801 protein-coding genes, 8 tRNA genes, 1 other RNA gene, 19 pseudogenes and 3 riboswitches (1 of these 832 only partly in view) are annotated in these 922,746 nt (G+C 66.7%); of the genes and pseudogenes, 333 read left to right on the top strand and 496 right to left on the bottom strand.

Annotated elements, in window-relative coordinates:
• Positions 1-63: the beginning of a hypothetical protein gene (locus tag ACMV_RS04030; protein ID WP_013639636.1), read on the bottom strand. 474 nt of this gene lie to the left of the window's left edge; only the first 63 of its 537 coding nucleotides appear in the window; its start codon is at positions 61-63; its stop codon lies off the left edge, out of view.
• A 235-nt stretch (positions 64-298) separates the two neighbouring features.
• Between ACMV_RS04030 and ACMV_RS04025 the strand changes: the two genes are divergently transcribed.
• Positions 299-1,435 carry a mechanosensitive ion channel family protein gene (locus tag ACMV_RS04025; RefSeq protein WP_013639635.1) on the top strand — a complete coding sequence of 379 codons (1,137 nt, stop codon included), beginning with the start codon at positions 299-301 and terminating at the stop codon, positions 1,433-1,435.
• 18 nt (positions 1,436-1,453) lie between these two features.
• On the opposite strand, the gene ACMV_RS04020 is transcribed toward ACMV_RS04025, so the two are convergent.
• The 4 genes from ACMV_RS04020 to ACMV_RS04005 form a co-directional block, all read right to left on the bottom strand.
• A complete protein-coding gene (locus ACMV_RS04020) occupies positions 1,454-2,032 on the bottom strand; it encodes a nitrile hydratase subunit alpha (RefSeq protein ID WP_011941972.1) in 579 nt (192 codons plus the stop codon).
• Positions 2,029-2,322, bottom strand: a complete 294-nt coding sequence (locus ACMV_RS21770; protein ID WP_007422656.1) for an SH3-like domain-containing protein — start codon at positions 2,320-2,322, stop codon at positions 2,029-2,031. Before ACMV_RS21770 ends, ACMV_RS04020 begins: the two co-directional genes overlap by 4 nt.
• Entirely contained in the window at positions 2,316-2,642 is a 327-nt protein-coding gene (locus ACMV_RS21765) for an SH3-like domain-containing protein (protein ID WP_011941973.1), read from the bottom strand. Before ACMV_RS21765 ends, ACMV_RS21770 begins: the two co-directional genes overlap by 7 nt.
• A 146-nt stretch (positions 2,643-2,788) precedes the next feature.
• Positions 2,789-4,216 carry an MFS transporter gene (locus ACMV_RS04005; RefSeq protein WP_011941974.1) on the bottom strand — a complete coding sequence of 476 codons (1,428 nt, stop codon included), beginning with the start codon at positions 4,214-4,216 and terminating at the stop codon, positions 2,789-2,791.
• A 198-nt stretch (positions 4,217-4,414) separates the two neighbouring features.
• Between ACMV_RS04005 and fahA the strand changes: the two genes are divergently transcribed.
• Positions 4,415-5,677, top strand: a complete 1,263-nt coding sequence (gene fahA / locus ACMV_RS04000; RefSeq protein ID WP_013639634.1) for a fumarylacetoacetase — start codon at positions 4,415-4,417, stop codon at positions 5,675-5,677.
• A gap of 60 nt (positions 5,678-5,737) precedes the next feature.
• Here fahA and ACMV_RS03995 read toward each other — a convergent pair whose 3' ends face one another.
• The 3 genes from ACMV_RS03995 to ACMV_RS03985 are packed head-to-tail and all read right to left on the bottom strand — an operon-like array spanning position 5,738 to position 7,860.
• On the bottom strand, positions 5,738-6,679 hold the full coding sequence (locus ACMV_RS03995) for a hypothetical protein (RefSeq protein WP_148361064.1): 942 nt from the start codon (positions 6,677-6,679) through the stop codon (positions 5,738-5,740).
• A gap of 34 nt (positions 6,680-6,713) precedes the next feature.
• Entirely contained in the window at positions 6,714-7,346 is a 633-nt protein-coding gene (locus tag ACMV_RS21760; RefSeq protein ID WP_172637320.1) for a hypothetical protein, read from the bottom strand.
• 25 nt (positions 7,347-7,371) lie between these two features.
• Positions 7,372-7,860, bottom strand: a complete 489-nt coding sequence (locus ACMV_RS03985; RefSeq protein ID WP_231295374.1) for a hypothetical protein — start codon at positions 7,858-7,860, stop codon at positions 7,372-7,374.
• Between the two features lie 200 nt (positions 7,861-8,060).
• Between ACMV_RS03985 and ACMV_RS03980 the strand changes: the two genes are divergently transcribed.
• Positions 8,061-9,674: an outer membrane beta-barrel protein gene (locus ACMV_RS03980; RefSeq protein WP_013639631.1), complete on the top strand. Its 1,614-nt coding sequence runs from the start codon at positions 8,061-8,063 to the stop codon at positions 9,672-9,674.
• A 243-nt stretch (positions 9,675-9,917) separates the two neighbouring features.
• On the opposite strand, the gene ACMV_RS03975 is transcribed toward ACMV_RS03980, so the two are convergent.
• Genes ACMV_RS03975 through ACMV_RS03965 form a run of 3 tightly spaced genes read right to left on the bottom strand, consistent with a single transcriptional unit; the run spans position 9,918 to position 13,231 of the window.
• Complete coding sequence (locus tag ACMV_RS03975; RefSeq protein ID WP_013639630.1) at positions 9,918-10,835, bottom strand: alpha/beta hydrolase; 918 nt, start codon at positions 10,833-10,835, stop codon at positions 9,918-9,920.
• Positions 10,836-10,846: 11 nt separating this feature from the next.
• Complete coding sequence (locus ACMV_RS03970) at positions 10,847-11,707, bottom strand: SDR family NAD(P)-dependent oxidoreductase (RefSeq protein ID WP_007423164.1); 861 nt, start codon at positions 11,705-11,707, stop codon at positions 10,847-10,849.
• Between the two features lie 24 nt (positions 11,708-11,731).
• Positions 11,732-13,231 (bottom strand): flavin-containing monooxygenase, encoded by a 1,500-nt coding sequence (locus ACMV_RS03965; protein ID WP_007423163.1) that lies wholly within the window; start codon positions 13,229-13,231, stop codon positions 11,732-11,734.
• 135 nt (positions 13,232-13,366) lie between these two features.
• Here ACMV_RS03965 and ACMV_RS03960 point away from each other — a divergent pair, with 135 nt between their 5' ends.
• The gene (locus tag ACMV_RS03960) at positions 13,367-14,050 is read left to right on the top strand and encodes a TetR/AcrR family transcriptional regulator (protein WP_007423162.1); all 684 of its coding nucleotides are present in this window, start codon (positions 13,367-13,369) and stop codon (positions 14,048-14,050) included.
• A 48-nt stretch (positions 14,051-14,098) separates the two neighbouring features.
• Here the strand turns inward: ACMV_RS03960 and ACMV_RS03955 are convergent, their stop codons facing one another.
• From ACMV_RS03955 to ACMV_RS03925, 7 genes are all read right to left on the bottom strand, one after another.
• Positions 14,099-15,694, bottom strand: coding sequence for an isocitrate lyase (locus tag ACMV_RS03955; protein WP_013639629.1), 1,596 nt, complete (start codon positions 15,692-15,694; stop codon positions 14,099-14,101).
• A 167-nt stretch (positions 15,695-15,861) separates the two neighbouring features.
• Complete coding sequence (locus tag ACMV_RS03950) at positions 15,862-16,536, bottom strand: NrsF family protein (RefSeq protein ID WP_013639628.1); 675 nt, start codon at positions 16,534-16,536, stop codon at positions 15,862-15,864.
• Positions 16,526-17,137: an RNA polymerase sigma factor gene (locus tag ACMV_RS03945; RefSeq protein ID WP_013639627.1), complete on the bottom strand. Its 612-nt coding sequence runs from the start codon at positions 17,135-17,137 to the stop codon at positions 16,526-16,528. The genes ACMV_RS03950 and ACMV_RS03945 overlap by 11 nt, the downstream gene beginning before the upstream one ends.
• Positions 17,138-17,165: 28 nt before the next feature.
• Positions 17,166-17,534: a hypothetical protein gene (locus ACMV_RS03940; protein WP_007424448.1), complete on the bottom strand. Its 369-nt coding sequence runs from the start codon at positions 17,532-17,534 to the stop codon at positions 17,166-17,168.
• Complete coding sequence (locus ACMV_RS03935) at positions 17,534-18,148, bottom strand: cytochrome c oxidase subunit 3 (RefSeq protein WP_013639626.1); 615 nt, start codon at positions 18,146-18,148, stop codon at positions 17,534-17,536. Before ACMV_RS03935 ends, ACMV_RS03940 begins: the two co-directional genes overlap by 1 nt.
• Positions 18,145-20,214 carry a cbb3-type cytochrome c oxidase subunit I gene (locus tag ACMV_RS03930; protein ID WP_011941987.1) on the bottom strand — a complete coding sequence of 690 codons (2,070 nt, stop codon included), beginning with the start codon at positions 20,212-20,214 and terminating at the stop codon, positions 18,145-18,147. Before ACMV_RS03930 ends, ACMV_RS03935 begins: the two co-directional genes overlap by 4 nt.
• A gap of 25 nt (positions 20,215-20,239) precedes the next feature.
• Positions 20,240-21,244, bottom strand: coding sequence for a cytochrome c oxidase subunit II (locus tag ACMV_RS03925; RefSeq protein ID WP_013639625.1), 1,005 nt, complete (start codon positions 21,242-21,244; stop codon positions 20,240-20,242).
• A 377-nt stretch (positions 21,245-21,621) separates the two neighbouring features.
• Here ACMV_RS03925 and ACMV_RS03920 point away from each other — a divergent pair, with 377 nt between their 5' ends.
• A complete protein-coding gene (locus ACMV_RS03920; protein WP_231844482.1) occupies positions 21,622-22,434 on the top strand; it encodes a hypothetical protein in 813 nt (270 codons plus the stop codon).
• Here the strand turns inward: ACMV_RS03920 and ACMV_RS03915 are convergent.
• Complete coding sequence (locus ACMV_RS03915) at positions 22,341-23,420, bottom strand: bile acid:sodium symporter family protein (protein ID WP_013639623.1); 1,080 nt, start codon at positions 23,418-23,420, stop codon at positions 22,341-22,343. The genes ACMV_RS03920 and ACMV_RS03915 overlap by 94 nt on opposite strands.
• 60 nt (positions 23,421-23,480) lie before the next feature.
• Here ACMV_RS03915 and ACMV_RS03910 point away from each other — a divergent pair, with 60 nt between their 5' ends.
• Positions 23,481-24,395 (top strand): LysR family transcriptional regulator, encoded by a 915-nt coding sequence (locus ACMV_RS03910; RefSeq protein ID WP_011941991.1) that lies wholly within the window; start codon positions 23,481-23,483, stop codon positions 24,393-24,395.
• Positions 24,396-24,422: 27 nt separating this feature from the next.
• On the opposite strand, the gene ACMV_RS03905 is transcribed toward ACMV_RS03910, so the two are convergent.
• A complete protein-coding gene (locus ACMV_RS03905) occupies positions 24,423-25,286 on the bottom strand; it encodes a methyltransferase domain-containing protein (RefSeq protein WP_013639622.1) in 864 nt (287 codons plus the stop codon).
• A gap of 413 nt (positions 25,287-25,699) precedes the next feature.
• On the bottom strand, positions 25,700-25,981 hold the full coding sequence (locus ACMV_RS19650; protein WP_148361023.1) for a hypothetical protein: 282 nt from the start codon (positions 25,979-25,981) through the stop codon (positions 25,700-25,702).
• A 57-nt stretch (positions 25,982-26,038) separates the two neighbouring features.
• Between ACMV_RS19650 and ACMV_RS03900 the strand changes: the two genes are divergently transcribed.
• Complete coding sequence (locus tag ACMV_RS03900; protein WP_013639620.1) at positions 26,039-28,516, top strand: bifunctional diguanylate cyclase/phosphodiesterase; 2,478 nt, start codon at positions 26,039-26,041, stop codon at positions 28,514-28,516.
• A gap of 19 nt (positions 28,517-28,535) precedes the next feature.
• Here ACMV_RS03900 and ACMV_RS03895 read toward each other — a convergent pair whose 3' ends face one another.
• The 20 genes from ACMV_RS03895 to ACMV_RS03800 form a co-directional block, all read right to left on the bottom strand.
• Positions 28,536-28,967, bottom strand: coding sequence for a CBS domain-containing protein (locus tag ACMV_RS03895; protein WP_007423364.1), 432 nt, complete (start codon positions 28,965-28,967; stop codon positions 28,536-28,538).
• A gap of 283 nt (positions 28,968-29,250) precedes the next feature.
• Positions 29,251-30,711 (bottom strand): NADH-quinone oxidoreductase subunit N, encoded by a 1,461-nt coding sequence (locus ACMV_RS03890; RefSeq protein ID WP_011941994.1) that lies wholly within the window; start codon positions 30,709-30,711, stop codon positions 29,251-29,253.
• Positions 30,708-32,225, bottom strand: coding sequence for an NADH-quinone oxidoreductase subunit M (gene nuoM, locus ACMV_RS03885; protein WP_013639619.1), 1,518 nt, complete (start codon positions 32,223-32,225; stop codon positions 30,708-30,710). The genes ACMV_RS03890 and nuoM overlap by 4 nt, the downstream gene beginning before the upstream one ends.
• On the bottom strand, positions 32,222-34,078 hold the full coding sequence (nuoL, locus tag ACMV_RS03880) for an NADH-quinone oxidoreductase subunit L (RefSeq protein ID WP_013639618.1): 1,857 nt from the start codon (positions 34,076-34,078) through the stop codon (positions 32,222-32,224). The genes nuoM and nuoL overlap by 4 nt, the downstream gene beginning before the upstream one ends.
• A gap of 4 nt (positions 34,079-34,082) precedes the next feature.
• Complete coding sequence (nuoK, locus tag ACMV_RS03875) at positions 34,083-34,391, bottom strand: NADH-quinone oxidoreductase subunit NuoK (RefSeq protein ID WP_007423368.1); 309 nt, start codon at positions 34,389-34,391, stop codon at positions 34,083-34,085.
• A gap of 4 nt (positions 34,392-34,395) precedes the next feature.
• Positions 34,396-34,896: an NADH-quinone oxidoreductase subunit J gene (nuoJ, locus tag ACMV_RS03870; protein ID WP_013639617.1), complete on the bottom strand. Its 501-nt coding sequence runs from the start codon at positions 34,894-34,896 to the stop codon at positions 34,396-34,398.
• A 31-nt stretch (positions 34,897-34,927) separates the two neighbouring features.
• The gene (gene nuoI / locus ACMV_RS03865; RefSeq protein WP_007423370.1) at positions 34,928-35,440 is read right to left on the bottom strand and encodes an NADH-quinone oxidoreductase subunit NuoI; all 513 of its coding nucleotides are present in this window, start codon (positions 35,438-35,440) and stop codon (positions 34,928-34,930) included.
• A 13-nt stretch (positions 35,441-35,453) separates the two neighbouring features.
• On the bottom strand, positions 35,454-36,425 hold the full coding sequence (gene nuoH, locus ACMV_RS03860; RefSeq protein WP_041664638.1) for an NADH-quinone oxidoreductase subunit NuoH: 972 nt from the start codon (positions 36,423-36,425) through the stop codon (positions 35,454-35,456).
• Entirely contained in the window at positions 36,422-39,130 is a 2,709-nt protein-coding gene (gene nuoG / locus ACMV_RS03855) for an NADH-quinone oxidoreductase subunit NuoG (protein ID WP_013639615.1), read from the bottom strand. The genes nuoH and nuoG overlap by 4 nt, the downstream gene beginning before the upstream one ends.
• Positions 39,127-40,431, bottom strand: a complete 1,305-nt coding sequence (nuoF, locus tag ACMV_RS03850; protein WP_013639614.1) for an NADH-quinone oxidoreductase subunit NuoF — start codon at positions 40,429-40,431, stop codon at positions 39,127-39,129. Before nuoF ends, nuoG begins: the two co-directional genes overlap by 4 nt.
• Positions 40,431-40,928 (bottom strand): NADH-quinone oxidoreductase subunit NuoE, encoded by a 498-nt coding sequence (nuoE, locus tag ACMV_RS03845; protein ID WP_007422600.1) that lies wholly within the window; start codon positions 40,926-40,928, stop codon positions 40,431-40,433. The genes nuoF and nuoE overlap by 1 nt, the downstream gene beginning before the upstream one ends.
• Positions 40,915-42,693: an NADH-quinone oxidoreductase subunit C/D gene (nuoC, locus tag ACMV_RS03840; protein ID WP_013639613.1), complete on the bottom strand. Its 1,779-nt coding sequence runs from the start codon at positions 42,691-42,693 to the stop codon at positions 40,915-40,917. The genes nuoE and nuoC overlap by 14 nt, the downstream gene beginning before the upstream one ends.
• A 10-nt stretch (positions 42,694-42,703) precedes the next feature.
• The gene (locus tag ACMV_RS03835; protein WP_013639612.1) at positions 42,704-43,399 is read right to left on the bottom strand and encodes an NADH-quinone oxidoreductase subunit B; all 696 of its coding nucleotides are present in this window, start codon (positions 43,397-43,399) and stop codon (positions 42,704-42,706) included.
• A gap of 4 nt (positions 43,400-43,403) precedes the next feature.
• Complete coding sequence (ndhC, locus tag ACMV_RS03830) at positions 43,404-43,802, bottom strand: NADH-quinone oxidoreductase subunit A (protein ID WP_013639611.1); 399 nt, start codon at positions 43,800-43,802, stop codon at positions 43,404-43,406.
• A 185-nt stretch (positions 43,803-43,987) separates the two neighbouring features.
• Positions 43,988-46,645 carry a cation-translocating P-type ATPase gene (locus ACMV_RS03825; protein WP_013639610.1) on the bottom strand — a complete coding sequence of 886 codons (2,658 nt, stop codon included), beginning with the start codon at positions 46,643-46,645 and terminating at the stop codon, positions 43,988-43,990.
• Entirely contained in the window at positions 46,632-47,648 is a 1,017-nt protein-coding gene (locus tag ACMV_RS03820) for a sodium:calcium antiporter (RefSeq protein ID WP_013639609.1), read from the bottom strand. The genes ACMV_RS03825 and ACMV_RS03820 overlap by 14 nt, the downstream gene beginning before the upstream one ends.
• Positions 47,649-47,840: 192 nt before the next feature.
• The gene (locus ACMV_RS03815; protein ID WP_013639608.1) at positions 47,841-48,890 is read right to left on the bottom strand and encodes an oxidoreductase; all 1,050 of its coding nucleotides are present in this window, start codon (positions 48,888-48,890) and stop codon (positions 47,841-47,843) included.
• A gap of 77 nt (positions 48,891-48,967) precedes the next feature.
• Positions 48,968-49,984 (bottom strand): FAD binding domain-containing protein, encoded by a 1,017-nt coding sequence (locus tag ACMV_RS03810; protein ID WP_013639607.1) that lies wholly within the window; start codon positions 49,982-49,984, stop codon positions 48,968-48,970.
• Positions 49,981-52,326 (bottom strand): xanthine dehydrogenase family protein molybdopterin-binding subunit, encoded by a 2,346-nt coding sequence (locus tag ACMV_RS03805; RefSeq protein WP_013639606.1) that lies wholly within the window; start codon positions 52,324-52,326, stop codon positions 49,981-49,983. Before ACMV_RS03805 ends, ACMV_RS03810 begins: the two co-directional genes overlap by 4 nt.
• Before the next feature lie 2 nt (positions 52,327-52,328).
• On the bottom strand, positions 52,329-52,925 hold the full coding sequence (locus tag ACMV_RS03800) for a (2Fe-2S)-binding protein (RefSeq protein ID WP_013639605.1): 597 nt from the start codon (positions 52,923-52,925) through the stop codon (positions 52,329-52,331).
• 186 nt (positions 52,926-53,111) lie between these two features.
• Between ACMV_RS03800 and ACMV_RS03795 the strand changes: the two genes are divergently transcribed.
• Positions 53,112-53,390: a metal/formaldehyde-sensitive transcriptional repressor gene (locus ACMV_RS03795; protein WP_007423520.1), complete on the top strand. Its 279-nt coding sequence runs from the start codon at positions 53,112-53,114 to the stop codon at positions 53,388-53,390.
• Positions 53,391-53,398: 8 nt separating this feature from the next.
• Positions 53,399-54,691, top strand: coding sequence for a CDF family Co(II)/Ni(II) efflux transporter DmeF (gene dmeF, locus ACMV_RS03790; protein ID WP_013639604.1), 1,293 nt, complete (start codon positions 53,399-53,401; stop codon positions 54,689-54,691).
• A 31-nt stretch (positions 54,692-54,722) separates the two neighbouring features.
• Here dmeF and ACMV_RS03785 read toward each other — a convergent pair whose 3' ends face one another.
• Positions 54,723-55,118, bottom strand: coding sequence for a MerR family transcriptional regulator (locus ACMV_RS03785; RefSeq protein ID WP_013639603.1), 396 nt, complete (start codon positions 55,116-55,118; stop codon positions 54,723-54,725).
• Positions 55,119-55,196: 78 nt separating this feature from the next.
• On the opposite strand from ACMV_RS03785, the gene ACMV_RS03780 reads away from it, so the two are divergent.
• Together ACMV_RS03780 and ACMV_RS03775 are read left to right on the top strand one after the other, a co-directional pair.
• Positions 55,197-55,904: a cation transporter gene (locus ACMV_RS03780; RefSeq protein WP_013639602.1), complete on the top strand. Its 708-nt coding sequence runs from the start codon at positions 55,197-55,199 to the stop codon at positions 55,902-55,904.
• A gap of 32 nt (positions 55,905-55,936) precedes the next feature.
• Positions 55,937-56,911 (top strand): cation diffusion facilitator family transporter, encoded by a 975-nt coding sequence (locus ACMV_RS03775; RefSeq protein ID WP_007423516.1) that lies wholly within the window; start codon positions 55,937-55,939, stop codon positions 56,909-56,911.
• A gap of 21 nt (positions 56,912-56,932) precedes the next feature.
• On the opposite strand, the gene ACMV_RS03770 is transcribed toward ACMV_RS03775, so the two are convergent.
• A complete protein-coding gene (locus tag ACMV_RS03770; protein WP_013639601.1) occupies positions 56,933-58,447 on the bottom strand; it encodes a multicopper oxidase family protein in 1,515 nt (504 codons plus the stop codon).
• Between the two features lie 652 nt (positions 58,448-59,099).
• Between ACMV_RS03770 and ACMV_RS03765 the strand changes: the two genes are divergently transcribed.
• From ACMV_RS03765 to ACMV_RS03750, 4 genes are all read left to right on the top strand, one after another.
• Positions 59,100-60,275 (top strand): acyltransferase family protein, encoded by a 1,176-nt coding sequence (locus ACMV_RS03765; protein ID WP_013639600.1) that lies wholly within the window; start codon positions 59,100-59,102, stop codon positions 60,273-60,275.
• Positions 60,276-60,648: 373 nt separating this feature from the next.
• Entirely contained in the window at positions 60,649-61,473 is an 825-nt protein-coding gene (locus ACMV_RS03760; protein WP_011942018.1) for an ABC transporter substrate-binding protein, read from the top strand.
• A 15-nt stretch (positions 61,474-61,488) separates the two neighbouring features.
• On the top strand, positions 61,489-62,241 hold the full coding sequence (locus ACMV_RS03755; protein ID WP_007423511.1) for an amino acid ABC transporter permease: 753 nt from the start codon (positions 61,489-61,491) through the stop codon (positions 62,239-62,241).
• Entirely contained in the window at positions 62,241-63,005 is a 765-nt protein-coding gene (locus ACMV_RS03750) for an amino acid ABC transporter ATP-binding protein (RefSeq protein WP_007423510.1), read from the top strand. The genes ACMV_RS03755 and ACMV_RS03750 overlap by 1 nt, the downstream gene beginning before the upstream one ends.
• 46 nt (positions 63,006-63,051) lie before the next feature.
• Here the strand turns inward: ACMV_RS03750 and ACMV_RS03745 are convergent, their stop codons facing one another.
• The 8 genes from ACMV_RS03745 to ACMV_RS03710 form a co-directional block, all read right to left on the bottom strand.
• Positions 63,052-64,038, bottom strand: coding sequence for an ABC transporter permease (locus ACMV_RS03745; protein WP_013639599.1), 987 nt, complete (start codon positions 64,036-64,038; stop codon positions 63,052-63,054).
• The gene (locus ACMV_RS03740; RefSeq protein WP_013639598.1) at positions 64,035-65,039 is read right to left on the bottom strand and encodes an ABC transporter permease; all 1,005 of its coding nucleotides are present in this window, start codon (positions 65,037-65,039) and stop codon (positions 64,035-64,037) included. Before ACMV_RS03740 ends, ACMV_RS03745 begins: the two co-directional genes overlap by 4 nt.
• Positions 65,026-66,600: a sugar ABC transporter ATP-binding protein gene (locus ACMV_RS03735; RefSeq protein WP_013639597.1), complete on the bottom strand. Its 1,575-nt coding sequence runs from the start codon at positions 66,598-66,600 to the stop codon at positions 65,026-65,028. Before ACMV_RS03735 ends, ACMV_RS03740 begins: the two co-directional genes overlap by 14 nt.
• Before the next feature lie 25 nt (positions 66,601-66,625).
• Positions 66,626-67,717, bottom strand: coding sequence for a substrate-binding domain-containing protein (locus ACMV_RS03730; protein ID WP_013639596.1), 1,092 nt, complete (start codon positions 67,715-67,717; stop codon positions 66,626-66,628).
• A gap of 101 nt (positions 67,718-67,818) precedes the next feature.
• Positions 67,819-68,868 carry a 4-hydroxythreonine-4-phosphate dehydrogenase PdxA gene (gene pdxA / locus ACMV_RS03725; RefSeq protein WP_041665228.1) on the bottom strand — a complete coding sequence of 350 codons (1,050 nt, stop codon included), beginning with the start codon at positions 68,866-68,868 and terminating at the stop codon, positions 67,819-67,821.
• Between the two features lie 133 nt (positions 68,869-69,001).
• On the bottom strand, positions 69,002-70,126 hold the full coding sequence (locus ACMV_RS03720; protein ID WP_013639594.1) for a four-carbon acid sugar kinase family protein: 1,125 nt from the start codon (positions 70,124-70,126) through the stop codon (positions 69,002-69,004).
• On the bottom strand, positions 70,123-70,956 hold the full coding sequence (locus tag ACMV_RS03715) for a DeoR/GlpR family DNA-binding transcription regulator (RefSeq protein ID WP_013639593.1): 834 nt from the start codon (positions 70,954-70,956) through the stop codon (positions 70,123-70,125). Before ACMV_RS03715 ends, ACMV_RS03720 begins: the two co-directional genes overlap by 4 nt.
• Before the next feature lie 51 nt (positions 70,957-71,007).
• Complete coding sequence (locus tag ACMV_RS03710; protein ID WP_013639592.1) at positions 71,008-71,988, bottom strand: GlxA family transcriptional regulator; 981 nt, start codon at positions 71,986-71,988, stop codon at positions 71,008-71,010.
• 109 nt (positions 71,989-72,097) lie between these two features.
• Between ACMV_RS03710 and ACMV_RS03705 the strand changes: the two genes are divergently transcribed.
• Positions 72,098-72,739, top strand: a complete 642-nt coding sequence (locus ACMV_RS03705) for an HD domain-containing protein (protein ID WP_011942026.1) — start codon at positions 72,098-72,100, stop codon at positions 72,737-72,739.
• Between the two features lie 41 nt (positions 72,740-72,780).
• Positions 72,781-74,220, top strand: coding sequence for a catalase (locus tag ACMV_RS19645; RefSeq protein WP_013639591.1), 1,440 nt, complete (start codon positions 72,781-72,783; stop codon positions 74,218-74,220).
• A gap of 27 nt (positions 74,221-74,247) precedes the next feature.
• On the opposite strand, the pseudogene guaD reads toward ACMV_RS19645, so the two are convergent.
• From guaD to ACMV_RS03660, 9 genes and pseudogenes are all read right to left on the bottom strand, one after another.
• Positions 74,248-75,546 (bottom strand): annotated as a pseudogene (gene guaD, locus ACMV_RS03700) (guanine deaminase); the annotation flags it as partial.
• A gap of 12 nt (positions 75,547-75,558) precedes the next feature.
• Entirely contained in the window at positions 75,559-76,947 is a 1,389-nt protein-coding gene (locus tag ACMV_RS03695) for a purine-cytosine permease family protein (protein ID WP_007422260.1), read from the bottom strand.
• Positions 76,948-76,986: 39 nt separating this feature from the next.
• Positions 76,987-77,529, bottom strand: a complete 543-nt coding sequence (uraD, locus tag ACMV_RS03690) for a 2-oxo-4-hydroxy-4-carboxy-5-ureidoimidazoline decarboxylase (protein ID WP_013639589.1) — start codon at positions 77,527-77,529, stop codon at positions 76,987-76,989.
• Complete coding sequence (locus ACMV_RS03685) at positions 77,526-78,725, bottom strand: urate hydroxylase PuuD (RefSeq protein WP_013639588.1); 1,200 nt, start codon at positions 78,723-78,725, stop codon at positions 77,526-77,528. Before ACMV_RS03685 ends, uraD begins: the two co-directional genes overlap by 4 nt.
• Positions 78,726-78,730: 5 nt before the next feature.
• The gene (gene uraH / locus ACMV_RS03680; protein ID WP_011942030.1) at positions 78,731-79,081 is read right to left on the bottom strand and encodes a hydroxyisourate hydrolase; all 351 of its coding nucleotides are present in this window, start codon (positions 79,079-79,081) and stop codon (positions 78,731-78,733) included.
• An 88-nt stretch (positions 79,082-79,169) separates the two neighbouring features.
• The gene (gene xdhC / locus ACMV_RS03675; RefSeq protein ID WP_013639587.1) at positions 79,170-80,042 is read right to left on the bottom strand and encodes a xanthine dehydrogenase accessory protein XdhC; all 873 of its coding nucleotides are present in this window, start codon (positions 80,040-80,042) and stop codon (positions 79,170-79,172) included.
• Positions 80,039-82,477: a xanthine dehydrogenase molybdopterin binding subunit gene (gene xdhB / locus ACMV_RS03670; RefSeq protein ID WP_013639586.1), complete on the bottom strand. Its 2,439-nt coding sequence runs from the start codon at positions 82,475-82,477 to the stop codon at positions 80,039-80,041. The genes xdhC and xdhB overlap by 4 nt, the downstream gene beginning before the upstream one ends.
• A complete protein-coding gene (gene xdhA, locus ACMV_RS03665; RefSeq protein ID WP_013639585.1) occupies positions 82,474-84,030 on the bottom strand; it encodes a xanthine dehydrogenase small subunit in 1,557 nt (518 codons plus the stop codon). The genes xdhB and xdhA overlap by 4 nt, the downstream gene beginning before the upstream one ends.
• A 94-nt stretch (positions 84,031-84,124) precedes the next feature.
• On the bottom strand, positions 84,125-85,030 hold the full coding sequence (locus ACMV_RS03660; protein WP_231844481.1) for a LysR family transcriptional regulator: 906 nt from the start codon (positions 85,028-85,030) through the stop codon (positions 84,125-84,127).
• A gap of 169 nt (positions 85,031-85,199) precedes the next feature.
• Between ACMV_RS03660 and gcl the strand changes: the two genes are divergently transcribed.
• From gcl to ACMV_RS03620, 8 genes are read left to right on the top strand one after another with little or no spacing between them, the layout of a single operon-like run.
• Positions 85,200-86,984 carry a glyoxylate carboligase gene (gene gcl / locus ACMV_RS03655; RefSeq protein WP_013639583.1) on the top strand — a complete coding sequence of 595 codons (1,785 nt, stop codon included), beginning with the start codon at positions 85,200-85,202 and terminating at the stop codon, positions 86,982-86,984.
• A gap of 19 nt (positions 86,985-87,003) precedes the next feature.
• A complete protein-coding gene (gene hyi / locus ACMV_RS03650; RefSeq protein ID WP_007422269.1) occupies positions 87,004-87,810 on the top strand; it encodes a hydroxypyruvate isomerase in 807 nt (268 codons plus the stop codon).
• Positions 87,807-88,685: a 2-hydroxy-3-oxopropionate reductase gene (locus tag ACMV_RS03645; RefSeq protein ID WP_013639582.1), complete on the top strand. Its 879-nt coding sequence runs from the start codon at positions 87,807-87,809 to the stop codon at positions 88,683-88,685. The genes hyi and ACMV_RS03645 overlap by 4 nt, the downstream gene beginning before the upstream one ends.
• The gene (locus tag ACMV_RS03640) at positions 88,685-90,004 is read left to right on the top strand and encodes a glycerate kinase type-2 family protein (protein ID WP_013639581.1); all 1,320 of its coding nucleotides are present in this window, start codon (positions 88,685-88,687) and stop codon (positions 90,002-90,004) included. Before ACMV_RS03645 ends, ACMV_RS03640 begins: the two co-directional genes overlap by 1 nt.
• A 5-nt stretch (positions 90,005-90,009) precedes the next feature.
• Positions 90,010-91,305: an allantoate amidohydrolase gene (locus ACMV_RS03635; protein WP_013639580.1), complete on the top strand. Its 1,296-nt coding sequence runs from the start codon at positions 90,010-90,012 to the stop codon at positions 91,303-91,305.
• 2 nt (positions 91,306-91,307) lie between these two features.
• Positions 91,308-92,552, top strand: coding sequence for a M20/M25/M40 family metallo-hydrolase (locus tag ACMV_RS03630; protein ID WP_013639579.1), 1,245 nt, complete (start codon positions 91,308-91,310; stop codon positions 92,550-92,552).
• Positions 92,553-92,589: 37 nt separating this feature from the next.
• The gene (puuE, locus tag ACMV_RS03625; RefSeq protein WP_013639578.1) at positions 92,590-93,513 is read left to right on the top strand and encodes an allantoinase PuuE; all 924 of its coding nucleotides are present in this window, start codon (positions 92,590-92,592) and stop codon (positions 93,511-93,513) included.
• A 19-nt stretch (positions 93,514-93,532) separates the two neighbouring features.
• Entirely contained in the window at positions 93,533-94,456 is a 924-nt protein-coding gene (locus ACMV_RS03620) for a LysR substrate-binding domain-containing protein (protein WP_007422275.1), read from the top strand.
• 694 nt (positions 94,457-95,150) lie between these two features.
• Here ACMV_RS03620 and ACMV_RS21755 read toward each other — a convergent pair.
• The 7 genes from ACMV_RS21755 to ACMV_RS03580 form a co-directional block, all read right to left on the bottom strand.
• Complete coding sequence (locus ACMV_RS21755) at positions 95,151-98,039, bottom strand: Hint domain-containing protein (RefSeq protein ID WP_154653526.1); 2,889 nt, start codon at positions 98,037-98,039, stop codon at positions 95,151-95,153.
• A gap of 1,724 nt (positions 98,040-99,763) precedes the next feature.
• Positions 99,764-100,780 carry an IS1595-like element ISAcr1 family transposase gene (locus tag ACMV_RS03605; protein WP_007421341.1) on the bottom strand — a complete coding sequence of 339 codons (1,017 nt, stop codon included), beginning with the start codon at positions 100,778-100,780 and terminating at the stop codon, positions 99,764-99,766.
• Between the two features lie 1,165 nt (positions 100,781-101,945).
• Positions 101,946-102,021: transfer RNA gene (locus tag ACMV_RS03600), tRNA-Lys, on the bottom strand.
• A gap of 70 nt (positions 102,022-102,091) precedes the next feature.
• Complete coding sequence (locus ACMV_RS03595; protein ID WP_007424414.1) at positions 102,092-102,646, bottom strand: peptidylprolyl isomerase; 555 nt, start codon at positions 102,644-102,646, stop codon at positions 102,092-102,094.
• Positions 102,643-103,152 carry a pantetheine-phosphate adenylyltransferase gene (gene coaD / locus ACMV_RS03590; RefSeq protein ID WP_011942052.1) on the bottom strand — a complete coding sequence of 170 codons (510 nt, stop codon included), beginning with the start codon at positions 103,150-103,152 and terminating at the stop codon, positions 102,643-102,645. Before coaD ends, ACMV_RS03595 begins: the two co-directional genes overlap by 4 nt.
• Complete coding sequence (gene gyrA, locus ACMV_RS03585; RefSeq protein WP_013639576.1) at positions 103,145-105,877, bottom strand: DNA gyrase subunit A; 2,733 nt, start codon at positions 105,875-105,877, stop codon at positions 103,145-103,147. Before gyrA ends, coaD begins: the two co-directional genes overlap by 8 nt.
• A 45-nt stretch (positions 105,878-105,922) precedes the next feature.
• Positions 105,923-106,633, bottom strand: coding sequence for a squalene/phytoene synthase family protein (locus ACMV_RS03580; RefSeq protein WP_011942054.1), 711 nt, complete (start codon positions 106,631-106,633; stop codon positions 105,923-105,925).
• A 117-nt stretch (positions 106,634-106,750) separates the two neighbouring features.
• Here ACMV_RS03580 and ACMV_RS03575 point away from each other — a divergent pair, with 117 nt between their 5' ends.
• Positions 106,751-107,356, top strand: coding sequence for a superoxide dismutase (locus tag ACMV_RS03575; RefSeq protein ID WP_007424792.1), 606 nt, complete (start codon positions 106,751-106,753; stop codon positions 107,354-107,356).
• Positions 107,357-107,425: 69 nt separating this feature from the next.
• Here ACMV_RS03575 and yajC read toward each other — a convergent pair whose 3' ends face one another.
• Positions 107,426-107,785: a preprotein translocase subunit YajC gene (gene yajC / locus ACMV_RS03570; protein ID WP_007424791.1), complete on the bottom strand. Its 360-nt coding sequence runs from the start codon at positions 107,783-107,785 to the stop codon at positions 107,426-107,428.
• Positions 107,786-107,895: 110 nt separating this feature from the next.
• Here yajC and ACMV_RS03565 point away from each other — a divergent pair, with 110 nt between their 5' ends.
• From ACMV_RS03565 to ACMV_RS03525, 9 genes are all read left to right on the top strand, one after another.
• Entirely contained in the window at positions 107,896-108,765 is an 870-nt protein-coding gene (locus ACMV_RS03565) for an ATP-binding protein (protein WP_013639575.1), read from the top strand.
• Between the two features lie 66 nt (positions 108,766-108,831).
• Positions 108,832-109,581 carry an energy transducer TonB gene (locus ACMV_RS03560; RefSeq protein ID WP_011942057.1) on the top strand — a complete coding sequence of 250 codons (750 nt, stop codon included), beginning with the start codon at positions 108,832-108,834 and terminating at the stop codon, positions 109,579-109,581.
• Positions 109,582-109,623: 42 nt separating this feature from the next.
• Entirely contained in the window at positions 109,624-111,258 is a 1,635-nt protein-coding gene (locus ACMV_RS03555; RefSeq protein WP_013639574.1) for a peptide ABC transporter substrate-binding protein, read from the top strand.
• Between the two features lie 5 nt (positions 111,259-111,263).
• Positions 111,264-112,208 carry an ABC transporter permease gene (locus tag ACMV_RS03550; protein WP_013639573.1) on the top strand — a complete coding sequence of 315 codons (945 nt, stop codon included), beginning with the start codon at positions 111,264-111,266 and terminating at the stop codon, positions 112,206-112,208.
• Positions 112,205-113,068: an ABC transporter permease gene (locus ACMV_RS03545; RefSeq protein ID WP_013639572.1), complete on the top strand. Its 864-nt coding sequence runs from the start codon at positions 112,205-112,207 to the stop codon at positions 113,066-113,068. The genes ACMV_RS03550 and ACMV_RS03545 overlap by 4 nt, the downstream gene beginning before the upstream one ends.
• Positions 113,065-114,897 (top strand): ABC transporter ATP-binding protein, encoded by a 1,833-nt coding sequence (locus ACMV_RS03540; protein ID WP_231844480.1) that lies wholly within the window; start codon positions 113,065-113,067, stop codon positions 114,895-114,897. The genes ACMV_RS03545 and ACMV_RS03540 overlap by 4 nt, the downstream gene beginning before the upstream one ends.
• On the top strand, positions 114,894-115,565 hold the full coding sequence (locus ACMV_RS03535; protein WP_013639570.1) for a MotA/TolQ/ExbB proton channel family protein: 672 nt from the start codon (positions 114,894-114,896) through the stop codon (positions 115,563-115,565). The genes ACMV_RS03540 and ACMV_RS03535 overlap by 4 nt, the downstream gene beginning before the upstream one ends.
• A 3-nt stretch (positions 115,566-115,568) precedes the next feature.
• Positions 115,569-115,982 (top strand): ExbD/TolR family protein, encoded by a 414-nt coding sequence (locus tag ACMV_RS03530; protein ID WP_013639569.1) that lies wholly within the window; start codon positions 115,569-115,571, stop codon positions 115,980-115,982.
• A complete protein-coding gene (locus ACMV_RS03525) occupies positions 115,948-116,889 on the top strand; it encodes a tyrosine recombinase XerC (RefSeq protein ID WP_013639568.1) in 942 nt (313 codons plus the stop codon). Before ACMV_RS03530 ends, ACMV_RS03525 begins: the two co-directional genes overlap by 35 nt.
• 2 nt (positions 116,890-116,891) lie before the next feature.
• On the opposite strand, the gene ACMV_RS03520 is transcribed toward ACMV_RS03525, so the two are convergent.
• From ACMV_RS03520 to ACMV_RS19630, 4 genes are all read right to left on the bottom strand, one after another.
• Positions 116,892-117,425 (bottom strand): GNAT family N-acetyltransferase, encoded by a 534-nt coding sequence (locus tag ACMV_RS03520; RefSeq protein ID WP_007424781.1) that lies wholly within the window; start codon positions 117,423-117,425, stop codon positions 116,892-116,894.
• Positions 117,422-118,702 carry an RsmB/NOP family class I SAM-dependent RNA methyltransferase gene (locus ACMV_RS03515; RefSeq protein WP_013639567.1) on the bottom strand — a complete coding sequence of 427 codons (1,281 nt, stop codon included), beginning with the start codon at positions 118,700-118,702 and terminating at the stop codon, positions 117,422-117,424. The genes ACMV_RS03520 and ACMV_RS03515 overlap by 4 nt, the downstream gene beginning before the upstream one ends.
• 3 nt (positions 118,703-118,705) lie before the next feature.
• The gene (gene guaB / locus ACMV_RS03510; RefSeq protein ID WP_013639566.1) at positions 118,706-120,205 is read right to left on the bottom strand and encodes an IMP dehydrogenase; all 1,500 of its coding nucleotides are present in this window, start codon (positions 120,203-120,205) and stop codon (positions 118,706-118,708) included.
• Between the two features lie 128 nt (positions 120,206-120,333).
• Positions 120,334-120,891 (bottom strand): hypothetical protein, encoded by a 558-nt coding sequence (locus ACMV_RS19630; protein ID WP_013639565.1) that lies wholly within the window; start codon positions 120,889-120,891, stop codon positions 120,334-120,336.
• A gap of 202 nt (positions 120,892-121,093) precedes the next feature.
• Here ACMV_RS19630 and ACMV_RS19625 point away from each other — a divergent pair, with 202 nt between their 5' ends.
• A complete protein-coding gene (locus ACMV_RS19625; protein WP_041664635.1) occupies positions 121,094-121,609 on the top strand; it encodes an AMP-binding protein in 516 nt (171 codons plus the stop codon).
• Here ACMV_RS19625 and ACMV_RS19620 read toward each other — a convergent pair.
• Positions 121,593-122,609 (bottom strand): IS1595-like element ISAcr1 family transposase, encoded by a 1,017-nt coding sequence (locus tag ACMV_RS19620; protein ID WP_007421341.1) that lies wholly within the window; start codon positions 122,607-122,609, stop codon positions 121,593-121,595. The genes ACMV_RS19625 and ACMV_RS19620 overlap by 17 nt on opposite strands.
• Between ACMV_RS19620 and ACMV_RS03490 the strand changes: the two genes are divergently transcribed.
• Positions 122,608-123,807 (top strand): AMP-binding protein, encoded by a 1,200-nt coding sequence (locus ACMV_RS03490; protein WP_081479221.1) that lies wholly within the window; start codon positions 122,608-122,610, stop codon positions 123,805-123,807. The genes ACMV_RS19620 and ACMV_RS03490 overlap by 2 nt on opposite strands.
• Positions 123,808-123,814: 7 nt before the next feature.
• Here ACMV_RS03490 and ACMV_RS03485 read toward each other — a convergent pair whose 3' ends face one another.
• From ACMV_RS03485 to ACMV_RS03460, 6 genes are all read right to left on the bottom strand, one after another.
• Entirely contained in the window at positions 123,815-124,393 is a 579-nt protein-coding gene (locus tag ACMV_RS03485; protein WP_007421465.1) for a TMEM175 family protein, read from the bottom strand.
• A gap of 71 nt (positions 124,394-124,464) precedes the next feature.
• On the bottom strand, positions 124,465-125,427 hold the full coding sequence (locus ACMV_RS03480; RefSeq protein WP_013639562.1) for a glycosyltransferase family 2 protein: 963 nt from the start codon (positions 125,425-125,427) through the stop codon (positions 124,465-124,467).
• A gap of 10 nt (positions 125,428-125,437) precedes the next feature.
• A complete protein-coding gene (locus ACMV_RS03475) occupies positions 125,438-126,343 on the bottom strand; it encodes a polyprenyl synthetase family protein (protein WP_007421467.1) in 906 nt (301 codons plus the stop codon).
• The gene (locus ACMV_RS03470; protein WP_011942068.1) at positions 126,340-126,606 is read right to left on the bottom strand and encodes an exodeoxyribonuclease VII small subunit; all 267 of its coding nucleotides are present in this window, start codon (positions 126,604-126,606) and stop codon (positions 126,340-126,342) included. Before ACMV_RS03470 ends, ACMV_RS03475 begins: the two co-directional genes overlap by 4 nt.
• 38 nt (positions 126,607-126,644) lie before the next feature.
• Entirely contained in the window at positions 126,645-127,574 is a 930-nt protein-coding gene (locus ACMV_RS03465) for a histone deacetylase family protein (RefSeq protein ID WP_013639561.1), read from the bottom strand.
• Between the two features lie 28 nt (positions 127,575-127,602).
• The gene (locus tag ACMV_RS03460; RefSeq protein ID WP_007421470.1) at positions 127,603-127,881 is read right to left on the bottom strand and encodes a sulfurtransferase TusA family protein; all 279 of its coding nucleotides are present in this window, start codon (positions 127,879-127,881) and stop codon (positions 127,603-127,605) included.
• A gap of 85 nt (positions 127,882-127,966) precedes the next feature.
• On the opposite strand from ACMV_RS03460, the gene ACMV_RS03455 reads away from it, so the two are divergent.
• Complete coding sequence (locus ACMV_RS03455; RefSeq protein WP_011942071.1) at positions 127,967-128,863, top strand: ROK family protein; 897 nt, start codon at positions 127,967-127,969, stop codon at positions 128,861-128,863.
• A 9-nt stretch (positions 128,864-128,872) separates the two neighbouring features.
• Here ACMV_RS03455 and cysQ read toward each other — a convergent pair whose 3' ends face one another.
• A complete protein-coding gene (gene cysQ / locus ACMV_RS03450) occupies positions 128,873-129,643 on the bottom strand; it encodes a 3'(2'),5'-bisphosphate nucleotidase CysQ (RefSeq protein ID WP_013639559.1) in 771 nt (256 codons plus the stop codon).
• Positions 129,644-129,735: 92 nt separating this feature from the next.
• Between cysQ and ACMV_RS03445 the strand changes: the two genes are divergently transcribed.
• Positions 129,736-131,280, top strand: coding sequence for a leucyl aminopeptidase (locus ACMV_RS03445; protein WP_011942073.1), 1,545 nt, complete (start codon positions 129,736-129,738; stop codon positions 131,278-131,280).
• A gap of 82 nt (positions 131,281-131,362) precedes the next feature.
• A complete protein-coding gene (locus ACMV_RS03440) occupies positions 131,363-132,361 on the top strand; it encodes a glycosyltransferase family 61 protein (RefSeq protein WP_231844479.1) in 999 nt (332 codons plus the stop codon).
• On the opposite strand, the gene ACMV_RS03435 is transcribed toward ACMV_RS03440, so the two are convergent.
• The 8 genes and pseudogenes from ACMV_RS03435 to ACMV_RS03400 form a co-directional block, all read right to left on the bottom strand.
• Positions 132,352-132,879 carry a YqhA family protein gene (locus ACMV_RS03435; RefSeq protein WP_007421475.1) on the bottom strand — a complete coding sequence of 176 codons (528 nt, stop codon included), beginning with the start codon at positions 132,877-132,879 and terminating at the stop codon, positions 132,352-132,354. The two genes, ACMV_RS03440 and ACMV_RS03435, sit on opposite strands and share 10 nt — an antisense overlap.
• On the bottom strand, positions 132,876-134,942 hold the full coding sequence (locus ACMV_RS03430; protein ID WP_013639557.1) for an FUSC family protein: 2,067 nt from the start codon (positions 134,940-134,942) through the stop codon (positions 132,876-132,878). Before ACMV_RS03430 ends, ACMV_RS03435 begins: the two co-directional genes overlap by 4 nt.
• Positions 134,929-137,163, bottom strand: a complete 2,235-nt coding sequence (parC, locus tag ACMV_RS03425; RefSeq protein WP_011942076.1) for a DNA topoisomerase IV subunit A — start codon at positions 137,161-137,163, stop codon at positions 134,929-134,931. The genes ACMV_RS03430 and parC overlap by 14 nt, the downstream gene beginning before the upstream one ends.
• Positions 137,153-137,908, bottom strand: a complete 756-nt coding sequence (recO, locus tag ACMV_RS03420; protein WP_013639556.1) for a DNA repair protein RecO — start codon at positions 137,906-137,908, stop codon at positions 137,153-137,155. Before recO ends, parC begins: the two co-directional genes overlap by 11 nt.
• A 12-nt stretch (positions 137,909-137,920) precedes the next feature.
• Positions 137,921-139,144 carry a hypothetical protein gene (locus ACMV_RS03415; RefSeq protein ID WP_013639555.1) on the bottom strand — a complete coding sequence of 408 codons (1,224 nt, stop codon included), beginning with the start codon at positions 139,142-139,144 and terminating at the stop codon, positions 137,921-137,923.
• A 3-nt stretch (positions 139,145-139,147) separates the two neighbouring features.
• Complete coding sequence (locus ACMV_RS03410) at positions 139,148-140,302, bottom strand: M20 aminoacylase family protein (RefSeq protein ID WP_007422000.1); 1,155 nt, start codon at positions 140,300-140,302, stop codon at positions 139,148-139,150.
• A 160-nt stretch (positions 140,303-140,462) separates the two neighbouring features.
• Positions 140,463-140,810 (bottom strand): annotated as a pseudogene (locus tag ACMV_RS19615) (integrase core domain-containing protein); the annotation flags it as partial.
• A 113-nt stretch (positions 140,811-140,923) separates the two neighbouring features.
• Positions 140,924-141,118: pseudogene (locus ACMV_RS03400) on the bottom strand (transposase); the annotation flags it as partial.
• Positions 141,119-141,343: 225 nt separating this feature from the next.
• On the opposite strand from ACMV_RS03400, the gene rfbB reads away from it, so the two are divergent.
• From rfbB to rfbD, 4 genes are read left to right on the top strand one after another with little or no spacing between them, the layout of a single operon-like run.
• Entirely contained in the window at positions 141,344-142,399 is a 1,056-nt protein-coding gene (gene rfbB, locus ACMV_RS03395) for a dTDP-glucose 4,6-dehydratase (RefSeq protein ID WP_011942080.1), read from the top strand.
• Positions 142,396-143,277 carry a glucose-1-phosphate thymidylyltransferase RfbA gene (rfbA, locus tag ACMV_RS03390; protein WP_013639550.1) on the top strand — a complete coding sequence of 294 codons (882 nt, stop codon included), beginning with the start codon at positions 142,396-142,398 and terminating at the stop codon, positions 143,275-143,277. The genes rfbB and rfbA overlap by 4 nt, the downstream gene beginning before the upstream one ends.
• A complete protein-coding gene (gene rfbC / locus ACMV_RS03385; protein WP_007424379.1) occupies positions 143,274-143,828 on the top strand; it encodes a dTDP-4-dehydrorhamnose 3,5-epimerase in 555 nt (184 codons plus the stop codon). Before rfbA ends, rfbC begins: the two co-directional genes overlap by 4 nt.
• Before the next feature lies 1 nt (position 143,829).
• Positions 143,830-144,735, top strand: coding sequence for a dTDP-4-dehydrorhamnose reductase (gene rfbD, locus ACMV_RS03380; protein WP_013639549.1), 906 nt, complete (start codon positions 143,830-143,832; stop codon positions 144,733-144,735).
• Between the two features lie 215 nt (positions 144,736-144,950).
• Here rfbD and ACMV_RS03375 read toward each other — a convergent pair whose 3' ends face one another.
• The 20 genes from ACMV_RS03375 to ACMV_RS03280 form a co-directional block, all read right to left on the bottom strand.
• Positions 144,951-145,367, bottom strand: coding sequence for a DUF190 domain-containing protein (locus ACMV_RS03375; RefSeq protein WP_007421508.1), 417 nt, complete (start codon positions 145,365-145,367; stop codon positions 144,951-144,953).
• A gap of 30 nt (positions 145,368-145,397) precedes the next feature.
• Positions 145,398-145,745 carry a DUF190 domain-containing protein gene (locus ACMV_RS03370; protein WP_013639548.1) on the bottom strand — a complete coding sequence of 116 codons (348 nt, stop codon included), beginning with the start codon at positions 145,743-145,745 and terminating at the stop codon, positions 145,398-145,400.
• A 121-nt stretch (positions 145,746-145,866) separates the two neighbouring features.
• On the bottom strand, positions 145,867-147,843 hold the full coding sequence (locus ACMV_RS03365) for a hydrogenase 4 subunit B (protein ID WP_013639547.1): 1,977 nt from the start codon (positions 147,841-147,843) through the stop codon (positions 145,867-145,869).
• Positions 147,833-148,627, bottom strand: a complete 795-nt coding sequence (locus ACMV_RS03360; RefSeq protein ID WP_011941640.1) for an NADH-quinone oxidoreductase subunit B family protein — start codon at positions 148,625-148,627, stop codon at positions 147,833-147,835. The genes ACMV_RS03365 and ACMV_RS03360 overlap by 11 nt, the downstream gene beginning before the upstream one ends.
• A gap of 13 nt (positions 148,628-148,640) precedes the next feature.
• A complete protein-coding gene (locus ACMV_RS03355) occupies positions 148,641-150,071 on the bottom strand; it encodes a hydrogenase large subunit (protein WP_041664633.1) in 1,431 nt (476 codons plus the stop codon).
• Positions 150,072-150,073: 2 nt separating this feature from the next.
• Entirely contained in the window at positions 150,074-151,594 is a 1,521-nt protein-coding gene (locus ACMV_RS03350) for a proton-conducting transporter transmembrane domain-containing protein (RefSeq protein WP_013639545.1), read from the bottom strand.
• A 1-nt stretch (position 151,595) separates the two neighbouring features.
• Positions 151,596-152,276, bottom strand: a complete 681-nt coding sequence (locus ACMV_RS03345; RefSeq protein WP_007421502.1) for a hypothetical protein — start codon at positions 152,274-152,276, stop codon at positions 151,596-151,598.
• Entirely contained in the window at positions 152,276-153,229 is a 954-nt protein-coding gene (locus tag ACMV_RS03340; protein WP_007421501.1) for a respiratory chain complex I subunit 1 family protein, read from the bottom strand. The genes ACMV_RS03345 and ACMV_RS03340 overlap by 1 nt, the downstream gene beginning before the upstream one ends.
• A gap of 86 nt (positions 153,230-153,315) precedes the next feature.
• Positions 153,316-153,378, bottom strand: a riboswitch (Fluoride riboswitch).
• Positions 153,379-153,587: 209 nt separating this feature from the next.
• Positions 153,588-154,409 (bottom strand): Coq4 family protein, encoded by an 822-nt coding sequence (locus ACMV_RS03335; protein WP_013639544.1) that lies wholly within the window; start codon positions 154,407-154,409, stop codon positions 153,588-153,590.
• Positions 154,410-154,457: 48 nt separating this feature from the next.
• Positions 154,458-155,195: a L,D-transpeptidase gene (locus ACMV_RS03330; protein ID WP_231844511.1), complete on the bottom strand. Its 738-nt coding sequence runs from the start codon at positions 155,193-155,195 to the stop codon at positions 154,458-154,460.
• A gap of 360 nt (positions 155,196-155,555) precedes the next feature.
• Positions 155,556-156,110, bottom strand: a complete 555-nt coding sequence (locus ACMV_RS03325; protein WP_007423979.1) for an SCO family protein — start codon at positions 156,108-156,110, stop codon at positions 155,556-155,558.
• A complete protein-coding gene (locus ACMV_RS03320; protein WP_013639542.1) occupies positions 156,110-157,723 on the bottom strand; it encodes a methyl-accepting chemotaxis protein in 1,614 nt (537 codons plus the stop codon). Before ACMV_RS03320 ends, ACMV_RS03325 begins: the two co-directional genes overlap by 1 nt.
• A gap of 1,180 nt (positions 157,724-158,903) precedes the next feature.
• On the bottom strand, positions 158,904-159,674 hold the full coding sequence (locus ACMV_RS03315; protein WP_013639541.1) for a cephalosporin hydroxylase family protein: 771 nt from the start codon (positions 159,672-159,674) through the stop codon (positions 158,904-158,906).
• A 126-nt stretch (positions 159,675-159,800) separates the two neighbouring features.
• Positions 159,801-160,643: an NAD-dependent epimerase/dehydratase family protein gene (locus ACMV_RS03310; RefSeq protein WP_013639540.1), complete on the bottom strand. Its 843-nt coding sequence runs from the start codon at positions 160,641-160,643 to the stop codon at positions 159,801-159,803.
• A 150-nt stretch (positions 160,644-160,793) separates the two neighbouring features.
• The gene (locus ACMV_RS03305; protein WP_231844478.1) at positions 160,794-162,041 is read right to left on the bottom strand and encodes a M24 family metallopeptidase; all 1,248 of its coding nucleotides are present in this window, start codon (positions 162,039-162,041) and stop codon (positions 160,794-160,796) included.
• The gene (locus ACMV_RS03300; RefSeq protein ID WP_013639538.1) at positions 161,959-163,182 is read right to left on the bottom strand and encodes a class I SAM-dependent methyltransferase; all 1,224 of its coding nucleotides are present in this window, start codon (positions 163,180-163,182) and stop codon (positions 161,959-161,961) included. The genes ACMV_RS03305 and ACMV_RS03300 overlap by 83 nt, the downstream gene beginning before the upstream one ends.
• Positions 163,179-163,730, bottom strand: a complete 552-nt coding sequence (locus ACMV_RS03295) for a dTDP-4-dehydrorhamnose 3,5-epimerase family protein (RefSeq protein ID WP_013639537.1) — start codon at positions 163,728-163,730, stop codon at positions 163,179-163,181. The genes ACMV_RS03300 and ACMV_RS03295 overlap by 4 nt, the downstream gene beginning before the upstream one ends.
• Entirely contained in the window at positions 163,730-164,806 is a 1,077-nt protein-coding gene (gene rfbG, locus ACMV_RS03290) for a CDP-glucose 4,6-dehydratase (protein WP_011941629.1), read from the bottom strand. Before rfbG ends, ACMV_RS03295 begins: the two co-directional genes overlap by 1 nt.
• Complete coding sequence (gene rfbF / locus ACMV_RS03285; protein ID WP_011941628.1) at positions 164,803-165,573, bottom strand: glucose-1-phosphate cytidylyltransferase; 771 nt, start codon at positions 165,571-165,573, stop codon at positions 164,803-164,805. Before rfbF ends, rfbG begins: the two co-directional genes overlap by 4 nt.
• A gap of 4 nt (positions 165,574-165,577) precedes the next feature.
• The gene (locus ACMV_RS03280; protein ID WP_013639536.1) at positions 165,578-166,720 is read right to left on the bottom strand and encodes a glycosyltransferase; all 1,143 of its coding nucleotides are present in this window, start codon (positions 166,718-166,720) and stop codon (positions 165,578-165,580) included.
• Between ACMV_RS03280 and ACMV_RS20720 the strand changes: the two genes are divergently transcribed.
• Positions 166,719-166,877 (top strand): hypothetical protein, encoded by a 159-nt coding sequence (locus tag ACMV_RS20720; protein ID WP_154653524.1) that lies wholly within the window; start codon positions 166,719-166,721, stop codon positions 166,875-166,877. The two genes, ACMV_RS03280 and ACMV_RS20720, sit on opposite strands and share 2 nt — an antisense overlap.
• A 37-nt stretch (positions 166,878-166,914) precedes the next feature.
• Here ACMV_RS20720 and ACMV_RS03275 read toward each other — a convergent pair whose 3' ends face one another.
• From ACMV_RS03275 to ACMV_RS03260, 4 genes are all read right to left on the bottom strand, one after another.
• The gene (locus tag ACMV_RS03275; protein WP_154653523.1) at positions 166,915-167,526 is read right to left on the bottom strand and encodes a hypothetical protein; all 612 of its coding nucleotides are present in this window, start codon (positions 167,524-167,526) and stop codon (positions 166,915-166,917) included.
• Positions 167,527-167,768: 242 nt separating this feature from the next.
• The gene (locus ACMV_RS03270; RefSeq protein ID WP_007424207.1) at positions 167,769-169,508 is read right to left on the bottom strand and encodes an ABC transporter ATP-binding protein; all 1,740 of its coding nucleotides are present in this window, start codon (positions 169,506-169,508) and stop codon (positions 167,769-167,771) included.
• 30 nt (positions 169,509-169,538) lie between these two features.
• Complete coding sequence (locus tag ACMV_RS03265; protein ID WP_007424209.1) at positions 169,539-171,014, bottom strand: MFS transporter; 1,476 nt, start codon at positions 171,012-171,014, stop codon at positions 169,539-169,541.
• A gap of 5 nt (positions 171,015-171,019) precedes the next feature.
• Complete coding sequence (locus tag ACMV_RS03260; protein WP_013639534.1) at positions 171,020-172,195, bottom strand: DUF2125 domain-containing protein; 1,176 nt, start codon at positions 172,193-172,195, stop codon at positions 171,020-171,022.
• Between the two features lie 124 nt (positions 172,196-172,319).
• Here ACMV_RS03260 and ACMV_RS03255 point away from each other — a divergent pair, with 124 nt between their 5' ends.
• The 3 genes from ACMV_RS03255 to ACMV_RS03245 all read left to right on the top strand — a co-directional run bounded on the left by ACMV_RS03255 (position 172,320) and on the right by ACMV_RS03245 (position 174,701).
• On the top strand, positions 172,320-173,252 hold the full coding sequence (locus ACMV_RS03255) for a glycosyltransferase family 2 protein (RefSeq protein ID WP_007421493.1): 933 nt from the start codon (positions 172,320-172,322) through the stop codon (positions 173,250-173,252).
• A 61-nt stretch (positions 173,253-173,313) separates the two neighbouring features.
• The gene (locus ACMV_RS03250) at positions 173,314-173,775 is read left to right on the top strand and encodes a MaoC family dehydratase (RefSeq protein ID WP_007421492.1); all 462 of its coding nucleotides are present in this window, start codon (positions 173,314-173,316) and stop codon (positions 173,773-173,775) included.
• Positions 173,772-174,701: a bifunctional riboflavin kinase/FAD synthetase gene (locus tag ACMV_RS03245; RefSeq protein WP_007421491.1), complete on the top strand. Its 930-nt coding sequence runs from the start codon at positions 173,772-173,774 to the stop codon at positions 174,699-174,701. Before ACMV_RS03250 ends, ACMV_RS03245 begins: the two co-directional genes overlap by 4 nt.
• 49 nt (positions 174,702-174,750) lie before the next feature.
• On the opposite strand, the gene recF is transcribed toward ACMV_RS03245, so the two are convergent.
• Positions 174,751-175,890, bottom strand: a complete 1,140-nt coding sequence (recF, locus tag ACMV_RS03240) for a DNA replication/repair protein RecF (RefSeq protein ID WP_013639532.1) — start codon at positions 175,888-175,890, stop codon at positions 174,751-174,753.
• 43 nt (positions 175,891-175,933) lie between these two features.
• Complete coding sequence (locus ACMV_RS03235; protein ID WP_011941621.1) at positions 175,934-177,388, bottom strand: helix-turn-helix domain-containing protein; 1,455 nt, start codon at positions 177,386-177,388, stop codon at positions 175,934-175,936.
• Between the two features lie 155 nt (positions 177,389-177,543).
• On the opposite strand from ACMV_RS03235, the gene ACMV_RS03230 reads away from it, so the two are divergent.
• Together ACMV_RS03230 and ACMV_RS03225 are read left to right on the top strand one after the other, a co-directional pair.
• Entirely contained in the window at positions 177,544-178,365 is an 822-nt protein-coding gene (locus ACMV_RS03230; RefSeq protein WP_013639531.1) for a hypothetical protein, read from the top strand.
• Between the two features lies 1 nt (position 178,366).
• On the top strand, positions 178,367-178,546 hold the full coding sequence (locus tag ACMV_RS03225; protein WP_013639530.1) for a hypothetical protein: 180 nt from the start codon (positions 178,367-178,369) through the stop codon (positions 178,544-178,546).
• A gap of 9 nt (positions 178,547-178,555) precedes the next feature.
• Here ACMV_RS03225 and ACMV_RS03220 read toward each other — a convergent pair whose 3' ends face one another.
• On the bottom strand, positions 178,556-179,017 hold the full coding sequence (locus ACMV_RS03220) for a PH domain-containing protein (protein WP_011941619.1): 462 nt from the start codon (positions 179,015-179,017) through the stop codon (positions 178,556-178,558).
• A gap of 280 nt (positions 179,018-179,297) precedes the next feature.
• On the opposite strand from ACMV_RS03220, the gene ACMV_RS03215 reads away from it, so the two are divergent.
• On the top strand, positions 179,298-181,196 hold the full coding sequence (locus ACMV_RS03215) for a hybrid sensor histidine kinase/response regulator (RefSeq protein WP_013639529.1): 1,899 nt from the start codon (positions 179,298-179,300) through the stop codon (positions 181,194-181,196).
• A 15-nt stretch (positions 181,197-181,211) separates the two neighbouring features.
• Here the strand turns inward: ACMV_RS03215 and ACMV_RS03210 are convergent, their stop codons facing one another.
• The gene (locus tag ACMV_RS03210; RefSeq protein ID WP_007423090.1) at positions 181,212-181,934 is read right to left on the bottom strand and encodes a response regulator; all 723 of its coding nucleotides are present in this window, start codon (positions 181,932-181,934) and stop codon (positions 181,212-181,214) included.
• Positions 181,935-182,126: 192 nt separating this feature from the next.
• On the opposite strand from ACMV_RS03210, the gene ACMV_RS03205 reads away from it, so the two are divergent.
• Positions 182,127-182,834 (top strand): helix-turn-helix domain-containing protein, encoded by a 708-nt coding sequence (locus ACMV_RS03205; protein ID WP_007423091.1) that lies wholly within the window; start codon positions 182,127-182,129, stop codon positions 182,832-182,834.
• A gap of 524 nt (positions 182,835-183,358) precedes the next feature.
• Positions 183,359-184,111: a response regulator transcription factor gene (locus tag ACMV_RS03200; protein ID WP_007423092.1), complete on the top strand. Its 753-nt coding sequence runs from the start codon at positions 183,359-183,361 to the stop codon at positions 184,109-184,111.
• Positions 184,112-184,232: 121 nt separating this feature from the next.
• Here the strand turns inward: ACMV_RS03200 and ACMV_RS03195 are convergent, their stop codons facing one another.
• Positions 184,233-184,514, bottom strand: coding sequence for a hypothetical protein (locus ACMV_RS03195; RefSeq protein ID WP_013639528.1), 282 nt, complete (start codon positions 184,512-184,514; stop codon positions 184,233-184,235).
• Between the two features lie 768 nt (positions 184,515-185,282).
• Here ACMV_RS03195 and ACMV_RS03190 point away from each other — a divergent pair.
• The 5 genes from ACMV_RS03190 to ACMV_RS03170 are packed head-to-tail and all read left to right on the top strand — an operon-like array spanning position 185,283 to position 194,485.
• Positions 185,283-187,553 carry a cellulose biosynthesis cyclic di-GMP-binding regulatory protein BcsB gene (locus tag ACMV_RS03190; protein WP_013639527.1) on the top strand — a complete coding sequence of 757 codons (2,271 nt, stop codon included), beginning with the start codon at positions 185,283-185,285 and terminating at the stop codon, positions 187,551-187,553.
• Positions 187,550-188,284 (top strand): cellulose biosynthesis protein BcsS, encoded by a 735-nt coding sequence (bcsS, locus tag ACMV_RS03185; RefSeq protein WP_007423095.1) that lies wholly within the window; start codon positions 187,550-187,552, stop codon positions 188,282-188,284. Before ACMV_RS03190 ends, bcsS begins: the two co-directional genes overlap by 4 nt.
• Positions 188,285-188,288: 4 nt before the next feature.
• Complete coding sequence (gene bcsZ, locus ACMV_RS03180) at positions 188,289-189,419, top strand: cellulose synthase complex periplasmic endoglucanase BcsZ (protein WP_007423096.1); 1,131 nt, start codon at positions 188,289-188,291, stop codon at positions 189,417-189,419.
• Positions 189,419-191,692: a UDP-forming cellulose synthase catalytic subunit gene (gene bcsA / locus ACMV_RS03175; protein ID WP_231844476.1), complete on the top strand. Its 2,274-nt coding sequence runs from the start codon at positions 189,419-189,421 to the stop codon at positions 191,690-191,692. Before bcsZ ends, bcsA begins: the two co-directional genes overlap by 1 nt.
• 9 nt (positions 191,693-191,701) lie before the next feature.
• Positions 191,702-194,485: a glycoside hydrolase family 3 C-terminal domain-containing protein gene (locus ACMV_RS03170; protein ID WP_013639525.1), complete on the top strand. Its 2,784-nt coding sequence runs from the start codon at positions 191,702-191,704 to the stop codon at positions 194,483-194,485.
• 73 nt (positions 194,486-194,558) lie between these two features.
• On the opposite strand, the gene ACMV_RS03165 is transcribed toward ACMV_RS03170, so the two are convergent.
• The 3 genes from ACMV_RS03165 to ACMV_RS03155 all read right to left on the bottom strand — a co-directional run bounded on the left by ACMV_RS03165 (position 194,559) and on the right by ACMV_RS03155 (position 198,496).
• Positions 194,559-195,692, bottom strand: coding sequence for a GGDEF domain-containing protein (locus ACMV_RS03165; protein WP_013639524.1), 1,134 nt, complete (start codon positions 195,690-195,692; stop codon positions 194,559-194,561).
• Positions 195,693-196,161: 469 nt separating this feature from the next.
• Positions 196,162-196,890, bottom strand: coding sequence for an orotate phosphoribosyltransferase (locus ACMV_RS03160; RefSeq protein WP_007423100.1), 729 nt, complete (start codon positions 196,888-196,890; stop codon positions 196,162-196,164).
• Between the two features lie 259 nt (positions 196,891-197,149).
• Entirely contained in the window at positions 197,150-198,496 is a 1,347-nt protein-coding gene (locus ACMV_RS03155; RefSeq protein ID WP_013634972.1) for an IS1380 family transposase, read from the bottom strand.
• Positions 198,497-198,628: 132 nt separating this feature from the next.
• Between ACMV_RS03155 and ACMV_RS03150 the strand changes: the two genes are divergently transcribed.
• On the top strand, positions 198,629-199,858 hold the full coding sequence (locus tag ACMV_RS03150; protein ID WP_007423101.1) for an NADP-dependent isocitrate dehydrogenase: 1,230 nt from the start codon (positions 198,629-198,631) through the stop codon (positions 199,856-199,858).
• Between the two features lie 85 nt (positions 199,859-199,943).
• Positions 199,944-200,957 carry an LLM class flavin-dependent oxidoreductase gene (locus tag ACMV_RS03145; RefSeq protein ID WP_011941610.1) on the top strand — a complete coding sequence of 338 codons (1,014 nt, stop codon included), beginning with the start codon at positions 199,944-199,946 and terminating at the stop codon, positions 200,955-200,957.
• 4 nt (positions 200,958-200,961) lie between these two features.
• On the opposite strand, the gene ACMV_RS03140 is transcribed toward ACMV_RS03145, so the two are convergent.
• The 9 genes from ACMV_RS03140 to panC form a co-directional block, all read right to left on the bottom strand.
• Entirely contained in the window at positions 200,962-202,521 is a 1,560-nt protein-coding gene (locus tag ACMV_RS03140) for an efflux transporter outer membrane subunit (protein ID WP_013639523.1), read from the bottom strand.
• Complete coding sequence (locus ACMV_RS03135) at positions 202,511-204,061, bottom strand: DHA2 family efflux MFS transporter permease subunit (RefSeq protein ID WP_011941608.1); 1,551 nt, start codon at positions 204,059-204,061, stop codon at positions 202,511-202,513. The genes ACMV_RS03140 and ACMV_RS03135 overlap by 11 nt, the downstream gene beginning before the upstream one ends.
• Complete coding sequence (locus ACMV_RS03130; protein ID WP_013639522.1) at positions 204,058-205,104, bottom strand: HlyD family secretion protein; 1,047 nt, start codon at positions 205,102-205,104, stop codon at positions 204,058-204,060. Before ACMV_RS03130 ends, ACMV_RS03135 begins: the two co-directional genes overlap by 4 nt.
• Positions 205,105-205,975: 871 nt before the next feature.
• A complete protein-coding gene (locus ACMV_RS03125) occupies positions 205,976-206,902 on the bottom strand; it encodes a glycerophosphodiester phosphodiesterase (RefSeq protein ID WP_041664631.1) in 927 nt (308 codons plus the stop codon).
• A 15-nt stretch (positions 206,903-206,917) separates the two neighbouring features.
• Positions 206,918-208,684, bottom strand: a complete 1,767-nt coding sequence (locus tag ACMV_RS03120; RefSeq protein ID WP_007421454.1) for an ABC transporter ATP-binding protein/permease — start codon at positions 208,682-208,684, stop codon at positions 206,918-206,920.
• Complete coding sequence (locus ACMV_RS03115) at positions 208,681-209,163, bottom strand: DUF1499 domain-containing protein (protein ID WP_007421456.1); 483 nt, start codon at positions 209,161-209,163, stop codon at positions 208,681-208,683. Before ACMV_RS03115 ends, ACMV_RS03120 begins: the two co-directional genes overlap by 4 nt.
• Positions 209,163-209,495, bottom strand: coding sequence for a DUF3253 domain-containing protein (locus tag ACMV_RS03110; protein ID WP_013639520.1), 333 nt, complete (start codon positions 209,493-209,495; stop codon positions 209,163-209,165). The genes ACMV_RS03115 and ACMV_RS03110 overlap by 1 nt, the downstream gene beginning before the upstream one ends.
• Before the next feature lie 51 nt (positions 209,496-209,546).
• Positions 209,547-210,449 (bottom strand): EAL domain-containing protein, encoded by a 903-nt coding sequence (locus ACMV_RS03105; protein ID WP_158320258.1) that lies wholly within the window; start codon positions 210,447-210,449, stop codon positions 209,547-209,549.
• A gap of 114 nt (positions 210,450-210,563) precedes the next feature.
• Positions 210,564-211,400 carry a pantoate--beta-alanine ligase gene (gene panC / locus ACMV_RS03100; RefSeq protein WP_013639518.1) on the bottom strand — a complete coding sequence of 279 codons (837 nt, stop codon included), beginning with the start codon at positions 211,398-211,400 and terminating at the stop codon, positions 210,564-210,566.
• Positions 211,401-211,601: 201 nt separating this feature from the next.
• Between panC and cydD the strand changes: the two genes are divergently transcribed.
• Both cydD and cydC read left to right on the top strand, forming a co-directional pair.
• Positions 211,602-213,284 (top strand): thiol reductant ABC exporter subunit CydD, encoded by a 1,683-nt coding sequence (gene cydD / locus ACMV_RS03095; protein WP_041664630.1) that lies wholly within the window; start codon positions 211,602-211,604, stop codon positions 213,282-213,284.
• Positions 213,284-214,927, top strand: coding sequence for a thiol reductant ABC exporter subunit CydC (gene cydC / locus ACMV_RS03090; RefSeq protein WP_013639516.1), 1,644 nt, complete (start codon positions 213,284-213,286; stop codon positions 214,925-214,927). Before cydD ends, cydC begins: the two co-directional genes overlap by 1 nt.
• A gap of 40 nt (positions 214,928-214,967) precedes the next feature.
• Here the strand turns inward: cydC and lpxC are convergent, their stop codons facing one another.
• Positions 214,968-215,918 (bottom strand): UDP-3-O-acyl-N-acetylglucosamine deacetylase, encoded by a 951-nt coding sequence (lpxC, locus tag ACMV_RS03085; RefSeq protein ID WP_013639515.1) that lies wholly within the window; start codon positions 215,916-215,918, stop codon positions 214,968-214,970.
• Between lpxC and ACMV_RS21105 the strand changes: the two genes are divergently transcribed.
• Positions 215,886-216,023, top strand: coding sequence for a hypothetical protein (locus ACMV_RS21105; protein WP_172637311.1), 138 nt, complete (start codon positions 215,886-215,888; stop codon positions 216,021-216,023). The two genes, lpxC and ACMV_RS21105, sit on opposite strands and share 33 nt — an antisense overlap.
• A 150-nt stretch (positions 216,024-216,173) precedes the next feature.
• Positions 216,174-216,869: a 2-C-methyl-D-erythritol 4-phosphate cytidylyltransferase gene (gene ispD / locus ACMV_RS03080; protein ID WP_007421375.1), complete on the top strand. Its 696-nt coding sequence runs from the start codon at positions 216,174-216,176 to the stop codon at positions 216,867-216,869.
• Between the two features lie 35 nt (positions 216,870-216,904).
• On the opposite strand, the gene ACMV_RS03075 is transcribed toward ispD, so the two are convergent.
• Together ACMV_RS03075 and ACMV_RS03070 are read right to left on the bottom strand one after the other, a co-directional pair.
• Positions 216,905-217,828, bottom strand: a complete 924-nt coding sequence (locus tag ACMV_RS03075; RefSeq protein WP_013639514.1) for an EamA family transporter — start codon at positions 217,826-217,828, stop codon at positions 216,905-216,907.
• Positions 217,825-218,613, bottom strand: coding sequence for a creatininase family protein (locus tag ACMV_RS03070; protein ID WP_011941598.1), 789 nt, complete (start codon positions 218,611-218,613; stop codon positions 217,825-217,827). The genes ACMV_RS03075 and ACMV_RS03070 overlap by 4 nt, the downstream gene beginning before the upstream one ends.
• 85 nt (positions 218,614-218,698) lie before the next feature.
• Here ACMV_RS03070 and ACMV_RS03065 point away from each other — a divergent pair, with 85 nt between their 5' ends.
• Positions 218,699-220,141, top strand: coding sequence for a mannose-1-phosphate guanylyltransferase/mannose-6-phosphate isomerase (locus ACMV_RS03065; protein WP_007421372.1), 1,443 nt, complete (start codon positions 218,699-218,701; stop codon positions 220,139-220,141).
• A gap of 88 nt (positions 220,142-220,229) precedes the next feature.
• Positions 220,230-221,318: a PA0069 family radical SAM protein gene (locus tag ACMV_RS03060; RefSeq protein WP_007421371.1), complete on the top strand. Its 1,089-nt coding sequence runs from the start codon at positions 220,230-220,232 to the stop codon at positions 221,316-221,318.
• Positions 221,319-221,330: 12 nt separating this feature from the next.
• On the opposite strand, the gene ACMV_RS03055 is transcribed toward ACMV_RS03060, so the two are convergent.
• Genes ACMV_RS03055 through ald form a run of 5 tightly spaced genes read right to left on the bottom strand, consistent with a single transcriptional unit; the run spans position 221,331 to position 226,052 of the window.
• Positions 221,331-222,692 (bottom strand): glutamine synthetase family protein, encoded by a 1,362-nt coding sequence (locus tag ACMV_RS03055; protein WP_007421370.1) that lies wholly within the window; start codon positions 222,690-222,692, stop codon positions 221,331-221,333.
• A 1-nt stretch (position 222,693) separates the two neighbouring features.
• Entirely contained in the window at positions 222,694-224,070 is a 1,377-nt protein-coding gene (locus ACMV_RS03050) for an aspartate aminotransferase family protein (protein WP_011941595.1), read from the bottom strand.
• A 56-nt stretch (positions 224,071-224,126) separates the two neighbouring features.
• Positions 224,127-224,270, bottom strand: coding sequence for a capsid protein (locus ACMV_RS20715; protein ID WP_138919125.1), 144 nt, complete (start codon positions 224,268-224,270; stop codon positions 224,127-224,129).
• A gap of 52 nt (positions 224,271-224,322) precedes the next feature.
• A complete protein-coding gene (locus ACMV_RS03045; protein ID WP_007421368.1) occupies positions 224,323-224,934 on the bottom strand; it encodes a cupin domain-containing protein in 612 nt (203 codons plus the stop codon).
• A 2-nt stretch (positions 224,935-224,936) separates the two neighbouring features.
• The gene (ald, locus tag ACMV_RS03040) at positions 224,937-226,052 is read right to left on the bottom strand and encodes an alanine dehydrogenase (protein ID WP_013639513.1); all 1,116 of its coding nucleotides are present in this window, start codon (positions 226,050-226,052) and stop codon (positions 224,937-224,939) included.
• A gap of 423 nt (positions 226,053-226,475) precedes the next feature.
• On the opposite strand from ald, the gene ACMV_RS03035 reads away from it, so the two are divergent.
• The 8 genes from ACMV_RS03035 (at position 226,476) to ACMV_RS03000 (ending at position 235,653) form a co-directional block, all read left to right on the top strand.
• The gene (locus ACMV_RS03035) at positions 226,476-227,549 is read left to right on the top strand and encodes an ABC transporter ATP-binding protein (protein ID WP_231844475.1); all 1,074 of its coding nucleotides are present in this window, start codon (positions 226,476-226,478) and stop codon (positions 227,547-227,549) included.
• Entirely contained in the window at positions 227,546-228,478 is a 933-nt protein-coding gene (locus ACMV_RS03030; protein ID WP_007421365.1) for an ABC transporter permease, read from the top strand. The genes ACMV_RS03035 and ACMV_RS03030 overlap by 4 nt, the downstream gene beginning before the upstream one ends.
• Before the next feature lie 10 nt (positions 228,479-228,488).
• Positions 228,489-229,328 (top strand): ABC transporter permease, encoded by an 840-nt coding sequence (locus ACMV_RS03025; protein ID WP_231844474.1) that lies wholly within the window; start codon positions 228,489-228,491, stop codon positions 229,326-229,328.
• 72 nt (positions 229,329-229,400) lie between these two features.
• Positions 229,401-230,477 carry a polyamine ABC transporter substrate-binding protein gene (locus ACMV_RS03020; RefSeq protein ID WP_013639511.1) on the top strand — a complete coding sequence of 359 codons (1,077 nt, stop codon included), beginning with the start codon at positions 229,401-229,403 and terminating at the stop codon, positions 230,475-230,477.
• Between the two features lie 135 nt (positions 230,478-230,612).
• Positions 230,613-231,953: a glutamine synthetase family protein gene (locus ACMV_RS03015; protein ID WP_007421362.1), complete on the top strand. Its 1,341-nt coding sequence runs from the start codon at positions 230,613-230,615 to the stop codon at positions 231,951-231,953.
• A 5-nt stretch (positions 231,954-231,958) separates the two neighbouring features.
• Positions 231,959-233,218 carry an NAD(P)/FAD-dependent oxidoreductase gene (locus ACMV_RS03010; RefSeq protein ID WP_013639510.1) on the top strand — a complete coding sequence of 420 codons (1,260 nt, stop codon included), beginning with the start codon at positions 231,959-231,961 and terminating at the stop codon, positions 233,216-233,218.
• Positions 233,219-233,278: 60 nt separating this feature from the next.
• Positions 233,279-234,760: a glycosyltransferase family 39 protein gene (locus tag ACMV_RS03005; protein WP_013639509.1), complete on the top strand. Its 1,482-nt coding sequence runs from the start codon at positions 233,279-233,281 to the stop codon at positions 234,758-234,760.
• Positions 234,757-235,653 (top strand): alpha/beta fold hydrolase, encoded by an 897-nt coding sequence (locus ACMV_RS03000; RefSeq protein ID WP_148360973.1) that lies wholly within the window; start codon positions 234,757-234,759, stop codon positions 235,651-235,653. The genes ACMV_RS03005 and ACMV_RS03000 overlap by 4 nt, the downstream gene beginning before the upstream one ends.
• 110 nt (positions 235,654-235,763) lie before the next feature.
• Here the strand turns inward: ACMV_RS03000 and ACMV_RS02995 are convergent, their stop codons facing one another.
• The 6 genes from ACMV_RS02995 to folK form a co-directional block, all read right to left on the bottom strand.
• Positions 235,764-237,338: a 2-isopropylmalate synthase gene (locus tag ACMV_RS02995; RefSeq protein WP_007423002.1), complete on the bottom strand. Its 1,575-nt coding sequence runs from the start codon at positions 237,336-237,338 to the stop codon at positions 235,764-235,766.
• 240 nt (positions 237,339-237,578) lie between these two features.
• Positions 237,579-238,667: a class I SAM-dependent RNA methyltransferase gene (locus ACMV_RS02990; protein ID WP_013639507.1), complete on the bottom strand. Its 1,089-nt coding sequence runs from the start codon at positions 238,665-238,667 to the stop codon at positions 237,579-237,581.
• A 4-nt stretch (positions 238,668-238,671) separates the two neighbouring features.
• Positions 238,672-239,076, bottom strand: coding sequence for a holo-ACP synthase (gene acpS / locus ACMV_RS02985; protein WP_007421787.1), 405 nt, complete (start codon positions 239,074-239,076; stop codon positions 238,672-238,674).
• Between the two features lie 45 nt (positions 239,077-239,121).
• Positions 239,122-241,371 (bottom strand): RelA/SpoT family protein, encoded by a 2,250-nt coding sequence (locus ACMV_RS02980; RefSeq protein ID WP_013639506.1) that lies wholly within the window; start codon positions 241,369-241,371, stop codon positions 239,122-239,124.
• Between the two features lie 37 nt (positions 241,372-241,408).
• Positions 241,409-241,819 (bottom strand): DNA-directed RNA polymerase subunit omega, encoded by a 411-nt coding sequence (gene rpoZ, locus ACMV_RS02975; protein ID WP_007421785.1) that lies wholly within the window; start codon positions 241,817-241,819, stop codon positions 241,409-241,411.
• Positions 241,820-241,921: 102 nt separating this feature from the next.
• On the bottom strand, positions 241,922-242,428 hold the full coding sequence (folK, locus tag ACMV_RS02970) for a 2-amino-4-hydroxy-6-hydroxymethyldihydropteridine diphosphokinase (RefSeq protein WP_013639505.1): 507 nt from the start codon (positions 242,426-242,428) through the stop codon (positions 241,922-241,924).
• A gap of 101 nt (positions 242,429-242,529) precedes the next feature.
• Between folK and ACMV_RS02965 the strand changes: the two genes are divergently transcribed.
• The 5 genes from ACMV_RS02965 to ACMV_RS02945 all read left to right on the top strand — a co-directional run bounded on the left by ACMV_RS02965 (position 242,530) and on the right by ACMV_RS02945 (position 248,741).
• Complete coding sequence (locus ACMV_RS02965; RefSeq protein WP_007421783.1) at positions 242,530-243,102, top strand: LabA-like NYN domain-containing protein; 573 nt, start codon at positions 242,530-242,532, stop codon at positions 243,100-243,102.
• Between the two features lie 6 nt (positions 243,103-243,108).
• Positions 243,109-243,744, top strand: a complete 636-nt coding sequence (locus tag ACMV_RS02960) for a uracil-DNA glycosylase (protein WP_011941587.1) — start codon at positions 243,109-243,111, stop codon at positions 243,742-243,744.
• A gap of 47 nt (positions 243,745-243,791) precedes the next feature.
• Positions 243,792-246,572 (top strand): ATP-dependent DNA helicase, encoded by a 2,781-nt coding sequence (locus ACMV_RS02955; RefSeq protein ID WP_013639504.1) that lies wholly within the window; start codon positions 243,792-243,794, stop codon positions 246,570-246,572.
• Positions 246,573-246,756: 184 nt separating this feature from the next.
• A complete protein-coding gene (locus ACMV_RS02950) occupies positions 246,757-247,968 on the top strand; it encodes an outer membrane beta-barrel protein (RefSeq protein WP_013639503.1) in 1,212 nt (403 codons plus the stop codon).
• Positions 247,969-248,237: 269 nt separating this feature from the next.
• Positions 248,238-248,741, top strand: a complete 504-nt coding sequence (locus ACMV_RS02945) for a hypothetical protein (RefSeq protein WP_231844473.1) — start codon at positions 248,238-248,240, stop codon at positions 248,739-248,741.
• Between the two features lie 19 nt (positions 248,742-248,760).
• On the opposite strand, the gene ACMV_RS02940 is transcribed toward ACMV_RS02945, so the two are convergent.
• Positions 248,761-249,348 carry a glycosyltransferase family 32 protein gene (locus ACMV_RS02940; RefSeq protein ID WP_013639502.1) on the bottom strand — a complete coding sequence of 196 codons (588 nt, stop codon included), beginning with the start codon at positions 249,346-249,348 and terminating at the stop codon, positions 248,761-248,763.
• 283 nt (positions 249,349-249,631) lie between these two features.
• Positions 249,632-252,919 carry a sensor domain-containing phosphodiesterase gene (locus tag ACMV_RS02935; protein ID WP_013639501.1) on the bottom strand — a complete coding sequence of 1,096 codons (3,288 nt, stop codon included), beginning with the start codon at positions 252,917-252,919 and terminating at the stop codon, positions 249,632-249,634.
• Positions 252,920-253,537: 618 nt separating this feature from the next.
• On the opposite strand from ACMV_RS02935, the gene ACMV_RS02930 reads away from it, so the two are divergent.
• Together ACMV_RS02930 and ACMV_RS02925 are read left to right on the top strand one after the other, a co-directional pair.
• Positions 253,538-255,448: a methyl-accepting chemotaxis protein gene (locus ACMV_RS02930; protein ID WP_041665223.1), complete on the top strand. Its 1,911-nt coding sequence runs from the start codon at positions 253,538-253,540 to the stop codon at positions 255,446-255,448.
• A 209-nt stretch (positions 255,449-255,657) separates the two neighbouring features.
• Positions 255,658-256,188 (top strand): flavin reductase family protein, encoded by a 531-nt coding sequence (locus ACMV_RS02925; protein ID WP_011941579.1) that lies wholly within the window; start codon positions 255,658-255,660, stop codon positions 256,186-256,188.
• Between the two features lie 69 nt (positions 256,189-256,257).
• Here ACMV_RS02925 and ACMV_RS02920 read toward each other — a convergent pair whose 3' ends face one another.
• Positions 256,258-256,713: a DUF2784 domain-containing protein gene (locus ACMV_RS02920; RefSeq protein ID WP_231844472.1), complete on the bottom strand. Its 456-nt coding sequence runs from the start codon at positions 256,711-256,713 to the stop codon at positions 256,258-256,260.
• Between the two features lie 72 nt (positions 256,714-256,785).
• Positions 256,786-257,610, bottom strand: coding sequence for a sulfotransferase domain-containing protein (locus ACMV_RS02915; RefSeq protein WP_007422135.1), 825 nt, complete (start codon positions 257,608-257,610; stop codon positions 256,786-256,788).
• Positions 257,611-257,845: 235 nt separating this feature from the next.
• On the opposite strand from ACMV_RS02915, the gene ACMV_RS02910 reads away from it, so the two are divergent.
• Together ACMV_RS02910 and ACMV_RS02905 are read left to right on the top strand one after the other, a co-directional pair.
• Complete coding sequence (locus tag ACMV_RS02910; protein WP_007422134.1) at positions 257,846-258,325, top strand: DUF488 domain-containing protein; 480 nt, start codon at positions 257,846-257,848, stop codon at positions 258,323-258,325.
• 165 nt (positions 258,326-258,490) lie between these two features.
• Complete coding sequence (locus tag ACMV_RS02905; protein WP_013639498.1) at positions 258,491-259,105, top strand: septal ring lytic transglycosylase RlpA family protein; 615 nt, start codon at positions 258,491-258,493, stop codon at positions 259,103-259,105.
• A gap of 68 nt (positions 259,106-259,173) precedes the next feature.
• Here the strand turns inward: ACMV_RS02905 and ACMV_RS02900 are convergent, their stop codons facing one another.
• The 3 genes from ACMV_RS02900 to ACMV_RS02890 form a co-directional block, all read right to left on the bottom strand.
• Positions 259,174-260,082, bottom strand: coding sequence for an alpha/beta fold hydrolase (locus ACMV_RS02900; protein ID WP_013639497.1), 909 nt, complete (start codon positions 260,080-260,082; stop codon positions 259,174-259,176).
• 45 nt (positions 260,083-260,127) lie between these two features.
• Positions 260,128-260,805 (bottom strand): HAD family hydrolase, encoded by a 678-nt coding sequence (locus tag ACMV_RS02895; protein ID WP_007422131.1) that lies wholly within the window; start codon positions 260,803-260,805, stop codon positions 260,128-260,130.
• 132 nt (positions 260,806-260,937) lie between these two features.
• A complete protein-coding gene (locus tag ACMV_RS02890; RefSeq protein WP_231844471.1) occupies positions 260,938-261,525 on the bottom strand; it encodes a TetR/AcrR family transcriptional regulator in 588 nt (195 codons plus the stop codon).
• Positions 261,526-261,683: 158 nt separating this feature from the next.
• On the opposite strand from ACMV_RS02890, the gene ACMV_RS02885 reads away from it, so the two are divergent.
• From ACMV_RS02885 to ACMV_RS02865, 5 genes are all read left to right on the top strand, one after another.
• On the top strand, positions 261,684-262,181 hold the full coding sequence (locus ACMV_RS02885) for a (2Fe-2S)-binding protein (protein ID WP_007422129.1): 498 nt from the start codon (positions 261,684-261,686) through the stop codon (positions 262,179-262,181).
• Positions 262,178-263,221 carry an FAD binding domain-containing protein gene (locus tag ACMV_RS02880; protein WP_013639494.1) on the top strand — a complete coding sequence of 348 codons (1,044 nt, stop codon included), beginning with the start codon at positions 262,178-262,180 and terminating at the stop codon, positions 263,219-263,221. The genes ACMV_RS02885 and ACMV_RS02880 overlap by 4 nt, the downstream gene beginning before the upstream one ends.
• The gene (locus tag ACMV_RS02875) at positions 263,214-265,460 is read left to right on the top strand and encodes a xanthine dehydrogenase family protein molybdopterin-binding subunit (protein WP_013639493.1); all 2,247 of its coding nucleotides are present in this window, start codon (positions 263,214-263,216) and stop codon (positions 265,458-265,460) included. Before ACMV_RS02880 ends, ACMV_RS02875 begins: the two co-directional genes overlap by 8 nt.
• Positions 265,461-265,538: 78 nt before the next feature.
• A complete protein-coding gene (gmd, locus tag ACMV_RS02870) occupies positions 265,539-266,522 on the top strand; it encodes a GDP-mannose 4,6-dehydratase (protein ID WP_011941569.1) in 984 nt (327 codons plus the stop codon).
• A gap of 114 nt (positions 266,523-266,636) precedes the next feature.
• Positions 266,637-267,533 (top strand): GDP-mannose 4,6-dehydratase, encoded by an 897-nt coding sequence (locus tag ACMV_RS02865; protein ID WP_007422125.1) that lies wholly within the window; start codon positions 266,637-266,639, stop codon positions 267,531-267,533.
• A gap of 106 nt (positions 267,534-267,639) precedes the next feature.
• Here ACMV_RS02865 and ACMV_RS02860 read toward each other — a convergent pair whose 3' ends face one another.
• The 4 genes from ACMV_RS02860 to ACMV_RS02845 all read right to left on the bottom strand — a co-directional run bounded on the left by ACMV_RS02860 (position 267,640) and on the right by ACMV_RS02845 (position 271,676).
• Positions 267,640-267,909 carry an HU family DNA-binding protein gene (locus tag ACMV_RS02860; RefSeq protein ID WP_007422124.1) on the bottom strand — a complete coding sequence of 90 codons (270 nt, stop codon included), beginning with the start codon at positions 267,907-267,909 and terminating at the stop codon, positions 267,640-267,642.
• A 131-nt stretch (positions 267,910-268,040) separates the two neighbouring features.
• Positions 268,041-269,051 (bottom strand): ABC transporter permease, encoded by a 1,011-nt coding sequence (locus ACMV_RS02855; protein WP_007422123.1) that lies wholly within the window; start codon positions 269,049-269,051, stop codon positions 268,041-268,043.
• Positions 269,052-269,076: 25 nt separating this feature from the next.
• Entirely contained in the window at positions 269,077-270,582 is a 1,506-nt protein-coding gene (locus ACMV_RS02850) for a sugar ABC transporter ATP-binding protein (RefSeq protein WP_013639492.1), read from the bottom strand.
• Complete coding sequence (locus tag ACMV_RS02845; protein WP_231844470.1) at positions 270,579-271,676, bottom strand: substrate-binding domain-containing protein; 1,098 nt, start codon at positions 271,674-271,676, stop codon at positions 270,579-270,581. Before ACMV_RS02845 ends, ACMV_RS02850 begins: the two co-directional genes overlap by 4 nt.
• 254 nt (positions 271,677-271,930) lie before the next feature.
• Here ACMV_RS02845 and xylB point away from each other — a divergent pair, with 254 nt between their 5' ends.
• Positions 271,931-273,421, top strand: coding sequence for a xylulokinase (gene xylB, locus ACMV_RS02840; RefSeq protein WP_013639491.1), 1,491 nt, complete (start codon positions 271,931-271,933; stop codon positions 273,419-273,421).
• A 135-nt stretch (positions 273,422-273,556) separates the two neighbouring features.
• Positions 273,557-274,555, top strand: a complete 999-nt coding sequence (locus ACMV_RS02835) for a LacI family DNA-binding transcriptional regulator (RefSeq protein WP_013639490.1) — start codon at positions 273,557-273,559, stop codon at positions 274,553-274,555.
• A gap of 58 nt (positions 274,556-274,613) precedes the next feature.
• Here ACMV_RS02835 and ACMV_RS02830 read toward each other — a convergent pair whose 3' ends face one another.
• The 4 genes from ACMV_RS02830 to ACMV_RS21395 all read right to left on the bottom strand — a co-directional run bounded on the left by ACMV_RS02830 (position 274,614) and on the right by ACMV_RS21395 (position 277,926).
• A complete protein-coding gene (locus ACMV_RS02830; protein WP_007422118.1) occupies positions 274,614-275,555 on the bottom strand; it encodes a sulfurtransferase in 942 nt (313 codons plus the stop codon).
• 58 nt (positions 275,556-275,613) lie between these two features.
• Positions 275,614-276,786, bottom strand: coding sequence for a YeeE/YedE family protein (locus tag ACMV_RS02825; protein ID WP_013639489.1), 1,173 nt, complete (start codon positions 276,784-276,786; stop codon positions 275,614-275,616).
• A gap of 301 nt (positions 276,787-277,087) precedes the next feature.
• A complete protein-coding gene (locus ACMV_RS02820; protein ID WP_013639488.1) occupies positions 277,088-277,738 on the bottom strand; it encodes a DUF6969 family protein in 651 nt (216 codons plus the stop codon).
• Entirely contained in the window at positions 277,702-277,926 is a 225-nt protein-coding gene (locus ACMV_RS21395; RefSeq protein WP_035186195.1) for a hypothetical protein, read from the bottom strand. Before ACMV_RS21395 ends, ACMV_RS02820 begins: the two co-directional genes overlap by 37 nt.
• 349 nt (positions 277,927-278,275) lie before the next feature.
• On the opposite strand from ACMV_RS21395, the gene mrdA reads away from it, so the two are divergent.
• The 4 genes from mrdA (at position 278,276) to ACMV_RS02795 (ending at position 283,229) form a co-directional block, all read left to right on the top strand.
• Positions 278,276-280,114: a penicillin-binding protein 2 gene (gene mrdA / locus ACMV_RS02810; protein ID WP_007422115.1), complete on the top strand. Its 1,839-nt coding sequence runs from the start codon at positions 278,276-278,278 to the stop codon at positions 280,112-280,114.
• Positions 280,115-280,502: 388 nt separating this feature from the next.
• Positions 280,503-281,651, top strand: coding sequence for a patatin-like phospholipase family protein (locus ACMV_RS02805; protein ID WP_013639486.1), 1,149 nt, complete (start codon positions 280,503-280,505; stop codon positions 281,649-281,651).
• Between the two features lie 17 nt (positions 281,652-281,668).
• Entirely contained in the window at positions 281,669-282,406 is a 738-nt protein-coding gene (locus ACMV_RS02800) for an acetoacetate decarboxylase (RefSeq protein ID WP_007422113.1), read from the top strand.
• Between the two features lie 40 nt (positions 282,407-282,446).
• The gene (locus ACMV_RS02795) at positions 282,447-283,229 is read left to right on the top strand and encodes a 3-hydroxybutyrate dehydrogenase (protein ID WP_013639485.1); all 783 of its coding nucleotides are present in this window, start codon (positions 282,447-282,449) and stop codon (positions 283,227-283,229) included.
• A 92-nt stretch (positions 283,230-283,321) separates the two neighbouring features.
• Here ACMV_RS02795 and ACMV_RS02790 read toward each other — a convergent pair whose 3' ends face one another.
• Positions 283,322-284,269: a GlxA family transcriptional regulator gene (locus ACMV_RS02790; protein WP_013639484.1), complete on the bottom strand. Its 948-nt coding sequence runs from the start codon at positions 284,267-284,269 to the stop codon at positions 283,322-283,324.
• A gap of 78 nt (positions 284,270-284,347) precedes the next feature.
• Between ACMV_RS02790 and ACMV_RS02785 the strand changes: the two genes are divergently transcribed.
• On the top strand, positions 284,348-285,043 hold the full coding sequence (locus ACMV_RS02785; protein WP_035186191.1) for a DJ-1/PfpI family protein: 696 nt from the start codon (positions 284,348-284,350) through the stop codon (positions 285,041-285,043).
• Between the two features lie 397 nt (positions 285,044-285,440).
• Here ACMV_RS02785 and ACMV_RS21100 read toward each other — a convergent pair whose 3' ends face one another.
• The 4 genes from ACMV_RS21100 to ACMV_RS02765 all read right to left on the bottom strand — a co-directional run bounded on the left by ACMV_RS21100 (position 285,441) and on the right by ACMV_RS02765 (position 289,782).
• A complete protein-coding gene (locus ACMV_RS21100; protein ID WP_196796278.1) occupies positions 285,441-285,770 on the bottom strand; it encodes a hypothetical protein in 330 nt (109 codons plus the stop codon).
• A 495-nt stretch (positions 285,771-286,265) separates the two neighbouring features.
• Positions 286,266-288,251, bottom strand: a complete 1,986-nt coding sequence (locus ACMV_RS02775) for a putative bifunctional diguanylate cyclase/phosphodiesterase (RefSeq protein ID WP_013639482.1) — start codon at positions 288,249-288,251, stop codon at positions 286,266-286,268.
• Complete coding sequence (locus tag ACMV_RS02770; protein ID WP_013639481.1) at positions 288,248-289,150, bottom strand: AAA family ATPase; 903 nt, start codon at positions 289,148-289,150, stop codon at positions 288,248-288,250. The genes ACMV_RS02775 and ACMV_RS02770 overlap by 4 nt, the downstream gene beginning before the upstream one ends.
• Positions 289,147-289,782 (bottom strand): SRPBCC family protein, encoded by a 636-nt coding sequence (locus ACMV_RS02765; RefSeq protein WP_013639480.1) that lies wholly within the window; start codon positions 289,780-289,782, stop codon positions 289,147-289,149. Before ACMV_RS02765 ends, ACMV_RS02770 begins: the two co-directional genes overlap by 4 nt.
• 112 nt (positions 289,783-289,894) lie before the next feature.
• On the opposite strand from ACMV_RS02765, the gene ACMV_RS02760 reads away from it, so the two are divergent.
• A complete protein-coding gene (locus tag ACMV_RS02760) occupies positions 289,895-291,169 on the top strand; it encodes a sodium:proton antiporter (RefSeq protein ID WP_013639479.1) in 1,275 nt (424 codons plus the stop codon).
• A gap of 7 nt (positions 291,170-291,176) precedes the next feature.
• Here ACMV_RS02760 and ACMV_RS02755 read toward each other — a convergent pair whose 3' ends face one another.
• From ACMV_RS02755 to ACMV_RS02710, 10 genes are all read right to left on the bottom strand, one after another.
• Positions 291,177-292,520 carry a sugar porter family MFS transporter gene (locus ACMV_RS02755; RefSeq protein WP_007424295.1) on the bottom strand — a complete coding sequence of 448 codons (1,344 nt, stop codon included), beginning with the start codon at positions 292,518-292,520 and terminating at the stop codon, positions 291,177-291,179.
• Positions 292,521-292,576: 56 nt separating this feature from the next.
• Positions 292,577-293,212 carry a bifunctional 4-hydroxy-2-oxoglutarate aldolase/2-dehydro-3-deoxy-phosphogluconate aldolase gene (gene eda, locus ACMV_RS02750; protein ID WP_007424294.1) on the bottom strand — a complete coding sequence of 212 codons (636 nt, stop codon included), beginning with the start codon at positions 293,210-293,212 and terminating at the stop codon, positions 292,577-292,579.
• Complete coding sequence (edd, locus tag ACMV_RS02745; RefSeq protein ID WP_013639478.1) at positions 293,209-295,023, bottom strand: phosphogluconate dehydratase; 1,815 nt, start codon at positions 295,021-295,023, stop codon at positions 293,209-293,211. Before edd ends, eda begins: the two co-directional genes overlap by 4 nt.
• Positions 295,024-295,065: 42 nt before the next feature.
• Entirely contained in the window at positions 295,066-296,565 is a 1,500-nt protein-coding gene (gene zwf, locus ACMV_RS02740; RefSeq protein WP_013639477.1) for a glucose-6-phosphate dehydrogenase, read from the bottom strand.
• A gap of 80 nt (positions 296,566-296,645) precedes the next feature.
• Positions 296,646-297,419 carry an L-iditol 2-dehydrogenase gene (locus ACMV_RS02735; RefSeq protein ID WP_011941543.1) on the bottom strand — a complete coding sequence of 258 codons (774 nt, stop codon included), beginning with the start codon at positions 297,417-297,419 and terminating at the stop codon, positions 296,646-296,648.
• A 7-nt stretch (positions 297,420-297,426) separates the two neighbouring features.
• Positions 297,427-298,200 carry an SDR family NAD(P)-dependent oxidoreductase gene (locus ACMV_RS02730; protein ID WP_007424290.1) on the bottom strand — a complete coding sequence of 258 codons (774 nt, stop codon included), beginning with the start codon at positions 298,198-298,200 and terminating at the stop codon, positions 297,427-297,429.
• Positions 298,201-298,236: 36 nt separating this feature from the next.
• On the bottom strand, positions 298,237-299,334 hold the full coding sequence (locus ACMV_RS02725) for an ABC transporter ATP-binding protein (RefSeq protein ID WP_011941542.1): 1,098 nt from the start codon (positions 299,332-299,334) through the stop codon (positions 298,237-298,239).
• A 9-nt stretch (positions 299,335-299,343) separates the two neighbouring features.
• Positions 299,344-300,165 (bottom strand): carbohydrate ABC transporter permease, encoded by an 822-nt coding sequence (locus tag ACMV_RS02720; RefSeq protein ID WP_011941541.1) that lies wholly within the window; start codon positions 300,163-300,165, stop codon positions 299,344-299,346.
• A gap of 10 nt (positions 300,166-300,175) precedes the next feature.
• Positions 300,176-301,087, bottom strand: coding sequence for a carbohydrate ABC transporter permease (locus ACMV_RS02715; protein ID WP_011941540.1), 912 nt, complete (start codon positions 301,085-301,087; stop codon positions 300,176-300,178).
• A 72-nt stretch (positions 301,088-301,159) separates the two neighbouring features.
• A complete protein-coding gene (locus ACMV_RS02710; protein ID WP_011941539.1) occupies positions 301,160-302,470 on the bottom strand; it encodes an ABC transporter substrate-binding protein in 1,311 nt (436 codons plus the stop codon).
• Between the two features lie 381 nt (positions 302,471-302,851).
• Here ACMV_RS02710 and ACMV_RS02705 point away from each other — a divergent pair, with 381 nt between their 5' ends.
• From ACMV_RS02705 to ACMV_RS02685, 5 genes are all read left to right on the top strand, one after another.
• A complete protein-coding gene (locus ACMV_RS02705; protein WP_007424285.1) occupies positions 302,852-303,751 on the top strand; it encodes a DeoR family transcriptional regulator in 900 nt (299 codons plus the stop codon).
• Positions 303,748-304,689, top strand: coding sequence for a sugar kinase (locus ACMV_RS02700; protein ID WP_011941538.1), 942 nt, complete (start codon positions 303,748-303,750; stop codon positions 304,687-304,689). The genes ACMV_RS02705 and ACMV_RS02700 overlap by 4 nt, the downstream gene beginning before the upstream one ends.
• A gap of 27 nt (positions 304,690-304,716) precedes the next feature.
• Positions 304,717-306,360 (top strand): FGGY-family carbohydrate kinase, encoded by a 1,644-nt coding sequence (locus ACMV_RS02695; RefSeq protein ID WP_011941537.1) that lies wholly within the window; start codon positions 304,717-304,719, stop codon positions 306,358-306,360.
• A 65-nt stretch (positions 306,361-306,425) separates the two neighbouring features.
• On the top strand, positions 306,426-307,082 hold the full coding sequence (locus ACMV_RS02690) for a DUF1345 domain-containing protein (protein ID WP_007424282.1): 657 nt from the start codon (positions 306,426-306,428) through the stop codon (positions 307,080-307,082).
• Positions 307,083-308,340: 1,258 nt separating this feature from the next.
• A complete protein-coding gene (locus ACMV_RS02685; protein ID WP_148360958.1) occupies positions 308,341-311,220 on the top strand; it encodes an autotransporter domain-containing protein in 2,880 nt (959 codons plus the stop codon).
• A 15-nt stretch (positions 311,221-311,235) separates the two neighbouring features.
• Here the strand turns inward: ACMV_RS02685 and ACMV_RS02680 are convergent, their stop codons facing one another.
• The 3 genes from ACMV_RS02680 to ACMV_RS02670 form a co-directional block, all read right to left on the bottom strand.
• On the bottom strand, positions 311,236-312,639 hold the full coding sequence (locus tag ACMV_RS02680; RefSeq protein WP_148360957.1) for an MFS transporter: 1,404 nt from the start codon (positions 312,637-312,639) through the stop codon (positions 311,236-311,238).
• 84 nt (positions 312,640-312,723) lie between these two features.
• The gene (locus tag ACMV_RS02675; RefSeq protein ID WP_011941534.1) at positions 312,724-314,190 is read right to left on the bottom strand and encodes a sensor histidine kinase; all 1,467 of its coding nucleotides are present in this window, start codon (positions 314,188-314,190) and stop codon (positions 312,724-312,726) included.
• A gap of 9 nt (positions 314,191-314,199) precedes the next feature.
• Entirely contained in the window at positions 314,200-314,883 is a 684-nt protein-coding gene (locus ACMV_RS02670; RefSeq protein WP_011941533.1) for a response regulator transcription factor, read from the bottom strand.
• A gap of 1,062 nt (positions 314,884-315,945) precedes the next feature.
• Here ACMV_RS02670 and ACMV_RS02665 point away from each other — a divergent pair.
• The 4 genes from ACMV_RS02665 to ACMV_RS02650 are packed head-to-tail and all read left to right on the top strand — an operon-like array spanning position 315,946 to position 317,985.
• Positions 315,946-316,368 (top strand): HPr kinase/phosphorylase, encoded by a 423-nt coding sequence (locus ACMV_RS02665; RefSeq protein ID WP_041664628.1) that lies wholly within the window; start codon positions 315,946-315,948, stop codon positions 316,366-316,368.
• Complete coding sequence (gene rapZ, locus ACMV_RS02660; RefSeq protein ID WP_013639470.1) at positions 316,365-317,276, top strand: RNase adapter RapZ; 912 nt, start codon at positions 316,365-316,367, stop codon at positions 317,274-317,276. The genes ACMV_RS02665 and rapZ overlap by 4 nt, the downstream gene beginning before the upstream one ends.
• Positions 317,273-317,695, top strand: coding sequence for a PTS sugar transporter subunit IIA (locus tag ACMV_RS02655; RefSeq protein ID WP_011941528.1), 423 nt, complete (start codon positions 317,273-317,275; stop codon positions 317,693-317,695). The genes rapZ and ACMV_RS02655 overlap by 4 nt, the downstream gene beginning before the upstream one ends.
• Positions 317,692-317,985, top strand: coding sequence for an HPr family phosphocarrier protein (locus tag ACMV_RS02650; protein WP_013639469.1), 294 nt, complete (start codon positions 317,692-317,694; stop codon positions 317,983-317,985). The genes ACMV_RS02655 and ACMV_RS02650 overlap by 4 nt, the downstream gene beginning before the upstream one ends.
• Before the next feature lie 92 nt (positions 317,986-318,077).
• Here the strand turns inward: ACMV_RS02650 and ACMV_RS02645 are convergent, their stop codons facing one another.
• From ACMV_RS02645 to ACMV_RS02620, 6 genes are all read right to left on the bottom strand, one after another.
• The gene (locus tag ACMV_RS02645) at positions 318,078-318,848 is read right to left on the bottom strand and encodes a Bax inhibitor-1/YccA family protein (protein WP_013639468.1); all 771 of its coding nucleotides are present in this window, start codon (positions 318,846-318,848) and stop codon (positions 318,078-318,080) included.
• 140 nt (positions 318,849-318,988) lie between these two features.
• A complete protein-coding gene (gene rpsO / locus ACMV_RS02640; protein ID WP_007422287.1) occupies positions 318,989-319,258 on the bottom strand; it encodes a 30S ribosomal protein S15 in 270 nt (89 codons plus the stop codon).
• 23 nt (positions 319,259-319,281) lie between these two features.
• A complete protein-coding gene (truB, locus tag ACMV_RS02635; protein ID WP_007422288.1) occupies positions 319,282-320,217 on the bottom strand; it encodes a tRNA pseudouridine(55) synthase TruB in 936 nt (311 codons plus the stop codon).
• Between the two features lie 75 nt (positions 320,218-320,292).
• Entirely contained in the window at positions 320,293-321,180 is an 888-nt protein-coding gene (locus ACMV_RS02630) for a prephenate/arogenate dehydrogenase family protein (RefSeq protein WP_013639467.1), read from the bottom strand.
• Positions 321,173-322,267, bottom strand: coding sequence for a histidinol-phosphate transaminase (hisC, locus tag ACMV_RS02625; RefSeq protein ID WP_013639466.1), 1,095 nt, complete (start codon positions 322,265-322,267; stop codon positions 321,173-321,175). Before hisC ends, ACMV_RS02630 begins: the two co-directional genes overlap by 8 nt.
• Positions 322,264-323,151 (bottom strand): chorismate mutase, encoded by an 888-nt coding sequence (locus ACMV_RS02620; protein ID WP_011941525.1) that lies wholly within the window; start codon positions 323,149-323,151, stop codon positions 322,264-322,266. Before ACMV_RS02620 ends, hisC begins: the two co-directional genes overlap by 4 nt.
• Before the next feature lie 105 nt (positions 323,152-323,256).
• On the opposite strand from ACMV_RS02620, the gene metX reads away from it, so the two are divergent.
• From metX to ACMV_RS02570, 10 genes are read left to right on the top strand one after another with little or no spacing between them, the layout of a single operon-like run.
• Positions 323,257-324,402 carry a homoserine O-acetyltransferase MetX gene (gene metX / locus ACMV_RS02615; protein ID WP_013639465.1) on the top strand — a complete coding sequence of 382 codons (1,146 nt, stop codon included), beginning with the start codon at positions 323,257-323,259 and terminating at the stop codon, positions 324,400-324,402.
• Positions 324,403-324,437: 35 nt separating this feature from the next.
• The gene (gene metW / locus ACMV_RS02610) at positions 324,438-325,052 is read left to right on the top strand and encodes a methionine biosynthesis protein MetW (protein WP_035185074.1); all 615 of its coding nucleotides are present in this window, start codon (positions 324,438-324,440) and stop codon (positions 325,050-325,052) included.
• A 22-nt stretch (positions 325,053-325,074) separates the two neighbouring features.
• Complete coding sequence (locus tag ACMV_RS02605; RefSeq protein ID WP_013639464.1) at positions 325,075-325,812, top strand: ABC transporter ATP-binding protein; 738 nt, start codon at positions 325,075-325,077, stop codon at positions 325,810-325,812.
• Positions 325,809-326,609 (top strand): ABC transporter permease, encoded by an 801-nt coding sequence (locus ACMV_RS02600; protein ID WP_013639463.1) that lies wholly within the window; start codon positions 325,809-325,811, stop codon positions 326,607-326,609. The genes ACMV_RS02605 and ACMV_RS02600 overlap by 4 nt, the downstream gene beginning before the upstream one ends.
• A gap of 37 nt (positions 326,610-326,646) precedes the next feature.
• Entirely contained in the window at positions 326,647-327,261 is a 615-nt protein-coding gene (locus ACMV_RS02595) for a histidine phosphatase family protein (RefSeq protein WP_231295339.1), read from the top strand.
• 60 nt (positions 327,262-327,321) lie between these two features.
• Positions 327,322-328,047, top strand: a complete 726-nt coding sequence (locus tag ACMV_RS02590; protein WP_231844469.1) for a lipid-binding SYLF domain-containing protein — start codon at positions 327,322-327,324, stop codon at positions 328,045-328,047.
• 38 nt (positions 328,048-328,085) lie between these two features.
• Positions 328,086-328,562 (top strand): YcgN family cysteine cluster protein, encoded by a 477-nt coding sequence (locus tag ACMV_RS02585; protein ID WP_013639461.1) that lies wholly within the window; start codon positions 328,086-328,088, stop codon positions 328,560-328,562.
• Between the two features lie 8 nt (positions 328,563-328,570).
• The gene (locus tag ACMV_RS02580) at positions 328,571-329,296 is read left to right on the top strand and encodes a M48 family metallopeptidase (protein WP_013639460.1); all 726 of its coding nucleotides are present in this window, start codon (positions 328,571-328,573) and stop codon (positions 329,294-329,296) included.
• Positions 329,297-329,337: 41 nt separating this feature from the next.
• Positions 329,338-330,345, top strand: coding sequence for a zinc-binding alcohol dehydrogenase family protein (locus ACMV_RS02575; protein WP_007422300.1), 1,008 nt, complete (start codon positions 329,338-329,340; stop codon positions 330,343-330,345).
• Positions 330,346-330,939: a Maf family protein gene (locus tag ACMV_RS02570; protein ID WP_013639459.1), complete on the top strand. Its 594-nt coding sequence runs from the start codon at positions 330,346-330,348 to the stop codon at positions 330,937-330,939.
• Here ACMV_RS02570 and ACMV_RS02565 read toward each other — a convergent pair.
• Positions 330,915-331,268: an accessory factor UbiK family protein gene (locus ACMV_RS02565; protein ID WP_013639458.1), complete on the bottom strand. Its 354-nt coding sequence runs from the start codon at positions 331,266-331,268 to the stop codon at positions 330,915-330,917. The genes ACMV_RS02570 and ACMV_RS02565 overlap by 25 nt on opposite strands.
• A gap of 59 nt (positions 331,269-331,327) precedes the next feature.
• Between ACMV_RS02565 and rfaD the strand changes: the two genes are divergently transcribed.
• The 5 genes from rfaD to ACMV_RS02540 are packed head-to-tail and all read left to right on the top strand — an operon-like array spanning position 331,328 to position 335,778.
• The gene (gene rfaD, locus ACMV_RS02560; RefSeq protein ID WP_007422303.1) at positions 331,328-332,308 is read left to right on the top strand and encodes an ADP-glyceromanno-heptose 6-epimerase; all 981 of its coding nucleotides are present in this window, start codon (positions 331,328-331,330) and stop codon (positions 332,306-332,308) included.
• A complete protein-coding gene (lgt, locus tag ACMV_RS02555) occupies positions 332,305-333,135 on the top strand; it encodes a prolipoprotein diacylglyceryl transferase (protein WP_007422304.1) in 831 nt (276 codons plus the stop codon). The genes rfaD and lgt overlap by 4 nt, the downstream gene beginning before the upstream one ends.
• Entirely contained in the window at positions 333,132-334,106 is a 975-nt protein-coding gene (locus tag ACMV_RS02550; protein WP_013639457.1) for a class I SAM-dependent methyltransferase, read from the top strand. Before lgt ends, ACMV_RS02550 begins: the two co-directional genes overlap by 4 nt.
• Positions 334,103-334,846 (top strand): peptidoglycan editing factor PgeF, encoded by a 744-nt coding sequence (pgeF, locus tag ACMV_RS02545; RefSeq protein WP_013639456.1) that lies wholly within the window; start codon positions 334,103-334,105, stop codon positions 334,844-334,846. Before ACMV_RS02550 ends, pgeF begins: the two co-directional genes overlap by 4 nt.
• Positions 334,843-335,778, top strand: a complete 936-nt coding sequence (locus tag ACMV_RS02540; protein WP_013639455.1) for a hypothetical protein — start codon at positions 334,843-334,845, stop codon at positions 335,776-335,778. The genes pgeF and ACMV_RS02540 overlap by 4 nt, the downstream gene beginning before the upstream one ends.
• On the opposite strand, the gene ACMV_RS02535 is transcribed toward ACMV_RS02540, so the two are convergent.
• Positions 335,708-337,924, bottom strand: coding sequence for a Hint domain-containing protein (locus tag ACMV_RS02535; protein WP_013639454.1), 2,217 nt, complete (start codon positions 337,922-337,924; stop codon positions 335,708-335,710). The two genes, ACMV_RS02540 and ACMV_RS02535, sit on opposite strands and share 71 nt — an antisense overlap.
• Before the next feature lie 96 nt (positions 337,925-338,020).
• A complete protein-coding gene (gene uvrC, locus ACMV_RS02530) occupies positions 338,021-339,925 on the bottom strand; it encodes an excinuclease ABC subunit UvrC (RefSeq protein WP_013639453.1) in 1,905 nt (634 codons plus the stop codon).
• A 393-nt stretch (positions 339,926-340,318) separates the two neighbouring features.
• Between uvrC and ACMV_RS02525 the strand changes: the two genes are divergently transcribed.
• From ACMV_RS02525 to ACMV_RS02500, 6 genes are all read left to right on the top strand, one after another.
• Positions 340,319-341,710, top strand: a complete 1,392-nt coding sequence (locus ACMV_RS02525) for a leucyl aminopeptidase family protein (RefSeq protein WP_013639452.1) — start codon at positions 340,319-340,321, stop codon at positions 341,708-341,710.
• 219 nt (positions 341,711-341,929) lie between these two features.
• Positions 341,930-342,319 carry a MarR family transcriptional regulator gene (locus ACMV_RS02520; protein ID WP_007422310.1) on the top strand — a complete coding sequence of 130 codons (390 nt, stop codon included), beginning with the start codon at positions 341,930-341,932 and terminating at the stop codon, positions 342,317-342,319.
• Positions 342,320-342,337: 18 nt separating this feature from the next.
• Positions 342,338-342,958: a LolA family protein gene (locus tag ACMV_RS02515; protein ID WP_011941513.1), complete on the top strand. Its 621-nt coding sequence runs from the start codon at positions 342,338-342,340 to the stop codon at positions 342,956-342,958.
• A 94-nt stretch (positions 342,959-343,052) separates the two neighbouring features.
• Complete coding sequence (locus ACMV_RS02510) at positions 343,053-343,808, top strand: gamma-glutamyl-gamma-aminobutyrate hydrolase family protein (RefSeq protein WP_007422312.1); 756 nt, start codon at positions 343,053-343,055, stop codon at positions 343,806-343,808.
• Between the two features lie 28 nt (positions 343,809-343,836).
• On the top strand, positions 343,837-344,520 hold the full coding sequence (locus ACMV_RS02505) for a fumarylacetoacetate hydrolase family protein (protein ID WP_007422313.1): 684 nt from the start codon (positions 343,837-343,839) through the stop codon (positions 344,518-344,520).
• Entirely contained in the window at positions 344,517-345,320 is an 804-nt protein-coding gene (locus tag ACMV_RS02500; RefSeq protein WP_013639451.1) for an exodeoxyribonuclease III, read from the top strand. Before ACMV_RS02505 ends, ACMV_RS02500 begins: the two co-directional genes overlap by 4 nt.
• On the opposite strand, the gene ACMV_RS21385 is transcribed toward ACMV_RS02500, so the two are convergent.
• The 5 genes from ACMV_RS21385 to def (ACMV_RS02475) all read right to left on the bottom strand — a co-directional run bounded on the left by ACMV_RS21385 (position 345,287) and on the right by def (ACMV_RS02475) (position 348,838).
• Complete coding sequence (locus tag ACMV_RS21385) at positions 345,287-345,943, bottom strand: phosphorylase family protein (protein WP_231844468.1); 657 nt, start codon at positions 345,941-345,943, stop codon at positions 345,287-345,289. The two genes, ACMV_RS02500 and ACMV_RS21385, sit on opposite strands and share 34 nt — an antisense overlap.
• Before the next feature lie 16 nt (positions 345,944-345,959).
• Positions 345,960-346,499, bottom strand: coding sequence for a translation initiation factor IF-3 (gene infC / locus ACMV_RS02490; protein WP_035185014.1), 540 nt, complete (start codon positions 346,497-346,499; stop codon positions 345,960-345,962).
• Between the two features lie 103 nt (positions 346,500-346,602).
• On the bottom strand, positions 346,603-347,370 hold the full coding sequence (truA, locus tag ACMV_RS02485) for a tRNA pseudouridine(38-40) synthase TruA (protein ID WP_007422317.1): 768 nt from the start codon (positions 347,368-347,370) through the stop codon (positions 346,603-346,605).
• Positions 347,367-348,272 (bottom strand): methionyl-tRNA formyltransferase, encoded by a 906-nt coding sequence (fmt, locus tag ACMV_RS02480; protein ID WP_013639449.1) that lies wholly within the window; start codon positions 348,270-348,272, stop codon positions 347,367-347,369. Before fmt ends, truA begins: the two co-directional genes overlap by 4 nt.
• Complete coding sequence (gene def, locus ACMV_RS02475) at positions 348,272-348,838, bottom strand: peptide deformylase (protein WP_007422319.1); 567 nt, start codon at positions 348,836-348,838, stop codon at positions 348,272-348,274. Before def (ACMV_RS02475) ends, fmt begins: the two co-directional genes overlap by 1 nt.
• Before the next feature lie 116 nt (positions 348,839-348,954).
• Here def (ACMV_RS02475) and ACMV_RS02470 point away from each other — a divergent pair, with 116 nt between their 5' ends.
• On the top strand, positions 348,955-349,458 hold the full coding sequence (locus tag ACMV_RS02470; RefSeq protein ID WP_007422320.1) for an Hsp20 family protein: 504 nt from the start codon (positions 348,955-348,957) through the stop codon (positions 349,456-349,458).
• Position 349,459: 1 nt separating this feature from the next.
• Complete coding sequence (locus tag ACMV_RS02465) at positions 349,460-349,717, top strand: DUF1150 family protein (RefSeq protein ID WP_007422321.1); 258 nt, start codon at positions 349,460-349,462, stop codon at positions 349,715-349,717.
• 59 nt (positions 349,718-349,776) lie between these two features.
• On the opposite strand, the gene msrA is transcribed toward ACMV_RS02465, so the two are convergent.
• The 6 genes from msrA to ACMV_RS02435 form a co-directional block, all read right to left on the bottom strand.
• Complete coding sequence (gene msrA, locus ACMV_RS02460) at positions 349,777-350,454, bottom strand: peptide-methionine (S)-S-oxide reductase MsrA (RefSeq protein WP_013639447.1); 678 nt, start codon at positions 350,452-350,454, stop codon at positions 349,777-349,779.
• A gap of 24 nt (positions 350,455-350,478) precedes the next feature.
• Complete coding sequence (purF, locus tag ACMV_RS02455; protein ID WP_007422323.1) at positions 350,479-351,960, bottom strand: amidophosphoribosyltransferase; 1,482 nt, start codon at positions 351,958-351,960, stop codon at positions 350,479-350,481.
• An 80-nt stretch (positions 351,961-352,040) separates the two neighbouring features.
• Positions 352,041-352,604, bottom strand: coding sequence for a CvpA family protein (locus ACMV_RS02450; RefSeq protein ID WP_013639446.1), 564 nt, complete (start codon positions 352,602-352,604; stop codon positions 352,041-352,043).
• On the bottom strand, positions 352,604-354,004 hold the full coding sequence (radA, locus tag ACMV_RS02445) for a DNA repair protein RadA (RefSeq protein ID WP_011941505.1): 1,401 nt from the start codon (positions 354,002-354,004) through the stop codon (positions 352,604-352,606). Before radA ends, ACMV_RS02450 begins: the two co-directional genes overlap by 1 nt.
• 29 nt (positions 354,005-354,033) lie before the next feature.
• The gene (locus ACMV_RS02440) at positions 354,034-355,107 is read right to left on the bottom strand and encodes a hypothetical protein (RefSeq protein WP_007422326.1); all 1,074 of its coding nucleotides are present in this window, start codon (positions 355,105-355,107) and stop codon (positions 354,034-354,036) included.
• Positions 355,108-355,131: 24 nt separating this feature from the next.
• Complete coding sequence (locus ACMV_RS02435; protein WP_011941503.1) at positions 355,132-355,647, bottom strand: adenine phosphoribosyltransferase; 516 nt, start codon at positions 355,645-355,647, stop codon at positions 355,132-355,134.
• Positions 355,648-355,848: 201 nt separating this feature from the next.
• On the opposite strand from ACMV_RS02435, the gene ACMV_RS02430 reads away from it, so the two are divergent.
• The 10 genes from ACMV_RS02430 to kch all read left to right on the top strand — a co-directional run bounded on the left by ACMV_RS02430 (position 355,849) and on the right by kch (position 365,051).
• The gene (locus ACMV_RS02430) at positions 355,849-356,478 is read left to right on the top strand and encodes a DsbA family protein (RefSeq protein WP_013639445.1); all 630 of its coding nucleotides are present in this window, start codon (positions 355,849-355,851) and stop codon (positions 356,476-356,478) included.
• A 7-nt stretch (positions 356,479-356,485) separates the two neighbouring features.
• On the top strand, positions 356,486-359,983 hold the full coding sequence (gene smc / locus ACMV_RS02425; protein ID WP_013639444.1) for a chromosome segregation protein SMC: 3,498 nt from the start codon (positions 356,486-356,488) through the stop codon (positions 359,981-359,983).
• Between the two features lie 84 nt (positions 359,984-360,067).
• Positions 360,068-360,385, top strand: a complete 318-nt coding sequence (locus ACMV_RS02420; RefSeq protein WP_007422331.1) for an AtpZ/AtpI family protein — start codon at positions 360,068-360,070, stop codon at positions 360,383-360,385.
• A 13-nt stretch (positions 360,386-360,398) separates the two neighbouring features.
• Positions 360,399-361,154, top strand: coding sequence for a F0F1 ATP synthase subunit A (locus ACMV_RS02415; protein ID WP_007422332.1), 756 nt, complete (start codon positions 360,399-360,401; stop codon positions 361,152-361,154).
• Between the two features lie 72 nt (positions 361,155-361,226).
• Positions 361,227-361,460, top strand: coding sequence for an ATP synthase subunit C (locus ACMV_RS02410; RefSeq protein ID WP_007422333.1), 234 nt, complete (start codon positions 361,227-361,229; stop codon positions 361,458-361,460).
• A gap of 25 nt (positions 361,461-361,485) precedes the next feature.
• A complete protein-coding gene (locus tag ACMV_RS02405; protein ID WP_013639443.1) occupies positions 361,486-362,055 on the top strand; it encodes a F0F1 ATP synthase subunit B family protein in 570 nt (189 codons plus the stop codon).
• A gap of 6 nt (positions 362,056-362,061) precedes the next feature.
• Positions 362,062-362,583 (top strand): F0F1 ATP synthase subunit B family protein, encoded by a 522-nt coding sequence (locus ACMV_RS02400; RefSeq protein ID WP_007422335.1) that lies wholly within the window; start codon positions 362,062-362,064, stop codon positions 362,581-362,583.
• 129 nt (positions 362,584-362,712) lie between these two features.
• Entirely contained in the window at positions 362,713-363,477 is a 765-nt protein-coding gene (gene purC, locus ACMV_RS02395; protein ID WP_007422336.1) for a phosphoribosylaminoimidazolesuccinocarboxamide synthase, read from the top strand.
• A complete protein-coding gene (gene purS / locus ACMV_RS02390) occupies positions 363,474-363,713 on the top strand; it encodes a phosphoribosylformylglycinamidine synthase subunit PurS (protein WP_013639442.1) in 240 nt (79 codons plus the stop codon). The genes purC and purS overlap by 4 nt, the downstream gene beginning before the upstream one ends.
• A 126-nt stretch (positions 363,714-363,839) precedes the next feature.
• Complete coding sequence (gene kch, locus ACMV_RS02385; protein ID WP_231295336.1) at positions 363,840-365,051, top strand: voltage-gated potassium channel protein; 1,212 nt, start codon at positions 363,840-363,842, stop codon at positions 365,049-365,051.
• A gap of 206 nt (positions 365,052-365,257) precedes the next feature.
• Here kch and ACMV_RS22095 read toward each other — a convergent pair.
• Positions 365,258-365,459 (bottom strand): annotated as a pseudogene (locus ACMV_RS22095) (IS701 family transposase); the annotation flags it as partial.
• Positions 365,460-365,519: 60 nt separating this feature from the next.
• Positions 365,520-366,557: pseudogene (locus ACMV_RS02380) on the bottom strand (IS256 family transposase); the annotation flags it as partial.
• A gap of 57 nt (positions 366,558-366,614) precedes the next feature.
• Here ACMV_RS02380 and ACMV_RS02375 point away from each other — a divergent pair.
• A complete protein-coding gene (locus ACMV_RS02375; RefSeq protein ID WP_013639439.1) occupies positions 366,615-367,841 on the top strand; it encodes an IS256 family transposase in 1,227 nt (408 codons plus the stop codon).
• A 36-nt stretch (positions 367,842-367,877) separates the two neighbouring features.
• On the opposite strand, the gene istB (ACMV_RS02370) is transcribed toward ACMV_RS02375, so the two are convergent.
• The 15 genes and pseudogenes from istB (ACMV_RS02370) to ACMV_RS02310 all read right to left on the bottom strand — a co-directional run bounded on the left by istB (ACMV_RS02370) (position 367,878) and on the right by ACMV_RS02310 (position 388,418).
• Positions 367,878-368,630, bottom strand: coding sequence for an IS21-like element helper ATPase IstB (gene istB / locus ACMV_RS02370; RefSeq protein ID WP_011930855.1), 753 nt, complete (start codon positions 368,628-368,630; stop codon positions 367,878-367,880).
• 11 nt (positions 368,631-368,641) lie between these two features.
• Complete coding sequence (gene istA / locus ACMV_RS02365) at positions 368,642-370,183, bottom strand: IS21 family transposase (protein ID WP_011930854.1); 1,542 nt, start codon at positions 370,181-370,183, stop codon at positions 368,642-368,644.
• 332 nt (positions 370,184-370,515) lie between these two features.
• A pseudogene (locus ACMV_RS02360) lies at positions 370,516-370,713 on the bottom strand (IS256 family transposase); the annotation flags it as partial.
• Positions 370,714-370,770: 57 nt separating this feature from the next.
• Positions 370,771-371,414: pseudogene (locus ACMV_RS21375) on the bottom strand (transposase); the annotation flags it as partial.
• Positions 371,415-371,475: 61 nt separating this feature from the next.
• Entirely contained in the window at positions 371,476-374,196 is a 2,721-nt protein-coding gene (locus ACMV_RS02355) for a ribonuclease E/G (RefSeq protein WP_013639435.1), read from the bottom strand.
• Between the two features lie 766 nt (positions 374,197-374,962).
• Positions 374,963-376,312 (bottom strand): glycosyltransferase, encoded by a 1,350-nt coding sequence (locus ACMV_RS20700; RefSeq protein WP_013639433.1) that lies wholly within the window; start codon positions 376,310-376,312, stop codon positions 374,963-374,965.
• 68 nt (positions 376,313-376,380) lie between these two features.
• Positions 376,381-376,941: a hypothetical protein gene (locus ACMV_RS02350; RefSeq protein ID WP_231295335.1), complete on the bottom strand. Its 561-nt coding sequence runs from the start codon at positions 376,939-376,941 to the stop codon at positions 376,381-376,383.
• A 260-nt stretch (positions 376,942-377,201) separates the two neighbouring features.
• Positions 377,202-377,585 (bottom strand): hypothetical protein, encoded by a 384-nt coding sequence (locus ACMV_RS02345; RefSeq protein ID WP_007422344.1) that lies wholly within the window; start codon positions 377,583-377,585, stop codon positions 377,202-377,204.
• Positions 377,586-377,826: 241 nt separating this feature from the next.
• A complete protein-coding gene (locus ACMV_RS02340) occupies positions 377,827-379,830 on the bottom strand; it encodes a glycosyltransferase family 2 protein (RefSeq protein WP_013639431.1) in 2,004 nt (667 codons plus the stop codon).
• 167 nt (positions 379,831-379,997) lie between these two features.
• Positions 379,998-382,532 carry a glycosyltransferase 61 family protein gene (locus ACMV_RS02335; RefSeq protein WP_013639430.1) on the bottom strand — a complete coding sequence of 845 codons (2,535 nt, stop codon included), beginning with the start codon at positions 382,530-382,532 and terminating at the stop codon, positions 379,998-380,000.
• An 83-nt stretch (positions 382,533-382,615) separates the two neighbouring features.
• Positions 382,616-383,236 (bottom strand): thiamine phosphate synthase, encoded by a 621-nt coding sequence (gene thiE / locus ACMV_RS02330; RefSeq protein ID WP_013639429.1) that lies wholly within the window; start codon positions 383,234-383,236, stop codon positions 382,616-382,618.
• Entirely contained in the window at positions 383,233-384,147 is a 915-nt protein-coding gene (locus ACMV_RS02325) for a class I fructose-bisphosphate aldolase (protein ID WP_007421325.1), read from the bottom strand. Before ACMV_RS02325 ends, thiE begins: the two co-directional genes overlap by 4 nt.
• 52 nt (positions 384,148-384,199) lie before the next feature.
• Positions 384,200-384,610: a hypothetical protein gene (locus ACMV_RS02320; protein WP_011941488.1), complete on the bottom strand. Its 411-nt coding sequence runs from the start codon at positions 384,608-384,610 to the stop codon at positions 384,200-384,202.
• Complete coding sequence (locus ACMV_RS02315) at positions 384,591-387,020, bottom strand: DNA translocase FtsK (RefSeq protein ID WP_013639428.1); 2,430 nt, start codon at positions 387,018-387,020, stop codon at positions 384,591-384,593. Before ACMV_RS02315 ends, ACMV_RS02320 begins: the two co-directional genes overlap by 20 nt.
• A gap of 123 nt (positions 387,021-387,143) precedes the next feature.
• On the bottom strand, positions 387,144-388,418 hold the full coding sequence (locus ACMV_RS02310) for an ammonium transporter (protein WP_197535788.1): 1,275 nt from the start codon (positions 388,416-388,418) through the stop codon (positions 387,144-387,146).
• A 294-nt stretch (positions 388,419-388,712) separates the two neighbouring features.
• On the opposite strand from ACMV_RS02310, the gene ACMV_RS02305 reads away from it, so the two are divergent.
• Positions 388,713-389,903, top strand: coding sequence for a UbiH/UbiF/VisC/COQ6 family ubiquinone biosynthesis hydroxylase (locus tag ACMV_RS02305; protein ID WP_013639426.1), 1,191 nt, complete (start codon positions 388,713-388,715; stop codon positions 389,901-389,903).
• Here ACMV_RS02305 and ACMV_RS02300 read toward each other — a convergent pair.
• Together ACMV_RS02300 and def (ACMV_RS02295) are read right to left on the bottom strand one after the other, a co-directional pair.
• Positions 389,872-390,528 (bottom strand): COQ9 family protein, encoded by a 657-nt coding sequence (locus ACMV_RS02300; protein ID WP_013639425.1) that lies wholly within the window; start codon positions 390,526-390,528, stop codon positions 389,872-389,874. The two genes, ACMV_RS02305 and ACMV_RS02300, sit on opposite strands and share 32 nt — an antisense overlap.
• On the bottom strand, positions 390,528-391,082 hold the full coding sequence (def, locus tag ACMV_RS02295) for a peptide deformylase (RefSeq protein ID WP_013639424.1): 555 nt from the start codon (positions 391,080-391,082) through the stop codon (positions 390,528-390,530). Before def (ACMV_RS02295) ends, ACMV_RS02300 begins: the two co-directional genes overlap by 1 nt.
• Before the next feature lie 218 nt (positions 391,083-391,300).
• Between def (ACMV_RS02295) and rpsU the strand changes: the two genes are divergently transcribed.
• Positions 391,301-391,504 (top strand): 30S ribosomal protein S21, encoded by a 204-nt coding sequence (gene rpsU, locus ACMV_RS02290; RefSeq protein WP_007421557.1) that lies wholly within the window; start codon positions 391,301-391,303, stop codon positions 391,502-391,504.
• A gap of 62 nt (positions 391,505-391,566) precedes the next feature.
• On the opposite strand, the gene ACMV_RS02285 is transcribed toward rpsU, so the two are convergent.
• A complete protein-coding gene (locus tag ACMV_RS02285; RefSeq protein ID WP_013639423.1) occupies positions 391,567-391,941 on the bottom strand; it encodes a DoxX family protein in 375 nt (124 codons plus the stop codon).
• 121 nt (positions 391,942-392,062) lie between these two features.
• Here ACMV_RS02285 and ACMV_RS02280 point away from each other — a divergent pair, with 121 nt between their 5' ends.
• A complete protein-coding gene (locus tag ACMV_RS02280) occupies positions 392,063-392,704 on the top strand; it encodes a 2OG-Fe(II) oxygenase (protein ID WP_007421555.1) in 642 nt (213 codons plus the stop codon).
• 31 nt (positions 392,705-392,735) lie between these two features.
• Positions 392,736-393,644 (top strand): MFS transporter, encoded by a 909-nt coding sequence (locus ACMV_RS02275; protein WP_013639422.1) that lies wholly within the window; start codon positions 392,736-392,738, stop codon positions 393,642-393,644.
• Between the two features lie 435 nt (positions 393,645-394,079).
• Here ACMV_RS02275 and pnp read toward each other — a convergent pair whose 3' ends face one another.
• The gene (gene pnp, locus ACMV_RS02270) at positions 394,080-396,230 is read right to left on the bottom strand and encodes a polyribonucleotide nucleotidyltransferase (RefSeq protein ID WP_007421553.1); all 2,151 of its coding nucleotides are present in this window, start codon (positions 396,228-396,230) and stop codon (positions 394,080-394,082) included.
• Positions 396,231-396,523: 293 nt separating this feature from the next.
• On the opposite strand from pnp, the gene ACMV_RS02265 reads away from it, so the two are divergent.
• Positions 396,524-397,285 (top strand): enoyl-CoA hydratase/isomerase family protein, encoded by a 762-nt coding sequence (locus tag ACMV_RS02265; RefSeq protein ID WP_013639420.1) that lies wholly within the window; start codon positions 396,524-396,526, stop codon positions 397,283-397,285.
• A 3-nt stretch (positions 397,286-397,288) separates the two neighbouring features.
• Here the strand turns inward: ACMV_RS02265 and ACMV_RS02260 are convergent, their stop codons facing one another.
• The 6 genes from ACMV_RS02260 to ACMV_RS20695 all read right to left on the bottom strand — a co-directional run bounded on the left by ACMV_RS02260 (position 397,289) and on the right by ACMV_RS20695 (position 404,082).
• Positions 397,289-398,167, bottom strand: coding sequence for an NAD(P)-dependent oxidoreductase (locus ACMV_RS02260; RefSeq protein WP_007421551.1), 879 nt, complete (start codon positions 398,165-398,167; stop codon positions 397,289-397,291).
• Positions 398,168-398,289: 122 nt separating this feature from the next.
• Positions 398,290-400,215, bottom strand: coding sequence for an ATP-dependent zinc metalloprotease FtsH (ftsH, locus tag ACMV_RS02255; RefSeq protein WP_007421550.1), 1,926 nt, complete (start codon positions 400,213-400,215; stop codon positions 398,290-398,292).
• A gap of 189 nt (positions 400,216-400,404) precedes the next feature.
• Positions 400,405-401,574, bottom strand: coding sequence for a tRNA lysidine(34) synthetase TilS (gene tilS, locus ACMV_RS02250; protein ID WP_013639419.1), 1,170 nt, complete (start codon positions 401,572-401,574; stop codon positions 400,405-400,407).
• A gap of 44 nt (positions 401,575-401,618) precedes the next feature.
• Positions 401,619-402,524 (bottom strand): tetratricopeptide repeat protein, encoded by a 906-nt coding sequence (locus tag ACMV_RS02245; protein ID WP_013639418.1) that lies wholly within the window; start codon positions 402,522-402,524, stop codon positions 401,619-401,621.
• Between the two features lie 180 nt (positions 402,525-402,704).
• The gene (locus ACMV_RS02240; protein ID WP_007422749.1) at positions 402,705-403,208 is read right to left on the bottom strand and encodes an OmpA family protein; all 504 of its coding nucleotides are present in this window, start codon (positions 403,206-403,208) and stop codon (positions 402,705-402,707) included.
• Between the two features lie 688 nt (positions 403,209-403,896).
• Complete coding sequence (locus tag ACMV_RS20695) at positions 403,897-404,082, bottom strand: hypothetical protein (protein WP_148360972.1); 186 nt, start codon at positions 404,080-404,082, stop codon at positions 403,897-403,899.
• Positions 404,083-404,097: 15 nt separating this feature from the next.
• Here ACMV_RS20695 and pheS point away from each other — a divergent pair, with 15 nt between their 5' ends.
• From pheS to brxL, 13 genes are all read left to right on the top strand, one after another.
• Complete coding sequence (gene pheS / locus ACMV_RS02235; RefSeq protein WP_007422748.1) at positions 404,098-405,171, top strand: phenylalanine--tRNA ligase subunit alpha; 1,074 nt, start codon at positions 404,098-404,100, stop codon at positions 405,169-405,171.
• Complete coding sequence (gene pheT / locus ACMV_RS02230) at positions 405,168-407,651, top strand: phenylalanine--tRNA ligase subunit beta (RefSeq protein ID WP_013639417.1); 2,484 nt, start codon at positions 405,168-405,170, stop codon at positions 407,649-407,651. Before pheS ends, pheT begins: the two co-directional genes overlap by 4 nt.
• A gap of 443 nt (positions 407,652-408,094) precedes the next feature.
• Entirely contained in the window at positions 408,095-409,366 is a 1,272-nt protein-coding gene (locus ACMV_RS02220) for a tyrosine-type recombinase/integrase (RefSeq protein ID WP_013639416.1), read from the top strand.
• A 486-nt stretch (positions 409,367-409,852) separates the two neighbouring features.
• A complete protein-coding gene (gene mads1 / locus ACMV_RS02210) occupies positions 409,853-410,047 on the top strand; it encodes a methylation-associated defense system helix-turn-helix domain-containing protein MAD1 (RefSeq protein ID WP_013639415.1) in 195 nt (64 codons plus the stop codon).
• Positions 410,048-410,140: 93 nt separating this feature from the next.
• On the top strand, positions 410,141-410,707 hold the full coding sequence (locus tag ACMV_RS02205; protein WP_041664626.1) for a BrxE family protein: 567 nt from the start codon (positions 410,141-410,143) through the stop codon (positions 410,705-410,707).
• A complete protein-coding gene (locus ACMV_RS02200; protein ID WP_013639413.1) occupies positions 410,704-411,489 on the top strand; it encodes a BrxA family protein in 786 nt (261 codons plus the stop codon). The genes ACMV_RS02205 and ACMV_RS02200 overlap by 4 nt, the downstream gene beginning before the upstream one ends.
• On the top strand, positions 411,486-412,061 hold the full coding sequence (locus ACMV_RS02195; protein ID WP_041664625.1) for a BREX protein BrxB domain-containing protein: 576 nt from the start codon (positions 411,486-411,488) through the stop codon (positions 412,059-412,061). Before ACMV_RS02200 ends, ACMV_RS02195 begins: the two co-directional genes overlap by 4 nt.
• A gap of 13 nt (positions 412,062-412,074) precedes the next feature.
• A complete protein-coding gene (brxC, locus tag ACMV_RS02190) occupies positions 412,075-415,617 on the top strand; it encodes a BREX system P-loop protein BrxC (protein ID WP_013639411.1) in 3,543 nt (1,180 codons plus the stop codon).
• Between the two features lie 12 nt (positions 415,618-415,629).
• Entirely contained in the window at positions 415,630-417,552 is a 1,923-nt protein-coding gene (locus ACMV_RS02185; RefSeq protein ID WP_013639410.1) for an Eco57I restriction-modification methylase domain-containing protein, read from the top strand.
• Complete coding sequence (locus ACMV_RS02180; protein ID WP_013639409.1) at positions 417,549-419,564, top strand: BREX-1 system adenine-specific DNA-methyltransferase PglX; 2,016 nt, start codon at positions 417,549-417,551, stop codon at positions 419,562-419,564. The genes ACMV_RS02185 and ACMV_RS02180 overlap by 4 nt, the downstream gene beginning before the upstream one ends.
• Positions 419,561-420,634, top strand: coding sequence for a GTP pyrophosphokinase (locus ACMV_RS19345; RefSeq protein ID WP_013639408.1), 1,074 nt, complete (start codon positions 419,561-419,563; stop codon positions 420,632-420,634). The genes ACMV_RS02180 and ACMV_RS19345 overlap by 4 nt, the downstream gene beginning before the upstream one ends.
• The gene (locus tag ACMV_RS02170; protein WP_013639407.1) at positions 420,634-423,186 is read left to right on the top strand and encodes a PglZ domain-containing protein; all 2,553 of its coding nucleotides are present in this window, start codon (positions 420,634-420,636) and stop codon (positions 423,184-423,186) included. The genes ACMV_RS19345 and ACMV_RS02170 overlap by 1 nt, the downstream gene beginning before the upstream one ends.
• Before the next feature lie 2 nt (positions 423,187-423,188).
• On the top strand, positions 423,189-425,231 hold the full coding sequence (gene brxL, locus ACMV_RS02165; RefSeq protein ID WP_013639406.1) for a protease Lon-related BREX system protein BrxL: 2,043 nt from the start codon (positions 423,189-423,191) through the stop codon (positions 425,229-425,231).
• Positions 425,232-425,339: 108 nt separating this feature from the next.
• Here the strand turns inward: brxL and ACMV_RS02160 are convergent, their stop codons facing one another.
• The 26 genes from ACMV_RS02160 to ACMV_RS02040 form a co-directional block, all read right to left on the bottom strand.
• Positions 425,340-425,861 (bottom strand): GNAT family N-acetyltransferase, encoded by a 522-nt coding sequence (locus ACMV_RS02160; RefSeq protein ID WP_013639405.1) that lies wholly within the window; start codon positions 425,859-425,861, stop codon positions 425,340-425,342.
• Complete coding sequence (locus tag ACMV_RS02155; RefSeq protein WP_041665207.1) at positions 425,861-426,157, bottom strand: type II toxin-antitoxin system TacA family antitoxin; 297 nt, start codon at positions 426,155-426,157, stop codon at positions 425,861-425,863. Before ACMV_RS02155 ends, ACMV_RS02160 begins: the two co-directional genes overlap by 1 nt.
• An 89-nt stretch (positions 426,158-426,246) precedes the next feature.
• Positions 426,247-426,564, bottom strand: coding sequence for a DUF2274 domain-containing protein (locus ACMV_RS19580; protein ID WP_013639403.1), 318 nt, complete (start codon positions 426,562-426,564; stop codon positions 426,247-426,249).
• 11 nt (positions 426,565-426,575) lie between these two features.
• Positions 426,576-427,745, bottom strand: a complete 1,170-nt coding sequence (locus tag ACMV_RS02145; protein ID WP_231844467.1) for a TrbI/VirB10 family protein — start codon at positions 427,743-427,745, stop codon at positions 426,576-426,578.
• Between the two features lie 89 nt (positions 427,746-427,834).
• Positions 427,835-428,815: a P-type conjugative transfer protein TrbG gene (gene trbG, locus ACMV_RS02140; RefSeq protein WP_013639401.1), complete on the bottom strand. Its 981-nt coding sequence runs from the start codon at positions 428,813-428,815 to the stop codon at positions 427,835-427,837.
• A complete protein-coding gene (gene trbF, locus ACMV_RS02135; protein WP_013639400.1) occupies positions 428,812-429,522 on the bottom strand; it encodes a conjugal transfer protein TrbF in 711 nt (236 codons plus the stop codon). Before trbF ends, trbG begins: the two co-directional genes overlap by 4 nt.
• On the bottom strand, positions 429,519-430,817 hold the full coding sequence (gene trbL, locus ACMV_RS02130; RefSeq protein ID WP_013639399.1) for a P-type conjugative transfer protein TrbL: 1,299 nt from the start codon (positions 430,815-430,817) through the stop codon (positions 429,519-429,521). The genes trbF and trbL overlap by 4 nt, the downstream gene beginning before the upstream one ends.
• Positions 430,810-431,133, bottom strand: coding sequence for a putative entry exclusion protein TrbK-alt (trbK-alt, locus tag ACMV_RS02125; protein ID WP_013639398.1), 324 nt, complete (start codon positions 431,131-431,133; stop codon positions 430,810-430,812). The genes trbL and trbK-alt overlap by 8 nt, the downstream gene beginning before the upstream one ends.
• Complete coding sequence (gene trbJ, locus ACMV_RS02120) at positions 431,130-431,912, bottom strand: P-type conjugative transfer protein TrbJ (RefSeq protein ID WP_013639397.1); 783 nt, start codon at positions 431,910-431,912, stop codon at positions 431,130-431,132. Before trbJ ends, trbK-alt begins: the two co-directional genes overlap by 4 nt.
• Positions 431,909-434,530 carry a conjugal transfer protein TrbE gene (gene trbE / locus ACMV_RS02115; RefSeq protein ID WP_013639396.1) on the bottom strand — a complete coding sequence of 874 codons (2,622 nt, stop codon included), beginning with the start codon at positions 434,528-434,530 and terminating at the stop codon, positions 431,909-431,911. The genes trbJ and trbE overlap by 4 nt, the downstream gene beginning before the upstream one ends.
• Positions 434,531-434,547: 17 nt before the next feature.
• Positions 434,548-434,820: a VirB3 family type IV secretion system protein gene (locus ACMV_RS02110; protein ID WP_013639395.1), complete on the bottom strand. Its 273-nt coding sequence runs from the start codon at positions 434,818-434,820 to the stop codon at positions 434,548-434,550.
• Positions 434,817-435,134 (bottom strand): TrbC/VirB2 family protein, encoded by a 318-nt coding sequence (locus ACMV_RS02105; RefSeq protein ID WP_373856320.1) that lies wholly within the window; start codon positions 435,132-435,134, stop codon positions 434,817-434,819. The genes ACMV_RS02110 and ACMV_RS02105 overlap by 4 nt, the downstream gene beginning before the upstream one ends.
• A gap of 11 nt (positions 435,135-435,145) precedes the next feature.
• Complete coding sequence (gene trbB / locus ACMV_RS02100) at positions 435,146-436,153, bottom strand: P-type conjugative transfer ATPase TrbB (protein ID WP_013639393.1); 1,008 nt, start codon at positions 436,151-436,153, stop codon at positions 435,146-435,148.
• Positions 436,140-436,655: a hypothetical protein gene (locus ACMV_RS02095; protein ID WP_013639392.1), complete on the bottom strand. Its 516-nt coding sequence runs from the start codon at positions 436,653-436,655 to the stop codon at positions 436,140-436,142. Before ACMV_RS02095 ends, trbB begins: the two co-directional genes overlap by 14 nt.
• A gap of 3 nt (positions 436,656-436,658) precedes the next feature.
• Positions 436,659-438,668: a conjugal transfer protein TraG gene (locus tag ACMV_RS02090; protein ID WP_013639391.1), complete on the bottom strand. Its 2,010-nt coding sequence runs from the start codon at positions 438,666-438,668 to the stop codon at positions 436,659-436,661.
• 139 nt (positions 438,669-438,807) lie between these two features.
• A complete protein-coding gene (locus tag ACMV_RS02085) occupies positions 438,808-439,179 on the bottom strand; it encodes a type II toxin-antitoxin system VapC family toxin (protein WP_013639390.1) in 372 nt (123 codons plus the stop codon).
• Positions 439,180-439,189: 10 nt separating this feature from the next.
• Positions 439,190-444,484, bottom strand: a complete 5,295-nt coding sequence (locus ACMV_RS02080) for a sacsin N-terminal ATP-binding-like domain-containing protein (protein ID WP_013639389.1) — start codon at positions 444,482-444,484, stop codon at positions 439,190-439,192.
• Between the two features lie 493 nt (positions 444,485-444,977).
• Positions 444,978-446,732 carry a DUF3363 domain-containing protein gene (locus ACMV_RS02075; protein WP_231844509.1) on the bottom strand — a complete coding sequence of 585 codons (1,755 nt, stop codon included), beginning with the start codon at positions 446,730-446,732 and terminating at the stop codon, positions 444,978-444,980.
• Positions 446,733-447,490: 758 nt separating this feature from the next.
• Positions 447,491-448,546, bottom strand: a complete 1,056-nt coding sequence (locus tag ACMV_RS19340) for a lytic transglycosylase domain-containing protein (RefSeq protein WP_049796627.1) — start codon at positions 448,544-448,546, stop codon at positions 447,491-447,493.
• Complete coding sequence (locus ACMV_RS02065; RefSeq protein WP_013639386.1) at positions 448,543-449,082, bottom strand: S26 family signal peptidase; 540 nt, start codon at positions 449,080-449,082, stop codon at positions 448,543-448,545. Before ACMV_RS02065 ends, ACMV_RS19340 begins: the two co-directional genes overlap by 4 nt.
• The gene (locus tag ACMV_RS02060) at positions 449,079-449,555 is read right to left on the bottom strand and encodes a DUF2840 domain-containing protein (protein WP_013639385.1); all 477 of its coding nucleotides are present in this window, start codon (positions 449,553-449,555) and stop codon (positions 449,079-449,081) included. Before ACMV_RS02060 ends, ACMV_RS02065 begins: the two co-directional genes overlap by 4 nt.
• A 375-nt stretch (positions 449,556-449,930) precedes the next feature.
• Entirely contained in the window at positions 449,931-450,779 is an 849-nt protein-coding gene (locus ACMV_RS02055; RefSeq protein WP_013639384.1) for a replication initiator protein A, read from the bottom strand.
• Entirely contained in the window at positions 450,776-451,048 is a 273-nt protein-coding gene (locus ACMV_RS02050; protein WP_041665196.1) for a helix-turn-helix transcriptional regulator, read from the bottom strand. The genes ACMV_RS02055 and ACMV_RS02050 overlap by 4 nt, the downstream gene beginning before the upstream one ends.
• Before the next feature lie 162 nt (positions 451,049-451,210).
• Complete coding sequence (locus ACMV_RS02045; protein ID WP_013639382.1) at positions 451,211-451,786, bottom strand: DNA -binding domain-containing protein; 576 nt, start codon at positions 451,784-451,786, stop codon at positions 451,211-451,213.
• Positions 451,787-451,805: 19 nt separating this feature from the next.
• Positions 451,806-452,015: a transcriptional regulator domain-containing protein gene (locus ACMV_RS21955; protein WP_373856264.1), complete on the bottom strand. Its 210-nt coding sequence runs from the start codon at positions 452,013-452,015 to the stop codon at positions 451,806-451,808.
• 156 nt (positions 452,016-452,171) lie between these two features.
• Positions 452,172-452,459, bottom strand: coding sequence for a DUF2285 domain-containing protein (locus tag ACMV_RS02040; RefSeq protein ID WP_013639381.1), 288 nt, complete (start codon positions 452,457-452,459; stop codon positions 452,172-452,174).
• A gap of 137 nt (positions 452,460-452,596) precedes the next feature.
• On the opposite strand from ACMV_RS02040, the gene ACMV_RS02035 reads away from it, so the two are divergent.
• The gene (locus tag ACMV_RS02035) at positions 452,597-452,899 is read left to right on the top strand and encodes a helix-turn-helix domain-containing protein (protein WP_231844466.1); all 303 of its coding nucleotides are present in this window, start codon (positions 452,597-452,599) and stop codon (positions 452,897-452,899) included.
• Positions 452,900-452,970: 71 nt separating this feature from the next.
• Here the strand turns inward: ACMV_RS02035 and ACMV_RS20690 are convergent, their stop codons facing one another.
• The gene (locus tag ACMV_RS20690) at positions 452,971-453,141 is read right to left on the bottom strand and encodes a hypothetical protein (RefSeq protein ID WP_013639379.1); all 171 of its coding nucleotides are present in this window, start codon (positions 453,139-453,141) and stop codon (positions 452,971-452,973) included.
• 374 nt (positions 453,142-453,515) lie between these two features.
• A complete protein-coding gene (locus tag ACMV_RS02030; protein WP_013639378.1) occupies positions 453,516-453,818 on the bottom strand; it encodes a DUF736 domain-containing protein in 303 nt (100 codons plus the stop codon).
• Between the two features lie 835 nt (positions 453,819-454,653).
• On the opposite strand from ACMV_RS02030, the gene ACMV_RS02025 reads away from it, so the two are divergent.
• Positions 454,654-456,402: an SUMF1/EgtB/PvdO family nonheme iron enzyme gene (locus ACMV_RS02025; RefSeq protein WP_013639377.1), complete on the top strand. Its 1,749-nt coding sequence runs from the start codon at positions 454,654-454,656 to the stop codon at positions 456,400-456,402.
• Between the two features lie 168 nt (positions 456,403-456,570).
• On the top strand, positions 456,571-457,506 hold the full coding sequence (locus ACMV_RS02020; RefSeq protein ID WP_013639376.1) for a viperin family antiviral radical SAM protein: 936 nt from the start codon (positions 456,571-456,573) through the stop codon (positions 457,504-457,506).
• Positions 457,507-457,749: 243 nt separating this feature from the next.
• On the opposite strand, the gene ACMV_RS02010 is transcribed toward ACMV_RS02020, so the two are convergent.
• The 3 genes from ACMV_RS02010 to ACMV_RS02000 form a co-directional block, all read right to left on the bottom strand.
• The gene (locus tag ACMV_RS02010; RefSeq protein ID WP_048857846.1) at positions 457,750-458,694 is read right to left on the bottom strand and encodes a DUF2493 domain-containing protein; all 945 of its coding nucleotides are present in this window, start codon (positions 458,692-458,694) and stop codon (positions 457,750-457,752) included.
• Between the two features lie 358 nt (positions 458,695-459,052).
• A complete protein-coding gene (locus tag ACMV_RS02005) occupies positions 459,053-460,102 on the bottom strand; it encodes a DUF7146 domain-containing protein (RefSeq protein WP_013639374.1) in 1,050 nt (349 codons plus the stop codon).
• 15 nt (positions 460,103-460,117) lie between these two features.
• Complete coding sequence (locus tag ACMV_RS02000) at positions 460,118-464,317, bottom strand: strawberry notch-like NTP hydrolase domain-containing protein (protein WP_013639373.1); 4,200 nt, start codon at positions 464,315-464,317, stop codon at positions 460,118-460,120.
• 185 nt (positions 464,318-464,502) lie between these two features.
• Here ACMV_RS02000 and ACMV_RS01995 point away from each other — a divergent pair, with 185 nt between their 5' ends.
• The 3 genes from ACMV_RS01995 (at position 464,503) to ACMV_RS20685 (ending at position 466,203) form a co-directional block, all read left to right on the top strand.
• A complete protein-coding gene (locus ACMV_RS01995; protein ID WP_013639372.1) occupies positions 464,503-464,745 on the top strand; it encodes a type II toxin-antitoxin system Phd/YefM family antitoxin in 243 nt (80 codons plus the stop codon).
• Positions 464,742-465,167 (top strand): type II toxin-antitoxin system VapC family toxin, encoded by a 426-nt coding sequence (locus tag ACMV_RS01990; RefSeq protein ID WP_013639371.1) that lies wholly within the window; start codon positions 464,742-464,744, stop codon positions 465,165-465,167. Before ACMV_RS01995 ends, ACMV_RS01990 begins: the two co-directional genes overlap by 4 nt.
• 334 nt (positions 465,168-465,501) lie before the next feature.
• The gene (locus ACMV_RS20685; RefSeq protein WP_148360993.1) at positions 465,502-466,203 is read left to right on the top strand and encodes a hypothetical protein; all 702 of its coding nucleotides are present in this window, start codon (positions 465,502-465,504) and stop codon (positions 466,201-466,203) included.
• Here the strand turns inward: ACMV_RS20685 and ACMV_RS19570 are convergent.
• The 9 genes from ACMV_RS19570 to ACMV_RS01945 all read right to left on the bottom strand — a co-directional run bounded on the left by ACMV_RS19570 (position 466,200) and on the right by ACMV_RS01945 (position 473,923).
• A complete protein-coding gene (locus tag ACMV_RS19570) occupies positions 466,200-468,185 on the bottom strand; it encodes a ParB/RepB/Spo0J family partition protein (RefSeq protein ID WP_013639370.1) in 1,986 nt (661 codons plus the stop codon). The two genes, ACMV_RS20685 and ACMV_RS19570, sit on opposite strands and share 4 nt — an antisense overlap.
• 100 nt (positions 468,186-468,285) lie before the next feature.
• Positions 468,286-468,681 carry a hypothetical protein gene (locus ACMV_RS01980; RefSeq protein WP_013639369.1) on the bottom strand — a complete coding sequence of 132 codons (396 nt, stop codon included), beginning with the start codon at positions 468,679-468,681 and terminating at the stop codon, positions 468,286-468,288.
• A gap of 168 nt (positions 468,682-468,849) precedes the next feature.
• Positions 468,850-469,164 (bottom strand): hypothetical protein, encoded by a 315-nt coding sequence (locus tag ACMV_RS01975; protein ID WP_013639368.1) that lies wholly within the window; start codon positions 469,162-469,164, stop codon positions 468,850-468,852.
• Positions 469,151-469,498, bottom strand: coding sequence for a hypothetical protein (locus ACMV_RS20680; RefSeq protein ID WP_148360992.1), 348 nt, complete (start codon positions 469,496-469,498; stop codon positions 469,151-469,153). The genes ACMV_RS01975 and ACMV_RS20680 overlap by 14 nt, the downstream gene beginning before the upstream one ends.
• A gap of 73 nt (positions 469,499-469,571) precedes the next feature.
• Entirely contained in the window at positions 469,572-469,997 is a 426-nt protein-coding gene (locus tag ACMV_RS19565; protein ID WP_456236366.1) for a zincin-like metallopeptidase domain-containing protein, read from the bottom strand.
• Positions 469,998-470,014: 17 nt separating this feature from the next.
• Positions 470,015-471,007 (bottom strand): tyrosine-type recombinase/integrase, encoded by a 993-nt coding sequence (locus ACMV_RS01960; protein ID WP_011930443.1) that lies wholly within the window; start codon positions 471,005-471,007, stop codon positions 470,015-470,017.
• Positions 471,004-471,945 (bottom strand): tyrosine-type recombinase/integrase, encoded by a 942-nt coding sequence (locus ACMV_RS01955; protein ID WP_011930444.1) that lies wholly within the window; start codon positions 471,943-471,945, stop codon positions 471,004-471,006. Before ACMV_RS01955 ends, ACMV_RS01960 begins: the two co-directional genes overlap by 4 nt.
• Positions 471,942-473,153, bottom strand: a complete 1,212-nt coding sequence (locus tag ACMV_RS01950; RefSeq protein WP_011930445.1) for a tyrosine-type recombinase/integrase — start codon at positions 473,151-473,153, stop codon at positions 471,942-471,944. Before ACMV_RS01950 ends, ACMV_RS01955 begins: the two co-directional genes overlap by 4 nt.
• A 59-nt stretch (positions 473,154-473,212) precedes the next feature.
• The gene (locus ACMV_RS01945; protein WP_013639365.1) at positions 473,213-473,923 is read right to left on the bottom strand and encodes an ArdC family protein; all 711 of its coding nucleotides are present in this window, start codon (positions 473,921-473,923) and stop codon (positions 473,213-473,215) included.
• 622 nt (positions 473,924-474,545) lie between these two features.
• Between ACMV_RS01945 and ACMV_RS01940 the strand changes: the two genes are divergently transcribed.
• Complete coding sequence (locus ACMV_RS01940; protein ID WP_041664620.1) at positions 474,546-477,347, top strand: TrlF family AAA-like ATPase; 2,802 nt, start codon at positions 474,546-474,548, stop codon at positions 477,345-477,347.
• 100 nt (positions 477,348-477,447) lie between these two features.
• Here ACMV_RS01940 and recD2 read toward each other — a convergent pair.
• From recD2 to ACMV_RS01925, 3 genes and pseudogenes are all read right to left on the bottom strand, one after another.
• Positions 477,448-478,942 (bottom strand): annotated as a pseudogene (recD2, locus tag ACMV_RS01935) (SF1B family DNA helicase RecD2); the annotation flags it as partial.
• 12 nt (positions 478,943-478,954) lie between these two features.
• Entirely contained in the window at positions 478,955-479,629 is a 675-nt protein-coding gene (locus tag ACMV_RS01930) for an SOS response-associated peptidase (RefSeq protein WP_013639361.1), read from the bottom strand.
• Between the two features lie 357 nt (positions 479,630-479,986).
• A tRNA-Gly gene (locus ACMV_RS01925) sits at positions 479,987-480,061 on the bottom strand.
• Between the two features lie 410 nt (positions 480,062-480,471).
• On the opposite strand from ACMV_RS01925, the gene ACMV_RS01920 reads away from it, so the two are divergent.
• From ACMV_RS01920 to ACMV_RS01900, 5 genes are read left to right on the top strand one after another with little or no spacing between them, the layout of a single operon-like run.
• Positions 480,472-481,617, top strand: coding sequence for a branched-chain amino acid ABC transporter substrate-binding protein (locus tag ACMV_RS01920; protein ID WP_013639360.1), 1,146 nt, complete (start codon positions 480,472-480,474; stop codon positions 481,615-481,617).
• 31 nt (positions 481,618-481,648) lie between these two features.
• Complete coding sequence (locus ACMV_RS01915) at positions 481,649-482,551, top strand: branched-chain amino acid ABC transporter permease (protein ID WP_007422743.1); 903 nt, start codon at positions 481,649-481,651, stop codon at positions 482,549-482,551.
• Positions 482,551-483,477: a branched-chain amino acid ABC transporter permease gene (locus tag ACMV_RS01910; RefSeq protein ID WP_013639359.1), complete on the top strand. Its 927-nt coding sequence runs from the start codon at positions 482,551-482,553 to the stop codon at positions 483,475-483,477. The genes ACMV_RS01915 and ACMV_RS01910 overlap by 1 nt, the downstream gene beginning before the upstream one ends.
• Complete coding sequence (locus ACMV_RS01905) at positions 483,474-484,259, top strand: ABC transporter ATP-binding protein (protein WP_013639358.1); 786 nt, start codon at positions 483,474-483,476, stop codon at positions 484,257-484,259. Before ACMV_RS01910 ends, ACMV_RS01905 begins: the two co-directional genes overlap by 4 nt.
• Positions 484,256-484,978 carry an ABC transporter ATP-binding protein gene (locus ACMV_RS01900; RefSeq protein ID WP_013639357.1) on the top strand — a complete coding sequence of 241 codons (723 nt, stop codon included), beginning with the start codon at positions 484,256-484,258 and terminating at the stop codon, positions 484,976-484,978. Before ACMV_RS01905 ends, ACMV_RS01900 begins: the two co-directional genes overlap by 4 nt.
• Positions 484,979-484,985: 7 nt before the next feature.
• Here the strand turns inward: ACMV_RS01900 and ACMV_RS01895 are convergent, their stop codons facing one another.
• Positions 484,986-485,858, bottom strand: coding sequence for an ADP-polyphosphate phosphotransferase (locus ACMV_RS01895; protein WP_007422738.1), 873 nt, complete (start codon positions 485,856-485,858; stop codon positions 484,986-484,988).
• Positions 485,859-486,038: 180 nt separating this feature from the next.
• On the bottom strand, positions 486,039-487,499 hold the full coding sequence (gene rfaE1, locus ACMV_RS01890) for a D-glycero-beta-D-manno-heptose-7-phosphate kinase (RefSeq protein ID WP_013639356.1): 1,461 nt from the start codon (positions 487,497-487,499) through the stop codon (positions 486,039-486,041).
• 144 nt (positions 487,500-487,643) lie between these two features.
• Here rfaE1 and hslO point away from each other — a divergent pair, with 144 nt between their 5' ends.
• Both hslO and ACMV_RS01880 read left to right on the top strand, forming a co-directional pair.
• The gene (hslO, locus tag ACMV_RS01885; RefSeq protein ID WP_035186357.1) at positions 487,644-488,606 is read left to right on the top strand and encodes an Hsp33 family molecular chaperone HslO; all 963 of its coding nucleotides are present in this window, start codon (positions 487,644-487,646) and stop codon (positions 488,604-488,606) included.
• Positions 488,603-489,283, top strand: a complete 681-nt coding sequence (locus tag ACMV_RS01880) for a hypothetical protein (protein ID WP_013639355.1) — start codon at positions 488,603-488,605, stop codon at positions 489,281-489,283. The genes hslO and ACMV_RS01880 overlap by 4 nt, the downstream gene beginning before the upstream one ends.
• A 118-nt stretch (positions 489,284-489,401) precedes the next feature.
• Here ACMV_RS01880 and ACMV_RS01875 read toward each other — a convergent pair whose 3' ends face one another.
• Positions 489,402-489,974 (bottom strand): hypothetical protein, encoded by a 573-nt coding sequence (locus ACMV_RS01875; protein ID WP_013639354.1) that lies wholly within the window; start codon positions 489,972-489,974, stop codon positions 489,402-489,404.
• A 159-nt stretch (positions 489,975-490,133) separates the two neighbouring features.
• Between ACMV_RS01875 and ACMV_RS01870 the strand changes: the two genes are divergently transcribed.
• The gene (locus tag ACMV_RS01870; RefSeq protein ID WP_013639353.1) at positions 490,134-491,129 is read left to right on the top strand and encodes a HoxN/HupN/NixA family nickel/cobalt transporter; all 996 of its coding nucleotides are present in this window, start codon (positions 490,134-490,136) and stop codon (positions 491,127-491,129) included.
• Here the strand turns inward: ACMV_RS01870 and ACMV_RS01865 are convergent.
• From ACMV_RS01865 to ACMV_RS01850, 4 genes are read right to left on the bottom strand one after another with little or no spacing between them, the layout of a single operon-like run.
• Positions 491,032-491,739: a DUF6969 family protein gene (locus ACMV_RS01865; RefSeq protein WP_013639352.1), complete on the bottom strand. Its 708-nt coding sequence runs from the start codon at positions 491,737-491,739 to the stop codon at positions 491,032-491,034. The genes ACMV_RS01870 and ACMV_RS01865 overlap by 98 nt on opposite strands.
• On the bottom strand, positions 491,736-492,305 hold the full coding sequence (locus tag ACMV_RS01860; protein WP_013639351.1) for a YeeE/YedE thiosulfate transporter family protein: 570 nt from the start codon (positions 492,303-492,305) through the stop codon (positions 491,736-491,738). The genes ACMV_RS01865 and ACMV_RS01860 overlap by 4 nt, the downstream gene beginning before the upstream one ends.
• Positions 492,302-492,826: a YeeE/YedE thiosulfate transporter family protein gene (locus ACMV_RS01855; RefSeq protein WP_013639350.1), complete on the bottom strand. Its 525-nt coding sequence runs from the start codon at positions 492,824-492,826 to the stop codon at positions 492,302-492,304. The genes ACMV_RS01860 and ACMV_RS01855 overlap by 4 nt, the downstream gene beginning before the upstream one ends.
• A 14-nt stretch (positions 492,827-492,840) precedes the next feature.
• Positions 492,841-493,785, bottom strand: coding sequence for a sulfurtransferase (locus tag ACMV_RS01850; RefSeq protein WP_231295333.1), 945 nt, complete (start codon positions 493,783-493,785; stop codon positions 492,841-492,843).
• Between ACMV_RS01850 and ACMV_RS20675 the strand changes: the two genes are divergently transcribed.
• The 6 genes from ACMV_RS20675 to ACMV_RS01825 all read left to right on the top strand — a co-directional run bounded on the left by ACMV_RS20675 (position 493,784) and on the right by ACMV_RS01825 (position 500,172).
• Entirely contained in the window at positions 493,784-494,029 is a 246-nt protein-coding gene (locus ACMV_RS20675) for a hypothetical protein (protein ID WP_162491916.1), read from the top strand. The genes ACMV_RS01850 and ACMV_RS20675 overlap by 2 nt on opposite strands.
• Before the next feature lie 104 nt (positions 494,030-494,133).
• Entirely contained in the window at positions 494,134-496,329 is a 2,196-nt protein-coding gene (locus ACMV_RS01845) for a molybdopterin-containing oxidoreductase family protein (RefSeq protein ID WP_013639349.1), read from the top strand.
• Positions 496,329-496,871, top strand: a complete 543-nt coding sequence (locus tag ACMV_RS01840; protein WP_007423706.1) for a 4Fe-4S dicluster domain-containing protein — start codon at positions 496,329-496,331, stop codon at positions 496,869-496,871. Before ACMV_RS01845 ends, ACMV_RS01840 begins: the two co-directional genes overlap by 1 nt.
• Before the next feature lie 27 nt (positions 496,872-496,898).
• Positions 496,899-497,936: an NrfD/PsrC family molybdoenzyme membrane anchor subunit gene (gene nrfD / locus ACMV_RS01835; protein ID WP_013639348.1), complete on the top strand. Its 1,038-nt coding sequence runs from the start codon at positions 496,899-496,901 to the stop codon at positions 497,934-497,936.
• Between the two features lie 16 nt (positions 497,937-497,952).
• A complete protein-coding gene (locus ACMV_RS01830; RefSeq protein WP_013639347.1) occupies positions 497,953-498,603 on the top strand; it encodes a rhodanese-like domain-containing protein in 651 nt (216 codons plus the stop codon).
• A gap of 30 nt (positions 498,604-498,633) precedes the next feature.
• A complete protein-coding gene (locus ACMV_RS01825) occupies positions 498,634-500,172 on the top strand; it encodes a prenyltransferase (RefSeq protein WP_013639346.1) in 1,539 nt (512 codons plus the stop codon).
• Here the strand turns inward: ACMV_RS01825 and ACMV_RS01820 are convergent.
• Together ACMV_RS01820 and ACMV_RS01815 are read right to left on the bottom strand one after the other, a co-directional pair.
• Positions 500,154-500,600, bottom strand: coding sequence for a type II toxin-antitoxin system RatA family toxin (locus ACMV_RS01820; protein WP_013639345.1), 447 nt, complete (start codon positions 500,598-500,600; stop codon positions 500,154-500,156). The two genes, ACMV_RS01825 and ACMV_RS01820, sit on opposite strands and share 19 nt — an antisense overlap.
• Positions 500,601-500,609: 9 nt before the next feature.
• On the bottom strand, positions 500,610-500,993 hold the full coding sequence (locus ACMV_RS01815; protein ID WP_231844465.1) for a nuclear transport factor 2 family protein: 384 nt from the start codon (positions 500,991-500,993) through the stop codon (positions 500,610-500,612).
• A 164-nt stretch (positions 500,994-501,157) separates the two neighbouring features.
• On the opposite strand from ACMV_RS01815, the gene ACMV_RS01810 reads away from it, so the two are divergent.
• The 9 genes from ACMV_RS01810 to hypB are packed head-to-tail and all read left to right on the top strand — an operon-like array spanning position 501,158 to position 508,055.
• Positions 501,158-502,279, top strand: coding sequence for a hydrogenase small subunit (locus ACMV_RS01810; protein ID WP_013639344.1), 1,122 nt, complete (start codon positions 501,158-501,160; stop codon positions 502,277-502,279).
• Between the two features lie 50 nt (positions 502,280-502,329).
• Complete coding sequence (locus ACMV_RS01805) at positions 502,330-504,072, top strand: nickel-dependent hydrogenase large subunit (protein ID WP_249296427.1); 1,743 nt, start codon at positions 502,330-502,332, stop codon at positions 504,070-504,072.
• 33 nt (positions 504,073-504,105) lie between these two features.
• A complete protein-coding gene (gene cybH, locus ACMV_RS01800; RefSeq protein WP_013639343.1) occupies positions 504,106-504,840 on the top strand; it encodes a Ni/Fe-hydrogenase, b-type cytochrome subunit in 735 nt (244 codons plus the stop codon).
• Entirely contained in the window at positions 504,837-505,412 is a 576-nt protein-coding gene (locus ACMV_RS01795) for a HyaD/HybD family hydrogenase maturation endopeptidase (protein WP_013639342.1), read from the top strand. Before cybH ends, ACMV_RS01795 begins: the two co-directional genes overlap by 4 nt.
• Complete coding sequence (locus ACMV_RS01790; RefSeq protein ID WP_013639341.1) at positions 505,412-505,810, top strand: thioredoxin domain-containing protein; 399 nt, start codon at positions 505,412-505,414, stop codon at positions 505,808-505,810. Before ACMV_RS01795 ends, ACMV_RS01790 begins: the two co-directional genes overlap by 1 nt.
• Before the next feature lie 2 nt (positions 505,811-505,812).
• Positions 505,813-506,643, top strand: coding sequence for a hydrogenase expression/formation protein (locus ACMV_RS01785; RefSeq protein WP_013639340.1), 831 nt, complete (start codon positions 505,813-505,815; stop codon positions 506,641-506,643).
• Positions 506,640-506,837, top strand: coding sequence for a rubredoxin (locus ACMV_RS21750; RefSeq protein ID WP_013639339.1), 198 nt, complete (start codon positions 506,640-506,642; stop codon positions 506,835-506,837). Before ACMV_RS01785 ends, ACMV_RS21750 begins: the two co-directional genes overlap by 4 nt.
• A complete protein-coding gene (gene hypA / locus ACMV_RS01775) occupies positions 506,830-507,171 on the top strand; it encodes a hydrogenase maturation nickel metallochaperone HypA (protein WP_013639338.1) in 342 nt (113 codons plus the stop codon). Before ACMV_RS21750 ends, hypA begins: the two co-directional genes overlap by 8 nt.
• Positions 507,171-508,055, top strand: a complete 885-nt coding sequence (hypB, locus tag ACMV_RS01770; RefSeq protein ID WP_081479218.1) for a hydrogenase nickel incorporation protein HypB — start codon at positions 507,171-507,173, stop codon at positions 508,053-508,055. The genes hypA and hypB overlap by 1 nt, the downstream gene beginning before the upstream one ends.
• A gap of 6 nt (positions 508,056-508,061) precedes the next feature.
• Here the strand turns inward: hypB and hypE are convergent, their stop codons facing one another.
• The 10 genes from hypE to ACMV_RS01720 form a co-directional block, all read right to left on the bottom strand.
• Positions 508,062-509,078, bottom strand: coding sequence for a hydrogenase expression/formation protein HypE (gene hypE / locus ACMV_RS01765; protein ID WP_013639336.1), 1,017 nt, complete (start codon positions 509,076-509,078; stop codon positions 508,062-508,064).
• Positions 509,075-511,366: a carbamoyltransferase HypF gene (gene hypF / locus ACMV_RS01760; protein ID WP_231844464.1), complete on the bottom strand. Its 2,292-nt coding sequence runs from the start codon at positions 511,364-511,366 to the stop codon at positions 509,075-509,077. Before hypF ends, hypE begins: the two co-directional genes overlap by 4 nt.
• Positions 511,350-512,477 carry a hydrogenase formation protein HypD gene (hypD, locus tag ACMV_RS01755; RefSeq protein WP_231844463.1) on the bottom strand — a complete coding sequence of 376 codons (1,128 nt, stop codon included), beginning with the start codon at positions 512,475-512,477 and terminating at the stop codon, positions 511,350-511,352. The genes hypF and hypD overlap by 17 nt, the downstream gene beginning before the upstream one ends.
• The gene (locus tag ACMV_RS01750) at positions 512,458-512,685 is read right to left on the bottom strand and encodes a HypC/HybG/HupF family hydrogenase formation chaperone (RefSeq protein WP_007424663.1); all 228 of its coding nucleotides are present in this window, start codon (positions 512,683-512,685) and stop codon (positions 512,458-512,460) included. The genes hypD and ACMV_RS01750 overlap by 20 nt, the downstream gene beginning before the upstream one ends.
• Before the next feature lie 221 nt (positions 512,686-512,906).
• A complete protein-coding gene (locus ACMV_RS01745; protein WP_013639333.1) occupies positions 512,907-513,746 on the bottom strand; it encodes a PhzF family phenazine biosynthesis protein in 840 nt (279 codons plus the stop codon).
• Positions 513,743-514,372, bottom strand: a complete 630-nt coding sequence (locus tag ACMV_RS01740; RefSeq protein ID WP_013639332.1) for an NUDIX domain-containing protein — start codon at positions 514,370-514,372, stop codon at positions 513,743-513,745. The genes ACMV_RS01745 and ACMV_RS01740 overlap by 4 nt, the downstream gene beginning before the upstream one ends.
• Positions 514,373-514,438: 66 nt before the next feature.
• On the bottom strand, positions 514,439-515,203 hold the full coding sequence (gene pqqC / locus ACMV_RS01735) for a pyrroloquinoline-quinone synthase PqqC (protein WP_231295331.1): 765 nt from the start codon (positions 515,201-515,203) through the stop codon (positions 514,439-514,441).
• 90 nt (positions 515,204-515,293) lie between these two features.
• Positions 515,294-516,109 carry an alpha/beta hydrolase gene (locus tag ACMV_RS01730; RefSeq protein ID WP_013639331.1) on the bottom strand — a complete coding sequence of 272 codons (816 nt, stop codon included), beginning with the start codon at positions 516,107-516,109 and terminating at the stop codon, positions 515,294-515,296.
• Positions 516,106-517,350, bottom strand: a complete 1,245-nt coding sequence (locus ACMV_RS01725; RefSeq protein WP_013639330.1) for a flavin-dependent oxidoreductase — start codon at positions 517,348-517,350, stop codon at positions 516,106-516,108. Before ACMV_RS01725 ends, ACMV_RS01730 begins: the two co-directional genes overlap by 4 nt.
• Positions 517,351-517,357: 7 nt before the next feature.
• Positions 517,358-517,798: a cupin domain-containing protein gene (locus ACMV_RS01720; RefSeq protein WP_007423909.1), complete on the bottom strand. Its 441-nt coding sequence runs from the start codon at positions 517,796-517,798 to the stop codon at positions 517,358-517,360.
• A gap of 180 nt (positions 517,799-517,978) precedes the next feature.
• Here ACMV_RS01720 and ACMV_RS01715 point away from each other — a divergent pair, with 180 nt between their 5' ends.
• From ACMV_RS01715 to ACMV_RS01705, 3 genes are read left to right on the top strand one after another with little or no spacing between them, the layout of a single operon-like run.
• Positions 517,979-518,827, top strand: coding sequence for an ATP-binding cassette domain-containing protein (locus ACMV_RS01715; RefSeq protein WP_007423908.1), 849 nt, complete (start codon positions 517,979-517,981; stop codon positions 518,825-518,827).
• A complete protein-coding gene (locus ACMV_RS01710) occupies positions 518,824-519,858 on the top strand; it encodes an ABC transporter permease (RefSeq protein WP_007423907.1) in 1,035 nt (344 codons plus the stop codon). The genes ACMV_RS01715 and ACMV_RS01710 overlap by 4 nt, the downstream gene beginning before the upstream one ends.
• A gap of 49 nt (positions 519,859-519,907) precedes the next feature.
• Positions 519,908-520,903 carry a substrate-binding domain-containing protein gene (locus ACMV_RS01705; protein ID WP_011941443.1) on the top strand — a complete coding sequence of 332 codons (996 nt, stop codon included), beginning with the start codon at positions 519,908-519,910 and terminating at the stop codon, positions 520,901-520,903.
• On the opposite strand, the gene ACMV_RS01700 is transcribed toward ACMV_RS01705, so the two are convergent.
• Both ACMV_RS01700 and ACMV_RS01695 read right to left on the bottom strand, forming a co-directional pair.
• Entirely contained in the window at positions 520,897-522,105 is a 1,209-nt protein-coding gene (locus ACMV_RS01700) for a diaminopropionate ammonia-lyase (RefSeq protein WP_013639329.1), read from the bottom strand. The two genes, ACMV_RS01705 and ACMV_RS01700, sit on opposite strands and share 7 nt — an antisense overlap.
• A 90-nt stretch (positions 522,106-522,195) precedes the next feature.
• A complete protein-coding gene (locus ACMV_RS01695) occupies positions 522,196-524,025 on the bottom strand; it encodes a chloride channel protein (RefSeq protein WP_013639328.1) in 1,830 nt (609 codons plus the stop codon).
• 85 nt (positions 524,026-524,110) lie between these two features.
• On the opposite strand from ACMV_RS01695, the gene ACMV_RS01690 reads away from it, so the two are divergent.
• Together ACMV_RS01690 and ACMV_RS01685 are read left to right on the top strand one after the other, a co-directional pair.
• The gene (locus ACMV_RS01690) at positions 524,111-524,572 is read left to right on the top strand and encodes a MarR family winged helix-turn-helix transcriptional regulator (RefSeq protein WP_013639327.1); all 462 of its coding nucleotides are present in this window, start codon (positions 524,111-524,113) and stop codon (positions 524,570-524,572) included.
• Complete coding sequence (locus tag ACMV_RS01685; protein WP_013639326.1) at positions 524,572-525,471, top strand: helix-turn-helix transcriptional regulator; 900 nt, start codon at positions 524,572-524,574, stop codon at positions 525,469-525,471. The genes ACMV_RS01690 and ACMV_RS01685 overlap by 1 nt, the downstream gene beginning before the upstream one ends.
• Positions 525,472-525,495: 24 nt before the next feature.
• Here the strand turns inward: ACMV_RS01685 and ACMV_RS01680 are convergent, their stop codons facing one another.
• Together ACMV_RS01680 and ACMV_RS01675 are read right to left on the bottom strand one after the other, a co-directional pair.
• Positions 525,496-526,905, bottom strand: a complete 1,410-nt coding sequence (locus tag ACMV_RS01680) for a sensor histidine kinase (protein WP_013639325.1) — start codon at positions 526,903-526,905, stop codon at positions 525,496-525,498.
• The gene (locus tag ACMV_RS01675; RefSeq protein ID WP_013639324.1) at positions 526,902-527,636 is read right to left on the bottom strand and encodes a response regulator transcription factor; all 735 of its coding nucleotides are present in this window, start codon (positions 527,634-527,636) and stop codon (positions 526,902-526,904) included. The genes ACMV_RS01680 and ACMV_RS01675 overlap by 4 nt, the downstream gene beginning before the upstream one ends.
• 97 nt (positions 527,637-527,733) lie before the next feature.
• Here ACMV_RS01675 and ACMV_RS01670 point away from each other — a divergent pair, with 97 nt between their 5' ends.
• From ACMV_RS01670 to ACMV_RS01620, 11 genes are all read left to right on the top strand, one after another.
• On the top strand, positions 527,734-529,095 hold the full coding sequence (locus ACMV_RS01670) for a TolC family protein (RefSeq protein WP_013639323.1): 1,362 nt from the start codon (positions 527,734-527,736) through the stop codon (positions 529,093-529,095).
• A gap of 4 nt (positions 529,096-529,099) precedes the next feature.
• A complete protein-coding gene (locus ACMV_RS01665; RefSeq protein ID WP_013639322.1) occupies positions 529,100-530,149 on the top strand; it encodes an efflux RND transporter periplasmic adaptor subunit in 1,050 nt (349 codons plus the stop codon).
• Complete coding sequence (locus ACMV_RS01660) at positions 530,149-533,202, top strand: efflux RND transporter permease subunit (protein WP_231844462.1); 3,054 nt, start codon at positions 530,149-530,151, stop codon at positions 533,200-533,202. The genes ACMV_RS01665 and ACMV_RS01660 overlap by 1 nt, the downstream gene beginning before the upstream one ends.
• Positions 533,203-533,318: 116 nt before the next feature.
• Positions 533,319-534,557, top strand: a complete 1,239-nt coding sequence (locus tag ACMV_RS01655) for an efflux RND transporter periplasmic adaptor subunit (protein ID WP_013639320.1) — start codon at positions 533,319-533,321, stop codon at positions 534,555-534,557.
• Positions 534,558-534,570: 13 nt separating this feature from the next.
• The gene (locus ACMV_RS01650; RefSeq protein WP_013639319.1) at positions 534,571-536,700 is read left to right on the top strand and encodes an ABC transporter permease; all 2,130 of its coding nucleotides are present in this window, start codon (positions 534,571-534,573) and stop codon (positions 536,698-536,700) included.
• Between the two features lie 160 nt (positions 536,701-536,860).
• A complete protein-coding gene (locus tag ACMV_RS01645) occupies positions 536,861-538,105 on the top strand; it encodes an anion transporter (protein ID WP_013639318.1) in 1,245 nt (414 codons plus the stop codon).
• Positions 538,106-538,164: 59 nt separating this feature from the next.
• Positions 538,165-538,226: riboswitch (Fluoride riboswitch) on the top strand.
• A 133-nt stretch (positions 538,227-538,359) separates the two neighbouring features.
• Positions 538,360-538,737 carry a fluoride efflux transporter CrcB gene (crcB, locus tag ACMV_RS01640; protein WP_007424139.1) on the top strand — a complete coding sequence of 126 codons (378 nt, stop codon included), beginning with the start codon at positions 538,360-538,362 and terminating at the stop codon, positions 538,735-538,737.
• A 1-nt stretch (position 538,738) separates the two neighbouring features.
• Complete coding sequence (locus tag ACMV_RS01635) at positions 538,739-539,062, top strand: DUF190 domain-containing protein (protein ID WP_041664619.1); 324 nt, start codon at positions 538,739-538,741, stop codon at positions 539,060-539,062.
• Positions 539,063-539,165: 103 nt separating this feature from the next.
• Positions 539,166-539,918, top strand: a complete 753-nt coding sequence (locus tag ACMV_RS01630) for an ABC transporter ATP-binding protein (RefSeq protein WP_011941430.1) — start codon at positions 539,166-539,168, stop codon at positions 539,916-539,918.
• A 5-nt stretch (positions 539,919-539,923) separates the two neighbouring features.
• The gene (locus tag ACMV_RS01625) at positions 539,924-542,287 is read left to right on the top strand and encodes an ABC transporter permease (RefSeq protein WP_041664618.1); all 2,364 of its coding nucleotides are present in this window, start codon (positions 539,924-539,926) and stop codon (positions 542,285-542,287) included.
• A gap of 6 nt (positions 542,288-542,293) precedes the next feature.
• Positions 542,294-543,517 (top strand): efflux RND transporter periplasmic adaptor subunit, encoded by a 1,224-nt coding sequence (locus tag ACMV_RS01620; RefSeq protein ID WP_013639314.1) that lies wholly within the window; start codon positions 542,294-542,296, stop codon positions 543,515-543,517.
• On the opposite strand, the gene ACMV_RS01615 is transcribed toward ACMV_RS01620, so the two are convergent.
• The 5 genes from ACMV_RS01615 to ACMV_RS01595 form a co-directional block, all read right to left on the bottom strand.
• A complete protein-coding gene (locus tag ACMV_RS01615; protein WP_013639313.1) occupies positions 543,518-544,567 on the bottom strand; it encodes an ABC transporter ATP-binding protein in 1,050 nt (349 codons plus the stop codon).
• Positions 544,564-546,120 carry an ABC transporter permease gene (locus ACMV_RS01610; RefSeq protein WP_007422699.1) on the bottom strand — a complete coding sequence of 519 codons (1,557 nt, stop codon included), beginning with the start codon at positions 546,118-546,120 and terminating at the stop codon, positions 544,564-544,566. The genes ACMV_RS01615 and ACMV_RS01610 overlap by 4 nt, the downstream gene beginning before the upstream one ends.
• A gap of 25 nt (positions 546,121-546,145) precedes the next feature.
• Positions 546,146-547,168: an ABC transporter substrate-binding protein gene (locus ACMV_RS01605; RefSeq protein WP_013639311.1), complete on the bottom strand. Its 1,023-nt coding sequence runs from the start codon at positions 547,166-547,168 to the stop codon at positions 546,146-546,148.
• A 166-nt stretch (positions 547,169-547,334) separates the two neighbouring features.
• The gene (locus ACMV_RS01600) at positions 547,335-548,090 is read right to left on the bottom strand and encodes an energy transducer TonB (protein ID WP_007422697.1); all 756 of its coding nucleotides are present in this window, start codon (positions 548,088-548,090) and stop codon (positions 547,335-547,337) included.
• A gap of 171 nt (positions 548,091-548,261) precedes the next feature.
• A complete protein-coding gene (locus ACMV_RS01595; RefSeq protein ID WP_013639309.1) occupies positions 548,262-550,622 on the bottom strand; it encodes a TonB-dependent receptor in 2,361 nt (786 codons plus the stop codon).
• Between the two features lie 1,262 nt (positions 550,623-551,884).
• On the opposite strand from ACMV_RS01595, the gene ACMV_RS20670 reads away from it, so the two are divergent.
• Positions 551,885-552,226, top strand: coding sequence for a hypothetical protein (locus ACMV_RS20670; RefSeq protein ID WP_148360978.1), 342 nt, complete (start codon positions 551,885-551,887; stop codon positions 552,224-552,226).
• Between the two features lie 10 nt (positions 552,227-552,236).
• On the opposite strand, the gene ACMV_RS01590 is transcribed toward ACMV_RS20670, so the two are convergent.
• Entirely contained in the window at positions 552,237-553,508 is a 1,272-nt protein-coding gene (locus ACMV_RS01590) for an IS256 family transposase (RefSeq protein WP_013634892.1), read from the bottom strand.
• A 578-nt stretch (positions 553,509-554,086) separates the two neighbouring features.
• Here ACMV_RS01590 and ACMV_RS19560 point away from each other — a divergent pair.
• Genes ACMV_RS19560 through ACMV_RS01560 form a run of 6 tightly spaced genes read left to right on the top strand, consistent with a single transcriptional unit; the run spans position 554,087 to position 559,486 of the window.
• Positions 554,087-554,860: an FkbM family methyltransferase gene (locus ACMV_RS19560; RefSeq protein WP_013639308.1), complete on the top strand. Its 774-nt coding sequence runs from the start codon at positions 554,087-554,089 to the stop codon at positions 554,858-554,860.
• Positions 554,857-555,501: an acetyltransferase gene (locus ACMV_RS01580; protein ID WP_013639307.1), complete on the top strand. Its 645-nt coding sequence runs from the start codon at positions 554,857-554,859 to the stop codon at positions 555,499-555,501. Before ACMV_RS19560 ends, ACMV_RS01580 begins: the two co-directional genes overlap by 4 nt.
• Positions 555,498-556,547: a glycosyltransferase family 4 protein gene (locus ACMV_RS01575; protein WP_011941420.1), complete on the top strand. Its 1,050-nt coding sequence runs from the start codon at positions 555,498-555,500 to the stop codon at positions 556,545-556,547. Before ACMV_RS01580 ends, ACMV_RS01575 begins: the two co-directional genes overlap by 4 nt.
• Positions 556,544-557,581 (top strand): glycosyltransferase family 4 protein, encoded by a 1,038-nt coding sequence (locus tag ACMV_RS01570; protein ID WP_011941419.1) that lies wholly within the window; start codon positions 556,544-556,546, stop codon positions 557,579-557,581. The genes ACMV_RS01575 and ACMV_RS01570 overlap by 4 nt, the downstream gene beginning before the upstream one ends.
• A gap of 11 nt (positions 557,582-557,592) precedes the next feature.
• A complete protein-coding gene (locus ACMV_RS01565; RefSeq protein WP_041664616.1) occupies positions 557,593-558,864 on the top strand; it encodes a glycosyltransferase in 1,272 nt (423 codons plus the stop codon).
• A gap of 22 nt (positions 558,865-558,886) precedes the next feature.
• Complete coding sequence (locus ACMV_RS01560) at positions 558,887-559,486, top strand: DegT/DnrJ/EryC1/StrS family aminotransferase (RefSeq protein WP_013639305.1); 600 nt, start codon at positions 558,887-558,889, stop codon at positions 559,484-559,486.
• Here ACMV_RS01560 and ACMV_RS01555 read toward each other — a convergent pair.
• Positions 559,471-560,859, bottom strand: coding sequence for an IS4 family transposase (locus ACMV_RS01555; protein ID WP_013639304.1), 1,389 nt, complete (start codon positions 560,857-560,859; stop codon positions 559,471-559,473). The two genes, ACMV_RS01560 and ACMV_RS01555, sit on opposite strands and share 16 nt — an antisense overlap.
• On the opposite strand from ACMV_RS01555, the gene ACMV_RS01550 reads away from it, so the two are divergent.
• Complete coding sequence (locus ACMV_RS01550) at positions 560,858-561,448, top strand: DegT/DnrJ/EryC1/StrS family aminotransferase (RefSeq protein WP_231844461.1); 591 nt, start codon at positions 560,858-560,860, stop codon at positions 561,446-561,448. The two genes, ACMV_RS01555 and ACMV_RS01550, sit on opposite strands and share 2 nt — an antisense overlap.
• A 275-nt stretch (positions 561,449-561,723) precedes the next feature.
• On the opposite strand, the pseudogene ACMV_RS01545 reads toward ACMV_RS01550, so the two are convergent.
• Positions 561,724-562,329 (bottom strand): annotated as a pseudogene (locus ACMV_RS01545) (IS630 family transposase); the annotation flags it as partial.
• An 84-nt stretch (positions 562,330-562,413) separates the two neighbouring features.
• Between ACMV_RS01545 and ACMV_RS01535 the strand changes: the two are divergent.
• Positions 562,414-563,637, top strand: a complete 1,224-nt coding sequence (locus ACMV_RS01535) for an IS256 family transposase (RefSeq protein WP_013639301.1) — start codon at positions 562,414-562,416, stop codon at positions 563,635-563,637.
• Here ACMV_RS01535 and ACMV_RS21950 read toward each other — a convergent pair.
• Positions 563,597-563,938: a hypothetical protein gene (locus tag ACMV_RS21950; protein WP_407921941.1), complete on the bottom strand. Its 342-nt coding sequence runs from the start codon at positions 563,936-563,938 to the stop codon at positions 563,597-563,599. The genes ACMV_RS01535 and ACMV_RS21950 overlap by 41 nt on opposite strands.
• A gap of 7 nt (positions 563,939-563,945) precedes the next feature.
• On the bottom strand, positions 563,946-564,143 hold the full coding sequence (locus ACMV_RS21365; protein ID WP_013639299.1) for a hypothetical protein: 198 nt from the start codon (positions 564,141-564,143) through the stop codon (positions 563,946-563,948).
• 154 nt (positions 564,144-564,297) lie between these two features.
• Here ACMV_RS21365 and ACMV_RS19550 point away from each other — a divergent pair, with 154 nt between their 5' ends.
• Positions 564,298-565,920 carry a hypothetical protein gene (locus tag ACMV_RS19550; protein ID WP_013639298.1) on the top strand — a complete coding sequence of 541 codons (1,623 nt, stop codon included), beginning with the start codon at positions 564,298-564,300 and terminating at the stop codon, positions 565,918-565,920.
• A 55-nt stretch (positions 565,921-565,975) separates the two neighbouring features.
• On the opposite strand, the gene ACMV_RS01530 is transcribed toward ACMV_RS19550, so the two are convergent.
• The 13 genes and pseudogenes from ACMV_RS01530 to ACMV_RS01470 form a co-directional block, all read right to left on the bottom strand.
• Complete coding sequence (locus ACMV_RS01530) at positions 565,976-566,518, bottom strand: transposase (RefSeq protein WP_011941414.1); 543 nt, start codon at positions 566,516-566,518, stop codon at positions 565,976-565,978.
• Between the two features lie 66 nt (positions 566,519-566,584).
• A pseudogene (locus ACMV_RS01525) lies at positions 566,585-566,923 on the bottom strand (IS1634 family transposase); the annotation flags it as partial.
• Positions 566,924-567,213: 290 nt separating this feature from the next.
• The gene (locus tag ACMV_RS01520; protein ID WP_013639296.1) at positions 567,214-567,705 is read right to left on the bottom strand and encodes a GNAT family N-acetyltransferase; all 492 of its coding nucleotides are present in this window, start codon (positions 567,703-567,705) and stop codon (positions 567,214-567,216) included.
• A 1-nt stretch (position 567,706) separates the two neighbouring features.
• Positions 567,707-568,009 carry a type II toxin-antitoxin system TacA family antitoxin gene (locus tag ACMV_RS01515; protein WP_013639295.1) on the bottom strand — a complete coding sequence of 101 codons (303 nt, stop codon included), beginning with the start codon at positions 568,007-568,009 and terminating at the stop codon, positions 567,707-567,709.
• A 72-nt stretch (positions 568,010-568,081) separates the two neighbouring features.
• Complete coding sequence (locus ACMV_RS01510) at positions 568,082-569,164, bottom strand: tyrosine-type recombinase/integrase (protein ID WP_013639294.1); 1,083 nt, start codon at positions 569,162-569,164, stop codon at positions 568,082-568,084.
• Between the two features lie 4 nt (positions 569,165-569,168).
• Positions 569,169-571,226 carry a tyrosine-type recombinase/integrase gene (locus tag ACMV_RS01505; protein ID WP_013639293.1) on the bottom strand — a complete coding sequence of 686 codons (2,058 nt, stop codon included), beginning with the start codon at positions 571,224-571,226 and terminating at the stop codon, positions 569,169-569,171.
• Positions 571,223-571,483: a helix-turn-helix domain-containing protein gene (locus tag ACMV_RS01500; RefSeq protein ID WP_231295329.1), complete on the bottom strand. Its 261-nt coding sequence runs from the start codon at positions 571,481-571,483 to the stop codon at positions 571,223-571,225. Before ACMV_RS01500 ends, ACMV_RS01505 begins: the two co-directional genes overlap by 4 nt.
• Before the next feature lie 333 nt (positions 571,484-571,816).
• Positions 571,817-572,455: a hypothetical protein gene (locus tag ACMV_RS01495; protein ID WP_011941407.1), complete on the bottom strand. Its 639-nt coding sequence runs from the start codon at positions 572,453-572,455 to the stop codon at positions 571,817-571,819.
• Positions 572,452-573,675 carry a tyrosine-type recombinase/integrase gene (locus ACMV_RS01490; RefSeq protein WP_011941406.1) on the bottom strand — a complete coding sequence of 408 codons (1,224 nt, stop codon included), beginning with the start codon at positions 573,673-573,675 and terminating at the stop codon, positions 572,452-572,454. Before ACMV_RS01490 ends, ACMV_RS01495 begins: the two co-directional genes overlap by 4 nt.
• Before the next feature lie 144 nt (positions 573,676-573,819).
• Positions 573,820-573,909: transfer RNA gene (locus ACMV_RS01485), tRNA-Ser, on the bottom strand.
• Between the two features lie 13 nt (positions 573,910-573,922).
• A complete protein-coding gene (gene gabD, locus ACMV_RS01480) occupies positions 573,923-575,401 on the bottom strand; it encodes an NADP-dependent succinate-semialdehyde dehydrogenase (RefSeq protein ID WP_013639292.1) in 1,479 nt (492 codons plus the stop codon).
• A 61-nt stretch (positions 575,402-575,462) separates the two neighbouring features.
• The gene (locus ACMV_RS01475) at positions 575,463-577,052 is read right to left on the bottom strand and encodes a PhoX family protein (RefSeq protein WP_013639291.1); all 1,590 of its coding nucleotides are present in this window, start codon (positions 577,050-577,052) and stop codon (positions 575,463-575,465) included.
• 4 nt (positions 577,053-577,056) lie between these two features.
• On the bottom strand, positions 577,057-577,554 hold the full coding sequence (locus tag ACMV_RS01470) for an outer membrane protein assembly factor BamE (RefSeq protein WP_007421753.1): 498 nt from the start codon (positions 577,552-577,554) through the stop codon (positions 577,057-577,059).
• Positions 577,555-577,636: 82 nt separating this feature from the next.
• Here ACMV_RS01470 and ACMV_RS01465 point away from each other — a divergent pair, with 82 nt between their 5' ends.
• The 7 genes from ACMV_RS01465 (at position 577,637) to ACMV_RS01435 (ending at position 581,822) form a co-directional block, all read left to right on the top strand.
• Positions 577,637-578,158, top strand: a complete 522-nt coding sequence (locus tag ACMV_RS01465) for a DUF177 domain-containing protein (RefSeq protein ID WP_013639290.1) — start codon at positions 577,637-577,639, stop codon at positions 578,156-578,158.
• Between the two features lie 155 nt (positions 578,159-578,313).
• Positions 578,314-578,517: a 50S ribosomal protein L32 gene (gene rpmF, locus ACMV_RS01460; protein WP_011941402.1), complete on the top strand. Its 204-nt coding sequence runs from the start codon at positions 578,314-578,316 to the stop codon at positions 578,515-578,517.
• Positions 578,518-578,673: 156 nt separating this feature from the next.
• Complete coding sequence (gene plsX / locus ACMV_RS01455) at positions 578,674-579,747, top strand: phosphate acyltransferase PlsX (RefSeq protein WP_013639289.1); 1,074 nt, start codon at positions 578,674-578,676, stop codon at positions 579,745-579,747.
• Between the two features lie 5 nt (positions 579,748-579,752).
• Positions 579,753-580,715: a beta-ketoacyl-ACP synthase III gene (locus ACMV_RS01450; RefSeq protein WP_013639288.1), complete on the top strand. Its 963-nt coding sequence runs from the start codon at positions 579,753-579,755 to the stop codon at positions 580,713-580,715.
• A gap of 81 nt (positions 580,716-580,796) precedes the next feature.
• A complete protein-coding gene (locus tag ACMV_RS01445) occupies positions 580,797-581,111 on the top strand; it encodes an integration host factor subunit alpha (RefSeq protein ID WP_007421756.1) in 315 nt (104 codons plus the stop codon).
• The gene (locus ACMV_RS01440; protein ID WP_011941399.1) at positions 581,108-581,698 is read left to right on the top strand and encodes a MerR family transcriptional regulator; all 591 of its coding nucleotides are present in this window, start codon (positions 581,108-581,110) and stop codon (positions 581,696-581,698) included. The genes ACMV_RS01445 and ACMV_RS01440 overlap by 4 nt, the downstream gene beginning before the upstream one ends.
• Before the next feature lie 47 nt (positions 581,699-581,745).
• Positions 581,746-581,822 (top strand) — tRNA-Pro (locus ACMV_RS01435).
• A gap of 529 nt (positions 581,823-582,351) precedes the next feature.
• On the opposite strand, the gene ACMV_RS01430 is transcribed toward ACMV_RS01435, so the two are convergent.
• Genes ACMV_RS01430 through ACMV_RS01415 form a run of 4 tightly spaced genes read right to left on the bottom strand, consistent with a single transcriptional unit; the run spans position 582,352 to position 587,340 of the window.
• A complete protein-coding gene (locus ACMV_RS01430) occupies positions 582,352-583,680 on the bottom strand; it encodes a dihydroorotase (RefSeq protein WP_013639287.1) in 1,329 nt (442 codons plus the stop codon).
• Positions 583,677-585,422: an asparagine synthase (glutamine-hydrolyzing) gene (gene asnB, locus ACMV_RS01425; protein ID WP_013639286.1), complete on the bottom strand. Its 1,746-nt coding sequence runs from the start codon at positions 585,420-585,422 to the stop codon at positions 583,677-583,679. Before asnB ends, ACMV_RS01430 begins: the two co-directional genes overlap by 4 nt.
• On the bottom strand, positions 585,422-586,447 hold the full coding sequence (locus ACMV_RS01420) for a glycosyltransferase (protein WP_011941396.1): 1,026 nt from the start codon (positions 586,445-586,447) through the stop codon (positions 585,422-585,424). The genes asnB and ACMV_RS01420 overlap by 1 nt, the downstream gene beginning before the upstream one ends.
• Positions 586,444-587,340, bottom strand: coding sequence for a glycosyltransferase family 9 protein (locus ACMV_RS01415; protein ID WP_013639285.1), 897 nt, complete (start codon positions 587,338-587,340; stop codon positions 586,444-586,446). The genes ACMV_RS01420 and ACMV_RS01415 overlap by 4 nt, the downstream gene beginning before the upstream one ends.
• 48 nt (positions 587,341-587,388) lie before the next feature.
• Here ACMV_RS01415 and ygfZ point away from each other — a divergent pair, with 48 nt between their 5' ends.
• Positions 587,389-588,216, top strand: a complete 828-nt coding sequence (gene ygfZ, locus ACMV_RS01410) for a CAF17-like 4Fe-4S cluster assembly/insertion protein YgfZ (protein WP_011941394.1) — start codon at positions 587,389-587,391, stop codon at positions 588,214-588,216.
• Positions 588,213-588,878: a glutathione S-transferase gene (locus ACMV_RS01405; RefSeq protein ID WP_013639284.1), complete on the top strand. Its 666-nt coding sequence runs from the start codon at positions 588,213-588,215 to the stop codon at positions 588,876-588,878. Before ygfZ ends, ACMV_RS01405 begins: the two co-directional genes overlap by 4 nt.
• A gap of 7 nt (positions 588,879-588,885) precedes the next feature.
• Here ACMV_RS01405 and ACMV_RS01400 read toward each other — a convergent pair whose 3' ends face one another.
• Positions 588,886-589,842: an NAD(P)H-dependent flavin oxidoreductase gene (locus ACMV_RS01400; protein WP_013639283.1), complete on the bottom strand. Its 957-nt coding sequence runs from the start codon at positions 589,840-589,842 to the stop codon at positions 588,886-588,888.
• Between the two features lie 31 nt (positions 589,843-589,873).
• Positions 589,874-590,830, bottom strand: coding sequence for an iron exporter MbfA (gene mbfA / locus ACMV_RS01395; RefSeq protein WP_011941392.1), 957 nt, complete (start codon positions 590,828-590,830; stop codon positions 589,874-589,876).
• A 131-nt stretch (positions 590,831-590,961) separates the two neighbouring features.
• Between mbfA and ACMV_RS01390 the strand changes: the two genes are divergently transcribed.
• From ACMV_RS01390 to ACMV_RS01360, 7 genes are all read left to right on the top strand, one after another.
• Complete coding sequence (locus tag ACMV_RS01390) at positions 590,962-592,842, top strand: tetratricopeptide repeat-containing sulfotransferase family protein (RefSeq protein WP_013639282.1); 1,881 nt, start codon at positions 590,962-590,964, stop codon at positions 592,840-592,842.
• Positions 592,839-594,212: a tetratricopeptide repeat protein gene (locus ACMV_RS01385; RefSeq protein WP_013639281.1), complete on the top strand. Its 1,374-nt coding sequence runs from the start codon at positions 592,839-592,841 to the stop codon at positions 594,210-594,212. Before ACMV_RS01390 ends, ACMV_RS01385 begins: the two co-directional genes overlap by 4 nt.
• A complete protein-coding gene (locus ACMV_RS01380; RefSeq protein ID WP_013639280.1) occupies positions 594,212-595,210 on the top strand; it encodes an ABC transporter substrate-binding protein in 999 nt (332 codons plus the stop codon). The genes ACMV_RS01385 and ACMV_RS01380 overlap by 1 nt, the downstream gene beginning before the upstream one ends.
• A gap of 98 nt (positions 595,211-595,308) precedes the next feature.
• A complete protein-coding gene (locus ACMV_RS01375) occupies positions 595,309-597,405 on the top strand; it encodes a 3-hydroxyacyl-CoA dehydrogenase NAD-binding domain-containing protein (protein WP_013639279.1) in 2,097 nt (698 codons plus the stop codon).
• Positions 597,402-599,105: a dicarboxylate--CoA ligase PimA gene (pimA, locus tag ACMV_RS01370; RefSeq protein ID WP_013639278.1), complete on the top strand. Its 1,704-nt coding sequence runs from the start codon at positions 597,402-597,404 to the stop codon at positions 599,103-599,105. The genes ACMV_RS01375 and pimA overlap by 4 nt, the downstream gene beginning before the upstream one ends.
• A gap of 102 nt (positions 599,106-599,207) precedes the next feature.
• Entirely contained in the window at positions 599,208-600,419 is a 1,212-nt protein-coding gene (pimC, locus tag ACMV_RS01365; protein ID WP_013639277.1) for a pimeloyl-CoA dehydrogenase large subunit, read from the top strand.
• A gap of 10 nt (positions 600,420-600,429) precedes the next feature.
• Entirely contained in the window at positions 600,430-601,548 is a 1,119-nt protein-coding gene (locus ACMV_RS01360; protein ID WP_011941385.1) for an acyl-CoA dehydrogenase family protein, read from the top strand.
• Positions 601,549-601,586: 38 nt separating this feature from the next.
• On the opposite strand, the gene era is transcribed toward ACMV_RS01360, so the two are convergent.
• The 3 genes from era to lepB are packed head-to-tail and all read right to left on the bottom strand — an operon-like array spanning position 601,587 to position 603,891.
• Positions 601,587-602,474: a GTPase Era gene (gene era / locus ACMV_RS01355; RefSeq protein ID WP_013639276.1), complete on the bottom strand. Its 888-nt coding sequence runs from the start codon at positions 602,472-602,474 to the stop codon at positions 601,587-601,589.
• Positions 602,471-603,136 (bottom strand): ribonuclease III, encoded by a 666-nt coding sequence (rnc, locus tag ACMV_RS01350; RefSeq protein ID WP_013639275.1) that lies wholly within the window; start codon positions 603,134-603,136, stop codon positions 602,471-602,473. The genes era and rnc overlap by 4 nt, the downstream gene beginning before the upstream one ends.
• Positions 603,133-603,891, bottom strand: coding sequence for a signal peptidase I (gene lepB / locus ACMV_RS01345; RefSeq protein ID WP_007422140.1), 759 nt, complete (start codon positions 603,889-603,891; stop codon positions 603,133-603,135). Before lepB ends, rnc begins: the two co-directional genes overlap by 4 nt.
• Before the next feature lie 169 nt (positions 603,892-604,060).
• On the opposite strand from lepB, the gene ACMV_RS01340 reads away from it, so the two are divergent.
• Complete coding sequence (locus ACMV_RS01340; RefSeq protein WP_148360930.1) at positions 604,061-605,290, top strand: D-alanyl-D-alanine carboxypeptidase family protein; 1,230 nt, start codon at positions 604,061-604,063, stop codon at positions 605,288-605,290.
• 46 nt (positions 605,291-605,336) lie between these two features.
• Here ACMV_RS01340 and ACMV_RS01335 read toward each other — a convergent pair whose 3' ends face one another.
• A complete protein-coding gene (locus ACMV_RS01335) occupies positions 605,337-605,627 on the bottom strand; it encodes a PAAR domain-containing protein (protein WP_013639273.1) in 291 nt (96 codons plus the stop codon).
• Between the two features lie 211 nt (positions 605,628-605,838).
• Between ACMV_RS01335 and fusA the strand changes: the two genes are divergently transcribed.
• Positions 605,839-607,926: an elongation factor G gene (fusA, locus tag ACMV_RS01330; RefSeq protein ID WP_007422143.1), complete on the top strand. Its 2,088-nt coding sequence runs from the start codon at positions 605,839-605,841 to the stop codon at positions 607,924-607,926.
• A 36-nt stretch (positions 607,927-607,962) separates the two neighbouring features.
• Entirely contained in the window at positions 607,963-608,268 is a 306-nt protein-coding gene (locus ACMV_RS01325) for a hypothetical protein (RefSeq protein ID WP_013639272.1), read from the top strand.
• Positions 608,269-608,277: 9 nt separating this feature from the next.
• On the opposite strand, the gene ACMV_RS01320 is transcribed toward ACMV_RS01325, so the two are convergent.
• Both ACMV_RS01320 and ACMV_RS01315 read right to left on the bottom strand, forming a co-directional pair.
• Complete coding sequence (locus tag ACMV_RS01320) at positions 608,278-609,132, bottom strand: class I SAM-dependent methyltransferase (RefSeq protein ID WP_007422145.1); 855 nt, start codon at positions 609,130-609,132, stop codon at positions 608,278-608,280.
• Positions 609,129-610,079 carry a hypothetical protein gene (locus ACMV_RS01315; protein ID WP_007422146.1) on the bottom strand — a complete coding sequence of 317 codons (951 nt, stop codon included), beginning with the start codon at positions 610,077-610,079 and terminating at the stop codon, positions 609,129-609,131. The genes ACMV_RS01320 and ACMV_RS01315 overlap by 4 nt, the downstream gene beginning before the upstream one ends.
• Positions 610,080-610,185: 106 nt before the next feature.
• Between ACMV_RS01315 and ACMV_RS01310 the strand changes: the two genes are divergently transcribed.
• Entirely contained in the window at positions 610,186-611,355 is a 1,170-nt protein-coding gene (locus ACMV_RS01310) for an amidase (protein WP_013639271.1), read from the top strand.
• 71 nt (positions 611,356-611,426) lie between these two features.
• Here ACMV_RS01310 and ACMV_RS01305 read toward each other — a convergent pair whose 3' ends face one another.
• From ACMV_RS01305 to ACMV_RS01290, 4 genes are read right to left on the bottom strand one after another with little or no spacing between them, the layout of a single operon-like run.
• Positions 611,427-612,590: an iron-containing alcohol dehydrogenase gene (locus ACMV_RS01305; protein WP_011941378.1), complete on the bottom strand. Its 1,164-nt coding sequence runs from the start codon at positions 612,588-612,590 to the stop codon at positions 611,427-611,429.
• A gap of 46 nt (positions 612,591-612,636) precedes the next feature.
• Positions 612,637-613,221: a histidine phosphatase family protein gene (locus ACMV_RS01300; protein ID WP_007422149.1), complete on the bottom strand. Its 585-nt coding sequence runs from the start codon at positions 613,219-613,221 to the stop codon at positions 612,637-612,639.
• The gene (locus ACMV_RS01295) at positions 613,221-613,841 is read right to left on the bottom strand and encodes a glutathione S-transferase family protein (protein ID WP_007422150.1); all 621 of its coding nucleotides are present in this window, start codon (positions 613,839-613,841) and stop codon (positions 613,221-613,223) included. The genes ACMV_RS01300 and ACMV_RS01295 overlap by 1 nt, the downstream gene beginning before the upstream one ends.
• Positions 613,842-613,868: 27 nt before the next feature.
• The gene (locus ACMV_RS01290) at positions 613,869-614,801 is read right to left on the bottom strand and encodes a ribose-phosphate pyrophosphokinase (protein WP_007422151.1); all 933 of its coding nucleotides are present in this window, start codon (positions 614,799-614,801) and stop codon (positions 613,869-613,871) included.
• Between the two features lie 158 nt (positions 614,802-614,959).
• Here ACMV_RS01290 and ACMV_RS01285 point away from each other — a divergent pair, with 158 nt between their 5' ends.
• The 4 genes from ACMV_RS01285 to ACMV_RS01270 all read left to right on the top strand — a co-directional run bounded on the left by ACMV_RS01285 (position 614,960) and on the right by ACMV_RS01270 (position 618,080).
• Positions 614,960-615,454, top strand: a complete 495-nt coding sequence (locus tag ACMV_RS01285) for an RDD family protein (RefSeq protein ID WP_011941377.1) — start codon at positions 614,960-614,962, stop codon at positions 615,452-615,454.
• The gene (locus ACMV_RS01280; protein ID WP_011941376.1) at positions 615,451-616,239 is read left to right on the top strand and encodes an arginyltransferase; all 789 of its coding nucleotides are present in this window, start codon (positions 615,451-615,453) and stop codon (positions 616,237-616,239) included. The genes ACMV_RS01285 and ACMV_RS01280 overlap by 4 nt, the downstream gene beginning before the upstream one ends.
• Before the next feature lie 97 nt (positions 616,240-616,336).
• A complete protein-coding gene (locus ACMV_RS01275) occupies positions 616,337-616,852 on the top strand; it encodes a cupredoxin domain-containing protein (protein WP_197535476.1) in 516 nt (171 codons plus the stop codon).
• Positions 616,853-616,973: 121 nt separating this feature from the next.
• Positions 616,974-618,080, top strand: a complete 1,107-nt coding sequence (locus tag ACMV_RS01270; RefSeq protein WP_013639269.1) for a mechanosensitive ion channel family protein — start codon at positions 616,974-616,976, stop codon at positions 618,078-618,080.
• Between the two features lie 15 nt (positions 618,081-618,095).
• Here ACMV_RS01270 and proB read toward each other — a convergent pair whose 3' ends face one another.
• From proB to rplU, 4 genes are all read right to left on the bottom strand, one after another.
• Complete coding sequence (gene proB, locus ACMV_RS01265; RefSeq protein WP_013639268.1) at positions 618,096-619,247, bottom strand: glutamate 5-kinase; 1,152 nt, start codon at positions 619,245-619,247, stop codon at positions 618,096-618,098.
• A complete protein-coding gene (obgE, locus tag ACMV_RS01260) occupies positions 619,244-620,242 on the bottom strand; it encodes a GTPase ObgE (RefSeq protein WP_007422157.1) in 999 nt (332 codons plus the stop codon). Before obgE ends, proB begins: the two co-directional genes overlap by 4 nt.
• A gap of 62 nt (positions 620,243-620,304) precedes the next feature.
• Positions 620,305-620,574 (bottom strand): 50S ribosomal protein L27, encoded by a 270-nt coding sequence (rpmA, locus tag ACMV_RS01255; protein WP_011941373.1) that lies wholly within the window; start codon positions 620,572-620,574, stop codon positions 620,305-620,307.
• 15 nt (positions 620,575-620,589) lie between these two features.
• Entirely contained in the window at positions 620,590-620,904 is a 315-nt protein-coding gene (gene rplU / locus ACMV_RS01250; RefSeq protein WP_007422159.1) for a 50S ribosomal protein L21, read from the bottom strand.
• A 198-nt stretch (positions 620,905-621,102) separates the two neighbouring features.
• Between rplU and ACMV_RS01245 the strand changes: the two genes are divergently transcribed.
• Both ACMV_RS01245 and ACMV_RS01240 read left to right on the top strand, forming a co-directional pair.
• Positions 621,103-621,192 (top strand) — tRNA-Ser (locus ACMV_RS01245).
• 355 nt (positions 621,193-621,547) lie between these two features.
• Positions 621,548-621,778, top strand: a complete 231-nt coding sequence (locus ACMV_RS01240; RefSeq protein WP_148361012.1) for an ABC transporter permease — start codon at positions 621,548-621,550, stop codon at positions 621,776-621,778.
• Between the two features lie 539 nt (positions 621,779-622,317).
• Here ACMV_RS01240 and ACMV_RS01235 read toward each other — a convergent pair.
• Positions 622,318-623,352 (bottom strand): IS110 family RNA-guided transposase, encoded by a 1,035-nt coding sequence (locus ACMV_RS01235; RefSeq protein WP_013635054.1) that lies wholly within the window; start codon positions 623,350-623,352, stop codon positions 622,318-622,320.
• Between the two features lie 347 nt (positions 623,353-623,699).
• Here ACMV_RS01235 and ACMV_RS01230 point away from each other — a divergent pair, with 347 nt between their 5' ends.
• Positions 623,700-624,662, top strand: coding sequence for an FkbM family methyltransferase (locus ACMV_RS01230; protein WP_041664613.1), 963 nt, complete (start codon positions 623,700-623,702; stop codon positions 624,660-624,662).
• 328 nt (positions 624,663-624,990) lie between these two features.
• Positions 624,991-628,260: a glycosyltransferase gene (locus ACMV_RS01225; RefSeq protein ID WP_013639265.1), complete on the top strand. Its 3,270-nt coding sequence runs from the start codon at positions 624,991-624,993 to the stop codon at positions 628,258-628,260.
• A 25-nt stretch (positions 628,261-628,285) separates the two neighbouring features.
• Here ACMV_RS01225 and ACMV_RS01220 read toward each other — a convergent pair whose 3' ends face one another.
• The 8 genes from ACMV_RS01220 to ACMV_RS01185 all read right to left on the bottom strand — a co-directional run bounded on the left by ACMV_RS01220 (position 628,286) and on the right by ACMV_RS01185 (position 636,728).
• Positions 628,286-629,254: an L-threonylcarbamoyladenylate synthase gene (locus ACMV_RS01220; protein WP_013639264.1), complete on the bottom strand. Its 969-nt coding sequence runs from the start codon at positions 629,252-629,254 to the stop codon at positions 628,286-628,288.
• A complete protein-coding gene (gene rbfA, locus ACMV_RS01215) occupies positions 629,251-629,673 on the bottom strand; it encodes a 30S ribosome-binding factor RbfA (RefSeq protein ID WP_011941368.1) in 423 nt (140 codons plus the stop codon). Before rbfA ends, ACMV_RS01220 begins: the two co-directional genes overlap by 4 nt.
• The gene (infB, locus tag ACMV_RS01210; RefSeq protein ID WP_011941367.1) at positions 629,643-632,306 is read right to left on the bottom strand and encodes a translation initiation factor IF-2; all 2,664 of its coding nucleotides are present in this window, start codon (positions 632,304-632,306) and stop codon (positions 629,643-629,645) included. The genes rbfA and infB overlap by 31 nt, the downstream gene beginning before the upstream one ends.
• A 16-nt stretch (positions 632,307-632,322) precedes the next feature.
• Positions 632,323-632,985, bottom strand: coding sequence for a DUF448 domain-containing protein (locus tag ACMV_RS19535; protein WP_231844460.1), 663 nt, complete (start codon positions 632,983-632,985; stop codon positions 632,323-632,325).
• Positions 632,986-633,055: 70 nt separating this feature from the next.
• Positions 633,056-634,570 (bottom strand): transcription termination factor NusA, encoded by a 1,515-nt coding sequence (gene nusA, locus ACMV_RS01200; protein WP_035187469.1) that lies wholly within the window; start codon positions 634,568-634,570, stop codon positions 633,056-633,058.
• Between the two features lie 31 nt (positions 634,571-634,601).
• Positions 634,602-635,126 carry a ribosome maturation factor RimP gene (gene rimP, locus ACMV_RS01195; RefSeq protein WP_007423547.1) on the bottom strand — a complete coding sequence of 175 codons (525 nt, stop codon included), beginning with the start codon at positions 635,124-635,126 and terminating at the stop codon, positions 634,602-634,604.
• Positions 635,127-635,263: 137 nt separating this feature from the next.
• A complete protein-coding gene (locus ACMV_RS01190; protein ID WP_013639262.1) occupies positions 635,264-635,890 on the bottom strand; it encodes an MlaC/ttg2D family ABC transporter substrate-binding protein in 627 nt (208 codons plus the stop codon).
• A gap of 37 nt (positions 635,891-635,927) precedes the next feature.
• A complete protein-coding gene (locus ACMV_RS01185; RefSeq protein ID WP_007423549.1) occupies positions 635,928-636,728 on the bottom strand; it encodes an MlaA family lipoprotein in 801 nt (266 codons plus the stop codon).
• Positions 636,729-636,954: 226 nt separating this feature from the next.
• Between ACMV_RS01185 and metF the strand changes: the two genes are divergently transcribed.
• The 3 genes from metF to ACMV_RS01170 are packed head-to-tail and all read left to right on the top strand — an operon-like array spanning position 636,955 to position 640,987.
• The gene (gene metF, locus ACMV_RS01180) at positions 636,955-637,887 is read left to right on the top strand and encodes a methylenetetrahydrofolate reductase [NAD(P)H] (RefSeq protein ID WP_007423550.1); all 933 of its coding nucleotides are present in this window, start codon (positions 636,955-636,957) and stop codon (positions 637,885-637,887) included.
• Positions 637,884-640,070, top strand: a complete 2,187-nt coding sequence (locus tag ACMV_RS01175; RefSeq protein ID WP_011941362.1) for an ATP-dependent helicase — start codon at positions 637,884-637,886, stop codon at positions 640,068-640,070. Before metF ends, ACMV_RS01175 begins: the two co-directional genes overlap by 4 nt.
• Positions 640,070-640,987, top strand: coding sequence for a 50S ribosomal protein L11 methyltransferase (locus tag ACMV_RS01170; RefSeq protein WP_013639261.1), 918 nt, complete (start codon positions 640,070-640,072; stop codon positions 640,985-640,987). Before ACMV_RS01175 ends, ACMV_RS01170 begins: the two co-directional genes overlap by 1 nt.
• Before the next feature lie 45 nt (positions 640,988-641,032).
• Here ACMV_RS01170 and ACMV_RS01165 read toward each other — a convergent pair whose 3' ends face one another.
• A complete protein-coding gene (locus ACMV_RS01165; RefSeq protein WP_007422007.1) occupies positions 641,033-641,254 on the bottom strand; it encodes a DUF1127 domain-containing protein in 222 nt (73 codons plus the stop codon).
• A 211-nt stretch (positions 641,255-641,465) separates the two neighbouring features.
• Here ACMV_RS01165 and ACMV_RS01160 point away from each other — a divergent pair, with 211 nt between their 5' ends.
• Positions 641,466-643,235 carry an aminopeptidase P family protein gene (locus ACMV_RS01160; protein ID WP_013639260.1) on the top strand — a complete coding sequence of 590 codons (1,770 nt, stop codon included), beginning with the start codon at positions 641,466-641,468 and terminating at the stop codon, positions 643,233-643,235.
• On the opposite strand, the gene ccmB is transcribed toward ACMV_RS01160, so the two are convergent.
• A complete protein-coding gene (gene ccmB / locus ACMV_RS01155; protein WP_011941358.1) occupies positions 643,228-643,881 on the bottom strand; it encodes a heme exporter protein CcmB in 654 nt (217 codons plus the stop codon). The two genes, ACMV_RS01160 and ccmB, sit on opposite strands and share 8 nt — an antisense overlap.
• On the bottom strand, positions 643,878-644,483 hold the full coding sequence (ccmA, locus tag ACMV_RS01150; protein WP_085947332.1) for a heme ABC exporter ATP-binding protein CcmA: 606 nt from the start codon (positions 644,481-644,483) through the stop codon (positions 643,878-643,880). Before ccmA ends, ccmB begins: the two co-directional genes overlap by 4 nt.
• A 117-nt stretch (positions 644,484-644,600) precedes the next feature.
• On the opposite strand from ccmA, the gene acnA reads away from it, so the two are divergent.
• Entirely contained in the window at positions 644,601-647,288 is a 2,688-nt protein-coding gene (acnA, locus tag ACMV_RS01145; protein WP_013639258.1) for an aconitate hydratase AcnA, read from the top strand.
• Positions 647,289-647,389: 101 nt separating this feature from the next.
• A complete protein-coding gene (locus tag ACMV_RS01140; protein WP_011941356.1) occupies positions 647,390-648,091 on the top strand; it encodes an SDR family oxidoreductase in 702 nt (233 codons plus the stop codon).
• Here the strand turns inward: ACMV_RS01140 and ACMV_RS01135 are convergent.
• From ACMV_RS01135 to ACMV_RS01100, 8 genes are all read right to left on the bottom strand, one after another.
• Positions 648,088-649,449 carry a UDP-glucose dehydrogenase family protein gene (locus tag ACMV_RS01135; protein ID WP_013639257.1) on the bottom strand — a complete coding sequence of 454 codons (1,362 nt, stop codon included), beginning with the start codon at positions 649,447-649,449 and terminating at the stop codon, positions 648,088-648,090. The two genes, ACMV_RS01140 and ACMV_RS01135, sit on opposite strands and share 4 nt — an antisense overlap.
• Before the next feature lie 4 nt (positions 649,450-649,453).
• Entirely contained in the window at positions 649,454-650,083 is a 630-nt protein-coding gene (locus tag ACMV_RS01130) for a histidine phosphatase family protein (protein WP_231844459.1), read from the bottom strand.
• A complete protein-coding gene (locus tag ACMV_RS01125) occupies positions 650,067-650,909 on the bottom strand; it encodes a hypothetical protein (protein ID WP_013639255.1) in 843 nt (280 codons plus the stop codon). Before ACMV_RS01125 ends, ACMV_RS01130 begins: the two co-directional genes overlap by 17 nt.
• The gene (locus tag ACMV_RS01120) at positions 650,906-652,714 is read right to left on the bottom strand and encodes an ABC transporter ATP-binding protein (RefSeq protein WP_013639254.1); all 1,809 of its coding nucleotides are present in this window, start codon (positions 652,712-652,714) and stop codon (positions 650,906-650,908) included. The genes ACMV_RS01125 and ACMV_RS01120 overlap by 4 nt, the downstream gene beginning before the upstream one ends.
• Positions 652,711-653,910 carry a glycosyltransferase gene (locus tag ACMV_RS01115; protein ID WP_013639253.1) on the bottom strand — a complete coding sequence of 400 codons (1,200 nt, stop codon included), beginning with the start codon at positions 653,908-653,910 and terminating at the stop codon, positions 652,711-652,713. The genes ACMV_RS01120 and ACMV_RS01115 overlap by 4 nt, the downstream gene beginning before the upstream one ends.
• Entirely contained in the window at positions 653,907-655,271 is a 1,365-nt protein-coding gene (locus ACMV_RS01110) for a glycosyltransferase (protein WP_007422018.1), read from the bottom strand. Before ACMV_RS01110 ends, ACMV_RS01115 begins: the two co-directional genes overlap by 4 nt.
• A complete protein-coding gene (locus ACMV_RS01105) occupies positions 655,271-656,695 on the bottom strand; it encodes a glycosyltransferase family protein (RefSeq protein WP_013639252.1) in 1,425 nt (474 codons plus the stop codon). Before ACMV_RS01105 ends, ACMV_RS01110 begins: the two co-directional genes overlap by 1 nt.
• Before the next feature lie 159 nt (positions 656,696-656,854).
• Entirely contained in the window at positions 656,855-657,667 is an 813-nt protein-coding gene (locus ACMV_RS01100) for a hypothetical protein (RefSeq protein ID WP_013639251.1), read from the bottom strand.
• A 177-nt stretch (positions 657,668-657,844) separates the two neighbouring features.
• On the opposite strand from ACMV_RS01100, the gene ACMV_RS01095 reads away from it, so the two are divergent.
• The 3 genes from ACMV_RS01095 (at position 657,845) to ACMV_RS01085 (ending at position 660,738) form a co-directional block, all read left to right on the top strand.
• Positions 657,845-658,678, top strand: coding sequence for a DUF6502 family protein (locus ACMV_RS01095; RefSeq protein ID WP_007422021.1), 834 nt, complete (start codon positions 657,845-657,847; stop codon positions 658,676-658,678).
• Entirely contained in the window at positions 658,665-659,954 is a 1,290-nt protein-coding gene (locus ACMV_RS01090; protein WP_013639250.1) for a DUF5666 domain-containing protein, read from the top strand. Before ACMV_RS01095 ends, ACMV_RS01090 begins: the two co-directional genes overlap by 14 nt.
• 160 nt (positions 659,955-660,114) lie before the next feature.
• Entirely contained in the window at positions 660,115-660,738 is a 624-nt protein-coding gene (locus ACMV_RS01085; protein ID WP_231844458.1) for an Hsp20/alpha crystallin family protein, read from the top strand.
• Between the two features lie 81 nt (positions 660,739-660,819).
• Here ACMV_RS01085 and ACMV_RS01080 read toward each other — a convergent pair whose 3' ends face one another.
• Positions 660,820-661,683 carry a M48 family metalloprotease gene (locus ACMV_RS01080; RefSeq protein WP_007422024.1) on the bottom strand — a complete coding sequence of 288 codons (864 nt, stop codon included), beginning with the start codon at positions 661,681-661,683 and terminating at the stop codon, positions 660,820-660,822.
• A gap of 483 nt (positions 661,684-662,166) precedes the next feature.
• Between ACMV_RS01080 and ACMV_RS01075 the strand changes: the two genes are divergently transcribed.
• The gene (locus tag ACMV_RS01075) at positions 662,167-662,880 is read left to right on the top strand and encodes a ribonuclease activity regulator RraA (RefSeq protein WP_011941345.1); all 714 of its coding nucleotides are present in this window, start codon (positions 662,167-662,169) and stop codon (positions 662,878-662,880) included.
• 28 nt (positions 662,881-662,908) lie between these two features.
• Here the strand turns inward: ACMV_RS01075 and ACMV_RS01070 are convergent, their stop codons facing one another.
• A complete protein-coding gene (locus ACMV_RS01070) occupies positions 662,909-664,477 on the bottom strand; it encodes an aldehyde dehydrogenase (NADP(+)) (RefSeq protein WP_011941344.1) in 1,569 nt (522 codons plus the stop codon).
• Positions 664,474-665,397 carry a dihydrodipicolinate synthase family protein gene (locus ACMV_RS01065; protein ID WP_013639249.1) on the bottom strand — a complete coding sequence of 308 codons (924 nt, stop codon included), beginning with the start codon at positions 665,395-665,397 and terminating at the stop codon, positions 664,474-664,476. Before ACMV_RS01065 ends, ACMV_RS01070 begins: the two co-directional genes overlap by 4 nt.
• A gap of 411 nt (positions 665,398-665,808) precedes the next feature.
• On the opposite strand from ACMV_RS01065, the gene ACMV_RS01060 reads away from it, so the two are divergent.
• The 4 genes from ACMV_RS01060 to ACMV_RS01045 are packed head-to-tail and all read left to right on the top strand — an operon-like array spanning position 665,809 to position 671,611.
• Positions 665,809-667,116, top strand: a complete 1,308-nt coding sequence (locus ACMV_RS01060; RefSeq protein ID WP_013639248.1) for an MFS transporter — start codon at positions 665,809-665,811, stop codon at positions 667,114-667,116.
• Positions 667,117-667,126: 10 nt separating this feature from the next.
• Positions 667,127-668,866, top strand: a complete 1,740-nt coding sequence (locus tag ACMV_RS01055) for a radical SAM protein (RefSeq protein ID WP_013639247.1) — start codon at positions 667,127-667,129, stop codon at positions 668,864-668,866.
• Positions 668,867-668,873: 7 nt separating this feature from the next.
• On the top strand, positions 668,874-670,991 hold the full coding sequence (locus ACMV_RS01050; protein WP_013639246.1) for an FAD-dependent oxidoreductase: 2,118 nt from the start codon (positions 668,874-668,876) through the stop codon (positions 670,989-670,991).
• Entirely contained in the window at positions 670,988-671,611 is a 624-nt protein-coding gene (locus ACMV_RS01045; RefSeq protein ID WP_231295328.1) for a TIGR04282 family arsenosugar biosynthesis glycosyltransferase, read from the top strand. Before ACMV_RS01050 ends, ACMV_RS01045 begins: the two co-directional genes overlap by 4 nt.
• Here ACMV_RS01045 and panE read toward each other — a convergent pair.
• The 5 genes from panE to ptsP all read right to left on the bottom strand — a co-directional run bounded on the left by panE (position 671,584) and on the right by ptsP (position 678,178).
• Positions 671,584-672,501: a 2-dehydropantoate 2-reductase gene (gene panE / locus ACMV_RS01040; protein ID WP_013639245.1), complete on the bottom strand. Its 918-nt coding sequence runs from the start codon at positions 672,499-672,501 to the stop codon at positions 671,584-671,586. The two genes, ACMV_RS01045 and panE, sit on opposite strands and share 28 nt — an antisense overlap.
• Positions 672,502-672,512: 11 nt before the next feature.
• Positions 672,513-672,953 (bottom strand): PaaI family thioesterase, encoded by a 441-nt coding sequence (locus tag ACMV_RS01035; RefSeq protein WP_007422228.1) that lies wholly within the window; start codon positions 672,951-672,953, stop codon positions 672,513-672,515.
• 70 nt (positions 672,954-673,023) lie between these two features.
• A complete protein-coding gene (locus ACMV_RS01030) occupies positions 673,024-674,718 on the bottom strand; it encodes a PTS fructose transporter subunit IIC (RefSeq protein ID WP_013639244.1) in 1,695 nt (564 codons plus the stop codon).
• The gene (pfkB, locus tag ACMV_RS01025) at positions 674,715-675,668 is read right to left on the bottom strand and encodes a 1-phosphofructokinase (protein WP_013639243.1); all 954 of its coding nucleotides are present in this window, start codon (positions 675,666-675,668) and stop codon (positions 674,715-674,717) included. The genes ACMV_RS01030 and pfkB overlap by 4 nt, the downstream gene beginning before the upstream one ends.
• Complete coding sequence (gene ptsP, locus ACMV_RS01020) at positions 675,665-678,178, bottom strand: phosphoenolpyruvate--protein phosphotransferase (RefSeq protein WP_013639242.1); 2,514 nt, start codon at positions 678,176-678,178, stop codon at positions 675,665-675,667. The genes pfkB and ptsP overlap by 4 nt, the downstream gene beginning before the upstream one ends.
• A 193-nt stretch (positions 678,179-678,371) precedes the next feature.
• On the opposite strand from ptsP, the gene ACMV_RS01015 reads away from it, so the two are divergent.
• Positions 678,372-679,379 (top strand): LacI family DNA-binding transcriptional regulator, encoded by a 1,008-nt coding sequence (locus tag ACMV_RS01015; protein WP_007422232.1) that lies wholly within the window; start codon positions 678,372-678,374, stop codon positions 679,377-679,379.
• 17 nt (positions 679,380-679,396) lie between these two features.
• Here the strand turns inward: ACMV_RS01015 and ACMV_RS01010 are convergent, their stop codons facing one another.
• The 3 genes from ACMV_RS01010 to ACMV_RS01000 form a co-directional block, all read right to left on the bottom strand.
• Positions 679,397-681,682: an adenosylcobalamin-dependent ribonucleoside-diphosphate reductase gene (locus ACMV_RS01010; protein ID WP_013639241.1), complete on the bottom strand. Its 2,286-nt coding sequence runs from the start codon at positions 681,680-681,682 to the stop codon at positions 679,397-679,399.
• 99 nt (positions 681,683-681,781) lie between these two features.
• The gene (locus ACMV_RS01005; RefSeq protein WP_013639240.1) at positions 681,782-682,669 is read right to left on the bottom strand and encodes a CHAD domain-containing protein; all 888 of its coding nucleotides are present in this window, start codon (positions 682,667-682,669) and stop codon (positions 681,782-681,784) included.
• A gap of 64 nt (positions 682,670-682,733) precedes the next feature.
• Positions 682,734-684,011 (bottom strand): MgtC/SapB family protein, encoded by a 1,278-nt coding sequence (locus ACMV_RS01000; protein WP_231844457.1) that lies wholly within the window; start codon positions 684,009-684,011, stop codon positions 682,734-682,736.
• Between the two features lie 170 nt (positions 684,012-684,181).
• On the opposite strand from ACMV_RS01000, the gene ACMV_RS00995 reads away from it, so the two are divergent.
• Positions 684,182-685,255 (top strand): tartrate dehydrogenase, encoded by a 1,074-nt coding sequence (locus tag ACMV_RS00995; RefSeq protein WP_013639238.1) that lies wholly within the window; start codon positions 684,182-684,184, stop codon positions 685,253-685,255.
• Positions 685,256-685,336: 81 nt separating this feature from the next.
• Positions 685,337-686,332, top strand: coding sequence for a porphobilinogen synthase (gene hemB / locus ACMV_RS00990; protein WP_007422237.1), 996 nt, complete (start codon positions 685,337-685,339; stop codon positions 686,330-686,332).
• A gap of 49 nt (positions 686,333-686,381) precedes the next feature.
• On the opposite strand, the gene ACMV_RS00985 is transcribed toward hemB, so the two are convergent.
• Positions 686,382-686,657, bottom strand: coding sequence for a DUF2312 domain-containing protein (locus tag ACMV_RS00985; protein WP_007422238.1), 276 nt, complete (start codon positions 686,655-686,657; stop codon positions 686,382-686,384).
• 57 nt (positions 686,658-686,714) lie between these two features.
• A complete protein-coding gene (locus ACMV_RS00980; protein WP_007422239.1) occupies positions 686,715-687,029 on the bottom strand; it encodes a DUF1244 domain-containing protein in 315 nt (104 codons plus the stop codon).
• Between the two features lie 144 nt (positions 687,030-687,173).
• Between ACMV_RS00980 and pyk the strand changes: the two genes are divergently transcribed.
• The 4 genes from pyk (at position 687,174) to ACMV_RS00960 (ending at position 690,348) form a co-directional block, all read left to right on the top strand.
• Positions 687,174-688,598, top strand: coding sequence for a pyruvate kinase (gene pyk / locus ACMV_RS00975; protein WP_011941332.1), 1,425 nt, complete (start codon positions 687,174-687,176; stop codon positions 688,596-688,598).
• Between the two features lie 62 nt (positions 688,599-688,660).
• Positions 688,661-688,972 carry an EthD family reductase gene (locus tag ACMV_RS00970; RefSeq protein WP_007422241.1) on the top strand — a complete coding sequence of 104 codons (312 nt, stop codon included), beginning with the start codon at positions 688,661-688,663 and terminating at the stop codon, positions 688,970-688,972.
• A 106-nt stretch (positions 688,973-689,078) separates the two neighbouring features.
• On the top strand, positions 689,079-689,573 hold the full coding sequence (locus ACMV_RS00965; RefSeq protein WP_011941331.1) for a hypothetical protein: 495 nt from the start codon (positions 689,079-689,081) through the stop codon (positions 689,571-689,573).
• A 7-nt stretch (positions 689,574-689,580) separates the two neighbouring features.
• Positions 689,581-690,348, top strand: a complete 768-nt coding sequence (locus ACMV_RS00960) for a tyrosine-protein phosphatase (RefSeq protein ID WP_013639237.1) — start codon at positions 689,581-689,583, stop codon at positions 690,346-690,348.
• Positions 690,349-690,400: 52 nt separating this feature from the next.
• Here the strand turns inward: ACMV_RS00960 and ACMV_RS00955 are convergent, their stop codons facing one another.
• From ACMV_RS00955 to ACMV_RS00935, 5 genes are all read right to left on the bottom strand, one after another.
• Entirely contained in the window at positions 690,401-691,486 is a 1,086-nt protein-coding gene (locus ACMV_RS00955) for an OmpA family protein (RefSeq protein ID WP_013639236.1), read from the bottom strand.
• A gap of 256 nt (positions 691,487-691,742) precedes the next feature.
• Entirely contained in the window at positions 691,743-692,837 is a 1,095-nt protein-coding gene (locus ACMV_RS00950) for an OmpA family protein (RefSeq protein ID WP_011941328.1), read from the bottom strand.
• A 150-nt stretch (positions 692,838-692,987) separates the two neighbouring features.
• The gene (locus ACMV_RS00945; protein WP_013639235.1) at positions 692,988-693,569 is read right to left on the bottom strand and encodes a DUF2155 domain-containing protein; all 582 of its coding nucleotides are present in this window, start codon (positions 693,567-693,569) and stop codon (positions 692,988-692,990) included.
• Positions 693,566-694,066 carry an outer membrane lipid asymmetry maintenance protein MlaD gene (mlaD, locus tag ACMV_RS00940; RefSeq protein WP_011941327.1) on the bottom strand — a complete coding sequence of 167 codons (501 nt, stop codon included), beginning with the start codon at positions 694,064-694,066 and terminating at the stop codon, positions 693,566-693,568. Before mlaD ends, ACMV_RS00945 begins: the two co-directional genes overlap by 4 nt.
• A gap of 37 nt (positions 694,067-694,103) precedes the next feature.
• Entirely contained in the window at positions 694,104-694,541 is a 438-nt protein-coding gene (locus ACMV_RS00935; RefSeq protein ID WP_256363798.1) for an NADH:ubiquinone oxidoreductase subunit NDUFA12, read from the bottom strand.
• Positions 694,542-694,701: 160 nt separating this feature from the next.
• On the opposite strand from ACMV_RS00935, the gene ACMV_RS00930 reads away from it, so the two are divergent.
• From ACMV_RS00930 to eno, 3 genes are read left to right on the top strand one after another with little or no spacing between them, the layout of a single operon-like run.
• The gene (locus ACMV_RS00930) at positions 694,702-696,228 is read left to right on the top strand and encodes a TSCPD domain-containing protein (protein ID WP_013639234.1); all 1,527 of its coding nucleotides are present in this window, start codon (positions 694,702-694,704) and stop codon (positions 696,226-696,228) included.
• 3 nt (positions 696,229-696,231) lie between these two features.
• A complete protein-coding gene (locus ACMV_RS00925; protein ID WP_013639233.1) occupies positions 696,232-696,693 on the top strand; it encodes a RidA family protein in 462 nt (153 codons plus the stop codon).
• Positions 696,694-696,750: 57 nt separating this feature from the next.
• The gene (gene eno, locus ACMV_RS00920) at positions 696,751-698,028 is read left to right on the top strand and encodes a phosphopyruvate hydratase (RefSeq protein ID WP_013639232.1); all 1,278 of its coding nucleotides are present in this window, start codon (positions 696,751-696,753) and stop codon (positions 698,026-698,028) included.
• Positions 698,029-698,140: 112 nt separating this feature from the next.
• Here the strand turns inward: eno and ACMV_RS00915 are convergent, their stop codons facing one another.
• The 17 genes from ACMV_RS00915 to ACMV_RS00835 all read right to left on the bottom strand — a co-directional run bounded on the left by ACMV_RS00915 (position 698,141) and on the right by ACMV_RS00835 (position 719,546).
• Complete coding sequence (locus ACMV_RS00915; RefSeq protein ID WP_013639231.1) at positions 698,141-702,100, bottom strand: translocation/assembly module TamB domain-containing protein; 3,960 nt, start codon at positions 702,098-702,100, stop codon at positions 698,141-698,143.
• A complete protein-coding gene (locus ACMV_RS00910; RefSeq protein WP_231844456.1) occupies positions 702,100-703,992 on the bottom strand; it encodes an autotransporter assembly complex protein TamA in 1,893 nt (630 codons plus the stop codon). The genes ACMV_RS00915 and ACMV_RS00910 overlap by 1 nt, the downstream gene beginning before the upstream one ends.
• Before the next feature lie 108 nt (positions 703,993-704,100).
• Positions 704,101-705,075 (bottom strand): RluA family pseudouridine synthase, encoded by a 975-nt coding sequence (locus tag ACMV_RS00905; RefSeq protein WP_007423036.1) that lies wholly within the window; start codon positions 705,073-705,075, stop codon positions 704,101-704,103.
• Positions 705,072-706,406, bottom strand: coding sequence for a replication-associated recombination protein A (locus ACMV_RS00900; RefSeq protein WP_011941321.1), 1,335 nt, complete (start codon positions 706,404-706,406; stop codon positions 705,072-705,074). The genes ACMV_RS00905 and ACMV_RS00900 overlap by 4 nt, the downstream gene beginning before the upstream one ends.
• Before the next feature lie 14 nt (positions 706,407-706,420).
• The gene (locus ACMV_RS00895; RefSeq protein WP_013639229.1) at positions 706,421-707,233 is read right to left on the bottom strand and encodes a DUF2272 domain-containing protein; all 813 of its coding nucleotides are present in this window, start codon (positions 707,231-707,233) and stop codon (positions 706,421-706,423) included.
• Positions 707,230-708,333: an S-methyl-5-thioribose-1-phosphate isomerase gene (mtnA, locus tag ACMV_RS00890; protein ID WP_007423039.1), complete on the bottom strand. Its 1,104-nt coding sequence runs from the start codon at positions 708,331-708,333 to the stop codon at positions 707,230-707,232. The genes ACMV_RS00895 and mtnA overlap by 4 nt, the downstream gene beginning before the upstream one ends.
• 123 nt (positions 708,334-708,456) lie before the next feature.
• Positions 708,457-708,945, bottom strand: a complete 489-nt coding sequence (locus ACMV_RS00885) for a UPF0262 family protein (protein ID WP_007423040.1) — start codon at positions 708,943-708,945, stop codon at positions 708,457-708,459.
• A complete protein-coding gene (locus ACMV_RS00880) occupies positions 708,938-709,390 on the bottom strand; it encodes a DUF983 domain-containing protein (protein ID WP_231295403.1) in 453 nt (150 codons plus the stop codon). The genes ACMV_RS00885 and ACMV_RS00880 overlap by 8 nt, the downstream gene beginning before the upstream one ends.
• A 447-nt stretch (positions 709,391-709,837) precedes the next feature.
• Complete coding sequence (locus ACMV_RS21745) at positions 709,838-710,566, bottom strand: hypothetical protein (RefSeq protein ID WP_050807180.1); 729 nt, start codon at positions 710,564-710,566, stop codon at positions 709,838-709,840.
• Positions 710,567-710,730: 164 nt separating this feature from the next.
• A complete protein-coding gene (locus ACMV_RS00870; RefSeq protein WP_011941317.1) occupies positions 710,731-711,558 on the bottom strand; it encodes a cell envelope integrity EipB family protein in 828 nt (275 codons plus the stop codon).
• Positions 711,555-713,741, bottom strand: coding sequence for an excinuclease ABC subunit UvrB (gene uvrB / locus ACMV_RS00865; protein WP_011941316.1), 2,187 nt, complete (start codon positions 713,739-713,741; stop codon positions 711,555-711,557). The genes ACMV_RS00870 and uvrB overlap by 4 nt, the downstream gene beginning before the upstream one ends.
• A gap of 28 nt (positions 713,742-713,769) precedes the next feature.
• Entirely contained in the window at positions 713,770-714,243 is a 474-nt protein-coding gene (locus ACMV_RS00860; RefSeq protein ID WP_007423045.1) for a phasin family protein, read from the bottom strand.
• A gap of 83 nt (positions 714,244-714,326) precedes the next feature.
• Positions 714,327-714,980 (bottom strand): hypothetical protein, encoded by a 654-nt coding sequence (locus ACMV_RS00855; RefSeq protein WP_013639227.1) that lies wholly within the window; start codon positions 714,978-714,980, stop codon positions 714,327-714,329.
• 69 nt (positions 714,981-715,049) lie between these two features.
• Positions 715,050-715,598, bottom strand: coding sequence for a demethoxyubiquinone hydroxylase family protein (locus ACMV_RS00850; protein ID WP_007423047.1), 549 nt, complete (start codon positions 715,596-715,598; stop codon positions 715,050-715,052).
• Complete coding sequence (locus tag ACMV_RS00845) at positions 715,595-716,071, bottom strand: disulfide bond formation protein B (protein ID WP_041665175.1); 477 nt, start codon at positions 716,069-716,071, stop codon at positions 715,595-715,597. Before ACMV_RS00845 ends, ACMV_RS00850 begins: the two co-directional genes overlap by 4 nt.
• Before the next feature lie 95 nt (positions 716,072-716,166).
• The gene (locus ACMV_RS00840) at positions 716,167-716,640 is read right to left on the bottom strand and encodes a peroxiredoxin (RefSeq protein WP_013639225.1); all 474 of its coding nucleotides are present in this window, start codon (positions 716,638-716,640) and stop codon (positions 716,167-716,169) included.
• Positions 716,637-719,546, bottom strand: coding sequence for a bifunctional [glutamine synthetase] adenylyltransferase/[glutamine synthetase]-adenylyl-L-tyrosine phosphorylase (locus tag ACMV_RS00835; protein WP_013639224.1), 2,910 nt, complete (start codon positions 719,544-719,546; stop codon positions 716,637-716,639). The genes ACMV_RS00840 and ACMV_RS00835 overlap by 4 nt, the downstream gene beginning before the upstream one ends.
• A gap of 17 nt (positions 719,547-719,563) precedes the next feature.
• Between ACMV_RS00835 and ACMV_RS00830 the strand changes: the two genes are divergently transcribed.
• From ACMV_RS00830 to ACMV_RS00815, 4 genes are all read left to right on the top strand, one after another.
• Positions 719,564-722,638 carry a YhdP family protein gene (locus ACMV_RS00830; RefSeq protein ID WP_013639223.1) on the top strand — a complete coding sequence of 1,025 codons (3,075 nt, stop codon included), beginning with the start codon at positions 719,564-719,566 and terminating at the stop codon, positions 722,636-722,638.
• A gap of 104 nt (positions 722,639-722,742) precedes the next feature.
• A complete protein-coding gene (locus tag ACMV_RS00825; protein WP_007422669.1) occupies positions 722,743-723,492 on the top strand; it encodes an electron transfer flavoprotein subunit beta/FixA family protein in 750 nt (249 codons plus the stop codon).
• A 2-nt stretch (positions 723,493-723,494) separates the two neighbouring features.
• Complete coding sequence (locus ACMV_RS00820) at positions 723,495-724,430, top strand: FAD-binding protein (RefSeq protein ID WP_013639222.1); 936 nt, start codon at positions 723,495-723,497, stop codon at positions 724,428-724,430.
• Between the two features lie 83 nt (positions 724,431-724,513).
• The gene (locus ACMV_RS00815) at positions 724,514-725,389 is read left to right on the top strand and encodes a 3-hydroxybutyryl-CoA dehydrogenase (protein WP_013639221.1); all 876 of its coding nucleotides are present in this window, start codon (positions 724,514-724,516) and stop codon (positions 725,387-725,389) included.
• 67 nt (positions 725,390-725,456) lie between these two features.
• On the opposite strand, the gene ACMV_RS00810 is transcribed toward ACMV_RS00815, so the two are convergent.
• The 8 genes from ACMV_RS00810 to ACMV_RS00775 all read right to left on the bottom strand — a co-directional run bounded on the left by ACMV_RS00810 (position 725,457) and on the right by ACMV_RS00775 (position 734,450).
• A complete protein-coding gene (locus ACMV_RS00810; protein WP_231844455.1) occupies positions 725,457-726,347 on the bottom strand; it encodes a DMT family transporter in 891 nt (296 codons plus the stop codon).
• 45 nt (positions 726,348-726,392) lie between these two features.
• A complete protein-coding gene (locus tag ACMV_RS00805; RefSeq protein ID WP_013639219.1) occupies positions 726,393-728,951 on the bottom strand; it encodes a bifunctional acetate--CoA ligase family protein/GNAT family N-acetyltransferase in 2,559 nt (852 codons plus the stop codon).
• Between the two features lie 121 nt (positions 728,952-729,072).
• A complete protein-coding gene (locus ACMV_RS00800) occupies positions 729,073-729,417 on the bottom strand; it encodes a hypothetical protein (protein ID WP_013639218.1) in 345 nt (114 codons plus the stop codon).
• Positions 729,399-729,896 carry a hypothetical protein gene (locus ACMV_RS00795; protein ID WP_007422441.1) on the bottom strand — a complete coding sequence of 166 codons (498 nt, stop codon included), beginning with the start codon at positions 729,894-729,896 and terminating at the stop codon, positions 729,399-729,401. The genes ACMV_RS00800 and ACMV_RS00795 overlap by 19 nt, the downstream gene beginning before the upstream one ends.
• Before the next feature lie 5 nt (positions 729,897-729,901).
• A complete protein-coding gene (locus tag ACMV_RS00790) occupies positions 729,902-731,794 on the bottom strand; it encodes a potassium transporter Kup (RefSeq protein WP_007422440.1) in 1,893 nt (630 codons plus the stop codon).
• The gene (locus ACMV_RS00785) at positions 731,791-732,582 is read right to left on the bottom strand and encodes a (Fe-S)-binding protein (RefSeq protein WP_007422439.1); all 792 of its coding nucleotides are present in this window, start codon (positions 732,580-732,582) and stop codon (positions 731,791-731,793) included. Before ACMV_RS00785 ends, ACMV_RS00790 begins: the two co-directional genes overlap by 4 nt.
• Entirely contained in the window at positions 732,579-733,781 is a 1,203-nt protein-coding gene (mltA, locus tag ACMV_RS00780) for a murein transglycosylase A (RefSeq protein WP_013639217.1), read from the bottom strand. The genes ACMV_RS00785 and mltA overlap by 4 nt, the downstream gene beginning before the upstream one ends.
• A 3-nt stretch (positions 733,782-733,784) precedes the next feature.
• A complete protein-coding gene (locus ACMV_RS00775; protein ID WP_011941307.1) occupies positions 733,785-734,450 on the bottom strand; it encodes a Tim44/TimA family putative adaptor protein in 666 nt (221 codons plus the stop codon).
• Positions 734,451-734,576: 126 nt separating this feature from the next.
• Between ACMV_RS00775 and ACMV_RS00770 the strand changes: the two genes are divergently transcribed.
• From ACMV_RS00770 to ACMV_RS00750, 5 genes are all read left to right on the top strand, one after another.
• The gene (locus tag ACMV_RS00770) at positions 734,577-735,131 is read left to right on the top strand and encodes a histidine phosphatase family protein (RefSeq protein ID WP_007424623.1); all 555 of its coding nucleotides are present in this window, start codon (positions 734,577-734,579) and stop codon (positions 735,129-735,131) included.
• A gap of 130 nt (positions 735,132-735,261) precedes the next feature.
• Entirely contained in the window at positions 735,262-736,668 is a 1,407-nt protein-coding gene (locus tag ACMV_RS00765) for an efflux transporter outer membrane subunit (RefSeq protein ID WP_231844454.1), read from the top strand.
• A 2-nt stretch (positions 736,669-736,670) separates the two neighbouring features.
• Entirely contained in the window at positions 736,671-737,831 is a 1,161-nt protein-coding gene (locus ACMV_RS00760; RefSeq protein ID WP_013639215.1) for an efflux RND transporter periplasmic adaptor subunit, read from the top strand.
• Positions 737,828-741,025 (top strand): efflux RND transporter permease subunit, encoded by a 3,198-nt coding sequence (locus tag ACMV_RS00755; protein ID WP_011941304.1) that lies wholly within the window; start codon positions 737,828-737,830, stop codon positions 741,023-741,025. The genes ACMV_RS00760 and ACMV_RS00755 overlap by 4 nt, the downstream gene beginning before the upstream one ends.
• Before the next feature lie 3 nt (positions 741,026-741,028).
• Entirely contained in the window at positions 741,029-744,121 is a 3,093-nt protein-coding gene (locus ACMV_RS00750; protein WP_007424619.1) for an efflux RND transporter permease subunit, read from the top strand.
• Between the two features lie 7 nt (positions 744,122-744,128).
• On the opposite strand, the gene glgA is transcribed toward ACMV_RS00750, so the two are convergent.
• The 4 genes from glgA to tsaD all read right to left on the bottom strand — a co-directional run bounded on the left by glgA (position 744,129) and on the right by tsaD (position 750,663).
• On the bottom strand, positions 744,129-745,568 hold the full coding sequence (gene glgA, locus ACMV_RS00745) for a glycogen synthase GlgA (protein WP_013639214.1): 1,440 nt from the start codon (positions 745,566-745,568) through the stop codon (positions 744,129-744,131).
• Positions 745,569-745,570: 2 nt separating this feature from the next.
• Positions 745,571-746,842: a glucose-1-phosphate adenylyltransferase gene (glgC, locus tag ACMV_RS00740; protein ID WP_013639213.1), complete on the bottom strand. Its 1,272-nt coding sequence runs from the start codon at positions 746,840-746,842 to the stop codon at positions 745,571-745,573.
• A 58-nt stretch (positions 746,843-746,900) separates the two neighbouring features.
• Positions 746,901-749,417 carry a glycogen/starch/alpha-glucan phosphorylase gene (locus ACMV_RS00735; protein WP_013639212.1) on the bottom strand — a complete coding sequence of 839 codons (2,517 nt, stop codon included), beginning with the start codon at positions 749,415-749,417 and terminating at the stop codon, positions 746,901-746,903.
• Between the two features lie 154 nt (positions 749,418-749,571).
• Positions 749,572-750,663: a tRNA (adenosine(37)-N6)-threonylcarbamoyltransferase complex transferase subunit TsaD gene (tsaD, locus tag ACMV_RS00730; RefSeq protein ID WP_013639211.1), complete on the bottom strand. Its 1,092-nt coding sequence runs from the start codon at positions 750,661-750,663 to the stop codon at positions 749,572-749,574.
• A 23-nt stretch (positions 750,664-750,686) separates the two neighbouring features.
• Here tsaD and hemC point away from each other — a divergent pair, with 23 nt between their 5' ends.
• Genes hemC through ACMV_RS00710 form a run of 4 tightly spaced genes read left to right on the top strand, consistent with a single transcriptional unit; the run spans position 750,687 to position 754,528 of the window.
• Positions 750,687-751,688: a hydroxymethylbilane synthase gene (gene hemC / locus ACMV_RS00725; RefSeq protein ID WP_035186576.1), complete on the top strand. Its 1,002-nt coding sequence runs from the start codon at positions 750,687-750,689 to the stop codon at positions 751,686-751,688.
• On the top strand, positions 751,681-752,394 hold the full coding sequence (locus ACMV_RS00720) for a uroporphyrinogen-III synthase (RefSeq protein ID WP_035186575.1): 714 nt from the start codon (positions 751,681-751,683) through the stop codon (positions 752,392-752,394). The genes hemC and ACMV_RS00720 overlap by 8 nt, the downstream gene beginning before the upstream one ends.
• The gene (locus ACMV_RS00715) at positions 752,391-753,344 is read left to right on the top strand and encodes a COG4223 family protein (protein ID WP_007424612.1); all 954 of its coding nucleotides are present in this window, start codon (positions 752,391-752,393) and stop codon (positions 753,342-753,344) included. Before ACMV_RS00720 ends, ACMV_RS00715 begins: the two co-directional genes overlap by 4 nt.
• Entirely contained in the window at positions 753,344-754,528 is a 1,185-nt protein-coding gene (locus ACMV_RS00710; protein ID WP_007424611.1) for a heme biosynthesis HemY N-terminal domain-containing protein, read from the top strand. Before ACMV_RS00715 ends, ACMV_RS00710 begins: the two co-directional genes overlap by 1 nt.
• On the opposite strand, the gene ACMV_RS00705 is transcribed toward ACMV_RS00710, so the two are convergent.
• The 3 genes from ACMV_RS00705 to ACMV_RS00695 all read right to left on the bottom strand — a co-directional run bounded on the left by ACMV_RS00705 (position 754,488) and on the right by ACMV_RS00695 (position 757,029).
• The gene (locus tag ACMV_RS00705; RefSeq protein ID WP_011941296.1) at positions 754,488-755,669 is read right to left on the bottom strand and encodes an acyltransferase family protein; all 1,182 of its coding nucleotides are present in this window, start codon (positions 755,667-755,669) and stop codon (positions 754,488-754,490) included. The genes ACMV_RS00710 and ACMV_RS00705 overlap by 41 nt on opposite strands.
• A gap of 43 nt (positions 755,670-755,712) precedes the next feature.
• Entirely contained in the window at positions 755,713-755,967 is a 255-nt protein-coding gene (locus ACMV_RS00700; RefSeq protein ID WP_007424610.1) for a GlsB/YeaQ/YmgE family stress response membrane protein, read from the bottom strand.
• A gap of 69 nt (positions 755,968-756,036) precedes the next feature.
• On the bottom strand, positions 756,037-757,029 hold the full coding sequence (locus ACMV_RS00695; RefSeq protein ID WP_172637318.1) for a flippase-like domain-containing protein: 993 nt from the start codon (positions 757,027-757,029) through the stop codon (positions 756,037-756,039).
• A 213-nt stretch (positions 757,030-757,242) separates the two neighbouring features.
• On the opposite strand from ACMV_RS00695, the gene hpnA reads away from it, so the two are divergent.
• From hpnA to hpnE, 5 genes are read left to right on the top strand one after another with little or no spacing between them, the layout of a single operon-like run.
• Positions 757,243-758,319 (top strand): hopanoid-associated sugar epimerase, encoded by a 1,077-nt coding sequence (hpnA, locus tag ACMV_RS00690; protein ID WP_048857820.1) that lies wholly within the window; start codon positions 757,243-757,245, stop codon positions 758,317-758,319.
• Positions 758,316-759,443 (top strand): glycosyltransferase, encoded by a 1,128-nt coding sequence (locus ACMV_RS00685; protein ID WP_013639206.1) that lies wholly within the window; start codon positions 758,316-758,318, stop codon positions 759,441-759,443. The genes hpnA and ACMV_RS00685 overlap by 4 nt, the downstream gene beginning before the upstream one ends.
• A complete protein-coding gene (hpnC, locus tag ACMV_RS00680) occupies positions 759,440-760,276 on the top strand; it encodes a squalene synthase HpnC (protein WP_013639205.1) in 837 nt (278 codons plus the stop codon). Before ACMV_RS00685 ends, hpnC begins: the two co-directional genes overlap by 4 nt.
• The gene (hpnD, locus tag ACMV_RS00675) at positions 760,276-761,148 is read left to right on the top strand and encodes a presqualene diphosphate synthase HpnD (RefSeq protein WP_013639204.1); all 873 of its coding nucleotides are present in this window, start codon (positions 760,276-760,278) and stop codon (positions 761,146-761,148) included. Before hpnC ends, hpnD begins: the two co-directional genes overlap by 1 nt.
• Positions 761,145-762,377 carry a hydroxysqualene dehydroxylase HpnE gene (gene hpnE / locus ACMV_RS00670; RefSeq protein ID WP_013639203.1) on the top strand — a complete coding sequence of 411 codons (1,233 nt, stop codon included), beginning with the start codon at positions 761,145-761,147 and terminating at the stop codon, positions 762,375-762,377. Before hpnD ends, hpnE begins: the two co-directional genes overlap by 4 nt.
• A gap of 355 nt (positions 762,378-762,732) precedes the next feature.
• On the opposite strand, the gene ACMV_RS00665 is transcribed toward hpnE, so the two are convergent.
• Positions 762,733-763,980, bottom strand: coding sequence for an ROK family transcriptional regulator (locus tag ACMV_RS00665; protein ID WP_013639202.1), 1,248 nt, complete (start codon positions 763,978-763,980; stop codon positions 762,733-762,735).
• A gap of 326 nt (positions 763,981-764,306) precedes the next feature.
• On the opposite strand from ACMV_RS00665, the gene ACMV_RS00660 reads away from it, so the two are divergent.
• Positions 764,307-765,758, top strand: a complete 1,452-nt coding sequence (locus ACMV_RS00660; RefSeq protein WP_013639200.1) for a hypothetical protein — start codon at positions 764,307-764,309, stop codon at positions 765,756-765,758.
• A gap of 93 nt (positions 765,759-765,851) precedes the next feature.
• Here the strand turns inward: ACMV_RS00660 and ACMV_RS00655 are convergent, their stop codons facing one another.
• Both ACMV_RS00655 and fliK read right to left on the bottom strand, forming a co-directional pair.
• Entirely contained in the window at positions 765,852-766,613 is a 762-nt protein-coding gene (locus ACMV_RS00655) for a flagellar hook assembly protein FlgD (RefSeq protein WP_007421308.1), read from the bottom strand.
• A gap of 48 nt (positions 766,614-766,661) precedes the next feature.
• On the bottom strand, positions 766,662-767,312 hold the full coding sequence (gene fliK, locus ACMV_RS21355) for a flagellar hook-length control protein FliK (RefSeq protein WP_231844452.1): 651 nt from the start codon (positions 767,310-767,312) through the stop codon (positions 766,662-766,664).
• 703 nt (positions 767,313-768,015) lie between these two features.
• On the opposite strand from fliK, the gene ACMV_RS21350 reads away from it, so the two are divergent.
• From ACMV_RS21350 to ACMV_RS19485, 11 genes and pseudogenes are all read left to right on the top strand, one after another.
• Positions 768,016-768,471: a hypothetical protein gene (locus tag ACMV_RS21350; RefSeq protein WP_231844451.1), complete on the top strand. Its 456-nt coding sequence runs from the start codon at positions 768,016-768,018 to the stop codon at positions 768,469-768,471.
• A 132-nt stretch (positions 768,472-768,603) separates the two neighbouring features.
• Entirely contained in the window at positions 768,604-769,881 is a 1,278-nt protein-coding gene (flgE, locus tag ACMV_RS00645; RefSeq protein WP_013639198.1) for a flagellar hook protein FlgE, read from the top strand.
• 42 nt (positions 769,882-769,923) lie between these two features.
• On the top strand, positions 769,924-771,381 hold the full coding sequence (flgK, locus tag ACMV_RS19515) for a flagellar hook-associated protein FlgK (RefSeq protein ID WP_013639197.1): 1,458 nt from the start codon (positions 769,924-769,926) through the stop codon (positions 771,379-771,381).
• Positions 771,378-772,439 (top strand): flagellin, encoded by a 1,062-nt coding sequence (locus ACMV_RS19510; protein WP_013639196.1) that lies wholly within the window; start codon positions 771,378-771,380, stop codon positions 772,437-772,439. Before flgK ends, ACMV_RS19510 begins: the two co-directional genes overlap by 4 nt.
• A 95-nt stretch (positions 772,440-772,534) precedes the next feature.
• Complete coding sequence (locus ACMV_RS00635; protein ID WP_011941284.1) at positions 772,535-773,419, top strand: flagellin; 885 nt, start codon at positions 772,535-772,537, stop codon at positions 773,417-773,419.
• Between the two features lie 71 nt (positions 773,420-773,490).
• Complete coding sequence (locus tag ACMV_RS00630; RefSeq protein WP_007423973.1) at positions 773,491-773,889, top strand: flagellar biosynthesis repressor FlbT; 399 nt, start codon at positions 773,491-773,493, stop codon at positions 773,887-773,889.
• 15 nt (positions 773,890-773,904) lie between these two features.
• Positions 773,905-774,162: pseudogene (locus tag ACMV_RS21945) on the top strand (flagellar biosynthesis regulator FlaF); the annotation flags it as partial.
• A gap of 100 nt (positions 774,163-774,262) precedes the next feature.
• Positions 774,263-775,135, top strand: coding sequence for a DUF1217 domain-containing protein (locus ACMV_RS19500; protein ID WP_011941282.1), 873 nt, complete (start codon positions 774,263-774,265; stop codon positions 775,133-775,135).
• Positions 775,136-775,200: 65 nt separating this feature from the next.
• Positions 775,201-775,992, top strand: a complete 792-nt coding sequence (locus ACMV_RS19495) for a tetratricopeptide repeat protein (protein ID WP_011941281.1) — start codon at positions 775,201-775,203, stop codon at positions 775,990-775,992.
• Entirely contained in the window at positions 775,985-778,186 is a 2,202-nt protein-coding gene (locus tag ACMV_RS19490) for a tetratricopeptide repeat protein (RefSeq protein WP_013639194.1), read from the top strand. Before ACMV_RS19495 ends, ACMV_RS19490 begins: the two co-directional genes overlap by 8 nt.
• A 31-nt stretch (positions 778,187-778,217) precedes the next feature.
• Positions 778,218-779,423, top strand: coding sequence for a pyridoxal phosphate-dependent aminotransferase (locus ACMV_RS19485; protein ID WP_013639193.1), 1,206 nt, complete (start codon positions 778,218-778,220; stop codon positions 779,421-779,423).
• An 18-nt stretch (positions 779,424-779,441) separates the two neighbouring features.
• Here the strand turns inward: ACMV_RS19485 and ACMV_RS19480 are convergent.
• Positions 779,442-780,193, bottom strand: a protein-coding gene (locus tag ACMV_RS19480) for an IS5 family transposase (RefSeq protein ID WP_085947331.1) whose coding sequence is annotated in 2 segments (ribosomal slippage) — positions 779,442-779,863 and positions 779,863-780,193 — 753 coding nt in all. Because the reading frame shifts where the segments join, the coding sequence is not laid out codon by codon here.
• A gap of 273 nt (positions 780,194-780,466) precedes the next feature.
• Positions 780,467-781,507, bottom strand: a complete 1,041-nt coding sequence (locus ACMV_RS00605) for an IS110 family RNA-guided transposase (RefSeq protein ID WP_011930570.1) — start codon at positions 781,505-781,507, stop codon at positions 780,467-780,469.
• A gap of 742 nt (positions 781,508-782,249) precedes the next feature.
• On the opposite strand from ACMV_RS00605, the pseudogene ACMV_RS22090 reads away from it, so the two are divergent.
• A pseudogene (locus ACMV_RS22090) lies at positions 782,250-782,357 on the top strand (IS630 family transposase); the annotation flags it as partial.
• 151 nt (positions 782,358-782,508) lie between these two features.
• On the opposite strand, the gene ACMV_RS00595 reads toward ACMV_RS22090, so the two are convergent.
• Positions 782,509-782,973 (bottom strand): transposase, encoded by a 465-nt coding sequence (locus ACMV_RS00595; RefSeq protein ID WP_269447792.1) that lies wholly within the window; start codon positions 782,971-782,973, stop codon positions 782,509-782,511.
• 90 nt (positions 782,974-783,063) lie between these two features.
• Here ACMV_RS00595 and ACMV_RS00590 point away from each other — a divergent pair.
• The 3 genes and pseudogenes from ACMV_RS00590 to ACMV_RS00575 all read left to right on the top strand — a co-directional run bounded on the left by ACMV_RS00590 (position 783,064) and on the right by ACMV_RS00575 (position 786,639).
• Positions 783,064-784,409, top strand: a pseudogene (locus tag ACMV_RS00590) (IS1380 family transposase).
• Positions 784,410-784,681: 272 nt separating this feature from the next.
• The gene (locus tag ACMV_RS00580; protein ID WP_013639186.1) at positions 784,682-785,563 is read left to right on the top strand and encodes an IS5 family transposase; all 882 of its coding nucleotides are present in this window, start codon (positions 784,682-784,684) and stop codon (positions 785,561-785,563) included.
• 206 nt (positions 785,564-785,769) lie between these two features.
• Positions 785,770-786,639: a PaaX family transcriptional regulator C-terminal domain-containing protein gene (locus ACMV_RS00575; RefSeq protein ID WP_011941273.1), complete on the top strand. Its 870-nt coding sequence runs from the start codon at positions 785,770-785,772 to the stop codon at positions 786,637-786,639.
• Here ACMV_RS00575 and ACMV_RS00570 read toward each other — a convergent pair.
• Positions 786,595-787,323, bottom strand: a complete 729-nt coding sequence (locus ACMV_RS00570) for a TetR/AcrR family transcriptional regulator (protein WP_013639185.1) — start codon at positions 787,321-787,323, stop codon at positions 786,595-786,597. The genes ACMV_RS00575 and ACMV_RS00570 overlap by 45 nt on opposite strands.
• A 152-nt stretch (positions 787,324-787,475) precedes the next feature.
• Between ACMV_RS00570 and ACMV_RS00565 the strand changes: the two genes are divergently transcribed.
• From ACMV_RS00565 to ACMV_RS00545, 5 genes are all read left to right on the top strand, one after another.
• On the top strand, positions 787,476-788,999 hold the full coding sequence (locus ACMV_RS00565) for an efflux transporter outer membrane subunit (RefSeq protein WP_013639184.1): 1,524 nt from the start codon (positions 787,476-787,478) through the stop codon (positions 788,997-788,999).
• Positions 788,996-790,180 (top strand): efflux RND transporter periplasmic adaptor subunit, encoded by a 1,185-nt coding sequence (locus ACMV_RS00560; RefSeq protein WP_011941270.1) that lies wholly within the window; start codon positions 788,996-788,998, stop codon positions 790,178-790,180. Before ACMV_RS00565 ends, ACMV_RS00560 begins: the two co-directional genes overlap by 4 nt.
• Before the next feature lie 9 nt (positions 790,181-790,189).
• A complete protein-coding gene (locus ACMV_RS00555) occupies positions 790,190-793,252 on the top strand; it encodes an efflux RND transporter permease subunit (RefSeq protein ID WP_013639183.1) in 3,063 nt (1,020 codons plus the stop codon).
• A 24-nt stretch (positions 793,253-793,276) separates the two neighbouring features.
• Positions 793,277-793,690: a Cu(I)-responsive transcriptional regulator gene (cueR, locus tag ACMV_RS00550; RefSeq protein WP_007422708.1), complete on the top strand. Its 414-nt coding sequence runs from the start codon at positions 793,277-793,279 to the stop codon at positions 793,688-793,690.
• Between the two features lie 132 nt (positions 793,691-793,822).
• Positions 793,823-794,617, top strand: coding sequence for a YiiX/YebB-like N1pC/P60 family cysteine hydrolase (locus ACMV_RS00545; RefSeq protein WP_013639182.1), 795 nt, complete (start codon positions 793,823-793,825; stop codon positions 794,615-794,617).
• Positions 794,618-794,671: 54 nt separating this feature from the next.
• Here ACMV_RS00545 and ACMV_RS00540 read toward each other — a convergent pair whose 3' ends face one another.
• Both ACMV_RS00540 and ACMV_RS00535 read right to left on the bottom strand, forming a co-directional pair.
• The gene (locus ACMV_RS00540) at positions 794,672-796,453 is read right to left on the bottom strand and encodes an IlvD/Edd family dehydratase (RefSeq protein WP_013639181.1); all 1,782 of its coding nucleotides are present in this window, start codon (positions 796,451-796,453) and stop codon (positions 794,672-794,674) included.
• Positions 796,454-796,464: 11 nt separating this feature from the next.
• Positions 796,465-797,217 (bottom strand): SDR family oxidoreductase, encoded by a 753-nt coding sequence (locus ACMV_RS00535; protein WP_007422711.1) that lies wholly within the window; start codon positions 797,215-797,217, stop codon positions 796,465-796,467.
• Positions 797,218-797,346: 129 nt separating this feature from the next.
• Between ACMV_RS00535 and pncA the strand changes: the two genes are divergently transcribed.
• Positions 797,347-797,958 (top strand): bifunctional nicotinamidase/pyrazinamidase, encoded by a 612-nt coding sequence (pncA, locus tag ACMV_RS00530; protein ID WP_011941267.1) that lies wholly within the window; start codon positions 797,347-797,349, stop codon positions 797,956-797,958.
• Between the two features lie 13 nt (positions 797,959-797,971).
• The gene (locus tag ACMV_RS00525; RefSeq protein WP_231844450.1) at positions 797,972-801,058 is read left to right on the top strand and encodes an AsmA family protein; all 3,087 of its coding nucleotides are present in this window, start codon (positions 797,972-797,974) and stop codon (positions 801,056-801,058) included.
• Between the two features lie 76 nt (positions 801,059-801,134).
• Here the strand turns inward: ACMV_RS00525 and ACMV_RS20655 are convergent, their stop codons facing one another.
• Both ACMV_RS20655 and ACMV_RS00520 read right to left on the bottom strand, forming a co-directional pair.
• Positions 801,135-801,695: a hypothetical protein gene (locus tag ACMV_RS20655; RefSeq protein WP_172637317.1), complete on the bottom strand. Its 561-nt coding sequence runs from the start codon at positions 801,693-801,695 to the stop codon at positions 801,135-801,137.
• Between the two features lie 256 nt (positions 801,696-801,951).
• Positions 801,952-802,037: transfer RNA gene (locus ACMV_RS00520), tRNA-Tyr, on the bottom strand.
• A 65-nt stretch (positions 802,038-802,102) separates the two neighbouring features.
• Between ACMV_RS00520 and rlmB the strand changes: the two genes are divergently transcribed.
• Positions 802,103-802,933: a 23S rRNA (guanosine(2251)-2'-O)-methyltransferase RlmB gene (rlmB, locus tag ACMV_RS00515; RefSeq protein WP_007422714.1), complete on the top strand. Its 831-nt coding sequence runs from the start codon at positions 802,103-802,105 to the stop codon at positions 802,931-802,933.
• Here rlmB and pqqE read toward each other — a convergent pair.
• The 8 genes from pqqE to ACMV_RS00475 all read right to left on the bottom strand — a co-directional run bounded on the left by pqqE (position 802,915) and on the right by ACMV_RS00475 (position 810,100).
• Entirely contained in the window at positions 802,915-804,036 is a 1,122-nt protein-coding gene (gene pqqE / locus ACMV_RS00510) for a pyrroloquinoline quinone biosynthesis protein PqqE (protein ID WP_011941263.1), read from the bottom strand. The genes rlmB and pqqE overlap by 19 nt on opposite strands.
• Complete coding sequence (pqqD, locus tag ACMV_RS00505; protein WP_231844449.1) at positions 804,033-804,287, bottom strand: pyrroloquinoline quinone biosynthesis peptide chaperone PqqD; 255 nt, start codon at positions 804,285-804,287, stop codon at positions 804,033-804,035. Before pqqD ends, pqqE begins: the two co-directional genes overlap by 4 nt.
• Before the next feature lie 17 nt (positions 804,288-804,304).
• On the bottom strand, positions 804,305-805,045 hold the full coding sequence (pqqC, locus tag ACMV_RS00500; protein ID WP_007422717.1) for a pyrroloquinoline-quinone synthase PqqC: 741 nt from the start codon (positions 805,043-805,045) through the stop codon (positions 804,305-804,307).
• On the bottom strand, positions 805,042-805,965 hold the full coding sequence (gene pqqB, locus ACMV_RS00495; protein WP_013639179.1) for a pyrroloquinoline quinone biosynthesis protein PqqB: 924 nt from the start codon (positions 805,963-805,965) through the stop codon (positions 805,042-805,044). Before pqqB ends, pqqC (ACMV_RS00500) begins: the two co-directional genes overlap by 4 nt.
• Positions 805,966-806,024: 59 nt before the next feature.
• Entirely contained in the window at positions 806,025-806,102 is a 78-nt protein-coding gene (gene pqqA, locus ACMV_RS21940) for a pyrroloquinoline quinone precursor peptide PqqA (RefSeq protein WP_013639178.1), read from the bottom strand.
• A 222-nt stretch (positions 806,103-806,324) separates the two neighbouring features.
• A complete protein-coding gene (locus ACMV_RS00485; protein ID WP_007422719.1) occupies positions 806,325-807,119 on the bottom strand; it encodes an FAD binding domain-containing protein in 795 nt (264 codons plus the stop codon).
• A 12-nt stretch (positions 807,120-807,131) separates the two neighbouring features.
• Positions 807,132-809,537, bottom strand: coding sequence for a xanthine dehydrogenase family protein molybdopterin-binding subunit (locus ACMV_RS00480; RefSeq protein ID WP_013639177.1), 2,406 nt, complete (start codon positions 809,535-809,537; stop codon positions 807,132-807,134).
• 65 nt (positions 809,538-809,602) lie between these two features.
• Positions 809,603-810,100, bottom strand: coding sequence for a (2Fe-2S)-binding protein (locus ACMV_RS00475; protein ID WP_007422721.1), 498 nt, complete (start codon positions 810,098-810,100; stop codon positions 809,603-809,605).
• A gap of 188 nt (positions 810,101-810,288) precedes the next feature.
• Between ACMV_RS00475 and ACMV_RS00470 the strand changes: the two genes are divergently transcribed.
• The 3 genes from ACMV_RS00470 to ACMV_RS00460 all read left to right on the top strand — a co-directional run bounded on the left by ACMV_RS00470 (position 810,289) and on the right by ACMV_RS00460 (position 813,282).
• The gene (locus ACMV_RS00470) at positions 810,289-810,729 is read left to right on the top strand and encodes a GtrA family protein (protein ID WP_011941259.1); all 441 of its coding nucleotides are present in this window, start codon (positions 810,289-810,291) and stop codon (positions 810,727-810,729) included.
• A 245-nt stretch (positions 810,730-810,974) separates the two neighbouring features.
• Complete coding sequence (locus tag ACMV_RS00465; protein ID WP_172637316.1) at positions 810,975-812,267, top strand: exopolysaccharide biosynthesis polyprenyl glycosylphosphotransferase; 1,293 nt, start codon at positions 810,975-810,977, stop codon at positions 812,265-812,267.
• The gene (locus ACMV_RS00460) at positions 812,257-813,282 is read left to right on the top strand and encodes a glycosyltransferase family 2 protein (protein ID WP_013639175.1); all 1,026 of its coding nucleotides are present in this window, start codon (positions 812,257-812,259) and stop codon (positions 813,280-813,282) included. The genes ACMV_RS00465 and ACMV_RS00460 overlap by 11 nt, the downstream gene beginning before the upstream one ends.
• Here the strand turns inward: ACMV_RS00460 and ACMV_RS00455 are convergent.
• The 24 genes from ACMV_RS00455 to ACMV_RS00340 form a co-directional block, all read right to left on the bottom strand.
• Complete coding sequence (locus tag ACMV_RS00455; RefSeq protein ID WP_013639174.1) at positions 813,209-815,302, bottom strand: ComEC/Rec2 family competence protein; 2,094 nt, start codon at positions 815,300-815,302, stop codon at positions 813,209-813,211. The genes ACMV_RS00460 and ACMV_RS00455 overlap by 74 nt on opposite strands.
• Positions 815,303-815,364: 62 nt before the next feature.
• Positions 815,365-815,742, bottom strand: coding sequence for a hypothetical protein (locus ACMV_RS00450; protein WP_013639173.1), 378 nt, complete (start codon positions 815,740-815,742; stop codon positions 815,365-815,367).
• Positions 815,743-815,882: 140 nt separating this feature from the next.
• Complete coding sequence (gene ftsZ / locus ACMV_RS00445; RefSeq protein ID WP_011941254.1) at positions 815,883-817,451, bottom strand: cell division protein FtsZ; 1,569 nt, start codon at positions 817,449-817,451, stop codon at positions 815,883-815,885.
• Positions 817,452-817,515: 64 nt separating this feature from the next.
• Entirely contained in the window at positions 817,516-818,823 is a 1,308-nt protein-coding gene (ftsA, locus tag ACMV_RS00440; RefSeq protein ID WP_007424255.1) for a cell division protein FtsA, read from the bottom strand.
• Positions 818,824-818,836: 13 nt separating this feature from the next.
• Positions 818,837-819,715: a cell division protein FtsQ/DivIB gene (locus tag ACMV_RS00435; protein ID WP_013639172.1), complete on the bottom strand. Its 879-nt coding sequence runs from the start codon at positions 819,713-819,715 to the stop codon at positions 818,837-818,839.
• Positions 819,703-820,608, bottom strand: coding sequence for a D-alanine--D-alanine ligase (locus ACMV_RS00430; protein ID WP_007424257.1), 906 nt, complete (start codon positions 820,606-820,608; stop codon positions 819,703-819,705). The genes ACMV_RS00435 and ACMV_RS00430 overlap by 13 nt, the downstream gene beginning before the upstream one ends.
• Positions 820,605-821,534 carry a UDP-N-acetylmuramate dehydrogenase gene (gene murB, locus ACMV_RS00425; protein WP_011941250.1) on the bottom strand — a complete coding sequence of 310 codons (930 nt, stop codon included), beginning with the start codon at positions 821,532-821,534 and terminating at the stop codon, positions 820,605-820,607. The genes ACMV_RS00430 and murB overlap by 4 nt, the downstream gene beginning before the upstream one ends.
• Positions 821,531-822,970: a UDP-N-acetylmuramate--L-alanine ligase gene (gene murC, locus ACMV_RS00420; protein ID WP_011941249.1), complete on the bottom strand. Its 1,440-nt coding sequence runs from the start codon at positions 822,968-822,970 to the stop codon at positions 821,531-821,533. The genes murB and murC overlap by 4 nt, the downstream gene beginning before the upstream one ends.
• Positions 822,967-824,073: an undecaprenyldiphospho-muramoylpentapeptide beta-N-acetylglucosaminyltransferase gene (gene murG / locus ACMV_RS00415; RefSeq protein ID WP_013639171.1), complete on the bottom strand. Its 1,107-nt coding sequence runs from the start codon at positions 824,071-824,073 to the stop codon at positions 822,967-822,969. The genes murC and murG overlap by 4 nt, the downstream gene beginning before the upstream one ends.
• Positions 824,070-825,233 (bottom strand): FtsW/RodA/SpoVE family cell cycle protein, encoded by a 1,164-nt coding sequence (locus ACMV_RS00410; protein ID WP_013639170.1) that lies wholly within the window; start codon positions 825,231-825,233, stop codon positions 824,070-824,072. Before ACMV_RS00410 ends, murG begins: the two co-directional genes overlap by 4 nt.
• Positions 825,233-826,618, bottom strand: a complete 1,386-nt coding sequence (murD, locus tag ACMV_RS00405) for a UDP-N-acetylmuramoyl-L-alanine--D-glutamate ligase (protein ID WP_013639169.1) — start codon at positions 826,616-826,618, stop codon at positions 825,233-825,235. Before murD ends, ACMV_RS00410 begins: the two co-directional genes overlap by 1 nt.
• Positions 826,615-827,703 (bottom strand): phospho-N-acetylmuramoyl-pentapeptide-transferase, encoded by a 1,089-nt coding sequence (mraY, locus tag ACMV_RS00400; protein ID WP_007422359.1) that lies wholly within the window; start codon positions 827,701-827,703, stop codon positions 826,615-826,617. Before mraY ends, murD begins: the two co-directional genes overlap by 4 nt.
• Entirely contained in the window at positions 827,703-829,058 is a 1,356-nt protein-coding gene (locus tag ACMV_RS00395) for a UDP-N-acetylmuramoyl-tripeptide--D-alanyl-D-alanine ligase (protein WP_013639168.1), read from the bottom strand. The genes mraY and ACMV_RS00395 overlap by 1 nt, the downstream gene beginning before the upstream one ends.
• Positions 829,055-830,500: a UDP-N-acetylmuramoyl-L-alanyl-D-glutamate--2,6-diaminopimelate ligase gene (locus tag ACMV_RS00390; protein WP_011941244.1), complete on the bottom strand. Its 1,446-nt coding sequence runs from the start codon at positions 830,498-830,500 to the stop codon at positions 829,055-829,057. The genes ACMV_RS00395 and ACMV_RS00390 overlap by 4 nt, the downstream gene beginning before the upstream one ends.
• A 4-nt stretch (positions 830,501-830,504) precedes the next feature.
• On the bottom strand, positions 830,505-832,595 hold the full coding sequence (locus ACMV_RS00385; RefSeq protein ID WP_013639167.1) for a peptidoglycan D,D-transpeptidase FtsI family protein: 2,091 nt from the start codon (positions 832,593-832,595) through the stop codon (positions 830,505-830,507).
• Positions 832,592-833,461 (bottom strand): cell division protein FtsL, encoded by an 870-nt coding sequence (ftsL, locus tag ACMV_RS00380; RefSeq protein ID WP_013639166.1) that lies wholly within the window; start codon positions 833,459-833,461, stop codon positions 832,592-832,594. The genes ACMV_RS00385 and ftsL overlap by 4 nt, the downstream gene beginning before the upstream one ends.
• On the bottom strand, positions 833,458-834,399 hold the full coding sequence (gene rsmH / locus ACMV_RS00375) for a 16S rRNA (cytosine(1402)-N(4))-methyltransferase RsmH (protein ID WP_013639165.1): 942 nt from the start codon (positions 834,397-834,399) through the stop codon (positions 833,458-833,460). The genes ftsL and rsmH overlap by 4 nt, the downstream gene beginning before the upstream one ends.
• Positions 834,396-834,854: a division/cell wall cluster transcriptional repressor MraZ gene (mraZ, locus tag ACMV_RS00370; RefSeq protein WP_013639164.1), complete on the bottom strand. Its 459-nt coding sequence runs from the start codon at positions 834,852-834,854 to the stop codon at positions 834,396-834,398. The genes rsmH and mraZ overlap by 4 nt, the downstream gene beginning before the upstream one ends.
• Positions 834,855-835,152: 298 nt before the next feature.
• Complete coding sequence (locus ACMV_RS00365) at positions 835,153-836,895, bottom strand: S49 family peptidase (protein WP_011941239.1); 1,743 nt, start codon at positions 836,893-836,895, stop codon at positions 835,153-835,155.
• Between the two features lie 83 nt (positions 836,896-836,978).
• Entirely contained in the window at positions 836,979-837,554 is a 576-nt protein-coding gene (locus ACMV_RS00360; protein WP_007422732.1) for a lipocalin family protein, read from the bottom strand.
• Positions 837,555-837,648: 94 nt separating this feature from the next.
• On the bottom strand, positions 837,649-840,531 hold the full coding sequence (gcvP, locus tag ACMV_RS00355) for an aminomethyl-transferring glycine dehydrogenase (RefSeq protein WP_013639163.1): 2,883 nt from the start codon (positions 840,529-840,531) through the stop codon (positions 837,649-837,651).
• A gap of 14 nt (positions 840,532-840,545) precedes the next feature.
• Positions 840,546-840,920, bottom strand: coding sequence for a glycine cleavage system protein GcvH (gene gcvH, locus ACMV_RS00350; protein WP_013639162.1), 375 nt, complete (start codon positions 840,918-840,920; stop codon positions 840,546-840,548).
• 11 nt (positions 840,921-840,931) lie between these two features.
• Positions 840,932-842,032 (bottom strand): glycine cleavage system aminomethyltransferase GcvT, encoded by a 1,101-nt coding sequence (gcvT, locus tag ACMV_RS00345; RefSeq protein ID WP_013639161.1) that lies wholly within the window; start codon positions 842,030-842,032, stop codon positions 840,932-840,934.
• 146 nt (positions 842,033-842,178) lie between these two features.
• A riboswitch (glycine riboswitch) is annotated at positions 842,179-842,286 on the bottom strand.
• A 335-nt stretch (positions 842,287-842,621) separates the two neighbouring features.
• Positions 842,622-844,028, bottom strand: coding sequence for a bifunctional ADP-dependent NAD(P)H-hydrate dehydratase/NAD(P)H-hydrate epimerase (locus ACMV_RS00340; RefSeq protein WP_041664557.1), 1,407 nt, complete (start codon positions 844,026-844,028; stop codon positions 842,622-842,624).
• Between the two features lie 53 nt (positions 844,029-844,081).
• On the opposite strand from ACMV_RS00340, the gene parA reads away from it, so the two are divergent.
• Positions 844,082-844,711: a ParA family partition ATPase gene (gene parA, locus ACMV_RS00335; RefSeq protein ID WP_007424805.1), complete on the top strand. Its 630-nt coding sequence runs from the start codon at positions 844,082-844,084 to the stop codon at positions 844,709-844,711.
• Entirely contained in the window at positions 844,708-845,148 is a 441-nt protein-coding gene (locus ACMV_RS00330) for a hypothetical protein (RefSeq protein ID WP_011941234.1), read from the top strand. Before parA ends, ACMV_RS00330 begins: the two co-directional genes overlap by 4 nt.
• Before the next feature lie 295 nt (positions 845,149-845,443).
• Here ACMV_RS00330 and ssrA read toward each other — a convergent pair.
• Positions 845,444-845,786: a transfer-messenger RNA gene (ssrA, locus tag ACMV_RS19390) on the bottom strand.
• A gap of 60 nt (positions 845,787-845,846) precedes the next feature.
• Between ssrA and thyX the strand changes: the two genes are divergently transcribed.
• The 3 genes from thyX to ACMV_RS00315 all read left to right on the top strand — a co-directional run bounded on the left by thyX (position 845,847) and on the right by ACMV_RS00315 (position 848,266).
• Complete coding sequence (thyX, locus tag ACMV_RS00325) at positions 845,847-846,779, top strand: FAD-dependent thymidylate synthase (protein ID WP_011941233.1); 933 nt, start codon at positions 845,847-845,849, stop codon at positions 846,777-846,779.
• Between the two features lie 139 nt (positions 846,780-846,918).
• Entirely contained in the window at positions 846,919-848,145 is a 1,227-nt protein-coding gene (gene hemA, locus ACMV_RS00320) for a 5-aminolevulinate synthase (protein ID WP_007424802.1), read from the top strand.
• A gap of 46 nt (positions 848,146-848,191) precedes the next feature.
• Positions 848,192-848,266, top strand: a tRNA-Thr gene (locus ACMV_RS00315).
• A 124-nt stretch (positions 848,267-848,390) separates the two neighbouring features.
• On the opposite strand, the pseudogene ACMV_RS19470 reads toward ACMV_RS00315, so the two are convergent.
• The 4 genes and pseudogenes from ACMV_RS19470 to ACMV_RS21345 all read right to left on the bottom strand — a co-directional run.
• Positions 848,391-849,690 (bottom strand): annotated as a pseudogene (locus tag ACMV_RS19470) (IS5 family transposase).
• Positions 849,691-849,827: 137 nt separating this feature from the next.
• Complete coding sequence (gene istB, locus ACMV_RS00300; protein ID WP_269447778.1) at positions 849,828-850,628, bottom strand: IS21-like element helper ATPase IstB; 801 nt, start codon at positions 850,626-850,628, stop codon at positions 849,828-849,830.
• Between the two features lie 23 nt (positions 850,629-850,651).
• Complete coding sequence (gene istA, locus ACMV_RS00295; RefSeq protein WP_013639144.1) at positions 850,652-852,151, bottom strand: IS21 family transposase; 1,500 nt, start codon at positions 852,149-852,151, stop codon at positions 850,652-850,654.
• Between the two features lie 343 nt (positions 852,152-852,494).
• Positions 852,495-852,692, bottom strand: a pseudogene (locus ACMV_RS21345) (IS630 transposase-related protein); the annotation flags it as partial.
• Positions 852,693-852,993: 301 nt separating this feature from the next.
• On the opposite strand from ACMV_RS21345, the pseudogene ACMV_RS00290 reads away from it, so the two are divergent.
• A pseudogene (locus ACMV_RS00290) lies at positions 852,994-854,424 on the top strand (IS1634 family transposase); the annotation flags it as partial.
• A 54-nt stretch (positions 854,425-854,478) separates the two neighbouring features.
• On the opposite strand, the pseudogene ACMV_RS00285 reads toward ACMV_RS00290, so the two are convergent.
• The 3 genes and pseudogenes from ACMV_RS00285 to ACMV_RS00275 all read right to left on the bottom strand — a co-directional run.
• Positions 854,479-854,865, bottom strand: a pseudogene (locus tag ACMV_RS00285) (IS256 family transposase); the annotation flags it as partial.
• Between the two features lie 71 nt (positions 854,866-854,936).
• Positions 854,937-856,670 carry an IS1634 family transposase gene (locus ACMV_RS00280; protein ID WP_013639153.1) on the bottom strand — a complete coding sequence of 578 codons (1,734 nt, stop codon included), beginning with the start codon at positions 856,668-856,670 and terminating at the stop codon, positions 854,937-854,939.
• A gap of 273 nt (positions 856,671-856,943) precedes the next feature.
• Positions 856,944-857,984 carry an IS110 family RNA-guided transposase gene (locus ACMV_RS00275; protein WP_011930570.1) on the bottom strand — a complete coding sequence of 347 codons (1,041 nt, stop codon included), beginning with the start codon at positions 857,982-857,984 and terminating at the stop codon, positions 856,944-856,946.
• A 1,052-nt stretch (positions 857,985-859,036) separates the two neighbouring features.
• On the opposite strand from ACMV_RS00275, the gene ACMV_RS20645 reads away from it, so the two are divergent.
• Positions 859,037-860,248, top strand: a complete 1,212-nt coding sequence (locus tag ACMV_RS20645; protein ID WP_148361011.1) for a hypothetical protein — start codon at positions 859,037-859,039, stop codon at positions 860,246-860,248.
• 52 nt (positions 860,249-860,300) lie between these two features.
• Here the strand turns inward: ACMV_RS20645 and ACMV_RS00270 are convergent, their stop codons facing one another.
• Positions 860,301-861,458, bottom strand: a complete 1,158-nt coding sequence (locus ACMV_RS00270) for a glycosyltransferase family 87 protein (protein ID WP_082088290.1) — start codon at positions 861,456-861,458, stop codon at positions 860,301-860,303.
• A gap of 976 nt (positions 861,459-862,434) precedes the next feature.
• Between ACMV_RS00270 and ACMV_RS19460 the strand changes: the two genes are divergently transcribed.
• Positions 862,435-863,712: a glycosyltransferase 87 family protein gene (locus ACMV_RS19460; protein WP_081479211.1), complete on the top strand. Its 1,278-nt coding sequence runs from the start codon at positions 862,435-862,437 to the stop codon at positions 863,710-863,712.
• A gap of 25 nt (positions 863,713-863,737) precedes the next feature.
• Here ACMV_RS19460 and ACMV_RS19455 read toward each other — a convergent pair whose 3' ends face one another.
• The 3 genes from ACMV_RS19455 to ACMV_RS20640 form a co-directional block, all read right to left on the bottom strand.
• Positions 863,738-864,397: a TetR/AcrR family transcriptional regulator gene (locus tag ACMV_RS19455; protein ID WP_052944955.1), complete on the bottom strand. Its 660-nt coding sequence runs from the start codon at positions 864,395-864,397 to the stop codon at positions 863,738-863,740.
• A gap of 168 nt (positions 864,398-864,565) precedes the next feature.
• Positions 864,566-865,909, bottom strand: a complete 1,344-nt coding sequence (locus ACMV_RS00265) for an MFS transporter (protein WP_013639148.1) — start codon at positions 865,907-865,909, stop codon at positions 864,566-864,568.
• A gap of 264 nt (positions 865,910-866,173) precedes the next feature.
• Positions 866,174-868,663 carry a beta strand repeat-containing protein gene (locus ACMV_RS20640; RefSeq protein ID WP_013639147.1) on the bottom strand — a complete coding sequence of 830 codons (2,490 nt, stop codon included), beginning with the start codon at positions 868,661-868,663 and terminating at the stop codon, positions 866,174-866,176.
• A gap of 711 nt (positions 868,664-869,374) precedes the next feature.
• On the opposite strand from ACMV_RS20640, the gene ACMV_RS00260 reads away from it, so the two are divergent.
• Both ACMV_RS00260 and ACMV_RS00255 read left to right on the top strand, forming a co-directional pair.
• Positions 869,375-870,415 carry an IS110 family RNA-guided transposase gene (locus tag ACMV_RS00260; protein ID WP_011930570.1) on the top strand — a complete coding sequence of 347 codons (1,041 nt, stop codon included), beginning with the start codon at positions 869,375-869,377 and terminating at the stop codon, positions 870,413-870,415.
• A gap of 273 nt (positions 870,416-870,688) precedes the next feature.
• Positions 870,689-871,009 (top strand): annotated as a pseudogene (locus ACMV_RS00255) (IS1634 family transposase); the annotation flags it as partial.
• Positions 871,010-871,126: 117 nt separating this feature from the next.
• On the opposite strand, the gene istB (ACMV_RS00250) reads toward ACMV_RS00255, so the two are convergent.
• Together istB (ACMV_RS00250) and istA (ACMV_RS00245) are read right to left on the bottom strand one after the other, a co-directional pair.
• On the bottom strand, positions 871,127-871,927 hold the full coding sequence (gene istB, locus ACMV_RS00250; protein WP_269447778.1) for an IS21-like element helper ATPase IstB: 801 nt from the start codon (positions 871,925-871,927) through the stop codon (positions 871,127-871,129).
• A gap of 23 nt (positions 871,928-871,950) precedes the next feature.
• Entirely contained in the window at positions 871,951-873,450 is a 1,500-nt protein-coding gene (gene istA, locus ACMV_RS00245; RefSeq protein ID WP_013639144.1) for an IS21 family transposase, read from the bottom strand.
• A 121-nt stretch (positions 873,451-873,571) separates the two neighbouring features.
• On the opposite strand from istA (ACMV_RS00245), the pseudogene ACMV_RS00240 reads away from it, so the two are divergent.
• Together ACMV_RS00240 and ACMV_RS00235 are read left to right on the top strand one after the other, a co-directional pair.
• A pseudogene (locus tag ACMV_RS00240) lies at positions 873,572-874,585 on the top strand (IS1634 family transposase); the annotation flags it as partial.
• 218 nt (positions 874,586-874,803) lie between these two features.
• Positions 874,804-876,171, top strand: coding sequence for an IS5 family transposase (locus ACMV_RS00235; RefSeq protein ID WP_013639142.1), 1,368 nt, complete (start codon positions 874,804-874,806; stop codon positions 876,169-876,171).
• A gap of 1 nt (position 876,172) precedes the next feature.
• Here the strand turns inward: ACMV_RS00235 and ACMV_RS00230 are convergent, their stop codons facing one another.
• The 4 genes from ACMV_RS00230 to ACMV_RS00220 all read right to left on the bottom strand — a co-directional run bounded on the left by ACMV_RS00230 (position 876,173) and on the right by ACMV_RS00220 (position 879,762).
• The gene (locus tag ACMV_RS00230) at positions 876,173-876,820 is read right to left on the bottom strand and encodes a LysE family translocator (protein WP_013639141.1); all 648 of its coding nucleotides are present in this window, start codon (positions 876,818-876,820) and stop codon (positions 876,173-876,175) included.
• A 1-nt stretch (position 876,821) separates the two neighbouring features.
• Positions 876,822-877,613, bottom strand: a complete 792-nt coding sequence (locus tag ACMV_RS19445) for a YqcI/YcgG family protein (protein ID WP_013639140.1) — start codon at positions 877,611-877,613, stop codon at positions 876,822-876,824.
• A gap of 652 nt (positions 877,614-878,265) precedes the next feature.
• The gene (locus tag ACMV_RS00225) at positions 878,266-879,477 is read right to left on the bottom strand and encodes a tyrosine-type recombinase/integrase (RefSeq protein WP_013639139.1); all 1,212 of its coding nucleotides are present in this window, start codon (positions 879,475-879,477) and stop codon (positions 878,266-878,268) included.
• 209 nt (positions 879,478-879,686) lie between these two features.
• Positions 879,687-879,762 (bottom strand) — tRNA-Lys (locus ACMV_RS00220).
• A 168-nt stretch (positions 879,763-879,930) separates the two neighbouring features.
• Between ACMV_RS00220 and ACMV_RS00215 the strand changes: the two genes are divergently transcribed.
• The 4 genes from ACMV_RS00215 to lpxB all read left to right on the top strand — a co-directional run bounded on the left by ACMV_RS00215 (position 879,931) and on the right by lpxB (position 884,276).
• Positions 879,931-881,658: a c-type cytochrome gene (locus ACMV_RS00215; protein WP_007424245.1), complete on the top strand. Its 1,728-nt coding sequence runs from the start codon at positions 879,931-879,933 to the stop codon at positions 881,656-881,658.
• Positions 881,659-881,746: 88 nt separating this feature from the next.
• Complete coding sequence (locus tag ACMV_RS00210) at positions 881,747-882,268, top strand: GNAT family N-acetyltransferase (RefSeq protein ID WP_007424244.1); 522 nt, start codon at positions 881,747-881,749, stop codon at positions 882,266-882,268.
• Positions 882,265-883,140: a carbon-nitrogen hydrolase family protein gene (locus tag ACMV_RS00205; protein WP_013639138.1), complete on the top strand. Its 876-nt coding sequence runs from the start codon at positions 882,265-882,267 to the stop codon at positions 883,138-883,140. Before ACMV_RS00210 ends, ACMV_RS00205 begins: the two co-directional genes overlap by 4 nt.
• Positions 883,137-884,276 carry a lipid-A-disaccharide synthase gene (gene lpxB, locus ACMV_RS00200; protein ID WP_013639137.1) on the top strand — a complete coding sequence of 380 codons (1,140 nt, stop codon included), beginning with the start codon at positions 883,137-883,139 and terminating at the stop codon, positions 884,274-884,276. Before ACMV_RS00205 ends, lpxB begins: the two co-directional genes overlap by 4 nt.
• A 163-nt stretch (positions 884,277-884,439) precedes the next feature.
• Here lpxB and rpmG read toward each other — a convergent pair whose 3' ends face one another.
• The 8 genes from rpmG to ACMV_RS00160 form a co-directional block, all read right to left on the bottom strand.
• Positions 884,440-884,607 (bottom strand): 50S ribosomal protein L33, encoded by a 168-nt coding sequence (rpmG, locus tag ACMV_RS00195; RefSeq protein ID WP_007424241.1) that lies wholly within the window; start codon positions 884,605-884,607, stop codon positions 884,440-884,442.
• Positions 884,608-884,652: 45 nt separating this feature from the next.
• Positions 884,653-886,245 carry a S41 family peptidase gene (locus tag ACMV_RS00190; RefSeq protein ID WP_007424240.1) on the bottom strand — a complete coding sequence of 531 codons (1,593 nt, stop codon included), beginning with the start codon at positions 886,243-886,245 and terminating at the stop codon, positions 884,653-884,655.
• 8 nt (positions 886,246-886,253) lie between these two features.
• Positions 886,254-888,491: a ribonuclease R gene (rnr, locus tag ACMV_RS00185; RefSeq protein WP_013639136.1), complete on the bottom strand. Its 2,238-nt coding sequence runs from the start codon at positions 888,489-888,491 to the stop codon at positions 886,254-886,256.
• A 185-nt stretch (positions 888,492-888,676) separates the two neighbouring features.
• On the bottom strand, positions 888,677-889,528 hold the full coding sequence (locus ACMV_RS00180) for a YihY/virulence factor BrkB family protein (RefSeq protein ID WP_011941225.1): 852 nt from the start codon (positions 889,526-889,528) through the stop codon (positions 888,677-888,679).
• Positions 889,528-890,367, bottom strand: a complete 840-nt coding sequence (locus tag ACMV_RS00175) for an alpha/beta fold hydrolase (protein WP_007424237.1) — start codon at positions 890,365-890,367, stop codon at positions 889,528-889,530. Before ACMV_RS00175 ends, ACMV_RS00180 begins: the two co-directional genes overlap by 1 nt.
• A gap of 14 nt (positions 890,368-890,381) precedes the next feature.
• Entirely contained in the window at positions 890,382-891,611 is a 1,230-nt protein-coding gene (locus tag ACMV_RS00170; RefSeq protein WP_013639135.1) for a CaiB/BaiF CoA transferase family protein, read from the bottom strand.
• An 85-nt stretch (positions 891,612-891,696) separates the two neighbouring features.
• On the bottom strand, positions 891,697-891,888 hold the full coding sequence (locus ACMV_RS00165) for a hypothetical protein (protein ID WP_013639134.1): 192 nt from the start codon (positions 891,886-891,888) through the stop codon (positions 891,697-891,699).
• A gap of 112 nt (positions 891,889-892,000) precedes the next feature.
• Positions 892,001-892,324: a TIGR02300 family protein gene (locus ACMV_RS00160; protein WP_007424235.1), complete on the bottom strand. Its 324-nt coding sequence runs from the start codon at positions 892,322-892,324 to the stop codon at positions 892,001-892,003.
• A 138-nt stretch (positions 892,325-892,462) separates the two neighbouring features.
• On the opposite strand from ACMV_RS00160, the gene aroA reads away from it, so the two are divergent.
• From aroA to parE, 3 genes are read left to right on the top strand one after another with little or no spacing between them, the layout of a single operon-like run.
• On the top strand, positions 892,463-893,800 hold the full coding sequence (gene aroA, locus ACMV_RS00155; RefSeq protein WP_013639133.1) for a 3-phosphoshikimate 1-carboxyvinyltransferase: 1,338 nt from the start codon (positions 892,463-892,465) through the stop codon (positions 893,798-893,800).
• The gene (cmk, locus tag ACMV_RS00150; RefSeq protein WP_007424233.1) at positions 893,797-894,435 is read left to right on the top strand and encodes a (d)CMP kinase; all 639 of its coding nucleotides are present in this window, start codon (positions 893,797-893,799) and stop codon (positions 894,433-894,435) included. Before aroA ends, cmk begins: the two co-directional genes overlap by 4 nt.
• Positions 894,436-894,460: 25 nt before the next feature.
• Positions 894,461-896,422, top strand: coding sequence for a DNA topoisomerase IV subunit B (gene parE / locus ACMV_RS00145; protein ID WP_013639132.1), 1,962 nt, complete (start codon positions 894,461-894,463; stop codon positions 896,420-896,422).
• Positions 896,423-896,461: 39 nt separating this feature from the next.
• On the opposite strand, the gene ACMV_RS00140 is transcribed toward parE, so the two are convergent.
• The 18 genes from ACMV_RS00140 to ACMV_RS00055 all read right to left on the bottom strand — a co-directional run bounded on the left by ACMV_RS00140 (position 896,462) and on the right by ACMV_RS00055 (position 910,844).
• A complete protein-coding gene (locus ACMV_RS00140) occupies positions 896,462-897,019 on the bottom strand; it encodes a carboxymuconolactone decarboxylase family protein (RefSeq protein WP_013639131.1) in 558 nt (185 codons plus the stop codon).
• Positions 897,020-897,024: 5 nt separating this feature from the next.
• The gene (purH, locus tag ACMV_RS00135) at positions 897,025-898,566 is read right to left on the bottom strand and encodes a bifunctional phosphoribosylaminoimidazolecarboxamide formyltransferase/IMP cyclohydrolase (RefSeq protein WP_011941218.1); all 1,542 of its coding nucleotides are present in this window, start codon (positions 898,564-898,566) and stop codon (positions 897,025-897,027) included.
• Positions 898,567-898,581: 15 nt separating this feature from the next.
• Complete coding sequence (locus ACMV_RS00130) at positions 898,582-899,049, bottom strand: CreA family protein (RefSeq protein ID WP_011941217.1); 468 nt, start codon at positions 899,047-899,049, stop codon at positions 898,582-898,584.
• A gap of 11 nt (positions 899,050-899,060) precedes the next feature.
• Positions 899,061-900,185 (bottom strand): glycosyltransferase family 4 protein, encoded by a 1,125-nt coding sequence (locus tag ACMV_RS00125; RefSeq protein ID WP_013639130.1) that lies wholly within the window; start codon positions 900,183-900,185, stop codon positions 899,061-899,063.
• 7 nt (positions 900,186-900,192) lie between these two features.
• Positions 900,193-901,191, bottom strand: a complete 999-nt coding sequence (gene galE / locus ACMV_RS00120) for a UDP-glucose 4-epimerase GalE (protein WP_007421941.1) — start codon at positions 901,189-901,191, stop codon at positions 900,193-900,195.
• Between the two features lie 4 nt (positions 901,192-901,195).
• Complete coding sequence (locus ACMV_RS00115; protein ID WP_041665166.1) at positions 901,196-902,770, bottom strand: heparinase II/III family protein; 1,575 nt, start codon at positions 902,768-902,770, stop codon at positions 901,196-901,198.
• 13 nt (positions 902,771-902,783) lie between these two features.
• A complete protein-coding gene (gene rpe / locus ACMV_RS00110; protein WP_013639128.1) occupies positions 902,784-903,446 on the bottom strand; it encodes a ribulose-phosphate 3-epimerase in 663 nt (220 codons plus the stop codon).
• A gap of 73 nt (positions 903,447-903,519) precedes the next feature.
• Positions 903,520-904,005, bottom strand: a complete 486-nt coding sequence (locus ACMV_RS00105; protein WP_007421944.1) for a helix-turn-helix domain-containing protein — start codon at positions 904,003-904,005, stop codon at positions 903,520-903,522.
• 304 nt (positions 904,006-904,309) lie between these two features.
• On the bottom strand, positions 904,310-905,839 hold the full coding sequence (gene lnt, locus ACMV_RS00100) for an apolipoprotein N-acyltransferase (protein WP_013639127.1): 1,530 nt from the start codon (positions 905,837-905,839) through the stop codon (positions 904,310-904,312).
• Between the two features lie 11 nt (positions 905,840-905,850).
• On the bottom strand, positions 905,851-906,549 hold the full coding sequence (gene mtnC / locus ACMV_RS00095; protein WP_013639126.1) for an acireductone synthase: 699 nt from the start codon (positions 906,547-906,549) through the stop codon (positions 905,851-905,853).
• A 16-nt stretch (positions 906,550-906,565) separates the two neighbouring features.
• Positions 906,566-907,108, bottom strand: coding sequence for a 1,2-dihydroxy-3-keto-5-methylthiopentene dioxygenase (locus ACMV_RS00090; RefSeq protein ID WP_011941212.1), 543 nt, complete (start codon positions 907,106-907,108; stop codon positions 906,566-906,568).
• Positions 907,105-907,746: a methylthioribulose 1-phosphate dehydratase gene (locus ACMV_RS00085; protein ID WP_013639125.1), complete on the bottom strand. Its 642-nt coding sequence runs from the start codon at positions 907,744-907,746 to the stop codon at positions 907,105-907,107. Before ACMV_RS00085 ends, ACMV_RS00090 begins: the two co-directional genes overlap by 4 nt.
• 16 nt (positions 907,747-907,762) lie before the next feature.
• A complete protein-coding gene (gene tatA / locus ACMV_RS00080) occupies positions 907,763-908,020 on the bottom strand; it encodes a twin-arginine translocase TatA/TatE family subunit (RefSeq protein ID WP_007421949.1) in 258 nt (85 codons plus the stop codon).
• 10 nt (positions 908,021-908,030) lie between these two features.
• Positions 908,031-908,258: a twin-arginine translocase TatA/TatE family subunit gene (locus ACMV_RS00075; RefSeq protein WP_007421950.1), complete on the bottom strand. Its 228-nt coding sequence runs from the start codon at positions 908,256-908,258 to the stop codon at positions 908,031-908,033.
• A gap of 253 nt (positions 908,259-908,511) precedes the next feature.
• A complete protein-coding gene (locus ACMV_RS00070) occupies positions 908,512-909,063 on the bottom strand; it encodes an acetate uptake transporter (RefSeq protein ID WP_007421951.1) in 552 nt (183 codons plus the stop codon).
• 144 nt (positions 909,064-909,207) lie between these two features.
• Complete coding sequence (locus ACMV_RS00065) at positions 909,208-909,738, bottom strand: ankyrin repeat domain-containing protein (protein ID WP_231295316.1); 531 nt, start codon at positions 909,736-909,738, stop codon at positions 909,208-909,210.
• Between the two features lie 127 nt (positions 909,739-909,865).
• A complete protein-coding gene (locus ACMV_RS00060; RefSeq protein ID WP_007421953.1) occupies positions 909,866-910,387 on the bottom strand; it encodes a TspO/MBR family protein in 522 nt (173 codons plus the stop codon).
• 79 nt (positions 910,388-910,466) lie between these two features.
• Positions 910,467-910,844: a winged helix-turn-helix domain-containing protein gene (locus tag ACMV_RS00055; protein WP_011941211.1), complete on the bottom strand. Its 378-nt coding sequence runs from the start codon at positions 910,842-910,844 to the stop codon at positions 910,467-910,469.
• A 114-nt stretch (positions 910,845-910,958) separates the two neighbouring features.
• On the opposite strand from ACMV_RS00055, the gene ACMV_RS00050 reads away from it, so the two are divergent.
• From ACMV_RS00050 to ACMV_RS00040, 3 genes are all read left to right on the top strand, one after another.
• On the top strand, positions 910,959-911,873 hold the full coding sequence (locus ACMV_RS00050) for an extracellular solute-binding protein (RefSeq protein WP_011941210.1): 915 nt from the start codon (positions 910,959-910,961) through the stop codon (positions 911,871-911,873).
• A 77-nt stretch (positions 911,874-911,950) separates the two neighbouring features.
• Positions 911,951-912,622 carry an ABC transporter permease subunit gene (locus tag ACMV_RS00045; RefSeq protein ID WP_081432898.1) on the top strand — a complete coding sequence of 224 codons (672 nt, stop codon included), beginning with the start codon at positions 911,951-911,953 and terminating at the stop codon, positions 912,620-912,622.
• 11 nt (positions 912,623-912,633) lie between these two features.
• Positions 912,634-913,191 (top strand): YbhB/YbcL family Raf kinase inhibitor-like protein, encoded by a 558-nt coding sequence (locus tag ACMV_RS00040; protein WP_007421957.1) that lies wholly within the window; start codon positions 912,634-912,636, stop codon positions 913,189-913,191.
• 19 nt (positions 913,192-913,210) lie between these two features.
• On the opposite strand, the gene ACMV_RS00035 is transcribed toward ACMV_RS00040, so the two are convergent.
• The 6 genes from ACMV_RS00035 to ACMV_RS00015 form a co-directional block, all read right to left on the bottom strand.
• Complete coding sequence (locus ACMV_RS00035; protein WP_013639122.1) at positions 913,211-915,001, bottom strand: acyl-CoA dehydrogenase C-terminal domain-containing protein; 1,791 nt, start codon at positions 914,999-915,001, stop codon at positions 913,211-913,213.
• A 22-nt stretch (positions 915,002-915,023) separates the two neighbouring features.
• Positions 915,024-917,384 (bottom strand): 3-hydroxyacyl-CoA dehydrogenase/enoyl-CoA hydratase family protein, encoded by a 2,361-nt coding sequence (locus tag ACMV_RS00030; protein ID WP_013639121.1) that lies wholly within the window; start codon positions 917,382-917,384, stop codon positions 915,024-915,026.
• A complete protein-coding gene (locus ACMV_RS00025) occupies positions 917,384-918,520 on the bottom strand; it encodes a thiolase family protein (RefSeq protein WP_013639120.1) in 1,137 nt (378 codons plus the stop codon). The genes ACMV_RS00030 and ACMV_RS00025 overlap by 1 nt, the downstream gene beginning before the upstream one ends.
• A 24-nt stretch (positions 918,521-918,544) precedes the next feature.
• Positions 918,545-918,979, bottom strand: a complete 435-nt coding sequence (locus ACMV_RS00020; RefSeq protein ID WP_007421601.1) for a MerR family transcriptional regulator — start codon at positions 918,977-918,979, stop codon at positions 918,545-918,547.
• A 285-nt stretch (positions 918,980-919,264) separates the two neighbouring features.
• Positions 919,265-919,417 carry a hypothetical protein gene (locus tag ACMV_RS20635; RefSeq protein ID WP_154653517.1) on the bottom strand — a complete coding sequence of 51 codons (153 nt, stop codon included), beginning with the start codon at positions 919,415-919,417 and terminating at the stop codon, positions 919,265-919,267.
• A 224-nt stretch (positions 919,418-919,641) separates the two neighbouring features.
• Positions 919,642-919,845: a cold-shock protein gene (locus ACMV_RS00015; protein WP_007421600.1), complete on the bottom strand. Its 204-nt coding sequence runs from the start codon at positions 919,843-919,845 to the stop codon at positions 919,642-919,644.
• Between the two features lie 313 nt (positions 919,846-920,158).
• Between ACMV_RS00015 and fghA the strand changes: the two genes are divergently transcribed.
• A complete protein-coding gene (gene fghA, locus ACMV_RS00010) occupies positions 920,159-921,010 on the top strand; it encodes an S-formylglutathione hydrolase (RefSeq protein WP_013639119.1) in 852 nt (283 codons plus the stop codon).
• A 27-nt stretch (positions 921,011-921,037) separates the two neighbouring features.
• Here the strand turns inward: fghA and dnaA are convergent, their stop codons facing one another.
• Positions 921,038-922,510 carry a chromosomal replication initiator protein DnaA gene (gene dnaA / locus ACMV_RS00005; protein ID WP_013639118.1) on the bottom strand — a complete coding sequence of 491 codons (1,473 nt, stop codon included), beginning with the start codon at positions 922,508-922,510 and terminating at the stop codon, positions 921,038-921,040.
• Between the last annotated feature and the right edge of the window lie 236 nt (positions 922,511-922,746).

Raw genomic sequence — 922,746 nt, 5'->3', positions numbered from 1 at the left:
GCGCGCGGCGACGGCGCGGCAGAGCCCCTCGATGATGGCGGCGAAGCGGGCGGCGATCGTCATGAACGGAACAAGAACATGAACGGGCGGGGGTGGGCAAGACCCGCCTGCCCCGCCCCGCGCGGGTTTACAGCGGCGGACCCCGCCCCCACCTAACCCGCATCCGCGCCGCCCGAGGCGGCATCGACATCCATCCCGGCCCCGGGACGCGCCTTGGCTTCCGCCCGCCGCCGCGCGGCGCGCATTGCCGCTCCCGGAGCCCGCCCCGCCGGGCGCAACAGCGGAGGAACAAGGACGCATGCAAAAGGTTGTGGCAGGAACGGCATCGTTCTGGGCGGCGCATCTGTCGACCATCATCGGTGTCGCGACCGCGCTGCTGATCGGCATCGCCGGAACGGCGGTGGCGCGGGCGGCGCTCGGGATTCTCGTGCGCTGGTCGGACCGGCACGGCCGCACCTTCCGCGCCGCCATTCTCGGGCACCTGCTGCTGCCGGTGGTGATCGCGGTCTGGGCGCTCGCGGCGTATTTCGCGGCACTCGCCGTGGCGACGCCGCTGCACCTGGTCGGGCTGCTCGGCATCCTGCCCGCCGTGCTCAAGGTGTTCATGCTGCTGACGATCGCCTGGGCGGCGCTGCGCGTCGTCGCGGTCAGCGAGAGCGCCTATCCGGCGCATGTCTGGTCGAAGCGGGGCGAGAACCCGGACCCGATGCTGGTGGACGCCATCGGCAAGATCACGCGCATCCTCGTGGTCGCGGTGATCGGGCTGATGATCCTGCGGGTGCTGAACTTCTCGATCGCCAGCCTGCTGGCCTTCGGCGGGGTGGCCGGCATCGCGGTCGGCTTCGCCGCGCAGGGTGTGACCGCCAACCTGTTCGGCGCGCTGGTGGTCTATCTCGACCGGCCGTTCAAGGTGGGCGAGTGGATCGTGCTGCCGGCGCAGAACGTGTTCGGCACGGTCGAGCATATCGGCTGGCGGACCACCACGCTGCGCGGCTTCGACACCCGGCCCTATTACGTGCCGAACCAGATCTTCAATTCGTCGGTGGTGCAGACGCCGCCGCGGATGCAGGCGCGGCAGATCAACACCACGATCTCGATCCGCTACGCCGATTTCGACCGGCTGGCGGCGATCACCGAGGCGTGCCGCGCGCATGTCGATAACCATCCGGACATCGACCAGTCGCTCGGCGCGATGGTGTATTTCGACCAGTACGGCAACCACGCGCTGCAGATCATGATCTGGTGCTTCACCCGCACCGTGGTGTGGAAGGAATCGCTGGCGATCCAGGAGCGGCTGCTGATCGAGCTGGGGCGGATCGTGCGGCAGCACGGGGCGGAGCTGGCGGTGCCGGTCTCGCAGGTGGAGATTACCTCACCGATGCCGATGCCGGTGCCGGCCGAGCCGCCGCGGCACCCGGCGATGCAGGCGCGGTGAGCCGGGGCCGGGCGGCGGTCAGGCGCGGGGGCGGGTGACGCCGATCATGTCGCCCTCGCGGACGATGGCGGCGAGCTCGGCCTCGGACCAGCCCTCGGTGCCGGCGGGGCGCATCGGCAGCACCATCCAGCGGTAATCGGCCGTGCTGTCGACGACGCGGATGGCGGTGGCCGCCGGCAGTTCGGTGCCCCATTCGGCGATCAGCCCGCGCGGGTCGCGCACCGCGCGGGCGCGGTAGGCGGCGGACTTGAACCAGAAGGGCGGGTAGCCGAGCACCGCGCGGGGGTAGCAGCTGCACAGGGTGCAGACGACGAGGTGGTGGATGCCCGGCGTGTTCTCGACCACGCCGAGCGGCGGCAGGCCGCGCATCGGGATGTCGAGCAGCTCGGCGGCGCGGGCGCCGTCCGCCAGCATCAGCGCCTTGTAGTCCGGGTCGGTCCAGGCCTTGGCGACCATGCGCGCGCCTTGGGCCGGGCCGCCGCCATCGGTGATGCGGATGCGCTCGGCGATTTCATCCGCCGAGGCGATGGATTTCGCGGCGAGCAGCGACCGCAGGCCGGCAAGCAGCGTCGCGCTGTCCGCCTCGCGCCAGGTCATGCGGCCTCCAGCCAGTGTTCGTAGAGCTCGATCAGGATCTCGTCGCCGGCCGGATGCGGCCACGGATCGGCGGCGGGCCAGAGATCGGCCTGGCGGAAGCGGACGTGATAGAGTGCGACCGGCTTCGCCGGGCGGGCGAAGGCGAGATCCTCCGGATTGGGAAAGTCGCCGAGATGGCGGACGATTTCGCCGGGGCGGCCGCGCACGTAATGCGGCGTGCGGATGTGGCAGCGCCCGCGCGTCTCCGGCCAGTCGAGCCGGACGCGGACCGGGGTGCCGGCGCTCAGCATCCTGCGTCCCGCGCCGCGGCTTCAAGCGCGGCATCGAGCTCGGCTTCGGCGATCACCCGCTTTTCCAGCAGGATCGCGCAGATCGAGCGGAGCCAGCGCTCGTAATAGCCGAGGCCGAAATACTGCGCCTCGGGCAGGCTCTCGATGCCGCGGCGGAGTTCGTCGACCGACATGACCTTCTTCTGGCCGAGGATCTGGCGGATGGCGTCGACCTCGCGGTCGAAATCGGTGAGCGCGTGGGGCGAGACGTCGACCGGTTCGCACATGAAGCGCGGCGCGCCGCCGAGATCGTGCATGATGGTGGGCGGGGTGTCGTTCATCGGGCGATGGGATCACGGATCGGCGGCGGCGGCAAGCGGATTCGGCGCCGATGCGGCGGGCGGGCCGGTCGCGCGATCCGGCTTCCGCCGCTGGTCCGCGCCGGATTTCGGGGCGGGATTTCGGGGCGCGAGGTCAGGGCGCGAGGTCAGGGCGAGATGTCGTCGAGCCGGCGGGCGCGGGTGCTGATGCCGAACTGCGCGACCAGCGCCGCCAGCGCGAGGAAGCCGCCGATCAGCAGGAACGCCGCCATGACGCCGAGCCGCGGGATGAGCGGGGCGATCGCGATCATGCCGACGCCGCCGCCGAGATGGCCGATGCCGTCGACCAGGGCGAAGCCGGTGGTGCGCGCGCGGGTCGGGTAGTTCTCGACCGACCAGGCATAGGCGATCGGCACCCAGACGTTGAAGCCGAAGAAGACGATCATCGCGCCGATCACCGAGAGCCACAGCGTCTGCCCGCCCAGCGCGATGAGCACGCCGCCGCCGAGGGTGATGAGGGCCGCCAGCGGCGTCCAGCGCCGGCGCTCCATCCGCTCGCCCCAGACATAGGCGACGATGGCGCAGAGCACGAAGCCGAACGTGCCCATCGCGGTGATCAGCCCGGCCTCGGGCGGCGGGTAATGCAGGGCGGCGAGCAGCGTGGTGAAGCCGGCGGCGAAGGAATAGACCGTGATGTAGGCGAGGAACCACATCACGGTCAGCAGCAGCGTGCGGTTGCGGTAGGTGGCGTTGCGGAAGATCGCGCTGAAGGGCATCGCCTCCTCGCGCCTTGGTGCGGGCGGCAGGCGCTCGGGCAGCGGCGGCAGCGGGAAGATCGCGTGGGCGCGGGCCTCCATGTCGGCGACGACCTGGCCGGCCTCCTCGAGGCGGCCCTGGGCGATGAGCCAGCGCGGCGATTCCGGCAGCTGGAAGCGCAGCAGCACGCCGACCAGCGCGAGGGCCGCGCCGATGAGATACATCACGCGCCAGCCATCCGGAAAACCCTTGCCGGCGAGGGCGAAGGGCAGGCCGAGCGGCAGCGGCGTGGGCGGCGTGGTCAGCCAGAGGCCGAGCCAGATGCCGGCCACCGCGCCGAGGGCGGAGAAGATGAAGATCATCGAGGTGTAGCGGGCGCGGCCGCCGGCCGGGGCGAGTTCGCCGATATAGGTGTTGACGATGGCGAGGTCGGCGCCGATGCCGACGCCGGTGAAGGCGCGCGCGGCGACGAAGGTGCCGTAGGACTGCACGATGGCGGTGAGCGCCGAGCCGATGCCGGTGAGGATCATCGTCACCAGCAGCAGGTCGCGCCGGCCCATCCGGTCGGCCAGCGGGCTGAGGACCAGCGTGCCGACCACGTAGCCGGCGAGATTGAGCAGCACCGGCAGGCCGATATAGGCGCCCGATTTCGCCGGCGTGCAGCCCGGCACCAGCGCCATGCAGGTCTGGATGAAGGAGACGTTGATGTCGAAGATATCGTAGAAGGTGAAGAGAAACCCGATGCCGATCACCAGCGCGTAGAGCCTGGGCAGGGTCCAGTTCGGGATCCGGTCGAGCCGCGCGAGCAGGAGCCCCGCGGTATTGTCGGTGGCGGTCATGGTTCCTCCCGGTGTTTATCGGGCGCCCGGTCTTGCGCCGGGCCGGCGGAAAGGGTGCAGTGCAAGTGAAACGAAAGTCAACCGCGCGGCACGGGGCGCCGCCGCAGGAGGATTGCATCGAATGGCGGATGGGACGGGAGAAAAAATTGGGCTTCACGCCGGCAGCGGCGGCGTGACGGCTTGCCGGAGAGAGGGCCGATGACGCTGGTCGTCTCCTGGGTGGAGAGCGCGAATGCGGCGGGGGCGGCGTTTCCGCTCAACAACCTGCCCTGCGGCGTGTTCTCGACGGCGGGCACGGGGCCGCGCTGCGGGGTGGCGATCGGCGATGCGATCCTCGATGTCGCGGCGCTGGAGCGCGAGGGGGCGCTCGATCTCGCGGGGGCGCCGCTGTTCGCCGAGCCGGCGTGGAACGCGGCGATGGCGGCGGGGCCGCGGACCTGGCGGGCGCTGCGGGGGCGGCTCGCCGGATTGCTGGCGGCGGGATCGCCCCTGCGCGACGCGGTGGCGCCGCACCTGGTGGCGCAGCGGGACGCGACGCTGCATCTGCCGTTTCGCGTGGCGGAATATACGGATTTCTATGCCGGGCGGAATCACGCCTTCAACGTGGGCGCGCTGTTCCGCGGGCCGGAGAACGCGCTGCCGCCGAACTGGCTGCACATGCCGGTCGGGTATAACGGCCGGGCGTCGTCGGTGGTGGTGTCGGGCACGGAGTTCCATCGGCCGTGGGGGCAGCTGAAGGGGGCCGGGTTCGAGCGGCCGGCCTTCGCGCCGTCGCGCCGGTTCGATTTCGAGCTCGAACTCGGCGCCGTGGTCGGCCTGCCCTCGGCGGCGGGGCGGCCGGTGACGGTGGCCGAGGCGGACGCGATGATCTTCGGTTACGTGCTGCTCAACGACTGGTCGGCCCGCGACATCCAGGCCTGGGAAGCCCAGCCGCTGGGGCCGTTCCAGGCGAAGGCGACGGCGACGACGATCTCGCCCTGGATCGTGATGAAGGACGCGCTGGAGCCGTTCCGGGTTTCGACGCCGCCGCGCGAGGCCGAGCTGCTGCCCTACCTGCATGAGGACGGGCCGATGCTCTACGATATCGCGCTGGAGGTCGGGCTTGCGCCGGAGGGTGGTGCCGAGAGCGTGATCAGCCGGACGAATTATCGCGAGATGTATTATTCCGCGGCACAGCTGCTGGCGCACCACACCACGGCGGGCGCGCCGATGCGGACCGGCGACCTGCTCGGCTCGGGCACGATTTCCGGCGCGACGAAGGACAGCCGCGGCTCGATGCTGGAGCTGAGCTGGGGCGGGCGCGAGCCGGTCGCGCTGGATGACGGGACGGCGCGCCGCTTCCTCCTCGATGGCGACAGGGTGACGCTGCGCGGGGCGGCGACGGGCGATGGCTACACGATCGGGTTCGGCGAATGCGCGGGCCGGCTGCTGCCCGCCCTCGCCGATCCGTATGCGCGCTGAGACGGGGTGACCGCCGGGGCGATCACCCGCGTCCGCGCGATGGGGTGACGGTGCCGCGCGCTATTCGCCGTGGCCGGTCAGGATCGCGTCGCGCACCAGCTCGGCCTTGGCCGCGATGTCGGCCACCTGCTGGTCGGTCAGCGGCGGGAGGTTGAGGATCGTGTTGACCGCGATCACCGTATCGGTGCTGATCGCGATCGTCTTGTCGGAGGCGGAGCCAAGGAAGATCGCCGCGAGATCGTCGGTGCTCGACGGGGTGACGCCGGTGAGCGCGGTCGAGCCGGAGGAGAGCAGGTTCTTGAGCAGGGAGAGATTCTCGAGCGGGGAGTCGATGCGGGTGACGGCCGCATAGTCGGTCGCGACGATGTTGGCGAAATCGGCCGCCGACATCGAGTAGAGCTGGGCGACGGTGATCTGCGTGCCGTCGGTCAGGGTGATGATGGTGCTGGCGGTCGTGGTCGTCCAGTTGCTGATCACCTCACTGAAGGCGTGGTCGAGCACCTGGGCCGGCGCGCGGGCGACGCTGAGGCGGCCGAGCTCGACCGCGGGGATGCCCTCCTTCGCCCAGGCCGGGCGGCCGCCGCGCGTGCCGGCCTCGGGCTGGCGCGAATTCTCGCCGCCGCCGAAGCGCGGACCCTGACGGTCGGAGCTGGTGCCTTCCTCGCCGGTTTCGGTGCCGGTCGATCCGCCCTGGCCGTAATGGCCGCGCGTGCCGACGCTGCCGCCCTGCCCCATGTCCTGACCCGAGGTGCCGGGCGCATGGGTGCTGCGGGTGCCGTGGCTGCTCTCGGTGCCGTGGGTGCCGCTCGCCGCACCGCCCTGCCCGGCATGGCCGCCGCCGCCCTGTCTGCCGGCGTGCCCGCTGTCGCTCTGCGCGTGGGCGACCGGCATGAGGGCGCCGATGCCGCGCGGGGCCTGCGGCGTGGCGAACGCGAGCGCGACGGCCGCGCCGGCGAGCAGGATCGTGCGCAAGGAGCCGCGCGCTGTCTTCATCTTCGTCATTGTTGCAGTTCCCTTGATGAACGTGGACATGTCGTCACCGGCGCCGCAGCACCTTGCCGTCGGCGCCCCAGTAGCCCGGCCCGGGATGGACGAAATGCTCGCCACCCGTGGCCCCCCCGATGGGGCCGGAGGTCGATCCGTCGGGCGGCGCGGTGAGGCCGCCGTCGGGCGTGGTGCCGCCGGTGCCGGAACCGGTGTCGGTCCCGCCGCCGGTGTCGGTGCCGGTATCGCCGCCGCCGGTGTCACCGCCGCCGTGATTGCCGCCGCCGTGATCGCCGCCGCCGCCGTGGCCGCCGGTGGACTCGCCGCCGCCGAGGGTGCGCCCGGTGCGCTGGCGGTGCCGCAGGGCGCGCTGCGCCGGCGTGCGGCCCTGGCCGTTGCCGCCGCCGGATTCACCGCCGCCGCCCCCCTCGCCGCCCTCGCCGCCGCCATGACCGGCGCCGCCGCCGTGACCGGAGCCGCCCTCTTCGCCGCCGCCATGACCGGCGCCGCCCTGGCCATTGCCGCCCTGGCCGTTGCCGCCGCTCTCGCCGCCGCCGTGCTGCTGGGCGAGGAGCGGGACAGGAAAGGCGACGGCGGCGGCGAACAGGCCGGCCGCGCCGAGGACGATCCGGCGTCGCGTGACCGTATCAAACGTATCGTTTGTATTCGGGGATCGCTTGATCATGTCCGGCTCCATTGGCGTCATCCGGCTAGCGCGCGAGGTCGAGGCGCGCGGCCTCGGCGGTCGCGGCGATCTGTGCGGCGGTCGCGCGCGTCGTGCTGACGCAGAGCAGCGCGTTGACGCGGCGGAGCGCGTCGGTGGTGACCGGCACGGTGCTGACCATCGCGAGATAGGTCGATGCCAGGCCGATATCGGGATGGCGCCGTTCGAGCTGTTCCTGATAGCCGGCGAGAAGATCGAGACCGGTGCGCGCGCCGCCGGCGGTGAAGCCGGGGGCGAGTTCCTCCTGCGCGGCGCGCAGGCGCTGGAGGTTGGCGGCGTCCATCCGGGTTTTCGCGGAGAGCGCGCCGAGGCGGAAATTCGAGCACCAGGCGGCGGCGCGGGGATAGACATCGCCGGAGGGCGCGCCGCGATGCGGGGTCGTGGTCTGCGCCGCGGCGAGGCCGGGTGCCGCTAACGGCGCGGCGAGAAGAAGTCCGGCAATGATACGCCACCCGCTTCGGGGCCGTGCACGCATGTTCGGGCGCCTTGACTGTTCCGCCGCCTCACGATGAGGAAGCGTCCGCTGACGGCACAAATATTCGCAATCCGGCATGCGTGCGCTGATCCAGATCAAGTCCCCGCTGCGTCTTTCGGTGTAATCCGTTTTGTCAGGTCGGAGTGGCCGGCGAAGCGACTACGGTCCTGACCATGAGGCGGCCCAGCAGGGTGAACAGCATGTCCGGTTTTCATTTTCGTGCGGCGAAATCAAGGGGACTTCGGAGGCGCGCGCGGCCGGCGGTGGAGGCCCGGCGCCTGGCGCTCGCAGCCTTCGCGGCGCTGGCGCTGCCCTGCGCGGCGCGGGCGGAGGCGGTGCCGGCGGCGATTTCGCGGCAGTTCGACACCGCCGCGGAAAGCGGGCCGCGGGCGCTGCTGGACGATCTGGCCAGGGTGCTCACCGCGAACCCGTCGCTGGTGGCGACGCCGGGGGCGGCCGCCGCACTCGCCCGCGCCGCGGCTTCGCCGGTGCCGGATTTCGTCGGCGCCAACCTGCCGGTCTATCGGGAGATCGAGGCGCGCATTGTTAGTGCCGCGCCGGCGCCGGTGCGCGATGCGGTCCGCCGCGCGGTGGACCGGGAGCTGAGCGGCTATGCCGCGACCGACATCCGCATCATGCCGCCGCTGCCGGCGATGGGGCCGGCGAACCTGCGCCGCCAGCCGCCGGAAATCGGGCCGGCCGGCTACAAGGTTGGCGACTACACGATTTATCCCAGCATCCAGGCCGGGACGTTCTACGACGACAATATCTACGCGACGCGGACGGGGCGGGTTGCCGATGCGGTCGGCACGATCTCGCCGGTGATCGCCATCCAGTCGAACTGGAAGCGCAACGCGCTGTATGCGGAGGTCGGCGCCGACCTGACCGGCTACTGGACGCATGGCAACGAGAACACCGCGGACTGGCATGCGCAGGTCGAGGGGCGGATCGACGTCAATGCCAAGACGCGGGTGGTGCTCGGCGGCATCGTGCTGCACGAGCACGAGGACCGCTCATCGCCCGACGCGGTGGAGGGGCTGACGCCGACGCCGTATACCGAGATGAACGCCTATGCCGGCGTGATCCGCCGCGTCGGCACGTTCAGCATCCGCACGGGGGCGGCGGTCGAGCGGCTCACCTTCGGCAATGTCGAGGGCCTGCACGGCGAGATCAATAATCAGGACCGCGACCGCAACCGCTACACCTTCGGCATCCTCGCGCGCGACGACGCGCGGCCGGGGTTCCGGCCCTATGCCGAACTGCTCGGCGACCTGCGGCGCTACGACACGGTGCCGGACGACTTCCAGTATTTCCGCAATTCGGACGGGTTCCGCGCCGGGGTGGGCGCGCTGTTCCGGCTGCTGCCGAGCCTTTCGGGCGACGCGTTCGTTGGCGTGATGCACAGGGATTATGCGGATTCGCGGTTCAAGACGATCACCACGCCGGCGGGCAGCGCGGATCTGCGCTGGCAGGCCGGGGAGGATACCGCCCTCACGCTGTTCATCGACCGTTCGATCGAGGAGACGACGCTGCCGGGCAGCCCGGCCTATATCTACACGCTGGTCGGCGGGCGCATCGAGCACGCGATCACCGACGACCTGACCGGCATCGCCCGCGCCGCCTTCGCGCGGAGCGACTTCGCGCAGTCGACCCGCTGGGACAACGAGGCGGACATGTCGGTCGGGTTGCGCTACCGGCTGGTGAGCCGGGTGTTCCTCGGCGTCGACTACCGCTACACGCAGCGGATTTCCAGCGACAGCATCTTCAATTTCCGCCGCAACCAGGTCTATCTCGAACTGACCGAGGAATTCTGAACCCGCGCCGCCCGGCCGGGACTAGTGTCCTGCCCCTGAAATTCGTGGGTGAATTTCAGGGACAAGCAGGCCACTAAACGATTGTTTTTTCCAGTGTCCACTTTGAATCTGAAATCCGATGGATTTCAGATTCGGGACACTAGAGCATCATCCGATCAGATGGAGTCATCTGATCGGATAAAGATGCTCTGGTTATCAATATGATAGAGCACTACATCCGATCCAACAGGATCGGAAAGTGCTCTAACGGCGCGTTTGGGCGATGCGGGCGGTGAGGTATTCGGCGACCTCGTCCATCGTCCGCCGCGCCTCGGGCAGCAGGAGCTGAAAGATCGGCCAGACATGGGGCATGTTGTCCCACAGCCGGATGCTGACCTCGACGCCGGCCTCGCGCGCCCTGGTGGCGAGGCGGGTGCTGTCGTCGCGCAGCACCTCGATCGCGCTGGCGTGGATGCAGAGCGGCGGCAGGCCGGCGAGGTCGGCGTGCAGCGGCGAGGCGAGCGGATCGCGCTTGTCGGCGGCGCCGAGATAGAGCGCGGCGGCGGCGGGCATGGTGGTGGCGCAGAGCATCGGGTCGGCGCGCAGGTTGGTGCGCATGCTGTCGCCGGCGCAGGCAAGGTCGGTCCAGGGCGAGAACAGCACGGCGCAGGCGGGCATCGGCAGGCCGGCGCGCTTCGCCGCGACCAGGGTGGACAGGGCGAGGCCGCCGCCCGCGGAATCGCCGGCGATGACGAGCGAGGCCGGATCGCCCCCCGCATCGAGCAGGCCGCGATAGGCGGCAAGCGCATCGTCGAGCGCCGCGGGAAAGCGGTGTTCCGGCGCGAGGCGGTAGTCCGGCGCGAAGACGCGGAAGCCGCGCTTCGCGAAGGCGAGGGTGAAGGGTTTGTGCGTGGCCGGCGAGCAGGCGATGAAGCCGCCGCCATGGATGTAGAGCACGGTGGCGGCGGGCGGCGCCTTCGGCTCGGTCCACAATCCGGGGATGCCGCCGCACTCGCCCTTCACGTAGCGACCGCCGGGCGGCGGCAGGACCGGGGTGCCGAGGGCGCGGCGGACGCGGCGGGCGATCTCGGCCTCGGTGCGGCCGGAGACGTCGGCGGAGAGCTGCGACTTTACGATCGCGCGGATGAGCGGGTTGACGATGTGGGAGGCGAGGCTCGGCATGGCGTTTCCCTTCAGGGCCGGGCGCGGGTGAGTTGGGCGGCGAGGGAGGAGGGCATGAAGCTGGCCTGGCGGGCGACGAGTTTCGCGTGGCCGACCGGGAGGAGGCGCTGGATCCAGTCCAGCACGCGGGCGTCGGCGCCGATCAGCACGCGGTTGCGGCGGCGCTCGATGCCATCGAGGATCGCGGCGGCGGCCTTGTCGGCCGGGGTGCGGAGGAGTTTCTCGAACTGCACGAGACCCTCCGCCGCGGCGGCGGCATCGGTGCCGCGGGCGACGCGGGCGCTGCGGGCGATGGCGGTGTTCACCCCGCCCGGATGGATGACGGTGATGCCGACGCTGGTGCCGGCGAGTTCCTGGCGCACCGCCTCGGCGAAGCCGCGGATCGCGAACTTGCTGGCGCAATAGGCGACGTTGCCGGGCACGCCGACGATGCCGAAGACCGACGAGGTATAGGCGATCTGCGCCGCCGGCGCGCGCTTGAGATGCGGCAGGAAGGCGGTGGTCAGGCGGATGCCGGCCCAGAAGTTGATGTCCATCAGCCACTCGAAATCGTCCGGGCCGTAATCGTCGAACGGGCCGGCCAGGGCGACGCCGGCATTGCTGACCAGCACCGTGACCTTGCCGTGGGCGGCGAGCACTGCATCGGGCAGCGCGGCGATGGCGGCGCGGTCGGCAAGGTCGGCGACATGGGTGGTGAGCGGCGCGCGATGCAGGGCGGCGATGCGGCGGCTGACGCCGTCGAGCCCGGCCGCGTCGCGATCGACCAGGGCGAGGCGACTGCCTTTCGCCGCCATCCGCACGGCGAGCTCGGCGCCCATGCCGCTGGCGGCGCCCGTGATGACGGCGACGGCGCCGTCGAGGTTCAGTTTCATCGGCGTGTTCTCACGTGCAGTTGCCTAACGGCTCGTTTGGTAGTCGGCGAGGTCGGCCGCGGCGGTCGCGCGGCGGTAGCCGACGACGGTGCCGGGCCAGAGCGTGGTGTTGCGGCCGTCGGCATCGAGATACCAGCTGCGGCAGCCGCCGGTGGTCCAGACCGTTTTCGCCATTTTCCGGTCCAGCTCCTTCTGGTAGCGGGCCAGCGCCTCGGGCTTCGGCGCCGCCGCCCTGATGCCGGCGGCGCGCATCCGGCGCAGGAGATCGACCGCGTAGCGCACCTGCGCCTCGATCATGATGACGACCGAATTGTGGCCGAGCCCGGTGTTCGGCCCGAGCAGGAGCAGGAAGTTCGGGAAGTTGGGGACGGTGATGCCCTTGAACGCCTCCATGCCGGTATCCGCCCAGAAGCGGTTCAGCTCGATCCCGCCGCGGCCGACCAGGCGGAGATGGCGGAAGGCGGTGGTGACCTCGAAGCCGGTGCCGTAGATGATGACGTCGGCCTCGTGCTCGACGCCCCCGGCATCGACGATGGAGCGGGCGCGCACCTCGGCCACGGCGGCGGTGGTCAGGCTGACATTCGGGCGGGCCAGGGCGGGGTAGTAGTCATCCGACAGCAGGGTGCGCTTGCAGCCCTGGCGGTAGTCCGGCGTGACGCTTGCGGCGAGGACGGGGTCCTTGATCGCGCGGGCGATGTTCCGCCGGCCGAGCGCCTCGCCGGCGCGCTGGGCCCGCCGGTTGCCGAGGAAGCCGAGCACCCGGGCCTCGTGCACCCAGAACAGCGACTGGCGGAACAGGCGGCGCATCCACGGATGGCGGGCGAAGCGGCGCTGCCAGAGCTCGGGCACCGGGCGGTCGTGCCGGGGCAGCACCCAGGGCGGGGTGCGCTGGAACACGGTGACATGCGACGCCACCTTTGCGATTTCGGGGATGAACTGGATGGCGGAGGCGCCGGTGCCGATCACCGCGACGCGCTTGCCGGCGAGATCGAGATCGTGCCGCCAGGTGGCGGAGTGGAAGCGCGGGCCGGCGAAGGCCTCGATGCCCGGCAGGTCGGGGATGGAGGGCCAGTGCAGCGGGCCCATGCCGCCGACGAGGACGCGCGCCTCGATCGTGCCGGTGGTGGTGGCGGCGACCCAGAGGCCGCGCGCCTCGTCCCACCGCGCCTCGATCAACGCCGTGCCGAAGCGGATCAGCGGGCGGAGGGAGAAGCGGTCCGCCACGTCGCGCAGATAGGCGTAGAGCTCGGGCTGGCGGGGAAAGAGGCGCGACCAGTCGGATTTCGGCGCGAAGGACAGCGAGTAGAGATGCGAGGGAATGTCGCACGCGGCGCCGGGATAGGTGTTCTCGCGCCAGGTGCCGCCGACCTCGGCGGCCTTCTCGATCAGCAGGAGATTGCCGAAGCCGGCCTCCTGCAGGCGGATCGCCATGGCGAGGCCGGCAAAGCCGGTGCCGACGATCAGCACGTCGACCCGGGTGACCGCGGCCTGCGCCTCGGCGCGGGGAGAGGCGGCGTCGAGCATGGTTGTTCCTCCGTTCCGGTGGCCGGCCCGCCGATGCGGGATTCGGGCGCGGCGCTAGGGTGTTTGCCCTAATTGGGAAAAGTATTAGGGTGAATACCCTAGTTTGGTCAAGCGAAGAGTCGGGGCGAAAAGATCATGGCGGGGACAGGCGGACGGGCCGGAGCGACGCGGCAGCGCGTGCTGGAGGCGACGCTCGGGCTGTTCAACGAGCGCGGCTTCGGCGTGACCGTCGCCGAGATCGCGGCGGCCTGCGGGATGCGCGAGGGCAACCTGCATTATCATTTCCGCAAGAAGGAGCTGCTGATCGCCACCCTGTTCGAGCGGTTCCAGGAGGAGGAGCTCGCGGTCGCGGAGGCGGAGCTGGGCGACGCGGCGGCGGCGGAATCGTATGCCGAGTACCAGCTCGGCTGGTTCGCGCTGATGTGGCGCTATCGGTGCTTCTATCGCGACGCGTTCAACCTGCAGCACCGGCTGCCGGGGCTGAAGGGGCGGTTCATGGAGGTGCAGGCGCGGGCGAGTGCGGCGGTGGCGCGGGTGATGGCGCTGGCCACGGAGCACGGGTTCCTCGCGATTCCGGCCGGGCGGATCCGCAGCTTCGTCACCAATGTCTGGATCGTGTCGAGCTACTGGATGGATTACCTGCGCACCAGCACCGCGTCCGCCGGGCTGACGGAGCAGCAGATGCAATGGGGGTTCGGGCAGGTGATGGCGCTGTTCGAGCCCTATCTGACCCCGGCGGGGCGGGCGGCGTTCTCTCCGCTGGCGCAGCGCGCGGCGGCGCTGGTCATGCGGGAGGACGAGCCCGGCGGGCGGGGCTGAGCCCGCCGCGCCGGCATGGCGGCCCGGAGCGTGCCGGGCCGCCGCGGATCAGGCCGCGAACTGGTTCATCGTGTTGTGGGCGCCGCCGGCCTTCAGCGCGGCATCGCCGGCGAAATACTCCTTGTGATCGTCGCCGATGTCGGAGCCGGCCATGTTCTGGTGCTTCACGCAGGCGATGGCCTGGCGGATTTCCTTGCGCTGCACGCCGGCGACATAGCCGAGCATGCCCTGCTCGCCGAAATACTCCCTCGCGAGATTGTCGGTCGACAGCGCCGCGGTGTGGTAGGTCGGCAGGGTGATGAGGTGGTGGAAGATGTTCGCCCGCCGCGCGGCGTCGCGCTGGAAGGTGCGGATGCGCTCATCGGCCTCGGCCGCGAGGTCGGACGCGTCGTAGTCGGCGCTCATCAGCCGGGCGCGGTCGAAGGCCGAGACGTCCCTGCCCTGCTCCTTCCAGGCATCGAAGACCTGCTGGCGGAAGTTCAGCGTCCAGTTGAAGGAGGGCGAGTTGTTGTAGGCGAGCTTGGCGTTCGGGATGACCTCGCGCACGCGATCGACCATCGAGGCGATCTGCTCGATATGGGGCTTCTCGGTCTCGATCCAGATCAGGTCGGCGCCGTTGTTCAGGGCGTTGATGCAGTCGAGCACGCAGCGGTCGGCCCCGGTGCCGGGACGGAACTGGTAGAGGTTGGAGGGCAGGCGCTTCGGGCGCAGCAGCTTGCCGTTGCGGGTGATCAGCACGTCGCCGTTGCCGATCTGCGCGGGATCGACCTCGTCGCAGTCGAGGAAGGAATTGTACTGGTCGCCGATGTCGCCCGGCTCCTTCGAATAGGCGATCTGCTTGGTCAGGCCGGCGCCGAGCGAGTCGGTGCGGGCGACGATCACGCCGTCCTCGACGCCGAGCTCCATGAAGGCGTAGCGCAGGGCGCGGATCTTCTGGACGAAATCCTCGTGCGGGACGGTCACCTTGCCGTCCTGGTGGCCGCACTGCTTCTCGTCGGACACCTGGTTCTCGATCTGCAGCGCGCAGGCGCCGGCCTCGATCATCTTCTTGGCCAGCAGGTAGGTCGCCTCGGCATTGCCGAAGCCGGCGTCGATATCGGCGATGATCGGCACGACATGGGTTTCGAAATTGTCGATCCGGGTCTGCACCTCCTTCTGCTTCGCGAGGTCGCCGGCCTCGCGGGCGGCGTCGAGCTCGCGGAAGAGCAGGCCGAGTTCGCGGGCGTCGGCCTGGCGGAGGAAGGTGTAGATCTCCTCGATCAGCGCCGGCACCGAGGTCTTTTCATGCATCGACTGGTCGGGCAGCGGGCCGAACTCGGAGCGCATCGCCGCGACCATCCAGCCGGAGAGGTAGATGTAGCGGCCCTTGGTGGTGCCGAAATGCTTCTTGATCGCGATCATCTTCTGCTGGGCGATGAAGCCGTGCCAGCAGCCGAGCGACTGGGTGTAGCGCGAGGGATCGGCATCGAAGGCGGCCATGTCCTGGCGCATGACCTTCGCGGTGTGGCGGGCGATGTCGAGCCCGGTCTGGAACCGGTTCTGCAGCCGCATGCGGGCCACGGCCTCGGGCGAGATGCCCTCCCAGGCGGCGCCCTTCGCGGCGATCGTTTCGCTCATCGTGCCAATCGTCTGCTGATACGTCATTCGAACCCTCGTTGTTATCCGGAAACGCGTGATGCGATTCAGATACACCTCGGGGGTCGGCGCGTCAGAAGGTTTTGTGAAGTTTTCACGTAAACATGTGAAACTATGCACCTAGTGAGCAGGTGCGGTGAAAAATTTTTACAGAGCGGCGCGCGAGCGGCGCATTGTTATAAAGCCGCGCGCGGTTGGCGCGCGGGGGTGGACAGCGCCCGCAGCAGGCGGCTGGAGACCAGGCCGCCGATCAGGGCGAGCGCCAGCATGCTGCCCATCTGCCAGGCGAGCAGCGTGACCAGATTGACCGAGCCGTGGAACAGCCGCAGCGCGACCTCGGCGGCGGCGCAGGCCGCAAGCGCGCCGCACAGGCCGGCCGGGCCGCGCCGGAAGGCGGCGCTCCCGCGCAGCAGGGCGACCATCGCGGCGGCGGGCACGAGGCTGGCGATCGCGATGGCGGGCACGCAGACGAGGTCGAGATGCAGGCGCAGGGCGCCATCCGCGCCGCGCAGGCCGAGCACGGCGCATTGCCGGCCCAGCTCGCCGAGCCAGAGCAGCAGGGCAAGCGCCGGCAGGGCCGGTTTCCAGCCCGGCTGGTCCGGCCGGCCGGCGCAGAACGCGGCATGGGCGGCGAGCAGCGCGGTGAGCGCGCCGAGCGCCTCGGCGGCGAGGAAACCGGGGCCGGCGAGGATCGCGCCGAGATCCGGCCGGGGGCCCATGATCAGGGTGATCAGCGCCAGCGCCGGCAGGGTGACGGCGAGCCAGCGCGCCAGCAGGCCGGCGGGGGACGGCAGCCGGCGGACCGGCCGGAGATCGCCGGCCAGGGCGGTGATCAGGTCCTCAGTCTGCATCGGTCACCTTCAGCGCCTGGCGCAGCCGGCGGATGGCGCGGTGGGTGGCGACCTTCAGCGCGCCGATGGTCATGCCCGTGGCGGCGGCGGCCTCGGCCAGGGTCATTTCGCGCAGCTTGAGCATCGTCAACACGTCCCGGTCGCGCCGCGGCAGGGCGTCGATCGCCGCGGCGAGGCGCCCGGCATCGAGCGCCCTCTCCTGCATGTCGTTCGTCGCGAGCGAAGGCGAGGTTACGGGCAGGTCGTCGAGCGGGGTCTCGCGCCCGCGGTTGCGGGCCCGGGCGCGCAGCCGGTCGGCGCCGCGCAGGCGGAGGATGCCGCGCAGGAAGGGCTCGGCCGGGCGCGCGGGATCGAACAGATGGAGGTTCCGGTGCAGGGCCAGCAGCGTGTCCTGCACGATGTCCTCGCATTCGGCGGCGCCGGCGGCGGGGAAAGCGCGCCGCGCCTGGGCGCGCAGCCAGGGCAGCGCGGCCCGCAGGAGCGCCTCGTAGCTGCGGCGGTCGCCCGCCTGCGCGGCCGCGAGCAGGGCGGCCCAGTCGCGCTGCGTCTGCATGAGGGGATGATGCGCGAGGACGGAGGCGGTGTAAACGCGCGCGCGCACGCCCGGTGTGTCAACGCGCGCGGGCGTTTTACGGGCCGAGGCCGCCGTGCAGCGGGATCTCCAGCATGGTGCGGGCCTGAAGGGAATGGAACATGATGTCGGTCAGGCCGATGGTGACGACGAAGAGCGGCAGGACGAGGACGAGGGCGACCGTCTTCCAGATCTGCGTCTCGCCGAGGCCGAGGCGGAAGAGGAACAGCGCCTGGGAGACGAGGGCGACGACGGCGAGGCAGCCGGCGCCCGCCATCCGCATCGCCGGCGTGCCGGCGTGGAGCAGCGTGAGCAGCAGGGCGACCGCCATCGCCAGCAGGGCCAGCAGCGTGCCGGCCACGGCGGCCGGCGCGCTGACGAGGGCGATTTCGGGATGGTCGAGCGGATCGGCGTGGCGGGCGGACATCACATCGCTCCCTGGAGATAGACGAAGACGAAGACGCAGACCCAGATCGCCGCCTGGAACTGCCAGAACATCTGCATGTTGAGCAGGCGCGTGACGACCGGGGCGGTGAAGCCGAAGGCGAGGACCTGCACGATCATCACCCCCATCCACAGCAGGCCGAAGATGACGTGCAGCCCGTGGGTGGCCACGAGGAGGAAGAACATCGAGAGGAAGGCGCTGCGTTCGGGCGTGTCGCCGGCCATGACCAGGGTGACCAGGTCGCGCAGTTCGAGGGCGACGAAGCCGGTGCCGAGCAGGGCCGCGACCAGCAGGAAGCCGGCGGCCGCCGGCCGGCTGCGGCGCTTCATGCCGGCCATGGCGAGGCTGCCGGACAGGACGGCGCCGAACAGCAGGATGGTCTGCCAGAAGGCCTCGACCGGGTGGACGATGGCGCGCGCGGTGGGGCCGCCGGCGGCGTTCCAGGCGTGATCGAGCACGCCGTAGGAGGCGAAGAGGGCGGCGAAGATCAGCGCGTCGCTCATCATGTAGAGCCAGAAACCGTAGGTCTGCGTGCCGATCGCATCGTGCGCGGGGGGCTCGCCGCGCACCCAGAGGGTGAGATCCGTATCGCTCATGAGAACAGCTCCAGCTCGGCGACCGGCGGGCTGATATGGTCGGCCGAAATGTCGGACAGGTGCTGCCCGGCCTCGTGCCGGCGCAACTCCTCGGCGGTGAGCACGAACTCGGTCTGCCGCACGAAGGAGCGGGCGATGACCACCGCGATGATCCCGAGCAGGGAGAGGCCGGCGAGCCACCAGATCCGCCAGACCATGCCGAAGCCGAAGCCCATGGACAGCGCGCCGATCAGCAGCGGCGCCACCGTGTTCTTCGGCAAATGGATGTCCGCCGTGATGTCGGGCTGCACGGACTCGACCCCGCGCTCGCGCCGCCAGGCCAGTTCGTCGCGCTCGTTCACGACGGGAATGACGGCGTAGTTGTAGAAGGGCACCGGGGTGCGGGTGAGCCATTCGAGCGTGCGGCCGGTGGTCCAGCAATCGGCGCCGGCGCGGTTGCGCGCGCGGTCGCGGATGCTCACCCAGATCATCTTCGCGAAGTAGTAGACCGAGACGCAGTAGAAGAAGATGCCGATTTCCTCGACGATCAGCAGCGGCTCGTAGCCGGGGTTGGAGAGATAGTCGAGCCGGCGGGTCATGCCCATCAGGCCGAGGGCGAACATGGCGCCGAAGACCAGCACGGTGCCCACCGAGAAGGACCAGAAATTCGCGCGCGCCGAGGGGGCGTCGAGATGGAAGCCGAAGAGCTTGGGAAACCAGAAGATGATGGCGCCGAAGATCGCGTAGGCGATCAGCAGCATCATGCAGTGGAAATGCGCCACCACAAACACGCTGTTATGCACCGTGTAGTTGATGGCGGGGATGGCCAGCATCATGCCGGTGAGGCCGCCGACCAGGAGGAGGAACAAGGCACCCAGCGCCCAGAGCATCGGCGGCTCGAAGCGCAGGCGGCCGCGCCAGAGCGTCAGCGCCCAGTTGAACACCTTCACGCCGGTCGGGATGCCGACGAGCATGGTGGCGGTGCTGAAGAAGATGTTGATCCCCGGCCCGGCGCCCATGGTGAAGAAATGGTGCAGCCAGACGCCCCAGGAAATGCCGCCGATGGCGAAGGTGGCGATGACCATCGTCGCGTAGCCGAAGAGCGGCTTTTCGGCGAAGGTGGGGATGATTTCGGAGATGAAGCCGAAGGCCGGCAGGACGACGAAATAGACTTCCGGATGCCCCCAGATCCAGAACAGGTTGGTGTAGAGCATCAGGTTGCCGCCGAGCCCGGCGGTGAAGAAATGGGTGCCGAGATAGCGGTCGGCGCCGAGCATCGCCAGGGCGACGCCGAGGATGGGAAAGGCCGTCAGCGCGATGATGTTGGTCGTCAGCGAGGTCCAGACCACGAAGGGCAGCCGCGACCAGGTCATGCCCGGAGCGCGGAGTTTCACGATCGTCGCGATCATGTTGATCGCGTTGAGCGTGGTGCCGACGCTGCCGATCTGGATCGCCCACATCCAGTAATCGACGCCGACGCCGGGACTGTAGGGCAGTTCGGTGAGCGGGATCAGGCCGATCCAGCCGTCATGCGAGAAGTCGCCGACGAAGAGCGAGAGCATCACCAGCGCCGCGGCGACGGCGGTGAGCCAGAGGCCGACGGCGTTGAGGTAGGGAAACGCCATGTCGCGCGCGCCGATCTGCAGCGGGACGATGATGTTCGACAGGCCGGTGAGCAGCGGGGTGACGGCGAGCAGGATCATGATCACGCCGTGCGAGCTGTAGATCTGGTCGAAATGGAAGGGCGGGAGGTAGCCGTGCAGGGCCTGCAGGTGGCCGGGCGAATGCGGACCGTCCGCCATCATCTGCTGGGTGCGGATCATCAGCCCGTCGATGAAGCCGCGGAACATCATCACGAGGCCGACGATGACATACATCACGCCGATCTTCTTGTGATCGAGCGTCGTCAGCCATTCGCGGAAGAGATAGCCCCAGCGGCCGGAGAGGGTGATGGCGGCGATGACGATGACGGCCGCGCCGGCGGCGAAGACGAAGGCGCCGTCGACGATCGGGCTCGTGTAGGGGATGGCACTCAGAGTCAGGCGCCCGAGCAGCGGCGACCATGGACCTTGAAGATGAACGAGCACGCAGTCTTCCTTTCCGCTGCCGGCGTCAGCCGGATGTTCCGCGCGACGCGGCCGGATGAGAGAAATAGCTGGCCCCGGCGCGCAGGTCCCGCGCCATCGCTTCGGTGAGGCGGGGCGGAACCGGGTAGGTCTTGCCGTTGCGCGACGCCTCGACGATGCGGCGGAACAGGTGCGGCGCCGGGGCGCTGAAATAGCGCGGCCGCTGGTCGAGATTGATCGTCGGCCGCGCGAAACGCTCGAAGGTGGCGTAGGTCAGCGCGGCCGGGGCGGCTGCCGCGTGGCGCACGAATTTCGCGAATCCCCGCTTGCCGACGACATCGGTGGCAAAGCGCATCCAGGAGAAGCCGGCGCCGCTGAAATTGGCGGCGAAGCCCTCGTAGCGCCCCTGGCCGTTGGCGCGCATCGCATCCTTGGTGCGCATGCCGGGCATCACGTCGATCATGTCGGTGAGCTGGGGGATGAAGAAGTCGTTGACGACGCTGGTCGAGGTCAGGCGGAACTCGACATTGCGGCCGGCGGGCACGACGAGCCGGTCGACGCTGGCGACATGCTGCTTCGGATAGATGAAGAGCCACTGCCAGTCGGTTGCGACGACGTCGATCTTCAGCGGGTGCGAGCGCCCTGCCCTCGCCGGCATGCGCAGGACATGCGGGCCGTAGGGATCGACCGCGAAGGTGCCGTTGTAGGAGGCATAGGCGAGGCCGGCGACGACGACGATCGGGATTCCCCACATGACGGCTTCGAGTTTCAGGGAGTGGCTGAAGCCGGGGCTGTAGGCGGCGGCGCGGGAGCGGCGGTAGCGCCAGATGCACCAGAGGATGAAGCACGCCGTCGGCACGATGATGAAGGCCATCACGACGACGTCGATGATGGTGAAATTCAGCGACGCGCGGGCGACCGGCCCCTTCGGGTCGAACACGCGGAACGGCCCGCCGGAACAGCCGGTGAGCAGCAATGGCGTTAGCGGCGCCAGACGGCGCCACGGGCGGAACCGCCGTTCCTTCAGACGCGCCTCATCACACAACGACAATGCGATCCTCCGTCATGATCGCCGTTGAAATAAGGGCAGCGGACTGGAGTGACCACCCTGTTTCCGGAATCTCACAGGGGGTTCAGAGCAAGTTTATGTGACAGCAAGTTTCCGTGAGCGATAGAAAAGATCGATATCGGCATTGGGCTTTTTCGATCGATGGCGCGCGGTGGGTGCGCGGCGTGGCGGCGGCGAAACGATTCCGCTTTCGCCGGGCCGTCGCTGGTGTTAGTTTCTCTTGCATGACCGATGCCGACGCCACTGCCCTGCCCGCGGATGGGGAGCGAACGCCCGTGCCGCATCGCGCTATCTGCCGCCTGGCGCGCAGAAGGGTGCTGTGGCTCGCGGCCTCGGCACCGTTGATGATGGGAGCGAGCATGACGGCAGACGCCGCGACGCCGACCGGGGCGAGCCTTCTCACCGCGCCGCTCTCGCTCGCGGGATCGTGGCGCGGCTCGGCGCCCGGCGATGTGCTCGCGGTGCTCGGGCGGATGCGCGCCGCGTGCCTCGACGGGATCAGGCTTGTCTCCGACCGGCAGCCGACGGCGCTGCGGGTGCAGGACGTTGCCTCGGGCCCGCCGCATGTCTGGCTGCATACCGATGCGCCGGGCACCGCGATCGTCGCCGTCGATGTCGGCGCGCGGGACTGGATCAATCTCTCCTACCAGTTCGGCCATGAGCTCGGCCATGTGATGGCCAATAGCTGGATGTGGGGCGATGCGCCACGCAACCCGTGCCAGTGGCTGGAGGAGGCGGTGGTGGAGGCGTTCTCGCTGCGCGGCCTCGGGCGGCTGGCGGAGGGCTGGGCGGTGGCGCCGCCGTTTCCGCACAACAATGCCTATGCCGCGCCGATCCGCGCGTATCGGCGGAACCTGCTCGAACAGGATCTGGCGGAGGCGCGGGCGCAGGGCGCCGATGCCGGGCTCGGCGGCTGGTATGCGGCGCAGGCGGGCTTCCTCGCGACGCATGGGACCGTGATCGCCGCCCGGCCCGCCGTGCCCGCGGTGCTGGAACTGCTGGAGGCGGACGAGACGGCGGTGGCCGATATCGGCGCGCTGAACCGCTGGCCGGAGCGGAGCCACCTGCCGCTCGGCACCTATCTCGCGCGCTGGCGGGAGAGCTGCGCCGAACTCGGGCTCGCGGGGCTTCTGCCGGGCGAGCTCGCGCGGCTGCTCAAGCCGGGACGGTAGGCGGCGATGGCGGGAGCCGCCGCCGGCTGGCGGGCGAAGCGCTGGGCGATCAGCGTGCAGACGAAGAGCTGGAACTGGTGGAACAGCATCAGCGGCAGCACGATCAGCCCGACGGTCTGCGCCGGGAAGAGGATGTTCGCCATCGGGATGCCGCTCGCCAGCGATTTCTTGGAACCGCAGAAGATGAGGGTGATCCGGTCCTCGCGCGAGAAGCCGAGGGCGCCGGCGAGGCTGGTGACGGTGAGCACCAGCGCGAGCAGCGCCGCATCGACCAGCATGACCAGGACCAGGCTTTCCGGCGAGACGCGCGACCAGATGCCGCCGACCATGCCGGCGCTGAAGGCGGCGTAGACCACGACGAGGATCGAGCCGCGATCGACGATGGTGATGATCAGGCGGTGGCGTTGCAGGACGGGGCCGAGGATGGGGCGGAGCAGCTGGCCGGCCGCGAAGGGGGCGAGGAGCTGGAGCGCGATGTCTTCCAGCGCGCCGGCGCTGAACCCGCCCTTCGCGTGCAGCAGCAGCATGACCAGGAGCGGCGTGATCACCATGCCGGCGAGGTTCGAGACCGACGCGCTGCACAGCGAGGCGGGCACGTTGCCGCGGGAGATCGAGGTGAAGGCGATGGATGACTGCACCGTGGAGGGCAGGATGGCGACGAAGATGATGCCTGTGGCCAGCGCCGGCGGCAGGGCGGAGCCGAGCAGGGTGACCGCGGCGAGGCCGAGGGCGGGAAACAGGATGAAGGTGCAGGCGAACACCGCGCCCTGGAGCCGCCAGTGCAGCAGGCCGCGCAGGACCTCGGCGGTGGAGAGTTTGGCGCCGTAGACGAAGAACAGCAGGGCGACGACCCAGTGAACCGCGTGCCCGACCACGACGGCGGCGAGGCCGCGCGCGGGCAGCAGCGCGGCGAGCGCCACGGTGCCGAGGAGGAAGAACAGGTAGGGGTCGATCCCGAGGCGGGACAGCGTGGCGCGTATGGACATGACGCCGATGTAGCAGGATGCCGGTCATGGACAATCGTGATGAACGTGATATCGGCAATCATGATTTATGATAATCATGCCGGCCAGGCGCCGGCGCGCCCGCGATTCGAGCCGGTGCTGCTGCGGAGTTTCATCGCGGTGGTCGAGGCGCGCAGCTTCACCCGGGCGGCGCGGCATCTCGGCCTGCGGCAGTCGACCGTGAGCCAGCACGTGGCGCGGCTGGAGGCGCTGGCCGGGCGGCGGCTGATCGCGCGGGATACGCACCGCGTCTCGCCCACGCCGGATGGCGACGCGCTGCTGGATTTCGCGCGCCGGCTGCTGGAGGCGGAGGCGCGGATCGACGCCTATTTCGCGGCGAGCGCGCTGCGCGGGCGGATCCGGATCGGCGCGTCGGAGGATTTCGTGTTCAGCGCCTTGCCGGAGGTGCTGGCCGATTTCGCCGGGCGGCATCCGGAGGTGGATCTCGAACTGACGGTGGGGCTGAGCCAGACGCTCTATGCAGGTTTCGACGCCGGCGAACTCGACCTGATCTTCGCGAAGCGGCGGGCGGGCGACCGGCGCGGGCGGGTGGCATGGGCGGAGGAGCTGGTGTGGATCGCGCGGCCGGGGAAGCGGCCGGTTGCGGGGCAGCCGGTGCCGCTGGTCCTCTACCCGCCGCCGAGTGTGACGCGGGAGCGGGCGCTGGAGGCGATGGACCGGGCGCATCTGCCGTGGCGGATCGCGTGCAGTTCGGGCAGCCTGAGCGGGTTGCGGGCGGCGGCGCTGGCCGGGCTCGGGTTCGCCGCGCACGCGGCCCGGCTGATTCCGCCGGGCCTCGCGCCGGTGCCGCCGGATGCCGGGCTGCCCCCCCTGGGACTCACCGAGTTCGTGGTGATCGGCCCGGAGGGACGGCATCCGGCGGCGGCGCTGGCCGAGGCGCTGCTCTCGGCCTCGGACCGGATCCGGTCCGCCGGAATCACGCCGGGCGGCGGCTGAGGACGCGGGCCGGCCCGGCGCGCCGGGTCAGGGCACCCGCCCGATCGCCACGAATTCGCAGGCGAAGCCGAAATCGTCGGCGGCGAAGCTGGCATCGAGCGCCCGCATCGCCTCGTCGAATTCGGCCGCGGTCATCAGCCCGGCGCCGATCAGACGGTCGCGCTGGTTCAGGTAGAACTCCTTCTGGTGCGTTTCGAGCTCGGAATCGCGACCGTAGGTGAGGCCGAGGCGCACGCGCGGGACGGCCAGCACCTGCACGTCCGCGAGCCCGGCGGCGCGGAACATCCGGTAGAGACGCCGCCCGACCTGCCGCCCGGCGCCGACCGAGGCCTGCAACTGCCGGACCGCGCCGTTCAGCCGCTCCAGGGCCGGAGGTTCGTCGGGGTAGGAGAACCAGGCGCCGTCATCGACCTCCATGACCGCGACGCGGCCGCCGGGGGCGGTGGCGCGGACCATTTCGGCGAGCGCGGCCTCCGGCCGTTCGAGGTGCTGGAACAGGAAGCGGCTCAGCGTGAGGTCCTGGCTGGCGGATTCGACCGGCAGCGCATAGGCGTCGGCCAGCCGGGCATCGACCGCGAGGTGCAGCGCGGCGGCGAGGTCCCGCAGCAGCGAGAGGCCGTGGGCGTCGTTGTCGACGGCGGTGATCCGGGCTTCGGGACCGCACATCCAGGCAAGGTCGAGGCACAGGGCGCCGGTGCCGGCGCCGACATCGAGCACGCGGACCGGCCCGCGCGACAGGCCGAACACCGGCAGCACCGCGAGGCGCTGGAAATGCGTATGCATGCTCTGGCGCAGGAGCCAGGCCAGGTCGCCGCCTTTCGGCAGCAGCTTCCGTGTTGCCTGCGCTACGCGCGCCGTCCATGCCACCAAGGCGGCGTTGTCTGCTGTCACTCTACCTCCGGAACAATCGGCTTTTGCGAATCGGCGCGGGAAGTGCGCCCGGGCGAGGCTGGCGGCACCCTGCGGCATGGCAGGTCCGCGCCGCGGCTTGCGTTGGTCCGATGCAGGTCATTCGCCAGTGCAACCGCGCCTCGTGGATTTTCCCGATGCGGAAAAATGTAACATGCGCCTGTTAATTTTCGATTAAGGCGCGACATTGGAATGGATGCCGGGAAAGCCCCGGTTGGCGCGCTTGCGGCATCGGCGTATCGTCGCGCGGTGGCGATGCCGCCTTCAGCGACCCGCACCTTGCGCGCCGATGCGGACCCGGTTTGAAAAGGCTACAGTCTGGACCATGATTTTTCGGAAACCGGCGTGGCGAGGCGCGTTTGATTTTCTGTTGCGGCTTCGGCAATTGCTTTTTATTAAAAAAAATGACAAAATTTAGGCAATTCGACTATTGTGCCGCAAAAACAAGACGAATCCGCCATGGTGGAACAGTTCGGATCAACAGCTCCCGGAATGCCGGCACATGAATAGGCTTGTTTATGCTTTTTTGTTCGTTGGGATGTGAGTCTGTTCAATACAGACGACCGGATCGCGCCGCCATGAAGCCGGCGCGGCCGGATGCGGCGGTCGCTGCCGGCCGCCTTGGGCGGCGCGCCGATGCCCGGCCGGGTCAGGTCAGATAACAATGGATCGACCATGAGATCCCGCCGGCCCGGCATCGGGGCCAAGGCTGGCCGGGCCGGACTCCCGCCGGGATGACGCTCGCCGGCAACAGGCCCGACGATTTCACCGACATCGTCAATCTCGCGGTGGAGGAGAGCGGAACGGGGATCTGGGATCGCGACGTCGTGACCGGGGAGATCCGGTATTCGCGGGGCTGGTGGCGGATCCTGGGCTATGCCGAGATGCCGGCCCGCTCGCATATCGAGGCGGCCTATGCCCGCGTCCACCCGGATGACCTCGACTATGTCCGGCAGACGATGCAGGACCATTTCGACCGGAGGACCGCGCGCTATGAGGTCGAGCATCGGCTGCGCTGCGCCGACGGATCGTACAAATGGGTTCTCAGCCGGGGCATGGTGGTTGAGCGCGACATCGCGGGTCGCCCGGTGCGCATGGTCGGCACGACAACCGACATCACCACGCTGCGCACCCTTGCCGAGGAGCTGGCGCGGGAGAAGGCCGAGGCGCGTTTTCGCGCCGAGCAGCTCGCCGAGCGCACGCGCGAACAGGCCGCCGCCCACCGGCTCGCGCAGATCGGCAGCTGGCAATGGGACCTTGCGGCCGGCGAGATCCGCTTCTCGCCCGAGACCTGGCAGCTCGCCGGCGGCGAGGCGCGGAACCGGCCGGTGACGCTCGACGAGTTGCGGGCGCTGTTTCCGCCGGCCGATCGCCGGCTGCTGCTGCGGCGGTTTGTCGCCGGGCTGAAGGCCGGACAGCCGGTGAGCGTGCAGCACCGGCTCACCGCGTTCGACGGACGGACGCTGGACGTGGTGTCGTACGCGGAGCCGATCGGCGAGGCGGGCGGCAGGGCGAGGCGGCTCAGGGGCGTGACCCAGGACGTGACGGCGTACCGGCGGATGCAGGCCGCGCTGCGATCGTCGGAGGCGCTGGCCTTTCGCGTGCTGGAGGCGACGCGGGATGCGGTGATCGTGTTCGATCGTGGCGGCCGCGCCCGGTTCGCCAACGCGCGGGCGGCGCGGTTCGCAGGCGCCGGGCAGGAGATCGTCGGCAACCGGCTCGCCGACCTGTTCCCCGGCACCGCGGGCCACCGGCTGGCGGCCGGCGCGGAGCGCGCGGCCGCGACCGGCGCGCCGGTGCGGCTCGAACTGTCATGGGCGCCGACCGGGCGCTGGCTGGAGGCCGATCTCTATCCGGGCGAGGATGACATCTCGCTGTTCGTCCGCGACGTCACGGAGCGGAAGCTGACGCAGGACCGGCTGATCGAGGCGGCGGAAACCGACTCGCTCACCGGCGAGTTCAACCGAAGGGGATTCTTCACCCGGCTCGAGGCGGCGCTGACCGCGCAGGCCAGGGGCCGCGCGATGGCGCTGATCTGCGCCGACGTGAACTACTTCACCGAGATCAACGATTCATTCGGCCACGGCGTGGGCGACGAGGTGCTGAAGACCGTCGCCCGCCGGCTGAAATCGTGCCTGCGGCCGAGGGACATCCTGGCGCGGACCGGCGGCGACGAATTCATGATCCTGCTGAACGGCATGCGCCGGCCGGGGGATGCGACGACGCTGGCGCGGCGGATCGTCGGCGCGATGGAGGAGCGGTTCGAGCTGGGCGACCTGTCGCTGCGGATCAGCCTGTCGATCGGCCTCGCGATCGCCTCGCTCGCGGATCGGGACGCGGCGCGGCTGTGCCGGCATGCCGATCTCGCGCTGTACGAGACTCGGACGGAGGCGCCGGGGAGTTTCCGGGTGTTCACGCCGGCGATGGAACAGGAGAGCCTGCGCAAGCGGCAGCTCAAGCGCGACCTCGCGGACGCGCTCGGGCGCAGCGAGCTCGAACTGGCGTTCCAGCCGATCGTCCGCACCGCGGATGGCACGATCGCCGCCGCGGAAACGCTGCTGCGCTGGAACCATCCGGAGCAGGGCCGCATTCCGCCGGCGGAGTTCATCCCGCTCGCCGAGGAGTCCGGCCTGATCGCGCCGATCGGCGCCTGGGTGCTGCGGCAGGCCTGCGCCGCCGCGTGCCGGTGGCCGGAAACCGTCGGCCTTTCCGTCAATGTCTCGCCGCGGCAGATCGAACTGGCCGATCTGCCGGCGCTGGTGCGCGATGTGCTGGAGGCGACCGGGCTCGCCCCGCGCCGGCTTCATCTCGAGATCACCGAAACCGTTCTCGTCTCGCGCAACCGCCATTACCTGGCGACGCTGCACCGGCTGCGGGAGCTGGGCGTGCGGCTCGTGCTCGACGATTTCGGCACCGGCTATTCGTCCCTCGCCCAGCTCGATGCGTTCCGGTTCGACGCCATGAAGATCGACCAGTCCTTCCTCCGCCGGATCCGCGCGGAGACGGACGAGACGCCGATCCTGAACGCGATCGTCGGCATGGCCACGGCCATCAGGATGCCGATCACGGTGGAGGGCGTCGAAACCCAGGTGCAGCTCAACCATGTGCGCCGGCTCGGCGCGGCCTGCGTGCAGGGCTTCTATTTCGGCCAGCCCGTCAATGAGGCCGGCATGCGGGGGCTGCTCGCGCGGGGGGTGCCGGCGAGCCGGTGAGGCCCACGCGCGGGATGCGTCAGGAGACGATGTAGGCGCGCAGCGAATCGACCTCGAACTCGGCTTCCTCCAGCCGGGCCTTCACCAGATCGCCGATGCTGACGACGCCGGCCAGCACGCCGTCCTCGAAGACGGGGAGATGGCGGCAGCGATGCGTCGTCATCAGCAGCATCGCGTCGAGGATCGTCGCCTCGGGCGTGCAGGAGGCGACCAGCGTCGTCATCAGGTCGGCCGCCGTGCGGTCCTTGATGTCGCCGTCGAATTCGCCGACGAAGCGCATGATGTCGCGCTCGGAGAGCATGCCGACCAGCGCGCCGCGATCGTCGACCACCGGGGCGGCGCCGATGCGCTTGGCGGTGAGAAACCGCGCGGCCTGCGGGATGAAATGATTCGCGCTGAGCACGATGGCGCCCCAGCCCTTCTGGTCGAGCACCTGGCGTATCGTTGTCATGACTTTTCTCCGCGTTCCGTGAAGGACAGGACCGAAACGCCCGCCTGCATGGAGATCCGGCACAGGCGGATGCTGGAAACCGCTTTCCGGGCTGGTGCGCCGGCCCGTGCAGGCGGTGCATCCGACTATGGCGCGCCATGCGCGGGCCATCACTCAAACGTTATCTGGAGTATGACTCTTCCGCCGTCCCGATGCCAGCATTTTGAGGCGGCGGCCGGGTGACCAGCCATGCAGGATGCACAGCGGTAGGGCGCATGGCCATGACGGGCGGCGGTGGCGGCGGTCAGCCGTGGCCGATGGTCATGCGGATCAGCGCGAGGGCGGGCGCCGGATAGGCGCCGAGCACCACCAGCAGGACGAGCAGCGCGCCGATCACCGCGTTGCCGAGCGGGGGCACGGCGTTCGGATGTCGCGCCTCCTCATCGCCGGGGGCGGGCAGCGCCATCGCGACGAGGATGCGCAGATAGTAGTAGAGGCCGATCACGCTGCCGAGCAGGAGTGCGGCGACCGGCCAGAACAGGGCGGTGCCGACGCCGGCGACGACGAGGTAGAACTTGGCGATGAAGCCCATCGTCGGCGGCATGCCCGCGAGCGAGAGCAGCATCAGCGCGAGGCTCGCGGCGAGGAACGGGCGGGTGCGGAACAGGCCGCGGTAATCCTCGATCCGGTCGGCATCGCGCCCCGCGCCCGGCGCGCTGAGCAGCGCGACGATGCCGAAGGCGCCGAGGCTGGTGACCGCGTAGGCGGCCAGGTAATAGGCCGCGGCATCGACGCCAAGCGCCGGGGCTGCGAGGAAGGCGACGAGCAGGTAGCCCAGATGGGCGATGGACGAATAGGCGAGCAGGCGCTTCACGTTGGTCTGCAGCAGGGCGAGCAGGTTGCCGGCGAGCATGGACAGGATCGCGACCGCGGCGATGCCGGCGCGGAGCGAGGCATCCGCATGAGCGCCGGCGAGGGCGAAGAAGCGCAGGATCACGGCGAAGACCGCGATTTTCGAGACGACGGCGATGAAGGCGGTGACCGGCGCGGGCGCGCCCTCGTACACGTCGGGCGTCCACATGTGGAACGGGACCAGCGAGAGCTTGAAGGCGACGCCGGAGAGAATGAGCGCGATGCCGGCGAGGCGGTAGAGATCGGCCGGGCCGGCTTGATGGGCGAGCGCGCCGATGCGGGCGAAGGACATCGAGCCGAAGGCGGCATAGATCAGCGCCATGCCGAACAGCAGGAAGGCGGAGGCGGCGCCGCTGAGGATGAGATATTTCGTGCCCGCCTCGGCCGCGCTGCCGCGCGGGCCGGCATAGGCGATCAGCCCGAGCAGCGAGATGCCGAGCGTTTCGATGCCGAGGAAGAACGAGGCGAAATGCACGCTCGCCGGCAGGATGGCGGCGCCCAGCGTCGCGGTGAGCAGGAGGAGATAGTATTCCTCGCGCGGCCCCTCGCCCACCCGGTCGAGATAGACCCAGGAGAGCGCGGCGACGACCAGGGCGGAGACGAGCACGAGGCCCGCATAGAACAGGGCGGCGCCGTCGATCACGAACAGCTTCGTCACGGCGACGGGGGATGCGGGAGCGGCGAGCGGCAGGGCGATGCAGCAGAGCAGCAGGCCGGCGATGGTCGACAGGGCGACGAGGCGGTGATCGCGGCGGACGGCGATCAGCAGCATGACCAGGATCGTCACCGCGCCGAGCAGGGTGAAGGGCGCGAAGGCGGCGAAGGCCTTGGCGGTGAAGGCCGGGGCGGTCATGGCGCGCGCTCCGCGAGGTGCTCGGGCATCGAAGCCGAGACCGCGGCGCTGTGCTGCACGGCGGAGAGGCCCGGCGCCACCTCGTCGAAGACGGGCTGCGGATAGAGGCCGAGCCCGACGATGGCGACCACCAGCACCGCCATGACGGCGAGATGCGGCGCCGAGAGATCGGCGATCGCGCGATGGGGTGCCGGTTCCCGCGCCGCGCCGTGGAAGGCGCGCTGGACCAGCAGCAGCGAATAGGCGGCGGCGGCGACCAGCCCGAACGTGGCGATGACGGTGAAGACCACGCTGGCCTGGAAGCTGCCGAGCAGGATCAGGAATTCACCGATGAAATTGCCGAGGCCGGGAAGGCCGAGCGAGGCGATGGCGAAGAACATGCCGCAGGCGGACAGGCGCGGCACCTGCCCCCAGAGCCCGCCCATGCGCCGCATGTCGCGGGTGTGGATGCGTTCCTGCAGGGCGCCGACCAGGACGAAGAGGGCGCCGGTGCTGATGCCGTGCGCCACCATCTGCGCGACCACGCCCTGCAGGGCGAGCGTGCTCCAGGCGAAGACGCCGAGCAGGACGAAGCCCATGTGGCTGATGCTGCTGTAGGCGACCAGGCGCTTGAGGTCGTTCTGGCCGAAGGCGAGCAGCGCGCCGTAGAGGATTCCGGCGACCGCGAGCGCCATCGCCACCGGCGCGAAGGCGTGCGCCGCCGCGGGAAACAGCGGCACCACGAAGCGGATCAGGCCGTAGGCGCCGGTCTTCAGCAGGATGCCGGCGAGCAGCACGGACCCCGCGGTGGGAGCTTCGGTGTGGGCGTCCGGCAGCCAGGTGTGGAACGGCACCGCCGGCAGCTTCACGGCGAAGGCGATGAAGAAGCCGAGCATCAGCAGGAAGCCGGTGGTCGGGCTCATTTTCGTGCCGAGCAGGGCGAAATAGTCGAAGGTGAGATCGCCGGTCGCGCGCTGGTGGATGAAGACGAGCACGAGGATCGACACCAGCATGAGCAGGCCGCTGCCCTGGGTGAAGAGGAAGAACTTGATCGCCGCGTAGGAGCGGTTCTCGTGGCCCCATAGCGCGATCATGAAATACATCGGCACCAGCATCAGTTCCCAGAAGAAGAAGAACAGGAACAGGTCGAGCGCGAGGAAGACGCCGATGACGCCGGTGGTGGTCCAGAGCAGGTTGGCGTGGAACAGGCCGGAGCGGTCGGTGATCTCGGTCCAGGAGATCACGACGCAGATGAGGCTGAGCACGATCGTCAGCAGGATCAGGACCAGGCTCAGCCCGTCGAGATCGAGTTCGAAGGAGATGCCGAGCTGCGGAATCCACGAGTGGTCGAACTGCGCGATCCAGGCGCCATGGCCGGGCGCGGCGGCGGCGCCGATCAGGGGGAGCGCCATGAGAAGTTCGAGCGTGAGCACCGCGATCGACACCCAGCGCGGGGCATCCGGGTTGCGGGTGCCGGCGATCCAGGCCAGCACGCCGCCGACCGCCGGGAAGATGAGGAGCCAGAACAGGATCATCGCAGCACCGCGATCGCGATGAGGCCGACCGAGCCGACGGCGAGGCTCGCGGCATAGAGGCGGACCCGGCCGGTCTGGGTGCGCCGGATCGCCCGGTGGATCGCCTGCGTGGCCCAGGCGATGCCGTCGTAGAAACTGTCGATGAAATCGTCGCGGTCGACCCGGGCGGCCCAGATCACGGGGCGGACCAGCAGGCGGTCATAGAGCGCGTCGAACCCGGCGGCGGCGTGCCAGAAGCGCCAGAGCGGCGTTTCGGCCGGCGGGCGCGACGGGCGCCAGTAGAGCACGGCGGCCAGCGCGATGCCGAGGATGGACGCGGCGCTGGCGAGGAGCAGCGGGGTCATGTCGGTCACCTCCCTGGTCGGGGGCAGCACCGGGGCGAGGAGCCTGGAGAGCAGCGTGACGTGGCCGAAGGCCGGGGGCAGTTCGATGAAGCCGCCGACCAGCGACAGCACCGAGAGCACCACCAGCGGCACGATGACGCGCCAGCCGTAGGAGCCGCTGACATGGGTGTGTTCCTCGCCGAAAAAGGCGATGAAGACGGCGCGGAAGATGTAGACCCCGGTGACGAAGGCGCCGATGACGCCGGCGAGCCAGAGCACGCGGCCGCCATTGCCGTCGGCCCAGGCGCCCGAGAGGATCGCCTCCTTGCTGTAGAACCCCGAGGTTATCAGCGGCAGGGCGGCAAGGGCGGCGCTGCCGATCAGGAAGCTCCAGAAGGCGGCGGGCAGGCGGCGGGCGAGGCCGCCCATCCGGTAGATGTCCTGCTCGTGATGCAGGCGCATGGTGACGGCGCCGGCCGAGAGGAACAGCAGCGCCTTGAAGAAGGCGTGCGTCATGAAGTGGAACATCGCCGCGCGCCAGGCGCCGACGCCCAGGGCGAGGAACATGTAGCCGATCTGGCTCATCGTCGAATAGGCGAGGATGCGCTTGATGTCGTTCTGCGCGAGGGCGCTGAAGCCGGCGAGCAGCAGCGTCGCCGCGCCGACGATGCCGACGGTGATTTCCGCCGCCGGCGCGAGCAGGAACAGCACATGGGTGCGGGCGATGAGGTAGACGCCGGCGGTGACCATCGTCGCGGCGTGGATGAGCGCGCTGACCGGGGTGGGGCCGGCCATCGCGTCGGGCAGCCAGGTCTGCAGCGGCAACTGCGCGGACTTGCCGACGGCGCCGCCGAGCAGGAGGAAGGCGATCAGCGTCGCGGCCGGCGAGCCGGGATGCCAGGTGTGAGCGGCATCCCGCATCGCCCCGGCGATGTTCAGCGTGCCGAGGCGGCTCGCGATCAGCAGCAGGCCGATCAGGAAGGCGGTGTCGCCGACGCGGGTGACGATGAAGGCCTTGCGCGCGGCGAGGCCGTTGGCGGGGTCGCGCCACCAGAAGCCGATCAGCAGGTAGGAGCAGAGCCCGACCCCTTCCCAGCCGGCGTAGAGGACGAGGAAATTGTCGGCCATCACCAGCAGCAGCATGGCGGCGACGAAAAGGTTGAGATAGGCGAAGAACCGGCCGTAGCCCTCCTCGCCCTCCATGAACTCGGTCGAGAAGAGATGGATGAGGAAGCCGACGCCGCTGGTGACGAGCATCATCAGCAGCGAGAGCGGATCGACCCGCAGGGCGATGCCGAAGGAGAAATGCCCGACCGCGAACCAGCGCCACAGGGACTGCTGGTAGGCGGCGCCGGCCGGCGGATCGAGCAGGAAGGCGCCGGCGATGGCGAAGGCGACGACGGCGGCGAGGCCGACCGAGAGCACGCCGATCAGCGCCTCGGCGCGGTGCGACAGGCGCCCGGTGCCGAGCATCAGGACGATCGAGCCGAGGAGCGGCAGCGCGGGGACGAGCCAGAGGAAATGCTGCATCTTTCTACCCCCTCAGACCGTCGCCGGCATCGGCATCGAGCGTGGGGATCCGCCGGTGCATCAGCAGGATGAGTGCCAGGCCGACCGAGACTTCCGCCGCGGCGAGCGTGAGGACGAGGATGAACATGATCTGCCCGTCCGGCGAGGCCCAGCGGGCGCCGGCGACGATGAAGGCGACGCCGGCCGCGTTCAGCATCACCTCGAGCGACATCAGCATGAACAGCAGGTTGCGGCGGACCAGCACGCCGACCAGGCCCAGCGCGAAGAGGACCGCGGCGAGCAGCAGGCCCTGGCCGAGCGGAACCGTCGCCATCCCGCTAGTCCGTTCCCATGATCGAGCGGCCGAGATGGAACGCCGCGACCAGGCCGGCGAGCAGGAGGAACGAGGCGAGCTCGACCGCGAGCATGTAGGGGCCGACCAGCGCCACACCGACCGCATGGGCGCTGATCACCGACGTGGCGGGGTGCGGCAGGCCGCCGGAGACGGCGACGGCGCCGAGCTCGATGGCCAGCAGCAGGGCCAGGATGGACGGGCCGACCCAGGTGGCGGGATGCAGCCAGCTGCTTTCGAGCCGGGCCGCCGCCTCGCCGATGTTCAGCATCATGATCACGAAGACGAACAGGACCATGATGGCGCCGGCGTAGATGATGACCTCCAGCGCCGCGGCGAAGGGCGCGCCGAGCACGAAGAACACGAGGGCGACGGCGAGCAGCGAGACCGTGAGATAGAGCAGCCCGTGCACGGCGGAGGGGCGGGTGATCATCATCGCCGTCGCGACGACCGCGATGATCGCGGAGATGACGAAGGTGGCGTTCATGATCCGCTATGCCTCCCCTTCCCGTCCGCGTTCATGGCAGCAGGCTGCGCGTGTCGATCGGCTTGCGCTCGCGCGCGGCCTCGCCCTTGTCCTTGCCCGGGATCGCGAGGCCGGAGACGCGGTAGAAATTGTAGTCGGGATACTTGCCGGTGCCGCTGATCAGCAGGTGTTCCTTCTCGTAGACGAGGTTCTGCCGGTCGTATTCGCTCATCTCGAAATCCGGGGTGAGCTGGATCGCGTAGGTCGGGCAGGCTTCCTCGCAGAAGCCGCAGAAGATGCAGCGGGAGAAATTGATGCGGAAGAACTCGGGATACCAGCGCCCCTCGGCTTCGGTCTTCTGCAGGCTGATGCAGTCGACCGGGCAGGCGACCGCGCAGAGATAGCAGGAGACGCAGCGTTCCTCGCCGTCAGGGTCGCGGGTGAGCACGATCCGGCCGCGATAGCGCGGCGCGAGATAGGGCATCTCGTCGGGATAGGATACCGTCACGTTGCGCTGGAACAGGTGCAGGAACGTGTACCAGAGCGTGACCAGCGAACTCAGCATGACCCCCTCCCCTTCATGCGGCCGGCCCGGCGAGCATCAGCGCGCCGGTGACGAGAATGTTCAGCAAGGTAAGCGGCAGCAGGATTTTCCAGCCGAACGCCATGAACTGGTCGTAGCGCGGGCGCGGCAGGGCGGCGCGCAGCAGGATGAAGAAGGCGACGAAAAACCCGGTCTTGATCGCGAACCAGAGGAAGGGCGGCAGCAGCGGGCCATACCAGCCGCCGAGGAACAGCACCGTCGTCATCGCCGAGACGACGATGATGCCGATATATTCGCCGACGAAGAACATGCCGAACTTCATGCCGGAATATTCGGTGTGGAACCCGGCGCCGAGTTCGTTCTCGCCTTCGGGCAGGTCGAACGGGAGGCGGTGGGTTTCCGCGATGCCGCCGAGGAAGAAGACGACGAAGCCGATGAATTGCGGCACCACGTACCAGAGATGCCGCTGGCTGTGCACGACATCGGTGAGGTTGAAGGAGCCGGCGAGCATCACCACGCCCACCAGCGACAGCCCCATGAAGACCTCGTAGCTGACCATCTGGGCCGCGGCGCGCATGCCGCCGAGGAGCGAGAACTTGTTGTTCGACGACCAGCCGGCGAGCACCACCGAGTAGACGCCGAGCCCGCTCATGGCGAGGAAGAACAGCAGGCCGACATTGAGGTTGCCGATGATGCCGATCATCGGCGTCGCCGGGACGACGGCGATGGCGAGCATCACCGTGACCATCGAGATGGCCGGGGCGAGGACGAAGATGACCGGGTCGGCGAAGGGGGGAATCCAGTCCTGCTTGAAGAGCAGCTTGATGCCGTCGGCGACGACCTGGAGCACGCCGAAGGGGCCGGCGCGGTTGGGGCCGTAACGGTCCTGCCAGAAGCCGAGCAGGCGGCGTTCGATCCAGGTCAGCAGCGCGGCGGCCGCCATCAGCACCGCGAGGCCGATCACGACGTTCAGCAGGCCGATGACGATCTCGTTGCCGTGGGTCATGACACGGGCGGCTCCGCCGGGCGCAGCCGCAGCCATGCGGGGATGGCGTGCGGCCTCTGCGCGAAGCCGGCGAGCCCGGCGACGCCGCGCGGCAGGGCGGGATCGATCTCGACCGCGAGGTCCTCCCGCGCATCGCCGATCTCGCAGGCCAGGTTCTGGCCGGCGGCGACGCCGAGCGAGGCGGCGTCCTCGGCGTTGAGGACGAGCGCGGGCGGGGCCGCGCGTTCGCGGATGGGCGGGGCGCGGCCGGCCTGTTCATCGTCATTGAAGACGCGGGGCAGCAGGATCGCGAGCCATTCGTCCGGCCGCCAGGAAAACGCGGCGGGGATCGATGCGTCGTAGGGCCGCGCGGCGTCCGGCCGGGATTCGAACAGGCGCACGCCGGGATCGCCGCCCTTGAGCGGGCCGTCGATTTCCGCCTGGAAGCGGTTGAGCGACTGCACCGAGTTCCAGCCCGGCGCCCAGAAGACCGGGCGCAGGGCCGGCGGCATGGCGCCGTGATGGCCTTCCATCGTCGCGCTGAAGGGCGAGTCCGCCGGGACGGGCGGCTTCGGTTCGTGCACGTTGCGCCCGGCATCGATCGCGGTGCGGCCGGAATAGCGGCGGGTTTGGCTGGCGATGCGGGAGCCGACGACGCGGAACGCCGCCGGCGGCGCGACACCGGGCAGCGCGGCGAAGCGCGGCAGCGAGGCGGCAAGGCCGGCGGCGATGGCGTCGGTCGTGGTCAGGCTCTCGCAGGACGGGAGCCCGGCGGCGCGGGCCGCGGCAACAAGCCAGCGCCAGGATTCGGCGAGACCGTCCTCAGCGATGATCGGCGGGTAGAAGCGCTGCGCCCGCCCCTCGGCGCTGACCAGGGTTCCTTCGGCCTCGGCGAAGCTCGCGGCGGGCAGGACGAGATCGGCCCGGCGCGTGGTGGGGCTTTCGGAATGGTCGAGCACCACGAGGCGCGAGGCGGCCAGCGTGGCCTCGATCACCGCCGCGGGCGTGCGGCGGTGGAGGTCGTTCTCGAGCACGATGACGACGGGCGCCTGCCGCGCCAGCGCGGTTTCGACACTGGCCTCCCCCGCCGTCATCAGCGCGAGGCCGAGGCTGTTGCATTCGGGAACGTTCAGCAGCAGCGTCGGCGTCTTGCCACGGGCGCGCAAGGCGGCGGCGATGTTGGCGGCGGCGCGGACGATGCTCTCCTCGCCGCTCTCGACGCCGGAGACGACGAGCGGGTTCGGCGCGGCGAGCAGCGCGTCGGCGATCTCGCGTGCCGCCGTGGCGAGGTCTTCGGACAGGCCAGGAACGTCCGGCGCGGCGGGGTCGATGCGGGCGGCCACCGCGAAGCCGAGGCGGGCGATGTCCGCCGGCGCGGCGCGGAGGGCGCGCTGCGCGATGTCGTCGAGCCGCGTGGAGGCGGGGGTGGCGATGAACACGGGGCTGCGGGTGTCGCCGGCGTGATTGCGGACGCCGGTATCCTGCCAGGCGGGGATTTTCGCCGCCACCGCGCGCGCGATGCCGGCGCCGCGCGCCGCCTGACGGATCGACAGCGCCGCGCGCGGGGCGGCGTTGGGCAGGTCCGAGCCGAGAACCAGCGCCGCATCCGCCGTCTCCATCTCGCGCAGCGAGGGGACATGCACGGCGCCGGAGCCGAGAATGTCGGCGACGAGGCGGAGCAGGCGCGCCTCGGCCGCACTGACGCCGGGGTAGAAATTCTGTTCGCCGACGAGCTGGCGCAGGACGTAGTTCGATTCCAGCGAGGCGCGCGGCGAGCCGATGCCGATGACGGCATCGCCCGCGCGCAGCAGGGCGGCGAGACGGGCGATCGCGTCGTCGCGGTCGATCGTCGCCTGGTTTCCATCGTCGCCGCGCCGGAGCGGGGCGCGCAAGCGGTCCGGCGCGTTGACGAAGCCATAGCCGAAGCGGCCGCGGTCGCAGAGGAAATAGGTGTTGACCGCGCCGTTGTAGCGATTGACGATGCGGCGCAGCCGGTCGGCGCGGGCATTCGCGATGGTGTTGCAGCCGAGGCCGCAATGGGCGCAGACCGAGGGCGCGCCGCGCATGTCCCATTTGCGGACGTAATGCGCGGAAAACGTCTTGTCGGTGAAGACGCCGGTCGGGCAGATCTCGATCAGGTTGCCGCTGAACTCGTTCTCCAGCGTGCCATCGGCGTGGCGGCCGAAATAGACGTGATCGTGGGCGGCGAAGACATCGAAGTCGCGGCCGCCGGCATAGTCGCGATAGAAGCGCGAACAGCGGTAACAGGCGATGCAGCGGTTCATCTCGTGCTTGATGAACGGCCCGAGATCCTGGTTCCGATGGGTGCGCTTGGTGAAGCGGTAGCGGCGGTAGGTGTGGCCGGTCATCACCGTCATGTCCTGGAGGTGGCATTCGCCGCCCTCCTCGCAGACCGGACAGTCATGCGGGTGGTTGACCATCAGCCACTCGATCACGCTGGCGCGGAAGGCGACGACCTCGGGATCGGCGATCGAGAAGCGCGCGCCTTCGGGCACCGGGGTCATGCAGGCCATGACCATGCGGCCGGTCTGGTCCTCCGGCCCGTCATATTGCTTGACGGCGCATTGCCGGCAGGCGCCGACCGAATCGAGCGCCGGGTGCCAGCAGAAATACGGCAGGTCGAGCCCGGCGCCGAGGCAGGCCTGGAGCAGGTTTTCGTCGGGCTTCGCGGTCAGGGTCTTGCCGTCCACCTCGAAGGTCGTCATGCCCAGCCCTCCGCCGTGTCGTGCCAGGGGCAATGCCGCTCGCTGACATGACGTTCGAATTCCTCACGGAAGAATTTCAGGCCGCTGCGCAGCGGCGCCATGGCACCGGGGGCGAGATCGCAGAAGGTGCGGCCGGGACCGAGGAAGTCGACGTGATGGGCGAGCAGCTCGATGTCATCCGGCTCGCCCTCGCCGGCTTCCAGCGCCGTGAGGATGCGCTCGACCCAGGGCAGGCCGTCGCGGCAGGGGGTGCACCAGCCGCAGGATTCCTGGGCGAAGAAATGCTCGATGTTGCGCAGCAGGCCGACCGGGCAGCGCTTCTGGTCCAGCACCAGGATGTTGGCGGTGCCGAGCCAGCTGCCGATCTTGCCGACGGAGTCGAAATCCATCGGGACGTCGAAATTCTCGCGCATGATGAACGCGGTCGACGCGCCACCGGGCAGCACCGCGCGCGCCTCGTAGCCCTCGCGCATGCCGCCGGCATGCTCCTCGATGATTTCGTTGAGCGGCGTGCCCACCGGCAGTTCCCACAGACCGGGGCGGTTGACCCGGCCGCTGACGCCGTAGAGCTTGGTGCCGCCTTCGGTCGCGCTGCGGCTGAGGCCGAGAAACCAGTCCGCGCCGCGCTCGATGATGGACGGCACGCAGCACAGCGTTTCGACATTGTTGACGACGGTGGGCTTGCCCCACAGGCCGCTGGTCGTCGAGCGCGGCGGACGGGTGCGCGGCACGGCGCGCTTGCCTTCCAGCGCGGAGAACAGGGCGCTGGCCTCGCCGCAGATGTAGCGCCCGCCGCTGCCGTGGACGTGGATGGTGAGCGAGAAGCCGGAGCCCAGGATGTCGGCGCCGAGATAGCCGCGCGCCTCGGCCTCGGCCACGGCGCGGGAGAGCCGCTCCATCGCCAGCACGTATTCGCCGCGGACGAAGATGTAGGCGGTTTCGGCCTGGACCGCGAAGGCGCCGATGATGATCCCCTCGATCATCAGATGCGGCGCGGCTTCGAGCAGGAGGCGGTCCTTGAAGCTGCCGGGTTCCATCTCGTCGGCGTTGATGACGAGGTAGCGATGGCGCGGGGCATCCGCACCGCGGGGCGCGCCTTCCCATTTGCGGCCGGCGGGAAAGCCGGCGCCGCCGCGGCCGCGCACCTTCGCGCGCTTGACCTCCTCGACGACGCTTTCCGGCGACATGCCGAAGGCCTTGCGCATCGCCGCGTAGCCGCCGGCGCGCTCGTAGCCGGCGATGTCGAGCGGCTGGCGGCCGGGCTGGATGTATGAAGTGAGGGGTCGGTCCGCCATCGGCATCACCTGTACTGCTCCAGGATCGCGTCGATCCGCTCGGGGGTGAGGTTGCCGTGCAGGTCGTCGCCGATCATCATCGCCGGGGCGCGGTCGCAGCAGCCGAGGCAGACGATCGGCAGGAGGGTGAAGCGGCCGTCCGGCGTGGTTTCCCCCGGCTCGATGCCGAGGCGCTGGCGCAGCAGGTTGCGCGCGGCGGTGGCGCCCATCACCCAGCAGGCCACGCTGTCGCACAGCAGGATGACGTGGCGGCCCACGGGACGGCGGAAGATCAGGTTGTAGAAGGTGGCGACACCGTCGAGCTCGGCGGGTGTCATGCCGAGCAGGGCGGCCACTTCGGCGAGATGGTCGTCGGAGACATGGCCGTGGCGCTTCTGCACCGCCTTCAGCGCGTCGATGCCGGCGGCGCGCGGGGTTTCGGACTCGCGCAGAAAGGTCGCGATCGTCTCGCGCAGGGCGGCATCGAGCGGTGCGGACGCCGGGCTGTGTTCAGCGGTCGACATCGGCCATCACGAAATCGATGCTGCCGATGATCGCGATCAGGTCGGCGACATAGGCGCCGCGGCTGATCAGCGGGATCATCTGCAGATGGGGAAAGGACGGGGTGCGGATGCGGGTGCGGTAGGAGACGGTGTCGCCGTCGGCGACGAGGTAATAGCCGTTGATGCCCTTGGTCGCCTCGATGCTGACCATCGCCTCGCCGGGCGGCAGCACGGGGCCCCAGCTGACATTGAGGAAATGGGTGATGAGGGTTTCGATGTCCTGCATCGTCCGCTCCTTGAGCGGCGGCGTCGTCAGCCGGTGGTCGGACTTGTAGGGGCCGGGCGGCATGTTATCGAGGCACTGGCGGATGATGCGCAGGCTCTGGCGGATTTCCTCGATATGGACCACCACGCGGTCGTAACAGTCGCCGTTGTGGCAGATCGGAATGTCGAACTCGAGCTGGTCGTATCCGGAATAGGGGCGCTGGCGGCGATAGTCCCAGCCGAGGCCGCAGGCGCGCAGGCCGGGGCCGGTCACGCCCCAGTCCAGCGCTTCCTCCAGCGTGTAGGCGCCGACGCCGATCGTGCGGGCCTTGAAGAGGCGGTTGCGCATGACGAGCTTGTCGTACTCGTCGAGCCGCTTGGACTGGTAGCCGAGATAGTCGCGGATCATCCGGTCCCAGCCCTGGGGCAGGTCCGCCGCCACGCCGCCGATGCGGAACCAGGCGGGGTGCATGCGGAAGCCGCAGATCGCCTCGATGATCTGGAACACCCGCTCGCGGTCGGAGAACATGTAGAAGACCGGCGAAAGCTGGCCGACATCCTGCGACATGGTGCCGTAGAAGACGAGATGGCTGGCGATGCGGAACAGCTCGGCGAGCATGATGCGGATCATCTGCGCGCGTGACGGCACCTCGATCCCCGCGAGGCGCTCGACCGCCATCACGTAGGGGAAGTTGTTCATCACGCCGCCGAGATAGTCGATGCGGTCGGTATAGGGGATGTAGGTGTGCCAGGACTGGCGCTCGGCCATCTTCTCGGCGCCGCGGTGATGAAAGCCGATCTCGGGCACGGCGTCGACGATTTCCTCGCCCTCGAGCTGGAGGATGATGCGGAACACGCCGTGGACGCTCGGGTGGTTGGGGCCGAGATTGAGGAACATGAAGTCGGAGTTCTCGCTGTGCCGCTTCATGCCCCAGGCCTCGGGGTTGAAGCGCAGCGCCTCCTGTTCGGCGCGTTCCTTCTCCTCGGTGAGGATGTAGGGGCCCATTTCGGTGGCGCGGGCGATGTAGTCCTTGCGCAGCGGATGGCCGGTCCAGGTCGGCGGCGTGAGGATGCGGAACAGGGTCGGGTGGCCGGCGAAGCCGATGCCGAACATGTCCCAGACCTCGCGTTCGTACCAGTTGGCGTTGGGCCAGATATCCGCGATGCTCTGCACCTCGAGCGCGCCCTCGGCGAGCGGGACCTTGATGCGGACATCGTCGTTCCGCTCGAAGGAGACGAGGTGATAGACGAGGGTGAAATCGGATTTCGGCAGGCCATCGCGGTGGACGCGCTGGCGCTCGTCGATCGCGGTGAGGTCGTAGAGCATCTGGAAGCGCCTTGTGGCGCCGTCGCGCAGGTGCCGGAGCACGGCGTGCACGATGTCGCGATCGATCCAGATGGTCGGGATCCGGTCGGCGGTCGGTTGCAGGGTGAAGGAGATCGGCCCAAGCGTGCGGACCAGGTCGGACACGATACCCTGTTCGGCCTCTGTGGCGGGGATGCTGTTGAATTCCGTCAGCATCCCGCCCTCCCTAAACGCTGTCCGGCGTGGGGAGGCTGCCGGCCGCTTGCCTCTCCTGGTGTTTGAGATCGCGGAAGCTGGGCCGCTCGATCTTCTCGGCGCCGTTGGGACCGACCAGCCAGCTGAGCGGCCGGCGCTCGGAACCGATCGAGTTCTGCAGCAGCATCAGCCCTTCGAGCAGCGCGTCCGGCCGGGGCGGACAGCCGGGGACATAGACATCGACGGGCAGGAAACTGTCGGCACCCTGGACGACGGCGTAGATGTCGTACATCCCGCCGGAATTGGCGCAGGCGCCCATCGAGATCACCCAGCGCGGCTCAAGCATCTGGTCGTAGAGATACTTGATGACGGGCGCCATCTTCACGAACACGGTACCGGAGATGACGATCAGGTCGGCCTCGCGCGGGGTGGCGCGCAGCACTTCCGAGCCGAAGCGGGCGATGTCGAACTTGCTGGTGAAGGCCGTCGCCATTTCGACATAGCAGCAGGAGAGGCCGAAATTGAACGGCCAGATCGAATATTTGCGGCCCCAGGCCACCATGTCTTCCAGCCGGCCGAGGGCCACGTTGCGGCGCACCGCATCGGTGAAGGTGCCGCCGCCGGGGGATGGGGCGGCCGGCTGGCCGGCTGTGCCGAGGCCGCGGAGAAGAGGCGCGGTCGTGGAGAGCCGTTGTCCCGTCGCGCCTTTGCCGAATGTGAATCGCATGGCGTCAGCGCCTCCGCACTATCGCAAGCGCGCGGGGCTTTGGCCCCCATTCGAGCGCGCCGGCGCGCCACAGATAGGCGAGCGCGGCGAGCAGGGCGAGGATGAAGACCGAGATCACGACATAGCCGGTCCATCCGGCGGCATGGACGGCGGTGGCCCAGGCGTAGAGATAGGCGGCTTCGAGATCGAAGATCACGAAGAACATCGCGATGAGATAGAATTGCACGGGAAGCCGGAAGCGGGCGTAGCCGACGGTGACGATGCCGGATTCGAACGGTTCGATGGTGGCCCGTTTCAGGTGCCGCTGGCCGAGGAAATGGGACACGCCGATCATACCCGCGACCAGAGCGATCACGACAAAGGTGTAGACCAGCAATACCCAGTAATGGGCGTTATCCGCCATGGTCCGTGTCCATCCCGGCAGGCGTTTCTCGAACCAGCGAGTGCGGCTCGAGCCGCAAGACGACAAAACCTTTCCTCACAATCTGACACTATTGTGACCGCGCCTGTCAAGCGAGTCGTACTGGCAACGATTTCCGACCGCCATGGTCCTGAATGGATGGGCGTTGACGCGGCTTGCGGCGATGTTCATGCCGCCTGACGGCGCCGCGCCCGGAGGCGCCGGACCCATTTGACGAGCTCCAGCAGGATGAAGATCAGGCTCGATGCGAGGACGCAGACCGCGAGTTCGGCGGCGGTCAGAGGCGCGGCGTTGAACGCGCCGTTGAGGCCGGGCGTGTAGATCACCGCCATTTGAAGCGCGAATGTGAGGCCGATCGCGCCGAGCAGCGGCCTGTTCGAGAGCAGCCCCTGGGTGAACAGCGACGCGCGCGACGAACGGATCGCCATGACCTGCCACATCTGCACGAAGGTCAGCACGGTGAAGACCATCGTCTGCCAGTGGGTATCGCCGAGGCGGAGCGCTCCCGCTTCCGTGAACAGCGTGATCGCGGCCATGACGAGGCCGGACCAGAATACGTCCCATAACATGCCGTTATCGAACAGGCCCTCGCGCGGCGGGCGCGGCGGGCGGCTCATGATGTCGGGCTCGCCGGGTTCGGCCGCGAGGGCAAGGCCGGGCAGGCCGTCGGTGACGAGGTTGATCCAGAGGATCTGGATCGGCACCAGGGGGACCGGCAGGCCGAAGAACGGGGCGAGGAAAATGGCCCAGATTTCGGCCGAGTTGCAGGCGACCACGAAGCGGACGAACTTGCGGACATTGTCGTAGATGCGGCGGCCTTCGCGCACCGCCGCGACGATGGTGGCGAAATTGTCGTCGAGCAGGACGAGGCTCGCGGCCTCGCGGGCGACATCGGTCCCGCCGCGACCCATCGCGACGCCGATATCGGCATGGGCCAGCGCCGGCGCGTCGTTCACGCCATCGCCGGTCATGGCGACGATCTCGCCATTCGCCTGCAAGGCCGTGACGATGCGTATCTTTTCGGAGGGATCGACGCGGGCGAACACGCTCGCCTCGCGCACGCGCCGGGCCAGGGCCGGATCGTCGAGCGACTGGAGCTCGCGGCCGGTGATGACATCGCCGCCATCGCCGACGATGCCGAGGGCGCGGGCGATCGCGCGCGCGGTGACCGGGTGATCGCCGGTGATCATGACCGGGCGGATCCCCGCCGCCCGGCAGGTTGCGACCGCGGCGCGCGCTTCGGGCCGCGGCGGGTCGATCAGGCCGACGAGGCCGAGAAACGTCAGCTCCTGTTCCAGTTCGGCCAGCGCATCGCCGGATGGCATGGCATTGCGGACGCCCTGGGCGATGGCGAGCACCCGCAGGCCGTCCTCGGCCATCTGCGCGGCCGCCAGCGCGATCGGTTCGGGATCGAGCGCGGCGACCCCCTGCCCCGTCGTCATCGTGGCGCAGAGCGGGAGGACGGCTTCCGGCGCGCCCTTCGTGTAGGCGACGAAGCGGTTGCCGTCGCGATGCACGGTCGTCATCCGCCGGCGCGCGGAATCGAAGGGGAGTTCCGCGACGCGCGGGGTCAGCGCCGCCTCGCGCCCACGGTCGAGCCCGGCATCGGCGGCGGCGCGCCAGAGGGCGATTTCGGTCGGATCGCCGATGGCGTGGGCGGTTTCGTCCACGGCGATATCGTTGCAGAGAAGCAGGGCGCGGAGCAGCGGCGCGTGCCCGCCGAGCGCCGCGACGGGCTGGCGCTGGCCGCCGGCCCAGACCTCGGTCAGGCGCATGTCGTTGAGCGTGAGCGTGCCGGTCTTGTCCGAACAGATCGTGGTGACCGAGCCGAGGGTTTCCACCGCCGGCAGCCGGCGGATCAGCGCCTGCGCCCGGGCCATGCGGGAGGCGCCGAGCGCGAGCAGGACGGTGACGACGGCGGGCAGCGCCTCGGGGATGGCGGCGACGGCGAGGCTGAGCGCGGTGAGCAGCATCAGCAGCGGCGCCTCGCCGCGGAGCAGGCCGATGCCGAAGATCAGCGCGCAGATCAGGATCGCCGCGATGGCGATCTGCCGGCCGAAGACGGCGAGACGCTGCTGCAGGGGCGTGCGCGGGGCGGCGGCGGTTTCGAGCATGGCGGCGATGCGGCCGAGTTCGGTTGCCATGCCGGTCGCGACGACGACGCCGCGGCCGCGGCCGTTGAGGACGACCGTGCCCTTGTAGGCCATGCCGTGACGTTCGGCGAGCGGCTGGTCGTCCGGCGCCGCCGCGACATGTTTGACGACCGGCACGGATTCCCCGGTGAGCGAGGCCTCGCCGAGTTGCAGGCCTGCGGCTTCCAGCAGCCGGAGATCGGCGGGGATGGCGTTGCCGGCCTCGATGAGCACGATATCGCCCGGCACCAGACGGTCGGCCGGGAGGTGGTCGGGGTGACCGTCGCGCAGGGCGACCGCCGTGGGGGCCGCGAGGCGGCGCAGGGCGGCGACCGCCCGCGCCGCCCGCGCCTCCTGCGCGAAACCGATGACCGCGTTGAGCACGACGATCGCCAGGATCACCAGCGTGTCGGCGAGTTCGCCGATGACGCCGGAGAGAATGGCGGCGCCGATCAGCAGCAGGATCATGACATCGGCGAACTGGGCGGCCAGCATCGCCAGGCGGCCGCGCTGCCGGCCCTCGCGGATTTCGTTCGGACCGAAGCGGGTGGCGCGCGCCCTCGCCTCCTCGCCGGTGAGGCCCTGCGCCGCGTCGCTGCCGAGACGGGCCAGCACGGCGTCGGGGCCGAGCGCGTGCCAGCGCACGGCATCAGCGGTTTCGGGCCCGGCGCCGTGTTCGTCAGTGCGTGCCATGGAGGAAGATCACATAGGAATTCAGCAGATACATCGTGAACAGGCCGAAGCTGATCCAGCCGACGGTTTGGAAGATGCGCCGCTGCGGGCGATACAATATGCCGGCGATCAGCAGGCCCGACATGATGACGGCGGACAGCGCCGACACGACATGGACCGGCGAGACCCGGTAGAGGATCGGGCCCTGTCGGTAGAACAGGTCGTCGATGCCGAGGATGAGGATGTTGAACATGTTGCTGCCGAGCAGGTTCGCCATCGCCATGTCCACGGCGCCGATGCGGACGGCGACGACGCTGACCACCAGTTCCGGCAGCGAGGTGACGGCGGCGACCAGCAGCGTGCCGACGAAGGTCTGTTGCCAGCCCATCGCCGCGGCCAGCGCCACGGCGACGAATGGCAGCGCCGTGCCGGTGACGACGACGACCGCCGAAGCGAGCGCATAGCTGCGGACCGCCGTGCCGAGCGTGGTTCCGGCATAGCGGTCGGCCGCGTCTTCGGCGGCGTCCTCGCGGTGGTCGCGCTCGTAGAAGAAGACGGCGCGGGCGCCGAGCGCGTATAGCAGGAAGATGATCGGCGTGTAGCCGCCGACCCCGAATGCGGCGACGGCCATGCCCTGGCCGTGCAGGGCGATGTTCATGCCGACGAAGCCGATCAGCACGACGCCGAAGCCGGCGGAGAGGATGTGCCCCTGGCGCACCCGGCGGTAGACGCTCTCGCCGCGTTGCATGAAGTCGAGCACGATCAGGATCGCGAGGTTGAAGACGCAACTGCCGAAGACATCGCCCACCGCGGTGTCCGGCGCGTTGGCGATGGTCACGGCGCTGAGGCCGGTCGCGAGTTCGGGCAGCGAGGTGATGGCGGCGACGAGGATCAGGCCGATCCAGCCGCCGGTCAGGCCCGTCTTCACCGCGATGATATCGCCGTTGCGCGACAGCACCGGCCCGGCGGCGCCGACCAACGCGAGACAGGCGAAGAAGGCGAGCCAGGTTTCGGCGGCCGTCATCGCCGGGCGCGCCCGAAGGGGATGGTCCGTCCACCGTCGGTCCCGAGGGAGGCGGGACAGGGCGGCTTCCGCTCGCTGCTCGACATGTCCGAAGCCCGATCGCGCTGTGAGACCTATCGATCCCATGCCCGGCGGCGTGCGGCATTGAGGGAAATCAACGCGCCGGCATGGGCGCCGGAAGCCGATGATCCGCTATGCGCCTGAAACGGGAACGGCGGCGTTGCCGGTCGATGCGGCGCGGGCGGCGGCGTCGAGAACCGCCATGACCGCGAGCGCCTCGTCAGGCCGCACGGGATTCGGCGCGCGGCCGAGCAGCGCCTCGCGCAGCGCCGCGTAGAATGCCCGGTGGTCGCCGGCCGGCGCGGGCAAGGACAGCGGGGGGCTGGTGCCGTCGAGGAGGAGCAAATCGTCGGGATCTTCGCCCCAGCCGGGCGCGCCGGGGATCATGCCGGCGCGAAGCTGGTCTTCCTGCCGATCGGCCGCACGCTTGACCAGGGTTCCCGCCTCGCCATGGACGACGAAGCGATGCGATCCGCCGGCGGCCAGCATGCCGGCGTGCAGGATCACGCGCAGGGCGGGATATTCGAGGACGACATGCGCCCAGTCCTCGACCGTGGCGCCCTGCCGCTGGGCGGCGAAACTCGCGATGACCCGCGACGGAGATCCGAACAGGCAGAGCGCCTGGTCGACGAGATGCGGACCGAGATCGAGCCACAGCCCGGCGCCGGGGCCCGCCGCCTCGCGCCAGCGCGGGCGGACCTGGGGGCGGAACCGGTCGACATGGGATTCGAAGTGGCGGACCGCGCCGATGCGGCCGGTTTCGATCGCCTGGCGGATGGCGAGGAAATCGCTGTCCCAACGGCGGTTCTGGAAGACCGCGACATGGCGTCGCGCCGCTTCGGCCGCGGCGACCACGGCCTGCGCATCGGCGTGCGAGAGGGCAAAAGGCTTGTCGACGACGACATGCTTGCCGGCGGCGAGGGCCATTTCGGCGAGCGGGCGATGCGAGTCGTTCGGCGTGGCGATGACGACGAGGTCAATATCGTCGCGCCGGAGGAGCGCGGCGGGGGCCGGCTCGACCGCGATGCCGGGCAGGTCGGCCTGCACTTTCGCCGCATCGCTTGAGGCGACCGCGACGAGCGAATAGCCGGCCGTGGCCCTGATGAGCGGGGCGTGAAACGTGCGGCCGGCATAACCGTAGCCGATCAGCCCCGCGCGGATATGTCGTTCGTTGTCGGCCATCCCGTCGTCTCCGTCCCGATGCGGTTGCAGGATGGCGATTGCAGCGGCGGGGGATGATCGTCAAGCGCCGGGCGCGGCTATGCGACCGCGGTCAGGATCGCGCGGCGGATGAGGGTCTCGAACAGTTTCAGCTTGTAGACGTTCTTCGCGAGCGGCGTCGCCCCGGCGAGGGCGGCGCGCGCGGCCTCGCGGGCGGCATCATCGGTGATGACGCGCCCGCGCAGCGCCGCTTCCGCGGCGCGCGCCCGATGCGGCACCGGCGCCGCCGCGCCGAGGATGATGGCGGCGCGCGTGCAGGTTCGGGCAGTATCCATCTCGATCAGCACGGCGACATCGGCCAGCGGCCAGTCCATCGAATCGCGCTCGCCCTGGCGCAGATGCGCCATGCGGGCGCCGGACGGCGGGGTGGGCAGGACGATCGCGGTCAGGATTTCATGCGGCTGGAGATCGTTCTCGCGTTGCAGGTCGATGGCCGGCCCGACGAGGAAATTCTCGAGCCTGACGCGGCGGGAGGTTCCGTGCGCATCGGCGAGGTCGACGAAGGCGCCGAGCGCGACAAGGACCGTCGCGGCGGTGGAGGGATGCACGATCGCGCAGGGATGGTTGTCGAAGATCGCGTGATACTGGTTCTCGCCGTCGATCGCGAAACAGTGGCCGCCGCCCTTGCGCAGGCAGCGATAGGCGGCGGAGCGGAAATACCAGCAGCGGGGGCGCTGGAGCAGATTGCCGCCGAGCGTTGCCACGTTGCGGATCTGCGGGCTGGCCGAGTGGCCGATGGCCGAAGCCAGCGCGGGATAGCGCTCGCGGACGAGCGGATGCGCGGCGATGCCGGCGAGCGTGGCCGCTGCGCCGATGTGAAGCCCGTCGGCACCCTCGCGGATCGCGTCGAGGCCGGGAATGTCGATGACGCTCACCAGCATGGCGGGCGCCACCAGATCTTCCTTGAGCAGGTCGAGCACGTCGATCCCGCCGGCGCGCAGGAGTGCGACGCCGTTCGCCGGGCCGGCGCGGGTCATCGCTTCCGCCATCGTCGTGGAGGCCGAGGCGGCGGCGGCGGCGATCGTCGGGGCGCGGAGCGTGGCGAACGGCTTCATGGGGGCAGGTTCCGGGACGGAGAGCCGCCAAGCGCCGCCAGCACCGCGGCCGGGGTCATCGGCAGGCGCCGCATGCGGATGCCGATGGCGTTGCGGACGGCGTTGGCGATCGCCGGCGCGGTGGCGATGTTCGCCGGCTCGGCGATGCCGTAGGCATCGGTTGCGCTGTTGGCTTCATAGTTTTCGAGGAGGACGACGTCGATCGCGGGGGTCTCGTACGGTCCGGCGATCTTGTATTGCTCGAGATCGGGGTTGACCATGCGGCCGGTGTGACGGTCCATGATGCGGTCCTCGAACAGCGCGTAGGACAGGCCCATCAGGATGCCGCCATGAACCTGGCTTTCGATCTGACGCGGGTTCATCGGGCGGCCGCAATCCTGGACGGCGAGCACGCGCTCGACCCGGATGATGCCGGTTTCGGTATCGACCGCGACGGCGGCGAACTGCACGCCGCCGAGATCCTGCCGGGCCGTCGCCGCGTCGCCGTAGCGTTGCCCGAAGCCGGCGTAATCGTCGGCGCGGGAGGCGACTTCGCTGATGGAATCCGTGCGCAGCCGCGCCGTGACCTCGCCGAAGGCCAGGCCCCGGGCAGGATCGTCGCGGACGATGATCCGCCCGGCGCGGGCGATCAGGGCATCCGGCGCGACGCCCAGGCGCTGGGCGGCTTCGGCCAGCAGGCGGCGGAGCACGCGCCAGGCGGCGGTGCGGGCGGGCGGCGTGATCGACGCCGTCGTGCGGCTGCCATAGGACGGCGGCCCCGACGGAAAGATGGTATCGCCGATGCGGACCGTGATATCCTCCGCGCGCAGGCCGAGGACTTCCGCCACCGTCTGGGCGAGCACCGTGGTGATGCCGGTGCCGATATCCTGCACGCTCGACATCACCTCCACCGAGCCGTCGCGCAGGACACGGACCTCGCAGGCCGCGTTGATCTGCACATGCGCGCCCCAGTGGGACTGCGCCATGCCGATGCCGCGCTTGACCGGCCCCCGATCCGAACCCGGCGGATGACGGGCGGCCCAGCCGAAGCGCGCGGCGCCGATCCGCCGTTCCTCGCGGCGGACCGGGCTGGGATCGATCCTGTCACGCAGGGCAACGGGATCGAGCGCGAGGCGTTCGGCGAGCTCGTCGATCGCCTGTTCGAAGGCGAAGGCGCCCGGCACGTTTCCCGGCGCGCGCATGGCGCAGCCGGGCCCGGCATTGGTGAAGACGTCGCGATGCGATGTCAGCAGGTTCGGACACCGGTAGACCGCGCCGGCAAAGTCGCCGACGCCGGCGCCGAGCGCCACGCCCGCCGTGCCATGGCTGGTCAGTTCGATCGCGGTCAGCGTGCCATCGCGCCGGGCGCCGATGCGCAGGTGCTGGAACGTGCCGGGGCGGTTGCCGGAATCGACCTGCTCCTCGGCGCGGGTCAGCACCAGGCGGACGGGCGCGCCGGCCGCGCGGGAGAGGGCGACGGCGGCGCGCCCATAGGTGCCGAGGGTCGATTTCGAGCCGAAGCCGCCGCCCATGCCGTCGACCACGACACGCACGCGGCTGAGCGGGAGGGCGAACGCGGCGGCGAGTTCGTGGCGGATGCCGGCGGTGAACTGGGTGGACATGTGGACGGTGAGCCCGTCCTCCGTCCAGTCCGCGACGATGGCGTGGGGCTCCATGCAGCAATGGGTCTGCACCTGGGTGCGATAGGTGCCCTCCACCACCACATCGGCCGCGGCGAGGCCGGCGGCGACGTCGCCCCGCCGGTCGATCACGGCGGCGCGGACATTGCCGTGTCGGGCGAGACCGGCGGGGGCGGGGAAGCCGGAGGGATGGCCGGCCGGCGCGGTGCCGGGGGCATAGACCGGCGGCGCTTCGCTGGCGCGGGCGTCTTCCATGTCGACGACGAAGGGGAGCGCTTCGTAGTCGACACGGACGAGATCGAGCGCCGCCCTGGCGATGGCCGGCGAGTCGGCGGCGAGTGCGGCGACCGGCTGGCCGGCATAGCGGACCATGCCCGACAGGGGATCGCCGGGCTGCGCCAGGATGACGACCGCACGGACGCCATCGAGCGCGCGGGCCGCGCCGGCGTCGATCGCGCGGATGCGGGCATGCGCGAGGGGCGCGCGCAGCAGGCGGGCATGCAGCATGCCGCGCGGCGCGATGTCCACCGTGTAGCGCGTGGCGCCCGTGACCTTGTCGCGCCCGTTCAGCCGGGGAACCGAACGGCCGATGACCGCGAGTTCGGCGTTCGGCGGCAGCGGCGGCGGCTCGTCCGCCGGCACCGACCGCTCGATCGACCCGAGGCCGGCCCCGGCGATGCCGTGGGGGAAGCGCTCGGTGCGGCGTGACGGATCATGCGCCATGCTCAGGATTTCCGGACACGCGCGGCGTCGAGCGTCGCCGCGATGACGTGCGGATAGGTGCCGCAGCGGCAGAGATGGCCGCTGATGGCCGCCCTCACCTCGGCGTCGGTCGGTGCCGGCACGGAGCCGAGCAGGGCGGCGCAGCTCATGACCATGCCGGGCGTGCAGAAGCCGCATTGCAGGGCGTCGTGCGCGATGAACGCGGCCTGCACGGGATGGAGGTCGTCGCCGCGCGCCAGCCCCTCGATCGTCGTGACCCGATGCCCCGCGGCATCGATGGCGAGGAACATGCAGGAGACGATCGGCTTGCCGTCGAGCCAGACGGTGCAGGCGGAACAGGCGCCGCGATCGCATGCGACCTTGGTGCCGGTCAGGCCGAGCATCGTGCGGAGCGCATCGGCGAGGGTCGTCTGCGGCGGGATGGCGAGGACGTGGCCGGTACCGTTGACCGTGAGGGTGACGGGGATTGCGCCGGGGCCGAGCACCCGCCCGGCATCCGCGGCAGGCGGTGCCGCCGCGGCGGGACCGGGCACGCCCGCGGCGGCGGCGGCCAGCGCCGAACCGCATATGAACGACCGTCGCGAAACATCATGCTCCACAGTGCAGGATCCGCCGCTCGAGGTTGTCCGGAACGGCATCCGCGCGGATGCCGATACTGGTCATTGTGGATAGCATCGGCCGGCGGCTCCTGCGTTGACCCATGTCAAGGGCGGTCGCGCGCCGGGGCCGTCCGGCGGCGCTGCGCCCCCCTGTTATAGGGAGGGGGAGTATGCTAGAGATGCCGGATGACCCATACCGTTCGTGAAAAGCGGAAGCTGCTGGCGCGCGTCCGCCGGATCCGGGGCCAGGTCGAGGCCATCGAGCGGGCTCTCGAGGCGGAGGCCGGCTGCGAGACCGTCATGCAGCAGATCGCCGGGGTCCGCGGGGCGATCGCGGGGCTGATGGCGGAGGTCGTCGAGGATCACGTCCGTTCGCACCTCGTGGACGCGGACACCCATCCCGACGCGCAGGACAACGACGCGACCGAGCAGCTCCTGGCCGTGATCCGCGCCTATCTGAAGTGAGGCAAGACATGTCTGATCAAACGACCTTCGCAGGGCACGACCATATTTTCCTGCGCGCCGACCATGAGCGCAGCGAACGCCGCACCTGGTGGGTGATCTGGATCTGCACGGCGATGATGATCCTGGAGATCGTCGGCGGATCGCTGTACGGGTCGATCGCGCTGGTGGCGGATGGCCTGCACATGAGCACGCATGCCGGCGCCCTGCTGCTCGCCGCCCTCGCCTATCGCTACGCCCGCAAGCACGCCGGCGATCCGCGCTTCAGCTTCGGCACGGGGAAGTTCGGCGATCTGGCGGGGTTCACCAGCGCCATCGTCCTGGCGATGATCGCCCTGCTGATCGGCTACGAGGCGATCAGGCGGTTCTTCGCGCCAGTGCCGATCGATTTTGCCGAGGCCCTGCCGATCGCCGGGCTCGGGCTCGTCGTCAATGTGGTCAGCGCGCTCATTCTCGCCGGCGGGCATGACCATGGCCACAGCCACGGCCATGCCCACGGACATGGGCACGGGCACGGGCACGGGCACGGGCACGGGCATCATCACGGACACGCCGGGGATGACCACCACCATGACGACGAGACGCACCTCGTGACGATCGGCGGTGCCGCCATGCGCCTCGGCATTTTCGAGGATGGCGTGCCGCCGCGGTTCCGCCTGGCGGCGGAGGATGGCGATCTGCCGACGGCGGCGGCGGTGACGATCGAGACGATCCGCGCCGGCGGCCGGCGCCAGGCCTTCACGATGACGGCGGCCGACGGCTACCTGGAATCGCACGAGGAAATTCCCGAGCCGCATGAATTCACCGCGGTCGTTGCCATCGGCGATGCCAGCGGCGCCGTGAACTTCGTCGAGCACGAGCACGCCCATGAAACCACCGGGCGCGACAACAACATGCGCGCGGCGGTGATCCACGTCGCCACCGATGCGGCGGTGTCGATCCTGGTGATCGTCGGCCTTCTGCTGGCGCGCGCCTTCGGCTGGCGATGGATGGACCCGGCGGTCGGCATCGTCGGCGCGCTGGTCATCGCGAGCTGGGCGTTCGGCCTGATCCGCGACACCGGCGCGATCCTGCTGGACATGACCCCCGACCGCCGTCTCGCGCAGCGGCTGCGCGAGACGATCGAGGCGGATGGCGACGAACTGGCGGACCTGCATCTCTGGCGGCTCGGCCCGGGGCATCTGGGCGCCATCCTGTCGGTGCGGACGGCGAGCGGGCTGGGCGCTGCCGACTACCAGCGGAAGCTCGCCCGCTTCAGATCGCTTTCGCACCTGACCGTCGAGGTCCATGCGCGATCGGCGTGACGGAACGGACGCGAGGGCGCGGCGCGCCGGCTCACCGATCGGACGCCAGGGCTCCGAGGATGCGGCAGCGGGCGATGCTGCGCGAGGAGCAGGCATCGACCATCGATGCCAGTTCGCGGCGCAGGGCGGTGAGATCGGCGATCTTGCGATCGATCTCGTCGAGATGGTCGCGGGCGATCGCGTCGACATCCTCGCATGAGCGGTCGCGCTGATCCGCCAGAGCGAGCAGCGTGCCGATACGGTCGATCGGGAAGCCGAGGGCGCGCGCGCGCCGGATGAAGCGGAGACGCCCGACATCGGTCTCGCGATAGCGGCGGTAGTTTCCCGCCGTGCGGGCCGGCGGCGCCAGCAGGCCGATCCGCTCGTAGTAGCGGATCGTCTCGATCCTGACGCCTGTCTTGCGGGAGAGTTCGCCGATTCCGAGCAAATCGCACCTCCTTGACCCTGTAGCGGCTACAGGGTCGAGATTGGCGCGGCGATCCCCGTTGTCGAGGCTTTTGTGATCATGGACGAAGCCCCTGCCACCATCGAGCCAGCACTTCAGGACCATTGCTGCGCCGCGGCCGGCCCAACAGCCGGCACGAGCCCGGCGCCGGCGCTGCGCGCGGAGAGGGCGGCGCTGATCGGGCGCGCCTTCCGGCTGGAATATGCAACGCTTGGCTGGATGGCGATCGAGGCGACGGTGGCCATCCTGGCGGGGCTCCGGGCGCGCAGCGTGGCGCTGGGCGCCTTCGGGATCGACAGCGTGATCGAGATCGCCTCCGCGCTGGTGCTGATCTGGCGCCTGAACGTGGAGCTGCGCCGCGGCGAGGCGTTCGGCGAGCAGGCGGAACGCCTCGCGGGCCGGCTCGCCGGCGGGCTGCTGTTCGCCCTTGCCGCCTCTGTCGTCATCATGGCGGCGTTCAGGCTGGCGGCGCGGGCCGGCGCTTCGTTCTCCTGGCCCGGCCTCGCGGTGACGCTCGCGGCGATGCCGGTGATGTATCTGCTCGCGCGGCGCAAGATCGCCGTCGCCGATGCGCTCGGCAGCCGCGCGATGCGGGCCGATGCGATGGAGAGCATAACCTGCTTCTATCTCTCGCTGGTCGTCGTGATCGGCCTGGCGGTTCAGGCGGTCACCGGCGCCTGGTGGGTGGACGCCGCGACCTCTCTGGGTGTTGTCTGGTTCCTGGTCAGGGAAGGCCGCGAAGCCTGGACCGGCACCTGCTGTTGCTGACCCGGCATCCGGCCGGTTCGGAGGAGTTATCCATGCCGCACGATCATCATGCTCATGACGCCCATGCCGGCCATGACCATCACGGCCATTCCCACGGCCCCGGGCACAGCCATGCGCCGGCGGATTTCGGGGCGGCGTTCGCGATCGGGGCGATCCTGAATTCCGCGTTCGTCGTCGGCGAGGTGATCGCCGGCATCGCGGCGCATTCGATGGCGCTGGTCGCCGATGCCGGCCACAATCTCGGCGACGTGCTGGGCCTGCTCGTGGCCTGGGTGGCGGCGGTTCTGGCGAAGCGGTCCCCTTCCCGGCGCTATACCTATGGCCTCGGGCGCGGCACCATTCTCGCCGCGCTGATGAATGCGACGATCCTGCTCATCTCCATCGGCGCCATCGCCGTCGAGGCCATCCGTCGGCTGTTCGAGCCCGCCCCGGTCGGCACGGCGACGATCATGATCGTCGCGGCGATCGGCATCGTCGTCAACGGCGTCACCGCCTGGCTGTTCGCCGCGGGGCGCGGGTCCGACATCAATATCCGCGCCGCGTTCCAGCACATGGCCTATGACGCGCTCGTCTCGCTCGGCGTCGTCGTGGCCGGCGCCGTGATCCTGCTGACCGGATGGGAGCGCATCGATCCGCTGGCGAGCCTCGCCATCGCCGGCGTCATCCTGGCCGGCACCTGGGGGCTGCTCAGGGATTCGGTCGCCCTTGCCATGGACCGCGTGCCGGACGGCATCGATATCGCCGCGCTGCGCGATTTCGTCCTGGACTGGCCGGAAGTATCGGCGGTGCATGATCTGCATGTGTGGCCGACGAGCACCACGGACAGCGCCATGACCCTGCATGTCGTGACGCCCGGCGGCCACCCCGGGGATGATTTCACCGGCCGCCTCGCGGAGGCGATACGGCTGAATTTCGGGATCGGCCACCTCACCCTGCAGATCGAGACCGATGCCGCGCTGTGCGCGACGGACTGTTCGCGGCATCATCTCCCCGCGGCGCGGTCCTGAAGTTCCGGCCCGGCTCCTGCGTCAGACCGCGATCCCGCGATAGCGGAACTCGGTCATCATGCCGGTCGCCATGTGGTAGAGGTTATGGCAGTGGAAGGCCCAGCGGCCGGGATTGTCCGCATCGAAGGCGATCCGCACGCGGCCGTGCCGGGGGGTGACCAGAACCGTATCCCGGACCGCGCCGTTCACCGTCTTGCCGTTGATGCCGATGACCTGGAAGGCATGCCCGTGAAGATGCATAGGATGCGCCATGGAAGAGCGATTGACCAGCTCGATTTCCACGCGCTGCCCGGCTTCGAGCATGAGCGGCGTGACATGCGGCCAGTAGTCGCCGTTCAGCGCCCAGCGATAGGGTTTCATCGATCCGGACAGGTCGATGCGGTGCACGAGGTCGGGTTTGCGCGGCCTTAGCGGCTGGGCCGCGGTGAGACGCATTTCCAGCGCATTGTCGAGCGGCGGCGTCCTGTCGTGCCCCGCTTCGGCGATCGTGGGGATGCGCGCACCCGGCGTTGCCAGGACGATGCCCGTGCGGCGACGCGAGGCTTCGAGACGCGCGAGGATGGGAAAGGCGCCGGAGGGCGGCAGGTCGACGAGGATGTCCATCCGCTGGGCGATGGCGAGCGGAAAGCGGGCGCCGGCAACCGGATGAACCGGATGACCGTCGACGGCGACGATCCTGCCTTTGAGGGTCCCGAGATCGATCCAGAACTGGCTGGAGGACGAGCCGTTGATGATGCGCAGGCGCACGCGCCCGCTGCGCCCGACGCGCACCACCTCGGGATCGGCGAGCGTGCGGTCGTTGGCGAGGAAGGCGTCGTAGTCGATATCGTTCACATCCATGGTCATGCCGCCCATGGAGTGCCCCTGCCCCATGTCGCCCGAGGACATCGACGCCATGCCGCCGGAGGCCATGCCATGCATGTTCATGGCCGGCGCCGCGACATTCTCGGCATGGCGGACCATATCGTGGACGGCGGAAGGCTTCGCCCCCGTCAGGCCGGCCAGAAGGTCGTCCGGCGTCCTGAAGCTGAAATCGTGCAGCATCAGCACGATGTCCTGCCGGTCCTCGCGCATCTCGGCGGCGGTGCGGACGATCAGCGGCGCCGTCATCAGGCTCTGCTCCTGCAGGCCGTCATGCGAATGCATCCAGTAGGTGCCGGGGATCGGCGCGTAGTCGTAGCTTCGGGTCGCGCCTGGCGCCAGCGGCGGCGTCTGCGGCCAGGGGAAGCCATCCTGGGTCCAGGGCGGCAGCTGGCCGTGCCAGTGGATGATCGTGTGCTCGTCGAGCGTGTTGGTCAGATCGACGCGGAAGCGCTCTCCCGGTGCGAGGAACAGCCCGGCTTGCCCGCTATCGGCGGTGAGACGGAAGACCCGGGCCGCGCGGCCGTTCACCTCGAGGGTGCGGGTGCCGGCCAGCAGGCGATGCCCGCCCGCGGCCGCGGCAGGGGCCTGACCGGCCTGCGCGGAAACCCATGGAACGGCACCGGCGGAACCGGCGGCGGCAAGAAGAAGGCGACGTGTCAGGCGGGAGGACATTGGCGATATTCCTGGCTGGGATCGGCGTTCGGTGGCGGGAGCGATATGGGGCCTTCCATCGTGGGAAGGTCAACGCGAAATTTGCTCGGGCAGATGGTGCGTGTGAAGGGCGCCGGATTTCGGATTTCCCATATTTAACGTATCTGTTTCGTAACAGTTGTTGCGATATGTTGCGGCCAGCGGACCGGGGCACGACATGCGGGAGGCCGGCCGGGCGGTGTCGCGGTTCCGGATTGACCGGATCGGCCGGAGCGTGCGTGGCGACACGATCGACGCCATGTGGGCAACAGAAAATTCATCGTCACGAGCCGCGTCGGGCGTGAATATTAAAAATGCATATAACAACATGTATTTATTTACACTTGAAACATTATTTCTCACTTTTAAATCCAAATCGTCATAAATACATTGGAGCAGATGTGCGTTTATATTGGAATAGAATCATTCTTTCATTTCGGCTTCTCACCGCAACTGGAATGTTGCGGGCTTTTCGCCTGGCGCCTCGCCTTGTTCTGACGTGGCGTGGTGAGGCCTGGGCGGCGCAGGTCCCGGTTGAGCCAGGATCAGGATTGCCCCTCGCCCGCCACTCGTCGCGGGATGCTGGACGCGGAGCGCTCGCCACCGTTCGGGGCCAGTGCGCGAGGGGGGCCTGATGACCCGGCCGGCGCTGTTTTCCGGCCAGACGGATGTATCCGTCCCGATGCCGGGTCTGGCTGAAATTCCCGACGGATATGCCGACATCCGAACACGGCCGGCAAAGTCGGATCGGATGGAAGGACTGACGGGATTGCGCGCCCTTGCGGCACTATGGGTTGTCGGATTTCATTACAGTTTCGGCGCGTTCGCATACCTCTATCCGGCGGGTTCGCTGCGGGTGATCCGACTCGGCTATCTCGGCGTCGATCTGTTTTTCACACTGAGCGGGTTCGTGATCTGGCATGTCCATGCGGCCGATTTCCATCAGCCGACGGTGCCGGCATTCCGGCGATTCATCGGGCTTCGCCTCGCCCGCCTCTATCCGGTCTATCTTTTCACGATGCTGCTGTTTGTCGTGATTGTCGTCCTGGGGCCTGCGCTGGGCGATCCTTCATTCAATCCGAGGAATTATGAACCGGGCCAGTTTCTGGTCGATCTGTTCATGCTGCAAAGTTGGGGACTAACCGACCATCTCAATTGGAATTATCCGGCATGGTCGGTTAGTGCGGAGATGTTCTGCTATATCCTTTTCCCGTTCCTCGCATTTGGCCTCCGGAAGTTGAACAATGGTCTGGTGATGTCGGCAGCGGTCGCGCTGCCGTTGGCATTGGCGGCATGTTATTCGACGATATTTGGCCACACGATGAATGTGACCCTTGGAGGGCCGGTGCTGCTGCGGGCGGCGGCCGAATTCACGGAAGGGTGCCTGCTGCGCCGCATCGTCGACGTGGTGCCGGTGCGCCGTATCCGCTGGACCGTGCCGATACTCTTGATGATCGTCGCCACGGAAGCGATGTTTGTGCTCCAGAGCCGCCTTGCCGACTTCATGCCGGTGCTGGTCTTTCCCTTTGTCATCCTTGCCGCGAGTTCGAGGGCAAATCCCATTGGACGCCTCGCTTCCTCGAAGCCGTTCGTCCTTGTTGGGGCCGCGAGCTACTCGCTTTATCTGATGCAGGCGCCCGTGGAAAAAGGCGCGCGCTTTCTCCTGGCCTATGTCGCGCACGGGACAGCGCTCGAATGTGCGGCGGCGGTGTGCGGTTATATTGCAATCCTGGGCGTTTCAACCGCGCTCGTTCACCGCTACGTCGAAAATCCCTCCCGCAGAAGCCTGCGGCAACTGGTCGCAGCATAAGGGGACGGCCGGCGGATCGATCACGCCGGCGCCGGCAACGGGGACGATGCGCCCCCATGCAACCATCGCGATGAGAATGGACCCGCGTCATGGCAGGGGCCAGAGCGTGTTGCCGGCAGCGCCTTCGCTTGATGCACGGCACGGCGGCACGTTTCGCACCGCAAAAGTGAGCCGGCTTCGTTTTGCTCATATTCAATTCGTATGCATAGATTTTATTCGTTAGTTGGCTATTGTTTGATCATATAGCTCTATAAACGCATATTTTTTGATATTTTTGTCTTGTTGCGCCGCATTCAGCGGCCTAATTTTCATCCATCCGGGCCGGTGCTGACAGCCCTGTCACCAGATCAACCGCTTCGAATGGAGACCGATCATGACTCGAATGAAAGCGCTGTTTTCGGCACTGGGGGTATTGGCGGGAGCCGGGCTGGCGGGATTGACGACGGCGCATGCCGCGGCCCCGGGCCTGCCCGCGAGTATCGAGAAATCGGGCACCCTGCGCATCTGCAGCGCCGTCAATCTGCCGCCCATGGAATTCATGAATGCGGAGACCAGGCCGGTTGGCCTGGACATCGATCTTGGCGATGCCATCGCGAGCCATCTCGGCGTGAAGCCCGAATGGATCAACATGCCTTTTGCGGGGCTGATCCCTGCCCTGCTCGCCTCGCACTGCGATATCATCATGTCGCAGCTGTTCATCAAGCCGGGACGGCTCAAGGTGATCGACGAAATTCCCTACATGATTTCGCACGAGGCCGTTCTCGTGAAGCGAGGCAAGGGAGCCGTTCCCTCGCTTGAAAGTCTGTCGGGCAAGAAGGTTGCGACGGTCACAGGCACCACGGCCACGGTGCTGCTGAAGGCAGCGAACAAGGAACTCGCAGGCGCGCGGAAGAAGCCGATCGATATCGTGATGTTTCCGGAAAACACGCAGGCCTTGCAGCAGCTTCAATTCGGCCAGGTTGCCGCCTACGGTGTCGCCTACGAAACCGCGCGCTATTACATCCACAAGGCGCCGGGACAATTCGCGCTGGGCGGCCCGCCCTATTACAAGATCGCCACCGGCATCGGCATCCGCAAGAACGAAGCGGCGCTGCACAAGGCGGTCAGTTCGGCACTCGCCGACATGATGAAGAACGGCAGTTATGCCGCCATCTTCCGGAAGTGGAATCTCGGCATCGACATGCTGAAGCCCGGTTGAGCGCGGAGCATCGAGGTGCATTTCGACTGGCCTTATTTCTGGCATCAGCTGCTGGAGCCGAACGGCGCCTTCCTTGAGGGGCTCTGGCTGACGATCATGATCAGCGTCGGGGGGCAGGCGATCGGGCTCGCGATCGGTCTGCCCGCAGCGCTCGCAAGGCGGTCGAAGATGGGCGTCCTGCGTTGGCCGGCGCGGGCCTATATCTTCCTGATGCGCGGCACGCCTCTGCTGGTGCAGATCGTCTTCATCTATACCGGACTCGCGGCCGCCGGCATTCTCCGGTTCCATGACATCCATCTCGGCGGACTCACCCTCGCGGGCAATGTGCAGGCCGGCATCCTCGCGCTGGGCCTGAACGAAGGGGCGTACATGGCCGAAATATTCAGGGCCGGCATCGATGCCGTCGATCGCGGCCAGACCGAGGCGGCGAAATCGCTCGGCATGGTTCCCTGGCAGATCCTTCGATATGTCGTGCTGCCCCAGGCGCTACGTGTGGTTTTGTTGCCGATCGGCAATCAGTTCAACATCATGCTGAAGAACTCGACGCTGGTGAGCGTGATCGGCGTTTCGGAAATGCTGCTGGTCACCGAGACGATCAATTCGGCCACGTTCCGCACCTTCGAACTCTACTCGGTGCTTGCCCTCTATTTTCTCGCGTTGACCACGATATGGGGTGCCGTGATGGCGCAGGTCGAGCGCCGGATGGACAGGCAGCCCGACGACAGCGCCATCGACGCCATCAGCCAGCCGATGACGGAAACCGCCTGATGCAGCCGCTCCTGATCGAAGCCGAGGACGTGGAAAAGCGTTTCGGCAACACGAAAGTTCTCGACCGTGTCAGTTTCGGCGTCCGCCGCGGCGAGACCGTTGTCCTGATCGGTTCCTCGGGTTCGGGCAAGACCACTCTGCTGCGGTGCATCAACCATCTCGAGAAAATCGAGGGCGGGCGCATCGTGGTCAATGGCGGCCTGATCGGCTACCGCGAGCAGAACGGAAAACTGGCGGAGGATCTCGAGGTCAACATCGCCCGGCAGCGACGGGATGTCGGCATGGTGTTCCAGCGCTTCAACCTGTTCGCAAATCTCGATGTCATCGAAAACATCATCCTCGCGCCCATGAAAGTTCGCGGCAGGCCGCGAGCGGAAGCGGTATCGCGAGCGGAAGCGCTGCTGGCACGCGTCGGCCTCTCGCACAAGGCCAGGGCGATGCCATCCTCCCTCTCGGGCGGACAACAGCAGCGGGTCGCGATCGCCCGTGCGCTCGCGATGCAGCCGGCGGTGATGCTCTTCGATGAGCCGACCTCGGCGCTCGACCCCGAGATGGTGGGCGAAGTGCTCGCGGTGATGCGCGATCTGGCGCAGGACGGCATGACGATGATGATCGTGACGCATGAAATGGGCTTTGCGCGAAATGTCGCGGATCGGATCATCGTGATGGATCGCGGGCGCATCGTCGAGGATGGGCCGCCTGCGGTCCTGTTCGAGCAGCCGGTTCACCCGAAGACGCGGGCGCTGCTGGGTTGCCGGCATTAGATCTTCAATCCCGCCCTGCCTCGCGATGGGAGTGCGGCGGCGGCAACTATGACCGCCGCTTGAGGAACAGCAATGCCAGCGCCAGCAGGATGGCGCCGAAGACGAGCTGGCGCGCGCCTTCGGAAATGTTCAGCGTCACCAGGATCGCCTGCAGCAGGACGACGGTCAGCGCGCCGGCGATGCTGCCGGCATAGCCCCCCTCGCCGCCTGACAGCCGGGTGCCGCCGATGACGACGGCGGCGATCGGCGGGAGCAGATAGTCGTTGCCCATGCCGAGATAGGCCTGCGACGAATATCCGCTCAGCAGCAGCCCGACGAAGGCGGCGCATGTCGCGCTGATGACGAAGATCAGTGCCGTCACCCGTCCGATCGGCACGCCGGAGAGCAGGGCTGCCGCCGGGCTGTTGCCGATCGCATAGATCGAGCGGCCGAACGGCATCGCCCGCAGGGCCAGGATGGAAGTCGCGCCGCAGACGATCCAGACGAGGAACGCCGCCGGCATGAACCCCACATTGCCGAGCGCGAGCGCGCGGGCGGCGCCGGGGATATGGGTCGTCGGCGCGACGGCGTTCGTGTAGACGAGGGCGATGCCCTGGAGCAGCAGGTTGACGCTGAGCGTCCAGATCAGCGAATGCACCCGCAGCACGAACACGCCGAGCGTGTTCAGCAGCCCCACCGCGACGCCGACCGCGATGACGATGGCGAAGGCGATCCACTGATGGCCGTACACCGCCGCGAGATTGGTGCTCAGGATGGCCGAGAGGGTGATGGTCCACGGCACCGAAAGGTCGATCTGGCCGATCAGGATGGCGAAGGTCTCGCCGATCGCGATCAGGCCGATGAACGTCGCCTGCACGAGTTGCAGCCGTATGGTGCCCCAGCCGAGGAATTCGGGATTCACCGCGACGGCGCAGCCATAAACGAGAAGGAGGATCAGGTAGGACAGCAGCATGCGCCGCGCCGCCGGCCCGAGGCGGGCGGCGAACGGCGCCGGGCCTGTCCCGATGCGCGCCGTCTTGCCGGGCGCCGTCACTGGCGCAGCACCGTGAGCCAGTTGCCGCCGCGCAGCAGGCGCAGCCCGCCGAGGCCGAGCACCACCATGAGGATCAATCCTTCGATGCAATCCTGCCAGAAGGCGGAGACGTTGAAGACGCCGAGGGCGTTGAGGATGATCGAGAGCAGGAAACTGCCGAGGATCGGCCCGATGGCCGTGCCGCGCCCGCCGGTCAGCGCGACGCCGCCGAGCACCGCGGCGGCGAGCGAGTTGAGCGTGTAGATGCTGCCGATCGTGGGATCGCCGGATGTGGTCTCGGCGGCGAGGAACAGGGCGGCGATCGCGGCGAACAGTCCGGCCAGCACATAGCTGGTCATTTCGACGCGGCGCACCGGCAGGCCGGAGACGCGCGCGCTTTCGGCGTCATCGCCGACCGCGACGATGAACCGGCCGAGGCGGGAGCGGAAGACGGGAATCCAGGCCAGCAGCACGGCGGCGGCCAGCAACACCAGCGAGAACGGCAAAATGCCCCAGTTTCCGGTCAGCGCGTTGGCGAAGCCGGCGGGGATGGCGCCGCCGGGGCGCGGCAGGATGATCAGCGCCGCGCCGCCATAGATGAACGAGGTGCAGAAGGTGGCGATCAGCGGTTCCACGCGCCCGTAGGCGATGATCAGGCCGTTCACCGCGCCGAGCCCGAGGCCGATCAGCAGCGACAGCACGACGATGCCGCCGATGCCGAGCGGGCTGCCCTGCATCGTCGTCGCCGCGAAGCAGTTGACCAGGGTGATCTCGGCGCCGATCGACAGATCGAGGCCCGCGCCGAGCAGCACGATGGTCTGGCCGATCGCGGCAAGGGCAAGCGGCACCGAGACGTTGGCGAGGCTGGCGAGGCCAAAGGGCGAGAGGATCAGCGGCTGGCGGAGCGCATAGAGGCCGATCACCACGGCAAGGCCGATGGCGCAGGACACCGGCCCCAGATGCTTCTCGATCCGTCCGCGCCGGCGGGGGGCGGCGGGGCGCGCGGCTTCAGGCGGCTTCATGCGCGGCCTCGTGGAAGGACAGGTCGAGGATGTTCTGTTCCGTGATGGAGGCTCCTTCGAGCGACCCGGCGACGCGGCCCTCGCGGAAGACCAGAACGCGGTTGCACAGCAGCGAAAACTCCGAAATGTCGGTGGAATAGAACAGCACGGCGGTGCCCTGGGCGGCGAGTTCGCGGATTACGCCGAAGAGTTCGCCGCGCGCCCCGGCATCGACACCGCGCGTCGGGTCGCAGAAGACATAGACGGGTTCGCGCCGGGCCAGCCATTTGGCGACCACAACCTTCTGCTGGTTCCCGCCGCTCAGGCTGCCGAGCGGCACCGCGCGGCTGGCGCATTTGATGCCGAGACGACGGATATGGTCGTCGACCAGGTCCGCCTCGGCGCGACGGCTGATCAGGAGGCGCCGCCGCAGGGAACCCAGCACGGTGATGGCGATGTTTTCCGCGATGCTGAGGCCGAGGAAGCCGCCGAGCGTCTTGCGGTCGTCGGGGATCAGGGCGATGCCCGCCGCGATGGCGTCGCGGGGCCGGCGCGGCAGCAGTCGCCGGCCGCCGATCTCGATAACGCCCTCCAGTCCGCGGCGGAACAGGCCGAACAGGGCGAACAGGAATTCCTTCTGCCCCTGCCCTTCGAGGCCGGCGAGGCCGAGCACCTCGCCGCGGCGGAGGTCGAAGCCGATATCGGCGAAATGCGGCGCCAGGGCGAGGCCGCTGACGTGAAGGATCGTGTCGTCCGCCCGACCGGCAAAGGCTTCCGCTGGCCGGGCAGTCTGGCGCTCCTGCCAGGCCTCGCCGAGCATCAGGGCCAGCGCCCTGTCGCGGCTGAAATCGCCGGGCGGAAACTCGCCGACCTTCTCGCCGCTGCGCAGGATCGACACGCGATCGGCCAGGCGTTCGATTTCGCCGAGCCGGTGCGAGATCAGCACGATCGCCGTGCCACGGTCCCGCAGCCGTTCGATGACCGTTATCAGGTGTTCGACCTCGGCGATGGAGAGGGCGGAGGTCGGCTCGTCGAGGATCAGGACGCGCGGATCGGTCGACAGCGCCTTCGCGATTTCGACGAGTTGCGCCTGGGCGAGCGGAAGATCGCCGACGGTCGCGTCGGGGTCGATATCCGTCGCGCCCAGCATTGCCAGCAGGACGCGCGCCCGCTCGCGCATTGCCGCGGCATCGATCCAGTGCCCGCCGCGCAGCGGTTCCTGGCCGATGAGGATGTTCTCGGCAACGCTCAGGCTCGGGAAGAGCGAGAGTTCCTGGTGCACGGTGGCGATGCCGGCGGCGAGGGCGGCGTGCGGGCTGGCGAAGCGCATGGCGGCGCCGCCGACCTCGATGGTGCCGTCATCCGGCTGCTCGATGCCGGCGAGCAGCTTGACCAGCGTGCTCTTGCCGGCGCCGTTGGCGCCGAGCAGGGCGTGAACCTCGCCCGGATAAAGCGCGAGATCGGCCCGCCGCAGCGCGACGACGCCGCCGAAGCGCTTGGACAGGCCGGTTGCCGCCAGCGTCGGCGCGGCAGCAGCACCCGCGCCGCCCGCGCGCCTGGCTCCGTCAGCCGCAATCGGCACCGGCCTCGCCCTCGTTCCGCCTTGCTCAGCTGCCGTGGACCACGGCGCCGACCGGGATCTTCACGCCGCATTGCGGGATGTCGATATCGGTGACGAAGCTGTTCGGCAGTTTCGGGAAGTAGTTGACGCCGGCCTTCATCTGCTTCGTCGTCACCGGGTTGAGCGGGATGTTCGCGGTGCGCGGCAGGCTCTGCCCGTCGAGGGCGGCGATCGCCGCGCGGATGGCCGCGGCCGCCAGCGCCGGCGACTGGCCGATGACCAGCGCCGGGACGTGATGCTCGACCGCGAGCTTCATGAAGCCGTTATCCGACTCGCTGGTCATCGGCACCAGCTTCGCCTTCACCTGCAGGAAGGCCTGCAGCGCGCCGGTGGCCCCTTCGGTGCCCCAGACGCCGGCGACATCGTGGCTGGTCGAGAGCGCATCGGCGGTGACCTTCTGGTTCACCCCGACATCCCAGTTGCCATAGACCTGCTTGACCGAGAGCCCCGCAGATTTCTTGAACACGGCCATGGCGCCGTCGCCCTGGTCGTTATCGACCGTCGTGCCGGCGAGGCCGCGGACCATCAGGATCTTGCCCTTGCCGCCGGTTTCCTTCGTGAGGAACTGCGCCCACATGCGGCCCATCGCCGCCTGGTCCTCGTTGATGTTGATCGCCTTGTCGGTCGTCACCGTATTGTCGAAGGCGACGACGACGATGCCGTGATTGACCGCCTCGTTGATGACGCTGTTGAGGCCGGAGGGCGAGGCGGCGTCGATGACGATGGCGTTGTAGCCGCCCAGGATCATCTGGCGGATCTGCGCGACCTGCTGGGCGACGTTGTTGCCGGCATTCTGGATCTCGAACTTCGAGATGTATTTCGCGACCGCCGGCTGCTTCACGTAGGCGCGGGCGATGTTCAGCATCTCGGTGCGCCAGTTGTTGCCGTAATACGAGTTGCTGAAGGCGATCCTGTAGGGGCCGTGCTTCGCCTTCAGCTTGACCATCGGCGTCGATGCCGTCTGCGGGACGAAGCAGGCGGCGAGGCTCTTCGGCGCCACAAGGTTATCGGCGGCGGCGGTGCCCGTCGCGGCCAGGATGCCGGCCGCGACCACTGCGGAAACGATGGTATTGCGCATCAATATTATCCTCCCTTTGTGACCGCCCGGGCAGAGCCCGCGTCCGGCCGTTTGTCATCGATCGGCACGCCCTGACCGGCGCGCCGTGGCGGGTCGTCGCGTTACGGTGAGGGCGCGGTCCGGTCCGATCCTTGCGCGAGTTGCACCGCATAGTCGATGGCTTCCAGCAGGCTCTGCTCGCTGGCGATGCCCTTGCCGGCAATGTCGAACGCCGTGCCGTGGTCGACCGACGTGCGGATGATCGGCAGGCCGAGCGTGACGTTGACGCCGCTGAGCGCCTGCCATTCGCCGGTCGTGGGGTCGACCGAAAAGCCCAGCAGCTTCACCGGGATATGGCCCTGGTCGTGATACATCGCGACGACCGCGTCGAACTGGCCGGCCCGCAGTTTCACGAAGATCGTGTCGCCCGGAACCGGACCCGTCACGTCGTGGCCGGCGCGACGCAGATCCTCGACGGTGGGGGCGGTGATGTCGATATCCTCTCGGCCGAACAGGCCGTTCTCGCCGGCATGCGGATTGAGCGCGGCGATGCCGATCCGCGGGCGGGCGATGCCCAGCCGGTTCAGCGCGTCCGCCGTCAGTTCCACCACCTGACGCAGCCGCTCGGGCGTGAGGCGCTTCGGCACGTCGCGCAGCGCGACATGGGTGCAGACATGGCTCACGCGCATGTTGCCATGGGCCAGCATCATCACCGAATTCCGCGCGGCGGTGAGATCGGCAAGCAGCTCGGTATGGCCGCTGTAATGATGGCCGGCGAGATTGAGCGCCTCCTTGTTGATCGGCGCCGTGCAGATCGCATCGACCAGGCCGCCCATCGCCATGCGCACGCCGGCGGCGATCGCCTGATAGGCGCTTTCGCCCGCGACGGCCGAAACCTTGCCCGGCTCGATGGCAGAGGCGTCGGGCCCGACCTCGACCAGCGCACAAGGCGGCAGCGCCTCGCGCGGGGTATCGGCGGAAACGGCCGCGAAAGGCTGGGCAATGCCCAACCCGGCGCAAGCGGCAGCGAGGCGGTGGCCAGACCCCGTCACCACCAGCGCAAGCTCGCCGGCCTCGATCCGATCCTTCAGGCGCTGGGCGGCCTTCGCGATGATCTCGGGGCCGACACCCGCCGGATCCCCCATCGTGACGGCAATACGCGGAATGGCCACCAATGCACCTCCGGTCTCGTGACGGCGCGAACATGAGCCGCGGCCGCCTCGGTGTCAATAACGCTCATGTTTTATGATTGATTTTGAAACGCCTCGGTTCATCCTGCATCATTGAAGATGCGGCATCGGACGGTCATGACGGGACAAGGCGATCGTCGAGCAGGCGGGCGAGAAAATCGGGTGCGCCGAAGGCCCCGGAGCGCGAAATCAGCCCGACGCCATCCCAGAGGCCGCCGCCGATCCGGGATACCGGCACGCCGGGCATGATCTCGCCGGCAAGGCACAGGGCTTCGGCGCCGATGACGTCGCAGACGGAAGCAAGCGTCTCGCCGCCGATCACGACGAGACCGGATGGCCGCGGCAGGCGGGGCAGCGTCGCGGCCAGGCGCGCGGCGATCATCGGCGCGGCCTCGGCGGGCGCGAGGCCGCGCGGGAGATCGGCGGTGACGATGCAACTCGTGCGCGCGAGACTCTGCGCGACAAGGGACGCGGCCCGCTCGCCGTCCGTTCCCAGGGCAACCCGCGCCGCGGCGGAGGGTGGCACCGCGGCGATCTGCGCGTGCGTGACCGGATGATCCGATCCGATGAGGATCAGCTGCGGTCCCGGCTCGGGCACGATCCGGCAGGGCCCCTCGCCTGCCAGGGCGCGGGCAAGGCCGGCACTGCCGCACCAGAGGATGGGGGCGCCGTGGTCGCGCGCGACGACCACGAGCCGGTCCAGATCCTCCTGCACGAGTGCGTCGCAGATCAGCACTGTGCCGGGCGCCGCCGCGAGGTCTGCGGCGCGCAGGGCGCCGGCCGGAATGTACCGCGCGCGGCAGCCCGCCAATGCCAGTTCCTCGCCGGGACTCCGCGGCAAGGCAGCCAGGATGCCATCCGCGCCTGGCGCATATTGCCGGCCATTCCGCGTGATCCGGCGCTGCGCGGGGAAAGCCGGCGCAAGGATGCATACGTGATCGGGACAGGCGCCGAGCAAGATCGCGAGGTCGCGCGGCCAATGCCCGCGCAGCAGGCTGTCGATTTTCAGGAAGCGGAGACCGGCGCCGGCGAGGAACGGCGCGGCGGCAGCCATGAGCCGCCCGGCGGCATCGGCATCGAGATCACGCGAGGCGGTGCTGATCGCCGCGGTCTCCGGCACAGGCGCGCCGTTTCGCGCGCGAAGAAGCACCGGAAGGCCCGGATTTCGCCCCGTGAACTGGACGGCCGCATCGAGCGCGCCGGTCAGATCATCGGCAACAAGGCGGACCGAGGTCGTCATCGGGGCGTTTCGCGCGACGCCGAGACGAGCGAGACCGTCACGCCCCGCGCGCGCGCCGCATCGAGATCGCCCGGATCAACGCCGTCATCGGTTACCAGCGCGTCGATCTCGTCGAGATCGCAGATCGTGCAGAAGGCCGGCAGGCGGAACTTCGTCGAGTCCGCGAGGAGAATGACCCGTCGCGCCGCGCGGATCATCGCCCGCTTCATCGCCGCGATCTCCACCGAGGTGTCGGTGATCGCCGTGCCGCTGATCGTGTGCGTGCCGAGCAGCAGCGTATCGGCATGGAGCCCGGCCAGGAAGTCGCGTCCCGGATCGCCGGTCAGGCTGAGCGAGCCGTGGCGAACCGTGCCGCCGGAGACGATGACCCTGATCGTCTCGGATTGCGCGAGAACCTGGGCAATGCCGAGATCGTTGGTGACCGCGGTGAGCGGGATCGCCCGCGCCATGGCGGCCTGGGCCGCCCACCGCACGGTGCTGCCGCTGTCGAAGATGACGCTCTCGCCCGGTGCGAGCATGTCCGCGGCGGCGGCACCGATCAGGCGCTTTTCCGCGCGCGCGAGTTGTTCCGCGAGTTCCGGGGCGGGTTCGAACGTCGCGGCGGGTTCGGCCGGCAGGGCCGCGCCGCCATGCGCGCGCGCCAGGGCCCGCCGCTTCTCCAGCCGGTCGAGATCGCGCCGGATCGTCGAGACCGAGGAGCCGATCGCCGCCGCCAGATCATGGATCGATGCCGCGCCGTGCTGGCGGACATGGTCGAGAATCAGCGCCTGGCGCTGCACGGGCAGGAGGTCTTGCCGCCCTTCGCGGGTAGATGCCGATCGTCGCCTCATCGCAAAAATGTCTCACAGCCGGTTGCGTTTGCCAAATGCCGGCGCCGCGCGTTACGCCCTTCCGCCAAAGTGCCGGCGGTAGGCCGCCGGCGTTACACCCACATGACGCTGGAAGGACCGGCGCAGCGTATCGACATTGGCGAACCCGCACCGCGCCGCGACCTGCTTCGGCGCGGCCGCGCCACTTTCGAGCATCTCCCGGGCCGCCGTCACGCGCGCGGATTCCACCCAGCTGGCCGGGGTCATTCCGGTTTCACTGCGGAACAGCCGGGCGAAGTGCCGGGCGCTGAGGCCGGTACGGGCGGCAAGACTGCTGACATCGAGATCGGCGGCGGGATTTGCCGCGACATATCGCTGCACCTCCTGCAACATGGCGCGACCGGAGGGCAGCGACTCCCCGCTGCGGCTGAACTGCAACTGCCCGCCCGACCGCTTGAAGAACATCACCAGTTGCGCGGCGACCCGCTTGGCGATCTCGCGGCCGAGATCCTCCTCGACCAGAGCGAGGGCGAGATCGAGCCCGGCGGTGACGCCGGCGGCGGTGCGCAGCTTGCCGTCGCGCACATGGATCGCATCGGTCTCCAGCGTGACTGCGGGGAACGCCGCCGCGAGCCGCGCCGCCACCGCCCAATGCGTGGTTGCCCGCTTGCCGTCGAGCAGGCCGGCCTGGGCAAGCAGAAAGGCGCCGCTGCAGACCGACCCGTAGCGCCGCGCCCGCCGCGCTTCCCGCCGCAGCCAGTCCAGCACCGGCTGCGGCGGCGCCGTGTCGGGCATTTTGGGACAGCCCGCGACCAGCAGCGTGTCGATCTTGCCGCCTGTCATGCCGTCGCCGACGATGCGGTCCGACATCAGGCGCGCGCCCGACGAACTGACGATGGGGCCCGGCGCGATCCCGGCGATCTCCAGCCGATACGCTGTCCGCCCGGCCTGGGCGCTTGCCTCCGCGAAGACGTCGAGCGGTCCGGAGACGTCGAGCAACTGCACGCCCGGCATCGCCAGCACCAGGATCGTCCTTATCCCACGATCATTCATCGCCACGACCTTTCCGCACGGATTTTGTCTGAATTCGACGTGTTACGCCGATAGAGGACATCCAGCGCCTCGGTTATGATCTCCTTGCCGTCAAGTCAAGGAAATCACGATGAAAACCACAGTAAACGGGATCGGTATCCCCGATACGCCCCTGGCCAATGCGATAACGGAGCTGGTGCGCGATACGGAGACGCCTCTTCTCTTCAATCATTCCACACGGGTTTATTACTGGGCCGCGCTTGCCGGGACCCGGCGGGGGCTGAAATATGATGCCGAACTGCTCTATGCCGGCGCGATGTTCCACGACATGGGGCTGATGCCGAGCCACAGTTCGCATCACGAGCGCTTCGAGGTGGACGGCGCCAATGTCGCGAAAGCGTTTCTGCTGAGCCGCGGCATTGCCGAGGCCGACGTCTATACGGTCTGGACCGCGATCGCGCTGCACACCACGCCCGGCATTCCCCGGCACATGCATCCGCTGGTGGCCCTGGTCACCGCCGGCGTGGAGATGGACGTGCTCGGTCTCGCCTATGACGACTATGCCGATGCCGAGCGCGAAGCCGTGGTGCGCGCCTATCCCCGCACTGAGCATTTCAAGGAAGACATCATCGACGCATTCTACAACGGTATCCGCCACAAGCCCGACACCACCTTCGGCAACGTCAAGGCCGATGTACTCGCCGACAAGGATGCGCATTTCCACCGCGGCAATTTCTGCTCGGTGATCCGCGGTTCCGCATGGAAAGCCTGACCCAAGAACACCGCCCCTGAAGGCCTCCCGAGGAGTTTGCCATGACCGACACCCCCTTCACCAACGCGACCGGCGCGCCGGTCGCGGAGAATACCAACGTGATGACGGCAGGCCCGCGCGGCCCGGTGCTGCTGCAGGATATCTGGCTGATCGAGAAACTTGCCCATTTCGATCGCGAGGTGATTCCCGAGCGGCGGATGCACGCGAAAGGATGGGGCGCCTACGGGAGCTTCACCGTCACGCAGGATATCACACGCTATACCAAGGCGAAGATCTTTTCCGATATCGGCAAGAGGACCGATATCTTTGTCAGATTCTCGTCGGTTGCCGGTGAGCGCGGCGCGGCGGATGCGGAACGCGACATCCGCGGCTTCTCGGTGAAGTTCTACACCGAAGAAGGCAATTGGGACATCGTCGGCAACAACACGCCGGTGTTCTTCTTTCGCGATCCGTTACGGTTTCCCGATCTCAACCACGCGATCAAGCGCGACCCGCGCACCGGACTGCGCAGCGCCGACAACAATTGGGACTTCTGGACCCTTCTGCCGGAGGCGCTCCACCAGGTGACCATCGTGATGTCGGAGCGCGGCATTCCGAAAAGCTTCCGCCACATGCACGGATTCGGCAGCCATACCTTCTCGATGATCAACGCCGCGAATGAGCGTGTCTGGGTGAAATTCCATTTCCGCAGCCAGCAGGGCATCGCCAATCTCACCGATGCCGAGGCGGAGGCGGTCGTCGCGCGCGACCGGGAAAGCCACGGCCGCGACCTGCTTGCCGCGATCGAGGCCGGAAACCTCCCGCGCTGGACGCTGATGATCCAGGTCATGACCGAGGCGCAAGCGAAGGTTCATCGCCACAATCCGTTCGATCTGACCAAGGTCTGGCCAAAAGCCGAATATCCGCTGATCGAGGTGGGGGTGCTGGAACTCGACCGCGCGCCCGACAATTACTTCGCCGAGGTTGAACAGGCCGCCTTCTCGCCCGCCAACATCGTGCCCGGCATCTCGTTTTCACCCGACCGCATGCTGCAGGCGCGCCTGTTCTCGTATGGCGATGCGCAGCGCTACCGGCTCGGGGTCAACTTCAACCAGATTCCGGTCAATGCGCCGCGCTGCCCGTTCCGCAGTTATCACCGCGATGGCGCGATGCGTACCGACGGCAATCTTGGCGGCATCGTCAGCTATCATCCCAATACCGGCCGCATCTGGGACGATCAGCCGGCTCATGCCGAACCGCATGTCCCGTTGGAGGGGGACGCAGCACATCACGATCATCGCGCCGACGACGATCACTGGGAGCAGCCGGGCAACCTGTTCCGCCTGATGACGCCGACGCAACGGCAGGCTCTATTCGACAACACCGCCCGCACGCTCGGCGATGCCTCGCGGCACATCCAGGAGCGGCACGTCGCCAATTGCCGCCGCGCCGATCCGGCCTACGGCGACGGTGTCGCAACAGCCCTCGCCCGCCTGAGCTGACGCATCGGACCGGGTGCGGTCGTGCACGAGGCGGCCCGCCGCGTAGGTTGCCCGAACGCATCCCGCACCGCCCAGCGTCATCAGCACGAACAGCGCCTCTTCCAGCGTGTCGGCGAAACGCAGGCGCTCGCGCAGGAGGGGCGTGGCCGCGAGGTCGAGCACCGCGAAATCGGCTTCGTACCCCGGCGCGAGGCGACCGATCCGGTCGTCCATATACAGGGCTCGCGCCGAGCCGAGGGTCGCGAGGTAGAAGGCCCGGTGGGCGGAGAGCGCCTCGCCCCGCAGGGCCGCGACCTTGTATGCCTCGTTCAGCGTCGCGAGCGGCGAGAAGCTGGTTCCGGCGCCGATATCCGACCCCAGCGCGGTGCGGACCGGATTGCCGGCGATCAGCGCCCGGCGCAGGTCGAACAGGCCGGAGCCGAGGAACAGGTTCGAGGTGGGGCAGTGAACGACGGCGGCGCCCGCCCCGGCGAGACGGTCCCATTCGCGGGGTGAAAGATGGATGGCATGGCCGAACAGGCTGCGCGGACCCACCAGCCCCGCGCGATCATAGACATCGAGGTAGTCCAGGGCGTCGGGGAACAGGGCGCGCACCCAATCAAGCTCCGCGAGGTTTTCGGAGAGATGGGTCTGCATGCACACGCCGTCGGTCTCGGCGAACAGCGCGCCGGCCGCCTCAAGCTGGGCCGGCGTGCTGGTCGGCGCGAAACGCGGGGTGACGGCGTAGAACAGCCGGCCGCGGCCATGCCAGCGGTCGATCAGGCGCCTGGAGTCGTCGTACCCGCGCTGTGCGGTGTCGCGCAGCGGCTCGGGCGCGTTGCGGTCCATCAGGACCTTGCCGGCGCCGGCGCGCAGGCCGAGCCTTGCCGCTTCCTCGAAATAGGCGTCGACCGAGCCGGGATGAACCGTGCAGTAGGACAGCGTGGTGGTCACGCCGGCGGCAAGTTCCTGCGCGAAGAAGAGCCGGGCCATGGCGCGGGCAAAATCGGGATCGGCATAACGCTGCTCGATGGGAAAGACATAGGTCTCCAGCCAGTCGAGCAGCTGCTTGCCATAGGCGCCGATCATCGGCGTCTGCGCGTAATGGACATGGGCGTCGATGAAGCCCGGCATCAGCAGCGCATCGCGATACTCATGCAGCTCGACGCCCGGAGGCACGAGATCGGCGACGTAGGGACCGACATGGGAGATCCGCCCGTCCGCGACGAGGATCAGCCCGTCGCTCTCATGCCGCACGCAGTCCGCGGGATCCGACACGAAGGGATTGCCGTCGTAGCCGAGCAGCTGAGCGCGGATGGCGAGACGGCCGGGGCTGGGCGGGATCATCATGCGGCGTCCTTACGCGCTGGGCACAGCACCCGCCGGGATCGGCGCCGTGCGCGGGATGGTGGCGAGGAGATAGACGATCGCGGCGACGAACGCGCCGATGAAGAAGGAAATGTCGCCGAATTCCGGATGAACGGCCGCGAAGGCGCCGACGAAGACCGGATACTGGTTCCAGAACGGCACGCTGCAGACGACGCCGGCGAGCCAGGAGAGGAAGCCGACCGTCGTCACGTCGATCGACGCGAAGCGCGAGACGCGCGGGCGGAGATGGCCGATCGCCATCACCGGGAAGCGCGGGAAGATCACGTAGCCGAGGAAGAAGAGCAGGAGTTCGTAGTTCTTGTAGAAATGCTGGTAGGCGAGCAGCGAGATGATCAGTCCGACGCCGCCCGTCAGCAGGGCCGCCTGCCATTGCTTCATGCGGATTCCCGAAGCGAGGGCGGAAAGGCTGGCGGAATATATGTTCAGCACGTTCGGGCTGATCGTGCCGATGACGATGGCGACGATCAGCGGAACGCGGAACCAGCCGGGCAGCCAGGACGAGAACAGGTCGGCCGGGCTGTTCAGCGCGACGGTGCCGCCGATGACCGCTCCGACCACCTCGAGCCAGGTCGACGAGATGAAGCAGCCGAGGAAGGCGTTCCAGAAGACGCCGCGCTTGATCGCCTCGCGGTTGTGCCGGTAGCACATGTAGCGCGAATAGTCGCCCGAATACAGGATCCAGCCGCCCAGCCACGAGAGCATGATCGAGACGGTGAGCAGGATCGCGCCGGAACGACCTCCCACTTCCGCGAGCTTCTTCGGATCGGCGACCGGCAGATGTGGGATATGGGCGAGGGTCAGCGCCGTCAGGATCGCGAAGACGGCGCCAAGGAACCAGAAGAAGACCTTTTCCGCCTTGATGATGAAGTCATGCCCGACGATCGCGATCAGCACCTGGATGATCGTGAGGCCGACGATGCCGACGACCAGGCTGGCGCCGAGCACGCGATGGACGAAATAGGCGCCGATCACGGTGTTGATCGCGAACCATGAAAAGCCGTTGAGAAAGTTGAGGAACGAAAGGACCCGGTTGCCGAACCGCCCGAACCAGCGTTCGCACAGGATCATCATCGGCAGGCCGTAATCGACGCCATAGGTCGAGAAGAGGCCGAGCAGCAGGCAACCCAGAATGTTGGCGCCGACGATCGCCACGACCGCGTCGGGCACCGAGAGGCCGAATACGCCGGTTGCGATCGCCCCGGTGGTGATGGTGGCGAATTCGACGTTCACCGCCATCCAGAGTCCGAAGAGATGCGAGGGCTTGCCATAGGCTTCCTCCGGAGTGACCTGGGCGATGCCCTTGGATTCGACCGAGAAGCCCGATTTCGTATCGCCCGCTTTCTGGGCCTGGTTTGTCATGACGTCCTCCTGTGGGTTCCGGTTTGGGTCCGGTTTCTATTACTCTGAAAAGGCGGTCGCGGAGTCGGCCGGCGCGGCGACGCGACGGGCGAGGCGGAAGCCGGCGATCCTGCACACCTCCGCCAGCGCGATCCGGCGCTCGTCATCGGGCGTGCCGGCGAGGCGCCGTTCCAGCGCCGTCATGATCGCCGCCATGTCGCGCTGGCCGCGCACGGCGATGATGAAGGGAAAGCCGAAGCGTTCCCGATAGGCGGCGTTCAGCGCGGCGAGGCGCGCCGCCTCGCCGGCGGCGAGCCGGTCGATGCCCTGCGCCCGCTGCTCGTCCGCCGACTCCGGGGCCAGCGGGCCACGATGGCCGAGCTCGGGATGGGCTCGCAGGAGTGCCGCCTGCAGCGCGGGATCGGCATCGCGGACGATGCGGGCCATCGCGGCGGCCAAGGCATCACGGTCGCCGAAGGGGCGCAGCGGCGCGGCCGCCTCGGCGACCCACGCGGCATGCTCGTAGATATCGCCGAGTGCTGCGACGAAATCCTCGCGCGCCATGGCGTTCAGGGTGGCGATGTCGGGGCCGTCGGCGCTCATTTGGCACCTCCCCTCACCCAGGCGGCGATTTCCTCTCGCTCCCGCCTGGTGATGTGCGTGACGTTGCCGGGCGGCATCGACTTCGCGCTCACCGCCTGCTGTTCGATCAGCGACGCCCTGGAGCGAATCTCGGCCGCCGTGTCGAACATGATGCCGTTCGGGGCGCTGGCCATCAGCGTCGGATGGGCGGAATGACAGGCCGCGCAACGCTCATGGATGATCGGCTCGATCCGGGCGACGGTTACATTGCCCTGCACTCCCGCGGCTTCGGCCGACGCGCCGGTCGACATCGCGCCCGGCGCCACGGCGACGATCACCAGGACGATCAGCACCGCGCCGGCGACCGGCAGGGCGAAATTGCGCTGCCCCTTGTGCCAGAGCACGAAGAACTGGCGAATGAGCGCGCCCGCCACCATGACCAGCCAGAGATAGATCCAGCTGGCCGGATGGCTGAACAGCATGCCGAAATGGCTGCTGAGCATGGCGAAGACGACCGGCAGCGTGAAATAGGTGTTGTGCACCGAACGCTGCTTGCCGCGCTTGCCGGGCAGCGGGTCGGGCGTTTCGCCGCGGGCGAGCGCCGCGACCATCTTTTTCTGGCCCGGGATGATCCAGAAGAAGACATTCGCCGTCATGATCGTGCCAAGCATGGCGCCGATGATCAGGAACGCGGCCTGGGGCGCGAACAGATGCGTCGAGATGAAGGCGGCGGCGCCGACATAGACCGCAATGGCGACGCCGAGCCGCAGATCCCGGTCGCCGAAGGCGCGGCACAGGACATCATAGACAACCCAGCCGACGAGCAGGAAGCCGAGCGCCGCCGCCACGCCGAGGCCCGGCGCGATCCGCGCCACCGAGGGATCGAGCAGATAGATGCCGGGCTGGAGCAGATACATCACCGTGAACAGCGCGAAGCCGGACAGCCAGGTCGTGTAGGATTTCCATTTCGACCAATGCAGGTCTTCGGGCATGCGCGCGGGCGAGACGAGATATTTCTGCGCGTGGTAGAACCCGCCGCCATGGACCGACCACATCTCGCCGAACACGCCGCGTTCGCGGGCCTCGGCCTCGGCCGGTGACTTCAGCCCATTGTCGAGCATGACGAAGTAGAAGGATTCGCCGATCCAGGCGATCGCCGCGATCACGTGGAGCCAGATCAGCAGGGCCATCGCCCATTGCGCCATATAGGCCGTCATTGTCGTCATTGTCCCCGATAGGTCGTGTAGCCGAACGGCGAGATCAGCAGCGGGACATGAAGGTGCGCGGCCCCGGCGCGGAGACCGAAGCGGATCACGACATCGTCCAGAAAGCGCGGTGCCGGCTCGGCCGCGCCCTTCGCGCCGAAATAGGCGCCGACGGAAAACACGAGGTCATAGCTGCCGGAATCGAAGGCCACGCCGTTCGCGGGCACAATCTTCGCGCGGCCGTTAGCATCCGTCTCGGCTTCGGCCAGGGGCCCTCCGGCCGCTCCGGCAGCGAACAGGCGGATACGCACACCGGCCGCCGGAATGCCGTGGGCAGTGTCGAGAACATGCGTGGTCAGGTCAGTCATCGATCCGGTCCGTTTCCTCTCATGTGCGGGCGATGGTGGCAGCCCGCTGCCGCGCCCGCGATCCGAAATTGTCGATATAATTCCCCGCTTATGATCCGGCGCAGCGCGCCGAGGCACGACAGGCGCTGCACTCGGCGTCGAGATCGATCGGGATGCGCGGAAGCTGGCGCATGTGCCGCGCCGGAAACCGCGATGCCAGTTCCGCGGCGACGGCGAGAGCGATGAGTTCCGGCTGCTTGCCCTGGATCGCGGGAATCCCGATCGGGCAGCACAGGCGCGCGATCGCCGCGGGCGGGATGTCCTGCCGGCGCCACTGGCGGGTGAAGCGCGCGCGCTTGGTTTCCGAACCGATCAGGCCGAGATAGCCGAAATCGCCGCGCCGCATGACCGCGGCGCACAGTGCCGCGTCTAGCGGGTGGGCATGGGTCATGATCAGGAACGCGGCACCCGGCGGCGCATCCGCGATGGCGGCGACCGGATCGGCCAGCCTGCGGCAGGCGAGTTGTGCCTTGCCACCGGGGAGGCTGGCGGGAAATGCGTCGAGGCGGGAGTCGATCCAGTCGATCGTGCAGCCGAGAGTCGCGAGAACCGCGACCACGGCACGGCCGACATGACCGGCCCCGTGCAGTTGCAGATGAAACATGGGCGGCGGGGCTTCGAGCTTTCCCGAGTCCGACGGCGCATAGGCGAGGGTGACGGAGCCTCCGCAGCACTGGCCAAGCTGCGGGCCGAGCGCGTGAAGCTCGTGCATTTCGCGGGCAAGATCGGGATGGGCGATCCATTCGCCGAGCAGCGCGCCGGCGCGCGCGATCGCCGCGTGTTCCAGGGCGCCGCCACCGATCGTGCCGTCGGTCGCGTGCGCCGTCACCATCATGCGCGTGCCCTGCTCGCGGGGCGCCGAGCCACGAACGCGCCGCAGCTCGACGATCACGCCGCGTGGAGGTTGTGCAACGGTACTCACGGTGCGTCACCGCCGGCGCGGACGACATCGAGCGCGTCGAGGATCGCCTCCGGCGTCGCCGGTGCGCGCAGCGGCGGATCGACGCGGTGGCCGCCGGCGGCCGAGATCGCGTCGCGGATCGCGAGCAGCACCGAGAAGGCCAGCAGCATCGGCGGTTCGCCGACCGCCTTCGAACGGTGGATGCTCGGTTCCCGGTTGGGGCTGTCGAACAGGGTCGTGTTCAGCACCGCCGGCACGTCGTTCGCGGTGGGGATCTTGTAGGTGCTTGGCGCATGGGTCAGCAGCATGCCGGTCTTCGGATGCCAGACCAGTTCTTCCGATGTCAGCCAGCCCATGCTCTGCACGAAGCCGCCCTCGATCTGGCCGATATCGATGGCGGGGTTCAGCGACCGCCCGGCATCGTGCAGAATATCGGTGCGCAGTGCCGTGAATTCGCCGCTCAGCGTGTCGATCACCACCTCGGATACCGCGGCACCGTACGCGAAATAGTAGAACGGCCGGCCACGCATCGTCTGTGGCGACCAGTTGATCTTCGGCGTGGCGTAGAAGCCGTCGCTCCAGAGTTGCACGCGCGCTTCGTAGGCCATGCGGACGAGATCGGCGAAGCTGATCGATGTGCCGCCGATCCGCACGAGACCATTTGAAAAGCGGATGCTTTCGATTCCGGTTTCAAAACGCTCCGCGGCGAACGCGGCGAGCCGCCCGCGGATCGCGAGCGCCGCGTCGAGCGCCGCCATGCCGTTCAGATCCGCCCCGGTGGAGGCGGCGGTGGCGGAGGTGTTCGCGACCTTCGACGTGTCCGTCGCCGTGCAGCGCACCTGGTCGAAGCCGATCCCCAGCGCATCCGCGACGACCTGCGCGACCTTGGTGTTGAGCCCCTGCCCCATCTCGGTGCCGCCGTGATTCACCAGCGCGCTGCCGTCGGCATAGACATGCACCAGCGCGCCGGCCTGGTTCAGATGCGGCACGTTGAAGGAAATGCCGAATTTCACCGGCGTCAGCGCAAGCCCCTTCTTCAGCACCGGACTGGTCGCGTTGAAGGCCGCGACCGCGGCGCGGCGCTCGTGATAGGCGCTGCTCCGGACGAGCTGTTCCACGATCTCGGCAATCACGTTGTCTTCGACCGTCTGTCCGTATGGCGTGACGTCGCGCGCGCCGCGACCGTAGAAATTCGCGCACCGGATCTCGAGCGCGTCGCGGCCGAGGCGGCGGGCGATCGAGTCGAGGATGATCTCGGTGACCAGCGCGCCCTGCGGGCCGCCGAAGCCGCGGAAGGCGGTGTTGCTCTGCGTGTCGGTCCGGGCGAGATGGCCGGTCAGCGCGACTTCGGGCAGGAAATAGGCATTGTCCGCATGGCAGAGCGCGCGGGTGAGCACGGCCATCGACAGGTCGGTCGAGTGGCCGGCATTGGCGATCATGGTGATCACGAGACCCGCGATCCGGCCGTTGTCGTCGAAGCCGACCTCATAATCGTATTCGAATCCGTGGCGGCGGCCGGTGATCAGGAAATCATCGTCGCGGTCGAGGCGCAGCTTCACCGGCCGGCCGAGCCGTGAAGCGGCGATCGAGGCCGCGCAGGCGAACAGCCCCGACTGCGATTCCTTGCCGCCGAACCCGCCGCCCATGCGCCGGCATTCGACCAGCACCTGATGGCTGCGCCAGCCGAGCGCATGGGCGACGAGATGCTGCATCTCGCTCGGATGCTGCGTCGAGCACAGCACGTGCATCCCGTCATTCTCGGTCGGGATCGCATAGGTGATCTGGCCTTCGAGATAGAATTGCTCCTGGCCGCCGAGGCTGAACCGCCCGGCGAGCCGGTGCGGCGCCGCCGCGATGGCCCGGCGGCAGGCGCCCGGCTCCGACTCGCGGACGAGTTCCATCGGCGCGCGCAGGTGGCGGCCCGCCTCATGGGCGGCACGGGGATCGAGGACCGGCTCCGCCGGCTCGACCCGCACGGCGTCGCGCGCCTTCGCCGCTGCCCGGCGCGCGAGATCGCGCGCGGTGGCGACGACGATGAAGACCGGCTGGCCGAGATACCGCACCGCGCCCTCGGCGAGGATCGGATCGTCATGCACGACGGGGCCGCATTCGTTCGCGCCGGGAATGTCGGACGCGATGATGACATCGACGACGCCTGGCTGCGCGCGCAGAAGCGCCGTGTCGATGCCGAGCAGCGTTCCCGCCGCGACCGGAGAGAGGCCGAGCGCGGCGTGCAGGGTTCCCGCGCGTTCCGGCACATCGTCGACATACGCCGCGGCGCCGGAAACGTGCAGATGCGCTGATTCGTGCGGGACACCCACACCGACGCGGCTGCCGGCGGCCAGCGCCGCCTCGTCCGCTTCCGACCAGGCAACCCTGACACCCGCCGCGAAACCGGCAAGGCCGGGCTTCGTGGCACGGGATGTGGCTGACCCAGGGCGGCTCTGCTCGTTCATGCGGCACCTGCCATCATGCCGGACGGGACGGCGCGCGTGCGCAGCGCCGGTCCAGCCGCGGACGCCGTCAGTTCGAGATGGAGCCGCCGCAGCAGGTTGCGCGCCACGCGCATCCGGTAATCGGCACTCGCCCGCAAATCGGTCAGGGGCGTGAAATCCGCCCCGAGGGCGTTCATCGCCGCCGCGATCGTCACCTCGTTCCAGGGCTGGCCGCGCAGCGCGGCTTCCGCCGCCGCGGCGCGGCGCACGGTCGCGGCCATGCCGCCGAATGCGAGGCGGACGTCCCGCACGGCGCCGTCCCGCAGCGTGACCGCCGCGCCGAGGCTGAGGGTCGAGATGTCGCAGTCATGGCGCTTCGAGATCTTGTAGGCGCGGAACCGCGTCGCCGGATCGGGACGGGGAATCTCGATCGCGCGCAGGAACTCGCCAGGTGCGCGGGCGGTTTTCATGTAATCGAGATAGAATGCGTCGATCGGCAGACGCCGGATCGTCCCGCCCTGTTGCAGGACCAGTGTCGCGCCAAGCGCCATGAGCACCGGCGGCGCATCGCCGATCGGCGAACCATTGGCGACGTTGCCGCCCATCGTGCCGGCATGGCGCACCGGCGGCCCGGCAAAGCGCAACGCCATTTCACGACATTCCGGCACCAGGGCGGCGAGCGCGTTCCAGGCATCCTCGAGCGGTACGGCGGCGCCGACGGTCAGCCCCTCCGGCGTCGCCTCGATCGCGCGCAGTTCGGCGACGTCGTTGACCGAAATCAGATCGCCCACGTCGCGGAACTGCTTGTTCACCCACAGGCCGATATCGGTGGCGCCGCCCAGGATGCGCGCCGCGGGTTTTTCAGCGCAGAGCGCGGCCAGGCGTTCGGCGGTGCGCGGCGCGTGAAAGCGGTTGAACCGGGGGACGCCGTCCGCCGCGAGGGCAGGATCGGCCGCCTCGTAGCTGAACGCCGGCGGCGTTTCCGCCGCGATCCTGCGCAGGGAGGCTTCCACCGGCGCCGCGTCGAACGCGACCGGAGGAAGCGTGAACATCCGCTCGGCGGCATCGAGGATCGGCCGATAGCCGGTGCAGCGGCAGAGGTTGCCGGCCAGCCGGTCGGCGATGGCCTGCCGGTTCGGCGGCGTGGCTCCCTGATGATCGAGATACAGCGCGAGTAGCGACATCGCGAAACCCGGCGTGCAGAAGCCGCATTGCGAGGCGTGGCAGTCGACCAGCGCCTGCTGCACCGGATGCAGCGCGCCGCCGGCCAGAGGACGCAGATCCTCCACCGTCAGCAGCGCCTTGCCATGCAGCGTCGGCAGGAAACGGATGCACGCATTGACCGGCCGCAGATCGAGCCCGCCGACGCGGACGGCGCCGGCAGGCGGCGCGGCCTCCGCCAGTTCGGCGACGATGACCGTGCAGGCCCCGCAATCACCCTCGGCGCAGCCTTCCTTGGTGCCGCATTGCCCCGCGCTCTCCCGCAGCCAGCCGAGAACCGTGGTCGTGATCGCCAGGTCGCCGACCGCGACGATCCCGCCACGGAAATGAAAGCGAATTTTCTGTTGTGTCATGGTCCTTGCGGCCCGTCCCGTTTCAGCTCCGACGAAACAGACTAATCCATCGCACGGGCGGGTCGCAGTTTAAATGACACATATAAGCGCGCGCTTATGATCCCGGCCCGCCGCTGCCCGCGCCGCGCCCGAGGCGGGTCCGGGCGAAGCCGATAAACTCGCCGACCACGGCGGAATGCTCCCGCGGGTAGACGAGGCTGACATCGGCCCGCGCCGGATTGCCGGCGAGCGGGCGGAAGCCGAGACCGGACGGCGCGAGGCGGCGGGCGGAGTCGGGCAGCAGCGCGATGCCGAACCCGTCCGCAACCAGCGCCATCACGGCATGAGCCTCGACCACCTCCTGCACGATGCGCGGGGCGAAGCCGGCCTCGATGCAGCATGTCCAGAGATGATCGGCGAAGCGCGAATCCGCGCGGCGGAAGAACACGAAGGGCTCGTCGCGCAGGTCCGCCAGGGCGAGGCGGCGCCGGACAGCCAGGGGATGATCGCGGGGAAGCACCGCGCTGACGCCTTCCGACCACGCCGGCTCGACACGGAGAGCCGGGTCCGCGCCGGGTGTGCGCAGGAAGCAGAGATCGAGCCGCCCGGCGCCGAGCGCCGCCTCCTGCTCGCCGGGTGGCATCTCGTGCAGGCGCACCTGCACGCCCGGCGCGAATATCTGGAACGCGGCCACCAGGCCGCCGAGCCCGCCGAGCAGGACCGCGCCGGTCATGCCGATATCCAGCGTGCCCGACCGGCCCGCGCCGATGACCCGCGCCTCGTCGCGCGCGCGGACGGCTTCCGCCAGGATCTGCCGCGCCCGGGTCAGGAAGGCCGCGCCGGCGGGGGTGAGCGACACGTTCCGGCTCGACCGGGCGATCAGCGTCGTGCCGATTTCCAGTTCGAGATCGCGGATCTGCTGGCTGAGCGGCGGCTGCGATATCGCGAGCCGGCGGGCCGCTTCCGTGAAACTCAGCGTCTCGGCGACGGCGACGAAATAGCGCAGATGCCGCAGTTCCATGCCGGTTCGATCCATATGAAATAAATATCAATCATTCTGAACAATATATTGGACGTATTGCCTCCCTTCGGCAAGTTTCGATCAGGCGGGCGGCCGCAGTTGCGCCGGTCCGGCATGGAACGGAACGGATCGAATGGGCCCGGCACGACGGCCCAAGGGGGAACACAGGATGAGCAGGATGCGGGCGGCCGAGGCCGCGATCCGCGTATTGGAACGGGAGGGCGCGACCACCCTGTTCGGCGTGCCGGGGGCGGCGATCAATCCGCTCTACGCGGCGATGCGCGGATCGAACGCGATACGGCATGTCCTGGCGCGCCACGTCGAGGGCGCCAGCCACATGGCGGAGGGATTCACCCGGGCGAAGCCGGGCAATATCGGCGTCTGCGTCGGCACGTCCGGCCCCGCGGGCACCGACATGATCACCGGGCTCTATTCCGCCCTGGCGGATTCGATCCCGATTCTCTGCATCACCGGCCAGGCGCCGCGCGCCCGCCTCCACAAGGAGGATTTCCAGGCAGTGGATATCGAGAGCATCGCGAAGCCGGTGACCAAATGGGCCGTCACGGTGCGCGAGCCGGCCCTGGTGCCGCGGGTGTTTCAGCAGGCGTTCCATGTCATGCGCTCCGGCCGGCCGGGGCCGGTCCTGATCGACCTGCCGATCGACGTGCAGATGGCCGAGATCGAATTCGACGAGGAAACCTACGCGCCGCTGCCCGTCTACCGGCCCGCGGCGACGGCGGCGCAGATCGAGCGCGCGCTCGACATGCTGGAGAGCGCGGAACGCCCGCTGATCGTGGCCGGTGGCGGCGTCATCAACGCCGATGCCGCCGACCGGCTGGTCGCCTTCGCGGAACTGACCGGGGTGCCGGTGATTCCGACGCTGATGGGCTGGGGCGCGATCCCGGATGATCATCCGCTGATGGCCGGCATGGTCGGGCTCCAGACCAGCCACCGCTACGGCAACGCGACCTTCCTCGAATCCGATTTCGTGCTCGGCATCGGCAATCGCTGGGCCAACCGGCACACCGGCTCGATCGAGACATACACCAGGGGGCGGCGCTTCGTTCACGTCGACATCGAGCCGACGCAGATCGGCCGCGTGTTCGAGCCGGATTATGGCATCGTGTCGGATGCCGGCGCGGCTCTCGATCTGTTCCTTTCCCTGGCGGCGGAGCGGCGCGCGGCAGGACGGCTGCCCGACAGGCGCGGGTGGTCAGAAGCCTGCCGCGCCCGCAAGCGCACGATGCTGCGGCGAACCCATTTCGATGCCGCACCCATAAAGCCACAGCGCGTCTACGAGGAAATGAACAAGGCGTTCGGGCGCGAAACCCGCTATGTCAGCACGATCGGGCTGTCGCAGATCGCGGCGGCGCAGTTCCTGCACGTCTTCCGCGCGCGCAACTGGATCAATTGCGGCCAGGCCGGTCCGCTCGGCTGGACCATCCCGGCGGCGCTCGGCGCCGCGGTGGCGGAGCCGGACCGGCCCGTGGTCGCGCTTTCCGGCGACTATGACTTCCAGTTCCTCATCGAGGAGCTCGCGGTCGGCGCGCAGTTCAGCATTCCCTACCTGCACGTCGTCGTGAACAATGCGTATCTCGGGCTGATCCGCCAGGCACAGCGCGCCTTCGGGATGGATTACTGCGTCGATCTCGCCTTCGAGAACATCAACGCGCCGGAACAGGGCCCGGCGGCGGCCAGCGGCGTCGATCATGTCGCCGTCGCGGAAGGTCTCGGCTGCAAGGCGCTGCGGGTGACCGAGCCCGACGGTATCGCGCCCGCCCTGATCCGCGCCGCGGCGATGATGAAGGCGCATCGCGTGCCCGTGGTCGTCGAGATCGTGCTCGAACGGGTGACGAATATCGCCATGGGCCCTGAAATCGATTCGATTCAGGAACATGACGAACTTGCCGAACACAAGGACGATGCGCCAACCGCGCTCGCGTTTCTGGACTGACAGGAGGAACCGACCCGTCATGCCGAAATTCTGTGCCAATCTTTCCATGCTCTACGGGGAACATGCGTTTCTCGACCGGTTCGACGCGGCGGCGGCGGACGGGTTCGGCGGTGTCGAGTTCCTCTTCCCCTACGCATTCCCGGCCGGTGAGATCGCCGCGCGGCTGAAGCGGAACGGGCTCGTCCAGGTCCTGCACAATCTTCCGGCCGGAAACTGGGACGCCGGCGAGCGCGGCATCGCCTGCGATCCCGACCGTGCCGACGAATTCCACGCCGGCGTCGCGCAGGCGATCGATTATGCTACGGCGCTCGGTTGCCCTCAGGTCAACTGCCTCGTCGGCATTCCGCCGGCGGGCGTCGATCCCGCGCGGATACGGCGGACACTCGTCGCGAACCTGGGTCGCGCGGCGCGCGAACTCGGCAAGGCTCGCATCCGCCTCCTGATCGAGCCGGTCAACGGCCACGACATTCCCGGCTTCTGGTTGCAGCGCGTCGAGGACGCCGCGACGCTGATCGAGGAGACCGGGTCGGACAACATTTTCATCCAGTACGACATCTATCACCAGCAACGCTCCGCCGGCGAGCTCATCGCCACGTTCCGCCGCTTCCGCGACCGCATCGCGCATGTGCAGGTTGCCGACAATCCCGGTCGCGGCGAGCCGGGCACAGGTGAAATCGGGTATGGTCGCATCTTCGCCATGCTGGATGACGCCGGCTACCAGGGCTGGATCGGCTGCGAGTACCGGCCGGCAGCCGGCACGAGCGCCGGGCTCGGCTGGCGCGACACGCTGGCGCGCCCCACCGCGGGACCGGAGATCGCGGCATGAGGGTCGGATTCATCGGGCTTGGAATCATGGGGCTGCCGATGGCCGGGCACATCGCGGCGGCCGGGCATGTGCTGTTCGCCCATTCGCGCAGCGGCGTGCCCCCTCGCCTTCTGGACGCCGGAGCCACCGCGTGCGCATCCCCCGCCGATGTTGCCCGCCAGGCGGACGCCATCATCCTCATGCTGCCCGACACGCCCGATGTCGAGGCGGTCCTGTTCGGCACCGACGGTGTCGCCGACGGACTCGCCGCCGGCCGGATGGTGATCGACATGAGCTCCATCTCTCCGCTCGCGACGAGGGAGTTCGCACAAAGGATCGAGGCTGCGGGCTGCGCATTTGTCGATGCGCCGGTCTCCGGCGGCGAGGTCGGCGCGAAATCGGCCAGCCTGACCATCATGGCCGGCGGCACCGATGATGGCTTCGCCCGCGCGGAGCCGTTGTTGCGGCTGATGGGCAGGACCATCACCCATGTCGGCCCCTGCGGCGCCGGCCAGACCGCGAAGGTCGCCAACCAGATCATCGTCGCGCTCACCATCGAGGCGGTTGCCGAGGCGCTGGTCTTCGCCGCGAGGGCCGGCGCCGATCCGGCGCGCGTGCGCGAGGCCCTGATGGGCGGCTTCGCCTCCTCGCGCGTGCTCGAGGTGCACGGCCAGCGCATGATCGACCGGGCCTTCGAACCCGGCTTCCGCATTGGCCTGCACCAGAAGGACCTCGAACTCGCGCTGTCCGGCGCGCGCCAGCTGGGCGTCAGCCTGCCCAACACGGCGTCATGCCAGTCTCTGTTCAACGCATGCATCGCGGCCGGTGGTCGCGACTGGGACCATTCCGCCCTGGTGCGTGCCCTTGAACGTCTGGCCGCGCATGAGTTGAGCTGATGAACGCGGCATCGGCCACGCTCCGGTCCGATCCGGTCGGGGCAACCGGATTGCTGCGCGGGATGCTCGATGCGGCGATCGATGCGGCGCGCCCGGCTCGGGTGTTGCCCCCATGGCTGCCGCCGCCGCCGCCGGGCCGGACCATCGTCGTCGGCGCCGGCAAGGCGGCGGCGTCGATGGCGGCGGCGGTGGAGGCGGTATGGACCGCTCCGCTCGAAGGTCTCGTCATCACGCGCTACGGCCACGCGGTGCCCTGCGCCCGGATCGAGGTGGTGGAAGCGGCTCACCCGGTGCCCGACGAGGCCGGGCTCGCGGCCACGGAACGAATGCTCGGGCTGGCCGCCTCGGCCGGCCCCGACGACCTGGTTCTGACGCTGATGTCGGGCGGCGGCTCCGCGCTGCTCACCCGGCCCGCCGCCGGACTGACGCTGGCGGACAAACAGGCGATCACCCATGCCATGCTCGCCTCCGGGGCGACGATTGCGGAAATGAACTGCGTGCGCCGGCATCTCTCCGCCGTGAAGGGCGGCCGCCTCGCCCTCGCCGGCCATCCGGCGCGGCTGGTCACGCTCGTGATCTCCGATGTGCCCGGCGACGATCCCGCCATCGTGGCGAGCGGGCCGACGCTGCCGGATTCGACGACCGCGGCGATGGCGCGCGAGATCCTGGCGCGATACCGGGTGGACCTGCCGGATGCTGTCCGCCTCCATCTCGCCCGCGACGAGGGCGGTGTCCGGCCGGACGATCCCCGCCTCGCCGGCCAATCGGCGCATCTGATCGCGACACCTCGGCTCGCCCTCGAGGCCGCCGCGGACGTTGCCCGGCATCACGGCGTCACGCCGGTCATTCTCGGCGATTCGATCGAGGGCGAGGCACGCGAGGTCGCGCGCGTCATGGCCGGCATCGCCAGGCAGGCCGCGCGTCATGGCGTGCCCGCCGCCGCGCCCTGCGCGCTGATCTCGGGCGGGGAGACGACGGTGACGATCGGGCCCGACACGCCGCGTGCGGCGCGCGGCGGCCGCAACGTGGAATTCCTCCTCGCGCTCGCGCTGGAACTCGACGCACAGCCGGGGATCCATGCGCTGGCCGCCGACTCCGACGGGATCGACGGGACCGAGCCGGTCGCGGGCGCGGTCATCGGGCCAAGGACGCTGGCGGCCAGCCGTGCCGCCGGTCTTGACCCGGGCGCGATCCTGGCGGCCCATGACGCACACACGCTGTTCGAGAGGATCGGCGCTCAGGTGGTGACCGGCCCGACCCTGACGAACGTGAACGACATCCGGGTGATACTGGTCACCGCACAAGAGGCCGGAGAGTGAGGGACATGGACAGCTTGACACGCGCGGCCGCCAGACTTCCCGCCTGGCGCGGCGAGGCCGGAGCCCGGATCATGGCGCGGCTGGACGCCCTGGCCCGGCATTCGAGCGAGGCGGACGCCCTGACCCGCCTCTATCTGACCGACGCGCATCGCGACGCTCTCGCGACGCTCGGCGCCTGGATGCGCGAGGCAGGACTCGCGGTCAGGCAGGACGAGGTCGGCAACCTGATCGGCCGGCGCGAGGGCACGGCACCCGGCCTGCCGGCGCTGTTGCTGGGCTCCCATGTCGATACGGTGCGCAATGCCGGGAAATATGATGGCCCGCTCGGTATCGTCGCCGCGATCGAGGCCGTCGCGCGGCTGAATGACACGCCCCTCCCCTTCGCCATCGAAATCCTCGCGCTGGGCGACGAGGAAGGCGTGCGCTTTCCCGCCGCCCTGACCGGCGCACGCGCCTTCGCCGGCACGCTCGATCCGGCGACCCTCGCGGCAACCGACGCCGAGGGGATCACCATGCGCGCGGCACTCGAAGCGTTTGGCGGTTCGCCGGACCGGATCGCCGCGGCGGCGCGGCACGAGCGCGACGTTCTGGCCTATCTCGAGCTGCATATCGAGCAAGGGCCGGTACTGGAGGCCGAGGGTCTGCCAGTCGGCATCGTCACCGCGATCGCCGGCGCCGAACGGCACGTGATCGAGGTGACGGGCGTGGCCGGCCATGCCGGCACCGTGCCGATGGCGCTGCGCCACGACGCGCTGGCCGCGGGCGCGGAAATGGTGCTCGCGGCCGAGCGGATCGCGCGCGAGACGACCGATCTCGTCGCGACCGTCGGCCAGATGACGGCGCTGCCGGGCGCGGTGAACGTCATCCCCTCGGCAGCACGGTTCAGCCTCGACATCCGCAGCCCGTCCGACGCGGTGCGGCGGGATGCCGTCGCGCGCCTGTTCATGCACTGGCGGGAGATTGCCGCGCGGCGCGGCGTCACCCTGTCCAGCCGCAAGAATTTCGAGGAAGAAGCGGCGCCCTGCGCTCCAGCGCTGATGGCGCTGCTCGATGCCGCCGTCACCCGCGCCGGCGTTCGCGTCCGCCACCTGCCGAGCGGCGCTGGGCATGATGGGCTGGCCATCGCGTCGCTCTGCCCCATCGGCATGCTGTTCCTGCGCTGCCGCGGCGGCATCAGCCACAACCCGGCCGAAGCGATCGCCGAAGAGGATGCGGGGCTTGCGGCCTGCATCCTCGCGGATACGCTGCGCCACTTCGACCCCGCCCCGTTCGCCTCCCATGCCCAAACGATAAAGGACTGACCATGGCCGATACCGAGACGATGCCCGTTCCCGATGCGATTTCCCGCTACCTTTCCGGCGCGCGGGAGGCGGAGACAAGGTTTCTGGCCGACCTGGTCAGGCTGCCGTCGGACAACCCGCCCGGCGATTGCGCCGCCCATGCGGCGCGGACGGCAGAATTGCTGGAAGGGCTGGGCTTCACGGTCGAACGCCATGTGGTGCCCGAGGCGGAAGTCCGCGCCAACGGCATGATCAGCGCCGTGAACCTGGTGGTCCGCCACCGTTTCGGCCCGGGCGGCAAGGTGATCGCGCTCAACGCGCATGGCGACGTGGTGCCGCCCGGCGAGGGCTGGACGCGCGATCCCTATGGCGCCGAAATCGTCGATGGCTGGATGTATGGCCGCGGCGTCGCGGTTTCGAAATCCGATTTCGCGACCTACGCCTTCGCCCTGCTCGCCCTGCGCGAGAGCGGGCTGGAACTCGATGGCGCGGTCGAACTGCACCTGACCTATGACGAGGAGGCCGGCGGCGCCATCGGCCCCGGCATCCTGCTGCGCGAGAAGATCTCGCAGCCCGACCTCGCGATCGCCGCAGGATTTTCCTATGCCGTCGTCAACGCCCACAACGGCTGCCTGCATCTGGAAGTCCAGGTCGACGGGCGCTCCGCCCACGCGGCGATGCCGTTCACCGGCGTCGACGCGTTGCAGGCGGCGAACGCGGCGCTCTCCGCGCTCTATGCGACGCGCGGGACGCTGTCCGCAACGGTGTCGCGGATCGCCGGCATCGGTAGCCCGCAGCTTACGGTGGGGCTGATCAGCGGCGGGATCAACACCAACGTGGTGCCCGATCGCGTGACCTTCCGGCTCGACCGGCGGATGATCCCTGAGGAAAACACGCAGGACGTGGAGGACGGCCTGCGCCGGCTGATCGGCGCGGCGGTGGCCACCGTTCCCGGCGCGCGGGCGACGATCCGGCGCATCCTGCTGGCCGAGCCGCTCACGCCGTTGCCCGGCGCCGAGGTGCTTTCCGCCGCCTTGTGCGAGGAAGCCTCCCGCATCATGGGCGAGACGATCACAACCAGGGGCGTGCCGCTGTACACCGACGCCCGGCATTATGCCGCCGCCGGCGTGCCCATCGTGCTGTTCGGCGCCGGGCCGCACACGATCGAGGAGGCGAACGCCCACCGCGCCGACGAGCGGCTGAAGCTCGACGATCTCTTCAAGGCCACCGAAGTGGTCGCCAGAGCCCTCGCCCGCCTGTTACGCTGACCGCCGCACCATCGACACATCACCGGAGCCGCGTCCGATGACAGGCTATCCCCGCGACATGAAGGGCTACGGCCGCGACCGTCCCGACCCGCGCTGGCCGGGCGGCGCGTTGATCTGCGTGCAATTCGTGGTCAACTACGAAGAAGGCGGCGAGAACAACATCCTGCACGGGGATGCCGCGTCGGAAGCGTTTCTCTCGGAAATTCCCGGCGCGGCGCCCTGGCCCGGCGAGCGGCACTGGAACATGGAGTCGATCTACGAATACGGCGCACGGGCGGGCTTCTGGCGCCTGTGGCGGCTGTTTGCCGAACGGCGGATCAGGACAACGGTATTCGGCGTCGCCACGGCGCTCGACCGCGGCCGCGAACAGGCCGCCGCGATGCGGGAGGCCGGTTGGGAAATCGCCTGCCATGGCCTGAAATGGATCGACTACCGCTCGGTCCCGCGCGACGTCGAGGCCGCTCATCTGGCGGCGGCGATCCGCCTGCATCGCGAGGTGACCGGCGAGGCGCCGCAAGGATTCTATCTCGGCCGGTGTTCGATGAACACGCGGGCACTGACCATGGAACAGGACTGCTTCCGCTATTCGTCGGACAGCTATGCCGACGACCTGCCCTACTGGGTGCGGGGCCCGGCCGGCCGGCATCTCGTCATTCCCTACACGCTCGACGCCAACGACATGCGCTTCTCGACGACGTCCGGCTTTGCCAGCGGCGACGATTTTCTCTCCTATCTGCGAGACGCGTTCGACGTGCTCTACCGCGAGGGCGAAAGCGGCAGGCCGGCGATGATGAGCGTGGGCCTGCATTGCCGCCTTGCGGGCCGTCCCGGGCGGCTTGCGGCGCTGGCGCGCTTCCTCGATCATGTCGCGGCGCACGAGAACGTCTGGGTGGCGCGACGGATCGACGTCGCCGAACATTTCCACGCCCATCACACGGGGCTGGAGGTGCTGGGCGGATGAAGCGGAGGCGGCGGAACATTTGACGGGCTATCGCGACACGGTCGACATCTATCTGCTGCGAGTGCTGCACACGCTGCTCGTCGAGGGCAGCGTGACCCGCACGGCGGTCAGGCTCAACCAGTCGCAACCCGCGATCAGCGCCGCGTTGCGCCGCCTGCGCGACATCACCGGAGATCCCCTCCTCGTGCGCGCCAAGTCCGGCATGGTGCCGACGGAGCGGGGCCTTGCCCTGCTTGAGCCGGTGACGAACGCTCTCCACGAAATCAGCCGGATCGCGATCGCGAGGGACGCCTTCGACCCCAAACACTCGATCCGCAGCTTCCGCATCGGCTCGCCCGACTATCTGAACATCCTCTTCGTCCCGAGCCTCGTCGAGCGGTTCCGCGCGGCGGCCCCGCATGCCCGGCTCGAACTCCATCCGCTGACATCGGACGCCGACTACGAGGAATCGCTCGCCAGTGGCACGTTCGACCTGGTGCTCGGCAACTGGCCCGAGCCGCCGAAAAGGCTTCAGCGCCGCACGCTGTTTTCCGACGAGGTCGTCTGCCTCCTTGCCGCCGATCACCCTCTCGCGCAGCGCTTTCGTGCCGGAGGGACGATTAGCGAGGCGGATTATCTGACCGCCGCGCACCTCGCGCCCACGCCCTATTCTCCGACCCAGCGCGGTCCGATCGAATCGCATCTCACGCGCGCGCGGCTGAAACGGAACGTGCAGATTCTCGTTCCCTATTTCAGCCTTGCTCCGCCACTGCTGCTCAAGACCGATCTCATTTTCACCACGACGCGCCGCTTTGCCGAATTCCATGCACGGCATCTGCCATTGGCGGTCGTGCCGTCGCCGATCGATTTTCCTGCCGTCGAATACTACCTCCTCTGGCATCCGCGCGGGCACCTTTCCGATGAGGTGCAGTGGTTGATCAACCTCGTCGCCAGCGCGGTATGAGCATCAATGCCGCGGTCTCGCGGGGCTGTGGAAAATGGCGCCCCTGAGGCGATCAAGCGGACCAGACTCATCGCCGCGGACGCAGGGTTGGTTGCCATAGACCGACGGCTTCACGCCACACCAGGCGTTGCCCTCATGCTCATTGCGCAGTTGCCTGAGAGTGGTCAGGTCGATCGACGCGCTTGCCAGCCCGGCTCCCGTCTCGCGCAACAGCGGAGGGCGCTCGGGGCCATGATCGATCGGCGACGGCCGTCCAGGCAGCGGGACAATGCGTAAGGCCGCAATCATTGCCACCGCCGGAAAGTTCCTTGCCACCCTGAATGCCATTCTCGCTGCCGGCACCGACGATCGACCCAAGGCAAGCGTCCGATTTCAGTCGGCGCCAGACACAGGGCGGCTCAAGACCGATACAGTGCCGCACTCTCCGGCCTCCGTCATACTCTCGCGTTCATTGCTTTCCAAAAACGTTCAACAGCCTCGGAATCCACCGGATTTCGAGGCCGGATCACGAGCATCCGCCTTTGTTCACCCGGTTTAGGAACCGGCCGGACCCGAGTCCCCGACGTGGCGCTCCTGATGCAGACGATACGGAAACGAAAAGCCGCCTCGGCGACCCTCCCTTCCGGAGAAGGGGCAGGTCGCCTCGGCGGCGTATCGGTCGATGCCCGGTCTCAGGCGCCGGGCTGCCCAGGCATCAGCCGGCTTCGACGCTGCGGTTTGCGCCGTGGGCCGGGTAGGCGAGCGTGCCGACCACGGTGATCGTGAGCGTGCGGCCGTTGATCAGGCTGGCCGGCACCACCGCCGCACCGCCAGTCCAGCGGCCGTCGGCCTCGACGTCATGCCAGCCCTCGGTCAATGCCGGGTGATCGAGCGCGATCGGCTCGTCGCCAAGCATCATCGCGCCGATCTTGACACCGAGCACGCGGCGGTCACGCGGATCCGGGGTCAGGTAGCCCGGGATCGCCGTGCGCGAGGTGATCACCGCCGCGCCATCGGCCCGATACCGGATCTTGAGATCCGCATCGTCCGTGGTCTCGATCCCGGCCCGGGCCAAGATGCGTGCCCGGACCCGTTCCACGATCGCGCCTTCCTCGGCGAAGGGCGCGCAGCTTCCGGTCTCGCGCAGGGCCTGCGCGAAGTCCGGATGCAGGATGATCGCGTCACCGCCATTCTCGAAGGCCGGGCGGTTGCCGGTCTCGAGGTAGCTCTCCGCAGCCATGCCTTCCGCCAGAAGTACCGCATGCTGCGGCAGCTCGACATGGAAGTAGGTGACCTGGCTGCGCCGGAGCTGCCGGATCGTCGCGCCGTTAACCAGCGCCTTTGCCGGGATGAGCACGCCGTCGAGGTAGAAAGCGTGATCCGGCGAGACGATCAGGTCGCGGACCGGGATGCCGTCGGCAATGGCGCCGGCGTCGATCACGATCGGCTGCACCGCCTCGGGTCTGGCGTGGCGGTCGAGGTCGATCGTGCGATAGCCGAGCCACACCACCGGCGCCGTTCCGCCGTCGTGCAGCACGACCACATCGCCTGCGACCAACTCCTCTACCGGCACGTCACCCCGCACAGTCGCAATCCGCGTCCCCTCTGCGAAGCAGGGATTTCCACCCGTCGCACCCGTTGCGCCCGTGGCACCCGTCGCGCCCGTGGCACCCGTCGCGCCGGTGGCACCCGTTGCGCCCGTGGCACCTGTGGCACCCGTGGCACCCGTCGCGCCTGTGGCACCCGTCGCGCCCGTGGCACCTGTGGCTCCGGTTGCGCCCGTGGCACCCATCGCGCCCGTTGCGCCTGTGGCACCCGTCGCGCCGGTGGCACCCGTGGCGCCCGTGGCGCCCGTGGCACCCATCGCGCCCGTTGCGCCTGTGGCACCCGTGGCGCCGGTGGCACCCGTGGCGCCCGTGGCGCCCGTGGCACCCGTCGCGCCGGTGGCGCCTGTGGCACCCGTGGCGCCCGTGGCACCCGTGGCACCCGTCGCGCCTGTGGCACCCGTCGCGCCGGTGGCTCCGGTTGCGCCCGTGGCGCCTGTGGCGCCTGTGGCACCCATCGCGCCGGTGGCACCCGTCGCACCCGTGGCGCCGGTGGCACCCGTCGCGCCGGTGGCACCCGTGGCGCCGGTGGCACCCATCGCGCCGGTGGCGCCCGTGGCACCCGTCGCGCCGGTGGCACCCGTCGCGCCCGTGGCGCCTGTGGCACCCGTCGCACCGGTGGCTCCGGTGGCTCCGGTTGCGCCCGTGGCACCCGTCGCGCCGGTGGCACCCGTCGCGCCCGTGGCACCCATCGCGCCCGTTGCGCCGGTGGCACCCGTCGCGCCGGTGGCACCCGTCGCACCCGTGGCGCCCGTGGCACCCGTCGCGCCGGTGGCACCCGTCGCACCCATCGCGCCCGTGGCTCCGGTGGCACCCGTTGCGCCCGTGGCACCCGTCGCACCCGTCGCGCCCGTTGCGCCCGTCGCGCCGGTGGCTCCGGTGGCACCCGTCGCACCCGTGGCGCCCGTCGCGCCGGTGGCACCCGTGGCTCCGGTGGCACCCATCGCGCCCGTGGCGCCCGTCGCGCCGGTGGCACCCGTGGCTCCGGTGGCACCCATCGCGCCGGTGGCACCCGTCGCGCCGGTGGCGCCTGTGGCACCCATCGCGCCCGTGGCGCCTGTGGCACCCGTCGCGCCGGTGGCACCCGTTGCGCCCGTCGCACCCGTCGCACCCGTGGCACCCATCGCGCCGGTGGCACCCGTCGCACCCGTGGCGCCCGTGGCACCCGTCGCGCCGGTGGCACCCGTGGCTCCGGTGGCACCCATCGCGCCCGTGGCGCCCGTGGCACCCGTGGCTCCGGTGGCACCCGTTGCGCCGGTGGCACCCGTGGCTCCGGTGGCACCCGTCGCACCCGTCGCGCCCGTTGCGCCCGTGGCACCCGTCGCGCCGGTGGCTCCGGTGGCTCCGGTTGCGCCCGTGGCACCCGTCGCGCCGGTGGCACCCGTCGCGCCCGTGGCACCCATCGCGCCCGTGGCGCCGGTGGCACCCGTTGCGCCGGTGGCACCCGTCGCACCCATCGCGCCCGTGGCTCCGGTGGCACCCGTTGCGCCCGTGGCACCCGTCGCACCCATCGCGCCCGTGGCACCCGTCGCGCCGGTGGCTCCGGTTGCGCCCGTGGCGCCGGTGGCACCCGTTGCGCCGGTGGCACCCGTCGCACCCGTTGCGCCGGTGGCACCCATCGCGCCGGTGGCACCCATCGCGCCGGTGGCACCCATCGCGCCGGTGGCGCCCGTGGCACCCGTCGCGCCGGTGGCACCCGTTGCGCCGGTGGCACCCGTCGCACCCATCGCGCCCGTGGCACCCGTCGCACCCATCGCGCCCGTGGCTCCGGTGGCACCCGTTGCGCCCGTGGCACCCGTCGCACCCATCGCGCCCGTGGCACCCGTCGCGCCGGTGGCTCCGGTTGCGCCCGTGGCGCCGGTGGCACCCGTTGCGCCGGTGGCACCCGTCGCACCCGTTGCGCCGGTGGCACCCATCGCGCCGGTGGCACCCATCGCGCCGGTGGCGCCCGTGGCACCCGTCGCGCCGGTGGCACGTCGCGCCCGTGGCGCCGGTGGCACCCGTCGCACCCGTGGCACCCATTGCGCCCGTTGCGCCGGTGGCACCCATCGCGCCGGTGGCACCCGTTGCGCCCGTGGCACCCATCGCGCCCGTGGCGCCGGTGGCACCCGTCGCGCCCGTGGCACCCGTCGCACCCATCGCGCCCGTGGCACCCGTCGCGCCGGTGGCTCCGGTTGCGCCCGTGGCGCCTGTGGCACCCATCGCGCCGGTGGCACCCGTCGCACCCGTGGCGCCGGTGGCACCCGTCGCGCCGGTGGCACCCGTGGCGCCGGTGGCACCCATCGCGCCCGTTGCGCCGGTGGCACCCATCGCGCCGGTGGCGCCCGTGGCACCCGTCGCGCCGGTGGCACCCGTCGCACCCGTGGCACCCATCGCGCCCGTTGCGCCGGTGGCACCCGTCGCGCCGGTGGCACCCGTCGCACCCGTGGCGCCGGTGGCACCCGTCGCGCCGGTGGCGCCCGTGGCGCCCGTGGCACCCGTCGCGCCGGTGGCTCCGGTGGCACCCGTCGCGCCCGTGGCACCCGTCGCGCCCGTGGCACCCATCGCGCCGGTGGCGCCCATCGCGCCGGTGGCGCCTGTGGCACCCATCGCGCCCGTGGCTCCGGTGGCACCCGTCGCGCCCGTGGCACCCGTCGCGCCGGTGGCACCTGTTGCGCCTGTCGCGCCCGTGGCGCCTGTGGCACCCGTCGCGCCCGCCGGGCCGGTCGGGCCCAGCGACCCTACGGATGAAATTGACAGAGACGTCACCAAGCTTGTGACTTGGTCAGCATTAGACGGATCAATAAAAACGATCGTGCCTGCACTGCCGGTGCTTATGGGAACTTTACTGATACTTGCTCCAGAACTATCCGAAAAGTCAGAATACGTATATACAGAATACGTTCCGGTAGGCAGAGAAACAGTTAATGTAAATGGATCTCCATTATTACCATTCCTCGACGCGTCATCACCATTGTTGGGATCGGAATAGTCATAAATGACACCAATTTGTGTGTAGGTATAATTATCACCATTTGCCGTAACCAGTACGGCCACAAGCGGCGTACCATACGCTGCTACATCTGTGTAATTTCCGCTCAAAACAACATCGCCGTAACTTCCCGTCGCGGGGCTTACAGTAATCGAACCTGACATTTTTCTATCCTGACTAAATTAAAGGAAATGCATGCCTAAATTGACAACGACCAGCCTGACTCGACCGGCCTTTAATTCGAATTGTAAAGCTGCATGCGCCTGCTCCCAGCCACGCGCCGGAGCAGGCCGGCGCAAGATCTTGCGGGTGAAGATGGAGTTGACCTCCGCGCGAACCGTCGCGCGATCAAGAAACGCTGCGCGCAGCCACCCCAGGGCCCGAGCACCGCGGAGACGGAACGGTCAAAATGACAATCATTCTGATAAATGTAGCCAGAAGTAGCCTGAGAAGATCTCAATTCTAACAATAAATGACATATCTCTAAATTATTAGCTTGCTTCATTGTTAAGAACTCTCAAACAACATAGCATTTTGTCTCATTAAAAATGAAAAACTCGAAAATGGAATGAGTAGACCGAATCACTAACTCTGAATTAACTATCACGGATGTATCGATGGAGGTCAACGTTAAAAAATAATACTAATGATACGATTTTAGGTAGCGTCGCGCTTCACGATTTTTATGCATACAGATATTGATAATAGTATAGATTTTGTTAGATATTTTTATATACCTTGCCTATCCGGTTGTTACCCACACCCACTAAATGTAGGGTGTGTCCATTCCCCGGAATAAAGCTCGTCAAAGGTTGGTGCGGCTGCCCTACCCGCGATTCCGAGCAGCGAGCGGAACGCGTTGAAGGGATAGAGGCGCCGGTTGAACCGAAACGTGAATTCATTGAGGTAGGCTTGTAGATGTTTGGCGCTGACCCCGTGATGGATGCCGTTGATCCAGGTCTTCAGGTTGGTAAAGACCAAGTGGACGATCGGCAGGAATTCTTCTGCCACCTCCGGGTCGCCGCATTCGGCGATTGCATGGTGGTCGAACCCGCGCCTTCCGAGACCGGCATAGCCGCTCCAGTCGTCGGTAACGATCAGCGATCCGGGAGCAACGGCGTTTTCGACGAATCCGCAGAGCGAATTGGCGCTACGGTCGGGGACAACAGCGAGACGAACGCGTCCCGCGTAGCGACCGTCTTTCCGATTGTCGAGCTTGGTTCCCGGTTTCCGGTGGCGCACCTCCACGGCACAGGCGACGAGAACCTTGTGATGGACACCCCGTCCATCGCCTCGGGTTCGTCCTCCAACCCACGTTTCATCCACTTCGACGTGTTCTTGCGGCGTGTCGCCAATCTTGTCGCGCTCGGGGCGCACCATCCCGGCGCGCAGCTTATGAAGGATGCCGAAGGCGGTCTCGTAGCGCGACAGGCCGAGTTGCCGCTGAAATTGGACGGCCGACATTCCGGGCGTCTGGCTGGCGATCAAGTAAGCCGCCCAGAACCAAGTCGACAGCGGCGTGTGACTGCGTTCCATAACGGTCCCAGCCATCAGGCTTACGTCTTTGCGACAGGCCCGGCAGCGCAGAACGCCCGGGCGCGCCTCGAAACGGAACGGCTCGCCAACGACGCCGCACCTTGGGCAGGCGAACCCTCCATTCCAGCGGGCGCTTTCGAGATAGGCGGCACAGGCCGCGTCGTTCGGGAAAATACGCTGGAATTCCGGCAGAGACTGCGGGAACGGCAGGTCTTCACGGGCCAGGACATCCATGCCCAACACTAGATCTAGTAGGTATGGGAGTCAACCGGATAGGCAAGTTATATACATATTGCCGATCAAATTCGTATGGACATACGTCGAAATAATGACGTTCCGTTATCGTTAACGCAACGGGCCGTTAAGCAGTTGCGCTGCGGCCAGATCATCATCCGAACAGGAAGGATCGGAATGTGCCAAAGGCAAAACTCACTAACCTGCATTTCTCACGCAGGCGTGTGCCCAGAGGTTCTGAATCGGCACAAGTTGATCTGCGGCAAAGCAATTATACGAGACAGCGCAGTGCGCCCGATGCGGACAGAGCGTCGTCGCGGAGAAATTCGAGAGAGGAATCGTTTGCAGCTCTTTAGTCGCGATCGGGTTCGCCGGCGGAGCGCTCTCCCAGGATGCAGACGTGCAGCCGCCGGGAGCAGGCGATCGGGCGATCAGATTGACCGAACGCTTCGCCGCCCGCTTCACCGACTAGAGCATCATCCGATCAGATGGAGTCATCTGATCGGATAAAAATGCTCGATTTATCAGCATGATAGAGCACTACATCCGATTCAAAAGGATCGGAAAGTGCTCTAGCGCCCCACGAATCACATCAAGAACGATCTGTGGTTCTGTTGCCACAGCCGTCGCCCGCAATGCGCCTGGATGCGATGACGTGATCGATGATCGATGATCGATGATCGATGATCGATGATCGATGATCGGAAGTTGCGACAGGATCCGGTGCGCGCAATTCGCGCCAGCGAGGTCAGGGCACGGCGGGCAGGCTGCGCACCGCTGGCCACCCAGTCCTCGCTATAGTCGCTGGAACTGAAGCGCGAGGCGCCGTCGGCATCATCGCAACAGTTCCGACCCAGAGGCCATCGCGGCGCTGTTCGTCGGTTTGTTGCTCGTCGACCCGGGGATCCTGTGCACAGCCACCAGGAGGGGCGGTTCTTCCACAGTCATTACGACGGCTTGCGTTGGCTGACGCTCTACTTGTCCAGTGATCGGGATCTTCTGGCAGCGAAACCGCGGCACCCGAAGATCGACGCAGCCACCGGAGCCATCGAGGAGAAGATCGCGCGGATCGTCCATCAGATCTGCCCAGCGCTATGGCCGTTCGGGGCATATTGCCCGAATTTCCGCGCAGGGGACTTCTTTAGCGACCAAGTGATTGCCTTACTGGTGAGCCCGCAGGGATTCGAACCCTGGACCCCAAGATTAAAAGTCTCGTGCTCTACCAACTGAGCTACGGGCTCTCACCAATGTTCCCGCCGGAAAGACCAATTCCGGCGGGGTTCGTCAAGAGGCTGAGACGGATTGCCGGTATTACGCGGCGAGTTCCATCTTGATGATCTTGGTCGGGTCAGTGACCCGGCCGCTCTGGCCCTGGCCCTTCTTGATCTCGTCCACATAGTCCATGCCCGCCGTAACCTGGCCGAACAGGGTGTACTGGCCGTCAAGCCAGGCGGCGGGAGCGAAGCAGATGAAGAACTGGCTGTTCCCGCTGTTCGGGTCGCTGGTGCGGGCCATGCCCACCGAACCGGTGAGGAACTTTGCCTTGTCGGTGAACTCGGCGGGCACGTTGGGCAGGTTGCTGCCGCCGGTGCCGGTGTTGGTGGGGTCGCCGGTTTGCGCCATGAAGCCGGCGATCACGCGGAAGAATTCGCAGCCGTTGTAGAAGCCGCGCGCGGTCAGCGTGCGGATCTGCTCGCAGGTTTTCGGCGCGAGGTCGGGGCGCAGCTCGATCGTGACGACGCCGAAGGGCAGCGTCATGTGAATGGTGTTCGACGTGCTGGCGGCGGAAGCGGATTCGGACATGAAAACTCCGGCAAGGGGGGTGGAAGCGGCGGCGGCGAGAAGCGTGCGGCGTCTGATGATCATGGTCTGCCAACCCGGCGAAGGGTCCTCTCCAACGTCAGTTTCGGAACGAAGCTCGAGATGTCGCCGCCCAGCTGGGCGATCTCCTTGACGAAACGCGACGAGATGAACTGGTGCCGCTCGCTTGCCATCAGGAAGATCGTCTCGATCCGCTGGTCGAGTCGTGCATTCATCCCGGCCATCTGGAACTCGTAATCGAAGTCGGAGACGGCGCGCAACCCGCGCACGATCACTTGTGCGCTGACCTGCTGGGCAAAGGCGATCAGCAGCGAATCGAACGCCTGCACATCGATTTCGGTGCCCGTGCGTTCGGCGATCGGCGCGATCTCGGCGCGGACCATCTCGACGCGCTCGGCGGTGGGAAACAGCGGCCCCTTGCCGGCATTGCGGGCCACGCCGATGACCAGCTTCGAGCAGAGCTGGGCGGCGCGGCCGATAATGTCGAGATGCCCGTTGGTGATCGGATCGAAAGTTCCCGGATACAGACCGATCAGACCGCCATCAGCCATCCTGTTCCTCCCCCGCTTCGTCTCCGCCGTCGTCGAGGACGGGGAAGACGCTGGTCACCTGTTCGTCCTTTTCCACCCGCACAAGCGTCACGCCCATCGCCTGGCGGCCGGTGATGCGCACCTGGTCCACCGGGGCGCGGATCAGCTTGCCCTGGTCGGTGACGAGCATGATGTCGTCCCCCGGCCGGACGGGGAAGCTGGCGGCCACCGCGCGGCCGTTGCGCGCGGCGAGCGCGATATTGGCGATGCCCTGCCCGCCGCGGCCGGTGACGCGGTATTCATAGGCCGAGGAGAGTTTTCCGAACCCGCCGGTGGTGACGGTGAGGATCATTTCCTCGGCCGATTGCAGGGCCGCGATCCGCTCGGGGGTCAGCTGGATGTCAGCCGCCGCCTCGTCGGACTCGACAGCATCCAGCTCGCCCTCCTCACCGCCGGCGCGGCGCTGGGCGGCGGCGTATTTCAGGTAGGCCGCGCGCTCGTCCACGCTCGCCTCGACATGGCGGAGCACGGAGAGCGAGATCACCTCGTCGCCGGCGCCGAGGCGGATGCCGCGCACGCCGCTGGAGTCGCGGCCCGCGAAGACGCGCAGCGTGTCGTCGGTGATCTGGAAGCGGATGCAGCGGGCCTGACGCGTGGCAAGGAATACGTCGTCGCCCTCGCGGCAGGTGGCGACGCCGATCAGACGGTCACCGTCGTCGAGCTTCATCGCGATCAGGCCGGTGGAACGGACATTGCGGAAATCGGCGAGACGGTTGCGCCGCACATTGCCCGAGGCGGTGGCGAAGACGAGGTGCAGGTCGTTCCACAGGCTCTCGTCCTGCGGCAGCGGCAGCACGGCGGTGACGGCATCGCCATTCAGCTCGGGCAGGATGTTGACGATCGCCCTGCCCTTCGCCGCCGGCGCCGATTCGGGCAGGCGCCAGACCTTCTCGCGGAACGCCTTGCCGCCCTGGCTGAAGAACAGCACGAACTGGTGGGTATGGGCGTTGAAGCTGCGGGTGATCACGTCGTCGCCGCGCATCGAGGCGGCGGCGCGGCCGCGACCGCCGCGGTTCTGGGCGCGGAAGGCTTCGAGCGGCGTGCGCTTGATGAAGCCGTCGCGCGTCATCGTGACGACCATCTGGCCCGGCTCGATCAGACTTTCGTCGTCCTGGTCGGCGACGCTGTCCTCGATGCTGGTCAGGCGCGGGGCGGCGATGCGGGCGCGCACGGCGAGCAGTTCGTCGCGCATCACCTCAAGCCGGCGCGGGCGGGAGGCGATGATTTCGAGCAATTCGCCGATGCGGCGGCCGACCTCGGCGAGTTCGGACTGGATCTTCTCGCGTTCGAGCCCGGTGAGGCGCTGCAGGCGCAGTTCGAGGATACCGCGGGCCTGCGCCTCGGTCAGGCGCACGGTACCATCCGCCGAGATCTGGTTGCCGTGATCGTCGATCAGTTCGAGCAGCGGGCGGACATCGCCGGCCGGCCAGTCCCGCGCCATCAGGGCGATCCGGGCGGAGGCCGCGTCCGGCGCCGCGCGGATCAGGGCGATCACCTCGTCGATATTCGCCACCGCGATGCCGAGCCCGACCAGCAGATGCGCCCGGTCGCGCGCCTTGTTCAGCTCGAAGCGCGAGCGGCGCAGGATCACGTCCTCGCGGAAGGCGATGAAGCAGTCCAGCGCATCGCGCAGGCCGAGCTGGCGCGGCCGGCCGCCATCGAGGGCGAGCATGTTGATGCCGAAGCCGGTCTGCATCTGGGTGAAGCGGTAGAGATGGTTGAGCACGACCTCTGGCGTGGCGTCGCGCTTCAGCTCGATCACCATGCGCATGCCCTCGCGGTCGCTCTCGTCGCGCAGGTCGGCAATGCCCTCGATTTCCTTGGCCCGCACGAGTTCGGCGATGCGTTCGAGCAGCGTCGCCTTGTTCACCTGATAAGGCAGCTCGCTGACGATGATCGCCATGCGGTCCTTGCGGATTTCCTCGATGCTGGTGCGCGCGCGCACGACGATTCCGCCGCGGCCGGTCTCGAAGGCGCTGCGGATGCCGGAGCGGCCGAGAATGATGCCGCCGGTCGGGAAATCCGGGCCGGGGACGATTCGCATCAGGTCATCAAGCGTTGCCTCCGGCTGCGCGATGAGATGCAGCGTCGCGTCGATGATCTCGGCGGGATTGTGCGGCGGAATGTTGGTCGCCATGCCCACGGCGATGCCGTTGCCGCCATTGACCAGCAGGTTCGGGAACGCGGCGGGCAGGACGCGGGGCTCGCTGTCGCTCTCGTCATAGGTCGGCTGGAAATCGACCGTATCCTTGTCGATGTCGGCGAGCAGGGCCATCGCGGCATCGGCGAGGCGGGCCTCGGTGTAGCGCATCGCCGCCGGCGGATCGCCGTCGACCGAACCGAAATTGCCCTGGCCGTCGATCAGCGGCACCCGCATCGAGAAGCCCTGGGCCATGCGGACCGCGGCATCGTAGATCGCGGCGTCGCCGTGCGGGTGGTATTTGCCCATCACGTCGCCGACCATGCGGGCGGATTTGCGATAGGGCTTGTCCGGCGTGTTGCCGGCCTCCTGCATCGCGTAGAGGATTCGGCGATGCACCGGCTTCAGCCCGTCCCGCGCATCCGGCAGGGCGCGCGAGACGATCACGGACATGGCGTAATCGAGATAGGAGCGGCGCATCTCCTGCTCGATCGTCACGGGCACCTGGCCGCTTGGCCCTTCGGTCTGGTCGGTCGTGTCAGTCATGGCGGCGTCATATCACCTGCGCCGCGCGGGGGCGAGGGGTGCGGCTCAACAGCGGCCGGTCAGCCCGGCGATGACAACGGCAATCCGGTCCGCGAGGCCGCGCGGCGCCGGACCGGTCGGGCGGCGCAGGTCGCGCCGGGCGAGCACCGCCGGCAGGGCGGCGGCCAAACCGGCACGCGGCGCGCGGCGGCGCAGCAGGCGGGCCGCCTCGTCGCGCAAGGCCGCAGGGTCGGTGCCATCCTGCGGCAGCAGGTCGCGGCCGGCGGCTTCAAGCGCGGGGGCGGCGCGGAGAATGCCGGCAATGCCATAGCCGGTGCCGAGGTCCTCCAGCGCCGCGAGTTCGGCGGACTCGGTCACGCCGAGCACCGTGCCGGCAATCCGCGCCAGCCCCCCCGCCGTGCCGCGCGCGTAGTCGAGAAAGGCGGCGCGGTCGGGAATCGGTTCGGCTTCGGCCTCGCGCGCGTCGATCAGCGCCGTGAGGGCGGCATCGGAAAAGATGCCTTGGGCCAGCCCGGCACGGAGTTCCACGGCGAGCGGATGGGCGCGATCGGCGCCTTCAACGACCTCGCGCCACCATTGCAGGCGAATCAGCGCGAGCGGCGGCTGGCTCGCGACTTCGCGCGCCCGGGCCAGTTCATGATTGAAGGCGTAGAGCACGAACAGCCAGCGTCGCGATTGCGGCGGGGCGAAGATCGCGCCGAGGAAGCGGTCGGGATCGGCGCGGCGGACCTGGGCCGCGAGATCGGGTTCGTTCATTGCGGAACTCTTTCGATGCTTGACGCTGGCAGGGCCGGACCATAGCTACCGGACGAGCGGTCGGCACGCACCGTGCCGGCGCCGAAACAGAAGCCCAAACCGGATCGGAGATGCCCCATGGCCTTTGAACTCCCCGCGTTGCCCTATGCGCACGCAGCCCTTGCCGCGCATGGCATGTGCCAGGAAACGCTCGAACTGCACCACGGCAAGCACCATCAGGCCTATGTGACGGCGCTGAACGGTTTCGTCGAGAAGAACGCCGACCTGCAGGGCAAGAGCCTTGAGGAGATCGTCGCCTTCACCTACAACAAGGCCGATCTCGCGCCGGTGTTCAACAATGCCGGGCAGCACTGGAACCACAATCTGTTCTGGCAGTGCATGTCGCCGACCGACGGCGGCAAGCTGCCGGGCCGGCTGGAAGCGAAAATCGCCGAGGACTTCGGCGGCGTCGCGCAGTTCAAGGACGCGTTCAAGACCGCCGGCACCACCCAGTTCGGCTCTGGCTGGGCCTGGCTGATCCTGACCCCCGGCGGCAAGCTCGCCGTGACAAAGACGCCGAACGGCTCCAACCCGGTCGCCACCGGCGAGGGCAAGCCGCTGCTCGGCCTCGATGTGTGGGAGCACTCCTACTATCTCGATTTCCGCAACCGCCGGCCGGACTATATCCAGAACTGGCTCGACAAGCTCGCCAACTATGCCCACGCCGAGCACCTGCTGGGCTGAGGCCGGGCAAGACCCGCCGTTGCAGGACGGCCCCGGCGCGAACCGCCGGGGCCGTTCCCGTTTCCGGGCTTACTTCTTCTTCGGCTCGGCCGCCTTGGTCTCGGCCGGCTTCGAGTCGGTCAGCACGCTGCTGATGGTGCTGCGCAGCACGGTGATGCGGACGTTGGGGGCGATATCGACCTCGATTTCCTCGGCGCCATCCAGAGCCTTGGCCACCTGGCCGACAATGCCGCCGCCGGTCACCACCTTGTCGCCGCGGCGGATGGCGGCGAGGCGTGCCTTCTGCGTCTTGGCCTGCTGCTGCTGCGGGCGGATCAGGATGAAGTAGAAGACGATGACGATCAGCACCAGCGGTGCGAAATTGATCACCGCCGCCATTGCACCGGAAGGTGATGACGAGGCAGCGGCATAGGCGGTGGCGATGAACATGCGGGATACCCTGATCTGATGTGGTGAAGCTTGTCCTTGGTCGGGCGGGACCATAGTTTGCACGCCCGCCCCGTCAAGCCGCGCGGGGCGCGCCTGCCTGAGGAGACGTCATGGACCAGCCGACATACGACCTGCTCGCCCGCATCGCCGATGCGCTCGACCGCCTCGCCCCGCCGCCGCCGCTGCCGGCCGAGGTGAGCGCGCACGATGCCTATGTCTGGCATCCCGAGCGCGCGGCGCTGGAGCCGGTGGATCAGGTCTCGCGCGTGCCGATCGGGCTGCTGCAGGGCGTGGAGCGGCAGAAGGACATCCTGACCGAGAACACGCTGCGCTTCGCCCGCGGCCTGCCGGCCAACAACGCCATGCTCTGGGGCGCGCGCGGGATGGGCAAGTCCTCGCTGGTGAAAGCGGCGCATGCGGCGGCGAACCGGGCGTTTCCCGGCAGCCTCGCGCTGATCGAGATCCATCGCGAGGACATCGCCACCCTGCCGGCGCTGCTCGACATCCTGCGCGGCCAGCCCCGCCAGTGCCTGATCCTGTGCGACGATCTCAGCTTCGAGCGCGAGGATGCCGACTACAAGGCACTCAAATCGGTGCTCGATGGCGGCATCAAGGGCCGGCCGGACAACGTGCTGTTCTACGCGACCTCGAACCGTCGGCACCTGATGCCGCGTGACATGATCGAGAACGAACGCAGCACCGCGATCCACGCCTCGGAGGCGACGGAGGAAAAAGTATCGCTGTCGGATCGCTTCGGCATCTGGCTCGGGTTTCACAATTGTGATCAGCAGACCTTCTTCGCCATGATCGAGGGCTATGCGAAAGCGTTCGCCCTCGATGTCGACGCCGAAACCCTCCATGCGGAGGCCGTGGAATGGTCGGTGACGCGCGGCGCCCGGTCGGGGCGGGTGGCCTGGCAGTTCATCTGCGATCTCGCCGGGCGGCTCGGCCGCCGGATCGAGGCCGGCGCGGCGCCTTGACAGCCGAGAGCCCGCCCCTGAAGACAAGGACGTGACGGACGAGACCGATCAGCGCCGGAGCCACGCATGAGGACGGAGGGGGCGACCGCGAACGGCGCCATTCCGCCCTGGCAGCCGGACGAGCTGGGCCTGCCGCGGGCGACGGCGGCGGGGCTGGTGATTGTCGGGCTGATCGCCGCCGCGGCGTTCTACGCCGCGCGCCATCTGCCGCGCTACCGCACACCGCTGGCGCCCGCCACCACCGTGCATCTGGTCCGGCTCGCGCCCCCCCTGCCCTTGCCACCGCAGCCGGTGCAGCCGCCGCCACCGCCGCTACCCGTGCCTCCCCCGCCGGTTCCGCCGCCGCCGCAGCCGAAACCGCTGCCACCGCCGCCCGCACCCTCACCCATGCCGCCGCCCAAGCCGCTGCCGAACGTGGTGCACCATCCGCCACCGCCACCGCACCCGCGGCCCAAGCCGCAGCCGGTCCATCGCCCGGTGCCGCATCCGGCGCCGCCGCCACCCAGGGCAAAGAGGCCACCGCCGCAACCGGCCTTCGATTTCGCGCAATACGCCGCCGGACTTCGCGGGCCGCTGCAGCGCGAAGTGCATGTGACGCAGACAATGCGCATGCTCGGCGTGAATGGCACGGCATTCATCGAGTTCACCCTGGCGCCGAACGGAAAGCTGCTTTCGGCGCAGGTCTACCGCAGCAGCGGCAACCCACTGATCGACCGCGCGGCGCTGGATGCCGTCCGGCACCACCGCTTCCCGCCCTTCCCCGGCACGGAGGACAAGACCTTCGCGGTGCCGATCGAGATCAGGGTCGGGGAGTGACAATCCAGACCGGCTGAGCCGATGCGGCGCGGTTCAGTCCTGATGCGATCGCGCCTGCTGGCGGCGGTGATTCTGGCCATGGTCGCGGCAGGGCCGAGCTTCAGCGCGGGACGCTGCGACACGGTGGTGGTGCCGCCGGGGCTCGGGCTCGGCACGCCGCCGGCGAGCGTCGATTCACTCAACCCGTTCCTGATCGGCTCCGCCTACGATGCCGAAGCCGCCGGCCTGCTCTATGACGGGCTGCTCTGGATCAGCCGCAACCACACCATCACCTGGTCGCGCAGCATCGCATCGGCGATCGAGGTCTCCAATGACAAGACCACCTTCACCGTGACGATGAAGCCTCGCACCTGGTCGGACGGCGTACCGGTGACGGCGGAGGACGTGAAATTCACCTTCGACCTGATCCGCAAGCTCGGGAAAACCTATACCGGCTACGGCCAGGGCGGCATGCCGGGGCTGGTGAAGTCGCTCAACGTGCTCGGGCCGCACCGCTTCCGGGTGGTGCTGAAGCGGAGCGTGAACCCGACCTGGTTCGAACTGACCGGCCTCAGCCAGCTGACCCCGTTTCCCGCCCATGCCTGGACCCGCTATTCCGTCAACCAGATGTGGCGGCTGCAATCGACGCCCTCGTTCTTCCGGGTGGTGGACGGCCCCTTCCGGATCGGCCGCTACGTCATGGGCCGCTACATCAGTTTCGTGCCCAACCCGACCTATCAGGGCCACAAGCCGGACATCCGTCGGTTCATCATGGTCTTCCTGAATTCGGACGGCGCGGTGTTCGAGGGGTTGCGCACCGGCACGCTCGATGCCGGCAACCTGCCCTTCTCGCTGTGGCGGGCGCAGCGGAAGCTGCCCGACGCGCGGGAGCTGCGACTGCCGCCAAATTTCGGCTTCGACTACATGGAACTGAGCTATCGCAACCCGAAAGTCGCCTTCTTCCGCGATGTGCGGGTGCGCCAGGCGATTGCCGACGCAATCGACCAGAAGCGAATCATCCGCCTGCTCCTGCACGGGACAACGAAGCCGCAACACGGGCCGGTGCCGGTGGACCCGCCGACCTTTCTCTCGCCCGCGGCGAAGGCCGGGAAATATCCCGTGGGTTATGACACGGCAAAGGCGAAGGCCCTGCTCGCCGCCGCGGGCTGGAAACCGGGACCGGACGGCATCAGGATGAAGGACGGCAAGCGTCTTGCCTTCACCGACGTGATTCCCTCCGGCAACGTGACCGGCCAGCTCGGCGCCGAGCTGATCCAGGCGGATCTGCGCGCCGTCGGCATCGCGATGACGATCCGCGAGGTCACGTTCAGCCAGATGCTGGTGCTCAGCTACAAGCCACTTCAATGGGAGGCGATGCAGTTCGGCTGGGCGCTCGGCGTCTACCCCGACGATTCCGCCCAGCTTGCAAGCGATGGCGCGTTCAACCAGTCCGGCTACAGCGACGCGCGGATGGACGCGCTGCTGAAGGATGTGCAGACGAAGCCGGGCCTGGAACCACTCTACGCCTATCAGGATTATGCGGCGGCACAGCAGCCGGAAATTTTCCTGCCCGAGCCTGGCAGCGTGGTGCTGGTGCGCAACGGGCTCGAGGGCGTGCGGAAGTTCCTCAGCCCGACCGGCGCGTGGTCACCGCAATACCTGCACTGGGCGCCGGGCGCGTGTGGTGGGCGCCGGTGAGGCGGGTGATCCTTTCGCGCCTCGCCGCTTCGGCGCTGACGCTCGTGCTGCTGGTGACGATCGTGTTCTTCATGGTGCATGCGACGCCCGGCGGCCCGGCCTATTCCATCCTCGGCCAGAAGGCGACGCCGGAGGCGGTGCGCCAGCTCAATGTCCGGCTCGGCCTCTCGGCGCCGTTGTGGAAGCAGTATCTGGTCTGGTGGGCGCATCTTCTCGAAGGGCGGCTCGGCTATTCCTATCTGCTGAACCGGCCGGTGGCCGGCCTGATCGCGGCATACGCGGCGAACACCCTCGCCCTCTATCTCGGCGCCATCACCCTTTCGGTGCTGCTTTCGATCGCCATCGGGTTGGTGCAGGGGGCCTTCTGGGGCCAGTGGCCGGCGCGGCTGATCGGTGCGGCGCAGCTCGTTCTCTACGCCATGCCGGTGTTCTTCGCCGGCACGATCCTGATCCTCTATGTCGCGGTGAAATGGCGCTGGCTTCCGGCAGGCGGCATTGCCGATATCCGGCACGCCGCACCGGGAGTGGCCGATTACGCCCGACATCTGATCCTGCCGGTGGTCACCGTCGGGCTGCTGGGAACCGCCGGGCTGTCGCGCTATTTCGGCGCGGCGGTGCATGAGGAACTCGGCAAGGACTACGTGCGCACGGCGCTGGCCAAGGGGCTCGGGTTTGGCGCCGTGCTGCGCCGGCACGTCTTGCGCAACGCGCTGCGACCGCTGGTAACGATTCTCGGCCTGTCCTTTCCCTACATCTTCGCGGGCTCGGTGCTGGTCGAGACCGTGTTCGACTATCCGGGGCTCGGCTTCCTGCTGTGGCGATCGGCATTGTCGCAGGATTATCCGGTGATTTCCGCGATCGTGTTGCTGATCGGCGTGCTGACGGTGATCGGCAACCTGCTCGCCGACCTGGTCAATGGCTGGCTCGATCCGCGGGAGCGCTTCGAATGAGCGCAACGAAGGGCGCCCTGCCCCGCCCGGTTTCGGCGCGGCTGGCCGCATGGGTCGGTGCCCGTGGGACACTCGCGGGCGGCGCGGCGCTCGCGCTCGCGATCTGCGGTTTCAGCCTGTTTGGCGGCCTCGCCTGGCACGCCAGCCCCTATGCGATCCACGGCCACCACACGCTGATGGCGCCGACGCGCGCATTCCCGCTCGGCACCGACCAGATCGGCCGCGACCTGCTGGCCCGGCTGATCGCGGGCGGGCGGGCGACGCTGATCGTCGCACTGCCGGCGTCGATGCTCGGGTTTCTCCTCGGCATCGCCTACGGGCTGGCGGCCGCCCTCGGGCCGCGCTGGCTGGATGCCACGCTGATGCGCCTGCTCGACGCCGTGCTGGCGCTGCCGGGCCTCGTGATCCTGATCTTCTTCGCCGCCCTGTTCACGCCGGGCACCTTCACGCTGATCCTGCTGCTGGGCCTCACGGCATGGCCGGGGCTCGCGCGGCTCGTGCGCAACGAGGCGATCGCGCAGCGCGGGCGCGATTTCATCCTTGCGGCCCGGCAGTTCGGCGGCGGTTCCGCCTACATCGCGCGGGTGCACATCCTGCGGGTGATCGCGCCGATCCTCGCCGTGAACGGCACGTTTCTGGTGGGCGACCAGATCCTCGCGCTCTCGGGCCTCAGCTTTCTCGGTCTCGGCGTGCAGCCGCCGATGGCAAGCTGGGGCGGACTGCTGGAATCCGGACTGAACCTGATCGCGCTCGATCCATGGTGGATGATCCTGCCGCCGGGACTGATGATCCTTCTCTCGATCCTCGCCACCAACCTGATTGGCCAGGGGCTGCTCGCGCGGCAGGACACCGGGCGGTGAGCCCCGTGCTGGACCTCGACCGGCTTTCGGTCACGCTGCGCCGGCGCGACGGCACCCGCCTCGCGCTGCTGGAGGGACTGAGCCTCTCGGTCGCGGCGGGCGAAATGACCGCGCTGGTCGGCGAGAGCGGCTCGGGCAAGACGATCGCCGCACTCGGCATGATCGGCCTGCTGCCGCGCCGGGCGGAAGCTACCGGGCGGGTCCTGCTGGCCGGCACCGATCTGCTGACACTTCCGCGGGAAAAAATGCGGCGGGTGCGCGGCGGCGAGATCGGGATGGTGTTCCAGAATCCGCTCGCCGCCCTCAACCCGGCGATGCGGGTGGGCAGGCAGGTCGAGGAAGTCTACCGCCTTCATACCGGCGCCGGGCCGGATGCCGCGCGGGCGCAGGCGCGGGCGCTCTTCGACGAGGTCGGGATTCCGCGCGGCGCCGAGCGGCTGGACGATTTCCCGCACCAGTTTTCGGGCGGGATGCGGCAGCGGGTGATGATCGCGATGGCGCTGGCCTGTGGTCCGAGGCTCCTGATCGCCGACGAGCCGACCACCGGGCTTGATGCGCTGGTCGCACGGCAGATCCTGGCGCTGATCACGCGACTGTGCCGGGAACGGGGCATGGGCGTGCTGTTCATCACGCACGATCTCTCGATCGTCGAGGCGCATGCAGCGCGGGTGACCGTGCTCTATGCCGGGCGGGCGGTGGAATGGGGCCGCGCCGCCGACCTGTTCGCGACGCCGCGCCACCCCTACACACGCGCCCTGCTCGGTGCGGTACCGGGGCCTGAGCAGGCGCGGCTGGTCACCATTCCTGGCACCCTGCCCGATCCGGCGGCATTTCCGCCGGGTTGCCGGTTCGCTCCGCGCTGTATCCTGCGCGAGGCCGCCTGCGAGGCAGGGTTTCCCGCGACGGATACGCTGGGCGGGACCGCCTTCGCCTGCCGTCGCGGCCGTGAGCCGTCGCCGGTGCCGGAACGGAACCCGACGCGTGTTGCCCGGCCGGTGGAGGCGGCAGGCGAGCCGGTTCTGGAGGTTTCGGAACTGCGCGTCGAATATGACCGCCGCCGATCGGACTTCGCTTTCCGGCGTCCGCCGCCACTTCTCGCCCTCGCCCCGGTTTCCTTTACGCTGCGGAGGGGCGAATGCCTCGGCGTGGTTGGCGAGAGCGGATCGGGCAAGTCGAGCCTCGGCCGCGCGGTGCTGCAGATGCTGGCGCATGAAGGCACGGTGCGGCTCGGCGGTGCCGACCTCGAGAGGATGCGCGGCAAGGCGCTTGCCGCGGCAAGGCGGCGTATCCAGGCGGTATTCCAGGATCCGCGCGAGTCGATGAACCCGCGTATGCGGATCGGCGACATCGTGGCCGAGCCGCTGCGCCTCGCTGGCGTCCGCAAGCACCAGAGACGCGCGCAGGCCGCGGCGTTGCTCGACCGGGTCGGGCTCGGCGCGCGCCTGTTCGACCTGTTGCCCGGCCAGGTCTCGGGCGGCGAGGCCCAGCGCGTGGCGATCGCCCGCGCGCTGGCGGCGGCGCCGGATGTCATCGTGCTTGATGAACCGACGTCGAGCCTCGATGTGTCGACCCAGGCGCTGCTGCTCAACCTGCTGAAAGACCTCGCAAGTGATGAGGGGCTCTCCTACATCCTGATCAGCCACGATATCGCGACGGTGTTCCACATGGCCGACCGCCTGCTCGTGCTGCGGGAAGGCCACGTCATCGAGGCCGGGGTCGCGGGGGATTTACTTGCCGGTGCGAAATCCGACTATACGAAGGAACTGATCGCTGCCGGCGCGTCCGCGCGCTGGCGCGGGCCCGAACACACCGAGGAGCTTAGCTCATGAATGAAATCGTCCGCCTCGTCATGATGACGGGTGGTCTGCTGGCGGTGATGCCGGTTCTGCTGCTGGTGACACTCGTCGTCGGGCTCGAACGGTTCTGGCTGCTCAAGCGCACGCTCGGCGCCGGGCGGCGCATCCATGCCGCGCTGCGCGCCGTGGGTTATGGCAATCCGGCCGGGCTGCGCCAGCTCGCCGAGACGAACGGCGCCACGCTGCAGGGCCACCTGATCGCAACCGCGCTGGCCTCGCGCGGGGAAAACGCCGACGAACTCGACAATCACCTCGAGGAAGAGATCATGGACGCCATGCCGCGGATCACCCGGGGCCTGTGGATTCTCGATACCGCGGTGACGATCGCGCCGTTGCTCGGGCTGTTCGGCACGATCATCGGCATGATCCAGGCCTTCGACGTGCTGTCGAGCAACGGAGGGCCGGCGAAGGTGACAGGCGGGATCGCCGATGCGCTGGTCTCGACCGGCGCGGGCCTGCTGATCGCGATCATCGCCGTATATCTGGTCAATTATTTCAACAATCTCAGCCGCCAGATCGTCCTGCAGCTCGAACTCATCAAGGTGGTGCTGATCAACCGTCTGCACGGGCGCGGGCTGGCCGGCGACGACGCGGTGGAGGATCCGCCCAAGCGGCGCGCTGCCAGCATGGCCAGGGTCTGAGCGATGCGCCGCAGACGCGATCATCTGGAGCGCGAACGCCCCCGGCTCGAAATCGTGCCGATGATCGACATCATGATGTTCCTGCTCGTGTTCTTCGTGATGATCGTGCTCAAGATGATCCCCGATTCCGGCGTCGCGCTGAAGCTGCCGGGCGCGCAGACGGCGAAGGAGATGAAACCGGCCCAGGTGGTGGTGATGATCGACGCTGCCGGCAAACTGCACGTGAAGAACCAGATGGTCACGCTGGCGGGGCTGCAGACCTATCTCGGCCAGGTCGTGGCCGCGAAAAGGAAGGTCGATGTCGTCATCGCCGGGGACAAGGATATCCGCTACCAGCGGTTGATGCAGGTGATGGACACCGTGCGCAAATCCGGGATCGTCAATGTCGGGCTCGCGACCAAGCGGCCCGGCGGCTGACGCCCAGGCGCTGCGGGTCGAATTTCTCGACTTTCTCGCCGGGGAGCGGCGGGCCGCGGCGCTGACGGTATCGACCTATGGTGCCGATCTCGCGGAATTTCTCGGCTTCGTCACCCGGCATATCGGCGCCGAGCCAACCGGCGCCGATCTCGCGGCGCTGAGTCTCGCCGATTTCCGGGCCTGGCTGGCGAAGGCGGCGAGCGATGGCGTCGGCAACGCAACACGGGCGAAGAAACTTTCCGCGGTACGCAGCTTTTTCCGCTGGCTGCGGCAGCGTCACGGCATGATCAACGAGGCGCCGGGGCTGCTGCGCACGCCAAAATCGCGCCGCCCCCTCCCCCGCGCGCTGACCGCGCCGGACGCCGCCGCCGTGGTGGACAGCCTGGGCGACGATGCGGCGAGCCCGGCGCTCGCGGCGCGCGACACCGCGCTGATGGCGCTGCTCTACGGCGCCGGGCTGCGGATACACGAGGCGCTCGGGCTCAATATCGGTGATCTGCCGCCGGAGGGCGCGCCGCTTTCGGTGCGCGGCAAGGGCGGGCGGCAACGGATCGTGCCGCTGCTGCCGGTGCTGCGACGGGAGATCGCTTCCTGGCTGCGGCACCACCCCGCCCCCACGCCGGACGCGCCGCTCTTTCTCGGTGCGCGCGGGGCGCGGCTCAATCCCGGCGTGGTCCAGCGGCGGCTGCGGGATTTCCGCCGGCTCAACGGCCTTCCCGAACACGCCACGCCGCACGCGCTCCGGCATTCCTTCGCGACACATCTGCTGGCCAATGGCGCCGACCTCAGGGCGATCCAGGAACTGCTCGGCCACGCCAGCCTCTCCACCACGCAGCGCTATACAGCGGTGGATGCCGACCGGTTGATGGCGGTCTGGCAGGCGGCGCATCCGCGAGCGAAGACCTGACGTCAGATGAAACGCTCGATGCCGTCCCAGCGATAGGCGATCTGCGGCACGTCGACGCCGCCAACCTCGACGCTGCCTTCGGCAACGCGGCGCCCGCCCATGCGCTCATAGAACCAGCGGGCGGGATTGTCCGCCAGCACCCAGAGGACCGCGGAGGCGCAGCCACGTCCGGCGAGATGGGCCATCGCAGCCGAGAGGAGCTCGCGTCCGAGCCCGCGCTCGCGATAATCATCGAGGACGTAGAGCGTTTCGATCTCGGCATCGGCGAGAGCGCGGCGGCGGCGGCGGCCGGTGACGAAGCCGACGACCTCGCCGCGGCCCACGGCGGAGGAAAGATCGGTGCCGGAAGCGACCGCAACATGCACCACCGCACCGCTGCGGATCACCCGGTCGTAATAGCCGGCCTGATCCGGCGCCGAGAGACCGGTGAGCACCGGCTCCGGTAATACGCCCGCATAGGCGCTGCGCCAGCTCGCGACATGGACGGCGCCGATGCCCGGCGCATCCGCGGTGCGGGCGCGGCGGATGGCGATCATCCGCGCCGCTCCATCCGGCAGGCGAAGAACCCGTCGGTGCCGTCGCGCGCGGGGGACAGGCGCAGCATGTCCCCATGCAGATAGGCCGGCAGGCCGTCGGCGACGGGGACGATCGCGAAATCGGAATGCCGCGCGAGAAAACTCTCGATCTGCGCCTCGTTTTCCGGGCGCAGCACCGAGCAGGTGGCATAAACCAGCCGGCCGCCGGGTTTGACCAGGCGTTGCGCGGCATCCAGGATCGCCGCCTGCTTGGCGGTGAGTTCGGCGAGATCTGTCTCGGTCAGCTTCAGCCGTGCATCGGGGTTGCGGCGCCAGGTGCCGGCGCCGGTGCAGGGGGCGTCGACCAGCACGCGGTCGAATTTCTTCTCCTGCCGCTTCACCCATTTGTCGCCGGATTCGAGCAGGTGTCGCTCGGCATTGTGCACACCGGCGCGGCGCAGCCGGCGGATCGCCCCATCGAGCCGCGGCGCGGACACGTCGCAGGCAATGATGTGGCCCTTGTTGGCCATCGTCATCGCCAGAGCCAGCGTCTTGCCGCCAGCGCCAGCGCAGTAATCGGCGACGCGCATACCCGGCTGCGCCCCGGCGAGCAGGGCGACGAGCTGGCTGCCCTCGTCCTGGATTTCCACGAGCCCGTCGCGAAACGGTGCCGCAACAGTGACGTTCTGACGGCCAGGAAGGCGCAGGCCCCAGGGGCTGAGCCGCGTTGGCTCGGCCTTCAGCCCGGCGGCGGCCAGGGCGGCGAGCGCCTCATCGCGCGTGGCCTTGAGCAGGTTGACCCGCAGATCGAGCGGCGCGGGCTGCATCAGCGCCGCGCATTCCGACTCGAGCTTGTCGCCAAAGCGCTCGCGCAGCAAAGGCAGCACGAAATCGGGCATTTCCAGCCGCACCGCCTCGGGCATCGACGGATGGTCGAGCGTATGGGTGTCGAGCCGGTCGAGCGCGCGCCGCTCGGCAGCTTCGAGCGGCGGCGGGGCGAACCGCATCACGCCGAACAGCCCGGCGACGCGCGGCGCCGGCATGCCGGTGAGCACGCGCAGGGAGGCGATGAGCAGGCGCGGCGTCGCCTCGGCGCCGACCCGCTCCAGCCACCAGCCGAGCCGGCGGCGGGCACGCAGCACCGACCAGACGATCTCGCCGATCTCGCGCCGGTCACCGCCGCCGATGAAGCGGCGCGTGCGAAGGAAGTCGTTGGCGATGGCATCGGCCGGCCGGCGATCGGCCTCGATCGTGCCGAGCAGCTCGATCGCCGCCTGCAGCCGGCCCGCGGGGGTCAAGGCTCAGTCCTGCCGGTAATTCGGCGCCTCGCGGGTGATCGCCACGTCATGAACGTGGCTCTCGCGGAGGCCGGCGCCGGTGATGCGGCGGAATTGCGCCCTTGTCTGCAGGTCGGCGATGGTGGCGCAACCGGTATAGCCCATGCCGGCGCGCAGCCCGCCGACCAGCTGGTGCACCACCCCGGCCATCGGGCCCTTGTAGCCAACGCGCCCCTCGATCCCCTCAGGCACAAGTTTCAGCGAGTCCTTGATGTCCTGCTGGAAATAGCGGTCGGCCGAGCCGCGGGCCATCGCACCCAGGCTGCCCATGCCGCGATAGGACTTGTAGGACCGGCCCTGGTAGAGAAACACCTCGCCGGGCGCCTCGTCGGTGCCGGCGAGGAGCGAGCCGATCATCACGCAGTCGGCCCCGGCGGCGAGCGCCTTGACCACGTCGCCCGAGGTGCGGATCCCGCCATCGGCGATCGCCGGCACGTCCGCTTCGTGACAGGCGGCGGCGGTCTCCATCACGGCCGAGAACTGCGGCACGCCGACGCCGGCAACCACGCGGGTGGTGCAGATGCTGCCCGGGCCGATGCCGATCTTCACCGCGTCAGCACCCGCCTTGATCAGCGCCGCGGCGGCCTCGGGCGTCGCGACGTTGCCGGCGACGATCTGCACCGCGTTCGAACGCTCCTTGATGCGCGCTACGGCGCGCAGCACGCCCTCTGAATGGCCATGCGCGGTATCCACCACCACGACATCCACCCCCGCGGCGATCAGCGCCTCGGCGCGGCGCGCCCCGTCCTCGCCGACGCCGGTCGCCGCGGCAACGCGCAGGCGCCCGAGTTCGTCCTTGTTGGCGAAGGGATGCGCCTCGGCCTTGTCCATGTCCTTCACGGTGATCAGGCCGACGCAGCGATAGTCTTCGTCCACCACCAGCAGCTTCTCGATCCGGTGCTTGTGGAGCAGCGACCGCGCGACCTCGGGCGCGACATTGGCCGGCGCGGTGACGAGGTTTTCGCGCGTCATCAGCTCATACACGCGGGCGGCCGGGTCGGTCGCGAAGCGGACGTCACGATGGGTAAGGATGCCGACAAGGCGGTTGGTGTCGCGCTCGACCACGGGAACGCCGGAAATCCGATGCTGGGCCATCAGCGCCTGCGCCTCGGCCAGGGTCTGCTCGGGGTGGATGGTGAGCGGGTTGACCACCATGCCGCTCTCGAATTTCTTGACCTGGCGCACCTGGTCCGCCTGATCCTCGATCGAGAGGTTCTTGTGCACCACGCCGATGCCGCCCTGCTGCGCCATGGCGATCGCCATCGGCGCCTCCGTCACGGTGTCCATCGCGGCGGAGATGACGGGAATGTTGAGCGAGATGGAGCGGGTCAGCCGCGTGCGGGTGTTGACCGCGGCGGGGAGCACCGAGGAATAGCCGGGAACGAGGAGCACATCGTCGAAGGCATAAGCCTCCGTGATGCGGTCGGAGCCTCGCGGGAGAAAAGTCTCATTGCTGGGAGCCATGGTGCGTCCTTGCCGGTTTGCGGACCTTGGCGATCCCTACTATCCGGCTCCCGGCAATCCGGCAAGGCCGGCGGCGCAGGGCAGCCCGCGCAGCGCCGGACCTTGAAGGTTCATCCTACCTTGAAGGTTCAGCCTTCGGCGCGCGCCCGGCCGGGGACGGCGTAATCCGCCTCGATGATCTTCGAGGGCGGCGGCAGGGCATTCGGCGGCAGATGCGCGTGGGCCGAGGGATGAAGGGCTTTCGGCCCTTCATGGGGACCCGGAAGGGCCGCCGCCTGAGGCGTGCATCCGGCGCTGCGGCGGACGAAGACGTGCATCCGGCCGTTGTTTCCGGGCATGATCTCCATCTGCTCGCTGCACACGCCGCTGGGACCGCCGGAACTGACCATGGTGATGCGTGTGGTGCCGCCCTGCAGGGCGGCAGGGCCGGCCATCGCCAGGGTCGGGGCGAGCGGGGCGGCGGCCATCTGCTCAAGGGCCGCCATCTGAACCTGCATCGCGCGCTGCATCTCGTTCATCTGGCGAATCAGGGCCACCGGGATCGCCGGCGCGGCCATGAACGGCACCGGCGCCATCGCAACCGGAACAACAACGATTTCCGCCGGCACGGCGGCGGGCGAGGCGGCAAGCGCCACGGCCGGCAATGCGACCACGGCAGCTGCAAGGGGCAGGATCTTGCGGTTCATCAACGCGACTCCTCGAACTCGGAATTCAGCTTCGGCGGGCGTCATTGCCGCGTGGTGCGGATCTTGGTGCGCGACGCGCGGAAGTCCAGCGCGGAAGGCGACGCGTTCGTTCACATCGTCGCGCGCCGCCGGGATGGCGGTAGCATGGGGCGGCTGGTATCCTGTCCGCAACGAAACGCCACACCACGCCGAGGACACGACCATGACCGATTTCATCACCGGCCTCGAGAAGACGGAAGCGAACTACCAGGCGCTGTCGCCACTCTCCTTCCTCGCGCGGACAGCGAAAGTCTGGCCGGAGCGAACGGCGATTGTTCACGGCTCGATCCGGCGCACCTGGGCGGAAACCTTCGAGCGCTGCAAGCGGCTGGGCGCGGCACTGGCGGCACGGGGAATCGGACCGGGCGACGTCGTCGCCGTCATGGCGCCCAACATACCGGCAATGGTCGAGGCGCATTTCGGCGTCGCCATGGCGGGCGCGGTGCTGAACACGCTGAACACCCGGCTGGATGCGCCGACCATCGCCTACATCCTGCGCCACGGCGAGGCGAAACTCCTGCTGAGCGACACCGAATTCGCCCCGGTGATCGCCGCGGCCCTGGCCGAGCTCAGTGACAATGCTCCTCCGGTGATCGATATCGACGATCCCGAGGGCCCAGGCGGCGCCCGGTTGGGAGCAATGGACCTTGCCTATCCGGTTGTTACCCACACCCACTAAATGTAGGGTGTGTCCATTCCCCGGAATAAAGCTCGTCAAAGGTTGGTGCGGCTGCCCTACCCGCGATTCCGAGCAGCGAGCGGAACGCGTTGAAGGGATAGAGGCGCCGGTTGAACCGAAACGTGAATTCATTGAGGTAGGCTTGTAGATGTTTGGCGCTGACCCCGTGATGGATGCCGTTGATCCAGGTCTTCAGGTTGGTAAAGACCAAGTGGACGATCGGCAGGAATTCTTCTGCCACCTCCGGGTCGCCGCATTCGGCGATTGCATGGTGGTCGAACCCGCGCCTTCCGAGACCGGCATAGCCGCTCCAGTCGTCGGTAACGATCAGCGATCCGGGAGCAACGGCGTTTTCGACGAATCCGCAGAGCGAATTGGCGCTACGGTCGGGGACAACAGCGAGACGAACGCGTCCCGCGTAGCGACCGTCTTTCCGATTGTCGAGCTTGGTTCCCGGTTTCCGGTGGCGCACCTCCACGGCACAGGCGACGAGAACCTTGTGATGGACACCCCGTCCATCGCCTCGGGTTCGTCCTCCAACCCACGTTTCATCCACTTCGACGTGTTCTTGCGGCGTGTCGCCAATCTTGTCGCGCTCGGGGCGCACCATCCCGGCGCGCAGCTTATGAAGGATGCCGAAGGCGGTCTCGTAGCGCGACAGGCCGAGTTGCCGCTGAAATTGGACGGCCGACATTCCGGGCGTCTGGCTGGCGATCAAGTAAGCCGCCCAGAACCAAGTCGACAGCGGCGTGTGACTGCGTTCCATAACGGTCCCAGCCATCAGGCTTACGTCTTTGCGACAGGCCCGGCAGCGCAGAACGCCCGGGCGCGCCTCGAAACGGAACGGCTCGCCAACGACGCCGCACCTTGGGCAGGCGAACCCTCCATTCCAGCGGGCGCTTTCGAGATAGGCGGCACAGGCCGCGTCGTTCGGGAAAATACGCTGGAATTCCGGCAGAGACTGCGGGAACGGCAGGTCTTCACGGGCCAGGACATCCATGCCCAACACTAGATCTAGTAGGTATGGGAGTCAACCGGATAGGCAAGCAATGGACTACGAGGATTTCCTCGCCACCGGCACGGCGGATTTCGACTGGCGCTTCCCCGATGACGAATGGTCGGCCATCGCGCTCAACTACACCTCGGGCACCACGGGCAAGCCCAAGGGCGTCGTCTATCATCATCGCGGCGCCTATCTGAACGGGCTCGGCAACGCCATCACCTGGAACATGCGCCAGCATCCGGTCTATCTCTGGACGCTGCCGATGTTCCACTGCAACGGCTGGTGCTTCCCCTGGACCATCACCGCGCTGGCCGGAACGCATGTCTGCCTGCGGCGGATCGACGCGGCGAGTATCGCCGCCGCCGTGGAGCGGCATGGGGTGACACATCTCTGCGGCGCACCGGTGATCATGAACATGATGATCAACGCGCCGGAACCGCAGCGTGCCGTCTATGCCGGGCGCGGCGTCGCGATGATGACCGCCGGCGCGCCGCCGCCTGCCGCCGTGATCGAGGCGATGGAAGGGCTCGGTGTCGATCTCACCCATGTCTACGGGCTGACCGAAACCTACGGCCCGGTGACCTATTGCGCCTGGCAGGAGGACTGGAACGGCCGCCCGGCGGCGGAGCGCGCGGCGCTGCGGGCAAGACAGGGCGTGACCTATGCGGTCGAGGAAGGGGCGATGGTCGCCGATCCGGCCACCCGCGCGCCGGTGCCGGCGGACGGGACGACGATGGGCGAGGTGTTCCTGCGCGGCAACATCGTGATGATGGGCTACCTGAAGGATGCGGCCGCCACGGAAAAATCCTTCGCCGGCGGCTGGTTCGCGACCGGCGATCTCGGCGTGATGCACCCCGACGGCTACATCGAGCTCAAGGACCGCTCGAAGGACATCATCATTTCCGGCGGGGAAAACATCTCGACGATCGAGATCGAGACCGTGCTCTATCGCCATCCGGCGGTCCTGGAAGCGGCGGTCGTGGCCGCGCCGGACGAGAAATGGGGCGAAGTGCCGTGTGCCTTCGTCGTGCTGCGGCCGGACATGACGGCCACGGCCGAGGAGATCATCGCCTTCTGCCGGCAGAACATGGCCCATTTCAAGGCGCCGAAGCGCATCGTGTTCAGCGAGTTGCCGAAGACCTCGACCGGCAAGATCCAGAAATACGTACTGCGCGAGCGGGCGCGGGCCGGCTGAGCGGCGCTCAGCGCCCGTCGAACAACGCTTCGATCCGACGGTCCGGCACGCACCACAACAAGGCGACCAGAGCGTAAAGTCCATCGGCGATCCAGGGCGAGACGAAGGCGAGGACCAGGCCGGCGAGATAGAGCGGCGGTGAAATCTTCCCCTTGATGTCGCGACCAAGCACCGTCGCCAGAGGGGAGTCTGGACCCTGCGCGTGGATGATCGCCGCCTGCGCGATCTTCCAGGCAATCGCCGGCATCAATAGGACGAAGCCGTAGAGCGCCGCCGGGCCCGAGGCGCGGGGGTACTCGCCGAGCCAGCCGGTGGCGAAGGGGATCAGCGACAGCCAGAACAGCAGGTGGATGTTGGCCCAGAGAATCGTGCCATTCACCCGCTCGACCAGCTGGAAGAGATGATGGTGGTTGTTCCAGTAGATCGCGACATAGAGAAAGCTCAGCACGTAGCCGGCGAGCGTCGGCAAGCTGGCGGACAGCGCGGCAAGCTCGGGGCCGGACGGCGTCTTCAGCTCGAGCACCATCACCGTGATGATGATGGCGAGCACCCCGTCGCTGAACGCGGCAAGGCGATCGCGATCCATGCGCCGGCGCCCCGCTCCACCCCTCGCCTCATGGTCCATGCCGCCCTCCATGCCGGTCGCCGCGGCTCCGGTCAGAACAGGAATTCGCGCTCCGCGTTCCATCGCGCGACCAGGCCGCGCGCCTCGGCCGACACGTCAAGCAGGCGGCCATGGGCACGGGCCAGCGCCTCGGCATGGTGCAACGCCGCCGCGAGCGCGCGCATCGCCGGGTCGGACGGCACCGTATGGCGCAGCTCGCCACCGCGATAGTCGATCGGGTCGAACACCATCCGCGCCGGGTCCACGGGCTGGGCGAGATAGGCCGGGTCGCCGATCAGGCTCGCGGGAGCATCACGCAAACGCTCGAACGGCACTTGATAGTGTTCCGAATAGCGGTTTTGCAGCGCAGCCGCGCCGGCCGCCAGCACCTTGAGCCAGCCGATCCCGCATTTCTGCAGGTCGTGCCAGCCGGAGCGGCGGGGATAATGCGCGAGTGCGGCGCCGGGCAGGCCGATTTGCGGCAGCGCGACGCCATCGACCGACGCACCATGATTGCCGGGTGCCACGGCACAGCGCGCGCCGAAGCCGCCGCGCACGATGACCTTGGGCACCGGCGGGGTCTGCCGCGCGCGCCAGCGCATCCGCCTTGGGACGACCGGTTCGGCCGGGTCGTCGTCCACGGTGTCGAAATAATGCACGAGCGGCACCGTCGCCGCGCCCGCCACCGTCGCGGCAAGCGCGCCGCCCAGCCCGCCCTCGCCCGCGACGATGAATTCATCGACATCGAGAAACGCCACCCAATCCGGGTGGTGCAGCCCGTCGGCGGTCTCGTAGAGCCATGAATTCACCCGCGCCTCGTCGAACCCGACGGCGCGGGCCTGGAACACCGACAATGGAAGCCCCTCGTCGCGCAGCGCCCGCAGGATCGCGAGCGTGCGGTCGGTGCTGCCATTGTCGAGGAAGAGCATGTGCGCCGCGAAGCTCGCGTTGTGCCGCACGAAGGCCTCGACGATGTCCTCCTCGTTCAGGATCCGGCTGGCGATGACGATCCGCATCGTCCGCCGGTCAGTTCCGGCGGTTGACCGTGAAGGCGGCCAGCGCGCGAAGCAGATCGGCCTTCGCGCCGAAACTGTCGAGATAGGCGGCGGCCTGGCTCGCGAGATGCGCCGCATGGGTGCGCGCGCGCTCGATCCCCATCACCGCGACCATCGTCGCCTTGCCCTGGGCAGCGTCCTTGCCGGCGGTCTTGCCGAGGCTGGCATCCGAGCCCTCCTCGTCGAGAATGTCGTCGGCAATCTGGAAGGCGGCGCCGAGATCCCGGCCGTAGCCGGCGATATGGTGCCGCTGCGGCCCCGGCGCGCGACCGAGAATGGCACCGGCCTCGGCGCTGAACTGGATCAGCCGCCCGGTCTTGAGCGCCTGCAGGCGGGTGATCACCGGCGGTTCGAGCTGCCGGCCTTCCGAGACGATGTCGATCATCTGGCCGCCGACCATGCCGCGCGCGCCGGAGGCGGCCGCGAGGGCCAGCACCAGTTCGCAGCGCACCTCGGGATCGGAATGGGTGTCCGGCTCGGCCAGCACCTCGAAGGCGCGGGTTTGCAGCGCATCGCCGGCCAGGATCGCGGTCGCCTCGTCGAAGGCCTTGTGGCAGGACGGCTTGCCGCGGCGCAGATCGTCATCGTCCATCGCCGGCAGGTCGTCATGCACCAGCGAGTAGGCGTGCAGCATCTCGACCGCGGCGGCAACGCGTACCGCGCAGGTGATGTTGACCGAAAACAACCGTGCCGTCTCGATCACGAGGAAGCCGCGCATCCGCTTGCCGCCGCCGAGCACGGCATAGCGCATCGCCTCGACCAGCGGGCGCTCCTCACCCTCGGGCAGGGGCAGCAGCACGTCGAGTTCGGTCTCGATCAGGGCAGCCGCGTCCCTGAGGGCAGCGGCGAGAGCGGCGTCGGACTCGGTGGCGGTCATTGGTCGTCCTTCAGGGCAAGGGAGCCGTCGGCGCGGGCGACGATCGACTGCACGCGGCTCTCGGCCTCGGCCAGCCGCGCCTCGCAATGCTGCTTCAGACGGCTGCCGCGCTCATACGCGGCGATGGCGTCCTCGAGCTTCTGCTGCCCGGTTTCGAGCCCGCGCACGATGCGCTCCAGCTCGGCCAGGGCATCCTCGAAGGACAACTTGTCGATGTCCGGTCCCGACTCCGGGGCGCCGGCGTCCGGCTTGGCTGCGGCCATGATCGAAACTCCCAGGTTTTCCCCGCGATAGCGCCGGATCAATGCCGCATCAAGGCGCGGACATGGGCGGCGGTGCCAGCGGCGAGCGCCTCGAGATCGTAGCCGCCCTCGAGCAGGGAAACCACCTTGCCGCCGCAATGCCGGTCGGCGACGCGCACAAGCGCCTCGGTCAGCCAGGCGAAATCGGCGGTTTCGACATTGAGTTCGGCGAGCGGATCGAACCGGTGGGCATCGAACCCGGCGGAGATGATGAGCAGTTCCGGCGCGAACCGCTCGAGTGCGGGGATCAGCGTGTCCTGCCAGGCGGCGCGGAACTCGGCCGAGCCCGAGCCGGGCGGCAGCGCGGCGTTGACGATATTGCCGGCGACCCCGCGCTCGGAAGGGCGGCCGGTGCCCGGATAGCACGGATACTGGTGCGAGGAGGCATAGAACAGGTCGGCATCCGTCTCGAACATCGCCTGGGTGCCGTTGCCGTGATGGACATCGAAATCGACCACGGCAACGCGCTTCAGACCATGGGCGCGGGCATGATGCGCGGCGATCGCGGCATTGGCGAACAGGCAGAAGCCCATGGCACGATTCGGCTCGGCGTGATGCCCCGGCGGCCGCGTGGCAACGAAGGCGGCGCGGGCCCAGCCCTCCATCACCGCGTCGACCGCGCGCATGGCGCCGCCGGCCGAGCGCAGCGCCGCGGCGAGGCTGCCATGGCTCATCAGCGTGTCGGCATCGAGATGCACCGGTTCGCCTTCCGCTGGCGCCATCGCCAGGATCGAATCGACATAAGCGTCGTGATGCACCGCGCGCAGCGCGGATTCAGGCGCCTCCGGCGCCACCTCGCGCAGCAGATGCTGGAATTCGGGCGTTTCCAGCGCGCCCAGCACGGCCCGCAGCCGCGCCGGGCGCTCGGGGTGGTGCGGGCCGGTATCGTGGTCGAAGCAGGCGGGATGGGTGATCAGGGCAACGGGCATCTGTCTCGGAGTCTCCCTGTTGGTTTGCTTATCTGGCGGTGTCGTGCCGGGCCGCTTCTTTCGCGGCGGCCTCCTGTTTCGCGCCGCCGGCGCGGATGGTGAAGCTGAAGACGCCCTTTACCTCGCTCCACGAGATCAGCGCGTGGCCGGCATCGCGACAGAAATCGCGAAAATCGACGACAGCGCGGGGATCTGTCGCGAGCACGCGCAGCCGCGTGCCAGGGGCAATGGAGCGCAGTTCGCGGGCCGCCCGCAGCACCGGCATCGGCCCTTTCAGATAGCGCGCGTCGAGCTGTCTGTCCGCCATGGGAACATGGTGACGCCTCGCCGCCTCTTGAGCAATAGGCCCAATGGCGTGATAGAGGCGCCGGACGTAACGGACGGGACAGATCATGACCTATCGCATCGGCATCGACCTGGGCGGGACCAAAATCGAGATCGCGGCGCTGATGCCCGACGGCTCGCTGGCGCATCGCGTGCGGGTTCCGACACCGCAGGATTACGGTCGGACGATCGACACGATCGCCGGCCTCGTTCAGGATGCCGAGGCCAGGCTCGGCCCGGCGCATGGCATCGGCATCGGCATTCCAGGGACGATCAGCCCGGCCACCGGCCTCGTGAAGAACGCCAATTCCGAGCGGCTGAACGGCAACCCGTTCGACAAGGACCTCGAGGCGAAGCTCGGCCGGCCCGTCCGCGTCTCGAACGACGCGAACTGTTTCGCGATGAGCGAGGCGGCGGACGGCGCGGGCGCGGGCGCGCATTGCGTCTTCGGCGTGATCATCGGCACCGGCTGCGGCGGCGGCATCGTGATCGACGGCAAGGTGCTGGAAGGGCGGCATCACATCGCCGGCGAATGGGGCCATACCCCGCTGCCCTGGCCACGCATGGAGGAAATGCCGTTGCGGCGCTGCTGGTGCGGCAAGCCGGGCTGCCTCGAGACTTACATCGCCGGCCCGGCACTGGCCGCAGAGGCGGACGGGCCGGGCGCCCGGGATGCCGGCTCGGTGCCGGCACGCGCCGCCGCCGGCGAGGAACGCGCCATCCGCGCCCTCGCCATCCATGCGGACCGGCTGGCGCGCGGCCTCGCCATGATCGTCAACATCCTCGATCCGGACGTGATCGTGCTGGGCGGCGGACTGTCGAATCTCGACCATCTCTACACCGACCTGCCGGGGCTGATGAAACCCTACATCATCAGCGACACGTTCGACACGCCGGTGGTCCGCAACAAGCACGGCGATTCCTCGGGCGTGCGGGGCGCGGCCTGGCTCTGGCCGGCGCCCTGAGCCACGCCTTCAGCCGGCGGCGCGGCCGAAGCAGAGGAAGTGGGGGTTCTCGAACCCCTTCTTGCCGTAACGGAGAGGGGTTTCGTCCGCCATGGTGACGACGCAGCCGCCCGCCGCCTCCAGCACCGCCTGCGGCGCCGCGGTGTCCCACTCCATGGTCCGGCCGAGGCGGGGGTAGAAATCGGCCGCGCCCTCGGCGAGGCGGCAGAATTTCAGCGCCGAGCCGATATTCGTCAGCTTCGCTACCTTGTAGCGGGCGAGATAGGCGGCGAGTTGCGGATCGTCCGCGTAATGGCGAGATGCATAGACGGTGATCCCCTCCGCCGGCGGGGTGCGGGCGGCAATCGGGTGGCGGCCGGCACCGTTCTGCCGCCAGGCCCCCTGCCCCACGATCCCGCCATAGACGGCACCCTGCGCCGGCGCGCCGACCGCGCCGAGATGCGGCCGGCCATCGACCACAAGGCCGATGCAGACCGCGAACTCGTCGCGCCCCTCGGCGAATTCCCGCGTGCCGTCGAGCGGATCGACCAGCCAGAAGCGGCGGCCGGGATCGGTCTGCCGGCCGGCGGCGACTTCTTCCTCGGCAACCACCGGGATCTCGGGGACGGCACGGCGCAACCCCTCGACGATCACCCGTTCGGCGCGCGTGTCGGCGATCGTCACCGGGGTTTCGTCGGCCTTGCGGTCAACGGTGAAGCCGCCGGCACGGACGGCAAGGATTTCGCGCCCCGCGGCCTCGGCCAGCGAGGCTGCGAGTTCGAGCAGTTGATTGTCGTTCATGCCCGCCTGATATCCCGGGGCTTGGAAAACACCAAATTGGCGAGCATGCTGGATTGCGTCGCTAAACGAAACGGAAAACGGGACAAGACGGCATGATCGATATCGGATTTGCAAAGCCCGCGCTGCCCGAAAGCGGTGCGCTCGCCCTGCTGCTGGCCGAGGGCGCGGCGCTCGACGGTGTTGCAGCAGCATTGGACGCCGCCCTCGAAGGTGGGCTCACCCGCGCGATGGCGGCGGCGCGCTTCACCGGCAAGCGCGGGCAGACCGCAACCCTGATCGCGCCCGGCGCCGGTCTCGACCGCGTGGTGCTGGTCGGCCTCGGCGCCGCCGACGACGTCACCCCCCACCGCGCCGAGAGCGCCGGGGCGACCGCCGCCGCGGCACTGCTGAAGGAGCCGTCCGCCTCGCTCGCCGCCGACGCGCTCGACCCTGCCCTGCTCGCCCATGCCGCCCTCGGCGCGCGGCTGCGCAGCTACCGGTTCGACCGCTACCGCACCCGCCAGAAGGAGGAACAGAAGCCGAAACTCGCGAACCTCGCCGTGCTGGCGTCCGATACGGCGGCGACGCGCACCGCCTTCGCCCCGCTCGCCGCCCTTGCCGCCGGCGTGGAGCTGACCCGCGATCTCGTTTCCGAGCCCGCCAACATCCTCACCCCGGCCGAGATGGCCGACCGCGCGAAGACGCTGAAATCGCTCGGCGTAAAGGTCGAGGTGATGGACCAGCGCGACCTTGAGAAACTTGGCTTCGGCGCGCTGCTCGGCGTCGCCCGCGGCAGCGTGAACGAGCCGCGCGTGGTGGTCATGCAATGGCTCGGCGCCTCCGAGCCCGAGGCGCCGGCGCGCGGCCGCAAGGCACAGGCGAAGCAGGCGGCGAAACCCGCGCGCAAGGAGCGCGCCGTCCCGCACGATCCTCTGGTCTTCATCGGCAAGGGCGTGACCTTCGATACCGGCGGCATCTCGCTCAAGCCCGCCGCCGGGATGGAGGACATGAAATGGGACATGGCCGGCGCCGGCACGGTGATCGGCCTGATGGCGGCACTCGCCGGGCGCAAGGCGCGGGTCGACGCGGTCGGGCTGGTCGGCCTGGTCGAGAACATGCCCTCCGGCAGCGCGCAGCGGCCGGGCGATGTCGTGACCTCCTATTCCGGCCAGACGATCGAGGTGCTCAACACCGACGCCGAGGGCCGGCTGGTGCTGGCCGACGTGCTGGCCTACGCGCAGGAGCGGTTCCAGCCGCGCTTCATGATCGACCTCGCGACGCTGACCGGGGCCATCATCGTGGCGCTCGGCCACGAGAATGCCGGCCTGTTCTCGAACGACGACACGCTGGCCGGGCAGCTCGCCGAGGCGGCGAAGATCACCGGCGAGGGCGTATGGCGCATGCCGATGGGCGAGGCCTATGACAAGCTGATCAACTGCGACATCGCCGACATGAAGAATATCGGCGGCGGCCGCGCCGGCGGCTCGATCACCGCGGCGCAGTTCCTCCAGCGCTTCGTCAACAAGGTGCCCTGGGCGCATCTGGACATCGCCGGCATGGCCTGGGCGACCAAGGACGGCGCCGTCGGCCCGAAGGGGGCGACCGGCTTCGGCGTCCGCCTGCTCGACCGGCTGGTGGCGGACCATTACGAGCGCTGAACCGTCCGGCCTGCTGCGCGCGGCGGGCGGCGCGATCCCGCGGATCCGCCTCGCCGCCGCGGCGATGCCGGCGCCGCTTCCCATGCCACGCCCGGCGGACCCGGAATTCATTGCGCCGGAATGGATCCGGCTCCACGCCGAGGCGCCGCGCGAGGCCTTCGATCTCGCCCTGCTCGGGCCGATGCGGGCGCGCCTCGCCGGGCCGGGGCTGGTATGGCATGGCGGCGCGCTGCTCGATGACGAAAGCGTCATGCCCGTCTATGTCCGCCGCATCGTGCATGAGGATGACGGGGCGATGCCGGCGCGCCTCGCCACCCTGCCGCCGCGGCGCGAGGCGCGGCCGGCCTTCGTCTTTCACGGCTGGGGCGTTCGGGTCTACGGCCACCTTCTGATCGAGATGCTGCCGAAGCTGCTGCTCGCCGCCCGGTTTTCGCCGCTGCTGTCTGGCGCCCTCCCGGTGCTCGACCGCCAGATGCCGGACTGGTTCATCACGATCCTGCACGATCATCTCGGCATCGATCCCGAACAGGCCATCTGGTTCGACTCGGCGCACGAGCGACTCGATCTCGACCGCGCCATCATCCTCCCGCTGCTCGGCCGGCGCGGCGGGTATCATCCGCTGACCGGATCGCTGATCGACGATTTCATCGCCCGCACAACCCGCCCGCCAGCAGCACCCGTGCCACGGATCTTCGTCGCCCGCGGCGATTTCGCCAATCCCGATGCGCCGCAACGCCGCTACGTCAACGAGAGCGAGATCGCCGCCATCGCCCGCGACGAATTCGGCTTCGCCGTGCTGCGGCCGGAAACCCTGCCCTTCGCCGAACAGGTCGGGCTGTTCGCCGGCGCGCGGGCGATCGTGGGGCCAATGGGCTCGGGCCTGCACAATGCGATCTTCGCCGGGCCGGACTGCGTGACCGGGGTGATCCGCTGCCACGCGCTCGACCAGTCGGCGATCGCCGCACTGCGCGGCCAGCGGATCGGCCTGCTGAGCGAAGGCATCCACGAGACCGCGCCGCAGGCCTACAGGGTCGAGCCCGACCGGTTCCGCCGCTTCCTCGCGGCGCTGCTTCAGTCGTGACCGGCGAGCCGGTCGGTCAGCGCGAGAAGCACGCCGGTGAGCACCAGCGCGAGCATCAGCCCGGACTGGAACAGCACGACGCGGTCTGATTCGGTGCGCACCTCGAGGAAGACGCGGGTGACATGGACCGCGGCGATGACCGTGATCGACCCCAGCATTTTCAGCTTGAGGGCGCCGAAATCGATGCTGCCCATCCATTCCGGCCGGCGGTCGCCCTCCGCCAGGGTGATGCGGGCGACGAAATTCTCGTAGCCCGAGAGAATCACGAGCACGATCAGGTTGGCGGTGAGCGAGAGGTCGATCAGCGACAGCGTCGCCATGATCACCTGCGTCTCGCTCATCGCGATCAGTCCGGGTGCCGCATGGATGAGTTCGACGATGAAACGGGCGACGATCAGCGCCAGCAGCACCAGCATCGCGAGATAGAGCGGCGCCAGCAGCCAGCGCCCGCCAAACAGCAGCGCCTCGATAATGCGCACCACGCCACCATTGCGGCGGGTTGGGCCTTGATCGCTCATGCGATGGTCTCCGAAGTCACGGGTTCACGGACAAGTTCCGCCTGCCGGGCCAGCCGCGCAAGCCCGTCATCGATCGCGGGCAGGCCCACCGGCGGCGGCAAGGGCGGCGGGTCCGGCAGGTCGGGATCGAACCAGGCGGCGAGCGCCTCGGCCCAGGCCCGGCAGCCGGCCCGGGCCGCTGCCTCCGGGCGGGGCTCGAGGGCGAGTGCCGCCAGCCTGCCGGCCGTGCGGCGCAGGGCGGCATCGGTGACGATCGCGGCGCGCAGCAGCGGGTCGTCGTCGCGATGCGGCTCCATCATCACCCGCGCAATCGAGGCTTCGAGATTGTTGCTGGCCAGCCCCGCCTGCCGGCGCGCGGCCTCAGGCGGCGGCGCGTCGGCGGTCAGATGCGCGAAGGCCGCGACGAGATAGGCGCGGTGCGCGGCAATGGCGTCGCGCCGCGCCGCGCCAAGCCGGTTACCCTCGAAACTCGGCCAGAGCACGAGATTGGCGGCAACCGCGAGGATGCCGCCGGCCAGCGTGAAACCGACGCGCGAGGCGGCGACGACCCACTGATTCGCCCCCGGATCGATCTGCTCGATCAGCAGCACGATCATCGGCGTGAGCAGAACGACCCAGGCGCTGTAGTTCACCCCGCGCACGGCGAAGGCGAACAGCGTGAGCGGCACCATCGCCACCGCGAGTTCCAGCCTGGTGTGAACCAGCAGGCCGATGGCGGCGGCAACCAGCCCGCCCGCCGCGGTACCGCCGACGCGTTCGATCGCGCGGATCCATGTGGCCGAGAAATGCGGCTGCAGCACAAGGATCACGGTGATGGCGAGCCAATGGCCGAACGGGTTGCCGAGCCAGGCGACGAAGGCGAGCGCCGGGATTGCGACCAGCATGGAGCGCAGGGCGTGGCGCAGCGGCACCGAGGCCAGGCTGAGATTGGACCGCAACGGGCCAAGGATCGTGGCCATCAGGTCGGGCGGCACGATCTCGTCGGCGGCCGTGACGCCCGGCGCATTCGAGACGGTGATGAGCACCGAAAGGCGGTCGAGCGCGGCGGCCAGCGGACGGCGCAGCGCGGGATCGCCCTTCGCCGAGGAGACCGTGCCGCGCAGAGCCTCCAGCCCGGCACGGAGCGGCGCCGTATCCAGCGTGCGGCCGGCTTCGAGTTCGGGCGCCATCGCTCCCAGCAGGTCGCCGATGCCGGCGAGGGCGCGGCGAGCGGCGGGATCGTCGGCGCCGCGCGCGGCCATTTCCTCACCCAGCGCGATCAGCGCGCCGAACAGCTGGTCAAAAGTGGCCAGGCGAAGAACGAGCGCGTTCGCCCGCTGGCTTGCCACGCCGCGCCGGCGCAGGGTGGCCTGGGTGACGGCGCGGGCGCGCTCGATCGCTTCGCGCACGGCCCGGCGATGGCCGCGGGCGTGCAAATCGAACCCGGTCTCGCCGCCGGCATCGGCCTCGCGTTCGGCAAGATCGCGGGCGAGCTCGGCCAGCGCGAGCGCCGCATCCGCCAGGGCCGCGCGCGCCGGGCCGAACGGACGGATGCGCCAGAGCGCAAGGGTCAGGATCGCGGCTTCCGCGGCGCCGGCCCAGAAGCCGAAGGCCGCATGCAATGCGGCGACCGGCGAGCCGGTCGGCATGTCGAGCGCCAGCACGATCGTGACGGCAAGCAGGTTGCCGGTCAGCAATCCGCCCTGCCCGTAGATGCGGGCAAGGCTGCAGCAGAAGATGGTGAGCCCCGCGACGGGAATGGCAAGCAACGGGCTGGCGCCGTCCAGCAGCCCGAAACCTCCGAGGCAGATCGCGCCGGCCACGCCGAAGATCAGCATCGGCGGCAGGCGCGCCGGCAGCGCGCCGCCTGGATCGGTAAAGCAGGCGAGCAGCGCGCCGAGCGCCGCGAGGGCGAGTTGCGGCTGGTCCAGCAGGGCGCCCGCCGCGAGCGTGCCGGCGACCGCAATCGCGGCACGAATTCCCTCGAGCAGGGAGACGGCGCGGAAGTTCAGCGCGAGGCTGCCGCCCGTAAGCGGCAACCCTGCACGATCGGTCAGCCGGGAGGGCGCATCAGCCGGCGTCATCGTCCGGCGGGCCGAACGTGCCCGACCGCGGGAAGCCCGTCGGCGGCAGCCTTCCGGCCTGGCCGCGCGCGCCGAGCCATTCGGCGAGCCGCGTTTCCGTCCGCTGCTTGTCGCCCAGCCGCCAGCTCAGCCCGGACGCAAGGGTAAAGGCCTTGGCGTCGGCCAGCCCGCCATCCTTGTATTTCTGCAGGATCACGCCGGCACCGCGCGCCATCTCCGGCACCTGCTCGAGCGGGAAGACCAGCAGCTTGCGGTTCTGCCCGATTACCGCGAGATGATCGCCTGCGACCTTCCGGCACAGCATTGCCTCCTGCCCCGGCCGGACGGTGAGGATCTGCTTGCCGGTGCGTTTTTCCGCGCCAAGCTCGGCACCGGCGATGATGAAGCCCCGTCCGTCAGTGCCGGCAACGAGATAGCGCGCCTCGGGATCGGCGATGAAAAGCGCCGCCACCTCGTCCTCGTTGCCGAGATCGACCATCAGCCGGATCGCCTGGCCATCGCCGCGCCCGCGCGGCAGGTCGGCGGCGCGCAGGCTGTAGACGCGTCCATTGGTCGCGAAAACCGTCACGCGGTCGAGGCTGGAGCAGCGCAACAGCGCCTTCAGCCGGTCGCCTTCCTTGAACTTCAGCTCGGCCTCGGCCACGGCATGGCCCTTGAGCGCGCGGATCCACCCTTTTTCCGACAGGATCACGGTGAGCGGTTCGCGCTCCACCAGCGCCTCGACCGCCACCTCGGTCACCGGCACAGCACCGCTGATCGTGGTGCGCCGCGCGCCCGGACCGCCGCCGAATGTCTTCGCCGTCGCCTCGATTTCGGTCTCGATCCGCGCCCAGCGCTTGGCCGGGTCGGCCAGCATCGCATCCAGCGCCTTACGCTCGGCGGTCAGCGCCTTGTGCTCCTTGCGGATTTCCATCTCCTCGAGCTTGCGCAGGCTGCGCAGCCGCATGTTGAGGATCGCCTCGGCCTGGGTGTCGGTCAGGGTGAAGGCGGCGATGAGGGCGGGTTTCGGCTCGTCCTCGGTGCGGATGATGCGGATCACCTCGTCGAGATTGAGAAAGACCGCGAGATAGCCTTCGAGGATTTCCAGCCGGCGGGCGATCGCGGCGAGGCGGTGGCGCGAGCGCCGCTCCAGCACCTCGTGCCGGTGATCGAGCCAGGCGCGCAGCATCTCCCGCAGTCCCATCACCCGCGGCGTGCGGTCGGCGTCCAGCACATTCATGTTCATGCTGAAACGCTGCTCGAAGGCGGTGGCGCGAAACAGGCTCGCCATCAGCATGTCCGGATCGACGGTGCGCGATTTCGGCTCGAGCACGATGCGCACGCGCTCGGTGCTTTCGTCGCGGATATCGCCCAGCAAGGGCAGCTTGCGCTCCGCCATCAGTTGCGCGACCTGCTCGATCAGCCGGGATTTCTGCACCTGATAGGGAATTTCGGTGACCACGATCTGCCAAGCCCCGCCCTTGAGATCGCTGCGGCTCCAGCGCGCCCGCACGCGCAGCGAGCCGCGGCCGGTCTCGTAGGCGGAGAGCAGGGTCGCGCGGTCCTCCACCAGCTCGCCGCCGGTCGGGAAATCCGGCCCCTGCACGAAATCGAGCAGGGCCGCGGTGTCGGCCTCGGGATGGCGGATCAGGTGGATCGCGGCGGCGCACAGCTCGGCCGCGTTGTGCGGCGGGATCGACGTCGCCATGCCGACCGCGATGCCGGCCGCGCCATTGGCCAGCAGGTTGGGAAACGCGCCGGGCAGGACGACGGGTTCGGTATCCTCGTTGTCATAGGTCGGGCGGAAATCGACGGCGTCCTCGTCGATCCCCTCCAGCAACGCGGCGGCAACCTCGGTCAGCCGGCTTTCGGTGTAGCGCATCGCCGCGGCGTTATCGCCATCGATATTGCCGAAATTGCCCTGGCCCTCGATCAGCGGGTAGCGCGAGGCGAAATCCTGCGCGAGGCGAACCAGCGCCTCGTAGATCGACATGTCGCCATGCGGGTGGAACTTGCCCATCACGTCGCCCACCACGCGGGCGCATTTCTTGAAGCCCGAGCCCGGATCGAGCCGGAGCTGGCGCATCGCGAAGATCAGCCGGCGATGGACCGGCTTCAGCCCGTCGCGCACATCCGGCAGCGACCGCGCCATGATGGTCGACAGCGCATAGGCAAGGTACCGCTCGGAAAGGGCGGTGGCGAGTTTCGTGTCCTGAACATTGCCCAGGAGGTCATCGGGCATCGTCGTCTCCGTTCAGTCTGCGGGTCAGCCGGTCATAGAGGCCGAGCCGGGCCGTGGGAAGCGGGGCATGGCGCGCGCCGAACGCATCGCGGGCGAGGAAATGGCCGGTCAGCGCCAGCCCGTCGCGGCAGGCAGCAAGGTCGGCCTCATCGTCCGCGGCATCCTCGTCGAGCAGGAAGGCCGGCAGCTTCAGCAGCCGCGGCGCCCAATCGCCGGCTGCGCCGCGCGCCACCGCGCGGCCGGTGCGCGGCGAAACGAAGGCGAGATCCTCGGCCGCCCCGGACAGCGCGCAGGACGACAGATCGAGCCCGTAGCCGAGCTCGCGCAGCAATTCGAGTTCGAAGCGCACCAGCGCCGGCAGCGCGGTGCCGGCGATGCCGATGCCGCCCAGCAGCCGCGCAAGCCGGATGAACGCGCCGCGATGCGCCTCGCGCTCCGGCAGCGCACCCGCCGCGACGGCACAGGCCGCGCGCAGCACCGCCAGCGCCAGCGGGTCCGCCATCGCGATCGCGGCGGCGGGATGCACCAGCTCCCCGCTGATGCTGCCGAGCTGTTCCGGCAGGCGCGCGACCCAGCGGGCGTTGATCAGATTGCCTTCCTGCCAGATCGGCGCCCCGCGCCGCCCCGCCCCGCCGCGCGCCAGCCCGTGCCAGGCGCCATGCGTCTCGGCCAGGACGATGGTCCGCAGATCGCTCTCGCCGAACGCGGCAACGCTGAGGACGATCGCGGGTTCGCTCCATTCCATGCGCAGCCCTGCTCAGAGAAAAGCCGGGTCGCGAATTTCGAGCCAGCCGCCTTCCCCGGTTCCATCGCGCGCCGCGACCTCGAACGAGATGTCGACCTCGCCGAAATAGACCGGCAGGTCGAAGCGCCAGTGCCGGGTTTCACCGGGCCGGATCTCGTGGGCGGCACGATGGATCTCCCGCCCGCTGCCGGCCGCCGCGAAGCCGATCGCCAGACGCAGCGCCGGGCCCGGCGCGGGCAGCAGGCGCAGCTGCGCCTCGAAGGCTGCGGGACCGGCGGCGAAGCAGCGCAGCGTGAGCCGGACCGGGGCTTCGCCGGCAGGAGCGAGGCAGAATCCCGTGTCGCCCACCGGCCTCCAGCCGCGCCCGGGCAGCGTGCAGGCCAGCGGATCGCCAGCGATGTCGAAAACCGGTTGCCGACGCGATACCGGTTGCGGGCCGAAGGCAGCACGGTCGAACACGGCATGGCTCGGCACGGTGCCGGCCCGCCAGGCGGGCGGCGGGAACCGGGCGATCAGATCGGACGGAATCGTTGTTCCGCCCGTATGGATCATCACGCGGCGGAAGGCGGCCAGCACGCCATCGATCGCTGGGTTGGCGAGATCGGGGCAGGCTGCGGGATCGACGATCAGCAGATCGGCCTCGCCCCAGCCGAGATGCCGCAACACAGGCTCGAAGCCGAGCGTGACGATATCGCCCCGTGGATCGGGCACCAGCCGCTCGGCGCCGGTTGCCGGATCGGTCATCACGGCGAGGCGGGCGCCGGCAATGCCGACCGGGTTATGGATGGCGGAGATCCGCCGCCAGGGCAGCGTATTCAGCGCGTGCAGCCGGGCGCGCCCGGGCACCGGTTCGATGCTGGCAACGGCGGCGGCCGGAAACGCCGCGGCGAGGGCGACGGCAAGATATCCATCGCCAATCACCATGATCCGGTGCGGCAGGAACGGCAGATCGAGTCCTGCCACGCCATCCCGCAGCGCGGTGATGGCCGCTTCGGCATCGCCACTCCCGGCGCGCAGCCAGAGTGGATGCGCGAAACCCGGCCAGGCGACACACACGAGCCCGATCCGCCCGGCCACTGCCGCGCGCACCGATGCGGCCGCGTCGCCGGCCGGCGATCCCGAAGCCGGGTCGTCTGGGCCGGTCGGACCGCCGGCCAGCCGGCGGGCGATGTCGCGGCGGGTTCCAGCCGGAAGCGGAGCGGACGTGTGCGAGCGGAAATCGTCCGGCGCAGGCACGCGTCAGCCCGCCAGGGCGGCCTTCGCCGTCGATGCGAGATAGCCGGCAGCGATGGGCAGGATCTCGTCGTTGAAATTGTAGTTCTGGTTGTGCAGGAAGGCTCCCTCGGTGGCCGGCCCGTTGCCGATCCAGGCATAGGCGCCAGGAATTTCCCGCAGATACCACCCGAAATCCTCGCTTGCCATGGTTGGCGGCAGATCGGTCAGCACGGGCATGCCAAGGTCCCGCGCCACGCGGCGGCCGAGTGCGGCCTCGTCCTTGTGGTTGATCGTCGCGGCGAGGCGGCGCTCGAATATCACCTCGCCGCGGCAGCCCATCGCGGAGGCCGTATGGGCGACGATCTCGCGAATGCGGCCGGTGACATGGTCGAATACCTCCGGCAGCAAGGCGCGGACCGTGCCGCGCAGCGTCACCGTGTCCGGAATCTGGTTGTCGGCCTCGGCACCGCGCAGCACGCAGATCGAAATCACCGCGGCATCGAGCGGGTTGATGTTGCGCGAGACCACCGATTGCAGCGCGACGATGATCTGCGCGGCGCAAACCACCGGGTCTGCGGTTAGGTTCGGCATCGCGGCGTGGCCGGCATGGCCATGGATGGTGATGCCGATGCGCTCGCCCTGGGCCATCATCGGCCCGTCATGGATCATGATCGCGCCGGCCTCGACCCCCGGCCAGTTGTGGTAGCCGAAGATGCGCTCCATCGGGAAGCGGCGGAAGAGCCCGTCTTCCATCATCGCCAGGGCGCCGCCGAAGCCCTCCTCGGCCGGCTGGAAGACGAAATGCACCGTACCCGACCAGTCCGGATCGTCTCGCAGCAACATCGCCGCGCCGAGGAGCGAGGTGGTGTGGCCATCATGCCCGCAGGCATGCATCACGCCCGGCGTTTTCGAGGCGTAAGGCAGCCCCGTCGCCTCGGTGATCGGCAGCGCGTCCATATCCGCGCGCAGGCCGACGCTGCGATTGCCGCCGCGCCGCAGGGTGGCGACGACCCCATGCCCGCCAATGCCCGACTCGAAGGGGATGCCGAGTTCCTTCAGCCTCTCGCAGACGAAGGCGGCGGTCTTTTCCTCGCGCAGCGAGAGTTCGGGGTGCTGATGCAGGTATCGGCGCCATTCGGTGAGCGTGGGCGCGATGCGTTGGGCGTGCGTGTCGGGCATGGATCGATCACCTGTATGAGCTCTCGGTCCAGAGTATGCGCCGCCGCGCCCCTGCGGCAAGGGGGCGCGCGAATGGCCTGAAAAGAATGTCTCTGACCCGTCCCCGAACTTTCATCCGTGTGCGATTGGAGTCTCGGCCGCTTCTGTTACGCCGTTCGGTGCCGGTTGTGGTGAGGCCCTCGGCATAGTCCGCCGGGGTCTGGTAGCCGAGCGAGGAGTGCGGCCTCGCGGCATTGAAATGCGCCACCCAATCAGCGATGGCGGCGCGGGCATGATCGAGGCCGAAGAACAGGCTCTCGTTCAAAAGCTCGTCGCGCATGCGGCCGCTGAAGGATTCGACATCGCCGTTCTGCATCGGCTTGCCGGGCCCGATCTAGTGCCATTCCACCCCGTGATCCTTCGACCAGACGAGGGTGGCGTCCGAGGTGAACTCGGTGCCGTGGCCGGAAACGGTCATGCCGGGCCGGCCGCGGCACCCGATCAGACGGGTCAGTTCCCGCGCGACCCGGCAAGCGGGCTTCGTTGATGGTCCCAGAGGCTCGCGGGATGCCGCCTGCCTCATCCTTCATGGCGGATTCCGAAAGACAGGAGGCTCCAACTTCCAAATAGGATGTCGGCATGACGAGTCCGACGTGCCTGGCCCATCTTCAGCCCGCCATACTCCTTGCGCCAGCGGTCGTAGCTCGGCTCGGTGATACCGATCCAACGGCACGCATCCACAACCGTCCCGCCTTCCGCCAACGCAATCTCAGGCTCACGAAGCTTGTCGATAATCTCTTCCGGCTTGTGATTCCTTCCATCCCGGCCCTCCTTCATGCGAAAAATCCAAGCGATTTCAGTCCAGATCACCGCGACCCCGTCTGTTGTTGCAAGCCGGCAGAATTATAATCTTCTGAAATCACTCAACTATCTTTTACGACCCGGCTCTCGGGCCCGTTGGCCGCAACGCCATATCCGGCTGTGTTTATTGTCAACGCCAATCATGGTAGCGTTTATTGTTCGTGAGTTCGCTTTTTGGACAAAAAATTTACAAGGCAAGCAATGCGATTTCTGATCACCGGGGGCTGCGGCTTCATTGGTTCTGCGGTTGTCCGTCGGCTTGTGGCGAGCACGCCGCACGAGGTCGTCACCGTCGACAAGATGACCTACGCCGCCTCGGAGGACGCGCTGGGCGCTGCGCTGGGGCATCCGCGCCATCGCCTGATCCGCGCCGACATCGCCGATGCCGCGGCGATGCGCGCCGTCTTCGAGGCGCACCGGCCCGACATCGTCATGCATCTCGCCGCCGAATCCCATGTCGACCGCTCGATCGACGGGCCGCGCGATTTCATCGACACCAACATCACCGGCACCTTCGTCCTGCTCGAGGCCGCCCGCGCCTGGTTCGCCACCCTGGACGAGCCCGCCCGCCGCCGCTTCCGCTTCCACCACATCTCCACCGACGAGGTGTTCGGCGCCCTCGAACAAGGCGATCCCCCCTTCACCGAAACCACCCCCTACGACCCCCGCAGCCCCTACGCCGCCAGCAAGGCCGCCTCGGACCATCTCGTCCGCGCCTGGCGGCACACCTACGGCCTGCCCGCCATCGTCTCCAACACCACCAACAATTACGGCCCCTGGCAGTTCCCCGAGAAACTCATCCCGCTGGTGCTCATCAACGCCCTCGAGGGCCGCCCCCTGCCCGTCTATGGCGACGGCTCCAACCTGCGCGACTGGCTCTTCGTCGAGGATCACGCCGAGGCGCTCCTCGCCATCGCCCTCACCGGCACGCCCGGCGAGACCTACGCCATCGGCGCCCGCCAGCCCCGCTCCAATCTCGACGTCGTCCGCGCCATCTGCCGCCTGCTCGATGCCCGCCGCCCCGATCCCGCCGGCCCGCGCGAGCGGCTGATCACCTTCGTCGCCGACCGCCCCGGCCACGATTTCCGCTACGAGATCGACCCCGCCCGCAGCGAGGCCGCCCTCGCCTGGCGCGCCGCCCACGATTTCGAGGCCGGACTCGCCCGCACCGTCGACTGGTATCTCGCCAACGAGCCCTGGTGGCGCGCCATCCGCGCCCGCCGCTATGCCGGCCAGCGCCTCGGTACCGCCGCATGATCCGCAAGGGCATCATCCTCGCCGGCGGCTCCGGCACCCGCCTGCACCCCTCCACCCTCGCCGCCTCGAAGCAGCTCCTCCCCGTCTACGACAAGCCGATGGTCTACTATCCGCTGTCGACCCTGCTGCTCGCCGGCATCCGCGACCTGCTGCTGATCTCCACCCCGCAGGACCTGCCCCAGTTCCGCCGCCTGCTCGGCGACGGCGGCCAATACGGCATCCGCATCGGCTATGCCGCCCAGCCATCGCCCGACGGCCTCGCCCAGGCCTTCCTGATCGGCGCGGACTGGCTCGCCGGCGAGGCCTGCGCCCTCGCCCTCGGCGACAACCTCATCCACGCCGATCATCTCTCGCTCGCGCTGCGCCAGGCCGCCGGCCGGGAGGCCGGCGCCACCGTCTTCGCCTACCAGGTGCGCGATCCCGAGCGCTACGGCGTCGTCACCTTCGACGATGCCGGCCGCGCCATCGACATCGTCGAGAAACCCGCCGCCCCCGCCTCCAGCTGGGCGGTCACCGGCCTCTATTTCTACGACCGCCGGGTCACCGAATTCGCCCGCCGCATCCGACCCTCCGCCCGCGGCGAGCTCGAGATCACCGATCTCAACCGCCTCTATCTCGACGACGGCTCCCTCGCCGTCGAGCGCCTCGGCCGCGGCACCGCCTGGCTCGACGCCGGAACCCCCGACTCCCTGCTCCAGGCCGCAACCTTCGTGCAGACCATCCAGGCCCGCCAGGGGCAGCTCGTCGGCTGCCCCGAGGAAGTCGCCTTCCGCATGGGCTTCATCGACGCCGACACCCTGCGCCGCCACGCCGCCCGCCTCGGCAAGACCGAGCTCGGCCGCGTCCTGCGCGAACTCGCCGACGGAGAGGCCGCATGATCGAGCCGCTCGACCTGCCCGGCGTCATGCTCATCACCCCGCCCCGCTTCGCCGATTCCCGCGGCTGGTTCAGCGAAACCTGGAACCAGGCAAGGCTCGCCGCCCTCGGCTTCACCGAAACCTTCGTGCAGGACAACCACTCCTCCTCCACCCGCCCAGGAACCATCCGCGGCCTGCACTGCCAGCTCGCCCCCTTCGCCCAGGGCAAGCTCGTCCGCTGCATCCGCGGCGCGATCTGGGACGTCGCCGTCGACATCCGCCACGGCTCGCCCAGCTTCGGACGCCACGCCGCCGCCGAGCTCTCCGCCGCCAACGGGCGCCAGCTCTGGATCCCGCCCGGCTTCCTGCACGGCTTCTGCACCACCGAGCCCGATACCGAGGTCGTCTACAAGGTCACCGCCCCCTACGACAAAGCCTCCGAACGCGGCGTCATCTGGAACGATCCCGATCTCGCCCTGCCCTGGCCCGTCCCCGCCGGCACCGCCCTCCTCTCCGACAAGGACAATCTCCTGCCCCGCCTGGCCGAGGCCGAACCCTGGTTCAGGCTCTGACATGCCGCCCCGCCCGATCCTGATCACCGGGGCGAGCGGCCAGCTCGGCCACGCCCTCGCCGCCCGCGCGCCCGCCGCCGGGCTCCCCGCCCGCGCCATCGGCCGCCCCGGCTTCGACTTCGACGCCCCGGAAACGATCGCCAGGGCCCTCGCCGCTGCCGATCCCGCCCTCGTCGTCAACGCCGCCGCCTGGACCGCCGTCGACGCCGCCGAGACCAGCGCCGACGCCGCCTTCCGCGCCAACCGCGACGGCCCCGCAACCCTCGCCACCCTCTGCCGCAGCCGCGGCATCCCCCTCATCCACGTCTCGACCGACTATGTCTTCGACGGCACCAAGGGCGCGCCCTACACCGAAACCGACCCGATCGCCCCGCTCGGCGTCTACGGCCACAGCAAGGCCGCCGGCGAGGAAGCCATCCTCGCCGCCGGCGCCGACGCCATCATCCTCCGCACCGCCTGGATCTTCTCCGCCACCGGCAAGAACTTCGCCCGCACCATGATCGCCGCCGCCCGCCGCCTGCCGGCGCTGCGCGTCGTCGCCGACCAGCGCGGCGCCCCCACCGCCGCCGAAGACCTCGCCGACGCCATCCTCGCCATCGCCGCTCGCATCCTCGCCGAAGGCTGGCAGCCCGGCTTCGCCGGCATCTTCCACGCCACCAGCGCCGGCGACACCTCATGGCACGGCTTCGCCACCGAAATCCTCGCCCTCGCCGCTCGCCACGGCACACCACACCCCGACATCATCCCCATCGCCACCGCAGACTGGCCCACCCCAGCCCGCCGACCCGCCGACTCCCGCCTCGACACCACAAAACTCAACCAAACCTTCGCCCTCGCCCTCCCACACTGGAAAGACGCCACCGCCCGCATCGTCCCCGCAATCCTCGCGCAGGACGAAACACCGTGATCACCATCCTCGACAGACCGTATTGTTCGGCGCGGCGCGACTCTCGGAATGCCCGCCGGCACCGAAATTCCGTGCCGTCATTCACGCGTTTCAGCCCGTGCGCCGGCAACTGACATTCCATCCGCGGGCGCGCGTAGGCTGCCTCCGCGATACCGGCAGAAAGGATCGCGCGGCCCTGATCCTGCGTTGCGGGCGCGGGCGCGAGACGCCGGAGGTCAGTTCAGCCCGACCCGCGCCTGTGCCGCCGGCGGGGGAGAGGCCGGGAAGAACTGCTGGCGGACACGTTCAAGCCAGCCCGGCCTGTGGCGCCCGTATTGCAGGACGCGCGCGCGTTCGATGGTGACCAGGCCGCTCTGCATCATCGAATCCAGAACCGGCAGGAAGGCCTCGATCCTGTCGGTGGCATCGACAATCTCGATGATGACGGGATGATCGTCGGAGAACGGCAGAAGATGCCCCTCATGCAGGCGCCCCGTATGGCCGAAGCCGAGCGGGCCGCGCAGCACGGTGGCGCCGGCAAGCCCGTGATCCCGCGCCGCGTGAACGATCGCGATGAACAGCGGCGTCCCGCCATGGCGGTCGGCCGAGCTGGTATAGATCCGCAGCAGTGAAGCCTCGTGTGGAACATCCATCGCCGTGTCCTCCTCGCTTTCTCGTCCGCCTCAGGCCGGGGCCGGCGAACCGGGAACGATCTTCCGCATCTTGAGTGCCTCCAGCGTGACCACGCCCGACGGAATCATCGGCTCGATCAGCGGCAGGAACGCCTCGATCCGGTCCGGCCGGTCGATGATCTCGACGACGATGGGCTGATGCGCCCCGGCATCAACGTTGATGCCCGTCCTGATTCCGCGCGAGCCGCCAAAGCCCATCGGGGCCGGCAGCGCCGTGCCGCCGGCCAGCCCGGCCCGCATCGCCGCCTCGAGGATCGCGCGATAGAGCGGCTGGCCGCCGGCCATGTCGTCCTCGCCCAGGAAAACCCTGAGCAGCAGGGCATCTTCCATGATGCGCATCGAGGTCCTCCTCGGCGTTCGGGTCGAACCGGCCCGGACAACGACGCTACACCGAGACTAGCGCCGATCCGCCGGCCCTGTCAGCAAGAAATGACATCCTCCCGATCGTGCGAGCCGCCGGTCAGAACAGGGCGACAACGAGAATGGCGACGAGCAACAGGCCGATGATGCCGAGATAGAGATTGAGGGAGCCGGACTGCAAAACCCGGCCCCGCCGGGCGAGGCCATGCACCAGCCGCACCACCGGGCCGAACAGGGCGGGGCCGAAGATCGGGGCAACATCGTGCTCGAAACGCAGATGCTTCACGAAATACGGCGACAGGCTGGTTTCCACGCCGGTTTCCGCGCGCGGACGATAGACGAAGCTGTAGAACGTCCTGAGCGAATTCGAGAAGGTCAGGGCCGTGGTCGCATTTCGCCGGTCGAGGCGCGGCGAGCCGCCATACCAGACGGGAACGCGCCGCGCGGGCCGGCGTCTGCACAGCAGGATCGCCGCCACCGGCACCAGGGCCAGCAGCGGCATCACGATGACCAGCTTCGACGGCGAGATGAAGGCGAAGCCGGCGCTCAGCGGCACCAGGATCCATCCGTCGGTCATGTGCGCCGCGGCGTCGATGGCATCGTGCGCGGGCCAGACGCGGGCAAGCGCGCCGAGCCAGACCGGCATGCCCACGGCCAGCGCGAGCACGGCCAGGCCGAGCGCGCCGACCGCGGATTGATGCCGCGCGGGAAGCCGCGCGCCGCCGTCTGCCGCGCGCCCCTGCAGGCCGACGCCGAACAGCTTGACGAAGGTGGCGAAGGCGATCGCCGCCGTCAGCGCAAGCCCCGCGCCGGTCAGCACAAGCGTGAGGCGCTCCGCCAATCCCGGCAGGTGGAACCCCTGGAACACGGTCTGGAACATGAACCATTCCGAGACGAACCCGGCCTGGGGCGGCATCGCCGCCAGGCTCATCGCGGCGAACAGCGCCCCCATGCCGAACAGGGGCGTGTTCGCGCGCAGCACGCCGTCCTGCCGGATGGCGTAGCCGCCGGTGGCGGCGAACACGCCATCCGCGGCGAGAAACAGCGCGCCCTTGGCGAGCGCATGGGCGGCGAGATGCAGCAGCGCGACCGTGAACGCCAGCCCGGCGAACAGGGGCAGGTGCCCCGCCTCGAACAGCAGCGAAGCGCCGAGTGCGGTCACCGCCACCGACGCGTTCTCCGCCGAGGAGAAGGCGAGCAGCGCCCGCCAGTCCTCCTGCTGGAAGGCGTAGAGCGTGGTGAGGATCGCGCTGATCACGCCGATGGCGCACAGCGCGATGCCGAACCCCTCGTCCACCCCGCCCGGCAGCCAGACCAGCAGGCCTCGCGCCAGGCCGAAGAACGCCGCGTTGAGCACGACGCCGGACAGCACCGCCCCGGTCGCGCCCGAGCCCGCCCCATAGGCGCCCGGAAACCATTCGTAGAACGGCAGCAGCCCGAGCTTGGCGCCGAACCCGACGAGCAGGAGCCCGCCGGCGATCGCCGGACCATAGAGCGCCGCCCCGCGCCAGGCCCCGGCGAACCCCGCGAAGCCCAGGGAGCCGGACGCAGTCCCCAGGACCAGAACCGCCGCGAGCAGCGCCACGGCCCCCACCTCGAGCAGGCCGAGCATGAACAGCGCGCGGCTTCCCGCCCCTTCGGCCAGCCGTTCGCCAAGGATCATCGCCGCGCCGCCCAGGCTCATGACCTCCCAGGCGACGAGGAATGCGGCTCCCTGCGTCACCCCGAAGACGCCGAGCGCGCCGATCAGGCTCATCGACAGTCCGAATAGCCAGAACCGCCCGCCCCGCCCCGGCGAGCCGAGCCAGGCCGCCAGCATCGCCGGCGCCAGCCCGAAGCCGAACAGCCAGAGCGCGGCCGGGGAGAGCGTGAAGCCGGAGCCTTCGTCGGCGATGCGGAAGACGGGCAGCGCCACCGGCGGACTGGCCCCCGGCAGCGTCAGGATCGCGGCGATCATGCCGGCCAGGCAGCCCAGCCCGGCCAGCCCGCGGCCGAGCACGACCCCCCTGCCCGCCAGCGCGATGAGGCCGGCGACCAGCCAGAACAGGGTGGCGAGGCCGATCAGGTCATTCGCCATCGATCCGTCCTCCGCGCACGCGTTGCGCCCGGCGCCCGAGGAACATCAGCAGCGCCTCGATGATCGCCGCCGGATTGGGCGGGCACCCCGGCAGGTACAGGTCGACCGGCAGCGCCTCCTCGAGGCCGGACAGGCACGGCCCGCCCGGCGCGATGCCGCCGGATACCGCGCAGGTGCCGCTGGCCATGACCCAGCGCGGCGCCGGCATCGCCTCCCAGGTGCGGCGCAGCGGCTCCAGCATCGCCCGGGTGACCGGGCCGGTCACCAGCAGCAGATCGGCGAAGCGCGGCGAGGGCGTGAAGAAGATGCCCAGACGGTGCAGGTTGTAGAATGGGTTGTTCAGGGCCTGCAGCTCGGATTCGCAGCCATTGCAGGAGCCGGCATCGACATGCCGCACATGCAGGCTGCGCCGGAAGCCGCGCCCCGGACCATCCGCCGCGGCCAGCGCCGCCATGCCGGCGGCTTCGATGCCGGTCCTGAGATCGTCGCGCGTCCGCGCGCCGAACGCCCAGTCCCTGCTCTCGGCCAGCGCGCCGGTCGGGCAGGTTTCGACGCAACGCTGGCAGACGACGCAGCGCCCGTAATCGAGCGCGATCCGCGCGCCGGCGAGACCGATCGCCCCGGTCGGGCAGGATGCCGCGCATACCTCGCATCCCGCCTCGCAGCGCCCAGGGTCGAGCCGCGGCATCCCGACCACGCCATCCTGGCCGTCCGGCCCCGGCTTCAGCGGCCAGGACGTGGTCGCGGATCCCTCAAGCAGGCCGATCAGCGTCCAGAGTGCCATCCGCACCTCCCCCTCATCGCGCGCATCCGGCGATGGTCAGGCCGAAACTCGCCTCGTTGATCGCGTAGTCCATCATGTTCGTGCCGTGCACGGTGTAGGGAAACACCCGCCAGTTGGAGAAGGAGGGCGACTTGATCTTGACCCGCGCGAGCCGCCCGTCGGGCCCGACATGCACGGCATAGATCAGCGTGCCGCGCGGCGATTCCGCCCAGCCCATCGCCTCGGCGCCGGCGGCCGGCGCGCAGGCGACCCGGATTGCGCCGCCGGGCGTCAGCGCGATGGCGCGCTCGATCATCAGCAGCGCATTCTCGATCTCGGCGATCCGCACGCGAGCACGGGCGTGGGCATCGCCGTCGGTCCCGGTGGCGACGGCGAGGGCGAGGTCGGGATCGTCGTAGGCGGCATAGGCATGGTCGCGCCGCAGGTCGCGGTCGAGGCCGGAGGCACGGGCAACCGGCCCGGTCGCGCCCTGGTCGAACGCCACCTCGCGGGGCAGCACGCCGGTCGTCGCCAGCCGGTCGAAATGGCTTTCCGAGGCGTCCAGCCGCGCGATGTAGCGGCGGATCGGCGCGCGCAGGGCATCGAGCGCCCCGGCAAGACCCTCGACGCGCAGCTCCCGCCGCAGCCCGCCCGGCGCGATCACGCCGCGCAGGAACCGGCTGCCCGTCACCCGGGCGCCGATCTGCTTGACCCGCTCGGCAAGCAGCGCGCCTTCGGCATGGGCCACCTTCAGCGTCGTCGTATCGGCAAGATGGCCGAGATAATGAAGATGATTGTAAAGCCGCTCGAGCTCGGCGACGATCACCCGCTGGTAGCGCGCGCGGCCGGGAACGGCCACCTGCGCGGCGGCCTCCATCGCCTGCGCATAGGCAAGGGCATGCGCCACGCTGCCGACCCCCGAAACGCGCTCGGCCAACACGAGCCCGGTCTCCGGCGTCTGGTCGACGAAGCGGTCTTCCATGCCGCGATGCTTGAGGAACAGGTGCGGCACGTAATGCAGGATCGCCTCGCCGACATAGAAGAAGCTGAACTCGGCCGATTCGACCACGCCGGCCCGCACCGGCCCGAACGGCAGCACCTGCACGGCATCGCCGGACAGCCCCGGCAGCCGGCGCAGATCCGCCTCCTCATCGGCTCGCAGCGGCGCGATCAGCGAAAACGGCTCCGGCTGCCCGCTGAAGGCGATGCCGCGATGATCGGCCGTCTCCCGCTCATACCATCCCAGCAGCGGCCAGATCGTGGCGATGCTCGGCACCGTTCCCCCGGCCGGAACGCTCCAGACCTCGAAGCCGGCGATCCCCGGGCGCGACGACACGTAGCGCAGCGTCTGCCGCCCGTCAGCCTCCGGGGCCGCATAGACCATGATCATCCGGCCCCCCGCAGCGCGCAGCGCGCCGGCCGCGGCCTCGATGGACGAGGGGTCCATGCCGCGCCTCGACGGCATGTTCACGACGCCCTCCGCGCATCCGGCATGCGGGCCGAGGCGCGCGCCGCAGGCCCCGGCGCGGCGGCCGGACGCTCGATCACCTGTTCGACCGTCTGGAAATCGCGCCACATCGCGCGCGGCCACCACAGGCCCAGCACCAGCAACGGGATCAGCGCGAGCCACATCGGCGCGACGGTCCAGGCCCCGAGCCGCGCCGGCCTCGGCGCGTCATCCCCGGCCGGCTCGAAATACATGACGCGAAAATGATCGAGGAAGCCGATGAAGATCAGGATCAGCAGAACCAGCATCACGATCGCCGCCCAGAGCCCGGCGCCGCGGAAACCGGCGCGCAGGATGGTCAGCTCGCTGGCGAACAGGCCGAAGGGCGGCGCGCCGGTGATCGCGACGGCACCGGCCAGCCAGAGTGCTGCGGCGACCGGAAAGTGGCGCGCATAGTCGCGGATCCGCGTCATCGACCGGGTGCCGAAACTGCGCATCGCGTTGCCGGCGCCGAAGAACATCAGCGACTTGTTCAGGCTGTGGTTGAGCATGTGATACATCGCGCCCGCGACGCCGAACGGCCCGCCGAAACCGAAGCCGAGGGCGACGATGCCCATGTGCTCGACGCTGGAATACGCCATCAGCCGCTTCACCCCGCGCTGGCGCACGATGAACAGCGCCGCCACCAGGAGCGAGGCGGTGCCGAACACCGCAAGGATCTGGTCGGGCAGCATGAACAGCCCGGCCCGGTGCAGCACCGCGAGATAGCGCACGATGCCCGCCATCGCCGCGTTCAGCAGCGCGCCGGAGAGCATCGCCGAGACCGGCGCCGGCCCCTCGCTGTGCGCATCCGGCAGCCAGGTGTGCATCGGCGCCAGCCCGACCTTGGTGCCGTAGCCCACCAGCACGAGCAGGAACCCGAGCACGAGCAGCGCGCGGTCCATGTGCGGCGCGGCATGCCGCAGGACGCGCCAGGTCATGTCGTAGGTCGGCCCCAGGCTGAACGTCCCGGCCCAGTAGAAGATCACAGTGCCAAGAAGCGCCAGCGTGATCCCGGCCGAGACAATGATGATGTATTTCCACCCTGCCTCGATCGCCTCCGCCGCCTGCTCGAACGCGACGAGGAAGGTGCTGACCACGGTCGTCATCTCGATCGCGATCCAGTAAAGCCCGGGATTGTTCATCAGCGGCGCGATGAAGATGGTCAGCGCGAACAGGGCGAAGAGCTGGTAGAACCGCGGCAGCCGCGCTTCCTCTCCCGGCATCCGCATGTAGCCGCAGGCATGGATCGAGGCGAGCAGATAGACCACCGCGGCGCACAGGATGATCCAGGCGCCGAGCGGATCGACGATCAGGTAGCGCCCGAGATAGCGGGCGCCGGCGGCAGGGGCGGAAACCGTCATCGCGACCGCGGCGATGAAGCAGAGCCCGGCCGCGGCGAGGTTGAGCCGCTCCGCGAGACGCGGCCGCGGCGCGGCCAGCATCGCCAGCACCGCGAGTGCCGGCGCGCCGATCAGGACCGATGTCGCGATCCCGGTCATCTCAGCCCACCAGCCGCCGCAGTTGCAAGGCACTCGTGCTGCCGACCTGCCCGACGAGATAACGCACCAGCACGCCGAAGCAGACGACGACGATGAGCAGGTCGAACAGGATCACGAGTTCGAGCAGCATCGGCATGCCGGGCACGAGAATCTGCGTGCCGAGGAAAATGCCGTTCTCGAGGACCAGCAGCCCGAGAACGTGACTGACCGCCTCGTGCCGCACCGCGAGCATCAGATAGCCGATCAGCTTCATCGACAGCATGACCGTCAGCGCCAGCACGACGACCTCGGCCGTCAGGTGCAGCGCCTGCGTCATCCGCGCGGCGACGACGAGCGAGAACACGACGGCGCCGGCGCCCAGCACCAGACTCGACCCCGGTCGCAGCAGCGGCTCGAGTTCCCGCTCGATCGTCAGCCGCCGGATGATGCGGAGCAGCAGGTAGGGCAGCAGCGTTCCCCGGAACGCCAGGGTCAGCAGCGCGATGACATAGAGTTCGGGATAATGGTCGATATACCCGACCGCCGCCGAGAGCAGCGCGATCGCCCACGATTCCGCGGCGAAGGCGATGAGGTAATGCCGCAGCCAGCGCGAGCCGAGCATGACGAAGGCAAGCAGCAGGCTCGCGATGGCGAGAACGCCGAACAGCGAGGCTTCGACCGGCGTCGCGTGAAACCCGTGCATCACCCGAGTCCGATCTGCGTGCCGATAATGGCGAGGACCGCCAGCAGGAACGAAACCGCGAGCGGTTCCTGATAGCGGTAGAAGCGCAACCGCGCCTGGATCGTGTCGACCGTCACGATGGCACAGGCGACGATGACGAATTTCACGATCACGCCGGCCGCGCTGCCGAGCACGCCCGGCGCCAGCCCGCGCGTGGAGAGGAACCACGGCATCGTCAGCACGTTGCAGAAGATCGTGTAGAGGATGAACTGCTTCATCATCGACGCCCATTTGAGCAGGGCGTGCAGCGGGCCGGCATATTCGAGCACGCGCGCCTCCTCGATCATGTAGACCTCGATATGCGTGCTGGAATGGATCGGCAGCCTGTCGGTCTCGACCGTCAGCAGGATGAAGAACGCGGCGACCAGGAACAGGTGCGCGGGACCGAGATAGACCGCCGGGCTCGCCACCAGCAGGTGGTTCACCACGAAGGGCAGCATCGACCGCGCGAACAGGGTGATGCCGACGAAAACGAGGATCAGCGTCGGCTCCGCGAGAATGCCAATGACCGCCGCGCGGCTGGACCCGATCCCGCCATAGGCACTGCCGGTATCGAGCCCGGCCAGGGTGATCATGAAGGAGCCGAGCGTCAGGATCAGCCCGCCGCCGAGAATGTCCCCCATGTTCGAGAGCGGCAGCGGATAGTTTGTCAGCACCGGAATGAGGATCGGCACCGTCATCATGCAGGTGAAGGCGACAACGGGCGTCACCCAGAACAGCCACGAGGCGGTCTCCGGCACGACGATGTCCTTGTGGAACAGTTTCCACAGATCCCGGTAGGGCTGCAGCACCCCCGGGCCGTGCCCGCGCTGGATCCGCTCCTCGAACTGGACGATGCACCCCTGGATGAACGGCGCCGCCGCGATCGTGAACGCCACCTGGCAGGCCTGCAGAATGGCGTCGCGCACGGTCATGAGCGCAACCGATGGTTCCGTCGGGCTGAATGAAGGCAGTTCCGGCCAATACGCACCATGACACCCGTCCTCTTCCGCTGTAGCGGATATGAACAGGAGTCATCGGCCCCACGGGCGGTTACACGGTGAACTCCATCACCGGCATCGGAATGCGATACAATCCAACCCTCGCCTGTCCGCCCACGCCTGTCAATCGGAATCGTCGAGGCCGAAGCACAGGGGGGCCGGACAGCGCGATCTCTTGGCCTGTCCTCTACCGCAACGCACCGTCATCAATGTGGCGGATCCGCGATCAGCCCGGTCGGCTGCGCACCGACCGCTTCCGCGGGAGGCCGCGCCAGCGCCGGCGGATCAGAAATCAGACCGTCCGCGCCAGCGCGGTGAACGGCCCGCTGTTCCAACCCGTCGCCGTTCGGATGCGGGCGATCACCGCGCGATAGGCCACCGGTTCGGCGAGGTTGAGCCGGGCGCGCAGTTCGTCGAGATCCTCGGCCAGCAGCGCCTCGATATCGAGGCTCGGGATCCACGCCGCCGCGCGCCCGATCCGCCGCGCCTCGCGCACGGCGGCGAACACACCATCGCCGTCGATCCCGGCCTTGCGCAGATAGCGCCGCACCACGAACGGGCCGGTCGTGCTGATCAGGCGGAAGGCGCGGATGCGAAGCTGCTCGTAACTCACCGCGAGCACACAGACCTCGCCCAGTTCGTCGCGGCCATAGCCTGTGAGGACATGATAGAGATCATGCATGTCGCGCGACGTGTAGCTGGAAAAGAGCCTGATCGGCTCGGGCAGTTCGCTGAGCTTCCGGGTCACCGCCGGCGTCGCCTCGATCAGGCCGCGCGCGGACAGCCCCTCGCGCTCCATGAAGGCGAGATAGTGCCGCCCGAGCGAATTCGGCTTCAGGGTACGCAGGTAGTCGTGATCATCGAGCGTGCGGGCGAGCGACCGCTTCTCGCGGATCACCGCCTGCCCGGCGGGGAACGATACGAAGCGGCGGAACACCCGGCGCTGCGAACGCCCGGCCAGCGCGATGCCCATCAGCGCCACCTGCTGGGTGTCCTCCGGGTCGCGGGCCAGGCGGATCAGCGCGCGCACCGCATCGAGCGGCCGGATGCGCTGCCGCGGAACGGTCGCCAGAACGGCGTCGATATCCTCGGGCCCGATGATGCTGGCGGTCATGCTTGTCCTCCGCGAACGGGGCTGGTGTTAACTTTGAAACATTCATTATCATTTTTTAGCAATTTCTGAAAAATCAAGATTGCCTGGCCCCGTGCTGGGGCCGGGAATGCGGCGCAGGCCGCCCACCCCCCGCGTGATCATCACCAGCGCGCCCGGCAGGATCATCCGCGCGAGGCGAATGACCGCGCCGGGCGCCATCTGCACGCACCCCCGCGATGCCGGCCGGCCGAGCATGCCGACATTGGCCGTCCCGTGGATGAAGATATCGCGCGCCAGCGTGTCGACATCGCCGCCCTGGTTCCAGCCCGGCTGCAAACCCTCGAGCAGCAGGATTCGCCCGACGATCAGCCGGCTCGCGGCAAGGTGACCCGGCGCGAGGACCGGCTTCGCGAACCGGCCGGTTGGCCCTGCGGCATTCAGGACCTGGTCCGCCGGCCCGCCCCGCCCGAGTTCGCCGACGACGCGAAATACCCCAACCGGCGTCCGGTCGCTGCCGCGGCGCTGGCCGACCCCGAAACGGGAGGTCGAAACCCGCCAGCCGGCGCGATACCGCCCGTCGCGAAACAGGTCGAGCCGCTCGCGCGCGATATCGACGACGATGAAATCCCGATCGCCCGGCGCCGGATACCGCCGCGCCAGCCGGCGCCAGTCGGCCGCGAAGGCCCGCCGCCGCCATCGCGCGCGCAGCACCGCAAGGTCGCGCCGAACCCGCGCCGGCAACCGCCGTTCCGCAACCCGCGCCTCGCCCGCCGCCGCTTCCGGCCCCCCACTCCGCCGCGCGGGCACCGCCAACGCGCTTCCGGCGGATCCCAGCGCCAGCGCAACTGCCAGTCCATATCCGATCGCCCGAAGCCTCATCACCTCGCCCCGAAACCCTACGGAATCACCACAACCTGTGGGAGATCGGCATCTCCGCCGGCCACATCAAGTTCAGCCGGCGGGTAGGCGCGAACAAATGCCCGGCACGCCCCTTGCGGATGATCGCAAAAGCGGGCGTTCCATCCCTGTCCGAGAGCAACATGGTGTTGAGACCAACCGGGGGCGTCACGGGCTGGCGCACCTGGTGGCGGCCGAGGTGCGGTCAGGACGATGAACGACCTCTCGGAGACGGACGGCAGCGGATCAGATCATGGCATCGACCAGGGTTCACTCCCTGCCGGGCTTCGGAACCGGATATCGCCGCAGCGCGCTGGCGAGCGCATCGGCGGAAAGCCCGTCGGGCAGCACGGTTGCCAGTTGCCCCGACGGCGACAGGAGATAGATCAGGCCGCCATGGGTCGGCTGCCCATTCGGTCCGTTCGGCCAGGCCACATACACATGGAATGCTGCGATCGCTTCGTTTACCTGCCGTTTGCTCCCGCCAAGGCCTTCAATACGAGGAGAAAACAAAGAGGCGTAATGCGCCGCGGCCTTCGGACGATCATGCCGGGGATCCACCGTGATGAAGACCGCATCGAAAATCCTGTTGCGCGGATCTGCCATTTCCAGCGCCCGCGCGAGGTGCGTCAAGGTTGTCGGGCAACGATCTGTGCATTTCGTATAGCCGAAGACCACCAGCAGATATCGCCCACGGAACCGCGCCTGCGTCACCACCTTCCCGGCGCCGTCCTGCAGGGCGAATCTGAAAGCCGGCGGCGGTGCCGCAATGCAGGCGGCGGGCCAACCAGCCAGTCCGGCAAGAAGCGCCCGACGGCCAGGCATCAGGCCATTTCCTTCGCTGCCGCCGGCCAATACCGCGATGGGGGAGCCGCGGCATCGTCGACAACGAAGCGTTGCTGAAGTGTCATCATATGCCGCGCCTCCGCAAGAAGGCTATTGGCCGCGGCGTTCGCCTCTTCCACCATAGCGGCATTCTGCTGCGTTACCTGATCCATGTCGCCGACGGCCTGGCTGACCATTTTCAGTGACGAGGCCTGTTCGTTCGCGGTATCGCTGATCCGCCGGACCATTTTGTCGATGTCGTTGACCTGCGACGCCAGGCTCGCCAGCACGGCACCGGTTCTGTCGACGGATTCAACACCTGATCTGACCTGGGTTTCGGCCGTGGCGATCAGCTCCCTGATTTCCTTGGCGGCATCGGAGGTCCGTTGGGCAAGAGCGCGTACTTCCGAAGCGACCACCGCGAAGCCCCGTCCCGCATCGCCTGCGCGTGCGGCCTCCACACCGGCATTCAATGCCAGCAAGTTGGTCTGGAAGGCGATGTCGTTGATCACACCGATAATTTGCGCGATCTGCCGGGACGATTCATCGATCCGTCCCATCGCTGTCATCGCCTCATTCACGACTTCACTTGACGCACGGGTCATTTCATGCGCCTTGCCGGCCAGATCGCGCGTGCTCACCACGTCATCCAGAGTCCGGCTGAGCCCCTGCGAAACTTCGGCGACCGTCGCCGCAGTTTCCTCAAGCGAAGCGGCCTGCCGTTCGGTCCGCCGCGCCATGTCTTCCACGGCAGTGGCAATCTCTGCTGAGCCACTTTCGACCGTTCCCGCCTGAACCACCAGGTCACGAATCACGTCATTCAACTGCTGCGCCGCAGAGTTGAAATCACGACGCAGGACATCGTATTCGGAAGGAAACGCATCAGTCAGCCTCTCGTTCAACTTGCCGTGCGCAAGGCCGGATAATCCGCCGGCCAGCGCATCGACAACGTCCTGAAGCCGTGCGGCCTCCTGCTCGCGGGCTCTTGCCTGCGCCGCCTGTTCGGTTGCGCGGGCAGAACGTTCATCCAGTGCCTCCCGTCCTGCTCGTTCAGCTTCCTGCGTGGCCAATTCGGCCCGTCTGACGCTGTTTTCGCTGTCCTCGAACAGGGCATTGATCGAATTTGACATCAGTATGAGCGAAGCCGCTTCGGCGACGAGGATCGAGGCATGCAGAATAACCCGCCGGAAATCCGTACCGTCAGGAAACACCAAAGCCGGAGCGATAAAGTTCAACAAGAGGTGATGAACCGCGACAGCACCCGTCGCCATGATGATTGCGTCGCGGTCGCAGCTGGCCGCAATGACAGCAAGGGCTGCAAAATAGTACATGTGCAGATCAATCTGCATTTCGCTGCCTCGCGCGGCCGCAACCATCACCGAAATGACCGCAACGAATGCGACCGCGGTCGTCAGGCGCGAGGACTTGCCCAATGGCGCCACTTTCCAGCAAATGTGGCAGATGCCGGCAAGCACGATGCCCATGATCAGCGGCGCAATCCAGCCATTGTCCGAGAGATATCCGGTGAGAGCTGCAGCGCCGGCATTCGCCCACATCCAGATGACCAGAAGGCGGCTGACGGAAAGGCGCAAGGTACTGATCTTGTCAGTCATGACCGAGTGTCCTTCACGGGGATGACCGAACACCCGCCGAGATAACGCGAATCGAGTACGGCCCACGCACCGGTTGAAAGAGGCGCCATCCCGCCAGACGCCGGCGCGAGGACGACGATATTCTTGGACAGCCCAAACCGGACCACAGATCCCGCCTTCATGGCGGCAAGAAAGATGTGTGTTGTGGTCCACCACGGCGGATACAGAAGCGCGACCGTACGACTACCCGGCACAGGCCTTAGTTCCAGCCAGATACACGCCAGCGCCGAAATCACCATAAGTCCGAGCCCGGGAAGCCATTGAATCAGACGAGAAGCCATAAATATTATCTACTTGTTTCGATAAATAACTCAGTCAATCTGATAGAGCCAACCATTTTAACGTTAGGTAAAAGGGCCAAAATTTCCGTGTGTTACATTCTGTTCCGACTCGGACATGCAACGAGCAAACCCTCGGACAAGGAGCATGACGGAGGCGGCATAGAGGGGGATTTCGGCTGAGGTGACGGTTGCCTCGAAGTCCTTGGCAAGCTGCCCGTTCCGATTGTTAGGCGCGAAGTAGCATTCACCGACCAACCGCCAAGCTTGGACGGCGAAGCGACTTAGTCCTTGGGTTTGCACACCGTGTCGATCGTGATTGAACTATCGGAGGCAACGCGATCACCGGCATATCCGGCATGGGCGTAAACGAGTGCCACGAACGGCCTGCGGCCCCGCGAAGCTCGCAATGCCGGGCGGTCCCTTCACCATCCGTAACCATCCGGCGGATGGCCAGATCACCAAGCTCGAGCCTGTAAAGCCGGAGATGTACGGCATCGGAGAGCTCGGCTTGCTCCAAGCACATCTCATCGGTCTAATGTGAACCAGGCCCGACCAACATCGCGCCAGAGCCCCTATTCCACGCCGAGCCCCGATTCCAATTCAGTTCCGTTTGACACGCAACAAGCCGTTAGCATTGAAACACAGCGTTGATGCTCATGTGCCGCAGGCTATAAAAATATTTATCAAGCGATTTAAACTCACCAGCAAAAATTTGACTACAATCGACCCACTCGATGATTATGCTTCCAGCCGTCAAAATCTGATAATCGCATCACCTTCAAACCCGATTTCAACCAAGACACACCATACGACCGTGTGATATTCAGATCATTGCCCGACAACACTCGCTACCAGGATCATCAACATGTGCGTCTGAGCCAACCATCATGGGCAACAGTAATCATAAGCTTGTCGGGGATCAATTTATCAATCTGGAACTCGGGATGGTTCTTTAGGTAGGCATGGACAGCGGTCTTCGGATTATTACCCACCCCCCAAGGCCGGTCAGGACAGGCGTCCGGTTCCATATCCTCGATCAGTGTATCAAAAACCACGCAGTAACTACCGACGGAAACGAGCGATGCATAGGCCTCAAGCTCGGCATAGACATGGTCGTGGGTGTGATTGCTGTCGAGGCACACGAGCACATTCCGATGCGCCGACGCGATGCGGCCCACCTCGGCAATCACGTCCGCCGAAATCGATGATCCCTCGATCATCTCGATCCGCGATCGCATCGGATGCGCATCGATGGCCGTCCGATTATGGGCGCGAATGTCGATATCGATACCGAGGACTTTCCTGCGGGATACAGCCGGCTCCAGTGGCTCGCCTGCCTCGATCGCCTCACACATATCCAGAAGCGCCAGCATCGACGCTGAGAAGATGAGGGACCCCCCATGAGCGATACCGCACTCGACAATTAGGTCAGGCTTTACCTCCCAGATCAACTCTTGCATCGCGATCACGTCGGTCGGGTACTGGATGATCGGTCGCCCCAACCAATGAAAATTATACGAATATTGGCAAGGCACCGAGGCGCGGAGAAATTCAGCCGCCGCCGCGGGCAGACGCCCATTGGCTTGCATCGCTGCAACGCGATCGGGAATCTCGGATTTGAAATCACTCATGGCGATATCTCGACATTAATGCATCTGCTCCACTCCACCACTCCGACCTCCGCACGATTGCAAAACTCCCCTGTCGTCGTCGCCAATATTTCGGAAGGTGGCAGCCTCCGATGGCAACCGCGCCCCTCACGCCTCCGCCCCGGAGTCGCGCAAGCCGACGACCAATGGCGGGTCGGTCAAGTTTTCCGGACGGGCGCCAAAATGCAGGAGATCTCTGCGGTCGTAGATGTCAGCGATACTCTCCGCCAGCGCGCGCACCGTAATTCCTTGCCCACTCGATATGTTAACTGCCCCGATACGCGTACTCTCAAGTTCGTCGACCAGCAGACGCGCCGCCTCACGCACATCCATGAAGTCGCGCACCTGCTCTCCCCTCGTCAATTCCACCGGCTTGCCGAGGGCCAACTGTCGGTGAAGATAAGACACCAGTCGTCGTTCATCCTCCCCGGGCCCGTAAAGATAGAAAAGTCGTGCCCAAAGAAACGAAACTCCCTGTCTTGGCAGCCACTCGCGCAACGTCAAATAGGCTGCGGCCTTGGCAGCCGCGTATGGCGTCGTCGGGTCCAATGGCGTCATATGTGTGAGATAGCCAGGGGAAAGATCGTATTCGAAGCATGTTCCGACGCCGACAAATCGCCCTACGCCCGCACGTGCGACTCCCTGGGCTATGCGCAGGGTGCCTGCGAGGCAGTCGACATTCTTCCCGGACGTCAGGTATTTCCCCGGCTCCGCATACCAAGCCGCGTGCAGGACAATGTCAGTCTCGGCAGCCACTTCGGACCACCATTCAGAAGTTTCGGCAAAAAGATCCGGCGTCTCCACCACTTCATCACTAATTCCGAGCCCAACCAGGCGCCCCACGGTCCCGGTCCGCACCACACAGCGAAGATCGTTCCCCCGTGCTTTCAGGACCTGAGCCGCCGCCCTGCCAACAAAACCTGTCGCACCCGTCAGCAGAATCCGAGCCATCAGAAAATTCCGCCCCCCTCATCGGACTGCACAATCCACGCCCTGCTGAACGCCACATTTTCCGGTCGTCCCGATCCTGTAACAGGAGACCCACGCCCGACCTCCAGTATTTGCGTCTTCACAAAAGCAGCCCAGCTGGATATTCGAAGCTCACAATGTCATCGTCTGATTGAACAAATTCTGAAACATGACACATCCCTCCGAGTTCAACCACTTCGAATTATTGACGACATCTGCAATATCGTCTCGATTCAGGCCTACTTCCGGATCCAATAGATTCGCATACACAAGACCATCATATCGTTCCATATTAAGCCGCACGATTTCTTTGGATAGCAACGGAAGAAGGTCCGGTGCGATGACATCACGGATATAAGACAAGCTCAGGTGTAGCGGAATTGCCTTTGCCCATGGCATGAATGCCTGGAAGGGCATCGTCTTGATGTCCCGTAGCTCGCGGGCGATGAGATCGAGGACGTTCGTCGTATCGCGCAATAGTACTGAGGTTTCCGATGATCTGAATTTGTATTCAGCCATGAGTGCGGCAACGAAAGTCCAATCACAGGCAGGGAAAAGACAGGCCATGAATGGCATATGTTTACTAAGTACAGTCCTATATTTATCTTTATTGAATATTCCGTAAAAAATGCTGTTGTCCGACGGCAGTGGCGCCGAGAGATAACGAACAAGCCGCTCTTCCTTCGTATCGTGGCAGAACTCGAAATGCGACGATATCGCAACCGTATGGATGTTCTCGATCAGTTCATTAACCGTCGTGCCCGTGGAACGCAGCGTCTTCGGACTGATGGAGATCACGTCGTCGGGCATGTCCTCGATTTCACGTCGGTCGAGACTCAACAGGAAGTCGTCGTCCGCAACCAATACGAAATTCCTTGTCGTGGTCATGTCGAGCGCCCGCTCGATTCTCCGGAAGAAACACTCCTCCAGTCGAAAATGCCTGACGAACCTGTTTTCGAGCGCGCGCCGGTAGCCAGGTTCGATTTCACTGGCGACGATGATGGAAAAGTCCTCGCCATACTCACCGGCCAAGAGATCGACGTGATATTCGATCCAGGCTGAAATATCCCGCTCCCCTCTCGTCGGCAGAATCAGTGTCAGCCCATCCTCGCAACTCATATCGCCCACTTCCCTTCGCTCTCCCCGCATGGCGTGGTCACCATCCTTCTGGAAGCCGCCAGATGTGCAGGAACGATCATGCCACGGCCGTCGCCGCACGGTACTCGACGCGCCATCGCGCAGATCCGCAACAGCACCGGCCCTCCGTCGCCCCCACGGATCCTGTTCGAAAGGACAGTCATAGAAATGTGATCTCCGGCACAGCCACGGCGAATCGTCCTCCCCAGTCGCGAACATAGCTGTGACGCTCGACGATCTCATCCGCGATGTTCCACGGCAGGATGAGGACAATATCCGGTCGTCGCTCGCGCAGGGCCGCCGGCGGGACCACAGGCAGGTGGCTTCCCGGCAGGAATTTCCCCTGCTTCGATTCCGCAGCATCAACGACATAGGGGAGAAGATTCGGTCGTATGCCGGCGAAATTCAGCAGCGTGTTGCCCTTCGCCGCCGCCCCGTATGCAGCGATACGGGTCGACCGCCGCCGCTCGTCGACCAGAAAGCCCAGCAGATTGTTCCTGATACCGTCCGCAATCGCCTGAAATTCCGCATATGTCGTCCGCTCGAACAGGCCGAAGGCGCGTTCGGTCGCCATCATCCGGCCGACGCTTTCAGCCTCGGGGCGCGCGTCCTCGGCGTGACAGCCGTAGATCCGCAGACTTCCCCCGTGGGTCGGCAGTTCCTCGACATCCCAGATCCGCAGCCCGTGGCTGTGAAAGATCCGCGCGACAGTGGTGAGTGAGAGATAGGAGAAATGCTCGTGATAGGCGGTATCGAATTGCCGCCCGGCAATCATCCGCAGGAGATGAGGAAACTCCAGCGTGATGACCCCGTCCGGCTTGAGGGCTGCCTGCAGTCCGGCGGTGAAATCGTTGATGTCGGAGACATGGGCGTAGACGTTGTTGCCGATGATCAGGTCCGCCCGGCGCCCCTCGGCCGCGAGCCGTTCGCCGAGTCCGCGCCCAAAAAAGGCACGCAGGACCGGAATTCCAAGGCGTTCCGCCGCTTCCGCCGTGTCCCTCGTCGGCTCGATCCCGAGGCAGGGAATGCCGGCTGCAACGAAATTGCGGAGCAGATAGCCGTCGTTCGATGCGACTTCGACGACAAGGCTGTCTCCGTCCAGGGCAAGACGCGTGGTGATCATCTGCGCATAATGTCGCGCATGGTCGAGCCAACTCGACGAGGTCGAGGAGAAATAGGCGTAATCGGCCGCGAAAAGGTCTTCCGGTGCGGCGAAATCCTCGGTCTGGACCAGCCAGCACCTGGTGCATACGAAGAGCCTGAGTGGCAACGTGATTTCCGGTCGCCGCAGCTGTTCGGGTGTCAGATAGGCATTCGAAGGCGGAGCGAAGCCGAGATCGAGAAAACCCTGATCGAGATCGGCGGCGCAGTGGCGGCACATCATTGTGGAAATCCCGTGAACAGGGCAGGCAGCATCGGCAGAGCGCGGTCGCGATCGGAAAGTCCGCCGACCATCATCGGCCAGTCTATGCCAAGTTGCGGATCGTCGCAGCGCACGCCTCCTTCGGCCGCATGCGCGTAATGTGCGGTGTGGATATACAATAACTCGCTGTCATTTTCGAGCGCCTGAAACCCATGCGCGACCCCCTCGGGGATCACCAGCATCCTGCCGTTGGCCGCAGACAGTTCCTCGGCGTGCCACCGCAGGAGTTGCGGCGACCCCGCGCGCAGATCGACCGCGACGTCCCAGACCCTTCCACGCAGGCAGCGGATCAGCTTCATTTCGGCATGCGGCGGAAACTGGAAATGCAACCCCCGGACAGTGCCTGAGCGCGCTGTCAGCGAGCGGTTGATCTGCGCGATCTCTCGCGTGCCCAGCAACGGTGCAAGATCGCGCGAACAGAAGCAGCGCTGGAACGCCCCCCGCGCATCGGCGACGACCGGGCTCTCGACAACCACCACGCCGGGCAACGCCGTCTGACGGATATCCATTACCGGCACCACACAGCATCGCCGCGCGCGGCATCCTGTTCGAATTCATCGACCTGGTTTTCGCTGCACGCTAACCCGTGGGTCGCGTGGTGCCGGTACCAGGCCACAGTACGTTCGATGGCCTCGCCAATCTCCCAGACCGGACGCCAGCCGAGTTCGGTGCGTGCCCGCGCGCTGTCGAGGTTGAGTTGCCCGGCCTCGTGCGGCCCCTGCATGTCTTCCGCGCGCCAGCGAAGATCGGGCCAAAGGGCGGCAAAGGCTTCGAGAAACGTGGCAACCTCCAGATTCGCCTCCGGCCCCGGCCCGAAATTCCATGCGGTCGCGAACATGTCGTCGCCTCGCAGCAGCCGGGCGCCCAGCAGCAGATACCCGCTGAGCGGCTCAAGCACATGCTGCCATGGCCGTGTCGCGCGCGGCGAGCGGATCTGCACCTCGGCGCCCGCCGCGATGGCGCGCACGATATCGGGCACCAGCCGGTCCTCCGACCAGTCCCCCCCGCCGATCACATTGCCCGCCCGTGCCGTGGCGATGAGCGCCGCCTCGCCGCCAGCGAAGAATGATCGCCGGTAACTCGCCGCCAGCAGTTCGGTTGCCGCCTTCGACGCACTGTAGGGATCATTGCCACCAAGCGGGTCGGTCTCCCGATAGCCCCAGCACCATTCGTTGTTCTGGTAACATTTGTCCGAGGTCGCGATGACGACTGCTCGCAATCCGCCGACATCACGGCAGGCCTCGAGCAGATTTGCCGTGCCCATGACATTGGTGTTCCATGTCCCGAGCGGATCGCGATAGGACCGCCGCACCAGGGACTGGGCCGCGAGATGAAAGACGACCTCGGGACGCACCTCCCGCACGGCCTCGCGCAGGGCTGCCGCGTTACGCAGGTCGAGGCGACGGGAGTCGATCCCGAGCCCAAGCAGATCCCAATGGCTTGGCGACGTGTCAGGATCGAGCGCGATCCCGCTGACATCGGCGCCGAGGCGCGCGAGCCACATGCTCAGCCAGCTGCCCTTGAACCCCGTGTGCCCCGTGACCAGAACCCGGCGACCGCGATAGGCATCATCGAAGAGGATCATGCCCAGACTTTCCAAGGCGGATCGTGCCGCATCCACAGGCTTTCGAGATGGTTCTTGTCGCGCAGCGTATCCATCGCCTGCCAGAACCCGGAATGCTGGTAGGCCATCAATTCTCCGTCTGTCGCGAGCCGCTCCAACGGCTCGCCTTCCCAGGGCGTCATATCGCTTTCGATATAGTCGAAAACCCCTGGCTCGAGAACGAAATACCCGCCATTGATCCAGGCGCCGTCGCCGGCTGGTTTCTCCTGGAAATTGCGCACCGTCCGGTCATCCAGATTGAGTGCGCCATAGCGGCCCGGCGGCTGGATCGCGGTCAGCGTGGCGAGCTTGCCATGCCCGGCATGGAAATCGAGCAGCGCCGCGAGATCGAGGTCGGTCACGCCATCGCCGTAGGTCAGGCAGAAGGTGTCGTTGCCAAGATATTCGCGAACCCGCCGCAACCGTCCGGCGGTGAGCGTGTCCGCCCCGGTATCGACCAGCGTGACCCGCCACGGCTCGGCGTGGCGGTGATGCACCTGCATCCGGTTATTTCGCATGTCGAAGGTGACGTCGGACATATGCAGGAAGTAATTCGCGAAATATTCCTTGATCACATATCCCTTGTACCCGAGGCAGATGATGAAATCATTGATGCCATGATGGGCGTATATCTTCATGATATGCCAGAGGATCGGCTTGCCGCCGATCTCGATCATCGGCTTCGGCTTGAGGTAGGATTCCTCGCTGATGCGCGTGCCCAGCCCTCCCGCGAGAATGACCGCTTTCACGATATCACCCGCACGGCGTGGCAGCGGGGGCGGATTTGCCTGGCGCCGGCGGGATCGCATCGAGCAGGGCGCCGGCGAGCCTGTCGAAACCGACCTCCCGCCCCGCCTGCAACGCCTGCGCGCGCATCCGCAGCCGTTCCGCCGCCGGCAGTTCGGCCGCCTCGATCATCGCCCGCAGCAGATCCCCCGTATCGTCGGCGCGATAGACGAGCGCGTCCTCGCCCGGGCGGACCACGTCGAGCAGTGCCGGCAGATCGGGAACGATCGCCGGCCGGCCGAATCCGAAAGCGAGGGCAAGCGCACCCGAGGTCAGAATCCGGCGGTAGGGCAGCACCATGAAATCCGCCGCCCGCACGACATATTGCACCACCGCATCGTCGACGAATCGCGGAATCAGCCGGATGCCCGGCCTTGGCTCGATATAGCGCTGCTCGAAATAGCCGCCCTGGCGCCCTGCCAGCACGAGGCGGGCCGCCGGTATCAGCGCGTTGAGGGCGGTGAAGCCGTCATGCAGCCCGCCAAGATCCTTGTAGCCGCGGTTGGCGCCGAGATTGGCGAACACGATATCCGAGGCCGCGAATCCGAAATAGCGGCGGGCGGCCGCATCGGTGATGTCGTCCGGATAGGCGGGGGCGAGATCCGGACACCGCATCAAGACGATCCGCTCGGCCGGCGCGCCAAGACCGAGCGCCAGGTCCACCCCGGTGCGACAGTGCACATGAACGACGTCCGCAAGCCGCGCGAGTCCCTGGCGCAAGCCGAGCGACAGCGCCGGAAAGCGATCCTCGTGCGGCGCCGCGTTATGCACCGTCCAGACCAGCCGCCCGCCGCGGGCGCGGAATGCGGCCAGACGTTCGAGAGCGTCCGAAATCGTGGCTGCCGCCTCGCCGTCGCCGCCGGCATCGGCGTAAAGCGCGTCTTCCCAGTGCAGATGGAACACGGTCCGCCGCCGTGGCGCCGCCTCCAGCGCCATGGCGATCGTGCCGGACTCCACCTCGGCGCGCTCGGCGAGCGCCGCCGCAAGCAGGCTTTGGTATGGTACACTGCCCCGATAGTCGGGGAAAAACAGCCATAACGCGCCGTTCTCCCAAGGGGCGTCCAGCGCGGCGGAGGATAGCGCGACGGTTTTGGACCTGTTTTCAACCATGCCGGAACTCTACCGGCAATTTCCTAATATTCAGCTAACCACAGGTAACGCCACGACAAATGGGAACCTGTCCGCAAAGCCGTTCGCGTGTCAAACCACCCTGAGCGCTGGCGGCATGGACGAAGGCAACCGCTGGCGGGCCGGTATTTTGTTTTGAATACGGAACGTTGATGGCGCGGCGGGGCGATGCGGCGTCAGGCGGGTTTTTTGCGGCGGGGCGGGTTGAAGCGGGTGGCGCCGGGGGCGCGGGGCCAGGCGGGGTTTGGCGGCGGCGCAGGATGGTGCGCCGGCGGTTCGGGGCGTGGGGGTAGCTCGGGGGACGGCGCTTCGGGCGGTGGCGCGAGGCGGGGCTGGCGCGGGCGGCGGAGCGGTGCGGGCGGGCGGATGCCGAGCGTGTGGCAGAGCGGGCGGAGGATGCGCCCGGCTTCGGGGGTGGCGGCGATGAGGGCGGCCATGTCCGGCGTGTCGAGCAGGGCGCGGAACGGGGCGGCGACGGAGGCCGTGCCGGGGATGAGGCGGGCGAGCCAGCCGAAGGCGCGCGGGAGGGTGTGCGGCGCGCCGGGGCGGCCGGCGGGCCGGGTGATGCGCGCCCGGGGCGGGGTGGCGCGCGCCCGGGGCGGGGTGGTGACGAGGCGGGCGAAGCGGGCGGCGAGGCGGCGGAGGCGCTGCCAGATGAGGATGATGAGCGGCCCGGCGATGCGGCGTTTCGCGCCCTCCCCCGCGATATGGGCGCAGAGCGCCTCGATGAAGGCGTCGAAGCGGGGGCGGAGCAAAAGACCGGGGGATGGGGCGGAGGGCGCGGTCACCGGGGGAAGAGACCATGGATGGCGCCGGGTGGGCAAGGAAATTGTCAGTTGAACTGACGTCACATGCGTCTTGCTGCCGCAGCCAGGGGCGTCCCGGTCCGATCCGGAAGGATCGGAAAGGGCGCTAGTGGCCTGCTTGTCCCTGAAATTCACCCACGAATTTCAGGGGCAGGCCACTAAACTATTGTTTTTTCCAGTGTCCACTTTGAATCTGAAATCCGATGGAATTCAGATTCGGGACACTAGCCGGCGAGGGCCTGGGCGCGGACGAGGCGGGCGAAGGCGCCATCGCCGGCGATGAGGTCTTCATGCGTGCCGGACTCGACCACCGCGCCATCCGCCATCACCACGATGCGGTCGGCGTCGCGCACGGTGGCGAGGCGGTGGGCGACGACGATGGTGGTGCGGCCGCGGCGCAGTCGGGCGAGCGCTTGCTGCACGGCGGCCTCGCTCTCGGCATCGAGCGCGCTGGTCGCCTCGTCGAGGAGCAGGATCCGCGGGTCGCGCAGCAGGGCGCGGGCCAGGGCCACGCGCTGGCGCTGGCCGCCCGACAGGCGCTGGCCGTTGACGCCGACGCGGGTTTCGAATCCTTCGGGAAGGTCCGCGATGAAGCCGGCCGCCGCCGCCTCGGCCGCGGCGCGGATTTCGTCGATCGAGGCGCCCCTGCGGCCCATCGCGATATTGGCGGCGATCGTGTCGTCGAACAGCAGGGCATCCTGGCCGACATAGGCGATCGCGCCGCGCAGGGAGTCGAGGGAGACGGCGGAAATGTCGGCTCCGTCGATCAGGATGGCGCCGCGATCGGCCTCGTAGAGCCGGGGCAACAGGGCAAGCGCCGTCGACTTGCCGGCGCCGGACGCGCCGACCAGGGCAAGGGTGCGGCCGGGTTCGGCGACGAAGGAGAGATCGCGCAGGCCGGGCCGGCCATCGGGATAGGCGAAGCCGACATGGCGGAACTCGACGCGGCCGGGACCGGGCGGCAGTTCGACCGCATCGGGCCGGTCGGCCACGACCGAGGGTTCGTCGATGACATGGAACACGCGTTCGAGCCCGGCCATGCCTTCCTGCACCGCGGCGTTCATCGTGCCGAGGGCGCGCAGCGGGCGGGAGGCGATCAGCAGGGCGGCGACGAAGCCGGTGAAATTGCCGATGCCCGAGGCGCCCGCCGCGTGCCGCCAGCCGGCGAACCCGATGACGAGGGCGATGGCGAGGCCGCCGAGGACTTCGAGCACCGGGTCGAGCGCGGCGCGGCCGCGGATCATGCGCATCAGGGCGCGGTAGAGATGCTCGAAGGCGCGCTCCGCCCGGCGGCGCTCGTCTTCCTCGAGGCCATAGGCGCGGACGGTGCGGGCCTGGGCGAAGCTTTCGTTGAGCAGGGCGGCGGTTTCGCCCATCCGCTCCTGCATGCCCCCCGAGGCGCGGCGGATGCGGCGGCCGATCTTCTGGATCGGCAGGCCGGCGAGCGGATACAGCAGGGCGGCGATGAGGCTGAGTTCCCAGTCGATCCACAGCATGGTGCCGACCAGGCCGATCAGCGTGAAGAAATCGGCGATGCCGTTCACGGCGCGGCTCATCGCCTCGCGGATCACGGTGGCGTCGGTGGTGAAGCGGGCGGCGAGCGCCGCGGGAGCCTCGCGGTCGATCCGCGCGAGTTCGGCGCCGGTCAGATGATCGAACATCGAGACCTGCAGGCGGCGGATGGTGCCGAGCACGACCTGCTGGGTGAGCAGGGTCTGGGCATACTGGGCGAGCGCCTTGACCAAGGTGACGGCGAGCACGATCAGCGGCACCTGGTAGAGGATGCGCGGGTCGCGCCGGGCGAACATGGTGAAGGCGCGGTCGATCAGCGCGGGGTAGAGCGCCGTGGTGCCCGACATGATCAGCGTGGCGACGATGATGAGCGCGACGCGACCGCGATAGGCGCTGACATGTTGCCGCCACAGCCGCCGCGCGAGCGCGATGCTGCTGCCGGTTTCCATCATGGGAGATCCATTTCCGCTTGCGATGCCCCGTTACTGGCGCGCCGCCGGGTTCGCGTCAATCGCCGGGCCGGCGGGCGGCGGCGCGTGATGGCCGCTGACATCGTCGCCGGCGGCGGGCGAGAGCCTGGCGCAGACCGGCACCGAGAGTCCGCCGATCGCGCTGACGATGAGGAAGGCCCAGCCGTAATCGGCGATCGAGGGCTCGGCGTGGCCGGCGAAGATCGTGGTGAATTCCAGCGCGCCGGCGGCGACCGAGATGCCGAGGGTGAGGGTGATCTGCTGGAAGGTGGCGTAGAAGCTGGTGGCGGCGCTCATGCGGCTGCGCGGCACGTCGGCATAGGCGATGGTGTTGAGGGCGGTGAACTGGAGGGAGCGGAACACGCCGCCGACCAGCAGCACGGCATCGAGCGCGAGTTCGGGCCAGCCGGGGCGGAAGGCGGCGCAGGCGGCGGTGAAGACCACGGCGAGGCCGCCGAACAGCATCATCGCCACGCGGAAGCCGAGGCGGCGGAGGATCGGCTCGGCGAGCGGCTTCATCGCCAGCGCGCCGACCGCCGCGGCGAAGGTGATGGTGCCGGATTTCGCCGCCGAATCGCCGAAGCCGAGCTGGAGCATCAGCGGCAGCAGGAAGGGCATCGCGCCGGCGAGGACGCGGAAGAAGCTGCCGGCGATGGTGGAATTGGCGAAGGTGTCGATCCGCATCAGCGTGAGATCGAGGATCGGGTGCGGGTGGCGGCGGGCATGGCGCCAGTAGGCGAGCGAGGCGACGGCGCCGGCGGCGAAGCAGCCGAGGCTCCAGCCGAGCGGGATGAGTCCGCGGCCGATCGTCTCGAAGCCGGACATCAGCAACGCCATGGCGAGGCCGCTCCAGACGAGGCCGGCAATGTCGAGCCGGCCGGCGTGCTCGGCGTCCTTCACCTCGCGGACGTGGAGGGTGACGGCGACGATGCCGATCAGGCCGATGGGAACGTTGATGTCGAAGGTCCAGCGCCAGGAGAGATAGGTGACGATGAAGCCGCCGAGCGGCGGGCCGATGATCGGGCCGAGCAGCGCCGGCATGGTGAGCCAGGAGGTGGCCGCGATCATGTCGCGCCGGCGGACGGATTTCAGCAGCAGCAGCCGGCCGACCGGCACCATCATCGCGCCGCCGAGCCCCTGGAAGATGCGCGCGGCGATGAGTTGGCCGAGACTCTGCGACAGGCCGCAGAGGATCGAGCCGATGGTGAAGACCAGGATCGCGGCGCGGAAGACCGTGCGGCTGCCGAAGCGGTCGGCGAACCAGCCGGAGGCGGGGATGAAGATCGCGAGCGACAGCAGGTAGGAGGTGAGCGCCAGGCTCATGTGCAGCGGGTCGGCGTGGAAGCTCTTCGCCATCGCCGGCAGGGCGGTGGCGACGATCGTGCCGTCGAGATTCTGCATGAACAGCGCGGTGGCGACGATCAGCGCGGTCAGGCGCATCTGGCTCGGGCTGAGCGTGGCGGCTTCGTCCTCGGGCTCGGTGTCCATCCTCCTCAGCCCTTCGGCGCCGCCTTTCCGGGCACCGCTTGCGGGGATGCGGGCCAGACCAGCGGCGGGACCGTGGTGAGCTTCGTGCCGTTGGCCGAAACGGCGCCATGGGCGAGGACGAAATCGACCGCGAGGCGCTGGCCGCCCTTCGGCCCGCGGGTGAAATAGGGCGCGGCGGCGGTGGTCAGGGCGCTGATGTCGCCGGTGAGGGAGGGATAATGCGTCGAGAGCGCGCCGAGGGCGGCGCCGAGTCCGTCGGCGACGAGATGCAGCCTTCCCTTCGGCTGGGCGCCGGCATCGAAGCCGAAGCTGCCCGTGCCGTGGGCATCGAGCGGGCCGACCGTGAGGCCGAAATCGTAGGTGCCGTGGCCGCCGCCCTGCGCCCAGCGATGCAGCGCCGGGCCGAGCTGCCGCCACAGCGCCGGGAGGTTGGCGGCCGCGCCGGGGGCCAGCCAGCGGGCGCCGGGCGGCAGGGTGAGCCGCGCCGGCAGCGCGGCGGCGGGGCCGGAGAGCGCGAGATCGACGCTGAGCGCGGTGAGCTTGCCGCCGAACGGCAGGTTGCCGAGGGTGACGAAGAGCGGCGAGAGCGCGAGGCCACGCAGCGATTCGTGCAGCGTGGCGGCCATGGAATCCGGCCCGGCATCCGGATTGCGGGTGCCGCTGGCATCGATCGCGGCGATGCTGACCAGGGTGAAATTGGTGTTCTCGCTGTCGACCCGCAGGTCGGTCGCGTGGAAGGCGCCGGCGCGCAGCGGATCCGGCGCGTGGTGCAGCAGGTCCGCGAGATCGAACCGGTCATCGGCGGCGATGCTGCCGAAGCGCAGGGTGAAGGAGGGGCCGCCTTCGAGGGCCATGCGCCAGACGGTGGCGAAACCGAGATCGAGCGTCAGCGGGGCGGCGGGATGCACCACGAGATCGACCGCGGGGATTTCCAGCGTCGGTGCCGGGCCGTCGGCGACGGGCGGCGTCAGGCGGAGATCGGCGACCCGCACATCGGCGACGAACGGCGAGGTGCCGCGCGTGACGGCGCCGTGGCTGACCGTCCAGCCGGCCGCGTGCAGGCGGGCCGCCGCCTGGTCGACGGCGAGGGCGAGACGGCTTTCGGCATACCACCACAGGCCGAGCCAGCCCAGGGCGGCGAGCACGACGACGAGGGAGAGAAAACGGACAAGCCTCCGCATCTTGCGTCCTTTCATGTGCGCGGGACCAGTCTAGCGGGGGTGCCGGGCAAAGGCCAAACCGGCGGGCCGCACGGTTTACCGGCGGCGCGGCGGCGGTTAAACCGAAAGCGAAACAGGGAGCCGGATGACGATGACGGAACCGAGGATTGCGGTTCTTCTGCCCTGCCATAACGAGGCGGCGGCCATCGGCGCCGTGGTGCGCGCCTTCCGGACCGCCCTGCCCGGCGCGGACATCTACGTGTTCGACAACAATTCGACCGACGATACCGCCGCGATCGCGCGCGGGGCGGGCGCGATCGTCCGGCGGGAGGCGCTGCAGGGCAAGGGCCACGTGGTCCGGCGGATGTTTCGCGACATCCAGGCCGATCTCTACGTGATGGCGGATGGCGACGACACCTATGACGCCGCGCTGGCGCCGGCGATGATCGAGCTGGCCCGGCGGGGGCCTTACGATCTCGTGAACTGCGTGCGGCGGGAGACCGACGCGGCCGCCTATCGCGGCGGCCACAGGCTGGGCAACCGGCTGCTGACCGGGGCGGTGCGGGCGATTTTCGGCGACCGGGTGGAGGACATGCTGTCGGGCTACAAGGTGCTGTCGCGCCGGTTCGTGAAGTCGTTCCCGGTGCTCGCCACCGGATTCGACATCGAGACGGAACTCGCGGTGCATGCGCTCGAACTCGCCCTGCCCATCGCCCATGTCGAGGGCGATTACCGGCCGCGCCCGGCGGGCTCGGAGAGCAAGCTCAGGACCTGGCGCGATGGCTGGCGCATCCTGCGGCTGATCCTGCGCCTGCTGCGGCACGAGCGGCCGCTGGCGTTTTTCGGCGCGCTCGGCGGGGCCGCGTTTCTGGTCGCCGCCGTGCTGATCGCCCCGGTGATCGCGACCTATCTGCGCACCGGCCTCGTGCCGCGGCTGCCGACCGCCGTGCTGGCCACCGGCATCGTGCTCGCCGGGGCGCTGAGCCTGACCACCGGCATCATTCTCGACACGGTGACGCGCGGGCGGCGGGAGACGCGGTTGCTGGCCTATCTGCGGCATGCCGCGCCGGGGCCTTGACCCCGCCCCCCGATCCGGCGCTTTGTGCGCCGCGATACGTTCCACCGCGACGGGAGTTCCCATGCCCAGCTGCGTACCCTTCGACCAGCTCGAACCCGGCCAGACCGCCTCGCTCGGCAAGACCATCACCGAGGCCGACATCCTGCTGTTTTCCGCCGTGTCGATGGACACGAATCCGGTTCACCTGAACCAGGAGCTCGCCGACGAGACGCTGTTCAAGGGACGGGTCGCGCACGGGATGCTGTGCGGCAGCCTGATTTCGGCGGTGCTCGGCACCGTGCTGCCGGGATTGGGGACGATCTATCTCACGCAGTCGATGCGGTTCCGCGCGCCGGTGCGCATCGGCGACACGGTGACGGCAGAGGTCGAGGTTGCCTCGCTCGATCACGAGAAAAAGCGGGCGACCATGCGCACGCGCTGCTTCGTGCGCGGCAAGGTGGTGATCGAGGGCGAGGCGGTCGTGATTCCGCCGACCGAGGCCGTCGTCGCCGTGGCGCAGAACGAGAAGCGCGCCGCCGAATGATCCGCGTCTTCCACGACTGGAGCGGGATTCCTCCGGAGGCGCGCGGCGCCTCGGTGGCGCTCGGGAATTTCGACGGCATGCATCGCGGGCATGTCGAGGTGCTGCGGGCGGCGCATGCGGCGCGGCCGGACGCACCGCGCGCGGCGCTGACCTTCGCGCCGCATCCGCGCGAGTTCTTCCGCCCGGACGATCCGCCATTCCGGCTGATGCTGGAGGCCGAGCGGGCGGCGGCGCTGGAGGCCGAGGGGATCGAGATCCTCTATGAACTCACGTTCGACCGCGCCTTCTCGCTGCTGAGCGCCGAGGCATTCATCGAGGAGGTGCTGGATCGCGGGATCGGGGCGGCGCACCTCGCCTGCGGGGCGGATTTCGCCTTCGGCCACCGGCGGGGCGGCGATGTCGCCATGCTGCGGGCGGCGGCGGAGGCGCGCGGGATCGGGCTGTCGATCGTGCCGCATCTCGACGATGCCGAAGGGCCGATCTCCTCCAGCCGGATCCGCCGGCTGCTGCAGGACGGGTACCCCGAACGCGCCGCGGCGCTGCTCGGCCGGCCGCACGCGATTCGCGGCGTGGTCGCGCATGGCGACGCGCGGGGACGAACGATCGGCTTTCCCACCGCCAATGTCGCGCTCGGGCGGCACCTCGAACCGGCGCGCGGCGTGTATGCGGTGACGGTGCGGCTGGCCGATGGGCGCATGGTCAAGGGCGTGGCCAATATCGGCCGGCGGCCGACCGTGGCGGAGGGGGCGATCTCGCGGCTGGAGGCGCATCTGTTCGACTTCAGCGGCGACCTCTATGGCCAGGAGATCACCGTGTCGCTCCACCGGTTCATCCGCGACGAGCGGCGCTTCGCCAGTTTCGACGAGTTGCGCGCGCAGATCGCGGCGGACGCGGACGAGGCGCGGCGCCTGCTGAGCACGGTCTGAAACAATCGTTCAAACTCAATTGATTAGATAAATATCCTGGACTGACTCGTCAGGCGCGGTGGAGCACGCCCTCCCCCACCGTCCAGATCGCGGCATCGCCGAGGGCGGCGAGCTGGTCGCGTTCGGTCGCGGTGCAGAAGACCTGCGCGCCGCCGCGATGCAGGGCCTCGCCGAGCGCCGAGCGGTGGGCGGCGTCGAGATGCACGAAGGGTTCGTCGAGCAGCAGGACCGGGGCGGCGCCGCGGGAAATGGCAACCAGGGCGGCGTGGGCCAGCACGATCGCGACCAGCATCGCCCGCTGCTGGCCGGTGGAGGCCAGCGCGGCGGCGAGGCCGCTGGAAGCGTGTTCGAGGCCGAGATCGGCGCGCTGCGGCGAGAGGGCGGCGACCGGCTCGGCGCGGGTCGCGGCGTAGCGGCCGCGAAGCCACTCCTCCACCGCCAGGGCGGGGCGGTGCGCGAGTTCGGCGCCGATCGGACAGTCGAGCGACAGCCGCGCGGCGGGGAACGGATCGGCGGCGCCGGCGGCGAGCAGCGCGTTCAGCCGCTCGATCACGTGCAGCCGCGCGGCGGTGAGCGCCGCGGCGTGGCGGGCCATCGAATCCTCGATCGTGGCGAGCCAGAGCGGATCGTAGCCGCCGGCCTCGATCAGCCGGTTGCGGTTCGCCGAGGCGGCCTCGAAGGCGGCGACCTCGCTGGCGTGGCCGGGTTCGAGGGCGAGGACCAGGCGGTCGAGGAAGCGGCGGCGGGCGGATGCGCCCTCGGTGAACAGGCGGTCCATCTGCGGGGTCAGCCAAAGGCAGGAAAACCGGGCGGCGACGCGGGCGGCGGCGGCCGGTTCGCCATCGAGCAGCAGGCGGCGGCGCTCGCCCTGCCCCGCCTCGATCCCGGTGCCGATCGCGAACCGGCCTTCCGGCCCGTCGATCCGGGCGGCGACGGCCCAGCCGCCGGAGGCGCCGGGCGCGCGGCGGGCGAGTTCGGCGAGGCGGGCGCCGCGCAGGCCGCGGCCGGGGGCGAGCAGCGAGACGGCTTCGAGCAGGTTGGTCTTGCCGGCGCCGTTCGGCCCCGCGAGGGCGACGACCATGCCGCCGGGCTGCCAGTCGAGCCGGGCGTAGGAGCGGAAATCCGTGAGGCGCAGGGACTCGATCCGCAGCGGCGCGGCGGGATTCACGGGGCTGCCGGGGATCGTCATCGCGCCCTGATAGTCGAGGCCGGTCGTTCCGGCCAGATGGCGCTCACGCGCCGGGCGGCGGGCGGCTGACGCGGTAGGGCACCACGCCACGCTCGGCGGTGCCGACATCGATCGTGCCGTCGATCGGCGGCATGGCGCGGTGGCGGCAGGCGACGCGCGGGCAGGAGCGGCAACCGGGGCCGATCGGGTCGATCGCGCCGGGGCGGTCGAGATCGAGCCCGGCGGCGTAGACGATGCGCGGCGCGTACTGGATCTCGCAGCCGAGGCCGACCGCGACGGCGCGCGGGCGCGACAGGTAGGACGTGCCGCCGCCGCCGACCGTGCGGGCGATGCTGATATAGGTGGTTTCGCCCGGCGGCTGGGCGAGCTGGACGGAGATTTTCCCGGGCTGCGAGAAGGCCTGGTAGACGTTCCAGAGCGGGCACGGGCCGCCGAAGCGGTCGAACCGGAAGCGGGTGGCGCTGCTGCGCTTGAGCACGTTGCCGGCGGTGTCGGTCTTGAGGAAGAAGAACGGAATGCCCTGGGCGCCGGGGCGCTGCAGCGTGCTGAGCCGGTGGCAGACCTGCTCGAAGCTCGCCTGGAAGCGGATCTGCAGGCGCTGGATGTCGTATCGTTCGGCCTCCGCCTCGGCGAGGAAGGCGGCGTAGGGCATGATCAGCGCGCCGGCGAAGTAGTTCGCGAGGGCGACGCGGGCGATGCCGCGCGCGGCGTCCGACGAGACTTTCGCCCGCTCGATCAGCCGCGAGATCAGCCGGCCGTGGCTGAGCAGGCCGATCACGTGGGCGAGCGAGAAGCGGCGGGTTTCGAGGCGCATTTCCTCGGCGATGAGGAGGCGGCGGTTGCGGCGGTCGATCTGCCAGAGGATGCCGTCGGGGAGGAGATTGGCCGAGGGAACGACCTCGATCCGGTGCCCGGCGGCGAGATGGCGTTCGAGGGCGGCGGAATCGGGGCCCAGCGTCGCATGGATATGCGCGGCGAGGCGCTCGGCCGCGAGGTCGATCTCGTGGAAGTAGTTCCGCTCGGACTGCACCCAGTCGCGCACCTCGTCATAAGGCGGCAGCGGGCCCGGTTCGTCGCGGCCGAGGGCGGGATCGCGCGCGAGGCGGGCCTGCTGGGCGCGGTAGGCGGCGTAGAGCGCGATGAAGCGGCGGGCGAGTTCGGGCGTGTCGCGCACGGCGGCGCGGGCCTCGGTGAAGGTGAGGCGACCGGGGCCGAGGGCGGGGTCGAGCGCGGCTTCGAGCAGGTCGCCGGCGCGACGGACCTCGTCATCGCCGGAGAGTTCGGCGAGGGGAATGCCGAGCAGGTCGCAGAGCGGCGCCGCGAGGCGCGGCGGCACGGGCCGGCGGTCGTTCTCGATCTGGTTCATGTAGCTCGGCGACAGGCCGAGGCGGCGGGCGATGTCGCGCTGCTGCAGGCCGCGCTGCTCGCGGATCTGCCTGATCCTGGCGCCGGCGAAGAGTTTGGGTTCGCGCAAAGGACGGTCCTCGGGCTCGGTCACGCCCCCTGCCCGCCCCGCGCGGCGGCCGCTCGGACGCAGCCTCCGGATCGCTAGCCGCCCCGGCGGAGGCCGTCAAACCGGGCGGCTGCGCTGGATCAATGACCGATCGCCCCGGCGGGTCTATCGCAGCCGGAGCGGAACGGCGGAGGAGCCGGATGAAGGCGCGTGGTGGCGTAACCCTGCTGTGTCTCGTGGTGCTGCTGGCCGGCTGCGCGCGGCCGCCGGTGCGGGCCGCCATTCGCCCGCCGGCGCCGGAACGCGCGGCGGATGCGGCGTATCGCGCCGAGGTCGCGGCGGCAGCGGCGGAACTGGCCCGGGAGGTGCCGCGGGCGAGCGTGCCCGCGCCCGCGGCCGCGGCGCAATGGATCGCGGCGGCACGGCGCGGGCTGGCGGCGGCCGGGGTGGGTGTGACCCGGAGCCAGCTCATCGTCGTCGTCGATCGCAATCCGCGGGTCCAGCGTCTCTGCATCGTCGCGGCGCGGCCCGCCGGGGCGTGGGACGTGGTCGGGTGCGACGCCGTTTCAACCGGGCAGGCCGGGCGACGGGGATACTTCATCACCCCGGTCGGCGTGTTTGCCCATACGACGGGCATTCTCGACTACCGGGCGCTCGGCACGTTCAACGAGAACCATATCCGCGGCCTGGGCCTGAAGGGGATGCGGGTGTGGGATTTCGGCTGGCGGGTCGCGGAAAAGGGCTGGCGGAGCGATGGCGAGACCGGCGAGATCCGGCTGCTGGTGCATGCAACCGACCCGGATTACCTGGAACCGCGCCTCGGCCAGACGGGCTCGCAGGGATGCGTGCGGATATCGGCGGCGATGAACCGGTTCCTCGATCGCCACGGCGTGCTCGACGCCGAACAGGAGGCGGCTTCCCGGGACGATGCGCGGATCGCGGCGACGCTGCCGGCCGACCGCGCCCCCTCGCCGCTCGCGGGCGAATTGCTGGTGGTGATCGATTCGACGGAGGGAGCCTGAGATGCCGTGGAGCGCGGAGGAGGCCGAACGCCATACGCACCGGGCGAACACGCCCGAATTGCGGGAACTCTGGGCGAAGATCGCCAATGAGTGCCTCGCGCGAACCGGGGATGAGGGGCGCGCGATCCGCGAGGCGAACGCCGTGATCGCCCGGCTTGCCCGGCAGGCGCCCCGGGGCTGAGGCGCGGGATCAGGCGGCGGTGATGCTGCTGCGGAACGCGAGGGGGTCGGCGATTCGCGGGAAAGGTTCCCAGGTCGAGCCGGTGCCGCGGACGATGACCGTGCCGTAATTGAAGAGCCGGCCGGCAATGGACTGCCGGACCTCGACGCTCTCGACCTTTTCGAGGCTCATTTCATGGGTGGTGCGGCCGAGGATGCCGCTCTTGTGGATGACCCGGCGGTCGGTCACCGCAAGTTCGGTGGACATGCGCCGGAGCCAGGCGACGAGGAGCAGCCAGCAGCCGAGGAGGAAGGCGGCGGCGGCGGCGACGTGCAGGTAGGTCGACGGCCGGCCACCGGCGAGGCCGCCGGCGATGATGAGCGCGAAGGCCAGGACCATGGTGACGATGCCGCGGAGATAGACGAACCAATGAAGATGCGTCCAGCTCATCACGGTTTCGTCGGGCAGCAGGACCTGCTCGATATAGCTCACGGACGATCTCCCGGTGCGGTGGGCCTGGCTGGCGCGCCCGCCGTGACGCCGGCCCGGGCCTCACGATATAGGTCATGTTGATCCGAGATCAGATCAACATGTCGTTCACGACGTTCACCCCCGAATCCACGTATCGCTCGGTTTCGACTTCGCGAGGGGTGCGAACGGCGACGTAGCAGACGCGGCCGGTGGCGGCAATCCGCGGGCGGGGACGCCGCACCCGTTCGGGCCGCCGCAATTGCGCATCGACGCCAGACGCCGCAGCGGGTAAAACCCCCTCATGACTCCGGAGCCCGAAGCCCCCGACGCGCCGCTGGCCTTCGCCCGATCCTTCGAGGCCGCGCTGATCGGCAAGTCGCTCGACGGCATCATCACGTCGTGGAGCGAAGGCGCCGAGAACCTGTTCGGCTATCGCGCGGACGAAATCATCGGGCGCTCGATCCATGTGCTGGCGCCGCCCGGGCGCGAGGCGGAAATGGACGAACTGCTGGCCCGGACGGCAAGGGGCGAGACCTTCGACCAGTTCGAGACCATCCGCCGGCGCAAGGACGGCACGCTCGTCCGCGTGCTGCTCACGCTCAACCCGGTGCACGATACGGAAGGCTGCATCGTCGGCATTTCCAAGATCGCGCGGGATATCACCGAGCATCGCAGCACCGAGGCCAGGCTCCGCTCGATCCTCGACACCGCGCCGGATGCCATCGTCGTGATCGATCCGCGCGGCACCGTGAGATCGTTCAGCCAGGCGGCCGAGCGGATGTTCGGCTACGCCGCCGAGGAGGTCGTCGGCCGCAACGTGTCGATGCTGATGGCCGAGCCCCATGCCGCCGCGCATGACGGCTATCTCGCCCGTTACCTCGAAACCGGCGAACGGCGCATCATCGGCATCGGCCGCGAGGTGGAGGCCCGCCGGGCCGATGGCTCGACCTTCCCGATCGAACTCGCCGTCGGCGAGGTCGACCTGCCGGAGACGAGGCTGTTCACCGGCTTCATCCGCGACGCCAGCAAGCGCAAGCGGCTCGAGAACGACCTTGCCCAGGCGCAGAAGATGGAGGCGGTGGGCCAGCTTACCGGCGGCCTCGCCCATGATTTCAACAACCTGCTGGCGGTGATTTCCGGCAATCTCGAAATGCTGGAGAGCCATGTCGCCGGCGGCGAGGCGGCGGAACTGCTCGCCGAGGCCCGGCTCGCCACCGAACGCGGCGCCGAACTGGCGGCAAGGCTGCTCGCCTTCGGCCGGCGGCAGACCCTTCGTCCGCTCGCGATCGACGTGAACGAGCTCGTCGGGAAGATGGCGCCGCTGTTCCGCCGCACGCTCGGCTCGCCGGTCATGATCGAGACCCGGCTCGCCGCCGGGCTGCCGCGCACCATGGCGGATCCCGGACAGATCGAGACGGCGCTGCTCAACCTCGCCCTCAACGCGCGGGATGCCATGCCCAAGGGCGGCCGTCTCGTGATCGAGACCGGCCTGCTCCATGTCGACGCCGACTACGCGGCACAACAGGCCGAGACCCTGCCGGGCGATTACGTGGTCCTGGCGGTGACGGATAGCGGGATCGGCATGAGCGCCGAAACGCGGGGCCGCGCCTTCGAGCCGTTCTTCACCACCAAGGCGGTCGGCGAGGGATCGGGGCTGGGCCTGTCCATGGTCTACGGCTTCGTCAAGCAGAGCGGCGGCCATGTGCAGATCTATTCCGAACCGGGCCTCGGCACCACGGTTCGCCTGTTCCTGCCGGCGATCCGGGCCGAAATGCCCGCCGCCGACGACGAGGCGGCCCCCTCCCCGCCGCCGGACCGGGCGATCGTTCTCGTGGTCGAGGACGATCCCGCGGTGCGGCGCGTTGCGGAGCGCCGGCTTGCCCGCCTCGGCTATTCCACGATCGACGCGGCGACGGGTGCTGCCGGCATTGCGGCGCTGGAAGCCCATCCGGAGATCGCGGTGCTGTTTACCGATATCGTCCTGGCCGGCGGCATGTCGGGCCTCGATCTCGCCATCGCCGCGCGCGCGGCGCGACCCGAGCTTCCGGTGCTGTTCACCTCCGGCTATGGCGATCCCATCGTGCTGAAGGGCCGCGCCCTGCCCGCCGGGGCGATCTGGCTGCAGAAACCCTATGCCGAGGCCGCCCTCGCGAACGCGCTGGCCGCCCTGCTCAGGCCGGTTCGCGACGAGGGCGTCTGACGCGCCAGGCGCGCTTCACCGCTCCAGCTTGCCGGCGAAGACATAGCCGGCGCCGCGCACCGTCTTGATCAGTTGCGGCTGCCCGGGGTCCTGCTCGATCTTGCGGCGGAGCCGCATGACCTGGGTATCGACCAGCCGGTCGAAGGCCTCGAAATCCCGCCCCTTCAGCAGGTTCAGCAACTGGTCGCGGTCCAGAACCCGCCCTGCGTGCCGCAGGAAGACGGCAAGAAGCTCGAACTCCGCGGTGGTCAGCGGAATGTCCGCCCCGTCCCGCCCGCGCAGGGTCCGGCCGAGCGGATCGAGGGCGTGGCCGTCGAAACGGATCACGGCTTCCGGCGGGTCGGGCTCGGCGGGCTCCGGCGTGCCGCGCCCGGTCATCCGCCGCTTGAGGGCGCGGATCCGGGCGAGGACCTCGCGCAGGTGGAAGGGCTTGGCAATGTAATCGTCGGCCCCCGCTTCCAGCCCCGCCACCCGGTCGATGACATCGTCCTTGCCGGTCAGCATGATGATCGGGACATCCGAGCGCGCCCGGATGGCCCGGGCGAGCGCCAGCCCATCCTCGCCGCCGAGCATGAGATCGAGCAGCACCAGCGTGACGTCGCCGCCGAGGAGAGCCGCATGCGTTCCGGCCTCGCTGTCGGCTTCCCTGGTCCCGTAGCCCTCACCGGCAAGATAGCGGCGCAGCATCGTGCGGATCTGGGGATCATCGTCAACGATCAGAATTGTCCCCGCGTCCACGGCCCTAATCCATCGATGGTCGAAACAGATGAAGGCACTTATTTATATGAACTTGTCATAAAACGCCACACAAAGCCGCGAAATGTCAACAAAGATTGGCTGTTCCGGCATCGGCGTGTTGCAGTGAGCGTTTAGGAGTGACGGCGCTGAGTCTCGAGCCCTATCAACCCTGGACGCATGAGGACCACGCCAATGTTGCATGTCGCTGCCGAGCCGTCTCGGTCCACGATTGCCAACTGGAGTGCCGCCGGTGAGCCGGGCTTTCGCGCAGGTGCGCTGGAGGCCGGCGCCTCGCTGTTCATCGAAGGCGAAACGGTGGACAAGATCTATGATCTCGTGTCCGGCATCGTCCGGCTGTCGAAGATGCTGCCCGACGGGCGCCGGCAGATCCTGGGCTTCCTGTTTCCGGGCGAAATCTTTACGCCGTCCGGCTTCGCCATCAGCCATGGCGGCTGCGCGACATGCTCCGCGGATGCCGTGACCGCGGTCGAGGTCGTGACGCATCGGCTCAGCAGTTTCGATGGGCTGCTGGCCAGCCGGCCGGAACTGACGCGCAGCCTGCTGGCCACAGCCGCGAAGAGCCTTTTCATGGCGCAGCAGCAGATGCTCCTGCTCGGCCGGATGAGCGCGACCGAACGCCTGGTCTGGTTCCTGCTGCGGATGGCCGAACAGCAGGATGTCGAAGCCGGGGAACCGATCCGCCTGCCGATGTCCCGTGTGGATATCGCGGATTACCTCGGGCTGACGATGGAAACCGTCTCCCGCGTCTTCCGCTGGCTGCGCGAGCGCAACATCATCGCCCTCAAGGGGGCGACGGAAATCCGGATCGTCGATCCGGGACGGGCGCGCCAGATCGCCGATTGCGCCTGCAGCGCGACAATGCCGCGCTGCAGGCAATAGGGTGCCCGGATCGGATCAGGATGCTCGCGTTGTCACGACGATGGCGCACCGCGTCCGATCCGGACGGACCGGAAAATGCTCCAGACGAAACAGGTCCCACCATGCCTGACCGCCCCCTCCTTGCAGCCGCCGATACCGACGCCGCGACGTCTCCGCCGGGCGGGCGCGGCCTTGTCGGGCGCCGGAGGGCACGCGGGGCCTGGGAGATCCGGATTTCACCAGTCATGAGTTCCCGCTTCATGCCGGAGCGGTGGCTTTCTTTTCAGAATTTCAGGATCGAGCGAAAAATTTCCTGAATTTCCAATAAAAACCGATAATTGTTCAATATTACAGAAGTCGACAGGCTTTCGGCCGGCCCACATCTTGTGTTTCGCGACGCCGCCGGCCCCAGATCGTCTCCCGCCCAATGTTTTACTTTTTTAATTATTTCAACTTTTTTGAAAAATTTCTCGAAAATTAAAAAATTTTCATTGACCCGTCATTTTTCGGGTTGTATAAACTGATTAGATCAACTGGAGGTTGATATGCGGCTTCTCATTTTTGGTAAAACGTTCGACAGGCACGACAGCCTGAACAGCTTCATCAAGTCGAAACTCGCCGTCATCGACGAGACGGCAGACGTCGACGAAGCGGTCGATCTCACCCATCATTACGAATATGAAGCGGTGGTGATGCGGGTCTTCGATACCTACAGGATCGAGTTCGACCTGATCCGCCGCCTGCGGAAATCCGGATTTCGCGCCCCGATCGTGGCGGTCGCCAACACGCTGGCCGAGTCCGCCCGCCTGCATATTCTTGAGGCCGGGGTCGACGATCTCATCGTCGGCGCTCCCTCATACGAGGAAACGTTCCTGCGCATCCAGAATCATATACGCAGGAACCGGGGCTTCCAGGACTCTTCACTTTCCGTTGGCAATATCGAGGTCAACATGAATGCGAAGAAGGTCTTTGTCGGCGCCCGCGAAGTCGCCGTCACGAAGAAGGAGTATCAGATCATCGAACTCCTCGCGCTGCGCAAGGGCTGCGTTCTGAGCAAGGAAGCGATCCTCGATCATCTGTACGGCGGCCTCGACGAACCGAACGCCAAGATCATCGACGTGTTCATCTGCAAGATCCGCAAGAAGCTGCTTGCCGCAGACGGCCAGGACGTGCTCGTCACCAACTGGGGACGCGGCTATATGATGGCCGACCAGCGCCCCCAGAACATGGTTCAGACGGTGACCGCGCCGGGCATCCAAGCCAGGATCAAGACGACTGCAAGCCTTGCAGTCGCTTGACCCTCGAACCCGGGATCTCGCGGCACCTCACTGACCGAAGGCAGCAACGGATGCGGCGATTGGCGCGACCGGCCTGCCCTGGCATCGGTGACCGGCATTTCCCGAATTCATTTCGGCATCATTACCAGGTCTGATGATGGTGATGGTGGTGATGATGGTGGTGATGATGATGCTCATCGGCCTGCTGGATCCGGGCGCCACCCTGCTCCGCGCGCTGGCGGGCGAGCGCCGCATCGTGCTCGCGAAGCATGACGGAGGCATTGGGGACCGGGCCGAGAAGTTCGGCATAGGACGCCGCTTCAAAGCGGGGCGCCGGGGGAAGCGACGCGGCGGAACTCATCACCGGGGCGGCGATAGCGGCCCCGACCACTGCGCCGAGAATACAGATTGTGGTCTTTTCCATCTTCGCTCTCCTTTCGATTGGCGAGACACAGGAAAGAGATTGACCGTGGCGTTTCTGTGACGCTGAATTTGTTTGAAACTTTACAATTTCTTTACCCTGCCAAGGTCATGACCCGGATCATGCGGGCTTCGGAGCACATCGGCACGCGCGGATCATCGTCCGGGATGTCGCGTGACGCCTTTCGGCCCGGGAGCGCTTTTTCGAGGGCGTGACTTCAGTCACGGCGTCAATCATTCGCGCGACATGTCATGTGATTGTCGTGTATCGACGCAATAATCGGATCGCGGCCATGTGCCGGCGAATTCCCCGGCGCGGCGTCATCGGCAGGTCAGGTCGGCGGACCGGCGATCCCGGCCTGATGTCTGGTTCCCGATTCGTCGACTCACAGTCATTTACGGCCGATTGGTGAGACGCACCGGTTGACGAGGCCGATACTCGCAGTCCGCATCGAATTCACGGCACCGCATTGCACAATCGGGACCGATGGATGCTTCAGGACGATCGATCAAGCACAATTTTCGATGATCAAAATTCAATTTTTGCTTTTTGTTTCATTATATTTTTATTTGATTTGTTCATTCAAAAGTAGTTTTGAACGTTTATAGAATAACGATAAAATATTACAAATGCGTTTTATTCAATTTGATGATCCGATCATTAAATATTTTATGATCATATTTTTGACACAAATTGGCGACGATTGCGCCATATCCGCTCCTTGTCTTGGCAGCCATGGACGGACATTCAAAAGACCCACAGTCTCGACACATGCCCTGCCCAGATCGGCCCGGTCATGGGCTGCCTGCCCGCTTCCAGCCCGCACGCTGGGCTGCCGGACTGGCGCTGGCGCTGCCACTCTGCTGCCAACCCGCTCAGGCGCGCCTCGAACACCGCCAGAGCGAGGTCCGGTCCGGGGCAGGCATTCCCGCGACGGCGATTTCCCATCCGCTGGCCTGGTATGACCGCGATCGGGCCCCGATCGTCCTGAAGGGACGCTCGGCTTCGGGCGACATCACGTTCCAGGTGGCCGATCATCGGGAGGTTTCGGCCGCCGAGCTGCATCTTCTCGGCACCAATTCCGCATCGCTGATCGGTGGCGCCTCGCAATTGCTGGTGCTGCTGAACGGCTCGCCGCTGAAACAGATCCCGCTCGACGGCTCGTCGCCGACGATCGACCGGACCATCGGCATTCCACCCGGCGATCTGCGGGATGGAACGAACCAGCTCACCCTGTCGGTCACGCAAAAGGCGGCGCAGGGCTGCGAGGCGTTCGATGACCCCGCGCTGTGGACACGGATTTCGCCGAAGTCGCAACTGTCGATGAGCTACCGGCGGGACTCGGTTCCCCTCACCCTCGCCAGCCTGAAGTCGAGCTTCATGTCGTGGCAGCCGGATACGTCCCACATATTCGTCCTCTACGATCCCGCGCTCGCGCGCGCGCCGGAACCGATCATGGCGATCGCGCGGTCGGTGGCGCGGGCCGACGCGATGCGCGCGGTGTCCTTCGTCGCGCGGCCGCTCGACCGGGTCGGCAAGGCCGTGGCGCAGACATCGGCCGCGACCGTGATCATCCTCAAGCTGGAGAACGGAGCGGCCGCCGGCAGCGGGCTCGACGCCGCGACGCTGTCGATCGCCCGCAATCCGGTCGGTGGGGTCGTGATGACCATTGCCGCGGAAACGCCCCGCGCCCTTACCGGCGCGGCCCGGCTGATCGGGCGGCCCGGAACGGTCTGGCCGAACGAACAGAGCGCCGTCATCCGCATTCCGGCCGCCACCGGCCACATGCAGAGCCCGCACGCGCCGGCAGCCAGCCCGACCGATATCAGCTTCCGCGCCACCGGCCTGCCGACACAGACCGAACACGGCCGCAGCAGCCAGTTCGCGCCGGTGACATTCTGGAATCCCAACTGGGACAGCCACGCGATCCTGTATCTCCACATGGCCTATTCGGCCGGTGGCGGGGCGGGGTCGATGATCCAGGCGCTGGTCAACGGGAAAATGGTCAACACGATTCCGCTGACCAATCCCGATGGCGGCACCTATCCCGATTACAAGCTGCTGGTTCCGCAGGATGCCCTGAAGGTGGGGCGGAACCGCCTGGTGCTGAAGCCGGTCTTTCACATGCAGCACGCGGCGGCCTCTGCCTGCGTCGCCAATGATTTCGGTCACAACCTGGCGGTGACGGTGTTCTCGGACAGCCACCTGACCATCATCGGCGGCGCGCCGGTCGACAAGGACGATCTCGCGGCGATGACCACGGGCGTGTATCCCCTGCGCACGATCGCGATCGCCTCTCCCTCTCCGGCGGCGATCTCCGCCGCCGCCACCCTCGGTGCGAAGCTGGCCCAGGTCACGCCGGATCAGCCGCTGAACCTCGTGCTTGAACCCCACCCCGCCGCGAAGCCGGGGGTGCTGGTCGTCGGCGCGGTCTCGCGGCTGCCGGAGCAACTTCTGTCGGCGAGCGGCATATCGCTCGTGGGCGGCTCGCCCGCCGTGAAGGAGCCCTCCGGCCGGACGCCGCATGTTCCCGACGCGGCGGACCTGGACGACGTGACCGCGTGGCTGGGCCGCATCTTCGGCAACAGGGCCGAAAGCGCGCCCACCGGCAAGACCGGCCACGGCCAGGCCGCCGACGCGACGGTGCAGGGCTTCGGCAATGCCGCGATCATGGCGGTCGCCGACGCTCCCGCGGTGCCCGATGCGCCGGGGCGGCTCGCTCCCGCCATCGTGCTGACGGCGAAGAGCGATGCCGGGCTGGCGCAGGCGATGGGCAAGCTGGTCCACACCGCGACATGGCGGCAGATTTCCGGCCAGGCGATCGTGGTCGCGCCGGCCAAGAGCGAGTTGCAGGTCCTGCCGGCGGAGAACGTGCCGATCGGGCCTTCCGCGCGGCTCGGCTTCCTCGCCACACGCAATCCCCTGACCACCGTATTGGCCGTGCTTGGCACGCTGGTGATCCTGATCCTGCTGGTCCGGACCTTCGTGACGCTCAGGCGGCGGCGGCTGCACCCCTCAGTAAAAGGAGTCGACGAGCGATGAAATCCGCAAGTTTGCGCCGCACCGCGCGGCGCGCGACCAGGGCCGGGATCGTCACCTGCATCTCGACCATCGCGATCACCGCAACCGCGCGGGCCGCCCCGCACACGAACCTGTTCATCGCCGGCGGCCAGTATGCCAACTCGTCGCAGAGCGCGTATCTCGGCGCGATCCTGCCATTGCCGGGCGGAACGCTGGGCAAGGGGTTCTTCGTCTCGCCGTTCGCCGGCTGGAACCGCTACACCTTCCAGAAGAACGGGCAGAGCTTCACCGGAAGCGAGCCGTCCGCGAGTGTCGCCATCGGCCACGCCTGGGACGAGCCGGATTTCAACCTGAGCCTTTCGGTAGCCGGCGGGTATTCGAATACCACCGTGACGCCCTATGCGCCGAAGGGATCGTTCCACGGCGGCCAGTGGTTCGCGGAGCCGGAAATCTATGCCCAGCTCAAGCTTCCGGCCGGGGCCACGGCAACCGTGAACGGCGGCTACCTGACCGGCATGCGGAGCTACTGGAGCAGCGCCTACCTGCTGGTGCCGGTTTCGCCCTCGATCGCGATCGGGCCCGAGGCCGATTTCGGCGGCGGCATCAACTATCGTTCCCGCACCTTCGCGCTGCGCGTTGCCGACAAGCTGACCAGTTCCCTCGATGTCGATCTGTCCGCCGGCGCGACGACGAACCTTCCGGGTCCGTATCACCCGTATGTCGCCCTGAATCTCAGCGTGCCGTTCCGGTAATCGCATGACCGACATGGCGAGACGCAATTTTCTCGGTCTTCTCGGCGCGGCCGCGCTCACGGGCGGCCCGGTGATGATGGCGCGGGAGCTGTGGCAATCGTCCTGGCGCGGCTACCGGCACGGATTCATCGACGGCCAGGGGCGGGTCATCGACTATTCCGCCAACAAGGGATTCAGCACTTCGGAGGGGCAGTCCTATGGCATGTTCCTCAGTCTCGTCGCCGGCGACCGCGCGACGTTCCGCCGCATCCTGAACTGGACGAACACGAACATGGCGGGCGGGCGCCTCGGGGAAGTGCTCGCGGCGTGGAAATGGGGGCTGCACGGCGGCAAATGGGGGGTGATCGGCGCCAACTCGGCGGCGGACGCGGATGCGTGGATGGCCTATTCGCTGCTCGAGGCCGCCCGGATCTGGAAGGATCACAATCTCGGCGCCGAGGGGCACAAGCTGGCGACGCGCATCGCCGATGACGAGAGCGTGGCGATCAACGGATTTGGCCGGGTCCTGATACCCGGCGCCTCCGATTTTCCGGACACGCCGCCCGTCATCGTCGATCCGAGTTATACGCCGCTGTTTCTGGCCCGCGGCATCGCGCGCGCGACCAACCTGCCGAAATGGCAGGCGATCGCGGCCACGCTGCCACGGCTGATGACGACGATCTGCCGCAACGGATTCGCCCCCGACTGGGCCTGGGCGCCGCAAGCCCCCGCCTCGCCGCCGGCGGGCCTGCCGGAGACCGGCACCGGATCGTTCGATGCGATCCGGTGCTATCTCTGGGCGGGCCTGACCGCGCCGGAAACGGAGGGGAGCGCGACCGTTCTCGCCTCGCTGAAGGGCATGGCCCGATATCTGGCCACCCACCGCGCGCCGCCGCAGAGCGTCGATCTCGCGAGCCAGGCGACGCACGGGACGGGCGGGATCGGGTTTTCCGCGGCGCTGCTGCCCTACCTCGCGGCACTCGGGCGCCACCGGCTGCTCCACCAGCAGCTCGGCCGCGTGCTGGCCCAGCGGGAGACCAGCGGCCTGTTCGGCCAGCCCGCCGACTATTACTCGGAAAACCTGATCCTGTTCGGACTTGGCGGACTTTCGGGAAGCATCCGCTTCGACAAGCAAGGAGGTCTGATCACGTCATGATGCGCCATCTCCCCGCGTTGACCAATGGCCTCACCTTCATCGTCGCCTCAGCCGTGGGCTTCGTGCTCATCGCCGCCACGCTGCTGCCCACGACGGGGCCCCTGCCCGATATCGAACAGGGCGTCGTCTTCGGCCTGCTGCTGATCCTCTACAATCTCGATGGCGGATGCCGGAGCCGGCGCAAGCGGCCGATCGTGCGCATCTCCATCAGCGCCCTGACCATCCTGCTGACGTGCCGTTATCTGGACTGGCGGCTGACCGACACGCTGCCGTTCGGGTTCGGCACGATCAACATCGCCCTCGGCATTCTTCTCGTGCTCGCCGAACTGCACGGCATCGGCTCGGCCATCATGGGGCAGATCATCAACGTGCTGCCTCTCGACAGGACGCCTCAGCATTTCACGCTCGACCCCGCGTCCTGCCCCACCGTGGACATCCTCATCCCCACCTACAACGAGGATCCCGAGATCGTCGAAACCACGGTGATCGCGGCAACGCAGATCGACTATCCCGCTTCGAGGTTCAGGGTCTACATCCTCGACGATGGCGGCACGGATGCGAAGCGCGCGAAGCCGGGCGCCGCCGGACGGGAGGCGGCGCGGCGGGCGGAGACGCTGCGCGAGATCGCGCGGAAATTCGGCGCGATCTATCTCACGCGGCCGGAAAACGTTCACGCCAAGGCCGGCAACATCAATCACGCGCTCGGCCAGATCGACGGCGAGCTGATTCTCGTTCTGGATTGCGACCACGTGCCGACGCGGGACTTCCTTTCGCGCACCGTCGGGTTCTTCCAGGCCGATCCGAAACTGTTCCTGCTCCAGACGCCGCACAATTTCGTGACGCCCGATCCGATCGAGCGCAATCTTTCGACCTTCGAGGTGATGCCGGCCGAAAACGAGCTCTTCTACCATGTGATGCAGCCCGGCCTCGATTTCTGGGGGGCGGCGTTCTTCTGCGGCTCTGCGGCCGTCCTGCGGCGCCATGTCCTCGACGAGATCGGGGGGATCTCGGGCAAGTCGATCACCGAGGACGCGGAAACCACCGTGAAGGCGATGTGCCGCGGCTACCGGACGGCGTTCTACAACCGGCCGATGGTCTCCGGCCTGCAGCCGGAAACGTTCTCCGGCTTCATCCTCCAGCGGGTGCGCTGGGCGCAGGGCATGATGCAGATCTTCATGCTCGACAATGTCTGGCTGAAATCGGGCCTGACCTTCATGCAGCGGCTGCTGTTCACCAACTTCGCCTTCTACTGGCTGTTCCCGATCTCGCGGAGCATCCTCCTGCTGATGCCGCCGCTGTTCCTGTTCTTCGGGTTCAACGTCGCGGCGACCACGCCACGCCAGTTGCTGGTCTATGCCCTGCCCTACTACCTCGCGGCGCTGGTCAACAGCCAGTATTTCTACGGGCGCGTGCGCTGGCCGTTCATTTCCCAGGTCTACGAGACGGCGCAGACCGTCTTTCTTTCGGCGGCCCTGGTCTCGGTGCTGCGGCGGCCGCGCGCGCCGAAATTCAAGGTCACGCCGAAGGGCGAAATGCTGGACAAGGATTTCATCTCCGGCCTGTCCTGGCCTTTCTACTGGCTGTTTGCCCTGGCCTGCGCCTCCCTCGGTATCGGGCTCTGGCGCATCGTGACCCAGCCGCAGCTGCGCTGGGCGCTGATCTTCGTCGTGTTCTGGGTCGTGCTCGACATGATCGCCCTGCTCGGCGTGATCGGCGCGCTGGCGGAACGGCGCCAGACGCGCACGATGCCGCGCATCGGCTGCAAGGGGCCGGCCTGGATGCATCGCGACGGCGGCGGCTGGGTCGAGGCGGCGTTGCACGACCTCGGCCGCGGCGGCGCCGGGTTGGTCCTTGCCGCCGGAACGGAGGGCCCGCAGCCCGGAGACCGTGTGCGCCTGCACGTTCCGGGCCTGCGCGGCGGGCTTCCCGCGGTGGTGCGGCACCGCAAGGATGGCGCACGCAACAGCATCATCGGGCTGCAATACGTATCCGATGGTGTCGCCGAGGCGCGGGCCGCGGTGGACCGGGCGTTCGGCGACAGCGAGCTGCTCGTCCGCAACGCCGCCCTCCGGCACCGGGGCACGAGCATCGCGTATGCCTTCGGCTTTCTCTTCGCCATCGGATTGCGCGGTACGGCGAGGCATTTCCGGATCCTCGCACGCGACGCCGCGATCACGCTGCGGGTGTCGCGCCAGCGCCGGGCCCTGCTTGCCAGCAGCCGGCAGGCCGAGGAGAACGGCGGCCAGAAGGCTCGCCTCGCCCCCTTGTCATAGGATGAACCGATGCGCCGGATGCCCCTTGCCGCTCTACTGTCCCTCTCGGCGATCGTGGCGGTCCGCGCCGCCCATGCCGCCCCGCAAGCGGCGGGATGCGCCTGGCGCAACGACCATCTTTCGACGGCACGCCGCACGGCGCTGCTGCTCCATGCCCTGACGCCCGGCGACGAGACGGATCTGATTGCCGGAGCGGGAACGCATGAACCCTACGTGTTCTACACCAGGGGACTCAAGCGGTTCTGCATTCCGCCCATGGGTCTCGAGGATGGGCCAGCCGGTGTCGGCGACAAGCTCGGCGGCGTCACGGCCCTGCCCGCCGGCGTGGCGCTCGCCGCGACCTGGGATCCGTCGCTCGCGCGGCGCTACGGGGCGGTGATCGGCGCCGAGCAGAAGGCGAAGGGAACCGCCGTCGATCTCGGGCCGACCGTGAACATCGATCGCGATCCGCGCTGGGGGCGGTCTTTCGAATCCCTCTCGGAAGACCCTTATCTGGCCGCCCGGATCGGCGTTGCCGAGATCCGGGGCATCCAGTCCACCGGCGTCATGGCGCAAGTGAAGCACTTCGCCGTCTACAACCAGGAGACCTATCGCAACACCCCGGAGGACGACGTCATCGTCTCGCCCCGCGCGCTGCATGAAATCTACCTCCCCGCCTTTCGCGCCGCCGTGCGGCGCGCCCATGTGGCCTCGATCATGTGCGGCTATGCGACGATCGGGGGGCATGAGAGTTGCGGCGACAAGGCGTTGCTGACCGGCGTGCTGCGCGCGGACTGGGGATTCCGCGGCTTCGTCACCTCCGACTATCAGGCCATTCACGCAACGGCCGACGCGGCCGCCGGCGCCGATATGGAGCAGCCCTTCGCGACCTATTTCGGCGCGCGGCTGACGCAGGCGGTCGCGGCCGGAAAGCTCGCCCGCAGCGTGCCGGAGACGATGACGCGGCATATCCTCGCCGAAATGTTCCGCTTCAGGCTGTTCGATCATCCGCCCCAGGGCAGCACCACGGCCATCGTCGCGACCCGGGCGGATCGCCTGGCGGCGACCCGGATCGCCGAAGCCGGGACGGTGCTGCTCAAGAATGATGGAAACGTCCTGCCGCTCGATCCGGGCCATGGCGGGACGATCGCGGTCATCGGGCCCGCCGCATCGATCCAGCCTGTCTACGCCGGCGGCGGCAGCGCCAACGTGGTGCCCATGCAGCCGGTCCCGCCGCTCGCCGGCATCGATCACGCGCCGGGGATGACGCGCCACGTCGACTACGTGGCGGGATTGCCCGCCGACAAGGCGCTGACGCCGATCCCGCCCTCGGCGCTTTCGGGTCCGTTCCGGCCCACGCCCCTGCACGGTTCGTTCCAGGCCGTGCTCACCGCGCCGGAGACCGGCACCTACGTGCTCGGCATCACCAACCCGTGCCATTGCTATGCGCCCACCGATCTCTCGCTCGATGGCAGGGAATTGCTGAGCGATCCCGGCACGCCGCCGGTTTCCACCTATTCCGCCGCGGTGCAACTGCGGAAGGGCGAGCGGTACAGGCTCGGCGTCACCGGCGCCGCGTCGCGCCTGACCTGGGCCACGCCATCGACCCTGCGGCCCGATATCGCGCGCGCGGTCGCGGCGGCGCGACGGGCCGCCGTCGCCATCGTGGTGGTGGCGGACGACACCGAGTCGGAAGCGGCGGACAGGCCCGATCTCGACCTGCCATCCGCCCAGAACCGACTGATCGAGGCGGTGTCATCGGCAAATCCGCACACGGTCGTGGTCATCGATGCCGGAGCGCCGGTCGCCATGCCCTGGCTCGGCAAGGTCGCCGCGGTCGTTGATGCGTGGTATCCGGGCGAGACCAACGGAACGGCCCTGGCCGCGATCCTGTTCGGCAAGGCCGATCCCGGCGGGCACCTGCCGGTCACGTTCCCCGCACACCTCGCCGACATGCCGACCGCGCCGGTGGCGCGCTTTCCCGGCACGGGCGGCAGGGTCGACTATTCCGAGGGAATCGACGTCGGCTATCGCTGGTATTCGGCGCATCATGTCAGGCCGCTGTTCCCGTTCGGGTTTGGCCTCTCCTACACGCATTTCGCGTTCAGCGACCTGAAGGTCGTCTCCGGCCCCGGCGACGGGACACGCCCGGTCGTCGTATCCGCCCTCGTCACGAATGCCGGCAAGGTTGCCGGCAGCGACGTCGCCCAGCTCTATCTCCGCTTCCCGCGCAGCGCGGGCGAGGCGCCCCTCAAGCTCGTCGGCTTCCGCCGCGTCCGGCTTGCTCCGGGGCAGTCGAAGCGTCTCCGCTTCACGGTGACGCCGCGACAGACCTGGTGGTGGCACGGCTCGGGCTGGACGGCCTCGCCCGGCACCTATCGGCTGTATCTCGGCGATGCCGCCGACGATGCCCATCTCGCGCAACGCGTTTCGTTCCCGATGCCGCAGACGGTCGGCGCCCGGAATGTGCTGGTCGAGGCGCCGGAACAGGCCATCCCCGGCCAGCCCGTCAAGGTGAAGGTGTCGCTCTCGGCCGGCGGCGAGGCGACGCTCCGGCATGTGCGGCTGAGGCTCGACGCGCCGGCGGGATGGCGGGTTTCCGCCATCGGTTCCGCGGCAGGGGAAGGCATCCAGCCTGGAGAGGCGGTTCGCGCGACCTTCACGGTCACGTCCCCCGGCTGGGCGGCGGCGGGGACCTATGCGCTGCGGGCGGTTGCGCAACTCGGCGCGAGACATTGCACCAGGGGGGCCGACGCTGGATGTGTCACGGCGACGCGGGACAGCGGCGCGATGATCACGCTCGCGGCCCGATGAAGGGATGCCGGCGCGGCCGGTTCAGGGGCGGGGCCGCCAGGCCCGGGGGCGTATCACGAAGAGCCTGGGGACATCAGGCGGTCATCGTCAGGTCCCGGCCGAGCTTCTTGGCCTCGTAAAGCGCCGCGTCGGCGCGGATGAATGTCTCGTCCAGGGTTTCGCCGACCAGGAACTCGGCGATCCCGGCCGAGAATGTCGTTCTGGCGCGCAGGCATGACGCCCAGCATTCCGGGCTTGCCATATGCTCGCGCAGCCGGCGAACGATGGTCTGCGCGTCGATCAGCGTGCTGTCCGGCATGACGAGGATGAATTCCTCGCCGCCCCACCGGGCGAAGATATTGTCGGCGCGCAGCACGAGACGCCCCTCGCGGCCGAAGGTGCGAAGCACCTCATCGCCCACGCCGTGGCCAAACGTGTCGTTGATCCGCTTGAAATGGTCGAGATCGAGAATGGCGACGCAGAGCGGGGCACCGCTGCGGCGGGCGCGGGCGGTTTCGCGCTCGATCAACTCAAGCGCGTGGCGGCGATTTGGCAGTCCCGTCAGTTCATCACGCGTTGCGAGGATCTGCACCTGTTTCAGCGCGTCGCGAAGCTGCCGGCGCTGCTGCTTCTGGTCGAGGCGCATCTGGCTCAGCTTGCCGGCGATGCCGGCAATCACCGGCAGGAACGCCAGCATCAGCGCGAACTGGAACACCTCGATACGCGGATCGAAGCGATCCGGAGAGACCGTGGCGCCGATGGCCATCGCGACACCGAAGACCGCGACGGCAAACCAGCCCAGATCCCGGCACCGGCGGGGCGGGAGCTGGAACGCGCCGAATTCGAGGACCAGGGCGGCCAGCATCAGCAATTCGCCGCGTACCTGCGGGTTGATCAGATAGGCGGCACCGAGCAGCGTGATGGCGAAGACCATCTGCGGCAGGCTGAGCGTCGGATCCGGCCAGCGCCTGCTGATCCCGCTCCTGAGCAGCACGTAGAACGCGACTTCGCCGCCCAGCGCCACGATGGTCAGCCATAGCGACTGCGTGGCATCGACTAGATTCAACGAGACGCCGATCCATTCCGCGACCAGGCAGAACAGATAAAGCGCCATCGAAATGAGTGTCAGGCCGATTGCCAGCCGTTCGGCCTGATCGGTCCCCAGTATTGCGGAAAATGGCGGAAGAGGCGCGCGGCGCTCGCGGTAGAAAGCTGTGGACTCGGTCATCCCCCGCCCCAGCGACACTGTCTTGTGATGGCGCCTCGAAACGTTCGGACATGCAGGGAAAAATGGACGATGGAGCCCGCACCGGTTCTTGGCATATCCACACGTTTCATGAGCAGACATTGGGATAATTTTGGATAATTATCCTTTTAGTCTTTAAATCCAATTAAAATTACGAGTCAAAAATTATTTATCGAATTATTCAAATTATTGATAATCGTTTCAAAATTAATCAAATTCGCGGTGGCAGACCATCATTGCCTGACGCCAGGGCGCCATCGGCGATCGGCCGCGGACGGGGCCGGTTCCGCCACGGCCGTCTTCAGCGCGTTCATCAGCTCCACGGAATTCAGGGTTGCCGCATGACCGCCAGCAAGCCGACGGGTCCGGCGACGGGCCGGGGATCGCCGGCGTTCCGGTGCCGCGCGAGCCGTGGGGCTGGCAGCATCGGACTCCATCCGGCCCGGGTCTCCTATTTCGACGCCTTGAAGGCCGCGGCCTCCTCCGCGCTGGCGACGCCGCCATGCTTCGCCGACCAGGCCACCGGGTCTTCCAGGAACTTGCGCACGCCGGCCAGGGTCGCCTCGGGGAAGTAGTCGCCGCCGCGGCAGGCTTCCAGTACGTCCCACCAGGTGCAGAGATGGTGCAGCGACATGCCCATCTCGGCCAGCGTGTTCAGGCTGCCGGGGAAGACGCCGTAGTAGAACACCACGAAGACGTGGTTGCAGATCGCCCCGGCCTCGCGCAGCGCGTTGGCGAAGTGGATTTTTGATCCGCCATCGGTGGTGAGGTCTTCGACGAGGAGGGTGTTCCTGCCCTCCGGCACGTCGCCCTCGATCTGGGCGTTGCGGCCGAAGCCCTTCGGCTTCTTGCGGACATAGGCCATCGGCAGGCCCATGCGGTCGGCCATCCAGGCGGCGTAGGGGATGCCGGCGGTCTCGCCGCCGGCGACGGCCTCGATCGTCTCGAAGCCGACATGGCGGTAGAGCTTCTCGACGCCGAGTTCGCAGATCTTGGCGCGGGCGCGGGGGAAATAGATGATCTTGCGGCAGTCGATATAGACCGGCGCCTTCCAGCCCGAAGTGAAGGTGTAGGGTTCCTCGGGGCGGAAATTCACCGCCCTGATTTCGAGCAGGATGCGGGCCGCGGTGAGCGCGGCGTCACGGTCCCAGTCGGTCGCGTGGCCCAGGCCAGACGTCATGATATCCCTCCGGTTCTGGCCGACGTCCTAGAACACCCCTGCCCTGCCGTCCACCGTCTTGCGGCGGGGCGGAGGCGTGGCTAGCCGGGATTATTCACGAGCGCATTTCCTCTGATTTTTCTCAGGCGTGCTGTTCAACCTGACATCGTGCGGGCGTGACGGCTTACCGGCCGAACCTGGCTGGTTTTGGTAGGCTCTATGATGTGTTGGCGTTGGATGTGGCAGAGATCGGGACCGGACGGGGCAAACGCCCCAGTGATCAGATGACCAGCCTGGGCAGTCTGGCCAGGGCGTAGCCGAGGATTGCCTGGTCTGGCATTGAGCGCGGCAGATGCAGGCGGATCGAGCGTTTCAGGGTTTCGAGGCGGACGGCGAGTTTGATCAGGCGCAGGCGCAGGGTATCGAACTGGATACCACGCCAGCGCGACCGGCGCGGCATCAGGGAGCGCAAACTCCACATCAGCCAGTAGGCGCCGATATGCAGAAACAGGCGCATCTGGTTGGCGCTGGCCCGCGAGCACGAGGTCCGGTCGGCGGCAAGATGGGTCTTCCACGCCTTGATATGGTTCTCGGCCTGGCCGCGCGCGCAGTAGATCTCTTGATACAGGGTGCGCGGGGAACCAGCCTTCAGGCTGGTGACGATGAAGCGGGTATCGACCCCCAGCGGCCCGGCCTCGACGCGGGCGATGATCCGCTCGACGCGGTCCCAGCTTGCTGCGCCATCATTGAACTCTTTGAAGCGCCGGATTTTCTCTCCCGGAGCTTGTTGCGCGCGCGCCGTGGTGCTGGCCTCCAGCGCGATGACGTGCTTGCGCAGCGTCGTGGTCGGTGCGACGCCGAAGATGTAATCGAGGCGACGCGCCCGACAGAACCGCAGCACCTCCGGCGTGCAGTAGTGCGAATCACCGCGCAGCATGATCGCGGTGCGGGGCCAGTGGCTGCGAATGGCGTCGATCAGCCGGCGCAACCATTTGACGATCTGGGCCCCTTTTGGCCGACACGCCGGACGCAGCACCGCGGCGAGCATCCGGCCGTCGCCGTCGAATACCACAATCGGCTGGAAACCGTACTCATCGTGGTGTGCGTTGAACAAGCAGAGTTGCTGCGCGCCGTGAGCGGCATCGAAGGTATCGTCGATATCGAGCACGACCCGGTTGGGTATGGTGCGAAAACTCGCGCAATAATGCTCGACCATCGCCAGGCCCATGCGCAGCAGCGCGCGAGGCCCGGGCAAATTCTCGGTGCGTGAAATCGTCGCTTGCGAGCATAAATCGCCCGCCTCGGGCAGACGCTCCATCGCGAGTTTGAACATCGGGTCGTTGCGCAACCGGTCGGCGTCGTTGCCATCCTCGTAACCGGCCGCGATCATCAACATGCGAAACCGAATGATCTCGTCGAGCCCATGCTGGACACGCTCCGGCGTGCGCGGATCATCGATGCAGGCCGCCAACTGCGCGGCAATCCCCAGCCGCTTCTCGACCTCGCGCAATGCCAGCAGACCGCCGTCAGAGGACAGCATCTCGCCGTCGAAGCGGGCCAGCACCGGTTTGCCGGCGACAGGTGACAGACCGGGGAGGCATGGGGTAGTTTCAACCGTGGCGGGCATCGCGTTCCGTGCTGATGAAGATTTGGTCTCGACACCCAATTCTTACATCAAATCAACGGCTTACGCCATGCCTGCCAACCCTCGTGCATAATTCAGGCTAGACCGGCTCAAACTGGCGCAAGGAGCTTCGGAATGGCCAAGATCAAGGTTAAGAACCCGATCGTCGAGATGGACGGCGACGAGATGACCCGGATCATCTGGGGGTTCATCAAGGACAAGCTGATCCTGCCCTATCTCGATGTCGACCTGAAATACTACGATCTCGGGATCGAGAACCGCGATGCCACGGACGACAAGGTGACGGTCGACTCGGCGCTGGCAACGAAGGAATACGGCGTCGCGGTGAAGTGCGCGACGATCACGCCGGACGAGGCGCGCGTCAAGGAATTCAATCTCAAGCAGATGTGGCGCAGCCCGAACGGGACGATCCGCAACATCCTCGACGGCACGATCTTCCGCGAGCCGATCATCTGCGCGAACGTGCCGCGCCTGGTGCCGCACTGGTCGCAGCCGATCGTGATCGGCCGCCATGCCTATGGCGACATCTACCGCGCCGCCGAAACCAAGATCCCCGGCCCGGGCAAGGTGCAGCTCTCCTACATCCCGGCCGATGGCAGCAAGCCGCTGATCCTCGACGTGCACGATTTCAAGGGCCCCGGCGTCGCGCTCGGCATCCACAACACCAAGGCCTCGATCGAGGGCTTCGCGCGGGCGAGCTTCAATTACGGGCTGGCGCGGAACTATCCGGTCTATCTCTCGACCAAGAACACCATCCTCAAGGCCTATGACGGCATGTTCAAGGACGTGTTCCAGGAGATCTTCGACGCCGAGTTCAAGGCGGAGTTCGACAAGCGCGGCCTGACCTACGAGCACCGGCTGATCGACGACATGGTCGCCTCGGCGCTGAAGTGGAACGGCGGCTATATCTGGGCCTGCAAGAACTATGACGGCGATGTGGAGAGCGACATCGTCGCGCAGGGCTTCGGCAGCCTCGGGCTGATGACCTCGGTGCTGATGAGCCCGGATGGCAAGACGGTGGAGAGCGAGGCGGCGCACGGCACCGTGACCCGCCACTATCGCGAGCACCAGAAGGGCCGCCCGACCTCGACCAACCCGATCGCCTCGATCTTCGCCTGGACCCGCGGCCTCGCCTATCGCGGCAAGTTCGACGAGACGCCCGAGGTGACCGAGTTCGCCGAGACGCTGGAGCGCGTCTGCGTCGAGACGGTGGAAAGCGGGTTCATGACCAAGGATCTCGCGCTGCTGATCTCGAAGGACCAGCCCTGGATGACCACGCAGGACTTCCTCGCCAAGCTCGACGAGAACCTGCAGGCGGCGATGGCGAAGCGCCAGGCCGCGTGATGGTGGGGCCCTGGGATCCATCCCCGGATCGCAGGGCCGAACACCGGACGGCATCATTGACTGAAAGACGGGGTGCCTTCCCTATATGGGGATGATGGAAAGCATCCCGTTCTCGGTTCTCGACCTCGCCCCCGTGCCGGATGGCGCGACGCCGGGCGATGCGCTGCGCAACAGCATCGACCTCGCCCGCCACGCCGAGGCCCTCGGCTTCAACCGTTACTGGCTGGCCGAACACCACAACATGCCCGGAATCGCGAGTGCCGCCACATCGGTGGTGATCGCGCATGTGGCGCAGGCGACGACGCGAATCCGAATCGGCTCGGGCGGGGTGATGCTGCCCAACCACGCGCCGCTGGTGATCGCCGAGCAGTTCGGCACGCTGGCCGCGCTGCATCCGGGGCGGATCGATCTCGGGCTCGGCCGCGCGCCGGGCACCGACCCACGCACCGCCCACGCGCTGCGGCGGAACATGGAGGGGACCGAGGCGCGCTTCATCGAGGACGTGATCGAGCTGCAATCCTACTTCCAGCCGGCGGCCGCGGAGCAGAGGGTGCGCGCGGTGCCGGGCGAAGGGCTCGACGTGCCGCTCTGGCTGCTCGGATCGAGCACGTTCTCGGCCGAACTCGCCGCGGCCCTTGGCCTGCCCTTCGCCTTCGCCGCGCATTTCGCGCCCGACCTGCTGGGTGCGGCGCTGACGCTGTATCGCACGCGGTTCCAACCCTCGGCTCGGCTGGCGAAGCCGCATGCGATGATCTGTGTTACGGTCTGCGCGGCGCCGGATGACGGGGAGGCTGAGTTCCTGTTCACCTCGCAGCAGCGCGCCTTCGTCAATCTCCGTCGCGGCCAGCCCGGCCTGCTGCCCCGCCCGGCGCCGCTCGACGGATTCTGGAGCGAGCGCGAACGTGCCGGGGTGGAGCACGCGCTGGCCTATGCGATGGTCGGCGGACCTGCGCGGGTGGCGGCGAAGCTCGCCGGCTTCGTGGCGGAGTTCCGGCCGGACGAACTGATGATCGCCTGCCAGATCCACGACCACGCGGCGCGCCGGCGCAGCTACGACATCGTGCGCGAGATACGCGGCGGCCTGAGCAAGGCCGCCTGAGGCGTCAGCCGGCCGCCGGCTCGTTTTGCTCCCAGCCGCCGCCGAGCGCCTGGTACAGCGAAACGAGATCGGTCGAGATCTTGGCCTGGCTCTGCGCCTGCGCCTGTTCGGCCGCCAGCTCCGATTGCTGCGCGGTGAGAACCTGCAGGTAGTCGATCAGGCCTTCGCGGTAGCGTTCCTGGGCGAGTGAAAGGGCGCGGCGGGTCTGGGTGACATCGGCCTGCAGCGCCGCCTGGGTCTTTTGCTCCTCGTCATAGGCGGTCAGCGCATTGTCGACCTGGTGGAAGGCGGTGAGCACGGTTTTCGCGTAGTTCACCGCGGCCTCGCGCTGCTGCGCCTTTCGCAGGTGGAGCTCGCCGCGCAGGCGCCCGCCCTCGAACAGGGGCATGGTGATCTGCGGGCCGATTGCGTAGGTGACGGCGGAGAGCTGGTTCAGGTTCGAGAATTGCAGCGCCTGCAGCGAAACCGAGCCGGCGAGGGAGATGTCGGGAAAGAAGCTCGCCGTCGCGACGCCGATCTCGGCGGTGGCCTGGTGCAGGCGGGCGGTCGCCTCGCGGATGTCCGGACGGCGCTGGAGCAGCTGGGAGGGCAGGCCGATCGGCACCACCGGGGGCACTGGCGGAATCGGCTTCGCGGTCACGAGCTGGGCGCGGAGCGCTTCCGGGCCCTCGCCGAGCAGCAGGCTGAGCTGGTTGATGTCCGCCGCGATCGCGGTTCGCAGGGTGGGGATCTGGGCGCGGACGGATTCGGCCTGGGCCTGGGCATCGGCGACGTCGAGCGCGTTGGCGAGGCCCGCCTGCTCGCGCTGGCGGGTCAGGTTGGCGATGTGCTCGGCGCTGGCGAGGTTGCGCCTGGTGATGGCGAGGACCGCCTGCTGGGCGCGCAGGTTGATGTAGTCGTGCGCCACCTCGGCCTCGGTATTGAGGAGGACGGCGCGGCGGGCATCGCGCGACGCCTGGACGGCGGCGAGCGAGGCCTCGACGGCGCGGCGGTTCTTGCCCCAGAGGTCGAAATCGAAGACCGAGGAGAAGCCGTACTGGAAGAGGTTGAAGGGCTGCAGCTCGGAGCCGGGCAGGCCGCCGCCGCCGATCGATGTCGAGCTGCCGCTGGCGGTGGAGCCGGCATTGGTGCTGGTCGAGGTCGATCCGCCGCCGCTGAGGGCGGTGAACACGCCCTTGTTGCTCGGCTTCTCGCGCGTGTAGGAGCCGGAGAAATTGAGGTTCGGGTAGAGGGCGGCACCCTCGATCTGCGCCTGGGCCTCGGCTTCGGCGAGGCGCTCGGTGGCGGCCTTCACGTCGAGATTGCGGGCGATGGCCTCGTGCTCCAGCGTGGTCAGAGCCGGATCGTCAAAGCTCTGCCACCAGGCGAGGTCGACCTTGCCCTGGCTGACCGTGTCCGGCGAGGTCAGCGCCGGACGATTGGCGAGAAAGGAAGCGGCCGTCCTGGTCCGGGGCGCGTGGAAATTCGGCCCGAGTTCGCAGCCGCCGAGCGCCAAGGCGGCGAGCATCGCCGTGCCCATGAGGGCGCGCCGGCGCAGGCGGGGAGCAAAAACCTCAGATCTCATAGACGACTCCTTCGGCAGCGGGACTCGACGGGGTGCTCAGCAGCAGCACGACCGGCCAGACCAGCAGGGCCATCAGGCCCAGAATGTGGAACAGGTCAAGATAGCTCATGAATGCTGCCTGATGTTGCACCGCCGCGCCGATCTGCGAAAGGGTCTGACCGTGCAGGCTGGCATACGGTGTGACGGACTCTGCCAGCCTGGCATGGTGGAACTGGGTGCGCCAGGCCAGCAGCGTGGTGACGAAGGAGATGCCGATGCTGCCGCCGATGTTGCGGACCTGGTTGATGATCGCCGAGGCGTCGCCGTTGCGGGCCGGCGGCAGGCCGACATAGGAGAGCGCCGAGATCGGGATGAACAGAAAGGGCAGCGCGATCACCTGCAGGACGCGATCGATCGAGATCGTATAGAACGAGGCATTCGGCGCGAGGTGGGACTGGAAGATCAGCGCGATGCCGGTTTCGACCAGGCCGCCGACCAGAAGCACCCGGGCGGGGATGATCCGGCCGGTGACGACGCCGGCCAGCGGCATCAGCCCGATCGTGGCGAGGCCGCCCAGCGCCAGCGCGAAACCCGCGGTTTCGGAGGAGTAGCCCATCAGCGTCTGGGTCAGCTGGGGCAGGAGCTGGGTGGTGCTGAGCAGGATGAAGCCGATCACGAACATCACGAGGCAGGAAATCGCGAAATTGCGATGGGCGAAGAGGCGCACGTTCACCACCGGCTCGGGGTGGCCCCATTCCCAGACGACCAGGGTGGAGAGCGAGACCGCCCAGACCGCGAACAGGCTGCGAATGAAGAAGCTGCCGAACCCGTCATCGATCGAGAACTTGTCGAGGAAGATCTGCAGCGCGCCGAAGCCGACGGCGACCAGCAGCAGGCCGAGCCAGTCGAAGCGCAGGCCGCCGGCGAGGCGCGCCGCGCGCTCGCGGACCAGAAGTTCCGGCTCGTCGACGAATATCGCGATCAGGGTGAAGGCGATCAGCCCGATCGGCAGGTTGATCAGGAACACCCAGTGCCACGAGAGATGGTCGGTCAGCCAGCCGCCGAGGATCGGGCCGGTGGCCGGGGCGACGATGATGACGAGGCCGAACACGGCGAAGACCTGGGCGCGCTTCTCGGCGGGGAAACTGTCGGCATACATCGACTGGGTGATGGGCTGCAGGCCGCCGCCGCCAAGCCCCTGAAGCACACGGGCGACGATCAGCATGGTCAGCGAGGTGGAGACCGCGCAGAAGACGGAACTCGCGGTGAACAGCGCCACGCAGATCAGGAACAGCCGCTTGCGGCCGACGACGTCCTGCAGCCAGCCGGTGATCGGCAGTATGATGCTGTTCGAGACGAGGTAGGAGGTCAGCACCCAGGTGCTTTCGTCGGGGCTGACCGCCAGCGAGCCGGCGATATGGGTGAGCGCGACATTGGCGATGGTGGTGTCGAGCACCTCCATGAACGGGGCGAGCGCCACCATCGCCACGATCAGCCAGGGGTTGTAGAGCCCCGCAGCCGAACGCGGCGTGTTCGGCCGGGAGGCGTAGAGCAGGCTCATTTGCCGCGGATGCGGATATAGGGCTCGACCGACATGCCCGGGGCCAGCAGGTAGCGGGAGATCCGGCTGTCATCGAACTCGATGCGGACCGGCACGCGCTGGACCACCTTCACGTAGTTGCCGGTGGCATTCTCGGCCGGCAGCAGGGAGAAGATGCTGCCGGTGCCGTGCTGGATGCTGGCGACCCGCGCGTGGAAGGCGACGCCCGGCACGGCATCGACATAGACATTCACGCTCTGGCCCGGGCGGATGGCGCCCAGCTCGGTTTCCTTGTAGTTCGCGGTGACCCAGACATGGTCGCCGACGACGGCCATCATCGCGGTGCCCGCGCCGACGACATTGCCGGTGCGGACGGTCTTCTTGGCCACCCAGCCGGAAACCGGGGCCCGGATCTCGGTATAGCCGAGTTCGAGCCGGGCATTCTCGACCGCGACGCCGGCGGCCTTCACCGAGGCGTCCGCCGCGGCGACGGCGGCCTGCGCGGCCTTGACCTGCTGGCGCGCCGCATCGGTGCGGGCGACGGCGGCGCGCAGATCGGCCGCAATGGCGTCGCGCGTCGTGGGCGTGACCGCGCGGGGGTCGACCTTCGCGTAGCGCGCCTCGTCGCGCTTCGCCCGGAAGAGGGTCGCGTCGGCCACCTCGACATTGGCGCGCGCCTCGGCGAGATCGGCCTCGCGGGCGCCGAGCTGGGCCTGGGCCTGGGCCCGTTCGGCCTCGGCCCGGTCGAGCGCCACTTTCTGCGTGCCGTCATCGAGGCGGACCAGAAGCTGGCCGCGGACGACATGCTGGTTGTCCTTGACGAGCACGGCGACGACCTGACCGGAGATGCGCGGGGCGATCTGGTGGATCGAGCCGTCGATCTCGGCGTCGGTGGTCGAGGCGAAATCCCTGGTGCGCCACCAGTAGACGAGGCTGGCGCCGGCGAGGCCAAGCAGCACCAGGACCAGAATGATGAAGGGCCGGCGGCTCCTGCGCGAGCCGTCGACCGGTGTGGCCCGCGAGACCGCTGGGCGATTCTCGCTTCTCTCCTTCAATTCGTTCATGGAATGACCTTATCCCATCGCCGGATCGGCTGTCACCGGGCGCCAAGGCGCCATGGCCTGGCTCCACCCGCACAGCGCGCGGAACGATGCTTCCGTAACGGGAATGGCGCGGCGCGTCGATGGAAAATCCATAAATTAATAAAGTTTTAGCCTCAATGCCGATTCGGCTTGCAAACCGAACCGGGAGACATGATACTACCTAAGGTAGTAATTTGCAGTGTGCTACTATCGGGATGGATGAAAAATGACGCATTTTCAGACGATGGACGCTTTCGTGCGCGAACGGATCCGGGCCTGGCCGCAGACGCCTCCCGGCCTCGAACACGCGGATCCGCGCGGCCGCGGCGTGTGGCTCAAGGCCCGGCCGGGGCCGGCGATGGAAAACGACGCCCCGTCGCTGAAAATTCCAGGCGCCTCCCGCATGCGGACCTTCCCGGACGGGCTGTGGCTCTGGTTCGGCGGAACCGGCGCCGATCCCTATGTGGACATTTTCGCCGTCGAGGTCTGCGGCAGCCTGCAGAACCTGCTCGACAAGCGGTCCCGCTACACGCCGAGCCTGCATTCGCTGCTGGTCTCCTGCCCGGCCGTGTGGCTCCGCCGGCCGGTCGACGAGCGCGACGCGACGCCGCGCTGGGAGCGCGCCGGCCTGTTCGACACCGCCCCCGAGACCGCAATTGCCTTGCCGGTGCGCGACATGCGCGTGCTCTACGCGCTCAAGACCAAGCATTTCCGGGAGTTCGCGGCATGCAATATCGCCCACGCGCATGAGCTGTTCGCGCCGGTCGACATTCTGCTCGACGAGGACGGCTGGCGGGCGCCGGCGCTGCGTCAGTTCCTGTTCCACGCCGCGCGGCGGGCGAATTTCTGGGATTCAGCGTGCCATGGCAGCGACGAAGCCGGGGCCGGCGACCTGCAGGCCGGCGCGCCCGATGGCGGCGCGCGCGAGATCAGGCCGGTCGGAAATCATGCCGTCCACGCCAAGCCGGATCATCCGGTCAAACGCCTCCGGCGCATTGACCGTCCAGGGCAGCACGGCGAGGCCGAGCGCATGAGCCTCACGGACATCGTCCTCCTCGAGCGTGGCATGAAACGGCGCCCAGCACACGGCGCCCGTGGCAGCCACGGCGCGCGGGAGATTGCCGCCAAATGCGCCTAGGTCGCAGCCATCGAGCCAGAGCGGGCCGGCGCTGACCGTCTCCGGCTCGGTCAGGCAGCAGCGGCGCAGCGCCGGCGCCGCCGCCGCCGCCGCACGCAGCACCCGCCAGTCAAAGGCGAAGAGCACGGCCCGGTCGAGCGCGTCGTGCCGGTTGAGGCAGGCGATCACCGCCTGGGCGATCCCCTCGGGCGGCGCGGTGAGGCCGGGACGGTCGGGGAAGGTTTTCACCTCGATCAGCAGATCCCGCCCGGACAGCGCGGCGATCACGGCATCGAGGGTGGGAATTCGCGCGCCGTCGGCGGGCGTCTGCTCCGGGTAGCGCGCCGCGTAGTCCGATCCCGGCCGCAGGCGGCCGACATCGAAGGTGCCTAGATCGGCGAGGGTGCGCTCGCGCAGCAGGGGGGCGGCATCCGGCGCGAGCCAGGCGCCGTCGGCATCGCGCGCGATATCGGGATTGAGGCGGGGATCGTGATGCACGACCGCGACGCCGTCGGCGGTAAGGCCGACATCGAATTCCGCGCCGGTCAGGTCGAGCGCGGCGATGCTCGCGAAGCCCTCCAGCGTGTTCTCCGGCAACAGGCCTCGGGCGCCGCGATGGCCGAACAGCGCCATGGGGCGCGGGGAAGGCATTCGCTCATTCATGCGGTCGCTCCGTGATCAGGCTGTTTCGGCTTCGTCGACACGGGCATGGCCGCCCTCGCCCCGCCTGACCCGCAACCGCCGCGGGTGCAGGCGAATGACGCTGTCATGATGGGCGATCGAGACGATCTGCGTCGCCGGCAGGCGGGCGCGCAGCATCGCGAAGAGGCTGGCGGCGGCCTCCTCGTCGAGCGCGGACAGCGCCTCGTCGAGGAACAGCCAGTCCGGCTTCGCGACCAGCACGCGCGCGAGAGCGAGACGCTGCTGCTCGCCGCCGGACATGCGGAGCGACCAGTTGTCGACATGTTCAAGGCGCAGGCCGAGCCCGCCGAGACCGACATCATCGAGCGCGGCGCGCACCGCCTCGTCGTCCACATCGTATTCCTGCTGCGGATAGGCGACGGCGCGCTTGAGCGAGCCGAGCGGAAAATAGGGCTTCTGGGGAAGGAACATCGCCGTGCCGGACGGCCGGGAGACCCGGCCTCGGCCGAACGGCCAGATGCCGGCGAGCGCGCGGAACAGGGTCGATTTGCCGGTGCCGGAGGGGCCGGTGATCACGACCGGTTCGCCGCGCTCGATCGCGAGGTTGGCGCCGGCGAACAGCTCGCGCCCGTCGGGCAGGGAGACGGTCAGGTCCTCGGCGTGCAGCGCGGCATCCGCCGCCACGGCGACGTGGTCGGGCCGGTGCGCGTGCGCCAGCTTCACCGCGCGCTCGAACCCGTCGAGACGCTGCACGGTGGCGCGCCAGCCGACCAGTTGCGGGTAGGACGAGACGAACCAGGAGAACGAGCCCTGCACGTTGCCGAAGATGTTGTTGATCTGCAGCAGCAGGCCGAGGGTGAACAGGCCGGAGAAATAACCGGGGGCGGCGATCAGGATCGGGAAGATGATCGCCACCTGGCTGAAGCCGATGGTGAAGAAGTTCAGCGCCTTGGTGCGCTTCATGATCTTCCACCAGTTCAGGTAGATCGCATGGAAGCGCTGCTTGAGGCCGACGCCTTCCTCGGCCTCGCCGCCATAAAGCGCGATCTGCTCGGTGTTCTCGCGCACGCGGATCAGGTTGAAGCGGAAATCGGCGTCGACCTGCTGCTGCTGGAAGCTCAGCGGGATCAGTTTCCAGCCGATCACATGGGTCAGGTAGGTGCCGACCAGCGAGTAGATGATCGCGATCCAGACCAGGTAGCCGGGGATGACCAGACCAAGGAGATGCAGCGGCGGCACCAGGAACCAGAGCACGAAGATGAAGCTGAGCAGGTTCACGATGTTCGAGATGAAGCTGATGCCGAGCGAGAGGTTGTTCGAGACGAAGCTGCGCAGGTCATCGGCGATGCGCTGGTCGGGGTTGTCGAGCGGGCTGCCGGCCTCGGCCTTCAGGCTGAGCTGGTAATGGGCGCGGTTGCCCAGCCAGTCGGTGACGAAATTCTCGGTGATCCAGCGGCGCCAGCGGATCTCCAGCATCTGCTGGAGGTAGAAGGCGTAGACGCCGACCAGGATGTTGAAGGTCGCGATCTCGGTGAAGCCGGGGACGAACCAGGGATAGCCCTTGATCATCTTGTAGGTGAAGATCGACTGCCAGAAACCCGCGGCGTCCTTCGCCTGCAGCGCGTTGTAGAAGATCTTGTACCAGTAGGAGAACAGGACGTTGAGATAGACCGAGATCAGGTTGAGCGCGATGATGGTGCCGAGCAGGGCCAGCGCCGCCCAGCGTTCTTCCGAGCTGAAATAGGGCTTGGCGAGGCGCCAGGCATCGGCGAGCGCGGCACCGACCGCTCGGAGGAATTTCATGGATGGGCCTCCGCCGCCCGGCCGATCGCCGAGAGCCAGCGCTGGAGGCGCGCCGCGTTCGTGCCGAAATCGGAATAGCCGTAGATCGAGTGGGAATAGAGGATGAGATCGCTGCCGCCGGCCGGGTCGGGGCGGATCTGGGCGATCACCACGTCGGGGAAATTGGCCGCCGGCGTGCGGGCCACCCAGGCCTGCTGCAGCCGGTCGGGAAAGGCGTCGAGCGTGTAGGTGCGTGGCTCGGCGCCGGCGACACGCGCGACCAGCGCGTAAAGCGCGGCAGGGGGCAGAGCGTAGCGCGGCGTGTCAAAGGCGGGTTTCGGGATGAAGCCGGCGGGGGCTGCAAGCGCCTTGTTCGGCGATGACGGCAGCGTGAGATGCGTGAAATCGACGAAACCGGGCGGCTTGACCCCGGCAGCCCCGGCCTTGCCGCAGGCAGGGAAGATCAGACTCAGCAGCAGCGGCAGGATGCCAACGGCCATCAGGTTTCCTCCGTTGTTTCGGCCTCGACGCCGGGCAGGCGCAGACGGATCACGCCGCGCATCGCGTCGGGGTCGACGGCCCTGCCCTTGCGAAGGATGATGATTTCGCCCCGGCGCGCAAGATCCCGGGCGGCACGGCGGACGGCGGCAAGATGGCGGCGCCAGGCGTCCGGCGCGGTTTCGCCGCGCGCGGCGGCGATCTGGCGGGCGGCATCGGTCGGACAGATCGAGGCGCCCGGACGGCGGTCCGCAAGGGTGGCGCGGATGGCGCGGCCAGCCTCGTCGGGAGTCGCGGGGGCGGAAGGCCTGGCGGAATGCGGAACGGCGGTCATCGCGCATTCTCTGGCCCGGATCGGGGCCTCGGGCAAGTTCCGGTGGCGGGTTCAGCCGTTCAGCCGCAGCCGCGCGCGCATCACATCCGCCGGCAATGCCGGGCCGACCCACGGTCCCTGAGCCTGGCCGATGCCGAGTTCGCGGGCCTTCTGCAATTCCGTCTCGGTCTCGATCCCGTCGATCGAGACGAGGACGTCGTAGCGGCGCGCAATATCGATCGCGGCACGGATCAGCACCACGTCCGGTCCGGCCGGATCGTTCACGAGCGCATGCGCCAGCCGGCGATCGAGCTTGAGGCCGGTGAACGGGAGCCGGGAGAGCAGCGCGAGGCCGCCGAACGCGTTCCCAAACCCTTCGAGGGTGACGCCGATTCCGGCTTCGCGCAGGCTGGCGATCTGCTGTTGCAACAGATCACCGCCGATGACGAGTTCGGCCTCGTCGATCAGGATGTCGATCCGGTGCGGCTCGATGCCCAGGGGATCCAAGGTCTGCAGCGCGACCTCGCCGATCAGGCCGTCCGCCAGCGCATGGCCGGACATCGGCACCGAAATCTGCCAGCGCGGCGGCCCGCAGGCCAGTTCTTCCGCCGCGATGCGCAGCGTGTGGCATAACATCTCGTGGCGAAGCGGCGCGCGGTCGATCCCGCGGAGGAGCGGCGCCACGGGCATGAGCCCGCGGCGGCGATTCGGCAGGCCGAGCCACAGTTCGGCCGAGACGAAGCCATCGCCGGGGGACGCGAGATCGAGCCGCGGCAGGTAGCGCAGAACAAAGCTGTCATTGCGGAGAGCCTCGGCGAGGCGGGCGGCGCGCTTGCGCTGCTCGCCCGCCTCGAGCCGGCGAAGCGAGGCGCGTTCCCGACGCTCCGACTCGGTCCGCCCGGCGACAGGACGGCGCGACTGCACGGGCATCAGGCCAGAGGACGGCTGAAGGTCCGGAGACTGGGGTAAACTCAAGCGCCTTTGCTCCATCACGGCTGAACACCTGGCAGTGATGATGGCGCAGCGAGGTAAAATATAGCTTAACGGTGCAACATAAATGCGACCATCATCCTGCGGCGTCTCGATTTTTCAGACTGCGACCGTGTCGAGCAGGCGGGTCGTGCCGAGCCGCGCGGCGGCGAGAAGACGGGCGCCGTCGTCCGGAGCGGTCAGCGGCGCGAGGGTCCCGGCGTCCACCAGTTCGAGATAGTCGACGATGAAGCCGCCCTCAGCGAGCGCCCGCCGGCCGGCGGCCAGCGCCGCCGCCGCGGGCTCGCCGTCACGCAGGGCGGCGCGCACCCGGCGGAGCACCTGGTGGAGAAGCGGGGCACGGGCGCGGTCCGCAGGGTCGAGATAGCGGTTGCGCGATGACATGGCGAGGCCATCCTTCTCGCGCAGGGTGGGGCCGACAACGATCTCGACCGGCAGGAACAGGTCGGCCGCGACGCGGCGGATTACCTGCACCTGCTGCCAGTCCTTCTCGCCGAAATAGGCGGCATCGGGACGGACCTGGCCGAGGAGCTTGACCACCACCGTCGCGACGCCGCGGTAGTGGCCGGGACGGACCGCGCCCTCAAGCACGACGGACAGGCCGGCAACCTCGACCGAGGTGGCATCGCCGGGCGGATACATCGTGGAGACCTCGGGCAGCCAGGCCAGCGCGCACCCGGCTTCGGCGAGCAGGGCGCAGTCGCGCTCGGGGTCGCGCGGGTAGCGGGTGAAGTCCTCGTTCGGACCGAACTGGGTGGGGTTGACGAAAATCGACGCCGCAACGACGTGGCCGGCCTCGCGCGCGGCGCGGATGAGCGAGAGATGCCCCTCATGCAGCGCGCCCATGGTCGGCACCAGGGCGAGGCGGGCGCGGCCACCATCCGTCAGCGCCGCGCGGGCGGCGCGGAGGTCCGGAACATTGCGGACGATCTGCATGCTGTCTCTCCGTGAACGGCCACGAGTTGCCGGGGGTTTTTGGGCGAAACCGGTCGCGGCGTCCATGCCCGGCAGCGGGCATGCGGCATGACGGAAGCGGCGGCGTGACATATTCGTGAAAACATAAACAATCCGCGAGCCAACCGACCGGCAGGAGATGCCGCGCTTTTGAAATGGGCGAACTGCTTATATGTAGCCAGCATGGCACGGCAATCGTCTCCCGCGAAACAGTGGATCCGTCAGGAAATCAGGCTTGGAGGACGGCGCGCGCGGCTCGCGATCGGGCTCGGCGTCGCCTCGGTGCTGGTTGCGATCGGGCAGATCGCCTGCGCGGCCGGGTTGCTTGCCGCCGCGATCGCACCGGGGCGGCTGCCGACGGCGCTCCTTGGACTCGGCTTCGTCACCGCCGCCCTGGTGCGGGCCGCGCTGGTCGTCGGGCAGGAACACGAGGCGAGCCGGCTCGGCATCGCCGCGCGCCGGCGGCTGCGCAGCGATACGCTGGGACGGCTGATGAGCGCCGGGCCGGGGCTGCTGCGCGGGCGGCATTCGGCAGAACTCTCGATCATCGTCGTCGACCGGATCGAGGCGATGAACGGGCTCCACGGACGCTGGCTTCCTGCGGCGCGGCTCGCCGCGATCGGACCGGCGCTCGTCGCTCTCGCCGCGGCGATCGCCGACTGGCGCAGCGGTGTGATCCTCGCATGCGCCGGCCTCCTGGTGCCGATGTTCATGGCGATCACCGGAATTGGCACCGGCGTCGCGGCCCGGCGACAGTTCACCGCCATGACGCGCCTGCAGACCCGCTTCCTGGACCGTGTGCGCGGCATCGCCACCATTGTGCTGGCGGGGCGCGCCGAAACCGAGGCCGCAGCGCTTGGGCGCGCCGCGGACGAACTGCGCCTGCGCACGATGCGCATATTGCGGGTTGCCTTTCTCAACGCCACCGCGCTCGACCTGCTTGCCGCGGCGGCACTGGTTGGAATTGCCATCCGGTTCGCAGGCCCGCTGCTCGCCGGCCAGACGGCGCTGGCGCCGACCGCATTGTTCTGCGTGTTGCTGGTGCCGGAATTCTTCGCGCCGTTCCGCGCCTTCTCGGCCGTGTATCAGGACCGGATGACGGCACAGACCGCGGCCGAAGACCTTGTCGGCCTGCCCGAACCGGCGGTGGCGGCGGTGCCGCCGGACGCGATCCGCAATGTGCCAGCCCAGGGCATCACCATCGCCTTTGAAGGCGTCGGCTTCGCCTGGGACCAGGAACGCGGCCCCGTGCTGCGGGATCTGAGCTTCCAGTTGCCCGCGGGCGAGACGATGATGCTGGTCGGCCCGTCGGGATCGGGGAAATCGACCATCATCGAGCTGCTGCTTGGCTATATCCGGCCGCAATCGGGGCGGATTACGCTGAACGGCGCACCGATCGAGACGATCGTGCCGACAGCGCTCGCCCGCATGACGGCGCTCATCAGCCAGCGGCCGGTGCTGTTCGCCGGGACGATCGAGGAGAACATCCGGCTCGGGCGACCGGAAGCGAGCGAGGCCGAACTGCTGGAGGCGGTGCGCCTTGCGCGCGTGAACGAATTTGCCGAGCGGCTGCCGGAGGGGCTGGCGACGCGGATCGGCGAAGGCGGCTACGGGCTGTCGGGCGGGCAGGCGCAGCGGATCGCCATTGCCCGCGCCTTTCTCAAGGACGCCAGCCTGTTGCTGCTCGACGAACCGACCGCGCAGCTCGATCCGGCGACGGAGCGCGAGGTGGTGGAAAGCCTCAAGCGGCTGGCGATCGGGCGGACCGTGGTGCTGGCCAGCCACGCGGCCTTCGCGCATGAATTCAGCGGCCGCAAGCTCGATCTTGGCGCGGCACAGACCGCGCGGCTCGAGGGGGTGGCGTGATGACGGACTCCGTGCTGGCGCCGTTGCTGCGGGTGATCCTGATCTGGCGGCGGCAGGCGCCGGCGATCGTGTTCGGCGCGCTGGTGGCGCTGGCCTCGCTTGCCGCCGGGATCGCGCTGATGGCGGCGGCCGGCCACTATATCGCCGCCGCCGCGCTCGGCATCACCCTCGCGGTACCGGTGGCGCTGGAGGTGACCGGCGTCGCGCGGGTCGTGCTGCGCTATCTTGAACGGCTGACGACGCATGACGCGACATTCCGCGCGCTGGCGGCGCTGCGGCTCTGGTTCTACCGCGGGCTCGCGCGCAGCGCCGCCGGCGGCCTTGGCTTCCGCCGCTCCGGGGATGTGCTGGCGCGGCTGGTGAACGACATCGAGGCGCTGGACGGCGTGCTGCTGCGCCTGCTGATCCCCCTGCTCGGGGCGGCGATGCTGGTGCCGGTGCTGCTGGTCGCGGTCGGGCGCGACGACGATACCGCCGCCGCCCTGGTGCTCGTGCTCTTCGCCGTGGTCGCCTTCGTGATGCCGTGGCGGGCAATGCTCGCGGCGCGGGCGGCCGCGGCGGACGAGACCGAGGCGGGCGGCGCATTGCGGGTTTCGGTTCTCGATACGCTGACCGGACTCCGCGAAATCAAGGTCTACGAGGCCGAGGGCCGGATGCTCGCCGGCGTGCAATGGCAGGAATCGCGGCTGTTCCGCGCCGAACGCGACCTCGCCGCGCGCGGAGGGGCGCTCCAGGGCCTCGCGTTTCTGGCCACCCAGGCGGCACTGCTTGCGGTGCTGCTGATTCATGGCGCGAATCCGGTCGCGGTGGTGGTGGCGGTGTTCGTCGTCGTTGCCGCCTTCGAGGTAGTGGGCGGCATGCCCCGGGCGGGCGTGACGGCGGGCCGCGCCTCCGCCGCCGCCTCACGCGTTCTGCAGGCCGCCGAGGCCGAGCCGCGGGTGCGCGACCCGGCGCGGCCGGCGCCGATGCCGGGGAGCAACGCGCTCGCCTTCGAACATGTCGCCTTCCGCTGGACACCGGAGGGGCAGGCGGTGTTCGAGGATCTGTCGCTCGATATACCGGCGGGATCTCGTATCGCGGTGCTCGGGCCGTCCGGGGCGGGCAAGTCCACACTCGCGGCGCTGGCCCTCAAACTGGTTTCGCCGGATGAAGGACAGATCCGGCTCGGCGGCACCGATATTGCCACGCTGCGCTCGGCCGATGTGCGAAGGCGGATCGCGTGGCTGTCGCAGACGACGCATCTGTTCGCCGACACGATCCGCAACAACCTGCTGATTGGCCGCGACGATGCGGATGACGACGCGCTTTGGGCCGCGCTGGAGGCGGCTCGTATCGCCGATATGGTGCGCGCCCTGCCGGACGGGCTGGAGGCCTGGGTGGGCGAGCAGGGATCGCAGTTCTCGGGCGGCCAGGGCCGACGCCTCGCGCTGGCGCGCACGCTGCTGAGCCCGGCGCCGATCCTGATCCTCGACGAGCCGTGTTCGGGCCTCGATCTCGAGACCGAGCGCGCTTTCCTCGCGACGCTGAACAACACGCTGGAGGGGCGCACCGTGCTGATGATCACCCACCGGCTGACCGGGGTCGAAAGACTAGACCGGGTTTACCGGCTGCAGAACGGCAGGCTGACGCCGGCGGCCAGATGATCAGGAGTTATGGCAGCGCCGCGGGCGGTGGCGCCCCGCGTCACGCAACGGCGGCGAGGTCCGGCTCCGCCACGCCGGCGAAGCGGTAGTTCGCACGATCGGCGAACAGGGCGCGGAGCAGCAGATTGTTGAGCCGGTGGCCGGTGCGGGCACCGACAAAGCGGCCGCGGATCGCGGCGCCAGCGAGGGCGAGATCGCCCACCACGTCGAGCAGCTTGTGGCGGACGAATTCATCCGGGCTGCGCAGGCCCTCGGGGTTGATCACCTCATCGCCGTCGACCACCACGGCGTTGGCGAGCGTGCCGCCGAGGGCAAGCCCGGCCTCGCGCAGGCGATCGATGTCCTGCTTCATGGTGAACGTGCGGGCGCGGGCCAGTTCGGCAGCGAAGCTCTCGGGCGTGATCTCGAGCGAGAGGGCCTGGCGGCCGATGGCACGGGCGGGAAAGTCGATCTGGAGCGCGGCGGAGAAGCCATATTCGCCTTGCGCCGCGGGCCGCAGCTCGGCGAAGGCAGAGCCGTCGCTCACGCGGACCGGGCGGCGGATTTCGATGATGTCGCGCGGCAAGCCTGTCTCGACGATGCCGGCACAGTTGAGAAGGAAGACGAACTCGGCCGCCGACCCGTCCAGGATGGGGATTTCCGGGCCATCGACCTCGACCAGCGCATCGTCGATACCGAGGCCTGCGAGCGCGGCCATCACATGCTCGACCGTGCCGATACGCGCCTCCGGCCGGGCCGGATCGGCCAGCACGGTGCAGAGCCTGGTGTCGGCCACGAGATCGTGACGGGCCGGAATCGTGACGCCGAGATCGGTCCGGCGGAAGCGGATGCCGCTGCCCGGCTCGGCGGCGGCAAAACGCAAATTCACCTCCTGGCCGCCGTGCAGCCCGACGCCGCGGCAGGAGATCGCCGCTCTCAGCCCACGTCGCGGCACCGGGACATCCTGCCCGGGTGCGACATGGCCATGAAACTGTGCGGCGGCATACATCATCTAATAGAAGCCTTGTCGGTGAGCGCAGGATGGCCGACCGCCATCCTTATTGCGCTGCAAACTAGCCCGGTCGGACGTTATGGGGAAATCAATGAATATTTCTGATTATTTCTGTATAAGCCTATGATTTTGTTGTTTTCGTGGCGGGGCTGACATAATCCGATCACAAGCCCGCGCCAGGCGGTTTGCCTTTGCCGGCCGGTTCTGCTTTCAGGGAGCCGAAGCGCGGCGCCGCCGCGCCGAGCCGGGGACCGCATGACCGTTGCACTGATCGTCGCCGCCGGCCGGGGCCATCGCCTCGGCGGGCCCATTCCAAAACAGTATCGCCTGCTCGACGGCGTGCCGATCCTTCGCCGCACGGCGGAGGCACTGCGCCGGCATGCCTCGATGCGCGCCGTGTTCGTGGTGATCAATCCGGCGGATCGCGCGCTGTATGACGAGGCGATGTCGGGGCTTGGCCTGCCGGAACCGGTCGCTGGCGGCGCCTCGCGGCAGGAATCGGTGCGCAACGGGCTTGAGGCGATCGCCAGCGTCGCACCGGAGAGGGTGCTGATCCATGACGGGGTGCGGCCGTTCGTGGCGCCGGACGTGATCGGCGCGGTGATCGGCGCGCTCGACCGCGTGCCGGGCGCCGTGGTCGGCGTGCCGGTGACCGATACGCTGAAACGCTGCAGCGGCGCGATCGTGACCGGCACGGTGGACCGCGCCGATCTGTGGCGGGCACAGACGCCGCAGGGGTTCCGCTATGACGCAATTCTCGGCGCGCACCGGCTGGCGCAGACGGCGCATCGGGGGCGGGATTTCACCGATGACTGCGCGGTCGCCGAACTCGCGGGGCTGGCGATCGAGATGGTTCCGGGCAGCGAGGAGAATTTCAAGATCACCACGGAGGCCGACCTGCTGCGGGCCGAGGCGCTGCTTCGCGAACGGGCGCGCGCACTCGCGGGATAGGGCCGCCCTGCCCTGCCCGGCCCCGGCGCGACGCCTTAACCGATTCCGGCCGCCGCGATCAGCACGACTCCAAGCCCGACCAGCACGAGGCCGGTGATCTCGCCGCGTTTGGTGCGTTCGCGCAGGAAGAAATGGCCGACCGCGAGGGTGAACAGGATCTCGATCTGGCCAAGGCCACGCACCAGGGCGACGTTGGTCAGCGCGAATCCGGCGAACCAGCAGCCGGAGCCGAAGGCCGAGAGCACGCCGACCGGCGCGGCGCGGCGCCAGAGGGTGAAGCATTTCGCAAGCTCGGCCCGGTTCCGCAACGCCATGAAGCCGCCCTGTGCCAAGGTTTGCAGGGCGTTGGTCACGGTCAGGGTCAGCAGCGCCTTGAGCAGGACCGGCGTGTCGGCGCCAAGCGTCAGTGTTGCGTTGCGCAGCAGGATCGCGGTGACGGCGAAGCTGAAGCCCGAGCCGAGACCGCAAAGGGCGGCGGGCTGCGCCGAGGCGCGCAGCAGGTCGGCGGCCGAGAATTTCTGGCCGGCGAAGGACAGCGCGAGAACGCCGGCGACGGCAAGCATGATGCCGACGATCGCCTCGGGCGGGATGCGCACGCCAAGGACGAGGACGGAAAAGATGACGAGCTGCGCCGCCTCGGTCTTCGCATAGGCGGTGCCGACCACGAAGTTGCGATGGCCGAAGGCCATGATCAGCAGCATGGTGCCGAAGATCTGCGCGACGCCGCCGGCAAGACAGTCGAGCACGAAGGCGGGCGGGATCGCCGGCAGGGACCGCCGGAGCAGGAAGAGGGCGGCGCCGAGCAGCAGGATATCGGCCGGCAGAGCATAGACAAAGCGGACGAAGCCCGCCGCCGGGGCGCTGAGCGCGCCGCGCAGCCGGGCCTGCAGCGCCGTGCGCCAGACCTGGAACAGGGCGGCGGCGATGGTGATCGGAATCCAGGCGGGAACGACGCTCATGTCAGGGAGGCCACATGGGCGCAGAACCGGACGGCGAGGGCGATGAGGTCGGCGATGACGGCGGCGCCGAGGGCGGGATCGGCGCCGGTGGCGTCAGCCGTGGCGGAGGACGGGGCGATTTCGGGATATTCGGCCGGAGCGTCGATCTCGACGTCCTCGAAGCCGATCGTGCCGAAGCCGATGACCGGGCAGCCGAGCAATCTGGCGCCGGGTGCGGGCTTCACCGCGAGGTCGGGGCGCGCGGCATCGGGGCGGAGGGCCAGGGTGATCGAGGCGAGCGGCTCGGCGCCGTGGCCGAACCGGCCGGCAGCGGGGCCGATGCGCCGCTCCATCAGCCGGCGGGCGACCTTCCAGAGATAGAACGAAGGGATGATCGGCCCGCCGGCGCGGCGGATCGAGAGGGTGACCTCATGCACCAGCGGCGCGTTGCCGCCATGACCGTTGAGGATGACGATGCGGTCGAGACCGGTGCGCCGGAGATCGGCGATCAGGTCGGCGAGCACGGCGCGGAATGTCGCGGGCGCGAGGGCGAGGCCGCCGGGAACCGCGCCGAAATGGTCCGCCGCGCCGAAGGGCAGCGCGGGTGCGGCGAGCGTCAATGTGCCGGCCTCGGTTGCCGCCCGCGCGATCCGCCCGGCCAGGGCGGCGGCGAGGCGGAAATCGCCCATCGGTGCGTGGGCGCCCTGATCCTCCTGGCTGCCGAGCGGCAGGAGCACGAGCGGGCGGCGCGGCAGCAGGGCGCGCAGTTCGGCGCTTGTCAGATCGTCGAGCCCGGTCTTTTCCATTTTTTCATCCTGTTCCACACGACGCCATGCTGGACGCAATGGCGGCCCGCTGGCAATGAAGCTGCGATGATTTGGGGGAGCCTGCATGCCTGATCAGACACAAGCGCGCGACGCCGGAATCGTTCCGGTCATTCTTGCGGGGGGGACCGGCACGCGGCTGTGGCCTGTGTCGCGCAAATCCTATCCCAAGCAATTCTGGCCCCTGATCTCCTCGCGCACCATGTTGCAGGAGACGGCGTCGCGCGCGCAGGGCGAGCTGTTCGCGGCACCCATCGTGGTGGCGAACGACGAGCACCGCTTCATCGTCGCCGAGCAGTTGCGCGGCAGCGGGCACACGGGGGCGCGGATCCTGCTCGAACCCGTCGGGCGCAACAGCGCGCCGGCGATCGCGGCCGCCGCGTTCCTGGTGGCGGAGGGCGATCCGGATCAGGTCATGTGGATCATGGCCGCGGATGCCTCGATCGCGGATGCGGCCGCCCTCGGCCAGGCGCTTGGCATCGCCGCCGCCGCCGCGCGGGAGGGTCACATCGTGACCTTCGGCATGCGGCCGAGCGTGGCCGAGACCGGCTATGGCTATATCGAGCAGGGCGAGACGCTCGCCGGGCATCATGGCGCGTTCCGCATCGCCCGCTTCGTCGAGAAACCCGATGCCGCGACGGCGGCGACGCTGATCGCCGACGGACGGCATTACTGGAATTCAGGCATGTTCGTCGCCACCGCCCGGACCATGCTGTCGGAAATGGAGCGCCTCGCTCCCGAAGTTGCCCGCAGCGTGCGCGCGGCATTCGACACGCGCCGCCCCGACCTCGATTTCATCCGGCTCGATGCGGAGGCCTTTCGCGGCTCGCCGGAAATCAGCATCGACTACGCGATTGCGGAAAAGACCGATCGCGCCGTGGTCGTGCCGGCCTCGCTCGGCTGGTCGGATGTCGGCTCGTGGTCGGCGATCTGGGAGATCGCGGAGAAGGATGCGGCAGGCAACGCGGCGCTCGGCGATGCGGTGATCGAGGACTCGACGGGCTGCTATGTCCGCAGCGACGGCGCGGTGACGGCGGTGCTCGGCCTCGAGAATACCGTTGTGGTCACAACGCCGGATGCCGTGCTGGTCGCGCACCGCGACAAGGCGCAGAACGTCAAGCGCGTGGTGGACGCGCTCAAGCGGCTGAAGCGCCCCGAGGCCGAGGATCACAACCGCGTCTACCGCCCCTGGGGGTTCTATGAGAGCCTGATCCAGGGCGACCGCTTCCAGGTGAAGCGTATCGTGGTGATGCCGGGCGCGAAGCTCAGCCTGCAAAAGCATTTCCACCGCGCGGAGCACTGGGTGGTGGTGGCCGGCTCGGCGCTGGTGACGCGGGACGAGGAGACGCTTCTCGTGCGCGAGAACGAGAGCATCTACCTGCCGCTCGGCTGCGTGCACCGGATGGAGAACCCGGGCAAGATTCCGCTGACCCTGATCGAAGTGCAGTCGGGCTCGTATCTCGGCGAGGACGACATCGTCCGCTTCGAGGATACATACGGGCGTAGCTGACGGGCGTAGCTGAAACAGTCCATGTTCCGTTTTTGTTCTTGACTTCGCGCCGGAATTCCGGTGTGTTGACCAAGAACGGAACGAGAACATGGAAACGGTCATTCCCCGAAAGCTGCGGCCGGATGGTCGCGGCACAAGACTGGACCCGCCGAACCGGTTCGAGACGGTGCGGCAGGACGCATTCGATGACGGCTGGGGCACGCTGGACGAAGCGCCGCCGCCACCGGCCACCGTGCTGATCCGCGATGCGACGAAATCGGTCATCAGCCGGAACGACAGCCCGGATCTCGGCTTCGATCGCGGGCTGAATCCCTATCGGGGCTGCGAGCATGGCTGCATCTATTGCTATGCGCGGCCGACCCATGCGTGGATCGGCATGTCGCCGGGGCTCGATTTCGAGACGAAGCTGGTCTTCAAGCCGGAGGCGGCGACGCTTCTGGAACGGGAGCTTTCGCGCAAGGGCTACCAGGCGGCGCCGATCGTGCTCGGATCGAACACCGACCCGTATCAGCCGGTGGAGCGGCAGCTGCGGCTGACCCGCGCGGTGCTGGAAGTTCTGGAGCGGTTCGGGCATCCGGTGTCCATCGTCACCAAGTCGGCCGGGGTGCTGCGGGATGTCGACATTCTCGGGCGGATGGCAGCGCGCAACCTGGCCCGTGTGCACCTCTCGGTGACGACGCTGGACGCGCGACTCGCGCGGGCGATGGAGCCGCGCGCGGCGGCGCCGGGGCGGCGGCTCGATGCGATCACAGGACTGAAGGCGGCGGGAATTCCGGTCGGCGTGCTGGCGGCGCCGATGATACCGGGGGTGAACGACGCCGAGCTCGAGCGGATTCTCGAAGCGAGCGCCAGGGCCGGCGCGTCCTGCGCCAGCGCCATCCTGCTGCGCCTGCCGCACGAACTCGGCGCATTGTTCGAGGACTGGCTGAAGCGCACCATGCCAGACCGCGCCGCGCATGTGCTGAGCCTGATCCGCCAGACCCGCGGCGGCGCGCTCAACGATGCCGCGTTCGGCAGCCGGTTCCGCGGCACCGGCGCATATGCCGCGCTGCTGCGCGCGCGCTTCCACCGGGCGGCGCGGCAGTTCGGGCTGAGCGACGCGCCGCCGCCGCTCGATTGCGGGCAGTTCGCGAAGCCGCCGGCGAAGGCGGCATCCGCCCAGCTTTCGCTGTTCTGACGTGGCGCCGGGTCAGGCGTTCTTCAGATAGGCGTCGTACTCGACGTCCGAGATCCGGCGACGGAACTCGGCGATTTCCTGGCGCTTGCAGGCGGCGAAGATGGACTGGAAGCTTTCGCCGAAGATCGCGCGGGTAAGGGGCGAGCTGGCGAAGCGCTCGGTGGCCTGGCTCCAGGCGATTGGCAGGCGCGGCGCGGTGGCGGCCACCTTGTCGCCGAAGGTTTCCTCGCCCGGATCGGCCCCCTCCCCGATCCCCTTGTCCATCGCGCCGAGCAGGGCGGCGAGGACGAGATAGGGATTGCAGTCGGCCCCGGCGACGCGGTGCTCGATGCGGGCCGCGGCGGGGTCGGCATTGATCACCCGGATCGAGGACATGCGGTTGTCGTGCCCCCAGTCGCCAAAGACGGGCGCGTGGGTGCCGGGGGCGAAGCGGCGGTAGGAATTGGCGTGCGGGGCGAAGGTCAGCATCGTGTCCGGCATCGCCGCGACGAGGCCGCCGAGCGCATGGTAGAGTGCCGGGGCGGCGCGCGCGGCATCGCCGGTGAAGACGTTGCGGCCGGCGCGGTCGAGCAGCGAAACATGGACATGCATGCCGCTGCCGGCCCAGTTGCCGAAGGGCTTGGCCATGAAGGTCGCGGCGAGGCCGTGCTTGCGGGCGATGTGCTTGACCGAGCGCTTGAACAGCACCGCGTCGTCGGCCATGCGCAGCGCATCCGCCGCGTAGTGCAGCGTGACCTCGAACTGGCCGGGGCCGTTCTCGCTGATCAGCGTGTCGAGCGCGATCGACTGGGCGTCCGCCGCGCGCAGAAGATCGCGCAGCACGGGTTCGTAGTCGTGGATCTCCCAGAGCCCCAGCGTATCCGTCTGCCACCCGCGCCAGTGGCTTTCATCGGCGCCGCGCGGGGCGACACGCTGCCCGCCGGTCCGGTTCGGGTCGAGCAGGTAGAATTCCAGCTCGATCCCGACCGCCGCGGTGAGGCCGCGCGCGGCGAGGCGGTCGATCACGCGGGACAGCACGCCGCGCGGATCGGCGTAGAAGAGCGAGCCGTCCGGCTCCTGCATGGTGAGCAGCGCCTGGGCGGCGCGGCCCTCGGCCCAGGGCATGATGGCGACGCTGTGCGGCACGGCGAAGCACTTGCCGTCCGGGTCGCCGGTGTCGAAGGCGATGCCGCCCTCGACGATGTCCCGCCCCCAGATGTCGAGCAGGTAGGCCGAGCGCGGCAGGGCGACGCCGCCGGTAAACAGCGCGTCCGCCCGGTCGCGCTGCAGCCACTTGCCGCGGGGAACGCCGTTCACATCGATGATGAACGCCTCGATCAGCTCGCAATCGGCGAGCAGCGCGCGCCGGTCCGCCGACGCCGCCATCGCGTCCATGTCAGACCGCCATCTCGCCGCGCACTTCATCCATCGTCGCGGTGATGGCGCGACGGGCGCGGGCGACCATGTCATCGATTTCCGCTTCGCCGATGATCAGCGGCGGCGCGAACACCATCGTGTCGCGCACCGCGCGCATCACCAGGTCGTTGGCGAAGCAGTGGTCGCGGCAGATCGTGCCGACGCGGCCCGTCTTCTCGAAGGGGCGGCGGGTGCGCCGGTCGGCGGTCAGCTCGATCGCGCCGATCAGGCCGACGCCGCGGATCTCGCCGACGATCGGCAGGTCGTCCAGCGCGGCATGCAGCCTTTCGCGCAGGATCTCGCCGCTGGCGGCGGCGCGGGCGGCAAGATCCTCGCGCTCGATGATGTCGAGATTGGCGAGGGCGACGGCGCAGGAGACCGGATGACCGGAATAGGTGAAGCCGTGATAGAACTCGCCGGTCTCGTTGATCAGCACCTCGGCCACGCGGTCGCCCACCATGACGGCGGAGAGCGGCGCGTAGCCGGAGGTGATGGCCTTGGCGAGGGTCATCATGTCAGGCTGGATGCCGAAGGTTTCGCAGCCGAACATGCGGCCGGTGCGGCCGAAGCCGCAGATCACCTCGTCGGCGATCAGCAGGATGTCGTTCTCGCGGCAGATGCGCTGGATTTCCGGCCAGTAGGTCGCGGGCGGGATGATGACGCCGCCGGCGCCCTGGATCGGCTCGCCGATGAAGGCGGCGATGTTGTCGGCCCCGAGTTCGGCGATTTTCGCTTCCAGCGCGCGGGCGGCGTGCACGCCGAATTCGGCCGGGTCCATCTGGCTGCCGCGGCCATACCAGTAGGGCGGCATGATATGGGCGAAGTCGGGCAGCGCGGCACCCTGGCGGTGCATGTCCTTCATCCCGCCGGCGGCAGCACCCAGCGTGGTCGAGCCGTGATAGCCGTATTCGCGGCCGATGACGATGCGCTTGGCGGGCTTGCCGCGTGTGATCCAGTAGGTGCGGGCCATGCGCAGCGCGGTATCGACCGCTTCGGAGCCGGAGCAGGCGAAGAAGGCGTGGTTCAGGTCGCCCGGCGCCATCGCGGCGAGACGCTCGGCGAGGGCGATGACCGGGCGCGTCGAGGTCTTGAAGAAGGTGTTGTAGAAGGGCAGCGCGCGCATCTGCGCCGCCGAAGCCTCGACCAGTTCCTCGCGCCCGTAGCCGGCGGCGACGCACCAGAGGCCGGCCATCGCATCGAGGACGCGGCGGCCCTGATCGTCGGTCAGCCAGACGCCGTCACCGCCGGTGATGATGCGGACGCGCCCCTCGTGGAGGGATTTGTGGTCGGAAAACGGGTGGAGATGGTGGGCAGCGTCGGCCGCCTGCCAGTCGAAGGCAATGGTCTGGTCGGACATGATCTACTCCGTTGTGTCGTGCGTGGGTGACGGCCGGGGCCGCGTGACGGCAACGATCAGGAGCGGGGCGGGCTGAAACCGATTCGCGCGCAGAGGCGCAGCATCTCGGCTTGCAGGTCGAGGCCGGCGCGCGGGGCGACGAGGCGGAGCGTCGCCGCGCGGCGGGCCGGATCGGACCTGGTTTCACCGAAGCGTGTCATCGCGTGACACAGTATCGGCTCCGGCGGCGCTGTTCAACCGGAATGTGCCGGTTCAGAAGCTCGGCGGTGTGTTGGCGCTGATCACCTCGCAGACCTCGTCGAACGGGTTGCGGAAGCGATGCGGGATCCGGCTGCGGAAATAGTAGGCCTCGCCGGCGCCGAGGGTGCGTTCCTGGTCGCCGACGGTGACGACGATGCGGCCGCGGATGATGACGCCAGCCTCCTCGCCCTCGTGACGGAGCATCGCCTCGCCGGTATCGGCGCCGGGGCTGTAGGTTTCGTGCAGCATCTGCAACGCCCGGTCCTTCAGGCGCCGACCGACCATGCGGAAGGAGATCCGCTCGTCGAAGGCGATTTCGGTAAGGTCGGCGGCGGTGAAGAACACATCCTCCGGCGCGGTCAGATCGAGCGTGAAGAACTCGGCGAGGGACATCGGGATGCCATCGAGGATTTTCTTCAGCGAGGAGATCGACGGGCTGACCCGCCCCTGCTCGATCAGCGAAATGGCGCCGTTGGTCACGCCGGCGCGACGGGCAAGCTCGCGCTGGGTGAGGCCGAAGATCTGGCGCATCCGGCGCAAACGCGCGCCGACGCCCGCATCGGCGGCGGTTGCCGGATCGGATGGATCGGGAGGGTCTGGCGGTTCGGGCGCGTCGGCGTCCATGCTCAGGCGAGAACCTGCTCGACCGGCAGCAGGTCGTGACCGAGGGCTGCGGCGACCGCCGGGTGGACGATCCGCCCGTTAGCGACGTTGAGACCGGCGCGCAGATGCGGATCGGCGCGAAGGGCCTCGCGCCAGCCCTGCCTGGCGAGGCGCAGCGCGTAGGGCAGCGTCGCCTGGGCGAGGGCGAAGGTCGAGGTGCGGGGGACGGCGCCCGGCATGTTGGCGACGCAGTAATGCACGACGCCGTCGACCACGTAGGTCGGGTTGTCGTGCGTGGTGGGCTTGCTGGTCTCGAAGCAGCCGCCCTGGTCGATCGCGACATCGACCAGCACGGCGCCGCGGCGCATGTGGCCGAGCATGTCGCGCGTGACCAGCTTCGGCGCCGAGGCGCCGGGGACGAGGACCGCGCCGATGACGAGATCGGCGTTGAAGACGGTCTGCTCCAGCGCTTCCGTGGTGGAGAACATCGTTTTCAGCCGCGGCCCGTAGAGATCGTCGAGCTGGGCGAGGCGGGCAATCGACTTGTCGAGGATGGTGACATCGGCGCCCATGCCGAGAGCGATGCGGGCCGCGTTAGTGCCGACCACGCCGCCGCCGAGCACGACCACATGGGCAGGCGGCACGCCGGGCACGCCGGCGAGCAGGACGCCGAAGCCGCCTGCGGCCTTCTGCAGCGACACGGCACCGACCTGCACCGCCATGCGGCCGGCGACCTCGCTCATCGGCGCCAGCAGCGGCAGGCGGCCTTGCGCGTCGGTCACGGTTTCGTAGGCGATGGCGATGGCGCCCGACTGCATCAGCAGCTTCGCCTGCTCCGGATCGGGGGCGAGGTGGAGATAGGTGAAGAGGATCTGACCCGGGCGCAGGCGGCGGCATTCCTCGGGCTGCGGCTCCTTCACCTTCACGATCATCTCGGCTTCGGCAAAGACGGTTGCGGCATCCGCGGCGATGGCGGCACCGGCGCGCACATAGGCCGCATCGTCCATGCCGATCCCCTCCCCCGCGCCGGTTTCAACCAGCACGCGGTGGCCGTTTGCGTGCAGCTCGCGCACCGAAGCGGGCGTGAGGCCGACCCGGAATTCGTTGTTCTTGATCTCCCGCGGAACGCCGATCAGCATGGACAGAATCCTTTCGCGACGCTGTAGTGTTTAGAATAATAATCAGAGCCTAGCCGCGCCATCCCGCTCGCGCAACCAGCTTACGCGATCGTCGCTTACATTCCGCAAAGAAAGACCAAATCTTTCAACCGAAATCCTGTGCCGTCCCGGGAAATTTCGACATCATGATATTTTGTCGTTGATTATTCTTGACGACCGTCGCGACTTTCGCGATGCTTTGCGCATTGGGAGCATAAGCCAGCACAAGAACCGAACCGTCCGGCAGGGACCACCTGCCCGAAAGCTGGGAGATCGCATGAAGTGGATTACTGCGCCGGAACGCCGTGGCGCCGCGCGAACGTCATCAACGGGGGCTTGCGGCTGATGGCGGGCCCGGTAGTCTCGGCGGCCATGAAACCGCACGACGCAGCAAGCGAACCGGCCGTGGCCGATCGACGCGGCCAGATTGTCCTCGAAGACATCAGCCGCGTTTTCGCCGCCGATGTCGTTGCCGTAGACCGCATCAATCTGGTGATACATCCAGGCGAATTCTTCACCCTGCTCGGCCCTTCCGGCTGCGGCAAGACCACGTTGCTGCGCATGATCGCCGGTTTCGAGACACCCGATTCCGGACGCATCCTGGTCTCCGGGCGAGAGATGCAGGCGGTGCCGGCGCATCGCCGTCCGGTGAACACGGTGTTCCAGTCCTATGCGCTGTTCCCGCATCTGACGGTGGCGGAGAACATCGCCTTCGGGCTGCGGATGCGGGGGGTCGCGAAGGCTGAACGGCGCGAGCGGACACGGCGGATCATGGAACTGCTGCAGATCGACGCCTTCGCCAATCGCAATCCGGCGCAGCTTTCCGGCGGGCAGCGCCAGCGCGTTGCCCTCGCCCGCGCGCTGGTCAACGAGCCCGAGGTGGTCCTGCTCGACGAACCGCTTTCCGCGCTCGACGCCAAGCTGCGCGCGGAATTGCAGGTCGAGCTGATGCGGATGCAGAAAAGGCTTGGCATGACCTTCATTTTCGTCACCCACGACCAGCACGAGGCGCTGGTGATGAGCGACCGGATCGGGGTGATGCAGCGCGGGCGGCTGCTCCAGGTCGGACCGGTGCTTGATGTGTATGAGCGGCCTTCGAGCGTTTTCGTCGCCGAATTCCTGGGGCTGTCGAATATCTGGCCAGTCACCGCCCTGCCCGGCGGGCTGATCGACACGCCGCTCGGACCGCTGGCGATCGGCAACCCGGATCCGGCCTCCGGCACGGCGATGATCCGGCCCGAGAAGATCTGGATGTACAGCGAAAGCGGCGCACCGACGGGGCGGCCGAACATGGTTGCCGGCGTGGTGCGCGAGGCGATCTACATGGGCGCCTCGACGCAGTACCGGGTGGAGCTGGAAAATGGCGCGCCGCTGCTCGTCTACGACACCAACAACCAGGCGGCCGAACGCAGCTGGCGGCCCGGCGAGGCGGTGACCTGCGAGCTGAAGCCCGAAAATATCGTGCTCATCGGCTCATGAGCGCAACGACGGCAGACGCACGGCGAGGCAGTGCCGCGCGGGCGGAGCGCCTCGGCCGCGCCTTGCGGCTTTGGGTCACCGCCGGGCCGGGCCTCACCTGGATCGTGCTGTTCCTCGTATTGCCGAGCGCCATTCTGCTCGGCATCGGTTTCTTCACCTCGGGCAGCTATGGTGGACCCGAATTGCCGCTAACCCTGCAGCCGTTGCGCGAGGTTGCCGGCTATTCGATCCTGGGCTGGAGTTCCGGCAACATCACGGTGCTCGTGCGGTCGCTCATCCAGGCAATGAGCGCCGGCGTGCTGACCGTGCTGTTCGCCTATCCGGTCGTGTTCTACATCGTCACCCGCCCGCCGGCGGCGCGGCCACTTCTGCTGCTGTTCATCGTGCTGCCGTCCTGGACCAACCAGGTGGTGCGGACCTATGCGTGGATGGAGCTGCTTGGGCCGGAATCGGCGCTGTCGCATCTCGTGCAGTCGCTCGGGCTGCTGCAGCCGCATCTCGGCCTGTTTCCGGGCGTGCTCGCGATGCAGATCGGGCTGACCTACAATTATTTGCCCTACATGGTCGTGCCGCTCTACGCCGCGGCGGAGAAGCTCGACTGGGCGCTGGTCGAGGCCGGGCGGGATCTCTACGCCTCCGGCCCCAGGCTGTTCTGGAACACGGTGTTTCCGCAGACGCTGCCGGGGCTGCTCTCGGGCATCATTCTCGTCGTCATCCCGGCCTTCGGCGATTACGTGGTGCCGACGCTGCTCGGCGGCGGCAAGTCGATGATGATCGGCTCGCTGATCGCCTCGCAGTTCCTGGAAACGCCGAACTGGCCCTACGGGGCGGCGCTGACGATCTTCATGCTGGTGTTCACCTGTGCGGGGCTGCTCGCCTTCCGCGTGCTGAGCAAGCGGCTCGGCGGCGCCGAAGAGAGCATGATGTGAGGCGCGGATGATGGCCATCTCGATGGGAAAATCGACGCGCCGTTCGCTGCTGGCGATGAGCCTGCCGGTCTATCTGCTGCTCTATGCGCCGCTCCTTCTGATCGCGATCTTTTCCTTCGCGCCGCCGCCGCTGGCGAAGGGACAGACCTTCTACTGGTATGCCGACCTGCTGCATTCGCCCGAGGTCATCGCGGCGTTCCGGCGATCGCTGACGCTGGCGATCGGCTCCTCGATCCTGGGGACGGCTCTGGGCACGCTGATGGGCTTCGGCCTCTATCGTTACCGCGACCGCAACGCGACCGGCATCGCCAGCGCGCTGCCGAGCCTGATCATCTACACGCCGATCATCATGCCGAGCCTGGTGTTCGGGATTTCGGAGCTGATCTTCTTCAGCTTCATCCACAGCGCGACCGGATTTCTGGCCGCCGGGCTGCTGACGATGGGCATCGCGCATGTCACCTTCGAGGCACCGTTCGTCGCCCTCGTGGTGTTCGCGCGGCTGTCGGGGCTCGATCCCAACATGTTCGAGGCCTCGCACGATCTCTACGCCGATGCGCGGCAATCCTTCCTGCACCTGACCGTGCCGGTGATCCGGCCGGCGATCATCGGCGGTTTCCTGCTCGCCTTCACGCTGTCGATCGACGATTTCACGATCAGCTTCTTCACCGCCGGGCCGGGCAGCACGACGCTGCCGATCTACATCTACAGCGCGGTGGCGCGGAAGGGCGTGTCGCCCGACATCAACGCGCTGGCCACGCTGATGATCGCCACCGTCATCGGCACCGGGCTGCTGCAATACATGTTCACGAGAAACCGGGCGCGAAAGCTCGTCGCGCGACCTGGAGACTGAGACGGACGAGCCGCACAGGCAACGGATGACGACGCGGCAACGCGGATGAATCAACGCTACAGGAGGTTTTTGATGAAGGGACTCATGGGGAAGATCGCGGGAGGTGCGCTTGCCGCGCTCATCGCGATCGGCGGTGGCGCGCCGGCCGCGCATGCCGCGGGCAAGACGCTCTACCTGTTCAACTGGCAGGACTATATCGGCAAGGGCCTGATCAAGAAGTTCGAGGCCTATTGCGGCTGCAATGTCGTGCAGACGTACTACGATTCGAATTCCGAACTCGACGCGAAGCTGCGTGCCGGCGGCGACTCGCAGTATGACGTGGTCGTCCCGTCGAGCTACTACATTCCGCAGCTCGTCCAGCAGGGGCTGATCCGCAAGCTCGACAAGTCCAAACTGCCGAACTTCAAGAATTTGCTGCCGCGCTTCCAGAACGTCAGCTACGATCCGCACGACACTCACGTCGTCCCCTATCAGTGGGGCACGATCGTGATCGGCTACAACAAGGACAAGATCAAGAACCCGCCAGAGAGCTGGGCAGCACTGTTCGACCCGAAATACAACGCGAGCTACCCGTTCTCGATGATGAAGGGTTCGGGGCGCGATCTGATCGGGGCGGCCTGCGCCTATCTCGGCGAGGGCTTCGCCTGCAAGACCAAGGCCGCCTGGATCAAGGCGGCGAAACTGATCGAGAAGCAGGTCAAGCGGCCGAACTTCTCCGGCTTCGTCGATGGCGATCCGACGATGCAGCAGCTCAAGAAGGGCGTCGTCGCGATCGGGATGACCTGGAGCGGCAGCGTCGCGCAGTGCTATGCTGACAAGACCTGCCTCAATATCGGCTGGATCCTGCCCAAGGAAGGCTCGGAGGCCTGGGTGGACAACATGGCGATCCCGACCCACGCACCGAATCCCGAGCTCGCCTACAAGTTCATCAACTTCATCCTCGGTGCCAAGGAGGGGGCGGAGCTGTCGAACTTCAACATGTATCCGAGCCCGAATGCGGCCTCGGAGCCGTATCTCGACAAGGCCATCAAGCAGCCGCTGGTCACGCCGACCGCGGCGCAGATGAAGCGGCTCAGCTTCATTCCCGCGCTGACGCCGGCGCAGACCAAGGAATTCGGTGCGATCTGGACCGCGGTCCGCCAGCACTGAACGACGACGGCGCGCCCGAGCCGGGCGCGCCGGAACCGTGGCGGCGGGACCGCGGACCCCACGCCACACATCCGAAACCGGGCATCGTCGCCGGTGGAACATCATGTTCCCGCCGGGACTGCTCCTGAGGCACACATGACCGACCTGGCCGAATGGTTCAACGAACACCGCATCACTGAAGTGGAGTGTCTGGTTCCCGATATTACCGGCATCCCGCGTGGCAAGATCATGCCCGCGCAGAAATTCCTTCGCGGCGGCGCACCTCGCCTGCCGGAGAGCATTTTCATCCAGTCCGTGACGGGAGAATATCCGGAAGACCCGGAAGACACGCTGACCGACCCTGCGATCATCGACATCAACCTGATCCCCGATCCCGCGACCGTCCGCCTCGTGCCCTGGGCGCATGAGCCGACAGCGCAGATCATCCACGACTGCCAGTATTCGAATGGCCGACCGGTGACGATCGCGCCACGGCAGGTGCTGCGCCATGTGCTCGAACTCTACAAGGAGCGTGGCTGGCAACCCGTCCTCGCGCCGGAACTGGAGTTCTATCTGGTCGGGCGCAATACCGACCCTGACTACCCGTTAGTGCCGCCGGTCGGCCGCTCCGGGCGGCAGGAAACCGGGCGGCAATCCTACTCGATCGACGCGGTGAACGAATTCGATCCGCTGTTCGAGGAGATGTACGATTTCTGCGAAATGCAGGAACTTGATCTCGACACGCTCATCCATGAGGAAGGGGCGGCCCAGGTCGAGATCAACTTCCTGCACGGCGATCCGCTGAACCGGGCCGATCAGGTGTTTCTCTTCAAGCGCACGGTTCGCGAGGTCGCGCTGCGCCACGACATGTATGCCACCTTCATGGCCAAGCCGATGGGCCAGGAGCCGGGCAGCGCCATGCATGTGCACCAGAGCGTGGTCGACCTCGAAACCGGGCGAAACCTGTTCGCCGACCAGGACGGGCGGCCGAGCCAGCTTTTTCTTTCCTTCATTGCCGGATTGCAGAAATACATTCCGGCGATCATGCCGATCTTCGCGCCGAACGTGAATTCCTATCGCCGGCTCACGCGGTTTTCCAACGCGCCGATCAACCTGCAATGGGGGCATGATAACCGGACCTGCGGCCTGCGTGTGCCTTACGGCGAGGCCGGCGCGATGCGCGTCGAGAACCGCGTGCCGGGGGCGGACGCGAATCCCTATCTCGCCTTCGCCGCCTCGCTCGCCTGCGGTTATCTCGGCATGATGGAAGGGCTGACGCCGACTCCGGCCTTCCGCGGCTCGGCCTATTCGCAACCCTATTCGCTGCCGCGCGAACTCTCGCACGCGCTCGAGATGATGGAACAGGCGCGGCCGCTGATCGACATTCTCGGGCAGAAGCTCGTCGAGGTGTTCGTCGCGGTGAAGCGGCTCGAATACGAGACCTATCTGCGGGTGATCAGCTCGTGGGAACGCGAACACCTGCTGCTGAACGTCTGAACCGCATGGCCCTGTCGAACTACTACGAGACCACGGCGCGGTATGACGCGACGACGGCGCCGCTCGAAGGCGACCTGCGCTGCGATGTCGCGATCATCGGCGCGGGAATGACCGGATGCTCGGCGGCGCTGCACCTCGCCGAGCGGGGCTATCGCGTGGTCGTGCTGGAGGGCGAGCGCATCGGCTTCGGCGCCTCGGGGCGGAATGGCGGGCAGGTGCTGCCGGGCTTCGCCGCCGATCTCGGCAAGCTCCGGCGGCTCGCCGGCGATTCGGTGGCGAAGGCGCTGTGGGAGATGTCGCTCGAGGCGGTGGACCTCGTGCACGCGCAGATCGCGCGGTTCGCGATGCCGTGCGACCCGCGGCGGGGCTACCTGCATGTGGCGGTGAAGGACCGGCAGGTGGGCGAGCTCGAAGCCTGGCAGCGGGAGCTCGAGGCGCTCGGGCTGGAGGGGTTCCGGCTGCTGCGCGGTGCGGCGCTGCAGGAGCGGCTGCGCAGCCCGCGCTACCTCGCCGGGCTGCTCGACCCGGTCGCGGGCCATATCCATCCGCTGAACTACACGCTTGGCCTTGCCCATGCGGCGATGGCTGCGGGCGCCGTGATCCATACGGGCACGCGGGTCGCATCGATCACGTCGGGGGATGAGGTGGTGCTGAAGACGGCGCGCGGCAGCGTGCGCACGGGGCATTTGCTGATCTGCGGCAATGCCTATCTCGGCACGCTGGTGCGGCCGATCGCCGGCTATGTGATGCCGGTCGGCACCTATATCGTCGCGACCGAGGCGCGGGCGGATGTGCGCGATCTCATTCCGCATGACGAGGCGGTGGCGGACCTCAATTTCGTGCTCGACTATTTCCGCCGCAGCGCCGACGACCGGATGCTGTTCGGCGGGCGGGTGTCCTATTCCACGCTGCCGCCGCCCAATCTCGGCGCGGCGATGCTGGTGCGGGCGAAGCGGGCCTTTCCGCAACTCGCGGATGCGCGGGCCGAGCATGTGTGGGGCGGCAATGTCGCGATCACCCGCAACCGGCTGCCACATTTCGGCCGGCTCGGCCGCAACGTGCTGTTCGCCCAGGGGTTTTCCGGGCACGGCGTGGCGCTGACCGGGCTTGCGGGCCGGCTGATGGCCGAGGCGGTGGCCGGCCGCGCCGAGCGGTTCGACACCTTCACCCGCATTCCGCATGCGCGGTTTCCGGGCGGCCCGCTGCTGCGGATGCCGACGCTGGTGCTGGCGACGAGCTGGTTCCGGCTGCGGGACATGCTCTGACCGGGTTGCCAGAAACAACAACCTGTGGTTGCTATTCGGGGTAAGCCCGGAGCTGAAGCCATGCGCCCTGCCCGCCTTGCGCCCGCGCTGTGCGGCGCCGCGATCCTGCTCGTCGCGATCGCGTGGCGCCGCGGCGGCGAGTATGACGAGTTCTATTCCGTCTTCCTCGTTGCCGGGCATCCGCGGCCGGACTGGCCCGCCCTGCCCTTCGGCGCCGGCGCGGCGCGGGCGTTCTATCGCGGCCATGCGGGGTTCGGCGCGATTGCGACGGGCTTGCGGCGGGGCGATGTGCATCCGCCGCTGTATTTCTGGCTGCTGTCGCTCTGGCGCGACGCGCTCGGGGTCGGGCTGTTCCGGCTGCGGCTGCTCTCGGTCGTGGAGACGCTGGGCGCGCTGGCGCTGCTCGGGCGGATCGCCTTGCGGATGGGCATCAGCCCGTCCCTCACGATCGCGATCACGACGCTGTTCTACGGCTTCGCCTATACCGGCATCGTGGCGCGGGATTTCGCGCTGGCGACGCTCTGCGCGATGGCGGGGACGCTGCTGGCGATCGACGCGGCGCGCGGCGGCAGCGCCCGCGCCGGGTTTTGCGCCGGCGCGCTGTTGGGGGCCGCGTGTTTCAGCAATTACCTCGCCAGCTTTACCGCGGTTGCGGTGGGTCTCTGGCTGGCCTGGATGACGTGGCGGCAATGGCGAGTGTGGCTGGCGGCGGCGCTGGGCGGGGCGGCGTTCCTGCCGGCGGGGCTGTGGTTTTTTCTCGCCCAGGCGGGGTCGCGGCGGGGGCAGTTTCCACCGTTTCGCCTCGCCCCGGCGCTGGGCGCGCTGGCGCGGGACCAGGCCGGCGCGTTGCTCGGCGCCCTGCCCCGCGAGGTGCCGGCCGCCTTCGCAATGCCGGTTGCGGCGGTGCTAGGGGTGGGGCTGGCCGGGTTGCTGATCCTCGTCCTTCACGACGGGCGGCGGGCGCTCGGGCGGGATGACCGGGCACTGCTCGCGGCGGGGTTCGCGGCATCGCCGCTCGGCCTGCTGGCGTTGGGCGCGGCGTTCGGCAACCAGCCTTTCGAGATGCGCTATGTGTGGCTCGGCCTGCCCTTCGCCGGGCTGGCGCTGGCCGCCTCGCTGCGGCGGCGGCCGTGGGCGCTCGCCGCCTCGCTGGCGGTCGGGGCGACGTCGGTCGCGGGGCTCGCGCTTTCGCCGGCGACGATGCAGCCGGCCGCCCGCATGGTGCGGGCGGCGGCGCGTCTGCCGGCGGGCACGCTGGTCATTGTCCCGTTCGGCAATGACGGGGTGGGCGTGCCGGGACCGTTCGTGGCGGCGGCGCCGGCGCAGATGCACATTCTGGTGGCACGGGCGGCGGGAGCGGCGGTGCTGGCGGCGGCACGGCCGTATCCGCGCATCGCCGTCGCACGGATCGAGGCGGATGGGGCCAGCCGCGCGCTGGTGCCGCGTCTCGCCGCCCTGTTCAAGGCCGCACCCTGCTGGCACTCTGTGCCGGCGGGACCGCTGCTTGCGGTGTTCGCCAACACATGCCGGGAGCGGAGATGAGCGGGTTTTTCGAGGGGTTCAGCGAAACGACGGCCGATCTCGGCGACGGGCGGCAGTTCCGGCTGCGCAGCGGCGGCAGCGGGCCGCCGCTGGTGATGCTGCACGGCATGCCGCAGACCCATTGCATGTGGCACCGGATCGCTCCCGCGCTGGCCTCGCGCTTTACCGTGATCTGCCCGGACATCACCGGCTATGGGCTGAGCTACAAGCCGGCGGCGAGCGAGGACCACGAAGCCTATTCCAAGCGGCGCATGGCGCGAGACATCGTCGACCTCGTCGCACATCTCGGGATCGGCCGCTTCGCGCTGGTCGGCCACGATCGCGGGGCGCGGGTGTCGCACCGGCTGGCCCTCGATCATCCCGAGCGGATCTCGCGCTTGGCACTGCTCGACATCATTCCCACGATCGAGCATTTCGAGCGCACCGACATGCGCTTCGCCATGGGCTATTATCACTGGTTCTTCCTCGCCCAGCCGGCGCCGCTGCCGGAAGACCTGATCAACCGCGACGCCGGATACTGGCTGCTGTCGCAGACCGCCCGGCACAAGACCGCGAAGGCGGTGTTCGACGAGGCGGCGATGGCGGATTACCGGCGGGCGATGGCCGACCCGGCGACGGTGACGGCGATCTGCGAGGATTATCGCGCGGCGGCTGCGATCGACCTCGACCATGACCGCGAAAGCCGGGCACGGCGGGAACGGATCACAGCCCCCTTGCAGGTGCTGTGGGGGTCGCGCGGGCTGGTCGGCGCGCTCTACGATCCACTGGAGATCTGGCGCGGATATGCGTCAGGCCAGGTGGAGGGGCAGGCCATCGAGTCGGGTCATTTTCTCGCCGAGGAAGCCCCGGAGGCGACGCTGGCCGCTCTCCAGGAATTTCTGGCGGACGGATAGAGCATCATCCGATCAGATAAAGATGCTCTGTTTATCAATATGATAGAGCATCATCCGATCAATTAGGATCGGAAAATGCTCTATCGCGCCGCCCGCCAGAAGGGGTCGGGTCAGGCGGTCAGCGCCGCCGGTTCCTTGCGCTCGCGCTTGACGATCAGCTTGTTGAGCGCGTGGACATAGGCGCGGGCGGCGGCGACGATCGTGTCGGTATCCGAGCCCTGGCCGTCGACGCTCTTGCCGTTTTCCTCGAGGCGCACACCGCATTTCGCCTGCGCATCGGTACCTTCGGTGACGGCGCCGACGGTGAAGAGCTTCAGCTCCGCCTCGTGCGGGCAGATCGCGCGGATGGCGTTGAAGGTGGCATCGACCGGACCGTCGCCATGCGATTCGTGCACCTTCATCTCGCCATCGACCTCGAGTTCGAGCCGGGCGCGGGGCTTCGCCTTCGAGCCGGCCCAGACTTCCAGCGCGACGAAGCGGATGCGGCTCTGGTCGCGCAGCACCGTTTCGTCGAACAGGGCGGCGATGTCCTCGTCGTAGACCAGCTTCTTGCGGTCGGCGAGGTCCTTGAAGCGGCGGAAGGCGTCGTTCAGCGCGTTGTCGCCGACCTCGCCATAGCCGAGGGCGCGCAGCTTGTCGCGGAAGGCGGCGCGGCCGGAATGCTTGCCGAGCACGAGGCTGGTCTTCTGCCAGCCGACCGATTCGGGCGTCATGATCTCGTAGGTCGCCGCGTTCTTCAGCACGCCATCCTGGTGGATGCCGCTTTCATGCGCGAAGGCGTTGCGCCCGACGATCGCCTTGTTGGGCTGCACGTCGAACCCGGTGATGGTGGCGAGCAGCTTGGAGGTGCGCAGGATGCGCGGCGTGTCGATATTGTTGCGGTAGGGCACCGCGTCGTGCCGGGTGCGGATCGCCATCACGATCTCTTCCAGCGCGGCATTGCCGGCGCGCTCGCCGATGCCGTTGATGGTGCATTCGATCTGGCGCGCGCCGGCCTTGATCGCGGCGATGGTGTTGGCGACGGCGAGGCCGAGATCGTTGTGGTTGTGGGTCGAGAAGATCACCGCATCGGCGCCGGGGACGCGCTCGCGCAGCATGGTGAAGATCCGCGCGATGTCTTCCGGCACGGCGTAGCCGACCGTGTCGGGGATGTTGATCGTCGTCGCGCCGGAGCGGATCGCCGCCTCGACGCAGCGGCAGAGGAAATCGGGCTCGGTGCGGCTGCCATCCTCGGCCGACCACTCGACGTCGTCGGTATAGTCGCGGGCGAGGGTGACGGAGCGGACCACCGCCTCGAGCACCGCGTCGGGCTCCATCCGCAGCTTGTATTTCATGTGCAGCGGCGAGGTGGAGATGAAGGTGTGGATGCGCTTGCGCTCGGCCGGCTTCACCGCCTCGCCGGCGCGGACGATGTCGTCGCGGCCCGAGCGGGCGAGGCCGGCGATGACCGGCCCCTTGATGGTTTCGGCGATGCGGCGCACGCTTTCGAAATCGCCCTGGCTCGCGATCGGGAAGCCGGCCTCGATGACGTCGACGCCGAGTTCGGCGAGGGCTTCGGCCATGCGCAGCTTCTCGTCGAGATTCATCGAGAAGCCGGGCGACTGCTCGCCATCGCGCAGGGTGGTGTCGAAGATGAACACGCGATCGTCGGGGACCGCGCCGAAATTCGGGTGATGGATCGTCATGGAATGCACTCGCTCTGCTGGGGAACCGTTGGGTAGCCTCGTCTTTCTCCCCTGTGCGTGCCGGTTTTCAGCCGGGTGTTACGCCCAGGGGTCGATAAGTCGAAGCGCGAGCGGAAGGCTCCGCAGCACGGTGGCGGCGCGGGGCAGGAAAAGCGCGGAACGGAAAACCGTCTGGCTCATGCAAGGATGAGTAACATGGCGGCTTCGCCGCGCGCAAGGTTTTGCTGCCCCGCGTTCCGGTCAGAGGCCGAGGACGACGACGCTTTCGAGATGGTCGGAGCCGGGGAACTGGTCGATCGGGGTGGAAGCGAGCAGGCGGTAGCCGGCGCGGGCGAAGGGGGCGGCCTCGCGCGCGAGCGCCTCGGGGTTGCAGCTGACATAGACGATGCGCTGCACCTTTGCCTCGACCAGGGGGGCGATTTGCGGGCCGGCGCCATCGAAGGGCGGATCGAGCACGACGCAGGCAGCACCGGCAAGTTCCTTCGCGGTGACGGGACGGCGGGCGAGGTCGCGCCGCTCGGTGTCGATCCGCCCGGCCTGGCCGCCGGTCCGCGCCGCCTCATCGAGCGCGGCCAGCGCCGGGGCGCTGCCCTCGACCGCATGCACCCTTGCATGGGCGGCGAGCGCGCCGGTGAGGGTGCCGATTCCGGCATAGAACTCGACGATCCGCGACTTGCGGGTGAGTTTCGGCGGCAGGCCGGCGAGCACGGCGGCGCGGATCGCCGCCTCGCCCTCGAAGCTCGGTTGCAGGAAGGCGGCGGGCGGCGGGAGGACGACGAGGCCGGCGCAGTCGAGCGTGGGCGGGCGGCGGATCAGCACCGGCTCGGCGCCGAGGCTGATTCGCGGCAGGTCGTGCTCCTGCGCGAAGGCGACCAGCCGCGCCCGGTCGGCGGCGGTGGCCTCGCCATCGAGCGCGACCGACACGTCCGCCCCTGCATCGAGGAGGTTGACCCGGACATCGGCACTCTTGCGCAGCCCCTGCAACCGGGCGAGCAGCGCGCGAAGCGGGTCGATCAGCGCTTCGAGCTCGGGCCGCAGCAGGGGGCATTCGGCAATGTCGACCACCGTGCGGGAACGGGTCTCGTGAAAGCCGAGCCGGACGGCGCCGGCGACGCGCGCGACGGCGAAATCCGCCCGCCGGCGGGTGCCCATCGGGATCGAGACCACCGGCGCCGGATGCGGGTCAGCGAAGCCGGCCCGCGCGAGGGCGGCGGCGAGCCGGGCGTGCTTCGCCTCGGCAAGCGCGGCAGGGGCGACATCCTGCGCGCTGCAGCCACCGCAGACGCCGAAATGCCGGCAGACCGGCACGACCGTCGCCGGAGCGGTCATCGCGTCACGCGCCGTCCCGCGCTTCGATGATCACGTGCGCGTAGGCGTAGGGATATTCATCGGTCAACGAGAGATGGACAAAGGCACTGCGCCCGGGGGGCGTGAGCGCGGCGAGACGCTCGGCAGCGCCGCCGGTGAGGGCGAGCGTCGGCTGGCCGCTCGGGAGATTCACGACGCCGAGGTCCGACATGAATACGCCGCGGCGAAAGCCGGTGCCGAGCGCCTTGGCGCAGGCTTCCTTGGCGGCGAAGCGCTTGGCGAGGGTCGCGGCGAACTGCGCCGGGCGCCGGGCGGCGCGGCGGCGCTCGGTTTCGGTGAAGACACGCTGGATGAACCGCTCGCCGAAGCGTTCGAGCGTGCGCTCGACGCGGCGGATGTCACACAGGTCGGAGCCGATGCCGATGATCATGCGAGCGTCATAGCCATAGAGGGCGGCAGCGCCAACCCGGCGGGGTCAGGTGCGGGCGCGATCGACCTGGGCAACGCCGCCGGCGGCGCGCAGCCCGGCGATGACCTGGGAGAGATGCCGCAGGTCGCGCACCTCGACATCCATCAGGCATTCGAAGAAATCCTGCTGGCGGTGGATGATCTTGAGATTGGCGATCGCGCCGTCCTGCTTGGCGACCGCGTTGGCGATGTTGGCGAGGGTCGCCGGCGCGTTGGAGGCGATCACGCTGATCCGCCCGGTGAACGGCCGTTCGCGGCCGTTGCCATCGCGCGTGCCTTCCTTTCCCGGGCCGATCAGGGCGTAATCCCAGTCAACATCGATGAACCGCTCCGGCGTGTTGGCGAAGGTCTCGAGGGTGAGGCAGTCGCGCGTGTGGATGGTCACGCCCTTTCCGGTGGCGATGATGCCGACGATCTTGTCGCCCGGCAGCGGGTGGCAGCAGCCGGCGTAATGCACCTCCATGCCGGAAATCAGCCCGGTGATGGGCAGGCCGGTTCCGCGCGCGGGCGGCCGCGGCGCTCGGGCGAGCATGCCGGGCACCATGCGCGGCGCACGGCTTTCGCGCAGATCCGGATAAGCCGCCTGCACCACATCCCGGGCTGCGAGATTGCCGGTGCCGACCGCAACATAGAGGTCGTCGAGGCTGGCCTGCTTGAGCGCCTTCAGCGCAACTTCCAGAACTTTTTCGGAACCGTCCACGCCGTCCTGGCGGAATGCCTTGGCGAGGGCGGCCTTGCCCTGGTCGCGATTCTGCTCGCGCAACTGGCCGGCGATGAAGCGGCGCACCCGCGATCGCGCCTTGCCGGTGACAACGAAACGCTCCCACGACGGCGAGGGCGTTCCGCCACGGGCGGTCAGGATCTCGACCTGGTCGCCGTTCTGCAGTTCGTAGCGCAACGGCATCAGCCGGCCGTTGATACGGGCGCCAACACAGGTATCGCCAATCTGCGAATGCACCGCATAGGCGAAATCCACTGCCGTCGCGCCGCGGGGCAGCTGAATCAGCTGCCCCTTCGGAGTGAAGCAGAAAACCTGATCCTGATAGAGCTCAAGCTTGGTATTCTCGAGGAATTCGTCAGGCGCAGAAGAGTTCTCGAGAATTTCGAGCAGGTCCTGCACCCAGCGGAACTGCTTGACGTCGGCGGCAGAGGCCTCGCCCTGCTTGTAGAGCCAATGGGCGGCGACGCCGTTTTCCGCGATCGCATGCATCTCCGGTGTGCGGATCTGCAATTCGATCTTCTGGTTGCGCGGATGGCGCAACGTCACCCCGGTATGGAGCGACTGATACATGTTCGCCTTCGGGGTCGAGATGTAGTCCTTAAATCGGCCGGCAATGACGGGAAAGGCCGCGTGGATCGCGCCGAGGGCGACGTAGCACTGCTCGCGTGTCGGCACGATGATGCGGAATGCCATGATGTCCGACAACTGTTCGAAGGCAACGTTGCGCCGCTGCATCTTCTCCCAGATGGAGTAGATCGACTTCTCCCGACCGGAAATATCAATGACCTCGACCCCAGCCTCCTTGAGGATCCGACCGAGTTCGGCGCGCACCTCGTCGATGACATCGGCACCCTGGCCGCGCAGGAAGTTCAGCCGGGCCTGGATCGAGTCGTAGGCTTCGGGGTCGAGCACCGCGAAGGCGCGGTTCTGCAGTTCGACCTTCACCCGGTCCATGCCGATGCGCTCGGCAAGCGGCGCGTAGATCTCCATCGTCTCGCGCGCGATGCGCGCGCGGCGCTCCGGTGAGCGGACGAAATGGATCGTGCGCATATTGTGCAGGCGGTCCGCGAGCTTGACGAGCAGAACACGGATATCTTTGCTCATCGCCAGCACGAGCTTGCGGAAATTCTCCGCCTGCTTGGTCCGGTCCGACTGAAGTTCGAGGCGGGTCAGCTTGGTGACGCCGTCGACCAGCCCGGCGACCTCAGCGCCGAAACGGCCTTGCAGCGCCGGGAGGGTAACCTTGGTATCCTCGATGACGTCGTGCAGCAGGGCAGTGACGATACTGCGGGCATCGAGCCGGTAATCGGCCAGGATGTCCGCCACCGCGAGCGGATGGGTGATGTAGGGATCGCCGTTTTCGCGGGTCTGCCCCGCATGGGCCTCGGATGCGACGCCATAGGCGTCGTCGATCAGGGCGATATCGACTTTCGTGTCATAGCCGTTGATCCGGCTGATCAACGGCTTGAGCGCCTCGTGGGTGACGGCGGTGCCCGCGAGACCTTCGGGCGCGAGGAGGGGGTGGTTCACGCCCATCCCGTCAAGCGGCGCGCCCACCGGAAAAAGACCGGTCTCAGCGGCGCGGTCGTCCGCCGCCGAGTTCGGCCTCGATCGCCGCGGCGATGTCCTCGGAGGTCATCTCCTCGGATTCGGCGGCCATCGCTGCGGCTTCCTCCTCGGCGGAGACGTCCTGCAGGCCGAAGATGTTCTGATCGGTCGGGATGAGGTCCTGAACCTCTTCGTCCGCCGGTTCCGGGTCCGGCACGCGAGACAGCGACTTGACGAGATCCTGCTCGAGACCGCCGAAATCGACCGTGGAATCAGCGATCTCGCGCAGTGCGACCACCGGGTTCTTGTCGTTGTCGCGATCGATCGTGATCGAGGCGCCCCTGGAGAGGTTCCGCGCGCGCTGGGCGGCGAGGAGCACCAGTTCGAACCGGTTGGGGATCTGTTCGATGCAGTCTTCGACGGTAACGCGTGCCATGTGGTCACTCCAGCAGGGCGCCCGCAGGCACCCGGAAAACAGAAACAGCTTTGAAAATAGCAGAGCGCCGCCCGGCATGCAACCAAACCGGGACGTCCCTTTCTACCAGAGGCGGATTTCGCCTTCCGCACGTTCCGGCAGCGCGGAGAACAATTCCCTTGCCGGACGTAGCAGCAGAGGATGCACCCAATCAGGCGCGACATCAAGCAGCGGCCGGAGCACGAATGTCCGCAAATGAGCGCGCGGATGCGGCAGGATCGGCGACCCGGTCTCCCGCACCATCCCGTTCACGTCGATCAGGTCGAGATCCAGCGTGCGTGCCGCATTCGGAACCGACCGGACGCGGCCAAACCGAGCCTCGATCTCGTGCAGTGCCTCGAGCAGCGCAACGGGATCAGGCGCTCCCGAAAACCGGACGACGCCATTGCAGAAATCCGGTTGCGTCGGATCAGGCGGAACCGGGCGCGTGCGATACCAGGATGAGACAGCCACAAGGTGAATTGTCTCAATTTTCTGCATCTCTTCCACCGCATGAAAACATGTGTCATACGGTGAGCCGTCATCTGTAAGGGGCAGGTTGGCACCGAGTGCGATCAGGATCATGAACACATAACTATACTAATGTGAAACTTTCGCGTAAACGTTATGTGGCGACCTGCTTTTAACAGATTGATTTATTCCGAAAAATTTTACGTCGAAAGGTTACGGCCATGCGCCTGCTTCCACAAGAAAAAACTGCATTATTCATCGATGGCGCAAATCTCTACGCCGCGTCGCGGGCGCTTGGCTTTGATGTCGATTACCGGCGGCTTCTCGATTTTTTTGACCGGGTCAATCTCGTGCGCGCTTATTATTACTCGGCGTTACTCGATACCGAAGAATATTCGCCGCTCAAGCCCCTCACCGACTGGCTGGCCTATAATGGATATACGCTGGTGACCAAGCCGGCGAAGGAATTCACTGATGGCGCCGGTCGCCGCCGGGTCAAGGGGAATATGGATATCGAGCTCGCAATCGACATGCTGGAAATGGCCCCGCATATCGACCATGCGATCCTGTTCTCGGGCGATTCCGATTTCCGCCGCCTCGTCGAGGCGGTGCAACGGCGCGGCGTGCGCGTATCGGTCATCTCGACGATCAAGACCAGCCCGCCGATGATCGCCGACGAATTGCGCCGCCAGTCTGATCAGTTCGTCGACCTGGCTGACATAGCCAACGAGTTCACTCGGCGGCAGACCGAACCGCGGCCCCGGATGCAGCGCGCCGAAGCGACGCAAGACTGATCCGGCGTGTCGGCGCAACCGGCGCGCGACTGCGCGCTCTGCCCTCGCCTGTCCGGGTTTCGCGCAGCGAACCATGCGAAATTCCCGGGCTGGTTCAACGCTCCCGTGCCGTGTTTCGGGCCGGAGAACGCCAGGTTGCTGGTGGTCGGGCTCGCGCCGGGGCTGCGTGGCGCCAACCGGACCGGCCGGCCCTTCACCGGCGATTTCGCCGGCCACCTGCTGTATGCCACGCTGATCAAGTATGGCCTTGCCATCGGCGTCTATGCCGAGCGGCCGGATGATGGGCTGGAATTGCGGGATTGCCGCATCATCAACGCAGTTCGTTGCGTGCCGCCGGAGAATCGTCCCCTGCCCGCCGAAATCGCTGCCTGCAACGGCTTCCTCGCCCGCGACATCGCAGCGATGACGCAGCTGCGCGGCATTCTCGCTCTCGGCGGAATCGCCCACCAGGCAACGCTGCGGGCCTTCGGCCTGAAGCAGAGCCATGCGAAATTCAGCCACGGCGCGATGACGGAACTGCCGGGCGGTATCGTGCTCGCGGACAGCTTCCACGTCTCCCGGCTGAATACCAATACCGGGCGGCTGACCGCGGCGATGTTCGAGGCTGTCGTCGGCGCGCTGCTCGCGCGGATCGCTGCCTGAGTGTCCGGCGCTTTGGCGAAACCGCCACTGCGGGATAGACAAACCGCATGGACACCCCGTCGCGCCTGATTCTTCCCGCCGCGCCGTCGCTGGTGACGGCGCATGGCCGGGCGGCTCTCCTCGATCCCGACGGCGAACTGCGACATCTGACCGTGGCCGAGGCACGCGCCGCGCTGCGCGATCTGCCGCCGCCCCTGGTCGTGCATGAGGCGGCGACATTGCAGCGGCTCGACCTGTCGATCCCCGTCCTCGACCTGCTCGACCTCTTCGCTTTCGTCATGCCGGCGGTGACGGCGGCACCAACACCCTCCGGCCTCGCCCGCGCGCTCGATTTCGACCCGCCGGCAACGATCGAGGCCGCCGCCGCCCTGCTGCCGGACATCGCCATCGCCCTGCTCGGCCGACTCGACCAGAGCGCCTCGCTGCCGATGAATCGCCGGGCCGCCGGGCTCGCCGCACTGATGGGCGAGGCCGGCTGGCCCTGGGCGAAGCCTGTGGCAGCAGCGCTCGGACAGCCGGCAGCAAGGCCGGATCGCGCGGCGTTGCGTCTTGGCATGATCCTGCCCGAATGGCAGGAGGAGGCGCCCCGGCCGCCGCCCTCTTCCTATCCGGTGCCGCAGGATGCGGCCCGGGGGCGGCTGGCCGACCTGCTCGGCGGCGGCGCAGAACAACGGCCGGCCCAATCCGATTATGCCTCGGCGGCCACCGCCGCCTTTGCGCCGCCCGCCGCCGAGGGCGTGCCGCATTGCGTGCTTGCCGAGGCAGGCACCGGTACGGGCAAGACGCTCGGCTATCTCGCCCCGGCCTCGCTCTGGGCGGAGCGCAACCAGGGAAGCGTGTGGATCTCCACCTATACCCGCCACCTTCAGCGGCAGATCGAGCAGGAATCGGCGCGGCTGGAGCCCGATCCGGCGCGGCGACGGCGGCGGGTCGTGCTTCGCAAGGGGCGGGAGAATTATCTCTGCTTGCTGAATTTCGAGGACGCCGCCGCCGGAGCGCGCGGTTACAATCTGGTTGCCCTCGGGCTGATCGCACGCTGGGCGCTCGCCTCGAGCGATCACGACATCGCTGGCGGTGACCTGCCCGGCTGGTTCGCCGAACTGTTCGGCGCGGGGCTGCTGCCGCAGATTGCCGACCGGCGCGGCGAGTGCATCCATTCAGCCTGCCCGCACTGGAAGCGTTGCACGATCGAACACGTGATCCGCCGCGCCCGCGGTGCCGATCTGGTGATCGCGAACCATGCGCTGGTCATGGCGCAGGCGGTCTGGGGCGGGCTGGACGATTCCAGCGTGCCAACGCGGTATGTGTTCGACGAGGGGCACCACCTGTTCGATGCCGCCGATTCCGCCTTCGCGGCGGAACTCTCCGGCGCGAGCATGGCCGAGTTGCGCCGCTGGCTGCTCGGCGCCGAAGGCGGCCGGTCGCGCGCGCGCGGCCTTGCCCGGCGGCTCGAAGATCTGGTCGCCGCCGATGAACGGCTTGCGGCACCGCTCGACGCGCTGCGCGCGGCGGCACGGGTGCTGCCGGGAGCGACCATGCTGGCACGACTGGGCGAGCCGACCGCAGCGCTCGACCAGATCGGCCCCGGCGCCGCCGAAGCGTTTCTCACCGCCCTCGCCGCTCAGGCCCGCGCCCGTGCGACCGCAGCCGAGCGCGAGTCGAATCTTGATATCGAGGCGGATCTCTATCCGGCCGAGCCGGAACTGGCCGCCGCCGCATCCGATCTCGCGCGGGATCTCGCCAGACTGGAAGCGCCGCTGACCTCGCTGCGCGAGCGGCTCGCGGCGCGACTCGACGAAGAGGCCGGCACCATCGACAGTACTGAACGGCAGCGCATCGAGGCGGCGATTCGCAGCCTGAAGCGCCGCGCCCTCGATCCGGTGGCGAGCTGGCGGCGCATGCTCGCCGCCGTCAACGAAGCGCCACCCGAGCCTGGCGAGCGGCCGTTCCACGTGCTGTTCATCCGCCAGGGGCGCGACATTGCCCTGCTTTCGCATCTGCTCGACCCGACCGAAGCCTTCGCCGACGCGGTGGCGAGTCGGGCGCACGGGCTGCTGATCACTTCCGCGACCCTGCGCGACCGCACCACAGCGATGGATGACGTGGAGCAGGATGCCGAATGGCAACGCGCCGAGTCGCGCACCGGCGCGACCCATCTCGCAGCGCCGGCGATCCGCGCCGCCTTCGCCTCGCCCTTCGACTATCCCGCGCAGACCCGCATCTTCATCGTCCGCGACAATCTGCGCGAGACGCCGGAGGCGCTGGCCTCCGCCTTCCGCGCCCTTTTCCTTGCCTCTGGCGGTGGCGCGCTCGGCCTGTTCACCGCCATCGCGCGGCTGCGCGCCGTGCATGCGCGCATCGCGCCGGCGCTCGATGCCGCAAACATTCCGCTCTTTGCACAGCATGTGGACGCGATGAACAACGCCACGCTGGTCGACAGCTTTCGCGCCGAACAAAATGCCTGTCTTTTAGGCACGGATGCGATGCGGGACGGCGTGGATATTCCGGGCAATGCGCTGCGCCTCGTGGTGTTCGAGCGCACGCCCTGGCCACGGCCCGACATTCTACACCGCGTCCGCCGGACCCACCTCTCGCATGGCGATCCGAAGACCTATGATGACGCCATCGTGCGGCTCCGCCTCAGGCAGGGCTTTGGGCGGCTCATCCGTCGCGCCGGCGACAGAGGCGTATTCGTCCTGCTCGACCGCGCCTTTCCCTCGAGGCTCGAAAGCGCGTTTCCAACCGGCGTCACGGTCAGTCGGCAAGGCCTCGCCGAGACGGTCGCCGCGGTGCGCGAATTTTTTGCCGCAGATCGGGCTTCCGCCTGACTGTAACCTATCTGCCACATTACCATCGAAACTGATTCCACTCCTGGAATGTGAGCGGTTGCGCAATCTTCTGGCATGCGGTTTGCGGCATAATCACGTTGTGCGACGCGAGACCGGAATCTTCCGTCGTTGAACGATGAAAACTTGTGCAGCAGACACGAAACAAGAGCCTGAAGGAGGCATCATGAGTTTAGACCATTCCAGAACGCCCGGCCGGCGGAACCGCACGCGGCTGATCGCCGCCTCGTTTGGCGCGGCAATTTCGCTCTGCGCCCTGCAATCGGCGCAGGCATTCAATGGCCCCTCGGCGATCAAGATCGACGGCGGTCCGCTCGGCCCGCTCCAACTCAGCGGCGGCGCCGACGGCTACATGTACGCGCTCTCCGGCACCGGCAACAGCACGAGCGGCGGTCTTCTGGGCACCGACAAGAGCACCGGCGCCGAGTTCATGAACGGGCAGATCGAGGTCCAGAAGACCAGCGGCCTCGTGCAGTTCACCATCCAGGTCGGCTCGAACAACTCGCTGACCCTGGGCACCAAGCCCACGGCGACCTCGGTGCAGACCTTCTCCACCGGCCCGCTCTACGCCGGATATATCACGCTCGCGCCGACCAAGAACTTCTCGATCTCGGTCGGCCAGATCGGTTCGCTCGAAGGTTACGAGTCCGGCATCGACTGGAACAACGCCAACGTGCTGACGACCGACCTCTTCTATGTTGAAAATTCGCAGAGCCGCGGCGTTTCGGCGACCTACACGATGGGACCGGTCAGCGCCAGCGTGACCTTCGGTGACGGGTTCGACACCGGGGTGTTCAACTTCCTGCAGGGATTGGTCACCTACAGCTTCAACGACAACAACGCGCTTTCGGTGTTCGGCGCGACCAATCTGGGTCATACCGGCCTGCTCGCGAATACCTATGGCAGCGCCACAACGCCCTACAACCAGTCGACCGTCGGCTCCTATGGCGCCAACTATATCAACTCCACGATGATCGGCGGCTATTACAGCTACACGCATGGCAACCTCAACCTCGTGCCGGAGGTTCAGTATGTGTATGCGAAGCCTGACCAGAAGGTTGGCATCAGCAAGTTCACGAGCAATTTCGGCGCGGCGCTCTTCGCCGATTACGCGTTCGGCAAAAGCCCCTATTCGCTGGGCGGCTGGGTCGAGTATTTCAGCTCGAACGGCCCCGGCTTCTGGTTCCTCAACCCCGGAGCGCAGGGCTACGGCCTGTCGGTCACGCCGACCTGGCAGAACAAGAACCTGTTCGTCCGCGGCGATCTCGGCCTGCTGCATCTGACCAAGGTCGGCTATGCTGGCAGCACCGGCTACGGTGCGAACGGCACCGGGCGCAACCAGGCCACCTTCGTGGTCGAGGCCGGCGTGCTGTTCTGATTCCACCCTCGGCGCAATCGCGGGGCCAGGCAGCGGGAGCTTCCCGGCCCCCTTTTTGCCCCAGGCAGAATTGATGTTGCGAAACATTGCAGCGTTGATCGGGATCAATGAAAAATCAGACGCGCGCTGTCACGTCGGTGGCTCAGCCGGCAAACGTCCGGTTCACAGAGCAGGAGCCCGATATGATCCCGACCGCATCTGCCCCGCCCTCCATCGCGCAAACCCGTCGCCCGCGTACCCGGTCGGCACCGCTGGGGCTCGCGCTGCTGTTGGCCGCCGGCCTCGGGGCCTGCACCAATCCCTATGATCCCGGCCAGCGCGCTCTTGGAGGAGCCGCCCTCGGTGCCGGCACGGGTGCCGCGATTGGCGCTCTTGCCGGCGGTGGCCGTGGCGCCGCGACAGGTGCCTTGATCGGCGGGGCCATCGGTGCCGTGGGTGGGGCCGCGACCACCCCCCCTCCACCCTCGCCGTACGAGGCCGGCTATCCGCCGGCGGCACCCGCAAGCTGGTCGCCAGAGATGGTCTGGCTGCCCTCACCCGGCGTCTATGTGGCTCTCGGCTACAACTATCCGCTCTTCTTCTACAGCGGCTTGTATTACTATTTGTATAGTGGTCGTTGGTATGTCGGCTCGTCGTATAGCGGCCCGTGGCGCATCCACGCGGCACCGCCCCCGCTGCGGCGCTTCCACTCCGGCTACTGGAACAGCTATCAGATGCGCGCCCGCAACTACTATCACAACAACCCGGGTTGGCGACACTTCAGGCCGCGCTGATGCCTGGAACGCGCTATGCTCAGGCCGGAGTCGGCCGTGCGGCGTTCGCCTCCAGCGTGGCCATGGGATCGGGCAACCAATCCGCGTCGCGGTCAAGGCTGCGTCGTTCCAGCAGCGATCCCCAGGTGTCCTGCTCGCTCAAGAGGCAAGCCGCGACAGGCCGACGGCTCGCGGCGAATGCGGCTGCTAGCGCGTCCTGACCGCTCATCCGCCGCGCTTCGTCGAACCCGCCGCGCATGACCTTGTCGGTCGCGCGCATGAAGCACTCGAGGCCCGGGCGCGCGGCGAGGAAGCGTTGATCAAACACCGGCGCGCCGCCATCCACGCCTATTGCCACGAATTCCGCGGCAAGAAGCGCCGCAGGCATGGGCCCGACCGGCCGAACCGTCAGATCCGCCCAGATGCCGCCGAGTTGCTCAAGCAGGAAAAATCGTATGAGATCGAGTTGCAATGGCACAGGTGCATCGGCGGTCAGCACCTGAGCGACCCACGTAAAACCGCCAACACGACAGAGCGAGAGAAGTTCGTCGAGCGACCAGAGTTTCACTTCGAATCCGGGATGATGCAGGCTCCATTCGAGATGGTTCGCGCGAAGTTCCTCCTGCATGCCCTCTTCCCAGGGAGAACCACCGCCAAAGCGCCTCCGTCGTGCCCGCAACAGGTCAATCAGCCAGAACTGGTGAATCCGGCGAGGTATCATCCGCAACTCCCGATCGGCGCATCATGACGGTCCAGCCTCCGAAAGGCAGCAACGGCCCGCCGGTCCGGTGTTCCGACAATAGTAAAGACTTATTAACATCCGCTTATCGATTTGCGGGCGCCGCGTCCCGCCGGTCAAGCGGTGACACGCCGCCAGCGTGAACGACGTCAGCCGTCGCGATCCGCCAAATCTATCGGCGGGCGTTGGCCACACCGGCGTCCGGCGTGTGAGCGGACCGTTCCAGCCACTCCGAGACGGATATCGGGCAGGCGAAGAAATAACCCTGCATCCGCGGACAGCCGCGCGCCTTCAGGAAGGCGACATGCTCCGGCGTCTCGACCCCTTCGGCCACCACATCGAGATCGAGCCGCCGGGCCATGGCGAGGATCGCCTCGACGATCGCCACGGAAGACGCATCATCCGGCACCTGGCCGATGAAACCTCTGTCGATCTTGATTTCGTGGATCGGCAACTGGCGCAGGTAGTGCAGGCTTGAATAGCCGGTCCCGAAGTCGTCGACCGAGAAGCGGACGCCGCGATCGGCCAGAATCCCCATGATCCGGGCGATCTCGAATGTATCCCTGATCAGCAGATTTTCGGTAATCTCGAGCGTAAGTCGGTCCGCCGGCACGCCGGAGATGTCGAGGGCCGCAATCACGTCGGTGACGAAAGCAGGATCGCGGAACTGTCGCGGGCTGACATTGACCGATAGCCGCCAGTCCGGCCGGTCGCGATGGGCTCGTGCCAGCAGCGCACACGCCTCGCGCAACAGCCACCGGCCCAGCGGAACAATCAGCCCGGATGATTCGGCAATGCCGATGAACTCGGACGGGACGGCGATGCGACCATCACGATCGCGCAGGCGCAGAAGGACTTCCGCGCCGACGGGCTTCCCCCCCAACTCCACCTGGTCCTGCAACCAGATCTCGAACCGCCCAGCCTTCAGCGCACTCCTGATCTCGTCTTCGATGGCATGGCGCGCCACGATCGACAGATGCATCGACTGCCGGAACATGACGACATCGGCTTCTCCGGCCTTGGCCTGATACATCGCCGTGTCCGCTTCGCGGATCAGGGTATCGATCGTGTCATCCGGCTTCGGAAACATCGTGAAGCCGATGCTGGCGCCGAGATGGTACTCACGTTCGCCAATCGAGATAGGCCTTGCCGTGAGCGCGTCGATCATCTTTCGGGCGATCGTGGCGGCATGATCGGCCGCATCGGCGACCGTGCTGCCGGCATCCGCAATGAGAACGACAAATTCATCGCCGCCGACACGGGCGATCGTATCGGCCGCGCGGACCGCCTGGCGGAGCCGCTGCGCAGCCTGCCGGAGCGCCGAATCACCCGCCGAGTGGCCAAGCATGTCGTTGATCGTCTTGAACCGATCGAGATCGATGAACAGCAATGCTCCCTGCACGCCGGTCCGGCGCGCCTCAATCAGCACCTCGCGCAAGCGCTCGTTCAGCAGACGCCGGTTCGGCAACTCGGTCAGCGGATCGATATGCGCAAGCCGATAGATCTGTTCCTCCGCCTCCCGGCGTTCGGTGATATCGATCCAGACACCGACGATACCCACCGGATTGCCGGCGGCATCACGCTGCAAGGTCTTCTCGTCATGGATCCAGCGATAGCCGCCGTTCTGGTGCCTGATACGGTAGCGATGAACGAATTGCCCGCTCTCGACCGTGCGCGGGACACCGAGGGCCGCCTGCGGCAGGTCTTCGGGGTGCACGTGGTTTCGCCACCAGTCGAGTCCTCGGATATTCCCCGGGACGTAGCCGAGCATGTCAACGATATTCTCGCTCATGTCGACCAGAACGGCCTCGTCGCCGTGCAGGGCAAGAGCGTAGAGGACGACGCCAGTCGCGGCGAGCAGCCGGTCGATCCGCCGCTCGCTCATCGAATGGGCCATCAGTGCGTCGTCGCGTTCCTGCCGCGTGGTGAACGCCTGCAAAGCCTTGGTCATGTTCGCGGTCAGTTCCACGAGGAGATCGCGCTCCTCCTCTCCAAAGGCCATCGGGTCCGAGGAATAGAGAGTCAGCGCGCCAGCTGCCGGAATCCCGGCCCCGCCGAACGGCAGCGAAATGCAGGACCGGAACCCGGAGGCGAGCGCCTTGTGCCGCCAGGGCTCGAAACGGGGATCGACCGCAATGTCGCGCCAACGGGAGATCCGGCGTTCGCGGATTGCGGTGCCGGCGGGCCCCCGGCCGTTGGGCACATCCGCCCAGGACAGGCGAAGTTGCGCGACATACCCGGTTCCACGCCCGGCGCTCGCCGCGAGGCTGACCGATTTCTCGGGATCGTGCTGCGCCAGACCGACCCAGCACGTATTGTAACCTCCGGTCTCGACCGCAAGCCGGCAGGCCGCGTCGAACACCGCCTGCGCGGTGGTGGCGTGCGCAAAGGCTTCGGTCGCTTCGTGGATCGTCCGCAGGGCCCGGTTGGCACGCTCGAGCGCGTCCTCCCGCAGCCGCCCGAGCAGAAGTGGGGTCAGGCGGGCGACGAATTCCAGAATCAGGCCGTGCGTTTCCTCCGCGATCGCCGGGCTCCTGAAATCGAGCACCAGACCGAAACGGCGGTCGGCAAGATCGAACGGATGGACGACCTGCCGGCGGATGCCGGCGCGGACCAGTTCGCGCAGGCGCGGGTACGCCGGCCCAGGATCGGCGTCCATCATCGGTCCGCTGTCATACATCCGCCCCTCGACGAGGGCCGCGCCGAAACTGATGGTGTCGACCGGGTGGCCGGCAAACCAAGGGGTCATGTCAAAGTCGGCCAGATCACTGTCTTGAGCGATATGCGACTTGACGTATTCCAGCATCCGGTATGCCGGATGAAACGCGACGAGAAAGCAGATCGCCGCGCCGGCGCGTTCGGCGCAACAGGCCAGGGCATGATCGAGAGCGGCGTCGAAATCCGCCGCATCGGCAATCGCCTCGGAAAGGCGGTTCCAGAACGCAAGATCGGCCGATACCTTCGCCTGCTCCCGGTTCAGCCGCCGCAGTTCGAGTTCGGTCATCACCGACTGGGCGAGTTCGGTGAGGAACTTCCGGCTGGACGCATCGAATTCCGCACGCGGCTCAGGCGAGAGCACGCACATGCTGCCGATACGATAGCCGTCCGGCGTGATGATCGGCGCACCCGCGTAAAACCGGATATGGGGAAACCCGCTGACGAGCGGATTGTCACGGAAGCGTTCGTCCTCGCGGGCATCCGGCACTACAAGAGGACTGTCGGTGCCGATCGTGTGCTCGCAAAATACGGTGCCGCGGGGCATGCACTCAAGATCGGTGCCGACCTTCGCCTTGAGCCAGTGACGGGAGGCATCCGCGAAGGATACCGTGGCGATCGGCATGTCGAGCCCATGCGCCGCAAGGCGGGCAAAGCGATCGAAGCTCTCCTCCGCCGGTGTGCCGACGATATCGTAACGGCCAAGGGCGGCCAGGCGCCGCGTTTCCGTATCGTCAGACGGCAAGCGGGCTTCCCCTGCTTTCGCGGGTGACAGGAGGCAAGCTCCGGCGCGCATGGTCAATCTCTCGCGCTCCGATATGCCGCAGCGTCCTTACTAATTCATGATACCACGCCAACACGTGGAAACCACAATCCCGGCGTCTCTCCCTCTTGTTCATCTTTGACCAAAGTTGCATCAACGAACCGAATTGTCTGACCGGTGCCGTGTATGTGGTGCGATCAATCAACCTCTCGATGATGTCGAATTCCACGAACGTCATGATACATTGGGAAAGAAACAATAACAACAAAATTTGAACCAAGGGAAATCCACATCGCACACCAGCCAATATTTATCGCGTTGATTCTGAAAATATTCGCACTTGAACGCCGCCCGAGAAGATATTTTTCTAACAGGTGCGGAAGGTGTTCATAAATTGAGAATAAGTTATATATCCTGCCATAAAAGCACTTCACCGCCCCGCGCTGAGCCGATGACAGGACGGCCGGCATGGGCGACTCGGCCCCGCTGACAGCGGCTGGTTCCGGCACGAGAACCGACACGCGCCTCGTATCGATCCGGATATTCTTTCTTAATCTTTTGCAGGCAAATGAGGCGCTCGTCGTCGTTGGGAGATTGTTCGTGCTCAAGAAGCTCTCGATCCGCTATCAGTTCGCCATGCTCGGTGCTTTTGGCGTCGCAATCACTGTCGCGGCGGTCGCGTTGAACCTGTTCGACTCATACCAGATGGAGTTACACTCCAAGGAAGCCCAGGCCAGAGCACTGGTCGCGAGCGCCGTCACCTCGACTGAAACCTATGTCCATCTCGCGGCTCAGGGAGTGATCACGAAACAGAAGGCCCAGTCCCTCGCTCTCAAGGCTCTGGGCGCGGCGCGCTTCGATCACGGCAACTACTTCTTCGTCTACGACCGGCACGGCGTTGCGCTGGCAAATCCGAAAAAGTCGGTGATCGGGAAAAATCTTGAAAACGTCAAGGATCCATACGGTCACTACGTGATCCGCCCACTGATGCAGGCAGCGGCGAGCGGTCATCCGATCTTTCATGAATATTATTGGCCGAAAGCGGGATCCTCGACTCCCCAGCCCAAGATTTCCTACATGGCGGAGGTGCCGGGCTGGCACTGGATGATCGGGTCCGGTCTCTACATCAGTGATCTCAGAACGAATTTCTGGAACGGGGTGCTGCGTTTCGCCGCGATCTTCATTCCGGTTCTGTTCGCCTTTCTTCTGCTCATGATTTACATGCAGAAAAACATCGCGAACATCCTCAAGCGCATGACCTCGGTGATGAAGGCGCTGTCGACGGGCGATTCCAGCGTTGATGTGCCTTTCACCGACCGGACCGACGAGATCGGCGGCATGGCGAGCGCGGTCGAGATCTTCAAATCCGCGGGCATCGAGAAGGCGCGGCTGGAAAACGATGCCACGGCAGCCGCACGGCAGCGCGAAACCGAGCGTGCTCGTACGGAGGCGGAACGCGCCGCCGCCGCGCAGCAGCTCGCCACGGTGGTCGATTCTCTCGCCCATGGCCTGGAGGAACTCTCGGCCGGCCGGTTGACGTTCCGACTGACCGCCGCCTTCGCAGCGGAATACGAACAGCTCCGGACAGACTTCAATGGCGCGATGCAAAGGTTGCAGGACGCGATGCGCGTGGTTGCCACAAATGCCTCGGCCATTCGCTCCGGCAGCGGCGAGATCTCCAGCGCTGCGGACGATCTGGCTCGCCGCACCGAGCAGCAAGCCGCGACCCTCGAGGAAACTGCCGCAGCACTCGACGAAATCACGACGACGGTACGCAATACCGCGGACGCAGCGGTGCATGCCCGAAATATCGTCGATACCGCGAAGCAGGACGCCGAGCATGGCGGCTCCGTTGTGTCGCAGGCGGTGCGGGCGATGGGGGAAATCGAGACCTCATCGAAACAGATCGGCAACATCATCGGCGTGATCGACGAGATCGCCTTCCAGACCAACCTGCTGGCGCTGAACGCGGGTGTCGAGGCGGCGCGGGCCGGCGAAGCGGGGCGCGGTTTCGCCGTGGTCGCCTCCGAAGTTCGGGCGCTGGCGCAGCGCTCGGCCGATGCCGCGAAAGAGATCAAGACACTGATTTCCGCCTCCAACCAGCAGGTTGTCGCGGGCGTGGACCTTGTCGACGAGACGGGCAAGGCTCTCGAACGGATCGTCCGCCAGATCGCCGAACTCAACGACTCCGTTGCGAAGATCGCCGCCTCGGCGCAGGAGCAGTCGACCGGGCTGGTGCAGGTGAATACCGCCGTCAGCCAGATGGATCAGGCAACGCAGCAGAACGCGGCCATGGTCGAGGAATCAACGGCTGCCAGCCACAGCCTCGTTCAGGAAGCCGAGCAGCTTACCCAGCTGATCGGGCGGTTCGATCTGGGCACATCGCCGGCCCCCGCCTCACCGGGCAGACTGCCGGTAACGCCGCCGCGGCCCGCGGCAAAGCCGGCCCCCATTGCCGCCCCTAAGCGGCACCTCGAAGGCGCCGATGCCGGCGATTGGGAGGATTTCTGAAGCTGCGACGAACGATCACGGCTGGCCAGGAGGCCTCCGGAATGATCGCCGGTGCGCTTCGCCCGCAGCCCCGGCACCGCGCGTCCGGTACGCTGGCATGAAGATGTCGCACCTGGTTGACGCAAATCATTGCCGCCCGAGATGTTCGAGGCTCATTTGCGGGCATACGGCATGACCACGCCGCGCTGAAGCCGTGGAAAGGTATGGCGATGAGGGATCTTCCGCTCGCCAGGGTCTACCAATTCATCGAGCCCGGGCCCGTCGTTCTGCTCACCACAGCAGAGCGGGGGCACCTCAATGTGATGACGATGTCCTGGCATATGATGGTGGAGTTCGAACCGCCGCTGATCGCTTGCATTGTCGGCGAGGGCGATTACAGCTTTGCCGCCCTGCGCAGGACGGGAGAATGTGTCATCGCCATTCCAGCGGCGGAACTGGCTTCGACGGTGGTCGGCATCGGCAACTGTTCCGGCCGTGACGTCGACAAGTTTGCGCGATTCGGTCTGACGGCAAGGCCGGCCCGGCTCGTGACCGCGCCGCTGATCGCCGAATGCTTCGTCAACCTCGAATGCCGCGGCATCGATATGCGTCTGGTCAGACGCTACGACATGTTCGTGCTCGAGGTCATCAAGGGGTGGATCGACCCGGCACGCCGGAACGCGCGAACACTCCATCATCGCGGCTTCGGCCGGTTTGCCGTTGATGGCGAAACCATCTCGTTTCGTTCGAGGATGCGGTAGACCAACCCTCTGCAAACGACCGGCAGGTCAGCCCCGATGGCCCCCACACCGGTCGGCTCGCAAGGTGATCTACCGGTTTCGCGTCGCCGTTCCCCAGAACGGCACATAGACGGTCAGCGCCACAACGTAGAGAAAAACGGCGCAGTAGAGGATCTGAAAGAACCACATTGGCAGGTTCCAATAGATCAGCCGATCGACCCATTGCATGATCAGCGGGTGCACGGTCCCGGCGCCGCCCGCCAGATCCTGCTGCCAGATGGTCAGGATGCAGGCACGGCCTGCCACCGCCTGGCCGGCAACCACCGCGAGAAGAGCAAGATGAAGCAGCCGGAGCCACGCAACGCGAATGACCCGCCAGCCGAGGCGCGCACCGACAGGGATCACGACCAACCCCGTTACATTGAACAGGATGACGATCACATGCACCGCAAGGATCGCATCCGCGAGCACAAGAATCTCCCGCATGGGTCTCCGGTTGGGCGAATGGAACAAGTTGCCTGATTGCGCACCATGATCCGATTTCATCGACGCAGAAAGCCCAAAGTGATGCCGGAGCTCTCCTGCGCGGGTTGGCGAGGAGCGCTGCCCCGACCTTGTTCAGAGATAGGCGAAGCGGCGCATCTGGGGCGCCTGGGCGTGCTCCACCGCGCGGCTCTGCCGATCCGACAGCACGTCGCGCCACTGTCCGGCGCGCCCATTGCGGAAGAAGAGCGCCGCCGCCCCCGGCCGTTCGACAAAACCCCGTTCACGTTCCTGTGCGGCGAGGACGTCGAACGCACTGTGTCGGATCGCGCGGGCAAGGCGGGGGGGATCGGGCTCCGCGCCAAGAAAGCGGATCACGTCGCCAAAACCATCGGCCGGATCGGCGAGCAGATCTTCGTAGCGCAACACCATCGTCGGCCAGGCGGGGTGCGCGGTCCATGACTCCACATGCCGGTTCCAGGAGCCGACGAATTCGGTCACCTTGTGGACGTTGTCTCCCGACACCGCGCGATCGTCCGTCATCAGATCAATCAATGCGTCATGGCCGACGCCGAGGTGATGCGCATAGGAAACCGCGACATCGCGCGGATCCCGCACCAGATAGATCGCGCGATCGGTGACCCCGGCCGTCACGAGCGGCGTGCCCGCATGGTCGACATTGGCATTGTGCGTCTTGACGAAGACCCGCTGCGGGTCGGCGCCGGCGATCGCGCGGTGAACGGCGGGACGCAGGCGGGCGGCCGCCTCGGCCGACAGCGTCGCATCCGGTTCGGCCATGAAAGGCCGGTAGAGCGATGCTCCGCTCTCGCCGGTCGAAAGCAGGGTCAGCCGATTGATGTCCTGCGGCCGGCCCTCATCGAGGATATAGTTCTGCAGGAAAGCCCGCAGCCAGGTGTTGCCGGATTTCGGATAGGAGGCGAGCCAGATGATGCGTCCCATGTCAGATCATCCTCCGCCGAGGGCAGCAGGCGCCGCCCCGCCCCGATCGCACTTGTGAAATCGGCCTTTCGCTCAAGTCCGGCAGTCCTGAAAGATAGCCCGTCGCCGCACATATCCGGTGGCAACTCCGGTTTTGCAACCGCCGCCGGCGGCTGGCGGGCTTGGGCAGTTTCCGTGATCGCGGGTGACCGGGCTCGGCGTTCGACTTCGCCGCGCCGGTGTCTATACTCCGCCCATGGACACCGATGAACTGGCCACGATCGGCTACGAAAAATGCGGCTTTGATGATTTCGTGCGGTGCCTGCGCGAAGCCGGCGTTCGCCAGGTGATCGATGTCAGGGACCTGCCTCTCTCGCGGCGCGCGGGTTTTTCGAAGCGACAACTCGCCGCCGGTCTCGATGCGGCTGGAATCGGCTACCATCACCTGCGGGCGCTGGGCACGCCGGCAGCGGGGCGCGAGGCCAATCGTCGGCGGCGGTGGGACGAGTTCTGGCGCATTGTCGACGACCGTCTGGCTACGCCGGAAGCTGCGTTCGCGCTGGCGGAGGCCGCGGAACTGGCCTCGGCGAAGCCATCCTGTCTTCTGTGCTACGAGGCGGCGGTCTGCCAATGCCACCGGCTGCGCGTGGGTGAACGTCTCTCCGCCAGCCATGGGTTCCGGCTTCGGCATCTCCTGGTCCAAGGCGCGGTCGGACATACGCCGCCCTCGCGCTGAACACGCGCCGCCCGGACGCCGACGTTTCCGCCCGCCCAAACCCTGCCACATTTCGGCCATGCATCTTCCTCATAACCTCTGCCCATGGACACATCACCAAGATGCGCCCTTGAGTCGGGAGAGCAGAATGTCGCGGTCGGGCGCCGGTCCGGAGCATGGCTCAGGATGGGCGCGATCATTCTCTGCACGGCAGGGCTTGCCGCATGCGCTGCCAAGGCGCCGCAGGCCAGTCTCGCCATGCCGCCGCCTGCCGAACCGCCTCCGCAGGCGCTTCCCGCGCTGACCGTCGCAAAACGGCTGAGTACGATGCCTCCCGTCGCGGTGCCGGCCGTTCTCCGCCCGCCACTCGATCTCTCGGGACGCAACGAGACCGGCAAGGCCTCCTATTACGCCCGCCGTTTTGCCGGCCGGCGCACCGCCGATGGCCAGCGCTTCAATCCGCACGCGCCGATGGCCGCCAGCAAGACGCTGCCGCTCGGCACGGTTGCCAAGGTCGTCAACCTGTCCAACGGCACGAGCACGACCGTCACGGTCGCCGACCGGGGGCCGAATGTCGAAAGCCGCATGCTCGATGTCAGTCCGGAGGTCGCGATCCGCCTCGGCATGATCCGGGAAGGCGTGGCGCGGGTTCTGGTCGAGCCGATCACCATCCCGGAGCCGGATGGCAAGGTGAAGCTCGGCGCCGGCGCGGCGCATGCCTCGAAGGCGCAGATCGCGGCCGCCATCGGAACCTCCCGGCGCGTGATGCGCCAGGACGGGATCCGGGTCGCGGACCGGTGAGCCGCGCGCCCCTCGTCTGACGACGTCCTTTCCGCCCGATCGCAACGCTCGCCAAGGTGCCGGCGAGCCTATCTCGCGTGCGCCCTCAACGCGCACATCAGATCGTGCGACCGGTTCACCAGAACCGAGAAATGCCCCTCCCCGTCATAATAGGTGGCGGCGCATTGCCTGAGCCGCCGAGCCATGAGGCGTGCCGCTTCAACCGGCAGGATCCGATCCTGGCCGCCATGCCACAGCAGGACCGGCACGGGCACGTCTCCGATCCTGAATCCCCAGGGCCGGGCCAGCCGTTCGATCTCGGTGCGGTTCGCGGCGCCGCCCTGCAAGGCTGTCTCGGTCATCGTCCGCGCCATCAGGTCAAGCATGGCCGGGTTTCGCATCAGGGCCAGATCCTCGCCGCCCAGCCAGTGCGCTATGCGCATGAGCCGGGCATTGATCATCTCCCTCGTCGGAATGCCGTCCGGTCGAAACTGCCTGAGCCGGCTCCGCAGATAGCGCGGGAACAGAGACGCGATCCACCAGGCGAGCCGTCGCTTCAGCGGCCCTGAGCGACGCGCGATCGCCGGCGGCGGCAGGGCGCTGACCAGCGAGCACACCGTGATGCGGGCGGGGCAAGCCCTCGCGCAGGCGAGCGCATAAGGCCCTCCGGCCGACATGCCCTGCACCGCGAACCGGCCGATTCCGAGAAGATCGGCCGCCTCCAGAATATCCGCCGGCCAATCGAGAAGCCTGTCGCCCGGTCGGGGGGCGGAGCGTCCGATACCGGGACGGTCGAATGCGAGGATACGAAGGCCGGCCGACCGCGCCGCGTCGGCCAGCACGAGGGCCTCCAGCCGCGAAGAACCGTGCCCGTGGAAATGAAAGACCGGTGGACCTTCCGCCGCGCCGACATCGAGATACCCGAGCGCCCGCCCATCGTGCAGCCTCACCGTCGAACCGGGTTCGTTCTCCGGAACGCCGCCTTCAGTGAGGATCATGGGACGGGCACAATCCGGCGGGTCGAGGCCGGTCAGGCACGGATGTCACCGGCGACCACCGATCTCGTCGATATGGCGCAGCAGATCGGCGGGGTCCTCGTAGACCCTGATCGCGCCAGCCTCCCGCAGCTCATGGGCGCCATACCCCCCGCTCAGCAACCCGACACCCAGAGCCTTGCAGCGCGCCGCCGCGAGCATGTCCCAAATGCTGTCGCCCACCACGACCGCCGTTTCGATCGCCGCGCCGAGCCGCTCCGCCGCGGCGAGAAAGAGATCCGGGTTCGGTTTTGCGTGGTTCACCTGATCACGCGTGATCACCGCCGCCTGCTCGGGGTCCACCTGCAGCGCCTCGAGATTGACCGCGGCCGTCTCCATTCGCCCGCTGGTCGCGATCGCCCAGGGCACGCCGGACCCGGTGAGATGATCGAGAAGTGCCCTCGCACCCGGGAGAGGACGAATCCGTTTCCCGTAACGCCGATATGATTCGGCATGGCCCCGACGGAGGCGCTCGATGCGTTCCGGGCTGATCTCCAGCCCGGTCTCGCGGAGGAGCTGGTTCGTGAAGAGTCCGCCGCTCATGCCAATCTTCCGATGGATGCGCCAGACGGCAAGGTCGATATCCTCGGCATCGAGCGCATCCTTCCAGGCCAGGACATGCTGGTAAACGCTGTCGACCAACGTCCCATCAAGGTCGAAAAGGAAGACCGGTTCTCTGGGTATCATGGTTTCGTCTTTCTCGTTGTCCTCAACCGGCTCAGGGCATCACGCCGAGATCCGCACGATATCTGGGGACTCTCATGCACGCCGGACAAGACGCGATCATCTCGCGCATCCGGCCGGCAGGCTCGCTGGCGATCAGCCGCCGCGCGCCATCGGCGGCCGCAGCCCGTCGACGAAGATATCGATGATACGGAGCACCTGGACTTTCCAGCCCGGATCGGGCTGGCGCGCGTAACACAGGGCGAACACCGTCGACATGATCTCCTGCGTGGTGACATCCGCCCGCACCGAGCCGTCCGCCTGGGCCCGCGCCACGAGGCGCTCCATCGCGACGATCAGCGGCGCGGACACCTCGGAATACCGTGCCCTCGCCTCCTCCGTCATCGCCACCGACAACGCGCCGATCAGGCCTCGCTTGGTCTCGACCAGCCCGACCATTCCGTGAATCCACGCCCGCAGCGCCTCCAGCCCGTCGCCGGCTGATTCCAGTTCGGTGGCCGTCTCCGTCGCCTGTGCAACCTCGCTTGCGTAGACCGCCAGGAACAGCGACTCGCGCGTCGCGAAATGGCGGTAGAGCGTGCCGATGCCGAGGCCCGCACGCCGCGCGACCGCTTCAAGGCTCGCCTCCGGACCGCCCTGCCCCAGTATCTCCTTTGCCGCCGCGACGAGTCGCTCGCGGTTGCGCTGCGCATCCGATCTTGGCTTGCGACCGGCGATCTGCATCGTGCCGAACTCTCCCATTGCTAAACGGAGGCATGCTCCGTATATTGTCGAAAGCGGCCGACGGATCCGGCTTCGCCGCTCAACGCACCTTTCGGGCACCTTTGCACCGCGCCAGCGCGCCCGTCGATCCATAAACATCCCGAATGATCGGAGACTCCATGCTCCACCCGATACACCTCACGCTCAACGGCATCTGCCGCGACCTGACGCTCGATGACCCGCGCATCACGCTGCTCGACCTCCTGCGCGAGCGGATGGCGCTCCCCGGCACCAAGAAGGGATGTGACCGCGGCCAGTGCGGCGCCTGCACCGTGCTGGTCGATGGGCGTCGGATCAATTCCTGCCTCGTGCTGGCCGTCACGCTCGATGGCGCCGAGATCACGACCATCGAGGGTCTCACGGAAGGCGGCCGCCTTCATCCGGTGCAGGCGGCGTTCATCGAGCATGACGGGTTCCAGTGCGGCTATTGCACGCCAGGGCAGATCATGAGCGCGCTCGGCCTGATCACCGAGGGTCATGCCGGCGACGACCCGGAGCGCATCCGCGAGGGAATGAGCGGCAATCTATGCCGCTGCGGCGCTTATCACGGCATCACCGAGGCCGTGCAGGACGCCGCGAGACGCATGGCGGATACCAGCGCAGGAGACGCCGCATGACCCCTTTCGCCTATCTCCGCCCCGCCACGCTCGATGAAGCCATCGGCGCCTGGGAACCGGGCGCGGCGTATCTCGCCGGCGGGACCAACCTGGTCGATCTGATGAAGACCGGCGCGCTGCGGCCGGCCAAGCTGATCGACCTCGCCCGCCTGCCCGGCCTCGACGCGATCGAGACGCTGGAGGACGGCAGTGTCCGGGTCGGCGCGCTGGTGCGGAATGCCGATCTCGCCCATGACATTACCTTCGCCGCGCAGTTCCCGATGGTCGCCGAGGCGCTGCTCTCGGGAGCTTCGGGCCAGTTGCGCAACGCCGCGACCGTGGGCGGCAACCTGCTGCAGCACCCGCGCTGCGCCTATTTCCAGGACCCGCTGACCGCCTGCAACCGCCGTGCGCCCGGCAGCGGATGCGATGCGCGGGACGGCGACAACGCCGCCCTCGCGGTCATGGGCTGGAGTGAAGCCTGCATCGCCACCAGCGCGTCGGATTTCTGCGTTCCCCTTGCCGCGCTCGATGCCGTGGTCGAAACCGCCGGCCCGGCGGGAGCGCGCGAGATCCCCTTCGCCGAGCTTCATCGGCTGCCGGGCGATTCCCCCGAACGCGCGACCGCGCTTGCGCCGGGTGAACTCATCGTCGCCCTGCGCCTGCCCGCCGCCGCGTCCGCCTTCCGCGCCCATGCGCGCTATCTCAAGCTGCGCGAGCGCACCTCGTTCGCCTTCGCGCTGGTCTCGGCCGCCGCGGCGCTGCGTCTTGATCGCGGCCGGATCGCCGAGGCCAGGCTCGCGCTCGGTGCTGTCGCCGCGAAACCCTGGCGCAGCCGGGAAGCGGAGGCGATGCTGGCCGGCGCCGCCCCGGCGCCCGAACTCTTCGCCCGCGCCGCCGCCGTGGCGCTTTCCGGCGCCACCCCGTCGGGGGCGAATGCCCACAAGATTGAACTCGCCCGTCGCACCGCGGCCCGGGCTCTGGCGCTCGCCGCCGCGGGCACGCCCGCCCGGATGCCGGCGCTGCCCGCCTCGCCCTTCGGAGACCTCGCTCATGTCTGAGACTTCCATCCGCTTCGGCTCGAACGCCGGCCAGTCCGTCACCCGCCGCGACGGCATCGCCAAGGTTACCGGCGCCGCCACTTTCGCTGCCGACAATCACCCGGAAGGCCTGCTCCACGCCGTCTATGTGCCAGCCACCATCGCGCGCGGGCGCGTCATCCGCCTCGATACTGGGGCGGCCAAGGCCCATCCCGGCGTGGTCGAGGTGTTCACGCCGGAAAACCGCCCGGCGCTGGCCGGCGATCCGGACGCGAAACCCTTCCTGTTCGCCTTCCGCACCGAGGTGCTGCAAAGCGCCGAGATCCGCTATGCCAACCAGCCGATCGCGCTGGTCGTGGCGGAGACGGTCGAGGCCGCCACCGAAGCCGCCCGTCTCGTGGTGCCGCACTACGAAGCCCTGCCGCCGCGCCTCGGGCTTGACGGCGATGCCCCGTACAAGCCGGAGTCAGGCAATTTCGGCAGGCCGGCGGAAACCGTTTTCGGCGATGTCGCCGCAGGCCACGCGGCAGCCCGCCACGCGGTCGACCTGACCTATGAAACTCCGGCGCAATACCATAACGCCATGGAGACCCACGCCATCGTCGCCACCTGGGACGGCGACCAACTGGCGCTGGACGTGCCGAGCCAGGCCATCGTGATGTCGCGCGGGGCCTATGGCTACTATTTCGGCATCCCTGCGGAAAACGTGACGATTCGCAGCCCCTATCTGGGCGGCGGCTTCGGCTCGAAAGCGGTGATCAACGGGCCGGCGTTACTCGCCATCCTGGCGGCGCGCGCGCTTCGCCGGCCCGTCAAGCTGATGCTGCGGCGTGAGCAGATGTTCGGCCCGGTCGGCCATCGCGGCGCCACGCGCCAGCGCCTGCGCATCGGCACCGACGATGACGGCCGCATGACCGCGCTCGACCACGAATCGCTCGCCGTCACCTCCACCTTCGACGATTTCATCGAAGGTGCGGCGGACGCGTCCCTGGGGCTCTATGCCACGGAGGCCCTGCGCTCGACGCAATACGCCGTGCGCGCCGATATCGGCACACCGGGGCCGATGCGCGCCCCCGGCATCGCATCCGGTTCGGCGGCGCTCGAATGCGCGCTGGACGAGATGGCCGAAGCGGCGGGACTCGACCCGCTGGAATTCAGGCTGCGCAACTATGCCGACGCCGAGCCGGGCACTGGCCGGCCCTATTCCTCGAAGGCTCTGCGCGAATGCTACCGGCGAGGCGCAGAGCGTTTCGGTTGGGCCAACCGTCCCCGCGCGCCGCGCCAGATGACCGACGATCGCGGCCTGCTCGTCGGCTGGGGCATGGGCACCGCGCTGTTCCACGCCCCGATGTTCGCGGCGGAGGCACGCGCCACGCTGCGCCCCGATGGTACCGGCCTTGTCGAGACGGCGGCGGCCGACATGGGCCAGGGCGCCTGGACCGCGCTCGCGCAGATCGCCGCCGACGGCCTCGGCCTGCCACTCGAAAAGATCGAGTTCCGCGCGGGCTCTTCCGACCTTCCCGATGGCGGCATCGCCGGCGGCTCGGGGCACACGGCCACCGCGGGCGGCGCGCTTCATGCCGCCGGCTGCGATGCCGTCCGCCGGCTCGGAGAGATCGCCGTGGCCGATCCCGCCTCGCCGCTTTTCGGCGCCAATGCCGGCGTCGTCGCGCGCGACGGCAGACTCTTCGCCCGCGACGATGACAGCCGCAGCGAAAGCTATGTCGAGATCATTGCCCGCGCCGGCGGCGCGGCAGTCCAGGGCACCGGCAGCGCCGCCCGCCCGCCCGAGGCGGCGGAACGCCATGCGATGTATTCGCACGGCGCGGTCTTCGCCGAGGTGAAGATCGATCCCGCGCTCTTCCAGATCCGCGTCACCCGCCTCGTGGGCGCCTTCGCCGCGGGCCGCATCATCAACCCACGCCTCGCGACGAGCCAGTTGATGGGCGGAATGATCTGGGGCCTGTCCTTCGCGCTGCATGAAGAGGCTCGCCACGACCGCCGCACCGGCCGGATCGTGAATGCGGACTTCGCGGGCTACCACATCCCGGTCAACGCCGACGTGGCGGGCCTCGACGTGATCACCGTCCACGAAGACGATCCGCATGTGAATCCGCTCGGCATCAAGGGCGTCGGCGAAATCGGGATCACCGGCACCGTCGGCGCCATCGGCAACGCGATCTGGCACGCCACCGGCACGCGGGTACGGCGCTTCCCGATCCGGATCGCGGATCTGCTGGCGGGCTCGCAATCGATGTAGTGGTCGCGCCTCCGGCCATTAATTTGACATTTTGGCGCATATAGATCCCGCCAAGTTTATTGGCTAAGGGATCGAAGCATGAAAACAGCACTCGTCACCGGGATCACCGGCCAGGACGGCGCCTATCTCTCCCAGTTGCTCCTGGGCAAGGGATACGAGGTATTCGGCGTGATACGGCGCTCTTCGCATCGCGGCGTCGAAGACCATCGCCTGCGCTGGCTCGGCATCGCCGACAAGGTCACCCTGCTTGACGGCGATCTCGCTGATCTTTCCAGCCTCGTGCGCATCGTCAAGGACGTCCGGCCCGACGAGGTCTATAATCTTGCCGCCCAGTCGTTCGTCGCCTCGTCCTGGCGGCAGCCGATTCTGACCGCCAACATCACCGCCGTCGGCGTCACCAACATCCTCGAGGCAATCCGCGCCGAACAGCCGGAGGCCCGCTTCTACCAGGCATCCTCCTCGGAAATGTATGGCCTGATCCAGGAGCCGATGCAGAGCGAGGCGACCCCCTTTTATCCCCGCTCGCCCTACGCCGTTGCTAAACTCTACGGCCACTGGATCACGGTGAACTACCGCGAGAGCTTCGGCATGCATGCCTCTTCGGGCATCCTGTTCAACCACGAAAGCCCGCTTCGCGGCGTCGAGTTCGTCACCCGCAAGGTGACCGACGGCGTCGCCCGGATCAAGCTCGGCCTCGCCGGCGAACTGCGTCTTGGCAATGTCGACGCGAAGCGCGACTGGGGCCACGCACGGGATTACGTGAAGGCGATGTGGCTGATGCTCCAGCAGGACAAGCCGGATGACTACGTCGTGGCCACCGGCCGCACTACCACGGTGCGGGACATGTGTCGTATCGCCTTCGACCATGCCGGCCTCGACATGGAGCGCCACCTCGTCATCGATCCCGCCTTCTACCGCCCCGCCGAGGTCGACGTGCTGCTGGGCAATCCCGCGAAGGCGGAGCAGAAACTCGGCTGGCGGCCGGAAACCACGCTCGAGCAGATGATCATCGAAATGGTCGACGCCGATCTCGAACGCCTGCGCCGCACCACGCCGGGCTGACCTCGCAGATTGCCGCCGCCATGCGAACGTTCCGCGCCGGCGGCGGACTGGCCACCGTCTCCAACTTCCACTAGCGTGCGCCGACTACGACTATACGATGGAGACGTCCGGCCCATGGGACAATTGAGACGGATACTTGTCACCGGCGCCGGCGGCTTCGTAGGGCGGCACCTGATGCCAGAACTTGGCCGCCGATTTCCGTGGGCCGAACTGGTCAGCTTCCGCGCCGATATCACCGACCCCGCCGCCACCGAGACCTCGGTGCGCGACGTCCGGCCGGATGCCTGCGTCCATCTCGCGGGCATCGCCGCCATTCCCGAGGCACGGGAACACCCACGCCGTGCCTTCGCGGTGAACCTCGACGGCACGCTGAATCTTGCCCGTGCCCTGCTTGCCCATGCGCCTGGCTGCCAACTGATCCATGCCGGAAGTGCCGATTGCTACGGAGCCAGCTTCCGCTCAGGCCAACCGCTGGACGAATCGGCCCCGCTGGCGCCGCTCAACACCTATGCGGCAAGCAAGGCCGCAGCGGATCTGACCCTCGGCGCCATGGCTGCGGAATCCGGACTGCGCGTGCTGCGCTTCCGTCCTTTCAACCATGTGGGCCCGGGGCAGAGCGAAGCCTTCGCTCTTGGCTCCTTTGCTGCCCAACTCCGCCGGATTGCCCGCGGCGATGCAGCACCGGTGCTGCATGTCGGCAACCTCGATGCCGAGCGCGACTTTCTTCACGTGAACGACGTGGTCCGTGCGTATGCGCTGGCGCTGGGACGCTCCGACGACCTACCGAACGGCACGATCTTCAACATTGCCTCCGGCATTCCGCGCCGGATGCGCGACATGGTCGAGGCGATGATCGTCTCTCTCGGTATCCATGTCTCGGTCGAGATCGATCCGACCCGCCTTCGGCCAAGCGATATTCCGCGCGCGGTCGGCGATGCTTCCCGCGCCGAAAACCTGCTTGGCTGGCACCCGGACCACGGGATCGAGGAGATCGTGCGCTCGGTCCTCTAAACGCCGCATCTGCGCCCCGAGGCGAAACCAGCCCTGAAGACACGACCGGCAGCCCGGCCGGAAACCGGCGGCAGATCCCGCCGATGCGCCAGACTGCCGCCGCGGGTCAGACGCGTGTCTTGAGCGTCGGCGACGACTTGAAACGCACGGTCTTTCCGGCCTTGACCTTGATGGGCTCGCCGCTGCGCGGATTGACGCCCTTGCGCGCCTTCGTCTTGCGCACCGTGAACGTGCCAAAGCTCGGCAGCGTGAATTTGCCCTTCTTCTTCAGTTCCTTGACGATCGCCTCGATAACGTCCGTAGCCGCCCGGTTCGCGGCGACGCCGGTAATCCCGGTCGAATTCTGAATCACATCCGTTATGAACGCTTTCGACATGGCGACGCCTTTCAATGATTGCAGGAGAATCCTAGCACTGTTCACTGCTCAAACAAAGACGCAAAACGGGGGCCGATGAAACGAAAAACGCCTGGTGTAATTCCGATTTTTACCCCGGCGGTGCGGTGCGATCAGGCGCGGCGCAGTCGGCGCATGAGGGTGCGCAGCAATCCGGTCTTCCACGTATCCAGCATCACCGCGAGCAGGATGACGATGCCGATCACGAGCGGTTGCCAATAGGTATTGAGATCGAGCACATCCATGCCTTCCGTCAGCGTGCCGATCACGATCGCTCCGAGCAGGGCACCGGCAACACTGCCGGATCCGCCGAACAAACTCACCCCGCCCACGACCGCCGATGCGATTCCATCGAACAACGACGCGCCGGAACCGGCTGTCGGATAACCGGACGCAAGGCGCGCGGCGAGGATCACCCCGGCAAGCCCTGCAATCGTCCCCGAAAGCGTAAAGCAGAGGATCTCGATCCGCGCGATGTTCACGCCAGCCAGCCAGGCGGAATGGCGATTGCCGCCGACGGCGTAGACCTTGACGCCGAACGCGGTGCGGCTGAGCACCACATGCGCGGCCGCGGCGACCACCAGCATCACGAGAACGCCGATCGGAATGATCTTCAGCACGTATCCCTGTCCAAGGGCGTTGAACGTGTTGCTGAAAATCGGAATCGGATTCGCTTGCGTCACGATCAGCGGGATCGATGCGGCGACGCCCAGGGTCGCGAACGTCGTGATGAAGGCGGGAACATTGATGTAATGTGTGATCGAACCATTGATGAAGCCGATCAGCGCCCCGGCCAGGATGCCGCCGAGGATCGCTCCAGGCCAGCCGAGCGGCGTATGGTTGATGACTACGGCGGCCGTTACACCTGACAGCGCCTGGATCGCGCCCACCGAAAGGTCGATGCCGCCGATCAGCAGCACGAAGGTCTCGCTGACCGCCAGCAACCCGATGGTGATCGTGTTGACCAGCAGGGTCGAGATATTGCCGATGGTCAGGAAGTTTCCGGTCAGCACCTCCATCCCGGCCATGATCAGCGCGAGAATGACGAAAATTCCCGTCTCCGGCGGCAGGCGAAGGCCCTTCCGTTGCGGGCTGGCTGTCGTGCTGGTGTCCTGTTTTGCCATGAAGATCGCCCCGGTTGCGGATATGTCAGAGGGATTGTGCGAGAATCGAACGTGCCTCGGCCTCGGCGCGCGGAATCCCTGTGCCCTCGCAGATGCCGTGCCGAAATACATAGATCACGTCTGAAACTTCGAGAATCTCCTCGATCTCCGAGGAGCACACGAGCAGCGTATCGCCCGCCGCGGCCAACTCGCGGATCAGGGCATGGATCTCGGCTTTGGCACCGATATCGACACCTTTTGTCGGCTCGGCGAGCAGCAGGATGCGGCTCCGCGCCGTCACCCATTTCGCGAAGATGACCTTCTGCTGGTTGCCGCCGGACAGGCGCCGCACGCTGGTTCCAAGCGGCGAGCGTATGGCCAGGCGGGCCGCCATGGTGCGCGCCTGCTCCGCCACTGCCGCATCGTCGAACCAGATCCCGCGCGAGAACCGGTCGATGCTGGCGAGCACGATGTTCTTGCCGATGGTCATGTCGGGAATGAAGCCGTTGGCCTTGCGGTCGTCCGTCAGGAACCCGAAGCCTTTTGCCAGCGCGGCGCGCGGCGTTGTCGGCACATACGGCTCACCGGCCAGGCGGATCTCGCCACCCTGCATCGGCCGAACGCCGAACAGCACCTCCAGCAGTTCAACCTGCCCGGCTCCGGCCACGCCGTACAGCCCGACCACTCTTCCAGCATTGATCTCCAGACTCGCCGAGCGGCAATTGCCGCTCGAGAGGGTCCTTATATCGAGCAATGTGGTGCCGCCGAACGCGGTCCGCGGCGAGACCTCGGCGAGCGCCGTGGCATCGCGCCGATGGCCGGTGATGTAATAGGCAAGATCTGCCTCCGAAAGATCGGCGCGCTCCGCATCCAGCACGACATCGCCATCCTTCATCACCACCACATGATCGGCAACCGCCAGCGCCTCGCCGAGCTTGTGCGTGACAATGGCGATCGAGGTGCCGCCCGCCGCCAGCCGGCGGACCGTATCGAGCAGCCGGGTGATCTCACTCGCGTTCAGTGCCGACGTCGGCTCGTCGAGCAGCAGGAACCGGCCGCCCTTGTCGAGCGCGATGATGATCTCCAGCATCTGCCGGTCAGCCGGCGACAGCGCTCCCGCAGCCATGTCCGGATCAGCGGCGAGGCCGTAAGTCGCCAGGGCCCTCCTGACATGTTCGTTCATCGCGGTGCGGTCGGTGAATGGCCCGCGCCGCTTCTCCCGGTTGAGGAAGAAATTCTGCGTCACCGTCAGTTTCTCGATGATGCGCAGTTCCTGCCAGACCACGGCAATGCCGTGCGCTTCGGCGATGCGCGGCGTCGTCAGCGTCACGGCCTCGCCATCGAGCAGGATATGGCCGCCGGATGGCTGCTCCGCCCCGCCCAGGATCTTCAGCGCCGTCGACTTGCCCGCGCCATTATGCCCAAGCAGCGCCGTCACTTCCCCAGCGCGGAGCGAGAAACTCACTCCGCGCACCACGGGAGCGGAATCGTATCGCTTGACGATTCCCGAAAGGGCCAGGCTGCCAGCCTGGCCGGTGGACACCGTCGTCACGGATAGGCGATTTTCATCATCTCGTGGCAGTTAGCCTTACTGACGGTATAGGTCTTGGTAAGAACCAGTTTGGGAATATTCTTGTCGCCATCGAGATACTTGATGATATTCGCGACCTCGATCTTCGACTCGACCGCGGGGGACTGCAGCGCGCCAGCCTTGTAGACAGAGTTCTGGCAGATCGCCTGCACGGCCTGCTGGCTGCCTGAGAGACCGATCACCGCAACCTTGCCAACCTTGTTGGCGGCGCGGATCGCATCCATCGCCCCAAGACCACTCGGCGCATTGATATCGAAAATCACATTGACGTCAGGATGCGCCGAAAGCATCGCCGCCGTGGCGGACAAGCCGCCCGGCGTGGTCCCCTTGCCATTCAACCTCGATACGACGTGGATGTTCTTGTCACCATCGATGATTTTCTTGAAACCCTTGTCCCGATCCTGGACCGAGGTTGCAAACGGATAATCAATCCATCCCAGCTTCACCGGCGCCCCGTGCAGAGCCGACTTGTCATAGGCGATGACTTCCTTCGCGGCATTCTCGCCAAGCTGGACATTGTTCGACTGGACGAATTCGACGATATGCCCGCCCGCGCGCTTCAGGGTTTTCATGTCGACATTGGTATCGATCGTGAAGACCGGGATATGCGCGTGATTGGCTGCCAGCACGGCGGAGGAGGCCGCCGCCGCATCGGCGGGAGCGAACATGATCGCGTTGACATGCCGCTGGATGAACGCCTCGACCTGGTTGAGCTGCTGCGCCTCGCTCATGTTGCCGCCATAATAGATCAGCTTCGCGCAATCCGCGGCCGCATCCTTGGCGGCGGTTTTCGCCATGGTCTCGAAATACGGATTGGTCAGCGTCATCAACGACATGCCGATCACGTATTTCGGCTTCGCGCAGGTCTGCGCCGCCTCGGCGTGCGGGCCGGCCAGGCCGATCGTTCCGGCGATTGCCATGCCCACTATCGAAAGCCGCTTTGCCAGCTTCATTCCCGTTCCCTCCTGTTTTTGAACAATTCTACTTTTCGGACAAATTTGGCTCATAGCTTTGCCCGGAGACCAAAAATTAGATGAACGAAAGCGCTTGCGCAAGCGCTTTCGCTCCCTGTAGTGTTTGTAGGCAGGTCAGGAGAAGATCGACTCGCGGGCCGGCATCGTGCCGCTGCGCATCATCCCCCCGCATCCGCCAGGGCTCGCCGCATACACGCGATCGTTTTGGATTTCGGTTCCGCACGGAGCAGGCCACATGGGTTGACAGCAAACGCCTCCACGCATGACCTCCGGCGCAGTCTCGTGCGCCGCAGCGCGAGACAGGCAAGCATTGGAAATATCGAGCAGTTGCGAGAATGAGATCTTTCGCCTCCCCCCTCTCACTTGGCATCGACCTCGGGACATCAGGCGTCAAGGCGGTCCTGCTGACCTCATCCGGAGCGGTCATCGGCACCATGTCGGCTGCCGTGCCGACATCGCATCCGCACCCCGGCTGGGCCGAGCAGGATCCCGAGGATTGGTGGATCGCCTGCATGACGGCCCTGCGCGAACTTCGCCGGCAGTATCCCGAAGCTTATGAGGCGGTCAGATCGATCGGGCTGTCCGGACAGATGCATGGAGCGGTCCTTCTGGATCGGCATAACCGAAGCATCCGCCCCGTGATCTTGTGGAACGATGCGCGCTCCACTGCCGAAGCGGCGTTCCTGGCGGAAAATCATCCCTCGTTCATCGAGGCGACCGGCAGCCTTCCGATGGCCGGCCTCACGGCACCCAAGCTGCTTTGGCTGCATGGCCACGAAATCGAATCATTCCGGAAGATCGACTGCCTCCTGTCGCCCAAGGACTATCTCCGGCTCCGGCTGACCGGCGAGCGCGTCACCGATATGTCCGATGCCGCCGGCACTCTCTTTCTTGATGTGCATCGCCGCTCATGGTTCGAGCCGATGATCGCCGCGACCCATCTCGAACCTCGGCAATTTCCCCGCCTGTGCGAGGGAACATCCGCCACCGGCACCCTGACCCGAAGCGCCGCCGGCGAGCTTGGCCTCGACAGCAAGGTCGTGGTCGCAGGCGGCGGCGCCGACAATCCGGCCTCCGCGGTCGGGATCGGCGCGTCACATCCGGGCAATTCGTTTGTCACCCTGGGAACCAGTGCCGCCGTCGTGTCGATCACCGATCGCCCCCTGGCGCGCATTGCCGGCGGCGTTCACGGCTTCTGCCACGCGCTGCCAGAGAGATGGTACGCGATGGGGGCCATCCTGTGCGGCGCAAATTCGCTGCGTTGGGTATCGAAACTGCTGTCGATGCCGAGCGAACAGGCTTTGCTTGATCGGGTTGCCGCCGAACTGCCACTCGAACGGCCGGTTCCGCCGACAACCCCGCTGTTTCTGCCCTATCTATCCGGCGAGCGTACCCCGCACAACGATCCGAACGTGCGCGGCGGCTTCATGAATGTCGGCATCGAGACCGCGGCGCCGTCATTCGGCTACGCCGTTCTCGAAGGAGTCGCCTTCGCCCTGCGGGATGCCATGGGTTCGGTGGAGGAGTCAGGTTCGGATATTCGTCATTGTTCTCTGGTCGGCGGCGGAGCGAAAAGCGATTACTGGGGACAGTTGCTGGCGAACGTGCTGGGACGCGAACTCCATACGCTGGAAGGCAGCGAACTCGGCGCGGGGATCGGCGCGGCGAAACTCGGTTTCGCCGCGCTCGGAATCGACGAGCCGGTGAACATGTCACTGCCCGTCAGAAAGACCTTCGAGCCGCAAGCGGACCGTCGCGAGGATCTGGACGACCGATATCGAAAATTCCGCACCCTTTACCCTGCGGCGCGTTCGCTCTGCACCTGAAGGAGGGGCCATTTCGTGACTCGCCGCATCATGATCGGACAGTATGGGAACGTCGCCCTGTTCCCATCTCCTCGGTCGGCTGCTTACCGACATCACCGGTCGCCGGATCTGTAAGGGGTCGAGCAATTGGCCACCATGGAAGATGTTGCCCACAGGGCAGGCGTTTCGGTATCAACCGTTTCGCATGTCATCAACGGCACCAGAAAAGTCCGTCCCGCGACGGTCGAAGCTGTAAGGGATGCCATCAGGAAGACCGGCTACGTTCCGAACTCGCTGGCGCAGGCCCTGGCGGGAGCGTCGACGAAAACGATCGGTGTGGCGATCTCTGCCCTGACAAATCATTATTTTGCGGAAACGGTCCGTGTGATCGAATCCGAATGCGCAAGGCGGGGCCTGATGATATTCTTGGCCGACACGCATGACGATCCGGACCAGGAACTGCGGGTCATCAAGGCGTTGCACCAGCGCCGGGTGGACGGCATCATTCTCGCGCCGACCGCGGGAACCGACCGACGGGCGCTCGACTACCTGAAGGGCAAGGGCATACCGTCGGTGCTGGTCGATCGTATCGTTCGAGGCGAGTTCGACCAGGTCGGCGTGGAGAACACCGTCGCGTGCCGCGAGCTCATCTCGCATCTGATCGGCCACGGCCATCGCCGCATCGGCTTCGTGGCGGGAGCTCCAGGAATTTCAACATCGATCGAGCGGCTCGAAGGGTATCGCGACGCCCTGCATCGGGCCGGCATCCCGTTCGATCCCGCCCTGGTGTGTTGCGGAGAATCGGCAAACGAACCGGCACGCCGCGCCGTTCGCGAACTGCTCCGGCTCGACCCACGGCCGACCGCGATCGTGGCCTCCAACAACCTGATGATGATCGGCGCCATGCACGCCTTGCGCGACGCCGGCATAGAGGTGCCTGCGGGAATGGCTCTGGTCGGGTTCGATGATTTCGACTGGGCCGAACTCTTCAACCCCCGGCTCACAGTACTCGCACAGCCACTCGAGGACATCGCCATGAAGGCGGTGGAACTGCTGACGAGACGCATCGCGCGGCCCGATGATCAATTCGAAATCGTGCGTCTCACGCCGGAATTGAGGATCCGGAACTCCTGCGGCTGCCAGGATCAGCGCTGACACCGCCGTGGCCCGGCCAAAGCCTGGCCACGGCGGTGTCACAAGAACGCATCCGAGGTCAGCGCACCTGACGCTCGACGGGCAGCGCGGCGTTGCGCGACCATTGCGACATCGAGCCCGTGTAGAGCTTCGCCTGCTTGTTGCCGAGCAGCTCATAGCTGGCAAACCAGCCGAGCGCCGCCCAGTGCGCGGTATTGCAGAAATTGATCTGCCGACCCGCCATCGGCACCCCTGCCGCCTTGTAGAGCCCGGCAAGATCCGCCGGCGTGCGGAACACGCCGCCATCGTTCACCGTCAACCAGCTTTCGGGAAGGTTGCGCGCTCCGGGAATCGTGCCCGGACGCGTATCCACCGGCGCGAGGTTCACGCCGAGATATTGCGCCGACGGCCGGTCGTCGACCAGCGGAACGTGCGCCTTCATCGCCCGCTCCACCTCGGCCTCCGTCGCCAGCAGGCGCGGCCTGACATGGGCCACGAAGCGTGTCGCCACCGGCTTGACGAAGCCCGCCTGCACCGGATGGGCCGGCGTGCTGCCCCGCCCGACATATCCGGCATAGCCGCCGTTCAGGATGGAGACATTGTTGTCGCCCAGATACTTGAAGGTCCAGAACACACGCGCGGCGCTCGCCATGTCGGTGGCGCTCGTCCCGGCCGTGTAGATGACCACGCGCGTGCGGTTGCCGATACCGAGGCCGCCGATCAGGGTCTCCAGCTCCGCGACGGGCGGCACCATCCCCGGCGCGCCGTCGACATCCTTCCGCCATAGGCCGTTCTGCGCATAATTGCTGTAGACCGCGCACGGCACGTGCCCGTGCATATAGGTCTGCACGTTGCCGCCGCCGATCGGATTGCGGACGTCGAGCATGACGACGCCTGGCTTGCACGCATGGGCCGCGACCCAATCCGCGCTCACCAGCGGCGGCACCGGCTTCGCGGCGAAGGCCGTGCCGCCGAGAACGGCCGCGGCAAGACCGAATGCCGGAATGACTGACAGTTTCATGATGATCTCCCTGATCCCTGGCGAGGCGCCGGCCTGCGCCGGCCGCCCGCATGTCCATTCAGTCCGGCAGTCCGAACCGTCGTCTGAGCGCGATGCCCACGGGCGTGCCGAGCAGCGCGAAAACAAGCCACTCCCAGCCGTGCAGGCTAGTCGAGGCGATGCCGCTGAACAGGCTGCCAATATTGCAGCCGAAGGCGAGCCGCGCGCCATAACCCATGGCAAGACCGCCCAGCGCCGCGGAAAGCAACGGCAGCGGCTCGAATTTCGCGGTCAGGCTGAACCGTCCGCCGATCGCGCTTGCAAGCAGCGCACCGAGAACGATGCTGATATTCATCACCGACGTCTCGTCGGCCAGAATGCCGTGGGAAAGCGCCGCGTGCGGGAACGGCCAGCTCCAGAAGCCGTGCGCGGGCGGCACCCAGCCGAGCAGGCTCGCCCCCTTCGCGCCCCAGAGCGTGAACCCCCAGACGATCGACCAGGGATGCCCGGCGATCAGGAGGGTCAACCAGTTCAGCCCGGCCAGCATCAGCGCGGCGAAAGGGAGCGGCCAGGGGCCACGGAACCAGGCACTCCCTTGCGGCAGCCAGGCGCGCATCATCGGCGAGGCCGGCGGCGCGAACCGCCGCAGTATCAGCGCAAGGCCGCCGAGCGCAACGATCTGCAGGGCCGCGCCCGGGCCCCAGCCGATCATGCCACCGAACGAGACCGCGCCAAGCGAAGGCAGGGAAAGCCACCAGGGCAGCTGGAATGTTGCGATGAAGGCTCCCGCGCAAAAGAACAGCAACGCGAGCAACGTGCGCAGATTGCCGCCGCCCGACGCATACAGGCAGCCCGAGGCACAGGCGCCGGACATCTGCATCCCCACCCCGAACAGAAACGAACCGACCGCGACCGGCACGCCCGCTGGCGCGATCGCACCGGCCACGCCATGGCCGAACACCGCTCCCCGCGCCAGAATGGGGGCGAACAGCACCGTCGCCGCCGCGAGCATGAGAAGATTGGCCATCGCCCCGCTGCCGTCACGGCGCAGGACCAGCGCGCGCCAGCCATAGGCGAAACCGTAGCCGCCGTGGGCCAGCGTCATGCCCATTGCCGCACCGATCAGAACCAGCGCCGGCAGCCTGCCGCCGGTAGCCGGCATGGTCATCGCGAGAAGCCCGACGATGACGACGCTCGCTGCGGCCAGCAGAACTCGCGGCGGACGCGGCCCGGTCGCGGCAATCTGGCTCATGCCTCACCCCGCGTGACAACCGCCGGCGAGGCGCCATTCCCGGCATTGCGGCCAGCAGCGATTGCGCCGGCCATTCCGAAACCGCCCGCCTTCATCCTTCCTCCTTCGAGGTCCATCTTGCCCGGATTGCGCGCCGGACTCGCCGGCCGCGTGATCGTTCGAATTAAGACTTTCGAGACGATTTTTGTGACCTACCAAAGGCCGGTCAATAGTTCCGGAAAAATGAAAATGGGGATGTCGGCAAGGCCTCCTTGGGCAGAACGATTGTCCTGCAAAACACGGTAGCGGAAATGAATGTTTTCTATGCCGCGGCGAGACGCCGCAGGGCGGCGGCGAGGGAAACCCGCATCTGGCTCGGTATCCGCAACCTGCGATCCTCGAACCGCCGGTCGTCAGGGCCGATCCCCGATCCCATCCGCGCATCCCGGGCGTACAGCAGCGCGACGATGTCCGGCGCGAACAGGACAACGAGATTTTCCAGCCAGCGCGCCACATCGCCGGGCGACGCCCCCGCCAGGCGCGGCCGCGAGGCGCGTGGTCCGATCGCCGCCGCTGGTTGCCAGGCTTCGTCAGTCACCCAGCGATTGGTTGTGAACAGCCGGATCGGCAGCCCCTGCACGTCAACCGAAATGCCGATCAGATGCGTGAAGCCCATCCCGCCCGCCGGCCCCGGCGTGAAGATGTGGAAATGCCCATGCTCGGCGCGCAACCGCTCACGCACCGCATGGGCATGGTAGAAGAACCGCCAGCCTGACACCGGATCCAACGCCTCTGGCTGCGGATATTGCGTCCATTCGGCGAACCCCTCGGCAGTGCCGGGCAACCGCGCGGGCGCGCTGGTTCCGGCCCGCGCCCAGGCGGCGATCTGGGCTGCCGCGGCGTATCCGGCGCGCGCCCGCCGCCGCGGCGAAACGCCTATTTCTGCGGCGCGCAGGGGTTCTGCGGAGCGCAAGGGTTGCCCGAATTCGTCTGCCCGTTCGTCGCGCCGGATTGCGGCGCGCACGGATTCTGCGGTGCGCAGGGATTGGCCGCGGCGAGAACGATCCCGCTCGCCGCCTTCGCCGCCGTCGCATGCGGCAGCGCCGGCGCGAGCGCGGCGGCCAGGGTGAGCATCGACAGGGCACTGTGCTTCGGCTTCATGACGGGTCTCCTCGGTGAATGCGGGCGGGACGGTGCGGTTCGCCCGCGCCGGGCCTCGGTCAACATAGAGTGACAAGCCGCCGTGCCGTCAAGGACGCCATCTGGCCAGTCGCGCGCCCCCATCCGGGCAACGACCCGGTGACCAGGACGCAGCGCCGCGGCTTTCCGCCAGAACGACCCCCGCCAGGTCACATGCCCTTGCACGCCGGCCGCCCGGTGCGAAACCCTGCCATGCCACATATGGCGAACCGCCCCGTTTCACGCCGCGGGGAGTCAAAGCCGCGTGAGACCGGCAACGATCATCGAACCGTGTCTTGGCACCGGCCGCGGCGCGAGGCAGACCGCCCGCATGAACGCGCAACGCGACAAGAAGCAGCGTGCCGTCTTCACCCGGCGCGCCATGATCATCGGAGGCAGCCAGGTCGCGCTGTTCTCGGCGCTGACTGCGCGACTCTACGAGATGGAGATCGTCGATCACAGCCGCTACAGCCGGCTCGCCCGCAAGAACGCGGTGAGCGAACGGCTGATCGCGCCGGAACGCGGACTGATCACTGACCGCAACGGCGTCATTCTGGCCGGCAATCGCCAGCAATGGCAGGCCCTGTTCCTGATGACGGCGGCGTCTGACCCTGCCGCCACGATCGCGCGCCTGGAACGGATCGTGTCGCTGTCGCCGGCCGATCGCGCCCGGCTTGCGAAGCTCGCCACCGGGCCGATCCATTTCCTGCCGATCCTCGTCAAGAAGGATCTCGGCTGGGACGAGATGGCCAGACTCGAAGTTCACAGGCCATCGCTGCCCGGCCTCATCATCGATCGCGGCTTCCGGCGATTCTACCCGCTCGGCCCGCTTACCGCCCATCCGGTGGGCTACGTCGTCCGCCCGGACAGCGCCGATGCGGGGCGCGAGCCGGTTCTCGCCCTGCCGGGTGTGCGCGTCGGCGGCAGCGGCATCGAAAAATCGGCCAATGCCGCGCTCTTCGGATCGCCCGGCATCGTCGAGGATGAGGTCGACGCCGGCGGGGCCGTCGTTCGCGTCATCACGCGACGCCCGGCGCGCGAGGGGCACGCCGTCGGTCTCACCCTCGATGCCGGATTGCAGCGCACCGCTGCCGGCGCCCTGAACGGGCGGCCCGGCGCCGCGGTGCTGATCGACACCAGCACAGGCGACCTGCTCGCCATGGCCAGCGCGCCCTCGTTCGACCCGACCTGGTTCGACGACGGTGTGCCCGATCATGTCTGGCGGCGCTGGACCTCGAAGGCGGCGCATCATCCGCTTACTGACCGTGCGACCGGCGGACTCTATGCCCCGGGCTCATCCTTCAAGCCGACCGTCGCCCTCGCCGCACTCGAAGCCGGCGCGATCACCGGCGACACAAGGTTCTTCTGTTCCGGACACATGAAGATCGGCAACCGGATCTTCTATTGCTGGCTCCGCTCCGGCCACGGCTCGATGGACGTCGCCTCGGCCCTGCAGCAGAGCTGCGACATTTTTTTCTACCACGTCGCGATGCGCACCGGAATCGACCGGATGGCCGCGATGGCCCGGCATCTCGGCCTGACGGGCCGCGAAGCGCTCGCCCTGCCGAATGTCGCCGAAGGCTTCATCCCGACGCGCCGATGGGCGAAACAGCGGCAAATCGACTGGACCAAGGGCGATACGGCGGTTCAGGGGATCGGTCAGGGCTACACCGTCCTGACGCCGCTCGCACTCGCTGTGATGGCGGCACGCATCGGCACCGGCCGGGCGGTTCGCCCGCGAATCATCCGGACGGTCGGAGCGGTCGAGCGAACCCATCCGGCGGCAACCACGCTCTCCCTTTCGGATCGTCACCTGGCCCTGGTCCGCCAGGGTATGGCGGAGGTGGTCAACACGCCCCTCGGCACCGCCTGGGGCGCCCGCCTCGCGCTCCGGGGTGCCAGGATGGCCGGCAAGACGGGCACGGCCCAGGTCATCGGGGAAAGCGCCGAGATGGAAGCCGAAAACTACAACGATGCCGAACTGCCGTGGCAGGACCGGCCGAATGCGCTGTTCGTGGGCTACGCGCCGCTCGACAGGCCACGTTTCGCTGCGGCCGTGGTGATCGAGCATGGCACGCTTCTCGGCCCCGTGAAGATCGCCCGGGACCTGTTCGCGGCCGCCCTCTCCCGACGCCGTCTCGCCTATGGCGACGAGTCCAGACCTGCGTGATGCGGATCGCTCCGGGCATCGTATCGTCCCGTTGCCGATCATGACATCAGGATCCGCGGCCGCAGGTTCACGCCCGCTGCTTCAAGATACGGTGATACAACACCGGCTCCGGAACCAGTGCGTTTCTGGATTGTCCTTGCAGTATCGGCAATTTTTCCGATCGGCCGGTCGCCGACGGCCTCTTCTGACGATGACGTGTTATTGACACGTCATCGCGACCTCTACCGCAGCGCACAAAATCAGGGCAGTCAATATCGGCGGGTCGGCATTCGCATGGCGGGTCACCGGTTCCGGATCGATCCTGCCGCGCGGGCTCAACCTGGCCGCACCTCGCCTGTCGCCACCGCCTTGCCGAACCCTGCCAGGCTCCAATGGAAAGGCTTACCCGATGTCGGTCACGAACAAGCGGAGATCCCGACAGCCCTCCGCCGCCACCCCGGCTTGCGCCACGGGGTTGCGGAACGTCCTTCTGTTGCAGGGCGGCGGCGCGCTCGGTGCCTACCAAGCCGGCGCCTACGAGGCACTCGCGGAGCACGCCTACGACCCCGACTGGATCATCGGCGTCTCGATCGGCGCGATCAATGCAAGCCTGATCGTCGGCAATCCGCCGGAGCGCCGCCTCGAACGGCTTCGCGAATTCTGGAAGCGCGTCACGACCCCACGGCCGGGTTTCATTCCTCCCGCCCTGTCCCTGCACGTCGCCGCCGAGAAGAAGCTCGGCGCGCTCAACGCGGTCCTGTTCGGCCAACCCGGCTTTTTCCGCCCCCGCCATCCGGTCGACTTCATTACGGAAAACCCGCTCAGCTTCTACGATACGGCCCACCTGCGCCAGACTCTCGAAGAACTCGTCGATTTCGACCTGATCAATAGCGGCACCACGCGGCTTGCCGTTGGCGCCGTGCAGATTCGTACAGGCAACATGATCTATTTCGACAATGCCGAGTGCCGGATCACGCCGCAGCACATCATGGCCAGCGGCGCCCTGCCGCCCGGCTTCCCGCCGGTCGAAATCGATGGAGAAGCCTATTGGGACGGCGGGCTCGTCTCGAACACTCCGCTCGAATACATGATGCGCTGCGAACCGCGCGAGAATAGCCTGGTCTTCCAGGTGGACCTGTTTCCGGCCCGTGGGCCGATGCCGAAAACGCTCGATGGCGTCGCCGAACGCGAGAAGGACATCCGCTATTCAAGCCGCACGCGCTATGGCACCGACGCGGAGAAACGCCGCCAGGACCTGCGCCGCCGGGTCTGCGCCTTCCTTGAAAAGCTGCCGCCCGAGTTGCGCGACGATCCGATCGCGAAGCATCTCCAAGAATTTTCCTGCCCGGCACAGATCGATGTCGTACACTTGATCTACCGCCCCGAGCATCCGCAGGGCGCCGACAAGGACGTGCAGTTCGACCGTACCACCGCCACGGAACGATGGCGCCACGGTCACGAAGATGCCTCGCGCGCGCTGGTCGCGGCACCGTGGCGCGAACCACACCCGCACGAACTCGGCATGCGGACCTTCGACATCGCCAAAACCGAATCTTGACGAGGAGCATTGCCACGATGGATGCAGCAACGATCAGGGAAACCGCCTTTGCGATGCCGCTGACGAGCCCGGGCTTTCCGAAAGGACCCTATCGCTTCGTCAATCGCGAATACATGATCATCACCTACCGCACCGATCGCGCGGCGCTCGAGAAGATCGTCCCCGAACCGCTCGAACTCGCCGATGACGTGGTGAAATACGAATTCATCCGCATGCCCGACAGCACCGGCTTCGGCGACTACACGGAGTCTGGCCAGGTGATACCGGTTCGCTACAAGGGCAAACCTGGGGTCTATGTCCATTCGATGTTCCTGAACGACCATCCGCCGATCGCCGGCGGACGGGAGATCTGGGGCTTTCCGAAGAAACTCGCGCGCCCGGTCCTGGAAGTCGAAATCGACACGCTGGTTGGCACGCTCGATTACGGCCGAATCCGGGTGGCCACCGGCACGATGGGCTACAAGCACCATACGCTCGATCACGATCCGGTTCTCTCCTCGATGCATGAGCCGAACTTCCTGCTCAAGATCATCCCGCATGTCGACGGTTCGCCACGCATCTGCGAACTGGTGCGCTATCACATGAGCGACATCGTCCTGAAAGGTGCCTGGACCGGTCCCGCCGCGCTCGCGCTCTATCCGCACGCCCTCGCCCCGGTCGCCGATCTGCCGGTTCGCGAAGTCGTCGCCGCCTCCCACATCCTCGCGGACATGACGCTCGATCTCGGCGAGGTCGTCCACGACTATCTTGCCTGATCGACCCTCCGGATTCCCCTCAAGAGAAAAGGATTTTCCCATGGCCCGTTTCGACGGCAAGGTCGGCATCATCACCGGCGCCGCCAGCGGCATCGGCCGCGCCATCGCTGAACAGTTCGCCAGAGAAGGCGGCCACGCCGTGATCGCCGATCTCGATCTCGACGCCGCACGCAAGACGGCAAGCGCCATCGCGACCTTCGGGCCGGCGCCGCTGGCGGTTTCGATGGACGTCACCGACGAGCAACACGTGGAGGACGGCGTTGCCGCCGCCGCTGAAAGGTTCGGCCGGATCGATGTGCTGGTGAGCAATGCCGGCATCCAGATCGTCAGGCCGCTTGCCGAGTTTCCCTTTTCCGACTGGAAGAAGCTGCTCTCGATACATCTCGACGGCGCATTCCTGACGACGCGCGCCTGCCTGAAATACATGTATGCGCAGAAAAGCGGCTCGGTCGTCTATATCGGGTCGGTGCATTCAAAGGAGGCGTCGAAGCTGAAAGCGCCCTATGTCACCGCGAAGCATGGGCTGATCGGCCTCTGCAAGGTTCTCGCCAAGGAGGGCGCGGAACATAATGTCCGCGCCAATGTCGTCTGCCCCGGCTTCGTGCGGACGCCGCTGGTCGAAAAGCAGATCCCGGAACAGGCAAAGGAACTCGGCATCAGCGAGGATGACGTCGTGCGCAATGTCATGCTGAAAGACACCGTGGACGGCGAATTCACAACCGTGGAAGACGTCGCCGCCGCGGTGCTCCATTTCGCCGGATTCCCGAGCAATGCCCTGACCGGCCAGTCGATGGTCGTCAGCCATGGCTGGTTCATGCAGTAGCCGCATCCGGTCAACGCGCGGGAGTCCGACCTCCCGCGCTCGGCTCCTTGCCCGTTGCCGATACGGGAAACAGCCGGCGTGACCCGTCGCCGTCATTGCGCTTGCGCGCTGCGGCGCAAGGCCTGCGGCGGCTGGCCGAAGGCGCGCAGGAACGCCCGCCGCATGCGTTCCGGGTCGTGAAACCCGACCATCCCGGCAATCACCTCGATGGGCATGCTGGAATGTTCGACCCGCTCGCGCGCGGTCTCCAGCCGCAGGCGCTCCACCGCCCTCGCCGGACTCATGCCGACCGACCGGCTGAATGCCCGCGAGAAATGCCGTGGACTCATCGCGGCCCGTTCGGCCAGCACCTCGACGGTCAGACGCGCGTCCAGATGGTCGCGCATCCAGCCGAGCAGCCCGGCGAAGCGTCCGTCTCCTCCACCCATCTCGATCAGCGCCGAAAACTGCGACTGCCCGCCCGGCCGGCGATAATAGACCACCATCTCCTGCGCCACGCGCCGCGCCACCGCCTCGCCCAGGTCCCCGGCGATCAGCGCCAGCGACAGATCGATGCCGGCGGTAATCCCCGCCGAGGTCCATATCGCCCCGTCACGGATGTGAATGGCATCCGGCTCGACCAGGAGGCGCGGAAACAGCCGCGCCAGTTCCTCCGTCCGTCGCCAATGCGTCGTCACCCGCCGCCCGTCCAGAACGCCCGCCGCCGCCAGCAGGAAAGCACCCGAACAGACGCTGCACAGCCGCCTCGCTCCCCGCGCCTGCGCCACGACGAAGGCACGGATCTCGGGACACTCCATTGCCCGCCGGCAGCCTCTGCCGCCCGTCACGATCAGAGTGTCCAGCGCACCGGCCGCACTGGCGGGTTCGCTGCCCAGCACGGCGCCGGACGATGAGCGGACGGGGCCGCCAGATGCGGAGAGGATCGCCAGCCGATACACGTCCGCCTGATGCCGCGCGGCGATCTCGAACGCCGTGATCGGCCCCGAGGCGTCGAGGATCTGGAAGTCCTGATAGATCAGGATGCCGATATGCCGGGCCATGGCCTGAAATGAGGGATCATGGTCATTTCGTCAATCGTGCCGTCATGGGACACTCGGTCGCATCATCGGAGATACCCCATGTCCCCACCGCCATTTCGTATCCTCTTCGCCGTCTATCCGGGCATGACCCAGCTCGATTTCACGGGTCCGCACCAGTTCTTCATCCGCGCGCCGGGATGCGAGGTCATCGTCGCCAGTCGCGATGGCGGCGATGTGCCGAGCGACGGCCTCGTCTTCGCCCGCACCGCCCGCCTTGCGGACGTTCCCGGCTGTGACCTTCTCTGCGTGCCGGGCGGCACAAACGCGCTCGACGCGGCGCTGGACGACGGCTTTATCTCCGAACTCCGCCGACTTGCCGCCGATGCACGCTACATCACCTCGGTCTGCACCGGTTCGCTGATCCTCGGCGCCGCCGGGCTGTTGCGGGGGCGGCGCGCCGCGTGCCACTGGGCGTGGCGAGACCTGCTGAAGCCGTTCGGCGCAATTCCGGATGACGGCCGCGTGGTGCGCGATGGCAACGTCATCACCGGCGGCGGTGTGACCGCGGGAATTGATTTCGCGCTCGTGGTCCTCGCCGAGATTGCCGGTCCGCAGGTGGCGCAAACCCTCCAGCTGGGCTTCGAATACGCTCCCGCCCCACCCTTCGAGGCTGGGCGCCCGGAACACGCGCCGCCTGACATCCTCGCGGCCTGCCGGCAGGGTCTCGCTCGGCTGGCTGCGACCCGCGAGGCCCAAACCCGCGAAGCAGCATCCCGCCTCGCCACGCAACATTGACTCCGCTGAGGGTGTGAAGCTGTCGATCCTGATGACAACACCAGGCTAGCGGTGGCGCGTTGAACCAGGCCGAGAGACCGCGCAGGCAAGCGGCCTCCCGGCGGGGTTCGTGACCGTAGCCGGTCTGGTGCATCAACTGATGGAGGCGCGCAACTCTACCGACTGGCCCATCACGTCCTCTCCTTGAGATGAACGGCGACAGCTTCCGATTGAGCCAATACCGGGTTCGCTCCGGCGGGCGGAAAGAAGGCCCCGGATCGCTCCGGGGCACACACAGTTGTCGCGAGTGGGCTTGGCTTGCAGAAAACGCGGTAGTCTCGCGCGAGTTCATCATGCCGCCGCCCGGCTCTGCCGCCAGTGGAGACCGCATGTCCTCCCGGACAGACGTTGCGCAGGCCTATCGGCCTCCGCCCCCACCAGCGCCACCACCGCCGGCACCGCCGCCGCCGCCCGCGCCGCTTCCCGACCCGTGGCCGCCCGCTGCGGGGCCTCGGCCAACGCCGATCTGGTCGTGCGTCATGTCGCGGTCGCGGTCACGGTCGAGATCGCGGTCCTGATCGGGATCCTGCAGTTTGTCCTGATCGCGCAGCCGGTCCTGATCCTGGTCCTGCGCCCGGGCCGTGCGGCTGAGGGCAACCAGGCCGGCAGCCAGGCCAGCCAGCCCGGCGGCGCCGGCGACGACGCGCCGGCGGGACATGATTTCCGATGAGTCGATACGTAAGGCCATTGTCTTGCTCCACGCCAAGAAGGTTGCCGCTTATTGCGTGTGTGGAGGCTAGGCAGACCGCATGTGCCGGGCGTTGCGCTGGATCAAGCAGAGAGTCGGGAGAAAGGACAGGGCGGGGCGGCACGTTCAACCGTTCGTACGATCGCCTTCCAACCGGGATCAGACGGTCTTTCGGCATGGAATAAGGGCCAGGTTGTTTGGGGGATCGGCAACGCATCGGGCTCTTGGGGACGCTGGATCCACAATCGCCCCCATGGACGATATGGGGGCGGAGCCGGGATGTGGTGATGGCGACGATTACGAAGATTTGGCGGGCATATTTTGGTCAGCGGAAGTCGATCAGGTCATCCGCAGGATCGTCCGGACAGTCGCAAGGCTGCGCGCGATCACTTTCTCAAACCGATCAGGCAGTGTCGGAAATTCTGCATATGGGTGGCAGTTGACAGAGGAGCAGACAGGCAACCTTCCGCGCGTGTCGCGAAGTGCCGCTTGACATCAGGCGGTACGGCCCTGCGGTGCGGGCATATCGTTCGCAGGCGCGTCGTCGGCCTCGACGAGTCTGTCGATTTCGGGGGCAGGCCGCGCCTTCGAGAAGATGAAGCCCTGGAGATCGTCGCAGCCGATCCGCGCGAGGCCCTCGCGCTGTTCCAGTGTCTCGACGCCCTCGGCGGTGACGCGCAGCCCCCGGGCGTGGGCGAGCTCGATGATCGCCCGGACAATGACCTCGTCGCTGTCCTGGTCGCCGAAGCCGTGGATAAAGCTGCGGTCGATCTTGACGCGGTCGACCCGGAGCTGCTGGAGGCGGGCAAGCGAAGAGAAACCGGTGCCGAAGTCGTCGATGGCGATGCGGACCCCCATTGCCCGGAGCGATGCGAGGTTCTCGGCTGCGGTGCCGATCTGGCCGTTGGCGGCGGTTTCGGTGATCTCGATCTCGAGGCGCTGCGGCGGCAGGCCGGTGACGCGCAGGATGGCGGCGACCCGCTCGGCATAGCCGGGATTGGCGAGTTCGGGGCCGGAGGCGTTCACCGCGATGGTGCGGTTCGGCCAGTTGACCGCGGCAGTGCAGGCCTCGCGGAGCACGCGCTCGCCCATCATCTCGATCAGGCCGGCTTCCTCGGCGATGGGGATGAACAGGTCGGGCGAGATCCAGCCGAGCGCGGGGTGGCGCCAGCGCAGCAGCGCCTCGAACCCGGTAATGGTATGGCCGGCGGCGGCGTGAATGGGCTGGTAATACGGCACGATCTCGCCGCTTTCCTGCAGGGCAGCGCGCAGGTCGGCCTCGATTTCGCGGCGAAGGCGGAGCGCGTCGTCCATGACCGGGTCAAAGAACGCAAAGCGGCCGCGCCCGGTGGATTTGGCACTGTAGAGGGCGATGTCGGCCTTGCGGAGCAGGTCAATACGGTCCGTGCCATGATCCGGTGCGAGAGCGACGCCGATGCTCAGCCCGACGAACACACGGTTGCCATCAAGATCGAAGGGGACGCGGACGGACTCGACGATGCGCGCGCAGAGCTTCTCCACATCCTCGCGCCCGGCAACGCCAGCGAGCATGACGGTGAATTCGTCGCCGCCGACGCGGGCGACCATGTCCTCCTCGCGGACCAGGGCGCGGAGGCGCGCGCCAAATTCGCGGATCAGCGTGTCGCCGGCGGGATGGCCCAGCGTGTCGTTCACCTGCTTGAAGCGGTCGAGATCGAGAAAGAGCAGCGCGATCGAGGTCCCAGACAGCGCGGCGAGGGCGGCATCGGCGCTCTCGTTGAAGAAGGTGCGATTGGGCAGGCCCGTCAGCGGATCGTGAAACGCGAGGTGATGGATCCGCACCTCGCTCGCCTGTAGCCGGAGCGAGCGGCTGCGGACGACGGCGAGGAAGCCGGCGACGGTGAGCAGCGCCAGGGCGAGCAGCCCGCCGAGGATCGGCATCGCCCGCGACAGCACCGCCGTGCCGGGGCGGTAGGGGCGCCAGATGAAATAGCCGATCCGCTTGCCGGCATTGTCGTCGACCGGGTAGGCGGCGGCGATCTCCTCGGCGCTCATCGCCTCGAAATCGAGGGATTCGAGGCGTTCCTGGCCAGAGGCGGAGAGCAGCGCGTCGATCTCGCGGCGTTCGTCGGGGCGGGGTTCCTGCTCGCGCGACTTGGCCGCCTGCATCGCCTCGGCAAGGCGGCGGGCGCCGGCGGCGGCCTTTTCCTCGCGCGGGGCGCGCCCATCCATCGCCGCCAGCATCTGGGCGAATTTGGCGGCGTCGGGGTTGCGCCAGAAGACCGAGAAGGCCTGGTCGAACAGCAGCGCGTGCTCGTGCCGGCGCAGCATCACCGCCTGTAGCGCCGCTCGCATCACCCGCCGGTCGGTGATGTCGACATGGGTGAGCGCCTCGGCGGCGGCGATGACCTCGCCGGGGCCGACAGGCAGGCCGGCGCGCCGGAGCAGGCGCGCGAAATGCATCACATTCGGCGCGAGCCGTCCCGTATCGGAGGCGCTCATGCCGCCTGGATCGCCTCCCCGGTCAGGCGGGCGGCGGTCTCGCCACGGATTTTGGCGATGTCGTCCTGGTATTTCAGCAGGGCGCCGAGCGTGTCCTCGACCGCGGCGGGGGCGAGCTCGACCTCGTCCAGCGCGGCGAGGGCGGAGGCCCAGTCGATCGTTTCGGCGACGCCGGGGAGCTTGAAGATGTCGGTGGTGCGGATGCGCTGCACGAATTCGACCACCTGGGCGGAGAGCTTCGCCGGCACGCCGGGCGCGCGGGCGGCGAGGATGGCGCGCTCGCGGACGGCATCGGGGTAGTCCACCCACTGGTAGAGGCAGCGGCGGCGGATCGCGTCGTGCACCTCGCGGGTGCGGTTGGAGGTGATGACGACGACGGGCCGGGTGGAGGCGGCGATGGTGCCGAGTTCGGGGATGGTGATCTGGAAATCGCCCAGCAATTCGAGGAGGAATGCCTCGAAGGGCTCGTCCGCGCGGTCGAGCTCGTCGATCAGAAGGACGGCGGGCGGCAGGCCCGGATCGATCGCCGAGAGCAGCGGGCGGCGGAGCAGGAATTCGGCGGAATAGAGCGTCTCGCGAAGGGAGGCGCGGCTGGCACCGCCGGATTCGGCAAGGCGGATTTCCATCAGCTGGCGGGCGTGGTCCCACTCGTAGGCAGCGGCGGCGAGATCGAGCCCGTCATAGCATTGCAGGCGCACGAGGCGCCGGCCGAGCTGCTCGGCCAGCACCTTGGCGATCTCGGTCTTGCCGGTGCCGGGCTCGCCCTCGAGGAAGAGCGGGCGGCCCATGGCGAGGGCGAGATGGACGCTGGTCGCCAGTGCCCGGTCGGCAACATAGTTGCCGCGGGCGAGCAGTTCGGCGGTTTCGGCGACGGTGCGCGGGAGGGAGGTTTCGGTCATCCAAGGAATTTAGAAATGACCAGCGCCACGACAACGGCGGAAATGATGATGGGAACCCAGATTCCGAGGGGCAGCCCGGCGATGACCGGGTTGCTGCGGTCCTCGCCATGGGCGGGATGGGCGTGGTCATGTGCGTGTTCGGCCATGCTGGTCGTCTCCTTGGTGGGGGTCGGCGCGGGTGCGGCTTCGGGCGCGGGCGCGAGCCGTTCGGAAAATTTCGTGAAGAAGGATTCGGCGTAGGATTTCGCCACCGAATCGATCAGGCGGGCGCCGAGCTGGGCCATCTTGCCGCCGATCTGCGCCGAGACCTGATAGGTCAGTTTCGTGCCGCCCTCGGCATCGGCGAGCTGCACCTTCGCCCCACCCTTGGCGAAGCCGGCGACACCGCCCTGCCCTTCACCGGAAATCGTGTAGGCGTTCGGCGGGTCGAGATCGGCGAGTGTCACCTTGCCATTGAACCGCGCGGAAATCGGGCCGATCTTGGCGGCAACGGTCGCGGTCATCTCGGTATCGGAGAGCTTTTCAATGGATTCGCAGCCCTGTATGCACGCCTTGAGGACTTCGGGGTCGTTCAGCGCGGCCCAGACCGCCTCGCGCGGCGCAGCAATCAGCCGTTCTCCCGACATTTCCATGGGGCGTGCTCTCCTTCGTGACCGTGTTCCGTTACCGCATCTTTAGTTTGAGGCCGCCGCGCGCGCAAATCCGCCCTGCCCTGTCCGATGACATCTTGAAAGGCGGCGCACGATGCACCCGCATGTGACCGGACTTGCCGCGCTCGTTCCGTTCTTCGGCACGCTGGCGAGTTTCGCGCTGCTGCCCGGCGTGGCGCCACGGCTCTGGCACCGATACATGCTGCGGATCAGCCTGTTCTGGGTGGCGCTCGGCCTCGTGTTCGGGGCCGAGGCCGCCGGGCCGGCGGCGGCGCTGACACAGCTGTGGCATTCAGGGCTGGTCGATTTCCTCCCCTTCATCGCGGTGCTGATGGCGCTCTACACGCTGGGCGGCGGGGTGCTGATCGCCGGCGGGCCGTGGGGGCGGCCGGGCGGCAACCTCCTGCTGCTGGCGGCGGGCACGCTGCTCGCCTCGGCGATGGGCACGATCGCGGCCTCGCTGCTGCTGATCCATCCGCTGCTGTCGGCGAACGCGGCGCGGCGCGAGGTGCGGCACCTGGTGCTGGCGTTCATTTTCGTCGTCGCCAATGCCGGGGGCGCGCTGACTCCGCTCGGTGACCCGCCGCTGCTGATCGGCTTTTTGCGCGGGGTGCCGTTTTTCTGGCCGTTGTTCAACCTTGCCGGGCCGATGCTGGTGGTGGTCTTGCCTGTGCTGGCCCTCACCTTCGCCATCGACTGGCGACTGGCGCGGCGTGAGCCGGTGCGGCCGGCTGAGCGGATCAGGGTGCGTGGCGGCGCCAATCTGGCGATGCTGGGCATCTTCATCGCGGTGCTCACGGTGGCCGGCATCGTGCCGGGACCGGAGATCGCGATCGGGCCGGCATCGCTGCCGGCGGGGCAGATCGCGATCACGCTGACAGCAATCGTCTTCGTCGCGGCATCCGAGCGGGTCACGCCGCGGGCAATCCGCGCGCGCAACCAGTTCGCCTGGGCGCCGATGCGCGAGATCGCCATCCTGTTCTTCGCGATCTTCGCGACGATTCCGCCGGTGTTGCGCACCGTGACGGCGGCGGGGCTGCCGCAATCGGCGGCGGGGTGGTTCTGGGCCTCGGGCCTGTCCTCGGCATTTCTCGATAGCGGGCCGACCTATCTGATGTTCTTCGAGGCGGCGGGCGGCAACGCGGCGCAGCTGATCGCCCCGCCGGCGACGCTGCTCACGAGCTTCGCCGCCGGCTCGGTGCTGTTCGGCGGGCTGACCTATCTCGGCAATGCGCCGAACCTGATGATCCGCGCGATCGCCGCTCGGCGGGGCGTGCGGATGCCGGGCTTCTTCGGTTATATGCTGGCAGCATCCGCAGTGCTGCTGCCGCTCTTCGCGCTGACGACGCTGATCTTCTTCGCGGGCTGACGCCGCCTCAGGCGAGGCGGCCCTCGCCTTCCAGCGCAGCCTCGATCTGTTCGAGGCTGCGCCCCTTGGTCTCGGGCACCAGGAACCAGGTGAAGACAAGGGTAATCAACGTCATCGCCGCGTAGATCAGGAAGGTCGGGCCGCGGCCAAGACCGTGGACGAGGTCGAGAAAAGTGATCGAGACCAGCATGTTGAACGCCCAGTTGGCGATGGTCGCGAGCGACATGCCGCGGCCGCGCACCGCGAGAGGGAAGATCTCGGCAATCAGCAGCCAGAAGACCGGACCGAGGCCGATGGCGAAGAAGGCGACATAGGCGGCGACCGAGATCACCGTGACCCAGGCGAGGCCACCCTGCATTCCGGCCATGAAGCCGCCGGCGACGGCGAGCAGGGTGACCAGCATGCCCGACAGGCCAACCAGCAGCAGGCGGCGACGGCCGGCGGAATCGAGCAGGCGCATGGCGACGAAGGTCATCACCACGTTCACGAGGCCGACGCCGGCGGTGGCGAGGATGGAGACCGAAGCGGAGGACAGGCCGGCCTTCTGGAAGATGGTGGGCGCGAAATAAATGACCGTGTTGATGCCAGTGATCTGCTGGAACACCGCAAGGCCGATGCCGACGATGAGCGGCATGCGGGCGCGCGGCTCCAGCAGGACGGACCAGGGGGCCGTCGCGCGGCCTTCGCGGGCAAGATCCTGCCGGAGGTCACGCAGTTCGCTCTCGACATCGTGCCCTCCGCGCAGGAAGGCGAGCGATTTGCGCGCAGCCTCACGATGGCCCTTGCCGGCCAGCCAGCGCGGGCTCTCGGGCAAGACCAGCATGCCGGCGAACAGGATGACACCCGGTAGGGCGCCGAGCGCGAGCATCCAGCGCCAGCCATCGCCGCCATGGGAGAACAGGTAGCCGACGCCGTAGGACACCACGATGCCGATGGTGATGTAGGCCTGGTTGATCGTCACGACCGCGCCGCGCTTGTCGCGCGGCGACATCTCGGAAAGGTAGAGCGGCGTGAGCATCGAGGCGACGCCAATGGCGCCGCCGACAAGGACGCGGCCGGCGAGCAGGATTGCCACGCTCCAGGCTGCAGCGGAAAGCAACGCGCCGAGGACGAAGACCGCCGCCGTGACCAGCAGGACGGGGCGGCGGCCGAATTTGTCGGACAGGGTGCCGGCGACGGCAGCGCCTACCGCCGCGGCGCCGAGAGCGATGGCGACGACCACGCCCTGCATTGCCGGACCGAGGTGAAAGACGTGCCGGATGAACAGCAACGCACCCGAGATCACTCCGGTGTCATAGCCGAACAGAAGTCCGCCGAGACCCGCGATGATGGCGATCACCGTGAAATTCATGGCCTTCTCCCGATCGCCGCCGGGAGGGCGGCTCTATCGGGAGATAGACAGCGAGGCTACCGTTTCAATGCGGCGGCCTGGGCGGCAAGCTTGGCGATTCCCGCCCAGTCGCCGGCGCGCAGCGCGGCGGCAGGGGTGAGCCAGGAACCGCCGACGCAGATCACGTTGGCGAGAGCCAGGTAATCGGGCGCGGTGGTGGGAGTGATTCCGCCGGTCGGGCAGAAGGTGACCTCGTGGATCGGCGCGCCGATTGCCTTCAGCATCGGGATGCCGCCGGCCTGCTCGGCCGGAAAGAATTTTTGGTAGCGGAAACCGGCCTCGAGCAGGTGCAGCACCTCGGTCGGCGTTGCGGCACCGGGGAGGAATGGCACGCGGCTTTTCGCCGCCGCGGCATGCACGGCGGGACTGGAGCCGGGCGAGACGACGAATTTGGCGCCGGCTTCCTCGACCTCGCGATATTGCGACGGGGTGAGCACGGTGCCGGCGCCGACGACCATTTCGGGGACCGCTTCGGCCATCGCCGCGATCGCCTCCATCGCCGCCTTCGTGCGCAGCGTGACCTCGACGACGCCGACGCCGCCCTCGATCAGGGCGCGGGCGAGCGGGACGGCATCCGCCGCGTTGTCGATCGTCAGGACCGGGATGACCGGCGAGACGGCGAGCAGGGCATCGAGCCCGTCCTGGCGGTTCATGCGAAGACGCTCGCGCCGAGATCGGCCCCGGCGACGGCGGCGCGGAAGGCGCCGAACAGGTCGCGGCCGATGCCGTGGTGATGCGCCGAGAGATCGACCTCCGGGAGCGGCCGCGCCGCAAATTCCGCCTGATCCACCTGAACCTCCAATATGCCGGCCTCGCAGTCGAGCCTGATCATGTCGCCATCCCTCACCTTCGCCAGCGCGCCGCCGCAGGCGCTTTCCGGCGTCACGTGGATCGCCGAGGGCACCTTGCCGGAGGCGCCGGACATCCGCCCGTCGGTGACGAGGCCGACCTTGAAGCCGAGATCCTGCAACACGCCGAGGGGCGGTGTCAGCTTGTGCAATTCGGGCATCCCGTTCGCCTTCGGGCCCTGATGGGTGACGATGGCGACGAAATCGCGGTGCAGTTCGCCGGCCTTGAACGCCTCCTGCATCGCTTCCTGGCTGCGGAAGACGCGGGCCGGGGCGACGACGACGCGGTGCTCGGGCTTGACGGCGGAGATTTTGGTGACCGCCTGGCCGAGATTGCCGTGCATGATGCGCAGGCCGCCATCCTTGCTGAAGGGCTCGGTCGCATCGCGGAGGATGTCGCGGTTGAGGCTTGCGGCCGGGGCGGGTTTCCAGCGCAAGACCTTTTCCTCCAGCACCGGCTGGTCGCGATAAGCCTGCAACCCGTCCGGGCTCCAGACGGTGCGGGCATCGCCGTGCAGCAGGCCGGCATCGAGCAGGGCGCCAATCAGCACCGGCATGCCGCCGGCGGCCTGAAAATGGTTCACGTCGGCACTGCCGTTGGGATAGATGCGGGTGAGCAGCGGGATGTGTTCGGAGAGATCGGAGAAATCCTGCCAGGTGATGGCGATGCCGGCGGCGCGGGCCATGGCGACGAGGTGGATGGTGTGGTTGGTCGAGCCGCCGGTGGCGAGCAGGCCGATCATGCCGTTAACCACCGTCCGCTCGTCGACCATCTGGCCGACCGGGGTGAATTCGTTGCCGCGGGCGGTGATTTCGAGGATGCGCTTCGCCGCCGCACCGGTCAGCGCGTCGCGCAGCTCGGTGTTGGGGTTGACGAAGGAGGCGCCGGGCAGATGCAGGCCCATGATCTCCATCAGCATCTGGTTGGAGTTGGCGGTGCCGTAGAAGGTGCAGGTGCCGGGGCTGTGATAGGCGCCGATTTCGGACTCGAGCAGTTCCTCGCGGCCGACCTTGCCCTCGGCGTAGAGCTGGCGGACGCGGGATTTCTCGGTGTTGGAAATGCCCGAGGGCATCGGCCCGGCGGGGACGAAGATCGCCGGCAGGTGGCCGAAGGACAGGGCGGCGATGACGAGGCCGGGGACGATCTTGTCGCAGACGCCGAGGAGCAGCGCGCCGTCGAACACGTCGTGCGAGAGGGCGATCGCGGTGGCCATGGCGATGACATCGCGCGAGAAGAGCGAGAGCTCCATCCCTTCCCGCCCCTGGGTGACGCCGTCGCACATCGCCGGCACGCCGCCGGCGACCTGGGCGATGCCGCCGGCCTCGCGCACCGCATGCTTGATGAGGTCGGGGAAGCGGCCGAAGGGCTGATGCGCCGAGAGCATATCATTATAAGATGTGACGATGCCGATATTCGGCTTGTCGTCGCGCTTGAGGTCGTCCTGCTCGGCCTTGGCACAGCCGGCCAGGGCGTGGGCGAGATTGGCGCAGCCGACCGCGCTGCGGTGCACGCCGCGCGAAATCAGCGCACCGGTGCGGGCGAGATAGGCGGCGCGCCCGGCCTCGCTGCGCGCCCTGATCCGGTCGGTGACCCGTGCGATCGCATCCTGAACCATGTCTTTGCTCCTCGCAGTGCGCGCGGCCCGTGCGGGGGCGCGTCAGTCGCCGGCGCCGTAGCCGGCCTGTTCGTCGAACCAGGTGCGGCCGTCGCGGACGATCATCGCCACCGCCTCGGACGGGCCCCAGGTGCCGGCGGTGTAGAGCTTGGGACGGTCGCCGGCGGATTTCCAGGCATCCAGGATGGATTCGGTCCATTCCCAGGCGGCCTCGACCTCGTCGCGCCGCATGAACAGGGTGGCGTTGCCGCGCACCACATCCATCAGCAGGCGCTCGTAGGCATCCGGCATGTGGTTGTTCTTGAAGGTTTCGGCAAAGCTCAGGTTGAGCGGGGCGTTGCGCAGGCGCAGGCCGCCGGGGCCCGGTTCCTTCGTCCACAGATGCAGGCGGATATGCTCGTCCGGCTGCACGCGGATGACGAGGCGGTTCGGCATCGCGTGATCCGAGCCGGTGGGGAAGATCCAGTAGGGCACCGGCTTGAACTGGATGACGATTTCCGAGACCTTCTCGGGCATCCGCTTGCCGGTGCGCAGATAGAACGGCACGCCGGCCCAGCGCCAGTTGCGGACCTCGACCTTGAGGGCGGCGAAGGTTTCGGTGGTGGAGCCGGGGGCGATGTCCTTTTCCTCGGCATAGGATTTCACCGGGCCGCCTTTGATCGCGCCGGCGCGGTACTGGCCACGGACGGATTTTGTTGCGATATCGTCACGGGAAATCGGAGCGAGGGATTTCAATACCTTGATCTTCTCGTCGCGCACTTCCTCGCGGTCGAACGTTGCTGGCGGCTCCATCGCCACGAGGCAGAGCAGCTGCATCAGGTGGTTCTGGATCATGTCGCGCAGCGCGCCGGTATGGTCGTAATAGCCACCGCGATCCTCGACGCCGACGGTCTCGGCGACGGTGATCTGCACATGGTCTATGCCGTTATGGTTCCAGACCGGTTCGAACAGCGAGTTGGCGAAGCGCAGGACCAGGAGGTTCTGCACCGTTTCCTTGCCGAGATAATGATCGATGCGGAAGATGTTGCGCTCCTCGAACACCGCGCCGACACGATCGTTGATGGCGCGGGCGGAGGCAAGGTCGTGGCCGATCGGCTTTTCCAGCACGATGCGGGTTTCAGGCGTTTGCAGGCCGTGGGCGTGGATGTTGTCGGCGATCGGGCCGTAAAGCTCGGGAGCGGTGGCGAGGTAGAAGACGCGGATCTGGCGCGGTTCGTCGCTGAGCAAAGTGGCAAGTTCAGGCCAGCCGCGCGCGGCCTTGGCGTCGACGGAGACGTAGTGCAGCCGGGCGAGGAAGCGGGCAAGAACCTCGGGGTCGAGCTTGTCGGCGATGAATTCGCGCAGACTGGCCTCAACGAGTTCGCGAAACCCCTCGCCCGTCATGTCGGTTCGGGCAGAGCCGACGATGCGGGACGTTTCCGGCAGTTGACCATCGAGATCGCGGAGGTAAAGCGCGGGCAGAAGCTTGCGGCGCGCGAGATCGCCGGTGCCGCCGAACACCACGTAGTCGAACGGGTCGATGATGGGCTGGGAAAAATTCATGGGTCAAAATAATCCCTGGTTGCCGCTGCCCCGTATAGGCCGGGCCGCCGGTCAACTCAACACCGGCGGTCCGCTTGCGTTCAGTTCATGCAGTTGCCGCCATCGACGTTGAGCGTCTGGGCGACGACGTATTCCGCCTCGTCGGAGGCGAGGAAGATGGCGGCACCGACCAGATCGTCCGGCCGGCCCATCCTTCCATAGGGCACGGCAAGGCCGACCTGACGCTTCTTCTCGCCAACCGGCAGGCTTTCATATTTCGCGAACAGCGCATCGACCTCTTGCCACATCGGCGTGTCCACCACGCCGGGGGAGATGGCGTTGACACGGATGCCGTGGCGGATCAGGTCGAGCCCGGCAGACTGGGTGAGACTGATCACCGCCGCCTTGGTGGCGCAATAGACGCCGACCAGCGCCTCGCCGCGGCGGCCGGCCTGAGAGGCCATGTTGATGATCCGCCCGCGCCGGCCGTTGGCGATCATCTGCCGGGCGACCGCCTGCAGGGTAAACAGAAGGCCCTTCACGTTGACCGCGAAGAGACGGTCGTAGCTTGCCTCGGTGATGTCGGCAATCGGCGCGAGATCGAACACCGCGGCGTTGTTCACCAGAATGTCGAGCCCGCCGCGCGCGGCGGTGAAATCGGTGAAGGCGGCGATCGACGCCATCTCCGCCACATCGAGCGCACAGGCATGCGCCTGCGGCCCGAGTTCGCACGCGGCGGCGGCTGCCGCTTCCAGTGACCGGTCGGCAATGCAGACCGTGGCCCCCTCGGCGATGTAGCCCGCCGCCATCGCCCGGCCGATGCCACCGGCCCCGCCGGTGATGGCTGCGTATTTGCCCTGCAGGCGTCCGCTCATCGCTGCCTCACCAGACCGTGTAGCCGCCATCGGCGAGGACGATCGAGCCAGTCATCAGGCTCGACGCGTCGGAAGCAAGGAAGAGCACCACCGAGGCGATTTCGTGCGGCTGGCCGACGCGGTGCATCGGCGTCATGTCGAGCCAGATGCGGTTGAGTTCGGGATCTTCCATGCCGAAGCGGGTCAGCGGCGTGTCGATATAGGTGGGGGCGACGGCGTTGACGCGCACACCGCGATCGGCCCACTCGCCGGCGAGCGAGCGGGTGAGGTGATGCACCGCCGCCTTCGAGGCATTGTAGAACGACTGCTTCTGCGGCTTGTTCGAGATGAAGCCCGACATCGAGCCGGTGTTAACGATGACGCCGCGCTGGCGGGCGAGCATCGCGCGGCCGAAGGCGCGGGCGCACCAGAACACGCCGTTGAGATTGACGTTGATGACGTCAAGCCAGTGCTCGTCGGTAACATCCTCGGCGGCGACGCCCGAGCGGGCGATGCCGGCATTGTTCACCAGGATGTCGATCGCCCCGAATTTCGCATTCAGGCTGTCCGCCGCCGCGTTCACCGCGTCGGGGTCGGTGACGTCGAGCACGATGGCATCGGCCGAGTAGCCAAGCCTGGCGAGTTCGGCCTTGCCTTCCTCGCAGACATTCGCATCGCGGTCGGCGATGACGACATGCGCGCCGGCTTCGGCCAGAGCGGTCGAACAGGCGAGGCCGATCGCGCGGCCGCCGCCAGTGACGACCGCGTTGCGCCCCTTGAGGTCATATTTCTCGAGATACATGTCCGCTCCTTGTGTTGTCCGGCACTGGCAACGTGCTCAGTGCAGGTGGAATTCGCGCCGCAGCAGCGCCTTGCCGTCCGGTCCGAACAGGACGGCGCGGGCGGATTGCGGTTTCATGCGCACGGGGTCGCCCATGCGCACGCCCGCGAGATCGTCCGCCTTGACGATCATCTGCTTCTCGCCGGGGCGCTTGACGTAGACCAGGGTTTCGTTGCCGAGATGCTCGACGAAATCGGCGGTGCCGCCGATCTCGCCATCGGCGGCGAGCGCGGTGTGCTCGGGCCTGGTGCCGAGGGTGACGCGCAGGCCGGGGGCGGCGGCGATGTTCGCCGCCTCGACACGGATGGTGCCGCCATCATCGAGTTTCACATCCGCACCGGCATCGTCGCGCGCGGCGATCTCGCCTTCCAGCAAATTCATCTTGGGCGAGCCGATGAAGCCGGCGACAAAGAGATTGGCAGGGTTGTGGTAGAGTTCGAGCGGGGAGCCAACCTGCTCGACGATGCCGCCGTTCAGCACCACGATGCGGTCGGCCATCGTCATCGCCTCGACCTGGTCGTGGGTGACGTAGATCATCGTGGTTTCGAGCTGCTTGTTCAGCTTCACCAGCTCGGTGCGCATCTGCACGCGCAGCGCCGCATCGAGATTCGACAGTGGCTCGTCGAACAGAAATCCTTTCGGATTACGAACGATCGCGCGGCCGATGGCGACGCGCTGGCGCTGGCCGCCGGAAAGCGCCTTGGGGCGGCGGGCCAGCACCTTGTCGAGTTGCAGCATCTCGGCGGCGTGGGCGACCTTCTTCTCGATCTCGGCCTTGGGCACCTTTGCCATCTTGAGCGCGAAGCCCATGTTTTCCGCGACCGTCATGTGCGGATAGAGCGCATAGGTCTGGAACACCATGGCGAGGCCGCGCTTGTCAGGCGGGATGTCGTTGGCGCGGACGCCATCGATGCTGAAATCGCCGCCGGTGATTTCCTCAAGCCCCGCGATCATGCGCAGCAGCGTCGTCTTGCCGCAGCCCGAGGGGCCGACGAAGACGACGAATTCGCGATCGTCGATCGACAGGTCCACGCCCTTGATGGCGTGGAAGCCTTCATATCGCTTCTCGACCTTTTCAAGCAGAAGTTTCGCCATGATCCGCTCCTATTTCACCGCGCCGAATGTGAGCCCGCGCACGAGGCGGCGCTGGGTCAGGCTGCCGAAGACCAGAATGGGGGCGACCGCGAGAACCGAGGCCGCCGAGAGTTTCGCCCAGAACAATCCCTCCGGCGCCGAGAACCGCGCGATATAGGCGGCGAGCGTTCCGGCATGGGAGGCGGTGACGTTGATGCTCCAGAACGCCTCGTTCCAGGCGAGGATGACCGAGAGCAGCGCCGTGGAGGCCACGCCGGGACCCGCGAGCGGGAGCAGCAGATGGATCATCTGCTGGCGCGGGCCAACGCCATCGACGCGCGCGGCTTCGAGAATTTCGTGAGGAATATCCTTGAAGAACGAGTAGAGCATCCAGACCACGATGGGCAGATTCATCAGCGTGTCGATGCCGACGAGGCCGAGCCGCGTGTCGAGCAGGTGGACGTTCTTGAGGAAGAGATAGATGGGCATGAGCACGCCAACCGCCGGGAGCATCTTGGTCGAGAGCATCCACATCAGGGTAAATTCCGTGCGCTTGCCAGGGAAGAAGGCGAGCGCGTAGGCAGCGGGAAAGGCGATGGCGATGGCAAGCACGGTGGAGCCGACGCTGACGATCACGCTGTTCAGCGCGAAGAGCAGGTAGCCGGCATTCTGCGTTGCATCGAAGAAGCTCTTGAGCGTGGGCGTGAAGATGAGCAGCGGGGGAATCGCGATGGCTTGGCCTTCGGTCTTGAAGGCGGTGACGAGCATCCAGAGGATCGGGAAGAACATGATGAACGCGGCCGCCCAGGCGAGGATGGCGAGGACAACGCGGCTGGAGAGGGATGGTTTCATCAGCAGCACCTCACGCCTGCAGGGTGCGCGAGACCGCGCGGATGAGGAAAAAGGCGAGGATATTAGCGAGGACGATCGCGAAGACGCCGGCGGCTGAGGCGCTGCCGATCGAGAAATCGTTGAGCGCGCGGATGAAAATCATGTAGGTCAGCGTCGTCGTCGCGTGGCCTGGACCGCCATTGGTTGTGGTGTAGATGACGGCGAAGGCCGAGAGCATGAAGATCGATTCCAGCATCACCACGATCGAGATCGGCCGGCCGAGATGCGGCAGCACGATGTAGCGCAGGCGGGCGAGGCCCTTCGCACCATCCATCCGCGCGGCTTCGAGCTGGTCGGTATCGAGCGATTGCAGGGCGGTGAGCAGGATGAGGGTAGCGAAGGGAATCCAGCGCCATGAATAGATGATCACGATCGAGACCATCGGATAGACGCTGAACCAGGCAATGGGTTTGAAGCCGACCAGCGTCATCAGCCAGCCGGCGAGGCCGCTGACCGGATCGAGCAGCAGGTTCTTCCAGATCAGGGCGGCAACCGGCGACATCACGAAGAAGGGCGCGATCGCCATCAGCCGGGCGATGTTGCGGCCGGGGAAGTCGTTGTTCAGCAGCAGAGCGATGATCGTGCCGAACACGATCGAAGCGACGAGCGTGCCGGCAACCAACACCACGCTGTTCCAGATCGCCGTCCAGGTCGAGGAATCGGTGAAGAGATAGGTGTAATTGAGGCCGCCATTGTAGGCCGAGGGCGGCTCCATCAGATTATAATGTTGAAACGAATAGAGAATCGTCTGCAGGAGCGGCAGGATTGACCAGAGGAGCAGAAGGATCACAGCGGGCAGCAGCAGTGGCAGGGTCCGCACCTGCCGGCGCTGCGTGGCGCCCGATCTGCCCGGTGTTATCGTGCCTGACGTTGGCTGGATCATCGCACACTCCCGCTTTCCGAAGGGGCGGCGGCGCTCCGGTTGACCCGGGGCGACGCCGCCCTGCTGCCGCACTCAGTGGTAACCGGCTTCCTTCATCGTCCGCGCCGTTGCCTTCTGGGCCTGGGCGAGCGCCGCGTCGACCGATTTCTGACCGGCGAGAGCTGCCGCGATCTGCTGGCCAACTTCGGTACCGATGCCCTCAAACTGAGGGATCGCGACGAACTGCACGCCGGTATAGGGGACTTTCTTGAGCGTCGGATTATTCGGATCGGCGCTCAGGATCGCTTCCTTCACTTTCGAGGCGAAGGGAGCGGCCTTGGTGTAGTCGGGGTTGTCATAGGTCGAGATGCGGGTGCCGGGCGGGACCTGGACCCAGCCGAAGGTCTTGCCGACGAGCTTGAGATAGGCCTTCGACGTCGCCCATTCGAGGAACTTCATGTCGTCCGCCTTGTGGCGCGTGGTCTTCGGCATCGCGAGCGCCCAGGCCCAGAGCCAGTGCGCGCCATGAGGCGTGACCGCCACCGGGGCGGATACCATGCCGACCTCGTTCGCGACCTTCGAGGTCTTTGGATCCCAAAGCGTGCCGGCGGCGACCGTGCTGTCGATCCACATCCCGCACTTGCCCTGGCTGAACAGCGCGAGATTCTCGGTGAAGCCGTTCGAGGTAACGTTGGGGGGGCCGTACTTCTTCTCGAGATTCACGTAGAAGTTGGCAGCTTTCTTCCAGGCCGGGCTGTCGATCCGGGGCTGCCACTTCATGTTGAACCAGCGGCCGCCGAACGTGTTCACCAGCGTGGTGAAATAGGCCATGTTCTCGCCCCATCCAGGCAGGCCGCGCAGACAGATGCCGTAGATGCCCTTCGACGGATCGTTGATCTTGGCGGCAAACTTCTCGATTTCGGTATAGGTCGGATGCGCCGGCATGGTCAGGCCGGCAGCCTTGAAGAGATCTTTGCGGTAATAGGTCGCCGAGCTTTCGGCGTAGAACGGGAGAGCGTAGAGTGTGCCCTTGTAGGACAGCCCGTTGCGTACCGAGGGAAACAGGTCCTTCACGTCGTAGCTCGCCGGCAGGTTCTTGATCGGCGCGAGCCAGCCGGCCTTGCCCCAGATCGGCACTTCGTAGGAGCCGACGGTGACGATGTCGAAATTGCCGGAATTCGTTGCGATGTCCGTGGTGACGCGCTGGCGCAGGGTGTTTTCAGGCAGCACCACCCAGTTCAGCTTGATGCCGGTTTCCTTGGTGAACTGCGGCGACAGCTTCTGCATCTGCAGCATGTCGGGGTTGTTCACCGTCGCGATCGTCAGCGTCGTCGCATGGGCGGCGGTAATGCCGAGGCAACCGAGGGCGAGTCCGCCCACCGCAATCCTGATCTGTCGTTTCACGAGACGTTTCTCCCTCTCGAACAATCCGGTTCATTGAATCAAGCAAGGGCGCCGCCAAACCGCGCGCCGAAGCGTGCGCAGACGGGCTGCGCAAGGTGGGCCCGCAAGGAGCCGGTGCGGATGACAGGGATGCCGGCTTGCGGCCCCGATGCGGGCCGCGACCGGATGGATGAACATCCCCCCGCGCGCTGCGTCCAGGCTTCGGCGCAGCTTGTGATTCGTAGGTAGCGAACTTTCGTTTGATAAGTCAACGGAAAAAATTCACCGCATCGCAATATCCAAAAACACTAATTCATAATGAAAATGCTATAGAATTGGTTAAGGACAGTCATCATGACATGATTCGGCCGCTTTCGTTTCGAAACCTATGGACTTCCGAGCATGTTGCTGGCATCGATAGCAGATGGGCAGCCTGGGAACATCGACGTGACGCTCGGCGCGAAAAGTGCCGTGCTGCAGCGGCGGCTGAAGATCGCCGACTGGATTCGCCAGTACGGGCAAATGCGCGTTGATGAGCTCAGCACGGCGCTAAAGGTTTCCGAAGTCACCATCCGTGGCGATCTCACTTATCTTGAGGAGCAGGGGCTGATCGTCCGCAGTTTCGGCAAAGCGATAGCGGCGAAATCGGGCGCGCCGCGCGACCGGCCCGCCGGCGCGCCACTGACCAAGGCGCTGCTCGTGCCGATGCTGCGGCGGGCGCAGGCGCTGATCGGACCCGACCAGACCGTGCTGATCGGCCCTGGCCCGCTCGCCACCCAGGCAATTCCTTGGCTTGCGGAAATTCCGGGAGTTTCCGTGGTGCTGACCAGCACCGAGGCGATCCCCCTCGCCCGCACCTGCCTCGATGCGAGGATCTACCTGCTCGGCGGCGAGATTACCGCGGAGAGCGGTATGATCGAAGGCGCAGGCGCCCTCAGGATGCTTGACCATTTTGCGCTGGGCTGGTCGATCCTCGAGGCGGACGCCCTGTCCGCCGATTCGGCGCTGCTGGTGGCCGCCAAGCCCGCCGAACGGCTGGCCGAGGCGGCGATACGGCGCAGTACGCGCAGCATCGTGTTGATCGGCAACCCTGCGCTCTCGCTCGAACGGCGGACGGCGCAGCTCGGCCTTACCGGGATTTCCGACCTGATCCTGCCCGGCATGCCCAGCAACCGTCTGCGCGACATCCTCCTCGGCGCCGGCTTCAGGCCTGTCGAGACCGATGGCGGAACCGAGGCGCATTTCTCCAGCCATCCCGCGCATAGCCGGAGCGGCGCCAGGGCGTTCGGCGAGGCGTCATGACCGGCATGATCGTGACCATGGGTGAAATCCTCGTCGACATTCTCGCCGAGGAAAAGGGCCAGGGCTTCCACGAGCCCGGCCGGCTGCTTGGCCCCTTCCCCGGCGGCGCGCCGGCGACCTTCATCGCCCAGGCCGCACGGCTTGGTGCTGGCGCGGGCATCATCTCCTGCATCGGCGACGACGATTTCGGCTGGCTCTGCGTCGACCGGCTGCGGCGCGAGGGGGCGGATGTGAGCGCCGTGCGGATCGAGCCGGACCAGGTGACGGCAAGCGCCTTCGTGCGCTACCGCGAGGATGGCGACCGCGACTTCCTGTTCAACCTCAAGCGCAGCGCCGCGGGGCGGATCACGATCGACGCCGCCGCACGGGCGATGCTCGCTCAATGCGCGCATTTCCACATCATGGGGTCGTCGCTCTTCTCGTTTCATATCATTGACGAAATGAAAAAGGCGATCGAGCTGGCCAAGGCGAACGGCGCGGTGATTTCCTTCGATCCGAACATCCGCAAGGAAATGCTGATGATTCCGGAAATGCGCGCGGGCCTCGAATTCATGCTCGGCTATACCGACATCTTCATGCCGTCAGGCCCTGAGATCCTGCTGCCGACCGAGGCGAAGTCGGAACGCGCGGCGGTCGAGGAACTGCTCGATCTCGGCGTACGGATGGTAGTGATCAAACGCAGCCGCAAGGGTGTGAGTTTCCGCTCGCGCGATGAACAATTCGACCTGCCGGCGTTTCCGGTGGAGGAGATCGACCCGACCGGGGCGGGCGACTGTTTCGGCGCTGCCTTCGTCACCTGCCTGTTGCAGGGGATGGGGACAAGGCGGGCGCTCGACTATGCCCGCGCGGCGGGCGCGCTCGCCGTCAGCCGCAAGGGCGGGATGGAAGGGGTTGCCGACTTCGCAACGCTCGACGCCTTCATCGCCGCCGCGGGCTGAGCGGCAACCGGAACGAGGAGGACCGCCATGAGCCACCCGGCAAACCATATCGTCATTGGCGTCGATGTTGGCACCGGCAGCGCTCGCGCTGGCGTGTTCGGCTTGGACGGGACGATGCGCGGCAGTGCCGTGCGGGCGATCCGCGCCTGGCGACCGCGGCCGGATTTCATCCAGCAGTCGAGCACCGATATCTGGGCAGCGGTGAGCGATGCGGTGCGCTGCGCAATGGCGGAGGCCGGCAGTGGGCTGGTGGTGCGCGGCATCGGGTTCGACGCAACCTGCTCGCTCGTGGTGCTGGATGAAGCCGGCGCGCCGCTGCCGGTGGAGCCGGACGGCGACCCGGCGCAGGACGTGATTCTCTGGGCGGATCATCGCGCGCAGGCGGAGGCGGACGAAATCAATGCGGGCGGGTACGAGGTGCTGCGCTATGTCGGCGGGCGGATCTCGCTGGAGATGGAGACGCCGAAGCTGCTGTGGCTGAAGCGGCACGCGCCGCAAAGCTGGGCGGCGGCGCGGCATGTCTTCGACCTGCCGGATTTCCTCACCTACAGGGCGACGGGTGCGGCCAGCCGCTCGCTCTGCTCGACCGTGTGCAAATGGACCTATCTCGGCCACGAGGAACGCTGGGACGAGGCGTATTTCCGGGCGATCGGGCTTGGCGAGCTTGCCGATGAGGGGTTCACGCGGATCGGCACCACGATCCTGCCGATCGCGACACCGGTGGGCGGCGGGCTTTCGGCCGAGGCGGCGGCGGCGTTCGGGCTGGCGCCGGGGATTCCGGTCGGCACCTCGGCGATCGACGCGCATGCGGGCGGGATCGGGGTGATCGGCGCCGCACTCGACGGGATGGCGCCGGATGCGGCCGCGCTCGGGCGACGGGTCGCGCTGATCGGCGGGACGTCGTCCTGCCACATGGCGGTGGCGCCGGAACCGCGCTTCGTGCCAGGCGTGTGGGGGCCGTATCACGCGGCGATGATTCCGGGGATGTGGCTGAACGAGGGCGGGCAGTCCGCGACCGGCTCGCTGATCGACCATATGGTGACGACCCATGCCGCCTATCCGGCACTTGCCGCCGCGGCGAAAGCGGAGGGGGTGAGCATCTACGAGCGGCTGAACGCGCTGGTCGGGCGGATGGCGGCGGAGGCTGGATCGGCCGCGGCGTTGACCGAGGGCCTGCACGTGTTTCCCGATTTCCACGGCAACCGCTCGCCGCGCGCGGATGCCACCCTGCGGGGCATGATCTCGGGCCTGCCGCTCTCGGCGGACGAAGCGGATTGCGCGCGGCTCTATCTCGCAACGCTCCAGGCTTTGGCCTACGGCACGCGGCACATCATCGAGACGATGAACGCCAATGGCTACGCGATCGACACGATCATGGCGACCGGCGGCGGGACGAAAAACCCGCTTTTTCTCCGCGAGCACGCGGATGCGACGGGTTGCCGGATCGTGCTGCCGGCGGAGCCGGAGGCGGTGCTGCTCGGCAGCGCCATTCTCGGCGCGGTGGCGGGCGGCGTGTATCCTGACCTGCCGGCAGGAATGGCGGCGATGAGCCGGGCCGGGGCGATGATTGCGCCAGAGGCAGCGAACGCCGGCTTTCATGCCCGCAAATATGCCGTGTTCCGGCGGATGCATGACGACCAGATGGCGTATCGGGCGCTCATGCGGAGCTGACACCGTTCACGGAAAAGCGAAGCGCCACGCCTGCCCTCGCGGCGAAGTTCCTGTATGAAGAACGGATGACGCCTCGCCCGCTTGCCGTGCGCATTGCGCGCGGCCACCCCCGCCTGTTCACTGGCCTCCTCTGCGGAGCCCTCGTCTTCCTGCTGCTGTCGGGCGATCTTGCGCCGACGCTGCGGGTCGTGATCGGCTGGGACATTGCCGTCGCGGTCTATGTCGCGCTCGCCATGCTGCATTTCAGCCGCGCCGACCACACGCGGATCGGCGCCGACGCGGCGCGGCAGGAGGAAGGGGAATGGACGATCTTTGGCCTTAGCCTGGCCGGTGCGCTGATGAGCTTCACTGCGATCGTCATCTTCGCCGCGCGTGGCAAGGGGACCACGGCGCACACGCCCTATGTCGCGCTGGCGGCGGCAACGCTGGTGGCATCGTGGCTGATGACCCAGATCACCTTCACCTATCGCTACGCGCACGAATATTACGCGGCGACCGATAGCGGGCCGGAAGGCGGGCTCGCCTTTCCAGGCGGTGAGGCACCGGACTATCTCGACTTCGTTTATTTCTCGTTCGTGCTGGGAATGACGTTCCAAGTATCTGACGTGAACATCCTCAGCCGCAAGATGCGGCGGCTGGCGACATTGCAGGGCGTGATCGGCTACCTGTTCAATACAGTGGTGCTGGCTCTAGCCATCAACATCGCGGCCGGGCTGTTCTGAGCGATGCCCCGGCGCGGAGCGGCGGTAATGATCATGGCCCGCCGCTCCGCCCGTTCCCTTTACAGCCTGCTGGTTGCCCCGATAGGAAGCCGGTGACGGCAGAAAGGCGGGCTCGTCGGCCGGAGCCACCCGTGGCGCCTGAGAGCAGGCCTGTCAGCATCAAAACCGGGATCAAGCATCTAGTTGAGGTCGCCTCGGCATAGATGCAGCGCGATGCGCCGAGAACCGCGACGAGATCTGGGCCGCACGCGTCTCGCAGGTAAGTCGTCCAACCACCACTAGCACCGTATCGCCGGCATAATCGACAAACAGCTTCTTATCCGAAGCATGCGTCTGGCGCATTGTCACCGGCAACTTCGCTTCCCAGTTCCGGCAGAGCTCACAGAAGCAGCTATACCGATCCCCCTGGATGCACGGCGAGAGGTGCTTGCGCTGTAACTCCCGGCGGATCCGCGCCCATTCCAGCCGCCTCCAGCCGCCGTAGCGTCAGGCGTACCGTCGATGCGGCAACCTCAATCCGAATCCCCACATGGCAGGTCAGCAGCCCCGCGAACCTCAACCGTTCAATCGCGCGCACGTCGCCCACTGCAATCTGCTCCACAGGCATTCACCCGTTCTCTCGATCAACCAAAGGGATGAGGCTGAACCAGCCGGTAGAGACCTCAATTCGACCCAGCCACCTCCGCCCATCCGCGCGAATAAAAGTCGGAATGGTCGAGCAAATGAATCTCGAGATAGGTAGGTGATAATTCCCGGAATATGGGCAAATTAAGCACGGCATCGGCAGCCAGAATATCATCGTTTCGAAATACCTGCGATCTCCACGGAATGTGACTGCCACCTCTGCTATGCGTAGAATAGGAAAGCCGTTGGCTCGCGTTCCGATGTGGTTCGTCGCCGGGCGCGTACAGTCCTCGACGACTCTTGATCCGATTGGATCGGAAGATGTTTTGATCATTTCGGTATCGTTTAATTTTTTAATGCTAATAAAATTTAGTGATCATAATTTTCATTTATTTTAATTTAATTTATATTTTGATTTATTCGATAGTTAGAATTATATCTCAACGATATCGAAAAGTTATTTTTTAATAAATAATTTAGATTAACTTCGTAGCGTGTGTCACACCATGACACGCATCGACCTTCCTCTAGCTCATCCTGCCCGCCCCTCGGCATGCTCCACAAAGCGCGCCGGCGCTATCGATACCGCGCGTCTTCCAGCACCGGGCCGAGATCATCATGACGGGGAACGGATATGAAGATCTCAAGGCGGTTCTCCCTCCTTGCCGCCACGGCGTTGAGCCTGTCTGCCTGTTCGGGCGGCGGGGGGGGTGGCGGTGGCACCGCCTCGTCGAGCCTGCCCGCGCCGTCATCGGTTTCCACACCAACGTCCCCGACCTCGACGCCTCTCCTGTCGACCTTGCAGACGCTGATCAATCTTGGGACGGCCCAGACCTGGACCTATCCCGCGTATAATCAGTATGTGCCGACCACTGTGGTTACCGCGATACAGGAGGGAGCCACCGGGGCTGGCGTATCTATCGGAATCCTCGATACCGGCGCCAATACCGGCGTGCAGGCCCTCCAGGGACGGGTTGCCTGGTTCAACTCATACCTCGCTCAGGGCAATAACACGCTAAATCAGAATAACATCGCGTCGGCGAACGACCCTTATGGTCACGGGTCGATCGTGACGGCGCTCCTCGGAGGAGCGACCCAAGGCACCTACGACAATACGCAAGGGCCAGTGAACTTCTTTGCTGGCGGCGTTGCGCCAGATGCGACGCTTTACGTCGCCCAGACCTGCGATGCCACCGGCGCCTGCACGCTCTACGGCAAGACGTATCAGGACCTGATGGCCAACGGCGTTCATCTGTTCAACCAGTCCCTCGCAGAAAATGCCAGCAGTTTCTCGACGACCTCGGCCGCCATCCAGGCTTCGCAGCAGATCGGGGCACTATTCGCGCCATTCGGTACGGGCAATCTTTATGTGTGGGCAGCGGGCAACAACCCGCAGTCGCCAAACGACATCAGCGTCGAGGCAGAGGCGCCGGCTTACACGAATTCGTTGCAGCCCCAATGGATCTCGGCGGTGAATGTCGACATCAATAGCCTCGGTCAGGTGAGCGGCCTCGACCCGACATCCAACGCCTGCGGCATCACCGCCCAATGGTGCATTGCCGCGCCGGGTTACGACCAGGTGCCGATCGTCGCCGGGACCTCATTCAATACCGGTTTTGCAGTTGGCACGTCTTTTTCCGCGCCGATCATCACCGGTGTGGCCGCGCTGATCTGGCAGAAATTTCCGTGGTTCACGCCGGCCAATGTCTCCGATACACTCCTGACCACGGCAACGCCTCTCGGCTCGGCGCCCGCCCCCAACACCACCTATGGCTGGGGCCTTGTGAACGCCGCCGCTGCGATCAACGGACCCGCTCAGTTCGCCTTCGGCACCTTCACCGCCAACATTGGCAGCGATCAGGGCACGTTCTCGAACAATATCGGGGGCTCCGGCGGCCTCGTCGTTGACGGCACCACCGGCACGCTCACCCTCACCGGCAATGACGGATATGCCGGCGGTACCACCATCAACGGCGGAAACCTTGCCCTCACGGGTTCGCTCGGCTCGGCCGTCACGATCAACGGAGGCAGCTTCGGCGGCTCCGGCACCGTCAATGGAAGCGTGACAAACGCCGGCGGCACGTTGGTCAGCCAGGCCGCCGCCGGTAGCAGCGGCCTTACCATCAACGGAAACTACGCAACAGGCTCCGGGAGTTCGACGGCGATCGCGATCGGCAATCCGCTGACCGTCAGCGGCAAGGCACAACTCAACGGAACCTTCAAGGTTCTGGCGCCGCCGCAGACCTACCTGCCGCAATCGATCGAGACATTCATCAGCGCCGGCTCGATTCAGGGCGCCTTCTCCAACCAGACCTATGGCGCTGGCGTTTATTATACCGTGAGCAACCTGCAATATGGCGCTCAGGATCTGACGGCGACGGTAACGCGTTCGAACGTCGCCCAGGTCGCTGCGGCCATGCCGGGCGCAACCCCGGTTGCGGTGGCGGCGGCTTCCGGCGTTCAGGGAGCCCTGCAGCAGATCAACACCTGGTCAGCTGGTGAGGCGGCGGCCAACCCGACCTTCCTGAACGCTGTCGCCGCCGTTCTCTCCGCCAGAACCGCCCAGCAGGCACAGGCAAGCCTCACCAGCCTGTCCGGTGAAATCTATCCAACGCTTCGCACGATCACGATCGACGAGGACATGTCGATCAGCCGTGCGATCGCCGGTCATGCGGCCGAACACCAAGCCGGCCCGACGACCTCCGTCTGGGTGCGCTATCTTGGAACCTTCGGCAGCTTCCGTGAGACCGGGACAGATGCCGCCCATTACAACGACAACGGCGTTGTGGTGGGCCTCGACACGCCTATCGCACCGGGCTTCACGGCCGGGGTCGCCTTTGCCCATGATCAGGCCAATGCGAGCCTCAACGGCTTCGGCGGGCGGTTCCGCAGCGACCTTGATACCGCAACCGCCTATGCCCGGCTTGGCGGTGCCGCCGGCCCCTACCTGACGGGTCAGGTCAGTTATGGGTGGATGAACGGGCGGGTCGATCGCTCGGTCCTGCTCGGCTACCAGACGGCCCCCGTCAGCAGCGAACCGACGGGAACGATCGGCGGCCTCGCGGCGGAAGCGGGCTATCGCATCGGGGCCTGGACGCCCTATGTTCGACTCGGCGCCGTGCACCTCTATGAACACGCGGTCAGTGAAACCGGCGGCCTCGGGTTCGGCCTCGCGATGCCGGCTGTCGACCAGACAGACGGGTATGTGACGACCGGCCTGCGCGGCCGGACGGTGCTCGCTCTCTTCGGCCACGCGATACTGGCCAGCGGGCGTCTGGCATGGCAGCATCGGCTGGGCGGAAGCAGCAATAGTCAGGGTGCCTTCGAAGCGACGCCGGCTGCCACATTCAACCTGTCGGGACAGAACATGCCGGTGAATGTCCTTCGGGCCGGCTTTCAGCTGAGCGGCAGGCTTGACCGGGCATGGAGCTGGAATGCCGGTGTCAGCGTAAATTACGCGCCGTCCGGCATGAATGCCGAGGCCGTCAATGTCGGGCTCAAGGCCCGGTTCTGAACGCCGCGTGACGCATCATTGCGGCAGCGGCTGCCCTTTCGTTTCCGGCATGAACGGCGCGACAACGAGGCCGATGACATAGATCACGGAAAAGGCCAGCGCGACATGTGCCAGCCCGCCCAGCGCGCCAATCAATTCCCCAGCCATCAGCGGACCGAGAAACGCGATAAACCGCGAGGCATTGAAGACAAATGCCGAAGCAGTACCGCGCACATTGGTTGCGAAGAGTTCCGGCAGATAGATCGCGTACCAGGAAAACGCGCCGAGGGTCCAGAAGCCGTTCAGCCATGAGGCGAAGAGCAGCGTGGCGAGGGAATGTGACCATAGATAGACCGCCGGTGTCATGACGAGGCCACCGACGAACAGGAAGACTAGGTAACGCCGCCTGCCCATCCAGTCGGCAAGGAAGCCAGAAACGAGATAGCCAACCACGGCTCCCGCAGTGTAGACGAGCCCGGCAACGCTCGCCCAGTATGGCCCGTGAAGCCCGTGATGGGCAGCGAAGCCCCCGACGAAGCCGGGTATCCAAGTGGCGATTCCCCACCACCCCATCGTCGTGCTGATCGACATCAGGCAGGCCAGCACGGTCCGGCGCCGGCCCTCCGGATCGGCGAAGAGCTGGAAGAGCGTGAAAGGACGCGCCGACAGGCTCAGCCTGCCGGAATTTTCAGTCACGGCCCAGCGCTTCTCGCGAACCGCCCGTGCCCATGCTTCTGAATCGTCGATGCGGCGACGCAGAAACAGCACAAGAAAGCCCGGAAGGACGCCGACCAGAAACATCGCACGCCACGCGTCGGGCCCCAACGGACGCAGCAGGTACCAGACGGCTGCAGCGAGGAAGGCGCCGAACCCGAAGCCGGACTGCAGAAAGCCGGCGCCCTTGGGGCGGGCCTCGTTCGGCCAGGTTTCGGCCAGCAGCGAATTGCCAGTGCTCCATTCGCTACCGAGAAACAGGCCGGTGAGGAAGCGGAACGCCACGAGCATGCCGACCGACGTGCTGAATGCGGTCAGACCGGTAAACAGGCTGTAGCCAACCACCGATATCAGCAGCATCCGCTTGCGGCCGATATAATCGGCAGCAATGCCGCCAACCGTTCCACCGGCCGCCCAGCCGAGCAGGGTAATGGCAATGGCAAGGCCGGCGGCGGCATGGATGTGCCCGCGTTCGGACGCTGGCAGAAGCGCGGCCATCGCAGGGCCAATCACGGTGATCAGGGCGTAGGTCTCATATCCGTCGAACACCCAGCCGAAGAAGGCGGCGGTCAACACCCGCCAATGGGCGGGGGTCAGACGCGCGCTCCAGGACGAAGGCGCAGCGGCGCTCGTGGTATCGGTCATGGTCTCATCCTCCCCGGACGCTATGCTGGATGAAGAGATGACGCGGACAGATTGCGCCCCGCATCCGCCGCCCCGTTTCATGGCCCGCATTCCGCAATTGATCACGGTATCGGGACGGCGCGGTCGGATGTCAATCAGAGTCGAAATGAACCGGGAGGCGCGGAATCACGCCATCGATGACGCAGCTTCCTGGCGCGGTGATTGTGGCGGAGCATTGTCCCTCTGGGACAGGATGAGACGCGCCCGCAGGCCCGGCTCGTTGTTTTCCAGGAGCAGCGAACCTCCATGGAGTTGTGCGATTGCGGAAACAAGCGCAAGCCCCAACCCTGACCCCGGCGTGGAACGCGCCGCCTCGGCGCGATAGAATCGCTCGGTGGCACGTGACAGGTCTGCCTCCGGAATGCCCGGACCATGATCAGCGATCTGGATTTCCACATGGCCACCGCCGGCATGGGCGGCTATGACCACCCTGTCGGTTTCACGGGAAAACTTGATCGCGTTATCCAGCAGGTTGGAGACCGCCTGCTGCAGCATGTCGCGGTCGCCAAAAATCGGGATCGATTTCGGCCAGTCACGGACAATGAGAATGCCTCGTTCCTCGGCCAACGCATCGAAAAACTCTGCCAAATCGTCGAGCACAGGCGCGAGATCGACATCCCTGAACGCCGAACGGCGGGCGCCGGCCTCGATCTCGGCGATGCGAAGCAGGGCCTGAAACACGTTAACAATTCCGTCGAGATCCAAGGTCGCCCGCTCAACGGCGCTTTGCAGTTCCTCGGTGGTTCGCGCATGTGCGGCGGCGTCTTCGAGCCTCGCACGGGCGCGCGTAATCGGCGTGCGAAGATCGTGCGCGATCGAATTCGACACTTCGCGGACGCCGTCCATGAGTTTCGCGATGCGATCGAGCATGTCGTTGATCGTTTCAGCAAGTTCATCGAACTCGTCACCGTTGCCCGAGCGGCGGACCCGCCGGGTCAGGTCTCCGCGGGCGATGGCCCGGGTTATGCCGGAAATGTCGGCCAGTGACCGCTTGAACAGGCCGCGAATGACGATCGCTCCGAGCACACCAAGAAACGCCATTGCCGCAAGGGCCCAGAGCAGCCCATCGCGGAGAATGCGCCGCAACTGGGCGCGCGTGCTGACATCCCGGCCGACCAGCAGTTGAAACCCGCCCGGCAGTTCGTAATAGCGCATCAGAGCCGTCGATTTGCGGCCGCCTCGCTCGAGCGGCACCTGATACCAGACGTGAGCAGTATTGATGCCTTGCGGCCATCGGCTCATGTTGCCGGCAATCCGGTTTCCCAGCGGATCGACCAGCAGGTAGATGGCGTGGTCGTTGATGTCCTCGCTGATCCGACTGTCCAGGGTCAGAACCAGTCCGGTCAACCCGCCTGCCTCGAAATGAGCGGCCAGGCTGCGCGCGTCGACGCGGATCGCCTCATGGGTCTGCCTCCCGAGCAGGCCGATCGTCGAATAGTAGAGCGAGCCGGCCAGAACGATGGCCGAAATCCCGAAAACAAGCGCGTAGAAAATCGCAAACCGAACGCCAGCCGAACGCAATAGGCGATTATGTCGGACGTGCCTCTGGGGCAAGCCTCGCAGTTCTTCGGTATCGGAGGCGCCGCTGCTCACAACGCGTTCTCAGGGTTCCTCGACCCTCAACATGTATCCGGCATTGCGTACCGTATGCAGAAGCGGGGTGTCGAAGGGCTTGTCGATCTTCTGGCGGAGACGGGAGATATGAACGTCGATCACGTTCGTCTGCGGATCGAAGTGATAGTCCCACACTCCCTCCAGCAACATGGTCCGGGTCACGACCTGGCCGGCATGGCGCATCAGATACTCGAGCAGCCGGAATTCACGGGGCTGCAGATCGATCTTTTGTCCGGCCCGCTTCACGCCTCTCGACAGCAGGTCCATTTCGAGGTCGCCGACGTTCAGGCGCGTCGCCGGACCTTCGCCCTTGCCACGCCGGGCCATCGCTTCGACCCGGGCCAGAAGTTCGGCAAACGCGAAAGGTTTGGTGAGATAGTCATCGCCGCCGGCCTTGAGGCCCTTGACGCGATCATCCACCTCACCCAGGGCCGACAGGAACAGAACCGGCGTCACGTTGTCCTGCGCACGAAGCGTCTCCAGAAGGCGCAGGCCGTCGATCCCGCCCGGCAGCATCCGGTCGAGAATGATCGCATCGAAATTCTCCGATGCCGCCATGAAAAGCCCATCCCGCCCGTTATCCGCATGCTCGACCGTATGCCCCGCCTCGCGCAGCCCCTTCACCACGAAGCCGCCGACATCCTTGTCATCTTCAACCACGAGTATTCGCATCAGTCGCTCCCAAGTTCGCCGGCCTGCGGCCGACCATGACAGACAGGCCAGAGATGTCGCCGTCTCGCATCACCTGCAATGTTCAATATGCGCCGACCGCACCGAGATGAAGGCTCGCATCAACACACCCGCACCATATATCGGAACTCTGTTCATCGCGTGAACGATGTCACCTCGCCGCAGCCCCGGATTCGAGGCAAGTTCAGGGAATTCAACACCAACCAGCGTCACCCCGGCACTCGTTCCGGCCGATCGATCCCTGATACGCCAGACGGGCCTTATGGAATACAGCCATCGGCTGTTGTGCCTGACAATGTGAGAAGGAACAGGTTGGCCACAGCCGCGCGTCACGGTGAACGTCCTGGCAGTCGCCGTAACCAGGCGATTGGTTGCGATGAAGTCTGCGCCGCCTTGATGGAATATCCACGCTTCGCCGGGCCAATCATGACATTGCCGCGACCAGATGCAGGACGCCGAAAGGAAATCCTGCCGGGCTGGATACATTCTCGGGGTCGCCGCCGCGCATCACCGTCGCTGGCAACCGCAAGGCCTGCGACCATGAGCAACGATCCGCCACGAAAGCGCCGGGCGATATTCACCGGCATGGCTTAGCGGCCGGCCGTGACAAAACGACAGTGCGAACGATGAAGCCGATCAAAAAAGCACGGCATGAAGCCGGCATGGCAATTCCTACTGATTGGGCCAGACCGCCTGCAACATCAGCCGTCTGCAACCTAGGATCGCTCAAGCGCCTTTGCATGAGCGTTGCAGCAACGTTACGACGCATGCATGTTTGCATCCGAATTGCTGCCGGAAGCGACAGAAAACAAAAGCAGTCCTTGAACAGCCCACACACCGGATTGCTCGCGTTGAAATTTTTTCATATTTTTGGATTATATTAATTAATTAAATTTTATCAAATCCTTATTTCCTGAAATGTCTCGTTTTCTGCTTTTGTTGGCCTCACGGCAATACGTCGAACCGGGCCAGCGGCATCGTCAGAGCGGCATCGTCGGCTGCCCCCTTCCTCTTTCGCCTGAAACTTGCCACAATTAAACTCAAATGCTTTTGCATGGATCTTGTGCGGCACTAGGCGACGACGCGGTTTTGCTGCTGGGCCCGCCCGGGTCCGGCAAATCTGACTTGTTGCTCAAGCTGATCGACCGCGGCTTCAACCTTGTTGCCGATGATCAGGTGCAGGTCGCCGGGGACCAGGTATCCGCACCGGACACACTTGTCGGCATGATTGAGTTGCGTGGGATCGGGCTGTTCGGCGTGCCAGCAGTCCGCCAGGCGACTTTGAAGCTCGTCGTTCAGCTCTGCGGGATCGAAGAACGTTTGCCGAAACCTCGCACCAATGACACCCTGAACGCACCGGAGATCACCATAAACCCGCATTCCTGCTCGGCACCGATCCGGATTCATTGGGCGCTCGACGCACTTGGCGGCCGCCGTATGCAGTATTGCGGGAGCTTCGTCGAATGAGCGCACGCATGGTGATCGTTACCGGCCTCTCCGGCGCGGGACGCAATTCCGTTTTGCGCGCGCTGGAAGATATCGGTTATGAGGCGGTGGATAACCCGCCGTTGCGGATCGTCGAAACGTTGGTGCGGGGCGACAAGCCGCTGGCAGTCGGCGTGGACGCTCGGACCCGGGATTTTTCGGCCGAGGATGTCCTGTCGACCATCGATCGGCTGCAGACACGGGGATGTGTCCGCCCAGAACTCATATTCATCACGGCGAGCCCGGAAGCATTGCAGCGCCGCTTCAGCGAAACGAGGCGTCGGCATCCTTTGGCATTGGCCGGCACCGTGAGCGAAGGAATCGAAACCGAACAGGCCCTGACCCGCACCCTTCGCAATGCGGCGGACTGGGTTATCGATACCTCCGAACTCTCCCTGGCTGGGCTTCGGCAAATCATTGATCAGCGTTTCGGGCTTGGCGGCCCGGGAATGTCCATCACGCTGGTTTCATTCGGATATCCGTCTGGATTGCCGCAGGAAGCCGACCTTGTGCTCGACACCCGCTTCCTGCGCAATCCCCATTACATACCGGACCTGCGCGACAGGACCGGCCTCGATCCCCAGGTAAGGGACTATATCCGACAGGATCCCGATTTTCCCGAATTCTTCGAGCGGGTCAGCGGCCTGACCGATTATCTGTTGCCGCGTTTTGTTCGTGAGGGCAAGAAATACGTCATGATCGCGTTTGGTTGCACGGGCGGAAAGCACCGCTCGGTCTCTCTCGTGGAGATGCTGGGGAGCCGTCTGCGCAATGCTGACTGGAATGTCCTGATTGAGCATCGCAGCCTCGGCTCCAGATCCGCAGGCGGTGCGTGGAAGGCGATGCCGGGAGCCCATCAAGGTGCTCCGATGCCCGGAGTCCAGAAATGATCGGTATGGTGCTCGTAAGCCATGGCAAGCTTGGCGTCGCTCTCCGCGAGGCGCTGGAGCATGTCGTCGGTCCGCAGAGAAACATCGCGACCGTCTCCGTCGAGGCGGATGCCGATATTGAAACCCAGCGCAAGGAAATTGCCGATCGCGTTGCCGATGTCGATACAGGTGACGGCGTGGTGGTTCTGACCGACATGTTCGGAGGAACGCCGTGCAACCTGTCGATGAGCATGCTGGAGCGCGACGACGTGGAGGTAATCGCCGGGGTCAACCTGCCGATGCTGGTCAAGCTGGCAAAGGTCCGCGGCTCACATAGCCTGGCAGATGCCGTTCATTGCGCGGAAGAAGCCGGTCGAAAATACATTGCCTGTGGATCAGAGATCCTCCACCCCGTCACACCGAAGCGTGCGTGCGGATGAGCGCCGATCATTCGCCCGTTCGCTTGGCCCAGACGGTCACCATCTGCAATGCCCGCGGCCTTCATGCGCGCGCCGCAGCCAAATTGGTGACTTTGGCCGAGAAATTCAGCGCGTCCGTCGAGGTATCTCGCGATGGTCAGTCCGTTTCGGCGCAATCAATCATGGGATTGATGATGTTGGGGGCGGGACTCGGTTCAACTATCGAGATTACCGCCGAAGGCTGGGACGCTAAGGAAGCCTTGGCGGCCGTTGTCGAACTGGTCGAGGCCGGATTTTACGAGAACGGCTGAATTCGTTCCTCTGATCGCGACAGGTCTGAGCAAAAAAACAGGCTCCAGAAATCAACTGGAGCCTGTTCTGCAAGGATTTACAGATCCTGAAATCAGTTCCGACGATTGCCCATGAACTGCAACAGGAAGAGGAACAGGTTGATGAAGTTCAGATAGAGTTGAAGTGCGTCATAAACGCTCCGCTTCGCCGCCATTCCGGCGCCGAACCGGTACCCGTACTGGACATAATCGGCCTTGATCCGTTGCGTGTCGTATGCCGCAAGCCCAGTGAACACCAGCACACCGATTGCGCTGATTGCGAACTGCATGGCCGGAGAGTGAAGAAAAATGTTCACCACCATGGCAATCAGCAGACCGATGACACCCATCACCAGAAAGCTGCCGAATTTCGTAAGGTCGGTTCGCGTCGTGTAGCCGTAGATGCTCATCGCCGCGAAGGTGCCGGCCGTGACGAAAAACGTCGTCAGGATGGACTGCCCGGTATAAACTAGAAAAATATTGGTCAGACTTGCGCCCATCAGACCACAGAATGCCCAGAACAGGGCCTGAGCCTGCGTGGTGCTCAGCTTGTTCACTCCGAAGCTCATCACGAGCATGAACGCCAGCGGTGCGAAGATGCTGATATAGGCAAGGATGCTAGGCTCGCGGATCATTGCGCCGCCGGGCGTCGCAACCAGCGGATAGAACGCGTTGATCAGCCCGGTATGCGAGATCGCATACGAGACAATGGCCGTCAGCAGCAGGCCTGATGCCATCCAATTATAGACCCGCAGCATATAGGCGCGCAGACCCTCGTCCAGAACGCCTGCACCTGCCGCAACGGTTGCGCTGCGATAGGAACGCATGTCGGGACCCATAGCCATGATTGCTTGATACTCCTCGTCGAGCGGCGGAATGCCGCTGTCGACCCTATTTTGGCCATTCGCGCCCGCCGATCAAGCGGAATCGGCAGGCGGCATGTGAGTTCGGCGTAACGATTTGGAGCGCGAAACGCTCCAGCCGGTCAACGGCGCAGGCCGAGACGGCCGATCAGGGCCTCGTAACGCTTGACGTCCTGGCGTTTCACATAATCGAGCAGTCGGCGGCGACGGCCAACCAGCATCAGCAGGCCGCGGCGCGAGTGGAAATCCTTGGCATGTGTCTTGAGATGCTCGGTGAGGTTGACGATCCGCTCGGTCAACAGCGCGACCTGCACCTCGGGGCTGCCCGTATCATTCGCCTTGTTGGCATATTCGCCGATCAGTTCCTGCCGGCGGTCCGGTGTAATCGACATCGCGTAGACTCCTGTTTCTGAAATTAAAGCACACGTTCCGGCTTGAGTTGGCCGTCAGTCAGACGACCTAGCGCCACGAAACGGCGACCCGCCATCAGCCGCGCCAATCCGCCATCGGGATCGCAGGCCAACGGAATCCGACCCATGAACTGGACAAGGCTCAATGCCTGGCCATTTCTAAGGGCAGCGGCTTCCGCTTCGGTCAGGGCCAGGGCCGGGATGTCGTCCAGCGCGGTCTCGACGGGAAGCAGGAAGTCCGGATCGCGGGCGAGGCTATCGCCGGAATCGGCGATCTTGTCCAGCGTCGTCGAGCCCGTTTCGGCAAAGGGGCCAACGGAAAGACGACGCAATGCAGCTATGTGCCCCACAGTGTTCACCGCACGCGCCAAATCGCGCGCCAACGACCGCATGTAGACCCCCTTGCCTGACTCCACCTCGAAAATCGCATGATCAGGGTCGGGCCGGTCGATAAGGTCGAACCGGTCGATCTGCGCCGGGCGAGGCGGCAACTCAGGCGGCAGACCGGCGCGCGCCAGGTCGTAGGCACGCTCACCATCAACCTTGATTGCCGAGAACGCCGGCGGAACCTGCATGATCGTACCGCGAAACGCGACGAGGGCAGCATCGATGTCCGACGTTTCCGGCCGGAAATCGGACGTCATGACTACCGCGCCATCCGCGTCGTCGGTATCACGCGCCTCGCCGAAACGAAGGGTGAAGCGATACCGCTTGGTCCCGTCCATGACATAGGGCACCATCTTTGTCGCCCGGCCCAGGGCAATCGGCAGGACGCCCGTCGCCAACGGATCGAGCGTGCCGCCGTGGCCGACTTTCGCGGCCTGGAGCAATCGCTTGATGCGGGCCACAGCATGCGCACTGGTAATCCCCGGCGGCTTGTCCAGCACGATCCAGCCGTCGATAATACGTCCACGCTTCTGCCGCGTCTGATTCGGCGCCATATTGACCTTCGGATTGCTCGGGTTGTGCGGCTGATAGCGAAGCCGGTGCCCCGTGGCAAACCGGCAAGGCCTCGCTCAGGCCTGATTGATGTCGATCAGCGCCTGACGGATCTTGCGGCCGCGCAGAACCTTGTCCTCGATGTAAGCGGCATCGCCCCACCGAACGGCGCGTGCCATGGCCTGCGCATCCTCAGTGAAGCGGGCCAGCATTTCCAGTAGTGCCTCGCGATTGTTGAGGAACACGTCGCGCCACATTGTCGGGTCGGACGCAGCGATCCGGGTGAAATCCCGGAAGCCCGAGGCGGCGAACTGCAGCACTTCCTGCCTGGTCTCGTCGGCGAGGTCGTCCGCCGTGCCGCAGATCGTGAAGGCAATGAGGTGCGGCAGATGACTGACAATCGCCACCACCCGATCGTGATGGGCGGCATCCATGACGCTGACCATCGCGCCACAGCGCTCCCAGAACGTCCGCATGCGGCTGATCGCATCCTGATCCGTGCCCGGCACCGGAGTAAGAAGACACCAGCGGCCCTTGAACAGACCCGCGAACCCTGCATCGGGGCCCGAAAACTCTGTCCCGGCCATCGGATGGGCGGGGACAAAATGCACCCCTTCCGGCAGGTGCGGCCCGATATCGCGGATGACGGACTGCTTGGTCGATCCGACATCGCTGACGATCGCGCCCGGCGCGAGATGGGGGCCAATCGCCTCGGCCAAGGCGGCGTAGGCGCCCACCGGCGCGCAGAAGATGACGCAATCCGCCCCCTGCACGGCGCGTGCGGGGTCAATCTCGCATTCATCGGCAATGCCCAGTTCCATGACACGGTCGAGCGTTGCCTGCGTTCGGGCATTGGCTACGATCGTCCGGGCCAGATCGCCGCGCTCGCGGGCAACCCGCGCGATCGACGAGCCGATCAACCCGATTCCCAGCAGGGCAAGGCGGTTGAACAGCGGCTCAGCCATGGTTTTGGCCGAAATCATCGAGCGCGTCGGCGACGGTCGAGCATTCCTCGTCGGTTCCGATCGTGATCCTCAGGCATTGCGGCAATCCATAGGCCGCCACCTGCCGAACAATGATGCCCCGGCTGCGCAGATGAGTATCGGCAGCAGCCGCACGATCGGCGGTCTCAAGATCGGCCAGCAGGAAATTCGCCTCGCTCGGCCAGACGCGGAATCCCGCTCGTTCGATCCGCGCCGCCAGTTCCGTCCGGGCGCGGGTGTTATGGTTGCGGCAACGCTCGACCCAGCCCGGCTCGTCGAGCGCGGCAATCCCCGCGGCGGCGGCGGGGCCGCTCACGTTGAAGGGCATACGGGTCCGGTTCAGCACATCGACAATCGCGAGTGGCGCATAGGCCCAGCCCAGGCGCACGCCACCAAGCCCGAACATTTTCGAGAATGTGCGGGTCATCACCGTGTTCTGGCCGGAATCGACCAGTTCGACGCCCGGGTCGTAATCGGCGCGCTCGACATATTCCGCATAGGCTGCGTCGAGGACCAGCAATACATCCGGCGGTAGTTCCGCCCGAAGCCGGGAGACGTCCGAGGCGGGCACGAGGCTGCCGGTCGGATTGTTCGGATTGGCCAGGAACACAAGCCGGGTCGCCGGCGTCACCTCGGCGAGCATGGCATCGATATCGGCCGTCAGATTTCGTTCCGGCGCCTTCCGTACATTCATCCCGGCGAGCCGTGCGGCGATCTCATAGATCAGGAACCCGTGCCGGCTCATCACCAGTTCGGTCCCCGGCCCACCATAGGACTGGATCAGCAGGGCAATCAGGTCATCGGATCCGTTCCCACAAACGATCCGCGCCGGGTCGAGGCAGAAGCGACGACCGATCGCCGCACGCAGCGATGTCGCCCCTCCATCCGGATAGCGATGGGCGATTGCCGCCACTTCGGTCAGCGCCGCGATGGCGCCAGGCGGCGGGCCGAACGCGCCCTCGTTGGACGACAGCTTGATGACCCGGTTCACCCCATCGAGCCTTGATTCGCCCCCGACGTAGGGTGGAACCGAAAAGACGGCGGGGCGCGCGGTGGGCAGACCGCTCATCGCGAGGGACCAGACGCACCAACTGGCGCGGCATACGACCCGAGCACGACAGGCGGCGCGAGGAAACCGGCCAGCGTGCCGAGTCGGGCATCCTCGCGCGGCACATACCCCTCGACGTCAGCCAGCGCATAACCGACCTCCCGCCGCGTAACCCTGCGGAGCAGCAGGGAGCCGACGTCGAATCCGGCATCGCGCAACATCCCGACGATCCGCGCCGTGCTGGTATCGGGGACGATCTCAATGCCGATCAGGCTGCGGTCATTCCCGCTTGCGTCCGGCACAAAGGATGAGACGACATAGGCGTCGGCCTGCGGCACACCCTCCCCTCGCCGTCCCCAGAAGGGCAGCTTTGCAACGATGGACAGACGCGGCGGGCCTCCATGCATCAGGCCGACCCACCACGCCGCCTGATCATCGTCCTCATCGGATGGAAGCGGCAAAACCGCTGCATGCGCCGCAGCGCCGGTGACATCGGCGAGGGCCTGGGAGGGCGTGCGGTGGCGGCGCATGGCGGTCAGCGGCCCGAAATGCTCGCGCGCGACGGCCAGCAGTTCGGCCTGCACGCCGTCAGCGACGGCGATGACGAGCCCTCCCTCGATCATCAGGGCGCCGGAAAACAGTTCCCGCCAGATCCTGACGATCGTGTGCTGGGGGAGCGATCCCTGGTGCCGATCGAGCAGGCGGCGCAGGATCGCCGCCTCGCGCCCGGGACGGATCGGCACGCCGCGTTTCCCCCCCTGAGAGGCAACGCGCTCGATGATCTCCGCGCGCTGCATCAGCATGTCGTGGATCCGGTCATCCAGCGCATCGATCTCGGCGCGAAGCCTGGCAAGCGTCTCCGGAGCAGTATCGTTCGGGGTCGGCGAAGGCGGCGTTTCAGACATGATAATCCAACATACTGACTTTCAATCTATCTGATACAGGAGGCACGCCGCACGGCAAGCCCCATCCTTGCCGCCCGCATGGGTTGAGCGCATATCGGGCGGGCCATGGATCAGTCCCCTTTCCCTGACATAGCCCATCAGACGGCATCGTTTTCAGATGGCCTCGTTCTTGACTGCGGCACGACGCTGCAGCGGCTCGAGGTGGCCTACCGCACCTATGGCTCGCTGAACGCCGAGAAGAGCAACGCGATCCTCATCTGTCATGCGCTAACGGGAGACCAGTACGTTGCCGAGCCGCACCCTCTTACGGGAAAGCCGGGCTGGTGGAACGCCCTGGTCGGCGCCGGCAAGCCGGTCGACACTGATCGGTTCTTCGTGATCTGCGCGAATGTGCTGGGCGGATGCATGGGATCGACGGGACCACGCAGCCGGCGCGATCACGGGGCCGACGAGCCCTGGTCGATCGACTTTCCTGCGATCACCGTTCAGGACATGGTGCGCGCCCAGAAGAAGCTGGTTGACTGGCTTGGAATCGAACGCCTTTTCGCGGTTGTCGGCGGATCGATGGGGGGCATGCAGGTGCTCGCCTGGGCTTCGCTGTTTCCGGACCGCGTGTTTGCCGCCGTGCCGATCGCGACCGCGCCTTATCATTCCGCGCAGAACATTGCTTTCCATGAGGTCGGCCGGCAAGCGATCTATACCGACCCTGATTTTCATGGTGGCCACTACCGGACACATGGCGTGATTCCCGCCCGCGGCCTCGCCGTCGCGCGCATGACAGCACATATCACCTACCTCTCGGAAGCGGCCCTGGCCAGGAAATTCGGCCGCCGGCTACAGCGCCAGAACGCCCTCGCCGCGCCCGTATTCGGTGAACGCTTCGCGGTCGAAAGCTATCTCGAACATCAGGGATCGAGCTTCGTGCGGCGATTCGATGCCAACTCGTATCTCGTGATCACGCGGGCAATGGACTATTTCGATCTCGCCGCCGATCATGGCGGGTCGCTGTCGGCCGCCTTTCGCGGCACGAAGGCACGCTTCCTTCTGGTATCCTTCAGTTCCGACTGGCTGTTCCCGACAGCGGAAAGCCGGGCTATGGCGCGCGCACTGAATCAGGTCGCGGCGAATGTCAGCTTCGTCGAGATCGTCAGTGACAAGGGGCACGATGCTTTCCTGCTCGACGAACCCGACTTCCATCGTACCGTCGCCGGCTTCATCTCCGGCGCGGCCGAAGCGGCGGGCCTGCAATGAGCCAGCAAGCGCCGGTGCGGTTCGTCGGCAAGAACATGCGCGTCGACCTCGAACTGATCGCAGAGATGATCCCGCCAGGCTCGCGGGTCCTCGATATCGGCTGCGGCGACGGCGCATTGATCGACCTTCTCGCCCGCACGCGCAGGTGCGATGCGCGGGGCATCGAGATCGACATGGCGGAAGTCACGCGCGCCGTAGCCCATGGCCTGCCGGTCATGCAGGGCGATGCGGATGCGGACCTTATCCACTATCCCGATGCCGCGTTCGATTACGTCGTGCTTTCGCGCACGCTTCAGGCGGTCGAACAGCCGCGGGAGGTGCTGCGCCAGATGCTGCGGGTCGGCACCAGGGCCATCGTCAGCTTCCCGAATTTCGGCCACTGGAGCCTGCGCTGGCAGCTCTTTTCGACCGGGCGCATGCCGATGACGACGACATGGAACAGGATGTGGTACGAGACGCCGAATATCCATCCATGCACGATTCGCGACTTCTTCGACCTCTGCGCGACAGAACACTATCAGGTCGAGCAATGGCTTGCCGCCGACGAGGCCGGCCGCCGTGCCCCCTGGCGGCGCTTTCCACTGCTTGCCAATCTGTTTGGGGAACAGGGGCTTTTCGTGCTGAGGCGCGAGCCGGCGGCGGAAGACTGAAAACGGCCTCAGTGACATCGGCATGGATGCGATCAACGTCGAGAACCTGACCAAGAGCTTCGGCGCCGTGCGCGCGGTGGAGGGCGTGAGTTTCAGAGTCGCTCCGGGCACCACCTGCGGCCTGCTCGGGGGCAATGGCGCGGGCAAGACGACAACGATTTCGATGCTTCTCGGCATCCTGGCGCCCGACGCCGGAGCGATCCGCGTGCTCGGCCACGACATGGCGCGCGACCGGTTCGCCGCGCTGGCCCGGATGAATTATTCGTCGCCCTATGTCGCCTTGCCGATGCGGCTGACCGTCGAGGAAAATCTGCGCGTCTACGGTCATCTATACAACGTTCCGCAGCTTGAGCGGCGGATTCGCGAACTGGCCCGGGATTTCGATCTCGAGGCACTCCTGCGCCGCAAGGCGGGCGCGCTTTCGGCCGGACAGAAAACCCGCGTCGCGCTGGCCAAGGCGCTGATCAACCGCCCCGCCCTGATTCTGCTCGATGAGCCAACAGCAAGCCTCGATCCGGATACCGCGGATTACGTCCGCACCGGGCTCGAACGCTATCGCGACGAAACGGGCGCGGCGATCCTGCTCGCCTCGCACAACATGGCCGAAGTGGAGCGGCTCTGTGCCGAGGTTCTGATGATGAAGGGTGGACGCATCGTCGATCGCGGCACGCCGGCCGGGCTGATTGCGCGATATGGCCGCGGTGATCTTGAGCAGGTCTTTCTCGCCATCGCGCGCGGCACGGAGTCCCGGGCATCATGATTGCCGCTCTGCGCCGCATCTGGGGTCTGATGTATCGCCATTTCTGCCTTTACCGGCGGTCCTGGCCGCGCCTGCTCGAACTCGCCTACTGGCCGACGCTCGAATTGCTGATCTGGGGCTTCACGGCGAAATTCGTCGTTCAGGGCCATGCAGACCTGCCGGTACGCGCCGCCGGCGCGCTGATCGGCGGCGTGCTGCTCTGGGAAGTCGCCCTTCGCGCGCAGATGGGGGTAACGATCTCGTTCCTCGAAGAAATCTGGTCCCGTAACCTGGGCCATGTCTTCGTCAGCCCGCTGCGCCCGCGGGAGATGGTCTTCGCGCTGCTCGGTGTCTCCATCATGCGCTCCCTCGCCGGCCTTGCGCCGGCCGCCGTCATCGCCTTTCTGCTCTACGACTTCAACGTCTTTACATTTGGCCCCGCCCTCATCCTGTTCATGCTGAACCTGTTTCTCATGGGCTGGTGGCTCGCCCTGGGCGTGATTTCGCTGCTGTTCCGCTATGGGGCGTCGGCTGAGGCGCTGGCCTGGACACTGGCTTTCGGCCTCACTCCGGTCGCCTGCGTCTTCTATCCGGCCTCGATTCTCCCCGGCTGGTTACGCCCCGTCGCCGACGCGCTGCCGGCCGCCCACATTTTCGCGGGCATGCGCAGCGCGCTCTACCGGCACGTGACGGATTTCAGCCAACTTGGAATCGCGTTCGGCCTGAATGGCATCTGGATGGCTGCCGCAGCCATGATTTTTGCCGCCCAGTTCAGGGCGGCGCGACGCAATGGCGCGCTGGTCACGATCGGCGAATGATCCCAGCCCGGCCCCACCTCGAATGACGGAACTCGACATGAAACCGACGACCTTCTGGCTGATCCGCCATGCCACCGTCACGCCGGACGCACTCGCCCTTCTCTATGGGCAGATGGACGTGCCGATCTGCGGCGAACGCCGCCTGCGGGACACGCCACGCTATGCCGCGCTCGCCAGCAGCCTGCCCCGCCCGGCTCATTGGGTCGTCACCCCGCTCTCCCGCACGCGGCTGACAGCTGAAGCGATCATGGCTGCCGGATACGGACCGGTCGTCCCTCAGGTCGAGGAAACCCTGATCGAGCAGGATTTCGGGATCTGGCAGGGAATGAACATGTCGGAGTTCAACCGGCGCGGTTCGCCGCATCCGTTCTGGCCGGTGGGCGGAGATGAGCAGCCGCCGGAAGGCGAGAGCTTCGCCCAGTTGCGCGCGCGTGTCGGCGCCGGTCTCGACCGGCTGGGCGACGCGCACCGGGGGAAGGACGTCGTTGCCGTCTCTCACGGCGGAGCAATCCGGGCGGCCGTTGCCCACGCTCTCGACCTTACGGCGCACCAGGCGCTCAGCCTCGCGATCGAGAATCTTTCCGTCACACGGATCGAGCACCACGGTCACGCATGGCGGGTCGTCACGGTCAATGAACAAATTTCCATTTGAACGACAGGCGGATTGAGGCCAAATCAATTCCCCAGATCGTTCAGACGGAGACGGTTGATGATGAAACATAATGACGTGGTTCGCGGCGTCGCTCGCGGAACGACCAGGGTTGGCATCGCAGCGCTGCTGCTCGCGATTCCGCTTGCCTCCTGCGCATCGGACGCGGGAACGCCGAATGCGGCACAGGAACTCGTCGACCGGTCGACGCTCACCATCGAGACCATGCTGGGGTCGGGCACTGCGTCCGCCGGCCAGGCGACTCAGCTGCTACGCAACGCAAAGGCCGTCGTCGTTTGTCCAAGGATCTTCAAGGCCGGATTCTTCGTTGGCGGCGAAGGCGGGAGTTGCGTTCTCGTGTCGCGCGCGGCGGGCGGCTCCTGGTCTGATCCGGCATTCTACACCATGGGCAGCGGCAGCTTCGGCCTGCAGATCGGCGCCCAGGACGCCGAGGTCATCATGCTGCTGATGAACAACACCGCACTGAACGCGTTCCTCAACAGCCAGTTCAAGATTGGCGCCGATGCCGGCGTATCGGTGGCAACCCTCGGCGCCGGCATTGGCGGTTCCAGTGGCACCGCCCTCGGCGCCGATATCGTGACCTTCGCCAAGTCCCGCGGACTTTATGGCGGGATATCCTTGTCAGGCTCGGTTTTCTCGAATGACGCGGCACTCGACCAGCAATATTACGGCCAGACGGTCGGCCCGCGGCAGATTGTTGTGAACATGACGGTCAACAACGCAGGGGCCAATCCGCTTCGCGCCATGCTCGCCAAATACGGCGGATAATGCTTTTCCGGCACGTCCCGCCGGGCTAGGCTGTTGTCATGTCGAAAGCTGGCAACGCACCGTTCTGGCGCACGAAACGCCTCGAAGAGATGACCCCGTCGGAATGGGAGTCCCTTTGCGACGGGTGCGGCCGCTGCTGCCTGCACAAGCTGCGGGACGAGGAAACGAATGAACTTGCGTTCACCAATGTCTCGTGCCGCCTGCTGGATACGGCAACGGGACGATGCCGAAATTATGAAAACCGGCTTCGCGAGGTGCCTGACTGTTCGGCGCTCACGCCGGAGCTTGTCACCGCCATCGACTGGCTGCCGCCATCCTGCGCGTATCGGCTGATTGCCGAAGGCAAGGATTTGCCGGATTGGCACCCGCTGCTGACGGGTGATCCGGAAAGCACATTTCGTGCAGGCGCGTCGGTTGCGGGACGGGTGCGAAGCGAGACCTCGGTGCATCACCTTGAGGACCATATCGTGAACTGGCCGGCCCGTTGGCCGCGCGCCAGGTGCCACGCCGGATAGGAGCCAACGTGCCGGTCGTCCCGTTCGATGTCGAACCACATGACGGGGCCGAACCCGTAGTGATCGGCGGATTGCAGACATCGATTTTATGGCGACGGAGCGCCCGCGCGCGGCGGATCGCCCTGCGAATCGACCCTCAGGGCGGACGGATCGTGATCACGCTGCCGCCTCGCGGATCGCGGAAAGCGGGCCTGGCGCTGCTCCGCGGCCATGAGATATGGGTTGCCGAACGTCTTGCCGCCCTGCCCGCTCCGGTCATCATCGCGGATGGCAACGAAATCCCGATTTTCGGACGGCCTCACCGGATCATCCATGACCCGTCTCTGCGCGGTGGTGCAATCATCGAACGGGCCGCCATACGGATCGGCGGTCATCCGGAGTTCCTGGCCCGGCGCGTGAGGGATGCGTTGCACGACCTCGCGTTGCGGGAACTGTCGGCCCAGGCGCGCGACAAGGCCGCACATGTCGGCGTCCGCCCCGCGGCCATCCGGGTCAAGGACACCAGGACGCGATGGGGCAGTTGCGCGGCGAACGGGACCCTGATGTTTTCATGGCGCCTGATCATGGCGCCGTCTTTCGTTCAGGACTATGTCGTTGCGCACGAAGCGGCGCATCTGCGCCACATGAATCATGGCCCGGATTTCTGGCGGCTTGCCGAGATGCTGACGCCGCACCGGGTCGCGGCAACATCCTGGCTCGCCGCTGAGGGGCCTGGATTGTTGCGGATTTCCTGAAACGGGCACGGATCTTCCGTCCCCAAAGATGAGGCCAACTCATGAAAGCTGTCGCCTTCACTCACTCTCTGCCAGTCACTGCCGACGAGGCGCTGATCGATATCGAGGCACCCGATCCCGTATTGCGGACTCACGACGTTCTCGTCGAGGTTCGCGCCGTGTCGGTGAACCCGGTAGACACCAAGATCCGGCGGCGTAACGAACCGCTCGGCGAGCCCCGCATCCTCGGCTTCGATGCCGCTGGAATCGTGCGCTCGGTTGGTCCCGGCGTCACGCGCTTCGGCATCGGCGACGAGGTCTTCTACGCCGGCTCCGTTGACCGCCAGGGCAGCAACGCCCAGTTCCACGCAGTCGATGAGCGGATCATCGCCCGCAAGCCGCGCTCGCTGAGCTTCGCCGAAGCCGCAGCCCTGCCGCTGACGACACTCACAGCATGGGAAATGCTCTTCGACCGGTTTTCCATCCCGCGCGACCGCGTGCATCACGATACGTTGCTGATTGTCGGCGGCGCAGGCGGCGTCGGCTCGATGGCGATCCAGCTTGCCTGCCAGTTGACGGGACTCGTCGTGGTCGCGACGGCCTCACGGCCGGAAACCATCAACTGGTGCTCATCTCTCGGCGCGCATCACGTGATCAATCACCACCATCCGCTGGCGCACCAGCTCGAGACATGCGAAGTGAGCGCGCCAAGCTACATATTCTGCACCAACCACGTCGAACGGCACTGGCGCGAATTGTGCCATGTGCTTGCCCCGGAAGGGCGGATCGGGCTCATCGAATCGACGGGGCCGCTTGATATGAACGAAATCTTCAACAAGTCGGCCTCGGTGCACACCGAATACATGTTCGCGCGCTCGCTGCATCAGACGACGCAGATGATCGAACAGCATCACATCCTGCAATCGGTGAGCCGGCTCGTCGACCAAGGTGTCCTCCGCACGACGATGACCGAGAATTACGGCCCGATCACGGCCGCCAATCTGCGCCGTGCCCACGCGGCGGTCGAAAGCGGAACCACACGCGGGAAGATCGTGCTCGAGGGATTCTGAGTGCGGGTGATTCTCGCCAGCACCTCGGTCACCCGGCAGTCGATGCTGAAGGCGGCCGGTGTGCTGGCGGATACCGAGTCATCGGGGGTCGATGAAGCGCCCATCAAGCGCGCCGGCACGCTCGCCGGCCAGTCGGCTGCGGTGGTTGCGGCCAGGCTTGCCCGGGAGAAGGCTCTCGCGGTGTCTGCCCGTCATCCCGATGCGGTCGTGATCGGCGCCGATCAGATGCTGGATTGCGAAGGCACATGGTTTGACAAGCCCGCCGACCGGGAGGAGGCCGCCGAAACCCTGCACCGGCTTTCCGGCCGGACGCACCGGCTCGAGACCAGCATTGCCTGCGTCCGTGACGGCGAAGTGACGTGGTTTCACGGCGAGGCGCCGAGGCTGACCATGCGGCCTCTCTCGGACGCCTTCATTACCGCCTATCTAGCCGCCGAGGGCGAGGCCGCACTGCACTCGGTCGGCGCCTATCGCCTTGAGGGGCCGGGCATTCAACTTTTCGAGCGGATCGAGGGGGATTTCTTCACGATCCTCGGCCTGCCCCTGCTGCCGCTGCTTGGCTATCTGCGTCAGATCGGCGCATTGCCATCCTGATCCGGGACCGCCAGCGGACCCGATGCCGGTGCCGACGGGGTGGCCGAGGCGCCGGCATCGGGTCCGACAGGGCGTGGAGCCGCCGGAATTACCATGTCCTCAAAATGCGCAACACGGGAGGCAAGAGCTTCGGATTCCGCACGCGCCCTGACCGCAAGCTCCATCACCGCATCGAATTCCTCGCGCCTGACAAGGTCGAGCCGCCGGATCGCCTCGTCGACCCGCGCCCGCACCAGGGCTGAGATTTCGTCGCGCAGGCCGCTGGCCGCCGAGAGCGCGCCGCCGGCAAGGCCTGCCAGATCATCAAAAAACCGCGGTCTCTCGGTCATGCCAATTCTCCTGCAGAGTGGTGATGACGGATCATCTCCGCCTCTCTATAAACGCCTCCATGATACTGGTCACGGGCGGAGCGGGTTTCATCGGCTCCAATCTCCACGCAGCACTGCACGAACGCGATCTGAACGTCGTCATTGTCGACAAGCTCCGCACAACGGGGAAATGGCGCAACCTGCGCGCTCACCCACCGGCGATGATCGTTGAACCGCGTGAACTCGGCGATTTCCTCGCCAGCCAGCCGCCACTCGACGCGGTGATCCATCTCGGCGCGATCAGCGAAACGACCGCCATCGATGGCGATCTGGTCTGGCAGTCGAATGTTGCCCTGAGCCAGATGTTATGGCGCTGGTGCGCGGCGCAGCGGTTGCCCTTCATCTATGCATCGTCGGCCTCGACCTATGGCGACGGTTCGGCAGGCTTTGACGATGACAATGACCTCGCGGCACTGCGAAGGTTGCGGCCGCTGAACCTGTATGGGTGGTCCAAACACGCTTTCGACTTGTGGGTGGCCGGCGAATGCGCGGCGGGCCGACCCCGACCGCCGCAGTGGGCCGGCCTGAAATTCTTCAACGTCTACGGACCCAATGAATATCACAAGGGCCGCATGATCTCGGTCGTCAAGGTGAAGTTCGACGAGGTCGCTTCCGGCAGCCCGGCCCGCCTGTTTCGGTCTGACCGGGCTGATATAGCGGACGGCCAGCAGGCGCGCGATTTCATCTGGGTGGACGATGTTGTCGCCGCGATCCTCTTCCTGCTCGATCATCCCGAGGTGAGCGGGCTGTTCAACCTCGGCACCGGCACCGCGCGCAGCTATGTCGATCTCGCCCGCGCAGTCTGCTCTGCATGTGGCGTCGGCGAGCGGATCGAATTCGTTCCGATGCCGGAGAGTCTGGTCGGGCAATATCAATCCTTCACCGAGGCTCGGATGGACCGCTTGCGCGCGGCCGGCTTCGACCGTCCCTTCACGCCCCTCGAACAGGGCGTCGAGGCCTATATCAGGAACTTCCTCAGCCGGCCGGATCAGTACCGATGAAAAACGTTTATGTCTGGCCGCATTTCGATCCGATTCTTGTCCGGTTCGGACCATTCGCCATCCATTACTATGCGCTGGCCTATATCACCGCGTTGGTGCTTGGCTGGCGGCTGATGCGCCGCCTCGTGCGCGAGGCGCCGGTCGTCGCAACCCACGAGCAGGTGGACGATTTCCTGTCCTGGGCAACTCTCGGCGTCGTCCTCGGCGGTCGGCTCGGTTATATTCTGTTCTATCAGCCGGTCTATTTTCTCGATCATCTGAACCGGACCTATGCCGTGTGGGATGGCGGGATGAGTTTCCACGGCGGCATGCTGGGTGTGGCGGTCGCAATCCTGATCTATTGCCGCCGGCATGGCATCGACCCGTGGCGTTTCGGCGACCGCGTCGCCGTGCCGGTGCCGATCGGCCTGTTTCTCGGCCGCATTGCCAATTTCGTGAACGGCGAACTTTGGGGACGCCCCGCGCCAGCCTGGTTTCCGTTCCGCATGATCTATCCCGAATCCGGGTCGGACGTGCCGCGCTACCCATCCGAACTGATCGAAGCCACGCTCGAGGGGCTCGTGCTGTTCATCGTTCTGCTCATTGCCTCCCGCAACGAGCGGATCCGCAGCCAGCCCGGCTATCTCGGCGGCATGTTCGTCATGGGCTACGGCATTGCCCGCACGACCGCCGAATGTTTCCGACAGCCGGACTGGTTTCTCGGCTACCTCATGTTCGGGCTGACCATGGGACAGTTGCTGTCGATCCCGATGATCGTGATCGGCGCGACGATGATCTGGCGCGCGAAATACGTCGCTCGCCGCCAGGGCGCCCTCGCCACCGCATGATCGAGCGGCTTGACGCCTTCATGGCCCGCGCCAATGCCGCTTACTACGCGAGCCGCGATCCGTTTGTGGATTTCGTGACAGCACCGGAAATCAGCCAGGTTTTCGGTGAGCTGCTCGGCCTGTGGGTTGCCATGGCCTGGAGCATGCTCGGCAGCCCGGCCCCCTTTGCTCTGGTCGAGGCCGGGCCGGGCCGCGGTCATCTGATGACCGACGCGCTCCGCGCGGCAAAGCGGGCCATGCCCGCGTTCGTCGAAGCCGCCGACATTCATCTGATCGAAACCTCGCCCCGACTGATCGGGCTGCTGAAAGACAGGCTGCCACAGGCGATGTTCCACGCCGATCTGTCGACAATCCCGGATCAATCGATCATCCTTCTCGCCAACGAATTTCTTGATGCCCTGCCGATCCGCCAGTTCGTCCGGCGCGGTCCGGCATGGCGCGAGCGTTACGTCGCCGATGGTGCTTTCGTCGAGGCATCCGCGGAGACGGCTCTGCCCGATGCGCCGGAGGGAACGGTCATCGAGCGGAACGAGACCGCAGAGGCCTTCGTGGCCGCCCTTGCCTCGCGTATCTCCCGCCGTGGCGGCAGCGCACTTCTGATCGACTACGGCCATGAAGGCGGCGCTACCGGCGAGTCCCTCCAGGCGATCATGGATGGCCAGCCGGCCGATCCGCTCGCCGAACCAGGCCGGCGGGATCTCACCGCCCATGTCGATTTTAGCCGTCTGGCCATGGCGGCCCGCAACGCGGGGGCCGAGATCCGAGGGCCAGCGGCGCAGGGTGCGTTCCTCGCAGCCTTGGGGATTCATGAACGCACTGCCCAACTCGGTCATCATGCGGGACAGGACGATGCGCTGCGCCTGCTGGCCGCAACACGGCGGCTGACCTCCCCTGAGGCTATGGGGAGCCTGTTCCGTGTGATGGCCATCTGCCCACGAGGGATGGAGCCACTTCCAGGATTTGGGGCATGATTTCGTTCGTCACCGCTTCGCTCGATGTTCCTCACGGGTTCTTCACCCGCGCGGGCGGCGTGTCTCCGGGGCCTTATGCAAGCCTAAATTGCGGCCGGTCCGGGCAGGACGATCCTGCCAACGTCGCGGAGAACCGCGCCCGCGCCGTCATGGCCATCGGCGGCCATCGCGACCGTCTGGCCGGACTGCGACAGGTTCACGGGGCGGTTGCCGTCACCTCCCCCGATCCGGAGGGGCCGTTCCACGAAGCCGACGCCATGGTGACCGACCAGCCGGGCCTCGCCCTGGGAATCATCACCGCAGATTGCGCTCCCGTGCTCTTCAGTTCCGCCGATGGCAGGATCGTAGGCGCGGCCCATGCCGGCTGGCGTGGTGCCGCCGCTGGCGTTCTCGAGCAGACCGCCGCTCTGATGCGCCGGATGGGCGCTTCAAAGATTGTCGCAGCAATCGGTCCCTGCATCCACAGGGAGAGCTATGAGGTGGGATTGGACATGAGAACGGCAGTGCTCGCCAGCGGCGCTGAAAGCGAATGTTTTTTCTCGGCCGGTCGTCCGGGCCATTGGCACTTCGACCTTCCGGGTTATTGCGCCGCGCGCCTGGCGATGGTGGGCATCGACGCGGCGATCCTGCCGCACGATACGCTCAGCGATGAAACCGCATTTTTCTCCCACCGCCGCCGAACCCTGCGCGGCGAAGGCGCGGGCGGCCACCAGATCTCGATCATCATGGTGCGGTCATGAGGCGGCGGCTGCTCGTTGCGCTGCCGTTGCTGCTGGCAGGCTGCGGAACGCTTCCCCAGCCTCTTCTGGGGAAGCCCGGGGCGATGGGCGCCCGCCTGGCGGTGCCGCCACCGCCGGTCCTCATCGTCCCTCCGCCGCCGGATGCGCTCCTTGGCAACCGCGCTGCCGATGCCTACGCGCACGATCTTGCCAAAGCGCTTGTCGACCGGAATGTGCCCAGCATCGTCCGCCCGGCGCGTCCCTATGACTGGCAACTGGAAGCAACGGCGCGCACAGCGAATGCGACGGTCATTCCCGGCTTCCGGATCATCGGTCCCGGTCACAAGGAATATGGCCACCTGACAGGCGCCGAAGTGAGCGGAGCCGCCTGGGCCGCGGGGGATCCCGCAACGCTCAGGCAGGCAGCGGATGCGGCGGCGCCCGGCCTCGTGAAACAGCTTTCCGCGATCAATGCCGCCGTGCAGCAAAGCAATCCGGCGTCTCTTGAAAACCGCCCTCCCCGCGTCAGGCTCATTCGCGTGACCGGAGCGCCGGGTGATGGCAACCATGCCCTGAAACTCGATGTCTCCCGGGATCTGCCGAAACTCGGTGTGGTCATGGTCGACCACACGGCCGACGCCGATTTCCTGATCGACGGCGTCGTGAAGGTAAGCCCGGCCAACAAGGACGGCAAACCGGGCGGAAGCGACCTGGTCGAACTTGACTGGACAGTCCGGAACCGGCGCGGCGGATTCATCGGCAAGGTCTCCCAGCTTCACGATCTGAAGCCGAGCGAAATGACACCCTACTGGGGCGACGTTGCCGCCGCCGCGGCCAGTCAGGCGGCGCTAGGCCTGCGGCAGGTCATTCGCAACGCGACACTCAAGCACGATGCCTTACCGAAACACCGCAAGACGGAGCCGGCACATCCCACACCGGCGCAACAGCCCTGACGGTGAAGGCCAGTTCGCGGGCGCCAGCCGCGTCCATCGTCGCGGTCCCGTCGGTCCAGCGGAACCAGCCATCTCCCGCATGTTCGGGACCATGAAATCCCCGGCCAAAGAATGGTGCCGCGATGTCAACCGGATCGCCGTCCAGCACAGCGTCGCATATGGCGATCCCAAGCCACCGCCAGTCCTCCGAAGCCGGGTCAAGTTCTGCCGGGCGAGAGGCGGTTGACAGCAGTTTGAGGTCGCAAGGCGCGGGCGGCAACCGGTAAATCCGGTGCCGGTCCGCCGACCAGACAGGCGCCACTGTCTTTCCATCTGCAACGACCTGGAAGTTTCCTGCCTTCTGGCGAATGCCACGTGAGGCAACCCGGTATTGCAGACCCGCCCGGATCCGCGCGAGATCCGGGCCACCGTCGACAACCGGCGCATAGAGGCGGCCGGGGTCGCGCGCCAGAGCCCCGAAGTCCGGGAACAGCGAAATGGTGGCGTCGCCATCCTCGAACTGGAAACGATTCCCGCAATCGAGATAGGTCTCCGCCGGCAGCATCTCGGCCAGAACAACGTCGTGGCTTTCCAGTTCGACATGATAATAGGTCACGGTCGGCACCGTTACCTGCCGGATGGACAGGCCGTTGATCAAACGTTTGATCTCGACCAGTGAACCGTCGATCCAGATTGCATGATCGGGCGAGAGATACAGGTCACGGCAGGGTTGCCCGACACCGAAGGCATCTTTTTCGATCAGCACGGGCAACACCGATTCCGGCACAGGATGCCGGCGACAATCAATCCGCCGCCGGCCGCGCCAGGCAATCTGCCGGACCTCTCCACGCAGCGTGATCACCTCATCCCCCTCGGAAAGGGTTTCTACTGGCCGCAGGCCCGAAGGCGTCAGCAGGCGTGTGCCGTGGCGGAAACAAGGCACAACGACCTCGAAAGTCTTCGGGTTCGTGCCGCCGATCGCCACGACGGCAAGTGGTCCAGGCGCCGTTGCAAACGTCACGTAAAGGGGTGCCAGACCGTTATTCAGGGTCAGGACATTACCCGCAACCGTTCCGCTCAGTTGCTGCGACGCGCCAAATCCGGTGATGTCGATCGTATCACCCGGCGTGAATCCTTCGACGGTACCGGAGAACGGATGCGACTGGTTGAACTGCATGAACGAGCCGGGCGCGTTGAAGTCGATTGTCGTACCGGCGGCAACGGTGTTTGCGAAATCGACAAAACCGCCCGCGAGGTCGATCACTCCGGAGCCGGAAACCGCCGCTCCGAAATCGATCGCATCTCCAGCCTGCACGAGAAGTGTTCCGTCATTCCGGAAGGACGACGATATCGTCGAGATGCCCGCAAGATCCCACGTTGCTCCCGCCGCGATCGAAATCGTATTGAACTGCACGAATTCCTGCGTTGGATTGACGAAGGTGCCTTCCGTCGTCCCGCCAAACACGAGATCGGCGACCTGCCCGCCGATGGCGGCGCCGTCGAACGTGGCGCCCGGCAGAACAGTCAGGGTATCGGTTACCGTCATCACGGCTCCGCCAGTGAAGGAAATCGCCGGGCCGGAACTGGCACTCACCAAGCCGCCCTGGACGATGTCCACATAATTCTGGCCGATGGGAACCAGAATGCCAGTCGAGCCGCCAACGGTCCCGAAATTATCGAAACTGGCGACATTGCCGAGAACCACGCCCGCGGACCCGCCTTCGATCACCCCTCCCGCCTCATTGATGGCTACCGCCGCGCCGATCTGAAGACCGATTCCGGCGTTCCCCGCAGAGATCAGGCCGGCATTCAGCAGAGTGCTTCCCGTCACGCCGCCACTCAGCTTCACCGCATCGCCAGAGGCACTCGCGAGGGTTCCGCTGGCCTCGTTCTGGATGTCGAAAGCACGACCCGACGTGGACAACACGGCATCGCTCGCGGCGGTCACCAGGCCATGATTGTCGATTTGACCGCCTGCAAGAAGCAGAACTCCTCCGTCATCTGATGCGGCGATTGTCCCGGTCACGTCGATTGTCCACGTCAGGGGCGCCACGAGGGCATTTCCCCCAGCCACGTCGATGATGCCTTCGATGGCCACCGGGTCGGCATACTGCGCTGACGATAGGGTAACCCCGGAGAGCACGGTGCCGCTGATCGTGTCTGACATGACCACTCCTTAAGGTGCATCAAATGCAAAATACAACTCTATGGTTGTATTTAACATTAAACCTTAAGTTGTGTCGATGAAATTTTTAACCCGCCGTCAATCTTTCCGGATTCCTCCTGCGGGAAGATCGTCAAATCGAGCATCCGGGTTGAAATAGCCGTAAATCAGTCGGGCCGTCGTCCGGTTTATGCCGGAGACAGCTTCCAGATCCTTCAATCCGGCCTGGCGCACGCCCCGTGCCGAACCGAAATGATTGAGCAGGGCCTTCTTTCGCGCCGATCCGATACCAGGAATGCCATCTAGCTCACTCGTGGTGATTTTGCGGCTGCGACTCGCTCGATGGGTCGTGATCGCATAGCGGTGCGCCTCGTCGCGCAACCTCTGGAGAAAATAAAGCACGGGGTCACGGGGCGGCAGTTGAAAGGGAGAACGGTCCGGCAGATGAAACCATTCACGCCCCGCGTCACGATCGGGCCCCTTGGCGATCGCGACCAGCGGAACATCGCTTACCCCGAGTTCGTCCAGTACCGCGCGCGCCGCCGATAATTGCCCGGCGCCGCCATCTATCACGACAAGATCCGGCCAGGTGCCATCTTCACGCGACGGGTCTTCGGCCGTCGCCCGGACAAAGCGACGCGTCAGCACCTCGCGCATCATTGCGAAATCGTCGCCCGGCGTGATCGGCCCCTTGATCGAGAAGCGCCGATAAGCCGGTTTGATGAAGCCCTCGGGACCGGCAACGATCATCACACCATAGGCATTGGTGCCCATGATGTGAGAGTTGTCGTAAACCTCGATCCGTTCCGGATTTCCCTCAAGACCGAACAGAGCGGCCGTCGCCGCAAGCAGTTTTTCCTGCCCCGCGGACTCCGCCAGCTTTCGCTCGAGTGCTTCCCGGGCATTGGTTGCCGCGTGCTCGACGACATGGCGCTTCTCACCGCGCTGCGGCACGGCAAGTTCAACCTTGTACCCTGCCTTGAGACCAAGCGCATCCTTGAGCAGGTCGGCCTGGGGGACGGTGTTGCTGAGCAAAATGAGAGGAGGCGGAGTCTTGTCGTCATAAAACTGGGCAATGAACGCACCGAGTACATCGCCCGGCGTCGCTCCCTGGGCCTGGGTGGGAAAGAAACTCCGGTTGCCATAATTCCGCCCGCCTCGGATGAAGAAGACCTGAAGACAGGACTGACCCGCCGCCTGATGGATCGCGATCACATCGGCATCGCCAACACTTTCGGGGTTGATCACGTCACCGCCGCGAATGTGGGCAAGGCCACGGATGCGATCCCGGATCGCCGCCGCACGCTCGTATTCCATGACGTCCGCGGCAGCTGCCATTGCGGCGGCCAGATCGTGCTGCACCGTCCCCGCGCGGCCGGACAGAAAATCACTCGCCTGGCGGACCAGCGCCCCATAGGCCTCGGCATCGATGCGCCCGACGCACGGAGCCGAGCATCGCTTGATCTGGAACAGGAGGCAGGGCCGCGTGCGATTGGCGAAGACCGTATCGGGGCATGTACGGAGCAAAAAGACACGCTGCAGCGCCTGGATCGTCTGGTTCACCGACCACGCCGAAGCGAACGGCCCCCAGTAGCGCCCCTTGCGCACTTGTGCGCCGCGGTGCTTCGCGAGTTGGGGAAAATCCCCATCCTCCGTGATCACCAACCAGGGATAGGATTTGTCATCCCTCAGCAGGATATTATATTTAGGCTTTAACCGCTTGATCAGATTGGCTTCAAGAAGCAGCGCCTCAGCTTCCGTATGGGTGGTGATGATCTCGACGGTGGAGGTTTCCGACACCATGCGCCGCAACCGTTCGGGCAAACGTGCGATCTGCGTATAGGTCGTGACTCTTTTCTTCAGGCTACGCGCCTTGCCGACATAAAGCGCGTTTCCGGAGAGATCGAGCATCCGGTATACGCCAGGCGCCGCCGGCATGGAGACGAGCGCGCCTGAGATCACTTCAATCCCCTTTGGCGCGGGTCGCTGCGTATCACTCATCATCCTGGTCCATTAGCACCGAAAGGTTGTGGATAAGTCTGTGCATGGTTTGCAAGAATGGAGATGTGACTGACCAGTCAACCCCTCTCAGGAAATTTACGGCCCGATCCGATGATCTCTCTAAGTCTCTGATATTAAAACATTCCAGAATTGCCAAAAGTAAAAAAAAGAGGCCTGTGGAAGATGACATCGGAGTTATATGCGTCACATCCAGGAGTGGACAACTTTCCGAACGAAATGATCCAATGTTTTCAGCCTGCTGCGACCGGGCATTCAGGCTTCGATCGATGTCGGTCAAGAGTTGCCGATCACCTGCGGTTTCCGGCATTCTCGCACCGGATTTGCGGCTCAGCAACGACGTGACCGATACGCCTATTATAACGTGCGGAAACCATGATGATTCTCACTCCTGATCCCCAGACATCACATTCCGGCCCCAGACTACCGATCCGGGCGCTGCGTCCGGATGCCGTGGAACCGTTTCTCGCCACCGCAGATACGCCGACCGCAGCATCTGTCCGCATGCAGGGATTTACGGGGCAGGCCTCTGCGGTGGTTCTCCTACACGGCCCGAATGGCTGTTCGGGTGCATTGCTCGGGCTTGGCGACCGACCTACCCAGGCCACGTTCGGCGATTTGCACGCGAAGTTGCCGCCGGGCGCCGAATGGTCGCTGCTGCCAGGCGACTACGATCCTGGCCAGGCATGGCTTGGAATTGCCCTGGGTACCTACCGATTCGAGCGGTTTCGTAGGCCGCGGCCTCCTCTGCCTCGGATTTCGGTCGACCACGCGCCCGACCGGGCCCGGCACCTCGCGTCCGCGATCTGCTTCGCGCGCGACCTCATCAATACACCAGCCAATCATCTCGGCCCTTCCGATCTAGCCGATGCGGGAACCACCCTGGCGGAACGCTACGGCGCCGCCGTCAGGCGAATCAGAGGCGCGGAACTTGAAGACGGATATCCCGCGGTGCACGCGGTGGGCGCCGGTTCAGAGCGCCCACCGGAGGTCCTGCAGTTCAACTGGGGCAGCGACAGTTCTCATCCGCTGATCTCGCTTTGCGGCAAGGGAGTTTGTTTTGATTCCGGCGGTTACGACCTCAAGCCGAGCGCCGCAATGTTACGGATGAAGAAGGATATGGGCGGCGCCGCAATTACCCTCGGAGTCGCGCAGGCCGTGATGGCGCTGAATCTTCCGGTTCGGCTCGATGTGCGGATCGGCTGCGTTGAGAACAGCGTGTCCGGACACGCGATGCGCCCCCTCGACATCATCCGCACGCGCGCGGGCCTGAATGTGGAGGTAGGCAACACCGACGCCGAGGGCCGACTGGTCCTGGCCGACCTGCTAGCCGACGCAGCCGACGCAAAGCCCCATTGGCTGATCGATTTCGCGACGCTGACGGGGGCGGCCCGCGTTGCCCTCGGGCCGGATCTGCCGGCACTTTTCTCGAATGATGATGCGCTCGCCAATGGGCTCTTAGCGGCGGGCACGGCCGCCGATGATCCGCTCTGGCGCCTGCCGTTATGGCAAGGTTACGAATCCTGGCTAGACAGCCCAACCGCTGACCTGAATTCGGTCGCCTCGAAGCCGTTCGCCGGGGCGATCATCGCAGCTCTGTTCCTGCGCCGCTTCGTCCCCTCCGGAACGCCCTGGGCACATATCGACACCTACGCGTGGAACGACTCTACCAGAGCGGGAAAGCCTGAGGGCGGCGAGGCGCAGGCCCTTCATGCCACTTTTGGCGCCATCGAAGCCCTTGCCAGCGTATCGACCACGAAACGGCCTTGATAATGACCTATGAATTAAGGCAAATATTCGGCAATGGAATTGCAATGTTTTCATGTTTCAATGTCTTGTGCGTAAGCTTCAGGATTCATAATTGATCTCAGGTTGTCCTCCTGAGACAAGGCTGCACGTAATTCGATCGTCCCTTTTTGGGAGGCCTGAGACCGCCAGTTCCCTCTGGTGATCATGAGCGTCAGACAACCGGAGAGGAGAAAAAGTTGCATGGGCCAGCAAATGAATTCTGAGGAGCTCGTCGGGGTTCTACGAGACACGATCGTTGCTCTGGTGAGACGTGAGGGGGTCGACCTGTCGGCACGACAGCTCGGCGTATTCCTCACTTGTTATCTGAATGATGACGCTCACACCGTCCGCGGGCTTGCGAGCGAACTCAACGTGTCGAAGCCCGCCATCACCCGGGCCCTCGACCGTCTGTCCGATCTCGACCTCGCCCGCCGGAAGGTCGATCCGTCGGATCGCCGCAGCGTTCTGGTGCAGCGCACGACCAAAGGTTCGGCTTTTCTGCGGGAAATCCGTAGCGTCATGACCGAGGTGACAAGTGACGGACGCAGCCGTCCGGAGCAGACGAGCCGCCGTTCGGTCGCGGCAAACTGAGTGGAATACGGGAACGGAATGATTGCCAGAAGAGCTTTGCTGGGCATTGCCGCAACCTGCGTTGCGGCATCCTTTTCCCCTGCGTGGTCGGCCCCCCTTTCGTCCGGCCACACACAGCAGGTCCTGGGTAAAGTTCTCGATTACCTGAACAGCCTGAAGACCGTCACCGCCCGCTTCATGCAGGTTGGCCCCGATGGTTCCGTCCGAACCGGCACCGCCATCGTGCAGCGCCCTGGGAAAATGCGGTTCGAATATGACAAGCCGGACCCTCAACTGCTCGTCGCGGGCTTCGGGTTGCTTGTGTATCACGATCCGCAGCTGGACCAGACAACCAACATTCCGCTGTCGTCCACGCCTCTCGGCATCCTCCTCGCCAAGCACATAACCTTCGGCGGCGATGTCAAGCTCCTGCGCGTCTCGACGCCACCAGGGGAAATCCAGGTCACGCTGACGCGGGCGGGCAGGGAAGCGCAGGGCCACATCACCCTCGTCTTCTCGACCAATCCGATCGAGTTGCGGCAATGGCGGCTTACCGACGCTCAAGACCGCGTGACCCAGGTCAGCTTGTACGACCTGAAGCCGGCCGCACCGTTCCCCGACAAAACCTTCGAATTCGTTCCCGGCTACAACACGAACTGAACCCGTGGAAGCCCAGGCGGCAACCACGGCCGCAACTCTGGCAGTCCCCAGCGCGATGCTGACACGGCGTTCCGGATTTGCGAGAAAGTCGAGCATGATATCGCGGTCATCGAAACTGATCGGCATTTCCTGTTGCCGAAAGCTCTTCGGCGTTTTCGGAATGCTCAATCATGCGGCCTCGGACACATATGTCCGGGCCGTCGACTTGGTCATCGGTGGCGTCCCTGTTCTGATTCCGGCCAATGGCGACCGTTCGCATGTCGACACCCTGCTTGACCGGCTGGACGGGCTGATCCTGACCGGTAGCCGCAGCAATGTGGCGGCGGTGTTCTACGGCGGCCCACCGCAACCGCCGGACGACGCGCCCGAGGATCCGGAACGAGACCGCGTGACGTTGCCGCTTGTCCGTGGCGCGGTCGCAAGGGGCCTGCCGGTTCTGGCCATCTGCCGCGGCCTCCAGGAACTGAATGTCGCCCTCGGCGGCACGTTGCATCAGCGGTTGCAGGATCTGCCTGGGCGCATCGACCATTCGACGCCGATGCAGCCACACGCCCCGGTGCGAACCGGAAAGGCCCATCACGTCACGTTGCGCTCCGGCGGACGTCTCGCCCGGATCGTGGAAAGCAACCTTCTCTCCGTCAACTCCCTTCACAATCAGGGAATCGACCGGCTGGCCCCCGGCCTGCTGGTCGAGGCCCGCGCCACGGATGGAACCATTGAAGCGGTGACAGGGACCGGTCCGGGCTATCTGGTCGGTGTGCAATGGCATCCGGAATATGATTTCGAACATGATGCGGCATCCCGCCGCATTTTCGAGAGCTTCGGGGCCGCCGTGAACAAGGCGGTCTGATCAGTCACAACAAAGGCAGGAACAGAATATGTCCGAATTCGTGATCGCACCGCCGGCAATACCGGCTGTTCCCGTTGCAGGCGGTGGGCTCTTCCCGGTCCGACGCATCTTCTGTGTCGGCCGCAACTACGCGGCGCACACGCGGGAAATGGGGGGCGATCCGAATCGCGAGCCGCCGTTCTTCTTCACCAAACCCGCCGATGCGATTGCGCTGGGCGACAGCGTCCCCTTCCCTTCGGCAACGCAGAACCTTCATCACGAGATGGAACTCGTCGTGGCGCTGGGCGCAGGCGGCCGGGATATCCCGTCCGACGCGGCGCTGGCCCATATCTATGGCTATGCGGCCGGCGTGGATCTGACCCGCCGGGATCTGCAGGACGAAGCAAAGTCGCTTCGCCGTCCGTGGGACATGAGCAAGGGTTTCGATCTCTCTGCGCCGATCAGCCTCATTGTTCCGGCCGCACGAATTGGTCATCCTGCTGCTGGCCGCATCTCCCTCGCGGTGAATGGCGAGCGGCGCCAGAACGGCGATCTGTCCGACATGATCTGGCCGGTCGCCGACATTATCTCGTTCCTCTCGTCCCTCGTGGAACTGAAGCCGGGCGATCTGATCTATACCGGCACGCCCGATGGCGTCGGCCAGATCCAACCAGGCGACCGCGTTTACGGCGTCATTGATGGCGTCGGCGAACTGGAATTCACCCTCGCATGACCGCTCTGACCGTCGCGACCTGGAACATAAATTCGGTTCGACTCCGTCGGGATCTGCTGCACAGTCTCATGGACCAGGCCGCGCCCGATATCGTTTGCCTGCAGGAAACCAAGGTCCCCGACGACCTTTTCCCGGAAGACCTCGGCACGGCACTCGGTCTGCCTCATGTGCTCAAACGCGGCATGAAAGGTTATAACGGCGTTGCGATCCTCTCCCGCCTTCCGCTTACAGCGGTCGAGGATACGCCCGACTGGTGCATGAAATCGGACTGCCGGCACATTGCCGCGCGAATCGATACCGGAACCGATCCGCTTGTGCTGCACAATTTCTACGTCCCTGCCGGCGGCGATATCCCTGATCGGGCAGAGAACCCGAAATATGGGCACAAGCTCGATTTCATTGCGGAAGCCCGCGACCACTTCGCAATGAACCGCCCGCATCGCACCATGCTGGTGGGTGATCTGAATATCGCGCCGCTGGAAAACGATGTCTGGAGCCACAAGCAGTTATTGAACGTCGTTAGCCATACGCCGCCGGAAACCGAGGGTCTGAACGCCTGGCGGACCGAAGGTTTCATCGACGCCATCCGGCATTTCGTCCCCGATGACCAGAAGCTTTTCACCTGGTGGTCTTATCGGAACAGGGACTGGCGGGCCTCCAACAGGGGCCGGCGACTCGATCACATCTGGGTCTCGACGGACCTGATCGGCAATCTGGCGCGCCATGCCATTCTTCAGGACGCTCGGGACTGGGAACGCGGTTCCGATCACGTCCCGGTGGTGTTGGCCCTCGACCTGTAGAACTCGAGCGCGCGCTGCAGAGTCCGGCGCGCGGCGGCGGCTTCACGGCCCAGCGCGATCAGATCCGGGATCTGCGCGGGCCGGCGGAAAACGCTTTTCAGGACCTGTTCGATGGAGATTCGGCCGTCGGGACCGAGCGCCACGAGGGCAGCCGGCGGCAAACGCCGTCGCGCTGGATCGGCAATCGCGCGCAATACGGCAAAATCCAGACCGTACTCGGCGGCAACACGCGCAACGGCCGCTGATTCGAGATCGATCGCGGCAGCTCCGGTCGACGCGAACAGCACCCGCTTGTGTTCAGGGGTCACGGCCACGCTCCCGCCACCGATCAGGGCATCCACAGTCGCCCCCCCCAACATCTCCGTCAGCCGGAGCTCGCAAGAATACGTAGCCTTTTGTGAATCAAGGACCTTTCGCGGCACAAGAAGCGTTCCCGCCGCAAGGCCCGGATCCAGTCCTCCGGCAAGACCAAAGCTGATCAGCGCCGAAACCGCTTTGTCCTGAGCCAGAGTTCGGGCAGCATGCAGGGCACCGTCAGGAGTTCCGCCGCCGACAACCACCCTGGCTCTTACCCCACGCAGCAGGGCGGCTTCCGCAGTCAGTCCAGTCACAAAACCCAGCATGACGCTGCGCGGGTGCTCAGCGCGGGCTGAGCACCATGATCATCTGACGGTTTTCCATCTTCGGCATCTGCTCGACCTTGGTATCGGTTTCCATATCGAGTCGGATGCGCTCGAGCACCTTCACGCCGAGTTCCTGATGCGCCATTTCACGCCCGCGGAACCGCAGCGTGACCTTCACCTTGTCCCCATCGCCGATAAAGCTCTTCATGGCGCGCAGCTTCACCTGATAATCGTTCTCGTCGATGTTCGGGCGGACCTTGATCTCCTTGATCTCGATCACTTTCTGCTTCTTGCGCGCCTCGTTCTTTTTCTTCTGCTGCTCGTACTTGAACTTGCCATAATCGAGCAGCTTGCAGACCGGCGGGTCCGCGTTCGGGCTGATTTCAACGAGGTCCAGTCCCACCTCGCCGGCGCGGCGCTGCGCCTCTCTGGTGCTCATCACACCCAGCATTTCACCATCCTGGTCGATGAGACGGACCTGGGGCACACGAATGTCTTCATTGACGCGCGGGCCTTCGCGGCTGGGCGGGCTCGGCGGAACGGGTAGTCTGGCTATGTCGCTCTCCTGTCGTTGTGGAAGAAACGCGAATACGAGATCTTCGCTCTAGACGATATCGGGCTGTCAAGGCAACAGAACAAGCGCCATCCCCATCGGGGGGTCAGTTCCGCGGGAACGGATCAACCTCGTAGCGGACCGCGACCAGCACCAGCCCATCCGGCGGTGCGGTCGGCCCCGCCGCCGAACGATCTCGCGCCGCGAGCGCCTCGGCCACGCGACCGACGCGCCAGCGCCCCTCACCCACCAGCTTGAGTGTTCCAACCATGTTCCGCACCTGGTGGTGAAGAAAACTGCGTGCCTCCGCCTCGATCACGACCGTTTCGCCGTCCCGCCGGACATCGAGCCGATCGAGCGTGCGCAGCGGCGAATTCGCCTGGCACGAGCTGGCCCGGAAACTGGTGAAATCGTGGCGTCCCAGCAGCGACTGGGCCGCTTCGTGCATGGCCGGAGCATCGAGCGGCGCCTTCACGTGCCAGACGAACCCATCCCGCAGGGCCGGCCGGGCGGATCGATTAAGAATCAAATAGCGATAGGCCCGCCCGATCGCCGAAAATCGCGGACTCCACGCCGCCGACGGCGCAGGCGCCGCCTCGATTACCGCCACCGCGTGCGGCTTCATGTGGAAATTCAGCGCTTCGCGTACCGCCCGCGCATCGAGCCGGTCCGGTAGTTCCAGCGCCGCGACCTGTCCAGCGGCATGAACACCGGCATCGGTGCGGCCAGCAACCACGCTGTCAGGCACATCGCCGCCACATAGCCGGGATGCGGCCGTCTCCAGCACTTCCTGCACCGACAGCCCGTTCTCCTGGCGCTGCCAGCCCACAAAGCCCCGGCCGTCATATTCGAGCCTGAGCGCCCAGCGCCTCACCCCAGACGCGTCCCGATGGCGACCGGATGGCCGCGCAGGAACGCCTCGGCCGGCATTGCGGCCCGCCCCGCGCGCTGAACAAGAGTCGGCCGTATCGCAGCATCGCCGCAGGCAATGGCCAGGCGGTCATCAAGCACCGTTCCCGGTTCGCCCTGCCCCGCCGCCGGTTCGGCGCGGATAATCTTGAGCGCCTCGCCGTCGAGCCGCGTCTCCGTTCCCGGCCAGGGCCAGAATGCCCGAATCCGCCGCAGAATCACTGCGGCAGATGCCGACCAGTCAATCTCCGCGTCCGCCTTCGAGAGTTTCGGAGCATAGGTCACCCCCGCCTCCGGTTGCGGCACAGGCGGAAAATTCCCGTCAAGCACCTTGATGACCAGCGCGGCACCCAGATCGGCGAGCCGGTCAAGCAGATCCACCGTTGTATCCTCAGGGCCGATCGGCACCGCTTCGGCCAGCAGCGTCGCCCCGGTGTCGAGCCCCTCATCCATCTGCATGATGGTCACGCCGGTCTGCGCATCCCCCGCAAGAATCGCGGCATGGATCGGCGCGGCTCCACGCCAGCGCGGCAGCAGACTCGCGTGGATATTGATGCAGCCGCGTCGCGGGGCGACCAGCATGTCCGCTGGAAGAATCTGTCCATAGGCGGCGACGACTGCGGCATCGAGGTCGAGCGCGCGGAAATAGGCCCGCTCGGCATCATCCCGGCGCAGGCGCTCCGGCGTCCGCACCGTCAGGCCGAGCGCCTCCGCAGCCTCATGAACCGGGCATTTGTGAATGCGATGGCCCCGCCCGACCGGTCGCGGCGGCTGGCAATAGACCGCGACGATATCATGGCCCGCCGCATGCAGCGCCCGCAGCGCCGGCACCGCGAATCCAGGCGATCCCATGAACGCGAGACGCATCAGCGTGCCGGCTTCCGCGCGGCCTTTTCGCGCAGATCCTTCGCGAGCTTGCGCAGGATCATGTTCCGTTTGAGCGCCGACAGATGATCGACGAACAGGACCCCGTCGAGATGATCGATCTCGTGCTGGATGCAGGCCGCCAGCAACCCGTCGGCATCGATCGTTCGCTTCTTGCCGTCCTCGTCCTCGAATGCCACGCTGATCTGCCCCGGCCGGATCACCTCGGCATACTGACCCGGCAGCGACAGGCAGCCCTCCTCGCGCGAGACGAGTTCTTCGCTCCGCGCCGTGATCTCGGGATTGATCATGACCATCGGCTGCTTCTGGTCGTCCGGCGCCAGATCCATCACCACCAGACGCAGCGACACGCCGATCTGCGGCGCAGCGAGGCCGATACCCGGCGCGCGGTACATCGCTGCGAACATCCGCGGCACCAGTTCCGCCACGTCGTCACGGTCCGCGCCGACCACACGGCGCGCTTTCATCCGCAGCCGCTTGTCGGGAACAATCAGGATCTCCGGGATTCCGGCATCCGCAATATCGGTCGTCGCACTCATGGCCGGCATGTAGCCCCGCCGCCGCGCCCGATCAATCGGTACTTGCAATGGACGCGATTTATGCCCATTTCGGAGGTGCGAAACGCCGTCCGGGTTTCGCTTGTCTCGCTCGAAAGGAGGAGGCTTTGACAACTCGCGTTTTTACTTCGCCCTTGTTTCTGGGCTTTGATCATCTTGAACAGGTGATCGAACGTGCCGCCAAGACGTCGTCGGAAGGGTATCCGCCCTACAACATCGAGCAACTCAGCTCGACAAGCCTGCGGATCACCATCGCCGTTGCCGGTTTCACGATGGACGATCTCCAGATCACGCAGGAAGACAACCAGCTGGTGATCCGGGGCCGCCAGAACGACGACATGCAGGGGCGTATCTTCCTGCATCGCGGAATAGCCGCGCGTCAGTTCCAGCGGGCTTTCGTTCTCGCGGAAGGTATCGAGGTCAAGGGCGCCTGGCTCGATAACGGGCTCCTGCATATCGACCTCGCCCGGCCATTGCCGGAAGCGAAGATCCGCACGATCGCCATCAAGAAGGGAGCAGGCGGCCAAAACGGCGCCAGCTCAGCACGCACGCTCGACAGTGATGCAGTTGCGTCGCGCATCGTTGGGCGTGAACTTCAGGAGGGTTCCTGACATGAACATCAAGACCCATGACGGTATCGCCGAAGACGCGCCGTTCCAGGCGTTTCTCGATCCGCATCAGATCACCGAGGCCCAGCTCGCCGAACTCGGACTCGAGGAAATCGCCTATGTCCGCCCGATCATGACACCGAACGGACCGGCCTTCGGCGTCTTCGCCGCCAACGGCGTGCCTATGGCCGTCGCAGCCGACAACAGCGTTGCCCGTGCCGCGATCGTCCAGCACGAACTGGCGCCAGTCTCGGTTCACTGAACCAAGCGCCGCAGTCTGCCGGCCTGAAATGATACCTCAGGTTTTCAATCGGCAGGTTTTCAATCGGCGGGCATGACACCAGCGGGACAGGTCACTCCTGTCCCGCCAAGCCCGCAATAACCGTCAGGGTTCTTGGCCAGATATTGCTGGTGATAGGCTTCGGCGAAAAAGAACGTCGGCGCGGGGAGGATTTCTGTCGTGATTCTGCCGAAACCGGCCTCGGACAGCACGTTCTGATACGCGTCGCGGGACAACTCGGCGAGGCGAAGCTGTTCGTCGGACAAGGCGTAGATCGCCGAGCGATACTGCGTGCCAATGTCACCACCCTGGCGCATGCCCTGCGTCGGGTCATGGTTTTGCCAGAACAGCTTCAACAGGTTCTGATATGAGGTTGCCCGCGGATCGAACACGACCAGCACGACCTCGGCATGGCCCGTGCGACCGGAACACACCTCCTCATAGGTGGGGTTCGGCGTAAATCCGCCAGCATAGCCGACGGCCGTGACCAGCACGCCCGGCGCTTGCCAGAACTTGCGTTCCGCGCCCCAGAAACAGCCAAGACCGAAGATCGCGACTTCCGATCCTGGCGGATAGGGCTCTGCGAGCCGCGCGCCGCTGACGTAGTGGAATTCCGGAATCGGCATCGGCGTCGCCCGCCCCGGCAGCGCCTCACCGGCTGTCGGCATCCGTGTCTTCATCGCGCTCATAATCGCCCTGATCTGATCCACCAGCGTCATGCACCATGCTCCGGCGCAACCTTGTCAGGCCAGTTCGGCCAGCAGCGAGAGTTGCGCGTCCCGCGGCTCGGCGTGGTCGGTCAACGGAATGGGATAATCACCGCTGAAGCAGGCATCGCAATAGGCCGGGTCAGCGGCGTCGCGCCCCTGGTGGCCAAGCGCGCGATACAGCCCGTCGATCGAGATGAACGCCAGGCTGTCCACGCCGATCAGCGCGGCCATCTCGGCTTCGCTGTTGCGGGCGGCAAGCAGCTTGCCGCGCTCGGGCGTGTCGATGCCATAGAAGCAGGAATGCGTTGTCGGGGGCGAGGAAATCCGCATATGCACTTCGCGCGCCCCTGCCGCGCGCACCATCTCGACGATCTTCTTCGACGTCGTGCCGCGCACGATCGAATCGTCCACCAGCACGACGCGCTTGCCCTCGAGCGCCGGCCGGTTCGCCGAATGCTTGAGCCGCACGCCGAGATGGCGGATCTGATCGGTCGGCTCGATAAAGGTCCGCCCGACATAATGGTTACGGATAATGCCCAGTTCGAAGGGAATGCCGCTCCGCTCGGCATAACCCATCGCCGCCGGCACGCCAGAATCCGGAACCGGGACGATCAGGTCGGCTTCCACCGGCGATTCCTGCGCCAGTTCGCTGCCTATGCGCTTGCGCGCGGCATAGACCGACATGCCGTCGACGATCGAATCAGGACGCGCGAAGTAGATATATTCGAACACGCAGAAGCGCGGCTTCTGCGGCACGAACGGCTTGAGGCTCCGCACCCCGCCGCGGTCGATCGCAACGATCTCGCCAGGCTCGATATCGCGCACGAACTCGGCGCCGACCATCTCCAGCGCGCAGCTTTCCGATGCCAGCACCCAGCCCGGCCCGCTTCCATCGGCACCGTGCGTGCGGCCGAGGATCAAAGGCCGGACCCCAAGCGGATCCCTCACGCCAATCAGCATGTCATTGGTCAGGGCAACCAGCGAGTACGCACCCTGGACCTGCTTGAGCGCGTCGATCAGACGGTCGAGCACTGTCGCATAGAGGCTGATCGCGATCAGATGAACGAAAACCTCCGAGTCGGTCGTCGACTGGAACAGACAGCCCCGCCGCACCAGGGCGCGCTTCAGCGTATGGGCATTGGTCAGGTTGCCATTATGGCCGACAGCCAGACCACCGAACTCGAATTCGGCGAACAATGGCTGCACATTACGCAGCAGCGTTGCGCCGGTCGTCGCATAGCGGTTGTGTCCGATCGCCCGCGTGCCAGGCAAACCCGCCATGACCTTGGCATCGCCGTAATTGTCACCGACCAGGCCAATCCCCTTGTGCGCGTGAAAACGCACCCCGTCATGGGTGACGATGCCTGTCGCCTCCTGGCCGCGATGCTGGAGCGCGTGCAGACCAAGCGCCGTGATCGCCGCCGCATCGGTGACGTTCCAGACGCCAACGACGCCACACTCCTCGTGCAGCTTGTCATCGTCGTCGCGAATGACTGGATTTTCGGATTGTGTCACGCCGCCTGATCCCCTTGCGACCGGAAACTGTCACATAATGCCTAGGTTCGGCCCTGTCGAGGATCGAACCATGCCCAACCTTACTGGCTGGGTCCTATTCCGCCTGCGGCGGAACTGACCGGCGCAGCGGCCGGCGCCGCCGCAGGGCCGATCCTGTCGACGTGCGGCCGGTAGGCCGCCGGCAGGAACGCCACCAGGAAAGCCGATCCGTTCTCCGCATAGGTGAGGAATTTCGCCCGCCGGATCGCCGACGGCCATTCGGATGGCTGGAGAAAGATCGAAAGGGCGATATAGGCGAGACAGACGATCACCGCCCCGCGCACGAGGCCGAACGCGAGCCCCAGCGTGCGATCGACGCCTGAAAGCACCGAATCCCGCACCATCGAACCAAGCCATGCGCTCAGGATCGACAGGACGATCAGAACAACGATGAACACGATCCCGATCGACACCGGCAGAACCAGTTTGGGGTTTCCCACAATGCCGGTGATCTGGGGTTCGACCAGCGGGTAAGAGACGAAAGCAGCCAGGCCCGCGCCAATCCAGGCGCCGATGCCCAGCACCTCGCGCACAAAGCCACGGGCCAGCGCCAGTAGGCCGGACAAAAGAACGACACCGATCGCGATACCGTCAGCCCAGGTCATCACGCCTCCTCCCCATTGCCGGTCACTGCGCCCATGGCCGCGACAAGATCGCTCAGATGCCCGTATTCCGCGAGAACCATCCCCTCCGGCGCCGACAGCCGCCTCGTCCCGCCGGCGACACGACGCGGTAGGGCCGCCCGGCCGAAGCCGAGCTTCGCCGCCTCCTTGAGCCGCAATTCCACCTGCGCCACCTGCCGCAATTCGCCCGACAATCCGATCTCGCCGAAAAACACCGTCTCCGGATCGGCGGGCACGCCGCTCGCGGCGGAGATCAGCGCGGCGGCCACGGCGAGGTCCGCGGCCGGTTCCGAGACGCGCAACCCGCCGGCGACATTGAGATAGACGTCATGCCCGCCCAGTTTCAGGCCGCAGCGCGCATCGAGCACCGCCAGCAGCATCGACAGCCGCCCCTGGTCCCAGCCGATCACCGAGCGCCGCGCCGAGCCCGCGCCATTGGCGGAGAGCAGCGCCTGCACCTCCATCAGCACCGGGCGCGATCCTTCAAGGCCGGCAAACACCGCGCTGCCGGTCACGTTGCCATGCCGCTCGGCAAGAAACAGGGCCGAAGGGTTCGCCACCTCGGCCAGCCCCCGTCCGGTCATCTCGAAGACGCCGATCTCGTCGGTCGCGCCGAACCGGTTTTTTGCTCCGCGCAGGATCCGGAACTGGTGGCCGCGATCACCTTCGAAGTGCAGCACCACATCCACCATGTGCTCCAGCACGCGCGGTCCGGCGAGCGCGCCCTCCTTGGTCACATGGCCAACGAGCATCAGCGCGAATCCCTGCGTCTTCGCGGCCTGGATCAGGGCGAAGGCATTGGCGCGCACCTGGCTGACCGTACCGGGCGCAGACTCGACTGTCTCGTCCCAGATCGTCTGGATACTGTCGATCACGACCAGCGCCGCGTCTCGTTCGGCGCGCAATGACCCCAGAATATCGGCCAGCACCGTTGCCGAAGCCAGATTGACCGGCGCCGTCTTGAGATCGAGCCGTTCGGCGCGAAGCCTGATCTGCGCGACCGACTCCTCGCCCGACACATACAGCACCCGCCGCCCGGAAGCGGCAAGCCGGGCCGCCGCCTGCAACAGGAGCGTCGATTTCCCGATTCCCGGATCGCCGCCGACAAGAATGGCAGAGGCCGGCACCATGCCACCGCCGAGCACACGATCGAACTCCTCGATTCCGAGCGGAATCCGCGGCGGCGGCGGCGTCTCCCCGGCCAGACCGACGAAATCGATCCCCCGCCCGGCCTGAACCGCCGCCTTGCGTCCGGTGCCGGTGGGCACGACCGCCTGCGGCTCGAGCGTGTTCCATGCGCCGCAGGCCTCGCACCTTCCGGCCCATTTCGGCGCCACGGCACCGCACTCATTGCAGACAAAACGGGTGGCACTCTTCGCCATTCAGGCTGCCGCCCCGGACGGACCGCGCATCAGCTGGGCCGCCAGCCGAACCGCGTGAACAGGAATTGGCGCAGCGCCAGCAGCGCTTCGGGCGACGCGGCGATCGGCGCAAGCGCGACCGCCGCACCGTTAACGGTCAGGCTGATTGCGCTCGCCGTCGCCGCCGATTGCAAGGCGGATCCCTGAATCGCCCCAAGTGCAGCCTGCCGCCAGAGCGCGACCGACGCCGCCGGCGTCAGATGCGGCAAAACCATGATGAAATCGAGGCGGCTCGCCGCTGCGACGCCCTGGAACGCCCGCTCGAGCGGTGGCGACAGCGCCTTCGCGTGCCGTATCCCGGCAAGCTCAGCAACTGTCGGCACGTTCGCGAAACGCGGATCCCGTACTGTTCGTCCCGCCTGGTCAACGGTACCGAGTGAACAGATCGCCACGCCACCTTCGGCCTGGAGGGATGCGAGATCGGCAGGAATATCCTCACCAGTCAGCATCACCGCGTCGACTTCGCCAAGCCCGAACGCGCGCGCCACGGCCGTCGTGCCGCGCAGTCCGAAAATCGGCGAAATCGGCACCCCCAAACGCTCGAACGCCAGAATGGCGGCCAGGTCCGGACTTTCCGGCGCGGCGGCGGCGAGGCGGACCGGCGCCGCTTGCGCCAGTCGGCCAGCCCCGCCGCGCAACACGATCACGCCGGAACTGAGTCCGGCGAGGATCGGAATCCACTCACCCGGCCGGAAATGCACGCGCGGATCGCCGGTCAGGAAAGCAATCGACGACTCGCCCGGCAACAGCGCGGCCGTATGACCGTCGGATACCATCAATGTCTGCAGGCGATTTGCGCCGGTCACCCCATCTTGCCCGCCGACGGTCTCGATGCGGAGCGGCGTTCTGGGTGAGAGGATTTTCTCCAGGCCAAGCGCAATCGCGCGCCCCCAGCGATCGGCCTGCCCGCCAGGCAGGCCACCGACAACAATCCGGTAGGACCCGCCAAATGTATCGGCAAAGATCGCGTTGGCAGGCGTAGGGAGATCGCTGGCGCGCGCAAAAGGCAGGGCAGAGCCGGCGATGATCGTTCCAAGCGCACCGAGCGCGGCACGGCGCTTCACGGTTCGAGGCCTCGCGGCCCGAACCTATTGATCGTAGCTGACAAGGGCTTCGAACGGCACATCGAGACGATCCCTGCCTTTCAGGAACGCCAGCTCGATCAACGCGGCGGCGGCCGGAACCTCTGCGCCCACCTTCCGCAGCAGCTTGATACCGGCGGCCATCGTCCCTCCGGTGGCAAGCAGGTCATCGACGACGACAACCCGCTGACCCGGCTGGACCGCATCGGCCTGGATCTCGATCCGGTCCTGCCCATACTCGAGATCGTAGTCGTAGCCGACAGTCGCGCCGGGCAACTTGCCGCGCTTGCGCAGCATGATGAAGCCGCAACCGAGCTTGAGGGCGAGCGGCGCGGCAAGGATGAAGCCGCGGCTCTCGACGCCTGCAAGCAGGTCCGGGTGATGCGCGCGCACCACCTTGGCAAGCCGTCCCATCGCCACCTGCCACGCATCCGCGTGGCGGATCAGGGTCGAGATATCGTAGAAGAGGATCCCCGGTTTCGGGAAATCGGGGATGCCGCGGATATGATCCTTGAGATTCATGGCGCCGGTATAGCCGAGGTATCGTCCGTGGCAACCCGATCCGGTGGCGCACGCTTCAAAACCTGCGCCACGCTGAATTGAAGCGGCGCCGCTCTCGTCACTCCTGGGGCGATCGGCTATGCATCGGACCAGCACAGGTGCCGTTTCCACTCGACGTGGCGGAACGCTTCCGCTACACAACATATAGAGGTAGATATCGTCATGGACCGTCGTTCGCTACTAGGAATGGTAGGTGGGCTTGCGACCGCAGGCTCTCTGGGGATCGCCTTTCCGGCGGCCGCCGCGGAAACGAAAGCCGATTCCCCCTATTCGATCCGCAGCCTCGGCAATCCGAATGCCCCCGTGACCGTCTATGAATATTTTTCCCTCAACTGTCCGCATTGCGCCGAATTCGCCACGCACGCGCTGCCCAAGGTCATCGAAAGCTACGTCAAGCCAGGCAAGGTCTATTACGTCTTCAAGGACTTCCCGCTGAACGAGGACGCACTCTGGGCCGCGCAGATCGCCCGCGCGCTGCCGGCGAAGGCATATTATCCGTTCATCTCGGAACTCTTCCGCACGCAGGATGAATGGGCCTACGCGCCGGGGCTGAAAACGCCCAAGGATTACCAGAACGCCCTGTTCCGCTACGCCGCCCTCGCCGGCATGGACCGCACGACGTTCGACGCCGCCATAGCCAACAAGAAGCTGCGCGCCTTCGTCCTCAACGAACTGAACGACGCCGAGAAGACCTACAAGGTCAATTCGACCCCGACCTTCATCATCAATGGCCGCAAGCGGGAGGGAGCGGTTTCGTTCGACACCTTCTCCTCCTGGCTGAAGGCCGCGTAGGTCCGGCTTGCCCGCGCGTTTCGCCCGCCTGCGGATCAGCGGGTTCAAGAGTTTCGCCGATCCGACCACGATCGACATCCTGCCAGGGCTGACCGGCATCATTGGGCCGAACGGCTGCGGCAAGTCGAACGTGGTCGACGCGCTGCGCTGGGCGATGGGCGAAGCCAGCGCCAAGTCCCTGCGCGGCGGCGAGATGGAGGACGTCATTTTCGCCGGCACGATGGCGCGTGCCGCGCGAAATCTTGCCGAAGTGTCGATCACCCTGACCGACACCGCGGGCCTCGCCCCGGTTCCGTTCCAGAACGAGCCGGAACTCCAGGTCTCGCGCAAGATCGAGCGCGGCAGCGGCAGTTCGTACCGGATCAACGGGCGCGAAGTGCGCGCGCGCGATGTCGCGACCATGTTCGCCGACCTCGCCTCCGGTGCCCGCAATTCTGCGATGATCAGCCAGGGCCGGGTTTCCGCCCTGGTGAACGCCCGCCCGGACGAGCGGCGCGCCCTGCTGGAGGAAGCCGCCGGCATCACAGGCCTGCACGCCCGCCGGCACGAGGCCGAACTCAAGCTGCGGGCGGCCGAGCAGAACCTTCTCCGGGCCGACGACCTGCGCGCCCAGCAGGAGGCGCGCCTCGCCGAGTTGCGCAAGCAGGCCCGCCAGGCCAATCGCTACCGGAACATCTCGGGGTTGATCCGCGACGCCGAGGCTGAATATCTCGCCATCGAACGCGAGCTCGCCGAACGCCGGCGCCGGGCGGCGCGCGCGCAGTTCGCCGAGGCCGAAGCAGCGGTTGGCCACGCCGAAAAGCTTCGCGACGACGTGCTGGGCCGCGAAACCTCGCAGAACGATGCGCTGCCGGCCTTGCGCGCGCGCGAAGCGGACACGCGCACACGCCTCGAGCGCGCACGGATCCTCGCCGAGCAGATCGATGCCGAGATCGCGCGCCTCGAAGCGGCCCGGCGCGAAGCCGAAGCGCGGGTGGCCACCCTGCGAAAGGACCATGCCGGCGCCGAACGGATCGCGCGCGACGCCGAAGCCGCCGCGATCCGGCTGGAGGCCGAGCGGTCGCAACTCGCCGCCGATCACGAACTGGCTCCCGCCCGAATCGAGCAGGCGCGGCGCGAGGCCGAGGCGGCGTCGGCCGCACTCGCCCAGTGCGAAGCCGCAACCCAACAGGCGACGGAAGCCGCCGCCCGCGCCCAGGCCCAGCGTCAGGCCATGGAAACCCGGCTGACCCAGGCCCGCGGCACCGCCGGCCAGGCGGATCGCCGGGCCCGCGAAGCCGAAGCCGCGCACGCCACAGCACAGGCCGCCCTCGTTTCTCCCGAACGTCTCGCCGCGGCGGAAGCCACCCGCGAGGCAGCCGAACGGGCAGTGGCTGCAGCTGAAACCACCTATGCCGAGGCCCAGAACAGGGTGCAGGGGGCGGAAACGCGGCGCACGGAAGCCCATGCTGCCGCGATCCGCGCCCGCTCTGCCGCAACCGAGGCGGATGCCGCGGCGGCGCGGCTCAAGGCCGAAACCGATGCGCTGAAGGCCCTGCTCGCCCAGAAATTCGGCCGCGACCCCGACCCGGTGCTGGACCGCATCAAGGTTCCCGCAGGGCTGGAAACGGCACTGGGCGCCGCGCTGGGCGCCGAGCTCTCGGCGGGCGAGCAGGCCAGCGCCGCCCGGCACTGGCGCTCCTTGCCGGCCATCGCGTCCGATGCCGCGCTGCCCCGGATCGGCGAAACGATCACCGCGCCGGATGCCCTCCGACGCGCCCTCGATCACATTCTCCTGCTGCCGGATGGCGAAGACGGCGAAGCCTTGCAGGCGACGCTGCGCCCGGGCCAGATTCTCGTTTCGATCGAGGGCGGGGTCTGGCGTTGGGACGGGTTCGTGGTCCGCCCTGGTGCGCCGACCGAGGCGGCAGTCCGCCTCGCCCAGCGCAACCGGCTGGATCAGCTTGACGTCGAGTTCGCCCGTGCGCGGCAGAGCGCCGAGGCCACCCGCGCCACGCTGCAGGAAGCCGAAGCCGCCGAGCGCGACGCACGGCATGCCGAGGAGGAGGCGCGCACAGCCCGCCGCGCCGCCGAATCGGCCATCGACCGGACCCGCAAGGATCTGCGAACGACGGCGGAGACGGCGAGCCGGCTGGCGGCCGAAGCCGAACGGCTAGCCGCCCGCGAGGCCGCGGCGGCCGAAACACGCGCCCGAATCGAGGCCGAGGCCGGAGAAGCACGCGCCGCGCTCGCCGCCATCGAAGCCGAATTCGCGACACTGGACGACGCCCAGGCCTTTCGCGACGCGCTCGATCGCGCGCGCTCCGCCCTGTCCGAGAGTCGCCGGCGCGACAGCGAGGCAACCCAGGCCCTTCAACGCCTGCAGACGGAAGCCGACGCCCGCGCCCGCCGTCTGGACACGATCATCCGCGAACAGTCGGACTGGGCCGAACGTGCGCGCGACGCCAATGACCGCCGCACCGACCTCGGCGCCCGCTTGCGCGAGGCCGAAGCCAGCCTGGAAACCCTCGGCGCCGATGGCGGCGCGCGGGAACGGCGGGCCGAGGCGGGCGCCGAACTGGAAGCGGCAGAGTCCGACCACCACGCCGCCGCGCGGGATCTGGCCAGCGCCGAAGAGGCCGCACGGCGGAATTCCGCCGCCGCGCGCGCCGCGGAGCAGGATCTCGCCCGCGCCCGCGAAGCCCGCATCGGCGCTGAATCCGCCGTGCGCGAAGCCGACCACGCCTGGGGCACCGTCGCCGAAAAGATGCTGGAGCGCCTGGGGGTCGATCCCGCTCTGCCCGCAGTCGCCGATCCGTCGCCCGACGCCGCCGAAAAGGCGCGGAAGCGGTTCGAGCGCCTCACCCGCGAACGCGACGAGATGGGCCCCGTCAACCTGCGCGCCGATATCGAGGTCGGCGAGATCGAGACCCGTCTTGCCGCGATCGACCGCGACCGCGAGGAGATCACCAGCGCAATCGCAAAGCTGCGCGGCTCCATCGGCCATCTGAACCGGGAGGGCCGCGAGCGCCTTTCGGCCGTCTTCACCGAGATCGACCGCCATTTCCAGGCGCTGTTCACCCGGATGTTCGGCGGCGGGCGCGCCCATCTTGCCCTCACCGGCTCCGACGACCCGCTCGAAGCCGGGCTTGAGATCTTCGCCGAACCGCCGGGCAAGAAACTCGCAACACTGTCCCTTCTCTCCGGCGGCGAGCAGGCCCTCACCGCGCTATCACTGATTTTCGCGGTCTTCCGCTGCAACCCCGCGCCGCTCTCCGTCCTCGACGAGGTCGACGCCCCGCTCGACGATGCGAACGTCGAACGCTTCTGCCGCCTGCTGGAGGACATCTCCCAGGATACCGGCACCCGGTTCATCGTCGTCACCCATCACCACCACACGATGGCGCGAATGGACCGGCTCTACGGCGTCACGATGCAGGAGCGGGGCATTTCCCGTGTCCTGTCGGTGGATCTCGGTACCGCGGCGGCGATGGTCGAACCCGCCGGGGCGATCGCCGCGGAATAGATTTCACGCTCGCGATATGTTGACTTGGAACGGCAGCGTCGGTAGCAACCGCTGCCGCCTGTCGGCGGGCGTAAGGGTGTGAAAATGGGTGACGAACCGGCTCAGGGGCCAGATGATCGGAGCGATTTCGATCAGCGCCTTGCCGCTGCGCGCAGCCGCGCCGGGCTCGACAAGCCCGCCGGAAAGAGCGCGGAGCAGGACAAGGGGCCCAATCCGTTCAGCGTCGCAACGCGGCTGGGCGCCGAAATGGTGGCGTCTCTGGTCGTGGCTGTCGCGATCGGCTATGGACTGGATCGTCTTTTTCATTCAGCACCCTGGTTCATGATCGGCTTCGTGCCCATCGGCGCGGCTGCGGGGCTTCGAAACGTGTTCCGGGCCATGGGACCGGGCGACAAGGACTGACCGGAGGATACGGATGGCGCAAGAATCGGGGATCAACGCTCTCGGGCAGTTCCAGCTGACCACCGGATTCGGTGCGTTCGGCAAGGCGATCGAATTCACGAATTCGAACGAGATGATGCTGCTCGCCGCCGTGATCGTCACCTCGCTTTTCGTTGTCGCGCTGCGCCAGCGCGCTCTGGTTCCCGGCCGCATGCAGGGCCTCGCCGAGATCAGCTATGAATTCGTCCACAACATGGTGCTCGACACGATCGGCGAGGAAGGCAAGCGCTTCTTCCCCTTCGTCTTCACCCTGTTCGCCTTCATCCTGATCGGCAACATCCTTGGCCTTTTCCCGTATTTCTTCGCCTTCACCAGCCACATCGCGATCACCGGCGCCCTGGCGCTTTTCGTCTTCGCCCTCTCGACGCTGGTAGGTTTCTGGTATCACGGCATCGGCTTCCTGAAGTTCTTTTCCCCCCCGGGCGTGCCGGGCTGGCTGCTTCCGCTGCTGATTCCGATCGAGATCGTTTCCTTCCTCTCGCGCCCGATCTCGCTTTCGGTTCGACTGTTCGCGAACATCACGGCCGGCCATGTGATGTGGGAGGTGTTCGCGGGCTTCATGCTGATGCTGGTCTCCGGTCTCGGCGCAGTCGGCGTGGTGGCGGCGATCATACCGCTCGGCCTGAACATCGCGCTCACGGCGCTCGAATTCCTGGTCGCGTTCCTGCAGGCCTACGTGTTCGCGATCCTGACCTGCCTTTACCTGCACGATGCGATCCACATGCACTGATCGCCTCGCGCTCTCTTCAACCCGCCGGCCCGACCGGCCTCGCTACCGCTTGAACTGAAAGGAATCCAAGTTATGGCCATTGACACCCTCCTCCTCGCTCGCGACGTCGGTGCGGGTCTTGCGACCATCGGCGTTGCCGGCGCGGGCGTCGGTATCGGCAACCTGTTCGGCGCCTTCGTCGGTGCGGTCGGCCGTAACCCGGCGGCGCGCGACAAGATGTTCCGCGACGTTCTGCTCGGCTTCGCGCTGACCGAGGCGGTTGCGCTCTACGCGCTGGTCATCGCGCTCATCATCCTGTTCGCCTGATCCAACGGCGGGGAAACTTCACGCGATGCGTCGAACCACCATACTGCTCGCCGCAACCGCCCTGGGCCTGACGCCGGCAACCGCCATGGCCGAAGGCAAGATGCCGCAGATGGATTTCTCCAATCCGCTGACCGGTGCGCAGGTCGTGTGGATGGCGGTCATCATGGTCGTGCTCTATTTCGTGCTGGCGCGATGGGCCCTGCCCCGCATCGGCGGCGTGATCGAGAACCGCCACAACCGCATCGCCACCGACCTCGAAACCGCACGCCGCGCAAAGGCGGAAGCCGAACACGCGGTCCGGGAACTCAATCTTGCCATCCAGAACGCGCGGGAGTCGAGCCAGGGCGCAATTGCCGAAGCGGTCAACGCCGCCAAGGAACGTGCCCGCGCGCAAACGGCAGCGCTCAACGACCGTCTCAGCGCTCAGATCGCTTCTGCCGAGGCCGAGATCGACTCCGCGCGCCGGACAGCCGTGGGCGCGCTGGCTCCGATCGCCCGCGATGTGGCGTCGAGCTTGTTGCACCGCCTGATCGGCGAGGCCGTCGAGCCGGGCCGCATCGAGCAGGCGGTATCGGCACTTTCAACCCAAGGGTGAGAGATCATGGAATACGAAGCCCTCACCGGTACGCTTTGGGACAAGGGGACTTTCTGGGTCACCGTCGCGGTCCTGATCTTTCTGGCCTTCTTTGGAAGAAAGATCGTCGGCGCCATCACCACCATGCTCGACCAGCGCAGCGCCGCCATCCAGCACGAACTTGACGAGGCGTCGCGCTTGCGCGCCGAGGCTGAGGCCATGCTCAAGGATGCCGAATCCCGGCGCGAGGCCGCGCTGGCACAGGCCAAGGACATGCTGGCCATGGCTGGCCGTGAGGCCGAACGGCTTGCCGCCGACCTGCTCGCCGAAGCCGAGGCATCCGCCCGCCGGCGCGAGCAGATGGCCCGTGAGCGCATTTCGGCGGCCGAGGCCGCTGCGATCGCCGAAGTGCGGGATGCCGCGGCCGCGCTGGCCGCACGCGCCGCCGAGCAGATCCTGAAAGAGACAATCGACGAGGCCCATGATCGGGGCCTGATTGATCAGGCCATCGGCGGATTGCCCGCTGCGCTCAGACAGAAGGCTGCCTGATACCGGCTGGCGCTGCCACCACGGGGCAGCGTCTGCCTCCGGGCATGGCGCAAACCGCTGCCGGTTGATATACCCGGTCGCGTGCGGCCTCACCGTTTCCCATCAGCCGCCGAGATACGAGGTTCACCCATGGCGCGTCGCCGGCAACTTTATGAAGGCAAGGCAAAAATCCTGTTCGAAGGGCCGGAACCCGGCACCCTCGTGCAGTATTTCAAGGACGACGCCACCGCGTTCAACGCCCAGAAGAAGGGCGTGATCACGGGGAAGGGCGTGTTGAACAACCGCATCAGCGAGTTCCTGATGCAGCGCCTCGGCGAAATCGGCATCCCGACCCATTTCGTCCGCCGCCTCAACATGCGCGAACAACTCGTGCGCGAGGTCGAGATCATTCCGATCGAGGTCGTCATTCGCAACGTTGCCGCGGGCAGCATGAGCACGCGCCTCGGCATCCCTGAGGGCACGCGGCTCCCCCGATCGATCATCGAATATTATTACAAGAACGACGCCCTCAACGATCCGATGGTGTCCGAGGACCACATCACCGCGTTCGGCTGGGCCAGCACCCAGGATATGGATGACATTGTCCATCTGAGCCTGCGCATCAACGACTTTCTCACTGGCCTGTTCCTCGGCGTCGGCATCGTCCTGGTGGACTTCAAGATCGAGTTCGGCCGGCTGTGGGAGAACGACGATATGCGCATCGTCCTCGCCGACGAAATCAGCCCGGACAATTGCCGTCTCTGGGATGCCAAGACCAACGAGAAGATGGACAAGGACCGCTTCCGCCGCGATCTCGGCCGGGTTGAGGAAGCATATCAGGAAGTCGCCAAGCGTCTCGGAATCCTGCCCGAGGCCGGGACACGCGATATGAAGGGCCCGGAGACGATGCAATGAAGGTTCTGGTCGCCGTGAAGCTGAAGACCGGCGTGCTCGATCCGCAGGGCAAGGCCATCGGCCACGCGCTCGAAGGGCTTGGATACAATGACGTGAACGACGTAAGGGTCGGCAAGCTGATCGAACTCGATCTCGCCGAGACCGACCGTGAAAAGGCCCGCGACGCAGCCGACTCCATGGCTCGCCGCCTGCTTGCCAATACCGTGATCGAGAGTTTCGAAATCACCATTCCCTGACCGGCGGGCGTTGCACCGCTGCCGATCTGCGCCCATCTGCCTTCCGGATGTCTGGTGTGATGAAATGCGGCAGGGGCCGAGGTCGCCGTGCGTAGGGCATTATCGCTCGTTGCCCGGCAGACGCGGTTGCTCAGCAACCGCTGGTACCGCCGTTTGCGGATGGACCTCTGGTTCCCTCACGTGCCTCTGGCGCTCGCCGTCGGTGTCGCCGGGGCCCTCGCGATTTTGCCCACGATCCAGAAGTTCGCGGCACAATATCTCCACCTCGATCTGGCGAACCTGGTCAGTGCCATCCACCCGATTTCGGGAAACATTCCCGGCCTGATTCTCAACGGTGTGCCGAACGTGGTCGTCGGCGCCCTACAGATCTTGATCGCCTTGGGATTGCTCGGGCGGTCGAGAATCGCCTGGCTATCGGCTATCGGCATCGCGCTGGCCCAACTTCTGCTGACCGTGCATCTGGGAGCTGCAACGCGGCTCGATGGCGAGACGATCTATATCCTCGTCCTCCTGGCGTCGCTCCTGCTGGCGCGTAATCACTTTTCGCGCTCGTCACTCGCCGCCGGAACGCTATTCGCCGTGGCGTCCGTGCTCGTGCTGATGGTCTATGGCGTATTGGGCTCCTTGCTTCTTGGAGCGGGATTCAGCCCGCCGATCACGAATCTGCCCGCGGCAGTTTATTTCGTTATCGTTACAATGTCGACGGTCGGCTACGGCGATATTCTGCCCAAAAGCGAGGATGCAAGGCTCTTCGTCGTCTCGCTGATCGTCCTTGGGCTGACGGTATTTGCGACGGCGCTCACTGCGGTGATCGGCCCGGTCCTCCAGAATCGCATCAACCGGACGATCGGTCCACGGAGACAGAAGATGAAACGCGTGAACCACTTCATCATTTCGGGGCATGGCGTCCTTGCCAGGAACACGGCGCGCGAACTCCACCATCGCGGCGAGGCGGTGGTCTTCATCACCGAAACCGAGGATGCTGGCTTCAGCGATGCCGAGACCGTCATCGGCGACCCGACGGATCTCGATACGCTGCGCAAGGCCGGAGGCGAGCATGCGCGGGCGATTCTCGCTCTTTCGGATGATGACTCTGAAAACGCATTCGTGATTCTCGCTGTCCGCGAACTGGGCACCGATGCCAAAAAGGTTGCTGCGGTCAGCACGCGCAAGAACCTGGAACGGGTGCGTCGGGTTCATCCCGACATGATCCTCGCCGCCCCGGTCTTTGGCGGCGAGGTTCTGGCCATGGCTCTCACCGAACAGAAGATCGACGGGGACTGGCTGCTGAGCCGGTTCCTCGACGTCCGCCCTCACGACGCGGACGGCACCTCCTAATGCGCCGGGCCGGACATCCGCCCCGCGCGGCCTGAAGCCGTTCCAGCATTACGGTTGCATTTTGGATTTTTGATAAGTCCGTTCGGGCGCGGCTTGGTGGGTCGGTCGCAAGCACGACCAAGCGATGACGTCGGCGGGTTCGACCCGTCTCTGAGCGCGCTTGTTGGCGATGCGGCGGACTCCCTGAACAGACCAGCAGATCCGCTTCTGCGGGTCGCCATACTCGGCCTTTTTGGGGGCGTCGTATCGTCGGCGCGATATCGGACCACGGCCATCACGGCGAAGCGGGCATCACGAGCGAGACGTGGCGATGCCACTCGTGCCAAGACCGGGTCTCGTTGTGGTCAAGGCAGAATTCGTTCTTCGCGGTCTAGAAGTTGTTTTGATCGCCCAGGGATGGCCTTCGAGACAACCGGGCACCTGTATACGGCACTGTCAGGAATTCCGTGTATGGGCGGCGGTTGAACATCAGGCCGCCAGGGCCCTTACGAAGCGATCGCCGAAGATGACGGCGAACTGAGCCTTTGCCATAGCCCATTCTCGAGGTGGCATCACCCACTCTTTTTCGGATCGGTTCAGGATCAGATAGAGCAGCTTGGCTGCGGCCTCATCGCTGGGGAAATGGCCGCGCGCGCGGATGGCCCGGCGCAGCTTGGAATTCAAAGCCTCTATGGCGTTCGTTGTATAAATGATCCGACGGACCTCGCCGGGGAAGGAAAAGAACGGGATGACTTCCTGCCACACCCGGCGCCAGCTCTGGCCGATGGCAGGGTATTTCTGGCCCCATGGACCGGCCTCGAAATCGGCGAGAGCGGCCTCGGCGGCCCTGGCATCAACGGCCCGGTAGATGTCCTTGAGGGCGGTGGCGACCGCCTTGCGGTCCTTGTAGGACACGAAATCCATCGAATTCCGGAGCAGATGGACGATGCAGGTCTGCACGATCGTCTCGGGAAAGACGGCCGTGATCGCCTCCGGGAACCCCTTGAGGCCATCGACCACCGCCAGCAGGATGTCCTCGACGCCGCGGTTCTTCAGCTCGTTCATCACCCGCAGCCAGAATTTGGCGCCTTCGTTCTGCTCGATCCACATCCCGAGTACGACCTTCGTCCCGTCGGCCATAACCCCCAGCGCGATATGGATCGCCTTGTTGCGGACCACGCCCTCGTCGCGGATCTTCACCCGGATGGCATCGAAGAATACCAGCGGATAGACCGGGTCCAGCGGACGCTGCTGCCAGGATGTCACCTCGTCCAGCACCGCATCGGTGATCGTGCTGATCAGCTCCGCCGAGGCATCCATGCCGTAGATCTCGCGCAGATGTTCCGCGATCTCCCGGGTGCTCATCCCCCGCGCATACATCGAGATGATCTTGTCATCGAAGCCTGGAAACCGGCGCTGGTATTTGGCGATCAGCTGCGGATCAAAGCTACCCGCACGGTCTCGCGGGATCGCAATCTCGATCTTCCCCGTGCCGGTCGACACCGACTTGCGGCCATAGCCGTTGCGGGGCAGTGTCCTGAATTTCGTGTGTGAGTGGCATAGTGGGTAGAAAGGAAGACCCATATGGCACGACGGAGAGCGCCGGCGATCCCGGACGATTTGCTGGACCAGCTGCTGGCTGGGGGTGACGCGGCGGCAGCGCTGAATTCCGGGGATCTGGTGAACGCGCTGAAGAAGGCCCTGGCGGAGCGGGCCCTGAGCGCGGAGATGGATTACCATCTGAGTGACGAAGCGGAGGCGGAGAACAGCCGCAACGGCTATGGCCGCAAGTCGGTGTCGACCGGCACGGGGAAGATCGAGATTGCGATCCCGCGAGACCGTGCGGGTAGCTTTGATCCGCAGCTGATCGCCAAATACCAGCGCCGGTTTCCAGGCTTCGATGACAAGATCATCTCGATGTATGCGCGGGGGATGAGCACCCGGGAGATCGCGGAACATCTGCGCGAGATCTACGGCATGGATGCCTCGGCGGAGCTGATCAGCACGATCACCGATGCGGTGCTGGACGAGGTGACATCCTGGCAGCAGCGTCCGCTGGACCCGGTCTATCCGCTGGTATTCTTCGATGCCATCCGGGTGAAGATCCGCGACGAGGGCGTGGTCCGCAACAAGGCGATCCATATCGCGCTGGGGGTTATGGCCGACGGGACGAAGGTCGTACTCGGGATGTGGATCGAGCAGAACGAAGGCGCCAAATTCTGGCTGCGGGTGATGAACGAGCTGAAGAACCGCGGCGTCGAGGACATCCTGCTGGCGGTGGTCGATGGCCTCAAGGGGTTCCCGGAGGCGATCACGGCCGTCTTTCCCGAGACGATCGTGCAGACCTGCATCGTCCATCTGCTCCGGAATTCGATGGATTTCGTGTCCTACAAGGACCGCAAGGCGGTCGCCACCGCCCTCAAGGACATCTACCGGGCCGTTGATGCCAGGGCCGCCGAGGCCGCTCTCGCCGATTTCGAGGCCGGTCCATGGGGCCAGAAATACCCTGCCATCGGCCAGAGCTGGCGCCGGGTGTGGCAGGAAGTCATCCCGTTCTTTTCCTTCCCCGGCGAGGTCCGTCGGATCATTTATACAACGAACGCCATAGAGGCTTTGAATTCCAAGCTGCGCCGGGCCATCCGCGCGCGCGGCCATTTCCCCAGCGATGAGGCCGCAGCCAAGCTGCTCTATCTGATTGCGTATTCCGATGAAGCCGGCCATGCATTCCGATTTCATTCCGGCCACCCATTCCGAAACGAAGCCGGCCACCGTTCCGATTTGAAGCCGGCCACCTGCGCGTCGTTCGGTTAGGTCACATGTTAAAGATCGTCTTGTCCTTTCCTGGGGTCAAGCTTGCATGGTGACGGTAGCGGGGTTTTTCTTTTTGCGGAGGCTCTCGCCTGTCAGTTCGATCCGGTAGGCATTATGGACCAGTCGATCGAGAACGGCGTCGGCGATGGTGGGATCGCCGATGATTTCGTACCAGCGATCGACCGGCACCTGGCTGGTGATGATGATGGATCGGCGGTCGTGGCGGTCCTCGACGATTTCGAGCAGGTCACGGCGCTGATCTGCGTTCAATGTCTCCGGTCCCCAATCGTCGAGGATGAGCAGATCGACCCGCGCGATCTGGCGGAGCATTGCGGCGTACCGGCCATCGCCGCGCGCCAGAGCCAATGCGGCGAACAGTCGCGGGACACGGTGATAGGCGGTGGACAAATCCTCACGGCATGCTTTCTGACCGAGGGCGCAGGCGATCCAGCTTTTGCCGACGCCGCAGGGACCGGTGATAAGCAGATTATGCTTGGCGCGGATCCAGTCGCATCCGGCGAGTTTGAGAAACATCGCGCGATCCAGACCACGTGCGGTCCGATAATCGATATCTTCGACGGTGGCCGCCTGGCGCAGCTTGGCCACGCGGGCCAGCCGCTCAAAACGCTTCTGCCGCCGCAGCGTTGTCTCGTGATCGAGCAGCAACGCCAGCCACGCGGCATGATCGAGGCTGGCGGTCTCGGGATGCGCCCCAAGATCCTTGAATCCCTTGGCCATGCCATGCAGGCCAAGGTCGTGCAGTTGATCGAGGGTCGGATGGGTCAGCATGGTTGGTCCTTTCAATGAAAATAGCCGGAACCACGGAGATTGCCGTGGGTAATGACCGCCTGGGGCTCGCCCGCCGCGGCGGTTGAACGATCGAGCTTGTTGGCGACGATCGAGGCGAGACTTTTGTAGGTGAACGCACCGATCGCGACGGCGCGGTCGGCTACGGCCTCAGCGCGGGCGGGTTCGAGGTCCTTGAACAATCGGAGAATGCCGAGACAGGTCCGGAACCCCTGCTCGGGATGCGGCCGGCTGGCGAGGATGGCGGTGATCAGCCCTTCGGTATGCGGGCCGATGGAGGCGCCCCAGCGGCGGAACCGCTCCGGCGTCCATTCGGCGTAGCGCCGGTGGGCACTCGGCATGTGCTCGATATCGGTGCCATGCTTGCGGCCGCCGTAGCGACGCTGGTGAACCGCAATGCGCTTGCCGTGGTGGAATATCTCAATGCCGCGTTCGGTCGCGCGGGTATCGACCTGCTGGCGGATCAGTTCATGCGGCACCGAGTAGAAAAACCCGCAGACCTCGACGTGATAATCCAGCGCGACCCGTGCCAGACCCCATTCGGCGAATTCATAGTCGGATGCCGGCAACGCCGCGAGCGCGGGCCGCTCGATCGTCTCGAAGAGATGCCGGCGGCTGACGCCGATCCGGCGCATGACATAGTCGTTGATCCGATCGACCATGCCGGCGATCGCCTGGTTGGCCTCGGCCAGCGAGAAGAACGTCTGCCGGCGCAGACGCCCCAGGATATAGGTTTGAGCAAAGCGTACCCCGGATTCCACCTTCGCTTTATCGCGGGGCCGGAACGGACGCGCAGGGAGCACACCGACCCCGTAATGTGACGCCATGCGCCCGTAGCTGAGGTTGATCTCGGGATCGTAGAACGATGGCTTGTTGACGCCGGACTTCAGATTATCCGGCACTATCAGCCGCGGAACACCGCCAAATGCGCGGAACATGCGGACATGCGCGCCAATCCAGTCCGGCAGCGTCTGGGTCCAACTCGCCTCCGCATAGGTGAAGCTCGATGCGCCGAGCACGCCGACGAAGATCTCCGCCTGTCGAACTTCGCCACTCGCCCGATCGACAATGCCAATCCGCTTGCCGGAATAATCGACGAAGACCTTGTCGCCAGCACGATGATCCTGGCGCATGACCGGTGACAGGCGGGCCTCGAATTCCCTGAACAGTTCGCAGAACCGCGAATATCCGTAACCGTCCGGGTGCTGGTCACGGTACTCCTCCCAAAGCACCTGCAGATTCACCCCAGGCCGCTTCAGTTCGCAGACCAGTTCGTCCCAGGCCGGCTCGGCACGGCGCCGAACCCCCTGCTTGTAGCCACTGCGGGCAAACAGCCGCTCTTCGATCGCCGCATCGGTCAGCTCGGCCGGCACCGGCCACGCCAACCCCGCCTCCTGTGCCCGCTTCAGGTTATCCTGGATCGTACTGCGCGCCACACCGAGCATCCGCCCGATCTCCCGCGCGCTGATGCCGTCCCCGGCAAGCCGCAACATCTGTCGTATCTGCCGCATCGTCAGCTCTCTCCTGGCCGGCATCCAATCCTCCACGTGGTTGATCACGAGAAGGCAGATGCCCGAGTCGCTGACCCAGCCAAATAACGCTCAAAACCTCAGTCAGGTGGCCGGAATGAAATCGGAATGCCGGCCGGCTTCAAATCGGAACGGTGGCCGGCTTCACCTCGGAATACCTGGCCGGCTTCAATCGGAATCCGCAATCTGATCCTGAACCGATCCGAAAAAGAGTGGGTGATGCCACCTCGAGAATGGGCTATGGCAAAGGCTCAGTTCGCCGTCATCTTCGGCGATCGCTTCGTAAGGGCCCTGGCGGCCTGATGTTCAACCGCCGCCCATACACGGAATTCCTGACAGTGCCCGTTGCGGCTGTTCTCCGCCTCCGCTTCGTCACTCAGATGGTAATCCATCTCCGCGCTCAGGGCCCGCTCCGCCAGGGCCTTCTTCAGCGCGTTCACCAGATCCCCGGAATTCAGCGCTGCCGCCGCGTCACCCCCAGCCAGCAGCTGGTCCAGCAAATCGTCCGGGATCGCCGGCGCTCTCCGTCGTGCCATATGGGTCTTCCTTTCTACCCACTATGCCACTCACACACGAAATTCAGGACACTGCCCCTGTATACTCGCGCCGACCGAGCACCAGATCGGCAAGAATGCAAGATCGCCGTCGCTGATGTTGCGACGCATCAGGAGGCCTCGGGCCCAAAGATCCGTCTTTGTCTCATCATGATCTTCAGCATCGGGATTTGCGTGTCCGCACCAGGCCCGATCGTGAAGCCGGGCGCCATTCGTGCCCTCGATGTCGCCCACGCAGCAGACGGCATCGGCGGCTACCCGTGAATGGAACATCTGTTGCCAGCGAACGCTGGATCATGTCGATCGCCAAGGCGGGCTTCGTGAGGAAAGCGACAGTGTCAGGAACGCAGGTTGCGGCAAGCCCTGCAGGATCGCCGCTCCAACGCTTCAGCAGATAGAGAGCCCGATCGATAAAGGCATGGCATGAGCCGACACATAGGCGGCGAGCATGCCGACCCGGCCGTTGGCAATCTTGCCCGCCGAGCCGGCATATTGTCGCGCGACACCACGTGATGTCTTGCCCATCTTCAGGACGCCGGTCACATCGACAACCGGCACGCCTTCAGGTGTCGCAAAGTTCTCCAGACATAGTCGCGCACGATGTCGGGAAACGCCTCCGCATCCCATCTTCCGCAGCCCAAATTGGCCTGCCGGCGCCAGAGACCGGGATCTCCCGCAGCCTCCTGGCCATGCCTGTCGAATCAGAGTTCCCCCTCAACATGCAACCGGAATATCAGGGTCAAGTCAGGCTGGGCGCTTCCACCAGCCGCGCTTGCGCGCGGCGGTCGGCGTTTCGCTGGCACCAATCAGAACGGGTTGCACCGCCGCCCCTGGTGCTGCCTGCCCTTCATTGGCAACAGGCGCTTCGGCGCCAGCGACATTCCCGGCAGACGCCGAGCCATCCTGCGGCGCGGCGCTCACCTCGGCGACTGCTTCGGTGGTTGCAGGCGCGTCAGCCACCGCAGTCTCCGCTTCCATGGGCCTTGCCTTCGGCCGACGGGTCCGGCGGGGCTTGGGCGCGCGGGCTTCCGCCTGTTCGGCAGCCTCAAAAATATCCGCGATATCGGTGAAGACCGGTTGCTGAACCTCAGGCTCGGCGGCCTGCGACGCAGCGGCGCGCCGCCGCCGGGTCGTCGGGCTACGCGGGCGGGCGGGCGCTCGACGCTTCGGCTTTGTCTCTGCCTCCGCTTCCGGCGCCGGCACTTCGCCGGCAAGGGACGGAGCGGCCTCCGTGGCGGCCGGTGCCGTCTCCACGACCTCGGGTTCCTTTGCGGGCTCAGGAACGGCCGGCGCAGTGTCGGCGACGGCCGGCTCCATCGTGACTTCCGGTGCCGGCGCTTCAGCCGCATCGGCACGGGCGGCGGTCGGCAACACGTCGTTCATGCGCGATTCGAACTCGGCCGGTATTCCGGCGATCTCCGGCTGCTCGCCAGTGGGCGCGGACACCAGGTCCTCCCGACGGCCGCCACGGCGGCGGCGGCGGCGGCGGCGGCGGCGTTCGACCTCATCGGCCGCCTTTCCTGCGTTGCCGGCGGCGTCCTCCGTCGCGACCTCGTCACCTTGCTGCTCTGCCTCGACCTCCTCCGTCTCGGCCGGCGCACGGAATGTCGGCGCCGGCGTTTCCTGCGGCCGCGCCGCATGCGCCTTCACCTTCTCGATCTTGAAGGTGGCCGGAACGGTGCCATCCGCGACGAAGACGACCTTCATGCCGAACCGCGCCTCGGTGGCGGCAATCTGCGCACGCTTGTGATTGAAGATATAGAGCGCGACATCCGGAGTCAGGTGCACCAGCAACTCGGCGGCCTGGCGCGCCGCCTCGTCCTCGATCGCGCGCAACACCGCGAGTGCGGTGCTCGCCGTGCTCCGCACATGCCCCACGCCCTGGCAATGCGGGCAGGCGATCAGCATGGTCTCGGCCAGCGACGGCCGCAGCCTCTGGCGGCTCATTTCCAGCAGGCCGAAATGGCTGATACTGCCCACCTGAATGCGCGCGCGGTCGTTTTTCAGCGCATCCTTCAGCCGCCGCTCGACCATCGCGTTGTGCTTGCGGGTCTCCATGTCGATGAAATCGACCACGATCAGCCCCGCGAGGTCGCGCAGGCGCAACTGCCGCGCCACTTCCTCCGCCGCCTCCAGATTGGTCCGCAGCGCGGTATCCTCGATATTCCGCTCCCGCGTTGCCCGGCCCGAGTTCACGTCGATCGCAACCAGCGCCTCGGTCTGGTTGATCACCAGATACCCGCCGGACTTCAGTTGCACCGTCGGCTGGAACATCTGGTCGAGCATCTGCTCGACATTGTGCTTGGCGAACAGCGGCTGCCGCTCGGTCCATTGCTGGACCTTCTTCACATGCGTCGGCATCAGCATCCGCATGAAGTCGCGCGCCGAGCGGAATCCGTCCTCGCCCTCGATCAGCACCTGGTCCACGTCGCGGGTATAGACGTCGCGGATGGTCCGCTTGATCAGCGAGGCCTCCTCATACACCAACGCCGGCGCGATCGAGGCCAGGGTACGCTCGCGGATATCGTCCCACAACCGCAGCAGATATTCGCAGTCGCGCTTGATTTCCGGCTTCGGCCGGTTCGCGCCGGCGGTGCGGACGATCATGCCCATGCCCTGCGGAATCTCGAGCTCGGCGATCGCCTCCTTCAGCCGGCGACGATCAGCCAGCGAGGTGATCTTGCGCGACACGCCCCCGCCATTCGGCGAATTCGGCATCAGCACCGAAAAGCGGCCGGCAAGCGAAATATAGGTGGTCAGCGCCGCGCCTTTCGAGCCGCGCTCCTCCTTCACCACCTGCACCAGCATGATCTGCCGGCGATGGATCACTTCCTGAATCTTGTACGAGCGCAGGGCGCGCAGCCGGCGGCGCTCCTGCGCCTCCTCCGCGCCGTCGACGCCGTCATCCCCGCCGACCTGCTCGGGCGGGGTCGCCGTCGCCTCTGCGCCCTCCCCCGCCCGGTCCTCGCCCGCGCCGGCGCCACTGGCTTCAGGTCCGGAGTCCGCCTCGGCCTCACCGACCTCAGCCGGCGCGGCGGCGGCCTCGGCGTCAACCTGGCCCTCGGCATCCGGCGGCGCGTCGCCGATCGCGATTTCCGTCACCCGCGGCGGCCGCGGCGCCGCGAGCGCCGCCTCCTGCTCGTCCTCGGCATCCTCGGCCTCGACGCGGCGCCTCGCCTCCTCCGCCTCGAGTTCCAGCAGCTTCTGCCGGTCGGCGACAGGGATCTGATAATAGTCGGGATGAATCTCGGCGAAGGCGAGAAACCCGTGCCGGTTGCCGCCGTATTCGACGAAGGCGGCCTGTAGGCTGGGCTCTACCCGGATAACTTTCGCGAGGTAGATGTTGCCCTTGATCTGCTTCCTGTCGGCAGCCTCGATATCGAAATCATCGAGGCGGTTGTTGTCCAACACCACAACGCGGGTTTCTTCCGCGTGGCTGGCGTCGATGAGCATGGTCTTGGTCATGGGGGGAATAACTCCTGCGCGCCAGCGGCGGGACCATCGGGTCCCCTGCCTGCGGGCGCGGATGTTGGCGTGTGGTCGTTCTGATCATCGTCAAAGGCCGGTGCGCTGGTCGCGGGACACGCCGGATGGAAAGGCGCTGCTGTGAAGATATGCGACGGAAAGCGCGGTCATCGGTCCTTGTCTCGTAGGCCGGCTGCGGCATCTCCGCACCCCGGCCGAGGCGTTTCGGCACCTCGCGGCCCGTCAAACCAGACCCTTCGGCGCCCATCTATCAGTGGATAGGGGCCACACGGATTTTTGCTCCGCGGATCAACCCATTGATTCTTTCTCCATGACGCAAACCCGCCCCGATGGCAAGGGTTGCCCTTCAAACCAAACGGTTCCGGCCCTCGCTCAGCCCATGCGCCACGAAATGCCGCCAAGGGGAAAGCGATGTGTCTTCAATATCTTGAAATATGGTCCCATATGCGACTTCATCAAAGGGTGCTTGGATAAATGGAAACGGAAATTGGTATCGTTCAGCGATTTGCCTCTGTTCGGCAAGAAATTCAATTTTCTGCGGAAGAGTAGACCACGGCGACCGGAATAAACTCCCATCCTTCGAGACCACTTCGTTCCAGATACGCGCATTATTCGCAATATCAATGTCATTACCGGTTGAAGTCACACTTGCAAAAAGAATATCGGACCGAACAACAAAGAAATAATCTGTAGCTTGGCCATCTTTTTCAAGCCGATTTATGCCACCATAACCAGCGGAAACTAGTCACTTTGTAAATTCCGTATGTTCATGTCCGAATTTTAAAAATCGTGAATCAAAATAGCCACATTCATCAAGCGCAGGATGCGAAAAAGCAATACACGGCCCGCCTAATTTACGAGTAATTCCCGGTTCTATGGAGTCACAACGTCGATCCACATTTTCTTCAATCATATCAGGGAAAGCGTAATTTATGTGACCATATTTTATTGCGCCGTTTACAAAATTTTGCTCCCAACCGATTCCGTCAACATGAACATCGTCGTCCAGCAAAATAATCACATCAACATGAATAAAATTCCTAAAAAAGAAAAGACATCTATTTTTATTCCAAGCGACACCTCTATTTCTACCAGAAAAATAATAGATTCCATCTTCATTTGGAAGAAATTCAAGTGTATTATCAATAGATCCATCATCGGCGACAAAAATTTCGCACGGAATGGAAGTAAAATTTTTAATTCTACGAATACTTTCTTTTAAAACATCAAAACGATTAAAAGTAGTAATTCCAATTCCAATCTTTTTTCCAGAAAAATTGTTCGTTCGATCAATATTCAATTCAATATTTTTAAGTATTTTCAGAACATTAAACCGATATCTACAAGCTGATCTATCATTTACGTCATTCACATCATATATCGAGAAATCAGAATCTAATCGCTCTATATCGTGATATCCTCGTTTGAGTTTTTGCATCCACTGTATTTTAGATTTCGTGAAATAATGGTTCAGCTTTCCAAATGAGTAATCAGGGATATTTTTCAGTAAAGAATCATTGTCTAACTCTAATTTTTTTCCATTTAAACCAATATAATCTCCATTGACCTCAAATGTATGCGGCTGGTGACAACATTTTGTGAAAACTGGCTTAACTATTGACTTAACATGTCGATTAGGACCAAAATTTTCATTAGATCTCTGGATAAAATTATCAATTATTAAGCCATAAGGCTGAGAAATATGACCAGACGACCCAAATATAGCCCAAGGAATTCCAATAGCAGCGGCACTGCCGTCGGCATAGATACGAAGTAAACTCTTAAGATCTAATGGTCTATTTATAACAAGAAATTCATCCACATCAAAAAATGCAATCCATTCAAAATTACTTCCAAATCTTTGTAGCGCATCATTATATGCGTTTATTTGATATTTATTATCATTTTCAGGCCAATTAATTATCTTAACATCATAATTTTTTGAAAATTTTTCAATTATCGAAACAGTGTTGTCACTTGAACAATTATCATAGATAATTACTGAATCAAATCCTATAGAAATCTGAAATGCGATCCACTCGGCAATATTATTAGCTTCATTCTTAGCTATAGCAACGCAAGCAGAACGAACCACCTGAATTTCCTTTATATAATCTTATCCAATAAAAAACTCATAGAAATTTTCACATTTTATCTTCTCAATTATTGCCCCAGCAGGCTCGCCAACATCTGCGGCGGGAGGGTAACCTCCGAATAACCCATCGGCGGCTCGAAATCGCCCGCGGGCTGCGGGCCGATATGGAGCGAAAGCGCCTGCACGCTCACCCGCCCGTGCGGGTCGCTGCCGGAAGCCGCGAGGGCAAATCCGTCCGGCGTCAGGCAGGCCGTGCCCGAGGCGTTTCGCCGCAGCACCAGGTAGCGGGTGCATCGATAGCCTGCGATCGTCGCGGTGCCGAGCGGGGTGAAATGCGCGCCCCGCATCGCCATCACCTGTCCCATGGCACCCGACAGGCCGGGAACGTTCACCAGCGCGTGCATCTGCGGCAACACAAGCTGCGCCCGGCCCGAATGAAGGTCGAGCAGCGCCGTCATCGGCATCGGCGTGCCGGAAAGGCTCGTGGCCCGCACCAGCCCGGCAGCGGCATCGAAGCGGATCCGCCACGTCTGCTCCGGCTTGCCCGGCTGGCTGACCTGGTAGATCGCGCTGGCATCGCGGTCCGGCAAGAGCCGCGGCGTCGCGGCAAAGCCAGGCGCTGTGCTCATCGCCAGCAACAGCAGGCCCGCGCCCGCCCGGCGGCGTGCGCCCGGTTCGTATCCGCGGCGGAAAATGGGGAGAAAACGACTCGTCATGCCCGATGATGACCCGAATCGCCCGCCCCGACAATCGGCGCGTGCGGCGCGCGAATAAGCGGGGAACATGCCCGCGCCCGGAGCAAGGGGGAAACGGGCGACACCCGAGAGCCTGAGCGCCGGCCCGCACGCCTGTGTGCGGGTCGGCGCCATCGCCCCCGACCGGTCCGGGATCAATGCCCGTACTGGCCGCCCGCCAGCGGGAGATTGATGCTGAACGAAAGGGCGGGCGGCGCGTAATAGCCCTGCGTCCCCATCACATGGTATCCCTCGCGGTCATAGTGTGGGTGGCCCCAGCGCTGATGCTGCCAGCCGTTGTTGCCCCAGCCACCATGATACCGGCTGTGCTGGTAATTCCCCCGGTTCTGCCAGCCATGCCGCTGCCAGTTGTTCTGCCGCCGGGGCTGTTGCCACCCCTGCTGCTGACCCTGGCGGTGCCAGCCGCCCTGCGCTTGATAACCCGGATCGGCCAGCGCGGTGCCGCCGAATGCCGCGAGGCCGAGGCCAATCGCGAGTGCGGCAGCGGTGGTGCGGATCATGGATTTGTTGCTACGCATGGTCTTGTTCTCCTTCAACCATGAGCAGAAGAGTGGACCCGCGATTTGTCAGCACGATGCCCCCCAGCGGGCAGGACTGCGGCATGGAGACGAACGGTTTTTCGTTCAACCCGCTGAAAACGCGCCTTTCTCTGAACGAATGCCCTGATATGGCCACAAACGCCCTCGCTTGACCTGCCTTTCAGGACAGTCGCCCGGTTGCGGAGGGCTCCTCGGCGCCTGCGCTCATTCCGTCCCTATTTCAGCCATGCCGATCCTCACTCATGAATTTGCGGACTGCCCACATATTCCGCTCGGCACGCGCCGCCGAATTTTCATCGTACTGGTCGGGGTTCTTGCTGAAGGTGATGTAGCCATAAACCTGCCGGTTATCGAAATACTGCGGTATCGACGCCTTGCGCGCGGAATCTGACAGGATGACATATTCATACCGTCCGCTGCCGTCGTCGTAGTTCAGGTGCTCGATGACATCCGCTCGAACGGCATAGGTGCAATGAACCAGGGGGACTTCGATCAGCCCCTGGATGCGGCGCGACATGATCAATTCATATTGCGCGCAGTCCCGGAAATAGCCGTTGTCATCAATCTCCGCGTGCAGGTTCGAATAATAGCTCGATGGCTCGGCATCCCGCAGCAACGGAGCGACGATCGGCAACCCCGTGGCGACAAGTTCGCGCAGCGTGCAGCGCCTGATGAAATTGTCGATGTCGGCGACAAAATACCAGTCGCAGCCATGTTCACGCGTCTTCCTGAGGCTCTCGTTCCGGATGCGGCCGAGAACGCGGAATCGGATCGCGTTCCATTCGTGCGCGCCGAACTGTTCGACCCTTTCGTCGACATCCGATGGATCGAACTCGACGGCGGCATATGAATGGCCGACCCGGGCAATCCACTCGCGCAGGATCTCCTCGGTCCGGTCGGTATTGTTGTTCGTGCGAATATACAGAACAATCGACGACTTCGGGTAATCGAGCGCTTCTATGCAGTCGAGATAGAGCGGGAGGAATTCCTCCTTTTGCTTGGCAAGGATGGCAATCAGCACGCGGGGCGCGGTTGTCGTTCCGCTCCGCAACAAGCGTTCCGGTTTGAGGGCGTGTTGGTCAGGGTAGCTTTCCTGCCCGAGGCGCCCATAATCCGGCGCGGAGGCGGGCCTGACCTTGTCGAGCAATGCCCTGAAATTGCGCGCCACCCGCGGAAGCTCATGCGCGGGCACCTTGCCTGACGCAAGAACCTCAAGAGCGGCATTGAAGCTTTCGGAATAATGGCCCGCCCAGTATCCGTTCGCCGCGTATTGATCGAGCAGGCCATAATCGTGAACCCACGTCTCCACGAACAAGCCGCCCTCAGGGGCCGGCTTCCCGATCCCATGTTCCGCGATCCGAAACCCCTCCTCGTTACGCCCCTTCGCGAAGCAGTAGCGAGAGGCCGCAAACAACGCCTCGATCCGATGCGGCGCGGCCGCTGCCGCACGGCGATATGCGGCGAGAACCGTCTCCTCGTCGCGCCCGAGCCGTTCCATCATGAGCGCCGCCTGGTAAAGACTCCAGTAGACTTCCTCCTGCCAGAAGCCCATCTCCGCACGCATCAGATAGGCGATCATCGCACGCTCGTGCTGCCCCATATCCCTGAGGCTCTGCGCGTGATAGAAGACATAGCGGGCTCGAAGCCAGGGATCTTCTTCGACGAAAATCGCAGCCTCGAGAATTGACGCATCACGCGCATAGGTGGACGGATCGCGCCGCCGGGCGCCGTCATGATTCCGGCGCATGACGATCGGCAGATGCTCTTCGGAGGCCGGCGCATCGCAGTGCAGAACCTCGTGCAGCACGCCATGCCAGCGCCAAGGAAGAGCGCTGCGCACGATCTGGGTGCGCCGATACACGATGTTCACGTCTTGAATGTCGAACGTATAGCCATCGGCCGCCAATTCAGGCCGGGCAAAGCCGGGGGGCAGTTCGAGCGCGTCGTCGGCATCGATAATCAATATGTAATCGCCGTGCGGCCTGGCGAGTTCGAGCGCCTCGTTGCGATTATGAGCAAAATCGCGCCATGGGCTCTCGCGCAGTTCACCCGGCACAGCATGCTCTTCGAAGAAGCTTCTTATGATATCCTGGGTGCCGTCCGTCGATCCGGTGTCGCAAATAGCCCAATGATCGATCAGTGGCAGGACCGAGGCGAGACAGCGACGAATAACAGGCGCCTCATTCCGCACAATCATGCTGAGACAAATGCGCGGCCGAATCATTGAATGCTCCATGAAAAGAAAACTGAAATATCGTTCATGTTAGCGCAGCGATCAGCCCATGCAAAGAAACAACGAGGGCGCGGGTTGCCCGGTCTTCTTTGTGTGCTCCGACAACTGCTTGGGTGAAATCTTGCGCGCCGACGAACCGTGCTCGCCGTGTTTGAAGTTCATGCCATGCGCGCGAAATCGACTCCCATTCGGATATCGGACGCCTCGAATCTCGTGCTGAATATATTTTCATGAGACGATGTTTCACCAAAGATATAGCCCGTCTGGTGGCCGAGATACTCCCCAATGCCGGCCTGCAGGCCAGCAAACCAGTTGCGCCTGTTCTCATGCAGAACGACGGCAAAAACGGGATCCTGACAAAATATCGTCGAATGAAGCGCGGATCCATGCTGGCCCGCGATCACCTTGGCGCCCCGGACAAGTCGAATTTGCTCAGAGATCGACAACTTTTCCGGCCTTACGATATGAAAATTCAAATCATTAAACAACTTAATAATTTTGTCATGGCCATCTATTTTTCTCCAGGTGAATTCCTGCTCTCTATCGAAATAGAGAAACGTATTGGACACATCACTTTTCGTCTGGATATTTTTGTCAATTCTTTTATTGATGAATTCTGTCGCATTCAAAAACAATGGCGATGTACGGCCGCTCATTCTCAGCAGGGTTGGTACAAACAACGATCTGCACAGGGGCACAATCTCGTTCTGATCATAAATAATCAGATTTTCTTTTTTGATACCGACGAGATTCATAAGATCAATAGCCCAATGACCAACATCCGACGGCATCAAGAATTTTATCTTTGATACGTCTATTCCAATGTAATCCAGAAGGTAAATTTTTGGCAGAAAATCAACAAGCCAGTGACCATATATGTTATGGCCATTGGTCGCGAGAAGAACGCAATCTTCATTTATTTCTAAAAATCTTTTGTTCTCGAATTGAAGTTCATGCAGAGATTTTTCGAGACAGATATCTTGCGGTTGTTCTCCGGCTGGCTGATAGATTTCGTCAATCCGAAATCTGTGACGTTGTGAAACCAGAATAATACCGGCATTGAACCAAGGGCCATGAATTTCAATATCTGAAATCTTGTAAACGGAAATCGGCCATACGGATCTCTCGCGCCTGAAATCATTCATGATGTCCGATGTCACCGGCCCTTTGACAAAGGCCGGTTCAGGCCGCTCGCAAGTATACGCTTTGGCAATTTCGATTGCTTCAATTCCGCTGATTTCGTTCACGGCCCGTTTGATATCAATTGGCTCTATATCGCTTGAAACGCGCCGCGTCGGAAGCCGTTTCTCCGGGCTGTCAATCCTTGGCGGATGCAATGACGGCACAAACCGGACGTGTTCTTCCAGCACTTCTGATATAATTCTGTCGCCGTATTTCTGGAAAAGCGCGTAACGCTCGCGCCAGTGTTGACCGTGATCGTTCAGCCCCCTGGTGCCGACAAAAGCGCGACCGCCATTGATGATTTTTTTTCTGACGTGCGAGAGTGATCTAAGAGAAAAATGATAAATATACCAATCATCACACCCGACCTGTACAACCGAATCGAGTGAATCATTCAATTTTTCAATAAAATGATTTCCGTTTTTCAAACTGTAATCAAAGCCGACCCGATACGCGACCTTGGGTACCAGCGGCAAAAGCCGGTACCGCATGACATTGATTTTCTCGAACGGATCATCTTCAGAGCCGAATTCTTCCAGAACTTGCGGCGAAGCCGCATGTATCCAGTGCATCACCAGCACACGCGTATCGGGATCGTTGAGCCTCCGCTCCAAGGCCGAGAGCTGTTCGGATGACGGCCTGCTCGTATCGCTCGCGATGAACTCATCGGCATCGATGAAGAACAGCCAATCCAACCTGAGGCCCGCGATTTCCGCATGTCGTTGAAGCGTCTCGGCGTAAACCCTCATCTTGTCGGCCTGGTAATGACCGCGGACCGGATCGTCGACAAGAAGAACGAAGCAATCGTCATGCGAGTCCCGAAACCGCGACACGATCTCGCGTGTATTATCGGTGCTCATATTGTTGAGAACGCAGAAGGCGCGGAAGCCGAGCGCGTAATGATGGCTCAGGTTCTGGCCGATGATATCCTCCTCGTCCTTGACGAGGAGGATCATGCCGGCGCGTTCGAGCGCGGGCACCCGTCCCGGTCGGCGCGGTTGCCAGCCGGGAGAGGCGCGAGTCCTGTCAAAATGATCGAAAGCCGCCCATCCGGCATAATGGCGGGCAATCTCCGCGCGCGATTCGGGCCGCAAACCCTCGTATTCAGCGCGGATATAGTCCCCTCGCTCGCCGACCCTGCCTTCCTGGGCTAGGTTCTCCGCCATCGCGAGAACCGGCCAGTGACTGCCGGGATCGATCGCGCGGGCAGCTTCGATATCCGCCTCGGCTTCGCGGAACGCTCCGTGCCTCCGGAAATGATCCGCACGCTGGAGATGCGCGCGGAAGCGGAAATGCGGATCACCACAGGCGAGAACGTAACCATTGATCGCCAGCCCCCGCGCATCCCGCCCCCGCGCGAACATCCGCTCCACCAGCATGAGATGCAGTTCGAACTCGCCCGGCCGGCGGAACGCTTCCTGGATCAGGCGGTCAAGAAAAGGTTGCGGGTCGGCGGCGCCGTCAAACTCCGCAAGGAGTTCCCGCCATATCGGGACAATGGGTTCGGACATGAAATACCCGTATGTTCAAATACGTCTCTTTTTGTCCGTTCGGCCTCAAAGCCGCAACCCTTCAGCCCATCGTTCCGGAACCCTTATGCAAGCTCGGCGCGGAACGCCCGCACGCCGGCCGCGGGCCCGTCCGGATGCTGCCAGACGGCGCCCACAACGGCGAGGAAATCGGCCCCCGCCTCAACCAGCGGCGCGGCATTTCCGGGGGTAATGCCGCCGATCGCGACGCAGGGCACTTCCATCAGTTCCGACCACCAGCGGAGAATCTCCACATCCGCGCGGGCTTTAGGCTCCTTCGTGCCGGTCGGGTAGAAGGCCCCGAAGGCGACGTAGTCGGCCCCCTGCTCCGCGGCCTCCATCGCGAGGTGGCGGCTGTCGTGGCAGGTGATGCCCAGGCTGAGGCCGTCGAGCACGCGCCGCACCCGCGCGAGGCCGCCATGGGCCGCGAGGTCGTCCTGGCCGAGATGCGCGCCGTCGCAGCCGGTTTCGACGGCGAGACGCGGGTCGTCGTTGAGCAGGAAGGCCACCCCGCGCGACTGCGCGACCGGACGCAACGCGTCGATCGCGCGGCGCATCTCGTCCGCTCCCGCCTCCTTGAGGCGGAGCTGGATGCAGGCAACGGGCCCGGCGTCCAGCGCCGCCGCCAGCGCATCGGCGAAATCCGGGCCGAGGCGCGGCGGCGTGATCAGATAAAGCTCGGTCAAGCCTTGCCCTGATAGATACCGACGATCTGCGAGAGCAGCGCCAGCGCCTCGTCCCGCGGACGGGTAAAGGCGTTGCGGCCGATGATCGAGCCGGAGGCGCCGCCCTCGTTGAGGGCGCGAACGGTCTCGATCAGGCTCGCCGAGTCCGTGGCCTCGCCGCCCGAGAACACCACGAGGCGGCGGCCGTTGAAGCAGGACTGGACGACATGCTCAATGCGCTTTGCCAGGGTCGAGACGTCGACCTTCTCATAGGCCTTCCGCGCGGCGTCGAGCCCGATATGCTCGGTCGGCGGCTTGACCTTGATGATGTGCGCGCCGAGCAGCGCGGCCATATGCGCGGCATAGGCACAGATGTCGATCGCGGTTTCCGCCTTCTTGTCGAGCATCGGGCCACGCGGATAGGACCACAGCACCACGGCGAGGCCGGCGGCCTTGGCCTCCTCGGCCAGTTCGCGGAACTCCTCCATCATCGCGAACTGGTGCTCGCTGCCCGGATAGATGGTGAACCCGATCGCCGAGCAGCCGAGGCGCAGCGCATCGGACACCGAGCCGGTCACGGCCTGATCCTTCTCGGTCGCCAGCGAGTTGGAGGAGTTCAGCTTGAGAATGGTGGGTATGCTGCCGGCGAAACTGTCGGCGCCCGCCTCGATCATGCCGAGCGGGGCGGCATAGGCGGAAAGCCCGGCATCGAGGGCGAGCTGGAAATGGTATTGCGGGTCATAGGCGGCCGGATTGCTGGCGAAGCTGCGCGCCGGGCCGTGCTCGAAACCCTGATCGACCGGCAGGATGACCATCTTTCCGGTGCCGCCCAGCTTGCCCTGCATCAGGATGCGGGCGAGGTTGGCCTTGGTTCCGGGATTGTCGCTTTCGTACCAGCTCAGGATCTTCCTGACCCGTTGAGTGACGCGCATTGGGATCTCCCTCTGAAAGAATGCAGTCTGAAAGAAGGCAGGCGGGAAGCCGTTAAGCCGGATTGTCCGCGGCGTCCAGCCAGGCGGCGAGCGCGGCCGGGCCAATCCTGTTCCCCAGATCGAGCGCCGGCGGCGGCGCATCAAGCAGGGTTACGCGGTATTCATCCGCGAGAGCCGCGATGCGGGGAAAGGCCGGCGTCGCAGGGTCGAGAACGAGGCCGCGCAGGCCGATTCGCAGCGCCTCGAGCGCGCGGCCGGCGGCGTCGGCGCAATCGAGCAGCGCCGGGCCGGTGAACCGCTCCGAAGCCAGCAGACTCCGCCACCACAGGCAGCCGGCATAAAGCGCGAAACCGGGCGGCGAGAGCAGCGTGACCGGCCGGCCCGGCGCCAGAGCGCGGGCGACATGCTCGGCATCATGCACGATCAGGGCGGGCGGCAGGCGTTCAGTCGCGGTCGCCGGCAATCAGCACCTCGCGCTTGCCGACATGGTTGGCCGGGCCGACCACGCCCTCCTTCTCCATCTGTTCGATCAGCTTGGCGGCGCGGTTGTAGCCGATCTGCAGATGGCGCTGGATGAACGAGGTGCTGGCCTTGCCCTCGCGCGCGACAAGGGCCACGGCCTGCTGGTAAAGACCGCCCTCCCCGCCCTCGGCGGCGGCAAGGCCGGGCATCGCCGGCGCATCGTCCTCAACCGCCTCGGTCACCGCCTCGACGTAGTCGGGCTCGCCCTGCTCGCGCAGATAGGCGACGACATCCTCCACCTCGCGGTCGGAGACGAAGGGGCCGTGCACGCGGGTGATGCGGCCGCCGCCGGCCATGTAGAGCATATCGCCCATGCCCAGAAGCTGTTCCGCCCCCTGCTCGCCGAGGATGGTGCGGCTGTCGAATTTCGAGATCACCTGGAAGGAGATCCGCGTCGGGAAATTCGCCTTGATCGTGCCGGTGATGACGTCGACCGAGGGGCGCTGCGTCGCCATGATGACATGGATGCCGGCGGCGCGGGCCATCTGTGCCAGGCGCTGCACCGCGGCCTCGATCTCCTTGCCGGCGACCATCATCAGGTCGGCCATCTCGTCGATGACGACGACAATGAGCGGCAACGGTTCGAGGGCCAGCGGCTGGTCCTCGAAAATCGGCCGGCCGGTTTCCGAATCGAAGCCGGTCTGCACCCGGCGGGTGACGACCTCGCCGCGGGCGAGCGCCTCATTCACCCGCTCGTTGTAGCCGGCGATGTTGCGCACCGAGAGGCCGCTCATCGCGCGATAGCGGCGCTCCATCTCGCGGACCACCCATTTGAGCGCGGCAACCGCCTTGGCCGGCTCGGTCACCACCGGCGCGAGCAGATGCGGAATCCCCTCGTAGACCGACAGTTCGAGCATCTTCGGATCGATCAGGATCAGCCGGCATTCCTCCGGCGAGAGCCGGTAGAGCAGGCTCAGGATCATCGCATTGACCCCGACCGACTTGCCCGACCCGGTGGTGCCGGCGATCAGCAGGTGCGGCATCCGCGCGAGATCGGCGATGACAGGCTTGCCGCCGATATCCTTGCCGAGCGCAAGGCCGAGGCGGCCGGTGGTGGCGTTCCAGTCGGCCGATTCGAGAAGCTCGGAGAGGAAGACGGTCTCGCGTCTCGCGTTCGGCACCTCGATGCCGATCACGTTGCGGCCCTGAACGGTGGCGATGCGCACCGCAAGCACGGACAGGCTCCGCGCGATGTCGTCGGCGAGGCCGATGACGCGGGCGGAGCGGATGCCGGGGGCCGGTTCCAGCTCGTAGAGCGTGACGACGGGTCCAGGCCGGATCTCGACGATGCGCCCCTGCACCCCGTAATCGCCAAGCACGGTCTCGAGCAGCCGCGCATTCGCCTGCAGCGACTCGGTATTGGGTCCGGTCGCGGCGTGCGGCGGCGCCTGCTTGAGCAGTTCGAGCGGCGGCAGCCGCCAGAGGCTGTCGGGCAGCGGCAGGCGTTCCTGGCGCGGCGGCGCCTTGCGCGTCGGCGCCGTGCGGGTCAGCCGCGGGGCGGACGCCGAAGCGGCGGGCTGCGCGACAAGATCGTCCCGGCGCATCGGCGCCGGCCCGGCCTCATCGGCATATGGGTCCATCGCCTCATCCGGCGCACGGGGAATGGCCAGGGCGGAGCGGTCGTCTGCCGCCGGCGGGTCGCTCATCGGCGGCGAGGCGACAATCTCCCTCAGCCAGACCGACATGTTACTGGCGCCACGGACGGCGCGCTGGCCGTGCTTGGCGGAAGCGGCGGCGGCGGCGGCGGCGCGCCGGCCGGCCAGTCGCCACTCGCCGGATGTCAGGCCGAACGCGAAGGCCGACACCGCGATGCCGATCAAAGCCGAAAGGCCAAGCAGCAGCACGCGCCCGATCACCCCGAGCGCGGAATGCGCGACGACGGCGCCGTAACCGCCGAGCAGCGCGCCGATCGCACCGCCGGGGCCGGCCGCCACCGGCCATGCGGGCGCGAAGGCGGCATTCAGCGCATGAAACACGCCGAACATGCTCGCCAGGCACGGCATGGCGAGCAGGGCGGCCAGCGCGCGCAGCCGCCAGCGCGTGATCTCGCCGCGATTCACCAGCACGAATCCCCAGGCCAGCAGCACCAGCGCCGGCAGCGCGCCGGCCACGCCGAAGCCCTGAAGCAGCAGGTCCGCCAGGATCGCGCCGAACCTTCCCGCGAGATTCTGCGGCGGTAGGCTGGAGGCCGTGTCGAGCGACGGATCGCCGGCATGATACGAGACCAGCGACACCAGCACCGTCAGGCCGGCCAGGACAGCGCAGAGCGCCCCGAGTTCGGCGAGGTGCCGAACGAAGCGCGCCTTCAGGGCCGGCGAGAGGAACTGGCGGGATTCGGTGGTCGCGGACATGCTTCGGTCAGGCTCCGGAAATGCGGCGTGGCGTGAACTATAACCCGAATCACCCTGATCTGACAAAGAAAATGGCCGGAAGCACCGCTCCGGCCATTTCCGCGATCCCGCAGCGCGGCGAAATCAGTAGCCGTGCTGCAGCACCTCGCCGTGCTCGGAAATGTCGAGCCCCTCGCGCTCGGCGTCCGGCGACACGCGCAGACCCATCGTGACGTCGATGATCTTCAGGATCACATAGGAGACGATGCCGCTGTAGAGCAGCGTGACGACGATCCCCTCCGCCTGCAGCACCATCTGGTGCGGATTGCCGGCCAGCAGGCCGTTGGTGCCGCCGATCGACTTCACCGCGAAAACACCGGTGAGCAGCGCGCCGGCAATGCCGCCGAGACCGTGCACGCCCCAGACATCGAGCGCGTCGTCGTATCCGAACATGCGCTTGAACCCGGTCACCCCCCAGAAGCAGACGACGCCGGCGACAAGGCCGATGACCAGCGCCCCGCCGACCGGCACGAAGCCGCAGGCCGGGGTGATGGCGACGAGGCCGGCCACCGCGCCCGAAACGGCGCCGAGCAGGCTCGGCTTGCCCTTGATCATCCACTCCACGAGCGTCCACGAGAGAACCGCCGCGGCGGTCGCGAGATGGGTATTGATCATCGCATAGCCCGCCTGGCCGCCCGAGGTGAGCGCCGAGCCGGCATTGAACCCGAACCAGCCGACCCAGAGCAGCGAGGCGCCGACCAGCGTGTAGCCGAGATCGGCCGGCGCCATGTTGACGCTGCCATATCCCGTCCGCTTGCCGACCATGATGGCCGCGATCAGTCCCGCCGTTGCCGAATTGATGTGCACCACCGTGCCGCCGGCGAAGTCGAGCACTCCCTGGCCGCCGAGGAATCCGCCCGGCCCCCACACCATGTGCGCGATCGGCGCATAGACCGCGATCAGCCATACGCCGAGAAAGACCATGGCCGAGGAGAACTTGAGCCGGTCGGCCGGTCCGCCGAGGATGAGCACCGGCGTGATGATCGCGAAGGTGCACTGGAACATGCAGAACACCGTCTCCGGAATCGTGCCCGACAGCGTGCCCGTGCCATCCCCCATCAGCATCACCTGCGACAGGCCGCCGATGAACGGATTGCCCTTCGTGAAGGCGAGCGAGTAGCCGATCACCACCCAGAGCACCGAAATCAGCGCGGTGGCGAAGAAGCACTGCATCAGCATCGCCAGGATGTTCTTCCGGCGCAGCAGGCCGCCATAATAAAGGGCAAGGCCGGGCACCGTCATCATCAGCACCAGGACCGAGGACGTCAGCATCCAGGCCGTGTCCCCCGAATCCAGCTTCGGCGCCGTATCCGCGAAGGCCGCGGCGTTCCAGCCCATGATCCCGAGGAAAGTGCCCATGCTCCCTATGAGCAATCGTCTCTTCATTCGCCGATGTCCTTCCTGCTCTGCGATGTGCGTTATAGCGATGCAGGCAGGAATGCACGGACTGTGCCAACACCCGAAAGCGCGAATAATCGGCATGTTTAATCATGACCGGATGGATCAGTTTTCAAATGATGCAATTTTTGCCTAAAATTTCATCGTATTGAGAACCAGCCTCGGTCATGACCCAACACGCCGGCAGGCCAGCGCGGGCATGGCTTGCAGGATTCCCCGCAGATGCGACATTCCGGCCATCACAGGAGGCCGGACATGACGAACGACACAGCGGATGTCGCAATCATCGGGGCGGGGCCGGTCGGGGCGGCGCTTGCCCTGCGCCTCGCTGCCGGCGGGCAGCGGGTCGTGCTCGTCGACCGGGCGGCGCTGCCGCCGATGGAACATCCGGATTTCGATGGCCGCGCCTATGCCATCGCCTACGGCTCCCGCGACCTGCTCGACCGTGCCGGGCTATGGGACCGCTTGCCCTTTCCGCCCTGCCCGATCGAACGCATCCGCGTCTCGGACGGCAAGCCGGGCCGCCCGCCCTCGCCGCTGTTTCTCGATTTCGATCATCGCGATGTCGGCGACGAGCCGTTCGGCTGGATTGTCGAAGCCCGCTCGCTGCGCATGGCGATCAACCGCGCCCTCGCCGACTCGGCGGTGATCCTGCACGCCCCGGCCACCGCGCGCGTCACCCGCGATGCCGATGGCGCCACGGTCGCGATCGCCGACGGGCCGAGCTATCGCGTGAACCTGGTGGTCGCCGCCGACGGTCGGGGCAGCACGCTGCGCGCCGAGGCCGGCATCGCCGTCACCCGCTATCCCTATCGTCAGAGCGCCGTGGTCTGTGCCGTGGAACACGAACGGCCGCACCACAACGTGGCGCTCGAGCACTTCCTGCCGGGCGGGCCCTTCGCGCAACTGCCGATGAGCGATGCCGATGGCGCCCACCTGTCCGCCATCGTCTTCACCGAAAGCCACGCCAATGCCGCGCGCCTCGCGGCAATGGACGATCCGCGATTCACCATCGAGGTCGCGCGGCGGCTCGGCGCGCATCTCGGCCGCATCCGGCTGGTGGGGCGGCGCTGGACCTATCCGCTCTCGGCGCTGCACGCCCACCGCTATCATGCGACCCGGCTGGTTCTCGTCGGCGATTCCGCGCACGGCGTGCACCCGATCGCCGGCCAGGGGCTCAATCTCGGCCTGCAGGACGGCATCGCGCTGGCCGAGCTGATCGACGCGGCCGCCGATCCGGGCAGCCCGGACCTGCTGGCGCGCTATCAGCGCATCCGCCGGCCGGCCAACATCGCCATGCTCGCCGCGACCGACGCACTCGACCGCCTGTTTTCGACCGACCTGCCGCCGGTGCGCCTCGTGCGCGATATCGGGCTCGCCGCGGTGAACCGGATGCCCCGGCTCAAGCGCCGCTTCATGCGGACGGCGATGGGCCTGCGCGCATAGGGCCGCGCCGCAGCCCGGCAAGCCGCGATTCGATGCGCTTGCGGGTGCGGGTGATCAGCGCGACGCCGGCCAGCCGCCGGTCGAGGAACGCCCTGGTGTCCTCCCCGTTCTCCGAGGCATCGCGCAGCCAGTAGAGCAGCGTCGTCGAATAGACCGCGGCAAGGATCGCCCGCTTCGTATACCAGGAGAAATCGGCGGAGCGGTCGCCCGCCGCATGCCAGATCGCATCCACCGTGCGGCCGGTGATCCGCGCCGCCAGCGCCGCGTTGCGCGGCAGGGCGAGAATGGCGAGGGCGCGGCGGATCGCCTCGCGATGCGGCGCCACGCGATCGAGCCGGAGCAGGATGAGCGCCCGCACCCGCGCCGCAAGCCGGGTTTCGGCAATCGTGCCGGCCGCATCCTCCATGTCCCGGTCGACGAGCGCGGTCCAGGCCTCAATCATCGCCGGCGCGCCGCCCTCGAACAGCAGCTCCGCCTCGTCGGGATCGCGGCCGAGCCGCGCCAGCGCCCGCCGCAGGGCGGTGCGCGTCCAGCCATCGAACGGCACCTCCTCGACCAGGGCGCGCAGAAGCGCATCGTCATCCGCGCGGACCTCGTCCTCGCCGGTCATCGCCATCTCGTTCATCACAACTCTCCTGCGGCGCGCGCGATCTCGTCGCGGAACCGCGCCACTTCCTCGTTGAATCCCATCAGCCGCGGGTCGCGCAGGCGCTGCGGATAGAGAATGCCGTCCAGATGATCGGCCTCGTGCTGGATCACGCGGGCGTGAAACCCCGCGGCCTCCCGGCTGAACGGCGCGCCGGTCGCGTCCATGGCGCGCAGTGTCAGTCTGGCGGCGCGGGGCACCAGCGCGCTCATGCCGGGAATCGACAGGCACCCTTCCCAGTCCTCGACTGGTTCTCCGGGATGCAGGACGAGTTCCGGATTGATCACCGCCGAAAGACCGCGCGGGCCATCATGCTCGCCGCCGCCGGCGCGGCTCTCCGGCACCCGATAGATGAAGAGCCGCAGCGGCACATGCACCTGCGGCGCCGCAAGGCCGACGCCTCCGGCATCCGCCAGCGTCTCGGCCATGTCGTGCAACAGGCGGGCAATCTCCGGCGCGGCCGGATCCGCGACCGGCTCGGCCTTCGCGAACAGCACGGGATGGCCCAGCCGGGCCAGTTTCAGAAGCGCCATGCCCGACACATGGCGCAATTCCGCCGGATCGCAAAGCGGGATTGCGCTTGCCAGCCCCGACAAGACTGTTGGCAAGCGCGAGGATTTTGCTATAAGGCGAGGGAATGACGGGGCAATCCCGGCATGGGCGACGGCTGCGCCGGAAATGGTGCGGCTTTTTGGCGTTCATCTGCTAGACTAAACGCAAACCGTTCAACCGTTCTGGAGTATCTGGCCAAGTGCAAGTTCTCGTTCGTGACAACAATGTCGATCAGGCGCTGAAGGCGCTCAAGAAGAAGCTTCAGCGTGAAGGCGTGTTCCGCGAGATGAAGTTGCGCCGGCACTACGAAAAGCCCTCCGAGCGCCGTGCCCGCGAGGCGGCCGAAGCCGTTCGCCGCGCCCGCAAGATGGAGCGCAAGCGGATCGAGCGCGAAGGGTTCTGATCGCTCCACGTGAGCGCGACGAGTCGGGGCGCGGCCTTTACGGGCACGCGCCCTTTGTCGTTTCAGCGCCGGTCCAGCGAGAAGCGCCCCGGCCCGGCGGAGGCCAGCAGCAGCAGGCCGCCACAGATCGCCAAATCCAGAAAGAACTGGATTTCCGCCGCCGCCGCGGCCTGGCCCTGCATCAGCCAGAAGCGGTGCGCCAGCCAGTTGGCGGCAATGGTGAACAGAATCAGCACGATCGCGGCCGGACGGGTCCGCAGCCCGAGCATCACGAGGCCGCCGGCCCCGAGTTCGCAGACCACGGCGATCACCGCGCCGAGCGTCGGCGCCGGGGCGTCGAGATGGGTGAGCAGATGCACGATTCCAGGCCAGTGCACGACCTTGCTCCACCCCGCCTGCACGTAGAGTAGCGCCAGCGCCAGCCTGCCGGCGAGCATTCCCAGATCCGATATGCCGCGCTGCATGGTTTTCTTTCGACCCAGACCCTGTAAGTTGTGATTTCTAGATTATCATTGCCGTGGGCACGTCGCCCCGCCGCTTGTTAAACGGAACGCCACCATGACCGCCAGCCCCGTCGTCGATTTCGAAGGCCTTGCCGCGACCGAGACCTCCGCCGACCCTTTCCCGCATCTCGTGATGCGCGGCTTCGTCCGGCCGGAACGCCTGACCAGCGTGGTCGCCGACCTGCCGCCGCTGGGCGCGCGGGGCAGCTTTCCGATCGAATCCGTCAGGCTCGGACCGAACGCCGCACAGCTGATGGACGAGATGAAGGGCGAGCGGATGCGGCAGATCATCGCCGGCAAATTCGGCCTCGACCTCGACGGCGCGCCGGTGATGCTGACGCTCCGCGGCCGCACCGATGCGCGCGACGGCAAGATCCATTGCGATTCGATCGCCAAGCGGGTGACCATCCTGCTCTATCTCAACCCGGCCAGCGAGGCTTGGGCGCGGCAGGATGGATGCCTGCGGCTGCTGCGCGGGCCGGACGATCTCGAGGATTACGCGGTGGAGGTGCCGCCGGTCGACGGCACGCTGCTCGTCTTCCCGAACGGCCCGACCACCTGGCACGGCCACCGCACCTATGTCGGCAAGCGCTACACGGTGCAGATGAATTACATGACGACCGATGCCAAGGCACGCTACGAAATGCGCCGGCATCGCGTTTCGGCGCTGGTCAAGCGCCTCCTGCCAGCCGCCTGAAAGGCTGCGGCCCCGCCGCCGCATCGCACCCATGACCCCAGACACGAAGACAACGACGGCCACCGCCGCCGCCGACAGCCCCTTTCGGAACCTGCTGCTCTTTGCCGGCATCCTGCTCATCGCCGTGAACCTGCGCGCGGCGCTGGCCTCGGTCTCGCCGCTGCTCACCCCGATCGGCGCGGCCCTCGGCCTCGGGCCGCTCGGGCTCACCGTGCTCGCCACCATCCCCGTCGTCTGCTTCGCTGCACTCGCGCCGGTCAGCATCATGCTGCAGCGGCGGATCGGGCTGGAAGCGGCGATGATGACGGTGCTGGTGCTGCTCGCCGCCGGCCTGCTGATCCGCGTGCTCGGGGGAGCGGCCGCGCTGTTCGCCGGCACGGTGATGGGCGGGGCGGCGATCGCGATGGGCAACGTGCTGCTGCCGGGGCTGGTCAAGCGCGATTTTCCCACCCGCGTCGGGCTCGTCACCGGCTGCTACACCACGGTGATGACGACGATCGCCTCGGTCGCCGCGGCGGTCAGCGTGCCGGTTGCCGATGCCACTCCCTTAGCCTGGCGCGGCGCGCTGGGGCTGTGGGCGGTGCCGGCGATCGTCGCGGCGGCGGTCTGGGCGCCGCAGCTCGCCCATGGCGCCCACCGGCTGAGCCACACGCCGACGTCGGGCGCGTTCCGCAAGCTGGCGCGCAGCCCGCTGGCCTGGGCGGTGACGATGTTCATGGGCCTGCAGTCGCTCGGCTTCTACTCGATCCTGTCCTGGCTGCCGGCCATCCTGCACGCCCACGGATCAACCCGACGATGGCCGGGATCATGCTCTCGACGACGACCCTCGTCGCCATTCCGGCGGCGCTGGTCACGCCGAGCCTCGCCACCCGCAGCCGCGACCAGCGGCTGCTGCTTGCGAGTCTGCTCGCCATCGTCAGTGTCGGCTATGTCGGGCTGATGCTGGCGCCGGCCGCCGCCCCCTGGGTGTGGGTGGTGTTCATCGGCATCGGCCAGGGCGCGTGCTTTCCCCTGGCGCTGACGCTGATGGTGCTGCGCACCGGCGGCCCGGCCGAGGCCATGGCGCTGTCGGCGTTCTCGCAGATGGTGGGCTATGCGGTGTCGATCGCGGGGCCGCTCGGGCTTGGGGTGATCCACACGCTCAGCGGCCACTGGTGGCCGTCGGTCGCGTTCCTGGTGATCCTGCAGGCGCCCACGCTCGGCTTCGGCCTCGCGGCCGCGCGGCCGCGCACGATCCGGTTCTGACCTCCCAGATCTGACCCTGCGGCCGAACGGCGAAACGGCCCCCGCGCGATCGCACGGGGGCCGTTCCTGTCCTCGGTCCGCAACGCGCATCCGGCCAGGTGCTGCCACCTGACCGGGGATTGCCCGTGCGTTACTCGGCGGCGTCTTCGCGCCGGCCACCCTTGGCGCCGACCTGGTCGGAGATGTCGGCACCGGTCGCCTGATCGACCACCCGCATCGACAGCTTCACCTTGCCGCGATCGTCGAGCCCGATCATCTTCACCTTCACGGTATCGCCGACCTTCACCACATCGCCGGTGCGGGCGACGCGGCCCTGCGCCAGCTCGCTGATATGGACCAGGCCGTCACGCGCGCCGAAGAAGTTCACGAACGCGCCGAAATCGGCGATCTTGACGACCTTGCCGGTGTAGATCTGGCCGACTTCCGGCTCGGAGGTCAGCGAGCGGATGCGGTCGATCGCCTTTTGCGCCTGCTCGTCCGAGGTGGCCGCGATCTTGATCGTGCCATCGTCCTCGATGTCGATCTTGCAGCCCGAATACTCGACGATCTCGCGGATCACCTTGCCGCCGGTGCCGATCACGTCGCGGATCTTGTCCTTCGGCACGTTGATCACGGTGATGCGCGGCGCGTTGGCGGACACGCCCTCGCGCGCGCCGGTCAGCGCCTTGGACATCTCGCCAAGGATGTGCAGGCGCCCGTCCTTCGCCTGATCCAGCGCGATCTTCATGATCTCGGGCGTGATCGAGGTGATCTTGATGTCCATCTGCAGGCTGGTGACGCCCGCCTCGGTGCCGGCCACCTTGAAGTCCATGTCGCCGAGATGGTCCTCATCGCCCAGGATGTCGGAGAGCACGGCGAAGCCCTTGTCCTCCTTGATCAGGCCCATGGCGATGCCAGCCACAGGGCGCGGCAGCGGCACGCCGGCATCCATCAGCGCGAGCGAGGTGCCGCACACCGTCGCCATCGAGGAGGAGCCGTTGCTCTCGGTGATCTCGGAGACGACGCGCAGCGTGTAGGGGAACTTGTCCTTGCCCGGCAGCAGCGGGTGGATGGCGCGCCAGGCGAGCTTGCCGTGGCCCACTTCGCGGCGGCCGGGGCTGCCGACGCGGCCGGTCTCGCCCACCGAGAAGGGCGGGAAGTTGTAGTGCAGCAGGAAGCGCTCGCGGTATTCGCCCTCGATCGCATCGACGATCTGCTCGTCCTGCGCGGTGCCGAGGGTCGCGACCACGAGGGCCTGCGTCTCGCCGCGGGTGAACAGGGCGGAGCCGTGGGTGCGCGGCAGCACGCCGACCTCGGCGAGGATCGGGCGGACGGTGCGGGTGTCGCGCCCGTCGATGCGGATGCCGTTGTCGAGGATCGCGTTGCGGACGATGTCGGCCTCGAGCTCCTTGAACATGCCCTTGGCCTTCTCGACCGACCGCTCCTCGGCGGCGAGCGTCTCCAGCACCGCGGCCTTCACCGCGCCGATCTTCTCGTGGCGGGCGGTCTTCTCGCGCTCGGCATAGGCGGCGCGCAGGCCCTCGCGGGCGAGTTCGTCGACGCGGGCGGCGAGCGCCTTCTCCTCGTCGCTCTCCTCGACCAGCGGCCAGGGGTCCTTCGCGGCATGCTCGGCGAGCTCGATGATCGCCTGGATCACCGGCTGGAACGCCGCATGGCCGAAGGTGACGGCGCCGAGCATGGTTTCTTCCGACAGCTCGTGCGCCTCGGACTCGACCATCAGCACGCCCTCTTCCGTGCCGGCGAGCACGAGGTCGAGCCGGCTTTCGGCAATCTGCGCGGAGGTCGGGTTCAGGATGTATTCACCGTCGATATAGCCGATGCGGGCGGCGCCAACCGGGCCGAAGAACGGAATGCCGGAGAGGGTCAGCGCGGCCGAGGCGGCGACGAGCGAGACGATGTCCGGCTCGTTCTCGAGGTCGTGGCTGAGCACGTTGACGATGACCTGCACCTCGTTGCGGAACCCGTGCGGGAAGAGCGGGCGGATCGGCCGGTCGATCAGGCGGGAGGTCAGCGTCTCACGCTCGGTCGGGCGGCCTTCGCGCTTGAAGAAACCGCCGGGAATCCGGCCGGCGGCGTAGAATTTCTCCTGGTAGTTCACGGTGAGCGGGAAGAAATCCTGCCCCGGCTTCACCGAGCGGGCGCCGACCACGGTGGCGAGCACCACGGTGTCGCCATAGGAGGCGACGACGGCGCCATCGGCCTGGCGGGCAACCTTGCCGGTTTCGAGGATGAGCTTGCGCCCGCCCCAGTCGAGTTCCTTGCGGAAATACTTGTCAAACATCATTCGGTCCTTGCAACAACAGGACCGGGACGGCCACATCATCGGCGGCGCGGTGCGGGACGCGGCGTCTCGGGCGGCATGGGTCGGGCTGTGGGCGATGTCTCGTCACAGCCACGGGCCATGTGGCCGGAAACGCCGAAGAGACCCCGGCGTTGCGCGCAACCGAACGATCTGAGCCGTTCCGATCACGACCGGGAGACGATCTCCCGGCTGAAGATGCGCCAGCGGCGCACAGCGGTCTTATAGTCCAAATGCCGCCGCTCCGCTACTGCGGGGGCACGGAGGAGATCTGCATGACCGAAACACCCCCGATTCTCGAACGCCACGGCGCCATCGCCCGGCTGCGGCTGAACCGCCCCGCCCTGCGCAACCGGCTCGGCGCGGACGATCTTGCCGTCCTGCTCGGCCATTGCGCCACGCTCGCGGCGGACGATTCGGTCCGCGTCGTCGTGTTCGAGGCCGCCGGACCGGTCTTCAGCGCCGGCTTCGATCTCGATGCGCTCTCGCGCGGCGACACCGGCGATGCCGAGGACGGGCCGGGCGGCATCGGCCGCGTGGGCACGGCGCTCGCCGCCCTGCCCCAGCCGGTCATCGCCCGGCTGCACGGCAATCTCTATGGCGGCGCGGTCGATCTCGCCCTCGCCTGCGATTTCCGCATCGGTGTGACCGGCATGGAACTGCTGATGCCGGCGGCGCGGATCGGCCTGCATTATTACCGCTCGGGGCTCGCCCGCGCGGTCGAGCGGATCGGGCCGGACGCGACACGCCTGCTCTTCGTCTCGGCGCAGGCGATCGATGCGGCAACCCTGCTGCGGATCGGCTACCTGACCCAGTTGGCAGCCGCGGACGGGCTGGATGCGGCGGTCGACGCCCTCGCCGCCCGGCTGGAAGCCAATGCGCCCCTCGCCGTGCGCGGCATGAAGGCGGCGATCGCCAGGCTCGCAGCCGGCACGCTGGATGGCGAATCGTTCGCCGCCGGCCTCGACGCCGCGCACCGCGACCCGGTCTTCATCGAGGCCATGGGGGCGCTGCGGGCGAAGAAGCGCGGCGGCTGAGCTTCAGGCGCGGAGGTTGAAGGCCGCCAGCGCCGCGAGGTCGCGGTCGCCCCAGCCTTCGCGCACGGCGTCATGCGCCGCGCGGCGGACCGATTCGACCAGTTTCAGGTTGAAGCCGGCGGCATCGCCCGCCTCGTCCATCAGGCGGAGATCCTTCTCGACCGCCTCGAGCGAGAAGCCGACCGACTCGCTGCGCGTGCCGCCCATCTCGGTGATGATCGCGGCGCTGCGGGTGGCAAAGGCAGGTGCGCCGCCGGAACTCTTGCCGATGATGCCGAGCAGCCGTTCCGGCGAAATCCCGTAATCGCGGGTGATCAACGCGGCCTCGCCCAGCGCCTGGAACGCGGCCAGCAACGGCAGGTTGACCGCGAGCTTCATCGCCGCCGCGGCCTGCGGCGTGTCGAACCGCTCCATCCGGTCGCACAGCTCGTCGAGAACCGGCTTCGCGGCGTCGATCGTCGCGGCATCGCCGCCGGCAAGGCCGAGCAGCTTGCCCGACCGCGCCGGGCCGACCGTGCCGCCCACGGGGCAGGCCACGAAACGCCCGCCATGCGCGGTGACCGCCTCGGCATTGGCCTGCATGTCGGCGGGCTTCAGCGTGCTCATGTCGATCACGAGGGCCTGCTGCAGATTGGCGCTCAGCAGCCCGCCCTCGCCGTGATAGGCCGCGCGCGAGGCCGTCTCGTCCAGCAGCATCACGATAACGTAATCGGCCGACATGGCCACCTCCGCCGGCGACGCCTTGGCCGCGAGCCCCTGGATCGCTTCGGCCCGCGCCGCCGTCCGGTTCCAGCCGCAGACCTGATGGCCGCGCTCGATCAACCGCGCCGCCATCGCAGCACCCATCCGGCCAAGACCGATCACGCCAATCTTCAGACTCATACCCGTGCTCCTGTTCGAAATAGGTTCGGAACCGCATATGGGCGGCTGGGCACCATGAAAAAAGCCGGAGGCGACCGCCTCCGGCTTTTTCCGTCAACCCGCGGCCCTGCCGGCCGGGCCGTTCAGCCCGGCGCCGGCAGCGGCCCGAGCCCGCCGGATTTCGGCACTTCCGGCTTCTGCGCGGTGGGCACGGAGGCGCGGCGGCTGTCCGGGGCCGGCTCGTCCACCACCTGACGGACCACCGGCTCGCCGCGCAGCACGATCTGGATCTCGTCGCCGTTGAGCGTCTCGTATTCCAGCAGCCCCTTGGCCAGGCGGTGCAGGTCGTCGAGCCGCTCGGTCAGGATCCGCCGCGCCTCGGAGTAGGCGTGGTCGATGACCAGCTTGATCTCGCGGTCGATCTCCTGCGCGGTCGCCTCCGACACGTTCTTGTGCTGGGTCACCGAATGGCCGAGGAACAGCTCCTGGCCGTTGTCGCCATAGGCGATCATGCCGAGCTTGTCGCTCATGCCCCATTCGGTGATCATCCGGCGGGTAATGTCGGTCGCCTGCTTGATGTCGCCCGACGCGCCGTTGGACACGTTGTCCGGCCCGAAGATGATCTCCTCGGCGGCGCGCCCGCCCATCGCCTTGACCAGTTCGGAGAGCAGCTTGGCCTTGCTCATCGAGTAGCGGTCGCCTTCCGGCAGGCTCATCACCATGCCGAGCGCGCGGCCGCGCGGAATGATCGTCGCCTTGTGCACGGGGTCGCAGTGCTTCTGCGAGATCGAGCAGAGCGCGTGGCCGGCCTCGTGATAGGCCGTCATCTTCTTCTCGTCCTCGCTCATCACCATCGAGCGCCGCTCGGCGCCCATCATGACCTTGTCCTTGGCGTATTCGAACTCGGCCATGGCGACGACGCGCTTGCCCATGCGGGCGGCGAGCAGTGCGGCCTCGTTCACCAGGTTGGCGAGATCGGCGCCGGAGAAGCCGGGCGTGCCGCGGGCGATCACCTTGGGATCGACATCGGCGGCCAGCGGCACCTTGCGCATGTGGACCTTGAGGATGCGCTCACGGCCGTTCACGTCCGGGTTCGGCACCACCACCTGGCGGTCGAACCGGCCCGGGCGCAGCAGCGCCGGGTCGAGCACGTCGGGCCGGTTGGTGGCGGCGATGAGGATGACGCCCTCGTTGCTCTCGAACCCGTCCATCTCGACGAGCATCTGGTTCAGCGTCTGCTCACGCTCGTCGTTGCCGCCGCCAAGCCCGGCGCCGCGATGGCGGCCGACGGCGTCGATCTCGTCGATGAAGATGATGCAGGGGGCGTTCTTCTTGCCCTGCTCGAACATGTCGCGCACGCGGCTCGCGCCGACGCCGACGAACATCTCGACGAAATCGGAGCCCGAGATGGTGAAGAACGGCACGTTGGCCTCGCCGGCGATGGCGCGGGCGAGCAGCGTCTTGCCGGTGCCGGGCGGGCCGACCAGCAGCACCCCTTTCGGAATCTTGCCACCCAATCGCTGGAATTTCTGCGGATCGCGCAGGAAGTCGACGATTTCCTGCAACTCGCCCTTGGCTTCCTCGATGCCGGCGACGTCCTCGAACGTCACCCTCCCCTGCTTCTCGGTCAGCAGGCGCGCGCGCGACTTGCCGAAGCCCATGGCGCGGCCGCCGCCCCCCTGCATCTGGCGCATGAAGTAGATCCATACGCCCACCAGCAGGATCATCGGCGCCCACGACACGAGATAGTGCAGCAGCGGATTCTCCGGCGGATTCAGCGGTTTGGCGACGACGCTGACCTTCTTCGAGATCAGCGTGTTGACCAGGCCCGGATCATCCGGCGCATAGGTTTCGAAAGTGGACCCCGATTTGAGGGCGCCCGTGATGTCATGTCCGCGGATGGTGACGTGATCGACCTTGCCCGCGTTGACCTCCGACACGAATGTCGAATAGGCGACCTGGGTGCCGTGGTTGCTCTCTGCGGTCGTGGGCTGGAACATGTTGAACAGCAGCACGAAGAACAGTGCGATGATCACCCATACCAGCAGATTGCGCCCCAGATTGTTCATCAAGCTTCATCCAGTCCTGTTCGCCCCGGCACGCAAGACCGGGGGGCCGGCGGAAACCGGCCGAAATTTCAGGCCAACCCTTACCGCCGTCCATTCTGGCACGGCGGCGGACAGTTCGCCACTCCTAATCGGAAATGGGTATGCCCCCGAATTTTCCTATCCTGCCGGTGAGCGCCACGTGCAGGTCTGTCAGCCACAGGGCACCGGCTCGAACGGGGCGGCCGCGGCCGGCCCCTGCGGCGCGAACACGACCGCCGATGCCGGGCCGCCCGCCAGATGCGGCACGGACAGCACGCCATCCCCGCCGAAGAAGGCCGGCAGCGTGCGCCGCAGCGCGGCGGGAAGGCCCGACCGGCGCCCGATTTCCGCGGCCGAATCACCCAGCGCGCCGATCGTGCGCGCGCCCGGCGGCACGTCACGCACCCGAAACCGCCCGTCCCAGACCGCCCCGCGGACGGCGGCGACCGGCGGCGCGCAGGCCGCCGCCTCCCGCACCAGCAGCCAGCCGGGACCATGGCGGCCGGCGGCCATGATCCGCACGCCACCCAGCGTCGCCGGGCGCAATTCCGGCGCGAGGCGTTCCAGCGCGGCCCGGGCCGGCGGATAGGCCGCGCCGCCGAGAACGCGGAACAGCACGGCCAGCGCCTCCACCGGGAGCGACGCCGCGCGGACGATCGCCCAGCCTTCCGGGCGGAGGGAAACGTCCCGGACGAGGATTTCCGCCACATCGCGTTCGGCGGCGGCCCGGCGATCCGCATCGAGCGACGGAGGCACCAAGGCCGCTTGCCGCCGCGTGGCCCGGACCCGGACTCGCTCGAAACGCGCATCGGCATTGGACGGATCCTCGACCCAGCCGATGCCCCGTCCGCTCAGGAATTCCCGCAGCACGGCGGGGTCCGTCCCGAGCAGCGGGCGCAGGATCACGATGTCGTCGCGCGCGGCAAACCCTGCCATTCCCGCCAACCCGCGCGGGCCGCGCGCCGCCCGCATCGCCCGCAATTCATCCTGATCGCCGGCATGATGGCCGAGCAGGAGATGCACGATCCCCGCGCCGCGCGCCGCCGCCGCAAGGGACGCGTGGCGGGCGTCGCGGGCGCGGGCCTGCAGGGCCGGGCCCGGACCGAGCTGAAGGCGGAGGATCCGGTAGCCGATGCCGAGCGCGGCCAGTCGCCGCCCGGTCAGGGAGGCTTCGTCCGCCGATACCGGACGCAAGCCATGATCGGCGATGAGCCCGAGACAGTCGCCGCCGCGCTCCCGTGCCCAGGAGGCGGCGAGCAAAGTCAGGGCCATGCTGTCCGCGCCGCCGGACACGCCGACCGCCACGCGCGGCGCCGCGCCGAACGGCCCGAGCGCGGCCATCACGCGGGCGAAATGGCGGCCCAGGCCGTCGGCCTCGGCTGCGGTCAGTGGCAGGCGGCCCTTCGCCGCGCCGCCTCGACCCGGGCCTTGAGCGACGGCGACGGCGACGAGAACTGGCTGGTCAGCGAGTCGAGCGTGTCGCAGGCTTCCTGATTCTGATGGATCGCGGTGAGCGAATTCGCGAGGCCGAGCAGCGCATCGGGCGCGTGCGGCCCGGCCCGATCGGCATTATAGGCATCGTCGAAGGCGATCGCGGCCTCCTGATGCCGCCCCTGATGGAACAGCGACTGCGCGAGAATGAGCGAGGCCTCGCCATGGCCGGCCTGCTTGCCCTGTTTGGCGATCACGGCATGGGCATCGGCTTCCGCCGCCCTGTAGTCGTGATGGGACAGGGCCGCCCTCGCCGCCCCGAGCGAGGCCTCGGCGCGCGCGGGCGCGGCCGTCTCCGGCGTCGGTCGGGCCGGCTCCCGCGGCAACGTGCCAAGGGTGTGCGGCTCTTGCGCCGATGACGGCGCGGCCGGGGGCGCGCCCTCCGCGGCATTCGCCGGCGTCTGGAAGCCCGGCTTGCCGCCCTGTTCGAGCTGGAACTTCAGGTTGCCGATTTCCTGCTTGATCTCGTCATGCTGGGTGGCGACCTCGTGCTCCAGCGTGTCGACCCGGCCGCGCAGGTCCTGAACCTCGCCGTTTAGCGTATGGACACGATCGAGAAGCGAGGCCACGAGATCGCTCGATGGCGCCTGGCCCGAACGCTCCGGCGCGGAGGGCGCGGGCGCGCCGAGCACCGAGCTGCCATTCCCGCCCCCCGTCTGCATGGTCCGGATCTGGTGCTTCAGTTCCAGGATCTGGTTTTCGAGGGCGATCCCCTCGCGACTCGTGATCATCTGGGCCCGGGCCGCGGCGGGGAGAAGGATCGCCACGGCGACACCGGCGGCGTACAGGGTCTTCAGCATGGGACGGCGCATCGGTTTCCTCGTTCTGCGGGCGCGCCGGAATGCGCCCCGCGCGTATGTAGTGCAACCGGCGGCGGCATTGAAGCACCGGGGCCGCGGAAAGCAAATCGGCGGCCCGGATGAGCCGGGCCGCCGATCGATTCCGTCACGCCGTCCGGAGCTTGTGCCCCGGCGGAATGGTCAGTGGCAGTGCTGCGGGTTGAAACCCTGCACCGAGGTGATGGCCACGCGGTCCTGCGCGTAGTCCTGCTCGGTGTTGCCCGGCGAAACCAGGCACGACTTGCCGTAGGAAACGGTCTGGATGCGCGACGCGGCGACGCCCTTGGCGACCAGGTAATCACGCGCGGCATGGGCGCGGCGCGCGCCGAGCGCGAGGTTGTAGGCCTCGGTGCCGCGCGGATCGGCATTGCCGGCGATCAGCACGTCGACATTCGGGTATTTCGCGAGCCAGCTCGCCTGGCGGTCGAGCGTCGCCTTGTCGGCGCCGGTCAGGTTGGACTTGTTGAAGCCGAAGAAGGCGCGGTCGCCCACGTCGGCCACAAGCTGCTGCTCGCTGCCCGGAGCCGGCCCGGACTGCGCGGCGGTCGCGCCGGAACCAGTCGCCATGGCAGTGGTCTTGGGGGCGTTGGAGCACGCCGCAAGCAGGGCAACAGCCGCGAGTGCGCCCAGAGCTTTGATATTCATGTGTACCGTCCCGATGTTGGGTGCCTGTGATTTGACGCACCGGCGTCATGCCGATACGTGGAAACTGGTAGCCGAGACGCTGGTTCGCCGGCCGACAGCGCAACCTGATCCGCTGCCGGACCAAGCCCCGTCAACCGGTTGAACCAACCGGCGCAAACGTCCGGGCCGATATTTCGGCCTGACCATTTCGCGTAACAATCATCTATTCACATTGCGAAGACCGTTCAAGCGGGCTTTCGGGGCAAAGCCGATCATCCGCCCGTGATTGGATGTCATTTCCCGGCAACGCGACTTTTTTGACACAGCCTGTCAGCAAAACTGCATCTTTGATGACAGAAGGACATGAAATATTCCGCCCTGAAAACTTATTATTAACTTTTGAACACTAAACGGAAAGAGAGGCCGTTGGTCTCCGTTTCCTCCCTGAAAGCTGGCGAAATCTGCCGGCTCGAACTTCGAGCGTGACCGCGTTCTAACCGGTCACGCTCGTTTTTTAAATAAAATTCTGCCTCATATTTTGATATAATTTAGAGAAAATAAAACTGCCTGTCGCCGAGTTTTCTACCTTTGATATATAGATTGATCGCAATTAACGTTCTATCCACCTCCTTAACAACAAATTACCGCGGACTCCGTCCCGAACCGGATGTTTTTCGATACGCGCAGGGGTTGCAACCTCTGGCACACATCAGGGAATATCCCTGGTCCGATCGGTGACCGCGACTTCCGCTGCTTGCAAAACAGGTTTCAATGCTTTCGGTTCTTTTTTAATCGCGATTTTATCAGTTGCTGAAAACCTCCGGGCCTCGTCCGGAGGTTTTTTCTTGCCGCCCGCGCCATGCGCCGCGTTTGCTTGACATTTCGCCCGCTTCACGCTCCCTGCGCGGCCATGTCCGACGATCTGCCGACCATCGAATCCCAAGCCCGCACAGCCATCGCCGCCGCCGGCGATCCGGCTGCGCTCGACGCCGTCCGTATCGCCCTGCTCGGCAAGACCGGGCAGGTCACAGCGCTGCTCAAGACGCTCGGCAGCCTGACGCCGGACGAACGCAAGCGCGTCGGCGCCGAGGTGAACGCGCTCAAGACCGCCATCTCGGCCGCGCTCGATGCGCGCCGGGCGGTGCTGGAGGCGGAAGCCCTCGCCGCGCGGCTCGCCGCCGAGCGCATCGACGTCACGCTTCCCGGCCGGCCCGACCGCGCCGGCACGATCCACCCGATCTCGCGCACCATGGAGGAACTCACCGCCCTGTTCGGCGCCATGGGCTTCGGCGTGAAGGAAGGACCGGACATCGAGGATGACTGGCACAATTTCGGCGCCCTCAACATCCCCTCGCACCACCCGGCCCGCGCGATGATGGACACGTTCTATCTCGACGCCGCGGCCGGCAGCCGCCCCGTCGTGCTGCGCACCCACACCTCGCCGCTGCAGATCCGCACCATGCTGGCCGAGACGCCGCCGATCCGCGTGATCGTGCCGGGCCGCACCTACCGTTCGGACCACGACGCCACGCACAGCCCGATGTTCCACCAATGCGAGGGGCTGGTGATCGACCGCGGGATCACCCTCGCCCATCTCAAGGGCTGCCTGATCGACTTCCTGCGCGCCTTCTTCGAGCGGCCGGACCTCAAGGCCCGCTTCCGCTCCAGCTATTTCCCCTTCACCGAACCCTCGATGGAGGTCGACATCGCCTGGGACCGCAAGTCCGGCGAGATCGGCGGCGGCAGCGACTGGCTGGAAATCCTCGGCGCCGGCATGATCCATCCCAACGTGCTGGCGAATTGCGGGCTCGACCCGCGGGAATTCCAGGGCTTCGCCTTCGGCATGGGGGTCGAGCGCATCACCATGCTCAAGCACGGTATCCCCGACCTCCGTACTTTCTATGAGAGCGACGTGCGCTGGCTCGCGCATTACGGCACCTCGCCGCTGGCGCCGGTGACCCTGCACGAAGGGGACGCACGATGAAATTCACCCTCTCCTGGCTCAAGACGCATCTCGACACCGATGCCTCGCTCGATGCCATCGCCGAAACGCTGTCCGCCATCGGGCTGGAGGTGGAGAGCATCGCCGATCGGGGCGCGAGCCTCGCGCCGTTCCGCATCGCCCGCGTGATCGAGGCGACGCAGCACCCGAACGCCGACCGGCTGCGGGTCTGCCGCGTCGATCCCGGCGACGGCACCGAGGTCAGCGTGGTCTGCGGCGCGCCGAACGCGCGCACCGGCATGCGCGCCGTCTTCGCGCCGCCGGGCAGTTTCGTGCCGGGCACCGGCATCACGCTCAAGGTCGGCGAGATCCGCGGCGTTCCCTCGGCCGGGATGCTGGTCTCCGAGCGCGAACTCGGCCTCGGCGACAGCCATGACGGCATCATCGACCTGCCGGACGACGCGCCGGTGGGCACGCCCTATGCCCGCTGGGCCGGGCTCGACGATCCGGTGATCGAGATCGGCGTCACACCCAATCGCGGCGATGCCTTCGCGGTGCGCGGCGTCGCGCGCGATCTCGCCGCCGCCGGGCTCGGCACGCTGAAGCCCTGGGCGCCGCCGCCTATCGCCGCAGCCGGGGCGAGCTCGATTGCCTGGCAGAACGCCTATCCGGAAGCCTGCCCCTGGGTGCTCGGGCGCACCGTGCGCGGCGTGCGCAACGGCGAAAGCCCGGACTGGCTGAAGCGTCGCCTCGAATCGGTCGGGCTGCGGCCGATCAACGCGCTGGTCGACATCACCAATTTCTTCACCCTCGATCTCGGCCGGCCGCTGCATGTGTTCGACGTCGGCAAGATTGCCGGCGACGCACTCACCCTGCGGCGCGGCGCGGGGGAAAGCTTCCGCGGCCTGCACGGCAGGGACGTGACCGCGACGGCGGATGACTGCGTCATCGCCGATGCGGCGGGCGCGCAGTCGCTCGCCGGGATCGTCGGCGGCGAGGCGACGGGGTGCGACGAGACCACGCGGGACGTGTTCATCGAATGCGCCCTGTTCGACCGGGTGCGGATCGCCCTCACCGGCCAGCGCACCGGCATCCATTCCGACGCGCGGCAGCGCTTCGAGCGCGGCATCGATTTCGCGCTGCTGCCCGCCGCCCTCGATGCGGCGACCGCGATGGTGATCGAGCTGTGCGGCGGCGCCGCCTCGGAGATCACCGAGGCGGGGGCGAAGCCCGACTGGCACCGCACCGCGACGATGCGCTTCGAGCGCCTCGCCAGTTTCGGCCACTCGACCATCACACCCGACCGCGCCGCGGACATCCTCGACCGGCTCGGCTTTGCCGGCGTCGCCCGCGATGCGGCGTCGATCACCGTCGCGGTGCCGAGCTGGCGCAACGATATCGCGGCGGCCGACCTGCCCGGCGGCAGCGCGCTCGACCAGCATGGCGGCCTCGCCGCGGCGACCGCCGAGGCCGCTCGCCTCGGCGCACGGACGATCGAGCCGGAAGTCGACCTGATCGAGGAAGTGCTGCGGATCGATGGGCTGGACCGGATCGAGCCGGTCTCGCTGCCCGGCGCTGCACCGGTGCCCTCGGCCTCGCTCACCCCGCGCCAGGCCCGCACGGTGCGCGCCCGCCGCGTTCTCGCCGCGCGCGGCATGGCCGAATGCGTGACCTTCAGCTTCCTCGACCGCGCGACCGCCGGGCGATTCGGCGCAACCCCCGCCACGCTCGCGCTGAAGAACCCGATCGCCGCCGATCTCGACCAGATGCGGCCGACCCCGCTGGCGACCATCGCCCTCGCCGCCGCGCGCAATGCCGCCCGCGGCCATGGCGACATCGCGCTCTTCGAGATCGGCCCGGCCTATCGCGACGTCTCGCCAGACGGGCAGGATCTCGTCGCCGCGGGGCTGCGCGCCGGACGGACCCCGCTGTCCTGGGTCGAGCCGGCGCGTCCGGCCGATCTGTGGGATGCCAAGGCGGACGCCATCGCCGTGCTCGGCGAACTCGGCGTCCCGCTCGATGCGGTGACGGTGACGGCCGACGCGCCGGCGCATTATCATCCGGGCCGCTCCGGCACGCTGCGCCAGGGGCCGAAGACCCGGCTCGGCTGGTTCGGCGCGCTGCACCCGTCGCTATGCGCCGCGCTCGACCTGCCGGAAGGCAGCGTGGCGTTCGAGCTGGATCTGGGCGCGATCGCCGATCCGAAGCGGCGGCGCAAGGCCGCGCCGTCGCTGCCGCAGTTCCAGCCGCTCCGCCGCGACTTCGCCTTCATCGCCGATGCCACGGTAACGGCCGAGGCCGTGCTGCGCGCGGCGAAGGGCGCCGAGCGCACGCTGATCGCCAACGTCGCGTTATTCGACCGCTACGCCGGCGAGAAACTGCCGGAGGGGAAGGTGTCGCTCGCCGTCGCGGTCACCCTGCAACCGCGCGAGACAAGCCTCACGGACGCGGAGATCGAGGCCGTTTCGGCGAAGATCGTCGCGGCGGTGGCCAAGGCAACCGGGGCGACGCTGCGCGGCTGACGCGCCGCCCCGGCGCCGGGGTTACAGGCATCGCCCCCTGGCGCGGCCGCGCCGCCGCGCGCCAGGCATTCTGCCGACGTGATGAAACTGTCCCACGGGCAGGTGACAGCGCCAGGATGTGACGGCGCGCGAAAACGACGAGCGACATCACCGCAACTCGTTCGCTTCAGATACCGGAAGTATGTTTGAAATCTGGAGCGGGCGAAGGGATTCGAACCCTCGACCCCAACCTTGGCAAGGTCGCCGAGACGCTTTCGACGCCGTAGCCGGGCCTACGATGGAGCACGATAATATGCTGTTTTATAGTGATTTCTGATACCGCACACACCGCGGATCACACCCTCCTATACGCCCCGACTTGCTTCCAACTGCTTCCATATTGGGTCCGGAGCCGCTATAATGCCCTCATTGGAAGCAGAATTCCGGTAACCTATTGGTCTGCCATGGAAAAGCTCACGAAGCGCGCGGTGGATGCGTTAAAACCTTCGAAGGTTGGGATCGAAGGTTCGGAACGGTTCCTGTGGGACGGAGAGCTCAAGGGCTTCGGTGTCCGAGCCAGTCCAGGTGGCCGCAAGAGCTTCATCGTCCAGTACCGAACCCCGGAGGGAAAGCACCGGCGCACGGTCATCGGGCACTACGGGCTGATGACCGTCGAGCAGGCCCGGGTCATCGCCCGTGAGAAGCTGGTCGCGGTCTCCAAGGGAGTCGACCCAGCGGCGCCGGTCGAGCCCGACGGCAGCACCACGACGGTGGGCCAGATCTGCGACTGGTATCTCCTGGAAGCCAACGCAGGGCGCATTCTCGGCCGGCGCCGGCGGCCGATAAGGGCGTCCACCCTGACGATGGACAAGAGTCGCATCGAAACACATATCCGGCCGCTTTTGGGTGACCGACGGGTTTCGAGCCTGAAGCTTGGGGATATCGAGGCGATGCAGGCCGACATTGCCGCCGGCAAGACGGCGAAGGGTCGAGCAGGGCCACGCGGCGGCACGCCGATCGGTGGCGAGGGAGTCGCGGCCCGCACGGTCTCGTCTTTGCACTCGATCTTTGAGCACGCTGTGCGTTGGGGAAAAATCGAGAGCAACCCGGCACGGGGCGTGCGAAAGCTGGCCAGTGCCCCGCGAGAGCGACGCTTGAGCAGCGTCGAGATAGCGCGCCTGGGTGAAGCCATGCGGACCCTTGCCGCCGAGGGCGAGCACCCAACGGGGCTTGCCGCGATCCGGCTCCTACTGCTCACGGGATTCCGGCGCATGGAGTGCCTTGCCCTCCAGCGCGCCTGGGTGGATGCGGAACAGCGGGCCATTCGGCTTCCAGAAACCAAGACCGGCCCGCAGATGCGCGTCGTGGGTCAAGCCGCCATCGATCTCATTCTCGCGCAGCCGGTCACTGACGGCTCGCCATATGTGTTCCCGGCAGACTGGGGAAACGGGCATTTCATCGGCGTCGTGCGGGTGCTCGAAAGGGTGTGTGGCGCCGCACGACTGACCGATGTGACGCCCCACACGCTGCGTCATACCTTCGCCAGCGTGGCTGGAGATCTCGGTTTCTCGGAACTGACGATCGCCGCCCTGCTCGGGCACGCAGCCCGAGGCGTGACGCAGCGATACGTGCATATAGACGAAGCTCTGCGTGTGGCTGCCGACAGGGTGTCCGCCAAGGTCGTGGCCCTTCTTGACGGCCGCGATCGCGATGCAGGATCGTCGACGCGCCGTTGACATGCCCGAGCCCCGGGAAGCCGCGGCCAGGTCGCTACTGAACCTGGACCTGATCGGCCAATCCAAGTTCCTGTAGAATTTGCCTCAGATCCGCCATAAGCACTGCCGCGACATCCGCCGATACGGCCGCCGAAAAATCTAGGCCAATCTTCAACTCGGCTCCCGCCCGAAGCTTCGGAAGGATCTTTGTCCCAAGGCGATTCCATAGCTCCGGCGGCAGAACGCCGATCACCCTGACAATTTGGACCGCTGCGGTTGGCGCCGGCATCGGCGCAGCTCTCTCACCCCCATTATCGGGCGGAGTGACGATCGCCGGTGGCCTCGGCCCCGGGACCGACGGGACCGCGTCTGCCGGCCCTGACAGACTCTTGGTTCCTGCGACTCTGCGGCGACCTGGACGCACCCGAAAATCCAGCGGATAGGGCTTGGCAACTCGTACTAAATTCTGGCAAATTCTGCTATCCTTTGCGACGAGAGGGCCGGTTTATGCCGGACGAAATTCTAACGCTGCCGGAGGTGGCCCAATTGCTCAAGGTCGCCGAGAAGACCGTCTACACGATGGCCCAGAAGAGCCAGCTGCCCGCCTTCAAGGTCGGCGGCCAGTGGCGGTTTCAGCGTGTAGACATCGACAGGTGGATTGAGCAGCAAAAAGCAAGCAGCCGGGACGAGGGAAGGACCTGAGATGTCGATCCATTGCTTCGCCGGCGCGCCCCTCTCCCCGATTCGCAGATCCGGCTTGCGCTTCTTTGCATATCTCTGCGGGGAGGTGATCGAATGACAACCGCAGGGATAGACTTTGATAGGCTGTTGAAGCTGCGTCTGGTCGCCGGCCGGGTGGGCGAGATGGATCTGGCGAAATGGTGGAATACAAGGGGCCAGCTTAGCCGACTTGGAACCGCAGCTGTCCGACGCGGATTCCCGCGGACCCACTACTTCGCACAGGCGCGGTCTGTCTTTGCGGTGGCGGCTTTTCGATGCCGTGAAGTTTTCGATCCACCGCATGGCGTAACGCTCTGGCAACTTCCCGAGGCAATCGAAGAAGAGTTTGACGTTCATTGGGAGCATTGCCTCGATCGTGCCGATCAATGGAACCCCTTTTTCCTCCAAATCGAGGCATTGAAGGAGCCAGATCTGAAGGCGGCACTCGAATCGTTCAGTTTGATCTCTGACGCTGGGGCCGACCTTTTTCCACGTATGCGGCGGTCGTCGGAAGGGCGGGCAGTCCCGTTGCCGGGGGGCTTTACCGGCACGAATCTGGACATGGAACTTCTTGCGCTCGGCTTCGCACGCGGTGAGCCAGGCTCACTCGCGGTTCCCTACGCGCGCCTGGATAACCCATGACGCCGGCCGCGAGATCCCACGTCGTCTCGTCGTTCACACTCATCAAGGGAGCGATGATTGCCGAAACCTATGCCGTCTTTGCTGCATGGGACTTTGGTGCATCCAAGAAAGCGAACCTTGATCGACTCAGAAGTGATAATTTCATTGGAGCGGGCTCAACCACTTGGCTTCGCGATGTTGCGAAAGTGCTGAATCGGCGATTTGATCCAGTTAACCGCGATCGCGCCCTGGTGCTTCTGGCGAAGAACGGGTGCCCTATCGACGAGTGGAAGCCAATACTTCTGTGGCACGTCACACGCGATGAGTTTTTATTGCGGGATTTTTTGATCAACTGGCTCTTCCCAACTTTTGTGTCGGGCACCTACCGCGTTCGGACTGAGGACGTCTACGAGCATCTCCGCAGCGTTGGACGCCGTGGCGGGATCATTGAGCACGCCTGGAGTGACACGACTCTCAATCGCGTCTCTGCCGCGCTCCTTAAGATGGCGGTCGATTTCGGCTTGCTTCGCGGGAGCTCGACCAAAGAATTTGCCAGTTACCATCTCCCCGAACGGAGCTTCCTTTACATTCTGTACGCTCTTCGTGAAGAGACACGTAATCCTCGAAAGGTTCTTGAAACTGCGGAATGGCGGATGTTTCTGATGCTGCCCTCAGATGTAGAGCGTGAATTACTTCGTCTTCATCAGTATCAGAAGGTGGACTATCAGATCGCCGGCAGCCTCGTTCAACTCAGCTTGCCGTGCGCCAATGCCTGCGAGTATGCGAAAAGGATGGTGGCATGAGCGATCTGATGCAGCGCATCAAGTCCAGCCTCGAACCGATTCTGGAATTGGCGGACCCTCGTGAGCGGCTCAGCGCGTACCATGACATGCCGTATGCGCTTTTCCGATATGACCCTGAGGAAGAATTCGAGCTGCGCAAACAAATCAGCTTGCTTGAGACCCGGCTCACTCAAAAAGGAAAGCGCGTCAGTCACATATCGTTGGCCCGATGCTTGGACGCGGCAATGCGGTCACAACGGCCACTCGAGGATTGGTTTTCTGCAGAACGCGATCAAGGCACCGACACGATTGTAGAGACCGTGCATTCAGTCCTCTCTGAATATGCGCCACTGGTGGACCTCGTCGCCGCGCAGATGCCCCACGATCCCGACCCGCTCAGTGACATTGTCTTCATTCAGCGCACTGGCGCTTTGTTCCCCGTCTACCGGACATTCTCATTGTTGGAACAGCTGAAAGGGCGGGTCACGGTGCCGACGATTTTGTTTTATCCGGGCGATCTCGACGGCGCTGCCGGGCTCCGCTTCATGGGCGTGCTGGCAGCTGAGCACAACTATCGCCCAAAGATCTTTTGACGGGAAATCAGCGATGGCCAATGAACCGATCAAAAGCCTTTTTGCGAACGACATTCATCGTCGTATCGAAGAAGTCATCAAGGTCGATCAGACCAGCGATGATATTCTGCGCGACGAGATCAATGAGTACGTAGTCACTGACGCGATCAGGTCCCACTACACGAGTATTTTTGACGCCTATAGCGAGACGCCGAACAAACCGCACGAAGGCATTGCCATTTGGGTTTCGGGCTTTTTTGGTTCTGGTAAATCCAGCTTTGCGAAGATGCTCGGGTTGTCGATCGAGAACCGCCCAGTGGCCGGAATTCCGGCGGGCGATCGGTTCGGGCAGAGGACGGGAGACAACAAACTTCAGGTTCTTCTGAAGGCAATAAACGAAAAGATACCCACGCATGCCGTGATTTTCGATGTCTCAACGGATAGAGGAATCAGAAGCGGCAATCAGTCTCTGACTGAGATCATGTACGGTCTTTTTCTCCAGAGCCTTGGTTATGCGAAGGACCTCGATCTTTCGGAATTGGAGATCGCCCTGGAGGAAAAGGGGCAACTCGAAGGTTTCGAGGCCGAGTACGAGCGTTTATTCAAGAAGGAATGGTCCGTCGAGAAAGGCAAAGTCGCATTCGCCCTCAGCGAGGCCAGCCGGGTTCTGCATAGCTTTGATCCAGAAACTTATCCCATGGCAGATTCATGGGTGAAGGCCGTAAAGAACAAGGCTGATATCTCGCCCGGGAAGCTGGCGGAACGCGCAAATGAATTGATGAAGCGTCGGCGGCCTGGTCAGGCGCTTATGTTCGTCGTGGACGAAGTCGGCCAGTTTGTCGCTCGAGATGTCCAGAAGATGCTGGACCTCCAGGCTGTCGTTCAGAGTCTCGGCGTCAAGGGGCGCGGCAAGCACTGGATTGTCGTCACCTCGCAGGAAAAGCTTGGCGAGCTCGTCAGCGGGCTCGATGACAAAAAGATCGAGCTTGCCCGGCTCATGGACCGTTTTCCGCTCCAGGTCCATTTGGAGCCGTCCGACATTTCAGAGGTTACAAGCCGACGTGTCCTCTCCAAAAACGCACCCGCGCAAAAAGCCCTGGGCGAGCTTTTCGATCAGCACCGTGGGCGGTTCACTGAGCACACGCGTCTGACCGCAGACATTAAGCTGCCCGAACTTACCCGCGACAGCTTCATCGATCTCTATCCGCTGCTGCCTTATCAGATCGATCTTATTATCCAGGTGGTGTCAGGGCTGCGCACGCAAGGCGGTGCTAGCAAGCACGTCGGCGGGGCGAACCGGACGATCATCAAGCTGGCGCAGCAGCTCCTAATCAATCCGGCCGTCAATCTCGCGGACCAGCCGATTGGCTCCGTCGCAAGGCTCGACCAGGTTTACGACCTCGTCGAGGGCAATATCGGTTCCGAGGTTCGCGCGAAGATTTCCGCTATCTCCAAGGAGCTAGACCATCCGCTCGCGCAGCCAGTCGCGAAGGTGATCTGCCTCCTGCAATACGTGAAGAGTGTCCACCGTACAGCCGAAAATATATCGGCCGCCCTCCATCCCGGAGTTGGTGGAGACTCCCAGCTCGCCGCGGTGAAAGATGCACTCCGCCAGCTCGAAGCGGCGAACAAAGTTCGCCTCGGCGATGACGGATACCGTATCCCGACACCCGCGGAGGACGACTGGGAGCGCATTCGTAACGGTATAAATCCGAAGCCCGGTGACGCGCATCGCATCTATTCCGAGGTGTTGGCCGGATTCTGGCAGCCGCAACCAACCCACACCCTATTCGACACGAAGACCTTCAAGGCCGGCCTCGCGATCCACGGACGTGAGATTGTCGATGGCGACATGATGTTTCATGTCCATCTCGCTGAGGATGGGGCAGCGTTTCAGGCACTCGCCGCGGAGCTTCGTGCCCGTAGTCAACAGGAGCGTAAGAGCGTCTTCTGGGCGGTCGCCCTCAATGACGCGATCGATCGTGAGACGGTTGAGCTATTTCGTTCCAAGGAGATGTTGGCGCGGAAGGAGCGCGAAGCGAAGACCGCAGACGAAACTGCGCTCATTGGCGAAGAGAAGATTCGGCAAAGGCGACACCAGGATGAGCTGCGTCGGCTCGTAAGAGCTGCCTGCCTCGCTGGCAGCGTCAGCTTCCGCGGTAACGATCGCAGCCCGGGCGATCGGGCAGTCGACATGGGCAAGAGCGCCGCCGAAATTCTGAGCGACGTGCTGCCAGAGGTGTTCGATCGATTCAGGGAAGCTGCCGCGAAGCCTGCCGATGTCAAGAAGGGCCTCGATGCCCTGTTCACCGCAGAGAACCTTCAGGGCCTCCCGTCCGTGTTCGGAAGCCTTGGCCTTTTACGCGACGAAAAGGGCAAGACGGTCTTCCGGGTTGAAAGCGGCGCACTGGCCGAGGTGCTTTCACGTATCGAGGAACGCGCCAACTACGGCGATACCGCGAGTGGTCGCTATCTCGCCGATGAGCTGGCGAAGGAGCCGTTCGGCTGGGACTTCGAAGTCGTCCGCTTGCTGGTGCTCTCGCTGCTGAGAGCAGGAAAAATCCAAGCCACCAGCAAAGGTCAGACGATCGACTCCGCGACGGGGATCGAAGCCCGCGATACTTTTTCAAACAACAACTTCTTCCGCCAAGCGTCGTTCAGGCCGAAGAAGGGCATCGAATTCGAGGAGCTGGTGAAGGCGTCCGAGGCCTTCCGTGACACGTTCGGTAGCGAGGTCAAAGAGCTCAACGCCGGCGCGATCGTCTCGGAACTCCGCAAGGAGATCGCCCGCCATGAAGACCCGGTCTCGTCCGCGCATGCCCAGCTGATCGCCTACCGGCTTCCGGGGGCTGCAGTCCTCGACGGCGCCATTGGACAAATGAAGGCTGTCCTGCGCGGATCCGAGGACAATGCGATCGCGACTTTCAATGCGTCGCATCGCGCCATTAAGGACGCCATCAAGCGCGCTACCGAGCTTGAGCAGGCCCTTTCAGAACCAAAGCTGCGCGATCTCGATCGGGCACGAGAAGCCCTTCGATCGGCCTGGCCGTTCCTCAGCGGCGAAGCGGATGTAGCTGACGACCTGCGTGCCGATGCCACCGAGCTTGAGGATCTCCTGGCGCGGGAGACTTTCTACCGCGAGCTGCCGCTTATCGAGCAGCACGCGTCGGCTATCGATGCCGAGTACGCACGTCGTTTCGACGAAGCGTTGGACGCTCGCATTGACGCCTACACGCATGCGCTTGAACGGCTGGCGCAGACTCCCGGCTGGGATGGCATCGATCAGGACCAGCAGGAGAAGCTTGCGGCTCCGTTGCTGCGAGGGAAAACGCGGGATCAGGTGCGCGTACCAATTCCTCAGCTCCGCTCGGAACTGGACGCCTGTGAGGCTCGGCTTCAGGACGCGATCGCAGAACTCCACCGCATTGTCGACGGCGATCGCGTCGCGACCGTGCGGTTGGGTGGATACTTCTCCGGTGGGGTCGAAACCGAAGAACAGCTCGATGCCGCTCTCGCCGGCATTCGGGAGGAGTGTTCGCGCCTGATCGGCACCGGCAAGAAGGTGATCGTCCAGTGATCGGCGCGCACCATGGATAAGGCGACGCGAAACGCTATCGAGCGGGCGACCCAGCAGGCGCGGAAGCTGTTGGACGAGGATTTTTCGTCACAGCTCGAAGGCACGTTCGACGTGTTGCGCAGCGGCGTGATCGCTCCAGCCGGTGGCGCGCATTTAACGGCCCGCCAGAAGTTTCAGCGGGACAAAATCGTCGCGACGATCGAACACAAGCGGGCCGCTGGGGCCACCGCCGTTGAGGCGGTCACCGACTATGTAAGGGATTCTGCGTTCACGACGCTGAACCGGTTCGTCGCGCTCAAAATGCTCGAAGCACGCCAGCTTGTGCAGGAGTGCATTTCCAAAGGCGACCAATCTTCTGGATTCAAGGAGTTCTGCGGTATGGCGCCGGGCGTAGCGCTGCTACCCGACGCCGCCGGTTATCGCCTTTATGTTGAAAGCCTGTTCGACGAGTTCTCGACTGAGATCAAGGTCCTGTTCGACCGGCGGGATGCCGCCTCTGTCCTGTGGCCCAAGCGGCAGACGTTCGAAGCATTGCTAGCCCTCCTAAATGCGCCTGACCTGTCGGGAGTTTGGGATGAGGATGAGACGATCGGGTGGGTCTACCAGTTTTTCAATAGCGGCGAAGAGCGCAAGAAAATGCGCGACGAGAGCCAGGCTCCGCGTAACAGCCGCGAGCTGGCCGTCCGCAACCAGTTTTTTACGCCTCGCTACGTCGTCCAGTTCCTTGTCGACAACACGCTCGGCCGCCTCTGGCTGGAGATGCACGGCGTGCAATCTCGATTGACCGACCTCTGCGAATATCTCGTGCGCTCCGCCGATGACACGGTCCAGGTACGTCCGAAGAAGGATCCGCGGGACCTCCGGATTTTGGACCCTGCCTGTGGCTCAGGGCATTTCCTCCTCTACAGCTTCGACCTCTTGCTCGCGATATACGAAGAAGCCTGGTCCACGGAGGGGCCAGCTCCCGCAAGTGATGCGACTGGCCGATCCTTGCGCAATGATTACGCTGATCTGGCCGATCTTCGACGATCTGCTCCGAAGCTAATCGTCGAACACAACCTTCATGGCGTCGATATCGACCCCCGCTGCGCGCAGATCGCGGCTTTGGCGCTATGGCTGCGGGCACAACGCGCGTGGAGGGACTTTGGCGTACCCGCGTCTGATCGGCCTCGAATCCAGCGCACGCACATCGTAGTGGCAGAATCGATGCCCGGAGACGCTGCGCTTGTTGACGAATTCGCAGCCCGTCTTGACCCCCCGCTGCTACGCGACCTCTTCAAAAAAATGGTGGGCGAGAGTCGATTGGCGGGGGAGCTGGGCACCCTCCTTCGAGTTGAAGCCGCCATCGCCGCGGAGCTTCGACGCGCTCGCGAACAATTCGTCAAGCAGCGCCAAACCACGGGATTTCTGCCGGGCATGGAGCCTGTGGTTAAGCAGGGTTCTTTGGATCTCTCAGGCATCGACGATGACCGCTTCTTTCATGAGGCCGAGATCCGAATTGTCGAAGCACTCCGTGCGTTCGCTGAGTCGGCAACTGGTCGCGCCAGTGTGCGGCGCAGGCTTTTTGCAGACGACGCAGCCCAGGGGGTCGCTCTCATCGATTTGACGCGAACGCGGTTCGACGTGGTCTTGATGAACCCTCCCTTCGGCGCATGCAGCGTCGCGGCGAAAACGGAATTCGACAAATCATACCCCCGCACAAAGAACGATGTGTACGCAGCTTTTGTAGAACGAGGTATCGAACTCCTTCACCCTCGTGGACGGCTCGGGGCAATCACCTCACGAACAGGATTTTTTCTTTCGAGCTTCCAGAAATGGCGAGAAGAAGTCCTGTTGCCAAAAGCGCCACCACGCATCGTAGCTGATTTAGGCATCGGCATACTAGACGGCGCGATGGTCGAAACTGCCGCTTATTGCTTGGAGGCAGTGGCATGACACTATTCATCCGAGCTGTCGCCGCCGAGGACAAAGCGGCCGCGATAAAGCGGGCGATATCGGGCGATTCCGCTGATAGGTTCGCACCTGACCTTGATCAATTCAAGCAGCTACCCGGTACGCCTTTCGCTTACTGGGTCGGTGCTGGTGTGCGTGCAGCTTTCCAGCGCTTTCAAACGGTTGAGGGCAATGGGAGGGCTGTTCGGCAAGGCCTGGCAACTGCCGATGACTTTCGTTTTGTAAGAACGCATTGGGAGATTGACCCTCGGGACCGCGGCAAGAAGTGGTTTCCTTTCGCCAAAGGTGGACGACTTTCGCCGTTTTATGCTGGCATCCATTTGGTCGTGAATTGGGCCGATGGCGGGGCAGAGATCAAGAACAATCTCAATGAGAAGGGTAATGTCAGATCTAATGTTTGGATGCTCCGCGATACAGCTGCAAACTATTTTTTCAAAGGCGGGCTAACCTGGCCTCTTAGAGCGAGTAAGTTCGCGCCGCAGCCATTACCCGCTGGATGCATTTTTTCGGTGAGAGGGTATTCTGTCTTTCTTGAAGAAATGCTGTTATTGCCTTCTCTTGCCATTTTTAATAGCAAGCCGTTTGACTACATATTCAAAGCTCTGCTTGGTCGGTTTGGATATCCAGAGTTCATTGTCGGCGTTCTGCAAAAGTTGCCTTGGGCCGAGCCATCTGTCGAGCAAGCCAATGACTTGGCGGCTCTTGCGAGGAGTGCTTGGAGCCTTGCGCGAACCGCTGACACGGCGGTGGAAACATCTCTGGCGTTCACACTCCCCGCGCCTCTCAATGCTGCGGACAGCGTTGCCGCCGTGACGAGCAAGCTCGCCGGATTGCAATCGAAGATCGATGCGATTTCATTCGAATTGTTTAACCTGGATGAGAGCGACAGGACTGAGATCGAAGGTGCGGCCGTCTTCGCTTCAGCCGAAATCAATGAAGATAACGATGAAAGCGAAGACGACAATTCAGAAGTCGCTGCTGCTGAGAATGCACAGTTTTACGTTCTATCCTGGTCCGTCGGAGTCGCATTCGGGCGCTTCGATATCCGGCTTGCGACTGGAGAGCGCTCAATTCCGCCTGAGCCGGAGCCATTTGACGCATTGCCGGACCGTAGCCCGGGGATACTTCCGAGTGGCGCCGCTCCGTTTATGCCGTGCAGCGGCATATTTGTCGATGACCCCGGGCACGCGGACGACCTAATTTCGCGAATTATCGCTGTCTATGAACGCGTAGGCCAGCCGTGGCCCGAACCAGCTGCCCTGCGGCGCAGCTTCGCTCGGGAATTCTTCCCGGGTCATATCAAAATGTACACTAAAAGCCGCCGAAAGGCGCCGATATACTGGCAACTAGCGACTCCGACAGGAAGTTATTCGGTCTGGCTCTATCTTCATACCCTAAACAAGGACACGCTTTTTCGGGCTCAGACGGACTATATTGCGCCGAAGCTCGCGCACGAGCAGCGCCAACTCGATCAGCTGCGGGCCGACTCCGGACCAAACCCGAGCGCCTCACAGCGAAAAGCAATCGAAGCCCAAGAAGCTTTCATTGGTGAATTGCAAGCTCTCCTCGGCGAGGTGAAGCGTGTGGCTCCCCTTTGGAATCCGACGCTCGACGACGGTGTGGTGATCATAATGGCGCCGCTCTGGCGGCTCGTGCCCCAGAACAAGCCGTGGCAGAAGGAACTTAAGGCGAAATGGGACGAACTCGCCGCAGGAAAGTACGACTGGGCGCATGTCGCCATGCATCTGTGGCCTGAGCGTGTGGTCCCCAAATGCGCCACTGACCGAAGCCTCGCCATCGCGCACGGCCTTGAAGAGGTCTTCTGGAAAGAGGGAGATAATGGAGATTGGGTCTCGCAATCGTCGCCGATGCGCTCGATCGAGGAGCTCGTACACGAACGCACATCGGCTGCGGTCAAGGCCGCGCTGAAGGAGCTGTCTGAAGCTTCGGCACCGAATGGCGCGAAGACCCGAGCACGGAGGTCATCATCATGACGATCTCCGAGGACACCATCAAGAACGCGGTCCTTCGCTACCATCGCGAGTACGACCGATACCTGAAGCTTTCCGCGCGCGTCGCAGAGATATGCAGGTTCGAGATCGTTGAGGGCAATGCGATCCGCGCCCAGGTCACCTTTCGCGCGAAAAGCCCCAAGAGTCTTGAGGGGAAGCTTCGGCGCTTTGCCGCTTCGGGCAAGAGAGATCTGCCGACGGTACAATCGGTCTTCGACGCGGTGCGCGATCTCGCTGCGGTGAGAATTGCGACCTACGAACAGCGGCATGAGGACCAGGTCGTACAGTTGGTTTGCAACCGGTTCGTCGATCTGAAGGGCGCGAAGCCCCAGAGCGAGCGGAAGGATAAGAACGCGGCGGACAACAACAATTTCTATAGAGCAACGCATATCGAAGCGTTTTTGCCGGAGGCCGATGTGATCGGCACCTACGCCAACGTCTCGGACGTCCCTTGCGAGATTCAGGTCTGCAGCATGATGGCCCATGTGTGGAATGAGATCGAACACGATCTCGGCTATAAGCCTCTGACCGGCTCCCTATCTGAACAGGAGCGCAGCCTGCTGGTGTCGCTTGGGTTTGCCGTTCGGCAGGGCGACATCACGATCGGAAATCTTTTCGCCGAGACGGAGCGACGGCAACGCGAGCACGGCGGCGTTTTCACGGACGTGTACGACTTCGTCGCGCGGGTCCGCGGTTGGTTCCCGGATATCGACTTCGGGCGAAACGCCGGCCCCCTGTACGAAGCACTGCAACCTGTTCGCCTCGTCTCGCCGGAAAGCATCAGGAAGCTGATTGCTGCTTCCGAGCCTATGACAGCGACCGCGCAGAGCGCGCTCGATGAATTCTCGGCGAAGCTGGCGGCCAAAGGCGATGCGCGGTTCGCTTTGGACCGTAACTCCTCGGACCTTCTCCTCGTCCTGCTCCTGCCCAAGGTCGCAGCCTACATCGTGTCGTCATCCGGCGAAGCCGTTTCCGATGGTGTTGCGCGCCTGCGCTGGTTTGCTGCCCGCTTTCAGGAGCTCTCCAAGGTGGAAAGCGGAGGTCTCAGCTGATGCACCCCTTGAATGAGTATATTTCGAAGCAGCTCGCTGAGAAGCTGAAAGCGAGGAAGGTGGTCGTCTGGTACGATCCGCGCCGCGAATTTGCGCCCTTTATAGGGGAACTGCGGGGCGGCGCTCGGACAAGCGACGAAGCCGTCCCCGTCGCCGTTGGCGGACTGGCTGCGCGTCTTGCGGAGTTCGATGGCTCAATGTTTGAGCTGCGCGCGGTCGTGGAACCGTTCGTCTGCGATGACGCGCCGAGCGAGTGGGTCATCATCTACCTGCCCGGCTGCGAGCGTGATCGGCACGGATCAGTGCTGATGGAGCTCGAGAAGGCCGGTGAATGCTACGAGCCGCAGCTTAAGCGGCTGGCGCGCAATGTTCTTCGTCAACGGTACACGGACGGGGTCATCGACGAGATGTTGGCGCCCGAACGTGTCTCATACGAAGATCTCGCACGGGCATCCTCTGACACATCATCGACAGAGCCGCCATCGGTTCTGAAATCCATCTTCCACGGCGCTTCGGGCAATGACGGTATCATTGCCCCCTGGCTTGCGAGCGACGGGCGCGATGCTGAAATCGAGTCGAAAGAAGCCACGCGCGAACTTGTAAAGCTCATACGTTCGAAGCTCGGTCTTGAGCTTCCGGACGACGCACCTCTGTCGAGGCTTCGATCCATCACCCTTCGGTATGTTCTGGCCGGAGAATTCCGCGGCGATTTGAGCGGCGCGCTTCCGTTGGCGCTTGATAGCATACCGGCGCCACGGACCAGGGATGAGGAAGGCGCGGTCCGGGAACTCGCGCACCTGCTTCGCACCAAGTTTTCGGAGGCCTATCCCGGCATGGCCGACCGCGTGGAGGCCGAACTTGGGCTGAACGCGGCCGCCATTTCCGCAGGAACCCTCGGATCGATCGATACCTTCCGCTTCGAGGAACGAGCGTTGCTCGCGCACTGCGGCGACCTCGTCGCACAGAAGAAGTTTGATCAGGCCCTCGAACTGATCACCGGCCGCGAGCAAAGTTTCTGGCTCGATCGAGATGTCGGTCGAAAGGCGCAGTGGGAGGCCTGCCGTCGCATGGCCGAGCTGGGAGCCCTCGGCGTGGCCGTTCGGGCGGCGGTCGGCAAGGCCTCAGTCGACGCCAACGGCTGGATCGACGCCTACGTAGCCAAGGACGGTTGGTTCCGATTGGATCAGGCTCAACGGCGGCTTGAAGCATGGGTCGCCAACCTTGACGACGAGCCCGAAGAGCGCCCGCTGGGGATCGTGCGCGGCGTCTATGAGGACGCTTGCCGCGCCATGGCCGACGGCTTCACGCGAGCGCTCGTGGCGGCCAACTGGGCCGTCTCGAGTTGCTTGCACCAGACTAGGATTTTTAGTGAAGTCGTTTCTGAGCAGCCGAAGCCCGTCGCCTATTTCTTCGTCGATGCCATGCGCTTCGAGATGGGCGTCGAACTCTCAGAGCGACTCCCAAAGTCGGTAGAAGTCAGCGTGCGCGCAGCCGTCTGCGCCCTCCCGAGCATTACCCCGATTGGGATGGCGGCCCTTCAGCCGGGGGCATCTTCAAGCTTCAGTGTGGTCGAGCAGGGTGGAGCACTGGGGGCTCGGATCGATGACGCGTTCCTTCCTGACCTAACCGCACGGAAGAAATTTGCCGCCTCGCGGATCCCCAAAGTGGCGGACATCGCGCTCGACGAATTGCTGAGTTTGCAACCGTCTAGACTTGCTAAGAAGGTCGAGGGTTCTCAGGTCATCATTGTCAGGTCGCAGGAAATCGACCACGCGGGCGAGCGCGGGTTCACTTTCCAGGCTCGGCAGGTGATGGACACCGTCATCGATAATCTCGCCCGGGCCATCCGAAAGCTCGCGGCAGCTGGTGTCGAGCACTGCGTATTGACCGCAGATCACGGCCACCTCTTTTTTCCATCTGACCGCGATGAATCGATGCGAATCGAGTCGCCGGGAGGCGACGAAGTCGACCTTCACCGGCGCTGCTGGATTGGGCGCGGTGGCACAACACCGTCTGGTTGCGTGCGCGTGACGGCCTCCGCGCTTGGTTACGACTCCGATCTCGACTTTGTATTTCCCTTGGGAAGTGGGGTCTTCAAGGCCGGGGGTGACCTGGCATTCCACCACGGCGGCCCATCATTGCAGGAAATGGTCATCCCAGTTGTAACGGTCCGCATGAAGACGAGCGCGCCGGGGCGTTCGTCCTCGGGACCAGTAGCGGCCATCGGCCTGCCCGAGGCAGTCACCAACCGCATCTTCAGCGTGGTGATCCAACTCGACGGCAAAAATCTCTCCCTGTTTTCAACCGAACTGGTGGTCCGCCCCCTTCTTATGTCCGCCGGAAAGCAAGTGGGCGGCGTCGGAATGGCCATCGACGGCGAGTTCGATCGCTCGACAGGCTGCGTGAAATTGGAGGCCGGGAAGCAGGTCACGGTGGCGTTCTTGCTGAGCGACGAGAGCGTGCCGTCGCTCCGCGTCGTCATCCAAGACCCGACAACTGACGCGGAGCTGTATCGCTCACCCACCGACATCCCGGTCCGTCTCGGAGTTTAAGCATGAGCAATGGTACACTGCCGGCCCGCGACGCACTCGACAACAAAGCGAACCAGCTGTTCGCCGGAAAAGTTGTCCGGAAGGATCTCGTTCGCAAGGTCAAGGTAGGGGCCAATGTGCCCGTCTTCGTGCTGGAATTTCTACTTGGAAAATATTGCGCCTCGTCCGATGAGGTCGCAATTCAGATGGGGCTGCAGGTCGTCAACGACACGCTCGCAAACAACTATATTCGACCAGACGAGTCTGCGAAGGCGCAGAGCAAGGTCAAAGAGAGTGGAAAATATTCTTTCATCGACAAGGTCAAAGTGCGGCTGGTCGATTCCGACTACTGGGCAGAAGGTGTAAATTTTAATAACAAATTCCTTCATATACCTAGCCAATACGTGCGTGATTATGAGCGCCTGCTTATGGGTGGCGTGTGGGCGCAAGTCGACATGCGGTTCGAAACCGACGAGGAGTCGAAGGGCAAAAATCCGTTTTGGATCGACAAGCTAGTCCCCATTCAAATCGCGACGTTCGACCTCGACGAATACCGCAATGTCAGAAAACAGTTTACCACCGACGAGTGGTTAGATCTGATCGTACGGAGCATGGGGTACGAGCCTGGGGAGATGTCTAGGCGGCTCAAGCTGCTCTTCTTGGTTCGACTCATCCCTTTGACGGAGCGGAACTACAACCTTGTTGAGCTTGGCCCTCGCGGGACCGGCAAGAGCTACGTGGTCCAGGAGGTTTCGCCGTATACAGCGCTTCTGACGGGAGGGACGACAGTCGCCAATCTGTTCGGCCATATGTCGGGGCGTCAAAAAGGCATGGTCCAGATCTGGGATGTCGTGGGCTTCGACGAGGTCGCAGACCTCCAGAAGATGCCTAAGGAAGTCATCACGACGATGAAGACGTACTGCGAGTCTGGCACCTTCCAACGTGGGCAGGAGGCCGTTGCAGGGGATGCCAGCATAGCTATGTTCGGCAACACCAATCAGCCGATCGACGTCATGGTCCAGACGGGCCATCTCTTCGCGCCGATGCCCGACACTATTCGTGACGACATGGCATTCATCGACCGGCTGCACTTTTATCTCCCTGGCTGGGAGATTCCGCAGATGCGGAACGAGCTGTTCACGGACCACTACGGCTTTGTTGTGGACTATCTCGCTGAGGCGCTGCGCGACATGCGCAAGCACAACTTCACTGAGATTATCGACCGGTTCTTTTCGATGGGCGCGCATCTGAACGCGCGCGATCGTAAAGCGGTCAGGAAGACCGCGTCTGGATTGGTGAAAATTTTATTTCCTCATGGCGACGTGACACAGGAGGAGCTCGCAGAAATTCTTGAGCTTGCTCTTGAAGGACGGAGACGCGTGAAGGAACAGCTCAAGAAGATGGGTTCCTTTGAATATTACCAAACGTCGTTCAGCTACACGCTCCAGGACACCGGCGAAGAGCGCTTTGTTGGTGTCCCCGAGCAGGGCGGACGCGATTTGATTTCCGCCGATCCTCTGTCTCCTGGAAGTGTCTATACGGCCGGCGTGACATCCGACGGAACCGTCGGCCTTTATCGGTTGGAGGTATCCGTTTCTAGCGGCACTGCAAAGCTACGGTTGGCTGGTGGCATTTCTGGTGCAATGAAGGAATCGGTGCAACGAGCCTTTAGCTATGTCCAGGCGAAGAAGGTCGAGCTTGGGATTACCCGGGATCTTGAGACTTCTGACCTCCACGTCGAGGTGATCGATTTATTGGGAAATCGCGTTGAGGCCGAGATCGGCGTCGCGTTCTTCGTGGCGGCCTATTCGGCACTTCGCAAAGTGCCAGTCAGTCCCGCGCTGCTCGTTCTTGGCGACATGAGCGTGCAAGGGAATATCAAGCCGTTGCGATCCCTGACCGAGCCCCTTCAGGTCGCGAAAGACAATGGGGCGAAGCGCTCACTCATTCCGATAGAGAACAAACGCAACTTTCTCGATGTGAGCGCTGACATTATGGAGCACGTCGACCCAATCTTCTATGGGGATCCGAAGACGGCAGCTATGAAGGTGCTGGGCAACGTATAACAAGGGGGGCGCCGAGGCGAGCTTTGCTGTGGCGTCCTCGAGCGACAATCGCTGGCCGGCTTATCCGTCGGCAGATCGCCGCAGGGTCCACCCCGGACGGCGTGTCTCCTATCGGGTTTCGACGGCGATCAGCGAGGCGGAGATGTCGGCGATGGACCGGAACAGCACCAGCGCGTCGTCCCTTGACGGCAGGAACCCGCGGCGGCGCCAGAACACAGCCGCCTCGTCATCGACGGCATTGACGACCAAAGCGCGCCCGCCGATCAGCGCGGCGCCGCTGACACTGCGGGCGAGGGCGTGGTTGAACAGCCCAGTGCCGATCCCCCGCCCGATCCACGCCTGATCGGTGGCAAGCTGGCCGAGCAGAATGCAGGGCACCGGGTTCGGGGGCTGGCCGGTGCGGATCGAGCGCGGCAGGGCGGCGGGGACGATGGCAGTCGGCGCCAGGCCGTAATAGCCGACGACACGGCCCGCCACGTGGACGACCATGACCACCGTGAACCCCTTCTGCTGATTGGCCAGCGCCCGGGTCTTCAGCCAATGATCGAGCGAGGGCTTGCCGCAGGAGAAGTGGGTTACGTCGTGGCCGGGCTTCAGCAGTTCGGGGGCGGAGAGCGGCGGCTCCGCCATCAGTGCTTCGCCGCGCCCTTCTCCCACGGCGCCTTGCGACGGAGGGAAGCCACCATCTCCGGAACGGGAGTGGCGGGGGCGGAGATGGCCTGGACGAACGCCTCGAAGCCCTCCGGGGTCATGCGGAGCAGCGTGCTTTCCATGAGGACCTCCTCGGCGGCCCGGACCGCCGCCTCCCGCACGAAGTCGGTCCGCGACCGGCCGCGCAGGTCCGCGGCGCGGTCGATGATGGCGAGGTCGCCTTCCGGGAGGCGCATCGAGAGCGGGTGGTCTTTGCGTTTGGTCGCGCCGGTCATGGTGGTCCCCTTCGCCATGGCGCGAATGTAGGAGATCGTAGCGCGTTTTGCAATACGCAACGCGCTGCTGCGCGCTCTCCCAGGCGCGGTCACTCCGACCCGGCGATGGTTGACTGATCTCCGTGGCGCTCCCGGTTGGACTGCGACGGTTCTGAATTTGGCGGCGGCTTATGCGGCACGGCCGCTGGTACCCGGCGCACCGGAGCCCGGAACGCCCGATCTGTGGTGATGAACCGCTCGACGATGATCGGCACCAGCTTCTCGATGGTCGGCGCCTCGGACAGGCCGTCCTGCGCCGCGATTGCGGCGGCGTAGTCGCGGATCAGAGCGTCCAGCGCCGCAGTGAAGGTGATGGTGCGCTTGACCGGCCGGTCGTCCGGCAGCGGGCCGATGCGGAGTTTCGCCATCCCCGTCCTCCTCACCCTCTCCCATAGGGCCGCAGCACGATGTCGCGGTTCACCATCACGTCGAGCGGGAAGCCAGGGCGCACGGTCAGGGTCGGCTGAACGCCGAGGTCGCGCGAGACGATCGACTGCCCGGCCTGGTTGGCGGCCTGGTCCGCGCTCTGGCCGAGCGCGATGATCACGTTGCCCGTCCCGGTGCCGCCGACCACGTTGTTGGTTGCGAGCGCGCTGGAGACCCCGAGCAGCGAGGACAGCGCGACGCCGCGCAGCAACCGCCAGAAATGGTAATCGACGCCGTCCTCGAGACCCGCATAGCCCTGGGTGTCGGCGCCGGGCAGGTTGTCGAGTACCACAGAACTGCCGTCGGGCATGATCAGCCGTGTCCAGATGAGCAGCACCCGTGACTGCCCGTAGGCGACGACACTGTCGTATTTGCCGATCAGCTTCGCGCCCTGGGGGACCAGCAGGGTGCGGCCGGAGACGCTGTCATAGACGTCCTGCGTCACCTGGGCGATCACCTGCCCCGGCAGGTCGGAGTTCAGGCCGGTGATCAGCGCCGCCGGTATCACGGTGCCGGCCATCAGCTCGTAGGGGCTGAGCGGGGCTTGCAGCCGGTCGGGCGAATAGATCGCGCGATCGACCGGACTGTTCAGGAACGCCTGCTTGGCGTCCTGCTGGTTCTGGTCGCCATGCGGCCCGGCGAGTGCGCCGTTACCGCTCGCAGGTCCGGGAGCGGGCTCGCCGGCTGGCAGGGCACCTGACGCGGTGCCGGCTGCACCGTTGGTGCCGCCGGTATTCGCCGCCACGGTGAAGAACACCCCCGCATCGGCGGCCTGGGCGCGCAGCCGTGCCGCGGCTTGGTCCGCACCATTTGGTGGCGCCGCGAAGGCGGTGGGCGCCCCTTGCCCCAACATCGGCCGGCCGAGATCGCCCGGCAGCGGTGGACCGAGCCGGGGCACCGCTCGCGGGGGCGCCGGCAGCGGCTTGGGCTTGGTCAGGCTGGCATAGCCGTTCTGCAGGCCGCCAATCACATCGGGCGAGGGCCGGACATCCGTGTTGTAGAGCTCCTTGCCGGTGGTGATCCGGAAGCTGTGCAGCGCGAACGCCCACCAGACCGCCCCCACCACGCAGACCGCTACGCCGCCAGCTGCAACAATCAGCACCCGACGCGAGAGGCGCGTCACTGCACGCGGCCGCGCCCGCAGCGCAAAGTCGGCCGGAGCAGCCTTGGGTGCCGGTCGCTGCCCAGGCTCCGCGTCATCAGGATCCGCCATCAGTTGTGCCCATCGGTCCGCGTGATGCGCACGACCTGCTGCGGCCCGGCGCCGAGGCGAAGTTCGGCGGCGGCGAACAGCCGATCGACGATCATGGTGTGGCCGCGCACGCGGTAATTGACGATCTCCGCCTTGCCGCCCGGCGCGCCGAGGATGAACAGCGGCGGCATGTCGCCCTGGGCGATCCCCGGCGGGAACTGGACATAGACCTTCGAGCCATCATCGAAGACCTGCACCGGCCGCCAGGGCGGATCATCGCCGCTGAGCCGATACCGGAAATGCAGCGCCGCGATGTTCACATCATTCGCCGCCACGGTGTTCGCGTAATCCGTCGCCGCGGCGTTCTGCGTCCGTAATGCTAGCAGATCGTCCTGCGGATAATTCCAGGACACCGCGGCCATGTAGGTGTCCTTGGTCGGATGCACCTCGAGGTGATAGGCGCGCCGATCGGTCATGATGACGATGTTGTTCATCGGCAGGTCCGCCGAAATCGGTTTGATCAGCACATGCACCTGCTGATCGGCCCCCGCGCCGCTGGTGGTGTTGCCGATCTTCCATTGCACGGTGTCGCCAGCCGCGATCGAGATCAGATGCTCGCCGGGCTGGAGCGCGATGTCGGTCACGTGCAGCGGCGAGGCGTAGATTTCGTACAGCGCCCCGTCCGACCAGGGGAACACCTGCATGGCGTTGATGTAGCCGTCGCGCGTCGGGTTGATGCGCGCCGCGGCGTTGGCCTGGGCCACGCGAACGATCGGATTTGCGGGCTGCGCTGGCACCCGGCTCGCCGAGGCCCGCGGCACTTTCTTGAGCTGCCCCGGCAGCGGCAGTGGCTCGGGCCAGGTCACGACCTGAACCGGGGCCGGCGGCGACGGCACGAGATGCGCCGGCTGCGGGTTGTCGTAAGCGATCTTCGGCACGGGCTGGGCGCAGGCCGAAAGTGCCAACGCACCGCCACACGCGAGGGCGAACGAAAACCTCATGGCGTCGATCCTTCGGTCTGGGTGGTGTTCACCTCGCGCGCCCAGCTAATCGCATCGATGTAGATGCCGAGCGGGTTCTGTCGCAGCGCCGCCTCGGTGTGCGGGGTCTGGATCACCACGGTCAGGATCGCGGTCCAGTGCTCGGGTTGCAGTGCAGTGCCGTCCTGGAACGGATGCTCGACCCAGGCGACGCGGAAGGAATTCGGGCTGGCGCGGACGACGCTGGTGACGTCCACGGTCACGGCGCGCTTGCCGATCTGGCCGAATGGATCGGCCTGACGGGCATAGGCGTCGAGCATCGGCTTGGCGCGGCTGGTGATCTGCGCATAGGCGTCGAGCCAGGCTTGGCGGACGACGACAGGATCGACCGAGAGGCCGCGCACGCGCTCGATGAACTGCGCCAGGAAGTAGGCGATCTCGGTATCGGTCGGCTGCACCTCCACCCGCGCAGGGGCGATCGCCTGCACCGCGCCGAGATGATCGACCTCGACGATGAACGGGGTGACCATGGCGCGGGAATGCGTGCGGATGTCATCGGCGGTGACGACCGCGGCGAGCGCCAGGCAGCCGAACGCCATCAGGCGCCAGTTCGCGGCCTGCACGCGGGCAGAGCCGATTCTCTGGTCCCACAGTTGCCCGGCGCGCTGATAGGGCGTGGCCGGCGCCTCGGTGTCGCCGAGACGGGAGGAGAAGCGGCGCCACCTCATGTTCCGTCCCCGCGCAAATTGGGCCGCATGCCGCCACCGTGGCCTTCGGCTTCGTGGAGGATGTTCTGCGCCGCCCGGGAGACGGCTTGCCGTCGCAGGCGCTGGGCCCAGGCCGGTGCACCGCTGGGAGCCGCTGCGGACGGGGATGTGACGGCAGCATCTCCGCCCGATCCGCCGGTGGCCGACCAGGCGGCGCGTTGGCCGGTGGCGAAGCGATCGCGCAGCGCCGTCGAGGCAGTCTGGGCCGTACCTCGCAGACCGCTGGTGGCCGCACCGGCCGCCCCGCGAGCGACACCGGCCAGGCCGGCGGAAACCGACCCGCCGCCGGTGGCGCTGCCGAGCGTATAGGCACCGCTCGCGCCGCCGGCGAGTGAAGCCGCGGCACCGACGCCGCCGGCCAGGGCGCGGGCGGCTGCCACCCCTCCCATCCCGGCCAGGGCCGCAGCGCCGGCGACAGCACCGCCCGCGGCGGCGGCGCTGCCAAGGCCCAGTTGCGGTGCGCCAGAGGTGATGCCGGCGGCAAGCCGGTTCGCCGAGAAGGCCAGCCCGGCGATGGTCATCGAGGCGAGCAGAATGGTGAGCGCGTCCTGGAGCGAGAGTTCGGTCGCCGGGTTGCTCGGCAGGATCTGGCCGAAGAGCTGGGTGCCGATGCCGGTGATCACCGCGAAGACGAGGATGCGCACACCGGAGGTGACGATCTGGCCGAGTACTGGCTCGGCAATGAAAGCGGTGCCGCGCCAGAGCGCGAAGGGGACCAGGATGAAGCCCTTCAGCGTGGTCAGCTTGAATTCGATGATCGCCAGGAACAGCAGGATCGCGAGCACGAAGAACCCGAGCAGAGTGACGATCCAGGACAGACCCATGACCAAGATCTGGCCGAGGTTCCAGAAGAAGTCTGGAAACCCGGCGAGGCGCTGGATCTGGGAGAGGAGGACGTCCGCACCCTGCACGCCGGCCTGGGCGAGGCGGCCGGGCTGGAGGAAGTTCGCGTAGGAAAGCGAAGAGCCGGTCGCCTTCAGACCAAGTGCGGCAAAACTGTTGAAGACGAGTTGCGTAAGCAAAGGCCAATTATTCAGGATGAAGGCGAAAAAGCCGACGTACAGGACCTTCTTTGCGAGCGTCTGGATGGCGTCGTCCTCGCCGAGCGCCCAGGCGAGACCGGCCAACGTCGCGTCAATCCCAATCAGCACGGCGACGAGAAACCCGACGTCAGGGGAGATCAGGCCGAACCCTGAATTGATGTAGTTGCTGAAGACGTTGAGGAAGTGGTCGATGACGGACGTGTTGCTACCCATGCGGCGCTCCAGCCGGTGCAGGCGGAATCGGCCGCTGCTTCTCCGCGGGGACCAGTTTGTTCGGAGTGTTTCGGAATATGTTCACCGGTTCCGGGGTGTACGTGACCCCATTCCCGAAGAACCGCTTGTCCTCGGCCCGCCACGCCGTTTGGCATCGCGCATCATCGTTCGCGGCCATCCCGAGATGCTTGCAGCGATCCATCTCTGCATTCAGCAGCGTCGGGTTAGCAACGAGTTGGTCGATCGTCGGTGCTGCCGCCCAAGCGGGCGTGGCGATGCTGAAGATGCCGATGATGACCAGAGCTTTGGCATTCATGGTGCGGGTCCTCCGAACACGTTGACCGGGGTCGGAGTATAGCTCACGCCATTGCCGTAGAAGCGCTTCCAGTCCGCCTCCGCGGCCGAGCGCGCCTCCGCGTTCTGCATCGCATTGGCGGCCTGCGCGCGGGCATCAGCAGCGATCAGATCCTGTGTCGCGGAGAGCTGGCGTGCTTGCAAAGCCAGAAGCTGATTGCTCGCCTGGATCGCCTGCAATGCACCAACCGCCCCCTGGCTCTGGCCGACGAGCGCGGACAAGTCTGCCTGATCGGAGGGTATCGAAGCGACGATCTGGCTCTGCACCTCCATGGTGTGCTGGAACGTGCTGACCGATGCCTGCCAGCGCGCGTTGGCGTCCGCCAACAGACCGGCCTGTGTGACATTTCCTTGAAAGTTTGCGGACTGGTAGTTCGGATAGAGCTGCTGGAACTGAGCCTGGACCTGCTGCACCGTGTAAGCGAGGCCTTGCGCCTGCCCCATGAGCCGGTCGATCTGCCCCATGGAGGATTGCAGCTCGGCCAGCGCCGAGAACGGCAGCGTCGTCAGGTTCCGCGCCTGGTTCTCCAGCATGGAGATGCCCTGCTGGATCTGGGTGATCTGATTGTTCACCTCCGCCAAAGTGCGTGCCGCCGTCAGCACATTCTGCGACAGGTTGGCGATGTCGATCACCGGCACGGTCGCACTGGCGGGCAGCACAGGGGAGATTGCCAGCAGCGCACCGATCAAGGCGTTGCCAACCACTCGCGTGCCAGTGCGCTTGAGCCAAGCATGGATCATGGGATCGTCTCCGTCACAGGATATGCCGGCTCCGCGGACCAAGCGGCACCATCTCCGAATGGCAGCATGGGTTGCGCGGGATCGGGTCCGATATCGGCGAGGGACGCGGCTTCACCGATGGCCGCAGAGGCGTCCGGGAGATTCGTCGCGGTTGCGATTCCAGGCGCGATCAGCGCCGCTGCCCAGTCGAGCCCCCGCTCGCGCAGCCACGCTGCCGGGAACGCCGCGAGCCCATGCCTTCCCAGCACGCGATCAATTGCGGCCAGGTCCTCTGCGCGGCTCGCGCCACAGAAGGCGAGCGCGATCTCGCCGAGGCCGAGTTCGAACAGCCGGCAGCCGGCGGCGGACTGGACCCAGTAGTCCCGCTTCGGCACCGCGCGCGCGATCGTCTCGATCTGCCGGTCATTCAGGCCGAGGCGGGCGTAGGCGTCGTGGCTCTCCGGTTCGATCGCCCGCGCGTTCGGCAGGAAGATGCGGGAGAGACAGCTCTCGATGACGGCCGGTGCCACGGGCGAGCGCGTGATGTCGGCGAGGCTCTGGGTCGAGAACAGCACGGAGGCATTCTTCCGCCGCAGAGTCTTCAGCCACTCGCGCAGCTTCGGCGCGAAGACCGGATCGTCGAGCGCGAACCACGCCTCGTCCACCGCGATCAAGGTCGGCCGCCCGTCCAGCCCCGCCTCGATGCGGTGAAACAAATAGGTCAGCACGGCGCGGGCCGCGTGCTTCGAGCCGAGGAGATCCTCGGTCTCGAAGGCCAGCACGTCGGCGTCAGCGACGCTCTCCTGCTCGGCATCCAGCAGACGGTCGAACGGGCCGGCGATGGTGTAGGGTTCGAGCGCCGCCTTGAGCCGATTGACCTGCAACAGGGCGGTGAAGCCCGACAGCGTGCGCTCGGGCACCGGGGCGGTGGCGAGTGAGCCGAGCGCCGACCAGATGGCGCCGCGGACTTCCGGCGTCAGCTCGATGCTTTCCTGGACAAGCAGGGTCGCGATCCAGTCTGCCGCCCAGGCACGCTCGGCCGCATCGTCGATGCGCGCCAGCGGCTGGAAGGCAACGGCCTGCTGATGCTGGTACGAAACCTCGCCGCCGAGTCCGAGGTCGTGGAAGGCGCCGCCCATGCCGACCACGGCGGCCTTGGACGAACGACCCTTGTCGAAGATCACCACGCGCGCGCCGGGGTAACGGCGGAACTGCAGCGCGATCAGCGCGAGCAGCACGCTCTTGCCCGCGCCGGTGGGGCCGACGATCAAGGTGTGGCCGACATCCCCTTGGTGCGGCACGAGGCGGAACGGTGTCGAGCCCGCGGTGTGCGCCACCAGCAGCGGCGGGCCGTCGAGATGCGCGTTGCGCTCCGGCCCGGCCCAGACCGCCGAGAGTGGCAGCATGTGGACGAGGTTCAGCGACGAGACCAGCGGCTGGCGGATATTGGCGTAGCACTGCCCGGGCAGGCTCCCGAGCCAGGCCTCGACCGCGTTCAGCGTCTCCTCGACCGCGACGAATCCCTGCGCACGCACCGCGCGGCCGACCAGCCGGACCTTCTCGATGGCAGCGGCTTCGTCGGTATCCCAGACCGTCACCGTCGCGGTGAAATACCCGAAGCTGACCGCGTCCGAGCCGAGTTCCTGCAGGGCCGCATCGGCGTCCACCGACTGGTTCTCGGCGTCGGAATCGACCAGCCGGGTCTCCTGCTGCCAGATCACCTCGCGCAGTAGCGCGGCGATGCCCTTGCGCTTGGCCCACCAGTGCCGGCGCTTCTTGCCAAGTTCCTTCTGCGCCTCGGCTTTCTCGAGCGGCAGCCAGCGCGCGACCCAGCGGTATTCGATCGGAAGCCGATTGAGTTCGTCGAGCAGCCCTGGCCACGTGCGGTCCGGCAGGCCGCGCAGGGTGAGCGTGCGGAGATAGTAGCGCCCGAGCATCGGGGCGACGCCGGGCGTTAGATCGCAATCCGGCAGCAGCCCGTCGAGATAGAAGGGCACTTCGGGCACGCCCACCGGGTGCGGCCCGTTGGTCGAGATCGTGAAGTGCAGATAGGCCAGCGTGCCGGCGTCATCGAGCCAGGTGCAGTCCGGCATGAGGGCGGCCAGCAGGTCGAGCACGCGGTCGGTCTCGGCTGCGAAGGCGTCCAGGGTGGCGCGCCAGTCGACGCCGCCGGACTCGCCCGCGCCTTGGGCACGTCGATGCTGGACATCGCCCCGGTCGTAGAGCAGCCGGCTGGCCTGTTCGGCGCGCTCGGGCGGCGCGAGGAAGCAGAAGGTCAGGAAATATCCGCTCTCGAAATGCACACCCTCCTCTTGGAAGGCGTGCCGCCGCTCCTCGTCGATCAGCCAGGACACCGGATCGGGGAAGCGGCTCTCGGGATAGCCGGGCGCGGCGGAGCGCGCTGCCTCGACGAAGATCGCCCAGCCCTCGCCGAGGCGTTTGAGCGCGTTGTTGACCCGTGCGGCGACTGCGATCAGCTCGGCCGGCGTGCTGGCATCGAGGTCCGGCCCGCGGAACCTTGCGGTGCGCTGGAGTGCACCGTCCTTGTTGAGCACGATCCCCGGACCAACCAAGCCGGCCCAGGGGAGGAAGTCGGCGAGTTCCCGGCGCCTGGTGCGATATTCCCGGAGGTCGAGCATGGCCGGTGGCGCCCCCGTCACACGTCCAGATGGCGCCGCGCGGCGCGCAGATGCCGGGCGAACACCGGCCCGAATTGCGGGTCCTGACGGGTCAGGAACAGTGCCGCGGCATGGCCGATCAGGTAGATCGCAATCCCGGCGATCCAGAGCTGGAGGCCAAGCCCGATCGCGGCCGATAGCGTGCCGAGCGCGATCGCCATGCCGCGCGGCACGCCGCCCAGCAGGATCGGCTCGGTCAGGCTGCGATGCAGCGGCACCGACCAGCCGGGAAGGTCCGCGGGACCGTTCATCCGACCAGCGCCCCACCGGAGAAGTTGAAGAAGGTCAGGAAGAAGCTTGCGGCGGCGAAGGCGATCGACAGACCGAAGACGATCTGGATCAGCCGGCGCATGCCGCCGGAAGTTTCACCGAAAGCGAGACCGAGACCGGTGCCGATGATGATCAGCACGGCGATGATTTTCGCGACCGGCCCCTGCACGGAATCGAGGATCTGCTGCAGCGGTTGCTCCCACGGCATGTTAGATCCCGCCGCGAGAGCGGAGACCGGCCAGAGCAGCACCAGCGCGATGAGCGCGGCTGTGTGCGGACGCCGGGCGTGGATGATCGTGTTCGGGCTCACGGATGACTCCCGGGCTGGAGGGGAACGATGTTGGACGGGCGCTCGGCGCCGATCTCCGTCAGCACGTAGTCGCCAGCGGCCAGGACCTTGCCGACCTGCCAGAGCCCGGCGAGGCGGCGGTGCCGGCCGCGGCCGTGCAAAACCGCGATCAGATCGATGGTCTCCGCGATCAACGGGCGCGGCACGTTGACCACCGCCTCCTGGATCAGCTGTTCGAGCCGGCGCAGCGCGCCGAGGGCCGAGCCGGCATGGATGGTGCCGATGCCGCCGGGATGGCCGGTGCCCCAGGCCTTCAGCAGGTCGAGCGCCTCGGCACCGCGTACCTCGCCGATCGGGATGCGGTCGGGACGCAGCCGCAGGCTGGAGCGGACCAGATCCGCGAGGGAGCAGACGCCATCCTTCGTTCGCAGCGACACGAGGTTCGGCGCCTCGACCTGGAGTTCCCGCGTGTCCTCGATGACTACAACGCGGTCGCCGGTGGCGGCGACTTCCTTGAGCAGCGCGTTGGTCAGTGTCGTCTTGCCGGTCGAGGTGCCGCCGGCGACCAGGATGTTCCAGCGTTCGGCGATCGCCGTTCGCAGCAGCCCGGCCTGGTCGGCGCGCATGATCCCGGTCTCGACGTAGTCGTGGAGCGAGAACACCGCGATGGCGGGCTTGCGGATGGCGAAAGTAGGGCCGGTCACCACCGGCGGCAGCAGGCCCTCGAAGCGCTCGCCGGTCTCCGGCAGTTCGGCCGAGATGCGCGGATTATGGGCGTGTGCCTCGACGCCCACGTGGTGCGCGACGAGACGGATAATGCGCTCGCCGTCGGCGGGCAGCATCCGCAGGCCGGTGTCGGCAAGGCCGGCGCCGAGACGGTCCACCCAGAGCCGGCCGTCCGGGTTGAGCATCACCTCGACGATGTCGGGCTGCCCCAGCAGCGTCGCGATCGCCGGACCGAGCGCGGTGCGCAGCATGCGCACCGAGCGGGCCAGCATCATGCTGGTGCCGTCAGAGACCGGCATGCACACCCTCCTTCCCGGCCATGTCCGCGTCGGCGCTTGCGACGTCTTCGTCCGTCTTGTCGCCGCTACCTGTTGATGTGCCGGCACGGCTATGGTGCTCGGGGCTGATCTCCCGGCTGATCTCGCGGACCAGGGAGTCGCCGCGCTGAAGTCGTCGGCCGAGGGTCTCGATGAAGCCCTGGTAGCGGCTGGCACCCTGCGCCTTCGCTGCGTCCTGCTGTGCGGCCGGGATCGGCGGCGATGCCGACAACCAAAAGCGCACGAACAGCGCCTGCACCTCGATGGCGATTGTCAGATCGCGCTCGATTCGCTCCATCTGCCGCGACAGCCGGTCGAGCCGGCGGACGAAGGCGGCCTCGCGGCGATCCAGCGCGTCGGGCGAGAGGAAGGAGGTGACGGCGGCCTCCACCAACTGCGAACGATGCACACCCTGCCGCAGCGCGAAAGCAGTGAGCTGATCGGCGAGCTTGGGATCGAAGTAGCAGTTCAGCCGGCTTTTCATGGGCTACATCCCCATCGCCATGCCGTCGCCGCGGTCGATCGCCGCGTTGCGCACGGTTTGCCGTTGCAGCGCCGCCATGGCGCGCTGGCGCTGCGGCTCGTCGTCGGGCTCGTCCTCCAGGATGGCGAACTCGCCAGCCGGCTCGCGGGCTGGCACGATGGCTTCGTGCTCCGGCAGTTCCGGCTCCTGGCGGATGCCACCATTGGCGGGGTCCGGGAGCACCGCCTCGGCGGAATCCGCAGCCTGGGCACCGATCGGCCCCGCGCCGGTCCAGTCGTCGCCTCGGGCCTGTGGGATGTCCGGGTAGCCGCGCTCCGACAGCGTCGGCGTCAGCAACACCCGGTCCCGGAATGCCGACTCTTCATAGTAGCGCAGCTTCTTCGCACGGATCGGCGGCAGGCCGGCGACCATGACGATCTCGTCGGTCGGCGGCAGTTGCATCACCTCGCCCGGGGTCAGCAGCGGGCGCGCGGTCTCCTGACGGCTGACCATCAGATGCGACAACCACGGCGCCAGCCGATGGCCGGCGTAGTTCTTCATCGCCCGGAGTTCGGTCGCGGTGCCGAGCGCATCCGAGATGCGCTTGGCGGTCCGCTCGTCGTTGGTCGCGAAACAAACGCGGACATGGCAGTTGTCCAGGATCGCGTCGTGCTCGCCATAGGCCTTCTGGATCTGGTTGAGCGACTGCGCGATCAGGAAGGCGCGGATGCCGTACCCGGCCATGAAAGCGAGCGCGGATTCGAAGAAATCCAGCCGGCCGAGCGCAGGAAACTCGTCGAGCATCATCAGCAGACGCGACGGTGCGTGGCCCGTCGCGCGTCGCGCGGGAACGTCCAGGGTCTCGGTCAGCCGCCGGCCGATCTGGTTGAGCACCAGGCGGATCAGCGGCTTCGTGCGCGAGATGTCCGATGGCGGCACGACGAGGTAAAGCGACACCGGCCGCTCGGCACCGACCAGATCGGCGATCCGCCAATCCGAGTGGGACGTCACCTTGGCCACCACCGGATCGCGGTAGAGGCCGAGAAACGACATCGCCGTGCTGAGCACGCCGGAGCGCTCGTTCTCGGACTTGTTGAGCAGCTCACGGGCCGACTGCGCGACCACCGGATGGACACCACGCGCGCCGAGATGCGGCGTGGTCATCATCGCCCGCAAGGTCCGCTCGATGGGCCGCGCCGGATCGGAGAGGAACGCGGCGACGCCGGCCAGCGTCTTGTCCGGCTCGGCGTAGAGCACATGCAGGATGGCACCGACCAGCAGCGAGTGGCTGGTCTTCTCCCAGTGGTTGCGACGTTCCAGCGCGCCCTCGGGATCGACCAGCACATCGGCGATGTTCTGGACGTCGCGCACTTCCCATTCGCCGCGGCGGACCTCCAGCAGCGGGTTGTAGGCGGCGGAGCGCGGGTTGGTCGGGTCGAACAGCAGGCAGTGGCTGAACTGGGCGCGCCAGCCGGAGGTCAGGGTCCAATTCTCGCCCTTGATGTCGTGGACGATGACGCTGCCGGTCCATGACAGCAGCGTCGGCACGACCAGGCCGACGCCCTTGCCCGAGCGCGTCGGGGCGAAGCAGAGCACGTGCTCCGGGCCGTCATGGCGGAGGGTCTGCGCGCCGAGCCGGCCAAGCTGCACGCCGGCGTCACCGAACAGGCCCGCCGCCGCGATGTCGTGGTGCGCTGCCCAATGCGCTGAGCCATAGGTGGTGACGTGCCGCGCCTGGCGTGCGCGAAGGACCGAGGCCACGATGGCGAGTAGCGCCGCGCCCAGACCCCCGGCGGAGGCGATCGCCGCGCCTCTGGCGAAGACGCCGGGGGCGTAGGCGTCGAAATGGTACCACCACGCGAAGAACAGCTGCGGCTGATAGACCGGCGCCGCGCCAATTCGGACCCAGGGCAAGCCGAGTGCCGGCTGGAAGCCAAGCCGCCAAGCCGTCCATTCCGTGGCGGCCCAGCAGCCGAACAGCACCATGGCGAGTGCGCCCAGCATCTGGCCCCAGAGAATCTTCGTCCCGGTCATCGACCCCGCTCATGAATGCGAACGGGGCACAGATAGAAAGACGGAAACTCCGCCGTGCAACAGCAAAGAACGGCAATCGTAGAGGATCGAAGAAATAGAAACAGGCGGCGGGTTGCCCCCTTCGGTCAAGGCCTCGGGCTCAGATCGCTTGGATCGGTCCTGGATATCGCGCGAGGTTGGCGTCCGCGGTGAGCAGCATGATTCCTTCGACCAGCGCCTGCGCGATCAGCATGCGGTCGAACGGGTCCTTGTGCAGCGACGGCAGGAGATCGAGGGCGACGGCATGCGCACTGGTGACGGGAAGCTCGGCATAGCCATTATCGAGCAGGCCGCGCCGCAGCGGCCGCGCGTCCGCACGGAAATCCTTCCGTCCCAGTTGCCGCTTGATGGCTCCCAACCCTCGCGCCGCGCGACGCTTACCGACGATGTGGGTCAGGTAGGGCACTCGCAAAAGGGCCGGCGGGGCCGACCGAGCTGCGGCGTTGGCGCCAGTGGTCGACGCCTGCAGCATCTGGAACGTCTCATCGTGCCTGGAAGCGGTACCGGACCGAACCGCTTCGCACGAGCCGGAAGCGCCCGCGTGTCGAGAGCGCTGCGGGATTCGAGAGAGGCAGGACCCGCCACCGAGCGGGATCAAACACATACGGCACATAGAGGATGCGGTAACGTCGTTTGTGCTCAAGGCTCGCGCTTCCCGCAACCTCGAGCTCGCGCGCTGTCATCTCGAACTCACCACCCTCGTCCAGTGCCGACTTGACTTCGTAGAGCCACTCGTTGCGTGCGGTCTCGATCCTGAAATCGTAGCCAAGGCTATCATCGCCGTGATCACCCGAGCAGAAGGCGGCACGATTCGACGACACCCAGCAGTTGTCGGACATCTCCGCGGGATGGCGGCGTCGGAGATACTCCCGCGCCAGCCACTCGCTCGCGATCCCCATTGCTTTGCGAATAGCCTCGGGAGGCTGGTTCTGCCAAGCTTGGCTGTTTCCGCCGCCCTTGCCGCCTCCGCCGCCCCCGGGTTCGCGCTGCTCCTGGGGTAGGAGGCGCGGAGGGCGACTGCGCGCGAACCAACCGTCGTCGGCTTTGAGGGCCGTGTCGGCGAGGCTCTCGAACAGGTGGGAGAAGGTGGCATCGCCGGTATCAAGCTTGGAGCCGCCGAACAGGATGGTTCGGCGATCCACTTCGGCACGGCGCTTTGCGTCGCGTGCCTCGCGTGCCTCATGGTCGAGATCCTGCTGCTCGAGACCGAGTTCCGTCGGCACCTCGCTTCGCGGCATGCCCGCGGGCCAGACGCCGACACGGGCGCAAAACGTAGGCAGCGACTCGGGCTTGATCACCTCAAAATCCAGCAGACCGGCGTCGTCGAAAACCCGGATCAGTTGCTGAGGCTCGCCGCCGGTCATTACCATCGGCGGCTCCACGGCCGCCTTGCGACACCACGCCCGCACGAGGTTTGTGAGGCCCGCGTAACGGGCGGCGATGAGTTTGCGGTTTGCCGCCGCGGTCGGTTCGAGTTCGGGCAGCACGCGCGACAGGTCATCCGGCCCGAGCACCGCGTCCGCAGCGACCATGGCCGCCTGCTCTACGACCTCGCGGTCGAGCGACTCAATGGTCGCAGGCCAGGCGGGATCGAACGCAACGAAGTCAAGCTTGCGAAGCACGACATAGTCGGAGAGATCGCCACCAGCGTGCCAAGTGTCGAAAAAGCGACGTCGGGCGCGGTCGACCAGCCGAGGGCGGAGTTCGGCGAAATAAGCGCCGAACAGCCTCCTGAACTCCGCCTCGTCGTTCAGCGGCGGATAACCGAGCGCCGCCAGCGTCCGGCCATACTCCGCGAAGTCGAACCCCATCTCCCGCCGAATTACCCCCTGGTCGTCGGTGTTGGCCGCCGCCTCGAGGCATTGGCTGGCGAGGTCGGGGCCTAGCGTCTTGGCAAGCCATTCCCGCAGGTTGAGGTCGGGCCCCAGGCGCTCGTGCCGCTCCGCGAGCGTTGCGGCAGTCTTCTCGCCGCGTAGATGTGCCACGACCGGCAGCAGAGCCCGCGTCAGCCGCTCGATGCCACCTCGGGTCGCAGCGAAGTGGTCGCGCACAACTGAGATGTCACGCCGGATGGCGCGCGCATATTGCTCCTCCGTCGGACCCGACGTCGTCCCGGTGAACCCCTCGCGCATGAGGCGCCCGAGCATCTGCTCGAGCGTGTTGCGCCTCGCGCCCACGAGTTTGGTCAGCGCCGGCGCGGCGTCAATCAGGAGTTCGAGGTCGATCGGGCCGCCGCCGACGACCAGGGTCGGCGTCTTGGCGTGCGCGACGGGTTGGACGCGATCGTCGCCCCGCGCGACCACCTCATGGCCGTTGATGACGAGCGCAAAGCTTGCGCAGTGGTGCACGCGCACCAGCCGCAGTCGGCGCTCGAGTTCTTCGGGAGGCAACGTGCGAAGCTCCAGTGGATCGCCAAGATACTCGTGGGCGAAAACAGCAGCGTCCGCGAGCCAGGTGCGGTCACCCGAGACCAACAATGGGTCGTGCGAGTTCACGGCGAATTCGCTTCCGTCCACGATGAGCCGAACGTCGCCGGCATCCGCCAGCCGTGCCGTGAAGCCTCCCGTCGCTTCGACCAACTCGCGCACTGCGTCCGCGTCGGTCTCTCCAATATCGAGCACCGCCTCACCGCGGTCGGCGAGCGCACGGGCGGCAAAACCTTGCCGCTCGGACGTCACATGGACGGTGGGCTTACTGATGGGGTCGGACGGGAGTACGTCGAGTCCGCCCATCCGCTCGATGACCAAAGGCAGCGATTTCGGCAGCGCGAGCCTGCCCTCGGCTACATCGCTCCAGGCTCGGCGCAGTTGGTCGCGCAAGTCGCGGCGCTCGGCCGCGGAAAGATCGTCGAGTGCGGCGGCGAGCGAAGCCAGTCGCTCGGGCGCGGTCGCCGCGCGCGACCAGTCGCGCAGTCCGATCCGAGGATCGAAGAGGATCGGGGGCAACCCGCCCCTGCTGCCGGGCTCGGCCGCGAACCGGGTCGTGAATCGAGGCGGGATCTGGCGGGGAGCCGTGGTCGACCAGCTCGCACGAGGAGGGGCGAAGACGATCTCGTCGCGCCGCACGCTCGCGACCCAGGCGGCTTCGTCGAGGAAGACGGCGATTGGAGTGGGCAATACTACGCGGTTCCATCCCTTGTCGTGCTCGACGGTGAAACTGAAGTGGGTGTCCTCATACTCGCGCAGATAGGCGACGATCAGGTCCGACAGCGCCTCCCGGGCGGATTGCGGCAGATCTGCATGCTCAAGCTGTCCGGGCAAACGCCAGAGCGCTCCCTTAAGGTTGTAATTGGTATATGGATTCGAGAACGAAATGTCGTGAACCCGCGCCACCCAGCGCTCGTCGAGCCCGAGTGCCGGCTTGCCCGACAAGAGTAGCGGACGCCACAGTCCGCTGGGCGTGCCGGCTGTCTGCATCTCGCCCGCGACCGGGCGCAAACCGTCGACGAGGCCGAGCAGGACCAGGAATCGGAGCCATTCCTCCTTGCGATCCTCGGACGAGGATTTCGGCCAATCCGCGAAGCTGACGAGCAGCCGCTCGCGTTGGCGTGCGCAGTCGGGTGATGCTGCTGCCGCGTCGTGCAGATACTGCTCAAGCATCCGACCGAGCGGCGTCCAGGCCGCCGATGCGATCGCGTCGGGGGCGGCGTGCCACCCGCCGAGCGTCGGCACGAACAGCTCGGCACCGCGTAGCGCGTCGTCGACGGGCTTGCCTCCGCCCGAACGCCAGACCTTGAAGGACCAAAGGAGAGCCTCGCCGCGTTGCAGGCTTGTTGGAGTGGTCCCGAGCGCACCCCTGATCCCGCCGAGTATTTCGAGGGGGTCATAGCGCCTGAGCAGGCCCCCCTTCTCGAACGCGCGCAAGGTCGCATCGCCCAGTTTGATGCGTTCGTGCAAGAAGCGGAACTTGCGAGCGAGTGAGGACGGCGGGCTCGGCGGTCCATCGCCGCGCCGCCTTCGCCCGGTCCGCACGCGTACAAACACTGGCGGTGCGTTGTCGGTACCCTTGGCCGTGGCAGCGAGCGGCTTACCGTCGCCGCTAATGAGAATCTTCCTTCCCTCCAGCGCCGACAGCCGCGCGCCGGCGGCGGCGAAGAGCGCGACCACGTCGTCGAAGAAGCTGTCCCAACGTGCCGTCGATCGCCGCCGTTCTGCGGCGAGGGCAAGCGCGACAGCCTCCGTCCAACCGGCAAGCTTATCCTCGCCAGGTTGAAGCGAGAGTGACACCGCCGCGGCGAGCGCGCTGATCCGTGCGAGCCGTGCGTCGCCAAGCGCAGACGGGACGATTGCGGCCCCGGCGACCTCGGCGAGCCTCTCAGGCGTTAGCTGCCTCGTCCTGACGTCGGGCCAAGCGTAGAGCGTGTCGAACGCTGCTCTGGAAGCGGGGCCGCCCGATACGATCGGCCAGATGGCGGCTTTGGCGAGTGGACGCTTGAGCGCCGCGAACGCCCCGCTTATCCGCTGCAGATGCTGAGCGGACCATGCCGCCAAGTCGACGACCACGGTGGGGGGCAGGTTAAGCCCGCCGTCGACGATGGCGAGGGCGGCAGCAGCAGCGGTTAGTGCCGCGGCGTCTAGAAGATACTTGTTGAGCGCCAGTTCGGGCTTGATCGACCGCCGATCGATGTCCGAGAAGAACGGCGCATCGATGTGCCCGACGATCGGTGACACGGAGCGCTCATCCATGGGTAGAAAGTTGAAGAGGCGGCCCAGGCCGGCCTCGACGCCTGCCAGCGGAACTGCGACGGAGACAACAGCGTCGCCGCGCCAGTCGAGCCAGCGCTTGAGCGGCGGCGCGGCGGCAATGCTATCCCGTACCGCGCGGAGCAGTTCCGGCTTTGGCAATATCCGCCGCGCTACGAGGTAGACCTCCCCTGCGCCGAGCGTGACGCGCGTTAGGCTCGTATCTGACGGGAGCGTATCGGCGGCGATCGGCTCGACTTCCCGCGTTAGCCGGCGCTCGACAATGATCGTGCTCACTGTCCGGACCGACACTTCGAGACTTCCGATCCGGTCGAGGAACAGGAGGACCGGCGCTCCGGCATCGATCACTGCCTCAACCTGCGCCCGCGCGAGGGCGACGGTATGAGCCGATCGGAGTGGCAGCGCGATCACTGTAGCATAGCCGCCGCGGGCGAGTTCCATGATGCCTTCGGACTGGTCGGGCACGGCGACTGGAATGAGGTAGCGCGGGATGTTCCCCGCAACGCTCTCCGCCATGTCACTGCTCGCACCGAGGCCGGCCAGTCCCGCCGCGATCTCGTCAAGGCGTGCGAACCGAAAGCAATAACCCTCGAACCGCTCTGCTGGACCCGCGACTGCCGCGGAATAGACACGGACGTCGTCGGTCAGCGCTTCAACGCTCCGGAAGCCGAGGCCCTTGTTGCCGATGCCCTCGCCAATCTGCTTGTCGCTGGTACCGATATTCCGGAGCGCGTTGAGGTTCGACGTGGTGAACGGGCGTCCCCGATTGGCGACTAGCAGCTCGCCGCGGTCGTCAGCCTCGATCGTCAAGCGGACCGCGATCTCGCCGGGCTCGCCTGGTGGATGAGCGTCGTGGGCATTCTGGATTAGCTCGAAGAGAACGCGATCGCCATACTGCGTACCGATGACGTCGTTCAGGCTCTTGAGGCTCTCGTAGACCTTCAGTCCGCGCCGTCGGGCGTCGAGCGCGTGTGAGAGCTGCGAGGCAGCCAAGGCAGCCAAGTCCTGGCGGTTCTCGTCGAGCTGCTCCTCTCCCGGCCAGCTGGCCTCCGTCCCCTCCTCGTAGTCGGCCACCGTTCCCCCGCGATCTGCAACCGGGGGCTCGTCAGCCGCACCCCACATTGCGAGGGACTGTGCCAGCCGTTATTGGACAAGGATAGAGGCAAACGAGCAAACCAAGCCGACGACCGTCTGCGACACCTTTCGAGGAAGGCGAGATGTAGGGAAGACGAAATTCCCCTTCCTCGCAACTTTTGGTAGTGGACCATTGGCCAGCCACCAGTCCGTTCCGGCATGGTGGCCGCGCAAGCGGATCTTCCGCAATTGACTGAGAGCCGTCAGTTGTTGCTCCCTGGTGTCTGCTTTCCCGTTTCGCCTCCTCCATAGCGGTCGGGCCGCTACCGGCCATACTACGCTGAGCGGGCGATGTCCGCCTTTTAGATCCTCCGTCGAAAAGCAGGCAGACCACTCCCCGCTCGTTGCAGTAGTCCGAACCGGGACGAAGCGTCAGATTTTCACCACCAGGTTCCTCCGGCGCGACCTGGAAGCTCTGCGCCTCGGCGAGGCATCAGATGCCGAGCCCTCGATCCCGGCCGAGCTGCCAGGAGATCCCGCCGCCGGTGACGAGGCCGACGACCTCGCGGCCAAGGCTGCGCTCGATCACCGGCCGCCAGGGGACCAGGGTGAATTCCTGGCCGTTCTCGACCAGGGCGTAGCGGCCGGAGGCGAGCTGGATCGCCTCGCAGTAGGTGCCGCGGATCGTGTCGCCGGACGCCGCCATGCGGAACGGCACGGCGCGCGACGTCGCCAGTTCACCACCGGCGCGCGCGAGTTCGCGGCGCTCCAGCGTCGCGAGAAGGTCCCGGCGATAGCGCACGCCCCCGTCCGCGTCCCGGCGCGCATCGCCGTGGCTGAGGTGATGCTGGCGGCGGCGCTCAAGGGCGACTTCGACCTCCAACCCGAACCCGCCTTGCGCGACCTGCACCGGGTCGCGGGCCAGAAGTTGGCGGTCGAGCCAGGTCCCCCCGTCGCTACGGATCTGGGTTTCCAGATCGAGCGCGGACAGCACGCGCAGGCTCGGCATCTGACTGCGGCCCGTGTCGTGGCGAGCAGCCCGCTGCTCGAGATCGGCCGGGATGCGCCAATGGTCGGCGTCGAGCCGCTGGACCGCGCCGGCGCGGCGCAGCGCCTCCAGGCGGCGGACATGCGCTTCGACATAGGCCTCCGGATCGGCGATGCCGGGATCGGCGCGCGCGGTGGCGAGGTGGTCTGCGGGCCGATAGATGCCGGCGGTCCTGTGCGCCAGGTCGGCGATGTTCCGGTCTGCGGCGCCCGGCGCTCCGCGTTCTGCGCCAAGCGCCACGATGGCCCCGATCGGCGGGTTGGCGGCATCCGCGCCGGCGGCGGGGAGTTCGACGTAGTGGACCCGCCCGTCGAGGCCATCGACGATCAGATGAACCCGATCGCCCAGTTCGTCGCCGCCAAGCCCCCGCCCCAGCAGCCGCCCGGTGATCGGTGCGGCGAGCGGCTCGCGGAGGTCGTGGATCGCGAACTGTTCGGCGCCGCGTTCCGCACCATGGCGGGTCAACGCATGGTGCATGGTCTTGATGATGTCCCCGCGTTCCCCGAGGGCGCGCAGCGTCTCCTCCATGCCGGGAACCAGACGCCAGCGGCCGGTGGCGATCTCCTCGGCCAATCCCAGCCGCTCCAGGGCGTGCAGCCGGCCGATCCGTAGCTGCCGCCGGTCGACGTCGGAGCGCGGCTCCCCGACGGCGGTGCGAAGGTCGATCACGCCACCCGCCGCATTACCGGCCTCGCGCAGCAGCGCCCGATCGATCCGGGTCAGCCGTTCCTGGTCGATCTCGCGCACGAGCTTCGCCTGTCGCTCCATCGTGCTTTCCGGGCCGAGCTCTATGGTGACCAGCTCCGATGCGCGCTCCCGGATTCCGTGGGCCAGATAGGCTCCGGCGACCACCAGGTTCTCGCCGGCCTCATCGACGCCGCGGATGACGATGTGCGTGTGCGGGTGGGCGGTGTTGAAGTGATCGACCGCAACCCAGTCGAGGCCGGTGCCGAGGTCGCGCTCGACCTGCCGCATCAGATCGCGGGTGAAGGCGCGGAGGTCGGACATCTCGGCCCCGTCCTCGGCGGCCACGATCAGGCGGAACTGACGCGGGTCGCCCTCCGAGCGATCAAGAAAGGCGCGGCCGTCGGCCCGGTCCACTGTGGCGGAGTAGAGCTGACCGGGGGAACCCTCACGGGTGACGCCGTCCCGCTGGAGGTAGCGCAGATGCACCGCCGCCGCGCGGCTCCCGGCGCGCATCTTCACGTAGCGTGCTTTGACGACGACTCGGCGTGCGCCGGGCCGCGCCTGCGACCAGCCCCGTGGTGAGGCTGCCCGCCCGCGCGCGAACGCTGCGCCCCTGCCGTGCTTGGCTGGCAGATCGGCGAGGCTCCGCGCACCGACAGGTGGCGTCGCAACAGATGGCTGCGCGAGTGCGCCGGCGCGAGAAATCGCGCGCTTGATCTGCGTTGCCGCCAGCACCCGCCGATGATCTCGGCTGCGCGTGCGGCCGAGGCGAGGGCGGAGGCGCGGGTCATCGTCGGGGCGAGCCATACTCCGAGACTGACGGCAAAGCCGCCACTCGCGAAGGAGCCTTGGTGGCACTGCGGAAATGCACCGATGGAAGCGGCCCTGACACGGAGCTGCCGTGCCTCGTTGCGAATCCGCGGCACGGTGTCCGCGGTCGATAACCCAATGTGCAGACACTGAAATCGTGGCCGATGGGAACAGGCGGTGCCGCAGGCCTTTATCTTGCCGTCCTTCCTAATCGGAACATTGGTCTCTCTGCGACCGTCTTTCTCCAAGCGCAGATCAACAGAAAACAACGCGAGCAACGCGATGCACTGCAATCTCGCACGACGGGCCACGATAGTCAGATGGATCGACGGCGCCACGCAAATTGGCAGTGCGATCAGATGCGGAGTTGGTACAGCGAACGTGCAGTTCGGCAGCCGGACATCGCGCCGCGCCGTGGTATCGACAGAAGCCGTCGCCAACTCATCCGCCGTGCGCCCGCGTCATTGGAGGACGACGAACAGCGCACCATTTCCGCGCACATTGAGGGCAGAACCGGAGGCAGATCGAGGCTCAAGTCCGGCCGCAGCCGAACCGCCCGTGACCTCCGTCGGTGCAGCCATCGGCGCCAGCCTCGGGCTCACGATCGGCGGGACAGTGCGCGCAGGAGAGGCCTCGGGGTGCACGACAACGGTCGCGAAGAGGCCGGCGCTGACGGCGTCGTTTGGGCCCAGGAGAGCCGCCTCCGGAGCAGACTTCGTGCTCGATCCCATCCTCCCGACTGCCGTCTGCAACGCGCCCGACGTGCCGCCGATCTGCGGCGCGAGTGCGGCGAGGTAGCGCTGTGTCTCGGCCGGCAGCGCGCGGCCGGTGTGCAAGAACGCATCGAGCCGCGCCGGCCCGGCGTTGTAGGCAGCGAGGAACCAGGGCACGCCGTAGCGCTCCAGCATCTCGCGCAGATACGCCGCGCCGGCGAGGATGTTGTCGCGTGGCGCATACGGATTGGCACCCAGCCCATAGCGGGCACGCAGCGCAGCGTAGGTGTGCGGCATCACCTGCATCAGGCCCATCGCGCCTGCTGGTGAGCGGATTGGCTCGCCGTCCATGGTCGCCTGGCCGCCGCTCTCCGCGCGCATCACGGCGGCAATCCATGCTTCGGGAATGTCGAAGCGGTGCGCCGCCGCGGCGATGTCGGGCCGCCAAACGGCCACCGCTTCGTGTCCGTGGCCGCGCAATAGGGGCGCCGCACTTCCGCACACCGGCGCGCCGCTGAGCGGTACGAACAGCGCCGCGCGGGCCGCAAGACCGCAGGTCGCGACCAGGGTCAGCACGTCCATTGTGAACCCCTCCATGAGCCAAACCGCTGCCACGCCGCTGACAGGCGTAAGCGCTGCCAGCGTGCTCGCTTCCGTCAAGGGTGAAGCGCGCCAGGGCGCGCCGGCTGCGCCGCCCTTGACCTTCGCTGCGCGCGCCGGCGGTGCGGAAACCGGCCGGGACGGCAGGATGGCCGTCCCTGGGCCGAACAACAGGATGGCGGGGAAGATGCGCGGCACGGTCATCGCGCCCGCCCGCCGGGAAACCAGAGCGGCGTGACGCGGCCGATGACGGCGCGGATCGGCGTCGGCCCGAAGTACCGCCCGTCGAGCGAGGCCGGCACGCTGGGGATCAGCACGAAAATCTCGCCGTTCGGGAGCTTGCCGCAGCCGCTCCATGCGGCCAGGCTGCGTCCGCGTCCGTCCACCGGCAGGGCGCGGGCGACGGTGCGGCCATTGATCGAAACCGCGCCGTCGCGCTCGCACACGGCCTGTCCGGCGATGGCGGCGACGCGCTTCAGCAGCGGTACGCCGCGCGGCAGATAGCCGCGCCGGGCGAAGAACCGCGCGCTGCGCCGGTCGGGCCAGAACAGCACGTAATCGCCGACGCGGAGGTGCTTCCGGCTCGCGCCCGGCAGCACGCGCCAAAGGCCGACCGGCGTGCTGGCGGTGGCATTCCAGACCACCAGCGGCCGTGCCTGCACCGCTGAAGCGGCGAGCAAGACCAGGGCCGCGAGCATGGCGAGGAGCACGGCATGCCGAGTCCGCCGATTCCGCTTCATGACGCCATCACCCGGCGCCGTAGCAGCCATGCGCGATGTTGATCGCGGGCATAGGGCCGCGGCTGCTCGCCGCAGAGCAGGCGGTTGTGGACGTGCTGCCAGTAGGCCGGCGCGACATCCGTCGCCTCGACGCCGGCCTGCTCGACCGCGTCGATCAGCGCGAGCAATCGCTGCACACGCGCCCAGTCCGAGAGCCGCAGCAGGATCTCGCCGCCTGGATGCACGCCGGCCACCGTCGCGCAGGGCTCCCCCGCCCCGCAGGCGCGCAGAATGTCGATGCGCGACAGGACGGTCCCGAAGTCGTTCGCCTGCCAGCGGACGAAGGCGAACACGGCGCCTGGTGCGAAGAAGATCAGGCGCCGGCGCCGATCGAGGATGCGCGCGTCGGCATCACGGCCGAAGCGCAGGCAGTGTTCGACTCGATCCCGATAGAACACCAGCCTGACGCTGGTCAGAGGCTCCTGCGCGATCACCGCTTGCCTCCCAGGCCGTGCCGGTGTGGTCCTCCCGACATCCGTTCCGCGCCATTCCCGAGGGTGGGAAGGACGCACGAACCGTGGAGCCATCCCTCTCTCAATGCGCCTTCCTTCTGCCGTCCGACACGACGATCGGTCGGAGGGAGACACGTTGATCGTCGGCGTGCGCGAAGGCGCCGACGGGCGTGGTTTTTGGGGTGAGAACACGCAGCAAATACAAGGGAAGATTCAGTACTAGAATCAGTACTTAAGTAGGGCGCCACGAATGGCCCGTATCTATCTGATTCAAAAAGGATAATACGACCATGCGTGAAGTGATAGGCCGTGATTTTTCGAGTGATAGGCCGTGCCCGTTGAAGTGATAGGCTGCGCTCACTCACAGATGCGCTCCCGTAACTGTGGATCAAAACCCGGCTTATCCCCAGGCACCAAGGCGGCACTGTGGGCGGGCACGGCCCATCGACCGATGCTGAGCCCTTCATTTCCGCAGTGCTGGACTGGTTCGACTCGATACGTCAGGAGCCGCCCGGACTGCGCTATCCTCCGCAGAGCCGCGACGAAGTGACAGTGCCGTGTTGCGCTACCGGAACGCGCATGCAGCGCCTCGAACGAAATTCGCCAGCCTGTGGATTGTTGCCCGGCATGTTTCCGCGCAAGCAGCCAGAGCCAGCGCTGAATGCCGCCGCTGAGGGTGAAATAGTCGGGATCGATGGCGAGCACCCGTCGCCGGCGAACGGCGTCCAGCAGCCACTCTGGCAGGGTGAGCAGGATTCCATCCGCGGTTTGCTGCCAGGCTTCGATCCAATGGAACCGCACCGGACGGTCAGACAGTGTGCCGATGGTGGTGACGACCTCGCTCGCTGCCAGGCGCTCCAGCGCCGCGGCGAGCCGCTCGTACTGGCTGTGCCCAGTGTCGCGCCCCAGGAAGCGCAGAATCCGCCGCGCGGGGGCGATCAGCGTGGGCGCAATGCGGAGCTTCTCGTCCTGGGCCTGGATCAGCTGGGAGGTGGCCCAGAACAGAATGTCAGCGTCCCAGATGGTCGCGATCGCGCTGGCGCCCGGCGCGGGTGTCACCAGCACCGAATGTCGTCGGCCCTGGTAGTCGATGGGCGCAGCGCGCGGCGTCTTGGCCAGGCTGAACCACGGCCAGTTCATCAGATCGACCGGGGCGCGCGGGCGCGCATGTTCCAGGATCGCCGGCAGGGGAGGCTCGGCCATCATCGGCGGGCGAACACCGCCGGGCGTCCCGGCCGGCGCGTGGTGGCGGCACCGAGGCCGGGATCGGAGGTGGAAGTCCGGGCACCGGCTTCGGCCCAATGCTGGAGGTCCTCGAGGCGATAGACGACCCGGCCGCCGATCTTGCGGTAGGCGGGGCCGGTGCCGAAGGTGCGGTGCTTCTCCAGCGTCCGACCGGAGAGGCCGAGGAACTTGGCCGCCTCGGGGGTGCGCAGATAGCGCGGCGGCAGGTTGGGCAGTGGTTCTGGCTGCATGGCGGTGATCCTCGGCGTCGGGCGGCCGGCCATCGGCGCGCGTCGGCACGCAGGATCGGCGCCCGGCGGCGCCGTGATTAGGGCCGATTCTGGGGGGTGGTCGAAATCGGCCAGGGCAGCCCAGAGGATGACGGCGCTGGTGTCGCGCCCGCTGGCGGCTGGCTACCCGGCCAGCGCGTGGCGCCGGGGCAGCAGGAGCTGAAGCGCCGCCCCGGCGCGCCAGCGTCGTGCGGTGGCGAGTAAGGTGCGGATGCGACTGCGGGCGCCGCTGTCTTCCCAGAGGACAGGCGGGTCGCCGATAACGGCGCGGTGGATGTCGCGCTCGCTGGCGCCCGCTCCGGCCAGATCGAGCGCCCAGGCCATGTAAGCGATCTTCAGACCGCGCGGGTGCGGCCGAGGCGGTGGGGTGCGCGGCGCCGGCGATACCCGGGGCCGGGCGGCGAAGTGCCAGAACGCGCGGGCCGCCTCGAGTCGCTCGGGGTGCCATTCATCCCAGGGGATGCACGGCGTCAGCATGGCGCCGGGGGCCGGTGGCTCGGGGCCGGGCAGCAGCAGGTGATGCCGGGTGCCCACGTCCGGCGCGACGATCAGGTGGTAGCCGTCCGGCGTGAGCCTGCCGATGTGGCGGGCACCCCAAACGTCCGGCTCGAATCGGACCAGGGCGCGGCCGGCCGCCGGACCCGCGGCGACGACAACCCGGACGATGCGGGCCGTGGCATCTGCATTCCAGAACAGCATCGCCTGGTCGCCGGTCGTGTCAGGGCTTTCGAGGAAATCGTAACCTCCATCGTTCGGAGATTGCGTTCGAGGCCTCGGACAACGGGTCGTGTTCGACCCGTGCTACCGCCTCATAGTCTGCACGGTACTCCGTGCTCCGTCGCTGCAACTCCCAGACCAGCCCGTCCGGCGATAGGCTCTCGATATAACGATACCGGGCGGCCAGCCGCTCTCGCGTGAAGGGCCGCATGTCGCTCCTCCGACGCGCCAGGGGTTCTGACGCGCCCACTGCAATTGATTCGGACGCAGGGGCGAATCTGCAACCTAAGTCATGGAATGTTCATAATGATCGTGATTGACGCAGAGCAGGACAGAGTCGTTCGTGTTCGTTTCTGTCTGACGAGTCTCAGACTTGTCCCTCGGGCGAACCAGCGCGCAGGATTTGACGCCAGCCTGAGTTCGCCATCCACTTCGCCCGGGCAAGATGCGTCTCATAAGCGCGACGCGCGCGGGCCGGTTCAGACTTCGGATCGATCTGAAGTGCCTCACGCGCAACCTCGTCCCACGGCACGTTCTCGCGCTCGGCATCGAGCAGGATGACGTAGTGGATGATGTGCAGCCGGTCATAGTCGGTGAGCTGATCCGAGGTGGGAGGCTCGTCGGCGACCGGCGCGTCGAAGCTCGGCCTGATCATCGGTGTTATTCCCCTGCGGCCAATTTTTGGCATGCCATCGTATTCGGAATCGGACGAATAGCGCGCCTTGGGATGTCGCGCACGGCCAGTCCTGTGACAAGTCCGCGTATTATAATGCGTAGCGCCAGGATACGCGATTGCGCTCCATCCTGCGGATGGACATTCGGAGGATCTTTGGCGCGAATCTGCGGCATTATCGCCTGGCGGCCGGACTCAGTCAGGAAGCGGTGGCTGAGCGTATGGGCGTTGACCGTGCCCATGTCAGCAGCATGGAGCGCGGCAGCCAGAACGTGACACTGATCACGCTCTGGCACCTTGCCGATGCGCTGAAGATCCAGCCTGCCGATCTGCTCGACACCACCCCGAAACCTCCTGTGGAGACGTCGCGCCCGGCGAGACGTCGGCTCAGTGCCCCGGTCCGGCGCCGGCGCAACACTTGATCCGGCATCGCGGCGACGCGACGGGTACGCCGGCGAGCCGGACCCGTACGGGCCCGGCCCTGTTGTCGGCGTCAGAACGGCAGCTCCGCCCCGGTGATCGGCGGCGCCTCCCGACCCCAGAGGATCTCGGTCTCGGTCCCGCCGTCGGGCCAATGGTAGGTCTCGATTGCGATGATCTCGTAGCCCGCCTCGGTCATGGCGGCGTTGAGGGCCGGGCAGTCGCTGCGGCGGATGATGGTCATGGTCTGCTCCCTTGCTGGTCAGCCGATCGCTGACGGGAGCGGCGGACGCCGGCCTTCGGGGTGGCTCAGCACCTGAGGTGCGCAACCGGGCGGGGCCGGGCTGCGACGGACGCGGACCTCTTGCGGTCTGCGACCGGCGCGGCCGGGCTCTGCTGTAGGTTGCGTGCCGAAGCCGCGCGCAGGGCTCTTCCCCTGGGCGCGGCGCCGCAGGCGGGGTTGAACCGGCCCGACCTCCGGCCGGCGTGACAATGGAAAGCCCGCGGAGGCGCTTTCTTCTCCCTTCGGGCGCGTGGGAGCTGACGGCGCCGTTCGCCGGCGGGCGCGTGCGTACACGCGAGGCGCCCCGCCCGGTGGGGCGGGGCGCCTCGGTTGGGTCAACGGGACCAGATCAGGCTGTAGCTGTCCTCCACCTCGGCCTCGACCAGGCTCGCGTAGATCGGCTGCGGGAAGCTCGGGTCGTCGAGCTTGATCGAGAGGTATTCGCGCCCCGTCTCCTTCGCCTTGCGGGTCCAGGCGGCGCCGAGTTCGACGTTGCCGGCGGCGAAGACCCGGAAGTCGGGCGCCTTGTCGGTGCCGCCCTCGGCCGGGACCAGCCGCGCCTTGGCGTTGATGCTGAGCGTGCGGAATGTCCCGGTGTAGCCGTTCGTGTCCTTGGTGAAGCTGCCGATGATCGCCATGGGAAGTCTCCTTCGCTTGGGTTCTCGGGGCCGCCCCGTGCGGCCTCGATGGCGGTCCTGGGGCCGGGAGGCGATCGACCCGCACCGCTTGCGGCCGCAGCGCAGCGGAGGACGGCGCGGCGAGACTTTCTTGTCTCGCGAGGAATGCCGCGCTCCAGCCGGGGTCCCCACGCAGCCTGCTGCGTGGGGTGGCGGCGGCAGGGGAAGAAAGTCGCGGCGACGCCGTTGCGGGCAGGCGATCGGGGCGCAGCCCGCACCCCCTGGCCAAATCCGCCCATCGAGAGGCCGGACGGGCGGCACCGACCCCCAGTAAGGAGGAGACGGTGGCGAGCCTCGGCGGGGGTGATCAAGGTGTCACGCTGGCACCGTGGCGGGATGCCTCGTGACGGCGCGGAGCGCATCTGGCCCGGACCGGGGCGGACAGGCAGGGTCGGATCGAGGTCAGCAGCGTCCACCGTCCCGGTGGCGTCGGATCGGTAAGGTTCAGACGGATCGCGGCGCTCGCCCGCGAACGGCGTTTTCAGCTGCGCCCAGCCGACGGGGCAATGGCCCTCAGCCAGCGCGAGACGGGCTTGCGACCCGCGGCTGGTCCTGGATCAGGCCCCCCGTGTGCCTGTCCGCCAACCGCTGCCCACTCACAACCGAAACCGCCCGTCGCCAGCCAGCCTCCTTGCGCGCCAACCAATCATGTGCTTCTCTTCGCTTGGCTGAACGAGCCAGCGCTGTCGCCCGACGGACAAATCGTATGGCTATCTTCCGGCTACCGACAGACTTCCGGGTTCTTCTCCCTTACCGACGTTGTGCGCTTCGGGCGGCGCAGAGAGGAGCCTAAGTCATGGACCGAGACTCTCCAGACCCGAAATTTATGTCCATTGGCGAGCTACACGCGGCCGTCCGCGTCAGCGCTCTTTTGCCGTGCGCCATTAAGGACGCAGCGCGGGAGGCGCGGGAAGCTCTGCCGGAATCGACGAGGAATCGACTTAAGCATACGACGACGCTTAACCACATCGTGAAAGGCCTCGGAGTTGCGCCGGGATTTGCCGAATATGAATCGACGTATTCGGCGAAGTTGTTGCCGTTCATGCAGAGCTACCGCCTGGAAGAGCAAAAAAGTCTTCTTGCCACCCAGGCCGATAGATTGGTCCGGTTATCCTACCGCCAGATTGCAGACAGGATGTTCGCATCCAGCTTACCGCAGCCGAAGCGGATTTTCACCGGTACCGGCGTCGACTATTGGACCCTCTTGAAGGCCGCTGCCGGTTGTGCAGATATGAAAGTCTGCGCGTTGGGCGATGAGAAAACCACAACGCCATATGACCAGGCTCGTACAACGGAAATCAATCCCACAATCCCGCCATTTCGGTATTTCGTGCGCGCCAAGAACGGCGTCCTCGAACTTCTTAGCACAATCCAGTTTTGTAACCTGATCGGTGACCAACTTTGCGACTACGGCACTGATCCCACCGATTCCCGGCTCGTCGCCACGCTCTATCAACTCAACACCAGCTCGGCCGCTCAGATCAGGGCGGGACTACGGATTTTCCGCGACCTCATCGCCGGGTTGGACTCGGGTTGGATGACGGTCGTTCCGTTCAGCCAGAACCTCGTTTTTCTCAGCGATAGCCAGGGCGGATATGATTTCGTCTTTCGCAATCTGCGGGACATGCCCCATGATCCGGCGTCCGTCGGCAAGAGCCTGCCCGATAGTAGGACCATTGCTCCTTCCGTAGACGAGCGATTCGAAACTTGGCTCTACTTCCACTACACGGGATGGAAGGAGCGAGATCAGGATGACGCTGAGCTGGCATTCTATGAGGCCGGTGGGACTTTGGCGACCTATCCTGGCTCCTCCGCGATCCTTCGTGAGTACCTGAATCGCCAGGGACGCGGGGCTAGTGCAGCTTCTCCCTGCGAATTCTGCGGTTCCCGGGCCGGCAAAGGAACCCGGAGGCTGACGCCATTGATCACCATCAAGGAATTCCGGCACTTTCTGAACGCAAACCCGGATTACCGAGCGCATCGCCGCAACCCAGCAGATGGCGACCCCTGGTACGAAGCGAACACGGATAGTGACGATAAATTGCCTGCTTCTGTCACTTGGTATGACGCCAAGGCATATGCCGAGTGGGTCAATCAGGATCCGCATCGCGAAGTGCGTCTGCCGACAGAGAGTGAATATCGTGAGTTCTTCAGTGACTACATTCCTTCTCATATCAGCGTGGAGGATGTTGCAGTCGCGCATGCGCGGAGGCTCTGCGATTTCATTGGGCCGGACGGGAAAGTTTATGACGACCATCCGCCCTACATGCCGAACGAGCGGTTTGCTGAACTGCGGATCCGGTACCGTCTGCCACTGCCTTTGAGGGACGGCCCAGACGGTACCAACCTCATGCAGTCGCCGTATTTCGGCGAGTGGCTGGAAGCCGAGGGCGCTGCCATCAACGGACTGTTCTTCTGCGCGCAAGGGATGACCGGCACGGCCCATGAGACCGTCGTCTCACCTCTGGCGGCGCGTTTCGCGCCGGGCAGTACGGGGAAATACAAATCGATGAAGATCGGCTTCCGTCTGGCACTTCTCGATTAGAGGCGGTCCCGCCGCCGCGCTTTCGGTCTTCGTCCCGCACATCCAACACCGATCGAATCGCCACGGATATCTCGATCCGAAAGCTTGGGTTCCTGGCTTCACGCCGCTGCAGGCGCGCCGTCTCCCAAAGCTGTGGTCCGATTAGTTATCGCAAGGAACAAGCCCACTATGGTCAACGACCAGATCGGCGGAATCCACGTTCTGCCCCCGCTCGTCATCAACTGGCATATCACCGAGGCGTGCAACTACTCTTGCAAATTCTGCTACGCAAAGTGGCAAGCCGAGCGCGAAACAAGGGAGTTAATCCACAATCCTGCCAGATCGCGCCAACTCCTGGAAGCGCTCTATGCACTGTTCGGTCCGCAAGCGCCAGACAATCCGCTCTCTGGTCGCATGGCTTACCGCGGGGTACGGCTGACCCTCGCTGGCGGCGAACCGTTTTTGTATCGTCGTCTCTGTCTCGATCTCATCAATGTGGCACGCGGAATTGGGTTCGAGATTTCGGTCATTACTAATGCGAGCAGGCTCGGGATCGCCGAGATGCGAGAATTAGCGCCAAACCTATCAATCCTTGGGATCAGCGTCGATTCGGGAAACGATCACACCAATGGGGCTATTGGTCGGAAGGACGGGAAGGGAGTTGCGCTTAGCCTCGGCGATCTCCGGGAGAGGATTGCGGCGGCACGATCAATCAATCCGAAGATCAATCTGAAGATCAACACGGTCGTGAATGCCCACAATTGGCAGGAGGACTTTTCCGACGCGATTGGCCAGCTTTGTCCGGATCGCTGGAAAGTCCTGCGAGTGCTGCCAGCGCGGACCGACGCGCTCGTGATCACGCAGGCCGAGTTCGACGCGTTCGTGGCAAGGCATCGTGCCTTCCGTAACATCATGTCCGTCGAGGATAACGCAGACATGACGCAATCCTATCTCATGATCGACCCGCATGGACGCTTCTTTCAGAACCGAGTGGGCCGGCCCGGTTATGATTACAGCGCCCCAATCCTCGAAGTGGGCGCTGCAGAGGCGTTCAAGCAGATCATCTTTTCGCCGAGCGGGTTTGTCTCCCGCTATCCGAGCGTCGAACTCCCCGAGGTCGCATGACATATTGCGCCGACAAGGACATCGACGAGTTGGTCAGGCGGATGGTGCGCGTCGGTTGGCGATATCGAAGGGGATCGAAGCACGGGCAGCTATGGGCCCCCGGCGCATCCCGCCCCGTCATCGTCCCAGGAACCCCGAGTGATCGGCGGTGTCTGCAGAATTTCCACGCGGATGTCCGCCGCGCGATGCGTGAGACGGGTCAATGAACGTCATCGTTATGTTTAGTGCTGGAGACAGCGGCGCTCACGCGCCGCTCTCTCCGAAGCGCCAGACGGGGATGCCGAGGACGCGCGCCTTGTCCGCGAGATTCTCGCAGATGCCGGATCCGGGGAAGACGATGACCCCGATCGGCATCACCTCGAGCATCCGGTCATTGCGCTTGAACGGTGCGGCCTTGTTGTGCCGTGCCCATTCGGGCATGAAGGCGATCTGCGTGACCTTCCGTGTATCAGCCCAGCAGGCGGCGATGCGTTCGGCCCCGCGCGGGCTACCGCCGTGCAGCAGCACCATGTCGGCGTGCTTGCGATGCACCCGGTCGAGCACCGCCCAGATGCGCCCGTGGTCGTTGAAGTCAACCCCGCCGGCGAAGGCGATCCGCGGTCCGGCGGGCAACAACACCTCGGTCTCGGCACGGCGCTTGGCGGCGATGAAGTCGCGGCTGTCGATCATCGCCGCGGTCAGGGCGCGGTGATTCACCATCGATCCCGCGCGCGGGCGCCAAGCCGAGCCGGTGTGGTGTTCGAACAGCTCTGCGGCCTGCTCGCGAAGAAGCTCGAAGGCGTTGCGCCGCTCGATCAAGGTCAGCCCCTCGGCGATCAGGCGTTCCAGCTCGACCGAGCGGATTTCCGAGCCGTCCTGTTCCTGCTGGCTGCGCCGCTGCCGGTCCTCATTGGCGTCGAGCTCGCGCTGCACGCGGTCCACCGTGCGGTGGAAGAGATTGACCTGCGACCAGAGCAGATCGGCGAGGTCGGGTTCCAGCCGCGTCTCGGAAAGGGTGGAGACCAGGGCGTCGAAGATGTCGGCTAGCGCGCCTTCGAGCCGTGCGGCCTCGGGCAGTGGCCGCGGGTCCGGATCGTCCTGGTAGGGGCGATGGCCGTAGAGCTGCAACTCGTCGAGCAGGCGGGCGGTGGGGGATGCGGCGTGGGGTGGCTCGGCGGCGTCGTGGTGGATGAGGCGGTCGGTCGCCATGATCGGTGTCCTCGTTCGGCTGGCCGCGCCCATCGCGGCCTTCACGGCGATCCCTTGGCCGGGGCCGGGCCGGGGCTGCACCGCCAAGCTCGGCGCGGGCGGCCGGAGCGCAGCGGAGGACGGCGGGCGGCGGCTATTTTGCCTCGCGATGCAAAGCGCCCCTTTGACCCGGGGTCCCATCGCACTCGCGCGATGGGGTGCGGGGCACGGCGGAAAATAGTCGCCGCCCGCCGTTGCGTCGCCGGCCCGGCTCTGGCCCGATCGCCGCTCTCAGAAGGCCGTGGGCGCGGCCCGCTCCCGGACACGAGGCACACCGGCGACTGGTGGCGCTTTCCCGGGCGATGCGTTACCGGGCCTCTCAGCCTGACGCCACAGGCCGGGTGTTGGCCAATGCAAAGCGCTCGGCATCCTCCGGGGCGAGCTGTACCCGCAGCCGTGTCAGCAGAGCGTCAGCGTCGGCGCCGAAGCGGCGCAGGTCGGCGTTGAAGTCGTTGGTCACCGGCCAGAGGATGCGCGGCTCGATCCCGGCTGCTCTGGCCCGGTCGCGCAGGCACATCGCCGCATGACGCCCGGCCGCGTCGTTGTCCCGCGCGATATAGAGGCGGTGCAACGCCGGCGGCATGATCAGGGCGGCGAGGTGGTTGGCCGAGAGCGCCGCCGCCATCGGCATGTCGGGCAAGACGCATCGCAGCGACAGCATCGTCTCGATGCCTTCACCCGCGATCATGACATCGGACGCCACGCCGAAGCGGACGGCGTTGCCGAGGAGATGGCCCAACGCCCGCCGTGGCGCGGCGATCGGCGCCTTGCCGGCGCCATCCCGATCAAGCCAGGTGCGATGCACGCCAGCGATCGTGCCGTCGGCGTCCGTGACCGCGGCGATCAGCGCCGGCCAGGCTTCGCGGGGGGCAGCGTCATGCGCCCGGTAGAAGCAGGCGGGGTGAAAGCGGAGCGCCGGCGCGGCCTCCAGCCGCGCGGTGATGCCACGGTTGCGGAGATAGGTCTCGGCCAGGGTTCCGACGATCGGGCGCGAAAGAGCGAACAACCGCCGGGCGGCGTCCGACGAGCCCGGTCGTGCCGGTGCGCGCAGCAGCTGCCGCTTCGGCAGTCCGAGGAAGGCCCGTGCCTCACCCAGCGTATCACCCAGGCGATCGAGACCACGGTTGAGCCGGATCAGGTCGAGCAGGTCGCCATGCTGGCCAGTCGCGGCGTCGGTCCATTTGCCGGCGGCACCCCTGCCGGAGTCCGGCCCCGTCAGCCGCACGAACAAGCTGCGGCCCGGCGTGTTCTGGACATCGCCGACCAGCCAGTAGCGGCCCTGGCGGCGGCCGTTGGAGAGGTAGTGGCGGCACACTGCCTCGGCCTCGCGCGCGAGGCGGTGCGCCAGTTCGGCGGCGGACCCGGACATGGAGCATCTCCACCGTCAGGCCGCGACACGATCGACGACTCGAAGGAGCTGCGATCGCTCAAACAGCGCCGCCAGGATCGCGGGTCCGCGTTCGGTGACCGGGATGAACAGCCGAAGCCGCCAGGCGATGATCTCGCTCGTCAACCCCATCGCCTTGAGCTGATCGACCGCGCCGTCTGTGAAGCCGGCGAGTTCGACGCGGGCGGCACCCATTACGGTCGCACGCCGGACAGTCAGCCCGCCGGCGAGATGCAGCACGACGCCGTCGGTGAGCACGGCGGACCATGCCTCGTTCGGCGCCAGCGTCGGCGCGTCGTCCAACCCGAGCGCCCGGCAAACTTCGCCCATGGCGGCGGGCGAGATCAGGCGGCCGATCACGCGCTCGCCGTCGTCGGTCTGCAGGCGATAGACGCGCAGCAATTCGTCGGGTAGCCGGTTCCAGATCGGCAGGAGCAGGCCGGTGACGATGTGGAACGCACTCTCGGTGAATTCCGGCACCTGCGCCACTTCGGCATTCCATGTCGCAGCGAACCGCTCGGCGTCCGCCTCCTCCCAATGGGTGTGATCCAGCGCGTCGAGGGCAATCGTCTCCCTGACCATCGGCCGGACCAGACGGATCCGGCGCTGCACCTCGCCATCATCGAGCGTCAGGCTCGGTGCCGGCATCTGCACCGCGGCACGGCCGGACTGGGCGTTGACCAGCAACCGCGCGCGCTTGTCCCGCGCCAGGGTGAGCGCGTCGCCGGCGGGAAGCGGCCGGTTGCGGTCCCGCCGCAGCAATTTGAACAACCGCGTTTCGGCGCCGCTCGCCGCGTGAATATGGATCGTGCGCCGCTCGGTGACGCGCAGACTGTCCGCCGTCAGCGTCTCGACGCCGACATCGTAGCTGCCGGCGGCGATCGCGTTCTCGATGCGGCTGGCGAGCAGCTCCTCGAAGACCGCGAACAGGCCGTTCTGCAGGGCGATCGGAAGCGCCAGCAGGCGGTTCAGGAAGGTCGTGATCGGCGGCAGGTCCTCGCGGAGCGACCCGTCGCGGTCGGAGAGATCAAGCCCGGTCGTCTCCTCGAAAGGCTGCAACGAGCAGCACGCCACCTTGCCGGCGAAGATCATTCCGTAGAACTGCCGAAGTGCCGCGCGGGCATACTGGCTCTCCAGATTGTCGTCGGCCCGGAATAGGCCCTGGCCGCCGGTCTGGCGCTGGCCGCGGGTGATGGCCCCGAGGCTGTCGAGCCGGCGGGCAATGGTGGAGAGGAAACGCTTCTCCCCGCGCACGTCGGTCGCCACCGGACGGAAGAGCGGGGGTTGGCGCTGATTGGTGCGGTTTGACCGACCCAGCCCTTGAATGGCGGTGTCCGCCTTCCAGCCAGGTTCCAGCAGGTAGTGCACCCGCCGGCGCTGGTTCCGGACGGCGAGGTCGGCGTGATAGCTGCGTTCGGTGCCGCCGGCGTCGGAGAAGACCAGGATGCGCTTCTCGTCGTCCATGAAGGCCTGGGTCTCGGCGAGGTTGGCCGAGCCAAGGCGGGTCTCGACGGCGAGTCGCTCGTTGCCATCGGGGGCGATCTTGCGCACCACGCGCCGCGACCGCCCGGTGACCTCGGCAACCTGATCGGTGCCGAAGCGCTGGACGATCTGATCGAGTGCGCCCTGCACCGCCGGCAGTGCGGCGAGGTGATCGATCGTCCGGTCCCGCCGTTCGACCGCCTCGCGCGACTGCACCGGCTGGCCGTCCCGGAACACCGGGCGGGAGAGCAGATTGCCGTCGCTATCGGTGAACACCTCGAACAGCTGCGTCGGGAAACCGTGCGCCAGGTAGTCGAGGACGTATTCGCGCGGGGTGATGTCCACCTGCACGTCGGCCCACTCACCGGCGGGGATGTCGGCCAGCCGCCGGTCCAGCAGCGCCTCGCCGGTGGAAACCAGCTGCACGATACAGGCGGCCCCGGCGGCGATGTCGCGCTCGATGGCGCCGATCAGCGTCGGCACCTTCATCGCGGTGATCAGGTGGTTGAAGAAACGCTGCTTGTTCGATTCGAAGGCCGATCGCGCCGCCGCCTTTGCCTGGCGGTTCAGCGTGCCGGACGGACCGGTGACATTGGCCGCCTCCAGGGCTTCGGCCAGGTTGGCGTGGATCACCTGGAAGGCCTCGGCGTAGGCGTCGTAGATGCGCACCTGCTCGCGGCTGAGTGCGTGCTCGACGATCTCGACCTCGATCCCCTCGTACGACAGCGAGCGCGCGGCGTAGAGGCCGAGCGCCTTCAGATCCCGCGCCAGTACTTCCATCGCCGCGATCCCGCCGGCCTCCATCGCCGTGACGAATTCCTGCCGAGTCGCGAACGGGAAATCCGCCCCGCCCCAGAGGCCCAGCCGTTGCGCATAGGCGAGGTTCTGCACCGAGGTTGCGCCGGTCGCGGAGACGTAGAGCACTCGCGCATCGGGCAGTGCGTGTTGCAGCCGCAGCCCGGCGCGACCCTGCTGGGACGGCCTGCGCTCGCCGCGTTCGGAGGTATCGCCGGCGGCGTTGGCCATGGCGTGCGCCTCGTCGAACACGAGCACCCCGTCGAAATCCCGCCCCAGCCAGTCGATGATCTGATCGAGCCGCGAGACCTTGCCCTCCCGCTCGGCCGACCGCAGCGTCGCGTAGGTCGTGAACAGGATGCCCTGGTCGAGGCGGATCGGCGTGCCCTGCCGGAAGCGCGCGAGCGGGGTGATCAGCAGCCGCTCCTGGCCGAGGGCGGACCAATCGCGCTGGGCATCCTCGATCAGCTTGTCGGATTTCGAGACCCAGAGCGCGCGGCGGCGGCCCTTCAGCCAGTTGTCGAGAATGACGCCGGCCACCTGCCGCCCTTTGCCGGCGCCGGTGCCGTCGCCGAGAAACCAGCCGCGGCGGAAGCGCACCGCGCCCTCGGCATCGTCGGGGGCGGCGGAGACCTGGTCGTAGGTCGCATCCACCAGCCAGGCGCCGGCGAGATGCCCGGCATGAGCTTCGCCGGCGTAGATGACGCTCTCGATCTGCGCGTCAGACAGCAGGCCGGCCGATATGACCGCCGGCGGCAGGTGGGGCCGGTAGCTTGGGCGCGGTGGCGTGACCGAGGCCATGGCGGACGATTGTACGAGCTTCGTCGGATGCGGCTGCGCGCCAGGGATCACGATGGTCTGGACGGAATAGCTCTCGTAGAGCGCATCGCTGATCCGGCCATGCTCGGGCGGCCGTTCGTCGCGGACCTCGTATGCGAGCGCGATTCCGGGATCGATCGGCGGTTCCGGGTGACGGATCGGGATGGGATGCGGGCGCGGGACGATCGCGCGCGGGGGCACCGGGCAGGCGGCCGGAGGCGCGACCGGCGGGGCAGACACGGCCGGGCGCGGCGGCACGAGGCGAGTCACCCACTCCAGCAGCGTCGCCGCATCGGGGGCGATGCCGGGGCACGGCGGAAAGGCGGTCGGGTCCTCGGCCGGCACGCGGTCGATTACGGTCAGCCGCGTCTCGACCGCGGTGCCGTGGCGGAAGGCCGCGTCTGCCATCCGCTCCTCGACATGCGCCGCGACCGAGAAGGGCGGGTTCATCAGCACCACCGAGGGTGCGATGGACGGATTCAGATGGTCGTGGATCTGCGCCGCGTCGTGGCGGCTGACGGGCGCGCTTGGGAGCAGACGGCCGAGTAGGTCGGCGCGGGTCTCGGCGAGCTCGTTCAGCGCCAGGACGCCGCCGGCGAGGGCGGCGAACACGGCGAGCAGTCCAGTGCCCGCGGAGGGCTCCAGCACTAGGTCACTCGGCGTAATCGCGGCGGCGGCGCTGGCCGCGAAGCCGAGCGCGATCGGCGTCGAGAACTGCTGGAGCGCCGCACTTTCCTCGGAGCGGCGCGTATGCGTGGGCGCCAGCGCGGCCAGCTTCGCCAGCATGGCAAGCATCGCCGCTGGGCTGCCGGCGCGGGCGCGCATGGCCGGCCCGTGCTGGCGCAGAAACAGAACCTGCGCCACTTCACAGGCCTCGTAGGCGTCCTTCCATACCCAGATGCCGCCGGTGTCGGATGCGCCGAACGCCGCCTCCATGGCGGTGCGCAAGATGGCGGCGTCCAGGGCCTGGCCCCGCTCCAGCGCGGGCAGCAGCAGCCGGCCGGCGCCCAGGATGGCGGACGCCCGATCGGGCGCAGGCGGCGCGGACGGGGATGCGAGCATGGCCGACTGCTCGGCCAGCGCGGGGACGATGAGGTTCATGCGGGGATTCCGGAGAGCGGGGTTGCGAAGCCGGCGGGCGCTCTCTCGACCCCACCCGGCTCACCCCGTCCCGGCCATCCTCTCGCTCTCCGAGCTCCACGTGCCGCCGCGGTGACCCGCTCCGGCGCTTTGGTTCCGGCCCGTACCGTGCTAAAGATGACCAATTAGATGGTCAGGAGAGCCTCATGGGAAGTGTGAGCATCGCCGACGCCAAGGCGCATCTGAGCGAACTGGTCGAGCGCGCGGCCGGCGGCGAGACCGTGCAGATCACCCGCCGCGGCAAGCCGGTCGCGCAGATCGTCGCCGCGAAGGCGCCACGCAAGCGCATCGACATCGCGGCCCTGCGCGCGATGGTCGAGAAAATGCCAATGCAGCCGGAGCCGGCGGGCGAGTTCATCCGCCGCATGCGTGACGAGGCGCGTTATTGATCCTCTATCTCGATACTTCGGTGCTCCTCGCTGCATTGACGCATGAGGCAGAGACCCAGCGCATGCAGCGCTGGCTGGGAGACCAGGATCCGGAACTTCTCGCGATCAGCGATTGGGTGACGGCAGAGTTTTCCTCGGCGCTGTCGATCAAGTTGCGATCTGGGCAGATCGAGACGCAGCACCGGGCGGATGCGCTCGCCATGTTCACTACGATGAGCGCGGAAACCTTCACTGTGCTGCCGATCTCCGGCGCTCAGTTCCGCACCGCCACGCGGTTTGCCGATCAGCACGCGCTCGGCCTGTGGGCCGGTGACGCGCTGCATCTCGCAATCTGCGCCGATTACGGCGCCAACCTTTGCACGTTGGACCGGCGACTAGGTGAGGTCGGCCCGGCCCTGGCGGTGAAGACGGCGCTGCTATGAACGCGCCGCCGGCGAGTGCGCAAAGACCAGCGGCAGCCCGGCGGCTTGATGCGTGGGAAGCTGACATGCCCACCGGTCGCTCGCACGGCGGAGATGTCGGGAGAGGAGACGGTCTGCTTTTGGGCGCTCCAACCAAGGGGGACGACATTCAATCCTACGTGGGGGTCGAGCGCCGCGGGGGTATCCTGAAGTGTCACCGCGGAAGCCCTGACTGTGAATTCTGGTTCATTACGGGCTGAAATTGCGTGTGGTTCTCGGTGACTGTAATAGCGTAACAGAGTGTCAATGCCTTGGTGATTGTGTTCGCCCCGAGCGATCTTTCGGGAGAAAGAGGATGTTGAAGCGCGTCAGCGCAGCGATCATTGCAACGGGACTTATCGTCGGGGTCGTATACCTTGGATGGTTCTCGAGCAAATATTCAGCCTACATATGGTTGTTCGGCCTCGCGGCTGCTTTAGCCGCTCCCCTTGGTCTCACACTTCTTAGCTTCGCACTTAATGGTTCCAGTTCAGATGTTATTAAGCGATTGGCAAAAGTACCTGAGATCGAGCAGTTGATCAATGAAGCGAAAAATCAGGAAGAAAAAATAAGAATACTTGAAGTAGAACGGGAAAAACTGATTGAAATTGTAAAGTTAGAGTCGCGACGGCAGGCGATAGAGGATCGGGTAGCCTCACTTGAAAACGATGCGGTTCGAATTCTTGTCGAGTTGGAGAATTTGGACGAGGAGCAGAAAACTCTCGGGCTCACGATCGGCGGTAGCAACGTCAGCAAGGAAATCGCTAGGTTACGCGAGCGCGTCAGAGCGCGGGAGCGCGGAGACCTTGTGATCCGCGTTGGCAGCTTTGTCTACCAGATTGATCGCGACATCGTAAAAGGCTTGCCATTCGGGGCAGGCAGCCTTGTCCTCGCATACGTAAAGATTGTCCAAAAATTTTTGGGTTGGATGAGGACGAGATCACAAACCCATGAAGGCAGCATAGACATTCCGGCGTCGTTTAGAGATGCGTCTTCAAGAGATCAAACGAAAGTCTAGCGTAAACTCCCCTGGGCGTGCGGAGCGGCTTGGGCAGCCAGCCGGTGCCGGCGAGCAGCCGTTCGGCCTCCTGCGCAATCTCCGGCTTCTTCAGGTGGTCGATCAGCTGCGCGGCGTGCTCGCCCTTTGCCTCGCGCACCGCCTCCAGGATGCGGGCCTTCGGCACCCGGCCAAGATAGGTCTCGACCGTCGGCACCCAGCCCGCCGCCGCCATGTCGAGACTGACCGCCTGGGCCAATCGATCGGCGTGCGCCAGGGCGCCCGGACGGCGGTTCCAGGGTTCGTGAAGCGCGTTGATCGTCAGTGCCGCGCAATGCGCGAATAGCGCCGCGCGCGTGTCGGTGCCGAAGCCGACGAGCGCGTTCCAGAGTTCTCCGGACGTCGCCGGCAATTGCTTCGCCCATGCCTCGTGCCGCACGTCGATGGCTTTGGCGGACGCGGTGTCGTTCAGTCCCGGAGCCTGGGTCCCGAACCCGGCGCTCTTGGCCTCGATCTACAGGCATGTGTCGGCGGCGGAGCGATAGAACAGGCGGAGGCAAAACGCGTGGAGCACGGCCAGGAACGCCGTGTCCCAGTCGTTCCCCAAGGCTTCCCGCAACGCGAGCGTCCGGTGTGCGGTGAGTTCCGTCATCAGCCGCTCGGGCAGCGGCTTCAGCCCCTCGTCTTCCTCGGGCACCTCGGCTGACGGCTCCGCGGCAGTGATGGTCGTGGTCGAGCGCACCTCCGTGGCGGACGGGTCCCGATCGGTATCGGGTACGGTGCTGGCCGGCTCCGCGGACTGATCGGGATCGTCGGGCGCTGCCACCGGGGGGTTCGTCGTCAGGCCGCACGTAGCCGCGTTCGACGCGCAGCGCACCGTCGCGGTCGATGCTGATAAAGGCACCGGCGCGAACGATGTCGGCGGGGTCGAATTTCGGCGGGCGGTTCTGAAATGCCTCAATCGCCGTCTCGATCTCGATCAGGCGTGCCTCGACCGCCTCGGGCAGCTCGTCGGCCTCGCCATACTGCTCCTCCAGCGAGTCGTATTCGCCCTTCAGCGCATCGAACTCCGCCTGTTCGGGCTCGGTGAGAGGATTGGTAGAGGGCAGCGGACGCAGCCCGTGCCGGTGGCCGTAGGGGAAGTCCGGGGCGGCCTCGAGCCATTTCCAGCCTTCGGCGCGGATGGCGTCTGCCTCGCGGGCCAGGCGCTCGGCCACCAGCCGGTCGAGCAGCACCGGGTCCTGCAACCAGCCGCCCTCGTCCTCCTGGAACAGGTCGCGCATCACGATGCCGCCTGCGGCTTCGTACGCCTCGGTGCCGACGAAGCTCGCGCGTCGGTCGCTTGCGCGTACCGCCCCCTCGGTCAGCATGCGGCGGATGATGTGCGGCTCCTTGTTCCAGCCGCGCTGGATCGTCGCCCACACCTGTTCCTGGCGGGCATGATCGTCGCTGACGCACAACGCCATGAGCTGATCGAGCGTCATCGCGCCCTCGGCATAGCCGTCGAGCAGCGCCGGGCTGGCGGCGGCGAGCTTGAGCCGCTGGCGCACCACCGCGGCGGTGACGCCGAACGCGGCGGCGATCTCCTCCTCGCCCTGGCTTTTTGTACGCAGCGTCTTGAAGGCGCGGAACTGGTCGAGCGGGTGCAGCGCCTCGCGGTCGGTGTTCTCGGCGAGGCTGTCCTCCTCGGCGAGGCCCTCGGTCTTGACGATGCAGGGGATGGGCGCGGTCTTGGCCAGGCGCTTCTGCCGGACCAGCAACTCCAGCGCGCGATAGCGCCGGCCGCCGGCGGGCACCTCTAACATGCCCGTCTCGTTGCCCTCGGCATCCAGCACCGGGCGCACGCTCAGGCTTTGCAGCAGGGAACGCCGGGCGATGCTCTCGGCCAGCGCCTCGATCGAGACGCCGGCCTTCACGCGCCGGACATTGGCCTGGCTCAGGACGAGCTTGTTGAACGGAATGTCTCGGGACGGGTTCAGGACGATCTTCTGGGTCGCAGCCATCGGTGATCTCCGCGACGGGCCGGCCGGGAGCCTCTCTCCCAGCCCTCGACCCGTCACGAAACTCGCCTCCGCCCTCTCGCTCTCGGCGGCGGCGCGAGCCTCAGCCGCCGGGGGCATCCGCCGCTGGTTGCGGCAGATTGACCACCTCGGCGCCGGCGGCGCGGTATGCCGCTGCCACCGCCGCCAGGGGCGCATAGCTGAACGGGCCATGCGGTGGTGGGTCCGGCGGCGCGCCGACGGCGACCATCGGCCCGCGCATGACAAGCCGCGCCACCGCATCGAAGGCGACCCCGCGGCTGTCGATCACCGGCAGGCCGGCGGCAATGCACGCCGCCTTGATCGGCTCGGAGTCGTATCCCAGGAGTCGGCATCCATCCCCATACCAGAGGATAAACCCGCCCCGGCCGATCGAGAGGTGGCCACCCTCGGTCGCCAGGGCTTCGGCGATCAGCTCGGCATGGTGGGAGTGGAGTTCGACGTTTTCGGCGGCGCTCATGGCAGTTCTCCATGACGGGCCGGCCGGGAGCCTCTCTCCCGGCGCTTCGACCCGTCACGGAACGCTTGCGGCCCTCTCGCTCTCAGGCGCCAAAGGCGACGTCAGGCCCTCAAGGCGAGGAAGCAGCGCTCATATCCGCAGCACAAAGCGCAGCCTCTGTCTTGCGAGTCACGCCGCGACGCTGTGAAGTCGCGCAAATTGCACGACGCTAGAGCGATCCGTCGAGGCGATGACCGCGTCATACGCATTCAGCGCACGAAGCACTCGCTGCTGGTGCTTGCGCTGGAAAATGAACGATCGCACCCGGCCCTTGGCCATGGTGCGCTTAGTCACGCCGGCTTTCTTCGGGAATCCGCCAGTCTTGTCGAGAACTGCGTACAATACGTATAGGCCGGCAAGGCGCATGAACTGGTCGGTAGTCGGGTCGATATGCACCCAAATCCGAATCAAGTCGTTGATCTCGGCGGTCTTATTCGTCCGCATTTTTTTTCTCCTCCTCTAGCAATTGCGTGATGCGCGCGGCCAATCGTTCAAAACGGCGGTCGTCCTCCATTGCCTGTTCCAAAGTGATGACATCCTCCATGCGTTCGCGGGTGAGCTGCCCAGTGAGCGCGAAATAGGCGAGCACAGCGACAGCGCGCTTTGCTGTACCTGACATGGCTCGAAATTGTGGATCACTGGTTTCGGCTGACCAGTTACGGATTGTCTTGCGGGTGGTGCCGGCACACTCCGCTAGTCGCGCCAAGTGACCGCTCGCCTTGCCTGGATTGAGCAGACGGCCGACCCGCAGCAACGTCGATCGCGAGAAATTTGACAAGAGACGCCCCTCTGAGACGTTTAATGCCATAAACCGGCTCTCTGGGTTCGTCAAGCGACCTTGGCTTAACCCGTCACGGAACGTAAACCGCGCTCAAGACGACGGGGCCGGCGGGTCGACATTCGGGGCCCTCTCGCTCATCGTCTTCGATCTGGAACGCCAGCAGATAGTCGGCCGCCTTCGAGGCCGCGCTGGCGGCGCGGATGATCGCGTGGTCATCGTCGCGCAGCACCTCGAGCCAGGAGCCGATGTAGTCGGCGTGCCGCACGGTCGGCACGATGCCGAGGCTCGCGCAGAGGAACGCAGCCGTCATTTCGGCAACCAGTTCTTCCTTGGCGTAGCTGGCGGAGCCGAAGCCGCCGGACATGTCGCGCGCCAGCCGACGGGCCGCGCCTGACCAGTGCCCCTTATGCCGATGTCGGCATAAGGGGCATAATGCCGCGATCCGGATTATGCCGCATGGCCTCCGCTGGAGGCCGGATAGCCCGGCATTGGCCATGCGGCTGTTCGGCATAATCAGAGCCCTTCCAGGAACGCGAGGAGTTGATCGTCGGGCCGGAACCGGCCCGACGGCGTGGCTGGAGCGGCGACGCGAGCGAGCGCCTTTTCCTTCATCCGCATGTCGGCATGGATGTAGATTTGGGTGGTCTCGACGTTCTCGTGACCAAGCCAGAGCGCGATCACCGCAGGATCAACGCCGTGGTGGAGCAGGTCCATCGCCGTGCTGTGGCGCAGCGTATGTGGCGTGACCTGTTTCGTGCCGATGCTCGGGCACGCGCGCGACGCCGTGAGGCAGTGCTTGCGGACCAGATGCTCAAGAGCGTCACGGCTCAGCCGTTCGCCCCGGATCGACGGGAACAGCGGCTTGCCCTCATCTTTGTCGTTGCCGATCCACGTCGCCAGCAGCTTGGCTGTCTCGCGGCGAAGCGGGGTGGCGCGCTCCTTCCGGCCCTTGCCCATGCAACGGATGTGCGCGCCGGTCCCCAGCACGACATCGCCCCGCGTGAGGCCGACCAGTTCGGAAGCCCGCAGGCCTGTCTGGACCGCAAGCAGGAGCAGAGCGTGATCGCGCCGCCCCGCCCATGTTGTACGATCCGGAGCCGCCAACAGCGCCGCCATTTCCTCGGCATCGAGGAACGTGACCGCACGCTTCACATAGCGCTTATTGGGCATGGCGAGGATGCGCTGGCAGTGCAGCAGCCAAGTCGGATCGGTCATCGCGACGAAGCGGAAGAACGATCGGATCGCGGCGAGCCGGGTATTACGGCTGCGAGCGCTATTACCCCGCGCGGTCTCGGTGTGGGCGAGGAAGTCCGCGACCAGATCGGCGTCGATGTCTTCGACCGTCAGGTTGACCGGCGGCTTTTTGCGGCGGGCGCTCGCATATCTGAGCAGCAGCCGGAACGTATCGCGATAGCCGGCGACCGTATGTCGGCTCGCCTCCAGTTGCGTGCAAAGCCGGTCGGTGAAGAAGCGCTGGATCAGCGCGGGCAAGGTGACGGCGTTCATTGTGCCATCTCCCCGCCGCTCGCGGTGGCACGGGCTATCGCCAGATCGAGCAGTTCCGGGACCGCCTCCAGATACCAGTATGTTCGGGAAGGGCTGCTATGACCCAGATAGGTCGTCAGCCGGATCATCTCGCGCGCCGGATCCTTGCCGGTCCGGTACCAGTCGATCATCGTGCGCACGGCGAAGGTGTGGCGCAGATCGTGGATGCGTGGCCCTCGGCCATGCCGATGGTACTGCTGCTCGGATCGCAAGCCGATCTGCTGGCACGCCTGCGCGAAGTTGTAGCGGGCCGTGCAGTCGGTGAGCCGGGTCGCCTTGTCGGTTACGAACAGCGGCACCGCCGGATGACCGATCAGCCGATCGCGTTCGATGCGATAGTTGAGCAGTCGCTCGACGGTGCTGGGGTCGAGCGGCAGCAACCGCTCCTTGCCGTTCTTGCCCTGTCGGACGCGCAGCACACCATTATCGGCGTCGAGGTCGTTCCCATCGAGCGCGAGCGCCTCGCTGATGCGCAAGCCCGTGACCGCGATGAGCGCGAACAGTGTCGAGCAAGTCAGCCCGCGCAACCCGCAGATCGACGGCAGCGCCTTTGCGGCCGCGATAATCGAAGCGACCTCGGCATTGCTGTAGATATGCGGACGCGAGCGCATGACAGTGTCCGGCAACAGGCCCCGTGGTGGGGGTTCATGCGCCGGATCGAAGCTGCTCAGCCACTGCGCGAAGAGGCGCACGGCGGTAAGCCGCGCCGCTCGCGTCATGCCGTTGGCCTCGCCGAGCGTAGCGTGCCAACGCAGGAACAGCGCCGTGTCGATATGCGTCACACGCTCGCTGTCGGCGAACCGCGTGAAGCGGCGAAGGATGCGCTCGCTGGTGCTCAGGTCGTAGCCGAGGCGGCGCCGCACAGCCAGATAGCGGTCGAGTTGGAAGGTGAGGCTCATTGCGCGCCTCCCGCCACGGGCCAAGGCATTGCCACTGACCGCAGCCCATCGATGTCGAGACGGGCATATATCATCGTTGATGTGCGTGAGCGGTGCCGCAGCACATCGCCCACCTCGTCGAGCGATGCACCCGAGTTCACTAACTGGGTGGCAAGGCTATGACGCAGCAGGTGCGATCCCACATAGGGCGTTACCGGCTTCTGGCCAGTCGCCTTCAGCGCATCCTTGAGAACGGCGTTGACGATCTGGCTGTCCTTGAACGGACGGTACGGCGCGCGATGGGTGACGAACATCGTGCGACAGGACGCGGGTCCGCGTTCCTCGCGCAGATAGCGGCAGAGGGCCTCGCCAACCTCCGCGCTGATCGGCACGCGATCGTGGAGCTTCCCCTTGCCACGCACCAAGAGTTCGCCCGCGCGCCAGTCGATGTCGTCCAGCTGGATCGCGATGACCTCGGCAGCGCGCAAGCCGAGCCGGGCCATGATGAGCAGCATCGCATAGTCCCGAGCGCCGTGCCGGGGGCTGTCGCGCACGCAGGCGAGCACCGCCTCGACGCCCTCGGGCGACAGATGGCGCGGCAGTCGTGCGCCCCAGCGCTTCGCCGCCCTAGGCACGCTCAGCGCCAGATTGGTCGCTGTCGCGCCGCTGCCGAACAGATATTGCAGGAAGATACGAACATGCGTTGCCACCGTTTTGTCGCGACGCGCGCCTGCCAACACATGCTCGATGAAGCTGATCACGTCGGCAGGCCGCAACCGCCCCGGATCAACTATCGCATCACCAAAGCGATGATCGAGGAACCGGTTGGCGAACCGCAGCGTGTGATAGATCGTCCGCGGACTCAGGCCGCGATGCTTGACCAGATAGGTCTCGAAGTTCGCCAGCAGGGTCGCGCGCGCCTGCTGCGCCTCGGTCAACGGCACCGGCTGCGTGACGCCGATATCGAGCAGATGCTGCGCGAACCGGCGGGCCAACCTATACGGCCATACCGAGCCCGTCTTCTTGCGCGGCACCTTGCGTCCCAGATGCTCGGCCATGTCGAGCGTCAACGCCGAAGGACTGATGCCCTCGACATCCATCGCGTGCCCCACCTTCCGCAGGATCGATTGGTAGGTCTTGACCGTGCCGGCGGTGTAATTCTCCGCCGCAAAGCTCTCGGCGAACGAGTCCAGATACGGCTCGATGCAGGTCTGCAAATATTGAGGCATGATCGTCGTGCTCCATGTTGTTGGAGCGATGAAGATTATGCCGAATGGGATTGGTGCGATCATACCGCCAACCGCGCCCTGCCGAGCAGATGCGGCATAATCCGGATCTCGGCATTATGGCCGAGCTCATGAAGAGCCGTGCGATGCCAGTTCACCGGCTCGAAATAGGCCTGCGGCGGCGGCACCTGAATGAAATCGCCGATGACCGAATAGAACGCGCGATCGCCGCCGATTCGGATGTCGGCGCCACTGGTCCGGATCAGCGCGTCGGCCTGCGGCAGGATGAGGCCCTCGGGAACCGGCGGTGCCGTGGATGCGATCGTGTCGGGCAGGCCCTCGCACTGATCGGTGTTGAACACGGTGAAGCGCTTGAGGAACGGGATGGCGCTCGGCTCGTCGCCGTCGCGGTCGGCGCGCTCGCGCTCGGCCTCGGGGATGAAGCGGTCGGCATAGACCACCGTAGTGCCCCGCTCGCCCTTGCGGATATTGCCGCCGACCGCGAGTGCCTGACGGAAGGTGAGCCAGGCCTGGCCGGCATAGCCGCGCTCAATGACCGCGCCCCAGAGGATCAGCACGTTGATCCCCGAATAGCGCCGACCGGTGGCGGCGTTCTTCGGCATCCCGATGGCCGCCCCGGTGGCCGAAGCGCCCCAGGGCTGGACCCAAGGCAGGCGCCCGGCTTCCAGCTCAGCGATGATCTTGTCGGTGATTTCGGCATAGAGGCTCGCCCGGTCCTGACCGGGGCGAGCGCGCGCGGATGAACGTGACATCGCGGATCTCCGCGACGGGCGCCGCGAGCCTCTCTCGCGGTCCTCAACCCGTCACGGGCGACCCGGCCGAACTCTTGCTCTGGAACTTTACGGGGCGCCCCCCCAGAAGGGGTGTCCTGGCGACCTTCGCCCCGGGTGCGGGAAGGCTTTCCCTCCAAAATTCAAGATTCTTGGGGCAGACGGACGAAAGCAGCTCATGCTCTGGCCGAGGCTTCCGTCTTCCTTCGCAAAGGGCCGGTTTGCCTAAGCCCGCCCCCGAAATATCACTGCCTGACGCTGCAGGTGCCGTCGGCCGGCTGGGTCGGCACCAACCGGGGCTATTTTGCGTCCCAAAATCGGCTTCCCGCTCATTCACTTCCTGCGATTCGCTGGCCAGCCTTGGGCCTATGAGCCGAAAAGTGATGCATAGAGCAGGAAGTTGACACACCAGCATGAGCCACCGTCGACGTCGCAAGGCCGGCGGGCGTAGGAGGCGTTCTTGCGCTTCCGGGGATATTTGAACAAGAAAACGGCCAATGATAAGCTGCGGGGGCGGTTCTGGCGGGGATGCCGACGACCGTCAAGGAAATGGAGGCCTGCCGACGCAACGCGGTGGCCCTTCTTCGACAAGGGGCGTCGGCCGGTGGACAAAGGAGCGCATTTCTATCGATGTGATTTTCAAGTTCACACGCCCCGCGATCAGAATTGGAAGGGAAAGGATGCCGTAACAGCTGAGGATCGGGCAGCGTACGCTGAGTCGCTCGTCGCTTACTGCAGAAGCCACGATTTACATGCGATCGCCATTACCGATCATCACGACATGGCCTTCGTCCCCTACGTTCTCAAAGCGGCGGCATCCGAAATCGACGAGAGTGGCGAAGCGCTGCCACCCGGCAAGCGGCTGGTCGTGTTCCCAGGGATTGAACTCACGCTCGGTGTGCCGTGTCAGGCGATTCTGCTTCTTGATGCTGACTTTCCCGAAGCTTGGTTTGGGCAGGTGTTAACAGCGCTTCACCTGACTCCCCCAGCTGACGATCAGCCCCGCAATGGGAACGTCACGCGCCTCGACAGCGTGCATTCATTCCTTGATCTGAAACAGCAACTCGATCGGCATAGCTGGCTTAAAGACAAATACATCATCTTCCCAAATGTCACCGGCGAAGGCGAATATTCGCTTCTTCGCACCGGGCAGATGGGAAAATACATCGAGATGCCATGCGTCGGCGGTTATGTTGACGGTTCGTTGTCGAAGATGAAGCCGGGCCGCAGAAGCATTCTTGACGGTCATAACAAGGCCTGGGGCAACAAGCGGATCGCCTGTTTCCAGACATCGGATAACCGACACGAAGACCACCGAGACCTCGGGACCAGCACGACCTGGGTGAAATGGGCAACGCCAACTGCGGAAGCGCTGCGCCAGGCCTGCCTCGCGCAGGAGTCCCGGGTTTCGCAGGAAACCCCATTGCTGCCGGCCCTGGTGATCGCGTCCATCAGCGTCAGCAACAGTCTCTTCCTGGGGCCGATCGACCTTGAACTAAACTCCCAATACAACGCCCTGATCGGCGGCCGAGGAACTGGGAAATCCACGATCCTCGAATATTTGCGTTGGGCGCTGTGTGACCAGCCTCCCGGCATCGAAGATGTTGAGACACCGAATTACCAGGCGCGCCGACACCGCCTGATCGAACAGACCCTGAAGCCGTTGGCGGCGACGGTCGAGGTCCGGTTTGAGGTCAACGGCGTGCCGCACATCGTCCGCAGGTCCAGCACCGACGGATTGATCCTACTCAAGATCGCGGCCGGCGAGATGCGGCCGTGCGCTGAAGACGAAGTGAGGTCGCTGCTGCCGATCGAAGCTTACAGCCAGAAGCAGCTGAGCGACGTGAGCGTGCGCATCGACGAGCTGACACGATTTGTGACGGCCCCCATTCGCGGCGAACTTAACCGGATTGACCGCGATCTGGCCGATCACGCCGAACGGATACGGCAGTCCTACGCGACACGTCGCCGGCGCCGAGCGCTAGAACAAACGATCCAGAAGCGAGAGCTGGAAGCAAAATCCCTGACCGAGCAGGCTGATGCCTTGAGGGCGGGGCTTACTGGCCTGGCCGACGAGGATCGGGCACTGCTCGATCGTGGCAAGCTCTTCGACGCGGCCAATCAGTTGGTGGAAGGCTGGAGAGACGGAATCAGGTTGATCGGGCAGGCCGCGGCGGCGCTTCAGCGGACCGTGGGCCTGTCTCTCACGCAGTTGGCCCCGCCGCCGCCAGATCCCCCAAGCACCGCATTGGCGGCCGCGCATGCAGAATACCGAGGCTTGCTCGATGAGGCCAAAGTGGCCCTGACGGCTTTGTCGGACAGGGCGGCAAAGCTGCTGGATACTCACGGTGGTGGGGCCCCCGTGACACCCTGGCAGCAGTGGAACACGGAACTTGCCATCTTCAAGGCATCGTATGATGCCGCTGTGCAGAAGTCCTCATCTCATACGGAGAAATTGCAGCAACTCCAGGCCATCGAGGCGCAGGCGCTTAAGCTAAACCGGGAAGTCGCCCAGCTAAAAGAGGAACTCCGCGCGCTGAGCGAAACGGAGGCAAGCTATCTTGTCGATCGGCAGGCGTGGCAGGAACTGCTTGGCGAACGCGACACGCTGTTCGACGCGCAATGCGCGTCGCTGACGGCAAATTCGGGCTACTCGATCCGCGCCCGCGTGAAGCGGTTCGCCTCGGCGGATGATTTTACCGCCGTCTTTCGGCAGGCGCTGAGTGGGTCCCGGCTACAGGGCAACAAGATCGAATTGCCTGGGGAGTCGATCGTCGCGGCGCCGAAGCCGGGCGATCAGTGGAACGCCATCCTGAACGATCTCGAAAAGCTGGCCGAACATGAGCCGGAACGGGACGGTGCCGAGCGCCGCCCGGAAACCCCGACGCTGACCTCGATCGGGCTGTCCTCCGGAGATCTGGACCGCATCGGCCGGACGCTTAAACCGGAACAGTGGCTCACGCTGTCGCTGACGCCGATCAAAAGCGTTCCGATGTTCGAATACCGGTCTCGCGAAGCCGAATATATCCCCTTTGGCAATGCATCGGCCGGGCAGCAGGCGACAGCGCTGCTGGAGACGCTGCTCACGCAAGGCACGTTCCCGCTCATTATCGATCAGCCCGAAGAAGACCTAGACAACCCGGTCATGCTGGAAATCGTCGCCAAGATTTGGCAGGCGAAGCAGCGGCGGCAGATTATCTTCGCCAGCCACAACGCCAATCTGGTCGTCAATGGCGACGCCGAGCTGGTGGCCTGGTGTCATTACCGCGCCATGGGCGACCAGTCGCGCGGCACGATCGGTGGCACCGGTGCGATCGACATGCCCGACGTCCGCGAGGCCATCAAAAAGATCATGGAGGGCGGCGAAGCGGCCTTCAAACTTCGTCGCGAGAAGTATGGCTTCTGAGACGGGCGTGCCTCGATAAGTTGGTATCTGAGTGTGGTATCCGTCCAAATGGGCCCATCGGCACAGATCTAAAAAAACCAGGAATGACCTCGCCAATTGCCTCGGCGCGGGTCAGGTCCGGCATCTCGCCGCGGTTGATCCGGTGCGCTGTGGTGATGATCCGGCTGGACGCCGCCTGGCGGAAGATCTCGGTCAGCCGCACCACCGGCACCGCGCCGGAGCCGATCAGGTCCGCCAGCACCTGGCCGGGCCCGACCGACGGGAGCTGATCCACGTCGCCCACCACCAGCAGGGCTGCCGCCGCGGGGATCGCCCGGCTCAGCGCGTGCATCAGCTGCACGTCGACCATGGAGGCCTCGTCAATGACCAGGAGGTCGCATTCCAAGAGATGGTCGGGCTCGCGGCGGAACCCGCCGGTGCGCGGATCGACCTCCAGCAGGCGATGGATCGTCCTGGCCTCGAACCCGGTCGCCTCGCTCATCCGCTTTGCCGCCCGCCCGGTGGGGGCCGCGAGCAGGATGCGCACTCCCTTGGCGGCGAGGATGGCGAGGATCGCCCGCATGATCGTCGTCTTGCCGACGCCAGGCCCGCCGGTGATCACCAGCAGCTTCGAGGCAAGGGCAAGGCCGACCGCGTGGCGCTGGCTCTCCGCGAGCGTCATGCCGATCCGCCGCTCGACCCATGGGATGGCCTTATCCGCCTCGATCGCCGGCCGGCGCGCCGCCCTGGCCGGCGAGGAAGACGCAGTCCGCCTCGCCGACGCGATCGGCGATCACCGCGCCGTCGGCCAGCTCCAAGTCGAGGGCGGTGCGGATCAGCGCCTCCGGCACCTCCAGCAGGCGCTCCGCGAGCGGGACCAGTTCCGCGACCGGCAATCCGCAATGGCCGTCGTCCATCGCCTCCGACAGCGCGTAGCCGATGCCGGCGCGGACGCGGATCATCGCGGTCTTCTCGATGCCGAGCCGGGCGGCGATGGCATCCGCCGTCTTGAAGCCGATGCCGCGGATGTCGCGCGCGAGCCGATACGGGTTCTCGCTCATGACCTGGATGGCGTCCGCCCCGTAGGTCTTGAAGATGCGCACGGCGCGCGCCGTGCCGACGCCGTGGCTGTGCAAGAACACCATGATCTCGCGGATCACCTTCTGCTCGGCCCAGGCATCGACGATGCGCTTTGCCCGGACCTCGCCGATCCCGCCCACCTCGCGCAGGCGCTGCGGCGCGCCTTCGATGATGTCGAACACAGCCTCACCGAAGCCGCGCACCAGCTTCTTGGCGTAGACCGGGCCGATGCCGCGGATCATGCCGGAGGCGAGGTAGCGCTCGATCCCCTCCGCCGTGGTCGGCGCCGAGGTCTTCAGGAAGCGCGCCTTGAACTGCTGCCCATGGGTGCGGTCGTTCACCCATTCGCCGGTGGCGGTGATCCACTCGCCGGCGGCGATGGCGGCGGCATGGCCGACGATGGTGACGAGGTCGCGATGCCCGCGCGCCTTCACCCGCAGCACGGCGAAGCCGCTCTCGGCATTGTGGAACGTCACCCGCTCGACGATCCCAGCGAGCACTTCGCCATCGGGCCACGGGGCTTGGTGCTCGGTCATCGCCTGGTGCCGTCAGGCGGCCGGAAGCGGGGCGAGCAGGTCGGCAGCGTTGTTGGCTGGCTGGTTGACCCGCGTGCTCACCGGCCAGACAAGCAGCGTGTCCTCGGCCGCCGGGTGCAGCAGCGCGGCGGCATCGCCCTCGGTCTCGCCGAGCCATAGCGGCCAGTCGGGTGGTTCGACAATCACCGGCATGCGGTCATGGATGGGCGCCATGGTCGCGTTCGCGGCGGTGACGACGATGGCGAAGCTGCGCAGCACCTCGCCCTCGGAGCTGCGCCAGCCTTCCCAGAGACCGGCAAAGGCCAGCGCCTCGCCGTCACGCCGCGCAATCGCGTAGGGCTGCTTGGCTCCGTTCTCGGTGCGCTGCCATTCGTAGAACGCCTGCGCCGGGATCAGCGCCCGGCGGCGAGCGAAGGCATCGCGGAACATCGGCGAGGTCGCTACCGTCTCCGCTCGCGCGTTGATCGGCCGCCGCGCCGCTCGTAGATCCTTGGTCCAGTGCGGCACCAGGCCCCAGGTCAGCAGATCGAGATGCGGCTCACCGGTTTCCGGCTGCCGGCGCACCACCATCGCCTGCTGGCTCGGCGCGACGTTCCAGGACGGGGCGACATTGGGCAGCGCGCCGGCGGTGTGAAACAGCCTGGCGATCGCGTCGGGGGACAGGAAACTGGCGTAGCGTCCGCACATCGGTGGCCTATCACTACACCGACTGCCGGCTCGCTGGCAGTCCTGACCTGGGGCGAAAGCCGTAGGTGCTGGCGGTGGCTAGAAATGGGGCCAATCCCGCCACTGGCCGTCGGGGTGCGGTTTCAGTGCCGTCCACCATGTGGCCGCCCGTCGCGCGGCGGGCGAGGCCCGCCAGGTGCTGTCCCCCGCCGAGCGGCGCTTCGACTCCAGATTGGAACCGCCGAACCTGCGATTCCGCCGCCGCCGACTTTCTGCATGGTGCTTCCACTCCGCTTCCGAATTGCCGCCGAAGGGGACTTGGAAGCAAAAACGGCCCCAGAGGGCCGCTTCGAAGTCCTTGATTTTCCCTAGGAAATCTGGAGCGGGCGAAGGGATTCGAACCCTCGACCCCAACCTTGGCAAGGTTGTGCTCTACCCCTGAGCTACGCCCGCGCTCCGTGAAGGCGCTATTACTCAGGTTCGTTCGGCTTGGCAAGCGGTCCCCTCCATCAAAATCGGGCGGCTGGGTCGCGTCCAAGTTTGGCCGATTATATTTAACCATGAGAAACTTCTCGACCTTTCGCGCAGATTTGCCGACATCGCGGATTCGTGAAAAATCTTCCGCCTCGCCCACAGGATGTGGATCGGGTTTCCGCCCCTCGCCGGCTTGTGCTGGCTCCCGGGCGGCACTTGCGGCATCGCCGGTTGCGTCGAACCGGCATTTCCTGCTGGAAGGCCGTCGGGCCGCTTGCGCCCGGCCGCCGGATTGGCGGCCGACTGGGCGGTCGATCCGTGGCTGGAAGGTTGCCAAGCCGATCCTGTTGCGACAGGCTCGGACCAATCAATCAAAAAAGGAGATCAGGATGATTCGTAAGATGGGGATCGGGCTCGCGGCGGCCGTTGCTCTGGCGGCGCCGTATGGCATTGCCCACGCGGCCTCCGGGCCGATCAAGATCGGCGTGCAGGCGCCCATCACCGGCACCTATGCCGATGAGGGCCAGGGCATCGAGAAGGCCGTGAAGCTGCTCGCCGACCAGCAGAACGCCAAGGGCGGCCTGCTGGGCCGCAAGATCGAGGTCAAGGTCTGCGACGACGAGGGCAAGGCCTCCCAGGCCGCCATCTGCGCGCGCCAGCTCGTGAATGACGGCGTGATCGCCGTGATCGGCTCCTACACCAGCGGCGCGGCACTCGCGGCCGAGCCGATCTATGCGCGCTCGAACGTCATCCAGACCTCGGACGGCACCAGCAACAAGCTGCTCTCGCGCGGCTACAAGACCTGGTTCGGCAACGCGGCGCCGAACAGCGCGGAGGCGAAGTTCACCGCGAAATACCTGATCGATGTCCGCCACTTCAAGCGCATCGCCGTGCTGACCGACCATTCGAGCTTCGCCACCGGCCTCGCCGATGCGGTCATCAAGAACATCAAGGCCGACCATGGCAAGGTGATCGACAAGGCCTTCATCACCGCCGGCTCGCAGAACTTCACCCCGGTGCTGACCAAGCTGAAGGCGCTGAAGCCGGATGCGATCTATTTCTCGGGCTACTATTCGGATGGCGGCCTGATCAAGGCGCAGATGGCCCAGCTCGGCATCACCGCGACCTTCGTCGGCGGCGACGCCAACCAGAACGTCGCCTTCGGCAAGATCGCCGGCTCCGCGGCGAAGGGCGCCATCATCGTCAACGTGCCCGGTCCGGAACAGCTCCCCTACCCCACCGCCAAGGCCTTCGTCGCCGCCTACAAGGCGAAATATCACCAGAGCCCGCCCTCGGTCTTCACCCTCACCAACGCCGACGGCATGCGCGCGGTGATGCAGGCGATCGAGCAGACCAGGAGCGTCAAGCCGGCGAAGCTCGAGCACTACCTGCACACGATGAAGAGCTTCGACGGCCTGACCGGCCAGTTCCGCTGGAACGACAAGGGCGAGCGCGTCGGCAGCCCGTTCACCGCCTTCGAGGTGCAGGCCGACGGCAGCTACAAGATCGTCTATCCGGCGCCCAAGGCCGGCTGACGGGCCGGTCGCGCCGGGGGGAGGTTTCGTCATGGGAACGTTCATCCAGCAGGTCTTCAACGGCCTGACGGTCGGAGGCATCTACGCGCTCATCGCGCTGGGCTACACGATGGTTTATGGCGTGATGCGCCTGATCAACTTCGCCCACGGCGATCTCTGCATCCTCGGCGCCTTCATCGGCCTCACCTTCCTCACCTCGCTCGGCGGTGCCGGCCATCCCGGCGCCGCCCTGCTGATCCTCGCCTTCGTCGCGGCGATCGTGGTGGTGGCGGTGGCCGGCGTCGTGCTCGAACTCGCCGCCTACCGGCCGCTGCGCAAGGCGGATCGCCTCGCCGCCGTGGTCTCGGCACTTGGCGCGTCATTGCTGATCGAGAACGGAATCATGCTGATCTGGAGCCCCCAGGTCAGCGTGTTCCCCTCGGGCCTGCTGCCGACGACGACCTATCACATCGCCGGCGCCTCGATCAGCTTCGTGCAGGTGATGATCATCATCGTCTCCTTCCTGCTGATGGCGGCGCTCTACCTGTTCGTGAACCACACCCGCTTCGGCACCGCGATCCGCGCCGCGGCGATCGACCAGGACGCCGCGCGGCTGATGGGCATCAACGTCAACCGAGTGATCGCCAGCGTCTTCATCATCGGCCCGGCGCTCGGCGCGGTCGGCGGGCTATTCATCGGCGTCTATTACCGCGAAGTCTATTTCACCATGGGCTGGACCTACGGGCTCTACGCCTTCATCGCCGCCATCCTTGGCGGCATCGGCAACATTCCGGGGGCGATGCTCGGCGGCATCCTGCTCGGCCTCTTCAACGCCTTCGCCGCCGGCTACATCTCCAGCTCATGGCAGGACGCGATCACCTTCGCGCTGCTGATCGGAATCCTGCTGGTCCGGCCTTCGGGACTCCTGGGCGAACGCGTCGCGGAGAAGGTGTGATGAGCGCGTCCGCAACCCGCAACACCGGCATCGCCGTCTGGATCCTCGGCCTGTTCCTGCCGCTCGCGCTGAACAGCGCCTGGGTCTCCGTCGCCGCGATCTTCGCGATCTACGGCATCGTCGCCCTGTCGGAAGACATCATTCTCGGCCGCGCCGGCATGTTCGACATGGGGCACGCCGTCTATTTCGGCATCGGCGCCTATGTCACGGCGATCCTGAACGTCACCTTCGACTGGCCGATCTTTCTCACCATCCCCTTCGCCATCCTGCTCGCCGCCGCCTTCGGCGCCCTGCTCGCCGCCCCGCTGATCCGCCTGCGCGGCGACTACCTGCTGGTCGCCAGCATCGGCTTCAACGCGATCTTCGTGCTGGCGATGCAGAACAACCTGTTCGGCCTCACCGGCGGGTCGGACGGCATCACCGGCATCGGCGTGCCCTCGCTGTTCGGCCTGCCGATCGAGAGCCAGAGCGCGATGTACTGGCTCGACTGGGTGGTGCTCGGCATCGTGCTGGTGCTGATGCGCAATCTCGACGGCTCGGAATTCGGCCGCGCGCTGCGCTATCTCAAGCAGGACGAACTCGCCGCGACGACGATCGGCGTCAATCCGCGCAAGGTGAAGACGCTCGCCTTCGCCATCGGCGCCGGGCTCGCCGGGCTCGCCGGCACGCTATTCGCGGTGCAGCTCTCCACGGTCAGCCCGTCCTCCTTCAAGTTCACCGAATCGGTGACGCTGTTCGCCATCGTCATCGTCGGCGGCCAGGGCTCGATTCCCGGCGTGCTGCTCGGCACCGCGCTGATGTTCGTGCTGCCCCAGGTCTTCCGCGACTTCGCGCAATACCGCTACCTGGTCTTCGGCTTCGCGATGATCCTGGTGATGGTGCTGCGCCCGCAGGGCCTGTGGCCGCGGCGGGGGGCGCGGGCATGAGCGCGCTGCTCGAACTCCATGGGGTCGGCATCCGCTTCGGCGGGCTGCGCGCGGTCGACAGGCTCTCCTTCACCGTCGACAAGGGGCAGATCGTCGCCCTGATCGGGCCGAACGGCGCCGGCAAGACGACCGTGTTCAACATGATCACCGGCGTCTACCGGCCGACCGAGGGCAGCATCCGCTTCGAGGGCCAGGACATCACCGCCCGCCGCCCGCATCTCGTCGCCGCCGCCGGCATCATGCGGACCTTCCAGACCATCCGGCTGTTTCCCGAAATGTCGGTGCTGGAAAACGTCCGCGCCGGCTGCCATTTGCGGGTGCGCCAGCAATGGTGGCAGGGGCTGCTCAGCCTGCCGTCGCAGCGGCGGGAGGAGGCTGAACTGGCCGAGCGCGCGCACGACATCCTGCGCCGGCTCGATCTCGACCGGTTCGCGCATGACCGCGCGGTCTCGCTGCCCTACGGCGTGCAGCGCCGCGTCGAACTTGCCCGCACGCTAGCGGCCGATCCCAAGATGATCATTCTCGACGAGCCGGCCGCCGGCCTGAACGACAATGAATCGGCCGCTCTCAGCGAGACGATCTTCGGCATCCGCGACAGCGGCATCACCGTACTGCTGGTCGAGCACGACATGAACGTGGTGATGAGCGTCGCCGACAAGATCGTGGTGATCAATTTCGGCCAGAAGATCGCCGAGGGCGGGCCGGACGACATCCGCAACGACGCGCAGGTGATCGAGGCCTATCTCGGGCGCGATGACGACGAGGAGGAGGGCGTATCGTGAGCCTGCTCGAAATCGCCGACCTCAAGGTCAATTACGGTCAGATCGAGGCGCTGAAGGGCGTCTCGCTGCGGGTGGAAACGCGCGAGATCGTGGCGATCCTCGGCGCCAACGGCGCCGGCAAGACCACGCTGATGCGCACGATCTCGGGGCTGCTGACGCCGCGCGGCGGCTCGATCGTCTTCGAGGGGACCGACATCACCCGCCTGGGGGCGGACAGGATCGTGCGCCTCGGCATCGCCCAGTCGCCCGAGGGGCGGCGCGTGTTCGGCACGCTGAGCGTGATGGAGAATCTCCGCCTCGGTGCCTTCACCCGCCCGGCGGGCGAGGTTGCCGGCTCGCTCGACTTCGTGCTGCAGATGTTCCCCCGCCTCGCCGAGCGCCGCAGCCAGCTCGCCGGCACGATGTCCGGCGGCGAGCAGCAGATGCTGGCGATCGGCCGGGCGCTGATGGCGAAGCCCCGCCTGCTGCTGCTCGACGAGCCGAGCCTCGGCCTCGCGCCGATCATCGTGCAGGGCATTTTCCGCACCCTGCGCGAGATCGCCAACAGCGGCGTCACCATCCTGATCGTCGAGCAGAACGCCCGCAGCGCGCTGAAACTCGCCGATCGCGGCTATGTGCTCGAGGTCGGCCGCTTCGTCATCGAGGACAACGCGAAGACGCTGCTGACCTCGCCCGAGGTGCAGGCCGCCTATCTGGGTGGCGAGCGCAGGAAGGCCTGACGGCGCGTCAGGATTTCGCGAGATCCTCGCGGATGCGGGCGAGCTCCTTCTTCCGCTTGCTGCTCACCTCGGGATAGTTCATGTCGAGCTCCTGCATCGTCTCCAGCAGGATGTTCGAGATGATGAGGCGGGCGTTGCGTTTGTCATCCGCCGGCACCGCGTACCAGGGCGCCTCGACCGTGCTGGTCGCGTTCAGGCAGTCCTGATACGCCGCCATGTAGTCGTTCCAGAATTTCCGCTCCTCGACGTCGGCGGTGCTGAACTTCCAGTTCTTCGAGGGATCGTCGATCCGGGCGATCAGCCGGCGCAACTGCTCCTCCTTCGAGATGTGCAGGAAGATCTTGACGATCTTCGTGCCGTTCCCGGAGAGGTGGCGTTCGAGATCGTTGATCGAGCGGTAGCGGTGCTCCCAGATCGAGCCGACCCCCGACGGCGGTTCCGGCACGCCCTCGTTGGCGAGGATCTCGGGATGCACGCGCGCGATCAGCACCTCCTCGTAATAGGAGCGGTTGAAGATGCCGATCCGCCCGCGCTCGGGCAGGTTGCGCGTCGTGCGCCAGAGGAAGTCGTGCTGGAGTTCCATGGCACTCGGGTGCCTGAAGCTGAAGACCTGGCAGCCCTGCGGATTGACGCCGGACATCACATGCTTGATCGCGCCATCCTTGCCGGCCGCGTCCATCGCCTGGAAGATGATCAGCACGGCATGGCGGTTCGAGGCGTAGAGCAGCTGCTGCATCTCGCTGAGCCGCTTGATGTGGTCATCCAGTTCCGCGCGGTAGTCGTGCTTCGAGTCGAAGAGCGGGTCGATGGCTGTCGGCCAGGACGACAGGTCGACGGGAACGCTCGGGTGAATGCGGAACTGCCGGGAATTGACGGCCATGGCGACACTCCGGAATGCGGCGCCGCGACGCGACCGGACGGGACCACCGCAGCGCGGGCTTTCGGCAAAGCCGGCACATGTCCGTGTCCGCCGGATCGTTCCGGGAACGGCGCCCGGTTAACAGGACCAGACACCGATATGGGGGCGGGACGGCGCGGGATGCAAGCGCGCCGGCGCCGTTCAGCTGCGCAGGCGGGTGACCGTTGCCGTGGTGGAATGGCCGGGCAGCAGCTCGGCGAGCATGACGCGCCCGCCCCAGGACTCGACCTCGCGCGCGCCGACCACGGTATCGTGCGTGTAGTCCGCGCCCTTGACCAGGACATCGGGCCGGATCGCCGAGAGCAGGTCGAGCGGCGTGTCCTCCTCGAAGATCACGACGAGGTCGACGCTGGCGAGCGAGGCGAGCACGGCGGCACGCGCCGCCTCGGGCTGGACGGGGCGCGACGCGCCCTTGAGCCGGCGCACCGAACTGTCGGCGTTCAGGCCGACGACGAGACGGTCGCACCCGGCGCGCGCCTGTTCGAGCAGATGCACATGGCCGGGGTGCAGCAGGTCGAAACAGCCATTGGTGAAGCCGATGCGCCAGCCGCGCTGGCGCCAGCGCTCGGCGGCCTCGGCGGCGGCCTGCCTGGTGACGACCTTGCGCAGCGCGCCCGAGGCCGGCTTCACCGCGTCGACCAGGTCGTCCGGCCGGGCGACGGCGGTGCCGACCTTGCCCACCACGAGGCCGCCGGCGATGTTCGACAGCCGCGCCGCGATCTCGAGCGGCAGGCCGCTCGCCAGCCCCGCCGCGAGCACCGCGACCACCGTGTCGCCGGCGCCGGAGACGTCGTAGACTTCCGCGGCCTCGGCCGGATAATGCCGGACCGTATCGACGGTCACGAGGCTCATCCCGTCCTCGGAGCGGGTGCAGAGCACCGCGCCGAAGCCGAACCGGCCGATCACCTCGCGCGCCGCCCCGACGATGGCGGCCTCGTCCGGCAGGTCGCGCCCGACCGCTTCGGCGAGTTCGCGGCGGTTCGGCGTGATCACGTCGGCCTCGGCATAGTGCGACCAGTCCGCCCCCTTGGGATCGACGATCACGGTGCGGCCGATCGAGCGGGCGCTGGCGATCAGGTTGCGCGCGATCGTGGGCGCCAGCACGCCCTTGCGATAATCCGACAGCACGGTGACCGAGGTCGCCGCCATCGCGTCGGAGGCGATCTTGAGCAGGCGTTCGCCGAGCTTGTCGGTCAGCGGCATCACCAGTTCGCGGTCGGCGCGGATCAGATGCTGGCCGGCGGCGATGTAGCGCGTCTTCACCGTCGTCGCCCGGCCGGTTTCCACCAGCAGCCAGGGCTCGACATTCGGCTGGCCGCCGATCAGCGCGGTGAGGTCGGAGCCTTCCTGGTCGTCGCCCACCACCGAGACGAAGGCGGCCGCCGCATCGAGCGCGGTGAGGTTGCGCACCACGTTGCCCGCCCCGCCCGGCATCGCGATCTCGCGCGTCACGGTCAGGATCGGCACCGGCGCCTCCGGGCTGATCCGTTCGACGCGCCCATAGGCGTAGCGGTCGAGCATCAGGTCGCCCACTACAAGAACGTTCGCCCGCGCCAGCCCCCGGATCGCGGCGATCAGATCGCCATCATCATGCTCAGCCATGCTGCCTCGCTAGCTTGCGCGGCGGCGTCGGGCAAGCGGTTTCGTGAGGTCGACCCGCCGCGCCGCCGGCGATTTTGCATCGCAGCATCGCGCGCCGCGCCGCCGGCGATGGCAAAACGGGCGCAGTGCCTCTATTTAACGGCCATGACCGAATTGCCGCCCTTTCTCGATCGCACCCGGCCCGACGTGCCCGATATTGCCGTGCCCCGCGGTGTCACGCCGTTTTTCCTCCCGAATCAGCCGGTTCGCGGCCGGCTGGTGCGGCTCGGCCCGCTCGCCGACGCGCTGCTGACCCGGCACGACCACGCGCCCGACGTGCGCGCCCTGCTCGGCCAGGCGCTGGCGCTGGTCGCCAGCCTCGCCACCGCGCTGAAATTCACCGGCAGTTTCTCGCTCCAGGCCAAGGGCGACGGCGCCGTGCCGCTGCTGCTCGCCGACTGCACCGATGGCGGGGCGCTGCGCGGCTATGCCCGGCTGTCCGACGAGATCGCGCTGCCGGAAGAGGCCACCGCGCGGGCGATGATGGGCGACGGCTACCTCGCCTTCACGGTGGACCAGGGGCCGGACATGGAGCGCCACCAGGGCATCGTCTCGCTCGAGGGCGAGAGCCTGGCGGACATGGCGCATCATTATTTCGAGACCTCCGAGCAGCTGCCCTGCCAGATCCACCTCGCCGCCGCCGAGACGCCGGCGGGCTGGCGCGCCGCGGCGCTGGTGATCGAGCGGATCGCCGGCGCCGGCGGCATCGACCCCGCGGTGAGCGAGGCCGAGCAGGAGGAAGCCTGGCGCACCGCGAAGATCCTCGCCGCGACGATCACCGACGAGGAACTGCTGGACGACACGCTGCCGCCGGAGCGCGTGCTCTACCGGCTGTTTCACGGCGAGGGCGTCGCGGTGGACCGGCCGCGGCCGCTCGCCTATGGCTGCCGCTGCTCGCGCGCCCGGCTCTCGGACGTGCTGGGCGGGTTTTCCGGAGACGATCTCGATCACATGACCATCGACGGGGACATCACGATGACGTGCGAATTCTGCAATGTCGATTTCCGCTTCCCGCGCGGCGAGATCGCCGCTGCCGCCTCGGCCGGCGAGCCGGGAGGCGCGTCATGAGGCGCCTCGCCCTCGCCGGGATCGTGCTGGCGCCGCTGGCGCTGTCGGCCTGCGCCACCGAGGCGCCGGCGCCGACGACCTTCGCCCGGCTCGACTATTCCTACCTCCCGCCGATCACCCTGAAGGTCGCCAGCATCCGCATCCGCGACGATTACCGGCCCGGACCGGACGCGGCGAAGATGATCGACCTCGCCCCCGAGCCGCCGGCGCGCGTGCTGGAGCGCATGGCGCATGAGCGGCTGGTGGCGAATGGCAGCCCCGGCTCGGCCTCGTTCGTCATCCGGCAGGCCTCGCTGCACCAGGTGGGCGACACGCTGGTGGGCACCATGACGGTCGATCTCAACGTGCGGACCAGCAACGGCCAGCGCGTCGGCTATGCCGAGGCGACCGTCTCGCGCAGCGAGACCGCGCCGACGAACGAGTCGCCGGACCGGATGCGCGCCGCGCTCTACGACCTGACCAAGACGATGATGAGCAGCATGAATGTCGAGCTGCAATACCAGATCCAGAGGAGCCTGCCCGACTGGCTCGCCTATTCGCCCGCCGGCGAGGTGGGCGGCATGGCGGCGCCGCACTACAGCCCCGACCAGGGCATCAGCGCGCAGCCTTTGCCGAACCCCGATGCCGGGCAGAATGGGCCGGCCAGCGGCACGAACCTCGGCGGGTCGAACGACTGACCGGGCGGCGTTCCGGCCCGGCAGGCGGATGCGGGCCGCGCCCCGAGGGATGCAGCCGGGCGGCGGTTTCGCCGCGATGTCCGGGGAGCGCGGCGGTATCGCCGCGACCTGAAGGCGATCAGGACGGGACCGGCGGCGCGCGGGTGTGAAGCGGGCCGGGCCGGACGGGCCGGCGGGGCGACAGGCGCGGCGCCGGCGCGGGATGCGGCGTGGCGGTAGTCGGCGCAGCGGCGCGAGCTTTGGCGGGCGCGACGGCGGGCCTCGATCGGGGCGGCAGGCGCAGGCAGGCGGGCAGCCGGAGGCCGAGCGCGCGGCAGAGCGGGCGAAGCAGGCGGCCGGCGCGCGGTTCGGACGCGATGAGGGCGCGGGCTTCCGGGGTTTCGAGCAGGTCGCGCAGCCGGCCGGCGACGGCGCTGGCCTCGGGCACCGGGGCGAGCAGCCAGGCGGCGCGGCGGGGCAGCGCGACGGCGGGAGTCCGCGCCGCCCGATGACGTGGGCGCGAGGCGCGCCGGCGGGGCGGCGGCGCGCCGGCGACGAGGATGGCGAACCGGCGGACGGCGCGGCGCAGCCGGGACCAGAGCAGCACGACCAGCGCGCCGTTCGCGGCGCCGAACGCGCCCTTTGCCCCGCGCGCGGCGACGGCGCCGCAAAGCGTTTCGATCAGGGCGGCGAAGCGGGCGGCGACATCCATGAACGGAACAGGAACATGAAAGCCGGGGGGTGGGCAAGCGGTTTCCGCCGGCGGCACCCGCCGGCTTGACCTGCGTCATCGACAGGAAGCGCCGGTTCCTGCGACTCCTCGGGTGACGGGACCGCGGGCGGCGTGCCGGCGGGATGTCGAGGAGGCCGGATGGCGGCGAAGCGGCAGGCAGGACCGGGCGCGGACGCATCGGCGCGGCGGGTGCTGTGGGGGCTCGGCGCCGCCAATGTCGCCGCCTGGATCTGGGCGGCGGCGGCGTTCGGCGGGGCGCCGCGGCTGCTCGGCATGGCGGGGCTGGCCTGGCTGTTCGGCCTGCGGCACGCGATGGACGCGGACCATATCGCGGCGATCGACAATGCGGTGCGGCGGCTGGCCGGGCGCGGCCGGGCCGCGAGCCTCGCCGGGCTGTTCTTCTCGCTCGGGCATTCGAGCGTCGTCGTGCTGCTGGCGGCGGCGGTCTCGTTCGGCGCGGGGGCGCTGCGGGGGCATCTCGACGCCGTGACGCGCGATGGCGCCTGGATCGGAACGATCGTCTCGGTGGGGTTTCTGGCGCTGATCGCCGGGGCGAATCTCGTGGCGTTGCGGGCGGAGACGCGCGGCGGCGCGGCGCCGGGGGGCGTGCTGAGCTGGCTGGCGCGGCCGCTGTTCCGCCTCGTGCGGCGGAGCCGGGACATGTATGCGATCGGGTTCCTGTTCGGCCTCGGCTTCGACACGGCGACGGAGATCGGGCTGCTCGCGCTCTCGGCCGCGGGGACGGCGCACGGGATCGCGGCGTGGCGGCTGATGGCGCTGCCGGCGCTGTTCACCGCCGGGATGTCGCTGGTCGATACCGCCGACAGCGCGCTGATGACGCGGGCCTATGGCTGGGCGCTGCGCGACGGGCGGGCCCGGCGGCGCTACAACGTGACGCTCACGGCGGTATCGGCCGCGATCGCGGTGGTGGTCGGCGGCGCGGAATTGCTCGGCCTGGCGGGGGACGGGGTCGGGACCGGGGTGGCGCGGGTGGCGGCGATGCTGGACGCGCACTGGTCGGGCCTCGGCATGATCATCACGCTGATGCTGGCGGGGCTGTGGCTGGCCGCGATCCGGCGCGGCCGGGCGGGGCGGATCGCGGAGCGAGCCTCCTCAGCCGCGCCGCCAGGCTGATCCGGCGGCGGCTCGGCAGGCGGAGGCGGTGATCGTCGAGCCGGGCCGGGTCGGCGGCGCCGGACGGGCCGGCGAGCCGGCGGTCGCGCGCGAGGAGGAGGGCGGCGATCTCGTCGGCGAAGAGGATCAGCAGACCGTCGAGCCAGCGGGCGACGTCGGAGGGTTCGGCATCGTGCAGGCCGGGGCGGCGCAGCCGGGCGATGAGTGCGGGCGCGGGCTGCCAGACCTCGCCAGTGACCCAGCGGTTGGTGGTGAAGAGGCGGAGCGGCAGGCCCCGCGCATCGACCGAGATGCCGGCGAGATGGGAAAATCCGGCGGACCCGGCAGGCGGCGGCACGAAGATGTGGAAATGGCCGTGCTCGGCGGCGGGGCGCTGGCGGGCGGCGTGGGCGTGGTAGAAGAAGCGCCACGCGCTGGCGGGGGCGATGGCGTCGGGCTGCGGGTAGTGCGCCCATTCGACGAATTCGCCGCCGGGGCCGAGCAGGCGGGCGGGCGCGCTTTCGCCGCGCGCGGCCCAGGCGGCGATCTGGCCGACGACGGCCTCGGCCACCGCGGCGAGCGACGGGGCGGCGAGCGAGGCGGCGGCGAGCGGCGGGGCGGGCGCGGTCATGACGACGCCCGGCCGGCGGGGGCGGCGGTGAGTCGGACGACGGCGACGAGCAGGGCGAGCAGCGCGGGCAGGATGATCCAGGGCGAGAGGTGCAGCAGCTGCGGCAGGGTGAGCGCCGCCTTGCCGGTGCGGGCGTAGGCCCAGCCGCCGATGGCGGTATAGGCGCCGTTGAACAGGATCGTGCCGGCGCCGATGCCGAGCAGGAAGACCAGGCCGTCGAGCCGGCCGGAGGCCAGGGCGACGGCGGCGGTGCCGGGGCAGTAGCCGCCGACGGCCATGCCGATGCCGATCAGGGCACCGCCGAGCAGCGTGCCCCAGAGATAGAGCGAGGGGACGAAGATGCGCCCGAAGGGCAGCAGGCCGAGATCGCGGAACAGGTAGAGCAGCGTCCCGGCGACGATGATCGCGGTGAACATCACCTTGAACACCGTCCAGTCCACGAGGCGGAGCTGGCCGGTGAGGCGCGCCGGGTCGGCGAAGCCGGCGCCCTCGAGGATCGCGCCGAAGGCGAGGCCGATGAGCAGGCCGGAGAGCGAGCCGGTCCAGCCGAGGGGGAGATGGATCATCGCCCGCCCTCCCCGCCCCAGAGCGGCGCGACGAGGCGGCCGGCGAGGAGGCCGGCGGCGAAGAAGCCGATGAGGAACACGAAGCCGGCGACGGCGAGCGGCGCCGAGCCGGACAGGCCCATGCCGCTGGTGCAGCCCATCGCCATGCGCGCGCCGAAGCCGGAGGCGGTGCCGCCGAGCAGGGCGAGGGCGAGACGGACCGGCGAGGCGGCGAGGCGCGGGCCGTCGATGCGCGGGCGCAGGCGGCGGCCGAGGGCGGCGCCGGCGAGGCCGCCGAGAAGCATGCCGCCGGCTTCCCAGACGATCCACTGATCGAGGCCGGCGCGGGCATAGGCGGCGAGGTAGCTGTGCGGCGCGAGCCCGCGCGGCGACGCCGCCGCCAGGGCCGACGCGGTGGCGTAGGTCGTCGCCCCGGTGACGCCGAGCCCGTGGCCGGTGGCGAGGAAGGTGACGAACAGCAGCACCCCCAGCGCCGCCCCGGCGGCATGGGGATTCCACACGGGGCGGGGGCCGGGTTTCATCGCATCCGGTCCGCTCAGAAGGCCGAGTGGCCGGGGACCATCGGCAGGGCGGGGTTGCGCGACCATTCCGACATCGAACCGTCGTAGAGCCGGACGCGCGGATTGGCGAGGACCTCGCGCAGCACGAACCAGTCGGTCGAGGCGAAATGGCCGGTGTTGCAGAAGGTGATCGACGGCGCGCCGCGCTCGACGCCGGCGCGGTGCAGCGCCTGGGCGAGTTCGGGCATCGGGCGCACGCCCTCGCCATCGGCGGTCAGCACCGCCGAGAAGGGCAGGTTGCGCGCGCCGGGCAGCGTGCCGGCGCGGGCATCGACCGGCGCCCTGACCCGGCCCTCGAACTGGGCGGGGGGACGGGCATCGACCAGCTGGGCGGCGTGGCTGTCGAGCGTCGCGCGCACCATCGGCATCGTCGCGAGATATTCGGTGGTGGGATGCGGGACGAAGACGGCGGGGCGGAGGGGAACATTGCCGCGGGCGACCGGATCGGCCGGGTCGGCGAACCAGGCGCGGTCGCCGCCGTTGAGGATCGAGGCGTTGTCGGCACCTTCCATGCGCAGCGTCCAGAACACGCGGGCGGCGGCGTTGAAGTCGCCGCGGGCGCGGCCGGCGGGGACGATGATGACGCGGGTCGCGTTGCCGATGCCGAAATGGCCGATGACGCCGGCGATCTGCTCCGGCGGGGGCAGCATGCCGGGGATGCCGTCGCGCGGGACGCGCCAGCCATCGTTGAGGAAGCCGGTGAAGACGGCGCCGGGAATGTGGCCGGCCTCGTAGGCCGGGCGCTGGGTGGCGGTGTCGTAGACCTCGAGGATGACCTGGCCGCGGTCGTGCAGGTGGGCGCGAAGCCAGGCGGCATCGACCAGCGGCGGCGCGGATGAGGCGGGCGCGGCGCGGGCGGGCGCGGTGGCGGCGAGGCCCAGCACCGCGATGCCGAGTGCCGCGGCGGAAAGCGATGCCATGATCGCGGCGGCCGGCCGGGCCGTGGCCAAGGCGGCTGTTCTCGTCTGCATGTTCATGAAAGTTCCGCTCCTTCCTCGCGCGCCGGGCGGCATTGCCGAGCCGCGGCGCGGCGTTGCGCCGTCATCACGATGCGCGCGCGGACAAATGAAGCCGCAGCAACCGCATCGCGCTGTTCAATATTGGATGCACGGCGGCAAGGCGTTGACGCAGGTCAATGCGGGCGACGATCGGCGGCTTTATTGACTTCATCCATGCGGATGAGGCGGTTCGGCCCTCGAACGCCAGGTTGCCGGCGATGACGGGCGGCGCGCCCGAGCCGCCGGCATCGCGGGGATGGAAAAGGCGGCATGCAGAGACGCGATTTCATCAGGATGAGTTCCGCCGTCGCCTCGGCCGCGCTGCTCGGCCCGACCCTCGCCGGGTGCAGCCGCCCCGCCGAGTGGCAGAGGATGATGACCGAGGCGCCGGCGACGGAAACCCCGACCGTCTGCAATATCTGCTTCTGGGCCTGTGCCGCGAAGGTTCACACGCGCGGCGAGCGGCTGTGGAAGATCACCGGCAACCCGGAGGATGCGCATTGCGAGGGCCGGCTCTGCACGCGCGGGACCGGCGGGGTCGGCGCCTATTACGATCCGAACCGGCTGGTGCGGCCGCTGGTGCGGATGGGCAAGGGGGCGGACCAGCGCTTCGAGGTGGCGAGCTGGGACAACGCGCTGGGGCTCGTGGCCGAGCGGATGGAGAAGATCGCCCGCGAGCACGGGCCGGACCGGCTGGCGGCGCTCGTGCACGGGCCGGGGGCGGCGCATTTCAGCCATCTGGTGCGCGCCTTCGGTTCGGACAGCATCGCCGAGCCGGCCTTCGCGCAGTGCCGCGGGCCGCGCGACACCGGGTTCTTCCTGACGTTCGGCCAGGGCTTCGGCTCGCCCGAGCAGACCGACATGGCGAAGGCGCGCTGCATCGTGCTGATCGGCACGCATATCGGCGAGAACCTGCACAACAGCCAGGTGCGGACCTTCACCGACGGCATCCGCAACGATGCGACGATCATCGTCGTCGATCCGCGCTTCTCGGTCGCGGCGGGGAAGGCGAATCACTGGCTGCCGATCCGCCCCGGCACCGATATCGCGCTGCTGCTGGCGTGGATGAACGTGATTCTCGCGGAGCGGCGCTACGATGCCGGATATGTGGCGCGGAACACGGTGGGGCTGGAGGCGCTGTGCGCGCATGTCGCGCCGTTCACGCCGGAATGGGCCTATGGCGAGACCGGGATCGAGCCCGCGCAGATCCGCGAGACGGCGCGGCTGATGGCGGCGGCGGCGCCGGCGACGGTGGTGCATCCGGGCCGGCACTCGACTTGGTGGGGCGACGACACGCAGCGGGCGCGGGCGATGGCGATCCTCGCCGGGCTGCTCGGGATCTGGGGCCGCGAGGGCGGCTATTACCTGCCGGAGAGCGTCGCCCTGCCCGCCTATCCGGTGCCCGCCTATCCGGTGCCGAAGACCTCGTGGCGGGAGATCGCGCTGCCGGTGTTTCCGCTGGCGGGCGCGCCGGTGACCAATGTCATTCTCGACAACGCGCACGGGGCGGACGCGCATTACAAGGGGCTGATCGTCTACGACACCAACCTGCCGATGACGATGCCCGGAATCCGCAGGACGCTGGACGCGGCGGCGCAGTCGCTGGAGCTGATCGTCGCGGTCGACGTGCAGCCGGCCGAGGTGACCGGCTATGCCGATGTGGTGCTGCCGGAGTGCTCGTATCTCGAACGGCACGACCCGCTGCGCAACAGCGGCGAGCGGTATCCCGCGCTCGCTCTGCGGGCACCGGCGCTGCCGCCGCGCGGGGAGTCGAAGCCGGGATGGTGGATCGCACGCGAGATCGGCACGCGGCTCGGCCTTGGGCGGTATTTCCCGTGGACGGATTACACCGAGGTGATCGACTGGCAGCTGCGCCAGGTCGGCTCCTCGCTGAAGGAGCTGGAGACGACCGGGATCAGGGCGTTCCCGCGGCGGACGCCGGCGTATTTCGCGCCGGGGGAGACGCCGCGCTTCGCGACGCCGAGCGGAAAGATCGAGTTGTTCTCGGCAACCTTGCAGCAGGCGGGGTTCGATCCGCTGCCGCGCTACACGCGGCCGGAAGCGCCGCCGGCGGATCATTTCCACCTCAATTACGGCCGCGCGCCGCAGCACAGTTTCAGCCGCACGCAGAACAATCCCGTGCTCTACCAGCTGATGCCGGAGAACCTGGTGTGGATCCATCCGACGGCGGCGCGGCGCTTCGGCATTCGCAACGGAACCTATGTCCGGCTGGTGAACCAGGACGGGGTGGTGAGCAACAAGGTGCGGGTGCGGGTGACCGAGCGGACGCGGCCGGATTCGGTGTGGCTGGTGCACGGGTTCGGCCATACGGCGCCGGGGCTTTCGCTCGCGCGCGGGCGCGGCGCGGATGATTCGGCGCTGATGACGCGGGTGCTCTACGACCCGATCATGGGCGGCACCGGCATGCGGGGCAATTTCGTGACGTTCCGCAAGGAGAACGCGTGATGCCGCATTTCGCCATGGTGATCGACACGAAGACCTGCATCGGCTGCACCGACTGCGTCGATGCCTGCCGGATGGAAAACAACGTGCCGGAGGGGCTGTGCTATGACTGGGTGGTGGAGATCACCGAGGGGCGGTATCCGGAGCTGAAGACGGAATTCCGCTCGGAGCGGTGCAATCACTGCTCGCACGCCACCTGCGTCGACGCCTGCCCGACCGGGGCGAGCCAGTACTGGAACGGCAGCAACATTGTGGTGGTCGATGCGACGCGCTGCACCGGCTGCAAGGCGTGCATCGCCGCCTGCCCCTACGATTCCCGGCTGATCATGGAACCGCAAGGCTATATCGGCAAATGCACCTTCTGCGTCCATCGGGTGCAGTATGGCGAGGACCCGGCCTGCGTGGCGACCTGCCCGGCGCATGCGATGCATTTCGGGCTGCTGGACGATCCGGGCAGCGCGGTCAGCCGGCTGCTCGCCACGCGCGCGCATTACGTGCTGGCGCCGGAGACCGGCAACCAGCCCAACGTGTTCTACCTGCGTTAGTGCGGATGGCGGACGGAGGACGGGCGGATGCGTGAAGAGGTTCTGGCGAGCGTTCTGGCGAATCCCCGCGTCGAGCCGCATCTGGCGATCTGGGGATGGCAGATCGCGACCTATCTGTTTCTCGGCGGGCTGGCGGGCGGGATGATGCTGTGCTCGGGCGCGGTGATCCTCGGGCGGCGGGACGAGGATGCGCCCTTCGCCGCGCGGCGCGCGCCGCTGGTGGCGCTGGTGCTGCTGGCGGTCGGGCTCGGCGCGCTGTTCCTCGACCTCGAGCGCAAGATCAATGTGTGGCGGTTCTACACGGTCCTGCATGTGACCTCGCCGATGTCGTGGGGATCGTGGATATTGCTGCTGGTGATGCCGGCGCTGGCGCTGATGGCGCTGGGCGGGATCGATGCCGGGTTTCCGCCGCTGGCGCGATGGCTGCGGGGGCTGCCCGCGATCGGCGCGCTGGCGGGGCGGGTGATCGGGCTGAGCGTCGCGGCGCGGCGGGCGGTGGCGGCGGTGAACGTCGCGCTCGGGATCGCGCTCTGCGTCTATACCGGCGTGCTGCTCTCGGGGTTCAACGCGCGGCCGTTCTGGCATTCGGCGCTGCTCGGGCCGCTGTTCCTGGTCTCGGGCATGTCGACCGGGGCGGCGGTGATCGTTCTCGGCGCGCGCACGGCGAAGGAGCGGCACCTGTTCGGGCGGATCGATCTCGGGCTGATCCTGGCGGAGATGGCGCTGATCGGGCTATTCCTGATCGACATGCTCAACGGCAATGCGTTGCAGCAGGCGGCGGTGGCGCTGCTGCTGGGCGGGGCGCTGACCGGGCTGTTCTGGGTCGGGTTCATGGCGCTCGGCCTCGCGCTGCCGCTGCTGATGGAGGCGGCGAGCTGGCGCCGGCCGATCGCGCTGCTGGCCGGCACCGCCTCGGTGCTGGTGCTGGTCGGCGGGTTCCTGCTGCGCGACATCGTCGTCACTGCCGGGCAGCAGACCGGCTGGCGGAGCTTTCACAACCAGTTCAACGCCGCCCTGCTCGACCGCCTGCGCCATGACGGCGAGAACCCGAACGGCCGCTTCTAGAAGGAACGCAACCACCATGGCCCGCACACCGAAACACGCCCCGCTCCTTTCGCTGCTGACCGCCGCGGCGGCCGCGGTGCCGCCGCTGCCCACGGCGCTCGTCGTGATGGCGCCGGCGGGCGCGGCACTGGCCGCCGCACCGGGCGCGTCGACGACGCTGGCGCAGGCGATCGCGCGCGGCGACACGCAGATCGCGCCGGCCGGCGTGCGGGCGCTGATCATGGCGCAGCGGCGGGATTTCACGCTGATCGACATCCGCGCGCCGAAGGAGTTCGCCGCCGGGCATATCCGCGACGCGCGCAACGTTCCGATATCGCAACTTGCGCTGCCGCAGGAGATCAACCGCCTGCGCCGCTCGCCGCAGGTGATCTTGTATGGCAACGCCACGGACAAGGCGGCCGAGGCGGCGGTGATGCTGCGGGCCTCGGGGGTGATGGCGCGGGCGATGACGGGCGGACTCGCGGCGTGGGGACAGGCGCTGGAGGCGGCGGCGGCGCGGCCGGACCAGGCGGCGATGGTGCGGGCGCTCAACCTCTGCCCCGAGATCGTGGCGACGCCGATCGCGCCGGCCCCGGCCGCACCCGAGGCGGCCCCCGCCGCGCCGCAGGCGGCACCGAAGGCGCCGGCCGGAACGGCGCCGGTCAATCTGAACGGCATGTGCGGCTGAGCGCGGAATTCGGGACGACGGGAGGCCGGGATGGACCAGTTCGGCGCCATGCGCCTCGGCGGCAACGCGGAGCGGGCGAGTGCGGACCAGGCGCTGACCGCGCAACTGTTCGACAAGGCGCGGCGGATGGTGATCGCCGGCGCGATCGACGGCAACCCGTCGGCAACACCGCTGCTCTGCGCGCGGGATGGGGAGGACATCGTCTTCGCCGCCCATCGCGCCTCGCGCCTCGCCGCCCTGCTGTCGATCAATCCGCGGGCGCAGGCGATCGTCGAGACTGACGATCCGTTATTTTCGCTCCTGCTGGAGGTCACGGGCTTCTGCGTCGAGCTGCGGGAGGCGGCGGCGCGGGGGCGGGTGTTGGCGGCACTGCATGGCGGGGCCGGGCCGGATGACGCGGCGGCGCGAGAATTTGCCTGCTACCGGCTGCGGCCGACGCGGCTCGCGCTGGTGGACCGGATGGCGACGCCGCGCTTCGCCTGGCAGGCGCTGCCGCAGAACCGGCGCAGCGACGCGCGGCTGGCGCTGGAGGATCTCGGCGGGTGGATGCGGCTGTGGATCCGCACCGTGCGGGCACCGTTCTTCACCGCCGCGATCGTGCCGGTGCTGCTGGGCGGGGCGGTGGCGCGGTTCGCGATGGCGCGGGCCGGGACCGGGGCTGACTGGCCGTGGGCGCTGTTCCTCTGGTGCATCGCGGGCGTTCTGCTGGCGGCGGCGGGGACGAACCTGATCAACGATTACGGCGACCACGAGACCGGGGCCGACGAGGGCAACGAGGTTGGCGGCAATCCGTTCACCGGGGGCAGCCGGGCGATCCAGCTCGGGATGGTGGCGGCGTGGAAGGTGCTGCTGGGCAGCGCGATCTGCTTCGGCGGCACGGTCGCGATCGGGCTGCACATCAACGCGGCACTCGCCGGCCACGCGCTGGCGCCGACGCCGCTGCTCGGCTTCGGCGTGATCGGCTGCGCACTCGGCATCATGTATACCATGGGACCGTTCCGGCTGAGCTATCGCGGGCTCGGCGAGGTCGCGGTGCCGCTCGGCTTCGGGCCGGTGATCGTGCTCGGCACCGCCTATGTGCTGGCCAGCGCGATGCACGTGCCGGTGCCCTGGCTGGCGGGGCTGCTGGCCGCCCTGCCGGTTTCGGTGTTCGTGCTGCTGATCCTGTGGATCAACCAGTTCCAGGACGCGCCGGCCGACGCGGCGGCGGGCAAGCGGACCTGGGTGGTGCGGCTGGCGGAGACGGCGGGCGGCGACATCGATTTCCGGCGGCCGTTCCGCGCCTATCTGGCGCTGGATGCCGCGGGGTTCGGGCTGATCGCGCTGCTCGGGCTGATCGGGCGGGCCGATCCGGCGCTGGCGACACGATACGCGTTCCTCGCGCTGCTGCCGCTGCCGCTCGCCCTCGTCGCGGCGCGCAAGGGGAGCTTGTGGGTGCGGCGCTGGCGGGCGGCGCCGGGCGAGCGGGCGCGGTTGCCGTTCGAGCTGCTCGGGGTGAACGCGATCACCATCGGCGTGCACCTGGCGACCGGGCTGCTGCTGGCGCTCGCCTATCTTCTCGCGGGGTGAGCGGCGCGGCCCCTCGCCTCCCGCTCGAACGCCGCGACCACCCGCCAGAGCAGCACCGGCACGAGGCGCGATGCCATCGCATCGAGCGGGCGGGAGTCGAATTCGACCGCGAGTTCGGCGCGGATCAGCGTTGCCGCCGGGCGCATCTCGCGCAGCGACCAGGACAGGGCGAAATCGCGGAAGGGGAGCGAGGCCGAACGGATGGCGATGCGGTGCGGCGGGTCGAGGGTGGCGGCGGAGACGAAGTCCATCCGCAGGCCCATGATGCTGACGGCCTGGCGCACCGTCATCCGGCGCGCGGTGCGCTCGAGGATGGTCGCGGAGAGCCAGAAGGGGACGAAGCGGGGATAGGATTCGATGTCGGCGATCAGGTCGTAGGCCGCGGCGACCGGGATCGCGAGGCGCCGCTCGATCCGGCAGGAGGCCATGACGCGCCGTCAGTCCGACGGGGCGACGAGCGGGGCGAGGTCGGCGTAGATGCGGTAGTCGGTGATGCCGAGATCGGAGACGCGCCAGATGGTGGCGGCCGGAAGGGAGACCACCGATCCGTCGCGGCGGCGGTAGAGCACGGTGAGCTGGGTGATGACGGAATCGCCGACATGCCAGACATCGATGATGTCGTGCCGCAATTCGCGGATGGCGGCGAAGAATGCCGTGACCGCGGCGCGGATGGCGGCGGGGCCGATGACGGGGGCGGCATTGCCGAAGACAAACATGCCGTTATTGGCGAAGAGCGACGCGAAGGCGGCGGCGTCCTGGCGGTCGATCGCGGCGAAGACCTTTGCCGCATCGGCGAGGTGGGACGGGGATCGGTCGGGCATCCTGTTGTCCATGGCGACGTCATTACGCCATTCCGCGTTGGCCGGGCTTGACCTAGATCAATGAAGGTTCGCTGTGCCGGCCGCAACATGACGTCATTATTGGGTCGAACAGAAAACACTTCGGCAGAACCAGCCCAGTGGCGCCGGGGCGAGGAGGACCTGTCATGCCGGACGAGTCGCGAACCTTCTACGAGCTGATGCGCGCGCAGGGAACCAGCCGCCGCTCGTTCCTGAAATTCTGCAGCCTGACTGCCGCGGCACTCGGGCTCGACCCCGTTTATGCGACGCGGATCGCGCATGCGATGGAGACCAAGCCGCGGATTCCGGTGCTCTGGATGCATGGGCTGGAATGCACGTGCTGTTCGGAATCGTTCATCCGCTCGGGCCATCCGCTGGCGCGGGATGTGATCCTGAAGATGATCTCGCTCGATTACGACGACACGCTGATGGCGGCGGCCGGGCACCAGGCGGAGTCGATCCTCGATGAAATTCCGAGGAAGTACAAGGGCCGTTACATTCTGGCGGTGGAGGGCAACCCGCCGCTGAACGAGGACGGCATGTACTGCATCGTCGGCGGCAAGCCCTTCGTCGAGAAGCTCAAGGCGGTGGCGGCGGATGCGATGGCGGTGATCGCCTGGGGGGCCTGCGCCTCGTGGGGATGCGTGCAGGCGGCGCGGCCGAACCCGACCGCGGCGACGCCGATCGACAAGGTGATCACCGGCAAGCCGATCATCAAGGTGCCGGGCTGCCCGCCGATCGCGGAGGTGATGACCGGCGTGATCACCTACATGGTGACGTTCGGGCGGCTGCCGGAGCTGGACGCGCGGGGCCGGCCGCTGATGTTCTATGGTCAGCGGATCCACGACAAATGTTATCGGCGGCCGCATTTCGACGCCGGCGAGTTCGTCGAGGCGTGGGACGACGAGGGGGCGCGCGAGGGCTATTGCCTCTACAAGATGGGCTGCCGGGGGCCGACCACCTACAACGCCTGCTCGACGACGCGGTGGAATGGCGGCGTGTCGTTCCCGATCCAGTCCGGGCATGGCTGCATCGGCTGCGCCGAGGACAATTTCTGGGATAATGGCCCGTTCTACCAGCGGCTTTCGCATATCGGCGCGGGATTCGGCATCGAGGCGACGGCGGACGAGGTGGGCGCGGTGGTCGCGGGCGCCGCGGGGGCCGGCATTCTCGCGCATGCGGGGGCGAGCGTGGTCAAGCACATGCGGGGCAAGCCGCCTTCCGACGATGCGGCACGACACAGCGGCGATGAAGGAGACAGGCCGTGACCAGCGTCAGCACGCCGAACGGCTTCACGCTCGATGCGGGCGGCAAGCGCATGGTGGTCGATCCGGTGACGCGGATCGAGGGGCACATGCGCTGCGAGGTGAATCTCGACGAGAACAACGTGATCCGCAACGCGGTCTCCTCGGGGACGATGTGGCGCGGGCTGGAGGTGATCCTGAAGGGGCGCGACCCGCGGGACGCCTGGGCGTTCTGCGAGCGGATCTGCGGCGTGTGCACCGGGGTGCATGCGCTCGCCTCGGTGCGGACGGTGGAGGACGCGCTGGGAATCCGGATTCCGGCCAACGCCAACACGATCCGCAACCTGATCACCGCCTCGCTCTGGGCGCAGGATCATCTCGTGCATTTCTACCACCTGCACGCGCTGGACTGGGTGGACGTGGTGAGCGCGCTGAAGGCCGATCCGAAGGCGACGAGCGCGCTGGCGCAGTCGATCTCGCCGTGGCCGAATTCCTCGCCGGGCTATTTCCGCGACGTGCAGACGCGGTTGCAGAAATTCGTGGACTCGGGCCAGCTCGGGCCGTTCATGAACGGCTACTGGGGCAACCCCGCCTACAAGCTGCCGCCCGAGGCGAACCTGATGGCGGTGTCGCACTATCTGGAGGCGCTCGATTTCCAGCGCGAGATCGTCAAGATCCATACCGTGTTCGGCGGCAAGAACCCGCATCCGAACTGGCTGGTCGGCGGGATGGCCTGCGCGATCAATCTCGACGGTCCGCTCGCCGCCGGCGCGCCGGTGAACATGGTGCAGCTCAATCTGGTGTCGTCGATCATCGACCAGACCATCGCGTTCATCGACCAGGTCTATATTCCGGACCTGAAGGCCATCGCCTCGTTCTACAAGACCTGGCAGTACGGGCGCGGGCTGGCGGGGCGCAACGTGATGTCGTACGGCGAGTTCCCGTTCGAGGCGAACGCGTGGACGGACCGGAACCTGATGATTCCGCGCGGCGCGATCGTCAACGGCAACCTCGCCGAAATTCACGAGGTGGATGCGCGCGACCCGGGGCAGATCCAGGAATTCGTCGATCATTCCTGGTACAAATACCCGAACGAGTCCGTGGGCCTGCACCCGTGGTCGGGGATCACCGATCCGGATTTCCGGCTCGGGGCCAAGACCGTCGGCACCAGGACGGATATCCGCCAGCTCGATGAATCGGAGAAATACTCCTTCATCAAGGCGCCGCGCTGGCGCGGCCATGCGATGGAGGTGGGGCCGCTTTCGCGCTTCACCATCGGCTATGCCAGGGGGATGGCGGAATTCAAGGAGCCGGTCGACCGGCTGCTGAAGGATCTCGGCCTGCCCTTCGAGGCGCTGTTCACCACACTGGGCCGCACCGCCGCGCGGGGGCTGGAAGCCTCGTGGGCGGCGCATGCGATGCGCCGGCTGCACGACCAGCTGATGGATAATCTCAAGGCCGGCGATCTCGCCACCGCGAGCACGGCGAAATGGGAGCCGGCGAGCTGGCCGGCGGAGGCGAAGGGCGTGGGGCTGGTGGAGGCGCCGCGCGGGGCGCTCGGGCACTGGATTCATATCCGCAACGGAAAAATCGAGGCCTATCAGGCGGTGGTGCCGACGACGTGGAACGGCTCGCCGCGCGACCCGGCCGGCAATATCGGCGCCTTCGAGGCGGCGCTGCTCAACACGCCGCTCGCCAATGCCGAGCAGCCGCTGGAGATCCTGCGCACGCTGCACAGTTTCGATCCGTGCCTCGCCTGCTCGACGCATGTGATGGCGCCGGACGGCGGCGAGCTGGTGCGCGTGCAGGTGCTCTGAGGGATCGTCGGAAACAGGATCGGGGATCGTGCCATGACGGCAGACACGCGGACGACGCCTACGGATCTCGCGCAGGGAGCGACGGCGAGGCGGGTGAGCGCGCCGGTCTATGTGTACGAGCTGCCGGTGCGGATCTGGCACTGGGTGATGGCGCTGTCGATCGTGATTTTGTCGATCACCGGATTCCTGATCGCCGATCCGCTGTGGCCGTTGCAGGTCGGCCAGCCGAGCCAGCATTTCCTGATGGGCGACATCCGCACGATCCATTTCATCACCGGCGACGTGTTCGCGGTGGCGATGCTGGTGCGGATCTACTGGGCGATCGTCGGCAACCGGTATGCGCGGGAGATTTTCGCGCCCGCGGTCTGGCGGCGGTCGTGGCGGCGCGAGTTCGCCAGGACGATCCGCTGGTACCTGTTCCTCGAACGCGAGACGAGCAAGGAGATCGGGCATAATCCGCTGGCGCAGCTTGCGATGTTCGCGATGTTCACGCTCGGCGTGCTGTTCCAGATCGTCACCGGCTTCGCGCTGTTCGGCGAGGGGACCGGCCATGGCACCTGGGCCTTTGCGCTGTTCACGAGCTGGGTGATGCCGCTCTTCGGCAACAGCCAGGCGGTGCACACGTGGCATCACCTGGCGATGTGGTACCTGATCCTGTTCGCGATGGTCCATGTCTACATGTCGGTGCGGGAGGACATCATGTCGCGGCAGACGATGATCAGCACGATGATCAATGGCTGGCGCTTCTTCAAGGACGACCGGGAATGAGCCGCGGGGCGACGGTGCTCGGGATCGGTAACGTGCTCTGGGCGGACGAGGGGTTCGGCGTGCGCGCGGTGGAGGCGCTGAATGCCGGCTGGACGTGCGGGCCGGAGGTGCGCCTCGTCGATGGCGGGACGCAGGGGCTGGCGCTGCTGCCGGTGGTGGGCGAGGCCGGGCTGCTGGTCATTCTCGACGCGGTGGATTTCGGGCTGGCGCCGGGGACGCTGATGGTGGCGGCCGACGACGAGGTGCCGCGCTACCTGACCGCGAAGAAGCTGAGCCTGCACCAGACGAGTTTCCAGGACGTGCTGGCGCTGGCGCAGATTTCGGGGCGGGCGCCGGCGCGGATGGTGCTGGTCGGCGTGCAGCCCTGCGACCTCGACACCTATGGCGGCGGGCTGTCGGCGCCGGTGGCGGCGCGGATCGGCGAGGCGGTGGACATCGTGCGGGCGCATCTGGCCGGGGCGGGGTTCGCGCTCGCGCCGCGCGCGGCCGGCGAGGAGGCGGAGCCGCTCGGCCCGGCCGCGGTGGCGATGACGTTCGGCGGACCGGCGGCGCAGATAGCGGAGGCATCGTGATGGCGGGATCGGCGGCACTGGCGCGGCTCGCGGCGGCGGAGGGCGTGCGGGAGCTGGGCGGCGACGGGCTGGAGGCGGCGCTGGCCGAGGGCACGACGCTGGTCCTGTTTACCGGCGATCCGACGCGGCATCGGGAGATCGACGATGTCGCCGTGATCGTGCCGGAGCTTGCGAAGGCGTTCGCGGGGCGGTTCCGCTGCGCGATGGTGGACCCGGACCGGGAGCGGGCGGCGGCGGCGCGGTTCAGGGTGGTGGTCCGCCCGACGCTCGTTCTGGTGCATGAGGGGGCGATGATCGGCAGCGTCGCGCGGATGCGGAGCTGGGCGGAGTATCTCGAGGCGATCGGCGGGATGCTCGACCGGATCGGCGCGCCGGCGGCCGCCGCGATGGAGGCCTGACGATGGACCCATTCGCCCTGCCCGCGCGATCCGGCACCGCCGAGGCGGGACCGGACTATCTCGCGCTGCCGACGGAGATGCATGTGTTCCGCGCGCCCTCGCTGCCCGACGATCCGGCGGCGCGGGTGCGGTGCCGCACCTGGCTGCAGCGGATCGGCGCGGCGCTGGAGGCGGCTGCATCCGGCGCTGCGGTGGGGCAGATCGTGCTCGACGAGGCCTCGGCGGCGGATTGCGCCAGTCTCGACGAGATCCTGCTCGATGGCGAGGTGAGCGCGCTGGTGCTGGGCGCGCCGGAATGGCAGATCGGCGAGACGGCCTATACCGGATTGTGGCGGCTGCGGGCGCGCGATGCGGCGACCGGGCGGCGGCTGGACCGGCTGGAGATCGGGCCAATACCGGCGGTGGTGGCGGCGCGCGCCGCAGCTTCCTGGGGGCTTATGGAGCTGCCGGCGCCGGAGGCGATTCCGCCGGAGATGGTCAACGCGCCGCACGTGCTGGCGGAGCTGCGCGCCCGCAGCGCCGCGTTCCGGCCGGGCGGCGCGGCGCATGTGATCAATCTCGGCCTGCTGCCGCTGGCCGAGGCGGAGCTGACCTGGCTGGTGCGCACGCTCGGCGAGGGGCCGGCGATCATTCTCTCGGGCGGGTACGGCACCTGCCGGATCCGCAGCACGCGCCTCGCCGGGACTTGGTGGGTGCAGTATTACAACGCGGCGGACGCGCTGATCCTGAACACGCTGGAGATCGCCGCGGTGCCGGCGGTGGCCTGCGCCGCCCAGGACGACATCGCCGAATCCGCATCGCGCGTGCGGGCGCTGGAGGCGGCCTATCCATGAGCGGGACCGCCGAGCTTTCCCGCTACGAGTGCCGGATCTGCTGGCATGTGTACGATCCGGCGGCGGGCGACGAGGTGTGGCAGATCGCGCCGGGGACGGCGTTCGCCGACCTGCCGGAGTCGTGGCATTGCCCGAACTGCGACGCCGAGCGTCACCAGTTCCTGCCGCTCGACGCGGAGGACGGCGATGCATGAGATGGCGCTCTGCGAGGGGCTGGTGCAGGCGCTGGAAGCGCAGGCGGGGGCGGCCGCGTTCAGCCGGGTGCATGCGGTGGAGCTGGAAATCGGCGCGCTGGCGGCGGTGGAATGCGAGGCGATGCGGTTCAATTTCGGCATCGTCACGCGCGGCACGCTGGCGGAGGACGCGCGGCTCGACATCGTCGAGGTCGATGGCAGGGCCTGGTGCATGCAATGCGGCACCACGGTGACGCTGCGGCGCTTCGGCGATCCGTGTCCGCATTGCGACAGCCTGCAATTGCAGGTGCTCGACGGCAAGCAGATCAGGATCAGGCAGATCGAGGTGACATGATGTGCGGCATATGCGGCTGCGGCGATACCGGGGAACACCATCATGAGCATGAGCATGAGCATGGGCATGGGCATGGGCATGGGCACGGGCATGATCATGGCCACGCGCCGGAGCACGCGCACGCGCACGCGGCGGGGCTGGCGCCGGCGCGGATGGTGCGGGTGGAGCAGGACATCATGGCGGCGAACCAGCGCCATGCCGATGCCAACCGGACGTATTTCGCCGAGCGGGGCATTTTCGTCGTCAACCTCGTCTCCAGCCCCGGCTCGGGCAAGACCTCGCTGCTGGTGCGGACGGTCGCGGCGCTGAAGGCGGAGATGCCGGTCGCGGTGATCGAGGGCGACCAGCAGACGGAGTTCGACGCCGAGCGGATCCGCGCGGCGGGGGCGCCGGCCTGGCAGATCAATACCGGCAAGGCGTGCCATCTCGACGCGCACATGGTCGGCCACGCGCTGGAGCACCTGCCGGCGCTGGAGGGCGGGATCCTGTTCATCGAGAATGTCGGCAACCTCGTCTGCCCGGCGGGGTTCGACCTCGGCGAGGCGCACAAGGTCGTCATTCTCTCGGTGACCGAGGGCGAGGACAAGCCGCTGAAATATCCGCACATGTTCCACGCCGCCGACCTGATGCTGGTCAACAAGATCGACCTGCTGCCGCATGTGGCGTGCGACATGGAGCTGATCCTCGCCGGCGCGCTGCGGGTGAATCCGGCCATCGGGTCGGTCGCGGTCTCGGCGGCGACGGGAGAGGGATTCGGCGCCTGGCTGGACTGGCTGCGCCAGGGGCGCGAGCGGGCGCGGCGGGCGCAGCACGGGGCGATGCAGGCGCGGCGCGAGGCGTTGCGGCGGGAGCTGGCCTCGATCGACGCGACGCTCGCCGGCTGATCCCGCTCAGCAGATCCGCGGCAGCGGGTCGGATTCCAGTTCGGGCAGGGTCCGCGCGCCGCCGATGCGGGTGCGCAGGAGAACCGGGGCATCGGCCGGGGCGGCCGCGCCGATCGCGCCGATGATCGCGGCCCCCTCCCCTTCGGGCAAGGCGCGCCAGGCGGCCAGGATGGCGGCCGCCGCCGCCGGGGCGGCGACGGCGACGACGCGGCCCTCGCTCGCGAGGTAGAGCGGATCGTAGCCGAGCATGTCGCAGACCGCGCGCGTGGTGCCGCGGACGGGGATCGCCGCCTCGTCGAGCTCGACGGCGCGGCCGGCGCCGCGGGCGATTTCATGGGCGACGGTGGCGAGGCCGCCGCGCGTGGGATCGCGCATGAAGCGCAGGCCGGGGAGGACGGCGATGGCGGCGGTGAGCGGCAGGACGCTGGCGGCGTCGGACACGACATCGCCGCTGAGGCCGAATTCCTCGCGCGCCAGCATCACCGCGATGCCGTGATCGCCGACCGGGCCGCTGACCAGCACGGCATCGCCGGTCTCGATCCGGCCGAGGCCGAGGCCGCAGCCGGGCGGGCGGACGCCGATGCCGGTGAGGGCGAGATAGATCCCCCCGCCCTGCCCGCGCGGCAGGACCTTGGTATCGCCGGCGACGACGCGCACGCCGGCGGCGCGGGCGGCGCCGGCGAGGCTGGCGACGATGCTCTCCAGCCGGGCGATTTCCAGCCCCTCCTCGATCAGCGCGGCCAGGGTGAGATAGAGCGGGCGGGCGCCGGCGACGGCGAGGTCGTTCACCGTGCCGTGCACCGCGAGGGCGCCGATATCGCCGCCGGGGAAGCTGAGCGGCTGGACGGTGAAGCCGTCGGTGGTGACGACGATCTCGCCCGCGGGCAGGGCGACGGGCACGGCGTCGGCCCCGGTGTCGAGCGCGGGGTCGGCGAGGTGGCGGGCGAACACCTCCTCGATCAGCGCCCGCATCAGGCGGCCGCCATTGCCGTGGGCAAGGCTGACATGGGTATCCTCGATCACGCGCGTCCTCCGTATTCGATGATCTGGCCGAAGCTGAGCCCGGCATCGTTGCAGGCGATCGCCTCGCCGAACAGGGTTGCGAAGCCGGCGGCGCGCAGGGCGGGGGCGAGGCGCTCGACCAGGTTCCGGTTCTGGAAGACGCCGCCGGCGAGGCCGATGGCGGCGACGCCGTGGCGGCGGCGGACGGTTTCCGCGATGGCCAGCGCGGTCGCCGCCATCGTGGCGTGGAAGGCGGCGGCGCGGCGGGCGGCGGGGACGGACGCATCGAGCAGCGCCGGCAGGGCGGCGGACCAGTCGGCCTCGACCACGCCGTCCGCGGCGTCGGCGAGGGGGAGTCCGGGCGCGGGGCCGGTGATGTCGTCCGCGGTGTCGGCCAGGGATTCGAGCAGGGCCGGCCCCTGCCCTTCGAAGCTGGCGACGCGGCAGAGGCCGAGCAGGGCGGCGGCGGCGTCGAACAGCCTTCCGGCGGCGCCGGTGCGGTGGCAGTTGAGCTCGCGCGCCCAGGCGGCGCGGGCGAGCGCGGCACCTTCTTCCGGCAGGAGGCCGGCGGGCGGGTCGATCCCCGCCGCCCAGCAGAGCGCGGCGGCGCTGCGCCAGGGGGCGCGGGAGGCGGCATCGCCGCCTTGCAGGCGGAACGGGCGGAAGCGGGCGGCGCGGCGCCAGGCGCCGGGGCGGCCGAGCAGCGCCTCGCCGCCCCAGAGCGTGCCGTCCGGGCCGAGGCCGACGCCATCCCAGGTGAGGACGAGGAGCGGCGCGGCGCCGGGCGCCATCTCGCCGGCCAGGGCCGAGGCATGGGCGTGGTGGTGCCAGACCGGGACGATGTCGAGCCCGCGCGCGCGGGCCTCGGCGCGGGCCCAGCGGGTGCTGGCATAGCCGGGATGGGCATCGACCAGCAGGCGGCGCGGGGCGATTCCGTAGAGGGATTGCAGGTCGGCCGCCATGCGGGCGAGGCCGGCGAGGGCCGCGGGATCGTCGAGATCGCCGAGATGCGGCGAGATCACCACCCGGTCGGCGAAGCCGAGGGCGATGGTCGATTTCATGTGGCCGCCCAGGGCCAGCACCGGCTCGGCGAGGCGGAACGGCAGGGCGCGCTCGATCGGGCAGAGGCCGCGCCCGGCGCGGAGGATGCGGGGCGCGCCGTCGATGATCCGCAGCACGCTGTCATCGACCGGGCGCTCGATCGGGCGGTCGTGATGGAGGAAGGCGTCGGCGATGCCGGCGAGCGCGGCGGCGGCGGCGTCCGGGTCGGTCAGCATCGGCTCGCCGGAGCGGTTGGCGGAGGTGGCGACGAGGGGCGCGCCGAAGCCCTCGGCCAGCAGATGGTGCAGCGGGCTGTCGGCCAGCATGGCGCCGATGGTGCCGAAGCCGGGCGCGATCGCGGGCGCCAGCGGCGCGCCGGGGCGGCGGGGCAGCAGGAGGATGGGCCGGGCCGGGCCGCGCAGCGCGGCGCGCGCGGCGGCATCGGCGGCGACGCAGGAATCGAGGGTCCGCGCATCGTCGGGGAACAGCACGGCGAAGGGCTTGTCCGGCCGGCTCTTGCGGTGGCGCAGGGCGGCGACGGCGGCTTGGTCCGCAGCGTCGCAGAGCAGGTGATAGCCGCCGACGCCGCGCACCGCGACGATCAGGCCGCGACGCAGGGCGGCGAGGCAGGCGGCGAGCGCGGCCTCGCCGGCGGCGGACGGGGCGCCGGCGGCCTCGAACCGGCAATGCGGGCCGCAATCGGGGCAGGCGACCGGCTCGGCGTGGAAGCGGCGGTTCAGCGGGTCGGCGTATTCGGCGCGGCAGGCGGGGCAGAGCGGGAAGCCGGCCATCGCGGTGTTGGCGCGGTCGTAGGGCAGACGGCGGATCAGGCTGTAGCGCGGGCCGCACTGGGTGCAGTTGATGAACGGGTAGCCGGCGCGGCGGTCGGACCGGTCGGCGAGTTCGCGCAGGCAGTCGGGACAGGGGGCGAGATCGGGCGGGAACGCGGGACGCGCGCCTTCGGTGGCGGCGCTGTCGCGGATGGAAAATCCGGGTTCGACCGCCTCGGCCACCGGGGTGACGCCGAGCAGGCCGGGCCGGGCGGTGGGCGGCGCCTCGGCCAGCAGGGCGGCGGTGAAGCGGTCGAGGATCGCGGGGTCGGCGGCGGCGAGGATTTCCACCGTGCCGAGCCCGTTGCGGACCCAGCCGGAAACGCCGTGGCGCCGGGCGAGGCGGTAGACGAAGGGGCGGAACCCGACCCCCTGCACCCGCCCGCCGAGTTCGATCCGCAAGGCCGGCATCGGGACCGGGTCAGTGCGCCCGGACACCCGCCTGCCACCAGATGTGGCAGGCGCCTTCGTCCGAGACCATGCAGGGGCCGACCGGGTGGCGCGGCGTGCAGGCCCGGCCGTAGAGGCGGCACTGGTCGGGCTGGCGGCGGCCGAGGACGACGCTGGCGCAGTCGCAGCCCGGCGGCATCTCGCCGGCGCGGCGGCGGGGCGGCGCGGCGATGACGTGGCGGGCGCGGGCATCGTGCGCGCGCCAGTCTCCGCGCAGGGCGAAGCCGGAGCGGGGGATGACGCCGATGCCGCGCCAGGCGGCGTCGGTCACCTCCATCACCTCGTCGAGCAGGCGGCGGGCGGTGGGGTTGCCCTCCGGGCGGACCAGCTCGGGATAGCAATTGTCGAGGAAGGCCCTGCCCTCGCGCTTCTGGCGGAGGACCGAATAGATCGCCGCCAGCAGGCTCTCGGCGGAGAACCCGGCGACCGCGACCGGCAGGGCGTGACGCTCGGCGACGAAGCGCCATTCCTCGGCACCCATCACCGTCGCCACGTGGCCGGGGGCGACCAGGGCGTCCAGCGCGTTGTCCTCCTCGGCGAGCAGCATGGCGACGGCGGGCCAGGTGAGCCGTGCGGCGAGCAGGACCGAGAGATTGTCCGGCACGCCCTCGGCCAGCATGGCGGCGACCGGCGCCGTCGTCGTCTCGAAGCCGGCGACGAAGAAGACGACCGGGCGGCTCGGCGCGGCGCGGGCGATCGCCACCGCGTCCTGCGGCGCGGCGATGGGGCGCACATCCGCGCCGGCGGCGCGGGCGGCGGCGAGCGAGGCGACCTCGCCCTTCGGCGCGTTGATCGGCACGCGCAGCATGTCGCCGAAGGCGACGAGGGTGACGCCGCCGGCCATCGCCAGGGCGATCGCGTCGGCGAGGTCTTCCTCGGGGCAGACGCAGACCGGGCAGCCGGGGCCGGGGATGATGCGCACACCCTCCGGCAGGAGGGCGCGCAGGCCGAGCATGCTGAGGCTGCGCTCATGCCCGCCGCAGACATTCATGATGGCGACCGGCGGGCCCGGCGGCAGGGCACGGATGCGGTCGAGCCAGAGCCGGGCCTCGGCCTCGCCGCTCATCGCCGCCCCGCGCTCACGGCGCGGCCTCGCCAAGGACGGCGAGCAGCTCCCAGGCGGAGCGGGCCTCGCCCTCGGTCATTTTCCGCAGCGCGTAGCCGACATGGACCATGACATGGTCGCCGGGCGCGACCTCGCCGGCGCCGAGCATGAACAGGCTGACGGCGCGGCGCACGCCCTGCGCCTCGCAGACGGCGTTGAACCCGTCGATCGCCACGACCTGCATGGGGATACCGAGACACATCGGGGCCGCGCTCCTCCGCGAGAGGCCGGCAAGGTTTCGTTACCGGACGGTTCCGAACGTGCCGCCGGACGGCGGCGCGGACAATGACATGGATCAACCCGGCACAAGCGCCGGGCGGGGACATGGATCAACCCGGCACGGGCGCCGGGCGGGGACATGGATCAACCCGGCACGGGCGCCGGGCGGGGACATGGATCAACCCGGCGCAGACGCCGGGCGGGTCAGAGGGCGTGGCCGGCGAACAGGGTGCGGACGGCGCCGCCGACCCAGACCTGGCCCGCCGCGTCCTGCTCGACATGGACGCGGCCGGCGCGGCCGAGCCGGGTGCCCTGCGCCGCGACATAGGCGCCGCTGGCGCGGCCGCTGGCGAACAGCCACTGGCCGACCGAGGCGTTGAGGCTGCCGGTGACCGGGTCCTCGACCAGCACGCCTTCCGGGTTGGTGAAGAGGGCGCGGATCTCGAACGCGGCGGCACCGCCGGGTTCGTGCGGGCCGACCACGCCGATATCGATGGGCCGGCCATGGTGGCGCGCCGGCTCGATCGCCAGCACATCGGCGGCGGAGGCGAGCATCGCGCAGATCCAGCCGGGGCCGTTGTCCACCCAGGCGGCATCGACGATGGCGGCGCGGTCGATGCGCAGCACGGCGACGACCTCGGCGATGTCCGCCTCGTCCGGCGGGCCGCCGCGCAGCAGCGGCGGCGCGGCGAAGGCGAGACGGTCGGCATCGCGGCGGATGGTGACGAGGCCGGCGCCGCATTCCTGCACGATGACGCCGTTCCGCTTCGGGATGCCGCCGGCCTCCGCCCAGGCATGGGCGGTGCCGAGCGTGGGGTGGCCGGCGAAGGGGAGTTCGCGCGAGAGGGAAAAGATGCGGACGCGGTAATCGGCGGCGGGGTCGGCGGGCGGGAGCAGGAAGGTGGTTTCCGACAGGTTGAGCCAGCGTGTGATCGCCTGCATCTCGGCGGTGGACAGGCCGTCGGCATCGGCGATCACGGCGAGCGGGTTGCCGGTGAAGGGGGCGGTGCCGAACACGTCGACAAGGCGGAACGGGCGGGTCATGGCGAGGGCTCCTGGCACGGGGCGGCGGGCGGGAAGAGGTGCAGGGCGGCGTAGTGCAGCAGCATGATCGCCTTGGCGTCGTGGATCTCGCCGGTGTCGATGCGGCGCAGCGCGTCGTCGATGTCGAGTTCGACGGTCTCGATATCCTCGCCCTCCTCGGGGCAGCCGCCGCCGGGGGCGACGCGGTCGGCCGGGGTGTAGCGGGCGACGAAGAAGAAGAGTTTCTCGGTGAGCGCGCCGGGGCTCATGTAGGCGCTGAAGACGGGGCGGATGCCGGTGATGCGGTAGCCGGTTTCCTCCTCGGTCTCGGCGATGATGCGGGCCTCGGGGTGGGCGGCGTCGAGCTTGCCGGCGATGGCTTCGAGCACGAGGCCGTCGCCGCTCTCGGCGAAGGCGGGATAGCGGAACTGCCGGACCAGGACGACGGTGCGGCGGGCGGGATCGTAGAGCAGGATCGCCGCGCCGTTGCCGACGTCGTAGACCTCGCGGGTGAGGGTCTGCCAGCGGCCGTCGGAACGGCGCCAGTCGAACGTGACCTTGGTCAGCCGGCCCCAGCCGGCGGCGAGCAGCGCCTCGGCGCGCAGGCGGACCCTGTCCGCGAGGTTGTGGGGCCTGTCGCTCGGCATCTGCACGGTCTCCGGCTGGCTTGCGGGCGGGCGGCGCGGCCGGCGCCGGGCGGTGGACCCGGGCGGTCAGGCGGCGACGCCGTAATGTCGTCCCATCTCGTCGTTCATCGTCCACAGAATGTCCAGCTTGAACTTGAGGATCTGCAGGGCGCGCTCCTGCATCGGCCGGGTCGCGAAATGGGCGAGCGTGATCCGCAGGCCGTGGACGACGTCGCGCGGGGCCTGGCTGGTGCGGTTGCGGAAATAGTCGAGCCCCTCGCTCTCGATCCAGGGGTAGTGGCCGGGCCAGGTGGCGAGGCGCTGGCGGTGGATGTCGGGGGCGAAAAGCTCGGTCAGCGAGGAGCAGACGGCCTCCTGCCAGGGCGCGCGGCGGGCGAAATTGACATAGGCGTCGACCGCGAAGCGCACGCCGGGCAAGAGGTGGCGCAGGTCGAGCATCTCCTCGCGCGCGAGGCCGGTGGCGATGCCGAGGCGGAGCCAGGCCTCGATGCCGCCCTCGTCGCGCAGGCGCGAGCCGTCGGGCAGTTCGTAGTCGAACCCGTCATGGTCGAGGAGGCGGCGGATCCAGCCGCGGCGGATCTCGCGGTCGGGGCAGTTGGAGAGGATCGCCGCGTCCTTCACCGGGATCGCGATCTGGTAATAGAAGCGGTTGGCGACCCACATGCGGATCTGCTCCGGCGTCGCCTTGCCGGTGTTGAGCATCACGTTGAACGGATGGTGGATGTGGTAGGCGCTGCCGGCCTCGCGCAGCTTCGCCTCGAACTCGGCGTGAGACCAGGGCGCGCGGCCGTCATCGGCTGGTGGCGCCTCGGCCAGGAGATCGGCTCTCATCATTGGACATTCCCCGAAAGCATGAGGCCGGAAAGACGACAGGGGACGGCCGGCGGCGCATTGATCTCGATCATTGCGCGGCGGGGCGGATCAGCGGCGCGGGGCGGCGAGCGGGGCGATGGCGGCGAAGAGCGGCGACGCGGGATCGGCCAGGTGGCGCAGGAGAGAGAAATGATCGGCACCGGGAACGATGATCTCGCGGGCGATGTTGCCGGCGGCGCGCCAGGCCGCGTGCATCGCGCCGGTCTGCGCCCGGAAGGCGGGGGTTTCGTCGCCGCCGACGGCGAAGATCGCCGGCGGCATGCGCGGCTTCACGCGATGCACCGGCGAGGCGGCGCGGGCGGCGGCGGCGTCGAGCCCGAGGCGGTCGTTCAGCGGTGTGGCGCGCAGCGGATCGAGATCGTAGACGCCGCTGAGGCCGACGACGGCGGTGATCGGGCTCGGCCCGTCCCAGTCGGTCAGCGCGAGTTCGGCGGCGAGATGGGCGCCGGCGGAATGGCCGATGGCGACGAGGCCGCCGGTGCCGGCGGCGCGCAGGACGGCGGGGACGGCGCGGCGCACCGAGTCGGTCAGCGCGGCGAGGCTGGCATCGGGGCAGAGCGGGTAGTTCGCCAGCGCGACGTTGAAGCCGGCATCGACGAAGGGCGGCGCGAGGAAGCGGAACTGCGCCTTGTCGCGCCCCTGCCAGTAGCCGGCGTGCAGGTAGAGCAGGGTCGCCGCGGCACCGGGGGCGGCGAAGAGATCGAAGCGTTCGCGCTCATGCGGGCCGTAGGGGATGTCGAGCCGCGGCGCGCGGGCGGCGATGGCGGCCTCGCCCTCGCGCAGGAAGGCCTCGATCAGCGCCGGATGGCCGGGGCGCATCTGCCCGGCGAGATACTGGAAGACGGGGTCGGACGGTTCGGTCATGGCGCGCTGCCTGCGGGTTGCGGCGCCGCGAAGCCGGCGAGCGTGGCGTAGCCGCGAACGATGGCCTCCAGCTCGTCGGGGCGGGCGACGTCGCCGATCCGGGCGAAGCCGTCGGGGGCGCGGGCGGCGACGAGGTCGATGACGCGCTCGGGGCCGCCGACGCGGTTCGAGCGCACGACGGCGGCGGTCGCGGGGCGGCGCTCGGCCTCGTAGGCAGCGAGCGCGGCGGGGATGTCGGCGCTCTCGGCGAGAGTATCGGCGAGGCAGCGCGCGTCGAGGATCGCCTGCGAGGCGCCGTTCGAGCCGACCGGATACATCGCGTGCGCGGCATCGCCGAGCAGGGTGATGCGCCCCCGCGTCCAGCGCTCCAGCGGATCGCGGTCGCACATCGGGTAGAGGAAGATTTCGCTGGTGGCGCGGGCGAGGCGCCCGACATCGACGAAGGGCAGCGCGAAGCCGGCGACCAGCGGGGCGAACTCCTCCCAGGCGCCGCGGCGCGACCAGCTTTCGCGCGCGGGCGGCGGCGTGCCCTCGGCGCCGGTGCGGGCATAGACGACCCAGTTGGTCAGCCGGGTGCCGTCGGCGGCGGGCTGGCCGATCGGGTAGAAGACGAGCTTGGCGGTGGCGTTGCCGGCGATGATCATTTCGTCGCCGGTGCCGAAGGCCGGCCAGTCGAGCGCGCCGCGCCACATCTGGATGCCGTTCCAGCGCATCGGCGGGTCGGCGCCGAGCAGGAGCGGGCGCAGGGTGGAGTGGATGCCGTCGGCGCCGATCAGCGCGTCGCCGGCGATCGTCTCGCGGGCGCCGGCGGCGTTGGTGAGCGTGACCGCCACCGCGCCATCCGCCTCGGCGGCGGCGGCGACGCGCGCATCCGGGCGCAGGGCCCCCTCCCCCAGCCGCTCGCGCGCGGCGCGCCAGAGCATGTCCTGCAGCTTGCCGCGATGGATGGAGAATTGCGGCACGTCGTGGCCGGCGTGCAGGCCGCGCGTCTCGGTCCAGATCACCTCGCCGCGATGGTTGAGGTAGGAGAGCGCGCGGGTGCGCAGGCCGATTTCGTCGAGCGCGGGCAGCAGGCCGAGGGCGGCGAGTTCGCGGACGGCGTGCGGCAGGATGTTGATGCCGACGCCGAGCGGGCGGATTGCCGGCGCGGCCTCCAGCACCTGGCACTCGATGCCGCGTCGGTGCAGCATGAGGGCGAGGGTGAGCCCGCCGATGCCGCCGCCGGCGATGAGCACGCGCATGGCGGGTTCAGCCCGGCGGCAGGAAATGGACCTCGTGCTCGGCCGCGATGCGGACGACCTCGGCGGGGTCGGCGAGGTTATGGATGCGCTCGAACAGGGCGCGCAGCGAGCGGCTGGGGGCGACCCAGAACACGCATTTCACGTCGGCGTCGGAACGGTTGAAGATGCCGTGCGGCCTGTTCATCGGCATGCGGACCAGGTCGCCGGGGCCGGCCGACAGATCCTGCCCGTCGAGCCAGAGATCGAATTTTCCCTCCAGCATGTAGATGAATTCGTCCTGCGTCGGGTGGATGTGCGGGGGGACGAAGGTGCCGGGCGGGAAGACCGCGTGCCAGGCCATCGAATGCTCCGACTCCTGCTTCAGCGTGTAGGTCTGGCCGAGGACGTTCCAGACCACGCCGCCGATCCCCTCGTCGGCCCTGGTGATTCCCGGCGGCATTTCGTTCATGGTCGGTCTCCCCTGTTTCGCATGGTTAAATCAGGCGGCGGCGGCGCGGGCAAGACGGCGCGCGGCGGAAAGCCGGTGCGGGGCCGCACGGAAAATTGTAGGCCGGCGATAACGGAACTGTTGACTTGACCTGTTTTTCATCGATAATCAACGGCTGGAAACGTCAACGAAAGCCGAAACATGGGCGCAACAGGCAACGCGATCGCAGCTTCCGGCGGCGGCACGCCGAACGAAGACAGGAGGGCGGCCGGCGGCTGGTCCGACATCGTCCGCGCCGAGAAACTCTGCGTCTCGTTCGGCAAGGTCCGCGCCCTCGACAATATAGATCTGGCGATCGGGCGCAACGAGATTGTCGGCCTGATCGGCGATAACGGCGCCGGCAAGTCCACCCTCATCAAGGCGCTGACCGGCGTGGTGCGGCCGAGTTCGGGGCGGCTCTATATTCGCGACGAGGCGGTGGACCTCTACAATTATTCGGTCCGGCGCGCGCATTCGCTGAAATTCGAGACCGTGTACCAGGAGAAGTCGCTCGGCGAGAAGCAGCCGCTGTGGCGGAACTTCTTCGTCGGCCGGCAGATCGTCAACCGCTTCGGCTTCATCAACGTGCGCGAGCAGCGGCGCATCGCCAACGAGATCCTGCAGCGCCAGCTCGGGTTCCGCGGCGTCGGGATCGACGCGGATTCGACCGTCGCCAAGCTGTCGGGCGGCGAGCGGCAGGGCATCGCGATCGGCCGGGCGATGCATTTCGATTCCGACCTGATCATCCTCGACGAGCCGACCACGGCGCTCGCCATCAGCGAGGTGCAGAAGGTGCTGGACTTCGTCCGCTCGATCAAGCGCTCGGGGCGGGCGGCGATCTATATCGAGCACAATCTCGCGCATGTGCACGCGCTGGCGGACCGGCTGGTGGTGCTCGACCGCGGGCGCATCGTCGCCAACATACGGCCGGCGGAGATGACCCTCGAGGATCTCACCCGGTTCCTGATCGACCTGCAACACGGCACGCCGGCAACAGGAGGCCACGCATGAGCGGCAGCGACGTGAGCACGGGACGCCCGGCGGCGCCGAAATCCTCCCCGCGCTGGCACGCGCATCTCGGCGCGGTGCCGATCATCGTCGTGTTCTTCGCGCTGATCGGCATCTATATCGGCTTCGCGCCGGAGGTTTTCCTCCGCTGGCCGATCTACAATTCCTTCCTCGTCACGATTCCGCCGATGCTGGTGCTCTCGCTCGGCCTCACGCTGGTGATCGCGGCCGGGGAGATCGACCTGTCGTTCCCGGCGGTCATCGCGCTGTCGGGCTTCCTGTTCGCGTTCTGCGCCGACAAGCTGCACATGCCCTGGCTCGGCCTGGTCGCGGCGATCGGCGGCGGCGCGCTGGTGGGCGTGATCAATGGCTGGCTGGTCGCCGCACTCGGCATTCCCTCGATCATCATCACCATCGGCACGTCGTTCTTCTGGAGCGGTGTGGCGACCGTGCTTTCGGGCGGCCTGTCCTACGCGCTGAACGACCTGACCGGCACCGTGATCGCGCGGGTGTTCTCGGGGACGCTGCTCGGCGTGCCGGTGGAGGCGCTGTGGGCGGTGGCCGTCGCGGCGCTGATCTGGGCGATCCTGAACCGCCACCGCTTCGGCGAGCACCTGCTGTTCATCGGCGATTCGCGCGAGGTGGCGCGGGTGGTCGGGATCAACACGGTCCGCGAGCGGATCAAGCTGTTCACCCTGATGGGCGCGCTCGCCGGCTTCGCGAGCTTCCTGATGACCGTCGCCAATCTCAGCTATTTCTCGACGCAGGGCCAGGGGCTGCTGCTCTCGGCGCTCGCCGCCGTGTTCATCGGCGGTTCCTCGGTGTTCGGCGGATCGGCCACCGTGGTCGGCAGTTTCTTCGGCGCCATGATCATCGGCATGCTCGATGCCGGGATCGTCGCGACCGGGGTTTCGGGGTTCTGGGTCGAGGTGATCGTCGGCCTCGTGTTCGTCGCCGCGGTGGTGCTGCACACCGGTCTCGGCGACCCGGCGAGGGTGAAGGCTCTGCAGCGACGACTGATGCAACGCGAGTAAAGCCCGCCGGCATGACGGGCACCTCAAGGCAAACAAAGGGAGAGACGGGATGAAACTCAGGATGTCCTTCGCTTCGGCGGCCGCCATCGCGGCGGCGCTGTTCTGCGGCACGGCCGCCGCGGCCCCGCAGCACAAGCTCGGCGCCGGGCTGACCATGTATTTCCAGATGGGCGGCAGCCCCGGCGACGCCTCGACGCTGCCGCGCGAACTCGGCGCCAAGGCGGCGGCCAAGGCGCTCGGCGTGCGGCTGATCTCGCAATATTCCGACTGGCAGCCGGAAAAGATGATCGAGCAGTTCCGCCAGGCCATCGCCGCCGGGCCGCAATGCGCCGAGATCATGGGCCATCCGGGCAACGCCGCCTTCGCGCCGCTGGTGAGCAAGGCCGAGGCCCAGGGCATGGTGGTCACCGCCGGGAACGTGCCGCTGCCCAAGCTCGAGGCGAAATACCGGACCAACGGGTTCGGCTATGTCGGCACCTATCTCGTGCAGGGCGGCGAGACCACCGCGGCGGCGATGGTCAAGGCCGGGCACCTGAAGCCGGGTGACGAGGCGCTCGAATACGGCGTCTTCGCCGAGGGGATCCGCGGCGAATCCGACGAGGGCCTGGTGATGGGGCTGAAGAAGGCCGGGCTCAAGGTCTACAAGCTCAACATCTCGAACGCCGTCAACGCCGATCCGGCGCTGTCGGTGCCGATCCTCGTCGCCTTCATCGAGCGGCATCCGAAGCTCAAGGCGATCGGCACGCAGCAGGGGCTGGTGACCTCGTTCATTCCGAAGGCGTTGCAGGAGGCCGGCAAGAAGCCCGGGCAGATCGTCGTCGGCGGCATCGATCTCGCGCCGACCACCATCGCCGGGGTGAAGAGCGGCTACATCGCCGCGACGCTGAACCAGCAGCTCTACATGCAGGGCTTCCTGCCGGTGGTGCAGTGCGTGCTGACCAAGCGGTTCGACCTCGAGGGCATGAACGTCAACACCGCCGCCGGCACCGACGACAAGGCGCTGCTCGACAAGATCGAGCCGCTGATCAAGAAGGGCTATTACTGATCCGGCGCTGACCCGGCGCCGGCCACGAGCGCCGGGTCGAGGCCGACGAGGTCGCGGTAGCGCGCCGTGTCGGTCGCGCCCTCGGTATTGAAGACCAGGATCCGCGCCTCCGCGCCGCAGCCGAGCGCCTGCCGTGCCCCGGCATCGCCGGCGACGCGGAGCAGGCCGGCGAGACCGGCACCGCCGCTTTCGCCGGCCACCACCGCCATGTCGCCGGCCTCGGGCCGGGCGAGGCGGTTCATCGCCGCGACGGCGTCCTCCTCGCTCACCGTCATGAAGGCGTCGGCGGCGCGGGCGAGGATGCGCCAGGCGACGAGCGAGGTTTCGTAGCATTCGAGCATGGCCATCACCGTCGGCGCGCCGGCGGCGATGCGGACGGGGCGTCCGGCGCGCGCGGTCTCCAGCACGCAGGCGGCGCGGTCGGGCTCGACGACGACGAGCGTCGGCCGCCGCGCGCCGAGGCGTTCGGCGAGATGGCCGGCGACCGCGGCGGCGAGGCCGCCGACGCCGGCCTGGACGAAGACATGGGTGGGCGGCGCCGGCATGGCGGCGAGCGCCTCGTCCACCATCGCGACATAGCCCTGCATGACGAGGCCCGGAATCCGCTCGTAGCCGGGCCAGGACGTGTCGGAGACGACGGTCCAGCCGCGCGCGGCGGACAGGCGGGCGGCCTCTTCCACCGAATCGTCGTAGGTGCCGTCGACGCGGATGATCTCGGCGCCGAGGCCGGCGATCGCCGCCACCCGCGCCGGGCTGACGCCGGCGTGCACCAGGATCGCGCAGCGGCTGCCCAGCATCGCCGCCCCCTGCGCCACCGAGCGGCCGTGATTTCCGTCGGTCGCGCAGGCGAAGGTCATGGTGGCGGCGATGTTGCGGACCTCCGGCGCGCCCATGTCGGCGTAGCCGACGGGGCGGCCGAGGCGGCGGGCGGCTTCCTCCAGCACGAGGCGGACCACGGCGTAGGCGCCGCCGAGCGCCTTGAAGCTGCCGAGGCCGAAGCGGGTCGATTCGTCCTTGAGGTGGAGTGCCGCGACGCCGAGCCGCGCGGCGAGGCAAGGCAGGGCGATGAGCGGCGTCGGGCGGTGATCGGGGCGGTGGGCGAGGTAGCGGGCGAGTTCATCGGCCGCGTCGGCGCCGAGCAGCGCGGCGTCGGCGGCGTCCAGCGGCGCGCCGTGGGCGGGATCGGGGTTCAGGATCAGCATGTCTTTGCTCCCGCCGGAATCGAGGGGCCGGCCTCATGGTCCGCCGCCGTTATGCCGGGGTCGGGGCGGCGCGCCAATCCGGCGGGCGCCTCATGGCACGGCGAGCGGCTCGGGCTTTTGCGCTTCCTTCGCGGCGGCGCGGCGGCGGAAGGGGAAAAAGCGCTCGCGGCGGGTTTCGGCGAGCATGACGCGCTGGTGGACGCGCAGCAGGTCGGCGCGGGAGACGATGCCAAGGAGGCGGCCTTCCGCGTCGACCACGGGGATTCGCGGGGCGTTCCGGGTGAGCATCCGCACCGCGATGGTGTCGGCCATCTCGTCGGGCGCGGCGGTCGTCACCTCGCGGCCGGCGATCATCGCGCGCAAGGGCAGGTCGCGCCGCACCTCGTCGCCGATCCAGTCGAGGATGTCGGCGCGGGAGACGAGGCCGAGCACGAGGCCGTCCGGCGCCGTCACCGGGAAGGCGCGGTGGGCCGCCGCGTGCGAGAGGAAGCGCTCGATCGCAGCCCCCACCGGCAGGTCCGCCGCCAGCGTGTCCACCTTGGTTGCCATGATGTCGCGGATGCGGGTCACCGCCAGCGGGTCGATGCTGTACTCGCGGGTGAGGTGATGGCCGCGCCGGGCGATCTTCTCGGTCAGGATCGAGCGCTTCATCAGCAGGACGGTCACCGCCATGCTGGCCATGCTGGCGGCGAGCACCGGCAGGAGGATGCGGTGATTGCCGGTGAGTTCGACGGCGAACAGCGTCGAGGTCAGCGGGGCGCGCATGGTGCCGCCCATCATCGCCGCCATGCCGAGCACCGCCCAGAAGCCGGGGGCGGCGTGCGGCATGACGGGGGCGAGGACGGCGCCGAGCGCGCCGCCGATGATCAGCAGCGGCGCCAGCACGCCGCCCGAGGTGCCCGAGCCCAGCGCCACCGACCAGATCACGCCCTTGACCAGGACGAGACGGATCGCGGCCCCGCCGGCGAGCGTGCCGGCGAGCAGGCGCGCGATATCGGGATAGCCGACGCCGAGGGCCGCCGGGTCGAACACGCCGCCGATGCCGACGACGAGGCCGCCCAGCACCGGCCACCACATCCAGTGGATCGGCAGTGTCTCGAACCCGTCCTCGGCGGCGTAGACGAGCACGGTGAGCAGGGCGGAGCCGAGCCCGGCGGCGAGGCCGAGGCCGAGCCAGCCGAAGGCGTGCAGCGGATCGACGATCACCCCGCCGGCATAGGGAAACAGCGGCGCCGGCGTCATGCAGAAGCGGCGGAGGATGGCGGCGGTGATGCAGGCGACGCCGACGGGGATGATGCTGCGCGGCTTCAGCTCGAACAGCAGGAGCTCGACCGCGAGCAGGAGGGCGGCGACCGGGGTGCCGAAAACCGCCGTCATGCCCGCGCAGGCGCCGGCGACGAGCAGGGTCTTGCGCTCGGCATCGGTCAGGGTGAAGCACTGCGCCATCAGCGAGGCGGCGGCGCCGCCGGTCATGATGATCGGCCCCTCGGCGCCGAACGGGCCGCCGGTGCCGATCGAGATCGCCGACGAGATCGGCTTGAGGATCGCCACCCGCAGGTCGAGCCGGGCGCCGCCGAGCAGGATCGCCTCGATCGCCTCGGGGATGCCGTGGCCGCGGATCTTCTCCGAGCCGTAGCGGGCCATCAGGCCGATCAGCACGGCGCCGCCGGCGGGAACGAGGATCGTCCACAGCGCGGGATGGCCGCCCGGCGCGGCGCCGCCCGGCGCCAGCATCCGGGTCGACCAGACGCCGTAATAGGCGAGGTCGTTGATCAGCCCGATCATGCGCAGCAGGATCCAGCCGGCGATGACGCCGAACAGGCCGGCGCAGGCGCCGAAGCCGATCAGCCGGAAGATCCCGCGGTCGGTCGTGAAGTCGCCAAGGCGAACGGGGGGTGGCAGACTGGGCGAAGGTGACATCGATGGCGGACTCCGGGCCGGGGAAGAGCTGGCCATATATCGTAATGCGATATACAACGGCAACCCGCCGGGAAGAGGAGACAGCATGGCTGATGCGCGGTTGACCGACGAGGATTACGAGATGCTGGCCTCGTTCCGCTTCGCGCTGCGGAAGTTCATCGCCTTCAGCGAGGCCGCCGCCCGGCGCGACGGGCTGACGCCGCGCCAGCACCAGGCGCTGCTCGGCATCCGCGCCATGCAGGGCCAGGGCGCGGCGAGCGTTTCCGACCTCGCGGCGTTCCTGATCCTGCAGCACAACAGCACGGTGGAGCTGGTCGACCGGCTGGTGGCCGCCGGTTTCGTGGCGCGGGCGACCGACCCGGAAGACGGGCGGCGGGTGCGGCTGGCGCTGACCGGAAGCGGCGAGGCGCGGCTCGCCGCGCTGTCGCAGACGCATCTGGACGAGCTGGAGCAGATCGGCCCGGAACTGCGGCGGCTGCTCGCGCGCATCCAGCGCTACCGCCGCCGGGTCCGCGGCTCCGCGCGCTGCGGGGATGCGGGCGGGTGATGCCGGCGCCGGAGATTTCTGGCATGATCGGCGCGATGAAGGACGACAACCGGTTCGGCGCCTATCTGAAAAGCCGGCGCGCCAGGCTCGATCCCGCGTCGCTCGGCCTGGCCGCGGGCCGGCGGCGGACCGCCGGGCTGCGCCGCGAGGAGGTCGCGCAGCGCGCCCATATCAGCGCCACGTGGTACACCTGGCTCGAACAGGGGCGCGGCGGGAATCCCTCGGCCGAGGTGCTCGACCGGATCGCGCGGGCGCTGCTGCTGACCGAGATCGAGCGCGAGCACCTGTTCCTGCTGGGGCGCGGCCATCCGCCGGAGGCGCGCTACCGGGGCGGCGATGCGATCACGCCGCGGCTGCAGCGGCTGCTCGACGCGCTGCCCTTCAGCCCCGCGATCGTGCGGACCGCGACCTGGGACGTGGTGGCCTGGAACCGCGCCGCCGCCGCCGTGTTCACCAATTACGCCGCGCTGCCGGCGGGGCAGCGCAACATCCTGCGGATGATCTTCACCGACCCGCGTGTGCGCGCGGCGCAGTTCGACTGGGCGGCGATGGCGCGGGCGGTGGTCGGCGCGTTCCGGGTCGATGCCGCCCGCGCCGGGGCCGATGCCGAGGTGGCGCCGCTGGTCGACGAACTCTGCCGCGCCAGCCCGGAATTCGCGGCGATGTGGAACGAGAACGAGGTGATGCCGCAGGGCGACGGGGCCAAGCGGCTGCGCCACCCGGTGATCGGCCCCATCGCGCTGGAGTATTCGTCGTTCGCGGTGGATGGACGGCCGGATCTGAGCATGATCGTCTACAATCCAGCGACGCCGGACGATGCCGGGCGCGTGCGCGCGCTGCTGGCGTCCCGCGCCGATCCGGCCGGACCGGATGCGGTGCTCGACGCCGTCGATAAATAGAGCCGACAAATAGGGCCGACGCGGTCAGCCCGGCCGGGGGACGCCGCCCGCCGGAAAGACCAGGGTGACGGCGAGGCCCGGGCGATCGGCGCCGGGTGCGGCGACATCGAGCGTGAAGCGGGCATCGTGCAGGTCGGCGATGGCGGCGGAGAGCGGCAGGCCGAGGCCGTAGCCGGGGCGGTGGCGCGCCGGGTCGAGCCGGCCGAAGCGGCGCAGCGCGGCACCCCGGCGGTCCGGCGCGATGCCGGGACCGTCATCGGTCAGGCGGACCGTCACGCCGGCCGGATCGGCGCGGGCGACGAGGCCGATCCGCGCCGCGCTCCCCGCATGGGTGATCGCGTTCTCGATCAGGTTGGCGAACATCTGGTTGAGGAGCTGTGCATCGCCGCGGATGGCGAGGCCTCGCGGGACATGCGCGGCGAGGCGGTGGCCCGCCTCCTCGGCCACGGTCTCGTAGGTCTCGACCAGGCGGTCCAGCAGGTCGGTCAGGTCGATGTCGGAGAAGGAGGCGCGGCGGGCGCCGGTTTCGATCTGGGCGAGGCGGAGAATGGCGCCGCAGAGCGCCAGCGCGCCATCGACCTGCGCGATCGCCTCGGCGATGGCGGCCCCGGCCGCCGCCGGATCGGGGTCGCGCAGCGCGAGTTCGAGGGTTTCGCGCAGCCGGGCCAGCGGCGAGCGGAGGTCGTGGGCGATGTCGTTGCCGACGGCGCCGAGATTCTCCATCAGGTGCTGCATGCGGTCGAGCATCGCGTTCACGGTTTCGGCCAGGCGGTCGAACTCGTCGCCGGTGCCGGCGAGCGGGATGCGGCGGGACAGGTCGCCGGCCATGATCTCGCGGCTGGCGAGGCTGACCGCGTTCACCCGCGCGAGGGCCTTGCGGCCGAAACCGATGCCGGCGGCGAGGCCGAGGCTGAGGGTGAGGCCGAAGCCGATCAGGAAGCTGCGGCGGATCAGGTCGTTCAGCCGGCGGATCATCGTGCCGTCGACGCCGACGAGCAGCGACGCGCCGCCGCGCAGGCGGACCACGAGGACGCGCAGCTCCGTCACGCCTGGGGCGAAGGCGTCGGCCTCCGGCGCGTCCAGCGTGTGCCAGCCGGGCGCCGGCGGCGGGAAGCGCAGATTGCCCGCGAGGGGGGCGCCGTTCGGCCCGGCGAGCGCGTAGAAGATGCGGGACGGCCGCTGCGCGAGGGCGGCGCGGATGGCTATGGCCGCCACCGCCGGCGGCGTCGCCGGCCCTTGCGGCAGGATCTCGCCGATCTCGTTGGTGACCGAGGCATCGAGCGTCTGCCGCAGGGAGCCGAGGGTGCCGTAATAGATCACGACGAAGACGATGACGGCGCCCATCGCCGCCACCGCGGCGCCGAGGGCGGCGAGGCGGACGCCGGAGGTGCGCAGGATCGCGGGTTGGCCGGACGCGGGCCAGCGCCGGGTCATGCGGGGTCGCCGATGCGGTAGCCGGCGCCGCGCACGGTGTGCAGCAGCTCGCGCCCGGCGCCGAGCTTGGCGCGCAGGCGGGAGACATGCGACTCCACCACGCTGGTGCGCGGGTCGAAATGGAAGTTCCAGACATCCTCGAGCAGCATCGTCCGCGTCACCACGCGGCCGGCATGGCGCATCAGGTATTCCAGCACCTCGTATTCGCGGGGCTTGAGGTCGATGCGCCGGCCGGCGCGGGTGACGGCGCGGGTGAGCCGGTCGAGTTCGAGATCCTCGACCCGGAGCACCGGCCCGGAGGGGCGCATCTCGCCGCGCCGGGCCAGGGCGGCGACGCGGGCGGCGAGTTCGGCGGCGGCGAAGGGCTTGACGAGATAGTCGTCGCCGCCGGCGCGCAGGCCCTCGACCCGGTCGTCGATGCCGCCGAGGGCGGTGAGGAACAGCGCCGGCATGGTCAGGCCGGCGCCGCGCAGGGTGCGGACCAGGGCGAGACCGTCGAGGCCCGGGAGCATGCGGTCGACGATCAGCAGGTCCCAGGCCCGGCCCTCATGGCCGGCGGCGGCGCGGAGCAGGCCGTCCCGGCCATCGGCGGCGACGGCGACGAGATGCCCCTCGGCGCCGAGCGCGGCGCGCACGAGATTGGCGGTCAGCTCGTCGTCCTCGACCAGCAGGATGGCCAGGCAGGGTTGCGTCATCGCATCGGTCCGGTCATGCACGAAGCGGAGGATCATGGTACCGGCCCGCCGGTCAAGCGAGACCGGGAAACATTACCGAATCACAAACTGGATGTAAGCCGCGGGGCAGCCGCGCTGCGGCATCCAGCCCGGCGTGATCCGTTCTCCCCTCGTACGTCTCCGTCGCCTTGCCGGTCTTGGCGCGCTGCTCGGCCTGTCCGCCTGCGCCCGTTTTCATCCCGCGCCGCTGGCGCTGCGCCCCTCCCCCGCCGCGTCGCTCGCGGCACTCGACCGCGCGCTGCCGGGCGGCGGGACGATCGCGGCGCGGGGGGCGCTGACGCCCGGCGCCTATGCGGCGCTAGCCGTGCTGAACGATCCGGCGCTGGCCGCCGGGCGGGAGGAGGTGCGGCTGGCTTCCGCCCGGCAGTTCGCCGCCGGACTGCTGCCCGATCCGCAGGTGAGCGGCGGGTTCGCCGCCCTGCTCGGCGGGCCGGGGATCGCGCCGTCGATCTCGGGCGGCATCGCGCAGGATATCGCCGCGCTGGCGACGCGCGGCCCGCGCCTGTCCGCCGCCCGGGCGCGGACCGCCGCGGCGGCGGCGCGGCTCGAATGGCAGGAATGGCAGGTGGCGGCGAAGGCGGAGACGCTGGCGATCGGCCTCTGGGGCGAGCAGCGGCGGCTGGCCGCGCTGGCGCGGGCGCGGGACGCGCTGGCCGGGCTCGACCGGGCGTCGCGCGCGGCGATCAAGCAGGGGGATCTTGCGCTTGGCGCGGGAGCGGCGGCGGCGGCGAGCCTCGCCGGGATCGAGACGGCGCGGGATGCGATCGCGCGGCGGGAGCAGGCCGACCACGCCGCCCTCGCCGCCTTGCTCGGCCTCGCGCCCGGTGCCGCGCTGCCGGTTTCTGAACCGGATTCGGCACCGCTGCCGGCGCGGCTTGTGGCGGCGCTGGTCGGCAGCCTCGCCCGGCGGCGGCCCGACCTGATCGCCCTGCGCTATGGCTACCGGGCGGCGGATGCGGATCTGCGCGCCGCGATCCGCGCGCAGTTTCCGCTGGTCTCGCTCGCGGTGAATGGCGGGACCGACACGACGCGGGTGGCCAGCCTGGGGCCGACGATCACGCTCGACCTGCCGCTGTTCGATGGGCATCGCGGCGCCATCGCGGTGGCGCGGGCCTCGCGCCGGCAGCTTGCCGCCGCCTTCCGCGCGGCACTCGACCAGGCGGCGGGACAGGCGGAGGCGGCGCAACAGGCGCTGACGCTGCTTCGCGCGGAATATCGCCGGGCGGTGCGGCGCGCGGCGATCGCCCGGCGCGATGCGGCGGCGGCGCGGCGAGCCTACGCGGCCGGGCTGATCGATGCCCGCGCCGAGGCCGACCTGATCGACGCGGCGGCGAACCGGCGGGCCGAGGCGATCGACCTTCGGGCCCGCATCGCGGCCGGGCGGGTGTCGCTGCGCACGCTGCTCGGCGCCGGGCTGCCGGTGATCCGCTCACTCTCCGCTTCCGGCAAGGACTGATGCGATGACACGATTTTTTGGCTCCGGCGCGCGGCGCCTTGGCTTGCTGCTGGTGGCCGGTGCGGGGTTCGCGGGCCATGCCGCGCTGGCCGGGGAGCCGAGCGTGCTGGTCACCACCGCGCCGGTGACGCAGGGGGCGCTGGAGCGGAGCGTGACGGCCTATGGAAGGATCGCGCCGGGGGCGGGCGCGGCGCGGACGCTCGCCACCGCCTATGCCGCGACGGTGACGGCGGTGGAGGCGCGGCCGGGCATGAGTGTGCGCAGGGGGCAGGTGATCGCCCGGATCGAGACCGCGCCGGCGACCCGCGCCGCCTATGCGCAGGCCGTCGCCACGCGGGATGAGACGCTGCGGGTGCTCGCCCATACGCGCGCGCTGCTGGCCCGGCACCTCGCCACGCGGACCCAGCTGGCGCAGGCGGAACAGGCGGCGCGGGCGGCGCTTGCGGCGCTCGACGCGCTGAAGCGCGAGGGGGCGGACCGGGCCATGGCGGCGGTCGAGGCGCCGTTCGCCGGCATCGTCACCGCGATTTCGGCCGCGCCCGGCGCCGCGTTGCCGGCGGGGACGGCGATCGCCACGGTGGTGCGGCGGGCGGGGCTGGTCGCGGTGGTCGGCGTCGATCCGGGCGACGCCCGGCGGCTTGCCGCCGGCCAGGCGGCGCTTGTGCAGGTGTTGGGCGGTGCGGCGCTGCGCGGGCGGATCGACATGGTCGCCGGCGAGGTCGATCCGCGCACCGGGCTGGTGGATGCGACGGTCGGGCTTGGCGGCGCGCCGGCGCTGGTCGGCGCCATGGTCCGCGCGCGCATCGATACCGGCACGGTGCGCGGCGTCATCGTGCCGCGCGACGCCGCGCTGCCGGCGGAAGGGCGCGACGTGATCTGGCAGGTCAGGGACGGGCATGCGGTGCGCGTCGTGGTGCGGGTGCTGGCGAGCGCGCGGGGGCGGAGCATCGTCGCCGGGCGGATCGATCCGGCGCTGCCGGTCGTGGTCTCGGGCAATTACCAGCTGCGGCCGGGCATCGCCGTGCGGATCGCGCGGCCGGGACAGGGCGGATGATGGGGGGATTCGCCGCGTTCCTCGGCCGCCAGCAGAAGGCGATCCTGTTCCTGATGGCGAGCCTCGCCCTGGCCGGGGCCGTCGGCGCGCTGTCGCTGCCGGTGGGGCTGTTTCCGCGCACCTCGTTCCCGCGGGTGCGGATCAACATCGATTCGGGGGCGCGGCCGGCGCATGAGATGATGTTGCAGGTGACCCAGCCGGTCGAGCAGGCGCTGCGGGCGATTCCGGGCGTGCGGGGGGTGCGCTCGACCACCTCGCGCGGGTCGATGCAGGCGTTCATCGATTTCGACTGGGGCACCAACATGCGGGCGGCGACGCTGGAGGTCGACGCCGCGCTGGCGCAGCAATTGCCCGACCTGCCGAAGGGCACGCGCTACGTGGTGCGGCGGATGGACCCGACGGTGTTTCCCATCATCGCCTATGCGCTGATCTCGCACAGCATTTCCGAGGCGGAGCTGCGCACGATCGCGCGGTATCGCATCGTGCCGGTGCTGGAACGGATTCCGGGTGTGGCCAAGATCGGCGTGCAGGGCGGCGACACGCCGGAGGTGCATGTCATCGTCGATCCGGCGAAGCTCGCCGCGATGCATGTGACGCTGGCGAGTGTCGAGCAGGCGGTATCGCGGTCGAACGTGCTCGCCTCGGTCGGCCGGCTCGCCGATCACGACAGCCTCTATCTGGTGGTGCAGCAGAACACGTTGCGGACCATGGCGCAGGTGCGGCGGATCGTGGTCGGCGGCGGGCCGGACGGGGTGGTCCGGCTCGGCCAGGTGGCGCGGGTCGAGATGGGCCGGGTGCCGCGCTACGACCTGGTGAGCGAGAACGATCACCGCGCGGTGACGTTGCAGGTGTTCCAGCAGCCCAGCGGCAACGCGGTGCAGGTGGACGCGGCGGTGCGCCGGGCGCTGGCGGCCTATGAGACGCGGCTGCCGGCGGGCGTGCGGCTGGTGAAATGGTACGACCAGAGCACGCTGGTGACCGCCGCCGCCGGCTCGGTGCGCGATGCGATCGCGATCGGCGTGGTGCTGGCGGGGCTGGTACTGATCGGCTTCCTGCGGAGCTGGCGCGTCACGCTGATCGCGCTGCTGGTGCTGCCGGCCTCGATGGCGACCGCGGTGCTGATCCTCACGCTGCTGGGGATGAGCTTCAACATCATGACGCTGGGCGGGCTCGCCGCCGCGGTGGGGCTGGTGATCGACGATGCGATCGTGATGATCGAGCATGTCGCGCGGCGGGCCGGGCGCGCGGGCGGGATCGCGGCGCGCGGCGCGGTGCTGGCGGCGGCGGAGGAATTCCTCGCGCCGCTCGCCGGCTCCTCGCTGGCGACGCTGATCGTGTTCGTCCCCCTCGCCTTCCTTTCCGGCGTGACCGGCGCCTTCTTCAAGGCGCTGTCGATCACCATGGCCTCCACGCTGATCGCCTCCTGGCTGTTCTCGGCCTTCGCGGTGCCGGTGCTGGCGCGCTGGCTGATCGATTTCGACAAATGGCACGATCCGGTCGCCGGCGGCGGAGCGCGGGAGTCGGTGCTGGCGCGGGCGCACGGGCGGCTGCTCGACCTCGTGGTGGCGCGGCCGGCCTGGCTGCTCGTGGCGCTGATTCCGTTCGTGCTGGCCGGCGCCTATGCCTATGCGGTGGTGCCGACCGGCTTCATGCCGCGGATGGACGAGGGCGGGTTCGTGATCAACTACCAGGCGCGGCCCGGCACCTCGCTGGCCGAGGGGGCGCGCGAGATCCGCCAGGTGGGGGATATTCTCCGCGCCGACCCGGCGGTGGCGACATGGTCGACCCGGCTCGGCGCCGGGCTCGGCGGCGACCTCAACGAGCCGTATCAGGGCGATATTTTCGTCCAGCTCCGCCCGCTCGGGCAGCGGGCGCCGATCTGGACGGTGATGGACCGGATCCGCCGGCGGATCATCGACCGCGTGCCGGGCATCGATTTCGACGAGTCGCAGCTGATGTCAGACCTGCTGGGCGATCTCGTCAGCCAGCCGGAGCCGATCGAGATCGAGCTGCATGGCGACCCGGCGCGGCTGGATGAAACCGCGAAGAGGGTGGCGGCGGCGATCGGGCGGATACCGGGCGTGGTGGGCGTGCAGGACGGCGTGGTGATCGCCGGGGATTCGATCGACATCCATGTCGATCCCGCGAAGGCGGCGATGTTCGGCTTCGATCCCGCCGCGGTCGAGCGGATGGTGGCGACGGCGCTGCGCGGTAGCGTGGTCACCGCGCTGCCGGGCCAGGAACGCTTTACCGGCGTGCGGCTGGAACTGCCGCGCGACGCCTTCGCGCAGACCGGCGACCTGCTGCGCCTGCCGCTGGCCGCGCCCTCGGGCGCGCTGGTGCCGCTCGGGGCGATCGCGACGCTGAGGACGGTGTCGGGCCGGCCGGAGATCGACCGCGACAATCTGCGCCAGATCGTCGCGGTGACGGGGCGGATCAGCGGCGGCGGCATTTCCGCCGCGATTGCCTCGGTGCGCCGCGTGCTGGCGCGGCCGGGCCTGCTGCCGCCGGGCATGAGCTACCGGCTCGGCGGGCTCTACCGGCAGCAGCAGAAGGCGTTCATCGGCCTCGCCCGCGTGTTCGTCGCCGCCGTGCTGGCGGAGTTCGTGCTGCTGCTGTTCCTCTACCGCAGCTTCGTCATCGCCGGGGCGATCGTCGCCACCGCGCTGCTGTCGAGCCTCGCGGTGTTCATCGGGCTCGATCTCTCGGGTGTGGCGCTCAACATCACCGCGCTGATGGGGATGACGATGATCGTCGGGCTCGCGACCGAGATGGCGATTTTCTACATCTCGGAATTCCGGAGCCTCGCCGGGTACCAGGACCGGCGGGAGGCGCTGGTGGTGGCGAGCCGGAACCGGCTGCGGCCGATCGCGATGACCACGCTGGCCGCGATCCTGACGTTGCTGCCGCTCGCACTCGGCATCGGGCAGGGCAGCGGGATGCAGCAGCCGCTCGCCATCGCGGTGATCTCGGGGTTCGTGGTGGCGTTTCCGCTGGTGCTGTTCGGCCTGCCGGCGCTGCTGCGGCTCGTGCTGCGGGGGCCGGAGCCATAGGCGAACCCATGCGGGGATGCCGGGGTCCCGGACCGTTGATCTGCGTCATCGCCGCCGGCCCCGCGCGGTCCTAGGTTCGAGCCGATCCGGACGGGCACGCGCCCGAAGGAAGCACCATGACGGCCTCACCGAACCCGCCAGCGAACACGCAGCGCCCACCGCCTTCCGCGCCGCCGGAACCGGCAGCCGCGCCGCGCCGCCGGCGCCGCCGGGTCGCCGTGCTGGCGGCGCTGGCGGTGGGGGTGGCGGCGGCGATCGCGATCGGCTGGCGGACGGTGGGGGCGCCGCCGCCGGTTCACTACGTGACGGCGAAGGTGGGGCGCGGCGACATTACGCGGGCGGTGACGGCGACGGGGACGGTCAACCCGATCCTGACGGTGATCGTCGGCTCGGCGGTGTCCGGCATCATCCAGGACATCAGCTGCGACTACAACACGATCGTGAAGCTCGGGCAGATCTGCGCCCGGATCGACCCGCGGCCCTACCAGGCGGTGGTGGACCAGGACCGGGCGGCGGTGGCCGTGGACCAGGCGCAGCTGCGCAAGGACGAGGCGAGCCTCGACTATGCGCGCGGCAATTACCGCCGCCTCGCCTCGCTGGTGCCGCAGCGCTACGCCTCGGAGAACGCCGCCGACAGCGCGAAGGCGACGTATCGGCAGCTGGAGGCGCAGGCCGCGCTCGACCGCGCGGTGATCCGGCAGGACGAGGCGAAGCTCGCCGCCGCGCAGGCCAATCTCGGCTATACCGACATCGTCTCGCCGGTGAACGGGATCGTCGTCTCGCGCAATGTCACGATCGGGCAGACCGTCGCCGCCTCGTTCCAGACGCCGACGCTGTTCCTGATCGCCACCGACCTGACGCGGATGCAGGTGGATACCAATGTCAGCGAGGGGGATATCGCGGATATCCGCAAGGGCGAAGCGGCGCGGTTCACCGTTCTCGCCTTTCCGGGCGAGACCTTCGACGGCACGGTGACGCAGGTGCGCCAGTCGCCGCAGACGGTGCAGAACGTGGTGACCTACGACGTCGTCATCGAGGTGGACAACCGCGACCTGAAGCTGAAGCCGGGCATGACCGCGTCGGTGCGGATCATCACCGCGGCGCGGGCCGGGGTGCTGCGCGTGCCGGACCAGGCGCTGCGCTTCACGCCGCGGCTGGCGAAGGCGGCGCCGGCGGGCGGCGGGGCGCGCGTGTGGGTGCTGCGGCAGGGCAAGCCGGCCGCCGTTCCGGTGGTCACCGGGCTCGATGACGACACCAACACGGAAATCGTGAGCGGCGGACTGCGCGACGGCGACGAGGTGATCACCGGCGAGCGGCGGGCGCGGGCGGCGACGCCCTTCGTGCCGCGGTTCTGACGGGGCGCGGGCGATGCCGGGGGCGGTGCCAGGGGCGGTCATCGAGCTGCGCGGCGTTTCGCGGACCTACCGGAGCGGCGATGTCGAGGTGCAGGCGCTGCGCGAGGTCGATCTCGTGATCGGGCCGGGCGAGTTCGTCGCCATCATGGGTTCGTCGGGGTCGGGCAAGTCGACGCTGATGGCGATTCTCGGCTGCCTCGACCGGCCGAGCCGGGGCGAATACCGGTTCGAATCCGTCGACGTCGCCCGGCTGGAGGAGCCGGAGCTGGCGCGGGTGCGCAGCGCGCGCATCGGCTTCGTGTTCCAGAGCTTCAACCTGCTGGCGCGGACCAGCGCGCTCGACAACGTGGCGCTGCCGCTGTTCTACGCCTCGGACGGGCCGGTGAAGGGCGGCTCGCGCACCGCCCGCGCGCTGCGGGCACTCGGGCAGATGGGGCTGGCCGGAAGGGAGGGCAACACGCCCTCGCAGCTTTCGGGCGGGCAGCAGCAGCGCGTCGCCATCGCCCGCGCGCTGATCAACGCGCCGCGCCTGCTGCTGGCCGACGAACCCACCGGCAATCTCGACACGAGGACGTCGCACGAGATCATGGAAACGCTGGCGGCGCTCAACCGCGAGCGGGGCACGACGATCCTCGTCGTCACCCACGAGCCGGACATCGCCGCCTATGCCGATCGGGTGCTGACGATGCGCGATGGGCGGATCGTCGGCGACGAGCGGCGGGAAAAGGCGCGGGGAGAAGCGGCGCCGCCGGCGGCGGTGGCAGAGGCCGCGCCAGACGCCGCGCCCAATGAAACGCCGGATGCCGCGCCGGCGCGGCGGCGCGCCGGCATCGCCTGGGCGTTCGGCGCCATGATCGTCGGCGCCGCGGTGCAGGCGCTGGCGCGCAACCGGCTGCGCTCGGCGCTGACCATGCTCGGCGTGTTCATCGGCGTCGCCGCGCTGATCACCATGGTTGCGGTGGGCCAGGGCGCGAACCAGGCGATCCGCAAGCAGATCGAGAGCCTGGGGACCAACCTGCTCGTGGTGCTGCCCGGGGCGACGACGGCCGGCGGCGCGCGGGCGGGGTTCGGCAGCGCCTCGACCATCACGGTGGACGACGCGCGGGCGATCCTGCGGGAAGACCCGGCGGTGAGCCGGATCGGCTATCTCATCCGCGCCGCCGGACAGGTGCGCTATGCGAGCCAGAACTGGACCACGGCGATCGCCGGCGTCAGCATCGACTATCCGGCGATGACCAACTGGCGCGTCGCCGAGGGGCGGCCGATCGGCGCGCAGGACGAGAGGAACGGCGCGCTGGTCGGGCTGATCGGCCAGACCGTGCGCCAGCAGCTCTTCGCCCCCGGCGAGGACCCGGTGGGGGCGACGATCCTGGTGAAGGGCACGCCGATCCGGGTGATCGGCGTGCTGGCGGGCAAGGGGCAGACGGCGTTCGGCACCGACCAGGACGATATCGTGATGCTGCCCTTCAGCACCGCCGAGCAGCGGGTGCTCGGCACCGCGACGCCCAGCCGGCAGGATGCGCCGCTGAACTGGGCCTATCCGGCCTGGCCCAACCCCTACGGCCTGCAACTGCGGCTGACCGGGTACGTGAACCAGCTGTTCGCCCAGGCGGTCTCGCCGGACGCGGTGGCGGAGGCGATGGAGCAGATCAGCGGCACGCTGTCGGTGCGCCACCGCATCCAGCCGAACGGGCTCAAGGATTTCTCGGTGCGCAATCTCAGCCAGATCGCCGCGGCGGCGCAGGGGTCGAGCCGGATCATGTCGCTGCTGCTGGCCATCGTCGCGTCGATCTCGCTGCTGGTGGGCGGCATCGGGATCATGAACATCCTGCTCGTGTCGGTGACGGAGCGGACCCGCGAGATCGGGCTGCGGATGGCGATCGGGGCGCGGCGGCTGCATGTGCTGCTGCAGTTCCTGGCCGAATCTGTGTTCCTCAGCGTCACCGGCGGGCTTGGCGGGATCGTGCTCGGGGTCGCGCTGTCCGGCGGGATCACGCTGTTCGCGGGCTGGCCGGCGCCGGTTTCGCTGCTGGCGGTGGCGGGCGGGTTCCTGTTCTCGGTCGCGGTGGGCGTGGCGTTCGGGTTCTACCCGGCGCGGAAGGCGGCGCGGCTCGATCCGATCGAGGCGCTGCGCTACGAGTGACGCCGGCCGGCCACGGGGCCGCGTGCAAAACCCGGCCGCCTCGCCTATCCTTCCGCCATGAGATGCAGGATTCGATACGGGCGGGCACGGCCGGGGCAGCGACGCGGCCGGCAGGCGGCGTACCTTCTCCGCCGCGGCCGCTGAGCGCAAGGTCCGCGCCATGCACGGCGACCTCTTCGGATCATGGCAGCCGGCCGCGACGGTGGCGATCTTCGCGCTGACCTACGCCGGGGTGGCGCTGGGCCGGCTGCCGTTCTTCCGGCTCGACCGCGCGGGGATCGCCTTCGTCGGCGCGGTGCTGATGGTCGCGAGCGGGGCGCTGACGCTCCGGCAGGCGGTCGCCGCGATCGATTTCGACACGATCGCGCTGCTGCTCGGCATGATGATCCTCGCCGCGGCGCTGCGCCGGGCCGGGTTCTTCGAGCGGATCACCGGGGCGGTGCTCTCGCGCGCCTCCGGCACCGATGCGCTGCTGGCGCTCACCGTCGCGATGGCCGGGCTGCTCTCGGCGGTGCTGGTCAACGACACGGTCTGCGTCGTGCTCACGCCGCTGGTGCTCGAAGCGAGCCGGGCGGGGCGGAAACAGCCCCTGCCCTATCTCGTCGCGCTGGCGACCGCCTCGAATGTCGGGTCGGTGGCGACGATCACCGGCAACCCGCAGAACATGATCATCGGCAGCCTCTCCGGCATCGGCTATGCCGCGTTCGCCGGCGCGCTGGTGCCGGTCGCGCTGCTCGGGCTGCCGATCGTCTTCCTCGTCATCCGGCTGCTGCATCGCGCGGGCTTCGAGGCGCTGACGCCGCCGCCGCCATCCGCCGCGCGGCGCCGGCCGCATGGCGGGCTCATCGGCAAGTCGGTCGTGCTGCTGGTGCTGTTCGTCATCGCCTGCCTCGGCGGCATGCGCCCGGCGGAGGCGGCGCTGGTGGCCGCCGCGCTGATCATGCTGACGCCGGGGGTGAAGAGCCAGCGCCTGCTCGCCGGGGTCGACTGGTCGCTGCTGCTGATGTTCGCGGGGCTGTTCGTCGTCGTTGCCGCGTTGCAGCGCGAGGTGATCGGCGCGGCGGTGATCGGGCGCGTCGCAGCCCTGCATCCGGGCCGGCCGGCGGTGCTGGTGCCGCTCACCGCGATCCTGTCGAACCTGGTCAGCAACGTGCCGGCGGTGCTGGTGCTGCGCCCCTTCATCGCCCATCTCGCCGACCCGCGGCAGGCGTGGCTCATCGTCGCCATGGCGTCCACCCTCGCGGGCAACCTGACGCTGCCGGGATCGGTGGCGAATCTCATCGTCGCCGAGCGGGCGCGCGCCGCCGGCGTGCGGATCGGCTTCGGCGACTATCTGAAGTTCGGCCTGCCCATCACGGTTCTCACGATCGCGCTCGGCACCGCCTGGCTCGTCGGCCTCGGCTAGGTGGTTCGGGGCGGATTGACAGCCCGGACCCGGCATCGCAAACACGTCCCGCGCGGTCCGGCCGCGCCGGCGATGGGGTTCGCCGTGAACCGCCCGCGGGGCTGATGACTCCTGTTTCGATCCGTCAACCGCGGAGGGACAGGCGCGCGCGTTTTCGACATTTCCGATCCGGCCATGGCCGGCAGGCTTCCGCCCTGCCCCGCCGCCATCCCCTCGACATTCCCGACATTTCCGCCACAACAAGAAGGCGTTTCATGATCAAGACACTTGCGGCCATCGCCTTTTTCGGCTCGCTCGGCTGCTGGGCGCGCTACGGCCAGACCATCTTCATGCAGAACCTGTTCGGGCGCGGCTTTCCCGTCGCCGTGCTCAGCATCAACGTGCTCGGCTCGTTCCTGATCGGCTTTCTCTTCGTGCTCACCGCCGAGCGCGTCGCCATCGATCCGGCGATCCGCACCGGCGTGCTCACCGGCTTTCTCGGCGGCTACACGACATTCTCGACCTTCGAGCTCGAAACGCTCATGCTGGTGGAGAACGGGGAGATCGTGAAGTCGGCGCTTTACGTGCTGCTGTCGGTCGTGCTCGGGTTCATCGGCGCCGTTCTCGGCGTCTACATCGCAAGGAATGTCTGACATGGAAGAACAGGTCACGCTGGTGCGCATCGCGCTGAGCGAAACCGATCACGGGCGGCGACGCCACCTGATGGAGGACATCCTGACGCGGCTGCGCGACGATTTCGATCTCGACGGCGTGTCGGTATTCCGGGGCATCGCGGGGATGAACGGGCAGAAGATCATCCATGCCGCCGACCTGCTGCATTTCGATGTCGACCTGCCGCTGATGATCGAGTTCTGCTGCGCGCCGGACACCGCGATATCGGTGATCGATTCGCTCGCGGATCTGGTGCCGGACGGCCACATCATTTCCTGGCCCGCCACCCGCCATCGCCGCGCGTAGCGCGAAGCGGGGACGCTCCCCCCTCCCCCGCTTGATCGACGTCAATGATGGGGGAGCGCGCGGCCGCTAGGGTTCCGGCCGGTGATGCGTGCGGAGGCGCGGCATGGAACCTGTCGCCGGCGGGGTGGCGTTGCCGGACGAGGAGCGGGCGGCGCCGGTCGCGCTGGTGGCGCGCGGCCTGGCCAAGATCTACCGGATGGGCGCGGTCGAGGTGCCGGCGCTGCGCGATGTCGACCTCACGCTCCGCGAGGGCGAGCTGGTCGTGCTGCTCGGCCCCTCCGGCAGCGGGAAATCCACGCTGCTCAACATCCTCGGCGGGCTCGACACGCCTTCGGCCGGCGAGGTGCTGTTCCGCGGCCAGCCGATCGCGCAGGGCGGCGAGCGGGGGCTGACCCGCTACCGGCGCCGGCATGTCGGCTTCGTCTTCCAGTTCTACAACCTCATCGCCAGCCTCACCGCGCGGGAGAATGTCGCGCTGGTGACCGAGATCGCCGAGGCGCCGATGGCGCCGGAGGCGGCGCTGGAGCTGGTCGGCCTCGGCGACCGGCTCGATCATTTCCCCGCCCAGCTCTCCGGCGGCGAACAGCAGCGGGTGGCCATCGCCCGCGCCATCGCCAAGTCGCCCGACCTGCTGTTCTGCGACGAGCCGACCGGCGCGCTCGACAGCCGCACCGGCATTCTCGTGCTCGAGGCGATCCTGAAGGTGAACGGCGAACTCGGCACCACCACGGCGCTCATCACCCATAACGCGGTGATCGCCGACATCGCCGACCGCGTGCTGAGCTTCGCCGACGGGCGGATCGTCGGCACGCGGGTCAACCCGGTCCGGCACAGCCCGGCCGGGCTGGTGTGGTAGCGCCGGTGTCGAGCCTCGACCGCAAGCTGCTGCGCGATCTGTGGCGGCTGCGCCTGCAGGCGCTGGCGATCGCGCTGGTGATCGCCTCCGGCGTCGCGCTGATGGTGATGGCGCTGACCACGACCGAATCGCTGGAGGCGACGACCAGCGCCTATTACGAGCGCGCGCGCTTCGCCGATGTGTTCGCCCGGCTGAAGCGCGCGCCGGACTCGCTGGAGGCGCGGATCGCCGCGATTCCGGGCGTGCGGGTGGTGGAGACGCGGATCGTCGAGTCCGGTCTGCTGGATGTCGCGGGGTATCGCGAGCCGGTGGTGGCGACGCTGGTCTCGCTGCCGAAATCCGGCCCGCAGCGGCTCAACGCGCTGGTCCTGCGCGCGGGCCGGCTGCCGGCGCCGGGCCGGCTGCGCGAGGCGGTGGTCGGCGAACCCTTCGCCGAGGCGCATCACCTGCGGCCGGGCGATACGATCGGCGCGGTGCTGCGCGGCCGGCGCGTGGCGCTGCGCATCGTCGGCACCGCGCTCAGCCCGGAATTCGTCTATGCGATTCCACCCGGCGGGCTGATGCCGGATGACCGGCGGTTCGGCGTGATCTGGATGGGGCGCGACGAGCTTGCCGCCGCCTTCGGCCTGAAGGGCGCGTTCGACGATGTCTCGCTCGCGCTCTCTCCCGGCCAGCGCCCGCAGCCGGTGATCGCCCGGCTCGACGCGCTGCTCGCCCGTTATGGCGGCACCGGCGCCTATGACCGCGCCGAACAGGTCTCGAACTGGTTCCTGAGCAACGAGATCGCGCAGCAGAAGAACATGTCGCGGCTGATGCCGGCGATCTTTCTCGGCGTCGCCGCCTTCCTCACCAACATGGTGATGGCGCGGCTGGTCGCGACCGAGCGGCGGGAGATCGGCCTGCTCAAGGCGTTCGGGTATGGCGGCGGGGCGATCTTCTGGCATTACGCGAAGCTGGTGCTCGCCATCGCCGCCGGCGGCATCGTGCTGGGCGCGGTGCTCGGCGCCGCGCTCGGCAACTGGAACACCAGGCTCTATCGCGAGTTCTTCCGCTTTCCGTTCCTGCTATACCAGCCCGGGCCACGGAGTTTCGCGATCGCCGCCGCGGTGAGCCTGGTCACCTCGCTCGCCGGCGGCATGGGGGCGGTGGGCCGCGCCGCGCGGCTGCCGCCGGCGATCGCGATGCAGCCGGCGCCGCCGGCGGTCTATCGGCGGTCTCGCCTCGGCCCGGCGGCGCTGGGGCGGTTCCTCGACGGGCCGAGCCGGATGATCGTCCGCCGCCTGCTGCGCTGGCCGCTGCGCGCCTTCCTGGCGAGCGCCGGCCTCGCGCTCTCGGTCGGCGTGCTGATCCTGGCGCTGCAATGGGTCGATGCGGTGAACGCGCTGGTCGAGACGCATTACGAGCGCGGCCAGCGGCAGGACGCGACGATCACCTTCAACGACCTGCGGCCGCGCGGCGTTCTCGACGATATCCGGCATCTGCCGGGCGTGCTGGCGGCGGAGCCGTTCCGCATCGTGCCGGCGCGGCTCGCGCGCGGCCGGGCCGAACAGCGCGAACCGGTGATCGGCGTGCCGGCCGGCGCGCGCCTCGCCCCGGTGCACGACGTGGCGCGGGGGCCGATCGACATGCCGGCGGACGGGCTGGTGCTGTCGCGCCAGCTGGCGGGGCTGCTGCATGCCGGCATCGGCGATCCGGTCCGCGTGCAGTTGCTCGAAGGGCGGCGCGCGGTGCTGATGGTTCCGGTCGTCCGGCTGTTCGACACCTATATCGGCAAGCCGGCCTACATGAACCTTGCCGCGCTCAACCGGCGGATGGGCGATGGCAGCGTGCTGTCCGGCGTTCATGTCACGCTCGATGAACCACGGCGCGCGGCGTTTCTCGCCCGGCTGCGGACCCTGCCGGGGATTGCCGCGATCCAGTTCCGCCGGGCGGCGATCGACACGTTCCACCGGACGATGGGCGAGACCATCGACATCTTCCTTGGTTTCTTCATCGGGTTCGCCTCGGCGCTGTCGGTCGGGGTGATCGTCAACGCGATCCGCATCGCGCTGTCGGAGCGCGAGCGCGAACTGGCGACGCTGCGGGTGCTCGGCTTCAGCCGCGCCGAGGTGGCCTATATCCTGCTCGGCGAGATCGGGCTGCTGGTCTGGATCGCCATTCCGCTCGGCTGCGGGGCGGGGACGCTGCTCGCCTGGTATTTCGGCAAGGCGTTCGAGACCGAGCTGTTCCGGGTGCCGCCGGTGATCTACCCGTCGACCTATGGCACCGCGGCGCTGATCATGATCGCGACGGCGGCGATTGTCGCCGCCTGGCTGCGGCGGCACCTCGACCGGCTGGACATGATCGCCGTGCTGAAGACGCGGGAGTAGGAACCCGTGCGCCCCTTCGTCCGGCGGATCGTGATCTGGGGCGTGCTGGCCGCGGCGGTCGGCGCCGGGATCGTCTACAGTTTCCGCCCGCGGCCGGTGGCGGTGGATGTCGCGACCGTTGCCAGAGGCATGCTGCGCGTGACCATCGACGATGACGGCGAGACCAGGGTGCGCCACGTCTACACGCTGCAGGCGCCGCTGACCGGGGATCTCGACCGGATCACCGCCGATCCGGGCGACCCGGTGACCGCGGGACGGACGGTGCTGGCGCGGATCGTGCCGGCGCCGCCCTCGATGCTCGATACCCGCACGATGGCGGAGCGGGAGGCCGCGGTGGGCGCGGCGCTGGCGGCGAAGGCGCAGGCGGCGGCCGAGCGGGACCGGGCGGAGACGACGCTGGTCTTCGCCCGCACCGAGCGCGACCGCGCCCGGCGGCTGCTGCCGCGGCGGGCGATTTCGCAGCGCGAGGCGGACGATGCCGAGCGGGCCTTCCGCGCGGCGGAGGCCGGCCTCGCCGCGGCGCGGGCGGCGCTCGAACTGCGCGACCAGGAACTCGCCGCCGCCCGCGCGCGGCTGCTGCCCCGCGACGCCGCGCGCCGCGCGGCGCCGGCCGGCGAGGTGGTGCGGGTGACGGCGCCGGTCAGCGGCGTGGTGCTGCGGGTGATCCGGCGCAGCGCCGGCATCGTCGCGGCGGGGGCGGCGCTGCTCGATATCGGCGATCCGCACCAGCTCGAGATCGTCATCGATCCGCTCTCGGAGGATGCGGTGAGGATGCGCCAGGGCGAGGCGGCGATCGTCACCGGCTGGGGTGGGCCGGACCTGCACGCGGTGATCCGCCGGATCGATCCGGTCGGGCGGATGAAGGTCTCGGCACTGGGGATCGAGGAGCAGCGCGTCGATGTCGTGCTCGACCTCACCGATCCGCCCGCGCGCTGGCAGGCGCTCGGCGACGGGTATCGGGTCGATGTGCACGTGATCACGTTCCAGGGCGATGTGCTGCGGGTGCCGCTCGGCGCGCTGGTGCGGATGGGGGATGGCTGGGCGGTGTACGTCGATGACCGTGGCGTGGCGCGGCGGCGGGCGGTGACGGTCGGCGCGCGCGGCGGGCTTGAGGCCGAGATCCGCGCGGGGCTCGCGCCGGGGCAGCGCGTGGTGCTGTATCCGGGCGAGCGGATCCGCGACGGCACGCGCATCGCAATCCGCCCCGCCGGCGCGGAGGACGGGTCGTGACTATCCGCTGAACGGAAACAGGTGCAGCCGGTCGGCCGCGACACGCAGGGCGACGGCGCCGCGCGGCGGCGGGGCCGCGCACTGAACCGGAACCGGCGCGGCGAGTCCGTCGAGCCGCAGCAGCGCCTGCCAGTGCCCGGCCTCGAAATGCGCGCCGATGCAGGTGGCCGGCACGCCCTCGGCGGCGAGGGACAGCGCGCCGCGCGGCCAGAACAGCAGCGCCTGCGCGGCACCGGCGAGGCGGGCGGCGCCGCCGGGGATGGCGAGTTGCGCGCCGCCGAGGGCGATGGCGGCATCACTCCCCTCCCCGCGCGCCGGCACTCTCACGCCCCCGCACAGCCCGGCGAGGCGCGCCGCGTAGGGGGTTGCGGGCCGGGCGAACATGGCGTCCGGCGTGGTGCAGGCGGTCAGGCGGCGGTCCTCGAGGACGGCGACGCGGTCGGCGAGGCGCGCGATATCGGCCGGGTCGTGCGAGATGCAGAGCGCGCTCAGCCCGGATTCGACGATCAGCGCGCGCAGCTCGGTGCGCAGGGTTTCCCTCGTCTCGACATCGAGGCTGGAGAACGGTTCGTCGAGCATCAGCAGGCGAGGTGCAGCGGCCAGGGCGCGGGCGAGGCCGACGCGCTGCTGCTGCCCGCCGGACAGGGTGGCCGGCAGGCGGCCGGCGCAGGACGCGACGCCGAACCGGTCGAGAAGGGCCAGCGCCTTGCGATCCCGCCCGGCGCGGTCGCGGATCACCACCGCCACGTTTTCCAGCACCGACAGATGCGGCCACAGCGCGAAATCCTGGAACACCATGCCGAGGCCGCGCGATTCGGGGCGGACGAAGGTGGCGGCGGCATCGTCGACCACGGCGCCGCCGATGCGGATGGTGCCGCGGGCCGGGCGGTCGAGCCCGCCGATCACCCGCAGCAGGCTGGTCTTGCCCGATCCGGACTCGCCGGCCAGCACGACGCATTCGCCGGGGGCCAGGCCCAGAGACGCCTCCTCGACGACCAGGCGGCCGCCGCGCTGCACGGCGACGCCGTCGATGGCGAGTGCGGCGCTCATGCCGGGCGCAGGCGCCGCGGCGCGGCGAGCAGGGCGACACCGGCGGCGAGCAGAAGGGCGAGCCCGGCCATCGCGCCGAGGCCGAACAGGGCGAGCCGCGCCGAGGCGGCGTAGTCGCTCATCTGGTCGAGGGTGACGATGGCGACGCCGAGCGGCGTGGCCCCCGGCGGATAGAGCAGTTCGGAGACCGGCAGTTCGAACATGATCGCGGCGGCGACCAGCAGATAGGCGTAGGTGAAGGGACGGATCAGCAGCATGCCCTCGATATCCACCAGCCGCGTCAGGCGCGGCAGGCCGTGCAGCCGCGCCGCCGCCACGAGGTTGGGATCGAGATCGTCCAGCGCGCCCTGCATCATGCGCAGGGCGAGCGGGGCCATGCCCGCGGTATAGCCGATCAGCAGCAGGAGCCGGGTGCCGTAGAGCGGGAGGAGATCATTGTTGAAGGCGACGATGTAGCTCGCGGCGAGCACGAGGCCGGGCACCGCCATGTTGGCGACCAGGGCGACATCGAGCACCGCCGTCATCCGGCGGGCGCCGGCGGCGCGCAGGCGCAGGATCAGCACGGCGACGCCGAGCGACATCGTCGCGCCGACCATGCCGAAGCCGAGCGAGCGCAGCACCGCGCCGGGATGCGGCATCGACGCGGTCAGCGGCTGGAGCGCGCGCACGAACAACGCCGCGACCGGAATGACGATGCCGACCAGGGCGAACAGGCAGGTGAGCGCGGCGAAGGCCAGTTCGCGCCGCCGGGCGGGGCGCTGGCGCGCGGGCGGGCGCATCCGCCCATGCTGGATCGCCGCGCCCTGCCGGCGGCAGGCCATGGCGAGGCCGCCGAACACCGCCGCGACGGCGATCAGGCGCCAGCACAGGATCGAGGCGCCGGCGAAATCGGTGGGGGTTTCGGCGAGGTGCTGGTAGATCGCGTAGGTCAGGATCGGCACGTGGCTGGTCACACCCAGCGTCGCCGGGATGCCGAATTCCTGCATCGTCTCGATCACCGCGATGGCGAAGCCGACCGCCATGGCCGGCGCGAGCAGGCGCAGGCCGATCCGCACGCGCGGGATGAAGGGAACGCCGTGGATGGCGGCGGCCTCGGCCGGAGCCGAATCGGCGGCGGCGAGGGTCGCCCGCGCGACCAGGGCGGAAAACGGCAGGGCCTTGACGACATAGAGCATCAGCAGGCCGCCGACGCCGAAGAAGGCCTGCCCGGCAAGCGTGGCGCGCAGGGCATGGCCGCTGAAGATGATCATCCAGCCGGTCGTCAGCATGTAGCTCGGCGTCAGGAACAGGCCCCAGAGCGTCAGCGTGGCGGCGCGGGCGACCGGGCCCGCCGCCGTCGTGGTGAAGAGGGCGAAGAGCGCGCCGAGCGGTGCCGCGACGATCGCCGTGCCGACCGAGAGCAGCAGGGAGACGGCGAAGGCCGGCCAGTCGCCCGCCGCGCCGTGACCGGAGAGGAACGGCATGACCAGCAGGCGGAGCAGCGGGTAGACGAAGAAGGTCGCGATCAGCCCTGCCATGATCGCGGCCCGAAGGCCGGCGGCGCCAACTCTCATCGGCAGCCGGTTCCGCACTGCGGGATCAAGAGCCGGCCCCATCGATCGCGTGGGCGAACCAGGCCAGCACGGTCTTCTCGCGCGCGCCCCAGCGCGCCGCATCGAGCGTTGCGAGATCGAGCGTCGTCAGCGGCGGCAGGGCGTGGCGGGGCGCGGGAAGCGCGGTGACCGGCCAGTAATAGCTGTCGCCCTCGCCCTCGCGCTTGCGGATGGCCTGGCCGGCGGGGCTTTCGACGAAGGCGATGAAGGCCTTCGCCTCGCGCAGCGCGCGGCCGTGCAATCCCTTCGGCAGGACGATGACGTTCGGAAGCACGTAGGCGGGGCGCGGATAGATGACGGTGAGGTGATGGTCGATATTCCGCGCCACGTTGACGGCGGCGGAGGACTGGACGATCGCGAGCTTGATCGTGCCGTTCCGAAGGGCGGCCAGCGTCGCATCGTTCTTGGCGAAGACCTGCAGCCCGTTGGCCTTGAGCGCGGCGACGAAGCCCTTGCCCTGCGGCCAGCCGCCCGCCTGCTTGAGCATGCCGGCGAGCGCGGGGTAGGTCGGCCCGGAAATCGCGGGGTCGTTCATGCCGACGACGCCGTGATAGAGCGGCGCGGTGAGATCGTTCCAGGTTTTCGGCGGCTTCAGGGTGGATGCCTTGTTCATCACGAAAACGCCGGCCAGGGTGAAGCCGGTGGGGATATAGGCGCCGTCGGGCGGCAACATCGAGCGGCCCGTCGCGGTCAGCGGTACGGGCGGGCGCAGGCCGTGGGCCAGCAGGCCGGCCGTATCGAGCGAGACGGCGGCGGTCGCGCCGTCGAACCAGCCGATGTCCCAGTCCGGATGATGGCCCTCGGCGGTGATCCGCGCCAGCAGCGCGCCGGTCGACAAGCGGATGACGCGGACGGGAATTCCGGTCTTTTTCGTGAAGGCCTTGCCGATGGCGGGCGCGTAGTCGAGCGCGGCGTAGAGCACGAGTCCCCGCGCCGGTGCCGGCCAGAGCAGCACCGCCGCAATGATGATGATGGCCACGCCAAACCCAGCCGCAATCACTCGTCGCATGACGATCTCCGTGACCTTCGCTTCAATTTCTTCAATTCCGTCACCGAGCGTCTAGTTGGCGGGACGCCGGCGGACAATCGCCAGGGTTGCCCGCCTCAAGAAGATGTCAGAGCCGGCGACAAGTTTCATCGTAGTGTCATCAAATCGGGGCTCTTCGGGCGCACCGTCAGTTGGTGCGCAGACGGATCGAGATGTCCACGGTGATCGGGTGATGCGGCATCGTCGCGCCGAAGGGCGGGAACCGGGTTGCCCTGACCGCGGCCAGCGCCGCCCGGTCGATCGGCGGCGCGCCGGAAGACCGGATCACCGAGACGCCGAGAAGCTGCCCGCTCGGGGCGATGCGGAGCGCGAGTTCGGTCACGCCGGACAGATGCAGCATCTTGACCATCTCCGGCACCTTGAGATCGCCCTGCACGGCGGCATGCACGGAGCCGGCATAGGCTTCGAGCGCGTTCTCCTGGACGGCGGCGGGAACCGGTTGCGGCTTCGGCGGTGTCGGCGCCACGGGCCTCGGCACCTGGTGCGCCACCGGCTTTGGCCGCGGCGCCGGCCGATGATGCACCACGGGCTTCGGACGCGGCTTGGGCACGGGCTTCGGCAACGGCTTCGGGACCGGAACTGGCAGGGGCGGCTTCGGGATCGGCGGTGGCGGCGGCACGTGCGGCTTGGGCGGTTGCACGGGCTTCGGCGGCGGGGGCAGCGGCTTCGGCGGGACGGGTTTCGGCTTCGGCGGGGGGGCCAGCATCCTGATCCGCGTCACCTGCGGATGGCGCGCCGCCGGCACGGGATTTGGCGGCATGCTGGCAACCAGAACGACGAGAACGACTTCCACGATCAGCGCCGCAACGAGCGCGATGGGAAATGACAGGCGACCTTCAGGCAAGGGATTCATGCCATCACCAGCGCCGCGAAGAGTGTTCATGGATATCCGATCGAGCAGTAGCGATACGAAGTCTGGCGTCGCGGCGATCGGCCATCAGGCGGCCGATCGCCGACGACGCGGCAGGGAGAAAGGAAACCCGCGGCAAACGCGTTGCCTCGACTTGTCTAACGGCGGGATACCGGCGCGGGCACATGGACCCGCGCCGCAACCTCAGAAGTGGAAGCCGACACTGCCGTAGATGGTGAACGGCGCGCCGGGATAGGCATAGGTGAAGCCGGAGGCCGGGACGGTTCCGGAATAGTTGAAGTAGCCGCCCGTGCCGATGTATTCATAGGCATTGTATTGATTGTTCGTGATGTTCAATGCCGTCAGCGACACATCCATGCTCTTGTGGCCCACGTAAGGCAGGGTCACCGGGACCGTGAGCTTGGCGGACATGTTCAGCGTGCCATAGCCAGGCATTTTCCGGTTGCTCGGCGCGCCGGTGTTGTTGTTGAACATGTACTGGCTGCCCGTGTACTGATACCACATGCGCGGTTCGAGCAGCATCGATCCGATCGGGATGTCGTAATAGGCGCCGATATTGAAGTTGACCGAGGGCACGTAGGGCACATGCCGCCCACCATAGGAGGTGCCGCCGGTGATGTAGGTCTGGTATTTCGCATCGATGAACGAGGCGTTGCCGAAGACGTAGAGATTATAAAGCGGATTGTCGTCGGCGAACATGTTCACACCCTGGTAGATCGACGATCCGGAGGCGAACAGGGCGTTGCCGTTGGCGAGCTGCGTGCTGAGCGACTGCTTGGCATAGCGCAGGTGGAAATAGTCGACGCCGGCGGCGAAGTGATGCAGGAACCGCCCGTTCTCGACATGGAATTTCGCGCCGATGTCGTAGTACTGGCCGAGCTCGAGCTGATAGCCGGTCGTCGGGTTGATCTTCTGGAACAGGCCGCCGCCGCCGCCAACGCTGGGGGTGCGCAACGCCTCGCCATACGAACCGTACAGCGCCATCCACGGCATGACCTGCAGGTTCGCCGAGATGGACGGCTCCACGCCGTTGCGGCTTACATGCGATCCGCAGGATGAACCCTGATCGGTCGCCTGCGTGGTTCCGCTGGTCGCGGTGCTGCCATCCAGCACGCAATGCGTCGAAAGGCCGACACCCGGGGCGAACGCGAAATCCTGCAGCGCCGAGTCGGAATAGCTGGTCTGGAAGCTGACGAAGCGGATGCCGGGGATGATGTGCAGCGCCCTGACCGGATGAATGTCATCCTGGAGGAACATCGCGAAATTATCGACGTTGAAGTAGGATGACCGGATCTTGCCGCCGGCATTGACCACGCCCTTGTTGCCGCCCAACACCGTGTTATAGAAATTGTTCCGGCTGTTATAGAGCGTATGGATGTAGTAGCCGCCGAAATTCAAGGTATTGAACGGCAGTTTTTCGGTCAGCCACAGCTTGTCGCCGATGACGTTCGTGTACGGGTTGTTGTATTCATAGCGCTGCGGGCCAACGCTGCCGAAATCATACAGGCGCGAATGCGTGCGCGTGAAGTTCTCGTAATAGGTCAGGTTGTGCAGCGTGGTCGAATCATCAAGTTCGATGTTCTCGCGCGCGAAGACCATCCACAGCGCGTCGGTATCGAATTTTTCGTAGTAGTTGTAAGGAGGCGCGCTGTAGAAGCCTGATGTCTGCTGGCTGTAGAGCGGCGCGCCCGCGTTTCCGCTGATCGTGACGCCCGGGATCGGGGAGGTTGGGATGACCGGCACGCGATAGCCGGCGCTGCGCGCGAAGTAACCGCCGAAGGCGAAATTGCCGGCGCTGAAGTTCTTCACGGTCTTGAGGTAGATCGAATAGTCGTTGGACGGGCTCTGGAAGCCGTCCGGCGACTTGCGGAAGCTGTTGCCGTCGCCGGCGCCGCCGGCAATGACCGTGGACCAGCCGTGATAGTTGCCGGTGCGCAGGTCGAACTCGATGTTCTTCTGGCCGTAGCTGCCATAGGTCAGGTTGATGTCGCCGCCGGGCTTGGCCGTCGGCTGCACCGGGGTGAACTCGATGGTTCCGGCGAGGTTGTTGTACCAGCGGTCGGCGGCGTTGCCGGGGCCATAAGTGGTTGTCACGCTCTGGATCATTCCGCTCTGCGGAATCATGTTCGACTGCCAGAGATCGCTGCCCGGATCGACGACCGGAACACCGTCCAGCGTCACGCCGATGGCGCCGTCGCCAGTGAAGCCGCCGAAGCCGCCCCAGCCCTGCTGCACGCCATTCAGCGTCACGGTATATTTGGACGCGCCGGTGTTGCCGTAGCCGGTGATCTGCACGCCGGGGGCATAGGACAGCATCTGCGCGGCGCCCGCGACGGGGCCGGCGGCTTCGAGGAGCTTGCGGTTCAGGACGCGGGTCGTATTGCCAGACTTGAAGACCTTCTTCTGGCTCGGCGCGGTCGTGACGCCGGGCAGCGACAGCGCGCTGGACGCGCTCACCTCGCCGGCGCTCACTGTTTGCGCGTATGCCGCGGCGGGAATGAGACAACTCGTGGACAGCAGAAGCGCCATGAGCGAAAGCTGCATGACTCGATCAGTATGACGAACGCCGGAGGAAAGCCGCACTGTTGAGATCCCTTTTCCATTCGATCAGTCATCGAATCGCGTTCTCGCCGGACTGATTGCCGGCGGGCACGCTCGATGTTGGGCGGGGAGTAACCAGACGGGTTCCTTAAACACAATGTAACCAACAGTGTTCGGGGCCTGTTTTCATCAAAGCTTCAGCAAAGCGACTCACGATTGTCATATTCACATCACAGCGCGGTGAACGGCCGGATCATGACCTGCCGCCTTCTGAGTGGTCCGGGCCTGTTTCAGATTTTGGCCTGAGGGAGAAGGAGAATTGGAATGGCGCGGAATCACAAGCCGGAAGAGATCATCGGCGGGTTGCGCGTGGCTGAGATTGCGCAGGTGCACGGTTGCGGATGTACATTTTTGTTAGATTTTAAATATTATATGTTAGGATATAGTGCTGCGTCTAGCCTTTAATCAAACTCATTTTCGTTCGGAGAGCCCCGGTGCGTCGATCTAACAGGCTGCTGCAAGAGGTCTGTGAGAGGAACGCCTTCCTCGGCATGGTCGGCCTGGTGAGGCATTTTCCACTCGGGTGCGGTCCGAGTGCATTTTTTCCGGCTCAAGTGCCGCTGCGGCCTTGCCTAGCCGGGGCGCCGGGTGGTTCTGCCGTCGATGGCGGAGCGCCGAGACTTCCGGGCGGCATGCAGCGTGACCACCATCCGGCGGAACTCAGCGGTGAACAGGATGAAAATTAAGAAATTTCAGTTTGTCACATGGCGTATATGGCGGATGGGGTGTCCGCTGCAATTGGCATGAAATATAAATAAAACAATATGTTATATCTGACTTTGATTGCGTGAAACTCAAATTCACCCACAAATTTTGGGCGACTCGTCATATCAACGGTGTTGTCGGTGTGACTCCCGTGAGCAGGACAAATGGAATTTTTGCCCCGGCCAGAACCCCGTGGTCGCTCACTGACGGGACGGCGGCGAAGGGTCGATCCTTGACCGGCCCCCAATGAGTGGTCCGTGTTGGAAGTTAGTGCATTGTTGTCTCCACCGCCATGGCTGGCCGTCGGTGGAGCGAAGCTGAACCGGAGGGCGGCCGTGGCGGCGGAGGTGAAAATGCACCAAATTCGACCTTGGACCACTCATCGGGGGCCAATCAGGGCCGAGTAACTCCGGGGACAAGCCCAAACGGCCCGGCTCTAGGAAAATTTACAATTTTCTCTAAAATGATATGAACCATACAATGAAGTGGATCACGGAGTGATGACACCGCTGCTGCGTACAGGGCGCGGCTCCGCTGTCCTGTCAGGACAGGTTGCAGCTGCACTCGCTGATACTTTGAAAGGGGACGATGAATCTGCGGCCGAATTGGATGAATCTGCGGCCGAATTGACCGCCATCTCCCATCCTGAAGCGCCTGTGGGTGTGGAACGCTCACGTGCCGCAAGACTGCTGTACCGCGCCGCGTTGGCTGCCAAACCCTATCTGCGGCCGGTGCTGTACCGAGTAGAAGCACGCATTAGCACCGCAGTGAATAGAGCGGGCAGCGTCGTCAGCCTTCAGAGCGAGATCGCTGCGCTGCGAGCTATGGCGGAATTTGGGTGACGCGGCGTGATCAGGCGGCGCGGCTCTGGGTGGCGTCGGATTGTGCGACGCCGTCGTTGAATCTGACGCCTTCGATGACGCGTGGCAACTGGCTGGTGCCGTTGAGCTTGCGCCATTTCTTCGAAGCGGCCCGAATCAAAGTGAAGACCATTAGCTTGGCGGTCTTCTGCGATAACGCGCCTTTGGTCCGCACCGTGCGGTGACGAACGGTGGCGAAGACGCTCTCGATCGGGTTCGAGGTACGCAGATGCTCCCAATGTTCGGCCGGGTAGTCATAGAAGGCCAGCAGAACCTCGGTGTCCTTGGTCAGACAGGCGACACCGCGCTGATACTTGGCGGCATATTTCGCCTTGAAGGTGTCGATCGCCGCCAGGGCGGCGGCGCGGGTTTCAGCGTGCGAGATTTCGCGCAGGTCGGCTGCCACCGCTGGCTGCATGGATTTCGGAAAGTGGTTGAGCACGTTGGCGATCTTGTGGAACCAGCAGCGCTGATGGCGGGTGCCGGGGAACACCTCGTCCAGCGCCTTCCAGAACCCAAGGGCGCCGTCGCCGACGGCCAGTTCGGGCGGCACGGCAAGCCCTCGGGCCTTGAGATCGACCAGCAGTTCGCGCCAGCTCTGCGCGCTCTCGCGGAAGCCGACCTGAAAGCCCAGAAGCTCCTTCCGGCCTTCCGGTGTCGCCCCGATGATCACCAGCATGCACTCGGCCTGCGGCTCCATCCTGGCCTGCAGGTAGACGCCGTCGGCCCAGACATAGACATAGCGGCGCGCCGAGAGATCGCGGCGCTGCCAACGATCATACTCCTCCTGCCAGCCTGCCGTGAGGCGGGAAATCACCGCCGGCGACAGGTTCGGCGCGTCCGCCCCGAGCAACGCCGTCAGCGCCTCCTGGAAATCGCCGGTGGAGACGCCGCGCAGATACAGCACGGGCAACAGGGCATCGAGGCTTTTCGAGCGGCGTGCCCAGCGCGGCAGGATCGCCGAGGTGAAGCGGATCCTCGTCTCCGCCGACACGCCCGGCGCGCGGTCACGCACCTTCGGCCGCTGCACCGGGACCGGTCCGATCCCGGTCTGCACCGCCCGTTCCGGTCCGGCGCCGTGCCGGACAACACGCTGCCGGCCGTCGGGCAAGAGTTCCTCGCTGAACTGGGCGACGAAACTTGCCGCCTCGGCCTTCAGGGCTGCCATCAGCATCTGCCGCGCGCCCTCACGGGCAATGTCCGTCAACGGGTCCATGATCGAACCAGGCTGATGAAAGGAGGTGATCGTGCTATTCTCGTTCATAGGCGTATCGCTCCTCAGGGAGGTTCTGGCAGGCTTGGACACCCGCCACGATACGCCGCCTTCTCAAACCTCATCACCTATTTTCAGCCATAGCCCCTGCGCTGCGCGCCACTGTCGAACAGTCAGATAGCATCGCTCGCCTGCAGAGCGAGATCGCTGCGCTGCGCGCCACTGTCGAACAATCAGATAGCATCGCTCGCCTTCAGAGCGAGATCGCTGCGCTGCGCGCCACTGTCGAACAATCAGATAGCGTCGCCCGCCTGCAGAGCGAGATCGCTGCGCTGCGCGCCACTGTCGAACAATCAGATAGCATCGCTCGCCTTCAGAGCGAGATCGCTGCGCTGCGCGCCACTGTCGAACAATCAGATAGCATCGCTCGCCTTCAGAGCGAGATCGCTGCGCTGCGCGCCACTGTCGAACAATCAGATAGCATCGCTCGCCTTCAGAGCGAGATCGCTGCGCTGCGCGCCACTGTCGAACAATCAGATAGCATCGCTCGCCTTCAGAGCGAGATCGCTGCGCTGCGCGCCCATGTTGACCTGCTGCTCCAAAGATCCATTTTCCCGATCCGCGAGGGGATGCTGGCCTCGCGCAACTGTTATGGTTTCCTTGTCCTGCCCACGGCAGATCTCGCCAATGTAGGCTATCTTTCCAATGGCACTTTGCCCGAACAAGGTTCGCGTGCCGTGCTCGATAAGTTGCTCGCGCCCGGCGATGTCTTCATCGATCTTGGCGCCAATGTCGGTCTATTCACCTTGGCAGGGGCGCGGCGAGTAGGGCCGGCAGGGCGTGTCCACGCAGTCGAGCCAGCACCTGATCTTGTTACCGCGCTGCGCCTGATGACTGCACTGAATCAGATTGCCAATTGTGTTACCATCCATCCGTTTGCCGCCGGCGCGGCGGAAGGTGAAACTGAACTGTTTCTCGCTCATACGTCGGGTCATAATTCCTTGTTCGCCGAGGAGGAAGGGCTCGCCGCAATCAAGGTGCGCCTCGCCCCGCTCGACGCACTGATCGCGCCGGGTGCAACGGTGAGTGTCGTCAAAATTGATGTCGAGGGCGCCGAGCTGCAGGCGCTCGCCGGCATGGCTCGCATCATCTCCGATAATCCGCAGATCGTCATTCTTAGCGAGTTTAGTCCCTCAATCATCCGTCGCGTGGGCGGCACGCTCGAGAGCTGGATTGCGAGCGTGCACAACATGGGCCTCGACATTCTCGAAATCGACGAGGCTGCCGGAACGTTGGCACCGCTGCGCGCTGAAGGGCTGGAGGAGTTGGTGTGGATCAATCTGGTGTTGCACCGCCCCGAGGGCCGCGCCCGGCTTGCCCCGCTTCTGCCCGGTGCCGCGTGAGCACACTTTTGCTCGTGGGCGGAGGCGGCCACGCCAAGGTTGTGCTCGACATAGCGCATGCGGCCGGGTTTTCGGTCGTCGGCTTTCTCGATCCTGATCCGGCTGCGCCGCCCATAGGCGAGGTCCGGCGTCTGGGTGACGATGCGACTGCCGCTGCATTGCGGGCGCAGGGACTTACCCTGGCGTTTGTCGCGCTCGGAGACAACCGGCTGCGCCGTAAAATCGGCGAGCGACTGCGCGCCGAGGGATTTCGGCTCGCCACGCTCGTCCATCCCAGCGCTGTCGTCTCGCCAAGTGCATCGATCGGAGAGGGGACCGTGATAATGCCGCTTGCCGTTGTCAATGCCGCTGCGCGCATCGGCGAGTATGTGATCGTCAATACCGGTGCGATCGTCGAGCATGATTGCGTGCTGGGTGATGGCGTCCATGTCGCACCCCGCTCAGCCTTGGGCGGGTGCTGCACGCTCGGCGAGGAGGTGTTTTTCGGCCTCGGCGCTTGTGCGCGGCCGCTCTCGCGCATCGGTGCGGGCGCGATCGTGGGCGCGGGCGCGGTCGTCGTCGGCGAGATTATGGCCAACATCGTCGTTGTTGGTGCCCCCGCCCGTCCGCTCCCAGGCGTCGATTCCGAGGCCGTCCTATGAAAATCGCTCTCGTCTCCTCGGTTGAGCCCTTCGTGAACGGGGGCTATCGCAACATCGTCAACTGGCTCGTCGAGCCGCTGCAGGCCGCCGGCCATCAGGTTGAGACGATCTGGCTACCCTTTTATGATGAATCAAATCCGCTCGAACAGATGTGGGCCTATCGGCTCATGGATCTTGAGAGTTCGTGCGACCGGATCGTCTGTTTCCGCCCGCCCGCCCATCTCATTCCGCATACAAAGAAGATCGTCTGGTTTATCCATCATTTTCGCATCTTCTACGATCTTTGGGGCACACCCTATTCGCCCATTAGTGACACGCCCTCGACACGCGCCTTGCGCGATGCGGTCATGCGCATGGATGAAGCCGCCTTGGCAGAGGCCCGGCTCACCTTCGCCAATTCCCATGTCGTCGCCGATCGGCTGAAGCGCTTCAGCGGCGTCGAGGCCAAGGTTCTTTTCCCGCCCGTTGAATCCCCGGAATGTTTTCACTGCCAGGATTATGGCGAGGAAATCGTTTCGGTCTGTCGATTTGAGAGCCATAAGCGCCAACATCTTCTGGCCGAGGCCATGGCACTGACACGGACTCCGGTGCGCCTGCGCCTGTGCGGACGGTCGCAGAATGATAGCTATTTTGCGTCCGTGCGGTCTGCCGCCGGGTCGGCAGCAGATCGGGTAACGATCGAGGCGCGCTGGATCTCCGAGGCCGAAAAAGTCGAGCGCCTCGCCGGTGCCCTCGCCAGTGTCTACGCGCCATTCGATGAAGACAGCTACGGCTACCCTACGATCGAGGCCGCCCACGCCAGCAAGGCAACGATAACGACGACAGATTCCGGCGGTGTGTCGGAATTCGTGATCGATGGGGCCAACGGAATGATCGTTCCACCCACGGCTGAGGCGCTCGCGCATGCATTCGACACGCTTTATGCCGATCGTGCACTCGCCCGCCGGCTTGGCGAAGCGGCGCGCGCCCGCGTCGCCGAATTGGGTATCAATTGGCCCAGCGTCGTCGCCGCGCTCACCGCGCCACTGCCGGGAGACGCGCCATGAAGGTCATTGTTCTCAACAATGCCAGCCCCTTCACATGGGGCGGGGCGGAGGAACTGGCGGACCATCTGGTTCGCAACCTGCTTGCCAGCGGTGCTCAGGCCGAGCTGTTGCGCATTCCCTTCGCCTGGAACCCACCCGAGCGTCTAATCGAACAGATGGTGATGAATTTTTCCTTTCGTCTCGACCAGGCGGACCGGGTAATCCCGCTGAAATTTCCGGCCTATCTAATCCCCCACCGGGACAAGGTCTTCTGGCTACTGCATCAATATCGCCAGGCTTACGATCTATGGGATGCCGGCCAATCCAATATCCCGAATACGCCTGAAGGATCGAAAATCCGCGCCGCTATCAGCGCCGCGGATACGCAGACCTTCGCGGCAGCTACGCGGATCTACACGAATTCGCGTGTCACTGGCAAAAGATTGCTAGACTACAATGGTTTTGACTCTGAAGTTTTGATGCCTCCGCTGAACGATCCAGAAATTTTCGTGAATCAGGGCGATGAGGGCTATCTACTCGCCGCCGGCAGAGTAAACGCCGGCAAACGGCAGACGCTTCTGGTCGATGCACTCGCTTATCTGCCGCCCTCGATCCGCATGATCGTGGCCGGACCGCCCGACTCACCCGCCGATGCCCAAGAACTTGTTCGCCGTGTCGCGGCGGCGGGTCTGCAGGACCGGGTCAAGCTCGACTTGCGTTTCCTCTCTCGCCGTGAACTGGCCGATTATGTCGGCCGGGCGCGCGCAGTCGCCTATGTTCCTTTCGATGAGGATTCAGTCGGCTATGTGACGATGGAAGCCTTCCAGGCGTCCAAGCCGGTGGTGACGACAACGGATTCCGGCGGCCTGCTCCAAATCGTGCACGATGACCATACCGGCACCGTCGGCGCCCCAACGCCCAGGGCACTGGCGGAGGCGATCGCCAAGTTGATGGACGATCCGGCCCGCGCCGCCAAGCTCGGGCAGGCCGGTCACAAAGAATGGAATGGACTCGGCATCACATGGCCACACACCATCGAGAAACTTCTCACGTAAGGAATGGGCCGATGCGGATCCTGTGGGGAACACCGTATAATGTGAAATCCGCAATTGCACGCTATAGCCGTATGGTCACGCGCGCGCTCGTTGCGGACGGCCATACTGTCGAGATCTTGCGCCTCGAGGACAAAACGGCCCTTGATCATGACATTCTTGACCATAATCTGCCGGTCCACCCGCCGTATACGTTCGATTTCGCGCGGCTGCGGCACGATTACGATGTCTGTGTCATCAATTACGGCGATTACTTTCCTTTCCATGCCGGCGCTCTAGACTTGGCGGCTGCGACGCCAGCCGTTGCGGTGTTCCACGATGCCAATCTGGAGGGGTTTCTCGGAGGAGCACGCCAGATTCACCCCAAACTTGACGCTCTATTGAATCGTTGGCCGCCGCCTGGGCTCACTTTACCTGAAAAATGTACGCTGCCCAAACAGGATCTTTCTTTTTTTGCGGCTTTGGCCTCAGGCTGCGTCGTGCACGGCTCGCATTATGTCGATGATGTGGTCGCTACTTGCCCCGGCCCGACGGTCCAGATGCCGCTCTGCTATCCCGATGTCGGAGCCGTTCCGCCAGCGCCAGACGGCTCGGGGGCCTTCATTGTCACGTGCTTCGGTATGATCAATCCCAACAAGCAGCCCGAACGTATCCTGCGTGCGCTTGCCGTCGATCCGAAGCTGCGTACGCACGGGCGGATGCATTTCGTCGGGGCAATTGACGAGGGCTACCGGACCCGGCTAGCAGCGCTCGCGGCGGATTTGGGCCTGGCGGCACCGGAGTTCACCGGCTGGGTCGATGATGCACATTTGTGCGCGTCACTAGCCCAAGCACACCTCGTGTGCTGCCTGCGCCATCCCATGACGGAAGGCCACTCTGCCTCCATTATTACGGCGCTCTATGCAGCGCGCCCCATCGTGGTGAACGATGTCGGCTCCTATGCCGAGATTCCAGACGGGCTGGTGCACAAAATCGAAGCCGGCGACGCGCCGGCGCCGCTCGCGGCCGTGATGGCGGAGATTGCTCGCGATCCGCAAGCCGCCGAAGCTGCAGCCGCAGGGGCGGCAGCCTGGGCCCGCGTGCGCTATTCGGCCGCGAGCTATGTTGGAGGTCTGATACCGCTGCTTGAGGCTGCTATAACCTGCCGCCCGGGGCTAGAGGCCGGCAGGGGTATGGCGCGTCATCTAACCAACTTAGGTGTGACTTTTGATGATAGCGCGACAGGTCTTCCAAGAAAGTTTCTAGCTTGTGCCGGACGGCCCCTAATGCCGCCGATGTCAGAATGAACCAAGTGAGGATATTGCCGTCATGAGCGTCGATTTTCTTCCCGTCTACCGTCCAGATCTGTCCGGCAACGAGAAGCTTTATGTTAACCAGTGCCTCGATACGACGTGGATTTCGTCGATCGGTGACTTTATCGACCGGTTCGAGGCTGGTTTTCGTGAGATTACCGGTGCCCCTTATGCCTGGTGTGTGTCGAATGGCACCGTGGCACTGCATCTAGCTATCCATTGTCTCGATATCGGTCCGGGGGACGAGGTCATTGTTCCTACCTTTACATACATTGCCTCCGTCAACACGATCGCCCAGACTGGCGCAAAGCCAGTGTTTGTCGAGTGCCGATCGAGCGACTGGCTAATCGATATAGACGATGTCGAGGCCAAGATCACGCCGCGCACCAAGGCAATCATGGCCGTACATCTTTACGGCGCCGTCTGCGACATGCCGGCTTTGTCGGCACTGGCGAAATCGCGCGGCCTCCATCTGATCGAGGATTGCGCCGAGGCGCTGGGCTCCACCTATGATGGCAAGCACGTCGGCTTGTTTGGCGATGTCGGCACGTTTTCTTTCTTCGGCAATAAGACCGTCACCACCGGCGAGGGCTACGGGATTCACGGATTTGACTGAGCTGCGATGAAGAAGCCTGTGGCCATAGAAGCGAAGCGTGCCCACCCTGCGCGCATGGTCTTTGGTCCTGGCGGCTTGTAGTAGCAATTCCAGCCGCCGAGGCGGGCGATGATCCAGGCGAGCCATGCGAGGGATCGGGGTGGATGGGGGTTTTTCTGTCGCGGCGTCTTGCCTTCGAGAGTGGGGGCAATGGCATCGGCGGCCGGGAGTAATCCGGGATCGATGACATCGGTTGCCGGCCGGTTGCTGCCGTCGCGGGCATCGACGAGTTGTACGGTGCGGGTCGCAGCGGCGAGGCCGATCAGGGCCAGCTTGAACAGCCGTCCGGCATCTTGCATCTGGGTTTCTTCAAGCCTGAGACCGTCACTTTTCAAAGACCGGAACACTTCCTCGATTCTCCATCTCAGCCGGTAGAGGCGTACGATTTCGGCGGCACCGTCTGCGTCGATGGTCTCGATCGTGGTCAGCAGGCGCCACAAGAGCGGGACGCTTTCGCCATTCCCGTCAACCTCGCGCGCCTCGACCATGGTCAGGGACAGATGCTCTGGCCCTTCCGTGTCGCTGGCATGGCGCGGCCTGCGGATCGTCACTGTTCCAGCCCGCAGCGCCACGGTTGCGATCCGTGCGGCGACGCCGGTGCGCGAGGGGGCGACACGAACCGAGGTCCGGGTCAGTTCGGGCCAGGCTGCCGGGGCGGTGAACAGGCGGCGACCGTCATCCAGAACACGATCCTGGGCGGCACGGACGATCAGGTCGACCGATGCCGGACGCCTGGCAAAGCCCGCATAGATGTCACTCTCGCGGTCGGCCACGACCACGACCGAGGCGGCACCGCTCAGACGCCCGGCGGCGCGCGCAGCACCGTCCAGCCACCGCATGCTCTCCTTGTCTTCCAGCGCCCGCTCGCGTGCAGGGGTCGCATCGAACTCATCCGAACGGGTCCAGATCTTCGCGTCCACCAGGCCGAGCACCGCCTCCGTCTCACTGTCGATGGCGATCACCGGATGCAGGAAAAATCCCGCCGATACCCCATCACCGGCCGGTCCAAGCCCACGGCGACGCGCCTCACGGCCGGAAAAATTGATCTCCGTCGTGTCCTGCGCGGCCACAATCCGACGCCCCCGGCAGGCAGCGGCCGTGCGATCCGCCAGCGTCTCCACCATCTCCGCACACGTGACCGACGGGGCTGACAGGAAGCGATGGATCGCAATCTCCCGCGCTCGTGTGCCACCAAGCTTGCGGATGACCAGAGACCCGGTCTCCACCACCCGTTCAACCAGCGTGCTGCCCATCGCCGCACGTCGCGCATCTCCGAAGTAACCCAAATCTCCAGCACGTAACGCCACCATCTTCTCCATCAGCCTCAAAATCATGGAGAATCAGGCGCAAGCTACCTGCGCAAGTAAAATCCGTGAATGCCGTAGCGGCGAGGGAGGGATGGTTGTGTGTAAAGACGAGGTGTTGGCCCGGCGTCTCAAGACCGTCAAGGGCCAAGGTCAGTCACCAACCCAGCGCTATTGGCATGTGGAACTCGGCTTCAATTACCGTATGACGAATATTTGCGCGGCCATAGGTCTGGCGCAGATCGAACGCTTGCCGACGATCCTCGCGCGTAAGCGCGCGATCGGCGACCTCTACCGGCGCCTGTGCGCCGAGCGTTTGGGCAATATTGTATCCTTCCAGAAGCTTTCCGCCAATGTGGTCAGCTCCGACTGGCTCGTCAGCCTGTTGCTGCCTGAAGGGACGGACCGTACTAAGGTGATGGGCCGCATGCAGGAGAACGGCGTGGATACACGCCCGGTCTTTTATTGCGCGCACCAGATGCCAATGTATTCGAATTCGGAGCATTTTCCTGTCTCCGAGGCGATAGCCGCGCACGGGATCAGCCTGCCGAGCTACCCCACCCTCTCGAGCGCGGATGTTGCGCGCGTCGTTGAAACGTTAGCTAACGCGCTCGTATAACGTGGGCGCTACCCGATCAGCTAAAGGAAGAAAACCTGAATGAGCTAGCATAGACCTCAAGCCGACTTGTCAAACCCAGCCCGCCTGGGCGAATAAAAGTCGGAATCGGCGGGCTGATTAATCTCGGAATCCCGGGCGAATAACGCACCGATGTCTTCCGCTTTTCCATTGCTCCATCCGGCTCAAGAGTTGGATGCCTCCCTCCGGGGTTCTCGGCGCGATTCAAACACTAACAACCCCCGTTGCGACGGCGTCGGCATTAGAGCGTATTCCGATCATTCCGGGTCATATCCGCATGAGCTGAAGTAGTTGGCGCATTCGCGGTGCTGGAAGCTGTCGACGAGCCTGCCGATCAGGTCCCATAGGCCGGAGACGGTTCGCTCTCCGATCTTTCTGAGGATGGCCTTGAGCCGCGCGAACGCCTTCTCGATCGGATTGAAGTCGGGACTATAGGGCGGGAGGAAGCGCAGGGTTGCGCCGGCCGCTTCGATCCGTTCACGCACCGCGTCACGCTTGTGGCTCGACAGATTGTCCATGATGACCACGTCGCCGGGCCGCAGTTCGGGTGTGAGAACTTTGGTGACATATGCCTCGAACCAGTCGCCGTTGAGGGGGCCGTCCAGCACCATCGGCGCGACCATCCCGGTCATGCGCAGCCCCGCCACCAACGTGGTGGTCTTGCGGTGACCGTGTGGGAAGCCCATCCGCAGACGTTCGCCCCTGGCGCAGCGGCCATGGCTGCGGGTCATGTTGGTGGCGGTCCAGGTTTCGTCGATAAAGACGAGGCGATCCGGGTCCAGATCGAACTGGCTATCGAACCAGTCCTGGCGCTGTTTCAGGATATCGGGGCGATCCTGCTCGATGGCGTGGCCTGTCTTTTTTTACGCGTCATGCCGCGGCGGATGAAGAGGCAGTGTGCTGAATTTCGTGTGTGAGTGGCATAGTGGGTAGAAAGGAAGACCCATATGGCACGACGGAGAGCGCCGGCGATCCCGGACGAATTGCTGGACCAGCTTCTGGCTGGGGGAGACGCGGGGGCAGCGCTGAATTCCGGGGATCTGGTGAACGCGCTGAAGAAGGCTCTGGCGGAGCGGGCCCTGAGCGCGGAGATGGATTACCATCTGAGCGACGAAGCGGAGGCGGAGAACAGCCGCAACGGCTATGGCCGCAAGTCGGTGTCGACCGGCACGGGGAAGATCGAGATTGCGATCCCGCGAGACCGTGCGGGTAGCTTTGATCCGCAGCTGATCGCCAAATGCCAGCGCCGGTTTCCAGGCTTCGATGACAAGATCATCTCGATGTATGCGCGGGGGATGAGCACCCGGGAGATCGCGGAACATCTGCGCGAGATCTACGGCATGGATGCCTCGGCGGAGCTGATCAGCACGATCACCGATGCGGTTCTGGACGAGGTGACATCCTGGCAGCAGCGTCCGCTGGACCCGGTCTATCCGCTGGTATTCTTCGATGCCATCCGGGTGAAGATCCGCGACGAGGGCGAGGTCCGCAACAAGGCGATCCATATCGCGCTGGGGGTTATGGCCGACGGGACGAAGGTCGTACTCGGGATGTGGATCGAGCAGAACGAAGGCGCCAAATTCTGGCTGCGCGTGATGAACGAGCTGAAGAACCGCGGCGTCGAGGACATCCTGCTGGCGGTGGTCGATGGCCTCAAGGGGTTCCCGGAGGCGATCACGGCCGTCTTTCCCGAGACGATCGTGCAGACCTGCATCGTCCATCTGCTCCGGAATTCGATGGATTTCGTGTCCTACAAGGACCGCAAGGCGGTGGCCACCGCCCTCAAGGACATCTACCGGGCCGTTGATGCCAGGGCCGCCGAGGCCGCTCTCGCCGATTTCGAGGCCGGTCCATGGGGCCAGAAATACCCCGCCATCGGCCAGAGCTGGCGCCGGGTATGGCAGGAAGTCATCCCTTTCTTCGGCTTTCCGGGCGACGTTCGTCGGATCATTTATACAACGAACGCCATAGAAGCTTTGAATTCCAAGCTGCGCCGGGCCATCCGCGCGCGCGGCCATTTCCCCAGCGATGAGGCCGCGGCCAAGCTGCTCTATCTGATCCTGAACCGATCCGAAAAAGAGTGGGTGATGCCACCTCGAGAATGGGCTATGGCAAAGGCTCAGTTCGCCGTCATCTTCGGCGATCGCTTCGTAAGAGCCCTGGCGGCCTGATGTTCAACCGCCGCCCATACACGGAATTCCTGACACTGCCGATGAAGAAGCGGTGAAGCCCGGCCACCGAGACGTGCAAGCCGACCTCGATCAGCGCCAGGCGCAGCTCTGCAAGCGAGATGTCCTTACGCGTTTCCCAGATTGCGAGAATGTCCGCCCGCCGTTCCTCAACCCGACGTGAGCGCGTGTCGCCACCCTGAGGCTTCGGAGCAAAGCTGCCGGTATCGCGACGCTGCGCTCGCCAGCGGATTGCCGTCGCCGGCGCCACTCCAAAGCGGGCTGCCGCTGCCCGGCAACTCATCCCCTCATCAATCGCCGCCAAAAGCCGCCGACGAAGATCCATCGATAGTGGTTGGCCCATCCATGCCGGCCTCCTTCACCAGCACCGATTCTGAATCAGAAATCAACGCCAATGGGAATCCCTCGCGATTCAGACCGGTCGAAAGCCGCTCTAACGGTTCAATGAAGGCCCATTCGGCATCGGTGAGGTCTCTTGCGTAGCGCAATTCGGCCCTGCAATATCGTTGCCGGGCGATTTTAGTCTAGGCCATCGTGTCTCCGCTCGTCATCGCAAACGAACTGAATCATAACCTACTAAAATCGTTCAACTATCATTTTTCAGTCCGACCTTCAGTCAGGACGAGAGCACTGGGAGACAGCATGCATCGAATTACCGTTTCGTTTGGTCGGATTCGCCCGGTTGCCTCCGTGATAATCGGCATGACTGTTCTTTTAACGAATGCAGCGGTTGTGTGCATAATTGCTAGGTCACTCGGCGCCGACATCAATTGGGACCTCTTGAATTATCATTTCTACAATGGGTATCTTTGGGCGCATGGAAAATTGATACAAGACTCTCTATGCACAGAACAATCATATCTAGACCCTAGATTAAATTTCTTCTATTATTTACTTATTAAAAATTTTGCTCCATTGACGGTAAATCTAATTATCGCCGGATTTCAATCATTAGGAATTTCTGCTGCTTGGCTGCTCTGCTTTCATCTACTCAAAATATACAATATTCGTACGCGGCTTATCCTATCATCTGTCGCGGCAATATCAGCGATTATTGGTCCCATTTTTTGGTCAGAAATTGGGGGCACTATGGGTGATACCTTACTCGCTTCACCCATTATACTTGCAATTTTTTTTTCATTGATCAGTCAGGAGCGGGATAGACTGATATACCTTTTCTTCGCCGGGCTCCTTGTGGGCTTTGTGGCCGGATTAAAATTCACCAACATGATCTATGCAGTTGGCTTTGTTTTCGCTTTCATTCTGACCACCCTCTATCGATACAAATTTAATATTCGTCGACTCGTCATAGTTGAAACTATATTCTGTTTTTCATTTTTATCTGGATTCGTTTTATTATATTTTAATATAGGATATTTACTTTTTCTGACGTACAAAAACCCTATATTTCCGTATTTTAATAATATATTTCATTCTCCATATATTGGCAACTATGCGATTCGTGATGAGCGTTGGTTTCCTCAAAATTTAATTGGATATATTACTTTGCCATTCGAATTTGTTGTTCGTCATCATCCGAAACCAAATCAACAACATATAATAGGCATGGAAATTCCATTTAGAACAATTTTCCCTGCTCTTTATTTTATAATTTCTCCATCAATATTATTGTATTTATATTTCAAAAAAATCAAGAATAATGAACTATATGATATATTTTTTGTTCTTAGTTTTTTTGCTGGATCTTTCTTTGTTTGGGAAGAAGTATTTTCATATTATCGATATTTTGCTGCCGCTGAAATGATTTTCCCAACTATTCTCTTGGTCCTGCTGGTTCGATGGGGCAGATTAATCATGCATTGGCGACATCACAGCATGACCTATGTGGCTGCAGCCTTACTTGTGGCCACAGCCGCGGCCTATAGCTTGCCTGATTCTAACTGGGGTCGTGAGGCATTCTCTTCGTCATACTTTGGCGCAAGTAAGAGAGAATTTAAGTCATACAACAATGCTCTTTTAATTGTTGGTTTTCGTCCGTTAGGGTTTATACTTCCCTATTTTCCGCTTGATGACAGGATCATCGGATTACCAGAACATCTCGGAATAACCCAGAAGTTTCAGAAAAAGTATCTAAGGCCTCTCCTTGATTACAAGAATATATATTATTTGACGGATGCCGCAGAAATAAAAAATGATCGCGAATTGCCAGCACATTATGGCGTTACAGTCAATTACGAGAATTGCTCAATATACAAGACATCTATATATCCCGTAGCAGTGTGTCCGGTTCAGCATACCCCCTAGGTTCCGTACCTATTGCCATGACTAAGGGGGGGGGGGGGGGGCTCCCCACCAATGATCAAGCTGATTTTGGGCGATCGGTGGGCATCTTCTCGGGATCGAACATGGTTCGGTTGGTGAGCATGACGCATGCAATGCCCAGCAGGCGATCGGCAACGGTTCTGAGGGCGGGGCCGTGAGAGTGGCCACGTCCTCGGAGGGCGGCGTAGCGGCTGCGACTGCGGGCGTCGTGCTGGGTGGCGACGCGGGCCCAGTGATAGACGACGGTTCGCGGGCGGCCAGAACATGCCTGACGCATCTCCACACGACAGGATCTGCCGCTCCGCTTCATGACCGGGGCCACACCGGTCAAGGTGCGCAAAGCCTGGTAATCTCGCGCCTGGAGGGCTTGATGAGCCTCCGCGAGCAGCGTGGCGAGGACAATCCTTCCCACCCCCGGCAAGGAGCGCAGGATTGCCGCGTCGCGCTGCTCGGTATCTTGCCCCGGCTCGGTCTCCGGTCCGGCAAGTTGTTCGACCAGACCATCGATCCGCTGTAGGACAGTCTTGATCTGCCGATTAACGAGGTTAAGGCGCTCAGTCACGCCCGGGTTCGCGTTCATGAGGCAGACGTGAGGAAAGTCTGTCTATTTTCCGGCGGATTTTCGATACGGAATCAGGGCGTGTATCTATGAGGCGGCCTTGGCCTGCGGCGGCTCGATGACTGTAAGCAGCTTCTTTGGCTTTGATATTCCGAGGTTTTTCAGGATCTCGGCAGCTTCGGGGCTGATTTTCGTGCGCTGAACAATAGTCCGGCCGGCGATCTGATAGCGGACCGCCTTGAGGCCGGCTAGGATGTGGGCGATCCGCGCCCAGGGAAGGCCGCAGCGCAACTCCGCCGAGCGCTGTATCTGCAGGGCAAGGACGCAGAGCCGGACATGCGCCTCGATCCGGCGCGGGCTCCAGTGATACATCGGCCGGACCTCGAGCCCGGTCTGCTTCATCCGCCGGAAGCAGGCTTCGATGATGTGAATCGCCCCGGGTTTGCCGAAGGCTCCAACTCCCAAATAAGATGGAGCCATGGCGAGTCCGACCACAAATAAATTTTCTACTGAAGTCCGCGAGCGGGCGGTGTAAATTCCTGCTATTGCTTCGAAACATCCCGCGATATCAGCACAAAATTGGACAAAATGACGAATTTTGTTATTTTATATTTTACTCAATTGTAGGCAATATTTATACTTCTTAAGTATATTTCTAAATATTATTGTCAAATTATATCAAAAATCTAAAAAATTATAGATTGATTACTCAATTTCTATAATACCGCTCTCACATCCTTGAGCGTGACCATCAGCGTCATCGGATCGAGCGGCGAGGCTTCGAAGCCGAGGGCGAGGTAGAAGGCTTTGGCCTGGTCGGAGATGGCATGCACCACGATGCCTCTGATCCCCAGCGTTTCGGCTGCGTTCAGGATGCGGAGGGTGGCGTCGCGGAAGAGGGCGCGGCCGAGGCCTTGTCCCTGGGCGCTGGTGGCGATTGCGAGGCGGGCGAGGACGGCGACGGGGATCGGGTCGGGCATGTTGCGGCGGAAGCGGCCGGAGGTGCCGTTCGGGCTGATGGCGCCGGAAGCGATGGCGTAATAGGCGACGACGCGGCCGCTTTCGGTCACAACGAAGGTACGGGTCGCGCCGCCGGCCTGGTTGGCGCGGGCCCGGCGCCTCAGCCAGTCATCCAGTGAGGCGATGCCGCAGTTGAAGCCGCTGATGTCGTGATGCTCGGCGAGCGGTTCGGGCGGGGTGAGGGCCACGTCATTCCCAGGGCGGCGTTGTCTTCAGGGCGCGCTGGAGGCGGGCATTCGGCAGCGGCGGTTCGTCGAGGCGCGCGCGGAAGGCGTCGAACGCATCCGGAGTTGCGAGAAACAGCGTGCGGTCGAGCAGGGCGTCTTCGGCGGCGCGGCGGGCGGCGTCGATCACGAAGTCCGTCTTGGTCTTGCCGGTCAGGGCGGCGGCGCGGTCGATCAGCCCGCGATCGTCGCTTTTGATCCGCAGGTTGAGCGTGTCGCGGCGGGAGGATGGCGCAGAGGCTTGCTTGGCGGGATTCATGATCGGCATTCTAGGACGCCGTAACGCGATTGTCATTACATTTCTGCGTCCGGGTGGGGACGCTCCGTTGCTTCGGCATGATCAGAGCCCCCTGCGCTTGCGGGTCAGCTTGCGCAGCCATAGCCGCGAAATCTCCTGATCGCCCGATCGCGTGTATGTGCCGTGGACCATCTGTTCGCTGGTATGGCCGAGTGCCGCGGCGGCGAGGTCGGCATCGGCCGGATTGCGCAAGACGGTCGTCACCGCGAAGGCGTGGCGGAAGACGTGGCTGTTTAGGGAACGGCCCAGATGAAGCCGGCCGAATTTGGCGATACCCATGGCGATCATCTTCTCAAGAGGCGGCTTGCCGCCGCGCGCGATCCACAGGAAGCCATGATCGAGGCGGTTGCCGAGAAGGGCGATGCGCCAGGCGCCGAGATAGGTTTCGAGCCGTTGCGCGAGTTCGGGGGGAACGTCGAAGAGCAGCAGGGCGTCGTTCTTGACGCCGCAGGGGAACATCAGCCGCCAGCGCGATCCATGCTGGCGCAGGTGTTCGCCGAGCCGGATCCGCGCAAGGTCGCTGAGCCGCAGGCCGAACAGGTCGCAGAACGCGACCATCAGGGCGTTGCGCGCAGCCTGCGAGGTGTCGGTATCGCGTTGCATGACGGGCAGCGCATCGAAGGCGCGATAGGCGGCGGCGAGAACGCGGGCGGCGTCCGGGCGGTCGATCGGCTTGCGGGAGGCGAGTACTTCGGCGCGGGTCGGCTTCAGAGGGAGCGAATTCATCCAGCCGAGCTCCACGCCGGGGAGCATAATACCGAGGCCGGCGCGCAGGCGGCGCAACTCCTCATGAACGGAGCCCGCCCGCAGGCATTTGCGCATGACGCCGACATAGTCGTTCACCAGCTCGGGCGAGAGGAGGGTGCCGATCGACGCCGCGGGCGTCATCGCCCGGACATGGAGCAGATAGGCAAGGAAGCGGCCGACGGATTGTTCGAGCCCGCGGACTGTCGGTGTCTTGAGGTCATGCAGGATGGCCTGCCGGTCGAACAAGCCTTGCTTTTCCTTCACACGCTGCCAGCGCGCCCGATCTTCGGGCGGCCAGGTTGCCAGAGGCAGGCTCCGATGCTGTTCCTTGTTGCCCGGAACGGCATCGGGGCGGGGGGTTGGAGGGATGGTGGTCACGGACCTAGTCCTCGACATTCATCCGCAGCCGCCGGCGCCGGCGCTCGATCAGCTCGGCGTAGTGGCGGTTTGCGGCGCGGCCGCGTTGCGCGGCGTAGAATTTCAGCGTCGTCGTGGCGTTCTGGTGCCCGAGCACGCGCTGCGCGAGCGCCACGGCGCGTGGGTCTTCGTCGAGTATGACGGTGCCGACATAGGAGCGCACCAGATGCGAATTGACGTCGACGCCGAGCTCGCGGCCGATCAAAGCCCGGATCTGCGTGGCCATCGATTTGGAAACCAGATGGCCAGCTTCCTGCCCCGGGAAGAGCGAGGTCGACTCGTCATGCAGCAGGGTCGGGCGGAATCTGGTGACGTAGGTCTCCAGCATGCGCACCGTCTGCGACGACAGCGCGCCCTCGACCATCGGCGCCCGCTTGGAGGCGCGACCATAGGCGATTTTGACGCCGGTGATCTTGCCCTTCGCATCGCGTGCAAAATCGAGGGCGAGATCGAGGATCGAAAGATCGGCGACGCGCAGGGGTTTGTCGAACAGGATCGCCAACGCGAGGGCGTATTTCGCGGTATCAGCGGCGCGCTTCATCTTGCCGGCCTTGGCGAATCTCAGCGCCTTGCGCCAAAGTGTTTCAGGAAGCTGCAGGAATCGCCGCTCGATCTTTGGATCGTCGAATTGCGCGAGGCGTTCGAGCTTCTTGGCGGTGAAGCCGCGATGCTTCGCCCGCACCTCACGGCAGATGTCGAGAACCTGCTCCAGTTCGGCGACCGGTAATTTGCCCCATTGGCGCGCGGCTGCTGCGAGAGCCTGCGCCGTGGCTTCCGCGCCGAGAGTCCATCCGCTCTCCGCGCAGTTCGTGTCCCAATAATCGGTCAAGATCGCCTCGACCGCTGTGGGGGTGAGGATGGCGGCGAGAGAGGTCAGGGTTGCCGCGGGCCAGCCGCGTTTCACCAGCCGATGGGGCGCGAGGGCAAGGATATCGCCGCGTGTTCGCACGGTGCTCTTCGCGGCAGGGCCCGTGAACCCCTTTTCGAATGGTCCCGGCTTCCGCAGCTTCGCGATATAGGCATTCAGGTCTGCCATGAAGCTCGGCGGGATGCCGTTAGCGTCATCGCGGATCGTGTTCGGGTTGCGGCGGGCGGGCAGTTCCTGGCCAGGGAAGGATTCCTGCTCGCGGCACAGGCGGTTCCAGCGCGATTTTATTGTTGTCACCGTCTGGTCCGGCGCCTTGGCATTCGTGGCGGCGAGGGCGTCGTGATACGCGTCGAGGTGTTCGAGCGCGACATCCCCGGGTGCGACATTGCGTTCTTCACAGAAGACCGCGAAGCGCCGCATTGTGGCACGGCTGAGATCGCCATCGCTCATCATGCCGAGCAGGCTGGCCCAGGCGGTCGTCGTGATCGGCCGGCGAGGCGCACGCGGCGGGAGCCAGCCCGTCTTGCGCTGAATCGCGGCGAGCGACGACTTGATATTATAGAAGCGCTTAGGCCCGGTTTTCTTCCTATCAAATTTCAAGCTCTTCAGGATCGGCCGCAGTGCGGCGGGATCGCACGGCAAGGGGGCTGCCACGGAACCATCGCGATTGCGGGGGCAGTGATCTTCTATCCATGCAACATCGCGCCGGAGATCCTTGAGCCTCGCCGCCGGCAGGGTATCGCTGGCCGCGAGCAGTTCGAGCGCCTCGGCGAATGTGGCCGGAGGTGTCGCGCAGACAACGGTATCGCCGGCGACCCGGGCGCGTGCGTTGGCCGGGAGCGAAATTGTTGTCGGGTCGATGATTGCGCCGTCGACCGGCTCATCCAGCGCGCCACCACCGTCGTTGCACGCGGAGTGTTCAGCGGCCATCGGTTCACGGATGCCTGTTTTGGAGGCGAGGTCGCTGGTCTCGGCGCAAAGCGCGCCGAAAAGGTCATCTTGCATCACGCGCGCCCTCCTGCGCTCACCCGAGTGCGTGCGCATGCGGTTGCGTTCATTCGGGACAGCGTCGGCCGGCAAAGGCTCTCCATATTGCGTGTGACGGTGGCCCGTGTTCGGCCTGAAGCCAGTGAACTCCAGCTGTTCGGCGATCATGATTCTGCTCCACGGCTGGCGGCCAAGAAGGCAGCGAGGTCGGTCTGCGAGATGCGGATCGCGCGGCCGATGCGGTGCACGCGGAGCGCGCCCTCGGCGATGCGGCGACGCAGGGTTGAGGGCGAGACGTCGAGAATATCGGCGACATCGCGCAGCGTCATGAACTGAGTACCGGACGCACTCTCGGCGCTGTGCTGCTTAGTAGCACTGTCTATCTCCGGAGACGCCGACTGACCGAAAATCAGGGGGGCATTCATCAAACCAACTCCCCATGCGGCCGCTTCGTAACCGACACGGCGATCTTCGGTGCCGGCTGCTCGTCCAGCCACGCGAGTCCAGCCCTGAGGTCGATCAACGTGCGGCGGCCGACTTTACGCGCCGACAACTCCCCTGCGGCAATCAATTCGTATGTCCGCGAGCGAGAGATGCCCGACCGTACGACCCAATCTGAGATTGCAACATAATGAGGTATAACTTCGTCCGGCATTGTGGCTGCTCCATTCGAAATGAAGCCAGACAATCGCGGATATGCGGGGACCGCGGGATTACGGCACGCCCGTTGATTTTCTCTTTTCTCGGCGTCGTCGGCCCTATTTTCGGGTGGGCCGAGGCCGATGTGTCGCGAGGATTTGCCTGACCCGCTGCACAGTTATCGCGTGACCGTCACGGGCCAGGAGCTTGGTGATGACCGAGGCGCGGTTGCGAGCCGGCAAGGAGAGAGTGTCATAGAGCTGGCAAACCCTATCGGCGATTTCGGTTGCCTGTAGCGATCGCACACTCGCTGAGCGACTGGCGGCCGTGCTCTGCCAATGCAGCAGAGTGGACACCTGTTCGACTTCGTTCACCGCCCGGGCGAAATCCGCCTCGGCCTGCTCGATTGCCTGTTCCGACCGCATCCTGAGCCGGCCTGGGCCATGCTTTTCACCCGGTTCGCGAAACCGCAGGCGTCCGTCCTTGTCGCACTCGGCCCTCTCCGGGCTTCTTGCCGCGCCGGTTTGCGGATCGATCTCGGCTTCAAAATGCCGCAGATCGACCCGGCCGAGCCATGCCTTGGCCTCGTCCAAGGACAGAGGCCGGCCACCCTCTTTGAGAACGGCGCGGATCTCTGCCAGCGCCGCATCCGGATTGTGCCGGGGATCGCGCATCGATTCCGGCAGTGTCTTGATCCGCGGCGCGCGCGGGCGGCGGTTGCGGGGCTTCGGTGCCTGTTCGTCTTCATCGCGCGTCATGATGCGGAACCCTCCGAATCGGCGGAGGAAAGAGCATAGCGCGCCCAGTCGACCATGAGATCCCGGCGGCGGTCGAAGAAATCGGTGCGTCGATAGGCGGCGACGACCTTGTCGCTCACCGTGTGCGACAGCGCGGCCTCGACCACTTCATGCCGATAGTCCGTCGCCTCGGCCGCCCAATCCCGGAAGGTGGAGCGGAACCCATGGGTCGTGATGTTCTCCCGCCCCATGCGGCGGAGCAGAATCAGCATCGCCATGTTGCTCAGTCCCGTGCCCGTCTTGCCGCCTGGGAACACGAACGCGGCCGGTGCCGGCGTTCCGGCCGCTGCCCGCATTGTGGCGAGGATCGCAAGCACCGGATCGGTCAGCGGCACGCGATGATCGCCCTGCCGCTTCTTCAGCCGCCATTCCGGGATCGTCCAGATTTTCGCGGCCAGATCGATCTCGCTCCAAGTCGCGCCGATGGTTTCGCCCGAGCGGGATGCCGTGAGGATCGTGAACGCCAGCGCCCGCGCTGCCACGCCCTCCTGCTGCGCCAGCTCGGCCATGAAGGGCGGCAGATCGCGCCATTTCAGCGCCGGGTGATGCGCGACCCGGGCGATCCGCCCCTTGGCCGGCAGCACGTTCTCGAGCAAGCCCTTCCATCGCGCCGGATTGTCGCCCTGCCGCCACCCCTTGGTGGTGGCGTAGTCGAGGATTGATTCGATCCGCCCGCGCAGGCGGCTCGCGGTCTCCGGCTTGTCGGTCCAGATCGGCTTGAGCGCCTTGACCACGAGATCGAGGTCGATCGCGCCCACCGGCGTCTCGGCGAAGACCGGGTAGGCATAGGTCGCGAGCGTCGCCCGCCACTGCCCGGCGTGCTTTGCGTTGCTCCAGCCGGCCTGGTGCGCCTCGATATAGGCCTCGGCGCAGGTGGCGAAGGTCTTGCCGCGGATGGTCTTGGCCTCACGCTGCGTCTGGCGGTGCTCGATCGGGTCGATCCCGTCGAGCAGCAGGCGCCGGCACTCGATGGCGCGCATCCGGGCCTCGGCCAGGGACATCAGGGCGACGGGGCCGAGCCCCATCTCGCGCGCCCGACCACGTATCATGAACCGGAACGACCAGGATTTCGCACCTGAGGGGGCGATCTGGAGGTAGAGATTGTTGCCATCGCCATAGAGGCCGGGGGCGGTCAGCTTGGCGACCTTGAGCGGTGACAGCTTGTTGACGACTCGGACCATGACCGAATCTTACCCACAAAGTCACCCACGTGGAAACTCCGGATTCGGGCAGATCGGGGTGGATGGGCGTGGACGGAAATCTGGCTTAATGCACTGATATTTAATACTTTAGAGGATGGTGCCGGACAGTGCTGGACGTAGGGGTGGCGGATGGGGTGGGATTCGAACCCACGATACGCTTTCACGTATGGCGGTTTTCAAGACCGCTGCCTTAAACCACTCGGCCACCCATCCTGGCAGCGCCGGTTTAGCCGCCCAGGCCGCCGAGCGCCAGATACTTGATCTCGAGATAATCCTCGATCCCGTATTTCGATCCCTCGCGGCCGAGGCCGGAGGATTTGACGCCGCCGAAGGGGGCGACTTCGGTCGAGATCAGGCCCTCGTTGATGCCGACGATGCCGTATTCCAGCGCCTCGGCAACGCGGAAGATGCGGCCGACATCGCGGGCGTAGAAATAGCTGGCGAGGCCGAATTCGGTATCATTCGCCATCGCGATCGCCTCCGCCTCGGTGTTGAAGCGGAACAGCGGGGCGACCGGGCCGAAGGTTTCCTCGCGGAAGATCAGCGCGTCATGCTTCACGTCGGCGATGACGGTCGGCGTGAAGAAATTGCCGCCCCGCTCGTGGCGCGTGCCGCCGGTGACGATTCGGGCACCGCCGGCCACCGCGTCGGCGATATGCGCCTCCACCTTCTCCACCGCCTCGCGGTTGATCAGCGGCCCCTGGGTGACGCCAGGCTCCATGCCGTTGCCGACCTTCAGCGCCTCGACCGCGACCTTCAGCTTTTCGGCAAAGAGCTCGAACACACCGTCCTGAACGAGGATGCGGTTGGCGCAGACGCAGGTCTGCCCGGCATTGCGGAATTTCGAATCGATCACCCCCTTCACCGCGGCATCGAGATCGGCGTCGTCGAAGACGATGAAGGGGGCGTTGCCGCCAAGTTCCATCGACGTCTTCTTGATGGTCGGCGCGCACTGGGCGAGCAGCTTCGCGCCGACCTCGGTGCTGCCGGTGAAGGAGAATTTCCGCACGATCGGGTTGGCGGTGAGTTCAGCACCCATCGGGCCGGAGGGGCCGGTGATGATGTTGCACACGCCCGCCGGCATGCCGGCGCGCTCGGCAAGGACGGCGAGGGCAAGGGCGGAGAACGGGGTCTGGCTCGCCGGGCGGATCACCCCGGTGCAGCCCGCCGCCCAGCCCGGACCGGCCTTGCGGGTGATCATCGCCGAGGGGAAGTTCCACGGGGTGACCGCCGCGAAGACGCCGATCGGCTGTTTCTGCACGATGATCCGCCGGCCGGGGGCGTTCTGCGGGATGGTGTCGCCGTAGATCCGCTTGCCCTCCTCGGCGAACCACTCGATGAAGCCGGCGGCGTAGGCGATCTCGCCCTTCGCCTCGGCCAGCGGCTTGCCCTGCTCGGCCGTCATGATCGCGCCAAGATCGTCCTGGTTGGCCATCATCAACTCGTAGAGGCGGCGGAGGATCGCAGCGCGCTCCTTCGCCAGCATCGCCCGCCAGCCGGCCAGGGCGCGGCCGGCCGCCTCGATCGCGCGGCGCGTTTCCGCGGCACCCATCGCCGGCACCCGGCCAACGAGTTCGCCCGTCGCTGGATTCAGGACGTCGAGGGTCTTCCCGCTCTCCGCCTGCACCCATTCTCCGTTGATGTAATTGGCTTCCCGCAGCAGCGCCGGGTCTTTCAGCCGTACCGTTCCGGTGGTGTTCAGCATCCTGCCCTCCTCGTCATGTTCAAAAGCGTCATGGCTTCAGGTACGCTGGCCGGGGCCGGATTCAATCCGGGGCCAGCGACACCATCGTGGTCTGCGGCGGCATGCCGGGGCGCACCGTCGGCCAGCGCGTGGCCGGATCGGCGAAATCGGCCTCGCGCGTGGCGCCGGGATGCCGTGCCACGGTGAACAGCGTCTTCCCTGCCGGATCGGCCGCGGCCCCGCCCACGGCACCCCCGACCGGCGCGCTGTAGAGCAGATCGAGCCCGCCATGCGGGTGCATCGCGAACAGTCCGTCCGCCGTGTCGGTCACGGCGCCGCGCTGGTCGGTGCCGATGAGGAGCCGGCCGCTGCCGTCGAGATCGAGGGTCGAGGGCGCGCGCAGCCAGGCTGTCGAGCCAGGCGCGTAGCGCGAGGAGGAATCATGCGCCGGATTGCCGCCGAGCAGCACCACGCGACCGGCAAAGCGGCGGGCGCCGGGATCGCCGCCCTCGGGGGCGAAGGCCAGAATGTGGCCGGCGCCGTTGCCGGCGCGCGGGTTGAGCGGATCGATCTGGCTGATCCCCCGCCCCGGATTGCCGCGGCAGGCGAGGTAGAGCGTGCCGTCCGGGGCGATCGCCATGCCCGAAGGGGCATCGAAGCCGGAACCCCGGCGGCCGGCCGATGCCGTCGCGGTCAGCGAGGGCAGGCCGGCGGGCAGGTCGTGCCAGACGATGTGCGAGTGCTCGATCACCGCGACGGCGAGCGTGCCGGCATCGAGCGCGCCCTCGCCGGTGCCGGCCGGGGCAGCGCCCTTGAAGCGGAACAGCCGCCCCATCGGCCCGTCCTCGCTCATGAAGACCACGGCGCTGCCATCGGCGGCGAGCCCGCAGGCCACGCCCGCGCGGGACAGCCGGCCGAGGGCGGTGCGCTTCACCGGAAAGGACATCGGATTCGCGGCGTCGAGCTCGACCACCCAGCCGAAGCCGGCGCCCACGGTCGGGCTGCCGAAACCGGGGGCATGGCCGGCCAGGCGCCGGATCCAGCCCGCGGTGTGGCCCTCGGGCAGCAGCACCGTGTTCCAGGGCGTCACACCGCCGATGGAGGGCGCCAGCACGCCCTGGACCGTCTGCCCGACCGAAGCGGCGGCCGGGCCGGCGATGCGGCACAGCGTGCCGTCGGTGATGCGGCGGGACTGGTAGCCGCCGGCGACCACCACCCAGCGCCCGTTCTGCATGGCGAGGTTGAGCACCGAGGCGCCCTGCATCTTGCCGGCGACGGTCGCGGCGCCGCGGCCGCGCGGAAACGCCATGCGCATCTGCACGTCGGGGTGGGTGACGACCATCAGCAGCCGGCGCACGCCGTCGTCGGCCGGCGGCATCTTCACCAGCCCGGCAATGATCGCATCCCAGCCGAATTGCTGGCTGGCGGCGGCGAGGGTGACTTCGCCCGGGCGGAAGGGCGGCGCGGATGGCAGCACGGCGTCGCCCCAGCGGATCAGCACGTCCCGCCGCCAGCCGGGCGCGACGACGTCGTTCAGTTGCGGGGCCTCCGACCCTGGCGGCAGGCTGGTGACCGGCTCCGCCGTGCCAAGCACAGACGTCGAGGCGCGGGCGGCGCCGGCCATCGCCAGCGCCGCCACGCTTCCGGCCATCACGCCGCGCCGTCCGATCATGGGATCAGAAACCGCTCCCGCCGCCGAGGCCGCCGGCCGATCCGGCGCCGAGGCCCGGATTATAGTGCCCGACGCCACCGACGAGCTGCTGCAGGAAACTTGCATGGCCGCCCGGCGCATGCGTCCTGCCGCCGGCCATCGCCACATGAACCGCCTGCTTCCCGCCGACCCGGCGGATCGATTTCAGCACGCCGTTGCCGGTGAAATCGAGCACGACGACCTGCTGCTTCTCGACGCCAAGGGTCTGGCCGATGCGCGGCTTCGTCACCTGGCTCACATAGAGCCAGTCGTGATCGTGGAACGTTTCGCGCAGCGTCGGCGAGCCGAGCAGCGCGGTCGCGTCCGCCTCGGTCGAGACGCCGGGGGTGAGCTGCTTGAGCTGCGCCTCGGTTACCGCGGTGCCGCGATAGCGTGGCTGGGCCGTGAACAGGGCGCAGCCGGCCAGCGCCGGCAGCAGCAGGAGGGGAAACAATGGGCGGAGCTTGGTCGCCAATCTGCGCACGCGGCTGGATCCTCGGGTTGCGGCTGGTCCCGGTTCTATGGGCGAGCTTCCATCGTCGTGCAAGATGCGCCAGTATTTCATGATGACTGACGCCCCTCCGTTTCCGCTGTCGCGGCACTTCGATCTCGCCCGCCTCGGGGATGCGGCGCAGGAAGTGACGATCGATGCCGACGCCGAGGCCCGCGCCGCGATCGCCCGGCAATTCGGCATTCCGGCGGTCGAGGCGCTGTCCGGCCGGTTCCACATCAGCCGCATCGGGCCGGACCAGGCCGAGGCCAGGCTGGAGCTTGCCGCCCACGTCATCCAGAGCTGCGTCGTCTCGCTCGAGCCGGTGGAACAGACCATCGCCGAGCGCACCAGCTTCCGGCTGCTCGCCGGCGGCGAGCCGGACGATGCCGGCTCCCTCGATCCCGATGCGCCGGACGACATCGTCGCCGACGGCACGGTGTTCGATCTCGGCGCGCTGCTCGTCGAACAACTGGCGCTGGCCCTCGATCCGTATCCGCGCCGGCCGGGCGCAGAGCCGCCCGCGGCCTCCGGGACCGGCGCCAAAGATGAGGCGCATCCCTTTGCCGCGCTCGCCCGGCTGCGCCGGCCCGACTGAGCAACCGGCATGTGGCAGTCCCGCGCCGGACGAACTTGCCGTGGGCCCGGCGCTCTGCTAGAGGGCCGCTTTCCAATCCCCCCGGTCAGCGGGGCGTCACCCGCTGGCGCGCCGCGACCCGTCGCGACGTAACACAAGAGAACCGAGAGTCGACCATGGCCGTACCCAAGCGCAAGACCTCCCCCTCCCGCCAAGGCATGCGCCGCAGCCATCATGCGCTGGGCCAGCAGGCTCATGCCGAGTGCAGCAATTGCGGCGAGCTGAAGCGGCCGCATCATGTGTGCGGCCATTGCGGCCATTACGACGGGCGCGAAGTCGTCGCGGCCGGCAAGGATCTCAAGGGCACGGTCAGGGTCTGATCCGGTCGTGTCCGCGTCGGCGCCGTACGTGCCTTCAGGCCGCCGATGACAACCGGATCAACAGCCGCAGCCGCCTCCCCTTCCGCCATGCCAAGCCCGCCCCCGACGCCGGAAACGGCGACCGCATCCGATCGGACCGCAACGCCGGCGCCGGGGATGCCTATCCTCGCGGTGGATGCCATGGGGGGCGACAGCGCCCCCGGCATGGTCATCGCGGGGCTCGACATCGCGGCCGAGCGCCATCCCAATGCGCGATTCGAGGTGTTCGGCGATGCGGTGCAGATCGATGAGCTGGTGCGGCTCAGCAAGCGGCTGCGCAACCGGGTCTCGATCCGGCCGACCACCGAGATCATCCCGAACGAACTGAAGCCGACCGCGGCACTGCGCCTGCGCGACGCCTCGCTGCGCCGGGCGATCGACGCGGTGGCGAACGGCGAGGCCGCGGGCGTGATTTCCGCGGGCAATACCGGCGCGATGCTGGCCCTGGCCAAGATCGTCCTCAAGACGATGAGCGGGATCGACCGCCCGGCCATGGCGGCGATCGGCCCTTCGGCCCGCGGCGACGTCGTGATGCTCGATCTTGGCGCCAATGTGGTCTGCGACGCGCGCAACCTCGTCGAATTCGCCGTGATGGGCGAGCTGTTCGCCCGGACGGTGCTCGGCCTGCCGCACCCGACGATCGGCCTGCTCAATGTCGGCTCCGAGGAAATGAAGGGCGACGAAACCCTGCGGCGCGCCGCCGAGGCGTTGCGCGAAAGCCCGATCGGGCCGCAGTTCCGCGGCTTCATCGAAGGGCATGACATCGCCGGCGGGACGGTCGACGTCGTCGTCACCGACGGGTTCACCGGCAATGTCGCGCTCAAGACCGGCGAGGGCGCGCTGCGCCTGGTCGGCGACCTGCTGCGCCGGGTCTTCTCGGCGAACATTGCCTCCCGCCTCGCCTATCTCCTCGCCCGGCCGGGCCTGACCCGGCTGCGCGAATGGCTCGACCCGCGGCGCTACAACGGCGCCGTGCTGCTGGGACTCAACGGTGTCGTCGTCAAGTCGCATGGCGGCGCCGACGCCGAGGGGTTCGCCCATGCGGTCGATGTGGCGATGGACATGATCGTCAACCGCTTCAACGACCGCATCCGCGACGATCTCGGCCGCCACGCCGACCGCGAACGCCTCGCCAGCGACGCGTTCCGCGCCACACCGCCCGCTTCCGCCACCTCCGTGACAACCGGCTGACCGACATGCAACGCACCGTTCTCGAAGGGGTCGGCAGCTACCTGCCGGAACGCATCGTCACCAATGACGAGCTCGCGACGCGGATCGACACGTCCGACGCGTGGATCCGCGAGCGCACCGGGATCGGCCAGCGGCACATCGCCGCCGCGCATGAAACCGCGACCTTCATGGGCGCCGAGGCGGCGCGGCGGGCACTTGCCGCCGCCGGCGCTTCGGCCGATTCGGTCGATGCCGTCATCGTCGCGACGTCCACGCCGGACCAGGGCTTTCCGGCCACCGCGGTGAGCATCCAGGCCGCCATCGGCATGACGCGCGGCTTCGCCTTCGATCTCTCGGCCGCCTGCTCGGGCTTCGTCTACGGCGTTTCGGTGGCCGATGCGATGATCCGCGCCGGGCAATGCCGCAGCGCGCTGGTGATCGGCACCGAAGTCTATTCGCGCATCCTCAACTGGGAGGACCGGAGCACCTGCGTGCTGTTCGGCGACGGCGCCGGCGCCGTGCTGCTGCGCGCCGGCACCGGCGAGGACGATCGTGGCGTGATCTCCACCCATATCCATTCAGACGGGCGCTACGGCGACATCCTCTTCATCGACGGGGCGACCGGCCAGGACGACCGGCCGCAGCACCTCGTGATGAACGGGCGCGAGGTGTTCCGCCACGCCGTCAGCAAGCTCGCCGGCGCGGTCGACGAGGCGCTGGCGGCCAACGATCTGACCCAGGCGGATATCGACTGGCTGGTGCCGCACCAGGCCAACCGGCGAATCATCGACGCGATGGGCAAGCGGCTCGGCCTCGCGCCGGAGCAGGTCGTGGTCACGGTTGACCGGCACGCCAATACCTCCGCCGCGTCGATCCCGCTCGCGCTCGACGAGGCTGTGCGCGACGGGCGCATCCGTCGCGGCCATCTCGTGCTGATCGAGGCGCTTGGCGGCGGGCTGACCTGGGGTTCGGCGCTGATCCGCTTCTGAACCGCCGGCGCGCATGGCTCCGGCCGCTGCCCGCAGCCTGTTCCGTGTTGACCCGACAGGCTTTCTTGCTAATCTTGAAAAATGAGCACGTTGACACGCGCAGGTCTGGCTGAGTCGATTTACGCGGCGGTTGGGCTGTCGCGCAATGAATCCGCGGCACTCCTCGAGGCTGTGCTCGACCGCATGAAGCAGGCGCTGGCCGAAGGCGAATCCATCAAGATCAGCGGGTTCGGGACGTTTTCTGTGCGCCAGAAAGGCCGCCGGATCGGGCGCAACCCCAAGACGGGACGTGAAGTGCCGATCCTGCCGCGCCGCGTGCTGGTGTTCCGGCCGAGCCAGATCCTCCGCGACGCCGTCGATACCGGCCAGGTTCCGTCGGCGGCAGGCCAGTCTTGACCGACGAGCCGCATCGCCACGAATCCACGCCGGACGAGCACGGCCGCAACCGGGTCCGCAAATCCGCCGAAGCCTACCGCACGATCAGCGAGGTGGCGGACGAACTGCATGTGCCGCAACATGTGCTGCGGTTCTGGGAAACCAAGTTCCCCCGCATCAAGCCGCTCAAGCGGGGCGGCGGACGGCGCTATTACCGGCCCGACGATGTCCTGCTGCTGCAGCGCATAGCCGACCTGCTCTACATCCAGGGCTACACGATCAAGGGCGTCCAGCGCCTGCTTCGCGAAAGCGGCGGGCTGCTGCATGATGAAATTCCGCCAGCCTCGGAGGAGGAGCGCGCCGCCTCGGCCGCCGAGCGGGCGCGGGCCGACATCCCGGCCCCGCCGGCCCCGCGGCCCGACCGGCTGCCGGAACTGCCGATCGATCCCGCACCGGCGACTTCCAACCCTGGCCACGCGCCCGCTGCCATGCCGGACGCCGACTCGGCGCCACTCGAACGGGCCCGCGCCGCGACCGCGCTCCTGCGCGCGGCAATGGCGAGCGTGCTTGCCGAACTGGAAGACCTGCGTGCCAGCCTCGATAAGTGATGCGGGTCGATTGCCTCGCCCCGCGTCACTTGCTAAGACGCCGGGGTCGGAGCGTAGCGCAGCCTGGTAGCGCATCAGTCTGGGGGACTGGGGGTCGTGGGTTCGAATCCCGCCGCTCCGACCATTGATTTCCAAAAATTTTCCCATTCCCTCCAGGCTCTCATTTTCACGGCGGATCCTGAACGGGTCGCTGTTTCGGCGAGCGTGGAAGCCGGCTGAATTGAGCCCTGCTGGCGCGAATGACGTCCGCAATGTCTGATCGGTCCAGATCATCGAGCTTCGGCGTTCCGGTTGCAAATGGCTCGCCTGATGCTCCAGGGCACGATCCGCCGCCGGCGCGCCCTCGCAAAGGAACCAAGTCTCCCGGACAATAAGCTGGATCGGCCCGGCCGAACCGGCCGGCCAGGCAACAGCAGGACTGCATCGCGCCGGTGGCCCCCGGCAGCCGCGTGCTGGCCGCGAGCGATGCCGAGACTCGACTCTCACCGCGCCTACTGGCCACTGCTGTTCGGCGACTCCGCGCAATATTCGGTCATCGTCCGGCGCGGCGCGGCATCTCGGCGGCTTCATGCCGGGGCGGCTCAGGCTGGTCGATCGCTCGGCCTACTGCGCCCTGTTCGAAATCCGCCACGCCGGCAGCGTCGACGGTGCGGCTACGAGCGGAAGGTAACCGAACGGCCGGCGGGCGAGCCCTGCACCGCGCCGTCGCGCATCGCGACCTGGCCGCGGATGATCGTCATCACCGGCCACCCGGTGACGCGCTCGCCCTCGAACGGCGACCAGCCGCAGGGGCTGGCGAGCCAGCCCGCCTCGATGCGCTGCTGGCGGCGCAGGTCGACCAGGGTGAAATCGGCGTCATAGCCGGCGGCGATCCGCCCCTTGCCGACCGCGCCGTAGATCCGCGCCGGCCCGGCCGCCATGAGATCGACCAGCCGGGTCAGCTTCAGCCGCCCCTTCGCCACCTGGTCGAGCATCACCGGGACCAGCGTCTGCACGCCGGTCAGCCCGGCCGCGGTTTCGGGCCAGGGGCGCTCCTTCGCGGCGCGGGGATGCGGCGCGTGGTCGGAGCCGATCGTGTCCACCAGCCCGTCCGCCACCGCGCGCCATGCCGCCTCGACATGGCGCCGATCGCGGATCGGCGGGTTCATCACCGCATAGGCGCCGAGCCGGTCATAGGCGTCGGGCGCCATCTGGGTCAGGTGGTTGACCAGCACCTCGACGCTGGCGACATCGCGGAAATCGCGCAGATAGGCGAATTCCTCCTCGGTCGAGACGTGCAGGATATGCGCCGGGCGGCCGGTGCGGCGGGCGAGCGCCATGATCCGCCGCGTGCCCAGCGCCGCGCATTCCGGATCGCGCCAGATCGCGTGGTTCGCATAGGCCATGCCGGTGGAAAATTCGCCGCGCCGCGCCTGCAGGCGGTATTCGTCCTCGGAATGGAAGGCGATCCGCCGCCTTCCGGCGCGCATCACGCGCTCGATCGAGGCATCGTCCTCGACCAGCAGGTTGCCGGTGGAGGAACCGGCGAAAACCTTGATCGCGCAGACGCCGGATTCGGCCTCAAGGGCGGCGAGTTCGCCGATATTGTCCTTCGTCGCGCCGACATAGAGGCCGACATCGCACCAGGCCCGGCCGGCGAGCGACTCCCGCTTCGCCGCCAGCGCCGCCTGCCCGGTGGCCGGCGTGCCGGTGTTCGGCATGTCGAAGATCGCGGTGATGCCGCCGAGCACGGCGCCGCGCGTGCCGGTTTCCATCGTCTCGACCGCCGGCAGCTCGCCGCTGCCGGAATCGCGGAAATGCACATGCGGGTCGATCAGCCCGGGCAGGACGTGCAGGCCGCGGGCGTCGATCGTCTCGGCCGCATCCCCGGTGGCAGCGAGGGTGGCGATTCGGCCGTCCCGCACGCCGATCCGCCCGGTCGCCTCGCCCCAGGGCAGGATCAGCGTGCCGTTCTCGATGATCAGGTCGTAGCGCTCGGTCATGCCCGTTCTCCCAGTATTTCGAACACATCGCCATCGACGGCGCCGCCCAGCCCGTGACGATGATGCCACAAGGCGAGGAACAGCAGCCGCCAGCATGCCACGCCGGCCCGGCGGTCGGCCGCGCGGGCGAACAGGTCGCGCACCCGCGCCGGGTCCGCAACCTCGGCGATGACCGGCGCGCGCGCGACCAGCTCGCCGAGGCGCTGGCCCTGCCCGGCAATCCAGGCGGCGACCGGCACATCGAACCCCTGCTTGCGGGCGAAGGGACGCGCCGCCGGCAGGTTCGCCTCCAGCCATTTGCGCAGCAGATATTTGCCAAGCCCCCGGCGCGCCCGCAGCCGGTCCGGCAGGGCGAAGGCGAAGCGCGCCACCTCGCGGTCGAGGAAGGGCGTGCGGCCCTCGACGCCATGCGCCATGAGGCAGCGATCGAGCTTGAGCAGCAGATCGTCGGGCAGCCAGGTCGCCACATCCTCGCGCTGCGCGCGGGCGAGGCCGCTGCCGCTTGCCGCCTGCCGCGCCCGCAGGAGACCGGCGCGCCAGCCCTCGCCGCGATCGCGCAGCAGGTCGAGCCCGTCGAACGCGCCGCGGGCGCGCATCGGCCGGGCGAAGGGCCAGGGCCGCGCCGCCGCGCGATAGCGGCCGTAGCCGGCGAACATCTCGTCCCCGCCCTCGCCGGACAGCACGACCTTGACGCTCCCGCGCGCGTGGCGGGCGAGGAACCATGTGGGGATGATCGCATAATCGGCGGCCGGGTCGTCCATCGCGGCGACGATGGCGGGCAGGTGCCGCCAAGTCATCGTCTCGGTGATCTCGATCCGCTCGTGCCGGGCGCCGACGGCGCGGGCCGTCGCCTCGGCATCGTCGCGCTCGTCGGCCACCGTGGCGCGGTCGAACCCGGCGGTGAAGGCGAGCACCGGCGTCTCGTTCAGCCGCGCCATCAGGGCGAGGATCGCGGCGCTGTCGATCCCGCCCGAGAGGAACATGCCATACGGCACGTCGCTGCGCTGGTGCAGCTCGACCGATTGCGCCAGCACGGCATCGAGCGCGACGAGGGCCGCATCCTCGTCGCGCGGCGCCTCGCCCGGCTCGATCGGCGGATGGTCGAGCAGTGCCGCCTCGGCGCCATCGCGCAGGGTGAGCAGCGCGCCGGGCGGCACCCGCTCGATCCCGGTGAAGACGGTTGCGGTGCCGGCGGTGAATTGCAGTTGCAGCAGCTCGACGAGGCGCGCCGTGTCGATCCGCCGCGTCGCGAGCCCGGCGGCGAGCAGCGCCTGCGGCTCGGAGGCGAAGGCGGTGCCCTGGTCGGCGGCGCAGCGATAGAGCGGCTTGATTCCGAACGGATCGCGCGCCAGCGTCACCACGCCGCGCTCGGAATCATCGATCGCGAGCGCATACATCCCGCGCAGCAGCGGCACGAAATCCGCCTCGGCGCGGGCAAGATGCAGCGGCGGCTCGCAATCGCTGCCGGTGCGGAAGGGCACAAGCGGCAGGGCGGCGCGCAATTCGCGGTTGTTGTAGATCTCGCCATTGCCGATCAGCGCGGCACCGGCACCGAACAGCGGCTGGTCGCCGGTCGCGAGATCGACAATGGCGAGGCGGGTATGCACCAGCGCCGCGCGCTCGCTGACATGGGTGCCCGCACCATCCGGCCCGCGATGGGCCAGCGCGCGGGCGAGCGCCGCGAGGGTTTCCGGCGCGATCCGCGCCCCCGGCTTCAGCGCGAGTCCGGCGATGCCGCACATCAGCGCCGCACCCCGGCGAGGTAGTCGCGCCAGGTTGCCATCACGACCGGGGCGGCGAACTCCGCCTCGAACCGCGCCCGTCCGGCGGCGGCGAGATCGGCGCGGCGGGCCGGATCGGCGAGCAGGGCCGCGATCGCGGCGGAGAGAGATTGCGTGTCGCCGAGCGGCACCAGCGCACCGTCCACCCCGTCGCGGATGATTTCGCGCGGCCCCTCGGCGGCGACCGCCACCACCGGGGTCGCTGCGGAGAACGCCTCCAGCACCATGTTGCCCAGCGGTTCATGGCGCGAGGACGAGACGAACAGGTCGGCCGTGCGCAGCAGCGCGCCGACATCGCGCCGCCAGCCGGCGAGATGGACCCGCCCGCCAAGCCCGCGCGCGGCGACCAGCGCCTCCAGCGCGGCGCGTTCCGGCCCCTCCCCGGCGATCACCAGATGCGCGCCGGCAACCGGCTCGATCGCGCGGATCAGATCGTCGAATCCCTTGACCTCGTGCAGCCGGCCGAGGGCGAGAACCAGCGGTGCCGCCGCTGGCACGCCGAGCCCCTCGCGCGCGGCCGGCGCCTCGGCGGCGAAATCGGCCACGAAATTGGGAAGATAGGCGATGCGCTCGCGCGGCCAGCCCTGCTCGCCGATCCAGCGCACGATATCGCGCGTGTTGCCGACCAGATGATCGCAGCGGCGGAAATATTTCAGCGGATAATAGCCGCCGAGCCGGCCGACCAGCGCCCAGTCGCCGCGCGGCGCGTGAAAGGCGGCGCGGCTCATCCAGGCCATCGCCACCTCGGCGCCGAAGCCGCGCAGCGCCGCCCCCGCGCGCGGGCGGGTGAGACAATCGAGCGGCCCGCCATAACGCAGGCCAACCGGGTCGAGCCCCGCCGCGCGCAACAGGTTCATCCGCGCCGGATCGGGGCGGATCACCGGCAGCACCGCCTCGCCGGCCTCGTGCAGCGCCAGCGTCATCCGCTCGAAGAAGAGTTCGGCGCCGCCGTTCGCGGCACCGGCCATCAGCTGGGCGACCCTCATGCCGTCCCCACCCGCGCGGCGAGTTCGCGCGCCGCCGCGATCACCGATTCCACGCTCAATCCCTCCATCGGCGCCTCGCCCTCCAGGCCCGGCGCCGCGACGAAGCCGGCGCAGCGGCCCGCGGGCGCGTATTCCGAGGCGCGGGAGCGGCCGAACAGGCCGAGCGTCGGCGTGCCGGCGGCAGCGGCAAGGTGCATCAGCCCGGAATCGTTGCCGACGAACAGGGCGCAGCGGGCGAGGCAGGCGGCGGCCTCCACCACCGAAACGCGGCCGACGAGGTCGATCGCGCCGGGCAGCGCCGCGAGCACCGGGGCGGCGCGCGCCGCCTCGGCCTCGCCCGGGCCGCCGAAGACGGCGATTCGCCGATAGTCCAGCGCGCGGGCCAGTGCGACGAAGCGCTCGGCCGGCCAGATCTTGCCGTCCCAATTCGCGGTCGGGCCGAGGCCGAGCACCGGCGCGCCCTCGGGCAGCAGGCCGGTCGCGATGGCGCGGTCCTGAGGCGCGGTCCAGACCACCGGCAACGGCGCCGGATCAAACCCGCAGGAGGCGCCGATCTGCCGGTAGCGCCGGCCCGGCCGACGGCCGCCGCGCACCACGATCCGCCGCCCGGCGCGCAGCGTGTAGGCCAGCGCCGAGCCGCGAAAATCCACCACCACCTCCCAGCGATCGCGCACCAGCCGGCTCCAGAGCGAGAGCCAGTGGCGATCCTGACGCTGCTTCTCGAAGATGATCAGCCGTTCCAGCCCCGGCAGGCGCGCGAACACGCCGGCGGAAGCGGCGCCGCAGGCCACCGTCAGCCGCGCGCCCGGATGATCGTGCCGGATGCGCTCCATCGCGCCCGAGGCGATCACCGCGTCGCCGATGCGGGACGAGGTTATGAACAGGATTCTCATGCTCCCGAGGCTCTAGCACGGCTTGCCGCCGCACGGCCAAGGGGCCACATGCCGGTCATGACGACGATCGCATATCTTCCCGCGCGCGGCGTGATCGGGATCGAGGGGCCCGACCGCGTCGCCTTCCTCCAGGGCCTCGTGTCGAACGACGTGACGAAGGCGGAACCGGGCCGGGCCGTCTGGTCCGCGCTGCTGACGCCGCAGGGGCGCTACCTGGCCGAGTTCTTCATTCTCACCGACGGCGAGTCGCTCCTGCTGGATGCGCCGGGCGTGGCGGTTCCGGACCTGATCCGCCGGCTGTCGCGCTTCCGGCTGCGCAGCCAGGTGGCGCTGCGCGACCGGTCGGACGAATTCGCGGTGCATGCCGCATGGGGCGGCGCGCCGTCCGCCCCCGGCGCGATCGTCGCCGCCGATCCGCGTCTGCCCGCAGCCGGCCACAGGCTCCTCGCGCCGGCGCCGCTGGCCGGAGCGGCGGATGAAACCGCCTATCGCGCGCACCGGCTGGCGCTCGGCCTGCCCGACCATGACGATCTCGAACCGGAAAAGACCCTGCTGATGGAAGCCGGCTTCGGCGATCTGCACGGGATCGACTGGGACAAGGGCTGCTACATGGGGCAGGAACTCACCGCCCGCACCCGCTACCGGGGGCTGGTGAAGCGCCGGCTCGTCCCGGTCGATGCCGAAGCGGACCTGCCCGCCGCCGGGGCGATCACCGCCGGTGAGCGCGAAGTGGGCACGCTGCGGACGAGCCTCGGCCGGCGCGGCCTCGCGCTGCTGCGGCTCGATGCGCTGGATGCCAGGCTGAGTCTCGACGGCATCGCGCTGACGCCCGACATTCCATCCTGGATGACCCTGCCGGAGACCGCGACCCCATGATCGTCGTTCATCATCTCGAAGCGTCGCGCTCGCAGCGCGTGCTCTGGCTGCTCGAGGAACTCGGCCTCGAATACGAGGTGCAGCGCTATGACCGCGACCGGAAGACGAGGCTTGCCCCGCCGTCGCTGCGCGCGGTGCATCCGCTCGGCAAATCCCCCGTCATCACCGATGGCGGGATCACCGTCGCCGAGACCGGCGCGATCGTCGAATATCTCATCGGCACCTACGGCAAGGGGCGGCTGATCCCGCCCGAAGGGACCGACGAGCGGCGCCGCTACACCTACTGGCTGCACCACGCCGAGGGGTCGGCGATGCCGTTCCTGGTGATGAAGCTGGTGTTCGACGAAATGCCCAAGCAGGCGCCCTTCGTGCTCAAGCCGCTGATGCGCGCCATTGGCAACAAGGTGGGCGATGCGTTTCTCGACCCCAATCTCGGCGCCAATATCCGGTTCTGGGAAGACGCGCTGGCCAACTCCGCCTGGTTCGCCGGCGATGCGCCGACCGGCGCCGACATCATGATGAGCTTCCCGATCGAGGCGGCGAACACAAGGGGGCTGCTGCGCGGCAATTACCCGCGGCTCAACGCCTTCCTCGCGGCGATCCACGCGCGGCCGGCGTGGCAGCGGGCGCTGGAGCGCGGCGGCCCCTACCCGTTCGCCTGAGCCGCGCTCAGCCGCACAGGGCGGCGCGCGCCGCGCGGTATTCGGCGATCAGCCGCGCGACCCGCTCGCCTGCCGGCAGCACGGCATCGACCGCGCCGATCCCCTGCCCCGAGCCCCAGATGTCCTTCCACGCCTTGGCCTTCGCGCCCTCGTGGAAATTCATCGCCGAGGCATCGCTCTGCGGCAGGTTGTCGGGATCGAGGCCGGCGGCGACGATGCTCGGGCGCAGGTAGTTGCCATGCACGCCGGTGAAGAGATTGGTGTAGACGATGTCTTCCGCGCCGCTGGCGACGATCGCCTGCTTGTAGGCACTGGCCGCGTTGGCCTCCTCGGTGGCGATGAAGGCCGAGCCGATATAGGCGAAATCGGCCCCCATCGCCTCGGCGGCGAGCACGGCGCGGCCGGTCGCGATCGCGCCGGACAGAGCGAGCGGCCCCTGGAACCAGGTGCGGATTTCCTGCACCAGCGCGAAGGGCGAGAGCGTGCCGGCATGGCCGCCGGCGCCGGCGGCCACGGCGATCAACCCGTCCGCCCCTTTCTCGACCGCCTTGCGGGCGAAGCGGTCGTTGATGATGTCATGCAGCACGATGCCGCCATAGCCATGCACCGCCTGGTTCACCTCCGGCCGCGCGCCGAGCGAGGTGATGACCAGCGGCGCGCGGTATTTCACGCAGAGTTCGAGATCCTGTTCGAGCCGCGCGTTGGAACGGTGCACGATCTGGTTGACCGCGAACGGCGCCGCCTTGCGGTCCGGATGATCGCGGTCCCACGCCGCCAGGGTTTCGGTGATTTCCGCCAGCCATTCGTCGAGTTGGGAGGCCGGCCGGGCGTTCAGCGCCGGAAACGAGCCGACGATGCCGGCGATGCACTGGGCGATGACCAGTTTCGGGTTGGAGATGATGAAAAGCGGCGACCCGATCACCGGAATCGCCAGCCTGTTTCGAAGATCCTGTGCGGCGCTCATCCCCCGACTGTGCCGAGGGTTTCCCTAAACGTCAACTACTGCCGATCGCAACGCCCACGGCGAAGACGATGGCCCCGCCGAGTGCGACCTGAAGCGCCGCCTGCAGCGGCGGCGTGTCCATGTATTTGGTGCGAATCCACGAAATCGCCGCGAGTTCGACGACGACGACGGCGAAGGCCAGCACCATCGCGGTCCAGAAATTCGGGATGAGGAAGGGCAGTGTGTGGCCGAGGCCGCCCAGCGTCGTCATCGCGCCGGTGATCGCGCCGCGCATCAGTGGCGAGCCGCGGCCGGTGAGGCTGCCATCGTCCGAGAGCGCCTCGGCGAAACCCATGGAGATGCCGGCGCCGAGCGAGGCGGCGATGCCGACGATGAAGGCCTGCCAAGGACTGCCGGAGGCGAAGGCGGCGGCGAAGACCGGCGCCAGGGTGGAGACCGACCCGTCCATCAGCCCGGCGAGACCGGGCTGGACGTAGCGCAGCACGAAGTTGCGCCGCGCCGTGTCGTCCTCGGCGGAGCGGACTTCCTCGGTCAGGTTCTCGCGCGCGAGACGGTCGGCGAGACGCTCGTGATCGGCCTCCGCCTCGGCGAGGTCGCCGAGCAGCTTGCGCGTTGCGGTGTCGCTCGTACGGCTGGCGGCGAGGCGATAGAAATTCTGGGTTTCCGCCTCCATGCTCTCGGCGAGCTTGCGCACATCGTTGATCGAGGGCGTCGGCAGCTGCCAGACCGGCTTGCGGGCAAGGAAGCCGCGCACGTCCTGCCGGCGGATCAGCGGGATATGGTCGCCGAATTTCTGCTGGTAGAGGTCGATCAGCGAGCGGCGGTGTTCGCTCTCCTCCGCCGCCATCTCCGAAAACACCTTCGCCGAGGCCGGATAATCGGTCCGCAGCGATTCGGCGATGTCGGCGTAGATCCGGCCGTCCTCTTCCTCGGCGCCGATCGCCAGGGCCAGGATTTCGCGGTCGGACAGTTCTGAAAAGTTGCGCATGCGCAAGACATGGCGGCACCGCCGGACAAGGTCAAGGTCCTTGTTTTACTTGAGATTTATTTGCAATTGAGGGTGTCCGGCCGAGGCGGCCCGGCCCTTGCGCGGGACCGCAAACCCTGCATGATCCGCCCATGAGCGCCGCATCGCCCTCTCCGGCTCCCCGCCCCGATCCCGCTCCGTGTGCCTGCGGGTCCGGGCTGCGGGCGCGGCGGTGCTGCGCGCTCGATGGCGGCGGACCGCCGGACCCCGCCCATCACGCACTGGTCGCGCCGCAAGTGGAGCAGGCGCGCGCGGCGCGGACCGCCGGGCGCAACCGCGAGGCCGAACGCCTGCTGCTGCAGGTGCTCGATCTCGCCCCGCTGCATCGCGAGGCGCTGCGCCTGCTCTACGAGATTCGCCACGCCGAGCGGCGGATTCCGGCGGCCATCGCCCTCGTTGCGCGCATCGCCGCGCTGCCGCCGGAGACGCCGGCGGCGCACGTCCAGCACGCCCAGCTCCTGATCGGGCAGGGCCGGCACGCCGAGGCCGAGGCGCCGGCGCGACGCGCACTGCTGCTCGCCCCGCGCGACCCGTCGGTGCATCACCTGCTCGGCATGATCCAGACCGAAACCGGCCGCCCGACCTCCGGCGAGCGGCATTACCGCATGGCCGAGGCGCTGATCGAGGCGCCGAACCCGACGCTGCTCGGCAATCTCGCCTGGAATCTGCGCCAGCAGGGCCGGCTCGACGAGGCGGCGGCGGTCTACGGGCAGGCGTTGTCCGGAACTGTCCGGCCGGTACGCGCTCTGGCCGGGCTGGCGCAGGTCGAGGCCGGGCGCGGCCGGTTCGACGCGGCGGAAGCGCTGCTGGCCGAAGCCGTGACGTCCGCCGCCGCCCCGGGCGACCGCATGGTCGCGGCCCTGATCGCGCTGTCCCGGCTGCGTGCGGGCGATGCCGAGGCCGCGCTCGACCGCATCGCGGCCACCGAGGCGGCAATCGCGCCGCAACCGCTGCTCACCACCGAACTGGCGATGCGCGGCCGCGCGCTGGAACGCCTCGGCCGCCACGACGAGGCCTGGGCCGCCTATCTTGCCGGCCGCGACTTCCAGCGCGAACGCGCCCGCCGCCGGTTCGATCCCGCGCCGATCGAGGCCCGGCTCGCCGGCATCCGCGAAACGTTCAGGGCCGACCGTCTGGCAGGGCTGCCGCGGCCGGCGCCCGTGGCGAACGCGCCGGTGCCGGTCTTCCTGCTCGGCGCGCCGCGCTCCGGATCGTCCCTGCTGGAACACCTGCTGGCCCAGGCGACGGAGATCGACCCCGCGGACAACCGCGCGCCGCTGCCCGGCCTCGGGCGGCTGCTGCCCAGGCTGGTCGAGGGGTTTGGCGGGCCGACGCTCGACTTTCCGGCCGCCCTCGAGGGCACGGTTGCCGGCGAGGCGCAGGACATTCCGGCCATTCTCGCCAGCCGCTATGTCGCCCTGATCCGCGCCGCCGGCATTGTCGGGCCGCAGGCGCGGTTCGTGACCGACCGCCATCCCGAACTGCCCTGGCTGCTCGGCCTCGCCAACACGCTGTTCCCGGGGGCGCCGGTGATCCATGTGCTGCGCCACCCCCTCGACGTGGTACTGTCCGGCTTCGCGCAGGACCGGCTTTACGAGGGCAATGCCGGCGTGACGCTGGCCAGCCTCGCCCGGCTCTACGACGCGCAGATGAACGCCATCGCCCATGTCCGCGGACAGACCACCATGCGCTACCTGCCCGTCCGCTACGAGGATCTCGTCACCGACACGGAGGCGACGCTGCGCCGCGTGCTCGACTTCATCGGCCTGGCCGCCGACCCCGCCGCGATGATCACCGCCCCGCCGCGCGCCGTCCCGCGCGTTCCGGCCTATCGCGCCGAGCTGGAGCCGCCGCATCGCCGGGGTGTGTTCCGCCACCGCCGCTTCGGCGACGTCTTCGGCGAGGCGATGCCGGTTCTCGCCCCCTGGATCGAGCGCCTCGGCTATGCCGCGACGCCGGAGGGCGCGGCATGAGCGCCGCGCCGCAACCGACGGCGAAGATCACGGTCGGCGAGGTGCTGGCCGAGATCACCGCGCTCGAACGGGACGGCAGGCTGGAGGACGCCGAATCGCTCGCCGAGCGCGCGGTCGCCGCCTCGCCCGGGCATCCGCACATCCTGCATCTCTCGGGGATCGTCGCCTACCGGCGCGGCAACATCCCGCGCGCGATCGAGCGGATCGAGAAATCCCTCGTCCTGGCGCCGGAGGTCGCGATCTATCCGCGCAACGCCTGCGAGATCTATCGCGGCGCCGGGCGGCTCGACGACGCGCTGGCGATGGCGTTGCGCGCCGTCGAACTCGCGCCGGAGGAGCGCGCCGCGCATTTCAATCTCGCCCTGATCCGCTACGAGCGCCACGAGCTGGACGCAGGCATCGAGGCGGCCGACCGCGCCATCGCGCTTTCACCTGATTTCGCCGAGGCGCATTTCGAGCGCGCCGAGCTGCTGCTGATCGGCGGAAGGCTGACGGAAGGCTGGGAGAGCTACGAATGGCGCTTCAAGCTGAAGCAGGCCGACGGCATGCTGCCGAAGACCGACAAGCCGCAATGGGACGGCAGCCCGATGCCGGAGGGGCGGCTGCTGCTGGTCGCCGACCAGGGCTTCGGGGACTGCATCCAGTTCGGCCGCTATATCCCCTGGGTCGCGGCGCGCGCGCCGAAGCCGGTGATCGCCTGTGGCGGCGATCTCATGCCGCTGCTGCGGCAGTTCACCGAGGTGGGCCGGTTCGCGAACAGCTGGGCCGCCGCCGGCGAGTATGACGCCTTCATGCCGCTCTCCGGGCTGCCGCGCCTCGCCGGCACGACGATCCCGACGATTCCGGCGGACATCCCCTATCTGCGGGCCGATCCGCGCAAGGTGGAGGCGTGGCGCCAGCGCCTCGCCGCGCTGGTGCCGCCGGGGCTGAAGCGCATCGGCCTGGTCTGGGCCGGGCGGCCGACCCACAAGAACGACCGCAAGCGCACGGTGCGGCTGGAGCGTTTCGCGCCGCTGTTCGCGCGGCCGGACATCGCGATCGTCACCGTGCAGAAAGGCGACCGGATCGACGAGGTGGGCGGGTATTTCGGCCCGGCGCCGCTGGTCAATCTCGGGCCGTCGATCTTCGATTTCACCGATACGCTGGCGATCCTGCAATGCCTCGACCGGCTGGTGACGATCGACACCTCCGTCGCTCATCTGGCCGGCGCCTCGGGCGTGCCGACCTCGATCATCCTGCCCTATGCGCCCGACTGGCGCTGGCTGCTGGACCGCGAGGACACGCCCTGGTACCCGTCGCTGCGCCTGTTCCGCCAGGAGCGCCCCTCCGACTGGTCCGGCGTCGTCGAACGGGTTGCCGGGAGTCTCTGATGCACCGTCTCGCTCCGCTTGTTCTCGCCTGCCTGCTCGGCATGCCCTTCGCCGCGCACGCCGCATCGCTCACGCTGTATTCGCGGCTTGATTATGCGCCCGCCGTCGCCCGCGCCTTCACCGCGAAGACCGGTATCGCCGTGCGCGTGCGCCGCCCGCCGCCGACCGGCCTCGCCGACCGGATCGAGCGCGAGGGCGCGCACCCGCGATGGGCGCTCGCCTGGTTCGCCGGCACGCCGAACGCCGTGGCCCTCGACGCGCGGGGGCTGCTGGCGCGCCATCTGCCGGTGCCGGCCGGCCTCTCGCCCCGCGCCGCCGCCCTCATTCCGGCGGATGGCAGCGCAATCCCGACCGGACTCGAACTCGGCGGCGTGGTGCTGATGTCGAAATCGGCGCCGTTCACGCCGCCGCTGCACTGGCACGGCCTGCTCGCGCCGGCCCGCCGCGGACTCACGGGCATGGCCGACCCGACGACGGACGACGCAGCCTGGGGCGGCCTCGCGAGCCTGCTGGCCACCGAGGGCTGGCCGGACGGGCGCCGCTTCGTCACCGCGCTCGGCGGCGCCGGGCTGCATATCTACGCCACCACGGCGGACACCGTCGCCGCCCTGCGCAGCGGGGCCATCCAGCTCGCCCTCGTCCGCTCCGCCGTGGCCTTCCACGTCGCTTCCCGGATCGATCCCTCGCTCGAAGCCGTCGTGCCGGCTCCAGCCGTGCTGATGCCGAGCCTGATCGTGATGCCGCGGCACATGACGCCGGCCTTGCGGCGGGGGGCGGCGGCATTCATCGCCTTTGCCTGCTCGCCCGCCGGCCAGCGCGCGGCGCTCGCGTCCGACGACATGGATTCAGCCTTCTGGCCGGTGAACGCGACGGTGCCGCCGCCGCCAGGCCTGCCGGACCTCGCCGCCCTCGCCCCGCGCGATCCGGCCGCGGTCGCCGCCAACCCGCTGCCGGCGATCGCCTGGTTCGCGCGCGAAATGGTCGGCCCCGGCCTCTGACACCGCGAAGGCGGGCCGGGGGTCTTGCATCGCCCCCGACCGCAAGCGATAAACGCTTAACCAATGGTGCAGGCTGCGGCCATCCAAGCGGAGGAAACATGAGCGAGCAGAAAGTCGGGCTCGAAATCGCCAACGGCGTCGCCGTGATCTCGATCGACAACCCCCCGGTGAACGCACTCGGCCATGCCGTGCGGGCCGGGCTGGTCGAGCAACTCGCGGCGGCGGAGGCGGATGCCTCGGTCCGCGCCATCGTGCTCGCCTGCAAGGGGCGCACCTTCTCGGCCGGCGCCGACATCACCGAATTCGGCAAGCCGCCGCGCGCGCCGGGCCTGCACGAGGTGATCGAGCGGTTCGACAACTGCCGCAAGCCCGTCATCGCCGCGCTGTTCGGCACCACGCTCGGCGGCGGGCTGGAACTGGCACTCGGCTGCCATTATCGCGTCGCCGTCGAGTCGGCCCGGATGGGACTGCCGGAAGTCAAGCTCGGCCTGCTGCCGGGCGCCGGCGGCACGCAGCGTCTGCCGCGGCTGATCGGGCCGGAAAAGGCGGTGGCCGCCATCGTCTCCGGGAAGATGATCGGCGCCAAGGCCGCACTGGCGGACGGGCTGATCGACGCGATCGTGTCCGATCCGGTGCAGGGCGCGATCGACTTCGCCCACACCGTCGATCCCGCGAAGCTGGTCCGCGTGCGCGACCGGAGCGACAAAATTGCCGCCGCCAAGGCCGATCCGAGCGCGTTCGAGGCCGCCGCCGCCGAGGCGACGAAGCGGCTCAAGGGCGTCGAGGCGCCGGCGGCCTGCGTCGAAGCCGTGCGCAATTCCTTCACCCTGCCCTTCGACGAAGGTGCCAGAGCCGAGCAGCAGGCGTTCATGCGCCTCGTCGTCGGCGACCAGTCGCGTGCCCAGCGGCATGTGTTCTTCGCGGAGCGCGAGGCGCAGAAGATCCCCGGCATCGGCCCCGAGGTGAAAGGGGCGAAAATCGGCCGCGCCGTGGTGATCGGCGGCGGCACGATGGGCGGCGGCATCGCGATGAACTTCGCCAATGCGGGCATCCCGGTCACCATCGTCGAGACCGACGAGGCGGCGCTGTCCCGTGGGCTCGACCGCGTGCGCGGCACCTACGACGTCTCGGTCCAGCGCGGCGCCCTGCCCGCCGGCACGACCGAGAAGCGCATGGCCCTGTTCTCCGGCAGCACCGACTGGGGCGTGATGGCCGAGGCGGATATCGTGATCGAGGCGGTGTTCGAGGAACTCGGGCTCAAGAAGGAGGTCTTCGCGCGGATCGATGGCATCGCCCGCCCCGGCGCGCTGCTCGCGACCAACACCTCGACGCTGGATGTCGACGCCATCGCCGCCGCGACGAAGCGGCCGGGCGACGTTCTCGGCATGCATTTCTTCTCGCCGGCCAACGTGATGAAGCTGCTGGAGATCGTGCGCGGCAAGGAGAGTTCCGCGCAGTCGATCGCCACCGCCATCGCGGTGGGCAAGACGCTGGGCAAGGTGCCGGTCGTGGTCGGCAATTGCGACGGGTTCGTCGGCAACCGCATGCTGGCGCGCCGCACCATCGAGTGCGAGCGGCTGATGCTGGAAGGCGCGCTGCCGCAGCAGGTCGATGCCGTGGTCAAGGCGTTCGGCTTCCCGATGGGCCCGTTCGCCATGGGCGATCTGGCCGGGCTCGATGTCGGCTGGCGGATCCGCAAGCATCGCGGCGCCACGGCACCGGTGTCGGACGCGCTGTGCGAGATGGGCCGCTTCGGCCAGAAGACCGGCCGCGGCTACTACATCTATGAAAACGGCAGCCGCGTGCCGACGCCCGACCCCGAGGTCGAGGCGCTGATCAGTGAAAAGGCGACAGCGCTCGGCATCACCCGGCGCGCGATTTCCGACCAGGAAATCCTCGAACGCATGACCTACCCGATGATCAACGAGGCAGCCCGCATCCTCGAGGAAGGCATCGCCATCCGCCCGTCCGATGTCGATGTCGTCTGGGTCTACGGGTATGGCTGGCCGGTCTGGCGCGGCGGGCCGTGCTTCCATGCCGACCTCGTCGGGCTGAAGGAAATCGCCGCCCGGCTCGAACACTACGCCCAGGCGGTGGGCGACGAGACGCTCGCCCCCTGCGCCCTGCTGCGCCGCCTCGCGGCGGCAGGCCAGGGGTTCGCGGATTTCGCCCAGGACGCGAAAGCCGCGTCATGAACGCCCGGCCGTTCCCGTGGGAGCGGAATTATCCGCCCGGTCTCGGCTGGGATATCGACATCCCGGCCGAGACGATCCCGGCCATGATCGCGCGCAGCATCGCCGAAAACGCCGCCCAGCCCGCACTGGAATATCGCGATCGTGAAACCGGCTTCGCCGAGCTTGGCGTCGCCATCGGCGAGGTTGCCGCCGGGCTCGCCTCGCTCGGCCACGCCAAGGGCGAGCGTATCGCGCTCTATCTGCCGAACGTGCCGGCGCATCCGTTCTGCTTCTACGGCGCGCTGACGGCGGGGCTCGTGGTCGCGCATCTCTCGCCGCTGGATGCCGAGCGCGAGCTTGCCCACAAGCTGCACGATTCCGGCGCGCGCACGCTGGTGACGACCAATCTCGGCGCGATGCTCGGCATGGCGCTGAAACTGCTGGATGCCGGCCATGTCGAGCGCCTCGTCGTCGCCGATGACGCGGCGTTCGGCGAGATCCCCGGCATGGCGCACCCGCCGATCCCGACCGGCGATCCGCGGGTAATGACGCTCGATGCCCTGCGCGCGCGGGGGCGGGCGTTCGAATTCGAGCCGCCCGCCATCGCGCCGGGCGATCTCGCGCTGCTGCAATATACCGGCGGCACCACCGGCCTGCCCAAGGGGGCGATGCACACGCACGCGACGCTGCGGGCGGCGGTGGCGATCTACGCGACTTTCTTCGACGGCCAGAACCGCTTCCCGCCGGGGCAGAAATTCCGCGCAATCTGCGTGCTGCCGCTGTTCCATATCTACGCGCTGGTCGTGCTCTGCCTGTTGCAGCTCTCGCGCGGATCGACGCTGCTGCTGCGGCTGAAATTCGATGCCGAAACCACGCTGCGCGACATCGAGGTGAAGAAGGCGAGCTATTTTCCCGGCGTGCCGACGATGTGGATCGCGCTCGCCAACGTGCCGGATCTCGACCGGCGGGACCTCTCGTCGCTCCGCCTCGTGGGCTCGGGCGGCGCGCCGCTGCCGGTGGAAATCGGGCAGCGTTTCGAGCGGCTGACCGGCATGCGCCTCGGCGGCGGCTGGGGCATGACCGAAACCGCCTCGGCCGGCACCGGCAACCTGCTCGACGGGCTGTTCAAGTTCGGCTCCGCCGGCATGCCACTGCCCGGCATCAAGCTCGACGTCGTCGCCCTCGACGATCCGTCCCGCGTGCTGCCTTATGGCGAAACCGGCGAAATCCGCATCCGCTCGCCCAACACCTTCATCGGCTACTGGCAGAACCCCGAGGAGACCGCCCGCAGTTTCGTCGACGGCCATTTCCTGACCGGAGATGTCGGCTATATCGACGAGGACGGCATGGTCTTCCTCGTCGATCGCAAGAAGGACATGATCCTCTCGGGCGGCTTCAACGTCTACCCGACCGTGATCGAGAGCGCGATCTACGAACACCCCGACGTCGCCGAGGTCATCGTCGTCGGCGTGCCGGACGACTATCGCGGCCAGTCGGCCAAGGCCTTCATAACGCTGAAGCCGGGTGCGGCGGAATTCACGATCGAGTCGCTGCGCGACTTCCTCGCCGACAAGCTCGGCAAGCACGAACTCCCCGCCGCCGTCGAATTCCGCGAGGCCCTGCCGAAGACATCTGTCGGCAAGTTCTCGCGCAAGGAACTCGCGGCGGAGGAACGCGAACGGCACGCTTCCGCCAGAGCTTCAGGTGCTGCGGCACCATGATCCCGCCCACCATCGCCGCCGCCCCGCGCGGGCGGATGGACACCCGCACCGGCACCCGCAAGGACAGCGCCGGCCGTTTCGAGAACAACTGAGGAGAGCGCCATGGAACTCAGCTTTTCGCCCGAGGAAATCGCGTTCCGCGACGAGGTGCGCGCCTTCATCCGCGACAACCTGCCCGGGGATGTGCAGAAGCGCCTGATCGAGGGACGCGAGATCGGCAAGCAGGACATTGTCGACTGGCAGCGCAAGCTGAACGCGAAAGGCTGGGCAGTGCCGCACTGGCCGCGCGCCTGGGGCGGGCAGGACTGGAGCCCGGTGCAGGAATTCATCCTGCTCGACGAGTTGCAATCGGCCCCCGCGCCCAGCCCGCTGCCGTTCAACGTCTCCATGGTCGGCCCGGTGATCGCGACCTTCGGCAATGACGAGCAGAAGCGGAAATTCCTGCCGGCGACGGCCAACCTCGATATCTGGTGGTGCCAGGGCTTCTCCGAGCCGGGGGCGGGATCGGATCTTGCCGGCCTCAAGACCACGGCCCGCCGCGAGGGCGATCACTACATCATCAACGGCCAGAAGACCTGGACGACCCTCGCCCAGTATGCCGACTGGATCTTCGTCCTCGCCCGCACCGATCCGGGTGCGGAGAAGAAGCAGCAAGGCATTTCCTTCATCCTTGTCGACATGAAGACGCCCGGCATCACCGTCCGGCCGATCCAGCTGATCGATGGCGGGCACGAGGTCAACGAGGTCTGGTTCGACGAGGTGAAGGTGCCGGCGGAAAACCTCGTCGGCGAGGAAAACAAGGGCTGGGACTACGCGAAGTTCCTGCTCGGCAACGAGCGCACCGGTATCGCCCGCGTCGGCGCCTCGAAGCAGCGCCTGCGTCGCATCCGCGAACTCGCCGCGATCGAGCGGGCCGGCGACGCGAAGCTGATCGACGCGCCCTGGTTCCGCGAGAAGCTCGCGGATGTCGAGATCGATCTCAAGGCGCTGGAAATCACCCAGCTCCGCGTGCTCGCCGAGGCGCGCAAGTCGGGCAAGCATGGCCGGCCGGATCCGAAATCCTCGATCCTCAAGATCAAGGGTTCGGAAATCCAGCAGGCGACGACCGAGCTTCTGCTCGATGTCGTCGGCCCGCTCGCGATGCCGTTCCAGGGCTCGACCGATCCGGATGACGATGGCAACGCCATGCCGATCGGGCCGGACGACGCGGCCGAGGCGGCGCCGACCTATTTCAACTGGCGGAAGATCTCGATCTACGGCGGCTCTAACGAGATCCAGCGCAACATCATCGCCAAGGCGATCCTGGGGTTCTGAGGACAAGACAATGGATTTCGATTTTACCGAAGAACAGCGCCTGCTGCGCGACAGTGTCGGCAAGCTTTTCGCCAGCCGCTACGCCGATTTCGAAAAGCGCAAGGCCTATGCGAAACTTCCCGAAGGATTCGACCGCGCGGTCTGGGCCGAATATGCCGAGGCCGGGCTGCTCGCCCTGCCCTTCGACGAGGCGCAGGGCGGCTTCGGCGGCGGGCCGGTCGAGACCATGATCGTCATGGAGGAGATCGGCAAGGCGCTGGCCCTCGAACCCTATCTCGCCGCGATCGTCTTCGCCGGCGCCGTCCTGCGCCACGGCTCAAGCGCGGCCGTGAGGGACGAGGTGATTCCCGCACTTGCCGCCGGCGAGACGATCGTCGCCGTCGCCCATACCGAGCGCAGTTCCCGCCACGACCTCGAAGACGTGACCACTACCGCGAAGCGCGACGGCGATCATTTCATCCTCGAAGGCGAGAAGTCGGTGGTCCTCGGCGGCGATACGGCGGACTGGCTGATCGTCAGCGCCCGCCTTGCCGGCAGCCGGCGCGATCGCGACGGGATCGGCCTGTTCCTGGTCGATGCGAAGGCCGAAGGCGTCTCCCGCCGCGGCTATCCGATGCAGGACCTGCTGCGCGGCGCGGAAATCTCGCTCGCCAGCGTGCGGGTTCCGGCCGCGCGGCAGATCGGCGATCTCGCGGTGCTGGAGCGCGCGCGCGACGAGACGATCGCCGCCCTCTGCGCCGAGGCGGTGGGCGCGATGGAGGCCCTGGTCGGCCTGACCGTCGACTACATGAAGCAGCGCAAGCAGTTCGGGGTGGCGATTTCCGTCTTCCAGGCGCTGCAGCACCGCGCGGTGGACATGTATGTGGCGCTGGAACAGGCGCGCAGCCTCGCCATCTTCGCCGCCCTCTCGGTCGCCGACGACGATGCCGAGGCGCGCGGCAAGGCGATGGCGCTGGCCAAGGCCGGGGTGGGCAAGGCGCTGCACTTCGTCGGCCAGCAGGCGATCCAGCTGCATGGCGGCATCGCGATGACGATGGAATACAAGGCCGGCCACTATTTCAAGCGGCTGACCATGATCGACACGATGTTCGGCAACGCCGACCACCATCGCCGCCGGCTCGCCGCCTGATGTTCTGAACCGGCGCCGGGCCAACCCGGCGCCGGTGTTCAACCGTCGAGGCCGAGGGCGCGCAACCGCGCGGCTTCCTCGTCCCAGCCCGGGCGTTCCTTGACGTTGAGAAACAGGTGCACCCGCCGCTCCAGCTGGCGCTCGAGATCCCGCCGCGCCCGCGAACCGATCGACTTGATGCGCGCCCCGCCCTCGCCGAGCACGATCTTCTTGTGGCCGGCACGCGCGACATAGACGGTAACGTCGATCCGCACCGATCCGTCCTTCCGTTCGCTGAAACTCTCGGTCTCGACGGAGGCGCCGTAGGGCACCTCGTCGCGCAGCTGGAGAAAGATCTGCTCGCGCACCAGCTCGGCGGCGAGCATTCGCTCGGTCTGGTCGGTCAGCTCGTCCTCGGGGTAGAGATGCGGGCCTTCGGGCATCGCCGCGGCCAGCGCGTCGAGCAGGCGATCGACGCCGTCGCGCTTCAGCGCGCTGATCATGAACACTTCCGCGAACCCGCCCTGCCGCGCCAGCGTTTCGGCCAGCGGCAGCAGCTTGTCGCGCGGCAGCAGGTCGATCTTGTTGAGGATCAGCCAGCGCGGCCGCCCGGTCGCGGCGAGCGCCTCGATCGGCTCGGCGAGATCGTCCGGGTCCGCCTTCGCGGCATCGACGATCAGGCAGGCGAGATCGGCGCCGGCAACGCCCTCCCACGCCGCCGCGACCATCGCGCGGTCGAGCCGCCGCTTCGGCGCGAAGATGCCTGGCGTGTCGACCAGCACGATCTGGTCCCCGCCGCGCATGACGATGCCGGAAATGCGGAACCGCGTGGTCTGCGCCTTGGGTGTCACGATCGACACCTTGGCGCCGACCGCCTGGTTCAGCAGGGTGGACTTGCCGGCATTCGGCCGTCCGAGAAGGGCGACATAACCGCAGCGGGTCGTCATTGCAGCTGCTCCAGCAGGTCGCGCGCGGCGTTCTGCTCCGCCTCGCGCTTGGTTCCGGCAAGTCCCTCGGCGGCACGGCCGGCGACCGTCACGCGGATGCGAAAGCGCGGCGCGTGCGAGGGGCCGGTCCGCTCCACCAGCTCATAGGCCGGCAGAACCGGCCCGCGCGCCAGAGCATATTCCTGTAGCGCGGTCTTCGGGTCCTTGGGCGGGGCGCTCGGCTGGCCGTCGATCCGGGGCGCGAAGATGCGGCGGATGAACAGCCGCGCCGGCTCCAGCCCGCCATCGAGATAGAGCGCGCCGATCAGCGCTTCCAGCGCATCGGCCAGCACGGTCGCGCGGTTGCGCACTCCGCGCCGGCTCTCCCCCGGCGAGACCGACAGCAGCCCGGCAATCCCGCCATGCTCGGCGATTTCCGCCAGCGACTGGCGGGAGACGAGATGCGCCAGCCGCGGCCCCAGCCCGCCCTCGCGCTCATGCGGGAAGCGCTCGATCAGCCATTCGGCGATCAGCAGGCCCAGCACGCGGTCGCCGATGAATTCCAGCCGTTCGTTCGACCCGAGACCACCCTGCCCGACCGCGGAGCGATGGGTCAGGGCCTGGGCGAGCAGGTCAGGTCGCGCGAAGCGATGCCCGAGCAGCGCTTCCGCCGCCTCGCTCAATGGATGACCGTGAACAGCCGGTCCCAGCGGATATCGACCGGCCAGTACCAGAATTCCCACCACGGATGATCGAGCCGGATGGAGAACCATATGATCCGCGCCCGACCGACGAAATTCGCCAGCGGCACGTAGCCGACGGCATCGAGATAGCGCGAGTCCTCGGAGAAATCGCGGTTGTCGCCCATCATGAACAGGTGGTCGGGCGGGACGTGATAGACGGGCGTGTTATTGGCGAACCCCTGATTCGTCGCCTTGGCGATCAGATGGGTCACGCCGTCCGGCAGGTGCTCGCGGTAGAGGCGCACCTTGATGGGCACGCCCTCCCCCGAGTCGAGTGGCGTCTCGACATAGGTGCCGGCCGGGGTGCGGGGCACCTCGCGCCCGTTGATGTAGAGCTGGCCGTCGGTCACCTGGACCGTGTCGCCGGGTTCGCCGATTACCCTTTTGATATAGTCGATCGACGGGTCGCGCGGCAGCGCGAACACCGCGATCTGCCCCTGTTTCGGCAGCGAGCCGAAGATCCGCCCCTTGAAATCCGGCTCGCCGAAGGGGAACGACCAGCGCGAATAGCCATAGTTCCACTTGGTCACGAGTACGAAATCGCCGGGCAGCAGCGTCGGCGTCAGGCTGCCCGAGGGAATGAAGAACGGTTCGAACAGGAATGAGCGGATGAAGACGGCGATCACCACGACATAGACGAGAGTGACAACCCATTCCCTGATCGAGCCTGCTACCGAGTCCTTCGTCTGCGCCATGTCCGCCCGTTCTGATATTGTCTGCCCGCTTCAAACCGTGCGGGGGGCGCGAAGTCAAGGAAGTGCGGCGAAACACCACCGTGAACGCGACGCACGGCCTCGCGATTTGCCACGGCACGGGGGCGATTGTATGCCTCTCGCCATGCCAACAGTCCGGACTTCCGCCACCATGAAGCGCCGCCTTTCACTTCTCACCCTCGCCCTGTTCACCGCTACGTCCTACGCCGCCGGGCGCACGCCCGCGCCGGGCAAGGGCGCGGCACACGCAACCGCGGCGACGACCGCGCCGCAGGACGCGGGACCAGCGCCAGTGGCGCCCCTCGCCATTCCCGGCGTGCCGATGCCGCCGACCCTGCCGCAGCAGGCTTCCTATGTGCTGATGGACGCCGATACCGGCGCGGTGATCGCCGCCAAGGCGCCGGACCAGCCCTGGCCACCGGCCAGCCTGACCAAGCTGATGACCGCCTATCTGACCTACCAGGCTGTCGCGCACGGTTCGCTGAAGATGGACCAGACCGTGCCGGTCAGCGTCTCCGCCTGGCATACCGGCGGCTCGCGCATGTTCATCTCGCCGGGCATGACGGTCACGGTGGACCAGTTGCTGCACGGGCTGATCATCGACTCGGGCAACGATGCGGCCGTGGCGCTCGCCCAGGCGGTGGCCGGCAGCCGGAGCGGCTTCGTCGGGCTGATGAACCATGAAGCCAAGGCGCTTGGTCTGAAGTCGACCCACTACACGAACGTGGACGGCCTGCCGAACCCGGACCTGCGCACCACGGCGATGGATGTTGCAAAACTGTCGCGCGACATCGTCCGTACCTATCCGCAGTTCCTGAAGATTTCGGTCAAGAAGCACTTCACCTTCGACAAGATCCGCCAGCGAAGCTGGAACCCGGTGCTGTTCCACGACCCGACGGTGGATGGGCTTAAGACCGGCCGCACCAAGGAAGCCGGGCACTGCATCGACGCCACAGCCCTGCGCAACGGCCGCCGCCTCATCGCCGTGGTGCTCGGCGGGCCAAGCTGGACCGTCAGCACGCACGATATCGAGGCCCTGCTCGATTACGGCTACCAGTTCTACGCCAATGCCAAGGTCGCGGTTGCCGGCAAGCCGGCGGGCACGCTGAAGGCGCCGCTCTACCGCACGACCGCGGTGGCGGTCGGCCCGGCGCACAGCATCACGATGACGATCCCGGCACTTGCCGCGAAGACCCTGAAGACCTCCGTGGCGCTGGACCCGCCGCCGGCAGCCGGCGTACATCGCGGGCAGACGGTCGGCACGATCACCGTCAGCGCCGGCGGCAAGACCCTGGCGACCGTTCCCGCCGTCGCCCTCGCGGACGACCCGCCGGCCGGATTCGTCACAAGGATGATGAGGAAGCTGAAAGCCGCGCTCTGACGGCGACGCTCCGATACAGGCCGCGCCCTGACGGGCGCGGCGCCTTTCAGCCGATCAGGACTGTCGGCATGCCGAGAATGATGGTGCCGCCGTGCGCGGTGGAATCGCCCATCCGCGCCGCGGGCTGGCCGCCGATCAACACGGTGAACGCGCCGACGACCACCGAGTCGGGGGGGCCCACGCAAACCGCCATGTCGCCCACCCGCGCGGCCGGCATGCCGCCGATCAGCACGGTGGGCGCGCCGGGGCCGATGATCGGCCCGCCGACATGGGGCACAAGCACGTCCACCATCGGGCAGACATGCATGTCGGTCAGGCGTGCGGCAGGTTGTCCCATGGCGAATGGCTAGCGCGAATTCGCCCCGTGCGAAAGGAAAAACCGCCGCCGGGTTGCAAAATGCGGCCCGCCTTGCCATTATGCGGGCGAAGATTGGTCGAAAGCCGGTCGTAATCGGGTGGATTGCCGGGACACTCACCGGCGGTCGCGCCCGTTTTTCGTTGTAATCGCTGTTCGCTGAACCCTGCACAGCCCACCCTGGAGAGACTGCATGTCCGGCACCTCGCTCGCCAAGATCCGGAATATCGGCATCACCGCGCATATCGACGCGGGCAAGACCACGACCACGGAACGTATCCTGTATTACACGGGCGTGTCGCACAAGATTGGCGAGGTGCATGACGGCAACACGACGACCGACTACATGGAGCAGGAGCGCGAGCGCGGCATCACCATCACCTCCGCCGCCGTTACCTGCGAGTGGAAAGACCATCGCATCAACATCATCGACACGCCGGGCCACATCGACTTCAACATCGAGGTGAACCGCTCGCTGCGCGTGCTCGATGGCGCTGTGTTCATCATCGAGGGCGTGGCCGGCGTGCAGCCGCAGTCCGAGACCAACTGGCGCCTGGCGGACCGCTACAACGTTCCCCGCATCATCTTCATCAACAAGCTCGACCGCACCGGCGCCGACTTCTACCGCGCGTTCGACACGCTGAAGGAGAAGCTCGACATCGTGGCGCTGCCGCTGCAGCTGCCGATCGGCATCGAGGACCAGTTCGTCGGCGTGGTCGACCTGGTCGAGATGAAGGCCATCGTGTGGGAAGGCGGCGAACTCGGCGCGAAGTTCCACGATGAGGAAATCCCGGCCGATATGCTGGAGAAGGCCAAGGAATACCGCCAGAACCTGCTCGACACCGCTCTGTCGGTCGACGATGCGGGCATGGAGGAATATTTCGAGAAGGGCGACGTCGCGACCGAGACGCTGAAGCGCGCGATCAAGACCGGTACGATCTCCGGCGCGTTCCGCCCGGTGCTGTGCGGCACCGCCTTCAAGAACAAGGGCGTTCAGCCGCTGCTCGACGCCGTGCTCGACTATCTGCCGAGCCCGGTCGACATCGAAGGCATCAAGGTCGCCCCGCCGGAAGGCGAGGAGGAAGACCCCTCGGCCAACCGCCGCGTGATCCCGGCCAACCCCGACGCGCCCTTCGCCGGCCTCGCCTTCAAGATCATCAACGACAAATACGGCACGCTCACCTTCGTGCGCGTCTATGCCGGTACGCTGCGCTCGGGCGACACGGTGCTCAACACGACCAAGGGCCACAAGGAACGCGTCGGCCGCATGTTCCAGATGCACGCCGACAAGCGTGAGGAGGTCAAGGAAGTCCACGCCGGCGACATCGCCGCGTTCGTTGGCCTGAAGGACACCGGCACGGGTGACACGCTGGCCTCGTCGGACGACCCGGTGGTGCTGGAGCGCATGGCCTTCCCGGTGCCGGTCATCGACATCTCGGTCGAGCCGAAGACCAAGGAAGCCGTCGAGAAGATGACGCTGGCGCTGCAGAAGCTCGCCGGCGAGGACCCCTCGCTCCGCCTCAAGACGGACCAGGAAACCGGCCAGACCATCCTCTCCGGCATGGGCGAGCTGCACCTCGACATCATCATCGACCGGTTGCGGCGCGAATATGGCGTCGAGGCCAATGTCGGCGCGCCGCAGGTGGCCTATCGCGAGACGATCACCCGCGAACACACCGAGACCTACACCCACAAGAAGCAGTCGGGTGGCTCGGGCCAGTTCGCCGAGGTCAAGATCATCTTCGAGCCGCAGGAGCGCAACGAGGGCATCCTGTTCGAGAACAAGGTGGTCGGCGGCGCCGTGCCGAAGGAATACATCCCGGCGGTGGAAAAGGGCATCAAGGTGCAGGCCGATACAGGCGTGCTCGCCGGCTTCCCGACGGTGGACTTCAAGTACACGCTGGTCGACGGCAAGTACCATGACGTCGACTCCTCCGCGCTGGCCTTCGAAATCGCCGCCAAGGCGTGCTTCCGCGAGGGCATGAAGAAGGCCGGCCCGGTCATCCTCGAGCCGATCATGGATGTGGAGATCACCACGCCGCAGGACCACGTCGGCGATGTGGTGGGCGACCTCAACCGCCGGCGCGGCATGATCCAGAACCAGGAAAGCTCGGGTTCGACCGTGATCGTCCGCGCCCAGGTGCCGCTGAAGGAAATGTTCGGCTACATCTCGAACCTGCGTTCGATGACCAAGGGCCGCGCCTCCTTCACCATGCAGTTCCACCATTACGATCCCGTGCCGCGCAACATCGCCGACGAGATCATGACCAAGAGTGCCTGATGGCGTGGCGCCCGCCGGCCTGGCGGAGCTGATGCGATGCGGCTTCGCTGGGTGCGCGGCCGCGACAGCTTGCTGACCGAGACCGGCGCGCGCGCCCGTGAATGGCTGGGACTTGATGACGCGGGCAATGCTGTTGCCCGCGTCATTCATTTGGATGGTCCGATGACGACCGCGCGTGGCCGGTTTCATGCCGTGGCGCTGGATGACGAGGCGCGGCTGATCCGCCTGTTGCCGCGCCCGCCCGCCGATGGCGACTGGCTCGCCCTGATCGGCGGGCGTGTCGTTGGCCGCGCCGCCGCCCCGCTTGCGGCGGTCCGCCACGCCGAGGCGGCGCTGCAGTGACCAGCCGGATCAGGCCGGGTTGCGCGCCGTGATCATGTGGATCGTCGCCGGCAGCCGGGCATCGGCGTCGGCATAGCCGGGGAGAGCTTCGCGGAAGGCCACCCGCAGCGCCGCGCGCGTTTGGGCATCGGCCTCCTTCTCGTCGATCAGCGCGCCGGCCGGGCCCATCGTCCCCGCCATTTCGGCCTCGTCGTCGAGTGACCGCCCGGACAGCATGACCCGCTCGGGCTCGATGGCGATCTCGGCAAAGCCCGCCTGCGTCAGCACCGTCCGTGCATGGTCGCGGTCGGCAAAGGCCAGGGGGCCCGGCGCGTGCGGCCGGCGCGGCTTTGGTGGGCCGAGCCGTGCCACGGTGATCTCAAGCGGCACCGACCAATGCGGATTGTCGGCGATCGGCCCCCAGGCGGCGCAGACGAGGCGGCCGCCCGGAACGAGTGAGGCGCGCAGATTGGCGAAGGCGGCCGCCGGATCCTCGAAGAACATCACGCCGAAGCGGGAGGTGACGAGGTCGAACGGCGCTGCGAAGGTCGCGAAGGCGGCATCCGCCTCCATCAGCGTCACTTGCGCCAGGCCGGCAAGCCGGGCGCGCGCCGCCTCAAGCATCGGGCGGGAAACATCGACGGCGGTGACATGCCCGCCCTCACCGACCAGCCCGGCGAGCCGCGCGGTGGTCGTCCCCGTGCCGCAGCCGACCTCCAGCACCCGCTCGCCAGCGCGGGGCGCAGCCCGCTCCAGCAGGCGGTCCTCGACCGCCGTCAGCCTCGATTCCATCGCCGCCTGGACGCGGATCCACTTCGGCCCCGCGACCTCGTTCCAGTAGGCGATCTGCCGTTCGTTGCCGCCGGCCGTGCCGCCGCCGCTCACGCCGCCGCCTTCTGGCGCGGTTTCGGCATGAATTTCAGCGCGATCCGCACCAGGGTCGGCATCGTCGTCGGCCGCAGCAGCCGGCGGTCGTAGCCGGCGAAGCGCCGGTCGTTCTCCTCGAGGCAGATGCGCATCAGTTCCGGCACCGAGATGTCTTCGGCGCTGACCGACTTGCTGCCGGTCACGGTGAAATTGTTGTCCTGCGCCTTGGGTTTGTCCTTGCCCCCGTCGTCCATGCCGCGGGCGATGCCGATTCGCTCCCAGCCGAGGAACGCCCATACCGCCGCGACGCGGAGTTCGAACCAGATCCGCCGGTGCAGCGGCAGCCTCGCGCGGTGCCAGGCGACCCAGTTGGCGAAGAGCAGGATGTGCCGGCACTCCTCCTGCATCACCGGCTCGAAGGTCTCGACCAGTTCGGCCGGGAAGAAGCCGGACCGCTTCGCCAATTCGAACAGGCCGAAGGCGAAGAAACTGTCGACGCACTCGGAATAGCCGGTGACCAGATAGGCCCATTCGGGATCCTTCGGCTGGCGGTATTCCGGCTCCGGTTCGAGCGGAATGTCATAGGCCTCGACCAGCTTGGAGAGCACCTCCTTGTGCCGGTTCTCCTCCCAGCCGTTCAGCTCGATCGTCTTGCTCATGTCCGGATCGGCGATGATCCGCGCATAGGCCGCCATCCGCAGCCGCGCCTTGCCCTCGGTCTGCACCGCGATGTCCCAGATCGGCAGCGAGGTGATCTTATGCAGGGTTTCGGGGTCGAGCTTCGGCCACTCGATGACCGAGGGTTTGTAAGGGTTGAAGGTTTCGTGGAACATCGCGCAGACGGCGCGCTTGTGTGCTTCCGAGCCCGGTTTCAGTGGTCCGGGATCGGGGCTGACCCAGTGGCGGGCGGCCTTGTCGGCGGCCTCGATCGTCGCGGCATCCGCAGTGATGGCAGTGGCGTTCATCGACCCTCGTCCTTGTCCTCTGCCGGAGATATCGGTGCCGGCCAGTCGATTTTAACCCTGCCGGAAGCCGGTTCAACCCGGCGCCGAACTCTGTTACCCTTTCGCCATGGAAACGCGCCATCCCCTCTCCGAAGCTCCCGATCTCGGCCTGATCAAATCGCTCGACATCCGGGGCAATCCGCACGGCCCGCTTGCGGGACTCGACGTGGTCGTCAAGGACCTGTTCGACATCGCGGGCGAAGTGACCGCCTTCGGCAACCCCGACTGGGGGCGGCATTTCGGCCCCGCCCTCTCGCATGCCTGGATCGTCTCACAGCTTCTCGAGGCCGGCGCCCGCGTCACCGGCAAGACAACGACGGTCGAACTCGCCTTCGGCCTGGAGGGGCGCAACACCCATTACGGCACGCCGCTCAACCCGGCGGCGCCGGACCGGCTGCCGGGCGGCTCGTCGAGCGGCTCGGTGGCGATGGTCGCGTCCGGCCGCGCCCATGTCGGCGTCGGCTCGGATACCGGCGGCTCGGTGCGGATTCCGGCCAGCTATTGCGGGCTCTACGGGTTGCGCCCGACTCAGGGGCTGCTCAGCCTGGCCGGGGCGGCGCCGCTGGCCCCGAGCTTCGACACGCCTGGCTGGTTCACCCGCGATGCGGAGACCATGCTTCGCGTCGGCGAGGCGCTTTTGCCGCCAGCACCGCCGCTCGCGGCCCAGTTTCTCATGATTCCCGCAGCCTTCGCCAATGCCGATCCCGACGTCGTCGCTGCCCTCGAACCCGCGCTCGCCAGGCTGGGCCCGATGGGCGAGGCCGACCCGGTGCCGGAAGGGCTCGACCGGATGCTGGCCTGGCAGAACGCCGTGCGCGGGCGCGAGACGTGGCTGACGCTGGGCGGCTTCATCGAGACGGTCAAGCCGCTGCTCGACCCCGTCACCGCGGGCCGGATCGCGGCGACGCGCGGCTTCACCGCCGAAGCCGCTGCCGAGGGACGCGTGGCGCGCCGCGCGCACACGGCGCGGATGCACGCGCTGCTGGCCGGCGGCGCGGTGCTGGTGATTCCGACCTCGCCCTGCCCGGCCCCGCCGGTTGCGGCGGAGCAGGCGGTCTATGAAGACGTCCGCACGCGAACGCTGCGCGTCGGCATCATCGCCGCCTTCGCCGGCCTGCCGGAACTCACCATTCCGGTCGGCAAGGTGAACGGGGCGCCGGTCGGCCTGTCGCTCATCGCCGGGCCGGGACGCGACCTCGCCCTGCTCGAACTCGCGGCCGACCTCGCACTCGCCTGAGCGCGGGGCCGGAACGCGAATCCAGAAGCGCTTCAGGGACGCGACGCCAAAAGCGCGTCAGGGACGCGACGTCAAAAGATCTCCTCGTAGATCTTCACGATCTCGGCAGCGTCCGGCACCGCCGGATTGTTGCCGGGGCTGCCGGAGGCCAGCGCCTGTTCCGCCATTTTGGGCAGCAGCGCATCCCAGTCGGCGCGGGCCACGCCGAAACCCTGCGGTGTGGGCACCTCGAGCTCGGCATTGATCGCCTCCAACGCCTCGATCAGCCTGGCGCCGGCCAGCTGGTCGGCGTCATCGGCGCGGGCGAAGCCGGCGAGGCGGGCGGATTCGGCGTAGCGCGGCAGCGCGGCATTGAGCGAAAAGCGCGTCACCGCCGGCAGCAGCATCGCGTTCGACATGCCATGCGGCACATGGAAATGCGCGCCGATCGGCCGCGACATGCCATGCACCAGCGCCACCGAGGCGTTCGAGAAGGCGAGTCCCGCGAGGGTCGCGCCGAGCATCATCGCCTCGCGCGCGTCGCGATCCTGCGGCGTCTGCCAGACCTTGCGCAGGTTGGCGCCGATCAGCCTCATCGCGCTGCGCGCATAGGCGTCGGACACCGGGTTCGCCCGCCGCGAGACATAGGCCTCCAGCGCATGGGTGAAGGCATCGATCCCGGTATCGGCGGTGGTGCGCGGCGGCACGCTCATGGTCAGCTCGTAATCGACCACCGCCGCCAGCGGCAGCGCCCCGAGCCCGGCGATCAGCATCTTCTCGTCGGTTTCGGTATCGGTGATCACGGTAAAGCGGGTCGCTTCCGAGCCGGTGCCGGCGGTCGTCGGCACCGCGATCAGCGGCAGCGCCGCCGTATCGGCGGCGACGGGCACCTTGAAGTCGCGCATGCGCGCACTTGGCGCCGCCGCGAGCAGGATGTTGATCGCCTTCGCCGTGTCGATCGGCGAGCCGCCGCCGAAGCCGATCAGGCAGTCGAACGCGCCGCCCCTGGCGATGGCGACGCCGGCTTCCACCACGGTATCGACCGGCTCGGGCACGGTGTCGCTGAAGATCGTGCAGACGATCCCGGCCGCTTCCAGCGGATCGGTGATGCGGCGGACCAGGCCGAGTTTCACCATGACCGGATCGGTGACGATCAGCGGCCGCGACAGGCCGAAGCGGCCGAGCAGGACCGCAATCCGCGCCGCCGCCCCGCCGCCGATATCCATGTGCCTCGGCGCGAAAAAGCCCATTTCCATGTTACGTTCCCCCACAGGCGATCCGGCCTGGCCGGATGAAGACAATCTACATTGCGCCCGGCGCCACCGCCTCGTCGAGTTCGGCGGCCATCGCCGTCCGCCACCCCTCGCCGTCCGGCGCGCAGAGGATGGGGGCTGCATTAGCGGTGCGGCCTTCCAGACTCACGCCGAGCAGGCCGCGCACCGCGCGGAAGAAGGCGCCGTGCGAGACCAGCAGCAGCGGCCCCGGCCTCGCCAGGATGCTGCGCAGCGCGGTGCCGGCGCGGGCAGTGATGTCGGCGAAGCTTTCGGCGCCGGGCGGCGTCAGCCGTCCCTCGATCCAGTCGCCGAACCAGGGTTCGAGCGGCTGGCCCTCCATGCCGCCGAACACCACCTCGCGCAGGTCCGGTTCGAAGGCGAGCGGCAGGCCGAGGGTCTCGTTGACGATTTCGGCTGTCTCGCGCGCGCGCTGCATTGGCGAGGCGACGATGCCGACGATCCCGCGCCCGAGCAGCAGCGGCGCCGCGGCGCGGGCCTGCGCGCGGCCGGTCTCGTTCAGCGGAATGTCGATCGCCCCCTGCGACAGGCCCTGCGCGTTGTAGTCGGTCTGGCCGTGGCGGAGGAACCAGAACGGGGCGCGCGGCAGCGTCATCAGGACAGCCGCTCCTGCTCCATCGCCCGCGCCACCGCCGGGCGCGCCTTCATCCGCGCATAATGCGCCGAGACATTCGGCGGCAGCGGGATCGTCTGCCGGCCTTCCGCCCAGAAGGAGACGTAGAACAGCGCCGCATCGGCGATCGAGAACGCGCCGAGCAGCCACTCCCGCCCATCGGCCAGCACCGGCTCGATCAGGTCGAATCCTTCGGCGAAGATCTTCCGCCCCTGCTCGCGGACGGCCTCCTTGTCCTCGGGATTCGGCGCGAAACGCTCGGGGCGGAAGATGCGGGCGAACCCCTGCGGATGCATCCAGCCGTTGATGTAGGCGACGAGTTCGTTGCAGCGCGCGGCCTCGACCGGGGAGGACGGCACCAGCTGGGCCGCCGGGTTGGTCGCGGCCAGGTAGTTCGCGATGGCGATCCACTCGGTCAGCACCGTGCCGTCGTCGAGCACGATTGCCGGCACCTTGGCCTTCGGATTGATCGCCTTGTAGTCGTCGCTGAACTGCTGCCCGTCGCGCAGGTTCACCAGCACGCCTTCATGCGGCAGGCCGAGTTCCTCGATCAGGACATGGATGCCGAGCGAGCAGGCGCCTGGCGCATAGAACAGTTTCATTCCGTTTCCTCCCGTTTTCGCGGCCGGTCAGTCGAACAGCGAGCTGACCGAGGTTTCATCCGAGATGCGGCGCATCGCCTCGGCAAGCAAGGGGGCGATGGTCAGCACCTGCAGATTCGACGGCGGATTGCGTGCGGGATCGAGATGGATGCTGTCGGTGATGGTCAGCGTCTCGATCGGGCTGGCGCCGATGCGTTCCAGCGCCTGGCCGGACAGCACGCCGTGGCTGACATAGGCCGAGGCCGAAGCCGCGCCGTGGCGGATCAGCGCCTCGGCCGCGTTGCAGAGCGAGCCGCCGGAATCCACGATATCGTCGATCATGATGCAGTGCCGTCCCTCGACATCGCCGATCACGTTCATCACTTCCGAAACGCCGGCGCGCGGGCGGCGCTTGTCGATGATCGCGAAGTCGCAGGCAAGGCGGCTCGCCGTGGCACGGGCGCGGGCGACGCCGCCGGCATCCGGCGACACCACCATGATGTCGCGCCCGGCGAAACGGTCCTGGATGTCGCGCGCGAAGAGCGGCGCGCCGTAGAGATTGTCCACCGGAATGTCGAAGAAACCCTGGATCTGCCCGGCATGCAGGTCGAGCGTGAGCACCCGGTTGGCGCCCGCCTCGGTGATGATGTTGGCGACCAGCTTAGCCGAAATCGGCGTGCGCGGGTTGGTCTTGCGGTCCTGCCTTGCGTAGCCGAAATACGGGATCACCGCGGTCACCCGCCGCGCCGAGCTGCGCCGCAGCGCATCGAGCGTGATCAGCAACTCCATCAGGTTGTCGTTCGCCGGAAAGCAGGTGGACTGGATGACGAACACATCCTCGCCGCGGACGTTTTCCTGGATCTCGACATGGATCTCCATGTCGGCGAAGCGGCGGATGATGGCGTTGGTCAGCGGCAGATGCAGCGCCTTGCTGACGGCGTCCGCAAGCGGCAGATTCGAGTTACACGCGACGATCTTCATGTGACGGATCCCTGCGGCCGGAACGGGCGGCCCCGATGTCGAAGGAGGTGGACCGGACGATCCGTGGCGCGTGTAGCAACCGCTCCCGCCGCTGTCCATGACGCGCGGGCAGTGCAGGCCATTGCGCGCGCCCCGCCCGGCACACTATCTTGGAGAGCATGAGCCAGTCCCTGCCTTTCGATGCCGAAGCGGCGCGCGACGCCTGGCTGACCCGCGATGTCTGGCCGCGCCGCATCATCGCCTTTCTTGTCGACATGGTGCTTCTCGCCGTGCTGAGCGTCGCTGTCTGGTGGGTGATCGTGGTGCTCGGCATCGCAACGTTCGGCCTCGGTTTCCTGCTGCTGCATTTCACCTGGGCCGTCCCGCCGCTCTATTACATCCTGTGGCTGTGCTCGTCCGCCGCGGCGACGCCGGGGCAGCGCCTGCTGGGTCTCACGCTCCGGCAGGACGATACGCTGGAGGCGAGCGTTGCCCTGCGGCCGAGCTTCGCCCAGGCGCTGGCCTGGACGGTGCTGCTCGGCGTGTCCTTCATGCTCGGCATGGTGCCCTTCCTGCTGGTGCTGGTCACCCGCCGCCGCCGCGCGGGGCATGACCTGCTCTCGGGCCTCACGGTCGTCCACACCTCGGCGCTGGGGCGCCCTGCCGCGCCGTGACCGTCCCTGGCCGCCCGCCGCAGTTCTTCTACGCCACGGCCCCGCTACCCTGCCCTTATGTCGCGGGGCGGACCGAGCGGAAGGTGGTTACCGAACTCACCGGCGCGGATGCCGACGCGCTGCACAACCGGCTCTCGCGCGGCGGGTTCCGGCGCAGCCACAACATCGCCTATGCGCCGGTTTGCGCGGGCTGCCGCTCCTGCATCCCGATCCGCATCGTCAGCGACCGGTTCCGGCAGAGCCGGACCCATCGACGGATCATCGCCGCGAATGCCGGGCTGCGCGCCTATGAGATGCCGCCGCGCGCCACGGCCGAGCAGTTCAAGCTGTTCCAGCGCTACCAGCAGGCCCGCCACGGCGAGGGCGATATGGCTGGCATGAGCTTCTACGACTATCGCGCCATGGTCGAGGATACGCCGATCGAGACCTGGCTTGTGGAGTTTCGCGACGGCGCGGACGAACTGGTCGGCGCCTGCCTGACCGACCGCCTCGCCGACGGGCTTTCCGCCGTATATTCCTTCTTCGCGCCGGATCTCACTCGGCAGTCGCTGGGGACGCGTTCGATCCTGTGGCTGGTGGAGCGCACGCGGGAACTCGGCCTGCCCTATGTCTATCTCGGCTACTGGGTGCCGGAGAGTCCGAAAATGGCCTATAAGGCGCGCTTCCGCCCGGCCGAAATCCTGCTCGGCGGCACCTGGACAGAACTGACCGACAGCCTCGCCGCGGCCGACGATCCCCCATCCTGGCCGCTTCATCTGGCGCCGGTGCAGCAATGCGGCCCCTGAACGCGCCGCTCACGGCGGATTGATGAGCGTGCCCGATCCGGGCCCTTGTTCCGCCATGATGACGATCGAGACTGCCCGCATGCCAAAGGAGAATGCCATGAACAGATCCGCCCTTGCGATCGGCCTCGCCACTGCCACCCTCTTCGGTGCGTCCGCGGCCAGTGCCGCAGCGCCGCCGAAGCCGGTCTACATCCACATGAACGGCGCCAACGAGTTCCTGGAGCGCCTCGTCTTCGTCCGTCCGGGCCAGAAAGTGGTCTTCGTCAACGAGGATACCGGGGCGCACGCCATTCTCGGCTACAGCCCGCAGACCGGTGCGGCGAGCAAGACGTTCGACGCCCCGGCGCTGGCGGGCACACCCGGCAAGGGCCACAAGGTTCACACCTACTCGATCAGTTTCCGGCACCAGGGGCCGGAATGGTATTATTGTCCGGTCCATGCGGAACTGGCCAAGGCTCCAGGCGGGGTGTGGCTGCCGAAGGTGCGTCCTGGCGTGCATGGATTCGGCACGCCGATGGCCGGGTTGATCATCGTCACCACCGATCCGGCGCTGCTGAAGGACAATCCCGCAACCAGCGCCTCGAAGATCCTGCCGGGCTATTTCGGCGGCTGAAGCGGCGCGCATTTCCCCGGCGAAGGTTGTATCGCCGGCACGGCGGTCTACCTCCTCACTGAGCCCGGCGGCCGCGATCCCTTGCGGGGGGGCGCGGCGCGCCACCAGAGGAGGAGGCCGCATGACCCGATCCGCGCCCGGCAACCCCATCGCGCACGCCGCCGGCAACCTTACAATCGTGCTGCACGGCTGGCCGCCTTTGGTCACCACGGCAATCCTGGCCGCCGCCGCGATCCTGGTCGCGATCGTGTTCCACGCGATCCTGTTCCGGCTGCTCCCCCGCCCGTTGCGCGACCGCGGCAGGGCCACGGGGGCGCTGGTCGCCCGCGTGCGGGCCATCGTGCTGGCCTTCCTGATCGTGCTGATGCTGACCACGGTGGTGCCGCAGGCGCCGCTCGGACCGGGCCTGCGCTTCGGCGTGCTGCACGCGCTGAGCGCGGGCCTCGTGATCCTGATCGGCTGGGCCGTGCTGCTCGCGATCGACATCTACACGACGCGCCAGCTTTCCCACCGTCCCGACAACATCCAGGCCGACGCCATCGCCCGCAAGCACGTGACTCAATGGCAGGTGCTGCGCCGGGCCAGCCATGTGCTGACCATCATCATCACCACGGCCGCCGCGCTGATGGTGTTTCCAGCGGTGCGGGATTACGGGGTGTCGCTGCTCGCCTCCGCCGGCGCGGCCGGGCTCGTCGTCGGCCTCGCGGCGCGGCCGGTGCTCTCCAATCTCATCGCCGGCATCCAGATCGCCATCACCCAGCCGCTGCGCGTCGAGGATGCGGTGGTGATCAACGGCCAGTGGGGCTGGGTGGAGGAAATTACCTCGACCTACGTGGTGGTGCGGATCTGGAACTGGCAGCGCATGGTCGTCCCCCTGGCCTGGCTGCTCGAACAGCCGTTCCAGAACTGGACACGCGACTCGTCAGAACTAATCGGCGAGGTGCACTGGAGCCTCGACTATACCGTGCCGATGGACGTGCTGCGCCGCAAGCTCGACGAGATCGTGCACGCGACGCCGCTCTGGAGCGGCAAGGTGGTGGTGCTGCAGGTCACCCACGCGCTGGAGACCACGCTGACACTGCGCGCCCTGGTCTCGGCGCGCAATTCGGGCGAGGCCTGGGATCTGCGCTGCTTCGTGCGCGAGCAGATGATCACGTTCCTGCAGAAGGAATATCCATACGCGCTGCCGCGCCGGCGCGTCGACCTCGAACGGACGGAAGCCGCCTGACGCTTGTTCTCGGGCCTACGACGAAACGGACGGCAACGGGCCGGCGACGAGCACGAGGTCGTCGCGGTGGATCAGTTCATCCCGACCGCGCCAGCCGAGCAGCGCCTCGATCTCGTCGGTCCTGTGGCCGGCGATGAGCATCGCATCCTCGCTCGGATAGGCAGCAAGGCCGCGGGCCAGCGCCGCCCCATCCGGCCCGGCGATCTCGACCGCATCGCCACGCTCGAACCGTCCCTCGACGCGCACCACCCCTGCCGGCAGCAGCGATGAGCCGCGGCGGATCGCCCGCGCCGCGCCGGCGTCAACATGCAGCCGCCCGAGCGGCGCGAGCGAGCCGGCGATCCAGCGCTTGCGCGCCGAGCGCCCGCCGGGCTGCGGCAGGAACCAGGTGCAGCGCGCCCCCGCTTCGAGGGACGCGAGCGGATGCGCAACCCCGCCAAGCGCGATCGCCATGGCACAGCCGGCCTGGGTCGCGATCCGCGCGGCGACGAGTTTGGTCCGCATCCCGCCGGAGGAATAGCCCGGCGGCGGCGCGCCGCCCATCGCCTCGATCTCCGGCGTGATCGCGGCGACGACAGGTAGATGCGCCGCCGCCGAGTCGCGCCGCGGATCGGCGGTATAGAGCCCGTCGATATCGGAGAGCAGGACCAGTTGGTCGGCCTCCACCATTTCGGCCACCCGACCGGCGAGCCGGTCGTTGTCGCCGAAGCGGATCTCGCCGGTGGCGACCGAGTCGTTCTCGTTGATCACAGGCACGGCGCCGAGTTCGAGCAGCGTGCGGAGCGTGGCCCGCGCGTTGAGATAGCGCCGCCGGTCCTCGGTATCGTCCATGGTCAGCAACAGTTGCGCCGCGACCAGCCCGTGCGCCGAAAGCGCCTCGCTCCAGGCCTGCGCCAGCCGGATCTGCCCCACCGAGGCCGCGGCCTGCTTTTCCTCGAGTCGCAGCCGCTTCTGCGTCAGGCCAAGCTGCCGCCGCGCGAGAGCGATCGCCCCGGAGGACACCACGATAACACCGACGCCGCGCGCCCGGAGGGCCGCGATGTCGGCGGCCACGCTTGCAAGCCAGGCTGTGCGCGGCGCCGCGGCATCGGGATCGACGATGAGGGCGGACCCGATCTTCACCACCAGCAGCCGTGCGCTGCCTGGATCGGGCAGCCCCGGGCTCATTGCCGCTGCTCGCGGATCATCCGCAGGGTTTCGCGCAGCACCGCATCGACCCCCTGATGCGCGGCGGCGGAAATCACCATGACCTTGCAGCCCGAGGCCCGTTCCAGTGCCGAGCGCCGGCCGGCGATCTGGTGCGGAGTCATCGCATCCATCTTGTTCAGCACGATCAGCTCGGGCTTGTCCGCGAGCCCCCCGCCATAGGCTTCGAGCTCGCCACGAATCGTCCGCCAGGCGTCCACCACGTCGCCGGCCGCCCCGTCGATCAGGTGGATCAGCGCGGCGCAACGCTCGACATGGCCGAGAAAGCGGTCGCCAAGCCCGGCGCCGTCATGAGCGCCCTCGATCAGGCCCGGAATGTCGGCGAGGACGAATTCCTCGGTCATCGACAGCCGGACCACGCCGAGCTGCGGGTGCAGCGTGGTGAAGGGATAATCGGCGATCTTGGGCCGCGCCGCCGAGGCCACCGAGAGAAAGGTCGATTTCCCGGCATTCGGCAGCCCGACCAGCCCGGCATCGGCGATCAGCTTGAGCCGCAGCCAGACCCAGCGCTCCTCGCCCGGCCAGCCGGGATCGGCACGGCGCGGCGCGCGGTTGGTCGAGGTCTTGAACATGGCGTTGCCATGGCCGCCATCGCCGCCGCGCAGCAGCACGATGCGCTTGCCCGGTGCATCGAGATCGGCGAGCAGGGTCTCGCGGTCGTCGTCGAGGATCTGGGTGCCGACCGGCACCTTGATCACCACCGGCGGCGCGGCGGCGCCAGTACGGTCCGATCCGGCGCCATTGCCGCCCTTGCGGGCCCGGAAATGCTGGGTATAGCGGAAGTCGATCAGCGTATTGAGGTTCTCGACCGCCTCGAACACGATGTCGCCGCCGCGGCCGCCATTGCCGCCGTCCGGCCCACCGAACTCGATGTATTTCTCGCGCCGGAACGCGACGACGCCGTTGCCGCCATCGCCCGAACGCACATAGATTTTCGCCTGGTCGAGGAACTTCATGGGTGCAGATACGCAAAAGGCCGGCACCGGCCGGCCTTCGCGTCCTTCATGCCGGAGACAGATTACTCCGCGGCGAGCGGCAGCGGCTCGACCGAAACGTGCACGCGGCCTTCGGCCTTGCGGGAGAACTTCACGCGTCCGTCGACGAGGGCGAAGATCGTGTGGTCGCGGCCGACGCCTACATTGGCGCCCGGCTTCACCTTGGTGCCGCGCTGGCGGATGATGATGTTGCCGGCGATCACCTGTTCGTCACCGAACTTCTTGACGCCGAGGCGGCGGCCCTCGGAATCGCGCCCGTTGCGCGACGAACCACCGGCTTTCTTGTGTGCCATGGGATATCCCTCCGATCAGGCGGCGTTGATGCCGGACACGCGCAGCACGGTCACCGGCTGGCGGTGGCCATTCTTGCGACGGCTGTTCTGCCGGCGGCGCTTCTTGAAGATGATGACCGTATCGAGCTTGTCCTGCGCGATCACCGTGGCGGTGACCGTCGCACCCTCGACAACGGGTTTGCCCAAGGTCACGCCCTGTTCACCGCCGATGGCGAGAACGTCGGTGAAGGTGACGGTGCTGCCGGCCTCGGCCTCGAGCTTCTCGACCTTCAGCACCGCGTCCGGCACGACGCGATATTGTTTTCCGCCGGTGCGGATGACTGCGAACATCGATCTGGTCCAATTCTATCTGCAACGCCGCGCGGGCGGACAAAAAAAGCTGCGCGAAACCTTTCGGCATCGCGAGATTGCGGGGTTATAGCGGGATGCGCCCTGCTGTCAATTGATTCGCCCGATGGCAGGGCACCACCAACCGCAAGCCGACTGTTGCCTAGCCGGCGCCAACATGCCTATAAGCCGCGCGGCTGCGGAGAGGTGCCAGAGTGGTCGATTGGGACGGTCTCGAAAACCGTTGTGCCTTCACGGGTACCGTGGGTTCGAATCCCACCCTCTCCGCCAGTTTCGCCTTTTCACACGATCTCAGACGTCTACCTCTTCTATTTTTCCCTTACCGGCGGCCCAATCCGTCTCACGAGACATCGCCCCAAACCTCGGGGCACGAGGGGGCGGACATCGTGTATGGGAATGGGGATACACTTGCGGACGCCGCCATCCGTGAGTCGAAGGCGCTCGACAAGCCTTGCATGATGTTCGATTCCAATGTCTTGTTCCTGCTGTTAACGATGGCAGGAGGAAAGCTCTGACGCTTCCGTTGCCAAAAGATCGGCGGCAAGAAGAAGTTGCTCAGGATCGGTTCCCATCTCGAGGTGACCCGCGCCGCGGCGCTGGCCTGCGCATCCGCGCATGGAATGTGGTGGCCGATATCATCTCTGGCCCGAAGGGCACCGTCGCCGCGATCTTCCTCGCCTCGCGCATCCTCTCCATCGACCCGCTCGGCGGGAAGGGGCTCAAGCTCGCCGCAATCGCCGCGGCGGTGATCGGCATCGCCAGCCTCTACAGCGGTCACGGCTCGATCATCGGCACGCTGTTCAGCGCCTTCGTCACGATGTTCATCGGCAACGGGCTAAATCTGCTGAACGTCTAGCCCTGCTTGCAGGGCACGGTGATCGGCTCAGCTATTATTATCGCCGTGCTGATCGCGCGCCTGCTGAGCAACGCGCGCCAGAGGGCCTGACCGTCCCTCCAGCTGTGCCTGCTTCCTCGTGCTTGGTCGGATCGGGGATGTCGCCAGACATCCGGGCTAGATCAAGCACGTCGACGGGCATGACCGAGTGTCGTACGCCTCGCCCGGCAACCCGGATCACTCTCCTACACGCTTCGCCCCGCTTCCGTTGGCCAGAATGAGCGCTTCTGTAACGGGCCTATGGGTGTCAAGTCCCTCGTTGAGAGCTGTACCATCGCCGGTGTCTTGCTTCTGTCCGCAGTCGGCGCTGGTCCGCTGCTTCATGGGGTCTGATGAGGACCGGTCGGCCAATCTCAAGATGCGCAGTCACCGAATGATGCTGCCGCGCTCATAGCGGCCTGGCCTGATCCATCGTCCCGGCGACGGGACCTGCTCCGGACGAGAGGTGTCAGCCTCGCCCGAACTTGATATCTCCTCCTGCTTCTATTTTGTGCTCATGCTTATGCCCGCGGCGCTGCCGCCATCGTGGCGTCGAACGCAGTGCCGCCGGCTAGCATCCGATGCAGCACAACGGCGAGCTTGCGGGCCAGGGCCACCTTGGCCTTGCGCATCCCCGCGCGAGCGGCCACGCGCATCGCCCAACTCTTCAGCGTCGATCCTTTCACTGGCCGAGTGAGAATGACGTTCGCCGCTTCGTAGAGCGCGGTGCGGACACCGACGTCACCGATCTTCGAGATCCGTCCCGTCACATCCGTCTCGCCCGACTGGTACTTCCGCGGCGTCAGGCCGAAATGCGCCCCGACCGTTCGTGACGATCGGAACCGAGCCGGATCGTCGATTGCCGCCACGTAGGTCAACGCCACGACCGCGCCGACGCCGGGTGTGGACATCAGCAGCCGAGCTTTCGGGTTCCGCCGTGCCAGGCTCCGAACCTGCGCCTCAAACTGGCCAAGCTGACGACCCAGTTCATCGCTGGCCGACAGCAGTGCTTCGGCGATCATTTGCAAGGTCGGATGTCCGGCCACCAGCTCACGGACACGGTCGGCAAATGTCCGCCGTGTCGTCGGACCGACCTTCAGCCCGAAGCCGCGGAGAATGCCGCGCAGGCTCATCTCCACGTCATGCAGCTTGCCCTGGACCAGCTTGCGTGCCGTCAAGATCGCCCGCAACTCCTGGGCCGCCATCGACTTGCAGTGCACCGGCCGGAACCAGCCAAGGCGCATCAGCTGCGCAATGCCCCGGGCGTCCTTGCGATCCGTCTTCACCGGCATCGTCCTGAACGCCGCCCGCACATGCCGCGTCTCCAGCAGCTCAATAGGAAAACCCGCCTCCCGCAGGCCCGCATATAGCCATTGCGACAGCGGGCCCGCTTCAAGGCCAATCCGGGCGAAAGCAACATCTGATTGTCGCAGCCAGTCGATCAGCGTCTCTGGTTCCGTCGCCACCTTGCCCTCGCAAACCACCCGACCCGTCGCGTCGATCACGCATACCGCCGAGCTTTCCAACGACACGTCAATTCCTGCATAATGCTCCATGGTTGTCCCTCGATGATGCTTGGAGCAGGACCATCCTGACTCCGTTCAAACTCACACCATCATTCTGAGGGACAGCCACCCAATCCGTCATCTCCAGATGACCGGCCCGTTACCCCATCTCATTGCGCTCACCTCCCTCTCACTCGTTCCTTCCCGCCGTTCAGGTGGGTCGATCCTACGAGCGGCGCCGTCCGAATGATGTCAGCCACCGTTCACCCGTAGCCAGGGCCAGCCGTCTGAATTGCGCCGATTGGCTTTCATACCCGGAAGCCGGCTAGAACGACTGCTCCGAAAAGATTATTTCGGAGCCAGCACGTATAGTTCACAGTGATTTCATGTGGGGATTAATGGCGCCTGAAGCCGGCTCCGAACGTCAGTTCATTTCCTATGCCCAGAATTTCGAGGATGTCATGCTCTGGCGCGCGCTCGGGCATGTTTCGCCTGGAATCTATATCGACATCGGCGCACAGGATCCGATCATCGATTCCGTTAGCCTCGCGTTTTACGAGCGCGGATGGCGCGGGGTTCATGTCGAGCCAAACCCGGCTTATGCCGAACGCCTCCGGGTCGCGCGCCCTGACGAGAACGTTATCGAAGCTGCGATCGGGGCGACCAGCGATACGATCGACTTCTACGAAATTGCCGATACCGGGTTGAGCACGGGCGATGCCTCCCTTGCCGATGAGCACCGTCAACGCGGATTTTCCGTCAACCGCATCAAGGTGCCGTGCCGACCGCTATCCGACATTCTCGATGAAATGACGGATCAAGTTATCCATTGGATGAAAATTGACGTGGAAGGGATGGAACGAGAGGTGATTTCCACCTGGGCGCCGTCCGCTGTACGGCCGTGGATAATCGTGATCGAAAGCACCAAACCCAATACGAAAAACCCGACTTTTTCGGATTGGGAAGAAATTATCTCAAAATTAGGCTATAAATTTGTATATTTTGACGGGTTAAACAGATTTTATATCAGTATACGACATCTAGAATTACAATCTTATTTTTGCTACGGCCCAAATATATTTGATAATTTCAGTTTGAGCGGGCTTGCCTCCGCTCCGTTTTGCCGACAAATGCTCGCCGTAATCCAGGCACGAGAGCAGGAAGCTGAGCAGCGGATGGAGCGTGAAAAGGCCCTGCGACATGACGCGGAACAACAGGCGAACCAGGCGGCTTCCAGGCTGCGTGAAGCGGAGCGGCTGATCATGGAGATCCATGCCAGCCGCTCGTGGCGCGTGACGAGTCCGTTTAGAGCCGCAATGAACTTCATACGGCGGATGTCGCGCCAAACTCATGAGGGCTGACCGTGCAACCCGCCTATTTCTTTCGACGTCTTGTGCGTCTTACCCTGAGCGGATTGGCGGATCGGGTACGGGCCATGCCGAGGCTGCGCGCACTCGCAATCAACATCTTGCGACACTTTCCATGGCTGGATCGGGTTCTGCGCGCGGCTTTGCGGCCGACGCCCCCCGGCTCTCCCCGTCCCCGCGGACAGGTGCGGGCCCATGCGGCTCGATCGCGGCTGGCTAGGGCTCGTCATGCGGATCCCGACCTGCCGCTAACGGCGGCGAAGATCTACGCTCAACTCCTTCGCGCCAGCCTCAATGAAGACGAAACGGCCAGGATACGCTGATGCGCATCGTCATTGATGTGCAAGGAGCCCAGACGAGCGGCAGCGCGTTTCGCGGAATCGGGCGCTACACGATGGGTTTGGCCCAAGGCATCGCACGCTGGCGCGGGCTTCATGACGTCATTATCGCTACCAGCGATGCCTTTCCCGATTCGCTGCCGCTGCTTCGGGCGACCTTCGCGCCACTCCTGCCGCCAGGACATTTTCGCGTCTGGCAATGCCCGAGAGGGATCAGCGCGGCAGATGACACCAATCATGCGCGGAGACGGGCAGCCGCATGCGTCCGGGAAGCCTATCTCGCCGCGCTTCGGCCGGATGTCGTTCTGGTTTCCAGTCTCTTCGAGGGCCTGATCGACGACGCCGTCGCCAGCATCGGCACCTTGCACGACATTCCGACGGCTGCGGTGCTTTATGACCTGATCCCCCTCATCCACCGCGAAACTTATCTTTCGCATCATGCCGTGATAGAAAAATGGTACGAAGCCCAGCTGGACCATCTGCGGCGCGCAGATCTGCTGCTGGCTATTTCAGCATCCAGCTCAAAGGAAGCAAAAGACCACCTCGGCTTTCCGGCGGGTCAAACGGTCAATATCGGCGCAGCTGCGGATCCGCAATTCCATCGGCGAAATCTGCCTCTTTCCACTCTGGATACGGTGCGGGCACGCTACGGTCTCAACCTGCCGTTCGTGATGTACACCGGAGGAATCGATCATCGCAAGAATCTCGATCGGCTCGTTACCGCTTTCGCCCGACTCCCCGCGCACCTACGTGAAGCCCATCAGCTTGCCATCGTCTGCAAGGCGGATGATGACGCACAAGACCGGCTGAGAACTCTCGCTCGACGCGAAGGGCTTGGCGCCTCGACGCTGATGTTCACCGGTTTCGTGCCCGAGGACGACCTCATCCACCTCTATCACGCCTGCACTGCCTTCGTATTTCCGAGTTGGCATGAAGGCTTCGGGTTGCCCGCGCTGGAAGCGATGGCATGTGGCGCGCCGGTGATTGCCAGCAACGCATCGAGCCTGCCGGAAGTCGTCGGCCTGGACGAAGCCCTGTTCAATCCGCTGAATCCGGACTCAATTGCGAACAGTCTCCAACAGGTTCTGGAGGATCGGAGGTTCCGGGAACGACTTGTCTCCCATGGCCTTGAGCAAGCCACCCGTTTTTCCTGGGACATCACGGCGCAACGCGCGGTGAAAGCTCTCGAAGCGCTCCATTTGCGCCATGCGCTGCTGCCGCAAAGGCGCCGCACGCAAACGCCCCGCCCAAAACTGGCCTACATCTCGCCTCTGCCGCCAGAACAGAGCGGAATCAGCGATTACAGTGCCGAGCTGATTCCCGAACTGTCACGCTTCTATGAAATCGAGATCATCGCCAGTCGGCCGGATATCGGGCCCGAATGGCTCCGCAGCCAATTCCCGATCCGCTCGCCCGACTGGCTGAGCGCCAACCCCTCGTCCTACGACCGGGTCCTGTACCAGTTCGGGAACTCGGCATTTCATCAGCACATGTTCGACCTTCTGCGAGAAGTCCCCGGCGTGGTAACGCTGCACGATTTCTTCCTGTCAGGCGTCGCCTGGTGGATGGAAGGCGATGTCGGCCGCGCCGGCCATCTGGCAAGGGCGCTCTATCGAAGCCACGGTTACGCGGCTGCAGAACAGCGCTACAAGCGCGGGGACATCAATTCGGTCATCTGGGACTTTCCGTGCAACGCGGACGTGCTTTCGGATGCAATTGGAATCATCGTTCACGGCCCCAATGCGGTGCGCCTCGCCAGACAATGGTACGGCCCCGACACGGCACGAGATTGGGCGATCATCCCCCTCCTCCGCGCACCCGCTTTTGGGTTTCATCGATCGGAGGCACGAAGGCGGATCGGATTGCCCGAAGATGCGATGCTGACCTGCAGCTTCGGCGGCCTTAACGCGACCAAGCTGAACCACGTCACGCTCGAAGCCTGGCTCGCCTCGGCACATGCCGATCGTCCCGACGCCTATCTCGCTTTCGTCGGCGGCCATTCCAACGACGATTATGGCCGCGCCCTGCTTGCGACAGCAAGGAACAGCCGGGCCGCGGAACGGATTCTCATCACCGGCTGGACCGATCAATCGACATATCGCGACTATCTCGCCGCTACCGATATCGCGGTGCAACTACGCACGTTGTCGCGCGGGGAAACCTCCGCGGCCGTTCTTGACTGCATGAATTATGGTGTGGCCACGATCGTCAACGCAAACGGTTCGATGGCGGACCTCCCGGCGGACACGGTCTGGAAGCTGCCGGACAAATTCGAGCGTGCTCAACTCGCCGCCGTTCTAGACGTTCTGGCGCGTGATAGCGGGAAACGCAAAGCCCTGGGCCAGCGCGCGCGCGAACGCATCCTCAGGACGCACGCTCCGCGCGCATGCGCGGCCGCCTATCACGAAGCGATCGAGGTTGCCTATCGGCAGGCAGATGCAACAACCCGCGGTGCGATCAGTTCCATCGGCCGATCCGCTTCGGGACTGACCGCGGCCGACCTCGCGCAGATCTCGGGCTGCCTCGCGCAGAACGGAGCCCAGCCCATCACTCGCCAATTCCTGGTGGATGTGTCCGGTCTGCTCGCACCAGATTCGAAAGACCGAATTCAATCATCGCCCCGGGAACTTCTGCTCGAACTGTTGCGGAGGCCACCGGCGGGATTTCGCGTGGAGCCCGTCCATGCCTCGGTGAAGGTCAACGGCTATCGCTACGCTAGGCGCTGGACAATGAACCTTCTCGGCGTCCCGTCTGAGGGATTCGAGGATGAACCGGTGGACGCGCACGCGGGCGACGTTTTTCTGGCGCTGTATCCGAGCCACCGCGCCGGTTCTGGGCAAGCCGACCTATACCGGCGCTGGCGAACGCTCGGCGTCCGGACAGCTTTTATCATCGACGACCAGCCGCCCGCACGCGTGCCCAGGCAGGTTTCGCACGATGGCGAAAAGCCCCGCACCGACTGGCTCGAAATCGTCGCGGAGGCGGATAACGCGCTTTGCGTCTCCCGATCCGTGGCCGACGATTTCCGTGCCTGGCTGGATGAACAAGGAGCGCGGCGGTCCATGCCCATCGAGATCGGCTGCATCCACCGCGGCGGCGATGTCAATAACACCGCGCCGAGCAGGGACATGCCTGCTGCACGAATAGCCGCGACCTGTACGCTGACCTTGACGGAAAGCGTCGACATGCTGGTGCAGGCGCTCGGCCTTCCTCCCCGGCAGTCAGCCCTCCCCGGCGGCACAGCAACCGTCTGATCGATGCGTCCCGCGCTCGCCCCTGTCAGGACCGGGGGGCTGCCGCCCGCGCCAGACGATCGTTGATCGCCGCACCCAGTCCACGTTCCGGAACGCGCGCCACCGCGATGCGTCGAAGCCTGGCCAACCCGGCTGCGGCATCCAACTCATGCAAGGAGTCGAACAGGCGGGCGGCAGCCTCGACCAGATCGCCGGCTGGAGAAAGATTGCGCGACACCGGCGGCAGCGTTGGCGGCTCGATGCCGAAACCAAGCCATGCCTCGCCGTCTTCCGGCGCGGTGGCGCCAAGCCGCATCGGCAACACGGGCGCATAATGCGAGGCGAGCATCCCCGGCGCCTTCACCGCCGCACCCATCTCGGATGCGATCGAGACTGGACCTAGCACGGCCTCCAGCGCCTCGCGGGAAATTCCGCCTGGGCGCAGGAGCACTGGCGTTGCCCCGGTAAGATCGACGATGGCGGATTCGAGTCCGACCTCACAGGCGCCGGATTCGAGGATCGCGGCAATTCGCCCCTCGAGGCCTGCGATAACGTGCGCCGGGCGGGTCGGGCTGAGCCGTCCTGACCGGTTTGCCGATGGCGCTGCTACAGGCCGACCGGTCGCGGCGAGAAGCGCCCGGGCGATCCCGTGGCCAGGCACGCGCACGGCGACAGAGGATAGACCCGCCGTCGCCAGCGCTGCGATATCGCTCTCATCCCGTCGCGGCAAGACCAGCGTCAACGGACCAGGCCAGAAGGCTTGAGCGGCTTCGCGCGCCCGCGCATCTGCGGCAGCGTGGCGGAATGCCGCATCGGCGTCGGGGAAATGGCTGATCAGCGGGTTGAACCGCGGCCGCCCTTTGGCCTCGTAGATCGCGGCGACGGCGCTGGCATTGGTGGCATCTGCACCAAGGCCGTACACCGTCTCGGTTGCGAAGGCCACCAGTTCGCCGGCCCGGAGCAGTTCGGCGGCGCGCGCGATTCCAGCCGCGTCTGCGGCAAGCCGCTCGGTCATTCCTCGTCCGGCTTCAGAAGATCCCGCATTACTTCGGGCCGATGCAGAAGCTCGTTGATCCGCGTCGCTTCATCGAGGGCATGGTCTGGCTGGAAATGCAGATCCGGCACGAACTTCATCCTTAGCCCATGGCCGATCTCGCCGCGCAGGAACGGTGCGATCCGCTTCAAGGCCGGAAGATACCGATCGATATCGGTCGCGCCGAGTCGCGAGACAAACACCGTGGCGTGCTTGAGATCTGGGCTCATCCGGACCTCGGCCACCGTGATATGCACACCGGCAAGCTCGGGATCGCGGAATTCGGTGCGGGCGAAGAGTTCGGCGAGCCGGTGGCGGAGATCCTCCGCCACCCGGCGCTGCCGCTGCGAGGGGCCTTCCGCGCCGCCCCTTACGCCGGAACGGTTTCGGTCTCGTAGCATTCGACCACGTCGCCTTCACGAAGATCCGAGAAGCCGGCGAAGGACAGGCCGCACTCATAGCCGCGCGCAACCTCGCGGACGTCGTCCTTGAACCGCTTCAACTGCGACAACTCGCCCTGGTGGATGACGACACCTTCCCGCAGCAGGCGGACGCCGGCGCCGCGCTTGACCAGGCCTTCCGTGACATAGCACCCGGCCACCTTGCCGACCTTGGTGATGTTGAACACCTGGCGGATCTCGGCATAGCCAAGGAACTTCTCGCGCTCGATCGGCGCGAGCTTGCCCTTCACCATCGTCTCGATGTCATCCGACACCTGATAGATGATGCTGTAGTAGCGGATGTCCACGCCATCGCGGCTGGCCAGCGTGCGGGCCTGGGCATTGGCACGCACGTTGAACGCGACGATGATCGCATCCGATGCCTTTGCAAGCTGAACATCGCTCTCCGTGATCTGACCGACGCCGGCGAGCAGCACGCGCACGCGCACCTCGTCATTGCCGAGCTTCTGCACGGTCGCCTGGATGGCCTCGGCACTACCCTGCACGTCGGCCTTGATGACAAGCGCCACTTCCTTCTGCTCGCCGGCCTGGATGCGGGCGAGCATCTGGTCGAGCGTGCCACGGGCTGCGGCACCCGCCGCCGCCGCGTGCTCGCGCAGCTTGCGCTGGCGGAACTCGGCGATTTCGCGGGCACGCCCTTCGTTCTCGACGACCACGAACACCTCGCCCGCTCCCGGCACGCCGGAGAGGCCGAGGATCTCGACCGGCGTCGAGGGGCCCGCGTCCTTGAGGGGTTGTCCATGATCGTCGAGCATGGCGCGCACACGGCCCTGCTCTGTGCCGGCCACGACGATGTCGCCCTGGCGCAACGTGCCTTTCTGGACGAGTACGGTCGCTACCGGCCCGCGGCCGCGATCCAGACTCGACTCGATCACGGCACCTTCTGCCGAGCGGTTCGGATTGGCCTTGAGATCAAGCAGTTCGGCCTGCAGCAGGATTGCCTCCTGCAGCGCGTCGAGCCCCTGCCGCTTCAGCGCCGAAACCTCGACATCCTGCGTCTCGCCGCCCATCGCCTCGACGGCGATATCGTATTGCAACAATTCGCTGCGCACACGATTGGGGTTGGCGTCCGGCCGGTCGATCTTGTTGATGGCGACAATGATGGGCACGTTCGCCGCCTTGGCGTGGCGGATCGCCTCGACGGTCTGCGGCATCACGCCGTCATCCGCGGCAACCACGAGGATGACGATATCGGTGACCGACGCGCCGCGGGCGCGCATCGCGGTGAAGGCTTCGTGGCCCGGCGTGTCGATGAACGTCATCTTCGCGCCGGATTCGAGCGTCACCTGATAGGCGCCGATATGCTGGGTAATGCCGCCCGCCTCACGGGCGGCAACGTCGGTCGAGCGAAGGGCGTCGAGCAGGCTGGTCTTGCCGTGGTCGACATGGCCCATGATGGTGACGACCGGCGGCCTCACCTTCAGATCCGTCTCGGAATCTTCCTGCCCCTCGAGCCCGAGTTCCACATCGGATTCGGAGACGCGCTTCGACCGGTGCCCGAATTCCTCGACCACAAGTTCCGCGGTATCGGCATCGATGGTCTGGGTGGCCGTGGCCATCACGCCGAGTTTCATCAGCGACTTGACGACCTCGGGCACGCGGGCGGCCATGCGGTTCGCCAGTTCCTGCACGGTAATCGTCTCCGGCAGAACCACCTCGCGAACGACACGGACCTGATCCGAGCGCAGGCGTTCGAGTTCCGCCTGGCGGCGCTCGCGGTCGCGCTGCCGGCGAACCGACGCCAGCGAGCGAACCCGCTCGTCATCTCCCGACAGGGCGGCCTGGACATCGATGCGGGCGCCGCGGCGGCGATCGTCCCCCACCTTCTTGGGCGCGGGCACGGAGGGCTTGCGACTGGGCGCGGCACCGCTGCCGGGACGGCGCGCGGGGCGGGACGCTTCCTCTTCCTCGTCGCGCCCGGTGCGGGCGGCACGCAGGCGCAGCGTTTCCGATGCCGAGGTGGCGGGGGGTACAGGCGCCGTGCGACGGGCCGGAGCTGCGCCCGGACGAGCCGGAGCCGCGGTCGGGGCAGGCATCGCGGCCCGAGGGGACGCAGCAGCCGCTGGCGCCGGCGGAGCGGCCGTTGCCTGCGAGGCCTCCGCGGCCCTGCGGCGCTCGGCTTCCTCCTCCTCGCGGCGGCGCGCCTCTTCCTCGGCGCGCAGGCGCTCGGCCTCCTCGGCGGCGCGAGCCTCTTCTTCGGCCTTGCGCCGTGCCTCTTCAGCCGCGGACAGGATCGAGATCTTCTCCTGCTCACGCCGCTCGGCCTCGAGGCGCGCGGCCTCACGCTGCTGCTCGACCACCGCCCGCTGGCGCGCGGCCTGCTCGGCTGCGGTCAGGCCACGAGGCGCAGCTGCACCGCCGGAGGCGCGCGACGGCGCCGACGGGCGTCCCGTCTCGGCACCAGCGGCGCCACCCCGCTTCTTCCGCACCTCGACCTGGACAACCTTCGAGCGCCCATGACTGAAGCTCTGCCGGACCGAACCGGCATCGACGGTCCGCCCCAGTTCGCCCCGGTTCACCGGCCGCAGCGAGAGCCGCCCTTTGGTTTCGCCTTGATCCTGCTCGTCGCTCATTCAATCCGGTCCGTAATCAATTCTGTGTCTTCGTCTGAGTCATATCTGCGGGCGGTCGAGCCTCGCGACCACCCAGGTCGGCGTTCTCTCTGCCCGCTCCCTGCGGAGCTTGCAATCGTCTGGCCGAAGGTTCTGCGCCCAGCACCCCTGCGAGGCGGAGGGAATCGGCCTCGATCATGCCGGCCAGGCGCCCAGGCCCGATAGCCACATGCACCACACGGTCACGGCCGAACACGGCTCCCAGCCGAGCCGCCGAAATCGGCCTCACCACATTTGTCTTGCGGTGCTGGATCAACCGATCCTGCTCGGCCAGGCTACCATCCGCCGCCTCGACCAGCAGAGCGCATTGCCCGGCGGCTATTCTTTCCTTCACCTTCTCGAACCCGCAAACGGCATCGCCAGCGCGGCGCGCCAGGCCGAGAAGTTCCCCAATCCGCTTTTCCAGCGCCCTGCCTGCAAGCTCCACGAGACCGGAAGGCAGAGCAATCCGCCGACCGGCAGCGCGGGAAAAGATATTGGCCTTCATCGCCTTTTCTATCACATCCCGCCGCGCACTCAACCACATGCCGCGACCGGGCAGGGTTGCAGCGACATCGAAGACGAGCGCTTCGGCCGCCACCGCCTCCGGCGCGACGACGAAGCGCAGCATCGCCTCGCGCTGCTGGCGCTCGCGCGTCACGAGACACCGGCGCAGCGGGCCGCTTTCGGCCGCCGCGTCATCGTCGGCGAGATCGGCGGAGAAATCCGGATCAGCCAGCGTCTTCCTCTCCCTCGAACCAGTGAGCGCGCGCCGCCATGATGATGGCATTCGCCGCGTCCTCGTCCATCGCATCGGCGCCGACGATCTCGATCAGTTCGTCAGAGGCAAGATCGGCAAGATCGTCCAGCGTCTTCACACCCTTCTCGCCGAGCGCCACCAGCATGGCAGGCGATAGCCCCTCCAGCCCGGCAAGATCATCGGCGACACCCAGCGCGCGCCGCTTGTCCTCAAGTTCGGTGGCCTTGCGCTCGAGCGCCACCTCGGCGCGGCGCTGCAGCTCGGCGGCGATCCCCTCATCGAATCCCTCGATCGCCGCAAGTTCCTCGACCGGCGTCGCGGCGAGATCCTCGACGCCCTCGAACCCTTCGGTGACCAGCAGGCCGGCGATCACGTCATCGACATCGAGCGCCTCGACGAACAGGCCGGAGCGGCGGCGGAACTCTTCCTGGCGCCGTTCGCTTTCCTCGGCCTCGGTCAAGATGTCGATATCCCAGCGGGTAAGCTGGCTGGCAAGGCGGACATTCTGGCCGCGCCGGCCGATCGCGAGCGAGAGCTGGGTGTCGGGCACGACGACCTCGACCTTGCCGGCCTCCTCGTCGAGCACCACCTTCGAGACCTCGGCCGGGGCGAGCGCGTTGACCACGAAGGTCGCCGGATTGGGGCTCCACGGAATGATGTCGATCTTTTCGCCCTGCAGTTCGGCCACCACCGCCTGCACGCGCGAGCCGCGCATGCCGACGCAGGCCCCGACCGGGTCGATGGAGGAATCGCGGCTGATCACCGCCATCTTGGCGCGCGAGCCAGGATCGCGGGCCACCGCCTTGATCTCGATGATCCCCTCGTAGATTTCCGGCACTTCCTGGGCGAAGAGCTTGGCGAGGAAGCCCGGATGGGTGCGTGAGAGAAAGATCTGCGGGCCGCGCGGTTCCTCGCGCACGTCGTAGATGAAGGCACGCACCCGGTCGCCATTGTGCAGGTTCTCGCGGGGAATCGTCTCGTCGCGCCGGAGCAGGGCTTCCGAGCGGCCGAGATCGACCATGAGGTTGCCGTATTCGGTGCGCTTGACCACGCCGGTGATGATCTCGCCGACACGGTCCTTGTATTCGTCGTACTGGCGCTTGCGCTCGTATTCGCGGACGCGCTGGACGATCACCTGCTTCGCCGTCTGCGCCGCGATGCGGCCGAAATCGATCGGCGGCAAAGGATCGACCAGATGCCCGCCGACTTCGATATCGGGCTTGAACTTGCGGGCGATATGGATCGGGATCTGGGTTTCCTCGTTCTCCACGGTCTCGACCGCTTCGGTCCAGCGCGAAAGGCGGACATCGCCGGTCTTGCGGTCGATCGTCGCCCGAATGTCCTTCTCGTGGCCATATTTGGCGCGACCGGCCTTCTGGATGGCCTGCTCCATCGCCTCAAGCACTTCCTCGCGATCGATCTGCTTTTCGCGGGCCACCGCATCGGCGACAAGAAGGAGTTCGGGGCGGGCTATGGCGGTGTCCATGGTCATCTCGCTCTGTTCACGGATGGGTTTGTCAGTTGGCGGCCGGCGGCGTTTCCGTCGCCTTGATCAGTTCCTCGGTCAGCACCAGCTTGGCGCGCCGGATATGGGCATGCGGCAAGTCGACCGTCTCGCCGGAATCGAGCTTGACGCGCGCCTGGGCCTCGTCGGCGCCAAGCACCGTGCCGGTCAGGCGCTTGCGGCCCGAGGCGGTCGGAACGTCGAGATCGATGCGGGCAAGATGGCCGGCATAGCGGTTCCAGTCCTTCACCCGGGTCAGCGGCCGGTCGATCCCGGCGGAACTGACTTCCAGCGTCCAGGCCGAGCTGATTGGATCGTCCACGTCGAGCACGGCGGAGACGAGATGGCTGATACGCTCGCAGTCGTCGAGCGAGAGCGGCGTCTGGTCGGCGCGATCGGCCATGATCTGCACCGTCGGCGTCTGCTTGCCCATGATGGCGACACGCACGAGCTCGTAGCCGATCGACTCGAGCCCGGGGGCGATCAGTTCGGCGATGCGGCCTTCAAGGCCGGTATGCTGGGGGCGGGTATCGTTCACGGGGAAACTCTCGGGGTATCCTGGCAACAAAAAAGGCGGCCGGTTAGGGCCACCTCCATCAGTCTGGAGATTTATTTGCACGATATATAGGACGGACGCCGCTCCCGGGCAAGAGCGGCGTCCGCGCCCCGTGTGGGTCAGCCAGCTTCCATCCGGGCGATCTGCTTCTTCATGGCGTCGAGCAGAGCGCTCACCTGGCCGCCATTGTCGTTGATCACGCTCGAATAATCCGATCGTTCGGTAATCCTGAGCGAGGTTCCCTCGACCACGACATCGACGATCCGCGGCTTGCCGCCGACCGTATCAACCACCCACTGCACATCCGCCGGCGACTGGCCGGGCCGGGTGACCGTGGTCGACACCATCTCGCCCTCGGGCCCAGGCTTCGTGCCGTCGACAGCGAACTGGACGCCCTTGTAGGCGCGGATCTGGTTGGTGATGTTGTAGGCCAGCGTCTGGTGGAAAAGTCTGAGGTATTCCTGTTGTTGTGCCGGTGTCGCCACCCGCCAGTAGCGGCCGAGCACGAATCGGCCGATCTGGTCGACGGCGACGATACGGTCGACAAGCTCGCGCAGCTTGTCCGCCTTCACCTTGGTCGAGTCGGGACCATTGACGATCGCGACCAGATGGTCACCGGATTGCTTGATGAAATTCTGCGCCACCGAGGCGGCCGGCGCGGCAGCGAGGGCGGTTGCAGGCAGCGCGCCCAGAACCGGCAATACGGCGAACGCGCCGAGCAGAACCCGGCGAACGGAAGAAGCCATCAAAAAATCCTTTCTGCAGTGCGTCGTCTCGAATGCCCTACGGCGAGCCATAGGGGCGCGGTTTCATCGCTTCCCGTTCCTTCGCCGGATACCAGGCCGGCGGCGTCGCGATATCGCGCTCGTTGATTGTCCTCAACTGTGCGGCACGATGTTGGCGATAAAGGCTCCGGAATGTGGCATAGGGATCGAGCGACGACTTTTTGATATTGCTGATCGTGCCCAGCAGGTTTGCCCGTTTGTTCACAACGTCGAGCGCATCCGAGCTGTAATTGAAGATGGTCAGGCCGGTCGAGGGCGGGGCCGCGACCGTGGGCGTGAGAAAGAAGCCCGCAGGAAGGACGGAGGCATCGCGCACATCCGAGGGGCCGGCGAATGGCAGATAGAGATAGGGCCCCTCGGGCACGCCATACCCGGCGAGGGTCAGGCCGAGATCGGTGTAGACCCGCTTGTAACCTATGGCGCTCGCCGGGTCGAAAATGCCGCCGATCCCGACCGTCGAATTGACGATGAAGCGGACAAGCGTGGTGCCGGCGTCGCGCGGCTTGCCGGCGGCCATGAACTCAAGCAGTTCGGCTGGGCCGTCCATGTTTTGCATGAAATCGCTCACATGCTCCCGAATCGCCGGAGTCGTGATGTGGCTGTATCCGACAGCTACCGGGCGCAGCACGTAAGTGTCGAGCACGTTGTCGAAATGATAGAAGACCTTGTTGGCGGGCTTCAGCGGGTCGTTCTGCTGCTGATAGGCCTCGAACGCGGCCTTGTTGGAGCGCGGCGGCGGCGTCGCGCAGCCTGCAAGCAGAACGGACGCCGCAACCAACGGCAGGATCGATGTCTTCACGTTGCCTACAGGCCTCCTTTTTCGGCATCCTCTTATGGATGCCGCGTTGTCTTTTGCCGCAACGGCGCGCACGACGCTCCGGCAGGGCGTGTCCGAACGGTGCACACCCCCTATATCAAGCGGTATGTAGCGCAGCATCCGGAGCGATCAACAGCACGGCCCACCGGAGGCTGCCGGCCTTGCCACCGGCGGCGCTTGCTGCCACGAGACGCCCGAGGAGTTTCCGATGAGTCACACCCCGCCCCGCGCCGTCCTGGAACGCTGGCTGTCCGGTCCGCGCGTCGATCCGCTGCCAACGCCTGCGCTGCGCGCCCCGGCCCCGGCGATCTCGTTCGAATTCTTTCCGCCCAAGACCGAAACACTGGAAGCCCAGCTCTGGGCCTGCATTCGCCGGCTCGAACCGCTGGCGCCGCGCTTCGTCTCGATCACCTACGGCGCCGGCGGCTCGACCCAGGAGCGCACCCACGCCACCGTCACCCGCCTGGTGCGGGAGACCACCCTTGTTCCGGCAGCGCACCTGACCTGCGTCGGCGCCTCGCGCGGCGAGGTCGATGATGTCGCCCGCCGCTACTGGGATGCCGGCGTGCGCCACATCGTCGCCCTGCGCGGCGACCCGCCGGGCGGCACCGCCTATGCGCCGCATCCCGAGGGCTACGCCTATGCGGCCGATCTCGTCGCCGGGCTGCGCCGCGTCGCCGATTTCGAGATCTCGGTCGCCGCCTATCCCGAAACCCACACCCAGGCACCAAGCCCGCAGGCCGATCTCGACAATCTGAAGCGCAAGCTCGATGCCGGGGCGACGCGGGCGATCAGCCAGGTCTTCTTCGAGACCGGCCATTTCCTCGACTTTCTCGACCGCGCGCTGGCCGCCGGCATCACCGCGCCGATCATCCCCGGCATCATGCCGGTCTCCAATTTCGGGCAGGCGAAGCGGATCAGCGAGATGGCCGGCACCCATGTCCCCGCCTGGATGGGCGAGATGTTCGACGGGCTGGACGACGATGCCGAAACCCGCAAGATGGTCGCCGCGAGCATCGCCGCCGAGCAGGTCCGCACGCTGCAGGCCAACGGTATCGACGAGTTCCATTTCTACACCCTCAACCGCGCCGACCTCACCTACGCCATCGCGCGCATCCTGGGCGTGAAGCCGGCCAGGTGAGCGACTATCTCGACAGGCTGAACCCCGCCCAGCGCGAAGCCGTCGAGGCGGTGGACGGGCCGGTGCTGGTGCTTGCCGGTGCCGGCACCGGCAAGACCCGCGTGCTGACCACCCGCTTCGCCCATATCCTGCTGACGCGCCGCGCCTTTCCCAACCAGGTGCTCGCCGTCACCTTCACCAACAAGGCGGCGCGGGAGATGCGCGAGCGCGTCTCCGCCCTGCTCGGCGAGCCGGCGGAGGGGCTCTGGCTCGGCACCTTCCACGCCCTCGCGGCGCGGATGCTCCGCCGCCATGCCGAACTCGTCGGCCGCACGTCGAATTTCTCGATCCTCGACCCGGACGACCAGCTCCGCCTGCTCAAGCAGGTGATGGAAGCGCGACGGATGGACGTGAAGCGCTTCACCCCGCAGGGGCTGATGGGCACGATCCAGCGCTGGAAGGATCGCGGCCTGCTGCCGGACCAGGTGCCGCGCGAGCTCGATATCGACTGGGGGGCCGAATCCGCGCGCGACCTCTATGCCGCCTACCAGGAACGGCTGCAGGCGCTAAACGCGATGGATTTCGGCGACCTGCTGATGCTCGCGACCGACCTGCTTAAGCGCGAGCCCGAGATCCTCGCGCAGTATCACCGCCGCTTCCGCTACATCCTGGTCGACGAATACCAGGACACCAACCTCGTCCAGTATTACTGGCTGCGCCTGCTCGCCCAGGCCTCGAAGAACATCTGCTGCGTGGGCGACGACGACCAGAGCATCTATTCCTGGCGCGGTGCGGAGATCGAGAACATCCTGCGCTTCGAGCAGGATTTCCCGGGTGCGAAAATCGTCAGGCTGGAGGCGAATTACCGCTCGACGGCGCCGATCCTGCGCGCCGCCTCGGCGCTGATCGCGCATAATGAAGGCCGGCTCGGCAAGACGCTGCATGCCGGGCGGAACGATGCCGAGGGCGAGAAGGTCGAGGTTCTCGCCTTCTGGGATTCGGACGAGGAAAGCCGCGCCGTCGCCAGCCGGATCGAAGGGCTGCGCGCCGACGGCCACAAGCTCGCCGAATGCGCGGTGCTGGTCCGCGCCGGCTTCCAGACCCGCGGCTTCGAGGAGCGCTTCATCACCATCGGCCTGCCCTATCGCATTGTCGGCGGCCTGCGCTTCTACGAGCGGGCGGAAATCCGCGACGCCATCGCCTATCTGCGGCTGCTGGCCCAGCCGGCGGACGACCTCGCTTTCGAGCGCATCGTCAACACGCCGAAACGCGGCCTGGGCGACACCGCGCTGCGCACCCTGCACGAGCGCGCCCGCGCCGATGGCGTCCCGCTCGCCGAGGCCGCGAGCCGCGTGGTCGCCGAAGGCGGGCTGCGCGGCAAGGCGCGGGACGGGCTGCGCACCCTGCTCGCCCAGTTCGCCGAATGGCGCGAGACCCTGCGGCTCGATGGCCATGTCGTCGCCCTTTCCACCCTGCTCGATGCCAGCGGCTACATCGCGATGTGGCAGGAGCAGAAAACCCCCGAGGCGGCCGGCCGGATCGAGAACCTGAAGGAGTTGGTCCGCGCCGTCGCCGAGTTCGAGACGCTCGGCGGCTTTCTCGAACATGTCGCCCTCGTGATGGACAACGACAATGAACCGGACGACGACAAGGTCGTGCTGATGACGCTGCACGCGGCGAAGGGGCTGGAGTTCGACACCGTGTTCCTCCCCGGCTGGGAAGAGGGCGTGTTCCCCAACCAGCGCGCGCTCGACGAGGGCGGCGGCCGCGCGCTGGAGGAGGAACGCCGCCTCGCCTATGTCGGCATCACCAGGGCGAAGCAGCGCGCCATCATCTCACACTGCGCCAACCGCCGGATCTACGCCAACTGGCAAAGCAGCGTGCCGTCCCGCTTCATCGAGGAACTGCCGGAGGATGCGATCCGTACCGGCGGCTCCGCGGCGCTTGAGCAGCGCAACGCACCGCCCGTCTTCGCCACCGCGCGCCCGCTGGTCGCCGCCCGGCGGGCGAGCGGCGAACACGCCGATGCCTGGGCCGCCACCCCGCGCCCGCCCCGCACCGACAGGATCACCGAAGGAACCCGCGTGTTTCACCAGAAATTCGGCTACGGCGTCGTGATCGACGCGGAAGACGACCGGCTCGACATCCGTTTCGACAATGCCGGCGAAAAACGCGTGCTCGACCGTTTCGTGGAGCGGGCGTGATGGCGCGGGGCGGCGTGGAAATGCTCGAGCGCGTCACCGTGACGGTGCCGGAGGAAGCGCTCGAATCCTTCGAGGCGGCGCTGGAGACGTGCTGCCGCAGCGTCGGCTTCTTTCTCGACGAGGCGAACGGCACTTGGATCGTCGAGGGGCTGCGCGAGCCCGGCAGCGCGGATGGCGACCTCGCCGCCGCCCTGCTGCTGGCCGAGGCCGCGAGCGGCGTCAGCCCCGCGGTCGAGCGGGCGCTGGTGCCGGCCGGCGGCTGGCTCGCCCGCAGCTACGAAGGCTTCCCCGAGCAGATGATCGGTCACCGCTTCGCCATACGCGGTACCCATGTCACTACACCGCTGGCGGCGGGGCGCATCACCGTCCTGCTCGATGCCGGCCTCGCCTTCGGCACCGGCGAACACGGCTCGACGCGCGGCTGCCTGCTGGCGTTGGAACGCCTCGCGAAACGGCGCGCGCCGGGCCGCATTCTCGATCTCGGCACCGGCTCGGGCATTCTCGCCATCACGGCAGCGAAAATCTGGGGAAAGCCGGTCCTCGCCACCGATATCGACCAGCGGGCGGTGCGGGTAGCCAGCGCCAACGCGGCGCTCAACGGCGTCGCCCCGCTGCTGCGGGTGATCGGCTCGGATGGCTGGTCGGCGCCGATGCTCGCCCGCCGCGCCCCGTACGATCTCGTCTTCGCCAACATCCTCGCCCGGCCGCTGGTCGCCATGGCGCATGAACTGTCAGCGCATCTTGCCCCCGGCGGCACCGCCATTCTCGCCGGCCTGCTCGGCCGCCAGGCGCGCTGGGTGATGTCGGCGCATCGCCGCCACGGCCTCGTCCTCAAGGGCCGGATCGACGATGGCGAATGGACCACCCTCATCCTCGGCAAGGGGCGCACGACCCCGGATGGCAAAAACCCGGGCTGACGATGATCGTCAGCCCGGGTTCTTCTTGCCATCCACCGTCAGACGTCAGATCGGACGCTGATAGGTTCCGTTCACCACGGCGCGGATATCGGCCCGGCTGATGCCGAGATCGGCGAGTTCGCGATCGCTCAGGCTCTGCAGTTCGCGGTAGGCCTCACGCGCCGCGCGGCGCTCGGCGAACCAGGCGCTAACGCGGGCGAAGCTGTTTGCCGCCCGACGGGCGCTGTCGGCGAGAGCCGCATCGATTGCCGCGGCGTGAGCCGCCATGGAGTTGGCAACCGGGAGGGAATGTTTGTTATGGGTCGTGGAAGACATGATACTTCACCATCGTTTAAGGAGCGAAACCCGATGCGGCTGGTCCTTTAGTGCCATCCATCATCGTCTTTTCGCAGTGCAACATAATCCCGCAACGAAGGTTTGGGGAGCGAGACATTTCTCTGTCAGACATGCAAAAAACGGATGGGTTTTTGGTTAAGATATGATGAAAACGCAATTCGACTCCCTGAGAAATGCGCTTCACGATCAGGGGTTGGATGGCTTCATCCAGCCCCGGAATGACGAGTTTCTCGGCGAATACGTGCCCGAATCGGCGTCCCGTCTTGCCTGGCTCACCGGTTTCACCGGCAGCGCCGGCCTTGCCATCGTGCTCGCCGACCGCGCCGCCGTCTTCTCCGATGGCCGCTACACGCTGCAACTCGCCGAACAGACCGACCCGGCGACCTGGGAACGGCGTCACATCGTCGAGACCCCGCCGGTCGAATGGCTGAAATCGGCCGCGCCCGGCGCGCGGATCGGCTACGACCCCTGGCTAATGACAGCCAACGCCGTCGCCACCTATGCCGATGCCGGGTTCACCATGGTCCCGGTGGACAACCCGATCGACAAGCTCTGGGCCGACCGTCCGGCGCCGCCGGCCTCGCCGGCCCTTGCGCATCCGCCGGAATTTGCCGGGGAATCCGCCGAATCCAAGCGCTCCCGCATCGCCGAAGCCATCGCGCGGGACGGAGCGGACGCGGTGATGCTGACCGATCCGCACGCCGTTGCCTGGCTGTTCAACCTGCGCGGAGCGGACCTGCCGCATACGCCGATCGTGCTCTGCTTCGCCCTGCTCCGGCGCGACGGTTCGGCAATCATCTTCATTGACCCTGCGCGGGTTCCGCCGGCAACGCGCGCGCATCTCGGCGCCGGCGTCGAGATCGTCCCCCGCGCGGCGATGGAACGGAGCCTCGCCACGCTGCGCGGCAAGCGGGTCCTCCTCGATCCGGCAACGGCGCCGATCCGCTTCAGCCAGTTGCTGGGGGATGCCGGGGCGATCACCGTCTCGGGCGGCGATCCCTGCGTGTTGCCGCGCGCGATCAAGAACCCCACCGAGCAGGAAGGCGCTCGCGCCGCGCACCGGCGCGACGGCGTGGCACTGTGCCGCTTCCTCGCCTGGTTCGCCGAAGCTTCGCCCGCGGGCGGCCAGACCGAGCGAAGCGCCGCGGCGCAGTTGTTCGCCTTCCGCAGCACCGCTCCCGAGTTCCATGGCGAAAGCTTCCCTGCCATTTCCGGCGCAGGCGAGCACGGCGCCATCATCCATTACAGCGTCACCGCCGCCTCGGACCGCCCGATCCGCCACGACGAGGTCTACCTGATCGACAGCGGCGGCCAATACCCCGACGGCACGACGGATGTGACCCGCACGCTCTGGACCGGGCCGGGCGAACCGCCGCCCACGTTGCGCGACCGCTTCACCCGCGTGCTCGCGGGCCATATCGCCCTGGCACGCGCGCGCTTCCCGCAAGGCACGTCCGGCCCGCAGCTCGACGCTCTCGCCCGCGCGCCGCTCTGGGACGCCGGCCTCGATTTCGATCACGGCACCGGCCACGGCGTCGGCTCCTATCTCTCGGTGCATGAGGGGCCGGCGAGCTTTCACCGGCTGGCGAAGCCGATCCCGCTCGCGCCGGGCATGATCCTGTCCGACGAACCCGGCTATTACGAACCCGGCGGCTACGGAATCCGGCTGGAAAACCTGCTGCTGGTCGTCCCGTCGCCGGTCGGGGCGGCAAAGCCCTTCCTCGAATTCGAGCCGCTCACCCTCGCCCCGTTCGACCGCCGGCTGATCGACCCTACCCTGCTCGGTCCCGCCGCCCGCGCCTGGCTCGACGCCTACCACGCCCGCGTGCTGACAATGATCGGCCCACATCTGGACGGAGCGACGTGCACCTGGCTCGAAGCCGCTTGCGCGCCGCTACAGGAGGTCAACTGACCGACGCCCTCAGCGCCGCCCCGGCGGCCAGCGGAGCGATCGGCAGGAACAGCGCAAGCAGTCCGCCGAGCATCGCGAATTCGGCGAAGGGCGACTGCGCCACCGCCCCCGCCGCGCCGAAGATCACCGCCGGAATCATCAGCGGCAGGGCGATCAACGGGAGCAGCACCGTTCCGCCGCGGGCGCCGAGCGTCACGGCGGCGCTCATGCCACCCACGAGCGACAACAGCATCGTCCCGGGCAGCAGCGTCGCCAGCAACTGTGGCACTGCGCCGCCGTCGAGACGCAGCATGATCGCGACCGGCCCGGCGATGACCAGCAGCGGTAGCCCCGTCGTCAGCCAGTGCCCGACGATCTTGCCGAGCGCCACGGCGCTGGCCGGAAGGCCGGAGAGCATCAGCTGGTCGAGCGAACCATCCTCGAAATCGGCGGCGAACAGCCGGTTGAGCGGCAGCAGCGCCGCCAGCAGCGCAATCACCCAGACCACCCCCGGCGCGATGCCGGACAGCACATTGGCCGACGGCCCGATCGCGAAGGCGAACAGGCTGGCGGCGATCACGAAGAACAGGAGCGAGGCCACCGAGTCGCCCGCATGGCGGAGGGCGAGGATCAGCTCCCGGCGGATCAGGGAGAAGAAGTGTGTCATGCCGCTGCTTTCGCCAGGTCGAACGGTATGGCCCCCGGCAGGTCGAGGGGAAGATGCGTTGCCGCGATGACCATGCCGCCACGGTCACGATGTGCGGCGATATTGGCCTCGAGCCGCCGAACCGAGGAGGCATCGAGCCCGGTGGTCGGCTCGTCGAGCAGCCAGAGCGGCGCATCGGACAAAGCGAGCCGCGCCAGCGCCAGCCGGCGGCGCTGCCCCGAGGAGAGCAGCCGGGCCGGCAGATCGGCGAACCGCTCGAGATCGACGCTGGCCAGCGCCGTCAGCACGTTCTCGCGCTGGCGCTTCCGATCGAGGCCAAGATTTTCCGCCACGCTCAGCCCCGGCTTGATCGCGTCCATATGGCCGACGAAGCATAGCCTGGTCGCGTGCAGAGGCGGATCGTCGAGCGCGTTTTCGCCATCCCAGACGAATTCGCCGGCCGCCGGCGGCGTCAACCCGGCGAGCAGGCGGATGAGCGAGGACTTCCCCGCCCCGTTCGGCCCGACCAGCACCAGCGCCCCGCCCCGTTCCAGCCGGAACGAGATGTCCCGGAACACGAGACGTTCACCGCGTATCGCAGCGAGGCCCTTCGCTTCCAACATGGCTAGCGACCGGCGCGGGACATGGACGCGGGCGCCGCACCGTGATTTAAGCGGCGCGAAACCGGGTTTTGCTGCGGCGCAACGCACCGCAGTGGCGCGCGAAGAGGAGCGAACGCGATGAGCATGATCGGACGGGACAGTCTGCAAGTGGAAAAGACGCTGAGCGTCGATGGAAAGGACTACGCCTATTTCGCACTCAATGCCGCCGCTGAAAAGCTCGGCGACATTTCCCGCCTGCCGCGGACACTGAAAATCCTGCTGGAGAACGTCCTGCGCTTCGAGGACGGTTCGGCCTGCACGGTCGATGACGCGAAGGCGCTGGTCGAGTGGACCGCCCAGGCCCATTCCGACAAGGACGTGCCGTTCCGCCCAGCCCGCATCCTGATGCAGGACTTCACCGGCGTGCCCGCGGTGGTCGACCTCGCGGCGATGCGCGACGGCATTCTTCGCCTCGGCGGCAAGGCCGAGAAGGTCAACCCGCTGGTCCCCGTGGATCTCGTCATCGACCACTCGGTGATGGTCGACGTGTACGGCCGCAAGGACGCCCTGGAAAAGAACGTCGACATCGAGTTCGAGCGCAACGGCGAGCGCTATGAATTCCTCCGCTGGGGCCAGGAGGCGTTCGACAATTTCCGCGTCGTCCCGCCCGGCACCGGCATCTGCCACCAGGTCAACCTCGAATATCTCGCCCAGACCGTCTGGACATCCGCGGCCAACGGCAAGAACTATGCCTATCCGGACACGCTGTTCGGCACCGACAGCCACACCACGATGGTCAACGGCCTCGGCGTGCTCGGCTGGGGCGTCGGCGGCATCGAGGCCGAGGCAGCCATGCTCGGCCAGCCGATCGCCATGCTGATCCCGGACGTGATCGGCTTCCGCCTCACCGGCAGCCTGCGCGAGGGCATCACCGCGACCGACCTGGTGCTGACCGTCACCCAGATGCTGCGCAAGAAGGGCGTCGTCGGCAAGTTCGTCGAATTCTACGGCGAGGGGCTCGACCACCTGCCGCTGGCCGACCGCGCGACGATCGCCAACATGGCGCCGGAATACGGGGCGACCTGCGGCTTCTTCCCGGTCGATGGCATCACGCTCGACTATATGCGCCTCTCCGGCCGCGACGAGCACCGCATCAAGCTGGTCGAGGCCTACGCCAAGGCCCAGGGCCTGTGGCGCGAGGGCGCCGATCCAGTGTTCTCCGACACGCTGGAACTCGATCTCTCCACCGTCGAGCCCTCGCTCGCCGGGCCGAAGCGCCCGCAGGACCGGGTCGCGCTGTCGCAGGCGTCCTCCGCCTTCGAGGCCGAGCTGACCAAAGGTCTCGGCGTCCCGGCGGACAAGGCCGGCGTCACCGCCGAGGTAAAGGGGAAGAATTTCTCGCTCACCCATGGCGACGTTGTGATCGCCGCGATCACCTCCTGCACCAACACGTCCAACCCCTCGGTGCTGATCGCCGCCGGCCTCGTCGCCCGCAAGGCCCGCGCCCTCGGCCTCACGCCGAAGCCCTGGGTCAAGACCTCCCTCGCCCCCGGCTCGCAGGTCGTCACCGAATATCTCAACCGCGCCGGCCTGCAGGACGATCTCGACGCGCTGGGCTTCGAGACGGTGGGCTATGGCTGCACCACCTGCATCGGCAATTCCGGCCCGCTGGATGACGCGATCGCCGATGCGATCGAGGACAACAGGCTGGTCGCCGTCTCGGTGCTGTCGGGCAACCGCAATTTCGAGGGCCGCGTGCATCCGAACGTGCGGGCGAACTACCTCGCTTCGCCGCCGCTGGTCGTCGCCTACGCGCTGCTCGGCACCATGCGCAAGGACATCACCAAGGACCCGATCGGCAAGGACAGGAACGGCAACGACGTCTTCCTGAAGGACATCTGGCCGACCACCGCCGAGATCGCGGCGATGGTGCAGTCCTCGCTCACCCGGGAGATGTTCCTCGATCGCTATGGCGACGTGTTCAAGGGGCCGAAGCAGTGGCAGGCGATCGCCGTTGAGGGCGAGTCGGACACCTATCGCTGGTCGGACAGTTCGACCTACGTCAAGAACCCGCCCTATTTCGAGGGCATGACGAAGGAGCCGGCGCCGGTAAAGGACATCACGGGCGCGCGCATCCTCGCCCTGCTCGGCGACTCGATCACCACCGACCACATCTCCCCGGCCGGTTCCTTCCGCAAGACGACGCCGGCCGGCGAATACCTGCTCGAGCGCCAGATCCAGCAGAAGGACTTCAACTCCTACGGCTCGCGCCGCGGCAATCATGAAATCATGATGCGCGGCACCTTCGCCAACATCCGCATCCGCAACGAGATGCTGGACAATGTCGAGGGCGGCTACTCGAAGCACTTCCCCTCGGGCGAGCAGCTGTCGATCTACGACGCGGCGATGCGCTACAAGAAGGAGGGCGTGCCGCTGGTGGTCTTCGCCGGCCGCGAATACGGCACCGGCTCCTCGCGCGACTGGGCGGCGAAGGGCACCGTGCTGCTCGGCGTCAAGGCGGTCATCGCCGAGAGCTTCGAGCGCATCCACCGCTCCAACCTGGTCGGCATGGGCGTGCTGCCGCTGGTCTTCAAGGACGGCATGACCCGCAAGACGCTGGCGCTGAAGGGCGACGAGACGATCGACATCGTCGGCCTCGAAAACCTCTCGCCACGCATGGATCTCGACATGGTGATCCGTCGCGCCAACGGCACGACCGACAAGGTCTCGCTGCTCTGCCGCGTCGATACCCGCGACGAGGTGCTCTACTACCAGAACGGCGGCATCCTGCACTTCGTGCTGCGCAACATGGCGAAGGCCGCCTGAGCGCACCCGCGCCGCCCCTTGACGGGGGCGGCGGCATGACGGCTTGAAGAGAGGCCGGCGCCGGATCCACGGCGCCGGCCTTTTGTCTGTCGGGAGGAACAATGGCCAAGGAACGGGTGCTGGTCACGGGCGGGGCTGCGGGCATCGGCGCGGCGAGCGTCGCGCGCTGCCGCGAGGAGGGCTACGAGGTCGTGGTGATCGACCGGATCGGCGATGGCATCGTCGCCGACCTGTCGGACCCGGCGGCGACCGAGGCCGCCCTAGCCGAGGCGCTGCGCGGCGGGCCGATCACCCGGCTGGTCAACAATGTCGGCACTGTCCGCCCCGCCCCGGTCGAGGCGCAGACCGTGGCCGATCTCGACGCCGTGGTCTCGCTCAACCTGCGCTGCAGCCTGCAATGCGTGCAGGCGCTGCTGCCCGGCATGAAGGCGGCCGGGTTCGGCCGCATCGTCAACATCGCCTCGCGCGCCGCCCTCGGCAAGGAAGACCGCACCGCCTACGCCGCGACCAAGGCCGGGCTGATCGGCATGGCGAAGGTCTGGGCGCTGGAACTCGGCCGCTTCGGCATCACCGCCAACGCCATCGGCCCCGGCCCGATCCGCACCGAGCTGTTCGACCGGGTAAACCCGCCGGACGATCCGCGCACCACGGCGATCATCGAGGGCATCCCGGTCCGCCGGATCGGCACCCCGGCGGACGTGGCGCACGCAATCGCCTATCTGCTCGACCAGCGCAGCGGCTTCGTCACCGGCCAGGTGCTCTATGTTTGCGGCGGCATGACCGTCGGCGCCGCCGGGGCCTAATCCGCAGCGGCGAGCGCCAGCTCCGCCTCGCCGGCAAGTGCTCGATGCGGCGCCGGCCGGCCGATCGCGTGATGGTCGAGCCCCGCCGCGCGCATCGCCGCCGGGTCGAATACGTTGCGCAGATCGACGACGACGCGCCCGCGCATCGTCGCGCGCAGCCAGTCCGGCGCCAGGGCGCGGAACTCGTTCCATTCGGTCACCAGCACCGCGCCATCCGCCCCGGCAAGCGCCGAAGCGGCGCCCGACGCATAGACCACCTCCGCCGGCAGGTCCCGCCGCGCCTGCTCCATCCCGGCCGGATCGTAGGCCACCACCTCGGCGCCAAGCTCGACCAGCCGATGCACGATCGGGATCGCCGGGGAGTCGCGCATGTCGTCGGTCTCCGGCTTGAAGGTCAGGCCGAGCACGGCGATCCGCCGCCGCCGCACCGTGCCGCCGAAGGCTGCGAGGATCCGCCCAGCCATCGCGGCCTTGCGCGCCTCGTTCACGCTCACCACGGTCTCGACCAGCCGCGCCGGCGCATGCGCATCCTGGGCGATCCGCATCAGAGCCTGGGTGTCCTTCGGGAAGCACGAGCCGCCGAAACCGGGGCCGGGATGCAGGAATTTCGGGCCGATCCGCCGGTCGAGCCCCATGCCGCGGGCCAGTTCGTGAACATCCGCCCCGACCTGCTCGCACAGATCCGCCATCTCGTTGATGAAGGTGATCTTCATCGCGAGGAAGGCGTTGGTCGCGTATTTGATCAGCTCCGCCGTCTCCAGCCCGGTGCAGAGCAGCGTCACCCCGGCCGGGTTGAGTGGTCGGTAGAGCGCGCGCAGCACCGCCTCGGCCTGCACGCTGTCGGTGCCGACGACGATCCGGTCCGGCCGCATGAAATCCTCGATCGCGCTGCCCTCGCGCAGGAATTCCGGGTTCGAGGCCACAGGCACGTCGAGATCCGGCCGGATCTCGCGCATCAGCGCGGCGAGCCGCCGCCCGGTGCCCACCGGCACGGTCGATTTCGTCACCAGCACGGTCGGCGCCGGCAAGGCTGCGGCCAGCTCGGCGGCGGCGGCGAACACATGGGACAGATCGGCATGGCCATCGCCCCGGCGCGACGGCGTGCCGACGGCGAGAAACACGGCGTCGGCGCCGGGCAGCGCGCGGTCGAGCGCGACCTCGAAGCGAAGCCGCCCCGCCCGCACGGAGTCGGCGACCAGCCGGTCCAGCCCGGGCTCATAGATCGGAATCCGCCCCGCCTGCAGCGCCGCGACGCGGCACGGGTCCTTTTCCACGACGATCACCTCGGTGCCCATGCTGGCGAAGCAGGCGCCGGAGACGAGCCCCACATAGCCGGCGCCGATCATGACGATGCGCATCGGTTCACTCCACGGTTTCATGATGGAAAGGCGGCGCCGCGACAGCCGCGCCGCCAAGGGAGAAGCGCCGCACCGCGCCCGGTGCGATCCTGATGCCGCGAAACCCGTCATCGCCGCGCCCTTCGGCGTCGAGACAGGCGAGGCGGATCATCCCGGCATGGGTGACGGCCAGAACGGCCCCGCCCTGATCCGGCAGATCGGCGAGAAATCCATGCAGCCGCGCCCGCGCCTCGGCCAGCGTCTCGCCGCCGGGAAAGCGCATCCCGCCGGGATCGCGCTTCCAGCGCCGCAGCGCCTCGGGTGTCGCAGCACGGATTTCGGCCTGGGTGCGTCCCTCCCAGTCGCCGAACGCGATCTCGGCCAGCCGGTCATCGACGATCACCGCGACGTCGCCACGCCGCGCGGCGATGCAGCCGGCCGTCTGCCGCGCCCGCAGCAGCGGGCTGGAATAGATCGAAGCGAGCGGCTCGTCGCCCAGCGCGGCGGCAAGCACAGCGGCGTCCGCCCAGCCCTCGGGGGAGAGCGGCTGGTCGCTGCGCCCCTGATAACGGCCTTCGCCGGTCCACGCCGTCCGTCCATGCCGTGCGAGCAGCAGCGCCCGGCCGCCGGCGCGCGGGTCAGTAATGCACCGCAACGCCCAGCTCCACCCGGCTGCCGGCATGAATCCCCTCGCCCGCCACGTTCACCTCGTAGAGCAGGAACGGCCGGACCGCCTTGGTCAGCCGCCAGGTCAGGCCGACCGCCGGCCGCACCAGATTGTAGATCTCGCCCTGCGCGCCGGGCGGAATCGTGCCGCTCTGCCGGATCGTCTTCACCGCGAACACCTCGCCGGTGAACGCGAGCCGGCGGGTGAGATGGAGCGAGAGATCGATCGTCGCGCGCAGCTGAGTCGCCGCCCCATCGAGGAACATGCGCGCCCCCGCGACCATCGTCAGGCTGCCCCAGGGCCGCGAGATCCCGGCCTGGAAATCCGGCTCCACCGACCATCGCCCGGTGCCGAGCGCGGGCGAAGGCTTTGTCCGCCCCGCCGGGACGATGACATTCAGCGTGATGGAGTCCGCGAAACGCGCCGTCTGGATCAGCCCGTAATTCAGGCCGATTTCCTCGTCCTGCAGGCCGGACGAAACGCTCGCCGTCGGGATATGATGGCGGTCGGCGAAGCTGCGCACCCGGCCGCCGCGCAGATCGTATTCGATCGACAGATCATGCCCGATCCCCTGTACCCCGGTGACGCGATACTGCTTCGAACTCTCGCTCGACCCGCGCAGCGCATTGGTGGTGAAGCCGCCGGCGGGAAACGCCTGGTTGCCGTGAAACAGCCGCACCATCGGCTTGACGACGCCATCCCCCGCCGCCGGAATCCATGGATCGGCGCGAGCGGCGCGCAGCGGCACGGCAAGAGCGGCACCGGCGACGATGCCCGCGAGCAGACGTGGAACAGCGGGAACGAAACGGGTCATTGAGCCACCAGGCGAAGTTGGGGAGAAGGAGAATCGTCGCGCAGCGCCTGCCAGAGCGCTTTATATCGGCCGCCCTCGGCCAGCAGCGCCTCATGCGTGCCGCGCTGGACGATGCGGCCATCGTCGAGCACCAGGATTTCGTCGGCGGCGCGCACGGTGGAGAGCCGGTGCGCGATCACCAGGGCGGCGCGGTTCGCCGCCAGCCGGTCGAGCGCCGCCATCACCCGCCGCTCGGTGCCGGCATCGAGGCTGCTGCTCGGCTCGTCGAGAATGACGATCGGCGCGTCGCACAGCATGGCGCGGGCGATGGCGATGCACTGCCGCTGCCCGCCGGACAGGCTCTGCCCGCGCTCGGCGACCATGGTGTCGAACCCATCGGGCAGGCCCTCGACCATCGCATCGATCCCGACCGCACGCGCCGCCGCGATCGCCTCGTCCCGCCCCGCGCCCTCGCGCCCATAGGCGATGTTCTCCCACACACTCGCCTGGAACAGCACCGGGTCCTGCAGCACGAGGGCCACCTGTCGGCGCAGATCCGCGAGGCGCAACCCGCGAATATCCTGCCCGTCGAGCAGCACGGCACCGGATGTCGCGTCGTAGAAGCGCGGGATCAGGCTCGCGATCGTGCTCTTGCCCGAGCCGGTCGCGCCCACCAGTGCGATGGTGCGCCCGGCCTCCAGCGCGAAGGAAACGCCGTGCAGCACCTCGTGATCGTCGCGGTAGCCGAAGCCGACCTCGCGGAATTCGATCCGCGACGCCCGCCCGGCGAAGGGCAGCGCCTCCGGCGCCTCCGCAACACTCGACCGCTCGGCCCGGTATTCGCCGATCCGCTCGATCGCGACGGACGCCCGGCCGAACACCCGCCCGGTCTTGGCGAGCTGCCGCGCCGGGGTGGCGATGCCGCGCAGATAGGCGAGGAAGATCAGCAATTCCCCCGGCGTCAGCGTGCCGCGAATCACCGTCGCCGCGCCATACCAGGCGATCGCTCCGGTCGCGACCGCGATGGCGAGGTTCATCACCGGGCTGAACTGCGCCTGCACCGCACTGGCGTGCAGCCCGGCTTCGAGGCTGCGGCCGGCATGGGCGCCGAACCGCCCGTCCTCGTGCGGTTCGCGGCCGAAGGCCTGCACCACCTGCACGCTGCCGAGGATTTCCTGCATCACCCCGCTCAGCGTCGTCTCGTGCCGTCGCACCTGGCGCAGCGCGTGGCGCAGCCGCCCCGCATAAACCCGCGCGATCCAGAACAGCAGCGGTGCCACCGACAGCGCGATCAGCGCATACCGCCAGTCGATCAGCAGCATGACCGTCGCCATGCCGAGAATGGTCAGCCCGTGCGGCAGCAGGTCGATCCCCACCGCGACGATGAAATCCTGCAATTGCCGCACATCGCCGGTCAGCCGCGCCATCAGCTCGCCGGCGCGCTGGCGGCGGTGAAAGGCGAGCGACAGGCGTTGCAGATGCGCGAACAGGTCGGCGCGGATGGCGAAGACGATCCGCTGCCCGGCATCGAGAAACAGCCGGTTGCCGAGATAGACCAGCAGCGCGTCGGCGATGCCGAGCCCGAGCATGGCAAGGCCGAGCGTGTCGAGCAGCGCCATCCGCTGGGTGAGCGGATCGGGCAGCACCCCGTGCAGCCAGGGCGCGAGCCGGCGCTGGAAGATCACGTTGTCGATGATGAATTTCAGCGGCCAGGGCAGCATCAGCAAAATGCCGGCCCGCGCCGCCATCACCGAGGCACCCGCCGAAAGGGCCCGCCATTCCGAGCGGAGATAGGCGCGGAGCCAGGCGCCGCCCGGCCCGGTCATGCGGGCAGCCGGACCGGTGCGAGGGCGAGGCAGAGCCGCACCACGTCACGCCAGTCGCGCCCGGCCAACCGTTGCCGGCCACGCCAACCCATCGTCTGGCAGGCGGCCTGATCGGCAAGCAGGCGCGACAGCGCCGCCTGCAGCGCAATACCATCGCCGGCCGGATAGAGCAGCCCTGTTTCGCCATGGGCGACGATGCCGTCGATCTCGCCGATCTCCGGCGCAACCACCGCGCGCCCGGCCGCCAGCGACTCAAAAATCTTCAGCGGCGAGAAATAGAAATCCGGCTGCGGCAGATAGGGGGCAACGGTGAAGTCCATCGCCCCGAGCCAGCCTGGAATCTCGCCATGCGGGATGCGTCCCGGCAGCGTCACCCGGTCGGCGAGGCTGAGTTTCGCCACAAGTGCCGCCACGGCGTCGCGCTCCGGCCCGTCACCGACCGCAAGAAGGTGCAGGTCAGGATGCCACGCCGCAGCGGCCGCAATCGCCTCAATCAGGAACGGCACGCCATGCCAAGTCTTGAAACTGCCGATGAAGCCGGCAATCCGCCGGCCGGCGAGCCCGAGCCGGGCACGGATCACCGCCCCGATGGCATCAACATTGGCGAACCGCGCCAGATCGACACCGTTCGGCACGACATGAATGCGATCCGTCCGGCCGATCACGCCGGCGACGTGCGCCGCCACCTGCCGCGAGACGGCGATGATTGCATCCGCCCCGCGATACGAGGCTTCCTCGGCCTCCAGCGCCTCATCGACGAGATACAGGCCACGGAATCGCCGCTGCTCCTCGACCAGCGGCGCATTGACCTCGAGAATCCGCGGCACGCCGAGCCGCGCAGCGATGGAAACGCCAGCGCGATGGAACAGCGCGTGCCGCTCGTAGACCAGATCCGGCTCGATGCCGAGGCGGGCAAGCGTCGAGCAGATCCGGTCCGCGACCAACCCGTCATGATCGAGACGCACACGCTCGCGCCGCTCGATCTCGTTGCCGATCGACATGTCGGTCGGCGGCGCGCCGAATTGCAGGATCCGCGCCGGCGGCGGCGGGTTGCCAGCGCCGCGCGTAGTGCAGGCGAGCGTCACCTCATGGCCGAGCGCCGCCGCGGCCGTGACGAATTCGCGCACATGCACCGAAGCACCCTTGTCACCCTCGACCGGAATGCCGCGGTCGAGATTGAGATACAGGATCTTCATGGCGCGACCTCCGCCAGGGAGGGCTGCGCCGCCAGACCCTCGGCGCGGAACCGCGAACCGCCCTTCGGCGGCGCCTCCTCGCACTCGGCGCAGCCGAAGAGCGCGTGCAGCCGGCGCGTCGTCTTCCACAGGTCGAACTCGCCCTCGAGCCGCGCCCGACCTGCCGCCGCCAGGCGCCGCGCCTGCGCGCGATCGGCCAGCGTCGCCTCGATCGCCGTGGCCAGCGCCGCGGGGTCGCGCGGTGGCACCAGCCGCCCGGTCTCGCCGTCGCGCACCAGTTCGGGAATCCCCGATACGCTGGTCGAGACCACCGGCACGCCGATCGCCATCGCTTCGGCAATCACATTCGGAATCCCGTCCCGGTCACCATCCTCGGTGATGCGCGGCGCCAGCGCGAAGGCATCGGCGGTGCCATAGAGCGTGATCAGGTCGGCATGGGTCATCGCGCCGTCGAGCGTCACGATACCCTCCAGCCCGCTCGCCGTGATCTGCGCCTGCAGTTCCGCCCGCAGCGGCCCCTCGCCGACGATCCGGCAGCGGAACGCAATCCCGCGATCACGCAGCAGGGCGCAGGCGGCGATCAGGTCATCATGGCCCTTCTTGGGCACGAGCCGGCCCACCGAGAGAATCAGCCGGCCTTCCGCCGGCTTCGCCTCGGCCACCTTGCGGGCGCCGAACAGGCCGAGATCGATACCGTGATAGACAAGATGGATCTTGTCGGCCTGGTCACCGAGCAGCGAAGCCAGATACCGCACATTGTAGCCCGTGCAGGTGGCCACGAAGCGCGCGGCCTGGCCGCGCTTGCGGATCACCTCCGGCGGCGTGAGATAGAGATCCTTGGCATGCGCCGTGAAGCTGAACGGCAGCCCGGTCATCATGCTGGCGAACCAGGCCGAGGCTGCCGGCGCATTGGCGAAATGGGCGTGGATATGGCGGATGCCGTGGGTCCGGCACAAGGTCGCGATCACGCCGCCGCGCAGGAACTGCTTCCAGACCGAAAGCGGCGTAGGCGACCGCGTGCACCACAGCGCGGCACGGGCGACGGCGCCAAGATAGCGCAGCGGCGCGGCAGCGATAGCGCGGGCATGGGCGTGGGCAATCTCCCGCCGTCCTGCCCGGGCGCTTGCCGCCGGCACAGGATGCAGCGGCGCCTCCACTTCGGCGACCATCGGATGATGCGGAGGTGGTTCCGGCGGCAGCAGCGAGACGATGTGCAGCTTCGTCCCGAGCCGCTCCATCGCGCGGATCTCGTTGAGGATGAAGGTCTCGGTCAGGCGCGGATAACGCTTCATGACATAGGCGATCGGCGCATCCGCGAGGTCCGGCTCTCCGGCGAGATCGAGATAGGCAAAGGCAGGCATCAGACAAACTCCCCGGCAATGCCGGAGGCGGCCGAACGCGCCTCGATGGCGGTTGCAAGATGGGCGGCGACGCGTTCGGCGCCGTTGAAGTCGAGTTGCGCCCAGGCGACGGACGAAGGCGGCGGCGCGGCGAGGGCGGCCGGAATCTCCCGCGCGAGACGGTCGGCGAGATCCGGCCCCTGCTCGATGGCGCGCACAAGGCCGAGACGGGCCAGCAGATGCGCCCGTAGACGTTGTTCCGCCCGCGGCGCTGGCCGCGGCACCAGGATCGTCCGCTTGCGCGCGGCAATCAGTTCTACGCTGGTATTGTAGCCCGCCATCGCGATCACGAGATCGGCGGCACGCAGGCTCGGCAGCGGGTCGGTGATGTAATCGACGAGATCGATGTCCTCCCGCCCCGCCGCCGTGGCGGTGAGCGCCGCACGCTGGTCGACCGACATCAGGGGACCGGTGACGATCACCGAATGGCAGGCTCCCGGCGCCATTCGCGACAGGCCGTGCAGATAGGCCTCCATCAGCGCGAACCCGTCGCCGCCGCCACCCGCCGTCACCAGCACGACCTTGCGCCCCGCGGCTCGCGCGGCGGACCAGCACGGCGTGCCTTCCTCGGCATCCGGCCGCAGCAGATCGGCAGCGACGACATGGCCGCAATAGCGCACCCGCGCAGCCGTCTCGCCCGCGATTCCGTAGGCATCGACGACGTCGAACAGCTTGCGCGACCCATAGACGAGGATGTCGTCATACGCCTGCTCGAGCAGCGGCAGGATCTCCTGCTCGGCCCAGGTGGCGCGCACCGTGTCCGGACTGTCGAGAATGTCGCGCAGCCCGAGCATCACTCGCGTGTCCGGCAGGTCGCGGCGCATCATCGCGAGCGTGGGCAGGATTTCCCCGTTCATCCCCGCCGGCGCGTGGTCGACAAGGAAGATATCCGGCCGGTAGCGCAGCGCGAGCGTGAGGATCAGCGCGGCGCGATACCCCTTGACCAGACCGAAACTATGCCCGGCTTCGCGGGCCGCATAGGTTTCCGCGCCGGTCTTCACCACCGGCGGCAGCGGATGCACATGCAGTCCCGAGGGCAGCCGCCACTGGGCGATGACCGGCGAGCCGGTCAGCAGATGGACCGAGAATTGACCGGCCTCCAGCAGGCGCTCGGCGATCGCGAGGTTCCGCCGCAGATGCCCGAGGCCGAACGTGTCGTGAGAATACAGGAAAACCACCGCCGGCCCGACCCGTCCGGCACACGGAATGAGCGGGCGCAGCCTGGCCCTGCGGGCATTGCCCTGATGACGGCGCTCGGAAGGCGCCGGATCCCGGTCTCCCGCCTCGGCGTCCCGCGGATCACGCCCCGGCATCCACCCCTGCCGCCAGACCGCCCCTGCGCCTCCCGGACCATTGTCCAGTTCGACAACCTGAACGTCACGCATTTCGGGCTCCTTTCTGACGGCCTCGGCGCGGATTATTGTGGGAGAAAGTTCCACGGTCAAGAAGTAAAGCAAGCGTGATCGTGCGCAGCCAGTCGCGCCGAGTGCAGGCGTCAGCTCCGGCCCTCGTTCGATGAACTTTTACAAGCTATTGAAAACGCGTCAGAAATGCGCCATCACGCCGAAGCCGGCGCCGAACGCCGCGCTTTGCGAAGTCAGCCCGCGGGTCGCATAAACCTGCAATTCCCAACGGAAATTCATCCGCAGGTTATATGCCAGTATGGCAGAAGCCACCGCAGTCCGCCGCTTCTGGATCGGCGTGTGGCCGATCACGATCACGCTGAGGAACTGGCGCGGCGCCACCGCCACGGCCACGCCAGGCTCGAACGTCACCACGTTCTGCAGGTGAAGTGCCGGCAACCGGCCGACAATGCGGTACCCCAGTTGCAGGTAGGGAAACACCCGCGTACCCGCCCGCCAGACCATCCGCAGCCCGGCCTCCTCGTCGAAGCGGCCGGTGCCGAGCCCCTTGGCATAGGAGGCCACCGGCACCTTGACCTTCACATAAGGCTCGAACGATGGCCGGACACCCCGCGCCCGATCAAGCCGGTACTCCGCCTTGAGCCACATGTCGCCGGGCCCGCTGCGCACCGCGCCGGACCCGGTGCTGGCGATGATCGATTGCCCGGCAACGATACCGGCGCCGGTGACCGCAATGTAGGGAAGCTCGATCCGTAATCGAAGGTTCCGATGGCGATAGGTGATCGAAAGCGGCAGATCGTAGATGTGAATCGTGTGCCTGGTGCCGAACCGTCCGGTGAAATAGGACGGCTCGAGTCCAATGGTGAATCCCGCCGGTGATGCCGCATGCACCAGCACCGGCCATTGTGCCGTAGCGAGAGCGGCCAGCGCGGGCAGCAGAACACCCCTACCCCTGCCCCTGCCCTTCGCTCGCACGCCGGCTCCGGTGGTCATCCTACCCCCCTGTCACGCGGTTCCATTAACATAGCGGAATATGGCGATCCAAGGCGCCATGCCGCTGTCATGGAATTGCAATTTTCATATCTTGCATTATGTGGGATATTATCACACAGTTTGATGGGTCAGGGTGCCGGATCCGCTGACCGACAGGCATGCGACGGACGTGCAGGAATGGAATCTGATATCGAACACATGCTGCGCCGGCTGCTGCGCCCCCTCGTCGCCTATCTCATGCGGCGGGGGCTGGGTTACATCGCGTTCCGCGACCTGCTCAAGCGCGTCTATGTGGACGAGGCGCTGCGCGGGCACGAGGGCGATGAAGCCCCGACCGACAGCCAGATCAGCGTCGTCACCGGTATCAACCGCCGCGAGGTCAAGCGGCTCCGCGAAATCGCCACGCACCCCGACACGGCCGAACCGCGCGACCGGATGGCCGGGGTCAACGCCGCCGCGCGTGTGGTCGGCACCTGGGTCTCGGCCGCCGCCTTCCGCGGCCCGGACGGCGCGCCCCTGCCCCTGACGACCCGCGGCGAGGGGGACGACCCCGGTTTCGACGCCCTCCTGCGGGCGGCCAAGGTCGATGTGCGGGCCCGCACCGTCATCGAGGAACTTGAACGCGCCGGCGTCGTCGAACGCCTGGCGGACGACCGGCTGCGCCTCCTGCGCACCGCCTTCACCCCCACCGAACCGCGGGAAAAGCTTCTCTTCCTCGGCGCCAATGTCGGCGACCACATGCGCAGCGCCTTCCATAATCTCGCCGGTGAAACGCCGGTCTTCATCGAGCGCGCCCTGTTTCATAACGGCATCGGCGCCAGCCGCCTGAACGCCGCCCGGCCGGTGCTGTCCGACATGGCGGACCGGCTGCTGCGCCAGTGCAACGAGCAACTGCTCGAAGGCAATCTCGCCAGCACGGACGCCGCCGGCGGTGATCCGGAACGCGAAGCCCTGCGCCGCCTCCGCCTCGGCGTCTATTATTACGAGACCGACGCCGATGACCGCCCCTGACAGCCACACCGCGCGCGCGCGCCGCGTCGTCGCCCTGCTGATCGCAGCACTTCTCTCTCTTGGCCTGCCGGTCGCCAGGGCCCAGGGCGCAGGCGGCATCGGCGGCACCGGCATCGAACAGGAAACCGGCGGCATCGGCGGCACCGGGATCGGCGAGGAGACCGGCGGCATCGGCGGCACCGGCATCCAGCGCGCCCCCGGCGGCATCGGCGGCACCGGCGCCCCGATCGTCGGCTATGGCCCCATCCAGCGATTCGGCAGCGTCTTCGTCAATGGCCGCGAATACCGGATCGACGCGGACACGCTGGTGACGATCGACGGTCATCCGGCAACCGTGGCGAGCCTGCGGGTCGGCGACATCGCCCTCGTGCGCGGCGTCGCCATCGGAGCGCATGGCGGGTTCGCCCGCAGCATCGCCACCTGGCAGGCGATCATCGGGCCGGTCTCGCACGTGGCGGATGGAGGGCATGTCATCACCGTGCTGCGGCAGACGGTCACCCTCGGCGCCAGCGTGCGGCCGCCGCGGCTTCGCCCCGGGCAGGTGGTCGGACTCTCGGCACAGCGCCTGGCGAATGGCGAATGGGTTGCACACCGGGTTACGGTCCTGCCGCCGACGCACGCCTTCCGGCTCGAAGCCGCGGTGAACACTGCCGGGGCAGGCCACGTAACGATAGGCCGCCTCACCCTGCGCGCCGACCCGGCACAAATCGCTGGGCTCCATGCCGGCGAGCGTGTCGTTGCCTCTGGCATCATCGTCAACGGCCACCCTGTACTGACCACGCTCGAACCGCGACCGATCCAGCTCGGCGCGCCGGGAACGCGGGTCGAGGTCCGGAACTATTTCCGCTCGACCGGCAACGGCCGGCTGCTGGCCGCCGACGGAATGGAAGCGACCGAGCGGGCCGGCCGGCAACGACTCTCCGGCCTCTACCCCGTCGAAGTCGTCGGCGAGATCGCGGAAAACGGCGAGATCTCGGCCACGGAAGTCACGCCCGAAGTCCCGTCGCTGCCGCAATCCGAACCGCCCGCGACCAAGGCGGGCCCAAGCGGCAGCACCACGAAATCCTCCACCGCCGCAGAGGTCCGCACGAATGAGGGCCCGGCCGGAAATCCCGGCACCGCCCACGCTTCGGGCGACGTCGAACCCCCAGAGGTGGGTGAAACGCCCGATACCGAAGCCGCGGAGGTCGAGGCGCCGGAAATCGAGGTGCCAAGCCCGCAAACACCCGAGCCGGATATCGACGCACCGGAAGTCGAACCGCCGGCCGACCAGTAGGCGATGGCGGTTCATCCGATAAGCCCCGCGGCATCGCCCGAAAGGCCGATGCCGCCAGAAGCTTGCCGGAACCCGTCCCGCACGTTCCGAAATCTGCTGCAAAATCCACGATCCGATCGGACCGAACGAGACATTGCGCCTGGTATCACCGCCGTCATCGTTGACCCAGATCAATGCCGGCGCACCAGCCAAAGCTAACGTCTCAAGCCGTCGACGGTTTTTGAAAAATCGTCTTCAGGAAAGGAGAATCGCCATGCCGAGTACCCAGGTCGAACCCCGGCCGAAAGCGGCGGAACCCGAACGCCGCCCGCAGGCGGCGCCCGAGTTCTGGCGCCCGTTCGAGTCCCTGCGCCGCGAAGTGAACCGGCTCTTCGAGGATTTCGACGGTGGCCTGTTGCGTCGCGCCCTGCCCACCAGCCTGCCCTTCGAACCGTTCCTCTCGCGCGGCCTTGGCGCTCCCGCGGTGGATATCGTCGAACAGGAAAAAGCCTTCGTCATCACGGCAGAGTTGCCCGGGCTGACGGAAAAGGATGTCGAGATCAAGGCCACCGACGACACGCTCGCGATCGCCGGCGAAAAACGCACCGAGCAGGAAACCTCAGAAGCGGACTACCAACTCTGCGAACGGCGTTACGGCAAGTTCGAGCGTCGCTTCAGCCTGCCTGCCGGCGCCGACGCATCGAAGATCGAGGCACGCTTTGCGAACGGCGTGCTCACGATCACGCTGCCCAAGCGCCCCGAGGCCATCCGCGCCGAGCGCAAGATCGAGATCAAGGCGGGCTGATCCCGCACGGGCGTGCCGCTCGCTCGGCACGCCCGCCTTCCTCGTGTACCAATTCCCTCACCCCAGTAAATTAACGATTTGTTAGTTTTTCGAAGCGTCGAACTGCGCCATGTGCCGCAGCCTGGCCACGCGCTCGCGGATGGGTGGATGGGTGGCAAACAACGTGTCGAACGTGGTGCCCGAGAGCGGGTTGACGATGAACAGCGAAGCGGTCGCGGGGTTGCGTTCGGCATCGTCATTCGGAACCCAGCGCGCCATCTCGTCGATGCGCATTAGCGCGCGGGCAAGAGCCAGCGGCTGGCCCGTGAGAGAAGCGGCGCGGGCATCCGCCGCATATTCGCGGGTGCGGGAAATGGCAAGCTGCACCAGCGTGGCTGTCAGCGGCGCAAGAAGCAGAAGGAGCAGTCCGGCAATGCCGGCGAAGGGTGAACTCCGTCGCTCGTCGCTGCCGCCGAAGAAAATGGCAAGGTTCGAAATCATCCCGATCGCGCCGGCCAGCGTCGCCGTGACCGTCATCGTCAGCGTGTCGCGGTGCCGGATATGCGACAGTTCATGGGCGATCACGCCGGCAAGTTCGGCCTCATCCAGCGCCCCGAGCAGTCCGGTCGTGACGGCTATGGCGGCATGTTGCGGGTTCCGCCCCGTGGCGAAGGCGTTCGGCTGATCGTTGTCGATGACATAAACGCGCGGTGGCGGCAGTCCCGCCTTGCTCGCCAGCCGATCCACCTGCGCAACGAGGCGCGGAAACGCGGCCTGATTCGCCGGCTGCGCACCGTACATCGCCAGCACCGCCCGGTCGGACACCCAATATGCCACGAAGTTCCCTGCCGCGGCGAATGCGAGCGCGATGGCCGCCCCCGCTCCTCGCCCGATCCAGTAGCCGATCGCCACGAACAGCGCGGTCAATGCCGCCATCAGAAGGCCGGTACGGATCAGGTTCGGCATCGCGGGCCGCCTTTCATCCAGGGAAATCCGAAGCAGTGCTCTATCATATTGAAAATCATGGCATCTTTATTTGATCAGATGACTCTGTCCGATCGGATGATGCTCTATTGTCCTGCCCCTGAAATTCGTGGGTGAATTTCAGGGACAAGCAGGCCACTAAACTATTGTTTTTTCCAGTGTCCACTTTGAATCTGAAATCCGATGGATTTCAGATTCGGGACACTAGGCCGCAAAGGGGATCACGGCATTGAGATGAGTCAATTGCCGTTGATCGGCAGTGCGAACGATCGACCGCAGCCCGCGCCATGGTCGCATCAGGTCTCCCCGCCGGCGCATTGACCCGACAGCGCCATGCATGGTCAATCCCGGACTGTCTTACGCACCCACCACCACGACACGCGGGCGGCAATCCCGCCAGCCGGCGCTGTCGTCCAGCAACATGGGCCGGGAAACCTGCACCTTCCGGCCGGCAGCGAGGAACCGATGCTCAAGCCGGATACGCGCGAAAAACTCACCCGTGTCAGCACGGCGACCCTGGCCACCGCGCTCTACAAGCGCGGCCTGCGCCAGCAGTTCATCCAGGGCGCGCTGCCGCTGAGCCCGCCGGAACGAAGCATGGTCGGCGAGGCCTTTACCCTGCGCTACATTCCAGCGCGCGAAGACCTCAACCCGATCACCGTCTTCCGCGATCGCGATCACAAGCAGCGCCAGGCGATCGAGACCTGCCCGCCCGGCGCGGTGATGGTGATCGACAGCCGCAAGGATGCCCGCGCCGCCTCGGCCGGCGGCATTCTCGTCACCAGGCTGATGCAGCGGGGCGCTGCCGGCATCGTCACCGATGGCGGCTTTCGCGACAGCGCCGAAATCGCCGCGCTCGGCTTCCCTGCCTATCACGTGCGTCCCAGCGCGCCGACCAATCTCACCCTGCACCAGGCCATCGCCATCAACGACCCGATCAGCTGCGGCGACGCGCCGGTCTTCCCTGGCGACGTGATCGTGGGCGACGCCGACGGCGCCATCGTGATTCCCGCCCACCTCGCCGACGAACTCGCCGACGAGGCTACGGAGATGACGGTCTTCGAGGATTTCGTGACCGAGCAGGTGAAGGCCGGCGCGACGATCCTCGGCCTCTATCCGCCGACCGATCCGGAAACCGAAACCCGTTTCGCCGCCTGGCGCGCCCGCACGGGCCGCTGACCGCGGCCCGGCGGATGGTAGGTATGCCTCAATCCCGCATCACGCCGTCGACAAGCCGCGGCATGGCGAGCGGATTGCCGTCCGCCAGCGCCGTCGGCAGCAGGTCCGCCGGCAGGTCCTGGTAGCAGACCGGGCGCAGGAACCGCTCGATCGCCTTGGAGCCCACCGATGTCGTCCGCGAATCGGTCGTCGCCGGGAACGGTCCGCCATGCACCATGGCCTCGCAGACCTCGACGCCGGTCGGCCATCCATTGGCCAGGATGCGCCCGGCCTTGCGCTCCAGCAGCGGCAGCAGGTCGCGCGCCGCGGCATGATCCTCGGGTTCGAGATGCAGCGTCGCGGTCAGCTGCCCTTCGAGACCGACGATGACCTGCCGCAGCTCGGCCGCGTCGCGGCAGCGGACGAGTATCCCGGCTGCGCCGAAGATCTCCTCGGCGAGCGAGGGTGTAGCCAGGAATGTCGCGGCATCCGTGGCGAACAGCGCCCCGCCCGGCCCGCGCGCCACCTCTTCCACGCCGCGCTCAGCGGCCCTCGCCTCGATCCCCCGTTCACAGGCACTGCGAATGGCGCCTGTGAGCATGGTCTGCGCCGCCGCCGCCGCAAGACCCGCGCGTGCCGCGTCGAGAAAGGCCTGCAATCCCTCGCCCTCGATGGCGAGCAGCAGGCCAGGATTGGTGCAGAACTGGCCGGCACCGAGCGTGAGCGACCCCACGAAAGCGGTGCCGAGCCCTGCACCGCGCCGTGCCAGCGCGCCAGGCATGAGCAGGACGGGATTGATGCTGCTCATCTCGGCGTACACCGGAATCGGTTCCTTCCGCCGCGCTGCGATCGCCGCGAGAGCGAGCCCGCCGCCGCGCGAGCCGGTGAACCCGACCGCCTTGATGCGTGGATCGGCTACAAGCGCCCCGCCAAGCTCGTTGCCCGCGCCGAACAGCACCGTGAACACGCCCTCCGGCAATCCGCAGGACGCGACGGCGTCCGCCACAGCATGCCCCACCAGCGCCGAGGTCAGCGGATGCGCCGGATGCGCCTTCACCACCACCGGGCATCCCGCCGCGAGGGCAGATGCCGTATCCCCGCCAGCCACGGAGAACGCCAGCGGGAAATTGCTGGCCCCGAACACCGCGACCGGGCCGAGCGGAATGTTCCGCAGCCGCAGATCCGGCCGCGGCAGGGGCTGGCGCGCCGGCTGCGCGGTATCGATCCGCAGGTCGGCGAAGCGCCCGGCGCGCAGCACGCCGGCGAACATCCGCAACTGCCCGCAGGTGCGGCCACGCTCCCCCTCGATCCGCCCGCGCGGCAGCCCGCTTTCGGCACAGGCCGCCTCCACCAGCCGGTCGCCCAGCGCCATGATGTTGGCCGCAGCCGCCTCGAGAAAGGCGGCGCGGGCCTCCGGTGTGCTGTCCGCGAACGCGACCGACGCCGCTTCGGCCCGCGCGCAGGCCAGTGCCACCTCGGCAGCGCCAGCCTCGCCGAAACCGGGCGCGCGTGGCTCGCCGGTCGCCGCCGTCCTGCCGTGAAACGCGACACCCCCCGTCTTCACGAGGCCCGCGCCGAGAAGGGTGATCCCTTCCGCAATATCGATTTCCGCTGTCATGCCGCGTGCTCCTTCAGCAAACCCCAGGTCACAAGATTCCGATGCAGTTCCGCCTGCTGCCGCTCGGCAAGCGGCCAGACGCCCGGCGGGCGCACCGCCCCGCAATCCTCGCCCATCAGCGCCAGCGCCGCCTTGACTACCGACACGTTGGTGCCGTTGCCCTCCTCGGCGCGCAGCGCCTCGAACGGCTCCATCACCTCGATTAGCGCGCGCGCCTTCGCATAGTCGCCATCTTCCAGCGCGGCATGAATGGCGAGCGAATGCGCCGGCCAGACATTGATCAGCCCCGAGGTGAAGCCCCGCGCGCCGACCGCGTAGAACGCGGGTGCCCAGGTCTCCGCTAGTCCGCCGACCCAGACCAGCGCCGGATCGGCCCGCTTCATCGCCGCGGCCAGGCGCATCGGCGCCGGCGTCGCCCATTTCACGCCGACGACCTCGGGGATGGCGCAGAGATCGCCGATCGCATCGAGGCCGATCCCGTCATTGCGCAGATAGATCACCACCGGCAGCCCCTGCCCGGCCTCGGCAACCCGGCGCACATACTCGACCACGCCGCGCGGCGCGACGAACGGATCGGGCGGCTGGTGAACCATCAGCGCCGAGGCACCGGCGGCGCGGGAAGCGCGGGTCAGCGCCAGCGCGTCGCCGATCGATCGCCCGATGCCCGCGATCAGCGGCACCCGGCCGGCGACCAGTTCCGCCGCCGCATGCACCGCGCGCTCGGCCTCATCGGTCGTTAGCGCGTAGAATTCGCCGGTATTTCCGTTTGCGGTGAGGATATGCACCCCGGCGGCCACCGCCCGTTCCACCACCGGCCTGAGCCGGGCGGTGTCGAGACGGTCATTTCCGTCGAAGGGCGTGGCCAGAATCCCTGAAATGCCCGCAAGCCGGGCACGGAAGGTATCGCGGTCGAATGTCATGGGCGCTCCTGTCATTGGCGCGTCAAGGGCCATCCGCGGCCCCGCCGGTCCGGTTGACGAACGGACTGAAGTCGGCAGTCGGATCCCCCGGCAAGCGGGCCAGACCTTAGTCCCGCCCCTTCCGGGAGGCAACAAATTGATCTTTATATTTTACGAATCGATCCCTCCGCCCATCAGCCCGAGGGCCGGATGGCAGAATGAAGGCGTGAGGCTGTAACCATTGTGTTCTGACGGACGTAAGGCACCTTACCGGAAGGCATTCCGTCCTCCGGAAGCGGGATATCTCGATGCCGGAACCCGTCAGCACAGAGGATCGTTCATGACCAGGCGCCCTTCCGCCCCCCTCCCTCGGACAGTCATCTCCTGCACACGCTGTCGGAGCTGAGCTGGAACCGTTTCCACACGACGGCGGTGCTGCTGTTCGGCCTCGGCTGGGCGCTGGATGCGTTCGAGGTGACGCTGATCGGCAATGTGCTGGGGGCGTTGCGGCAGCATTTCGGGCTCGGCAGCAACGCGATGTCGGTGATTCTCGCGGCATGGTTCGTCGGGCTGATGATCGGGGCGGCGGGGTTTGGCGCGCTGTCCGACCGCCTTGGGCGGCGGCGTGTGTTTCTGGCCAGCCTCGTTTTGTATGGCGTGGCGACGCTGGCCACCGCCTTCGCGCCCAATCTCGCCGCCCTGCTGGTGCTGCGGCTGCTCGGCGGCATCGGCGTCGGCGCGGAATATTCGGCGATCAACGCAGCGATCGCCGAGCTGGTGCCGAGCCGCTCGCGCGGGCGGGCGGCGGCGATCGTGCTGAATTTCTGGCCGCTGGGCAGTTTCATCGCCGCCTTGCTGGCCTGGCTGGTGCTGTCTTCCCTGCCGCCGGATCTGGGCTGGCGGGTTGTGTTTGGCCTGGGCGGCGTGGTCGCCCTTTCGGCGGCATGGTTCCGCCGGCATCTGCCCGAGAGCCCGCGCTGGCTGATCGATGCCGACCGGGCGGAGGATGCGCGCGCCATCGTCGCCGGGATCGAGGCGGGGCTGACGACGCTGCCGCCGGCGTCCGCGGTGCCGGTCGTGCACCGGATCCGCCGCGAGGCGGGGCAGTTCGGCCGACTGGTGCGGCAATATCCGGGCCGGTTGCTGCTGGGGGCGGCGCTCGATTTCGCCGAGGCCGCGGGATATTACGGGTTGTTCGCCTTCCTGCCGATCGTGGTGCTGCCGGTGCTGCATCTGCCGGCGGACCGGCTGCCGCTGTTCTACCTCGCCGGCAGTGTCGGCGCCGCCGTGGGCGGGCTCGCCGCGGCGTCGCTGCTCGACCGGATCGGGCGGAGCTGGACGGTCGGCGGGTTCTATCTTGCCACCGCACTCGGCCTCGTGCTGTTCGCCCTGGTGACCGGGCTCGGTGCCGGGCCGATCATGCTCGGCTTCGCGCTGGTGAACCTGCTGGCGACGGGAAGCTGGATCGCCGCCTATCCGACCTTCTCGGAACTGTTCCCGACCGCGCTGCGGGCGACGGGGATCGGCGCCTCGGTCGCGGTGGGGCGGGTGGGCGCGGCGCTCTCGCCCTTCCTGGTCGGCTATGTCGGCGCGCGCTCGATGCCGGCGGCACTCGTCATGCTCGCTGGCTTCTGGGCGCTGGGGGCGGTTGCCATCCTGATCTGGCGGCTGCGCGGGGGGATCGAGGCGCGGGGGCTCGCCCTTGAGCAGCTCAGCGCCGCATCGGCGCGCGGCGTGTAGGGGGCGGGCAATGCTCGACATGGCGGGAAGCGCGCCGGCGATTGGGCCAGAGACCGTACCGGTGATCGAGGCGGATGGGCCGGTGCTGGTGTTTGGCGGCTGCTACAGCAATCTGCAGGCGACGCGGGCGCTGCTGGAGGCGGCGCGGGCGCACGGGATTCCGCCGGAGCGGATGATCTGCACCGGCGACGTCGTCGCCTATGGCGCCGATCCGCAAGCCTGCGCCGCGCTGATCCGCGACCACGGGATCGCGACGGTGATGGGTAATTGCGAGGAGCAGCTCGGCGCGGGGGCTGCCGATTGCGGCTGCGGCTTTACCGAAGGCTCGTCCTGTGACCGGCTCGCCGCCGCCTGGTTCGCCTATGCCGTTGCGCGGATCGACGACGCGACGCGGCGCTGGATGGCCGCCCTGCCCCGGCGGATCGACCTCGTGATCGGCGGGCGGCGTCTGGCGGTGGTGCATGGCGCGCCGAGCCGGATCAACCGCTTCCTCTTCGCCTCCGACCCCGATCTCGTGCTGGAAAGGGAGATCGGCATCACCGGCTGCGACGGGGTGATCGCCGGGCATTGCGGCATCGGCTTCACCCGGCGGATCGGCGATCTGGTCTGGCACAATGCCGGGGCGATCGGCATGCCGGCGAATGACGGCACGCCGCGCTGCTGGTATTCGATCGTCTCCCCCACCGACGCCGGGTTGGAGATCGTGCTGCATCCGCTCGACTACGATCATCACGCGGCGGCGGCGGCGATGCGCAGCGCCGGGCTGCCGGAGGAGTATGCCGGGACGCTGGAGAGCGGGATCTGGCCCAATCTCGACATCCTGCCGCATGCCGAGCGGGCGGCGACGGCGACGCGGCTGGAATGCGCGCCGGCGGCGGATGCCACGGTCGCGCTCGAAGGGCTGGAGACGCTCTGGTTCAACACCGGCACGCTCTGCAATCTCGCCTGCGAGGGCTGCTACATCGAAAGCTCACCGCGCAACGACCGCCTCGCCTGGCTGCGGCTCGACGGGTTCCGGCGGGTGCTGGACGAGGCGGCGAACCGCCATCCCGAGCTACGGGAGATCGGCTTGACCGGCGGCGAGCCGTTCATGAACCCGGATATCGAGGCGCTGATCGGCATGGCACTCGACAGGGGCTATCGGGTGCTGGTGCTGACCAACGCGATGACGCCGATGCGCCACCACATGGCGGCGATCTCGGGGTGGCGGGGGCGGGATTTGCATCTGCGCGTCTCGCTCGATCATCATACCGAGGCCGGCCATGCGGCGCTGCGCGGCGAACGCGCCTGGGGGCCGGCGCTGGAGGGGATCGGCGCGCTGTTCGCTTCCGGGTTCCAGCCCTCGATCGCGGCACGGTTCGACCCGGCGGTGGAGGACGAGGCGGCGACGCGGGCGGGGTTCGCCCGGCTGTTCGCGGCGCAAGGCTGGGAGATCGACGCGTTCGACCCCGAACATCTCGTGCTGTTCCCGGAGATGGACGTGCCGGCGGCGGCGGCGGGCGTGAGCGCTTCCGCCTGGGCGGCGCTGCGGCCGCGCGGGGCGGATGCGATGTGCCGCACCTCGCGCATGGTGGTGCAGCGCAAGGGGGCGGAGGCGCTTTCCATCGTCGCCTGCACGCTGCTGCCCTATGAAGCGCGATTCGATCTCGGCGCCACGCTGGAGAACGCATCGCGGGCGGTCACGCTCGATCATCCGCATTGCGCGCGGTTCTGCGTGTTTGGCGCATCCTCCTGCATGAGTGCGAGGTAAGACGGACATGAGCACGACGACGGTCGGCCGCGCGGGGCGGCGGGGCACTGCGCGGGCGCTCGGCTTCGCAGCACTGGCGCTGGCGCTGGTCGCATTGGTGGTGGCGTTGCAGCGCCAGGGGCTGGGCATCGCGCGGCTGGAGGGCGATCTCGCCGGGCTGCGCGGCATGGTGGCGGCGCATCCGCTCGCCGGGTTCCTCCTCTATTTCGGGCTCTACGTGGCGGCGACTTCGCTCTCGGTGCCGGGGGCGGCGGTGCTGACGCTCGGCGCCGGCGCGTTGTTCGGCGTGGCGGAGGGGACGGTGCTGGTCTCCTTCGCCTCGTCGATCGGCGCGAGTCTTGCGTTTCTCGCCGCCCGCTTCCTGCTGCGGGATTTCGCCCTCGCCCGCTTCCCCGCGCTGTTCGAGCGGATCGAGCGGGGCATCGCCCGCGACGGGGCGTTCTATCTCGTCTCGCTCAGGCTGGCGCCGGTGGTGCCGTTCTTCGCGGTCAACCTGCTGGCGGGGCTGACAAGCCTGCGGCTGCGCAGCTTCTACCTCGCGAGCCAGATCGGCATGCTGCCGGCGACATTGATCTATGTGAATGCCGGCGCCTCGCTCGCGACACTCGGCGGGCATGGTCCGATCCTCACGCAGCGCCTCGTCATCGGCCTGCTGCTGCTCGCCGCCCTGCCGCTCGCGGCCCCGCGCCTGCGCGACGCGCTAGCCACCCGCAGGCTTTATGCGCGGTTTCGCCGGCCGAAGCGGTTCGACCGCAACCTCGTGGTGATCGGCGCCGGCGCCGGCGGGCTCGTCGCCGCCTATGTCGCCAGCGCGGTGAAGGCAAAGGTGACGCTGGTCGAGGCCGGCGAGATGGGCGGGGACTGCCTCAATTCCGGCTGCGTGCCGTCCAAGGCGCTGCTCCACGCCGCGCGCGCGGGCAAGGATTTTCGCGCCGCGATCGCCGATGTCCGCGCCGCGATCGCGGGGATCGCGCCGCATGATTCGGTCGCCCGCTACGAGGGGCTCGGCGTCGAGGTCAGGCGGGGACGGGCCGTGATCGAATCGCCCTGGTGCGTCGCCGTCGACGGGGTGCCGATCACGACACGCGCCATCGTGATTGCGGCCGGAGCAGAACCCTTCGTGCCGCCCATTCCCGGCCTTGCCGAGGCGCCCCATGCCACTTCGGAGACGCTGTGGGATATCGAGGACCTGCCGCGGCGGCTCGTCATTCTCGGCGGCGGGCCGATCGGCTGCGAGATGGCGCAGGCCTTTGCCCGCCTCGGCAGCGCGGTGACGCTGGTGGAGATGGCGGAGCGGCTGCTGGTGCGCGAGGACGACGAGGTTTCGGCGGCAATGGCGGCGGCGCTGGCGCGCGATGGCGTCGCGATCCGCACCGGCGACAGGGCCGAGGCGGTGACGCGCACGGAGGCGGGGTTCGCGCTCGTCGCGGCCAGCGGGGTCCAGACCATCGAGCTGCCGTTCGACCGGCTGCTGGTTGCCATCGGTCGCCGCCCGCGGGTGAGCGGCTACGGGCTGGAGGCGCTCGGCATTCCGCTCACCCCGGCGAGGACGATCGAGACCGATGACGGGCTGCGCACGCTCTATCCCAACATCTTTGCCTGCGGCGACGTCGCCGGGCCCTACCAGTTCACCCATATGGCCGGGTATCAGGGCGGATATGCCGCGCTGGGCGCGCTGTTCGCCCCGTTCTGGCGGTTTCGCCCGAGCTACCGGGCGGTGCCGGCGGTGACCTATACCAGCCCGGAGATCGCCCGCGTCGGGCTGAACGCGCGCGAGGCGGCGGCGCGGGGCATCGAAGCCGAGATCACCCGCTACGATTTCGCCGAGCTCGACCGCGCCATCGCCGAGGGCGATACCGAAGGCTTCGTCACCGTGCTGACAAGGAAGGGCAGCGACCGCATCCTCGGCGCGACCATCGTCGGCCCCCAGGCCGGCGAGTTGCTCACGGGCTTCACCCTCGCGATACAGCACGGGCTCGGGCTGAAGAAGCTGATGGGCACGATCTTCCCCTATCCGACCCGTTCGGAGGCGATCCGCGCCGTCGCCGGGCAGTGGCGGCAGGCGCATGCCTCGGCGCGCGGGCTTGCGATCCTCGAGCGGTTCCACCGATGGCGACGCGGGTGAGCCTCCCCGTCATCGTCGTCTTCAGCCGCATCCCCCGCCTCGGCGTCGGCAAGCGGCGGCTCGCCCGCACGGTGGGGGACCGCGCGGCTTGGCGCCTGTCGCGAATCATGCTGTCCGGCCTGCTGCGCGAAATGCGGCGTCTTCGCGGTGTCGTCCGCCATCTCGCCGCCACCCCGGACCACCACGCGCGCCTCGCTACCCCCGGCTTCATTCGCACCGGGCAGGGACGGGGTGATCTCGGCGCGCGAATGCTGCGCGTGTTCCGCCGCCACCCGCGCCGGCCCGTCATCATCATCGGCAGCGACATTCCGGGCATCACCGCCGCCGACCTGCGGGGCACGCTGCGCCGGCTCCGCGGCGCGCAGGCCGTGTTCGGCCCGGCGACCGATGGCGGCTACTGGCTGATCGGACTCGCCGGACGGCGTCCCGCCGCGCCGTTCCGCGACGTTCGCTGGTCCTCGCCGCACGCCCTGGCAGACACGCTGCGCAACTTTCCCCGCCACCGAGTCGCCCTGCTGCGCCCGCTCACCGATCTCGACGATGCAGAGTCGCTCGGCGTCCACGCCCGCCCGGCCGCAAGCCGGGCTATCCGTCAGGCGCCGGCGCGGCGAATCTCGTAGGCGCGCAGATGGGTGTTGGCGACCGCCAGCAACGGGCACGACGCCGTCTCGCCCCGCCGCAGCAGGTCGCCGATGATGTGCTCGCCCTCGATCCGCCCGCCCTGTTCCATGTCCCGCAGCATCGAGGCGGTCATCGGCGATCCCTCTGTCGCCAGCCACTCCTTCAGCCGCGCCGCGGCGGCCGGCCGCAGTTCGAACCCGTGGCGCGCGGCAATGCCGGCGCATTCGGCGGCCAGGTCCAGCGCGATCCCGGCGCCGCCCGCCGCGACGATGGCGCCGACCGAGGCGCGCATCAGGCAGGTGATGCCAGCGAGCGAGGCAATGAACACCCATTTCTCCCACATGTCCTGCATGATCGCGTCGCTCAGCCGGGTGGTGAAGGCCGCCTGGCCGAACAGCTCGGCGATCGCCCGCGCCCGCGCCTCCTGCCCGGCGGACCGCGGCCCGAAGGTCAGCATATGGGCGTCGTTCAGGTGCAGCACGCGGCCGGCGGCATCCAGCACCGAGGAAATCACGCATTGCCCGCCGAGCACGGATTCGGCGCCGAACCGCGCGTCCAGTACATCGAGGTGCCGCATGCCGTTGAGCAGGGGCAGGATCAGCGTCCGCTGGCTCACCGCCGGCGCGAGCGCGGCCACCGCCTCCTTGAGGTCATAGGCCTTGCAGCTCAGCAGCACGAGGTCGAACGCGGGTCCCAGCCGGTCGGCGGTGACGAGCTTCGGCGCCGGTTCGTGGAAATCTCCCTTCGCGCTGCGGATCGCGAGGCCGGTCTCCGCCAGCGCCGCGGCCCGCGCCGGGCGGACGAGAAACGTCACATCCGCCCCCGCCTCGATCAGCCGCCCGCCGAAATATCCGCCGATGCTTCCGGCGCCGACAACGAGAATGCGCATGATGCTGCTCCTCAGCGCTGCATGATGATGAGGGTCGAGGTGGCCGAGGCGTACAGCCGGCCGCTCGCATCGGTCAGTCTCGCCTCCGAGAAGCCAGCGCGGCGGCCAAGCGAGATCACCGTGCCGACCGCCCGCACCGTGCCGGTCTCCGCCGTCATCGCGCGGTGGTAGGACACCTTGAGTTCCAGCGTCGAATAGGCCTGCTCGGCGGTGAGCATGGTATGGACCGCGCAGCCGCAGGCGGAGTCGAGCAACGTCGCGGCATAGCCGCCATGCACCGTGCCGAGCGGATTATATACCTCGCGCCCCGGCGTGCCCTCGAACACCACCCGCCCCTCGCCGATCTCGACCAGGTGGAACCCGAGCGTCCGCCCCATCGCGAGCGTGACGTCCGACTCCATGAGGGCGCGAAGCTGGTCGATGCCGGGAAGCGGCGGTGTCGTATCGGGCATGGGCGGTCCTGTCTTCGGCGGGCAGCGCCATGCCTACCCCGCGCTGCCGCATGCGGCAATCCCGCGCGGCTTACCCGTCGGCCTCGCCCGCCGGCTTCTTGACCAGCCCGAGCATCACCGCCGTCACCATCGATCCGGCGACGATGGCGACCACATAGAGCCCGAGATGCGTCACCGCGTTCGGGATCGGCAGCACGAATACCCCGCCATGCGGCACGCGGAGCTTCACATCGGCCACCATGGAAATCGCCCCGGCGATCGCCGATCCGGTCATGGTGCAGGGAATGACCCGGAACGGATCCTCGGCCGCGTAGGGAATCGCCCCCTCGGTGATGAAGGAAAGGCCCAGCACGCCGGTCGACAGCCCAGACTCACGTTCGAGCGTGTTGAACCGGCTGGCGAACAGCCGGGTCGCCAGCGCGATGCCGAGCGGCGGCGTCATCCCCGCCGCCATCACCGCGGCCATCGGCGTGTAGACCTGCGCCGACAGCAGGCCGACCGAGAACGTATAGGCCGCCTTGTTCACGGGCCCGCCCATGTCGAACGCCATCATCGCGCCAAGAAGCAGGCCGAGCGCCAACGCGCTCGATCCCTGCATCGAGCGCAGGACATGCGTCATCAGGTGGAGCAATTCGGCCACCGGACGGCCGATGACGTAGATCATCAGCAGCCCGGTGAAGAGCGTGCCGAGCACCGGCAGCAGCAGCACCGGTTTCAGCCCCTGCAGGCCGCGCGGCAGGCGCAGAATCTCGTTCAGCCAGCGCGTCGCATAGCCGCCGATGAAGCCGGCCAGGATCGCGCCGAGAAACCCCGCCCCGGTCAGCGAGGCGAGCAGCCCGCCAATCATCCCCGGCGCGAGGCCCGGACGGTCGGCGATCGAATAGGCGATGTAACCGCCGAGCACCGGCACGAACAGCGTGAAGGCCGATTTCGCACCGATCTCGAACAAGGCGCCGGCGAAACTGTGCGCCTGGGCGGCATCGGTCGCATGAATGCCGCCGAAGGCGAAGGCCAGCGCGATCAGCAGCCCGCCCGCGGTGACGAACGGAATCATGAACGACACGCCCGTCATCAGGTGCTTGTAGGGCCCGGTCCTCGGCTTCCGCGCGCCGGTGCGGGCCGCCGGCCGAGCCGTGCCACCCTGCAATTCCGCCTCGTCCAGCGCGCGGGCGATCAGCGCCTTGCCGTCGTTGATCGCCGGCTTGGTGCCGCTCTGGAACACGCGCTTGCCGCCGAACCGCCCGAGATCGACCTGCCGATCGGCGGCGATCAGAACGATATCCGCCGCCGCGATCTCGTCTTCCGTCAATGGCGTTCCCGCCCCGACCGACCCCTGGGTCTCGACGCGGATCTCGTGGCCGAGCGCCTTCGCCGCCTGCAACAGCCCCTCGGCCGCCATGAACGTATGGGCGATGCCGGTCGGACAGGAGGTGATCGCGACGATCCTCCGCCCGCCGGGCGGCATCGTCCCCGCCGCGCGGCCGAGCACGGCGGCGGCATCCGCCAGCACGTCGGCCAGCGTCGCGCGGATCGTTGCCTTTCCGGCGAAGCGCGGATCGCCCGCTTCACTCCCGCCGACCTCTATCGCTACCCCCGCCACAGCGATCCGGCTCGCGGCGAGCGGATCGAGCACACCCTCGCCGGTCCGCACCTCGATCTCGATATCGTGTCCCGCCTCCCGCGCCGCCCGGCGCAGCGCCTCGGCCGCGAGGACGCGGGTGACGGTGCCCTCCCCGCCGGCGATGATCGCGACGATGTCGCTCATGCTGCGTTCACTCCCTCGTATTGAATGATCACCGCGCCGGCCAGCGCCTCGACCACGGCGCGCTCCGGCAGGTTCGCCCCCGGTGCGCGCAGCTTGGCGGCGGCAAAGGCCGTCCCCAGCCGGGCGATCCCTTCGATCCCCTCGCCCGCGTGAATTCCGGCGATGATCCCGGCGACCATCGCATCCCCGGCGCCGACGGTGCTGGCGGCCCGCATCGGCGGCAGTGCCGCGTGCAGGCAGTCCTCGCCGGTGACGAACAGCGCTCCCTCGGCACCGAGCGAGACAGCGACCAGCGCCACCCCTCGCCCGAGCAGCCCGCGCGCCGCATCGCGCACCGTTACCGCATCCGGCAGGCGCCGCCCGGCCAGCGCCTCGAGCTCGGCGCGGTTCGGCTTGATGCACCAGGGCGGCGTGCCGCCCGCCAGCGCGCGGGCGAGTGGCGGGCCGGAACTGTCCAGCAGCACGCGCGCGCCGCGCGCCGCGAGGGAAGCGGTCAACTCGGCGTAAAGCCCCTCGTCGACCCCCGCCGGCAGGCTGCCGGCGAGAAGCACGACCGATCCCGGCGCCGCGAGACCGAGCAGCCGTTCCCTGACCGCGCGCACCGACTCCGCCGTCACCTCAAGCCCCGGCAGGTTGATGTCGGTGGTCTCGCCTGCATGCGCGAGCTTGACGTTGGTGCGCGTCTCGCCCGGCACGCGAAGGCATTCGTCGCGGATCGCCTTCAACGCGAACAGCCGGGCGAACGGCGCCTCGTTGGCGCGGCCGAGCAGCCCGGCGGCGATGACCGGAATCCCGCCCCAGTCGGCCAGGCAGCTCGCGACATTCACGCCCTTGCCCCCGGCATGGAAGGCAACCGACCGCGCCCGGTGGACCGTGCCGGGGGACAGCCGGTCGAGCAGGATCGTCTCATCGATCGCCGGGTTCAGCGTCAGCGTGATCACCGGGCTCATCGCTGCGCTCCCGCATCCAGCGCGCGCACCTCGTCCGCCGTCGCGGCATCGAGCGCGCGCGCCGCCAGCGCCCGCAGCTCGTCGAAGCGCGAGTCCCGCAATCGCGCCTTGACGGCAGCGATGTCGCGCGGCGTCATCGACAGCTCGTTCACCCCGAGTCCAGCGAGCAGCGCCGCACCGAACGGATCACCTGCAATGCCGCCGCACACGCCGACCCAGCGACCGTGCTTCGCCGCCCCCGCCACCGTCTGCGCGATCAGGCGCAGCACGGCGGGATGCAGGCTGTCCGCCTCGGCGGCGAGCTCGGGGTTCTGCCGGTCGATTGCGAGCGCGTACTGCGTCAGGTCGTTGGTGCCGATCGAAAGGAAATCGCACTGTGCGGCGAGCCGGTCCGCCGCGACCGCCGCCGCGGGCACCTCGATCATGATCCCCACCGGCAGCACCGGCGCGCCAAGCTCGGCGCGGATCCGCTCACAGGCGGCGCGAAGCCGGACGATCTCGCTCGCCGACGTCACCATCGGGAACATGACGGACACATCCCCGCCCGCCATCGCCGCGCGATAGATCGCCCGCAGCTGCGGCTCCAGAAGGTCAGTCCGGCGTAGCAGCAGCCGCGCCCCGCGCACGCCGAGAAAGGGGTTCTCCTCGCGCGGCAGGCCGAGATGCGCCACCTGCTTGTCGCCGCCGATATCGAGCGCGCGGATGATCAGGGGCCGTCCTTCCAACGCCGCGATCATCGCGCGGTAGACCGCCTCCTGCTCGTCCTCGTCCGGCGTCGCGCCGCGTTCGAGGAACAGGAACTCGGTGCGCATCAGCCCGACGCCCTCGCCGCCGGCCTCGAGGGCTGTCCGCACCTGGTCGGGCCGGTTGACATTGGCGGCAATCTCGATTCGGTGCCCATCCCGCGTCACCGCCGGCGCGCCGCGCTGCTGCGCCGCCTCCGCCTGCCGGGCGCGCATCGCCTCGCGCCAGGCGATCGCCGAGGCAATCGCCGGCTCCGGCGGATCGAGATAAAGCCGCCCCGCCGCGCCATCGAGAATCGCCATCTGGCCGGAGGCTGCTGCCAGCAGCGCGCCGCCGCCGGCAACCAGCGCCGGCAGGCCGAGCGTGCGGGCGAGGATGGCGGTGTGTGAGGTTGGCCCGCCCTGCGCCGTCGCCAGCCCGACCACAAGCGTCAGATCGAGCCCCGCAGTGTCCGAGGGCGACAGTTCCTCGGCGACGACGATGCACGGGGCCGCCGGCAGATCCCGCAGCGAGCCGGGCACGGCCGACGGATCAAGCAAGGCCAGCACACGCCGGCCGACATCCCGCAGATCGGCGGCCCGCCCAGCCAGCACCGGGTTGCCCAGCGCCGACAGGCTCGCCGCCATCCGCTCGATCGCCTGGTTCCACGCCCAAGCCGGGCCATGCCCCTCGACCATCAGCTGGCAGGTCAGAGTGATCAGGTCGCCGTCGTTCAGCAGCTCCGCCTGGGCGCGGAAAATCGCCGCATCCGCGGCGCCGAGCCGGCGGGCGGTATCGTCGACCAGGGCGGCAAGCTGCTGGCGCGTCGCCGCGAGTGCCGCCTCCAGCCGCGCCCCGCCCTCGGCCAGCGACACCGGCACATCGGCAATCTCCACCGCGCCGCCGGCGACGACATGCAGCCGGCCGATGGCGATGCCCGGACTGGCGCCGATACCCTCGATTGCCGCGAGAGGGCCGGGTGGCGTCCAACCCCGCGTCGCATCCGTGCCGCGCGCCGCCGCCTTCGCCGCATCCGCCACTTCCTGCGCGGTGAGGCTGTCCATCCGCGCGCGTAGCCGCGCCAGCCCGGCTGCGGCGTCATCCCCCTCGGCGGAAACCACCACACGGTCGCCGGCGCGCAGGCCAAGCTGCAGCAGCGCCACCAGGTTGCGCCCGTCTGCCACCTCGTCGCCATGCCGCACCTGTACTCTGAGGCCGCTCTGCCGCACCGCCTCCACCCAGGCAGTCGCCGGCCGCGCGTGGAGCCCGGCGGGATAGTCCACCACGAAGTCGAACCGGTGCGCCAGATCGGCCTCCGGCGCGGCCGGAGCGGCGCGCGGTGCCTCGCCCGCGAGGGCGGCGACGATCTCGTCCACGTCCTCCGCGACTGCCAGCGCGGCGAGTTTTTCTCCGTCCTGCATCAGCGCGGTAAGGCGGCGCAGGATGGCGATATGCGCGTCGCCCCGCGCAGCGATGGCGACGATGAGCCATGCCATCTGCCCCGTCCCCCATTCCACACCGCCCGGTACCTGCACCACTGCGATGCCGTCGCGCCGGACCATGTGCCGGTCCTCGCCCATCCCGTGCGGAATGACGACACCGTGACCAAGGAACGTGTTGGCGACCGCTTCACGGCGCAACATGCTCTGCGCATATCCCGGCTCGACGCAGCCGGACGCGATCAGCAACTGCGCGGCCTCCTCGATCGCCGCTGCCTTCGAGGCGGGCGAGGCGCCGAGCCTAACCCGGTCGCGGCGGAGCAGATCATTCTGCGTGGAGACTGGCATTGACGGCTTCCTCGTTTGCTGCGCGCCGGACTGAAAACGTTTTCATGTTTTTGTGTCAACAAAATTCTTGGATAGTCCGGAAAATTTTCGGTGACCTGCTGATTTTTCCTTGCGGAAACAGCCAGTTTCATGCTCAGTTTCTGAGAACGATTTCCAGAATTTTTCTCTGGCAGGCACGAAAGACAACGCCCCGATGGCCGTTAGTATCAAGGATGTGGCCCGTGCCGCAGGGGTTTCGCCCGCCACGGTCTCGCGCACGCTCGGCGGCGGCCCCGTCAGTGCGGCGCTGCGCGACAAGGTCGAGGAGGCGGTGCGCCGCACCGGCTACCGGCCCAACCTGTCCGCCCGCCGCCTTCGCTCGCAGGAGTCGCAGACGGTCGGGCTGATTGTCGCCGATATCTCGAACCCCTTCTTCACCGCCGTCGCCCGCGCCGTTGAGCACGCCGCCTACCGCGCCGGCCTGCGCGTCATCCTCTGCAATACCGACGAGAACCCCGAGAAGGAAGCGATGTATCTCCAGCTCATGGAGCAGGAGCGCGTCACCGGGGTGATCTTCGCGCCGACCCGCGCCTCGGTAGAGCGGCTCGACCAGGGTCCGCGCCCATCCTTTCCGATGGTGCTGATCGACCGCGCCGGCCGCGCCAGCGCGCAGGATGCCGTGGTGCTCGACAATTTCGCCGCCGGCTCGATGCTGGTCGAACACCTTGCCGGCCAGGGCTACCGGCGCATCGCCGGGCTGTTCGGCAATGCCAGCACCACCGGTGTGGAACGGCGCGACGGCTACGAGGCGGCGATGCTCCGCGCCGGGCTCTCGCCCTCGTCGCGCTTCATCGCCCCCAGCATCGAGGCTGCCGAGCAGGAAATCGCCCGCTGGTTCGCAAAGGGCAACCTGCCCGAGGCGGTGATCGCCAGCAATGGCCTGCTGCTGATGGGCGTGGTCCGCGCCCTGCGCGCCACCGGCCGGCGCATGCCGGAGGATCTCGCGATCGCCGGTTTCGACAATGAAAGCTGGACCGACCTCGTCGGTCCGGGCATCACCGTCATCGAACAGCCGGTGGCACAGATCGGCGAGGAGGCGATGCGCCTTCTGCTCGAAAGGCTCGATGCGCCCGAAGCCCCGGTGCGCAAGACCGTGCTCGGCGGGCGCTGCGTCATCCGCGGCTCAACCGCCCGCCGCGCTCTGGACGAAGCCGCCGAATAAGGCTTACGCCCGGCCCGTCAGCCGCATTTCGACCAGCCGCAATGCAGGCAGCTCAGGCAGCCCGCCTCGCGCACCAGCCCGGGCTGGCTGCATTTCGGGCAGAGCGCGCCGAGCGGGGTTGTGGCCGGCGCTTCCGCCACGCGCTGCTGGCTCGATGGCGGCACCAGGAACCCGGTCTCGACCATGTGCCGCTCGATCACGTCGCCGATCGCCGCGACCAGCGAGGGCACGTAGCGCCCGCCGCTCCACTGCCCGCCGCGCGGGTCGAACACCTGCTTCAGCTCCTCGGCCACGAAAGCGACCTCGCCGCCCCGGCGGAACACCGCCGAGATCATCCGCGTCAACGCCACCACCCAGGCGTAATGTTCGAGATTCTTCGAGTTGACGAACACCTCGAACGGCCGGCGCATCCCGTCCTGCTCGATGTCGTTGATCGTGACGTACATCGCGTGCTCGCTATCCGGCCAGCGCAGCTTGTAGGTGGCACCGATCAGCTTGTCGGCGCGCACCAGCAGCCCGGCGGCGGTGGTCGCGGGCGCGGCTACCGCCGGCTTTGCATCCGCGGGTGGTGCGACCTCCAGCACCGAGCCGGTCACCGCGTTCGGCCGATAGGTGGTGCAACCCTTGCAGCCGCTGCGGTAGGCGTCGAGATAGACCTCCTGGAAATCCTCGAAGCCGATATCCTCCGGCACGTTCACCGTCTTGGAGATCGCGCTGTCGACATGGCGCTGCACTGCCGCCTGCATCCGCACATGTTCGGCCGGCGTCAGCTCCTGCGCGGTGACGAAATGCGCGGGCAGCGGCGCCCCCTCGCCGAACTTCGCGCGGAACAGCCGCAGCGCGTAGTCGGTGACCTCCTCCTCGCGCCGGCTGCCATCGCGTTGCAGCACCTTGCGGGTATAGGCCAGGGCGAAGACCGGCTCGACCCCGCTCGACACGTTGTCCGACAGCAGCGAGATCGTCCCCGTCGGCGCGACCGAGGTAAGCAGCGCGTTGCGGATTCCGTGCGCGGCGATGGCGGCGCGGACATCCTCGTCGAGCCCGGCGATGGTCTCGCCGGCGAGGTATTGCGCGGCGTCGTAGAGCGGGAACGCGCCCTTCTCGGCGGCGAGTGCGGCGGAGGCGAGATAGGCGGCGCGCTCGATCTGCCGCGCCCAGTCGCCGGCCCGCGCGGCGGCCTCCGGCGTGCCGTAGCGGAGGCCGCACATCATCAGCGCATCGGCGAGCCCGGTCATGCCGAGGCCGACGCGCCGTTTGGCCACCGCCTCCTCGCGCTGCGCCTCCAGCGGGAAGCCGGAGGCGTCGATCGTGTCGTCCAGCATGCGGACCGCAATGGTGACGAGTTCGGCAAGCTCCGCCTCGTCGATCCGCGCGCCGGAGCCGAACGGATCGCGCACCAGCCGCGCGAGGTTGATCGAGCCGAGCAGGCAGGCGCCATAGGGCGGCAGCGGCTGCTCGCCGCAGGGATTGGTCGCGTGGATCGTCTCGCAGTAATAGAGGTTGTTGCGCTTGTTGATCCGGTCGATGAAGATCACGCCCGGCTCGGCGTAATCATAGGTCGCGCGGGTGATCGCCTCCCACAGCGCCCGCGCCTGCAGCGTGCGATAGACCTTGCCCTCGAACACGAGATCCCACGCCGCATCCGCCTCGACCGCGCGCATGAAATCGTCGGTGACGAGCACCGAGAGGTTGAAGTTGCGCAGCCGCCCAGGCTCGCGCTTGGCGGCAATGAAGGCCTCGATGTCGGGATGGTCGCAGCGCATTGTCGCCATCATCGCGCCGCGCCGCGCCCCGGCGGACATAATGGTGCGGCACATCGAATCCCACACATCCATGAACGAGAGCGGACCCGACGCATCGGCGCCGACCCCGCGCACCGCAGCGCCCTTGGGCCGGATCGAGGAGAAATCGTAGCCGATGCCGCCGCCCTGTTGCATGGTCAGCGCCGCCTCGCGCAGATGGGCGAAGATCCGGCCGAGATCGTCCTCGATGTCGCCCATCACGAAGCAGTTGAACAGCGTTACCCGCCGCGCCGTGCCGGCGCCGGAAATGATCCGCCCGGCGGGGACGAAGCGGAAATCGCGCAGCGCCTCGTAGAACGGCGCCTCCCAGCTTGAGGGCTCGCGCTCGGTTTCCGCCAGGGCGCGGGCGACACGCCGCCATGTGTCCTCGACGGTGCGGTCGACCGGCTCGCCGGCCTCGTCCTTCAGCCGGTATTTTGCATCCCAGATCTGCGCCGAGATCGGCGCCATCGTGTCGATCACGGAGGAAAGGGAAGCGGAAAAGTCTGCCGGGATATCCATGTCGATCACTCCGATCTGGCGTTCGGGCGCGCAAGCGGCGCCGACTCGGGCCGGCGCATCATACCAGTGCTGCGCCCCCCACCGCCACCTCGGCGCGGCTCACTTCCAGGGACGGGAGGCGGCGCGATAGTCCCGCCATGCCGGTTCCAGACGGCGTTTCGCCTTCCGCGCGCGGCGTGTCGCCCAGCGCCGCACAAGGGACGCCACAGGCACATCGTCAGCCGCAAGCTCTTCCGCAAGGTCATGCGCGACCCCGGCATCGTTGAACCGGCCGAGCTGGTCGAGCACCGCGGCGGCGGCGGCGCGGAAATCCCCGAGTGCGAGGCCGGGCGCCACACCCTCCAGCGCCTCGGCGGCGTAGTTCGCCCGCTTCAGCGCCTTGCGCAGCGCGTGCAACTCCTTGTCCGACAGGCGGGCGATCCGCCGCCCGCGCCGTCGCACCCGCCGGTCGAGCCGGCGGAGCAGTTCAGGCGCCAGCACGTCGATCGGCCGGCTCGTCGCGTCCGGCGCGATGATGGACGGCCCGGCTGCCCAGCGCGCGATGTCCCGGGCGAGATCGGCGCATTCCGACACCGCCCCGCTCGCTGCCAGACGCTCATGCGCCTGTCGCCGCGCCGCGTCCGACGCCGCGAGCACCGCCGCCGCCGCCGCCGCGTCCACCTCCCCCTTCATCGCCGCGGGGAAGGATCTCAGGCACGCCACGTCCCAGTCCCGCGCCGGGCTGTATGCGCGGCCGAGTTCGCGCAGCGCGGCGTCGAACCGCCGCCGTTCGGCGCGGTCGAGACAGGGGGCGAAAAGAGCGAGCACGCTGCGCAGCCGACGGATCGCCACCCGGCGCCGGTGCACCGATTCGACATCGTCCACATCGTCCCGGCCGAGCTCGGCGCAACGCGCGGCAACGATCCGCCGCCAGGCCGTGCGCGTCCGCAGCCGCGGCGGATGCGCCTTTGCCGCCGCGGCGGCATGCCGGGTTCCGCTCTCAGCCATCACATCCCTCCGCAGTCGCGGTTGGAACGCCTCACCACACCCTGCGCCCGGGCGATAAACGGCGTCAATGCATCAGAATGGCCGCGCCGAGGCTCGCCGCCGCCATCAGCGCCATGAACGCCACCAGCGGCGCGCCGGTCCTGAAGCGGGAATAGGCGCTGGCATAGATCGCCTGGAAGACGTGGTTCGAGCCGGTCGCGATCAGCACGGCTTCCATCTCCACCGGGTCCGGCGCCGCGCCCGCGCCATGCGTCGCGAGGCTGATGATGAACGGGTTGATGTCGGTCACGCCGACGATCCCGGCCAGGGTGTAGAGGCCGGAACTGCCATAGGCCCGCATCGTCACCGAGGCGAGGATGGAAACGACGACGAACAGCACCCCGAACGTCGCCGCCGTGCCGAGGCCGAGCGGGTTGGAGACATCGGCGATCGCCGGCGGCGCCGTCGCCGCGTGGTTGCGCAGGCGATACCAGACGAGTGCGATCAGCCCGCCGAGCGCGCCCACCCCGAGCATCCACGGCGCGAGCGATAGCGCCATCGCCGGATCGAACAGAAGGATCACCACGAGCAGGCGCGGATACATCACCGCATTCGCCAGCACGATGCCGCTCTGCGCCTCGACCACCGCCGCCGCCTCGGCGGCGGCGCGGCGGGCGAGCACCACGGTGGTCACGGTCGAGGAATAGATGCCGCCGAGAAAGGCGACCAAGAGCCCCGAGCCGCGCGGCACCACATAGCGACGCAGCAGATAGCTGGCATAGGAAATTGACGAGACCGCCACCATCGCGAGCCACGCCTCGTACGGGGTGACGCTGGTGATCGTCGTCACCGGCCGGTCGGGCAGCAGCGGCAGCACGAGGCCGGTGATCAGCAGGAATCGCCCGGCATTGACGATCTCGGCGAGGTCGATCCCGCGCGCCAGCGAATGCAGCGTCTCGCGCGCCGTCAGCAGCAGCGTCGCCGCGACGGTAAGCCCCACCGCCATCCAGAACGGCCCGGCCAGCGCCAGCGGGCCGATCAGGAAGGCGAGCACGTTCGACAGCGGTGCCATCAGCCCGACATTGCGCGAGCCGTCCGGGGCGAGTTCCTCCATGCCGCGCCAGTAATAGAGGCCGAGCCAGAGACCGAGCACGGCGAGCCCGACGCCGAGCAGCAGCGGCGGTGCGGGGTCCAGCGCGTAGAGCACGCCGCCAGCCAGCGCCAGCAGCGGGAAGCTGCGCACCCCGCCCGGCCTGCTTCTGCCAGCGCGGGCGTTGAAATCCTCGTAGGCCAGACCGAAGAAGAAGCCGAGCCCGACAAGGATGAGCCAGGCGGCAAACCCCGTATGCCCGAGGGCGATCATGCCCGCATCCGTCTTCATCCTGCCCGCGTCATCGCCGCACGCCCTCCGCTGCCACCGGTTTTGCCCCGGCGCGAGACATGTTACCGCAGCCGACGATGCGCCGCGCCCGCCCTTCGGGCAAGCCGGTCCGGCGCGCAACGGTTCACCCACGGGCAGAGGAGCAAGCGCCCATGAAGACCTACCGGATCGCCTCGATTCCCGGCGACGGCATCGGCCCCGAAGTGATCGGTGCCGGGCTCGACGTGCTCGACGCCCTCGCCCGCCGCGACGGCGGCTTCGCGCTCGACGTCAAGGCGTTCGACTACGGCTCGGATTACTACCGCCGCCACGGGGTGATGATGCCGGACGGCGCGCTGGAACGGCTGAAGGCGTTCGACGCAATCTATTTCGGCGCGGTCGGCGCGCCGGACATCGCCGACCATGTCACCCTCTGGGGTCTGCGCCTCGCGATCTGCCAGGGGTTCGACCAGTATGCCAATGTCCGCCCGACCCGGGTGCTGCGCGGCCTCGACTCGCCGCTGCGCGCCTGCGCCCCGGCGGATCTCGACTGGGTGATCGTGCGCGAGAACAGCGAGGGCGAATATGCCGGCCAGGGCGGCCGCTCGCATCGCGGCCACGCCGAGGAGGTCGCGACCGAGGTGGCGATCTTCACCCGCGCCGGCGTCGCGCGGATCATGCGCTTCGCCTTCGCCCTCGCCGCGTCGCGCCCGCGCAGGCACCTCACCGTCGTCACCAAGTCGAACGCGCAGCGCCACGGCATGGTGCTGTGGGACGAGGTCGCCGCCGAGACAGCGCGCGATTTCCCGGAGGTGACGTGGGACAAGATGCTGGTCGATGCGATGACCGTCCGCATGGTGCACGCCCCGGCGAGCATCGACACGGTGGTGGCGACCAACCTGCACGCCGACATCCTCTCCGACCTCGCCGCCGCACTCGCCGGCTCGATCGGCATTGCACCGACGGCGAACGTCAACCCGGAGCGGAACTACCCCTCGATGTTCGAGCCGATCCACGGCTCCGCCTTCGACATCACCGGCAAGGGCATCGCCAATCCGGTCGGCGCGTTCTGGACGGCGTCGCAGATGCTGGAGCATCTCGGCGAGGCGGATGCGGCGCGGCGGCTGATGGCGGCGGTGGAACGGGTGACCGCGGCCGGCATCCGCACCCGCGATCTCGGCGGCGATGCCACCACGGCCGAGGTAACGGCGGCGGTGATCGACGCGATCGAGGGCGGCAACGCATAGGCGCAGCGCAGCCTGCGCCCCTTGCGCCGGCCCCTTCCATGCGCAATTCGACTAGGTGTGTAACGAGCACGAGGAGCAGCAATGATCACCGGCAGCTTTCCGACCACCCGCCTGCGCCGCAACCGCCGCGATGGCTGGACGCGGCGCATGGTCGCCGAGACCACGCTGTCGGTGGACAATCTGATCTGGCCGATCTTCGTCCGCGCCGGCGATGGCGAGCCGACGCCGGTCGCCACCATGCCGGGTGTCGTGCGGGTCGGGCTCGACCGCCTCGCCGCCCATGTCGAGCCGGCGGCGCGGCTCGGCATTCCGGCCATCGCCCTGTTTCCCGCCACCCCGCCCGAGCTCAAGAACCCCGAGGGCACCGAGGCGCTGAACCCGGACAACCTGATCTGCCAGGCCGCCCGGCTGCTCAAGCGCGAATTCCCCGAGCTCGGCCTGATCGGCGATGTGGCGCTCGATCCCTATACCGATCACGGGCATGACGGCGTGCTGCGCGAGGGCTATGTCGCCAACGACGAATCGGTCGAGATCCTCGAACGCCAGGCGGTGAACCAGGCGCTCGCCGGGATCGACGTGATCGCGCCCTCGGACATGATGGACGGGCGGATCGGCAGCATCCGCGCCGCCCTCGATTCCGAGGGGCTGATCGACACGCGGATCATGAGCTACGCCGCCAAATACGCCTCCGCCTTCTACGGCCCGTTCCGCGAGGCGCTCGGCTCCAACGCGGCGCTGAAGGGCGACAAGAAGACCTACCAAATGGACCCCGCCAACACCGACGAGGCGCTGCGCGAGGTGGCGATGGACATCGACGAGGGCGCCGACATGGTGATGGTCAAGCCGGGCATGCCCTATCTCGACATCATCCGCCGCGTGCACGAGCGCTTCGCGGTGCCGACCTTCGCCTATCAGGTGAGCGGCGAATACGCGATGCTCGCCACCGCGATGGAACACGGGCTGCTCGACCGCGAGCGCGGCATTCTCGAAACGCTGATGGGCTTCCGCCGCGCCGGCGCCGCCGGGGTGCTCACCTATTTCGCGGTGGAAGCGGCAACCCTGCTGCGCCGGGGCTGAGCCGGCGATCACAGGTCGGGCGGCGCCAGGTGCGCGCCGCCCCCTCAACTCACATGCCGAGCGCGCGGCGATAGACGTCGATCAGCATTTCCTGCTCCTCGACCTCGGCCGGCTCCTGCTTGCGCAGGCGGATGAGCTGACGCAGCACCTTGACATCGAAGCCGGCCGATTTCGCCTCGGCATAGATGTCCTTGATGTCCGAGCCCAGCGCCTTGCGCTCCTCCTCGAGCCGCTCGATGCGCTCGACGATGCTGCGCAGCCGGTCGGCCGCGATATTGCCGTGGCTCGCATTGTCTTCCTGGGTCTCTGCCGCATCGAACGCCATCTGTGCTCCTCCGTCGGATCAGTCGGACGCGCGGGATAGAGCGCGCGCCCGCGCCGGTCAATGCCCCTGCCGGCTCGCGACCTCGAAGGCCGCCTTCTGCGCGTCGCTGGCCGGGGTCTGGTGGCGCGCCTGCCATTCCTTGTAGGGCATGCCGTACACGATTTCGCGCGCATCCGGATCGCTCAGCTCCAGGCCGCGCGCCTCCGCCGCCTCGCGGTACCAGCGCGAGAGGCAGTTCCGGCAGAAGCCGGCAAGGTTCATCATGTCGATATTCTGCACATCCGTCCGCTCGCGCAGATGCGCGACCAGACGTCGGAAAGCCGCTGCCTCGAGTTCGGTGCGGGTGGCATCGTCGAATCGGTCGTTGTCCATTGAAACGGTCTCCTTACGCGTGCGGCAGGTGGTCATCGCCGCGCATGTTTGCCATAGAGACGTTTATCACGACGCCGGTCACGGCGCGACACGATAACCCGGTCATCGGGACCTGGCAGGCGGACAGATTCAGAGGGGACCAGCATGGCATCCAGGCTGCGGCGTCATCGGCGCACGAAAATCGTTGCAACCATCGGGCCGGCAAGTTCGACGCCGGAGATACTGTCGCAGCTCTTCGAGACCGGCGCCGACGTGTTCCGGCTCAATTTCAGCCACGGCACGCATGAGGATCACCTTGCGCGCCTGCAGATGATCCGCGCGCTGGAGCGGAAGTTCGACCGGCCGATCGGCATCCTCGCCGACGTGCAGGGGCCGAAGCTGCGCGTCGGCCAGTTTCGCGGCGGACGCGTGCAGTTGCAGACCGGCGCCGAATTCCAGCTCGACCTCAACCCCGCCCCCGGCGATACCCGCCGCGTCAACCTGCCGCATCCCGAGATCATCGAGGCCGCCAGCATCGGCGCCACCCTGCTGCTCGATGACGGCAAGCTGCGCCTGCGGGTGCTGCGCAAGCGCGAGGACCACCTGCTGACCGAGGTCGTCACCGGCGGCCCGCTCTCCGACCGCAAGGGCGTCAACGTGCCCGACGTGGTGCTGCCGATCCCGGCGCTGACGAAGAAGGACCGCGCCGATCTCGCCTTCGCGCTCGAACACGGCATCGACTATATCGGCCTGTCCTTCGTCCAGCGCGCCGCCGACGTGCTGGAGGCGAAGGAGATCGCCGCCGGCCGCGCCCTGGTGATGACCAAGATGGAAAAGCCCCAGGCGCTCGACAATCTCGACGAGATCATGGACGCGACGGATGCCGTCATGGTCGCACGCGGCGATCTCGGCGTCGAACTGCCGCCCGAGGAAGTGCCGATCGTGCAGAAGCGCATCATCCGCGCCGCCCAGCAGCGCGGCCTGCCGGTGGTCGTCGCGACGCAGATGCTGGAGAGCATGATCTCCGCCCCCGCCCCCACCCGCGCCGAGGCATCGGACGTGGCGACCGCGGTGTTCGACGGCGCCGATGCGGTGATGCTCTCGGCCGAGAGTGCCGCCGGCCAGTATCCGCGCGAGGCGGTGAACATGATGGACCGCATCGTCGCCCGGGTGGAGCGGGACGATGATTGGCGGCGGACGATCGACGCCAAGCGGCCGGACCCCGAACCTTCCTCGGCCGATGCCATCGCCCGTGCCGCCGAACAGGTCGCGCACACGATCGGCGCGCGCGCCATCGTCGCCTTCACCAGTTCCGGCGCCAGCGCGCTGCGCGTCGCCCGCGAGCGGCCGGACTGCCCCGTGATCGGCCTGACACCCAGTCTGGACACCGCCCGCCGCCTCGCGGCGGTCTGGGGCGTGCATGCCGTGGTCACGCAGGATGTGGGCTCGATGACCGAGGCTGTCGCCCTTTCGGCGAAGGTCGCGCGGCAGGAGGGCTTCGCCCAGCCGGGCGAAGAAATCGTCGTCGTCGCCGGCGTCCCCTTCGGCCAGAGCGGCACGACCAACGCGCTGCGCGTGGCCAGGGTGTAACCCGCACGCCCCTTGCATTGCCGCCGTGCCCGGGCAAGACTGAAGCCTAGGGAGGACATCATATGATCGCGATTACCGTTCTGTATCCGAAGACCGCCACCTCGACCTTCGACACCACCTATTACCACGACAAGCACATGAAGCTGGTCGGCGACCGCTGGGGATCGATGGGCCTCAAGGGCGCCACCGTGCTGCATGGCGTCAACGGGCCGGATGGCGCGGCTCCGCCCTACGCCGTCATCACCACGCTCCAGTTCGAAAGCCTTGAGGCCTTCGGCAAGGCCGTGCAGGCGCATGGCCCCGAGGTGATGGGCGACATCGCCAACTTCACCAACGTCCAGCCGGTCCTGCAATTCAGCGAGATCGCCGCCTGACACGGAATTTAACCTGAACTTTCTTTACTTCCCGAGGCTTCCGGGCCTATCTGAAGGCGGTCGCGATCTTGTGCGGCCGCCTTTTGTTGTTCCGTTGGGAGGTTGCATGCGCCGGATCGCCCCGCTCCTGTTCGCCGCCGCGTTCATTACCGGCAATGCGTCCGCCTGCGTCACGCCGCAGAACCAGGAAGCGCTCGACATCATCGGCCTGAAAAGCACGCTGATGGTCTCGGCCCTCACCTGTGGCCAGCGCAGCCAGTACGATCAGTTCATGACGCGCTTTCATCCCTACATCCTGCGCGAGCAGCATGTTCTGGACGCTTATTTCCGGGCCCGGCACGGGCGCGCCTATCAGCATTACGAAGACAGCTACGTGACCAATCTCGCGAACGCGCAGTCCACTGCCGGCATCCATCAGGGTTCCGATTTCTGCGCCGCGAGCCAGCATTTGTTCGATCAGGTGCTCGGCCAGCCCGACCAGACGGCGCTGGTCACCTTCGCCCGCCAGAATCCGGCGGCGCAGCCGATCGTCGTGCTGACCTGCGGCATCGTCGAGTCGGACGAGTTCCGCCGGATGGAGCAATACACGCCGCGGCACTGATCCCAGCGTGACGACCCTCGCCAACGCGCCGAATTTCCGCGATGTAGGCCCGCTGCCACTGACCGGGGGCGGCACGCTGCGGCCGGGCCGGCTGTTCCGCTCCGGCCAGCTGTCCGGCCTCGACGAGGCCGACCTGAAGCGCCTCGAAGCGCTCGGCATCCGCCTGGTCTGCGACCTTCGCAGCAGCGGCGAACGCAAGCGCTTCGCCTCGCGCTGGCCCACACTCGCCCCGGCGCGGATCATCGAGATGCCTGCCAGCACCGATAGCGCCGCCGGCATGCAGACGCTGATCCTGCGCCTTGCCGGCCAACCCGGTGCGGCGGGCGCGCGGCGGGCGATGCTCGATCTCTATGCCAGCCTGCCCGCCCTGCTCGTCGCGACGATTTCCGCCGCGACAGAAGCGATGGCCAGCGGCTGGGGCGTGCCGGTCCTGCTGCACTGCCATGTCGGCAAGGACCGAACCGGCGTCGCCACCGCGCTGCTGCTCACCGCTCTCGGCGTGCGGCGGGAGGCGATCCTCGCCGATTATGAGGAAACCGGCCGGCGCATCGATATCGTCGAGGAAACCAGGCACATCGCGCGCAGCCTCAACAAGCTGCTCGGCCACACGGTCGATCCCGGCGCGCTCGACGCGCTCGGCCGGACCGATCCCGCCTATCTCGACAGCGCCTTCACCGCGATCGACCGGGATTGGGGCGGTATCGACGCCTACCTGGCCGCCTCCGGCATCACGACCAGCCGGCGCGAGCGCCTCGCGACCTTGTTCCACGCATGAAAAAACCCCGGCGTTTCCGCCGGGGTTTCCTGATCCGATCTGCAGGCCTTGCTCAGTGGAGGATGATTTCCACGCGGCGGTTCTGCGGCTCGCGAACATTCGGGCCGGTCGGCACCAGAAGGTGCGTCTCGCCATAGCCCTTGATCACGATGTCGTTCTTCGACACGCCATCCGCAACCAGCTGGGCCGCCACGTTGTGCGCGCGGCGCAGCGACAGCTTCATGTTGTAGGCCGGCGCACCCGAGGTATCGGTATAGCCGTTCACGTTCAGACGCGTCACCTTCGTGGTCTGCGACGCCTTCGCCGCCTCGGAGACGATCTGCTGCGCCCGCGGCGTCAGGTTCGCCTTGTCCCAGTTGAAGAACACCAGGTAAGTGCGGGCCGGAGCCGGCGCCGGAGCCGCAACCGGCGTCGGCGCGGGAGCCGCGGCCGGAGCCGGCGGCGCAGGCGGGAACAGCTCGTAGCGCAGGCCGACCATCAGCATATTATTGCCTTCGTCGCCCACCTTCATCGTCACCGGTGTAGCCCCGACGGTGGCGCGATAGTTGTCGCTGCCCATGGTGCGCATGTAGCGATATTCGACGGTGGCGGACAGGCCCGGCGCGGCCGGGATCGGGAAGGCCAGACCGGCGATCGCCTGGTAGGCGAAGGCGCCGGGCGTGCCGTTGAAGCGCGCGCCCGTCACGCCGGCGTTGCGCCACTGCAGCCACTGATAGCCGATGCCGGCACCGACATACGGATAGACATAGGGAACGCCGACATCGAAATCATACAGGGCGTTCGCCATGAAGCCGTATTTCTGCTCGGTGCCGGATACCACCGCCTGCGCGCCGTTCCCGTCGACCTTCGCGGCCTGATTGTGGAAATAGTCGCCCTCGAGTTCGACGCGGAAGCCGTTGCCGAAGCCGTAGCCGACCGAAGCCTCGCCGGTGAACCCGTTGTGGAAGAGGGTACGCGCCCCCGAGGCAAAATCCCCGTACGGCGTCGAGATGCTTTTCACCTTGCGGCTGCCCATGATGTTGTAGCCGAGGCCAAGGCTGACATAGGGGCCGGTGACCGGCTGAGCCATCGCCGCCGCCGGAACCAGGGCGGGAGCCGCGATGATCGTCGCCGCCAGAAGTGTCGTGCGCAATTTCATTTTCGTCTCTCCTCGTGCGCCGGAGCCTGTTTGCTGATCGAACGGTTAAGCTTCCGTCGACGGACATTTAGCATCGCCCCTGCCGATGCAGGAGGGCTTGAACGTTGACGCCCCGTATTTCCGGATTGGTGTTGCTCCAAAACCACAGACCGGAACGCGATGTGACAATATCACGACGTTTCCCAGATCCTTGGCCAATGACAGAAAAACCCCGGCGTTTCCGCCGGGGTTTCCTGATCCGATCCGCAGGCCTTGCTCAGTGGAGGATGATTTCCACGCGGCGGTTCTGCGGCTCGCGAACATTCGGGCCGGTCGGCACCAGAAGGTGCGTCTCGCCATAGCCCTTGATCACGATGTCGTTCTTCGACACGCCATCCGCAACCAGCTGGGCCGCCACGTTGTGCGCGCGGCGCAGCGACAGCTTCATGTTGTAGGCCGGCGCACCCGAGGTATCGGTATAGCCGTTCACGTTCAGACGCGTCACCTTCGTGGTCTGCGACGCCTTCGCCGCCTCGGAGACGATCTGCTGCGCCCGCGGCGTCAGGTTCGCCTTGTCCCAGTTGAAGAACACCAGGTAAGTGCGGGCCGGAGCCGGCGCCGGAGCCGCAACCGGCGTCGGCGCGGGAGCCGCGGCCGGAGCCGGCGGCGCAGGCGGGAACAGCTCGTAGCGCAGGCCGATCAGGAACGTGTGATTGCCCGACTGGCCGACATTGATCTGGGTATTCGGCACGGCACCGGTATCATTGTATTTCCGATTATGGACCAGCGACATGTACTGGTATTGCGCCGTTACCGCGAGCCCCGGAACCTGAGGCAGGTCATAGGCGACGCCGGCGCTGAGATCATAGGCCAGGCTGCCATACGTGCCGCCATAAACGTCGCCGGACGGGTCCGCCACCCCGATATGCTGGAACTTCTGCCACTGATACCCGAGGCCCGCGCCGATGAAGGGCACGAAATTGGTCCCGGTCGGGATGTCGTAATACCCGTTGACCATGAAGCCGTAGGTGTTGACCCCGCCATAGGCGCGGTTCTTGCCCTCGACATTGTCGTCGGCCTTCACGGCGTTGTTACGGAAGAAATTGGTGTCGAGCTCGACCCGGAACCCGTTGCCGAGGCCGTAGCCGACGCCGAGCTGCCCGGCATAATCGGGGCGAAACAGCAGATTGCCGCCCCGCGCCCCGTTCGGCTGGGCAAAATCGTATTTCTGGTTCTGCATCAGGTTGGTGCCGATGCCGAGATCGACATAGGGTCCGGTCACGGGCGGCGGATTCGCGGCCCGCGCCGCCTGCATGCCAAGCGCGAGCGCGGCAGCGCAGCACGCGGTGCAGAGGATCGAGCGATGGGTCATGTGGCCTCCATGCGGTTGTGTAATCGCTGGGAAGGTTGGTGCGGAATTATGTCGTTACAATGACGGATCCTGCCGGCGTGACCGCCGAAACGGTTAACAATCGGTCATTGCGATTTAAGTTACCAATCCGGAACGGACAAATATCCGCGATCAGCCAGCGGAACAACCGATGAGGCGGAATGTCACCGCAGCGTCACCCACCACGGTGGCGCCGGGCTCGGAGCGGATCAGCCAGCCGCGGAACAGGTCGGGGGCAGCCATGCCGTGCCGCACTGTCATGTATACCGCAGCGTCCGGCGGCATGTCGGCCGGGCGGACGACACAGGCGCCGATCGTCACCCGCAGCGCGCCTTCGGTGAAACTCGACCCGACGGGCGCGATGATCCGGTTCACCGCGCCATCGGCCTTCTCGAGCACATCGAGAATCGCGGCCTGGCGCGGATCCCAGATCGGCTTGACCTGTTTCGGCGGCGCAGGCGGCGTCGCCTGCGACCCTTTCGGGGTTGGGGGTCCTGCAAAGGCGCCGCCCTGGTCACCCGGCAAGGTGGGCGCGTTCGGCAGGTCCGGCGCCGGCAGCGCGCCATCCGGCATGGCTGGGCTCGGCGCCGAGGCGACGGGCGGAGCCTCCGGCACTGTCACCACCGATTGACCGGACTGCGCAAGTCCGCGGCCCGGCAGCGCCGCGAACATCGCGACCACCAGAACGACGGCGCCGGCGCGACGGAGGCTCATTTCGGGGCCGGTGCCGAAGTGCCGCCGCCGTTTGCCTTCGCTGTCGAGGTCGCCAGGTTTGCGGCGCTGAAGACGAACTTGCCGAGCAGCGATTCGATGTTGATGGCCGACTGCGTTGCGGTGATTGCCTGGCCGGGCTTCAACATGGTTTCGGAACCGCCGGGCGAGATCGAAAGATAATCGCTGCCCAGCAGCGACGCGCTCTCGATCGCCGCGCTGCTATCCTTCGGAATCTTGACGTCCGGCTGGATGCGGAACTGTACGATTGCGGCATAGGTCTGCGGGTCGAGCGAGGTGCGGGTCACCTCGCCGATCGTGACGCCGGCGATCTTGACCGGAGAGCCGACGGTGAGCGGACCGATGCTGCCGAAACTCGCGCGCAAGTCATATCCCGTGCCGCCGACGGTGCGCGTTCGCGACGCCGCATAGGCGAGAAAGACGGCGGCCGCGACGATCACGACCAGGCCCGCGATGATTTCCGATACCCGATTCTTCATCTCACCCTTTCCGGCTTCCGGCGCAGCAGCTTGCCGCTCAGCCTTCCGGCGTCCAGGATTCGTAATCGCCCGTGGCCATCCCCCGCGTGCCGCCGCGATAATCGTGGCCGCGCGGCCGGTAGGAACCAGGCGTTCCCGTCAGATTCGGCTGGTGCGGCTTCTGCCAGGGGCGGCGCGAAGCCTCGGAGAGCGGGGCGTCGGTCGTGAAATGCAGCCAGGCATGCCATTCAGGCGGCACCAGCGAGGCTTCCCGCGCGCCGCCGGCATAGATCACCCAGCGGCGCTTGCGGCCGTCGGGCCTGCTGGCCCTGCGTTCCTCGAAATAGCGATTGCCGAAACTGTCCTGCCCTACCATCAGGCCGTGGCGAAGCGTGTGCAACGTCAGCCCGGGATTGGCGATCAGCCGGCGCAGACCGCCGAGCGAAGCCAGCGTCGGAACCGTTGACGCATCTGCCGTATCACGGTGTTCGTTCATGCCGCCTGCTATACAGGAGACGGTCGGATCGGTCCATCCGCGCGCCGGCACATGTGCCCCCCGGCTTATCCACAAGATTTTGTGGCCGTGACCTGAATTTTCCACAAGATGACGCCGACCGCCGCTGGAAACCCCATGAGGAACACGTTAGGCTGAGGGCATGAGGAAGGATCCCGCCAGCAGGCATCGCCCGACACCGCACCGCGCGTGGCGCGGCATCCGGCTCAAACGGGTCGAGATCGGGATCGATCCCGATGCCGCACCCGAACCCGCCATCATTCCTGCCGACTGGAGCGATCAGGCCGCCGCCGGGCTGGTGGCGCTACGCGCCGATCGCTCGATGATCGGGGTCGACCAGGCGGCCGATGCCTGGATCGCGCCGCTTGCCGCCGCCGCGGAGCGTCTGGGTCGCGGCGAGGATGTCGCGTCCACGCTGCACCGGCTGGTCGCAACGCGCCGCGCCGCGCCGAGCCCTGGCATCTGGCAGGGCCGTGCCGAGCCGGTGCCTGGCTTCGTCTTCAACCTGCCGCAGTTCCTCGACGAGAGCGGCATGTTCGACGCTGCCGCGTTCGGCGAGGCGGTCGAACACGCGGTGCTCGCCCTCTCGCTGGCGCAACCTTCGGCCCAGCGCCTCGCACTCGGCATGGCCGACCTCGCCCTGCTGCTGGCGCGCCTCGATATCGATTACGCGAGCCCCACGGCGCGCGACGTGGCCGCGACGATCGGCGCGCTGCTCGCCGCCCATGCGGATATTGCCTCGGCCGGGCTGCTGGCGCGGGGCATCGCGCCGGGATGCGCCATCACGCCGGTTCCGGTTCCCGCCAGTTGCGCCCAGCCCGGCCTGCGCGCCGCCTTGCTCGACGCGCGCGAGCGGGCCCTGGCGTGCGGCCTGCGCCAGCATCGCAGCCTGACCGGGCTGCTGCCGCCGGGGCCGGTGGAGATGCTGCTCGACGTCGAGACGGTTGGGATCGCAGCACCGCTCTCGGCGCTGGACTCCGAGGGCGGGCTCGCCCGCTGGGCGCGGGCGCGGCTTGCCGCCTCCGGCCGTACGGCCGAGTCGGCGCTGGCCGCGAGCCTGGCCGGCGCCGATCCGTTCGGCGTGACCGATGCCGCCGGCATCGCCGCAATGCGCGAGGCCATCGCACCGGTCTGCGCCATCCTGCCCGAGGTGCCGTCCCTCCCCGCGCCGCGCGCGGCCTCCGCCGGGCGCGGCAAGCTGCCGGCGCGCCGCGGCGGCTACACCCAGAAGGTTTCGGTGGGCGGGCACCGGCTATTCCTGCGCACCGGTGAATATCCGGACGGGCGGCTGGGCGAGATCATGATCTCGCTACCGAAGGACTCCGCAACGCTGCGCGGCATGGCCGAGGCGTTCGCCGGCGCGGTCAGCATCGGGTTGCAGCATGGCGTGCCTCTGGATGAATTCGTCGATGAATTTGCCTTCACCCGCTTCGCGCCCGCCGGCGCGGTGGAAGGCGACGCAATGATCAGCCAGGCGACCTCGCTCCTCGACTATGTGTTCCGGCACCTGGCCGCGACCTATTCGCAGCGGCCCGATCTCGCGGCGCTCGACCTTGCCGACGATGCGGCTGGTGTCGATGCCGCCGCTCCGCTGCTGCCGCTGGACCTGCCGGAGACCGGAACCGGCCGGCCGAAGCGCCAGCGTCCCGTCCTGAAACTCGTGAGCTGATCCATGGATATACGCGCGCGCCTCGCCGAGAACGGCATAACCCTTCCGCCCGCGGCGAAGGCCGTGGCGAATTACGTGCCGGTGGTGGTCGCCGGTGGAATGGCGATCGTCAGCGGGCAGTTGCCGCTCGCGGGCGGCAAGCTCGTGGTGACGGGAAAGCTCGGCGACGGAGTGACGGTCGAGGACGGGACTGCGGCAGCGCGGGCCTGTTTTATCAACGTGCTCGCGCAGATCGAGGCGCATGTCGAGGGCGGACTCGATGCAGTTGCCCAGGTGGTGCGGCTCGGCGGGTTCATTGCGGCGACGGCGGATTTCGCCGAGCACGCGAAAGTGATGAACGGGGCATCGGACCTCGCGGTGGAGATTTTCGGCGAGGCGGGGCGGCATGCGCGCTCGACCGTGGGCGTCGCCTCGCTGCCGCTCAACGCGGCGGTCGAGGTCGAGGGGATGTTTTTGCTCCGCTGATTGCGCCGGGCCGCCCTTGCGCGTATGCCCCGGTTGCACTGCAAAAGGGGAGATCAGATGAGCGCCATCGCCGATATCACCGCACGGGAAATTCTCGACAGCCGCGGCAATCCGACCGTCGAGGTCGATGTCATCCTGGATTCGGGCGCGATGGGACGCGCCGCTGTGCCCTCCGGTGCCTCGACCGGGGCGCATGAGGCCGTCGAGTTGCGCGATGGTGAGCCGGCGCGGTTCGGCGGCAAGGGCGTGCAACGCGCGGTCGAGGCGGTCGAGGGCGAGATCTTCGATGCGATCGGCGGGATGGATGCCAGCGAGCAGGTCGCAATCGACGAGACAATGATCGATCTCGACGGGACGCCCAACAAGTCCCGCCTTGGGGCGAATGCGATTCTCGGCGTTTCGCTCGCCGTCGCCAAGGCGGCGGCGGACGAGATCGGGCTGCCGCTCTACCGCTATCTCGGCGGGGTCTATGCCCGCACCCTGCCGGTGCCGATGATGAACATCATCAATGGCGGCAAGCACGCGGACAACCCGATCGACATCCAGGAATTCATGATCCAGCCGGTGGGGGCCGCGAGCATCGCCGAGGCGGTGCGGATGGGCTCGGAAGTGTTCCAGGCGCTGAAGAAGATCCTGCACGATGCCGGGCACAACACCAATGTCGGTGATGAGGGCGGGTTCGCGCCTGGGCTGAAATCGGCCGAGGAGGCGCTGGGCTTCATGACGCGCGCCGTCGAGGCTGCTGGATACCGGGCCGGCGAGGACATTGCCTTCGCGCTCGATTGCGCGGCGACCGAATTCTACAAGGACGGCAGGTATCACCTTGAGGGCGAGGGCAAGGTGCTCGATGCCGGGGGGATGACCGACTATATCGCGGCACTGGCGAAGAGCTTTCCGATCATCTCGGTCGAGGATCCGCTTTCAGAGGATGACTGGGAGGGCTGGGCGCATTTCACAAGCACACTCGGCGGCGCCATGCAGGTGGTGGGCGACGATCTGTTCGTCACCAACCCGACACGGCTGCGGCGCGGGATCGCGGCGAAGTCGGCCAATTCGATCCTGATCAAGGTGAACCAGATCGGCACGCTGAGCGAGACGCTGGAAGCGGTGGAACTGGCGCAGCGGGCGGGGATGACGGCGGTGATCAGCCATCGTTCGGGCGAGACCGAGGATGCGACGATCGCCGATATCGCGGTGGCGACCAATGCCGGGCAGATCAAGACCGGGTCGCTGGCGCGGTCGGACCGGGTGGCGAAGTATAACCAGCTGATCCGCATCGAGGCGGAACTCGACATCGCGGGTCGCTTCGCCGGGCGGACCATTCTGCGCGGCTAAAGTATCATCCGATCAGATGGAATCATCTGATCGGATAAAGATGCTCAATTTATCAATTGGATGGAGCACTTTCCGATCCCGGAGGATCGGGAAGTGCTCTGGGCGCACCCGTTCAGTAATCGAACTGATAGGTCAGGCCGACCGATTCGCCGGGGCCGGTGGTGCCGCCGGTGCCGCTGTTCGACTGCACTTCGGTTTTCAGTTTCAGGCCCTTGTAGAGATTGATCTCGACTTTCGCGCCGGTGCCGCCGCCGGTCGCGGATTGCTGGGCACCGACATAGACGCCGGGGGCGACGTAACGGCCGGCATTGATCGTCGGCGCGCTGGTGCCGCCGCCGATCGAAAGCTGGTCGAGCCCAAGCGCACTGCGCAGTCCGCCCACCACATCCGGCCCGCCGCCGCCGATTCCTGCGAGTTCGGCCAGCGAGGCTGCGAGCGAAGCCGCCTGCAGCGCCGAGAGATTCTGCGTGCTGGAACCGTAGAGCAGATGCGCCAGCACCTCGTCCGATGGCAGCGAGGGTGAGCTGGAGAGGGTGATCTTCGGCGCGCTCGCCTCGCCGGTGAGCGCCAGGGTTGAGACGGTGCCGTCCGAGGCGGTGCCGCTCACCTCGAGGTCGATCACCGGCATCATGCCGTTGCCATTGAACCGGACGGTGCCACGGCTGAGGTTCAGCGTCTGGCCACCGAGATTGAAATAGCCGCGGATCAGGTGGAAGCCGCCCGTCGGCTGGGGCGAGGCGAGCGTGCCGCCGACATGCAGCCGCCCGCCGAGATTGGCGAACAGGCCCTTGCCGCGCACGAACACCTCGTTGCGGGCATCGACCGTGAGGTCGAGCGCCACGGGGGGCGCGGGCGCGGTGGGAGGCGGAGGGCGTGCGCCCTTGCGCCGGATATCGAGCTTGACCACCGAGGGCGGCAGGCCTTGCGGGATCTGAATATTCGCCGTCTCGATCGCGATGGTGCCGGCGAGCCTGGTGCCGGTGTCGATGTCGCCGGTGAGGCTGAGCGCGCCGCCGAGGCGCTCGGTCAGGATGTCGCTCGCGATCGGACTCGCGTGATGGAAGGCGATCCGCAGATCGACCGGCATCGGCTTCGCGAGGCCGAACGTGCCGGAACCGTCGATCGTGCCGACTCCGGCCTTGGCCGAGAGACGGTCGAGCCGGATGGTGCGGCCAGCAGCGGTGATCGTGGCGTCGATCGCCGACAGGTCGAGCCCGCTGGCAATGTTCTGCACCCGGCCGCCGGCAAGGGTGAGCGTGCCGGCGGCGCCTGGCGCGGCTAGCGTGCCGGTGACCCGGAGATCGGGTGTCAGGATGCCACCGACCACGGTGCCGCCGGCGGCGGTAAGCGGGTCGACCAGGCGGAGATCAGTACGGCCGTTCAGGGCGAGGTCGATCTTCCCCGCCGCCGAGAGCGGCGCAGTGCCAGCGAGTGTGAGGTCGGCCCGGTTGCCGAGGGCAAGGCGCGCGGTGCCGCGGACGCTCTGGCCGAGCAGGGTTTCATGGGCGGTGAGATCAGCCGGCGGCAGCGACGAGGCCGGGCCGGTGAGCAGGCGCATGGACTTCGCCGCAAGATCGACCGTGCCCCGCGGCGCGCGCGGCGTGCCGGTGAGACGGGCGCGGGCGGTGATGATGCCGGAGGCAGCGAGTTTCGGATCGGCCGCATGGAGCAAAGAGGCCGAGAGATTGTCGAGCCGGAACGACAGGTCCATCGGGCCAGTGAGCGCGAGCGGGGCGGTGCCGTCAAGGCTGAGGCGGGCGGAGCCGAGGGTTGCGGCAATGGTGCCGCGCAGGGCGTGGCCGCGCAGGGTCTCGCGGGCGGCGAGGGTTGCGCGCGGCAGCTTCGCGCCGGGGCCGGTGGCGAGGCCGAGCCCCCTGCCCTGCAGCGCGATCGTGCCGGTGGGGGCGGCGAGCGTGCCGGTGAGATGGGCGGTGGCGTCGAGCAGGCCGGTGGCGGCGAGTTTCGGATCGGCGGCGCGGGCGATGCCGGCGGGGAGGTTGGTGATTTTCGCGGCGAGGTCGAGCGACGGGCGGATCGTGCCGTCAGCGGTGATCCGCGCCGCACCGCCGAGGCCGCCCAGGGCCAAGGCGAGATGGCGGATCGAGGTGGTCGTACCGGCGCTGATGGTGGCCGGGCCAAGCAGGCGAGCGGTGACGCCGCGGGCGGCGGCGTCGAGTTTCGCTAGGCGGATGGTGCGGGTCTTGCCATCGAGCATGGCACCGAGATCGAGCTGCGCTGGCTTGCCGGCGAGGCGCGCGAAGCGGCCCGCGGCGGTGACGGCGAGCGCGGTCTCGCTGCCCTTGGCGGTGAGGGTGAGGTTGCCGGCTGCCGCCTTGGTATCGACGCCGGTGAGGGTCGCGGTGGCGTCGATCGCGGGGGTCTGGGCAAGATGGTCGATCGTTGCGTCGATCCGCGCGGCGCGGAGCGAGGCGGTCCTGCCGTCGGTCAGGTGGCTGGCGGTGAGCGCGATGGCAGCGGGCTGGCCGGATTTGTGGGTGAAATCGGCGGTGAACGCGCCGGCGAGCTTCATGTGCAGCAGCGGGGCGAGATCGGCGAGACGGGCCATGGCGAGGTGCATCGCGCCGTCCGGCAGCATCGCGCCCGGGGCGCGGGTGATGCGCCCCTGCCCGCGCAGCGATTTCCAGGACAGGGTCTTCAGGTCAAGATCGACCGCGCCGGCGGCGCTGCGGGCGAAGGCGGCGCTGAGCGAGAGCGGGGAATCGTAGAGCGAGCCAGTGCCCGTGAGGTTTCCCTGCGGCGCGCCGGGCAAATGGGTGGCGTCGATGGTGACATGGAACGGGCCGGATTTCACGCCCTTCGCGGTCACGAGACCGTCGACCGTACCGTGCAGGGCGAGATTGTCGGTCGGGCCGTCGATGGCGAGGTTTTCGGTGACGTGGCCGGCGAGTTGCGGATCGACCAGACCAATATCAGGCTGGATGAGCGTGCCCTTGAGGGCGACATGCAACCTTGTTGCGGTGCCGGCGAGTTTCACCTTCAGGGCGGCCATGTCGAGCGTCAGGCTGTGGATGGTGGTTTTGCCGCCGGCAAGGGTGAAATCGCCCGCGAGCATGGCGCGTTTGCCGACCAGGACGGGGACCGGTTTCGTCGCCTTCGTGATCTCGACCGTGTCGTCGAAGTGAAGTGTCGTGGCGCCGCGCTGATGCTTCGCGACGACGTGCAGGACGGTGCGGCCGCCGAGCGTCTGCTTGCCGAGGGCGGCATAGGGCGCGAGTTCGGGAATGGTGATGGTGAGATCGCCGCCGGGGGCGGTTTGCGAGAGGTCGACCGTGCCGGTGCCGCGCGCCTTGAGGTCGCCGAGGGCGCTGGCGAACCGGAGGGCGGCATGGTCGCGCGGACCGGCGATGGTCAGCGAGAGATCGACCGGCTTCTTCGCGAGATCGGGCTGGCTGGCGATGCCGGCGAAGGCGGCGATGGGGCCGCCAGGCGGTTCGTGGACGGTGAGATGCGCGTTCACCCTGTTGGCATCGAGGGTCGCGGCGAGGCGGTAGGTGCCGGGGCCGGCAAGTGAGGTGGCGTCAATCTCGGCGGCGATGGTCTCAAGCGACTTCGCCCGGGCGTGGCCCGTGATCTTCAGCGCCAGCGCGTGGCCGAGCACGGGTTTCGCGATGGCAAGGCGGCCGATTTCAAGATGGCCAAGAACCAGCGCGACTTTCGGGATGCCGCTCGCGGCGGATGGTTTCGGCTTCGGTTTCGCGGCCGCGGGGACCGGCTGGCGCAGGATGTCGATGCGCTTCGCGGTGAGGTCGCTGATGTCGATCATGCGGTGCAGGAGCGAAAATGGCGACCAGCGAAGGACGGCATCGTCGATCACGAGATACCGGCCTTTGCGGTCAGCGATCGCGATGCGCCGTGCCGCGATATATTTCGGGAAATGGCCGGCGAGGCCGGTGATCCTGACCGTGCCGCCGGAGAGCGCGTTGATTTCGTGCGTGGCGAAGTTGCGGCCGGCGCCGGTGTTCAGCGCGATGTCGAGCGCGAGGACGGCAAGGACCGGCAGGGCGATCAGGATGGCGACGATCCACAGGATGACTTTGAAGACCCGGCGCATCAGAAGGCCTGTCCGAGACCGATATAGACGGCGAAGGAGGAACTGCCGGGTGCGCGGTTGAGCGGGACGCCGACATCGACGCGCAGCGGGCCGATGCCGGTGTAGTAGAGCAGGCCGAGACCGGCACCGACGCGCAGCGTGCCGGTGAAGGGTGTGCCGTTGGCCGAGACCTGGCCGGCATCGATGAAGGGGGCGACGCCGAAATGCTTGCCGATGCGCTGACGGAATTCGGTCTCCAGTGCGTCGATCGCGGTGCCGCCCTCGGGAATGCCATCGGGGAAGAGCGGGCCGACGGTCTGGTAGGTGAAGCCGCGCACGGTGCCGGTGCCGCCGGCGTAGAAGCGCTGGTCGGGCGGAATCTGGAATTGCGAGGCGCCGAAGATGCGGCCGAGCACGCCGTGCAGCGCCAGCACGCCGCGGCCGGGAGCTTCGAGATTGATGTAGGTGCTGCCAGTAAGTTCGGTGATGACGAAGGGTTTTGCGCCGGCACCGAGGGCGAGCGTTGGGGTGACGTGCAGTGCGAGCTTCACACCGTGTGTGGGATTGAGGAGCGAATTCGCCGTGTTGTAGGACAGGGTCACGGGAAGCTGGAGCAGGCGGTAGGTACGGCTGACTCCCTGCTGGTTCACCTTCTCGAAAACGAAGCCGGCGCCGTAGTCGAGCGTCAGATGCGGGGCGAGCGGATGGGCGATGGCGGCGCTGCCAAGAAAGGCGGTGCGGCTGTAGGCGGGCAGGTATTGTTTCAGCGCCTCGATCGTGGCGACGAGCGACTGGCCGGGCCGGATGAAATCGGGCACGCGGTAGGTCGCCTTCGCATCGTAGCCAGGGGCGACGACGTAAGTATGCTTGCCGAAAGTCGCTGTCTGGCTGCGGCCGCTGCCGGCGATGCCGGTGGCGCCGAGTGACAAGGTGAGGCTCTGCGCCTCGCCGAACAGGTCGCGGTCGGTCCAGGAGACATTGGCATCGATGCCGAGATCGGAGGAATAGGAAGCCCCGAGGGCGACGGTGTGGCGCTTGCGCTCGCGCACCGTGAAGGTGACCGGCACCTGGCCGGCGGGACGCGGCGCGGCGGCCGTGCTGGCGGTGACGGAGGAAAACACGCCGAGGCCGAGCAACTGGTCGCGCGAGGCGTCCAGCGCCTTCTGGCTGTAGCGCTGGCCAGGCTTGAGCGCGATGTGCCGCGCCATGAAGCGGCCGTTCATCCGTTGCATGCCGGTGAAGGTGATGCTGCCGACATCGACGCGCGGACCCATCGAGACCGGATAGGTGACAGAAAGCGTGTGCGTCGCGTCATCGGCCTCGGCCACGGGCGGGGAGACCTTCGCGAAGGCGTAACCAAGATTGCGCAGCCTCGTTTCCAGCCGGACGGCAGCGCCGACGAGGGGGGCTGCGGTGGCGGGTTCGCCCGGACTCACGCCGAGTGCGGCGGCGGCGGCGGGATCGGCGAGGCCGGGCGTGCTGACCGCGCCGACATGGTAGAGCGGGCCTTTCGCGATCGCCACGCGGACGCGCGCGGGCGGGCTGGCCGGCGCCTTGCGCAGCAGGTCGGGCAGGGCGGGATCGGACAGGGTATGGCCGTCGATCGTGATGGTCACCTTGCCGGAATCGTAGCCCTCGCTTTCCAGCACAGTGAGGAAAGTCTTGCGGTCGGCACGGGCACGGGCGATCAGCGCGAAGGGACCGACCTCGAGCTTGCGGCGCAGGGTTTCGAGGCTCGAGCTCTGGCGGATCAGCTTGTCGAGCGGCGCGTCGCCGGTGGGGACGAAGGTCACGTCGTAGGGTTGCGGATCGGCGGCGCGGACGGTGGGCACGGGGACCAGCGCGCCGGCGGCGACGGCAAGCCCCATGACATGCACAAAACCGGGCGGAATACGCGGAAAGCCGCGCTTCACGCTGCGAAATCGTCGCTCCTCCATCATTTCAGGAGATAGGGGCATGTGCATGGATGCGCCATGCCGCCAAAGGAACGACGAGACTCACGATCTCGTGATATCTCTCCGTCAGCCGCGCCGGGCCGGGGTGGCGTGCGGCGCGGTGAACCCGAGTGTCGCGAAGGTGGTTTTCATGTGCGCCGGCAGTTCCGCCTCGACGCTAAGCCGGCCGCCGCGCGGATGCGGCAGGACCAGGCGGCGGGCGTGCAGATGCAGCTGGCGGGGGAACCCCTCGGCGAAGGCGAGGTGCTCGCCATAGGGGGCATCGCCGAGGATCGGCGTGCCGATTGCGGCGCAATGGGCGCGCAACTGGTGGGTGCGGCCGGTGAGCGGATGCAGTTCGAGCCAGGAGAATTTCCGCCCGGCATGGTCGAGGGTGCGGTAGTCGGTGATTGCTTTCGCGGCATCCTCGTCGTCGCGGTCGGCGGGGCGGGTGCGCGCGCCCTGCGCGCCGCCGATGCGGGCGAGCGGCAGGTCGATCTGGCCTTCCATCGGGATCGGCAGGCCGACGACGATGGCCCAATAGGTCTTTTCCATGTCGCGGCCGCGGAAGGCCGCGGCGAGGCGGTTGGCGGCGAAGGCGTTGCGGGCGAGGACGAGCACGCCGGACGTGTCGCGGTCGAGCCGGTGGACGAGGCGGGGGCGTTCGGCGGCGTCGAAGCGGAGCGCGTCGAGCATGCCGTCGAGATGCCTGGCGATACCCTTGCCGCCCTGGGTGGCGAGGCCGGCGGGCTTGTCGATCACCAGCACGTCGGCATCGCGGTGCAGGATGCGGGCGTTCAGCTCCTTGACGTCCCATTCATTGGCCACGACCGTCTGGCGCGGTTTCGGCGCCGGGGTTTCGGGCACCGGCGGAATCCGCACCGCCTGGCCGGCGGCGAGATGGGTCGAGGCCTCGGCGCGCTTGCCGTCCACCCTCACCTGCCCGGTCCGGCAGAATTTCTGGATCGCCCCCTGGGTGAGGCCTGGATGCAGGCTACGAAGAAAGCGGTCGAGCCGCATGTCGGCCTGGTCGGGCCCAACGGTGACGATGCGGACGCTCATTCGCGGTCCTCCCTGAGTTTGGCCCAGTGCAGCAGGCGGCGCTTGATCTCCTGTTCGGCGCCGCGTCCGGCGGGGCGGTAGAAGGTTTCGCGGCTCATGCCGTCGGGGAAATAGGTCTGGCCGGAAAAGGCCTCTTCGCTGTCGTGGTCGTATTCGTAGCCGGCGCCGTAGCCGAGGTTTTTCATGAGCTTCGTGGGAGCGTTGAGGATATGGGCGGGCGGCATCAGGCTGCCGGTGGCCTGGGCGGCGCGGCGGGCGGCGCCGAAGGCACGGTAGGCGGCGTTCGATTTCGGAGCCGTCGCGAGGTAGAGCACGAGCTGGGCGATGGCAAGATCGCCCTCCGGGCTGCCGAGCCGCTCATAGGCCTCCCAGGCGGCGATGGCCTGGGTGAGCGCACCCGGATCGGCGAGGCCGATATCCTCGACGGCGAAGCGGGTCAGGCGGCGGGCGATGTAGCGCGGGTCCTCGCCGCCGGCGAGCATGCGGGCATACCAGTAGAGCGCGGCGTCGGGGTCGGAGCCGCGCATCGATTTGTGCAGGGCGGAAATGAGGTTGTAGTGCTCCTCGCGGTCGCGATCGTAGAGGGCGGCGCGGCGGGCGATGATGGTGGCGAGTGCCGCTTCGTCGAGCGGTGCCGACGGATTCGCGGCGAAGAGCTGCTCGGCCATGTTGAGGATGGCGCGGCCATCGCCATCCGCCATCGCACGGAGTGCCGCGCGGGCGGCATCGGTGAGGGCGAGCTTGCGCGCCGTCACGGCTTCGGCCCGGCGCAGCAGCTGTTCCAGCGCATCGTCGTCGAGGCGGCGGAGGACGAGGACCTGGCAGCGGGAGAGCAGCGCGCCGTTCAGCTCGAAGGACGGGTTTTCGGTGGTCGCGCCGACAAGCGTGATGGTGCCCTCTTCGACCACGGGCAGGAACCCGTCCTGCTGGGCGCGGTTGAAGCGGTGGATCTCGTCGACGAAGAGCAGCGTGCGCGCGCCGGTGCGGCGGCGGCGGGCGGCCTCCTCGAAGACGCGCTTGAGATCGGCGACACCGGAGAACACGGCGGAGATCTGGACGAAGACGAGGCCGGCGCGGTCGGCCAGCAGGCGGGCGATGGTCGTCTTGCCGACGCCGGGCGGGCCCCAGAGGATGAGCGAGGCGAGGCTGCCGCGTTCGAGCATGCGGGTGAGCGTGCCGTCCGGCCCGACGAGATGCGGCTGGCCGATCACCTCGGCGAGTTCGTGCGGGCGCAGGCGCTCGGCCAGCGGCACCGCGCCGCGCGGGGCGGATGTCTGCGCGGTCGCGGCCTCGCCGAAAAGATCGCCGTCGGGGGATGGGGTGCGGGCCATCGCGCCTCTATAGTTCAATCGCGCCGGTACAGCACGCGCAGCACGACGAACCAGTCATACCGCGGATCGACGATCGTGCCGTCGCGGTGCAGGAGGGTGCCGCTCGCGGTGAGCGGGACATGGGTAAGTGCCACCGTGTTGTCGACATTGCCGCCGATGACGGAAAGTTCCGACGGTGTGGCGGCGACGACGATGGCGCAATGTGCGGGAAAATATCCGCTGGTGGGAAGATCGGCATAAGTGATGTGGGCAGCGCTGGCGCGGCCGGCGCAGATGAGGTCACCGGGCGCGGGCGCGTGGGTTTCGGGATTTTCGGCGAGGAGTTCGGGATGTTTCGCGCCGTCATGGGCGGCACACCAGGCGGCGTCGATATAACGTGCATGGTCCGCCGCGTAGGGGAAGCGCGGGCCGGCACCGGCCATGCGCATGACATAGGAGATGAAGGCGGCGGACCAGGCGTAGCTTCCGTTCACCGCGCGGGGAAAGACGCGCCCCGCCGCGTCGTGCTTGCCGGTCCAGCGATCTTCGGGATGGCCAGCGTTCATGCCGATCCACCAGTAGAGCCCGACTTCCTGCCAGCCGGCATTGTCGCGCTCCTGCAGCGCGGGGGGCGATAACACGGGTTCGTCATCGGCGGGGCCGTCGATGACGGGGCTGCCCCAGTAGCGCCATTCGCCTTCGGCGATGCGGATGGCGGCACCGCGGGAGAACGCGGCATAGGGCTTGTTGGCGAAGGGCGGCGCGTGCGCGTCCGGCCGCGCCGCACAACCCGCCAGCGCGGCGAGGATCGCGACGAGACCGAGACGGCGAAGCGCCGCCGTGCTCACGCCGCCGTCTGCAGCGCCTGGTCGGGGAACATCGCGGCCAGTGCCCGCTCGTTCGCCGCACAGATGCCGCGCTCGGTGATGAGGCCGGAGACGAGGCGCGCGGGGGTAACGTCGAAGGCGGGGTTGGCGGCAGTGCTGTCCTTGGGGACGATGCGGACCGTCAGCATCGAACCGTCGAGCGCGCGGCCGGTGATGGTGGTGACCTCTGCCGGGGCGCGTTCCTCGATCGGGATCGAGCCGAGCCCATCGGCGATCGTCCAGTCGATCGTCGAGGAGGGCAGCGCCACGTAGAATGGCACGCCATTGTCGCGCGCGGCGAGCGCCTTCAGGTAGGTGCCGATCTTGTTGGCGACATCGCCGGCGCGGGTGACACGGTCGGTGCCGACGATGACCATGTCGACCTCGCCGCGCTGCATGAAATGGCCGCCGGCATTGTCGACGATCACCGTGTGCGGCACGCCATGCTTGCCGAGTTCCCAGGCGGTGAGCGAGAAACCCTGGTTGCGCGGGCGGGTTTCATCGACGAGGACGTGAACATCGATGCCGGCGTCGTGCGCCATGTAGATCGGCGCGAGCGCGGTGCCCCAGTCGACCGTCGCGATCCAGCCGGCATTGCAATGGGTGAGAATGTTGACGCGGCGGCGGCCCTGCGCGCGGGCGCGGATGAGGCCGAGACCGTGCTCGCCGATGGCGCGGTTGGTCGCCACATCCTCGTCGCAGATCGCGGCGGCCTCGGCATAAGCGGCATCGGCGCGCTCGGCGGGCGGATGCGCGGAGAGCGCGCGCTGCATCCGCATCAGCGCCCAGCGGAGATTGATCGCGGTCGGCCGCGTCGCGGCGAGCATGGGCACGACCGTCTCCAGCGCTTCGTCCGACGGATCGGCGCGCATGGCCAGTGCGACGCCATAGGCGGCGGTGGCGCCGATCAGCGGGGCGCCGCGCACGAGCATCGCGCTGATCGCATGCGCGATCTGCTCGGGCGTGGTCAGCCGGGGAATCTCGATGGCCCAAGGAAGCTTGGTCTGGTCGATGATCCGGACCGACCAGCGGTCGGCGTCGTCGACCCAGATCGAACGATAGGGCGTGCCGTCGATTTTCATCTCTCACCTCGAGTCTGCTTCTGCCGATCTGGCGCGAGGCGGGTTGCCGCGTCAATCGCCATGCACGCATGACGCGCTCATGCACGATGATTCCGCGCGCTTACGCGCGATGGTTTGGCGCGCTTACGCGCGACGATGCAGCGCACAGATGAGGGTGAAGAGGCGGCGGGCGGTGTCGAAATCGAGCAGCACCTTGCCGTCGAGCCGCGCCATCACGAGTTCGGCGCCCTCGTTGTGCAGGCCGCGACGGCCCATGTCGATCGCCTGGATGCGTGCCTCGCGGCCTTCAGCGACCGCGGTCGCGTAGCTGTCGAGCAGCATCTGGTAGTCGCGGATCATCGAGCGGAATGGGCCGGGTGCGAGGACGAGGGTTTGCAACGTTTCATCGGCCTCGTCGCGCACGTCGAAGACGAGGCGGCCATCCTGCACGGAAAGGTGAAGGATCGTGACGGCGTCGGGATGTGTGCCGAGGGCGAAACGGTTGTCAGCGGCTAGATCGGCGATCGCCTGGTTGCGGTCGGCCTCCTGCATCGGCGAGAGCGCGCCGCCGATATCCTCGTCGAGCACGACGCGACGCAGGCGGCCGCGGATTTCCGCCGCGCCGTCAGCCATTGCCCGGCGTCGCCCGGATTGCTGCAGGACGCAGGAGATTGACCTTGAGCATGATCGCAAGCGTCGCTCCCTTCACTGGCCGCAACAGCAGAAGAAGAAGAGCGAGCGCGAGCGGCACGAAGATGACGAGCGACTCCACCCAACTCATGCCGCCATCCTCGTCTGCCAGCACCATCGACAGGATCACGATGTGCAGGGCGATGACAAGCGTAAGATAGATTGGCGCGTCGTCGCACGGCACCCGGCCGAGCGGCGCGGCGCAGATCGGGCATTCGCGACGGACCCTGAGATATCCTTCAAAAGCGGAAACCTTGCCGCATGACGGGCAACGCATGCGGATGCCGCGACCGATGGCCGTGCGCCACCCCGGCATGGCAACCGCAGATCTCGTCCGCTGACGCGATGCGATCCAGTTGATCTCGGTGTCTTCGACCACGGCCGGCATTCCCACGGCAAGGTCTGGAACCATCTCCAGACGGCTGCATGATCGGACTGATCCGGCCGCGGCGCAAGTGTTTCGCGCAGTTGGTCCGACAGACGTGGCGCGCGCACGGAACCGGCACGATAATGCGCTCGACAGTCAAGGCGGATGCACGAAACGTGTTGCGCGGATGACGACAGAAAAAAAAATCGGTCAGTCTATGGAATTCGCGATGCTTTTTGTTGACATTTCACATTCATACGGTGGATAGCGGAAATTGCGTGCGCCGCGCGATTCGCGTCGCAATTCTGTCAATAGCCGATCGGTCAAATCGAGTATCGCACGCGAAAGGGAAGGACGGTCGCTGGCAGCGAACCAGCGAAGCCAGGCCTCGAAGCGAAGGACAGACTGCCGGCAGAATGATGAAGACCACGATGGCGTCAGTTGAGCTAACAACATATGGAGATCCTATCAAAGCTCCATCCCTGTCACAGCGCATGCTGTGGCATCGTGTTTTCCGGTTTTCGTTTCCATTTCGCATCCGGTCGATCGCGTCCCCTGTAACCCCGAGCGAAGGAGTAATCTCGTGACCAGACAAACCGAAGACCGCGCACAGGCCCTGGCCGTGCGCGCCAGCACAAAGACGGCCAAACCGAAGGCTGCTGCCAAGCCGGCGGCAAAAGCTGTGGCAGCGAAGCCTGCGGCGAAGGCAAAGCCGAAGGCGGTGCCTGCAAAAATGACGACAGTAAAGGCCGTCGCAAAGAAGCCGACGGCGACCAAGGCTGCCGCCAAGCCGCCCGCGAAGGCCGCGAAGCCGGCAGCGAAGACTGCCGCGCCGAAGGCCGCCGCAAAGCCGGCCACGAAAACAGCGACTGCGAAGGCTGCGCCGAAGAAGGCGGCCGCCGCCAAGGCCGCACCTGCCAAGACTCCGGCCAAGACCGCCGCGAAGGCAGCGCCGAAGAAGGCCGCCACCGCCAAGGCCGCGGCAAAGCCTGCAGCGAAGGCAACCGCCGTGAAGGCTGCACCGAAGAAGGCCTCCGCTGCGAAGTCCACTACGGCTGCCGCGCCGAAGGCGAAGCGGACCGCGGCAACGACCCGCAAGACAGCAAACGGGAAGCCGACCAGCGCCGCGCGGCCGACACCGACCCGCCGCACCGCGAAGCCTGTTGTCGCCAAGACGCCGGCACGGCGCACCCGCAAGAGCGCCGAACCGGCACCTGCGCCAGTGCCGACGGCGACGGAGGGTGGCGAGGGCAGCAACTGACGCCCTCGCTGGTCTTCAACCACGAAAGCACGGGTTCGCCCAAACGAGACCGCCGGCCAGGAACACTGACCGGCGGTTCGGCATTTACGGGTTCGCTGTCTCAGCCTTTCGGCGTTGGCGCCGACGGGACGGCTTTGCCGGACGGACAGGTATCCTTCAGGATGGTCAGCGCGGTCAGCTTGCCGTCCATCACAAAATTACCGAAATCGAGCCGCACGTCACGCGAGACGCCGTTGGTGAAATAGCGCATCTGCGTGCGGAAATCCGGTTCGTCATCTTTTTCGGTGCGCGGCCAGAAGCCGATATCGACGAGGGTCGAGGGCAGTTTTGACAGATGCGCGAAGCGGTCGTGATGCGCCGCCTGCCGCTCGAGAATGGCGACGAAGGTATGCTCGGCGCCATGGGTCGAGGTGCCATCGAACAGCGGCGGATCGATATAGGGCTTTCCGGCTTCGGCGGCCTCAAGGATCGCCCTGGTGTGGGCCATCGGGAACAGCGTGCCGGGCGGAAGCTTTTCGGTGCGGCCTTTCGGGACGAGATAGGTAACCTCCCCGCCTTTCGGCCCCATCACCGCAGTACCCTGATCCTGCACCTCCATCTTCTTGCCGTCGCCCTGGCGGAGCAGAAAGGTGAAGCGGTGGCCGTTCTTCGCTTCCCAGGTATCGTAGTCGCTGGTGGTGCGGCTCAGGGTGCCATCCTGGTTGCGGATCAGCAACGTCATCTTCTGGGTGACGGTATAGGCGTCGCAGGTATTGCGCACGTCGAATTCGAGGCGGCCGGTGGCGCCGGTGACGGAATGGCCGCGCACTTTCGAAAGGGCGAGCGTGTAGGTGGCATTCTGCCCGACAAGGTGGATCGGCGAGGCAGCGGCCGCAACGGCGGGGAGTGCCAGGGCGGCAAGCAGGGCTGCCGTGAGGACGGGTTTCATGGGCCGCGCTTCCGGCGGCCGCCGCGCCGCTTGTCGGGGTCGTATCCACCGCCGCCGGGGCCGAGCGGTTCGGGCGTGCGGTTGCGAGGCCTGCGCTGCGGTGACGAACTCGGTGCAGGCGGCGGCGTCAGCCCGAGTTCGAGCGCCTCGAGCCGCTTGATTTCGTCGCGCAGCCGCGCGGCTTCCTCGAATTCCAGATCGGCCGCGGCGTTACGCATGCGTTTCTCCAGTTCTGCGATGGTCGACTTCAGATCCTTGCCGACGAATTCGGTAGCGCCGCTGTCGCGGATCGGCGCGACGGTGACGTAATCCTGTTCATACACCGAATGCATGATCTCGCCGATCTGCTTTTTCACGCTTTGCGGCGTGATGCCGTGCGCCTCGTTCCACGCGGTCTGCTTGGCGCGGCGGCGCTCGGTTTCGTCGATCGCGTATTTGAGGCTGCGGGTCATCGTGTCGGCATAAAGGATGACCCGGCCATCGACATTGCGGGCGGCGCGGCCGATCGTCTGCACCAGCGAGGTCGCGGAGCGGAGGAAGCCCTCCTTGTCGGCATCGAGAATGGCGACGAGCATGCATTCGGGAATGTCGAGCCCCTCGCGCAGCAGGTTGATGCCGACCAGAACGTCATAGGCGCCGAGCCGGAGATCGCGGATGATCTCGATGCGTTCGAGCGTGTCGACATCCGAATGCAGGTAGCGCACGCGAACACCGTTTTCGGTGAGGTATTCGGTGAGGTCCTCGGCCATGCGCTTGGTGAGCGTGGTCACCAGCACGCGGCCGCCGGCCTGCGAGGTGGCGCGGCATTCGGCGAGAAGATCGTCCACCTGATGCTCGACGGGGCGGACATCGATGACGGGATCGACCAGGCCGGTCGGGCGGATAACCTGCTCGGCGAAGACGCCGCCTGTGCGCTCCATCTCCCACGGCCCAGGCGTGGCGGAGACGAACACGGTCTGCGGCCGGAAGCTCTCCCATTCCTCGAATTTCAGCGGCCGGTTGTCGATGCAGGAGGGCAGGCGGAAGCCGAATTCGGAGAGGATCGACTTGCGCGCGAAGTCACCCTTGAACATGCCGCCGATCTGCGGAACGGTGACATGGCTCTCATCGACGATGAGCAGCGCGTTATCGGGCAGGTATTCGAACAGGGTGGGCGGCGGATCGCCCGGATTGCGGCCGGAGAGATAGCGCGAATAGTTTTCGATTCCCTTGCAGGAACCTGTGGTTTCCATCATCTCGATGTCGAAGGTGGTGCGCTGCTGCAGCCGCTCGGCCTCGAGCAGCTTGCCAGTTTCGGTGAATTCGTGCAGCCGCTGCTGGAGTTCTACCTTGATCTTGCCAATCGCCTGGGTGAGTGTCGGGCGCGGGGTGACGTAGTGGCTGTTGGCGTAGATCGCGATGGCCGGCAGGTCGGTCACCTTCTCGCCGGTCAGCGGGTCGAATTCGGCGATGCTCTCGATCTCGTCGCCGAACAGGGTGACACGCCAGGCGCGGTCCTCGTACTGGCTCGGGAAGATGTCCACCGTTTCACCGCGCAGGCGGAAGGTGCCGCGCTGAAAAGCGGCGTCGTTGCGGCGGTATTGTAGTTCGACCAGCGCCTTGGCGAGACGGTCGCGGTCGATCGAGCCGCCGACTTCGAGGCGGACGACCATCTGGCTGTAGGTCTCGACCGAGCCGATGCCGTAGATGCAGGAGACGGAGGCAACGATGATGACATCGCCGCGCTCGAGCAGCGCCTGGGTGGCGGCGTGGCGCATGCGGTCGATCGCCTCGTTGATCTGCGCGTCCTTCTCTATGTAGGTGTCGGTGCGCGGGACATAGGCTTCGGGCTGGTAGTAATCGTAGTAGGAGACGAAGTATTCCACCGCGTTTTCCGGGAAGAACGACTTCATCTCGGCATAGAGCTGGGCGGCAAGGGTCTTGTTGGGGGCGAGGATCAGCGCCGGGCGCTGCACCTGCTCGATCACCTTCGCCATCGTGAAGGTCTTGCCAGAGCCGGTGACGCCGAGCAGGACCTGGTCGCGCTCGCCCTGCCGCACGCCGCGGACGAGATCGGCGATCGCGCCCGGCTGGTCGCCGGAGGGTTCGTATTCGGAGACGACGCGGAGCGGCTTGTGCATCGGCCGCGCCCCCTGGCGTTCGGGAATGAACGGGAGGCGGGGCGCGGCGATCGTGGCGGTCATGCGGGACGGGTCAGGCGGAGCGGAGCGGTCACGATTTCTTCTTGGGTTCGACGAGATGTTTCATCTCGTCCATCGCCTCGGAGAAGCGCTTGTTGAGGGTTTCCACTGCGTCGTGGCTGGAGCGCTGGATGAGGTCGCCAAGGTCGCGCATGTTGGCCACCGCGCTCTCATAGGCGTGCTTGAGCAGTTCGGCCTGTTGCGCCGCACGGTCCTGCGGGGTGGAAACGGAGGACAGGTTGCGGAGTTGTTCGGAGAGGTCGGCCATGGTTTTCTGCATGATCTCCATGTGCCGGCGCGCTACCGCCTGGGCCCCCTCGAGGGCGACGCGGTTGGCCTCCGACAGCGCCTCGAGATTGCGGCGATAGGCGGCGAGCACAACCTCCGCATCCGCCATCGCAGGGACCTTGATGGAACTGAACGCCTTGGTGAAGTCGAAATCCGGCATGAAGGCCGACATCGGGTTATGCTCGGCGCCATGCTTGGATTTGGGGGATTCGGCCATGGAATGACTCCTCTCATGGGGCTGTGGGGCAGTACTTTCTACCCCGCGCAAGTCTAGACCCGGCACTGTGAAATCGCGAGGGGCTATGCGTTGTCCGCCGCTTCGTCAGAAAGGTCAGGGTCGGGGGTGAACGGCGCGTCGCCGGCGGGATCGGCTGCCACCGGCGCGCGGGGGAGCCCAGCGAATTGCAGGGCGGCCTGCTCGGCACGCATCAGCGCGACATCGAGCGCGGCCATGGTGGCGGACAGGTCCTCGGACTCGTCGCGCAGCCAGGCGCGTAGCGTCCAGGCCCAGACGGCGAGCAGGCCGCGCTTGCGGATGGCGCCGCGCAAGCCGGCGGAGGAAATGCCCGCGCCTTCCAGCATCCAGCCCATCGCGGCGAGATTGGCGCGGGTGAGCCAGCAGGCGAGCAGCGGGTCCGTGGGGGCGTGGCGCATCAGGGCGATCACGCCGGCGCGATGCTGCTGAAGAAAGTCGATCCGGCGCATGATGAGATCGAACAATCGGTCGCGCACCGCTCCATCCGTCGCGGCCCCGTGAAGGGCGTGCATGTCGGCAAGGCGGCCGAAGCGGGCGAGGATCATGCCGGAGCAGGCGAAGCTGCGGCGGGCGCGGTCGAGATCCAGCCCGCCATGACGCGCGGCGGCGGCGACGGAGACGCGGCGCCACCCCTGTGCGGCGCCCAGCTCGAAGGCCGCCCTGACGAGATCCTGCTCGAAGCGTTCCGTGCTGCTCATGCATCGAGATGTAGGACGGCCGGGCGCCGCTGCCAACCGCCTTGCCCTTTCGTTGGGGCGCGCGGCTGCTCAGATCCGTTCGCTGATCGCGATGGCAGCGCGGCAGCCGGCGCGGATGGTGCCCGAGAGCAAACGGTAGAACGGCGCCTGCTCGGCCTCGTTGGCAAGGCCGATATCGCGGTGTTCCAGCTCCTCCTGGCGGAAGGTCTCGATCGTCGCGGAAAGCTCGGGCTCCGCATCGCCCAGGCGGTCGCGCTGGGCGGCGTAATGCGCATCGATGGTTTCCTCGACGGCGACGGTGCAGGCCATGGCAGCGCGCGGGCCCATCGCCGCGGTGGCGGCGCCGAGGGCGAAGCCGGCGATGCGCCAAAGCGGCAGCAGCGCCGTCGGGCGCACCCGGCGCTCGCCGATCAGGCGCGAGAACGTATCGAGATGGACCTGCTCCTGCGCCTTCATGTGGCGCAACGTGTCGCCGTGGCGCCCGCGGCCGAGCACGGCGAGCTGGCCGGCATAGATCTGCTTGGCACCGAACTCGCCGGCATGGTCAACCCGGATCATGCGGGCGATTTCCGCGCGCGGCGGACGATCGCCGGGGAGATAGTCGATGTCTTTGCTCATGCGTTGCTCCGTCTATCGCGGAAGATATGCGCACTTGCCGCCAGCGCCACCACCAGCGACCAGATCAGGTCCATCGTCGCGAAGGAGATCGGCAGGCCGGGGATGAGGAAGACCGGCGCGTCGCACGAGGCGGAAGGGCGGAGCGGCAGGTTGGCGCCGAAGGAGGGCGGCGGCGCGTTGCATTCCGGCAGCGGGCTCTTCCACCAGTGCTGCTCGGCGCCGACATGGACGAAGGCGATCGCCACGTTGACGAAGAGCGCCAGCGCGGCGAGGCCGATCAGCACTCGTGCCGGCAGGCGCGGCAGGATCGCCGCGAGAATGCCGAGGGCGGCGGCGATGCGCCAGGGCCAGCGCTCGATATAGCAGAGCGGGCATGGGATCATCCGCAGCACGTCCTGGGCGAAATAGGCGGTGCCGAGGGCGGCAAAAGCGGCAAGGGCGAGAAAGAGACCGTAACGCCGGTGCGATGTCATGCTGCGGATATGCCGGAGCGGTTGGCGGCGCGCAATGCGGCGGGGCGCAAGCCGGGCATCACGATCCGTGGCGCCGGTGGCCCCGCCAGGCGGGGTCATGCCTTCGGAAGTGCGGCGGCGGCGTCCATCACCGCCTTGGCGTGGCCGGGCACCTTCACGCCGCGCCATGCTTTCGCGATGCGGCCATCCGCCCCGACGAGGAAGGTCGAGCGGTCGATCCCCATGTATTTGCGGCCATACATCGACTTCTCGACCCAAGCGCCGAAGGCCTCGACCACGGCACCGGATTCGTCGGAGGCGAGCGGGAAGGCGAGATTGTATTTGGCGGCGAATTTCTCCAGCGCCGGCATCTTGTCCTTCGAGACGCCGATGACGTCGATACCGATGCCGCCGAGCACCGGCAGCGCCTCCTGGAAGGCGCAGGCCTCCTTGGTGCAGCCGGGCGTGTCGGCCTTCGGATAGAAATAGAGAATGAAGGGCCTGCCCTTGTATCCGGCCCGCGAAACGGTGCGCCCGCCGGTCGCGGGCAGGGTGAAATCCGGCGCCTGGTCGCCTTCGGCAACGCTCATGCTGTGTCTCCTCGTGGATTGGTGATGCCGCGCGGATCGCCGAGATGGCGCACGAAGGACGTGCGGACGACGGCGGCCTGCGCCTCCATCGTGGCGATGATCCCGTCGAAATCAAGCGCGCCGGCGGCGGCGAGAATGGGGGCAAGGGCGGATTTCGGAGAGTCCGGGCGGGGATCGGCGAGGCCGGTGATGCGGCGCATGGCCTGCACGGCGCGATACCAGCGGTCTGCCGCCGCGAGCGCGCCGGCCTCGGCGGGGTCGAGCGCGCCGCAGGCCTCAAGTTCCGCCAGCGCCTCGGCGGTGCGCTGGCGGAACCGCGAGGGCGCGCCGCGGAAATGGACGAGTTGCAGCGCCTCGGCGATGAAGCCGAGCTCCATCATGCCGCCGGCGCGGTGCTTGAGGTCGAACGGGCCGGCGGGCGGCGCATCGCGCGCGAGGCGGGCGCGCATCGCCACCGTGTCGGCGCACGTGGTCGCGGGCGGGATATCGCGCGCAAGGGCGGCGCGGATTTCGGCATCGACCACCGGCGCGAAGCCGCGAGTGGCGGCGAGCACGCGCGCACGGGTCAGCGCCAGGCGTTCCCACGTCCAGGCTTCCTCGGCGTGGTAGCGGCGGAAGGCGGCGAGCGAGACGGCGACCGGCCCCTTGTTGCCGGAGGGGCGGAGCCGCATGTCGACCGCGTAGATCGCCCCCTCGGCACCGGGAGCGGTGATGGCAGCGACCAGCGCATGGGCGAGACGCAGGAAATACTGGCTGGGCGGCAGGCGGGCGGCGGCGGCTTCGGGCGGGTGGTCGTAGATCAGCATCAGGTCGAGATCGGAGCCGGGCTGCATCTCGCGTGCGCCGACGCGGCCGAGGGCGACGATGGCGAAGCGCCCGCCCCGCACCCGGCCGTGGCGGGCGGCGAAATCGGCCATCACCCGCGGCAGCAGCGCGGCCAGCGCGGCATCGGCGAGGTCGGTGCGCCAGAGCGAGGCCTGGTCGGCGCCGATGCGGCGCTCCAGCGTCGCGACCGCGAGGTGGAATTCCTCGCGCCGGACGAAGCGGCGCAGCGTGTCGAGCGCGGTTTCGAGATCGGCGGCGTCGCGCAGCAGGCGGCGCAGCGCCGGGCCGGGGCGGGTGAAGCGGGCAACCGGGGCGAGCAGCGCATCGAGCGCGCCGGGATGGCTGGCGAGATGGTCGGCGAGCGGCGGGGCAGCGCCGAGGACGGTCGCCAGCCGGTCGAGCAGTGCGGGGTTGTGCTGAAACAGCGAGAGCAGGCTGACGCCGGCGCTCTGGCGTTCCAGCATCCGGTCGAACCGGCGGAAGGCGAGATCGGGGTCGGTCTGGCGGCCGAGGGCGCGCAGGAGCGCGGGCATGATCGAATCGAGCAGTTCGCGGGCGCGGGCGGTGCGCAGCGCTGGCAGCGTGCCGTTGCGCCAGAGGCGGAGCCTGACCGCGAGATGTTGCGGATCGGCGAAGCCGAGCGACTGCGCCTGGCCGGCGAACGCGTCGGGAGCGGCGCCGGACTCGCCGGGATCGGGCGCGCCGTCTTTGCCACTGCCGGGATCGGTATCGAAAAAATCGGCGAAGATGGCGTTCACTGTCTCGCAGACCGCATCGAGCCATGCTGCGAAGCGCGCGGCATCTGGCATGTTCATGAAGGTGGCGAAGCGGGCGAGGCCGGCCTCGGTTTCGGGCAGGGTATGGGTCTGGCGGTCCTCGACCATCTGTAACCGGTGCTCGACCTGGCGGAGCGCGCGATAGGCGGCGGCGAGGTCGCGCGCGGCGGCGCGCGGCAGATGGCCGGCGGCGGCGAGCGCGCGCAGGGCCGGCAGCGTCGCCGGGATGCGCAGCGCCGGCTCGTGCCCGCCCCAGACCAGTTCCAGCGTCTGCACGATGAACTCGATCTCGCGGATGCCGCCGCGGCCGAGCTTGACGTCGCGCCCGGCGATGCGGCCCGGAGCGTCGCGCCGGCGCTGGTCGATCCGCCGCTTCATTCCGTGGATTTCGGCGACGGCGGCAAAATCGAGATTGCGGCGCCAGATGAAGGGGCGAATCTGCTCGAGGAAGGATGCGCCGAAATCGCGGTCACCGGCGACCGGCCTTGCCTTGGAAAACGCGGCGCGCTCCCAGGTGCGGCCCTGGCTTTCGTAGTAGCTGAGCGCGGCGGCGAGGCTGACGACCGGCGGGGTGGCGGCGGGGTCGGGGCGCAGGCGCAGATCGACGCGGAAGACCATGCCATCCGCATCGCGCTCGGTGAGCAGCGGAACGAGATCGCGCGCGAGGCGCGCCATGGCGGATTGCGAATCGTCCCGGTAAACGGAAGATGAAGGATCGAACAGCAGCACGAGGTCGATATCGCTCGAATAGTTCAGCTCGCGCGCGCCGAGCTTGCCCATGCCCAGCACGGCGAAGCGGCTAGCCCGTTCGGGGTCGGCCGGATCGGGCAGGCTTATGGTGCCGCGCTCGTGCAGATGACGCAGCAGATGGCGCAGTGCGAGGCCGATGCTGGCATCCGCAAGGTCGGACAGCGCGGCGGTGACCTGCTCGACGCCCCAGGCGCCCGACAGGTCGGCCAGCGCGATGGCCAGTGCTGCGCGGCGCTTGACCTCGCGCAGGATGCGGCCGATCGCGGCGCGGGTGGCGAGCGGGTCGGCTTCGCGCAGCAGGGCCAGCGCCTCGTCCATCACCGGGCCGGCGCCCTCGGCGAGCACGCGCGGCGGAATATCGGACTCGCGCAGGGCGAGATTGGCGAGATGCGGGGCATTGCCGCCGAGACAGTCGAGCAGGGCGCGGCCCGGCGCCGCATCGGCGAAGCGCCGCGCGGCGGCGCCGATGGCGGCGAAATCCGCGACGAACGACGCGGCGGCCCGCGTGTCGGCGGGGGGCGGAAATCCGGAAGCCAGCGCCAGGAACTCGTTCATGCCGCCGGAAGTGTTCGATGAGGCGGCGGCTGCGTCAAGCCGGGCGGGTCGCCGGGCATGTCGGGCACCACGGCGCGCGGCTGGCGGGCACGCTTGTGCTGGTCGCGCTGCTGCTGCTGGGGGGCGCGGCCTGGCGGCTCGGCCAGGGGCCGGTGGACCTGCCGCCACTCGCCGCGCGGATCGGGGCGGCGGTAAGTGCCGCCGAGCCGGGGCTGACGGTCACGGTTGGGCGGGCCGGGCTGGCCTGGGAAGGGTTCCGGCGCGGCGGCGCGCCGATCGACCTGCGTCTCGCCGACATCGCTATCCGCAACCGCTCGGGGGTCGTCGCGGCGCGGATCTCGACGCTGCGGGTGACGCTGTCGCTCGCGGCACTGATCAAGGGCGCGATCACGCCGATCCGGATCATCGCGCATGATCCCGCCATCGTGCTGCGCCCCGCGCTACAGGCGCCCGGCGGGCTGGCCGCGCCGCCCGAGGCGGTGGGCGAACTGCTCGCGCTGATTTCTCAATCGCCGCGCACCGGCTTGCTCGATCTTTCGGCGCTCCGGGCGATCCGCATTGCCGACGCGCATGTGGCAATCGAGCCCGTCGGCGCGCTACCGGAGCTGGTGGCGACCGATGGCGCGCTGGTCTTTACCCGCCATCCGGGCGGGCGGATGGGGGGGGCTGCAAGCGCCGATTTCCACAATGGCGGCGAGGTGATCCCGCTCGGCCTGACGATCGCGGGGAATGCCGGCGCGGGACGGGTGACCGCATTGCTCGGCCCGTTCGATCCGGGGCGGCTGATGAAACCCGGCAGCCCGTTCACCGCGGTCGACCTGCCGGTGATGCTGGCGGCATCGTGGCCGGTGGGCCGGTTCACGACACCGGAGCTCGATCTCGGCGTCAGCGCAGCCGCCGGCGGCATTGCGGCGGGTACCGGGCAGGTACCGATCGCCGGCCTGCAGGCCCACGCGGTGGCGACGCGGAATGAGGTATTGCTGTCGGATGCGCGCATCGATCTTGCTGGACCGAACGGGACAGCGGGACCGGCGGTGCGGCTGCGGGGGCGGATCGCGCTGCGCGGCGCCCTGCCCGCCGCGATCGATGCGACGGTCGATCAGGTTTCGGCGACCGACCTGACGCGCTACTGGCCGCAGGGCCTGCTGCGCGACGCGCGGCACTATGTCACCCGGCACATCAAGGCGGGAGTGGCGCGGGACGGGCGGTTCCATGCTGTCTTCGACCTCGCGACCGGAAAACTGGCGCCGGGGGCGGTGACGGGCGAGTTCGCGGCCAGCGGCGTGACGCTCGACTGGTTTCCAGGTGCGCCGGCGATGACGGCCCTTGCCGGTAAACTGCATTTCGCAGCCGATGATTCGCTCGACATCGATGCGACCGCGGGGCGGCTCGACGGTCTCGCACTGCGTGGGAACATGCGGATCACCACGCTCAGCCGGCACGACCAGACGGCAACCATCGACGCCCATGCCACAGGCGGGCTGGCCGACGCGCTGGGCCTGCTGCGCAAGCCGCCGCTACGGCTGAAGACGACCGCCCTGAAGCTCGACCGGGCAACGGGACAAATGGCGGCGACGATCCATGCGAGCGTGCCGCTGAAGCGCCGGCTGGCGCTCGCGGATATCGCGATCAGGGCCGATGCGGCTCTGACCGCCGTACATCTGCCGCTGCCGTTCGCGGGACTGGCGCTCGAAGACGGCAGCGCGGCGCTGGAGGTCGATCCACACCATCTCGCCCTGCATGGCAACGGGCGCGTTGCGGCGACCGCGACGCGCTTCACGGCGGCGATGACGCTGCCTGGCGGGCCGCTCACGCTCGAGGCCAAGGCCAACGCCACACGTCTGGCTTTGGCGCGGATGGGCCTGCCGGTCGCCGCCTGGCGGTCGGGGGCGGCGCCGCTGACGGTGACCTATCGCGACCAGGCGGGCGGCGGTGTGTTGGAAATCGGCGCCGACCTGACCGGCGCGACGTTGGCCGCTCCCGCGTTCGGCTGGCACAAGGCGGCGGGGCAACCCGGCCGGGCGACGTTGCGGATCGGGTTGAGCGGTGGCGGCCCGTTCGGCGGGCTGGAAGCGGCGCATGTGGAGGCGCCGGGGCTGCTGTTCGACGGCGTGCGGCGGGCGGGGCGCTTCGCCGTTGCCATGGCACGGCTCGGCCAGTTGCGGGCGCGCGGCTCGGTGGCGCCGCCGGCCCGGCTCGGCGCGCCCTGGCGGATTTCGCTCTCCGGCGGAACGCTGGATCTTTCCGCGCTGATCGCGCAAGCCCGTGCGCAAGCCGGCACGGCGGCGGCCGCGCCGCGCCCGGCATCCGGCCCGGTCTGGGCGTTGAATGGAACGTTCGCCCAGTTGCGGCTGCACGCCGCGCCAGCGCCGTTACTCGGCGCGACGCAACTCGCCGCGACCGGGGATGGCGACCGCCTCACCGGGCTCGAGGCGACACTGGTCCAGGGGCCGCGGCAAACCGGGCGGCTGACCTATCGCCGCGCCGGCGGGGTGACGCGGATCCGCCTCGACGCGCCGGACGCGGGGGCGCTGCTGGCGGCGACGGGTGCTACCGGAGGTGTGAACGGCGGCACGCTCACGCTCGATGCAACACGGCAGGGGGGTCTTACGAAAGGGCGCCTCGGCATCGACGATTTCCGCCTGACCGAGGTGCCGGTGATGGCAAAGGTGCTGCAGGCGCTGACCATCTACGGCATGCCGGCGGCGACCTCCGGGCCGGGACTCGCCTTCACCCGGCTGGTGGCGCCGTTCACCATGTCCGGCGAGGTGGTGACGCTCGGCGGGGCGCGGGCATGGTCGCCCTCGCTCGGCTTCACCACCACGGGGCAGATCGACCTTGCGCGGAAGCGCTACGACCTGTCCGGGACGATCGTTCCCGCCTATGCGCTGAACACCCTGCCCGGCCGGATTCCGCTGATCGGCCGGCTGTTCAGCCCGGAGAAAGGCGGCGGGCTGTTCGCCGCGCGCTATACCGTGGTCGGGCCATTTGGCGCACCAAGGGTCGTGGTCAATCCGGTTTCTGCACTGGCGCCGGGATTCATCCGCGACCTGTTCGGCATCGGGCCGCCGGAAGCACCGGCGAAACCATGACGCAAACGTCAGGAAGCGTCCGCAAAGATTGACTTGCCGAACGACGCCCCATAGATCATCCAGCAAACGACAGCGACGCGAAACGCCAAACCTGTGGAGTGACCATGAAGCTGCTGGTGCCTGTAAAGCGTGTGGTTGATTACAATGTGAAGGTCCGGGTGAAATCGGATGGCAGCGGGGTCGAGCTTGCCGGCGTGAAGATGTCGATGAACCCGTTCGACGAAATCGCGGTTGAGGAGGCGGTGCGGCTCAAGGAAAAGGGCGTGGCAACCGAGATCGTCGCGGTGTCGATGGGGGTGAGCGCCTGCCAGGAGACGATCCGCACGGCGCTGGCGATGGGGGCCGACCGGGGCATCCTGGTCGAGACCGAGGCCGAGCTGCAGCCGCTGGCGGTGGCGAAGATGCTCAAGGCGCTGGTGACGCGCGAGCAGGCCGACCTCGTGATCATGGGCAAGCAGGCGATCGACGACGACATGAACGCCACCGGCCAGATGCTCGCCGCTCTGCTCGGCTGGCCGCAGGGCACCTTCGCCAGCAAGGTCGCGATCGCCGACGGCACGGTGACGGTGACGCGTGAGGTGGATGGCGGGCTGGAAACGGTCGCGCTGAAGCTGCCGGCGGTGGTTACGGCGGATCTGCGGCTGAACGAGCCGCGCTACGCCTCGCTGCCGAACATCATGAAAGCGCGCAAGAAGCCGATCGAGACGGTGAAGCCGGAAGATCTCGGCGTCGACCCGGCGCCACGGCTGACCACGCTGAAGGTGGCCGAGCCGCCGCAGCGCAAGGCAGGGGTCAAGGTCGGCTCGGTGGCCGAACTCGTCGAGAAACTGCGCAACGAAGCGAAGGTGATCTGATCATGGCAGAGGTTCTGGTTCTCATCGAGCACGACGGCGCGCATGTGAAGCAGCCGGCGCGCAGCGCGGTTGCGGCGGCGGCGAAGCTCGGCACGGTGCATGCGCTGGTCGCTGGCGAAAACGTGGGGGGCGCAGCGCAGGAAGCCGCTGCGATCGCCGGGGTGGACAAGGTGCTGGTCGCGGACAGCAAGGCGCTGGCGCACGCGCTGGCCGAGCCGCTGGCCGACCTGATCGTGAAACTCGCCGGCAATTACACGCATGTCCTCGCCACCTCCACCGCGACCGGCAAGAACGTGATGCCCCGCGCCGCAGCCCTGCTCGACGTGCAGCCGATCAGCGACATCGCCGGGGTGGTGGATGCCGACACCTTCGTCCGCCCGATCTATGCCGGCAACGCGATGGCAACGGTGAAATCCGCCGACACGAAGAAGCTCATCACCGTGCGCGCGGCGAGCTTCGATCCCGCACCGGCCGAAGGCGGAGCGGCGGCGATCGAGACGATCGAGGTCGGGGTCGACGCCGGTGGTTCGAGCTTCGTCGGCGCCGAGCTTTCGAAGAGCGAGCGGCCGGAGCTGACGGCGGCGCGGATCGTGGTTTCCGGCGGGCGCGGCATGCAGAACGGCGAGAATTTCGGCAAGCTGCTCGACCCGATCGCCGACCGGCTGGGGGCCGCGGTCGGCGCCTCGCGTGCGGCGGTCGATGCCGGGTTCGTGCCGAACGACTACCAGGTGGGGCAGACCGGCAAGATCGTCGCCCCCGACCTCTACATGGCGGTCGGCATTTCCGGCGCGATCCAGCATCTCGCGGGCATGAAGGATTCCAAGGTCATCGTCGCGATCAACAAGGACGAGGACGCGCCGATCTTCCAGGTGGCCGATTACGGCCTGGTGGGCGACCTGTTCACAGTGCTGCCGGAGTTGCAGAAGGAGCTCGGCTGAGCCCTGCGGGCTTGAGCGACATCAAGGCGCCGGGCGGCCATAAAGGCTAGCCCGGCCTGTGTTTCAGGCGGAAGGAAAAGTAGATGGAGATCAGGACTCTCGGCGTGCTCGGCGCGGGCGCGATGGGCAACGGCATCGCGCATGTCGCCGCCCTGTCCGGGCTCGATGTCGTGCTCGTCGACACCGCGCAGGCGGTGCTGGAGAAGAGCATGGCGACCATGCGGAAGAACCTCGAGCGCCAGGTGCAGAAGGGCACGATCGACGCGGCGGCCGAGGCAGCCGCCCTCGCCCGCGTCTCGCCCATGACCACGCATGACGCTTTTGCGAAATGCGACATGGTGATCGAGGCGGTGCCGGAGCGCGAGGAGATCAAGCGCGCGGTCTATGCCCAGGTGATCCCGCATCTCGCGCCGCACGCGATCCTCGCCTCGAACACCTCGTCGATTTCGATCACGAAGCTCGGCCGGGCGTCGGGGATCGCGGAGCGGTTCGTCGGCATGCATTTCTTCAACCCGGTGCCGATGATGAAGCTCGTCGAGGTGATAAGCGGGCTGGAGACGACGGATGCGACGGTTGCCGCGGTCGAAGACCTGGCAAAGCGGATGGGCAAGATCACCATCGCAGCACAGGACATGCCGGGCTTCATCGTCAACCGCATCCTGGTGCCGATGCTCAACGAGGCGATCTTCGCGCTGCACGAGGGGATCGGCGACGTGGTCTCGATCGACAACGGCATGAAGCTCGGTGCCGGGCATCCGATGGGGCCGCTGACGCTGTGCGATCTGGTCGGGCTCGATGTCGCGCTGGAAGTGATGCGCGTGCTGCATGCCGGGCTCGGCGAGGACAAGTATCGCCCCTGCCCGCTGCTGGTGAACTATGTCGAGGCCGGCTGGCTTGGCCGCAAGACCGGGCGCGGCTTCTACGACTATTCCACCAACCCGCCGACGCCGACGCGCTGAGGCTTGACTTTCAAGGGAAGACCCGGCGCCGCGCGGTGCCGGGTTTTTGCGCTTACGGGGCGCGGCTTCAGGATTTCCACTGGCTGAGCACCACGCTGGCGATGATCAGCACGCCGCCGAGCACCTGGGCAGGGGCAAATATCTCGCCAAAGGCAGCACCCACAAGCCCGGCCCAGACCGGCTCCAGCGTGTAGATCAGCGTCGCCCGGTTGGCCGGGATGCTGCGCTGCGCCCAGTTCTGCGCGACCAGGACGAAGGCGGTGGCGAGGCCCATGCCGGTCATCGCCGCGAAGGGAAAGGCACGGGTGGTGATCATGATGCCGCCGCGCACCGCCTCGACGGCGAAGGAGATCACGCTGACGGTGGCCAGTTGGACGATGGCGATACGGCGCGGATCGGCGGCGAGCGCGCTATGGCCGATCAGCACGATTTCGAGCGCCGCCCCCAGCGCGCCGCCGAGGGTGAGCCACTGGCCGCGGTCGAAGGCGAGCGACAGGCCGGTCATGCCGGAGACCAGGACGAGGCCGACGAAGGCGAGCACGAGGCCAGCTGTCGCGAACAGGCCGGGACGGCGGCGGAAGATCAGGAATTCGAGCAGCGGGACCATCGGCACGTAGAGCGCGGTAAGGAAGGCGGATTCGCCGCTCGCCACGGTGCGCAGCCCGTCCGCCTGCAGACCGTAGCCGAGGAAGAGAACAAGACCGATGGTGATGCCGCCGGTGATCTCCATCCGGTTGAAGCTCGCCGGATGCGGGCGGGTGACAAGCACGACGGCGAGTGCGGCAACGCCGAAGCGCCAGCCGACAAAGGCATACGGCCCGATGAAGGGCAGCGACAGGCGGGTGAGCAGGAACGTCCAGCCCCAGATCACGGTCACCGAAAGCAGGACGAGGACCGGGGCGTTCGGACGTGACAGGAAGCCGGAGACCGGCGATGACGGACGGGCGATGTCGCTCATGGCCTCCATCAACGCGATAAGCGGACCGGCGGCAAGCCCGCGCGATCAGGTGAGACGCAGCCTTGCTTCCACGACATCCTCCTCGCCGGGAACATGGGCGATCGCGAAGCCGAGATGACGGATGAAGGCGAGCATCGGGTGGTTGTCGGCCAGAACCTGACCGATGATGTCGACAACACCCTCGTCGCGCGCCCAGTCGATCAGGTCGCGCATCAGCGCCGAGCCGAGGCCGACGCCCTTCGCCGCACCCTCGACGAGGACGGCGAACTCGCCCTCGGTGCCGTCGGTATCGGAGCGGACCAGGCGGGCGACGCCGACTGTCTCGCCGGTGGCGGTTTCGACTGCGATCAGGGCGAGTTCGCGGCCGTAATCGACCTCGGTGAGGCGGACCACCTGCTCGGGCGTAAGCTGGCGCACGGCAGAGAAGAACCGGAAGCGGACATCCTCCGGCGCGAGGCGGGAGAACAGGCGCTGATGGGCGGCGGCGTCTTCCGGGCGGATCGGGCGGATCTGGAAGCCCCTGCCTTTCAGCGTCATCGTGTGGGCGAGATGGGCGGGATAGGGCGTGATCGGCAGCGGCTGGCGACGCTCGCCGGGCGCGTGCAGCGTGATCCGCACATTGGCGGCGATGACGCCGGCGCCGGTGGCGAAGAGCGGGTCGATTTCCAGGCGCTCGATTTCCGGCCAGTCGACGACGAGCTGGCTGATGCGGACCAGGGTGCCGGCGACCGCGGCGCGATCCGCCTCGTCCAGGCCGCGGGCGGGGCGCAGCAGCGCGTTGCCGCCGGCGCGGAGGATCAGTCCCTCGGCCAGTTTCAGGTTGAGGGGCGGGAGATCGAAGGCGAGGCGTGAGGTATCGGCGGCGTCGCCACCACCGGGGCCGAAGCCGATGGTGGGGCCGACGAAGGGCTGCTCGCCGACCAGGATGCGCAGCTCTCGGGCGCGAGGAAGCTGGCGCTGGACGAGGAAGCGCGCCCCCTCGGGAAATTCGCCCCTGCGGCGCAGGCGGGCGGTGATCAGCGTGGCGGCCGCGCTAGCGGAAGCGGCGTCCGGTAGGTCAAGCGAGACGCTGCCTTCGGGGCGGCGCCGCGCGAGATCGGGGTGGGAGACCTTCACCACCACCGGAAAGCCGAGCGACGAGGCCGCCGCCGCCACATGTTCCGGCGTGTCGACGATGCGTGTTGCGGCGGTTTCGATGCCATAGGCCCGCAGAATGGCGAAGCCGGCATCCTGCGGCAGGGCGGTGCGGCCACCATTGCGGGCGAGAGAAAGGGCGGCATGGACGGCGGCCCGGTCGGGGGCGACATCGAGCACCGCGGAGGGCGGCAGTTCGCGGGCGGCGGCGCGGATGGCGCGGTGGCGGAGCAGGTCGCCGAACCCTTCGACGGCACGTTCCGGCGTGGCGAAGGCGGCGACCCCGGCCTCGGCCAGCCGGCGGCGCTGCGGGGCGGCGGTGGTCTCGCCGAGCACGGCGGCGAGCAGCGGCGCCTTGATGCTGCCGGAACAGGCAATCAGCCCGGCGATCGCGGCATCGTCCGCCGGGCCGGAGGGGGCATGGATGACCAGCACGCCACCCACCTCGGGGGAAGCGGCCAGCATGGCGGCGACGTCGGCAAGGCGGGTGCCGGGTGCGTCCTGTAGCGCGATCGGCCCGGCTGGCTCGGGTGAAGCGCCGAGCAGCAGGCCGAGCACACGGCGGGTTTCGTCGGACAGCGCTGCAAGGCCGATGCCGGCGGCGAGCGCGGTGTCGGCGGCGAGGCGACAGGCGCCAACACTGTTGCCGATGATCGCAAGACTGTCGCTGCGGGCCGGACGGGCGCGGGTGAGCGTTTCGGCGGCTGCAAGAAATTCGCCGAGGCTGGTGGTCAGCATCACGCCAGCACGGCGCAGCGCGGCCTCGAACCCGGCGAGCGCGATGCCGCTTGGATCGCCAAGCCGGGCGCCGGGAACGATGGCGACGATGGGACGCAGGCGCGCCGCCGCGCGGGCGGCCGAGAGGAACAGGCGCGGATCACGCAGGCCGGCGATTTCCATCAGGATCGGGCCGGTGCCGGGGTCGCGCGAGAGATGGTCGAGCACCCGGCCGAAGCCGATATCCGCATTGCCGCCGATGCCGACGACATGGGAGAAGCCGATGCCGTTGGGCGCCGCCCAGTCGATCACCGCGCGGGCTAGCGCGGGGGACTGGCCGAGCAGCGCGACCCGACCGGGCGGCGGCGGTATGTGGCTGCGCAAGGCGTTCAGCCGCGCCCCGGGTGCGGCGATGCCGAAGGAACGCGGGCCGACGACCCGCACTCGGGCGGCCAGCGCTGCCTCCCGCAATCCGTCGACCGCGGCGTAGACCACTGCCGCCCCGCGGAGGCGGCCGGCGAGGCCGGCGATGACGCCGGGCACCGCCTCGGGCGGATCGGCGATCAGCGCAAGATCGACAGTTTGCGCGCCCTCCCCCGGTTCCCTGACGTCGCCCGGAAAGCCGGCGGCGTCCAGCGAGGCGCGCAGCGATCGGCCGACTGCCGTGTCGCCGCCCGAGAGCATGATGGTCTTCGGGGCAAACAGGGCCTCGGGGTCGAAGCGATTGACGATGGAATAGCCAAGCGGCTTCATCGCGGCTCCTCCTGATCTTCGGCGGCGCGCGGCAGACTAGATCGGTTTGGCGCCAACCGGAACCGCCCTGGGGTGACGATACCGCGTCATCCGATCGGACGAGGTGCGGCCCGGCCCGGCGCTACCGGGCGGGGCCGACAATCGTGGGTTCGGGCAGGGAGGCGCCGCTGCCGACATAGGCCGGATTCGCATTGCGCACGCAGCGCGAGATCATGTCCCGCCGAGCGTGGATCTCTGCAAGGCGGTCGAACCGGGAGCCCTGGTCGGGCGTGCCCTGGAACGGGGTGGCGAACTGGTCGGTGCGCGAGAGATAGGCATAGTCGCGCGCGCGCTCATAGGCATTGGCCTGCTGGGTGCAGGCCGCGATGTCGGCCTGCTCGGCGGGCGAGGCGGGCGGCGGCGCGCCGAAGGTGCAGGCGGCGAGCGGCAGGATCAGCAGGGCCAGGGTCAGGATGGGGCGCGGCATGGCGGGTTTTCCTCGGATTCGCGCGGGAGCAGCTGTGCGCGCAGGGCGTTCTCGTCGAGAGCGCCCGTATCGGTCAAGCCAGTGCGGGCCGCGGCGCCGAGCAGCGCACCGTCGAGCTCTGCGGCTCCACGGTCGAACCGCACGAAACGGGCGGTCCAGCCGCCACCGGCGAGCAGGGCGACGAGGCCGAGCAGGCGGAGGCAGACGGAGACGCCATGCGCCGTCGAGAGATCGGCGATATGGTCGACCGAGGAGGCCCAGACCCTGGCATCGCGGTCGCGCAGCACGACATCGGGGCCGCCGGCGAAGCGGAAGCCGCGGCGCGGCCCCTCGGCGCCGGCGCGGGCGGCGCGGTGCGCGGCTTCCCAAGCCTGTTCAAGATCTCGCTTCTGCACGCGTGGCAGGCGTGCCGGCGGGATCGGCACGAGATGCAGTTCGGTGCCGTCGGCAGCGACGGCGCGGGGAATGGCGACGGCCATGCCCTTCAGATGGCGATCCGCACGCCGAGTTCCACGACGCGGTCGGACGGGATCTTGAAGAATTCGGTGGCCGATATCGCGTTGCGCAGCATGAACAGGAAGATCGCCCTGCGGATGAAGCCGAGCTTGGGCACGGTCGCGGCGACAATGGTCTCGCGGCCGAGGAAATAGCTGATCTGCATCGGGTTGAAGGGCAGCCCCTGCTCTCGCAGCAGGTCGAGCGCTCGGGGGATGTTGGGGCTTTCCATGAAACCGAAGGAAAGCAGCACGCGATAGACGCCCTCGGAGAGTTCCTCGACCTTGGCGCGCCGCGCATCGCCCACGAAGGGGACGCCGGGATTGCGCACGGTGACGAAGACCACAGTTTCGTGCAGTACCTTGTTGTGCTTGAGGTTATGCAGCAGCGAGGACGGCGTATATTCGGGGTTTCCGGTCATGAAGACGGCGACGCCGGGAACACGGACGATGCGCGATTGCGGCAGCCGGCCGAGGAACGAGGCGAGCGGCAGACTATCCTGCTGCCAGCGCTGGTGAAGCAGGGCGCGGCCGCGGCGCCAGGTGGTCATGACGGTGATGAGGCTGAAGCCGATGGCAAGCGGTACCCAGCCGCCATCGAACACTTTCAGCACGTTGGAGCTGAAGAAGGCGAAATCAACCAGCCCGATGGCGCCGAAGACCAGCACGGTGCGGCGAAGCGGCCAGTTGAAATGCCGGCAATAGACGAAGGCAGCCAGCGCGTTCGTCGACAGGAAGGTGCCGGTGACGGCGATGCCGTAGGCCGAGGCGAGGGCGGAAGACGAGCCGAAACCGAGGACCAGCAGCACGACGACGACGAACAGGAAGCTGTTGACCGGCGGGACATAGATCTGCCCCTGCTCGGTCTCGTTGGTGTAGCGGATCGGCATGCGCGGCAGCAGGCCGAGCTGGGTGCTCTGCCGGGCAACCGAATAGGCGCCGGAGATCACGGCTTGACTGGCGATCACTGTCGCGATGGTCGCCAATATGACCATCGGCACCACCAGAGCATGCGGCAGCAGGAAGAAGAACGGGTTGCTCGCGGCGTGCGGATCGCGGATCACGAGGGCGCCCTGGCCGAAATAGTTGAGCAGCAGGCATGGAAGGACGAAGAACAGCCAGGAGACGCGTATCGGCTTCGCGCCGAAATGCCCCATATCCGCGTAAAGCGCCTCGGCGCCGGTGACCGCCAGCACGACCGAGCCGAGCGCGATGAAGGCGAGAAGATCGTGCCGCATGATGAACGCGGCGCCGTAGACAGGAACCAGCGCGCGCAAGACATTCGGGTGAATGAAGATCTGGTGAAGACCAAGCGCGCCGATCACCACGAACCAGATCACCATGATCGGGCCGAACGCACCGCCCACCCGCGCCGTGCCGAACCGCTGGACGAAAAACAGCACAAGAATGACCGCGATGGCGATCGGGAGCACGAATTCCTTGAGCCCCGGGGAGACCACCTCCATGCCCTCGACGGCGGAGAGCACGGAGATGGCGGGGGTGATTGTCGCATCGCCGAAGAAGAGGCCGGCACCGCAGATGCCGATGATGCCGATGATCCATTTCGTCCGGTCGGACTGGGTGACGCGCTGGGCGAGCGCCATCAGCGAGAGCGTGCCGCCCTCGCCCTCGTTGTCGGCGCGCATGATCAGGAGGACGTATTTGATGGTGACGGTTATGATCAGCGCCCAGAAGATGAGCGAGAGCAGACCAAGGACGTCGGATTCCTGGAGTTTATTGCCAGGGAAATATGACAGCGAGGCCTGCACCGCGTAGAGCGGCGAGGTGCCGATATCGCCGTAGACGACACCGAGCACGCCGATCAGGCCAGCGAGACGGAGCTTCTCGCCGGGAGAGCCGTGCGGGGTCGCGCTTTCGCTCAAGCGGCGCTCCCGTCCCGGCCGCGGCCGATCGGCGCTACCTCGCCGGTCATGCCGGCGAGCACCTCGGCGACGTGGCGCACGGCAACCGGCTTGCCCTCGCGGGTCAGGCGGCCGGCCATGTTCAGCAGGCAGCCGAGATCGCCGGCGAGCAGCAGCTCGGCGCCGGTCGCGGCGATGTCGGCGGTCTTGTCGGAGACCATGCGGGCGGAAATGTCGGGATGCTTGACACAGAACGTGCCGCCGAAGCCGCAACAGACCTCGGGCGTGTCCATTTCCACGATTTCCAGCCCCTCGACGCGGGAGAGCAGCACGCGGGGCTGGTCCTTGACGCCGAGTTCGCGCAGCCCGGCGCAGGAATCGTGATAGGTGGCTCGCTGCGGCAGGGCGACATCGAGCCCGGCAAAACCCATCACGTCGACCAGGAAGCTGGTGAGTTCGAAGGTTTTCGCGGCGATGACGTCGGCCTTGAAGCGCAGGTCGGGGTCGGCCTCGAACAGGCCGGGCATGTGCTTGCGAAGCATGCCGGCGCACGAGCCCGAGGGGGCGACGACGTAATCGTAGCCCGCGAGGGCGGTGAGCAGGCCCTCGGCCAGGGCGCGGGCGGTTTCATGATCGCCGGAATTGTAGGCGGGCTGGCCGCAGCAGGTCTGCGCCCGCGGCACCTCGACCGTGCAGCCGGCGGCCTCAAGCAGACGGATGGCGGCGAAGCCGACGCTCGGCCGGTAGAGATCGGCGAGGCAGGTGACGAACAGGGCGACGCGCGGTGCGGCCGCGGCGGATTCACTCATGAGGACGCTCCCTTGGCGGATGTCGGCGCGGCGGCGGGCTGGCGGGGCAGGAAGATGAAGATCCGGCCTGTGCCGTCCTGGGCACTCGCCTGCGCCGCGGCCTCGTTGCCGATTCCGAAGAAGATCTGCGCGGCGGAGGTGCCGTGGGCACCGACATCGATGTCCTGCGCGGTGGTCAGCCGGGCGAGCGACTTCGTCGCGACATAGACGGGCGCGCCGAGCGGAATCGCCTTCTCGTCCACCGCGATCGAGCCTTCCGGCGCCAGCGGCACGTCAAGCGCGCCGGGTGTGCCGAGATCGTCGGGCACGCCGCGGATGCGCTTGAAGAACACGTAGTTCTTGTTCGCATCCATCAGGCCGCGCGCCTCGACGGGATGGGCGAGCAGCCACGCGCGGATCGAGGTGATCGAGACCTGGTCGGGCTTCAAATAGCCCTTCTCGACCATCAGCTTGCCGATCGGCGTGTAGGTGCGGCCGTTGGTGCCGTCGAAGCCGAGATCGATGAGCGTGCCGTCCGGCAGACGCAGGCGCGCGGCGCCTTGGAGCTGGATCATGTAGGCGTCGACCGGATTCTTCACCCAGGCAACTACCTTGGCCTCGCGGTTGATCTCGCCGGCCTCGATCTGGGCGCGGGTGTAATAGGGCACCATTGTGCCGTAGCGCAGGCGGCCGACGATACGGCGCTTGCCGGAGGAGTCGCGGAAGGCGGACAGGTTGGCGTTCACGAGATTGCGCGGACGACCGTAGATCGGGACATCGTAGCCGCGCTCGCGGATTTCCGAGCCGGGATAGACCGGCTCGTAATAGCCGGTGATCCGCGTGGCGCCGGACGCTGCATAGGGCACCATCCATGCCTCGAAGAAATGCTGGGCCGCGGCCGCGTCATCCGGCGGGACGGCTTCGGCGGCAGCACAGGCAGCGCGCCACTGGCCGGCCTTGCCGCCGAGCGCGCCAGCCACGCCGACGCCACCCAGCGTCTGGTCGACCGGCATGACCGCGATCACCTTGCATGACCTCTGGAAACTCGGCAGGCCGGCGACGGCAGCCTCAACGCTCCAGCCGGGGAGCGTGGCGAAGGGCACAGGGGTGAGGCCGGCATGATCGGCCTTGGGCGCGCCGGCGGGCGGCAAGGCACAGCCGGCGAGCAGGGTGATGGCGGTGAACGGCGCGGCAAGGCCGCGCAAGGTGGATCGGTGCATGGATCAGCCGCTGCGCGCCGCCGCCAGCCGCCAGGTCGGGTCGGCCGCGCCGAGGGATTTCTCGAAACTCCAGAGGTCGACGATCTCGGTCATCGCCTCGGTGCCAGCGATAACCTGCCCCTGGCGATCACGCGTGTAGTTCTGCTGGTCGGAGACGAAGCGGACGACGATCACGGCCTCGCCGCCGAGGAGTTCGGCCTCGTCGATCGTCGCCTCGACAATGCGGACGATCTCGGTGTGCTGGGTTTCGCCGGCCTCGGCGCGCTGGGCCACCGCCTGCTCGAAGGTCGCGAACACGCCAGGCGTGAGCAGCGGCCGCAGGGCCGCGAGGTCGCCTGCGGCGAAGGCAAGCACGATGCGGCGGAAGCTGGCCTCGGCGCCGTCGAGAAACCGGGCCGGATCGAAGCCGCGCTCGGCCTGGGCGATGCGCGCGAGCGTCTGCCCGACGACGGTGTGAGGCGCGGGCACCGGGCGGGTGGACCGCGGCGGCTCGGCAACCCCCTCGATCACCGGGCCGCCGGGACGCTGCATGCCGCCGGCCGCAGTCGGCTCGGGCATGGGCGGCCGCTCGTAGCCGGTGCGACGGCCCAGCACGCTGCGCAAGCGCAGCACCAGGAAGCCCGCGACGAGCGCGAGAAGGACGATATCGACGGGAAATCCGGTATGCATGACGCTAAGACACCTGTTCTCGGGGCAAGCCCGCCCTCGTGATAGGCCGAGCGCGGCGCGCCCGCAACCGCGGCATGCCCGACGCGCGGTTTGCCGAAGCCCCCGACGCAGGGTATCGCTGAAGGCATGATCCTGCTTCGCCACGGCCAGAGCGAGTTCAACCTCCACTTCACCGCGACGCGGCGTGACCCTGGAATCGAGGATCCCGGACTGACCGAACACGGGCACGCGCAGGCGGAGGCCGCGGCTTCGGCGCTTGAAGGGCACTCGCTGCGGCGGCTGATCGTCTCGCCCTATACCCGTACGCTGCAGACGGCAGCGCCGGTGCTGGCGCGGCGGCCCCTCGATGTCGAAATCTCGGCGGAGATCCGCGAGCGGTTCCACTTCACCTGCGATATCGGCAGCCCACCGGATCGCCTTGCCGAGAGGTTCCCGGATCACGATTTCGCGCACCTGCCGACTCGCTGGTGGCCTGACGAAACCGAGACGGAGGAGGCGGTGATCGAACGCGCGAATCGGTTCCGCGCGGCGATGGCGGCGCGGCCGGATTGGCGGGAGACGCTGGTGGTCAGCCATTGGGCCTTCATCCTGGCACTCACCGGACAGTCACTGACCAACGGTTCATGGATCAACTATGATCCGACCTCGCCGCCGCCGTCCGCCTTGCGCTGGCGTCCCTGACCGCGGCCGGCGCAGGAGGTCTTGAATCGTGCGTCAGACATCAAAAAATACGTCAGGCCTGAAGTCGTATCGGGACGAGAAGACGGGCGCGGAAAGGCCAGAGGCGCGTGACACGACGACCAATCACCGCATGAGGCGCCTCCGCCTCGCCGCCGCCGCGCTGCTGACGCCGGGACTTGCAGGCTGCGCCGTCGGTCCCGCGTTCAACATGCCGCAGACCAATGTGCCGGCGCGGTTTTCGGCCACCGCGGACGCAAAGCCGGCCTGGCCGAAGCCCGGATGGTGGCGCCATTTCGGCTCGCCGGAGCTCGACCGGCTGGTGGAAGCGGCGAAGGCACACAATTTCTCGGTGATCGAGGCGATCGACCAGCTCGAGGCGGCCAACGCGCAGGCACAGATCGCCGGCGCGCCACTGCTGCCAGCGATCACGGGCAGCGGCAGCGGGTCATTCCAGCAGATCCAGGCGAATGCCGGCAACGGGCTGCAGGCGGTGGATACGCGCAGCTTCACCGCGACGTTCCAGGCCTCCTACCAGCTCGATTTCTGGGGCAAGAACTATGACGCGCTGCGCGCGGCGCAGGCGAACGCGGCGGCGGCGGAATTCAACGCGGCGACGGTGGCACTGACCGCCGAAGCCTCGGTCGCCACCGTCTATTTCCAGGTACTGGCGTACCAGGACCAGCTGGGAATTGCGCAACGCAATCTGAAGGCGGCGGAGGGGCTGCTCGCACAGTTGCGGGCGGAACTGCGGGCCGGGATCGTCGATGCACCGACGGTGGCGCAGCAGGCTGCGCTGGTTGCGTCTGAGCGGGCGAACATTCCCAACCTGGTCTCGCAGATGCGCCAGGAGGCGATCGGCCTCGGCATCCTGACGGGGCGGGCGCCGGAATTCCTGCGCGTGCGGGGCGGCTCGCTCGGCGCGCTGACGGTGCCGGCGCTGGCGCCGGGACTGCCGGCCGGACTGCTGGAGCGCCGGCCCGACATCGCGGAGGCGAAGGCCAACCTGATCGCCGCCAACGCCAATGTGCGTGGCGCGATCGCGGCGTTCTTCCCGTCGATCACGCTGACCGGCTCGGGCGGCTGGCAGAGCAAGGCGCTGAACCTTCTCTTTGCGCCAGGCTCGACACTGATCTCGGCGGCAACCTCGATCGCCCAGCCGATCTTCGAGGGCGGTACACTGACCGGGCAGCTGCGGGTGAGCCGCGCGACCTATCGGGAAGATGTCGCAAAATACGAGCAGGCGGTGGTGCAGGCTTTCACCGATGTCGAGACCGCGATGACCGCGCTGCGCTACGCCACCGACCAGGAAGCGCTGCAGCAGGTTGCGGTCGCACGCGCCCGAGCCGCGCTGGATGGCGCCAGGGCGCAGCTCAGGGCCGGCGTGGTCGATATCGGCACGGTGCTGAACGCCGAGCAGACCCTGCTGTCGGACGAGACGACGCTGGTGACGACGCGGCTCACCCGGCTCGATGCCGCGGTCAATCTCTACAAGGCGATGGGCGGTGGCTGGACGGCCGGCGCCGGCAAGGATCACTGACGATGGCGAAACGGCGCGGACGGATCATTTTCGGGCTGGTGGCGCTCGCCCTTGTCGGCGCGGTGGCGTACCGGCTGGCGCACCGGACGAAACCCGCGCACGGCGGCGGGGCAACGGCGATTCCTGTGGAGGTGGCGAAGGCGACGCGGCAGAACGTGCCCGTCTACCTCGATGCGCTCGGCACCGTCGTCGCCTACCACACGGTGACGGTGCAGCCGATGATCACCGGGCCGCTCACCAGAATCCTGTTCACGCCCGGCCAGTTCGTGAAGAAGGGCGATCTTCTCGCGGAGATCGATCCCGCGCCCTATCGCGCGACACTCGACCAGGCGGAGGCGAAGCTTGCGCAGGACAAGGCGAGTCTCGCCAACGCGGAAATGCAGGCGCGACAATACGCCTCGCTGGTCAAGCAGAACTACACCTCGAAACTGCAGGCGGCGACGGCGCTCGCCACCGCCGCCGAGGATCGGGCGCTGGTGAAGCAGGACGAGGCCAGCATCGAGACCGACCGGATCAATCTCGGCTATACGCGGATCACCGCGCCGATTTCCGGACGCACCGGCATCCTCCAGGTGAATGCCGGCAATATCGTCAGCCCAAGCACTACCAGCGGCATCGTGGTGATCAACACGCTGCAGCCGATCTCCGTGCAGTTCAGCCTGCCGCAGCAGGATCTGCCGGCGATCATCGCCGCGATGAAGCGTGGCAAGGTTGACCTGCTCGCCACCGAGGAGGGCGATCCGCAGACCGCGAAGGTGCTCGACCACGGCACGCTCGCCGTTCTCGACAACACGGTGAATGCGAACACGGGAACGCTGACGCTGAAGGGCACGTTTGCAAATCCGGACCTCACGCTGTGGCCCGGCGCCTATGTGAACGTCCGCACGCTGGTCCGGACGATCGACAATGCGGTGACCGTGCCACCGGTCGCGGTGCAGCAGGGACCTTCCGGTAGCTTCGTCTTTCTCGTGAAGCCGCCGGCCAAGAAGGGGGGATCGTTCACCGTGATTGACCAGAAAGTGACGCTCGGCGTGCAGACGGCGCGCGTCGTGGTCGTCACCAGCGGACTTGTCCCTGGCGACGAGGCGGTGACCGAGGGCAATTCGCGCCTGAAGGGCGGATCGGCGATCCACATCGTCACGGGTTCCGCCGGCGCGCCGTGAACATTTCCGCCCCGTTCATCGCCCGGCCGGTCGCGACATCGCTGCTCGCGATCGCGCTGCTGCTGATCGGCGCGATGGGCTATCGGGCACTGCCGGTCTCCTCGCTGCCACAGGTCGATTTTCCGACGATCCAGGTGGTGACCAAGCTTCCCGGCGCCTCGCCGGATACCGCCTCGAAACTGCTGACCGCGCCGCTCGAGCGGCAGTTCGGGCAGATCGCGGGGCTGGCGGCGATGAGTTCGATCTCGAGCCAGGGGACCAGCGCGATCACGCTGCGGTTCGACCTCTCGATGCCGATGACGACGGCCGCCCAGGACGTTCAGGCCGCGATCAACGCCGCCTCGGGCACGCTGCCACCAAACCTGCAATATCCGCCGACCTATTCCGAGGTGAATCCAGCGGACGCACCGATCCTGACGCTGGCGCTGACCTCGCGCACGCTGCCGCTCGACGCCATCGCGGATGCGGCGCAGACCCGGCTTGTGCCCAAGCTCTCTCAGGTGAAGGGGGTGGGCAAGGTGACGGTCGAGGGCGGGCTGACCAAGGCAATCCGCATTGAGGTGAACCCGGCGCGGCTCGCTGCCTATGGCGTGTCGCTCGAGGATGTGCGCAACGCCATCGCCAATGCCAACCAGTCCGGCGCCAAGGGCGCGCTGGACGGGCATAATCAGGCCTACACGATCGGCGCCAACGACCAGATTACCATGCCGGCGCAGTATCGCGACCTGATCATCGCCTATCGCAATGGCGCGCCGGTGCGGCTGTCGGCGGTGGGGACGGTGAGCCCTGGCCTCGAGAACGACCTGCAGAGCGCGAGTTATGACGGCACGCCGGCGGTGGTGGTCGATATCCAGCGCCAGCCCGGGGCGAACATCGTCAGCACGGTGGCGGATGTGCGGGCTGCGCTGGCGGGGCTGCGCGCGGCGATGCCGCCGGGCATCGATGTGAAAGTCGTCGCCGACCGGACGGGGACGATCCGTGCCTCGGTGCGGGACGTGCAGATCACGCTGATCACCGCAGCCCTTCTCGTCGTGCTGGTGATCTTCCTGTTTCTGCCCAATCCGCGCGCGGTCCTGGTGCCGGCGGTGGCGTTGCCGCTCTCGATCGTCGCGACCTTCGCGGTGATGAACGAACTTGGTTTCCAGCTCGACAATCTCTCGCTGATGGCGCTTACCGTCGCTTCGGGCTTCGTGGTCGACGACGCGATCGTGATGATCGAGAACATCGTCCGCTTCATCGAACAGGGCGAGTCGCCGCTGAGGGCCGCCTATCTCGGCAGCGCGCAGATCGGCTTCACCATCGTGTCGCTCACCGTGTCTCTGGTCGCGGTATTCATTCCACTGCTGTTCATGCCGGGAGTGATCGGGCGGCTGTTCTCGGAATTCGCGGTAACGCTGTCGATCGCGGTGGTGATCTCGGCGGTGGTGTCGCTCACGCTGACGCCGATGATGAGCGCGCGGCTGCTGCGCGGCGCCGAGGCCTCGCAGCCGGGACGGATCGCGCGCGCGGCGGAGGCGGCGCTGGCGAGCGTGCGGGAGCGCTACCGCGCCGGCCTGGCCTGGAGCCTGCGGCACCAGCGGCTGATGCTCGCCACCTTCGGGGCGACGGTCGTGGCCACCGGCATCCTGTTCGCGATCATCCCGAAGGCGTTGCTGCCGCAGGAGGATACCGGCGCGATCGTCGCCGTGACGGAAGGCGCGCAGAGCATTTCGCTCGATGCGATGACGCGGCTGCAGGACCGGGCGATCAGGGCGATACGCGCCGACCCGGCGGTGGCGGGCGTCACTTCGCTGCTGGGGTCCGGCCTGACCAACCCGACGCCGAATACCGGCCGGCTCGGCATCACGCTCAAGCCGATCGGCCAGCGCCCCGCGATCGACACGGTGATGTCGCGGCTGCAGGCGCGGCTGGCCGGGATTCCAGGACTGCATGCCTACATGCAGCCGGTGCAGGACATCACGCTTTCCTCGCGTGTCTCGCCCACGCAATATCAATACACGCTCACCGACGCCGACCAGACGGAACTTGACGCATGGGCGCCGAAGATCCGCGCCGCCCTAGCCGCCCTGCCGCAGATTACCGACCTCGCCAGCGACCAGCAGAACCAGGGGCTGGAGACCTATATCGACGTCAACCGCGCCGCGGCGGCACGGCTTGGCATTTCGATGGCGACGATCGAGGCGACGCTCTACGACGCGTTCGGCCAGCGGCAGGTCAGCACGATCTATACGCAGAACGCGCAGTATCGCGTGGTGCTCGGCGTGGATCCCGCCTATGCGCGATCGCCGCAGGCGCTGGCCAGCATCTATGTGCCAACCGGCAGTCTTTCGGCGAGCGTCTCGTCCACGGCGCTCGGCCCCGGCGGATCGGTGAGCGGAAACAGCACGACGGCAACGGGGGCCGCGGGCAGCGTCAGCACGTCGGTAGCCGGCGAAGTGCCGCTGCTGGAGGTGGCGAAGATCGACCAGCGCTACGGACCACTCGCAATCACCCGGGAAGACCAGTTTCCCTCGGTGACGCTCAGCTTCAATCTCGCGAAGGGCGCGTCACTCGGCGCGGCCGAGAGCGCGATACGCAGTGCGGAGCAAAAACTCGGCGTGCCGGATACCATCAGCGGACGGTTCTCGGGGGCGGCGGCCGAGTTCGAAACCTCGCTCGCGCAGGAGCCGTGGCTGATTTTCGCGGCCCTCGTCGTCATCTACATCGTGCTCGGGGTGCTTTACGAAAGCACGATCCATCCGGTGACGATCCTCTCCACCCTGCCCTCGGCGGGGATCGGCGCGCTGCTCGCGCTGATGCTCTTCGGTGCGGATTTCACCCTGGTGGCACTGGTCGGCATCGTGCTGCTGATGGGCATCGTGAAGAAGAACGGCATCATCATGGTCGATTTCGCGATCGAGGCTGAGCGCACGCGGGGGCTGAGCCCGGAGGCGGCGATCACCGAGGCGGCGATCCTGCGGTTTCGCCCGATCATGATGACGACGATGGCGGCCCTGCTCGGCGCGGTGCCGCTGGTGCTGGAAGGCGGCGCGGGCGCGGAACTGCGCGCGCCGCTCGGCATCACCATCATTGGCGGATTGCTGGTCAGCCAGTTGCTCACGCTGTTCACGACACCGGTGATCTACCTCGCGATGGACCGGCTGCGGCCGGCACGGCGGGAAGCGCCGGCGGCACAGACTGGCCCGGCGGAATAGGCGGTGAACGTCTCATCGATCTTCATCCGGCGGCCGATCGGGACGACGCTGCTTGCCCTTGGCATCCTGATCGCCGGCGCGCTGGCCTATCTGCAACTGCCGGTCGCACCGGTGCCGAGCATTCCGATTCCCGCAATCGTCGTCTTCGCTTCCGATCCGGGGGCCTCGCCGGCGATCATGGCGAGCACCGTTGCGGCCCCGCTGGAACACGCGCTGGGCACGATTCCGGGGGTGAACGACATCCGCTCACAGAATTCGGTGGGTTCGACATCGGTCGTGCTGTTGTTCAATCCAGGGCCGGATATCAGCGTCTATGCCCACGCGGTGCAGGCCGCGATCAACGCCGCGCTGCCCAACCTGCCCGCCTCGATGCCACGACGGCCCTATTACAAGGAATTCAATCCGGCGTCGCGCCCGGTGATGTCGCTGGCACTGACCTCGGACACGATGAGCCTAGCGCAGATCTATAACGTTGCCGACACGGTGCTGGACCAGAGGCTGGCGCAGGTACCCGGGGTGGCGCAGGTCGGCATCTATGGCGGCGGATCGCCGGCCGTCAGGATCCGGCTGAACACACAGGCACTCGCCGCGGCCGGACTGACCAGCGCCGATGTCTACAACGCAGTACGCAGCGCCAATGTCACACAGCCGCTCGGCGTGATCGAAGGACCGCACCGAGCCTGGACGCTGGTTGCCAACGGACAGCTCACCAGCGCAACGCAATATCGCGACATCGTGCTCAAATCGGCGTCGGGCGCGCTGCTACGACTATCGGACGTGGCCTCCGTGATCGACGGCGTTGCCAACACGCAGCTTGCCGCGAGCGCGAACGGCAAGCCGGCGATCACCATCGAGATCACCAAGACCGCCGACGCCAACGTGATCAAGACGGTCGAGGGCGTGAGGAAACTGCTGCCAGACATCCGCACCTGGCTGCCGCCGTCGGTGAAGCTGTCGATCCTGAACGACCGCACGACAACCATCCGCGCGAGTGTGGCCGACATCCAGATCACGCTGCTGATCACCATCCTGCTCGTGCTCGCGGTGGTCACGCTGTTCATGCGCCGCATGACGCCGACCATCGCCGCCGGTGTCACGGTGCCGCTCTCGCTGGCCGGGACCGTGGGCGTGATGTGGGCACTGGGTTTCACGCTCGACAATTTTTCCCTGCTGGCGCTGACCATCTGCGTGGGCTTCGTGGTCGATGACGCGATCGTGATGATCGAGAATATTGTGACACAGCATGAGCGAGGCCTGAGCGGCATCGAGGCGGCTCTGGTTGGAGCGCGGCAAATCGGTTTCACCGTCATCTCGATCACGATCTCGCTCGTCGTCGTGTTCCTCCCGCTCACGCTGATGGGCGGTGTCATCGGCGACCTGTTCTACGAGTTCGCGATGACGCTTTCGGTGGCCATCCTGATCTCGGGCGCAATCTCGCTCACGGTCACGCCGATGGTTTGCGGGCATTTCATGGGGCGGACTCCGAAAGTGGGGCGTGACTCGCGGATCGCGCGTGGGATCGACCGGCTCTACCGGCGCAGCCTCGATGCCTACGCGCGCAGCCTAGACTGGGCGCTCGCACATCGCTGGCTGATGCTGGCGAGCTTCGCGCTCACCGTAGCCCTGACCATCTTCCTCTACATCAAGGTACCCAAGGCGTTCATTCCCGAGCAGGATTCGGGGCTGATCATCAGCCATACGATGGCACCGTCAGACGTGTCATTCTCGCGGATGAAACGGCTGGAAGCGCGCGTTGTTGCTGCGATCCTGAAAAATCCCGCCGTGGATACGGTGAGTTCGCGCATCGGCGTCGCCAACGGATTCTCCACCGCCAATCGCGGTCAGATGTTCATCCAGCTCAAGCCGCTATCCGAGCGCACGGCGTCGGCACAGGAGGTCGTGCGCCAGCTTCAAGCGCGACTCGCGCGGATTCCGGGAATCACCACGTTCATGTTTGTGGCGCAGGACCTGTTTTTTGGAGGACAGTCGAATGGCGGAGAATACAGCTTCTCGGTCGTCGATCCCTCTCTTGCGGGATTGGATCAGGTTACAACAGAGATCGAACGGAAGCTGCGCACGCTAAAGCAGGTCGACAATATCTCGACCGATCAGAACAAGGCACAGACCCAGATCACGGTCGAAATAGACCGCAACGCGGCTGCGCGTCTCGGCGTCTCGATTGCGGCGATCGACGGCGTGCTGCAGAACGCCTTCGCGCAGCAGCAGATTTCTCGGATTTACGAGGCCGAGAACCAGTATTCAGTGATCCTGAAGGTGCCGGAGGGATTGGATCGCTCACCCGTCGATCTCCAGCATATCTATGTCGCCGGCACGAAAGGGCCGCTGCCGCTTTCGGCTGTCGCGCATTATGTCCGGGCGACGGCACCGCTCTCCGTCACGCATCTCGACGGCTTGCCAGCCGGGACGATCAGCTTCAATGTCGCAAAGGGAACGTCTCTCGGGCAGGCGATCACCGCGGTGAAACAGGCCATCGCCTCACTTCCGCTGCCCGCTTCCGTGAAGATCAGTTTTGGCGGTAACGCGCGTTATTTCATGAAGTCGGTGAGCGACGAGCCGCTCCTGATCCTCGCGGCGCTGATCGCGATCTACATCGTGCTAGGCGTACTCTATGAAAGCCTCGTCCAGCCGCTGACCATTCTCTCCACGCTGCCGTCAGCCGGCGTTGGCGCCCTGCTCGCCTTGCTGGTGACCGGCACACCGCTCTCGGTCATCGGCATTATCGGCATTTTCCTGCTGATGGGGATCGTCAAGAAGAATGGCATCATGCTGGTCGATTTCGCGCTGAATGCCGAGCGTGAGCATGACATGACGCCGGCCGAGGCGATCCGCGCCGCCTGCCTCGAACGCTTCCGGCCCATCATGATGACGTCACTTGCCGCCGCCCTCGGGGCGCTGCCCCTCGCCTTCGCAGTCGGCACGGGCGAACAGCTCCGCCGGCCACTCGGTATCGCGGTGATCGGCGGACTAATCGTTTGCCAGGCATTGACGCTCTACACCACGCCCGTGATCTATCTAGCGCTGACCGGGTTCGGCCGCCGCCGGGCCCGAAGGCTGGCGACCCTGCCGGCGGAATGAGCGTTATCTAACGCGACGTCAGGGACCGATAGAGAGCCGCATAGTTTCGCGCTGGCTCGGTCCAGGAAACGTCGAGCGCCATCGCGTTGCGCTGCATACGGCTCCACTTGTCGGGATCCGCAAATAGTGCCGCGGCGCGTCGGAGGCCGTCCGAGAGGCCGGCCTCGCTTACAGGCCCGAACTGGATTCCCGTGGCGACACCGGCGGATATGGCGACGGGATTGGCGTCGATCACGGTGTCGACCAGGCCGCCGACCAGCGAGACCACGGGAATTGCGCCATAGCGCTGGGCCGCCAGTTGCGTAAGGCCGCAGGGCTCGAACCGTGACGGCACGAGAATCGCGTCGGCACCGCCCTGAATGAGATGCGAGAGCGATTCCTCGAAGCCGATGATCGCGGCAACGCGGCCCGGCCGAGCCGCTACTGCCTCGCGCAGCGAAGCCTCGATCCCGGTTTCGCCAGTACCGAGCACCGCGAGCTGCGCCCCCAGCGCGTCGAGAACGGGCAGGGCCTCGATGATTAGGTCGATCCCCTTCTGCCCGGCCAGGCGGCTGACCACGCCGAACAGCAGCGCGCGCGGATCCGGCGCGAGGCCCATCCGCGCCTGTACTGCGCGCTTGTTCACCGCCCGCGCAGCAAGATTTGCGACATCATAACGCGCGGCAAGATGTTCATCGGTAGCAGGATTCCACGTTGCCGTATCGAGGCCATTGAGAATGCCATGCACTGCGCTGCCACGCTTGCGAAGCAACCCGTCGAGCCCCATGCCGCCATCCTGCGTCGCGATCTCGGTGGCATAGCGGGGCGAGACGGTGGTGATGGCGTCGGCGAATTGCAGACCGGCCTTGAGGAAGCCGATGCCGCCGAAATATTCCACACCGTCGATGACGAAGGCGCTGGCCGGCAGACCGAGCCCGCCGAGAAGATGGGCAGGAAACCAGCCCTGAAATGCAAGGTTGTGAACGGTGAATACGCAGGGCGGCGCGGCATGACCTTCATAATGAAGATAGGCGGGCACGAGACCGGCCTGCCAATCATGCGCATGGAGCAGATCGGGCACGAAGCCACCGACGGCACCGCGGGCGAGGAGCGCGCCCGCCCGGCAAAGCGCCGCGAAGCGCTGCGCGTTGTCGGACCAATCGGCGCCGTTCGAGGCGATGTAGGGATTTCCCGGGCGCGCATAGAGATGCGGTGCATCCAGCACGAAGAGATCGTGCCTGCCGGCGGCCGCGGCGCGAATCTCCGCTGCACCGCCGAAGAGGTCGGGAATCCGCAGGACGGATTCCGCGCGATCGAGCGCGGCGGTGACGGCTGGATAGCCCGGCACCAGCGACCGCACCGTGATTCCTTCGGACGACAGGGCCGCCGGGAGCGCGCCCATCACGTCGGCGAGGCCGCCGGTCTTGACGAGCGGGTAGATTTCCGATCCGACCGAGAGGACGCGCATGATCAGGCGGTCATCAGCCGGTCGAGCATCGGCTGGGTGATCAGACACACCCCCTGCGCGGTGCGGCGGAACCGCCGCGCGTCGTCCTCGGGATCCTCTCCCACGACCAGCCCTTCCGGAATCCGCACGCCGCGATCGATCACCACATTGGCAAGCCGAGCATGGCGGCCGATATCGGCACCCGGCAGGATCACCGCGTCACTGACCTGCGAGAAGGAATTCACGCGTACTCCGGTGAATAGCAGCGAGCGGCGCAGCGACGCCCCGGAGACAATGCAGCCGCCGGAGACAAGCGACGATACCGCCTGGCCGCGCCGGCCCTCCTCATCATGGATGAATTTCGCGGGCGGCGTGCCTTCGGTGTGGGTCCAGATCGGCCAGGTGCGATCATAGATGTCGAGCGCAGGCACGAAATCGGTCAGGTCGATGTTGGCCTCCCAATAAGCATCGATCGTGCCGACATCGCGCCAGTAGGGCTCCGGCTCCTGCGCCGAACGGACGCAGGAACGCGCAAAGTGATGTGCAAAGGCGCGGCCTTCGCGCACCAGCGCCGGGATGATGTCGCCGCCGAAGTCATGTTTCGAATGGGGATCATCGGCATCGCGTCGCAGCACGTCGAACAGGAAGGCCCGCTGGAAGACATAGATACCCATGCTCGCCAGCGCGACTCCCTCGCGACCCGGAATCGGCGGCGGGTTCGCCGGCTTTTCGAGAAAGTCGATGATGCGGTCGGATTCGTCAACATGCATGACGCCGAAGCCCCTGGCGTCGGCAAGCGGGACTTCCACGCAGGCGATGGTGACATCTGCCTGCTGGGCAACATGCTGCTGGAGCAACACCTCATAGTCCATCTTGTAGATGTGGTCGCCGGCGAGGATGATGATGTATTCAGGCCCGATGCTTTCGATGATGTCGATGTTCTGGTAGACGGCGTCGGCGGTGCCGAGATACCAGTTCTGTTCGGAAATCCGCTGGCTGGCGGGGAGGATATCGAAACTCTCGTTGCGCTCGCGTCGGAAGAACGCCCAGCCGAGCTGAAGATGACGAATGAGGCTGTGGGCCTTGTATTGAGTGGCGACGCCGATATGGCGGATGCCGGAATTCAAGGCATTGGAGAGAGCGAAATCAATGATGCGCCACTTGCCGCCGAACTGCACCGCCGGCTTGGCTCGCCGGTCGGTCAGTTCGTGAAGACGTGAGCCACGGCCGCCGGCAAGCACATAAGCCATGGCGCTGCGCGACAGCGGTGTGGTCCGTTCGGTGCGTCCGTTCATTGTTTTTCCTCCCTCATGCCGCCGGGACGTCTGGCGGACTTGTTTCAGTTGTATCGGCTCATCTCTCCAAGCCTGTTACATGCCAAATCTTTTCCGCGTATTCGCCGATCGCACGATCGGACGAAAACGGCCCCATGCCCGCCGTATTGAGCACCGCGGCACGCCACCAGGCGTCGCGATCGCGCCATAGCGCGGCGACGCGGCGCTGGGCCTCGGCATAGGAATCGAAGTCGGCGGTGACAAGGAAGCGGTCGGTACGGCGCAACTCGTCGACGATCGGGGCGAAGCGCGTATCCTCGCCGGGTGAGAAGGTGCCGCGACCGATCGCCTCGATTGCGCCGGCCAGCGCGGGCGAAGCGACGATCGAGAATTCCGGATGCCAGCCGTCGAGCCGGCGCACAGCAACCTCTGCTGCGGTAAGGCCGAAGATGAAGATATTGTCAGCGCGCACGTGATCGCGGATCTCGATATTCGCTCCGTCGAGCGTGCCGATGGTGAGCGCGCCGTTCAATGCGAATTTCATGTTGCCGGTGCCGGAAGCTTCCATGCCGGCCGTCGAGATCTGCTCGGACAGATCTGCGGCGGGAATGATGATCTCCGCGAGACTGACATTGAAGTTCGGCAGGAATACGACCTTGAGCAAGTCGCTGGTGACCGGATCGCTATTGATCACGCTCGCGACGTCGTTGATCAGCCTGATGATCAGCCGCGCCTGCGCGTAGCTCGCCGCGGCCTTGCCGGCGAAGATCTTCACACGCGGCACCCACCCCGCCGCGGGTCGGGCGCGGATCGCCTGCCAGAGCGACACCGCTTCGAGAATGTTGAGCAGTTGCCGTTTATACTCGTGAAGGCGCTTGACGTGGACATCGAACAGCGCGTCGGGATCCAGGCCGATACCGAGTTGCTCGCCGACCAGATTCGAGAGCGCCACCTTGTTGGCGCGCCGGCAGGCGATGAGCCGGGCGCGGAGACCGGGATCGCCGGCCAGCCCGCGCAGACCGGCAAGGACCGAGGGATCGTCGAGGACGGCGTCGCCAAGCACATCGACCAGCAGGCCGGTCAGTCGCGGATTGGCCTCGAACAGCCAGCGGCGAAAGGTGATTCCGTTGGTGACATTGGTGATCCGGTCGGGATGGAGCACGTGCAGGTCGTGAAAGACGGTCTCGCGCATCAGGCCGGTGTGCAGCGCGGAGACGCCGTTGACACGGTGCGAGCCGACAAAGGCAAGCGTGCCCATACGCACGCGGCGGCCCTGGGTCTCGTCGATCATGGACAGGCTTGCCTGCAGCGAGTCCGAAGCCGCCCCCTTCGCGCGGGCCGCTTCGAGATGGTCGGCATTGAGTCGGTAGATGATCTGCATGTGTCGCGGCAGCAGACGCTCCATCAGCGCGACTGGCCAGGTCTCCAACGCCTCGGGCAGCAGCGTGTGGTTGGTGTAGGAAAAGCAGCCACAGGTGATGCGCCAGGCTTCATTCCAGGCGGTTCCGTGCCGGTCGACAAGCAGGCGCATCATCTCGGCGATCGCGATCGCGGGGTGGGTGTCGTTGAGCTGGATCGCCGCCATGTCCGGCAGTCGGGAGAGATCGTAGCCTTCGGCGAGATGGCGGCGGAGGATGTCGTGCAGTGAGGCAGCGGAAAAAAAATATTCCTGGCGGAGCCTGAGTTCCTGGCCGGCCGGCGTCGTATCCGACGGGTAGAGGACACGCGAGACTGATCGCGCCCGCACGTCGTCGGCGACGGCGCCGAGGTAGTCGCCAGCGTTGAAGGCGTCGAGTCGCAGCGGCGCGACGGCCCGCGCGGACCAGAGGCGAAGCCGGTTCGCATGCCGTGCCCGCCAGCCGATGACCGGCGTATCATGGGCAACGGCACGCACGAGCTCGGCGGGATGCCAGACGCAGCGGGTGGCACCATCATCGTCGCCAACCTGCTCGACATGGCCACCGAAGCCGATATCGCAGTCCCGCTCCGGCCGGCGGATTTCCCAGGGATTGCCGGCGGCGAGCCAGTCTTCCGGTAATTCGACCTGAACGCCGTTGCGGATCTCCTGACGGAACAATCCGTTCTCGTATCGGATTCCATAACCGCAGGTCGGGATCGCAAGACTGGCCGCACTCTCCATGAAACAGGCGGCGAGCCGACCGAGCCCGCCATTACCGAGGGCAGCATCGGGCTCGGCGGCTCGGACGCGCTCGAAATCTGCACCGAGTTCGCCAAGGGCCGCGCGCGTCAGGCCGGTCATGTCGAGATTGGTCAGGGTGTCCACCAGCAAGCGGCCGACCAGGAACTCAAGTGAGAGATAATAGACGCGCTTGTGCCCGGCCGCGCGGGTGAGATTGTCCGAATCGAGGGCGTGCGCAACCACGCGGTCGCGCAGGGCAAGAGCGAGCGCCTCGAACCAGTCGCGATCGCTGGCCGTGCGTTGGTCCCTGCCAAGGGCATAGACCAGCTTCGCAAGAATTGCGTCCCGCCAGTCGGCAACGGAACGGATGGGAGCGAGCGCCAGCGGAACGGCAGGGCCCGGCGCGCGGCCGGATGCGGGAAGATCGGAGTGATCCCGCGTAGACACGTTACTCATCGGGAGCGCCTCTGTTTCCGGTTTTCATGTATGGCGCGCTTTCCGATCTGTGGGGTCGGATACCGAGCGCCATCAGTCTGAAAGAGCGAGTATCCTGATCCGGTCAGATGAGGTCATTCGATCGGATTATGTACTAGCGTGGCACGAAACCCGCTCAGCCTGCAATCTGCATGTTCCGCACATGCTCCAGCGGCCAGCGCGGCCGGCAGCGCACGCCGAGCGGATCGGCGGCGTCGCCAGCGCGCAGGCGCTCGATCGCCGCCCAGGCGACCATGACCGCATTGTCGGTGCAGAGGCGGAGCGGCGGTGCGGCGAGGGGAAGGCCTGCGCCGGCGGCAATATCGGCCAGCGCGGCGCGCACCGCCTTGTTGGCGGCGACCCCGCCGGCGACGACCACCGCTGTCGCGCCGGGCAGCATCGCCAGGGCATGGCGCAGCCGATCGGCCAGGGCCGCGACCACCGCGCTCTGGAAGGCGAAGGCGAGATCGGCTGCGAAATCGCGCGGCAGACCGCCTTCCGGCTGCCGGGCGACAAGTTGAGCAACGGCGGTCTTCAGGCCGGAGAAGGAAAAGTCGCAGCCGGGCCGGCCAAGCATCGGCCGCGGCAGGTCGAATCGGCCGCCCTGCCCTTCGGCGGCAAGACGCTCCAGCGCCGGGCCGCCGGGATAGGGCAGGCCAAGCAGTTTCGCGACCTTGTCGAAGGCCTCGCCGGCCGCATCGTCCAGCGTGGTGCCAAGCCGGCGATAGCGTCCGACCCCCTCCACCGCGATGAGCGCCGTGTGCCCGCCGGAGACAAGCAGCAACAGATAGGGGAAGTTCGGCGGGTTGCCGCCGGTGTCCGGCAGACGCGCGGTGAGCGCATGGGCTTCGAGATGGTTGATCGCGATGAACGGCACGTCGGCTGCCAGCGCCATCCCTCTGGCCGTATTGGCGCCGACGATAAGGCCGCCGATAAGGCCTGGGCCGGCCGTGGCGGCAATCGCGACAAGGCCGGACGGCGTGGTGCCGGTGGCCGCCAGCGCGCGGTGGATCATGTCCGGCAGCAATGCGAGATGGGCGCGCGCGGCAATTTCCGGCACCACGCCGCCGAAGGGCGCGTGGTCGGCGATCTGGCTGGCGACGAACTCGGCACGGATCCGCCCCGCGCCGTCGAGCACGGCGCAGGCTGTTTCGTCGCACGAACTCTCGATACCGAGGATCAGCGAGTCGTGGCCCAACGCGTCGCCGCTTGCGGCTTTTCTTTCCATCGCGATCCTTTTAAGCAGTGAAGATGCACCAGGAAAGCTCGTCGGGCAGCAAAGTCGCCCCCCATTCCGGCCGCCGGCTGCCGCTACGAGTCGGCACCCGCGGGTCGCCGCTAGCCCTCCGGCAGACCGACATGTTCCTCGCGGCGCTGCGCGAGATCTGCCCGGCCCTCGGTTTCGCGCCGGATGCCTTCGCGCCCGAGATCATCAGCACGACCGGTGACCGGGTGACCGACCGCCCCCTCGCCGAAATCGGCGGCAAGGGGCTGTTCGCCAAGGAAATCCATGAGGCGCTGCTCGACGGGCGGATCGACTTCGCAGTGCACAGCCTCAAGGATCTCGAGACCGCATTGCCGGACGGCATCATCCTCGCCTGCACGATGAAGCGCGAGGACGCCCGCGACGCGCTGATCCTTGCCGACGGGCTCGGGCCGGTGAACGACGGCGATATCTGGTCGAGCCTGCCGAAGGGCGCGCGGGTCGGCACCTCGTCGGTGCGGCGGCAGGCGCAACTGCTGCATGCCCGGCCCGACCTACAGATCGGCCTGCTGCGCGGCAATGTCCGCACCAGGCTGGATGCGGCACGCATTGGCACGTTCGATGCAACCTTGCTCGCTCTCGCCGGGCTGCGGCGGCTTGGATTCGAAGAGGAGGTGGCCGCAGCCATCGACCCGGAAGCGATGGTGCCAGCCGCCTGCCAGGGGATTGTCGGGATTACCGTGCGGGCGGCAGACAGCCGGCTCGCCGAACTGCTCGCGGCGATCGAGAATCACGAGGCGAAGGCAGTCTCCAAGGCAGAGCGGGCATTGCTCGCTGCGCTTGACGGTTCCTGCCGCACGCCGATCGGCGGACATGCACGGCTGCTGCCGGATGGCAATCTGCACCTGACAGGGCTCACAGCGCGTCCGGATGGCAGTTTCCTGCTGAAGCGCAGCGAGGTGGCGAACGCCGCCGATGCAGCGCGACTGGGGGCGGAACTCGGTGCCTCGCTGCGGCGCGACAGCCCGGCCGACATCTTTCTTGACTGACACCGGTGCGACAGAGCCGCTCACCGTCCTGGTGACGCGCCCCGAACCGGGCGGCAGCGCCACCGCCGCCGCCCTCCGCGCGGCAGGATATGTGCCGGTTCTCGCGCCCTGTCTTGAGATCGAACCATTGCCGGGGGCTTTGCCGACGCTGGTGGATGGAATCGTGATCGCCAGCACCCAGGCGCTGCCCGGCCTGCCACCGGCACTGCGGGCCGTGCCGCTGTTCGCGGTGGGTGATGCCACCGCCGCCCGCGCGCGGGCAGCCGGGTTCATCGACGTCGCGAGTGCCGCCGGAACGGCACGGGAACTGGCGGCGCTGTTGGGTGAGCGGCTCGCTCCCGGCGCACGGCTGCTGCTGGCCTGTGGTGCAGGGCACAGCATGGATCTCGCTGCTGATCTTCGCGGCCGCGGCTTCCGGGTGACACGTCGGGTGGTGTACCGCTCGCGCCCGGCCCGGCAGCTCGACGCGGCAGCCCAGGCGGCGCTGGAGGCAGGCGAAATCGACCGGGTGATGGTATTCTCACCAGCCAGCGCGCGGCGTTTCGTGACCCTCATCACTGAGGCGGGGCTCGACGGGGCGCTGGCCGGGGCGATTGCCGTGGCAATCAGCCCGGCGGCTGCGGCCCCGCTCACGCGCCTGCCCTTCCGCGACATCCGCAGCGCGGTTTCGCCCGATCAGGATCACATGATAACGATACTGGCATGACCGAGCACGACCCGAACCAGACCCCGACCGCTCCCTCCGCCACCGGCGAACCGGCGCTAGCCGCCGCGCCAGAGCCTCAGGCTGCCGACCCCGCGACCGCACAGGCCGCGACGGACGTGCCCCGGCACAGGCGCACGGCGCTCGGCCTCGTGACCGTCGCCATTCTCGCGCTTGCTGTCGGCGAGGTCTTTCTGCTTCGCGCCCAGTTCGACGCGGCGGGGCAGTCAGCCCGGATCGCGCAGCTGTCAACCCGGATCGGCGCGCTGCGAAATCGGGTGGCATCGCTGGAGCAGAAACTGACCACTGTTGCCGCGGAGGCGAAAAAGCCAGTGCCCGCCGAACCGGCGCCCGCCCTGCCCGCCGATCTCGCAGCGCGGATCGGCAAGATCGAGTCCAGCATCGCGGCGCTGTCGACCACCACCCTCGCCGATCACGCCGCGGTGACGCGGCTGCGGCAGCAGAGCGGCGACCTGCCCGCACTCGCGGCAAAGGCGAAGACCCTGGCTCTGATCGCGCAGGCGAGCCTGAATCTGCAGAACGGACTGCCGCTCGGCAATATTCCCGGCGCACCGGCTGCCCTCGCCGCCTACGCCACCGCAAAGCCACCGACGCTTGCCGGGCTGAAGGCAAGCTTCCCGACCTATGCGGAAGCCGCCACACACGCTGCCGGTGACGCCGCGCCGCAAGGCGGGTTCTGGCAGAGGACGAAAGCGCGGGTGGAAAGCCTCGTCACCGTGCGGCATGGCGACAAGGTCCTGATCGGCAGCCTGGCCGAGGGCATTCTCGGCAAGGCGCAGGCCGCGCTTGGACGGGATGATCTGAAGGCAACCCTCGCTGTCCTCGCGAAACTTCCGCCGGACGCAGCCACGGCAATGAAGCCTTGGACCGAAAAAGCCAGCGGGCTTCTTGCGGCGCGAACGGCGCTTGCCGGAATGGCGGAGAAGGCCTGATGCTGCGCGCCTTCCGCTTCGCCCTCGTCGCGATCACCCTGCTGGGCATCGCCTGGTTTCTTGCCGGCCTGCAAGGGCATGTGACTGTCGAGATCGGGACCTATGCCGCCACCGCATCGACGCCGGTGGCTATCCTGCTGCTGGTTCTGCTGATTGTTGTCGTTGTCCTGGTACTTGGCTTGCTGCGCGGGGCACTCAGCCTGCCCAGGCGGATATCGGTGAGGCGCGGCCGCGCGCGGCGTGATGCCGCCGATTCCGCCGCGCTGCGCGCGCTTTCGGCGCTCGCAGCGGGCGACACCGAAGCTGCCGCCGGCCATGCGCGAACCGCACGGCGGCATGCACCAGAGGCGCCGCTCACGCTTTATGTGAGCGCCGAAACGGCGCGACAGGCGGGCGACGCTGCGGGGGCCGAGGCGCTGTTCTCCAACCTGGCGAAACATGGCGATGCCGGATTCCTCGGTTGGCGCGGCCTGCTGACCGCACGCCCACTGCCCCAGGATGACCCAGACAGGCTGGCGCGCTCGGCAGAACAGGCCCGCCAGGCGGCGGCATCTTATCCTAATTCGGCGTGGTTGCGCGAGCAGCGGGTGCGGATCGCGCTGGGACAGGGACGGTTCAGCGAGGCGGCGCGGCTGGCGACCGATCCGGCGGCGCGCGCGGCACTGGCTATCATGGCCTCACGCGAGGTGGCTGGCGAACCGCTGGCGATCGACTGGGCGCGGGACGCCGTGCGCTTGGCACCGGGCCTGCCGGAAGCGCATCTCGCACTTTTCGAGGCGCGTGCGAAGGCTGGCCAGGCCTGGCGGGCAAAGCGGGCGCTGAAGCGGGGCTGGCGGATCGCGCCGCATCCCGACCTTGCCGATGCCTGGCTGGCGGCGCTGACATCGCCGCTGGAACGGGCGACGGCAGCGGCCAAACTCGCCGAACTCAACCCCGGGCATCCGGAGAGCGAGGCGTTACTGGCGCGCACGGCCCGCGCTGCGAACCTGGTCGGCGAGGCCGAACGGCACGAACGGCACGGCGGCGGCAAAGGCGTATGGGTCTGCGCGACCTGCGACACCGAACACGAGGCGTGGCAGCCGACCTGCCGCAAATGTGGGGCAATCGGTTCGCTCGGCTGGTTGCGCCGGACGAATCCCGAGTCTACGCCCCGCCTGTTGCCGGCACCGCAACCGGCGGCCTGACAATCCGCCGGCGGCGCAGGAACCGGCGCTCGATGCCGTAGTGCAGCATAGCGGCCAGGATGATCGACCCAGCCACCGTCGCCCCGCCCCAGCAGAGCCCGAACAGGAGGGGGCTGCCGGATAGAATCGGGCCAAGCGCCAAGGCGAGCGCGCGGCCGACAGGTTCGTTCACCAGATAGAGTGGATAGGAGATCAGCCCAAGCCAAAGCACGGGCGGCGATCCGAGACATCGCGCCAGTAGCCTGAACGGCCGCCATGCGGGTACGCGCTGGGCGGCAACCGCAATCGCCCAGGCAAGAGGCGGCAAGAGCTTGGCAAGCCGCCCCCAACCCGCGCCGTGACTGGCGCCGAGTGCCATCGTCATGATGAGCATGATCACGAACAACCTCCACGCCCCTACCCGATCGCCGGACCAGAACCGCGAGGCAGCGACGCCGAGCGCGAAATAGGCGGCTTCGTTCGGCAGAAAGGCCCTGCTGAACCGCCAGGGAGCCGGGATACAGGCGGCATAGATCCGGGCAAGAACGGCCAGTCCGATGAGAGCCAGCGAAAGACGCACAAGGGTGCCATCGCGACCATCGCACCGGAGAGCGACAAGCGCGATTACCGCATAGAACTGCCATTCGGTCGAAAGGCTCCAGGCCGGGCCGAGGAGGGCGAAGGGGCCGTCCGGCAGCAAGCGGTGCGGCAACGCCCCGTGCAGGAAGACCAGATGAGCCAGTATCTCGAAGACAGGGTGCTGCGGCGGGCCAGCCGGCCAGATATCGGCCGCCGGGTCGCCGGGCGCGAGCCATGGCATGGTTGCGAAAGGCGAGCCCCCCTTGAGCATCAACAGAGTCGAGCCGACCAGTACAATCATATAGACGGGCAGAAGCCGGCGTGCGCGGGCGACGAGGAACGATCCCGGGCGGCGACCGAACCGGGTCATGGACTGCACGATCACCAGCCCGGACAGGGCAAAGAACAGGTCGACCGCAGCGAGACCGTGGCTCACAAGCCCTTGCGCAGCCCACATGGCCAGCGGCGGCAATGGCAGGAACGGTACCAGATGGCCGACCAGCACATATATCGCGAGAACGCCGCGCAATCCGTCAAGCCGGATCAGCCGGCCTATTGCAGAACCTTCCTCCCGCGCCACCATGGCGCGGAGAATATCACAACTTCAAATTGTATTGAACAGAATATTACAATCGACGACGACCGAGCAGGGCATGATAGGCAACGAGTATGATCACCGCGCCGACGACCGAGACGAACAGGCTGTAGAGAAAGCCGCCACCGGGCGCGAAGCCAAGCGCAAGGAAAATCTGGCCGCCGACTAGCGCGCCGACGATGCCGAGTACGATATCGAGGATCGGTCCCTTGCCGCCGTTATCGACGATCTGGCTGGCGATCCAGCCCGCGATCAGGCCAAGAATGATAAAACCTATCAGGTGCATTCCCCGAATCCCTCTTTCGTTCGTGAGACAAGAGATGGGGGACCGCCTCAGTGCGGACAAGGCCGCCTGTCAGCCCAGGTCGCCGGAGACGGGCTGAAGCCGGCGCGCCTCGATGCCCTGCCAGGCAAGCAGGACGGGTACAGCGATCAGAAGGTCGCGCGCGCGCCGCAGCAGCGAGACCGAAAGCGCAATGTCGGGCGGAATGCCGAATACGGCGCCGAGCAATGTATAGGCCGCCTCCTGCACGCCGAGTCGGCCGGGAACGAAGAAGCCGGTGGACAGGATCGCGTGCAGAAGTGCCTCGATCGCCAAGGCATCGCGGAGCGAGATATTCTGGCCCAGCGCGCGAAAGGCGACGAAGGAGGCGACGCCGGTGCCGAACCAGCACAGGAGGTGCATCGCGCCGGCGGCGATGAGCCGCCCGCGTCGGGCATAGATCGTATCGAGCGCGGATTGCAGGCGCTGGATCCCGATCGAGGCGGCATCGGCCGATTGCCCAGCGATCCGCATCGCCAGCCCACTGAAAAGGCGGCTCATCCCCTTCTGCATCAGCAGGAAGGACAGGCCGGCGACCAGCGCCATGGCGAGGCCGATGCTCATCGGCAGCACCAGAGCGCTGTCCGGCACCAAGGCTACCAGCAGAATCACGCCGATGCCGACGAAGACGAGTTCGGCAAGGAATTCGAGAGTTACGTCGGCCAGCGTCGAGGCCGCCGCGTCGGCGAAGGAGACCCCACCCAGGGCGATGGCCCGGCCGCCGATCACGAACCCGCCGACATGCGAGAAGGGCAGAAATTCACCGGCCGAGTCGCGCACCATCCGGCCCCAGTAGAGCAGGAGGAAGCTTCCGCCATAGCGGCGGCGCAGCAAAAGCCGCCAGGCCAACGCGAGTCCGGCGATGATCACCATCTGCACGCCGAGATAGGCGATGAAGCCGGGCAGGCTGATCCGTTCGAGCGCGCGAATCACATCGCCCCAGCCGAGCCATGCGATCGTGCCGGTGAAGAGGAGGAGTCCGACCAGCGCGAACACGGCCGGCCAGATGCCGAGACGGCGGATCACGACACGGCGCTCAGCAAGGAGAGACGGGCAGGATAAGATCCTAACACTTGATTTCACTCACTCCGCAAGCCGGAAAAAGGGCGCGGCCTGACACCACTGGTTCGCCCTTAGCAGATCGCGCGGGTCCGGGGTATTGCCATTGCCGGGGGGCCTGCACTTTGCCTCGGCGCCGGCAATCAAGTATGCCCTCGGCAGGATTTTTCCATGGCAGGCATGAGCAGCGATTCTTCTTCTCCGCTCGAGACGGTTGCGCGCCCCATCGCCGACGACCGGCCGGTTCTTGTCACCGGCGCGACCGGCTTCGTCGGCGCCGCCGTGGCCCGAGCGCTGGTCCGGCACGGTTTCAGGCTGCGGCTGATGCACCGCGCTTCGAGCGACATGCGCAATCTCGCGCAACTGCCCGGCGAGCGGGTGGTCGGTGACCTCACCGATCCAAACTCGTTGGCGCAAGCGGTCGAGGGCTGCTCGCACATCTTTCACGTGGCCGCCGATTATCGTCTCTACGTGCCCGATCCGGCGGCGATGAGGGCGGTGAATATCGACGGCACCATTGCCCTGTTCCGCGCGGCACAGGCGGACGGGGCGTGCCGGATGGTCTATACCAGCAGCGTCGCCGCTCTCGGCCTGACTCACGATGGTAGCCCGGCCGACGAGGCGACGCCGCATGCGGCGGAGGATCATGTCGGCCCCTACAAGCGGTCGAAATACGAGGCCGAGTTGGCGGTGAAGAAGCTTGTCGCCGAGGGGTTGGATATCGTCATCGTCAATCCGGCCGCCCCGGTTGGACCAGGCGACATCAAGCCGACGCCGACCGGCCGCATGGTGCTGGACGCCGCTCGCGGCCATATGCCGGCCTATGTCGAGACCGGCATGAACATCGTGCATGTGGATGACGTCGCCGAGGGTCATGTGCTTGCTCTGACGCGGGGACGGCGCGGCGAGAGCTACATTCTCGGTGGCGAGAATCTCATGCTCTCCGAAATCGGGCGAATGATCACACGGCTGGCCGGCAAGCCGCCGCCACGGGTAAAATTGCCGATCGGCCCGCTGATGCCGGTTGCGGCGCTCATGGAAGCCTGGGCGCGGATCTCGGGCCATGAGCCGCTGATGACGCGCGACATGCTGACCATGGCGCGAAAGCGGATGTTCTATTCTTCGGAGAAGGCCGTTCGGGAACTCGGCTATCATGCCCGCCCGGCAGAGGAAGCGATGCGCGATGCGCTCGCCGATTTCTGCCGCCGCGGCCTGCTGCCGAGCCTCGCCTTCGAGCCGGATGGAGCGACCGCATGACCCTGCTTGCCCTGCTCGCGCTGCTGGCTTGGATCTACCTATATCTGCTGCACGGCCAGTTCTGGCAGAGCGGCCCGGAACTCGCCCCGGCGCGGCCGGCAACCGCGGTTCCGGTAGACATCATCGTGCCGGCGCGCGACGAGGCGGAAACGATCGGGGCGGTCGTGCAATCGCTGCTGGCTCAAGATTATGCCGGGCCGTTCCGGGTGATCCTGGTCGACGATGGCAGTACGGATCGCACAGGCGACATCGCGATCCGGGCGGCGAACGGCGATCCGCGCTTTGCCCTGCTGCGCGGCGGCGAAAAGCCAGCCGGCTGGTCGGGCAAACTCTGGGCATTGGAACAGGGAGTAGCGCACGGCGCGGCGCCAGTGCTGCTGTTCACCGATGCCGATATTGTTCACGATCCGCGGCATCTGGCGACGCTGGCCGCGAGGTTGGTGACACCGGAGCGCGGCGCGCGGCTCGACATGGTTTCGGAAATGGTGCGTCTGAACTGCGAAAGCGCCGCCGAACGCGCGCTGGTGCCGGCTTTCGTCTACTTCTTCCAGATGCTCTACCCGTTCGCCCGCGTGAACGATCCGCTCGACGGCACCGCCGCCGCGGCCGGCGGCACGGTGCTGATCCGGCGCGAGGCGCTGGAGCGGGCTGGCGGACTCGCGGCGATGCACGGCGCGCTGATCGACGACGTCACGCTGGCCGGCCGGGTCAAGCGCGGCGGCGCCGTGTTCCTCGGGCATTCCGGCCTCGCTCGCTCGATCCGCCCCTATCCGCGGCTTGCCGAAATCAGGGCGATGATCTCGCGCACTGCCTTTACCCAGCTGCATTATTCCGGGCTGCTGCTCGCGCTCACGCTGGCTGGGCTGGCGGTCGTCTGGCTGGTGCCGCCGCTTGCCCTCCTTTTCGGGCATGAAGTCGCGGCCTTGTGCGGGCTGATTGCCTCGCTGCTCGCGGTGCTGAGCTATCAGCCGACGCTGCGGCGCTACGGACGCGGCTGGTATTGGGGGCTGGCACTACCGCTGATCGCGCTTGTCTATATGGAGGCGACGTTGGCCTCCGCACTGCGCTACTGGCGTGGCACGGGGGCTGCCTGGAAAAGCCGCGATTATGGAGCCGACGCATGAGTGCCGCCGCGAGCATTGAACACGCTTCTGGCAAGGACCGCGGCGACGAGAATTTCCCGGTCGGCTCTTGGCTGATTCGCGCCGGGCTGCGCCGGCACGTGCATGCCTATTACGCGTTCGCGCGCAATGCCGACGACATCGCCGATCATCCCGATCTTGCTCCGGCGGAAAAGATCGCCCGCCTCAATGCAATGGAAGCGGTGCTGGACGGCGACGATCCGACGCGTTCGCCTTCGGCGGCACGGCTTCGCGAGAGCCTGGCGGAGACCAACGTCGATCCGGTCCATGCGCGCGAATTGCTCGTTGCCTTCCGGCAGGATGCGACCAAGACACGCTATGCGAGTTGGGACGAGTTGATGCGCTATTGTCGCTATTCGGCGGCGCCGGTCGGACGTTACGTGCTCGATCTGCACGGCGAGAGCCGCCAGAGTTGGCCTGCCTCCGACGCGCTGTGCGCCAGCCTGCAGGTGCTCAACCACCTTCAGGATTGCGCGAAGGATTTCGACACCCTCGACCGATCCTACATCCCCGGTGACTGGTTGCAGGCGGTCGGGCTCGGGCCGGACGCCGTCACCGCGAAGGCGACTCCCCCGGCACTGCGCTCGGTGTTCGATGCGATGCTGAAAAGGACGGCGGAGTTAAACGCGAAGGCGGCGCGTCTTCCGGGATTCGTGGTCGCCCGCGGGTTGCGGGTGGAGACGGCGATCATCGTTGGCCTCGCCCGCCGGCTGCACCGCCGCCTACTGCGGGAGGATCCGCTGGCCGGGCGCGTGAAGCTGCGCCGTAACGACGCCATCAGCGCCGTACTCGCCGGCCTTCCACGCCTGCTCTGATGTTCATTCCCGCCAACGCCGCGCGCTTCGCCGATGACGCCGCAACCGTCGCCGCCGCGACGCGCGCCGCCGGCACGTCCTTCTATCGCGGCATGAGTGTTCTCCCTGCGCCGCGCCGCACCGCGATGTATGCAATCTACACGTTCTGCCGGATCGTGGACGATATCGCCGACGAAGAGGCGCCGCTTGCGGCGAAGCGCGAAGGGCTCGATGCCTGGCGCCGGCGGATCGACGCGCTGCCCGAAGGCGGTGATGACCCGGTCACCCGCCTGCTGCGCGATGCCTCGCTGCGCTACGCGCTGCGGCGGGAGGATTTCCACGCGATCATCGACGGGATGGAGATGGATGCCGGCGCGCCGATCATCGCGCCGGACATGGCCACGCTCGATCTGTATTGCGACCGCGTGGCCTCGGCAGTGGGACGCCTGTCGATCCGGGTGTTCGGCGAGGTTTCGGCACAGGGCGACAGGGTGGCACATCATCTCGGCCGGGCGTTGCAACTCACCAACATCCTGCGCGATGTCGGCGAGGATGCGGCGCGGGGGCGAATATATCTCCCGCGCGAGGCGCTGGAGGCTGCCGATGCTGCTGCCAATCCGGCAACGCTGCTGGCCGATCCGGGACTGAAGCGGGCAATGGCCGAGATCGCCGGGCTGGCCGAGCAACATTTCGCTGAGGCCGCTGCCGCGATGCGCGGCTGCGACCGCCGCGCCGTGCTGCCGGCACGAATGATGGCGGATGCCTATCGGCCGTTGCTGGGGGTGATGCGCGCGGCGGGTTTCGCCCATCCCGAGCGCCGGCCCAGCCTGCCAGCCTGGCGCAAGCTGCGCCTTGCCGCCGAGCTTCTCATCCGGACCGACCGGCACCGATGACCCGCGTCCATGTGATCGGCGCCGGCATGGCCGGGCTGTCCGCCGCGACAACCCTCGCCGCGCGGGGGCGCCGGGTGGTGCTGTACGAGGCGGCGAAATGGGCCGGTGGGCGCTGCCGCTCCTATCACGACGCCGCACTTGGCTGCCGCATCGACAATGGCAACCACCTTCTGCTGTCGGGCAACCGCAGCACGATGACCTATCTGCGGCGGATCGGCGCCGAGGAAACGCTGACCGGGCCGAGCCACCCGCTTTTTCCGTTCATCGACCTTATTTCCGGCGATGCCTGGACACTGCGGCTCAACCGCGGCAGGCTGCCTTGGTGGGTGCTGCGCCGGGGTTGGCGCGTGCCTGGCACTGACGCGCTGGACTATCTCGCGCTGCGCCGGCTCGAACGCGCGGCGGTAACAGACACAGTGGCCGGGATGCTCGGCGGATTGGGCACATTGTATGACAGGCTGCTCGAACCGCTGGCGATCGCGGCGCTCAACACGAAACCGGAGACGGCCTCCGCTGCACCAATGGCCGCGGTCGTTCGGGAAAGCCTCGCGCGCGGAGGCGCCGCGACCATACCGCGTATGCCGAAGATCGGGCTTTCGGAGAGCCTTGTCGATCCCGCCCTCGCCTTTCTGCGCGCAAGCGGGGCGGAATTGCGCTTCGGTGCGCGGATTGCCGGACTGACGATGACCGATGCGCGGGTGACCGGCCTGGTCGGCCCCAATGTAGATGAGATCGTCGGGTCCGACGAACGGGTCATCTTGGCCACTCCACCCTGGGTCGCGGCCGAACTGCTGCCCGGCCTCACCGTGCCCGACGCTCACGAGGCGATCATCAACCTGCATTTCCGTGCCGGCATCGATCCGGGGCCGGCCGGCTTCTATGGCCTGATCGGCGGTGCCGCCGAATGGGTGTTCGAGAAACCCGAAGTGGTCTCCGTGACCATCAGCGCGGCGAATGACCGTCTCGAGCAGGAGACCGATCGCCTTGCCGCCGAAGTGTGGTCCGATCTGCGCCGTGGTTTCGGTCTGCCACGCGCCATGCCTCCGTGGCGCGTTGTGAAGGAGAAGCGTGCAACCTTCGCTGCGACACCGGAACAGCTTGCGCGCCGACCGGGCTCAAGCACCCGGCTCGTCAACCTGCGCCTCGCCGGGGACTATACCGCGACCGGCCTGCCCTCGACCATTGAAGGGGCGATCCGATCAGGCGAATCTGCAGCGCAGCATATCTGACGCCATAACTTTCGACATCGCAAAAACTCGAAATCAGATTGCCCGTTGGCCTCTTCCACGCATTGGGCCAACGCCTCATTTCTGGCGGAAAATCAGACATCTGGAACAATCTCGATGCCTTCTTGCAACCTTCAAATTTCCTGCCGCCAGGTTTGGCAAATCTGCAACACTCTTCATTAGTTGCTCGCCAGCCGACGCAATTCTGTCATTTACACTTGACCCACGTGCCTGCACCCGGAAAAACTGCCCAAAATATGTAAGAGTCATGCGGCGCTCGGCTCGGGTGCCGTCAACTGGGAGGCAACTGAACGGCGACATGCTGGGTTTTTGCGTGGCCGGAGAGTCGATCGGGATTTCAGAGCGAAGGCGTGGGGCGCGCGCGATCGAGGCGAACCGGCGGATCATCGAGAAATTGCTGGAGCGCGAGGGCTATGCCGCCCATCGCCGCCGCACTGCCGCTCATCTCGGAGACGACGATCTCGACATCTCTATAGATCGCCGCAAGCGCATTGGCTTCCAGCGTCTCCATCGCCGCGGGCAGCAGGAACGGCGCGAGCTGCGCGAGGCTGCCGCCGAGCACGATACGGCGCGGACTGATAATGTTGATCAGGTTCGCCAGGGCGAGCCCGAGATGACGCCCGGCCTCGGCGAGCACGGCGCGTGCCACGGGGTCGCCAGCCTCGCAGGCCTTGCGGACGGAAGCGACATCTCTCGCCCCGTGGCCTCGGGCGGCGAGATCGCTCAGGATTGCCTTTTCGGATACATAGGCTTCGAAGCAGCCCTGACCACCGCAACCACAGGCACGTCCGCCGGGCACAATCTTCATGTGGCCGATTTCGCCAGCCAGTCCATGAGGGCCGCGGTAAAGCTCACCCATCAAATAGAGCCCGCCGCCGATGCCCGAACGACCCATCACGTAAACGAAGTCGGCTATGTCGCGGCTTGCTCCGAAGAGGTGCTCCGCCAAGGCTGCCGCCTTCACGTCGTTCTCGACACGGACCGGCACCTTCAGTTTCTGGGCGAGATTTTCGGCGACATCGAGATCACGCCACCCGATATTGGGCGCGAAGACGATACGCCCGCCGGTCGAGACGAGCGCTGGCATGGCGACTCCCGCGGCAAGAAGCGTGGCGCGCGTGGCGCGCAACGAGCGCAAGGCTGCGGTAACGCCGCTGCGGGCGGCGGCGATTGCAGCCTCTGGCGCCGTGCTGCCGGGCACCGCGAGATCGGCGCAGGCGGTACCGTCGATGGTCGAGATCACGATGCGGATGGCGTCCGGTTCGACGCTGATACCCGCGAGATATCCGGCTCGCGGATCAAGGCTCAGCGCCGTGGTTGGCCGCCCGGCTCGGCCGGTCGGCGCATCAGTGTCGCGCCGAACAATGCCGCCCGATTCAAGATTGTTGATGATGATCGAAATGGTCGCAGGATCGATACCGGAAATCTGCGAAAGCTTCTGCTGCGAGATGCCTGGATTCTGGCGGATCATGTGGAACAGCCGCGCCGAATTGATGCGCCGCACCAGGGCAGAATTCACGCGCGCGCGGGTCATCCGCGCCCCCTCGCCGGCCGAATCATCGCGCCGTCCGAGCCGCGACGCCACCGATATGAATCTTTCTTGACATTGAAAACGCTCCTCTCTAGTGGTTTCTTAAAGAGTAAAAATAATTCGTGCAAGCGAGCTCGGGGCAGCGCGGCACAGAAATCAAACGGGGACGGAACAATGCCGACGTCGGCGACTGAAGCACATCATGCAGTTTGCACAATTTCGCGCGCGACGCAGTTTCCGCGCGTCTTCCACGTGGCGTGGCCCGGCGCGGTCAATGCCCCCGTCTACCCGTTGCAGATGGCGAAGCAGCGGGCAGGATCTGCGCGCAAGGCGCGGATTTCGCCAGCAAAAAAGTCTTTCAACATGGAGGTTCAACCATAATGCGAAACATTAGCAACCAGGCGGGCGACGTCCCGGCCCGGTCTGCGACGCGGAAGCTGCGCCGCGCAGCATGCGCCGCAGGCGTGATCAGCCTTTTCGGCCTCGCACCGCTCGCGCACGCGCAGAGCCTGGGCGACGCACTGCGGCAGACCACCTTCCAGGGCATGATCGGGGCGATTCACTTCGATTATGCAAATAATGGTCACACTTCGAAGAGCACTCACTCCTTCGCGATCGGCGGGCATCTGATTGCCCACACCGGATCGTTCAACGGGTTCAGTGTTGGCCTTGGCGGTTACACGGCGCAGTCGCTCGGCCTCTACAGCAAGAACGACACACACTACTACAGCGAACTGACCGGTTCGTATTTTGGCATCCAGTCGTTCCGGCAGGCGTATCTGCAGTATCAGACGCCGAAAGTGGAGATCCGTTTCGGCCGTCAGCTGATCCAGACGCCCTACGCCAATCAGGACTACAACACGTTCAACCCGCGCGCCTTCATGGGCGTTGCCGGTGTTGTGAACGTGCTTGGCAATGGCTCTGACAAGGTCGATGCAGGCGCGCTGAGTCTCGAAGATAATCCCGCTGCGTTCAGCGTCTTCATGACCCGGATGTTTGATTACGAAAGCCGCTACAGCAGCTCATTTACTGCAGCCAACCGCTACTCCGGCACGAAGCCGACCAACGGCTTTATCGCCATCGGCGCCCGGTATCACGGCGACGTCGGCTCTATGCAGTTGACCGCGCAGGCCTGGTATTATGATTTCTATCAGTACGCGCAGATGGTTTATGGCCAACTCGACGTAGTGCAACCCTTGAGCAATGGCCAGGCCATCTTCGGCGCAGTCCAGGCCCTGACGGAAGGCAATTCCGCTGGAAATTCTAACAATATCGCCGCTCTGACGAATAATAATGTTGGTAGCGTCAATGCACATGTCTATGGTGCAAAATTAGGATATTCCTTCGGCGATGGTAGCATTGCGCTGGTTGGCGACTACGCGCCGACCGAGTACAATTCGTTCCACCATGGCGGTGTTGTGCACCCGTACAACGATAATACCGGCACTTCCTTTACAGATACCATGCAAACCGGCATCGCGAATCTGGGGCCAGGCTATGCATATGGTGTGACGACGAGCTACGCTTTCCTCAACAAGAAGCTGAAGGTTGACGTCTCGTACATTCGCTACCTTGCACGCTATGGGTTCGGCGGCGACTCCAGAAACTATACGTATGGTGGCGCTTACGGTTTCTCGAGCACGAACTATATTCCGAACCAGCAACTTTGGGCACTTGATGCTAGCGCATCGTATGATCTCTCATCGGTGCTGAAAGGGCTCTCGGTCGCCGAGGATACCGATATAGCGCAAGCAGAAAACCGGGCTGGCTACACGCAATACAATCATAATCCCTATTTCAGCAGCCGCTTCTATCTCGAATATAACTTCTGAGACAGTCGGCCACTAAAAATGCGCGCCCTGGTATCGTTCCCGGGCGCGCTTCTTTTTGTGCGTCGATCCTCAGCCGTAAGCACCGGCCGACCGTTACTTTGTGACGTTGGTAACCGCGGTGAAAGGTACCGAAACGCCGCCCATCTGGAGAGAGACGCTGTTCGACCCGCTGGTGACACCGGTCGCGGTTCCGGTGACCGTGAACGGCAGGGTCGTCGTGCTGCCATTCGCGCCTCCTTCGACCACCGCAACCTTGTAGGCACCGTCCGGCACCGTAGTGCCGCTTGCATCCTTGCCATTCCAGGTCCAGGAATTGCTGCCGGCTGTCGCGTTCATCGACGTATCGAGAATCTGTTGCCCCGCACCGTTATACACCGCGATGGCGACCGGCCCCGAAGTCGGCGCGGTGAAATTGAGCGTCCCGGTTCCGTTCTGCAGCGGCAACTGGCTCGATGTAGCGGTCACCTTGCTTCCCAGCATCGAACTCGCCTGGGTCAGGTCGCCGGCCTGGGTCAGCTGCAATAGCTGGGTCAGGCTCTGGTTCGTGCTGATCTGCTGTTCGACCTGAGAGAACTGTACGAGTTCCGAGGTGAACTGGCTTGAACTCATCGGACTGGTTGGATCCTGGTTCTGCAACTGGGTCGTGAGCATGGTCAGGAAATCATTGTAGTTCGACGACAGGGCGCCGAGCGCGCTCGTCGTGGAATTGCCACTCGTGCCGGATGTGCTGCTCGTGCCAGACGCACCACTCGTACCGCTTGATGACGTCGACGAGCCGATGCCTGCAGCGGCGGCATTCGCGGCTGCCGTGAGCTGACTCTGCTGATAGGCAACTGATGCGACGCTGCTGGTCATGAAGATCTCCTTTTGGATTGAATTCGGCGCTGCAAATGAAGATTTGGGTCAGGCCACGACGTTCACGCCGAAGCGACGCAACGTCACGGCCGGAACGGATGATACCGTGTCCACGGCTGGTGCAATGCCAGCTGCGGCAGCGGGACTCCGTACGTAGACGGGCAACCGGCCACTTCCCTCGCTACCCGATGAACCACCGTTAGGCCCGCCTCCGGCAAGGGAGAAGCCGCCACCAAATCCGTTCGCACCGGCGCCAACGCTAGCCTGATGCGAACCAGAAGCGTCTGCGTGCGGCGCAATCAGGTCGAACGTAACTGTTCGATGGGTGTCCGGCAGACCGGCCTGCGTCAGGACCTGATTTAGAGTATTTCGATCGTTCTGCAGTTGCTGGAGGGTGTCAGCATGCGATGCGCCGATCGCAACAGTCAAACTCCCATCAGCATGTCGGTCGATCTGAAGCGTTACGGTTCCGATGGCAGGGGGCGCCAAAGCGATGGTGAGACGTGTGCCTGGCGTCGCGCTTGAGCTGCCCTGAGGCGGCTGGATCTGGCTGACGCCGACCAACGCGGCCGCGATCTGTCCCGACACGGAATTCGAAGAGGCGCTACTGGCCGCACCATTCGTCTCCCCTCCCCCTGGAAGTGCCGGAACTGCAGATGACGAGATACTCACCACTGGAGCCGGTCCTGCCGACGACATTGCCGGTTGAACCTGTCTTGCAACCGTCGAATTGGCTGATGTCGCAGATATCCGTGTCTCGGCACTCGCATGAGCGGTCGCGGATGATGACGGACCGGCAGCAGCCGTGTGGTGGGCCTGCCCGCCTGCCGCCGATTGGAGACGGCCGATGGCCTCACGGGCCAGGGAGTCGATTGTTGAATGGGGGACGCCCGAGGTCGTGCTTCCTGAAGATGCCGCCAGTTGAGACGACGACCCGGTAGTGGCTGACCCGGGCGAGCCTGCGGAACCCTCAACAGGGACCGACTGTGCCTTGGCGTCGGTAGCCGGTGTCACTTGCCTCGCCAAACCGGGCACCACGGGCGCATGAGAGTCAGACTGTGGAGCAATATCGGCGACCTGATGCGAAGACAATGCTTGGACGGCCAACGCGGCGGAGGCCTGAGCCGATAGGCCTGCCGATACGGGCGTTGGCTGCGAGGTCTGCACAGCCTGCGCCTGCTGCGCCTGGCCCGAAGAGGGCCCCGCGTTGGCCCGGGCAAGATCATGATGGCCGCTCTTATTCGGCGCCTTGCCGTGTTCCGTGGCGACTGGAGCCATGCCCTGCGCATTGGCATAAGCAGCGCCCGGCGGTGATGCCGTCCGATCGCGCATCAGGGCGGCGGATGACGTTCCATTGCCGTTGCCATGATGAGCATGTGGATCGGACGCAGATTTCGCGTCCGTGGTCGAGCTTGGTGACTGGGACGCATTTCCCGCCGCGTGCTGGGACGATGATGCCGATGCGCCGGCGAGAGCCGCGCTAAACGAGCCTGAAGCGGCCTTACCGGCACCGCAATCCGCACTCCCCTGCCCCGCGCTTATGGTGCGAGTACCTGAAACACTCGCGGGCCCGGACGAATCCGACGTCGGCACGGCGCTTGTCGACGCCGGCGCTGCAGTTCCGCATCCTGAAGTCGCGCCGGCGGCTGCGCTCGCAGTCGACGTAGCCGGCACGGCGGAAATGGCGGTTCCAATGCTCATGCCGCCCCACATGCAAGATATCGGCCAAACAAAAATACGCGACGAAAGGCGGCTGGCGCTGCATTCTCGGAGGCAAGCCGGCAAAATTTGCAGGGCTATATCCATGAAACCCGGCCGATTCTGCCGGGTAGGCAATTTCAACTATGGGACCGAATGACTGCAAAACTCAGTTCCCACACTTGGCACGCTTCGTGCAAGACGGTCAGCGAACGGATGCAGCCCGTTGCGGCACAAGACATGTGCGATAGTGCCACGGGCAAGCCCCCAACCCTATGGAGCTGAGGACAGGATGTCGATTTTCGGTGCTTTGGATACTTCGGTCAGCGGCCTTCAGGCCCAGTCCAGCGCGTTCACCAATATCAGTGATAACATCGCGAACTCCCAGACCATCGGCTACAAGGGCGTCAATACTCACTTCACCAACTACCTTGTTCAGAGTACGGCCTCCAATAATGGACCCGATTCCGTTGTTGCCAATCCCGAATACACAAATACGGTTGAGGGGACGATAACGCAGTCGAGCAATCCACTCTCTCTGGCAATAAACGGCAATGGATACTTCAACGTCAGTCTCCCAGGCCCGACCACAACGACGGCCGGAAAGACAACGCAGACATTCGACGCTCAGCAATATTACACTCGCGCAGGCGATTTTACCCTGAATTCATCCGGATACCTTGTAAACGGCGCCGGCGCCTATCTTGACGGGTGGTCCGTCAACCCGACGACAGGCACCGTCAACACTTCGTCGCTCGCACCGATCCAGGTTTCGCAGGGGGCGTCTCCGCCGGTTCCGACCTCCAATGTTACACTTTCGGCCACGTTGCCAACCACACCGAGTTCGACCCCCGTCACCACTCAGGTTGATGTCTACGACTCGCTCGGCAACATGCAGCCACTCAACCTAAGCTGGTCTCCGGTCACTGGTTCGGCAAATACGTGGACACTGAACGTCTCCTCACCGAACGCGACACCCTCGACGGTGGGTTCCGCAACTATGGCTTTCAATACGAACGGAACGCTGAGTTCGATCACAGCGGGCACTGGGGCAACGTCCCCTGCTGCCGGGCAACTACAGATCTCGCCGAGCTATAATGGCAGCGCGCAACCCATCACGCTGGATTTTGGAGCCCCCGGGAGCACCGCCGGCCTCACCCAATACGCCGGCACGAGTCTGAATCTCCAGGGCGTAAGCCAGAATGGCTCACCTTCCGGTGCATTCAGCAACCTGTCGATCGACACACAAGGCAATATCACGGCAAACTATACAAACGGCTTCTCCAAGCAGATTGCCCAGATTCCCCTCGCCTCCTTCGCGTCACCCGACGCGCTGCAAAACAAGAGCGGACAGATCGAGACGGCCACCCAAGCTTCCGGAGCCGCGACAATCAATGCAGTAGGTGGCAGCGGAGGCGCTCTGGTCACCGGCTCCGTCGAGAACTCAAACGTCGACATCGCCACACAGTTTACCGATCTAATCAACGCCCAACAGGCATATACGGCAAATACCAAGGTCGTCACCGCTGCACAGCAGATCCTCACGACCACTGTGAATATGGTTCAGTAACAATTTACCCTTCCGTAATTTTTTCACGGGATCATATAACGCATGAGTGTGGGCACGGGACTCGCGATCGCAAGCAGCGGCCTAAGTGCGATCGATCAGCAATTGGCCGTAGTTTCGCAAAACATTGCGAACGCGAATACGTCCGGCTATTCAGTTGAAACCGCAAATCTGTCCTCCGCGACAGCGGGCGGCCAAGGTTCCGGCGTCATCAGCGCCCCGGCGACCCGTCAGGTCAACACCAGCATACAGACACAGGTGAACAACTCGATCGCTCAGCAATCATATCAAGCCGTCATATCAACGACACTATCGGGCATTGATCAGGTAATGGGCACGCCAGGTCAAGGCAACGACCTGCCAAGCCTGCTCGCCAATGTCCAGTCTGGTTTCCAGACCTTGATGACCGACCCATCGAATGTCGTACAGCAAAACACGGTCGTAAGTGCAGCAAAGACACTGACGGGGCAGATCAATTCAATTGCCAGTACCTTGCAATCGGCTAGCCAATCTGCGGCAAGTACGATTACAGAGGATCTCAAGAAACTGAATTCGACTCTCAGCACGATTGGGTCGCTGAATGCGCAGATCGTCAATCTTGCGCAGCAGAACAAAAGTACAGCCGACCTAGCAAATCAGCGTGACGCAGCCATCCAAACTATCGCATCGCTCACCGGCGCCAAAGCACTTACGCAGACGAACGGCTCTATAGCTCTGTTCACGGTGAACGGAATACAATTGCCACTTAATGGGTCATCGCCAATCACAGCAACCACCACAACAAATAGCACGTCGTATTCGATTGGCGGAACCCCAGTTACTTTTGGCGGCGAGTTGGGCGGTGCGCAGCAACTTAACAACGCCACACTCCCACAAATCCAAGCTGGACTAGATTCATTCTCACAGGCATTGTCGAGTCGGTTCGCTGGAGCAGGCCTCAGCTTGTTTACAGACCCTATTGGCAATGTGCCAACGGCCGCAACAAAAGGTCTTTCTGCGGTAATTACAGTAAATCCGGCAGTCATTTCAAATCCCGCCCTGGTCCGAGATGGTAATGTTACCGTCACGAACGCCTCCGGAACGCCAATTCCACCGAATCCTGCCGGTGGCCCTGCTGGCTACACGGCATTGATCCAAAATGTACTGAACTCCGCGTTCGGCACAACCACAGTGGGAGGGAGCGCTCAACCTCCTGCAATCACTGCTTACACCGACGCAACCGGCACCGTGTCCCTTCCCTACTCAGGGTCTGGGTCGCTGTCGGCAATCGCGACCAACTTCACGGCAAATGAAGCCTCGATAAGCAGCGCTGCTCTGACCCAGGTTTCAAATGTCGGCAACTTGGTTACCGCACTCAAGGCTCAAGCCTCCTCAACCAGTGGCGTCAATATTGATCAACAGATGAGTCTTCTGGTCACACTACAAAACGCATACGCCGCAAACGCAAAGACAGTGACGATTGCACAGCAAATGTGGCAAGCCGTCCAAGCGATGGTCCAATGAGCACATCAATTGCCAGCCTATCCACTGGAAACTTCGGCCTGATCCAGCAACTGGCAGCTGATTCGAGCATAACTAGTCAGAAACTGGCGCAACTAACCATACAATCGCAGACCGGATATGTCGCAACGACGTATGCTGGTCTCGAAACTGCTCAGCCAGGATCCGCCGGCCAAACGCTCATCTTGAACTCGTCAATCGCCACGCTTAACAATACAATTTCGAACCTGAAGATTGCACAGGGCCAGATGGGCGTGCAACAGAATGCAATACAGACGATCAGCGATATTGCATCCAAAGCGTTAACGCAGTTCGAAGGTGTCAACTCCCTAAGTGGGAGCGCATTGAGTACGGCAGCAGCCACAGCGCGTAGCGCGGTCACGCAGATCGCTAGCCTTCTCAATAGTCAGGATGGAACTCGATACATCTTTTCCGGTCAGGACAGTACTATTCCGCCTGTGCCGAATGCAACCAGTTTCACGAGTGCCGCGTTCTATGTCAGCATTCAGAGCGCTACCAACAGCCTTTCGGTCTCTGGAGTGTTCGCGGCGGCAAGTAACACTACGAACAGCCCATTCTCAAGCACTCTTGCTAGTAATCCCGGCGTCCCAAGTGTTCTGGGTGCCGGCGGAGTCCCGATTACAACCGGTATCGCCGCAAATGCCAACCAGTTTATCGGTCCTAGCGTGGGAACGAATACTACCGGTTCTTATATGACGGATATTCTGGCCACTCTTTCGGCTATCGGCAGCCTCCAGCCTGGGCAACTTTCAAATTCGGGCTTCACAAATTTCGCCAATGCGATCTCAACCAGCCTCGGTAACGCAATCAATACAATGGCACAGGACGCCGGCGCTCTGGGAAACAACCAGGCACTGGTGAATACGCAAATCACAGATCTCCAGCAGACGTCAAACGCATTCACCAACCAGGTTGCTGGGTTCGATCAAGTCGATATGACCAAGACCCTTTCCCAGTTGTCCGCCACCCAAACGCAACTCCAGGCTTCGTATCAGCTTATCGCCGCGGTGAAGACAATGAGCCTTACCCAATATATCTGAGGCGGGCTTCATCTGGCGTTAACGACTTCGACGTAAAATACGTCTTCTCCGCAAAACGCGGACCACAGACTAAATTATAGCCAAGGATACAAAGCATGTCCGGCGTTGTTAGCTCGATCATCACCAACTCGGCCGCGATGGTCGGCGTTGAAACTCTCAACTCAATCAATACTTCTCTGAACAACGTTCAGAACCAGATCTCCACTGGCTACTCTGTCAGCAGCGCGGTTGACAATGGTGCTGCTTTCGCTGTCGCCCAGTCGGTTCGCACAAATATGGCGGGCCTCACTGCCGCGAACCAGCAGCTCGGCGATACCCAGGGACTTCTTGCAACCACTAACACGGCACTGACCAATATCTCCAATCTTATGCAGAGCATGGATGCGACACTGGTCAATCTGTCGAGCTCAACGATTTCTACAAGCCAGAAGTCCCAGTACGTTGCGCAGTTTTCGTCGCAACTTCAGAATTTACAATACTACATCAAAGGCGCGAGCTATAATGGTAAGGCGCTGATCGGTGCTTCGTCGGGCACCCTGGCCAGTTCGTCATCTTCGTTTACGAGCAAGGCCCTGCAAGTCTCTTCGGATGCCTCCGGCGGGCAGATTAAAATCGCAGCACAGAGCATGACCACTGTTTATCTTGCTCTAAGCAAAATTGGAACGTCGCTTGGCACGGCCTCCGCAGGTTCCACCACAATTACAAACTGGATGACTGCTGGTGGTACATTCAGTACCCAGGTTTCCAATGTCGGTTCGTATCTTAACACCTACGGTAACCTGACCAACCAGGTTGATGCGCAGATAACCTATAACCAGAACAAAATGGACGCGCTCAGCAATGGCCTCGGCGCGCTCGTTGATGCCAATATGGCGGCGGAGTCCGCAAAGTTGCAGTCGCTACAGATCCAGCAGCAGTTGGCAACATCTGCCCTCTCCATAGCGAACCAGCAGCCGTCGATCCTCACCAAGCTGATCTGATTCATCCGCCGTAACCCGGCCTGCTTCAATAGCAGGCCGGGCCTACTAGTCGCGTTACGAAGGATAAATATATGTCGGTTCTGGTGCTGGAGCTTCGCCAAGGCGATATCATGATACTGAACGGCGCACCGATCCGGTTCCGCACGAAGTCACGCATCGAGTTGACGGCGAAGGCACGCTTCATGTTCGGCAAACAAATACTGCGGCCAGACGAGGTCAACACGCCTGCGAAGCAGATCTATTTTGCTCTCCAGACGGCCTATATCGGAACGGACGAAGAACGCCAATCCGCGCTAGTCCGTGCCCGCGAACTGATAGAGCAGTTCAAGGAAGCGACAACTTCGGCGCTCGCCCGCGAGATCCTCGACCGAGCGCTGGAATGTGCAAAATCGGATGATTGTTATGAAGCCCTTAAGCTTTCGCGGCGAATTATGCGCCACGAAGCAGCCGTTCTGCAGTCATGTCAGTGATCAAAAGGATCGTAAATGTCTCATTCAGCAAAGGCCTTCAAGGCCTATGAATCCGCCAATCAACTGCGAGGTCAGCGTGAGCAGGATGCCGAAGTGTTCCGCACTGTGAGTTCTATGCTCCGTGCGGCCGACGATGATCTGAGTCGTACACGAGCATTGGCAACTGCCCGCAGGCTCTGGCAGACGATTCTCGCTACAAATCTCGATCCACTCAATCCGTTGCCGGCACCACTTCGGGCGCAGATCGTTTCTGTTGCGAATAACATTCTTCAGCAGACAAATGATCAAAGTCCCGATCTTGAAGTGATCGCGATAATCGGCGACAATTTTGCCGATGGACTTAGCGGGCGAGCATATATCTCGGAGACATTTGATGTCGTCTACTCTATCGCCAAATATTGCCACTCTCTTTACAAGCTCCGTAAATACAACTTCGTCAAGTATTGCCTCAATTCTAGAAGCGAGTTACGGCGGAGCGACGAGCGGAACTGTCACGAGTTCTCAAAATCCGATTATTGCGCTCCGAATCGCCCAGCAGAATGAAACAAAAGATATTCAGGCAGAAGCAAAATCGCCACAAGTACAGCGGGATATTGCCGCGTTCACAAAAGCTGTGAACAGCGCGAAGACTGCGAAGCAGCTTCTTCAAAATCCAACCGTTCTTAAAGTTCTTCTTACTGCTAACGGGCTAGGGTCTCAGGTCGGATTTCCAGCGTTGGCTCAAAAGGCGCTTCTGTCAAATCCGAGCGATCCAAACGGGCTTGCCAATCAATTGTCGTCCACTAATTCGCAGTGGCTTTCGACCGCCCAGATTTATCAATTTGCAACCAAAGGGTTATCTATAATACAAAAGCCATCAAGTATAAGTACCCTCACTAATGCATATGCTGAAGTTCTTTGGCGTCAGTCACTTGATAAACAGACTCCCGGGCTTTCAAACGCACTATATTTCATTCAGAACGCTCAAAAATTCACGAATGCCACTCAAATTCTCGGTGATTCTGTTATGCGCTCGGTCGTCACGACCGCATTGGGAGTTCCTCAACAAATCGCATTTCAGCCGCTGCTTGCGCAAGAGCAGGCCATCACCAGTCGACTTGATGTATCAAAATTTCAGAACAAGCAGTTTGTTCAATCGTTCGCGGATCGATTCCTTGCAGTCACACAAGCAAGCAACATGAACGCTTATGGCTCGAGCTCCAGTCTCGTTGGGCTAGCTGCACAAGCTAGATCTCTCATCGCATAAGCTATAGCAATCTCGCGCGCTGACCGGAGAATTGGTCCGCACCACCGTTCAAAAGGAACCTGACTATGTCCGATCTCCACTCGAATTCTCAATTGCAACCTGCCGTGCGGGGCGACAATTCAAGTGTAAATCGCGTGCTTTTTGCGCGCGTGCGGCAGCTAATCGATCAGGGGCAGGTCAACGCTGCCTCGCTCCTACTCCCTACCCTCGAGAAGCGCGGTGAGAATCCTGGGACGATCGTTGCGCTGTCAGCGGCAATCGAATTTGTCAAAGGCAGGCACGCTCGTGCAAAGGAAATAGTGTCGGACGGCTTAGCTGCATTTCCTGAGAATTCGATTATTCTTTGTTTTAGTGCCGAGATTAGCCTTGAGGAAAAGAATTGGGTTGAAGCGGCGAAGGCCGCTTCCGAGGCGGTCGTTGCAGACCCAAGGAATTCAACGGCTAAGTCGATATTAGGAAGAGCTCTCTTGGAGCTAGGGCATATCGACGACGCTGCGACCTGCTTGCGTGAGGTCCTTGACGAGATGCCTGCTAACTTCCTTGCGCTCGCCGGGCTATGCCGCTCTGCGCCGGCGGAGGCGGAGGACACCTTGCGCAATATATTGCGGGACGGTGATGAAGAGCATTCCGACCGTCCTCAAGATGACCTGAGGCTTCGCCATCTTCTTATCTCGGTACTGATTGAACGGGGAGCCTATACAGAGGCAACTGACCAAATCCGGCGACTTGTAGCCGAAGGTCGCGCTGATCTCGACACGAGTCTCCTAGCCGTCCAAGCAGCCGTAGGAACAGGAAATTGGGACGAGGCCACATTGCTGTTTAGCGACAATACGCGCAGTTTGCCACGCCATGCTTGATCAGGTTGCTAGCGCCCCAGCGTTACACGAAAATATGACGAACGCGGCCGACGTCATAGCGGCGGGGGTGGCTCTTGATGCCGGTAACACCCGCGAGTGCGCAAGGAAGCTTTTCCAGCAAGCGAGTGAGCTGGCTCCATCATGGGATGAGCCGTTGATTAGGCTCGCCCAGAGTTATCGTGCTGATGGTCATGTGGCTGAGGCCAAAGAGCTCTATATCCAAGCTAGCATACGTAATCGTTGGCGGATTGAACCTTTGCTTGCTTATGGAATATTGGCACTACAAAGCAACGACCCGCACGACGCAGTGGGATATCTTTCGCGAGCTACCGATCTTAATCCCACCAACCATCAGGCTTGGCATGGACTTGCGCTTGCGCTCGGTGCGCTCGGACTTCAGGGTGCCGCATTGCGCGCGATGGCCAACGCCGGAAATCTTGCACCTGATATACTTCATTATGCAATTACGTATAATGAACTACGCGACACGGTTGATCATGATCTGATTTTGCAGATCCGAGAGCCGAAGTGGACCACTGCCATTGAGCTCTGTCTTGAAGCCAATGCAGCTCTTAGGCGCGGTGGGGCTGAAGAGGCGATCGCTCTTTTAGAGACTGCGATCGACGTTGAGCCGGATGCGTCTGATATCCTAGCTTTGCTCGGCAATGCGTATTTGGCGAATCAGATGCCAGAAATGGCAGAATTACATCTGCGCAAAGCCCTTCTCCGTGCGCCCGAAAACATCGATATCGCCAATGATCTAGCTGTCGCACTTGGCCGACAGTATCGTTTTGGCGATGCTTCCGATATATTGAATAAATTAGATATTCCCGCAAACGCGAGCTCTACGATATTATTAAATCGCGCTACGATCAGAGCATCAGCTGGCGATCTCGCAGGAAGTGCAAGGGACATCAAAGCGGCAACCCCCAAAGCCAATGACCGGTCTCGGCTGCGAGCTGAATGTTCCTTAATTCCGTATCAAAGCAATGCGACCGCGGAGCTTCTTCTGGACTCGACCCGAAAACTCGCCGCGACATTGCCCGAAGACTGCGAACCACTGATGAAGCCCTCTGTTGTTGATCCTGATCGTCCACTTCGAATCGGCCTACTGTCTCATTCTCTGCGACAACATCCTGTAGGATGGCTCACATTTGCCGGTCTGGAAAATTTAGATCGAGATGCATACGAGCTCTATTGTTTTGGTCACTTCGCTGCAGGAGATCCATTTGCGCAGCGGCTTGCACGACGTGCGCACAAATGGCAAGACCGAATCACAAAATACGAGGCGGAGATTGCCTCAAATATTGCCGATTGTAATATCGATATTCTTATTGACTTGAGTGGCTTTGGTGACAATGGATTGATTGGAAGTTTGGCGTATCGCCCGGCGCCCGTCCAAATAAAATGGGTTGGCTCACAGGCGTCTACAACTGGCATGAAGCGTGTTGACTGGTTCATTACGGATCGATGGGAGACCCCGGAGGGGTTTGATCAATATTATACGGAACAGCTATTACGGTTGCCGGACGGCTATGTCTGCTATTCTCCTCCCCCAACGTCGCCGCCTGTCAGCAATTTGCCGGCTCTTGCAAACGGTCATGTCACCTTTGGCTGCTTCAATAATCTGACAAAACTGACCGATGAGACATTATCGCTCTGGGGACGGATCCTTGAACAGGTCGATAACGCCCACCTGCTCCTCCGCTGCCCGCAATTTTCTGAAGATGGAATTCCTGAGCGCTTCATCTCTCGAGCGCATGCTCTTGGAGTTGATACGAGTCGGGTCGAATTGCGCGGTCGAGCTCCGCATCCAGAATTCATCGAAGGCTATAAGGACGTTGATATCGCACTAGATCCATTCCCGTATTCAGGTGGGCTAACGACATGCGAATCGATGTTTATGGGGGTGCCTGTCATCACTTTGGCTGGTGATTTCTTCGCCGCACGTCATTCGGTGAGCCACCTTTCGAACGTGGGCCTGACGGATTGCGTTACAGAGAGTCCGGAACAGTATATCGATCGTGCCGTTGCCATGTCCTCGGATCTGGAAGCGCTAGCCGCACGTCGGGCTCGATTGCGCGAACAGATGCTCACGAGTCCCCTCTGTGACGCGAAGCGTTTTGGTCGTAATCTCGGTGCCGCGTTGCGCTATGCGTGGCAGGATTATTGTCGTAACGGCTGCCGGGCTTGATCAATCGCCGCAACTGTGGTGCTGACGCGGGATGATCCAATTTTCCGCCTGCGTCGGCCGAACAAGGCCGGCGGCTACTTTCGCTATGGCTGCCCGGGCTCGCGCTCTTCGTGCCGCTGGCCATGATGTGATTTCGCTATCGATCGGCGAGCCCGACCTTCCAACCCCACCGCATGTCGTTGATGCCGCACACCGTGCCGCACTCGGCGGGCAGACACGCTACCCCCCTATCGCTGGAACCGATGCGCTGCGCTGCGCCGCAGCACGGAAATTCGAACGCGATCAGGGTTTGCCGGCAACACCAGCTGACGTTCTTGTCACAAATGGCGGCAAGCAGGCGATATTTGACGCCGTGATGTCGGTCATCGATCCTGGCGATGAAGTGCTTATTCCCGCGCCTTGCTGGGCAGGCTACATCCAGGTGGTTGAATTCGCCGGTGGTATCCCGGTGTTCATCGATTGCCCCGCCGAAGCAGGATTCCGCGTGGATGCTGCCACCCTCGCGGCAGCTATCGGGCCAAGGACGAAGCTCCTTGTTCTCAACTATCCAAACAATCCGTCCGGCGCGATTGCCGATGCGGCAATGCTTATCGGCATCGCCGATGTGCTTCGTCGGCATCCTCATGTACTGACAATTTCGGATGATATTTACGAGCACCTCATTTTCGAAGGCGCGTACCTGACATTGGCGGCCGCTGCTCCAGATCTCGCTGGGCGCGTGCTGACTATGTCCGGCGTATCGAAATCCTATGCGATGACCGGCTGGCGCCTTGGCTTCTGTACCGGTCCGCGTGACTGGCTAGCGGCAATGACGCTGGTTCAGGGGACTGCCACTGCGGGTGTTTCGACCATTAGCCAGGCGGCTGCTGTTGCGGCGCTAGACGGCCCGCAGGATCTTCTCGAGGAACGACGTACGATTTATCGTCGACGCCGCGATCTTGTTCTAGGTGCGCTGGCCGGTGCGCCTGGCCTTACCTGTTCCCGCCCAGAGGGAGCTTTCTACGCCTTCCCGTCGATCACCAGTCTATTGGGTTGCCGGACCCCGAGCGGCCGAATACTTGGCAATGATGAGGATGTGGCGAATGCCTTACTAGATGAGGCTTTGGTCGCTACGGTTCCGGGCTCCGCGTTTGCAATGCCAGGTCATATCCGGCTTTCGACGGCTGCATCCGATGCCCTTCTGGAAGAGGCCTGCGAGCGCATTCTACGATTTTGCATAACGACATGTAACCATTAATTTAGGGTTTGTGGGGGTTCATCGTGAGTTGATGACGGCTGCGGCGAGGTGGATCATTGGCTGGAAGCTCTGGTCTGTTTTGCAGGCGCGCAGGGCGATGCGTTTGAACTCCTTGAGCTTGCAGAAGAAATTCTCGATCAGATGACGCCATTTGTAGGTTTCGTGGTCGATTTTCAGCTTCAGTGCCCGGGCCGGGTGCTGGGAAATGACGATCCTGGCGCCTCTTTCGTTGAGTTCTGCGACCAGAGCGTTGCTGTCGAATGCCTTGTCTGCGATCAATCCACCGAATTCGACGTTGTCGATCAGTGGCGGGACCTCGATGCTGTCATAGCGATTGCCCGGCATGAGACGAAAGCGCACAAGGTTGCCCAAGGCATCCGTCAGCGCCAGAATTTTGGTTGTCATGCCACCTTTGGAACGGCCTATGGCCTGGCTTTGAGTCCCCCTTTTGCGCCCTGGCCGTGACGGTGGACCTTGACGATCGTGGCGTCGACCATGGCGTATTCCATGTCGGGTTCATCAGATACCGCGTCGAAAATCCGTTTGAAAACATCAGCGCGGCGCCAGTCGTTGAACCGGCGGTAGGCCGTGCTCCAGTTGCCAAACATCGAAGGCAGATCACGCCACGGACTGCCAGTACGGACAATCCAAAGCACCGCTTCCAGAAACAGCCGATTGTCCCGGCCGCAGCGGCCGGGGTCACTCGCCTTGCCAAGACAATGCGGTTCTATCCTCGCCCATTGGGCGTCCGTCAGTACAAATCGTTCCATTCACAGCGTGAACGTATGGCCCGCCCCGTCCGCAAGGGGTGATTTTCATCTGGCTCTAATCAGTCTGCTTCAACGTATCCGGTCTCGGGCTTCGAACCCGGCCAAGATGGAGATCCGCGCGGCCTGATCCTCATAATCACACCGGCCTCGGAGGCCGTTCACTGCGTCAGGTTTTCAAGCCGCCGTTCGACTGTCAGGCCATCTTCCTTTCACCTCACGCAGACATCGACTGCCCTTTCGCGCCCAACTGTGAGCGCTGTTCGGGCGATTCCGTCATGCGGCCGCAGCCGCCGCTTCGAATTGGGCGTCGTAATCGCAACCGTGCGCCAAAACGGCCCATGCAATCCGAGCCAGCTTCGCGGCCAGCGCGACTACGACCACGTTCTTATGCGCTCGATCGAGCAATCCCCGCGCCCAGCGGCCCAACGGCGTATCGCGTTCGACAAGATAAGGCAGCGCCGCTCGTGCGCCATGGATCAAGTTCTTCCGCAAATAACGATTGCCGCGTTTGCTGATGCCGAGCAGGCGCGGTTTTCCACCCGTTGTCATTTGCCGTGGAACGAGCCCCAGCCACGCCGCCATGTCCCGCCCACGTTTGAATGCATGCGCCTCGCCGACCGCCGCCGCCAGCGCCGTAGCGTTTATCGTTCCAATTCCTGGGATTTTGGTCAAACGTCGCACAGCCACGTCGTCACGAGCCAACTGAACGAACTCGGCGTCGAAGCCGGTGATCCTCTGGTCGAGTGAACGCCATTCCGCCCGAAGATCTTCGATCAACGTCCGGATGCGCGGGCTCAACGCGGCAAAACCGCCATCTTCGGCCAATGTCTCAAGCTCGGCTTCCAGTTTCCTCCGGCCTTGCGGAACGACGATCCCTCGCTCCAGCAGCAACGCCCGCAAGTGATTGATCAGCGCCGTCCGTTCCGAGACGAGGCGCTCCCGGGCTCGGTGCAAAGCCTGGAGATCAGATTGGTCCTGGCTCTTCACAGGCACGAAACGCATCGTTGGCCGCGTCGCAGCCTCTGCGATCGCCTCCGCGTCGAGATCATCGTTCTTCTGCGCCTTCACGTACGGACGGACATATTCCGGCGACATCAGCCGCACCTCGTGGCCCCGCGCGGCGAAAATCCGCCCGAGGTGATGAGCGCCGCAACATGCTTCCATTGCCACAATGCACGACCCAAGCTCGCCAACGAAACTTTCCAACGTTCCCCGCCGAAGTCTCCGCCTCAAAACAACCCGGCCGGCGGCGTCCATGCCCACCACGCTGCAAGAGTTCTTCCCAAGATCGATGCCGAGAATCATGATATCCATCGGTCTGCTCCTCTCTCCAAACCAGCGGCGATCCTACCAGATCGCCACGAGAGGGGCGGGCCATCCCATAATCACAGCCACCCCCAAATGGGAATCCTAAATCCCCACATGCCCTAGAGCGTTTTCGACCGTATTGAATTGATGGGGGGAATTCCCGCTGGCGTGGAATTCTGGGTCAGAATCCGTGCTGGTGAAGGAGGCTGGCATGGATGGGATACCCTCTCTCGATTGATTTGCGCGTGCGGATTCTGGCTGCTGATCGGCTCCTTCTGAGTGATCCGGGATCTATTTTAGAGCAGCTTCTGAGCCGAAAAATCGCGTGGGGATTCCCGTATCGGGTGAGAGGTGATTCACGATGTTTGCAGGCGAAGGAGGCTGGCATGCATAGGGTGAAGGTAATTTCGCTGGATTTGTGTACGCGTCGTAGCGGCGGTTGATGGCGGCATGTCGCACTGTCTGGCGGCTGAACGCCTCGGGGTTGGGATTGCGGCGGCGATACGCTGGGTGCAACTGAGCCGGGAGAGGGGTTCGCCGGCACCAATGAAGGTGGGCGGCGACCGCCGCTCGGAACGGATCGAGCGCCACGCGGGTGGTTGTCCTTGACCTGGTCGAGACGACGCCGGACTTGACACTTGTCGAGGTGCAGGAGCGGCTGATGAAGGAACGTTCGGAGCGGTTTGGCATTTCGACGATCTGGCGGTTCTTCGGCGGACACCGGATCACGCTGAACAAAAAGATTGGCCATGCGGTGGAGCAGGACCGTCCGGACGTCCTGAAGCGGCGCCGTGAGTGGTTTGAGGACCAGGTCGATCTCGAACCCGAGCGGTTAATCTTCATCGATGAAGCCGGCGGTGTCAGGAATTCTCTGTATGGGTGGCGGTTGAACATCAGGCCGGCGGGGCCCTTACGAAGCGATTGCCGAAGATGACGGCGAACTGAACCTTTGCCATAGGCCATTCTCGAGGTGGCATCACCGACTCCTTTTTCGGATCGGTTCAGGATCAGATAGAGCAGCTTGGCCGCGGCCTCATCGCTGGGAAATGGCCGCGCGCGGGGATGGCCCGCCGCAGCTTGGAATTCAGGGCCTCTATGGCATTCGTTGCATAAATGATCCGACGGACCTCGCCGGGGAAGGAAAAGAACGGGATGACTTCCTGCCACACTCGGCGCCAGCTCTGGCCGATGTCAGGATATTTCTGCCCCCCATGAACCGGCGTCGAAGGCGGCGAGAGCTGCCTCGGCGGCTTGGGCATCAACGGCCCGGTCCGGTAGATGTCCTTGAGCGCGGTGGCGACCGCCTTGTGGTCCTTGTAGGACACGAAATCCATGGAATTCCGGAGCAGATGGACGATGCAGGTCTGCACGATCGTCTCGGGAAAGACGGCAGTGATCGCCTCCGGGCCCCCCTTCAGGCCATCGACCACAGCCAGCAGGATGTCCTCGACGCCGCGGTTCTTAGCCTGAATTATGCGTGAGGGTTGGCAGGCATAGCGTAAACCGTTGATTTGATCTAAGAATTTGGTGTCGAGACCAAATCTTCATCAGCATGGAACGTGATGCCCGCCACGGTTGAAACGACCCCATGCCTCCCCGGTCTGTCACCTGTCGCCGGCAAACCGGTGCTGGCCCGCTTCGACGGCGAGATGCTGTCCTCAGACGGCGGTCTGCTGGCATTACGCGAGGTCGAGAAGCGGCTGGGGATTGCCGCGCAGTTGGCAGCCTGCATCGATGATCCGCGCACGCCGGAGGGCGTCCAGCATGGGCTCGACGAGATCATTCGGTTTCGCATGTTGATGATCGCGGCCGGTTACGAGGATGGCAACGACGCCGACTGGTTGCGCAACGACCCGATGTTCAAACTCGCGATGGAGCGTCTGCCCGAGGCGGGCGATCTGTGCTCGCAAGCGACGGTTTCACGCACCGAGAATTTGCCCGGGCCTCGCGCGCTGCTGCGCATGGGCCTGGCGATGGTCGAGCATTATTGCGCGAGCTTCCGCACCATACCCAACCGGATTGTGCTGGATATCGACGATACCTTCGATGCCGCTCACGGCGCGCAGCAACTCTGCTTGTTCAACGCACACCACAACGAATACGGATCTCAACCGATTGTGGTGTTCGACGGCGACCGCCGGATGCTCGCCGCGGTGCTGCGTCCGGCGTGTCGGCCAAAAGGGGCCCAGATCGTCAAATGGTTGCGCCGGCTGATCGACGCCATCCGCGGCCATTGGCCACGTACCGCGATCATGCTGCGCGGTGATTCGCACTTCTGCACGCCGGCAGTTCTGCGGTTCTGTCGAGCGCGTCGCCTCGATTACATCTTCGGCGTCGCACGACCACGACGCTGCGCAAACACGTCATCGCGCTGGAGGCCAGCACCACGGCGCGCGCGCAACAGGCTCCGGGAGAGAAAATCCGGCGGTTCAAAGAGTTCAATGATGGCGCAGCAAGCTGGGACCGCGTCGAGCGGATCATCGCCCGCGTCGAGGCCTGGCCGCTGGGGGGCGATACCCGCTTCATCGTCACCAGCCTGAAGGCTGGTTCCCCGCGCACCCTGTATCAAGAGATCTACTGCGCGCGCGGCCAGGCCGAGAACCATATCAAGGCGTGGAAGACCCATCTTGCGGCCGACCGGACCTCGTGCTCGCGGGCCAGCGCCAACCAGATGCGCCTGTTTCTGCATATCGGCGCCTACTGGCTGATGTGGAGTTTGCGCTCCCTGATGCCGCGTCGGTCGCGCTGGCGTGGTATCCAGTTCGATACCCTGCACCTGCGCCTGATCAAACTCGCCGTCCGCCTCGAAACCCTGAAACGCTCGATCCGCCTGCATCTGCCGCGCTCAATGCCGGACCAGGCGATCCTCGGCTATGCCCTGGCCAGACTGCCCAGGCTGGTCAGCTGATCCCAGGGGCGTTTGCCCCGTCCGGCCCCGATCTCTGCCACATCCAACGCCAACACATCGTAGAGCCCACCAAAAACAGCTAGGTTCGGCCGGTAAGCCATCACGCCCGCACGATGTCAGGTTGCACAACCCGCCTGAGAAAAATCAGAGGAAATGCGCTCGCGAATAATCCCGCTAAGTTGAGTGCCTATAAGAGCCGGACCGCAAAAGATAGTTGAACAATTTCAGTAGGTTGTGGTTCAGTTCGTTTGCGAAGACGGACGGAGACGACGATGACCCGGACTGAAATCGCTCGGCAACGATATTGCCGGGCCGGATTGCGCTACGCAAGCGACCTTACCGATGCCGAATGGGCCTTGATCAAGCCGTTCATGCCCTTGCCGCCGCATCGAGGTCGGCCTCGAACGGTGGCGCTGCGGCGGATTATGGAGGCCATTTTCTACATGCTGGCGACCGGCTGCCAGTGGCGGAGGCGGCTCAAGGTTCCGCCTGCGGAGCAGGTGGAATGCCGCCGGAGGTGGCAGATCCCGAAGGAATTCGCACCGTTCACCACCGTGCAGGGCTATTTCTACCGCTTCTGTCGCGATGGCACCCTCGATCGTATCAATCACGTCCTGGTCATGCAGGCGCGGGAAGTGGCCGGACGCGGGCCGTCGCCCACAGCCGGTGTGATCGACAGTCAGTCGGTCAAGACCACCGAAGCCGGCGGGCCGCGCGGGTTCGATGCCGGAAAGAAGATCAAGGGGCGCAAGCGCCACATCATCACGGATACAATCGGCCACCTCGTCGGCGCCGTCGTTCACCATGCCGGCATACAGGACCGGGATGGGGCGCCCGACGTGCTCAAATCCGTCAAATCCCTATATCCCTGGTTGCGGCCTGTGTTTGCCGATGGCGGCTATGCCGGTCCCAAACTCAAGGGACGCCTCACCAAAATCGGCAAATGGACCATACAGATCGTCAAGCGCTCGGACGCCGCCAGCGGGTTCGTGCTCCTGCCGCGACGCTGGGTGATAGAGAGAACCTTCGCCTGGCTCAGCAGATGTCGGCGCCTCGCAAAGGATTTCGAAGCCACCGTTACCAGCGCCACCGCATGGCTCTTCCTCGTTGTCTGGCAACACGGCTACAATACCGGAGGCCGTACTCGAAACTAGGCGGAAAGGCCCCCGCCGAGATCATCGGCCAACGTATTTGGATGCATGCCCCCAGACGCGTTGCATTCACCTCAAACAACCATCATGAAGGAACAAGACTCTACCTTTGGTCGGCAACAATCGGGGGAGCAGGTCGTCTTGGCCATTGTCACGGTTCGGTTAACGCAGCACTGGCGAAGCTGGGCGGATTAAGGTCTTATCCGACCATGAATCATCATGTCGCCGCTCTTGTGGCCCGATTGCATGAGCAACCCTCCCATACCGGATCGCTTATCGTAACGCTGTTCGGGGATGCTCTGCTACCACGCGGCAGCGCCATTGCTCTCGCTACCATACTCGACCTGTTCGAGTCCCTTGGCATTGGCCCGGGTGTAATACGTACCGCTATCTCCAGGCTTGCCGCTGATGGCTGGCTGGTGGCGAGCCGCCGTGGCCGTTCGAGTTACTACCGGATCGGCCCGTCACGCCGCGGTGAGTTCATCCGCGCCGCGCGACATATCTACGGTCGGCCTCGTGGCACAGCAGCTCGGAGCCTGATCATCGCCCTCCCCGAGCCAGGACCGGGCCGGGAACCTGCACGCGAGCGGTTCAACCGACTCGGCTTTGCCTCATGGCAAGGCATACTGCTCGCGCCGGACCGGCCGTTGCCACGCTCGCTCGAAGCTGGGAGCATCGTTCTTCGAGCAACCGGCGGCCCGGAATCACTGCGCCGACTGGCGGCGCGAGCCTGGCGACTGGATGCCTTGTGCGATCACTACAAGGGATTTCTTGCCATTTTCGGCGGGCTTACGGCCGACGCCCCGGCTTTCGATCCGCGCGATGCGCTGCTGGCCCGGCTGCTGTTGATCCATGACTACCGGCGGATTGTGCTGCGGGACCCGCGTCTGCCGGCTACTTTCCTACCGGAAGAGTGGGCCGGCGACGGGGCGCGCCGACTCTGTGCCCAACTCTACGAGGCGCTACTCGATGCATCGGAGCTCTGGCTGAGCCATAACGGCGCGACCGAGACAGGCGCGCTACCGACGGCAGATTCAACTCTGCGCCATCGTTTCGCGGACCTGCGCGGGCACGTCTGATCCCACCCGCCCGCTTGGCCTGGCCCCACCGAGGAACAAGCCGACAGCACGGGCAATCCGGGCATCGATTTCGGCACGGCTACGGGCCTTTCCGACGCCCAAAAGCATTTCGATGTGGATATTACCGATCGCCATCCCGTAAAGCATGTGTGCCGCCTCTTCGGGATCGTCGATGGCGAGGGATCCGCTGGCGGCACTGGCGGAAAAATAATCCCGCAGCGCATCACGGCACGGCTTTGCTCCCTCCCGATCCAGCAGGCGGGAGAGCGTCCGGCCATGCATGTATTCCGCCATGATCAGCCGGGCAAGTGCGATAATCGACGGGCTCAACACGTGGTGCGCCCACAAGCGGAGCATATCGTTCAATACGTCGTCCACCGGCCGCCCCTCGGTCTCAATGCCGGAAACATCAAGAGGGCGACGGCGGCGCTCGAGCAGAGCGGTGAACAGGTCTTCCTTGGAGTCCACAAGCTGATAAAGCGTTCGCTTCGACATGCCGGCCTCGGCGGCAATATCGTCCATCGTCGCGGCATGATACCCCTTGCGAAGGAACACCCGTTCCGCCGTCTCGATCAGCGCGTCGCGCCGTTGCCGCGCCGCATCTGCGGCGTCGCGCCGGCGGCAAACTCGTGTGACAATACCCATCAGCCAGTTCCTCGCCTTCTTCTCCCATCGCAGGAACATTCATGAATTTCAATATTAAATCGGCCTCTTTTCGATATCTTGACGCATCGGCAGAAAACTCTGTAGTTTCCACTTGTCCACTGAGGAGGCTCCCGCGTGCAGGCTGGCGGTTCTGTCCGCGTTCAGTTCAGGCACGCCAGGTACTGCATATCATGAACTTTTCCGATATCCTACTTCATCGCCGCGTCCGGCTGGCAACGGTTCTGCTCGGCACCACGCTGCTCGCGGGTTGCGCGGTCGGCCCGAACTATCACCAGCCCGCGGCCCCGAAGCTGCATAGCTACACCACAAGCCGACTGCCCAACAGCACGGCTTCGACCTCCGGCGCAGGAGGAACTGCGCAGCATCTCGTGATCGGCCAGAAAATCGCTGGCGAGTGGTGGACGCTCTACCATTCGAAACCACTCGATGCGCTGATCCGCAAGGCTCTGGGGAACAATCCGAGCCTGGAATCGGCCCAATACACCCTGCTGGCCGCACGCGACACCGCCCGAGCGGCCGAAGGCGGGTTTTTCCCTTCAATCTCTGGAAGTTTCCAGGCCGAACGAGTGCGCAGCGGACTGGGAACGACGAGCCTCGGCTCTGCCGGCGCCGGCCTCACCTATTCGCTGCGGAACGCCTCCGTCGCGGTATCCTATGCGCCCGACGTGTTTGGCGGCACACGGAGGCAAGTCGAAAGCCTGCATGCTCAGGCCGAACAGCAGCGATTCGCACTTGAGGCTACCTATCTCTCGCTCACTGCCAACATCGTCACCGCCTCGGTTACCGAAGCTTCGCTGACCGCCCAGATCGAGGCGACGGAGCGGATCATCCGCGCGGAGAAAGGACTGCTCGACATTCTCGACCGTCAGGTGGCGCTTGGAGGCATTCCCGAAACCAACGCGATCACCCAACGCACCCAGCTGGCCCAGACAGAAGCAACACTACCGCCTCTGCGCAAGCAGCTCGCGCAGACACGGGACCAGCTCGCAGCCTATGAAGGAGTTCCTCCGAGCCGCTTCCACGCAGCCGATTTCACCCTGGCCGATCTCGCGCTGCCGGAAAGCCTGCCGGTGAGCCTCCCCTCCGCGCTGGTACGCCAGCGCCCAGACATTCGCGAGGCGGCAGCGGTCTTGCACCAGGACACGGCGCAGGTCGGCGTCGCCACCGCGAACATGCTGCCGCAAATCACCCTTTCCGCCGGCATCGGCCATGAAGCGCTGGACGGCCAGGCCCTGTTCGCTCCGCAGACCCTGTTGTGGAATCTTGCCGCCGGCATCACCCAGCCCTTCTTCGAGGGTGGCACGCTGTTCTACAAGCGCCGCGCCGCTGTTGCGACCATGAAGGCAGCTGCCGAGACCTATGAGAACACGGTCGTACTCGCCTTCCAGAACGTGGCGGACGCACTGGAAGCCCTGCATTACGACGCCATCGCGCTTGCGGCGGACACTGCGGCCGAGCACGACGCGCAGCGCAGCCTCAATCTCATCGAGCGTCAGTTCCGCCTCGGCGGCGTGCCCTACACCTCGGTGCTGACCGCCGAGCAAACCTACGAATCGGCCGTCATTACCCGCATCAAGGCCACTGCCCAGCGCTATGCCGATACGGCGGCGCTGTTCCAGGCTCTCGGTGGCGGCTGGTGGCACCGGCATGACGTGAAGAAGCAAGTCGAAACCTGCTGTGGAGTATTGCCATGACGGCGCCCGCCCCCGGAACCGCCAGCGAAACACCCGAGCACAAGACGAAGAAACCCTCGATCCTGCTGCGCATGATCGTGATGCTCGTGCTTGCGGCCCTCGTGCTCGGCGCGATCTTCGGCTTCGGCGCGTTCCGCGACGTGATGATCGCGAAATTTATCGCCACGCTGAAGAACCCGCCGCAGACGGTCGCGACCATGGTCGCGAAGGAAACACCGTTCCAGAATACCGAGACGGCCACCGGCAGCCTCGTGGCGCTTCAGGGAGCCGCTCTCTCGGCACAGGTCGCTGGCATCGTCAACACGATCGACTTCAGATCGGGCCAGGACGTGAACAAAGGCCAGCTCCTGCTCACCCTTCGTCCGAACAACGACGATGCCGTGCTCGCACAGCTGGAAGCGACGGCAAAACTCGACGCGATCACCTATCGGCGTGATCTCGCCCAGTATCAGGCACGGGCGGTGAGCGCGCAGACTGTCGATACTGACCGGGCCAATCTCGCCAGCGCCGAAGCGCAGGTGCGCAGCCAGAAGGCGCTGATGCAGGAGAAAAGGATTTACGCGCCATTCTCCGGCAGAATCGGCATTCGCGCCGTCGATATCGGTGAGTTCCTCGCCGCTGGCACAACCATCGCCACGCTTGAGCAGCTCAACCCGATCGCCGTCGATTTCTACCTGCCGCAAACCGCATTGCGGACGATTCGGCCGGGCATGAAGGCCGACATTTCCGTGGACGGATTCCCCGGCATCGAGTTCAAAGGAAAGATCACGGCGCTCGATTCCGCCGTCGGGACAGCAACGCGCATGATCCAAATCCGTGCGGTGCTGACCAATCCGCATGAGGAACTCCGACCCGGCATGTTCGCGCGGGTCAGCATTGATGTCGGCGCGCCGCAAAACGAAATCACCTTGCCGAAGACGGCAATTGCCTACAATCCTTACGGCGATACTGTATTTCTCGTGAAGCCCGACAAGCGGAGCAAGACGCACAAGTCTGCCGAACAGGTTTTCGTGACCCTGGGACAGACGCGCGGCGATCAGGTCGCCGTGCTCAAGGGCCTCAAATCGGGCGACGAGGTCGTGGTCGCGGGCCAGATGAAGCTGAAAAACGGCACACCTGTCGCGATCAACAACAAGATCCTGCCGCAGAACCTGCCCAATCCCTCCGTGCCGAACGAATAAGCGCACGCCATGAAAAATCTCACGACCCTATTCATCCGGCGGCCTGTGCTGTCGATCGTGGTCAGCGCCGCGATCCTCGTGCTCGGTCTGCGCGCGCTCGCCGGGCTTCCTGTCCTCGAATATCCGAAGACAGAGAACGCGACGATCACGATCACCACCACCTATCCGGGCGCCGACCCGAACACCATTGCCGGCTTCGTGACGACGCCGATCGAACATGCGATCGCACAGGTCAACGGCATCGACTACATGACCTCGCAGAGCCAGACCTCGACCAGCACGATCAAGGTCTTCCTCATCCTCAACTACAATCCGGACAAGGCGCTGACCGAGATCCAGGCTCAGATCCAGTCGGTTTTGAACCAGTTGCCGTCGGGCACACAGCAACCCCAGCTCAAGCTGCAGGTCGGCCAGCAGCTCGATGCCATGTATATCGGCTTCAAGAGCAACGTCCTGTCACCGAACCAGATCACGGACTATCTCACCCGCGTCGTGCAGCCGCAGTTGCAGTCGGTGCCGGGAGTGCAGACGGCGGAGATTCTTGGCGCGCAGAACTTTGCGATGCGGATCTGGCTGGAGCCCGCGAAGCTCGCGGCCTATGGCCTGACCGCGACCAATGTCTACGACGCGCTTGCCGGCAACGATTTTATCAGCGCGCTTGGCAACACCAAGGGCACGATGACCCAGGATACGCTGACGGCATCGACCTCGCTGCACAGCGCCGCCGCGTTCCGCCGTCTGATCGTCAAGCAGTCGGGTGGCGCAATCGTGCGGCTCGGCGATGTGGCGCGGGTGAAGCTCGGCTCCGACAGCTATGATGCCGAAGTCGCCTTCGACGGCAAGCCGGGTGTCTATATCGGCATCCAGGTCGCACCCGCCGCCAACCTGCTCTCGGTAATCAGCGGCGTCGAGAAGCGCTTCCCGGAAATCCAGAAGCAGTTGCCGGCAGGGCTCGACGGCGCGATTGTCTACAACTCGGCGGCCTTCGTGAACGCCTCGATCCATGAGGTGGTCGCGGCACTGATCGAGGCTCTACTGATTGTCGTGCTCGTGGTTTTCGCCTTCCTTGGCACGCCGCGATCGGTGTTTATCCCCGTGATCGCGATCCCGCTTTCGCTGATCGGCACATTCGCGGCAATGCTGATGCTCGGCTTCTCGATCAATCTGCTGACGCTGCTGGCCCTCGTGCTGGCAATCGGCCTCGTGGTGGACGATGCGATCATCGTTGTCGAGAACGTCAACCGCCATCTCGACAACGGCGAAACGAAACTGCACGCCGCGATCAACGCCGCCGCCGAACTCGCCAATCCGATCATTGCGATGACCGTCGTTCTCGCCGCGGTCTATGTGCCGATCGGCTTCCAGTCCGGTCTGACCGGCGCCCTGTTCACCGAGTTCGCCTTTACCCTGGTCTCGGCGGTGACGGTGTCGGCGATCATCGCGCTCACCCTCTCGCCGATGCTCTCCTCCCGCCTGCTGCATCACATTCCGCGCGACGGCACCGACTGGGAAGCCCGCCTCGTTCACTTCATCGACAAACTCTTCAACACGGTGCATCGGCGCTACATGCGGATGCTTCGCAGCAGTCTGCGCACCCTGCCGGTCACGCTCGTCTTCGGCGCCATCGTGCTCGGCAGCATCTATTTCCTCGCCGCCGGGGCGAAGAGCGAACTCGCGCCGCAGGAAGACCAGGGCGTGGTGATCCTCTCCTCGACCTCGGCGCCGAACGCCACCCTCCAGCAGAAGCTGCTCTGGGACCGGGAGTTGAACCGGCTGATGATGTCGCACAAGTCGGTCGGCCATACCTTCCAGTTCGAAACGCCGACCTTCGCGATCGCCGGCATGGTCCTCAAACCCTGGACGGAACGGACGAAGTCGGCAACTGCATTGCAGAACGAAATCCAGAAGCAGGCGGCAGAGGGTGTCGCCGGCCAACAGATTGTCGCATTCCAGCCCCCACCGCTTCCTGGCTCGCAGGGTCTGCCGGTGCAGTTCGTGATCAAGACGACCGATCCGTTCAGCGCCCTCAACGGCGTGGCGCAGAAAGTGCTGGCCGGAGCGCTGAAAACCGGCAAGTTCATCTTCCTGCAAAGCGACCTGAAGATCGATCAACCGCAGGCCACCGTCGTGATCAACCGTGCCAAGGCGGCCACTCTCGGGCTCGACATGAGTCAGGTTGGCGCCGCGATGGCACAGGCGCTTGGCGGGCTTTACGTGAATTATTTCAGCCTCGACAACCGCTCTTACAAGGTGATCCCGCAGGTCACCCAGGCAAGCCGGCTGAACGTGTCACAGTTGCTCGACTATCCGGTCGCCAACATCAACGGCGTCCCGATCCCGCTTGGCGCGATCGCAACCATCCGCAATGAGGTCATCCCGGAATCCGTCAACCACTTTCAGCAGTTGAACGCCGCAACGATCCAGGGTGTCGCAGCGCCGGGCGTCTCCACCGGCGAGGCGGTGAAGGTACTGCAGCAGATCGCGGCGAAGGATCTTCCGAGCGGGTACGAGGTGGATTACGGCGGCCCGATGCGTCAGTTCATCCAGCAACAGGGCGGCTTCGTCGCGACATTCGGCTTCGCGGTGATCGTGATTTTCCTTGCGCTCGCGGCACTGTTCAATTCGTTCCGCGATCCGCTCATCATTCTGGTTTCGGTGCCGATGGCCATCGTCGGCGCGTTGATCTTTATCTATCTCGGCTTCGGGCTCAGCCTGAACATCTATACCGAGGTGGGTCTGGTCACGCTGATGGGACTGATCAGCAAGCACGGCATCCTGATCGTCGAGGTCGCGAACGAAGCGCAACTCGCCGGCATGACCAAGCGCGAGGCGATCGAGCACGCGGTCGGCATCCGGCTGCGGCCGATCCTGATGACCACGGCAGCCATGGTGCTGGGCGTACTGCCGCTGATCATCGCCAGCGGCGCCGGCGCGGCCGCCCGGTTCAACATGGGCATGGTGATCGCCGCAGGCCTTTCGATAGGCACACTTTTCACGTTGTTCGTGCTGCCCGCGGTTTATATGGTGGTAGGTCAGAAGCATCGTACGGAGGATGAGGTCAGCCATGGCTGACCTCATGTAGCGTGAGGCGGCAGCATGACCCGGACGGAGATCACGATCGGCGAGGCCGCGGCGCGGAGCGGCGTTTCGGCCAAGATGATCCGCCATTACGAACGGATCGGCCTGATCACGCCGCCGCTGCGCGGCGAAGCCAACAATTACCGTTTTTACGATGAGCGGTTGGTGCACGAGTTGCGCTTCATTCACCGCGCCCGTGACCTCGGCTTTGCCATCGTCGATATCCGGGCATTGCTTTCGCTCTGGCGCGACCGTAACCGCCCCTCTCGCGACGTGAAGGCCATCGCCGTTGCCCATATCGCCGAACTCGAGGCGAAAGCAGCGGCGCTACATTCCATGAGCGCGGAGCTGAGGCGCCTCGTTGAAAGCTGCCATGGCAGTGACAGGCCGGACTGCCCCATTCTCGAAGAACTGGCAAACCCCGGAAGTTGAACGCCGCCGGTCATTCTTTCCTTTGATTCAAGCCTTCGCTGCGGCTTATGATTTGCTCTGGATAATCCGTCGGAATACGACACCGGGAGGAGCGCACATGGCGCGATACGGCGCGCAAGGTCAGCGCCACTGATGAACCGCGTTGCCGGCTGGATCGGTACCCGGCTTGCACGCTTTCTGTCCGCTCCCACGCACGGCCACGCCATCGCCCCGGCAACGGATATCGGCCAGCTTGTTGCCTGTCTCCAACCCGCCGACGTGGTGCTGGTAGAGGGTCACAGCCGGTTCAGCATCGCCATCAAGTATCTGACCCAGTCCACCTGGTCGCACGTCGCGCTTTATGTCGGCCTGCGGCGGCGCCTGCCGGATACGCCTCCCGAACCGTGCTTTATCGAAGCCGATGTGGTCGAGGGCGTGCGGATGGTGGGGCTCGAAGCATTCAGAGATTATCATCTGCGCATCTGCCGCGCGGTCGGCCTGTCGGAAAGCGAACGACAGCGCGTGATCGATTTCGCACTATCCCGCCGCGGCGCCCGCTACGATCTGCGGAACGTATTCGATCTTCTACGCTACATGATCCCGACCCCGCCGGTGCCGGTGCATCTGCGCCGCCGCCTCATCGCCTTCGGCGCCGGTGACCCCACGCGCGCGATCTGCTCGACACTCGTCGCACAGGCCTTCCAGTCGGTACTTTATCCGATCCTGCCGATGATCGGCCCAAACGACTCGCACGCACATGATTGCGATATCTGCGTCGCCGAAATTCTCCGCGTGCGCGATCATCAACTCTTCGTGCCACGCGACTTCGATGTCTCGCCCTATTTCGAGGTGGTGAAGCCCTCGCTCGTCGGCAACCCCGGCGCGATCGAGGCGGCGCGCGACGCACTCCGCGGGCCGGATGGCACCGGCCGCCGCCTCTGGCGTTAGGCAAATCGGCTTGCCGCCGCCCGGAACCAGCTCCGGGCGGCGGCAAGGTCAAGATCAGTGGTTGTCGCGCGGCACACCAAAACGCTCGGCGACTCGCTGATATTGCGGGGCATTCTCCAGCACAGCACCGGTTTCAAGCTGGCCGGTGAAACGGCGATGGATTTCCTGCCAGGGCGTCTGGTTGACCAGGTCCGGCAAGGTCAACGCCGCCCGCCGCGCCGCAAGCTCGGCCTCGTCGATCAGGATGTTGGCGCTGCGATCCTTGAGATCGACGCGGATAACATCGCCGGTCTTGAGCAGTGCAAGGCCGCCGCCCACCGCCGATTCCGGCGAGGCATTCAGGATCGAGGGGCTTCCCGAAGTGCCGGACTGCCGGCCATCACCAATGCAGGGCAACTGGTTCACGCCCTGACGCACCAGTGCGTCCGGCGGCAGCATGTTCACCACTTCGGCCGAACCCGGATAGCCGATGGGTCCGCAATTGCGGATCACCAGGATGCAGTTTTCATCGATGTTCAGCGTGGGATCGTTGATCCGGTGGTGATAATCCTCCGGCCCCTCGAAGACGATCGCGCGTCCCTCGAAAGCGTCCTCATCACCGGGCCGGCGCATGTAGCGGTCACGGAATTCCTCTGAAATCACTGAGGTCTTCATGATCGCGCTGGAAAACAGGTTGCCGCTCAGCACGGCGAAGCCGGCATGTTCGGCCAGCGCATCGTCGAAGCTGCGGATCACGTCGGCATCAATGCTGCGCTTCCCGGCGTTCTCCTCGCCCATGCTGCGGCCGCTCACGGTCAGTGCGTCGGCGTGGAATTTGCCCTGGCGGATCAGCTCGCCGATCACCGCCGGCAGCCCGCCCGCACGGTAGTAGGACTCGCCAAGATACTTGCCCGCCGGCATCATGTTGACCAGAAGCGGAATCTCGTAGCCGATCCGGTCCCAGTCCTTGATGTCGAGTTCGACGCCGATATGCCGTGCGATGGCGATGACGTGCGGCGGGCAGTTTGTCGAGGCACCGATCGCCGAGGCGCAGACGATCGCGTTTTCGAACGCCTTGCGCGTCAGGATCTTCGACGGCCGCAAATCCTCGTGGACCATCGCGACAATCCGCTTGCCGGTCTCGTAGGCGATCTGCGCGCGTTCGCGGTAGGGCCCCGGGATGGCGGCGCAGCCGGGCAGCGACATGCCAAGGGCCTCGGCCATCGCGTTCATCGAGGATGCCGTGCCCATCGTGTTGCAATGGCCAACGCTTGGCGCCGAGCCGGCCACCATGTCGATGAACTTGTCGTAGTCGAGCTGGCCAGCAGCGAGCCGCCGCCGCGCTTCCCACACGACGGTGCCGGAGCCCACCAGTTCGCCCTCGAAATGCCCATCCAGCATCGGCCCGCCAGACAGCACGATGGACGGCAGATCCACCGTTGCCGCCCCCATCAGCATCGCCGGCGTGGTCTTGTCGCAGCCGGTGGTGAGCACCACGCCGTCCAGCGGGTAGCCGTAGAGCACCTCGACCAGTCCGAGATAGGCAAGATTGCGGTCGAGCGCCGCAGTCGGCCGCTTGCCGGTTTCCTGGATCGGGTGCACCGGAAACTCGATCGGCACGCCGCCCGCGGCACGGATTCCATCCGACACGCGCTTGGCGAGTTCGAGATGATGCCGGTTGCAGGGCGACAGGTCACTGCCGGTCTGCGCGATGCCGATGATCGGCTTGCCGGATTGCAGTTCCTCGCGCGTCAGCCCGTAATTGAGGTAGCGCTCGAGATAGAGCGCCGTCATGCCGGGATTATCCGGGTTATCGAACCATTGGGTGGAGCGGAGACGTTTCGGGGTACTGCTCATGGCGGGTTCCTTCAGTTCGACCAGCCGCCGTCGATCACATGGGCGACGCCTGTGGTAAATCGGGACTCGTCGGATGCGAGATAAAGCGCGAGAGAAGCGATCTCCTCCGGCATGCCGAGCCGCCCCATGGGCTGGCGGGCGATGAATTCGGCCTCGATAACGGCTTCATCGACTTTGCGAGCCGCGGCAAGGGCCGCGATACGTCCGCGCAGTGACGGGCTCTCCACCGTACCGGGGCAGATGGCATTGCAGCGCACGCCCTGCGTCACGTAATCCGCCGCGACCGATTTGGTCAGCCCGACAACGGCGGCCTTCGACGCGCCATAGGCAAAACGGTTTGGTACACCCTTGATGGACCCGGCGGCCGAAGCGACGTTGATGATCGATCCTCCGCCGCCCTCCAGCATCCCCGGCAGAAAGGCACGGATCATGTGGAACATGGCGGTAACGTTTAGATCGAAGGAAAAGGCCCAATCGCGCTCGGAACACTCCAGCACGGAGCCGTGCGCGACAAAACCTGCGGCATTCACCAGAATGTGAATCTTGCCCAGCGAGGACGCAAGCGCTCTGATTGAGGTATCCTCCAGCACGTCCAGCTGCACGGTCTCGGCACCAGTCAGCCCGTCGAGTAGCTTCGGATCACGATCGGTCGCGATCACCTGTGCCCCTTCGCGTATCAGCGCCTCGGCAATCGCGCGGCCGATACCCTGCCCCGCGGCGCTCACCAGCGCGGTCTTTCCCGCTACTCGCCCGAAATGTGCCATCTTGTCGCTGCCTCTCCTGCGCCGCCGCCCGCGTCGCAGGCAACAACTGTGATTATTACCGATAACGGACATCTTCGGCAACCGTCCGCCCCCCTATCTCGCCGGTCCGATGCGGACTATCTTCACGATATGGACAGCCGCACCGCGCTTCTCGTCATCGATGTCCAGACAGATTTTTGCGCCGGAGGTGCCCTTGCCGTACCGAATGGCGACGTGGTGGTGCCGGTGATCAACGCTCTTGCGCGGCACTACCAGACGGTCGTCATCACGCAGGACTGGCACCCGGCCGACCATGTCTCCTTCGCCAGCCAGCATCCGGGACGGTCTCCGTTCGAAACCATACCCCTCGTCTACGGAACGCAGGTGCTCTGGCCGGATCACTGCGTGATGGACAGCCCCGGCGCAGCGCTGCACCGCGACCTCCATATTCCCCATGCCGCAGTGATCCAGCGCAAGGGATTGAATCGCCTGATCGATTCCTATTCCGCCTTCCTGGAAGCCGATCGGACAACCCGCACGGGTCTCGACGGCTGGCTCGCCGCCCGCGGCATCGAGCGGGTCGATCTCTGCGGCCTCGCGACTGACTATTGTGTCGCCTGGTCGGCACAGGATGCGAGGCGCTTCGGTCTGGAAGCACGTGTGATCGAGCCGGCCTGCCGGGGCATCGATCTGGATGGATCGCTGGCGGCAGCGTGGCAGGCGATGACCGCGGCAGGCGTGGCGCGGATCGCCGCGGTCTGATACCAGCGGCTTCATGACCGGCGACGGCGAGCAGCAGCGGACTAGGCAGAGGGCCTCGCGCAGGCGTGCCACTCTCATTGCCGGTTTGCTGGGTCTTGCCATGCTGATCGGCGCTGCCGCGCTTTACGGGCCCAGGCTGATCTCCGGCGATTATCATCGAGGCGCGATCGAGCGACTGGCGAGCGGAGTTGTCGGCCGGCCGGTTTATATCGAGGGGCCGATCACGCTATCTCTGCTGCCGGATCCCCAACTGGTCGCCGAGAACGTCATCATTGGCGGACCGCATGGCGCGCAGGTAACGACAGCCGTCCTGAAACTCGATCTCGCTCCGGGCCCCCTCCTGCTTGGCCGGCTTCGCGCAACCCGCCTCGCCCTGCAACACCCATACATTACCCTGCCCTGGCCCCTGCCCGGCGGCGCGGAGGCCCTCGCACCGCCGCCGTGGCTCGGGTCTCTGCACGCGACGCTGCATGACGGCACCTTCAGGATCGGCCCGCTGCGCCTCGACCACGCCAACCTTTCGATCTTCACCGGCGGCCCGCAGGCCGTGATTTCCGCCAGCGGCACCACGATGCTCGGCAAAACCCCGGCCGCGATCGCGCTCAGGGTCGATGATACCGGCAGTGATGGCCCCGCCCCGATGACGGCGGAACTCAAACTTGGCAAGGATGCCCTCACCACTCTCTCCTTCCACGGCGCGCTCGGCCACGATAGCCGTCTCGAAGGCGTTATCGATATAGCGGCGGACAAGAAGGCCGTTTCGGAGCTTCTGCCCGAACTGCAGAAATCATCGGCTCCGCTGCACGTCACCGGCCAGCTTGCGGCAACCGGGCACCTGGCCGCGTTCGAGAACGTCTCCGCGCAATTCGGCTCGGCTCAGGTGGAAGGTCAGGGCGCATTGGCCCTCGTCCCGGCGCCACTGCTGCGAATCACCGCGAAAGGCGATGGGCTCGACCTCGGAATCGCCGCCGCCCTGCTCGCCCGGATACGCTCCGTCGTGCCGGTAGCCGCCAACCTCGACGTTTCGGGCACCGTTGCCGGCGTGCCGATCGCCAAAGCCAACGCTTTGGTCCTCGCAGACGACCGGTCGCTGCGCGCCCAGTCGTTGACAGCCACACTACCCGGTAACGCCGAACTCGGCTTCGCCGGCGCCCTCGGCCCGGCAGCAGCGGGACATTTCAGCCTTCGCGCCCCCGATCCCGCGGCGACAGTGGCGGCACTTCGGCCGCTGCTGCCGTTCCTGCCGTCATGGCCGGCCAGGGCCGGTCCGCTCGATGTTGACGGACGGATGACCCTGGGACCAGACGGCACGATCAGCCTCGATGATCTGCAGGGCAAGGAAGCCGCGACCGCCGCGATCCCCGCCTTTACTGGCGCCGCGCGTATCACCCCCGCAGGCGATCGGGCCCATATAGTTGCTCGTCTTGATCTGACCCGTCTGACACTCGATCATCTGCTGCTCGATCATCTGGCCGTTGCCCTTTCGAGCGCAAAGCCACGCTATGATGGCTCGGTGCAGATCACTGCGCGTCAACTCGCGGTTCCTGCCGCCACAAAAGGCGCAAAGCCTGAAATCGAAGCCACCGACCTGCTTGTCGACGCCAGCCTGCACGATGCTGCCATCGGAGGAGGCGTTCATATCCGCCTCGCCAGCGCGCATCTCGGCCGGGGGCTGCTCCTCGGTCGTGGACTGCGCAAAGCCAACGGCGATGTGATCGGCGCCCGATTGTTTCTGGCCGGGCCGGACGCACAGAACACAATGACGGCACTCGCACGCATTCTCGGTCTGCCGGACCGCTGGGCAACGCACCAGGCGCTCCGTCAACCTTTTTCGCTTGCGATCGCTGCCGATGGCGCCGAGCAGGCGCTGGCGACGACGTGGGCTCTCCGTCTCGCCTCACTTCACGCCGCTGCCGCGCCGGTGATCGACCTCACGAATCGTTCCGCAGCAGGTCCGATCACGCTTCGGGCACCGAATGCTGTGGCGTTGATACGCAGCCTCGGCGGCGCCAACCTGCTCGGCGAACATGCCGGACTCGGCTGGCCCGGCCCTGGGTCGGCCAGTCTACGCGCTGCCGGTTTCTTCGTGGGTGGCCACATGGGCCTCTCCGATTTCGTTGCCTCGCTCGGCGCGCTGACGATTTCAGGCAGGATCAACGCCGATCTGGCCGACGGTCCTCCACAGATCTCCGGGAGAATTGCCGCCGATACGCTGGCGGTTCCCGCCCCGCCGGCATTGGAGGGAGCTGCCAGAGCCGCCCTTGGCAGCGGGTTACGCGTCAATTTCCCCATCCTCAGCGCGGCACGGGTCGAACGGTTTGGCGAAACGGTGGCACGGCACGCGTCGTTCAGCCTTGCCCTCGACCAGGGAAAGCTGGCGCCACGCATCGCGGTCACGCTAAACCGCGCGGAAGTCGTTGGCGGCAGGCTTTCGGGCCGCGCGATCCTCACCGGCGCGGCGGGAAGCACGCCGGCCACGCTCAGCCTGCAGGCCAGCCTGACCGGGGCACGGGCCTCAGCCGTTGCGTCAATCGCTGCCACCCACGGCCTTGCGCTTCCGCTCTCCGGAGGCACGGTCGATCTCGGTGCCAATCTCATGGCCCAGGGCGATTCCGGGCGGGCATGGCAGCGCTCGCTCGCAGGCAGTCTCACCGCGTCGAGTCACGGCATCACGATCTCAGGGCTTGATCTTGCCGGCGTCGGACAGACACTCGGCGCAGCCATCCAGGCGCCGCATCCGGTTGGTCCGATCGCGACGGCCCACGCTCTTCGCGGTTTGCTTGGCAAGGGAACGACCACCTTCAATCTGCTTGATCTGACGGCGACGATTGGCCAGCGCACAGTGCGGCTCGACCATGCCGCCCTCAGTGGCCCGGCCGGCGAGCTGGCCGCGGCTGGCGACCTCAATCTCGCGCAGGACCACCTGAACCTGACTCTGGCTGCCCGCCCTGCCGTCTCTCAGGCCAAGACCGTGCCAAGCCTTTCCATGACCATCGCCGGCCCTGCCGCACACCCCGGCAGCCGCATCGATGTGGCTGCCGCGATTAGCTGGATCCACGATATGCTCGCCACCACGGAGACCAGTTCGGCGACGCATTGACCATCGCCCGGATCATTACCCGTAGTTGACGCCGTCATGTCTCAACGACTGTGGTCGTGAGCCGGAACAGTGCCGGTCATGATGCGGCAAGCCACCGTTTGGGAGCATGGTGGGCAACGTCTGGCCGAAACTGCCGGGTCAGACGGAGGCCCAGCAGCGTACCGGCAAGATACTGGGTCGCCATTACCGGGCTTCGAAACATGCGGGCTTGATTACCTTCCACGTCGGGATCTAGCCGCACCACGCGACTTGCCTGCACCGGGTGCCGGTTCTGATCGGCGGGGGCCTGCTCCTGTGCCCGGTGACGCGGGCCCCCTGGCAACGGTCGCAGACAAAACTGCCGGATTCCCTCCGGAACCGATTTTCCAACAGTCGGTTGATTGCGGATGCCCTCATCGCGATCGAAAGGGGTTTCAAACTGAACGGGCCAGCGCTCCATCCCCTCGGCGAAGACCACGAAGGCCTCACGCCAGTATTCAACGAGTTCATCGCCGGGCAACAGGCCCGCAGCCAGGTAGATTGGATGCATGGCCCCCGCACGCCCGCCGGAGCGCTCCGCTCGTGCCCGGCCTATGCATACCCATACGTTAACCGGCGCGACGAGCCTGTAGTATCGAGGATCAAGAATCTCAGACATCCGCAGCTCCCCTCGAAAGGCGAACGCGTTATAGCGTCGTAGAGTAACTCCGATTATTCAATTTGTTGAAGAATTTTTCAGAATTATTTTTTATTACGCATCGAATACAATCACTATGAAATATTTTTGACGATTATATTTCATAATGATTGATATTTTACCCCAGAAATATATGGGTTTCCGCGCATACAATTGACGACTGAACGATTTGCCATGCAAGCTGCAAGGCATCCATCCGGTTCAGTTCATCGGGAGATGGTGGAGAGGGTTGGATTCGAACCAACGTAGGCGTGCGCCAGCGGAATTACAGTCCGCCCCCTTTAGCCACTCGGGCACCTCTCCGCCGCCCGTAATCTTCGATCGCGCCGGCGTTGTCAACATCGGTGGTCGCAGGCTAGAGAGCCGCCATGGACAAGCGCGACTCTCACGGAAAGGCTGGCAACGGTGGCCGCCACAAACTTCCTCGCGGCCCGCATCCTCACAGGCGGTCACAAGGCGATGCGCCGCGTGACCGGCGACCCGCATCATCCGCCGGTGGGCTTTGGCTCTATGGATTGCATTCCGTCGAGGCGGCGCTTGCGAATCCCGCCCGCAGGCTGCGCCGCCTCGTTGTTACCGAGGAAGGCGAAGCCGCACTCGCCGGGCGCCTACCGCATCCATGGCCGATTCAACCCGAGCGGATCGAGCGCGATCGACTCGACCAGATGCTTGGCCGCGGTATCGTGCATCAGGGCGTTGCCCTGCAGGCCGATCCCCTGGTGCCGCCATCGCTGAACGACGCACTCAAACGTCCGGGCCCGGTTCTCGTGCTCGATCAGATCACCGACCCGCGCAATGTCGGGGCGATCCTGCGCTCAGCCCAGGCCTTCGGCGCGGCAATGGTCATTGCGCAGGAACGCAATGCCCCAGAGGAGGGCGGTGCACTCGCCAAGGCAGCTTCCGGCGCGCTGGAACGGATACCGCTGCTACGCACAGTGAACATCGCTCGGGCGCTGATCGCGCTAAAGGCGGCGGGTCTGTGGGTCATGGGGCTCGATGCGGCAGGATTGTCGCATCTGTCGCGCGACGCGATCGGCAACCGTCGTGCCGCCCTGGTGCTCGGGGCCGAGGGCGAAGGGCTGCGCCGCCTGACCCGCGAAACCTGCGACGAACTTGTCTCGCTGCCGATGCCGGGCGGAATGGAAAGCCTTAATGTGTCAGCAGCCGCGGCCGTGGCGCTCTACGAAATCATCCGGTAGGCGAAATCCTCGGCACCCGCTGCGCTTTCCGCTACAGCGAGTTCCTTCATCATCGCGTGATGCGGCGAGAGGCCGCAGGCAGGGTCCGTTGCCGCGGCATCACCCGTCAGGGCCAGCGCTTGGCAGCGGCATCCACCCCAGTCGATCTCCGCGCGATCGCAGCCCTTGCATGGCTCGGGCATCCACTCCGTGCCGCGATAGACGTTGAACGCCTCGGAATGCGCCCAGATCTCGGCAAGCGACTTCTCCTGAACCGTGTCGAAATGCAGATGACCGATGGTTTCCGCAGCATGACACGGCAGCACCTTTCCCGACGGCGTCACATTGAAGAACCGCCGCGCCCAGCCGCCCATGCAGGCCTTGGGGCGAGATGCGTAATAGTCGGGCACGACATAGTCGATGTTCAGCACGCCTTCGAGCTTCTGACGCGCGACCTCGACGATGCGCGTCGCCTCGTCGAGCTGCGCACGGGTCGGAATCAGGGCCGCGCGGTTCTTCAACGCCCAGCCGTAGTACTGTACATGCGCGACCTCTATCCGCTGCGCCCCGGCCTCGACCGCAAGGTCGAGCATCGCCGGCAACTGGTGCAGGTTGCGCCGGTGCATCACGGCGTTCACCGTCAGGGCCAGGCCTGCGCCCCGCACCAGCCGCGCCGCGGCGAGCTTCTTCACATGTGCATGTCTCAACCCTGCGATATGGTCAGCTAACGCAGTCTCGGATCCCTGGAAGCTGATTTGCACATGATCCAGTCCGGCCTCGGCCAGTTCATCCATCCGGCGCTTGTCGAGCAGCACCGCCGAGGTGATCAGATTGGTATAAAGTCCCTCGCGATGCGCATGGCGGACCAGCTCCACCAGATCGTCCCGCACCATGGGTTCGCCACCCGAGAAATGCCCTTGCAGCGCGCCAAGCGCCGCCGCCTCGCTAATCACGCGCTTCCATGTTTCGGTGCTCATCTCGTCGCGCGCGCGGTCCATGGCGAGCGGGTTCGAGCAATACGGGCATTTGAGCGGACAACGATGCGTGAGTTCCATCAGCATCGCGAGCGGCGGCGCGGGTGCATGCCGTGTTGCATTCACCGTGGCGGGTGCGAGATCGTTCATGACGCGATCATCCCTTTCCTCGCGAGATCGTTAAGCATCTCGATGCAATCCGCCAGCACCGCCTCGCGCGGCGCCTCATAGCGCGCGGCAAGCGTATCGGCGATCGCGCCGACGCTGGCTATGCCATCAACCGCATCGAGAATCGCTACCGCAATCGCATCCGGCATGATGACCATCTCGGGGGCGAGCAGGACGTGGCAGTTGCGTGCTGCATCGAAGCGAAACCTGACGTGCCGCGGCAGATGCGGCACGCTGTCAGCAGTGAGTGTCACGACCAGATACCATCATGGCCGAACGCCCCGGGCGGGATCAGCCCCGGGCTGACATAGGCATGGTGCAGCGCGTCGAGTTGCGCCCAGAGCACATCGCACTTGAATGTCAGCGCCGCGATGGCCGCCTGCTGCTGCTCCGGCGTGCGGGCATGGCGCTTGACGTAGTCGAGCGCGAAATCGGCGTCGCGCGGCGCCTGGTCGAGACGCGCATTGAAGTAGGCCAGCGTTTCCCTCGTGATGAAGTCGTAATTGGCAAGCATGCCGGAAACGCGCTCGGAAATGATCGTCGGCGAGAACATTTCCGTCAGCGACGACGCCACGGCCTCCAGCAACGAGCGGTCGCGCACGAAATCGACATAGGCGCGCACGGCGAACCGCGTCGCCGGGAGGGCACGGCGCTCGCTGATGACCATGTCGCGATCGAGTCCCAGCCCCTCGGCGAGAGCCAGCCAGCGGACGATGCCGCCCTCTCCCGGTTGCGTGCCGTCGTGATCGACAAGGCGCTGGCGCCAGATCCGGCGCAACTCGGAATCATCAGTGCGGGCGATCAGCGTGGCATCCTTGATCGGAATCGCCGCCTGATAACAGTAGCGATTGAGCGCCCAAGCCTGAACCTGCCGCTTATCCAGTTTCCCGCCGTGCAGGAGCTGATGGAACGGATGGCGGTTGTGGTACCGCGCCGCACCCACTGCGCGGAGCGCGGCTTCCAGTTCGTCCGGACTCATCAGCACCGTCATAGCACGATCTCCATCCCGTCATGGGCCACGATCCACCCTGCGCGCTCCGCCTCGGCGCGCTCCGGCGTGTCGTCAAGAATCATCGGATTGCTGTTATTGACATGAACAAACACCTTCCGCGCGACATCGAGCCCGGCGAACGCAGCGATCGATCCCTCAGGCCCGCTGACGCTGATATGCCCCATCCGCGCACCTGTCTTGGGCATCAGACCAGCCTCGATCATTTCATTGTCGTGCCAAAGCGTGCCGTCGAACAGCACGAGCGCCGCACCGCGCACCCGTCTTGCCACATCCTCCGAAACCCTGGCGCAGCTAGGGATATAGAAGAACGCCCTGCCATGATCGTCGGCAATGCGCAGCCCGATCGTGTCGCCCTCGGACGAGCCGAAATCCGCGCGGCTCACATCCTCGGCATAAAGTGCCACCTTGCCTGGTACCACGAAGGCTTCCACGGTGATTCCGAGATCCTGCCCCACGCCGTTGGCAAGCCGCGTCGGCACATCGACCGGAAGCTCGCGGCGCGGTACCAGGCCGGCATCCAGCACGCGGAAAATCTGGCTGTCACCGAGCAAGTCAAAAATCCGCCGGCCCGCATACAGGCCGAACCGATGCCCCTCGCGCAGATTGAGCAGACCGGCCGTGAAGTCGACATCCCCTCCCGTCAGTACCGCTGCCGCAATGGGACTGTCGCGCAGTCCGGAACGAGGCTGAAGTGCGGGGGTCGCAAGGATCTGCCCGCGCAGATCCGGAGAGGCGTTAAAGATCACATAATCCGAGTCGTTGACGCTGACGGCCAGCGCGGCCTGGGTCCGCGACTTCGCTGCCGGATCGCCACAACGCGCCCGCGCGCAATTGCCGCAGGCACAGTTCCACTGCGGAAAGCCGCCTCCAGCGGCGGCGCCGAGAATGATGATCTTCATGGATTTGATAGATCGCCGGAACCGGCGCGAGGCACCGGCTCCGGCACCTTGTGTTCAGATCAGTCGAGATCAGCGCAGGCGTAGCAGTTGATTTCGGTGCCAACGGCGATTTCGACGAGCTTCGGCTTGGTCCACATGGATGTATCTCCTGGAACGTTGTGGTTCAAACGCGTTTTCCGCTTTTCTCTCCGCAACATGCGAAGTATGCCGACAATACGACATGTCGGTCCTGACGCAAGTGCGAATTGGGCGCCACATTCCCGGTTGTAACAAAACGGGACAGCGTTACGGTCACAATCCCTACATCACGAAAAAGGGCGGCTTGATGCCGCCCTTTCCCGGATACCAACCTGAACCGGCTAGCCGCAGGCCGCAACAGCCCGCCGCGCCATCACGCCCACAAGATGCGCCCGATACGCGGCGCTGGCATGGATGTCGCTGCTCATATCCTCTTCCGGTGTCTTCACGCCGCTGATCGCGTCGGGAGCGAAATGCGCCGACAGCGCCTGCTCCATCGCGGTATGGCGAAAAACACCATTATTCCCGGCGCCGGTCACGGCAACCCGTACGCCGCCCGCGTTCTTTGCCACAAACACGCCGACCATCGCGTAGCGCGACGCCGGGTTCGGGAACTTCTCATAAGCCGCCTTCTCGGGGATCGGGAACGAGACCTCGGTGATCAGTTCGTCCGGCTCGAGCGCGGTGGTGAACATGCCCTGGAAATAGTCGTCCGCCGCGATCTCGCGCTTCGTGGTGCGGATGGTTGCGCCAAGCGCCAGCACAGCCGAGGGATAGCAGGCAGAGGGATCGTTGTTGGCGAGCGACCCACCGATCGTACCGCGGTAACGGACCTGGCGGTCGCCGATATGGCTGGCCAGGTGCGCGAGCGCGGGAATCGCATCGGCCACGTCTTTCGATGTCGCGACCTCGCGATGCGTGGTCATCGCCTTGATAACCAGCGTATTACCTTCGCGGCGGATGCCGGAAAGCCCCAATCCTGCGAGATCCACCACCGCGCTCGGCTTCGCCAGGCGCTGCTTGAGCACGGGGATGAAGGTCATGCCGCCGGCGAGCGCCTTGGCCTCGGGATCGGCCGCCAGCGCCTTTACCGCGTCATCCACGGCAGCCGGTTTCTGATACTTGAAATCGTACATCTCTTCTCTCCGTTACTCGGCGGCCATCCGCGGCGACGCCGCATTGATGATCGACCAGATCTTCTGCGCTGTGGCCGGCATGTCCACATGCGTTACCCCGTAATCACGCAACGCGTCGACCACGGCATTGATGACGGCCGGCGGACTGCCGATTGCCCCCACCTCGCCCACTCCCTTCGCGCCAAGCGGGTTATGCGTGCACATCGTCGATTCGGTGCCGACATGGATGCTCACGAGATTGTCTGCCCGCGGCATCGTATAATCCATCAGCGAACCGGACAGCAGCTGACCCGCTTCGTCATAGATCGCATGTTCGAGCAGCGCCTGCCCGATACCCTGAGCAACGCCGCCATGCACCTGGCCATGAACGATCATCGGGTTGATCACACGGCCGATATCATCGACGGCAGTGAAGTTGAGCAAGCTGACAACACCCGTATCGGGATCAACCTCCACCTCGCAGATATGGCACCCGCCGGGGAAGGTGAAGTTCTTCGGGTCGTAGAATGCCGTCTCGTCGAGGCCGGGCTCGAGTTCGTCATGCGGATAGTTGTGCGGCACATAGGCGGTCAGCGCAATCTCGCCGAAGGCTTTCGACTTGTCGGTGCCGGCCACGGTGAACTTGCCGTCCTTGAATTCGATGTCGTCAACCGAGGCTTCCATCAGGTGAGCGGCGATCTTCTTGCCCTTGGCAATGATCTTGTCGACTGCCTTGACGATTGCCGATCCGCCCACGGCAAGCGAGCGGCTGCCATAGGTGCCCATGCCGAACGGGATCTTGCTGGTATCGCCATGCACGATCTCGACCTGCTCGAACGGCACGCCGAGCTGGTCGGCAACGAGCTGGGCGAAAGTCGTCTCATGGCCCTGACCGTGGCTGTGCGTGCCAGTATAGAGCGTTACCGATCCGGTCGGGTGCACCTTGACGTTGGCGACCTCGTAAAGACCGGCCCTGGCGCCAAGCGCACCGGCAACCGCAGACGGCGCGATGCCGCAGGCCTCGAGATAGGTCGACATGCCGATGCCGCGCAGCTTGCCGCGCTTCGCCGATTCCGCGCGCCGTGCCTCGAAGCCGTTCCAGTCGGCCAGTTCCATGCAGCGGACAAGCGTCGCCTCGTGATTGCCGCTGTCATATTGCAGTGCGACCGGCGTCTGATAGGGGTAGGCATCGGGCGGGATGAAGTTGCGCCGGCGGATGGCGACACGATCCATCCCCATCGTCTTCGCCGCAACGTCGACAAGGCGTTCGAGCAGGAACGTGGTCTCCGGACGGCCGGCGCCGCGATAGGCATCGACCGGAACGGTATTGGTGAAGATCGCCTTCACCTCGGAATAGATCGCGGGCGTGGTATAGACGCCGGCAAGCAGCGTCGCCGAAAGATAGGTCGGGACCGATGGCGCGAAGGTCGAGAGATAGGCGCCGAGATTGGCCATCGTCTTCACTCTCAACCCGAGGAATGCGCCGTCCTCGGCCAACGCCAGCTCGGCGTGGGTGATATGGTCGCGGCCGTGGGCGTCGGTGATGAAGGATTCGCTGCGTTCGCAGGTCCATTTCACCGGACGGTTCACCTGCGCGGCCGCCCAGGTCACCGCCGCTTCCTCGATATAGTGGAAAATCTTCGCCCCGAACCCGCCACCGACATCCGGCGCCACGACGCGCAGCTTGTGCTCGGGAATCTGCAGCACGAAGGCGCCCATCAGCAGGCGGATCACATGGGGGTTCTGGCTGGTGGTGTAGAGCGTGTGTTCGCCGGTCGCCTGGTCGAAATCGCCGATCGCCGCACGCGGCTCGATCGGGTTGGGCACCAGCCGGTTGTTCACCACATCGATCTTCGCCACCTTGAAGGCCTTGGCGAAGGCGGCATCCACCGCGTCCTTGTCGCCGATATGCCAGTCGAAGCAGACATTGCCCTTGGCGTCGTCATGCACCAGCGGCGCGCCCGCGGCGGTCGCCGCGACCATGTTGGAGACGGCGGGCAGCGGGTCGATGTTGACCACCAGCGCCTCGGCGGCATCCTTTGCCTGGTCGACGGTCTCGGCGATCACCATCGCGACCGCATCGCCGACATACCGCACCTTGCCCTGCGCGAGCACCGGATGCGGCGGCTCGACCATAGGGGAACCGTCCTTGCTATGGATCTGCCAGCCGCAGGGCACGCCGCCGATCCCGGCCTTTGCGATATCCTCGCCGGTAAAGATCGCCACCACGCCGGGCATCGCGCGCGCCGCGCCGGCGTCAATCGAGCGGATGTTGCCGTGCGCCACGTCGGATCGCCGGAACACGGCATAGGCCTGCCCCGGGCGGTTGATGTCATCGGTGTAATGGCCGCGGCCCGACAGAAACCGGCGGTCCTCCACGCGCTTCGGCGAATCGCCAATGCCGCCCTTCACGATGTGCGGCTGCGTCATGTCGTTCATGGATGATCTCCCGAATTTTTGCCGCGCCGGACGATACCGGCGCGGTATCTTTTATGATCCGAGCCTCACTCCGCAGCCTGCGGCAATTCCCGCCCATGCATCAGCGGCCACGCCGCAGCGATCGCCTTGACGATGTTGTGGTAGCCGGTGCAGCGGCAGATATTGCCTTCCAGGCCATCGCGGATCTGTTGTTCGGTCAGACCTTCCGGATGGCTTTCGACAAGATCGATCGCGCTCATCACCATGCCCGGCGTGCAGAAGCCGCATTGCAGGCCATGATGCTCGCGAAACATTTCCTGCATCGGATGCAGCGTGCCGTCCGCGGCCGCGAGCCCTTCGATCGTGGTCACCTCAGCACCATCCGCCTGCACCGCGAGCATGGTGCACGACTTGACCGACTTGCCGTCGACCTTGACCACACAGGCACCGCACTGGCTCGTGTCGCAGCCGACATGCGTGCCGGTCAGGTGCAGGTTCTCGCGCAGCATCTCGACCAGCAGCGTGCGCGCCTCGACGTCAGCGGTCGCCGGCTTGCCGTTCACCGTGAGTTTAACCTGGGGCATTGATTCCTCCGTTCATGATCACGCGCGCCCCTCCGCCAGGGCGGACCGCTTCCTGATCACATGATGATGGGGCTCTTCCGCATTGGTCAAGAGAACCGCCGCGCTTTCCTGCGGCGGCACACGAATTTGGCAGAATTTGACACAGTTCCGCTTGCGCGCCGCCGCCGGCCTGCTAACCCTCCTGCCCGATGCCCGCCCTGCCCTCGCCGATCGAGCTGGTCACCAACCGACTGCCGGCCCGCCACCGCGCGGCGGCGGGCGAGTTACTGCGCTTCGGCCTGGTCGGCGTGTTCGGCCTGCTGGTCGATATCGCCGCCGTCTATGCGCTGATCCCAAGCCTCGGCCTCTACGGCGCCGGCATGGCAGCCTATCTGATCGCTGCCAGTTGCAATTGGGTGCTACACCGGCTGTGGACGTTCCGCGCCCGCGCCCAGCGCCCGGCCCACACCCAGTGGTTGCGCTTTCTCATGGTCAACCTCGCTGGCTTCATGGTCAATCGCGGCGCGTATTCCGCTCTGATCGCAAGCTTTGTCCTGCCGCGTCACTATCCGGTGTTGGCCGTCGCCGCCGGGGCGGCGTCGGGCTTCCTCATCAATTTTCTGCTTTCCCGCCGCCTCGTTTTCGGTTAACCAAAAATCAACCTTGGATTGCGGTCAAGCAACTCTAGGTGGAGGCGAACCGGATGTCTCAGACGATTCTCGAGCCTTTGGCCGAACCAGTCCGCCGTATGGCGGCAATCCCGGTCAAGCGGGCGCACCGATTCCGTCCGCACCTCGGCCCGAGTAGCGGAATCGCATTTCTCCTGGTCGCGGATGCCGCGACCGTTCTCATTGGCCCGCGTCTTGCCACCCGAGTGTTGGCGCCTGCTCCCACCATGGCCGCCGGGCCGTTCAACGAACTCGTCTTTGGTGGCCTGACATTGTTCGCCCTGTTCGCTGCCGGTCTTTACGCAGTCGGCCCCGCGCGCGCGCCGCTCGTCCATATCGGAGCCATGCTGCGCGCCCTCGTGGCGGCGGACGTGCTTGCCCTGCTGCGGATCGCACTGTTGCGCCCTGTGCCAGCCACATTGCCGCTCGACAGATCAATTGCATGGGCCGTCGGTGCCTTCACGTTCACTGCCGTGCTGATGCTCGGCGAGCGCGCAATGGTTGCCGCGTTCTGGCGCCGCCACGGAATCGGCATCCCGCGAGGAGCATCCGCCCTCGTTGCCGCAACTCCGTGCGACCGTATGCTCTGCACTCGTCTCGACCGCATGACCGACCACCGGCTTGGCTATGTCTTCTGCTGGGGGCTCGCCCCGACATCAGGCCTGCGCACCATCGCCGATGCGGCGACCCTGGATGCCATGATCCGCTCTGGCCAGATCGGAGATCTCGTCGTCTTCGTCCAGCGCGGCGATGGGCCCGAAGCCCGCGGCAAAATCGATGCACTGCTTGCCCGCCTTGCCGATCAGCCGGTGCGGATCCGCCTCGCCTTCGACGCGGTGGCCGAGATCGGCGCGTGCGACCTCGCGACCGGCCGGAGCCTGCGTCTCGTCACGGTGCTCGACCGGCCGATCCGTCCGTTCGGCGCCGTGGCAAAGCGGAGCATGGACGTGGGCGGCGCCGCCTTGCTGATCATCCTGCTCGGCCCGCTTCTGGCCCTGATCGCCCTCGCCCTACGGATGACCGGACCCGTCCTGTTCCGCCAGCGCCGCATCGGGCTCGACGGCGCGCCGTTCACGGTCTTCAAGTTCCGCACGATGCGCCCGCAGCCACCCAGACAAGCCGCAGGCCCGGTGTCTCAGGCCCAGCCTGGCGATCGGCGGATCACCCGGCTCGGCGCCATTCTCCGCCGCCTTTCGCTCGACGAATTACCCCAACTATTCAACGTGCTGCGCGGCGAGATGTCGCTGGTCGGCCCCCGCCCGCACGCGCCGCACACCACCGCCGGCGACTTCACCTTCGAACAGGCGATCGCCTTCTACGGCGTGCGCCACCGCGTGAAGCCGGGGTTGACCGGCCTCGCCCAGGTGCGCGGCCTGCGCGGCCCGACCGACCGGCGCGACCTCGTGGCGGCCCGAGTCGCCGCCGATCTCGACTATATCGAGCGCTGGTCCCCCTGGCTCGACCTCGCCATCCTGTTGCGCACGATCCCCGCTGTGCTGATCGGCCGCAATGCCATCTGAGCCGCGCCTGCTGGCCGGGACGCCGCCCCCTGGCCACGCCTATGATGCCGACATTGTCATCCTGAGCCATCACCGCCCGCGTGAAACCATCGCCGCGATCCGTTCGGCGGCCGCGCAAACCGGGCTGGACAGCCATGTCATCGTGCTCGACCAGAACTCACCGCCCGGCATGCGCGCCGCCCTGGCGACGGTGGCGACCGAATTCCCCCATGTCGCGCTCTACGGCATCGGGCAGAATTTCGGCGTGCCCGGTGGCCGCAACCGTGTAAGCGCCCTCGGCCACGGCCGCACGATCATCGCGCTCGACAACGATGCCGTCTTCGCCGCCCGCGACACCGCGGCCCGCGCCGCCATCCGCATCGCCGGAACGGCGGATCTCGCCGCCATCGGGTTCCGCATCCTTGCAGCCGACGGGCGTAGCCTCGACCTGACGAGCTGGGGCTATCCGAAGCGGCTTTTGCCCCGGGCCGACGGATTTTTCGCGGCGACCACCTTCGTCGGCTGCGGCCACGCCCTGTCGCGCGCCTGCTTCGAGCGTCTCGGCGGCTATGACGAGAGCCTGTTCTTCACCTGGGAGGAATACGAATTCGCCCGCCGCGCCATTGCCGGAGGCTGGCGCATCGAGCATCACGGCGACCTCGCCGTCATCCATGAAGTTTCTCCCGAAGCGCGGGTGAACTGGAATGCCGGACGCTGGCACCAATACGTTCGCAACCGTCTGCTGATCGCCCATGACTGGAACGGTCTGTCCGGTTTCCTGTTCCGCGCCGGCATTTATCTCGCGCGTGGCATCAACGCGTCCCGGCTGCGCCCGACACTCGACGCCATTGCCGAGGCCCATGCCCTCGCACGCACCCGCCCCCGCCACCAAGAAACGGCAGAGACCCGCCACTACGTCTTCCGTAACGAAATCCGCCACCGGCTGCCGGGCGGCGCGCGCCTTATCGGCGTCGGTGCCACCGCTTCGGCCAGGCGGCCACCCACGGCCGCACCCCCTGCACCCACCGGTCCGTAGTCAGCCTCACGCGGCCGCCCGCGAACCGCAGCGCGATCGCGCCATCGCGCCACACGCTGAACCGATCGATCACGTAGCGCCCCCGGGCCCGGCACGCGCCGCGCAACGGTTCAGGCGAGATCACCACCCGCGCATCGCCGCATCCGTTCTCCGCCGCCGTGGCATCGGCAAGATACAGCACCCGCCCATGGTCGAACCGGCATCGCCCGCCGGCACAAATGTCGGCGGCCCGGGCCACCGCCACACGGTCATGCGCGAAGACCGGCCGCCATTGCGCCAGGGTGTATTGATCCGGCCGCCGCGTCTCGAGTATCCGCACCACCGCGCCGTCTCGCACCGCAACGAGCGAAGCCGTGGGCGAGACCAGCACATCCGGCGCGCGGCCCAGCATCATCCCCGCCAGACCGATCACGACAGGCGCCAGGCCGGCAAGGCGTACCCGCCCCCGCAGCAGTCCGAGCAGCGCCATGCCGAGGCCCAGCAGCGCAACCGGCCAGCCCGGGCTTGGCCCGATCACGATCAGCGCGTGCGGCAACTGCCCGACGAACCGCGCCACGGCCAGCATCGCCGCGATCCCCCACCCCATCGGCGCGAGCGCCAGCGCCTCGAGATGCAACGGCATCAGGACCAGCGCCACCATGCCGGCCGGCAACACGACGAGCGCCGTCAGCGGCACCGCGATCAGGTTTGCCAGGATGTAATACGGCTGCACCTGCTGGAACTGGTAGGCCGCGAACGGCATCGACGCCCCACCCGCCAGCAGCGAGGTGAAGGCCAGCGCGGCGATATGCCGACCCAGCCGTCCTCGCCATCCCGCCCCCTCGGTATCGAACCGGCGTCCAACCGCCTCATAGCCCGCGATCAGTGCCAAAACGGCGGAAAAGCTCATCTGGAAACTCGGCCCCGGCACCGCCTGCGGCTCGATCAGCATCAACACGAACGCCGCCACCGCCAGCCCGCGCAGCGACAGCGCCCGTCGCCCGGCGACAATACCGAGCAGAACCAGCGCGGCCATGGCGAGACTCCGCTCGATCGGCACGTGAAAACCGGTCAGCGCCGCATAGACCACCCCACCCGCAAAAGCCACGGCCGAGGCAATGACCTTCGCCGGCACGCGGAGCAGCAGAAACTCGGACCACCCGACGCAGAATCGCGCCAGCGCGAACAGCGCCCCCATCACGATGCCGATATGCAGCCCGGCGACGGCAAGGATATGAGCCAGTCCGGCGGTGATGAACGCCTGGCGCTCACGTGCCGGAATCGATTCCTCGAAGCCGGTCAGCAGCGTGGCGGCGATTGGCCCCGTAGTGGGCGGCATGGCGGTCAGCACCCGTGCGGCAATCGTTTCGCGCAACCGCCGCAGTGCGCCGCCCCACCCCGGCGCGGCAACGCGCGTCACGTCGAGCTTCCCGACCGCGAACCCAACCGCGCCGAGCCCCGAAAAAAACTGATCCCGTCCGAACGACCACCCTCCCGGATAGGCCGGGCGAGACGGAGCGAAGAGAAAGGCGCGCACCCGCACACTGTCGCCTGCCGCGAGGCGGACATCGTCGCCGCGGCGTAACTTGATCCTCACTGCCCGGCCCAGCGCCGGCCCGCCATCGAGGCGCGGTGCCGCAATCCGCACCCGTCGGCCGGTCGCCAGCAAGTCGATCGAACTCACCCGTCCTGTTACCGTCACGACGCCGTGCGGCACGACGATCGGCGGCGGCATCAGCATCGCCTGCCATTGCGCCCGGCCGAGACCGAGTAGGGCAAACAGCGCCAGCGCTGCCAGCCGGCAACCCACCGGCCGCCGCCAGAGCATGGTGAGTACACCGGCCGCCAGCACGATCGCCACCGGCGCCAGCCACGCCGGCGGTTCCGCCCTGAGATCGAAATAAAGGAGGATGCCGGCCATCATCGCTACCGGGAGGAACAGCACGATCCGCCCCGCGTAGGCGGCCGACGAACGCAGGGCACCCGGCGGCGGCGCCGCCGCCGGTTTCGCTGCTCTGACCGCGATCAGCGCCACATCCACCGAAACCTCAACTATAAGTTGATTTACCCTATTTCATTTCCCGAATGGATGAAAGCTCGACATCAGGTCAGCGATGCGATGGCAAGCACAAGGGTAATACCCGCGATCGCCAGCGTCGCATGCGTGCCGAGCAGCAGCCCCGCAGGGCGCCGTTGGCGCCAGGCCGCGATGACAACGAACAAGCCGAGCAGCAGGGCGAGACCGAGCAGAATTTCCGCCCCCGCGCCGAAGCCGCCCAGCCCCATCCGTGCCGGCACCGGATGGCGGGCCAGCGCGATGACCAGCGCGGTCAGTCCCATGGCCCCCAGAACGCCATGCAGCGGGCCAAGCAGCCGGCCGAAGACGCCACCACCATTCACCCCACCCTGCTGCATTGCGCGCACGCCGAGCCACGCACCGAGTGAGGCGGCTAGCAGAAGCAATGAGAGAGGAATCGTCATTCGCACACAATGACGCCCCCGCAATGGGCATCAAGAGCGAAACCCGCATGTGCGGCGCCGGGGGGCGCGGAGAACGCAGATTTGATCAGGCTCGGCGCGCCGGCGGCGGGCTGAGCCGCCGCCGGCCGGTCGCCTTGCCGTCAGGATTGCTGGCGGCGCAGGAAAGCCGGAATGTCGATGCCGATTTCCTCGTTCTGCGTCAGCCGAACCGCCGCACGCGGCTCATGATGCTGCGGCGGCACATGGTAGGAGGCATGCTCGGCCGCCGGGGCCTGAGGCATCTCGCGGTCAAGATGCTGCGGCGCCTGGTAGGAAGGCTCCTCCCGCGCGGGCCAGGACGGAGCGGCCGCACGAGGTTCCGCCTGCGGCATTGGCTGCGGGGCGGCCGCATTGCGGAAGCTGCTGGTCATCCGGCCGAACAGGCTCTGCTTGCGCGGCGGCTCGGCGGCGCGCGGCGTCTCCCGGAAGGCGGCCGGAGCCGAGATCGGCGCCCGCACCGGCCCCTCGGCCTGGAACTGCGGACGCGCCGGCACCGGACCCGGCGCCGGCTGCGGATGCATTGCCTGAGCCGCCTGGTGCTGCGCTGGAGCGGACTGCGGCTGGAAGTGTGCCGGATGCGAAGCCGCGGCGGGCGCCGCGGTCATATGCGGCTGCGCCGCCACTGTCGCGTTCGCCTCCACCATCACGCTGTCGCCCGAAACCGCGGCCAGGCGCGGCCGCTCGGCCTGTGCCGGCACTGGCGTGTCGATCCCGGTCGCCACCACCGAAATCCGCACCCGGCCTCCCAAGCTCTCATCCAGCGCCATGCCGACCATGATGTTCGCATCCTCGTCGACTTCCTCGGCGATCCGGTTCGCCGCCTGGTCGAGTTCATGCAGCGAGAAGTCGGAACTGCCGGTGATGTTGATCAGCAGCCCGCGCGCGCCCTTCATGTTGGTGTCTTCCAGCAGCGGATTGGAAATCGCCGCCTCCGCGGCGCGGATCGCGCGATCCTCGCCCTCGGCTTCGCCTGTGCCCATCATCGCCTTGCCCATCACCGACATCACCGAGCGGATGTCGGCATAGTCGAGGTTCACGAGGCCCGGAACCACCATCAGGTCGGTGACGCCGCGCACGCCCATGTAGAGCACATGGTCGGCCATCTCGAAGGCTTCTTTCCAGCCTGTCCGCTCGTTGGCCACCTTGAAGAGGTTCTGGTTCGGAATCACGATCAGCGTATCGACGAACTGCTGCAGCTCGTTGATCCCCTCCTCGGCGGAGCGCAGGCGGCGGCGCCCCTCGAAGGCGAAAGGCTTGGTCACCACGCCGACGGTCAGGATGCCGCGCTCGCGCGCCATCCGCGCGATGACCGGCGCGGCCCCCGTGCCCGTGCCGCCACCCATGCCCGCGGTGATGAACACCATATGCGCGCCGTCGAGATGGCGGGCCAGGTCTTCCGACGCTTCCTCAGCCGACGCCTTGCCGATTTCCGGCCGTCCGCCCGCACCGTTACCCTGGGTGATATGGGGCCCAAGCTGGATCCTCCGCTCGGCACGCGAGAGCATCAACTGTTGTGCATCGGTATTGGCGACGACGAATTCCACGCCCGGCAGGTTCAGCGCGATCATGTTGTTGACCGCGTTGGTGCCCCCACCGCCAACGCCGATCACCGTGATTCGCGGCGTGAAATCTGTCTGTGTCGTGGTCTGTCGGATCAGGTTCAGGGTCATGTCTGCGTCTCCTGGCAGGCGGGCGTGAAACGATGGGCAGCAAGGATGCGATGGCGTTCGCTCATCACATCCGCCGCATGAGCAAGTTCATGAAACGGGCAAGGCGGCCCTGCGGCGCGGCAGCGGTCAGATCGATGTCATGCATCGTCTGGCCGTCGCCGCTGGCGAAGGCGAGCAGGCCGATCATCGTGGCGAAATTCGGCCCGGTGGCGGCGTCGGGCAGGCCGATGACGCCGATGGGCTTGCCGATCCGCACCTGGCGGTCGAGGATCTGTGCCGCCAGTTCGCGGGCACCGACCAGTTGCGACGCGCCGCCGGTCAGCACCACGCGCGCCCCTGCCGCCCGGCCGAGCCCGGAGGTCTCGATCCGGTCGCGCACCAGCTCGAAGATCTCCTCGAGCCGCGGGCGGATGATCGAAACCAGCGCGCTGCGCGGCACCTTGGCGATCTGGTGCTCGGCCTCGCCCACGAGGGGCACTGGCAGCAGCTCGCGCGCATCGTCCGGGCTTTCCTGGCAGGTGCCATAGAGCGTCTTGAGCCGCTCGGCATGCGCCACCTGGGTGGAAAGCAGCCGGGCGACGTCGTTGGTGACGTGATTGCCGCCGACCGGCAGTTGCGCCGTGTGCAGCATCTGCCCTTCGGCGAAGACCGCGATCGTCGTCGTGCCGCCGCCCATGTCGATCACGGTGGCGCCGAGTTCCCGCTCGTCCTCCACCAATGTTGCGAGGCCCGAGGCAAACGGCGCCGACACCATCGAGGCAATCTCGAGCTCGCATCGTTCGAGGCAGGCGGTGACGCTCTTGATCGCCGTGGTGGCGGCATCGACCACATGAAGCTGCGCGGTCAGCGTATCGCAATAAAGTCCGCGCGGATCGGCGACGCCGCCGGTCTCGTCGGTGGAGAAATTGAGCGGCAGGGCATGAATCGTGCCGCGCCCCTCGGACGCCGCGCGGGCCCGCGCCTCGCGCACCACGCGGCGGATGTCATCCTCGGTCACGGCGCGGCCGTCGATCGGCCACTGCACGTTGAACAGCCGGCTCTCCGGCTGCCCGCATGACAGGTTCACCGTGACCGATTTCAACCGCATATCGGCCTGGTCCTCAGCCGCGCCCACAGCAGCACGGATCGCCTTCTCCGCGTCTTCCAGATCAACGATGCCGCCCGATTTTACCCCTCGCCCACGTTGCCAGCCGAAGCCGAGGGCGCGCAGCCGTCCATCGCTCTCGGCGCGGCCGATCAGGCAGGAAATCTTGGTCGAACCGATATCCAGCACGCCGAACGGGCCAGATCGCGCGGGCTGGCGGCGCGTTTCCTGCTGGCGCGGTTCGGCCCGTGTCGCGGTCAGCGTCGCGCGGCGGGACAGATCGTTCATGCCCGTGCCTCCCTCATGACTTGTGTTTCCCGGATGCTGCGGACGGCGTAGCGGCGTCGGTCACGAAACCTTTCGGGTAGGGGCGCACCACCAGGCGGTCGGCAAGCCGCAGGTCGATCCGGCGCACCGGCCGATCCAGAAGGCGAATCTTCCGCTCGGCCTGCATCAACACGGTCAGCGCACGAGCTGGATGGGAATCCGGCAGTTCCACCACCGTGTGATCGCGCAGGATCAGGTTCCAGCGCAGCCGATCGATCCGCTCGGCGGCAACCACCTTCGAATCGATCGCGGGAAACCGGGCGAGCAGGTCGAGCAGGTCCTGGGCATGCTTCGGCGCACCAGCGCCGACCAGCAGCCTCAGATTCGGATCATGCGCCCGGGCTGCCCCTGCATCGCGATCCTCCAGCACCGCGCCACCAGCGCCGACCAGCGCGAAGCGCCCATCCGGCCGCTGCCAGATCGCAACGGCGCGGCGTTCGGTGACCTCGACCCGCAACGTGTCAGGCAACACGCGCTCGACAACGGCGCTGCGCACCAGGCCCAGCGCTCCGACCCGGGCTGCCACGGCCGCCGGCGATACAGCGAAGATCGCCTTGCCACGCTCGACATCGAGCGCGCGCTCGACAACGGCGCGCGATCCCGGCGTAACGCCGCTCAGTTCAATATGGGCAATCCGGAATCCCGCATCGGCCGCGACGGTCGCCGCCGCGGCGCGCACCGGCCGAAACACCGCCAGAACGCCCCGCAGACCAAGCGGCACCGCGATCAACAGCAATGCCATGACGCCGAGCACCGCCGTCGGGCGTCCGGCCCGACGCAAACGGCGCAACAACAGCGTGCGCGGACTCGGACGGTCCTGGACGGTCGCCTTGCGCTGCTTCACACGCGGCATGCGGCGTTCTCCACCATCCAGGCGCACAGCGCGGGGAAATCGATTCCGCAATGAGCCGCCTGTTCGGGCAACAGCGAGGTTGGCGTCATGCCCGGTTGGGTGTTCACCTCCAGCAACACCAGCCGGTCCGTTTCATCGTCGTAGCGGAAATCCGAGCGTGTCGCTCCACGGCAGCCAAGCGCGCGATGCGCCGCAACCGCGACATCCCTGGCCCGCGCGCTCACCGAAGGCGGCACGTCCGCCGGAATCTCGTGCCGAGAGGCACCGGCGGCATATTTCGCCGTGTAGTCATAGAAGCCCTCCGCACGAATTTCGGTGACCGCCAGCGCCCGGTCCTCGAGCACCGACACGGTAAGTTCCCGCCCGGGAACATATTCCTCGGTCATCGCCACCGATCCGTGGCGCCAGGCGCGCGCGATATCGGCGCGGCGGTTGTCGCCCTCGCGCAGGATGAACACGCCGACCGAGGAGCCCTCGTTGACCGGCTTGATGACATAGGGCCGCGGCAGCGGATCGGCCTCCGCGAGTTCGTCCAGCGGCACGATGCGGTGCTGCGCCAGCGGCAGGCCGGCAGAGGCGAAAACCGCCTTCGCCGCGCCCTTGTCCATCGCCATCGACGATGCCCGCACGCCGGAATGGGTATAGGGGATGCCCATGTAGTCGAGCACGCCCTGGATCGTCCCATCCTCGCCGAAACGGCCGTGCAGCGCGTTGAATACCGCATCCGGCGCCGGCGTCAGCGCCGCGATCACCGCGCCGAGATCGGCGCCGACCTCGATCTCGAACACGTCATACCCCGCCTTGCGCAGTGCCGCCGCAACCTGCCGGCCGGAGGCGAGGCTGACCTCACGCTCCTCCGAAATGCCACCGAGCAGGACCGCGACGCGCTTCATGCCGCACCCCGGCACGGCAGGCCGACCCGGCGGATTTCCCAGATCAGCTCGACGCCGGTGCGCTCACGCACGCGCCGGCGCACCGTCTCGCCCAGGCCCTCGATGTCGGCGGCGGTCGCCTCGCCGAGATTGATGAGGAAATTGCAGTGCTTTTCCGAAACCTGGGCGCCGCCGTGAATGAGCCCGCGACATCCCGCCTCGTCGATCAGCCGCCAGGCCTTGTCGCCCTCGGGGTTGCGGAAGGTCGAGCCGCCGGTCCGCGCCCGCACCGGCTGCGTTGCCTCGCGGCTCGCGCGGATATCAGCCATCCGCGCCGCGATCGCCGCCGCCTCGCCCGGCCGCGCGTGCAGCCGCGCCCGCACGACGATCCCGCCCTCGGGCAGCCGCGCGTGACGATAGGTCAGCGCGAGATCACCGGCGGCATAGCGCGCCACCGTCCCGTCCCGCCCGACGATCTCGGCCCAGTCCAGAACATCGCGGATCTCCGCGCCATAAGCGCCGGCATTCATCGCCACGGCGCCGCCGAGCGAGCCCGGAATGCCCGAGAGGAATTCGAGCCCGGTGAGCCCCGCCGCCGCCGCGTGTTCGGCGATCGTCGCATCCAGCGCCGCCGCCCCCGCCACGATGCCGTCCGGCTGGACTTCGATATCCGCGAACCCGCGCACCAACCGCACGACCACACCCGCGATCCCGCCATCCCGCACGATCAGGTTGGAGGCGGCGCCGATCGGCAGCACCGGCACTTCCGGCGCCAGCGCGGCGAGAAAACGGCTCAGATCCTCGATATCGGCGGGGCGGAACATCACCTCCGCCGGCCCGCCGACGCGGAACCACGTCACCGGCCCGAGCGGAACATCGAACCCGATGCGTCCGCGCACTTCCGGCAGCGCGGCACGCCAGTCGGCCATGACCGGAGCGGCCATCATCGCATCCCCCCGGCACCGCGGCGGGTGGTCTCGATCAGCGCCTGCAACTGGTTGGGCAGCGCCTGCGCCCAGTTGGTAATCGACCCGGCGCCGAGGCAGACGACGTAATCGCCGGCGCGGGCCATCGCGTTGATCATCTCGGCCAGATGATCGGGGCTACCGAGCGAGACAACCGATTTGTGGCCGCGCGCCCGCAGCCCCTCGACCAGCGCGTCGCGATCGATACCCGGGATCGGCTCCTCGCCCGCCGGATAGACGTCGGCGACGATCACCTTTCCCGCATCGTTCATGCAGGTGCAGAAATCCTCGAACAGCGTCGCCAGCCGCGTGTAGCGGTGCGGCTGCACCACGGCGATCACGTCCCGCGCACCGGCCTGGCGCGCCGCCCGCAGCACCGCCGCGATCTCGACCGGGTGATGTCCGTAATCGTCGATCACGGTGATGCCGGCGACCTCGCCGGTCTTGGTGAAACGCCGCTTCACGCCCCGGAAACTCGCCAGCGCCGCGCGCAGGTCGACCTCCGGCACCTCCATCTCGATGCCGATCGCGATCGCGGCCAGCGCGTTCTGGACATTGTGGTTGCCCAGCATCGGCAGGCGCATCGGCGCCAACACGCGCTCGCGCCCGGCCACCCGTTCGGACAGGCGCACCTCGAACGTCGCGCCATTACGGTCGGACATGATCCGCTCGGCCCGGACATCCGCCTGCGGCGACAGGCCATAGGTGATCAGCCGGTGATCCGACAGGTCCGGGATCATCCGCTGCACGCCGGGATGATCGATGCACAGAACCGCGAACCCGTAGAACGGGATGTTCGAGACGAACTGGCGATATCCCGCCTCCATCGCCTCGGCGGAGCCCCAATGGTCGAGATGCTCGGGGTCCATGTTGGTGACGACGGCGATCACCGCCGGCAGGCGGAGGAAGCTGCCATCGCTCTCATCGGCCTCGACCACCATCCAGTCGCCGCCGCCAAGCCGCGCATTGGTGCCGTAGGCGTTGATGATCCCACCATTGATCACGGTCGGATCGAGCCCCGCCCCTTCGAGCACGGCCGCGACGAGGCTCGTCGTCGTCGTCTTGCCATGCGTGCCGCCGATCGCGACGGACCAGCGCAGCCGCATCAGTTCGCCCAGCATCTCGGCGCGCCGCACCACCGGGATCATCCGCTTGCGCGCCGCCTGCACCTCGGGATTGTCGCGCGGCACCGCGGTCGACACCACGACCACCTGCGCGTTGCCCAGATTCGCCGCGTCATGCCCGATCGCGACCGGAATGCCCGCGGCGCGCAGGCGGGCGACATTGGCGTTTTCGGAAAGGTCGGATCCCTGCACGGAATAGCCGAGATTGTGCAGCACCTCGGCAATGCCCGACATGCCGATCCCGGCAATGCCGACGAAATGGATCGTCCCGATCGACAGCGGCATCGCCCTCATCGCACACGCTCCGCAATGGCCGACAGAACGAGATCGGCGAGCCGCGCGGCAGCCTCCTCGATCCGCGCGCTCGCCGCCGCCTCGGCCATCGCAGCCAGCCGCAGCGGATCATCGAGCAGGGATTCGAGTACGCCGGCCAGCCGGTCCGGTGTCGTCGTCGCCTGGTCGAGCCGGAATGCGCCGCCCCGCCGCGCCAGGACATCGGCATTGTGCCGCTGGTCGGTATTGATCGCGAGCGGAATGAAGATCGCCGGCCGCCCGATCGTCGCCACCTCGGCGACGGTCGACCCGCCGGACCGCGCGACCAGCAGATGCGCCGCCGCCATGCGCGGCGCCACATCGCTGAAGAACGGCGCCAGTTCATGTATGATCCCGGCGGCATCGAGTGCGCCGCGTGCCGCCCCGATAACCTCCCCCGGGCATTGCATGGTCAGTGCGATCCGCCGGCGCAGCCCCTCCGGCAGCCGGGCCAGCGCCTCGGGTACCAGGGTGGCGAAAATCCGCGCCCCGAGCGAGCCGCCTAGCACCAGCAGCCGGATCGTCTCCGCCGGCGGTTCATAGGGCGACGCAGCCAGCACCGAAATCGCGGCGCGCACCGGGTTGCCGGTCACTGTCGCGCGCGCCCGGCCGGACACCCCCGCGGTGCCCTCGAAGCTCAGCGCGAGATGGTCGGCGAAGCGCGCGAGGAAGCGGTTCGCGCCGCCGAGCACCGCGTTCTGGTCGTGCAACACGATGGCGGGTCGCCGCCGCAGCGTAGCCGCCGCGAGCACCGGCGGCACCGAGGGGTAGCCGCCGAAGCCGACCACAGCGGCAGCATCGAGCTTTGCAAGGATGCGCCGGGCCGCGACGGTGCCGCGCGCAAGCTGTGCCACGCCAAGAAGTCGCCGCCCAAGACTGCGTCCGGCCAGCCCCGCACCGGCCAGAACATGGCGCTCGCAGCCGGCAAATACCGCCGATTTCTGCCCCGCCGAGCGCGCGTCCGTCATCAGTACGATCCGCTGGCCACGCCGCATCAGTTCGTCTGCCACAGATTCCGCGGGAACCATGTGCCCGCCCGTGCCGCCGGCTGCGATGATAATCGGGTTCAGCATCGCGCCTCTCATACCGCCCGATCCTGCATGCCGAGGCCGAACAGCCCGTCCGTCACGCGCTCGGCATGGATGCGCCGTCGCGTCAGCGCCAGCAGGAACCCCATGTGCAACCCGGTCGCCAGAACAGCCGAACCGCCATAAGACAGGAACGGCAGTGTCATGCCCTTGGTCGGGATCATCGACAATGAAGACGCCATGTTGATGAAGGCCTGCAGTCCGAAACTGGTCAGCAGCCCGGCAGAGGCGAGGGCCACGAACGGATCCGTCTCGCGCAGCACCCGCATGAACCCACGCAGCACGATCACCGCATAGAGCGCGATGATACCGAGGCAAAGAAACATGCCGAATTCCTCGCCAGCCACCGCGAAGACGAAATCGGCGCGCGCGTCAGGCAGGTAGTGCTTCACCTGCCCCTCGCCCGGCCCGCGTCCCCAGAGCCCGCCATTGGCGAAGGCGGAAAGCGCCGTGAGCGCCTGATACGCCTTGTCCTTGGTCGGATGGAGGAACAGCATCACGCGCTTGTGCACGTGAGCGATCAGCTCGAATGCTGCGAATCCGGCGGCGCCAAATCCGGCCACGCCAAGCCCCACGAAAAACGTGTTCAGGCCGTCGAGAAAGAGCTGGACGAAAAATGTCGCCAGCACCAGGGCGGTTGAACCGACATCGGGCTGGCGCAGAAGAATCAGCACCACCAGGCTGTTGAGACCGATCGCCGCGAACATGCCCGGAAATCCCGGCGTGCGCCGCCGCTCCGCCAGCAGCCATGCGGTCGCGATGATCAGCGCGGGCTTGAGGAATTCCGAAGGCTGAATGGTGAAGCCCGGCAGCGCGATCCAGCGCCGTCCGCCATCGACGACGACGCCATGCACGAGAGTGAACCCGGTGAGCACAAGGAAGACCACCCCGGTCGCGAGCGCGGCGAGCTTGACGTAATGCAGGTCGAGCATCGAAACCCCGACCATCAGAATTCCCGCCGTCAGCAGATAGACGATCTGCCGGATCATCACGATCGTGTTGGGATCGTTCAGCGAAAGATTGGTCGCCGGCGTGGCCGCGAGCGCAAGCACATAGCCCAGGCCCACCAGCAGCAGCAGGGCGGTGAGCATCACCCGGTCGACGCTCCACCACCACCGTCCGACGACTGAATCATCCGCGCGCGAAAGGACCGGCATCACCTGGCCTCCATCGAAACGAGGCGGGCGGCCAGTTCGGCGAAACGTCGTCCGCGCGCGGCGTAATCGGTGAACTGGTCGAAACTCGCCGCCGCCGGCGAGAGCAGCACGGTATCGACCCCAATTCGCCGGGCCGCCGCGAAAGCAGACGGAACGGCGTTCTCGATCGTCCCCGCGATCTCGCAGGAGACGCCCGCGCTGGCGAGCGTCGCGGCGAATTCCGGCGCATCGCGGCCAATCAGCACCGCATGGGCAACGCGGGAAAACCACGGCGCTAGCGGCGCGATGCCGCCGTCCTTCCCGATCCCCCCGGCAATCCATACCAGGCGCTCATGGCAATCCAGCGCTCGCGCGGCCGAATCGGCATTGGTTGCCTTGCTGTCATCGATGAAGGTTACGCCTGCAACCGATGCGACCACGCGCTGCCGGTGCGGCAGTCCGGGAAAGGACACCATCGCCCGGCCAATGACCTCGCGCGGAACACCGAGCGCGAGCGCAAGGGCAGCCGCGGCCGCCGCGTTTTGCGCGTTGTGCGTGCCGGGCAACGCCGCCGCCGCGTCGAGATCGGCAATCACGCCGGAATGATCGACCAGCTTGCGGCCGCGCGCGAAAATATCGGCCCGCTGGCAGCCGGAAATTCGCACGATTCGTCTCTTGCCATCCTCGAATCGGGTCGCCATCGCCGCCGTCGCGGCGTCATCGATCCCAAACACGGCGACATCGCCAGCTTCCTGTCCGACAAAAAGCCGAGACTTTGCAGCTTCATATCCGGCCATGTTACCATGGCGGTCGAGGTGATCCGGGGTCAGATTCAGCATTGCCCCAGCACTGAAGCGCATGTTTACGATTCGCTCCAACATGTAGCTCGACATTTCGAGCACATACACGCCGTCATCACCAAGGCGCGGCAAGGCGAGCGCGGCCGGCCCCAGATTGCCGCCCGCCGCAACCTCGATGCCGGCATCGGCAAGGATATGCGCCAGCAGCGCCGTCGTGGTGGACTTGCCGTTGGTGCCGGTGATTCCAACGAACCGCGCAGAACTGCCCGAGTCGCGGACCGCGCGGAACAGCAGTTCGGCATCGGTGAAAATCGGCACGCCGCGCGCCATCACCGCCGCTGCCTCGGGATGAGGCACAGGCAGCGCATGGGGAATGCCCGGCGACAGGATCAGTCCGTCGAGTTTCGAGGCATCGCTGGGCCGGCCGATCGTAATCCCCACAGCAGCAGCCGCGCCGCGCCGTGCCTCGTTGTCGTCCCAGGCGATGACCGACGCGCCCATGGCCGCGAGCGCTTGCGCTGCTGGCAAGCCGTTCACTCCGAGACCCAGCACTGCGTAACGCCGCCCCGCGAACACGTGGCTCCAGTTTTCCACCGGCGCGCTCATCGGATTTTCAGGGTCGCCAGGCCCAGCAACGCAAGTATCATCGCAACGATCCAGAAGCGGATCACCACGGTCGGCTCGGCCCAGCCCTTCTTCTCGAAGTGATGATGCAGCGGCGCCATCAGGAATACGCGCCGCCCGGTGCGTTTGTACCAGAACACCTGCACGATGACCGAAACGGTCTCGACGACGAACAGCCCGCCGGTAATTGCCAGCACGATCTCGTTCTTCGTCGCCACGGCGACCGAACCGAGTGCACCCCCAAGCGCAAGCGAACCGGTATCGCCCATGAACACGGCGGCCGGCGGCGCGTTGAACCACAGGAATCCCATGCCGGCGCCGATCAGCGCCGAGCAGAACACGGCCAGCTCACCCGTTCCGGGAACGAAATTGATTTCGAGGTAATGCGAAAAAATCCTGTTGCCGACGAGATAGGCAATCAGCGTGAACACGCCGGCGGCGATGATCGTCGGCACGATAGCAAGGCCATCGAGCCCGTCGGTCAGGTTCACCGCGTTCGAGGCGCCCATCATCACGAACATCGCGACCAGCGGAAACAGCGGGCCGAACGGGATCATGAGATGCTTGAATACCGGCACGGCGAGCGAATCGGCGATCGAGCCGGGCATCAGCTGCGTGATCCATACAGCCGCGCCAAGCCCGAGCACCGCCTGCACAACGAGCTTGATCCGCCCCGGCACGCCCTTGGTGTTGCGCTTCGTCAGCTTGAGGAAATCATCGGCGAAGCCGAGCGCGCCATAGCCGATCGTGATCATCAGCACGGCCCAGACATAGCCGTTCCGCAGGTCTGCCCAGAGCAGTGTCGAAACGGTCAGAGCGATCAGGATCAGGAAGCCGCCCATCGTGGGCGTGCCCTTCTTCTCGATCAGATGCCGTTCCGGTCCGTCGGCCCGGATCGGCTGCCCCTGCTTCTGGAGCGACTTGAGCCAGCGGATCAGCCTGGGTCCGAGCAGGAAACTGACGACAAGCGCCGTCAGGCACGCGCCACCCGCGCGGAATGTGATGTAGCGGATCAGATTGAACGCGTGGAACGCGGCGACATGGGGAAGGAGCAGAGCGTAGAGCATCAGGCCTTGTCCTCGATCGCCGCGACCACGTCACGCATCCGCGACCCGTAGCTCCCTTTCACCAGCACGACGTCACCCACCGCGAGTGCGGCGCGCACCGCCGGTGCGAGGGATGCGGCATCCACCGCCCATGCGCCCCGCTGACGTTCCGGCAGTTCATCGAACATCACGCGCATATGCGGCCCGCAGGCGAAAACCAGATCGGCCACGCCGGAAACCGCATCCGCAAGATCGCGATGCTCGTCATCGGCATAGTCACCGAGTTCGAGCATGTCGCCCAGCACGGCGATGCGCCGCCCCGGCAGCAGTGACAGAACCTCGAGCGCCGCCCGCACCGAGTTGCCAGAAGCATTGTAACTCTCGTCGAGCAGCGTGATCTCGACGCCGTCCACATTCACGCGGCGTCGGGCGCCGCGCCCGGCCAGCGGTGCAAAACCATCGAGCGCCGCCGCGGCCTGCACCGGATCGAGCCCGAGTGCCGCCGCCGCCGCCAGCGCCGCCACCGCGTTCATCGCCATATGCGTTCCCGGCGCAGCGAGACGGCAACGGACCACCATGCGCAGGATATTCGCCGTCACCGCGACTCCGTCGGCATCGCTCTCGGCTTCGATCAGCCGTGCCTCCGCGAGATCCTGCGCGCCGAAACTGACCACCCGAACCCCGTCCCGCGCCCGGCGCGCAAGGCGCGAAAGGAACGGCCCACGCGGCAGCACCGCCGCCCCGCCCGGCACCACGCCGCGCAACAATTCCGCCTTTTCATCGGCAATCGCCTCGACCGAACCCATCAACCCCAGATGCGCCGAGCCGATCGCGGTGATCACGCCGACATGCGGCCGCGTGATGGCGGAGAGCGGCGCGATCTCGCCTGGATGGTTCATGCCGATCTCGACCACCGCAAAATCGGCCTCGGCCGGCAACCGCGCGAGGGTCAGCGGCACGCCGATATGGTTGTTGAAGGAGGCTTCAGCCGCATGCGTCGCGCCAAATGCGGAGAGGATCCGGCGCAGCATTTCCTTGGTGGTGGACTTGCCGACCGAGCCCGTGACCGCGACGACGCGGGCGCGGCTGCGCGCCCGACCGAATTCGCCGAGCCGGGTGAGCGCGGCCTGCACATCCTCGACGAGCAGTGCCGGCCCGGCGCCGACATCGCGCGCAACCAGCACGCAGGCCGCCCCTTTCGCCTCGGCATCAGGAACGAAATCATGCCCGTCGCGAGCGTCCGCCAGGGCGACGAACAACTCGCCCGGCGCGGTCGTCCGGCTGTCGATCGAAACACCTGTGGCATCAGCCTCGCCGCGCAGCCAGGTGCCGTTGGTGGCGACGGCAAGGTCGCGCGCGCTCCAGAGACCGCTCATGCCGCAAGTTCCCTGATCACCGCCGCATCGTCGAAGGGCAGCACCGCATCACCGACGATCTGCCCGCTCTCATGTCCCTTGCCAGCCACGGCCAGCACGTCGCCCGCCCGCAGCGCATCGAGTCCGGCAGCGATCGCGGCACGCCGGTCGCCGATCTCCCGCGCGCCGGGGCAGGCCGCGAGGATTGCCGCGCGGATCGATGCCGGGTCCTCGCTCCGCGGATTGTCGTCGGTGACGATCGCGACATCCGCGAGTCTCGCGGCCACATCACCCATCAGCTTCCGCTTGCCGCGATCCCGATCGCCGCCCGCGCCGAACACCAGCACCAGCCGTCCGGCCGCGTGCGGGCGCAGCGCCATCAGCAACCGCTCCAGCGCATCCGGCGTGTGCGCGTAATCGACATAGGCGGCAGCGCCATTCGGCAGCACCGCCGCGCGCTCCAGCCTCCCGCGCACCGGCGCGAGGCCTGGCAGCCTGTCCAGCGGATCGGACACGCCTGCCGCACGCGCGAGGCCTGCCGCAAGCAACGCATTATCCACCTGGAACCGGCCCGGAAGCGGCAGTTCGATCTCGCGCGATACGCCACCGCACGCGATCGTCAGCACTTGGCTGGACGGCGTCGCGATGATGCCGCGCAGGTCAAACAGGTCACCGCCCGCGCCCACCGTCGCCAGATCGAGCCGCCGCGCCTGCGCGATGTCGCGCAGTGCCGCCAGCGTATCCGGCTCAAGATCGGCCATTGCCACCGCCGGCGCGCCGGGAAGCAGCAGGTCCTGGAACAGCCGCAACTTGGCCCGACGGTAGGACGCCATGTCCCCGTGATAATCGAGATGATCGCGTGTCAGGTTGCTGAACCCGCCAGCGGCAAGGCGCAGCCCATGCAGGCGGAACTGGTCGAGCCCATGCGAGGAGGCCTCGAGCGCAACGGTCCCGATTCCGGCCGCCCGCAACGCGGCAAGGATATCGGAGAGGGTCACCGGATCCGGCGTGGTCAGGCTTGCCCCCGGCGCGAAGCCCGGCGCGATCAGCCCGAGCGTGCCGAGCGAGGCGGCCGGTCTCCCGCTGGCCACTGCCATCTGGCGGATGAAATCCACCGTCGAGGTCTTCCCATTGGTGCCTGTCACGCCGAGAATCGTCTCCGGCAGCGGTCCTGCCAGCGTCGCCGCGATCTCGGCCAGGCGGCGCCGCGGCTCCGGGTCCTCGATCAGCGGGCGTGGCGGCACGCCAGGCGGCCAGCGGGTGCCCGAAGGCGCCAGCACCGCGGCGGCCCCCTGCGCCACGGCCTGGGCGATGAAATCTCGCCCATCGGCGCGCGCGCCCGGCAAGGCGGCGAAGATCATGCCCTTGCGCACGGCGCGGCTGTCAGCGGTGATTCCGGAAAACACCGTCTCCGGCGGCAGGATCCAGCCTGGCGGGGCACCGTAACGTGAAAGACCGTCCATCAGTTCACCCCCCCGCACGCGTCACCGGCAGGGCGATATTCATGATCCGGTGCCCCAGCGTATGGGCGCTGGAAGCGGGCGCCGGGGGCAGGCTCACCGTTTGTGCCGCCGGCGCCAGGGGCTGCCACATCTCGGTCCGTGCGAGCGCCTGGTCATGCGCCGCGACGTCCATGTTCGCCGGCGGGGTCTGATGCGCGAGGATATAGGCGTATTTGCTCGCCCCCGGCGGGAACAGGTGCCCCGGCCCCAGCGCGAGCCGACCCGGCGGCGCCGGCGGATCGAGCGGGATCGACAGTGCCGCCTGCGCCTCGGCAAGCGTCTGGCCGGATAAAGGCATGATCCCGAGCATCGGCCCGATCCGCGAGATGATCTGGGCGACGGCCGGCGCGGCGACATAGCCGCCCGTGGTAAACCCATGGCAGAACGGCAGCATCTGCTTCGTCGCATGCGGCTGCAGCACGACGACATAGACCACATAGCGCGGATCGTTCATCGGGAACGCGGCCATGAACGAGGCGTTGTTGAGATGTTGCAGATAGCGCCCGTTCGGCCCGACGACCTGCGCCGTGCCGGTCTTGCCGCCGACGAGATACCCCGGCACCCGGGCATAGACGCCGGTGCCATCCGGGGCGGTGACGACATTGCGCATCATCTTGCGCATGATCAGCGACGTCCGCTCGCTCATCACCCGCACCCCGGCGGACCGCTTCCCATGGTCCAGCAGGGTGGGCGGATACCAGATCCCGCCATTGACGACCGGCACGACCGCCGAAATCAGCTGCAGTGGCGACATCGCGATGCCGTTGCCGAAACTCACCGTCATCGTCGTCAGCAGCTTCCAGCTTGATTTCGGGTGATACATCGGCGGCGTGGCTTCCGGCAGCTGGATCGGCGGACGACGGAAGAAGCCGAGCTTGCGCAGCCATGCGCGCTGGATCTGCGGCCCGAGAATGGTCGCGATCCGCGAGGCGCCGATATTCGACGACACGGCGAGGATATGCGGCACCGCCATCCAGATATGCGCCGGCTCGAAGTCGGTCACGGTGAACCGGCCGACATGCAGCGGATGCGTCGTGTTGAACCGGTCCCAGGGCTGGATCATGCCGGAATTGATCGCCATCGACAGCGTCTGCAGCTTGAACACGCTGCCCGGTTCATAGTCGCCGGACACGCAGCGGTTGAAGCGCGCATCGGCGGGCGCAGACCCGAGATCATCGGCGTTATAGTCGGGCACGCTGGCCATCGCCAGCACCCTGCCGGTCCGCGCCGAGATCACGATGCCGCAGGCGCCCTTGGCATCATAATCGCTCATTGCCTGCCAGATCGCCTGGCGCACGATCCCTTCCGCACCGATATCGATCGACAGGCGAAGCGGCTTGCCAGGCGCGCTGGTCAGGCGCTTGTTAAACCAGTCCTCGACCCCGGCGATCCCGCGCTGGTCCGGCGTCACCCCGCCCAGGATATGCGCCGCGAGGTTCCCCTCGGGATAATGCCGACGCTCGGTATTCTCGAAATACACTCCCGGAATCCCGAGCCGGTTGACCGCCAGTTCCTGCGAGGCGGTCAGCTTGCGGTCGAGATACACGAAGTCGCGCGACCGATCGGCGAGCCGCGCCTCGAGGAATCCGGGATCGAGCCCCGGGATCACCGCGGCGATCTCGCGCGCCGCGACACCCGGATCCTCGACCTGCTTCGGATTGGCATACAATGCCGCCGCCGGCAGCGAGACGGCAAGGATCTCGCCGTTCCGGTCGGTGATCTCGGCGCGCGCGGGTGGCGGCAGGACGACGGTGGTCGATGGCGTCTGCGCCGCAATCGCCGCCTTGTCCGGCGGGACGGGATGGACCACCGTGACATAGACGACCCGCGCGGCAAGCAGCAGATAAATGAGCACGAAGCCGGCAAATCCGGCGGCGAGCCGGCTGTGCAGCACACCGATGGCGGCGCGTCGCGCCAGATCGGGCGAAGTGACGCGGACATGCTCCATCCGCGGTACCGCGCCGCGCTCGGGTGCACCGGCGCGTCGCGCCGCATCCCGGCCGCCGCGGCCAGGAACGCGCGGTGAGAGACTGTCGCGTGGCGGCGGCGCGGTCATGGCGCCACTCCGCCAGCGGGACGCGGCGGCGCCAGGCTCGCGCCGTAATCCCCGAATACCGACGTCCCGCGTGCGGCGGGCGCCATGATGCGGGCGGGCGGCGCCGGAGCCTGGGGCCGCGCCGGCACCGCGTCGCTCGCCGTGATCGACCTGACCGGCGGCTCCGTGGGCCGGGGGGCCGGGCGTGGCGCGAGGACCGAGGCGCCGAGCGTCTGCGGGCGGCGCGCGGCGGCAATGGCGGGGCTGTGGGCACGCGCGACAACGTCATGCCGCTGGCTTGCAGGCCGGTGCACGACGACGGCATGCTGCGCCGGCGCCACCACGGAGCGGCGAACCGCAACAGGGCGCACAGCCGGATGCGGCACGGCGAGATGCGCTTGGGGCGCCGCCAGAGCAGTTTGCGACGTCGCCGCCGCGAACCTTGGCGCCGGCAGGCTCCGCGGCGGGACGGGCAGCGGAATCGTGGCCAGGGCGACGGTCTCCGGCGCAGCCGCCGCGGCAACGGCGGCAGATGACGGCGCACCGGACAGGTCGCCCGGCAAGGGCGGCGGCAACGGCAGATGCGGCAGTTCCGCACCCGGCGGCGGAAGGGCATCCGCCAGTTGCTGCCAGGATACCAGCTGATCCGGCTTCATCGGCCTGAGCTGCGGCATGAACATGGCGGCGAGCCGCGCCAGCCGGTTCGGATCGGTTTCGAGCGCCCATTCGGCGCGCAGCACGCGGATGCGCTGCTCGGAACTGCGGATCTGCGCGGTGACCCCGCCAATCTTGTGCTCGAGCGTGCCGGCGCGGTGCTTCACCACGAACAGCCAGGCACCCGAGCCCAGCATGAGCAGCCCGGTCACGAGGGTCACCGGGCGGATCATGCCGCGAGCCTCTCGATTCCACGCAGCCGCGCCGACCGGGCGCGCGGATTGGCGGCGGTCTCCGCCTCTCCGGGCGTAACGACACCGCGGGTCAGAGCCCGGAAGCGCGGCGCCGCGGCTTGCCGCGCGAGGCCGGAGGGATCGTGCCGCGAGGGCGCGGCGACATGGCCGGTCGCAGCGTTCATGAAACGTTTGACGATGCGATCCTCCAGCGAATGGAACGACACGGCGACGAGACGCCCGCCCGGCGCCAGCAGTGACGCGGCGGCCTCCAACGCGCGTTCGATCTCGGCGAGTTCCTGGTTCACCTCGATCCTCAGCGCCTGGAAACTGCGTGTCGCCGGATCAATGCCCGAGCGGTCGGGCCGCACCACCGTGCGGATCACCGCCGCAAGATCGGCCGTCGTCTCAAAGGGCTGAGCGGCACGACGCCGGACGATCGCGGCGGCAATCCGCCGCGACGCCCGCTCCTCTCCGAAATGAAAGAGAATGTCGGCCAGTTCCGCCTCGGCATAGCCGTTCACGATATCGGCCGCCGTCGGCCCGGCCGCGCCCATGCGCATGTCGAGCGGGCCGTCGGTCCGGAAGGAAAAGCCGCGCGACGGATCGTCGAGCTGGTAGGACGACACCCCGAAATCGAACACCGCGCCGTCGAGTGCCGTCACCCCGCGGTCGCGCAGCAGAGCGAGCAGGTCGCCGAACCGGCCCTCGATCAGGTGCAACCGGTCGGGATACCGGGCGGCGAGTGCCGCGCCGCGCGCGATCGCCGCCGGATCGCGGTCAATCGCCCAGACCGTGCAGGACGCTGCCTCCAGCATCGAAGCGCTATAGCCGCCGCCGCCGAATGTCCCGTCGAGATAGACCCCGTCCGCGCGGGGCGCGAGCATCGCCACCGCCTCCTCGCGCAGCACCGGTACATGGGAAAGCCCGCCGCTCATGCCGAAGCCCCCGCCGGCAGGGTAAGTCCGCCAATCCGCGCGCGCTCCCGCGCCTCGGCACGGCGGCGGTCGGCCGCTTCCGGCTCCCAGATCTGGAATGTCCGGCCCAGACCCATGAACACCACGCTGTCGCGCAATCCCGCATGCTCCACGAGCGGTTCCGGCAAAAGGATCCGGCCTTCCTTGTCGGCCTCGAGCGGCCAGGCATCCGCGTAGAGCGCCGCCGCCATGTCGTCATGCGTATCGCTGAACAGGTCGAGTCCCTGCAAACGCGTCGCCAGCGCCTCAAACACCGGCGCCGGCCAGACTTCGATGCAGCGGTGCTTGTGGGATGGCCGCAGGATCAGCCCTTGCGAGTCACCCTCCCGGCGCAGGGCGGCACGGAACGCCGCCGGAACCGATACGCGGCCCTTGGCGTCCAGCCTGTTCCTGTGGGTGCCGAGAAACTGGCTCATCGGCGCTGTCGCGGCCCTTTCGTCTCGCCGTTGGTATGCCTCGCTGCAAACATTCCGACGCACACGCGTCACGCCGGTCGGATTCGCTATGGGTTGTCATGGGATAACATGGGCGATCATGGGCGTCAAAGGGATTTCCACCGATCACTCGCAAAATTTCCTCTCCGCGACCGCAACAAATCGGAATCGCCCGCGAAGCGACACAGCGAGACAGGGGCCATTTGCCCATGTTTCTATTTTGTTCTCGAAGCGGCCCAGCCGAACCCGATTCGTTAACCAATCGTTAGTTTTTTGGATATCACCGAAGCTCGACGGGCACCATCGACAATCGATGCAGCCGCGTCAGCGCGAAGAGGCCGCGCAGCGGTTCCGGCAACGCTGCGGCCTCAAGGGGATTCGCCTGCCGCGCGAGGGTCGCGAGCAGCGCGGCCAGCCCCGGCTGTTCGTTGCCGGGGACGATATCGAGCGCGGCATCGGCCGGCAGATGCAGCGCCGCGCGCACGGTCATGAAGGCTTCATGGTAGCCGCCCAGCCGGTCGACCAGGCCTCGGCTGCGGGCCTGCGCGCCGGTCCACACACGCCCCTGCCCCACCGCGTTCACCTGCGCGGGACTCATCCGCCGGCCGGCAGCCACCCAGCCGACGAATTTCTGATAGTCGAGATCGAGCTGCCCTTGCAGGCTGGCGAGTTGCGCCTCGGTCCACGGCGTCACCGCGCTGTCGAACAGCGCGTTCGCTCCGCGCGAGGCCGTGCTGACGCTGACGCCCAGGCGGGCCAGCAGCCCACCGAAGCTGAATTTGCCGCCGAGCACGCCGATCGACCCCGTCAGCGTCGCCGGATCGGCCACCAGCACGGCGCCGTGGCTCGAAATCCAGTAGCCGCCAGAGGCGTCGAGCGCACCCATCGACACGATCAGCGGCTTGTGCAGGCGAGCGGCGCGCGCAACCTCGGCGCCGACCATGGCCGAGCCGGTCACCGTTCCGCCCGGCGTGTCGAGCCGCAGCACGATGGCGCGGATCGACGGATCCGCGACCGCCGTCGCGATTTCATGCGCCAGGCGGGCCGGATCGATCCCGCTGCGCCGCCCCGGCGCGTCAGGCGCGTTGATATCGCCATGGGCGACGATCAGGGCGACCTTCGGCGCGCCCGCGGGCGCCGGCGCTGCGTCGGCGACATAATCGGCGAGCGACACATGTACGCCGCGCACATGCGCGACCTCTGCCGAAAGCGGCAGCACGGTGTCGACCAGCCCGTCCTGTTTCGCCTGCGCGGCGCTGAACGGCGCCTGGTCGAACAGGGCCTTCACCTGGTCCGGGCTGCGCTTCAACCGCGCTGCGATCGGCACCAGAGCCGAATCGTAGAGCGAGCCGGCCAGGCTGTTCATCATCTCGGTCGCCGCCGCCGATGGGCCGGAGCGGGTGAACAGTTCCGGGTAGGTCTTGTATTTGCCGATATGCTCGAACTGCGCCTCGACCCCGGCCATCTTGAGCAGGTCCGCCGCGAACGGGCTTTGCAGGGCGAGCCCGGTGACCCCGAAATCGCCGGCATCGGAAAGTTCGATCCGGTTCGCCGCCGTCGCGACGATATAGGCACCCAGCCCTTCCGCCCCGTCGAAGGACATCGCGCGCGCAACCACCTGCCGGTGCGAAATGGCCCGGAACCGGGCGAGCGCGTCATGCAGTTCCTCGGCCGTGGTCAGGCCGCAGCATCCGCCGCCGAGAAGGATATCGATGCCGCGCACGCGCGGATCGGTGGCGGCGCGGTCGATCGCCGCGATCGTCTGCTCAAGCGTCGGCGTCGCGCCCGTCGCCCGCCTCAGCAGCGCCGACGGCGCGGCGACGTCCGGCGGCGCCGTCTGAAGATTGAGCGAGAGGATGAAATGTTCCGGCAACGCCGTTGGGCGGCCCGCGAGGCGGTGAAGCCCCCACAGCCCTGCGCCGGCGAGAAGGATCGTCACCAGCCCGATGGCGAACACGATCGCGCGCGCCGCGCGCCACAGCAGCCTCGCCAGGCGGCGCAGCGGCGCGGCAGACTCACTCATGGGCGGCGCTTGACCTCATGAATCATGATATGCCGGCGCGCCGCGTCGGCGGCAAGGCCCCCAAAACGCCATGTCCCCGCCGTTCAGACGCGCTCGAAACCCGGCCGTCCGATCTGGTCGGGAAACTGCGCCACCCGCCTGAACTGCCGCGCGTCGTAGCCCTGGCGATAGAAACGGTCGAGCATCGCGCGATAGGTCGCCTCGTCCATCCGTTTCTCGCGCGCGAAGATCCAGCCCAGCGAACGGTTCGGAAATCCGCCGAGGAACACCGAATAGTCGGGCTCGACATGCATGATCACATACGGCACGCCAACCAGACCGTTCAGCAGGGTCACGCGCCAGACCGCATTGTCAGTCCCGGGTTCCACCTGGTCGACCGAGGTGAACTGGAACCGTTTCGCGGCAAAGCTCTTCGGATAGCCATTATACTGGTCGTCGATGGCCCCGTCGGGACGGCGCGTATAGACGGCATAGGAGCCGACATAACCCGCCTCGGCGAAATACGGGATGTGGCCAATGATGTACCAGCGCCCCATGAACCGGTCGAGATCGACGCGCGCATGGCGCAGCGGCGGCTGGGGATAGGGGCTGGTATCGAACGTGCAGCCGGCGAGCAGCGCCGGAGCTGCCGCCAGCAGCGAGCGGCGGGCAAGTGTCATCACGCGGGTCCTCCATGCAAAGCCGTGCCGGGGTTACGCGCCCCGCACGGCTCTGGATGTGGGCCCGGCCGGGATTTGCGAAACCGCGCCCCGCTCAGTCCGCTGCCTCGGCATAGGCCGACAGCGGCGCGCAGGAGCAGACGAGGTTGCGGTCGCCATACACGTTGTCCACCCGCTTGACCGGCGGCCAGTATTTCGCAGCGCGCACATGGGGCAGCGGGAAGGCAGCGCGGTCGCGGCCATAGCCATGCGTCCATGTCGCCGCCATCACCTCGGCGGCGGTATGCGGCGCGTTCTTCAGCGGGTTGTCCACCCGGTCGAGCGCGCCGGCCGCGACATCGGCGATCTCGCCGCGGATCGCGATCATCGCATCGCAAAACCGGTCGAGTTCCGCCTTCGTCTCGCTCTCGGTCGGCTCGATCATCAGCGTGCCCGGCACCGGCCAGGACATGGTCGGCGCGTGGAACCCGTAATCCTGCAACCGCTTGGCGATGTCCTCGACAAAGATGCCGGCCTCTGCCTGGAAGTGCCGGCAGTCGATGATGCATTCATGCGCGACCATGCCGTTCGCGCCTGTGTAGAGGATCGGGTAATGCGGCGCGAGCCGATGGGCGATGTAGTTGGCATTGAGGATCGCCACCGCCGTTGCCTCGCGCAGCCCGTCCGGCCCCATCATGCGGATATAGGCGTAAGGAATCGGCAGGATCGAGGCCGAGCCGAAGGGAGCCGCGCTCACCGGGCCATAGCCGGTCGAGGGTCCTGCATCCGGGCGTAGCGGATGGTTCGGCAGATGCGGCGCGAGATGTGCGGCCACGGCGATCGGCCCCACGCCAGGCCCGCCGCCGCCATGCGGAATGCAGAACGTCTTGTGCAGGTTGAGATGGCAGACATCGGCGCCGATCGCCGCCGGCGAGGTCAGCCCCACCTGCGCGTTCATGTTCGCACCGTCCATATAGACCTGGCCGCCCGCCGCATGCACGCGAGCGCAGATATCCCGCACGCTCGCCTCGAACACGCCATGGGTCGAGGGATAGGTGATCATCAGCGCCGCGATCTTCCCCGCATGCTCGGCGATCTTAGCCTCGAGATCGGCGAGGTCGATATTCCCCGCCCGGTCGCACCCGATGACCACCACCCGATAACCCGCCATCGTCGCCGAGGCCGGGTTGGTGCCATGCGCCGAGGAGGGGATCAGGCAGATGTCGCGATGCCCCTCCTCGCGCGCGGCGTGGAAGGCGCGGATCGCCAGCAGCCCCGCATATTCCCCCTGCGCGCCGGAATTCGGCTGCAGCGAGACCGCCGCGAAGCCGGTGATCCGCGCGAGATCCTCCGACAGCCGCGTGATCAGCGCCCGATACCCCCGGGTCTGCTCCATCGGCGCGAAGGGGTGGATGTCGGCGAAGGCACGCCAGGTGATTGGAATCATCTCCGCCGTCGCGTTCAGCTTCATCGTGCAGGAGCCGAGCGGGATCATGCTGCGGTTGAGCGCGACATCCTTGTCCTCGAGCTGTTTGAGATAGCGCAGCATCGCGTGCTCCGAGCGATGCGCGTGGAACACCGGCTCGACCATGAAGGCGCTCTGCCGCCCCAACGCGTCGAGTGGCGAGGCCGCAGCATCCGCCGCGCCGCCGATCACGCCGGCCAGAGTGGCAATCTCCGCCGCCGTCACCGTCTCGTCGAGCGCGATGGCGACGCAACCGTCATCGACGCGCCGCAGGTTGAACCCCGCGCCCAGCGCCCGCTGCATCAGCGAGTCGGCACCGGCGCCCGCCTCGATCGCGATCGTGTCGAAGAACACGTCATGGCGGATCGAAAGCCCCGCCGCCCGCGCCGCGCCGGCCAGCAGCCTGGCCGCGAGATGCACCCGCCGGGCGATCCGCGCCAGCCCTTCCGGCCCGTGCCACACGCCATAGAATCCGGCGATCACCGCCAGAAGCACCTGAGCGGTGCAGATATTCGAGGTCGCCTTCTCGCGCCTGATGTGCTGCTCGCGCGTCTGCAGCGCGAGCCGCAGCGCCGGGCTCCCCGCCGCATCGACCGAAACGCCGACCAGCCGGCCGGCCATATGCCGCTTCAGCGAATCGCGGGTGGCGAAATAGGCCGCGTGCGGGCCGCCGAAACCCATCGGCACGCCGAAGCGCTGCGCCGAGCCGACCACGATATCCGCCCCCATCTCGCCCGGCGGCCGCAGCAGCGTCAGCGCCAGCGGATCGGCCGCGACAATGGCGAGCGCCCCGGCGCGATGCGCCGCCGCGATCTCGTCCGACAGGTCGCGGACCGCGCCCGTCGTGCCCGGATATTGCAGCACCACGGCGAAGGGCTTCGCCTGCTCGATCGCCCCGGCATCCCCCGGCGCGACATCTTCAAGCGTCCAGCCGAGCGGCGCGGCACGGGTCGCGATCACCGCCCGGCTCTGCGGGTGCAGGTCGGCCGCGACGGCGATCACCGTCGATCCGCCCTTGTGCACCGCATGGGCGAGCGAGACGCCCTCCGCCGCCGCCGTGCCCTCGTCCAGCAGCGAGGCATTGGCGAGGTCGAGCCCGGCAAGCTCCGCCATCATCGTCTGGAAATTCAGCAGCGCCTCCAGCCGTCCCTGCGCGATTTCGGCCTGATACGGCGTGTAGGCGGTGTACCAGCCGGGATTTTCCAGCACGTTGCGCAGGATGACCGGCGGCGTGACGGTGCCGTGATAGCCAAGCCCGATCAGGCTGCGCTTCACCTCGTTGTCCGCGGCGTAGCGGCGCAGATCGTCGAGGATCTCACCCTCGGTCAGCGCCGCCGGCAGGTCGAGCGGTGCCGCGCTGCGGATCGTCTCCGGCACGGTGCGGGCGATCAGCGCGTCGAGATCCGCCGCGCCCAGCGCGCGCAGCATCGCCGCGCGCTCGGCTGGTCCGGGGCCGATATGGCGCAGGGCGAAGCGCTCCTCGGCCAGCAGGGCGGTGAAATCGTCGATGGTCTGGGGCGCGGTATCCGGCATGGCGGCGGCTCCGGTCAGAGCGTTTTGAGAAAGGCCTGGTAATCGTCGGCGGTCAGCAGGGCGTCGAAGGCGGCGCGGTCGTCCAGGGTCATGCGGAAGAACCAGGCGCCGGATTCGGCCTGCGCATTGACCATGCCGGGATCATCGGCCAGCGCGCCGTTCGCCTCCGTCACCGTGCCGGCCAGCGGGGCATAGACATCCGAGGCAGCCTTGACGCTTTCCACCACCGCGCAGGCCTCGCCGGCATCCACATGCCGCCCCGTCTCGGGCAGTTCAACGAACACGACATCGCCGAGCGCCGACTGCGCGTGATCGGTGATCCCCACGGTCGCGACGTCGCCGTCGAGCCGCACCCATTCATGGTCCTTGGAGAATCGGGTCTCGGTCATCTGGTCCTCTTTCAGCGATGATAACGATGCGGAACGAAAGGCAGCGGCACGACGGTGATGCCGATATCGCGGCCGCGCAGCCCGGCGATCAGGGTCGAATCGTCCCCGGCGCAATCGGCGCGGACATAGCCGAGCGCCACCGGCCCGTTGACGCTCGGCCCGAAGGTGCCGGAGGTGACGCGCCCGGCCGGTTGCCCGGCGGCATCGCGAAGCTCGGCGCCGGCGCGCACAGGAGCCCGACCTTCGGCGCGCAGCCCGACCAGGCGCTCGCGCGGGCCGGCATCGTGCACCGCCCGCACGGCGTCGCCGCCGAGGAAATCCCAGCCCATCTTGCGTGTCTTGCCGATCGCGAAGCCGAGCCCGGCGGCAATCGGGTCGCGCGTCTCGTCGATATCGTTGCCATAGAGCGGCAGACCGGCCTCGAGCCTGAGCGAATCCCGCGCACCGAGGCCGGCCGGCTTCACCCGCGCATCGGCCAGCAGGGCGCGCGCCAGACCCTCGGCCTCCGCCGCGGGAAGGCCGATCTCGAACCCGTCCTCGCCGGTATAGCCCGAGCGGGTGATCGTGACGGAAATGCCGGACAATGCCATCTCGCGCGCTTCCATGAAGCGCATCGCGGCCACCTCCGGCGCCAGCGAAGCCAGCACCGCGCCGGCCTCGGGCCCCTGCAGGGCGAGCAGCGCGCGGTCGAATTGCGGAGTCAGCGAAACGGTCGCGGGCAGGTGGGCGCGAATGTGAGCAACGTCAACATTCTTGCGCCCGGCATTGAGCACGAGGAGCAGGCGGTCGCCCAGATTGGCGACCATGAGATCGTCCACAATCCCGCCTTGCGCGTTCATCAGCAGCGTGTAGCGCTGGCGGCCTGGCTTCAGCCCCCGGATGTCGCCGGTCACCACGCGTTCCAGCGCGGCGGCCGCGTCGGGGCCTTCAAGCACCGCCTGGCCCATATGCGAGACGTCAAACAGCGCGGCTTGGGCCCGGCAGTGCAGATGCTCGGCGATGATGCCTTCATACTGCACCGGCATATCGTAGCCGGCGAAATCGACCATACGCGCGCCCAGGCTGCGATGCAGCGCGTCGAGCGGCACGGTGAGCAATGCTGATTCGGCCAAGACCGGATCTCCCGCGGCAGCAGCGGGCGGGTGCAGAACCGCCCAGTCTGACCCCCCTCTGTCACGGAACCTGAGAGATTCGGCCCGGGTTACCCCTTGCCTTACGCCTTCGGTGCGGCGCGACGCGCCGGCTTTCCAGAGATCCTTGCTCCGCCGCGGTCCTTTTGCCTGAGCGTTTCCGGGGGCCGGTTGCGCCTTCGGCGGCGGCAGGAGCCGGTCAGACCGGCCTCGCCGCTCTCTCCCGCGGGGAGGTGCGAATAACGGTTCTTAGGCTCAGATCGCGCGCAAACGCAAGCGCCGACCCCGGCTCAAATCGTAATGTTGAGCAACGTCCCCCGTGGCGCGCCGGCAGGTGCAGGGCCGGGGCGTGTTGCGGGGTTGACGGTCGAGGACGGCTGGGCCGGCGCGGACGGGACAGGTGACACGCGCAGCGGCGGGGTGCCGAGCGAAGTCGGGCCGATCGGCGCAGCGAACGCGGACAACGACGCAAGAGTGATCATGACGAGCACTATAACCAGCATGCGTTAACAATAGGTTAACGCATCGACGTCCGCCACCGATCTTAAGGTGTAATTTTGCTAGAATTTGTTCAAAAATTGAATTTTTTAATGTTCTCTACAACCATGGGTAAGTGATCCGCCAGATCCTCGGCGATCAGTCCGCCTCCCGCCCGCGTCGCCGCCGCGCCATGCAGCCAAACCGCCGCACAGCACGCCTCGAACGCCGGCATCCCTTGCACCAGGAGTCCGGCGGCGATGCCGGCGAGCGTGTCACCGGAACCGGCCGTTGCCAGAAAGGGCGGTGCATTGGCGTTGATCGCCGCACGCCCGTCCGGCGCCGCGATCACCGTATCGGGCCCTTTGAGCACGACCACGGCACCAATCCGCGCTGCCGCCGCTCGGGCGCGCGACAGCCGATCAGCCTGAAGGTCGGGAAACACCCTGGCAAACTCGCCCTCATGCGGGGTGATCGCCGCGACGCCACGCAGACGCTCCGCCTCTCCCGCGGCGGAGGTCAACGCATCGGCATCGGCCACGATAGCGCGGCCCGCCGCGACCAGGCGCGCCAGTGTCTGGCCCGCCGCTTCCACCCCCAGCCCCGGCCCGCAGAGCCAGACGCGACGGCGCGGATCGGTCACCAGTTCGTCGAGGGCGGCGCGGCTGACGATGATGCCCGGCGGCACGCCCGCAGGGTCGGGGCCCGCAAGGGTGACAAGCCCGGCACCAATCCGCCGCGCCGCCGCCGCCGCCAGGATCGCCGCGCCGCTCATCGGGCCGGCCAGGATCGTCAGATGGCCCCGTTCGTATTTATGCCCGGTCGCCGCAGGCGCCGGCAGGCGCCAGAGCACCGGCGTATTCCGCCATGTTTTCGTTTCAACACGGGCGAACGCCGCCGCCGGCATGCCGATCTCCGCGCAGACCGTCTCGCCGCAGAGCGCCCGGCCGGGAAACAGGAGATGGCCCGGCTTCAATCCGGCGAAGGTGACCGTGAGATCGGCCCGCGGGGCGGCCCCGCGCACGGCGCCGGTCGCCCCGTCGACGCCGCTCGGCACATCGATCGCCACAAGACGCCGCGCCGCGCCGAGCAGCGCGACGGTCCCCGGGTCGACATCGCGCGCGAGCCCGGCTCCGAAAACGGCATCGATCACGAGTTCAGCCGATTGCACCCGCCCCTCGTCCGCCGCGACGACCGGGCCGCGCCAGAGCGCCGCCGCCGCCGCGGCATCGCTCGCCGGGCGCGGCGGCGCGAGCGGCGCAACGGCCACCGGCCAGCCGCGTTCGGCAAGTCGCCGCGCCGCGACATAGCCATCCCCGCCATTGTTGCCCGGCCCGGCGAGTACCAGCACCCGGCAGGGGCGGAATCGCCGCACGATCGCCCGCGCGACCGCGGTACCGGCATTCTCCATCAGCATGAGCCCGGAGACGCCGCATGACAGCGCCGCCGTATCGATCAGACCCATTTCCTGTGGCGTATATAAAGCGTCCATGCCGCCCATGTGGGACAGAAGGCGTCGTCTTTGCTAGTCTTCCGTCGAAAGTGGAGGCTCGGATGGCGCAGGTGATCGCGGTGGCGCAACAGAAAGGCGGCGCGGGCAAGACGATGCTGGCGACCCAGCTCGGCGTCGCCCTCGGAATGACGCGGCGGGTCGGCCTGCTCGACATCGATCCGCAGGGCTCGCTCGGCGCCTGGGCGCGGCTGCGCGCGGCCAATGCGAAGGCCCGTGCCGATCTCGCGGTCGAATCGGTGTCCGGATGGCGGCTCGCCAACACGCTCGACGCGATGCGCCGCGATTGCGACCTGCTCGTCATCGACACGCCGCCGGTGCTCGATTCCGACGCGCGGCGGGCGATCCGCGGCGCCGACCTCGTACTGGTGCCGCTGAACCCCTCACCGCCCGATCTCTGGGCGGCGGAAGGCACACTGACATTGGCGGCCGAGGAACGCCGCCCCGTCGCGCTGGTGTTCAACCGCGCACCGGCCGCCTCGAAACTGCGAAGACGCCTCGAAGCCGAGATCGCGGCACGGCGACTGCGGCTGATCGACGAGGCGCTCGGCAACCGCGCCGCCTATGCGAACAGCTTCGCCGAGGGCCTGGGCGTCGCCGAAACCGGTCCATCAACGCTGGCCGGTACCGAAATCGCCGCCCTCGCCACCCGGCTTGCCTCGATCCTAGAGTGACCCTGTCCGGCTTCACGACGATCAGCGTGCTGTTGGCCGTTCATCTTGGCGGTTTTGCCATGTGGAGCGGTTTGCTGCTCGGCCTTCTCCTGGCCGGGCCGGGGCCGGGCGCCGTGGCGATCCGGCGCCAGCTCGACGCGGCGGTGCCGTTCATGGCGGTGACGCTCGCCACCGGCTGGGCCCTGGCGTTTGCAGAACAGGGACCACCGGAGCACTGGAACTGGACGGTGAACGCGATGCAGGCTCTCGGCATCGTGATGGCCGCCGTGCTCTTGGTTGCGCGATTCGGTGCGCTGTTTCTCTGGGAAGAAACGGACTCAGGGCCGGATGAGGAAGCAAAGGCAGCGGCGTATCGCCGCCTCGCCCGCCTCTTTGCGGCGGACCTTGCAATTTCCGGGGTGATTCTGGCAGTCGCGGTGGCCGGTCGCTACGGCTGACGGGCAATGTTTCATAAAAAACACGCCTGTCGCACCGCATGTAACACATTTTTTCTTTCAACAGCCCATATGCGACACGAAAGGGTCTTGCCCACGCCGGGAATCTCGGCCATTTATTGACTGTGGCGTTACGAAATTTTCGAAGATCGCAACCGAACACGGTTCGACTGCGAGCGTGAAGAGTTCGGGCGCCAGCCGCCAAGTTTAGGGAGCCTCTTTAAGTTGCATCAACGTGATGCCGGCCGGTCAAAGACCGGCCGTTTTTTTTGCGCTCTGCTGGATATGGAAAAGGCAAGGTGGGGGGCTTCTGTTGCCCGGCGCCCCCCGTGCCGCGCTTATCGCTTATGCAGCGACAGCGAGCGCCTCGAAGTTATCGTTGGCACTTGTCATACGGCCCGATGACGGCGGAACCATGCCGAGCGAAAGATGGGTCTTTACCACGCGTGTCGAGCCTGTTTCGCCCCCATGAAACCGCCGGCGGTTCGATTTGCGCAATGCGAACCGGACCGGCGGGGAAACTGGTGGAGGCGCCGGGTACTGCCCCCGGGTCCACTACGCTTATTCCACGCATCGTTTATCGCCATAGTCGGTTGCCCGACGCGCTCTATATAGGTGAAGGACACCGGCTGTGAAAGATCCTGTTCTTGCCGATGGCGCCGGACGGGCATAGGACGATCGCTCAACCAGGGACTGCCGTCATGCCGCTCAGCGATTCCGACCGGACCGAGATCGAGGCCGCGCGCGCCGAAACCACGCCGACCCGCCGCGCCACCGTACCCACGCTCGAGGCCATGCTTTTCAGCGCGATTCCGGTGCTCGATCACGGTTTTGTCCGCGTCGTCGACTATATGGGCGACGATGCCGCCGTCGTGCAGGCGGCACGCGTCTCCTATGGCCGAGGCACCCGCAAAGTCAGCGAGGACGAGGGACTGATCCGCTACCTCATGCGCCACCGGCATTCCACACCCTTCGAAATGTGCGAGATCAAGCTGCACGTGAAGCTGCCGATCTTCGTCGCGCGCCAGTGGATCCGCCATCGCACCGCGAACGTGAACGAATATTCCGCGCGCTATTCGGTGATGGACCGCGAATTCTACATCCCCTCCCCGGCCAATCTCGCCGCCCAGTCGGCCAGCAACCGGCAAGGTCGGGGAGACCTGCTCGAGGGCGACGAGGCGTCCGAGGTGCTTGCCATGCTGCGCGCGGATGCCGAGCGGAATTACAATCATTATGAGCGTATGCTGAACGAAGGCGGCGCCGATCCCTCTCGCCGCGGCCTCGCGCGCGAACTGGCCAGGATGAACCTGACCCTCAACACCTATACCCAGTGGTACTGGAAGACCGACCTGCACAACCTCTTCCACTTCCTGTCCCTGCGCGCCGATCCCCACGCCCAGTACGAGATCCGCGCCTATGCCGAGGCAATCCTCGATATCGCCCGCGCCTGGGTTCCGGCCAGTTGCCGCGCCTTCGAGGATTACCGCATGGGGGCCGCGACCTTCTCGGCCACGATGCTCGCAGCCCTGCGCCGGATGCTGGCCGGCGAACCCGTCGATCAAGCGCAATCCGGCCTGTCGAAGCGCGAATGGGCGGAAATGATGGCTGCACTCACCCCGCCCACGCCAGGCTGATCTGCGTACGGTCAAATTTTTCCGAAATATGTCTGCCGGTTGAACTTATGTCCTTGACGAGCGATGCCGCTTTCCCCGCAATAGTCAACGTTCGGGCACGGCCACGTCGCCGGCTCCGAGAGACTACGAGGAGCATCGTATGAATCGCGACCATCCGTTCATCGCCCAATGCGACAAGGCCCTGGCCGACATCCGCGCCGCCGGCCGCTACCGCCGCTTCGTGGCGCTTGAAAAGCTGGCAGATCGTTTCCCCTATTACAAGGTGACGATGGAAGGCCGCACCCAGGACATTCTGGTGTGGTCCTCAAACGACTATCTGGCCATGGGCACCGACCCCGAGGTGATCGAAGCCTCGATCGAGGCCGCGCGCACCATGGGCGCCGGCGCCGGCGGCACGCGCAACATCGCCGGCTCCTCCCCCATCCACGTCGCGCTCGAGGCCGAACTCGCCGCCCTGCACGGCAAGGATGCGGCCCTGCTCTTCACCTCCGGCTATGTCTCGAACCAGGCGACTCTGACCGCGATCCTCAACTCGATGCCCGGCTGGCACGTGTTTTCCGACGCGCAGAACCACAATTCGATGATCGTCGGCATCAAGGGCGGCAAGGCGGCGACTGTGCATGTCTTCGCCCATAACGACCTCGCCGATCTCGAAGCCCGTCTTGCGGCGGCGCCGGCGGATGCGCCGAAGATGATCGCCTTCGAGAGCGTCTATTCGATGGACGGCGATATCGCCCCGATCGGCGCGATCTGCGACCTCGCCGACAAGTATAACGCCATCACCTATCTCGACGAGGTTCACGCCGTCGGCATGTATGGGCCGCACGGTGCCGGCGTCTCCGAGCGCGACGGCGTTGCCCATCGGCTCACCATCATCGAGGGCACGCTGGCCAAGGCCTATGGCTGCCACGGCGGCTACATCGCCGGCGATGCCAGCGTGATCGACTATATCCGCTCGGTTGCGGCCGGCTTCATCTTCACCACCGCCCTGCCCCCGCCCACCGTCGCGGCGGCGCTTGCCTCGATCCGCCGGCTGAAGGTCGACCAGGCGCGGCGCGATACGCTGTTCGAACGGGCAAATCTGCTGAAATCGAAATTCGACCAGGCCGGCCTGCCGCGCCTGCCGACAGAGAGCCACATCGTCCCGCTGATGATCGGCAACGCGACACGGGCAACCGAAGTCTCGATGCGGCTGATCCGCGAATTCGGCATGTACGCAACTCCGATCAACTACCCGACGGTACCGGCTGGCACCGAACGGCTACGCTTCACACCGGGCCCCAAACATACGGAAGCGATGATGGACCAGCTCGTCGCCGCCTTGCGTCATATTCTTTCCGGCGAAACCGGAACGGTGGCGGCCTGACCCGGTCTTGCAGCCAGCGACGAGCCTCGCTATAGCCTCGCGCAGCGCCGACATAGCTCAGCGGTAGAGCAACTGATTCGTAATCAGTAGGTCCCCAGTTCAATCCTGGGTGTCGGCACCAATTTTTCCATGTAAATTCAAGCGATTAGATATAAGCCTTGGAGAACTTAGGTTCTTTTTGGCTTTCATCCAGATCCTGGGTTTCACTGGGGTTTCAACTGAGGGACCACATAGTCGCCTGTGAACTATGAGATCTGGCGGTGGGCGAAGCCGAGGCTTGGTGAGCGGTTTGGGGCAGAGAGCCATGCGAGGAGGGCACAAAGAAGCCTGATCAGCCATCTGCGGAGGAGGCGGAGGTTGTGGCCGGCGCCGGCGAGGACGGCGTTGATGGCATCACCGTCGACGCCGAGCAGGAAGTTTCGCCCCAGATGGCCATTGGTCTTCATGTGGCCGATGACGGGTTCGATGGCTGTGCGTCGGCGCAACTCGCGGCGGATGGTGGGGGTGATGCCGCGTTTCTGGCGGGAGATGAAGATCCTTCTGCCGTCGGCTTCGACGCCGTGGCCGCGATAGCCGCGGTCGACATAGGCGCGGGCGACGGCAACGCCGGTGATCCGCTCGACCTGCTCGATCTGGCCGGCCAGGGTGTGGCCGTCATAGGGATTTCCCGGCCGGCTCTGCATGCCGAGAACGAACTGACCGCCGGGTGCGGCGGCGTTGGTGGTGGCGATGGAGACCTTCACGCCGAATTCGAAGCGCGTCCTGGCCTTGCCCTTGCCGATGCACTCCACCTCGGGCGCGTGCAGGGAATAGAGCTTGTCGGCACCGCGGTCGGAGCGCTTCTGGCGAAGCAGGCGATTGATCAGGCCCAGCGTTTCGGCGAACGTGGCCTTCGCTTCAGCGTTGCCTGCGATCTTGCGGGTGATGTCACGAGCCAGCCGGCCCAGCCAGGTTCGCAGCTTGCGCACGCGAGCCTCGGCCTCGCGGCGTTTGCCACCATGGTGCAGGCGCGCCGCCTCCTGCCTGGCGTAGCGTGATACCGTGCCGGCGTGCCATCCGCGCCAGTGTCTCGATGCCGCTGTGCAGCAGCTTGCTGTCGGTCGGATGCGTCACGGCCTTTGGCTGGACCGTGGTATCGATGGTGACCCGCTTGTAGTGCTTCTCCGCCACGGCCCCACCCCGCTCGGCGGCCGCCAGCGTCTCGGCGAGCAGGGCCTCCATCCGCTCGGGCCCGATCCGTTTGCGCCAGCGCGTCATCGAGGATCGGTCAAGCGGCAGCGTGTGCTGGAAATGCGTCTCGCCGCAGAATGCCTGGACATACGGACTGTCGAGATAGCGCGCGCAGATCGCTTCGTCGGACAGCCCATCCATGTGCTTGAGAAGATGCAGCGCCACCATCAGGCGGGTCGGCAGCGCCGGACGTCCCGCCGCCTCGGCGTAGAGTGAGCCGAAGCGTTCCTCGAAAACCCGCCAGTCGATCAGCCGGGCCAGCCGCACCAGGGGATGCCGCTGGTCGATGATGTTCTCCAGCCGCGAGCGGAACAGTTCGAGATGTCAACGGCGGATCAAAACCAGGCCGGCGTGGCGGCGTAAAAGCCGGCCACTGGATTGTGACGTGACGGATATGAGAACGGCCCCTGCAGGGGCCGTTCTCATATCCGCAGCCTGCTTGGCGGTGGGTATCAGCTGTCGTTGATTTCGCCGGTCTCTGGATCATGAGGCAGGTCGTCACCGGCCTTTTCGATACCCTTCCGGCGCCGGGCGCGGGATTGCTTCAGGCGGTAGCTTTCACCGTTCATCTCCAGGATCTGGACGTGGTGCGTGAGACGGTCGAGCAGCGCGCCGGTCAGCCGTTCGGCGCCAAAGACGCTCGTCCAATCCTCGAAGGGCAGGTTCGAGGTGACGATGGTCGAGCCGCGCTCGTGCCGCTGGCTGAATACCTCGAACAGCAATTCTGCACCGGTCTGCGACAACGGCACGTAACCCAGTTCATCGATGATCAGGAGTTTGAGACTGGCAAGCTGCGCCTGCAGTCTCAGCAAACGGCGCTCGTCCCGTGCCTCCATCAGCTGGTGCACCAGGCCAGCCGCCGTCATGAACCCCACGGACAGTCCGCGCTGGCAGGCCGCCAGACCAAGAGCCAGGGCGACATGCGTCTTGCCGGTGCCGGAATTCCCGAGAGCGATGATGTTGTCGTGGGCGTTGATGTAGTCGCAGCGCGCCAGATCGAGCACCAGCATCTTGTTCAGCGACGGGATCGCGGTGAAGTCGAAGGTATCGAGGCTTTTGACCGCCGGGAAGTGCGCCGCACGGATCCGCCGCTCCACCAGCCGGCGTTCGCGATCGAGCAGTTCCAGCTCCGCCAGCCGCAGCAGGAATTTCGGATGATCCGCGCGATCCTTCGCGCACTCGGCAGCGACCTTGGCATATTCGCGCAGGAAGGTCGGCAGCTTCAACGCCTTCAGATGATGCGCCAGCAGCACCTGCGGCGTCTCGATCGCCCCGCTCATGCCGCGTCTCGGCTCAGCAGGACGCCATAATCCGCGGCAGAGGTCATCCGCACATGCGCCGCCGGCAGATAGGGATAGCGCGTCAGGTCCAGCTGTGCCGGCCGTTGCTCGACCCGTGCCAGAACCAGCTGCTTGACCGCGTCAAAACCGATCGCGCCAAGCCGCATCGCATCATTCACCGCGGTCGAGACCACCGTCTCCGGAAACACCTCCATCAGCCGCAGGATCTGGATGAACTCCCGCTTCCCACGGTTCCCCATCCGCGCCTCCAGGAGTCGCCGGATCCTCTGAAACCCTTCCGGCAGAGCCCAGTTCTGCAAGGGGGCCGCCTGATCCAGCGCCCCAGGCTTCTGCTCGATCAGCGCCAGATAATGCAGCGGATCGAAGATGAACTCGCCGCGGCCATACACCCGCTCGTGGCGGGCGATGACCTCAGCCCCGGCCACGACCAGCACCCGATCGACGAAACCTTTGACCAATACGTCCCGGAAGGCATAGCTCGCCGGCACCGAGTAGTCGTTCATCCGGTAGCGGACCAGCGCCGTCGACGAGACCCGCGCCGGCTTCTTCTCGCAGGGCTCGAACGGTCCCGCCGGCAACACCCTCAATGCCGCGAGGTCGCGCAGCAACCGCTCGCCAATCGTCTCTTCATGGCGTCCGGCATGCTCATCCTGCCGCGCCAGACAGCGCGCTTCCAGCGCCGCGTTCAGGGCATCGAAGCTCACCGCATGCGGCAGCGGCGTCATGAAGCGCCGCTGCGTATACTTCACCAGACCCTCGACTTTCCCCTTGTCGTTACCTTTGCCAGGGCGGCCAAACCGGTCCCTGAACAGGTAGTGGCTGATCAACTCCGTGAAGGCGCGCGTCCGCGTCCGTTGGCCATCGCCAAGAATCCGCGCCACCGCCAGCTTCGTGTTGTCGTAGAGGATCGACAGCGGCACCCCGCCAAAGAAGGCAAAGGCCGACACGTGGCCGTCCAGAAACGCCTCCGTCGTCTCCGCCGGATATGCCTTCACGAACGGGGCATCCGAGTGCGGCAAGTCCATGCAGAAGACGTGCATCACCGTCCGCACACCGCCGATGAAGCCGATGCACTGGCCAAAATCTACCTGCGCATGCCCTGGCGGATGAGACAGCGGCACGAATGCCTCGCGAAGCCGCAGCCGGGCCGGCCGGACGTAATCCTTCACCACCGTGTAGCCGCCCGTATAGCCGTGCTCGTCGCGCAGACGCTCAAATATCCGCCGCGCCGTGTGACGCTGCTTCACCGGCGCCCCCCGATCAGCCTCCAGGATCGCGTCGATCACCGGAATGAAAGGCCCAAGCTTCGGCTTCGCAGCAGGCCGCTCGCGCCGATATCCTGGAGGCACAGAGAACCGGCAGATCTTCGCCACCGTCTCACGGTTCAGACCAAAAACACGCGCAGCCTCCCGCCGGCTCCGCCCCTCGACAAACACAAATTGCCGAACCGCCGCATAAACCTCCACCGAATACATCCCCCGTCGCCTCTCCCTCCATTCCGAAAGAGGCAACTCTACAAGTGGCCGGTTTTTGCCCCGCCACGCAGCAGCATTATGCCGCCGCTACATGGCCTACTTTTCCACCGCCGCGTACATCGAGATCATCCTGCGAGGCATTCAGCTTCGGCGGCATTCTTTCCTCCACGCCAAACACATGATGGTCGGCATCAACGGGAGAGAATCACGATCGCGACCACCGCGCAACGCTCCAACGGTTTTGCAAGGTTTTTCCCCTCAGGTCTCCCAGACCTTGCAAATCCCAATATTGCCCGCCGCTAAAACATCGCGGCAAGATCAGCAAAGTTCGCATTTTCACAGGTGACTCGATACGCTCCGAGCGGCGGTCACCGCCCACCTTCATCGGCGCCGGCGAACCCTTCTCCCGGGCCAGCTGCGCCCAGCGAACCGCGGTCGCAATCCCAACCCCGAAGCGTTCAGCCGCCTGACGACGCGACATCCCGCCGTCAATCGCCGCAACCACCCGTTCACGCAAATCCAGCGAAAGTACCTTCACCATGCATGCCAGCCTCCTTCGCCAGCAAACATCGTGAATCACCTCTCACCCGATTCGGGAATCCCAATACGATTCACTCAGGTCAGAAAACGCTCTAGCGCCCAGCCATAAGCGGGAGGCAGTAGCTCAGTCACCTGTGAAAAAGCGAACTTTGCTGATCTTGCCGCGATGTTTTAGCCCGAAGTTTTTACTTCAGAATGACCTGAACATGGCGGATTGGCTCGCGTAGCGCTGTTTTTCTGTATTTTTTTTGTGTCCATACATGGGGCTTGCGGCGCGACTCGGTCTGTGATTCCCTGCCTTCATGTTCATCGACGTGGTTCCGAATGGCCGATCGGCGCCGGCCGTGCTGTTGCGGGAGAGTTTCCGCGAGGGTCGCAAGGTTCATAAACGCACCATCGCCAATCTGAGCCAGATGCCGCCGGAACTGATCGATGGGCTGCGTGCGCTTCTCGCGGGTGGCGCGGTGGTCGGGGGTGCCGATCAGGCGCTCGAGATCCGGCGCTCGCTGCCGCACGGTCATGTGGCGGCGGCACTCGGGATGATGCGCAAGCTTGAGCTTCCCCGCCTGCTGGGCCGGAGGGCGTCGCGCGAGCGCAATCTCGCCCTGGCGCTGATTGCGGGCCGGGTGATCGCACCGGGCTCGAAGCTCTCGACCCTGCGCGGTCTGACCCCCCAGACCGCGACCTCGAGTCTCGGCGAGATCCTCGAACTCGGCGCCATTGAAGAGCGCGAGATCTACGCCGCACTGGACTGGCTGGGCGCGCAGCAGGGCCGGATCGAGCGGCAGTTTGCCAGGCGCCATCTGCGCGACGGCACGCTGGTGCTCTACGACGTCAGTTCATCCTACCTCGAAGGCCGGCATTGCGAACTGGCACACCACGGATACAGCCGGGATCACCGGCCCGATCGGCCGCAGATCGTCTATGGTCTGCTGTGCGATCGCGAGGGTAGGCCGATCGCGGTGGAAGTGTTCGAAGGCAACACCGCCGATCCGGCGACGATCGCCGCCCAGGTGGAGAAACTCAAGCGGCGGTTCCATCTCGAGCGCGTCGTCCTGGTGGGTGATCGCGGGATGATCACCACGGCGCGCATCCGCGAGACGATCAAACCGGCGGGGCTGGACTGGATCAGCTGCCTGCGCGCGGGGCAGATCCAGGATCTTGCCGAGGGACCGCTGCAGATGTCGCTGTTCGACGAGCGCGATATCGCCGCGATCACGTCGCCCGATTATCCGGGCGAGCGGCTGATCGCCTGTCGCAACGCCGCCCTGGCGACCGAACGACGGCGCAAGCGCGAGGCGCTGCTGGCGGCCACCGAGACGGAACTGGCGCGGATCCGGGATGCCACACGGCGCAAACGCGCCCCCCTTCATGGCGAGGCCGCGATCGGGCTGGCGGTGGGCGCTGTGATCAACCAGCGCAAGATGGCCAAGCATTTCGATCTCACCATCACCGCCAGCCGCTTCGATTTCCAGCGCAACGCCGCCAGCATCGCACGCGAGGCGGCCCTCGACGGCATCTATGTCATCCGCACCAGTGTGAGCGCGGACGTCATGAGCGAGACCGAAGCCGTGTCAGCCTACAAGGACCTTTCGCGGGTGGAACGGGCGTTCCGGACCCTCAAATCGGTCGATCTCGCGATCCGCCCGGTGCATCACTGGCTCTCACCGCGGGTGCGTGCCCACGTCTTTCTCTGCATGATGGCCTATTACGTCGAGTGGCATCTGCGCGACGGATAGCGTCCGTCAATGTGGTGGAAATTCTGGTGTAGCTGAAGCGGCCAATGGTCACGCGGCGACGGTGGAAATTCGTGGTGTATCGGCATCGATGGCGGGTGCCATGAGTTCGACCATTCCCTCGATCTGCATATAGCGGTTCTGTGTCTGCCATTCGTCGTTGGCCTCGAGCAGCACGGCCCCGATCAGGCGGATGATCGAACCTTCATTGGGAAAGATGCCGACGACATCGGCGCGGCGCTTGACCTCCTTGTTCAGGCGTTCGAGCGGATTCGTCGAGTGAATTTTGGTTCGGTGCTGGGCGGGAAAGTCCATGTGCGCCAGCACGTCGGTTTCACTGTCGTCGATGAACGCGCCAAGTTTTGGCCATTTGCCCCGGAGCTGGTCGGCCACATGGCGCAGGGTCTGGCTGGCACTGACGCGATCCGGCTGGATAAACTGAAGTTTTCACTAATCTGAATGCAATTTCCCTGTATTTATCGATAAACTTTCTGATCTGATTTTGACGCTTACTGGACACGCATGGGGGCGATCCCGATCAGGTCGAAGGCGGCGGCTTGCAGCGGTGTGGGATTTGCCAGGGTGGTGAAGGTGGCGTTCGGCGCCTTGGGCAGGGCTGCGGTGTTCAGGGTCTGGGTCGCGAGATGGGCCATCAGATCGGTAAAGCTTGAAATCGGCAGGTTCTGGTCGTTGCGGCGTCGCCCGCGCTTGCGATCGGCGGCCGGGGATGTCGATGCGGGGGCAACCGGCGATGAGCGTTCAGCCTCGGCCCCAGGCCGGTCGTGATCCTGGAACAGCAGAGGCTTGAGGGCGTCGCGCAGATGCCACTCGACGTAATAGGCCATCATGCAGAGAAAGACGTGGGCACGCACCCGCGGTGAGAGCCAGTGATGCACCGGGCGGATCGCGAGATCGACCGATTTGAGGGTCCGGAACGCCCGTTCCACCCGCGAAAGGTCCTTGTAGGCTGACACGGCTTCGGTCTCGCTCATGACGTCCGCGCTCACACTGGTGCGGATGACATAGATGCCGTCGAGGGCCGCCTCGCGTGCGATGCTGGCGGCGTTGCGCTGGAAATCGAAGCGGCTGGCGGTGATGGTGAGATCGAAATGCTTGGCCATCTTGCGCTGGTTGATCACAGCGCCCACCGCCAGCCCGATCGCGGCCTCGCCATGAAGGGGGGCGCGTTTGCGCCGTGTGGCATCCCGGATCCGCGCCAGTTCCGTCTCGGTGGCCGCCAGCAGCGCCTCGCGCTTGCGCCGTCGTTCGGTCGCCAGGGCGGCGTTGCGACAGGCGATCAGCCGCTCGCCCGGATAATCGGGCGACGTGATCGCGGCGATATCGCGCTCGTCGAACAGCGACATCTGCAGCGGTCCCTCGGCAAGATCCTGGATCTGCCCCGCGCGCAGGCAGCTGATCCAGTCCAGCCCCGCCGGTTTGATCGTCTCGCGGATGCGCGCCGTGGTGATCATCCCGCGATCACCCACCAGGACGACGCGCTCGAGATGGAACCGCCGCTTGAGTTTCTCCACCTGGGCGGCGATCGTCGCCGGATCGGCGGTGTTGCCTTCGAACACTTCCACCGCGATCGGCCTACCCTCGCGATCGCACAGCAGACCATAGACGATCTGCGGCCGATCGGGCCGGTGATCCCGGCTGTATCCGTGGTGTGCCAGTTCGCAATGCCGGCCTTCGAGGTAGGATGAACTGACGTCGTAGAGCACCAGCGTGCCGTCGCGCAGATGGCGCCTGGCAAACTGCCGCTCGATCCGGCCCTGCTGCGCGCCCAGCCAGTCCAGTGCGGCGTAGATCTCGCGCTCTTCAATGGCGCCGAGTTCGAGGATCTCGCCGAGACTCGAGGTCGCGGTCTGGGGGGTCAGACCGCGCAGGGTCGAGAGCTTCGAGCCCGGTGCGATCACCCGGCCCGCAATCAGCGCCAGGGCGAGATTGCGCTCGCGCGACGCCCTCCGGCCCAGCAGGCGGGGAAGCTCAAGCTTGCGCATCATCCCGAGTGCCGCCGCCACATGACCGTGCGGCAGCGAGCGCCGGATCTCGAGCGCCTGATCGGCACCCCCGACCACCGCGCCACCCGCGAGAAGCGCACGCAGCCCATCGATCAGTTCCGGCGGCATCTGGCTCAGATTGGCGATGGTGCGTTTATGAACCTTGCGACCCTCGCGGAAACTCTCCCGCAACAGCACGGCCGGCGCCGATCGGCCATTCGGAACCACGTCGATGAACATGAAGGCAGGGAACGTATGGCCCGCCCCGTCCGCAAGGGGTGATTTTCATCTGGCTCTAATCAGTCTGCTTCAACGTATCCGGTCTCGGGCTTCGAACCCGGCCAAGATGGAGATCCGCGCGGCCTGATCCTCATAATCACACCGGCCTCGGAGGCCGTTCACTGCGTCAGGTTTTCAAGCCGCCGTTCGACTGTCAGGCCATCTTCCTTTCACCTCACGCAGACATCGACTGCCCTTTCGCGCCCAACTGTGAGCGCTGTTCGGGCGATTCCGTCATGCGGCCGCAGCCGCCGCTTCGAATTGGGCGTCGTAATCGCAACCGTGCGCCAAAACGGCCCATGCAATCCGAGCCAGCTTCGCGGCCAGCGCGACTACGACCACGTTCTTATGCGCTCGATCGAGCAATCCCCGCGCCCAGCGGCCCAACGGCGTATCGCGTTCGACAAGATAAGGCAGCGCCGCTCGTGCGCCATGGATCAAGTTCTTCCGCAAATAACGATTGCCGCGTTTGCTGATGCCGAGCAGGCGCGGTTTTCCACCCGTTGTCATTTGCCGTGGAACGAGCCCCAGCCACGCCGCCATGTCCCGCCCACGTTTGAATGCATGCGCCTCGCCGACCGCCGCCGCCAGCGCCGTAGCGTTTATCGTTCCAATTCCTGGGATTTTGGTCAAACGTCGCACAGCCACGTCGTCACGAGCCAACTGAACGAACTCGGCGTCGAAGCCGGTGATCCTCTGGTCGAGTGAACGCCATTCCGCCCGAAGATCTTCGATCAACGTCCGGATGCGCGGGCTCAACGCGGCAAAACCGCCATCTTCGGCCAATGTCTCAAGCTCGGCTTCCAGTTTCCTCCGGCCTTGCGGAACGACGATCCCTCGCTCCAGCAGCAACGCCCGCAAGTGATTGATCAGCGCCGTCCGTTCCGAGACGAGGCGCTCCCGGGCTCGGTGCAAAGCCTGGAGATCAGATTGGTCCTGGCTCTTCACAGGCACGAAACGCATCGTTGGCCGCGTCGCAGCCTCTGCGATCGCCTCCGCGTCGAGATCATCGTTCTTCTGCGCCTTCACGTACGGACGGACATATTCCGGCGACATCAGCCGCACCTCGTGGCCCCGCGCGGCGAAAATCCGCCCGAGGTGATGAGCGCCGCAACATGCTTCCATTGCCACAATGCACGACCCAAGCTCGCCAACGAAACTTTCCAACGTTCCCCGCCGAAGTCTCCGCCTCAAAACAACCCGGCCGGCGGCGTCCATGCCCACCACGCTGCAAGAGTTCTTCCCAAGATCGATGCCGAGAATCATGATATCCATCGGTCTGCTCCTCTCTCCAAACCAGCGGCGATCCTACCAGATCGCCACGAGAGGGGCGGGCCATCCCATAATCACAGACCGAGTCGCGCCGCAAGCCCCATGTATGGACACAAACAAAATACAGAAAAACAGCGCTACGCGAGCCAATCCGCCATGTTCAGGTCATTCTGAAGTAAAAACTTCGGTTTAGTTACTCAAAATCTTGATTTAACTGAGAACTATACCCAGTAACGCCATGGCCCACAAATTGTATGCGTCTTACTGCCAGTTTTTTGTTTTAACTGTTCGATACAATATACGAACTCACGATTCAACATAAAATATGAATGAGGTGTTGAGAATATGACCGCTATCTGACATGCCAGCCTTGTCGACAACTATGGCCAACACATGCGCGTCGATGAAACTGGACCTCTGGCGGAGACCCGCTAGAAACTACTATGATGGTGAACCGAGTCCAAGACCATCGTAGCCGTTACATGCCGGCCCCTCCCCCGTCACGAGTGATTTACCTCTGGCTTTTTTGCGCCGCCGGTGTGCTCTCCGTCTTAGCAAGCTTTCGAACGATTTGGCCTGTCCTGCACGGCAATCTAGTCGATCCAGACAGCTTCATGCGGCTTCTCAGGATCCAGCAGGGGTTACGTACCGGGCACCTGGTCAACATTGTTAATCGCGACGATTCCGGCAGCCCACTCATCCTCGAATGGTCACGCCTCTTCGACGCCGCGATCGTCGCGCTAGCGGCCCCTTTGGTCCCACTAATCGGTTGGCGGCATGCTCTTTTCGTGTCGGGCGTCGCAACTGGCCCCATATCGACGGGATTGCTTGGGGCGAGTCTGGGGTTTGCCGCGGCACCTGTTACGCAACGTCGTTTCATTTGGGCAGCAGCCGTAATAGCACCAATTGTTCCAGGCATACGGAATTTCTCGGCATTCGGGGTAATTCATTATCATATCGCCCAAGCCGCCGCTGTAGCCATCACCTCGGGTTGCGCCCTACGTTCTTGTTCGGGACATCGGGTTTGGGCGGCAATGACAGGGATCACTGGCGGAATGGCAATCTGGCTCATGCCAGAGACGATGCCTTGGGTTCTGCTGGCCCAGGCCGGATTGGGCTGGTACTGGCTATTTCGACCGCCAGTTCCACCGCTGCTAATAAATGGCGCCGCCTTCTTTGCGACTTTGGCAGCAGCTCTTGCCGTCGATCCACCTCATGGCGGATACCTCACGCCAGAGATTGACAGGCTCTCGATAGTCTATGTCGGCCTTGGACTGGCGATCCTACTGGTCACGTTCAGTCTGGCGAGGCTCGATAAGGTCGATTTGCCGACGAAATCTCGTAACCTCATCGGCATTTTCGTTGCGACTTGTATCTTTCTGGCTTGGCTCGCCATTTTCCCGCATGTCGCGCTTGGCCCCTTCGGCCTGATGAGCGCGTCAGAGATGCATATCTTTTTCGGCAGCATTTCTGAAACCCAGCCAGCCCGCACGGCAAGCCAAGTTGTCGGCCTCCTCGGGCCTGGTATCCTGGCTTGCACATTTGCAATAACGCAGATATTATATTATCGTCGTCGATTGTTGCCCGTAGGGGCCTGGTCCCTATTCATGATCGGCACGGTCTTGGCAACGGGATTGACCGCCCGTTTTTTGATATTCCAGCAATATCCCTCTGCTTTTCTTTGCGGAATTCTCCCGATTATGCTCGACCGCATCACAACCAGGCTCGGTTCGCGAGAGCATTATGCCGCCGCTGGCCGAGTTGGCCTTGTCGCTGTCATTGTTCTCGGACCAATCATCGCAGATGCCGCACCAAAAATGCTTTGGAATCACGCAAAAATAGATCATCATCGTCCGACTTGCTCGATGCGTCACATCGCCCATCTCCTCGCTCCCGCGGCAGATCAGATCGTGCTGACACGCCCTGGCGAAGTTCCTGAGCTGCTATACCGTACGCAGATCATTGGCGTTGGCTCGCTATATCAACATGGTGTTCGAGCTTTCCTCAGGGATTGGGCAGCTTGGCGTGCCAACGCGGATCATAAGTCTGAACCCGCGGCGGTTCGGGCTAGCGGTGCCCGATATGTTCTGTTCTGCCCTGCCGGGAAATCATATCCGATCGCGCAGAAGTCTGGCCCCGAGGCGCTCTGGACCATGCTTAGCCAGAACAGGACTCCCCCTTGGCTGAAAAAAATCGGTCAACAAAAGAGCTCAGGCTTCCGTCTTTACCAGATCGTCACGGATGGCAGGGCTCAGATAGCGAAATGACGATGACCCATCGGGACACTACAATCTGGTATGATTTGCTCGCTTGATAATCTCATTCTTGCCGCCACTGCCAGCTTGCGACTATGGCTGCCAAACCAAGCATGGAAATGACAAGTGGAGCGATTGGTGCGACGCCAGTCCTCAAACTCAGAATAAAGCCAAATTCCGGCAACACCAATGACGCCAGGATCGCGATAATCAGCAAGTATTTCGATGGACCAAACTCCCAGATATCACGTCCCTGAAAGATCAGGGCTATGGCAATAGGCTGAATTGCGGCAAAATCATAATCCATCAACCATGGCGAGGCGACTGGAAGCAGTGCTAGACTGGCGAGCAAAGCGACCCGCCTCTCGCGGTCATGAGAGGCCCGGCGGAAAACAACTGCAACGCCGAACATGGCCAATCCCGAAGCGATCGCCGAAACGAAAGAGCTTGCCGCCTCACCAAGCCCCTCCGCTCTCATAAACTCGTATAGCGAACCGGAGTAAGCCTGGCTCGGCGTCGGGATATAGGGGCGATCCATTCTGGCCATTTGCACTGGAACAACGTGGCTCAGCCACAGCCCCCAGGCTCCAGGCCACAACAGGGAGGTCAAAACTGCCATGACGCCAACAGACACAATAGCAACGAAAATGGCTTTCCATGCTTTCTGGCCAATCAGTGCAGCGGGTGTGGACATTCCCAATTGCGGTTTGGCTGTGGCCAGTCCAAGCAGCATACCGGCCAAGACAGGATAGCGTCTGGCTCGCATGATTCCTGCAATCACGAGAGCCCCGATGATAAGGGAGTCCTGACCTGCTAGAATGCAATCCCAAGTTCCCGGCGCCATCAATACAATGAGGCAGGCCAGATCACGGCGGATGTCCATGGCAGCGGCAACCGCGAGAGACATTACCATAATGCCGACACCGACATAAAGTGCCGCCGCGCCGATAAGTGGCAAACCGCCAAACACCATCATGACGGGCATCATTGTTGGGGGATAGGACCATAGTCTCTGACCGTGCAGTATGGGCCAATCGGCCTTGACGACATTTCCAAATCGTGATGGGGAAAAGAGCGTAACAATACTTGCATGCCGGAAAAGCCCTGCAATCGCGGTACGTCCGCCGCTCCAAAGCACGCCGAAATCCCGTCCTGCCACCATATCCGCCGTGAAATGATGACGATTCGCATGTCGAGTCATACTGAAAAGAACGATCAGCACCGGCAGTATGCCGACAATGCAGCACGCAACAGTGATAGTGCGAACCCATGGCCTTCGGTTGATCACGGGCAATTCAGGGCGGGCTGACCGACGCTTCAATCCAGTTCATCCATGGAAGCTACATCCGGTGCATATCAGTCAGGTGCTGAACAACCAAGCGCATCACGGCTCACCGTTTGATAATTTTTTATATTCAATGTTTTAGGACCTGTCCATATCGCTAGGTCACTCCGAATTTCGGTATCACGCTCTTGATATCAATCGTGGACGAATTATATTCCGGCCAAATAGTCTATTTTTTTGTTCGAAAAATTTGTATTTTTTTTTAGCTTCAACCTAGGGTTGGTTGATTCGATAGCGGGCAAAATGTCATAAGACTTTAATTGAATTGGCTGATTGGAACATCATGTAACAAAGCCGATAGATAGAACATTTGGATTATATGCGGCTTTGTATATGCAATAAAAATTCTCTACGACAGTTAAATATAAAATGTTTTCTTTTTGGTATGATCGCAACCAAATTGTAGCATATAATAAAGAATTATAACTACTTACAATATTTTAGAACATAATATTCAACGTTAAAAGGCGACTAGGTGAGAGAACTAAGGTGACATTCAGCAACAATTTTCTTTTGTTTTTTGGTTCGATATCATTCGGATTATTTACGTTTGCCGGAAGCCGTAGTTTATCTTGGATTGAAAGACTTTCGCTATCCGCACTCGGCCTTCTGCTCGTCGGCTTTGGCGTCTAATTCGTAGAGATTTTTTCGACATTTCAACCTCTTCAATACAAAATCACATAACTGGATGAAGCAGTCGCCTAGTGGAAAAATGGTTTGGACGATCGTTGTCTTATGAAATATTGTTGTCCCAGACTTCGGACTTCGCCCCGATGTCCATCTTCAAGTATTTCCAAAGTTGGAAATTATAATTGAAATCTTTCTGTCTTCCACTTGATTGCTAAGTTGCTGCATGAATCAATCTCTACAACTGAATACCGAAAAACTTTGGCCCGGCGTAGTTGCTGTTGGAACGGCATGTACGCTCGGGTTTCTCCCTGTTATGGCTCAAGTGTTGGCTAGGTTCTTCTCGCTGTCCGGAATATCCTATTATGATCCGCCCTATCCTTTAGAGCACTTTGACATCGGCGGTTATTGGGTGCGCTTGCTTCAGGAAATTGAGTTGCACCCATGGGCGCATCCGCCACCATATCTAATTCTAGTCGCCAGCATGAGTCGTTTACCTCCAGGGGCCTTGATATTGCCTCTTGGACTCTTAGGCATCACAGGGATGTGCCTTGCCATTAGGCTTGCAACGGGCATTCCAAAGCGGGTGGCACTCCTGATTGTTTTGCTAGCGCCGCAGACTTGGTCGGTAATCCTCGATGGTGGAGACTGTCTCGTGATCGCCGCCTTGATCATCTCCGGCCTTGCACTTGCCCCGAAACACCACATCAAATCAGGAATTTTGCTTGGCTTAGCCTCAATCAATCCGGCCTTCAGCATATGCGTTCCTTCAGCCTTGATAGGTGCGCGGGTCGCTGTCGTGCTCGGCATCAGCATCGCAATATCTGTCGATATAATGTCATTGGCGGCCTATCTCGAACCCAATGTCTTTTTCAACTGGTTACATCAGCTAATCCATCGAAGTACTGCAACGGCCATCGAGAACACTACCTATCACAGCGTTGACACGATTTGGGTTTCATTTCAGCACCATATCGCCGGTCTCCAGTCAGGATCCGAGGGAACTGCGTTGATAATTACGTCAGTCGGTGCATTCCTTTTAGTCGCGACAGCATTTAGGCGTAGCACAAAGCGATCTGACCGCGCTTTGGCGATATTCGTGGCCATGGCAATGACGCCAGTTCTAACGCCTTTCATGCCCGCGATAAATTTCGTTGCTCCAATCCAGATTACTGCATTGGCCCTCTTGTATTTATATCCAGGCTGGAAAGTAGCAGCTGTACAGATGAAAAGGCTATTCTTCTTGATTCTGGCCATACTCGTCCTTCCCGGCTTTTTGTTGTTATTTTCGTCACCACTTGTAAGCCAAGCCGTTATATTAGCTTCATGCAGCATTGTGGGCATTTTCGCGGCACTTGGCATCCAAAGGAACCCTTTGGCCGGCTTGACAGATGTTTACGATGAAGAGAACATCGGAGATGGCTCAACACCAATTAGTCTAGATGACGTGATTAACAGAGAAAATGTCAAACAGGAATGGATGCGGGCTCGCTATTGGAGATAGTAGGCCATCTATTGCTGGATTAGAATCAAATCGTGCTGTCCGGCAACTTGAAAGGGACTGATTCTGCACCGATTATTGCTTGCGTGCAGTCGATCAGATTGCCTGCGAAAACCTGAAGATCATCAACTCCGACCCCGCTCTGGAGCGGAAGTACACCACGCTGCCAATCGGCTAGTGAATTCACCACCAACCGCGTGGTAAACATCAGCCGCTGGTCCCTGATGAGTTGGCTTATCTCTGGTGCAAGTTCTTGCTGAACTTTACGAACTTCCAAGAGACCTTTATCATAGCCACGACTATGAAAATATGCACCAAATTTGAAACTGTCTAGCTGGTAGATGCGGGCTTGAAGGCGAACCCAATTGTTGGGCGGATTTGAAATCGTCATGGTTTCAATCAGCGGCATGGCGATAGCCTCCGCAAGCTTTCGAAGCTTTTCCTCAGCAGGTCCCAACCGACATATCTCAACCAACTCAAGACGTCGCTTGTCAAGGGGCGGCATTCGCCAGTCCACCAAAGCCTCCAATAGGTTGGTCCGAGAGCTGAAGTGATAGTGAAGTGACGACGCATTGCGCTGCCCCGCATGACGATTGATTTCGCGTAGAGAAACCGAGTCGATCCCCCGTTCCACGAAAAGCAGCTCCGCACTTCGAAGCAGCAACGCCTTGGTGTCGAGACGCTCCATCGCAGTCGTTGCCCTTTCCCGGAAACCTAATCCGAAACCCACATTAAGCCAAGTGAATTAGAGCATCATCTCAATCACTTGACTTTGCCAGATCGAATGCCGTCTTTTAGTCATTAAATTGCAACAGGGCGACTCACTGAAATTCCAGCTACGGGATATCGACCTTCCTCAGCTTCCATCCCATCCCCGATCAAGTCTTTCCCGAGCAGCCCTGTAGCCAGGACGTCCAGTGACAAAAGCCATCAGAGCTAAAATCGTAGCGACTGGCACAACCGCATCAACCGCCTCACCAAGATTTCCCTGGAAGCAGAATTTCGCGATAACAGCCACTGCGGGTGGACCCAAGCCAAACCCCACCAGATTGAGAATGGCCGTATATATCGCGACAACACGCCCTAATGCTGAGCCATGAACGATTTCCTGCAGGGCAGCGGGGGCCAGCCCCCAAAGCAAACTTGACGAAAATAGCAGAGCCCCCGCTGCTGCCAAGATGCAGAGGGGATCACGGCAAGCCCCCAGAAGATATGCAGCTGGGATAGCGACCAGCGAGCCGACGCCAGCAACAAGCAGCTTTCCATCGCGTATGCCGCGATCCTCCAACCGATCGGCAATAACCCCGGCGATACAGGAACCCAGAGGACCTATGACAATCGTCAAAAGTCCAAGTACTGTCCCGACATGGGCCGGGCTCCATTCATGCTCGCGGACGAGAATGGTCGGCAGCCACACCGTAGCCGCCACCCCGGCAAACCCCAATGCCGTAAACCCGACCATATGCGAAATCAGAGCTGATTTAGCCTGGGCCAGACAAGCACTGAAGCTAATCCCCTGCGAGGCTTTCTTAACAATCAAATGGCGCCGGATTGGCTCCCGCATCAACGTCATGGCGAGAGTCACAGGCATACCAAGCGCGGCCAGTGACAGAAGAACGGTTTGCCAAGGAACAAGCGATCCGAGACCCGGAACCACAATCGAGCGGCCATTCAGAGCGTTCAGGATTTGCCCACCGAGAATGTAAGCCAGACCACTCCCGATATAGATTCCCGAGCCGAATAGTCCTAGAGCCCGACCTCGCCAGAGTGGCGGTAGGTAATCGGCCAGCAGTGAAGTGGCACTAGGCAAAATTGTGGCCTCCCCTGCCCCCACGCCGATGCGGGCCAGAAAGAATGGCAAAAAGCTGCGGCTTAGGCCCGCCATTCCAGTCATCACGCTCCAAGTCATTACACCTATAAACGCGATGAACCGCCGGCTATACTGATCAACCGCCCAGGCTATCGGCAAGCCAAACAAGGCGTAGAAGAGTGCGAACGCCGTTCCCTGAAGCAGCCCCATCTGAAGATTGGTCAGGCCCAGATCACGCTCGATCGGCACAACCAGCAGAGCCACTACGGTGCGGTCCGCAAAGGCCAGGATATAGGCCAGAAACAACAGCAGAGAGGCGCCAAGGGCCGCGGATCTGGGCGGGAATGGGACGACCAATACGGAAGATCGAGACTGCGGCTCATTCAGCAATATGCACCTCCTTGTTGCCTCCGATCAAAATTTTATCCACATTGGTTGCCGCATATAAGTTTGGAAATCAAACATCAAAGGCCAGAGCACACTTTCCCATCAGTCCTTGGGGTCGCACTCCGTTAACCGACACCCAGTCGCTACGTAGTTCTGAATTTTTAGATCTCAAAAGGCAGCCAAGAATCACTGCCTATTACAATTTGATCAACACATAAAAAAGGGAGGCCAAATTGGCCTCCCTTAAAGTTGGAACTCTCGAACGTATTACTGCGGGCTGTAATCCGCAGTCGGGAGAACCTGAAGACCAAGCCCAGTCGTGATGGTCGAGCCAGACAGGGTCTTCTCAACCGCACCAAAGATCGAATTGCCATCATTCTTCTGAACGTTGGCAGAGACGGTCGCATTCGAGAAGTTAATCCACGAATTCGTATTCGTCCAGATCTGACCGCCATTAAGGTTCAGATTGCTGGTCTCAAGGAAGATACCGCCATTTCCGCTGACAACGGCAGGAAGTACGTTGACCAGGTTAACTGGAGATGCGGCATTGCTGCCAAGAGAGATAGATCCGGTGGTGCTCAGCTGCGTCGGATTGGATGCCGAAGCAACATTGCTCAGATAGACAAGGCCAGGCCAATAGAAGGTGGATGGGGTGCTCCCACTATTAGTACCAACCTGGATATTTCCGGTCGACTGTACCACCAGGTGGTTGTTCACATAGCTCGATTCAGGGTTGATGGTGGTGGAGGTGGAAAGGCCATTCAAAGCACTGGGACTGGCGCAGGTTTTTAGAATCGCATTGCCATTAACCAGCAGATTGACCAGCTGCGGAGAAGCCGCGTTCGACGACGGAGCGTTCGACGACGGAGCAAGGAAAATTGTGGCAGTGCCAGTTTTGCCATCAGCCGTATTGGCCACCGCAACAGGCACATAATTATCCTGCCAAGCAGAAGAACCAGCCCGCTTCGCCCCATTCGGATTGTTGACGTTTCCGGCGAATGAAAGATCGAGTGCGCCGTCGTTATTTAGCGCGAAGCCGCCAGTAGCAGATGCATTGACCGTACTTGCGCTAACGTCGATGTAGCCACCTGAACCGATTTGACTCGACACAACACCGTCAATGTTCATATTGCCGCTATTGCTGCTGACACCATATGGACCGCCATCAAGTTGAACTTGATTACCCTTGATGAGAGCACTTGGGAAGACGCTTAGGTTATAGTTAAGCTTTGCGTTACCAAAGAACGGATCCGTGATAGCGTTTGTAGAAGTAGCGGCCATTCCGACTTTTACGTTGACTGCCCCATTGGTGGACGAGACAAGTGCGCCAGAAAGAAAGCGCACCGCGTCAGCAGTCACATTCGCAGTGTTGGCGTAAACTGTATTTGCGTAATCGATAACGCCACCGTTATCAATCGTCGTAGAATCACCATCAGTGTTCGTAGAAGCTGCGATCCTAAGTGTGTTAACTGCGTTTGTGCTTCCGAGCGCCTTGCCTCCTTGCGTGACCGACCCGCCGAAGTAGATGCTACCCGTTGAAGCCGTTAAATTCAGATCCTGACCCCCTGCGCCCAGATTCAAGGCACCGGTATTAACAATGTTTCCATCGCTTGACTTAAGAGTGATGCCAGCAGTGCTAGAAATAGCTCCCGTATTGGTGACACCGTATATTCCGGTCACCGTTAGATTGGTGGAGCCATTAATCGAGCCCGCGTTATTGACGGCACCTGCGGCCAAACTACTACTTGGTTCGCCCGCTACGTCAACCACGCCAGTCGATGTGTTGGTAAACGTGCCCCCAACTTTCTCGGCGCCACTGTTCAAAGCAACATAACCAGAGTTCGTCACATTTCCGGCAGCGTACAACCCGGCAACAACCAACGGGGCCGATTTCGTTCCGCCCGTAAGGTTAACGGATGCAGTGCTCACTTCAAGCGTTGGTGGGGGCGAAATGATTCCGCTGTACGGATTAACACTAACAGCAGCACCCGAAGCTATAAAGATCGAACCTCCGTCCTCGGGACCAGCGCCGATATTGATTGCCCCGTTACCCGCTACAATCAACCCGCCGGTGGCAGCAATTTTGGCTGCAGAATCCAATGTAACAGCGCCCGACCCTGCGTTATTAGATCCACCGATAGTAATACTGCCGGAAGGGGATGAGGCACCCTCAAATGCCGTCAGATTTGAAGTGGTCGGAGTTAACCCTACCAGCCCCACCGCTTCACCAGCAGGCATCGTAATTGCGCCAGTGGCGCCAACAACCACACCGTTGCCGTTCGCGATAAACAGCGGACCAGCACTAGTGTCGTTAATCGCGCCAAAAATCTGCGACGGCGCCCCCGACACGTCGTTAATCAGAACAGCACCACTGCCGGCATTGGTCAGATTAAGTGTTGAATTCGGCCCGAGACTAAAGCCGGTATTCTGAGTAACACCAGTCGGCAGAGCACTACCATCATTCGCATTGACGGCATTCGACCCGGGGATTGTGCCACCGCCGAACTGCGCAACAATATTTCTGGTGCGGCTAGAATTGCCAAAATTGATCGTGCCAGTCGCCTGCCCACTGGCAGCCGTAACGCTGTATTTTGTATTAGTATTGTTGGTGATAAAGTTGCTCGGCAGACTTTCGGAAGCTGGCGTTGCGGCGAAGACTGCAGGAGCCGCAAGGATGATGAGAGGGAGGGCGGTGCTCGCCAGGGTGGCACGGCGCCAGAAACTACCACCTCGGGACCGCGATTGGGATTTAACCATGAAGAATTCCTCAATTTATCTTGTGAGCATCCCTGAAGCCGCGTCTTCGCGCGCCCCAGCTTATGTTAACCCTCGGTAAGCCTCAGGCAACTCGCTTATTTCTGCGTTGCCTAAGCGTCCATGTCAAGCGTTACATTTCAGCGGCGTCGCTCGTATTTCGCCATTTTCATTGTTATTTCATAAGGTTATACCCATGAAGAAGATCCGCTGTCGGAAAATAGGCGATGCTTCTTTTCTTCCCCCCATCAAAGTCAGATGCTAAGTGCGACTTTCAAGCACTGAGCACACGGATATCCCTCAAATTTGAGTGTGCGCATCGAACTGTTCGTCGTCTCCGACCAGATAGAGGAGGGCGATTCGTTATGTCCCAAATCTCCTGTGTTGTTACAGAAGCGCCGTCAGATTTTTGCGCGGCAATTTCAGCTGTTAAACGGCAGGCGCGTGAAACCACCGGTTCGAACACATTTCTTTCTTGGCATATCTCGTGGCAAACCGATGCGTTCGTGAGATACCTATACTTATTAATCCAAAGTTTTTACTTCAGAATGACCTGAACATGGCGGATTGGCTCGCGTAGCGCTGTTTTTCTGTATTTTGTTTGTGTCCATACATGGGGCTTGCGGCGCGACTCGGTCTGTGATTATGGGATGGCCCGCCCCTCTCGTGGCGATCTGGTAGGATCGCCGCTGGTTTGGAGAGAGGAGCAGACCGATGGATATCATGATTCTCGGCATCGATCTTGGGAAGAACTCTTGCAGCGTGGTGGGCATGGACGCCGCCGGCCGGGTTGTTTTGAGGCGGAGACTTCGGCGGGGAACGTTGGAAAGTTTCGTTGGCGAGCTTGGGTCGTGCATTGTGGCAATGGAAGCATGTTGCGGCGCTCATCACCTCGGGCGGATTTTCGCCGCGCGGGGCCACGAGGTGCGGCTGATGTCGCCGGAATATGTCCGTCCGTACGTGAAGGCGCAGAAGAACGATGATCTCGACGCGGAGGCGATCGCAGAGGCTGCGACGCGGCCAACGATGCGTTTCGTGCCTGTGAAGAGCCAGGACCAATCTGATCTCCAGGCTTTGCACCGAGCCCGGGAGCGCCTCGTCTCGGAACGGACGGCGCTGATCAATCACTTGCGGGCGTTGCTGCTGGAGCGAGGGATCGTCGTTCCGCAAGGCCGGAGGAAACTGGAAGCCGAGCTTGAGACATTGGCCGAAGATGGCGGTTTTGCCGCGTTGAGCCCGCGCATCCGGACGTTGATCGAAGATCTTCGGGCGGAATGGCGTTCACTCGACCAGAGGATCACCGGCTTCGACGCCGAGTTCGTTCAGTTGGCTCGTGACGACGTGGCTGTGCGACGTTTGACCAAAATCCCAGGAATTGGAACGATAAACGCTACGGCGCTGGCGGCGGCGGTCGGCGAGGCGCATGCATTCAAACGTGGGCGGGACATGGCGGCGTGGCTGGGGCTCGTTCCACGGCAAATGACAACGGGTGGAAAACCGCGCCTGCTCGGCATCAGCAAACGCGGCAATCGTTATTTGCGGAAGAACTTGATCCATGGCGCACGAGCGGCGCTGCCTTATCTTGTCGAACGCGATACGCCGTTGGGCCGCTGGGCGCGGGGATTGCTCGATCGAGCGCATAAGAACGTGGTCGTAGTCGCGCTGGCCGCGAAGCTGGCTCGGATTGCATGGGCCGTTTTGGCGCACGGTTGCGATTACGACGCCCAATTCGAAGCGGCGGCTGCGGCCGCATGACGGAATCGCCCGAACAGCGCTCACAGTTGGGCGCGAAAGGGCAGTCGATGTCTGCGTGAGGTGAAAGGAAGATGGCCTGACAGTCGAACGGCGGCTTGAAAACCTGACGCAGTGAACGGCCTCCGAGGCCGGTGTGATTATGAGGATCAGGCCGCGCGGATCTCCATCTTGGCCGGGTTCGAAGCCCGAGACCGGATACGTTGAAGCAGACTGATTAGAGCCAGATGAAAATCACCCCTTGCGGACGGGGCGGGCCATACGTTCCCTGCCTTCATGTTCATCGACGTGGTTCCGAATGGCCGATCGGCGCCGGCCGTGCTGTTGCGGGAGAGTTTCCGCGAGGGTCGCAAGGTTCATAAACGCACCATCGCCAATCTGAGCCAGATGCCGCCGGAACTGATCGATGGGCTGCGTGCGCTTCTCGCGGGTGGCGCGGTGGTCGGGGGTGCCGATCAGGCGCTCGAGATCCGGCGCTCGCTGCCGCACGGTCATGTGGCGGCGGCACTCGGGATGATGCGCAAGCTTGAGCTTCCCCGCCTGCTGGGCCGGAGGGCGTCGCGCGAGCGCAATCTCGCCCTGGCTGTCAACGGCGGATCAAAACCAGGCCGGCGTGGCGGCGTAAAAGCCGGCCACTGGATTGTGACGTGACGGATATGAGAACGGCCCCTGCAGGGGCCGTTCTCATATCCGCAGCCTGCTTGGCGGTGGGTATCAGCTGTCGTTGATTTCGCCGGTCTCTGGATCATGAGGCAGGTCGTCACCGGCCTTTTCGATACCCTTCCGGCGCCGGGCGCGGGATTGCTTCAGGCGGTAGCTTTCACCGTTCATCTCCAGGATCTGGACGTGGTGCGTGAGACGGTCGAGCAGCGCGCCGGTCAGCCGTTCGGCGCCAAAGACGCTCGTCCAATCCTCGAAGGGCAGGTTCGAGGTGACGATGGTCGAGCCGCGCTCGTGCCGCTGGCTGAATACCTCGAACAGCAATTCTGCACCGGTCTGCGACAACGGCACGTAACCCAGTTCATCGATGATCAGGAGTTTGAGACTGGCAAGCTGCGCCTGCAGTCTCAGCAAACGGCGCTCGTCCCGTGCCTCCATCAGCTGGTGCACCAGGCCAGCCGCCGTCATGAACCCCACGGACAGTCCGCGCTGGCAGGCCGCCAGACCAAGAGCCAGGGCGACATGCGTCTTGCCGGTGCCGGAATTCCCGAGAGCGATGATGTTGTCGTGGGCGTTGATGTAGTCGCAGCGCGCCAGATCGAGCACCAGCATCTTGTTCAGCGACGGGATCGCGGTGAAGTCGAAGGTATCGAGGCTTTTGACCGCCGGGAAGTGCGCCGCACGGATCCGCCGCTCCACCAGCCGGCGTTCGCGATCGAGCAGTTCCAGCTCCGCCAGCCGCAGCAGGAATTTCGGATGATCCGCGCGATCCTTCGCGCACTCGGCAGCGACCTTGGCATATTCGCGCAGGAAGGTCGGCAGCTTCAACGCCTTCAGATGATGCGCCAGCAGCACCTGCGGCGTCTCGATCGCCCCGCTCATGCCGCGTCTCGGCTCAGCAGGACGCCATAATCCGCGGCAGAGGTCATCCGCACATGCGCCGCCGGCAGATAGGGATAGCGCGTCAGGTCCAGCTGTGCCGGCCGTTGCTCGACCCGTGCCAGAACCAGCTGCTTGACCGCGTCAAAACCGATCGCGCCAAGCCGCATCGCATCATTCACCGCGGTCGAGACCACCGTCTCCGGAAACACCTCCATCAGCCGCAGGATCTGGATGAACTCCCGCTTCCCACGGTTCCCCATCCGCGCCTCCAGGAGTCGCCGGATCCTCTGAAACCCTTCCGGCAGAGCCCAGTTCTGCAAGGGGGCCGCCTGATCCAGCGCCCCAGGCTTCTGCTCGATCAGCGCCAGATAATGCAGCGGATCGAAGATGAACTCGCCGCGGCCATACACCCGCTCGTGGCGGGCGATGACCTCAGCCCCGGCCACGACCAGCACCCGATCGACGAAACCTTTGACCAATACGTCCCGGAAGGCATAGCTCGCCGGCACCGAGTAGTCGTTCATCCGGTAGCGGACCAGCGCCGTCGACGAGACCCGCGCCGGCTTCTTCTCGCAGGGCTCGAACGGTCCCGCCGGCAACACCCTCAATGCCGCGAGGTCGCGCAGCAACCGCTCGCCAATCGTCTCTTCATGGCGTCCGGCATGCTCATCCTGCCGCGCCAGACAGCGCGCTTCCAGCGCCGCGTTCAGGGCATCGAAGCTCACCGCATGCGGCAGCGGCGTCATGAAGCGCCGCTGCGTATACTTCACCAGACCCTCGACTTTCCCCTTGTCGTTACCTTTGCCAGGGCGGCCAAACCGGTCCCTGAACAGGTAGTGGCTGATCAACTCCGTGAAGGCGCGCGTCCGCGTCCGTTGGCCATCGCCAAGAATCCGCGCCACCGCCAGCTTCGTGTTGTCGTAGAGGATCGACAGCGGCACCCCGCCAAAGAAGGCAAAGGCCGACACGTGGCCGTCCAGAAACGCCTCCGTCGTCTCCGCCGGATATGCCTTCACGAACGGGGCATCCGAGTGCGGCAAGTCCATGCAGAAGACGTGCATCACCGTCCGCACACCGCCGATGAAGCCGATGCACTGGCCAAAATCTACCTGCGCATGCCCTGGCGGATGAGACAGCGGCACGAATGCCTCGCGAAGCCGCAGCCGGGCCGGCCGGACGTAATCCTTCACCACCGTGTAGCCGCCCGTATAGCCGTGCTCGTCGCGCAGACGCTCAAATATCCGCCGCGCCGTGTGACGCTGCTTCACCGGCGCCCCCCGATCAGCCTCCAGGATCGCGTCGATCACCGGAATGAAAGGCCCAAGCTTCGGCTTCGCAGCAGGCCGCTCGCGCCGATATCCTGGAGGCACAGAGAACCGGCAGATCTTCGCCACCGTCTCCCGGTTCAGACCAAAAACACGCGCAGCCTCCCGCCGGCTCCGCCCCTCGACAAACACAAATTGCCGAACCGCCGCATAAACCTCCACCGAATACATCCCCCGTCGCCTCTCCCTCCATTCCGAAAGAGGCAACTCTACAAGTGGCCGGTTTTTGCCCCGCCACGCAGCAGCATTATGCCGCCGCTACATGGCCTACTTTTCCACCGCCGCGTACAAACTCAAGCGGCGGTTCCATCTCGAGCGCGTCGTCCTGGTGGGTGATCGCGGGATGATCACCACGGCGCGCATCCGCGAGACGATCAAACCGGCGGGGCTGGACTGGATCAGCTGCCTGCGCGCGGGGCAGATCCAGGATCTTGCCGAGGGACCGCTGCAGATGTCGCTGTTCGACGAGCGCGATATCGCCGCGATCACGTCGCCCGATTATCCGGGCGAGCGGCTGATCGCCTGTCGCAACGCCGCCCTGGCGACCGAACGACGGCGCAAGCGCGAGGCGCTGCTGGCGGCCACCGAGACGGAACTGGCGCGGATCCGGGATGCCACACGGCGCAAACGCGCCCCCCTTCATGGCGAGGCCGCGATCGGGCTGGCGGTGGGCGCTGTGATCAACCAGCGCAAGATGGCCAAGCATTTCGATCTCACCATCACCGCCAGCCGCTTCGATTTCCAGCGCAACGCCGCCAGCATCGCACGCGAGGCGGCCCTCGACGGCATCTATGTCATCCGCACCAGTGTGAGCGCGGACGTCATGAGCGAGACCGAAGCCGTGTCAGCCTACAAGGACCTTTCGCGGGTGGAACGGGCGTTCCGGACCCTCAAATCGGTCGATCTCGCGATCCGCCCGGTGCATCACTGGCTCTCACCGCGGGTGCGTGCCCACGTCTTTCTCTGCATGATGGCCTATTACGTCGAGTGGCATCTGCGCGACGCCCTCAAGCCTCTGCTGTTCCAGGATCACGACCGGCCTGGGGCCGAGGCTGAACGCTCATCGCCGGTTGCCCCCGCATCGACATCCCCGGCCGCCGATCGCAAGCGCGGGCGACGCCGCAACGACCAGAACCTGCCGATTTCAAGCTTTACCGATCTGATGGCCCATCTCGCGACCCAGACCCTGAACACCGCAGCCCTGCCCAAGGCGCCGAACGCCACCTTCACCACCCTGGCAAATCCCACACCGCTGCAAGCCGCCGCCTTCGACCTGATCGGGATCGCCCCCATGCGTGTCCAGTAAGCGTCAAAATCAGATCAGAAAGTTTATCGATAAATACAGGGAAATTGCATTCAGATTAGTGAAAACTTCAGCTTAGCGGCGGGCAATATTGGGATTTGCAAGATCTGGGCGACCTGAGTGGAAAAACCTTGCAAAACCGTTGGAGCGTTGCGCGGTGGTCGCGATCGTGATTCTCTCCCTTTGATGCCGAACATCATGCGTTTGGCGTGGAGGAAAGAATGCCGCCGAAGCTGAATGCCTCGCAGGATGATCTCGAACTGTTCCGCTCGCGGCTGGAGAACATCATCGACCAGCGGCATCCCCTGACGCGGCTGGCCCGGCTGATCGACTGGCGGGTCTTCGAGGAACGCTTTGGCGCACTCTACGCCGAGGCGGCAGGACGTCCGGCGCTGCCGACCCGCCTGATGGTGGCGCTGCATCTTCTCAAGCACATGGATGGGCTGTCCGACGAAGCGATCTGCGCGCGCTATCTCGACAGTCCGTATGTCCAGGCATTCTGCGGCGAGACGCATTTCCAGCACACGCTGCCCCTTGACCGATCCTCGATGACGCGCTGGCGCAAGCGGATCGGGGCGGAGCGGATGGAGGCCCTGCTCGCCGAGACGCTGGCGGCCGCCGAGCGGGGTGGGGCCGTGGCGGAGAAGCACTACGAGCGGGTCACCATCGATACCACGGTCCAGCCAAAGGCCGTGACGCATCCGACCGACAGCAAGCTCCTGCACAGCGGCATCGAGACACTCGCCCGCATGGCGCGCAAGCACGGTATCACGCTGCGCCAGTCGTATCGCCGGGTCGCGCGCTACGCCAGGCAGGAGGCGGCGCGCCTGCACCATGGTGGCAAACGCCGCGAGGCCGAGGCTCGCGTGCGCAAGCTGCGAACCTGGCTGGGCCGGCTGGCTCGTGACATCACCCGCAAGATCGCAGGCAACGCTGAAGCGAAGGCCACGTTCGCCGAAACGCTGGGCCTGATCAATCGCCTGCTTCGCCAGAAGCGCTCCGACCGCGGTGCCGACAAGCTCTATTCCCTGCACGCGCCTGAGGTGGAGTGCATCGGCAAGGGCAAGGCCAGGACGCGCTTCGAATTCGGCGTGAAGATCTCCATCGCCACCACCAACGGCGCTGCACCCGGCGGTCAGTTCGTTCTCGGCATGCAGAGCCAGTCGGGAAATCCCTATGACGGCCACACCCTGGCCGGCCAGATCGAGCAGGTCGAGCGGATCACCGGCGTTGCCGTCGCCCGCGCCTATGTCGACCGCGGCTATCGCGGCCACGGCGTCGAAGCCGAGGGCAGAAGGATCTTCATCTCCCGCCAGAAACGCGGCATCACCTCCACCATTCGCCGCGAGTTGCGCCGACGCACAGCCATCGAACCCGTCATCGGCCACATGAAGACCGATGGCCATCTGGGGCGAAACTTCCTGCTCGGCGTCGACGGTGATGCCATCAACGCCGTCCTCGCCGGCGCCGGCCACAACCTCCGCCTCCTCCGCAGATGGCTGATCAGGCTTCTTTGTGCCCTCCTCGCATGGCTCTCTGCCCCAAACCGCTCACCAAGCCTCGGCTTCGCCCACCGCCAGATCTCATAGTTCACAGGCGACTAGACAAGCTGGCATCGCCCAGGAGAGCCGCAATTGAGACCGTGGCGCCGATGATGGCAATCAGAACCAGTAGGCTGCCGGCAATTTTTAGCATCACCGCATTCGATGATGGCCTGGCCACTCTGGAAATTGTGAAATACACGGTCATGAGTGTGGTGAAATCAAGGAGGATCCAGACGACAGTTAAAATACCTAGGCTGGCATTTTTATTTGACGTTACATCGATAAACTGCGGGAAAAACGAAGAAAAAAATATGATATCTTTCGGATTGGATATCGCCAGTGAGAACCCTCGACGAATCCCACCTAATTTTTTTGAAAATGCCATATCAACCAAATCGGAATGATATGCTTCCCTAATGATTGAGAGCCCTACATATCCAATGTAGATCGCACCAAACAACTTTAAGATATCGAATATCGTTTGATTGACATCAAAAATTCCTTTGATGATCAACGCCGATAGGGCGATCATCACCAGCGAGGCCGCGTTGGTTCCTATGATTGTTCGAAACGCTCTTGCCCACCCACCTGACAACCCGGCACCTGTTACCAGTATGACCACCGGTCCCGGAACCGCTATCATCGTGATAACCGTAACGATATAGACCGATAAAACTCCCAAATGGATGTTCACTTTAACCTGTCTTCACCTTGAATGGACATGCTTCGGGCGCGTTGTGCCCAGGCTCGGACAGCTGATATTGCCGCCACTCTTTCTTGTTTGGGTCGCCATATGATCCAAGTTCGGGAGGTATATATCCGCCGTTGTAAACTCCGGAACGCTGCCTGATCTTCTCCCTGATCAGGCGCCCACTTCTGGTCTCGCCATTCGCCACAACGTCAAAGTTTTGTCGTGGGTTGATGATCAACGTCAGGTATCGTCCGAGATTTCGGCTTTTGATGATACTATGGGTTGCACAACTGATATTAATGAACAGCTGCACGCCGCCGAAACAATATGACCAGTTCGGATCTTCCGGATCAAGGGGCACATCCCACGGCCAGGGGTCAGAGTCCCTGTCATGTGCCCACTGTAAAGCCTGCCAGGCTGCCGAATGTGGTGAGACAGCCATCGCCGTATATGCTTGATGAAAGAACACGATCAGGGGGGTGTATAGCCGCTTGACAACAACCGTGTCCCTGACAAACCGGGTGTACCGTAACAATCCGGCATGGAGTTCCATCCCTTCTTCGCCGACGCAGGGCTCGCAAAACAGGAACAGGGGAGATTTGTCCTTTAGTGATTTTTTAGCGAACAGACAGGGAAAACCGTCTTCATCGACAATTTGCAGGAAGCCGTGGAATGCATCGGCGAACCATCTGCTCTCCGGCTGGGCTAAACCAACAACAGCATCATAAGTGAACAGGCGGCCAGTCGCGCCATCCGGGCACACTTCGGTTATGTGGTTTGCCGCCGGCCAATCCATATCGTTCACCCCTCCCTCTAGGATATTCAGTTCTGAGGCGTGATTAGATGTCATCCTGGCGTGGCCTCACGCCGTCCAGAGGTAAGCTGGCAGTACAAACCAAGCTTAACCCAAGCTCCCGCCATCGTTTTCGCTGCCTTGCTGCTAAATCAGGCGTCATTGCCACTCTCTATGACGGAGTCTGCGTTTCGCACAGTCTTGAGCGGCTAAGGCGGCCGGCTGCAATATGCCACATCGCCAAACACCCGTATTAAATAGTCGCATACTCATACCGACGATGATCATGCCAAGCTTCTTCAATTTCAATCAAGTGACTTAATATCACCAATGCCCTATTTTTGGGCTTGTCTCGTATTCACAATTTTGTGAGCATTCTCATTCTGGATGAACCATGCGATTTTTCGCTCCGTGCTTCTGAGGCGGGGCTTGCCATCCTTAAAAAGGCCAAGATGCCTGAGTTGGTGGTACCGCTTGGCTTACCGCAGCCCTATCAGGTCGAATGAAGCCGACCCAATATCTGATGATCGGAATAGCTGTGGATCACATCGTAGATATCCCTCAGCTACGACACCTGATCGCATGACGGGTCCGCCATTATCTCAATCTGAGGTTCCAGCGATTCGCCAAGACCTGAACACCCCATGTGATTTCGTCAAACCCCATCCAAAAAATCTGACCATACTTCGAGGGCGAGCTTAGCCTGTGTGCTGTATCGAGACTTATTATAGACACCGGACAAGTTTGAGTGGATATCCGCGTGGTTCAGGACGGCTTCGGTGACATGAGGTGGAATGCCCAACTCGCCCATCCAGGTTGCCGCCGTCCGCCGCAGGTCATGCCTGGTCCAACCGCTGGTTCCAGTCTCCGCCATAACTTTCTTGCTGAACCAGTCCCATTTCGATGGTAACCCGCCTTTTGGCCCGGCGAACACAAATCCTGTTGTCCGCCCCTTCCGGATCGACCGGAGAAATTCGGCGGTCTGCCGGGGAAGTGGGATGACATGATCGCTCTTTTGTTTCCCCGGCCTGGTGTTCTTTATCCTCTCACCGGGGATCGTCCAGGTCGGCTGGTCGGCCTCAAGATCGAATTCGGCCCATACCGCCTGCACCGCTTCGTTGAGACGGGTTGCCGTATATAATAAGAGCAGCATCACGGCGGCACGGGTCGATCGCTCCGCATTTTGCCGGAGATATGGAACGACCGCAGCCAATTCCGGTTTTGACAGATATCTTCCCCGCTTCTCCGGCTTCCTGGTCGGCTCGATCAAGGCCGCTTCGGCTGAAACGTATTTCCGTTTTGCTCCCCATTTCAGGATTGGACGCAGATATCTGACGGCAGCGGCTGCTGACGATGGGGATGGCCAGCCATCGGCAACGATCTGTATCTGCTCGCTGGTCAACCCCTTTGCAGGCCGGTCGGCCAATGTTTTGAATACGTCAGAAATTCGCCTGTGCCGGTCTATCCATGCCCGCCGCTTGTCCGATCCGGTTTGCTGGCCCCAGAGCCGAACAAGGTCGATCAGCGTCATTTCCGGTTCCGCATTTTTCTCTGCTTCGGCCTGTTGCCGGGCCGCCCGCTTCTCCGCAACGGGATCAACGCCGTCATGACGGACTTTGTGTTTTGTGATGCCAGCCTGTTCCCTAGCTTGCGAGATTCCAACTGTAGGAAACTCACCGAGGCTGAAACGTCTGTTTCGTCCGGTCTGGTCTCGGGTCATGACGGACCAGGCCGCGCCACCGTCACGATTCACTCGAATTCGAAGTCCGGGGGTTGTGATGTCTGTCAACTCGATGCGTGTTCCGGCGTCACAAGCTTCTTGTATCGCCTTCCGTATCGCGGTGTCGGTCAGTCTGATCGATGCCATTTCAAGCCACCTCCTGAAACCACGGACGGTTCTGGGTTTCACCGGGGTTTCAGCGATAGTGCGACATTAGGCTACGTCCAGCAACGTCCTGCATCGCTAATCCTGGCTGGATAATCGCTAATCCTGGCTGGATAGAGGTGACGATCAGATTAAGATTTTGATTTTACTTTGTTTCCTGACAAAAAATCCTTGCCGGACAACACATGGAATGGTGGGCGCACAAGGACTCGAACCTTGGACCCGCTGATTAAGAGTCAGCTGCTCTACCAACTGAGCTATGCGCCCATTCCGGCGTCGCGATCCGAAGCAGATCGCGTCGACACAGGGCGTCTAGCAAGATCGGTTCGGTCTGTGAAGAGGCGCCGGGCCTACTTGATCAATCAGTAGATATGGCGAATTAGAAATCTGACCGGACACGCCCGCTCCCGCCATGCAGATCACAGGTAGAATCCGATGCCGCATTCAAAAAAGACGATTTTTCGCCGCGCTCCGCTCTGGGCCGCCACACTTCTCATTGCATTGACCAGCGGCGCCGTCGGCATTGAGGCTGCGTTCGGCCAGGAGGCGGGCGGCTACATGCCGACGCCGACGGCGGCGAAGCCAGAGGCGTTTCCGGCGCTGCCCGAACCCGTGACCAAGGGCATGAGCCAGGCGGAGATCGCGCAGGTGCGGCGCGGCGAATATCTCACTGCCGCGGCGGACTGCATGCCCTGCCACACGGCACCGGGAGCAAAGCCTTTCTCCGGCGGACTGTCCTTCGTCACCCCGTTCGGCACGCTCTACTCACCCAACATCACCCCGGCCAAGACGACCGGCATCGGCAAATGGACGCCGCGGCAATTCTACAATGCCCTGCATTACGGCGTCTCGCCCGGCAGTTCGCTGGGCGTGTTTCCGAAATATCTCTATCCGGCGATGCCCTACACATCCTATGCAAAGCTGACGAGGCCGGATGTGATGGCCATCAAGGCCTATCTCGACGCCATACCTGCCGTGCACGCACCGCATGCACCGAACCGGCTCGGCTTCCCGTTCAACATCCGCGCGATGCTGCTCGGCTGGCGCATCATGTTCTTCAGCACCGCGCCGGTCCATTACAAGAAGGACTGGTCGCCCGCGGTGCGCAACGGCGCCTATCTCGCCGAAGCCCTCGGCCATTGCAGCGAGTGTCATTCGCCGCGCAACCTGCTGTTCGCCATCAAGTCGGGCGATACGCTGGCCGGAGCGCAGATCCTCGGCGAGCCCTGGTATGCGCCGAACATATCCTCCTCGAAGACCTATGGCGTCGGCGGGTGGAGCCGGAAGGACCTGGTCGACTACCTGCATGAGGGCGGCAACATGAACCGTGGCTCGGCATTCGGGCCGATGCAGTCGGTTGTGGATTACAGCCTGAGCCAGCTCCCGCGGCAGGATGTCGACGATCTTGCCGCCTATCTGCAGACCGCGACGCCGCCGCGCGAGAACCCGGTGAAGAAGGTGGCGCTTGCCCCGGGCGAGCTCGCGCAGGGCAAGGCGCTCTACGACGACAACTGCGCCGCCTGCCACCAAGCGGACGGCAAGGGCGTGAAGGACGTGTTCCCGAATCTCGCCGGGAATGACGCGGTGACCAACGGCCCGTCGGACAACGTGATCGGCATCGTGCTCGGCGGAATGATCCCCTGGCACGCCAACGGCCCGGCCATGCCCGCCTTCGGTTCGATGCTGAACGACGCCCAGATCGCCGCGATCGCCAACTACGTGCGCACCGCCTGGGGTAACAAGGGCGTGACCGATGCCGATGCCGCCAAGGTGCTGGGCATCCGCGCATCGACCCCGCCGCACGACATCGCGCTGGCCGACGCCGACTATCTCGACCTGCCGCCGATCGCCTCCGCCGCCGCGCGCAGGATGAACTGCCCGCTGCTGACGAAGGACCTCGTCTCGCCCGGCCACGGCACGATGGAGATTATGCAGGGCGTCACGCCGGCAACGCTCGGCAACCGCACCCGCATGCTGGTCGCCGCGATCCGCAAGGCCTATCCGGACATTACCCAGAAGCGCATGGCGGAATTCCTGACGGCGGCCTATTGCCCGGTCGTGGCGCAGGAACGCGGCCTGTCGCTCGGGGAGAAGAAGAAGGCGATCCAGCGCTTCCTCTCCGAGGCGGCGTCGATGGACACGGCCGCCAGGAAGGGGAGCTGAGGCCATTCAGCCGCTGCTTCCCACCGAAACCCTCCGGGGTGCGGCGATCCTGCCGCATCTCGCGGCGCTCGCCCGGCTGCGGATCGAGGTGTTCCGCGCCTGGCCCTATCTCTACGAGGGCAACGAGGCTTACGAGCGCGACTATGTCGCGACCTATGCCGCGAGCGAGCGCGCCGCCATCGTGATCGCGCGGGATGGCGATGCGATCGTCGGCGCCTCCACCTGCCTGCCGCTCACCGACGAGGACGAGGCGATGCAGGCGCCGTTCCGCGCCGCCGGGATCGATCCCGCCTCGGTCTTCTATTTCGGTGAGTCGGTCCTGCTGCCGGCCTATCGCGGCCGCGGCGTCGGCGTGGCCTTTTTCCGCGAACGCGAGGCGCACGCGCGGGCGGTTTCCGACGCCGCGCAGGCCGCCTTCTGCGCGGTGATCCGCGACAACGCCGATCCGCGCCGCCCGACGGATGCCACCACACTCGACGTCTTCTGGCGCAAGCGCGGCTACGCGCCGGTGTCCGGTCTCGTCTGCCGCATGCGCTGGCGCGAGATCGGTGCCGCGCATGAGGTGGAAAACCGCCTCCAGGTGTGGATGAAGCCACTCGGCGGCGCATGATCATGCGGGTTGCTCTCTCCCCCTTCCTGATCCACCGCCCGACCGGGCTGGACGATTTTCTCGATCGGGTGGATCGCCTCGCAGATGAGGCGAAATCCGGCGGCGCCGACCTGCTCGTCCTGCCGGAATATGCCTCGATGGCGCTCGCCGGCGCTTTTGTCGCCGCGCCGGACGTCGCCGCCGAACTCGACGCCGTGGTCAGTCGCGCCGATACCCTGGTGGAGGGTTTCCGCGCCATTGCCCGCACCCACCGCCTGCTGCTGCTGCCCGGCTCGGTGCCGATGCGCGGCGCCGATGGCAATATCCGCAACAGGGCGCCGCTGATCGACGGGGACGGCCGTATCGCCTTCCAGGACAAGCGGGTGATGACGCGCTTCGAATCCGAGCGCTGGGGCATCACGCCGGGCGGGCCCCCTTCGGTGTTCGAAACCGATTTCGGCCGGCTTGGCATCGCCATCTGCTACGACTCGGAATTCCCCCTGCTGGTGCGCGCACAGGCGCTCGCCGGGGCGGACACGATCCTGATTCCGGCCTGCACCGACTCCCTGCACGGCTTCAACCGGGTGCGTCTGTCGGCCCGCGCGCGGGCGCTGGAGAACCAGTGCTTCACCGCCGTCGCGCCGACCACGGGAATGGCGCCCTGGTCCGCCGCCGTGGATGAAAATCGCGGCTATGCCTGCGTCTTCGGCCCGGTCGATCGCGGGTTTCCGGAAGACGGGCTGCTGGCCCGCGGCGCGCTGGATGCGGCGGACCTGCTGTTCGCAACGCTCGATCCCGCCCGCCTCGCCGCCACGCGCGACGACCCAGCCGTCCGCAACCGGACCGACTGGCCGGACGATCCGGCGCCGGCCCGAATCGTCCGCCTGACATGACGCTGGTTTATGTCGTCGCCGGTGAAGCAAGCGGCGACGTGCTGGGGGCGCGGCTGATCGCGGCCATGCGCGCGCGGGCCGGCGGCATCGAAGTTGCCGGCATCGGCGGCGCGAGGATGGCCGAACAGGGTGTTGCCTCGCTGTTCCCGATGCAGGAACTGGCGCTCATGGGCCTCGCGGAAGTCCTGCCCAAGCTCTTCCGGCTGCGCCGCCGGCTCGAGCAGACGGAAGCGGACATTGCCGCGAGGCGGCCGGACATCGTCGTGACCATCGACAGTCCGGGCTTCACGCTCCGCCTGCTCCGGCGAATTGTCCCGCTCGGACTCCGCCGCGTGCATTACGTCGCCCCCCAAGTCTGGGCCTGGCGACAGGGGCGGGTAAAGCACTTCCCCGGCCTGTGGGACCGGCTGCTCTGCCTCCTGCCCTTCGAGCCGGATTTCTTTGCACCGCATGGGCTGAACCCGGTCTTTGTCGGCCATCCGGTGCTGGAATCGGGTGCCGATGCCGGCGATCCTGCGCGCTTCCGTGCCCGGTTCGGCCTGGCGGAGTCAGCGCGTTCCCTGATCCTGATGCCTGGCAGCCGCCGCACGGAAACGGCCCGGCTGATGCCGGTTTTCGGCGCGACGGTGGAACGCCTCCGCCCACGATTTCCGGATCTCGTGCCGGTGCTGGCCGCGGCGCCGGCACTCGCCGGCGAGTTGCAGGCGCAGGCGGCCGCCTGGCCGCGCCCGCCGCTGATCGTCACCAATGTGGCCGAGCGGTATGACGCCTTCGCCGGCGCCGAAGCCGCGCTGACGAAATCCGGCACCTCTACGCTGGAACTGGCTCTGGCCGGCGTGCCGATGGCGGTCACCTACCGGGTCAATCCGATCAGCGCGATGCTGGCCCGGCGGCTGATCAAGGTGCCGCACGTCGCCATGATCAACCTGCTCGCCGGGCAAGAACTGGTGCCGGAACTGTTGCAGGATGCCTGCACGCCGGAGCGCCTCTCCGCCGAAATCGCCTCGCTGCTCGGCGACCCTGAGCGGGCTGCAGCGCAACGGGCCGGCTTCAGCGCTGCCCTATCCACGCTCGCCATCGCGGGATCGGCGTCTCCCAGCGAAGCCGCGGCAACGGCCGTGCTCGACCTGCTGTGATCGGCGTTCCGGCCTGCATACGCAAAAAGCCGCAGCGCCAGCCTATAGGCGCAAGGAACAAGCGATTCTCCGCGCCCCAAAACGCCGAAAGGCCCGAAGCATTGCTCGGGCCGATCAGCAAGCGAAGCGTGTCAACGGCGCGGAGCCGAAGCTCCGCGGTTGATTACTTGATCTTGGCTTCCTTGAAGGTCACGTGCTTGCGCGCGACCGGATCGTATTTCCGGAATTCGAGCTTGCCCGTCTGCGCCTTCGCGTTCTTCTTCGTCACGTAGAAGAAGCCGGTGTCGGCGGTGGAAACCAGTTTGATCTGAACAGTGTTCGTCTTGGCCATGCGTATTCTCCGATCGCGCCGATATGATCGACCTTGCCGGCCTGGTCAACCCCCGGCCCGGGCATGCGGGAGCAGCGGGCGGATCAGGGCGGCGCGATACGCGGCCGGATGATCGATCAGCGCGGCCGCCGCCCGTTCGTAGCCGTTGCCGCCGATCGCGGCCGGGCAGGCCTCTCGCAGGGCCAGCACCTCGGCGAGCGGCATCGGCGCCCTGGCCGCACGGGTTTCGGCCAGCGGCTTCGCCAGCAGGTCGACGCCATGCCGCAGCGCGTTGATCTGCTTCGCGAGCTGGTCGGTGCCAAGGCTGGTGCAGACCTGCGGAAACACGCCAAGACTTTGCAGCGGCCAGCCGCGTGGGGCGATCATCCTGCTCCAAGTGACGAACAGCTCGCCCCCGCCCGGAAGTTCGGTGACGCTCTGCACCAGCCCCTTGCCGAGTGTCGCACTGCCGAGAACGACGCCGCGGTCGTTGTCGGCGATTGCGGCCGAGAACACCTCGGCGGCGCTCGCGGTGCCGCCATCGACCAGCACGACCACCGGCAGGCCGTGCGCGATATCGGCCCCCTCGGCATGCCATACCTTGTTGGCCGCCGGATCGCGGCCGATCGTGTGGATGATCGTGCCTTGCGAGAGCAGCGTGTCGAGGCTGAGCACCGACTGCCGCAGGACACCGCCGCGATTGCCGCGGAGATCGATCACGATTCCCTTCGGGGCGGGCTGCGCCTGCACGAGTTGCGCGAGAACCGCGGCGAACTGCCGCGCCGTGCCGTGGTCGAAGCCGAGAACGCGGATATGGGCGATGCCATCGTCGATCTGCCCGGTGACGCTCTGCGTCGGCACCAGGGCCCGGGCCAGGGTGATCGTCTGCGGCAGGCTGTGCCCGGGCCGGATCGTCAGATCGATCATGCTGCCGATCGGGCCGGCAAGTTCCTGTTGCAGCTGGGCGACCGGTTGCGCGGCGGCATCCCGCCCGTCGATCGCCAGAAGCTGCATGCCCGGCGCGATCCCGGCCCGGTCGGCCGGGCTCGACGGCGTGACGCCGGTGATCGTCACGATGCGGTCGTGCCGCGCCAGGGTCATGCCGATTCCGCCAAGGCCCAGCCGCAGCGCGCGCTCCGTCGCGGCCTCGCGCGGCGCGACATAGCGGGAATAAGGGTCGAAATGATTGAACAGCTCGTCGAAGAAGCTGCGGATCATGCCGCCGGTGCCGGCGCGCTCGATCGTGGGCGAAGCCGCGAAGGCATGCGCGGCGACAGCAGCGCAGGCCACGCCCCATTTCGCCGCGTCGCCGACCGGCGGCGCCAAGGTTGCGAAAATCACCCGATTGGGTCCGAAGAGCAGCAACTTTCCCGATTGTTCCTGCACGGTGAGATCGGAGTCCAGCGCGGTAATGCCGGACAATCCCCATACCGCCATGCGCGGAATGCCGAGCGGCTGCAACGTGCGGGGCGCCATGAAGGCGAGGGCAGCGCCCCAGACGGCGGCGGCGTGAGTCGAGTCGAAGCCACGCTGGCCCGCCTGGGCGCCGCAGATCGGCAGCATCACGCACAGCACTGTGACAATCCGGCGGATCGGCCGCACGAGCGCCGGCCGGCGGGCGCGGTGCGCCCGGGAACGGCGAGCGAGCGAACGGGCCATCCGGCGTTTCATCGGCGGCTGCGCTTGTGCCTGGCGGGCGCGCGGCCCGGCTTCCTGCCGCCCTTGCGGGCCGGCAACCGGCGATGTTGTCCACCGCCCTCGCCCGGCGCGCTGCCGCCCTCGATCAGGGAGAACAGCAGCCCGCCGGTCAACGGCTTCGCCTCGCGCAGCCGCACCAGCACCGGATCGGCCAGGCGGAACACCACGCGCGAGCGGGTGCCGGACAGCGTGCCATCGGCCTCGTCGAAATGCCAGAAATCGTCGGGCAGCAGCGCCATCGGCACGAAACCGGACGCGCCGGTCGCATCGAGCGTGACGAACAGGCCGAACCGCGTCACCCCGCTGACCCGCGCGCTGAAATCCTCGCCGATCCGGTCGGCCAGATAGGCGGCAAGATAGCGGTCGGCCGATTGCCGCTCGGCATCGGTGGCGCGGCGCTCGGTCGAGGTGATCGCCGCCGCGATGGTTTCGAATCCGTCGGCGTGTTCGGGACGCAGCCCGTCGGTGCCGAGCTTCAGCCCGGCGATGAGCGCGCGATGGACCAGAAGATCGGCATAGCGGCGGATCGGCGAGGTGAAATGCGCGTAGCTGTTCAGCGCCAGGCCGAAATGGCCGATATTCTCCGGCGCGTATTCCGCCTGGCTCTGGCTGCGCAGCACCGCCTCGTTCACCAGCGGCGCCGCATCGCTACCGGCGACAAGGCGCAGCACATGATCAAGGTCGCGCGGGTGGAGCTGGTCGCCGGGCTTGAGCGAAATCTCGAGCGTCGCCAGCAGATTGCGCAGCGAATCGAGCTTTTCCGGCGAGGGCGGGGCGTGCACGCGATACATGCACGGCTGGCGCAGCCGTTCCAGCTCCTCCGCCGCCGCGACATTGGCGAGGATCATGAACTCCTCGATCAGCCGGTGGCTGTCGAGCCGCGGGCGCGGCGCCACGTCCGTCACCCGGCCAGCCTCGTCGAGCGTGATCTTGCGCTCCGGCAGGTCGAGATCGAGCGTGCCGCGGGCCTGCCGCGCCGCCAGCAGCGTGCGATAGGCGGCGTAGAGATGGCCGATCGTCCCGTCCGGCAGATCGGCTTCCCAGCCGGACTCGAAGGCGCCCTGCACCTCCTCGTAGGTGAGGCGGGCGAAGCTGCGCATCAGGCCGCGGCCGAATTTGTGGCTCAGCTTGCGGCCCTCGGCGTCGACGATCATCTCGACGAACAGGCATCCCCTGTCCTCGCCCGGCCGCAGGCTGCACCAGCCGTTGGAGAGCGCCTCGGGCAGCATCGGCACCACGCGGTCGGGGAAATAGACCGAGTTGCCGCGCTTCAGCGCCTCGCGGTCGAGCGCCGAGCCGGGGCGCACGTAATGCGCGACATCGGCGATGGCGACGACGATGCGATGCCCCGGCCCAGCGGGTTCGGCGAAGACGGCGTCATCGAAGTCGCGCGCATCGGCGCCGTCGATCGTCACCAGCGGCACTTCGCGCAGATCGGTCCGCCGGCCGGGGCGGACGCCGCGGGCGCGCTTCGCCTCGTCGATCGCGGTCTCCGGGAAGTCGGCCGGAATCCCCAGTGCCGCGATGGCGATCAGGCTGATCGAGCGCGCATCGCCCATCCGGCCGAGATGCTCGGCGATCCGCGCCGGCTTCGGCCCGTAGCCGAAGGCCGGCAAGGGCATGGCGCGCACCACGTCGCCGCTTTCGGCACCGGCGGTTTCGCCCGGCGGCACCTTCCATTCGGCGCGGCTCTTGCGGTCCACCGGCTCGATCCAGCCGCCCTCTCCCTCGGCGCGGAACACGCCGATGATGCTGGCCGGCTCCTCGTCGAGCCGCCGGACCGTGCGGCCTTCGTAACGGTCGTCGTCGATCCGTCGCAGCCGGGCCAGCACCCGCGCGCCGGGCGCGAGCGCAGCGTGGCCGCGCTTTTCGGGCAGCATGAAGATGATCGGCGGCTTGCCCTGCCGGTCCCAGCCGACCGGCCGGGCAAGCGGGTCGCCGTCACGATCGGTGCCGGTGATCTCGACGACGCAGCGTTCCGGCAGCGCCTCGGCCGCGCGCACCTGCCGCCCGCCGGCGCGGACCAGCATGCCATCGCGTTCGAGATTCCGCAGCATCGCCCGCAGCGCCGGTTTCTGGTCGGGGCCGAGGCCGAAGGCGCGGGCAATGTCGCCCTTGCGCAGCCGGGTTCCGGCTTCGGCGATGAACTCGCGCAACACAGCCTCGGTCGGCAGTTCGGCGGATCGGCGGACGGGCTTCCGGGTCATGCGCCACCGCGGCGGCGCATCATCACGATCCTCTCGCCCGAAACCCGGAATACCGCCTGGAATCGGTGCACGGCAGCGCCCCACACATCAGAAGTTTTGTCCAATGTTAACCGCATAGACCCTATGTGGCTGGCCGACAACGCTGATGCAGTGTTTCCCGTATGGTAGCGCGGCAAGTTTTCCAACTATGGCCGGAATGCCACAGACGCGCGGTCGAGCGTGGCGTTGAACAGCGCCCCGAACAGCACGGCATAGGCGCTCAGATAGAACCACATCATCAGACCGATGATCGTCGCCAGGGGCCCGTAGGTGCGGCTATAGGCCGCGAATTGGCCAACATAGACCGCAAAGCCATAGGACACGACGAGCCAGACCAGAATCGCGACCAGCGCGCCGGGTACGACCGGGTGCCCCGCATCGCGCCCGAAGGCCGGCCCGAATCGGTAGAGCAGGCCGAGCGCCAGACCCATCGACCCGATCAGCAGGGCGAATCCGGGCAGCACCGTCAGCACCGCCGGCGCCTTGGCAAGGCCCAGGAAGGCAAGCACCAGCGGCATGCCGACCAGCACGGCGATGGCGATGACGGCGCCGAGCATGGCAATCAGCGTCATCGCCAGGGTCACCGCCTGAAACTCGAAGAAGCCGCGCGTTTCCTGCCGCTTGTGGATCACGTTCAGCGCGTAGATCAGCGACTTGATGCCGGAAGCCGAGGAATAGAGCGTGAAGCCCAGCGAGATGACGAGGCCGATGCCGAGCGTCGTCTTGCCGCCGGAAACCAGTTGCTGGATCCGCCCGCCGATCAGCGCGAAGGCGGCCGGCGGCATCAGGTGTTTCAGATAGAGAAGCTGCGGTTCGACCGTTACCGGGTTGAATGCGAGGCCGTAGAGCGAAATCAGCGCCGTCATCGCCGGGAACAGGGCCAGGGTGGCGTAAAAGGCGCAACCGGCGGCGACGAGCGACATCTCCCCGCTCATCACTTCGATCGCGGCCGCGCGCAGCGCCCTGAACCAGAGGTCGAGGCGCGTCCGCCAGCGCATCAGGCGCCATCCAGAAACCGCCGGATCACCGCGATGGTCGGCCCGTCCATCAGCGCCGGCGCGTGGCCGCATGCCGGCACGGTATGCGTGGCGGCGCCATCCTCCTCCATGCGCGCGAGGGTCGCTTCGGTCAGCAGGTCGCTGGTGGCGCCGCGAAGGGCAAGCACCGGCACGCGGATCGCCGTCCAGATCGCGCCGAGATCGGCATCCATGGGCACCGAGGCGCGGATCGGTTCGGCGATCGCGGGATCGTAATGCAACGCGAGCCCGCCGCCCTCGACGGGCCGTGCCGAATGAAGCGCGAGAGCGGCCCATTGCGGATCGGTCAGCGGGCCGAACGGCGCATGCACGGTGCGCAGATGGGCTTCGAGCGCCGCAAGATCGGGAAAGGCAGCGGGTGCCTCGCCCATGTAGTCGCGGATCCGGCCGAGCGCCGCGGCGGGAATATGCGGGCCGATATCGTTGAGCACGAGGCGGGTGATCGGCGTGTGCGCCGCGGCGGCGACCATCATGCCGCAGATCCCGCCCAGCGACGTGCCGACCCAGGCAACCGGCTTGTTCAGCCAGGCGAGCAGATGCGCCAGCGCGATGACGTAGGAAGGGGGCTGATAGAGCGCCCCGTCGCGCAGCCATTCCGATCGTCCGCGGCCCGGCAGGTCGGGGCAGATCACATGATAGCGATCGGCCAGGCTGTCCGCGAGAATGTCGAAATCGCGCCCGTTGCGGGTCAGGCCATGCACGCAGAGCACGGCCGGCGCGGCCGGGTTGCCGAATTCCACGAAGGCGAGCCGGTGGAAATCGTTGCCGAGCAGATAGGGAACGAAACCCTGCCGCGCCACGATCCGGCCGTCCTTCAGATGATGCCGTCCCGGCGCAGCGCGGCGCGGGCCGGTTCGTCGAGTCCCAGCATGTTGGTCAGCACCTCGTCGGTATGCTCTCCCAACATGGGAGGTGCGAGGCGATAATCCACCGGCGTTTCCGACAGGCGGACCGGATTGGCGACGAGCTTCACCGGCACGCCGTCGCTTCTGGTCATTTCGATCAGGTTGCCGCGCGCGATCACGTGCGGATCGGCGAAGACCTGCTCCAGCGTGTTGATCGGGCCGCAGCCGATCTTCAGCTCTTCCAGCCGTTCCAGCCACCAGGCGGACGGATGCCGCGCCAGAACCGCAGCGAGGGTGTCGGTCACAAATGCGCGATTGGCGACGCGGGCGGCATTCGTGGCGAACCGCTCGTCAGCCAACAGGTGCTCCAGTCCGAACGCGTTGCAGAAACGCGCGAAGGTCGGGTCGTTACCGATCGAGAGCACGATATGGCCGTCTTCGGTCGCGAAAACCTGATAGGGAACGATATTCGGGTGCTCATTGCCGAGGCGCGGGGGATTCTTGCCGGAGGCGAGGTAGTTCATGCCCTGATTTGCGAGCCAGGCGACATGCGTGTCCAGCATGCCGATATCGATGTGCTGGCCCTGCCCGGTGATTTCCCGGTGGCGCAGCGCGGCGAGCACGCCGATCGCGCCGTAGAGCCCGGCAAAAAGGTCGGCGACCGGCACGCCCACCTTCATCGGCTGGCCATCCGGCACGCCGGTAAGCGACATGATGCCACCCATGGCCTGGATCAGGCTGTCGTAGCCGGGGCGGGACGCATAGGGGCCGGTCTGGCCGAATCCGGTGATCGAGCAATAGATCAGCCCCGGATTGTCGGCCCTGAGATCGTTATAGCCGAGGCCATAGCGCGGCAGCGTGCCGACCTTGAAGTTCTCGACCAGGATATCGCTCTTCGCGATCAGCGCGCGCGCCAGTTTCTGGCCCTCGGGCTTTGCGATATCGAGCGTCACGGACCGTTTGTTGCGATTGGCGCCGGCGAAATAGGCGCTCTGCTCGGTGCCCGGCAGCGCGGGAGGCGCGAATCCACGGGTATCGTCGCCGCTGCCCGGCTTCTCGATCTTGATCACCTCGGCCCCGAGATCGGCCAGCATCTGCACGCAGGTGGGACCGGCGAGCACTCGCGTCAGATCGAATACCGTCAGTCCGGCGAGCGGGCCCGAGGGCGACGCGATTCCAGCGGATGGCTGTTCAGACATTCATGACCTCCCGTCAACGCGACCCGCAATAGCGAGCCTGTGAAGTCAGGTCAAAAACGGGAGGTCGGAACGCGACGACGGCGGATCAGTGGCGATGCGTGCCGCCGGCGGGCGGAACGCAGCTGCGCAGGGCAAGGCGGACCAGCCGGTTGGCGACGGCCGGCAACCCGGCGCGCTCGGCATCCTGCGCCAGCGAAATCAGGCGGTCGACAAGAATGAGCGGGCTGACGATCGGCTCGTGATGGTCGGCGGTTTTCGCCGGGGCGAACTGGGTCATCGCGGGTTTCCTTCTCAGGAGTGTCCTTCAGGAACAGCCGTTTTTGGCTGCGCCCGAACATGACCCGCTCCAGATTACAATTCGGTAAACAAATTCGACCCGGAAAGGAAAATTATCTTTCGTTCTCGTCACTGTCGCGCTCGACCTCGATATCGGCATCGATCGCATCGTCGTCCTCGAGATCATCGGCATCCGTCAGGATATCGTCGTCGCCGGTATCCTCCACGTCATCCGTGTCGACGTCGTCCTCGGTGGTCTGCGCCTTGGCCGGCTTCTTGGCGTCGTCGGGCATTGGTACGCTGCGCTTGAGCTTCGGCTGCTCGGCCGGCTGTTCGGTGCCGCATTTCGGGCAGACGGCCGGAACCTTGCCTAGGTCGAAAAAGCGCGCGCCGCAGGACACACAGGTATGTTTGTCGCCAAGTTCAGGCTTCGCCATGAGAGCCTCGCATTCCAGGGTGAGCGGTGGAGTCCGTCAGGGCGGGCGCCATGCCACCCATCGCCCTGCTTGTCAAACCCTGACGGCCGCCGACAATGATGGCTGGCAAAATCGTCCACTCGTGGTAAGCGCCGCGCCATGGAACACGCCGCAACGCTGCCCCAGACCTCACGCCGCCCTGCCACGCCGCTCACCGGCACGATCACCGTTCCGGGCGACAAGTCGATTTCGCATCGCGCGCTGATGTTCGCCGGCCTCGCGGTCGGTGAAACCCGGATTTCCGGCCTGCTGGAAGGCGAGGACGTGCTGCGGACCGCCGCCGCCATGCGCGCGCTGGGCGCAACGGTGGAGCGCACCGGCCCGGGTGCCTGGCGCGCCTCCGGCCCCGGCATCGGCGGGTTGCAGAGCCCGGACGACGTGCTCGACATGGGCAATTCCGGCACCGCCGCGCGACTGCTCTGCGGCATTCTCGCGAGCCACGACATTTTCGCCGTGATGACCGGCGATGCCTCGCTCCGCCGCCGGCCGATGCGCCGGGTGATCGATCCGCTGGGCGCGACAGGCGCCGTCTTCGCCGCGCGAGAGGGCGGGCGCCTGCCGCTTTCGGTGCGCGGTGCCGCCGAGGCGATGCCGCTCTCCTACCGGCTGCCGGTCGCCTCCGCGCAGGTGAAGTCGGCGCTTCTGCTCGCCGGGCTGAACGCCCGCGGCATCACCGAAATCGAGGAACCGGAGCCGACCCGCGACCATTCCGAGAACATGCTCCGCTATTTCGGCGCCGAGGTGGAGGTGGCCACGCATGGCACGGGCAAGCTGATCCGCCTGCGGGGACAGCCGGAGCTGCGCGGCGCGGATGTCGTCGTGCCGGGCGATCCGTCGTCGGCCGCCTTCCCGATCGTCGCCGCGCTGATCGTGCCGGGCTCGCGCGTCACGATCGGGGGCGTCGGGCTGAACCCGCTGCGGACCGGGCTGTTCCTCACCCTGCGCGAGATGGGAGCGGCGATCGAGATCGTAAATGCCCGCGAGGCCGGCGGCGAGCCCGTGGGCGATCTCATCGTCACCGCCTCGGATCTGCGCGCCGTCGATGTGCCGGCGGAACGCGCCCCCTCGATGATCGACGAATATCCGATTCTCGCCGTCGCCTGCGCGATGGCGCGCGGCAGCTCGCGGCTGCGTGGCCTCGCGGAGCTGCGGGTGAAGGAAAGCGACCGGCTGGCCGCGACGCTCGCCATGATCACCGCCAATGGCGTCAAGGCGCAGGTGGACGGCGACGACCTGATCATCGAGGGCGGCGGCGCGCGCGGCGGCGCCACCGTGGCGACGCATATGGATCACCGCCTGGCAATGAGCGCGCTCGTCATGGGCCTCGCGACCGAGACCCCGGTGACCATCGACGATGCGCGCTTTATCGATACGAGCTTCCCCGGCTTCCTGCCGCTGATGCGCGGAATCGGCGCGGCGATCGAGGCGGCGGCGTGACGCGGCCGATCGTCATCGCGATCGACGGGCCGGCCGCCTCCGGCAAGGGCACGCTCGCGCGCCGCCTCGCCGCCGCCTTCAACCTGCCCTATCTCGATACCGGCCTGCTCTACCGCGCCGTGGCGCGCCGCGTGCTCGACCGTGGCGGCGATCCGGCCGATCCGGCGGCCAGCGAGGAACAGGCCCGCTCACTCAGCCGGCTCGATCTCGAACGCGGCGATCTGCGCACCCCTGAGGTCGACCGCGCGGCCAGCGCCGTCGCCTCGATCAAGCCGGTGCGCGCCGCGCTGCTCGACTTCCAGCGCCGATTCGCCGACGCCTCCGGCGCGGTGCTGGACGGGCGGGACATCGGCACGATCGTGTTTCCCGAGGCCGATGTGAAACTCTTCGTCACCGCCTCGCTGGATGTGCGGGCGAAACGCCGGCATCTGGAGCGCCTCGCCCACGGAATCGATCCCGGCTTCGACTCGGTGCGCGCCGAACTTGCCGCCCGCGACGAGGCCGACCGCACCCGCGCCGCCGCCCCGCTGGTGCAGGCGAAGGACGCCCTGCTGCTCGACACGAGCCACATGGATGCCAATCATGCCTTTACCGCGGCGGCCGATCTGGTGAACAAGGTACTCGCGCGGGGGTAACCCCGCCCGGACCAGAGGAGACAGCGTGACCGATCTGTTCGAGCAGGCCGCCGGCCAGGCGAGCTATTCCGCCAAGGACATCGAGGTTCTCGAAGGGCTGGAACCGGTTCGCCGGCGCCCCGGCATGTATATCGGCGGCACCGACGATGCGGCGATGCACCACCTCGCCGCCGAACTGCTCGACAACGCAATGGACGAGGCCGTAGCCGGCCACGCCTCGATCATCGAGATGACGCTTGCGCCCGGCAACCTGCTCACGGTGCGCGATAACGGGCGCGGCATCCCGGTCGATCCGCACCCGAAATTCCGCGACAAGTCGGCACTCGAGGTGATTCTCACCACCCTGCATTCCGGCGGCAAGTTCGCCGGCAAGGCCTATGCCACCTCGGGCGGTCTGCACGGCGTCGGCTCTTCGGTGGTGAACGCGCTGGCCGAGCGGCTGGAGGTCGAGGTCGCCCGCGAGAAAACACTCTGGAAACAGGATTATGCCCGCGGCAAGCCGCTGACCAAGCTGGTCAATGCCGGGGCGACGCCGAACCGGCGTGGCACGCTGATCCGCTTCGTCCCCGATCCCGAGATTTTCGGCGACAAGAAGTTCAGCCCGGCGCGGCTCTACCGCATGTGCCGCTCGAAGGCCTATCTGTTCCGCGGCGTGCGGATCCGCTGGGCCTGCGATGCGGCGCTGATCGCGGCGGGTGCCGATGTGCCGGCGCAGGCGGAGCTGCATTTCCCCGGCGGCCTCGCCGATTCGCTGGCGGAGGAACTGGGCGCCGCGCCGAAGCTCGTCGCCCCGGTCTGGGCCGGGCAGGCCGACCTGCCGGACGATGCCGGGCGGATCGAGTGGGCCTGCGCCTGGCTGGAAACCGGCGAGGCCACGCTCTCGACCTATTGCAACACGATCCCGACGACGCTCGGCGGCACGCATGAGGCGGGGTTCCGCGCCGCCCTGCTCAAGGGCCTGCGCGGCTTCGGCGAGCAGCGCGGCAACAAGCGCGCCGCGGTGATCACCGCCGAGGATGCGACCGGCGCGCTCGCCGCCAAGCTCTCGCTGTTCATCCGCGACCCGCAATTCCAGGGCCAGACCAAGGAAAAGCTGACCTCGCCCGAGGCGCAGAAACTGACCGAGGCGGCGCTGCGCGACCGGTTCGAGCATTTTCTCACCGGCGATCCGGCCAACGCCGACAATCTTCTCGCCTTCGTGATCGAGCGGGCGGAGGAACGCATCCGCCGCCGCGAGCAGAAGGACACGCCGCGCAAATCCGCCACGCGACGCCTTCGCCTGCCCGGCAAGCTGACCGATTGCTCGCGCGAGAGCCGCGAGGATACCGAGATCTTTCTGGTCGAGGGCGATTCTGCGGGCGGCTCGGCCAAGCAGGCGCGCAACCGCGAGACCCAGGCGGTGCTGCCGCTGCGCGGCAAGATCCTCAACGTCGCCTCCGCCTCCACCGAGAAGCTCCGGCAGAACCAGGAACTGAAAGACCTGATCGAGGCGCTGGGCTGCGGCGTCGGCGACCGGTTCCAGATCGACGCGCTGCGCTACGGCCGGATCATCATCATGACCGACGCCGATGTTGACGGCGCTCACATCGCGTCACTGCTGATGACGTTCTTCTACCGCGAGTTGCCGGAACTGATCCGCGGCGGCCATGTCTATCTCGCCCAGCCGCCGCTCTACCGCCTCACCCAGGGCGGCAAGTCGGTCTATGCGATGGACGATGGCGAGCGCGACCGGCTGGTGAAGACGGCGTTCAAGGCGAACGCCAAGGTCGAGATCAGCCGCTTCAAGGGGCTTGGCGAGATGCCGCCGGCAATTCTCAAGGAAACCACGATGGACCCGAAGCGCCGCGTGCTGCTGCGCGTTCTCGCCCCGCCCGAGGCACGAGCTGAAACGGCGGAAATCGTCGAGAGCCTGATGGGGCGGAAGCCCGAGCTGCGCTTCCGCTTCATCCAGGACCATGCCTCGAGCGTGCAGGAACTCGACGTCTGACTCAGTTCATCATGCTCTTCATGAGCACACTGTTCGACGTCAGGCGAAGGGCTCGGTCTCGCCGTCCGGCACGGGCACCCGGAAGGCCTTGATGGTCATGGAAATCAGCCCGTAATAGCCGAGGATCCCTACCAGATCGACGAGGGCTCGGTCGCCCAGCTGGCGGCGGGCAAAGGCGTATGTCTCGTCCGACACCTCGTGCGCAGTGAGTAGCTCCCGGGCGAAATCGTGCACCGCCCTGGCGTCCGGTTCGGCGAAGACGGGCGTTTCGCCCGCCTTGATCGCGGCGATGACCGCCTCGGGCACGCCGGCTTTCGCGGCGATCGGCGCATGGATGTACCATTCGAACCCGGCACGCCAATAAGAGCCCAACACCAGGATCGCGAGTTCCGACAGGCGCGGCGGCAGCGAGGAGCCAAAACGGCAGAAGGCGCCGAGGGCCTGCGCGTTGTTCGCGAGTTCGGCGCTGTGCAGCCACACTGCGAGCGGCCCCTCGACCCGGCCGCGCGGGCCGGACGCGATGGCATCGTGCGCGGCGCGCTGGGCCTCGCTCATCCGGGCGGGGTCGGGCAGGCCAAGGCGGGGTGTGTGGGTCATGGCGATCAATGCCTGAAATGGCGCATGCCGGTGAACACCATGGCAATCCCGGCGGCATCTGCCGCCTCGATCACCTCGTTGTCGCGGATCGAGCCGCCGGGCTGGATCACCGCCGTCGCCCCTGCCTCGATCGCGGCCACAAGACCGTCGGCGAAGGGGAAGAACGCGTCGGATGCAACGACCGAGCCCGGAATCTTCTCCCCGCCCTTCTGTGCGGCGATGCGCGAGGAATCGACGCGGCTCATCTGCCCCGCGCCGATGCCCGTGGTCGCCCCTGCTTTCGCGTAGATGATCGCGTTCGACTTCACATGCTTGGCCACACGGAAGGCGAACAGCAGATCGGCGAACTCGGCGTTGGTCGGCGCGCGCTGGGTGACGACCTTCAGATCGTCGCGGCCAATCCGCCCGGCGTCGCGGGTCTGGGCCAGGAAGCCACCGGCAACGCTGCGCCAGGCAAGGCCCGGTTCCGCCGGGTCGGGCAGGCCGCCGGTGAGCAGCAGGCGGAGATTCTTCTTGCGGGCAAGCAGTTCAACCGCGTCAGGTGCGGCGTCCGGCGCGATGATCACCTCGGAGAAGATACTCGCCATCTTCTCGGCTGCCGCAACATCGAGCGGGCGGTTGACCGCGATGATGCCGCCAAACGCCGAAACCGGGTCGCAGTCCAGCGCGCGGTCCCAGGCCTCGGCAAGATCGGCGCCGAGGGCGACGCCGCACGGATTGGCGTGCTTGACGATCACCACCGCCGGCCGGTCGAACTCGGCGACGCATTCGAAAGCGGCATCGGTGTCGTTGATGTTGTTGTAGGAGAGTTCCTTGCCCTGCAACTGCCGCGCGGTGGCAACGCCGGGGCGGTTGCCGGTGCGATAGAACGCAGCGGACTGGTGCGGGTTCTCGCCGTAGCGCAGCATCTGCTGCCGCGCGCCGGCCAGGGCGAGGTGCGCCGGGAACATCTCGCCGGTCTGCTGCGCGAACCAGGCGGAAATCGCGGCGTCGTAGGCGGCGGTGCGGGCATAGGCGGCGGCGGCGAGGCGGCGGCGCTGCTCCAGCGTCGTTCCGCCGGCGGCTAGCGCCGCGATGAGGTCGTCATACTGCGCCGGGCTGGTGAGAACCGCCACCGAATCGTGGTTCTTCGCCGCCGCGCGGATCAGCGCCGGGCCGCCGATATCGATGTTCTCGACGCAGGTTTCGAAATCCGAGCCCTTCGCGACCGTTTCCTCGAACGGGTAGAGATTGACCGCGAGCAGGTCGATCGGCGGGATGTCGTGCCGCTGCATCTGCGCCAGATGCTCCGGCAGGTCGCGCCGGCCGAGCAGGCCGCCATGGATCTTGGGCACCAGCGTCTTGACCCGCCCATCCAGCATTTCGGGAACACCCGTGTAATCCGCCACCTCGACAACGGCGATCCCGGCCTCGCGCAGCGCGCGGGCGGAACCGCCGGTCGAGAGGATTTCCACGCCCGCTGCCGCCAGCGCGCGGCCGAGCTCGACCAGCCCCGCCTTGTCGGACACCGAGATGAGGGCCCGTCGGATGTTGACTCTGTCGTTCATGGCAAATCTCGTCTGTCAGTGGCCGGAAACGGGAACGGCGGAGACGGCGTTGGCCGGCGAGCCGTGGATGATTTTCGTGCTGATCAGCAGGTAGACGACCGCCTTGCGATCGGGATCGACCAGGCGATAAAGATTGAAATGCTTGACCAGGAAGGACGCCGAGATCGCGGCGATCTGCTGCTTCGCCGGCAGGCCGGCCGGCAGCGTGACCGGCCCGGTGGCAATGCAGGAGAGGGCAAAGCGCGACGGATCGGTTGCCACACCCAGGCTGCCCTTGACTCCGCCGGTCTTCGCGAAGCTCGCATAGCAGGCGATATCGGGGATCTTCGGATCGTCGAGCCGCTCGACCACCACCTTGTCATTCGCGCCGAGCAGGCGGAAATTCGTCGAGACCGCGCCGATCCGCGTCTCCGCCTGCGCCGTTGCCACCGCAAACGCCCAGGCCCCGGCCATGATGCCGAGAAGTGCGAGCCGCCTGATCATGCCATCCCCTGTCAAACGTCGTGTCGGATGGCGCGTTCATAGACCGCGAGCGTCGCCGCGCAAACCACCTCGTCGGCGAACAGGGTTTCCGCCCGCGCACGGCCCGCCGCCCCCATGCGGGCCCGCAGCTCGGGATCGGCGACGAGGCGCTCCAGCGCATCGGCCAGCGCCGCCGGATCGCGCGGCGGGACCAGCACGCCGCTTTCGCTATCGGCCACCGCCTCGCGGCAGCCTACGACATCCGTTGCCACGCAAGGAAGGCCCGACGCCATCGCCTCCAGCAGGAATTTCGGCAGCCCCTCGCGATAGGAGGGCAGGCAGGCAATGTGACAGGACGCCAGAAGGCTGGCCATGTCAGTGACCGGCCCCAGCCAGGTTGCCTCAGTGGCGCGCTGCAGCTCTGCCGCTTCGAGACTGGCCGGATTCTGCGGATCAGGACCGCCGGCCAGAAGACATTCGGCAACAACACCGCGCAGACGCAGCAGCCGTGCCGCCTCGATGAATTCCCTGACCCCCTTGTCCGCCAGCATGCGCGCGCCGAGCACGATGCGCACCTTGCCGGCGGGTGGGGTATGGGGACAATACAACACGAGGTCGACGCCCGCGCCCCGGATCAGATACGCCCGTTCGGACGGGATCGCGCCCGAGGCGGTCATCGCCGTCAGATCATCATGATTTTCGAACACGGCCAGCGCTCCGCGAGCCCCCACCGCCAGCCGCAACCCGAGACTGACCGCCGGACGGAGCAGGCGCGCCTTCAGGGTTGCCGATGTAAAGACGAAGCCCTGGCCAACCGGCGCGTTGATGACGGCCGGAACGCGCGCGAGAGCGGCGGCAAGACTGCCCAGCAGGATGGGTTTCAGCGCGACATGATGCGCGAGATCGGGCTTGAGCGCCCGGTAATGGCCGGCGATCGAGCGCAGGAGCCGGAACTCGGCCAGGGGATTGAGGCGGGCGCGGCGGAAATCGACGTCGATCACCTCGAAACCCTCGGCGCGCAGCGCATCGGCGGCGCGGCCGGTGCGGGTGAGGATGGTGACGCGCCAGCCCGCCGCCCGCGCGGCCAGGGCACGAACCCGGAAATGCGATGCGAAGAACCAGTCTTCCCCGATGAGGAAGACGACGTGGCGGCTCATCGCGGGCTCAGTGCCGGCTCTGCCAGCGCCAGGCGTCGCGGCACATGTCCTGCACGCCGCGGCTGGCGCGCCAGCCGAGCAGGCTGGCGGCCAGGCCGGGGTCGGCATAGCAGGCGGCGACATCGCCGGGCCGGCGCGGGCCGACCTGATAGGGAACGTCGATCCCCGTCGCCGCCTTGAAGGCATGCACGAGGTCGAGCACGGAATAGCCGGTGCCGGTGCCGAGATTGACGGTGAAGCCACCATCCTGCGCGAGGATGCGATCGACCGCGGCGGCATGGGCCTCGGCGAGGTCCATCACGTGGATGAAGTCGCGCACGCCGGTGCCGTCATGCGTCGGGTAATCGTTGCCGAACACGGTCAGGTATGGCCGCTGCCCGGCCGCGACCTGGCAGAGGTAGGGCATCAGGTTGGCGGGAACTCCACGCGGATTCTCGCCGATCAGGCCGGAGGGATGCGCGCCGACCGGGTTGAAATAGCGCAGGATCGCCGAGGCGGCGAGCACGCCGGTGCGCGAGAGATCCTCGATCATCCCCTCCATCACCATCTTGGTGCGGCCATAGACATTGGTGACGCGCAGGGAGGCGGTTTCGGAAATCGGGCAGGTGTCCGGCTCGCCATAGACGGTGGCCGAAGAGGAAAACACCAGCCGGCCGACCCCGGCATCGCGCATCGCGGCGAGCAGGCGGATCGTGCCGAGGATGTTGACGTCGAAATAGAGCAGCGGGTCGGCCTCGCTCTCGCCGACCGCCTTCTTCGCCGCGAAATGCACGACGGCATCGACAGGGAAGGCGGCGAAGGCGGCGCGCATGGCCTCGGGATCGCGGATATCCGCCTCGATCACCGGCATGGCGATGCCGGTGATCTGGCGCAGCCGGTCCGGCACATCGCGCGCGGCGTTTGAGAAATCGTCGAGCAGGACGATGTCGTAGCCGCGTTCGAGCAACACGACGGCGGTATGCGAGCCGATGAAGCCGGCCCCGCCGGTGAGCATGATGCGCGCCATGAAATCAGCCCATCCTGGTCAGCGCCCATTTCACCTGTTGCGGACCGTCGGGCGTTCCGGTCAGCACGATCTGCTCGGCGCGGCGCGGCTCGGGGCCGCCGAAATAGATGCTGTCCTCGATGCTCAGCGTGGCGCCGCCGGCACGCAGGCGCCAGCCCTGGCCCGAGGACAGGCGCAACAATGCGCCCTCCCCGTCCTGCTGGATGCTCGCCGTCACGTTCGGGTGCAGGTGAAAGCGCAGCGTGAAGGGCTGCGGCTGGTCGGCCTCGATACTGTCCTCGCCGCGCAGATCCTCGCCGCTCTCCGCGAGATAGAGGCGGCGGCGATGCACCGCGCCGAACAGTTTCTGCCAGCCGTCATGGCTCGCCTCCAGCCAGTGGGCGCCGTTCGCCTCCTGGCGCTGCACCTCGACATGGGCGGGACGGCGGCCAAGTCCCTCGTCACGCAATTCGGACGAGGACACGTCGGCGACGACGAGCGTCGAATGGGCGGCTGTGTTGCGCAGGGCGTCGCGCCACTCGCCCGACGCCGCAGGGGCGGCGCCGCAATTGACGATCAGCCGGTCGCGCCCGACCGAGAATTCGAAGGAGAGCGTGCCTGCATGGGCAAAGCGGTCGATGCCCGGCCCCGACGGCGGTCCAGCATCGACAAGGACGAGTGACCGGCCGGCGGCAAGCCGGTGAAACCCCACGCCGGCCAGGGCCGAGGCGCTGCGGCCGGTGCGCCCGGCCTGGCTCAGCACGAGGTCGATCAGGTTGGGCCAGTCCTCGCTGGTGCCGTTGAAGAGGGCGAGGCCGCCATCGCCATGCCGCAGCGCCCGCAGCCCGACCGCCATCCGCTCGATGGCGCCGGGAAGCTGCGGCGGCACTTCGGCGCGCGCAAGTTGCAGCAAGGCGCGGATTTCGGTCAGGTCCTGCAGCACGGCAAAGTGGGCGGCGGGGCTGCGCTCGACATGCGCGCCGTCGGGCAGGATCTGCCGCTCGATCTCCGGCACGAGGAAGCGCAGGGCCCGCTGCATGAACGCTCCGTGCTCGGGCAGCGCGACCGCCGCGGCGATCAGTCCCTTGATCGCGGTGAAGGCACGGCCGTCGCGCACCTCGGCGGGGAGGTTGGCCGAGAGCATCCTCGCATCGGCGACGAGGCGGGCCATCAGCATCTGCCGGAAGTCGTCATCCGCCGAGGCGGCGAAGAAATCGTAATGGCCGAGCCACGCCGCGATGCGCGCGCCGGAAACCTCGGGGGCCGAGGCCACCGGCGGGAGGGCTTCACAATCGATCCAGTCGGCGATCAGGGCCCGCGCGCGGCTGCGGGCAGCGTCGGTGCCGAGCGCCCGCAAATCGCGCAGCCACACGAAACCCTGGATATGGGCGATGAAAACCGGCGAGCCGTCGTTCTCGTGAAAGAGGCCGGGCCGGAGCGGCCGTACGACGTTCTGGTATTCGATTTCCCCCTTGATGATGCGCGCGCCGCGGGCAGGCTCGCCGGGCCAGGGATCTCGCAGGGCGACCGAAGGGGCATCGGGAACGTTGCCACCGCGGAGGGCGGCGAGCCGGGCAACCCATTGTCTCGCGCCGCGCATCATTCCCTCCGCTTCAATCGCCCGTTCCTAGTGCGGCGATGGCCGCGGCATAGTCCGGCTTGCCGAAGATCGCGCTGCCGGCAATGAGGACATCGGCGCCCGCTTCGAGCGCGCGAGGCGCCGAGGCGGCATCGATGCCGCCATCCGTCTCGATGCGGATGTCGCGCCCGGCTTCAGTGACCATGCGGCGTAGTTCGGCGATCTTGGGCAACTGGCCGGCGAGGAACGACTGGCCGCCGAAGCCGGGATTGACGGTCATCACGTTGATGATGTCGATGAGGTCGAGCACATGCCGCACCGCCTCGGCCGGGGTCGCGGGGTTGATGGCGACGCCGGCCTTCAGGCCGAGGGCGCGGATCGTCTGCAGCGAGCGGTGCAAATGCGGCCCGGCCTCGGCATGGACAGTGATCTGATCCGCGCCGGCCTTCGCGAAATCGGCCAGATACGGATCGGCCGGGGCGATCATCAGGTGAACGTCGAAGGCGAGGCGCGTGTGCGGACGGAGCGCATTGAGAACCAGCGCGCCGAAACTGATGTTCGGCACGAAATGGCCGTCCATCACGTCGAGATGAAGCCAGTGCGCCCCGGCACGCTCCACCGCGGCGACCTCTTCGCGAAGGCGTCCGAAATCGGCGGCAAGCAGGCTGGGGGCGATGATCGGCGACGGGCGGGACATTGCACTCATGAGTGGCAATGTAGCGAAGAGACTCGCGCCTTCACAAGCGCACGCGCCGCCACCGGGGGCCGGTTCATTCGGTGGGGAAGGAATCGGCCGGGGCCAGCGACTTGATCAGGTCGAACATGCGCTTGCGCACGGTGGGCTCGGTGATCCGGTAATAGGCGCGCACCAGTTCGAGCGTCTCGCGCTTGGTCATGTGATCGTCGAGGCCGACGCCGAACGGCTCCTGCGCCTCGGACAGCCCGTTGCTGCGCCCGCGCGGGCCGGACATCGGCATTTCGTTCATCCCCTCCGGCATGTCGTCGAAGAAGAAGCTGATTGGCACATCGAGCACGCGGGAAATATCGAACAGGCGGGACGCACCGACCCGGTTCACCCCGCGCTCGTATTTCTGCACCTGCTGGAAGGTCAGGCCGAGCGCATCGCCGAGCTTTTCCTGCGACATCCCGAGCAGCGTGCGCCGGAGCCGGATTCGCGACCCGACATGCACGTCGATCGGGCTGGGCCGGCCATCCCGGTCGCTGCGGTCGTTCGAGGCGCCACCGTTTGCATTCATGTCTCATTCCTCAGCGACATCAACCGGCACCGCCCCCGGGCACAAGGCAGGGCGGACATGATGACCGACGCCGCCGTGCATCATTTTCGCCGCTGTCGGGTTTGATGACCGATCTCAGAGCGCAGGGCCGTCTCATAAGATTGGCCAAATCCGGTTAAAGTACAAAAATTAAGAAAAACTCTGATTTTCGGAACTTCGCTACCAGAGGTCGGCGGCACGTCCCTACAACCACTATCTACAATAGTGGCCACGCCTCAATTACACAAGCTCGAATTATTTTTAAGACGCGTTTACGAACCGTCACTTACATCAAGGTTATTGAAACAATCAAGCACACAACACCCAAAACCATCGTGTAAAAGCCAAGAATGCCCGACATGGTCACGCTGAACCGGCCGAAGGGTGTGACAGGAAGCGCAACCGGAAGTTTACCAATCAGAATCCCGGCGCGGTCGAGCCCGAGTGTGCCCGCGACCCGACCATGCGGGCCGATCACCGCGGAAATGCCGGAATTGGTGTCCACGACGATCGGAAGTCCCTCCTCCACCGCCCGCAGGCGGGTGGTTGCAAAATCCTGGTACGGGCCGGTTGTGTCACCGAACCAGGCGTTGTCGCTAATGTTCAGCAACCAGGCGGGACGATCCTTGGGATCCGTGATGATGCCCGGGAAGATCGACTCGTAGCAAATCAGCGGTCCGACCGATGGAATGCCGGGCACATGCAATGTGCGCGGACCAGGGCCAGGCGTGAATCCGCCGCCGGGCGTGACCTTCAGTGGAATCCAGGCTGGCGTGTACTCGCCGAATGGCACCAGCTTCCACTTGTCGTACCACGCTACGGCCGGCCCTTTTCCTTCCACGGCGACCAGCGAGTTGCGCATGCTGCCATCAGCCGCCAGGCGGAACGAGCCGGCAAGGACGGGCGTGTTGCCGGCCACGGCCGCAATCGCGGCGCGCGCCGCGGCGTCGGTCTGCAGCAGGGCGGGGCTCGCCGTCTCGGGCCAGACGACGATGTTCGGTCCCTTGCCCGCCTTGTCCAAGGCTTCGCGGGTCAGCGCAAGGTCACGCCGCCAGCGGGCCTGCAGGGCGGGCTGGGTGAAGCTTCCCGGGACCGCGAAATCGGGCTGGAGCAATGCAACGGTGTATCTGGTCAGCGGCGCGGGGCCCGCAGAGGTGCGCGCGAAGCCGAAGCCGGCCCAGAGAGCCAGCAGCACCGCACTCGCCGCCCAGCCGCGCCGTCCGAGCAGCGGCAGCCCGGCGGCGAGCGCCGTCAGCAGGGTCAGGAGAAAAATGCCGCCGATCGCGGCGGGCTGGATCATCGCAAGGCCCAGCCTGCCGGCAAAAGCCCAGTCGGCTCCCCAATAGTTCCAGGGGAACCCGGTGAACAGGAATTCCTGCGCAAGATTGGATAGCACCAGCGCCCCCGCGAAGAGCAGCACGGCAGCGAGGCGGCCCGCCTGGTTGCGTTGCGGCACGGCAAAGACGGCAAGGGCCGGCAGGATCATGTAGAACGCGGTTGCGAAAGCGAGCGCCGGCGCGGCAAAGGGCACCGCCCACCAGAAATTCGATGCCATGATCAGCATCGGCTCGGTCACCCAAAACAGGCCGAGCAGGTTGAAGCCGAAGCCGAAGCACCAGCCGAGCCAGGCGGCGCGGCGCCAGCCGCCGGCACGGGCGAGACGGGTCAGGAGCGCCGGCACGACGAACCAGAGCACCGGCAGGAGGTAGAATGGCGGCAGCGCAACAGCGGCGAGCAGGCCCAGAGCAAAGCATTGCCAAGCCTCACCGCGCAGCCGCCTCGGCACGCGGGCGGCGAGTTGGTCGATCGGGCTCATCTACACGGCTCCTAGGCGGGGTCGGGACGGTCGAAGGCGGCGGCCACCGCGGCAAGATCGGGCGCGGTCGGGTAATCGGCCGACGCGATCGTGCCATCCTCGGGGCGAACGATCTGGCAGACCTGGATGCCGGCGGTCGCGGCGGCGGCAAGTTCGTCCGCGACATCCGAGAGAAACAGCACGTGAGCGGGCGCCACGGCCATGGACCGGGCGATGGCCGCATAGCTGGCGGCATCGCGCTTGCCGCCCATCCGCGTGTCGAAAAACCGCTCGAACAGCGCGGTCAGGCCACCATCCGGCGTGTGGCCGAGCAACAACCTCTGCGCCTCCTCGGACCCCGAGGAATAGATGGCGAGCCGGAGTCCGCTGCCGTGCCAGGCGCGCAGAACGGGCGCGACATCCGGGTAGAGACGGCTGGTCAGCGCTCCCTCGGCAAAACCTTCGGCCCAGATCCGCCCCTGGATCAGTTTCAGCGGGCCGACCTTGGCATCGCGGTCCATCAGCGCGAGCATTGTTTCCACTGGCGGCGCACCCGGCGCGATGGCGTCGAGTTCGGCCAGCGCCGCCGCGATCTCGGGCTCGTCGCCATGTGCCGCAACGAAACCGGCAAGCCGCGCGCGCGCATAGGGGAACAGCACATCATGGACAAAGCTGATCGGGGCGATCGTGCCCTCGATGTCGAGGAGCACGAGTTCGGGCCTTGTGGTCACGGTGAGAATGGCCGGTTCAGGCGGCAACCGGAAAGCGGGCGCTGATCTGGTCGCCGGTGAAATGCGCGACCCAGCCGGAGGTGTCGGTGAAAATCCGAAGCGCGATGAAGTCCGGCGTGGAACCGGCATCAAACCAGTGGCGGGTGTTGGCCGGGACCGAGATCAGATCGCCCTCGGTGCAGTATGCGTCGTAGACCTTGCCGTCGAGGTGCATGACGAAATGGCCGGAGCCGCGCACGAAGAAGCGGACTTCATCCTCGGTGTGGATGTGCTCGTTGAGGAACTTCTCCCGAAGGGTGCCGGCCTGCGGGTGGTCCGGCGTCATCTTGATGACGTCGGCCGAGCCGGCGCCGGTTTCGCCCATCAGCCGATCGAGATACGGGCGATACGCCTCAAGGATTTCCTCGGGCGAGGCGTCCGCCGCGATGGCGACGGGGCTTTCCCACCGCTCGAAGCGCACACCGATGGACTTGAGTTCAGCCGCCATCCGCGCCGCGTCCGACGTGGCAACCAGGGGCGCATCGGGGTTCGCGTCGTCGAAAATCCGCAGCGTGCTCATCTCATCCGTCTCCGTTCGCATTCGCAGGACAGCAGGAACTCCAGGGCTTCGAGCCGCCAGAAACAGCGCTCGACATCCTCGCCCCAGGCGTAGATGCCGTGGCCACGCAGGACATACCCGATCGGCGGCGCCGCGAAGGCGGGCGCGATTGCCGCGGCAAGCCGACGCATGTCCTGGTCGTTATCGAAAACCGGCAGGACGATCCGGGTCTCGTGGGTCGCAATGCCCGGGAAAGCCTTCAGGATCTCGTAGCCTTCAAGAACGATCCCTGGGGAATTGTCCGCGAGGGTGAGAGCGGTTGCGGCGACCGAATGGCCATGCAGCACCGCCCCGACCGCCGGGAGCCGCTCGTAAACCTGGCAATGCAGCAGGGTTTCGGCGCTGGGCCGGTCGCCGGCGCGAAGCGGCGTGCCGTCGAGCCGGACCTCGATGATGTCGGCGGCTTCGAGTCGTCCCTTGTGAACGCCACTGCGGGTGATCGCGATGCTGTCGGCGGTGCATCGTGCCGAGAGATTGCCGGCGGACGCGGGCACCCAACCCCTGGCATCCATCCGCGCCCCGATGGCGACCAGTTCACGCGCGCGGGACGCGAGGACATCGCCGGCTTCGGCCGGCCCGGCGGCCAGGGTCACCGTCATGCCTGTGCGGTTCCGGTCAGTGCCGCGCGGTATCGGCCGGCTCGGGGGCCTTTTCGGCCGCCGGCGCGGACGAGTCGGCGATCCGGTTCTGGACGTCAGGCTCGGACTTCGCGGCCGGGGCGGGCTTCGCCGAATCGGCGTCGCTCATGTTCTGCTTGAAGGCCTTGATGCCCTTGCCGAGCTCGCCCATCAGGTTGCCGACGCGCGACCCGCCGAACAGGAGCGCGATGACGGCGATGACGATCAGCCAGTGAACGGGCGAATCGAATCCCATGTCCCGCGCCTCAGACCTTACCCTGCCCGGCCTTCTGGCCGGCATTGGCCTCCGGCGCGCGGGTCTGCTGCTCCAGCATCGAGGCATCCTTCGCCGGCTGGTCATCGGCGATGTTGTTCTTGAACGCCTTCATGCCCTTGCCGAGCTCACCCATCAGGTTGCCGACCCGGCCCGTTCCGAACAGGAGCAGCACGACCGCCAGGACGATCAGCCAGTGCCAGATGCTCAAACCACCCATAATCCGTATCCTTCCTCGCTATGGCGATCCCCGCCAAGGGACTGGTTCCATCGGATCAGAACGATCAATGGCGGACGACAGATCGGTGGAGATCTCTCGCCCGGAGCTATCGGTACCCGTCCAGTTTATGAATACTCCAAACGCCCTGCCGCGCCAATGGCCGCGAAGTCACCGATTCGTGGTCAGTCGAGCAGATACGAAAAGCGGAGCCGGCTTGCGCCGGCTCCGCTGACAGGGCCAAGGATGTCGATCGTCAGGCCTTGGCGCCGATCGGCAGGATTTCCTTGCCATGCGCGCCATTGATGATGCCTGCCGCACCGAGATAGAAGGCGAGTACCGCGGTGACGAGGCCCAGATAGCCGCCGAACTCGCCCAGCGCCGCCGCACCGAGCAGGTCGTTCAGCGCGAGCAGGATGAAGGTCGCGGTCAAAAAGCCGAAGATCAGCTGCAGGGCCTTGTTCAGCGCGAAAGTGCCGATGAACATCACGAAGCTGAAGGCGCCCCAGACCAGCAGGTACCAGCCGACCATCACCCCCGGCACGCCCTTGGCGAAGATTTCGACGAACAGCGCGAAGGACCACCAGAAAGCCCCGTACGAGCAGAACGCCACGAAGCCGAAGGTATTGCCCACTTTCATCTCGCCGAGGCCGGCCACGAACTGGGCCGAGCCGCCAAAGGCGAAGGCCATGGCGAGGACCATGCCAAGACCGGCTCCGGGGAGAAGCCCGGCATTGATCATCGACAATAGCCATGTGGTAAGCGCAAAACCGAACAGGCCCAGAGGCGCCGGGTTGAAGGTGTTCATGTCATCTCCCTAAAAATTATTGCACTCGCCGTCATTGAGCGGATGCATGCATCATCGTGCATAGCTCCCCCAAGCCGATTAACAGCTTTTCACGAGCGCGTAAACGAAACGTGCCCGCGATGTAACGGGATATGACGGATCAGATCAGTTGCTGCCGCCGAAGCCGAGGAACCCGGCACTCGGATCCGGCCGGCCAGGATCCCCGGAAATGGTCAGGGGCCTGACGGCGGGCTTTGCTTCAACCTTGTGAAAAGGCGGAGATTTCGCATGCGCCGAACCTTTGCTCGTCGTCGGCGGGACTGCGGCCACCGGCGCGGAGGCGACGGAAACGCTCATCGGATGCTCCTCGGCCCGCGCCGAGAGCAGCATGAAGGTGATGCGGTTTCGATTCAGCTCAACCGAAAGTTCGATCGGCGTTTCGCCGAGGGCGTTCCGGGCATCGAGATTGGCGCCACGGCTGACCGCTGCGCGGGCCTGCGCATAGTCGCCATGGTTGATCGCCTTGAACAGCAGCGTGGTCGGGTCGCCGCCGGTATCGGTCACCGGGCCGGCGGAAACATTACCCGCTGCCGATGCGCCCGGAAGAGCCGGCGGCGCGATCGATTGGGATTCATGGCGGGGCTGAGGGACGCCGCCGATCGGACCGAGACCGCCGGCAAGGCCGCCACCGGCCATCTGCGCCTTGGCAGGCGCGGCGAAACCAAGCCCTGCCATCAGAACGGCAAGTGCGGCTAGATGAAGCTGAGAACGATAGGTCATGGCGGGCGTGGTTCCCTCGCGGTCAGGCCGACGGTCTAGCCGATCATCGGTTGAGAAACCAGAAGCCGGCGTTCAGATAGGTCGCATACAGACACCAGGCGAGATAGGGCACCATCAATGCGGCGGCAATTCGGCTGACCGGACGAAAGACGGCAATGGTCATGACGATCAGGCCGTCGAGCACGAGTATTACGAAAAACGAGATATCCGGCCGATGAAGGGCGAAAAAGACGGGCGACCAGAGCGCGTTGGCGGCAAGCTGCCAGCCCCAGAGACGTAGTGCGCGACGCTGGCGGGTCAGGATGTCCGGGCCACGCCAGATCAGCCAGGCGGCGACCGCCATGGCGATGTAGAGCAGCGTCCATACCGGGCCGAACACCCAATCGGGTGGCGTGCCCGGGGGATGCGGCAGGACATCGTACCAGCTGTGCACATTGGGCACTGTGGCCGTGCCGCCGACCGCACCAACCAGAAGCGCCAGCGCGAGAAACCCCAGCAGCGCCAGGATCTGGGCGCCGGAGGTACGGTGCTGTTCGGGGCGTTCGGGCAGGCGGAAGACACGCACTCCTTTCCGATGAAAGTTTAGGTAAATCCCGGCCGGGTGAAAAGGGACCCGATCGAGATTTCCGGCCGGCTACGTATGCTTAACGGTCTTGCGAGAGCGGCGCCCGAGCCTCGGCAAGGATGGCCAATGCTGCGGCGCCACCGGCGCGCGACGCGGCCTCAAGCGCGCGATAGGCCGCCAGAACGGCGTCACCAAGCTCCGTGAGCTGGGCTCCGCCGCCCGCCACCCCCCCCTTTGCTGCGAGGATCAACGGGGCATGGAAGGTGGAGTTCATCGACTCGGCCAGTTGCCAGGCACGCTTGTAGCTCATCCCCATGCGCCGTCCGGCGGCGGCGATCGACCCGGTTTCCCGGATGAAGGCGAGAAGGTCCGCCCTACCGGGGCCGAGGAGAAGATCCTCACCCTGCACCACCCGGATGCGGAGTGTGAGCGGTTCGGTCTTTCCGTGCATCTGCATCGCCCGACTTCACCACGAAAACTGCCGCGTGCCGATATGGCGGATTGACGATATCGCTTAATGAACATATCGATAGTCCGAATTCTGGAATTACGTCCCCGAAGGAAGCAGCACATGGCGATTTCCCGACGCGCATTCACCCGGCTCGCGGGCGCGGCCGCGCTGGCGCCGGTCACCGGCCGCGCCGCGGGGCGCGCGGCAACCATCGCCTATGCGGGTTCGATGGGGCTGCTGATGGACCGGGCGCTCGGGCCCGCCTTCACGGCTGAGACCAGCGAGCGGTTTCACGGCATCGGGCGGGGCGCGTTCGGCCTCGCCCACCTCATCGCCGCGAAGACGCTGCAGGCTGACGCCTTCATTTCGATCACGAGCGGGCCGATCGAGGTGCTGCAAAAGGCCGGGCTGGTCGGGCATGCGGTGCCGGTGGCGAGCACGGCGATGGTGCTGGCCTGGTCGCCCCACTCGCGCTTCCGCAAGGATTTCGAGGCGGCCGATGCCGGAGCGCACTGGTTCGACATCCTCGAAAAGCCCGGCCTGCGCTTCGGCCGCACCGACCCGCGCACCGACCCGCAGGGCCGCAACGTGCTGTTCACCTTCGATCTCGCCCAGCGCTACTATCACAAGCCGGACCTGATCCGGCGCGTGCTCGGCAGGCCGGTGAACCCCGCGCAGATCTTCCCCGAACCATCGCTTCTCTCGCGAATCGACAGCGGCGCGGTGGATGCCACGATCGGCTACGAAAGCGGCGTGAAGTCGCTCAAGCTGCCGTTCCTCGCACTGCCCCGGCAGATCAACCTCAGCGATCCGGCGATGGTGGCGGACTGGTATTCCCGCGCCGCGATCTCGCTGACGGTAAAGGGCCGCAGGCAGACCTTGCACACGCAGCCACTCGTCTTCTATGCGTGCGTGCCGCGCAACGCCCGGAACCCGGAGGCGGGACGGGCCTTCGTTTCACTGCTGCAAAGCCGCAAGGGACAGGAACTGTTCGCACGATACGGCTACAACCCGCCGCTGGGCGGGCCGGTCTGACAGGAGCACGCCTCGGGGCCCTGCTGCGCGGCTTGGTGCTGCTGCTGCTCGCTTGCCCCTTCGCTGGTCTGTTCATCATGACCGACTGGCGCAAATTCGCCCTGTCCAGCGCGGATGGCAGATCGGTGGCGATTTCGCTGGCCTACGGGCTGGCGGCCCTGGCCGTGATTGCGGTGCTGGGAACGCCACTCGCCTACTGGCTGGCAACCGGCAAGGGACGGATGCGCGACGGGGCGCAAGTCTTCCTGCTGCTGCCGCTGCTTACCCCGCCGCTCGCGCTCGGCATCCTGCTCGCCGCATTCTACGGCCCGATCGGCCCGGTCGGCATCCTACTCGAACGGTTCGGCGGGATCATCACCAACAATCCGCCGGCGCTGCTGATCGCGGGGATCTATGCCGGCCTGCCGACCTATGTGGTCGCGGCACGCGGCGCGTTCGCCGAGATACCCGCCGAACTGGCCGAATCTGCGCTGACCCTCGGCGTCTCCCGCCGGCAGATCTTCCGCCACATCACCCTGCCGATGGCGCGCGACGGGCTCGGCGCCGCCCTCGCGCTGGCCTGGGTGCGCGGGGTGGGCGAACTCGGCATCGTGCTGATCTTCGCCTACTTCCCGCAGGGCATGCCGGTGCGCCTGTGGGTGGATCTTGAAGACGGCGGGCTTTCGGCCACATTCCCGTTGCTCTGGCTGTTCCTGCTCGCCGCCCTGCCGTTGCCGCTCTGGCTACTGCGGCGGGGCTCGAAACGCTGAGGATGATGCCGATGAAACGGCCGGTTTCGTTCGCACTGGCGCTGATGGCCCTCGCCGGAACGGCGCGCGCCAGCGGATTTTCCCTGCGATCGGGCGCGTTTCGCGATGGCGGAACCATCGCGGCCGCCCAGGTCTTCAACCGCTTCGGCTGCACTGGCGACGATGTCAGCCCCGCCCTCGCCTGGAGCGGCGCGCCAGCGGGCACGCGGAGCTACGCCGTCACGCTGTTCGATTCCGATGCCCGGCAGGGCAAAGGCTACTGGCACTGGATCGTGGCGGATATTCCGGCGCGCGTCACTTCATTGCCGGCGGGTTCCGGGAGCCGGGGCGGCGCGCTGCCGCGCGGCGCGGTTCAGGGCATCGGCAGCGGCAACATTCATGGCTACCAGGGGCCCTGCCCGCCGGTCGGCGATCCGCCGCATCACTATCATCTGACAGTCTACGCGCTGCGGGTTAACCGGCTGCCGGCGGCGGCCCTGGCGTCCTATGGCGCGCTCCGCCGGGCGCTGGCGCGGGACGCGCTGGCCAGCGCCACGATAACGGGGCTTTATGGCCGCCCGGCCAGGTGACCGGGCGGCAGCGAGCCGATCAGAACGCGGCGTCCTCGAATTCCATCATGGTCGCAGCGCCCGACCGGATCGCGGCGAGCAGCGCGCCGGTCTGCGGCAGGAGGCGTTCCATGAAGAATTTCGCGGTCTGCACCTTGGCGCGGTAGAACTGCGCGGCCTCGCCGTCCTCCCCGGCCTTGGGGGCAGCCACCGCGACCATGCGGGCCCAGACGAAGGCGAGTGACGCGAGGCCGAACAGGCGGAGATAGTCGACCGACGCCGCCCCCACCTCGTCGCGATTGGTCATCGCACCTTCCATGATGAGGCCAGTCGCTTCCTGCACATGCTCCAGCGCCTGCGACAGCGCGGGCAGGAACTCGGCGAGGGCGTCGTTATCCTGATGCGCGTCGATGAATTCGAGGACCGGATCGAGGAAGCGGGTCAGCAGTCTCCCGCCATCCTGCGGCAGCTTGCGGCCGACGAGGTCGAGCGCCTGGATGCCGTTGGTCCCCTCGTAGAGCATCGCGATCCGCGCATCGCGCACATACTGCTCGATGCCGTGATCGCGGATATAGCCATGGCCGCCATAGGTCTGCACCGCGAGCGAGGCGATCTCGAAACCGAGATCGGTGAACATCGCCTTGACCACCGGCGTCATCAGCGAGGCGAAATCGTCGGCCGCCTGCTTCGCATCACCGTCATCCGACTTCTCGAGGATTTCCAGCTCGCGCGCGACCCAGCCGGCCAGCGCCCGGCAGCCCTCGATATAGGCGCGGCTGGTCAGCAGCATCCGCCGCACATCGGGGTGGACGAGGATCGGGTCCGCCTGCTTCTCCGGCGCCTTGGTGCCGGTGAGCGAGCGGCCCTGGATGCGCTCGCGCGCATAGGCCACGGCGTTCTGATAAGCGACCTCGGCGATGCCGAGCCCCTGGATGCCGACGGAGAGACGCTCGGTGTTCATCATCTTGAACATCGCGGCGAGGCCCTTGTTCGGCTCGCCGACGAGCCAGCCGGTCGCGCCGTCGAAGCTCATCGCACAGGTGGCGGAGCCGTTCAGCCCCATCTTGTGCTCGATCGCGGTGCACTGCATGCCGTTGCGCGGGCCCAGCGTGCCATCCTCGCGCGGCAGGAACTTGGGCACCAGGAACATCGAGATGCCCTTCACTCCGGCCGGCGCGTCCGGCAGGCGGGCGAGGACGAGATGGACGATGTTTTCCGCAAGATCGTGCTCGCCGGCACTGATGAAGATCTTGTTGCCGGTGATGCTGTAGGTGCCGTCATCGTTCGGCACCGCCTTGGTGCGGAGCATGCCGAGATCGGTGCCGCAATGCGGCTCGGTCAGGCACATCGTGCCGGTCCACTTGCCGGAGACGATGTTGGGAAGCCAGGCCTTCTTCTGCTCTTCCGACCCCGAGTGCTTCAGCGCGACATAGGCGCCGTGGCTCAGCCCGGGGTAGAGGCCGAACGCGACATTGGCGGAGCAGAACATCTCCTCGACCATCATCGCCGCGGTCAGCGGCATGCCCTGCCCGCCATAATCCGGGTCAGCGGAAATCGAGGTCCAGCCGCCCTCGCAGAAAGTGCGGTAGGCCTCGCGATAGCCGGTCGGCGTGCGGACGACGCCGTTTTCATAGGTGCAGCCCTCGCGGTCGCCCACCTGATTGAGCGGGAACAGCACCTCCTCGCTGATCTTCGCGGCTTCCTCCAGCACGCTGTCGATCAGTTCGGGGGTGAAGTCGGCATTGCCGGGAAGCTCGGCGATGGCGGTGCTGTCATAGAGCTCGTGCAGGACGAAGCGCATGTCCTTGAGCGGCGCCTTGTAGACGGGCATGTCGTATCTCCCTTGTCTCGGTTCAGTTGCGCAGGGGTTTGCCGGTATCCAGGATATGCTTGATCCGCGCCTGGCTTTCCTTGGTACGGAACAGGGCCATGAAGGCCTCGCGTTCGAGGTCCTTCACCGCGGCGACCGGCACCGGATCGGTCATGTCGGTATCGCCGCCGGTGAGCACGCGGGCAAGGTGGGACGATACCGTCACGTCATGCGGGGTGGCGACTCCCTTCTTGCGGAATTCGTCCACCGCCATGCCGAGGGCGACGCGGCCGGAAGCGCCCGGCAGTTGAAGCGTTTCCGGCTCGGCGGGCGCATATCCCGCCACCATGGCGAGCGCCCGGGCCTTGGCGTCGGCCAGCACGCGCTCGCGGTTCATGGTGATGCCATCGCCGGGGCGGAGGAATTTCAGCTCCTTCGCCTCGGCGGCCGAGGTCGCGACCTTTGCCGTGGAAATCATCTCGAAGACCTTCGAGACGGCGGGCATCGGGCCGCGTGGCGCATCCTTCGCGCCCTGCCAGCGCGCCAGCATCGTGGCACAGCCACCCCAGCCCGGCACAAGGCCAACGCCGACCTCGACAAGCCCCATATAGGTCTCGGCATGGGCCTGAACGGCGTCGCAATGCAGCAGGATCTCGCAGCCGCCGCCCAGCGCCCGGCCGGCCGGCGCGCCCACCACCGGGAACGGCGCCTCGCGTAGCGCCTGCAACGCCTTCTGCCCCTCCTTCACCGTGCCCTCGATCTTGCCCCACATGCGCAGATTAGCGGCGAACATGGCGAGGCCGAGATTGGCGCCGACCGAGAAATTCTCCTTGCCCGGCCCGGCGCGCAGGTTCTCGCTGTAGATCACCATCGCCTTGTAGGATTTCTGCACGAGCGCGATGGCCTTGCCGAGAAGAGCGAGAATGTCGCCATCGATCGAGTTCATGATCGAATGGAACTCGACGCAGAGCACGCCGTCGCCGATGTCCCAGACCGAGGCGGACTTGTTCGAGAGCACCGGCTTGCGGCCGCGCTTCGCATCCTCGAGCAGCAGCACGCCGGGGGCGCGCTCGACGGCCCGGTAGCCGCCATCGGGCATGAAGCGGAGCAGCGTGGCGCCGTCCTCGCGGTAGAATGCGCCCTTGCCGAGTTTGGCGAGCAGCGGCGGGATCGGCTCGTCGAGGTCGGCGAGGTGCGACGAAACCCAGTCGGCGCCGAGCCGGTCGATCAGCTCGAACGGACCGTATTTCCACGTGTAGCCCAACCGCATCGCGGCATCGACGGCGGCGATATCGTCACCGATCTCCGGAATGAGCGAGGCTGCATAGGCAAGCACGCGGCCAAGCACGCCCCAGGCATAGCGCCCGTATTTCGACTTCGCGCCGACCAGGCGCTTGAGATCCTTCTTGGCGTCCTTCACCTCGGCAATGTCCGGGCGGATGGAGGGCCGCCATTCCAGCCGGCCCTGCGCCGCCGCGGCGAGCGAGAGGGTCTCCTTCACGCGATCCCTGCCGCGCCCGGCCGAGCGGTAGAAGCCGCCCTTCCCCTTCTTGCCGGTATAGCCCTCGGCGATCATGGTCGCGAGGAACGGCGCCTCGCGATTCATCATGTGGAACGCGTCGGTTTTCGGCAGCAGCCGGGCGAGCGAGGCATTGACGTGCGGGCCGAGATCGATGCCCACCAGGTCCATCAGGCCGAACACGCCGGTCGAGGGAAAGCCCATCGGCTTGCCCATGATCGCATCCGCTTCCTCGATCTCGATCCCCATCTCGAGCGCCAGCACGAGCGCCGTCTGGATCCAGTAGGTGCCGATGCGGTTGGCGATGAAGCCCGGCGTGTCGCGGCAGGGAATCACCGATTTGCCAAGCGTGACATCGCAGAATTCGGTGATGCGGGCGATGGCATCGGCGCTGGTCGCCGGGCCGGTGACCAGTTCCAGCAGCCGCATGTAGCGCGGCGGATTGAAGAAATGGGTGATGACGAAATCCGGGCGGAGGCTCTCCGGCATGTCCGTCATCAGTTCGGCAAGCGGAATGGTGGAGGTGTTGGACGACACCACCGAACCGGGCTTGCGCACCTCCGCGAGGCGCCGATAGAGCGCCTGCTTGATGTCGAGCCGCTCGATCACCGCCTCGACGATCCAGTCGCAGTCGGCGAGGGCAGCGAAATCGTCCTCGGTATTGCCGGGCGCGATCAGCCGCGCGGCGCGGGAGGACATTAGCGGCGCCGGCTGGGTCTTCTTCAGCCGCTCGATCGCTCGCCGGGCGATGGCGTTGCGGTCATCCCCCTCCTTCGGCACGATATCGAGCAGGCGGACCTTGATGCCGGCATTGGCGATCTGGGCGGCGATCGCGGCCCCCATCACGCCGGCGCCGATGACGGCGACGGATTGGATGGCACCCATCAGAGCGCCTCCAGAACCGTCGCGATACCCTGCCCGCCGCCGATGCACTGGGTCGCGAGGGCGAATTTGCCGCCTTCGCGCCGGAGCAGCTGCGCCGCCTTGCCGGTGATGCGGGCACCCGTCGCCCCGAGCGGATGGCCAAGCGCGATGGCCCCGCCATCGAGATTGACGCGCGCCGGATCGAGACCAAGTTCGCCGATGCAGGCGAGCGCCTGGGAGGCAAAGGCCTCGTTGAGTTCGACCACGTCGAGCGTCGAGGCCTCGATGCCGGCGCGAGCGAGCGCCTTGCGCGAGGCGGCAACCGGGCCCATGCCCATGATGTCCGGCGCGCAGCCGGCCACGGCAACCGAGCGAATGCGCGCGAGCGGCGCGAGGCCGTGCTTCGCGGCATAATCCTCCGAGCAGACCAGCACGGCGGAGGCGCCATCGGTCAGCGGCGAGGAGGTTCCGGCGGTGACCGTACCCTCGGCATCGAAGGCTGGCTTCAGCCCGGCCAGGGCTTCACGCGAGGCATCGTGGCGGATGCAGCCGTCCTCCGACACCATGGCGCCCGAAAGCGAGATCGGCACGATCTCGCCGGCCAGTTTCCCCGCCTTCTGCGCCGCCGCCGCCTTGATATGGCTGGCGAGGGCGAATTCCTCCTGCGCCTCGCGTGGAATCTGCCAGCGTTTCGCGACGTTCTCGGCCGTCTCGCCCATGCCCATGTAGGCGGCCGGCATCTTGGCGAAGAGGGTCGGCGACGGCATCGGGTTGAACCCGCTCATCGGCACCCTGGTCATGCTCTCGACGCCCGCGGCGATGAAAGCCTCTCCCGCGCCCATCGCGATGGCGCCCGCCGCCATGTGGATCGAATACATCGACGAGCCGCAGAACCGGTTCACCGTCGCCCCGGCAACGCTGATCGGCAGGTCGGCCATCAGCCCGATCAGACGGGCGACATTCAGCCCCTGCTCGGCCTCCGGAAAGGCACAGCCGACGATGAGATCCTCGACGTCGCCCGCCGCGATGCCGCTGCGGTTCACCAGTTCGCGAACGACGGCGGCGGCCATCTCGTCGGGCCGGACCCGCGAAAGCCCCCCTTTCCGCGCAAGGGCGAATGGCGAGCGGGCATAGGCGGCGATGACGGCGCTTGGCATGGGCAAAGGACTCCTGTTCTCTGTCTATTTGGCGGCCTGCTTCAGGGCATTTTCGGACTGGCGCTCGATATCCGCCAGTTCGGCGAGGCTCTGCTCGAGCGCCGCACGCTGTTCCTGAAGCTTGGCGATACGCTTTCGCACGCCGGCAAGCAGCTGGCGCAACTGGGTATGCTGGGTAGGATCGACGTCATAGAGGTCGAGGTAGTCCTTGATCTCACGCAGCGAGAATCCAAGGCGCTTGCCGCGCAGGATCAGCATGAGCCGCGCGCGGTCACGCGAGGTGTAGACGCGGGTAGTGCCGGCGCGACTTGGATTTACCAGCCCCTTGTCTTCATAGAACCGGATGGTTCGCGCGGTCACGCCCAGCTGGCGGGCGAGCTGGCTGACCGAGTAGAGCGCGTTGCCGTGCTGTCCCGCAGCCTCGTCCTCACGTTGGTGACGTTCGTGCAGTGCCGCCATCGCGGGGCCAGTGCTTGTTCGAGTGGTCATTGGTCGTCCTGTCGAATTATAAAAGCCGGATGGGGACAATACCATAAATGACCGATTCCCGTCGTTAACGATAAGCGAATGATCATTACGTATAGGGCATGCACGGTAATATGTCGAGCCATATCTCGGGCCCGAATGCGAAATTTGCCGCGCAAACGGAAGCGGGTCCGGGTTCAACGTATTGAAATTTGCGGCACGGTGGCCCGCTGGCGGCAATCGCAACGGCCCGGCGACGGGCCTTCGGTCACGAAAATGTCAGATGCGCGGCGAGTTTGGTCTGCCGAGCACAACAGTCCCGCAGGCCGGCCACTCGCCGCTGATCGTCTGGTCAGGAGGAATGGGCGCGGTGACCACCGACCACCAGCCGAACCGATCTGGATCGGATGCGGCGTTCCATCTCACCGGCATGACGAGTCTCCTTGTCCGGCAGGGCGCGGGATCACGCTCCTGCCGGCTCTCACCTCGAGTCGTACAGCCGCAATCAACCGAATTCGGTAGGACAAGGCGGGTCTGGACCATTGGGTGCCTGCAATTTTGCAGACATCTCCTTTCGGTCGATCAGCACGTACGGTCGCGCAATAAAAAACGGGGCCCCGGAGGGGCCCCGCCTTTCGTCGCGCCGGACCGTGAGGTCAGACGGCCTTGAGGTTTGTCGCCGCTGCCTTGCCGCGTTCCTGCGTCACCTCGTAGGAAATCTTCTGCCCTTCGTTGAGGCCGCGCATGCCGGCCGCCTGAACTGCAGTGATGTGGACGAAAACGTCCTTGCCGCCATCCTGCGGCACGATGAAGCCGAAGCCCTTCGTGGTGTTGAACCACTTGACAGTGCCGATCGCCATTGTCGCGTCGTCGCTCCTAAGACAGACCCACCGTGCGACCGCCGCACGGCTCCAGAGGGACAACCGGGTTTTGGACGTCTTGGCCGTACGGAAACCCGTCTCGTGCAACAAGGCAAGCCAAAGTCGATTGCGCGTTTAATGACGCAGAAACCGCAGGAACTGTCAACGCGAATAAGTCTCCTCCTGTCGGGTTTCAGAAAGATTTCGTAAATCATGCGTTTAAATTCGATAAAGCGCATATCGGCGCAGACTGATTGCCTTCCATCCACCTGCGCGGGATAGTTGTGCGCATGATTCAAAGGGAGATCGATACATGACCAGCGCCACCGTTCTTGAGACGGTTTCGACCCAGAAATGTTTTGGCGGCATGCAGGGCGTTTATCGGCATGAGGCAAAGGAGACCGGCTGCACAATGCGATTCGCCGTTTTCCTGCCGCCGCAGGCCGCGGCGGGAACGGTTCCTGCGCTCTATTATCTGGCCGGGCTGACCTGCACCGAGGAGAATTTCACGGTGAAGGCCGGGGCGCAGCGCGTCGCCGCGGAACTCGGCATTGCCCTGATCGCGCCGGATACCTCCCCGCGAGGCCTCGGTTATCCTGGCGAGGACGACGCCTATGATTTCGGCACCGGCGCCGGTTTCTATGTCGATGCGACGGAAACGCCGTGGCGGGACGGCTACCGGATGTATTCCTACATCACGAAGGAACTCCCTGCCCTGATCAACGCGTCCTTTCCGGTCGATCCCGCGCGCGTGGGCATTTTCGGCCATTCGATGGGTGGGCATGGCGCGCTGACGATCGCGCTGAAGAACCCTGGCGCCTACCGCTCGGTCTCGGCCTTCGCGCCGATCGTCTCGCCGATGCGCTGCCCCTGGGGTGAAAAGGCGCTGACCGGCTATCTCGGCGTCGACCGTGCGAACTGGCGCGCCTATGACGCGACGGCGCTGATCGAGGACCGCGGCTGGGACGGGCCGGCCATCCTCGTCGACCAGGGCACCGCCGATCCGTTTCTCGAACGCGAGCTGAAACCGGAACTGCTCCGCGAGGCCTGCGCGGCGAAGGGCGTGAAGCTCGATCTGCGGATGCAGGAGGGGTACGACCACTCCTACTTCTTCATCGCGACCTTCGTGGAAGACCATCTGCGCCATCACGCCCGCCATCTCTGACAGGCGGCGACGCTGCCCGGATCCGGCTCAGACGGTCAGGATCCGGCGCAGCAGTTCGACATCCTCGGCGAAATCGGGATCGGCCTCGATCAGTTCGGTCACCTTGGAGACCGCGTGCATGACGGTGGTATGGTCGCGGTTGCCGAATTTCCGGCCGATCTCGGGCAGGCTGCGGCTGGTCAGCTGCTTGGCGAGATACATGGCGATCTGTCGAGGCCGGGCGATGTTGCGCGCGCGCCGGGCGGAGGACATCTCGCTGACCCGGATATTGTAATGCTCGGCGACCTGCTTCTGGATCTCCTCGATCGTGATCTTGCGGTCATAGGCGCGGAGCAGGTCGTGCAGCACCTCATGCGCCGTCTCGAGGGTCACCGGGCGCTCGAACAGGTTGGCATGGGCGATCAGCCGGTTCAGCGCCCCTTCGAGCTCGCGGACATTGGCGGTGATCTTCTGCGCGAGGAACTCCATCACCCGCCCCGGCACGACGACGCCAGCCCGCGCGGCCTTGGCCTCCAGGATCGCGAGGCGCAGCTCATAGGTCGTGGCATGGACATCGGCGACCATGCCGCAGCCGAGCCGCGTGCGCAGCCGATCCTCGATGCCGGACAGGTCCGACGGCGACTTGTCGGCCGAGACGATGATCTGCTTGCCGGAATCGACCAGCGCATTGAAGGTGTGGAAGAATTCCTCCTGCGTGCCATCCTTGCCGATCAGGAACTGCAGGTCGTCCACCATCAGCACATCGACGCTGCGCAACTCGTTCTTAAATTCGATGGTCGATTGCCGGCGCAGGGCGCTGACGAATTTGTGCATGAACTTCTCGGCCGACATGTAGGCGACCGTGACCTCGTCCGAGCGCTGCGACAGTTCCCAGGCAATCGCGTGCATCAGATGGGTCTTGCCGAGACCGACACCGCCGTAGAGGAACAGCGGATTGAACCCCGGCGACGCGTGCCCGTCGGCGACGCGGCGCGCGCAGGCATAGGCGAATTCGTTCGGCTTGCCGACCACGAATGTATCAAAGGTGAAGCGCGGGTCGAGCGGCGCGCTCATGTCCGGGCGTTCCTCGGCCTCGCGGCGCGCCGCGGCGGCGGGCCGCGCGATCGCGGTCTTCGGCTCCACCTCGGCGAGGTCGGGCGCGCGCTCGCTGGTGCCGGCCGGCCGGGTCCGGATATCCACGCGCCGTACCGCCGGGTTCTCGGCCTGCCAGAACGCGGTCAGCAGGTTGCCATATTCCTTGTTCACCCAGTCACGCAGGAAGCGGGTCGGCAGCATGACAGTCACTTCATCGCCGTCGAGCCCATGCAGCACGGCTTGCCGCAACCAGTTGCGGTACTCGACCTCGCCGATTTCTTCCTGAAGTCGGCCGCGAACACGGCTCCACTGGTGCGCCAGTTCATCCTGGCTGATTTCACCGCGCGTGCGTCCCGGAGACCGGGTTTCGAGCCCCTGTTCCTGCCAAGTTTGCGTGTCCAAGCGCACCGCTCCCCGTCCTGCCATCGTCCCAGCTCAACCGAATAGCGATTTCCGCCATACGGCCGCACAACCCCGCTCCCGCAATCGACGGTTGAAAAAACCCTCGACCAGGCAAGCTTTCGTCATTTGATCGTCATCTTGAGGCCCAAAACTAGGCCAAGTCCGGCACCCTGCGCAAGACCCAACAGGTTCGATTTTTTGCTGATATAATGTGCATCTTTAAAAATTTGCCCATTAAATCAGATGATTGACCAACCCAT

Origin of the sequence: Acidiphilium multivorum AIU301 (assembly GCF_000202835.1) — a bacterium.
Taxonomy (GTDB): domain Bacteria; phylum Pseudomonadota; class Alphaproteobacteria; order Acetobacterales; family Acetobacteraceae; genus Acidiphilium; species Acidiphilium multivorum.
Note: the sequence above shows the minus strand (reverse complement) of the source record. Positions and strands in the feature narration are given on the sequence as shown.

Coding starts and splice junctions, on each gene's coding strand:
- ACMV_RS04025 (WP_013639635.1), top strand. CDS start 299: ATGCAAAAGGTTGTGGCAGGAACGGCATCGTTCTGGGCGGCGCATCTG.
- ACMV_RS04020 (WP_011941972.1), bottom strand. CDS start 2,032: ATGACCTGGCGCGAGGCGGACAGCGCGACGCTGCTTGCCGGCCTGCGG.
- ACMV_RS21770 (WP_007422656.1), bottom strand. CDS start 2,322: ATGCTGAGCGCCGGCACCCCGGTCCGCGTCCGGCTCGACTGGCCGGAG.
- ACMV_RS21765 (WP_011941973.1), bottom strand. CDS start 2,642: ATGAACGACACCCCGCCCACCATCATGCACGATCTCGGCGGCGCGCCG.
- ACMV_RS04005 (WP_011941974.1), bottom strand. CDS start 4,216: ATGACCGCCACCGACAATACCGCGGGGCTCCTGCTCGCGCGGCTCGAC.
- fahA (WP_013639634.1), top strand. CDS start 4,415: ATGACGCTGGTCGTCTCCTGGGTGGAGAGCGCGAATGCGGCGGGGGCG.
- ACMV_RS03995 (WP_148361064.1), bottom strand. CDS start 6,679: ATGACGAAGATGAAGACAGCGCGCGGCTCCTTGCGCACGATCCTGCTC.
- ACMV_RS21760 (WP_172637320.1), bottom strand. CDS start 7,346: ATGATCAAGCGATCCCCGAATACAAACGATACGTTTGATACGGTCACG.
- ACMV_RS03985 (WP_231295374.1), bottom strand. CDS start 7,860: ATGCGTGCACGGCCCCGAAGCGGGTGGCGTATCATTGCCGGACTTCTT.
- ACMV_RS03980 (WP_013639631.1), top strand. CDS start 8,061: ATGTCCGGTTTTCATTTTCGTGCGGCGAAATCAAGGGGACTTCGGAGG.
- ACMV_RS03975 (WP_013639630.1), bottom strand. CDS start 10,835: ATGCCGAGCCTCGCCTCCCACATCGTCAACCCGCTCATCCGCGCGATC.
- ACMV_RS03970 (WP_007423164.1), bottom strand. CDS start 11,707: ATGAAACTGAACCTCGACGGCGCCGTCGCCGTCATCACGGGCGCCGCC.
- ACMV_RS03965 (WP_007423163.1), bottom strand. CDS start 13,231: ATGCTCGACGCCGCCTCTCCCCGCGCCGAGGCGCAGGCCGCGGTCACC.
- ACMV_RS03960 (WP_007423162.1), top strand. CDS start 13,367: ATGGCGGGGACAGGCGGACGGGCCGGAGCGACGCGGCAGCGCGTGCTG.
- ACMV_RS03955 (WP_013639629.1), bottom strand. CDS start 15,694: ATGACGTATCAGCAGACGATTGGCACGATGAGCGAAACGATCGCCGCG.
- ACMV_RS03950 (WP_013639628.1), bottom strand. CDS start 16,536: ATGCAGACTGAGGACCTGATCACCGCCCTGGCCGGCGATCTCCGGCCG.
- ACMV_RS03940 (WP_007424448.1), bottom strand. CDS start 17,534: ATGTCCGCCCGCCACGCCGATCCGCTCGACCATCCCGAAATCGCCCTC.
- ACMV_RS03935 (WP_013639626.1), bottom strand. CDS start 18,148: ATGAGCGATACGGATCTCACCCTCTGGGTGCGCGGCGAGCCCCCCGCG.
- ACMV_RS03920 (WP_231844482.1), top strand. CDS start 21,622: ATGACGGCAGACGCCGCGACGCCGACCGGGGCGAGCCTTCTCACCGCG.
- ACMV_RS03915 (WP_013639623.1), bottom strand. CDS start 23,420: ATGTCCATACGCGCCACGCTGTCCCGCCTCGGGATCGACCCCTACCTG.
- ACMV_RS03910 (WP_011941991.1), top strand. CDS start 23,481: ATGATTTATGATAATCATGCCGGCCAGGCGCCGGCGCGCCCGCGATTC.
- ACMV_RS19650 (WP_148361023.1), bottom strand. CDS start 25,981: ATGGTCGATCCATTGTTATCTGACCTGACCCGGCCGGGCATCGGCGCG.
- ACMV_RS03900 (WP_013639620.1), top strand. CDS start 26,039: ATGACGCTCGCCGGCAACAGGCCCGACGATTTCACCGACATCGTCAAT.
- ACMV_RS03895 (WP_007423364.1), bottom strand. CDS start 28,967: ATGACAACGATACGCCAGGTGCTCGACCAGAAGGGCTGGGGCGCCATC.
- ACMV_RS03890 (WP_011941994.1), bottom strand. CDS start 30,711: ATGACCGCCCCGGCCTTCACCGCCAAGGCCTTCGCCGCCTTCGCGCCC.
- nuoM (WP_013639619.1), bottom strand. CDS start 32,225: ATGATCCTGTTCTGGCTCCTCATCTTCCCGGCGGTCGGCGGCGTGCTG.
- nuoL (WP_013639618.1), bottom strand. CDS start 34,078: ATGCAGCATTTCCTCTGGCTCGTCCCCGCGCTGCCGCTCCTCGGCTCG.
- nuoK (WP_007423368.1), bottom strand. CDS start 34,391: ATGGCGACGGTTCCGCTCGGCCAGGGCCTGCTGCTCGCCGCGGTCCTC.
- nuoJ (WP_013639617.1), bottom strand. CDS start 34,896: ATGAACGCCACCTTCGTCATCTCCGCGATCATCGCGGTCGTCGCGACG.
- nuoI (WP_007423370.1), bottom strand. CDS start 35,440: ATGCTGAGTTCGCTGGTCACGCTCTGGTACACGTTCCTGCACCTGTTC.
- nuoH (WP_041664638.1), bottom strand. CDS start 36,425: ATGACCCACGGCAACGAGATCGTCATCGGCCTGCTGAACGTCGTGATC.
- nuoG (WP_013639615.1), bottom strand. CDS start 39,130: ATGACGACCTTCGAGGTGGACGGCAAGACCCTGACCGCGAAGCCCGAC.
- nuoF (WP_013639614.1), bottom strand. CDS start 40,431: ATGCCGATGGCGGACCGACCCCTCACTTCATACATCCAGCCCGGCCGC.
- nuoE (WP_007422600.1), bottom strand. CDS start 40,928: ATGTCGACCGCTGAACACAGCCCGGCGTCCGCACCGCTCGATGCCGCC.
- nuoC (WP_013639613.1), bottom strand. CDS start 42,693: ATGCTGACGGAATTCAACAGCATCCCCGCCACAGAGGCCGAACAGGGT.
- ACMV_RS03835 (WP_013639612.1), bottom strand. CDS start 43,399: ATGCGATTCACATTCGGCAAAGGCGCGACGGGACAACGGCTCTCCACG.
- ndhC (WP_013639611.1), bottom strand. CDS start 43,802: ATGGCGGATAACGCCCATTACTGGGTATTGCTGGTCTACACCTTTGTC.
- ACMV_RS03825 (WP_013639610.1), bottom strand. CDS start 46,645: ATGGCACGCACTGACGAACACGGCGCCGGGCCCGAAACCGCTGATGCC.
- ACMV_RS03820 (WP_013639609.1), bottom strand. CDS start 47,648: ATGACGGCCGCCGAAACCTGGCTCGCCTTCTTCGCCTGTCTCGCGTTG.
- ACMV_RS03815 (WP_013639608.1), bottom strand. CDS start 48,890: ATGGCCGACAACGAACGACATATCCGCGCGGGGCTGATCGGCTACGGT.
- ACMV_RS03810 (WP_013639607.1), bottom strand. CDS start 49,984: ATGAAGCCGTTCGCCACGCTCCGCGCCCCGACGATCGCCGCCGCCGCC.
- ACMV_RS03805 (WP_013639606.1), bottom strand. CDS start 52,326: ATGGCGCATGATCCGTCACGCCGCACCGAGCGCTTCCCCCACGGCATC.
- ACMV_RS03795 (WP_007423520.1), top strand. CDS start 53,112: ATGACCCATACCGTTCGTGAAAAGCGGAAGCTGCTGGCGCGCGTCCGC.
- dmeF (WP_013639604.1), top strand. CDS start 53,399: ATGTCTGATCAAACGACCTTCGCAGGGCACGACCATATTTTCCTGCGC.
- ACMV_RS03780 (WP_013639602.1), top strand. CDS start 55,197: ATGGACGAAGCCCCTGCCACCATCGAGCCAGCACTTCAGGACCATTGC.
- ACMV_RS03775 (WP_007423516.1), top strand. CDS start 55,937: ATGCCGCACGATCATCATGCTCATGACGCCCATGCCGGCCATGACCAT.
- ACMV_RS03770 (WP_013639601.1), bottom strand. CDS start 58,447: ATGTCCTCCCGCCTGACACGTCGCCTTCTTCTTGCCGCCGCCGGTTCC.
- ACMV_RS03765 (WP_013639600.1), top strand. CDS start 59,100: ATGACCCGGCCGGCGCTGTTTTCCGGCCAGACGGATGTATCCGTCCCG.
- ACMV_RS03760 (WP_011942018.1), top strand. CDS start 60,649: ATGACTCGAATGAAAGCGCTGTTTTCGGCACTGGGGGTATTGGCGGGA.
- ACMV_RS03750 (WP_007423510.1), top strand. CDS start 62,241: ATGCAGCCGCTCCTGATCGAAGCCGAGGACGTGGAAAAGCGTTTCGGC.
- ACMV_RS03740 (WP_013639598.1), bottom strand. CDS start 65,039: ATGAAGCCGCCTGAAGCCGCGCGCCCCGCCGCCCCCCGCCGGCGCGGA.
- ACMV_RS03730 (WP_013639596.1), bottom strand. CDS start 67,717: ATGCGCAATACCATCGTTTCCGCAGTGGTCGCGGCCGGCATCCTGGCC.
- ACMV_RS03720 (WP_013639594.1), bottom strand. CDS start 70,126: ATGACGACCTCGGTCCGCCTTGTTGCCGATGATCTGACCGGCGCGCTC.
- ACMV_RS03715 (WP_013639593.1), bottom strand. CDS start 70,956: ATGAGGCGACGATCGGCATCTACCCGCGAAGGGCGGCAAGACCTCCTG.
- ACMV_RS03710 (WP_013639592.1), bottom strand. CDS start 71,988: ATGAATGATCGTGGGATAAGGACGATCCTGGTGCTGGCGATGCCGGGC.
- ACMV_RS03705 (WP_011942026.1), top strand. CDS start 72,098: ATGAAAACCACAGTAAACGGGATCGGTATCCCCGATACGCCCCTGGCC.
- ACMV_RS19645 (WP_013639591.1), top strand. CDS start 72,781: ATGACCGACACCCCCTTCACCAACGCGACCGGCGCGCCGGTCGCGGAG.
- ACMV_RS03695 (WP_007422260.1), bottom strand. CDS start 76,947: ATGACAAACCAGGCCCAGAAAGCGGGCGATACGAAATCGGGCTTCTCG.
- uraD (WP_013639589.1), bottom strand. CDS start 77,529: ATGAGCGCCGACGGCCCCGACATCGCCACCCTGAACGCCATGGCGCGC.
- ACMV_RS03685 (WP_013639588.1), bottom strand. CDS start 78,725: ATGACGGCCTATATGGCGCAATGGGCGATGGCCCTGCTGATCTGGCTC.
- uraH (WP_011942030.1), bottom strand. CDS start 79,081: ATGACTGACCTGACCACGCATGTTCTCGACACTGCCCACGGCATTCCG.
- xdhB (WP_013639586.1), bottom strand. CDS start 82,477: ATGAACGAGCAGAGCCGCCCTGGGTCAGCCACATCCCGTGCCACGAAG.
- xdhA (WP_013639585.1), bottom strand. CDS start 84,030: ATGACACAACAGAAAATTCGCTTTCATTTCCGTGGCGGGATCGTCGCG.
- ACMV_RS03660 (WP_231844481.1), bottom strand. CDS start 85,030: ATGGAACTGCGGCATCTGCGCTATTTCGTCGCCGTCGCCGAGACGCTG.
- gcl (WP_013639583.1), top strand. CDS start 85,200: ATGAGCAGGATGCGGGCGGCCGAGGCCGCGATCCGCGTATTGGAACGG.
- hyi (WP_007422269.1), top strand. CDS start 87,004: ATGCCGAAATTCTGTGCCAATCTTTCCATGCTCTACGGGGAACATGCG.
- ACMV_RS03645 (WP_013639582.1), top strand. CDS start 87,807: ATGAGGGTCGGATTCATCGGGCTTGGAATCATGGGGCTGCCGATGGCC.
- ACMV_RS03640 (WP_013639581.1), top strand. CDS start 88,685: ATGAACGCGGCATCGGCCACGCTCCGGTCCGATCCGGTCGGGGCAACC.
- ACMV_RS03635 (WP_013639580.1), top strand. CDS start 90,010: ATGGACAGCTTGACACGCGCGGCCGCCAGACTTCCCGCCTGGCGCGGC.
- ACMV_RS03630 (WP_013639579.1), top strand. CDS start 91,308: ATGGCCGATACCGAGACGATGCCCGTTCCCGATGCGATTTCCCGCTAC.
- puuE (WP_013639578.1), top strand. CDS start 92,590: ATGACAGGCTATCCCCGCGACATGAAGGGCTACGGCCGCGACCGTCCC.
- ACMV_RS03605 (WP_007421341.1), bottom strand. CDS start 100,780: ATGGATGTCCTGGCCCGTGAAGACCTGCCGTTCCCGCAGTCTCTGCCG.
- ACMV_RS03595 (WP_007424414.1), bottom strand. CDS start 102,646: ATGATCATCAGACGCCGCACGCTTCTCGCCGCCGCCGCTTCCACCCCC.
- coaD (WP_011942052.1), bottom strand. CDS start 103,152: ATGGCTGATGGCGGTCTGATCGGTCTGTATCCGGGAACTTTCGATCCG.
- gyrA (WP_013639576.1), bottom strand. CDS start 105,877: ATGACTGACACGACCGACCAGACCGAAGGGCCAAGCGGCCAGGTGCCC.
- ACMV_RS03580 (WP_011942054.1), bottom strand. CDS start 106,633: ATGAACGAACCCGATCTCGCGGCCCAGGTCCGCCGCGCCGATCCCGAC.
- ACMV_RS03575 (WP_007424792.1), top strand. CDS start 106,751: ATGGCCTTTGAACTCCCCGCGTTGCCCTATGCGCACGCAGCCCTTGCC.
- yajC (WP_007424791.1), bottom strand. CDS start 107,785: ATGTTCATCGCCACCGCCTATGCCGCTGCCTCGTCATCACCTTCCGGT.
- ACMV_RS03565 (WP_013639575.1), top strand. CDS start 107,896: ATGGACCAGCCGACATACGACCTGCTCGCCCGCATCGCCGATGCGCTC.
- ACMV_RS03560 (WP_011942057.1), top strand. CDS start 108,832: ATGAGGACGGAGGGGGCGACCGCGAACGGCGCCATTCCGCCCTGGCAG.
- ACMV_RS03555 (WP_013639574.1), top strand. CDS start 109,624: ATGCGATCGCGCCTGCTGGCGGCGGTGATTCTGGCCATGGTCGCGGCA.
- ACMV_RS03545 (WP_013639572.1), top strand. CDS start 112,205: ATGAGCGCAACGAAGGGCGCCCTGCCCCGCCCGGTTTCGGCGCGGCTG.
- ACMV_RS03535 (WP_013639570.1), top strand. CDS start 114,894: ATGAATGAAATCGTCCGCCTCGTCATGATGACGGGTGGTCTGCTGGCG.
- ACMV_RS03530 (WP_013639569.1), top strand. CDS start 115,569: ATGCGCCGCAGACGCGATCATCTGGAGCGCGAACGCCCCCGGCTCGAA.
- ACMV_RS03525 (WP_013639568.1), top strand. CDS start 115,948: ATGTCGGGCTCGCGACCAAGCGGCCCGGCGGCTGACGCCCAGGCGCTG.
- ACMV_RS03520 (WP_007424781.1), bottom strand. CDS start 117,425: ATGATCGCCATCCGCCGCGCCCGCACCGCGGATGCGCCGGGCATCGGC.
- guaB (WP_013639566.1), bottom strand. CDS start 120,205: ATGGCTCCCAGCAATGAGACTTTTCTCCCGCGAGGCTCCGACCGCATC.
- ACMV_RS19630 (WP_013639565.1), bottom strand. CDS start 120,891: ATGAACCGCAAGATCCTGCCCCTTGCAGCTGCCGTGGTCGCATTGCCG.
- ACMV_RS19625 (WP_041664635.1), top strand. CDS start 121,094: ATGACCGATTTCATCACCGGCCTCGAGAAGACGGAAGCGAACTACCAG.
- ACMV_RS03490 (WP_081479221.1), top strand. CDS start 122,608: ATGCCCAACACTAGATCTAGTAGGTATGGGAGTCAACCGGATAGGCAA.
- ACMV_RS19620 (WP_007421341.1), bottom strand. CDS start 122,609: ATGGATGTCCTGGCCCGTGAAGACCTGCCGTTCCCGCAGTCTCTGCCG.
- ACMV_RS03485 (WP_007421465.1), bottom strand. CDS start 124,393: ATGGATCGCGATCGCCTTGCCGCGTTCAGCGACGGGGTGCTCGCCATC.
- ACMV_RS03480 (WP_013639562.1), bottom strand. CDS start 125,427: ATGCGGATCGTCATCGCCAGCCGGATCCTGAACGAGGAGGACATCGTC.
- ACMV_RS03475 (WP_007421467.1), bottom strand. CDS start 126,343: ATGACCGCCACCGAGTCCGACGCCGCTCTCGCCGCTGCCCTCAGGGAC.
- ACMV_RS03470 (WP_011942068.1), bottom strand. CDS start 126,606: ATGGCCGCAGCCAAGCCGGACGCCGGCGCCCCGGAGTCGGGACCGGAC.
- ACMV_RS03465 (WP_013639561.1), bottom strand. CDS start 127,574: ATGCCCGTTGCCCTGATCACCCATCCCGCCTGCTTCGACCACGATACC.
- ACMV_RS03460 (WP_007421470.1), bottom strand. CDS start 127,881: ATGGCGGACAGACAGCTCGACGCGCGCTATCTGAAAGGGCCGATGCCG.
- ACMV_RS03455 (WP_011942071.1), top strand. CDS start 127,967: ATGACCTATCGCATCGGCATCGACCTGGGCGGGACCAAAATCGAGATC.
- cysQ (WP_013639559.1), bottom strand. CDS start 129,643: ATGAACGACAATCAACTGCTCGAACTCGCAGCCTCGCTGGCCGAGGCC.
- ACMV_RS03445 (WP_011942073.1), top strand. CDS start 129,736: ATGATCGATATCGGATTTGCAAAGCCCGCGCTGCCCGAAAGCGGTGCG.
- ACMV_RS03440 (WP_231844479.1), top strand. CDS start 131,363: ATGCCACGCCCGGCGGACCCGGAATTCATTGCGCCGGAATGGATCCGG.
- ACMV_RS03435 (WP_007421475.1), bottom strand. CDS start 132,879: ATGAGCGATCAAGGCCCAACCCGCCGCAATGGTGGCGTGGTGCGCATT.
- ACMV_RS03430 (WP_013639557.1), bottom strand. CDS start 134,942: ATGACGCCGGCTGATGCGCCCTCCCGGCTGACCGATCGTGCAGGGTTG.
- parC (WP_011942076.1), bottom strand. CDS start 137,163: ATGCCCGATGACCTCCTGGGCAATGTTCAGGACACGAAACTCGCCACC.
- recO (WP_013639556.1), bottom strand. CDS start 137,908: ATGGAATGGAGCGAACCCGCGATCGTCCTCAGCGTTGCCGCGTTCGGC.
- ACMV_RS03410 (WP_007422000.1), bottom strand. CDS start 140,302: ATGCCCGACACGCACGCCCAACGCATCGCGCCCACGCTCACCGAATGG.
- rfbB (WP_011942080.1), top strand. CDS start 141,344: ATGCGATTTCTGATCACCGGGGGCTGCGGCTTCATTGGTTCTGCGGTT.
- rfbA (WP_013639550.1), top strand. CDS start 142,396: ATGATCCGCAAGGGCATCATCCTCGCCGGCGGCTCCGGCACCCGCCTG.
- rfbC (WP_007424379.1), top strand. CDS start 143,274: ATGATCGAGCCGCTCGACCTGCCCGGCGTCATGCTCATCACCCCGCCC.
- rfbD (WP_013639549.1), top strand. CDS start 143,830: ATGCCGCCCCGCCCGATCCTGATCACCGGGGCGAGCGGCCAGCTCGGC.
- ACMV_RS03375 (WP_007421508.1), bottom strand. CDS start 145,367: ATGGATGTTCCACACGAGGCTTCACTGCTGCGGATCTATACCAGCTCG.
- ACMV_RS03370 (WP_013639548.1), bottom strand. CDS start 145,745: ATGCGCATCATGGAAGATGCCCTGCTGCTCAGGGTTTTCCTGGGCGAG.
- ACMV_RS03365 (WP_013639547.1), bottom strand. CDS start 147,843: ATGGCGAATGACCTGATCGGCCTCGCCACCCTGTTCTGGCTGGTCGCC.
- ACMV_RS03360 (WP_011941640.1), bottom strand. CDS start 148,627: ATGGCACTCTGGACGCTGATCGGCCTGCTTGAGGGATCCGCGACCACG.
- ACMV_RS03355 (WP_041664633.1), bottom strand. CDS start 150,071: ATGCCGTCGAGGCGCGGCATGGACCCCTCGTCCATCGAGGCCGCGGCC.
- ACMV_RS03350 (WP_013639545.1), bottom strand. CDS start 151,594: ATGACCGGGATCGCGACATCGGTCCTGATCGGCGCGCCGGCACTCGCG.
- ACMV_RS03345 (WP_007421502.1), bottom strand. CDS start 152,276: ATGCACGGGTTTCACGCGACGCCGGTCGAAGCCTCGCTGTTCGGCGTT.
- ACMV_RS03340 (WP_007421501.1), bottom strand. CDS start 153,229: ATGACCGTGCGCGACGCCATTCTGCAGGCCTGCCAGGTGGCGTTCACG.
- ACMV_RS03335 (WP_013639544.1), bottom strand. CDS start 154,409: ATGACCGCCAGCATCATCGGGCCCGAGGATATCGACGCCGTTCTGGCG.
- ACMV_RS03325 (WP_007423979.1), bottom strand. CDS start 156,110: ATGCCTGGCCGTCGGGCGCTTCTTGCCGGACTGGCTGGTTGGCCCGCC.
- ACMV_RS03320 (WP_013639542.1), bottom strand. CDS start 157,723: ATGACTGACAAGATCAGTACCTTGCGCCTTTCCGTCAGCCGCCTTCTG.
- ACMV_RS03315 (WP_013639541.1), bottom strand. CDS start 159,674: ATGAGTGATTTCAAATCCGAGATTCCCGATCGCGTTGCAGCGATGCAA.
- ACMV_RS03310 (WP_013639540.1), bottom strand. CDS start 160,643: ATGGCTCGGATTCTGCTGACGGGTGCGACAGGTTTTGTTGGCAGGGCG.
- ACMV_RS03305 (WP_231844478.1), bottom strand. CDS start 162,041: ATGAGATCGTCGAGCGTCACAGCTATGTTCGCGACTGGGGAGGACGAT.
- ACMV_RS03300 (WP_013639538.1), bottom strand. CDS start 163,182: ATGATGTGCCGCCACTGCGCCGCCGATCTCGATCAGGGTTTTCTCGAT.
- ACMV_RS03295 (WP_013639537.1), bottom strand. CDS start 163,730: ATGGATATCCGTCAGACGGCGTTGCCCGGCGTGGTGGTTGTCGAGAGC.
- rfbG (WP_011941629.1), bottom strand. CDS start 164,806: ATGATCCTCTTCGATGATGCCTATCGCGGTCGCCGGGTTCTGGTCACG.
- ACMV_RS20720 (WP_154653524.1), top strand. CDS start 166,719: ATGCCGGAACTCTACCGGCAATTTCCTAATATTCAGCTAACCACAGGT.
- ACMV_RS03280 (WP_013639536.1), bottom strand. CDS start 166,720: ATGGTTGAAAACAGGTCCAAAACCGTCGCGCTATCCTCCGCCGCGCTG.
- ACMV_RS03270 (WP_007424207.1), bottom strand. CDS start 169,508: ATGATGGAAACCGGCAGCAGCATCGCGCTCGCGCGGCGGCTGTGGCGG.
- ACMV_RS03265 (WP_007424209.1), bottom strand. CDS start 171,014: ATGGACACCGAGCCCGAGGACGAAGCCGCCACGCTCAGCCCGAGCCAG.
- ACMV_RS03260 (WP_013639534.1), bottom strand. CDS start 172,195: ATGCGGAGGCTTGTCCGTTTTCTCTCCCTCGTCGTCGTGCTCGCCGCC.
- ACMV_RS03255 (WP_007421493.1), top strand. CDS start 172,320: ATGACGATGACGGAACCGAGGATTGCGGTTCTTCTGCCCTGCCATAAC.
- ACMV_RS03250 (WP_007421492.1), top strand. CDS start 173,314: ATGCCCAGCTGCGTACCCTTCGACCAGCTCGAACCCGGCCAGACCGCC.
- ACMV_RS03245 (WP_007421491.1), top strand. CDS start 173,772: ATGATCCGCGTCTTCCACGACTGGAGCGGGATTCCTCCGGAGGCGCGC.
- recF (WP_013639532.1), bottom strand. CDS start 175,890: ATGACGATCCCCGGCAGCCCCGTGAATCCCGCCGCGCCGCTGCGGATC.
- ACMV_RS03230 (WP_013639531.1), top strand. CDS start 177,544: ATGAAGGCGCGTGGTGGCGTAACCCTGCTGTGTCTCGTGGTGCTGCTG.
- ACMV_RS03225 (WP_013639530.1), top strand. CDS start 178,367: ATGCCGTGGAGCGCGGAGGAGGCCGAACGCCATACGCACCGGGCGAAC.
- ACMV_RS03215 (WP_013639529.1), top strand. CDS start 179,298: ATGACTCCGGAGCCCGAAGCCCCCGACGCGCCGCTGGCCTTCGCCCGA.
- ACMV_RS03205 (WP_007423091.1), top strand. CDS start 182,127: ATGTTGCATGTCGCTGCCGAGCCGTCTCGGTCCACGATTGCCAACTGG.
- ACMV_RS03200 (WP_007423092.1), top strand. CDS start 183,359: ATGCGGCTTCTCATTTTTGGTAAAACGTTCGACAGGCACGACAGCCTG.
- ACMV_RS03195 (WP_013639528.1), bottom strand. CDS start 184,514: ATGGAAAAGACCACAATCTGTATTCTCGGCGCAGTGGTCGGGGCCGCT.
- ACMV_RS03190 (WP_013639527.1), top strand. CDS start 185,283: ATGCCCTGCCCAGATCGGCCCGGTCATGGGCTGCCTGCCCGCTTCCAG.
- bcsS (WP_007423095.1), top strand. CDS start 187,550: ATGAAATCCGCAAGTTTGCGCCGCACCGCGCGGCGCGCGACCAGGGCC.
- bcsZ (WP_007423096.1), top strand. CDS start 188,289: ATGACCGACATGGCGAGACGCAATTTTCTCGGTCTTCTCGGCGCGGCC.
- bcsA (WP_231844476.1), top strand. CDS start 189,419: ATGCGCCATCTCCCCGCGTTGACCAATGGCCTCACCTTCATCGTCGCC.
- ACMV_RS03170 (WP_013639525.1), top strand. CDS start 191,702: ATGCGCCGGATGCCCCTTGCCGCTCTACTGTCCCTCTCGGCGATCGTG.
- ACMV_RS03165 (WP_013639524.1), bottom strand. CDS start 195,692: ATGACCGAGTCCACAGCTTTCTACCGCGAGCGCCGCGCGCCTCTTCCG.
- ACMV_RS03160 (WP_007423100.1), bottom strand. CDS start 196,890: ATGACGTCTGGCCTGGGCCACGCGACCGACTGGGACCGTGACGCCGCG.
- ACMV_RS03155 (WP_013634972.1), bottom strand. CDS start 198,496: ATGCCCGCCACGGTTGAAACTACCCCATGCCTCCCCGGTCTGTCACCT.
- ACMV_RS03150 (WP_007423101.1), top strand. CDS start 198,629: ATGGCCAAGATCAAGGTTAAGAACCCGATCGTCGAGATGGACGGCGAC.
- ACMV_RS03145 (WP_011941610.1), top strand. CDS start 199,944: ATGGGGATGATGGAAAGCATCCCGTTCTCGGTTCTCGACCTCGCCCCC.
- ACMV_RS03140 (WP_013639523.1), bottom strand. CDS start 202,521: ATGAGATCTGAGGTTTTTGCTCCCCGCCTGCGCCGGCGCGCCCTCATG.
- ACMV_RS03135 (WP_011941608.1), bottom strand. CDS start 204,061: ATGAGCCTGCTCTACGCCTCCCGGCCGAACACGCCGCGTTCGGCTGCG.
- ACMV_RS03130 (WP_013639522.1), bottom strand. CDS start 205,104: ATGAACGAATTGAAGGAGAGAAGCGAGAATCGCCCAGCGGTCTCGCGG.
- ACMV_RS03125 (WP_041664631.1), bottom strand. CDS start 206,902: ATGAATGAGCGAATGCCTTCCCCGCGCCCCATGGCGCTGTTCGGCCAT.
- ACMV_RS03120 (WP_007421454.1), bottom strand. CDS start 208,684: ATGAAATTCCTCCGAGCGGTCGGTGCCGCGCTCGCCGATGCCTGGCGC.
- ACMV_RS03115 (WP_007421456.1), bottom strand. CDS start 209,163: ATGGCCGTTGGCATCCTGCCGCTGCTGCTGAGTCTGATCTTCCCTGCC.
- ACMV_RS03110 (WP_013639520.1), bottom strand. CDS start 209,495: ATGACCGCCGTTCCGCATTCCGCCAGGCCTTCCGCCCCCGCGACTCCC.
- panC (WP_013639518.1), bottom strand. CDS start 211,400: ATGCAGATCGTCCGCAATGTTCCGGACCTCCGCGCCGCCCGCGCGGCG.
- cydD (WP_041664630.1), top strand. CDS start 211,602: ATGGCACGGCAATCGTCTCCCGCGAAACAGTGGATCCGTCAGGAAATC.
- cydC (WP_013639516.1), top strand. CDS start 213,284: ATGACGGACTCCGTGCTGGCGCCGTTGCTGCGGGTGATCCTGATCTGG.
- ACMV_RS21105 (WP_172637311.1), top strand. CDS start 215,886: ATGGCCATGAAACTGTGCGGCGGCATACATCATCTAATAGAAGCCTTG.
- lpxC (WP_013639515.1), bottom strand. CDS start 215,918: ATGATGTATGCCGCCGCACAGTTTCATGGCCATGTCGCACCCGGGCAG.
- ispD (WP_007421375.1), top strand. CDS start 216,174: ATGACCGTTGCACTGATCGTCGCCGCCGGCCGGGGCCATCGCCTCGGC.
- ACMV_RS03075 (WP_013639514.1), bottom strand. CDS start 217,828: ATGAGCGTCGTTCCCGCCTGGATTCCGATCACCATCGCCGCCGCCCTG.
- ACMV_RS03070 (WP_011941598.1), bottom strand. CDS start 218,613: ATGGAAAAGACCGGGCTCGACGATCTGACAAGCGCCGAACTGCGCGCC.
- ACMV_RS03065 (WP_007421372.1), top strand. CDS start 218,699: ATGCCTGATCAGACACAAGCGCGCGACGCCGGAATCGTTCCGGTCATT.
- ACMV_RS03060 (WP_007421371.1), top strand. CDS start 220,230: ATGGAAACGGTCATTCCCCGAAAGCTGCGGCCGGATGGTCGCGGCACA.
- ACMV_RS03055 (WP_007421370.1), bottom strand. CDS start 222,692: ATGGACGCGATGGCGGCGTCGGCGGACCGGCGCGCGCTGCTCGCCGAT.
- ACMV_RS03050 (WP_011941595.1), bottom strand. CDS start 224,070: ATGTCCGACCAGACCATTGCCTTCGACTGGCAGGCGGCCGACGCTGCC.
- ACMV_RS20715 (WP_138919125.1), bottom strand. CDS start 224,270: ATGACACGCTTCGGTGAAACCAGGTCCGATCCGGCCCGCCGCGCGGCG.
- ACMV_RS03045 (WP_007421368.1), bottom strand. CDS start 224,934: ATGGACGCCGACGCGCCCGAACCGCCAGACCCTCCCGATCCATCCGAT.
- ald (WP_013639513.1), bottom strand. CDS start 226,052: ATGCTGATCGGCGTTCCGCGGGAGATCAAGAACAACGAATTCCGGGTC.
- ACMV_RS03030 (WP_007421365.1), top strand. CDS start 227,546: ATGAGCGCAACGACGGCAGACGCACGGCGAGGCAGTGCCGCGCGGGCG.
- ACMV_RS03025 (WP_231844474.1), top strand. CDS start 228,489: ATGGCCATCTCGATGGGAAAATCGACGCGCCGTTCGCTGCTGGCGATG.
- ACMV_RS03020 (WP_013639511.1), top strand. CDS start 229,401: ATGAAGGGACTCATGGGGAAGATCGCGGGAGGTGCGCTTGCCGCGCTC.
- ACMV_RS03015 (WP_007421362.1), top strand. CDS start 230,613: ATGACCGACCTGGCCGAATGGTTCAACGAACACCGCATCACTGAAGTG.
- ACMV_RS03010 (WP_013639510.1), top strand. CDS start 231,959: ATGGCCCTGTCGAACTACTACGAGACCACGGCGCGGTATGACGCGACG.
- ACMV_RS03005 (WP_013639509.1), top strand. CDS start 233,279: ATGCGCCCTGCCCGCCTTGCGCCCGCGCTGTGCGGCGCCGCGATCCTG.
- ACMV_RS03000 (WP_148360973.1), top strand. CDS start 234,757: ATGAGCGGGTTTTTCGAGGGGTTCAGCGAAACGACGGCCGATCTCGGC.
- ACMV_RS02995 (WP_007423002.1), bottom strand. CDS start 237,338: ATGACGATCCATCACCCGAATTTCGGCGCGGTCCCCGACGATCGCGTG.
- ACMV_RS02990 (WP_013639507.1), bottom strand. CDS start 238,667: ATGACCGCTCCGGCGACGGTCGTGCCGGTCTGCCGGCATTTCGGCGTC.
- acpS (WP_007421787.1), bottom strand. CDS start 239,076: ATGATCATCGGCATCGGCTCCGACCTGTGTGACATCCGCCGCGTCGAG.
- ACMV_RS02980 (WP_013639506.1), bottom strand. CDS start 241,371: ATGGGCGTGAACCACCCCCTCCTCGCGCCCGAAGGTCTCGCGGGCACC.
- rpoZ (WP_007421785.1), bottom strand. CDS start 241,819: ATGGCACGCGTTACCGTCGAAGACTGCATCGAACAGATCCCCAACCGG.
- ACMV_RS02965 (WP_007421783.1), top strand. CDS start 242,530: ATGCGCCTGCTTCCACAAGAAAAAACTGCATTATTCATCGATGGCGCA.
- ACMV_RS02955 (WP_013639504.1), top strand. CDS start 243,792: ATGGACACCCCGTCGCGCCTGATTCTTCCCGCCGCGCCGTCGCTGGTG.
- ACMV_RS02950 (WP_013639503.1), top strand. CDS start 246,757: ATGAGTTTAGACCATTCCAGAACGCCCGGCCGGCGGAACCGCACGCGG.
- ACMV_RS02940 (WP_013639502.1), bottom strand. CDS start 249,348: ATGCAGGAGGAACTTCGCGCGAACCATCTCGAATGGAGCCTGCATCAT.
- ACMV_RS02925 (WP_011941579.1), top strand. CDS start 255,658: ATGAGGGATCTTCCGCTCGCCAGGGTCTACCAATTCATCGAGCCCGGG.
- ACMV_RS02920 (WP_231844472.1), bottom strand. CDS start 256,713: ATGAAATCGGATCATGGTGCGCAATCAGGCAACTTGTTCCATTCGCCC.
- ACMV_RS02915 (WP_007422135.1), bottom strand. CDS start 257,610: ATGGGACGCATCATCTGGCTCGCCTCCTATCCGAAATCCGGCAACACC.
- ACMV_RS02910 (WP_007422134.1), top strand. CDS start 257,846: ATGGACACCGATGAACTGGCCACGATCGGCTACGAAAAATGCGGCTTT.
- ACMV_RS02905 (WP_013639498.1), top strand. CDS start 258,491: ATGGGCGCGATCATTCTCTGCACGGCAGGGCTTGCCGCATGCGCTGCC.
- ACMV_RS02900 (WP_013639497.1), bottom strand. CDS start 260,082: ATGATCCTCACTGAAGGCGGCGTTCCGGAGAACGAACCCGGTTCGACG.
- ACMV_RS02895 (WP_007422131.1), bottom strand. CDS start 260,805: ATGATACCCAGAGAACCGGTCTTCCTTTTCGACCTTGATGGGACGTTG.
- ACMV_RS02890 (WP_231844471.1), bottom strand. CDS start 261,525: ATGCAGATCGCCGGTCGCAAGCCAAGATCGGATGCGCAGCGCAACCGC.
- ACMV_RS02885 (WP_007422129.1), top strand. CDS start 261,684: ATGCTCCACCCGATACACCTCACGCTCAACGGCATCTGCCGCGACCTG.
- ACMV_RS02880 (WP_013639494.1), top strand. CDS start 262,178: ATGACCCCTTTCGCCTATCTCCGCCCCGCCACGCTCGATGAAGCCATC.
- ACMV_RS02875 (WP_013639493.1), top strand. CDS start 263,214: ATGTCTGAGACTTCCATCCGCTTCGGCTCGAACGCCGGCCAGTCCGTC.
- gmd (WP_011941569.1), top strand. CDS start 265,539: ATGAAAACAGCACTCGTCACCGGGATCACCGGCCAGGACGGCGCCTAT.
- ACMV_RS02865 (WP_007422125.1), top strand. CDS start 266,637: ATGGGACAATTGAGACGGATACTTGTCACCGGCGCCGGCGGCTTCGTA.
- ACMV_RS02860 (WP_007422124.1), bottom strand. CDS start 267,909: ATGTCGAAAGCGTTCATAACGGATGTGATTCAGAATTCGACCGGGATT.
- ACMV_RS02855 (WP_007422123.1), bottom strand. CDS start 269,051: ATGGCAAAACAGGACACCAGCACGACAGCCAGCCCGCAACGGAAGGGC.
- xylB (WP_013639491.1), top strand. CDS start 271,931: ATGAGATCTTTCGCCTCCCCCCTCTCACTTGGCATCGACCTCGGGACA.
- ACMV_RS02835 (WP_013639490.1), top strand. CDS start 273,557: ATGGAAGATGTTGCCCACAGGGCAGGCGTTTCGGTATCAACCGTTTCG.
- ACMV_RS02830 (WP_007422118.1), bottom strand. CDS start 275,555: ATGAAACTGTCAGTCATTCCGGCATTCGGTCTTGCCGCGGCCGTTCTC.
- ACMV_RS02825 (WP_013639489.1), bottom strand. CDS start 276,786: ATGAGCCAGATTGCCGCGACCGGGCCGCGTCCGCCGCGAGTTCTGCTG.
- ACMV_RS21395 (WP_035186195.1), bottom strand. CDS start 277,926: ATGAAGCCGAAGCACAGTGCCCTGTCGATGCTCACCCTGGCCGCCGCG.
- mrdA (WP_007422115.1), top strand. CDS start 278,276: ATGAACGCGCAACGCGACAAGAAGCAGCGTGCCGTCTTCACCCGGCGC.
- ACMV_RS02805 (WP_013639486.1), top strand. CDS start 280,503: ATGTCGGTCACGAACAAGCGGAGATCCCGACAGCCCTCCGCCGCCACC.
- ACMV_RS02800 (WP_007422113.1), top strand. CDS start 281,669: ATGGATGCAGCAACGATCAGGGAAACCGCCTTTGCGATGCCGCTGACG.
- ACMV_RS02795 (WP_013639485.1), top strand. CDS start 282,447: ATGGCCCGTTTCGACGGCAAGGTCGGCATCATCACCGGCGCCGCCAGC.
- ACMV_RS02790 (WP_013639484.1), bottom strand. CDS start 284,269: ATGGCCCGGCATATCGGCATCCTGATCTATCAGGACTTCCAGATCCTC.
- ACMV_RS02785 (WP_035186191.1), top strand. CDS start 284,348: ATGTCCCCACCGCCATTTCGTATCCTCTTCGCCGTCTATCCGGGCATG.
- ACMV_RS21100 (WP_196796278.1), bottom strand. CDS start 285,770: ATGGCCTTACGTATCGACTCATCGGAAATCATGTCCCGCCGGCGCGTC.
- ACMV_RS02775 (WP_013639482.1), bottom strand. CDS start 288,251: ATGAGCGCCTCCGATACGGGACGGCTCGCGCCGAATGTGATGCATTTC.
- ACMV_RS02770 (WP_013639481.1), bottom strand. CDS start 289,150: ATGACCGAAACCTCCCTCCCGCGCACCGTCGCCGAAACCGCCGAACTG.
- ACMV_RS02765 (WP_013639480.1), bottom strand. CDS start 289,782: ATGGAAATGTCGGGAGAACGGCTGATTGCTGCGCCGCGCGAGGCGGTC.
- ACMV_RS02760 (WP_013639479.1), top strand. CDS start 289,895: ATGCACCCGCATGTGACCGGACTTGCCGCGCTCGTTCCGTTCTTCGGC.
- ACMV_RS02755 (WP_007424295.1), bottom strand. CDS start 292,520: ATGAATTTCACGGTGATCGCCATCATCGCGGGTCTCGGCGGACTTCTG.
- eda (WP_007424294.1), bottom strand. CDS start 293,212: ATGAACCGCCAGGACGGGCTCGATGCCCTGCTCGCCGTCTCGCCGGTC.
- edd (WP_013639478.1), bottom strand. CDS start 295,023: ATGGTTCAGGATGCGATCGCACGGGTCACCGACCGGATCAGGGCGCGC.
- zwf (WP_013639477.1), bottom strand. CDS start 296,565: ATGAATTTTTCCCAGCCCATCATCGACCCGTTCGACTACGTGGTGTTC.
- ACMV_RS02735 (WP_011941543.1), bottom strand. CDS start 297,419: ATGAGCGGACGCCTGCAGGGCAAATACGCAGCCATCACCGGCGGGGCC.
- ACMV_RS02730 (WP_007424290.1), bottom strand. CDS start 298,200: ATGTATCTCGAGAAATATGACCTCAAGGGGCGCAACGCGGTCGTCACT.
- ACMV_RS02725 (WP_011941542.1), bottom strand. CDS start 299,334: ATGGCGAAACTTCTGCTTGAAAAGGTCGAGAAGCGATATGAAGGCTTC.
- ACMV_RS02720 (WP_011941541.1), bottom strand. CDS start 300,165: ATGAAACCATCCCTCTCCAGCCGCGTTGTCCTCGCCATCCTCGCCTGG.
- ACMV_RS02715 (WP_011941540.1), bottom strand. CDS start 301,087: ATGATCCAGCCAACGTCAGGCACGATAACACCGGGCAGATCGGGCGCC.
- ACMV_RS02705 (WP_007424285.1), top strand. CDS start 302,852: ATGTTGCTGGCATCGATAGCAGATGGGCAGCCTGGGAACATCGACGTG.
- ACMV_RS02700 (WP_011941538.1), top strand. CDS start 303,748: ATGACCGGCATGATCGTGACCATGGGTGAAATCCTCGTCGACATTCTC.
- ACMV_RS02695 (WP_011941537.1), top strand. CDS start 304,717: ATGAGCCACCCGGCAAACCATATCGTCATTGGCGTCGATGTTGGCACC.
- ACMV_RS02690 (WP_007424282.1), top strand. CDS start 306,426: ATGACGCCTCGCCCGCTTGCCGTGCGCATTGCGCGCGGCCACCCCCGC.
- ACMV_RS02685 (WP_148360958.1), top strand. CDS start 308,341: ATGAAGATCTCAAGGCGGTTCTCCCTCCTTGCCGCCACGGCGTTGAGC.
- ACMV_RS02680 (WP_148360957.1), bottom strand. CDS start 312,639: ATGAAACGGGGCGGCGGATGCGGGGCGCAATCTGTCCGCGTCATCTCT.
- ACMV_RS02670 (WP_011941533.1), bottom strand. CDS start 314,883: ATGCGAATACTCGTGGTTGAAGATGACAAGGATGTCGGCGGCTTCGTG.
- ACMV_RS02665 (WP_041664628.1), top strand. CDS start 315,946: ATGCTTTTGCATGGATCTTGTGCGGCACTAGGCGACGACGCGGTTTTG.
- rapZ (WP_013639470.1), top strand. CDS start 316,365: ATGAGCGCACGCATGGTGATCGTTACCGGCCTCTCCGGCGCGGGACGC.
- ACMV_RS02655 (WP_011941528.1), top strand. CDS start 317,273: ATGATCGGTATGGTGCTCGTAAGCCATGGCAAGCTTGGCGTCGCTCTC.
- ACMV_RS02650 (WP_013639469.1), top strand. CDS start 317,692: ATGAGCGCCGATCATTCGCCCGTTCGCTTGGCCCAGACGGTCACCATC.
- ACMV_RS02645 (WP_013639468.1), bottom strand. CDS start 318,848: ATGGCTATGGGTCCCGACATGCGTTCCTATCGCAGCGCAACCGTTGCG.
- rpsO (WP_007422287.1), bottom strand. CDS start 319,258: ATGTCGATTACACCGGACCGCCGGCAGGAACTGATCGGCGAATATGCC.
- truB (WP_007422288.1), bottom strand. CDS start 320,217: ATGGCGCCGAATCAGACGCGGCAGAAGCGTGGACGTATTATCGACGGC.
- ACMV_RS02630 (WP_013639467.1), bottom strand. CDS start 321,180: ATGGCTGAGCCGCTGTTCAACCGCCTTGCCCTGCTGGGAATCGGGTTG.
- hisC (WP_013639466.1), bottom strand. CDS start 322,267: ATGAGCGGTCTGCCCACCGCGCGCCCCGCCGTCTTTTCGGTTCCACCC.
- ACMV_RS02620 (WP_011941525.1), bottom strand. CDS start 323,151: ATGTCTGAAACGCCGCCTTCGCCGACCCCGAACGATACTGCTCCGGAG.
- metX (WP_013639465.1), top strand. CDS start 323,257: ATGGATCAGTCCCCTTTCCCTGACATAGCCCATCAGACGGCATCGTTT.
- metW (WP_035185074.1), top strand. CDS start 324,438: ATGCGCGTCGACCTCGAACTGATCGCAGAGATGATCCCGCCAGGCTCG.
- ACMV_RS02605 (WP_013639464.1), top strand. CDS start 325,075: ATGGATGCGATCAACGTCGAGAACCTGACCAAGAGCTTCGGCGCCGTG.
- ACMV_RS02600 (WP_013639463.1), top strand. CDS start 325,809: ATGATTGCCGCTCTGCGCCGCATCTGGGGTCTGATGTATCGCCATTTC.
- ACMV_RS02595 (WP_231295339.1), top strand. CDS start 326,647: ATGAAACCGACGACCTTCTGGCTGATCCGCCATGCCACCGTCACGCCG.
- ACMV_RS02590 (WP_231844469.1), top strand. CDS start 327,322: ATGAAACATAATGACGTGGTTCGCGGCGTCGCTCGCGGAACGACCAGG.
- ACMV_RS02585 (WP_013639461.1), top strand. CDS start 328,086: ATGTCGAAAGCTGGCAACGCACCGTTCTGGCGCACGAAACGCCTCGAA.
- ACMV_RS02575 (WP_007422300.1), top strand. CDS start 329,338: ATGAAAGCTGTCGCCTTCACTCACTCTCTGCCAGTCACTGCCGACGAG.
- ACMV_RS02565 (WP_013639458.1), bottom strand. CDS start 331,268: ATGACCGAGAGACCGCGGTTTTTTGATGATCTGGCAGGCCTTGCCGGC.
- rfaD (WP_007422303.1), top strand. CDS start 331,328: ATGATACTGGTCACGGGCGGAGCGGGTTTCATCGGCTCCAATCTCCAC.
- lgt (WP_007422304.1), top strand. CDS start 332,305: ATGAAAAACGTTTATGTCTGGCCGCATTTCGATCCGATTCTTGTCCGG.
- ACMV_RS02550 (WP_013639457.1), top strand. CDS start 333,132: ATGATCGAGCGGCTTGACGCCTTCATGGCCCGCGCCAATGCCGCTTAC.
- pgeF (WP_013639456.1), top strand. CDS start 334,103: ATGATTTCGTTCGTCACCGCTTCGCTCGATGTTCCTCACGGGTTCTTC.
- ACMV_RS02540 (WP_013639455.1), top strand. CDS start 334,843: ATGAGGCGGCGGCTGCTCGTTGCGCTGCCGTTGCTGCTGGCAGGCTGC.
- ACMV_RS02535 (WP_013639454.1), bottom strand. CDS start 337,924: ATGTCAGACACGATCAGCGGCACCGTGCTCTCCGGGGTTACCCTATCG.
- uvrC (WP_013639453.1), bottom strand. CDS start 339,925: ATGATGAGTGATACGCAGCGACCCGCGCCAAAGGGGATTGAAGTGATC.
- ACMV_RS02525 (WP_013639452.1), top strand. CDS start 340,319: ATGATTCTCACTCCTGATCCCCAGACATCACATTCCGGCCCCAGACTA.
- ACMV_RS02520 (WP_007422310.1), top strand. CDS start 341,930: ATGGGCCAGCAAATGAATTCTGAGGAGCTCGTCGGGGTTCTACGAGAC.
- ACMV_RS02515 (WP_011941513.1), top strand. CDS start 342,338: ATGATTGCCAGAAGAGCTTTGCTGGGCATTGCCGCAACCTGCGTTGCG.
- ACMV_RS02510 (WP_007422312.1), top strand. CDS start 343,053: ATGATATCGCGGTCATCGAAACTGATCGGCATTTCCTGTTGCCGAAAG.
- ACMV_RS02505 (WP_007422313.1), top strand. CDS start 343,837: ATGTCCGAATTCGTGATCGCACCGCCGGCAATACCGGCTGTTCCCGTT.
- ACMV_RS02500 (WP_013639451.1), top strand. CDS start 344,517: ATGACCGCTCTGACCGTCGCGACCTGGAACATAAATTCGGTTCGACTC.
- ACMV_RS21385 (WP_231844468.1), bottom strand. CDS start 345,943: ATGCTGGGTTTTGTGACTGGACTGACTGCGGAAGCCGCCCTGCTGCGT.
- fmt (WP_013639449.1), bottom strand. CDS start 348,272: ATGCGTCTCGCGTTCATGGGATCGCCTGGATTCGCGGTGCCGGCGCTG.
- def (WP_007422319.1), bottom strand. CDS start 348,838: ATGCCGGCCATGAGTGCGACGACCGATATTGCGGATGCCGGAATCCCG.
- ACMV_RS02465 (WP_007422321.1), top strand. CDS start 349,460: ATGAACATCAAGACCCATGACGGTATCGCCGAAGACGCGCCGTTCCAG.
- msrA (WP_013639447.1), bottom strand. CDS start 350,454: ATGACGCTGGTGGATCAGATCAGGGCGATTATGAGCGCGATGAAGACA.
- ACMV_RS02450 (WP_013639446.1), bottom strand. CDS start 352,604: ATGACCTGGGCTGACGGTATCGCGATCGGTGTCGTTCTTTTGTCCGGC.
- radA (WP_011941505.1), bottom strand. CDS start 354,004: ATGGCGAAGAGTGCCACCCGTTTTGTCTGCAATGAGTGCGGTGCCGTG.
- ACMV_RS02435 (WP_011941503.1), bottom strand. CDS start 355,647: ATGAATCTCAAGGATCATATCCGCGGCATCCCCGATTTCCCGAAACCG.
- ACMV_RS02430 (WP_013639445.1), top strand. CDS start 355,849: ATGGACCGTCGTTCGCTACTAGGAATGGTAGGTGGGCTTGCGACCGCA.
- ACMV_RS02420 (WP_007422331.1), top strand. CDS start 360,068: ATGGGTGACGAACCGGCTCAGGGGCCAGATGATCGGAGCGATTTCGAT.
- ACMV_RS02415 (WP_007422332.1), top strand. CDS start 360,399: ATGGCGCAAGAATCGGGGATCAACGCTCTCGGGCAGTTCCAGCTGACC.
- ACMV_RS02410 (WP_007422333.1), top strand. CDS start 361,227: ATGGCCATTGACACCCTCCTCCTCGCTCGCGACGTCGGTGCGGGTCTT.
- ACMV_RS02405 (WP_013639443.1), top strand. CDS start 361,486: ATGCGTCGAACCACCATACTGCTCGCCGCAACCGCCCTGGGCCTGACG.
- ACMV_RS02400 (WP_007422335.1), top strand. CDS start 362,062: ATGGAATACGAAGCCCTCACCGGTACGCTTTGGGACAAGGGGACTTTC.
- purC (WP_007422336.1), top strand. CDS start 362,713: ATGGCGCGTCGCCGGCAACTTTATGAAGGCAAGGCAAAAATCCTGTTC.
- purS (WP_013639442.1), top strand. CDS start 363,474: ATGAAGGTTCTGGTCGCCGTGAAGCTGAAGACCGGCGTGCTCGATCCG.
- ACMV_RS02375 (WP_013639439.1), top strand. CDS start 366,615: ATGGCACGACGGAGAGCGCCGGCGATCCCGGACGATTTGCTGGACCAG.
- istB (WP_011930855.1), bottom strand. CDS start 368,630: ATGCTGACCCATCCGACCCTCGATCAACTGCACGACCTTGGCCTGCAT.
- istA (WP_011930854.1), bottom strand. CDS start 370,183: ATGCCGGCCAGGAGAGAGCTGACGATGCGGCAGATACGACAGATGTTG.
- ACMV_RS02355 (WP_013639435.1), bottom strand. CDS start 374,196: ATGACCAAGACCATGCTCATCGACGCCAGCCACGCGGAAGAAACCCGC.
- ACMV_RS02350 (WP_231295335.1), bottom strand. CDS start 376,941: ATGAGCACAGCGCCTGGCTTTGCCGCGACGCCGCGGCTCTTGCCGGAC.
- ACMV_RS02345 (WP_007422344.1), bottom strand. CDS start 377,585: ATGCGTAGCAACAAATCCATGATCCGCACCACCGCTGCCGCACTCGCG.
- ACMV_RS02340 (WP_013639431.1), bottom strand. CDS start 379,830: ATGATTCGGCCGCGCATTTGTCTCAGCATGATTGTGCGGAATGAGGCG.
- ACMV_RS02335 (WP_013639430.1), bottom strand. CDS start 382,532: ATGTCCGAACCCATTGTCCCGATATGGCGGGAACTCCTTGCGGAGTTT.
- ACMV_RS02325 (WP_007421325.1), bottom strand. CDS start 384,147: ATGCGCGTCACTCAACGGGTCAGGAAGATCCTGAGCTGGTACGAAAGC.
- ACMV_RS02315 (WP_013639428.1), bottom strand. CDS start 387,020: ATGTCCGCGACCACCGAATCCCGCCAGTTCCTCTCGCCGGCCCTGAAG.
- ACMV_RS02310 (WP_197535788.1), bottom strand. CDS start 388,418: ATGGGCACTTTCCTCGGGATCATGGGCTGGAACGCCGCGGCCTTCGCG.
- ACMV_RS02305 (WP_013639426.1), top strand. CDS start 388,713: ATGACGAACGACACAGCGGATGTCGCAATCATCGGGGCGGGGCCGGTC.
- ACMV_RS02300 (WP_013639425.1), bottom strand. CDS start 390,528: ATGAACGAGATGGCGATGACCGGCGAGGACGAGGTCCGCGCGGATGAC.
- def (WP_013639424.1), bottom strand. CDS start 391,082: ATGGCGCTTCTGAAACTGGCCCGGCTGGGCCATCCCGTGCTGTTCGCG.
- ACMV_RS02285 (WP_013639423.1), bottom strand. CDS start 391,941: ATGCTCGCCGGCAGGCTGGCGCTGGCGCTACTCTACGTGCAGGCGGGG.
- ACMV_RS02280 (WP_007421555.1), top strand. CDS start 392,063: ATGACCGCCAGCCCCGTCGTCGATTTCGAAGGCCTTGCCGCGACCGAG.
- ACMV_RS02275 (WP_013639422.1), top strand. CDS start 392,736: ATGACCCCAGACACGAAGACAACGACGGCCACCGCCGCCGCCGACAGC.
- pnp (WP_007421553.1), bottom strand. CDS start 396,230: ATGTTTGACAAGTATTTCCGCAAGGAACTCGACTGGGGCGGGCGCAAG.
- ACMV_RS02265 (WP_013639420.1), top strand. CDS start 396,524: ATGACCGAAACACCCCCGATTCTCGAACGCCACGGCGCCATCGCCCGG.
- ACMV_RS02260 (WP_007421551.1), bottom strand. CDS start 398,167: ATGAGTCTGAAGATTGGCGTGATCGGTCTTGGCCGGATGGGTGCTGCG.
- ftsH (WP_007421550.1), bottom strand. CDS start 400,215: ATGAACAATCTGGGGCGCAATCTGCTGGTATGGGTGATCATCGCACTG.
- tilS (WP_013639419.1), bottom strand. CDS start 401,574: ATGGCCGCGCTCGGGCCGTTCGGCGCGGCGCCGCGCGTGGCGGTCGGC.
- ACMV_RS02245 (WP_013639418.1), bottom strand. CDS start 402,524: ATGCTGAAGACCCTGTACGCCGCCGGTGTCGCCGTGGCGATCCTTCTC.
- ACMV_RS02240 (WP_007422749.1), bottom strand. CDS start 403,208: ATGAATATCAAAGCTCTGGGCGCACTCGCGGCTGTTGCCCTGCTTGCG.
- pheS (WP_007422748.1), top strand. CDS start 404,098: ATGTCCGACGATCTGCCGACCATCGAATCCCAAGCCCGCACAGCCATC.
- pheT (WP_013639417.1), top strand. CDS start 405,168: ATGAAATTCACCCTCTCCTGGCTCAAGACGCATCTCGACACCGATGCC.
- ACMV_RS02220 (WP_013639416.1), top strand. CDS start 408,095: ATGGAAAAGCTCACGAAGCGCGCGGTGGATGCGTTAAAACCTTCGAAG.
- mads1 (WP_013639415.1), top strand. CDS start 409,853: ATGCCGGACGAAATTCTAACGCTGCCGGAGGTGGCCCAATTGCTCAAG.
- ACMV_RS02205 (WP_041664626.1), top strand. CDS start 410,141: ATGACAACCGCAGGGATAGACTTTGATAGGCTGTTGAAGCTGCGTCTG.
- ACMV_RS02200 (WP_013639413.1), top strand. CDS start 410,704: ATGACGCCGGCCGCGAGATCCCACGTCGTCTCGTCGTTCACACTCATC.
- ACMV_RS02195 (WP_041664625.1), top strand. CDS start 411,486: ATGAGCGATCTGATGCAGCGCATCAAGTCCAGCCTCGAACCGATTCTG.
- brxC (WP_013639411.1), top strand. CDS start 412,075: ATGGCCAATGAACCGATCAAAAGCCTTTTTGCGAACGACATTCATCGT.
- ACMV_RS02185 (WP_013639410.1), top strand. CDS start 415,630: ATGGATAAGGCGACGCGAAACGCTATCGAGCGGGCGACCCAGCAGGCG.
- ACMV_RS02180 (WP_013639409.1), top strand. CDS start 417,549: ATGACACTATTCATCCGAGCTGTCGCCGCCGAGGACAAAGCGGCCGCG.
- ACMV_RS19345 (WP_013639408.1), top strand. CDS start 419,561: ATGACGATCTCCGAGGACACCATCAAGAACGCGGTCCTTCGCTACCAT.
- ACMV_RS02170 (WP_013639407.1), top strand. CDS start 420,634: ATGCACCCCTTGAATGAGTATATTTCGAAGCAGCTCGCTGAGAAGCTG.
- brxL (WP_013639406.1), top strand. CDS start 423,189: ATGAGCAATGGTACACTGCCGGCCCGCGACGCACTCGACAACAAAGCG.
- ACMV_RS02160 (WP_013639405.1), bottom strand. CDS start 425,861: ATGGCGGAGCCGCCGCTCTCCGCCCCCGAACTGCTGAAGCCCGGCCAC.
- ACMV_RS02155 (WP_041665207.1), bottom strand. CDS start 426,157: ATGACCGGCGCGACCAAACGCAAAGACCACCCGCTCTCGATGCGCCTC.
- ACMV_RS19580 (WP_013639403.1), bottom strand. CDS start 426,564: ATGGCGAAACTCCGCATCGGCCCGCTGCCGGACGACCGGCCGGTCAAG.
- trbG (WP_013639401.1), bottom strand. CDS start 428,815: ATGAGGTTTTCGTTCGCCCTCGCGTGTGGCGGTGCGTTGGCACTTTCG.
- trbF (WP_013639400.1), bottom strand. CDS start 429,522: ATGAGGTGGCGCCGCTTCTCCTCCCGTCTCGGCGACACCGAGGCGCCG.
- trbL (WP_013639399.1), bottom strand. CDS start 430,817: ATGGGTAGCAACACGTCCGTCATCGACCACTTCCTCAACGTCTTCAGC.
- trbK-alt (WP_013639398.1), bottom strand. CDS start 431,133: ATGAATGCCAAAGCTCTGGTCATCATCGGCATCTTCAGCATCGCCACG.
- trbJ (WP_013639397.1), bottom strand. CDS start 431,912: ATGATCCATGCTTGGCTCAAGCGCACTGGCACGCGAGTGGTTGGCAAC.
- trbE (WP_013639396.1), bottom strand. CDS start 434,530: ATGCTCGACCTCCGGGAATATCGCACCAGGCGCCGGGAACTCGCCGAC.
- ACMV_RS02110 (WP_013639395.1), bottom strand. CDS start 434,820: ATGAACGGTCCCGCGGACCTTCCCGGCTGGTCGGTGCCGCTGCATCGC.
- trbB (WP_013639393.1), bottom strand. CDS start 436,153: ATGCCGGTCTCTGACGGCACCAGCATGATGCTGGCCCGCTCGGTGCGC.
- ACMV_RS02095 (WP_013639392.1), bottom strand. CDS start 436,655: ATGAAAAGCCGGCTGAACTGCTACTTCGATCCCAAGCTCGCCGATCAG.
- ACMV_RS02090 (WP_013639391.1), bottom strand. CDS start 438,668: ATGACCGGGACGAAGATTCTCTGGGGCCAGATGCTGGGCGCACTCGCC.
- ACMV_RS02085 (WP_013639390.1), bottom strand. CDS start 439,179: ATGCTGCAGGCGTCGACCACTGGCGCCAACGCCGCAGCTCGGTCGGCC.
- ACMV_RS02075 (WP_231844509.1), bottom strand. CDS start 446,732: ATGCGCGCCGGGAGCCGCGCGGCGGCGGTGCATCTGCGCTACCTCCAG.
- ACMV_RS19340 (WP_049796627.1), bottom strand. CDS start 448,546: ATGACCGTGCCGCGCATCTTCCCCGCCATCCTGTTGTTCGGCCCAGGG.
- ACMV_RS02065 (WP_013639386.1), bottom strand. CDS start 449,082: ATGAAGCGGAATCGGCGGACTCGGCATGCCGTGCTCCTCGCCATGCTC.
- ACMV_RS02055 (WP_013639384.1), bottom strand. CDS start 450,779: ATGATGGCCGAGCCTCCCCTGCCGGCGATCCTGGAACATGCGCGCCCG.
- ACMV_RS02050 (WP_041665196.1), bottom strand. CDS start 451,048: ATGCAGCCAGAACCACTGCCCAACCTGCCGCCGCGCTATCTGCGCACC.
- ACMV_RS02045 (WP_013639382.1), bottom strand. CDS start 451,786: ATGCTGTTCTGGAATGCAGATGCCACGGCCCGCATCGTCCGGGTTGTC.
- ACMV_RS21955 (WP_373856264.1), bottom strand. CDS start 452,015: ATGCGGCCCTTCACGCGAGAGCGGCTGGCCGCCCGGTATCGTTATATC.
- ACMV_RS02040 (WP_013639381.1), bottom strand. CDS start 452,459: ATGATCAGGCCGAGCTTCGACGCGCCGGTCGCCGACGAGCCTCCCACC.
- ACMV_RS20690 (WP_013639379.1), bottom strand. CDS start 453,141: ATGACCATCATCCGCCGCAGCGACTGCCCGGCCCTCAACGCCGCCATG.
- ACMV_RS02030 (WP_013639378.1), bottom strand. CDS start 453,818: ATGGCGATCATCGGCAGCTTCACCAAGGACACGAACGGCTACACCGGG.
- ACMV_RS02025 (WP_013639377.1), top strand. CDS start 454,654: ATGGACCGAGACTCTCCAGACCCGAAATTTATGTCCATTGGCGAGCTA.
- ACMV_RS02020 (WP_013639376.1), top strand. CDS start 456,571: ATGGTCAACGACCAGATCGGCGGAATCCACGTTCTGCCCCCGCTCGTC.
- ACMV_RS02010 (WP_048857846.1), bottom strand. CDS start 458,694: ATGGCGACCGACCGCCTCATCCACCACGACGCCGCCGAGCCACCCCAC.
- ACMV_RS02005 (WP_013639374.1), bottom strand. CDS start 460,102: ATGTCCGGGTCCGCCGCCGAACTGGCGCACCGCCTCGCGCGCGAGGCC.
- ACMV_RS02000 (WP_013639373.1), bottom strand. CDS start 464,317: ATGAACCTCATCGTCCCCGCGCTGGCCGAGCAGTCGGCCATGCTCGCA.
- ACMV_RS01995 (WP_013639372.1), top strand. CDS start 464,503: ATGGGAAGTGTGAGCATCGCCGACGCCAAGGCGCATCTGAGCGAACTG.
- ACMV_RS20685 (WP_148360993.1), top strand. CDS start 465,502: ATGTTGAAGCGCGTCAGCGCAGCGATCATTGCAACGGGACTTATCGTC.
- ACMV_RS19570 (WP_013639370.1), bottom strand. CDS start 468,185: ATGGCTGCGACCCAGAAGATCGTCCTGAACCCGTCCCGAGACATTCCG.
- ACMV_RS01980 (WP_013639369.1), bottom strand. CDS start 468,681: ATGAGCGCCGCCGAAAACGTCGAACTCCACTCCCACCATGCCGAGCTG.
- ACMV_RS01975 (WP_013639368.1), bottom strand. CDS start 469,164: ATGCGGACGAATAAGACCGCCGAGATCAACGACTTGATTCGGATTTGG.
- ACMV_RS19565 (WP_456236366.1), bottom strand. CDS start 469,997: ATGGCCAATGCCGGGCTATCCGGCCTCCAGCGGAGGCCATGCGGCATA.
- ACMV_RS01960 (WP_011930443.1), bottom strand. CDS start 471,007: ATGAACGCCGTCACCTTGCCCGCGCTGATCCAGCGCTTCTTCACCGAC.
- ACMV_RS01955 (WP_011930444.1), bottom strand. CDS start 471,945: ATGAGCCTCACCTTCCAACTCGACCGCTATCTGGCTGTGCGGCGCCGC.
- ACMV_RS01950 (WP_011930445.1), bottom strand. CDS start 473,153: ATGCCTCAATATTTGCAGACCTGCATCGAGCCGTATCTGGACTCGTTC.
- ACMV_RS01945 (WP_013639365.1), bottom strand. CDS start 473,923: ATGTCACGTTCATCCGCGCGCGCTCGCCCCGGTCAGGACCGGGCGAGC.
- ACMV_RS01930 (WP_013639361.1), bottom strand. CDS start 479,629: ATGTGCGGACGCTACGCCAGTTTCCTGTCCCCCGACGCGATCGCCAGG.
- ACMV_RS01920 (WP_013639360.1), top strand. CDS start 480,472: ATGATTCGTAAGATGGGGATCGGGCTCGCGGCGGCCGTTGCTCTGGCG.
- ACMV_RS01915 (WP_007422743.1), top strand. CDS start 481,649: ATGGGAACGTTCATCCAGCAGGTCTTCAACGGCCTGACGGTCGGAGGC.
- ACMV_RS01910 (WP_013639359.1), top strand. CDS start 482,551: ATGAGCGCGTCCGCAACCCGCAACACCGGCATCGCCGTCTGGATCCTC.
- ACMV_RS01905 (WP_013639358.1), top strand. CDS start 483,474: ATGAGCGCGCTGCTCGAACTCCATGGGGTCGGCATCCGCTTCGGCGGG.
- ACMV_RS01895 (WP_007422738.1), bottom strand. CDS start 485,858: ATGGCCGTCAATTCCCGGCAGTTCCGCATTCACCCGAGCGTTCCCGTC.
- rfaE1 (WP_013639356.1), bottom strand. CDS start 487,499: ATGGCTGAGCATGATGATGGCGATCTGATCGCCGCGATCCGGGGGCTG.
- hslO (WP_035186357.1), top strand. CDS start 487,644: ATGACCGAATTGCCGCCCTTTCTCGATCGCACCCGGCCCGACGTGCCC.
- ACMV_RS01880 (WP_013639355.1), top strand. CDS start 488,603: ATGAGGCGCCTCGCCCTCGCCGGGATCGTGCTGGCGCCGCTGGCGCTG.
- ACMV_RS01875 (WP_013639354.1), bottom strand. CDS start 489,974: ATGGATGTCGCCGCCCGCTTCGCCGCCCTGATCGAAACGCTTTGCGGC.
- ACMV_RS01870 (WP_013639353.1), top strand. CDS start 490,134: ATGGCGGCGAAGCGGCAGGCAGGACCGGGCGCGGACGCATCGGCGCGG.
- ACMV_RS01865 (WP_013639352.1), bottom strand. CDS start 491,739: ATGACCGCGCCCGCCCCGCCGCTCGCCGCCGCCTCGCTCGCCGCCCCG.
- ACMV_RS01860 (WP_013639351.1), bottom strand. CDS start 492,305: ATGATCCATCTCCCCCTCGGCTGGACCGGCTCGCTCTCCGGCCTGCTC.
- ACMV_RS01855 (WP_013639350.1), bottom strand. CDS start 492,826: ATGAAACCCGGCCCCCGCCCCGTGTGGAATCCCCATGCCGCCGGGGCG.
- ACMV_RS20675 (WP_162491916.1), top strand. CDS start 493,784: ATGATCGCGGCGGCCGGCCGGGCCGTGGCCAAGGCGGCTGTTCTCGTC.
- ACMV_RS01850 (WP_231295333.1), bottom strand. CDS start 493,785: ATGGCATCGCTTTCCGCCGCGGCACTCGGCATCGCGGTGCTGGGCCTC.
- ACMV_RS01845 (WP_013639349.1), top strand. CDS start 494,134: ATGCAGAGACGCGATTTCATCAGGATGAGTTCCGCCGTCGCCTCGGCC.
- ACMV_RS01840 (WP_007423706.1), top strand. CDS start 496,329: ATGCCGCATTTCGCCATGGTGATCGACACGAAGACCTGCATCGGCTGC.
- nrfD (WP_013639348.1), top strand. CDS start 496,899: ATGCGTGAAGAGGTTCTGGCGAGCGTTCTGGCGAATCCCCGCGTCGAG.
- ACMV_RS01830 (WP_013639347.1), top strand. CDS start 497,953: ATGGCCCGCACACCGAAACACGCCCCGCTCCTTTCGCTGCTGACCGCC.
- ACMV_RS01825 (WP_013639346.1), top strand. CDS start 498,634: ATGGACCAGTTCGGCGCCATGCGCCTCGGCGGCAACGCGGAGCGGGCG.
- ACMV_RS01820 (WP_013639345.1), bottom strand. CDS start 500,600: ATGGCCTCCTGCCGGATCGAGCGGCGCCTCGCGATCCCGGTCGCCGCG.
- ACMV_RS01815 (WP_231844465.1), bottom strand. CDS start 500,993: ATGCCCGACCGATCCCCGTCCCACCTCGCCGATGCGGCAAAGGTCTTC.
- ACMV_RS01810 (WP_013639344.1), top strand. CDS start 501,158: ATGCCGGACGAGTCGCGAACCTTCTACGAGCTGATGCGCGCGCAGGGA.
- ACMV_RS01805 (WP_249296427.1), top strand. CDS start 502,330: ATGGTGGTCGATCCGGTGACGCGGATCGAGGGGCACATGCGCTGCGAG.
- cybH (WP_013639343.1), top strand. CDS start 504,106: ATGACGGCAGACACGCGGACGACGCCTACGGATCTCGCGCAGGGAGCG.
- ACMV_RS01795 (WP_013639342.1), top strand. CDS start 504,837: ATGAGCCGCGGGGCGACGGTGCTCGGGATCGGTAACGTGCTCTGGGCG.
- ACMV_RS01790 (WP_013639341.1), top strand. CDS start 505,412: ATGGCGGGATCGGCGGCACTGGCGCGGCTCGCGGCGGCGGAGGGCGTG.
- ACMV_RS01785 (WP_013639340.1), top strand. CDS start 505,813: ATGGACCCATTCGCCCTGCCCGCGCGATCCGGCACCGCCGAGGCGGGA.
- ACMV_RS21750 (WP_013639339.1), top strand. CDS start 506,640: ATGAGCGGGACCGCCGAGCTTTCCCGCTACGAGTGCCGGATCTGCTGG.
- hypA (WP_013639338.1), top strand. CDS start 506,830: ATGCATGAGATGGCGCTCTGCGAGGGGCTGGTGCAGGCGCTGGAAGCG.
- hypB (WP_081479218.1), top strand. CDS start 507,171: ATGTGCGGCATATGCGGCTGCGGCGATACCGGGGAACACCATCATGAG.
- ACMV_RS01750 (WP_007424663.1), bottom strand. CDS start 512,685: ATGTGTCTCGGTATCCCCATGCAGGTCGTGGCGATCGACGGGTTCAAC.
- ACMV_RS01745 (WP_013639333.1), bottom strand. CDS start 513,746: ATGACCCGCCCGTTCCGCCTTGTCGACGTGTTCGGCACCGCCCCCTTC.
- ACMV_RS01740 (WP_013639332.1), bottom strand. CDS start 514,372: ATGCCGAGCGACAGGCCCCACAACCTCGCGGACAGGGTCCGCCTGCGC.
- pqqC (WP_231295331.1), bottom strand. CDS start 515,203: ATGAGAGCCGATCTCCTGGCCGAGGCGCCACCAGCCGATGACGGCCGC.
- ACMV_RS01730 (WP_013639331.1), bottom strand. CDS start 516,109: ATGACCGAACCGTCCGACCCCGTCTTCCAGTATCTCGCCGGGCAGATG.
- ACMV_RS01725 (WP_013639330.1), bottom strand. CDS start 517,350: ATGCGCGTGCTCATCGCCGGCGGCGGCATCGGCGGGCTCACCCTCGCC.
- ACMV_RS01720 (WP_007423909.1), bottom strand. CDS start 517,798: ATGAACGAAATGCCGCCGGGAATCACCAGGGCCGACGAGGGGATCGGC.
- ACMV_RS01715 (WP_007423908.1), top strand. CDS start 517,979: ATGGGCGCAACAGGCAACGCGATCGCAGCTTCCGGCGGCGGCACGCCG.
- ACMV_RS01710 (WP_007423907.1), top strand. CDS start 518,824: ATGAGCGGCAGCGACGTGAGCACGGGACGCCCGGCGGCGCCGAAATCC.
- ACMV_RS01705 (WP_011941443.1), top strand. CDS start 519,908: ATGAAACTCAGGATGTCCTTCGCTTCGGCGGCCGCCATCGCGGCGGCG.
- ACMV_RS01700 (WP_013639329.1), bottom strand. CDS start 522,105: ATGCTGATCCTGAACCCCGATCCCGCCCACGGCGCGCCGCTGGACGCC.
- ACMV_RS01695 (WP_013639328.1), bottom strand. CDS start 524,025: ATGTCACCTTCGCCCAGTCTGCCACCCCCCGTTCGCCTTGGCGACTTC.
- ACMV_RS01690 (WP_013639327.1), top strand. CDS start 524,111: ATGGCTGATGCGCGGTTGACCGACGAGGATTACGAGATGCTGGCCTCG.
- ACMV_RS01685 (WP_013639326.1), top strand. CDS start 524,572: ATGCCGGCGCCGGAGATTTCTGGCATGATCGGCGCGATGAAGGACGAC.
- ACMV_RS01680 (WP_013639325.1), bottom strand. CDS start 526,905: ATGACCCGGCGCTGGCCCGCGTCCGGCCAACCCGCGATCCTGCGCACC.
- ACMV_RS01675 (WP_013639324.1), bottom strand. CDS start 527,636: ATGATCCTCCGCTTCGTGCATGACCGGACCGATGCGATGACGCAACCC.
- ACMV_RS01665 (WP_013639322.1), top strand. CDS start 529,100: ATGACACGATTTTTTGGCTCCGGCGCGCGGCGCCTTGGCTTGCTGCTG.
- ACMV_RS01660 (WP_231844462.1), top strand. CDS start 530,149: ATGGGGGGATTCGCCGCGTTCCTCGGCCGCCAGCAGAAGGCGATCCTG.
- ACMV_RS01655 (WP_013639320.1), top strand. CDS start 533,319: ATGACGGCCTCACCGAACCCGCCAGCGAACACGCAGCGCCCACCGCCT.
- ACMV_RS01650 (WP_013639319.1), top strand. CDS start 534,571: ATGCCGGGGGCGGTGCCAGGGGCGGTCATCGAGCTGCGCGGCGTTTCG.
- ACMV_RS01645 (WP_013639318.1), top strand. CDS start 536,861: ATGCACGGCGACCTCTTCGGATCATGGCAGCCGGCCGCGACGGTGGCG.
- crcB (WP_007424139.1), top strand. CDS start 538,360: ATGATCAAGACACTTGCGGCCATCGCCTTTTTCGGCTCGCTCGGCTGC.
- ACMV_RS01635 (WP_041664619.1), top strand. CDS start 538,739: ATGGAAGAACAGGTCACGCTGGTGCGCATCGCGCTGAGCGAAACCGAT.
- ACMV_RS01630 (WP_011941430.1), top strand. CDS start 539,166: ATGGAACCTGTCGCCGGCGGGGTGGCGTTGCCGGACGAGGAGCGGGCG.
- ACMV_RS01615 (WP_013639313.1), bottom strand. CDS start 544,567: ATGAGCGCCGCACTCGCCATCGACGGCGTCGCCGTGCAGCGCGGCGGC.
- ACMV_RS01610 (WP_007422699.1), bottom strand. CDS start 546,120: ATGAGAGTTGGCGCCGCCGGCCTTCGGGCCGCGATCATGGCAGGGCTG.
- ACMV_RS01605 (WP_013639311.1), bottom strand. CDS start 547,168: ATGCGACGAGTGATTGCGGCTGGGTTTGGCGTGGCCATCATCATCATT.
- ACMV_RS01600 (WP_007422697.1), bottom strand. CDS start 548,090: ATGAACACTCTTCGCGGCGCTGGTGATGGCATGAATCCCTTGCCTGAA.
- ACMV_RS01595 (WP_013639309.1), bottom strand. CDS start 550,622: ATGCAGCTTTCGCTCATGGCGCTTCTGCTGTCCACGAGTTGTCTCATT.
- ACMV_RS20670 (WP_148360978.1), top strand. CDS start 551,885: ATGACACCGCTGCTGCGTACAGGGCGCGGCTCCGCTGTCCTGTCAGGA.
- ACMV_RS01590 (WP_013634892.1), bottom strand. CDS start 553,508: ATGAACGAGAATAGCACGATCACCTCCTTTCATCAGCCTGGTTCGATC.
- ACMV_RS19560 (WP_013639308.1), top strand. CDS start 554,087: ATGCTGGCCTCGCGCAACTGTTATGGTTTCCTTGTCCTGCCCACGGCA.
- ACMV_RS01575 (WP_011941420.1), top strand. CDS start 555,498: ATGAAAATCGCTCTCGTCTCCTCGGTTGAGCCCTTCGTGAACGGGGGC.
- ACMV_RS01570 (WP_011941419.1), top strand. CDS start 556,544: ATGAAGGTCATTGTTCTCAACAATGCCAGCCCCTTCACATGGGGCGGG.
- ACMV_RS01565 (WP_041664616.1), top strand. CDS start 557,593: ATGCGGATCCTGTGGGGAACACCGTATAATGTGAAATCCGCAATTGCA.
- ACMV_RS01560 (WP_013639305.1), top strand. CDS start 558,887: ATGAGCGTCGATTTTCTTCCCGTCTACCGTCCAGATCTGTCCGGCAAC.
- ACMV_RS01550 (WP_231844461.1), top strand. CDS start 560,858: ATGGAGAATCAGGCGCAAGCTACCTGCGCAAGTAAAATCCGTGAATGC.
- ACMV_RS01555 (WP_013639304.1), bottom strand. CDS start 560,859: ATGATTTTGAGGCTGATGGAGAAGATGGTGGCGTTACGTGCTGGAGAT.
- ACMV_RS01535 (WP_013639301.1), top strand. CDS start 562,414: ATGGCACGACGGAGAGCGCCGGCGATCCCGGACGAATTGCTGGACCAG.
- ACMV_RS21950 (WP_407921941.1), bottom strand. CDS start 563,938: ATGAGTTGCCGGGCAGCGGCAGCCCGCTTTGGAGTGGCGCCGGCGACG.
- ACMV_RS19550 (WP_013639298.1), top strand. CDS start 564,298: ATGCATCGAATTACCGTTTCGTTTGGTCGGATTCGCCCGGTTGCCTCC.
- ACMV_RS01530 (WP_011941414.1), bottom strand. CDS start 566,518: ATGAACGCGAACCCGGGCGTGACTGAGCGCCTTAACCTCGTTAATCGG.
- ACMV_RS01515 (WP_013639295.1), bottom strand. CDS start 568,009: ATGCCGATCATGAATCCCGCCAAGCAAGCCTCTGCGCCATCCTCCCGC.
- ACMV_RS01505 (WP_013639293.1), bottom strand. CDS start 571,226: ATGATCGCCGAACAGCTGGAGTTCACTGGCTTCAGGCCGAACACGGGC.
- ACMV_RS01500 (WP_231295329.1), bottom strand. CDS start 571,483: ATGAATGCCCCCCTGATTTTCGGTCAGTCGGCGTCTCCGGAGATAGAC.
- ACMV_RS01495 (WP_011941407.1), bottom strand. CDS start 572,455: ATGACGCGCGATGAAGACGAACAGGCACCGAAGCCCCGCAACCGCCGC.
- ACMV_RS01490 (WP_011941406.1), bottom strand. CDS start 573,675: ATGGTCCGAGTCGTCAACAAGCTGTCACCGCTCAAGGTCGCCAAGCTG.
- gabD (WP_013639292.1), bottom strand. CDS start 575,401: ATGCTGAACACCACCGGAACGGTACGGCTGAAAGACCCGGCGCTGCTG.
- ACMV_RS01475 (WP_013639291.1), bottom strand. CDS start 577,052: ATGATCGGACGGCGCGGCGTGATGGCCGGAAGCGTGGCGGCGCTGGCG.
- ACMV_RS01465 (WP_013639290.1), top strand. CDS start 577,637: ATGACTGACGCCCCTCCGTTTCCGCTGTCGCGGCACTTCGATCTCGCC.
- rpmF (WP_011941402.1), top strand. CDS start 578,314: ATGGCCGTACCCAAGCGCAAGACCTCCCCCTCCCGCCAAGGCATGCGC.
- plsX (WP_013639289.1), top strand. CDS start 578,674: ATGCCTATCCTCGCGGTGGATGCCATGGGGGGCGACAGCGCCCCCGGC.
- ACMV_RS01450 (WP_013639288.1), top strand. CDS start 579,753: ATGCAACGCACCGTTCTCGAAGGGGTCGGCAGCTACCTGCCGGAACGC.
- ACMV_RS01445 (WP_007421756.1), top strand. CDS start 580,797: ATGAGCACGTTGACACGCGCAGGTCTGGCTGAGTCGATTTACGCGGCG.
- ACMV_RS01430 (WP_013639287.1), bottom strand. CDS start 583,680: ATGACCGAGCGCTACGACCTGATCATCGAGAACGGCACGCTGATCCTG.
- asnB (WP_013639286.1), bottom strand. CDS start 585,422: ATGTGCGGCATCGCCGGACTCGCGCTGAAGCCGGGGGCGCGGATCGCG.
- ACMV_RS01420 (WP_011941396.1), bottom strand. CDS start 586,447: ATGAGGGTCGCCCAGCTGATGGCCGGTGCCGCGAACGGCGGCGCCGAA.
- ACMV_RS01415 (WP_013639285.1), bottom strand. CDS start 587,340: ATGAGAATCCTGTTCATAACCTCGTCCCGCATCGGCGACGCGGTGATC.
- ygfZ (WP_011941394.1), top strand. CDS start 587,389: ATGCCGGTCATGACGACGATCGCATATCTTCCCGCGCGCGGCGTGATC.
- ACMV_RS01405 (WP_013639284.1), top strand. CDS start 588,213: ATGATCGTCGTTCATCATCTCGAAGCGTCGCGCTCGCAGCGCGTGCTC.
- ACMV_RS01400 (WP_013639283.1), bottom strand. CDS start 589,842: ATGAGCGCCGCACAGGATCTTCGAAACAGGCTGGCGATTCCGGTGATC.
- mbfA (WP_011941392.1), bottom strand. CDS start 590,830: ATGCGCAACTTTTCAGAACTGTCCGACCGCGAAATCCTGGCCCTGGCG.
- ACMV_RS01390 (WP_013639282.1), top strand. CDS start 590,962: ATGAGCGCCGCATCGCCCTCTCCGGCTCCCCGCCCCGATCCCGCTCCG.
- ACMV_RS01385 (WP_013639281.1), top strand. CDS start 592,839: ATGAGCGCCGCGCCGCAACCGACGGCGAAGATCACGGTCGGCGAGGTG.
- ACMV_RS01380 (WP_013639280.1), top strand. CDS start 594,212: ATGCACCGTCTCGCTCCGCTTGTTCTCGCCTGCCTGCTCGGCATGCCC.
- ACMV_RS01375 (WP_013639279.1), top strand. CDS start 595,309: ATGAGCGAGCAGAAAGTCGGGCTCGAAATCGCCAACGGCGTCGCCGTG.
- pimA (WP_013639278.1), top strand. CDS start 597,402: ATGAACGCCCGGCCGTTCCCGTGGGAGCGGAATTATCCGCCCGGTCTC.
- pimC (WP_013639277.1), top strand. CDS start 599,208: ATGGAACTCAGCTTTTCGCCCGAGGAAATCGCGTTCCGCGACGAGGTG.
- ACMV_RS01360 (WP_011941385.1), top strand. CDS start 600,430: ATGGATTTCGATTTTACCGAAGAACAGCGCCTGCTGCGCGACAGTGTC.
- era (WP_013639276.1), bottom strand. CDS start 602,474: ATGACGACCCGCTGCGGTTATGTCGCCCTTCTCGGACGGCCGAATGCC.
- lepB (WP_007422140.1), bottom strand. CDS start 603,891: ATGGCGCAGACGAAGGACTCGGTAGCAGGCTCGATCAGGGAATGGGTT.
- ACMV_RS01340 (WP_148360930.1), top strand. CDS start 604,061: ATGAAGCGCCGCCTTTCACTTCTCACCCTCGCCCTGTTCACCGCTACG.
- ACMV_RS01335 (WP_013639273.1), bottom strand. CDS start 605,627: ATGGGACAACCTGCCGCACGCCTGACCGACATGCATGTCTGCCCGATG.
- fusA (WP_007422143.1), top strand. CDS start 605,839: ATGTCCGGCACCTCGCTCGCCAAGATCCGGAATATCGGCATCACCGCG.
- ACMV_RS01325 (WP_013639272.1), top strand. CDS start 607,963: ATGCGGCTTCGCTGGGTGCGCGGCCGCGACAGCTTGCTGACCGAGACC.
- ACMV_RS01315 (WP_007422146.1), bottom strand. CDS start 610,079: ATGAACGCCACTGCCATCACTGCGGATGCCGCGACGATCGAGGCCGCC.
- ACMV_RS01310 (WP_013639271.1), top strand. CDS start 610,186: ATGGAAACGCGCCATCCCCTCTCCGAAGCTCCCGATCTCGGCCTGATC.
- ACMV_RS01305 (WP_011941378.1), bottom strand. CDS start 612,590: ATGGAAATGGGCTTTTTCGCGCCGAGGCACATGGATATCGGCGGCGGG.
- ACMV_RS01300 (WP_007422149.1), bottom strand. CDS start 613,221: ATGACGCTGCCGCGCGCCCCGTTCTGGTTCCTCCGCCACGGCCAGACC.
- ACMV_RS01295 (WP_007422150.1), bottom strand. CDS start 613,841: ATGAAACTGTTCTATGCGCCAGGCGCCTGCTCGCTCGGCATCCATGTC.
- ACMV_RS01290 (WP_007422151.1), bottom strand. CDS start 614,801: ATGAAGATCGTCGCGTGTAACTCGAATCTGCCGCTTGCGGACGCCGTC.
- ACMV_RS01285 (WP_011941377.1), top strand. CDS start 614,960: ATGAGCCAGTCCCTGCCTTTCGATGCCGAAGCGGCGCGCGACGCCTGG.
- ACMV_RS01275 (WP_197535476.1), top strand. CDS start 616,337: ATGAACAGATCCGCCCTTGCGATCGGCCTCGCCACTGCCACCCTCTTC.
- ACMV_RS01270 (WP_013639269.1), top strand. CDS start 616,974: ATGACCCGATCCGCGCCCGGCAACCCCATCGCGCACGCCGCCGGCAAC.
- proB (WP_013639268.1), bottom strand. CDS start 619,247: ATGAGCCCGGGGCTGCCCGATCCAGGCAGCGCACGGCTGCTGGTGGTG.
- obgE (WP_007422157.1), bottom strand. CDS start 620,242: ATGAAGTTCCTCGACCAGGCGAAAATCTATGTGCGTTCGGGCGATGGC.
- rpmA (WP_011941373.1), bottom strand. CDS start 620,574: ATGGCACACAAGAAAGCCGGTGGTTCGTCGCGCAACGGGCGCGATTCC.
- rplU (WP_007422159.1), bottom strand. CDS start 620,904: ATGTTCGCAGTCATCCGCACCGGCGGAAAACAATATCGCGTCGTGCCG.
- ACMV_RS01235 (WP_013635054.1), bottom strand. CDS start 623,352: ATGGAGCATTATGCAGGAATTGACGTGTCGTTGGAAAGCTCGGCGGTA.
- ACMV_RS01230 (WP_041664613.1), top strand. CDS start 623,700: ATGGCGCCTGAAGCCGGCTCCGAACGTCAGTTCATTTCCTATGCCCAG.
- ACMV_RS01225 (WP_013639265.1), top strand. CDS start 624,991: ATGCGCATCGTCATTGATGTGCAAGGAGCCCAGACGAGCGGCAGCGCG.
- ACMV_RS01220 (WP_013639264.1), bottom strand. CDS start 629,254: ATGACCGAGCGGCTTGCCGCAGACGCGGCTGGAATCGCGCGCGCCGCC.
- rbfA (WP_011941368.1), bottom strand. CDS start 629,673: ATGCTACGAGACCGAAACCGTTCCGGCGTAAGGGGCGGCGCGGAAGGC.
- infB (WP_011941367.1), bottom strand. CDS start 632,306: ATGAGCGACGAGCAGGATCAAGGCGAAACCAAAGGGCGGCTCTCGCTG.
- nusA (WP_035187469.1), bottom strand. CDS start 634,570: ATGGACACCGCCATAGCCCGCCCCGAACTCCTTCTTGTCGCCGATGCG.
- ACMV_RS01190 (WP_013639262.1), bottom strand. CDS start 635,890: ATGGCTTCTTCCGTTCGCCGGGTTCTGCTCGGCGCGTTCGCCGTATTG.
- metF (WP_007423550.1), top strand. CDS start 636,955: ATGAGTCACACCCCGCCCCGCGCCGTCCTGGAACGCTGGCTGTCCGGT.
- ACMV_RS01170 (WP_013639261.1), top strand. CDS start 640,070: ATGGCGCGGGGCGGCGTGGAAATGCTCGAGCGCGTCACCGTGACGGTG.
- ACMV_RS01165 (WP_007422007.1), bottom strand. CDS start 641,254: ATGGCGGCTCACGCCGCGGCAATCGATGCGGCTCTCGCCGACAGCGCC.
- ACMV_RS01160 (WP_013639260.1), top strand. CDS start 641,466: ATGATGAAAACGCAATTCGACTCCCTGAGAAATGCGCTTCACGATCAG.
- ccmB (WP_011941358.1), bottom strand. CDS start 643,881: ATGACACACTTCTTCTCCCTGATCCGCCGGGAGCTGATCCTCGCCCTC.
- ccmA (WP_085947332.1), bottom strand. CDS start 644,483: ATGTTGGAAGCGAAGGGCCTCGCTGCGATACGCGGTGAACGTCTCGTG.
- acnA (WP_013639258.1), top strand. CDS start 644,601: ATGAGCATGATCGGACGGGACAGTCTGCAAGTGGAAAAGACGCTGAGC.
- ACMV_RS01140 (WP_011941356.1), top strand. CDS start 647,390: ATGGCCAAGGAACGGGTGCTGGTCACGGGCGGGGCTGCGGGCATCGGC.
- ACMV_RS01135 (WP_013639257.1), bottom strand. CDS start 649,449: ATGCGCATCGTCATGATCGGCGCCGGCTATGTGGGGCTCGTCTCCGGC.
- ACMV_RS01125 (WP_013639255.1), bottom strand. CDS start 650,909: ATGACCCGTTTCGTTCCCGCTGTTCCACGTCTGCTCGCGGGCATCGTC.
- ACMV_RS01120 (WP_013639254.1), bottom strand. CDS start 652,714: ATGACCGGGCCGGGCGGCGCCTGGCTCCGCGCCTATCTCCGCTCGGAA.
- ACMV_RS01115 (WP_013639253.1), bottom strand. CDS start 653,910: ATGAAGATCCTGTATCTCAATCTCGACCGCGGCATTCCGGTCGAGGGT.
- ACMV_RS01110 (WP_007422018.1), bottom strand. CDS start 655,271: ATGCCTGCCTTTGCCTATCTCGATCTCGCCGGAGAGCCGGACCTCGCG.
- ACMV_RS01105 (WP_013639252.1), bottom strand. CDS start 656,695: ATGCGTGACGTTCAGGTTGTCGAACTGGACAATGGTCCGGGAGGCGCA.
- ACMV_RS01100 (WP_013639251.1), bottom strand. CDS start 657,667: ATGACCACCGGAGCCGGCGTGCGAGCGAAGGGCAGGGGCAGGGGTAGG.
- ACMV_RS01095 (WP_007422021.1), top strand. CDS start 657,845: ATGGAATCTGATATCGAACACATGCTGCGCCGGCTGCTGCGCCCCCTC.
- ACMV_RS01090 (WP_013639250.1), top strand. CDS start 658,665: ATGACCGCCCCTGACAGCCACACCGCGCGCGCGCGCCGCGTCGTCGCC.
- ACMV_RS01080 (WP_007422024.1), bottom strand. CDS start 661,683: ATGCCGAACCTGATCCGTACCGGCCTTCTGATGGCGGCATTGACCGCG.
- ACMV_RS01075 (WP_011941345.1), top strand. CDS start 662,167: ATGCTCAAGCCGGATACGCGCGAAAAACTCACCCGTGTCAGCACGGCG.
- ACMV_RS01070 (WP_011941344.1), bottom strand. CDS start 664,477: ATGACAGCGGAAATCGATATTGCGGAAGGGATCACCCTTCTCGGCGCG.
- ACMV_RS01065 (WP_013639249.1), bottom strand. CDS start 665,397: ATGACATTCGACCGCGATACCTTCCGTGCCCGGCTTGCGGGCATTTCA.
- ACMV_RS01055 (WP_013639247.1), top strand. CDS start 667,127: ATGCTCGACATGGCGGGAAGCGCGCCGGCGATTGGGCCAGAGACCGTA.
- ACMV_RS01050 (WP_013639246.1), top strand. CDS start 668,874: ATGAGCACGACGACGGTCGGCCGCGCGGGGCGGCGGGGCACTGCGCGG.
- panE (WP_013639245.1), bottom strand. CDS start 672,501: ATGCGCATTCTCGTTGTCGGCGCCGGAAGCATCGGCGGATATTTCGGC.
- ACMV_RS01035 (WP_007422228.1), bottom strand. CDS start 672,953: ATGCCCGATACGACACCGCCGCTTCCCGGCATCGACCAGCTTCGCGCC.
- ACMV_RS01030 (WP_013639244.1), bottom strand. CDS start 674,718: ATGAGCGACATCGTCGCGATCATCGCCGGCGGGGAGGGCACCGTCACC.
- pfkB (WP_013639243.1), bottom strand. CDS start 675,668: ATGAGCCCGGTGATCACGCTGACGCTGAACCCGGCGATCGATGAGACG.
- ptsP (WP_013639242.1), bottom strand. CDS start 678,178: ATGCCAGTCTCCACGCAGAATGATCTGCTCCGCCGCGACCGGGTTAGG.
- ACMV_RS01015 (WP_007422232.1), top strand. CDS start 678,372: ATGGCCGTTAGTATCAAGGATGTGGCCCGTGCCGCAGGGGTTTCGCCC.
- ACMV_RS01010 (WP_013639241.1), bottom strand. CDS start 681,682: ATGGATATCCCGGCAGACTTTTCCGCTTCCCTTTCCTCCGTGATCGAC.
- ACMV_RS01005 (WP_013639240.1), bottom strand. CDS start 682,669: ATGGCTGAGAGCGGAACCCGGCATGCCGCCGCGGCGGCAAAGGCGCAT.
- ACMV_RS01000 (WP_231844457.1), bottom strand. CDS start 684,011: ATGATCGCCCTCGGGCATACGGGGTTTGCCGCCTGGCTCATCCTTGTC.
- ACMV_RS00995 (WP_013639238.1), top strand. CDS start 684,182: ATGAAGACCTACCGGATCGCCTCGATTCCCGGCGACGGCATCGGCCCC.
- hemB (WP_007422237.1), top strand. CDS start 685,337: ATGATCACCGGCAGCTTTCCGACCACCCGCCTGCGCCGCAACCGCCGC.
- ACMV_RS00985 (WP_007422238.1), bottom strand. CDS start 686,657: ATGGCGTTCGATGCGGCAGAGACCCAGGAAGACAATGCGAGCCACGGC.
- ACMV_RS00980 (WP_007422239.1), bottom strand. CDS start 687,029: ATGGACAACGACCGATTCGACGATGCCACCCGCACCGAACTCGAGGCA.
- pyk (WP_011941332.1), top strand. CDS start 687,174: ATGGCATCCAGGCTGCGGCGTCATCGGCGCACGAAAATCGTTGCAACC.
- ACMV_RS00970 (WP_007422241.1), top strand. CDS start 688,661: ATGATCGCGATTACCGTTCTGTATCCGAAGACCGCCACCTCGACCTTC.
- ACMV_RS00965 (WP_011941331.1), top strand. CDS start 689,079: ATGCGCCGGATCGCCCCGCTCCTGTTCGCCGCCGCGTTCATTACCGGC.
- ACMV_RS00955 (WP_013639236.1), bottom strand. CDS start 691,486: ATGAAATTGCGCACGACACTTCTGGCGGCGACGATCATCGCGGCTCCC.
- ACMV_RS00950 (WP_011941328.1), bottom strand. CDS start 692,837: ATGACCCATCGCTCGATCCTCTGCACCGCGTGCTGCGCTGCCGCGCTC.
- ACMV_RS00945 (WP_013639235.1), bottom strand. CDS start 693,569: ATGAGCCTCCGTCGCGCCGGCGCCGTCGTTCTGGTGGTCGCGATGTTC.
- mlaD (WP_011941327.1), bottom strand. CDS start 694,066: ATGAAGAATCGGGTATCGGAAATCATCGCGGGCCTGGTCGTGATCGTC.
- ACMV_RS00935 (WP_256363798.1), bottom strand. CDS start 694,541: ATGAACGAACACCGTGATACGGCAGATGCGTCAACGGTTCCGACGCTG.
- ACMV_RS00930 (WP_013639234.1), top strand. CDS start 694,702: ATGAGGAAGGATCCCGCCAGCAGGCATCGCCCGACACCGCACCGCGCG.
- ACMV_RS00925 (WP_013639233.1), top strand. CDS start 696,232: ATGGATATACGCGCGCGCCTCGCCGAGAACGGCATAACCCTTCCGCCC.
- eno (WP_013639232.1), top strand. CDS start 696,751: ATGAGCGCCATCGCCGATATCACCGCACGGGAAATTCTCGACAGCCGC.
- ACMV_RS00915 (WP_013639231.1), bottom strand. CDS start 702,100: ATGCGCCGGGTCTTCAAAGTCATCCTGTGGATCGTCGCCATCCTGATC.
- ACMV_RS00905 (WP_007423036.1), bottom strand. CDS start 705,075: ATGAGCGTCCGCATCGTCACCGTTGGGCCCGACCAGGCCGACATGCGG.
- ACMV_RS00900 (WP_011941321.1), bottom strand. CDS start 706,406: ATGGCCCGCACCCCATCCCCCGACGGCGATCTTTTCGGCGAGGCCGCG.
- mtnA (WP_007423039.1), bottom strand. CDS start 708,333: ATGAAAATCGACGGCACGCCCTATCGTTCGATCTGGGTCGACGACGCC.
- ACMV_RS00885 (WP_007423040.1), bottom strand. CDS start 708,945: ATGGCTGACGGCGCGGCGGAAATCCGCGGCCGCCTGCGTCGCGTCGTG.
- ACMV_RS00880 (WP_231295403.1), bottom strand. CDS start 709,390: ATGCCGGCCGTGGTCGAAGACACCGAGATCAACTGGATCGCATCGCGT.
- ACMV_RS00870 (WP_011941317.1), bottom strand. CDS start 711,558: ATGAAACCCGTCCTCACGGCAGCCCTGCTTGCCGCCCTGGCACTCCCC.
- uvrB (WP_011941316.1), bottom strand. CDS start 713,741: ATGACCGCCACGATCGCCGCGCCCCGCCTCCCGTTCATTCCCGAACGC.
- ACMV_RS00860 (WP_007423045.1), bottom strand. CDS start 714,243: ATGGCCGAATCCCCCAAATCCAAGCATGGCGCCGAGCATAACCCGATG.
- ACMV_RS00855 (WP_013639227.1), bottom strand. CDS start 714,980: ATGAGCAGCACGGAACGCTTCGAGCAGGATCTCGTCAGGGCGGCCTTC.
- ACMV_RS00850 (WP_007423047.1), bottom strand. CDS start 715,598: ATGAGCAAAGACATCGACTATCTCCCCGGCGATCGTCCGCCGCGCGCG.
- ACMV_RS00845 (WP_041665175.1), bottom strand. CDS start 716,071: ATGACATCGCACCGGCGTTACGGTCTCTTTCTCGCCCTTGCCGCTTTT.
- ACMV_RS00840 (WP_013639225.1), bottom strand. CDS start 716,640: ATGAGCGTTGCCGAAGGCGACCAGGCGCCGGATTTCACCCTGCCCGCG.
- ACMV_RS00835 (WP_013639224.1), bottom strand. CDS start 719,546: ATGAACGAGTTCCTGGCGCTGGCTTCCGGATTTCCGCCCCCCGCCGAC.
- ACMV_RS00830 (WP_013639223.1), top strand. CDS start 719,564: ATGAGGCGGCGGCTGCGTCAAGCCGGGCGGGTCGCCGGGCATGTCGGG.
- ACMV_RS00825 (WP_007422669.1), top strand. CDS start 722,743: ATGAAGCTGCTGGTGCCTGTAAAGCGTGTGGTTGATTACAATGTGAAG.
- ACMV_RS00820 (WP_013639222.1), top strand. CDS start 723,495: ATGGCAGAGGTTCTGGTTCTCATCGAGCACGACGGCGCGCATGTGAAG.
- ACMV_RS00815 (WP_013639221.1), top strand. CDS start 724,514: ATGGAGATCAGGACTCTCGGCGTGCTCGGCGCGGGCGCGATGGGCAAC.
- ACMV_RS00810 (WP_231844455.1), bottom strand. CDS start 726,347: ATGAGCGACATCGCCCGTCCGTCATCGCCGGTCTCCGGCTTCCTGTCA.
- ACMV_RS00805 (WP_013639219.1), bottom strand. CDS start 728,951: ATGAAGCCGCTTGGCTATTCCATCGTCAATCGCTTCGACCCCGAGGCC.
- ACMV_RS00800 (WP_013639218.1), bottom strand. CDS start 729,417: ATGCCGCGCCCCATCCTGACCCTGGCCCTGCTGATCCTGCCGCTCGCC.
- ACMV_RS00795 (WP_007422441.1), bottom strand. CDS start 729,896: ATGGCCGTCGCCATTCCCCGCGCCGTCGCTGCCGACGGCACCGAACTG.
- ACMV_RS00785 (WP_007422439.1), bottom strand. CDS start 732,582: ATGAGTGAATCCGCCGCGGCCGCACCGCGCGTCGCCCTGTTCGTCACC.
- mltA (WP_013639217.1), bottom strand. CDS start 733,781: ATGCACCGATCCACCTTGCGCGGCCTTGCCGCGCCGTTCACCGCCATC.
- ACMV_RS00775 (WP_011941307.1), bottom strand. CDS start 734,450: ATGCATACCGGATTTCCCGTCGATATCGTCCTTCTCGCGCTCGTCGCG.
- ACMV_RS00770 (WP_007424623.1), top strand. CDS start 734,577: ATGATCCTGCTTCGCCACGGCCAGAGCGAGTTCAACCTCCACTTCACC.
- ACMV_RS00765 (WP_231844454.1), top strand. CDS start 735,262: ATGAGGCGCCTCCGCCTCGCCGCCGCCGCGCTGCTGACGCCGGGACTT.
- ACMV_RS00760 (WP_013639215.1), top strand. CDS start 736,671: ATGGCGAAACGGCGCGGACGGATCATTTTCGGGCTGGTGGCGCTCGCC.
- glgA (WP_013639214.1), bottom strand. CDS start 745,568: ATGCGCGTCCTCTCGGTCGGATCGGAAATCTACCCGCTCGTCAAGACC.
- glgC (WP_013639213.1), bottom strand. CDS start 746,842: ATGAACGGACGCACCGAACGGACCACACCGCTGTCGCGCAGCGCCATG.
- ACMV_RS00735 (WP_013639212.1), bottom strand. CDS start 749,417: ATGAGTAACGTGTCTACGCGGGATCACTCCGATCTTCCCGCATCCGGC.
- tsaD (WP_013639211.1), bottom strand. CDS start 750,663: ATGGAAAGAAAAGCCGCAAGCGGCGACGCGTTGGGCCACGACTCGCTG.
- hemC (WP_035186576.1), top strand. CDS start 750,687: ATGCACCAGGAAAGCTCGTCGGGCAGCAAAGTCGCCCCCCATTCCGGC.
- ACMV_RS00715 (WP_007424612.1), top strand. CDS start 752,391: ATGACCGAGCACGACCCGAACCAGACCCCGACCGCTCCCTCCGCCACC.
- ACMV_RS00710 (WP_007424611.1), top strand. CDS start 753,344: ATGCTGCGCGCCTTCCGCTTCGCCCTCGTCGCGATCACCCTGCTGGGC.
- ACMV_RS00705 (WP_011941296.1), bottom strand. CDS start 755,669: ATGGTGGCGCGGGAGGAAGGTTCTGCAATAGGCCGGCTGATCCGGCTT.
- ACMV_RS00700 (WP_007424610.1), bottom strand. CDS start 755,967: ATGCACCTGATAGGTTTTATCATTCTTGGCCTGATCGCGGGCTGGATC.
- hpnA (WP_048857820.1), top strand. CDS start 757,243: ATGAGCAGCGATTCTTCTTCTCCGCTCGAGACGGTTGCGCGCCCCATC.
- ACMV_RS00685 (WP_013639206.1), top strand. CDS start 758,316: ATGACCCTGCTTGCCCTGCTCGCGCTGCTGGCTTGGATCTACCTATAT.
- hpnC (WP_013639205.1), top strand. CDS start 759,440: ATGAGTGCCGCCGCGAGCATTGAACACGCTTCTGGCAAGGACCGCGGC.
- hpnD (WP_013639204.1), top strand. CDS start 760,276: ATGTTCATTCCCGCCAACGCCGCGCGCTTCGCCGATGACGCCGCAACC.
- hpnE (WP_013639203.1), top strand. CDS start 761,145: ATGACCCGCGTCCATGTGATCGGCGCCGGCATGGCCGGGCTGTCCGCC.
- ACMV_RS00660 (WP_013639200.1), top strand. CDS start 764,307: ATGCGAAACATTAGCAACCAGGCGGGCGACGTCCCGGCCCGGTCTGCG.
- ACMV_RS00655 (WP_007421308.1), bottom strand. CDS start 766,613: ATGACCAGCAGCGTCGCATCAGTTGCCTATCAGCAGAGTCAGCTCACG.
- fliK (WP_231844452.1), bottom strand. CDS start 767,312: ATGTCGTCGGCAGGACCGGCTCCAGTGGTGAGTATCTCGTCATCTGCA.
- flgE (WP_013639198.1), top strand. CDS start 768,604: ATGTCGATTTTCGGTGCTTTGGATACTTCGGTCAGCGGCCTTCAGGCC.
- flgK (WP_013639197.1), top strand. CDS start 769,924: ATGAGTGTGGGCACGGGACTCGCGATCGCAAGCAGCGGCCTAAGTGCG.
- ACMV_RS19510 (WP_013639196.1), top strand. CDS start 771,378: ATGAGCACATCAATTGCCAGCCTATCCACTGGAAACTTCGGCCTGATC.
- ACMV_RS00635 (WP_011941284.1), top strand. CDS start 772,535: ATGTCCGGCGTTGTTAGCTCGATCATCACCAACTCGGCCGCGATGGTC.
- ACMV_RS00630 (WP_007423973.1), top strand. CDS start 773,491: ATGTCGGTTCTGGTGCTGGAGCTTCGCCAAGGCGATATCATGATACTG.
- ACMV_RS19500 (WP_011941282.1), top strand. CDS start 774,263: ATGTCGTCTACTCTATCGCCAAATATTGCCACTCTCTTTACAAGCTCC.
- ACMV_RS19495 (WP_011941281.1), top strand. CDS start 775,201: ATGTCCGATCTCCACTCGAATTCTCAATTGCAACCTGCCGTGCGGGGC.
- ACMV_RS19490 (WP_013639194.1), top strand. CDS start 775,985: ATGCTTGATCAGGTTGCTAGCGCCCCAGCGTTACACGAAAATATGACG.
- ACMV_RS19485 (WP_013639193.1), top strand. CDS start 778,218: ATGATCCAATTTTCCGCCTGCGTCGGCCGAACAAGGCCGGCGGCTACT.
- ACMV_RS00605 (WP_011930570.1), bottom strand. CDS start 781,507: ATGGATATCATGATTCTCGGCATCGATCTTGGGAAGAACTCTTGCAGC.
- ACMV_RS00580 (WP_013639186.1), top strand. CDS start 784,682: ATGACCCGGACTGAAATCGCTCGGCAACGATATTGCCGGGCCGGATTG.
- ACMV_RS00575 (WP_011941273.1), top strand. CDS start 785,770: ATGAATCATCATGTCGCCGCTCTTGTGGCCCGATTGCATGAGCAACCC.
- ACMV_RS00570 (WP_013639185.1), bottom strand. CDS start 787,323: ATGTTCCTGCGATGGGAGAAGAAGGCGAGGAACTGGCTGATGGGTATT.
- ACMV_RS00565 (WP_013639184.1), top strand. CDS start 787,476: ATGAACTTTTCCGATATCCTACTTCATCGCCGCGTCCGGCTGGCAACG.
- ACMV_RS00560 (WP_011941270.1), top strand. CDS start 788,996: ATGACGGCGCCCGCCCCCGGAACCGCCAGCGAAACACCCGAGCACAAG.
- ACMV_RS00555 (WP_013639183.1), top strand. CDS start 790,190: ATGAAAAATCTCACGACCCTATTCATCCGGCGGCCTGTGCTGTCGATC.
- cueR (WP_007422708.1), top strand. CDS start 793,277: ATGACCCGGACGGAGATCACGATCGGCGAGGCCGCGGCGCGGAGCGGC.
- ACMV_RS00545 (WP_013639182.1), top strand. CDS start 793,823: ATGAACCGCGTTGCCGGCTGGATCGGTACCCGGCTTGCACGCTTTCTG.
- ACMV_RS00540 (WP_013639181.1), bottom strand. CDS start 796,453: ATGAGCAGTACCCCGAAACGTCTCCGCTCCACCCAATGGTTCGATAAC.
- ACMV_RS00535 (WP_007422711.1), bottom strand. CDS start 797,217: ATGGCACATTTCGGGCGAGTAGCGGGAAAGACCGCGCTGGTGAGCGCC.
- pncA (WP_011941267.1), top strand. CDS start 797,347: ATGGACAGCCGCACCGCGCTTCTCGTCATCGATGTCCAGACAGATTTT.
- ACMV_RS00525 (WP_231844450.1), top strand. CDS start 797,972: ATGACCGGCGACGGCGAGCAGCAGCGGACTAGGCAGAGGGCCTCGCGC.
- ACMV_RS20655 (WP_172637317.1), bottom strand. CDS start 801,695: ATGTCTGAGATTCTTGATCCTCGATACTACAGGCTCGTCGCGCCGGTT.
- rlmB (WP_007422714.1), top strand. CDS start 802,103: ATGGACAAGCGCGACTCTCACGGAAAGGCTGGCAACGGTGGCCGCCAC.
- pqqE (WP_011941263.1), bottom strand. CDS start 804,036: ATGAACGATCTCGCACCCGCCACGGTGAATGCAACACGGCATGCACCC.
- pqqC (WP_007422717.1), bottom strand. CDS start 805,045: ATGACGGTGCTGATGAGTCCGGACGAACTGGAAGCCGCGCTCCGCGCA.
- pqqB (WP_013639179.1), bottom strand. CDS start 805,965: ATGAAGATCATCATTCTCGGCGCCGCCGCTGGAGGCGGCTTTCCGCAG.
- pqqA (WP_013639178.1), bottom strand. CDS start 806,102: ATGTGGACCAAGCCGAAGCTCGTCGAAATCGCCGTTGGCACCGAAATC.
- ACMV_RS00485 (WP_007422719.1), bottom strand. CDS start 807,119: ATGTACGATTTCAAGTATCAGAAACCGGCTGCCGTGGATGACGCGGTA.
- ACMV_RS00480 (WP_013639177.1), bottom strand. CDS start 809,537: ATGAACGACATGACGCAGCCGCACATCGTGAAGGGCGGCATTGGCGAT.
- ACMV_RS00475 (WP_007422721.1), bottom strand. CDS start 810,100: ATGCCCCAGGTTAAACTCACGGTGAACGGCAAGCCGGCGACCGCTGAC.
- ACMV_RS00470 (WP_011941259.1), top strand. CDS start 810,289: ATGCCCGCCCTGCCCTCGCCGATCGAGCTGGTCACCAACCGACTGCCG.
- ACMV_RS00465 (WP_172637316.1), top strand. CDS start 810,975: ATGGCCGCCGGGCCGTTCAACGAACTCGTCTTTGGTGGCCTGACATTG.
- ACMV_RS00460 (WP_013639175.1), top strand. CDS start 812,257: ATGCCATCTGAGCCGCGCCTGCTGGCCGGGACGCCGCCCCCTGGCCAC.
- ACMV_RS00450 (WP_013639173.1), bottom strand. CDS start 815,742: ATGACGATTCCTCTCTCATTGCTTCTGCTAGCCGCCTCACTCGGTGCG.
- ftsZ (WP_011941254.1), bottom strand. CDS start 817,451: ATGACCCTGAACCTGATCCGACAGACCACGACACAGACAGATTTCACG.
- ftsA (WP_007424255.1), bottom strand. CDS start 818,823: ATGAACGATCTGTCCCGCCGCGCGACGCTGACCGCGACACGGGCCGAA.
- ACMV_RS00435 (WP_013639172.1), bottom strand. CDS start 819,715: ATGCCGCGTGTGAAGCAGCGCAAGGCGACCGTCCAGGACCGTCCGAGT.
- ACMV_RS00430 (WP_007424257.1), bottom strand. CDS start 820,608: ATGAAGCGCGTCGCGGTCCTGCTCGGTGGCATTTCGGAGGAGCGTGAG.
- murB (WP_011941250.1), bottom strand. CDS start 821,534: ATGATGGCCGCTCCGGTCATGGCCGACTGGCGTGCCGCGCTGCCGGAA.
- murC (WP_011941249.1), bottom strand. CDS start 822,970: ATGAGGGCGATGCCGCTGTCGATCGGGACGATCCATTTCGTCGGCATT.
- murG (WP_013639171.1), bottom strand. CDS start 824,073: ATGAGAGGCGCGATGCTGAACCCGATTATCATCGCAGCCGGCGGCACG.
- ACMV_RS00410 (WP_013639170.1), bottom strand. CDS start 825,233: ATGCCGGTCCTTTCGCGCGCGGATGATTCAGTCGTCGGACGGTGGTGG.
- murD (WP_013639169.1), bottom strand. CDS start 826,618: ATGAGCGCGCCGGTGGAAAACTGGAGCCACGTGTTCGCGGGGCGGCGT.
- mraY (WP_007422359.1), bottom strand. CDS start 827,703: ATGCTCTACGCTCTGCTCCTTCCCCATGTCGCCGCGTTCCACGCGTTC.
- ACMV_RS00395 (WP_013639168.1), bottom strand. CDS start 829,058: ATGAGCGGTCTCTGGAGCGCGCGCGACCTTGCCGTCGCCACCAACGGC.
- ACMV_RS00390 (WP_011941244.1), bottom strand. CDS start 830,500: ATGGACGGTCTTTCACGTTACGGTGCCCCGCCAGGCTGGATCCTGCCG.
- ACMV_RS00385 (WP_013639167.1), bottom strand. CDS start 832,595: ATGACCGCGCCGCCGCCACGCGACAGTCTCTCACCGCGCGTTCCTGGC.
- ftsL (WP_013639166.1), bottom strand. CDS start 833,461: ATGATCCGCCCGGTGACCCTCGTGACCGGGCTGCTCATGCTGGGCTCG.
- rsmH (WP_013639165.1), bottom strand. CDS start 834,399: ATGAGCGGCGGGCTTTCCCATGTACCGGTGCTGCGCGAGGAGGCGGTG.
- mraZ (WP_013639164.1), bottom strand. CDS start 834,854: ATGAGCCAGTTTCTCGGCACCCACAGGAACAGGCTGGACGCCAAGGGC.
- ACMV_RS00365 (WP_011941239.1), bottom strand. CDS start 836,895: ATGAGTGAGTCTGCCGCGCCGCTGCGCCGCCTGGCGAGGCTGCTGTGG.
- ACMV_RS00360 (WP_007422732.1), bottom strand. CDS start 837,554: ATGACACTTGCCCGCCGCTCGCTGCTGGCGGCAGCTCCGGCGCTGCTC.
- gcvP (WP_013639163.1), bottom strand. CDS start 840,531: ATGCCGGATACCGCGCCCCAGACCATCGACGATTTCACCGCCCTGCTG.
- gcvH (WP_013639162.1), bottom strand. CDS start 840,920: ATGACCGAGACCCGATTCTCCAAGGACCATGAATGGGTGCGGCTCGAC.
- ACMV_RS00340 (WP_041664557.1), bottom strand. CDS start 844,028: ATGGGCGGCATGGACGCTTTATATACGCCACAGGAAATGGGTCTGATC.
- parA (WP_007424805.1), top strand. CDS start 844,082: ATGGCGCAGGTGATCGCGGTGGCGCAACAGAAAGGCGGCGCGGGCAAG.
- thyX (WP_011941233.1), top strand. CDS start 845,847: ATGCCGCTCAGCGATTCCGACCGGACCGAGATCGAGGCCGCGCGCGCC.
- hemA (WP_007424802.1), top strand. CDS start 846,919: ATGAATCGCGACCATCCGTTCATCGCCCAATGCGACAAGGCCCTGGCC.
- istA (WP_013639144.1), bottom strand. CDS start 852,151: ATGTATTCGGTGGAGGTTTATGCGGCGGTTCGGCAATTTGTGTTTGTC.
- ACMV_RS00280 (WP_013639153.1), bottom strand. CDS start 856,670: ATGTTCATCGACGTGGTTCCGAATGGCCGATCGGCGCCGGCCGTGCTG.
- ACMV_RS00275 (WP_011930570.1), bottom strand. CDS start 857,984: ATGGATATCATGATTCTCGGCATCGATCTTGGGAAGAACTCTTGCAGC.
- ACMV_RS20645 (WP_148361011.1), top strand. CDS start 859,037: ATGGCAATCTGGCTCATGCCAGAGACGATGCCTTGGGTTCTGCTGGCC.
- ACMV_RS19460 (WP_081479211.1), top strand. CDS start 862,435: ATGAATCAATCTCTACAACTGAATACCGAAAAACTTTGGCCCGGCGTA.
- ACMV_RS19455 (WP_052944955.1), bottom strand. CDS start 864,397: ATGGAGCGTCTCGACACCAAGGCGTTGCTGCTTCGAAGTGCGGAGCTG.
- ACMV_RS20640 (WP_013639147.1), bottom strand. CDS start 868,663: ATGGTTAAATCCCAATCGCGGTCCCGAGGTGGTAGTTTCTGGCGCCGT.
- ACMV_RS00260 (WP_011930570.1), top strand. CDS start 869,375: ATGGATATCATGATTCTCGGCATCGATCTTGGGAAGAACTCTTGCAGC.
- istA (WP_013639144.1), bottom strand. CDS start 873,450: ATGTATTCGGTGGAGGTTTATGCGGCGGTTCGGCAATTTGTGTTTGTC.
- ACMV_RS00235 (WP_013639142.1), top strand. CDS start 874,804: ATGCCGCCGAAGCTGAATGCCTCGCAGGATGATCTCGAACTGTTCCGC.
- ACMV_RS19445 (WP_013639140.1), bottom strand. CDS start 877,613: ATGGATTGGCCGGCGGCAAACCACATAACCGAAGTGTGCCCGGATGGC.
- ACMV_RS00225 (WP_013639139.1), bottom strand. CDS start 879,477: ATGGCATCGATCAGACTGACCGACACCGCGATACGGAAGGCGATACAA.
- ACMV_RS00215 (WP_007424245.1), top strand. CDS start 879,931: ATGCCGCATTCAAAAAAGACGATTTTTCGCCGCGCTCCGCTCTGGGCC.
- ACMV_RS00205 (WP_013639138.1), top strand. CDS start 882,265: ATGATCATGCGGGTTGCTCTCTCCCCCTTCCTGATCCACCGCCCGACC.
- lpxB (WP_013639137.1), top strand. CDS start 883,137: ATGACGCTGGTTTATGTCGTCGCCGGTGAAGCAAGCGGCGACGTGCTG.
- rpmG (WP_007424241.1), bottom strand. CDS start 884,607: ATGGCCAAGACGAACACTGTTCAGATCAAACTGGTTTCCACCGCCGAC.
- ACMV_RS00190 (WP_007424240.1), bottom strand. CDS start 886,245: ATGGCCCGTTCGCTCGCTCGCCGTTCCCGGGCGCACCGCGCCCGCCGG.
- rnr (WP_013639136.1), bottom strand. CDS start 888,491: ATGACCCGGAAGCCCGTCCGCCGATCCGCCGAACTGCCGACCGAGGCT.
- ACMV_RS00180 (WP_011941225.1), bottom strand. CDS start 889,528: ATGCGCTGGCGGACGCGCCTCGACCTCTGGTTCAGGGCGCTGCGCGCG.
- ACMV_RS00170 (WP_013639135.1), bottom strand. CDS start 891,611: ATGTCTGAACAGCCATCCGCTGGAATCGCGTCGCCCTCGGGCCCGCTC.
- ACMV_RS00165 (WP_013639134.1), bottom strand. CDS start 891,888: ATGACCCAGTTCGCCCCGGCGAAAACCGCCGACCATCACGAGCCGATC.
- ACMV_RS00160 (WP_007424235.1), bottom strand. CDS start 892,324: ATGGCGAAGCCTGAACTTGGCGACAAACATACCTGTGTGTCCTGCGGC.
- aroA (WP_013639133.1), top strand. CDS start 892,463: ATGGAACACGCCGCAACGCTGCCCCAGACCTCACGCCGCCCTGCCACG.
- ACMV_RS00140 (WP_013639131.1), bottom strand. CDS start 897,019: ATGACCCACACACCCCGCCTTGGCCTGCCCGACCCCGCCCGGATGAGC.
- purH (WP_011941218.1), bottom strand. CDS start 898,566: ATGAACGACAGAGTCAACATCCGACGGGCCCTCATCTCGGTGTCCGAC.
- ACMV_RS00130 (WP_011941217.1), bottom strand. CDS start 899,049: ATGATCAGGCGGCTCGCACTTCTCGGCATCATGGCCGGGGCCTGGGCG.
- ACMV_RS00125 (WP_013639130.1), bottom strand. CDS start 900,185: ATGAGCCGCCACGTCGTCTTCCTCATCGGGGAAGACTGGTTCTTCGCA.
- galE (WP_007421941.1), bottom strand. CDS start 901,191: ATGGCGCGCATCATGCTCACCGGCGGGGCCGGCTTCATCGGCTCGCAT.
- ACMV_RS00115 (WP_041665166.1), bottom strand. CDS start 902,770: ATGCGCGGCGCGAGACAATGGGTTGCCCGGCTCGCCGCCCTCCGCGGT.
- rpe (WP_013639128.1), bottom strand. CDS start 903,446: ATGTCCCGCCCGTCGCCGATCATCGCCCCCAGCCTGCTTGCCGCCGAT.
- ACMV_RS00105 (WP_007421944.1), bottom strand. CDS start 904,005: ATGAATGCAAACGGTGGCGCCTCGAACGACCGCAGCGACCGGGATGGC.
- lnt (WP_013639127.1), bottom strand. CDS start 905,839: ATGAGCCCGATCGACCAACTCGCCGCCCGCGTGCCGAGGCGGCTGCGC.
- ACMV_RS00090 (WP_011941212.1), bottom strand. CDS start 907,108: ATGAGCACGCTGCGGATTTTCGACGACGCGAACCCCGATGCGCCCCTG.
- ACMV_RS00085 (WP_013639125.1), bottom strand. CDS start 907,746: ATGACGGTGACCCTGGCCGCCGGGCCGGCCGAAGCCGGCGATGTCCTC.
- tatA (WP_007421949.1), bottom strand. CDS start 908,020: ATGGGATTCGATTCGCCCGTTCACTGGCTGATCGTCATCGCCGTCATC.
- ACMV_RS00075 (WP_007421950.1), bottom strand. CDS start 908,258: ATGGGTGGTTTGAGCATCTGGCACTGGCTGATCGTCCTGGCGGTCGTG.
- ACMV_RS00070 (WP_007421951.1), bottom strand. CDS start 909,063: ATGAACACCTTCAACCCGGCGCCTCTGGGCCTGTTCGGTTTTGCGCTT.
- ACMV_RS00065 (WP_231295316.1), bottom strand. CDS start 909,738: ATGGCCGGTGGCGGCCTTGCCGGCGGTCTCGGTCCGATCGGCGGCGTC.
- ACMV_RS00055 (WP_011941211.1), bottom strand. CDS start 910,844: ATGCAGATGCACGGAAAGACCGAACCGCTCACACTCCGCATCCGGGTG.
- ACMV_RS00050 (WP_011941210.1), top strand. CDS start 910,959: ATGGCGATTTCCCGACGCGCATTCACCCGGCTCGCGGGCGCGGCCGCG.
- ACMV_RS00045 (WP_081432898.1), top strand. CDS start 911,951: ATGACCGACTGGCGCAAATTCGCCCTGTCCAGCGCGGATGGCAGATCG.
- ACMV_RS00040 (WP_007421957.1), top strand. CDS start 912,634: ATGAAACGGCCGGTTTCGTTCGCACTGGCGCTGATGGCCCTCGCCGGA.
- ACMV_RS00035 (WP_013639122.1), bottom strand. CDS start 915,001: ATGCCCGTCTACAAGGCGCCGCTCAAGGACATGCGCTTCGTCCTGCAC.
- ACMV_RS00030 (WP_013639121.1), bottom strand. CDS start 917,384: ATGGGTGCCATCCAATCCGTCGCCGTCATCGGCGCCGGCGTGATGGGG.
- ACMV_RS00025 (WP_013639120.1), bottom strand. CDS start 918,520: ATGCCAAGCGCCGTCATCGCCGCCTATGCCCGCTCGCCATTCGCCCTT.
- ACMV_RS00020 (WP_007421601.1), bottom strand. CDS start 918,979: ATGGCGGCACTGCACGAACGTCACCAACGTGAGGACGAGGCTGCGGGA.
- ACMV_RS20635 (WP_154653517.1), bottom strand. CDS start 919,417: ATGCCGGTGAGATGGAACGCCGCATCCGATCCAGATCGGTTCGGCTGG.
- ACMV_RS00015 (WP_007421600.1), bottom strand. CDS start 919,845: ATGGCGATCGGCACTGTCAAGTGGTTCAACACCACGAAGGGCTTCGGC.
- fghA (WP_013639119.1), top strand. CDS start 920,159: ATGACCAGCGCCACCGTTCTTGAGACGGTTTCGACCCAGAAATGTTTT.
- dnaA (WP_013639118.1), bottom strand. CDS start 922,510: ATGGCAGGACGGGGAGCGGTGCGCTTGGACACGCAAACTTGGCAGGAA.